At 42.3% G+C, this 845,573-nt stretch carries 681 protein-coding genes, 7 tRNA genes, 3 rRNA genes and 130 pseudogenes (1 of these 821 cut by a window edge); 413 read left to right on the top strand and 408 right to left on the bottom strand.

Annotated features, from left to right (window positions below; translation table 11 throughout):
• Together VL20_RS22875 and VL20_RS22880 are read right to left on the bottom strand one after the other, a co-directional pair.
• Nucleotides 1-6,044 carry the 5' portion of a non-ribosomal peptide synthetase gene (locus tag VL20_RS22875; RefSeq protein ID WP_052277917.1) on the bottom strand. The gene continues 337 nt to the left of window position 1, outside the view, so the window shows 6,044 of its 6,381 coding nt (coding positions 1-6,044); the start codon lies at nt 6,042-6,044; the stop codon falls past the left edge of the window.
• A 15-nt stretch (nt 6,045-6,059) separates the two neighbouring features.
• Nucleotides 6,060-14,423 (bottom strand): non-ribosomal peptide synthetase, encoded by an 8,364-nt coding sequence (locus VL20_RS22880; RefSeq protein ID WP_052277918.1) that lies wholly within the window; start codon nt 14,421-14,423, stop codon nt 6,060-6,062.
• Nucleotides 14,424-15,148: 725 nt separating this feature from the next.
• On the opposite strand from VL20_RS22880, the gene VL20_RS22890 reads away from it, so the two are divergent.
• The 7 genes from VL20_RS22890 (at nt 15,149) to VL20_RS22920 (ending at nt 50,211) form a co-directional block, all read left to right on the top strand.
• Nucleotides 15,149-26,854 carry a type I polyketide synthase gene (locus VL20_RS22890; protein ID WP_052277920.1) on the top strand — a complete coding sequence of 3,902 codons (11,706 nt, stop codon included), beginning with the start codon at nt 15,149-15,151 and terminating at the stop codon, nt 26,852-26,854.
• A 196-nt stretch (nt 26,855-27,050) separates the two neighbouring features.
• A complete protein-coding gene (locus VL20_RS22895) occupies nt 27,051-37,484 on the top strand; it encodes a non-ribosomal peptide synthetase/type I polyketide synthase (protein WP_284525896.1) in 10,434 nt (3,477 codons plus the stop codon).
• A 31-nt stretch (nt 37,485-37,515) separates the two neighbouring features.
• Nucleotides 37,516-38,271, top strand: coding sequence for an aspartate/glutamate racemase family protein (locus VL20_RS22900; protein ID WP_052277922.1), 756 nt, complete (start codon nt 37,516-37,518; stop codon nt 38,269-38,271).
• Between the two features lie 132 nt (nt 38,272-38,403).
• Nucleotides 38,404-46,302, top strand: coding sequence for a type I polyketide synthase (locus VL20_RS22905; protein WP_052277923.1), 7,899 nt, complete (start codon nt 38,404-38,406; stop codon nt 46,300-46,302).
• Between the two features lie 84 nt (nt 46,303-46,386).
• Complete coding sequence (locus tag VL20_RS22910; protein ID WP_052277924.1) at nt 46,387-48,147, top strand: ABC transporter ATP-binding protein/permease; 1,761 nt, start codon at nt 46,387-46,389, stop codon at nt 48,145-48,147.
• 8 nt (nt 48,148-48,155) lie between these two features.
• Nucleotides 48,156-49,199, top strand: coding sequence for a hydroxyacid dehydrogenase (locus VL20_RS22915; RefSeq protein ID WP_284525897.1), 1,044 nt, complete (start codon nt 48,156-48,158; stop codon nt 49,197-49,199).
• Between the two features lie 76 nt (nt 49,200-49,275).
• Complete coding sequence (locus tag VL20_RS22920; protein WP_052277926.1) at nt 49,276-50,211, top strand: class I SAM-dependent methyltransferase; 936 nt, start codon at nt 49,276-49,278, stop codon at nt 50,209-50,211.
• 570 nt (nt 50,212-50,781) lie between these two features.
• Here the strand turns inward: VL20_RS22920 and VL20_RS22925 are convergent.
• A pseudogene (locus VL20_RS22925) lies at nt 50,782-51,123 on the bottom strand (DNA polymerase III subunit beta); the annotation flags it as partial.
• A 23-nt stretch (nt 51,124-51,146) separates the two neighbouring features.
• Entirely contained in the window at nt 51,147-54,380 is a 3,234-nt protein-coding gene (locus VL20_RS22930) for a HypX (modular protein) (protein WP_052277928.1), read from the bottom strand.
• Nucleotides 54,381-54,814: 434 nt separating this feature from the next.
• On the opposite strand from VL20_RS22930, the gene VL20_RS22935 reads away from it, so the two are divergent.
• Nucleotides 54,815-55,210, top strand: coding sequence for a hypothetical protein (locus tag VL20_RS22935; protein ID WP_052277929.1), 396 nt, complete (start codon nt 54,815-54,817; stop codon nt 55,208-55,210).
• 41 nt (nt 55,211-55,251) lie between these two features.
• On the opposite strand, the gene VL20_RS22940 is transcribed toward VL20_RS22935, so the two are convergent.
• A complete protein-coding gene (locus tag VL20_RS22940) occupies nt 55,252-56,295 on the bottom strand; it encodes an IS630 family transposase (RefSeq protein ID WP_052277930.1) in 1,044 nt (347 codons plus the stop codon).
• Nucleotides 56,296-56,360: 65 nt separating this feature from the next.
• Between VL20_RS22940 and VL20_RS22945 the strand changes: the two genes are divergently transcribed.
• Nucleotides 56,361-56,648, top strand: coding sequence for a hypothetical protein (locus VL20_RS22945; protein WP_052277931.1), 288 nt, complete (start codon nt 56,361-56,363; stop codon nt 56,646-56,648).
• Here the strand turns inward: VL20_RS22945 and VL20_RS31915 are convergent.
• The gene (locus VL20_RS31915) at nt 56,634-56,774 is read right to left on the bottom strand and encodes a hypothetical protein (protein ID WP_167341564.1); all 141 of its coding nucleotides are present in this window, start codon (nt 56,772-56,774) and stop codon (nt 56,634-56,636) included. The two genes, VL20_RS22945 and VL20_RS31915, sit on opposite strands and share 15 nt — an antisense overlap.
• A 362-nt stretch (nt 56,775-57,136) precedes the next feature.
• Here VL20_RS31915 and VL20_RS22950 point away from each other — a divergent pair, with 362 nt between their 5' ends.
• Together VL20_RS22950 and VL20_RS22955 are read left to right on the top strand one after the other, a co-directional pair.
• Nucleotides 57,137-57,841, top strand: coding sequence for a hypothetical protein (locus VL20_RS22950; protein WP_052277932.1), 705 nt, complete (start codon nt 57,137-57,139; stop codon nt 57,839-57,841).
• A 385-nt stretch (nt 57,842-58,226) separates the two neighbouring features.
• Nucleotides 58,227-59,150: a M4 family metallopeptidase gene (locus VL20_RS22955; RefSeq protein WP_052277933.1), complete on the top strand. Its 924-nt coding sequence runs from the start codon at nt 58,227-58,229 to the stop codon at nt 59,148-59,150.
• Here VL20_RS22955 and VL20_RS22960 read toward each other — a convergent pair.
• Together VL20_RS22960 and dnaN are read right to left on the bottom strand one after the other, a co-directional pair.
• Nucleotides 59,147-59,884, bottom strand: coding sequence for a hypothetical protein (locus tag VL20_RS22960; protein WP_052277934.1), 738 nt, complete (start codon nt 59,882-59,884; stop codon nt 59,147-59,149). The genes VL20_RS22955 and VL20_RS22960 overlap by 4 nt on opposite strands.
• A 155-nt stretch (nt 59,885-60,039) precedes the next feature.
• Complete coding sequence (gene dnaN / locus VL20_RS22965) at nt 60,040-61,188, bottom strand: DNA polymerase III subunit beta (RefSeq protein WP_002761694.1); 1,149 nt, start codon at nt 61,186-61,188, stop codon at nt 60,040-60,042.
• 403 nt (nt 61,189-61,591) lie between these two features.
• On the opposite strand from dnaN, the gene hemL reads away from it, so the two are divergent.
• Together hemL and VL20_RS22975 are read left to right on the top strand one after the other, a co-directional pair.
• On the top strand, nt 61,592-62,893 hold the full coding sequence (gene hemL / locus VL20_RS22970) for a glutamate-1-semialdehyde 2,1-aminomutase (RefSeq protein ID WP_002748251.1): 1,302 nt from the start codon (nt 61,592-61,594) through the stop codon (nt 62,891-62,893).
• A 524-nt stretch (nt 62,894-63,417) separates the two neighbouring features.
• The gene (locus VL20_RS22975) at nt 63,418-63,798 is read left to right on the top strand and encodes a DUF1830 domain-containing protein (protein ID WP_002761692.1); all 381 of its coding nucleotides are present in this window, start codon (nt 63,418-63,420) and stop codon (nt 63,796-63,798) included.
• Nucleotides 63,799-63,806: 8 nt separating this feature from the next.
• On the opposite strand, the pseudogene VL20_RS22980 reads toward VL20_RS22975, so the two are convergent.
• Nucleotides 63,807-66,433 (bottom strand): annotated as a pseudogene (locus VL20_RS22980) (chloride channel protein).
• Between the two features lie 236 nt (nt 66,434-66,669).
• Between VL20_RS22980 and VL20_RS22985 the strand changes: the two are divergent.
• On the top strand, nt 66,670-67,239 hold the full coding sequence (locus VL20_RS22985) for an IS607 family transposase (RefSeq protein WP_052277935.1): 570 nt from the start codon (nt 66,670-66,672) through the stop codon (nt 67,237-67,239).
• 158 nt (nt 67,240-67,397) lie between these two features.
• Here VL20_RS22985 and VL20_RS22990 read toward each other — a convergent pair whose 3' ends face one another.
• Nucleotides 67,398-67,988: a Uma2 family endonuclease gene (locus tag VL20_RS22990; protein WP_052277936.1), complete on the bottom strand. Its 591-nt coding sequence runs from the start codon at nt 67,986-67,988 to the stop codon at nt 67,398-67,400.
• A 175-nt stretch (nt 67,989-68,163) separates the two neighbouring features.
• Here VL20_RS22990 and VL20_RS33220 point away from each other — a divergent pair, with 175 nt between their 5' ends.
• Nucleotides 68,164-68,286: a hypothetical protein gene (locus VL20_RS33220; protein WP_256380717.1), complete on the top strand. Its 123-nt coding sequence runs from the start codon at nt 68,164-68,166 to the stop codon at nt 68,284-68,286.
• Here VL20_RS33220 and VL20_RS22995 read toward each other — a convergent pair.
• Together VL20_RS22995 and VL20_RS23000 are read right to left on the bottom strand one after the other, a co-directional pair.
• Nucleotides 68,283-68,675, bottom strand: a complete 393-nt coding sequence (locus VL20_RS22995) for a type II toxin-antitoxin system death-on-curing family toxin (protein WP_004161699.1) — start codon at nt 68,673-68,675, stop codon at nt 68,283-68,285. The genes VL20_RS33220 and VL20_RS22995 overlap by 4 nt on opposite strands.
• Nucleotides 68,672-68,896 carry an AbrB/MazE/SpoVT family DNA-binding domain-containing protein gene (locus VL20_RS23000; protein WP_052277937.1) on the bottom strand — a complete coding sequence of 75 codons (225 nt, stop codon included), beginning with the start codon at nt 68,894-68,896 and terminating at the stop codon, nt 68,672-68,674. The genes VL20_RS22995 and VL20_RS23000 overlap by 4 nt, the downstream gene beginning before the upstream one ends.
• A gap of 69 nt (nt 68,897-68,965) precedes the next feature.
• On the opposite strand from VL20_RS23000, the gene VL20_RS23005 reads away from it, so the two are divergent.
• Both VL20_RS23005 and VL20_RS23010 read left to right on the top strand, forming a co-directional pair.
• On the top strand, nt 68,966-69,250 hold the full coding sequence (locus tag VL20_RS23005; RefSeq protein ID WP_052277938.1) for a hypothetical protein: 285 nt from the start codon (nt 68,966-68,968) through the stop codon (nt 69,248-69,250).
• A gap of 70 nt (nt 69,251-69,320) precedes the next feature.
• Nucleotides 69,321-70,877: an ATP-binding protein gene (locus tag VL20_RS23010; protein ID WP_052277939.1), complete on the top strand. Its 1,557-nt coding sequence runs from the start codon at nt 69,321-69,323 to the stop codon at nt 70,875-70,877.
• Between the two features lie 143 nt (nt 70,878-71,020).
• Here VL20_RS23010 and VL20_RS23015 read toward each other — a convergent pair whose 3' ends face one another.
• The 10 genes and pseudogenes from VL20_RS23015 to VL20_RS23060 all read right to left on the bottom strand — a co-directional run bounded on the left by VL20_RS23015 (nt 71,021) and on the right by VL20_RS23060 (nt 80,857).
• Entirely contained in the window at nt 71,021-71,305 is a 285-nt protein-coding gene (locus tag VL20_RS23015; RefSeq protein ID WP_002764782.1) for a hypothetical protein, read from the bottom strand.
• An 83-nt stretch (nt 71,306-71,388) separates the two neighbouring features.
• A complete protein-coding gene (locus VL20_RS23020) occupies nt 71,389-71,685 on the bottom strand; it encodes a DUF4164 family protein (protein WP_004161694.1) in 297 nt (98 codons plus the stop codon).
• A gap of 67 nt (nt 71,686-71,752) precedes the next feature.
• On the bottom strand, nt 71,753-72,817 hold the full coding sequence (locus tag VL20_RS23025; RefSeq protein WP_081417804.1) for a glycosyltransferase family 4 protein: 1,065 nt from the start codon (nt 72,815-72,817) through the stop codon (nt 71,753-71,755).
• 78 nt (nt 72,818-72,895) lie between these two features.
• Nucleotides 72,896-74,178: pseudogene (glyA, locus tag VL20_RS23030) on the bottom strand (serine hydroxymethyltransferase).
• 444 nt (nt 74,179-74,622) lie between these two features.
• Complete coding sequence (gene ppc / locus VL20_RS23035) at nt 74,623-77,679, bottom strand: phosphoenolpyruvate carboxylase (RefSeq protein ID WP_004161692.1); 3,057 nt, start codon at nt 77,677-77,679, stop codon at nt 74,623-74,625.
• A gap of 413 nt (nt 77,680-78,092) precedes the next feature.
• Nucleotides 78,093-78,281, bottom strand: coding sequence for a hypothetical protein (locus VL20_RS23040; protein WP_004161691.1), 189 nt, complete (start codon nt 78,279-78,281; stop codon nt 78,093-78,095).
• The gene (minE, locus tag VL20_RS23045) at nt 78,278-78,565 is read right to left on the bottom strand and encodes a cell division topological specificity factor MinE (RefSeq protein WP_002764792.1); all 288 of its coding nucleotides are present in this window, start codon (nt 78,563-78,565) and stop codon (nt 78,278-78,280) included. The genes VL20_RS23040 and minE overlap by 4 nt, the downstream gene beginning before the upstream one ends.
• A gap of 29 nt (nt 78,566-78,594) precedes the next feature.
• Nucleotides 78,595-79,395 carry a septum site-determining protein MinD gene (gene minD / locus VL20_RS23050; protein ID WP_002764793.1) on the bottom strand — a complete coding sequence of 267 codons (801 nt, stop codon included), beginning with the start codon at nt 79,393-79,395 and terminating at the stop codon, nt 78,595-78,597.
• Nucleotides 79,396-79,624: 229 nt separating this feature from the next.
• Entirely contained in the window at nt 79,625-80,452 is an 828-nt protein-coding gene (minC, locus tag VL20_RS23055) for a septum site-determining protein MinC (RefSeq protein WP_052277940.1), read from the bottom strand.
• 12 nt (nt 80,453-80,464) lie between these two features.
• Complete coding sequence (locus VL20_RS23060) at nt 80,465-80,857, bottom strand: hypothetical protein (RefSeq protein WP_052277941.1); 393 nt, start codon at nt 80,855-80,857, stop codon at nt 80,465-80,467.
• An 893-nt stretch (nt 80,858-81,750) separates the two neighbouring features.
• Here VL20_RS23060 and VL20_RS23065 point away from each other — a divergent pair.
• The 5 genes from VL20_RS23065 (at nt 81,751) to VL20_RS23085 (ending at nt 83,577) form a co-directional block, all read left to right on the top strand.
• The gene (locus VL20_RS23065) at nt 81,751-82,071 is read left to right on the top strand and encodes a hypothetical protein (RefSeq protein ID WP_002793380.1); all 321 of its coding nucleotides are present in this window, start codon (nt 81,751-81,753) and stop codon (nt 82,069-82,071) included.
• Nucleotides 82,061-82,504 carry a type II toxin-antitoxin system YhaV family toxin gene (locus VL20_RS23070; RefSeq protein WP_052277942.1) on the top strand — a complete coding sequence of 148 codons (444 nt, stop codon included), beginning with the start codon at nt 82,061-82,063 and terminating at the stop codon, nt 82,502-82,504. The genes VL20_RS23065 and VL20_RS23070 overlap by 11 nt, the downstream gene beginning before the upstream one ends.
• A 146-nt stretch (nt 82,505-82,650) precedes the next feature.
• Nucleotides 82,651-82,932, top strand: coding sequence for a type II toxin-antitoxin system RelE/ParE family toxin (locus VL20_RS23075; RefSeq protein ID WP_052277943.1), 282 nt, complete (start codon nt 82,651-82,653; stop codon nt 82,930-82,932).
• Nucleotides 82,933-82,948: 16 nt separating this feature from the next.
• Complete coding sequence (locus VL20_RS23080; RefSeq protein WP_002733868.1) at nt 82,949-83,263, top strand: HigA family addiction module antitoxin; 315 nt, start codon at nt 82,949-82,951, stop codon at nt 83,261-83,263.
• Between the two features lie 86 nt (nt 83,264-83,349).
• A complete protein-coding gene (locus tag VL20_RS23085) occupies nt 83,350-83,577 on the top strand; it encodes a type II toxin-antitoxin system YhaV family toxin (protein WP_052277944.1) in 228 nt (75 codons plus the stop codon).
• 78 nt (nt 83,578-83,655) lie between these two features.
• Here VL20_RS23085 and VL20_RS23090 read toward each other — a convergent pair whose 3' ends face one another.
• Nucleotides 83,656-83,970 carry a hypothetical protein gene (locus VL20_RS23090; protein ID WP_052277945.1) on the bottom strand — a complete coding sequence of 105 codons (315 nt, stop codon included), beginning with the start codon at nt 83,968-83,970 and terminating at the stop codon, nt 83,656-83,658.
• Nucleotides 83,971-84,274: 304 nt separating this feature from the next.
• Here VL20_RS23090 and VL20_RS33225 point away from each other — a divergent pair, with 304 nt between their 5' ends.
• Together VL20_RS33225 and VL20_RS33230 are read left to right on the top strand one after the other, a co-directional pair.
• The gene (locus tag VL20_RS33225; RefSeq protein WP_004161683.1) at nt 84,275-84,403 is read left to right on the top strand and encodes a hypothetical protein; all 129 of its coding nucleotides are present in this window, start codon (nt 84,275-84,277) and stop codon (nt 84,401-84,403) included.
• On the top strand, nt 84,404-84,634 hold the full coding sequence (locus tag VL20_RS33230) for a hypothetical protein (protein WP_249264802.1): 231 nt from the start codon (nt 84,404-84,406) through the stop codon (nt 84,632-84,634).
• Here VL20_RS33230 and VL20_RS23095 read toward each other — a convergent pair.
• Complete coding sequence (locus tag VL20_RS23095; protein ID WP_052277946.1) at nt 84,602-85,921, bottom strand: four-carbon acid sugar kinase family protein; 1,320 nt, start codon at nt 85,919-85,921, stop codon at nt 84,602-84,604. The genes VL20_RS33230 and VL20_RS23095 overlap by 33 nt on opposite strands.
• 150 nt (nt 85,922-86,071) lie before the next feature.
• Between VL20_RS23095 and lpxA the strand changes: the two genes are divergently transcribed.
• Complete coding sequence (gene lpxA, locus VL20_RS23100; RefSeq protein ID WP_052277947.1) at nt 86,072-86,908, top strand: acyl-ACP--UDP-N-acetylglucosamine O-acyltransferase; 837 nt, start codon at nt 86,072-86,074, stop codon at nt 86,906-86,908.
• 242 nt (nt 86,909-87,150) lie between these two features.
• Nucleotides 87,151-88,353 carry a lipid-A-disaccharide synthase gene (gene lpxB, locus VL20_RS23105; protein WP_052277948.1) on the top strand — a complete coding sequence of 401 codons (1,203 nt, stop codon included), beginning with the start codon at nt 87,151-87,153 and terminating at the stop codon, nt 88,351-88,353.
• A 413-nt stretch (nt 88,354-88,766) separates the two neighbouring features.
• Here lpxB and gcvP read toward each other — a convergent pair whose 3' ends face one another.
• Nucleotides 88,767-91,754 (bottom strand): aminomethyl-transferring glycine dehydrogenase, encoded by a 2,988-nt coding sequence (gene gcvP / locus VL20_RS23110; RefSeq protein ID WP_284525898.1) that lies wholly within the window; start codon nt 91,752-91,754, stop codon nt 88,767-88,769.
• Nucleotides 91,755-91,869: 115 nt separating this feature from the next.
• Nucleotides 91,870-93,495, bottom strand: coding sequence for an ArnT family glycosyltransferase (locus VL20_RS23115; protein ID WP_052277949.1), 1,626 nt, complete (start codon nt 93,493-93,495; stop codon nt 91,870-91,872).
• A 449-nt stretch (nt 93,496-93,944) separates the two neighbouring features.
• On the opposite strand from VL20_RS23115, the gene VL20_RS23120 reads away from it, so the two are divergent.
• Nucleotides 93,945-94,745: an aminotransferase class IV gene (locus tag VL20_RS23120; RefSeq protein WP_052277950.1), complete on the top strand. Its 801-nt coding sequence runs from the start codon at nt 93,945-93,947 to the stop codon at nt 94,743-94,745.
• A gap of 65 nt (nt 94,746-94,810) precedes the next feature.
• On the opposite strand, the gene VL20_RS23125 is transcribed toward VL20_RS23120, so the two are convergent.
• Nucleotides 94,811-95,161, bottom strand: coding sequence for a single-stranded DNA-binding protein (locus tag VL20_RS23125; protein WP_002731888.1), 351 nt, complete (start codon nt 95,159-95,161; stop codon nt 94,811-94,813).
• Nucleotides 95,162-95,384: 223 nt separating this feature from the next.
• On the opposite strand from VL20_RS23125, the gene VL20_RS23130 reads away from it, so the two are divergent.
• The 6 genes from VL20_RS23130 (at nt 95,385) to VL20_RS23155 (ending at nt 103,248) form a co-directional block, all read left to right on the top strand.
• Nucleotides 95,385-96,422 (top strand): rod shape-determining protein, encoded by a 1,038-nt coding sequence (locus tag VL20_RS23130; protein WP_002764811.1) that lies wholly within the window; start codon nt 95,385-95,387, stop codon nt 96,420-96,422.
• A gap of 73 nt (nt 96,423-96,495) precedes the next feature.
• A complete protein-coding gene (gene mreC, locus VL20_RS23135) occupies nt 96,496-97,245 on the top strand; it encodes a rod shape-determining protein MreC (RefSeq protein ID WP_052277951.1) in 750 nt (249 codons plus the stop codon).
• On the top strand, nt 97,212-97,793 hold the full coding sequence (gene mreD / locus VL20_RS23140) for a rod shape-determining protein MreD (protein ID WP_052277952.1): 582 nt from the start codon (nt 97,212-97,214) through the stop codon (nt 97,791-97,793). Before mreC ends, mreD begins: the two co-directional genes overlap by 34 nt.
• Before the next feature lie 167 nt (nt 97,794-97,960).
• Nucleotides 97,961-100,393, top strand: coding sequence for a transglycosylase domain-containing protein (locus VL20_RS23145; protein WP_052277953.1), 2,433 nt, complete (start codon nt 97,961-97,963; stop codon nt 100,391-100,393).
• Between the two features lie 144 nt (nt 100,394-100,537).
• Nucleotides 100,538-102,298, top strand: coding sequence for a M61 family metallopeptidase (locus VL20_RS23150; RefSeq protein WP_052277954.1), 1,761 nt, complete (start codon nt 100,538-100,540; stop codon nt 102,296-102,298).
• A 23-nt stretch (nt 102,299-102,321) separates the two neighbouring features.
• A complete protein-coding gene (locus VL20_RS23155) occupies nt 102,322-103,248 on the top strand; it encodes a branched-chain amino acid transaminase (protein ID WP_043995766.1) in 927 nt (308 codons plus the stop codon).
• A 78-nt stretch (nt 103,249-103,326) separates the two neighbouring features.
• On the opposite strand, the gene VL20_RS31920 is transcribed toward VL20_RS23155, so the two are convergent.
• Entirely contained in the window at nt 103,327-103,476 is a 150-nt protein-coding gene (locus VL20_RS31920; protein ID WP_167341565.1) for a hypothetical protein, read from the bottom strand.
• Nucleotides 103,477-103,902: 426 nt separating this feature from the next.
• On the opposite strand from VL20_RS31920, the gene kaiC reads away from it, so the two are divergent.
• The 3 genes from kaiC to VL20_RS23170 all read left to right on the top strand — a co-directional run bounded on the left by kaiC (nt 103,903) and on the right by VL20_RS23170 (nt 109,047).
• Nucleotides 103,903-105,423, top strand: a complete 1,521-nt coding sequence (gene kaiC / locus VL20_RS23160) for a circadian clock protein KaiC (protein ID WP_002797104.1) — start codon at nt 103,903-103,905, stop codon at nt 105,421-105,423.
• 72 nt (nt 105,424-105,495) lie between these two features.
• Nucleotides 105,496-106,326, top strand: a complete 831-nt coding sequence (locus VL20_RS23165; RefSeq protein WP_052277955.1) for an amino acid ABC transporter substrate-binding protein — start codon at nt 105,496-105,498, stop codon at nt 106,324-106,326.
• A gap of 84 nt (nt 106,327-106,410) precedes the next feature.
• Nucleotides 106,411-109,047: a trans-splicing intein-formed DNA polymerase III subunit alpha N-terminal partner DnaE-N gene (locus VL20_RS23170; RefSeq protein ID WP_052277956.1), complete on the top strand. Its 2,637-nt coding sequence runs from the start codon at nt 106,411-106,413 to the stop codon at nt 109,045-109,047.
• Between the two features lie 52 nt (nt 109,048-109,099).
• Here VL20_RS23170 and rrf read toward each other — a convergent pair.
• From rrf to VL20_RS23190, 4 genes are all read right to left on the bottom strand, one after another.
• A 5S ribosomal RNA gene (gene rrf / locus VL20_RS23175) occupies nt 109,100-109,217 on the bottom strand.
• A gap of 55 nt (nt 109,218-109,272) precedes the next feature.
• A 23S ribosomal RNA gene (locus VL20_RS23180) occupies nt 109,273-112,151 on the bottom strand.
• Between the two features lie 155 nt (nt 112,152-112,306).
• A tRNA-Ile gene (locus tag VL20_RS23185) sits at nt 112,307-112,380 on the bottom strand.
• A 134-nt stretch (nt 112,381-112,514) separates the two neighbouring features.
• A 16S ribosomal RNA gene (locus tag VL20_RS23190) occupies nt 112,515-114,003 on the bottom strand.
• Together the 16S, 23S and 5S rRNA genes with 1 tRNA gene alongside form the textbook arrangement of a ribosomal RNA operon.
• 421 nt (nt 114,004-114,424) lie before the next feature.
• Here VL20_RS23190 and VL20_RS23195 point away from each other — a divergent pair.
• The gene (locus tag VL20_RS23195; RefSeq protein ID WP_052277654.1) at nt 114,425-115,450 is read left to right on the top strand and encodes an ABC transporter permease; all 1,026 of its coding nucleotides are present in this window, start codon (nt 114,425-114,427) and stop codon (nt 115,448-115,450) included.
• Between the two features lie 213 nt (nt 115,451-115,663).
• On the opposite strand, the gene VL20_RS23200 is transcribed toward VL20_RS23195, so the two are convergent.
• Nucleotides 115,664-116,581: a glycosyltransferase family 2 protein gene (locus tag VL20_RS23200; protein ID WP_052277957.1), complete on the bottom strand. Its 918-nt coding sequence runs from the start codon at nt 116,579-116,581 to the stop codon at nt 115,664-115,666.
• Nucleotides 116,582-117,038: 457 nt separating this feature from the next.
• Here VL20_RS23200 and trpA point away from each other — a divergent pair.
• A pseudogene (gene trpA / locus VL20_RS23210) lies at nt 117,039-117,832 on the top strand (tryptophan synthase subunit alpha).
• Nucleotides 117,833-118,067: 235 nt separating this feature from the next.
• On the opposite strand, the gene VL20_RS23215 reads toward trpA, so the two are convergent.
• From VL20_RS23215 to VL20_RS30195, 5 genes are all read right to left on the bottom strand, one after another.
• Nucleotides 118,068-119,165, bottom strand: coding sequence for an RRXRR domain-containing protein (locus tag VL20_RS23215; RefSeq protein ID WP_052277959.1), 1,098 nt, complete (start codon nt 119,163-119,165; stop codon nt 118,068-118,070).
• A 217-nt stretch (nt 119,166-119,382) separates the two neighbouring features.
• Nucleotides 119,383-119,649, bottom strand: coding sequence for a hypothetical protein (locus VL20_RS33235; protein ID WP_284525899.1), 267 nt, complete (start codon nt 119,647-119,649; stop codon nt 119,383-119,385).
• Nucleotides 119,586-120,632 (bottom strand): radical SAM/SPASM domain-containing protein, encoded by a 1,047-nt coding sequence (locus VL20_RS23220; RefSeq protein ID WP_284525900.1) that lies wholly within the window; start codon nt 120,630-120,632, stop codon nt 119,586-119,588. The genes VL20_RS33235 and VL20_RS23220 overlap by 64 nt, the downstream gene beginning before the upstream one ends.
• Nucleotides 120,633-120,640: 8 nt before the next feature.
• Entirely contained in the window at nt 120,641-120,856 is a 216-nt protein-coding gene (locus tag VL20_RS23225; protein WP_052277960.1) for a hypothetical protein, read from the bottom strand.
• Between the two features lie 706 nt (nt 120,857-121,562).
• Entirely contained in the window at nt 121,563-121,748 is a 186-nt protein-coding gene (locus VL20_RS30195) for a hypothetical protein (RefSeq protein ID WP_128575284.1), read from the bottom strand.
• A gap of 301 nt (nt 121,749-122,049) precedes the next feature.
• On the opposite strand from VL20_RS30195, the gene VL20_RS31510 reads away from it, so the two are divergent.
• Nucleotides 122,050-122,271 (top strand): hypothetical protein, encoded by a 222-nt coding sequence (locus tag VL20_RS31510; protein ID WP_162490495.1) that lies wholly within the window; start codon nt 122,050-122,052, stop codon nt 122,269-122,271.
• Between the two features lie 308 nt (nt 122,272-122,579).
• Here VL20_RS31510 and VL20_RS23230 read toward each other — a convergent pair whose 3' ends face one another.
• The 10 genes from VL20_RS23230 to VL20_RS23270 form a co-directional block, all read right to left on the bottom strand.
• Nucleotides 122,580-122,822: a hypothetical protein gene (locus tag VL20_RS23230; protein WP_002737863.1), complete on the bottom strand. Its 243-nt coding sequence runs from the start codon at nt 122,820-122,822 to the stop codon at nt 122,580-122,582.
• Nucleotides 122,819-123,166: a hypothetical protein gene (locus tag VL20_RS23235; RefSeq protein ID WP_052277961.1), complete on the bottom strand. Its 348-nt coding sequence runs from the start codon at nt 123,164-123,166 to the stop codon at nt 122,819-122,821. Before VL20_RS23235 ends, VL20_RS23230 begins: the two co-directional genes overlap by 4 nt.
• A 263-nt stretch (nt 123,167-123,429) precedes the next feature.
• On the bottom strand, nt 123,430-124,785 hold the full coding sequence (locus tag VL20_RS23240) for a tetratricopeptide repeat protein (RefSeq protein WP_052277962.1): 1,356 nt from the start codon (nt 124,783-124,785) through the stop codon (nt 123,430-123,432).
• Between the two features lie 147 nt (nt 124,786-124,932).
• Entirely contained in the window at nt 124,933-125,091 is a 159-nt protein-coding gene (locus VL20_RS31925) for a hypothetical protein (protein ID WP_167341566.1), read from the bottom strand.
• Nucleotides 125,092-125,288: 197 nt separating this feature from the next.
• Nucleotides 125,289-125,609 carry a hypothetical protein gene (locus tag VL20_RS23245; RefSeq protein ID WP_052277963.1) on the bottom strand — a complete coding sequence of 107 codons (321 nt, stop codon included), beginning with the start codon at nt 125,607-125,609 and terminating at the stop codon, nt 125,289-125,291.
• 467 nt (nt 125,610-126,076) lie between these two features.
• Nucleotides 126,077-126,274, bottom strand: a complete 198-nt coding sequence (locus VL20_RS23250; RefSeq protein WP_052277964.1) for a type II toxin-antitoxin system MqsA family antitoxin — start codon at nt 126,272-126,274, stop codon at nt 126,077-126,079.
• 57 nt (nt 126,275-126,331) lie between these two features.
• Nucleotides 126,332-127,066 carry a peptidylprolyl isomerase gene (locus VL20_RS23255; RefSeq protein WP_052277965.1) on the bottom strand — a complete coding sequence of 245 codons (735 nt, stop codon included), beginning with the start codon at nt 127,064-127,066 and terminating at the stop codon, nt 126,332-126,334.
• 100 nt (nt 127,067-127,166) lie between these two features.
• Complete coding sequence (locus VL20_RS23260) at nt 127,167-128,621, bottom strand: beta-barrel domain-containing protein (RefSeq protein WP_052277966.1); 1,455 nt, start codon at nt 128,619-128,621, stop codon at nt 127,167-127,169.
• A 2-nt stretch (nt 128,622-128,623) separates the two neighbouring features.
• On the bottom strand, nt 128,624-131,242 hold the full coding sequence (locus VL20_RS23265) for an ABC transporter transmembrane domain-containing protein (protein ID WP_052277967.1): 2,619 nt from the start codon (nt 131,240-131,242) through the stop codon (nt 128,624-128,626).
• A gap of 7 nt (nt 131,243-131,249) precedes the next feature.
• Nucleotides 131,250-131,717 carry a helix-turn-helix domain-containing protein gene (locus VL20_RS23270; RefSeq protein WP_052277968.1) on the bottom strand — a complete coding sequence of 156 codons (468 nt, stop codon included), beginning with the start codon at nt 131,715-131,717 and terminating at the stop codon, nt 131,250-131,252.
• Between the two features lie 431 nt (nt 131,718-132,148).
• Between VL20_RS23270 and VL20_RS23275 the strand changes: the two genes are divergently transcribed.
• The 3 genes from VL20_RS23275 to VL20_RS30200 all read left to right on the top strand — a co-directional run bounded on the left by VL20_RS23275 (nt 132,149) and on the right by VL20_RS30200 (nt 135,464).
• Nucleotides 132,149-132,748, top strand: coding sequence for a peroxiredoxin (locus VL20_RS23275; RefSeq protein WP_002752469.1), 600 nt, complete (start codon nt 132,149-132,151; stop codon nt 132,746-132,748).
• Between the two features lie 167 nt (nt 132,749-132,915).
• Nucleotides 132,916-134,175: an L-lactate MFS transporter gene (locus VL20_RS23280; protein WP_052277969.1), complete on the top strand. Its 1,260-nt coding sequence runs from the start codon at nt 132,916-132,918 to the stop codon at nt 134,173-134,175.
• 594 nt (nt 134,176-134,769) lie between these two features.
• Nucleotides 134,770-135,464, top strand: a protein-coding gene (locus VL20_RS30200; protein WP_128575271.1) for an IS1 family transposase whose coding sequence is annotated in 2 segments (ribosomal slippage) — nt 134,770-135,112 and nt 135,112-135,464 — 696 coding nt in all. Because the reading frame shifts where the segments join, the coding sequence is not laid out codon by codon here.
• A 13-nt stretch (nt 135,465-135,477) separates the two neighbouring features.
• Here VL20_RS30200 and nrtS read toward each other — a convergent pair.
• From nrtS to VL20_RS23300, 4 genes are read right to left on the bottom strand one after another with little or no spacing between them, the layout of a single operon-like run.
• Nucleotides 135,478-135,633 (bottom strand): nitrate/nitrite transporter NrtS, encoded by a 156-nt coding sequence (gene nrtS, locus VL20_RS31930; RefSeq protein ID WP_158499379.1) that lies wholly within the window; start codon nt 135,631-135,633, stop codon nt 135,478-135,480.
• A gap of 3 nt (nt 135,634-135,636) precedes the next feature.
• Nucleotides 135,637-136,200: a GUN4 domain-containing protein gene (locus tag VL20_RS23290; RefSeq protein WP_002782951.1), complete on the bottom strand. Its 564-nt coding sequence runs from the start codon at nt 136,198-136,200 to the stop codon at nt 135,637-135,639.
• Between the two features lie 54 nt (nt 136,201-136,254).
• A complete protein-coding gene (locus VL20_RS23295) occupies nt 136,255-137,385 on the bottom strand; it encodes a CO2 hydration protein (protein WP_052277970.1) in 1,131 nt (376 codons plus the stop codon).
• 31 nt (nt 137,386-137,416) lie between these two features.
• The gene (locus tag VL20_RS23300; protein ID WP_043997341.1) at nt 137,417-137,773 is read right to left on the bottom strand and encodes a DUF1823 family protein; all 357 of its coding nucleotides are present in this window, start codon (nt 137,771-137,773) and stop codon (nt 137,417-137,419) included.
• 197 nt (nt 137,774-137,970) lie between these two features.
• On the opposite strand from VL20_RS23300, the pseudogene VL20_RS23305 reads away from it, so the two are divergent.
• A pseudogene (locus tag VL20_RS23305) lies at nt 137,971-138,863 on the top strand (DMT family transporter).
• 258 nt (nt 138,864-139,121) lie between these two features.
• Here the strand turns inward: VL20_RS23305 and VL20_RS23310 are convergent.
• Nucleotides 139,122-139,438: pseudogene (locus tag VL20_RS23310) on the bottom strand (ISKra4-like element ISMae18 family transposase); the annotation flags it as partial.
• A 219-nt stretch (nt 139,439-139,657) separates the two neighbouring features.
• On the opposite strand from VL20_RS23310, the pseudogene VL20_RS23315 reads away from it, so the two are divergent.
• From VL20_RS23315 to VL20_RS23325, 4 genes and pseudogenes are all read left to right on the top strand, one after another.
• Nucleotides 139,658-140,023, top strand: a pseudogene (locus VL20_RS23315) (RNA-guided endonuclease InsQ/TnpB family protein); the annotation flags it as partial.
• A 26-nt stretch (nt 140,024-140,049) separates the two neighbouring features.
• A pseudogene (locus tag VL20_RS33910) lies at nt 140,050-140,202 on the top strand (RNA-guided endonuclease TnpB family protein); the annotation flags it as partial.
• 170 nt (nt 140,203-140,372) lie between these two features.
• Nucleotides 140,373-140,866, top strand: a pseudogene (locus VL20_RS23320) (type 4 pilin).
• Nucleotides 140,844-141,470 (top strand): pilus assembly FimT family protein, encoded by a 627-nt coding sequence (locus VL20_RS23325; RefSeq protein WP_052277972.1) that lies wholly within the window; start codon nt 140,844-140,846, stop codon nt 141,468-141,470. The pseudogene VL20_RS23320 and the gene VL20_RS23325 overlap by 23 nt, the downstream one beginning before the upstream one ends.
• A 45-nt stretch (nt 141,471-141,515) precedes the next feature.
• On the opposite strand, the gene VL20_RS23330 is transcribed toward VL20_RS23325, so the two are convergent.
• Nucleotides 141,516-141,917, bottom strand: coding sequence for a sll0565 family protein (locus tag VL20_RS23330; RefSeq protein ID WP_002763677.1), 402 nt, complete (start codon nt 141,915-141,917; stop codon nt 141,516-141,518).
• A 72-nt stretch (nt 141,918-141,989) separates the two neighbouring features.
• Between VL20_RS23330 and VL20_RS23335 the strand changes: the two genes are divergently transcribed.
• A complete protein-coding gene (locus tag VL20_RS23335) occupies nt 141,990-142,271 on the top strand; it encodes a DUF6439 family protein (protein ID WP_002763679.1) in 282 nt (93 codons plus the stop codon).
• On the opposite strand, the gene VL20_RS23340 is transcribed toward VL20_RS23335, so the two are convergent.
• From VL20_RS23340 to VL20_RS23390, 11 genes and pseudogenes are all read right to left on the bottom strand, one after another.
• Nucleotides 142,268-142,669: an ATP-binding protein gene (locus VL20_RS23340; RefSeq protein WP_002763681.1), complete on the bottom strand. Its 402-nt coding sequence runs from the start codon at nt 142,667-142,669 to the stop codon at nt 142,268-142,270. The two genes, VL20_RS23335 and VL20_RS23340, sit on opposite strands and share 4 nt — an antisense overlap.
• Nucleotides 142,670-143,010: 341 nt before the next feature.
• The gene (gene rlmD, locus VL20_RS23345; protein WP_052277973.1) at nt 143,011-144,378 is read right to left on the bottom strand and encodes a 23S rRNA (uracil(1939)-C(5))-methyltransferase RlmD; all 1,368 of its coding nucleotides are present in this window, start codon (nt 144,376-144,378) and stop codon (nt 143,011-143,013) included.
• A 2-nt stretch (nt 144,379-144,380) separates the two neighbouring features.
• The gene (locus VL20_RS23350) at nt 144,381-144,833 is read right to left on the bottom strand and encodes a DUF29 domain-containing protein (RefSeq protein ID WP_052277974.1); all 453 of its coding nucleotides are present in this window, start codon (nt 144,831-144,833) and stop codon (nt 144,381-144,383) included.
• 56 nt (nt 144,834-144,889) lie between these two features.
• Nucleotides 144,890-146,583, bottom strand: a pseudogene (locus VL20_RS23355) (helicase HerA domain-containing protein).
• 193 nt (nt 146,584-146,776) lie between these two features.
• The gene (gene menA, locus VL20_RS23360; protein WP_052277975.1) at nt 146,777-147,685 is read right to left on the bottom strand and encodes a 2-carboxy-1,4-naphthoquinone phytyltransferase; all 909 of its coding nucleotides are present in this window, start codon (nt 147,683-147,685) and stop codon (nt 146,777-146,779) included.
• 186 nt (nt 147,686-147,871) lie between these two features.
• Nucleotides 147,872-148,444 carry a Uma2 family endonuclease gene (locus VL20_RS23365; protein WP_052277976.1) on the bottom strand — a complete coding sequence of 191 codons (573 nt, stop codon included), beginning with the start codon at nt 148,442-148,444 and terminating at the stop codon, nt 147,872-147,874.
• Nucleotides 148,445-148,490: 46 nt separating this feature from the next.
• A complete protein-coding gene (locus VL20_RS23370; protein ID WP_052277977.1) occupies nt 148,491-149,504 on the bottom strand; it encodes a WD40 repeat domain-containing protein in 1,014 nt (337 codons plus the stop codon).
• Nucleotides 149,505-149,540: 36 nt separating this feature from the next.
• Nucleotides 149,541-149,744: pseudogene (locus tag VL20_RS23375) on the bottom strand (DUF5678 domain-containing protein); the annotation flags it as partial.
• 325 nt (nt 149,745-150,069) lie between these two features.
• The gene (locus VL20_RS23380; protein WP_128575398.1) at nt 150,070-151,161 is read right to left on the bottom strand and encodes an ISAs1 family transposase; all 1,092 of its coding nucleotides are present in this window, start codon (nt 151,159-151,161) and stop codon (nt 150,070-150,072) included.
• A 458-nt stretch (nt 151,162-151,619) separates the two neighbouring features.
• Nucleotides 151,620-152,711, bottom strand: a complete 1,092-nt coding sequence (locus VL20_RS23385) for an ISAs1 family transposase (protein ID WP_128575418.1) — start codon at nt 152,709-152,711, stop codon at nt 151,620-151,622.
• Between the two features lie 195 nt (nt 152,712-152,906).
• Nucleotides 152,907-153,338, bottom strand: coding sequence for a DUF29 family protein (locus tag VL20_RS23390; RefSeq protein ID WP_052277978.1), 432 nt, complete (start codon nt 153,336-153,338; stop codon nt 152,907-152,909).
• Nucleotides 153,339-153,708: 370 nt separating this feature from the next.
• On the opposite strand from VL20_RS23390, the gene VL20_RS23395 reads away from it, so the two are divergent.
• The 4 genes from VL20_RS23395 (at nt 153,709) to VL20_RS23405 (ending at nt 155,498) form a co-directional block, all read left to right on the top strand.
• Nucleotides 153,709-154,284: a choice-of-anchor C family PEP-CTERM protein gene (locus VL20_RS23395; protein ID WP_128575286.1), complete on the top strand. Its 576-nt coding sequence runs from the start codon at nt 153,709-153,711 to the stop codon at nt 154,282-154,284.
• A gap of 239 nt (nt 154,285-154,523) precedes the next feature.
• The gene (locus tag VL20_RS23400; protein ID WP_002750711.1) at nt 154,524-154,856 is read left to right on the top strand and encodes a DUF433 domain-containing protein; all 333 of its coding nucleotides are present in this window, start codon (nt 154,524-154,526) and stop codon (nt 154,854-154,856) included.
• 263 nt (nt 154,857-155,119) lie between these two features.
• Nucleotides 155,120-155,302: a type II toxin-antitoxin system HicA family toxin gene (locus VL20_RS30215; RefSeq protein WP_284525901.1), complete on the top strand. Its 183-nt coding sequence runs from the start codon at nt 155,120-155,122 to the stop codon at nt 155,300-155,302.
• Nucleotides 155,277-155,498 carry a type II toxin-antitoxin system HicB family antitoxin gene (locus VL20_RS23405; protein WP_052277980.1) on the top strand — a complete coding sequence of 74 codons (222 nt, stop codon included), beginning with the start codon at nt 155,277-155,279 and terminating at the stop codon, nt 155,496-155,498. Before VL20_RS30215 ends, VL20_RS23405 begins: the two co-directional genes overlap by 26 nt.
• Nucleotides 155,499-155,573: 75 nt before the next feature.
• Here VL20_RS23405 and VL20_RS23410 read toward each other — a convergent pair whose 3' ends face one another.
• The 5 genes from VL20_RS23410 to VL20_RS23430 form a co-directional block, all read right to left on the bottom strand.
• On the bottom strand, nt 155,574-156,950 hold the full coding sequence (locus VL20_RS23410; RefSeq protein ID WP_052277981.1) for an MlaD family protein: 1,377 nt from the start codon (nt 156,948-156,950) through the stop codon (nt 155,574-155,576).
• Between the two features lie 114 nt (nt 156,951-157,064).
• Nucleotides 157,065-157,844 (bottom strand): ABC transporter ATP-binding protein, encoded by a 780-nt coding sequence (locus VL20_RS23415; protein WP_002776950.1) that lies wholly within the window; start codon nt 157,842-157,844, stop codon nt 157,065-157,067.
• A gap of 27 nt (nt 157,845-157,871) precedes the next feature.
• A complete protein-coding gene (locus VL20_RS23420; RefSeq protein WP_052277982.1) occupies nt 157,872-158,504 on the bottom strand; it encodes a 2OG-Fe(II) oxygenase in 633 nt (210 codons plus the stop codon).
• A gap of 222 nt (nt 158,505-158,726) precedes the next feature.
• The gene (locus tag VL20_RS23425; protein WP_052277983.1) at nt 158,727-159,665 is read right to left on the bottom strand and encodes a DNA-methyltransferase; all 939 of its coding nucleotides are present in this window, start codon (nt 159,663-159,665) and stop codon (nt 158,727-158,729) included.
• Complete coding sequence (locus VL20_RS23430; protein WP_002798216.1) at nt 159,662-160,228, bottom strand: hypothetical protein; 567 nt, start codon at nt 160,226-160,228, stop codon at nt 159,662-159,664. The genes VL20_RS23425 and VL20_RS23430 overlap by 4 nt, the downstream gene beginning before the upstream one ends.
• A gap of 374 nt (nt 160,229-160,602) precedes the next feature.
• Between VL20_RS23430 and pheT the strand changes: the two genes are divergently transcribed.
• The 3 genes from pheT (at nt 160,603) to VL20_RS23445 (ending at nt 164,094) form a co-directional block, all read left to right on the top strand.
• On the top strand, nt 160,603-163,038 hold the full coding sequence (gene pheT, locus VL20_RS23435) for a phenylalanine--tRNA ligase subunit beta (protein ID WP_052277984.1): 2,436 nt from the start codon (nt 160,603-160,605) through the stop codon (nt 163,036-163,038).
• Nucleotides 163,039-163,406: 368 nt separating this feature from the next.
• Nucleotides 163,407-163,748 carry a type II toxin-antitoxin system RelE/ParE family toxin gene (locus VL20_RS23440; protein WP_002763716.1) on the top strand — a complete coding sequence of 114 codons (342 nt, stop codon included), beginning with the start codon at nt 163,407-163,409 and terminating at the stop codon, nt 163,746-163,748.
• Between the two features lie 4 nt (nt 163,749-163,752).
• Complete coding sequence (locus VL20_RS23445) at nt 163,753-164,094, top strand: helix-turn-helix domain-containing protein (RefSeq protein WP_052277985.1); 342 nt, start codon at nt 163,753-163,755, stop codon at nt 164,092-164,094.
• 11 nt (nt 164,095-164,105) lie between these two features.
• Here the strand turns inward: VL20_RS23445 and VL20_RS23450 are convergent, their stop codons facing one another.
• Both VL20_RS23450 and VL20_RS23455 read right to left on the bottom strand, forming a co-directional pair.
• Nucleotides 164,106-164,258, bottom strand: a complete 153-nt coding sequence (locus VL20_RS23450; protein WP_072923905.1) for a PIN domain-containing protein — start codon at nt 164,256-164,258, stop codon at nt 164,106-164,108.
• A gap of 293 nt (nt 164,259-164,551) precedes the next feature.
• Nucleotides 164,552-164,830 (bottom strand): hypothetical protein, encoded by a 279-nt coding sequence (locus tag VL20_RS23455; protein WP_284525902.1) that lies wholly within the window; start codon nt 164,828-164,830, stop codon nt 164,552-164,554.
• Nucleotides 164,831-164,863: 33 nt separating this feature from the next.
• Between VL20_RS23455 and VL20_RS30220 the strand changes: the two genes are divergently transcribed.
• The 3 genes from VL20_RS30220 to VL20_RS30235 all read left to right on the top strand — a co-directional run bounded on the left by VL20_RS30220 (nt 164,864) and on the right by VL20_RS30235 (nt 167,211).
• Nucleotides 164,864-166,018: an ISL3 family transposase gene (locus tag VL20_RS30220; RefSeq protein ID WP_052275591.1), complete on the top strand. Its 1,155-nt coding sequence runs from the start codon at nt 164,864-164,866 to the stop codon at nt 166,016-166,018.
• Between the two features lie 172 nt (nt 166,019-166,190).
• A complete protein-coding gene (locus VL20_RS33240) occupies nt 166,191-167,024 on the top strand; it encodes a transposase (protein ID WP_284525807.1) in 834 nt (277 codons plus the stop codon).
• Nucleotides 166,999-167,211 carry a hypothetical protein gene (locus VL20_RS30235; RefSeq protein WP_052275239.1) on the top strand — a complete coding sequence of 71 codons (213 nt, stop codon included), beginning with the start codon at nt 166,999-167,001 and terminating at the stop codon, nt 167,209-167,211. The genes VL20_RS33240 and VL20_RS30235 overlap by 26 nt, the downstream gene beginning before the upstream one ends.
• Nucleotides 167,212-167,916: 705 nt before the next feature.
• Here VL20_RS30235 and VL20_RS23475 read toward each other — a convergent pair.
• Nucleotides 167,917-170,337 carry a phosphoketolase family protein gene (locus VL20_RS23475; RefSeq protein WP_052277987.1) on the bottom strand — a complete coding sequence of 807 codons (2,421 nt, stop codon included), beginning with the start codon at nt 170,335-170,337 and terminating at the stop codon, nt 167,917-167,919.
• A gap of 710 nt (nt 170,338-171,047) precedes the next feature.
• On the opposite strand from VL20_RS23475, the gene gap reads away from it, so the two are divergent.
• The 3 genes from gap to ygfZ all read left to right on the top strand — a co-directional run bounded on the left by gap (nt 171,048) and on the right by ygfZ (nt 173,983).
• On the top strand, nt 171,048-172,082 hold the full coding sequence (gene gap / locus VL20_RS23480) for a type I glyceraldehyde-3-phosphate dehydrogenase (protein ID WP_052277988.1): 1,035 nt from the start codon (nt 171,048-171,050) through the stop codon (nt 172,080-172,082).
• Nucleotides 172,083-172,604: 522 nt separating this feature from the next.
• A complete protein-coding gene (locus VL20_RS23485) occupies nt 172,605-172,973 on the top strand; it encodes a hypothetical protein (protein ID WP_052277989.1) in 369 nt (122 codons plus the stop codon).
• A complete protein-coding gene (ygfZ, locus tag VL20_RS23490; protein ID WP_052277990.1) occupies nt 172,970-173,983 on the top strand; it encodes a CAF17-like 4Fe-4S cluster assembly/insertion protein YgfZ in 1,014 nt (337 codons plus the stop codon). The genes VL20_RS23485 and ygfZ overlap by 4 nt, the downstream gene beginning before the upstream one ends.
• A 75-nt stretch (nt 173,984-174,058) precedes the next feature.
• Here the strand turns inward: ygfZ and VL20_RS33245 are convergent, their stop codons facing one another.
• From VL20_RS33245 to VL20_RS23530, 9 genes are all read right to left on the bottom strand, one after another.
• A complete protein-coding gene (locus tag VL20_RS33245) occupies nt 174,059-174,181 on the bottom strand; it encodes a hypothetical protein (protein ID WP_284525903.1) in 123 nt (40 codons plus the stop codon).
• Complete coding sequence (locus tag VL20_RS23495; protein ID WP_052277991.1) at nt 174,138-175,796, bottom strand: NAD+ synthase; 1,659 nt, start codon at nt 175,794-175,796, stop codon at nt 174,138-174,140. Before VL20_RS23495 ends, VL20_RS33245 begins: the two co-directional genes overlap by 44 nt.
• Before the next feature lie 12 nt (nt 175,797-175,808).
• Nucleotides 175,809-176,537, bottom strand: a complete 729-nt coding sequence (locus VL20_RS23500; protein WP_052277992.1) for an NUDIX hydrolase — start codon at nt 176,535-176,537, stop codon at nt 175,809-175,811.
• Nucleotides 176,534-177,100 carry a nicotinate-nucleotide adenylyltransferase gene (locus VL20_RS23505; RefSeq protein WP_002757316.1) on the bottom strand — a complete coding sequence of 189 codons (567 nt, stop codon included), beginning with the start codon at nt 177,098-177,100 and terminating at the stop codon, nt 176,534-176,536. Before VL20_RS23505 ends, VL20_RS23500 begins: the two co-directional genes overlap by 4 nt.
• 531 nt (nt 177,101-177,631) lie before the next feature.
• Complete coding sequence (locus VL20_RS23510; RefSeq protein ID WP_052277993.1) at nt 177,632-178,222, bottom strand: RES family NAD+ phosphorylase; 591 nt, start codon at nt 178,220-178,222, stop codon at nt 177,632-177,634.
• Complete coding sequence (locus tag VL20_RS23515; RefSeq protein ID WP_052277994.1) at nt 178,222-178,662, bottom strand: hypothetical protein; 441 nt, start codon at nt 178,660-178,662, stop codon at nt 178,222-178,224. Before VL20_RS23515 ends, VL20_RS23510 begins: the two co-directional genes overlap by 1 nt.
• Before the next feature lie 136 nt (nt 178,663-178,798).
• Nucleotides 178,799-179,119, bottom strand: a complete 321-nt coding sequence (locus VL20_RS23520; protein WP_002757320.1) for a hypothetical protein — start codon at nt 179,117-179,119, stop codon at nt 178,799-178,801.
• 42 nt (nt 179,120-179,161) lie between these two features.
• Nucleotides 179,162-179,596, bottom strand: a complete 435-nt coding sequence (locus VL20_RS23525) for a retropepsin-like aspartic protease (RefSeq protein ID WP_052278560.1) — start codon at nt 179,594-179,596, stop codon at nt 179,162-179,164.
• A 66-nt stretch (nt 179,597-179,662) separates the two neighbouring features.
• The gene (locus VL20_RS23530; protein ID WP_043998271.1) at nt 179,663-179,899 is read right to left on the bottom strand and encodes a hypothetical protein; all 237 of its coding nucleotides are present in this window, start codon (nt 179,897-179,899) and stop codon (nt 179,663-179,665) included.
• Nucleotides 179,900-180,435: 536 nt separating this feature from the next.
• Here VL20_RS23530 and VL20_RS23535 point away from each other — a divergent pair.
• The 4 genes and pseudogenes from VL20_RS23535 to VL20_RS23550 form a co-directional block, all read left to right on the top strand.
• Nucleotides 180,436-180,954, top strand: a complete 519-nt coding sequence (locus VL20_RS23535) for a hypothetical protein (RefSeq protein ID WP_052277995.1) — start codon at nt 180,436-180,438, stop codon at nt 180,952-180,954.
• A gap of 41 nt (nt 180,955-180,995) precedes the next feature.
• Nucleotides 180,996-182,702 (top strand): annotated as a pseudogene (locus tag VL20_RS23540) (pentapeptide repeat-containing protein); the annotation flags it as partial.
• Nucleotides 182,703-182,791: 89 nt separating this feature from the next.
• The gene (locus tag VL20_RS23545) at nt 182,792-184,120 is read left to right on the top strand and encodes a hypothetical protein (RefSeq protein WP_052275264.1); all 1,329 of its coding nucleotides are present in this window, start codon (nt 182,792-182,794) and stop codon (nt 184,118-184,120) included.
• Between the two features lie 77 nt (nt 184,121-184,197).
• Nucleotides 184,198-184,653 (top strand): annotated as a pseudogene (locus tag VL20_RS23550) (pentapeptide repeat-containing protein); the annotation flags it as partial.
• A gap of 78 nt (nt 184,654-184,731) precedes the next feature.
• Here the strand turns inward: VL20_RS23550 and VL20_RS23555 are convergent.
• Nucleotides 184,732-184,938 carry a UPF0223 family protein gene (locus tag VL20_RS23555; RefSeq protein ID WP_002740011.1) on the bottom strand — a complete coding sequence of 69 codons (207 nt, stop codon included), beginning with the start codon at nt 184,936-184,938 and terminating at the stop codon, nt 184,732-184,734.
• A gap of 368 nt (nt 184,939-185,306) precedes the next feature.
• Here VL20_RS23555 and VL20_RS23560 point away from each other — a divergent pair, with 368 nt between their 5' ends.
• Nucleotides 185,307-185,918 carry a Uma2 family endonuclease gene (locus tag VL20_RS23560; RefSeq protein ID WP_052277997.1) on the top strand — a complete coding sequence of 204 codons (612 nt, stop codon included), beginning with the start codon at nt 185,307-185,309 and terminating at the stop codon, nt 185,916-185,918.
• A 92-nt stretch (nt 185,919-186,010) separates the two neighbouring features.
• Here the strand turns inward: VL20_RS23560 and VL20_RS23565 are convergent, their stop codons facing one another.
• Both VL20_RS23565 and VL20_RS23570 read right to left on the bottom strand, forming a co-directional pair.
• Nucleotides 186,011-186,265: a hypothetical protein gene (locus VL20_RS23565; protein ID WP_052277998.1), complete on the bottom strand. Its 255-nt coding sequence runs from the start codon at nt 186,263-186,265 to the stop codon at nt 186,011-186,013.
• On the bottom strand, nt 186,262-187,968 hold the full coding sequence (locus VL20_RS23570; RefSeq protein ID WP_052277999.1) for a potassium channel family protein: 1,707 nt from the start codon (nt 187,966-187,968) through the stop codon (nt 186,262-186,264). Before VL20_RS23570 ends, VL20_RS23565 begins: the two co-directional genes overlap by 4 nt.
• 150 nt (nt 187,969-188,118) lie before the next feature.
• Between VL20_RS23570 and VL20_RS23575 the strand changes: the two are divergent.
• Nucleotides 188,119-188,427 (top strand): annotated as a pseudogene (locus VL20_RS23575) (DUF4351 domain-containing protein); the annotation flags it as partial.
• On the opposite strand, the gene VL20_RS33915 reads toward VL20_RS23575, so the two are convergent.
• Nucleotides 188,425-188,613 (bottom strand): hypothetical protein, encoded by a 189-nt coding sequence (locus VL20_RS33915; RefSeq protein WP_128575289.1) that lies wholly within the window; start codon nt 188,611-188,613, stop codon nt 188,425-188,427. The pseudogene VL20_RS23575 and the gene VL20_RS33915 sit on opposite strands and share 3 nt — an antisense overlap.
• A gap of 11 nt (nt 188,614-188,624) precedes the next feature.
• Here VL20_RS33915 and VL20_RS23580 point away from each other — a divergent pair.
• From VL20_RS23580 to eno, 5 genes and pseudogenes are all read left to right on the top strand, one after another.
• Nucleotides 188,625-189,227 (top strand): annotated as a pseudogene (locus tag VL20_RS23580) (DUF4351 domain-containing protein); the annotation flags it as partial.
• Nucleotides 189,228-189,284: 57 nt separating this feature from the next.
• Nucleotides 189,285-190,158, top strand: a pseudogene (locus VL20_RS23585) (DUF4351 domain-containing protein).
• Between the two features lie 279 nt (nt 190,159-190,437).
• The gene (gene glgX, locus VL20_RS23595) at nt 190,438-192,516 is read left to right on the top strand and encodes a glycogen debranching protein GlgX (RefSeq protein WP_052278002.1); all 2,079 of its coding nucleotides are present in this window, start codon (nt 190,438-190,440) and stop codon (nt 192,514-192,516) included.
• Between the two features lie 115 nt (nt 192,517-192,631).
• Complete coding sequence (locus VL20_RS23600) at nt 192,632-193,393, top strand: DUF3887 domain-containing protein (RefSeq protein ID WP_052278003.1); 762 nt, start codon at nt 192,632-192,634, stop codon at nt 193,391-193,393.
• Between the two features lie 46 nt (nt 193,394-193,439).
• Nucleotides 193,440-194,738, top strand: a complete 1,299-nt coding sequence (gene eno, locus VL20_RS23605) for a phosphopyruvate hydratase (RefSeq protein ID WP_004161573.1) — start codon at nt 193,440-193,442, stop codon at nt 194,736-194,738.
• Between the two features lie 484 nt (nt 194,739-195,222).
• Here eno and VL20_RS33250 read toward each other — a convergent pair whose 3' ends face one another.
• The gene (locus VL20_RS33250; RefSeq protein WP_284526200.1) at nt 195,223-195,561 is read right to left on the bottom strand and encodes a hypothetical protein; all 339 of its coding nucleotides are present in this window, start codon (nt 195,559-195,561) and stop codon (nt 195,223-195,225) included.
• Between VL20_RS33250 and VL20_RS23610 the strand changes: the two genes are divergently transcribed.
• Together VL20_RS23610 and VL20_RS23615 are read left to right on the top strand one after the other, a co-directional pair.
• On the top strand, nt 195,473-196,168 hold the full coding sequence (locus VL20_RS23610) for an SIMPL domain-containing protein (RefSeq protein ID WP_284526187.1): 696 nt from the start codon (nt 195,473-195,475) through the stop codon (nt 196,166-196,168). The two genes, VL20_RS33250 and VL20_RS23610, sit on opposite strands and share 89 nt — an antisense overlap.
• A gap of 167 nt (nt 196,169-196,335) precedes the next feature.
• On the top strand, nt 196,336-197,529 hold the full coding sequence (locus VL20_RS23615) for an IS4 family transposase (RefSeq protein ID WP_052276899.1): 1,194 nt from the start codon (nt 196,336-196,338) through the stop codon (nt 197,527-197,529).
• Here the strand turns inward: VL20_RS23615 and VL20_RS31935 are convergent.
• Nucleotides 197,494-197,683, bottom strand: a pseudogene (locus tag VL20_RS31935) (hypothetical protein). The gene VL20_RS23615 and the pseudogene VL20_RS31935 overlap by 36 nt on opposite strands.
• A gap of 260 nt (nt 197,684-197,943) precedes the next feature.
• Here VL20_RS31935 and VL20_RS30260 point away from each other — a divergent pair.
• Nucleotides 197,944-198,123 (top strand): annotated as a pseudogene (locus VL20_RS30260) (transposase); the annotation flags it as partial.
• 163 nt (nt 198,124-198,286) lie between these two features.
• On the opposite strand, the gene VL20_RS23625 reads toward VL20_RS30260, so the two are convergent.
• Nucleotides 198,287-198,676 (bottom strand): AbrB family transcriptional regulator, encoded by a 390-nt coding sequence (locus VL20_RS23625; protein WP_002737568.1) that lies wholly within the window; start codon nt 198,674-198,676, stop codon nt 198,287-198,289.
• A gap of 299 nt (nt 198,677-198,975) precedes the next feature.
• Between VL20_RS23625 and VL20_RS23630 the strand changes: the two genes are divergently transcribed.
• From VL20_RS23630 to cbiB, 3 genes are read left to right on the top strand one after another with little or no spacing between them, the layout of a single operon-like run.
• Nucleotides 198,976-199,419: an Rrf2 family transcriptional regulator gene (locus tag VL20_RS23630; RefSeq protein WP_002738021.1), complete on the top strand. Its 444-nt coding sequence runs from the start codon at nt 198,976-198,978 to the stop codon at nt 199,417-199,419.
• Nucleotides 199,367-199,840 carry a GFA family protein gene (locus VL20_RS23635; RefSeq protein WP_128575290.1) on the top strand — a complete coding sequence of 158 codons (474 nt, stop codon included), beginning with the start codon at nt 199,367-199,369 and terminating at the stop codon, nt 199,838-199,840. Before VL20_RS23630 ends, VL20_RS23635 begins: the two co-directional genes overlap by 53 nt.
• 2 nt (nt 199,841-199,842) lie before the next feature.
• The gene (gene cbiB / locus VL20_RS23640) at nt 199,843-200,823 is read left to right on the top strand and encodes an adenosylcobinamide-phosphate synthase CbiB (protein WP_052278006.1); all 981 of its coding nucleotides are present in this window, start codon (nt 199,843-199,845) and stop codon (nt 200,821-200,823) included.
• On the opposite strand, the gene VL20_RS23645 is transcribed toward cbiB, so the two are convergent.
• Together VL20_RS23645 and VL20_RS23650 are read right to left on the bottom strand one after the other, a co-directional pair.
• Nucleotides 200,794-201,138 (bottom strand): hypothetical protein, encoded by a 345-nt coding sequence (locus VL20_RS23645; RefSeq protein ID WP_052278007.1) that lies wholly within the window; start codon nt 201,136-201,138, stop codon nt 200,794-200,796. The two genes, cbiB and VL20_RS23645, sit on opposite strands and share 30 nt — an antisense overlap.
• 153 nt (nt 201,139-201,291) lie before the next feature.
• Nucleotides 201,292-201,936 carry a lysophospholipid acyltransferase family protein gene (locus tag VL20_RS23650; protein WP_052278008.1) on the bottom strand — a complete coding sequence of 215 codons (645 nt, stop codon included), beginning with the start codon at nt 201,934-201,936 and terminating at the stop codon, nt 201,292-201,294.
• Nucleotides 201,937-202,666: 730 nt separating this feature from the next.
• Here VL20_RS23650 and VL20_RS33255 point away from each other — a divergent pair.
• Nucleotides 202,667-202,861 (top strand): annotated as a pseudogene (locus tag VL20_RS33255) (hypothetical protein); the annotation flags it as partial.
• A 38-nt stretch (nt 202,862-202,899) separates the two neighbouring features.
• On the opposite strand, the pseudogene VL20_RS30265 reads toward VL20_RS33255, so the two are convergent.
• The 6 genes and pseudogenes from VL20_RS30265 to VL20_RS23675 form a co-directional block, all read right to left on the bottom strand.
• Nucleotides 202,900-203,796 (bottom strand): annotated as a pseudogene (locus tag VL20_RS30265) (RNA-guided endonuclease InsQ/TnpB family protein).
• A gap of 147 nt (nt 203,797-203,943) precedes the next feature.
• Entirely contained in the window at nt 203,944-204,558 is a 615-nt protein-coding gene (locus VL20_RS23665) for an ISAs1 family transposase (protein WP_052277051.1), read from the bottom strand.
• A complete protein-coding gene (locus tag VL20_RS33260; protein ID WP_284525904.1) occupies nt 204,506-204,907 on the bottom strand; it encodes an ISAs1 family transposase in 402 nt (133 codons plus the stop codon). Before VL20_RS33260 ends, VL20_RS23665 begins: the two co-directional genes overlap by 53 nt.
• Before the next feature lie 29 nt (nt 204,908-204,936).
• Complete coding sequence (locus VL20_RS33920; RefSeq protein ID WP_369800420.1) at nt 204,937-205,368, bottom strand: hypothetical protein; 432 nt, start codon at nt 205,366-205,368, stop codon at nt 204,937-204,939.
• Between the two features lie 309 nt (nt 205,369-205,677).
• Complete coding sequence (locus VL20_RS33925; RefSeq protein WP_369800421.1) at nt 205,678-206,022, bottom strand: hypothetical protein; 345 nt, start codon at nt 206,020-206,022, stop codon at nt 205,678-205,680.
• A gap of 293 nt (nt 206,023-206,315) precedes the next feature.
• Entirely contained in the window at nt 206,316-206,555 is a 240-nt protein-coding gene (locus tag VL20_RS23675; RefSeq protein ID WP_052275259.1) for a transposase family protein, read from the bottom strand.
• Between the two features lie 108 nt (nt 206,556-206,663).
• Here VL20_RS23675 and VL20_RS23680 point away from each other — a divergent pair.
• Nucleotides 206,664-206,948, top strand: a pseudogene (locus tag VL20_RS23680) (Uma2 family endonuclease); the annotation flags it as partial.
• Between the two features lie 77 nt (nt 206,949-207,025).
• Here VL20_RS23680 and VL20_RS23685 read toward each other — a convergent pair.
• Both VL20_RS23685 and VL20_RS23690 read right to left on the bottom strand, forming a co-directional pair.
• Nucleotides 207,026-207,493, bottom strand: a complete 468-nt coding sequence (locus VL20_RS23685) for a DUF29 domain-containing protein (RefSeq protein WP_002757365.1) — start codon at nt 207,491-207,493, stop codon at nt 207,026-207,028.
• 99 nt (nt 207,494-207,592) lie between these two features.
• A complete protein-coding gene (locus VL20_RS23690) occupies nt 207,593-208,192 on the bottom strand; it encodes a Uma2 family endonuclease (RefSeq protein WP_052278009.1) in 600 nt (199 codons plus the stop codon).
• Between the two features lie 191 nt (nt 208,193-208,383).
• Between VL20_RS23690 and VL20_RS23695 the strand changes: the two genes are divergently transcribed.
• Nucleotides 208,384-209,979 (top strand): Hsp70 family protein, encoded by a 1,596-nt coding sequence (locus VL20_RS23695; RefSeq protein WP_052278010.1) that lies wholly within the window; start codon nt 208,384-208,386, stop codon nt 209,977-209,979.
• Between the two features lie 83 nt (nt 209,980-210,062).
• Here the strand turns inward: VL20_RS23695 and VL20_RS33265 are convergent, their stop codons facing one another.
• Both VL20_RS33265 and VL20_RS23700 read right to left on the bottom strand, forming a co-directional pair.
• Nucleotides 210,063-210,194 (bottom strand): hypothetical protein, encoded by a 132-nt coding sequence (locus VL20_RS33265; protein ID WP_002768233.1) that lies wholly within the window; start codon nt 210,192-210,194, stop codon nt 210,063-210,065.
• A 196-nt stretch (nt 210,195-210,390) separates the two neighbouring features.
• On the bottom strand, nt 210,391-211,644 hold the full coding sequence (locus tag VL20_RS23700; RefSeq protein WP_052278011.1) for a competence/damage-inducible protein A: 1,254 nt from the start codon (nt 211,642-211,644) through the stop codon (nt 210,391-210,393).
• Nucleotides 211,645-212,119: 475 nt separating this feature from the next.
• On the opposite strand from VL20_RS23700, the pseudogene VL20_RS23705 reads away from it, so the two are divergent.
• Nucleotides 212,120-213,172 (top strand): annotated as a pseudogene (locus tag VL20_RS23705) (AAA-like domain-containing protein); the annotation flags it as partial.
• 59 nt (nt 213,173-213,231) lie between these two features.
• Nucleotides 213,232-214,196 (top strand): annotated as a pseudogene (locus tag VL20_RS30280) (IS630 family transposase); the annotation flags it as partial.
• A 202-nt stretch (nt 214,197-214,398) separates the two neighbouring features.
• On the opposite strand, the gene VL20_RS33270 reads toward VL20_RS30280, so the two are convergent.
• Nucleotides 214,399-214,611: a hypothetical protein gene (locus tag VL20_RS33270; RefSeq protein ID WP_052275239.1), complete on the bottom strand. Its 213-nt coding sequence runs from the start codon at nt 214,609-214,611 to the stop codon at nt 214,399-214,401.
• Entirely contained in the window at nt 214,586-215,419 is an 834-nt protein-coding gene (locus VL20_RS23720) for a transposase (protein ID WP_284525807.1), read from the bottom strand. Before VL20_RS23720 ends, VL20_RS33270 begins: the two co-directional genes overlap by 26 nt.
• 88 nt (nt 215,420-215,507) lie before the next feature.
• Here VL20_RS23720 and VL20_RS23725 point away from each other — a divergent pair.
• From VL20_RS23725 to VL20_RS23755, 6 genes and pseudogenes are all read left to right on the top strand, one after another.
• A pseudogene (locus VL20_RS23725) lies at nt 215,508-215,717 on the top strand (transposase); the annotation flags it as partial.
• Between the two features lie 3 nt (nt 215,718-215,720).
• A pseudogene (locus VL20_RS23730) lies at nt 215,721-216,236 on the top strand (hypothetical protein); the annotation flags it as partial.
• 463 nt (nt 216,237-216,699) lie between these two features.
• Nucleotides 216,700-217,557 (top strand): IS5 family transposase, encoded by an 858-nt coding sequence (locus tag VL20_RS23740; protein ID WP_052278013.1) that lies wholly within the window; start codon nt 216,700-216,702, stop codon nt 217,555-217,557.
• Between the two features lie 251 nt (nt 217,558-217,808).
• Nucleotides 217,809-218,033: an AbrB/MazE/SpoVT family DNA-binding domain-containing protein gene (locus VL20_RS33275; protein WP_441293349.1), complete on the top strand. Its 225-nt coding sequence runs from the start codon at nt 217,809-217,811 to the stop codon at nt 218,031-218,033.
• An 88-nt stretch (nt 218,034-218,121) separates the two neighbouring features.
• Nucleotides 218,122-218,403 carry a PIN domain-containing protein gene (locus tag VL20_RS23750; RefSeq protein ID WP_002768225.1) on the top strand — a complete coding sequence of 94 codons (282 nt, stop codon included), beginning with the start codon at nt 218,122-218,124 and terminating at the stop codon, nt 218,401-218,403.
• A 100-nt stretch (nt 218,404-218,503) separates the two neighbouring features.
• Nucleotides 218,504-218,790: pseudogene (locus VL20_RS23755) on the top strand (ISNCY family transposase); the annotation flags it as partial.
• A 131-nt stretch (nt 218,791-218,921) separates the two neighbouring features.
• On the opposite strand, the gene VL20_RS23760 reads toward VL20_RS23755, so the two are convergent.
• The 4 genes and pseudogenes from VL20_RS23760 to VL20_RS23775 form a co-directional block, all read right to left on the bottom strand.
• Nucleotides 218,922-219,965 (bottom strand): IS630 family transposase, encoded by a 1,044-nt coding sequence (locus VL20_RS23760; protein ID WP_052278015.1) that lies wholly within the window; start codon nt 219,963-219,965, stop codon nt 218,922-218,924.
• 256 nt (nt 219,966-220,221) lie between these two features.
• Nucleotides 220,222-221,436 (bottom strand): annotated as a pseudogene (locus tag VL20_RS23765) (ISL3 family transposase).
• A gap of 437 nt (nt 221,437-221,873) precedes the next feature.
• Nucleotides 221,874-223,534 (bottom strand): annotated as a pseudogene (locus VL20_RS23770) (IS1634 family transposase).
• A 293-nt stretch (nt 223,535-223,827) separates the two neighbouring features.
• Nucleotides 223,828-224,214: a DUF4359 domain-containing protein gene (locus tag VL20_RS23775; RefSeq protein ID WP_002757343.1), complete on the bottom strand. Its 387-nt coding sequence runs from the start codon at nt 224,212-224,214 to the stop codon at nt 223,828-223,830.
• A 102-nt stretch (nt 224,215-224,316) separates the two neighbouring features.
• On the opposite strand from VL20_RS23775, the gene VL20_RS23780 reads away from it, so the two are divergent.
• From VL20_RS23780 to VL20_RS30300, 4 genes and pseudogenes are all read left to right on the top strand, one after another.
• A tRNA-His gene (locus VL20_RS23780) sits at nt 224,317-224,389 on the top strand.
• A gap of 512 nt (nt 224,390-224,901) precedes the next feature.
• A complete protein-coding gene (locus tag VL20_RS23790) occupies nt 224,902-225,846 on the top strand; it encodes an isoaspartyl peptidase/L-asparaginase (RefSeq protein ID WP_004161566.1) in 945 nt (314 codons plus the stop codon).
• Between the two features lie 70 nt (nt 225,847-225,916).
• Complete coding sequence (locus VL20_RS23795; protein WP_052278017.1) at nt 225,917-227,107, top strand: FtsW/RodA/SpoVE family cell cycle protein; 1,191 nt, start codon at nt 225,917-225,919, stop codon at nt 227,105-227,107.
• A 223-nt stretch (nt 227,108-227,330) separates the two neighbouring features.
• Nucleotides 227,331-227,492, top strand: a pseudogene (locus VL20_RS30300) (helix-turn-helix domain-containing protein); the annotation flags it as partial.
• A 227-nt stretch (nt 227,493-227,719) separates the two neighbouring features.
• Here the strand turns inward: VL20_RS30300 and VL20_RS23800 are convergent.
• The 5 genes and pseudogenes from VL20_RS23800 to accC all read right to left on the bottom strand — a co-directional run bounded on the left by VL20_RS23800 (nt 227,720) and on the right by accC (nt 231,401).
• Nucleotides 227,720-228,169, bottom strand: coding sequence for an ISAs1 family transposase (locus VL20_RS23800; protein ID WP_052278018.1), 450 nt, complete (start codon nt 228,167-228,169; stop codon nt 227,720-227,722).
• Nucleotides 228,170-228,219: 50 nt separating this feature from the next.
• A protein-coding gene (locus tag VL20_RS30305; RefSeq protein WP_128575271.1) for an IS1 family transposase occupies nt 228,220-228,914 on the bottom strand; the annotation gives its coding sequence in 2 pieces (ribosomal slippage) (nt 228,220-228,572 and nt 228,572-228,914; 696 coding nt in all).
• A gap of 38 nt (nt 228,915-228,952) precedes the next feature.
• Nucleotides 228,953-229,237: pseudogene (locus tag VL20_RS23810) on the bottom strand (Uma2 family endonuclease); the annotation flags it as partial.
• Between the two features lie 32 nt (nt 229,238-229,269).
• Nucleotides 229,270-229,839, bottom strand: a complete 570-nt coding sequence (locus VL20_RS23815; protein WP_052278019.1) for a Uma2 family endonuclease — start codon at nt 229,837-229,839, stop codon at nt 229,270-229,272.
• 215 nt (nt 229,840-230,054) lie between these two features.
• Entirely contained in the window at nt 230,055-231,401 is a 1,347-nt protein-coding gene (gene accC / locus VL20_RS23820; RefSeq protein WP_052278020.1) for an acetyl-CoA carboxylase biotin carboxylase subunit, read from the bottom strand.
• Nucleotides 231,402-231,467: 66 nt separating this feature from the next.
• Between accC and VL20_RS31515 the strand changes: the two genes are divergently transcribed.
• Both VL20_RS31515 and hisD read left to right on the top strand, forming a co-directional pair.
• A complete protein-coding gene (locus tag VL20_RS31515; RefSeq protein WP_162490496.1) occupies nt 231,468-231,710 on the top strand; it encodes a hypothetical protein in 243 nt (80 codons plus the stop codon).
• A gap of 421 nt (nt 231,711-232,131) precedes the next feature.
• Nucleotides 232,132-233,388, top strand: a complete 1,257-nt coding sequence (hisD, locus tag VL20_RS23825; protein ID WP_004161562.1) for a histidinol dehydrogenase — start codon at nt 232,132-232,134, stop codon at nt 233,386-233,388.
• Between the two features lie 5 nt (nt 233,389-233,393).
• On the opposite strand, the gene VL20_RS23830 is transcribed toward hisD, so the two are convergent.
• Both VL20_RS23830 and VL20_RS23835 read right to left on the bottom strand, forming a co-directional pair.
• Nucleotides 233,394-234,608: an ABC transporter permease gene (locus VL20_RS23830; RefSeq protein ID WP_052278021.1), complete on the bottom strand. Its 1,215-nt coding sequence runs from the start codon at nt 234,606-234,608 to the stop codon at nt 233,394-233,396.
• Nucleotides 234,609-235,304: 696 nt separating this feature from the next.
• Nucleotides 235,305-236,879, bottom strand: a complete 1,575-nt coding sequence (locus VL20_RS23835) for a glucose-6-phosphate isomerase (protein ID WP_052278022.1) — start codon at nt 236,877-236,879, stop codon at nt 235,305-235,307.
• Between the two features lie 200 nt (nt 236,880-237,079).
• Here VL20_RS23835 and dusB point away from each other — a divergent pair, with 200 nt between their 5' ends.
• The gene (gene dusB, locus VL20_RS23840; RefSeq protein WP_052278562.1) at nt 237,080-238,087 is read left to right on the top strand and encodes a tRNA dihydrouridine synthase DusB; all 1,008 of its coding nucleotides are present in this window, start codon (nt 237,080-237,082) and stop codon (nt 238,085-238,087) included.
• Between the two features lie 293 nt (nt 238,088-238,380).
• Here dusB and VL20_RS30315 read toward each other — a convergent pair whose 3' ends face one another.
• From VL20_RS30315 to VL20_RS23865, 6 genes are all read right to left on the bottom strand, one after another.
• Nucleotides 238,381-238,533, bottom strand: coding sequence for a hypothetical protein (locus VL20_RS30315; RefSeq protein ID WP_004161554.1), 153 nt, complete (start codon nt 238,531-238,533; stop codon nt 238,381-238,383).
• A 156-nt stretch (nt 238,534-238,689) separates the two neighbouring features.
• Nucleotides 238,690-239,064, bottom strand: a complete 375-nt coding sequence (locus tag VL20_RS23845) for a group I truncated hemoglobin (protein WP_052278023.1) — start codon at nt 239,062-239,064, stop codon at nt 238,690-238,692.
• 237 nt (nt 239,065-239,301) lie between these two features.
• Nucleotides 239,302-239,577, bottom strand: coding sequence for a ParE family toxin-like protein (locus VL20_RS23850; protein ID WP_046660479.1), 276 nt, complete (start codon nt 239,575-239,577; stop codon nt 239,302-239,304).
• On the bottom strand, nt 239,574-239,801 hold the full coding sequence (locus tag VL20_RS23855; protein WP_052278024.1) for a hypothetical protein: 228 nt from the start codon (nt 239,799-239,801) through the stop codon (nt 239,574-239,576). The genes VL20_RS23850 and VL20_RS23855 overlap by 4 nt, the downstream gene beginning before the upstream one ends.
• 572 nt (nt 239,802-240,373) lie before the next feature.
• On the bottom strand, nt 240,374-240,781 hold the full coding sequence (locus tag VL20_RS23860; protein ID WP_052278025.1) for a hypothetical protein: 408 nt from the start codon (nt 240,779-240,781) through the stop codon (nt 240,374-240,376).
• 3 nt (nt 240,782-240,784) lie between these two features.
• Nucleotides 240,785-241,183, bottom strand: coding sequence for a hypothetical protein (locus VL20_RS23865; protein WP_052278563.1), 399 nt, complete (start codon nt 241,181-241,183; stop codon nt 240,785-240,787).
• A 338-nt stretch (nt 241,184-241,521) separates the two neighbouring features.
• Here VL20_RS23865 and VL20_RS30335 point away from each other — a divergent pair, with 338 nt between their 5' ends.
• The 11 genes and pseudogenes from VL20_RS30335 (at nt 241,522) to VL20_RS23910 (ending at nt 248,839) form a co-directional block, all read left to right on the top strand.
• Nucleotides 241,522-242,487 (top strand): IS30 family transposase, encoded by a 966-nt coding sequence (locus VL20_RS30335; protein WP_128575295.1) that lies wholly within the window; start codon nt 241,522-241,524, stop codon nt 242,485-242,487.
• A 58-nt stretch (nt 242,488-242,545) separates the two neighbouring features.
• Nucleotides 242,546-243,589, top strand: coding sequence for an IS630 family transposase (locus tag VL20_RS23875; RefSeq protein ID WP_052275240.1), 1,044 nt, complete (start codon nt 242,546-242,548; stop codon nt 243,587-243,589).
• A gap of 3 nt (nt 243,590-243,592) precedes the next feature.
• Nucleotides 243,593-244,039: pseudogene (locus VL20_RS23880) on the top strand (J domain-containing protein); the annotation flags it as partial.
• An 89-nt stretch (nt 244,040-244,128) separates the two neighbouring features.
• Nucleotides 244,129-245,583, top strand: a complete 1,455-nt coding sequence (locus tag VL20_RS23885) for a serine/threonine-protein kinase (protein ID WP_052278026.1) — start codon at nt 244,129-244,131, stop codon at nt 245,581-245,583.
• A gap of 126 nt (nt 245,584-245,709) precedes the next feature.
• Nucleotides 245,710-246,006 carry a hypothetical protein gene (locus tag VL20_RS23890; RefSeq protein ID WP_052278027.1) on the top strand — a complete coding sequence of 99 codons (297 nt, stop codon included), beginning with the start codon at nt 245,710-245,712 and terminating at the stop codon, nt 246,004-246,006.
• Nucleotides 246,007-246,101: 95 nt separating this feature from the next.
• Nucleotides 246,102-246,935, top strand: coding sequence for a transposase (locus VL20_RS33280; RefSeq protein WP_284525807.1), 834 nt, complete (start codon nt 246,102-246,104; stop codon nt 246,933-246,935).
• Nucleotides 246,910-247,122, top strand: a complete 213-nt coding sequence (locus VL20_RS30355) for a hypothetical protein (protein ID WP_052275239.1) — start codon at nt 246,910-246,912, stop codon at nt 247,120-247,122. Before VL20_RS33280 ends, VL20_RS30355 begins: the two co-directional genes overlap by 26 nt.
• A 667-nt stretch (nt 247,123-247,789) precedes the next feature.
• Entirely contained in the window at nt 247,790-248,032 is a 243-nt protein-coding gene (locus tag VL20_RS23900; protein WP_002785444.1) for an AbrB/MazE/SpoVT family DNA-binding domain-containing protein, read from the top strand.
• Entirely contained in the window at nt 248,026-248,124 is a 99-nt protein-coding gene (locus tag VL20_RS30370; protein ID WP_128575298.1) for a type II toxin-antitoxin system PemK/MazF family toxin, read from the top strand. Before VL20_RS23900 ends, VL20_RS30370 begins: the two co-directional genes overlap by 7 nt.
• 26 nt (nt 248,125-248,150) lie before the next feature.
• On the top strand, nt 248,151-248,387 hold the full coding sequence (locus VL20_RS23905; protein WP_008202209.1) for a hypothetical protein: 237 nt from the start codon (nt 248,151-248,153) through the stop codon (nt 248,385-248,387).
• Nucleotides 248,387-248,839 carry a type II toxin-antitoxin system VapC family toxin gene (locus VL20_RS23910; protein WP_002750618.1) on the top strand — a complete coding sequence of 151 codons (453 nt, stop codon included), beginning with the start codon at nt 248,387-248,389 and terminating at the stop codon, nt 248,837-248,839. The genes VL20_RS23905 and VL20_RS23910 overlap by 1 nt, the downstream gene beginning before the upstream one ends.
• Before the next feature lie 202 nt (nt 248,840-249,041).
• Here the strand turns inward: VL20_RS23910 and VL20_RS23915 are convergent, their stop codons facing one another.
• Both VL20_RS23915 and VL20_RS23920 read right to left on the bottom strand, forming a co-directional pair.
• Nucleotides 249,042-249,251 (bottom strand): type II toxin-antitoxin system RelE family toxin, encoded by a 210-nt coding sequence (locus VL20_RS23915; protein ID WP_008202207.1) that lies wholly within the window; start codon nt 249,249-249,251, stop codon nt 249,042-249,044.
• Nucleotides 249,244-249,489, bottom strand: a complete 246-nt coding sequence (locus VL20_RS23920) for a hypothetical protein (RefSeq protein ID WP_052278028.1) — start codon at nt 249,487-249,489, stop codon at nt 249,244-249,246. Before VL20_RS23920 ends, VL20_RS23915 begins: the two co-directional genes overlap by 8 nt.
• Nucleotides 249,490-249,766: 277 nt before the next feature.
• Here VL20_RS23920 and VL20_RS31355 point away from each other — a divergent pair, with 277 nt between their 5' ends.
• The 5 genes and pseudogenes from VL20_RS31355 to VL20_RS30385 form a co-directional block, all read left to right on the top strand.
• Nucleotides 249,767-250,135: a hypothetical protein gene (locus tag VL20_RS31355; protein WP_158499380.1), complete on the top strand. Its 369-nt coding sequence runs from the start codon at nt 249,767-249,769 to the stop codon at nt 250,133-250,135.
• Between the two features lie 164 nt (nt 250,136-250,299).
• Nucleotides 250,300-250,395 (top strand): annotated as a pseudogene (locus VL20_RS33285) (LamG domain-containing protein); the annotation flags it as partial.
• Nucleotides 250,396-250,559: 164 nt separating this feature from the next.
• Nucleotides 250,560-250,814: a hypothetical protein gene (locus tag VL20_RS23925; protein ID WP_002734916.1), complete on the top strand. Its 255-nt coding sequence runs from the start codon at nt 250,560-250,562 to the stop codon at nt 250,812-250,814.
• Nucleotides 250,815-251,150, top strand: coding sequence for a type II toxin-antitoxin system PemK/MazF family toxin (locus VL20_RS23930; RefSeq protein ID WP_052278029.1), 336 nt, complete (start codon nt 250,815-250,817; stop codon nt 251,148-251,150).
• A 51-nt stretch (nt 251,151-251,201) separates the two neighbouring features.
• Nucleotides 251,202-251,306: pseudogene (locus VL20_RS30385) on the top strand (PEP-CTERM sorting domain-containing protein); the annotation flags it as partial.
• 276 nt (nt 251,307-251,582) lie between these two features.
• Here the strand turns inward: VL20_RS30385 and VL20_RS23935 are convergent.
• Nucleotides 251,583-252,077, bottom strand: a pseudogene (locus VL20_RS23935) (Uma2 family endonuclease); the annotation flags it as partial.
• Between the two features lie 125 nt (nt 252,078-252,202).
• Between VL20_RS23935 and VL20_RS23940 the strand changes: the two are divergent.
• On the top strand, nt 252,203-253,060 hold the full coding sequence (locus VL20_RS23940) for an IS5-like element ISMae4 family transposase (protein ID WP_052278330.1): 858 nt from the start codon (nt 252,203-252,205) through the stop codon (nt 253,058-253,060).
• Between the two features lie 238 nt (nt 253,061-253,298).
• On the opposite strand, the pseudogene VL20_RS33930 reads toward VL20_RS23940, so the two are convergent.
• From VL20_RS33930 to VL20_RS23960, 5 genes and pseudogenes are all read right to left on the bottom strand, one after another.
• Nucleotides 253,299-253,379, bottom strand: a pseudogene (locus VL20_RS33930) (Uma2 family endonuclease); the annotation flags it as partial.
• A gap of 112 nt (nt 253,380-253,491) precedes the next feature.
• Nucleotides 253,492-254,112 (bottom strand): Uma2 family endonuclease, encoded by a 621-nt coding sequence (locus VL20_RS23945; RefSeq protein ID WP_004161535.1) that lies wholly within the window; start codon nt 254,110-254,112, stop codon nt 253,492-253,494.
• A gap of 48 nt (nt 254,113-254,160) precedes the next feature.
• Nucleotides 254,161-255,686 (bottom strand): annotated as a pseudogene (locus VL20_RS23950) (GldG family protein).
• 2 nt (nt 255,687-255,688) lie between these two features.
• Nucleotides 255,689-256,518, bottom strand: a pseudogene (locus tag VL20_RS23955) (ABC transporter permease).
• On the bottom strand, nt 256,508-257,449 hold the full coding sequence (locus VL20_RS23960; protein ID WP_052278030.1) for an ABC transporter ATP-binding protein: 942 nt from the start codon (nt 257,447-257,449) through the stop codon (nt 256,508-256,510). Before VL20_RS23960 ends, VL20_RS23955 begins: the two are co-directional and overlap by 11 nt.
• Here VL20_RS23960 and VL20_RS33290 point away from each other — a divergent pair.
• Nucleotides 257,432-257,563 (top strand): hypothetical protein, encoded by a 132-nt coding sequence (locus VL20_RS33290; protein ID WP_284525907.1) that lies wholly within the window; start codon nt 257,432-257,434, stop codon nt 257,561-257,563. The two genes, VL20_RS23960 and VL20_RS33290, sit on opposite strands and share 18 nt — an antisense overlap.
• A gap of 62 nt (nt 257,564-257,625) precedes the next feature.
• Here the strand turns inward: VL20_RS33290 and VL20_RS23965 are convergent, their stop codons facing one another.
• Nucleotides 257,626-258,606, bottom strand: a complete 981-nt coding sequence (locus tag VL20_RS23965) for an ABC transporter ATP-binding protein (protein WP_043995759.1) — start codon at nt 258,604-258,606, stop codon at nt 257,626-257,628.
• Between the two features lie 295 nt (nt 258,607-258,901).
• Between VL20_RS23965 and VL20_RS23970 the strand changes: the two genes are divergently transcribed.
• On the top strand, nt 258,902-259,768 hold the full coding sequence (locus VL20_RS23970; protein WP_052278031.1) for an alpha/beta fold hydrolase: 867 nt from the start codon (nt 258,902-258,904) through the stop codon (nt 259,766-259,768).
• 294 nt (nt 259,769-260,062) lie between these two features.
• Here VL20_RS23970 and VL20_RS33935 read toward each other — a convergent pair.
• Both VL20_RS33935 and VL20_RS23975 read right to left on the bottom strand, forming a co-directional pair.
• A pseudogene (locus tag VL20_RS33935) lies at nt 260,063-260,232 on the bottom strand (DUF29 family protein); the annotation flags it as partial.
• Between the two features lie 142 nt (nt 260,233-260,374).
• On the bottom strand, nt 260,375-260,815 hold the full coding sequence (locus tag VL20_RS23975) for a DUF29 domain-containing protein (RefSeq protein WP_002790561.1): 441 nt from the start codon (nt 260,813-260,815) through the stop codon (nt 260,375-260,377).
• Nucleotides 260,816-261,072: 257 nt separating this feature from the next.
• On the opposite strand from VL20_RS23975, the gene VL20_RS23980 reads away from it, so the two are divergent.
• The 5 genes and pseudogenes from VL20_RS23980 to VL20_RS30405 all read left to right on the top strand — a co-directional run bounded on the left by VL20_RS23980 (nt 261,073) and on the right by VL20_RS30405 (nt 265,709).
• On the top strand, nt 261,073-261,909 hold the full coding sequence (locus tag VL20_RS23980; RefSeq protein ID WP_004161530.1) for an ATP-binding cassette domain-containing protein: 837 nt from the start codon (nt 261,073-261,075) through the stop codon (nt 261,907-261,909).
• Nucleotides 261,910-261,926: 17 nt separating this feature from the next.
• Nucleotides 261,927-262,229, top strand: coding sequence for an AAA family ATPase (locus VL20_RS33295; protein WP_249264933.1), 303 nt, complete (start codon nt 261,927-261,929; stop codon nt 262,227-262,229).
• 512 nt (nt 262,230-262,741) lie between these two features.
• A pseudogene (locus tag VL20_RS23990) lies at nt 262,742-263,782 on the top strand (ISKra4 family transposase).
• A gap of 371 nt (nt 263,783-264,153) precedes the next feature.
• A pseudogene (locus VL20_RS30400) lies at nt 264,154-264,797 on the top strand (IS1 family transposase).
• 46 nt (nt 264,798-264,843) lie between these two features.
• A pseudogene (locus VL20_RS30405) lies at nt 264,844-265,709 on the top strand (IS5 family transposase).
• Between the two features lie 367 nt (nt 265,710-266,076).
• Here VL20_RS30405 and VL20_RS24005 read toward each other — a convergent pair.
• The gene (locus VL20_RS24005; RefSeq protein WP_052278035.1) at nt 266,077-267,120 is read right to left on the bottom strand and encodes an IS630 family transposase; all 1,044 of its coding nucleotides are present in this window, start codon (nt 267,118-267,120) and stop codon (nt 266,077-266,079) included.
• A 176-nt stretch (nt 267,121-267,296) separates the two neighbouring features.
• Between VL20_RS24005 and VL20_RS24010 the strand changes: the two genes are divergently transcribed.
• A complete protein-coding gene (locus tag VL20_RS24010) occupies nt 267,297-268,547 on the top strand; it encodes a vWA domain-containing protein (protein ID WP_052278036.1) in 1,251 nt (416 codons plus the stop codon).
• Between the two features lie 5 nt (nt 268,548-268,552).
• Here the strand turns inward: VL20_RS24010 and VL20_RS30410 are convergent, their stop codons facing one another.
• From VL20_RS30410 to VL20_RS24025, 4 genes and pseudogenes are all read right to left on the bottom strand, one after another.
• A complete protein-coding gene (locus tag VL20_RS30410; protein WP_223213095.1) occupies nt 268,553-268,717 on the bottom strand; it encodes a hypothetical protein in 165 nt (54 codons plus the stop codon).
• Complete coding sequence (gene ruvX / locus VL20_RS24015) at nt 268,710-269,147, bottom strand: Holliday junction resolvase RuvX (RefSeq protein ID WP_052278037.1); 438 nt, start codon at nt 269,145-269,147, stop codon at nt 268,710-268,712. Before ruvX ends, VL20_RS30410 begins: the two co-directional genes overlap by 8 nt.
• Nucleotides 269,147-270,387: pseudogene (locus VL20_RS24020) on the bottom strand (N-acetyltransferase family protein). The gene ruvX and the pseudogene VL20_RS24020 overlap by 1 nt, the downstream one beginning before the upstream one ends.
• A gap of 211 nt (nt 270,388-270,598) precedes the next feature.
• Entirely contained in the window at nt 270,599-271,927 is a 1,329-nt protein-coding gene (locus VL20_RS24025) for a hypothetical protein (protein WP_052275264.1), read from the bottom strand.
• Nucleotides 271,928-272,111: 184 nt separating this feature from the next.
• On the opposite strand from VL20_RS24025, the gene VL20_RS24030 reads away from it, so the two are divergent.
• Nucleotides 272,112-272,618, top strand: coding sequence for a hypothetical protein (locus VL20_RS24030; protein WP_002741066.1), 507 nt, complete (start codon nt 272,112-272,114; stop codon nt 272,616-272,618).
• An 8-nt stretch (nt 272,619-272,626) separates the two neighbouring features.
• A complete protein-coding gene (locus VL20_RS24035) occupies nt 272,627-273,034 on the top strand; it encodes an MAPEG family protein (RefSeq protein ID WP_002763339.1) in 408 nt (135 codons plus the stop codon).
• A 90-nt stretch (nt 273,035-273,124) separates the two neighbouring features.
• Here the strand turns inward: VL20_RS24035 and VL20_RS24040 are convergent, their stop codons facing one another.
• A complete protein-coding gene (locus VL20_RS24040) occupies nt 273,125-274,165 on the bottom strand; it encodes an adenosine deaminase (protein ID WP_052278038.1) in 1,041 nt (346 codons plus the stop codon).
• 287 nt (nt 274,166-274,452) lie between these two features.
• On the opposite strand from VL20_RS24040, the pseudogene carB reads away from it, so the two are divergent.
• The 3 genes and pseudogenes from carB (at nt 274,453) to VL20_RS24055 (ending at nt 280,884) form a co-directional block, all read left to right on the top strand.
• Nucleotides 274,453-277,697 (top strand): annotated as a pseudogene (carB, locus tag VL20_RS24045) (carbamoyl-phosphate synthase large subunit).
• 228 nt (nt 277,698-277,925) lie between these two features.
• Nucleotides 277,926-279,326 carry a TldD/PmbA family protein gene (locus VL20_RS24050; RefSeq protein WP_052278565.1) on the top strand — a complete coding sequence of 467 codons (1,401 nt, stop codon included), beginning with the start codon at nt 277,926-277,928 and terminating at the stop codon, nt 279,324-279,326.
• Nucleotides 279,327-279,792: 466 nt separating this feature from the next.
• Nucleotides 279,793-280,884, top strand: coding sequence for an ISAs1 family transposase (locus VL20_RS24055; RefSeq protein WP_128575398.1), 1,092 nt, complete (start codon nt 279,793-279,795; stop codon nt 280,882-280,884).
• A 381-nt stretch (nt 280,885-281,265) separates the two neighbouring features.
• On the opposite strand, the gene tatA is transcribed toward VL20_RS24055, so the two are convergent.
• From tatA to VL20_RS24075, 3 genes are all read right to left on the bottom strand, one after another.
• Entirely contained in the window at nt 281,266-281,442 is a 177-nt protein-coding gene (tatA, locus tag VL20_RS24065; protein WP_002763330.1) for a twin-arginine translocase TatA/TatE family subunit, read from the bottom strand.
• Between the two features lie 173 nt (nt 281,443-281,615).
• The gene (lpdA, locus tag VL20_RS24070; protein ID WP_052278040.1) at nt 281,616-283,046 is read right to left on the bottom strand and encodes a dihydrolipoyl dehydrogenase; all 1,431 of its coding nucleotides are present in this window, start codon (nt 283,044-283,046) and stop codon (nt 281,616-281,618) included.
• 306 nt (nt 283,047-283,352) lie between these two features.
• On the bottom strand, nt 283,353-284,507 hold the full coding sequence (locus VL20_RS24075) for an ISL3 family transposase (protein WP_052275466.1): 1,155 nt from the start codon (nt 284,505-284,507) through the stop codon (nt 283,353-283,355).
• Nucleotides 284,508-284,577: 70 nt separating this feature from the next.
• On the opposite strand from VL20_RS24075, the gene queG reads away from it, so the two are divergent.
• Together queG and VL20_RS24085 are read left to right on the top strand one after the other, a co-directional pair.
• Entirely contained in the window at nt 284,578-285,525 is a 948-nt protein-coding gene (gene queG / locus VL20_RS24080) for a tRNA epoxyqueuosine(34) reductase QueG (RefSeq protein WP_052278041.1), read from the top strand.
• A complete protein-coding gene (locus VL20_RS24085) occupies nt 285,515-286,153 on the top strand; it encodes an HAD-IA family hydrolase (protein WP_052278042.1) in 639 nt (212 codons plus the stop codon). The genes queG and VL20_RS24085 overlap by 11 nt, the downstream gene beginning before the upstream one ends.
• 74 nt (nt 286,154-286,227) lie before the next feature.
• On the opposite strand, the gene VL20_RS24090 is transcribed toward VL20_RS24085, so the two are convergent.
• Nucleotides 286,228-286,313: transfer RNA gene (locus VL20_RS24090), tRNA-Leu, on the bottom strand.
• 172 nt (nt 286,314-286,485) lie between these two features.
• On the opposite strand from VL20_RS24090, the gene ndhL reads away from it, so the two are divergent.
• The 3 genes from ndhL to VL20_RS24105 are packed head-to-tail and all read left to right on the top strand — an operon-like array spanning nt 286,486 to nt 287,483.
• A complete protein-coding gene (ndhL, locus tag VL20_RS24095; RefSeq protein ID WP_002732218.1) occupies nt 286,486-286,725 on the top strand; it encodes an NAD(P)H-quinone oxidoreductase subunit L in 240 nt (79 codons plus the stop codon).
• 19 nt (nt 286,726-286,744) lie between these two features.
• Entirely contained in the window at nt 286,745-287,050 is a 306-nt protein-coding gene (locus tag VL20_RS24100) for a DUF3007 family protein (RefSeq protein WP_002751981.1), read from the top strand.
• Between the two features lie 4 nt (nt 287,051-287,054).
• Nucleotides 287,055-287,483 (top strand): ATP-dependent zinc protease family protein, encoded by a 429-nt coding sequence (locus tag VL20_RS24105; protein ID WP_052278043.1) that lies wholly within the window; start codon nt 287,055-287,057, stop codon nt 287,481-287,483.
• Nucleotides 287,484-287,684: 201 nt separating this feature from the next.
• Here VL20_RS24105 and VL20_RS24110 read toward each other — a convergent pair whose 3' ends face one another.
• The 6 genes from VL20_RS24110 to surE all read right to left on the bottom strand — a co-directional run bounded on the left by VL20_RS24110 (nt 287,685) and on the right by surE (nt 295,246).
• Nucleotides 287,685-289,112, bottom strand: a complete 1,428-nt coding sequence (locus tag VL20_RS24110; protein WP_052278044.1) for a hypothetical protein — start codon at nt 289,110-289,112, stop codon at nt 287,685-287,687.
• 11 nt (nt 289,113-289,123) lie between these two features.
• On the bottom strand, nt 289,124-290,935 hold the full coding sequence (locus VL20_RS24115; protein ID WP_052278045.1) for a R3H domain-containing nucleic acid-binding protein: 1,812 nt from the start codon (nt 290,933-290,935) through the stop codon (nt 289,124-289,126).
• Between the two features lie 51 nt (nt 290,936-290,986).
• The gene (gene ldpA, locus VL20_RS24120) at nt 290,987-291,988 is read right to left on the bottom strand and encodes a circadian clock protein LdpA (protein WP_052278046.1); all 1,002 of its coding nucleotides are present in this window, start codon (nt 291,986-291,988) and stop codon (nt 290,987-290,989) included.
• Nucleotides 291,989-292,308: 320 nt separating this feature from the next.
• Nucleotides 292,309-292,893: a DUF3727 domain-containing protein gene (locus VL20_RS24125; RefSeq protein ID WP_002763315.1), complete on the bottom strand. Its 585-nt coding sequence runs from the start codon at nt 292,891-292,893 to the stop codon at nt 292,309-292,311.
• A 350-nt stretch (nt 292,894-293,243) separates the two neighbouring features.
• Nucleotides 293,244-294,287, bottom strand: coding sequence for an IS630 family transposase (locus VL20_RS24130; protein WP_128575299.1), 1,044 nt, complete (start codon nt 294,285-294,287; stop codon nt 293,244-293,246).
• 146 nt (nt 294,288-294,433) lie between these two features.
• Complete coding sequence (surE, locus tag VL20_RS24135; protein WP_043995738.1) at nt 294,434-295,246, bottom strand: 5'/3'-nucleotidase SurE; 813 nt, start codon at nt 295,244-295,246, stop codon at nt 294,434-294,436.
• A gap of 56 nt (nt 295,247-295,302) precedes the next feature.
• Between surE and VL20_RS24140 the strand changes: the two genes are divergently transcribed.
• Nucleotides 295,303-295,375, top strand: a tRNA-Arg gene (locus tag VL20_RS24140).
• Between the two features lie 117 nt (nt 295,376-295,492).
• Here the strand turns inward: VL20_RS24140 and prmA are convergent.
• The 3 genes from prmA to ilvB form a co-directional block, all read right to left on the bottom strand.
• Nucleotides 295,493-296,389, bottom strand: a complete 897-nt coding sequence (prmA, locus tag VL20_RS24145) for a 50S ribosomal protein L11 methyltransferase (protein ID WP_052278047.1) — start codon at nt 296,387-296,389, stop codon at nt 295,493-295,495.
• Nucleotides 296,390-296,814: 425 nt separating this feature from the next.
• Complete coding sequence (serA, locus tag VL20_RS24150; RefSeq protein WP_052278048.1) at nt 296,815-298,392, bottom strand: phosphoglycerate dehydrogenase; 1,578 nt, start codon at nt 298,390-298,392, stop codon at nt 296,815-296,817.
• Nucleotides 298,393-299,163: 771 nt separating this feature from the next.
• Nucleotides 299,164-301,017 carry a biosynthetic-type acetolactate synthase large subunit gene (ilvB, locus tag VL20_RS24155; RefSeq protein WP_052278049.1) on the bottom strand — a complete coding sequence of 618 codons (1,854 nt, stop codon included), beginning with the start codon at nt 301,015-301,017 and terminating at the stop codon, nt 299,164-299,166.
• A 153-nt stretch (nt 301,018-301,170) separates the two neighbouring features.
• Here ilvB and VL20_RS31360 point away from each other — a divergent pair, with 153 nt between their 5' ends.
• Together VL20_RS31360 and bioD are read left to right on the top strand one after the other, a co-directional pair.
• Nucleotides 301,171-301,341, top strand: a complete 171-nt coding sequence (locus VL20_RS31360) for a hypothetical protein (RefSeq protein WP_158499381.1) — start codon at nt 301,171-301,173, stop codon at nt 301,339-301,341.
• A 46-nt stretch (nt 301,342-301,387) separates the two neighbouring features.
• Nucleotides 301,388-302,133 (top strand): annotated as a pseudogene (gene bioD, locus VL20_RS24160) (dethiobiotin synthase).
• 354 nt (nt 302,134-302,487) lie between these two features.
• On the opposite strand, the pseudogene VL20_RS24165 reads toward bioD, so the two are convergent.
• The 9 genes and pseudogenes from VL20_RS24165 to VL20_RS24205 all read right to left on the bottom strand — a co-directional run.
• Nucleotides 302,488-305,163 (bottom strand): annotated as a pseudogene (locus VL20_RS24165) (type IIG restriction enzyme/methyltransferase); the annotation flags it as partial.
• Nucleotides 305,164-305,361: 198 nt separating this feature from the next.
• A pseudogene (locus VL20_RS24170) lies at nt 305,362-306,303 on the bottom strand (DUF7149 domain-containing protein); the annotation flags it as partial.
• A gap of 283 nt (nt 306,304-306,586) precedes the next feature.
• Entirely contained in the window at nt 306,587-307,330 is a 744-nt protein-coding gene (locus tag VL20_RS24175; RefSeq protein ID WP_052278051.1) for a DUF1995 family protein, read from the bottom strand.
• Nucleotides 307,331-307,633: 303 nt separating this feature from the next.
• A complete protein-coding gene (locus VL20_RS24180; protein ID WP_002763300.1) occupies nt 307,634-307,906 on the bottom strand; it encodes a hypothetical protein in 273 nt (90 codons plus the stop codon).
• Nucleotides 307,907-307,911: 5 nt separating this feature from the next.
• Nucleotides 307,912-308,685 carry a hypothetical protein gene (locus tag VL20_RS24185; RefSeq protein WP_052278052.1) on the bottom strand — a complete coding sequence of 258 codons (774 nt, stop codon included), beginning with the start codon at nt 308,683-308,685 and terminating at the stop codon, nt 307,912-307,914.
• Nucleotides 308,686-308,806: 121 nt separating this feature from the next.
• Nucleotides 308,807-310,552: a diflavin flavoprotein gene (locus tag VL20_RS24190; RefSeq protein ID WP_052278053.1), complete on the bottom strand. Its 1,746-nt coding sequence runs from the start codon at nt 310,550-310,552 to the stop codon at nt 308,807-308,809.
• A 218-nt stretch (nt 310,553-310,770) separates the two neighbouring features.
• Nucleotides 310,771-311,271, bottom strand: coding sequence for a phosphate-starvation-inducible PsiE family protein (locus VL20_RS24195; RefSeq protein WP_002763297.1), 501 nt, complete (start codon nt 311,269-311,271; stop codon nt 310,771-310,773).
• Nucleotides 311,272-311,390: 119 nt separating this feature from the next.
• A complete protein-coding gene (locus VL20_RS24200; RefSeq protein ID WP_052278054.1) occupies nt 311,391-313,115 on the bottom strand; it encodes a diflavin flavoprotein in 1,725 nt (574 codons plus the stop codon).
• 505 nt (nt 313,116-313,620) lie between these two features.
• Nucleotides 313,621-314,835, bottom strand: a pseudogene (locus VL20_RS24205) (ISL3 family transposase).
• A gap of 279 nt (nt 314,836-315,114) precedes the next feature.
• Here VL20_RS24205 and VL20_RS24210 point away from each other — a divergent pair.
• Nucleotides 315,115-316,342, top strand: a pseudogene (locus VL20_RS24210) (group II intron reverse transcriptase); the annotation flags it as partial.
• Between the two features lie 352 nt (nt 316,343-316,694).
• Here the strand turns inward: VL20_RS24210 and VL20_RS24215 are convergent.
• A complete protein-coding gene (locus tag VL20_RS24215; RefSeq protein WP_052278056.1) occupies nt 316,695-317,180 on the bottom strand; it encodes a DsrE family protein in 486 nt (161 codons plus the stop codon).
• A gap of 143 nt (nt 317,181-317,323) precedes the next feature.
• A complete protein-coding gene (locus tag VL20_RS24220; protein WP_052278057.1) occupies nt 317,324-319,003 on the bottom strand; it encodes an ABC1 kinase family protein in 1,680 nt (559 codons plus the stop codon).
• A 280-nt stretch (nt 319,004-319,283) separates the two neighbouring features.
• Here VL20_RS24220 and VL20_RS31365 point away from each other — a divergent pair, with 280 nt between their 5' ends.
• The 4 genes and pseudogenes from VL20_RS31365 to VL20_RS24235 all read left to right on the top strand — a co-directional run bounded on the left by VL20_RS31365 (nt 319,284) and on the right by VL20_RS24235 (nt 322,618).
• Nucleotides 319,284-319,454, top strand: coding sequence for a hypothetical protein (locus tag VL20_RS31365; protein WP_158499382.1), 171 nt, complete (start codon nt 319,284-319,286; stop codon nt 319,452-319,454).
• 131 nt (nt 319,455-319,585) lie between these two features.
• Nucleotides 319,586-320,800: pseudogene (locus VL20_RS24225) on the top strand (ISL3 family transposase).
• A 543-nt stretch (nt 320,801-321,343) separates the two neighbouring features.
• Nucleotides 321,344-321,943 (top strand): ATP-dependent Clp endopeptidase proteolytic subunit ClpP, encoded by a 600-nt coding sequence (clpP, locus tag VL20_RS24230; RefSeq protein WP_002743058.1) that lies wholly within the window; start codon nt 321,344-321,346, stop codon nt 321,941-321,943.
• 213 nt (nt 321,944-322,156) lie between these two features.
• Entirely contained in the window at nt 322,157-322,618 is a 462-nt protein-coding gene (locus VL20_RS24235; RefSeq protein WP_052278566.1) for a hypothetical protein, read from the top strand.
• An 80-nt stretch (nt 322,619-322,698) separates the two neighbouring features.
• Here the strand turns inward: VL20_RS24235 and VL20_RS33300 are convergent, their stop codons facing one another.
• On the bottom strand, nt 322,699-322,974 hold the full coding sequence (locus VL20_RS33300) for a hypothetical protein (RefSeq protein ID WP_249264960.1): 276 nt from the start codon (nt 322,972-322,974) through the stop codon (nt 322,699-322,701).
• Here VL20_RS33300 and tgt point away from each other — a divergent pair.
• Both tgt and VL20_RS24245 read left to right on the top strand, forming a co-directional pair.
• On the top strand, nt 322,874-323,977 hold the full coding sequence (gene tgt, locus VL20_RS24240; protein ID WP_249264959.1) for a tRNA guanosine(34) transglycosylase Tgt: 1,104 nt from the start codon (nt 322,874-322,876) through the stop codon (nt 323,975-323,977). The two genes, VL20_RS33300 and tgt, sit on opposite strands and share 101 nt — an antisense overlap.
• Before the next feature lie 50 nt (nt 323,978-324,027).
• Entirely contained in the window at nt 324,028-324,165 is a 138-nt protein-coding gene (locus VL20_RS24245) for a photosystem II reaction center protein K (RefSeq protein ID WP_002739211.1), read from the top strand.
• Between the two features lie 335 nt (nt 324,166-324,500).
• Here the strand turns inward: VL20_RS24245 and hetL are convergent, their stop codons facing one another.
• The 3 genes from hetL to VL20_RS24260 form a co-directional block, all read right to left on the bottom strand.
• Complete coding sequence (gene hetL, locus VL20_RS24250) at nt 324,501-325,163, bottom strand: heterocyst differentiation pentapeptide repeat protein HetL (protein WP_052278059.1); 663 nt, start codon at nt 325,161-325,163, stop codon at nt 324,501-324,503.
• 52 nt (nt 325,164-325,215) lie between these two features.
• Complete coding sequence (locus VL20_RS24255; protein ID WP_002784230.1) at nt 325,216-325,578, bottom strand: ArsR/SmtB family transcription factor; 363 nt, start codon at nt 325,576-325,578, stop codon at nt 325,216-325,218.
• Between the two features lie 197 nt (nt 325,579-325,775).
• The gene (locus VL20_RS24260) at nt 325,776-326,786 is read right to left on the bottom strand and encodes a DUF6398 domain-containing protein (RefSeq protein ID WP_052278060.1); all 1,011 of its coding nucleotides are present in this window, start codon (nt 326,784-326,786) and stop codon (nt 325,776-325,778) included.
• A gap of 136 nt (nt 326,787-326,922) precedes the next feature.
• Here VL20_RS24260 and gatA point away from each other — a divergent pair, with 136 nt between their 5' ends.
• From gatA to VL20_RS24285, 5 genes and pseudogenes are all read left to right on the top strand, one after another.
• Nucleotides 326,923-328,374 (top strand): Asp-tRNA(Asn)/Glu-tRNA(Gln) amidotransferase subunit GatA, encoded by a 1,452-nt coding sequence (gene gatA, locus VL20_RS24265; protein ID WP_052278061.1) that lies wholly within the window; start codon nt 326,923-326,925, stop codon nt 328,372-328,374.
• A 193-nt stretch (nt 328,375-328,567) separates the two neighbouring features.
• Entirely contained in the window at nt 328,568-329,599 is a 1,032-nt protein-coding gene (locus VL20_RS24270; protein WP_052278062.1) for a DUF559 domain-containing protein, read from the top strand.
• Nucleotides 329,600-329,719: 120 nt separating this feature from the next.
• Nucleotides 329,720-330,154 (top strand): annotated as a pseudogene (locus VL20_RS24275) (DUF2887 domain-containing protein); the annotation flags it as partial.
• Nucleotides 330,155-330,607: 453 nt separating this feature from the next.
• Nucleotides 330,608-330,901 (top strand): annotated as a pseudogene (locus VL20_RS24280) (Rpn family recombination-promoting nuclease/putative transposase); the annotation flags it as partial.
• A gap of 962 nt (nt 330,902-331,863) precedes the next feature.
• Nucleotides 331,864-333,216: a TIGR03279 family radical SAM protein gene (locus VL20_RS24285; RefSeq protein WP_052278064.1), complete on the top strand. Its 1,353-nt coding sequence runs from the start codon at nt 331,864-331,866 to the stop codon at nt 333,214-333,216.
• 150 nt (nt 333,217-333,366) lie between these two features.
• Here the strand turns inward: VL20_RS24285 and VL20_RS24290 are convergent, their stop codons facing one another.
• Complete coding sequence (locus VL20_RS24290; protein ID WP_002769219.1) at nt 333,367-334,161, bottom strand: MlaE family lipid ABC transporter permease subunit; 795 nt, start codon at nt 334,159-334,161, stop codon at nt 333,367-333,369.
• A gap of 186 nt (nt 334,162-334,347) precedes the next feature.
• Between VL20_RS24290 and VL20_RS24295 the strand changes: the two genes are divergently transcribed.
• The gene (locus VL20_RS24295; protein ID WP_052278065.1) at nt 334,348-335,532 is read left to right on the top strand and encodes a class I SAM-dependent rRNA methyltransferase; all 1,185 of its coding nucleotides are present in this window, start codon (nt 334,348-334,350) and stop codon (nt 335,530-335,532) included.
• Here the strand turns inward: VL20_RS24295 and VL20_RS24300 are convergent.
• The 3 genes from VL20_RS24300 to VL20_RS24305 all read right to left on the bottom strand — a co-directional run bounded on the left by VL20_RS24300 (nt 335,499) and on the right by VL20_RS24305 (nt 337,588).
• Nucleotides 335,499-335,810, bottom strand: coding sequence for a VOC family protein (locus tag VL20_RS24300; protein ID WP_284525909.1), 312 nt, complete (start codon nt 335,808-335,810; stop codon nt 335,499-335,501). The two genes, VL20_RS24295 and VL20_RS24300, sit on opposite strands and share 34 nt — an antisense overlap.
• A 757-nt stretch (nt 335,811-336,567) precedes the next feature.
• On the bottom strand, nt 336,568-336,780 hold the full coding sequence (locus VL20_RS33305; RefSeq protein WP_052275239.1) for a hypothetical protein: 213 nt from the start codon (nt 336,778-336,780) through the stop codon (nt 336,568-336,570).
• Nucleotides 336,755-337,588, bottom strand: coding sequence for a transposase (locus VL20_RS24305; RefSeq protein ID WP_284525807.1), 834 nt, complete (start codon nt 337,586-337,588; stop codon nt 336,755-336,757). The genes VL20_RS33305 and VL20_RS24305 overlap by 26 nt, the downstream gene beginning before the upstream one ends.
• Before the next feature lie 84 nt (nt 337,589-337,672).
• Between VL20_RS24305 and VL20_RS31520 the strand changes: the two genes are divergently transcribed.
• Complete coding sequence (locus VL20_RS31520) at nt 337,673-337,819, top strand: hypothetical protein (RefSeq protein ID WP_162490497.1); 147 nt, start codon at nt 337,673-337,675, stop codon at nt 337,817-337,819.
• Nucleotides 337,820-337,892: 73 nt separating this feature from the next.
• On the opposite strand, the pseudogene VL20_RS24310 reads toward VL20_RS31520, so the two are convergent.
• From VL20_RS24310 to speA, 6 genes and pseudogenes are all read right to left on the bottom strand, one after another.
• Nucleotides 337,893-338,198: pseudogene (locus tag VL20_RS24310) on the bottom strand (IS630 family transposase); the annotation flags it as partial.
• 195 nt (nt 338,199-338,393) lie between these two features.
• Nucleotides 338,394-338,636, bottom strand: a pseudogene (locus VL20_RS30435) (transposase); the annotation flags it as partial.
• Nucleotides 338,637-338,888: 252 nt separating this feature from the next.
• On the bottom strand, nt 338,889-339,173 hold the full coding sequence (locus VL20_RS30445) for a hypothetical protein (protein ID WP_128575300.1): 285 nt from the start codon (nt 339,171-339,173) through the stop codon (nt 338,889-338,891).
• Nucleotides 339,174-339,179: 6 nt separating this feature from the next.
• Nucleotides 339,180-339,950, bottom strand: a complete 771-nt coding sequence (locus VL20_RS24315) for an IS4 family transposase (protein ID WP_128575301.1) — start codon at nt 339,948-339,950, stop codon at nt 339,180-339,182.
• A gap of 1,463 nt (nt 339,951-341,413) precedes the next feature.
• Nucleotides 341,414-343,429, bottom strand: coding sequence for a ribonuclease catalytic domain-containing protein (locus VL20_RS24320; protein WP_052278068.1), 2,016 nt, complete (start codon nt 343,427-343,429; stop codon nt 341,414-341,416).
• Nucleotides 343,430-343,506: 77 nt separating this feature from the next.
• A complete protein-coding gene (gene speA, locus VL20_RS24325; RefSeq protein WP_052278069.1) occupies nt 343,507-345,546 on the bottom strand; it encodes a biosynthetic arginine decarboxylase in 2,040 nt (679 codons plus the stop codon).
• A 271-nt stretch (nt 345,547-345,817) separates the two neighbouring features.
• On the opposite strand from speA, the gene VL20_RS24330 reads away from it, so the two are divergent.
• Together VL20_RS24330 and recR are read left to right on the top strand one after the other, a co-directional pair.
• Entirely contained in the window at nt 345,818-346,351 is a 534-nt protein-coding gene (locus tag VL20_RS24330) for a DUF4330 domain-containing protein (protein WP_052278567.1), read from the top strand.
• Between the two features lie 408 nt (nt 346,352-346,759).
• Nucleotides 346,760-347,350 (top strand): recombination mediator RecR, encoded by a 591-nt coding sequence (gene recR, locus VL20_RS24335; RefSeq protein ID WP_043999193.1) that lies wholly within the window; start codon nt 346,760-346,762, stop codon nt 347,348-347,350.
• A 378-nt stretch (nt 347,351-347,728) separates the two neighbouring features.
• Here the strand turns inward: recR and ctpB are convergent.
• Nucleotides 347,729-349,053: pseudogene (ctpB, locus tag VL20_RS24340) on the bottom strand (carboxyl-terminal processing protease CtpB).
• 142 nt (nt 349,054-349,195) lie between these two features.
• Nucleotides 349,196-349,615, bottom strand: coding sequence for an NUDIX hydrolase (locus tag VL20_RS24345; RefSeq protein WP_052278070.1), 420 nt, complete (start codon nt 349,613-349,615; stop codon nt 349,196-349,198).
• Here VL20_RS24345 and VL20_RS30470 point away from each other — a divergent pair.
• Nucleotides 349,548-349,766, top strand: a complete 219-nt coding sequence (locus tag VL20_RS30470) for a hypothetical protein (protein WP_128575302.1) — start codon at nt 349,548-349,550, stop codon at nt 349,764-349,766. The genes VL20_RS24345 and VL20_RS30470 overlap by 68 nt on opposite strands.
• Here the strand turns inward: VL20_RS30470 and VL20_RS24350 are convergent.
• The gene (locus VL20_RS24350) at nt 349,731-350,090 is read right to left on the bottom strand and encodes a four helix bundle protein (RefSeq protein ID WP_052278071.1); all 360 of its coding nucleotides are present in this window, start codon (nt 350,088-350,090) and stop codon (nt 349,731-349,733) included. The genes VL20_RS30470 and VL20_RS24350 overlap by 36 nt on opposite strands.
• Before the next feature lie 36 nt (nt 350,091-350,126).
• Nucleotides 350,127-350,786: a single stranded DNA-binding domain-containing protein gene (locus VL20_RS24355; protein WP_052278072.1), complete on the bottom strand. Its 660-nt coding sequence runs from the start codon at nt 350,784-350,786 to the stop codon at nt 350,127-350,129.
• A gap of 89 nt (nt 350,787-350,875) precedes the next feature.
• Between VL20_RS24355 and folD the strand changes: the two genes are divergently transcribed.
• The 5 genes and pseudogenes from folD (at nt 350,876) to VL20_RS24380 (ending at nt 354,501) form a co-directional block, all read left to right on the top strand.
• On the top strand, nt 350,876-351,733 hold the full coding sequence (gene folD / locus VL20_RS24360) for a bifunctional methylenetetrahydrofolate dehydrogenase/methenyltetrahydrofolate cyclohydrolase FolD (RefSeq protein WP_052278568.1): 858 nt from the start codon (nt 350,876-350,878) through the stop codon (nt 351,731-351,733).
• A 452-nt stretch (nt 351,734-352,185) separates the two neighbouring features.
• A pseudogene (locus tag VL20_RS30475) lies at nt 352,186-352,305 on the top strand (IS630 family transposase); the annotation flags it as partial.
• Nucleotides 352,306-352,408: 103 nt separating this feature from the next.
• Nucleotides 352,409-353,331: pseudogene (locus VL20_RS30480) on the top strand (IS630 family transposase); the annotation flags it as partial.
• A 20-nt stretch (nt 353,332-353,351) separates the two neighbouring features.
• The gene (locus VL20_RS24375) at nt 353,352-353,678 is read left to right on the top strand and encodes a hypothetical protein (RefSeq protein WP_052278074.1); all 327 of its coding nucleotides are present in this window, start codon (nt 353,352-353,354) and stop codon (nt 353,676-353,678) included.
• Between the two features lie 187 nt (nt 353,679-353,865).
• The gene (locus VL20_RS24380) at nt 353,866-354,501 is read left to right on the top strand and encodes a hypothetical protein (RefSeq protein ID WP_284525910.1); all 636 of its coding nucleotides are present in this window, start codon (nt 353,866-353,868) and stop codon (nt 354,499-354,501) included.
• Between the two features lie 333 nt (nt 354,502-354,834).
• On the opposite strand, the gene VL20_RS24385 is transcribed toward VL20_RS24380, so the two are convergent.
• Both VL20_RS24385 and VL20_RS24390 read right to left on the bottom strand, forming a co-directional pair.
• Nucleotides 354,835-355,365, bottom strand: a complete 531-nt coding sequence (locus VL20_RS24385) for a Uma2 family endonuclease (RefSeq protein WP_052278075.1) — start codon at nt 355,363-355,365, stop codon at nt 354,835-354,837.
• A gap of 5 nt (nt 355,366-355,370) precedes the next feature.
• Nucleotides 355,371-355,934, bottom strand: coding sequence for a Uma2 family endonuclease (locus VL20_RS24390; protein WP_052278076.1), 564 nt, complete (start codon nt 355,932-355,934; stop codon nt 355,371-355,373).
• 230 nt (nt 355,935-356,164) lie between these two features.
• Between VL20_RS24390 and VL20_RS24395 the strand changes: the two genes are divergently transcribed.
• The 5 genes from VL20_RS24395 to VL20_RS24415 all read left to right on the top strand — a co-directional run bounded on the left by VL20_RS24395 (nt 356,165) and on the right by VL20_RS24415 (nt 361,532).
• Nucleotides 356,165-356,827 carry a hypothetical protein gene (locus VL20_RS24395; protein WP_128575303.1) on the top strand — a complete coding sequence of 221 codons (663 nt, stop codon included), beginning with the start codon at nt 356,165-356,167 and terminating at the stop codon, nt 356,825-356,827.
• 55 nt (nt 356,828-356,882) lie between these two features.
• Nucleotides 356,883-357,134 carry a BolA family protein gene (locus VL20_RS24400; protein ID WP_002755721.1) on the top strand — a complete coding sequence of 84 codons (252 nt, stop codon included), beginning with the start codon at nt 356,883-356,885 and terminating at the stop codon, nt 357,132-357,134.
• A 247-nt stretch (nt 357,135-357,381) separates the two neighbouring features.
• Nucleotides 357,382-358,677, top strand: a complete 1,296-nt coding sequence (locus VL20_RS24405; protein WP_052278078.1) for a P-loop NTPase fold protein — start codon at nt 357,382-357,384, stop codon at nt 358,675-358,677.
• A 194-nt stretch (nt 358,678-358,871) separates the two neighbouring features.
• Nucleotides 358,872-360,314 carry a tetratricopeptide repeat protein gene (locus VL20_RS24410; RefSeq protein WP_052278079.1) on the top strand — a complete coding sequence of 481 codons (1,443 nt, stop codon included), beginning with the start codon at nt 358,872-358,874 and terminating at the stop codon, nt 360,312-360,314.
• Between the two features lie 63 nt (nt 360,315-360,377).
• Nucleotides 360,378-361,532, top strand: a complete 1,155-nt coding sequence (locus tag VL20_RS24415) for an ISL3 family transposase (protein WP_052275466.1) — start codon at nt 360,378-360,380, stop codon at nt 361,530-361,532.
• 150 nt (nt 361,533-361,682) lie between these two features.
• Here the strand turns inward: VL20_RS24415 and VL20_RS24420 are convergent, their stop codons facing one another.
• Together VL20_RS24420 and rpmF are read right to left on the bottom strand one after the other, a co-directional pair.
• A complete protein-coding gene (locus VL20_RS24420) occupies nt 361,683-362,282 on the bottom strand; it encodes a sulfite oxidase-like oxidoreductase (protein ID WP_052278080.1) in 600 nt (199 codons plus the stop codon).
• 88 nt (nt 362,283-362,370) lie between these two features.
• On the bottom strand, nt 362,371-362,553 hold the full coding sequence (gene rpmF / locus VL20_RS24425) for a 50S ribosomal protein L32 (protein WP_004161392.1): 183 nt from the start codon (nt 362,551-362,553) through the stop codon (nt 362,371-362,373).
• Nucleotides 362,554-362,742: 189 nt separating this feature from the next.
• Between rpmF and acsF the strand changes: the two genes are divergently transcribed.
• Nucleotides 362,743-363,801 (top strand): magnesium-protoporphyrin IX monomethyl ester (oxidative) cyclase, encoded by a 1,059-nt coding sequence (gene acsF, locus VL20_RS24430; RefSeq protein WP_052278081.1) that lies wholly within the window; start codon nt 362,743-362,745, stop codon nt 363,799-363,801.
• A 28-nt stretch (nt 363,802-363,829) separates the two neighbouring features.
• On the opposite strand, the gene VL20_RS31375 is transcribed toward acsF, so the two are convergent.
• Nucleotides 363,830-364,051, bottom strand: coding sequence for a hypothetical protein (locus tag VL20_RS31375; RefSeq protein WP_158499386.1), 222 nt, complete (start codon nt 364,049-364,051; stop codon nt 363,830-363,832).
• Between the two features lie 72 nt (nt 364,052-364,123).
• Between VL20_RS31375 and VL20_RS33310 the strand changes: the two genes are divergently transcribed.
• The 12 genes and pseudogenes from VL20_RS33310 (at nt 364,124) to VL20_RS24485 (ending at nt 370,505) form a co-directional block, all read left to right on the top strand.
• Nucleotides 364,124-364,456, top strand: a complete 333-nt coding sequence (locus VL20_RS33310) for a hypothetical protein (protein WP_284525911.1) — start codon at nt 364,124-364,126, stop codon at nt 364,454-364,456.
• Nucleotides 364,457-364,509: 53 nt separating this feature from the next.
• Complete coding sequence (locus VL20_RS24435; protein ID WP_284525912.1) at nt 364,510-366,087, top strand: M48 family metalloprotease; 1,578 nt, start codon at nt 364,510-364,512, stop codon at nt 366,085-366,087.
• 258 nt (nt 366,088-366,345) lie between these two features.
• Nucleotides 366,346-366,638 (top strand): annotated as a pseudogene (locus VL20_RS24440) (DUF4164 domain-containing protein).
• 85 nt (nt 366,639-366,723) lie between these two features.
• Complete coding sequence (locus tag VL20_RS24445; RefSeq protein ID WP_052278082.1) at nt 366,724-367,032, top strand: coiled-coil domain-containing protein; 309 nt, start codon at nt 366,724-366,726, stop codon at nt 367,030-367,032.
• Nucleotides 367,033-367,100: 68 nt separating this feature from the next.
• A complete protein-coding gene (locus VL20_RS24450) occupies nt 367,101-367,496 on the top strand; it encodes a shikimate dehydrogenase (RefSeq protein WP_052278083.1) in 396 nt (131 codons plus the stop codon).
• Nucleotides 367,497-367,549: 53 nt separating this feature from the next.
• On the top strand, nt 367,550-367,861 hold the full coding sequence (locus tag VL20_RS24455) for a DUF4164 family protein (RefSeq protein WP_052278084.1): 312 nt from the start codon (nt 367,550-367,552) through the stop codon (nt 367,859-367,861).
• Nucleotides 367,862-367,946: 85 nt separating this feature from the next.
• Nucleotides 367,947-368,333 (top strand): DUF4164 family protein, encoded by a 387-nt coding sequence (locus tag VL20_RS24460; RefSeq protein ID WP_052278085.1) that lies wholly within the window; start codon nt 367,947-367,949, stop codon nt 368,331-368,333.
• Nucleotides 368,334-368,417: 84 nt separating this feature from the next.
• Nucleotides 368,418-368,747: a shikimate dehydrogenase gene (locus VL20_RS24465; protein ID WP_052278086.1), complete on the top strand. Its 330-nt coding sequence runs from the start codon at nt 368,418-368,420 to the stop codon at nt 368,745-368,747.
• Between the two features lie 53 nt (nt 368,748-368,800).
• On the top strand, nt 368,801-369,196 hold the full coding sequence (locus tag VL20_RS24470) for a shikimate dehydrogenase (protein ID WP_052278087.1): 396 nt from the start codon (nt 368,801-368,803) through the stop codon (nt 369,194-369,196).
• A gap of 54 nt (nt 369,197-369,250) precedes the next feature.
• A complete protein-coding gene (locus VL20_RS24475) occupies nt 369,251-369,613 on the top strand; it encodes a hypothetical protein (protein WP_052278088.1) in 363 nt (120 codons plus the stop codon).
• A gap of 53 nt (nt 369,614-369,666) precedes the next feature.
• Nucleotides 369,667-370,032: a DUF4164 family protein gene (locus tag VL20_RS24480; protein WP_052278089.1), complete on the top strand. Its 366-nt coding sequence runs from the start codon at nt 369,667-369,669 to the stop codon at nt 370,030-370,032.
• Nucleotides 370,033-370,118: 86 nt separating this feature from the next.
• Nucleotides 370,119-370,505: a DUF4164 family protein gene (locus VL20_RS24485; RefSeq protein WP_052278090.1), complete on the top strand. Its 387-nt coding sequence runs from the start codon at nt 370,119-370,121 to the stop codon at nt 370,503-370,505.
• Between the two features lie 56 nt (nt 370,506-370,561).
• Here VL20_RS24485 and VL20_RS24490 read toward each other — a convergent pair whose 3' ends face one another.
• Entirely contained in the window at nt 370,562-370,975 is a 414-nt protein-coding gene (locus VL20_RS24490; protein ID WP_002772592.1) for a four helix bundle protein, read from the bottom strand.
• 277 nt (nt 370,976-371,252) lie between these two features.
• Between VL20_RS24490 and VL20_RS24495 the strand changes: the two genes are divergently transcribed.
• From VL20_RS24495 to VL20_RS24505, 4 genes are all read left to right on the top strand, one after another.
• Complete coding sequence (locus VL20_RS24495; RefSeq protein ID WP_052278091.1) at nt 371,253-371,777, top strand: type IV pilin protein; 525 nt, start codon at nt 371,253-371,255, stop codon at nt 371,775-371,777.
• A gap of 119 nt (nt 371,778-371,896) precedes the next feature.
• Nucleotides 371,897-372,148, top strand: a complete 252-nt coding sequence (locus tag VL20_RS31380) for a hypothetical protein (RefSeq protein WP_158499387.1) — start codon at nt 371,897-371,899, stop codon at nt 372,146-372,148.
• A 22-nt stretch (nt 372,149-372,170) separates the two neighbouring features.
• Nucleotides 372,171-372,683, top strand: coding sequence for a type IV pilin-like G/H family protein (locus tag VL20_RS24500; protein WP_052278092.1), 513 nt, complete (start codon nt 372,171-372,173; stop codon nt 372,681-372,683).
• Between the two features lie 335 nt (nt 372,684-373,018).
• Nucleotides 373,019-373,810, top strand: coding sequence for a hypothetical protein (locus VL20_RS24505; protein WP_052278093.1), 792 nt, complete (start codon nt 373,019-373,021; stop codon nt 373,808-373,810).
• A gap of 1 nt (nt 373,811) precedes the next feature.
• Here VL20_RS24505 and VL20_RS24510 read toward each other — a convergent pair whose 3' ends face one another.
• Nucleotides 373,812-374,267, bottom strand: coding sequence for a DUF29 domain-containing protein (locus tag VL20_RS24510; RefSeq protein WP_052278094.1), 456 nt, complete (start codon nt 374,265-374,267; stop codon nt 373,812-373,814).
• 267 nt (nt 374,268-374,534) lie between these two features.
• Between VL20_RS24510 and VL20_RS24515 the strand changes: the two genes are divergently transcribed.
• From VL20_RS24515 to VL20_RS24525, 3 genes and pseudogenes are all read left to right on the top strand, one after another.
• Entirely contained in the window at nt 374,535-375,143 is a 609-nt protein-coding gene (locus VL20_RS24515; protein WP_052278095.1) for an IS607 family transposase, read from the top strand.
• Nucleotides 375,121-376,292, top strand: a pseudogene (locus VL20_RS24520) (RNA-guided endonuclease InsQ/TnpB family protein). The gene VL20_RS24515 and the pseudogene VL20_RS24520 overlap by 23 nt, the downstream one beginning before the upstream one ends.
• A 22-nt stretch (nt 376,293-376,314) precedes the next feature.
• Nucleotides 376,315-376,665: pseudogene (locus VL20_RS24525) on the top strand (NAD-dependent epimerase/dehydratase family protein); the annotation flags it as partial.
• 27 nt (nt 376,666-376,692) lie between these two features.
• Here the strand turns inward: VL20_RS24525 and VL20_RS24530 are convergent.
• Nucleotides 376,693-377,928, bottom strand: coding sequence for an RNA-guided endonuclease InsQ/TnpB family protein (locus VL20_RS24530; RefSeq protein WP_052278096.1), 1,236 nt, complete (start codon nt 377,926-377,928; stop codon nt 376,693-376,695).
• A 255-nt stretch (nt 377,929-378,183) separates the two neighbouring features.
• On the opposite strand from VL20_RS24530, the pseudogene VL20_RS24535 reads away from it, so the two are divergent.
• Nucleotides 378,184-378,405, top strand: a pseudogene (locus tag VL20_RS24535) (NAD-dependent epimerase/dehydratase family protein); the annotation flags it as partial.
• Between the two features lie 121 nt (nt 378,406-378,526).
• On the opposite strand, the gene VL20_RS24540 reads toward VL20_RS24535, so the two are convergent.
• On the bottom strand, nt 378,527-378,739 hold the full coding sequence (locus tag VL20_RS24540; RefSeq protein ID WP_008200026.1) for a DUF2839 domain-containing protein: 213 nt from the start codon (nt 378,737-378,739) through the stop codon (nt 378,527-378,529).
• 153 nt (nt 378,740-378,892) lie between these two features.
• Here VL20_RS24540 and VL20_RS24545 point away from each other — a divergent pair, with 153 nt between their 5' ends.
• Both VL20_RS24545 and VL20_RS24550 read left to right on the top strand, forming a co-directional pair.
• Nucleotides 378,893-380,128 (top strand): LL-diaminopimelate aminotransferase, encoded by a 1,236-nt coding sequence (locus tag VL20_RS24545; RefSeq protein ID WP_052278098.1) that lies wholly within the window; start codon nt 378,893-378,895, stop codon nt 380,126-380,128.
• A gap of 111 nt (nt 380,129-380,239) precedes the next feature.
• Complete coding sequence (locus VL20_RS24550; protein ID WP_052278099.1) at nt 380,240-381,076, top strand: metallophosphoesterase; 837 nt, start codon at nt 380,240-380,242, stop codon at nt 381,074-381,076.
• Nucleotides 381,077-381,405: 329 nt separating this feature from the next.
• Here the strand turns inward: VL20_RS24550 and VL20_RS24555 are convergent, their stop codons facing one another.
• Together VL20_RS24555 and VL20_RS24560 are read right to left on the bottom strand one after the other, a co-directional pair.
• A complete protein-coding gene (locus tag VL20_RS24555; protein ID WP_284525913.1) occupies nt 381,406-381,705 on the bottom strand; it encodes a PIN domain-containing protein in 300 nt (99 codons plus the stop codon).
• A complete protein-coding gene (locus VL20_RS24560) occupies nt 381,695-381,904 on the bottom strand; it encodes a hypothetical protein (RefSeq protein WP_002769840.1) in 210 nt (69 codons plus the stop codon). Before VL20_RS24560 ends, VL20_RS24555 begins: the two co-directional genes overlap by 11 nt.
• Nucleotides 381,905-382,150: 246 nt before the next feature.
• On the opposite strand from VL20_RS24560, the gene VL20_RS24565 reads away from it, so the two are divergent.
• The 3 genes and pseudogenes from VL20_RS24565 (at nt 382,151) to corA (ending at nt 385,344) form a co-directional block, all read left to right on the top strand.
• Complete coding sequence (locus VL20_RS24565; protein WP_002759475.1) at nt 382,151-382,444, top strand: hypothetical protein; 294 nt, start codon at nt 382,151-382,153, stop codon at nt 382,442-382,444.
• Nucleotides 382,445-382,697: 253 nt separating this feature from the next.
• Nucleotides 382,698-383,974: pseudogene (locus VL20_RS24570) on the top strand (recombinase family protein).
• A 209-nt stretch (nt 383,975-384,183) separates the two neighbouring features.
• Nucleotides 384,184-385,344 (top strand): magnesium/cobalt transporter CorA, encoded by a 1,161-nt coding sequence (gene corA, locus VL20_RS24575; protein WP_052278100.1) that lies wholly within the window; start codon nt 384,184-384,186, stop codon nt 385,342-385,344.
• Between the two features lie 59 nt (nt 385,345-385,403).
• Here the strand turns inward: corA and VL20_RS31955 are convergent, their stop codons facing one another.
• The 4 genes from VL20_RS31955 to VL20_RS24590 form a co-directional block, all read right to left on the bottom strand.
• Nucleotides 385,404-385,580, bottom strand: a complete 177-nt coding sequence (locus VL20_RS31955; RefSeq protein WP_167341568.1) for a hypothetical protein — start codon at nt 385,578-385,580, stop codon at nt 385,404-385,406.
• 333 nt (nt 385,581-385,913) lie between these two features.
• Nucleotides 385,914-386,423, bottom strand: a complete 510-nt coding sequence (locus VL20_RS24580; protein ID WP_052278101.1) for a tetratricopeptide repeat protein — start codon at nt 386,421-386,423, stop codon at nt 385,914-385,916.
• A gap of 24 nt (nt 386,424-386,447) precedes the next feature.
• Complete coding sequence (locus VL20_RS24585) at nt 386,448-386,960, bottom strand: hypothetical protein (protein WP_052278102.1); 513 nt, start codon at nt 386,958-386,960, stop codon at nt 386,448-386,450.
• Between the two features lie 454 nt (nt 386,961-387,414).
• Nucleotides 387,415-387,900, bottom strand: a complete 486-nt coding sequence (locus VL20_RS24590) for an allophycocyanin subunit alpha-B (RefSeq protein WP_052278103.1) — start codon at nt 387,898-387,900, stop codon at nt 387,415-387,417.
• 232 nt (nt 387,901-388,132) lie between these two features.
• On the opposite strand from VL20_RS24590, the gene VL20_RS24595 reads away from it, so the two are divergent.
• Nucleotides 388,133-388,918: a slipin family protein gene (locus tag VL20_RS24595; RefSeq protein WP_052278104.1), complete on the top strand. Its 786-nt coding sequence runs from the start codon at nt 388,133-388,135 to the stop codon at nt 388,916-388,918.
• A gap of 164 nt (nt 388,919-389,082) precedes the next feature.
• Here the strand turns inward: VL20_RS24595 and gorA are convergent, their stop codons facing one another.
• Nucleotides 389,083-390,435 (bottom strand): glutathione-disulfide reductase, encoded by a 1,353-nt coding sequence (gorA, locus tag VL20_RS24600; RefSeq protein WP_052278105.1) that lies wholly within the window; start codon nt 390,433-390,435, stop codon nt 389,083-389,085.
• 292 nt (nt 390,436-390,727) lie between these two features.
• Here gorA and dacB point away from each other — a divergent pair, with 292 nt between their 5' ends.
• Nucleotides 390,728-392,152 (top strand): D-alanyl-D-alanine carboxypeptidase/D-alanyl-D-alanine endopeptidase, encoded by a 1,425-nt coding sequence (gene dacB, locus VL20_RS24605; protein WP_052278106.1) that lies wholly within the window; start codon nt 390,728-390,730, stop codon nt 392,150-392,152.
• A 340-nt stretch (nt 392,153-392,492) separates the two neighbouring features.
• A complete protein-coding gene (glgA, locus tag VL20_RS24610; RefSeq protein ID WP_052278107.1) occupies nt 392,493-393,971 on the top strand; it encodes a glycogen synthase GlgA in 1,479 nt (492 codons plus the stop codon).
• A gap of 136 nt (nt 393,972-394,107) precedes the next feature.
• Here the strand turns inward: glgA and VL20_RS24615 are convergent, their stop codons facing one another.
• Genes VL20_RS24615 through trmB form a run of 3 tightly spaced genes read right to left on the bottom strand, consistent with a single transcriptional unit; the run spans nt 394,108 to nt 396,206 of the window.
• Entirely contained in the window at nt 394,108-394,908 is an 801-nt protein-coding gene (locus VL20_RS24615) for a tetratricopeptide repeat protein (protein WP_052278108.1), read from the bottom strand.
• A 19-nt stretch (nt 394,909-394,927) separates the two neighbouring features.
• Nucleotides 394,928-395,536 carry a hypothetical protein gene (locus tag VL20_RS24620; protein ID WP_052278109.1) on the bottom strand — a complete coding sequence of 203 codons (609 nt, stop codon included), beginning with the start codon at nt 395,534-395,536 and terminating at the stop codon, nt 394,928-394,930.
• 34 nt (nt 395,537-395,570) lie between these two features.
• Nucleotides 395,571-396,206, bottom strand: coding sequence for a tRNA (guanosine(46)-N7)-methyltransferase TrmB (trmB, locus tag VL20_RS24625; protein ID WP_002801525.1), 636 nt, complete (start codon nt 396,204-396,206; stop codon nt 395,571-395,573).
• A 65-nt stretch (nt 396,207-396,271) separates the two neighbouring features.
• On the opposite strand from trmB, the gene VL20_RS24630 reads away from it, so the two are divergent.
• From VL20_RS24630 to petG, 3 genes are all read left to right on the top strand, one after another.
• Nucleotides 396,272-397,360: a metallophosphoesterase family protein gene (locus VL20_RS24630; protein ID WP_052278110.1), complete on the top strand. Its 1,089-nt coding sequence runs from the start codon at nt 396,272-396,274 to the stop codon at nt 397,358-397,360.
• Between the two features lie 355 nt (nt 397,361-397,715).
• Nucleotides 397,716-398,201, top strand: a complete 486-nt coding sequence (locus VL20_RS24635; protein WP_052278111.1) for a hypothetical protein — start codon at nt 397,716-397,718, stop codon at nt 398,199-398,201.
• 260 nt (nt 398,202-398,461) lie between these two features.
• Nucleotides 398,462-398,578: a cytochrome b6-f complex subunit V gene (petG, locus tag VL20_RS24640; protein ID WP_002738052.1), complete on the top strand. Its 117-nt coding sequence runs from the start codon at nt 398,462-398,464 to the stop codon at nt 398,576-398,578.
• 170 nt (nt 398,579-398,748) lie between these two features.
• Here petG and VL20_RS24645 read toward each other — a convergent pair whose 3' ends face one another.
• A complete protein-coding gene (locus VL20_RS24645) occupies nt 398,749-399,300 on the bottom strand; it encodes a 1,2-dihydroxy-3-keto-5-methylthiopentene dioxygenase (protein ID WP_052278112.1) in 552 nt (183 codons plus the stop codon).
• A gap of 131 nt (nt 399,301-399,431) precedes the next feature.
• On the opposite strand from VL20_RS24645, the gene VL20_RS24650 reads away from it, so the two are divergent.
• Nucleotides 399,432-399,504 (top strand) — tRNA-Ala (locus VL20_RS24650).
• A 41-nt stretch (nt 399,505-399,545) separates the two neighbouring features.
• On the opposite strand, the gene VL20_RS24655 is transcribed toward VL20_RS24650, so the two are convergent.
• The 6 genes from VL20_RS24655 to VL20_RS24680 form a co-directional block, all read right to left on the bottom strand.
• Nucleotides 399,546-401,771 (bottom strand): hypothetical protein, encoded by a 2,226-nt coding sequence (locus VL20_RS24655; protein ID WP_052278113.1) that lies wholly within the window; start codon nt 401,769-401,771, stop codon nt 399,546-399,548.
• A 10-nt stretch (nt 401,772-401,781) separates the two neighbouring features.
• Complete coding sequence (locus VL20_RS24660) at nt 401,782-402,846, bottom strand: NAD-dependent epimerase/dehydratase family protein (RefSeq protein ID WP_052278114.1); 1,065 nt, start codon at nt 402,844-402,846, stop codon at nt 401,782-401,784.
• 58 nt (nt 402,847-402,904) lie between these two features.
• Nucleotides 402,905-403,594 carry a class I SAM-dependent methyltransferase gene (locus VL20_RS24665; protein WP_004162582.1) on the bottom strand — a complete coding sequence of 230 codons (690 nt, stop codon included), beginning with the start codon at nt 403,592-403,594 and terminating at the stop codon, nt 402,905-402,907.
• A 30-nt stretch (nt 403,595-403,624) separates the two neighbouring features.
• Nucleotides 403,625-404,893, bottom strand: coding sequence for a glycosyltransferase (locus tag VL20_RS24670; protein WP_052278115.1), 1,269 nt, complete (start codon nt 404,891-404,893; stop codon nt 403,625-403,627).
• A gap of 177 nt (nt 404,894-405,070) precedes the next feature.
• Nucleotides 405,071-406,138, bottom strand: coding sequence for an NAD-dependent epimerase/dehydratase family protein (locus tag VL20_RS24675; protein WP_052278116.1), 1,068 nt, complete (start codon nt 406,136-406,138; stop codon nt 405,071-405,073).
• A 70-nt stretch (nt 406,139-406,208) separates the two neighbouring features.
• Complete coding sequence (locus VL20_RS24680; protein WP_052278117.1) at nt 406,209-406,988, bottom strand: pantothenate kinase; 780 nt, start codon at nt 406,986-406,988, stop codon at nt 406,209-406,211.
• Nucleotides 406,989-407,296: 308 nt separating this feature from the next.
• Between VL20_RS24680 and VL20_RS33315 the strand changes: the two are divergent.
• A pseudogene (locus VL20_RS33315) lies at nt 407,297-408,254 on the top strand (IS110 family transposase).
• Between the two features lie 338 nt (nt 408,255-408,592).
• Here VL20_RS33315 and groL read toward each other — a convergent pair.
• The 4 genes from groL to pcrA form a co-directional block, all read right to left on the bottom strand.
• Nucleotides 408,593-410,218 carry a chaperonin GroEL gene (gene groL, locus VL20_RS24690; protein WP_002744527.1) on the bottom strand — a complete coding sequence of 542 codons (1,626 nt, stop codon included), beginning with the start codon at nt 410,216-410,218 and terminating at the stop codon, nt 408,593-408,595.
• A 46-nt stretch (nt 410,219-410,264) separates the two neighbouring features.
• Entirely contained in the window at nt 410,265-410,576 is a 312-nt protein-coding gene (gene groES / locus VL20_RS24695; RefSeq protein WP_002769848.1) for a co-chaperone GroES, read from the bottom strand.
• Nucleotides 410,577-411,184: 608 nt separating this feature from the next.
• A complete protein-coding gene (locus tag VL20_RS24700; RefSeq protein ID WP_002769850.1) occupies nt 411,185-411,616 on the bottom strand; it encodes a CAAD domain-containing protein in 432 nt (143 codons plus the stop codon).
• 375 nt (nt 411,617-411,991) lie between these two features.
• Complete coding sequence (pcrA, locus tag VL20_RS24705) at nt 411,992-414,313, bottom strand: DNA helicase PcrA (RefSeq protein ID WP_052278118.1); 2,322 nt, start codon at nt 414,311-414,313, stop codon at nt 411,992-411,994.
• A gap of 333 nt (nt 414,314-414,646) precedes the next feature.
• Here pcrA and metK point away from each other — a divergent pair, with 333 nt between their 5' ends.
• Together metK and VL20_RS24715 are read left to right on the top strand one after the other, a co-directional pair.
• Nucleotides 414,647-415,897: a methionine adenosyltransferase gene (gene metK / locus VL20_RS24710; RefSeq protein WP_043995730.1), complete on the top strand. Its 1,251-nt coding sequence runs from the start codon at nt 414,647-414,649 to the stop codon at nt 415,895-415,897.
• A 602-nt stretch (nt 415,898-416,499) separates the two neighbouring features.
• A pseudogene (locus VL20_RS24715) lies at nt 416,500-418,373 on the top strand (ABC transporter ATP-binding protein).
• A gap of 97 nt (nt 418,374-418,470) precedes the next feature.
• On the opposite strand, the gene VL20_RS24720 reads toward VL20_RS24715, so the two are convergent.
• Nucleotides 418,471-419,868 carry an amidase gene (locus VL20_RS24720; RefSeq protein WP_052278119.1) on the bottom strand — a complete coding sequence of 466 codons (1,398 nt, stop codon included), beginning with the start codon at nt 419,866-419,868 and terminating at the stop codon, nt 418,471-418,473.
• 142 nt (nt 419,869-420,010) lie between these two features.
• On the opposite strand from VL20_RS24720, the gene pyrR reads away from it, so the two are divergent.
• A complete protein-coding gene (pyrR, locus tag VL20_RS24725) occupies nt 420,011-420,544 on the top strand; it encodes a bifunctional pyr operon transcriptional regulator/uracil phosphoribosyltransferase PyrR (RefSeq protein ID WP_002769862.1) in 534 nt (177 codons plus the stop codon).
• Nucleotides 420,545-420,560: 16 nt separating this feature from the next.
• Here the strand turns inward: pyrR and VL20_RS24730 are convergent, their stop codons facing one another.
• The 3 genes from VL20_RS24730 to VL20_RS24740 all read right to left on the bottom strand — a co-directional run bounded on the left by VL20_RS24730 (nt 420,561) and on the right by VL20_RS24740 (nt 422,141).
• Nucleotides 420,561-420,836, bottom strand: a complete 276-nt coding sequence (locus VL20_RS24730; protein WP_172967336.1) for a GlsB/YeaQ/YmgE family stress response membrane protein — start codon at nt 420,834-420,836, stop codon at nt 420,561-420,563.
• 14 nt (nt 420,837-420,850) lie between these two features.
• Entirely contained in the window at nt 420,851-421,087 is a 237-nt protein-coding gene (locus tag VL20_RS24735; RefSeq protein WP_052278120.1) for a CsbD family protein, read from the bottom strand.
• Nucleotides 421,088-421,358: 271 nt separating this feature from the next.
• Nucleotides 421,359-422,141: an endonuclease/exonuclease/phosphatase family protein gene (locus VL20_RS24740; RefSeq protein WP_052278121.1), complete on the bottom strand. Its 783-nt coding sequence runs from the start codon at nt 422,139-422,141 to the stop codon at nt 421,359-421,361.
• Nucleotides 422,142-422,154: 13 nt separating this feature from the next.
• Between VL20_RS24740 and VL20_RS31960 the strand changes: the two genes are divergently transcribed.
• Nucleotides 422,155-422,319 (top strand): hypothetical protein, encoded by a 165-nt coding sequence (locus tag VL20_RS31960; protein ID WP_167341569.1) that lies wholly within the window; start codon nt 422,155-422,157, stop codon nt 422,317-422,319.
• Nucleotides 422,320-422,329: 10 nt separating this feature from the next.
• On the opposite strand, the gene VL20_RS24745 is transcribed toward VL20_RS31960, so the two are convergent.
• Entirely contained in the window at nt 422,330-423,946 is a 1,617-nt protein-coding gene (locus VL20_RS24745; protein WP_052278122.1) for an ABC transporter substrate-binding protein, read from the bottom strand.
• Between the two features lie 441 nt (nt 423,947-424,387).
• A complete protein-coding gene (locus VL20_RS24755) occupies nt 424,388-424,927 on the bottom strand; it encodes a pentapeptide repeat-containing protein (protein ID WP_002759502.1) in 540 nt (179 codons plus the stop codon).
• A 69-nt stretch (nt 424,928-424,996) separates the two neighbouring features.
• Here VL20_RS24755 and VL20_RS24760 point away from each other — a divergent pair, with 69 nt between their 5' ends.
• The 3 genes from VL20_RS24760 to VL20_RS24765 all read left to right on the top strand — a co-directional run bounded on the left by VL20_RS24760 (nt 424,997) and on the right by VL20_RS24765 (nt 426,646).
• Nucleotides 424,997-425,614 (top strand): DedA family protein, encoded by a 618-nt coding sequence (locus tag VL20_RS24760; RefSeq protein WP_002759504.1) that lies wholly within the window; start codon nt 424,997-424,999, stop codon nt 425,612-425,614.
• On the top strand, nt 425,589-425,753 hold the full coding sequence (locus VL20_RS31385; protein WP_158499388.1) for a hypothetical protein: 165 nt from the start codon (nt 425,589-425,591) through the stop codon (nt 425,751-425,753). The genes VL20_RS24760 and VL20_RS31385 overlap by 26 nt, the downstream gene beginning before the upstream one ends.
• Before the next feature lie 122 nt (nt 425,754-425,875).
• The gene (locus VL20_RS24765) at nt 425,876-426,646 is read left to right on the top strand and encodes an FkbM family methyltransferase (protein ID WP_002759506.1); all 771 of its coding nucleotides are present in this window, start codon (nt 425,876-425,878) and stop codon (nt 426,644-426,646) included.
• 28 nt (nt 426,647-426,674) lie between these two features.
• Here VL20_RS24765 and VL20_RS24770 read toward each other — a convergent pair whose 3' ends face one another.
• From VL20_RS24770 to menB, 3 genes and pseudogenes are all read right to left on the bottom strand, one after another.
• Nucleotides 426,675-427,760: a glycosyltransferase family 4 protein gene (locus VL20_RS24770; RefSeq protein WP_002759508.1), complete on the bottom strand. Its 1,086-nt coding sequence runs from the start codon at nt 427,758-427,760 to the stop codon at nt 426,675-426,677.
• Between the two features lie 279 nt (nt 427,761-428,039).
• A complete protein-coding gene (locus tag VL20_RS24775) occupies nt 428,040-428,342 on the bottom strand; it encodes an RNA recognition motif domain-containing protein (RefSeq protein WP_002759510.1) in 303 nt (100 codons plus the stop codon).
• 240 nt (nt 428,343-428,582) lie between these two features.
• Nucleotides 428,583-429,415: pseudogene (menB, locus tag VL20_RS24780) on the bottom strand (1,4-dihydroxy-2-naphthoyl-CoA synthase).
• A gap of 430 nt (nt 429,416-429,845) precedes the next feature.
• Here menB and VL20_RS30515 point away from each other — a divergent pair.
• A complete protein-coding gene (locus VL20_RS30515) occupies nt 429,846-430,019 on the top strand; it encodes a type II toxin-antitoxin system HicB family antitoxin (RefSeq protein ID WP_072926528.1) in 174 nt (57 codons plus the stop codon).
• On the opposite strand, the gene VL20_RS31965 is transcribed toward VL20_RS30515, so the two are convergent.
• Nucleotides 429,977-430,126: a hypothetical protein gene (locus VL20_RS31965; RefSeq protein ID WP_167341570.1), complete on the bottom strand. Its 150-nt coding sequence runs from the start codon at nt 430,124-430,126 to the stop codon at nt 429,977-429,979. The genes VL20_RS30515 and VL20_RS31965 overlap by 43 nt on opposite strands.
• Complete coding sequence (locus VL20_RS24785; protein WP_052278123.1) at nt 430,117-431,067, bottom strand: glycosyltransferase family 2 protein; 951 nt, start codon at nt 431,065-431,067, stop codon at nt 430,117-430,119. Before VL20_RS24785 ends, VL20_RS31965 begins: the two co-directional genes overlap by 10 nt.
• Before the next feature lie 104 nt (nt 431,068-431,171).
• Here VL20_RS24785 and VL20_RS24790 point away from each other — a divergent pair, with 104 nt between their 5' ends.
• The gene (locus VL20_RS24790; RefSeq protein ID WP_052278124.1) at nt 431,172-431,789 is read left to right on the top strand and encodes a serine O-acetyltransferase; all 618 of its coding nucleotides are present in this window, start codon (nt 431,172-431,174) and stop codon (nt 431,787-431,789) included.
• Here VL20_RS24790 and ispD read toward each other — a convergent pair.
• The 6 genes from ispD to bchD all read right to left on the bottom strand — a co-directional run bounded on the left by ispD (nt 431,784) and on the right by bchD (nt 437,862).
• Entirely contained in the window at nt 431,784-432,464 is a 681-nt protein-coding gene (gene ispD / locus VL20_RS24795; protein WP_052278125.1) for a 2-C-methyl-D-erythritol 4-phosphate cytidylyltransferase, read from the bottom strand. The two genes, VL20_RS24790 and ispD, sit on opposite strands and share 6 nt — an antisense overlap.
• 143 nt (nt 432,465-432,607) lie before the next feature.
• The gene (locus tag VL20_RS24800; protein ID WP_052278126.1) at nt 432,608-433,006 is read right to left on the bottom strand and encodes a DUF1824 family protein; all 399 of its coding nucleotides are present in this window, start codon (nt 433,004-433,006) and stop codon (nt 432,608-432,610) included.
• 236 nt (nt 433,007-433,242) lie between these two features.
• Nucleotides 433,243-433,920, bottom strand: a complete 678-nt coding sequence (locus VL20_RS24805) for a hypothetical protein (RefSeq protein WP_052278127.1) — start codon at nt 433,918-433,920, stop codon at nt 433,243-433,245.
• Between the two features lie 183 nt (nt 433,921-434,103).
• Nucleotides 434,104-434,994 carry a hypothetical protein gene (locus VL20_RS24810; protein WP_052278128.1) on the bottom strand — a complete coding sequence of 297 codons (891 nt, stop codon included), beginning with the start codon at nt 434,992-434,994 and terminating at the stop codon, nt 434,104-434,106.
• Between the two features lie 10 nt (nt 434,995-435,004).
• Nucleotides 435,005-435,508 carry a hypothetical protein gene (locus VL20_RS24815; protein WP_002761255.1) on the bottom strand — a complete coding sequence of 168 codons (504 nt, stop codon included), beginning with the start codon at nt 435,506-435,508 and terminating at the stop codon, nt 435,005-435,007.
• Between the two features lie 356 nt (nt 435,509-435,864).
• A complete protein-coding gene (gene bchD / locus VL20_RS24820; protein ID WP_052278130.1) occupies nt 435,865-437,862 on the bottom strand; it encodes a magnesium chelatase ATPase subunit D in 1,998 nt (665 codons plus the stop codon).
• A gap of 328 nt (nt 437,863-438,190) precedes the next feature.
• Here bchD and VL20_RS24825 point away from each other — a divergent pair.
• Nucleotides 438,191-439,872: pseudogene (locus VL20_RS24825) on the top strand (hypothetical protein).
• A 357-nt stretch (nt 439,873-440,229) separates the two neighbouring features.
• Here the strand turns inward: VL20_RS24825 and VL20_RS24830 are convergent.
• Complete coding sequence (locus VL20_RS24830; protein ID WP_052278131.1) at nt 440,230-441,513, bottom strand: TldD/PmbA family protein; 1,284 nt, start codon at nt 441,511-441,513, stop codon at nt 440,230-440,232.
• 570 nt (nt 441,514-442,083) lie between these two features.
• Here VL20_RS24830 and VL20_RS24835 point away from each other — a divergent pair.
• Complete coding sequence (locus tag VL20_RS24835; RefSeq protein WP_052278133.1) at nt 442,084-442,872, top strand: Uma2 family endonuclease; 789 nt, start codon at nt 442,084-442,086, stop codon at nt 442,870-442,872.
• Between the two features lie 172 nt (nt 442,873-443,044).
• On the opposite strand, the gene VL20_RS31390 is transcribed toward VL20_RS24835, so the two are convergent.
• A complete protein-coding gene (locus tag VL20_RS31390; protein WP_158499389.1) occupies nt 443,045-443,434 on the bottom strand; it encodes a hypothetical protein in 390 nt (129 codons plus the stop codon).
• A 36-nt stretch (nt 443,435-443,470) separates the two neighbouring features.
• Between VL20_RS31390 and VL20_RS24845 the strand changes: the two genes are divergently transcribed.
• Nucleotides 443,471-444,856, top strand: coding sequence for a 1-acyl-sn-glycerol-3-phosphate acyltransferase (locus tag VL20_RS24845; protein ID WP_052278136.1), 1,386 nt, complete (start codon nt 443,471-443,473; stop codon nt 444,854-444,856).
• Between the two features lie 131 nt (nt 444,857-444,987).
• Nucleotides 444,988-445,449 (top strand): Hsp20/alpha crystallin family protein, encoded by a 462-nt coding sequence (locus VL20_RS24850; RefSeq protein ID WP_052278137.1) that lies wholly within the window; start codon nt 444,988-444,990, stop codon nt 445,447-445,449.
• Between the two features lie 102 nt (nt 445,450-445,551).
• On the opposite strand, the gene VL20_RS24855 is transcribed toward VL20_RS24850, so the two are convergent.
• The 3 genes from VL20_RS24855 to VL20_RS24865 form a co-directional block, all read right to left on the bottom strand.
• The gene (locus VL20_RS24855) at nt 445,552-446,766 is read right to left on the bottom strand and encodes a DUF790 family protein (RefSeq protein ID WP_004161466.1); all 1,215 of its coding nucleotides are present in this window, start codon (nt 446,764-446,766) and stop codon (nt 445,552-445,554) included.
• 78 nt (nt 446,767-446,844) lie between these two features.
• Nucleotides 446,845-447,189, bottom strand: coding sequence for a hypothetical protein (locus VL20_RS24860; protein WP_004160645.1), 345 nt, complete (start codon nt 447,187-447,189; stop codon nt 446,845-446,847).
• 194 nt (nt 447,190-447,383) lie between these two features.
• On the bottom strand, nt 447,384-447,578 hold the full coding sequence (locus VL20_RS24865; RefSeq protein WP_052278139.1) for a hypothetical protein: 195 nt from the start codon (nt 447,576-447,578) through the stop codon (nt 447,384-447,386).
• A gap of 360 nt (nt 447,579-447,938) precedes the next feature.
• On the opposite strand from VL20_RS24865, the gene VL20_RS24870 reads away from it, so the two are divergent.
• The 4 genes from VL20_RS24870 to leuS all read left to right on the top strand — a co-directional run bounded on the left by VL20_RS24870 (nt 447,939) and on the right by leuS (nt 452,564).
• Entirely contained in the window at nt 447,939-448,289 is a 351-nt protein-coding gene (locus VL20_RS24870; protein WP_052278140.1) for an STAS domain-containing protein, read from the top strand.
• Nucleotides 448,290-448,580: 291 nt separating this feature from the next.
• Nucleotides 448,581-449,510: a CoB--CoM heterodisulfide reductase iron-sulfur subunit B family protein gene (locus tag VL20_RS24875; protein ID WP_052278143.1), complete on the top strand. Its 930-nt coding sequence runs from the start codon at nt 448,581-448,583 to the stop codon at nt 449,508-449,510.
• Between the two features lie 22 nt (nt 449,511-449,532).
• Nucleotides 449,533-449,865: a BON domain-containing protein gene (locus VL20_RS24880; RefSeq protein ID WP_052278145.1), complete on the top strand. Its 333-nt coding sequence runs from the start codon at nt 449,533-449,535 to the stop codon at nt 449,863-449,865.
• 146 nt (nt 449,866-450,011) lie between these two features.
• The gene (gene leuS, locus VL20_RS24885) at nt 450,012-452,564 is read left to right on the top strand and encodes a leucine--tRNA ligase (RefSeq protein ID WP_128575306.1); all 2,553 of its coding nucleotides are present in this window, start codon (nt 450,012-450,014) and stop codon (nt 452,562-452,564) included.
• A gap of 280 nt (nt 452,565-452,844) precedes the next feature.
• On the opposite strand, the gene VL20_RS24890 is transcribed toward leuS, so the two are convergent.
• Entirely contained in the window at nt 452,845-454,173 is a 1,329-nt protein-coding gene (locus VL20_RS24890; protein WP_052275264.1) for a hypothetical protein, read from the bottom strand.
• A gap of 400 nt (nt 454,174-454,573) precedes the next feature.
• On the opposite strand from VL20_RS24890, the gene VL20_RS24895 reads away from it, so the two are divergent.
• The gene (locus VL20_RS24895; RefSeq protein WP_052278146.1) at nt 454,574-454,948 is read left to right on the top strand and encodes a hypothetical protein; all 375 of its coding nucleotides are present in this window, start codon (nt 454,574-454,576) and stop codon (nt 454,946-454,948) included.
• Here VL20_RS24895 and VL20_RS30535 read toward each other — a convergent pair.
• Complete coding sequence (locus VL20_RS30535; protein WP_128575307.1) at nt 454,945-459,915, bottom strand: DUF3110 domain-containing protein; 4,971 nt, start codon at nt 459,913-459,915, stop codon at nt 454,945-454,947. The two genes, VL20_RS24895 and VL20_RS30535, sit on opposite strands and share 4 nt — an antisense overlap.
• A 2,415-nt stretch (nt 459,916-462,330) precedes the next feature.
• The gene (locus VL20_RS24905; protein ID WP_052278147.1) at nt 462,331-462,864 is read right to left on the bottom strand and encodes a transposase; all 534 of its coding nucleotides are present in this window, start codon (nt 462,862-462,864) and stop codon (nt 462,331-462,333) included.
• A 74-nt stretch (nt 462,865-462,938) separates the two neighbouring features.
• On the opposite strand from VL20_RS24905, the gene VL20_RS33320 reads away from it, so the two are divergent.
• The 3 genes from VL20_RS33320 to VL20_RS30540 are packed head-to-tail and all read left to right on the top strand — an operon-like array spanning nt 462,939 to nt 463,772.
• Nucleotides 462,939-463,073, top strand: a complete 135-nt coding sequence (locus tag VL20_RS33320) for a hypothetical protein (RefSeq protein ID WP_283160190.1) — start codon at nt 462,939-462,941, stop codon at nt 463,071-463,073.
• A 32-nt stretch (nt 463,074-463,105) separates the two neighbouring features.
• Nucleotides 463,106-463,360 carry an antitoxin family protein gene (locus VL20_RS24910; protein WP_052278148.1) on the top strand — a complete coding sequence of 85 codons (255 nt, stop codon included), beginning with the start codon at nt 463,106-463,108 and terminating at the stop codon, nt 463,358-463,360.
• Entirely contained in the window at nt 463,356-463,772 is a 417-nt protein-coding gene (locus tag VL20_RS30540) for a PIN domain-containing protein (RefSeq protein WP_072927006.1), read from the top strand. The genes VL20_RS24910 and VL20_RS30540 overlap by 5 nt, the downstream gene beginning before the upstream one ends.
• 50 nt (nt 463,773-463,822) lie before the next feature.
• On the opposite strand, the gene VL20_RS24920 is transcribed toward VL20_RS30540, so the two are convergent.
• The 3 genes from VL20_RS24920 to VL20_RS24930 all read right to left on the bottom strand — a co-directional run bounded on the left by VL20_RS24920 (nt 463,823) and on the right by VL20_RS24930 (nt 464,578).
• Entirely contained in the window at nt 463,823-464,005 is a 183-nt protein-coding gene (locus tag VL20_RS24920; protein ID WP_052278149.1) for a hypothetical protein, read from the bottom strand.
• 161 nt (nt 464,006-464,166) lie between these two features.
• Complete coding sequence (locus VL20_RS24925; RefSeq protein ID WP_002732521.1) at nt 464,167-464,379, bottom strand: type II toxin-antitoxin system HicA family toxin; 213 nt, start codon at nt 464,377-464,379, stop codon at nt 464,167-464,169.
• Entirely contained in the window at nt 464,372-464,578 is a 207-nt protein-coding gene (locus tag VL20_RS24930) for a type II toxin-antitoxin system HicB family antitoxin (RefSeq protein WP_002740526.1), read from the bottom strand. Before VL20_RS24930 ends, VL20_RS24925 begins: the two co-directional genes overlap by 8 nt.
• A gap of 224 nt (nt 464,579-464,802) precedes the next feature.
• On the opposite strand from VL20_RS24930, the gene VL20_RS24935 reads away from it, so the two are divergent.
• On the top strand, nt 464,803-465,048 hold the full coding sequence (locus VL20_RS24935) for a DUF1902 domain-containing protein (protein ID WP_012267127.1): 246 nt from the start codon (nt 464,803-464,805) through the stop codon (nt 465,046-465,048).
• Nucleotides 465,049-465,291: 243 nt separating this feature from the next.
• Here the strand turns inward: VL20_RS24935 and VL20_RS24940 are convergent, their stop codons facing one another.
• Entirely contained in the window at nt 465,292-465,579 is a 288-nt protein-coding gene (locus VL20_RS24940; protein ID WP_052278150.1) for a DUF433 domain-containing protein, read from the bottom strand.
• 265 nt (nt 465,580-465,844) lie between these two features.
• Complete coding sequence (locus VL20_RS24945) at nt 465,845-466,057, bottom strand: hypothetical protein (protein WP_128575308.1); 213 nt, start codon at nt 466,055-466,057, stop codon at nt 465,845-465,847.
• 177 nt (nt 466,058-466,234) lie between these two features.
• Here VL20_RS24945 and ureA point away from each other — a divergent pair, with 177 nt between their 5' ends.
• From ureA to VL20_RS24960, 3 genes are all read left to right on the top strand, one after another.
• The gene (ureA, locus tag VL20_RS24950) at nt 466,235-466,537 is read left to right on the top strand and encodes an urease subunit gamma (protein WP_052278151.1); all 303 of its coding nucleotides are present in this window, start codon (nt 466,235-466,237) and stop codon (nt 466,535-466,537) included.
• Nucleotides 466,538-466,556: 19 nt separating this feature from the next.
• Nucleotides 466,557-466,883 (top strand): urease subunit beta, encoded by a 327-nt coding sequence (locus tag VL20_RS24955; protein WP_002766755.1) that lies wholly within the window; start codon nt 466,557-466,559, stop codon nt 466,881-466,883.
• 65 nt (nt 466,884-466,948) lie between these two features.
• Nucleotides 466,949-467,836 carry an S-methyl-5'-thioadenosine phosphorylase gene (locus VL20_RS24960; protein WP_052278152.1) on the top strand — a complete coding sequence of 296 codons (888 nt, stop codon included), beginning with the start codon at nt 466,949-466,951 and terminating at the stop codon, nt 467,834-467,836.
• Nucleotides 467,837-467,976: 140 nt separating this feature from the next.
• Here the strand turns inward: VL20_RS24960 and VL20_RS24965 are convergent, their stop codons facing one another.
• The 3 genes from VL20_RS24965 to VL20_RS24975 all read right to left on the bottom strand — a co-directional run bounded on the left by VL20_RS24965 (nt 467,977) and on the right by VL20_RS24975 (nt 471,083).
• The gene (locus tag VL20_RS24965; RefSeq protein WP_002766753.1) at nt 467,977-468,933 is read right to left on the bottom strand and encodes an RNA polymerase sigma factor, RpoD/SigA family; all 957 of its coding nucleotides are present in this window, start codon (nt 468,931-468,933) and stop codon (nt 467,977-467,979) included.
• A 547-nt stretch (nt 468,934-469,480) separates the two neighbouring features.
• Nucleotides 469,481-469,780, bottom strand: a complete 300-nt coding sequence (locus VL20_RS24970; RefSeq protein ID WP_002766752.1) for a 2Fe-2S iron-sulfur cluster-binding protein — start codon at nt 469,778-469,780, stop codon at nt 469,481-469,483.
• A 43-nt stretch (nt 469,781-469,823) separates the two neighbouring features.
• Nucleotides 469,824-471,083: a phosphopantothenoylcysteine decarboxylase domain-containing protein gene (locus VL20_RS24975; protein WP_052278574.1), complete on the bottom strand. Its 1,260-nt coding sequence runs from the start codon at nt 471,081-471,083 to the stop codon at nt 469,824-469,826.
• 267 nt (nt 471,084-471,350) lie between these two features.
• Here VL20_RS24975 and VL20_RS24980 point away from each other — a divergent pair, with 267 nt between their 5' ends.
• The gene (locus VL20_RS24980; protein WP_052278575.1) at nt 471,351-472,292 is read left to right on the top strand and encodes a DUF1517 domain-containing protein; all 942 of its coding nucleotides are present in this window, start codon (nt 471,351-471,353) and stop codon (nt 472,290-472,292) included.
• Between the two features lie 82 nt (nt 472,293-472,374).
• Here the strand turns inward: VL20_RS24980 and VL20_RS24985 are convergent, their stop codons facing one another.
• From VL20_RS24985 to VL20_RS24995, 5 genes are all read right to left on the bottom strand, one after another.
• A complete protein-coding gene (locus VL20_RS24985) occupies nt 472,375-473,325 on the bottom strand; it encodes an NAD-dependent epimerase/dehydratase family protein (RefSeq protein ID WP_002761306.1) in 951 nt (316 codons plus the stop codon).
• 421 nt (nt 473,326-473,746) lie between these two features.
• A complete protein-coding gene (locus VL20_RS24990) occupies nt 473,747-473,959 on the bottom strand; it encodes a type II toxin-antitoxin system HicB family antitoxin (protein ID WP_002765615.1) in 213 nt (70 codons plus the stop codon).
• The gene (locus tag VL20_RS30550; RefSeq protein WP_071590332.1) at nt 473,943-474,128 is read right to left on the bottom strand and encodes a type II toxin-antitoxin system HicA family toxin; all 186 of its coding nucleotides are present in this window, start codon (nt 474,126-474,128) and stop codon (nt 473,943-473,945) included. The genes VL20_RS24990 and VL20_RS30550 overlap by 17 nt, the downstream gene beginning before the upstream one ends.
• A gap of 13 nt (nt 474,129-474,141) precedes the next feature.
• Nucleotides 474,142-474,288 carry a hypothetical protein gene (locus VL20_RS31970; RefSeq protein WP_167341571.1) on the bottom strand — a complete coding sequence of 49 codons (147 nt, stop codon included), beginning with the start codon at nt 474,286-474,288 and terminating at the stop codon, nt 474,142-474,144.
• A gap of 58 nt (nt 474,289-474,346) precedes the next feature.
• Nucleotides 474,347-475,324, bottom strand: a complete 978-nt coding sequence (locus tag VL20_RS24995) for a phosphate ABC transporter substrate-binding protein (RefSeq protein ID WP_128575309.1) — start codon at nt 475,322-475,324, stop codon at nt 474,347-474,349.
• A gap of 106 nt (nt 475,325-475,430) precedes the next feature.
• Between VL20_RS24995 and gpmI the strand changes: the two genes are divergently transcribed.
• The 3 genes from gpmI to VL20_RS25010 all read left to right on the top strand — a co-directional run bounded on the left by gpmI (nt 475,431) and on the right by VL20_RS25010 (nt 478,492).
• Complete coding sequence (gene gpmI, locus VL20_RS25000; RefSeq protein ID WP_052278154.1) at nt 475,431-477,029, top strand: 2,3-bisphosphoglycerate-independent phosphoglycerate mutase; 1,599 nt, start codon at nt 475,431-475,433, stop codon at nt 477,027-477,029.
• A gap of 512 nt (nt 477,030-477,541) precedes the next feature.
• Nucleotides 477,542-477,775 (top strand): preprotein translocase subunit SecG, encoded by a 234-nt coding sequence (gene secG, locus VL20_RS25005; RefSeq protein ID WP_002736485.1) that lies wholly within the window; start codon nt 477,542-477,544, stop codon nt 477,773-477,775.
• Entirely contained in the window at nt 477,776-478,492 is a 717-nt protein-coding gene (locus VL20_RS25010) for a peptidase (protein WP_052278155.1), read from the top strand.
• 261 nt (nt 478,493-478,753) lie between these two features.
• On the opposite strand, the gene VL20_RS25015 is transcribed toward VL20_RS25010, so the two are convergent.
• The 3 genes from VL20_RS25015 to VL20_RS25025 form a co-directional block, all read right to left on the bottom strand.
• The gene (locus VL20_RS25015) at nt 478,754-478,963 is read right to left on the bottom strand and encodes a hypothetical protein (RefSeq protein WP_002761322.1); all 210 of its coding nucleotides are present in this window, start codon (nt 478,961-478,963) and stop codon (nt 478,754-478,756) included.
• A gap of 218 nt (nt 478,964-479,181) precedes the next feature.
• Entirely contained in the window at nt 479,182-481,683 is a 2,502-nt protein-coding gene (locus VL20_RS25020) for a S8 family peptidase (protein WP_052278156.1), read from the bottom strand.
• 14 nt (nt 481,684-481,697) lie between these two features.
• Complete coding sequence (locus VL20_RS25025; protein WP_052278157.1) at nt 481,698-482,684, bottom strand: AAA family ATPase; 987 nt, start codon at nt 482,682-482,684, stop codon at nt 481,698-481,700.
• A gap of 510 nt (nt 482,685-483,194) precedes the next feature.
• Here VL20_RS25025 and VL20_RS25030 point away from each other — a divergent pair.
• The 3 genes from VL20_RS25030 (at nt 483,195) to VL20_RS25035 (ending at nt 486,642) form a co-directional block, all read left to right on the top strand.
• Nucleotides 483,195-485,246, top strand: a complete 2,052-nt coding sequence (locus VL20_RS25030; RefSeq protein ID WP_052278158.1) for an NAD(P)H-quinone oxidoreductase subunit 5 — start codon at nt 483,195-483,197, stop codon at nt 485,244-485,246.
• Nucleotides 485,247-485,395: 149 nt separating this feature from the next.
• Nucleotides 485,396-485,587: a hypothetical protein gene (locus VL20_RS33325; RefSeq protein ID WP_284525914.1), complete on the top strand. Its 192-nt coding sequence runs from the start codon at nt 485,396-485,398 to the stop codon at nt 485,585-485,587.
• A 248-nt stretch (nt 485,588-485,835) separates the two neighbouring features.
• On the top strand, nt 485,836-486,642 hold the full coding sequence (locus VL20_RS25035) for an MlaE family lipid ABC transporter permease subunit (RefSeq protein WP_052278159.1): 807 nt from the start codon (nt 485,836-485,838) through the stop codon (nt 486,640-486,642).
• A gap of 426 nt (nt 486,643-487,068) precedes the next feature.
• Here the strand turns inward: VL20_RS25035 and VL20_RS25040 are convergent, their stop codons facing one another.
• From VL20_RS25040 to VL20_RS25050, 3 genes are all read right to left on the bottom strand, one after another.
• Entirely contained in the window at nt 487,069-488,316 is a 1,248-nt protein-coding gene (locus tag VL20_RS25040; RefSeq protein ID WP_002763515.1) for a glutamate-5-semialdehyde dehydrogenase, read from the bottom strand.
• Between the two features lie 10 nt (nt 488,317-488,326).
• Nucleotides 488,327-488,734: a hypothetical protein gene (locus tag VL20_RS25045; RefSeq protein WP_002763516.1), complete on the bottom strand. Its 408-nt coding sequence runs from the start codon at nt 488,732-488,734 to the stop codon at nt 488,327-488,329.
• A 185-nt stretch (nt 488,735-488,919) separates the two neighbouring features.
• Entirely contained in the window at nt 488,920-490,155 is a 1,236-nt protein-coding gene (locus VL20_RS25050; protein WP_052278160.1) for an RNA-guided endonuclease InsQ/TnpB family protein, read from the bottom strand.
• Nucleotides 490,156-490,214: 59 nt separating this feature from the next.
• Here VL20_RS25050 and VL20_RS30565 point away from each other — a divergent pair.
• Nucleotides 490,215-490,298: pseudogene (locus VL20_RS30565) on the top strand (IS200/IS605 family transposase); the annotation flags it as partial.
• Between the two features lie 414 nt (nt 490,299-490,712).
• Here VL20_RS30565 and VL20_RS25055 read toward each other — a convergent pair.
• The 10 genes from VL20_RS25055 to VL20_RS25095 form a co-directional block, all read right to left on the bottom strand.
• Nucleotides 490,713-494,072, bottom strand: a complete 3,360-nt coding sequence (locus tag VL20_RS25055) for a helicase-related protein (RefSeq protein ID WP_052278161.1) — start codon at nt 494,070-494,072, stop codon at nt 490,713-490,715.
• Between the two features lie 52 nt (nt 494,073-494,124).
• Nucleotides 494,125-494,352 (bottom strand): DUF4926 domain-containing protein, encoded by a 228-nt coding sequence (locus tag VL20_RS25060; RefSeq protein ID WP_002790332.1) that lies wholly within the window; start codon nt 494,350-494,352, stop codon nt 494,125-494,127.
• 152 nt (nt 494,353-494,504) lie between these two features.
• Nucleotides 494,505-494,678, bottom strand: coding sequence for a DUF6883 domain-containing protein (locus VL20_RS33945; protein WP_369800422.1), 174 nt, complete (start codon nt 494,676-494,678; stop codon nt 494,505-494,507).
• Nucleotides 494,617-494,850, bottom strand: coding sequence for a hypothetical protein (locus tag VL20_RS25065; RefSeq protein WP_052278162.1), 234 nt, complete (start codon nt 494,848-494,850; stop codon nt 494,617-494,619). The genes VL20_RS33945 and VL20_RS25065 overlap by 62 nt, the downstream gene beginning before the upstream one ends.
• Nucleotides 494,851-494,856: 6 nt before the next feature.
• Nucleotides 494,857-495,075: a YgiT-type zinc finger protein gene (locus VL20_RS25070; protein ID WP_052278163.1), complete on the bottom strand. Its 219-nt coding sequence runs from the start codon at nt 495,073-495,075 to the stop codon at nt 494,857-494,859.
• A 1-nt stretch (nt 495,076) separates the two neighbouring features.
• Nucleotides 495,077-495,397, bottom strand: coding sequence for a DUF4258 domain-containing protein (locus VL20_RS25075; RefSeq protein ID WP_052278164.1), 321 nt, complete (start codon nt 495,395-495,397; stop codon nt 495,077-495,079).
• Nucleotides 495,398-495,579: 182 nt separating this feature from the next.
• Nucleotides 495,580-495,807, bottom strand: coding sequence for a hypothetical protein (locus VL20_RS25080; RefSeq protein ID WP_284525915.1), 228 nt, complete (start codon nt 495,805-495,807; stop codon nt 495,580-495,582).
• 241 nt (nt 495,808-496,048) lie between these two features.
• Nucleotides 496,049-496,375, bottom strand: a complete 327-nt coding sequence (locus VL20_RS25085; RefSeq protein ID WP_052278166.1) for a XisI protein — start codon at nt 496,373-496,375, stop codon at nt 496,049-496,051.
• Between the two features lie 214 nt (nt 496,376-496,589).
• Nucleotides 496,590-499,643, bottom strand: coding sequence for an Eco57I restriction-modification methylase domain-containing protein (locus VL20_RS25090; RefSeq protein ID WP_052278167.1), 3,054 nt, complete (start codon nt 499,641-499,643; stop codon nt 496,590-496,592).
• A gap of 190 nt (nt 499,644-499,833) precedes the next feature.
• The gene (locus tag VL20_RS25095) at nt 499,834-500,556 is read right to left on the bottom strand and encodes a Uma2 family endonuclease (protein ID WP_052278168.1); all 723 of its coding nucleotides are present in this window, start codon (nt 500,554-500,556) and stop codon (nt 499,834-499,836) included.
• A 330-nt stretch (nt 500,557-500,886) separates the two neighbouring features.
• On the opposite strand from VL20_RS25095, the gene VL20_RS25100 reads away from it, so the two are divergent.
• From VL20_RS25100 to VL20_RS25110, 3 genes are all read left to right on the top strand, one after another.
• Complete coding sequence (locus VL20_RS25100) at nt 500,887-502,680, top strand: fatty acyl-AMP ligase (protein WP_052278169.1); 1,794 nt, start codon at nt 500,887-500,889, stop codon at nt 502,678-502,680.
• Between the two features lie 84 nt (nt 502,681-502,764).
• Nucleotides 502,765-503,007 carry a hypothetical protein gene (locus VL20_RS25105; protein ID WP_052278170.1) on the top strand — a complete coding sequence of 81 codons (243 nt, stop codon included), beginning with the start codon at nt 502,765-502,767 and terminating at the stop codon, nt 503,005-503,007.
• Nucleotides 503,004-503,450: an HNH endonuclease gene (locus tag VL20_RS25110; RefSeq protein WP_052278171.1), complete on the top strand. Its 447-nt coding sequence runs from the start codon at nt 503,004-503,006 to the stop codon at nt 503,448-503,450. The genes VL20_RS25105 and VL20_RS25110 overlap by 4 nt, the downstream gene beginning before the upstream one ends.
• Nucleotides 503,451-503,651: 201 nt before the next feature.
• Here VL20_RS25110 and lspA read toward each other — a convergent pair whose 3' ends face one another.
• From lspA to bioB, 3 genes are read right to left on the bottom strand one after another with little or no spacing between them, the layout of a single operon-like run.
• Nucleotides 503,652-504,119, bottom strand: a complete 468-nt coding sequence (lspA, locus tag VL20_RS25115; protein WP_052278576.1) for a signal peptidase II — start codon at nt 504,117-504,119, stop codon at nt 503,652-503,654.
• Between the two features lie 11 nt (nt 504,120-504,130).
• Entirely contained in the window at nt 504,131-504,781 is a 651-nt protein-coding gene (locus VL20_RS25120) for a biotin transporter BioY (protein ID WP_052278172.1), read from the bottom strand.
• Complete coding sequence (bioB, locus tag VL20_RS25125; RefSeq protein ID WP_052278173.1) at nt 504,753-505,847, bottom strand: biotin synthase BioB; 1,095 nt, start codon at nt 505,845-505,847, stop codon at nt 504,753-504,755. Before bioB ends, VL20_RS25120 begins: the two co-directional genes overlap by 29 nt.
• A gap of 133 nt (nt 505,848-505,980) precedes the next feature.
• Between bioB and rfbC the strand changes: the two genes are divergently transcribed.
• The 6 genes from rfbC to uvrC all read left to right on the top strand — a co-directional run bounded on the left by rfbC (nt 505,981) and on the right by uvrC (nt 512,042).
• Complete coding sequence (gene rfbC, locus VL20_RS25130) at nt 505,981-506,526, top strand: dTDP-4-dehydrorhamnose 3,5-epimerase (protein WP_052278174.1); 546 nt, start codon at nt 505,981-505,983, stop codon at nt 506,524-506,526.
• 5 nt (nt 506,527-506,531) lie between these two features.
• Nucleotides 506,532-507,407 (top strand): dTDP-4-dehydrorhamnose reductase, encoded by an 876-nt coding sequence (rfbD, locus tag VL20_RS25135; RefSeq protein WP_052278175.1) that lies wholly within the window; start codon nt 506,532-506,534, stop codon nt 507,405-507,407.
• A 4-nt stretch (nt 507,408-507,411) separates the two neighbouring features.
• Complete coding sequence (locus VL20_RS25140; RefSeq protein WP_052278176.1) at nt 507,412-508,485, top strand: glucose-1-phosphate thymidylyltransferase; 1,074 nt, start codon at nt 507,412-507,414, stop codon at nt 508,483-508,485.
• A 171-nt stretch (nt 508,486-508,656) separates the two neighbouring features.
• Nucleotides 508,657-509,742, top strand: coding sequence for a 3-isopropylmalate dehydrogenase (gene leuB, locus VL20_RS25145; protein ID WP_052278177.1), 1,086 nt, complete (start codon nt 508,657-508,659; stop codon nt 509,740-509,742).
• 79 nt (nt 509,743-509,821) lie between these two features.
• Nucleotides 509,822-510,082, top strand: coding sequence for a hypothetical protein (locus VL20_RS25150; RefSeq protein ID WP_002734814.1), 261 nt, complete (start codon nt 509,822-509,824; stop codon nt 510,080-510,082).
• An 82-nt stretch (nt 510,083-510,164) separates the two neighbouring features.
• Nucleotides 510,165-512,042, top strand: a complete 1,878-nt coding sequence (gene uvrC, locus VL20_RS25155; protein ID WP_052278178.1) for an excinuclease ABC subunit UvrC — start codon at nt 510,165-510,167, stop codon at nt 512,040-512,042.
• A gap of 172 nt (nt 512,043-512,214) precedes the next feature.
• On the opposite strand, the gene VL20_RS33950 is transcribed toward uvrC, so the two are convergent.
• Entirely contained in the window at nt 512,215-512,379 is a 165-nt protein-coding gene (locus VL20_RS33950) for a pentapeptide repeat-containing protein (protein WP_369800482.1), read from the bottom strand.
• Here VL20_RS33950 and VL20_RS33955 point away from each other — a divergent pair.
• Nucleotides 512,362-512,457: pseudogene (locus tag VL20_RS33955) on the top strand (hypothetical protein); the annotation flags it as partial. The gene VL20_RS33950 and the pseudogene VL20_RS33955 overlap by 18 nt on opposite strands.
• Here the strand turns inward: VL20_RS33955 and VL20_RS25160 are convergent.
• From VL20_RS25160 to VL20_RS25170, 3 genes and pseudogenes are all read right to left on the bottom strand, one after another.
• Nucleotides 512,416-515,055, bottom strand: a pseudogene (locus VL20_RS25160) (NACHT domain-containing protein); the annotation flags it as partial. The pseudogenes VL20_RS33955 and VL20_RS25160 sit on opposite strands and share 42 nt — an antisense overlap.
• A gap of 150 nt (nt 515,056-515,205) precedes the next feature.
• Nucleotides 515,206-515,490, bottom strand: coding sequence for a hypothetical protein (locus VL20_RS25165; RefSeq protein ID WP_043997352.1), 285 nt, complete (start codon nt 515,488-515,490; stop codon nt 515,206-515,208).
• A complete protein-coding gene (locus tag VL20_RS25170) occupies nt 515,480-515,776 on the bottom strand; it encodes a BrnT family toxin (RefSeq protein ID WP_002784536.1) in 297 nt (98 codons plus the stop codon). The genes VL20_RS25165 and VL20_RS25170 overlap by 11 nt, the downstream gene beginning before the upstream one ends.
• A gap of 384 nt (nt 515,777-516,160) precedes the next feature.
• On the opposite strand from VL20_RS25170, the gene VL20_RS25180 reads away from it, so the two are divergent.
• The 4 genes from VL20_RS25180 to VL20_RS25195 all read left to right on the top strand — a co-directional run bounded on the left by VL20_RS25180 (nt 516,161) and on the right by VL20_RS25195 (nt 519,878).
• Nucleotides 516,161-517,753 carry a hypothetical protein gene (locus VL20_RS25180; RefSeq protein WP_052278181.1) on the top strand — a complete coding sequence of 531 codons (1,593 nt, stop codon included), beginning with the start codon at nt 516,161-516,163 and terminating at the stop codon, nt 517,751-517,753.
• A gap of 541 nt (nt 517,754-518,294) precedes the next feature.
• A complete protein-coding gene (locus VL20_RS25185; protein ID WP_052278182.1) occupies nt 518,295-518,933 on the top strand; it encodes a hypothetical protein in 639 nt (212 codons plus the stop codon).
• Between the two features lie 130 nt (nt 518,934-519,063).
• Nucleotides 519,064-519,357, top strand: coding sequence for a hypothetical protein (locus VL20_RS25190; RefSeq protein ID WP_002733401.1), 294 nt, complete (start codon nt 519,064-519,066; stop codon nt 519,355-519,357).
• Between the two features lie 2 nt (nt 519,358-519,359).
• A complete protein-coding gene (locus VL20_RS25195) occupies nt 519,360-519,878 on the top strand; it encodes a low molecular weight protein-tyrosine-phosphatase (protein ID WP_052278577.1) in 519 nt (172 codons plus the stop codon).
• Between the two features lie 14 nt (nt 519,879-519,892).
• On the opposite strand, the gene VL20_RS25200 is transcribed toward VL20_RS25195, so the two are convergent.
• On the bottom strand, nt 519,893-520,549 hold the full coding sequence (locus VL20_RS25200) for a response regulator transcription factor (RefSeq protein WP_002742402.1): 657 nt from the start codon (nt 520,547-520,549) through the stop codon (nt 519,893-519,895).
• Nucleotides 520,550-520,925: 376 nt separating this feature from the next.
• On the opposite strand from VL20_RS25200, the gene VL20_RS25205 reads away from it, so the two are divergent.
• Nucleotides 520,926-522,041 (top strand): branched-chain amino acid ABC transporter permease, encoded by a 1,116-nt coding sequence (locus VL20_RS25205; RefSeq protein WP_052278183.1) that lies wholly within the window; start codon nt 520,926-520,928, stop codon nt 522,039-522,041.
• 111 nt (nt 522,042-522,152) lie between these two features.
• Nucleotides 522,153-522,905 (top strand): ABC transporter ATP-binding protein, encoded by a 753-nt coding sequence (locus VL20_RS25210; RefSeq protein WP_052278184.1) that lies wholly within the window; start codon nt 522,153-522,155, stop codon nt 522,903-522,905.
• Here the strand turns inward: VL20_RS25210 and hisH are convergent.
• Together hisH and VL20_RS30585 are read right to left on the bottom strand one after the other, a co-directional pair.
• Entirely contained in the window at nt 522,894-523,532 is a 639-nt protein-coding gene (gene hisH / locus VL20_RS25215) for an imidazole glycerol phosphate synthase subunit HisH (protein WP_052278185.1), read from the bottom strand. The genes VL20_RS25210 and hisH overlap by 12 nt on opposite strands.
• Nucleotides 523,533-523,640: 108 nt before the next feature.
• Nucleotides 523,641-523,844, bottom strand: a complete 204-nt coding sequence (locus VL20_RS30585; RefSeq protein ID WP_072927416.1) for a transposase — start codon at nt 523,842-523,844, stop codon at nt 523,641-523,643.
• Here VL20_RS30585 and VL20_RS25220 point away from each other — a divergent pair.
• The 5 genes and pseudogenes from VL20_RS25220 to VL20_RS25245 form a co-directional block, all read left to right on the top strand.
• A pseudogene (locus tag VL20_RS25220) lies at nt 523,832-524,236 on the top strand (Uma2 family endonuclease); the annotation flags it as partial. The gene VL20_RS30585 and the pseudogene VL20_RS25220 sit on opposite strands and share 13 nt — an antisense overlap.
• A gap of 35 nt (nt 524,237-524,271) precedes the next feature.
• Nucleotides 524,272-524,931 carry a Uma2 family endonuclease gene (locus tag VL20_RS25225; protein WP_052278186.1) on the top strand — a complete coding sequence of 220 codons (660 nt, stop codon included), beginning with the start codon at nt 524,272-524,274 and terminating at the stop codon, nt 524,929-524,931.
• 83 nt (nt 524,932-525,014) lie between these two features.
• The gene (locus VL20_RS25230) at nt 525,015-525,911 is read left to right on the top strand and encodes an Rpn family recombination-promoting nuclease/putative transposase (RefSeq protein WP_052278187.1); all 897 of its coding nucleotides are present in this window, start codon (nt 525,015-525,017) and stop codon (nt 525,909-525,911) included.
• 6 nt (nt 525,912-525,917) lie between these two features.
• A complete protein-coding gene (locus tag VL20_RS25240; protein WP_128575311.1) occupies nt 525,918-526,376 on the top strand; it encodes a DUF2887 domain-containing protein in 459 nt (152 codons plus the stop codon).
• Between the two features lie 6 nt (nt 526,377-526,382).
• The gene (locus tag VL20_RS25245) at nt 526,383-526,709 is read left to right on the top strand and encodes a DUF2887 domain-containing protein (protein ID WP_128575312.1); all 327 of its coding nucleotides are present in this window, start codon (nt 526,383-526,385) and stop codon (nt 526,707-526,709) included.
• A gap of 47 nt (nt 526,710-526,756) precedes the next feature.
• Here VL20_RS25245 and VL20_RS25250 read toward each other — a convergent pair whose 3' ends face one another.
• A complete protein-coding gene (locus tag VL20_RS25250) occupies nt 526,757-526,990 on the bottom strand; it encodes a type II toxin-antitoxin system HicB family antitoxin (protein WP_002797455.1) in 234 nt (77 codons plus the stop codon).
• A complete protein-coding gene (locus VL20_RS25255; protein WP_039900533.1) occupies nt 526,977-527,162 on the bottom strand; it encodes a type II toxin-antitoxin system HicA family toxin in 186 nt (61 codons plus the stop codon). Before VL20_RS25255 ends, VL20_RS25250 begins: the two co-directional genes overlap by 14 nt.
• Before the next feature lie 348 nt (nt 527,163-527,510).
• Between VL20_RS25255 and VL20_RS25260 the strand changes: the two genes are divergently transcribed.
• Complete coding sequence (locus tag VL20_RS25260; RefSeq protein ID WP_002797460.1) at nt 527,511-527,696, top strand: anacyclamide/piricyclamide family prenylated cyclic peptide; 186 nt, start codon at nt 527,511-527,513, stop codon at nt 527,694-527,696.
• Nucleotides 527,697-527,729: 33 nt separating this feature from the next.
• Here the strand turns inward: VL20_RS25260 and VL20_RS31975 are convergent, their stop codons facing one another.
• Nucleotides 527,730-527,867, bottom strand: a complete 138-nt coding sequence (locus VL20_RS31975; protein WP_002802526.1) for a hypothetical protein — start codon at nt 527,865-527,867, stop codon at nt 527,730-527,732.
• Between the two features lie 120 nt (nt 527,868-527,987).
• On the opposite strand from VL20_RS31975, the gene VL20_RS25265 reads away from it, so the two are divergent.
• The 3 genes from VL20_RS25265 (at nt 527,988) to VL20_RS30590 (ending at nt 528,924) form a co-directional block, all read left to right on the top strand.
• A complete protein-coding gene (locus VL20_RS25265; RefSeq protein ID WP_002802529.1) occupies nt 527,988-528,272 on the top strand; it encodes a ribbon-helix-helix domain-containing protein in 285 nt (94 codons plus the stop codon).
• Nucleotides 528,272-528,568, top strand: a complete 297-nt coding sequence (locus VL20_RS25270) for a type II toxin-antitoxin system RelE/ParE family toxin (protein ID WP_004161278.1) — start codon at nt 528,272-528,274, stop codon at nt 528,566-528,568. The genes VL20_RS25265 and VL20_RS25270 overlap by 1 nt, the downstream gene beginning before the upstream one ends.
• Nucleotides 528,569-528,762: 194 nt before the next feature.
• Nucleotides 528,763-528,924 (top strand): anacyclamide/piricyclamide family prenylated cyclic peptide, encoded by a 162-nt coding sequence (locus VL20_RS30590; RefSeq protein ID WP_128575313.1) that lies wholly within the window; start codon nt 528,763-528,765, stop codon nt 528,922-528,924.
• 130 nt (nt 528,925-529,054) lie between these two features.
• On the opposite strand, the gene VL20_RS25275 is transcribed toward VL20_RS30590, so the two are convergent.
• From VL20_RS25275 to VL20_RS30605, 3 genes are all read right to left on the bottom strand, one after another.
• A complete protein-coding gene (locus tag VL20_RS25275) occupies nt 529,055-530,383 on the bottom strand; it encodes a hypothetical protein (RefSeq protein WP_052275264.1) in 1,329 nt (442 codons plus the stop codon).
• A gap of 433 nt (nt 530,384-530,816) precedes the next feature.
• Nucleotides 530,817-530,984 (bottom strand): hypothetical protein, encoded by a 168-nt coding sequence (locus tag VL20_RS33335; protein ID WP_221634766.1) that lies wholly within the window; start codon nt 530,982-530,984, stop codon nt 530,817-530,819.
• Nucleotides 530,985-531,144: 160 nt separating this feature from the next.
• Complete coding sequence (locus VL20_RS30605; protein ID WP_128575314.1) at nt 531,145-531,405, bottom strand: transposase; 261 nt, start codon at nt 531,403-531,405, stop codon at nt 531,145-531,147.
• A gap of 70 nt (nt 531,406-531,475) precedes the next feature.
• Between VL20_RS30605 and VL20_RS25285 the strand changes: the two are divergent.
• The 7 genes and pseudogenes from VL20_RS25285 to VL20_RS25315 all read left to right on the top strand — a co-directional run.
• Nucleotides 531,476-531,796, top strand: a pseudogene (locus VL20_RS25285) (DUF29 domain-containing protein); the annotation flags it as partial.
• An 8-nt stretch (nt 531,797-531,804) separates the two neighbouring features.
• Nucleotides 531,805-532,473: a Uma2 family endonuclease gene (locus VL20_RS25290; protein ID WP_052278188.1), complete on the top strand. Its 669-nt coding sequence runs from the start codon at nt 531,805-531,807 to the stop codon at nt 532,471-532,473.
• A 42-nt stretch (nt 532,474-532,515) separates the two neighbouring features.
• A complete protein-coding gene (locus tag VL20_RS25295) occupies nt 532,516-532,962 on the top strand; it encodes a DUF29 domain-containing protein (protein WP_052278189.1) in 447 nt (148 codons plus the stop codon).
• Nucleotides 532,963-532,997: 35 nt separating this feature from the next.
• On the top strand, nt 532,998-533,567 hold the full coding sequence (locus tag VL20_RS25300; protein ID WP_052278190.1) for a Uma2 family endonuclease: 570 nt from the start codon (nt 532,998-533,000) through the stop codon (nt 533,565-533,567).
• A gap of 31 nt (nt 533,568-533,598) precedes the next feature.
• A pseudogene (locus tag VL20_RS25305) lies at nt 533,599-535,541 on the top strand (S8 family peptidase).
• Nucleotides 535,542-535,621: 80 nt separating this feature from the next.
• On the top strand, nt 535,622-535,879 hold the full coding sequence (locus VL20_RS25310) for a cyanobactin biosynthesis system PatB/AcyB/McaB family protein (RefSeq protein ID WP_052278191.1): 258 nt from the start codon (nt 535,622-535,624) through the stop codon (nt 535,877-535,879).
• A gap of 46 nt (nt 535,880-535,925) precedes the next feature.
• Entirely contained in the window at nt 535,926-536,153 is a 228-nt protein-coding gene (locus tag VL20_RS25315) for a cyanobactin biosynthesis PatC/TenC/TruC family protein (protein ID WP_052278192.1), read from the top strand.
• Between the two features lie 10 nt (nt 536,154-536,163).
• Here VL20_RS25315 and VL20_RS25320 read toward each other — a convergent pair whose 3' ends face one another.
• A complete protein-coding gene (locus tag VL20_RS25320; protein ID WP_052278193.1) occupies nt 536,164-536,955 on the bottom strand; it encodes a Uma2 family endonuclease in 792 nt (263 codons plus the stop codon).
• Nucleotides 536,956-537,022: 67 nt separating this feature from the next.
• On the opposite strand from VL20_RS25320, the gene VL20_RS25325 reads away from it, so the two are divergent.
• The 4 genes and pseudogenes from VL20_RS25325 to psb35 all read left to right on the top strand — a co-directional run bounded on the left by VL20_RS25325 (nt 537,023) and on the right by psb35 (nt 541,187).
• Nucleotides 537,023-539,119, top strand: a complete 2,097-nt coding sequence (locus tag VL20_RS25325; protein WP_052278194.1) for a S8 family peptidase — start codon at nt 537,023-537,025, stop codon at nt 539,117-539,119.
• 379 nt (nt 539,120-539,498) lie between these two features.
• Nucleotides 539,499-540,523 (top strand): annotated as a pseudogene (locus tag VL20_RS25330) (aldo/keto reductase).
• Nucleotides 540,520-540,927, top strand: a complete 408-nt coding sequence (locus tag VL20_RS25335; protein ID WP_128575315.1) for a gamma-glutamylcyclotransferase family protein — start codon at nt 540,520-540,522, stop codon at nt 540,925-540,927. Before VL20_RS25330 ends, VL20_RS25335 begins: the two are co-directional and overlap by 4 nt.
• A gap of 59 nt (nt 540,928-540,986) precedes the next feature.
• Complete coding sequence (gene psb35 / locus VL20_RS25340; RefSeq protein WP_002761344.1) at nt 540,987-541,187, top strand: photosystem II assembly protein Psb35; 201 nt, start codon at nt 540,987-540,989, stop codon at nt 541,185-541,187.
• 120 nt (nt 541,188-541,307) lie between these two features.
• Here psb35 and VL20_RS25345 read toward each other — a convergent pair whose 3' ends face one another.
• Nucleotides 541,308-541,559, bottom strand: a complete 252-nt coding sequence (locus tag VL20_RS25345) for a helix-turn-helix domain-containing protein (protein ID WP_002761350.1) — start codon at nt 541,557-541,559, stop codon at nt 541,308-541,310.
• A gap of 152 nt (nt 541,560-541,711) precedes the next feature.
• Here VL20_RS25345 and der point away from each other — a divergent pair.
• From der to recQ, 8 genes and pseudogenes are all read left to right on the top strand, one after another.
• Nucleotides 541,712-542,839: pseudogene (gene der, locus VL20_RS25350) on the top strand (ribosome biogenesis GTPase Der); the annotation flags it as partial.
• On the top strand, nt 542,818-543,069 hold the full coding sequence (locus VL20_RS33340) for a hypothetical protein (RefSeq protein ID WP_284525916.1): 252 nt from the start codon (nt 542,818-542,820) through the stop codon (nt 543,067-543,069). The pseudogene der and the gene VL20_RS33340, both read left to right, overlap by 22 nt.
• 3 nt (nt 543,070-543,072) lie before the next feature.
• Nucleotides 543,073-543,948, top strand: coding sequence for an energy-coupling factor transporter transmembrane component T family protein (locus VL20_RS25355; RefSeq protein ID WP_002797486.1), 876 nt, complete (start codon nt 543,073-543,075; stop codon nt 543,946-543,948).
• A gap of 987 nt (nt 543,949-544,935) precedes the next feature.
• Nucleotides 544,936-545,872, top strand: a pseudogene (locus VL20_RS25360) (IS110-like element ISMae40 family transposase).
• A 323-nt stretch (nt 545,873-546,195) separates the two neighbouring features.
• Nucleotides 546,196-548,478, top strand: a complete 2,283-nt coding sequence (locus VL20_RS30615; protein WP_128575316.1) for an Ig-like domain-containing protein — start codon at nt 546,196-546,198, stop codon at nt 548,476-548,478.
• Nucleotides 548,479-548,536: 58 nt separating this feature from the next.
• Nucleotides 548,537-548,659, top strand: a complete 123-nt coding sequence (locus VL20_RS33345; protein ID WP_260441373.1) for a hypothetical protein — start codon at nt 548,537-548,539, stop codon at nt 548,657-548,659.
• 96 nt (nt 548,660-548,755) lie between these two features.
• Nucleotides 548,756-549,366 (top strand): annotated as a pseudogene (locus tag VL20_RS25375) (DUF3318 domain-containing protein).
• A 108-nt stretch (nt 549,367-549,474) separates the two neighbouring features.
• Nucleotides 549,475-551,586 (top strand): DNA helicase RecQ, encoded by a 2,112-nt coding sequence (gene recQ, locus VL20_RS25380; protein ID WP_052278196.1) that lies wholly within the window; start codon nt 549,475-549,477, stop codon nt 551,584-551,586.
• 153 nt (nt 551,587-551,739) lie between these two features.
• Here the strand turns inward: recQ and VL20_RS31980 are convergent, their stop codons facing one another.
• Nucleotides 551,740-551,880, bottom strand: coding sequence for a hypothetical protein (locus VL20_RS31980; protein ID WP_002760440.1), 141 nt, complete (start codon nt 551,878-551,880; stop codon nt 551,740-551,742).
• A 1,129-nt stretch (nt 551,881-553,009) separates the two neighbouring features.
• Between VL20_RS31980 and atpD the strand changes: the two genes are divergently transcribed.
• Nucleotides 553,010-554,458, top strand: coding sequence for a F0F1 ATP synthase subunit beta (atpD, locus tag VL20_RS25385; protein ID WP_052278197.1), 1,449 nt, complete (start codon nt 553,010-553,012; stop codon nt 554,456-554,458).
• A 74-nt stretch (nt 554,459-554,532) separates the two neighbouring features.
• Nucleotides 554,533-554,949, top strand: coding sequence for an ATP synthase F1 subunit epsilon (atpC, locus tag VL20_RS25390; RefSeq protein ID WP_002760449.1), 417 nt, complete (start codon nt 554,533-554,535; stop codon nt 554,947-554,949).
• A gap of 310 nt (nt 554,950-555,259) precedes the next feature.
• Here atpC and VL20_RS25395 read toward each other — a convergent pair whose 3' ends face one another.
• The gene (locus tag VL20_RS25395; RefSeq protein WP_052278198.1) at nt 555,260-555,583 is read right to left on the bottom strand and encodes a 30S ribosomal protein PSRP-3; all 324 of its coding nucleotides are present in this window, start codon (nt 555,581-555,583) and stop codon (nt 555,260-555,262) included.
• Nucleotides 555,584-555,686: 103 nt separating this feature from the next.
• On the opposite strand from VL20_RS25395, the gene mutT reads away from it, so the two are divergent.
• From mutT to mraY, 3 genes are read left to right on the top strand one after another with little or no spacing between them, the layout of a single operon-like run.
• A complete protein-coding gene (mutT, locus tag VL20_RS25400; RefSeq protein ID WP_052278199.1) occupies nt 555,687-556,109 on the top strand; it encodes an 8-oxo-dGTP diphosphatase MutT in 423 nt (140 codons plus the stop codon).
• The gene (locus tag VL20_RS25405; protein WP_002760451.1) at nt 556,106-556,369 is read left to right on the top strand and encodes a DUF3134 domain-containing protein; all 264 of its coding nucleotides are present in this window, start codon (nt 556,106-556,108) and stop codon (nt 556,367-556,369) included. The genes mutT and VL20_RS25405 overlap by 4 nt, the downstream gene beginning before the upstream one ends.
• Nucleotides 556,370-556,414: 45 nt before the next feature.
• Nucleotides 556,415-557,482 carry a phospho-N-acetylmuramoyl-pentapeptide-transferase gene (mraY, locus tag VL20_RS25410; protein ID WP_052278200.1) on the top strand — a complete coding sequence of 356 codons (1,068 nt, stop codon included), beginning with the start codon at nt 556,415-556,417 and terminating at the stop codon, nt 557,480-557,482.
• Here the strand turns inward: mraY and VL20_RS25415 are convergent, their stop codons facing one another.
• From VL20_RS25415 to VL20_RS25450, 8 genes and pseudogenes are all read right to left on the bottom strand, one after another.
• The gene (locus tag VL20_RS25415; protein ID WP_002766059.1) at nt 557,483-557,806 is read right to left on the bottom strand and encodes a HesB/IscA family protein; all 324 of its coding nucleotides are present in this window, start codon (nt 557,804-557,806) and stop codon (nt 557,483-557,485) included. It abuts the gene before it with no gap.
• 173 nt (nt 557,807-557,979) lie between these two features.
• Nucleotides 557,980-562,341 carry a DUF4347 domain-containing protein gene (locus VL20_RS25420; RefSeq protein WP_128575318.1) on the bottom strand — a complete coding sequence of 1,454 codons (4,362 nt, stop codon included), beginning with the start codon at nt 562,339-562,341 and terminating at the stop codon, nt 557,980-557,982.
• 524 nt (nt 562,342-562,865) lie between these two features.
• Nucleotides 562,866-563,846 carry an RpnC/YadD family protein gene (locus VL20_RS25425; protein WP_052278201.1) on the bottom strand — a complete coding sequence of 327 codons (981 nt, stop codon included), beginning with the start codon at nt 563,844-563,846 and terminating at the stop codon, nt 562,866-562,868.
• 21 nt (nt 563,847-563,867) lie between these two features.
• A pseudogene (locus VL20_RS25430) lies at nt 563,868-564,296 on the bottom strand (hypothetical protein); the annotation flags it as partial.
• Between the two features lie 26 nt (nt 564,297-564,322).
• Nucleotides 564,323-565,077: pseudogene (locus tag VL20_RS25435) on the bottom strand (hypothetical protein).
• Nucleotides 565,078-565,098: 21 nt separating this feature from the next.
• Nucleotides 565,099-566,157, bottom strand: coding sequence for an RpnC/YadD family protein (locus VL20_RS25440; protein ID WP_052278204.1), 1,059 nt, complete (start codon nt 566,155-566,157; stop codon nt 565,099-565,101).
• Between the two features lie 54 nt (nt 566,158-566,211).
• Nucleotides 566,212-566,502: a DUF4347 domain-containing protein gene (locus VL20_RS25445; protein WP_284525917.1), complete on the bottom strand. Its 291-nt coding sequence runs from the start codon at nt 566,500-566,502 to the stop codon at nt 566,212-566,214.
• 171 nt (nt 566,503-566,673) lie between these two features.
• Nucleotides 566,674-567,607, bottom strand: a pseudogene (locus VL20_RS25450) (Rpn family recombination-promoting nuclease/putative transposase).
• 569 nt (nt 567,608-568,176) lie between these two features.
• Here VL20_RS25450 and hoxE point away from each other — a divergent pair.
• Both hoxE and nuoF read left to right on the top strand, forming a co-directional pair.
• Nucleotides 568,177-568,686 carry a bidirectional hydrogenase complex protein HoxE gene (gene hoxE, locus VL20_RS25455; RefSeq protein ID WP_052278205.1) on the top strand — a complete coding sequence of 170 codons (510 nt, stop codon included), beginning with the start codon at nt 568,177-568,179 and terminating at the stop codon, nt 568,684-568,686.
• Between the two features lie 28 nt (nt 568,687-568,714).
• Entirely contained in the window at nt 568,715-570,322 is a 1,608-nt protein-coding gene (nuoF, locus tag VL20_RS25460) for an NADH-quinone oxidoreductase subunit NuoF (RefSeq protein ID WP_052278206.1), read from the top strand.
• A gap of 11 nt (nt 570,323-570,333) precedes the next feature.
• Here nuoF and VL20_RS25465 read toward each other — a convergent pair whose 3' ends face one another.
• Nucleotides 570,334-571,578 carry an RNA-guided endonuclease InsQ/TnpB family protein gene (locus tag VL20_RS25465; RefSeq protein ID WP_052278207.1) on the bottom strand — a complete coding sequence of 415 codons (1,245 nt, stop codon included), beginning with the start codon at nt 571,576-571,578 and terminating at the stop codon, nt 570,334-570,336.
• Between the two features lie 34 nt (nt 571,579-571,612).
• On the bottom strand, nt 571,613-571,795 hold the full coding sequence (locus tag VL20_RS33960; protein WP_170915337.1) for a hypothetical protein: 183 nt from the start codon (nt 571,793-571,795) through the stop codon (nt 571,613-571,615).
• 49 nt (nt 571,796-571,844) lie between these two features.
• Between VL20_RS33960 and tnpA the strand changes: the two genes are divergently transcribed.
• From tnpA to VL20_RS25485, 3 genes are all read left to right on the top strand, one after another.
• A complete protein-coding gene (gene tnpA / locus VL20_RS25475) occupies nt 571,845-572,246 on the top strand; it encodes an IS200/IS605 family transposase (protein WP_052276317.1) in 402 nt (133 codons plus the stop codon).
• 148 nt (nt 572,247-572,394) lie between these two features.
• The gene (locus VL20_RS25480) at nt 572,395-572,880 is read left to right on the top strand and encodes a Tic20 family protein (protein WP_002762922.1); all 486 of its coding nucleotides are present in this window, start codon (nt 572,395-572,397) and stop codon (nt 572,878-572,880) included.
• 292 nt (nt 572,881-573,172) lie between these two features.
• Entirely contained in the window at nt 573,173-574,546 is a 1,374-nt protein-coding gene (locus VL20_RS25485) for a gluconeogenesis factor YvcK family protein (protein ID WP_052278209.1), read from the top strand.
• A gap of 415 nt (nt 574,547-574,961) precedes the next feature.
• Here VL20_RS25485 and VL20_RS25490 read toward each other — a convergent pair whose 3' ends face one another.
• The 4 genes from VL20_RS25490 to VL20_RS25500 form a co-directional block, all read right to left on the bottom strand.
• A complete protein-coding gene (locus VL20_RS25490; RefSeq protein WP_052278210.1) occupies nt 574,962-575,699 on the bottom strand; it encodes an ABC transporter ATP-binding protein in 738 nt (245 codons plus the stop codon).
• 115 nt (nt 575,700-575,814) lie between these two features.
• Nucleotides 575,815-575,952, bottom strand: coding sequence for a hypothetical protein (locus VL20_RS31400; protein WP_158499391.1), 138 nt, complete (start codon nt 575,950-575,952; stop codon nt 575,815-575,817).
• Nucleotides 575,906-576,130, bottom strand: a complete 225-nt coding sequence (locus VL20_RS25495; RefSeq protein WP_016516721.1) for a ferredoxin family protein — start codon at nt 576,128-576,130, stop codon at nt 575,906-575,908. The genes VL20_RS31400 and VL20_RS25495 overlap by 47 nt, the downstream gene beginning before the upstream one ends.
• A 95-nt stretch (nt 576,131-576,225) precedes the next feature.
• Entirely contained in the window at nt 576,226-577,911 is a 1,686-nt protein-coding gene (locus VL20_RS25500; RefSeq protein WP_052278211.1) for a glycosyltransferase, read from the bottom strand.
• A 197-nt stretch (nt 577,912-578,108) separates the two neighbouring features.
• Here VL20_RS25500 and tyrS point away from each other — a divergent pair, with 197 nt between their 5' ends.
• On the top strand, nt 578,109-579,326 hold the full coding sequence (gene tyrS / locus VL20_RS25505) for a tyrosine--tRNA ligase (protein WP_052278212.1): 1,218 nt from the start codon (nt 578,109-578,111) through the stop codon (nt 579,324-579,326).
• A 16-nt stretch (nt 579,327-579,342) separates the two neighbouring features.
• On the opposite strand, the gene VL20_RS25510 is transcribed toward tyrS, so the two are convergent.
• The gene (locus VL20_RS25510) at nt 579,343-579,579 is read right to left on the bottom strand and encodes a ferredoxin-thioredoxin reductase variable chain (RefSeq protein WP_052278213.1); all 237 of its coding nucleotides are present in this window, start codon (nt 579,577-579,579) and stop codon (nt 579,343-579,345) included.
• A gap of 256 nt (nt 579,580-579,835) precedes the next feature.
• Here VL20_RS25510 and VL20_RS25515 point away from each other — a divergent pair, with 256 nt between their 5' ends.
• Complete coding sequence (locus VL20_RS25515) at nt 579,836-580,666, top strand: hypothetical protein (protein WP_052278214.1); 831 nt, start codon at nt 579,836-579,838, stop codon at nt 580,664-580,666.
• Nucleotides 580,667-580,672: 6 nt separating this feature from the next.
• Here the strand turns inward: VL20_RS25515 and VL20_RS25520 are convergent, their stop codons facing one another.
• Entirely contained in the window at nt 580,673-581,563 is an 891-nt protein-coding gene (locus VL20_RS25520) for an alpha/beta fold hydrolase (RefSeq protein ID WP_052278215.1), read from the bottom strand.
• A gap of 257 nt (nt 581,564-581,820) precedes the next feature.
• On the opposite strand from VL20_RS25520, the gene VL20_RS25525 reads away from it, so the two are divergent.
• The 3 genes from VL20_RS25525 (at nt 581,821) to ppk1 (ending at nt 586,423) form a co-directional block, all read left to right on the top strand.
• Nucleotides 581,821-583,176 (top strand): AAA family ATPase, encoded by a 1,356-nt coding sequence (locus VL20_RS25525; RefSeq protein ID WP_052278582.1) that lies wholly within the window; start codon nt 581,821-581,823, stop codon nt 583,174-583,176.
• A complete protein-coding gene (locus tag VL20_RS25530) occupies nt 583,154-583,546 on the top strand; it encodes a DUF4435 domain-containing protein (protein ID WP_284525919.1) in 393 nt (130 codons plus the stop codon). Before VL20_RS25525 ends, VL20_RS25530 begins: the two co-directional genes overlap by 23 nt.
• A 708-nt stretch (nt 583,547-584,254) precedes the next feature.
• Nucleotides 584,255-586,423: a polyphosphate kinase 1 gene (gene ppk1, locus VL20_RS25535; protein ID WP_052278216.1), complete on the top strand. Its 2,169-nt coding sequence runs from the start codon at nt 584,255-584,257 to the stop codon at nt 586,421-586,423.
• Between the two features lie 245 nt (nt 586,424-586,668).
• On the opposite strand, the gene VL20_RS25540 is transcribed toward ppk1, so the two are convergent.
• On the bottom strand, nt 586,669-588,393 hold the full coding sequence (locus tag VL20_RS25540) for a diflavin flavoprotein (protein WP_052278217.1): 1,725 nt from the start codon (nt 588,391-588,393) through the stop codon (nt 586,669-586,671).
• A gap of 541 nt (nt 588,394-588,934) precedes the next feature.
• Here VL20_RS25540 and VL20_RS31985 point away from each other — a divergent pair.
• The 8 genes and pseudogenes from VL20_RS31985 to VL20_RS25570 all read left to right on the top strand — a co-directional run bounded on the left by VL20_RS31985 (nt 588,935) and on the right by VL20_RS25570 (nt 596,935).
• On the top strand, nt 588,935-589,090 hold the full coding sequence (locus VL20_RS31985) for a CU044_2847 family protein (protein WP_002762885.1): 156 nt from the start codon (nt 588,935-588,937) through the stop codon (nt 589,088-589,090).
• Nucleotide 589,091: 1 nt separating this feature from the next.
• A complete protein-coding gene (locus VL20_RS25545) occupies nt 589,092-589,679 on the top strand; it encodes a Uma2 family endonuclease (RefSeq protein ID WP_052278218.1) in 588 nt (195 codons plus the stop codon).
• Nucleotides 589,680-589,691: 12 nt separating this feature from the next.
• Nucleotides 589,692-589,875: pseudogene (locus VL20_RS33350) on the top strand (hypothetical protein).
• 211 nt (nt 589,876-590,086) lie between these two features.
• Nucleotides 590,087-590,437, top strand: coding sequence for a CU044_2847 family protein (locus VL20_RS25550; RefSeq protein WP_002762880.1), 351 nt, complete (start codon nt 590,087-590,089; stop codon nt 590,435-590,437).
• Nucleotide 590,438: 1 nt separating this feature from the next.
• Nucleotides 590,439-591,026 carry a Uma2 family endonuclease gene (locus tag VL20_RS25555; RefSeq protein ID WP_052278219.1) on the top strand — a complete coding sequence of 196 codons (588 nt, stop codon included), beginning with the start codon at nt 590,439-590,441 and terminating at the stop codon, nt 591,024-591,026.
• Nucleotides 591,026-595,429: a HEAT repeat domain-containing protein gene (locus VL20_RS25560; RefSeq protein ID WP_284525920.1), complete on the top strand. Its 4,404-nt coding sequence runs from the start codon at nt 591,026-591,028 to the stop codon at nt 595,427-595,429. Before VL20_RS25555 ends, VL20_RS25560 begins: the two co-directional genes overlap by 1 nt.
• A gap of 79 nt (nt 595,430-595,508) precedes the next feature.
• A complete protein-coding gene (locus VL20_RS25565) occupies nt 595,509-596,507 on the top strand; it encodes an IS630-like element ISMae24 family transposase (RefSeq protein WP_052275630.1) in 999 nt (332 codons plus the stop codon).
• A 47-nt stretch (nt 596,508-596,554) separates the two neighbouring features.
• Complete coding sequence (locus VL20_RS25570; protein WP_052278220.1) at nt 596,555-596,935, top strand: HEAT repeat domain-containing protein; 381 nt, start codon at nt 596,555-596,557, stop codon at nt 596,933-596,935.
• 479 nt (nt 596,936-597,414) lie between these two features.
• On the opposite strand, the pseudogene VL20_RS25575 reads toward VL20_RS25570, so the two are convergent.
• From VL20_RS25575 to VL20_RS25595, 5 genes and pseudogenes are all read right to left on the bottom strand, one after another.
• Nucleotides 597,415-597,636: pseudogene (locus tag VL20_RS25575) on the bottom strand (transposase family protein); the annotation flags it as partial.
• 133 nt (nt 597,637-597,769) lie between these two features.
• On the bottom strand, nt 597,770-598,150 hold the full coding sequence (locus VL20_RS25580; RefSeq protein WP_052278222.1) for a type II toxin-antitoxin system VapC family toxin: 381 nt from the start codon (nt 598,148-598,150) through the stop codon (nt 597,770-597,772).
• Nucleotides 598,150-598,392, bottom strand: a complete 243-nt coding sequence (locus VL20_RS25585) for a hypothetical protein (RefSeq protein ID WP_002762874.1) — start codon at nt 598,390-598,392, stop codon at nt 598,150-598,152. The genes VL20_RS25580 and VL20_RS25585 overlap by 1 nt, the downstream gene beginning before the upstream one ends.
• An 82-nt stretch (nt 598,393-598,474) precedes the next feature.
• Nucleotides 598,475-598,774 carry a type II toxin-antitoxin system RelE/ParE family toxin gene (locus VL20_RS25590; protein ID WP_052278223.1) on the bottom strand — a complete coding sequence of 100 codons (300 nt, stop codon included), beginning with the start codon at nt 598,772-598,774 and terminating at the stop codon, nt 598,475-598,477.
• Between the two features lie 6 nt (nt 598,775-598,780).
• Nucleotides 598,781-599,038 (bottom strand): ribbon-helix-helix domain-containing protein, encoded by a 258-nt coding sequence (locus tag VL20_RS25595; protein ID WP_043999440.1) that lies wholly within the window; start codon nt 599,036-599,038, stop codon nt 598,781-598,783.
• Nucleotides 599,039-599,464: 426 nt separating this feature from the next.
• Here VL20_RS25595 and VL20_RS25600 point away from each other — a divergent pair, with 426 nt between their 5' ends.
• From VL20_RS25600 to VL20_RS25620, 6 genes are all read left to right on the top strand, one after another.
• Entirely contained in the window at nt 599,465-599,980 is a 516-nt protein-coding gene (locus tag VL20_RS25600) for a coiled-coil domain-containing protein (protein ID WP_052278224.1), read from the top strand.
• A gap of 328 nt (nt 599,981-600,308) precedes the next feature.
• Nucleotides 600,309-604,448: a hypothetical protein gene (locus VL20_RS25605; protein WP_128575322.1), complete on the top strand. Its 4,140-nt coding sequence runs from the start codon at nt 600,309-600,311 to the stop codon at nt 604,446-604,448.
• Between the two features lie 41 nt (nt 604,449-604,489).
• Nucleotides 604,490-605,215: an endonuclease/exonuclease/phosphatase family protein gene (locus tag VL20_RS25610; RefSeq protein WP_128575323.1), complete on the top strand. Its 726-nt coding sequence runs from the start codon at nt 604,490-604,492 to the stop codon at nt 605,213-605,215.
• Nucleotides 605,216-605,594: 379 nt separating this feature from the next.
• Nucleotides 605,595-606,734, top strand: a complete 1,140-nt coding sequence (locus VL20_RS25615) for a patatin-like phospholipase family protein (protein WP_052278227.1) — start codon at nt 605,595-605,597, stop codon at nt 606,732-606,734.
• A 566-nt stretch (nt 606,735-607,300) separates the two neighbouring features.
• Nucleotides 607,301-607,426, top strand: a complete 126-nt coding sequence (locus VL20_RS33355; protein ID WP_255520613.1) for a hypothetical protein — start codon at nt 607,301-607,303, stop codon at nt 607,424-607,426.
• Nucleotides 607,427-607,879: 453 nt separating this feature from the next.
• On the top strand, nt 607,880-608,098 hold the full coding sequence (locus VL20_RS25620; protein ID WP_002769327.1) for a DUF2283 domain-containing protein: 219 nt from the start codon (nt 607,880-607,882) through the stop codon (nt 608,096-608,098).
• A 57-nt stretch (nt 608,099-608,155) separates the two neighbouring features.
• On the opposite strand, the gene VL20_RS25625 is transcribed toward VL20_RS25620, so the two are convergent.
• The 4 genes and pseudogenes from VL20_RS25625 to VL20_RS30655 all read right to left on the bottom strand — a co-directional run.
• A complete protein-coding gene (locus VL20_RS25625; protein WP_052278228.1) occupies nt 608,156-608,416 on the bottom strand; it encodes a hypothetical protein in 261 nt (86 codons plus the stop codon).
• Nucleotides 608,417-608,637: 221 nt separating this feature from the next.
• Nucleotides 608,638-608,901 carry a transposase gene (locus VL20_RS33365; RefSeq protein ID WP_072927520.1) on the bottom strand — a complete coding sequence of 88 codons (264 nt, stop codon included), beginning with the start codon at nt 608,899-608,901 and terminating at the stop codon, nt 608,638-608,640.
• Nucleotides 608,877-609,494 (bottom strand): transposase, encoded by a 618-nt coding sequence (locus VL20_RS25630; RefSeq protein WP_260441165.1) that lies wholly within the window; start codon nt 609,492-609,494, stop codon nt 608,877-608,879. The genes VL20_RS33365 and VL20_RS25630 overlap by 25 nt, the downstream gene beginning before the upstream one ends.
• Nucleotides 609,495-609,621: 127 nt before the next feature.
• A pseudogene (locus tag VL20_RS30655) lies at nt 609,622-610,342 on the bottom strand (IS1 family transposase); the annotation flags it as partial.
• A 1,030-nt stretch (nt 610,343-611,372) separates the two neighbouring features.
• Between VL20_RS30655 and murJ the strand changes: the two are divergent.
• Nucleotides 611,373-613,100, top strand: coding sequence for a murein biosynthesis integral membrane protein MurJ (murJ, locus tag VL20_RS25645; protein WP_052278583.1), 1,728 nt, complete (start codon nt 611,373-611,375; stop codon nt 613,098-613,100).
• Between the two features lie 41 nt (nt 613,101-613,141).
• Here murJ and VL20_RS25650 read toward each other — a convergent pair whose 3' ends face one another.
• Genes VL20_RS25650 through VL20_RS25660 form a run of 3 tightly spaced genes read right to left on the bottom strand, consistent with a single transcriptional unit; the run spans nt 613,142 to nt 617,045 of the window.
• The gene (locus tag VL20_RS25650; protein ID WP_052278229.1) at nt 613,142-613,792 is read right to left on the bottom strand and encodes a hypothetical protein; all 651 of its coding nucleotides are present in this window, start codon (nt 613,790-613,792) and stop codon (nt 613,142-613,144) included.
• Nucleotides 613,793-613,833: 41 nt separating this feature from the next.
• Nucleotides 613,834-615,114, bottom strand: coding sequence for a histidine--tRNA ligase (hisS, locus tag VL20_RS25655; RefSeq protein WP_052278230.1), 1,281 nt, complete (start codon nt 615,112-615,114; stop codon nt 613,834-613,836).
• 20 nt (nt 615,115-615,134) lie between these two features.
• The gene (locus VL20_RS25660) at nt 615,135-617,045 is read right to left on the bottom strand and encodes a heavy metal translocating P-type ATPase (protein WP_052278231.1); all 1,911 of its coding nucleotides are present in this window, start codon (nt 617,043-617,045) and stop codon (nt 615,135-615,137) included.
• Nucleotides 617,046-617,051: 6 nt separating this feature from the next.
• Between VL20_RS25660 and VL20_RS25665 the strand changes: the two genes are divergently transcribed.
• From VL20_RS25665 to VL20_RS25700, 9 genes and pseudogenes are all read left to right on the top strand, one after another.
• Complete coding sequence (locus tag VL20_RS25665) at nt 617,052-617,360, top strand: hypothetical protein (RefSeq protein ID WP_052278232.1); 309 nt, start codon at nt 617,052-617,054, stop codon at nt 617,358-617,360.
• Nucleotides 617,361-617,393: 33 nt separating this feature from the next.
• Nucleotides 617,394-617,519 (top strand): hypothetical protein, encoded by a 126-nt coding sequence (locus VL20_RS33370; protein ID WP_260441341.1) that lies wholly within the window; start codon nt 617,394-617,396, stop codon nt 617,517-617,519.
• Between the two features lie 9 nt (nt 617,520-617,528).
• On the top strand, nt 617,529-618,413 hold the full coding sequence (locus VL20_RS25670) for an Rpn family recombination-promoting nuclease/putative transposase (protein ID WP_052278233.1): 885 nt from the start codon (nt 617,529-617,531) through the stop codon (nt 618,411-618,413).
• A 92-nt stretch (nt 618,414-618,505) separates the two neighbouring features.
• Nucleotides 618,506-619,414 carry an Rpn family recombination-promoting nuclease/putative transposase gene (locus tag VL20_RS25675; protein WP_052278234.1) on the top strand — a complete coding sequence of 303 codons (909 nt, stop codon included), beginning with the start codon at nt 618,506-618,508 and terminating at the stop codon, nt 619,412-619,414.
• A 92-nt stretch (nt 619,415-619,506) separates the two neighbouring features.
• The gene (locus tag VL20_RS25680) at nt 619,507-620,331 is read left to right on the top strand and encodes an Rpn family recombination-promoting nuclease/putative transposase (RefSeq protein ID WP_052278235.1); all 825 of its coding nucleotides are present in this window, start codon (nt 619,507-619,509) and stop codon (nt 620,329-620,331) included.
• A 117-nt stretch (nt 620,332-620,448) separates the two neighbouring features.
• A pseudogene (locus tag VL20_RS25685) lies at nt 620,449-621,720 on the top strand (tetratricopeptide repeat protein); the annotation flags it as partial.
• Between the two features lie 117 nt (nt 621,721-621,837).
• Complete coding sequence (locus VL20_RS25690) at nt 621,838-622,377, top strand: hypothetical protein (protein WP_052278236.1); 540 nt, start codon at nt 621,838-621,840, stop codon at nt 622,375-622,377.
• Between the two features lie 7 nt (nt 622,378-622,384).
• Nucleotides 622,385-622,693: a hypothetical protein gene (locus VL20_RS25695; RefSeq protein WP_052278237.1), complete on the top strand. Its 309-nt coding sequence runs from the start codon at nt 622,385-622,387 to the stop codon at nt 622,691-622,693.
• A gap of 143 nt (nt 622,694-622,836) precedes the next feature.
• The gene (locus VL20_RS25700; RefSeq protein WP_004163807.1) at nt 622,837-623,115 is read left to right on the top strand and encodes a UPF0175 family protein; all 279 of its coding nucleotides are present in this window, start codon (nt 622,837-622,839) and stop codon (nt 623,113-623,115) included.
• Nucleotides 623,116-623,263: 148 nt separating this feature from the next.
• Here VL20_RS25700 and fabI read toward each other — a convergent pair whose 3' ends face one another.
• Nucleotides 623,264-624,040 (bottom strand): enoyl-ACP reductase FabI, encoded by a 777-nt coding sequence (gene fabI / locus VL20_RS25705; RefSeq protein WP_052278238.1) that lies wholly within the window; start codon nt 624,038-624,040, stop codon nt 623,264-623,266.
• Nucleotides 624,041-624,254: 214 nt separating this feature from the next.
• Here fabI and ntcA point away from each other — a divergent pair, with 214 nt between their 5' ends.
• A complete protein-coding gene (gene ntcA, locus VL20_RS25710; protein ID WP_002793163.1) occupies nt 624,255-624,932 on the top strand; it encodes a global nitrogen regulator NtcA in 678 nt (225 codons plus the stop codon).
• A gap of 7 nt (nt 624,933-624,939) precedes the next feature.
• Nucleotides 624,940-626,427, top strand: coding sequence for a DUF3084 domain-containing protein (locus tag VL20_RS25715; RefSeq protein WP_052278239.1), 1,488 nt, complete (start codon nt 624,940-624,942; stop codon nt 626,425-626,427).
• A 13-nt stretch (nt 626,428-626,440) separates the two neighbouring features.
• On the opposite strand, the gene VL20_RS25720 is transcribed toward VL20_RS25715, so the two are convergent.
• The 5 genes from VL20_RS25720 to ccsB form a co-directional block, all read right to left on the bottom strand.
• Nucleotides 626,441-627,025, bottom strand: coding sequence for a Uma2 family endonuclease (locus VL20_RS25720; protein ID WP_052278240.1), 585 nt, complete (start codon nt 627,023-627,025; stop codon nt 626,441-626,443).
• Nucleotides 627,026-627,105: 80 nt separating this feature from the next.
• Nucleotides 627,106-627,681 carry a Uma2 family endonuclease gene (locus VL20_RS25725; RefSeq protein WP_052278241.1) on the bottom strand — a complete coding sequence of 192 codons (576 nt, stop codon included), beginning with the start codon at nt 627,679-627,681 and terminating at the stop codon, nt 627,106-627,108.
• Nucleotides 627,682-627,727: 46 nt separating this feature from the next.
• Nucleotides 627,728-628,972 (bottom strand): ATP-binding protein, encoded by a 1,245-nt coding sequence (locus tag VL20_RS25730; RefSeq protein ID WP_052278584.1) that lies wholly within the window; start codon nt 628,970-628,972, stop codon nt 627,728-627,730.
• A 706-nt stretch (nt 628,973-629,678) separates the two neighbouring features.
• Nucleotides 629,679-631,001 (bottom strand): serine/threonine protein kinase, encoded by a 1,323-nt coding sequence (locus tag VL20_RS25735; RefSeq protein ID WP_052278585.1) that lies wholly within the window; start codon nt 630,999-631,001, stop codon nt 629,679-629,681.
• A 108-nt stretch (nt 631,002-631,109) separates the two neighbouring features.
• Nucleotides 631,110-632,096 (bottom strand): c-type cytochrome biogenesis protein CcsB, encoded by a 987-nt coding sequence (gene ccsB / locus VL20_RS25740; protein ID WP_052278242.1) that lies wholly within the window; start codon nt 632,094-632,096, stop codon nt 631,110-631,112.
• A gap of 132 nt (nt 632,097-632,228) precedes the next feature.
• Here ccsB and ftsH point away from each other — a divergent pair, with 132 nt between their 5' ends.
• Nucleotides 632,229-634,193, top strand: a complete 1,965-nt coding sequence (gene ftsH, locus VL20_RS25745) for an ATP-dependent zinc metalloprotease FtsH (protein WP_052278586.1) — start codon at nt 632,229-632,231, stop codon at nt 634,191-634,193.
• A 178-nt stretch (nt 634,194-634,371) separates the two neighbouring features.
• Here the strand turns inward: ftsH and VL20_RS25750 are convergent, their stop codons facing one another.
• From VL20_RS25750 to VL20_RS25760, 3 genes are all read right to left on the bottom strand, one after another.
• A complete protein-coding gene (locus tag VL20_RS25750) occupies nt 634,372-636,288 on the bottom strand; it encodes a hypothetical protein (RefSeq protein ID WP_052278243.1) in 1,917 nt (638 codons plus the stop codon).
• Nucleotides 636,257-636,610 carry a hypothetical protein gene (locus tag VL20_RS25755; RefSeq protein WP_002772182.1) on the bottom strand — a complete coding sequence of 118 codons (354 nt, stop codon included), beginning with the start codon at nt 636,608-636,610 and terminating at the stop codon, nt 636,257-636,259. Before VL20_RS25755 ends, VL20_RS25750 begins: the two co-directional genes overlap by 32 nt.
• Before the next feature lie 278 nt (nt 636,611-636,888).
• On the bottom strand, nt 636,889-637,440 hold the full coding sequence (locus tag VL20_RS25760) for a thioredoxin family protein (protein WP_043995638.1): 552 nt from the start codon (nt 637,438-637,440) through the stop codon (nt 636,889-636,891).
• Nucleotides 637,441-637,543: 103 nt separating this feature from the next.
• Here VL20_RS25760 and VL20_RS25765 point away from each other — a divergent pair, with 103 nt between their 5' ends.
• The 4 genes and pseudogenes from VL20_RS25765 (at nt 637,544) to VL20_RS33380 (ending at nt 639,889) form a co-directional block, all read left to right on the top strand.
• Nucleotides 637,544-637,810 carry a ssr2422 family thylakoid membrane protein gene (locus VL20_RS25765; RefSeq protein WP_002760351.1) on the top strand — a complete coding sequence of 89 codons (267 nt, stop codon included), beginning with the start codon at nt 637,544-637,546 and terminating at the stop codon, nt 637,808-637,810.
• Nucleotides 637,811-637,842: 32 nt separating this feature from the next.
• Nucleotides 637,843-638,247 carry an NIL domain-containing protein gene (locus tag VL20_RS25770; RefSeq protein WP_002760353.1) on the top strand — a complete coding sequence of 135 codons (405 nt, stop codon included), beginning with the start codon at nt 637,843-637,845 and terminating at the stop codon, nt 638,245-638,247.
• A gap of 235 nt (nt 638,248-638,482) precedes the next feature.
• The gene (locus tag VL20_RS33375) at nt 638,483-639,160 is read left to right on the top strand and encodes a hypothetical protein (RefSeq protein ID WP_284525922.1); all 678 of its coding nucleotides are present in this window, start codon (nt 638,483-638,485) and stop codon (nt 639,158-639,160) included.
• Between the two features lie 28 nt (nt 639,161-639,188).
• Nucleotides 639,189-639,889 (top strand): annotated as a pseudogene (locus VL20_RS33380) (isochorismate synthase).
• Between the two features lie 183 nt (nt 639,890-640,072).
• Here the strand turns inward: VL20_RS33380 and VL20_RS25780 are convergent.
• From VL20_RS25780 to larE, 5 genes are all read right to left on the bottom strand, one after another.
• A complete protein-coding gene (locus VL20_RS25780) occupies nt 640,073-641,449 on the bottom strand; it encodes an aldehyde dehydrogenase (protein ID WP_052278244.1) in 1,377 nt (458 codons plus the stop codon).
• 30 nt (nt 641,450-641,479) lie between these two features.
• Nucleotides 641,480-642,958, bottom strand: coding sequence for a hypothetical protein (locus tag VL20_RS25785; RefSeq protein WP_052278245.1), 1,479 nt, complete (start codon nt 642,956-642,958; stop codon nt 641,480-641,482).
• Nucleotides 642,959-643,204: 246 nt separating this feature from the next.
• On the bottom strand, nt 643,205-643,996 hold the full coding sequence (locus VL20_RS25790) for a TIGR03943 family putative permease subunit (RefSeq protein ID WP_052278246.1): 792 nt from the start codon (nt 643,994-643,996) through the stop codon (nt 643,205-643,207).
• A 24-nt stretch (nt 643,997-644,020) separates the two neighbouring features.
• The gene (locus VL20_RS25795) at nt 644,021-645,031 is read right to left on the bottom strand and encodes a permease (protein ID WP_002793150.1); all 1,011 of its coding nucleotides are present in this window, start codon (nt 645,029-645,031) and stop codon (nt 644,021-644,023) included.
• A gap of 379 nt (nt 645,032-645,410) precedes the next feature.
• The gene (gene larE / locus VL20_RS25800; RefSeq protein ID WP_052278247.1) at nt 645,411-646,220 is read right to left on the bottom strand and encodes an ATP-dependent sacrificial sulfur transferase LarE; all 810 of its coding nucleotides are present in this window, start codon (nt 646,218-646,220) and stop codon (nt 645,411-645,413) included.
• A 355-nt stretch (nt 646,221-646,575) separates the two neighbouring features.
• Between larE and VL20_RS25805 the strand changes: the two genes are divergently transcribed.
• From VL20_RS25805 to VL20_RS25815, 4 genes are all read left to right on the top strand, one after another.
• Complete coding sequence (locus tag VL20_RS25805) at nt 646,576-646,890, top strand: DUF433 domain-containing protein (protein ID WP_052278248.1); 315 nt, start codon at nt 646,576-646,578, stop codon at nt 646,888-646,890.
• A gap of 159 nt (nt 646,891-647,049) precedes the next feature.
• The gene (locus VL20_RS33385) at nt 647,050-647,883 is read left to right on the top strand and encodes a transposase (RefSeq protein WP_284525807.1); all 834 of its coding nucleotides are present in this window, start codon (nt 647,050-647,052) and stop codon (nt 647,881-647,883) included.
• Nucleotides 647,858-648,070 (top strand): hypothetical protein, encoded by a 213-nt coding sequence (locus VL20_RS30670; RefSeq protein WP_052275239.1) that lies wholly within the window; start codon nt 647,858-647,860, stop codon nt 648,068-648,070. The genes VL20_RS33385 and VL20_RS30670 overlap by 26 nt, the downstream gene beginning before the upstream one ends.
• Nucleotides 648,071-648,183: 113 nt before the next feature.
• Nucleotides 648,184-648,570: a DUF5615 family PIN-like protein gene (locus VL20_RS25815; RefSeq protein ID WP_052278249.1), complete on the top strand. Its 387-nt coding sequence runs from the start codon at nt 648,184-648,186 to the stop codon at nt 648,568-648,570.
• Between the two features lie 333 nt (nt 648,571-648,903).
• On the opposite strand, the gene VL20_RS30680 is transcribed toward VL20_RS25815, so the two are convergent.
• Complete coding sequence (locus VL20_RS30680; protein ID WP_369800484.1) at nt 648,904-649,101, bottom strand: type II toxin-antitoxin system RelE family toxin; 198 nt, start codon at nt 649,099-649,101, stop codon at nt 648,904-648,906.
• A 462-nt stretch (nt 649,102-649,563) separates the two neighbouring features.
• Between VL20_RS30680 and VL20_RS25820 the strand changes: the two genes are divergently transcribed.
• From VL20_RS25820 to VL20_RS25845, 5 genes and pseudogenes are all read left to right on the top strand, one after another.
• Entirely contained in the window at nt 649,564-650,718 is a 1,155-nt protein-coding gene (locus tag VL20_RS25820) for an ISL3 family transposase (RefSeq protein ID WP_052275346.1), read from the top strand.
• 24 nt (nt 650,719-650,742) lie between these two features.
• Nucleotides 650,743-652,191 (top strand): annotated as a pseudogene (locus tag VL20_RS25825) (IS5 family transposase); the annotation flags it as partial.
• Between the two features lie 191 nt (nt 652,192-652,382).
• Nucleotides 652,383-652,922 (top strand): hypothetical protein, encoded by a 540-nt coding sequence (locus VL20_RS33390; RefSeq protein ID WP_284525923.1) that lies wholly within the window; start codon nt 652,383-652,385, stop codon nt 652,920-652,922.
• A 45-nt stretch (nt 652,923-652,967) separates the two neighbouring features.
• Nucleotides 652,968-654,010, top strand: a pseudogene (locus VL20_RS30690) (IS630 family transposase).
• A 319-nt stretch (nt 654,011-654,329) separates the two neighbouring features.
• Nucleotides 654,330-654,542, top strand: coding sequence for a hypothetical protein (locus tag VL20_RS25845; RefSeq protein ID WP_052275239.1), 213 nt, complete (start codon nt 654,330-654,332; stop codon nt 654,540-654,542).
• Nucleotides 654,543-654,784: 242 nt separating this feature from the next.
• Here the strand turns inward: VL20_RS25845 and VL20_RS25850 are convergent, their stop codons facing one another.
• The 3 genes from VL20_RS25850 to VL20_RS25860 form a co-directional block, all read right to left on the bottom strand.
• Nucleotides 654,785-655,000, bottom strand: a complete 216-nt coding sequence (locus tag VL20_RS25850; protein ID WP_002767716.1) for a hypothetical protein — start codon at nt 654,998-655,000, stop codon at nt 654,785-654,787.
• A gap of 129 nt (nt 655,001-655,129) precedes the next feature.
• Nucleotides 655,130-655,396: a hypothetical protein gene (locus tag VL20_RS25855; protein ID WP_052278253.1), complete on the bottom strand. Its 267-nt coding sequence runs from the start codon at nt 655,394-655,396 to the stop codon at nt 655,130-655,132.
• Nucleotides 655,397-655,521: 125 nt separating this feature from the next.
• Nucleotides 655,522-656,175 (bottom strand): PEP-CTERM sorting domain-containing protein, encoded by a 654-nt coding sequence (locus VL20_RS25860; RefSeq protein ID WP_052278254.1) that lies wholly within the window; start codon nt 656,173-656,175, stop codon nt 655,522-655,524.
• A 149-nt stretch (nt 656,176-656,324) separates the two neighbouring features.
• On the opposite strand from VL20_RS25860, the pseudogene VL20_RS25870 reads away from it, so the two are divergent.
• A pseudogene (locus tag VL20_RS25870) lies at nt 656,325-657,389 on the top strand (ISKra4 family transposase).
• Nucleotides 657,390-657,767: 378 nt separating this feature from the next.
• On the opposite strand, the gene VL20_RS25875 reads toward VL20_RS25870, so the two are convergent.
• The 7 genes and pseudogenes from VL20_RS25875 to VL20_RS33395 form a co-directional block, all read right to left on the bottom strand.
• The gene (locus VL20_RS25875) at nt 657,768-658,811 is read right to left on the bottom strand and encodes an IS630 family transposase (RefSeq protein ID WP_052278255.1); all 1,044 of its coding nucleotides are present in this window, start codon (nt 658,809-658,811) and stop codon (nt 657,768-657,770) included.
• A gap of 303 nt (nt 658,812-659,114) precedes the next feature.
• Nucleotides 659,115-659,501 carry a hypothetical protein gene (locus VL20_RS25880; RefSeq protein WP_052278256.1) on the bottom strand — a complete coding sequence of 129 codons (387 nt, stop codon included), beginning with the start codon at nt 659,499-659,501 and terminating at the stop codon, nt 659,115-659,117.
• A gap of 149 nt (nt 659,502-659,650) precedes the next feature.
• Nucleotides 659,651-659,992: a XisI protein gene (locus VL20_RS25885; RefSeq protein WP_002780558.1), complete on the bottom strand. Its 342-nt coding sequence runs from the start codon at nt 659,990-659,992 to the stop codon at nt 659,651-659,653.
• A pseudogene (locus VL20_RS25890) lies at nt 659,980-660,395 on the bottom strand (XisH family protein). Before VL20_RS25890 ends, VL20_RS25885 begins: the two are co-directional and overlap by 13 nt.
• Before the next feature lie 355 nt (nt 660,396-660,750).
• Nucleotides 660,751-661,956, bottom strand: a complete 1,206-nt coding sequence (locus VL20_RS25900; protein WP_002736083.1) for an argininosuccinate synthase — start codon at nt 661,954-661,956, stop codon at nt 660,751-660,753.
• A gap of 162 nt (nt 661,957-662,118) precedes the next feature.
• Nucleotides 662,119-664,109 (bottom strand): annotated as a pseudogene (locus VL20_RS25905) (DICT sensory domain-containing protein).
• A 285-nt stretch (nt 664,110-664,394) separates the two neighbouring features.
• Complete coding sequence (locus VL20_RS33395; RefSeq protein WP_002736350.1) at nt 664,395-664,529, bottom strand: hypothetical protein; 135 nt, start codon at nt 664,527-664,529, stop codon at nt 664,395-664,397.
• 82 nt (nt 664,530-664,611) lie between these two features.
• On the opposite strand from VL20_RS33395, the gene VL20_RS25915 reads away from it, so the two are divergent.
• Together VL20_RS25915 and VL20_RS31405 are read left to right on the top strand one after the other, a co-directional pair.
• Nucleotides 664,612-665,550 (top strand): SGNH/GDSL hydrolase family protein, encoded by a 939-nt coding sequence (locus VL20_RS25915; protein ID WP_052278258.1) that lies wholly within the window; start codon nt 664,612-664,614, stop codon nt 665,548-665,550.
• Nucleotides 665,551-665,556: 6 nt separating this feature from the next.
• Entirely contained in the window at nt 665,557-665,703 is a 147-nt protein-coding gene (locus VL20_RS31405; protein ID WP_158499392.1) for a hypothetical protein, read from the top strand.
• Between the two features lie 165 nt (nt 665,704-665,868).
• Here the strand turns inward: VL20_RS31405 and VL20_RS25920 are convergent, their stop codons facing one another.
• Both VL20_RS25920 and VL20_RS25925 read right to left on the bottom strand, forming a co-directional pair.
• Entirely contained in the window at nt 665,869-666,996 is a 1,128-nt protein-coding gene (locus VL20_RS25920; protein ID WP_052278259.1) for a 5-(carboxyamino)imidazole ribonucleotide synthase, read from the bottom strand.
• On the bottom strand, nt 666,993-667,502 hold the full coding sequence (locus tag VL20_RS25925; RefSeq protein WP_041803611.1) for a pentapeptide repeat-containing protein: 510 nt from the start codon (nt 667,500-667,502) through the stop codon (nt 666,993-666,995). Before VL20_RS25925 ends, VL20_RS25920 begins: the two co-directional genes overlap by 4 nt.
• A gap of 270 nt (nt 667,503-667,772) precedes the next feature.
• Between VL20_RS25925 and VL20_RS25930 the strand changes: the two genes are divergently transcribed.
• Nucleotides 667,773-668,636 (top strand): branched-chain amino acid ABC transporter permease, encoded by an 864-nt coding sequence (locus VL20_RS25930; RefSeq protein WP_052278260.1) that lies wholly within the window; start codon nt 667,773-667,775, stop codon nt 668,634-668,636.
• A gap of 356 nt (nt 668,637-668,992) precedes the next feature.
• Here the strand turns inward: VL20_RS25930 and VL20_RS25935 are convergent, their stop codons facing one another.
• Nucleotides 668,993-669,376 (bottom strand): DUF4346 domain-containing protein, encoded by a 384-nt coding sequence (locus VL20_RS25935; RefSeq protein WP_002735883.1) that lies wholly within the window; start codon nt 669,374-669,376, stop codon nt 668,993-668,995.
• Nucleotides 669,377-669,720: 344 nt separating this feature from the next.
• A pseudogene (locus tag VL20_RS30700) lies at nt 669,721-670,501 on the bottom strand (IS630-like element ISMae23 family transposase); the annotation flags it as partial.
• A 279-nt stretch (nt 670,502-670,780) separates the two neighbouring features.
• On the opposite strand from VL20_RS30700, the gene VL20_RS33400 reads away from it, so the two are divergent.
• The 4 genes and pseudogenes from VL20_RS33400 (at nt 670,781) to VL20_RS25970 (ending at nt 675,098) form a co-directional block, all read left to right on the top strand.
• Nucleotides 670,781-671,356 (top strand): hypothetical protein, encoded by a 576-nt coding sequence (locus tag VL20_RS33400; RefSeq protein ID WP_284525924.1) that lies wholly within the window; start codon nt 670,781-670,783, stop codon nt 671,354-671,356.
• Between the two features lie 114 nt (nt 671,357-671,470).
• A pseudogene (locus VL20_RS25960) lies at nt 671,471-673,131 on the top strand (IS1634 family transposase).
• 538 nt (nt 673,132-673,669) lie between these two features.
• Nucleotides 673,670-673,882, top strand: a complete 213-nt coding sequence (locus VL20_RS25965; RefSeq protein ID WP_052275239.1) for a hypothetical protein — start codon at nt 673,670-673,672, stop codon at nt 673,880-673,882.
• A gap of 112 nt (nt 673,883-673,994) precedes the next feature.
• The gene (locus VL20_RS25970) at nt 673,995-675,098 is read left to right on the top strand and encodes an IS630 family transposase (protein WP_284525925.1); all 1,104 of its coding nucleotides are present in this window, start codon (nt 673,995-673,997) and stop codon (nt 675,096-675,098) included.
• Between the two features lie 122 nt (nt 675,099-675,220).
• On the opposite strand, the pseudogene VL20_RS25975 reads toward VL20_RS25970, so the two are convergent.
• Nucleotides 675,221-676,614, bottom strand: a pseudogene (locus tag VL20_RS25975) (DUF2252 domain-containing protein).
• Nucleotides 676,615-677,161: 547 nt separating this feature from the next.
• On the opposite strand from VL20_RS25975, the gene VL20_RS25985 reads away from it, so the two are divergent.
• The 4 genes from VL20_RS25985 (at nt 677,162) to VL20_RS26000 (ending at nt 680,004) form a co-directional block, all read left to right on the top strand.
• A complete protein-coding gene (locus tag VL20_RS25985) occupies nt 677,162-677,824 on the top strand; it encodes a potassium channel family protein (RefSeq protein ID WP_002738780.1) in 663 nt (220 codons plus the stop codon).
• Nucleotides 677,825-677,857: 33 nt separating this feature from the next.
• Entirely contained in the window at nt 677,858-678,634 is a 777-nt protein-coding gene (locus VL20_RS25990; RefSeq protein ID WP_052278266.1) for a DUF2092 domain-containing protein, read from the top strand.
• A 91-nt stretch (nt 678,635-678,725) separates the two neighbouring features.
• The gene (locus VL20_RS25995) at nt 678,726-678,968 is read left to right on the top strand and encodes an AbrB/MazE/SpoVT family DNA-binding domain-containing protein (protein ID WP_052278267.1); all 243 of its coding nucleotides are present in this window, start codon (nt 678,726-678,728) and stop codon (nt 678,966-678,968) included.
• Nucleotides 678,969-679,212: 244 nt separating this feature from the next.
• Nucleotides 679,213-680,004, top strand: a complete 792-nt coding sequence (locus VL20_RS26000) for a DUF6515 family protein (protein ID WP_052278268.1) — start codon at nt 679,213-679,215, stop codon at nt 680,002-680,004.
• Here VL20_RS26000 and VL20_RS26005 read toward each other — a convergent pair.
• Nucleotides 680,001-683,062, bottom strand: a pseudogene (locus tag VL20_RS26005) (DEAD/DEAH box helicase). The gene VL20_RS26000 and the pseudogene VL20_RS26005 sit on opposite strands and share 4 nt — an antisense overlap.
• Nucleotides 683,063-683,263: 201 nt before the next feature.
• On the opposite strand from VL20_RS26005, the gene VL20_RS26010 reads away from it, so the two are divergent.
• Nucleotides 683,264-684,052 carry a pentapeptide repeat-containing protein gene (locus VL20_RS26010; RefSeq protein ID WP_002786927.1) on the top strand — a complete coding sequence of 263 codons (789 nt, stop codon included), beginning with the start codon at nt 683,264-683,266 and terminating at the stop codon, nt 684,050-684,052.
• Here VL20_RS26010 and VL20_RS26015 read toward each other — a convergent pair.
• The 4 genes and pseudogenes from VL20_RS26015 to VL20_RS26020 all read right to left on the bottom strand — a co-directional run.
• Nucleotides 684,049-684,420 (bottom strand): ArsR/SmtB family transcription factor, encoded by a 372-nt coding sequence (locus VL20_RS26015; RefSeq protein ID WP_002760406.1) that lies wholly within the window; start codon nt 684,418-684,420, stop codon nt 684,049-684,051. The two genes, VL20_RS26010 and VL20_RS26015, sit on opposite strands and share 4 nt — an antisense overlap.
• Before the next feature lie 98 nt (nt 684,421-684,518).
• On the bottom strand, nt 684,519-684,683 hold the full coding sequence (locus VL20_RS30715) for a metallothionein (protein WP_072926897.1): 165 nt from the start codon (nt 684,681-684,683) through the stop codon (nt 684,519-684,521).
• A 939-nt stretch (nt 684,684-685,622) separates the two neighbouring features.
• Nucleotides 685,623-686,014, bottom strand: a pseudogene (locus VL20_RS31525) (ISAs1 family transposase); the annotation flags it as partial.
• A 120-nt stretch (nt 686,015-686,134) separates the two neighbouring features.
• Nucleotides 686,135-686,833: pseudogene (locus VL20_RS26020) on the bottom strand (ISAs1 family transposase); the annotation flags it as partial.
• Nucleotides 686,834-687,262: 429 nt separating this feature from the next.
• Here VL20_RS26020 and VL20_RS26025 point away from each other — a divergent pair.
• Both VL20_RS26025 and VL20_RS26030 read left to right on the top strand, forming a co-directional pair.
• Nucleotides 687,263-688,477, top strand: a pseudogene (locus VL20_RS26025) (ISL3 family transposase).
• A 657-nt stretch (nt 688,478-689,134) separates the two neighbouring features.
• Entirely contained in the window at nt 689,135-689,599 is a 465-nt protein-coding gene (locus VL20_RS26030) for a helix-turn-helix domain-containing protein (protein ID WP_002760422.1), read from the top strand.
• Nucleotides 689,600-689,909: 310 nt separating this feature from the next.
• Here the strand turns inward: VL20_RS26030 and VL20_RS26035 are convergent, their stop codons facing one another.
• From VL20_RS26035 to VL20_RS26060, 6 genes are all read right to left on the bottom strand, one after another.
• A complete protein-coding gene (locus VL20_RS26035; protein ID WP_052278269.1) occupies nt 689,910-691,124 on the bottom strand; it encodes an ISL3 family transposase in 1,215 nt (404 codons plus the stop codon).
• A gap of 298 nt (nt 691,125-691,422) precedes the next feature.
• Nucleotides 691,423-693,084 carry a GUN4 domain-containing protein gene (locus VL20_RS26040; protein ID WP_052278270.1) on the bottom strand — a complete coding sequence of 554 codons (1,662 nt, stop codon included), beginning with the start codon at nt 693,082-693,084 and terminating at the stop codon, nt 691,423-691,425.
• 111 nt (nt 693,085-693,195) lie between these two features.
• Nucleotides 693,196-693,663, bottom strand: coding sequence for a hypothetical protein (locus VL20_RS26045; RefSeq protein WP_052278271.1), 468 nt, complete (start codon nt 693,661-693,663; stop codon nt 693,196-693,198).
• A 51-nt stretch (nt 693,664-693,714) separates the two neighbouring features.
• Entirely contained in the window at nt 693,715-695,727 is a 2,013-nt protein-coding gene (locus VL20_RS26050; RefSeq protein WP_052278272.1) for a phospholipase effector Tle1 domain-containing protein, read from the bottom strand.
• Between the two features lie 428 nt (nt 695,728-696,155).
• Nucleotides 696,156-697,325 (bottom strand): DUF6014 family protein, encoded by a 1,170-nt coding sequence (locus VL20_RS26055; RefSeq protein WP_052278587.1) that lies wholly within the window; start codon nt 697,323-697,325, stop codon nt 696,156-696,158.
• A gap of 60 nt (nt 697,326-697,385) precedes the next feature.
• Entirely contained in the window at nt 697,386-699,455 is a 2,070-nt protein-coding gene (locus tag VL20_RS26060; RefSeq protein WP_052278273.1) for an ABC transporter ATP-binding protein/permease, read from the bottom strand.
• Between the two features lie 467 nt (nt 699,456-699,922).
• On the opposite strand from VL20_RS26060, the gene VL20_RS26065 reads away from it, so the two are divergent.
• The 6 genes and pseudogenes from VL20_RS26065 (at nt 699,923) to VL20_RS26095 (ending at nt 726,428) form a co-directional block, all read left to right on the top strand.
• The gene (locus tag VL20_RS26065; protein ID WP_052278274.1) at nt 699,923-700,576 is read left to right on the top strand and encodes a sulfotransferase family 2 domain-containing protein; all 654 of its coding nucleotides are present in this window, start codon (nt 699,923-699,925) and stop codon (nt 700,574-700,576) included.
• Between the two features lie 384 nt (nt 700,577-700,960).
• Nucleotides 700,961-703,453: pseudogene (locus VL20_RS33965) on the top strand (HAD-IIIC family phosphatase); the annotation flags it as partial.
• A 99-nt stretch (nt 703,454-703,552) separates the two neighbouring features.
• Nucleotides 703,553-707,060: pseudogene (locus tag VL20_RS33970) on the top strand (non-ribosomal peptide synthetase).
• Nucleotides 707,057-721,252, top strand: a pseudogene (locus VL20_RS26085) (amino acid adenylation domain-containing protein). Before VL20_RS33970 ends, VL20_RS26085 begins: the two co-directional pseudogenes overlap by 4 nt.
• A gap of 165 nt (nt 721,253-721,417) precedes the next feature.
• Nucleotides 721,418-725,671 (top strand): annotated as a pseudogene (locus VL20_RS33975) (amino acid adenylation domain-containing protein).
• A gap of 277 nt (nt 725,672-725,948) precedes the next feature.
• The gene (locus tag VL20_RS26095) at nt 725,949-726,428 is read left to right on the top strand and encodes a hypothetical protein (RefSeq protein WP_052278589.1); all 480 of its coding nucleotides are present in this window, start codon (nt 725,949-725,951) and stop codon (nt 726,426-726,428) included.
• 168 nt (nt 726,429-726,596) lie between these two features.
• On the opposite strand, the gene VL20_RS30730 is transcribed toward VL20_RS26095, so the two are convergent.
• The gene (locus VL20_RS30730; RefSeq protein WP_369800423.1) at nt 726,597-726,764 is read right to left on the bottom strand and encodes a microviridin/marinostatin family tricyclic proteinase inhibitor; all 168 of its coding nucleotides are present in this window, start codon (nt 726,762-726,764) and stop codon (nt 726,597-726,599) included.
• Between the two features lie 179 nt (nt 726,765-726,943).
• The gene (locus VL20_RS26105) at nt 726,944-727,270 is read right to left on the bottom strand and encodes a mannose-binding lectin (RefSeq protein WP_052278278.1); all 327 of its coding nucleotides are present in this window, start codon (nt 727,268-727,270) and stop codon (nt 726,944-726,946) included.
• Nucleotides 727,271-727,646: 376 nt separating this feature from the next.
• On the opposite strand from VL20_RS26105, the gene VL20_RS26110 reads away from it, so the two are divergent.
• Both VL20_RS26110 and VL20_RS26115 read left to right on the top strand, forming a co-directional pair.
• Nucleotides 727,647-728,435, top strand: a complete 789-nt coding sequence (locus VL20_RS26110; RefSeq protein ID WP_052278279.1) for a class I SAM-dependent methyltransferase — start codon at nt 727,647-727,649, stop codon at nt 728,433-728,435.
• Nucleotides 728,436-728,473: 38 nt separating this feature from the next.
• Complete coding sequence (locus tag VL20_RS26115) at nt 728,474-729,208, top strand: SDR family oxidoreductase (protein ID WP_052278280.1); 735 nt, start codon at nt 728,474-728,476, stop codon at nt 729,206-729,208.
• A gap of 157 nt (nt 729,209-729,365) precedes the next feature.
• Here VL20_RS26115 and VL20_RS26120 read toward each other — a convergent pair whose 3' ends face one another.
• A complete protein-coding gene (locus VL20_RS26120) occupies nt 729,366-730,610 on the bottom strand; it encodes a DNA sulfur modification protein DndB (RefSeq protein WP_199328818.1) in 1,245 nt (414 codons plus the stop codon).
• 191 nt (nt 730,611-730,801) lie between these two features.
• On the opposite strand from VL20_RS26120, the gene dndC reads away from it, so the two are divergent.
• Nucleotides 730,802-732,391, top strand: coding sequence for a DNA phosphorothioation system sulfurtransferase DndC (dndC, locus tag VL20_RS26125; protein ID WP_052278281.1), 1,590 nt, complete (start codon nt 730,802-730,804; stop codon nt 732,389-732,391).
• A 29-nt stretch (nt 732,392-732,420) separates the two neighbouring features.
• Here the strand turns inward: dndC and VL20_RS33430 are convergent, their stop codons facing one another.
• The gene (locus tag VL20_RS33430) at nt 732,421-732,612 is read right to left on the bottom strand and encodes a hypothetical protein (RefSeq protein WP_104397014.1); all 192 of its coding nucleotides are present in this window, start codon (nt 732,610-732,612) and stop codon (nt 732,421-732,423) included.
• Nucleotides 732,613-732,673: 61 nt separating this feature from the next.
• On the opposite strand from VL20_RS33430, the gene VL20_RS26130 reads away from it, so the two are divergent.
• A complete protein-coding gene (locus tag VL20_RS26130) occupies nt 732,674-733,366 on the top strand; it encodes a M15 family metallopeptidase (protein WP_052278282.1) in 693 nt (230 codons plus the stop codon).
• A 78-nt stretch (nt 733,367-733,444) separates the two neighbouring features.
• On the opposite strand, the gene VL20_RS26135 is transcribed toward VL20_RS26130, so the two are convergent.
• Nucleotides 733,445-733,849 (bottom strand): response regulator, encoded by a 405-nt coding sequence (locus VL20_RS26135; RefSeq protein WP_002765033.1) that lies wholly within the window; start codon nt 733,847-733,849, stop codon nt 733,445-733,447.
• An 82-nt stretch (nt 733,850-733,931) separates the two neighbouring features.
• On the opposite strand from VL20_RS26135, the pseudogene VL20_RS26140 reads away from it, so the two are divergent.
• Both VL20_RS26140 and VL20_RS26145 read left to right on the top strand, forming a co-directional pair.
• A pseudogene (locus VL20_RS26140) lies at nt 733,932-736,695 on the top strand (DNA gyrase/topoisomerase IV subunit A).
• Between the two features lie 3 nt (nt 736,696-736,698).
• Nucleotides 736,699-737,382, top strand: coding sequence for a YdcF family protein (locus tag VL20_RS26145; RefSeq protein ID WP_052278283.1), 684 nt, complete (start codon nt 736,699-736,701; stop codon nt 737,380-737,382).
• Between the two features lie 272 nt (nt 737,383-737,654).
• Here the strand turns inward: VL20_RS26145 and kdpC are convergent, their stop codons facing one another.
• The 5 genes from kdpC to kdpA all read right to left on the bottom strand — a co-directional run bounded on the left by kdpC (nt 737,655) and on the right by kdpA (nt 744,018).
• Nucleotides 737,655-738,311, bottom strand: coding sequence for a K(+)-transporting ATPase subunit C (gene kdpC / locus VL20_RS26150; protein ID WP_052278284.1), 657 nt, complete (start codon nt 738,309-738,311; stop codon nt 737,655-737,657).
• Between the two features lie 181 nt (nt 738,312-738,492).
• Entirely contained in the window at nt 738,493-738,699 is a 207-nt protein-coding gene (locus VL20_RS33980; RefSeq protein WP_072927114.1) for a potassium-transporting ATPase subunit F, read from the bottom strand.
• Nucleotides 738,700-738,901: 202 nt separating this feature from the next.
• Entirely contained in the window at nt 738,902-740,098 is a 1,197-nt protein-coding gene (locus VL20_RS26155) for a DNA cytosine methyltransferase (protein ID WP_128575329.1), read from the bottom strand.
• A complete protein-coding gene (gene kdpB, locus VL20_RS26160) occupies nt 740,098-742,257 on the bottom strand; it encodes a potassium-transporting ATPase subunit KdpB (RefSeq protein ID WP_052278285.1) in 2,160 nt (719 codons plus the stop codon). The genes VL20_RS26155 and kdpB overlap by 1 nt, the downstream gene beginning before the upstream one ends.
• A 15-nt stretch (nt 742,258-742,272) precedes the next feature.
• Nucleotides 742,273-744,018, bottom strand: coding sequence for a potassium-transporting ATPase subunit KdpA (gene kdpA / locus VL20_RS26165; protein WP_052278286.1), 1,746 nt, complete (start codon nt 744,016-744,018; stop codon nt 742,273-742,275).
• Between the two features lie 1,008 nt (nt 744,019-745,026).
• On the opposite strand from kdpA, the gene VL20_RS33435 reads away from it, so the two are divergent.
• The 7 genes and pseudogenes from VL20_RS33435 (at nt 745,027) to VL20_RS26205 (ending at nt 751,507) form a co-directional block, all read left to right on the top strand.
• Nucleotides 745,027-745,152: a hypothetical protein gene (locus VL20_RS33435; protein WP_284525932.1), complete on the top strand. Its 126-nt coding sequence runs from the start codon at nt 745,027-745,029 to the stop codon at nt 745,150-745,152.
• A 235-nt stretch (nt 745,153-745,387) separates the two neighbouring features.
• Nucleotides 745,388-746,599 (top strand): annotated as a pseudogene (locus VL20_RS26170) (RNA-guided endonuclease InsQ/TnpB family protein).
• A 731-nt stretch (nt 746,600-747,330) separates the two neighbouring features.
• Nucleotides 747,331-749,282: pseudogene (gene ltrA / locus VL20_RS26180) on the top strand (group II intron reverse transcriptase/maturase).
• A 66-nt stretch (nt 749,283-749,348) separates the two neighbouring features.
• A complete protein-coding gene (locus VL20_RS26185) occupies nt 749,349-749,750 on the top strand; it encodes a hypothetical protein (RefSeq protein ID WP_284525933.1) in 402 nt (133 codons plus the stop codon).
• 35 nt (nt 749,751-749,785) lie between these two features.
• Nucleotides 749,786-750,828 (top strand): annotated as a pseudogene (locus VL20_RS30755) (IS630 family transposase).
• Between the two features lie 42 nt (nt 750,829-750,870).
• A complete protein-coding gene (locus VL20_RS26200) occupies nt 750,871-751,320 on the top strand; it encodes a transposase (RefSeq protein ID WP_128575333.1) in 450 nt (149 codons plus the stop codon).
• Nucleotides 751,295-751,507, top strand: a complete 213-nt coding sequence (locus tag VL20_RS26205) for a hypothetical protein (RefSeq protein WP_052275239.1) — start codon at nt 751,295-751,297, stop codon at nt 751,505-751,507. The genes VL20_RS26200 and VL20_RS26205 overlap by 26 nt, the downstream gene beginning before the upstream one ends.
• Before the next feature lie 382 nt (nt 751,508-751,889).
• On the opposite strand, the pseudogene VL20_RS26210 reads toward VL20_RS26205, so the two are convergent.
• Nucleotides 751,890-752,258: pseudogene (locus VL20_RS26210) on the bottom strand (Rpn family recombination-promoting nuclease/putative transposase); the annotation flags it as partial.
• Nucleotides 752,259-752,597: 339 nt separating this feature from the next.
• Nucleotides 752,598-754,107: pseudogene (locus VL20_RS26215) on the bottom strand (HMA2 domain-containing protein).
• Between the two features lie 458 nt (nt 754,108-754,565).
• Here VL20_RS26215 and VL20_RS31995 point away from each other — a divergent pair.
• From VL20_RS31995 to VL20_RS26240, 6 genes are read left to right on the top strand one after another with little or no spacing between them, the layout of a single operon-like run.
• Nucleotides 754,566-754,721, top strand: a complete 156-nt coding sequence (locus VL20_RS31995; protein ID WP_002786959.1) for a YciI family protein — start codon at nt 754,566-754,568, stop codon at nt 754,719-754,721.
• Nucleotides 754,722-754,772: 51 nt separating this feature from the next.
• The gene (locus VL20_RS26220) at nt 754,773-756,320 is read left to right on the top strand and encodes a bifunctional pantoate--beta-alanine ligase/(d)CMP kinase (protein WP_052278290.1); all 1,548 of its coding nucleotides are present in this window, start codon (nt 754,773-754,775) and stop codon (nt 756,318-756,320) included.
• Nucleotides 756,305-756,805 (top strand): type II toxin-antitoxin system VapC family toxin, encoded by a 501-nt coding sequence (locus tag VL20_RS26225; protein ID WP_052278291.1) that lies wholly within the window; start codon nt 756,305-756,307, stop codon nt 756,803-756,805. Before VL20_RS26220 ends, VL20_RS26225 begins: the two co-directional genes overlap by 16 nt.
• A gap of 10 nt (nt 756,806-756,815) precedes the next feature.
• Nucleotides 756,816-758,639, top strand: coding sequence for a phosphodiester glycosidase family protein (locus VL20_RS26230; RefSeq protein WP_052278292.1), 1,824 nt, complete (start codon nt 756,816-756,818; stop codon nt 758,637-758,639).
• A 14-nt stretch (nt 758,640-758,653) separates the two neighbouring features.
• Nucleotides 758,654-758,977 (top strand): phasin family protein, encoded by a 324-nt coding sequence (locus VL20_RS26235; RefSeq protein ID WP_002765298.1) that lies wholly within the window; start codon nt 758,654-758,656, stop codon nt 758,975-758,977.
• Nucleotides 758,978-758,983: 6 nt separating this feature from the next.
• Entirely contained in the window at nt 758,984-759,502 is a 519-nt protein-coding gene (locus VL20_RS26240) for an FKBP-type peptidyl-prolyl cis-trans isomerase (protein WP_002786963.1), read from the top strand.
• Between the two features lie 87 nt (nt 759,503-759,589).
• Here the strand turns inward: VL20_RS26240 and psb28 are convergent, their stop codons facing one another.
• Nucleotides 759,590-759,928, bottom strand: coding sequence for a photosystem II reaction center protein Psb28 (psb28, locus tag VL20_RS26245; protein WP_002786964.1), 339 nt, complete (start codon nt 759,926-759,928; stop codon nt 759,590-759,592).
• Nucleotides 759,929-761,172: 1,244 nt separating this feature from the next.
• Here psb28 and VL20_RS26250 point away from each other — a divergent pair.
• From VL20_RS26250 to VL20_RS30775, 4 genes and pseudogenes are all read left to right on the top strand, one after another.
• Nucleotides 761,173-762,177 carry a PEP-CTERM sorting domain-containing protein gene (locus VL20_RS26250; protein ID WP_052278293.1) on the top strand — a complete coding sequence of 335 codons (1,005 nt, stop codon included), beginning with the start codon at nt 761,173-761,175 and terminating at the stop codon, nt 762,175-762,177.
• 140 nt (nt 762,178-762,317) lie between these two features.
• Nucleotides 762,318-762,509: pseudogene (locus VL20_RS33985) on the top strand (hypothetical protein).
• Between the two features lie 123 nt (nt 762,510-762,632).
• Entirely contained in the window at nt 762,633-764,141 is a 1,509-nt protein-coding gene (locus tag VL20_RS26255) for a helicase C-terminal domain-containing protein (protein WP_052278294.1), read from the top strand.
• Entirely contained in the window at nt 764,092-764,286 is a 195-nt protein-coding gene (locus VL20_RS30775) for a hypothetical protein (protein WP_128575337.1), read from the top strand. Before VL20_RS26255 ends, VL20_RS30775 begins: the two co-directional genes overlap by 50 nt.
• Here the strand turns inward: VL20_RS30775 and VL20_RS26260 are convergent.
• Entirely contained in the window at nt 764,220-765,779 is a 1,560-nt protein-coding gene (locus tag VL20_RS26260; RefSeq protein WP_052278295.1) for an NAD(P)/FAD-dependent oxidoreductase, read from the bottom strand. The two genes, VL20_RS30775 and VL20_RS26260, sit on opposite strands and share 67 nt — an antisense overlap.
• A gap of 244 nt (nt 765,780-766,023) precedes the next feature.
• Between VL20_RS26260 and VL20_RS31415 the strand changes: the two genes are divergently transcribed.
• The gene (locus VL20_RS31415) at nt 766,024-766,179 is read left to right on the top strand and encodes a hypothetical protein (RefSeq protein WP_158499394.1); all 156 of its coding nucleotides are present in this window, start codon (nt 766,024-766,026) and stop codon (nt 766,177-766,179) included.
• Here the strand turns inward: VL20_RS31415 and VL20_RS26265 are convergent.
• A complete protein-coding gene (locus VL20_RS26265) occupies nt 766,172-766,507 on the bottom strand; it encodes a hypothetical protein (RefSeq protein WP_052278296.1) in 336 nt (111 codons plus the stop codon). The genes VL20_RS31415 and VL20_RS26265 overlap by 8 nt on opposite strands.
• A 176-nt stretch (nt 766,508-766,683) precedes the next feature.
• Here VL20_RS26265 and VL20_RS26270 point away from each other — a divergent pair, with 176 nt between their 5' ends.
• Both VL20_RS26270 and VL20_RS32005 read left to right on the top strand, forming a co-directional pair.
• Complete coding sequence (locus VL20_RS26270; protein ID WP_052278297.1) at nt 766,684-768,285, top strand: 2-isopropylmalate synthase; 1,602 nt, start codon at nt 766,684-766,686, stop codon at nt 768,283-768,285.
• Nucleotides 768,286-768,455: 170 nt separating this feature from the next.
• Complete coding sequence (locus VL20_RS32005) at nt 768,456-768,593, top strand: hypothetical protein (protein ID WP_167341527.1); 138 nt, start codon at nt 768,456-768,458, stop codon at nt 768,591-768,593.
• A gap of 139 nt (nt 768,594-768,732) precedes the next feature.
• On the opposite strand, the gene VL20_RS31420 is transcribed toward VL20_RS32005, so the two are convergent.
• Nucleotides 768,733-768,894 (bottom strand): hypothetical protein, encoded by a 162-nt coding sequence (locus tag VL20_RS31420; RefSeq protein ID WP_158499395.1) that lies wholly within the window; start codon nt 768,892-768,894, stop codon nt 768,733-768,735.
• A 240-nt stretch (nt 768,895-769,134) separates the two neighbouring features.
• Here VL20_RS31420 and rpoD point away from each other — a divergent pair, with 240 nt between their 5' ends.
• The 5 genes from rpoD to VL20_RS26295 all read left to right on the top strand — a co-directional run bounded on the left by rpoD (nt 769,135) and on the right by VL20_RS26295 (nt 779,440).
• Complete coding sequence (rpoD, locus tag VL20_RS26275; RefSeq protein WP_052278298.1) at nt 769,135-770,385, top strand: RNA polymerase sigma factor RpoD; 1,251 nt, start codon at nt 769,135-769,137, stop codon at nt 770,383-770,385.
• Nucleotides 770,386-770,599: 214 nt separating this feature from the next.
• A complete protein-coding gene (rpsT, locus tag VL20_RS26280; protein WP_002786973.1) occupies nt 770,600-770,893 on the top strand; it encodes a 30S ribosomal protein S20 in 294 nt (97 codons plus the stop codon).
• Between the two features lie 50 nt (nt 770,894-770,943).
• Nucleotides 770,944-771,723, top strand: coding sequence for a TatD family hydrolase (locus VL20_RS26285; RefSeq protein ID WP_052278299.1), 780 nt, complete (start codon nt 770,944-770,946; stop codon nt 771,721-771,723).
• 181 nt (nt 771,724-771,904) lie between these two features.
• A complete protein-coding gene (rpoB, locus tag VL20_RS26290) occupies nt 771,905-775,216 on the top strand; it encodes a DNA-directed RNA polymerase subunit beta (RefSeq protein WP_002758699.1) in 3,312 nt (1,103 codons plus the stop codon).
• A gap of 216 nt (nt 775,217-775,432) precedes the next feature.
• Nucleotides 775,433-779,440, top strand: a complete 4,008-nt coding sequence (locus VL20_RS26295; protein WP_052278300.1) for a DNA-directed RNA polymerase subunit beta' — start codon at nt 775,433-775,435, stop codon at nt 779,438-779,440.
• A gap of 189 nt (nt 779,441-779,629) precedes the next feature.
• Here the strand turns inward: VL20_RS26295 and VL20_RS26300 are convergent.
• The 3 genes from VL20_RS26300 to VL20_RS26310 all read right to left on the bottom strand — a co-directional run bounded on the left by VL20_RS26300 (nt 779,630) and on the right by VL20_RS26310 (nt 780,450).
• A tRNA-Pro gene (locus VL20_RS26300) sits at nt 779,630-779,703 on the bottom strand.
• 40 nt (nt 779,704-779,743) lie between these two features.
• On the bottom strand, nt 779,744-780,259 hold the full coding sequence (locus VL20_RS26305) for a GNAT family N-acetyltransferase (RefSeq protein ID WP_002736326.1): 516 nt from the start codon (nt 780,257-780,259) through the stop codon (nt 779,744-779,746).
• Nucleotides 780,260-780,365: 106 nt separating this feature from the next.
• Nucleotides 780,366-780,450 (bottom strand) — tRNA-Ser (locus VL20_RS26310).
• A gap of 1,348 nt (nt 780,451-781,798) precedes the next feature.
• Here VL20_RS26310 and VL20_RS26315 point away from each other — a divergent pair.
• The 3 genes and pseudogenes from VL20_RS26315 to VL20_RS26325 all read left to right on the top strand — a co-directional run bounded on the left by VL20_RS26315 (nt 781,799) and on the right by VL20_RS26325 (nt 787,616).
• Complete coding sequence (locus VL20_RS26315) at nt 781,799-782,560, top strand: peptidylprolyl isomerase (protein WP_052278301.1); 762 nt, start codon at nt 781,799-781,801, stop codon at nt 782,558-782,560.
• A 76-nt stretch (nt 782,561-782,636) separates the two neighbouring features.
• Nucleotides 782,637-785,606, top strand: coding sequence for a peptidase domain-containing ABC transporter (locus tag VL20_RS26320; protein WP_052278302.1), 2,970 nt, complete (start codon nt 782,637-782,639; stop codon nt 785,604-785,606).
• 229 nt (nt 785,607-785,835) lie between these two features.
• Nucleotides 785,836-787,616: pseudogene (locus VL20_RS26325) on the top strand (HlyD family efflux transporter periplasmic adaptor subunit).
• Here the strand turns inward: VL20_RS26325 and hisA are convergent.
• Nucleotides 787,613-788,374, bottom strand: coding sequence for a 1-(5-phosphoribosyl)-5-[(5-phosphoribosylamino)methylideneamino]imidazole-4-carboxamide isomerase (gene hisA / locus VL20_RS26330; protein ID WP_052278303.1), 762 nt, complete (start codon nt 788,372-788,374; stop codon nt 787,613-787,615). The pseudogene VL20_RS26325 and the gene hisA overlap by 4 nt on opposite strands.
• 51 nt (nt 788,375-788,425) lie before the next feature.
• On the opposite strand from hisA, the gene VL20_RS31425 reads away from it, so the two are divergent.
• The 3 genes from VL20_RS31425 to VL20_RS26340 all read left to right on the top strand — a co-directional run bounded on the left by VL20_RS31425 (nt 788,426) and on the right by VL20_RS26340 (nt 789,674).
• The gene (locus VL20_RS31425) at nt 788,426-788,596 is read left to right on the top strand and encodes a hypothetical protein (RefSeq protein ID WP_158499396.1); all 171 of its coding nucleotides are present in this window, start codon (nt 788,426-788,428) and stop codon (nt 788,594-788,596) included.
• A 261-nt stretch (nt 788,597-788,857) separates the two neighbouring features.
• Nucleotides 788,858-789,139, top strand: a complete 282-nt coding sequence (locus VL20_RS26335) for a photosynthetic electron transport-dependent transcriptional regulator PedR (protein ID WP_002754772.1) — start codon at nt 788,858-788,860, stop codon at nt 789,137-789,139.
• The gene (locus tag VL20_RS26340; protein WP_052278304.1) at nt 789,123-789,674 is read left to right on the top strand and encodes a TolB family protein; all 552 of its coding nucleotides are present in this window, start codon (nt 789,123-789,125) and stop codon (nt 789,672-789,674) included. Before VL20_RS26335 ends, VL20_RS26340 begins: the two co-directional genes overlap by 17 nt.
• Nucleotides 789,675-789,744: 70 nt before the next feature.
• Here VL20_RS26340 and VL20_RS33990 read toward each other — a convergent pair.
• From VL20_RS33990 to VL20_RS26355, 3 genes and pseudogenes are all read right to left on the bottom strand, one after another.
• A pseudogene (locus VL20_RS33990) lies at nt 789,745-789,847 on the bottom strand (IS30 family transposase); the annotation flags it as partial.
• A gap of 23 nt (nt 789,848-789,870) precedes the next feature.
• Nucleotides 789,871-791,122 (bottom strand): annotated as a pseudogene (locus VL20_RS30790) (IS630 family transposase).
• 260 nt (nt 791,123-791,382) lie between these two features.
• A complete protein-coding gene (locus tag VL20_RS26355) occupies nt 791,383-791,733 on the bottom strand; it encodes an SGNH/GDSL hydrolase family protein (protein ID WP_128575341.1) in 351 nt (116 codons plus the stop codon).
• A 158-nt stretch (nt 791,734-791,891) separates the two neighbouring features.
• Between VL20_RS26355 and VL20_RS26360 the strand changes: the two genes are divergently transcribed.
• Nucleotides 791,892-792,983, top strand: a complete 1,092-nt coding sequence (locus VL20_RS26360; RefSeq protein WP_128575398.1) for an ISAs1 family transposase — start codon at nt 791,892-791,894, stop codon at nt 792,981-792,983.
• 359 nt (nt 792,984-793,342) lie between these two features.
• Here the strand turns inward: VL20_RS26360 and VL20_RS26370 are convergent, their stop codons facing one another.
• The 11 genes from VL20_RS26370 to VL20_RS26425 form a co-directional block, all read right to left on the bottom strand.
• Nucleotides 793,343-793,843: an SGNH/GDSL hydrolase family protein gene (locus VL20_RS26370; protein ID WP_052278307.1), complete on the bottom strand. Its 501-nt coding sequence runs from the start codon at nt 793,841-793,843 to the stop codon at nt 793,343-793,345.
• Nucleotides 793,844-793,989: 146 nt separating this feature from the next.
• Entirely contained in the window at nt 793,990-794,643 is a 654-nt protein-coding gene (locus VL20_RS26375; RefSeq protein ID WP_158499397.1) for a DUF4833 domain-containing protein, read from the bottom strand.
• A 5-nt stretch (nt 794,644-794,648) separates the two neighbouring features.
• Nucleotides 794,649-795,713 carry a hypothetical protein gene (locus VL20_RS26380; RefSeq protein WP_128575343.1) on the bottom strand — a complete coding sequence of 355 codons (1,065 nt, stop codon included), beginning with the start codon at nt 795,711-795,713 and terminating at the stop codon, nt 794,649-794,651.
• 36 nt (nt 795,714-795,749) lie between these two features.
• A complete protein-coding gene (locus tag VL20_RS26385) occupies nt 795,750-797,615 on the bottom strand; it encodes a CHAT domain-containing protein (RefSeq protein WP_128575345.1) in 1,866 nt (621 codons plus the stop codon).
• A gap of 445 nt (nt 797,616-798,060) precedes the next feature.
• Complete coding sequence (locus VL20_RS26395) at nt 798,061-799,023, bottom strand: DUF1822 family protein (RefSeq protein ID WP_052278312.1); 963 nt, start codon at nt 799,021-799,023, stop codon at nt 798,061-798,063.
• A 43-nt stretch (nt 799,024-799,066) separates the two neighbouring features.
• Nucleotides 799,067-799,858: a hypothetical protein gene (locus VL20_RS26400; RefSeq protein WP_052278313.1), complete on the bottom strand. Its 792-nt coding sequence runs from the start codon at nt 799,856-799,858 to the stop codon at nt 799,067-799,069.
• 284 nt (nt 799,859-800,142) lie between these two features.
• Nucleotides 800,143-800,733 carry a hypothetical protein gene (locus tag VL20_RS26405; RefSeq protein ID WP_128575348.1) on the bottom strand — a complete coding sequence of 197 codons (591 nt, stop codon included), beginning with the start codon at nt 800,731-800,733 and terminating at the stop codon, nt 800,143-800,145.
• A gap of 54 nt (nt 800,734-800,787) precedes the next feature.
• Nucleotides 800,788-801,612 carry a hypothetical protein gene (locus tag VL20_RS26410; protein WP_052278315.1) on the bottom strand — a complete coding sequence of 275 codons (825 nt, stop codon included), beginning with the start codon at nt 801,610-801,612 and terminating at the stop codon, nt 800,788-800,790.
• 64 nt (nt 801,613-801,676) lie between these two features.
• On the bottom strand, nt 801,677-802,963 hold the full coding sequence (locus VL20_RS26415; RefSeq protein WP_052278316.1) for a hypothetical protein: 1,287 nt from the start codon (nt 802,961-802,963) through the stop codon (nt 801,677-801,679).
• Between the two features lie 478 nt (nt 802,964-803,441).
• On the bottom strand, nt 803,442-803,921 hold the full coding sequence (locus VL20_RS26420) for a hypothetical protein (RefSeq protein WP_052278317.1): 480 nt from the start codon (nt 803,919-803,921) through the stop codon (nt 803,442-803,444).
• Nucleotides 803,922-804,225: 304 nt separating this feature from the next.
• On the bottom strand, nt 804,226-804,879 hold the full coding sequence (locus tag VL20_RS26425) for a VWA domain-containing protein (protein ID WP_052278318.1): 654 nt from the start codon (nt 804,877-804,879) through the stop codon (nt 804,226-804,228).
• Nucleotides 804,880-805,387: 508 nt separating this feature from the next.
• On the opposite strand from VL20_RS26425, the pseudogene VL20_RS30795 reads away from it, so the two are divergent.
• The 3 genes and pseudogenes from VL20_RS30795 (at nt 805,388) to VL20_RS26440 (ending at nt 806,958) form a co-directional block, all read left to right on the top strand.
• Nucleotides 805,388-806,069: pseudogene (locus VL20_RS30795) on the top strand (IS1 family transposase).
• A 193-nt stretch (nt 806,070-806,262) separates the two neighbouring features.
• The gene (locus VL20_RS26435) at nt 806,263-806,514 is read left to right on the top strand and encodes an AbrB/MazE/SpoVT family DNA-binding domain-containing protein (RefSeq protein WP_052278319.1); all 252 of its coding nucleotides are present in this window, start codon (nt 806,263-806,265) and stop codon (nt 806,512-806,514) included.
• 9 nt (nt 806,515-806,523) lie between these two features.
• Entirely contained in the window at nt 806,524-806,958 is a 435-nt protein-coding gene (locus VL20_RS26440; RefSeq protein WP_052278320.1) for a PIN domain-containing protein, read from the top strand.
• 115 nt (nt 806,959-807,073) lie between these two features.
• Here VL20_RS26440 and VL20_RS26445 read toward each other — a convergent pair.
• Nucleotides 807,074-808,262: pseudogene (locus tag VL20_RS26445) on the bottom strand (RNA-guided endonuclease InsQ/TnpB family protein).
• 325 nt (nt 808,263-808,587) lie between these two features.
• Between VL20_RS26445 and VL20_RS26450 the strand changes: the two are divergent.
• The 5 genes and pseudogenes from VL20_RS26450 to VL20_RS30810 form a co-directional block, all read left to right on the top strand.
• Nucleotides 808,588-808,839, top strand: a complete 252-nt coding sequence (locus VL20_RS26450; protein WP_052278321.1) for a hypothetical protein — start codon at nt 808,588-808,590, stop codon at nt 808,837-808,839.
• Nucleotides 808,840-809,085: 246 nt separating this feature from the next.
• Nucleotides 809,086-809,322 carry a hypothetical protein gene (locus VL20_RS33995; RefSeq protein WP_353847230.1) on the top strand — a complete coding sequence of 79 codons (237 nt, stop codon included), beginning with the start codon at nt 809,086-809,088 and terminating at the stop codon, nt 809,320-809,322.
• Nucleotides 809,323-810,501: 1,179 nt separating this feature from the next.
• On the top strand, nt 810,502-810,687 hold the full coding sequence (locus VL20_RS33445) for a hypothetical protein (protein WP_284525935.1): 186 nt from the start codon (nt 810,502-810,504) through the stop codon (nt 810,685-810,687).
• Nucleotides 810,687-812,321, top strand: coding sequence for a CARDB domain-containing protein (locus tag VL20_RS26455; protein ID WP_052278595.1), 1,635 nt, complete (start codon nt 810,687-810,689; stop codon nt 812,319-812,321). The genes VL20_RS33445 and VL20_RS26455 overlap by 1 nt, the downstream gene beginning before the upstream one ends.
• A gap of 119 nt (nt 812,322-812,440) precedes the next feature.
• A pseudogene (locus VL20_RS30810) lies at nt 812,441-812,545 on the top strand (sigma factor-like helix-turn-helix DNA-binding protein); the annotation flags it as partial.
• A 168-nt stretch (nt 812,546-812,713) separates the two neighbouring features.
• On the opposite strand, the gene VL20_RS26460 reads toward VL20_RS30810, so the two are convergent.
• Nucleotides 812,714-813,211: a thiol-disulfide oxidoreductase DCC family protein gene (locus tag VL20_RS26460; protein WP_052278322.1), complete on the bottom strand. Its 498-nt coding sequence runs from the start codon at nt 813,209-813,211 to the stop codon at nt 812,714-812,716.
• Nucleotides 813,212-813,364: 153 nt separating this feature from the next.
• Nucleotides 813,365-814,084 (bottom strand): TerC family protein, encoded by a 720-nt coding sequence (locus tag VL20_RS26465; RefSeq protein WP_002786989.1) that lies wholly within the window; start codon nt 814,082-814,084, stop codon nt 813,365-813,367.
• Between the two features lie 189 nt (nt 814,085-814,273).
• Between VL20_RS26465 and psaM the strand changes: the two genes are divergently transcribed.
• From psaM to VL20_RS26480, 3 genes are all read left to right on the top strand, one after another.
• Nucleotides 814,274-814,366, top strand: a complete 93-nt coding sequence (gene psaM, locus VL20_RS26470) for a photosystem I reaction center subunit XII (protein ID WP_012264462.1) — start codon at nt 814,274-814,276, stop codon at nt 814,364-814,366.
• Nucleotides 814,367-814,672: 306 nt separating this feature from the next.
• Nucleotides 814,673-815,023 carry a slr1601 family putative cell division protein gene (locus VL20_RS26475; RefSeq protein ID WP_052278323.1) on the top strand — a complete coding sequence of 117 codons (351 nt, stop codon included), beginning with the start codon at nt 814,673-814,675 and terminating at the stop codon, nt 815,021-815,023.
• Between the two features lie 563 nt (nt 815,024-815,586).
• Entirely contained in the window at nt 815,587-816,714 is a 1,128-nt protein-coding gene (locus VL20_RS26480) for a THUMP domain-containing class I SAM-dependent RNA methyltransferase (RefSeq protein WP_052278324.1), read from the top strand.
• Here the strand turns inward: VL20_RS26480 and mdh are convergent.
• From mdh to murD, 4 genes and pseudogenes are all read right to left on the bottom strand, one after another.
• Nucleotides 816,715-817,691: pseudogene (gene mdh / locus VL20_RS26485) on the bottom strand (malate dehydrogenase).
• Between the two features lie 26 nt (nt 817,692-817,717).
• Nucleotides 817,718-817,933, bottom strand: a complete 216-nt coding sequence (locus VL20_RS26490; RefSeq protein WP_002758722.1) for an NAD(P)H-quinone oxidoreductase subunit O — start codon at nt 817,931-817,933, stop codon at nt 817,718-817,720.
• Between the two features lie 293 nt (nt 817,934-818,226).
• A pseudogene (locus VL20_RS26495) lies at nt 818,227-820,877 on the bottom strand (glycoside hydrolase family 10 protein).
• A gap of 428 nt (nt 820,878-821,305) precedes the next feature.
• Nucleotides 821,306-822,655: a UDP-N-acetylmuramoyl-L-alanine--D-glutamate ligase gene (gene murD / locus VL20_RS26500; protein ID WP_052278325.1), complete on the bottom strand. Its 1,350-nt coding sequence runs from the start codon at nt 822,653-822,655 to the stop codon at nt 821,306-821,308.
• A 154-nt stretch (nt 822,656-822,809) separates the two neighbouring features.
• Between murD and VL20_RS26505 the strand changes: the two are divergent.
• Nucleotides 822,810-823,945: pseudogene (locus VL20_RS26505) on the top strand (DUF3747 domain-containing protein).
• A 153-nt stretch (nt 823,946-824,098) separates the two neighbouring features.
• Here the strand turns inward: VL20_RS26505 and VL20_RS26510 are convergent.
• Nucleotides 824,099-824,263, bottom strand: a complete 165-nt coding sequence (locus VL20_RS26510) for a hypothetical protein (RefSeq protein ID WP_158499398.1) — start codon at nt 824,261-824,263, stop codon at nt 824,099-824,101.
• Between VL20_RS26510 and prfB the strand changes: the two are divergent.
• Nucleotides 824,235-825,359, top strand: a pseudogene (gene prfB, locus VL20_RS26515) (peptide chain release factor 2). The gene VL20_RS26510 and the pseudogene prfB sit on opposite strands and share 29 nt — an antisense overlap.
• Before the next feature lie 80 nt (nt 825,360-825,439).
• A complete protein-coding gene (locus VL20_RS26520) occupies nt 825,440-825,691 on the top strand; it encodes a hypothetical protein (protein ID WP_002739055.1) in 252 nt (83 codons plus the stop codon).
• A 95-nt stretch (nt 825,692-825,786) separates the two neighbouring features.
• On the opposite strand, the gene VL20_RS33450 is transcribed toward VL20_RS26520, so the two are convergent.
• The 4 genes and pseudogenes from VL20_RS33450 to VL20_RS33465 all read right to left on the bottom strand — a co-directional run bounded on the left by VL20_RS33450 (nt 825,787) and on the right by VL20_RS33465 (nt 826,884).
• Nucleotides 825,787-826,026: a chlorophyll a/b-binding protein gene (locus VL20_RS33450; RefSeq protein WP_369800485.1), complete on the bottom strand. Its 240-nt coding sequence runs from the start codon at nt 826,024-826,026 to the stop codon at nt 825,787-825,789.
• A 21-nt stretch (nt 826,027-826,047) separates the two neighbouring features.
• Nucleotides 826,048-826,343, bottom strand: a pseudogene (locus VL20_RS33455) (ferrochelatase); the annotation flags it as partial.
• On the bottom strand, nt 826,250-826,831 hold the full coding sequence (gene hemH / locus VL20_RS33460) for a ferrochelatase (protein WP_369800486.1): 582 nt from the start codon (nt 826,829-826,831) through the stop codon (nt 826,250-826,252). The gene hemH and the pseudogene VL20_RS33455, both read right to left, overlap by 94 nt.
• Nucleotides 826,807-826,884, bottom strand: a complete 78-nt coding sequence (locus VL20_RS33465) for a hypothetical protein (RefSeq protein ID WP_284526194.1) — start codon at nt 826,882-826,884, stop codon at nt 826,807-826,809. Before VL20_RS33465 ends, hemH begins: the two co-directional genes overlap by 25 nt.
• A gap of 174 nt (nt 826,885-827,058) precedes the next feature.
• On the opposite strand from VL20_RS33465, the pseudogene VL20_RS34000 reads away from it, so the two are divergent.
• The 3 pseudogenes from VL20_RS34000 (at nt 827,059) to VL20_RS26540 (ending at nt 829,570) form a co-directional block, all read left to right on the top strand.
• Nucleotides 827,059-827,653 (top strand): annotated as a pseudogene (locus VL20_RS34000) (class I SAM-dependent methyltransferase).
• A gap of 111 nt (nt 827,654-827,764) precedes the next feature.
• Nucleotides 827,765-828,316: pseudogene (locus tag VL20_RS26535) on the top strand (YqeG family HAD IIIA-type phosphatase).
• A gap of 468 nt (nt 828,317-828,784) precedes the next feature.
• Nucleotides 828,785-829,570: pseudogene (locus VL20_RS26540) on the top strand (hypothetical protein).
• 326 nt (nt 829,571-829,896) lie between these two features.
• Here the strand turns inward: VL20_RS26540 and ilvC are convergent.
• The 6 genes and pseudogenes from ilvC to VL20_RS26555 form a co-directional block, all read right to left on the bottom strand.
• Nucleotides 829,897-830,885 (bottom strand): annotated as a pseudogene (gene ilvC / locus VL20_RS34005) (ketol-acid reductoisomerase).
• A 646-nt stretch (nt 830,886-831,531) separates the two neighbouring features.
• Nucleotides 831,532-831,735, bottom strand: a complete 204-nt coding sequence (locus tag VL20_RS31430) for a tetratricopeptide repeat protein (protein ID WP_052278326.1) — start codon at nt 831,733-831,735, stop codon at nt 831,532-831,534.
• A 3-nt stretch (nt 831,736-831,738) separates the two neighbouring features.
• A pseudogene (locus tag VL20_RS34010) lies at nt 831,739-831,864 on the bottom strand (tetratricopeptide repeat protein); the annotation flags it as partial.
• Nucleotides 831,852-831,971, bottom strand: a complete 120-nt coding sequence (locus tag VL20_RS34015; RefSeq protein ID WP_128575354.1) for a tetratricopeptide repeat protein — start codon at nt 831,969-831,971, stop codon at nt 831,852-831,854. The pseudogene VL20_RS34010 and the gene VL20_RS34015, both read right to left, overlap by 13 nt.
• Entirely contained in the window at nt 831,922-832,476 is a 555-nt protein-coding gene (locus VL20_RS33495; protein WP_284525940.1) for a tetratricopeptide repeat protein, read from the bottom strand. Before VL20_RS33495 ends, VL20_RS34015 begins: the two co-directional genes overlap by 50 nt.
• The gene (locus tag VL20_RS26555; protein ID WP_284525941.1) at nt 832,461-832,829 is read right to left on the bottom strand and encodes a tetratricopeptide repeat protein; all 369 of its coding nucleotides are present in this window, start codon (nt 832,827-832,829) and stop codon (nt 832,461-832,463) included. The genes VL20_RS33495 and VL20_RS26555 overlap by 16 nt, the downstream gene beginning before the upstream one ends.
• A gap of 559 nt (nt 832,830-833,388) precedes the next feature.
• Here VL20_RS26555 and pilM point away from each other — a divergent pair.
• From pilM to VL20_RS30835, 4 genes and pseudogenes are all read left to right on the top strand, one after another.
• Nucleotides 833,389-834,503, top strand: a pseudogene (pilM, locus tag VL20_RS26560) (type IV pilus assembly protein PilM).
• A gap of 9 nt (nt 834,504-834,512) precedes the next feature.
• Nucleotides 834,513-835,283: a PilN domain-containing protein gene (locus tag VL20_RS26565; protein WP_052278327.1), complete on the top strand. Its 771-nt coding sequence runs from the start codon at nt 834,513-834,515 to the stop codon at nt 835,281-835,283.
• A pseudogene (locus tag VL20_RS26570) lies at nt 835,280-836,070 on the top strand (pilus assembly protein). Before VL20_RS26565 ends, VL20_RS26570 begins: the two are co-directional and overlap by 4 nt.
• A gap of 73 nt (nt 836,071-836,143) precedes the next feature.
• A pseudogene (locus VL20_RS30835) lies at nt 836,144-836,475 on the top strand (pilus assembly protein); the annotation flags it as partial.
• Between the two features lie 235 nt (nt 836,476-836,710).
• On the opposite strand, the gene VL20_RS26575 reads toward VL20_RS30835, so the two are convergent.
• A complete protein-coding gene (locus VL20_RS26575) occupies nt 836,711-837,802 on the bottom strand; it encodes an ISAs1 family transposase (protein ID WP_128575398.1) in 1,092 nt (363 codons plus the stop codon).
• Nucleotides 837,803-837,893: 91 nt separating this feature from the next.
• Here VL20_RS26575 and VL20_RS26580 point away from each other — a divergent pair.
• The 5 genes and pseudogenes from VL20_RS26580 to VL20_RS26595 all read left to right on the top strand — a co-directional run.
• Nucleotides 837,894-839,662 (top strand): annotated as a pseudogene (locus VL20_RS26580) (secretin N-terminal domain-containing protein); the annotation flags it as partial.
• A 439-nt stretch (nt 839,663-840,101) separates the two neighbouring features.
• Nucleotides 840,102-840,230 (top strand): hypothetical protein, encoded by a 129-nt coding sequence (locus tag VL20_RS33500; protein WP_283160162.1) that lies wholly within the window; start codon nt 840,102-840,104, stop codon nt 840,228-840,230.
• Between the two features lie 8 nt (nt 840,231-840,238).
• Complete coding sequence (locus tag VL20_RS26585; RefSeq protein WP_052278328.1) at nt 840,239-840,439, top strand: DUF751 family protein; 201 nt, start codon at nt 840,239-840,241, stop codon at nt 840,437-840,439.
• Between the two features lie 41 nt (nt 840,440-840,480).
• A complete protein-coding gene (gene rbfA / locus VL20_RS26590; RefSeq protein WP_128575358.1) occupies nt 840,481-840,879 on the top strand; it encodes a 30S ribosome-binding factor RbfA in 399 nt (132 codons plus the stop codon).
• A gap of 95 nt (nt 840,880-840,974) precedes the next feature.
• Nucleotides 840,975-842,546, top strand: a pseudogene (locus VL20_RS26595) (glycoside hydrolase family 3 N-terminal domain-containing protein).
• On the opposite strand, the pseudogene VL20_RS26600 reads toward VL20_RS26595, so the two are convergent.
• Nucleotides 842,543-843,719: pseudogene (locus tag VL20_RS26600) on the bottom strand (lipid-A-disaccharide synthase-related protein). The pseudogenes VL20_RS26595 and VL20_RS26600 sit on opposite strands and share 4 nt — an antisense overlap.
• Nucleotides 843,720-844,203: 484 nt before the next feature.
• Between VL20_RS26600 and tsaE the strand changes: the two are divergent.
• Nucleotides 844,204-844,668: pseudogene (tsaE, locus tag VL20_RS26605) on the top strand (tRNA (adenosine(37)-N6)-threonylcarbamoyltransferase complex ATPase subunit type 1 TsaE).
• A 37-nt stretch (nt 844,669-844,705) separates the two neighbouring features.
• Here the strand turns inward: tsaE and aqpZ are convergent.
• A pseudogene (aqpZ, locus tag VL20_RS26610) lies at nt 844,706-845,507 on the bottom strand (aquaporin Z).
• Nucleotides 845,508-845,573 lie beyond the last annotated feature (66 nt).

Genomic DNA, 845,573 nt, shown 5'->3' on the forward strand with positions numbered 1-845,573 from the left:
AAAAAGCTAGGCTGCATATAAATCGGTAAGAGTTGCTTTAATTTACCTCGAATATATTCCTGATGAACTGTATCCTCTGCCTGATAATAAGCAATTACGGTTACTAATTCCTCCTTTTTATTAGCTATAACTAAAGCTTTTTCTACTCCCTCAATCCCACTGAGGACATCTTCAATCTCTCCTAATTCAATCCGTACCCCATTTAATTTAATTTGATTGTCACTGCGTCCTATTACTTCTAAAGTTAGATCAGGAAGCAGTCTGCCTAAGTCTCCAGTACGATAAACTATATCCCTCCCCCCATTCAAAGGATTAGGCACAAAAACTGAATGAGTTAAGCTTTCATCTTGATAATAACCTTTGGTTAAATAGGGGGATTTAACGAACACTTCTCCTACTTCTCCTATTGCCCTGGCGCGATTTCCATCAACCACTGCATAAGCGGCATCTGGCAAAGTTTGACCACCCGGAACCCGTTCATAGGGAATATTATTAGGGTTAGGAATTCGATAAAAATGCTTAACAAATGTAGTTTCACTTGCCCCATAAATATTCACAAATTCTGTCTGAGAGCCAAAAATTTGATGCCATTCAGCCAGTTCTTTCACAAATAAAGGCTCTCCTCCTAAGACAAAAATTCGCAAACTTTTCAGGAGATTATGTGCATTAACTAAACCACGCCCTATCTTTAAAAACAGACGCATTACCGAGGGGACAGTGTGTAGTAAATTGATTTCCCATTCTCCTATTCGCAGTAATAAAAGCTCTAAGTCTTCTCGCTCTGTACTCTCTGGAATATACAGAGTTCCCCCTGAGCATAAAGTCACACAGGTTTCCCTCAAATAAGCATCAAAATTAATTTGAGCAATTTGTAAACAGCGCCAACTTTCATTAATGCCAAATTCCCGTTTTTCCCAATCAATGAAATGACGTAAGCTGCCGTGACTGCCTAAAATTGCTTTAGGTTCACCGGTTGAGCCAGAAGTAAACATAATATAATTAGAATCATCAGCATCCGGCATAGCTAGAAGGGGTTGCAGTTTGCTTAATTGGCAAGGAAACTCTTGATAATCCATGCCATTCCACTGATGATATTGCTGAATTTTATGAGCCTTAACCACTAAGATATGAGGCGGTTTTTCTAATGCGGATAGTTGGGGTTTAATCCCCTCTAAATTCTCAGCCGCAACTAAGATAATTTCGGGGCTAGTTTTAATCATCATGCGTTGCCGGCGCTCCTCGGGTTCATCTAAACGTAGAGGTAAATAGATTCCTCCGGCTTTAAATACTGCCAGCATAGCGATTAACTGACGATAATCTCCTTCTAGGAGAACACCACAAACCTTATCTTTTTCCACGCCTAATTCTTTTAAGGCATAAGCCCAAAAGTTAGTTAGTTCATGTAATTCTTGATAGCTAAATTTACCCCCTGGATAAATAATCGATGTTTTCTCTGGTTTGGCTGCAACTTGGTCAATAAAATCGTGGATAATAGTACGGGTTTCTAAGCGAGGAATAGGATTGATAAAATTGGCAATAAAAGCGGTTTCTGCTGCCGATAACAAAGAAATGTCTTTGACGGGTTGGGCGGGGTTAGATAGCATTTCATTCAAGAGTTTATCGAAGTGAATGAGACATTTTTTCATCCTCTCCTCTTGGAATAAGTCGGTGTTATAAATTAGCTCTAATCTGAGTTTTTCCTGATCTTCACTAAACACAAAAGATAGATCAAACTTACTGGTCGGGGTCAGGGAATCTAGAGATTTTATTTGTATATTTTCCAAGCCTACAGGTTGATCAAAATTTTGCAGAAGGACTAATATATCAAACAAGGGAGTGCGGTTAATTTCTCTAGAAACAGCTAATTTTTCTACTAAAATATCAAAGGGATAATCGGAATGTTCTAAGGCTTCGGTAACGGTTTGACGAACCTTTGCGAGTAGATTTTTGTAGCCTTTTTCGGGTTCAATTTGGTCACGAATAACTAAGGTATTGAGAAATAAACCGATTAGAGATTGCAGTTGAGGATGGCTTCTGGTAGCGATTTCTGTACCAATAGTAATATCATGTTGACCACTGTAGCGATACAGTAATATTTTGACAGCCGCTACCAATGCCATGAATAGGGTGATTTCGTTTTCTTGACAAATTTTTCTTAATTTAGAAATCGTTTCTCGGTCAAATGTCCAGCTTAAATGAGAACCCTTAAACGTCTTTATTTGGGGACGTTTAAAGTCTGTCGGTAAGTGAACTCTGGTCAGTTGTCCATTGTCCAGTTTTTGCCGCCAGTAATCTAGGTTTTTTGAATTATTTTCGCTTCTTAAAAGATTATTTTGCCATCCTGCATAATCTTTATATTGTATCGGCAATGGCTCTATACTAGGCTGTAATCCTTTGGCTAAATCAGAGTAGTATTGTAAGCATTCTTTAGCTAACAAACTCATTGACCAACCATCACAGATAATATGATGAATTTCTAACTCTAAAATATATTCATTCGGAGATAGTTTATAAATCTTAGAGCGCACCAGGGGACTTTTCTCTAAGTCAAACGGTTTTCTCTCTTTTGCAATCGTTTCTAGGATTTCTTCATCAGGTTTATTTGTCCAGTCTTTAAATTCCCAATCAAAAGGACGATTTTGCAAGATTTTCTGTTGTGGTTCTCCGTTAATTAAAATGAAAGATGTCCGCAGGGATTCATGACGGGAAATCAATAATTGTATGGCTTTTTCAAAGACATCTGGGCTAAAATCTCCTGCTATTTTGAGAGTGGAAACAATATGATAAGCTACATTATTGAGATCCATCTGTTGCAAGACATAGAAACGTCTCTGAGCATGGGATGTTTCGTAGGTTTCTTGTGCAGATACAAGGGGAATAGTGGCTACCGTCAGAGGGGTAACAGTGCTTAATAATGCTGCTTGTTCAGCAATGGTAGGATGAGCAAATACTTGTTTAATGGGCAAAGATTGCCCTAACTTTTCCTGAATTTTACTCACTAGAGAAATAGCTTTTAAGCTATGTCCTCCCAACTCAAAGAAGTTGTCACTAACCCCTATTTTGGATACCTGAAGAACATCTTGCCAAATCTGAGCTAAGAGGCTTTCTTTTTCATTTCTTGGGGCTATATAAGCAGATTCAATAATTGATGTCTCATCGGGGACGGGTAATTTTTTCCTGTCTATCTTGCCATTGTTATTTAAGGGAAAATCCGACAAGATGACAAAGGCAGAAGGCACCATATAAGCGGGGAGTTGCTGCTGTAAGAAACGACGCAGATCCTGAGGAGTTAATAAAGAATTTTTTCTGATTACATAAGCAACTAACCGTTGATTATATAAGCTATCTTCCCGCATAATCACAACAGTTTGTTCAACGTTGGGATGAGTTTCTAAAACTGTCTGAATTTCTCCTAATTCAATGCGTAAACCTCTCAGCTTGACTTGATTATCAATCCGCCCTAAATATTCAATATTGCCGTCAGGAAGATAGCGAGCTAAATCCCCCGTTTTATATAATTTCCCCTCAGCAAAAGGGTTAGAAATAAATTTTTCTTGAGTTAATTCCAGACGATTGAGATATCCACGCGCTAAACCCATTCCACCAATATGTAATTCTCCAGCAACACCAATAGGAACCGGTTGGAGATAACTGTCGAGGATATAAACTTGGGCATTAGCAATGGGAGTTCCAATAGAAATTTGGGAATTTGGCTGACAGCACCAGATAGTAGTCTCAACCGCTACTTCTGTTGGTCCATAAGCGTTATATAATTCACAGTTTAACTGCTGAAAAAATCGTTGATTGAGTTCATAAGATAAGGCTTCTCCCCCGACAATTACTCGTTTTAAACAGTGGCAATCTTTGCTCTTGGGATGTTGCAGAAAAACTCGCAATATTGAGGGAACACAAGTGAAATAAGTTACTTGTTCTTGCACAATTAAATCTATTAAATAATCTATATCTTTATACCCGTCAGGTTTAGCCACGACTAGAGAAGCACCAGATATTAAAGACGAAAAAATTTCCAAGACTGAACCATCAAAACTCAAGGAAATAATTTGGAGAATGCGGTCTTCAGAGGTAATATTATAATGACCAATAGCAGATGTCAGAGTATTACAAATTCCTCTATGAATATTCATCACGCCTTTGGGTTTTCCCGTTGAACCTGATGTATAAATAACATAGGCTAAATTCTCAGGAGTCGTTAGATTGAAGGGATTTTCTGGACTATAGGTAGCTATCTTTTCCCAATCCCTATCTAAACACAGTAACTCGGCCCCAGTTTGGGGAAGAAAATCCCCTAAAGATTCCTGAGTTAACACCAAAGAAACACCCGAATCTGAGAGGATATCCCCCAAGCGCTCGGTAGGATAATCCGGCTCTAAAGGTACATAAGCTCCCCCGGCTTTTAATATCCCTAATAAACCGATGACCATCTCTAGGGAACGCTCCATAAAAATCCCGACCAAACTTTCTGGACCTACACCCTTATCTCGTAAACAGTGAGCTAACTGATTGCCCCAGTTATTTAACTGTTGATAGGTTAATTTTTGGTCTTCAAAAATAACCGCTATTCCCTGCGGATTCCGTGCAGCTTGTTCTTCAAATAATTGATGTAAAGACTTATCTAAAGGATAATCAGCCTCCGTATTGTTCCACTCTACTAATAACTGATGTTGCTCTTGGGTTGTCAATATAGGTAATTGTGTTACCCGTTGCCGAGGATCAGTAACAATTCCTGTTAAAATAGTCTGTAAATGTCCTGCCATCCGTTCAATCGTATCCTGAGTAAAACGGCTAGTATCATAGATTAACTGAATCAGTAACTCTTGTCTAGGAATAGCAACCACCGTCAAAGGATAATTAGTTTCCTCAAAATTCTCCACATCCTTAACCCTTAAGGATTGACGAGAATCTCTCGATAACGCTTCTCTGGGATAATTCTCAAAAACGACCAAACTCTCAAACAGGGGAACCCCCGGTGGAATATCACTTAATCTCTGTATTTCAGCCAGAGAAACATAAGCATAATCCTGAATTTCTGCTTGCCTTTGCTGTAATTCCTGTAACCAAGATAGCAATAAATCTGATTCTCTGATGGAGACTCGCAGCGGCAATGTATTAATAAATAATCCTACCCTATGTTCTACCCCTGATAAATCATGAGGGCGACCAGAAACCGTAACCCCAAATAAAACTTCTGACTCCCCACTATAGCGACTGAGAAGAATCGCCCAAGCGGCCTGTACTAGAGTAGATAAGGTCAGATTATGCTTTTGCGCCAAAGATTGCAGGTCTTTGGAGTGAGAAGCCGATAAATGACAGTTATACTCTTTATAAGTCGGCTTACCTTCAGATTTCATTAACTGGAGTCTGTCCACCCTCAGGGGGGTGGGAGTCATAAACCCTTCAAGAGTTCGCTGCCAAAAACTCTCAGCAATAGATGGGTTTTGCTCCTGTAACCAAACAATATAATCTTGATAAGGACGCGGCAAAGGAAGATGATAACTTTTCCCTTGAATACCTGCCTCATAAAACCCTAAAACTTCTTGATAAATAATAGGCATACTCCAACCATCCAGAATAATATGATGATGATTGCAGAGGAATTTATAAGTTTGGTCCGATAGTTGAATCATCAAGCAGCGCATTAAAGGAGCAACTTTGAATTCAAACCCTTGTTGACGCTCTGTTTGTAACAATAAATCTAAACGTTGTTGTTGCTCTGTGGGGGAAAGATTGCGCCAATCCTGATAATCCCAAGGCAAATCAACCTTTTTTCGCACAATTTGCAGAGGTTTTTCCCGTTTTTCCCAGAGAAATAGAGTCCTTAATACCGAGTGACGCTCTACAACTTTTTCCCACGCTTGCCTAAAAACTGTAAGGTTAATTTCTCCCTCCAGAGTAATTAGAGTTTGACTACAATAAATCCCTGAATCAGGAGTATAAAGACTATGAAAGAGCATCCCTTCCTGCATGGGGGAAAGAGGATAAATAGACTCCACATTTTTGGCGGGTTGATTTTTTGTGTCTGCCATGAAAGATTCTCCTTATTAGTCAATTTCTGCCAGAATATCGTCTAATTCCTGTTGATTCAAGTGCGCTACTGGAAAATCTGAGGGAGTGTAACCCCCAGCATCAGGAGATAAACAATGCTCAATCAATTTCAGCAAAGCTTCTTTATAGCTGCGCCCTAAATATTCTACCGTCGAACGTTCATAGATGAGATCGCTATAAGTCCAGTTTACTTGTAACTGTCCCTCGATAACTCTGGCCGTAATCTCTAATAAATGACTACGATGTCCCTTAAGACTGTGATTAGGCCCCTTAGACTCATCCGCTAATTTCCAATCCCCTTTTTGCAATTGTCCTTGCTCAAATTGACCTAAATAATTAAACAAAACTTCTCTGGCAGGAATTTCAGCTAATTGAGACTTAATATCAGCATCATCACTCAAATATCGCGAAATTCCATAGCCAATTCCCCTGTGAGGAATAGCTCGTAACTGTTCTTTAATAGATTTGAGCCGCTCACCGGGGTGATTTTCGGGGGGGAGTCGCAAAATAACCGGAAAAAGACTGGTAAACCAACCTACCGTCCTCGATAAGTCAACCTCACTGAACAAATCTTCTCGTCCGTGTCCTTCTAAATCAAGAGATATGGTCAAATTTTCTGTCCATTGTGTCAAAGTTTCTGCTAAAGCGGTTAACAAAACCTCATTAATTTGAGTGTTATAGGCAGCGGGGACTTTTTGCAAGAGGGTGCGGGTTTGTTCTTCATCTAGAGTCACCGTGACATCATTTGCCGTCGCTACTGTATTGTATGGTTTTCCAGCCTCGTCATCTACAGGTAAATTTCTCGCCTCTAACCAAGGTTGAGTTAACCAATAGTCTAATGGCTCTTTCGCTTTTTGCCCTTGTCCATAATCCCTCAAGAGAAGCGCCCAATCCTGAAAGGCTATGGTTTTAGGTGGAAGTTCTACATTCTCCCCCCTTTCTAGCTGTTGGTAAGTCATCAATAAATCTTCTAACAAAATTCGCCAAGATACACCATCAACCCCCAAGTGATGAATAATAATCAGTAACCGACTGGGTTGATAGGGTGCTAATTCAAATAGCACCGCCTTGATTAATAGTCCACTAGAGAGATTTAAACTTGCCTGTTGAGTTGTTGCCATTGCTAAGAGAGTTTCCCCTTGCTGAGATTGAGGAATCGAAGACAAATCAATCACTTCAAAAGGTACTTCCTCCGGCATTCCTTCATTAACTTGTTGCCATTGTCCTTCCTCCACAGTAAACCGTAACCGCAAAGCGTCATGATGTTCAATTAATTTTCTCAGAGATTGAGCTAACAAATCAGCTTTCAGGTGACGGGGAACTTCTAAGAGGACAGACTGATTAAAGTGGTGCATTTCAGCGCGATTTTGCTCAAAAAACCACAGTTGAATGGGAGTGAGAGGCACAATACCCGTCACTAAACCCTGTTTAGCTAATTCGGCTGTGGAATAATCGGCAACTGTAGCCAGTTCCGCAAGAGTAGGATATTCAAATATCTGTTTAGGGGTAATCTTCAACCCGGCTTGACGAGCGCGAGCGACAACCTGAATACTGATAATAGAATCGCCCCCAACTTCAAAAAAGCGGTCATAACGACTCACTTGTTTAATGCTGAGAACATCTTGCCAAATACTAGCCAAAATCTTTTCTTTCTGAGTATGAGGAGGAACAAAATCCTGCTCAGATGTGGAAGGTATCTCAGGGATGGGTAATCTGGAACGGTCAATTTTTCCATTAGGAGTCAGCGGGAGAGCTTCTAAGGAGACAAAAAGAGCCGGAATCATATACTCTGGCAATTTCTGTCCCAAGAAACGACGCAAATCCTCAGTATTTATCGGGCCATTTTCTCCTACTAGATAAGCGACTAACCTCTTATTCCGATAGGAGTCTTCCCAAACCTTCACCACCTTTTGCTTAACTTGGGGATAAGTCCCTAGAGTTGCCTCAATTTCTCCTAATTCAATGCGGAAACCCCGCAATTTTACCTGATTATCACCCCGCCCCAAAAAATCAATATTTCCATCGGGTAAATATCGGGCTAAATCTCCTGTTTTATAGAGTTTGGCATTGGGTTCATTACTAAACGGATTGGCGATAAATTTCTCGGCGGTTAATTCAGGTTGATTCAGATAACATCGAGCTAACCCTTCACCCCCGATATATAAATCACCAATAGTTCCTAAAGGAACCGGTTGTTTAAAAGAGTCCAGAATATAAACTTGAGTATTGGCAATAGGCCGGCCGATACTCGGTTGTCCATGGTGTCCTTTCGGCACTAAGCTAAAAGTGGAATAAGTGGTATCTTCTGAAGGACCGTAGAGATTATAAACATTCTTAATGTTTTCCTGCTGGTAAAGCTTCTGGACTAATTGATTAGACAAAGCTTCTCCGGCGAGGTTTACCGTTCGCACAGTCTCAGGTATCGCCTCAATTTCCAGTAGTTGGGCGACCGCTGTAGGTACGGTATTAATTAATGTTACCTCTTTGGCTGCACTTAAACTAGGCAAATCTAGAACATTCTGGGCCAGAATAATCTTACCCCCCACAGCTAAGGGCAAAAATAGTTCAAATACTGACAAATCAAAACAAATAGAAGTAGAACCCAAAACCCCCGCTAATTCCTCACTGCTAAAGACTTCCTTGGACCAATTCAGTAAGGTTGTGGTGCTGTGATGCTCAATGACAACCCCTTTCGGTTTCCCCGTTGAACCGGAGGTATAAATCACATAAGCGCTATTACTAGAACTTACGGGTAAAGAGAGGTTTTCGGTACTTTCTAGGGCTATATTTTTTTGTTCTGCCTCTAATATCACCAGATTCCCTTGATAATTCCCTAATTTCTCTACTAATTTTTCTTGTGTTAGCAACAAGGAAACTTGAGCATCTTCTAAGATAACATTGAGGCGTTCAGTTGGATAAGCTGGATCTAAAGGTACATAAGCTCCCCCTGCTTTGAGAATGGCTAATAACCCTATAACCATCTCAGTGGTTCGTTCTAGGCAAATTCCCACCAAAGCTTCAGATTTTACCCCTTTTCTCGCCAAATATCGCCCCAATTGATTCGCTTTTTCGTTTAATTGACGGTAGGTTAATTGTTCATTTTCTGTAATAATAGCGATTGCGTCAGGACTGCGCTTAACTTGCTCCTCAAACAATTGATGAATACAGCCATCGGGATAGTGAACCTCGGTATCATTCCATTCTTTTAATAATTGATGTTGTTCTTGCTCAGAAAGTAAACAACAAGTTTCATAACTTTCTAACCCTTCCGTTGCCATAGCGATGAGAGTTTTCTCGTAGTATCCTCCGATTAACTCCATCTGCTTTTCCCCTAGATAATTCCCATCATATTTAAGGGTAAGTTCTATTTGAGATGAAAGGGGATGAAGACTAAAATTAGCTAACAATGTAAAATTAGTTTGATTAAAAAACTTCCCTCCTAAGACTTCTAAATCTTTCACCCCGATGATACCTTGATAAACATGGAAATGAATAAAATTAAAAGCCGTATCAAACAAAGGTTGACCTGATTTTTGTAACTCAGCGAGGGGATATCTTCGCCAAGATAAGCATTCTCTTTCAACATCAAAAGCTTGCTTAACTAAATCGCTCCAAAGGCCTCCAGATAACTCTAAACGTAGGGGCAAAGTATTCAAAAATAAACCTAATATCTTTTCCCCATCGGCTGCTTCTAACCGTCCATTAGAGACTAAACCCGTAACAATATCCCTCTGATTATTCAGTAAACTTAATACCCGAAAATGAGCCGCCAATAAAACACTTTTTAGGGGTACTCCCACTTGTTTACCGAGTTGTTTTAATCCCTGAGATACCTGACTAGATATAGGAACGAACCAATCCCAATCTTGATTAACTCGATTAGATTTCGACCACTGAGGAAGTTTGGTCAGCGTCACATCTCTGAGTTTTTCTTGCCAATAATTCTGGCATTCTGGCGATTGAATAGTTTTCTTTTCTAAGGCGACAAAATCCCTAAAACTGAGAGCGGGAGTTGGAGAGAGAGGGAGAACTTTTTTGTCGAGAAGATAGAGATACTGTTGTAACAATTCTGTGAGCAACGAAGCTACACTCCAACCATCTAAAATAGAGTGATGAAAACTGAAAGTTAGGTTAAAGTTATCCTGACTGCGGCGATGGAGATGAAAGCGAAATAAAGGAGGACTATTCCAGTCAAAAGTGCGGATTTTTTCCCGCTCAATCCAATCATCAATAGCCGTATCTTGTTCAGAAGTAGATAGATGGGTTAGGTCATCTAATCCTAAAGGAACATCGATTTGTCGATGAACTAATTGTAGGGGTTCCTGATATTCAAAGAGTGCGAAACTGGTTCGTAATACTGGATGCCGCTGGACAATCTCCTGAATAGCACTATGTAAAGCTGGAAAACTAAAATCAGCACGAATATGATAGGTAAACACATCATGGTACACCGATAGATTCCCCTGATATTCACTATGAAATATCATCCCCAATTGTAGAGCAGTTAGAGGATAAGCATCCTCCACTTCCTCCGGTAAATTGAGGCGAACTTCTTGAGAAATTAAACTAAAAACTTCCGTTTTTTCAGTCCCTAAAGTATCAATTTCATAGCTAACGCAATTGGCCAATTCTTGAATGGTTTGATGTTGCAATAATTGGGGTAAGGAAAAATGAAAACCCATTTGTCGCGCCTTAGCGATCACTTGTATTGCCCGAATCGAATCCCCCCCAAGTTCAAAAAAATTATCGTGAATACCAACCTCTTCGATGCCCAAAACTTCAGCCCAAATCAGTGCTAAAATTTCCTCAAGAGGGGTACAAGGTGCTACAAAATTCTCCGAATTCCTTAAACTGTTATAGCTTGGAGAGGGTAGGGCGCGACGGTCAATTTTTCCACTATTTGTCAGAGGAATAGCATCCAATTGCACAAAGGCATGAGGTATCATGTATTCTGGGAGTTGCTTTTGCAGATAACTCCGCAGTTGGGGAATCAGTTTACTGTTTAACTTAGACCTTAAAGGGTGATTTGCATAAAGTTGCCATTCAGGTTTTGCGGTGTGGGTGGGGGTAAAAGCGATGTAATTTCTCTGGGAATTTTCCAGCGGGGCAAAAATCACATCGTAACGGTCCGGAGTATCCGACCAAGTTACCCAAACCGAAAGGGATAAATCCTCAGCTAAAGCCGAAAAATCTTCAGGTTCTACGGCATTTTCTGGGATAATTTCCGATTTAATAGCTTGAAATTCCTCGGTCGTCCCAAAGTCTTGAGAATTTCTGAACAATTCCACACTTTTTAAAGGTCTGAACAAGCGAGAATTAGGGACACCTATCACCCTTAACCCCTCAGATTTCCCCAGTTGATTTCTTACCTCAGATAAAGTCAGCTGCTGTTCAGTCCAGTTTAATTCTGGAAAGTCGGTGCTAAAATCCAGAATCGTTTCAATCCGCAGAACAACATTATAACGGAATTGAGTTAATTCGTTGTGGTGTTGACCTCTCTCTAGATGAATCTCGACTTCAGTAATCTGAGGAAAATAGGACTGAATTGCTCTAAAAAAATCTGGGTCAATAAATAATTCATTTTCTTGCTCAATTTTTCTCTGTACTCGCTGTTTAAAATCCTTAATCGCATCCTCAGGGTTAGCCTTATAAAGTTCTACATCAGCGTGAAAAGCTTCCATGAGTTGCAAGTTTCGCACATCTCCAAGGAAAATACACCCCCCCGGAGTTAGTACCTTGATAGCTCCCTCTAAAACCCGCAGTAAGTAATCTATATGGGGGAAATACTGCACAACCGAGTTAAGGATAATTGTATCGAATCCTTCTGACTCCAAACCCTCAAATTTATCGGCTGTGCTATGCAATAGCCTGACTTGCTCTAGCTTCGGCCCTTCTTGATTAATTCGCTGAATATGGTCTAAGGCAACGGATGAAATATCGGTTCCCCAATAACACTGGCAATGGGGAGCAACTTGGAATAATATTAACCCGGTTCCACAACCTATTTCCAGAACTTTTTTCGGTTGTTGAGCCAGAATAACCTTAACTTTATCATCTAGCCATTCTCGCATCTGGGCGGCAGGGATAGGTTCCCCCGTGTAACTGCTATTCCAGCCAACAATATTAAATATACCCTGAGAATCTGCCGATGTTTGGCTGTAAATTTGATTATAGAGGCTTTGCCATTGCTCGATTTGCTCATCGAATAATTGCCCTTTTTCTGAAGTCGCCAAGAGTTCCCCCTCTTGAGACTGACCCACAACATAAGCAATTAGTGTTTGACTCCCTGTTTCTGTCTCCGATGCAATAACTACCGCTTGCTCAACTGCTGGATGTTGACTGAGTATAGCTTCAATTTCCCCCAACTCAATCCGGAAACCTCGAATCTTAACTTGATGGTCAATCCGCCCTAAAAACTCAATATTTCCATCGGGTAAATACCGGGCTAAATCTCCCGTTTTATATAATTTTGCCCTAATTTCTCCCCCTATTCCTGCTTCCACCTTAGCAAAAGGATTAGGGATAAATTTCTCGGCCGTCAATTCGGGACGATTGAGATATCCACGAGCTAAACCTATCCCACCAATATGTAATTCTCCCACAATCCCTATAGGAACTGGTTGTAAGTGCGGATTAAGAATATAAATCTGAGTATTGGCAATCGGTCGGCCAATACTCACTATGGCTTTTTGACTCTCCGGCAAACAAGGCCAGTAAGTCACATCAATCGCCGCCTCAGTCGGACCATAGAGGTTGTGAAGTTCACAGTCAAAATGCTCAAAAAAGCGTTGTGTTAAGTCTAATGACAAAGCTTCTCCACTACAGAAAACCCGCTTGAGAGAACTACATCCTTTTAGCTCTGGTTCTTGCAGAAACACCCGCAACATGGAGGGGACAAAATGAAGGGTAGTGATTTGCTGCTTTTGGATCAATTGTATTAAATAGGTACTATCTTTATGACCTTCGGGTTTTGCTACCACTAGGGTTGCACCCGCTAATAAAGGCCAAAAGAATTCCCACACTGAAACATCGAAACTAAAAGGGGTTTTTTGTAAAATGCAATCACTCTTAGTTAACTGATAAGTATCCTGCATCCACAACAAACGATTCCTAATCCCCTTATGATTATTCATCACGCCCTTAGGTTTACCTGTGGAACCGGAAGTGTAGATAACATAAGCTAAATTTTCCCCAGTTACACCACTGTCACAATTGTTCTGACTTTCTTGAGAAATTGCTGACCAATCTGTATCCAAAGCAACAACAATTCCTCGGTATTCGTCCAACAATCCCCGCAGCGATTCCCCAGTAATAATAACTTTTACCCCAGTATCTTCTAATAGATAACTTAGGCGTTCTTGAGGATAATTAGGATCTAAGGGAACGTAAGCTCCTCCGGCCTTCAAAACAGCTAATAATCCTACTACCATTTCTAAGGAACGCTCTAGATAAATTCCTACTAATTCCTCTGGTTTTACTCCTAATTTTTGTAGGTAATGACCAAGTTGATTGGCTTTTTCATTTAATTCTTGATAAGTTAATTCTTGATTTTCAAAAATGACCGCCTCTCTCTCAGGGTAAAGTTTGGCTTGCTCTTCAAATAGCTGATGAATCCATTGCTTTTCAGGATATTCAATGGCCGTATCATTCCAATCTCTCAGTAATTGTTCTCGTTCTTCGGTCGTTAATATATCAATTTCTGACAAATCTATATCGGGATTACTCGTCACCATTTCTAAGATTTCTAGGTAATGTCCTAGCATTCTCTCGACAAAATCCCTGGGAAATTTATCTTTAATAAAAGTGACAGAAACACCACTATCATCCGCTTCTATGGTAAAAACTAATTGAAACCGATTTAACGAAGAAATGTCCGCACACAGTCCTTCTTTAATCACAGCAACGTCAAAAATGTTCTCTAGATTTCCTCCTCTTGCTGCCAAGGTTTTGACCAAACTATCCAGCGTATAGTTTTGATGGCGATAGCCTTCTTGTAAATCTTTACGAATGATCCTTAGTAAATCTTTAAATGAACTAAAATTATGTTGATTGAACCGGCAAAATATCAGGCTATCTAATGTTTTTGTATTCAAAGCTGCTGTAGCCGTGGCAAACTCGACTTGAGCAGTGTATTTAAACATTAAAACTTGAACAACAGCCAGATGAAATGCTAAATTATTAACAAAATTATTTGCCGTTAAACTGTTAGTTTTTTCCTGTAAATCTGTAGAGATGACCTCAAGAACGCTATCCTGCTCCCCGGTTTTATTCTGACTTACATTACCAAATAGAGTAGTTACTGGATCTATTTCTTGAAGTTGCCGAATTTGGTAATCTATTGAAACCAGATGTGCTTCCATTGCTGTTCTAACTTTTTCCCTAAATAGTGGTTGATGGCGGTATTCAGAGTCATGGGGTACAATGCTTTTTTCCCCGTTCCCTTAAAGCGATAATTCCTGTCTCTGACGAGTGGGATTATTGCTATTTGAACTACAGGAAACCCGACTACGGCTAAGGTCAGGGTTTCTGTCGCTTCTTCAAAATTGTTCTGAGCCTCGACATTGTAGCATACTAACCGACATTCTGCACATCTCCATATACTTTTACAAATTTTTACATTCCCTGGGATGTTTTGACAAAAAATCTTCACTGTAGAAACCACTGAACCCAATAAATTAGTAAAAATTATTAATTGAATATTAAGAAGTGCAGAAAGTGTGACATTTAAAGATATGATTGCGCGAAACCAGCAGAGCAGAGCTTAGGATGCCACACCCCATAAACGTTTATTGCAGATGTCTATTGACAATTACTACCTTGGTCAGGTACGATTAGATGTCTGGTCGTAATAGCTGAAGGGGTGACAACGAGGTTGAAATTTAAGTGAGGTGGGGGAAAAATTTCCTCACTGTGAGCCATCAAATTAATCGACTTACTCGGCAAAAACCAAATTCCCTCGTTATCTTTTGGCGAAAGTCTCAAGCTTTTTCCCTAAACCCGACACTCTACACCCTGTTTCACTTTCCATCTGCTTGTCACCCCGTCAGTCGCAATAATTATTCTTTTCCAAGTCGATTCTAACAATATGGACTTTCAAGATAAAAAGAACTTATCCGAAAACGACCAGTCAATTCAAACTAGAGTTTTTAAAGCTCTTAGTGAAGCTAAAGAAAAATTAAAAGCTTTCGAGTCTCAACAAAGGGAACCCTTAGCTATCGTGGGTTTAGGTTGTCGTTTCGGTCATAATATTGCGACACCTGAATCCTTCTGGTCTTTCCTGAAAGCGGGTAAAAATCACCTCAGAGAAATACCTAAGGAGCGCTGGAACCAGCAGGATTTTTATGATTCAGATCGGAATAAAGTGGGTAAAATCTATGTTTCTCAGGGGGGGTTTCTCGATGATGTCTCCCAGTTTGATGCCCATTTTTTCGGAATTGCTCCCAAGGAAGCCGTCGCTATGGATCCTCAGCAAAGATTGCTTTTAGAGGTAGCCTATGAAGCTTTGGAAAATGCAGGAATGGCAACAACGACGGCTAGAAGGGGAAAAACAGGGGTTTTTATCGGGATTACTAACAATGACTATGCCCGTATTGTTACCTCAAATGAGGACTATAATGCCATCGGAGCCTATCATATTTCGGGCAATCATACTAACGCGGCAGCTGGGCGTATTTCTTACCTTTTAAATCTTAATGGTCCGAGTTTGGCAGTAGATACCGCTTGCTCTTCCTCCTTAGTCGCTGTTCATCTCGCTTGCCGTTCCTTACGTTCCCAAGAATGCAGACAAGCTTTAGTCGGAGGAGTGAACTTAGTTTTAACTCCAGAAGTCGTCATCGCCTTGTGCCGCAATCAGATGTTGGCCCCAGATGGCCAATGCAAAACCTTTGACGAAAGTGCCGATGGGTTTGGAATCGGCGAAGGTTGCGGAGTCATCGTCTTAAAAAGACTCAGTGACGCTCTTGAAGATGGTGATCACATTTGGGCCGTGATTCGAGGGACCGCAGTCAACAACGATGGAGCCAGTGGCGGCTTTACCGTTCCTAATGGGCCCGTACAGAGCGAATTAATCAGAGAAGCTCTAGCTGACGCTCGTTTAGATGCCGAGGCTATCGATTATGTTGAAGCTCACGGTACAGGAACATCTTTGGGAGATCCCATCGAAATTAAAGCCATAGCCGAGGCATTATGCGTCAATCGTCGCAAATCTAACCCTTTATTAGTCGGTTCTCTCAAAACTAATTTAGGTCATCTGGCGGCGGCGGCGGGAATTTCAGGATTAATTAAAACCGCATTATCGCTACACTACCGTGAAATTCCGGCTCATCTAAACCTTAAAAAACCCAATCCTCATATTAATTGGGATGCCTTGCCGATTAGTATCGTTACGCAAAATTGTCCTTGGAATGTTAATAATGGCAAGCTCAAAGCGGCTGGAGTCAGTTCTTTTGGAGCATCGGGAACCAACGCTCATGTTATTTTAAGTGAACCGCCTCAACCGCAACCCCAAACCCCAAAAATATCCCCCATTCTCGTTACTTTCTCGGCTAAAGAACCCGAACGTTTACGTCTTTTTACGACTCAATTTGTCGATGAGCTTGAGCAGAAAACAGATCTCAGCGTCAAGGACATTGCTCTATCTTTAAATACTGGTCGTTTTCCCCATAAACATCGTCTCGCTCTTTTAGTTTCTAATCAAGAGAATCTGCATCAAGGAATTCAGGCTTTTCTCAATAGCAATGGGGATGAAAAGCAATTTCAAAATATTCAAAATAATAGCTTCGACATCATTTATGGAGAAGCGCAAAGCCATCCTAAAGTTGCTTTTCTCTGCAATTACGAGGAAGAAATTAGTCCAGAAATCATTGAAACCCTGCTCAATAATGAGCCAATATTTTATGATGCTTTTAGGCACTGTGATCATCTGTTTAAAAAATATTTAGAATTTTCTCTTCAGGAATTATTGTCATCTAAAAAAGCCTTAGAGCCTCAGATTCCTTTGTCTGTACAACCGGTATTATTTGCCTATCAATATGCTCTTTGTGAACTCTGGAAATCGTGGGGAATTTCTCCTTCTGCGATTTTAGGTTCTGGATTAGGGGAATATCTCGCCGCTCAACAAGCGGGCGTTTTTTCCCTTGAAGATACCGTCAAGCTGGTGGCGAAACGCGCTAAAATTAGCCCACAAAACCCCAACTCAGAAGACCTTTTATCCTTGCTCAAAAGCACCCCAGAAGTCGATTCTAACTCTCCCGATATTACCCTAATTTATCAGGGTGAAGTTGTGAAAAAATCTCTCACAAATTTGGTGAATAGAGGGGAAAAGATTAGGCAGAAATCCGACGAAATCGCCCAGGGAATTTCTACTCTGCATCAAATGGGCTATCAAATCTTCCTAGAAATGGGAATCGGTGCCAATCTCATTAATATAGGTCGTCAAAAGTTAGGGGTAAATTCAATTCTATGGTTATCTAGTTTAGGGGAAGATTGTCACAGTGACCACCATGAGCAAAGGGTACTAGGTCAACTCTATGTGAGAGGATTTAATATTAACTGGGAAGCCTTTCATCGCTCACATCCAGGGCAAAAAATTAGTTTACCTAATTCGCCTTTTATCCGCAAACGCTACTGGATAAATTCTGGCAATAAATCAGAGTCTTCTAGCTATAAAAACCCTAATTATTACTCTGGACATCCCTTACTAGGCGAGCATTTTTCTTCTCCCTTAGCTCTGCTTCAATATCGAGGGAGCATTAGTCAACATAAACCTGCATTTTTAGGAGAACATCAGGTTTTTGAGCAGGCCATATTGCCAGCATCTGCCTTAATAGAAATGGCTTTAGCTGCCGGGGAGAATCAAAAAGTTATTTTAGAAAATGTTGAATTTAAGAAGGCATTAATTTTAAAAGATACGGAAGACACATTACAGTTAATCATTGAGCAAAAAAGCTTTAAAATTTACCATGCACTTGAGCCAAATTGGGAAGTATTAGTTACTGGAACAATTGAGGAATTGAAATCAACTAATTTAACCCATTGTGATTTAGAAGAAATCGCCAAAAATTGTCCTGAAGAAGTCGATATCAACTCCTTTTATGAAACTTATCAAAAATCAGGGATAAATTACGGGAGTAACTTTCGGCTCATTCATCAACTGAAGCGGGGGGAAAATACAGCTTTTGCTCAAATCAAATTAACCGATAGGTTAGAGCGGGAAAAATATCATTTTCATCCTGCTATGTTAGATGCTTGTTTTCAAGGTATTGCTGCCATTTTATTTAAAGAAGAATCCTCAGTAACTTATGTTCCTGTTCGTCTTGGGCAATTGGCATTTTTCCACCCTCCTGATGAGCAGGTAATCAGCGCGGTTCGACTGAAAAACTCCTCCCCTAACCCTAACATTATCATCGCTGATATTGATATCTATTCCCTCCAGGGTCAACCCTTAGCATCCCTCACCAACTTAGAACTAAAAGCCGTTCAATCCCAAGAGATTATCCCCCAAGAAATCCCCCCTCAAATCTATCTAGAAGAATGGATACCTTGCGAGGAATTATTAGGGAATGGCAGAGACACTTTAGTAGCTCCCCAGGTGATTAAAAATCAAATTCACCCCGCACAGTTAGAACAACAACTAGGGGAAAAATTGGCGCAATATGAGCGCTTAATGGCAGCTTTGGAAAAGTTAAGCGTTGTCTATATCTGGGAAGCCTTAACAAAACTTAATGGACAGCCAAAATTAGGTCAAACTTATTCCGAAGCACAGATAGCAAATCAAGGTCAAATTGTCGATTTTTACCGACCTTTATTATCTCGATGTTTAAGCATTTTAGCTGAAGAAAAAATCGTTAATCAGACAAAAGATGGCTGGTTATTCGTCAAAGAATTAGAAGCACCTTCATCGCCATCGCAAATTAAAATTCTCCGCCAAGAATTTGCCGATTATCCAGCAGAAATTAGTCTAATGGAGCGTTGTGGCTCTGCTTTAGCCGAAGTCATGAGTCGTCAAGTTGATCCCTTAGAATTACTCTTTCCTCAAGGGGATTTAGAAGCGATCGCATCAATTTATTCGGAAGCCGCCGGAGCTAAATTGATGAATCAGTTAGTCGCCACCACAATCAGCCGTGCTATTGCAAATTTCCCCCCCTATTATCCCCTAAGAATTCTCGAAATTGGAGGAGGCACAGGAGCCGCTACTGCTGGCCTTTTACCTCACTTACCCAAAGAACATATCGAATATGTATTCACCGATATTTCCTCTAGTTTCTTAACAAGAGCCAAGGAAAATTTTAGAAACTATCCCTTTATTAAATATCAAACTTTAGACATTGAAAAAAATCCCTTTACTCAGGATTTTCTCCCTGGCAGTTTTGACATAATCATTGCCGCTAATGTTCTTCATGCCACAGCCAACCTTCAAAAAACCCTTGAAAATGTGCGCTCTCTCATCGCTCCCAAGGGACTACTAATCCTCTTAGAAAGTACAGGGGCAAGACGTTGGGTAGATTTAACCTTTGGCTTGACAGAAGGATGGTGGTTATGTAGTCAAGATCTGCGGCGGAATGGTTATCCGTTAATCAGCACAAAAGATTGGCAAAATTTACTGATTGAGAATCAATTTGAAGACATTAATATTATCGAACCAAGCCAAGCAAAAACCCGAAATTTATTAAAACAAAGTGTCATTATTGGTAGAAGCAGTGAGCAATTACCTTCTCTGCCAGCAAAATCTTACTCTCATCAAATAATCTGGGCAGATAGTCAAGGAATTGCTAACGGTTTAATCCCTCTATTCCAACAGAGAGGAATAAGTTGTTCTTGCGTCTTTACCCAAGATATTAACCTGGAGATTGCTGAAGATTACCTATCAATATTGAGAAACTCGATAACTTCAGAAACTCGTCAAATACTGTACTTCTGGGGCTTAGAAAACATCCCCGAAGAAATTGATCAACAAGTCGAGATTCATTGTCAACGATTTCTCTTTTTCTTACAAGCATTATTGCAGCAAGAAAACCCACCAGCTCTGGTTTTAGTGACTCAAGGAGCAGTACCAGCAAAAGCCTTTAAACCCCTAACCTCTCCCTCTCAAGCCTCCTTATTAGGAATAGCCTTCAGCCTAGTCTTAGAACATCCTGAACTTAATTTTAAGGCGATTGACCTAGATCCAGATGAAGTAAACGCAGCCGACAAACTGCTGCAAGAAATCTACAGTAATCCCCAAGAAAACCGGGTTGCTTTGCGGGGGGAACAGCGTTTTTATCCTCGTTTGGTGCAGAGAAAACTTGAAGATGGAAAGATCAATTTTAGTCCTGATGCCTATTATTTAATCACAGGAGGCACAGGGGGGTTAGGATTAGCAACAACCCGATGGATGATTGAAAAAGGGGCGCGGAATCTAGTTTTGTGTAGTCGTCGAGGGGCAGAAGGAATTAGCCCTGAAATATTAGCAAATTTCTCCTCTAGTGGGGCAGAAGTTACCCTTAAAAAACTTGATATTACCGATGCTGAAAAACTGCACGCCGTCCTAGAAGAATGCCGTTCTAAATATCCTATACGGGGCATTTTTCACATTGCTGGAACCTTAGACGATACAACCTTATTAAGACTAACACCAGAGAGCTTTAATTATGTTTTAGCTCCCAAAGTTAAAGGAACTTGGTTGCTTCATCAACTCACCCTAAATGACCCATTGGAATTCTTTGTCTGTTATACTTCTGCTGTATCTTTAATTGGCTCGGCAGGACAAGCTAATGCTGCGGCAGCTAATGCCTTTGAAGACGCTTTTATCTATTATCGTCAGGCGCATCATTTACCCGGAACGGTCATAAATTGGGGTCCTTGGAGCGAAATAGGTGCAGCAGTAGATCGCAATGTTTTGGAGAGATTAGCCGCTAAAGGATATGGGGCTATGAAACCCGATTTAGCCCTTAATGCTCTCGAAAAAATTCTCCTAAATCAGATTATTCGCGCTGGTGTAATTAATATTGACTGGCAACAATTTCCTTATATTCATCAAAGCTTTTATAAAAACTTTCTGCCTCAAGGAAAACCCCAAGCTGCCCCCTCATCTGAGTTTTTAAAACAATGGCAAAATTTAACCTTAAAAGAGCGTACTAATTGGCTAACTAATCATATCATTATGCGTGTTTCTACTGTCTTAGGACGCTCAAATGATGAAACTTTTTCCCCTCAACAAGGCTTTTTTGATTTGGGGATGGACTCTCTCACTTCTACAGAGTTACGAAATCTGTTACAAACTGACTTTAATTGTTCTCTCCCTTCGACAATTACTTTTCGTTTTCCGAATGTTGAAGTCTTAGCTAATTATTTACAGCGAGAAGTTCTAGATAATTGTCAACCGGTATTTACCCCTCAAATAAAAGCAGAAATTTCTCAAAAACCGCCAGAAAAATCACAACTCGATGATGATCCTATTGTTATTGTCGGCATGGCTTGTCGATTCCCCGGCGGTGCTAAGAATTTACAATCTTTCTGGGAACTTTTAGAACAGGGAAAAGATGCTATAACAGAAATCCCTCAAGATCGCTGGGATCAGGAAACATGGTATGATCCTAATCCCGATGTCCCAGGCAAAATATACGCTCCTTACGGTGCATTTCTAGAACAAATTGAGGAATTTGATGGAGAATTTTTTGGCATTATTCCTAGAGAATCTGTCGCCATGGATCCTCAGCAGCGTTTACTCTTGGAAACTACTTGGCAAGCTTTAGAATCTGCTGGACAAAATCCCCAAAAATTACGCAACAGTCAGACGGGAGTTTTTATCGGTTGCATGACTCAAGATTATGCCCAATTAAGTTATTCTCCTCAAGCCATTAATGCTTATACTGGTTCAGGAACTTCTGTTAGTATGGCGGCGGGTCGTCTTTCTTATGTTCTTGGTTTACAGGGTCCATCAATGACTATTGACACCGCTTGTTCCTCCTCATTAGTAGCGATTCATTTAGCTTATAATGCCTTACTTAATGGTGAGTGCGATCTGGCTTTAGCTGGAGGGGTTAATATTATTTTAACTCCCATTATTTCTTTAATCGAAAGTCGCGCCCATATGCTTGCCCCTGATGGACATTGCAAAACCTTTGATGAGAGCGCAAATGGCATGGTGCGAGGAGAAGGCTGTGGAATAGTTGTTCTGAAAAGATTGAGCCAAGCAGTTAAGAATGGAGACCAAATTTTAGCGAAAATTTATGGCACAGCCGTCAATCATGATGGTCCAAGTAGTGGGCTAACTGTTCCTAATGGTCAAGCTCAAGAAAAATTATTACATCAAGCCCTTAAAAGTGCTAATCTCAAGCCTGAACAAATCGATTATATTGAAGCTCACGGCACTGGAACAGCCCTTGGTGATCCCATTGAATTAGAAAGTATGTCCGCCGTTTTTGGTCAACGCTCCCCTAATCGGCCTTTAATTATTGGTTCAGTAAAAACGAATTTAGGCCATTTAGAAGGTGCTGCCGGAATTGCTGGATTAATTAAAACAGTTCTAGCTTTACAACACCATAAAATACCTCCTCATCTTCACTTTAAAAATCCTAATCCCCGCTTTGATTGGAGTTCTCATATTTTTGAAGTTCCTGTACAAGGAAAACCTTGGCATATCAGCGAACGTTCAAGGATTGCTGGAGTAAGTTCCTTTGGATTTAGTGGAACGAATGCTCATATCATTGTTGGGGAAATTGACGCTGATTTACCTCAACCTTCGGAGAATAATTTTTATCTATTACCCCTTTCGGCTCGTTCTGAAAAATCGCTGCAAGAGTTAGCGAGAAATTATCAAGATATTTTGACTGAGTCTATCAATTTAGCTGATGTTTGTTTTACCGCCAGTACAGGGCGGGGGATTTTTCCGCAACGAATCTGTATTTTAGCAGACTCAATAACGACGGCACAACGAGCATTAATTGATTACCAAGATGGTGAAGATTCTGACTCATTAATCCGACCGATTTTATCAGAGACTCCGCCAAAGATAGCTTTCCTCTTTTCTGGACAAGGCTCTCAATATTCTGGCATGGGAGAAACTCTTTATAACCGAGAAGTTGTTTTTAAGGAAACATTAGATCTTTGTGATCAAATTTTAGAACCCCTTTTAGAAAAATCTCTCCTAGATTTAATCTTTCAAGAGCAAAATAGCCAGTTATTAGAGGAAACCCAAATCACTCAGCCGGTGATTTTTTCCCTTGAATATGCACTCGCCAAATTATGGCAATCTTGGGGAATACAACCTTCAGCCCTTTTAGGACATAGTATCGGGGAATATGTGGCGGCTTGTTGGGCAGGAGTCTTTTCTTTAGAAGATGCCTTAAAATTAGTGACTCAACGGGGTAAATTAATGGGAAAATTGCCCCAGAATGGCAGTATGTCCGCTATTTATGCTGATTATGAGACGGTAGCAAACGCTCTAACTTCTTATGAAAATCAAGTTAATATTGCTTCAGCCAATGGCTCAATTACTGTCATTTCTGGATTTAAAGAGATTGTTGAGCAACTCGAAAAAGAATTTATTGATCAAGGGCATAAAACTAAACGTTTAGCGGTATCTCATGCTTTTCATTCGCCTTTAATGCAGCCCATTCTTGATGATTTTTCCCAGGTCTTAAAAACAATTTCTTTTCATGAACCTAGCTTAACGATTATTAGTAATCTGACAGGGAAAGCTGTAGGTTCAGAAATTACAACTCCTGATTATTGGGTAGATCATCTGCGTAATACTGTACAGTTTAGTCAAGGATTTCAGTCTTTAATTGATCAGGGTTATCGTTGTTTTCTAGAAGTCGGTTCTAAGCCTGTATTACTGAGTATGGCTCGCCTTATTGCTGCCAACCAGTATCTATTATGGTTGCCTAGTATTGTACCCGGGCAGGATGAACAGGCACAAATGTATAGAAGTTTAGCGACACTTTTTGTTAATGGTTATTCTGTAGACTGGACTAAAGTATTTAAACAAGGTAAGCGAATTAGTTTACCGACTTATCCCTTTCAAAGAGAACGGTATTGGCTATCTAATTCGGAATTTTCTCTAGGGCAAATCAAGACTCAGTTACATCCTTTCATTAGAGATTTTAAAAAGTTAGCAACGGGAGACATGATCTTTGAAGGTGAGGTGAGTTCTCTTAACCCTAGTTATTTAGAAGAACATAAGGTATTTGAAAACATTGTATTTCCAGCTACCGGTTTTATTGAAGCCATTTTAGCCGCAAGTCAGAAAATATTTAATGGGCATTTTGTCACCCTTGAAAATGTCTCTATCCATCAGGGATTAATCTTATCTCCAACTCCCTCAATAATCCAAATAATTTTTAAACCTAAAAAATCATCTCAACTGATTTATACTTTTGAGATATTTAGCAGTGATTCTGCACAAGAACAATGGCTTCTTCATGTTACAGGTGAAGTCAAACCTAAGGATATACAAAGCTTGGCTGCCTCAGAATTAACCCAAACTAAATTAGAAAGGGAAAACCCTAAAGAATCGATTTCTATTCGTGAATTCTATCAGCTTTATCAGCAGATGGGTATCAGGTATGGGGAGCAGTTTAAAGCGATTCAAGAGTTATATTCTTTCAAAAAAGGCTCTCAAGCTAAAATTAGTATTAACCCCAGTTTAGCAGATCGGCGTTATTATTTTCATCCAGTTCTTTTGGATGCTTGCTTACAGAGTATTGGGGCAGCTTTCCCCGAAATTCATGGTCAAGAATTGCATCTACCTTATGGATTCTCTTCCTTGGAAATATTCCTAAATCCAACTTCGCAAGTTTGGACAAAAGTTCAGGTCATCTCAGATACTAATGGTGAAATGAGAGTAAATGTTAATATTTATAATGAACAAGAACAGCTTTGCGCTCGCTTTACTGACTTAACAGCCCGGCGCATAAATCCAGCTATTTTACAGAGTTTATGGCAAGAAAAGTCAAATAATTGCTTTTATAAAGTGGAATGGAAAAAACTTTCTTCAATGCCAACTGTTGCCGTTGATCCTCAAAATTCTTGGTTAGTCTTGGTTCGTCCAGAAACAGACTTAAATTCCCTAATTAATTTATACAAAAAGGCAGGAGAAAAAGTAATTACTGTAGAAATGGGGCAGAATTATCAATGTCATTCTCAAGATTCTTTTGTCATCAATGCCGCTCAGAAATCTGATTTTCAGCGTCTCTATCAAGAAGCTTATCCATCTGGAGAATTTCCGACTGGTGTTGTTTTTTGTTGGGAATCTTCAGAAGCTGAAGATGTTCTAGATACGGTATATCAGAGTTCTCATGCCGTCTTAAATTTAGTGCAAACCCTCACTAATAACTGGGAGAAATTACCCCATTTATGGCTGATTACTCGCGGGGCTAATAAGATGATCAATGATACGGCTTTATCTCCTCAACAGTCTCATTTATGGGGATTAGGAGCAGTCATTAATCAAGAGTATCCTAAAATGGGTTGTGTTTGTTTAGATTTACCAATCCATAAAGAAGCTAATGAAGCTGAACTTTTATTCAATGAATTAAAGTGTTTCCCCCATGAATTCCGTTTGGCTTTACGTCAAGGAAACCGCTACGCAGCCAGGTTAGTTTCTGCATCTCTTCCTATCTCAGAAAAACGACAGTTTATTAATCAGTCAGGGGCTTATTTAATCACGGGAGGGGGAGGAAAACTGGGCGGATTAGTGGCTCAATGGTTATCAGAAATGGGAGCAAGTCACTTAGTTTTGTGTAGTCGCCATGTTAAATCTTCAACAGAATTGATAGCTTCATTAGTGAAAAAAGGAACAAAAGTAACCTTGATTGAAGCTGATATTACTTCCCCCACAGATATGAAAAATTTATTCTCTCGTTTTGGCGCAGACTTGCCCGTCTTACGAGGAATAATTCACGCGGCAGCGGTCTTAGAAGATGGGCTGATCAGTAATCAAAGTTGGCAAAAATATCAAAAGGTAATCAGTCCAAAAGTAGCAGGAACTTTATTATTAGATCGTTATACTCGCTCTCTATCTTTAGACTTTTTCGTAAGCTTTTCTTCTGCGGCTGTTATCCTTGGTTCACCGGGTCAAAGTAATTATGCGGCGGCTAATGCTTTCATGGATGCTCTAATGCAGCAACGGCAAAGTTTAGGATTACCTGGTATTAGTATCAATTGGGGAGCTTGGGAGACGAGCAACCAAATTGATCAACAACGTTTCGCTAATTGGGGTTTGCAGATGATGCCTTCTGAGCAAGCGTTTCAATATCTCAACCAGATAATTTTAGGTGAAATTAACCCAGGGATAGTTATCGATATTAATTGGTCGATTTTTAATCAAACTTTCAATATTAATCAACCCTTCTTTAGCGAGGTATTAACCCTAAAAAATCAAAAACAAACAAGTCCAGCAAAACTATTAGAACGATTAAAATCTGTCTCTATAGACGAACGAATAAACGCTTTAGTAGAAGGACTGGAGAAAATATTAAGAGAAGTGACAGGGTTAAATGAGAATAAGGTTATTCCTCAACAAACATCATTCTTAGACTTAGGTTTAAACTCTCTAATGGTCATAGAATTTAAAAATCGCTTAGAAAGAGATTTAGGGTGTAAATTGCCATCCTCGATCATTTTCGATTATCCTAATCTTCTCAGCTTAAGTACCTATTTAAGGGAAGAAATTCTAGCCAATCATCTCGATTTTGAGATTAAAATAAATCCAATTCCTGACAATCATAATCCCTACGACAGCCTCAGTGAAGACGAACTGGCAAGATTACTTAATCAAAAATTAACGGAGCTTGATCAATATGGAGGTTAAACTTTAAAAATAATGTTTCAAAAGCCATGAGATGTGGTAGGATAGGTAGATGAACATGAGTAAGCTTAACTCTCTGGAGTTAAATTTGGGTTTATATTTACTGATAGCACAGCATCCTAATTTATGTTTAACGGCGTATAAATTTAGAAATTATAGAGAATAGGGCATGGTTGAGAGTATAGATTACAAAAAATTAATGGCAACGACCTTAAGCAAAATGGAGGTCATGCAGGCTCGTATCAATGAATTAGAGACGAGACAAAGTGAAGCTATTGCGGTGGTTGGGATGGCTTGTCGTTTTCCTGGAGGTATTAATTCCCCAGAAAAATATTGGAGTTTTTGTCAAGCCGGGCTTGATGCTATAGTAGAAGTCCCTAAAAGCCGTTGGGATATCTCAGAACTGTATTCTCAAGAACCAACTTTAGGAAAAATGAACACCGCTTATGGGGGATTTCTTCAAGAGAATATCACAGAATTTGATGCCCGTTTCTTTTCGATTTCAGCAAGAGAAGCAGCCTCCATGGATCCTCAACAAAGGTTACTCTTAGAAGTTGCTTGGGAAGCGTTAGAAAATGCCAATTTACCTCTGAAAAATTTAGCCGATAATAAAGTAGGGGTATTTGTGGGGATTACTAGCATTGATCATGCCCTGAAGGTTTACGGCACTAACTATGATCAAATTGACTCTTTTTTTGGCACCGGCAATGCTCTAAGCGCAGCCGCCGGAAGGCTATCTTATTTTCTCAATCTTCACGGTCCTTGTCTCTCGATTGATGCAGCCTGTGCATCCTCATTAGTAGCCGTCCATCAGGGGATTCGTAGCCTGAGAAATCGTGAATGTGAACTCGCTTTAGTGGGTGGGGTAAACCTCATTTTAGAACCCGCAATTACGATTAGTCTTTCTCAGTCGGGAATGATGTCCCCCGATGGGCGTTGCAAAACCTTCGATGCCTCTGCTAACGGATATGTGCGAGGGGAAGGCTGTGGGGTTTTAATCTTAAAAACTTTATCAGAAGCCCAGAAAAACGGGGATCACATTCTTGCCCTGTTGCGAGGTTCGGCGGTGAATCATAATGGGGCTGCTGCCGGTTTAACCGTACCCAGTGGACCCGCCCAGCAAGAATTGCTCCGTCAAGCTCTAGCTGATGCCAGAATAGTCCCTGAAGATGTCAGCTACATAGAAGCTCATGGCACAGGCACTTCTTTAGGAGATCCCATCGAATTGAATGCCATTGCCTCAGTTTATGGAAAGCGCTCCGACCCCCTTTATGTCGCCTCAGTCAAAACCAATATCGGTCATCTTGAAGCCGCAGCTGGCATGGCTGGAATAATCAAAACAATTCTGATTCTTCAACAGGGTGAAATCCCCTCCCATCTTCACTTCCAAAGCCCTAATCCTCTGATTAATTGGGAAGATCATCCTATTAAAATTCCTACTCAAAATATACCTTGGCCGAATAACAATAAAGTCCCTATAGCTGGGGTAAGTTCTTTTGGTTTTTCAGGCACAAATGCCCATGTCATTGTTCAACAGGCACCCGTCAGCAAAATCTCAGAAATTCAACAACAAATTCCCAGTCATCTCTTAACCCTTTCAGCCCACAACAAAACCGCTTTAAAAGAATTAGCCACACGCTTCCATACCCTCCTAGAATCTCATCCTGAAATTGGAGATATTTGTTATAGTGCAGCTGTCGGAAGGATAGATTTACCTGAACGTTTAGCCATTGTTGGCGATACTTGTCCAGAATTACAACAAAGATTAACCGCTTTTGCTGAAGAAAAACCACTTGATGATTTGACTTTTTATCAACGTTTTACATCGGAAAAATCCCCTAAAATTGTTTTTCTTTTTACAGGGCAAGGGGCTTGTTATCCCGGCATGGGGCATCAACTCTATCAAACCCAGCCGACATTTCGTCAATATATTGATCAATGTGCCGAAATATTAGCGAAGTATTTAGACCATCCTTTAACTGAAATATTATTTGGTGAACAGACCGATTTACTCAATCAAACTGCTTACGCTCAACCGGCTATATTCGCCCTAGAATATTCCCTAACAATGCTATGGAAATCTTGGGGAATTACCCCCAGTTTACTGATTGGCCATAGTGTGGGAGAATATGTAGCAGCTTGTATCGCAGGAGTATTTAGCTTAGAAGCTGGACTCGCCTTAGTTGTCAAACGGGGGCAATTAATGCAAACCACGACCTCTGGGAAAATGGCTTCAATTTTTGCTGATGAAGAGACAGTAATTTCCCTAATTAAAAATTATACTCAAACAGTTTCAATAGCTGCCATTAATCACCCTCAACAGATTGTTATTGCTGGAGAAAGTGCCAGCATTGAGGAAGTTATTAGCACCTGCAAAAAGCAAAAAATTCCCGCTCAATATCTTCCCGTTACTCAGGCTTTTCATTCCCCTTTAATGGAGCCAATTTTAAAAGAATTTGAAAAAGAGGCTCGTCAAATTTCTTATCAACGCCCCCAAATTCTCTTACTTTCAGGACTTGATGGAGAGGTTTTAGAAAATGCACCAGATGCCACTTACTGGAGCAAACAATGCCGAGAACCAGTAAGATTTTTGTCGAGTTTAATAACCGCTTTCAACAAGGGATATAACCTATTTTTAGAAGTGGGACCAAGACCAATACTAGCAGAACAAGGTCGTCGTTATAAAGATGAGTTCATCTGGTTAAGTTCCCTCAATCGTGGCTTAGATAACTGGCAGACAATTCTTTCAGCCTTGGGACAACTCTACCTAAATGGCGCACCTTTCAATCCAGAACAATTCAATCGAAATTATGGCTATAAAAAAGTCAGATTGCCGAACTATCCCTTTCAAAGGAAACCTTTCCAATTTCAGCCTAATCCTCGAACAGAAAATCAGAGCATTGACAAAATATTCCTAGACGCACAAACCTCTAACCTTACCGATACCGAAACCACAGTTTTCAATATGCAAAAACATCAACAGGAAATCCGTAATCAATTAAAATCAATTTTGGCTTTACTTCTGAAAGAAGATGAGAACGAACTGCCGGAGGATGAGACATTACTAAACTTAGGAGCAGACTCAATTATCTTGACTGACTTTTCTCGCAAAATTGAAGAAAAATTTCAAGTCAAAGTGAAAATAGATCAACTCTTTACCGATTTACAAACTCTTGTTGATATCGCCGAATACCTCTGCCAATTTGTCAAAGAAAAACCCTTAGAAAATGCTTCAGAAATAACAGCTAAAGTTATCGATGACGAGACAGAATTAAGCAATTATCTGCAAGTCATTGATCAATTGCAACCCATCGCTACAGCCTATATCATCAAGGCTTTAGAGTCCTTAGGGAAAAAACTTAATCAAGGGGAACAATGGACAATAGAAACCCTAAGACAAACCTTACCTGTTGCCCCCAAATATCACATTTTGCTCAATCGTTATTTGCAGGATTTAGAGCAAGCTAATATTCTTCACAATCAAGGGAATATTTGGACTGTCAAAAACTTGCCTGAGTCTTTTTCCTTGCCCCAAGCCCTACAAAAGCTAGAAAAAACTTGTCCATCTGCAAAACCTGAATTAGAAATGTTGCAACGCTGCGGCGAAAATTTAGCAGAAGTTCTCAAGGGAAATATGGACCCCTTGACATTAATTTTCCCAGAAGGTTCCGTTGCTCATGCAGAAAGTATTTATGGCAATTCTCCCGTATCTCGATTGATGAATCAACGAGTTGCCCAAGCTATTAACCAGATTTTAACGAACTTTTCTAATAGTGATCGCCCCTATCAAATTCTCGAAATAGGAGGAGGAACTGGTGCCACTTCAGAAGCAATTCTTCACCACTTAAACCTCGATCATGTCACTTATTCTTTTAGCGAAGTTTCTCCCTTCTTACTGCATCAAGCTAGGCAAAAATTTCAGAAAAAATATAACCTAAACTTTCATCAACTAGACATTGAAAAGTCCCCCATTTCTCAGGGGATACCTGCCCATAATTATCATATTGTTGTGGCCGCTAACGTCCTTCATGCGACCCGAAATATTACAGAAACTCTAACCCATATTCGGGAACTTCTGCGCCCCGGCGGTTACTTAGTTCTCCTCGAAACCGTAGAAAATAACTCATGGCTGAATTTAACCTTTGGATTAACCCCCGGATGGTGGCGCTTTCAGGATCAAGAATTACGCTCAGACACTCCCTTATTAAGGGGTGAAAATTGGTGTTCCGTTTTAAAAAGTTGTGGGTTTGCTACGGCGAATAGTTTCTCTAAACAAAACAATATTCCCATTAACAATGGCCAAGAATTAATTCTTGCTTGTGTGCCAGATGAACCCCTCTCAATTCCTGCAAGGACTAAGCTTACTGTCTCCGGTGAAAGCTCCGGTAAAGAAGCCTTAATGATGGCTCAATTACAATCTTTAAAAGACCTAAAAGACCTCCATGAGAAAACCATTATCAAGCAATTAGAAGTTCTTCAAACTGCCACCGTCTCCCCCAGTATAGCCCCCGAAATATTAACGAATCAGACTCAAATCATTCCTGCCCAAAGCTCTAAAATAGAAACTTACCCGCCGGTTTCTCAAGAGAAGCCCAAATCTCCTGAGAAACCTAGTTCTCCCAATTTAAACCCCTTAGCCTTAAAGCTCACTGAGAACAAATCCTTAACCGAACAACAACAAGCCTTTATTCAAAATTTACAGAGTATTTATAACCAGAAAACCGCCAAATCAAAAGCCTATTCACAAAATAGCCGTAAGACAATGGTGGATGTTAAACCGACCATTGACTTCCGCATGGCCTTAAAAGAATTTCAATATCCCATTGTTTCAGAATCTGCTCAAGGGGCTTATTTTAAGGACATTGATGGCAATAATTACATTGACTTAGCTATGGGGTTTGGGGTTAACTTTTTTGGGCATAGTCCGGATTTTGTCATTGAAGCGGTTCAAGAACAAATGAACCGAGGAATAGGTTTAGGAATGCAGTCAAATCTGGCTGCCGAAACCGCCGCTTTAATTAGTGAAATGGGTCGAGTCGAAAGAGTCGCTTTTAGTAATACGGGAACCGAGGCGATTATGGCCGCTGTTCGCATTGCTCGCTCTCGTACAAAACGTCAAAAAATCGTTATGTTCGCCGGCTCCTACCATGGAACTTTTGACGGCATCTTAGCACGAGTAGGAGAAGATAAAACCACGACTCAACCCTTAAGTTTAGGCACTCCTTTAGGAATGGTTGAAGACATAATAGTCTTGAGTTATGGAGTTGAAGAAAGCCTCGATATTATTGCTACTCATGCTGATGATTTAGCCGCCGTATTAGTCGAACCAGTTCAAAGTCGCAAACCCGATTTACAGCCTCAAGAATTTCTGCAAAAACTACGACAAATAACCCATAAAAAAGGGATCACACTCATTTTTGATGAAATTATTACCGGCTTTCGGATTGCTCCGGGAGGAGCGCAAGAATGGTTCAATGTTGAAGCTGATATAGTCATTTATGGTAAGGCCATTGGAGGAGGTTTACCAATTAGTATGATCTGCGGTAAAGCAGATTTCTTAGATACCGTTGACGGCGGTTTCTGGCAATACGGAGATGACTCTCATCCCCAAACCGAGTTAACCGCTTTTGGGGGAACTTTTTGTCGTCATCCTTTAGCCCTTGCTGCTTGTCGTGCTGTGCTTTTACATCTTCAAGAAAACAGTCCAACGATTCAAGAAAAAGTGAATCAATTAACTCATCGATTAGCCACCGAAGTCAATCAGTTTTTTCAAGAAATAGGCATTCCGATTCGGGTTGTTAATTTTGGATCTTTATTCCGCTTTGAACCCTTTGGAGCTTATAGTATCTTCTTACAACCCATCGAATTACCCCTCTTTTATTACCTATTAAATCTTCAAGGAATCTACACATGGGAAAAACGAGTTTGTTTTCTCTCCACCTGCCATACTAATGAAGATATAGACAAAGTTATAGTAGCCGTCAAAGAAGCGATTACGGAATTGCAGCAAGCTGGTTTTTTTGCTAATGCTAAACGCCCCCAAGTCAAGAAAGAAGAAAAAAAGCCCCTCTCTGAAGATGAAGATGGTAGGGGACATCTACCATCTTTAAATCAGTCCTTTCCCACCAGTGAAGCTCAACGTCAACTTTGGTTATTAGCTGAATTAGACCGTAATGCTTCAGCATCCTATAACGTCACAACATCTCTAGAATTACTAGGTTCTTTAGATGTTTACATTTTAGAAAAAACGATTAATCAAGTTATTAATCGCCATGAAGCTTTGCGAACCAAAATTATAGAACAAGGAGAATTACAGGAAGTTGTCAATGAAGTTAAAATTAAATTAAACCTCATTGATTTGAAGGATGAAGATAATCCCGAAGCGACGGCCTTAGCGTTACGATCTCAGTTTTCCCAAAAACCCTTTGACCTGTCGATTGCTCCTTTATTTGCTGTGATTTTAATGCGCTTAAAATCTGACCATTATCTGCTCTCTTTAAAAACTCATCATATTGTGGCAGATGGTTGGTCACTAGGATTAATTTTGCAGGAAATTGGTCAACTTTATTCATCCCCAAATAACACAACTAAAGAGGTTCTCACACCACCGATGCAGTTTCGGCAATATTTAACCTTGCGAGCGCAAGAGACGCAAAGTCCGCAAATGTTAGAGCATCGGGATTTTTGGTTGAAAACCTATCAGGAAGAGCTGCCAACCTTTGAGCTTCCCACCGACTTTCCCCGTCCCGCCGTTAAAACCTACACTGGCGGCCAAGAAAGTCAAGTCATTCCCTCGGAAGTTGGGCAAAATTTGCAGAAAGTAGGACGCAAAAATAAAGCTACATTATTTATGACGATGTTCGCCGCTTATACTGCTTTTTTGCGTCGAATTTCTGGCCATAAGGATTTAGTCATTGGTATTCCTATTTCTGGGCGACAAATAGAAGGTAGTGACAACTTAGTAGGCTTTTGTTCTCAATTTTTACCCCTGCGGATACAAGTCGATGCTACCACCTCTTTTATTGAACATTTACAACACACTAAACAAACCCTGATCGACGCTTTTCGCCATCAGAGTTATACTTTAGAGGATTTATTAGCAGCTTTACAATTACCTAGAGATTTTTCTCGTTCTCCTCTCATTTCGGTATCTTTTAACATGGATCCTAGTTTAACTCTGCCTGAGTTTAAAGACTTAAAAGTATCCTTGCCACCGTCACCGATTGCTTACACCCCTTTTGATCTAGGATTTAACTTAATTGAACTTAATGATAACCTCATTATTTACTGCAATTACAATACAGAACTCTTTAAAAAAGAGACAATTAAACAATTTATTGAAAGCTTTGAAATTTTGCTGAGGGGAATCATTGAGGATGCTAATCATCTTCTTTATCAGTTACCTTTATTAACCCCAGTCCAACAAGAGAAGTTACTCAGACAATTAACCGGAAAAACTCGCAAACTCCCTGAGAAAGCCACCATCATTGATGACTTTGTAGCTCAAGTTAAATTAACCCCTAATGCTCCCGCCCTAATTGCGGGAAAAATTAGCCTTAGCTATCAAGAATTAAATGAAAAAGTCAATCGTCTTACCCATTATTTACAGCAGGAATATCAGCTAGGTGTAGGAAAAGTGATTGGGGTCATGCTCCAGCGTAATCACAACTTAATCATCGGGATTCTGGCTACCTTTAAAACTGGAGCGACTTACGTTCCTATAGACTCTCAATATCCTCACAGTCGCATTGAGTTTATTTTAAAAGATAGTGGCTGTCATGTTTGCCTAACGGAGAGTAATTTTATCTCTAAGTTACCTGAAAAAATGGAAAAAATTTGCTTAGATAAAATTGATCCTATTGTTGAAAAATATGACAAAGATGAGCCTAAAATATTTCGCAATTCTAGCCAAACTGCTTATATTTTTTACACTTCAGGATCAACTGGTAATCCTAAAGGAGTCATGGGCCGTCACATCTCAATTTTGAATGTTATTCAAAGCTTACGACTTACCTTTGATTTAGATAAACATCCTGAATGGCGCTATATTTTCACAGCTGCTGTTACTCATGATCCATCTATTCGTAATATTTTTCTCCCCTTAACCATAGGTGCATCCCTATATATGTACGAAATAAAATATATAGGACATTTGGTTTCTTTCCTACAGGAAAATCAAATTAATGCCCTACACACCACCCCATCTATCTATCGAGAAATCTTGGGGCTACTTGAACCAGGAGAAACCATTTCCAGCTTAAAATATATCTCGGTAGGAGGGGAAAAATTAGATCGGGAAACTGCCTTAGCTTTGCGGAAACGTTTTCCAGCAGAAATTATTAGCAATGTCTACGGATCTACAGAAACTTGTGTGGGAGTATCCCAGTATGAAATCAAGGAAAACTTAGACAGCGAAATCCCCCTCGGTCAAGTTTTCCATAACAATCGCTTAGGGGTTCTTGATGAATTTAATAATCCCGTTCCCCTCCATGTAATCGGCGAAATTTGTGTAGAAGGTGCCGCCCTAGCATCGGGTTATCATAACCAACCCGAAATGACTCAAGAAAAATTTAAACCTAGCTTTCTTGATGAGACACAAACTCTCTTTAGAACCGGCGATTTAGGCAAGCAAACTGCTCCGGGTATCATTGAGTTTATGGGACGAAAAGATAATCAAGTTAAGGTCAATGGTTATCGAATTGACCCCGGAGAAATTGAATATCAATTGACTCGTTATGCTCCCATTGAAAGAGCGATTGTTTTACCCGTTCAAGTTAATAATCAAACTCAATTATCTGCTTACTGTCAAACAGACAAAACTCTAGAAATTGCTGAGATTCGAGAATTACTTGCCAAATTTTTACCAGTTTATATGATTCCGAGTTACTTTATTTTTTTAAAGCAATTCCCCTTAACTCGACATGGGAAACTTGACCTGCACTCCCTGAGAGAACTCAGAGAAACTGGTAAATCTCTGGTGAATTCTAATTATGTTGCACCCCGGAATTATTTAGAATCCAATCTCGTTAGTATCTGGGAAAAAATTCTCTCTAAACATCCTATCGGTATTTTTGATAACTTCTTTGAAATTGGCGGTCATTCTCTACTCTTATCAAGGGTTGTAACCCGGGTTCATAAAGAACTAAATGTATCCGTAAAATTGGCTGACTTCTTTAAAGTTCCAACCATTGCTGGATTGGCGACTTTAATCTCCCAGACTCAATACAATTATCAAGAACCCATTTCGGCAATTCCCCCCCAAAAATCCTATCCGATGTCTCATGGTCAGCGTCGTCTTTGGGCTTTAGAATTTCTAGCTCAAAATCATAATGCTTACGGAATGCCCAGTGCTTATCAATTCAAGGGCAATCTCAATATTGATGCTTTTGAAAATGCCTTTCAACAGTTAATTCAACGCCATGAAATTTTGCGAACCACCTTTACTTTAATCAATAATCAACCCCGTCAAGTTGTCCATAATCAAATGAACTTTGTCATTAAACAAATAGACCTGACAGCTTATGTTAGCACAGAACAAGAAAACTTGATCGAAGAAGCGATCAGCCATAATGCCAAAACGACTTTTGATTTAGAAGTCGGACCGTTACTTAAAGTTAACTTACTCAAACTAAGCCAAGAGAATTACATCGTCTTGTTTAATATGCACCATATCATTTCTGATGGTTGGTCAGCAGGGGTTTTAATTAAAGATTTCCTCAGCCATTATCACGCCTATGGACAAGAAAATTCCCAATTAATGCCCCCTCTCAGAATTCATTATAAAGACTATACTTCTTGGCAAGAAAGTCAATTAGAAACCTCGAAACTTCAAGATCAACGGGATTACTGGTTAGCTAAATTAACTCCTGTCCCTGTGCGTCTTAACTTACCTGTTGATTATCCGCGCCCACCTGTTAAAAGTTTTCAAGGAAATACAATTACATGGCAACCTGAACCCGAATTGATCGATACTTTTGAGAAGTTAATTAAAGCACAAGAAGCCAGTTTATTTATGGGTTTAGTTAGTTTGGTTAAGAGTTTTCTATTCCGTTATACTGAGCAAAATGAAATTACAATCGGCTCTGCTATCGCCGGCAGAAATCATCCTGATTTAGAAGATCAAATCGGATTTTATGTTAACACTCTCGTCCTGCGGGATCAGATAGCAGATCACGACAGTTTTACGGATGTCCTTAGCAAAGTAAAAACCACCACTTTAGAGGCTTATGATAATCAAGACTATCCCTTTGATCAGATAGTATCTGATTTGAATTTACAACGAGATCCTAGCCGGAATGCTCTCTTTGATGTGGCAATTGTCCTGCAAAATAATCAAAATATAGATCTGGCATTGAACGGAATTACAGTTAACTCCATTGACCCAAAAATGATTACCGCTAAATTTGATTTAGAATTTATCTTTGTTGAGGAAGAAGAACTTTATCTCAAGCTAATCTACAACACAGATATATTTATCCATGAGCGAATTTTATTGATCATAGATTTGTTCAAAAACTGGCTGGAGCAAGTTTTAAAATTTGCCCATGAACCTTTGATAAACTTATCCTTAGCTTCCTCAGAAAATCTTATTCAAGAGGGGCAGGAACTGTTCACAGAAGACTTTAATTTTTAGTCAACAGCGATTACACTAGCAGGATATTTTAATGAAGACAAAACTACCGATTCTTGGCGTTTTAGGTGGTATGGGACCAGTGGTTACTGCCGAATTTCTGAAGTCGATTTATGAATATAATCCTTTTATTGATAAGGAACAAGAAGCCCCTAATGTTATCGTTTTTTCCCTTCCCTCTGCACCTGATCGCACAGGTTCTATTGATAGTGGAAAAGAAAGAGAATTTATTGATTTTATTCAAGTCAATCTGGAACATCTCAATAAACTGGCTGATTGCATAGTCATTGGCTGTTGTACGGCTCATTATGCTCTACCTCAGATTCCCGAAAATCTGAAGGATAAACTTATTTCCTTAATTAAAATAGCGGACCAAGAACTCCAAGAATATAATAAACCTACCCTTTTACTTGCTAGTACAGGGACTTACCAGAAAAAATTATTTCATGAAGGCTGCACCACCGCAGATCTGATTATTTCTCTCTCAGAAATTGATCAAAAGTTGATTCATGAAATGATCTATAAAGTGCTAAAAAGAGGACAGGATCCGTTAAGTATTCTTAGGGATATAGAAGCATTATTAGAGAAATATAACACTCGCTCCTATATTTCTGGGTGTACCGAATTTCATCTCTTAACAAAATCTCTCAAACTCAAAGGAATTGACTCCATTAAAGCGATCGATCCTTTAAGTACCATCGCTCAAAACTTTTCTCAGTTAATCATCAAACAAGCTCAGGTAGATCTAGTGACCGACTGCCATCAGCCTTCAAACCCAAAAAGCCCTTGACCATCGCACCTCTATCAGGTACAATTCAAACTTGAGTTGATCACTTCTGACTTTTAACTTGTGCGTAGCGATATACTGGCTCATCAGGTTTTCAAGATTATTCCTATTTTTGATCAAGAGGTGTAAAAAAAAATGTCTAAGCATTCAATCAGTTTTGGAGGACAATTGGAAGATAATTGGCGGACTCTGTCAGAAGTCTTAGAAACTGCCACTAAACATAATAATCATGGAATTACTTATATTAAAAATGACGCAACTGAATATTTTCAGAGTTATCAAGACTTATATCAAGATGCTCTCGTTATTTTAAATGGACTGGAACAAAAAGGGATAAAATTAGGGCATAAAGTCATTCTACAAATTGCCAAAAATCAAGACTTTATTCCCGCACTATGGGCTTGTTTTTTAGGGGGAATTATTCCAGTTCCTTTGACCGTTGCTCCTAGCTATGATCTGGAAAATTCTGCCGTCAAAAAACTAGAGAATGTTTGGAAAATTTTAGACAATCCTTTGATATTATCCGACAGTGAGCTAATTACTGAAATTGAAAAATTAGGAACTTCCTCTCATCTAGAAGGGTGGCAAGTTATCTCAGTTAATGAACTCAGAAAAGCCCCCTCTAAAGTCCATCAATTGCCGATTCTTGATCCACAAGCTCCAGCCTTATTACTCTTTACTTCGGGTAGTACCGGTATGCCCAAGGGAGTAATATTAACTCATCATAATATTCTGTCCATGACTGCTGGTACAGTGGCGATGAACCACTTTACCCAACAAGAAGTTACCCTTAATTGGATGCCTTTGGATCATGTAGGAGCTATCGTATTTTTAGGAATTATGGCGGTAGATTTGGCTTGTGATCAAATTCATGTTCCCATGGAATTAGTCCTACGCCAACCCCTGCAATGGTTAGAACTCATTCAAAAGCATCAAGTAAGCATTTCTTGGTCTCCTAACTTTGCATTTTCCTTAATTAATCAACAGGCCGAAGAACTTAAGCACGTCTCTTATAACCTCTCCTCAATGAAATTTTTAGTGAATGCTGGCGAGCAAGTTTCAGTAAAAACTATTCGCCTATTCTTAGAAATTCTCGAAAAACATCAACTACGGGAGAGAGCGATTAAACCAGCTTTTGGCATGACTGAATCCTGTTCTGGGATTACTTGGTCAGCCGGTTTAAGTAAAAATGAACTCACCGAAGAAAATAGTTTTGTCTCTCTAGGAAAGCCGATTCCTGGAGCAACTATCCGGATAGTCGATCAGGAAAATAATCCTTTACCTGAAAGAGAAATTGGAAAGCTTCAAATTCAAGGTAATTCTGTTACTAAAGGATATTACAATAATACTGAACTCAACCAGGAAGTTTTTCAAGAAGGGTGGTTTACTACGGGAGATTTGGGGTATTTATTTAAGGGCGAACTCTTTATTACTGGGCGAGAAAAACAAGAAATTATAATTAATGGTGTTAATTACTTTGCCCATGAACTTGAAACAACAATCGAAGAATTAGAAGGGGTTAAAGTATCTTATACAGCCGCCTTTGCCGTCTTTGATCAAAGTCGAGAAACTGACTTATTAATTATTACTTTTAGCCCAGAATCTGAGCAATTTGAACAGGGGATAAAAGTTGTTAGAAAAATTCGCAGTCATGTAACCCAAAAATTCGGGATTGCTCCAGCTTATGTCATTCCAATAGACAGAAATTTAGTTCCTAAAACCTCTATTGGCAAAGTTCAAAAATCTAAATTAAAAAAGGATTTTGAACAGGGATTATTTAGCAGCCGTATCCAAGAAATAGATCAATATTTAGCAAAAGAGCGTCAGAAAAATCAAACCTTACCTCAATCAGAAAATGAACGTCAAATAGCAGCAGTTTGGAGTGAAGTTTTACAGTTAACCTCAGTTGGTTTAGAGGATAACTTCTTTGAACTAGGGGGACATTCTATACACTTAATCCGAGTTCAAAATGAACTTGAAAAACTTTTTAACCGTCAGCTATCCCTTGCTGAAATGTTTAAAAATCCTACCGTTGCCACCCTAGCCCGTTTCTTAAGCGAAGAATCAAATACTAATCAAGTTATAGCACAAAAAAGCCGTCAACGTGCCGAAAATCGGAGCCGTCGCCATAATCAAACCCATGACATTGCAATTATTGGTATGGCGGGGCAATTCCCAGGGGCTAAAAATTTAACAACCTTTTGGGAAAATTTAAAAAATGGAATCGAAACTATCTCTTTCTTTTCTGAAGAAGAATTACAAGAATCGGGAGTGTCTCCAGAACTCTCGAATCAGCCTAATTATGTTAGAGCTAGACCAATTCTCGAGCAAGTTGAATACTTTGACAGCGAATTTTTTGGCTATACAGATAGAGAGGCAGAATTACTAGACCCTCAGCAACGTTTACTGCTTGAATGTAGTTGGGAATGTTTAGAAAACGCCGGTTATAATCCTAATACTTATCAAGGATCAATTGGTATATTTGCTGGCGCAAGTATGAACACCTATTTGATAAATAATTGTTATCCTAATCGGGGTAAATTAGATAGTAATGACGAGTTACAACCCTTCACACTAGATTCAATGGGAGGGTTTCAAACAATGGTAGCTAATGACAAAGACTATTTAACAACGCGAATTTCTTATAAACTCAACTTACATGGTCCGAGCGTTAATGTTCAAACCGCTTGTTCTACTGGATTAGTTGTAGTTCATCTCGCTTGTCAGAGTCTCATCAGTGGAGAAAGTGATATGGCTTTAGCTGGAGCTGCTTCAATTAATTCTCCTCAAAAAATTGGTTATTTATATCAAGAAGGACTGATTATGTCTCCTGATGGCCATTGTCGCGCCTTTGATGCTGAAGCAAAAGGGACTATTTTTGGCAGTGGAGTAGGAGTAATTATGCTCAAAAGATTGTCAGATGCTTTAGCCGATCATGACCATATTTATGCAGTTATTAAAGGCTCTGCTATTAATAATGATGGTGGCCAAAAATTAGGATTTACTGCCCCCGGTGGAGAGGGTCAAATTGCTGCCGCTACGGAGGCCTTAGCCTTTGCTGGTGTTGATGCTAATACAATTAGTTTTGTGGAAGCTCATGGCACAGGAACCCCCCTTGGAGATCCCATAGAAGTTGATGCTTTAGCTAAAGTTTATCAGGGGGCAAATGAGGGAGAATGTGTTTTAGGTTCAGTAAAAACCAATATCGGACATATGCAGATTGCTTCTGGTATTGCTGGTTTAATGAAAGCGACTTTGTCCCTCAAATATAAGATTATTCCACCTACATTACATTTCCAAAATCCTAACCCTCAAATTAATTTTTCTCAGACTCCTTTTTATATTAATAATGAAGCTATTTCTTGGACTACTAAGCAAGACAAGGACGAAAAATTACCCCGACGGGCAGGGGTAAACTCTTTAGGTATTGGCGGGGTTAATGCTCATGTTATTCTAGAAGAAGCTCCTCCCATTATTCCTCAAGACAATCAGAGCAAACGTCCCTATCATTTGCTCACCCTTTCCGCTCGAACCGAACCAGCTTTAAAAGAGTTAGTAAGTCGCTACATAGACTTTTTAGAAAGTCAACCTGAAAAGGATATGTCTGATGTAGTATTTACGGCAAATACAGGCCGAGTTCATTTCTCAAATCGGTTAGCCTTAACTGGCTATAAAAACAGTGATTTTATTGAACAATTACGTCAGTTCAAGCAACTAGATTATCAGTCAACTATTCATGGTATAGTTGATGAAAAAAGACCGCCTAAAATTGCCTTTTTATTTACAGGACAAGGTTCTCAATATGCAGGGATGGCTCATCAACTCTATCAGACTCAACCCACCTTTAGAAAAACTTTAGATGCAGGGGAAAAATACTATCAAAAACTAACGGGTAAATCCCTACTAAACGTCGTATTTGCCGATACAGATGACCCCTTAAACCAAACCGCTTATACCCAACCGGCACTATTTCTGATTGAAGTTGCTCTCGCTCAATTATGGCATTCTTGGGGAATTCAACCAGCCGCTATTTTAGGCCATAGTTTAGGAGAATATTCAGCTGCTTGTTTTGCTGGTGTTTTTGATCTTGAAAGTGGCTTAAAACTGGTCAGCCATCGAGGCAACTTGATGGGGCAATTACCCCAAAATCAAGGGGAAATGGCCGCTATTTTTCTCGATAAAAACTCAGTTATTGAGCATTGCCAAAGTCAGGGAATAAAAATCGCTATTGCTGCCATTAACGCAGAACAACATACCGTTATTTCTGGAGAAAAAAACGTAATTCAAAAACTCTGTAACCATTTTACTAATTCCGGGGTTAAAGTTCGTCAACTTAAAGTTTCTCATGCTTTTCACTCCCCTTTAGTAGAACCAATGGTTGCAGAATTTAAAACGATTCTTCAAGAGATTTCTTTCAGTCAACCTCAAATTTCTCTGGTCTCTAACCTAACAGGAGAAATTGCTGATGACAGCATTATGACTCCTCAGTATTGGCTTCAACATTTACTAAATACGGTACAATTTCATCAAGGGGCTTTATTCCTACAATCTCTCGGATGTGATACCTTTATTGAAATTGGACCTCAACCTATTCTCTCAGGAATTGTTCAATCATCCCTATCTTCATCTGAACCTCTAACTCTACCCAGTTTACGCTCAGGATTTTCTGATTGGCAAGTTTTATTAGAAAGTCTGGGCAAACTTTATGTTCGCGGTGCAAAGATAGACTGGTTTAGTTTTGATCAAGACTATCATCCTAGACGATGTGCTTTACCTACTTATCCCTTTCAAAAACGTCAACACTGGATTCCTTTAAAAACCCCATCTGCAACTGTTCCACAGGAATCTAATCTAGTCAAAATGTTATCTGAAAAGGACAAAAATACTTTGCTGCAAACCCTCTTAGAAACAGGTCATTATTCTGAAGATGAAAAACCAACAATATCCGCCATTGTTCAACAGTTGATTAAACTGTATTATCAAGAAAAAGAGGACTTTGATTTTGCCAAATTACTTTATCAAGTAGCTTGGCTTCCCTGGGATTTAGCTAACGGTAAGCTAGAAAATCTGACCAGCCTTAAAACGGATTTAGAGGTTTACTTAGAACCCCAATTACAATCCTCAGAATTGATGGGAGTTTCTCGCGCTTTTTCTGAAATGGAAAAACTGGCGGCTGACTTTGTTGTTAAAGCTCTGAAAGATTTAGAACTCTTTCAAATGAATACCTTTCTTGATCCCGATCAAAGTTTTATTCAAGCTGGACTCAAACAAGAATATAAATCTTTCTGGAATTATGTTCTAGAAATATTAGCGAAAGTCGGCATTTTAGAAAAGCAAAATACCCGATGGAAAATTGTTAAAGAACCTGAACAATCTAATCCTGATTTAGCGGTAGAAGATTTAATCAATCATTATCCTAATGCTCAAATAGAACTCAATCTATTTCGACAAGTTGCCACAAATTTAGCGGCCATTATTACGGGAAAAATATCTCCTTTATCTATCCTATTTTCTCAAGATGGACAAGGAGGAGCCAGCGAATTTTATAAAAATACATCTTCGGCAAAAATTCTCAATCTGGGTATCTCTAAAACCGTTGAACTTCTCCTCTCAAGTTATGCTCCCTCAGCCTCCCTCCGCATTCTCGAAATTGGTGCGGGAACTGGAGCTACAACCCAACAGGTTCTTAAAGCTTGTAACTCTCGTCAAATTACCTACACATTCACTGATGTTTCCCCCTTCTTTCTAGAGAAAGCTAGAGATAATTTGGCTGAATTTTCTGGACTAGAATACAAAGTTCTCGATATTGAAAAAGATCCGAAATTACAAGGGTTTTGCTGTCATTCTTATGACTTGATTATCGCAGCTAATGTCTTACACTCTACCGCCAATTTACAAGAGGAAACCTTGCCTCATATTCAAAGTTTACTACGTCCAGGCGGTCATTTATTACTGTTAGAATTAACTCAGCAATCTTCCTGGATTGATTTAATCTTTGGTGTGACTCAAGGTTGGTGGCGTTTTAGCGATTATCATTTGCGCCCAAATCATCCTATAATTACAGCATCGACTTGGGAATCTATTCTGCTTAAATCGGGGTTTTCTCAGGTGGAATTTGTTTCTCCTGATCAAAAAATAGGTAGTGTTTTATTTCAGCAAAGTATTATTCTGGCTCAAAGTTCAGAAATCCCCCCTAACCTCGCTAAAAACTGGCTAATTTTTACCGAGGTTGACCCAGAACAAGATACTTTTCCATTAGGGATTCAAGAGCAACTACTGAAAAAGTGTGATTCCTGTCGGATAATTTATCAAGGGCAGAAAAATACACAAATATCATCTTCTGAGTCTTGTTTGAATGCTAATCAACTACAACAATTAGAGGAATGGTTTGCGTCAAATCCATCTCCAGATCGGATTATTTATCTTTTGAATAGTGATGGCAAAGATCAACCAGAATCCATTTTATTGAATCGCTGTAACTATCTTTTAAATCTTCTCAAAGCTATTCAAAAAATCCCTAATCCCCCTCAATTATTCCTTGTCACTCAGGGAGCCCAACCCTTTGAATTAGAACAGCCTTCTTTAGGGTTTCAGTCTCCTCTTTGGGCAATGGGGCGTGTTATTGCCCTAGAAAATCCGCAATTATGGGGAGGTATGCTGGATCTTGATCCCGACGTTGATATTACTCAAAATATTACCGCATTACTATTAGGATTAACTCATGCTCACGATGAGGATCATTTGGTCTTCCGCAAAGGTCAAGGCTATGTTGCTCGTCTGCTTCCTCTCAAGTCTCTAGAGACAACAACCGTTAAGATTCAACCTGAGGCTACCTACCTAATTACGGGAGGAATAGGACATCTAGGCTTAGAATTGGCGGAACATTTAGTCAATTTAGGAGCAAAACATCTCATTTTAACGACACGCCGCTCATTACCGGCTCGCTTCCTGTGGGATTCAGCAACCGAATTAGCCCAAATATCAGAAAAAATCAGAAAATTAGAGGAAAAAGGAGCATCAATCGAAGTTATTTCGGCAGACGTTGGCAATTTTGAGGCTATGCAGGCCATATTTACCCAGATTGAAAAAACCGCTTATCCCTTGCGTGGCATTTTCCATCTTGCCGGAATCTCAGGCCGACAAGCTCAATTAAAAGACTGTACTTTGCAGGATCTCGAAGCAGTTTTTCAGGCAAAAGTTAAGGGTTCTTGGAATTTACATCAACTATCTTTGGGTAGTCAATTAGACTATTTTGTGCTGTTTTCTTCGGCGGGTGCAATTTGGGGGGCAAAAGAACAAGGCTTATATGATACTGTTAGTCATTGGCTGGATGCTTTGGCTCATTTCCGTCATCTTCAAGGGCTACCTGCAACGACTTTAAATTGGGCATTATTGGCGGGTCATGGTATAGTATCTCAAGACTATGAGGACTGGCTCAAACAGATTGGGATCAGGGAAATTGCTCCAGATCTGGCCTTGAGAGTGATGGATGCTATTATGGCTTCTAATCAAACACAGGTTTTAATCGCCGATGTGGATTGGGTTCGTTTCAAAAATATCTATCAATTTAAAGGTGAAAAACCACTCCTAAAAAATTTAGGACTCTCAGAAATTCCCATTAAGTCTGTTCAAGAATCAGACTCTGTACTGCATCTTTTAGAGGAGATGCCTTTCGGAGAACGTCGGGAATATTTGTTAGAATATGTTAGCAAACAAGTCAGAATGATTTTAGGGATTAAATCTATGCCAGATACAGAACAAGGATTGATAGAAATGGGAATTGATTCCCTATCCTCTATTGAATTGAAAAATCGTTTAGAGAAAAGATTAGAAGTTCTCTTACCCACTTCTTTAGTCTTTGATTTCCCTAATATTAGACGCTTAGTTGATTATCTGCTTGACCGCATTTTCGGTGAAAAAGTTCAAAAAACAGCCGAGAAAAAGATGATTAACTTCACTGAAGTTCAGCAGGAGATTAGTGAGGATTTAATCTTACAAGAACTTACTGATTTAGAGGCTTTTTTAGGAGATTAAATAATCCTAATCCTTGAAGTTAGAAAGCTTGAAATTAAAAAAAATTCAAGGCATTTCTTAAAAAAGTTAACCTATATTAAAACTATGCAAACTACATTTTTTCAACAAGAAACCGTAAAAAGCTCTCATCAATTTTTTGACAATCTGAAATTGATTGCCGGTCCTTACTGGTATCCAACTGATCCTAAAGAAGGAAGAAAATTTTCCGAGGTAATAAGTTCATGGGGAATGCTGTTTCTCCTCCTTTTAGTAATTGTTGGACTGGTTGCCTCTAATGCAGTTAATAGCTTCGTTAATCGCTATTTGGTTGATGTTATTATTCAAGATAAAAATGCCTCTAAGTTTCTGACAATTTTATTATTCTATGGCTTAGGATTACTTTTAATTACCCTGTTTACTGCATTTTCTAAATTTGTTAAAAAAAGAATTATTCTGGATTGGTATGAATGGCTAAATCAGCAGGTTGTTACCCAATATTTGAGCCATCGCGCTTATTACAAAATTAATTTTAGATCCGATGTGGATAATCCGGATCAAAGGATAGCCCAAGAAATAGAACCCATTGCTAGAAATGCTGTTAATTTTGGAGCTATTTTATTAGAAAAAGTCTTAGAAATGACTACTTTTTTAGTAATTCTTTTCTCAATTTCTCGACTAGCCGCCTTGATTTTAGTGGCTTATACAATTGTCGGCAACCTAATTGCTGTTTATTTAAGTCGAGAATTAGATAAGATTAGTCAAGAAGAATTGGAATCCAAAGCTAATTACACCTACACTTTAACTCATGTTCGGAATCATGCTGAATCTATTGCCTTTTTTCAAGGCGAAAATCAAGAGTTGAAAATCATTCAACGTCGATTTAATAATCTCGTCAGAAATTCTCTCAGTAAGATTGATTGGGAGAGAAATCAAGACATTTTTAGTCGAGGTTATCGCTCAGTTATTCAAATATTTCCCTTTGTCGTCTTTGCTCCAGCCTATATTCGGGGGGAAATTGATTTCGGACAAGTTAATCAGGCTATTATTGCTTGCAGTATGTTTGCTAATGGTTTTTCTGAGTTAATCCTTGAATTTGGTTCTTTGGGCAGATTTTCCAGTTATGTTGAGCGTCTATCTGAATTTTCGTCGGCCTTAGAAGAAATGCGCCAACAACCCAAGGATGCTAGTACCATTAAAACCCTTGAACAAAATCAGATCAAGTTTGAGGATGTTACTTTACAAACACCGGATTATGAAAAGGTAATTGTTCAACATTTATCACTATCTATCGAACCAGGCGAAGGTTTATTAATTGTCGGACCGAGTGGACGAGGTAAAAGTTCTCTATTAAGAGCTATTGCTGGCTTATGGAATGCAGGAACTGGTTGTTTAAAACGACCTCCCTTAGAACAATTTCTCTTTTTACCTCAACGTCCTTATATTATTTTAGGAACTCTCAGAGAACAGTTACTTTATCCTAAAACAACCCGTGAAATGACCGATGGAGAACTTGAATCCGTTTTACAACAAGTTAATCTTCAAAATATAGCCACAAAAGTTCATGGCTTTGATGCGGAAGTTCCTTGGGAAAATATATTATCTTTAGGAGAACAACAACGCCTTGCTTTTGCCCGATTGTTAGTAACCCATCCCCGCTATGTAATCTTAGATGAAGCCACAAGTGCCTTAGATTTGAACAACGAACAAACCTTATATCAGCAGTTACAAAAAGCACAGACAACTTTTATTAGCGTAGGACATAGAGAAAGTTTATTTAAGTATCATCAATGGGTGTTAGAACTTTTAGAGGATTCTAGTTGGCGACTTCTTTCCATAGATGATTATCGATCCTCAAAATCTTTGTAACTGTTTCATTGCCAAAACTCAATTTAGGAAAAATTACGATGACTACTACTTCACCAAAAACTCTGACTATGGATATTCAAAAACCCAGGGTTCTTTTAATCGGAAAAATGTATGATGAAGCGGGGCAAAAACTTCTTGAAGAATCTACTAATATAGAGATTTTGTCCAACCCTACACCGGAGGAAATTAATGAGGCCATTCAAGAAGTATCTGGCGTATTTGTGCGTTATCCTAATAAGTTAGAGGCTTCATCAATCCGATTAGCAAAACACTTAAAAGTAATTAGTACCTCTGGATTTGGCACAGATTCTATTGATATTATGGCAGCAACAGAACAGGGGGTTATCGTTGTTAATAATCCCGGAATGTCAACTACAGCTGTAGCAGAACACACCTTATCTATGATTTTAGCCCTTGCTAAAAAGCTCCCTTTTTTAGATCATTGTGTGAAAAAGGGTAACTATTTAATTCGCAATCAGATGCAACCGATTCAACTCGAAAACAAGACCCTTGGTATTGTAGGTTTAGGAAGAATTGGTACTCTGGTGGCTCACAAATGTAACCTAGCACTGGGGATGAGAGTATTAGCTTATGATCCCTATGTTCCAGCCAGCAAAGCGGAGACAGTAGGAGCAACTTTGTTCAAAGATTTAGATGTTCTTCTGGCTGAATCGGACTTTGTTTCTTTGCATACTGAACTAACAAGTGAAACGCGGGAAATGTTTAATATCTCAGTTTTTAAAAAGATGAAACCAACAGCTTTTTTAATTAATACCTCCCGGGGAAAAGTCGTTTGTGAAAAGGATTTAGGGATCGCCCTTAATCAAAAATTGATAGCTGGATGCGCCCTCGATGTCTTTGAACCAGAACCGCCGGCTTTAGATAATCCTTTATATAATTTTGAGAATGTCATTCTCTCACCTCATTTAGCCGGAGTAACCCCTGAAGCGAGTCTAGCGGCTGCTGTTTCGGCGGCGAATCAAATATTACAAGTGCTTCGGGGAGAGAAGCCTCCTTATATGATTAATCCGGAGGTGTGGAATCTTTTTTAAAGCATCTAGAGAATCTCAGGGATTCGGTTAATTAAAAATGGCAATATTTCTGCAAAATCCTTAGGAGGATAATAATTTGGAAAACATCGGCAAAATTCCCCTCAAAGATGAATGGCGTAATCGCTGGGCAACCATCAAACAATTTATCCTTAATCCAGCTCGAGAAATGGCGTTTTTGCAAGATCAGTTTCAAGTTTCTGAACTGTATACTAATATAGCGAAACGCGATCCTCATCTTCATGATCCTAATTTTCCCCAATGGCTTAATTTTGGTTATTGGAAAGAAGAAACAACTTATAACGGAGCTTGTGCCGCTTTAGCGCGTAAATTAGCCGAAGTAGCCGAACTTAAAGCCGGAGATCACCTTTTGGATGTGGGTTTCGGTTTTGCTGAACAGGATTTACTCTGGGTAAGAGAAAACAATGTTGGCTCAATTATCGGTCTAAATACAACCGAGTTACAAGTAGAAATTGCTCAAGAAAGAGTAGCTAAAGCAGGGTTATCGGACAGGATAAAACTTCAAGTAGGCTCGGCTACTCAAATACCTTTTCCTGAGAATTCTTTTGATAAGTTGACCGCTTTAGAATGTGCTTTTCATTTTGACACTCGTGAGGATTTTTTTGCGGAAGCTTTTCGAGTTTTGCAGCCCGGTGGAAGGTTGGCTATAGCGGATTGTTTGCCTAGAGTGGGTCGAGAAATTAACTTCTGGCTGCGGGTTAATAGTAAGAAAATGTGTATTCCCTTTCCTAATCAATACGACCGACATATTTATGTAGAAAAACTCAAAAAGCATGGATTTGTTAATATCCAAGCTTTATCTATTAGTGAATATGTTTGGCCGGCAATGGTTCATTATTTTGCCCAGATTAGCCAAGGAATTAGTAAGCATGATTTAGTTATCGATCTCCAGAAAGATAACCCAGGACTCGAAGCTTGGTCAAGAAATCGGGGTTGGTTTATGGCGTTTGATGATTATCTTTTGTTTTCGGCAGAAAAGCCTAAATTAAACTGAGTTCGGTTTAAGCAGATTGATGTAAAACCCAGTCCATAGATAGGGGGGACTTCTTGTTAGCGATCGCCTATTAATCAAGGAGTTGAGAATCTAGAATTGGCCAAGGTTTTCTAACAGTCTCTTCTATAGCGTTATCCCGAACGCAGGTTAAGCTAGAAATAGCTAGTCACACCCCAGATGTAGGGCTGATTCATTCTCTCTTATGTCATTCTCTCAACTCCTTATCTGGTAACGTTTTTAGTCGATTTCTCGGAAATACATAGCTGAAAATTTGTCAAAACGTCGTGCTTTGTAGGTTGATTCATGAATCAACCTACTATGAGAGCAAAAACCGGTACTCCCCTGCTCCCTAACTTACCTCGTAAGCGATTAAAGGTAGCAAAAAAAAGAAGTAGATTCGGAGAATGAATTAGCCCTAGTATTAAGGAGGGATCGACACCCCCCTTATCAAGGGGGATTAAGGGGGTATCGACACCAAAATCTATCTTCAATTTAATTATAACCAGCTACTTACAATCCAGTGCTTGGGATAGGTTAAAAACAAATCCCACGGTTCCGATTAAGTCAGAATTACTGACGAATTTGTACCGGCATCACCAAATAGGTCATCTTTAAACCTCCCAAGGGGGTAAAAATAACCGGTTGGGTACTAGCATTTAACTGCATTTGGATATCATTATTAGGTAAAGCCTTCAAACCGTCCATCAAATATTTAACATTAAAGGCAATATCGCCACTTTCTCCCTGAATTTCCGCCGCCATGGACTCTTTGGCACTACCTAAATCGGGAGATTCCACCGCTAGGGATAAACGGTCATTTTCGCTATCGAGGCTAAACTTGACTAAATTATTCTTTTGGTCCGATAAAACCGCCACTAATTCCAAACAACGGATTAATTGTTTGCGGTCTAAAAATTAGGAATTAGCAGATAGAGTTACACTTTGTCGCCGCGAAGTATTTTGAATATATCAGTGACAATTCTGTTTCTAATTTCCTTTAAAGAACCTGATTTGACAGAATTTTTCGGACTTTCCAAGTAACTTTTAACCCCTTTAAATTGTTGTTCTAGATGACCACTATAGCGATTTTGTCCCAAAGAATAATCAGGATTATTCGATCTTATAATAGTTTGAGCATCGTGTAAATCATTCAAAAGATAGGCGACCTCTGGCCAATAGCTACTATATTTTTCGTAGTTATACAAAAGGAGAATTACTCGACAGGTTGCTGCAAAAATTTTCCCTTTAGCGGTAAACTGAGTTAACCGGTGAGGATATAAGCCTCTAATTTGAAAATCTTCGGGCATTTTTTGATCTTTATTTGGCTTTTGCTCGGTAAATATTCGCTGAAGATAGGTTTTTTCTCCTCTTTTTTCATCCACTGTTCCCTCAGATGCAATTGCCGCTCCTAAAGTAAACCTTTTCATCGCCATACGAATACGTTCTTCTAATCCTTCTTCCTGATTATCTTTACAAAGTTCCACCAGTCCCAACCCAAATAAAAGAAGACTAGCGTGAATACCAAATAAATAAACTTTATTATCTGAATTTGAGTCAAGGTAAGTTAATGCTGACATGGGTAGCTGTATAATTTTTTCTTGAGATTGACTAGATTTAAGTTTAAGTATTTCTTGATAAAACTCGTCTAAGTGGCTGCTGCCCTTTCCGATTTCAATAATTGGGGGGATAGTTTGCACATAAATATCATTGTATTTTTCATAAACTATATTTGATATAACAAACTCTGTCTGTTTACCACTATAATTTTTTATCTGTTGATAAGATTTTCTGCCTCGCTCTCCATAACAATCAAGAGCATTTTTAATTAAACGTTCGGCCCATTCTAGACAATTTTGGCGGCTAAATTTTTCCGTTAATCGATTGGTGTCTCCGACATAAGCAGTGATTAAATAAGACCAAATTTGATACACTGTCCAGTAAGCATAGTAATTAGCATCACCGTCTCTAGCCGCATAAATACGAGCTTTTTCTAAGAGACGAAGAGGTTCAATTAATAAATGAGTTTTGGGATTGGGTAATTGAGCAATGTAAGGGAAAAAGATATAAATTTTAGCGCGGTGAGAATAGATACGAGATAGATAATAGAAAAAAGGATGAGCATTAGTTTGAGAGTATTCACCAATGATTGCGTATTCTTTCAAATATTCCTGCAAATATTCTTCAGCAGTGTTCAAACATTCTTCAGCTTTACGAATTGCAGAACCCCTTTCTTGATGGTCACGTTCCTCATCTTCAAGGTCTGTATAAAAATGATAATCAAATAGACAGATATAGTAGAGACTAACTAATAGTTTATCGTCTAGTCGTCCCTTTTCGATATGGGGTTTAATAACCTCAAGATATTTTTGGGCAATACGATAGAGACCCTCTTGAAGATATACTTGAATAATTGCCAAATGTGCTTCATAGGCCACCATACTCCAAGCTTGATTATTATTAACTTCCTTGAAATTTCTCTCATCCCAATTGCGATATTTATCCTTAAACAGCTTTTTTTCTAAATAATCTTGCATAGCCCTGAGAGAGAAAGGGTAGAATTTTATCCATTTTTCTGCTTTTTCTAGTATATATTTTTCCTCAATTCTCTGACAAAGTTGTTGTAGATATTGCTGATAATCAATTCCAGTTTTTTCAATGGCTCTCAGTCGAGCGTGAAGGGCAGACTTAGCGGCAGATTCTAGAAGATCGAATCCATAAAATTCTCCTGTTGCTAATTCTTGATCGGCGACAATTTGATTATAATTAATTTCACCTTCTAGAGATTTTTTCACATCTTCCTGTTTGCATAACTTAACCAGAGAATAAGACCAAACAGCACTATTCCTTGTATTGCCAATCACTTTATCTTCACTGACTATTTTTTGGGTGACAGGCAGATAGCCTTGCTTTTTCAAAATATCTATCCCCTCAAACAAAAATCGATTAATTGCGGTGGTAATATGAGCGATAGGACTGCCCACACCTACCACTTCTTCACAAAATTCTAATCGACTGTTTGATTCTTCTTGCTTGAAAAATTGGCTGATTTCTTTTTCTTCTAAGGTTGGTTTTGGTTTCCAGTTCTCTGGGGGATAGACATAAAAATACACTCGCACCCTATAAGCTATCTGTTTTTCTAATCCTTGAGCATAATACTCATTTTCGTCTTCAGGATCATCGAGAAAATCGGTATTGATTAAACCTGTTTTGCCTCGGTATAATTTTAGGGGCAGAGGTTTGACCTTCTCAATTTCTAAATAGTCGATATAAACGGGAAATTTGTCCCCTAATAAATTATTTTTGATAATTGAATTGCTCAGACTTTCCAAAAAGAGATTCGATATGGAATCGCTAGTTAAATTATTCTTAACAAAATCTGGACATTGCCCGACAACAGTTTTAATTTGTCTGAGTCCAGCTTGAAATTCTGTCCGGCTCACTTCTCTTAAAATCTTATCAACCAAATCCTTGATAATTTCCTGCTCCGAGCCTGTTGATAAATGCTGATAATATTTTTTTAATCGGGGTTGAATATACTCTATAATCTGATTAACTAAAGATTCATCTAGATTTTGATTATCATTTCGATCAAGAGATTTTAGGTAACTGTGTTGTTGTTTTTGGGAACTGTATAGATTAATGGCCTGTTTATAAAAGCTAACAACGTCTAGGGAATCCGGCTGTATTTCATCGGTAATGATCTCTTTTAACTGCTCAAGTAAACCAGCTTCGGGATGAACAAGTAATTTCAATTTATCTCTTTCATCCAGAGATAACTGTGCATATTTTTTGAGAACTCGTTGTTTTTCTTGTTGGGTAAACTTATTGATCATTTTCTGGGCTAAACTATCCTTATTTTTGGCTGACTCTCCTTGCCAATAAGCCTCCAGTGAGCTAAGAATAGTAACTAATTTCCCCAAGCTTAAACTGGGTACCCGCTCCTCGCGTTCCTTTTCTTGGTAACGCTCTCCCATCACCGAACGCAGCACTCGCCGGACAAAAATGCGATTTTGTCCCCATTGTTTGGCTATTTTGTACTCATTCGGTTTGGGATTATCCTCACTAATGTCCAAATCGGTCAAATTGTTGAGGAGATGCAAATACACCGCAGCATCTCTTTGTCGGTCTTCATCGCTTTGTCTTTGATTTTCTGTGTCCAGATCGCTCATAGGTTTAGATGTTACTCTGATGATTTAGCCCTAGATGCCCGTTTTGATCAATTCAATAGTTATGTTCATATAATACAGGCTAATCTGGGGGATGTGCATAAAAAATCTGCATTAATTTTTGTAAACCTTGTGAAAATTATCAGTAATTGGTTTGTTAGCCTTTGTAGTGAAACCCTGTAGATGTAGGAAAGAGGTTGCTGATGACGGAAGAGACCGATAGGGTATCCATCACTGAACTGGTGAGGGCGGCTTTTTATATGTGCATTTTCTACGCTAATACATGAAGAGTATGTACATCTTGACCATTGTTCAGTTTTTTGACAACATAGTTGGACGAGGTGATATATTTTATACCGTTTTTGTAACACTTTGTAACACCTTTGCTCAGACCAAACTAGATTTGGTTGAATTTGCACTTAATGTATGAAGGGTAGATGTTGCGGAAAATAATTCAATGGATTATCTTTGGGGTTGTATTAGCAATTGTTCCACTTGTAGTAGCACTTTTAATTAGAGCTACTCGGGGACAATCCACTGAACTTGTTGATTTGTTGAGAAACGGTGAACTGCTTCTCGTAACGGCCGGTATTGTGGGTGCTGCTATTGGGGATCTTTTAGGAGGCAATAGAACTCAACCTATCTTTGAGCTATTCTCTGGAGGTGCGTGCGTTTTAATCTTGGTTGTTTCTTCCATATTATATGCCGATGTTTCCGCTGCTCATGCGTCCCAACAACCAGTGAATATTGCTGTAATTGAAAGATCTTCACTATGGCTATTTTCTGGGGGTGTTGTTTCGAGTTTCTTCTGTGTCGTTTTTTCGGAGCTATAGTTTTATGGAGACGATCGCAATAGTAACATCCTTATTATACTTTAGACGTTCATAATCTGAGATTTATTAAACTTCTGAAATCGTAGAGTCAGCAAGGAATCCAGTTCTTTTTTATGTTTCAGATGGGCATCATTCAGACATTCATAAATAGCTGAAGAAAAGTCAGAAAAGTTCTCATAATATTTACCATATAAACATTTCTTTTTGACAAATTTCCACAGCCTTTCAATTAAATTTAGATTAGGTGAATAAGACGGCAGATAGAGCAGCTCTATTGACAAAGAAAGAGCCAATTCTTCAACAATTTTACATTTTTGATAGCGGGCATTATCTAAGACTAGAGTGATGGGAATCATTAGTCCTAAAGCAGCTATTTTTTCAAGGAGTTCACAGACTTGAGTTGCCGTAATATAAGTGTCATTCGTAACCAGAATAACTTCATGAGTTATTGCATTTAATGCTCCTAAAACATTGAAGCGTTTACGCCCGCTCGGTGACTTAACAAAAAGTCTCTCAAAACACCAAACAAAACCGAGAAATGCTCCCATGACGAAGTGAGCGGCATCAACAAAAAAAACAGCCCTTTTTCCTTCTTTTGCCTCATTTAGTCTGGGTTCTAGCTTTTTTTCTTTGTAGTCCTCTTGTTCATCTGGGTCAGCTTTAGAAGGAAGAGAACCTACTTTTAAACATTTCATTCCCATTGATTTTAAAAATTTTCTCACTTGGGTAGGACTTCGTTTTATTCCCGTCAATTCTTCTATCCTATATACAGCTTCATTTATTGTGGCTGGTGGATTTTTCTCGAAGTATTTTTTGAGGGTTTCTTTTTGAAACTCTAATTCACTTTTAGGGCGATAGAAGTTGATTTCTTTTAATTTTTCTATTCCGCCTTCTTGATAATCGCGAAGATAGGTTAATAAGGTATTTGGCGAGATCCCTGCTAACTGACAAATTTTTTGGTGCGGTATCTTTTGGCTTTTTAACCAGAGAACTTCCATCTTCAGTTGAACCCGGGGATGGGGATGATGAAATCTTTCATAATACAGTGAGTTCTTTTCTTCTTCCGTGAATTCTAGGTTAATCATGTTTTTAATGAGTGCTTTGCTTCTAATTATGACTCTTAAACTATATTATTGTCCTTGAGTAAAAAATGCAAGTTGTAGCCGTGCAAAGTATAGCTATTTGCAGTTCAGCGATTTCCTTAATTGCAAAATATAGATTCCAGAGGCGAGAACGAAATAATCCAAAAATGCTCAATAAAAAGTCAGCAGAAGGGCAGCGGCAGCAACAATTGAGGCAAATGGAAGAGAAAATAGAGTTAATGCGCTCATTTTCTAGTTCTCAAAGTGGTGACATGAGTGAGTATAAAAAACTCGCGCTCGACATAAGCGATTCTGCTTCTCGAATTGTAGATGAGTTAGAATCAGAGAAGTTTTAGCAACACAATTCCTAACCCGTAGTAATCTGCACCCAACAAGTTGTTGAGGAGATGCAAATACACCGCAGCATCTCTTTGTCGGTCTTCATCGCTTTGTCTTTGATTTTCTGTGTCCAGATCGTTCATGGGTCGAGGTAAATAATATGTTTAGATCATACCAGCTAATCTAGAGTAAGTGAGCATAAAAGACCTATATTAATTTTTGTAAAAATTATCGGCGAGTATCAGGAATTGTCTGGACTACTTATGCAGCCAACCCTGTAGGTCACTGGAATAGGGTTCTGCTAATCCATAGAGAAACTATATTACAATTGTGATGTAAAAAGTGTCTTGTCGTTGATGCGTGTACATTTTGTAACGGATTAAGCGTTTTTGCGGTACATATTGCATCTAATCGATTTTTTGATTACATTGATGGTAGTTCCCTAGTTCCCTTAATTTTACCTCGTTTTTGTAACACTTTGTAACACCTTTGCAGTGATTGTAAAATGCCAAAACAGTTAGAAAAGAAAAAAACAACTGAATTAGAAGATATAGCCATTAAGTTGTCCGGCTCAGACTCGCCCGGTGGCGCAGGAGAGGAGCTTCGCAGCTTCACTGGCTCTCAGCCCAAAAGCCTTCAGCCCAAACCCGAGCCGAGGAACACTCAGCAAGTCCGATTGTCCACGGGTTTGCTGGTTGAATTTGAACGTGTAGATAAGTATCAATCGAAATTTACTCAAGCATTCAAATTCAAATATCGCCTCCGATACCAAGGTATCCCTTTATACGGCTCCTCGATCATTGTTGATTTAGACGAAGACAATAAATTTTTGTTTGCAAACTCGTCTGAAGTTGCTCAAGATGAAGCTGTAAAAAAAGGATTTCCTGACAAAAATCCGAAAGTTCCTGAAGAAGATTTAAAAGATTCGATCTACAAATATTGTCTTAAGAAGGGTGAGCCTATTTCCCCAGAAGCCCTAGAGCATTGTGATGTTAATCCCCAGCTTTACTATTATTTCAAACACTTTTCTAATGGCTCCAGTCACAAGCTAGGTGAGTGGAGACTTGTTTATGTTACGAACATTAAAGTTATGGCTCCAACCAGTGGCGGAAAATCTGTTGGAACATCACTGGAATTAACTGATTATGTGATAGATGCCCACACAGGGGAGATAATGCTCGAACTCTCAAATTTGAGAACCTTCTGCTAAAAGGGTTCTGTCCATAACCTACTGCCAAACTGTCTATCGTTTGGAGATATTTACCCAAATATCTCTAACTGTTGGGCTGGTTTTGGTGAGCTTTTTTTGCATTATTCAAATATAACTCACTTTTTAACAGGAAATAAGTAAGCAGGTGTTAAAAACTTTCAGACACCACCCTTATCAAGGGGGGATTAAGGGGGGATCGACACCAAAATCCATCTTCAATTTAATTATAATCAGCTACTTACATGGGTATTTTATCCATTTTTTGTGGCTTTGCTTTGCCTAAATTCTGGCAATTTTGCCATCTTGACACATTGGGCGACTTTCTAACAAGATTAATTACTTAACCACTGACTGGAACTTATGAATTTATCGGGGGCAAAAACTTATGTTCTGCACAGAATGCCATGGCGCACCATATAATGGCAACTTCGGGCTTTCACGAACTTATAATTTGAGATATGAGAATTATTCCTCTAAGATCACTCTCACTGACCACCGATTAGTCGATGATCCTTGTCACGATTTTTGCCAACAAGCTCGCGATAATGTTGAAACCGTTGCCCAGTTTATCGATGATAACTTCAACAAACCACTAGATAGATATGAAGCTATCATTAATGTTGGCAGAATAAATGGTTCCTATGAGCCTGCTGGATGGGGACGTAAAACTAGACGGGCTTTATTTGGACAAAGAGAAATTAATGGTAGAAACCTTTCCTATGGAACCGATATCACAGTAGTAGCGCATGAATTTTGTCATGGTTTAATTCAGCAAATTGAGGAAGGAGATAATGAGTTTACAGAAAAAAAAGCACTTGAAGAATCTTTTTGTGATATATTTGCGGTTTTAGTGCGTAACTATCATAGGGATGATGGTTGTTATCGGAATAATCCTCATAATTGGCTGTGGGATGTGGGAGAAAACTTTCAAGAAGGAACTGGATCCCTGAGACGATTAGATACATTACTTTCTTTAAGGTTTACAGATGCAGGGTCTGTCTATGGACAAATTGATTGGAATACTGCCAAGAATTATCACGAACTTTCCTTGATTCATAGTCATGCTTTTTATCGATTGATGACAATTCATAACACTGTCATCAATGGACAGCCTCTTTTTAATGGCGAATTTGCTCTTAAGCTATTCCGTGAAGTTGTAGAAGATATTTCCACGCTCGATAGTTTCTCTGAGAGTCGTAGAGTATTTAAAGAAAGAGCCAAAAAATCACTTAAAGCTTCTCCTCGCCAATTAGATGCTATTTCCCAAGCATTTACTGATGTGGGAATGTGGGAATTGAGTAAATATTAGCTAACTAAATTGACTATTAAGCAATCGCTTGGCACTTTTTTAATGTCAGTTTTAAAAAGCCATTTAACCAAGGGATTACCATTTTGTTCCAAGCGGGCAGTTAAATTTAACTTAGTCCTCACCAATTGCATATTATTAGGGACTTTGACAATCATGTGCATAAATTTACTTCCTTGAACTCCTTTTCCCTGTGCTTTTCGATATTCCCAATCAGCCTTATATTCCCCAACTCCTGTGGCTATAATTGTTGGTTGTAATTCGGGGTATTCTAGGGCAAAATCTGTTCCTCCTAAACTTGCCTGAGCTTCCTTAAACTTAATATTGGGGGACAGACTAACTTTACAGTTACGCTTGATTTCCTGATTGATTTCCAACGGATATAGATCAAAAGCAATAGCCCGGTTTTGTTGATTATCGGGCAGTAAATCAACAGAAAATTTAGCTTGAGTAATTTGAAATTTATCTTCTCCACTATTACGAAGAGAACAGGCAAAACGGACTAAAAAAAATTGTGCCTCATTGTGTTTTATCTGCAACCAAGAGGGAATTGCACCAGAATAAAGTTCAGCTAATAGCCAAACTTCTGGTTGTCCGATGCTAACAATTGGTACATAGCTGGGCCGTGAGGGAGGTGAGATAAATCTAAAATTTTCTTCCGCAATTTGTTCGTTGTCCAATTCTAGTGGCCCTTGCCAAAGAATATGCTGAATTGTTTCAGGAGTAGATAATAACATATCAATTCAATCCGTGAAGTTGTTCAATGATCAACAGTATATCGCCAAAATAGAGAAAATAAACCCAATCCTTTGGCGAGAAAATAGGATTGAGTTAACAGGATCAAAAATGGGATAGGTTAAAAACAGATCCCACGGTTCCGATTAAGTCAGAATTACTGACGAATTTGTACCGGCATCACCAAATAGGTCATCTTTAAACCTCCCAAGGGGGTAAAAATAACCGGTTGGGTACTAGCATTTAACTGCATTTGGATATCATTATTGGGTAAAGCCTTCAAACCGTCCATCAAATATTTAACATTAAAGGCAATATCGCCACTTTCTCCCTGAATTTCCGCCGCCATGGACTCTTTGGCGCTACCTAAATCAGGAGATTCCACCGCTAGGGATAAACGGTCATTTTCGCTATCGAGGCTAAACTTGACTAAGTTATTCTTTTGGTCCGATAAAACCGCCACTAATTCCAAACAACGGATTAACTGTTTGCGGTCTAAAACCAAAGAACGCTCGAAGGATTTAGGAATTAACTGATTATAAGTGGGATAGGCCCCTTCTAACTTACGACTGGTTAACCTCTGTTCCCCCATTTCAAAGATGACTTGAGAATCATCCACATGCAGAGTAATAGTCTCGATATTTTGTTTTGTTGACATCATTCTTTCCAATTCTCGCAGGGCCCGGGCCGGAATGGTGACATTAAAGCCACCAGAGGCACTTTCCACCTCCTCTAGGGGAGTTTGTACCACCGCTAAACGATGACCGTCTGTAGCGGCAAATTCTAGACAATCGACGGTTTTAGTTAAATGCACCCCCGTCAACACCTGTTTAGTTTCATCGCCACTAGCGGCAAACAATGCACCTTTTAGTCCCTCTGTCAAGGCAACTACAGGTAAATTAACAATTTCCCCATCGGCCACCGTGGGCAATTCTGGGAACTCATCGGCTTTCATGCCGCGAATTTGGAACTGTGCCGAGGCAGTTTTCAGGAAAGCGAGACTATGCTCCTCATCATTCTCGTTTTCTTCCACAGAGATAGTGATTTCCCCCTCTCCCAAACGAGAGACAATATCGTTAAGCAATTTTGCCGGCAGGGTAATTTTGCCCCCTTCCACCACCTCGGCCCGAAAACTGGTGCGAATCCCTAAACTCAAATCAAAAGCAGTCAGGCTAATTTCGCCCTTTTCCTCATCGGCACAAAAGAGAACATTTCCCAACACCGGATGGGTAGGACGACTGGCAACGGCCCGACTAACTAGGGATAAATTGCTGTTGAGTTCGCTTTGACTACTGGTAAATTTCATAGCAGGAATAGTTTTTTTGTACGCTAAGAAATAATAGCAAGAATTCCCCTGTGGAAAATCTGTGGAAAACCGGAGCTTTTTTCGATCGCTCTTTCTGGGCTAAAATCTATCAATAGCAATAACTTCGCCCATTGCTAGGTTTTTACTGCAATTCTGAAAAGATTGTGGAAAAATTGTCAAAAGTGAAATTTTTGCCCTTTCTCAGCCAATTACATCAGCTGTTAACCATCAAGCTATAAGTCAAGAAGAGCGAGACTTGAGCCGACCAGCGCTCTTCCTAGGGAAAAATTGCGTCAAATGTAGGCCAGTGATCTTTAAAATGGAACAAGCAGCAGGAAGTTAACAAAACAAAGCTCCGGGCATTCCCCGAAACCGATAGACTCAAATAGACAAGGAGACAGGATTGGTTAGCACATCTTCGTATCAAACAACAAAATCGAAAGAAATCTTTACAGCCGCTCAAAAATTAATGCCGGGGGGTGTAAGTTCCCCCGTGCGGGCCTTTAAATCCGTCGGTGGTCAACCCATCGTTTTTGAAAGCGTCAAAGGGGCCTATATTCGCGACGTGGACGGTAACGAATACATCGACTATGTGGGAACTTGGGGGCCGGCTATCTGTGGTCATGCCCATCCCGAAGTGATTGCCGCCCTGCACCAGGCCCTAGATAAAGGGACCAGTTTCGGCGCTCCCTGTGTCCAAGAAAATATTCTCGCTGAAATGGTGATTGATGCTGTTCCCAGCATTGAAATGGTGCGTTTTGTCAATTCCGGCACCGAAGCCTGTATGTCCGTCCTGCGCTTAATGCGGGCTTTTACTGGCCGGGATAAAATCATCAAATTCGAGGGCTGTTACCACGGTCATGCCGATATGTTCCTGGTTAAAGCCGGCTCTGGTGTAGCCACCCTGGGTTTACCCGACTCGCCGGGGGTTCCCAAAACCACCACTAACAACACTTTAACCGCCCCCTACAATGACCTGGAAGCGGTAAAAGCCCTCTTTGTCGAAAATCCCGACTCGATTGCCGGGGTGATTTTAGAACCAGTGGTGGGTAATGCCGGCTTTATCGTGCCGGATGCTGGCTTTTTAGAAGGATTGCGGGAATTAACCAAGGAATACGGGGCCCTATTAATGTTTGATGAGGTAATGACCGGATTCCGCATCGCCTACGGTGGCGCTCAGGAAAAATTCGGCATCACCCCCGATTTAACCACCCTCGGCAAAGTTATCGGCGGTGGGCTGCCGGTGGGGGCCTACGGCGGTCGGGCTGATATTATGGCGATGGTGGCTCCGGCCGGCCCGATGTACCAAGCGGGAACCTTATCCGGCAACCCTTTGGCCATGACGGCGGGAATTAAAACCCTCGAGTTACTCCAGCGCCCCGGCACCTACCAATATCTCGATAAAGTGACTAAATCCTTAACTGAAGGGCTGCTGAAAGTGGCTAGAGATGCTGGTCACAGCGTTTCTGGAGGTTATATTAGCGCCATGTTCGGAATGTTTTTCACTGGCTCCCCCGTACATAACTATGAAGATGCCAAAAAGGCCGATGTGGCTAAATTCGGTCGTTTTCACCGGGGAATGTTGGAAAGAGGCGTTTATCTAGCTCCTTCCCAGTTTGAAGCTGGTTTTACTTCTTTAGCTCACACAGAGGCCGATATCGAACGGACTTTGGCCGCCGCTAAGGAGGTTTTAGCAAGTTTATAGTTAATGCCGCTTCGACTGGGAAAATTGATTGATAGAGTCCCAAGATTGATGAGTTGACATTTCCCCGCTTGCAAAAGACGGGGATTCTCCGGGGAAATTTGCGGAGAAACCCCGAACAATCGAGGGATTATTCTCCCCAGCACTGTCAAACCTATCAGTCTAACCACAGGCCGACCCTTTTTAGTCAACCAGATGGAGGAGACCATGAGCAAGCGGTATCTAACTTGACAAAAATTACCTCGGTTTTTATAATCCTGAAACCGTTAACAAAATTGAGCGATAAATAGCCCAGCAAAAAATCAAGAAAAACAGCAAAAAAACGTAGTTCCCCCCTTGACAAATAGCCAAAACTAGGCATTAGTTAAATTTAATGATTTTTTAATAAAAACCGCCTTCTATCACCAGAAAAAGCGATCGGTAGATTTTTATCGGAGTAATGTAATCATCTTTACAACTATCGGGGATCAAAGGATGTTAGGGTGAAGGAGCGATGACAAACCCACTTTAAGATCACCCCAATTGCTATGGCACAGATTCTCGATCCCCTCCCCAACGGCAAGAAAAATAGTATTCTTTGTTGTTATGTCAATGCGACCAGTCATATTCAAATTGTTCGCATCACCAATATTGCTAACTGGTATTTTGAAAGGGTGGTTTTCCCGGGGCAGCGTTTAGTATTTGAGACCCTAGCCGATGCTTTCTTAGAGATTCATACGGGGATGATGGCCAGTGCCATCCTTTCCGATAATATCCCCTGTGAACGCCTTTATATCAGCGATGGGGATGACGATGACTCCGATGGTCAACTAGAGGGGGAAATATTCTACCCCCATTCCCTAGAGGAAAGTCAAGGGGCGAAAATTGACAATACCGTACCCTTCGGTTTAAGTTTAGCTTCCGCCTAGCTAATAAACTAATCTGATAATTCCCCTCGCACGAGAATCACAGTGCAATTAACGGCACGGGCAATCGTCGAGGGGATATTGCCATTTAAGAACTGATTGAGCAAACTTTCCCTGGACGCACCCAAAAGCACCAAGGAACAGTCTTCCGATTCTACCAGATTAATTATTGCCTCGGCCGGAGAGGCCGAAGGAATCGGTAAAGGCACGATCATCTGTGCGATCGCTTTTTGTAAAGATGCTTGTAAAACTTCCAAAGTGGACAGATCTGGCAGTAACTCCGTCGGAGAATAAATTTTACATAACCAAAGTTTGGGATGATCCGAAGACTCGGACAAAGACAGCAAACTAGGCAATAATGCTAAAGCTCGTTGAGCATTGGGACCGCCGGCGGTGGGAATCAGCCACATCCTTTCCCGATGAGGATCGTTGGGAAAACAATCCTTTGTTCCCAATTTTACCAAGATGGTTTCACAGGGAGCTTGGGCGATCAAAGTATCGACTAAAAACCCAAAAATCGCCCCAGTAGTCGATTTTTCCCCCGTCCAACCCATAATTAATAAATTGCTGTGTCGTTCGCGAATCGTGGCCAAAATCCCTTCGGCGATATCCTGAGCAACGGAAATTTGTGTATGAACAGAGATATTCTGCTGTCGCGCTAATCTTTCCAAACGATGAAGTAATTTGCGTCCTTCCCGCGTATCTACCCGGACTTCCGCCGGAGAACTAAGACGAGGCACAGTAATCACATAGAGACAATCTATCTCATAATTGCGTTCACGGGCGATTGCGGCGGCAATTTTAAACAAAGCGGTAGCGGTGTCGGGATTGGCAATAGGTAATAAAATCCGGCCTATTCCCACGGCCGGGGAACGAGTTTGATAAACCACATAGGAAGGAGTACTGGGTTGGGGCAGTTGACAAACCCCTCCCAATTGATCAGCTTCCACCCGGATAATATCGGTGCGGGTGATGATCCCCACCAGTTTTTGACCATCGGTAACGGGTAAACGGGAAAGCTGATAGCGATTTAAGAGAAATAAAACATCGCTTAAAGCTGCCTGGGGGGCCACAGTAATCGGATTGGGAGTCATGATCTCCCGCAGGACGGTTTGACTGTTTTTTGATCGCCATTTATCCAGATCACTTTGGGTAAAAATCCCCAATAGTCGCCCCTGTTCCACCACGGGAAAACCGCGATGATGGGAACGGGACATAATTTTCACCACTTCCCCCAGGGGTAAATCCGCCGGCAGAATTTCCACCTGGGATTGCATCACATCTATAGCCGACAGATGGGCCAGCACATCATTAGCAGGGGTTTCCTCGTTGAGAATAATACCACTAGCGGAAAGTAAATGCTGATAGAGAGAACCGGGTAGAATGCTTTCGGCAGTGATATAAGAAACGGCACAGGTCAACATCAGGGGCAGCACAACATTAAAATTGTGATGCAGTTCAAAGACAATCACGATCGCCGTTACTGGAACCCTGACTACTCCCGTAAAAAAGGCCCCCATACCGGCTAAAGCATAACTAGGTTCGCTGCCGAAACCCATCATTTTCGTCTCGATTCCCCCCACCAGAAACCCCAAACAGGATCCCAACACCAAAGCGGGGGCGAGGAGTCCTCCCGGTGCGCCAGAACTATAGGAGATCATCGTCAGGAAAAAATAGACCACAAAAGCGAGGGCGGTATTCTGCCAGTTTAATTCCCCTGCCAGCAAAAATTCCCGTAAACCCGTATTATCTCGAAAAAAGTCGGGTAAAAAAGCCACTACCGTTCCCGATAAGCAACTGACCAGACCGATGCGCCAAGCTAAAGATAACCGCCAACGCCGCTGCATCTGACTACAAAAAAGGATGCCTTGATTGAATAAAGCCCCCAATAAGCCCGCTAAAGCCCCCAAAAGGCAATAAATGGGTATTTCTTGGGCAGAGAAGCTAATATTGGCATATTCAGTGATAATCGAGGGGGTATTCTGCAGCATCATCGAAACCACGGCCCCGGTAAAGGAAGCCACGATCGCCGTTTCTAGGGTCATACTGGAAACATCGCGCATTAATTCCTCGATCACAAAGAGGACTCCGGCGATGGGAGTAGTAAAACCGGCCGCTAACCCGGCAGCTGCCCCGGCTGCGATCATCTGACGACGGTGATCGGGACTGGTGGGCAGCCAGACGCTTAATTGGGCTGCTAGGGCTGCTCCGATGTGTACCGTGGGGGCCCGACGACCAAGGGTTAAACCACCGCCAAGGATCAGGATCGCCCCGATCATTTTTACTAGGGCGACGCGCCAAGACAGGGGCAAAGGATATTTAGCTAAGGCCGCTTTTACTTGGGGAATACCACCCCGGCGGCCGCGGGGGAGAAGTGTTCGACAATCCAGCCGGCGCTGTAACCAAGCAGAAAACCGCCGAGGGGCAAAACTAGGAAAGGAGAGGAATTGGCTACTAGATGCACCCGCCAACCACCTAACCAACCGATGCCCAATTTCAGAATAATAGCGGCAAGGGCGGAGAGAATTCCGATTAAACAGGCTACCAGTAAAGCATAACGACTATCGGTCGCGCTACGTCCGAAGTGTTGGGATTTAAACCACTGATGGAGGTTTTGGTGACGGGCAAAAAGTCCCATAATTATCAGGGAGAATCAAGGCAAGCGAGGATTTATTTAGGGTTCTGATTCCTCGTTTCTTTAATCATAGGCCGTTAAGTTCTGTCACCGTTCACCTTGTTGCTACCAGTGGCCCTAATAGTAGTTTTTCGATCGATGGGCTAGGATCAAAGGTTGTCCCTGTCTTTGAGCGGAGGGTATTGTAAAGTTTCAAGACAAATATTGTCAGATATAGTCAAACATGGCAATATGTGGACATGAAACTATCAGACTATGCAAAAAAAGCAGCAATAAGTTATCGAACGGCTTGGAGATGGTGGAAACAAGGGAATTTAACAGGTTATCAATTGCCTTCTGGTACAATTATCATAACGGATGACAACCATTCAAAACCCGACTTGATAGCTTGCATTTATGCAAGGGTTTCCAGCGCCGAAAATAAAGACAATCTAGATAGACAAGCTGACCGATTAAAAGATTATGCTGTTGCTAGAGGCGACAAAATCTACAAAGTTGTCAAAGAAGTAGGCAGTGGATTAAACGATAATCGCCAACAATTAGCCAAAATTCTAGTTGACCCCAATTATAATGTTTTAATTGTTGAACACAAAGACCGTCTAGCCAGATTGGGGACTAATTATCTAGAAATCTTGTTAAAAAAACTAGATAAAAAAGTGGAGATTGTCAATCAAAGTGAGGATAAGCAAGATGAGTTTATGTCAGATTTAATAGCCATTATCACCTCTTTTTGTTCTCGAATTTACGGATTAAGAAGGTCGAAAAGAAAGACAGAAAAGAGCCTAGCTGAGTTAAAAGACAACGAATAATAATGTTAGTAGCAGAAAGACACATTATCAAGAAAGGACATCCATTTTGGGCTGAGATAGATAATTGATCTTGGCAGTCTAAAAATCTTGACAACTCAGCCAATTATTTAATCCGACATAATCTTTAGATAGGCGGAAAAAATCACCATTTTATATTGTTATGTTGGTTCAATAATTTTGATCCCTGCTCTAAATTCCCGCAGTGCTTGAGCATGATTGTCTATATTAATACAACGCAGCAATAAACCTATATCTAAACTTGGTAAAAGTTGCGATTTACTAACAGCATCATAACCATCATTCCCTAAGCTATAAAACAATAAATCATCATTCATCCAAAACCAAACTTCAGGAATTTGTAACCGTTTGTATGCTTCCAGTTTATCAATCCCTCCACTACTAACAACCACCTCAATCACTAAATCAGGATGTTTTCTATTTGCTCCCAATTCATAAGATTCATCACCTTCTTTTTTAACCTTTTCAAATTCATTTTCTAAGGTGACAGAACCAGTAGGAGTAAAATCTAATCCCAAAAATTCTAAATAAATTTCTAGTAAAGCACCAATACGTTCTTTGATAGTTTCGTGTTTTTTCCTTGGCATTTTTCTAATCTCCAAAACTCCATCTAAAAAAGATAACCTTAACCATGGGCGCTCAATTAGCTGTTCAACAGCTTTAAATTCTCTCCAGGTTAGGTCACTAATTAAAATTGGTTCTGCTTCCCGTTCAATTAGTGTAGTTATCATAATTTAAACCCAAATTTAGAGAGTGAATTTTGATCAATATGATATCATCTAAAAATAGATTATCATAAAAACAGGACTTACGCAAAAAAGACCGAAAGTAGGGGTAACTCATGAATTACCCCTACGCAAGAATAAGGCGTTCAGCCACGTCTTGCGTAAGTCCTAAAAAAACATCATGCAAGCATACAAACTCAAAGGAAAAATTGATCAATCTGGTAAGTTGCTGATTACCGAACCCCTGAATTTACCCCCCAGAAACGTGGAAATTGTAGTTTGGGCAGCCACAGATAACCTTTAATATTTAATAGAATTTTCTTGCAGCCATTCTGATATAGTTTCTTGACTTTCTTGACCGTTTGCTAGTCGTTCCATTATTAAAACAACTTCGGGTTCTGGAACATCCAACGAATATCCATTTAATTCCAGAAAGATAGCCATTACTACGAAAGCTATCCGTTTATTACCATCTATAAAAGCATGATTTTTAGCAAATCCATAACCATAAGCCGCAGCTAAATCAAATATACTGGGTGTAGGTTCACCATAAGCAAATAAATTTTTCGGTCTATCTAAACTAGCTAAAAACAAATTGTTATCTCGCACACCTGCAAGACCACCATGCTGTATTAATTGGTCTTCATGTATAGCTTTAACAATTATTTCATCTAACCAGAAAATTCCATTCATTTCCCTAACTCATGAAGTGCATTTCTGTATTTTGTGCTGACTTTTCTGTAAGCCTCCATTGCTTTCTCAAAATCAGGATTACCAGCAGTTATAATAATACCTGTTGGTGTTTCAGTGACAAATACACTGTCTCCTTCTTGAACTTTAAGTTTTTCTAGGACTTCTTGAGGTAATGTTATAGACAAGTAATTTCCAACTCTACTAATTTTTAAGGTGTACATTTAGTTAATAACCTCCTATTGAGCCAATTTGAGATAATAATATAAAAACAGATTATCATAAAAAACATCATGCAAGCATACAAACTCAAAGGAAAAATTGATCAATCTGGTAAGTTGCTGATTACCGAACCCCTGAATTTACCCCCCAGAAACGTGGAAATTGTAGTTTGGGCAGCCACAGACACCCTTGAGCATACCACAACCCCAACCACTGAACCAGCACCAGAAACACCAAAAAGAAAATCTAGGATCAAAGCATTTCAGGGTTTATTTGAAAATGCCCCTGCCATTCCAGCAGACTTTGATCCAGATCAAGCTAAATGGGAATATTTAAAGGAGAAACATAACCTGTGAAAATCTTGCTTGATACCAACATAATTATAGATAGTGTAAACTTAAAGAGTTCACCTATTACCAAAATTCTATGACTCGCTGGTTTAATATTGCCGGTCCCTGTAAAGACGATATCCACTATATGTTATCTCCCACAGTACGATTACCAGATTTAGAGGAGCTAATTGAACAAGAAAGTTATTTTGTCCTTCATGCACCACGACAAACCGGGAAAACCACCGCTATGTTATCCCTAGCAAAACAACTTACTGATACTGGAAATTATGCCGCAGTCATGGTATCTGTAGAAGTAGGAAGTGCATTTAATCATGATCCTAGTGCCGCAGAATTGGCAATTTTAGGAACTTGGTATAATACAATTCAAGATAGTTTACCTGAAGATTTCCAACCACCTGTTAAACAATGGCAACAGGAAGAACCAGGAAGCAGAATAAAGGCTTTTTTAAGAGGTTGGGCAAAAGCTATCAATCGTCCCATAGTATTATTTATAGATGAAATTGACTCTTTACAAGACCAAACATTAATATCAGTTTTACGACAGTTAAGAGATGGTTTTCCTAACCGTCCAGAAAATTTTCCCTCATCAGTAGGATTAATTGGTTTACGAGATGTGCGAGATTATAAAGTAGCATCGGGAGGTAGTGATAGATTAAATACATCTAGTCCTTTTAATATAAAAGTTGCTTCTCTTACTATGCGAAATTTTAATCTGGCAGAAGTGGGAGAATTATATCAACAACATACAGCAGCAACTGGACAACTTTTTACAACAGAAGCAATAGAAACAGCGTTTAATTTAACCCAAGGACAACCTTGGCTAGTCAATGCTTTAGCTAAAGAAATTGTAGAAAAAATGGTAAAAGATAGAAGTATTACTATTACTAAAAAACATATTTTAACAGCCAAAGAAATATTAATTAATCGTCAGGATACTCATTTAGATAGTTTAGCGGAAAAACTCAGAGAAAAACGAGTTAAAAACATTATTGAACCAATTTTAGCAGGGCAAACCTTACCCGATACCCTAGCAGATGATCGCCAATATTTAATAGATTTAGGATTATTACGACGTGATCCGATGGGGGGATTAGTTATTTCTAACCCCATATATCGTGAAGTTATTCCCCGCGTTTTAGTCCAAGGAACTCAGGACAGTTTACCTTTAATTAGTCCTAGTTGGTTGACAGCAAAAGGTGAATTAAATATAGATGCTTTATTAACAGCATTTCTCAGGTTTTGGCGACAACATGGAGAACCATTATTAAGTAGTGCTGCTTACCATGAAATTGCTCCGCATATAGTATTAATGGCTTTTTTACATCGTGTGGTTAATGGTGGGGGAGTTTTAGAAAGGGAATATGCAATTGGTAGCGATAGAATGGATTTATGTTTGCAGTATAAAGATGTAATTTTAGGGATTGAATTAAAAGTATGGCGGGATAAAAAACGCGATCCGCAAGCTGATGGAATTGAACAATTAGAATCTTATTTAGGACGTTTGGGTTTAGATTTTGGTTGGTTATTTATCTTTGATAGGAGGAAAAATGCTTTACCAATGGAAGAAAGATTATCCACTGAAGTTGTGGTGACAGAAAATCAATATAGAATTACTGTAATTAGGGCTTGAGTTTTATATTTTTTGTTTGACGCAGAGGCACTACAGTCGCAGAGAGGAGAACGGAAAGAGGGATTTTTGCAGATCATTTTTCTCTGTATCCTTGAAAATTGTAGAGTAAACAAATCTGTACGAATTACCATTAGGGATAACTTTTAGGGATTAGGGAAAAAGACGATTTTTCCCAGAATGCCTAGTATTCCTGTCACCAAAATTCCGACAATGCCAAGAAACCCATTAGTGGTAATATTCACCCGTGCATTCAGGTCATCAATACGCTTTTCTATTTCCATAACTTTAGAATCTAGGGCTTTAATATCTCCTCTTATTTCTGATTGTCCTATCTCTAGCTTATTAACATCTCTTTGTAAAGAGTCGATTTTTCCCTCAATCCTTGTCAGGACTGCTTCTAGGGAATAAGTTACGGTTTCGTTAGACATTTTACTAAACTCCTACTTTTGCTGATTTTTTCTCTAATCGACAAGGCATCAAAATTGCCCATAGGTACGACTAAGGATAACTTTTAGGGATTAGGGAAAAAGACGATTTTTCCCAGAATGCCTAGTATTCCTGTCACCAAAATTCCGACAATGCCAAGAAACCCGTTAGTGGTAATATTCACCCGTGCATTCAGGTCGTCAATACGCTTTTCTATTTCCATAACTTTAGAATCTAGGGCTTTAATATCCCCTCTTATTTCTGATTGTCCTATCTCTAGCTTAGTGAGACGCTCATTAACATCTCTTTGTAAAGAGTCGATTTTTCCCTCAATCCTTGTCAGGACTGCTTCTAGGGAATAAGTTACAGTTTCGTTAGACATTTGCTAAACTCCCAGATTTATCCTGCCGCTATCTTAATTATTAATCTTTTTTCTAGTTTAAGATGGCTTACGGTTCACTGCCACGATTGCGCCAGACTTGCCAACCGACGTAACCGAGGAGGAGAGTCGCACCAAAGGCAAAACCCCAACCACTGGGAACATTGGAGAAACCGAGGGCTAAACTGCCCACCCAGAGAGTTAGGGCGTAGATAAATAATACTGTCAGACGGTGAGAGATACCCGCTTCTAGTAAACGGTGGTGTAAATGACGTTTATCAGCCACAAAAGGGGATTTTCCGCGTTTGAGACGGGAAATAATCACCGTGGACATATCGAGGAGAGGAACCGCGAGGATGAGATAGGGTAGTAAGACGGCGGTAACGGCAACGGTAGTCACAGCAGTAGTTTTAGCCAATCCAATCACCGCCACACCCGCCAGGGTAAAACCCATAAAATAGGCCCCACCATCCCCCATAAAAATTTGGGCGGGGTTAAAATTGTAACGCAGAAAACCCAAGGCCCCACCCGCTAAAGCGGCGGCGATAATAGCGGCGGCCGGTTGTCCCATCACCAAAGTTACAACCAAAATCACCACGGCAGATATACCCGAAACTCCCGCCGCTAATCCATCTAAACCGTCAATCCAATTAATCGCGTTAGCCATCCCCACTAACCAGAGGAGAGTAATCGGTAAACTTAGCCAATGAATTTGTAATAAATCGCCGAAGGGAATAGAGAGGAAATCGATCCTCACCCCAGCTTGCCAAGCTAGAAAAGCGACGCTAAACTGCATTACCAGACGATTGAGGGGCGAAAGATTAAAAAGATCATCCGCTAGACCGATGAGAAAAAAGCCCAAACCGCCTAGGGTTACGCCCCACACTTCCCATTCTCGATCGCTGTTTAAACCAGCAAACCCTCCCAACCACCAAACGATCAGGAGGGCAGTTAAAGCGCCGACAAAAATCGAAACTCCCCCCAGTCGAACCATAGGCCTTTCATGGACCTTTCTTTCGTTGGGTTTATCGACGTAACCGCTTTTCAGTCCGACGGTTCTGACGAGGGGGGTACTCCAAAGTACAACGGTATGGGCGATCAGAAAAGCAATTAGATAGTATAAATCTCCGGACATGGGAATTGGGGGGCGATTTAATTCACAATTGGCCACTGACAGGCAATCGCCAATTATGAACTTTTATTATCTCTCTTTTTAGGCCAAGGCGGGGACGGAAATATGGAGATGGGGATAGAGGGGGAAGCTTTCACAGAGTTTCCCTACCCGTTGACGGCAAGCAGTTCCCAGGGCTTCATCACCTGGATTAAGGAGAATATCGGCGATAATGTTGCCAATCTCGATAAATTCCGTTTCTCCTAGTCCTCTGGTGGTCATAGCCGGGGAACCCAAGCGCAGACCACTGGTGACAAAGGGAGACTCGGGATCGAAGGGAACAGTGTTTTTATTAGCGGTAATATTAATGGTACTCACCAAGCGATCGGCTTCTTTCCCGGTCATGCCCACGGATCTTAAATCGAGTAACATCAAGTGATTATCCGTACCATCGGTGACAATTTTAATCCCTCTAGCCTTCAACTGACCGGCCAAAGCTTGGGCATTAGCGATTACTTGGCCCGAATAGATTTTAAACTCCGGTTTCAATGCTTCCCCAAAAGCCACAGCTTTCGCCGCAATCACGTGTTCTAGGGGTCCGCCTTGGGTACCGGGGAAGACGGATTTATCGAATTTTTTGCCTAATTCCTCGTCTTTGGTCATAATTAACCCCCCCTAGGACCGCGCAGGGTTTTGTGAGTGGTGGTAGTGACCACATGACAGTGGGGTAGGGGGTTAGGATGATGACCAGTGGCCACTAAACCGGCAATATGGGCGATATCTGCCATCAAGTAGGCCCCCACTTCGTCAGCGATGGCGCGGAATTTCTCGAAATCAATCCGGCGCGAGTAGGCAGAATAACCGCAGATAATTAGTTTGGGTTTTTCTTTGCGGGCGATGTCAAGGATGAGATCGTAGTCGAGGAGTTCGGTTTCGGGACTTACTCCGTACTGTACGACTCGGAACCATTTTCCGGAAACGTTAACGGGGGAACCGTGGGTAAGATGACCACCGTGGGAGAGATCCATGCCCATAATCGTATCGCCGGGCTGCAAGAGGGTCAGGAAAACGGCGAAATTAGCTTGGGCGCCGGAGTGGGGTTGTACGTTAGCGTGGTTTGCCCCAAATAGTCGTTTAACCCGATCGATCGCTAATTGTTCCGCTTCGTCAATGTATTCGCAACCGCCATAGTAGCGTTTTTTTGGCAGTCCTTCGGCGTATTTGTTGGTTAAAACCGAACCCTGGGCGGCCATGACGGCAGCCGAGGTAAAGTTTTCACTAGCGATTAATTCTAGGTGATCTCTTTGACGTTGTAGTTCTTTTTGCAAAATCCCTGCGATCGCTGGATCCGTCAGGGATAGTATATCTAAGTTCGTATCAGTCACGGTTACTCGATCCTTTTTTTAACAATTTACCTGTAATCCTTGGGTCACTTTCTCCATTTTGGCACAATCTCTAATCTTCCGACACACCAGTGAGCTTAATTGCCTCTCTTCGGGGTCGCTCATCAATTGTCAACTGTTAGCAGTAAAATCTTCATTTTTAGTCAATAAGTGATAGTAATATTAGCCAATAGAACCCCCCAAAAGCTTGGATTAAGTGATAAAATCGGAAGTAATACTAAATCTGGTTATTAAAGACTGATTATTTATTCCCCTTTTTGCATGAGTGCATGAGTAGAAAACGGGTTTCTCCGAGAAACCCGTTTTCTGTGCGTTACTCAACGTATTTAGTATTCGTAGAAGTTCTACAAAAAGTTGACAAATTTTAAAAATAGGGTGGATTACCTTCAAGATAACCACCCGAAAACTACCATTAATTATCTGTAATCAACCGGTATTTCTCATCCCTGCGGCAATACCATTAATCGTCATTAAAGCGCCCCTTAATAACTCCTCTTTAGAATAGCGGAAATGAATCACACCGGATTGAGCTTGACTATTGTATTGACGTAAACGCTTGAGGAGAGACACCTGTAGGAAACCGAGGGGAACGATCGAACCGTTGCGTAACTGCACCGAGCGCTGTAAATTCGGATCATTATCTAATAAATTTTTCTCGCCGGTGATCTGGAGAACAATCTCGCTAGTGCGATTATATTCCTCTTTGATCCTTTCAAACAGACGTTGAAAACGTTCTCGATCTTCCTGTTTAGAAAGTTCACTGACGTAGTGATAGGCAATCTGTAGATCCACCTTCGATAGAGTCATTTCTGCTTTAGAAATCACCATCTGGAAGAAGGGCCACTTGTGATAAAAATGGCGCAACAATTCTAAATTTCGGTTAGGAGAATCATCGAGAAACATCTGCAAAGCTGTCCCTAAACCATACCAAGCTGGTAAAAGAAAACGGGTTTGAGTCCAACTAAATACCCAGGGAATTGCCCGCAGGGTACTTAAATCCTGTTGACCACTTTTCCGGCGCGCCGGTCGGGAACTAATCTGTAAAAGACTAATTTCAGGAATGGGAGTTACGGACAGAAAGAAGTCTAAAAAGTCCGGTTCTTCATAAATCAAACTGCGATAGGTTTGCCGTGAACGGGTGGCCAACTCCTCCATGATGCGATTCCAGGGTTCGAGATCATCAAAACCACTGCCCAGTAAACTTGCCTGTATGACTGCCGTTACGGCCGTTTCGAGGTTATACAAGGCCAATTCTGGTAAAGAGTATTTCGAGGCTAAAACCTCGCCTTGTTCGGTGATTTTAATGCGACCGTTAATCGTTCCCCGGGGTTGGGCGAGGATAGCGGCGTAGGCAGGTCCACCACCCCGACCGACGGAACCGCCCCGGCCATGAAAAAGACGTAGATCCAAGCCGTATTGTTTAGCGGTTTTTTGTAAAGCCTTCTGGGCCTTATGAATTTCCCAATTACTGCTTAAAAAGCCGGAATCCTTATTACTATCGGAGTAACCCACCATAATCTCCTGTAAATTACCCGGTTCGAGGATGGCCGGTTCCGGGGTCACTTCCTCCCCGTTTAAAGCCCCTAAATGGTCGTAACCGCCGGCTAGGGCTGCCCGGTAGAGGGGCAATTCAAACAAAGTCTGCATGATGCCGGGGGCGTGTTTGAGGTCATCGACGGTTTCAAAGAGGGGAACAATGCGGAGGGAACTGCGGCTAGTGGCAGGGTCGTATAAACCGGCTTCTTGGGCTAATAACAGCACTTCTAGCACATCGCTGGCCTCGTTGGTCATGCTGATAATGTAGGTTTGGCAGATTTCCAGACCGAATTCCCCTTGCAGACTTCTTAAAACTCGCAGGGTTTCAATGGTTTCGCAGGTTCTTTCCGAGAAGGGCATTTCCCGGGGAATTAAGGGGCGACGGGTTTTTAATTCCGCCACTAACCAGGCGATTTTTTCTGATTCGGTTAATTGGCCGTAGGGTTTGGGTAAAACTCCGAGATAGGCGGCGATTTCTTCGATACATTCGGCGTGACGGGTGGATTCTTGCCGAAAATCTAACTGAGTCAGGACAAAGCCAAAAATCTCCACTTGGGCGATCAGTCGATCGAGTTCTTGACAGGAAAGACCGGTTTGCAAGAGACTGCGCTGTAATAGCTGTAATTCGGCTAAAAACTCGGAACCAGAGCGATAGATGTTGGTTTCGTTGAGTTTAGTTAATAACTGTCGTTCTTCCGGATCATTGAGGCGATTATTGCGATCGCGTGTATTTTCCAGACGTTTTTGAATAAAGGCCAATTTGAGGCGATAGGGTTCCTGACGGTAGCGGATTGCTAACTGGCTATAGATTTCGGGCATTTGCTGCTTATCTCTGTCCAGGGAGTCCAGCAACTCCGGCAAGACGTGACACCAGTGCAGGGAGGCACTTAAAATACTGGTCAGGTCGCGAATAGCATCGAGATATTTTTTAATAACGAGATTGCGCTGATAACAGCAGGTTTTCCAGGTGACTTCGGGGGTAACGGAGGGATTGCCATCCCGATCCCCCCCCACCCAAGAACCGAAGCGACAGAAGTTATTTTTCGGCGCTTGTAAACGGGGAAAGGAGGATTGTAGGCTTTGCTGCAGACGCAGGGTTAACTGGGGTAGGGAATCGAAGAGAACTTCATCGAAGTAGTGCAGGGCATAATCCACCTCATCGACGACGGTGGGTTTAAATTGATGTAGTTCATCTGTTCGCCACCAAAAACGAATTTCTTCTTTTAACTGTTTGGTGACTGTTTGTGCTTCTCTGGAGTTAGTTAACCCCATACTGCGAAAGATTTCTTCTGCTTGGTCGAGTTTTTCGAGAATGCCCGAGATGCGGCGCTGTTTAATGCGAATGGTATGACGGACAATTTCCGTGGGGTGGGCTGTGAAAACCAGACGAATATCTAATTGATCGAGAAGACGCTGGATTTCCTGGGGGGGGACGTTCACCTGTTTGAGATAGGGAAATAACCAGTGAAATAGTCCCGATTTTGGGCCGGAGTGATCGGACTCGTTCAGGGTTTTTTCTAGCCAATCAGCCCCGACAATGGTGGCTAAAAGGCTTTTTTGCGGTGGGTCTGTCTTGGGACTTTCGTTTTCTTCCCCGATCACCGTCCGTCGCAGTAGTTGCTGATCCCTTTGTTCGTAGTGTTGTTCGATTATATTTATTAACTGGAAATAGAGGGCAAAAGCGCGGGTAACTTTGATCGCTTCCCCTAGTTCCAAGTCTTCGATCATTTTGGCGATCATTGCTTCCGGACTATCATCGGTCACTTGTCCTTCCTCAGAACAGAGATGGCGCAGTAATTCCAGTAAATCGACTAATTCTTGACCACATTCGGAGACTAAGACTTCTTTCCATAAATCTTCGATTAATTTCAGTCTTTGCTGCAGAAACAGGTTGGAAGTGCTGAAAATATCCTGTTCGGTTTCGGTTGAGGGGACAAGGACGCTCATAATTTCAGTAATCAGTAATCAGTAATCAGTAAACAGTAAACAGTAAACAGTAAACAGTAATCAGTAATCAGTAAACAGTAATCAGTGAAAATAGGGATTAACTGCCTTGAAATGAAAAACTCTATCAAACCAATAACTGATCACTGATCACTGATAGATCGGGATTAAGCTGCCCGCGCATTTAAATTGCTTGTTGAGACGAGGCAAGAGGCAAGAGGCAAGAGGCAATAGTAAAGGGATTGGGGGAAATTCAGCTAATCTAAGGATAGGCGGTTAAGATGCGTCTTAGCTTAGTTCTTTAGGGTTGGTCAAAAATGAGATTATATGCCAAAGAATCACATTTTTTCCGATTTTTAACAAAAATTTCACTATTATTGCCTCTTTTCAGGGGGCAAAAGGATTTTTTTCTTGGATTATTGGTCACTGTTGACCGGTAACTGATCGGGAATATTGAGAAGGGGCAAGCGATCGCCGCGAAATAATTCCTCACTTTCCCGGCCCAATTCAATTAACCAATGATTGAGGGAACCCAGGGCCAGATAGGATAAAAGAAAGGGACTGACCGCTAGACTAAGCCAAAGCTCGATCGGTTGAGTTTTCATGGCAATTTCTCGGTTAAAGGACGGCGTTTGATGCGACGAATCGGAAAATTAGCAATCAGGGCTGTAGTTCGTTGGTCACTTTCTAGGAGCAACTCGGTTTCCTCGGTGTCGATATCAAGATAACGACTGACCACTTCTAAGATTTCTTGACGCATCATATTGAGAATTTCGGGACTAAGATCGGCGCGATCATGGGCCAGAATAAGTTTTAAGCGTTTTTTAGCTTGGTCGCCACTTTTGCCCGAACCGCGCCATGCTAGAAGTTTATCGATCAGGTCATTCATAGTAGGTTAAGGGGTTGAGATGAGAGAGTTTAAGGCCCAAACAAGCGACGACGCAGACGAGTAAGAAAACCTTCTTGACCGGCCATTAAATCTAGAAACGGCACATCGCGACCCTGTAAACGCTGGGCAATATTTCTAAAGGCCATGGAGGGGAGAGAGGTCTTCTCCTCTAATACTAATGGTTCCCCTTTATTAGTGGAAATAATAATTCTTTGATCGTCGGGAATAATCCCCAACAGGGGAATTACCAATAAGTCGAGAATGTCCTCGACGCTGATCATCTGGTTAAGTTGGATCATTTCTGGCCGCAGCCGGTTGACAATCAGACGGATACTCTTAATATCCTCGCTTTCTAGTAATCCCACCACGCGATCGGCATCTCTCACCGCCGACATTTCTGGGGTAGTAACTATGATCGCTTCCTGGGCGGCGGCGATCGCATTGCGAAAACCCATTTCAATTCCCGCTGGGCAATCAATCAATACATAGTCGTAACTTTTTGACAATTGGGCGACTAAATCCTTCATTTGATCGGCAGTAATTGCCTCTTTGGTGCGGTTTTGTGCCGCCGGTAATAGAACCAGATTTTCCTGTCTTTTATCCTTAACTAAAGCTTTATCAAGGCTACAATCTCCCGCCACCACATCGAGGGCAGTATAAACGATACGCTGTTCTAATCCTAACAATAAATCGAGATTTCTTAGTCCGAAATCGGCATCGACAAGGGCGACTCGACAGCCCAATTGAGATAAAGCTGAACCTAAGTTCGCCGTTACCGTCGTTTTACCGACTCCTCCCTTTCCCGATGTCACCACAATTACACGAGCCATAATTTATATCAGTTATCAGTTATCAGTTATCAGTTATCAGTTATCAGTTATCAGTTATCAGTTATCAGTTATCAGTTATCAGTTATCAGTTATCAGTTATCAGTTATCAGTTTTATAGAGTTTTTCGTTTCAACGCAGTTAATCGCTATTTTTACCAGTCACTGAATCACTGTTTACTGATCACTGTTTACTGATCACTGGTCACTGATCACTGTTTACTGGTCACTGATCACCTTTTTTCGACCCACCCCACTTGATCTTTAAAGGTGTAGGTTCTGGAAAAATTATAAGCCCCAATGATGCGGATTCCTCCTTCGCTGATACAGGCGATTTCTGGTTCTATGCGATCGCTATCTAAAGCTGGAGACCTTGCCACTAATTCGGCGATCCTCAGTTGAGTTAAGTCGATTCGCAGGGCCATAATTACCGCTGCTCGATCGCCTCGGAATCCCGCATGAGCTACACCGCGTAAACCTCCCCAAACTAATATATCGCCATCAGCGACGATCGATCCGCCGGGGTTGACATCGCCCATGATTATAACTGTACCGGGGTGACGGATTTCTACACCCGATCGCAGGGTGGTTTTTAAGTACAAAGGTTCGGCAAGGGGAGATTGGGAAGGTTGCTCATCCCCGAAAACCCCCGGATTGGAGCGCATTTGTTCGACATTGTAACCCATGGTTGCCGCCGCTACTGCGGTTTGTCTTCTTTGGGTTTGGATCGTGTGCAGGGGTAATTCGGCACTGTCTAAAATTGTGGCGATCGCTTGTAGTTGCCGCGTATCCATCAGGCGATCATTGACCTGTAGGTGTACAGGTGTTCTAGCGGGGCAGTTTTGACCGCTATTACGGAGATAATATTTCAATCCTGTCAAGATATCTGTCCAATCCTGACTTGTCTCCCCGGCGCCGGTTTCGGGTAAAATTAGCACCAATTTCTCACCCTCACTTTTTAGGTGAATTTGGGCGTATCTTGACCTTACCGAGGCTGATGGCTCAATTTTTTCGGTTTCTAGGTCGATTTCTTGATTTATTCCGGTTTTAGTTTCATCCATAAAGATAATTTTTTACTTAAAAAAGACAAAGCGCAAAATAGCGATCAGCAAACCGACGGAAGCGGTAATCAGTGAACCGCCTAAAATGGTTATTAATGCCCAAATTTGATTTTTTTGACTGCCCTCGACTATTTTGAGGCGATTATCCATCCCTTCGACTCTTTCGGTTAATTTTGCCTGTCCTATCTCTAGGGATTTAACATCTTGCTTGATTTCCTTAATATCAGCTTTAATTTCGCCAATATCAGCTTTAATTTCGACGATACTATTCTCGATCGCCGTGAAACGAGTTTCCATCGCCGTGAAACGAGTCTCGATCGCCGTGAAACGAGTCTCGATCGCTTTTTGTCCGTTGATAATTAAGTCTTCTAGCCTTTGCAAGTCCGTATCGGCAACAGTTTTCATAAAAATTAACTGGCTATCAGTATAGATGTTTCTTTAATTATGAACCTTGAGCAGCCAGCAGCAGTGGGAATTAGGAATTATGAATTAGGAATTGCGGCTGATGCGAGATAGAGAGGTTTGTAAAATCAAAGGGAGGCATCACGATAAAGGTAATCACTCCAAAGCATGAGGCCTCCCATGAATAGGATAGATGCTCCCACCCTCTTGACTATTATTTATGTCCTGGTGGATGACTGGTATCAAGAACAGGGATATCGCTTGACTCCCATGCTACCTGGACCTGAGCCTAGTTTCAGTGATAGTGAAATGTTGACCTTTTGGTTTATTCCCCGAACGCTCCCGCAGCAGAATCCGTATTGCAGTTCATTCAAAGCAACAATATCCTAGCCGACAAGGGGTTTATTGGTAAGTAGTCGTGCAAAATTAATTTCCTAGTAAAGATAGGCACTCATGCAAGAGGCAAAAGGCAAGAGGGGGTTAGATATGTGTAATTAGGGTCTGCTGAATAAATCTAAAAACCTTGTTGGATAAGACTTTTAGACTTGTTTTTACTCAAAAAGTGCCAGCCGTTGCGGGGATCGGGGGGAAAATTCAGGTACTTTTTCCCTGAAAATTAGGTAATTGACTACCTCAAAATCGGTAAAACCCCACACCCCACACCCCACACCCCACACCCTGCCCCCAGGAAAAGCTTTTTCAGCAAACCCTAATTAATTTTGCTTAGGTACTTAAATCGAAATCCGCTAGTTTTACTCGATGGCTTTCTCGGCGCGCTCCCCTATAGTATATATGTATGGGGGAAGTTCAGCTAAAACGCGGTTGAGAAACTGGGCAACCTTGTATGTTATTAAATTATGTAATAACATGATATGTAGTAAACCTTGCCTAAAATCATGAGTAATAAACAATACAATCTAACCTGGGCTAGAATAGGCAATGCTTCAGGTTTCCGTCTGAGTGCCAGTTTTTTTAAGGATAATCCCCAATTCAAAGAAGCTAAAGGTGCTGTTGAAGTTATCAGTCCTGATACCTTATTAGTCCGCTTACAGCCTCAATCTGTAGAACAGGAGGAAGATGAACTAATGATGAGTTTATTCTTAGATTTTCTGACCAAGCAAGCCCTATTAAATCCTGATGCTGAGTTAGAAGCTTATACGGAAGCAATGGCGGCGGTCGATGAAGAGTTGATGACAGGAGTAGAACTTGATAGTTAACGGTTGGCGAATCTACTTCATTAAAAGACTTTTTGGGCAACAACGCCGCGATTTACAAGTTGAGGTTCGTAAACTAAAAAACACCTTGCCAACAGAAGCATACCGTACTCATTCTACAGTCAAACTCTACAGGGCGATTATGGTCGCCATTAAAGAAAAAATCCCTCTCGACCCTTTTGCTTCCCATTTTGCTCTGACTGGGGCGCTCAAGCATTACGGAAGAGTCAAAAAGATGGGACTACCTGACCGTTATCGCTTATTCTTTCGGGCTATACAAACCGAGGAGTATAAAGCAATTTTTGTTTTATGGCTAGGCTATCCTCGCAAACAAGGGGATAAAAATGATTGTTACAAAGTTTTCACAAAAATGGTTCAGCGAGGTGATTTTCCCAGTTCTCTTGACGCTTTAATCCTTGATAGCCAAGAAGATTAGCTAGTGATAAGGTGGTTGAAAAAGCGATCGTAACCCACAGATACACTTTCAACTGCGCCTCCACAGAAAGATTGCGATCTAACATTAGCATGAGATCGACGATCGCACTAAGATGATATGATAGTAGTGCATTTTCCTAATTATTGATGATTAAGAGTTTTGCATCTAAGGAGACAGAGCAGTTATTCAAACGTAAATTTTCACGAAAATTACCTCAAGATATTCAACGAAATGCTCGGAGAAAGCTAGAAGTTTTAGACGCGGCCGAAACTTTACAGGATTTATACATTCCTCCATCTAATCGGTTGGAAAAACTCTCAGGAGATAGAAAAAATCAGCATAGTATCCGAATTAACGATCAGTGGCGGATCTGTTTTATTTGGAAAAATGGCAACGCCTACAATGTAGAAATAGTCGATTATCATTAATTGTTACTCAATAATCATGACTGAGAAAAAATTATTAGCCCCCATTCATCCTGGTGAGATTCTGTTAGAAGAATTTCTCAAACCGATGGAAATTAGCCAAGAACGTTTGGCAGAAGATCTTAATGTACCAATAGAGCAAATCAAGGAAATTATCGAGGAAAAGCGAGGAATTACTGCCGATATTGCCTTAAGGCTTTCTCGTTATTTTGGTATGTCTGAAAGGTTCTGGATGAATCTTCAAACAAGGTATGATATTGAAGTAGAAAAAGATAGGCTCAGAGAACGTTTAGAGAAGGAAGTAAAAGTCTATGCTGCTTCACAAGCACTGTAGCATAACCGAAAAAATAGGGGAAGAATAATAATTTTAACCCCCCGTAGGGTGGATTAGCGCAGCGTAATCCACCATTACATCAATTATTGAATAACCATAGATTAGGTGCGTTACACTTCGTTAACGCACCCTACAAGAGCCGCGATCGCACTATACAAACCAAGGAGTATAAAGCTATTTTTGTTTTATGGCTAGGCTATCCTCGCAAACAAGGGGATAAAAATGATTGTTATAAAGCCTTCACAAAAATGGTTCAGCGAGGTGATTTTCCCAGTTCTCTTGACGCTTTAATCCTTGATAGCCAAGAAGATTAGCTAGTGATAAGGTGGTTGAAAAAGCGATCGTAACCCACAGATACACTTTCAACTGCGCCTCCAGAGAAAGATTGAGGTCTAACGTCCACGTTCAGCAGTTGCCGAGATCTTTAGCATCTCACCTAGGCGGCTTGAGTCAATCCGCTGCACCAGGATAGTTTTAGGTTCTTCAAACTTCATTTTCTTGGGTGTATCAAACGCAATGTTTCCCCATTCAAGATTACTCACTATCTCTTCCACAACGCCCAGGGAGGTCGCAGACTTAGTCGGAGGCAGATGCGGAGCCGACGACGGAACTATAGTAAGACGACTAAAATAGAGGTTTCCGAAAATTGCCCCAGCTACAATTGAAATGCCAAGCAAAAAACTGTAAATTGCAATTTTTTTTCTCATATTTTTTTCTCATAAATGCTTGAAGAATCGTGGAGTCGATAACTACAGTTAAGTTAACTGTGGACACCAACAGATAGCCTACCAATTACTTCTGCAACCAATAACTGAAGCAGCCCAACTATTAATTATACCGCTTACTGCGGTTTAGCACCCTCCTCTGTCTTACTATCCCACCTCCATCGGTCTAACACCCCCTTAATCATACCTAATACCGCACCGTGCGGTTTAATCACCTCAATTTGGGCATAATTACCGCAGAGGGTGGTCTAGTATTCCCTTCAAGTGGATTTTACCGCATTTGCTGATGACAGAAGAAGCACAATCCCCTCGACTGTTAGAACAAGTCCGAGAAGTCATGCGTCTCAAGCACCTCAGCTTGAAGACGGAAAAATTACATTCGAGATTTGGCTCTTCGGTTTGTGTTATGCAATGAATGGAGGTTATAAGAGATGGAACCCTTATAGAGAAAGACATTTGGCGATTTTTATCAATTGTTTTTGCTCTAGAGCGAACTAATCAATTAAATCTCTTGCCAGATAAGGATTTAGTCGATTTATGCCCCCCTATCGAACCATACCAAGTAACGAAGAACCTGAAAACTCACATCTGCTCACTGATCACTGATTGCCTCCTATTGACACAAACGTTGATAAACTGTGGCTAAAGCTTGGACATCACCAACGTTACCCGGGAAAAGAACCACAGGTAAATTAGGAAAGAGGGGATGATCGGCTGCTGTACGGACCATGGAGACACCGGGGAGAATCTGACCGAGTAAACGGGCCGATTGCAGGCTTAAACCCGTACTTAAGACATCATTGGAGGTAATTCCACCTTTACTGATTAAAAAACTGATGTCACTGGGTAAACCCTTAACAATGTCCATTAACAGGGTGGAGACGACAACCCCAAAATCAAGGCGTTTCTGCACAGAGGCAAAGGTTAACTCTTGCCGACTGGTATAGATCACGGGGGTTTGTTTATTTTTGTGAATAAGCTTGACTTTTTCCAGAACTTGTGCTAGGAGTTGCTCTCGTTGCTCAGGACGATCGCGCAATGCCGTCACATCGATTTCGACTCCGACGGTGTTGGGTTGTTGAAGCAGTTCCTCTAATTGTTGGGTAGTTTTTTTGACGTGGGAACCGACGATAATTGCCCCAGCCTCCCCCGTGGGCTTATACTTACCCATAGATTCGGGTGCGATCGGTTGAGTTCCTAAATTAGCCAAAGAAGTTAAAATACTGGCGGCACTACGGAATAAAAATTTTTTTCCCTCCCCTGCGGCGGTTAAAATATCTTCAGCAAAGCGATCAAGATCCGCTTGAGTTTCCCCATCTACCACCCCACATTGATTATTTTCGAGCTTTTGCAGTCGTTCTAAACTACCTTGACGGATATCTGCCAGTAAAAATCTTTCCACATCATCTGCTTTAATTTTACCTTTCGTTTTCTCCTCCACATAATCCGGCAGATAACTGTAATGGTAGGCAAAAACCGAATCGCGAGCAAATTCTGTCTCGTGGACGGGAGTGGGAACGCCATCGATGATTAAATAGTGAATACTATCGCGAGTGATTCTACCCCCCTCAAAAAAGGCTGGAATCAGGAAATGAGCATCAAAACCGCCCAATTCTTCGGCAATAACATCAGTTTCGATCGGATAATGCCCGCGCAGGGTAGAATCGGAACGACTAACCACCAAAAAATCCTCGATTCCCTCTTTAGTTAAGGCAGTTTTCAGGTTATGACAGACTTCTCTGGTGACATACTCGGCTTTTTCGGGGGTTAAAGCGCGAGTATTGGTCAAAACAAAGAAAATTGGCGCATTATCTGCCAATCCCAAGCGGAGAGTATCTTCATCCCACCGCATCAATAACAGACAACTATGGACTGTTTGGGAACCTGTGGGGTCATCATCTAAGACTATAATTTTAGGTCTATTATTGCTCATATATTTTTTATCAGGATGGGAGGGACGAAGGAATCAAGAGAATCTGGTTAATAGTTTATCGGGTTCTGGTTCCCCATTAAAGTCGTCCCCTCCCTAAGCAACCGCTATCAATCTTGATCACAATCTGTCCAATATAGGATAAGCTATACCATGATTCATACAGTGACGAAGTTGAGCGCGGGAGACTTCCCTTTGAATACGTTAATCCACCCCACTGCGGTTATCCATCCGTCGGCAAAACTTGATCCCAAGGTTAAAGTCGGCCCCTATGCTGTGATCGGGGCCAATGTGGAAATTGAAGCTGATACAATTATTGATGGCCATGTGGTCATTGAAGGTCCGACCAAAATTGGCAAGGGTAATCATATCTTTTCCGGGGCTGTTATTGGTAATGAACCACAGGATTTAAAGTATAAAGGGGGCGAAAGTAGCGTAGAAATTGGTGATCATAACCAAATTCGCGAGTTTGTCACGATTAATCGCGCCACGGATACGGGAGAAGTTACCCAAATTGGCAATAATAATTTATTAATGGCCTATGTTCACGTTGCCCATAATTGTATTTTGCAAGATAACATCATTATCGCTAATAGTGTCGCCTTGGCCGGTCATGTCCAGATCGAATCAAAAGCAGTTATCGGGGGGGTTTTAGGAGTACATCAATTTGTTCATATTGGCAAAATGGCCATGTTAGGAGGAATGAGTCGTATTGATCGCGATGTTCCCCCTTTTACTTTAGTGGAAGGCAATCCCTGTCGGGTACGAACTCTTAATTTAGTCGGTTTACAAAGGGCCGGTTTTACCGATGAAGATTTAGCTTTACTGAAAAAAGCTTTTCGGATTATCTATCGTTCTAATATAAATCTTCAGGAGGCTTTAGAACAAGTTTCTCTCTTAACCGATAACCCTCATGTTCAACATCTCTGTCAATTTTTACAATCCTCTACCACGGGAGAAAAACGCCGCGGTTTAATTCCGGGGAAATAATTTATTGATTGAGGAACAGGGTGTGGAAAGTGGGGAAGTGGGGAAGTGGGGAAGTGGGGTGTGGGAATTATGAATTATGAATTATGAATTGGGGAATTGGGGAAGTGGGGAAGTGGGGTGTGGGGAGAATAAATAAAAATAATCTCCTGACTCCTATCTCCTGACTCCTATCTCCAGCAATCCTGTCTCCTGTCTCCTGAATCCTGACTCCTGAATTCTTTTATTATCAAATAATTATCCAAATGCGTATATTTATTAGTACGGGTGAGGTATCGGGTGATTTACAGGCAGCCATGCTGATTGAATCCCTTTTTAAACTAGCTAAAACCCTGGAAATTGAGTTAGAAATTTTTGCCCTAGGTGGCGATCGCATGGAGTTAGCCGGAGCAAAAATGTTGGGTAAAACCACTCGACTGGCTGCCATGGGATTAATTGAATCTATCCCCTTTATTTTGCCAACCTTACAACTACAAAAACGAGCAAAAGAGTTTTTTAGAGATCATCCCCCTGATATCATTATTTTAATTGATTATGTGGGGGCAAATGTGGCGATCGGTCAGTCGGCTAAAAAAATTATTCCCGATGTCCCAATTATTTATTATATTGCCCCACAGGTGTGGATTTGGTCAGAAGAAAATATCCCCTCAGCTAAACTAAGGGCTACAGCAGAAAAGTTATTTAATACGGAAAAATTAATCGCCGTCACCGATAAATTATTGGCAATTTTTCCTGCCGAAGCTCGTTTTTTTGAAACAAAAGGTTTACCAGTAACTTGGGTGGGACATCCCTTAGTTGATCGTATGGCTAATGCTCCCAATCGGCAAGAAATGCGGCAAAAATGGGCAATAAAACCCGAAGAAACAGTGATCGCTTTGTTACCCGCTTCCCGTCAACAGGAGTTTAAATATCTCGTGCCGACTGTGTGCGCTGCTGCCCAAAAATTACAGGAAAAAATACCCGATATTAAGTTTTTAATTCCCGTTCCCTTAGCTTTATACGAACCAAAAATGCGAGAATTAGTAGCGGAATATGGATTAAATGCGGTGATTATGGAACGAGATCAGACTTTAGAAGCAATTGCCGCAGCCGATCTGGCTGTGGCTAAGTCTGGTACAGTTAATCTCGAAATTGCTTTGTTAAACGTGCCGCAGGTGGTGGTTTACCGTTTAAGTGCAGTTACTGCTTGGATTGCCCGCAATATTATGAAGCTTTCTGTACCATTTGTCTCACCGGTAAATTTAGTTTTAATGCGAGAAGTTGTTCCCGAATTATTACAAGAGGAAGCTAACCCAGAGAGAATTATGGAGGAATGTCTAGATTTATTATTAAATCAGCAACGTCGGCAAAAAATGTTAGATGAATACGCAGAAACCACAGCCGGTTTAGGAACAGTAGGCAGTTGCGATCGAGTGGCACAAGAGGTGTTTAAAATAGGCCTTTGTTAGGGTTAGGATTCAGGAGTCAGGAGACAGGATTCAGGAGACAGGAGACAGCTTTTTTCTCCCCGCTCCCCAATTCATAATTCCTGCACCCCACACCCCACGGCTGCATCCCACATTTGCAGAAATATCGACAATCAGCAATTATCAGTGACTCTGAAATTGGTACAAAAATATGAACAATCGCGTGTAAGCATCCCACCGAAAAGCTAATGCGCGGGGGGTTTGGGGGCGGCGCCACGCCCCCAACGGGGGGTTTGGGGGGTAGAACCCCCCAAAAGCTTGGATTGAGTGATAAAACTGAAAGTAACACACCCAATTTTAGGAGGAAGTTTCCCTTGAAAAATCCCAAATTAGTAGATTTACAAAAATGAGATGCACCCCACCCTACCCCCAGGAAAAACTCTTTGCCGCAAACCCTACTTATAAGCGTCCATACCCTCACAGGAACAAACCAGATTTCTGTCCCCGTAAGCATTATCAACCCGTCCCACTACCGGCCAGAATTTATAATCTTTTAGCCAAGAAAGCGGGTAAGCTGCCTGTTGACGGGAATAGGGACGACTCCAATCATCGGCAGTTAAAACTGCAGCTGTGTGGGGGGCATTTTTTAAGGGATTATCGTGGATATCCATGGTACCATTAGCGATCGCTTGTACTTCTTGATAGATAGTTAACAAAGCTTCACAAAAACGGTCTAATTCCCCCAAAGATTCGCTTTCCGTGGGTTCCACCATCATTGTACCCGCCACGGGCCAAGAAACCGTCGGCGCGTGGAAACCGAAATCCATCAAGCGTTTTGCCACATCTTCCACCTCGATGCCAGCTTGTTTTTTCAGGGGACGTAAATCAATCACGCACTCGTGGGCAACCGTTCCCGCGCTACCCTTAAATAACACCGGATAGGCCGACTCCAGACGAAAAGCCATATAATTAGCGTTCAAAATTGCCACTTCTGTCGCTTTTTTCAAGCCGGCTGCCCCCATCATAGCGATATACATCCAAGAAATCACCAAAATGCTGGCACTACCCCAAGGCGCGGCCGAAATTGCGCCAATTGAGTCCTGATGCTTACCGTTAGCGGTTTCTGGGGATAATTTCGCCAAAACTAGGGAAACATCGGGCAGAAAAGGCACTAAATGGGATTTTACTCCGATTGGTCCCATACCGGGGCCGCCACCACCGTGGGGAATACAGAAAGTTTTATGGAGATTCAAGTGACAGACATCAGCGCCAAAATCCGCCGGACGACATAAACCCACCTGAGCATTCATATTGGCGCCATCCATATACACTTGACCACCGTATTGATGAATCAAGGCGCAAATTTCGCTAATTCCCTGTTCAAAAACGCCGTGAGTGGAAGGATACGTCACCATCAAAGCCGCTAGATTATCCTGATGCTTCTGGGCCTTAGTTTTCAGGTCATCAATATCAATATTGCCCCGAGAATCGCAATTAACCGCCACTACTTTCATACCACACATAACGGCACTGGCAGGATTAGTCCCGTGAGCGGACTCAGGAATTAAGCAAATCTGACGATGACCTTGACCGCGACTTTCATGGTAGGCTCGGATCACCTGTAAACCGGCATACTCTCCCTGAGAACCGGCGTTCGGTTGTAGGGAAATGCCATCAAACCCGGTAATTTCCCCTAACCAAGTCTCTAACTGTTGAAAGAGCAGTTGATAGCCTTCTGCTTGGTCAATCGGAGCAAAAGGGTGTAATTTGCCGAATTCTGCCCAAGTTACTGGAATCATCTCCGCTACGGCATTGAGTTTCATCGTACAGGAACCGAGGGGAATCATGGAAGTATTTAAGGCTAGATCCTTTGTTTCCAGACGGTGCAGATATCTGAGTAATTCCGTTTCCGAGTGGTAACGATTGAACACCGGCTCGGTAAGATAGGCACTGGTACGGGTTAAATTAGCGGGTAATTCTAGACTAATTTTCTCGACTAATTCGGCTGCGGTAAAGGGTAATTCCTCGGTTGGGGCAAAAATTTGCCATAAATCCCACACATCCCTGAGACTGGTGGTTTCATCGACACTAATTCCTAGATTATTCTCATCAAAATAACGCAGATTAATCTTATGGGTTTTTGCCTTGGCGAAGATATCCTTAACTCCCGTGGATACCGTAACTTTGAGCGTATCGAAGCGCGGTTCTTTCCCCACCTGATAACCCAACTGTTTTAAACCAGTTGCCAATAAAGCGGTTAATTTCTGCACTCTTTGGGCGATTTTCTTGATTCCTTCCGGTCCGTGATACACCGCGTACATGGAAGCAATCACCGCTAGTAACACCTGTGCGGTACAAATATTACTGGTGGCTTTATCCCGGCGGATATGTTGTTCCCTGGTTTGCAAAGCTAAACGCAGTGCGGGTTTACCCTGACTATCCTTCGATACCCCGACAATGCGCCCCGGAATACTGCGTTTATAGACATCTTTGGTGGCAAAATAGGCGGCATGGGGACCCCCATAACCCAAGGGAACCCCAAAGCGTTGACTGCTACCCACGGCAATATCAGCCCCCAATTCGCCGGGGGGAGTCAACAGGGCTAAACTGAGAATATCGGCGGCAACGGTGACTAAAGCCCCATTTTCCTGCGCTTTGGCGATAAATTCCCGATAGTCATAAATTACGCCATCGGTGGCTGGATATTGTAATAATGCGCCAAAAATCGGCGTTTGGAAGTCAAAGAGACGATGATCCTCGATAATAATGTCAATACCTAAAGGAATCGCTCTGGTTTTAACAACTTCAATCGTTTGGGGATGGCAACTACTAGAGATAAAGAAAGCATTGGCTTTAGTTTTACACAGTCCGTAACTCATAGTCATCGCTTCTGCGGCTGCTGTTCCTTCATCGAGGAGGGAAGCGTTAGCAATTTCCAGACCAGTTAAGCTAGTGATGAGAGTTTGGAAGTTTAAGAGAGCTTCTAAGCGTCCTTGGGCGATTTCCGCTTGATAGGGAGTATAGGCGGTGTACCAACCCGGATTTTCTAAGATGTTGCGGAGAATTACCGGCGGGGTGATACAGTCATGGTAGCCCATGCCAATAAAGGAGCGAAATACCTGATTTTTCGAGGCAATAGCTTTTAATTGGGCAAGAGCGGCGTATTCACTCAAGGCAGGTGCTAGATTAAGGCTTTTTTGTAAACGAATTCCTGACGGGACAGTTTTAGCGATTAACTCCTCAAGGGTAGCAACACCCAAAACCGCCAGCATTTTCTCGATTTCCGTCTCCGTCGGCCCAATATGACGGTTAACAAAGCTATCGGTACAGTCTAGCAGGTCTTGCAGGTCAGCAGGAGCGAATTCCTCGGTTTTCTCGGCCGTAATTGACCTATTTAGCATATTAATCTCGGTTTCAACAATTACAAAAGTGCTGCGTTTCATCGCTAGGGGTGATTTTAACGCAACTTGTAAAATTTTTGTAATATTTCAAGTCAGCAATCGGCAAGATAAAGCGGAACCTAATTTGCTATCGAAAGTATGCACAAAATTAACCTCACTACTGCTTCGTCACCAAAAACCAACCGGAATCCGTAGAGCCGATCGCCTTTAATCCTTCTAAATCAGTAGCTTCTTTGGTTTGACGATCGATAATTAGGTAAGGTTGCTTGTGACTTTGCCAATGATTGATTAATTCTTCAGTAGCAAGGGGAAAAACCCGACGACCACTATAAAAATTTAAGGAGGGGCGCTCGTAGGCAAAAGCAATATAAACAGGGTGATCTGCTGGCACATATTTCTGTACTAAACTCGCCACCGGTTTGACGGGGAAATTCTCATTTAATTCCCATATCCACAGGGGAGAATTGACAAAAATAAACAAAGAAACCAACATTCCCCAGAGTAAAACCACGATGAATTGTTGCGAGCGCCGGGCTAACAAAATCGCCGTTGTCACCATGGTCAAGGACAGTGACAATAAGGTTAAAAGAATTAAGGGATGGAGAGGTTCAATAGCGGCAAAATTACCCGGAAAATAGGCTATTAAAGCTAATAAACCCGCCCCAACGCCGATAATACCCAGAATAATTGACCAGATTGGATGATAGGGGCGATCGATGGGAAGATTACCCACCTGCGCCAAGGCATAACCGGCCGCTAAAGCCAAGGCCGGATAGATCGGCAGAATATACCAAGGCAATTTAGTCGCCATTACCGAAACCACCAACAGATAAACACCCGTCCAAACTAACAGTAACTTCGCCCAACTGTAGAGATGTTCCTGACGAGCTAAACGTAAACCCCAAACCGAGAAAATTAACCAGGGCCAACTATATTTAATAATTTCTAGCAGATAATACCAAAACGGCCAGCGATGATTGTCCAGATCGTCACTAACTCGCTTTAACTGTTGAACAAAAAGGGAATCCAGAAACTCCCGCTCGTAGTGCCAAAATTGGGCGGCATACCAAGCAAAAGCGGGGGTTGCTCCCAATAACCAACCCGACCAAAAATAGGCAGAAGTTAATAACCGGGGGGTATCCCAGAGCAGAAAAATCAAGCCGATACCCGCCAATAATAGCCCCATAATCCCCTTCGTCAGACAAAGGAGGGCAAATCCTAACCCCGCCCCCACAGACCAGCGTAAATCGCGTCGTGAGCGCAGTAAACCAACAAACATCAGGATTTCAAAACATAATACCGCTCCATCCAACATGGCTAAACGGCCATGGCGCACCACTGGCAAAAGAGTTAAATAGATCAAGGCCGACAGTAAAGCTGGCAAACGAGCGGGAAAAATTTCTCGACCGAGAAGGTAGAGAAGCGGCACCGATAAAGCTGTAAAAAAAGCGGGAATTAGTCTAGTATTGGCCTCATTGATACCCCAGAAATGGTAGGTTAGACCAATTAAACTATGAATCAACGGCGGTTTATTCAGGTAGGGATCACCCCAAAGACTAGGAAATAACCAGCGCAATTGTTCCAGGGGGGTTTGGCTAATTTCCTTGGCCACCTGAGCGATTGTTGCCTCATCCCAATCCCGCAAGGGTAAATTCCCTAATCCCACTAGATAGATAGTTAAGGCCGCTATTAATAATCCCAGTAAACACAGAAATTCTTTAAAATTTTCTCTCTGACGCAATTTATAGCTAGAATATCCCCAAGTAAATTTTTGACGGTTCATAAGCTAGATCAGTTATCAGTAAACAGTTATCAGTAAACAGTTATCAGTGGACTTATACCTAATATTATCTCAAGAATAAAATTTTGTCTAGACAAGAAACTTACCCAAATAAAAATAATTTTAATTTCCCCATATTTTTCAGTTAAATTGAATTATCAATGACAGATAAGTAGGGAGGCACAATTATTTGTAGGATGGGTTAGCGGTAGCGTAACATGAGCGGGCGTTGGGTTTCATGCTTCAACCCAACCTACGTTCATCTTATATTTAATTCCACCCACCTACTTATATATTTCAATATCGAACTACTCATTAGTACAAGACAGCGAAGCAAGCTCTGATTCAGTTATAATTTTTGGATATGTCTAATCAACTGATAACTCACATCTGATAACTGATAACTGATAACTGATAACTCACATCTGATAACTGATAACTGATAACTGATTATGTATTGGTATAATGGCGAATTAATCGAGGATGAGCGAATAAGTCTGGATATTAATGATATTGGGCTGCTTTATGGAGCGACAATATTTACTACCCTGCGTATCTATCAAAAAAGCTTAGATCATCCCCTAACCCATTGGCAAGAGCATCTCCAACGTCTGCACTCTAGTTTACAAGTTTTCCACTGGTCCGCTCCCGATTGGCGGCGAATTCGCCAAGGAGCCGAAAAATTATCCCGATTCTATCCTGTCCTGAGAATCACAATTTTTCCCGATGGTAGGGAGTGGATTAAAGGCAGATTTCTCCCCGAAGATTTAAACCTTAGACAAGAGCAAGGAATTATTGGCTGGGTAGTGGATAATCCCGCTTGGCAACGCGTTTTAGGAGAGCATAAAACTGGTAATTATTTAACTCCTTGGTTAGCGTCACAAACTGCTCAAAAAAAAGGGGCAAAAGAAGCGATATTAGTCGATCAATCTGGGAATTGGTTAGAAACTAGCACGGGTAATTTATGGGGATGGAAAGATAATTGCTGGTACAGTCCCCTGCTGACTGCTGACATTTTACCCGGGATTGGGCGCTCGGCTTTGATCGGCTGGTTAAAAAAACAAAATATTTCCCTAGAAGAAAATCTCTGGACTCCTGAATTTGTCAGGACTTTACAAGCGATCGCCTATAGTAATTCCCTGGTGGAAATTATCCCTTTTAATTCTATTCTTGGCTGTAATCTAGAGATAAATACAGCTATTTATAGAGAAGTTTTACCAGATTTACAGCAATATTTTTCCAGTCAATTATAGAATAAATAAGGGTGTGTTACTAGGGGCTAACACACCTAAAATCGGGAAATAATGCAGCTCAAGCTTTAAAATTCTCGCTCGGAATTAGCCTCACTATCGCGTTTAGAACCGAGTAAATCTAATTGATCGACGAGAATCACCGGTTTAGAGCGAGCTAATCCGGTGTTTTTATCATTCCAGGTATCCATTTTTAAAGACCCTTTAATCCCGATTAAACCGCCTTTTTTCACATAATTAGCGGCCACTTCCGCCGTTTTGCCCCAAATTTCCAGATCAAACCAATCCGGCTGATCGCTATTTTTAGAGCGACGATTAACCGCTAAAGTTAAAGTACATAAAACCTTACCCGACTCGAAATACTTGGTTTCTGGGTCTCTCCCCGCTCGTCCCACCAAATGAACCAGATTTACACTCATGGTCTTAAATCCTCAATTTAGTACAATAGTATGTTTATTTTAGCCCGAAACCTCGGCCTTGACCGGTGGGCAGCCAGAAAATTAGGGCAAAGACCTGCGTAAATCTGGAGAGAAAGAAGCGATAATTAACTAGACTTGAGAAACAAAACGTAATAAAATCCAAGTCGATTCGATCGAAAGTCTAGCTATAGCAACGTTGTTATCAGAACAGGAGTGAAAACAAGTGGGTTTTTTTAGAGGACTAGGCTTATCAAGGGACATAGGTATAGACTTGGGTACAGCAAACACCCTCGTTTATGTGTCAGGGAAAGGCATCGTTTTAGAGGAACCATCGGTAGTAGCGATCGATCAAGATCGCAACCCGGTCGCTGTCGGGGAGGAGGCCAAAAAAATGCTCGGTCGCACTCCAGGCCATGTCACCGCGCTGCGACCCCTGCGCGATGGGGTAATCGCCGATTTTTACAGTTGCGAGATCATGTTAGCGGAATTCATCAAACGAGCGCTCGATGGCACGATTGGCAATCCCCGCATGGTAATCGGTGTTCCCAGCGGGATTACTGGAGTAGAAAGACGCGCGGTGGTGGATGCGGCCAAAAATGCCGGCTCGCGAGAAGTGGGGTTAATTGATGAACCAGTTGCGGCAGCCTTGGGTGCTGGTTTACCCGTCTCGGAAGCGACGGGAAATATGATCATCGATATCGGTGGTGGCACCACGGAAGTGGCGATTCTCAGTCTTGATGGGACAGTGATCAGCGAATCCGTCCGTGTGGCCGGGGATGAACTCACGGAAGCAATTATCGCCTATCTGAAAAAAGTCCATAACCTGATTATCGGGGAACGTACGGCCGAAGATATTAAAATTCGCCTTGCTTCCGCTTATCCCACCCCCGGAGATGAATTTCCTCCTCTGGAAGTGCGGGGATTGCATCTCATGTCCGGTTTACCCCGCACCGTGACCATCAAAGCGGAAGAAGTGCGGGAAAGTATGGATGAGCCACTTTCCGTGATCGTTGATGCGATCAAACGTACCCTAGAAAAAACTCCCCCCGAATTAGCTGCCGATATTATCGATCGCGGCATCATGTTAGCGGGAGGAGGTGCTTTATTACGGGGACTCGATCGCCTAGTCAGTCACGAAACCGGTATCGTTACCCATGTCGCTGAAGATCCGCTGCGCTGTGTGGTCAAAGGCACGGGAGAAGTGTTAAAAAATCAGAAACTCTTTGAGCGGATCGTTAATGAAACAACTCGCAATGTCTAAAGGTCACTAGGATCGGTTAGCGGCAAAACACACGGATTCTCACTCTACACAGTCAAGAGGTTTTTAATCGCTCATGTATTCAGCACGACGAAAATGGACACAGCAGGGATGGCGACTTTTGCTGCTCGCTGCCGCTTTGGGGGTAGCTTGGTACATTCGCACCTATCAAAGTGGGGCGATTTTAGAATTGTATGGTTTATTAACTCGTCCTTTTCAGGGAGAGGAAACTAATCTGCAAGAGCAACTTCTGGCCGATCAACGGGTGCGAGAATTACAAAATCGTTTAAGTGAAGTCGAATATCAAAATCAACAATTAAAAAAACAGCTTGGTTATTATCAAACCCAGAAAAAACCCCTGATTTCTGCTCCAATTATTGGCCGCAGCGCCGATGATTGGTGGCAACAGGTAATTATCGGTCGGGGTAGCGCCGATGGTGTGCCAGTGGGTGCTTCGGTGACGGGAATTGGCGGTTTAGTGGGACGGATTACGGAAGTTACTCCCCACACCAGCAAAGTTTTATTGGTCAGTAATTCCCAAAGTCGCATCGGAGCAACGGTGAATCGTAGTCGGGCCATGGGTTTAATTCAAGGTCAGAATTCCCAAGTCGCCACCCTGCGCTTTTTTGAAAAAGCTCCCGATGTTAAACCGGGAGATGTGGTGACAACTTCGGCTTTTAGTAGTCTTTTTTCGCCAGGGTTGCCCATCGGTCGCATAATTTCCCTTAATTTACCGGAAAATCCCGCCCCCACCGCCAAAATTGAATTTACCGCCACCGTGGACAATCTCGAATGGGTGTTCGTTCACCCGCAACCCCAGCAGTGAGAGGGGGAATTATGCTGAAATTAAGCCGTTTATCAGCCCGTTATCGTTTTATACTGAATATTTTAGTCACTATCGCTTCACTGCTTCTCTGTACTTTTCTTTCCTTAATGCGGCTCCCCGGTATGGAGATTTTAGGCATCGCTCCCAATTGGTTACTGATTTGGTTGGTTAGTTGGAGTCTCAATCGCTCTTGTCTCGATAGTGTGGTGGTCGGATTAGCGATCGGCGCTATTCAAGATAGTTTAACCTCTAATTATCCTTCCCATATCATGGTTTTTGGTCTGATCGGTTTCCTCACTTCCCGTTTACACCGACAACGTTATCTCAAAGAAGAATTGATCGCCGTGGTCTTAATTGTCTTTGTTATGGCTTTAATCGCCAATGGTGCGATCGCTTTTCAATACTATCTACAAGGAGGCAAAAATCTCGCTGATCTTTGGCTCGATTATCAACGCATTGGCCTCACTTCTGCTCTGCTTAGTAGTCTCTGGACTCCCCTCCTCTATTATCCCCTCCAGCAATGGTGGCGACAATTTAGCGATCTTTAAGGAAATAGGGATTTAGGGACATAGGGAGATGGGGAAATTTCAGCTAAATTCCCCACACCCCACACCCCACACCCCACTTCCCCACTTCCCCACTTCCCCACTACCCCACTACCCCACTACCCCACTACCCCAACACCCTCACCCTCACCCTCACCCGCTCAACTAACATGAAATACAAACAAAAACTTAGTCAATTTTTCCATAATCTCGCTAAACACCCCCCTAAAGTCGATCCTATCGACTCCAAATCTGCGCCATTTGCCGCAGAAAAGCCAGTAGAAGCCGCTTCTGAAGAAAAAAAGGTCAATTTAGTCTCCCAAACCAGTAGCAAGGCTCTAGAGACGTTAAAACCCTTGAAAAACAAATTTACTACCCTGATTGATAATTCCCCCTTACCGCAATGGCGACAACATCCCCGCTTTGGCTTGTACTTGGGAGTAGGATTAGGGGTGACAGGGGGACTTTTGGGGATAGGTTGGGGCATTTATCGCCTTGAAAGCTCTCTACCGCAAAATATCGCCGATATACAAACCTATGCTCGTCCCGGCACCCTAACCATTCAAGCTGCTAATGGGGAAATCCTCAAGCAAAATGGCCCTAGCACCTACGAAAGCGTGAAAATTGCTCAAGTTCCCCCACTGGTACAGGAGGCCTTTATCGCTAGTGAAGACCGCCGTTTTCGTGAACACGGGGGAGTTGATGGCCAGGGTATTGCTCGCGCTCTCTTTTCTAACCTGAGAGCCGGGGGAGTGGTGGAAGGAGGCAGCACCATCACCCAACAATTGGCCCGGATTGTCTTTTTATCCCAAGAAAGGAGTTTTGATCGCAAATTACGGGAAATGCGTATCGCTCAGAAAATAGAAGATAAATATACAAAAGACCAGATTTTAGAGCGTTATTTCCACCTAGTTTATCTCGGTTCCGGGGCCTACGGTCTGGCCGATGCCGCTTGGTTATATTTCAGTAAACCCGTCGATAAATTAACTCTAGCCGAAGCTGCCACCCTTGCCGGCATTGTTCCCGCTCCTAGTCTCTATTCTCCCCTCGAAAACCCTAAATCTGCCCTAGAACGGCGTAATATCGTCCTCAAAACTATGGCCGAGGTGGGATTTATTACTAACGCTCAGGCAAAACTGGCGATCACATCTCCCCTAGTCCTTAAAACCAGTCCCCTAAAACGTCTGCAACGGCAAGCGGCCTATTTTACCGATTATGTGGAAAAAGAACTGCCGCAACTGGTTCCCGCTAAAACCCTAGAAGCGGGGGGATTGGTGGTAAAAACTACCCTTAATCCTCGTTGGCAAAGCGAAGCGGAGGAAGTGGTAGAAAGAGCGGTTTCTCGTTATGGCAAGTGGCAGAACTTCCAACAGGCGGCTTTAGTGGCAATTGACCCCAAAAATGGGCAAATTAAGGCTATGGTCGGAGGAATTGACCACGAGAAGAATCAATTCAATCGGGTGACACAGGCAAAACGTCAGCCGGGATCTACTTTTAAACCTTTTGTCTATGCGGCGGCGATTGCGGCGGGGAAATCCCCCTATTCTAATTATAAAGATGCACAGTATGTGGTGGATGGTTATAAACCGGAAAACTACGGCGATAAGTATAGCGGCCGCGAGGTGTCCATGCGCGATGCTTTGACTTCTTCCCTGAATGTGGTGGCAGTTCAGGTGTTAGTGGCCGTCGGTTGGAATCCGGTGATTAAATTGGCTCAAGATATGGGTATCCAGTCGAAACTTTTACCCACTTATTCTTTGGCTTTGGGTGCTTCGGAAGTCAATCTTTTAGAATTGACCAGCGCCTACGGGACTTTTGCTAATAATGGTGTGCATCAACCAGTTTACGGTATTAATCAGGTACTCGATCGCCACGGTAAGGTAATTTATCAAGCCAATTTTAAACCGAAAACTGCTCTGAATAAAAACACGGCAGCGACGATGACTTGGATGCTAGAGGATGTGGTTAATTCGGGAACGGGAACCCCCGCACAAATCGGTCGTCCGGTGGCAGGAAAAACCGGCACTTCTGATAAAGCTCGCGACCTTTGGTTTGTCGGTTATATTCCCCAATTAGTCACGGGAATTTGGCTCGGTAATGACAATAATAAACCCACCAATGGAGCCAGTACCATGTCCGCTTGGATGTGGCGACAATTTATGTTAGAAGCAATTAAGGATATTCCCTATCAAGGTTTCCCAGAACCGAATTTAGGCAAACGTCCGGTGACATTAAAAGCGGAACCAATTAAACCCCGACGTACCTACTTTACCCAAACTACTAACAATCGTTTAGCCAGCAGCGATGAGGGTTCCCCCACCGAAGGACCCATCCGCAGACGGCGACGGGTTCGGGTAAGTCGTGAGCAAACTATCGTTCGTTCTAATACTAGCGAACCGGGCCAACGCCGTTCTAGTCGTCGGCGTACTAGAGTCGCTCCTACCAGCGCCGCTGCTCCTAGTCCTCAAAATACGGCCCCCACAGCAGCCGAACCGATTACCGTTCCCGTCACTGTGGCAGCTCCCGAAACTCGTTCGGTTCCCCTAGAGGTAACTTCTCCCCCCGATGTGGCTCCTCCCGCACCCCCAGCAGAAAGACGCTGAATCGGCAAAAAAAACCGCAGGATTTGCGGGGGTTACGGTTCCAAATCTGCTCGGTCAAATCTTGGAAAACCATCGGATTTTTGGCGGTGAAACCGGGTAAATTAGCCGAAAGCTTGCCGCTATAATAACTTAAAAGCTTGTTTAATGCCGATGACCAGTCTTATTTCCCCCGCTACCATCTCCTCAACTCGTTTAAGTCTCAGCTATCAAGTGGCTATGTCGGAACCGACTTCGCACCTCTTTGAAGTCACTCTACAGATTACCGGTTGGCAAGCTCCGATTTTAAACCTAAAAATGCCGGTTTGGACCCCCGGTTCCTATCTGGTGCGGGAATACTCCCGTTTAGTCCAAGATTTTCAAGCTGTTAACCTCAACAGTCGCAAAGTTGCTAAAAATCACTGGCAGATTGACAATGGTAACAGTTCCGAAATAACGGTCAAATATCGCGTTTTTGCCCACGATTTAACCGTCAGAACCAACCATCTCGATGATACTCACGGTTACTTCAACGGGGCTGCTTTATTTTTCTATATCCCCGATTATCAAAAACATCCCCTCACCCTGACAATTATCCCCCCCCATGGCGATTGGCGCGTTACCACTGCCTTAAAATCTTTACCCGGACAGAAAAACACCTTTCAGGTTCCCGATTTTGATACCCTAGTGGACAGTCCCGTGGAAGTGGGGATTCATCAGTTATACGATTTTGTCGTCGAGGGAAAACCCCATCAATTAGCTATCTGGGGACGGGGAAACGCTAATCCTAGTCAAATTATCGCCGATACCACTAAAATTATTCAAACCGAGTCGGCTATGTTCGGTGGACTCCCCTATGATAATTATCTATTTTTGCTACATCTTTCGGCGGCTGGTTACGGGGGACTAGAACATAAAAATTCCTGTACCCTTAACTATGCGCGTTTGGGATTGCGAGATAAGGATAAATATCATCGTTTTCTGCAATTAGTCGCCCATGAGTTCTTTCATCTCTGGAATATCAAGCGTATTCGCCCAAAAGCTTTAGAAAGCTTCGATTATGATGCAGAAAATTATACTTCTTCCCTCTGGTTTGCCGAAGGAACCACCAGTTATTACGATATGATAATCCCTCTACGGGCGGGAATATACGATAGTAAGACTTTTTTAGAGCTTTTAAGCAAAGAAATCAGCCGTTATCTCAATATACCCGGTCGTCTTGTCCAACCGCTAGGCGAATCGAGTTTCGATGCTTGGATAAAACTCTATCGACGGGATAGTAATAGTGATAATAGTCAAATTTCCTACTATCTCAAGGGGGAATTATTGTCGCTGCTTCTGGATTTACTAATTCGCACCCACACCGATAACCGTCGTTCCCTCGATGATGTTTTACGCTCGATGTGGCAACATTTCGGTAAAGAGGAGATTGGTTATACCGATGGGGAATTGCAGGCAATTCTCGAATCGGCTGCAGGGGTGGATTTAAGCGACTTCTACCAGCGTTATATCGACGGTTTGGCAGAATTACCCTTTAATCAATATCTTGAACCTTTTGGACTCTATCTGCGGGGTGTTGACAATGGGGAGACGATACCTTATCTGGGAATGCGGGTACAGAGTGAAGCGGGTAAAGAAATAATTAAATTTGTCGAGATGGGTTCCCCTTGCCAAAAAGCGGGAATTAATGCTGATGATGAATTATTGGCTATCGATGGATTGCGGGTGACGGCGGAACAGTTAAACGAAAGATTAAAAGACTACCGCGCAGGTGATATTATTCAGATAACAGTCTTTCATCTCGATGAATTGCGAACCCTTGCTGTTCCACTGGCCACCCCGCAGACGATTCGCTATGAAATTATCAGGGTAGAAAATCCTTCTAATAGCCAGAAACAAAATTTTTCTGCATGGGTAAATCCCGTTTAGTTCTTGGTTCAATCAACAAAAAAATGTCTATTACCGCCGAAATTCCTTTCCTTCCTCTCGCCTATTTTGAGAATAAATTTATCCCTTTTAGTGAGGCAAAATTATCCGTTGCTACCCACGCACTACACTATGGAACTGCCGCTTTTGGGGGTTTAAGAGGTACTCCCGACCCTAGCAATCCCGGACAGATATTATTATTTAGATTAGAACGTCATTGTCAGCGTTTAAGTCAAAGTGCTAAGTTTCTTAATTACGAGATTCCTGCCGATAAAATCTATCAAATAATTATCGATTTTGTCAAAAATAATCAGTGTCATCGACCTTTTTATATTCGTCCCCTTGTCTATAGTTCCGGGTTGGGAATTGCCCCGCGATTGCATGGTATCGAGAAGGATTTTCTAGTCTATGGTCTAGAAATGGATGATTATTTGGCAGCCGATGGGGTTAACTGTCGGATTAGTTCTTGGTATCGTCAAGAGGATAGAAGTTTCCCGTTGCGAGGTAAAATTAGCGCCGCTTATATCACTTCTGCTTTAGCAAAAACGGAAGCGGTAGAATCGGGGTTTGATGAGGCAATTTTAATGAATTCTCAGGGTAAAGTCTGTGAAGCGACGGGAATGAATATTTTTATCATCAGAAATGGTCAGCTAATTACTCCTAGTTTTGACCAAGATATCCTAGAGGGGATTACTAGAGATAGTGTTTTAACTATTGCGCGGGATTTGGGTATTCCGGTGATTGAAAGACCTGTAGATAAGACGGAGTTATTTATCGCTGATGAGGTGTTTTTAAGTGGCACTGCGGCGAAAATAACTCCGATTAAAAAGATTGAAACTTTTTCTTTACCGGCAGCTAAACCGATTACTTATCAGTTAAAGGAAAAGTTAAGTTCTATCGTTCTCAATCAGGAACCAAAGTATCAAGATTGGATTACTAAAGTTCTTTTGTAGTTAGAGAACTTTCTTTAATTTTTCCTTGAGATGCGTCAAATGATGGCGCATCTGAAGTAACCCTGAAATAAACAGAATTTATCTATTTTTCGGTTTGGCTCCTTCCTGTATATAGGGTATAGTTTTCTTAGGATCAATCTTCAGCACGGGTTTCTTCCCTGTTGCTGTTTTTTCTTGTTGATTGTCGGTTTTTTGCTGATTTTGATTATTATCGGTTGTATGTTCCATAGTAGAGCAAATAAGTATGATTATACCTTAAACTCTATCAAAGTTGTCAAGGATAGTATTAATCAACTAAATACAAAACTTAACTTTGATTCTGACTATTAGGGGGTGTTTTGGTTAATTGTGGCCGAGATTTACCTGCTTATACTAAATCCAGTTATTAAAAACTGATTATTTATTCTCCGTTTTGCATGAGTGCATGAGTAGAAAACGGGTTTCTCCGAGAAACCCGTTTTCTGTGCGTTACTCAACGGATTTAGTATTATCTAGTTTCCATTTATTCTTGGGTTAAGCTGTCCTGCATTTAAACTATGTCTTGGAAATTTTATTACCAATGCTCAAACTCTCAAACTAGGGATGAATTTCTGGTATCACTGGTCACTGAAATAGGTACAATAAACAGTGGCTCGTTTTCATAGAGAACTTAGAATGACGCAAAATAATCCCCTAGAGTTGATTGAGAAGTTAGAAACAGGAATCCCCGGCTTTGATTTTCTTTCGGAAGGGGGATTACCGAAAGGACGAGCAACTTTGATAGCGGGGACGGCAGGAAGTGCTAAAACGGTTTTTGCCTGTCAATTTCTGGCAGAAGGCATCAAAAATGGAGAAAATGGCGTTTTTGTCACCTTCGAGGAGCCACCCCAAGCACTAAGAAAAAATATGGGTGGTTTTGGTTGGAATATCCGGCAGTGGGAGGAGAATCGTCAATGGGCCTTTGTCGATGCTTCCCCCCAACCGGAAGAAAAGCCGATGGTGACAGGAGAATACGACCTAGGTGCATTAATCGCTCGCATTGAGTTTGCTATCCGCAAAAATAAAGCTAAACGGGTGTCTATGGATTCTTTAGGCGCAATTTTTAGCCATTTAAGTGATAGCGCTCAAGTGAGAAGTGATCTTTTTCGTCTGGCAACCGCTTTGCGAGAATTGGAAGTAACAGCGATTATGACCGCAGAAAGAACCCAAGAATACGGCGAAATCAGTCGTTATGGGGTGGAGGAGTTTGTGGCCGACAATGTGGTGATTTTACGCAACGTTTTAACCGATGAGAAAAGAAGAAGGACAATCGAAATTTTAAAATATCGGGGAACCGATCACCAAAAAGGAGAATTTCCTTTTACAATTATTCCCAATAAAGGGGCCGTGATTATTCCTTTATCAGCCATTGAATTGGAACAAAAATCCTCTAATATTCGTATTACTTCCGGCAGCCTCGAACTCGATAGAATGTGTGGGGGTGGTTTCTTCCGCGATTCGGTTATTTTGGTTTCGGGAGCCACAGGAACAGGAAAAACCCTGATGGTGACAGAATTTATGGCCGGGGGAGTAACCAATGGGGAAAGATGTTTAATTTTTGCCTTCGAGGAAAGTCGCGAACAGTTATTTAGAAATGCTACCGGTTGGGGGGTGGATTATGACCGCATGGAAAAGGAAGGTAAATTAAAGGTAGTCTGCCGTTATCCCGAAACTACGGGTTTAGAAAATCATTTAATTATGATGAAGGAAATTATCGAGGAGTTTCAACCTAATCGAGTGGCAGTAGATAGTTTATCTGCTTTAGAAAGGGTTTCTAATCTGAAAGGATTTCGGGAATTTATTATCGGGTTGACTTCTTTTATTAAGCAAAAAGAGGTGGGAGGATTATTTACTTCCACCACTCCCACTTTATTAGGAGGTTCCTCGATCACAGAAGCGCATATTTCTACAATTACCGATTCAATTATTCTGCTGCGTTATGTGGAAATGTATGGAGAAATGCGCCGCGGTATCACTGTTTTAAAAATGCGCGGTTCTATGCACGATAAGGATATTCGTGAGTTTTCGATCGATCATCAAGGTATGCACATTGGTCAACCTTTCCGCAATGTTACCGGAATTCTGGCTGGAACTCCTATGTACACAGCACAAACAGAAGTAGAACGTTTGAGTGGATTATTCGAGGATCGTAGTTAAAATATAGCGGCACTTGCTAATCGCACGTCGGTGGTTAGCTTTTTCTCCCTATCTCCTTCTTGCTTTCTTGATATGTCTAAAAACTTTTGGTTGATTTTTCTAGGTCTTTTACTGATAAATAATCTACATTTATCGGTCTTAGCAGAAACAGTTTTACAAAGAATTGCTCGCACGGGAGAATTAAAAGCGGCAGCCAGAAAAGACGCTACTCCCTTTAGTTATATCGATGAGAAAACGGGACAATGGACAGGTTACGGAGTGGAATTAATGCGCTTAGTCCAACGTCGATTAGAACAAGAATTAGGTAAACCGATTACAATAAACTTTACAGAAGCGACGACTAATAATCGTTTTCAGCAAGTGGAACAGGGCCAAGTAGATTTATCCTGTAATGCGGCAACAATGACGGAAGAAAGACTAGAAAAGGTTAATTTTTCTATTCCCTATTTTATGACAGGAGCGCAATTTCTAACTAAAAGGGAAAATGTTGATAAAATAGATATTAATAACACTTTAGCGGCAGTTGCGATCGCCTATATTCCCCACACCACCACCGATAGTATTATTCGTTATATCTATCCTCTGGCTAATTGGCAAGCTGTCAGCGATCGAAGTGAGGCAGTGGCAAAATTACAAAGGGGAGAAGTTAAAGCAGTGGTTAGTGATGGAATTCTTCTGCTGGGGGAAATCGTTAAACAAGGACATGATCTGCGACAATTTGTGCTACTACCCCGTCAACCGATTACCACCGAACTTTATGGCTGTATTTTACCCAAAAACGATCCCGAATGGAAAAAATTTGTTGATACTGTTGTCGGCAGCAATGATAACCGGAAACTGCGAGAACAATGGTTTAATTTAGAACAAGGTTTTTTCCCCTATACGATTCTCAATCAACCCTAAAAATAGACTGTAATTGCTGAAAATTAAAAGTAAGTAAATTCTAGTTTTTTTTCTTTTTCCTTGTCACTTTTTTCTGAAAAAATTATGTCTTTTGTCGGTTTACATATTCACAGTGATTATAGCTTACTTGATGGTGCTTCCCAATTACCGTCACTAATTGATCGAGCGATCGAATTGGGACAACCAGCGATCGCTTTAACCGATCATGGAGTCATGTATGGTGCGATCGAATTAATTAAAACCTGCCGTAATAAGGGAATAAAACCAATTATTGGCAATGAAATGTATGTAGTCAATGGCGATATTGAAGTCAATCTTCGCCACCGAAAATATCATCAAGTTGTTTTAGCCAAAAATACCCAAGGCTATAAAAATCTAGTTAAATTAACAACTATTTCTAATCTGAAAGGTATTCAAGGTAAAGGCATTTTTGCTCGTCCTTGTATCAATAAAGAGTTACTCCAACAATACCATGAAGGATTGATAGTTACCAGTGCTTGCTTGGGTGGAGAGATTCCCCAAGCGATTTTAGCTAATAACAGAAAACTGGCTAAGGAAACTGCTAAATGGTATAAAAAACTTTTTGGTGATGATTTTTATTTAGAAATTCAAGACCATGGTTCTAAAGAAGATCGGATTGTTAATGTAGAAATAGTTAAAATTGCTAAAGAATTAGGAATTAAAGTAGTTGCTACTAACGATTCTCACTTTATTTCCTGTTACGATGTAGAGGCACACGATGCCTTACTTTGTATTCAAACTGGCAAGTTAATTACTGAAGACAAACGCCTCCGTTATAGCGGCACAGAATACTTAAAATCTGCTGATGAAATGCGGTTACTTTTTCGTGATCATCTGCCAGAAGATGTTATTGAAGAAGCGATTAATAACACCCTAGAAGTAGCAGAAAAAGTCGAACCTTACAACATATTTAATGAACCAAGACTGCCTAATTATCCAGTTCCTGCGGGACATACTGCTGATAGTTATGTAGAAGAAATTGCTTGGTTAGGATTACTAGAAAGATTAAAATGTCCTTCGCGTCACGAGATTGAAACTGTTTACAAAGAAAGGCTGGAATACGAATTAAAAATGTTACAGAAAATGGGATTTTCTACCTATTTTCTCGTCGTTTGGGACTATATAAAATATGCTAGAGATCATGATATACCCGTCGGTCCAGGACGCGGTTCTGCGGCGGGTTCTTTGGTAGCATATTCTTTAAAAATAACCAATATTGATCCCGTTCATCACGGGTTATTATTTGAGCGTTTTCTCAATCCTGAACGAAAATCTATGCCTGATATTGATACGGATTTTTGTATCGAGAGACGGGATGAAATGATCCAATACGTTACGGAAAAATACGGGGAGGCTAATGTTGCCCAAATCATTACTTTTAACCGCATGACATCAAAAGCTGTCCTAAAAGATGTGGCGCGGGTGTTAGATATTCCCTACGCCGAATCGGATAAAATGGCGAAAATGATTCCCGTTTCTCGCGGTAAACCCACACCTTTAAAAGTGATGATTTCCGATGAAACTCCCGAACCAGCATTTAAAGAAAGATACGATACGGAACCCCATGTGCGTCATTGGTTAGATATGGCAATTCGTATCGAAGGTACTAACAAAACCTTCGGAGTTCATGCTGCCGGAGTCGTCATTTCTTCCCAACCTTTAGATGAAGTGGTTCCCCTCCAGAAAAATAATGATGGGGCGGTAATTACCCAATATTTCATGGAGGATTTAGAATCATTGGGATTGTTAAAAATGGACTTTTTAGGGTTAAGAAATTTAACCACTTTGAAAAAAACCGCCGATTTAATTAAACAAAATCAGGGCATAGATATCGATCTTGATCAATTGCCTTTAGATGAAAGAAAAGCCCTGCAAATTCGGGCTAAAGGGGAACATAAAAAACTACCTCCCGATATTATCAAAACCCACGTATTACTAGAAGAAGGGGATTTAGAAGGTATTTTCCAGTTAGAATCATCGGGGATGAAACAGATAGTTAAAGAGTTAAAACCATCGGGTATTGAGGACATATCTTCAATCCTAGCACTCTATCGCCCCGGTCCTTTAGATGCGGGATTAATTCCTCTCTTTATTGGCAGAAAACACGGTAGAGAACCCATTCGTTATGATCATCCTTTATTGGAACCAATTCTTAAGGAAACCTACGCAGTTTTAGTCTATCAAGAACAGATTATGAAAATGGCGCAGGATTTAGCCGGTTATTCCCTAGGAGAAGCGGATCTATTGCGTCGGGCAATGGGTAAGAAAAAAGCCTCCGAAATGCAGAAACAAAGGGAGATGTTTATCGATGGTGCTGCTAAAAATGGTGTGGAAAAAAGAATCGCTGAAAATCTCTTTGAACAGATGGTAAATTTTGCCGAATATTGTCTAGGAGGTGAGACGTTAATTTTAACTGAGGAATACGGATTATTGCCAATTGCTAAAATTGTGAGCGAAGAAATTAACTGCACTGTTTATAGTGTAGATAAAAATGGTTTTGTTTATAGTCAACCAATCTCTCAATGGCACGAGCGAGGTTTACAAGAGGTCTTTGAATATACCCTAGAAAATGGGCAAACTATCCAAGCAACCAAAGATCATAAATTTATGACTAGCGACGGAGAAATGTTAGCCATAGATACAATATTTGAGCGAGGTTTAGATTTAAAATCCTCTGATTTTTCCTATGATTTTTCCTAAAAACCAAACCCCCCTTTCTTATTGTTTGAGAAAGGGGGGTAGGAAAGAATAATCCTGGCATCGAGCTATTGTCCCGGTCGGCAACCCGACAAGTATCTTGGCCACGGCGAAGTTTCACAACCGAGTTCGGGATGGAATCGGAGTGGTGCCATCACGTTAAAGACACCAGGAAGGGTAGAACCCTCAAGACTGCAAAAGCTAGGAAAAAAGTGGTGAAAGAAGAATCAGGTCAAGCCCTCGGTCGGTTAGTACTCCTCGACTGCACTCGTTACCGAGCTTCCATCTAGAGCCTATCAACGGGTAGTCTACCCGAGACCTTACTGGCTTAATGCCATGAGAGCAATCATCTGGAGGTGGGCTTCCCACTTAGATGCTTTCAGCGGTTATCCGCTCCGCACATGGCTACCCTGCGTTTACCGTTGGCACGATAACAGGTACACCAGCGGTGCGTCCTTCCCGGTCCTCTCGTACTAAGGAAGGCTCCTCGCAATGCTCTTACGCCTACACCGGATATGGACCGAACTGTCTCACGACGTTCTGAACCCAGCTCACGTACCGCTTTAATGGGCGAACAGCCCAACCCTTGGGACCGACTTCAGCCCCAGGTTGCGATGAGCCGACATCGAGGTGCCAAACCTCCCCGTCGATGTGAACTCTTGGGGGAGATCAGCCTGTTATCCCTAGAGTAACTTTTATCCGTTGAGCGACGGCCCTTCCACGCGGTGCCGTCGGATCACTAAAGCCGACTTTCGTCCCTGTTCGACTTGTGGGTCTCACAGTCAAGCTCCCTTCTGCTTTTGCACTCTATCGTCCCATTTCCAACGGGACCGAGGGAACCTTTGCGCGCCTCCGTTACCTTTTAGGAGGCGACCGCCCCAGTCAAACTGCCCACCTGAAACTGTCTCCCGCCCCGATTAGGGGTCAGGGTTAGAATTCTAGCCTCGCCAGAGTGGTATCTCACCGTTAGCTCCACTCTCCCCACGAGGAGAGTTTCAAAGCTTCCCACCTATCCTGCGCAAGCGAAGCCCGAAGCCAATTCCAGGCTACAGTAAAGCTTCATAGGGTCTTTCTGTCCAGGTGCAGGTAGTCCGTATCTTCACAGACAATCCTATTTCGCCGAGTCTCTCTCCGAGACAGTGCCCAGATCGTTACGCCTTTCGTGCGGGTCGGAACTTACCCGACAAGGAATTTCGCTACCTTAGGACCGTTATAGTTACGGCCGCCGTTCACCGGGGCTTCGGTCGTCAGCTTCAGATTACTCCTGACCAACTTCCTTAACCTTCCGGCACTGGGCAGGCGTCAGCCTCCATACTGCGTCTTACGACTTGGCGGAGACCTGTGTTTTTGGTAAACAGTCGCCTGGGCCTATTCACTGCGACCCTCTTGCGAGGGTACCCCTTCTCCCGAAGTTACGGGGTCATTTTGCCGAGTTCCTTAGAGAGAGTTATCTCGCGCCCCTTAGTATTCTCTACTTCCCCACCTGTGTCGGTTTCGGGTACAGGCAATTAATGATTAACGTGGTTCGGGCTTTTCTAGGAAGCTTGATCAGCGCCACTTCCCTCCCGTGGGAGGTGGGACTCGCGTCTTAGCTCCTGGTGTTTTCACCACCTCTCATCGCCTCGACTGCTTGCACTGGTAACCAACATCCAGCTGACGTTGACCTTCTCCGTTCTCCGGCACAATCATTAATCGGTACGGGAATGTTAACCCGTTGTCCATCGACTACGCTTTTCAGCCTCGCCTTAGGTCCTGACTGACCCTCCGCGGACGAGCCTTGCGGAGGAAACCTTGGGGTTTCGGGGTGTGGGATTCTCACCCACATTTTCGCTACTTAAGCCGACATTCTCACTTCTATAGAGTCCACAGCTGCTTGCCGCTACTGCTTCACCCCCTATAGAACGCTCCCCTACCACTACAATGTAGTCCACAGCTTCGGTAGATAACTTAGCCCCGTTCATTTTCGGCGCAGGAGCGCTTGACCAGTGAGCTATTACGCACTCTTTTAAGGATTGCTGCTTCTAGGCAAACCTCCTGGTTGTCAATGCACTCCCACCTCCTTTCTCACTTAGTTATCATTTGGGGACCTTAGCTGGTGGTCTGGGCTGTTTCCCTCTTGACGATGAAGCTTATCCCCCACCGTCTCACTGGTAGTTTTTTTAGCCGTATTCAGAGTTTGCCTCGCCTTGGTACCGGTCTCCCAGCCCGCGGCGAAACAGTGCTTTACCCCGACTAAACTTCCACTACCGCTGCGCCTCAACACATTTCGGGGAGAACCAGCTAGCTCCGAGTTCGATTGGCATTTCACCCCTAACCACAGCTCATCCGCTAATTTTTCAACATTAGTCGGTTCGGACCTCCACTTGGTTTTACCCAAGCTTCATCCTGGCCATGGTTAGATCACCCGGGTTCGGGTCTACAAATTATGACTTTTCGCCCTGTTCAGACTCGCTTTCGCTGGGGCTGTGGGGTCTTCCCCTTCACCTGCCATAACCTGTAAGTCGCCGGCTCATTCTTCAACAGGCACACGGTCAGACGTTCAATCGTCCTCCCATTGCTTGTAGGCTAACGGTTTCATGTTCTATTTCACTCCCCTTCCGGGGTTCTTTTCACCTTTCCCTCGCGGTACTGTTTCTCTATCGGTCACACGGGAATATTTAGCCTTACCTCGTGGTCGAGGCAGATTCACACGGGATTTCACGTGCCCCATGCTACTCGGGATGCAGTTAAGCTGGTTCCTTTTTCGACTACAGGACTTTCACCTTCTCTGGTGCGGTTTTCAGCCGCTTCGTCTAAATTTCCCAGTCTTTTGTTACTGTCCCACGACCCCAAGTTCCGAAGAACTTGGTTTAGGCTGTTCCCTTTTCGCTCGCCGCTACTGGGGGAATCGCTGTTGCTTTCTTTTCCTCTGGCTACTAAGATGTTTCAGTTCACCAGGTTGGCTCGCTCCACCCTATGTATTCAGGTGGTCGTGTTTAGGGTTGCCCCATTCGGATATCTTCGGATCAATGCTTGCTTCCCGCTCCCCGAAGCGTTTCGTCGGTAACTACGTCCTTCTTCGCTTCCGTGTGCCTAGGTATCCACCGTTAGCCCTTATTAGCTTGACCTTGCGGTCTTCTTTTTTGGCTTTTTCACCTAGCTCTATGCAGTTTTCAAGGTTCCTCTGGACTCTGAACTCAGAGCCAGCATTCTCTCTTACTGTATAAGTAAGATAAGGTGCTGATTCGGAGCTTTTTTTCTTTGTTTTTGCCACCTGTGCAGGTGGGCCATCCTGGACTCGAACCAGGGACCTCACCCTTATCAGGGGTGCGCTCTAACCACCTGAGCTAATAGCCCTTGTTCCTGATTCAGGTCTTGTGTGAACCCAGAACCTAGTTTGAAAGCCAATTTCGCCTCGCTCCGACCTTTTGGGATTGATTCTTGGTTGGGACTACTTTTTTTTCGTCTCCCACCGGAATTAGGTCTCCCTTTAAGGAGGTGATCCAGCCACACCTTCCGGTACGGCTACCTTGTTACGACTTCACCCCAGTCACTAGCCCTGCCTTAGGCATCCCCCTCCTTGCGGTTGAGGTAATGACTTCGGGCGTGACCAGCTTCCATGGTGTGACGGGCGGTGTGTACAAGGCCCGGGAACGAATTCACCGCCGTATGCTGACCGGCGATTACTAGCGATTCCTCCTTCATGCAGGCGAGTTGCAGCCTGCAATCTGAACTGAGGCCGGGTTTGCTGGGATTCGCTGGCTCTCGCGAGTTCGCTGCCCTTTGTCCCGACCATTGTAGTACGTGTGTCGCCCAAGACGTAAGGGGCATGCTGACTTGACGTCATCCCCACCTTCCTCCGGTTTGTCACCGGCAGTCTCCTTAGAGTCCCCAACTTAATGCTGGCAACTAAGAACGAGGGTTGCGCTCGTTGCGGGACTTAACCCAACATCTCACGACACGAGCTGACGACAGCCATGCACCACCTGTGTTCGCGCTCCCGAAGGCACCCCCAGCTTTCACCAGGGTTCGCGACATGTCAAGTCTTGGTAAGGTTCTTCGCGTTGCATCGAATTAAACCACATACTCCACCGCTTGTGCGGGCCCCCGTCAATTCCTTTGAGTTTCACACTTGCGTGCGTACTCCCCAGGCGGGATACTTAACGCGTTAGCTTCGGCACGGCTCGGGTCGATACAAGCCACGCCTAGTATCCATCGTTTACGGCTAGGACTACAGGGGTATCTAATCCCTTTCGCTCCCCTAGCTTTCGTCCCTGAGTGTCAGATACAGCCCAGTAGCACGCTTTCGCCACCGATGTTCTTCCCAATCTCTACGCATTTCACCGCTACACTGGGAATTCCTGCTACCCCTACTGCTCTCTAGTCTGCCAGTTTCCACCGCCTTTAGGTCGTTAAGCAACCTGATTTGACGGCAGACTTGGCTGACCACCTGCGGACGCTTTACGCCCAATAATTCCGGATAACGCTTGCCTCCCCCGTATTACCGCGGCTGCTGGCACGGAGTTAGCCGAGGCTGATTCCTCAAGTACCGTCAGAACTTCTTCCTTGAGAAAAGAGGTTTACAATCCAAAGACCTTCCTCCCTCACGCGGCGTTGCTCCGTCAGGCTTTCGCCCATTGCGGAAAATTCCCCACTGCTGCCTCCCGTAGGAGTCTGGGCCGTGTCTCAGTCCCAGTGTGGCTGCTCATCCTCTCAGACCAGCTACTGATCGTCGCCTTGGTAGGCTCTTACCCCACCAACTAGCTAATCAGACGCAAGCTCTTCTCCAGGCCAATTAGGTTTCACCTTGCGGCACATCGGGTATTAGCAGTCGTTTCCAACTGTTGTCCCCGTCCTGAAGTTAGATTCTTACGCGTTACTCACCCGTCCGCCACTAGAATCCGAAGATTCCCGTTCGACTTGCATGTGTTAGGCACGCCGCCAGCGTTCATCCTGAGCCAGGATCAAACTCTCCATGATGAATCGTTTGATTCTTTTGACTTTTTTTCGTCTCCCCCTTGCGGGTTTGACTTTTTTGTTATAGAATTGCTTCTAAACGAGGCTTTTTTTGCTTGGCTTTCAAACTATTGTTTTGTCTAGGTTCCAGCGTCGTTTGTTTCGCTTCGCTTTCGCTTCGCTTCAACCGCGCATTTACCAATGTATCTAACTTCCCTAAGTTTGTCAACCCCTTTTGGCAAAATTTTTTGATCTTTTTTCTATCCCTTGCTCCGTAAGCCTTTCAGCCTTTAGGGGTTTTTGGTAGTCCCTTGCTCAGAACTGTCGGTGCAGCTAATTTAGTTTACTTGTACTAAATATTCCCTCAGCTTAATTTTTTCTCGATCGCTGGGTCGATTTTGGGGTATGGTTCCTTGAGAATCTATTTTCTGATCGGAAAGCCCTCATGTCTCGCCGCGCTGCTTTACAATCCTATTTACTGGTGCGTTTACTCCTAGCTCCCTTGATGTTATGGACGATCGTGACGGTGGTTTTTCTACTGATGCGTGTGGCCCCTGGTGATCCCACGGATGCGATTTTAGGCAACCGCGCTCCCGAAAGTGCCAAAAATGCCCTAAGAGAACAGTTAGGACTGAATAAACCCCTATTTTTCCAGTACCTAGACTATATTTTTCACCTAATGCGTCTCAACTTAGGAGACTCTTTAACCAGTAAGGGGGTGACGGTATGGGAGATTATCGCTAAACATTTTCCAGCGACGGTGGAACTAACTTTTTATGGAATGCTAATTGCGGTGATAGTGGGAGTCGGATTGGGAATTATCACCGCTTCCCGTCCGAATACTCCCTTAGATGCGGGGGGACGTTTATTTGGACTGATAACCTATTCCTTGCCGATTTTTTGGGTGGGAATGCTCTTACAGCTAATTTTTGCGGTACAGTTGCGCTGGTTTCCCTTGGGGACTCGTTTTCCTTTGAGTGAGACTCCACCCCAGACAATTACAGGTTTATACACCCTTGATAGTCTGATGACTCTACAACTAGATAAGTTGCCCACAGCTTTGTATTATCTAGCCTTACCTAGTTTTACTCTCGGCATTCTCTTGAGTGGGATTTTTGAACGGATGGTGCGAGTTAATCTGAAACAAACTTTGCAAGCGGACTATGTAGATGCGGCCAAAGCGAGAGGAATACCAGAAAAAACGATTATGATCGCCCATGCGCTGAAAAATGCCCTAATTCCCGTAATTACTGTCTTAGGATTAACTTTTGCGGCTCTTTTAGGGGGTGCAGTCTTGACGGAAGTTACTTTTTCTTGGCCGGGTTTGGGAAATCAGTTATATCGAGCGATTTCTCTGCGGGATTACCCAACAGTGCAGGGATTAATGGCTTTTTTTGCGACAATAGTGGTTTTTGCCAGTATTTTTATCGATCTAATCAATGCTTACATTGATCCTCGCATCCGTTATTAATCAGGGAGAGGGAATTATGAAGTGGGGAAGTGGGGAAGTGGGGAGTTTGAGCATTTGTGCTAAAATCCCAATAGGCAGCTTAAAGACAGTACAGCTTGAGATGAGACAACAGCCGTGAAATTGATGTCACAGCTAATAAAAAATGGATCAGGATTGCTTTTTATCTCTAGGTTGTTGTTAGGTGATTGCGGACTGATTAATAATGGTTGAATGTTAATCGGCTTTTCCTTTTAGGGAGACGAAATCGGGCCTATGGGAATTACTATTGTCACCATTTTGCGGGGGATGAAAAGGATTTCTCACTTCGGGGGGAGTGGGTAAACCCTGTTTCATTTCTGCCACTTTTAAGAGGATCAAATACTCATAAAAAGCTTGCAAAGTACACCAAGCAAAACCAGCTTTACCATCGAGAATTCCCGCCAAGATAAAATACATATAAAACCAACGAAGCAAGGGACGAAAAGGCAATCGTAGAGATAAATCTTTTAAAGCTCTCCGTCTATCTACTTCGGTTTCACCAAAAAATAATTTTTTCCAACTAACACCACCGTTAGCCAACTGATGTAGGGTTTCTGCCGCTTCATCGGTAGAGTAACGATTATGTTTTTCAATCCAACGACTTAAACCTTTACTACAGGTATAGTGGGGATAGGTTTCTTCTAAAAAAGAGGTTTTTCCTCGACATTCTTCCCTTTCCGTGTGACCATAATCGCTAAACCAGACTTGATCTTTTCTAAATAGACGCATTTGATAACGGGGATACTGGGTGCTGCGACGGATCCAAGTTCCCATAAACATAACTCTTTCGGCCACATAAAAACCAGTAAATTCTTTCTGTTGAGTGGCGCGCAGACATTCTGCGTAGAGTTGGGGTGTCATCCTTTCATCTGCTTCGAGAATATAAACCCAGTCGTATTTAGTCTCGATATTTTCTAACATCCAAGTTCTTTGTTTACCATGACTCTCGAATTGATGCTGAATCACGCGCACTGGATAACGAGAAGCGATCTCTACTGTGCGATCGCTACTGTAGGAGTCAACCACAATCACATCATCGGATAGAAGTGCCGATTCCACACAGGCGGCAATATCAATTTCTTCGTTATGGGTGAGAATGTAAATGGAAAACATAGATATAGTATGGTGTTTGATTATACGAAACTCGATCGGGTAGTAGTCCTATTGTGTACCGGAAAAAGCGGAATGAAAACCAGTTCATAGAAGAGATTTTCTCAAAACTATCAGACTGCGCTCATTCTATCCTCGATCGCCATTTTGTCAATATTCCTTAAGTATTACTTGAAAAATTCGGTTCTTCGTTACTTGGTATGGTTCGATAGGGGGGCATAAATCGACTAAATCCTTATCTGGCAAGAGACTTAATTGATTAGTTCGCTCTAGAAAAAAACAATTAACAAAAATCGCTAAATGCCTTTCTATATAAGGGTTCCATCCCTTATAACTCCCGTCCATTGCATAACACAAACCGAAGAGCCAAAAATTCTTTACCTGAGCTTGTAGCGACCGGCAATGAGCTATTCCCCACCATGAGATAATAGACGGTGCTTTATGTCTCCAGTAATTTTCGATGACTGCTGTTTCCGAGTGTTTTCGTTCTCTCCGTTCCCAGGGGAATTGTGCCTTAATTCCCTTTATTACTGCTGGTGATCCCGATTTGTCCACTACTGCCCAAGCTTTACGCATTTTAGACCGGGCAGGGGCCGATCTGATCGAGTTGGGGGTTCCCTATTCCGATCCTCTTGCGGATGGTCCGGTTATTCAAGCGGCGGCCACCCGCGCTTTAAATCGGGGTGTCAAGTTGGAAGATGTGCTAGAAATCGTCAAAAATGCTCAGGGAGAGGTGAAAGCTCCCATTATTCTCTTTACTTACTATAATCCCATCTATCATCGCGGGATAGATGTCTTTTTAGACCAAATAAAAGCAGCCGGGGTGAGTGGTTTGGTGGTTCCCGATTTACCCCTAGAGGAAGCGGCAAGTCTGCTGCAACCGGCTGCCGCTAAGGGAATTGAAGTGATTTTATTGGTAGCACCTACCAGTCCCCCGGAACGAATACAAGCGATCGCCCTGCAATCCCAAGGTTTTATTTATTTGGTTAGTGTCACGGGAGTGACGGGAATGCGGAACCAAGTAGCCACCAGAGTGGAGGAATTGCTCGATTCTATCCGTTCTGTCACCGATAAACCCGTGGGGGTAGGATTTGGCATTTCTGACCCGACACAGGCGCTACAGGTGAAAAAATGGGGTGCTGATGCGGTAATTGTCGGCAGTGCCATGGTTAAACGTCTAGCCGATAATTCCCCGGCGATGGGTTAAAATCCCTCGAAGAATTCTGCCGCAGTTTAAAACAGGCGATTCAGTAAGGGATAAGGAGTTAGCAGCTACGGATTAGATCGAGCGTTTATGTCTTCTCGTTCTGAATTCGTTCAATTTCATCTAGCGCTTTTTTCGCCCGGAATACAGCCCGGAGATAGGCGATCTGGCTCTCCCACGCCGATCGGGGTAGAATGGGGGGGATAGGGTTCGGGTTCTCGTTCATCGAAAAAATGGGTCTGAAACCCCGCCCTTTAGCGATAGCGGAGGGCGGCTTTATACAAGTTAGTGAGAAACAATTAAACCGTTAGAACGACGAATTAACTGAATCTTGCTAACAGCTATTTGTCCCAATCGTTGACCATTGGTATCGCTTACAGATAGCTGTTTTTCGGTATCTCCACTAACATAACCAATTCCTTTGGGAGAAGAAACTAAATCTCCTTTACGGAACCCATGTCTTGTGGTAGAGCCACCATATTTACGTCGTTTACCACCCTTAGAAAAAACCATCAGGTGAAGTTGACGACGACTAATAGGAGGACGTTTGATGACAGCGAAGGGAGCGTTCGTTACTTTAACAGAACCCTTCCAATCATATCCATGTCCATTAGAAGTGTGGAATGGCAAATAATCTAAAAATTGAAAACAGGCAAGAGCAATTCCATCGTTAGCATGACTTTCGGGTGATTGTTCTGCTTTATTTTTAGACTTTTCTAGTCGCAAATGTTTTCTGAGATTAGAGGTTTGCCAACCAAAGCGAGTATGGACTGTTGCCAATTGAGACAGTTGCTCAATAGCCCATTTTTGTCCAACCATAACCGGCGAGAAACCTTTTCCAGACTTAGCCCCTTTTCTACCAGAAGTTAAATCAACATCGGCTTTGATGTACTCAAAATAAATATCGGTAATTGGATAGATTTTGGTTAGTTCGGAAACGACTCGAAGTTCAAGTTGACGATTAGCTCTGATTGAGGGAGCTAATTTTCCTTGTCTTCTATTTAAGAATCGTTTTTGTCGATGCGCTCTTAGATTAAAAGGAAGTTGGCGGTTAATCCGTCTTCCTCTACGTCCTCTTCGCATTAAGCAGCGATTGTCCATGCGCTCTTTTACTCGTTTAAAAGGAAGTTCTAAGTGAGCCTTCCAAAGAGTAAAAAGAGAGGATTGAACGCCAATTCCAGAGAATAATTTACCCGGGTCAATACCAATAGCAATCGGTTGGGTTTTGTTATCGGAAGGTTCATCGGTTAGCTGGACATAGAAAATATCTAAGTCGTTGAATTTACCGATAGCTTTTCCTTCCTTAATCCACCGCCTGGCCCGACTGGGTTTAGTGGGCATCAACGGTTTTCCGTCTTTTGAAATAACAGGAACTCTTGCCATGGAGATAATCCTTAAGAGTAAAGTTAAAGTCCCTTACCGCAACACAATCAAGATGTCTTGTCTAACAACGCTTTACCAATAAAGCTTAGAGGTAATCCGAACTAGGGAAGTATTCGGAAGTCTGTGCCAGATTGTGTCTCGATGCGGTAGTCTCTACTTGCGTCGCCTAAATTGGTCTAGGCAAGCCCCGTCCCTTTTAGGGCGGGGTTAGTGACGGTTAGATTGTGGGGGTGAGTACGGGGGTTTTGTTTTGCCAGCTTTCCGGCCATTGGATCGCGTCGGCACTGAAGGCGAGGGGATCATTGGCTAGGGGAGAATGGAAGGGTTCTTCTACCAGCGCAAATTGGCCGTTATCGAAGGGAATTCCGGCTGCGGGGCGATCGAGGTAGAATCTCTCTCGGATTCCCTTCTCCGCTTGTTTTAAGGCCCGGTGGTGACAGTAGGGATTGTTCCCCGGCGATCGAAGAAAACATGAGCCGTCCAACTACAACCACCTCGGCAGAGTTCGGCGAACTCGCAGGTTTTACAGAATCCCCAGAGGTGATCGGTTCCCTTCGGGGTTCCCGCGCCGAGGTTGAAGCGCAGTTCTTCGGCCTCTTCGATAATCTGGCGCAGGGAGCGATCGCGGATATTGCCCCCGGTATAGGCTGCGGTGGGAAGGGAGGGACAGCCTTTGATTGCTCCGTCGGCCTCGATTCCCAGTGCCGCCAGTCCGGCACTACACCCCTGCCAGAATGTCCATGCGTCCCCTCCCCGCAATAAACGTTCGTAGGGGCCGTAATAGCCGATATTGTTGCCCGGTTGTACGTCTATCCCCTCCCGTCGCGCTCGCTCGGTGACACGGGCGAGCATCGGGTATAGTTCTAGGAGTTCGTAGGGTTGCAGGAGAATTTCCGAATTATCGGCCGCGTTACCCATCGGGACGGTTAACTGGATCCGCCATGCAAATACGCCCGCATCGCGGATTTTTTCGTAGATTCGGGGAAATTCGGGGGCGGAAAGGCGATTGATCTGGGTATTGCAACCGAAGGGGATACCGGCTTGTTTGAGGTGGCCCATGGTGCGGAAAGCCCATTGCCACGAACCGGGTTTCCCCCGCAGGCGATCGTGGGTAGTTTCTAACCCGTCCACGGAGACGGAGACAACTTTGATCCCCGCGTCTTTCATCTTTTGGGCGGTGTCGAGGGTGATGCCGTAGCCGCCGGTGGTGACACCGCAGATCATGCCCGCGTCGGTAATCGCCCGGGCGATATCGAGCCAGTCGGGACGGAGGAAGGCTTCTCCCCCGATCAGGGTAACTTCTTTGATGCCCACTTCGGCCAGTTGACGGACGAGATCGAGGGCTTCTTCGGTGGTAAGTTCGTGGCTACGGGTATGGCCGGCGCGGGAACCGCAATGCTGACAGGCGAGGTTACATTTTAGGGTGATTTCCCAGACGGCGTAGCTGATGCGACGGTATTCGGTCATGGGCTTGTCTATAGATAACTACTAGGCTGAAGTGGAAGAACACTTCCGTACGGTGGTTGTGGTTCAGGTTTATTAACTCCTTCACCACCAAAGATAGCTTTAATATCCTCTTCAGTCAGGGATTTTAGTTCTTCATCGTTGGCGATTTCTTTTAAAATCAGAGAATAGTCACCAAGATTATTCTCTAAGTTAGAACTTTTACACTTCTCTTGTTCACAAGACATTACGAGACTCCTATTTTACGAGAAAATACAAAAATCAATCCAGACAAAGACACGGAGCCATGCTCTAGCTTTATAGAAGATATTTCTAAAAATCTTCGAGACTAGAAACTAAGTATCGCTTATCAATTTTAAAAGAGATATGGCTCTTCGGTTTGTGTTATGCAATGGACGGGGGTTATCAGGGATGGAACCCTTATATAGAAAGGCATTGAGCGATTTTTGTCAATTGTTTTTGCTCTAGAGCGAACTAATCAATTAAGTCTTTTGCCAGATAAGGATTTAGTCGATTTATGCCCCCCTATCGAACCATACCAAGTAACGAAGAACCAGAGATATTTAAAGCTTTGACAAGAAATATAGTGTTTCTCAACAAAAAACTGAGTCCTCAAAACTGTTTTTCATCAATAAAATTGCGGAAAAACTCTATTATTGCGAGAAACACTATGCCCTTTTCAAAACTATATCTCGATATAGCCGAATTCGATATCAGAATCCTGTATCGAATTGACTATTTTTGTTCGGGGGCAGGACAGGGAACAGGAACAGGAACAGGGAGCATCTCATTTATGCAAGTGAGTAATTATACTTATCCATAAAACTGGTTTCTAGCAAGGCTTTCAAAATAGCTTGACATAAAAACCTGATTTAGGGGTTACAAAGGTGAGATGCTCCCCAGTAACCAGGAACAGGCTGTGGATTAGGTTTTTTAGAATTGACATGGAGGTGGAGGTGGAGGTGGTGGGCAGGGGCAGCAACAACAACCGCCTACCACTTGACGTAAAGTTTTAAAAGCGGTGATGCTTTCTGGACTGTCGTTAGCGGCATCGGTGCGAAACTCGATAATTTCGTCAGTCACCGTGTTTTTGATCTCGTTGATTTTGATGTTAGCCATGAGATGTATTCTCCAAATTTTCGCTCAATGAATGAATCAAATTATTGATTCAGGAAAACAATAACAATTTTTCAACATCAGATCAACTATCAAAATCGAACAAAAAAAAGATAATTGAGTTATTTATGTTCTTTTTGAAAGACTGTTTTTTGCGAAAACATCATCAAAACCGATTAAACAACGGGCTTCCAAGCTATTTAGGGTTTGCTGAAAAAGTAGGGGCGAAGCATTCGGGCAATAACCTATCGGTGAAACCGTAGATTTTTTATCCGAATGCTTCGCCCCTACAGGACGCGGGCCGATGAAGACGCAAGGTTTTGAAGCACGATTCTCTCAAAATCTTGCACCTGTGGGAGCGAGAAAAGCCACAAAACCCTTACCTTGCCTACATTTCACCTTTATTCAGCAAGCCCTATTTAAAGAAACAAAAATAAGTAATTTATGTACAAAAAACTCTGAACCTGTCTTGTTGGAAGCAAAGAGAACCAACCAAGCTAACTTAATTAAGTTATTTATTTTTTAATTAACTGGGAATTCTGTTAATAAATAAATTCAGAGATTTTTAAAAGTGTATGTATTAAAAATACCTTTGTTTGTTTTTAGGCTTAATAAACTCACTCAAGAATAATCGGATTATTGGTATTTTATTAATCCATATTGTATTAATTTTATAGTAAAATAATCCGTAGGTTGGGTTAAACGAAGTGCAACCCAACACAAAACATGAAGAATAATAGGGGGATGATGTTGGGTTTCCGTTGTCAACCCAACCTTGCAAGATAGGCGTACTGCTACGCAGTGCCTTCGGCATCGCACCTGATACCTTAATAGCTAAGTTGCTTGTTTGCCAAATTCAGGAACAACCAGGTTGACTTCCTTCGAGTTGTAACCAAATGCTTCTACCTGAGACTTGATCAAATCAAGAGCATCATAATAAGCAAGGCTTTGTCCTTTATAGAAAGAAGAGTCCTCTCCTTTTATGTCAGCTTCGTTAATTTTTGCGAGGGATTCATTGTACTTTTCTTTGAGAATAAGTGCATGATCTTTGATAAAGTTAACAGATTCTGTGTTCATAGCCCTCTCTCCTTGAGTAGGCCTTCTAGTATAGTCTTTTGCTCGCTCTGCCGATTTATGCCACTTTGCCATTTATCGGGAAGAGCTTTTTGCTGTCTAGGATCAAGATTATCAAAATCAGGTATAAATTTTTGGGGAGCTTCAATCTTTTTTTGATGTTCAGAAATTTGCTTGTTTATAGATTCAATTCCTTTTCGGATTTGAGAGTCTGGCTTTTTGGCATATTCGTTATAGAATCCAGAGTGCTTACCCCCTTGTTTGGCAATATTATATGGGTCATTCACATTAGTCACATCATCCACTTCATCAACAGCCTTAGTAGCTACCAACTGTTGATTCTTCACTATTATACCTCTCCAGAAAAGATTTTTGATAAGCTCTTAGTAAGGGCTTCATCTCTTATTTTGACAATTATTGGAGAGGTCTATTTAGCAGGGTCAGTCCACACTCACCCGCATCAATATAGGAGCGAACAAACTCTATCTGAGTTTCTTGCATCACTTCTGTGGTAAGACGATTTTGCCTAATTGAGTTTTCGGTAAGTTTTAGGGGAATTGTTGGGTTTCCTTGCGTCAACCCAACCTACCAGATCTGCGATCGCCTTGAGTTAAATTTGAGAGAGTTCGCGTTCACCCGCTAATTTCAGTGCAGAAGCGGCTTCAGGAATATAGGAAGTTTTCGTTTTAGAGACCATACCTCCCTGTTGTTCCCGTAATTGTTCTAGACGCATGGTACTCCAATCGGTCAGCATCGAGTTACCTAGCCGGGGGGCCAATTTGTTAATTTTCTCGACGGCGGAGATACCCAATTCATCCATCTGTAGGGAAGCTAGATAGCAATCACAGGCGATGTCTATCTCTCCTAATCGTTCGTGACATTGGCCTGCCATAAACCAAGCGATCGCCATTCCAGGTGGGCCGAGTCTAGTGGCAGAACGATAGATTTTCGCCGCTTCTTCAAATTTATTTTGTTTTAGTAAAATTTCCCCCAGTTTCAGGCGATAACGAGAGTAAAGAGGTTCCATCGCCACCATTTTCTTCGCTCTCTCTTCGGCGAGATCAATATCGCCTAACCAGAGAGCTTCTTTTGTTCGGCTCTCGAAAACCGTTATTAGATTGTCGTAGGCGGAAAGTCGTTCGCTCTCGTTTTTACACTCGCGAGTTAGTTCTTCCGCTAGGGATTGACAGAGATCCATTTCACGGACAACCGTTTCTCGCTCACCCCGCAGAAGTGGAGCGAAAACAGCCGCACGCTGGAAAGCACTGGTTAAATGTTTAAAATCGAAACGATCGAGGGAAGGTTCGAAGTGAGAGAGTGCCTCCTTGGCTACTTCTCGCCAATAGGCGACTGCGGCTATATCTCGAAAGGCAGTAGCCTGCAAAACGATTAATTCTACGGCTGCCCCGAAAACCACCAGGCTTTCTTTAGAAGCGTATTGAACGATTCGTTGAAAATCTTCCAGGTTTTCTGATGTACCGATATCTTCTTGACAAAGGATTTTAGACATCGCCAGGCTGTAAGCTAATCTAGCGAACGTGGGGTCTCTGCCAATGTTTTCATCAGTAATTGCGGGAATATAGCGAATAATCGCTTCATGAAAGCATAAACTCGATAATAAATTAATTGTTTTCAGTTGAGTAGCGGGTGAAAGCTCACGATAATGCTCTAAATGCTCGCAAAGAACTCTCCAACGTTCGGTTCTCAACTCATCGGGGAGGGTGAGAGGATCGTTAATTGGGTATTGAAAAAGACCGGTCTCTCGAATCAATTGCTCTCGAAAAGAAGCGGGGTGAACGAGAGCAACCGGGGTAACAGATGACGTATTAGTATCTCGTACTTCGGAGACAAGATTTCGATAACTATAGTCAATTCCCTGAATATGCCAAGCACCAGATTGATAGGGACTAAGATCGAAATAAGGACGATGGCTCCAAGTGATCGGAAAATCGTTTAAAAATAGCATACATATTCTCAAGAAATGCGATCTTTATCTGGTTGGTATTTCCACGATAGTCAACGGAGTATCTTGTTTGGCTGAACTACCGTGGAAACTAGGAGAAGTAAAAGATAAAATACTGATTTATCTCTGTATTTTATCAATCAGTTACACCTAGAAAGGATAGCACCAACAACAACAACCGCCTACCACTTGACGCAAAGTTTTAAAAGCGGTGATGCTTTCTTGACTGTCGTTAGCGGCATCGGTGCGAAGTTCGATAATTTCGTCAGTCACCGTGTTTTTGATCTCGTTGATTTTGATGTTAGCCATGAGATGTATTCTCCAAATTTTCGCTAAATGAATGAATCAAATTATTGATTCAAGAAAACCATAACAATTTTTCAACACCAGATCAACTATCAAAATCGAACAAAAAGAACATAATTTAGTTATTTATGTTCTTTTTGAAAGACTATTTTTTACAAAAACATCATCAAAACGTAAGGATTCAGGTGCCTCAAATGCAGTCACAGAGCGGCTTCTAAAATCTCAGAACTCGCTAAACTAACAGTTTCATTCTCAATAAGCACGAAAATTAAGGCTTTCAGGGTTTCTGAATGAGAATGAGGATTTGGACATAATTCGCCTAAATGCTTACACAGCATGAGTTTGACTGCTTTTTGTATGGCCTGAATCCTTACATCAAAACCGATTAAACAACGGGCTTCCAAGCTATTTAAAGAAACAAAAATAAGTAATTTATGTACAAAAAACTCTGAACCTGTCTTGTTGGAAGCAAAGAGAACCAACCAAGCTAACTTAATTGAGTTATTTAGGATTTGCGGCAAAAAGTTTGTTGGTGGGGTTAGGAGTCAGGATTCAGTAGCCGGTCGTCGGTCGTTTCAGGCTTTGTTGCCCTCCTTTTTGTACTAGCTTGCGTACCACAAGAAGGATAATGCCAAGTTTTTGAAGGTCACAATCCTATTTTCGCAGCATGAACATCAGACTTTAACAGGTCAAAAGCCTTATTTTAAAAGGGTTTTATCATTATTCAGCAAGCACTATTTATTTTTTTTATTAACTGGGAATTCTGTTAATGAATAAATTCAGTAATTTTTAAAAGTGTATGTATTAAAAATCACTTTGTTGGTTTTTATGCTGAATAAGCTCACTCAATAATAATCGGATTATTGGTATTTTATTAATCCATATTGTATTAATTTTATAGTAAAATAATCCGTAGGTTGGGTTAAACGAAGTGCAACCCAACACAAAACATGAAGAATAATAGGGGGATGATGTTGGGTTTCCGTTGTCAGCCCAACCTACAAAATAGGCGATCAGCATTCTGTAAAACCTCTGCCGTTACGGATTCACTTAAATAATACTCCCCGCAATTCTGACAGATATCCGCAGGGACTTGTTTTAAAATCACGATACAATTATCCCTCTCTAAAGTAACGGTAACAAAACTCGATCGAGTCGTACCATATTTACAGATCACACATTCCATAGTTCTTATCTTCACTTGCTACGTTTGCGGGGTGAGTATTACCCACCCCGTCCACAATTAATTACTTAACTCGTATTTTATTTCCTGAATCTTCTCCTTTACCCAACCGTTAAACAACTCGGCACGGATTTGCAAAGCCAACTCCTCGGTTAATTTTGGCTTAAGGATTTCCTCAACGAAAATCAGGTGAAAACCTCGATCGCCTTGCAGCGGTTTCAACAATCGAGAAGAATCCGATGCGAAAATTGCGGCCGAAAGATTCGGTCGTAAATCCTTACGGTAAACAGTACCGCGATAACCTCCCTTGCGTCGTAATTCCACATCCTCGATATAGCGATGCGCTACTTCCTGAAAGCTGATTTCCTCCTCCTGAATCGATTCATACAACTCCTCCGCCATCGCCTGATCTGCTAACACTACCTCATAGATCACCGCGCCAGTATAATCTAGCTGGTGTTCCACAAAATAGGATTCAATTTTGTCTGCGAAAAGATGTTCGGCTAATTTACCCGATAGTAAATTGAATTGAACGATCTCCTCGAAATCATCTAGGGATAAGCCCTGTTTTTCCAACCAATTCCATGTATCTTTGGCGTTATGTAATTCATTGGCGAGACGGAATTGATCAGCCGCCTGTTGTAACTCGTCAGGTGTGTTTTTAATCCCCGCTTCCGTGGCGGTTTCGGTGATGATTTTCCGAGCGATAATTCCCTCGGCCATTTCGGGAACTTTCCCCGATAGCTTAAGCTGTTGGATAAGGTCTTGATTGGTGATGGTGATACTATGCGACATAATGACTCCTTAAACAGTTGTGCGAAATTAATTTCCTAGTTGAGATAGGCAAGAGGGTTAGGGAGGGGTGTAAGTAATTTGGCTTTGATACCTAAAAAAACTACAGTTTTAACCCATCTTTTTGTAGATCCTTAAAGGGATCGAGGATGTAATCGATCACCCGACGCTGACGGACGATCGCTTCTGCGGTAGCCGTATCTCCCGGATTGAGGGGAATACATTGATTTCCCTTTTGAATACAGGAGCGATCGAGTTGAATTTCTAGCTCGAAAACGTTAATTTTTCCGTTTGGCGTTTCCTTTTCGAGTGCTGTCGGTGATTTCTTGGTGATCTTGCCGCCGATAATGCCGTAATCCTGAAAAGGATAGGCATCGAACTTGACTTTTATCGGCATACCGGCGCGGAGAAATTGACTTTGATCCGTGGGCATTTCTGCCTTGAGAATAAACCGCGATCCCTTCGGTGCTATCTCCGCAACCCGCGTTCCCGACTGCACCACCGCACCCGCGCGTTTAATCGGTAATGAAAAGATTGTGCCGTCGGTATTCGCCTTTAAAACCCTCTGACTTAGTTGGATTTGGAGCGCTTGCCGTTGGCTCTCGCTTTGGGCGATTTCCGATGCCAGTGTTGCGATCTCCGTGTCTAGATTGTTAATCTGCTCCTGTATCCTTAAGAGTGCCAACTCGTTGGAATGGCGGAGACTTTGATAACCCCGCTGCCGCTCCTGTAATTGCAGACGCGCTTGGGCGATATCCGCGCTCGTTTGTTGACTCGTCTGACGGTAGGCACTTTTTAATTCCGCTAGTTTATGTTGATTTTCTTTTACCTCCGCTTTTCCCCGCTCGTAGAGTTGTTGGCGCTCCTTGGCATTGTCCTCGCGCTCGATGAATTGCACCTCCGATATCGCGCCATCCTCCCACGCTTTTCGGTAGCGATCGACTTCTTTTAAAGCCGTTTCATAACGACTTTTGAGAATCGGGTAATCGGTCTGACTTTGTGCGAGGGCGGTTTTCGCTTGATTTACCCGCGCCTGTTGTTCTTCTAGGGATATTTTGGCCTTCTTGATTAATGCGTCCACATTCTCCCGCGCTTGTTCGATCGAGGCTTCTTTTTCCGCTGCTGCCGCGCGATTTTGTTGGCTTTGGGTGGTTAAAGAAATCTCTAACTGACTTTTGACAAGTTTCTGTTGGGAAAGACGGCTTTTTTGTCCTTCTATTTTCTCCTCGATTTGTTGTATTTCCTTGCCGATTAATGAGGAATCTAGGGTTAAAATCGGTTGTCCTGCTTTCACCTCTTGGCCTTCACGGACATAGATTTTTTCCACTTCTCCTGCGGTGATTGCGTCGAGTTTGACTGTTTCCCCTTGGGGTTCCAGTTTTCCTGGACCGACACCCGTTTCATCGACTTTTGAGAATATCGCCCAGGGGAGAATGATCGAGACGAAAATAATCAGAAAATAGAGTAAACCACGCGTCCAGGGTAGGGGTAAAGTATCGATCAATTCTTTGGTATGGAAAGACCAGTTATCGCGCTCTCTGTCTAGATTGGTTGTCATAGTTATTCACTCAATTGATTAGAATTCAAATTACGGTAAATACCGGGACGGGCCATTAATTCTTCGTGGGTTCCACTATCGACTAATACCCCTCGATCGAGAACGAGAATACAATCCGCGTTCCGCACCGTAGAGAGGCGATGGGCGATAATCACCATCGTGCGATTCTGCCGAATTTTCTGGAGATTTGTTTGAATAATCCGTTCCGATTCGGTATCGAGGTGGGAAGTGGCTTCATCGAGGATTAATAACCGCGGCTCTCCCATCAACGATCGAGCGATGGCGATCCGTTGTCTCTGTCCCCCGGAAAGTAGCCCTCCACCCTCGCCGATTTGGGTTTCGTACCCCATCGGCAGTGATTGAATAAAGTCATGAATTCCCGCTAATTTCGCCGCTTCGATCACATTTTCTAGGGGGCGATCGGGATGTCCTAAACTGATATTTTCCCGAATCGTGGAACCGAAGAGAAAAGTATCTTGATCGACGACTCCCACCTGTTGCCGGAGGGAACTGAGGGCGATCGTACTCAGATCGTAACCGTCGATCGATATCTTCCCATCGGTGGGGGGATAGAGGCCGATCAGCAATTTCGAGATCGTGGTTTTTCCCGAACCGCTCCGACCGACGAGGGCAACGGTTTGACCGGGTAAAATCTCAAAACTGAGGTTTTCTAAAATATTGCGATCGCTGTCGGTGTGGTAGCGAAAGGTGACATTTTCAAAGCGAATATGTCCCTGTAATTCTGGGAGAAACTGACGGGAAAGTTCCTCTAAATTCTCCTCCGGTTTCGCGTCCAGTACATCGTTAATGCGCTCGACGGCGATATTGACTTCTTGAAATTGCGTCCAGAGAACGGTTAAGCGTTGAAAAGGCGCAATGATCTGGGCAAAAAGCATATTAAAGGCGATCAGTTGTCCGATCGATAATTGATTTTGAATCACTAGATAGGCACCGAAACAGAGTAACCCCGTCGTCGCTAAAGATTCGATCAGATTACTGAATATCTGGAGATTATTGCCGATGATCTGCCCGGAGAAATTTTTCTTGACCTCCACCGAGAAAAGGTCTTCCCAGTGCCAACGGGTCGATCGCTCTGTGGCAGTAGATTTGACGGTACGAATACCGGTTAAAATCTCGATCAGGTAACTGCTTTCCTTAGCGATCGCCTGAAAAATATCCCGGGATATTCGCTGGAGAAAAGGGGTAGAAATTAACGCCAGCAGAAAGAACGGTGGCACGATCGCTAAACTGATCAGGGCTAATTGCCAGCTATAGCGGAACATCACCGCCACATACACGAAAACCGTTAATAAGTCAAGTAAAATCGAGAGAGCTTCCCCAGAGAGAAAACGCTGAATCTTGCGATTTTCCCCGACGCGGGAAATAATATCGCCCACATAGCGGGACTCGAAATAACCGAGGGGAAGGCTGAGGGTATGGCGGATAAAACCGGTGATTAATGCCGTATCGATGCGATTAGCGGTGTGATCGAGGAGATAGGCGCGTAAACCGGTAATTGCTACCCTAAAAACCCCGAAAATTAGCGCACCGATACCCATCGCCCAAAGGGTGGTTAAGGACCCCTGGACGATTACTCGATCGAGGATTAACTGGGTGAAAATCGGCGTAATTAAGCCGAATATCTGAATAAAGAGCGAGGCGACGAAAATTTCCAGCAGTACGAACCAATGGGGTTCCAGTAAGCGATAAAACTGCCAGAGAGAGGTTTTATCCTCTTTCGTGTCCCGAAATTTCTGGTTCGGTTGGAGCAGCAGGGTGAATCCCGTCCATTTACTGGTGAATTCGGCACGACTTAGGGTTAATTGCCCGATCGCCGGATCGCCAATAATCACCTGTTTGGGGGTAATTTTCCAGATCACAACGAAGTGTTTGCCTTCCCAGTGAGCGATCGCCGGTAGGGGCTGTTTCCCTAATCCCTCTAGAGTCGCTTTTACCGGACGGGTGGAGAGGCCGATATTTTCCGCCGCGGTGATCAGTCCCTTCAGGGATGCCCCGTCGCGGTTGACGTTGGCCATTTCCCGCAAACGGTTGACGCTGATTCTTTTGCCCCAATAACGGGCGATCATGACTAAACTGGCCGCCCCGCAATCGGAGGCGGACTGTTGCTCGAAGAAGGGATAACGGCGGAGGGATTGCCCGATCCAGTGACCTAACCGCCGCGCCGGAGAGGGGAAATAGGCTCGATCGCTTTTTTTGTCCGTTTCTTCTGTCTTCGTCCCAAGAAGTTGCTCAATTTCCCGCGCCCGTTGTAGTAATGTTTTTTTCAGGGCGGGGTGTTTTTTCAGGATCGGCTTCAGGGCGGACTCGGGGATAAGAAGTAGTTCCGCCTTTGCGGAGACTCGAACCGAGTAGGGAAGAAAACCCGATCGGGGAAAGAGGGAGAATTCTCCGAAAAATTCGCCAGTTTTGAGCGCAATCATCTCTTTTTGCTGCGAGTTCGCTATACGAACTTTGCCGCCAACGACTAGGTATAATCCGGGCTGTACGGGCAGTGTACCTGCTTCGGGAGAGAGGGCGATCGCCGTTTTCTGGAGACTCCGCCACTGGGTTTCGGACAGGAATTCCGGCCAGGGATTGACGAGGCTGTGAGTATCGAGCATAGTTGTTTTAAGCTTTGGCTGAAGGAGAAAGATCGACGATGCGGAGCGGCTGTAGCTGTTTGCGGAGGCGATTGATGTGGGTGGGGGTGAGTGCAACCCCGAATTCTTTCTCTAGATGCCGCGCTAACCAAACTCCCGACCATCGCTTAAAGGAATAGCCGAAATCCCGGGGGGATTTAGTAATCAGTTCCTTGAGGCGATCGAGGTAAAATTGATCAACTTTGGAAGGGCGACCGCGGCGGTATTTCTGCCAGTGATCGATCTTGCCACTCTCGGCGATCAGTATCCATTTACTAGCGGTGGCGGCAGTACAATCGAGAAGCTTACGGATCTCGCCCGGGGATTTGCCCTCGTCAGCGAAAAGAATGATTTGAATCCGTTTGCGATCGATATCGGGGATATTTGGTTCTGTTAAGATTTCGAGAAGTTGCTGACGTTGGGATGGGGATAGATATTTACCGGTGCTTGATGACATAGCCTTTGCAACTATAAGTAAAAGCAGACAGCAGCAGGTCGGAGCGTTGAGGCAAGAAAGATGTACTAAGTTGTACAATGGGCTGACTTCCCCGGGTGACGATCTCTTTCGCTGTCCCTAAATTCCTATTGTGGCTGCGAAAGTGAACATTATGGAGTCTATTCAATTCTTTTTCTCTCGCCCGATAAGCTGTTGACTATCTAAATTACTCGTTAAGACTGCAAGGGAGCGGGCAGCAGGGAGCAGGGATCGGCAGTTTGAGCATTTGTACTAAAATTTCCAATATGCAGTTTAAATTCAGTACAGCTGACAACCTTCCCAATCCCCAACTAACGGCCAATTACTCAAAATCGTTATGACTATGATATAGTTGTTAAGGAATGTAAAAATAGTTGCATTTTCCCAGAAACTAGATTAAGGAGATTAAAAGTATGACCGCCGAAGGTTGCTTAAGAGTCGGACAAGCGGCGCCGGATTTCACCGCGACCGCCGTTTTCGATCAAGAGTTCAAAACCATCAAATTATCGGATTATCGGGGTAAATACGTCGTTTTATTCTTCTATCCCCTCGATTTTACCTTTGTTTGCCCCACGGAAATTACCGCTTTCAGCGATCGAGTTAGCGAATTTAGCAGTATCAACACCGAGATTTTAGGGGTGTCCGTCGATAGCGAATTTGCTCACCTAGCATGGATTCAAACCGAGAGAAAATCGGGCGGTGTCGGTGATGTGGCCTATCCGTTGGTGTCGGATCTAAAAAAAGAAATCAGCACCGCTTACAATGTTCTTGATCCTGATGCGGGGGTATCCCTGCGCGGTCTCTTTATCATCGATAAAGAAGGTGTTATCCAACACGCTACTATTAATAATCTTTCCTTTGGTCGCAGTGTCGATGAAACCCTCCGCACTCTGAAAGCGATTCAATACGTCCAATCCCACCCGGATGAAGTTTGTCCCGCCGGTTGGCAAGAAGGCGATGCTACCATGGTTCCAGACCCTGTGAAGTCGAAAGTTTACTTCGCGGCAGTTTAGTTAAAGTTCGTCAGAAGTCCCTCAGCTATAGATGGGGAGAGACTTTTAAAGGGGTGAATTATTTCACCCCTTATTTTAATCGGAAAATTTTCGGGAAAATTTTCCCTATTAGCCATAATCTCATCTAGAATACTGGCCAGCAAGTCTAGAAAGAGTCACGGCGATCTATGACTACCAGTAATTATGATTCCGAGTTGACAGTTTTGGGATTACCCGCAGCCAAAGGTAGATGGTTATTAATACCTCTAGGAATGGGTGTTTTACTCTGTTTAGGGACGGTGTACTCTTGGAGTATCTTTAGAAAACCCCTAGAAACAGAGTTAAATCTCAGCGCCACGGAAAGCCTATTACCCTACACTGTGGCTTTAGTATTTTATGCCGCTTCTATGCCGATTGCCGGTTTTTTTATCCCCCGGGTAGGTACTCGCAGGATGACCGCTCTCGGCGGAATTATCGTCGGTTTAGGCTATATTCTCGCTAGTTTTGCCGCTCAGATCCAGACAATTATTCTGACCTACGGAGTCATTGCCGGCACAGGAGTCGGCATCGCTTACGGTGTTCCCATGGCAGTGGTGGCGCGCTGGTTTCCCGACAAAAAAGGTTTAGCGGTGGGTTTAACCATCATCGGATTTGGCCTTTCTCCCCTGATTACCGCACCTTTAGCCAATCGATTGATCAATGAATATAGCGTTAGACCAAGTTTAAGATTTTTGGGGATTATCTTTACAATAATTATTGTGATTATTGCGATCACAATGAAGTTACCCCCTCAAGACTGGCAACCTCCCGCCAATTTAGCTAATCGAAAATCCGACTTTCAGGCCAATTATCCAGTGAATATGCTGAAAAGTCGCTCATTTTATGGCTTATGGCTTTGCTATGCTATTGGTGCTTTAATTGGCTTGAGTGCCATCGGTATTTCTAGTCCTGTCGCTGAGGAAATTATTCAGATTGAGCCGGGGTTAGCCGCTAGTAGTGTTGCTCTATTTGCCTTGTTTAATGGTATTAGTCGTCCTTTGTTCGGTTGGTTAAGCGATCGCTGGAAACCCCATTATCTAGCGATCGGGGCCTATACACTCATTTTGATCGGTTGTCTGTTGATGGTCAAGGCTGAAAAAGGGGCGGTTACTAGCTATCTAGTGGCTTTTTGTCTATTTTGGTTCTGTTTAGGGGGATGGTTAGCCTTAGCTCCCGCTACCACTCTCCACTTCTTTAATCCTGACCACTACGCCCAAAATTACGGTATTGTTTTTACTGCCTACGGTGTTGGTGCTTTGATCGGAACTTTAGTAACCGGTAGAATTCGCGATTGGTTCGGTACTTACACTTATGCTTTTTATGCTATGGCTGTATTGGCAATACTGGGTATTTTTCTCGCTAGTGCCTTACTGAAAAGAGAGCGATCGCATTTATCAAATCCTAGCTAGGGTCTGCTGAAAAAGTTTTTCGGTGGTGGCAGGGTGTGGGGTGTGGGGTGTGGGGTGTGGGGTGTGGGGTTTTACCGATTTTGAGGGGGCCAATTACCTAATTTTCAGGGAAAAAGTCCCGGAATTTTCCCCCTGATCACTCCCATGCCCGGTACTTTTTGATTGACAAAAAGTCTAAAAGTCTTACCCAACAAGGTTTTTAGATTTATTCAGCAAATCCTAGCTAAGGGAGTTAATCTTAGCCTAGAGTAGATACTGCTGGCATTTTATACTTTAAAAGACTCGAAAGAGGTTACATTGGACGGTATAGGTCTTTTAATCGCTCTTTTTCTGCGTGATTGTCGATCTTGAATCAAATCTCGGTTTTCCTCGAGGAAAGAAATTAACTGATCATCAGGGATTTCTCGGAACTCGCCAGTTTTCAATAAAACAGTAGCCATGGTAAATCGAACTCCTGAATATTCGTCTCGATCGCTATGAAAGCAGATCTTGTCTTGATCATATATCTATTTTTGCTTTATTCCAATAGAGCGATCGCTAAAGAATGATAAGTCAGGGCGTTGCATAATAGAGATATGAATGGAGGAAATCAAAATGCAATGCCCTGAATGTAAATCTACCCATATCCGTAAAAATGGCATCAATAAACAAGGTAAACAAAATCATATTTGTGTAACCTGTGGCCGTCAATTTATTGATAACTATGAAAAACAGAAAGGCTATGACGAAAAAACGAAGCGAGAATGCCTAACTGCCTATGTTAATGGGATGGGATTTAGAGGAATAGAAAGGCTAAAGGGAGTTCATCATACGACCGTAATTAATTGGGTAAAATCTGTGGGAGAATTATTGCCAGTCGCCTATGACCCAGAAACAATTCCTGAAGTAGGGGAACTGGATGAATTGGAAACCTTTGTTGGCTCAAAAAAAACAAAATCTGGGTGTGGACAGCCGTTGACCACTTTAAAAAAGGAATTTTAGGTTGGGTAATCGGAGATCATAGTAGCGAAACGTTTCGCCCATTATGGGAATTAGTTAAGTCTTGGGGATGCTATTTTTATGTGAGTGATGGATGGTCAGTTTATCCATGTTTTATAGCAGAGGGCGACCATATAATTAGTAAGACTTATATGACCAGAGTAGAGGGTGAGAACACACGTTTAAGACATTATCTAGCCCGATTGCATCGCAAAACACTCTGCTATTCTAAGTCTACAGAAATGTTAGGATACTCTATTCGTTTATTAATTCATTATCTGAAGTTTCAAGAAGTGCCTATTCCTTACTGATTCATAGCTTAATTCAGCAACGCCATAAGTCAGTTATAAGGATTGCAACTATAGCATAACCGTGGTTAATTGTCAATAAAATCGTCCCCACTACCACAGCCACTTTTATCCCGGTGGGAGCAAATTGGGAGGACAATAAAGCCCGAAAATAGCCGATAACTCCTTTCATTGCCTATAAATCGCACTCTATCAGGCGAGTAAAACAAAAAGTCACCATTTTTAACCCGTAGGGAGACTTCCACCAGAGAGCGGGAAAACAGCCTTCTGGAGCTGCGAGACTAAAATCCCAGTGATCATAATCATCGATACGCCACTCATCTTTGTTGCGCCATCCCACCAATTCCCCAAATTTTTTAATCGTTTCCGCGTCTTGGGTACGCAGGGTGTTAATACTACCCCCGACGGCAAAATATAACTTCACCTGATTGCTAAAACCGAAATGATCGCCGCTATAATTTTTCCAAAGGCGATCGAGTACCCGAATCACATTAACGGGAAACCTCATCATATCCTCTGGGGTTAAAGTATCGCGGGTTCTGCCGGCAGCTTCGAGGATAACTCGGAGAGTTTCTGCGTCTGCTTCCCTAAAGTTCCCCTCAGCTAGGAATTGCTGTAATTTACCATAGCGCTCGATGTCTGGTACTAACATCTGCCGCGCTTCGATGAGGGCAACCCGTTCGGTTAAAGATTGCAATTGAGCTAAAATATCCTGAAGTTGGGCGTTAATATCTGACATAAATGTAAAGGGGGTTTGTTGACTGCAAAAATTACCGATTTATCGGCAGAATAATTATTGATTTACCGCTTCTAATCGCGACTTAACAAAGCGATTCATCCATGCTTCTAGATAGATGCGATTGGCTTTTTGTTCTTTTAAATCTGTGGTAGTTAAAGGATAAGGTGCTAATCCTTGAATGGCTGCCGTTGTTACACAAAACATCGACTTTTGAAAAGTTTCGCAGATCTGGACTAATAAATCTTCCTCTTGACGAAAACTCTTTTTATAAATGTCGTGCAGATAATCTGGTAAAAAGTGACGCATATCCTGCATTAATAGTGTGGGAGGAATCCCTGCACCTCCGATGGGTAAAGGATCCGCATACAAAGCACCATAGGCAAACATTCCTTGATCGTAGGGAATTTGATAGGCTTGGGCATTATAGGAAATTGTACCGGGGAAAGGTGTTCCGCGAAAGAAAACCGCCTCAACGTAGGGGATTGCCGTATCCGCAAGAAAGGTTAATCCTGCCGATTTGGGGATCAGATCATAGGTTTGTCCTTTGATTTTTACCTGATAGACAATTGCTTGACTAGCATTATCAACTAAATTTTTCTTAATGTGTGCCACCACTTCGGGAATATTGGTAATTTTTCCAGCATCGTAGAGATCGGATAAACTTAAAAAAGTATCGGCCATAATTCGCCAAAATTGACCTAAACCGCTATAGTAGGCCATCATCCGCATTTGTTCTGGCAAAAATTCAGGAAAGGCTTTATTTAAAATTAAAACTAGGGGATTATTCCTAAATTTGGCTTGAATAACCTTGGCTGTCACTTCCCGAAAAGCGGCACTATCTACATAACTATCTAAACCACCCCCACCATGCCAAAACATGGCTTTCATACAGTATTCAGCATACTCAAAATTAATGCGATCGTGCCACCAGTGTTGTAGTAATTTCTGCCAAGATACTTGACCATTAAAATATTTAAAGAAGGGTAAAAAAACCAAAAACTGATTTTCCGCAATATAAATTAAATTTTTGGAATAAGCATCTAACACCACTCCGTAACTTTTCAGGATACCCACTACCTCGATCAAATTCTGGGGAGTATCTTTTAACAATGCTTCCCCAGCCGTGAGACGATCAATATAGGATGCTAGGGGATGAGAGGAGGACTTGACAGGGATAGTGACCATGCTAGAAGCTTGATAAAATAACTTTCCTTATCTATTTTAACCCATAAAAGCACAACCAATTAGCGGCGGTGGCACGGCGAGTCATGCGGGGATTGAATTCGCCAATTTTATAACCGGTAAAACCCAATTTATCTTTTAATAATTGTTTATTTTCTGGCAAGATCGATCGAGTTAATTTTACTGTTGGAGGACGATTGGCAATAAAATCCGGGGGTTCGGGATATTCACGGCGCCAATCTTCCTCTACTTGACTATTATCCCATTTTCCTTGACTTTCATCGTAGCGATAACCTAAAGTTTGCCAAACCAATTTATTAACGGTTTCGTCGTCAATTTCATCGTTAATAATCGCCCAAATTGTCTCTATATTTAATTCTGGTAGTTCCATAGATTAAGTAAATGGGTGTGGGGAAGTGGGGTGATGGGGTGTAGGGTGTAGGGTGTGGGGTGTGGGGTGTGGGGTGTGGGGAGAATAAATAAAATAATCTCCTATCTCCTGACGACCGGCTACTGACGACCGGCTACTGCCTACGGTTAAAATAACTGGTGAATAACATCATTGACATCGCGTAAGCGTAGCCTATTTTGCCTCCTTCTAACGCCAAAATTATTTTTATTTTAACTATCGGTGTGGTGTCGGTTTCTGCATCGGCAATTTTTATCCGGTTAGCGATCGAAGCGGTAGGTAATGCTACGATCGCATTTAGTTTATTTTTAGCGACTTCCCGTCTGATCTTGGCTTCTGTCGTTCTAATTCCGAACTGGTTGACCTTATCACGCCAAAAAGTCGCTATTCAAGCCTATTATTACGCAGTGGGGGCAGGATTTTGTTTAGCTCTCCATTTTGCTACTTGGATTACTTCTCTATCCTACACCTCGATCGCCGCTTCTACCACTTTAGTCACCACTAATCCTCTCTGGGTTTCCCTGTTGGGTTGGTGGTGGTTTCGAGAAAAACCGAGTAAATTAACCTTTATCGGCATTTTTGTGGCTTTAAAGGGGGATTATTGATTGTTTTAGCCGATCGAGATGTCAGTAGTTCTTATCCTAACCCTTTATTGGGCAATAGCTTGGCTTTAATTGGAGCAATTCTCGTCAGTGGTTATATTCTCCTCGGACGGGAAGCACAAAGAAAGGGCTTAAATATTAAGAATTATATAACTGTAGCCTACACTACCGCAGGATTAGCTTTATTACCTTCTATTTTTTTATTCGGTCAAGGTTACGAAAGCTATCCCTTATCCGTGTATGTTTATGTGTTAATGATGGCGATTTTTCCGCAATTAATCGGTCATACTAGCTTTAACTGGGCTTTGCGATGGGTAGCACCGACAATAGTAACCATGGTAATTTTATTAGAGCCAATCGCCGCTAGTCTGTTAGGAGTGTTCATTTTTGGTGAAATACCCCCCCAAGAAGTCATTTATGGCGGATTAATTCTATTAATCGGCGTAGGAATTGCTATTTTAGGCGGTTAAGCTGTTGGTGGCTCTAATATTACTGGTTAAGTGTGATCTTGATCGCGGATGGTAATCACAGACAAAAGCTAGATTAGTGTACAATGCTAACTGCATGAGAGTTTAAGTAGGTAAGTCTTAAAAACTTGCGGATGCCCCCCTTATCAAGGGGGGATTAAGGGGGGATCGAACCCAGAATCTATCTTTAATTTAATTGTAACCAGCTACTTAGACAATCTGACTCAATTGAAAAATAGGGTTTTCGGGGAATTAATTCCCTGCTCCTAAGCAACATTTCTCCAGCATGGGACTTAATCGATTATTCTTGCTTAATCCTAGTTTATCGGCTTGTTTCTCGCTTATCTTGACTTTCCCTATGATACTGCTTACGCTTTTGGTTCGCCCTGCTTGGGTTCCCGTTGCTGATTCAAAAAAAAATTGCCTATGGCAGGACCCAATGTAGTCAGCCAATGGTCTCGCAGGGCGGTTTCAATGCCCTCAAAGCTACGTAGTTGTTCTTCTGGGGTATTATCGACTAGAATTTGAGCAATGGCTTTTAAATGTTGATCTAGTTGTTCTTTTTGGTCTGTATTCATGATTCTACCGTTTAATTGTTTCTCTTTATTTTGCCTTAGCTAACGTTTTTAGTCTCTAAGCATTTATACTTATTGCAAAATTGGGATGCTCCCGAATTCCCTGACTAAACTTAGAAATATCCCATCATCGAAAATTTTGGGTCTGAAACCCCGTCGTTCTACGACGGCTTTACTGTTAAATATTAACACATTTACGAAATATATGCTAAAATGTGAGATATGGAAAAAGCCTACTCGTTCCGATTTTACCCCACACCCGAACAAGAGTCGCTATTGCGGCGCACTTTGGGCTGTGTAAGATTAGTTTACAATAAGGCACTCCATCTCAGAACACAAGCTTGGTACGAAAAGCAAGAAAGAGTAGGCTACGCTCAAACTTCTTCAATGTTGACCGATTGGAAAAAACAAGAAGAATTAAACTTTCTCAATGAAGTTAGCTGTGTACCTTTACAACAAGGGTTAAGACACCTACAAACAGCTTTTACTAACTTCTTTGCTGGTCGTACTAAGTATCCTAACTTTAAGAAAAAACATCAGGGAGGAAGTGCCGAATTTACCAAATCAGCCTTGAAATTTAAAGACAAAAATGGGACTGTCCAGACTGTGGGACTCACCATGACCGAGATATTAACGCTAGTAAAAATATTTTGGCCGCAGGGCTTGCGGTGTCAGTCCGGGTCGCGACCATAAGACCAGAACAGAGTAAATCTGTTAAGGCAGGTGCGAAAAATCCTTCGGGAAAGAAGCAGAAACCTAAATCGTGAGGTTTGGGAATCACCGTCCGTTTACGGCGGTGAGGATGTCAACTGGGTACTCTGTAGTTGATAGCTAAAAAAAGCCAGTAGTGTTCAGGAAAAACGGGGAGGGTTGAAAAGTGAAATCAAAAGAAAAGGGAATACCGTTAAAACTACCGTCGTCCGAGTCAGGTTTCTCGATGTTAGAAGTGATAATTGCCATTTTAACTATTACCGCTTTCTTAACAGGAACCTTACAGTTAATGGCAGTGAATGCCTTATATAAAGTTCGGGCAGAAAGACAAGCTCAAGCTAACTTTTGGATACAAGAAGATTTCGAGGATGTCAAATTTTTAGCTTCGACTTTAGATAAAAAATACATCACCGCAGATGTGTGTACAAATATCAATCAGGGTTATGCCACAGCTTTAAGAAGACAACTAACGGCTATTCCCCCCCCACCACCCCTATACCGGCGGAACGATTAGTAGCGGAAAAACCAATTGTCGGTAAAGACTATTCTCTCTTTCAAACTTTTAAGATTGCTGAGCAATTGGCTAATCCCCATCGTCTCCGTATTGATTATCGAGTCGAAGCAACAGATAAAACTGCTAAAGATTACCAAAACCAAGAAGATGTTATTGCCGAAAGTTCTGTCGAGGTGATTCCCGATGCGTCGTTTAACTGTCCATAAAAATCAGGGTTTTACCCTGTTAGAAATTTTGGTAGCTTTGGCAATTGCGGGAATTCTTGCCGCCTTAACTGGACCTAATTTATTAGCTTGGTTAAATAGCAATAAAGTCCAAGAAGCCACCGATTCTATACAATCAGCCCTACGGGATGCCCAAAGACAAGCCATCCGTCTAGGGAGAATTTGCACGATTAATTTTACTGAAGGGACTGGCACTGGTCCCACGGTTTACCGGCAAATAACTGCCAATCAACCGGGTTGTTTAGTGGCGACTAATACTAATGCGGGTTCCCTAAGTCTGCCGCAGGAAGTATTTATGGTGGTGGATAATTTTCCAGATGTTCCCCCTGATGGCGACAGTCCGGGGGTACAGTTTTCCTTTCGGGGTCATGTGCCGGGGTTAACCTTTGAGCCGCGGGCAAACCAAGCGATAATCGTATTATATCCCGCCGCCGATGCCGCCAATCCCTATCCCAACCAAGAAAGAAAGTGTATAGTTATCGCTTCTCTGTTGGGAATAGTTAAACAAGGCACTTATAACGGCAATCCTCTAGATACGCTCGATGCCAATAATTGTCAAATCCGTCTGGATGGAACCCAACCCTAATCAGCTTCTCAAGGCAACATACCCCACTGTCCCCTGTGCAGTCAATCACCCGCTGCAGGATCGCAGAATCCAACCCAGTAAGACTCCGATACCACCAAAGCGGACAATTTGCCAAAAAACCTCCCCCAGCAGTCCGCGACGGATTCCTTCCCAGAATAGGCGCTTTAATTCCCCTTCTTTAAGTAAATTGCTTTCTAAAATTACCTCTAATTCTTGAATCTGTTCGCGAATTTGTAACAATTCCTTTTCTAGTTCAGGTAGGGGATTTTCCCGCCATTGGGGTTCTATTTGGCTAAATTGTGCCTCTAGGTCTTTTTTTTGCTGTTCTGCTTCGTTGATCTGTCGATAACGGTCTTTTAGTGTTGCGATCGCCGCTTCGACTTCTTCAATTGCTTCGGTAAATTCTGCCGATTCATCGTTAGGGTACGGGTTTTCTTCTAAGGACATGGACTCAATGGGATTTCCTGCGTCTAAACTATAGTTATAGACGATTTTACGGTTTTACGAAACCTTTTGATTATGATTCCATCCCCTGTCTCCTCCGCATCTCAGACTATTGATGATCTATCTACCCCGGAATTGGCGCGGATTTTGGCGGAACGTTTGGCGATCGCACCGATTGACTGGCATCGTCTGAAAGCCAATCGTAATGCTCGGGCCGCCGAACAATTAGGGACGGCTTTGGTGTTTTTATTAGATAATCAGCCAGAAGAAGCACTTCCTCGGCTACAACAGGCTACAGGCTGGCTTGATCGCTCGATTTCTGCTCCTCCCTGTCCTTCTCACGGTCACGGTCATTAATTAAACCAGCGTTCCTGTTTAATTTGTTTACAAAGTTTCAGTTGGGTTCCTTGTTGATTCCAGTGAACTTGGTCGAAGATTTGATATAACATACACAGTCCTCGGCCATTTTCCGCTTCTTCGGGGGGAAAATTGGGACAATCGCAACTACAGCCATGATGGGGACAACCTGGCGTAAATCCACAACCTTCGTCGGTAATTACCCAAGAATACTCGTCTTTACTGCTGGAAAAGTGAACGACCACGGTTTTGCTGGGATCGAGATGATTGCCGTGTTTAGCGGCATTAACTAAAGCTTCTTGCAATCCTAATCTAATTTCTGGTTCTAATTCTTCGGGAATACTAGCGGTCAATAAATCTAAAATCGGACAAAGATACAAGGTGGAAGCGAAACTCATGGTGTTCCAACTTCGTTTGCTTGTTGGCAGTGAAATAGCAATCACGCACTTTACCTCTAGCTTATATTCAATGACTGTTCTCTTACAGAAAGATTAAGGTCTCTTAACCGTCGATCTAGTTGATTGCCATACCTAATGAGTCATGTTTTATCCCTTTTCTGTCTCTGAGATTGATTAGATATTTTTATGATTGATCTACACACCAATCGAGAATCAAGGCCACTTTGAGCGGGTAATTAATCAAAAAAGTAGTTGACTGGAACGGTCTTTAATATGCTATCATCCTTACCCATTGACTTTTCGACCATAAACGGCTAAAGTGTCGGGTTTTTCCTCCTATTTCATCCTACCATATTCGCTGTTTTTTGTCTAAGAAAAGCAGCGCATTCGACGTGGGGAGTTTGGGGAAAGAAATCGGCGGTTTGCACTTCTAGCAGTTGATAATCGCCTGTTTGACAGAGATATTGCAAGTCTCTGGCTAAAGTTGCACTTTGACAACTGATATAAACAATGCGTTGACTTTGCAGCCGTAACAGACTATCGAGGACAGATCGATCGCAACCTTTGCGGGGCGGATCGAGTAGAATAATGTCGGGTTTAACTGTCAGTTGCGGTAAAGTTTTTTCTACTGCCCCCAAAATAAAGGTTGTGTTGGTAATATCATTTAATTGGGCGTTAATCTTGGCTCGATCGAGGGAAAAGCTATAGGATTCTAGTCCAATCACCTCTTTAACCCGTTTAGCGAGGGGTAAAGTAAAAGTACCGATACCACAGTAGGCATCAATGAGAATTTCTTCACCTTTAAGGTCTAATTTCTGACAAATAACCGCAAATAAGGCTTCAGCAGCCTCTGTATTAACCTGAAAAAAGGTATCGGCAGCCAATTGATAGGTTAATCCGGCGAACTTTTCGGTAATATAGTCCCTTCCGGCGATAGTTGTGGTCTGAGCGCCAAAAATAGCATTACCTCGCTCGGGGTGATAATTCACGGTTACACCGACTAAATTGGCGTATTTTGCCAGCCATTGCTGCGCCTGTGCCTCAATTCCCTGTAAATTATTATCGGTACTAATCAGGGTTAATAAAACTTCTCCAGTGTGGCGGCCAATTCTTAGGGATAAATGGCGTAATTGTCCTTGGTGGGTCTTTTCATCGTAAATTGACCAGCCTTGACCCTGAATATCCTGTTTTATCTCTGCTAGAAACGGATTTAAAGCCTGATCTTGAATCGGACATTGATTGAGATTAATCAGATGATGGCTGCCGCGACGATAATAACCTGCTTGCACATTGCCGGTGGGGGAAAATCCGAGGGGATAGGTAGCTTTATTGCGATAAGCGAGGGGAGAATTACCGGTGAGGGGAGGATAAACCAAAGGATCGCTAAAACCGCCAATTCTGGTTAATACCTCTTGTACTTGCTCTTTTTTGACTAGGCGCTGAAATTGGTCCTCGATGTGTTGCCATTGACAGCCACCACATTTATCGGCGACGATGCAGCGGGGCCGGATACGATGGGGAGAAGCTTGTAGAATAGTTTGTAGTTTGCCGATCGCATGACTTTTTTTGATATAGGTGATGCGAGTTTGAATGCGATCGCCAATGACCGTATCCGGCACAAAAATCACCTGTCCTCGGTATTTTCCCACACCTTCGCCCGTATGGTTGAGGTCGGTAATCTCGATCTCGATTAAATCACCTTGTTGCATAGTTAGGGAAACCAGTTTTCATCCAGGGTTTCTTCTGGGGTAATAATGACTTCTCTGGGAATTTCTTGCCTGCTCAATTTCGAGACTATTTGCCTAGCTTTTCCATAACAAGAATCGAAAATTTCGAGGAGATAAGGTTTTAAGCTAGGACTGTCTTCCAGCAGATCGGCAATTTGAACTCGAAAATCAATAATTGCCGCTTCCCACTTATTAGCATTATACTCTCTTTCCGTCTGCCAATAAACTAACTTGAGCAGATGAGCTAATAATTGAATTAACAAACTTTTGAGAGCCTGTCGATTATTTTTTCCTATGCTTCCTAATTCCTCGATCAGATTAGTCCAGTCAACCGAGGCAAAATCCTCCTGTCGTAATTGGTTAACGGTTGTCTCGATCCATAGCTGAAAATCTCGATCGTATAAGCTGATCTTCGAGATCGGTATTTGAGCGGTCATGGGAGGTAAACAGTAAAAACAATCCAACTCTATTCTACAATCAAAAGTTAATTTTTCTAAAATCCTAGATCAGCTTTGGCAATTTTGGCCGCCGCTAATACTTCCTCATCGGGTAATTCTTTCCAGTCGGTCGCACCTATTTCAGCATAGAATTTTTGATCGTAGGCGCGAGTACGAATTACTACCGGCATGGGGACCGCATGACCTAAAACTAAAGCTTGTTGTTTTGAGTCTAATTTCGCTAAAACTGATCGCAAACTTCCCCCTCCAGAAACCCCAGTAAATATGGCTTCGATGTCTTTTTCATCGTTTAATAAACAGGTGATTCTCGTCCCTACCTGAGACATAACTTCGTTATCAATTCCTGAAGGTCTTTGATCGACAATTAAGAGAGTAACAAAGTATTTTCGCATCTCCCTGGCGATAGTTCCAAAGATAGTTTGATGTACCACAGCAGAATCAAGAAATCGATGAGCTTCTTCAATGGTAATTACTAACTGTTGCGGCCGATCAACGGGGTTTTTAGTTTGTAAAAAATATTCAGCTTTTTTAACATAATTAGCATGAATCCGACGGGTGATCATATTGGTGGCTAACATATAGGAAAGCATATTACTTTGGGAGCCAAATTCAATAACAACGTGCTTACCTGCATCTAAAGCTTGTAAAACCTGATCGATATAATTGTGGGGACAAACACTTCTTAAATATTTCAAACTATCTAGACGCATTAATTTTCTCTGGAGGGACATGATTGATCCCGCATGGCCTTGTTTTTCCGTACAGAAGATTTTAATATCCTCGTTACTCATATTTAATAACTGAGTAATCCAAGATTCTCCATACTCGTTATAGAGAATATTGGCATTATCTAAACTAGCTTCCGAGATACCTAATTCCCGACCGATTAAACGAATATCTTCGATTTCAATCTGATTATAACTTAAAAATAATTCCTGCGCTCCTCGTACTCCCCGACGTTTGGTAGAATCGGGATCGAGGGTATAAATTTCCACCTGTCCGGGGAATAATTGACATAATCCTTTCACCGTAGAAACCTCCTTCCCTTCTTTCATCGCTTCCCAACCGTATTCCGAGTGCATATCAAACATGAGGTTAACCCCTGCTTGTTTGCGAATAATGCCGAAATTAGTAATCTAGTTAAAAAGGATTTTCCCGTCCCGGATTTGCCAAAAACACCGTTACTACGTTCCACAAAGCGATCGAGATTAATACATATTGGCACGTCCATGTCAAGGGGTTGACCAATAGCAAAATTCTTTCTGGTGGGGTCATCTTCCCAACCGAAAACCATGCGAAAATCCTGCTCACAAGCTTCATAAACTTGGCTAAAATGGGCGGGAATAGTTTTAACTGGCAGTAATTCTAAATCGGCGCTAGTTTGGGGTTGAAAAGAGCCTAAAGAAGTGTCAGAAACTGCCGGGGAATTACCTCCAGTCGGAGTAAACATGAGCATGGGAGATAGGTCAATAGTACCATAAGTACCGCTACCCGCTAAAACATCGCGCATAAAACTATCATCGGGATGGGGAGGATTCGCGATAATCCGGGGACTGGAGTTACCCAGGGAGACATCGGTGAGGAGACAGAAAAAACGCGAGCGAGTGCCTTGCACCACTAAAAATTTACCGACGCGCATATCTTCCACGGAAATATCCGGATAAAGACGGATTTCTAAACCTTCACTCAGGGAACCTTGAATAACCGATCCGAGGGGTTGTTCACTCATGCTAACCTTGATTTGTGGCGATGAATTATGAATTATGAATTATGAATGAGGAAGTGTTTTCAGTGATCAGTAAACAGTGATCACTGAACTTAAAACTCAAAACTAATAACTGATAACTGATAACTGATAACTGATAACTGATAACTGATAACTGATAACTGATAAAGGGGTTTAAGAAAAAAAATCGTGTTGATCAACGGGAAGCAAGGAAATAGCCAAGGGAGAAGAGAATGCCACTAAAAAAGTGAAGATTAACCGCTATAAACTTGCAGTTACTGACTAGCTGAGGTTGGTCGTGATTTTGGTTAACGTGGTTGACTAATTGCCAAGCGAAAGGGAGACTAAGGAAGATTAAAAGAGTGAGAGGGGGATAAACCTGGAGCAGGACAAAAACTACCGTTAAAACGTAAACGAGAACCGTCACTACGGTTAAAACTTTAGAACCCTTTAAAGTACCTAAACGGACAATAGGTGATTTTTTACCCGCTTTGAGATCATCGGCGACTTGATGGAAATGGGAACAAAAAAGGATGATAGAAGTGGTAATCCCGATAATAATTGAAGCCGCTAGACTAGAGAGAGAAAAAGCACCAGCTTGGGAATAGTAGGCAGCGGCAATCGCTAAGGGTCCAAAAGTAAAGAAACAGATAATTTCACCTAATCCTTGATAACCGAGACGGAAGGGAGGACCTTGATAGGTATAGCCCAAAAAACAGCAGAGGGCGATTAATTCTAGGAGCATCCAATCGCCTCGCCCATAACTAATAGCAAAAATACCGGCGATGCCTAATAATAGAAAAAGATTACTCAGCCAGAAAATTAAAGATTTATTGCCGGTTAAATTAACAATCGAATGTGCCTTATTGACATCGATCCCGGTATCGGCATCAAAAACATCATTACTGAGATTTAACCAAGCGAGAATTAAAATAGCTGAGAGGATAAAAGTGGCAAAAATCGGCAGAGAAAATCGACCTGTTTCCTGATAAGCGATCGCTGTTCCCAGAATAATCGGTATAATTGCCACACTATACATTGGTGGTTTAATGGCTGCTAACCAGAGTTTTTGGGGCGAGGGAGTGGTGACAGTATCGGTGGTCATAGTTAGGGTTTGCTGACAAAGTTTTTCCTAGGCGTAGGGTGTGGGGTGTGGGGTTTTACCGATTTTCAGGGGGTCAATTAGCCAATTTTCAGGGAAAAAGTCCTTGAATTTACCCTGACTACTGACGAGCGACTCCTATTTTGATTTTGACCAGAGGTCTGATCATACCTGGGTTTTAAGGATATTTTACTCAAAAATAGAGATAAATAGACTAAAACCGGGTAAGACATCCTCTCCGTTTAAATTAGCGGGTAGTTCCATAATTTCTACGGGTTGCTGAGGACGATAAATTTCCACTTGTTGTTGTTGAGGATTAACTAGCCAACCTAATCGCAAACCACTGTGGAGATATTCCCGCATTTTAGCTTGAATTTCCGGGAGGGAATCGCTACGGGAGCGCAGTTCAATGACGAAATCGGGACAAATAGGCGGAAATTTCTCCTGTTCTTCTCGACTCAGAGCTTGCCAACGAGTTAAACTCACCCAAGCGGCATCGGGAGCGCGATCTCCGCCTTTCGGTAAACGAAAAATCGTCGCCGAACTAAAGACTTTACCCAATCGGGTTTGACGGTTCCAGATACCTAAGTCAATGATAAAATCGGCTTCTCGGTTGCCGCTAATTCCCCCAACAGGTGGCATCACAATTAATTCTCCTTGAACGTTTCTTTCCAGTTGCCAATCTGGGTTAACTTGACAGAGACGGTAAAACTGCTCATCGCTGAGATTGACTGTATCTAAGTTTAAAATCACTGCTGCCATAGCTATATTTCGCCCTAGAAAACACTCTAGTCTTAATTATAGTTAATTAGATTCCCCGCCAGATTGCGATCGCACCGTCTCGATCTCCAGTGACTAACCAACGACCATCTCGACTGGCAACCATTCTTAAGATGACGTTTCCCTTGAGAGTATTCAAGTGCCGACGGGTATTAACATCCCAAAATTTGACAGTTCCATCCCCGGAAGTGCTGGCCAAAACTTTACCCCCATCCAGCAGGGCCATATCGGTAACAGCGTCGTTATGGGCGAGAATAGTAGTGGTGCCGATGCCGCTTTTCACTTGCCAACCGCGGATCGAACCGTCTTGACTAGCAGTACCGGCGGTATTACCATCCTTGGAAAAAAGCACCCGATAAACGGGGAATAAATTCCCCGCATAGGCCCGAATAAAGCGACCGGTACTCACTTTCCACAGTTTAACGAAACCATCGTAATCGGCGCTGACAATTCCTTTACCATCGGGACTAAATGCGATCGCCTGAATCGGATGATTATGACCGCGCAGGGTTTTTAACAGTGTACCCGTCTGAAAATCCCAGAGTTTAACTGTACGATCCCAGCTACCCGTGGCCAAAATTTTGCCATCGGGAGAAATAGCGGCATCAGTAACGAGAAAAGCATGGCCAGGATAGGTCATTTCTAATTTTCCCGTGCGCGTATTCCAGCGTTGCACTTTTCCCCCCGCATCGGCAGTTACGAAACTCTTGCCATCGGGACTAAATTGGATAGCGTTAACAGTATCTCCTAGTTGCCAAGTCCTGAGAGGTTTTTGGGTTTTTAGGTCCCATTCCCTAACAGTGCCGTCAAAACTACCACTCAGCAGCAGGGAGTTATCGGGACTAATGGCCAAAGCATAGATGGGATCCTGATCGGCTTTTAAAATAGTAACCCGTTCGACCATCTGCCAAGGAACGATTTCTGCTAGGGGAGACGCTTGCGGGGTGGTGGTTTTCTCTTTTTCCCGATTGACTGCACAACCACCGGATAGCAACAGCAGTAATAATAAAGATAATGTCGGTTGATAAAGGGTTATTTTCATAGAATTTTGCCGTTGTCAAAATCATCTTAAACTACTTTAAACTTGAAGGGGTAGAATTTGAATAGAATAACGACAACGAGGAACAAGATAAATGACAAATTCTTGATTGGTTGTCTTGGCTTCTTCTAGAACATTCTGTAAATTTTCACCGTGAGCAATGACTCCTTTTTCATTATAGGCAATGTATTGATTTTTATATAAATCAATCACGGTGTCACGATTTTTGTTTAACCAACGTAAGTAGGTAGGCGTTAAAAGTTGTCAGATGCCCCCCTTATTAAGGGGGATTAAAGGGGGGACTAAGGGGGGATCGGCACCCCCCTTATCAAGTAGGGTTGATTCATTTAAATTAAGTACAGCTAATTTTGAGTCAATAAATTTGACTGAAGATTCTCAAGTTTATCTTTTTCTAATCAAAATAGTTAGTCACAATAACTAATCTTTAATCCTCTGCCAAATTTATTATGAATAAATTGATAAAGCTTGTTCCCAAGCCACTAAAAGCCTATCTCTCTTCAAATTTTCTGAGAGTACATCCTGTTAATTTAGCTAATTTTTCTGCTTCTTACGTCGATAAAACTATCAGTTTTTCCCAACGTTCAGCTAACCACCTCTGTCCCTCTGTGATTGAGAGAAAACCCAAACCTCTGAAAAGATTCAATCCTATGGTTGTGAGAATTGACCAATTGCTGGCCGCTTGAAAATCACTAATTTCGCTTTTATCTTCCTCAAAAATTACATCTTTTACCCAATGTAACTGATTTTCTATTTTCCAGTGTCCTCGAATAATTTTAGCAAATACTTCGGCGGATTCGGTTAGGCTACTGATATAGTAAGCTGTTTCTTCATAGGTTTTATCCCCGCGACTACCCCTTCTTTCTACTTTAATAACTCTTCGCAGATTTTCAAACCCTTTTCTTTCATTTTTCCTCACTTTAAAAACTTCTATTTTTCTTGATATTTTTCGTCCATGACTATTATCTTGTTCAAGAAAAAAACTTTCTGGCTTTGAGGAATTACTCAGGTCTTGTATTCGCTGATAAAGATTTTTCTGATTTCCTTTAACGGTGATAACATAGTCATTTTTAGTCTTGGCTATTAAGCTGATTGTTTTCTTCTGACAGTGTAAAGCATCCCCAGTAAAAACTTTATTTTGGAGAGAGCAATCCTCAATTATAGCTTGCCCTTCGTCGATTTCAGACCCTTTTTTGTTTTCGATTCTTTTTAAGTGTAATACCAAGCCACTTTCTTGACTAAACAATGAGATAAACATGATAAAATTTTGTTGTTCATTGTTAGGATTCTTTAGGGTGTTTTTGAGACTTTTTCCATCTATGCCTAGCCAATTTATATCATCTCTTTGTCCATATTCTTGTAATGCCCATTCATTAAACATTTTTAACAAACTCTGCCAGTCAACTCCCATCATTACCCTTCTAATTGTTGAATAGGATGGGACTCTTTCTGGAATTATGTTAAATTCTTTACTCAGCCTGTGCCGATTATTTTTAGCAAACTCTCCTAGTTCTCTATAACCTGAGTATCCTAGCATTGTTCCTAGTATTATTACTACTAATACTATCCATAAAGGGTGTCTTTTTCCTTTATCTTTCCGAAAGTCCTTGACTTGTTTTAGTTTTTCTATTAAGCTCAACATATATTTAAAAAGTTGGCGGTCACTTCTCATTTTACCTGATAGTGATCGCTTTTACTTTTGATATTCTGATGGGAGAATGAAACAGCCCTACCCTTATCAAGGGGGATCCCCCCGCCTTCGGCTTCCCCCCTTATCAAGGGGGATCCCCCCGCCTTCGGCTTCCCCCCTTATCAAGGGGGATCCCCCGCCTTCGGCTTCCCCCCTTATCAAGGGGGGCTAGGGGTAGGGTTGATTCATTTAAATTAAGTACAGCTAATTTTGAGTCAATAAATTTGACTGAAGATTCTCAAGTTTATCTTTTTCTAATCAAAATAGTTAGTCACAATAACTAATCTTTAATCTTCTGCCAAATTTATTATGAATAAATTGATAAAGCTTGTTCCCAAGCCACTAAAAGCCTATCTCTCTTCAAATTTTCTGAGAGTACATCCTGTTAATTTAGCTAATTTTTCTGCTTCTTACGTCGATAAAACTATCAGTTTTTCCCAACGTTCAGCTAACCACCTCTGTCCCTCTGTGATTGAGAGAAAACCCAAACCTCTGAAAAGATTCAATCCTATAGTTGTGAGAATTGACCAATTGCTGGCCGCTTGAAAATCACTGATCTCGCTTTTATCTTCCTCAAAAATTACATCTTTTACCCAATGTAACTGATTTTCTATTTTCCAATGTCCTCGAATAATTTTAGCAAATACTTCGGCGGATTCGGTTAGGCTACTGATATAGTAAGCTGTTTCCTCATAAGTTTTATCCCCGCGACTACCCTTTCTTTCTACTTTAACAATTCTTCGCAGATTTTCAAACCCTTTTCTTTCATTTTTCCTCACTTTAAAAACTTCTATTTTTCTTGATATTTTTCGTCCATGACTATTATCTTGTTCGAGAAAGCAACTTTCTGGCTTTGAGGAATTACTCAGGTCTTGTATTCGCTTATAAAGATTTTTCTGATTTCCTTTAACGGTGATAACATAGTCATTTTTAGTCTTGGCTATTAAGCTGATTGTTTTCTTCTGACAGTGTAAAGCATCCCCAGTAAAAACTTTATTTTGGAGAGAGCAATCCTCAATTATAGCTTGCCCTTCGTCGATTTCAGACCCTTTTTTGTTTTCGATTCTTTTTAAGTGTAATACCAAGCCACTTTCTTGACTAAACAATGAGATAAACATGATAAAATTTTGTTGTTCATTGTTAGGATTCTTTAGGGTGTTTTTGAGACTTTTTCCATCTATGCCTAGCCAATTTATATCATCTCTTTGTCCATATTCTTGTAATGCCCATTCATTAAACATTTTTAACAAACTCTGCCAGTCAACTCCCATCATTACCCTTCTAATTGTTGAATAGGATGGGACTCTTTCTGGAATTATGTTAAATTCTTTACTCAGCCTGTGCCGATTATTTTTAGCAAACTCTCCTAGTTCTCTATAACCTGAGTATCCTAGCATTGTTCCTAGTATTATTACTACTAATACTATCCATAAAGGGTGTCTTTTTCCTTTATCTTTCCGAAAGTCCTTGACTTGTTTTAGTTTTTCTATTAAGCTCAACATATATTTAAAAAGTTGGCGGTCACTTCTCATTTTACCTGATAGTGATCGCTTTTACTTTTGATATTCTGATGGGAGAATGAAACAGCCCTAGGGCTAGGGGGGATCGAACCTAAAATCCATTTTAAATTTAATTATAACCAGCTACTTAACATTTTTTGGGCTTGTTCTTGAGAGATTGAGTCTGTCATAATCTTTCTAAGGAGAGACGGTTTTGATTAAAATAAAAGCATCGCTAATCAGTTTATTTTTGTTAATTATAGCTTCTAGTTGCTCCGATTGATAACAAGCTGCTTCGACTTCTAGAGGAGCGGCATCCAAAGCATTAAGATAAGCATCGTTTAAAGTGTCTGTTAATTCCTCATCACTTAAATAATATCCTGCTGCTTTTCGGCGTTTATTGTGGCGTTGAATTTCTCTAACGCTATTGCGAATGGAGACATCCCAAGAACGAGTGGTTCGGTTTTCTGCCTGTTGTTTAATTAAATGAAGTAATAAGATAACAGCATAACTACGAATGGTGCTAATAATCCCATTTTTGCCCATATCTTCAAGTTCTTCTACAATCGCCAGTGAACCTTTAATATCACCTTTTAAGAGTAAAGCTTTTAATTCTAAAAGTTCTTCCATAATCCAATTTCTTCCCCCAAATACCCCTTAATTATATCTGGCCACAAGTCTCTCGGATATCCCAGGTTTATTGGGTAAAATGTATTCTAAGATACATTCTTGCGGGCGAGTGAGTGGAACCAACCACAGAGACACAAAGGACACAAAGATCGATCGCTACTATATAAGCAAAAATTGTCACACAAAGTCGAGAAGAGCCAAAAAGTTAATCTATTTTATAAGCTTTTCTCTGCTATGATGAGGCCGTTCTTGTAAAAGTCGAGTTTTTAGTCATGACGCAAAAATTAGCAAAACTAATTGATTTTCGGGGGGGGGTAAGCATAGCTTATTAAAGCTCTCAATTGCTTCCTCTGTCCTTGGTGTAAGTGCTTTGATAGTCACCCCTGTACAAGCAGCAAATTTGGTTCAAAATGGCAGTTTTGAGAACGGTGCAAACCCTGGTCTTTTTCAAACACTTGATGCTGTTTCCACGGTAATTACAGGATGGACGGTTAGCCAAGGATCAATTGATTATATAGGTACAGTATGGCAAGCTTCTAATGGTTCTAGAAGTCTGGATTTATCTGGAGGGAATGCTGGTCGAATTCAGCAAACCTTTAACACAACTGTCGGTGGGACTTATCGGGTGACTTTTGATCTGGCGGGTAATCCCAACGCAAGTCCTACTATTAAAGAGATGAGAGTGAGTGCAGGAGGAAGTTCTGCTGACTTTTCTTTTGACACAACAGGAAAAAGCCGTTCAAACATGGGATGGGTATCAAATTCTTGGGATTTTACTGCTAACAGTACAACCACTACCCTTGAGTTTATCAGTTTAAGTAATAGCTTTGCTGGTCCTGTGTTGGATAATGTCTCAGTGATAGCTGTTCCCGAACCTTCATCAATGCTAGGATTATTGAGTTTAGGAGTATTAGGAATTAGTTCTGCTTTAAAACGTCAATCTTAATCTATTTTTATCTTTTTAACCCATCTAAACTAGGTGGGTTAAATTGAATATTCAGATAGGCTTAAAATCGGTGAATAATTTGAATTTTGCGGCACATTTTTAATAAGTACCTAGGCAAAATTATTTACACATGACGATCATTGCCCCGTAAGGGTTTTAGCTCGATCGGGCAGGTAATTAATTTTGCATGACTACTTAATATGCTAGGATAGTATTGATGTTTTAGGAGGTAACAACCTATGCAGTTAGAAGATTATTTTGAATTTGTAGCAGTAGATAATATTCAATTAAAAGGACATCGTATTGGCATTGAGGACGTACTGAAATACTATCGACAAGGTTATAGTCCTCAAGAAATTCTCCAAGAATTACCAACTCTAAATTTAGAAAAAATTTATGCCACTTTGACCTATTATTATCACAATCAAGCACAAATCGATCTCTATCTTGTCAAGCTAGAAAGACAACGGGAACAACATTATCAACAGTGGCTAGAAACATCATCTCCTTTAATTGATCGTTTAAGAAAAGCAAAAATTAAAAAGGAGCAGGAGTATTTACAAAAAGCATGAAAATTCGGTTTTTGCTGGATGAAAATTTATCTCCTAATCTCAAAACGATTGTAAGTAGTCGTGCCAAATTAATTGCCATTTTTGAGATAACTCTTGCAAGCTGATGGCTGACTGCGATGTATAAATGCGATCTCCTTCTTTTAACTTTAAGCTAAAATAGATTGAGTTCGTTGTGATCGATCGATGGGAAAAAAAGAAAAACTGCTAGGCTAGAAAAGGCCAAAAACTCGCCTCAAGGATTACGTTTTAGCGAATTTGAGAGTTTGCTTAATCTTTGTGGTTGGACTTTTGACCATCAAACAGGAAGTCATCACATTTGGTATTCATCCAAGAGAGTCCGTCTATCTATTCAACAGACAAAAAACGGTGAAGCGAAAGCTTATCAAGTTAAACAATTTTTAAAAATACAGGAGGAAGAAAATGAATCCAACCACCGAGGATTTTAACGGTTTTAGCATTAATATCTTCCAAGATGAGGAGGGAGATTGGATAGCATACTTAGTAGAAATTCCTAGCGTTTCCGCTTTTGCTGATAGCCCCCAAACAGCACTCAATCAATTAATTTTAGCTTGGGAAGGCGTTAAAGAAAGTTATCGTCAACATGGTGAAGAAATTCCTCATTTAGCTATGACAAAAAATTAGGCACACTAGCAGGGTCTTGAAAAATTTAGTACAAATGATCGGACTTTTTTTCCCAACCCCTAACCCCAAATTCTGCTACTCAGATTCAGGTTTCTTAGGGTCTTTTTCTGGGGTATTAGGGGCGGGATTTGGGGCTATTGTCGCAATTTGGGCGGCCATTCTTGTCATTGCTTGACCTTGGGCGAATTCCTGCTGTAGTTGTTCGCTAGAAGAAACCAAACGACTTAAACCCTGGATTAAACGGATAATTTCCTGTCGCAGTTGCGGATTACCGGTAATTTCATCCACATCCGAGGTGATTTTCTGAAGATTGGCAAAAGCAGCGCGAGAGGAGTCGAGGAGTTGCTGTAGGGTGACAACAGTGGCAGGATCGGAGAGATAAGCGGTAAAGTTACCCAAATTTTCGCTTAATTTAACAGCATTTGCCGAAATAGTGTTTAAATTCTCAATAATTTGGCTTTTCTGCACTTGCGTCAGAATCGGATCCAAAGCAGCGAGAGTAGTTTGTAGGCGATCGCTGGTAGTTTTGATACTATCGAGAGTGGCAATTAAACGATTTTGATTAGCTGCCAAAAAAACCCGCAGTTCTTCGGTGGTTTGTCCCACCAAAAGCAGCGTTTTTCGGGCCTCCACTAGGGTAGCGTCTAAATTTCTCAGGCCGCCACTTCCCTGTAAACTTCTCAGTAAAGTAGTCGCTTCCTGACTCAATCCCCCGACACCGGAAAGATCACTAGAAAGGCGATCGAGGGAACCGGATACTTGCGGTAAGGATTCTAGGGATCTCATCCCCGAATTAAGTTTACCCAGAGTACCGCTGCGACGAACCTCGCTTAAAGCGGTGGTTGCCTCACCACTAAAGCGATCGAGTCCTCCCAAGGCATTGGCAGCGCGCTGGGTAAAGGAACGAAATCCGGCCACCATATCGGGATCACTAACTAGATTAGAAATTCTCAGCAAAGATCTGATCAAGGTATTGACATTTAGTGCCGATTGCCCTTGTAAACGGGAACCGTTACAGATAATCACCTCCCCATTGCAGTTAGGACTCAAAGGGGGTTCTTTAACACCACCGACGGGTAAAGCTTGCAGGGGAGTAATATCGATCGTGGTTTCACCCACTAAACCGGATTGAATGGCTTCGATGAGGGAATTACTGGGAATTAGGCGATCTGCTGGCGAAATCTCCACTTCTACGGCGACTCCCTCCGGTTCTGGGGTAATTGCTGTCACTTGCCCGATTCTCACTCCCCGATAACCGACGCGGGTTCCCACCATCATGCCACCCACATTAGGAAAAAGGAAGCTGGCTCGATAACTGCGTCCCCCGAAGCTAAAATTACTTAACCAGGCGATTAACCAGATTAATATTCCCCCCGATGCGAGTAACATTAAACCGATACCACTTTGCCGCAGAGTTGGGGAAATCCCCCGTTGTGAACCGCCAGCTTCCATAAATAATTACTCCTCATCTCTACAGAGTATCTTACAGGAGAAATCGGAGGATTTCAGCGATCAGTGATCAGATGCGAGTTATCAGTTCACTGATTACTGTTTACTGTTTACTGATCACTGAATTGGTCCGTCGATACTGCCGGTAAAAAATTGCTTGAGTACGGGGATTTCGGAGTGATAAGCCTCTTGAGTCGGTCCAACCCATTGAAATTGACCTTTATAGAGAAAAACGATGCGATCGGTGGTATTTTCGATGGTGCTGTGGACGTGGGTGACAATGAGATGGGCCCCACAGGCTTTTTTTACTTTGAGAAGTTCCATAATTACCGTCTGGATGCGGGTAGAAGCGACGGGATCCAGTCCGGCAGTGGGTTCATCGTAAAGGAGAATGTTCGGTCGATCGGCGGCGATCGAGGGATCGCTGATAATTGCTCTGGCTAAACTGACGCGTTTTCGCATCCCTCCGGATATTTCAGAGGGATAGAGGTCGTAGGAACCGGACATTCCCACTAAATCCAGTTTTTCTTCCACTAAATCGCGGATTTCGGCTCGTTTTAGCTTTGAGTGGCGATAGAGAGCAAAACCGACATTTTCCCCGACGGTGAGGGAGTCAAAAAGGGCCGATTGTTGGAAAACTAGACCAACACCGAGGGGATCTTCCCCCTGTTCTACGGTTCTCTGACGTTTTGTACCGTATATGTACACTTCTCCTCGATCGGGGGCCAGTAATCCAGCGACTAACCGTAAAATGGTCGATTTTCCCGTCCCCGATGGACCGATCACGCCGATCGCTTCTCCTTCGTACACTTTCAGATCGACGTTATTTAAGATTACTTTCTTGCCGAAAGCTTTAGTTACTCCCCTTAATTCGACGATCGGTTCGCGCATCACCATCTAGAATATCTTTACAAAAATGCCCTTTTATTGTAGTGCAACGACCCGATCTTTCTTTTTTTTCTTTTCTGGTTTTATGGTTCGCGATTCTATCTGCATTTCGGGAATCTCTCGCAATTCTTCCGCATCTAAACGATATTGTTCGCAGACAAGACTGAGACGAATACCAGAACAGCTAACGGGATTAACTGAATGGGTGAGATCTCCTTGAAAGAGGATCAGGGTGTTAGCACAAGGACGAATCTGGGCCACGGAACGATTACGGTTTGCTAGTACCAGTTCCCCCCCTTGAATATCCCTAGGAACCTGTACATAAAGGACGCTAACTAGGAGCGGGGGATCGATTGTTTTACAATAGGAGCGCAGGGAGCGATCGATATGGGGATCGACGCGTGAACCGGTTTGTAGGAGTAAGGGGTTAAGATAAAAAGCGTTGCAGTCAGCTTGTAAACTGCGATCGAGATAGGGTTTAAAATAGGGAAACATTCGTTCGACTTCGCTGATTTGTGTGCGTCGAAAAGCGATGGAAAAGCCTTTGGTTTTAACGAAATCTCGATTTAAATTGTTAACTGTGAAGTGGGGACAAGCGAGGATCTGTCCTTGTAGTTCGCTCAGATAACTGGGAGTGAAAGCGTCGGGATATTGGGAATAGTAAGGCACGGATAGAATCGCAACGGGATGGCAATCTTTAGGATAGCTTGTTTTTAGGGGAGATGGGGATAATTTTCCCAGAAGTGTTTTGCCTGTGTGTATTTTAAGATAAGAGTTATTAAGAATGATGTTCTGATCGAAAGCTTGACTAACTCTCCTTAATTCTCCGAGGGATTTATTGCCGAGCCAATTTTCTACCGTAGCGGTTGTTATTGTTAACTTTTTGATTGACTAATCAAATACCTCAAATTCTTGTCCGATCTTGCCAAAATATTCCCCCAAACGTTGTTGAATGATATTAATATACTGATCTTCAATTTCAATACCAATAGTCTGATAACCTAATTCTAGAGCGGCAATTAAAGTTGTACCCGTTCCGGCAAAAGGATCGAGAACTATATGACTGTTATCCTGTGGTAGAAATAACTCGAGCAGTTTTCTAATCAATGATAAAGGTTTAATCGTACAATGCTCATCAAAATTTTCATCCCGTCCTTTAGAAAAGCCCTCTAAAATATTGGATTGAAAAGAGCCGTCATTTAGTATAGCTTTGAAGGGACCTAATCCAGTCATTTGTATAGTTTCAATATAATTGTTTTTTAGAGGCTTCTGCACAATAACTATAGCTTCCCATTCATTTCTCAGGCAAGTATGCCAACCTTGCCATTGTTTGGCATTAGTATCACCAATTTTGTCAAGTTTTTTCTCAATATTTAATCCTTTAGGAATGCCTGAATGTCGTCTATAAACCAGCACATCTCTAGCATAAAAACCAGCATTTTCAAGAGCAATCTGAATATGAGCCAGTGTTCTTGTGCTACTAAAAACAGCGACAACAGCCCCGCTTTTACAAACACGCATTAGTTCCTTTGACCAATCTGTTGCCCATTCAATATAATTGACCACATTTTCGCGATTGCGTTGATACCAACGCTCATTACGAACCCCACCGGCTAACCCACTTCCATAGGGAATATTTTTGACCAGTGTGGAACTGTTTTGAATACGTTCTCTGCGTCTTTGGATTTCATCATGATCCCAATTTCTGCCAATGAACTCATAATTATAGGGTGGATCTGTGATCACACAAGATATACTAGATTCTTCTAGTAAAGTGAGAAGTTCTCTACAATCACCGTGCAGAAGTTGCCATCTTTTTGAGATATTCATCGGGCAATATAAAACTCCTGTGTTTCAGAAAATTTATCAAAAGCTTTTAGCAAATCGAACCCACTGCGATCAAGTATATAATCAAAACTTTGTTGGCTCTGCAAAACAGTCCAGCCACCCAGATGACAAGCTTTAATCGCTGCTGGTAAGTTATCCTCTCGCACAATCAGTAAAATAGGTCTAAGTCCTCTTTCCTGTAATAGTTTTCCATACTGTTTAAACTTTTTAAGTGTGCCAGAATCTCCCGAACCAATTCTATATTTAGTATCAATGGCATCTCTACCTAAAATGCAGTCACAAGGTTGATCATCTGCAATCTTTAAAGCTGGTTGATAATCTAAACAATTAGCCTTAAAAACTTCTGTCACCAGACGTTGCCAACACATTCCTAGTTCCCTGCCCCAATACTGACGATTTTCCCTTTTTAAACTAGGAGTAATTCCAAATACCCTCATAAGCGAATCATAATCATCATTTTCTTCTCCATAGATTTTGTCACTAAAAGAACTTTGGTATTGTCTCAAAATTCCCTTGAGCAGGTTTTCTATTTGATCGGGTGGCATCAATAATCCTTTTTGATATAGATAGCTAACTACTGATTATCTCCCCAAATTATCGGTAATCTGTTCAAAGATAATAAGTAGCTGGTTATAATTAAATTAAAAATGGATTTTAGGTTCGATCCCCCCCTGCCCCCCTTAATAAGGGGGGTGCCGATAGGCGGGGGGATCCCCCCTGCCCCCCTTGATAAGGGGGGTGTCTGACAACTTTTAACACCTACCTACTTATCACCCCTGGCCAAGGAAAATGAGCGGTTATTTACACAGTTCTTCCATCCTCCCCCTAACATTTTAACAGCCGATCGTCCCTAATCTCTAAATCATTGACTACCCACGGTTTACAATAGTTAAGAACCAACGGCAAGCAAGAATTAACGATGCGGATTTCGATCAACTGGTTACGAGAATTAGTCAAAGTCGCCCAATCTCCCCAAGAATTAGCCGAATTATTGACAATTGCGGGAATAGAAGTGGAAGAGATCGAGGATCGCCGAGAATGGGCAAAGGGTGTGGTTATTGGTAAAATTATTGATCGCCAACCCCATCCTAATGCAGATAAATTAAGTGTCTGTCAGGTGGATATCGGTCAGGAAAATCTTAGTACAATTGTCTGTGGTGCGCCCAATGCTAGGGCTGATATTCTAGTTCCTGTGGCTACTTTGGGAACTTATTTAGCCAAAATCAATTTAACGATTAAACCGGCTAAATTGCGGGGGGTAAAATCGGAAGGGATGATCTGTTCCCTCGCAGAATTAGGATTAACTAAGGATTCTGAAGGAATCCACATTTTTAGTCAGGAAAATCTCCCTTTAGGTACAGATGTTCGTCCCCTTTTAGGACTCGATGAGGTGATTTTAGATATTTCTCCCACCGCTAACCGTGCCGATGCTTTGAGTATGATCGGAGTTGCGCGGGAAGTGGCAGCTTTGACAGGAGGAGAATTAAGCCTACCAAAAGTGAAATTAGGGGAATTTTCCCCTAAAAAAGATTTAACGCTGGAAATATCAGAAAATAAAGCTTGTCCTGCTTATATTGGTACGGTGATCGAGGGGGTAAAAATTGGCCCATCTCCGCTATGGTTGCAACAGCGTTTACAGGCTGCCGGATTGCGATCAATCAATAATGTGGTCGATATTACTAATTATGTCCTCTTGGAGTGGGGACAACCCTTACACGCTTTCGATTGCGATCGTTTACAGAGTTTTGCCGGAGGTAAATCCGTTACTATTGGGGTCCGTTTTGCTGAGGAAGGGGAAAAAATCATTACCCTTGATGGTCAGGAAAGAAGCTTAAAAGAGCTTAATTTATTAATTACTGCCAATAATAAGCCTGTAGCTTTAGCGGGGGTGATGGGAGGTCAAGATACGGAAGTTAACGAGGAAACCGTTAATCTTGTGCTAGAGTCGGCTTTATTCGATCCGATCGCTATCCGTCGTTCCTCAAAAGCGCAGGGTTTACGCAGCGAATCTTCCGGACGCTATGAACGCGGTGTTAATCCCGCCGCTTTGGAATATGCTTGTCAAAGGGCGATCGATTTGATTCTAGAGTTAGCTGGGGGAACTGTCAGCAGTCAGGTTAAAGCTGATTATCGCGCCGATCAGTCCAGTGGTTCGATCGAATTGCGTTTAGAACGTTTGCAGCAAATACTGGGTCAAGTTACCCTAGATGATGGTGCGATCGGTGAAATTCTCGCCGAAGATGTGGAGCGGATTTTAGGCAATTTAGGCTGTGAATTGCAGTTAACCTCAAAAAATCCTGTTCTGTGGACTGTAACAGTGCCAGACTACCGTTATCGGGATTTAGAACGAGAAATTGACTTAATTGAAGAAGTGGCGCGACTGTACGGATACGATCGCTTTGTCGATACTTTGCCGGCAAAAACCGCAGCCGGAGGATTATCCTTTGAGGAAACTATACAGCGTCGGCTGCGGGAAGCTTTTCGCGCAGTGGGTTTGACGGAATTAGTCCAGTATTCCCTAGTTAAACCGGAATTAGCGGAAGTTGTCCTCGCTAATCCCCTTTTTGTCGAGTATTCTGCTTTGCGGACTAATCTCCTAGACGGTTTAATCGAAGCGTTTGAGTATAATCAGTCTCAGGGTAACGGTTCCTTAAATGGCTTCGAGATCGGGCGAGTTTTCCGCTTAGAATCGGATAATATCAACGAATACGATGCAATTGCTGGTATTTTCGGTGGTGATTTCTTCCCTGCCGGACGTTGGCTGCGATCGGGTAAAGAGGTGGCCATGACTTGGTATGAAGCAAAAGGCATTTTAGAAGCAGTATTCGATCGCCTTTCGCTGACAGTAAGCTACGAAAAATATGGCGAAGATGCGCGTTTTCATCCCGGACGAACAGCCTCTTTATGGATTGGCAAACAACGCCTAGGTATATTCGGTCAACTACACCCGCAATTGCGTCAGCAAAAAGGATTAATTGAGGCAGTTTATGCCTTTGAAATCCAGTTCCCGATCCTGTTAGCAACTCTTAGGGATAGTGCCAAAATTACCCCACGTTTACAGGTCTATTCTACCTATCCGGGGGCAGCGCGAGATATCGCCTTCTTTGTTTCCACAGATATACCCGTAGATAGATTGACAAAAACTATCAAAAATGCTGGAGGTAATCTCTTAGAAAAAGTTGAATTATTCGATCGCTATCAGGGGCAGAATGTGCCAGAAAATCATTGTAGTTTGGCCTTTAGTTTAGTCTATCGTGCCAGCGATCGAACTTTAACCGATGAAGATGTGGAACCTTTAATGACAAAAGTGCGAGAAGCTTTAGTTAAACAGTTCCAAGTTTCTTTAAGAAGTTAAATTCAGCGCTCAGTTAACAGTTATCAGACATCGGCCTTATAATTAGGTAGACGTTAAAAATTATCAGATGCCCCCCTTATTAAGGGAGATCCCCCCGCCTACCGGCACCCCCCTTATCAAGGGGGGCAGGGGGGATCGAACCTAAAATCCATTGTTAATTTAATTATAACCAGCCATTTATTATCTCAAGAATAATCTCACACATCGCTATCAATATCGCTGATTGCCTCTAATTGTTACCAATCAGTTTGAGAGTTGCTCAAAGTAGGTTCGCTGTTCATATTTCGTCGCTCCGCCACCTTTGAATTGTTAGATAGTAGTGAGGCGATTGCCATATTTTAGTACATCAGATATGATATAAATACATCATGGCTGATCAAAGCAAACCTTTAGCTTGGCTGCATGGTGAGATCAAGACCCCACCTTTCAGTTTAGAAGCACGGATCGAAGCGGGTGTCTTACTCAGGCAACTACAGGAAGGCGAACCTCTTGGTTTGCCACATTCGCGTCCTATGCCAAGTGTAGGCTATCATTGTCATGAGCTACGCATTAGAGACATCGATAAAAATTGGAGGATTATTTATCGAATTGATGAAGATGCAATCTTGATTATTGAGGTGTTTAATAAGACAACAAGAGCAACACCCAAAAGTGTAATTGAGGTTTGTAAGAAACGCTTGAGTAAATACGATACTGATCAGCAGGAATAAGAGGATGGAAGAGACTAAAAAAGGGCTTTTGGAATCAAAAGGCTGGAAAATCGGAACCGTTTCCGACTTTTTAGAGTTAACGCCCGAAGAGATTATCCTTGTTGAAATCAAACTAGCTCTTAGCAAAAGTTTGAAAATTCAGCGGCAGAAGATAATGACTCAAAGTGAACTGGCCAATAAAATCGGCTCTAGTCAACCTCGGATTGCCAAAGCTGAAAATGGCGATCCGTCAGTTTCACTGGAATTGCTTATCCCATCGCTGTTGGCAACAGGTGCCACTCCTCAAGACATCGGACAAATCATTGCCAGTGTCAAAGGCGTTGCTGAATCAAGACCTGAATGCTAATTTTGTGCATTCTATCCACTAATGTTAGTTATTGTCGTTGATGCGATAAATCCCTGAATTTCCCCAGCATCAATACGCTCAAATAATCTTGCTGCTTTTTCCACAAATAGCTCTCGTTCTTGTAGAAAATCAAGAATGACATTGTTATCAATCAGAACTCCCATTACTGATGCTTCTCGATCAGATAGGTTACATAATCGGTTGGGGCGTTAGTTTCCCCTGTAGCTGCCGAAATCTCAGAAACACCTCGCAAGCGCAACAGATTTCCCCGCTTGGATTTGAGGTTTGCTTCCCGTTGTTTAGAATGTATGAACAAGGTGAAATCACCCTAGAGGGATTAGCAAGAAAAGCTCCTCTCATTGCCCGTGCTATTGAAAAGCAACAGGAAATCTCTTAAATCCTAGACAAACAAAAAAACATTAGTATTTCGGCATCTAGTCGGGTATTGGCTGTACCATTATTTAATATCAATTTGCTGTAATTCTGGTAAAAGTTCTTTAAATAAAAGCCTAAATCTTTTTATACATATTATTTTAAACATCAATTTTAAAGCATCCCAATTAATTGCATCATAGGGGACAAATTCTAGGACAATTTTTATGTTTAATTTTTTGATACAAATCAAAAGCCAATGCAGGCAAATATAATCTTCTATAACTGACAATTCTGGTAACTTTTCCCGATGTTTAGGATGTACCATGTCATAAATTGGCTCTTCTAGGTTCTGTGTGAGCATGGTATAATAGTAACACAGAACAGGAGGTGGGTTATGTGGATAAATTTTGATCAACTCCTCGATTTACCAAATGTAACAGTGGTCAATTATCAAAAAATTGCTCAGACAATTTTCCTAAAGCTTGCTCTTTTAAATGAAACAATTGAATGTCCGAATTGCCATCAAACCTTAGACAGAATCAATCAGACAGAGTATAATCTAGTCAGAGACTTGTCAATATTAGGTAATCCAGTATATTTAGAAGTACCACGCCGTCAGTTTCATTGTCAAAAGTGCCAAAAGTATATCAGCGAAAGACTGAGTTTTATGAGATTAAGACAGCATCATACAATTCGCTATGAATCGATGATTTATGAGAGAGTAAAAAATTGTAGCATCGAAGAAATAAGTCGAGAAGAAGGGTTAGGATGGTCAGAAGTTGAGTTAATATTTAATCACTGTGCTAAAGAACTAGAAAAGGAAGAGTGGGAAGCACCAGAACGAATAAGCTTAGATGAATTTAGTAACTTAAAAGGACATAAAGATTTCATCACAACGGTCGTAGATATGGACAAGAAAATTTTACTAGATGTGATTAAAGGACATAAGCAAGAAGAATTAATGGAAGCCTTAAAAGCACAGCCAGACGCAGTTCGGGAGAAAGTGAAAGAAGTGAGCGTCGATATGTGGTCAGGATTTACAGCAGTGATCAAGGAATTATTTCCCAATGCTAAAATCATCTATGACCGTTTTCATGTAATGGCTATCATCAATGACGAGCTTAATAAATTGAGAAAGTTAATGGGGGTGCATGAAAAAGGATTACCTCATTTATTATGGAAGAATAAAGAGGACTTAAAGGACGAGCAAAAACAACAACTAGAAGTTATTCTGAAAGAACATCCATGCTTAGGAATAGCCGGGGAAATGAAAGAAGAAATTAGACAAATTTATCAAAGTAGTAGAACGTTCAGAGGTGCTGAGAGAAAATTGGAAAAATGGATAAGAATAGGCGGGATATTATATGAAAGTAGTGCCAGGATGATCCAGAAGCATTTGCCAGGTATTTGTAATTACTTTGAAAATCAGACAACCAACGGATTAATTGAGGGAATGAATACCAAAATAAAGCTTATTAAAAGAATGAGTTATGGATTTACCAATTTTGAACATCTTCGACTTAAGCTGTTTGCTTGCTTTAATTCATAACAAAAATTAACACACGAAAACCAGAAGAGCCATAAATTTTTTGTTTGATTAAAATATTTTTTTTGCATCGCTCCTGACTGACGGACACAAGTGGGTCAAAACCTGACAAGACAAGGGTTGCCAAAAAGAAAAATATCTGGGTAGATAGGGAAAAAGCAAGAATCCCTACAAGATGAAAACCGAGAACAGAATCTTCTCCCAAGTTTATTCCTATCTAGAACAAGGAAGCCGATTTGTGGATAAAAGACATTTAACCGTCCTCAGTTGGATGGTGACAGCCCTACTCAGTAGTCAAAGTCTCAATCAAGCCAGATGGGAACCCTTTGTACAAAGCAGAGCCGAACAAGCCAATAGTTATCAGAGACGGTGGAATCGCTTTTGCCAGAATGGAAGAGTAGCGGTGGAAAAGATATACATCCCCTTAATATTGAAAGCCATCGAGACTTGGAAGGAGAAGGGGGAAAGACTGTATCTAGCAATAGATACCACTCTGTTGTGGAATCAATACTGCTTTGTCTATCTAGCGGTGGTCTGCGGGGGGAGAGCCGTCCCCTTGATGTGGATGGGATTAGAACATGGTAGTGCCAGCCTAGCTTTTGAGAAATACGAACCCTTGTTGGACAGAGCCAAAGGCTATCTTCAGGGCTTTGAGAATGTCATGCTGTTAGCCGACCGAGGCTTTGCCAATCAGCAATTAATTCAATGGCTCAGGAAAAATACTTGGCATTGGTGTCTTCGCTTACCTTGCGATACCCTCATTTACGGTGTTCGCCGTCGGGGTTTTGGCTATGAGGTCAGAGAACTCTATCCTCCCAAACGGCAAGCCTGCTTTGATCGCAACGTTCAAGTCTGGCAGGAGGCTAGAATCACTGCTCATCTTGCTTTAGCCTCTGTTCCAGGGGTTAAGGATAATTGGGCAATTCTGAGCGATGAACCTCCTACCCTTGACACCTTCTGGCAGTATGGTCTTCGTTTTCCCATTGAACATCTCTTTCAAGGGCAGTAAATCGGGCGTTTTTGACTGGGAACATTCTCGTGTTCGCTCTGCTGCTTGTTTAGAACGTCTCTATCTCATTGTTGCCATTTCTATTCTCTTTGCTACTTTAACTGGCATGGCGGTTCAACAATCTGGCTCTCGCCGTCAGGTTGATGCTCATTTTCGGCGTGGTTTGAGTTATTTGAAAATTGGTTGACGTTGGCTGGCGGGAGTTGTTCATAAGGCGCGTCCCTTCTTGCGACTTGACCACTTATTTTCTGTTGACCCTTTTCCCTGTTTTGCTTCTCGCAAAGCTCGTCAGGATTATTATGGCAAAATTACCTTTTCTTTTATTCAGGAGTTTGAGGCTTTCACATAACAGTACTTGTCTTTGTATTGAAAAATGTGTCCGTCAGTCAGAGCAGTAACTTTAAAATAAATCAGAAAGATGTCCTTAGAAGATGCCATTATTGCGGGAACAGCTTTCGTTTATAATTTAACAATTGTAACTCGCAATATTGATGATTTTAATTTTCTTAGTAAATTAAATCTAATTAGGGTTTGCTGAATAAGTACGGGCGAAGCATTCGGATAGAAAATCTACCTTTTCACCGATAGGTTATTGTCCGAATGCTTCGCCCCTACAGGACGCGGGCCGATGAAGACGCAAGGTTTTGAACGAAGATTCTCTCAAAATCTTGCACCTGTTTCGCGAGAAAAGCCCCAAAACCTTTACTTTGCCTACATTTCAAATTTATTCAGCAAACCCTAATTAACCCTTTTCAACATTGGCCAATTGTCAATAGCTTTTGAGATGCTCTCACCCTGTAGAAAATCAAGAATATTTTTTAGGTGGAATAGGAAGATGAAATTTATCAATAAACTAATAAATTATCATCACCTAAACCACTTTCTAGCCTAATTAATAGGGCCATTTCCAGTTAGTAATCTCGTCCTTATCGATACCATTGGTAAAAGCATAATCGAGATTTTCGATAATAGCATTTTTCATCCGTTCCTTCACATGACCAGCAGCAGAACCTAATTTCGGCACGCGATCAATGACATCAATTACTAAATGAAAACGATCAACTTGGTTACGAATCGCCAATTCTAGGGGAGTATTAATATTCCCCTCTTCTTTGTAACCGCGCACATGAATACGTTCTTGATTACTGCGACGGTAGGTAAGTTTATGAATCAGCCAAGGATAACCGTGGAAATTAAAGATAATTGGCTTATCAGGGGTAAATAAACTATCAAAATCCCGTTCCGATAAACCATGGGGGTGTTCACTTTCCGACTGTAATTTAAACAGATCAACCACATTGATAAAGCGAACTTTTAAGTAAGGGAATTCCTCCCGCAGAATTGCCGTGGCCGCTAAAGATTCTTTAGTGATAATATCCCCACAGCAAGCCATAATTACATCTGGTTCATCGGGATTTGTTCCGTCATCATCGTTACTGGCCCAATCCCAAATACCGATACCTTTAGTGCAGTGTTTAATTGCTTCTTCAATAGTCAAGTATTGCAGGTGTTTCTGTTTATCAGCAACGATAATATTAGTGTAATCCTTGCTCTTGAGACAGTGGTTAGCCACACTTAATAAACAGTTACCATCGGGGGGAAGATAAACCCGCACCACGTCGGCACTTTTATTGGTTACTAAATCGATAAAACCGGGGTCTTGGTGACTAAAACCATTGTGATCCTGCCGCCAAACCACCGAGGATAATAACAGATTCCAAGAGGAAACAGAAGCACGCCAAGGTACATGATTTTTGCAGATATCGAGCCATTTAGCGTGTTGGTTGAACATGGAATCGATAACATGAGCAAAAGCCTCGTAGGAGTGAAATAAACCGTGACGGCCGGATAATAAATAACCCTCTAACCAACCGACTAAAGTATGTTCACTCAGCATCTCCATCACACGACCATCGGGAGATAATTGGCTACCATCTAAATCCTCGGGATAGGTATCAGCTAACCAAGCTTTTTTAGTCACTTCATAGAGAGCCGCTAAACGATTAGAAGCAGTTTCATCGGGACCAAAAACGCGAAAATTAGTCATATTATTTCGCATTACATCCCGCAAAAATACCCCCATCACTCCCGTATTTTCCGCTTCCACTTGGCCCGGGTGGGTGACATCTACGGCATATTGACGAAAATCGGGCATTTTTAGATCTTTACGCAGCAATCCGCCATTAGCGTGCGGATTAGCACTCATGCGACGATGACCAATAGGAGCGAGTTCTTTAAATTCCGGCTTAAATTGACCCGTGGTATAGTCAAATAATTCCTCCGGGTTATAGCTTTTCATCCACTCCTCTAATTTTCTCAAGTGGTCGGGGTTTTCGTGCATCCCACCCATGGGGACTTGGTGAGCGCGCCAGAATCCTTCTACTTTATGACCATCAACATTTTTCGGACCGGTCCAACCCTTGGGAGACCGGAGGATAATCATTGGCCAGGGGTAACGTTTAGCTACTCCCGTGCTGCGAGCTTCCTGTTGATAGGAGCGAATCTGATTGATACAGTGTTCTAGGGTGGCGGCCATTTTTTGATGGCAGTGCAGCAGGTCTTCATCTTCCTTACATTCGACGATGTAGGGAGTGTAACCGTAACCAACAAAGAGACTTTCTAACTCGTGGGTCGAAATACGGGAGAGAATGGTGGGATTAGCGATTTTATAACCGTTTAAGTTTAAAATTGGCAGTACCGCACCATCGCGAATCGGGTTAAGGAATTTATTCGAGTGCCATGCGGTAGCAAGGGGACCGGTTTCTGCTTCCCCATCACCCACCACCACGGCCGTAATTAGGTCGGGATTGTCAAAAACAGAACCGTAGGCATGGGAAACACTATAACCCAGTTCGCCGCCCTCATGGATAGAACCGGGGGTTTCGGGGGTGACGTGACTACCGATGTGACCGGGAAAAGAAAATTGTTTAAAGAATTTTTGTAATCCTTCCTCGTCTTCACTTTTATCGGGGTAAATTTCCGAATAGGTTCCTTCTAGATAAACCGGACCGAGTACCCCCGGCGCTCCATGGCCGGGACCGGCCATAAAAATCACATCGAGGTCGTATTTTTTGATTAAACGGTTGAGGTGAACGTAGGTAAAACTTAAGGCCGGACTTGCTCCCCAGTGACCAAGTAAGCGATACTTAACGTGTTCGGGTTTAAGATGTTCCTTGAGCAGGGGATTATCGCGCAGATAAATCATACCTACAGCTAAATAGTTACAAGCGCGCCAATAGGCATGGGTTTTGTAGAGTTCGTCTTGAGAAAGGGGATTTTGCTCTGTTAAGGGTCTTTCTGGTGCGGATACCATGAATATTTCTCCAATATCTATGAACGATGAGATTAAGAGAGTTGATAGACAATTTCTCCAGATTATCGAGAGGGTTAACCCTCGGTCAGTTTTCAAACTGTAATCAAGAGTCTAACCTTTTGGGGCGCAAAAAACTATTAAAATAAGCTATATTTTGCCGATCCTGCTTGGGTAATTTATGTCAGTCGGGCGGGGTTTTTAAATGGCTTTTAAAGGAAAATTAATGTCTTCTTAACTTATAGAGCAATAAATTCTCTGAGAACTTTTTTGTCGGGAAGAGCCTAATTAGGCCTTCTCGATGCCGGTGGTGAGGACTACTAGGATAGCAAATTTATTATTTTTTATCTTTAGACCTCCTGCAAAAGTAAGTTTTAGAGCCGCTATCAGGTCAAAATATCTAAAAAAATCGGATAAATTTGACATAATCTTAGATTTTATGGATATTATAGTTATCTTTTGTCTCCTGTCTCGGAGTCTCCTGTCTCGGAGTCTCCTGTCTCGGAGTCTCCTGTCTTCTCACCTAACGAAAGATTTTTGATTTTTGCAGGAGAGCTTTTGAAGCACTGAAACTTAAAATCTTTCTATACTTCATCTAGCGATCAACAAAAGCTGATTAGCATATATAGTGATTCTCTAAAGGCCAATCAATTCTCAAATTATTTTTTCTTGATCGTGCCTAAGCTTATCGCAGCTGCAAAGGAGTTTTTTTCATGACAAAAGTAAGAGTCGCTATCAACGGATTTGGTCGTATCGGTCGCCTCGTTTTTAGGGCGGGTATCCAAAATCCTGATTTCGAGTTTGTTGGTATCAATGATCTCGTCCCCCCCGATAATATTGCCTATCTGCTCAAATACGACTCCACCCACGGACGTTTTCAGGGTACGGTAGAAGCGAAAGAAGATGGCATCGTCGTGGATGGTAAGTTTATCCCCTGTTACTCGATTAAAGACCCTGCTCAACTGCCCTGGGGTGCAACCGGGGCCGATTATGTGGTTGAGTCCACCGGTTTATTTACCACCGCAGAAGGGGCCGGAAAACACCTAGAAGCAGGGGCCAAACGAGTGGTTATCTCCGCACCCACCAAAGATCCGGACAAAATTCGTACTATTGTACTGGGCGTTAACGACAATGAGTACGATCCCGCTAAGGATCTGATCGTCTCTAACGCTAGTTGTACCACCAATTGTTTAGCCCCGATCACCAAAGTTATTAACGATAACTTCGGACTAGCGGAAGGATTAATGACCACGGTACACTCGATGACCGCCACTCAACCCACCGTTGATGGTCCATCGAAAAAAGATTGGCGCGGTGGTCGCGGCGCTGGTCAAAATATTATCCCCTCCTCCACGGGAGCAGCCAAAGCAGTAACCCTAGTTATTCCTTCCCTAAAAGGCAAATTAACCGGTATGGCCTTCCGTGTGCCAACTCCCAACGTTTCGGCGGTGGATTTAACCTTTAAAACCGAAAAAGCCACCAGTTACGAGGAAATCTGCGCCGCTATGAAAGCCGCCAGCGAAGGACCGATGAAAGGTATCCTCGGTTATACCGATGAGGAAGTGGTATCGAGTGACTTTATCACCGACCCCCATTCCAGTATCTTTGATGCTAAAGCTGGCATTCAACTTAATGCCAATTTCTTTAAGGTCGTCTCTTGGTACGATAACGAATGGGGTTACTCCTGCCGGATGTTAGACCTGATGAAAATGATGGCAGCTAAGGAAGCAACCCTAGTAACAGCCTAAATCAGTTATCAGTTATCAGTTATCAGTAACCAGTTATCAGTAAACAGTGAACAGTGAACAGTAACCAGTAAACAGTAAACAGTGAAAAGACAGCACTGTTAATGCCATTAGACATCTCCAAGAGTTAAACAAAATAGTTCTAGGGCTGAAATGTATGTCTTTGTCTATTTAGGGTTTGCTGAATAAATGTGAAATGTAGGCAAGGCAAGGGTTTTGTGGCTTTTCTCGCTCCCACAGGTGCAAGATTTTGAGAGAATCGCGCTTCAAAACCGGGCATCTTGAGCGGCGATTGCGTCCTGTAGGGGCGAAGCATTCGGGCAATAACCTATCGGTGAAACCGTAGATTTTCTATCCGAATGCTTCGCCCGTACTTTTTCAGTAAACCCTATTTAATATTGCTCACTTAATAAGTAGGTGGGTGTTAAAAATTGCCAGATCCCCCCTTATCAAGGGTGGCAGGGGTATCCCCCCACTTAATCCTCAAATCTGATAACTGATAACTGATCACTGATAACTGATAAGATGAATCCAAAATTTAAAGATATTACCGCTTGGGAACAGGCACAATTATTAATGCAACCGGCATTTATTCGGGTGCTGGATAATCTGCGTAAACAGTTAGAAAATTCCCTCTGGAAAGGAACTTATACAGAAATTCAAGATCCCTATCCCAGTTATCTGCTCTGTTTGACTTATCTCGATCGCTCCGTTACTGTAAATATTTGGGAACTTTGTTTTCAAGTCTGTTTTCTCGATTATCCCACCGATGAAGGAGAGACCGTCACCATCGATACCAGTCTCCTCGATCCCACCGGTGAACTAGATTGGCAGAGTTTGGAAACGAAAACCGAGCGCATTATTAAGCAATTATTCGCTAATTTACCCCAATGAAAGCAGATTTAGAAACGATCAAGGCAGAGTATGCCGCTAATTTTCTCAAAGATTACCACAATGATCCCCAAAGTTTAGCATCGCCAACAATTTTAATCGATCGCTCCCATTGGGGTTTATTAGAATTAAAAGGCCAGGATCGACTGCGTTTTCTCCACAATCAAACCAGTAACGCTATCGATCGCCTGAAACCGGGTCAGGGTTGTGAGACAATTTTCCTTAACTCTACCGGTCGTACCCTCGATTTTGTCACAGTTTACGCCGGCGATGATTCCCTCCTCATCCTCGTTTCTCCCCAACGTCGTCAATTTTTACTGGAATTGATCGATCGCTATATTTTCCCCTTCGATAAGGTGGAAATTAGCGACTTAACCGATAATTTTGCCATTGTCACCCTAATCGGTACTGAAAGCGGGCAATACCTGCAAAAAATCGCCATTCCAGAGCAGATTTTAACGGGGGTGCAGCATAGTCATTATCTCCTTTCTGAACCCGCCCTGAGACTGGCCGTCGGTACCGGCTTAGACCTACCCGGATATACTTTAATCGTTGCCGCCGCCGAAGCCGGTCCCCTCTGGGAAAATTTAATTAAAAATGGCGTTACTCCCGCCGATGAGCAGGTGTGGGAATACCTGAGAATCCATCAAGGCCGACCGGCAGTCGATCGAGAATTAACCGAAGACTATAACCCTTTAGAGGCCGGTTTATGGCGAGCGATTGTATTTGATAAGGGTTGTTATATTGGTCAAGAAACTATCGCCCGTCTTAACACCTATAAAGGCGTAAAACAAAGACTTTGGGGTATAAAACTCAGCCAACCCGTCCCCAGCAATACCCCGATTATTTTAGAAGCCCAAAAAGTCGGTTTACTCACCAGTGTGCTGGAGGATTTTGGCTTGGGTTATGTGAAAACAAAAGCGGGAGGAGAAGGTTTAAAAGTGCAAATCGGCGAGGCAACAGGAGAATTAATCTCTTTACCCTTCCTCTCTCACGAATACCCCTTTCAGTGAACAGTAATCAGTAATCAGTAATCAGTAAACAGAACGTAGGTTGGGTTGAAGTATGAAACCCAACGCCCGCCTGGGTTAGTGATAACTGATAACTGATAACTGATAACTAATAACTGATAACTGATAACTGATAACTGATAACTGAAAAACCCCCCTAACCCCAGCGACTAGCGATAGGCATTCGCCAACCAGTGCCAAAAGCGCGATCGCTAATTTTTAGGACCGGGGGAGCTTGTTTGCGCTTAAATTCGGCATTTTTAACTAATTTAATCACTTTCTGCACAATTTCAGCCTCAAAACCGGCGGCGATAATTTGTTCGGCAGATTGATGGCGATCGATTAATAGTGCTAAAATAGCATCTAAAATCTCGTAGGGAGGTAAAGAATCTTGATCCTTCTGATTGGGTTTTAATTCAGCACTAGGAGCTTTATTAATCACATTAAGGGGAATAATTTCCCCGTGCCGATTTAACCAGCGACAGAGGGAATAAACGCGGGTTTTCGGCACATCAGCAATCACTGCTAAACCACCATTCATATCACCGTAAAGGGTGCAATATCCCACCGCCATTTCTGATTTATTGCCAGTGGATAATAGTAAATGTCCGAATTTATTAGAGAGAGCCATCAATAAATTACCGCGAATGCGTGACTGAAGATTTTCTTCAGCAATACCGAAATCAGTCCCCGCAAAAAGACCATCTAAAAGTTGATCATAAGCGTTCATAATTTCTTTAATTGCTAACTTCTCACTTTTGATACCTAAATTATTAACTAAAGCCACTGCATCGCTAATCGAATGGTCGGAACTATAGGGAGAAGGCATCATCACAGCGAGAACATTTTCTTTACCTAATGCGTCGCTGGCAATAGCGGCAACTAAACTGGAATCAATGCCACCACTCAAGCCAAAAATTACCCGTTTAAAACCGCATTTCTGCACATAATCTCGCACTCCTAAGACTAAAGCTTGATAAATTTCCTCATCTTCATCGACAGGTAAAGGATGAATAACTGCGGGTAACAAATCTTGATTAAACTCGATCAATTCTAGGCTAGAAGTAAATGCCTGAGCGCGATAAATCACTTCTCCTTGTCGGTTAAAAGCAACACTGTCACCATCAAAAATTAAATCATCATTACCTCCCACTTGATTGACATAAACTATCGGTAAATTATATCTAGTGGCACTATGGGATAATAAAGATTCTCGCAATTTTTGCTTACCGACACTGTAGGGAGAAGCGGAAAGATTAACGATTAAATCCACTCCCAAATTAGCTAAATCGGCGATGGGATTAACTGCGTATTGACGCTGACCCCAAAATTGTTCATCATTCCAAACATCTTCACAGATAGTTACACCGATTTTTACATTATTTTCTGTTATTTGAAAATATTGACTTTCTTTCCCAGAAGCAAAGTAACGATCCTCATCAAAAACATCGTAGGTAGGCAATAAACGTTTAGTAAAAATTTGTTTAATCTCTTGACTTTTCAACAAAGCTATGCTATTAAATAACGGCTTTTCCCCTCTGACCGTTGCCGAGGGATTTTTTTCGACAAAACCGACTAAGACAGCTAACTTTTCTGGTAATTGTTGGGACAATAATTGCAATTGTTGAGACATTTTCTCCACAAAACCCAGATTTAATAATAAGTCTCTGGGAGGATAACCACAGAGGGATAATTCTGGGGTTAAAAGTAATTCTGCTCCCTGATTAAATGCCGTTTGAGCAGCCTCTAAAATTCTTTGGGCATTTCCTTCGATATCTCCAACAATGGGATTTAATTGAGCGATAGCAATTCTCATATTTTTTCCTATTTAAACAAAAACTAACGGTTGCTCTTTAAAGGGAGCAAAAGCTTTTTCATCAAAGCGATATAAACTAGCGGGACGACCAGCACCACGAGAGACTTTTAAACCCATATCCTTGAGAAATCCTAATTTCAATAGCCGATTTCTGAAGTTAGAATAATCACTAAAATTTTTACCTAAAATTGTCTCATAAAATTGATAAAGATCATTTAAAGTAAATAATTCTGGTAAAACCTCAAAAGCGACGGGACTATACTCTACTTTATTGCGTAATCTTCGCCAGCCATATTCCAAAATTTGACCGTGATTAAAGGCTAAATCTGGCACTTTATCAATCATATACCAAGTGATATTATAATCCCGTTCAGTGATTAATTTTGCTTCTTCAAACCGCACTAAAGCGAAGTAACTCACCGATAGATAACGTTTCCCAAAACTCTCGGCTGCTGCTGGGGAATCTCCCTCTGGACTGCCAAAAGTATATAACTGTTCCAGATAAAGATTATTGACACTAATTTTCTCGGCTAAAATTCGATAGGCTGCCGTTTCCAGTGATTCCCCATTTCTCACTAAAGTCCCGGGTAAACTCCAGTAATTACTAAAGGGTTCTTCCCGTCTTTTAATCAGAAGCACCAGCAGCCGATTTAATTGGGTATCAACGGAAAAGATCACGTTATCAACTCCCACTTTAAAATCAGCTAGAGATTTATTATCTAGGGTATTTTGCGGTTTCATGCGTAAAGTTTTTGACCTTCGATATAATCTTTAATCGGTGCAGGAACAGCCTGTTTATCGCCTTTTTCTCGATAATCTGTTGAGGATACAGCCGGAGCAAATACATCAGCAATTAGACAATCACCCCCTAATGTTTGCAGTTGTTCAATATCATCTTGATTAATAGGATAACCGGGACGGGGAATCACGAGAATTTTGACTTTTTCTAGTAATTCTTGGCTGCGATACCAGTGCCTAATTTGTCCAGCTAAATCGGAACCAATGACTAGGGTATATTCCTCCTGTTCTCCCCAAATTGTTTGCGCTTTTTCCACACTAATTAAGCTCCGTCGATCGCTTAATTCTCGTCGCAGTTGTATATTATCCCTTGGGGGTTGAATATCCCGGATGAGCAAATTTAACATCCTCAGACGATGTTCGAGACTGGTTTGATGATTTTTAAAGGGATTATCGGCGGCCCAAACTGCAACGATATCGTACTGTTCCGATAACCATTTTAGTATGGCTTGATGACCGGCAGTAGGAGGATCGGCACTGGTTCCAAAAAGGGCAATTTTAAGCATAGGGTTCAATTGCTTGCTCACTGAGGGATTAGTTTAACTCTGCTCAAGCTTGGCAAAGATTAACTTCTCCCCATTATAGTTGATTTTACCAAAATAGGGCAAGAGGATCAGTGATCAGTAATCAGTGATCAGTAATCAGTGATCAGTGAAGTTTTGCGACGAGTGGGCTGCTATTAACTTAACAGAAAATTCCCTAACACTTGGCCGTTCTGAATAGGGGAGATTGCGTCTAATTGCAAAGGGTGCATCTCACATTTGCAGAAATACCGACAATCAGCACTTATCAGTGACTCTTAAATTGGTACAAAAATATGAACAATCGCGTGTAAGCATCCCACCGAAAAGCTAATGCGCGGGGGGTTTGGGGGCGGCGCCACGCCCCCAACGGGGGGTTTGGGGGGTAGAACCCCCCAAAGGCTTGGATTGAGTGATAAAATCGGAAGTAATGCCCGATTTTAAAAGAGAGTTTCCCCGTAAAAATCCCAATTGGTAGATTGACAAAAATGAGATGCACCTATTGCAAAAAGATACTTATTCTTGAATAAGAGCATAATCATAATGCTCCAAAATTTCACCTAAACAGGATGAATTATCATCGTATAAATTACCTAAGTTGTCTTCTTGCAAATGGTTTCTAACCCGATCAAAAAGCCCAACGGAATAGACACTATCATCATGACGAGAACGGTATCTAATCCCATCTACTCCTTGGGGATGTTCCCAAATTGCCTGCCCCCAAGTCCGACAATATTCATAATCACCGGAAGAAATGCGGGCATCTATTCCTATACGAACAAGGGCCGGCCCCGTTAAGTCGGCCAACAGTAAAGTGCGATCACTTCTAATTCTAAAAAGATTTCTATTTCTTAGGGCTGTAACGGTTACGGCTCCGTCAAATGTTCGGCCAAAACATTCAATAAAGGTACTGTACTCATCACCCACATAGAGAAGCCCATAGCCCTGATTGGGTCCATCGAAACGACCGCTACCACTGCGGTCAAAATGAAGACTAGAAAGGTGTCCGGTTTTATTTAATCTTAGCCAGGGGCCTGGGGTTTCAATGACGGGCAATTGACGCTGACTAAAATCGTCTGGTGGGAGGGGAAAAGGAGGCAAACCCATTACGCCGCGCTATGACTCCCGTAACACTTAGCGGCCAAAACCACTGGCTCGATTTCTCCCTTTTGGAGTTTTTCTAGCGGGGTTGCTCCCTCTAAACGAATATCACCCGTGAGCAGAAAGAGCATTTGTGTCCAAGCACCGTCTTCTTTTAGGACGGCTAACACTTGGTCTAAACCTGACAAAACTTTGCCATCAATAAATTGCCAAGCGGGATAAACTAATTCCTCGTTGACAGATAAACCTAAGACCTGATGATTGAGCCTCATAGTTTCTAACTCCAAAGAACTACAGGCTAAAACACGACAAACCTCGGCGCTGGTTAAGGTTCCGCCTTGCTTAGATAGGAAGCGCTTCTTCGCTTCTTCGCCTCGTTTAATGGCAGCTGCCAACGCAGGGGCTAAAGCTAAAGGAGATTGTGTTTTTTGTATAGATTCTAACATTTTTAAGCAACCCTACCACCGCGAACGTATTTTAAATCCTTGATTAGTTTTTAGGAAGACCCTATCTACCCCTCATAATAACAGATGGTGGGCATTGCCCACAGGTGGGCGTTATCTACAAAGGCACAATTGCGGTTCATTCTTTTTTCGGTGATATTTTAAGTTTTGCTGTAAATTTGACTCCAAACTCCATTCCTAACTCTAATTCAGCCTCCCATTCGAGATTCCGTTTTTTGCAAGCATTATTAAACTCATCATGAACTTTATCAATCAACTGGCTTAAGTCATCAATTGCCTGCTCAGGATCGATGAAGAGTGGAGCTAAAATCACGGACTCATCTTCACTTTCGCCAGATTTTTCAGTATTTCGACTCAGATCATCTCGTTGTACAACAACAATTTTAGGTTCTAAGGAAACAATTTTGAGTTTTTGAGTTGGCTGGAGATTATCAGACACTTAATCTTTCCTAAATCTTGATGAATAATAGAGGAACCCACGTTAAAGCGAAATAAATAGCTTTTCTAGTTTAAGAGTTTTTTGAGGATAATCAATGATTACCTTTAATTCTTTGAGAATGTCCCCTCCTAAAATCCCATCAATATAGTATTTTGAGAATACTCCCGGAAGAGAGCCAAAAAAAACTTCTGTTTCACTAAACAAAATAGAACCTATTTCCAGTCTATCAAGCCTAGCAGTCCTATACCAAGAACTACCCGTTACACCACTTCCCCGAGCAGATGATTGAGATGTCGGTAAATCTAGAAAGTCTAATAAATCTGGATGAAAGACAGTCACCTGTGACCCCGTATCTAGTAGGACATTAACCGTTCTTCGGTTGTCGTTAAACTCAACAGTGACTGGAATCACCCACATAGACAATCTCTCAAGATTGTGGTCTCCCTCAAATGTATGTTCAACGACAATGACGGCCATGTAGATTAAGGATGATGGAGTAAGGATAAAAGCTGTAGCGTTGATAGCCAAGACTCATTATCAACTTTAAGCAACTTTACTTCCGTCAACAAGACCTGTATAAAACAAATATAAGTCTCCCTTCAAATGTTTAGTCTCTTGTATCAGCTTACTTTTATCGTCTGAATACCCAATAACCTTACCTTTCTCTGGCCAGCCATATTTGTCGCGACCAGTGATCTCTACGACCACCCATTGATCGGGGTAATAGGATGAGACATCGGCTATACTCAAATCTTCTGTTTTGTGGCTAAGTGTCTTCATGGCTAAGGTGGCAGTTGATTTGATCAGGATCTTTATAGATTCATAGATTCGCAATAGTCATCGGATGAATTGCTTCTGGCAACCGTCCTGCATATAACGGTACAGACACTCCAGATTGTTAACCGAGTCTTGAAAGCCCTGTGCTACAAAGGGTTGAAATGTTGAGAAAGATGTGACTAATCGACAGTAGTTGGGAGGATTTTCGATCTTAAGGTAATCAACATATCTATATTTGTAGTCACCGATACTTGCTTAGAGGGGATTGCAATAACAACCAAAAAGTTATTTTGCTACTAGGATTACATGAGACAAAAGAGAAATCAACCAATAATTATTGGTTATTGCAAAACCCCAAATTTGGTAGGGGTTGGTTTCCCAACTGGGTGCTTGCTTTGGAAATAGAGACAAGATGTCAACCAACAATTGTTGCAATGTTTAACCAACAATTGTTGCTATCATTAAACAATAATTGTTGGTACTCCATTTCAAAATATGCTAACTAGCTCGAAAATACAGCCATGAAGACGCTCTCGTCAATGCCCCAAAACCTATCCGATGCCGAAAGGCAAGCAAGCAACTGTGGTTTGTATATTTCCAAGCTACAAGCTTTGTTGGCAGAAATCGAACCCCCATCTGAAAAATACAAAATGCTCCTGTCACTGTGTGATGCCCAAAAGCAGGCAAGAAACTGTGGTTTGGATATACCCAAGCTAGAAGCTTTGTTGGCAGAAATCGAACCCCTATCTGAAAAATACAAAATTATTTTCTATCTGGCGGCTACAGGTCTTTTTTCTGCGGATGACCTCGCTGAAATGTTCAATCATAGCAGCGGCAAAAATCTAAACGCAGATTTCAACAAAAATCTAGGATCCCATCTTAAGGATTACCTTGAGTTAGATGACAGTGATCGTCTGGGAATTACTTCCCTAAGAAGGATTCTCTTTAAAAAGGGCTATCTTGTTGACATTAATGACGATGAATTAGTGAGAGTTTTGCCAACACGCTACGCTGAAAATTCTCAATTAGAGCAGTCTTTTACTGTCAGACACAATTAGTGCGGATGAGAAGACCACCAATCAAGGAGATTGATTTAAAAATGGAAAACACAGAGTTATTGTGCGAGATACCAACATCGGTCACTCCCCGTGCTGACATTATTAATGATTTGTTAGCTCAACTAGACAATGAACAGGATAGCGATATCCGTGCTGAAATCATAAGGAAATTAGGGGAATATCCTGAGCCTCAAGTGATTAAAAAACTTTGGGATTTGAGAAATAATCTCGAAAACGAATCTGATGATTTTGTGCAGTACGAAATCAAGCTTAGTTTGCATAAAGTGACTAATCATCCTAGTATAAATATTGATTTTTTTCTGGATAACTTAGAGGTATTCCCATCAAAAGATAACAATTCTCAAGCTCCAAAAGTCTTAATTGACGCTGCTCTGATTGAAGAGTTTTTATTACGAAATCAGACGACTCTTAACAGTGAAGCTACTAGGGTTATGGGACTTGTTTTAGAGGGAAAAATTAATCCTTACTTTGGAGAAATGGGATTAATCAAAATTTGGCATAATATCAAAAATCTGAAATCTCAAGAATATGCCAATCGTTTGATCATTGAACTTCTGAGTAAAATTAACGTCGGTCAAGTTAACTTGAAAGAAATTGACCTAGAAAAATATCCCAACGTTAATTTAAAAACGGCAATTCAAGTTGAGATTGCCAGAAAGTATAGCCTAGCAGGTATTATCACCATCGCAGATCGAGAATTCATTGCCAGTGGATATCCTTTTGTGGGTTCTCCTTCCTTATTCTTACAGTTTTTAGGGGAAGATACCTCGCCAGCTTCTATCGAAAGAACTCTCAAAAATCTCGGTAAAGCGGCAATGGAAAATGAAAAAGTAAAACTCAATCAGCTTTTAGAAAACGAGCCTCAACAAAACTTATTCTTTGAAGATAATCTTTTCCTTTTTCAAGGCTGGAAAATTGAGAACTTTGAAATTCTCTGTGCCAATAACAATTTAACTTCTGCGACAGTTATCTTATGCAATACAAAAACCCAAGAGCGTTACACTGAATCGGCCTTTAAAAAAAGTTCAGTAGATGCACTTTTTACTGCTTTTAATGAGGCTCTAGCTCATTTAGTTGAGGTTAAACATACCCTTAAATCTATCTATTTAGCCAACTTGACACCGGGTCAACAAGGAGAAGTAACTGTCAAGGCGGTGGTTGAGTATGATGGTAAAGAAGTGATTACCATCTACACCCATGAAAATATTCTCAAGGCTTATTTTTTCGCCTACGTCAAAGCGATGATTGCCGTTTATGCACCCGATGAATATCACCCCGATATTCATAGCACGGAAGAATTGACATATTTGCACAAAATTGGCGAACGAGATTTTCGGGGACTGAATTTCAGCCAAGTCAATTTAATGGATGGTGAGGCCAATCTTTCCGATGCAAAATTGATGGGATGTAACTTCAGTAAGGCTAATCTTTTGGAGGTTAATTTAACTAATGCTGATTTAACAGGAGCCGATTTAAGTCATGCCAATTTGAGCAAAGCTGATTTAACAAGAGCCAATTTGAGCAAAGCTAATTTAACGGGAGCTAACTTGACCGATGTTAAATTAGATGAAAATAATCTAACCCTCCTTGATGGCACAATTTTGACTAACACAATTATGCCTGAAATTAACATTGAAATTAGCGGCGAATCCCGTTTAGAAAAGGTTGGTCAACTACTCAAACACATTGATCCTCAAAGTCAATCTCGAATCTTGGCCAGCAATTCCAAATTCAAACGGTAGTGTAGGATACAGAATTGATTTCGCTTCTGTCCCTCAAAATAGAGTGAACGAGTTGCCCATTGGGTTTTGCAGGAATGGAAGTCCAAGATTTGAGTTTTATAGGGATGCTGAGCTACTTCCACAGGGCTATCGCTGGCATGGTTGACCCGCGCAGTGCTAGCAATGCTACTCGCTACAGTCTAAAAGACGCGGTCTTGGGGGCATTTGCTAGCTTCTTTATGCAAAATGAATCCTTTCTAGAATATCAGCGTCAATTGAATAGTCGTTGTGGACGAGATAATGCTCAAAGTCTGTTTGGTCTGGTTAATATCCCGACCATAGAACAGATAAAGAATATTCTCGATAGAATAGCCGCAAAGCCTCTTTTTTCACCGTTCAAATGGATTTATCAAGGTCTGAGAGAACAAGGCTATTTGAGGCTGTTTACAGCCTTGGATGGCAACTTACTCGTCGCCCTAGATGGGACTCAGTACTATGATTCAGAGAAAATTAGTTGTCCTTGTTGCTCAACCCGCACCTCGAAACAGGGGAAGGTAACTTATCACCATCAAGCTATTTTGCCTGTAATTGTCTCTCCTGACCAAAAATCGGTCATTTCCTTGCCACCAGAATTTATCACTCCTCAAGATGGCAGTGAGAAACAAGACTGTGAGCAAAACGCGGCAAAACGCTGGATAGCGAGCCATGCGTCCTGGTTTGAAGGCCAGCCCATCACCCTCTTAGGCGACGACCTCTATAGTCGCCAACCGATGGCTGAATATTGTTTGGAACACCATTTCAACTTTATCTTTGTCTGTTTACCGTCCTCCCATCCGACTCTCTATGAGTGGGTTTCTTTCCTGGAGGCTAATCAAGAAGTCAAAACCACTCAACAGCGACGTTGGAATGGGCGATACTTTGAAATTTGGGACTATCGTTATCTCAATCAAGTCCCCCTGCGCGAACAACAACCCGCCTTACTGGTCAATTGGTGTGAGGTGACCGTTAAGCGCGAGTCGGATGGTCAACTTCTCTATCGCAATAGCTGGATTACTAACCACGACCTGACTCCCCAACGGGTCATTCTGGTCTGCGCTGCTGGACGGAGCCGTTGGCGAACCGAAAATGAGAATCACAATGTGCTCAAAACTCGGGGCTATCATTTGGAGCATAATTTTGGACATGGTCAGCAACATTTGTCCTCTTTTCTGTTGACCCTCAATCTCCTGGCTTTCTTATTTCATACTGTTCTGCATCTAGTCGATGAACGCTATCAACGGGCTCGGATGCAAAGGGGGACTCGCAGAGGCTTTTTTAACGATGTTCTTTGCTTAACCAAGTATCTGCTGTTTGAAGGCTGGCACCACCTTTTAGACTTTATGCTCGATGAGGCCATCCCTGTTACTCGCGTTAATTCTTCTTGATTTTGGATGGGGAGCTACAGGGCAAAAGCGTTTTGTATTCTGTATTCCTTGCTACATTCTGAATTTGGAATTGCTGAATCTTGGCTGTTCACTCCATGACAGATTCCATCTGGTGGGATAATCCCCTTGGTCAAAAATTCTGGGAAGTTAACAAAGAACTAATCAAAAGGGGGATTTCTATTCAACGAGTCTTTATTCTTCCTGAAGTTCCGACTCCAAAGCATTTACAAGTGATTCAGGAACAACTTAACTCTGGCATAGAAGTCGCTTGTATTTGTCAGGAAAAAGCCAAAGATGTTGAAGGCTATCCTTGGGATGATACCAACCTATTGATTAGCGAAAACTTATCTGTTCCCAGAAATTCTTTTACAGCGAGAAGAACTATGAATGGTCAAACAGAATCAGGTTATATTTCCTATCAAACAAGAGTTGTCGAGACAGATAAAAGTATCTTTAACGCTCTATGGGAAAAATCCGAAAAACTCTCTACTCAAGCTAATATTCAGGAACAATTAGCAAACCTGAATACCTGACCCCGAATTTTATTGTTTTATTAACTGATGCTCACAAGGCGATCGCTGTTTCTATTCTGTTTTGATAAAAAGCGATCGCTAAAAAGAAATTTCTCGGTCGTTTGTCACACAATCCTGAAGATATAAATCAATTAATTCCTGATAAGAAATTCCTTTTTCTTTTGCTTTTTTTTCAAAGAAATCAATGACATCAATCCTTAAAGGTAAAGTGACCTGCCGCTTGAGTTGTTGAGCAAAAGGATTAGGACGACTTTTCATATTAGCGAGATCATACTCTGATTTCATCAACAATAACCTCGATGAGGACAGTATAGTATTTTGGTTAAATTTAACGACTCAATTATAGTACATACAATCAAATTAACGATAGTTTGCTCTTAAAAAATTTTTCTCTCTCACCTCAGAAAAACTGCGATCGCCGTTCTAATTCTATTTTGATAAAAAGCGATCGCTTCCCCACAATCCCTAAAAAATAACCATAAAATTAATTAATAAGTGGGTAGGCGTTAAAAATTATCAGATGCCCCCTTATTAAGGGGGATCCCCCCGCCTATCGGCACCCCCCTTATCAAGGGGGGCAGGGGGGATCGAACCTAAAATCCATTATTAATTTAATTATAACCAGCCACTTAGAATATCGGAGAAAGACAAACATGATTATCGCTCAAGAAAAACCAACTATTGCGACAGTCACCAAAACCCCTGTCACTTTGGAAGCATATCGGGCGATCGCTGAAACTTCTCAGGAACGTTATGAATATTGCCATGGAGAAATGATTCTTATGCCTGGAGGAACCGCAACCCACAGCGCAATCGCGATCAATATCTCGGTTTTTTTGGGATTTTTATTGAGAGATAGGGATTTTCGTCTGTATAACAGCGATCTGCGGTTGTGGATTCCTGAATATCATTGTGGAACCTATACCGATCTCATGGTTGTTAACCATGAACCGGAATTTAACGGCGATCGCAAAGACGAAATTCTTAATCCTTTATTTATTGTAGAGGTGCTTTCCCCCGCCACAGAGGCCTATGATCGAGGTGATAAATTTAGAAAATATCGTTCCCTGTCAAGTTTTTGTGAATATCTGCTCGTTAGTCAAACTGAACCCTACATTGAGCAATATTTCAGACTCGCACAGAGCGATCGCTGGCAACTACAAACCTACGATCAACTTAGTCAAATAATCCCTCTGGAGAGTTTAAATGTTGAACTTCCCTTGCTAGAAATTTATCGTCGCGTTAGTTTTGCGGCAGCCTCATAAATCGCTTAATCCGATTAATACCCTTTCTATTTTGTTTGCATAAAAAGCGATCGCCCCACAGTAAAGAAGCGGTGAGAAGTAGTTCATTGGAACTACTCAGGATGGTTAGGCAGAGAATGATATTGAAAAATGCCAAATATACTGCCGACACTGCCGACACTTAGAATACTGCCAACACTGCCAATACTGAGAATACTGCCGACACTGCCAATACTGAGCATACTGCCGATACTAACCAGACTTAAAATACTGCTGGCACTAGCGAGACTTAAAATACTGCCAGCACTGCCTAAACTCAAGATACAGCGATAACTAGCTTTGCTCAGATAATTAAGACCAGAAATCATTTTAAATCGCGGAAAGATTGGGGAATAGTTAGGGAAGTATTTTGCCAAACCTGTTGTAAACGCATAGCCGGCATAGTTAGATACAGAATATCACCTTGATCGAGAGTAATTTCTAGTAATTGCCAACCGTGGATAGTTTGACCCTGTTTTTCTAGGTAAAGTGGCACAAAATCGGCATTCATCGCCGCTTCCTTGACAATTTGCCCCATGAAAGGATGATTAGGTGTGATTAATGTAGCCAAAGCAACCCAGAGGAGATCATCGGTCATGCCATTACCGAGAATTCTACCGCCCAAAGCGGCCGCAGCGAAGGAATAGGTAGCTAGATCCCGGGGACATAATACCGTATCAAAATCAAAAACCTCTTGAATCGATCGCCCGAATTGTTCCTGAGAGCAGCTTAAAACTAGATTAATTTTAGGAGCGATCGCTTTAGCAGTGAGGGCAATCTCCACATTAATCATATCCTCGTAAGTAACCACGATCAAAGATTCAGCGTTGTTAATATTAGCGGTTTCTAGGGTAGCCACTAGACGCGCATCCTCGATGATGACGGGGATTCCCCAGGAGCGCACGGAATGCAAAAATCGGTTATTGGGGTCCGATTCGATCACCACCACTTCACAGCCTTGGTCGTGCAATTGTCGCACGATCCGGGTGCCGATACCTCCTAAACCACAGATAATGTGATGATTGCGGACGGGAATGCGGGTAGCATCCCAAAACTGCTTAAAGCGACTACCGAGGATAAAATCGTTGAGGAGAGCATAACAGATACCGATAACCCCGGCACCGACAATCATCATGACCACGGTAAAAATTTTGATACTATCGGGGGTAGATTCGGCCACTTTTTCGTTACCTCCGGCGCCGGTAATCATCCCGACGGAGAAATAGAGGGAATCGACAAGGGAAATTTTTTGATTAACGCTGAGATAGGTAATGGTAGCAAGGGAAATCATCCCCAAGAGGGAAAGGGTGACAAGAATTACCGGTTGGACATAGTGCTGATAGGGACGAAGATTGAGCAGATTTCTCAGCCACTTTTGCAGTTTAAAACGCTGTTTTGCCTTAATTGTCGGTTTATTGCCGATAATCAGATGATCGCCAGTTTGGAGTTTTTTGCCTAAAAGAACTGCTGAAACCAGATCAATTTCGTCGTGAGCGGGGAGATAATAGATTAACATCCGGGCCGGATCGTCCCAAAGTTCGTAGAGGGGTAATCCCCACCAAGGATGATTTTCCTCAATAATTATCTCTTGAATTGGCCAAAGGCGATCGAATAGCTGTAATTGACCGATAGCTTTATTACCAAGGGCAGCAAAGGAAAAGATCGGGGCTGCTAGGGAAGCAACGCTCATGCTAACGTGAGCAGGGAGGGTTTGATCGAGTCTTTCTCCCAAAGTTTCGTTAAATAGTCGGTTAACTATCCGAATTTTCGGGTTAATTATTCTTGCGCGGGTGAGAATTTCTAGATTGAGTGCGTCGTTATCGATGGCCAAAACTAGGGTTTCTGCATCTGGAAGGCCAGCTTGCAGGAGAGTTTTAGGAGAGCAGGGATCGCCGATGATAATATCAGACTGGTATTCACAGACCATTTGGCGATCGCTAATCGCCACTACTGCCGCAGATTGTTGTTTGAGTAAACAAAAGATTTTATAACCCGTGCGACCTAATCCACAGACGATGATTTGCGGTTTCATTCGTCGAGCGCGTTTTTTGCTGATTAACCTTTCATTTCTAGCGCAAAAACTAGGAAAAATCTGTAACTAAAGCTGCAATATTGCCAATTTTCCTAATCAGGCTTTGAAGATGATAAAATAACCATCATCATTGATTTAATCACTTAGGTCTTGACTCGCTTTCTTTGGGATAAATTTAGTAAAGATTACCTCGAAACCTTTCTCTCTTCTTCCGGTGACGTGAAAACTAGCCTTGATGTGACGGCAGAAACTCAAGAAATTGATGTGTATTTTCGACCGACTTCCCCCAAAATACCGCCCGAATTAGGCTTATTGGGCAAATTAGCTCAAACCCCTTGTCTATTGGAACCCTATCGCAATCCTGTCACGATTGAGGGAATTCTCGCTTGTTTATCTAAACTGTTGACTGTGCGGGAACAATTACAAAGAGAAGCTCACCGTCATCAACAACCCTTATTAGCAGAAAATATGGCTCTTCGTTACTTGGTATGGTTCGATAGGGGGGCATAAATCGACTAAATCCTTATCTGGCAAGAGATTTAATTGATTAGTTCGCTCTAGATCAAAAACAATTGACAAAAATCGCCAAATATCTTTCTCTATAAGGGTTTCATCTCTTATAATCCTGTCCGTTGCATAAGACAAACCGAAGAACCGAAAATATTCCTAGACTATGGATACTAACTCCTACTGCCAGTCAGAGGATTATAACTGCTTTTTCCGCTCTCAATCATCCAGATTGGGGAGAAGGAATTTATTTTTTACCTCCAGCATTAACCACATCCCTTATTGTCCTGCATCAATTACCTGAAACCCCTGAAACCCTTTGGTTAAGATTATTAGGTAGAGGAGGAACCAGAACCAGAGCGATTGATGAATTAGAGGCCTTGTCTCCTAGTCATCCTTTTAAATCAGCTTCCTTAAAATTATTATACAATTTGAGTAGGAACTTGCAAGCCTTACCCAAAAGAACCCAGGAGGAGAGGAAATTTATTATGCGTTTAGCCCCTTTATACGAACAAGATAGAGAAGCAGCGATTCAAAAGGGCAGAATCGAAGGGATTCAAGAAGGGAGAATCGAGGGGATTCAAGAAGGAGAATTTAAAGTAGTGCTACGCTTGCTTAACCGACGTTTTGGTGAACTTCCCCCGAATATCACCGAAACTATCCAAAAACTCTCAGTAGAAAAATTAGAAGACTTAGGAGAAGCATTACTAGACTTTGAGAGTCAAGCTGACTTAATTAATTGGCTGAACTAATAAATAGGCTTTGAAGATGATAAAATAATCATCATCATTGATTTAATAACTTAGGTCTTGACTCGCTTTCTTTGGGATAAATTTAGTGAAAGACTACCTCGAAACCTTTCTCTCTTCTTCCGGTGACGTGAAAACTAGCCTTGATGTGACGGCAAAAACTCAAGAAATCGATGTGTATTTTCGACCGACTTCCCCAGAAATGCCGCCCGAATTAGGTTTATTGGGCAAATTAGCTCAAACCCCTTGTTTATTGGAACCCTATCGCAATCCGGTCACGATTGAGGGAATTCTCGCTTGTTTATCTAAACTGTTTACTGTGCGGGAACAATTACAAAGAGAAGCTCACCGCAATCAACAACCCTTATTAGCAGAAAATATCCCTAGACTATGGATACTAACTCCTACTGCCAGTCAGAGGATTATAACTGCTTTTTCCGCTCTCAATCATCCAGATTGGGGAGAAGGAATTTACTTTTTACCTCCAGCATTAACCACATCCCTTATTGTCCTGCATCAATTACCTGAAACCCCTGAAACCCTTTGGTTAAGATTATTAGGTAGAGGAGGAACCAGAAGCAGAGCGATTGATGAATTAGAGGCCTTGTCTCCTAGTCATCCTTTCAAATCAGCTGCCTTAAAATTATTATACAATTTGAGTAGGAACTTGCAAGCCTTACCAAAAATAACCCAGGAAGAGAGTAAATTTATTATGCGTTTAGCCCCTTTATACGAACAAGATAGAGAAGCAGCGATTCAACAAGGAGAAACCAAGGTAGTGCTACGTCAACTAAAGCGACGTTTTGGTGAACTTCCCCCGCATATCACTGAAACTATCCAAAAACTCTCAGTAGAAAAATTAGAAGACTTAGGAGAAGCATTGCTAGACTTTGAGACTCAAGCTGACTTAATCAATTGGCTTAATCAAGCCTAAAATCTTCGGGAAAGGTCATTTACAACTCCTCTAATTGTTTTCTTGAACTATCGGGAAATTGAGAGCTTTATTGAATAGGGGAAGGTCTTGGAAATTGGTTGCGCCATCTCCATTAAAATCTTGGCGTTGCTGATTTGAGTTCTGAACATTCTTTTGTGATATTTTTAAAACCTGGACTAAAACTAACTTTTGGATAGGACACACATTTGGCATTCATAGCTTGATTCAGCAACGCCGAATAATCTTATACTACTCCTAATCACTTCTTATCTCTTGACAATGACCTTAAAAACCGATCACGGTAAAAGCCATCCCGTCGGTGCGACTGTCTTGGCCGATGGTGTCAACTTCTCACTATTTTCTAAGTATGCCACTGCCATAGAATTATTATTATTTGATGATGCTAATTCTCCCGTACCTAGCCGGACTATTCTCCTCACCCCGCAAACAAACCGCACCTTTTTCTATTGGCATATTTTCGTTCACGGCATTGGAGTCGGTCAAGTGTATGCTTATCGAGTCTATGGTCCGGATAATCCGGCCCAGGGTCATCGCTTCGATCCTGATAAAGTAGTTCTCGATCCCTATGCGAAAGCGATTGTCGGTGCGGAAATTTATGATCGACAAGCTGCCAGCGAAAAAGGCGATAATTGTCATCGAGCTTTGCGGGGTCTGGTAGTGGATCCGGGCTGCTACGATTGGGAAGATGACGCACCGCTACGCACTCCCTACTCTGCCAGTGTTATCTACGAAATGCACGTCGGCGGCTTTACTCGTAACCCGAATTCCGGCGTTAGCGAGGAAAAAAGAGGTACTTTTGCGGGATTAATCGAAAAAATACCCTATTTGAAAAACCTAGGCATTACTGCCGTGGAATTGTTACCGATTCATTACTTTGATCCCGCTGCCGCTATGCCGGGGTTAACTAACTATTGGGGTTATAGCACGATCGGCTTTTTTGCGCCCCATGCCGGTTACAGTAGCGATCGCTCACCCCTGGGTCCTTTGAATGAATTTCGCGATCTGGTGAAAGCTTTACACAAAGCGGGGATCGAAGTGATTCTCGATGTGGTTTTCAATCATACCGCCGAGGGGGACGAAATCGGGCCGACTCTTTCCTTGAAAGGTATCGATAATCGCACCTACTACATCCTCGATGCAGAAGATAAAAGCATCTATAGCAACTATACCGGCTGTGGTAACACCCTCAAGGGCAGTCATCCGATTGTGGGCAAAATGATTCTCGATTGTTTGCGCTATTGGGTGTCGGAAATGCACGTCGATGGTTTTCGCTTTGACCTAGCGGCCGTATTATCGCGCAATGTGGACGGGGAACCGATCCTGCAAAAAGGTTATAACATGATCTGGGCGATCGAATCGGATCCGGTCTTAGCTGGGACAAAATTAATCGCCGAAGCTTGGGATGCGGCAGGATTGTATAGTGTCGGTCAATTTGTCGAATTTGCCGATTGGTTTTCCGAGTGGAATGGTCCTTTTCGGGATGATGTACGCGCTTTTGTCCGGGGAGATGCCGGCATAGTCAGCAAATTAGCGGCGCGGATTTTAGGAAGCCCCGACATATACCACAGACCCGATACCGATGTCAATAGAAGTATAAATTTTGTTACCTGTCACGACGGCTTTACCCTTAACGATCTAGTTTCCTACGACGAGAAACACAACGAGGCTAACGGCGAGGAGAATCGGGACGGTTGCAACGATAATTTTAGCTGGAATTGTGGGGTAGAAGGGGAAACCAATAACGAGAGGATTAAAACCCTGCGACTGCAACAAATAAAAAATCTCTTAACGATCCTGTTTATTTCCCAAGGAACACCTATGCTGTTGATGGGGGACGAAGTGCGACGCACCCAAAAGGGCAACAATAACGCCTATTGTCAGGATAACCAGTTAAGTTGGTTCGATTGGAGTGCGGTAGAGCAAGAGTTCGATCTTTGGTGTTTCGTAAGGAGACTGATCGATTTTAATAAAAAATTAGCTCTTTTCCGTCAGGAAAAATTGCTAGAAGTCACCTATACCAGTCTTGAACCCCATCTCAGTTGGCATGGCGTACAGTTGAGTAAACCCGATTGGTCGGAAGATTCCCACAGTTTAGCTTTTTCCCTGCGTCATCCCAAGGCGAACGAGTATTTACACATTATGCTCAACGCTTACTGGGAATCTCTCAACTTCCAGTTACCCCCCTTGGGACAAGGGGAAAAATGGCATCGCGTCATCGATACTGCTGGGCAATTGTCCGAGGCAGCCTGTGATTTAGATGCCGCCGCCGCTGTTGAATCGGAAACCTATCGGGTGCAGGCGCGTTCGGCGGTAGTTTTAATCGTTAAACCAGTATAACAAGAGGAGAGATATTGCCCGATCGAGCGATCTTGAATGCTTTAACTAATGAACAATGGCATCAATTCAATCGTCAAGTGGAAAAACGTTATTTATTTGCGGAGCAATAGCTGAAATGATGCGGCTTTCATTAGCGAAACGGGTATCGATTCTCTCTTTGTGTTTAATTGGCTTTTCCCTGCCTTCGACCACTTTCATTGTTTCACCGGTACAGGCGAACCTAGAACCGAATGCGATCGCTCTTGGTGATCCTGTTCGGGAAGAAAAGCAAGCTCGGCAGTTAGTAGAATGGTTGGGAACTAAACAATACGGTAAAGTTATTGCAGCTTTGTCACCCCAACTAAAACCCCTCTGGACTGCCGAAAAATTGCAAAAGGTCTGGGAAAGCCAGGTTACTGACAATACTGGACCGTTTAAGCGCATTGTCAAAACCAAGGTACTCGATGCTATCAATGCCAATTTGGTGATTGTCACCGTTGAATTTGAGAAACTCACTGAAGATGTGGTAATTACCTTTAACCGGTCTGGTCAGGTAATTGCCGCCGATTTTCCCGAATTTCGTAGTATTTCTGAGATTGGCGATGCTTTTGTCACGTCCTTGGCCAATAAAGACTACGGCCTGGCCCGAGGTTTTTTACACCCTTTCCTGAAAGCTGAGGTTTTCCCCACCAGAGTACAAGGTGCTTGGGAGAATTTACTTAAGCGTACCGGCCCCGTGCGTCGGATCGTGGGAACTCAGGTCAGAAAAGGCTCGGATACGGACGGTGTGGATCTGGTGTTGGTGACGATTCAATTTGAAAAACTGACGGATACCTTAATCCTCGTTTTTGATGATCAAAAGCAGATTGTCAACGTGGATTTCCCTTTAGGCAATTAGTAATCAGCCGAAATTACCCCGTAAATTGAGTTGGAGACGATAAGTTATGTTAGATAAAATCGAAGTTCCCATCGAAGCGATCGCAGCTAGGGAGATTCTAGACTCCCGCGGCCGTCCCACGATCGAAGCGGAAGTGCTATTAGAATCGGGGGCACTCGGTTTGGCCCAGGTTCCCAGTGGTGCTTCTACGGGTAGTTTTGAGGCCCACGAATTACGCGATGATGATCCCCAGCGTTACGGTGGTAAGGGTGTCCTGAAAGCGGTTCGCAATGTCCACGAAAAAATCGTCCCGGTTTTGGAGGGGATGAATGCTTTCGACCAAGCTAGTATCGATTTAGCGATGATCGATCGCGATGGCACGGCCAATAAACGAGAATTAGGGGCTAATGCTATCCTAGCCGTCTCTCTGGCTACGGCCAAAGCAGCGGCGGCGGATCTGGGATTGCCTCTCTATCGTTATCTCGGCGGTCCGATGGCCAATGTGCTACCCGTCCCGATGATGAACGTGATCAATGGTGGTTCTCACGCTGATAATAACGTCGATTTTCAGGAGTTTATGATCTTCCCCATCGGGGCCGATTCTTTTAAGGAGGGTTTGCGTTGGGGAGCGGAAGTATTCGCCGCTTTGGGTAAGGCCTTGCACGAACGCAAATTACTGACCGGTGTGGGCGATGAGGGCGGTTATGCTCCTAATTTGGCTTCAAATCAGGAAGCTTTGGATATTTTGATTGAATCGATCGAACGTGCTGGTTATAAACCGGGGTCGGAGGTGGCTTTGGCTATGGATGTGGCCGCCAGTGAATTCTATAAGGATGGTCAATACCTCTACGATGGTTCGGCCCATTCTCCCGCCGAAATGGTGGATTTTTTGGCCAGTTTAGTCGATCGCTATCCGATTGTTTCCATTGAAGACGGTTTACACGAGGAAGATTGGGATAACTGGAAATTATTGACCGATAAACTGGGGGCGCGGATTCAGTTGGTGGGCGATGATTTGATGGTGACTAATCCTATCCGTCTGCAAAAAGCGATCGATCTGGGTATTGCTAACTCGATCCTGATTAAGCTCAATCAGATCGGTTCTTTGACGGAAACCCTACAAACGATCGCCCTGGCTACCCGTCACGGTTATCGTTCTGTCATCAGTCATCGTTCTGGAGAAACGGAAGACACTACGATCGCAGATCTGGCGGTGGCTACTAATGCCGGACAGATTAAAACTGGTTCTCTCAGTCGCAGTGAACGGGTGGCTAAGTATAATCGCTTATTACGCATCGAAGCAGAATTAGGCGATCGGGCGGTGTACGCGCCGAAAGTCGGTTTGGGTCCAAAATTCTTGGCCTAAAATTTGCAAAAAGTCTTGCACTGATCGAAAAAGGGTGTTATACTAAAGAAACTGATAACTGATAACTGGTCACTGACTATTGTGGTACTTCGCTGAAACCCTTTTCGGCGAAGTATTTATTTTTGGCCTTTTTCTGCACGAAGGTATGATTTTGGGATCAAAGGTGTTATAGTAAAGGTACTGATAACTGATAACTGGTCACTGACTATTGTGGTACTTCGCTGGAACCTTTTTCGGCGAAGTATTTATTTAGGGTTTGCTGAAAAAGTACGGGCGAAGCATTCGGATAGAAAATCTCCGGTTTCACCGATAGGTTATTGCCCGAATGCTTCGCCCCTACAGGACGCGGGCCGATGAAGACGCGAGGTTTTGAACGACGATTCTCTCAAAATCTTGCACCTGTGGGAGCGAGAAAAGCCCCAAAACCCTTACTTTGCCTACATTTCACATTTATTCAGCAAGCCCTATTTAAGCTCAGTTCGGGTTAAACAGAGGGGGATAAAGCCCATTCCATGGTCAAGCTGAACTTATCGGGCGTTGTCGCCGTCAGCGCTAGGGAGTTTTTGGGGAAGGGAAAGCTTCCCGTCAGATTGCGACTTCCATTGATTTTTGTAAATAATAATTTCAAGGCACTTGCTACTAGCATAGGATAGAAACGTCGGATTTCTAGGATGGGGATGATGAAAGACAGTTCTATATTTCGACGTTTCCCACAGGTGTTCGCGGGTTTATCGGTGCTATCGATCGCTCTCGTCTTGAGTTCCTGGATAGCGGCACGCTCGTTCTTGGCGGTGAAACGGGCGAGCGATGTTTTTGTCGTCACTGGTTCGGCCAAAAGGGCGATTACATCCGATTATCTTCTCTGGCGTTTATCGGTTTCCAGTCAACAACCCAGCGCTCAGGATGCGTACCGGGATCTGATCCGGCAAACCGAGCGGATACGAGCTTATCTCAAAGAAAAACAAGTTCCCGAAGACGCAATCACCACCAACGCGATCGAGACGATGGCGATTCCCGAAGTAACAGCTAACGGCCAGGAAACCGGGCAAATTCTCGCCTATCGTCTCACCCAACGCTTCGAGATCCGAGCGAGCGATGTGGCCCGTTACACGGAACTTTCTAGGCAGGTAACGGAATTGATTGAGGAGGGAATTAACCTCGTCTCTGAACCTCCCCAATATCTTTATACCCAACTGGATAAGCTGCGGGTGGAAATGGTGGCGGCAGCGACCAAAGATGCGAGAGCGAGGGCTGAGGCGATCGCTAGTAGTACCGGCAGTCGGGTGGGAAGGGTGCGCGATGCGAAAACGGGAGTTTTTCAGATCACCTCGCGCAATTCCACTGACGTGAGCGATTCGGGAATTTACGACACTTCCTCGATCGACAAAGATATTACCGCAGTGGTTTCGGTGACGTTCGGGATCGAGTGAATTACACTCTTTACCTAGGGTTTGCTGAAAAAATCTAAAAACCTTGTTGGGTAAGACTTTTAGTTCAAGGGGTGACAGAGGGGCTACAAGCTAGATAGAGCGGGGGGTCTAGCCAAACGACCCCCTAAAGAAATAGAGTGGTTAGGACAACCACTCAAAATTTTAAAATGTTACCTTCATTCTATCAGGCTTGTTTACAGGCGAACCTTAGCGAGGCGAGCTATTTGACCTTACAGCTCCTAATCCTGCTCTTACAAAGTCATCGGATAGTCCAACTAGAGAAACTGGCCGCTCTTTTCCCGCAACCGATAACCTTTGAAAGTAGAAGACGGAATTTGCAGAGATTTCTTAAGCTCCCGCAACTAAACGTGAAACTCTTGTGGTTTCCTTTGATCAAACAGATCGTCAAGCTAGAATTTAGCGGAAAAAATAAAAATCGAGAGCCAAGAAGAAGGCTCAAAAAACTGAAACACGCGGGAAGATTATTAGTCGTCATAGATAGAACCGATTGGAAGGGTAGAAATTTATTCGTCGCCAGTGTGATTTGTGGTCGGAGAGCTTTGCCCGTATATTGGGTGTTACTGAATAAAAAAGGAAGTAGCGCTCTCGGGGAACCGAAAAAATTCCTCAAGCCAGTCTTAGGGTTGTTGAAACCCTATCCGCTCGTCGTAATGGGAGACCGTGAATTTCAGTCAGCGCAATTAGGGAAGTGGCTTGACGACAGAGGTGTAGCTTTTATCTTCCGTCAAAAGAAAAGTACCTACACGCGATTGAAAGATGGAGAAAACTATCAAGCCCTTTCCGAGTTAGAACCGAACCGGGGCGAGCGAAACTTCTTTCGGGGAGTGACCCACACGAAAAGCCATGAGATCGAGGGGTTCAACCTAGCAACTTATGGGAAAAGAGGTTATCGAACTAAAGGGTCTAAAGAGCCTTGGTATTTATTGACCAACCTAGAATCTTTAGAGATAACTCTCAAGTTATATAAATCTCGATTCGGGATTGAAGCGATGTTCAAAGATTGTCAAACGGGAGGATATAATCTTGAAAAAACGAAAGTGAGCGAGCCTCGCTTTCTCGCCTTAATTTTATTAATTGCTATCGCTTACTCTTTGAATACAACCCGTGGTCAAAATCTCAAGAAATCGGGAACTCGCGATTATATTTGTCGCTCCAAAGAAGCGAAACGCGGTCCGGAAAGACATAGCGATTTTTGGATAGGTACTTATGGGAGCTTCTGGATCGAGTCGATGGACGCGTACTCGGAACTCGCCTTTTCTTTGATCCGCCTCAAGCCAGGAAAACACCCTGATTTTTCTAGGGGTCTAACGGCTATGCGCCTTATCCAGCAAGCCTTTTAGTCGCCTTGTCACCCCTTGAAGACTTTTAGACTTTTTGTCAATCAAAAAGTACCAGGCATGGGAGTGATCAGGGGGAAAATCCCTGGACTTTTTCCCTGAAAATTAGGTAATTGGCCACCTCAAAACTGATAAAACCCCACACCCCACACCCCACACCCTGCCACCAGGAAAAACTTTTTCAGCATACCCTACCTAGGGGTGCATCTGATTTTTGTCAATCTACCCAGTGGGGATTTTTCCAAGGAAACTATCTTCTAAAATTCGCGCTTAATGGCGATTTTTTCCTCAATCCCGCCGCAGATTAGCTTTTGCAGTGGGATGCTTAGATGCGGTTGTTCATACATTCGTACTAATTTAAGGATGACTGATCATTGTTGATTGTCGTTATTTGTGCACATCTGAGATGCTCCCAGAAAGTCCGGACAAGCTAAGAGAAGATTTAGTTTCAATCTGGTCATGACAAAACTACCTGAAACTTCAGGAACTGTCCTTGCTATTATCTTTTTGGTTGTCAATCTTTCCCAACTGCTTCGGCAGTTTTTTTGGGCTTTTTTTGTCTTTCTGGCTTTTTTGCGAACAAATGAACTAAGATAGTCCTTCTCTTTAATAAAAATCATGTTTAAATTTGTTTTGCCTAAGTAAAACTTATCAATTGGGCGACAAATCAGTGGCATTCAATAGCATGATTTCTGGAGTGAATTTTTCAGCAGACCCTATCTGCAAGGAGAGAGTGAAACGGCTCTCTCCTTAATTATGGCTATTCGTCGTCGTCGCTGGCGCCAACTTGCTTGAGATGAATATGTTTTCTCCCCAAAGTAATTTCAAATTCATCTCCGGGTTTGAGTCCCATTTTTTTGGTGTAGGCCGAACCGATCAGGAGATTATTATTAGATTGGACACTGATCCGGTAGCTGGCCGAGCGCCCACCTCGTCCGTGACCATTGGCACTGCTATCTAAGTCAATTCCCTCGGCATCGATTAGAGCATTGAGAAATTTCATCATATTAACGCGTTCAATACCATTTTTTGTCATGGTATAGTAGCCGCATTCCCGGGCTTTTTCCTCTTTGCTGAGGTTGCCTAGCTGTTTAACTTTCTCAATTAGTTCGAGGCCAGTCAGGGGTTCTGGATTGGTAGTTGTGTTCATTTAAGTTCGCAGTAGATAAGTAACGGTTAGGGTCATCAAGGCTAGTCGAGGAGAATTGCTCCCCCTGACCAGAAACAATCGGGTTACGATTGATCTCTACACTTATCTTACACGGTATAAACTAAAAATTATCACTTGCTTGGGGAAATTGATTGTAATGGATTACACTCTATCTCTCGATCGAAATCTTAAGAGAATTTATCAATGTTGATCGAGATGCCGGGGTAAGGGAGGTTAGCCTTTCTCTCATCAATGAGAGCCGGGGTAGGATAGAGATCAAGAGGTAAAAATGAGGGATAATGAAGCTAACAACTAGGGGTCACTATAGTGTTAAAGCCTTGCTGGATCTTAGTTTACAACCGAGGGGGACTCCCGTATCGGTAAAATCGATCGCCCTGCGTCAAGATATCCCGGCTGCTTATCTAGAGAAATTGCTGATAGAAATGCGACGAGCGGGGTTAGTTCGTTCCTTTCGGGGATCGCAAGGGGGTTATCAGTTAGCTAGGCCGGCAAATCGTATCTCGTTGGGGCAAATTTTGGAGGCAGTGGGAGAGACGATCGAGCCATTATCAGGTTATCATCCCAGGGACGAACAGGCAGAAGATTGGGTGACATTTACTATCTGGAAACACCTCCACGAGAAATTAAAAGAGGCCCTGGGGAAGATTACCTTAGCGGATTTATACTACGATGCGCGTAGCTGGATCGCCGCTAGGGGAGAGGAAACCAGCTTTATTGTTTAGTAGTTTAGAAGTTATGACAGCAACAACACAAGCAAAGATTTATGGGGGAGGTTGTCACTGTGGAGCGATCCGTTTTCAAGTGGCGATCGAGCATGATCAAGCTCTAGACTGTAATTGTTCCATTTGTCAGAAAAAAGGCTTTTTGCATCTGATTGTTCCTTCAGCACAATTTACCCTCCTAAGCGGTGAAGATTTCTTAAGTACCTATACATTTAATACCCACACAGCCCAACATTATTTTTGTCGTGTTTGTGGTATCCATCCTTTCTATCGTCCCCGCTCCCATCCTGACGCTATAGATATAAACCTGCGCTGTTTGGATGGCAATGTCTTGGAAGATTTTCAGATCCAGTTCTTTGATGGAGCTAACTGGGAAGACAATATTGAGAAAATTCGGGATATCGATGGTAAAAGGGAGTAATTGTGAAGGAAACGGCAACGGCGATCATTTTAGTATTAGGGGCGGTTTTAGATTATCTGGTGGGCGATCCTTGGGGATGGATTCATCCAGTGCAGGTGATGGGGGCGATTATTGCTGTTGCCAGCAAAGTTATTCTTAATTGGACGCAGGAAAAAATTCGGCAACGTTTAGCGGGCATAATTCTGGGACTAGGTTTAATTATCTTGGCTGGGGTCTTAACTTGGCTAGGAATCCAATGGTTAGGTCAGGTCAATTTGCTGCTGAGTTGCCTAGTACAAGTGATTCTCTTGGCTAGTTGTTTAGCCGGTAGAAGTTTACGCAGGGCTGCCGAAACAGTCATCGCACCTTTACAAGCGGAAAATATCACCTTAGCTCGTTGCCAACTAAGTTTATACGTTGGTCGCGACACAGATAATCTCGGCCAGGAAGAAATCCTTCGCGCCCTATTAGAAACCGTCAGTGAAAATGGTGTGGATGGAGTTACTGCGCCGCTTTTTTATGCCCTTCTCGGTGCTTTTCTGGGGGTGGGACCGGTTCCCCTTGCTTGCGCTTATAAAGCCGCTAGTACCCTCGATTCGATGATTGGCTATCGTCGGCCGCCCTACACCCATATTGGCTGGTTTAGTGCTAAAAGCGAGGATGTTTTGACATGGCTACCCTGTCGTTTAACGGTCTTAACTCTCGCCCTAATTTCGGGCTGGCCGGGGCGGGTTTTAAGCATTTGTTGGCGCGATGCCCGTCGGGATCCTAGTCCTAATTCCGGTTGGAGTGAATGCGTCTATGGGGCGATTTTGGGGGTGCAATTGGGGGGGAAAAATCAATACCGGGGCCAGATTGTGGAAAAACCTTTATTGGGCGATAACCTCCACCCGATTACCGTCAAAACCGTCGAACAGGCTTGGCATTTAACTCGTACTTGTGTATTACTTTGGTTGGCGATCGCTGTTAGCTGCTTAGTTGCTAGAGATTTTGCTCAATTTTAGCGACCAGAGGCGACGGCTTTGACGGGATTGACGCTGCCAGTAACGGATAATCAGGGAGAAGGTCAAGAATAGGGATTGCAGTATCTGTATCTGTCCGCAGAGGCGTTGATAGTTTTGTCGGAGATGATAGGTTTTCGCCCCGGCGATGACAATATATTCGGGGGCGGGGTAAAAAATGTGGTGTAAACGTCGTTCCACCCGGTTTAAAATTTTGGTCACTCGCCCTAAAATCCGCCGCAATTGCCACAATTTCCAGACTAGAAAGCAATTAAATAAAGTTAAGCCTAGATTGAAGCCGAGGACAAAAAAGAACATGATCGAGGCGATGGTCGAGTTATGCCAATTTTAGCCTAGATTCCCCACTTCAAAGTGTAGGGGAGAGAAATCTAATACTAAATCCGTTGAGTAACGCACAGAAAACGGGTTTCTCGGAGAAACCCGTTTTCTACTCATGCAAAAGGCAAAGATTTAGCGTCCGAGGGCGTGTAATCCGTTAATCATTTCGGCACAGCGCTCGGTAACTGTCTGTAAAGCTTCTCTTTTGCTAGAAATCGGTGGCGGCAGCACCTCGCCGATGCGAATAGTTAAGGGGATACTATGGGGAAAAGAAGAACCTTTTTGAAAAATCTTTTCTGTCCCCCACAAACTGACGGGTAACAGGGGAACTCCCGCTTTAGCGGCAATCATCGCCGCGCCTAGTTTTGGTTGATGGATCAATCCGTCCTCGGTGCGGGTTCCCTCCAGAAACACTCCTACTGCCCAGCCCGCTGCTAAGGCTGCCATCGCCGCCCGAATTGCCCCGCGATCACCACTGCTGCGTTTGACGGGATAGGCCCCGTAAAGAGCGATCGCCTGTTTTAAAATCGGGATGGTAAATAATTCTTCTTTAGCCATATAAGCTACGGGACGACGCACGGCACAGGATAATAGAGGTGGATCGAAGTAACTGGCGTGATTGCAGACGATAATCAGAGGATGACGCCGGGGGACATTTTCCACTCCGTAAATGCGGCCGCGGAAATAGCCGTGTAGGGTTGGGCTAACGATCGACCATTTAAAGAGATGATATAAAACTAAACTGGCAAAAGGTTCTCGCTCTTGAGGCTGGTTCATCGGAAATTTTGGGTCTGAAACCCCGCCGTTCTACGGCGGCTTTACGTTAGAATTAAAAGGCCAGTCTCGAAAACCAAGTGGACGGCGCAGCACCTTGAAAACTCGGCTTAGGGGGTTCCGACCAGAAAAGCTTGGCCGGGTAAAAAGTCGCGCGCAACAAGTACAAGAAGCTATAGGCGGTCAACGTACCGTGGGACACACGGAATCGGGCTTCTGAAATGGGGCGAAAGTCTGTGGACTCTGTGTAAGACAGTACATGGTTTTTTAACTGTGGTATGCGACGGTGGTGGAAGCAGAAACTTAAATCGTGAGGTTTAGGAATCGCCGCACTTTTAGGGCGGCGAGGATGTCAAGACTGACAATTGTTCCCTAGACATGGAAAAGCCCTTGGGAGTCTTGCCGTGTTTCGACCCCAAGGACTTTGCTTTCTTCTCACTCCTCACACAATTGAAATATATAACAATTTATGGGTTAGGGAAAGGTTAAGCGTGCCGCTTTCTTAACTGGCATAATTACTTACCTAGGGTTTACGGCAAAAAGTTTTTCCTAGGGGTAGGGTGTAGCCCCCCCAACCCCCACCCCCCCTGCCCCCCGACATCGGGGGGTGTCGGGTTTTACCGATTTTCAGGTGGTCAATTACCTCATTTTCGATGGTAATTAATTTTGCTTAGGTACTGAAAAAAAGTTGGGTTAAAATATAAAGGCCAAATCTAGTCAGAAAAAGAGATTTATGGAAAAACAGGTAAATTGTGCTGTAGATTGCCTAAATGGTTGTATTTTAGGCGATCGATGCCCCAATCAAGCCCATGCCGCCGAAGCAGCCAAATTTATTGCCGAAACTTCTTTGGAAAAGATGTTAGAAATGGCAGAAGCCGCTAGACTGAAAAAACTGACGCAACCGACTCAATGGATTATTCCCGTTGACATCCTCGCCGCCGTAAAACGGACGGCGATTCCCAAACCTCACGATTTGGGTTTCTGCTTCTTTACCGAAGGATTTTTCGCACCTGCCTTAACAGATTTACTCTGTTCTGGTCTTATGGTCGCTCTACAGACTGACACCGCAAGCCCTGCGGCCAAAATATTTTTAAGTAGTCATGCAAAATTAATTACCTGCCCGATCGAGCTAAAACCCTTACGGGGCAATGATCGTCATGTGTAAATAATTTTGCCTAGGTACTTACTAGCGTTAACATCTCGGTCATGGTGAGTCCCACAGTCTTGACAGTCCCATTCTCGAACATTTAACGGCATTTTTTCAGCAATATACCCGCAATTACTACATCTTTTAGAGCTAGGAAACCATCTATCTATTTCGATGTAATTTCTGCCATGCCAACGGCATTTGTAGGCTAATTGTCGAGTGATTTCTCCCCAGCTTACATCAGATATTGCCTGAGATAATTTCGGGTTTTTGACCATATTCTTGACGGCTAAATTCTCAACCACAATCGTTTGGTTTTCACGAACTAATTGAGTGGTTAGCTTATGTAAATGGTCTTTTCTGCTATCGGTGATTTGAGCGTGAATCTTGGCTACTTTGATTCTTGCCTTTTCCCGATTTTTTGACCCTTTCTGTTTTCTAGAAAGATTTTTCGATGCTCTTCGCAGTCTCCGATAATGCTTTTTAAAATGCTTAGGATTAGATACTTTGTCACCATCGCTAGTAATCAGAAGGCTACTAATTCCTAAGTCAATTCCGATGGCTTTATCTGTTACTGGTAGAGGCTTAATCGTTGGGTCATCAAATCTAATTGAGATATGCCAACGTCCTGCAGGGTAATCGCGCGTTGACCGAGCCCTTGAATTCCGAGAAGTTAGTCTAAATTTTGGCGTTTGTTCCGATTCTATCCGAGTAATTTTCCGAAATTTAGGGGGTTTCTAATCCTCGAAAACCGATGAACTCAGAAGGAACTTTATCTACTGGGTTCTTTCATTCCAGACTGGATTGGTCGCAACGCGCTCGCTGCGCGAGAACGCTCACAAGTCTAATTGACACCTCCTTTTTCAGTCAACCGCACTGGCCTCCAAGATTTTTACCATGAAATTATCATCCATGCTCGCCCTATAACGTTTCATTTTCAGACTCATTTTCGAGGGCTCCTGCTTCAACAAATTCACACTTAAACGGCGCAACAGACCTAGGTTTTCCGCTCCATGCCCCAGACGAACCCGACTGGCATCTTCATTAAAGGTAACATCGAGTACCCAATGGAGACTATTTTCAATACTCCAATGTCCGCGAATCACCTCGGCGTGTTTTTGGGCATCCGCTGCTAAACTACTGATGAAGAAGCGAATTTCTGTAGTAGTTTTATTCCATAATTGGCGGACACTGCGAACCATGACTACGGTGGTTAGGCCAGGCCACAGACTCTGCCGATGCAGGGGCGGTAATTGGGACACCGGCACCACCCAAATTTGACGGGTTTCGATCCGGTGATGCCCCGACTCCACCTTTTCGTGGTAGCTGTATTCAATCCCTTGCCAATCCCCGGCTATAGCTTGGTCAAACCAGCCTTCTACTTGTTGAAAGAGCTTGCCCTGATTGCCTTTGAGGGCTAAGACGTCATCTCCGCCCCCAGACTTGATTTGTTGGGCAATTTCCGTCTGGGTTCCCATGGCATCCAAAGTGACTATCGCTCCCTTGAGATTGAGCAATTGCACTTCTGAGCGGCACGGCGGTAATTTCATTGGATTTACTGTCCACTTTTTCTTGGGCTAAGACTAACCCATGTTCGCTACTCCAAGCACTTACTGTGTGCAAAGCCTTTAGTTTCTTTTCACGGTCATAGGAACCCTTGGCGGTTTTCCCATCTATGTGGATTAGTTCTAGGTTCAATTTTTCGGTGATTTCCCCGATCCACCCTAGGAATCCCGACCTTAATTGCTCGGGTTCTAGCATTCCTAAGACTCGACCCAAGGTGTCGTGGGAAGGTATCCCATTGGGTAATTCCAAAAAGGTTTTCAACCAGGATTGTTCAAGGGGTGACAAGGCGACTAAAAGGCTTGCTGGATAAGGCGCATAGCCGTTAGACCCCTAGAAAAATCGGGGTGTTTTCCTGGCTTGAGGCGGATCAAAGAAAAGGCGAGTTCCGAGTACGCGTCCATCGACTCGATCCAGAAGCTCCCATAAGTACCTATCCAAAAATCGCTATGTCTTTCCGGACCGCGTTTCGCTTCTTTGGAGCGACAAATATAATCGCGAGTTCCCGATTTCTTGAGATTTTGACCACGGGTTGTATTCAAAGAGTAAGCGATAGCGATTAATAAAATTAAGGCGAGAAAGCGAGGCTCGCTCACTTTCGTTTTTTCAAGATTATATCCTCCCGTTTGACAATCTTTGAACATCGCTTCAATCCCGAATCGAGATTTATATAACTTGAGAGTTATCTCTAAAGATTCTAGGTTGGTCAATAAATAAGTAGTCATGCAAAATTAATTACCTGCCCGATCGAGCTAAAACCCTTACGGGGCAATGATCGTCATGTGTAAATAATTTTGCCTAGGTACTTACCAAGGCTCTTTAGACCCTTTAGTTCGATAACCTCTTTTCCCATAAGTTGCTAGGTTGAACCCCTCGATCTCATGGCTTTTCGTGTGGGTCACTCCCCGAAAGAAGTTTCGCTCGCCCCGGTTCGGTTCTAACTCGGAAAGGGCTTGATAGTTTTCTCCATCTTTCAATCGCGTGTAGGTACTTTTCTTTTGACGGAAGATAAAAGCTACACCTCTGTCGTCAAGTCACTTCCCTAATTGCGCTGACTGAAATTCACGGTCTCCCATTACGACGAGCGGATAGGGTTTCAACAACCCTAAGACTGGCTTGAGGAATTTTTTCGGTTCCCCGAGAGCGCTACTTCCTTTTTTATTCAGTAACACCCAATATACGGGCAAAGCTCTCCGACCACAAATCACACTGGCGACGAATAAATTTCTACCCTTCCAATCGGTTCTATCTATGACGACTAATAATCTTCCCGCGTGTTTCAGTTTTTTGAGCCTTCTTCTTGGCTCTCGATTTTTATTTTTTCCGCTAAATTCTAGCTTGACGATCTGTTTGATCAAAGGAAACCACAAGAGTTTCACGTTTAGTTGCGGGAGCTTAAGAAATCTCTGCAAATTCCGTCTTCTACTTTCAAAGGTTATCGGTTGCGGGAAAAGAGCGGCCAGTTTCTCTAGTTGGACTATCCGATGACTTTGTAAGAGCAGGATTAGGAGCTGTAAGGTCAAATAGCTCGCCTCGCTAAGGTTCGCCTGTAAACAAGCCTGATAGAATGAAGGTAACATTTTAAAATTTTGAGTGGTTGTCCTAACCACTCTATTTCTTTAGGGGGTCGTTTGGCTAGACCCCCCGCTCTATCTAGCTTGTAGCCCCTCTGTCACCCCTTGAACCAGGATTGTTTGGCTTTTCCGTAGGCTTCTATGGCGACAAACCCGTCGGCACCCGCTAAGACCGCCAAAATGGCTAGGGCAATTAGGGATACCAGGCTGTGATTGCGTCCCCTGTCCGCTCTGGGGTCTTCTAGGTGCTGAAAATGTTTCAAGACACTCTTTCTTAAAAGTTTTGCCTCTCGCTCTTGCTTGGGGTTCAAGACTAGGGGACCAAATCCTTCTGCCATACTCAACCACTAAAATACAGGATTTTTCACTTCCTCTCAGATTAACTCAGGCCAGTTCGTCGTCACCAAATTAACAGTTAGGGATTTTTGTCTGTTACCATCTATACAAAACGACGCGCGATTACCCTGCAACAAAAGGAAAGATTTTTACCTCTATCTCCCGATTTTGTCATTGAATTAATGTCTCCTAGTGATAGCCTAGAAACTACTAGGAAAAAAATGCAGGAATATTTAGATAATGGGACTCGTTTAGGTTGGTTAATCAATAGAAAAACGAGAGAAGTAGAAATTTATCGTCAAGGACAGGCAGTAGAAATTTTAACTAATCCAGAGAGTTTATCGGGGGAAAGTATTCTGCCAGAATTTAGTTTAAATCTTACTTTGATTTGGTAAATCAGAGGTAGTGATTGCCGTTTAACGCTTTGCTTTGTTGGGCATTGTCTTCATCGATAAAATACCAAACTTCATTTTTAAGGAAGATAGTCAGAATCAAGGATTTCTGCAAGGGTGAAGGGTGATTCAATCGGGAATAAATCAGCAGAGAGAAGATACTTTCTTACAGTATCTTCTCTGGCTGCTTGGTAACAATCTATCCAGATTTCAGGAATCAATCTTCTCAGACTTGGACTCTCTTTTAATAAGCGTTGAACTTGTCGGCGTTGTTCAACAATTGTGCTGCGCCACCCTTGAGCATTTGCTTCTTTTTCAGTTAGCCAGTAAGTCAATTTAAGCAAATGTTCGGCAATGACGGTTAAGCGACTTTCTAGTTCTCGTTTTTCACTCCTTCCCATCGTTTCAATTTCTTCGATCAAATTTTCTAAGTCTAATTTTTCAAAACGATGTTCTTTGAGTAAATTAGCGGTTTCTTGTAACCATCGGTAGAAATCTTCTTGATAAAGACTTTTACCTGAGGAAACTAAAGACTTTTCGATGCTCATTTGATGATGACCTAGAAAAAGGAATTCTTAGATAATTTAGAAGCGACTCCCTGATCTCAAAAAGATTGGCAAAATATCGCAGGATGACCCCTTTAAACATCAGAGCTTTAAATTTAAGCTAAAATTGGGTAAAACATCTTCCCCCGACAAATCAGTGGGATTTTCTAATATTTCTACCTCCTTTCCCTGACGATAAATTTCAACTTGCCGATTCTGGGGATCGATTAACCAGCCTAACCTTGCGCCATTTTCCCTATATTCGAGCAGTTTTTTCTGTAATTTGTCAAGACTATCGGATTCAGACCGCAATTCCACCACAAAATCGGGGCAGAGGGGAATAAATCCCTTTTTCTGCTTAGGAGTTAAAGATTCCCAGCGTTCTCGACTCACCCAAGATAGATCAGGAGAACGAATCGCCCCATTTGGTAGTATAAATCCGGTGGAAGAGTCAAACCCGACCCCTAAAGCTTCATTTTCTTCGCACCAGCGAAACAATTGTCCTGTTATACGAAAATTTCGCTGTCCTGATTCGCCACCTGTCGGGGGATTCACGATTAATTCTCCTTGGGCTGTACGTTCTAATTTTAAGTCACGGTTGACCGCAGCAAGGGCTTCAAACTGTTCAAGGGTGATAGAGAGAGCGATCGCGCTAGGAATTTCTAAGGAGAGGGTTTCGGGTGAGGTAGTAACTGCTAACATAATCCTTTGATCAGGTGCAACTCATATATACTATTAAAGATTATTTGTCAAGTTTTTGCTCAGAATTCTTGAGCTTGCGCTGAACAAATTCCCGATTTTTTTGGGAAACTTCCACCTCGATCGGGCGGTTTCACTAAATAACAGGTTACAATAGCCAATAATTAACTAAATTTACCTAAAAACTATCGATCGTGTTCTACGCTATTGATTTCGGAACCAGTAATACCGTCATTACTCGTTGGAATGGGGCGACAAATAGGGCCGAAACCGTCAAATTATCGGAGTTATCCCAACAAATAGCCGACAATCCCCCCCTAATTCCCAGTTTACTCTATATTAAATCGGCCAATCCTCTGCAAGTAATTGCCGGTCAAGCAGTGCGCGATCGGGGTTTAGATATCGATCGAGACCCGCGTTTTTTTCGTCGCTTTAAACGAGGTATCGGCGCAAAAATTCAAGGATTTTTACCGGAATTAGAGGAAACTGTCCTCAGTTTCGAGGGGGTTGGTCAATGGTTTCTTGATAGCATCATCGACAACTTAAAAAACACCACCCTGGAAACCCCCCAATCTCTAGTTTTAACCGTCCCCGTCGATAGTTTTGAAAGTTACCGCAATTGGTTAAGTAATGTTTGTCAGGGGTGGGAAATCGAACAAATTCGACTAATTGATGAACCCACGGCCGCCGCTTTAGGTTATGGAACCACGGGTGAGCAAGTGATTTTAGTGGTAGATTTTGGCGGTGGCACCCTCGATCTTTCTTTGGTACAATTAGATTTAGATAATCCTCAAAAAAATCAAGGTTTTATTCTCAAGTGGGGAGAAAAACTTTTAGGCAATAATTCCGCCCAAAAAACTAAACTAGCGAGGGTTTTAGCCAAGGCGGGGACAAATTTAGGGGGGTCAGATATCGACGATTGGATTGTCGATTATTTTGCCCAAAAGCAATCTTTAGCGAAAACTTCCCTGACTACTCGTCTAGCAGAAAGATTAAAAATTAAACTTTCTTCCCAATTAACCGCCGAGGAGGTATATTTTGATGAGGAAAATTTCGAGAGTTACGAGTTAAGTTTAGATCGAGAACAATTGACCGATATTCTCCAAAAACAAAACTTTTTTAATCAATTAGATGATTTAATGACGGGAGTTTTGCAACAGGGAAGACGCAATGGAATTGAAGTTAGCGACATCGATGCGGTGTTATTAGTTGGGGGAACTGTACAAATTCCGGCGGTAAAAGATTGGGTGCGACAGTATTTTGATAGTAGTAAAATTAAAGAGGATCGACCCTTTGAAGCGATCGCTTTGGGAGCGTTACAATTAGCCCAAGGTTATCAAGTCAAAGATTTTCTCTATCATAGCTACGGCATTCGTTACTGGAATCGTCGCAAAAATGCCCACGCTTGGCATCCAATTATTAACTCTGGACAACCCTATCCCATGGAAAAACCCGTGGAATTAGTCCTAGGTGTTTCTGTGGACAATCAGCCTAGCATTGAGTTAATTATCGGCGAATTAGGCACAGAAAGTGGAGCAATGGAGGTTTATTTTGATGGTGATAAATTAATTACTCGTTCCCTGAGTAATGGAGAAACTAGCGTCCAACCCTTAAATGATCGCGAGGGAGCAAGATCCATCGCTCAACTCGCTCCTTTAGGTTTCCGGGGTAAAGATCGCATTAAAGTGCAGTTCTGGATTGATGATCAGTGTTTTCTGCGGATTAATGTGGAAGATTTACTCAGTCAAGAATTGTTACTAAATAATCAAATAGTCACCAAATTAAGCTAGACTTAGCTTCACCTAAAAATCAAGTGCAGACTCATGGTAAGTTTGCACTGATATTATCGCAATATTCTGTTTTACTGGTGGCTTTATCGACTGTGATCGCGCACGGGGATCGGGATTAGTTCGGGTTCGGGTTCGGGTTCCGGACCAAAAACACTGTCGATCAGTTTGCGCGCCCATTCTCTCAATTTTTCTATCACTTCATCTAAATAGTCCATTGACCAAATGGCTCCTTTGAGATACTAGCTATGAGTTTTCGTCGATTGATCCCCGCAACAGCTTTATTCTAGAGAATTTTAACTGATTTTCATCGTTTAGCTGTTCAATCTGACGAGCGGGGGAATCTATATCTTGTATTTATATTAAGCTTAACATAACTTTTTAGTCTGAGTATATATTCTTGGCAATTCTTTTTTAAGACATTATTAATAAATTCCGGCGTAGGCGATCAAGGGCGGTATAGGCACTAATCTGGCGAATGGTCAAGCGATCTCGATTTTCTCCGAAACGATGCTCAGATACAGTCACTTTTCCTTCAGGACTGGCTAAACCGATATAAACTAGGCCCACAGGTTTCGTCTCACTGCCTCCTCCCGGTCCGGCAATACCCGTGATACTGATCCCCCAATCGGTAGTGAGGCGTTTTTGCACGCCTAGGGCCATCTGTTGGGCAACAATGGCACTGACAGCCCCGACATTATTTAAATCCTGCTCATTTACGTCTAAGAGGGCAACTTTTACCCGATTATCGTAGGAAATAACCCCACCCCAAAAATAATCGGAACTGCCGGCGATTTGGGTGATAATTTCCCCTAATCCCCCTCCAGTACAGGATTCTGCCACACTCAAAGTTTGTTTTTGCCGCCGCAAAAGTTCCCCCACCACCGCGGGTAAAGTATCATCATCAGCCCCAAAATAATCTAATCCGGCGATTTCCTTAATTTCCGTCGCTACCGGTTCAATTACCTGCAAAGCAGCCTGTAAAGAAGGGGCTTTCGTCGCAATTCGCAAACGCACTTCGCCTAAACCAGCATAGGGGGCAACGGTGGGATTAGTCAGAGCGAATAAATGGGCAACTTTTTCCGCTAAAGCTGACTCACCAATACCGCGAAATTTGAGAGAACGACTATAAATCCTCTCTTTGCCCCATCCTTGACTTTCTAGGTAAGGAATCGCCGTTTCTACCCACATTCTCTTCATTTCTGAGGGTACTCCGGGGAAAGTGAGAATAGTCACGTTAGTCTGTGGTTGCCAGATCAGGCCAGGGGCGGTTCCCGTCGGATTTGGCAAAAAATCGGCTCCTATGGGTATTAAAGCCTGTTTACTGTTACTAGGAGGCATTTCTCGCCCTAAACTCGTAAATTTAGCCTCGATTTCTGCTAAAATCTCCTGATCTTCCCTGAGAGGCGTTTGGAAAAAATCGGCGATTGTTTCTGTGGTTAAATCGTCGGGAGTAGGTCCGAGTCCCCCGGTAAAAATTAAAATTGAAGAACGTTCTCGGGCAATAGCGATCGCTTTTTTCAGTCTTTCTACATTATCTCCCACCACCGTTTGATAATAATGGGGAATGCCTAATTTTGCCAATTCTAGGGCTAAATATTGGGCGTTAGTATTAACTATATCCCCTAATAATAATTCCGTTCCTACACAAATAATTTCAGCGGCCATAATTTTTGACAATTAGCTTAAGATTTTCAATTTTGATCATCAACTGATCTCCTGTCACCACAGTGCGATCGGGTTTCGGTAACGATGGTACTGGAAGTTAACAATACCAGTGCGCTCCAGTATTATACCAGTAAGCTATCAAGAATCAAAGTCTTGTATATTAAATGCCAATTTGTTGCTGAACAGCCCATATCTGATTACACGACAATAAAATCACTACCTATGAGCAAACGTAAAATCAGCGTATTATTCCCTTATATAACAATAATTGATCATAATCAAGCATAACAAAGTATGACCGAGCATCACCTCTTCCTTCCTGCCATCACAAACCCCACCAAAATCATCTAAAATTGAAATGTCCACTAAATAATAAAATTCTAAGTACCTAGGCAAAATTATTTACACATGACGATCATTGCCCCGTAAGGGTTTTAGCTCGATCGGGCAGGTAATTAATTTTGCATGACTACTTATGACTCGCTGGTTTAATATTGCCGGTCCCTGTAAAGACGATATCCACTATATGCTCTCTCCCACAGTGCGATTACCAGATTTAGAGGAGCTAATTCAACAGCATAGTTACTTTGTCCTACACGCACCACGACAAACAGGGAAAACCACCGCTATGTTATCCCTAGCAAAACAACTTACCGATAGAGGAAATTATGCCGCAGTCATGGTATCAGTGGAAGTAGGAAGTGCATTTAATCATGATCCTAGTGCCGCAGAATTGGCAATTTTAGGGGCATGGTATAATACAATAAATATTCGTTTACCTAAAGAATTGCAACCACCTGTAAAAGAATGGCAACAGGAAGAAGCAGGAAGCAGAATCAAGGCTTTTTTATCAGATTGGTCAAAAGCGATAAATCGTCCCATAGTATTATTTATAGATGAAATTGACTCTTTACAAGACCAAACATTAATATCAGTTTTACGACAGTTAAGAGATGGTTTTCCCAATCGTCCAGAAAATTTTCCCTCATCAGTAGGATTAATTGGTTTGCGAGATGTGCGAGATTATAAAGTAGCATCGGGAGGTAGTGATAGATTAAATACATCTAGTCCTTTTAATATAAAAGTTGCTTCTCTGACTATGCGAAATTTTAATCTTGCAGAAGTGGGAGAATTATATCAACAACATACAGCAGCAGCAGGACAAATTTTTACACCAGAAGCAATAGAAACAGCTTATGATTTAACCCAAGGACAACCTTGGTTAGTCAATGCTTTAGCTAAAGAAATTGTAGAAAAAATGGTAAAAGATAGAAGTATTGCTATTACCAAAAAACACATTTTACAAGCTAAGGAAATATTAATTGCTCGTCAGGATACTCATTTAGATAGTTTAGCGGAAAGGTTAAGAGAACCAAGAATTAAAGCCATTATTGAACCGATGTTAGCAGGTTTAGAATTAGGAAATATTCCCAATGATGATATTCAATTTGTGATGGATTTAGGATTATGTAAAATGCACCCCTACGGAGGATTAACTATTGCTAATCCCATTTATCGAGAAGTGTTAAGCTAAAACGCACTTAAACCACCTAAAATAGAAATAGTAACTTGAGAAAAATCCTACTTATGCCAGCCAAAGATTTCCTAGACTTAGAAGAAAAGAAAAACTTACAAAAAGCTCTTAAAGAAGAAGAAAGAGCAGAGGTTAGGGAAAGAATTTTAATGTTTCTCTTGCTAAACGACGGAAAAACTCAACGAGAAATAGCTGAGTTTATTGGCTGTTCACTCAAAACGGTCGCCCCTTGGTGTGTTCACGGCGATCCTAACAATTTAGAAAGTCTAGAAGATGGGAGAAAAAATGGAAATCATAAAAAAGCCACAGAGGAATATATTAATTTACTATTGAAAATAGTTGATGAAGACCCGAAGGAATTTGGATATGAATTCGGGAGATGGACAGCGGCAAGATTAGCAGAGCATCTAGAAAAGGAAACAGGAATTAAACTGAGTGGCTCGCAAGTGAGAAGAATATTGAGAAGAAAAAAGTATGTGTATATCTGGGCGAAATATAGTCTAGAAGATAAGCAAGACAAGAAATTAAGAAAAGCATTTAAAGAAAAATTAGATGAATATTTAAGGTTGGCTAAAGAAAAGCCAGAGTCAATCCAGGTATGGTTTTGGGACGGGGCTGTGTGGCGACGCAGGTTCGCCACACAGCCCCTTATGAGTGTGGATTTAGTTTGAGAGTAATAAGAAGGAGAGCTTGGACAAAAAAAGGAAAGCGAAAAAAAGTGAATGGACAAAGAAAAAGAGGAAGGGTGAATGTGATGGGAGCCTTAAGATATAATGACAAAAAACGAGTCTGTTTTATGATCAAAAAAGGAAATTCAGAAACTTTCCATGAACAATTAAAGAAACTTCATAAAGAGATTCGTCAAGAATGGATAAACTTGGGAAATCTGCCCGAAGATTTTCGAGAAAAAAGACCGAAAATTATCATCATATTAGACAATGCTAGTTATCACAAAAAGAAAGATGTTATTGAGCAGGTGGAAAAAGAGTTGCCCAATATTAGGCTAGAGTTTTTACCCTGACTGACGGACACATTTTTCAATACAAAGACAAGTACTGTTATGTGAAAGCCTCAAACTCCTGAATAAAAGAAAAGGTAATTTTGCCATAATAATCCTGACGAGCTTTGCGAGAAGCAAAACAGGGAAAAGGGTCAACAGAAAATAAGTGGTCAAGTCGCAAGAAGGGACGCGCCTTATGAACAACTCCCGCCAGCCAACGTCAACCAATTTTCAAATAACTCAAACCACGCCGAAAATGAGCATCAACCTGACGGCGAGAGCCAGATTGTTGAACCGCCATGCCAGTTAAAGTAGCAAAGAGAATAGAAATGGCAACAATGAGATAGAGACGTTCTAAACAAGCAGCAGAGCGAACACGAGAATGTTCCCAGTCAAAAACGCCCGATTTACTGCCCTTGAAAGAGATGTTCAATGGGAAAACGAAGACCATACTGCCAGAAGGTGTCAAGGGTAGGAGGTTCATCGCTCAGAATTGCCCAATTATCCTTAACCCCTGGAACAGAGGCTAAAGCAAGATGAGCAGTGATTCTAGCCTCCTGCCAGACTTGAACGTTGCGATCAAAGCAGGCTTGCCGTTTGGGAGGATAGAGTTCTCTGACCTCATAGCCAAAACCCCGACGGCGAACACCGTAAATGAGGGTATCGCAAGGTAAGCGAAGACACCAATGCCAAGTATTTTTCCTGAGCCATTGAATTAATTGCTGATTGGCAAAGCCTCGGTCGGCTAACAGCATGACATTCTCAAAGCCCTGAAGATAGCCTTTGGCTCTGTCCAACAAGGGTTCGTATTTCTCAAAAGCTAGGCTGGCACTACCATGTTCTAATCCCATCCACATCAAGGGGACGGCTCTCCCCCCGCAGACCACCGCTAGATAGACAAAGCAGTATTGATTCCACAACAGAGTGGTATCTATTGCTAGATACAGTCTTTCCCCCTTCTCCTTCCAAGTCTCGATGGCTTTCAATATTAAGGGGATGTATATCTTTTCCACCGCTACTCTTCCATTCTGGCAAAAGCGATTCCACCGTCTCTGATAACTATTGGCTTGTTCGGCTCTGCTTTGTACAAAGGGTTCCCATCTGGCTTGATTGAGACTTTGACTACTGAGTAGGGCTGTCACCATCCAACTGAGGACGGTTAAATGTCTTTTATCCACAAATCGGCTTCCTTGTTCTAGATAGGAATAAACTTGGGAGAAGATTCTGTTCTCGGTTTTCATCTTGTAGGGATTCTTGCTTTTTCCCTATCTACCCAGATATTTTTCTTTTTGGCAACCCTTGTCTTGTCAGGTTTTGACCCACTTGTGTCCGTCAGTCAGGTTTTTACCAGCTTATAGTCCAGATTACAACCTAATAGAATTAGTGTGGCATTCCGCTAAAGAGTACATAGCTAATCGAGAATTTGAAAATAAAGAAGAACTGGAAAAAGTAGTCAATCAGCTTTTAAATGAAGGGGGATTGATTATTAAATGGAGTAGAAAACTTAAAAATAAGGGTAATGCTGTCAATGTAACTTAAATGCGTAAAAGCTTACCCAGGGTGTTAACAGTCACACCGATGGCATCTTTACCCATGATTGCACCCACTTGGTTAACCCCAGAGGGTGAATTAAATCTAGATGCTTTATTAACAGCATTTCTCAAGTTTTGGCGACAACAGGTCGAACCCTTATTAGGTAGCACTGGTTATCATGAAATCGCTCCACATATAGTATTAATGGCTTTTTTACATCGTGTGGTGAATGGTGGGGGAGTTTTAGAAAGGGAATATGCCATTGGTAGTGATAGAATGGATTTATGTTTGCAGTATAAAGATGTAATTTTAGGGATTGAATTAAAAGTATGGCGGGATAAAAAACGCGATCCCCAAGCTGACGGAATTGAACAATTAGAATCTTATTTAGCACGTTTGGGGTTAGATTTTGGTTGGTTATTTATCTTTGATAGGCGCAAAAATGCCTTACCAATGGAAGAAAGGTTATCAACGCAGGTGGTGGTGACAGAAAACCAATATAAAATTACTGTGATTAGAGCTTGAGTCTTTCCAAAACGGCTCTTCGGTTTGTGTTATGCAATGGACGGGGGTTATAAGGGATGGAACCCTTATAGAGAAAGGCATTTAGCGATTTTTGTCAATTGTTTTTTATCTAGAGCGAACTAATCAATTAAGTCTCTTGCCAGATAAGGATTTAGTCGATTTATGCCCCCCTATCGAACCATACCAAGTAACGAAGAACCTCCAAAACTTACTGTTTGTGTTACATTTCATTAACGCACCCTACAGGATTAACTTTGAGAATTTTGCTAAACTAGAAATAGGTAGAAAACAAGGAAATATAAAGTTATGACAGTTGCTAATTCATCACTTTCTCAACAATAGACCTCTTGCATAATTTTTTTATGGTATAATATAAGGTTTTGCTTTTTTCTCAATTCTTAGATTGAAGTGGAAAAAAGAATAAAATGTTATCTTAGGTGAGGAAATCATCTATAATTTTGCTATGTTTATTAGCAAAATTATGGATTATCAAAACTTATCAGATGAACAATTCAAACGCCGTTTCGGTGTGTATAAACCAACATATAGAAAGATGGTAGAATCAGTAAAAAGTGTTGAAGCCGACTCTAATTCACCATCTAAAAGGGGACCGAAACCTAAACTATCTATAGAAGAACAAGTTTTAGTAACGTTAGAATATTGGCGAGAATATAGAACATATTTTCACATTGGTACAAGCTGGGAACTATCAGAATCAACTATATGTCGGATTGTAAATAAGACGGAAAAAATGCTTTTACAATCGGGAAACTTCCGTTTAAAAGGAAAAAAAGCTTTACTCAATCAAGCAGAGATACCGGTCGTAACGGTAATGGATGTAACGGAAACTCCCATTGAACGCCCCAAAAAGAAACAGAAAGATTTTTTGGGGGGTAAAAGAGGTTATCATACTTTAAAATCCCAATTAGTAGCTGATCAAAATACCGAGGAAATTATCTGTGTCTTTTGTGGGAAAGGTAGAGGTCATGATTTTAGTTTATTTAAAAAAAGTCGAGTTCGTTTTCATCCTTTAACTACCAGCATAGAAGACAGTGGTTATCAGGGAATAGCTGCATACCATAGTAATAGTTATACACCGAAAAAGAAATCGAAAAATAGAAAATTAACAGAGTTAGAAAAAGAGTATAACAAGGCTTTAGCCAAAGAAAGGATTATCATTGAACCTATAAATAGGAAACTCAAAATCTTTAAAATCTTATCCTGTAAATATCGGAATCGTCGTCGAAGATATAGTTTAAGAGTTAACTTGTTGGCGGCTATTTATAACTGTGAGTTAGGGATAGGTATAGCAGCTTCTTAAAAGTTGCCTAAAGATTAATCAAGTCAAGGAGAATTTATTCTCAATTATAAAAATTGAGATAGTTTGTGCTGCTTAAATAAAGAGGTTTTGATAACCAAATTAAAGCATATCTAAAGAGTTTTGAGTTAAAAGTTAAACTTCAAGTTTTCATTCAGGACTAATGTACTGGTTAACTAATTTTTTGGGGAAAATTAGTTAACCCATCATTATAACATATAATTAATTTGCAAGAGTTCTAATACATACTTGATATTGAACCAGAAGGACGTTTAACTTTACCGCAAGAAATCCAACAAATTCTTAATTTAGAATCTGGAGATAGATTGATTTTAACTCTGGAAGATAATGGAACACTGCAATTAGTTAGTCTCAAAAATCAAGTTAAAAAATTAAGAGGTTTATTAAGTAGTCATGCAAAATTAATTACCTGCCCGATCGAGCTAAAACCCTTACGGGGCAATGATCGTCATGTGTAAATAATTTTGCCTAGGTACTTAAAAAATAAATCACCTGATAGAAATTTAGTAGATGAACTTATTCAAGAACGCAGACAGGAGTATTTAAGTGAATAAATCTGTGTTAGATGCTTCTGCCTTTTTAGCTTATCTTAGAGATGAACTAGGAGCAGAAATTGTAGAAAATGCCTTGATTAATGGCTGTTATATCAGTATTATTAATTGGGTAGAGGTATTATCGAAAATTGTTGACTTAGGAGAATCCCCAGAGGAAATTATTAAACGATTGAGAGATGAAGGATTATTACAAAATAGTCTAGAAATTATTGCTTGCAATGAGGAAGATGCTATAACTATAGCTAAATTTCGAGTTTTGGTAATGATTCGGTAGTAGTGCCGTAGCCCTCTTGCTTACCTGGTATGAATTGTGTAAAATATTTATTAATAAAAATAATTGGAACCCGCTCAGTCTTTAAACCTCTAGCTTGCTCATGACTTTTCTGATAAATATCTTTTTCTGGCTCCTGTCTGGCTTACTCAAATATCAGTCTAGCACCGAACAAAATACCCCCCTAGTTCACCTCTATTCCCCTGTCAAGCGTTGTGGTTCTCACCATAGGATCAAGAATGGTTCTATTCATAATGGAAAACCCAAACGTCAAGGTAAAGAATGTGGTCAACCGTTTGTGATCAATCCCACTAATAAAACCGTCTCTGACGAAACCAAACAATTAATTGATCAACTCTTGCTCGAACGAATTTCCTGACGAGGAATTGCTAGAGTAACAGGGGTAAGTTGGTCATGGTTACAAAATTATGACCCACTTTCCGCACTTCTTAACATTCAATTGATGATTTTTACTAATATATTGCTTAAAACCCATTGCCAGTAGGGACTATAGCTATACTTTAGACGTTCATAATCTGAGATTTATTAAACTTCTGAAATCGTAGAGTCAGCAAGGAATCCAGTTCTTTTTTATGTTTCAAATGGGCATCATTCAAACATTCATAAATGGCTGAAGAAAAGTCAGAAAAGTTTTCATAATATTTACCATATAAACATTTCTTTTTGACCAATTTCCACAGCCTTTCAATTAAATTTAGATTAGGTGAATAAGACGGCAGATAGAGCAGCTCTATTGACAAAGAAAGAGCCAATTCTTCAACAATTTTACATTTCTGATAGCGGGCATTATCTAAGACGAGAGTGATGGGAATTATTAGTCCTAAAGCAGCTATTTTTGACCGGAGTTCACAGACTTGAGTTGCCGTAATATAAGTTTCATATGTTACCAGAATAACTTCATGAGTTATTGCATTTAATGCTCCTAAAACATTGAAGCGTTTACGCCCGCTCGGTGACTTAACAAAAAGTCTCTCAAAACACCAAACAAAACCGAGAAATGCTCCCATGACGAAGTGAGCGGCATCAACAAAAAAAACAGCCCTTTTTCCTTCTTTTGCCTCATTTAGTCTGGGTTCTAGCTTTTTTTCTTTGTAGTCCTCTTGTTCATCTGGGTCAGCTTTAGAAGGAAGAGAACCTACTTTTAAACATTTCATTCCCATTGATTTTAAAAATTTTCTCACTTGGGTAGGACTTCGTTTTATTCCCGTCAATTCTTCTATCCTATATACAGCTTCATTTATTGTGGCTGGTGGATTTTTCTCGAAGTATTTTTTGAGGGTTTCTTTTTGAGACTCTAATTCACTTTTAGGGCGATAGAAGTTGATTTCTTTTAATTTTTCTATTCCGCCCTCTTGCTCATCTCGAAGATAGGTTAATAAGGTATTTGGCGAGATTCCTGCTAACTGACAAATTTTTTGGTGCGGTATCTTTTGGCTTTTTAACCAGAGAACTTCCATCTTCAGTTGAACCCGGGGATGGGGATGATGAAATCTTTCATAATACAGTGAGTTCTTTTCTTCTTCCGTGAATTCTAGGTTAATCATGTTTTTAATGAGTGCTTTGCTTCTAATTATGACTCTTAAACTATATTATTGTCCTTGAGTAAAAAATGCAAGTTGTAGCCGTGCAAAGTATACAATGATTGATTTTTCTCAAGGTGAAGAATTGTAATTTTTTTTCTCAGAAAAAATCAATTATTGAAAATGTTCTCAATAGTAGTTTCTACAATGAAGGTTTTTCGTCAAAACATCTTGGGGAATGTAAAAATATATAAGGCTCTTCGTTACTCTTTATGCTAAATCAACAGACAAGATGCCAAGATAACATACTTCTAACCCAAAAATTACGAAAGTTTCTCAAGCCATAGGCTCTCCGTTTTATTAGTTTAAGTTTATTGTTGATTCCCTCGACCACCCCATTCGTTGTCCTTCGCTCGAAATAACTAATGATTTCTCCAAACCAGTTTCGGATTGTTTGACAACTCTTGGTAAAAACACTGGAGGATTTTGCCAACCATTCTGAGATAGATAGCAGTCCTTCTGTCGGATTCTCTGAGGTTTCATAAATCTTTCTAAATTCTTCCTTTAACTCGTGCATCTTTTTCAAACTTGGTCAATTTTCTTTGATAGCTTCTAGTTTGATTTTTTGGGGTTCCGTTAAATCTTTTTCATTTTTTAACAAGCTATATTTACTTCGCTTTAAAACTTCTAGCTTCGCTTCTTTTTCCGCTTTCTGTTTTTTATTTTTCTGCGCTTCTACCGCTCTTTTTTCTGCTTTTCTCTGTTCGTCTAACTCTTGATTAATTTGTTTCATTACATGGAATCTATCGGCGACTACCTCGGCCGATGGCATCAATTCTTTCACTAAATTTTTATAGGGCAACCAAAGGTCTATGCTGACTTCTTCAATTTGCTCTAACACCTCTTTTCCCCACCCTGTAAGCGTTTCCCTCAATTCTTCTTGTGTTCGCTTCTCTAGAATAGCTATTAGTTTTCCCGTATCTAAATTTACTAAAACTGCACAGTAATTTTTTTGTCCTTTGACTAGAGCGATTTCGTCAATTCCTAGTCTTTTTAATTTCGATAGGTCTGTCTCTGTAATTTCTTCGGCGATGTCCTCTATCATTCTTTGAATCTCTTCTTCCGTTACGTCATTTCTTCGACTAACATTTAAAATATCTCCTGATTTTAATTGTTCGAGTATATTCTCGGCTAGTCTTTTCGTATAGGTTCGTTTCTTGGCGACAAAATCTAACTCTTCGCTAAAGGGTTTCTGACAATTACCGCACTTAAATTGACGACGATTAACTTGTAGGTACACTGGTTGACCTGAGAGCGGTAAATCTTTGACTAAATGTCGATGATTTTGGTGTAGTTTATCGCTCTCTAACCCACAACGAGGACAGACTGCTTTTTTATTTTTCGATTCGATTCGTCAAACTATACCGATATTTTCTAGGTGTCGATAGCCTTGAATACAGGTTCCTTGTAGGTTCAAAAATTTGTCAAGTATCATAAGTAAAATAATCTCGTTTTTGGCTATTATATCAAATTTTAACTCAATTGTCTATCTTTTGGTATTAACCTATTTGTGCCTTAAGTCCTTTCCTGTATGGATTTCAGCTATTTTTGAGACTAGGCACTCTCATCGAATTTTATTTTAAGTTAATTATTTGCATAACAATTCCCGAAGAGCCATATATAAAACCCACATTCCGCACCCTAAGTGTCACAACGTCTCAAAAGAGGAAGATGCCTGAGTCAAAATACTTATCTAGAGGAGTGAGTTGGCGGCAAGCTGCCGGCAACTAAGCCGAAAATTCCAGGGTTCCCCCAGTCATTCGCAATAAACAGTGCTTATTGAGAATGACTAGGCAATCAGACTTAACATCTAGGGGGAGATGTTCCAGTTGCTCGCTTTGTTTTGTCACCCCTGGAAGTCAATCCATCTGGTCAAGATAAGAGATAATATTCCTGGCAAGGTTTGGGAAAAAATCTCAAAATGTTGCGCCTCTCATCCGTTAAGTTGCTAATCTTTTGATTGTCTTGAATACGTAGGAGATGAATCCCTTGAAAGTTCTGAAATATCCAGCGTAATGTTGGTCGGTCAGTTAACTTACCCAACTGATTTTTCAGTCCCGTCTCCTGCTGTTTTAAATTCAGGCGAAGTTGTCTTTGGCCAATAGTATAAACCAACAGGCACGAGCAACGTGAGCAGGGCCATGACCTCGATTCTATGGGGAGATTTGAGAAAGACACTGTGGGCAAAAAAGCCGGGGTCTTTGAGAAAAGAAAATCCTCTTTCCGGAGCTTGTTGCCCTTTATATTTTTTGAGTATATCCTCACTGCTTAATCGTTGTTTCTCCAAATCGTTAGTTGCTAAAACGAATCGTCCTGCTCGTTTCTTTAGCCTCTCAATGGCTGGCAAATTTAACTCTAATTCGGCTTGAACTTGATAGCTTTGAGAGGATAAATCGTCTTTTGATTTGAGTTTTGACTGCTCTCGTCTCAGGCGGAATGAGATTGACTTTAATCTCCGTTAACTGATGATATTTTAAGGAGTCAGATAATCCTTTGGCTATCGCCAACGCCACCGCTCTATTCTCAAATTCTCTTCGGGATAGTTGCCGGATTTTTTCTTGGGCAGAATTCTTTTCCTGCTCGATTTTTTTCTCTAATTTTTTCAAGTCTGATTCTTGTCTAGCTTGACTTTCAACTAGCAACCATCTTTGTTCTATTCCCCCATAGTTAGAGCTTGTTTCCCGCCAGGAATAACCCGGTATTTCTGCATCGGTTAACTCTTTTTCTGAGATGCTATCGACTAACTCTTGAGCCTCTTTAATGCTGAAGGGGACTCGAGACAACCAACGCATTTCTTTCATTAGTTTTAAATTCTCTTTGCTATAGAGGGCGCTATCGCCGACTATTAAACTGTCAAAGTCAACTTGTTTTTGAAATTCTCGGGCGATTTGACCAAAAACCGCTTTGTCTGCTTCATTTCCGTCCCCTACTTTCAGCAATAAAGGTACATCTCCATCCCCACTTACGATTAAGTCAATCATAAATTGTTTTAAGTCAGGTCGTCGGTCGCGGGAGTATCCGTGGGTAATTTTTATTGGCTGTTGTCTGGTTTCAATTTCTTCTCCCACTGCTCCTGATTTCAGGATTTCTACTGTTGGGTATTCCTTGTTATATTCTCCTTCTACTGATAGAGAAGTCGAATCTAAATGGGAGTTCTCGGTTGCTACACCAAATTTTTTCACGGCTGCTAAACTAATGAGTAGGAAAATCCCCGAAACATCCAGTTGATAAAGTTTGTCCATCACTCGACCAATTTTATCATCATTCAGGTGTTTTGCTTCGATGCCTTCTCCCAGCAGATGTTCGGTTGCTTTATCTTCAAAAAATTGAGGAAATAAATACAAGGCCCGGGAGACAAATCCCAATCCGTTCAGGATAATTGCTTTCACGACTTGCCCCGCTGTGACAATTTCTCCTCGCTCAATTGAGACTTGTTCGTTGATAATTTCAACGATTCCTATTTCATCGATAATTCCGGCTACTAATCCCAGATGGTCTAGATTTTTGACTTCAATTTCTGTTGATTGATTCATGGTCGAACAGCCCACTGCCTAAGTTTTCCAACAATTCCTATTTTTTCATAATTAGGGGTCTCAATATCCCCCTAACGGCCACCGAGAAAACCTTCACCAGATAAGTATTTTTACTCAAGTCTCTGGAGGGGGACAGCTTATGTGACAGTTGAGGGTGCGGAATGTGGGATAAAAGTATATGAAGATGTGCGGAATGTCGGCTACAATGCCCAATTAGCAAAAGTTTCAGCTATCACCACTACAATAAAATCACTACCATCAGGATTTACTCTCGGAAAATTTCAATTGCCTGACTACAGTTCTAAAGCTTCGTAGATGTATAATTTGTTCAAAAAACCGACGGTGCTGAAGTGATAACTAGGTAAAGGGGGAGGGAACCATAATTCCGTTTGATAAACGCTGAAAATGACAAAATTCTTTCTAGTGGTGTGAGTGGCGATCGCTTCTTGTAAAAAAGGATGACCCGTATCCACCAACATTTTACAGTAACCCCGTAAGAGAGCTTGCACCTCGAGGGAAGCTTGCGCCCGAGCGCAGACATTATCCTTAAGATAGCTAGTTAACCTCTGGGAAGCGTATTGTTCGTAATCTTGACGATTAGGGTTAGTTGTCAGCAATATCCCCGCAATTCCCCCTAAAACCACTCCTAACACTATTCCCCCTAACCGCGCCAATTTCATAAGCTCTCAAATCATCACTCACTTACCCTAACCATAGCCTGAATTAGGATAAAAAACCTCTTGTCAACCATTCGTCTTGTGCTATACTTGAAAAGGTGTACGGCGAGCGTAGCCAAGTGGTTAAGGCAGTGGATTGTGGTTCCACCACTCGGGGGTTCAAGTCCCCTCGTTCGCCCTCTTTTCAAGGCTCGTTGATAATTAGGCTTTGAGGGGGTTGATTGGCACTTACCCACTCAAATCCCCAATCAATTCGTTAACCTCAAAATAGTCTTTATGTACTGATAAATTTCGGTGAGAACGGTCAATGTGTTGGCTAGACTGTATTTGAGACAATTGAGCAAATTCTCGCTTCCAGAAAGGAGCGAACGGTGAGTAATTAGGGTTGGCTGAATAAATCTGAAAACCTTGTTGGGTAACACTTTTAGATTTTTTGTCAATCAAAAAGTACCGGATATGGGAGTGATCGGGGCAAAATTCCGGGACTTTTTCCCTGAAAATTAGGTAATTGACCCCCTGAAAATGGGTAAAACCCCACACCCCACACCCCACACCCCGCACCCCGCACCCTGTCCCCAGGAAAAACTTTTTGCCGCAAACCCTACTTACTGGTTAAGACGACACTGGAGAAGCGGAGTAGCGATAACGTGATAGTTTAGATCCGAGCGGTAATATGATGTTAGAACAATAATGACCAGAGTAAATCCGAAGTTAATTATTCATGGGGGAGCGAGTTCCCTAGAGGACAAAGGTGGTTTAGAATCAGTACGCGATTCTCTCCGGGGGATTGTTAAGAATATTTACAACCTCCTTGACAATGGTGCGAGTGCTGTGGAGGCGGTGACAAAAGGATGTATGTTACTGGAGGATGAACCGCGATTTAATGCCGGGACTGGTTCGGTGGTGCAATCGGACGGTCAGGTGCGAATGAGCGCAGCCTTGATGGATGGTCGTCACCAGCGTTTAAGCGGTGTCATTAACGTCTCGCGGGTACAGAATCCCATTAGCCTCGCTCAATTTCTCCAAAGTCAAGAGGATCGCATTCTCTCGGAAATTGGAGCTGCCGATTTGGCCAGAGAATTACAAATTCCCCTCTATGATCCCCTCACCGATTATCGGATTCAAGAATGGATGGAGGAAAGAAAGACGAATTTTAATCGCAAAATGGCCCGTTTATTCGCCGACTCCTCAGCGCAACGGGGAACTATCGGGGTGGTGGCTCTCGACCAGCAAGGAGACATCGCCGCCGGAACTTCTACCGGAGGTAAGGGACTAGAAAGAATCGGTCGCGTTAGTGACAGTGCCATGCCGGCCGGCAATTATGCGAATCCATGGGCGGGCGTAAGTTGCACGGGAGTCGGGGAAGATATTATTGATGAGTGTTTAGCCGCTAAGGTGGTCATTCGCGTCAGCGATGGTTTTTCCCTCGCCGCTGCCGTGGAGAAATCGATGCACGAATCCCAAACTAATGGTCGGGATCTGGGCATGATTTCCCTTGATCGTCAGGGTAATATTGTTTGGGGGAAAACGGCGGAAATTCTCTTGGCTGCCTATCATGACGGTCAGGCGATCGGTGATACCCTAGAATGGCACGGTGAAAACGCGGGTTTAATCGGTCATGTCGCCGTCGGATAGTGGAACAAACTGCGATCGAGCCTAGTCTTTTCGGTTAATCTGTACAAGATACTTCTTCTCGAAAATCTCCGTGTGGCAATACATTATTCCTATTTTTGACCCCGATGTGAAAAACTGGTCAGCCGAAGCGCGATTATTGCGCTCGATGACTTTCTTGTGGCTGTTAGTGGGGTTAGTCGTGCTTTTTTCGGCTTCCTACGCTCTGGCTGACAGTCGCTTTGATAACGGACTATACTATTTTATCCGCCAATTAATCTGGCTTTGGATTGGCTTAATTGGCTTTAATTTCCTGGTGCGATTGCCGATCGAGAATCTGCTCAAAATCGCACCCTGGATGATTTTATTAGTTTTAGGATTAATTTTGATCACTCTCATCCCTGGTTTGGGAGCGAATATCAACGGAGCCACCCGTTGGATTAAAATCGGGCCGATTCTCTTGCAACCGTCGGAATTTATGAAACCGTTTCTCGTCCTGCAAGGGGCGGCGGTTTTCGGTGGTTGGCCGCGTTTAAATGTCAATCAACGGTTAACTTGGATCGCTATTTTCGGGCTAATTCTAGCGGGCATCCTCTTACAACCTAACTTGAGTACCACTGCTCTGTGTGGTATAACTCTCTGGCTGATCGCTCTTGCCTCTGGTCTGCCTTTATCCTACATGACCAGCAGCGCTTTACTGGGTGTAACTATGGCCGTGGTTAGTGTTACTTTCCGCGAATACCAGAGAAAACGGATTTTATCTTTCTTAGACCCCTGGCAGGATCCCCGGGGTGATGGTTATCAATTGGTGCAGAGTTTACTGGCGATCGGTTCTGGCGGAACCACCGGCAGCGGTTACGGTTTATCCCAACAAAAATTATTTTATCTACCCTTCCCGGATACGGATTTTATTTTCGCTGTCTTTGGTGAGGAATTTGGTTTTATTGGCGGTATTTTACTGTTAATCATGCTATTTCTCTACGCCACTCTCGCCCTGATCGTGGCGGTTAAATGTCGTCATCGCATCAAAAAATTAGTGGCGATCGGGGCGATGGTAATTTTGATCGGTCAATCCCTGTTAAATATCGGTGTGGCCACTGGTTCTTTACCCACTACCGGCTTACCTTTCCCCCTCTTTAGTTATGGCGGCAGTTCCAGTTTAGCCAGTCTCTTTTTAGCAGCCCTCTTAATCCGGGTGGCTAGGGAAGAAAATGACAGCCTAGAGCGCCAGACTTGGCAGAAGGGTGCGGGGAGCAGGGAGAAAAAGCTGATGGCTGACGGCTAAAAAGCTCAATACTATCTCCTGACTTGAAAGAGGATGTGGGGTGTGGGGTGTGGGGTGTAGGAAGGAAACCTCTTTCATCTGTGGGGGTGAAAATTTTTTCATCGGGACTGACTTCTCACCCAATTCCCTGGCCAAACCCTAGAAATCATCGAAAATTTTGGGTCTGAAACCCCGTCGTTCTACGACGGCTTTACTGTTAAATATTATCACATTTACGAAATATATGCTAAAATGTGAGACATGGAAAAGCTATCGCTACCGATTTTACCCCACACCCGAACAAGAGTCGCTATTGCGGCGCACTTTGGGCTGTGTAAGATTGGTTGACAATAAAGCTCTCCATCTCAGAACACAAACATGGTACGAGAGACAAGAAAGAGCAGGGTAATCGCGCGTTGACCGAGCCCTTGAATTCCGAGAAGTTAGTCTAAATTTTGGCGTTTGTTCCGATTCTATCCGAGTAATTTTCCGAAATTTAGGGGGTTTCTAATCCTCGAAAACCGATGAACTCAGAAGGAACTTTATCTACTGGGTTCTTTCATTCCAGACTGGATTGGTCGCAACGCGCTCGCTGCGCGAGAACGCTCACAAGTCTAATTGACACCTCCTTTTTCAGTCAACCGCACTGGCCTCCAAGATTTTTACCATGAAATTATCATCCATGCTCGCCCTATAACGTTTCATTTTCAGACTCATTTTCGAGGGCTCCTGCTTCAACAAATTCACACTTAAACGGCGCAACAGACCTAGGTTTTCCGCTCCATGCCCCAGACGAACCCGACTGGCATCTTCATTAAAGGTAACATCGAGTACCCAATGGAGACTATTTTCAATACTCCAATGTCCGCGAATCACCTCGGCGTGTTTTTGGGCATCCGCTGCTAAACTACTGATGAAGAAGCGAATTTCTGTAGTAGTTTTATTCCATAATTGGCGGACACTGCGAACCATGACTACGGTGGTTAGGCCAGGCCACAGACTCTGCCGATGCAGGGGCGGTAATTGGGACACCGGCACCACCCAAATTTGACGGGTTTCGATCCGGTGATGCCCCGACTCCACCTTTTCGTGGTAGCTGTATTCAATCCGGCGTTGCTGAATTAAGCTATGAATCAGTAAGGAATAGGCACTTCTTGAAACTTCAGATAATGAATTAATAAACGAATAGAGTATCCTAACATTTCTGTAGACTTAGAATAGCAGAGTGTTTTGCGATGCAATCGGGCTAGATAATGTCTTAAACGTGTGTTCTCACCCTCTACTCTGGTCATATAAGTCTTACTAATTATATGGTCGCCCTCTGCTATAAAACATGGATAAACTGACCATCCATCACTCACATAAAAATAGCATCCCCAAGACTTAACTAATTCCCATAATGGGCGAAACGTTTCGCTACTATGATCTCCGATTACCCAACCTAAAATTCCTTTTTTAAAGTGGTCAACGGCTGTCCACACCCAGATTTTGTTTTTTTTGAGCCAACAAAGGTTTCCAATTCATCCAGTTCCCCTACTTCAGGAATTGTTTCTGGGTCATAGGCGACTGGCAATAATTCTCCCACAGATTTTACCCAATTAATTACGGTCGTATGATGAACTCCCTTTAGCCTTTCTATTCCTCTAAATCCCATCCCATTAACATAGGCAGTTAGGCATTCTCGCTTCGTTTTTTCGTCATAGCCTTTCTGTTTTTCATAGTTATCAATAAATTGACGGCCACAGGTTACACAAATATGATTTTGTTTACCTTGTTTATTGATGCCATTTTTACGGATATGGGTAGATTTACATTCAGGGCATTGCATTTTGATTTCCTCCATTCATATCTCTATTATGCAACGCCAGGTATCCAAGCAGCATCGGGAGAGCGATCGGCCCCATTCGGGAGTTTAAATCCTGTGGAGGAATCAAAAGCGATACCCGTACCATTGTTATCTGACCAATTAAATAATTGTTGGGTGATTCTACCGTTACTATTGCCCGTTTTTCCCCCCGTCGGTGGCATAATAATTAAATCTCCTTTCGCGTTGCGTTCCAAACGTAAATCTCGGTTATCCTGACACAGTTGAAAGAATTGTTCATCGCTGAGTTGCCAAGATTCAAATTTAATTTCTACTACTGTCATCATAGATTCTCTTTTATATTTATAGGATTATATAATTACCAAATATTATCAAGTTCTAAGACAAATTGAGATAAAATATTTTCCCCCGATAAACTCTCTGGATTAGTTAAAATTTCTACTGCCTGTCCTTGACGATAAATTTCTACTTCTCTAGTTTTTCTATTGATTAACCAACCTAAACGAGTCCCGTTATCTAAATATTCCTGCATTTTTTTCCTAGCAGTTTCTAGGCTATCACTAGGAGACATTAATTCAATGACAAAATCGGGAGATAGAGGTAAAAATCTTTCCTTTTGTTGTGGGGTTAAAGCTTGCCATTTTTCTAAAGGTATCCAAGCAGCATCGGGAGAGCGATCGGCCCCGTTAGGTAGTTTAAATCCTCCAGAAGAATCAAAAACCACACCTAATTTATTTAGGTTATTCCATAACCATAATTGGGCAGTGATTCCAGCGTTAGAATTGCTGGTTTCTCCTCCAGTCGGTGGCATAATAATTAAATCTCCTTTCGCGTTGCGTTCCAAACGTAAATCTCGGTTATCCTGACAAAGTTGAAAAAACTGTTCATCGTTGAGTTGAAACGAGTTAAATTTAACTTCTACTGTCATTATTATCCCCAACCTACTCTCGTCTAAAATTCATGGTAACGCCCTAGTAGGGAGGCACAATTATTTGTAGGATGGGTTAGCGGTAGCGTAACATGAGCGGGGGTTGGGTTTCATGCTTCAACCCAACCTACGTTCATCTTATATTTAATTCCACCCACCCACTTACTGTCATTATTATCCCCAACCTACTCTCGTCTAAAATTTATGGTAACGCGCTAGGGCAAGAGATGTTCCTGGATGAAATTAGTGTAAACATCTCCAGCTAAAAAGGCGGGAGTTTCCAGTATTTTACGATGGAAATCAATAGTCGTCGGTACTCCCGTGATCGCACATTCCCGTAGGGCGCGTTTCATGCGTTTAATGGCAGTTTCGCGATTTTCTCCCCAGACAATTAACTTACCGATTAGGGAATCGTAATAGGGGGGGATTTCGTAATCGGTGTAAACGTGGGAATCCATGCGGACACCAGGGCCACCGGGGGGCAGATAACCGCTAATTTTGCCGGGGTGAGGACGAAAATTGTGATCGGGATCCTCGGCATTAATGCGACACTCGATCGAATGCCCTCTAAATATCACCTGATCTTGCTTAATTTGCAGTTTTTCGCCCTGTGCCACCCGAATTTGTTCTCGGATCAGGTCCATCCCCGTGATCATCTCCGTGACCGGGTGTTCCACCTGAATACGGGTGTTCATTTCCATGAAGTAAAAATTACCGTGTTTATCGACTAAAAATTCCACGGTTCCCACCCCGACGTAATTAATCGATTTAGCGGCTTTAACGGCGGCATTACCCATTTTTGAGCGTAAATGGGGCGTTAAGAAGGGGCTAGGTGCCTCTTCTAGCAGTTTTTGGTGTCGTCGCTGAATCGAACAGTCTCTTTCTCCTAAATGGATTACGTTACCGTGACTATCGGCCAAAATCTGAAACTCGATATGTCGGGGACATTCGATAAATTTTTCTAGATATACTCCCGAATTGCCAAAAGCCGCTTCTGCTTCGCCTTGGGCGGCTTTTAACATATCACCTAGTTCATCTGCACTCTTGACAAGACGCATCCCACGCCCTCCACCGCCAGCAGTGGCTTTAATCAGGACAGGATAACCGATGTCATCAGCGATACGCTTTGCTTCCGCTTCCGAGGTAATTAAACCACCACTGCCGGGGATAGTGGCAACTCCCGCTTTTTGCATGGTTTTTTTAGCGGTAGATTTATCGCCCATAGCCAGAATAGCACTGGGAGACGGACCGATAAAAGTTAACTGATGATCGGCACAAATTTCGGCAAAGCGGGCGTTTTCTGCCAAAAAACCGTAACCAGGATGGATGGCCGTGGCGTTGCGTGTTAGGGCAGCCGAGATGATATTAGGGATGTTTAAGTAACTTTTGCTGCTCGGAGGCGGACCAATACAAACACTCTCATCGGCCAATTGAACATGAAGGGCATGGCGATCGATGGTAGAGTGGACGGCAACGGTTCTAATGCCCAATTCTTCGCAACTATGAAGGATTCTTAAGGCGATTTCCCCGCGATTGGCGATTAATATCTTGGCAAACTGCATTGGACGACCACGAGATCAGGCTGGTGTGATAGGCGACTATTTAGTAGAATATCTGGTTTTGTTACCTTGGGGAAATCGGGGAGTGGGAAGTGGGGGGATGGGGAAGTGGGGAAGTGGGGAAGTGGGGAAGTGGGGAAGTGGGGAAGTGGGGAAGTGGGGAAGTGGGGAAGCTGTCTCATCACCCTATCACCCCAAAACCCTATCACCCCAAAACCCTATCACCCCAAAACCCTATCACCCTATTTCCTGCCTCCTGTTGACATCCTCGCCGCCCTAAAAGTGCGGCGATTCCTAAACCTCACGATTTAAGTTTCTGCTTCCACCACCGTCGCATACCACAGTTAAAAACCATGTACTGTCTTACACAGAGTCCACAGACTTTCGCCCCATTTCAGAAGCCCGATTCCCTGTGTCCCACGGTACGTTGACCGCCTATAGCTTCTTGTACTTGTTGCGCGCGACTTTTTACCCGGCCAAGCTTTTCTGGTCGGAACCCCCTAAGCCGAGTTTTCAAGGTGCTGCGCCGTCCACTTGGTTTTCGAGACTGGCCTTTTAATTCTAACGTAAAGCCAACCTAGAACGGCGGGGTTTCAGACCCAAAATTTCCGATGACCGACGGCTAAAATAACTGACTTCGTCTCCCTCCCCGGTCAAGATTGAAAGCGATAAGCTAGAGTGTGAGAAGTGAAAACCTTTTAATCTCGTTTCGCCCCTAGAGGATAATAGCTCGATGTTGCGAATTATCACAGAGCCATGGTCAGCCAGAACGGAACTGAGACGAATTCGGGAACGGTTCGACGATCCGGAAATTCGGGAAAAAGAATCGCTTGTCCGAGAGATTGTCGATCAGGTGCGACTTTCTGGCGATCGCTCGTTGGTGGATTACACACAAAAATTCTACCAACAGTCCCTTAATCTACAACAACTTAAGGTGAGTGGCTCGGAACTCGATGCTGCTTATCAACAGGTGTCGCAGGATTTATTAAATGCGATCGCTGTTGCCTGTGCAAAAATGGAGGCTTTTCACCGTCAGCGTCTTCCCAAAGCTTGGGTGCAGTTTCCTGAAGATGGTACGGTTCGGGGGAAACGCTATCAACCGGTTAACAGTGTGGGAATTGTCGTTCCTGATGGTAAACGAGCCTATCTCAGTTTATTGCTCCAACAGGCGATTCCTGCCAAAATAGCGGGGGTTAAACGGATTGTCATGGTATCTCCTGCTGATGAGGATTTACGCATCCATCCGGCGATTTTAGTGGCAGCCCAATCGGTGGGTATTAGTGAAATTTATCGGGTGGCTGGACCACAAGCGATCGCTGCTTTAGCCTACGGCACAAAAACGATCGCTCCTGTGGAGATGATTGCTGGAATAGGTGATTTTTATACTAATTTGGCTAAAAAACTGGTTTCTGACCATGTAAAAATCGATTATCTCTCTATTACTTCTGATTTGGTTATTATTGCCGATAATCAGGCTAATCCCAGACAGTTGGCCCTAGATCTATTAGCGCAAGCGGAACAGTATTCCCTAGCGGCTGCGATTTTATTGACGACGGATAAGGCTTTAGCTTTAATAGTACAGGAAGAAGTACAAAAACAGTTACAGATACATCCCCAGAGATTGTTAACGGAAAAAGCGATCGCTCATTATGGTTTAATCGTGGTGGTGGAGTCATTGGAAAAAGCGATCGAATTATCGAATCTTTTTGCTCCCACCCATTTATCCTTAATGATCGATGAACCTTGGGAAAAGCTATCTTCTGTGAGACAATCGGGAACTATTCTCCTCGGTTCTACTACTCCAAAAGCGGTGGCTGATTATTTGGGTTGTCCCGTGGGAGTGGAAACTTTTCTCGATTCCGCTACTTTGATCGAATATCCTGCCGATTCTTTCGCCTCCATAGCCCATAATCTACAAATATTAGCCCAAGCGGAGGGCTTTACGGCAACGGATGCGGGTATAGAATCCCGAGGCCAGGACAAGAACTAGAAAAACTATAATCTTCTCAAAGCAACGATTGGGTCTAATTTAGCGGCACGATGAGCGGGAACAACACCGAAAATCAGACCGATGGCGCTGGAAACTCCTAAAGCGAGAATTATGGCAGGGATTGAGACACTGGTGGTTAAAGCAGCAAAAATTCCCGCTAGATACATTCCTTGAATGCCGACAAAAATCCCGATAATTCCGCCAGTGGTGGCTAAAATCACCGATTCAATCAGAAATTGACCTTTTATATCCCCTTCTTTCGCTCCTAAAGCCTTTCTTAACCCGATTTCTTGGGTTCTTTCCGTGACTGACACGAGCATAATATTCATGACACCGATTCCCCCGACAAAAAGGGAAATACTGGCGATCGAGGCTAACATTCTAGTTAAACTATCGTTAGTTTCTTTGGCCATTTCTAAGACTGCGGTTTGGGGGAAAACCTGCACATAATTCTCGTCGCTGACCTGATGACGCATTTGCAGCAGGTTGCTAATCTGAAACTGAGCGGCTTTAATTTGGGCAGAGTTTTTGGCCAAGACAGAAATATGAGTCAGGGGAATGCCATAGATAGCTCTGCGGCCTTGAACCTGATTAGACATGGTAGTTAGGGGAATTAAAGCTCGATCGTCCTGATTAGCCTCAAATAAGGAGCCTTTCGCCTGTAAAACTCCAATGACTTGAAAACTAAGATTGCCGATGCGAAGATTTTCGCCGACGGGATTGCGATTACCAAAGAGATTTTTGGCTAATTCCGATCCCAAGACAATCACCCGATTATCCCGTTTCAGGTCAGATTCCATAATAAATCTACCTTTAGATAGTTGACGGTTACGCACGTTTAGGTACTCGGCTCCCACCCCGATTAGGGGGCTATTACTGGTTCTATTACCGAAGGATAAAATTCTTTTACCGCTCAATTCGGGAGAAATGGCGGCAATGGCGGGAACTTGAGATGCGATCGCTTGAGCGTCTTCGTAGGTGAGCGGCCGGGGATTAGGAATTGTCCGCCGGACATTGCGCGAGGAGGTGGACACAAATAAAACATTCGGACCGAGGGCTTCAAACTGCTCGATAGCAACTTTTTGCGCTCCTTCACCCACTCCCACTAGGGCAATGACGGAGGCGTTACCGATAGCAATTCCTAGCATGGTCAGACCACTACGCAGTTTATTGGCCATCAAAGCGGAAAAAGCCATTTTCAGGTTTTCGAGCATTTCCATGGTTAGTTATATTCAGTGATCAGTAAACAGTGATCAGTAAACAGTGATCAGTAATCAGTAATCAGTAATCAGTGATCAGTAAACAGGTATAAAGATAAAGATATAGCGGTTCTCACACCTGTGTGGCACACTTAAACCTTTGCTAATTAAGCTTTTCAACATCGATAGTGTACCTCTTGCGAACAGGAAACGCTATAACTAACGGCTCTTCGTTACTTGGTATGATTCGATCAGGGGGCATAAATCGACTAAATCCTTATAGGGCAAGAGACTCAATTGATTAGCTCGTTCTAGATAGAAAACAATTGGCAAAAATCGAAGCAATGTCTTTCTATGTAAGGGTTTTATCCTTTATAACCCCCCTCCATTGCATAACACAAACCGAAGAACCCTTAAAACTTACATCTGATAACTTACATCTGATAACTTACATCTGATAACTTACATCTGATAACTGATAACTGATAACTGATAACTGATAACTGATAACTGATAACTGATAACTGATAACTGATAACTGATAACTGATAACTGATAACTGATAACTGATAACTGATAACTGATAACCGATAACTGATAACTGATAACTGATAACTGATAACTGATAACTGATAACTGATAACTGATAACTGATAACTGATAACTGATAACTGATAACTGATAACTGATAACTGATAACTGATAACTGATAACTGATTAGCGTGCAGAGATTTGGAGCGTTTCCGGTTTGCTTAAATCGCCGGTAATAGTTAAACTGCGCCGATTAGCGTTGAGATGACGGACAATTTTATAGATGGCTTCAACTTGGTCACTAGCACCAATTTTGGCCGCTAGAGTGGCTAGGTCGAGAGAAGTGCCCGTTTCCCGAACAACTTGCACGATTTTTCTTTGTAAATCCAGAATAGAAGCGGCGGCTTTTTTCCCTGCTTCTACCCCGGGTTGATGGTAGGCGTTAATGTTAACTAAACTAGCATAGAAACTAACGGCCCTTTCGTAGAGGGCGATTAAGGCCCCCACCTGACGAGGAGTAACCTCTGGGATAGTGATGGTGATAGAGTGACGACTATTTTCGTATAAAGCTTGTCGAGTACCTTGCAGTAATCCTGAGAGGAAATCGCCAGCAGTGGAGCCGGTTTCCACTTCGATGGAATCTCCTTGTCGGTCTTTTAACACTTCAATAAAAGTGGCGAAGAAATTGGGGACACCTTCGCGTAATTGTTGGACGTAGGCGTGTTGGTCCGTGGAACCTTTGTTACCATAGACGGCGATACCTTGGTAAACCTTATTCCCATCGAGGTCTTTTTCTTTACCGAGGGACTCCATGACCAATTGTTGCAGATAGCGGCTAAAGAGATAGAGACTGTCTTTGTAGGGCAGAATCACCATATCTTTCTCTCCCTTGCCATTGCCCTCATGATACCAAGCTAGAGCCAGTAGGGCGCTAGGATTTTTTTTTAGGTTATGGACGCGGGTGGCGATGTCCATTTCTTTGGCCCCGGCTAACATTTCATCAATGTCGATACCCTGCAAAGCGGCCGGGAGAAGACCGACGGCGGATAGTTCTGATGTACGACCACCGACCCAATCCTGCATGGGGAAACGAGTTAGCCAATCTTGGGCGTATTTGTCCAGTCGGCTACCCGGCATGGTGACGGCGACCGCGTGTTGGGGAAAGTCTAAATCCTGTTTTTCGTAAGCGTTGCGGACTTCTAACATTCCGTTTCTCGCTTCGGGAGTGCCGCCGGATTTACTGGTGACGATAACGAGGGTGGTAGCTAGGGGTAAATGGGCTAAGGTGCGATCGATGCCTTTGGGGTCGGTATTATCAATAAAAGCAATCTCTAAGGGGGGATTAAGGGGGGATAGAGCCGAACCGACGAATTGGGGACCCAAAGCAGACCCCCCGATGCCTACACAGAGAATATGGGTGAATTTTGACCGATTGGGCGGCTTAATCGCTCCGGAGTGAATTTTCTTGACAAATTCTTTGATCTGTGCTAAGGGTTCGGTGATTTCGTCCCGCAATTCCTGGTTAGGAGCGAGTTCAGGAGCGCGCAGCCAGTAGTGGCCGACCATACGCTGTTCGTCGGGATTGGCGATCGCACCCTGTTCTAAGGCTGCCATATCTTGGAAAGCACGCTCAAATTTTGCTTCTAGACCTTTGAGAAAAGCCTCATCGAAGGGAATCCGACTGACATCGAGATAAAGTTCTAGGTTAGGGTGATAGTATAACCAATCTTGGTAACGTTGCCAGAGTTGCAGATTATCCATAAAAAAAAGCGAAATTTTTGTTTAATTACTCGTTTAGGAGAGATAGGATTCTATCCTCTCCAATCATCATACAGGTAGTTTTAGACTAGAAGATGACGGTTAAGCATATATTATGGGGTTGGCAAAATGTTAACAGTGACGGAACTATCCCCTAATTGTTCGGTTTGCTGGTGTTGGCTGTTGATTTTTTAACTGGTTCTATGGCTATCTACTCATCCCCTCTCAAAATCGGTAATTTAGCAGTGCATAGCCGCGTCTTGCAATCACCTTTATCTGGTGTCACCGATTTAGTTTTTCGGCGCTTGGTGAGACGCTTTGCTCCTGATTCGATGCTCTATACGGAGATGGTTAATGCGACAGAAATCTCCCAGCTGCAAGAGTTACCGCAATTGATGGTTATCGGGGACAAAGAACAACCAATTAGTATGCAATTATTTGATTGCCGTCCCGATTTTATGGCTGTGGCGGCGGAAAAAGCGGTTAAAGAAGGAGCGATGACCATCGATATTAATATGGGTTGTCCCGTTAATAAAATTACTAAAAAAGGCGGCGGTTCTTCCCTTTTACGACAGCCAGAAATTGCCGAGCAAATTGTTAGGGAAGTGGTGAGAGCGGTATCGGTGCCAGTAACGGTGAAAACTCGCTTGGGATGGAACGCTCAAGAGATTAATATTATCGATTTTGCCCGTCGTTTGGAAGATGCGGGAGCGCAAATGTTGACCCTGCACGCACGCACTAGGGAACAGGGTTATCACGGGCCAGCCGATTGGCAATGGATTAAACGGGTGAAGGAGGTTTTATCGATTCCTGTCATCGCTAATGGTGATATTGTTTCTGTGGAAGCGGCGATTAATTGTTTGGAATTTACTCGGGCCGATGGGGTGATGTGTTCGCGGGGAACCCTCGGTTATCCCTATTTGGTGGGGGAAATCGATTATTACCTCAAAACAGGCAAAAAGTTGCCGCAACCTACCTCTATTGACCTGTTAAACCTAGCTAAAGAGCATTTACAGGGGCTATGGCTATACAAGGGACAACGCGGTATTTGGCAAGCCAGGAAACATCTGGCTTGGTATTGTCAGGATTTTACTGGTGCGGCGGTTTGGCGCGATCGGTTTTCGCGGATCGAATCTCTGGGGGAGGGCTGTGATTTAATTGATGGAGCTATTGCCCAATTAAACCTTGAAAACGAGAATATTTACAGATAACGGTGCTATAAGCTGTAGGTTCTTACGAACCTTTTGCTGGTTCGTCAGCATCATCGACAAGGTACATTTACTATCTAGGGGCTGCTGAAAAAGTACGGGCGAAGCATTCGGGCAATAAGCTATCGGTGAAACCGTAGATTTTTTATCCGAATGCTTCGCCCCTACAGGACGCGGGCCGATGAAGACGCAAGGTTTTGAAGCACGATTCTCTCAAAATCTTGCACCTGTGGGAGCGAGAAAAGCCACAAAACCCTTACCTTGCCTACATTTCACCTTTATTCAGCAAAACCTACCTAAACCTGCTCACGGGTTTCAGCATTATGGCGCAATTTGCTTGCCTGCTCCTGACTATCGATAATATCAGGTCGGGAGCCAATAACCCCAACGCTTTCCCAATAAGCAACTAGCTCCAGCCCTGTTTTAGGAGGATTTTGTAGATAACTCATTCTCTAGCTCTGAAGGTAAATTTAGGCTGACGCTGTGCATAGACGTTTTTAGCTTATAATCATTTACTTGAATCAATGAGCATGGTGCGTTTCCCAAAATTGATCGCTGCAGCGGTAGGAATTGCATGAGGGAACGCACCCTACAGCTACATTGCTCTAGCGATTTAAGACATCATTGCGATGAGTAACAGAACCTACAATCTGCACCACCTCATCAATTAAGGCTTGAGTAACTTCCAACTCAACGAGGGTAGCAACTAAATCCTCAGCGATCGCATCGAAGTGGCTATCGGTTAAGCCCATCTCAGCCACTAATTCTTTATGTGCATCCCTCATAGGACGACCATTCCATTGTTCAGCACCACCAAAAGCATAGGTCATAAAGGCTTTTTGATGTTGTTTCTGTTGTTGCATATCTGTAGGAGCGAAGAAACGCTGGACTCGCTCATCTGCCAAAACCTTTTCATAAAATTTTTCTACAGCTAGATCAACAGCCGCTCCACCACCAAGCTTTTCATACAGTGTTTTCATTGAAAATTACTCCTTAATTGTATGAGTTCAAATGTGACACGAGACAGATGGGAGAAGTTGAAATGTTCAATAATCAAAAAGATTAGAGTATGGATAAATCGTAATTCATCTGTATTAGCAGCCCGCTCGTTGGAGCAAGGAGTATGTCTAACGGTTGAACTCACTCGCCGCCAATGACTTTGGATGATGTAGATAAGTTTAGCACAAGGTCCGGTGCAGTGATTGGTTAGATCGCTCCTAATTCTTACCTAGAATCTTGTCATACTCGGAGTGCGACCCAACCCAGAACCAAACTATCTTTTCTTCGTCTGACTTCTTAATCCCTAATGCTCGCCATCCAATGCCGACTCTGACTGACCAGATTTTTTCTCTTGGTTTCACCTCTTTGAACTCTAGGCTGGGGTGAAATGGATTTTCTTTCCAAATCTCGTAATTTTTCTTGGCTGTTTCTTGTACCCTTTGCGGCAAACTGAGAAAAAGTTGACGAAACCTCTTGGTTCTGGCTGACTTCATTCTGCCCCAAAGCCTTTATCTTCTGTTCTCCCCTCTTGTTCTTCTATCAGGGCTTCCTGTGCCATTGTTATTAAAGCTCCCAATTCCATATCTTCGTTAGAAAGGCTTTGCTGCCATTTTAATTCACTTTCAATATCTTCTAGCAATTGTTGAGCAAGTTCATCTTGAAGATGCTCTGGCAGTTTCTGGATTTCTGTGAATGCTTTTTGCAACAGAGTAGTCATGTTTTGTTCATGTTTTACGCGTATTGGACTATTTTACTACTTTTTCTACTCTCTATTAATTATCCAGAAACTTTCCGAATAAGGAGAGTAAGGATATGCCGAAAGTTTCCGCATATCACCCCGTTTTGTCGATTCCTGACAATCAGCCGAAATAACATCAGCTTTTCCCCAAGATTTCAGCACCAATTGTTCAATCTGACTGCACTTCGTAACAAAAATTTACAACTCGATCATAAGCGATCGCACTCCCATCGATCACTGTGCCTAGACGTTTTTAGATTATTATCATTTACTTGAATCAATGAGCATGGTGCGTTCCCCAAAATCGATCGCTGGAGCGGTAGGACTCGCATGAGGGAACGCACCCTACAAGAGCAGCGATCATAAGTAGTCATGCAAAATTAATTACCTGCCCGATCGAGCTAAAACCCTTACGGGGCAATGATCGTCATGTGTAAATAATTTTGCCTAGGTACTTACTAAGTAGTCATGCAAAATTAATTACCTGCCCGATCGAGCTAAAACCCTTACGGGGCAATGATCGTCATGTGTAAATAATTTTGCCTAGGTACTTATTCCCAAGTTAGAGTGATACCTTCTAGGTTACATACTCTCTGAATAGTTTCCAGTTTACTTTCAGTCAATTTCCCAAATAGGTGAACTCTCATTTTATGCTTGGGATAATACTGTCCATAACTCTTTATTTGTCCAATCGCTGATTTCCAGCCTTTTGTATTTTTGACTTCAATTATTTCCGTATTAGTTAAGACATCTATTCTACCTACCTTATCAATGTAAACCTCGGTTTTTCCTCCTAATTCTCTAGCCAGTTTGTCCCGATACCAAGCCTCTGTCCCCTTTAAAGGAGTATTTATCTCCGGCTCAATAACTATGCCATTAACCTGATTAATAAAGTCCCGAATTGCTCCTCTTACTAATTTTTGAGCAGCATTGGGGGACTGTCTTTTCCGTTTAGCCATTACTTACTCAGTGAATAATTTAGAGATACCATACCCAGCTAAACCAATTACTGCTCCTACTGCCGCTACGGGAGCCATTGTCACTGCAACTGCCGTCCCTCCTACTGCTAATCCCATACCCCCAACTAATGCTGATATACCGGCTCCAGCACCCGCACCAATTGCCGCTGCTCCAATTGCCGTTGCGTCTTGTTCTTCTATTGCTTTTTTGGTTCCGTAAACTGCTGTGCCAACCACTGCTCCTGCTGCTGCTACTGGAGCCATACCGACTCCTAGAGCAGTTCCTCCTACAGCAAGTCCCATACCGCCAACTACTGCCGATGCACTAGCTCCAATCGCCGTACCCACTCCCACTGAAATCATTGCCTGTTGAACTTCTTCTGGCTTATTTTTGTCCGTCATTTCTGGCTTATTTTTGTCCGTCATTATTTTGCCTCATTTTTTAGGTTTAACTAATTAAGTACCTAGGCAAAATTATTTACACATGACGATCATTGCCCCGTAAGGGTTTTAGCTCGATCGGGCAGGTAATTAATTTTGCATGACTACTTATACATTATACAGAAACTTTCCGAATATACTTTGCACGGCTACAACTTGCATTTTTTACTCAAGGACAACGCCAATTCAAAAATGAAACGCATCAACCTCAAGAGTTGACAAAGAAAGGCTCATCAGGTACTGTCTGATCATTAACAAAAACAAATCAGACCCAAAAACGAAGCCCCCAACATCTTAACATAGAACAAAGAAACTTGCTCTACCAACTTAGTCAGGAGGGAAATTTATCTCAACGGCAAATGGCCGTCTGGCTCGGATGTCATCAAAGCACAATATCACGGGAATTAAAAAGGAATCAAAGTTCCCTTGGCTGCTATCTACCTGACACAGCACAAGCTCAAAGCGAGACAAGGCGAAAAAATGCCAAACAACCCTTTAAAAATGTCAGCGAGTCAGCCTTAGAGTTGGTAAAAAAAGGATTGAAAGATTATCATAGCCCCGAACAAATAGCAGGTCGTCTGAAAAAAGCCAGTCAAGAATCTCTCAGTCACGAAACCATCTATCAAATGATCTATCAGAACTATCACGGATGTGGAGAGTACCAGAAATATTTACGCCGGGGGCTTTGTCAAAGAAAGAGTCGAGGCGGAGCAAAAAGTAAGCGTGGAGGGATTCCAGGGCGTGTAGATATCAGCGAGCGACCAGTAATTGCTGACCAGAAAACTGAAATCGGTCATTGGGAAAGTGACACAATGATTGGAGGCAATCATCTAGGAGTTCTCGTTACTCATGTAGATAAAGCCTCGAAATTTTTAGGAGCAGGATTAGCCAAAAACAAAACCGCATCGGAAATCAATAGAGTCACAGAAAAACTTTTTCAAGAGATTCACCCTGACCAAAGAAAAACCTTTACTTGTGACAACGGCAAAGAATTTTGTGGACATCAAGAGTTGAGTCAGAAACTAGGAGCAGATTTTTATTTTGCTACTCCTTATCATTCGTGGGAGAGGGGATTAAACGAGCATACCAATGGACTGTTAAGACAATTTTTCCCCAAGGGAACGAATTTTAAAATCGTTAAGCCAGAGGAGGTGGAAAGAGCCGTAAACTTGATTAACAATCGTCCTCGAAAATGTCTTGACTATCGTACCCCGAATGAGGTATTCTATAAAGGTAGATCAGATAGTGATGCAATTCAGACTTGAATTGGCGCAATAATATAGTTTAAGAGTCATAATTAGAAGCAAAGCACTCATTAAAAACATGATTAACCTAGAATTCACGGAAGAAGAAAAGAACTCACTGTATTATGAAAGATTTCATCATCCCCATCCCCGGGTTCAACTGAAGATGGAAGTTCTCTGGTTAAAAAGCCAAAAGATACCGCACCAAAAAATTTGTCAGTTAGCAGGAATCTCGCCAAATACCTTATTAACCTATCTTCGAGATGAGCAAGAGGGCGGAATAGAAAAATTAAAAGAAATCAACTTCTATCGCCCTAAAAGTGAATTAGAGTTTCAAAAAGAAACCCTCAAAAAATACTTCGAGAAAAATCCACCAGCCACAATAAATGAAGCTGTATATAGGATAGAAGAATTGACGGGAATAAAACGAAGTCCTACCCAAGTGAGAAAATTTTTAAAATCAATGGGAATGAAATGTTTAAAAGTAGGTTCTCTTCCTTCTAAAGCTGACCCAGATGAACAAGAGGACTACAAAGAAAAAAAGCTAGAACCCAGACTAAATGAGGCAAAAGAAGGAAAAAGGGCTGTTTTTTTTGTTGATGCCGCTCACTTCGTCATGGGAGCATTTCTCGGTTTTGTTTGGTGTTTTGAGAGACTTTTTGTTAAGTCACCGAGCGGGCGTAAACGCTTCAATGTTTTAGGAGCATTAAATGCAATAACTCATGAAGTTATTCTGGTAACATATGAAACTTATATTACGGCAACTCAAGTCTGTGAACTCCGCTCAAAAATAGCTGCTTTAGGACTAATGATTCCCATCACTCTAGTCTTAGATAATGCCCGCTATCAAAAATGTAAAATTGTTGAAGAATTGGCTCTTTCTTTGTCAATAGAGCTGCTCTATCTGCCGTCTTATTCACCTAATCTAAATTTAATTGAAAGGCTGTGGAAATTGGTCAAAAAGAAATGTTTATATGGTAAATATTATGAAAACTTTTCTGACTTTTCTTCAGCCATTTATGAATGTTTGAATGATGCCCATTTGAAACATAAAAAAGAACTGGATTCCTTGCTGACTCTACGATTTCAGAAGTTTAATAAATCTCAGATTATGAACGTCTAAAGTATAGCTGAGGGCAGATTTGCCCGGCGAGATTTGCGAACTCATCAGCAGATGCGGAGGGATTTTCGTCAATGGCATTTACAAGCTTGTCAACAGTTGGGAAAAGAACGGGTTAAAGCGGTTTATCGGCTGTGTTATGGAGCAGATTGGTCATTAATCGCCCAAATTCTCTATCCTTCGCCCCGTTCCTTGGCCGTGATGATTATAGAGTCGCCTAATCCCGTTTGGTGGCGAGTTTTGGGGATTACTCCTTTTAGCACAACTAGCCGGATTGAGAATAATTATAAAACTCTCTTGTGTTATTGGCATCCCGATCGCAATTCCCATCCCAATGCTACAGAAATCACTGCCCATCTTAATCGCGCCTACGATTGTTATCAAGGTTTTCAGGAGATGAGCAGCCAAGATAATGCACCTTTGTGGACGAAAATCCGTCGCTGGATTCCTTAGACTTGACTCTAGTTTTTCCCTTGACTTTTCCTTAACAAAAGAATGTTAGTCTAGGAACAATTTATGACCACGCTTGCACTCTCAGGGTAATGAATCTAGTGCTTTTAAACAATCGCTACCAAATTGTTAGTACCCTTGCTAGGGGGGGATTTGGGGAAACTTATATCGCCATCGATACGAATATGCCTTCTCAACGGCGCTGTGTGATTAAAAAATTGCAGCCGGCCATTCAAAGTGAGGGGATGCCAGAATGGTTAAAAGAACGTTTTCAGAAAGAAGCAAGCGTTTTAGAGGAATTGGGGGAACAAAATCGTCAAATACCCCGTTTATACGGTTATTTTGCCCAAGATAATCACTTCTATCTGGTGCAGGAATGGATTGAAGGGGAGACACTAACCCAAAAACAGCAACGACAGGGAAATTTATCCTCTTCAGCAGTGCAGACGATTTTGGAGAATTTACTGCCTGTTCTCGATTTTATTCACAGTCGCCGCATTATTCACCGGGATGTGAAACCCGATAATATTATCTTAAGAAATAGTGATAATTTGCCCATTTTAATCGATTTTGGGGTAATGAAAGAGGCAGTCGCCACCTTACTCGATCCTACGGGAAAAAGTGCCTATTCGATCGCCCTTGGCACCCCCGGTTATATGGCTTCAGAACAGGCTGCCGGAAGACCAGTCTTTTCTAGTGACCTTTATAGCTTAGGCTTAACGGCGATTTTTTTATTAACGGGAAAAACTCCCCAATATCTAGAAACTGACTCGCGCACGGGGGAAATTCTCTGGCGACAGGAGGCAGAAAATGTTAATCCTAATTTAGCTATGGTAATCGATCGAGCGATCCGTTTTCATCCCCGCGATCGGTTTGCCACTGCTAGGGAAATGTTGGCAGCTTTGGCAGAAATATCCCCGGATTTGTCCACCCAACCGACTATCGCGGTTTCTCCCCATAGTCCCCGATTAAAGTCCTCTACACCCCCAAAACCAACCGTCTCCCCCACTGTGGTTATTCAAACCAATTCTGGGGAAAAAAAGAATCCTTGGCTGTGGATTTTGCTGATTTTTACGGTGACAATTGGGGCTTTTGTCCTAGGATATCGGGGATTTATGGCTCTTTTACCCAAAAATGAGGAAATTGAACCAGCACCAACCCCCGAACCTTCTCCTAGTCCTGAAATCATTCCTCCTCCCTCCCAAGATTTTCCCCCTATCCGACGACCTTCTCGTCAACGGACTCCCATTTATTCCCCGACTCCCACTCCATCCCCGACTCCTACCCCAGAGGTGATTCCTAGTCCAGAAGCGACTCCAGAATTAACTCCTAGTCCCACCCCAGAAGAAGTAATTCCTATTCCTGTTCCCCTTCCTGAAACAGATCCAAGTCCTCAAGTTTCTCCCCTTCCTTCCCCTTCTCCTTCCCCTTCCCCTTCCCCTTCTCCTGTTCCAGAGGTGATTAATCCCCCAGTTAATGAGGATAAAATTGAACCGATCGCTCCTCCGGTTTTATCACCTTCTCCTCCTGAAGAAAATAGTAATTAATAGACTGCTTGCAGAAGTCTGGCAAGGCTGACTGACGGACACAAGTGGGTCAAAACCTGACAAGACAAGGGTTGCCAAAAAGAAAAATATCTGGGTAGATAGGGAAAAAGCAAGAATCCCTACAAGATGAAAACCGAGAACAGAATCTTCTCCCAAGTTTATTCCTATCTAGAACAAGGAAGCCGATTTGTGGATAAAAGACATTTAACCGTCCTCAGTTGGATGGTGACAGCCCTACTCAGTAGTCAAAGTCTCAATCAAGCCAGATGGGAACCCTTTGTACAAAGCAGAGCCGAACAAGCCAATAGTTATCAGAGACGGTGGAATCGCTTTTGCCAGAATGGAAGAGTAGCGGTGGAAAAGATATACATCCCCTTAATATTGAAAGCCATCGAGACTTGGAAGGAGAAGGGGGAAAGCTGACTGACGGACACAAGTGGGTCAAAACCTGACAAGACAAGGGTTGCCAAAAAGAAAAATATCTGGGTAGATAGGGAAAAAGCAAGAATCCCTACAAGATGAAAACCGAGAACAGAATCTTCTCCCAAGTTTATTCCTATCTAGAACAAGGAAGCCGATTTGTGGATAAAAGACATTTAACCGTCCTCAGTTGGATGGTGACAGCCCTACTCAGTAGTCAAAGTCTCAATCAAGCCAGATGGGAACCCTTTGTACAAAGCAGAGCCGAACAAGCCAATAGTTATCAGAGACGGTGGAATCGCTTTTGCCAGAATGGAAGAGTAGCGGTGGAAAAGATATACATCCCCTTAATATTGAAAGCCATCGAGACTTGGAAGGAGAAGGGGGAAAGACTGTATCTAGCAATAGATACCACTCTGTTGTGGAATCAATACTGCTTTGTCTATCTAGCGGTGGTCTGCGGGGGGAGAGCCGTCCCCTTGATGTGGATGGGATTAGAACATGGTAGTGCCAGCCTAGCTTTTGAGAAATACGAACCCTTGTTGGACAGAGCCAAAGGCTATCTTCAGGGCTTTGAGAATGTCATGCTGTTAGCCGACCGAGGCTTTGCCAATCAGCAATTAATTCAATGGCTCAGGAAAAATACTTGGCATTGGTGTCTTCGCTTACCTTGCGATACCCTCATTTACGGTGTTCGCCGTCGGGGTTTTGGCTATGAGGTCAGAGAACTCTATCCTCCCAAACGGCAAGCCTGCTTTGATCGCAACGTTCAAGTCTGGCAGGAGGCTAGAATCACTGCTCATCTTGCTTTAGCCTCTGTTCCAGGGGTTAAGGATAATTGGGCAATTCTGAGCGATGAACCTCCTACCCTTGACACCTTCTGGCAGTATGGTCTTCGTTTTCCCATTGAACATCTCTTTCAAGGGCAGTAAATCGGGCGTTTTTGACTGGGAACATTCTCGTGTTCGCTCTGCTGCTTGTTTAGAACGTCTCTATCTCATTGTTGCCATTTCTATTCTCTTTGCTACTTTAACTGGCATGGCGGTTCAACAATCTGGCTCTCGCCGTCAGGTTGATGCTCATTTTCGGCGTGGTTTGAGTTATTTGAAAATTGGTTGACGTTGGCTGGCGGGAGTTGTTCATAAGGCGCGTCCCTTCTTGCGACTTGACCACTTATTTTCTGTTGACCCTTTTCCCTGTTTTGCTTCTCGCAAAGCTCGTCAGGATTATTATGACAAAATTACCTTTTCTTTTATTCAGGAGTTTGAGGCTTTCACATAACAGTACTTGTCTTTGTATTGAAAAATGTGGGCTCTTCTCGACTTTGTGTGATAATTTTTGCTTATGGAATCGTGAAATGCTTATCAGGCAAGACTTTTAGTGCTATTTGGCGGAATAAACTATCAGTATAGACCTCGTTTCCACACAGAAACCAGAAGAGCCAAATGTGTCCGTCAGTCAGGAAGAACGTCTTTTCATTGTCACTGAGATCGGTCCTCGTGGTGATATTTATAAATAATACCGAATCCGACACACCGCGCCACAATCCCTCACGAAAGGCGATAGTTCGTCTGAGAAGGGGTAAAACAGGGGAAACCACCTGAGACTCCTTCCCCTGTCAATCCCTAAGCTAGGGAGAAGAATGTAAAGATTTATTAAATTGTAACTTTTGATGCTTTTTTGATGGAGATAGTGTGCATTATTCTGTTGTCTGCCTTTGGCGTTGGGTGGGGCTGTTTAAGCGGTTGATTGATATAATGACAGTGTGTTTACCAAGCAGTCAAAAATGTTGCTGAAAATCATACAAATCGGCAATTCTCAAGGAATTACAATTCCTCAAGCGATTATGGAACAGTGCGAACTCACTGATGAAGTCGAAGCGATAGTCGAAGGTAAAAAAATTATTCTGAGTGCTAAAAAGAAGGTGAGAGAGGGGTGGACTGAATTGTTTGATGACGAACCGCTCGAAGCAGAGTTACAGGATTGGTTAGGAGTGGAAAACGAGTTCGAGCCAGAAAATCTATGGTAGAAAGATTTACTGTGGTTCTAGTGGAACTCGATCCGACTAGGGGTTCCGAACTGCAAAAAACCCGACCTTGTGTCATTATGAGATATGATTGATATGGTTGCCTATTAGTCTAAGTCAAATGAACATTGAACAAGTTATCATTAAAAACCTAAGAAAACTTCCCTTAGAAAAACAACAAGAAGTGTTATCCTTCACCGAATCTCTCACCTCAAGAATTTCCCTCCCTTCCCCAGATTATAGTCTCACTCCCCAGGAAAAAGCTCAAAAATGGCAGAAAGTAATCGCTAAACTTCCTAAAACAAGTGCGAATTTACCTGATGAAGCTTTACACCGTGACACTATGTATGAAGACTAATGACTCAATATTTACTGGATACTAACATTTTGCTTCGGGCGGCTGATACGTCTTCAGCAACTTATTCTCTTGCTAATAATGTAATTACTCAAATCGTTGAAACAGCTAATGAATGTGTTATTATTCCTCAAGTTTTAATTGAATTTTGGGTAGTTGCAACCCGCCCCCTTGATGTTAATGGTTTAGGTTGGACTCCAGCACAAGCTACAAATTATGTCAATGATTTATTAGATAACTTTACATTAATTGCAGAAACGCCGGATATTTTTCCCCTTTGGTTTCAATTAGTCACCATCTACAACATTAAAGGAAAACGCACTCATGATATTAGGCTTCTTGCTGTTATGAAAGCTTCTAACATTACCCATTTATTAACCTTTAATCCTGATGACTTTATCCCTATTCCCAATATTACCATCGTTCATCCTCAAGATTTCATTAATTCCCAATAATTAGGCAGCAAATCCGACACACTGCGTCACAATCCCTCACGAAAGAGGATAGTTTGCCTGAGAAAGGGAAAAACAGGGTAAAGCACCTGAGACTCCTTCTTCTGTGAATCACTGTCTTATGGCGAAAGGAAAAACAGCAGTCTAGAAAAGAGTTCTGGTATTATTTATAGACATCGCCGCGAGGTTTAATAGTTGTAATGATCTATAGATTGTTGTCTCTATCTTCAAAAAACAACACTCGATACTTACCTACTCGCAATCTTAGTTCATCTCTTCCGTAAAGGGGTTTAATATCTAATTTTGTAGAATCCGAAATCAAAGTATCCAAAGCTTCAAGAAGACGAATTTGATCATTTTTAGGCATCCTTTCTAAGGAGCGTTCTGCTTGTCTAAGTAGAATATAATCAGCCAAGTTTATCTCCAAATAATTTGTATTTTAATTCTGTTGAAGTGATTCCAGTATCTCGACCAGATAAATAATCTTGCCATGCTGCTTGGCTTTCAGCAAGTTCTTCGGCTGGAATGATCTCATCGTCATTTTTTGGCGCTACGGTCGGCTTGATGATAGTTTTTAAATCCTCTAAAAGTCGCAACTTATCCGTAAGGGGAAGATTCTCTATTTGGCTGAGGATTTCATAGTAAGTTGTCATAGACCTTGATCGTATCAGATAATCCGAACACACCTCAAATAATACCACATCCAGATACTAACCAAAAATGGTAAAAGCGGTGGGCTGTTCACAACCGACTTGGTTCTGCGGTTTCTTTATCGGGATTAAGAGAGAAATATAAAAATTTATTAAATTGTATCAAAAAATACAATTGTGGGGGGGGGGAATGTGTATTGTTGTTTTGTCCGCCTTTGGTGTTGGGTTGTTGCTTAATCTGGCTGCAAGAAGGCGATCGCACTTTTGAGGAGATACATTAATGAAAACAAGTGTAATATACATAACGGCTGTATTAACTTTATTGGGACTAACTGTGTCTCGACAAGCTAAAACATTTAACTTAAGTGAAAACAAAGACTTTTTAATAGCTCAATCTGGTCAAGTATATAAGTGTATAAATGATCATGGCAGATTTTCGATAGTGCCAGGTATTCCTGGTGCAACTTCCAGTAGGGTTACTTGCCTGATCCCCGTGAAATCGGTAAAAAGATGTATGTACAAAAGATTTCTTGATAAAACTTTCCATCGTTGTTCTTTAGCCATACCAGCTTTAGATGGTGTTCCAGTCAATACATATTATTCCATAGGAACAAATGGGGGACTCACAACATTGTTTACTATCGATTAATTTACAGGAATATCTATCCATGTATCGATTAGTGTGGGAATCTCTGATACCTCAATATTTTTGAGAACTTGTTTCATGGCTTAAGTAGGTGCATCTACATCTTTCATTGTACCTTATCTAATCATATCTACATATCTAATAGTGTTCCTCAAATTATAACTTTCCTCCTCGCTCTCGGCACTATCGGCGCAGTTTCAACCCTGAAGCGTAAACTAAAATCATCCCAATCTACCGAAAAAGAAACCACAAAAGTAGGCTAAATTGCTTCTAAAAACACCATAAATGCCCCTTCATTTAGTCAGTTGAGGGGGTATTTTTTGTGTATTGTTTATTGTCTATTATTTAATTGTTGCTAACTAATTAACAACAAGAGCGTTTTTTGTGGTAAAATAGTTAGACTGGTGTAAATATAGTAAAAGCTAAAATGTCTGTCACCCATATTAATAATCTTCAAGACCAGATTTTGCAAAGTATTAAGACTTTACCGCTAGAAAAACAGCAACAAGTCCTTGAATTTGTCAAATCCTTACAAAGAAATTCACGTTTTCAGAAATGGGATAATATTTCAGATGCAGAAGCACAGTCGTTACAAAATGAATTTGCTCAAGAGGATATTAGCTTTTCAGAAAGTATTTTACCCGATTATTTATCTCACCTTGAACAAGAGGATAAGGAATAAATGCGAGGCGATATTTATCTAGCTGATTTGAATCCGAGTCGTGGTTCAGAACAAGCTGGTATTCGACCTGTTATTATTGTCGAATATAACAATATTGATCGCTTCACTAGCACTGTTGTTGTAATTCCATTAACCAGTAATTTACGTCGCGCACAAATCCCCGGAACAATGGTTATTCCCGCAGGACAAGGAGGTTTAAATCAGGAATCAGTAGCCTTATGTTATCAAATTGTTGTTATTGATAGACAACGACTTCAGAGACAGTTGGGGACACTTTCTTCTAGTTATTTACAGCAATTGGAAGAAGCGATGCGATACACATTAGATTTAACATAAAACCCTAATATGAATGTTTAATTAGTTTAATTTTCTTTCTGGAAAACTTGAACTTTAAGACTCCTATTACTTAGTACACTCGGCGCAGCTTCAACCCTGAAGCGTAAACTAAAACCATCCAAATCCACCGAAAAAGAAACCAGAAAAGTAGGCTAAATTGTTTCTAAAATACCATAAATGCCCCTTGATTCAGTCAATTGAGTGGGGGAATTTATATCGTATTTTTATGTTATCTTGAGGGTATTTATACCGCTTTGCGGAAGGCAAAAGTCTTATAACATAAGCTTTTCATGTTCCTAATTTTTACAATCCAAATCAATCATTAATGCTACCAGTATAAAATAATTAAAAAATGAGTCCATATCCCTATAACTTTGACAACTTTACTCTTCTGGAATAAACTGATAAACCAAACGATGCTGACAGAACAAATTAAACCTTTAGCCAAGCAAAAATATCCGCTGCTGATATTGACCAACGTTCTAAACCTTTAATCACTGCTAAAGGCTCATTATTTCCTTCAGTTGCAATATGTACTTTCGGTAATCCTGTTTGAAAAACGGTGACTGACTTTGCTAAAGGATCAATCAACCAACCTAATTCTGTTCCTTGTTGTAAACAGAAAATAATCTTTTCCATCCCTAAGGTAACAGATTGTTCAGGAGACATAATTTCAATAATCCAATCTGGATAACGTAAAAATTGATCGGCCATTTCTCCATCTAGATCTCTTGGCAAATTCTCCCAACGAATCACCGCAATATCTGGCACAATTGAACGTTCTGCAAAAGTACAACGCAATTCAGGTAGAGCATAAGCTAATTTTTGAGGTTTAGTCTGTTGATTAATGGCAGAGGCTAACTCAAATTGTAAGATGCTATGTTTTCCTTTGGCCATAGGTTTTTGAGTGACAATTCCATGATAATATTAGACCTCTTGCATAATTTTTTTATGGTATAATGGAGGGTTTTGCTTTTTTCTCAATTCTTAGATTGAAGTGGAAAAAAGAATAAAATGTGATCTTAGGTCAGGAAATCATCTATAATTTTGCTATGTTTATTAGCAAAATTATGGATTATCAAAACTTATCAGATGAACAATTCAAACGCCGTTTCGGTGTGTATAAACAAACCTATAGAAAGATGGTAGAATCAGTAAAAAGTGTTGAAGCCGACTCTAATTCACCATCTAAAAGGGGACCGAAACCTAAACTATCTATAGAAGAACAAGTTTTAGTAACGTTAGAATATTGGCGAGAATATAGAACATATTTTCACATTGGTACAAGCTGGGAACTATCAGAATCAACTATATGTCGGATTGTAAATAAGACGGAAAAAATGCTTTTACAATCGGGAAACTTCCGTTTAAAAGGAAAAAAAGCTTTACTCAATCAAGCAGAGATACCGGTCATAACGGTAATGGATGTAACGGAAACTCCCATTGAACGCCCCCAAAAGAAACAGAAAGATTTTTTGGGAGGTAAAAGAGGTTATCATACTTTAAAATCCCAATTAGTAGCTGATCAAAATACCGAGGAAATTATCTGTGTCTTTTGTGGGAAAGGTAGAGGTCATGATTTTAGTTTATTTAAAAAAAGTCGAGTTCGTTTTCATCCTTTAACTACCAGCATAGAAGACAGTGGTTATCAGGGAATAGCTGCATACCATAGTAATAGTTATACACCGAAAAAGAAATCGAAAAATAGAAAATTAACAGAGTTAGAAAAAGAGTATAACAAGGCTTTAGCCAAAGAAAGGATTATCATTGAACATATAAATAGGAAACTCAAAACCTTTAAAATCTTATCCTGTAAATATCGGAATCGTCGTCGAAGATATAGTTTAAGAGTTAACTTGTTGGCGGCTATTTATAACTGTGAGTTAGGGATAGGTATAGCAGCTTCTTAAAAGTTGCCTAAAGATTAATCAAGTCAAGGAGAATTTATTCTCAATTTTTATAATTGAGATAGTTTGTGCCGCTTAAATAAAGAGGTTTTGATAACCAAATTAAAGCATATCTAAAGAGTTTTGAGTTAAAAGTTAAACTTCAAGTTTTCATTTAGAATGAATGTACTGGTTAACTGATTTTTTGGGGAAAATTAGTCAACCCATCATTATAACATATAATTAATTTGCAAGAGGTCTATTCCCTAGCAGGCTTAGTTTCTGGAAGGGCAAGAAATACTTCGAGGGAAAGGGCTTGTTTATCTTCTATTGTGGTAAACATTGATTGATTTCTCCGCTCTTGAGTTGTTTTCTATTATAAGCTCCTGACTCCTGACTCTCAGGACAATTTTTGATTTTTGCCATAAGTCCAATCTAAAAATACGGGTTTTTCTTTAAGCTCTAGCACGAAAAATTTGATTAGCAGTGAGGTTTAACTCTGGAAAAACCCCTGAAATAAGACGTTGATCCTGTTTAAATAAATTACCTTGATATTCTCCATCAATTAATTGATAGATAGAAATGGTGGGTTCTTTGGGGCTGCCGATATATCGGGCCGAACCTTTGGCTAAATAATCGATAATCCAATATTCGGCAATTCCTAATTGTTCGTAGTCGTCGAATTTTTTCAGATAATCATCTCGCCAATTGGAACTGACAATTTCAATAATTAATTTAGCTGATGTTGCCAGAGAAATTGAGGAAGCAGTTTCCCAATAGGGATCATTAACTAGATTTTCTCTGTCTAAGACAATAATATCGGGTAGATAACCCGTATGAGAGCGAAGGGGTTTTACTGCCGCAGTATTGGGGATAAAATAGGGCAATTGCTGCCGATTTATCTCTAAGAATAGGGTTCCAGAAACAAATCCGCCAATTTCTTCGTGTTTTCCGATCGGTCGCATCATGGCCAATAATTTTCCTGCGATTAATTCGTATTGTTGTCCATCATCGGGATATTGATTGATATAGTCATCAAAAGTCAACAATTGGGGGATAGTTTGGGTTGTGGTCATGGCAGTTAGGGGGAAGAAGAGAGATCATTTTTCTAGATTCTAACTCGATTAACGACGTTGCCACCAAGTCAATCCAGCTAGGGTAAATCCTACTAAAGGCATTACTACCATCGCTATCCAAAAAATAGCGTTAGCTTGCAGGGGATTTAAATTAATTCTTCTATTTTCTGGTTCCTTAGCCCGGATAGATAATGTGGCTGTTTCACCACTGGCTAACCACTGCACAGAATTTAAAAATATATCTCCGTTTAACTGTTGTTCAAATAGTCCATCGCTGGCAAAGCTGGCATTACCAATCACGATTAATTTACCTTTTTTTCCCGTTAGAGCAACTCCTAAATCAAAGGGGCCCGCTAAATCTTTTTCAGGGTTAAACTGGAGATTCTGATCATTTAAATCACTCTCAGCCCACATTTTATCATTAGTAATCATTAAAGATACGGCTTCAATTCCTTCGATGGGAACGGTAGCGATGGGACGAGCAAAGGGAAAGATAGAAATACCGTTGGCAAAATCGCGAGTAATCGGATGATTACCGTAATTGGTAATAATGGGACTAGCCGGACCTAAACCGATGATTTCCCCAGCACCGGAAGCATCAATAATAATCCGATTATCTAGTTTCACACCCCAAGGGGTTAATAAGGGTTCTAATCCGGTTTCGGTTTGGGGGTCAATCATTAATAAAATTTTGCCCCCTGCTCAAGATAGTTTTTTAAAGCGGTGACTTCCTGGGGAAATATTTTTCTTTTGGGACTGGCAATAATAATGACATCGGCATTATTGGGAATGGTGGAACGTTCCACTAGATTAAGTGGTTCTACTTGATAACCTTTTGCTTCTAAACTATTGACTGCTTGCACTAATCCACCTTGAGGTTCTTTGATGGCATTTTCTCCATGACCTTGCAGAAAATAAGCGGTTAAAGTGCGATTAGTTTTAGCGGTTTCGATGGCATTACTCAGTTTCGCTTCGGTGAGACTTTCCTGTTCACTAATAGTTTTTAGGGGTTGTTTTTTGTCACCATACTGTAGATAGACTCTAGACAGATTATCATCAGCTAGTTTTTTGAATTCCTGAGCGATATTGGTTTTTTTCTCCAGGTTAACTATCTCGTACTGAAATTGGGGATTTTTGCGTTGATAATTGGCTAAAAGTTCCTCTTCGTTGGCACTGATTCCCCGGGTTGAAAAAATCCAGACTTTGACTGGTTTTGACAGATTGGTTAATAGTCTTTCGGTTTGGGGGGATAAACTAAAGATTTGGTTTTCGGTTAAATCAACTCGATAGGGATAACGGAGAGCGAGAAAGTTAATTAAACCGATAACGCTGAGGACAATAATAGTAGTAATGAGGGTTTGAGTGCCAGTGCGGGTACTTCTTTTTTGCCAAAATTCTTTGGAAGTGATTACTAATAACAACAGCCACCCTAGAAACAGAATAGCCCCGGCAATTAATAACCCCAGAGAGAGGGATGACCACTGACCAGAGATTAACCCCACTGTTAAGCCAGCACTACCCAGAAAGAGGGCGGGTATATAGAGAAATTTACTGTATTTTTGCCAGGATATCATAGTTAGTTTCTTTGATAACGGTCCGCTTCGATCGCTTGAGTAGTTAGGAAGATTCCCAGCAGAATATAACTGAGGAGGATGACTAAACTACTACTGTCAAAAATTCCCCGCACGAAATTGTTAAAGGGTTGATACCAAGATAGATGGGAGAGCAATTCTTTCAGGAAAAATCCGATCTGTTCTCCCACTTCTCCCCCAATGCGATCTCGAAAGAAGGTTTCGGCATTGTTAGCAATTACATCCAGTATCCAGATAAATAAGATGGTGATAAAGGTGATGATGTAAGCAAGGATAGAACTATTGGTGAGGGAAGATATAAACATCCCGATGGCTAGGATGGCCGCTGCCAGTAAAATTAATCCTAGATGAGCTAGTAAAATACTGGCTATATTTACTGGGGGAACTGCGGTACTAAAAACCACTATTTCGTAAATCCAGAGGGGGTAATCATCACGGTAAAAAAGGCCAGCACTCCCAATAATTTACCGATGGCTATACTCCAATTAGTCAGGGGAGAAGTGGCTAAAAGTTCTAGGGTTCCCTGTTTTTTTTCCTCTGCGTATAATCCCATAGACAGAGCCGGCAAAATAACCAACAATAAGGAGGATAAAATAATGCCGATGAAAGTGGTCATAAATTCAGACACCGTATCTCTGGCTACCAGAAATCCCGATTGTTCTTGGATACCAATATCGAGAATAATGCCGTAGAGAAGGGAGTTAAAGAAAAATCCCGCTACTAACCAAAATATCCCCATAATGATATAGGCATTGGCGGCGGTAAAATAGCTTTGAAATTCCTTGCGAAAAATCGCCCAGATATTATTGATCATTTCTCTCCTCTTGCTGGTTACTTTCCCCGCTGCCGATTACTTCCAGAAAGATGTCTTCTAGGGTTTTACGCGTGCGACGCATTTCTAATAGGTTATAACCATTGTTGACAACTATTCTAGCAAGTTCTGCCCCTAGGTTTGTCCCCGCTTGACCAACAATTTTGAGCAGGTTATCGCCGACTTTTGCCCCTTGCTCGACTTGCGGCATTTGTTGAAGGATTTCTAACAGGGAATCCCTATCACCTTCGATCTCAATTTCATAACTGGAACCAGCAGGGGTAGCGGTAGTAATATTATTGGCTACGATGCGACCCCGATTAATAATTGTCGCTCGATCGCAGGTAATACTCACTTCTGGTAAAATATGAGTGGAGAGAATAATTGTATGTTCTCCCGCTAAACTTTTAATTAGATTTCTCACCTCGATAATCTGTTTCGGATCCAATCCTACTGTCGGTTCATCTAAAATAATTACCGGTGGATCGTGTACGATCGCTTGGGCAATTCCCACACGCTGTTTATAACCTTTGGATAACTTGCGGATAATAACTTTTCTTTTTTCTAGTAACTGACATTTACCTAAAACTAAATCTACCCGCGCTTTTCTATCCCCCGATGAGATGCCTTTAATCCGTGCCACAAAATCAAGAAAACTTTCCACGGTCATCTCTGGATACAAGGGGGGATTTTCAGGAAGATAACCAATGCGACGACGCACTTCTAAGGATTGTTGATGCACATCGTATCCTGCTATCCTTGCCGTTCCTGTTGTGGCAGGAATATAACCAGATAAAATCCTCATAGTCGTGGTTTTTCCCGCTCCATTCGGTCCCAAGAAACCGAGTATTTCTCCTTTTTCTACGGTAAAATCCACGTCACTAATTGCCGTGGTCGAACCATAAATTTTACTCAGATGTTCCACTTCAATCATAAGCTTTATCAGTTATCAGTTATCAGTTACCAGTTACCAGTTATTAGTTACCAGTTATCAGATGGGAGTTATCAGTTATCAGTTATCAGTTACCAGATGGGAGTTATCAGATAGGAGTTTTCAGTCTGTTAAGTGACCAGTTCGGGGCTTTCTTTTCAATGATTACTAATTACTACTCACTGATAACTGATTTTTCCCAGACTATGATCCCGATTAATTTCTACCACTAGATGCGCTTGTTTGAGCAGGGGTGGGAGAAATAATTGCGGATGTAAACTTTTCCAAAAATACTTGACAAATTCCTCGATTTCTGATGGGTTCATACCTCCTTTTGTTTCGGCTGCCTGTCGCCATTGTAAACTGTAACGGTAGTCAAGGGGATAAAGAATCAGTAAGCGATCGATTTTTGACCAGAGGGGTAGATATTCTCGTAATCTTTGATTATTATCCCTGGCGAATTGTCGGTCTTCTTCGCTATTAATCGGATCGGGGGCATGATCAAAGACTGTTTCTTCTATTGGATTCATGCCCACAAACCAACCCTCGAAAAAAAGAATATCAACTCCCTCCACTTGTTCCGCTGCAATTCTATCTCCTTGTCCTTGATGCAGGGACTTGTCAAAACGCGGTATTAAAATCGGACTTTCTTGCTGACAAACCTGTTCTAAAACTTTAATTCCTAATGCTATATCATGAGTACCCGGTGGACCACGCCAGCGCAATCTTTCATCCTTTTGACGCAATTTTATTCGCTCATTATAGGTCTTATAAATATCATCTAAAGAGAGATTATTTACTTTTAAATCAAAATAGGCTAAAATAATCGACATTATGGATGTTAGGGTTGTCTTCCCCGTGCCTTGGGGAGCCAAAATGCCTTGAATCAACGGTTTTGCGTGGCTGCGTAGCTCTAGCGCCCAAGGAATCCAGAAGCACCAACAGCTGATCAAAATCTGATTTGGCTGATTTATCCCTAACTCCTGACATTTTTGCCAGACTCGCGGCCAGAGAATCGTTAATAGTTCCGCCCTTTCCTGTAGGATGAGAGGGTTAGTCTCCCTAAAATTTAAGGATTCGATCGCTAGTAATTCTGCTAAATCCGCCTCAGTTAAGGGATTTTTGTCGATTAATCCCCGTAAAATCGTCAAAATCTTCATGGCTGTTATATCAGAATTAGCAAAAAAACTGTCCCAATGATTCAGGAGTAATTCTCTAGGGTTAGCCACCCATACCAGTGGATTAATCCCGCTCAAGATTTTTTTGAGAGTGTTTTTTAGGGTTATTTGCCCAAAAATGAAGGGTTTGCAGGCAGGCACGGATTCCCATTATATATATAAGCATATGTCAAGTTCCCTTTTCAGTCAAGGGGCTTGGCCAAAAATCTCTAGCTTTGTCTCCAGTTTCCCAATCGGTTAGACTAAGAATTATTAACATTACTTAACAAAACACCAGATGAATACAGCTGCTCTGACGATAAAGCAAAATTGGCAATGGCAAGGACATTCGATACACTATGTGCAAGCGGGTACTAGAGTCGCGGGAAAACCCCCTTTACTATTAGTCCACGGTTTTGGCGCTTCCACCGACCATTGGCGAAAAAATCTGCAAGGTTTAGCCTCAGAATGGGAAGTATGGGCGATCGATCTGTTAGGATTCGGTAGATCAGCTAAACCAGATCTTGTCTATAGTGGCAGTCTTTGGCAGCAACAATTAAATGATTTTATCAAGGAAGTTGTGGCGCAACCGACGGTTTTAGCGGGTAATTCTTTGGGGGGTTACGCTTCTCTCTGCGTGGCTGCTAATCACTCTGAGAATGTTCGGGGATTAATTCTCCTCAATAGTGCCGGTCCCTTTAGCGATACAGAAAGCAATCGTCAGCCTAATTTAGCACAAAAATTACTGCGATCGATCTTGCTGCAACCCTGGGCCAGTTATCTCTTATTTCTCTATACCCGTCAACCCAAAACTATCCGCAAAACCCTAGAGAAAGTATATCTCGATCGCAGTGCCATTACTGAGCAGTTAATAGAAGATATCCGTCGTCCTTCCCTGGATGCGGGAGCAGCCAAAGTTTTTGCTTCTGTGTTTAAATCTCCCCGGGGGGAAAATGTCGATATTCTCCTGCAAAAGTTAAGTTGTCCCCTGTTGATGTTATGGGGTGAGGGGGACCCTTGGATGAATACTAGGGAACGCGGGGCCAAATTCCGTCAATACTATCCTTCTCTGACAGAATATTATCTAACTGCCGGTCATTGTCCCCACGATGAAATTCCCACAGAGGTTAACCAGTTGATTAGTGATTGGGTGAAAAGCTTATAGGTAGTTAGGGATCGGTTATCAGGTTTTTTTTTGACGCTTATTTGACCTGAAAAAAGAGGGTCTGTAGGAAGGCACGGATTCCCATTCTATATATAAATATCTGTCAAGTGCGGGGATTTGTCAAGGGTTTTTTTGAAAAAATCTGCTGGAATTTGACTGGTAAGCTGTTGACTATCTAAATTACTCGTTAAGACTGCACTGGACTTGGGAGCAGGGAGAAGGAGTTTGAGCATTTGTACTCAAACATCCAATACGCAATTTAAATTCAGTACAGCTTAGGGAAGACATTAGCCGGTATTGGTAGAGAAGCAAATGAATGAGCAATTGTAGGAGATAACTATCTACTTGATGTCTCTGTTGGTTCCCCAATCTAATACATCTGTCTGTCTTTGTCGCAGTTGTTTGGCCGTTTCTTCTAACCAACCAAGATAGTCTTGTTTGTATAAGTCTTTAGTAGTGGTCAGGTATTAGGTTTTTATTTTTTTGACGCTTATTTGACCTGAAAAAAGAGGGTCTGTAGGAAGGCAGGGATTCCCATTATATATATAAGTATCTGTCAAGTGCGGGGATTTGTCAAGGGTTTTTCTGAAAAAATCTGCTGGAATTTCAGGGGAGAAAATCGGAATCGAGGATTTGTTCAGGACTATAGGGACAGCTTTCGGCAAAGATAGCGGCCGGTAATTGGCTTTTTTGTCGGACTCGCTTCACTGCTTTGGGGTAAATAACGGCGATTCTGGTTAAAAAATAGTTATAAAGGGTTTTCGACTCCAATAAAAGTTCTAATTCCACCCGAAAGTTACCGATTTCGTCCTGCCATCCCCGCGCACATCTTTCTCGTTCCTCCGGCCAGTATTGATAGAGAAGCAGATGAATGAGTAATTGTAGGAGATAACTATCTACTTTATGTCTCTGTTCATTCCCCAATGCTTCGATTTCTTCTCCGAGATGTTCCCAATCTAATACATCTGTCTGTCTTTGTCGCAGTTGTTTGGCCGTTTCTTCTAACCAAGCAGGATAGTCTTGTTCGTATAAGTCTTTAGTTGTCATAACCTATCCTCTTTAGCACTGGTCAGGTATTAGGTTTTTATTTTTTTGACGCTTATCTAACCTAAAAAAAGAGGGTTCGCAGGCAGGCACGGATTCCCATTCTATATATAAGTATCTGTCAAGTGGGGGGATTTGTCAAGGGTTTTTTTGGGGAAATCTGCTGGAATTTGACTGGTAGGATAAGAGATTGTTTCACCTTTGCCTGTGAGCTACAATAAGCAGATGAGCAACAGGATAGGATTACAGGAGTTTTAACAATGCGGTTACTACGGGTTCAAGTTCCTGACTTTCGAGTGTTAAAGAATATTGATCTTAGTTTCGAGAAAGACTTTTTTCCTCAAATATTCCCTATCGGTAGTCAAAATGGCGGTGGCAAAAGTACCCTTCTACAATTGATTTTTATCTTGCTTCATTGTTCTGGTGATCCAGAAAAGATAGAATATGTGGTAAATGTACTCCATCGATGTCAACTAGAAGATGAGTTAGAGCAGAAAACCCTGGCTATGTTTGAAATTCTAACCGACAATCGGGAAGAAGTGAAACTAGATTTTTTTATTTGCAGATATGCTTATATAAAAGACTTGGTATCTGATCTTGACGGTCAATTAGTATATCATTTTGGGGATGTTTATATAATAAAAGGCTGTGTATCTGATATTGACGGTCAATTCGTATATCTTTGTCGAGCCAATAACCAGAAGAATGAAGAGATATTTTTGTTGTGTAAATTTAGTCAAACCACCCAAGAAGAATTTCAATTATTCATGAAAGAATTATCTTCAAAAATATTTTTAGCCGCACCTTCAGCGCAAGTTTTTATCTTTTTACCCAAAGCTACTAACAAGAGTCTTTTTCAGATAAATCAAGGGAATCCAGACTCTAGTAACTATTATTTAGCCATGACAGATGTTAAAGAGAAACTTAGCAACTTATTTACCTACGATTTTCTGCCAGTTGAGCTATTAATTAATTACTTTATCATGGCTCGTGATCAAGATTTTGCTCAAGCTATAGAAACGGGTAAATATGGAAATAACTATCAACTAATACGGCAAAACTTAAACTCAATTTTTCGGATAAAGAAATTAATTTAGATAAAGATATATCGGGGATTACCTTTAAATTCAAAGGGGACACAAACGGAGAAGAATTATATCCAGAGGATTTGAGTCATGGGGAACTGAAGCGATTAAGTATCTATCTGTGGCTAAAGTATCGTAGGATAAAAGATGCGATTGTCTTGATGGATGAAATTGAGATTGCTCTCCATCCCGACTGGCAATATAGAATTATTGAGGACTTGCAGGAATGGGAACCTAGCAATCAATATATCTTAGCCACTCATTCCTATGAACTCTGTCAAGCTTTAACTCCCGCTCATGTTAAAGAGATAGAACCAAAACCATTGAAATAAAGATGGAGAAACTAGGGAGCATCTCACTTATGCAATGAGTATTAATACTTATAGCAGTCAAAAACTAGAAAATCTGGCTCTTCTGGTTTCTGTGTGGAAACGAGGTCTATACTGATACTTTCTTCCGCAAAATAGCCCTAAAAGTCTTGCCCGATAAGCATTTCACGATTCCATAAGCAAAAATTATCACACAAAGTCGAGAAGAGCCAAAATCTTCAACTTGATCACAAAGAGAAATGAGATTATAATAGTTATAACTTACAATTCAGAATAGCTCTCGATGGGAGGAATAATTCAATGTTATCAGAAAATGAAAAAAGAATTAAAGAGGGGAGCATCTCACCTTTGCAATGAGCATAAATACTTAGTAGAAAAATAGGCTTTTCGAGGGTAATTCTTGTTTTAATTCTCCATGTACGCGGTCTTTAAAAGCCTCTATTTCGTTCCAAGACACGATTAAGAGTGGCTTTTAGGCTAAGTATAATTACTCATCGCGTAAGTGAGATGCTCCCATTAAAGAGTTATGTCAAGAGTTAGGGCAATGTCTCTATGAGCAATCCCAAATTAAGAAATTTAATAACTTGGGAGAGATAGAGGAGACAGTCAGAGATTTAATGATTCATTATGTTAACCCAGAAATCGGTATTTTTTTGTCAAAACAAGCACAGAAGAAACTGCCGGTCGGACGAGAAAAGTGAAAAGTATTTTGGGGGAATTACCAATTACAGAAAAACAAGCGAAAAAATTAGAAATAAAGTCTCGGACTCAGATGAGTCCAATGTTAGAGAAGAACTGTTTGCTATTAAGTGGCGATGAATCCTACGAAAAATCGGCGCAGAAAATCAAATCATTGACAGGGATTGCTGTTTCTCACAGTACCCAACAACGCCTCGTACATCGATATGCTTTTGAAGAATTACCGTCTAACCCAGAAGTGGAAGTGGAAGAAATGAGCCTAGATGGCGGTAAGGTACGACTAAGAACTGCCAAGGGAAAAGCCTTAATTTGGCGTGATTATAAAGCAGTGAGTTTTCATCAACTGGGGGTAGCGGCTTTTTTTCAAGATAACTCAGCTTTATTAGATTTGGTTAATTCTCAAGTTTTGGCCAAGCCTTTAATTTGTTTAGGAGATGGACATGATGGTATCTGGAATTTATTTCGTGAGCTCGGAGAGAAACAGGAAAGAATTGAAATATTGGATTGGTATCATTTAATCGAAAACCTCTATAAAGTTGGCGGGTCATTCCAGCGAATTGAGGAGGTAAAATGTTTTCTTGAGGAAGGGGGACGTGGACGCCGCTATCTCTTGTTGTGAAGGATGGTCAGAGCCGCAAGTTGAGAATTTTATTACTTATTTAAACAAGCATAAACATCGAATTGTCAATTATGGTTATTTGCAGGCAGAGGGGATTTCCATTGGCTCTGGCTCCGTCGAATCAAAAATTAAACAAATTGCTCATCGTCTTAAAATTACTGGTGCAAGTTGGCAATCTTGTAATGTACCGCAAGTCCTTCGTCATCGCTGTGCTTATCTAAATGGTTGCCTTTTTTAACTTTTTTATTGATCTCATTAAGCATTTCTACTTATTGCAAAGGTGAGATGCTCCCAGAAACTAACCCATGAGTCTTAAGGAAACGGAACTTTTAGAACATTGTCAATTTGGTAATGATTCGGTAGTAGTGGCGTAGCCCTCTTGCTTACCTGGTATGAATTGTGTAAAATATTTATTAATAAAAATAATTGGAACCCGATCAGTCTTTAAACCTCTAGCTTGATTATGACTTTTCTGATAAATATCTTTTTCTGGCTCCTGTCTGGTTTACTGAAATATCAGTCTAGCACCGAACAAAGTACCCCCCCCTAGTTCACCTCTATTCCCCTGTCAAGCGTTGTGGTTCTCACCATAGGAACAAGAATGGTTCTATTCCTAAGGGAAAACCCAAACGTCAATGTAAAGATTGCGGTCAACCGTTTGTGATCAATCCCACTAATAAAACCGTCTCTGACGAAACCAAACAATTAATTGATAAACTCTTGCTCGAACGAATTTCCTGACGAGGAATTGCTAGAGTAACAGGGGTAAGTTGGTTATGGTAACAAAATTATGTCAACAATAAACTGGCGGCTGTTCCCCGTCAAATAAAGGTTTCGGACAAACCAAAAGGTAAATTGGTTATAGAATGTGATGAAATGTGGTCTTTGGTTTTTTCTAAGACGATAAAAGTCTATATTTGGCTGGCAATTGATAGAAATACAAGAGAAATTATTGGTGGCTATGCGCGGAGATAGGAGTCGTCAATCAGCCAAAAAACTTTGGGGCCAGTTTACCAGGCGTTTACCGACAATGTGCAGTTGCTTACACAGACTTTTGGGAGTCCTATAAGACAGTAATTCCTAGTAAACGTCATCGGGCAGTAGGTAAAGAAACTGGTCAAACTAATCCTATTGAAAGATTAAATAATACCTTTCGACAAAGGATTTCTCGGCTGGTGAGAGAGAGTCTATCTTTCTCTAAAAAAATGGAGAATCACGTTGGGGAACCCTTTGGTATTAGATCTCTTGCATAAGTCTAGACAAAATAGGATAAAATAGTCCAAGAGTTAAGATTGAAAGATGACTTACGAACAAGTAAAAACTTTAAAGCCAACAGAGTTCAAACGCTTGTGTGGCGTGTATCCAGATACATTTAAGGATATGGTAACAGTCCTAAAGGCAGAAAAAGTTTGGCAAAAAAAGACAGGTAGACCTAGCAAATTGAGTACGGAAGACCAACTACTAATAACATTAGAATATTGGCGAGAATATCGCACCTATTTTCATCTGGGAAATAGTTGGGGTGTTAACGAATCAACGGCGTAGAGAATTGTTAGGAAAGTAGAGAATATTCTCATCAAATCAGGTCTGTTTAATCTACCCAGAAAAAAAGCCCTATTAGAAAGTAATAGTGAAATAGAAGTAATAGTGGTGGATGTGTCAGAACAGGAGATAGAAAGACCCAAAAAAAACAGAAATCATGCTATAGTGGGAAGCAGGGATACCACACATTAAAGTCGCAAGTCGTTGCCGATCTCGCGCAGCGAGCGCGTTGCGACCAAAAAAGTGAGCAGATAATCTGCGTCCGTTGTGAGAAAGGAAGAGTCCATGATTTTCGGTTGTGGAAAGAGAGTAAAATAGGGTTAAATAAGGAAATAGAAATATTAGGGGACAAAGGCTATCAAGGGATTCAGAAAATCCATCAAAACAGTCAGATTCCTCATAAAAAAAAGAAAAAAGAAAAACTAAGTAAAGAGCAAAAAAAAGCCAACCGTCAGTTATCACAACGGCGCATAGTTATAGAACATATTCATCGTCGTCTCAAAATATTTCGGATACTTTCATCAAGATACAGAAATCGCCGTCGGCGATTTGGTCTGAGATTGAATTTGATTGCTGGTATCTACAATTACGAACTTCGTTACCGACAAAAATATATATCTTGATTACTTTTGCAAGAGATCTATTTTATCCATGACTACAACGCACAGCAAAGCAAAGGATTAAGCCGCCATCACTACTACCGAATCACCACCCAACATCGATTCCAATTTGTTATCATCTCAAAAAAAGTAAATAACTTTAGTTCGCGTTAAAGAGATTTTGCCATGACTTACACGAAAGAATAGGGCCGACTGGCTAAGGTAAAATTTCCAACAAGAACTGCTGGGGCTGCATCTTAACTTGGTAAAAATATCGACAATCAAGAATTATCAGTGACTCTTAAATTATTCCCAATATATGAACAACCCCGGGTGAGCATCGTAGATTGACAAAAATGAGATGCACCCAATGCTCGAACTTGTCTATACTTTAGACGTTCATAATCTGAGATTTATTAAACTTCTGAAATCGTAGAGTCAGCAAGGAATCCAGTTCTTTTTTATGTTTCAGATGGGCATCATTCAGACATTCATAAATAGCTGAAGAAAAGTCAGAAAAGTTCTCATAATATTTACCATATAAACATTTCTTTTTGACCAATTTCCACAGCCTTTCAATTAAATTTAGATTAGGTGAATAAGACGGCAGATAGAGCAGCTCTATTGACAAAGAAAGAGCCAATTCTTCAACAATTTTACATTTTTGATAGCGGGCATTATCTAAGACTAGAGTGATGGGAATCATTAGTCCTAAAGCAGCTATTTTTGACCGGAGTTCACAGACTTGAGTTGCCGTAATATAAGTTTCATATGTTACCAGAATAACTTCATGAGTTATTGCATTTAATGCTCCTAAAACATTGAAGCGTTTACGCCCGCTCGGTGACTTAACAAAAAGTCTCTCAAAACACCAAACAAAACCGAGAAATGCTCCCATGACGAAGTGAGCGGCATCAACAAAAAAAACAGCCCTTTTTCCTTCTTTTGCCTCATTTAGTCTGGGTTCTAGCTTTTTTTCTTTGTAGTCCTCTTGTTCATCTGGGTCAGCTTTAGAAGGAAGAGAACCTACTTTTAAACATTTCATTTCCATTGATTTTAAAAATTTTCTCACTTGGGTAGGACTTCGTTTTATTCCCGTCAATTCTTCTATCCTATATACAGCTTCATTTATTGTGGCTGGTGGATTTTTCTCGAAGTATTTTTTGAGGGTTTCTCTTTGAGACTCTAATTCACTTTTAGGGCGATAGAAGTTGATTTCTTTTAATTTTTCTATTCCGCCTTCTTGCTCATCTCGAAGATAGGTTAATAAGGTATTTGGCGAGATTCCTGCTAACTGACAAATTTTTTGGTGCGGTATCTTTTGGCTTTTTAACCAGAGAACTTCCATCTTCAGTTGAACCCGGGGATGGGGATGATGAAATCTTTCATAATACAGTGAGTTCTTTTCTTCTTCCGTGAATTCTAGGTTAATCATGTTTTTAATGAGTGCTTTGCTTCTAATTATGACTCTTAAACTATATTATTGTCCTTGAGTAAAAAATGCAAGTTGTAGCCGTGCAAAGTATAACTGGATGTCGGATGGGAAAATAAGCACAAATCTAATTATACTCATTACAATAGAAATATCAACGACCACGATTAAAAACTCTTATGCGGGTAACTCTAAAATCGGCCTTGAGTGATAGTCATATCGACGCTAATCAAACCAGCAGTCAACGTCAACTGATGCTATCGATCGCCGCCACCAGTGAACAGATTAACACAAATTTACCGATTAATCTTTGTTTAGTTCTCGATCATAGCGGTTCTATGCAGGGAAAACCCCTAGAAACGGTCAAAAAAGCGGCCTTCAGTTTAATAGAATCCCTCGGGGTTAATGATCGTCTCTCGGTGATAGCTTTTGATCATCGCGCCAAAGTTATTCTTCCCTCCCAATTGCGACAGGATGATCTGACCTTAATTCGCTCAAAAATTCAACGATTACAAGCGGGAGGAGGTACGGCGATCGATGAAGGGATAAAATTAGGTATTCAAGAAAGTTCCACCGGCAGCAAAGGTTATGTGTCTCATATTTTTCTGCTTACCGATGGTGAAAATGAACACGGAAATAATCAACGCTGTTTAAAATTAGCCGCAGTAGCAGCTGAGTACGGTATCACCTTAAATACCTTCGGTTTTGGCGATCATTGGAATCAAGATATCCTAGAAAAAATTGCCGATATCGCCGGCGGAAGTTTATCCTATATCGAAAGACCTGAACAGGCTTTAATTGAATTTACTCGTCTATTTAACCGGCTGCAATCTGTCCGGTTAACTAACGCTTTCCTGCAATTAGAATTAGATGCTCGGACTCATTTAGCGGAGTTAAAACCCATTGCCCAAGTTGCCCCAGAAACTATAGAAATGAGCCTACAAAAAGAGGGCAATTTTTACATCACCCGTTTGGGTGATTTAATGATAGATGAAGAAAAAATTATCCTCCTCAATCTCTATATCGACCAAATTCCCCCCGGTACTTATACCATAGCTAAGGTGAAGATTCGCTACGATGATCCCGCTTCTGGTCAAAAAGGGCTAGAAACTGCGACTGTTAGCCTTGATATCGCCTCCCAAGCTATCTATCAATCCCAATTAAACGAGCAAGTTCAGAAATCGACTCTGACTTTAGCCAAATATCGTCAAACCCAAATCGCTGAAGAAAAATTAAAACAGGGCGATCGAGCAGCCGCCGCCACCATGCTACAAACCGCCGCCAAAACCGCCTTACAATTGGGAGAAAAAAACGCCGCCACTGTCCTCCAAACTAATGCCACCCGTTTACAGGTGGGAGAAGAATTGAGCGAGGGAGATTTAAAGAAAACCCGCATTATTGCTAAAACAAGACTACAAACCGATGAATAAACCAATCATTGGCATAAAATCCCGATTCCTAGCCAAGCAATAATCACCCCGAAAATCGCCCGCAAGTTAATCCGATCCCCCATCATGGCAGCGATCGGTAAGACAAATATTCGAGAGTTTTTAGTCGAGGCTTTGGCTACCAGTTCCCTTGCCGTCAACTCCTCAAACAACAGTATTAACTCGCCTTCGGCGATCGAGCCATTGTTGTAAAATAATCGCCGCCGCTTCCCGATCGATCGCTCCCTTATCCCAAGAGGAAAACTGTTTTTTGGCTTTTAAGAATTCTTCCGCCTCTAGGGACGTGCAACGCTCATCAATGTATTCGAGGGGCAAATCCAAGGCGATCTCTAGTTTCTGGGCGTATTTTTGTACCTGTTTGGCCTGAAATCCTAACTCTCCCGCCATGGTATAGGGCAGTCCCGCTACCAAAATCTTAATATTTCTTTCCTTGACAATTGCCTCAAACTGTGGTATGTCAGCAACAAAGGAAGAACGGATAATCGTGGTTAAACCGGTGGCGATTAAACCTGTGCCGTCACATCCTGCCACTCCTACCCGTTTTTTGCCGATATCTAAGCCCAAGGCGGCGACTCTTTCCATCACACTGGATGCCCCTGATCGGGGGGTTCCGAGGGCGGTTTAACTGGGGGAAGTTCTCCCGGACTGTCGAGGGAGTCTAGGGGGGATTATTGGGCCATTTTAACCAAGACATCCGACTAGGGATGGGAGTTCGCGGCACCGGTTGTAAACCCTGCAGCATTTCTGCCAGGGCGGAATTTTCTGGCTTAGTTTCGCGGATTTTGTGCCATACCGAGCGCGACATCATCAGGGTGTGGGAACTGCGGATTGCTCCCAATTGTTCCAGATATTCCCGTCTTTCGTGCTGATAATCAGCAGATATCAACTCTAGCGAGCGAGCGGGATACTTGCGAGTGATCTGGGCCATCTGGATTAATAACTTAGGATAGAGCCAAGTGTAGGCGGGATGGACAATTAATTTCGCTTGATGGGGTCGCTCATCCCGATTAGATAGAATTAATTCAAAATAACCGATCGCCGCTTTTCGTTGCGGTTCAAAAACGTAACCGCGACTAATTTGCGGACCGCCGCACCAACCTTGACAGCGACCGAGCAAACTATCAACTAAATTGATTTTAAAATCCTGGATATGGCGATCAAATACCTGACGCAGTAGCGGCGGCATAGACACACAATCTAACTGATAGAGCAATTGAGCGTCAGCATTGCTCACAGGCAGTAAATTCGGTAAATCTGCCTCTTGTTTGCTCAATTCCTGTAATAATTGCGGCGGTAAAGACCAATAGGTTAATTCTGCCAAAGGCTGAAAACCGTGTTGCCGAAAAAGTGCCAAACTGTCCTTTTGATTGATATTAACCTCTAACACCCAGGTGCGCGCTTCCCAAACCGTTTCTAGACAATAACGCAGTAATTGCGCCCCGATGCCCTTGGGTTCGCTTAAAGACTCCCCTGGATGCACCCGCACCTGTTCCACCCGCCAAGTGCTGCGACTACTATTAAAAGGGGTGACTTGGATTGCCCCGCGAATTTTCCCTTCTTCTCCCCGATTGGCCATGGACTCAGCCACATAGACATGAAAACGGTGTTGGAGAGGATTGGGAAAAAAACTGAGAATTTTAAATAACCCAAACCAAGGCCGCACCTGCTGCACCTGGGTGCGGAAATTTTGGGCGCGACGATCAATATCCTCATCGAAGTCATCCAGGGTTAAAGCTTCAATGTCTTCCAAATCCCGATATTGTACGGGACGGATCTGGCGATCGCTAAAATCGTCCCCTTGGGGAACAGGAGAAGTGGTCATGGCTCTGGGGTAAATATCGTCTATGCACCTATCTTACAGCAGAATCTAGAGGCACTTCCCCACCAATAACAATTTCTGACGGCTCAAGGAGACTGCCACAGAAAGGACACCTCGATCGGTAGCTGGGGTTTTTTGCAGCAATTCCAAATTCAGAATGTAGCAAGGAATACAGAATACAAAACGCTTTTGCCCTGTAGCTCCCCATCCAAAATCAAGAAGAATTAACGCGAGTAACAGGGATGGCCTCATCGAGCATAAAGTCTAAAAGGTGGTGCCAGCCTTCAAACAGCAGATACTTGGTTAAGCAAAGAACATCGTTAAAAAAGCCTCTGCGAGTCCCCCTTTGCATCCGAGCCCGTTGATAGCGTTCATCGACTAGATGCAGAACAGTATGAAATAAGAAAGCCAGGAGATTGAGGGTCAACAGAAAAGAGGACAAATGTTGCTGACCATGTCCAAAATTATGCTCCAAATGATAGCCCCGAGTTTTGAGCACATTGTGATTCTCATTTTCGGTTCGCCAACGGCTCCGTCCAGCAGCGCAGACCAGAATGACCCGTTGGGGAGTCAGGTCGTGGTTAGTAATCCAGCTATTGCGATAGAGAAGTTGACCATCCGACTCGCGCTTAACGGTCACCTCACACCAATTGACCAGTAAGGCGGGTTGTTGTTCGCGCAGGGGGACTTGATTGAGATAACGATAGTCCCAAATTTCAAAGTATCGCCCATTCCAACGTCGCTGTTGAGTGGTTTTGACTTCTTGATTAGCCTCCAGGAAAGAAACCCACTCATAGAGAGTCGGATGGGAGGACGGTAAACAGACAAAGATAAAGTTGAAATGGTGTTCCAAACAATATTCAGCCATCGGTTGGCGACTATAGAGGTCGTCGCCTAAGAGGGTGATGGGCTGGCCTTCAAACCAGGACGCATGGCTCGCTATCCAGCGTTTTGCCGCGTTTTGCTCACAGTCTTGTTTCTCACTGCCATCTTGAGGAGTGATAAATTCTGGTGGCAAGGAAATGACCGATTTTTGGTCAGGAGAGACAATTACAGGCAAAATAGCTTGATGGTGATAAGTTACCTTCCCCTGTTTCGAGGTGCGGGTTGAGCAACAAGGACAACTAATTTTCTCTGAATCATAGTACTGAGTCCCATCTAGGGCGACGAGTAAGTTGCCATCCAAGGCTGTAAACAGCCTCAAATAGCCTTGTTCTCTCAGACCTTGATAAATCCATTTGAACGGTGAAAAAAGAGGCTTTGCGGCTATTCTATCGAGAATATTCTTTATCTGTTCTATGGTCGGGATATTAACCAGACCAAACAGACTTTGAGCATTATCTCGTCCACAACGACTATTCAATTGACGCTGATATTCTAGAAAGGATTCATTTTGCATAAAGAAGCTAGCAAATGCCCCCAAGACCGCGTCTTTTAGACTGTAGCGAGTAGCATTGCTAGCACTGCGCGGGTCAACCATGCCAGCGATAGCCCTGTGGAAGTAGCTCAGCATCCCTATAAAACTCAAATCTTGGACTTCCATTCCTGCAAAACCCAATGGGCAACTCGTTCACTCTATTTTGAGGGACAGAAGCGAAATCAATTCTGTATCCTACACTACCGTTTGAATTTGGAATTGCTGGGTTTTTTGGGCCAAATTTCCGATTATGACAATTGGATGCTACAATAACGGACGGTTAATCAGTCCGAATTTGCAGTAAAAGTCTTTGAGTCAATCTGTAGATACCACTAACACCCTAGACACTCTAGCTCAAGAACTAGCCGCCATTCAGCAGACCGGTTCTAAGCGCGTCGCCTTATTGGGTTCCCGTCACGTTCCCATCACACACCAGCAATTGATCGAAATGATGGCCTATGCCCTCGTGCTGGCGGGCAATCGGATTATGACCTCCGGGGCGACGGGAACCAATTCCGCCGTCATTAAGGGGGCAATGCGGGCAGATCCTAATCTGTTAACCGTGATCTTACCCCAAAGTCTCGATCGCCAGCCCCTGGAATCCCAAGAACAACTCCAGCAGGTTATCCATCTGGTGGAATGTCCCGAAAATGACCATCTATCCCTAGGGGAAGCCAGCAGCCTCTGTAATCGCGAGATTATCAATCGTTGTCAACAGTTAATCTGTTTTGCTTTCCACGACAGTCAGACCCTTTTGCAAACCTGCGCGGAAGCGGAAGATCAACGCAAGCTAGTTACCCTATTTTATTTTGACTAAATTCAGCGATGAATCTCTCCGTCAGTGCCATTCTTCTCTATTCGATAGTGGCTGCCGCTATCTCTGTCTATCTACCTTTTCTGCTGGTGGCTTACGCTAGAGCTAAGGTGGGTTACGATACCTCCGCTCCCCGGGCCATGTTCGACCAACTCCCAGACTACGCTAAACGAGCAACTTGGGCCCATCAAAATGGTTTTGAAACCTTTATGATCTATAGTGCTGCCGCTCTCATGGCCTACGTTACAGGAGTATCCTCATCCCTGGCCGCTGTCTGTGCGATCGCTTTCGTGATCCTCCGGCTTCTATTTTCCCTTTTTTATATCACTAATGTCCCGATCGCTCGTTCCCTGATGTTCGGTCTCGGCTCTCTCTGTACCTATACTCTCTTTGGGTTGAGTTTAATCAAGATTCAGTAGAATTCCCCAAACCAGATGCAGGAGAGTCGGAAAACGCTATAGTTCGGGAGCGGTAAAGAATTTGCTTAACCCGAACTAAAGTTAATTCTGTTACTGATAAACCGGTAATTTGGGATTATCCACTGATAACAAACCAGTTAAAAGTGAGGCGGGTTTTTGACTGTAGGGCCAGGCAAAAGCATGACGAAAAGCCGCATCTTGACAAGCTTGTAATTGTCGGAAATCGATCACGTCCAGGGTGAGTAAATTTTCGTACTCGAAGGGCAGCCGGACATTGTGTAAACCGGCATTATCGGTACAGATAGCAATATCAACCCCCGCTTCAAAACAGCGATCGAAGACTATCTTTAATTGCGATAAACTTTCAAGGGTGCCAGTTTTTAAATAGGTGGTGGGACAGACTTCTAAACATTGATGACGACGGGCAACTTCCGGCAGCAATTCTGGATATCGTAGGGGAATTTGAATACCGTGACCAATTCTTTGCAGATAGGGCAGTAATTGGGGATAACAACCGTCCTTTGTTTCGTAAAGATGGCCCGTGGTATTTAAACCCTCTTCTTGGGCATAACCGTATAAACCGGCAAATTCCTCTAGTCGAGTCTGGTAGTGGGAATCACCCCCAGCAATATCGATCGCACAGACGTATTCTCTCATCTCTAGGGCCAGATCAACGATCGCTTTGTTGACTTCGTAGGGAAGTCGCGAGTGCATACAGAGAATTTGACTGGTAATAATCGGATATTCGCTCATTTTCGAGGCTTGACCGACGATCTCGACAATCGAGCGCATTTGCTCGATTCGCTCTGTTTGGTTCAAATGTTCGTCGGTGCGATAGTAGGGAGTATAGCGCAATTCTAAATAGGCAAGATTCTCGAAGATGTAAGCACCGCGAATCAGACGATAGATAAAATAGGGCAAAGTTTGGGCGGTTTGAACACTTTCGACGAGGGTGTGTAATTCCAAATACTCATCTAAACTATTGCGTTTGCGGGTGTAAAATTCCTCAAAAGCGGGGTATTCCTGGAATTTGGCCGCTAAATCCCGCTCATGTCTGTGAAAGTAGCGCCAGAGAATTCTCGGTACTACCGATCCCCCTAAATGCCGATGCAAATCCGCGTATAAAGCCACAACTCCGCTGCTCCTTAGTCTCTCAAATGCTCCTTAAATATAACGAAGTTTTACAATTGTTTGACAATTGTTGCCAAATATTATTAGTACCTATTCGGTGATCGGTTGGGTGTTGGGGAGCGGGGAGATAGTGAACAGTCGCTAGTACAAGGCTCAGATCTGATCACTGATTCAAGGCTGAAGGCTGAGGGACACAATAAGGTCATTAAACCTAAATAAAGCTTTGCGGGATCGAGGGTGACAACATATACAATGATTGGGGTTTATCCTCAAGCAACCCTAAGCCTATGCCACGCCGTGATGACTTACAAAAAATCCTAATCTTGGGCGCTGGCCCGATTGTCATCGGACAAGCCTGTGAATTCGACTATTCGGGAACTCAAGCCTGTAAAGCTCTGCGAGAAGAAGGTTATGAGGTAATTTTAGTCAATTCTAACCCCGCCTCGATCATGACCGATCCAGAAATGGCCGATCGCACCTACATTGAACCGATTCTGCCGGAAATTGTCGAGAAAATTATCGCCAAAGAACGCCCCGATGCGATTCTACCGACTATGGGGGGTCAAACTGCCCTGAATACTGCGGTAGCTTTAGCCAAAAGCGGCGTTTTAGAAAAATATAACGTGGAACTGATCGGGGCAAAACTTCCCGCTATTGAAAAAGCCGAAGATAGGGAACTATTCAAAAAAGCAATGGAGAAAATCGGTGTTCCCGTCTGTCCTTCGGGGATTGCCAACAATTTAGAGGAGGCAAAAGCGATCGGTCATCAGATCGGTTCCTATCCTCTCATTATCCGGCCTGCCTTCACTTTAGGAGGAACCGGGGGCGGTATTGCCTATAACCAAGAAGAATTTGAACCGATGGCTCAGTATGGGCTAGATTGTTCGCCTACATCGCAAATTCTCGTCGAAAAATCCCTAATTGGCTGGAAAGAATACGAATTAGAGGTAATGCGCGATCTAGCCGATAACGTGGTGATCATCTGTTCGATCGAAAACTTTGACCCGATGGGGGTTCATACCGGCGACTCGATTACGGTTGCGCCCGCCCAAACCCTGACCGATAAAGAATACCAACGCCTCCGGGACTATTCTAAGGCAATTATTCGGGAAATTGGCGTAGAAACCGGCGGATCAAACATCCAATTCTCCGTTAATCCCACTAACGGCGACGTAATCGTGATTGAGATGAATCCCCGGGTATCCCGTTCTTCGGCCCTAGCATCGAAAGCTACGGGATTCCCGATCGCTAAATTTGCCGCTAAACTAGCAGTAGGCTACACTTTAGACGAAATTCCCAACGATATCACCAAAAAAACCCCGGCTTCCTTTGAACCGACTATCGATTACGTCGTCACCAAAATTCCTCGCTTTGCCTTCGAGAAATTCCCCGGCTCCCAACCGATTCTAACCACCCAGATGAAATCCGTCGGGGAAGCCATGGCTATCGGTCGAACTTTCCAAGAATCCTTTCAAAAAGCTCTTCGCTCCCTAGAAACGGGACGTTTTGGCTTTGGTTGCGATAAAATCGAAACTCTCCCCCCCCTCTCGGAAGTCCGCGCCGGTTTGCGGACACCTAACCCCGAACGAGTTTATAGTATCTATCATGCTTTTAAATTGGGCATGAATGGGGAGGAAATCCACGAACTAACCGGGATTGATCCCTGGTTCCTCGATAAATTGGCCGATTTGATGGAAACCGAGAAGTTTCTCAAACGAACTCCCCTGAAAAGTCTCAGCCAAGAGGACTTATTCGCTATTAAACAACAGGGTTTTAGTGATCGCCAAATCGCCTTCGCCACCAACAGCAGCGAGGACGAAGTGAGAAGTTATCGCAAGGGTTTAGGTATTGTTCCAGTCTATAAAATGGTGGACACCTGCGCGGCAGAATTTGAGGCCCTAACACCCTATTATTATTCCACCTACGAACAGGTAGAATCGGAAGTTTTACCCTCCGATAAACGCAAAGTGATGATCCTCGGTGGTGGTCCCAATCGCATCGGCCAGGGGATAGAATTTGACTACTGTTGTTGTCATGCCGCTTTTTCCCTCAGTCAAGCCGGTTTTGAGACGATTATGGTCAACTCTAACCCGGAAACTGTCTCCACCGATTACGATACCAGCGATCGCCTTTACTTTGAACCTCTGACTAAAGAGGATGTCTTAAATATCATCGAAGCGGAACAACCAGAGGGTTTAATTATTCAATTCGGTGGGCAAACTCCCTTAAAACTGGCCGTTCCCCTGCAAAAATATTTAGAATCGCCTAATTGTCCCGTAAATACCAAAATTTGGGGAACTTCACCCGATTCGATCGATACTGCCGAAGATCGGGAACGTTTTGAACAAATCCTCCGACAATTAGATATCCGACAACCTCCCAACGGTATTGCCCGCAGTTTCCAAGAATCCCAAGCAGTGGCTCAACGTATCGGTTATCCAGTCGTAGTACGTCCGTCCTATGTTTTAGGCGGTCGGGCAATGGAAATCGTCTATTCCGATAGCGAATTGGAACGCTATATGAAGTATGCGGTACAGATAGAACCGGATCACCCGATTTTAATCGATAAATTCCTCGAAAATGCCATCGAAGTGGATGTGGATGCCCTGTCAGATGCCACGGAAACAGTCGTTATCGGGGATTAATGGAACATATCGAACAAGCAGGCGTACATTCGGGCGATTCTGCCTGTTCTATCCCCCATACGTCCCTGAGCGCCTCGGTTTTAACCACAATTCGACAATGGACGGTGGAACTAGCGAAAGCTTTAAAAGTAATCGGTTTGATGAATATCCAGTATGCGGTACAGGGGGAGACAGTTTATATCTTAGAAGCGAATCCCCGCGCTAGTCGTACTGTTCCCTACGTTTCCAAAGCAACGGGAGTTCCTCTGGCAAAAGTTGCCTCCCTCGTCATGTCGGGCCGAACCCTGACGGAATTGGGTATCATCAGCGAAGCAATTCCCCGTCATATTGCCGTCAAAGAAGCGGTTTTACCCTTCCAGAAGTTCCCCGGTGCTGATACTCTCCTGGGACCAGAAATGCGTTCTACAGGGGAAGTAATGGGGATTGACAGCGATTTTGGCAAAGCTTTCGCTAAAGCAGAAATGGCCGCCGGCGTGATTTTAGCCACCAGTGGGACGGTTTTCGTCTCGATGAGCGATCGCGATAAAACCCCCATGGTCCCCGTGGTTAAGGATCTGCAATCCCTCGGTTTTCGCGTCGTCGCCACTTCTGGAACTCGTAAAGTTTTGTTAGAAAACGGTTGCGAAAATATCGATTTAGTGCTAAAGATTCACGAAGGTCGTCCCCACGTTATCGATTGGATCAAAAATGACTGGATTCAGTTTATTGTCAATACTCCCAGTGGTGAAGAATCCCAAAACGATGGCCGACAAATTCGCCGTACTGCCCTCGATTATAAGTTACCAATTATCACCACTATCGCCGGGGCAAAAGCGACAGTAGCGGCCTTAAAATCCCTGCAATCGCAACCTTTAGAGGTGAAAGCTTTACAGGATTATCTCGCCTAATTTCAGTTATCAGTTATCAGTTATCAGTTATCAGTTATCAGTTAGAAAGGGGATATAGGGGTTTAGGGAAATTTCAGCCAAATGCCCCACTACCCCACTACCCCATCTCCCCATCTCCCCACTACCCCATCTCCCCATCTCCCCATCTCCCCATCTCCCCACACCCCACACCCCATCACCCCATCTCCCCATCACACCCCACACCCTTCTCCCCAATTCCTAATTCCCATGACCGATACTCTAAACGATTATAAAAACCTGATTAGTGAACTGATTAACCGTTATAAAAACCGCGTCGATTTCCTGACAATTCGTCTGGAAGAAGCGCGGGGGACGAATATTCTACTACGTTCCGAACGAGTGGAAACCCTCAGCGAAGGTATTGCTATCGGTGGTCAGGTACGCGCCTGTTATAAAGGAGGTTGGGGATTTGCCAGCTTTAATCAATTATCCAGTTTACAGGAACGATTAGAAGATGCGATCGCTGCTGCCCGTTTAATTGGGGAAGAAGAAACCCTGATTGCTCCGGTAGAACCTGTAATTATCTCCTGTGAATTGCCTTTAACGGGAACGGATCCCCGTTTAGTGCCATTAGCCGATAAAAAAGCCCTCTGCGATCGCTATAATAATGTATTGCGTCAACATCATCCCAGTATTGCCACCACTTCCGTCCGTTACAGCGATAGCAGTCAACATATTCTTTTAGGCACTTCTGACGGGACTTTAATCGAACAAAAATGGTCAGACTTAGAAATGCGTTTTTCGGCCACCGCTAGGGATGGGGACAGCGTACAAACGGGCCGGGAAACCACGGGATCCCGAAAAGCTTTCGAGGATCTGGTCAATTTAGAAGAACAGGTGCAAGGGTCGGCTAAACGGGCCGTACAAGCCCTAGTTTTGCCCCCTGTCAAGGGCGATACCTACACCGTCGTCATCGATCCCATTTTAACCGGTCTGTTCGTCCATGAGGCTTTTGGCCACCTTTCCGAGGCCGATATGTTATACGAAAATCCCGACCTTTTGGAAGTGATGAGTATGGGCAAACGTTTCGGACCAGATAACCTGCAAATCTTTGACGGAGCAGGTCCAGAAGGTCATCGGGGCAGTTATTTTTATGACGACGAGGGAACCCCCGCAACGACGACTCAGTTAATTAAAGATGGGGTTTTGGTGGGAAGACTGCATTCGCGGGAAACGGCGGGCAAATTAGGCGAAAAACCGACCGGTAACGCCCGTTGTCTCAATTATCATTATCCGCCCATTGTCCGCATGACCAACACTTGGATTGAACGGGGAACCACTGCGGTTAAAGAGTTATTTTCGGGGATAAAAACGGGAGTTTATGCCCAAAATTGGCAGGGAGGCATGACTAACGGCGAAATGTTCACTTTTAGCGCCGGGGAAGCTTGGATGATTCGCGATGGAGAAATTGCTGAACCCGTTAAAGATGTGACTCTCTCCGGTAATGTCTTTAAAACCCTAGGCAATATTGAGGCAATTGGGGATGATTTCTACTGGGATGAGTCAGGAGGCTGCGGAAAAGGGGGTCAAAGTGGTTTACCCGTCGGCTGCGGTGGCCCCAGTCTCCGCATCCGCGATGTGGTGGTGGGGGGAGAAGCAGATATTTAGTGAACAGTAAACAGTGATCAGTGATCAGTAAACAGTAATCAGTGCAAAGAAAGTGGGAAACTACTATAGCAATTTCCATAGTTGTGAGGTACAGAGTCTTAGGTTTTGAGGAGTCAGGAGTTAAGATTTTGGTGTACCTCATGAAATTGGGAAACGCTATATTTAATACTAATAACTAATAACTAATAACTGATAACTGCTATAGCGCAGTTTCATACAGCCGAAATCGGGTCTATCCCACATTTGCAGAAATACCGACAATCAGCAATTATCAGTGACTCTTAAATTAGTACAAAAATATGAACAATCGCGTGTAAGCATCTCACAGTTAACCTAATGCGCGGGGGTTTGGGGGCGGCGCCACGCCCCCAACGGGTAGGGCTGTTTCATTCTCCCATCAGAATATCAAAAGTAAAAGCGATCACTATCAGGTAAAATGAGAAGTGACCGCCAACTTTTTAAATATATGTTGAGCTTAATAGAAAAACTAAAACAAGTCAAGGACTTTCGGAAAGATAAAGGAAAAAGACACCCTTTATGGATAGTATTAGTAGTAATAATACTAGGAACAATGCTAGGATACTCAGGTTATAGAGAACTAGGAGAGTTTGCTAAAAATAATCGGCACAGGCTGAGTAAAGAATTTAACATAATTCCAGAAAGAGTCCCATCCTATTCAACAATTAGAAGGGTAATGATGGGAGTTGACTGGCAGAGTTTGTTAAAAATGTTTAATGAATGGGCATTACAAGAATATGGACAAAGAGATGATATAAATTGGCTAGGCATAGATGGAAAAAGTCTCAAAAACACCCTAAAGAATCCTAACAATGAACAACAAAATTTTATCATGTTTATCTCATTGTTTAGTCAAGAAAGTGGCTTGGTATTACACTTAAAAAGAATCGAAAACAAAAAAGGGTCTGAAATCGACGAAGGGCAAGCTATAATTGAGGATTGCTCTCTCCAAAATAAAGTTTTTACTGGGGATGCTTTACACTGTCAGAAGAAAACAATCAGCTTAATAGCCAAGACTAAAAATGACTATGTTATCACCGTTAAAGGAAATCAGAAAAATCTTTATCAGCGAATACAAGACCTGAGTAATTCCTCAAAGCCAGAAAGTTTTTTTCTTGAACAAGATAATAGTCATGGACGAAAAATATCAAGAAAAATAGAAGTTTTTAAAGTGAGGAAAAATGAAAGAAAAGGGTTTGAAAATCTGCGAAGAGTTATTAAAGTAGAAAGAAGGGGTAGTCGCGGGGATAAAACCTATGAAGAAACAGCTTACTATATCAGTAGCCTAACCGAATCCGCCGAAGTATTTGCTAAAATTATTCGAGGACACTGGAAAATAGAAAATCAGTTACATTGGGTAAAAGATGTAATTTTTGAGGAAGATAAAAGCGAAATTAGTGATTTTCAAGCGGCCAGCAATTGGTCAATTCTCACAACCATAGGATTGAATCTTTTCAGAGGTTTGGGTTTTCTCTCAATCACAGAGGGACAGAGGTGGTTAGCTGAACGTTGGGAAAAACTGATAGTTTTATCGACGTAAGAAGCAGAAAAATTAGCTAAATTAACAGGATGTACTCTCAGAAAATTTGAAGAGAGATAGGCTTTTAGTGGCTTGGGAACAAGCTTTATCAATTTATTCATAATAAATTTGGCAGAGGATTAAAGATTAGTTATTGTGACTAACTATTTTGATTAGAAAAAGATAAACTTGAGAATCTTCAGTCAAATTTATTGACTCAAAATTAGCTGTACTTAATTTAAATGAATCAACCCTACCCCAACGGGGGGTTTGGGGGGTAGAACCCCCCAAAAGCTTGGATTGAGTGATAAAACCGAAAGTAACGCCCAATTTTAGGAGAAAGTTTCCCCTTAAAAATCCCAAATTAGTAGATTTACAAAAATGAGATGTACCCGCCGAAATCTATCTCATCTTCTCGTCACTGTCTTCAATTTCTTGATCATCTTGATTGATTTCTTCTTTAAATCCCCGTAAAGTTTTCCCCAAAGCTGCCCCAAATTCGGGTATTTTTTTCGGTCCAAATATCAGGAGAACAACCACAGCAATAATTACTATTTCTGGCCAACCTAATCCAAACATAATCTTGAAAGTAAAAAGTAAAAAAAGAGAAAGTAGTCAGAATTCAGGAGTCAGGAGTCGGAAACTTGGAGAATTGCCAGATTCTGTCTTTTGCACGAGTGCCTGTTGCCTCTTGCCTTCAGAAGCTGATAACTGATAACTGATAACTGATAACTGATAACTGATAACTGACTCTACGCTGCCACTTCAGCGCGTTTGTAAGCTTCGTCGAGGACTTCTGAGAGAGTTGGATGGGTGTGGATGCGGAAAGCGAGTTCATGGACGGATTTGCGTTCAGCGATCGCATTGGCCGCTTCTTGAATTAAATCCGATGCGTGGATACCGATAATATGAACACCGAGTAATTCCCCCGTATCCTGACGATAAACGACTTTGGCGATGCCTTCCGTTTCTCCTTCCGCTAAAGCTTTAGAATTTCCCTTAAAATAGGTCTTGACAGCAGCGACTTTATACCCTTCTTGCTGTGCCAAAACTTCTGCTTGCGGTTCCGTTAAACCCACATAACTAATTTCGGGGTGGGTAAAAGCGGCGGCGGGAATACTGCGATAATCGATGGTTTTTGGGCGATTACAGATATTTTCAATGGCTATTACCCCTTGACCCGAAGCAGCGTGAGCTAACATCATTTTACCCGTAGCATCGCCCACAGCCCAAAGATGAGGAATCGGTTCACCGTCCTGAATTACCTGCATTTTGTCATTAACGGCAATAAAACCACGTTTATCCAGTTCTACCCCGACAAATTCCAATCCGAGATTCTTGGTCGCGGGGATTCTTCCTGTAGCGACTAAACAAGCATCTACTTCTAAAATTTCGATCGCTTCTTTGCTTTTTGCGTCCACCAGTTCAATGGCCACAGGATTCCCCGGTTTAATACTTTTTGCCAAAACTCCCACATAAGTCTCGATGTCTCTAGGTTTAATCAGAACTCTTTCGGCGATTTTCGAGATTTCTGGGTCAAATCCCGGCATGAGACTGTCTAAAGCTTCGATCATCGTCACTTCACAACCCAAAGCGGTGTATATATCCGAAAATTCCAGACCGATATAACCACTACCGATAATTGCGATCCACTTGGGTAAAGTTTCTAATCTAACGGCCTCATCGCTGGTAAAAACCGTTTTATGATCGATCTCGATCCCCGGTGGGACAAAGGGAACCGACCCCGGACAGAGCATAATATCCTTAGCGGTGTAGATTTTTTCGCCACTATCCCCGATGACGCTAACTTTTTGCGGGCCGGCGATTTTTCCCCAACCGTGGATAGTATCAACCTTGAGACGTTTAAGACTATTAGTGAGATCGCCTCTAATTTTACTGACAAGGTTGTTAGCATGATCGGCAATTGTCGGACGGTCAAAATTAACGCCACCGATGGCAATACCTAGACTTTTCAGATGGTCACTATCGGCCAATTCGCGCACTCGTCCCGAGGCTGCCAGTAAAGCTTTAGAGGGAATACAACCGCGATTAACACAGGTTCCTCCCATATCTTTGGCTTCGATAATAGCCGTTTTTAGCCCACATTTGACCGCGTGTAGGGCTGCTCCGTGGCCACCAACTCCAGCACCGATAATAATTAAATCGTAGTCGAATTCACTCATAGTCTCTCTGACTCTCAAAGTTAGCATTATCCCATTTTACGATCCACTGCGATCAAGCGGTGCTATCCCGGTCAAAAACTGGAGCCAGTTTTTAGCCTGACTGACGGACACATTTTTCAATACAAAGACAAGTACTGTGGCTCTTCTCGACTTTGTGTGATAATTTTTGCTTATGGAACCCTGAAGTGCTTATTGGGCAAAACTTTTAGGACTATTTTGCGGATATTCTATCGGTATAGACCTCGTTTCCACACAGAAACCAGAAGAGCCGATATGGCTCTTCTGGTTTTCGTGTGTTAATTTTTGTTATGAATTAAAGCAAGCAAACAGCTTAAGTCGAAGATGTTCAAAATTGGTAAATCCATAACTCATTCTTTTAATAAGCTTTATTTTGGTATTCATTCCCTCAATTAATCCGTTGGTTGTCTGATTTTCAAAGTAATTACAAATACCTGGCAAATGCTTCTGGATCATCCTGGCACTACTTTCATATAATATCCCGCCTATTCTTATCCATTTTTCCAATTTTCTCTCAGCACCTCTGAACGTTCTACTACTTTGATAAATTTGTCTAATTTCTTCTTTCATTTCCCAGGCTATTCCTAAGCATGGATGTTCTTTTAAGATAACTTCTAGTTGTTGTTTTTGCTCGTCCTTTAAGTCCTCTTTATTCTTCCATAATAAATGAGGTAATCCTTTTTCATGCACCCCCATTAACTTTCTCAATTTATTAAGCTCGTCATTGATGATAGCCATTACATGAAAACGGTCATAGATGATTTTAGCATTGGGAAATAATTCCTTGATCACTGCTGTAAATCCTGACCACATATCGACGCTCACTTCTTTCACTTTCTCCCGAACTGCGTCTGGCTGTGCTTTTAAGGCTTCCATTAATTCTTCTTGCTTATGTCCTTTAATCACATCTAGTAAAATTTTCTTGTCCATATCTACGACCGTTGTGATGAAATCTTTATGTCCTTTTAAGTTACTAAATTCATCTAAGCTTATTCGTTCTGGTGCTTCCCACTCTTCCTTTTCTAGTTCTTTAGCACAGTGATTAAATATTAACTCAACTTCTGACCATCCTAACCCTTCTTCTCGACTTATTTCTTCGATGCTACAATTTTTTACTCTCTCATAAATCATCGATTCATAGCGAATTGTATGATGCTGTCTTAATCTCATAAAACTCAGTCTTTCGCTGATATACTTTTGGCACTTTTGACAATGAAACTGACGGCGTGGTACTTCTAAATATACTGGATTACCTAATATTGACAAGTCTCTGACTAGATTATACTCTGTCTGATTGATTCTGTCTAAGGTTTGATGGCAATTCGGACATTCAATTGTTTCATTTAAAAGAGCAAGCTTTAGGAAAATTGTCTGAGCAATTTTTTGATAATTGACCACTGTTACATTTGGTAAATCGAGGAGTTGATCAAAATTTATCCACATAACCCACCTCCTGTTCTGTGTTACTATTATACCATGTTCACACAGAACCTAGAAGAGCCAAGATATTTCTATGGTGACAGAAACACAAATCAAAGAAAAAGCGCTAGAGTTAGGTTTCCATGGGGTCGGTATTGCTTCTGTGGATAGTCAAGACTCGGCGGTATCCCATCTAAAAAGCTGGTTAGAGCGCGGTTATCACGCTGATATGGATTGGATGACTAACCCGAAACGACAGGATATCAAAACTCTTTGGCCAGAAGTGCGATCGCTAATATGTCTTGCCCTTAACTACTACACCCCCCAGCAACACAGTCAAGAACAAAACCATGGCAAAATTTCCCGTTATGCTTGGGGACGGGATTATCACAAAGTATTAAGTAAAAAATTAAAGGCCCTCAGTCAATGGTTAGAAAGTCAGGGGGAGCAAATTCAAACCCGTTACTATGTGGACACCGGACCGGTACAGGATAAAGTTTGGGCGCAAAGAGCAGGGATCGGCTGGATTGCCAAGAATGGTAACTTAATTACCCGCAATTACGGCAGTTGGGTGTTTTTAGCCGAAATATTAACTAATTTACCTTTAGAACCCGATCGACCCCATAGCGCCCATTGTGGCACCTGTAGCCGTTGTTTAAGCGCCTGTCCCACCCAGGCAATAGTTAGTCCCTATGTGGTGGATGCTAATCGCTGTATTGCATACCATACCATCGAAAATCGTGCTGTAACTTTGCCTACAGAAATTGCCGAGAATTTACAAGGTTGGGTAGCTGGCTGCGATATCTGTCAAGATGTCTGTCCTTGGAATCAACGTTTTGCCCAAGTTACCGACGTGGAGGATTTTCAACCTCGTCCCGAAAACCTCTCGCCAAGGTTGGAGGAATTAGCTAATCTAACTATAGAGGAGTGGGATCGTCGTTTCATCTCGTCAGCCCTGCGTCGAATTAAACCCCAGCAGTGGCGACGTAATGCCCAAGCTAATTTAGCCCATTCCCCTCACCCCGCACAAGATGACAATTAAAGTAGTCGTGTTCGATTTTGATGGTACTATCGCCGATACCCACGATACTTTCGTGGAGATTGTCAATCGTTTGGCTAAAAATTTTGGTTATCAACCCATCAACGAGGAAGATTTGGCCAGACTAAAAAACCTTAGTTCCCAAGAAATTATTAAACAATCCCAAGTTTCCCCCGTTAAAATCCCTTTTTTACTCTATCGAGTTAAACGGGAATTAAATAAACAAATTGAATGTCTGAAACCTTTTCATGGCTGGCCTCACTGCCTCGCTACTCTTAAAGAAAGAGGCTATAGATTGGGAATAATAACTTCTAATACCAAAGAAAATGTCAACCTATTTTTAGGTAATAATCAACTATTAAATTTATTTGATTTTATCTGTTCGGGAACGCCTTTATTCGGCAAACACAAAATTATCGATCGCCTGATCCGACAAAATAAATTCTGTCCCGATGAAATGATTTATGTCGGCGATGAAACCAGAGATATTACTGCTGCCCAAAAAAGTCAAGTGCAGGTGGTGGCAGTCGCTTGGGGCTTTAATTCCCCTCAAATTCTCTCCCAATTTAACCCTGATCATCTCATTGATCATCCCCTAGAATTATTGGATATTTTAGATAGGGCTGGCTGAAAAAGTTTTTACTAGGAGCATGGACATTTGTACTATAATATCCAACACTCAGTTTAAATATAGACTTCGATCGATGGGGGCAGAGAGACTCGAACTCTCACGAGCTTATAAGGCTCAACGGATTTTAAGTCCGTAGCGTCTACCATTCCGCCACGCCCCCGTTATTTAACCGACAATTTTTTATCATATCACAAATAATTTAATTGGCAAGAGTATTTTCAGCAAATTATTTTAGTCCGCCAATTCGATCGCCGCAAAGGGGGAAAGACAGGGTAAAATAATCAGCAGGTGGATTGCCGTTCACCGACAGCTATTGAGAAAAATCAATCCTTATGCAATCAATTCTGACGCAAGAAACCATTATCATCGCCCTGATCTACCTATCTCTCAGTGTCTTGTATTTGCTCGTCATTCCCGCCGTTATCTACTACTACCTCAATACGCGCTGGTATGTGGCTTCTTCTTGGGAAAGAGGGTTTATGTACTTTCTGATGAGCTTTTTCTTCCCTGGGATGCTGTTGTTAAGTCCTTTCCTTAACTTCCGTCCCCAACGTCGTACCCTAAAAGCTTAAGTTATCACCAAAAAAACCCATGAGACGCATTGATGTCATCGGGATCGGTATAGGGATGTTTGCTATGGGCGGCATCCTCTACATTATCCTACAAAAAACCGGTTTAGATAGTGCTTCGGCGGGAATTTGGAGTCAAGCGGTGTTGGTAGGTGGTGTCATCGGTTGGATTTTTACCTATCTGTTTCGAGTCGCCACCGATAATATGACCTACGGCCAACAGCGCAAAGATTACGAAGATGCCGTCTTTAAAAAACGCCTGGAAGCGATGACTCCCGAAGAAATCGCCCAAATGCAGCGGGAGATTGAAGAAGAAAAAACTAAATAAATAGATGAAACCCGATAAAATCATCATCGGTTGGCGAGAATGGCTGGATTTACCTGATTTAGGCATTACCAAAATAAAGGCCAAGATTGATACAGGCGCTCGCTCCTCGGCCCTACACGCTTTTCATCTCCACCCTTTTCTCGATGGCGATCGCAATTGGCTGCGCTTTCAAGTTCATCCCTACCAAAAAGATAGTCACCACACTGTCACCACCACCGCAGAAATCCTCGAATGGCGACAGGTAAAAAATTCTGGGGGTCAAAGTCAACTACGTCCTGTTATCAGAACAAGTGTATTACTTGGTGATCGTCAATGGGCGATCGAATTAACTTTAACTAATCGCGATGTCATGGGTTTTCGGATGTTATTAGGACGAGAAGCGCTGAAAAAAGGCTTTCTTGTCCATCCGAATAAGTCTTTTTTACTGAGTTAAGTTATATTTAGGGTTTGCGGCAAAAAGTTTTTCCTAGGGGCAGGGTGTGGGTTTTACCGATTTTGAGGGGGTCAATTACCTAATTTTCAGGGAAAAAGTCCCGGAATTTTCCCCCTGATCACTCCCAGGGCCGGTACTTTTTGATTGACAAAAAGTCTAAAGATATTATCCAACAAGGTTTTTAGATTTATTCAGCCAGCCCTAAGTAGCGGGTAAATCTTGGTATTCAGCCAAAGCATTTATAAAAAACAAGTCTCCCCAAATTAAACCCGTATCATAGATTTGGCTGGGTTGAATCGCGGCGGGATGATGATAACAACCATGACGCAATAAACTCATCTCTGGGGCGGTTTCGTCGGGAAAATAGGCAAAAGAAGTCAAATTCAAGAGAGTATTATCGATCGCCTCTCGATAGGTTCCATAACTAGGATCACTGCTGGGTAAAGCTTTTAATAAGCGAATCATCCCCGCCACAGCGATCGCCGCTGCCGAAGAATCCTTTTCCGTAGCGCCATTTTTTTGCAAGGCATAATCAAAGTCCCAGGGAGGAATAAAATCCCCGGCGCGTCTTTGTCCACCGGGCCAGCGATCGGGCAAATTGTCCAGATAATAATTAATGGCATCCTTGGCAATGGTTAACATTTCCGGATCGCCGGTGTAAATATAGGCCGTCGTGGCACTATAAATAAACCAAGCTTGACCCCGGGACCAAGTGCTATCATCGCGCCAGCCCTGTTTTCCCTCATTAAATAAGAAATTTCTATAGGTGGGAGAGTTGACATTTTGATCAAAATAGCCTCTTTGCCAAGTTCCCGTTTTACCCGGGCGACGGTTAGCCCCAAAAGTGCGGCTAATGGTGCGGATGTGGGAAAGGGCCTTTTCTTGCCAATCTTTTGCTTCCTTGGGGTCAGGATTGTGGAGACCTGCCCAGAGCAGTTGTTCTATATTGATTGTATGGTCCATAAAAACGTGCCAATGTTCTTGCTGATCGGTGCGATCGGCCTTGCGTAACCAGCCAAAAGTACCGATATCGGTGTGATAACTCCCTTTACCATCCTGAAAAGGTTGCGCTAGTTGTCTGGCCCCCCGTAAAGTTATCTCTAAAGCTGTCTGTTTTTCCTGACCCTGTCCCGACTCAAACCAAGGAGCAAACACCAGTACATTATTAAGAGCGATGTCTTTGTTTTTCAAACTGGTTTCTTTTAAGGGATCGCTCCATTTTTTCGCGGCAGCTGACCAAAATCCCGCATCCATAGGGTTTGATTCTAAGTCAGCAATTTTCCATAATAAAGCAGGAAAAGCCCCTGCCGCCCAAAAATTGGCCTTTGCCAACTTCCAAGTGCCGGGGGTGGGACTATTCCCCCTCCGTAGCCAATTGAAGAAAGTAAAACCCGATGGCTCTGGATGGGTAAGATAGGGATAGAGAATGCCCCGACGGGCATAACTATCGAGATAATCGATCGTGGTCGCTAGTTTAATCTTAGCCAGATCGAGACAGAGCTTAATTCTTTCAGCTAGGGGCATTTTGGTGCGCAATTCCGCCGCCGATTGGGGACGATGGATAATCCGGAGGGCCACCGCACCGATCGCCGTTCCTGTACCTAGAATGATGAGCGTGCGTCGCTGCAAATTCCCGACTCCTAAGCTGGATAGATGCGAATACGGCGATTCGGTTCCTCTCCGAAGCTATCGGATTGGAGACGGTAATGTTCCACTAATTCGTGCTGCATTTTCCGCACTTTCGCCGATCGCGGCAGTAACTCCACCGGTTGGCCGGTGGGAATAACGATTTGTTCCACCGCTAACCGGGCCTCCTCCAAAGCTTCGATCTCGTCATCACTACCGCTGCGGGCAAATAAACGCAGATCTGCACCTTCCTGATTCATCGGGTCATCAATGCCCAAAATCCGCTTTAAACCGCGAGAAATTTGGGGCAGGGTATTGGATTTGATCCCGTGGATGGGAATTTGTCTTACTTTGGCAATTTGACGCAATTTTGACTGATTTTTAACGTGGGAACGCAGGGCCAGCACCGCATCGGCCCCCTGTAAATCTTTGGTCAAAACGATCGGCAAATCTAGGGACTGTACTACCTGTTCGATCGGGGCGCGACTGACTCCGTAGGGATAGACATAAACCGGCCAATCTTCGCCATTGGGACCGGGGACGCGGACTTTTTCCGTTTCCGGTTCTTCCTGCAGCCAAGATTGTTCGAGGAGGCGATCGAAATCGTTTTCCCGGTTGAGGTGGCCCGCAGGGAAACGGGCCACGGGAGTCATCCGGCCATCGGCCCGCCATCCCTTAGGTTTATCCATTTCCGGCAGATAATTGCCGCGCAAAGGGGTCAAGTTTTCCGATTTTGGTTCTTCCTGAGCGACTTGTACTTTCCCCTCCTCATCTACCCAACGGATTTGGGCAATTGCTTCCCGTCCCCGCAGCAGTTGATCGATCGTGGTAGATACGTCCTCGTGGATGACCCAGCGCTGACGTTCCAACATTTCGATGGCAATGTCAAAGGTGGGCGGTGCTTTGCGTTCTAAAACGGTCTTCTGAGAACCCCGGCGGCGTGCTTCTTCGTCTCCGAGAGTTACTGCCTGAATTCCCCCGACTAAATCCGATAAAGTTGGGTTTTTAATTAAATTTTCCAATTGATTGCCGTGGGCGGTTCCCACTAACTGCACTCCTCGCTCGGCGATCGTGCGAGCGGCCAGAGCTTCTAATTCCGTACCGATCTCATCAATCACGATCACCTCTGGCATATGGTTTTCCACCGCTTCGATCATGACTTGATGCTGCAATTCCGGACGGGCCACCTGCATCCGACGAGCGCGACCGATGGCCGGATGGGGAATATCTCCATCCCCAGCGATTTCGTTGGAGGTGTCGATAATCACTACCCGTTTGTTAAGATCGTCGGCTAAAACTCGGGCTATTTCTCGCAAGGCCGTGGTTTTTCCTACCCCCGGACGACCGAGCAGCAGCAGGGATTTTCCCGTTTCCACTAGGTCGTTAATCAGGGTGATCGTACCGAAAACGGCCCGACCGATACGACAGGTTAAACCGATAATTTCCCCGTCTCGATTGCGAATGGCACTGATGCGGTGCAGGGTGCGTTCAATCCCGGCGCGATTATCGCCGCTAAAACTGCCCACCCTGGCGATCGAATACTGGATTTCTTCTTTTGAGATCGGTTCGTCCCCCAGATCGATCGCCCCATCGGGAAAACGCGCTTCTGGTATGCGTCCCAAATCCATAACTACTTCGATCAGTTGATGCTGCCGCGGGTGTTCCTCGATTTTGCTGCGAATCCGCACAGGTAGAATTGCCAAGAGTTTGTTTAAATCGTCGGTAACTGGCATCCGAGAGGAGGGTAGGGTTTCTGGCATTAATAATAAAAGGTTTTGGCGATAATTGGCTATTTTTATTTCCAAGATTTTCTTGGGGTCTAACACATTTAGGGGTTAGTTGTCAATTAAAAAAATATTATAGTTTTTTGACCAAGGTTAGGCTTTTAATTGAGCAACGAGAATAGAAGCGGCTTTAACGGCTTCTTGGTAGGCTTGGGGGTCATTTTCAAGGTTAGGCTGGTATAAATCCTCTAAAATTGGCAAAATCAATGAACGGGCGTAACTTCCATAGGCAATACCAGCGATTTTTTCTCTCAGTCCCAGTTGCCGTAATTTGGTCACGGTGTGGTCATTGGTTCCCCCAGCTAACTGCACAAATCCGGCTAGATTGGCACAGAGGACTTTTTTGGCCATATTAATGGCCGGGTGGGTGGTTCCTTTGCCGATATCGCCGCTCATCGGCCGGCCGTCCGTCTGCCAAATCAGAGGACAGCTTAGGGGTGAAATAGTTTCTCGCAGATAGTGGAGGTAATCAATGATCTGCTGATCATCCTGGCAACTTATGGCGAGGATTTTTAGGTTTTTAGTTAGAGGTGCGATCGCTTGCCAGAGTCGAGCAAATTCCTCTCTATGACCGACTTGGGTATGAATTTCGATCGCATCGACTCCCATTTCGATAATTAAGGGGATAATTTCTGCGGGTTGACAGACACGGGATATTGTCTCGATTATTTGCGGGGGACAAACGGGTAAGCAGCGACCGCAACCATAACAGCGCTGTTCGATTACTCCTCCCCTATCGATAGCATAAGCGGGACAGATTTTTTCGCAGGGACGGGGACAATCGACCGGACAGAGTTGCGGGTTAAAGACAGCTTTACGAAAGTGGGGATCTTCCCCGTCGTTGAGACTGACCATTAACCAAGGTCGTCGATTTGGGGGGAATCCGGCGATTTTTTCGGCGGTTTCGATGCCTTCGCGGGCCGCAACAATCACGGCTCGGTCGGCGGCCACATCAATACAATCGGCCCCGGCGATAGTATAGGTCAAAGCGAGGTTGCGAATCGTGGGCAAATCCTGGTAACTAGCTCCACAGATGAGCTTGAACCAGTGACCCGCAACTAAGGACCAGAAGGGAGAGGAGTTTTTATCTAGCACTTTTTTATCCTATCGCAGCCAGCCCCTAAACGTCAGCCTTGTGCTGCTCTGATACCAAATCTTCTGACTAAAGACTGATTATTAATTCTTCCTTTGGCATTAGTGCCTGTCTGAGGCTGCCCCTCACTTTTGCCAGCAAGCAGAGGCTAGCAGCCTATCCGATAGATAATAGGTTCGTCAGTGGTTAGGAAAATGTGTAATTAATTTAGGGAAAAAAATACCAAATCCGTTTTAATCACGAGGATAATAAAATCCCGAAAGATATACTGTCACTAGATTGATCACAAATTTTGGTCGGCGGATTTGGTAAGATCGTGTAATTAATCGAGTTCATCAAACAAAAGTTCCTCTAGAATTGGTCCCATACCGTCATCATCGGGGGAAACTAATTCAACTTTCCCTTCCGCATCACCGACGGCTAAGAATAACAAAGGAGCTAGGGGACTGTAAATCGAGTATTTTTGGTCTTCCGAAAAGAAACTGGCGAGAAATTGCAATTCTTCCGGCTCTGATGACGAGGAGGGTTCATCGCCATCAATTTCTAAACTGAGAACATTATCTTCTTCTAGGGGCGGTAATTCACCACTAACAGTCAAGGTGTGGGCAGTGGATTTGAGCAATAGGTCTAATTCTGCTAAAACCGCTTTAGCATCGGCGAAAATCCGCTCGATTTCCTCGCTATCTTCGATTAAGAAGGCATCAGATTCTTCTTCCTCCGATTCCTCATCCCAAGCTAGAATCATCACCGGGGTATCCACGGGGACAAGAAGCATATAGGTGAGATCATCGGTTTCATAGGCATTCTCAATATAACAGTCCAGCGATCGACCTTGCTCATCCCAGAGGGTTATGATATCCGCTTCTTCGAGTTCGTTTTCTTGAAAATTAAATTGAGATGGGGACATAGGCTCTCAAACGCTACTGATTGAATCAGAATATCATGAGTTGACATCCTCGCCGCCCTAAAAGTGCGGCGATTCCTAAACCTCACGATTTAAGTTTCTGCTTCCACCACCGTCGCATACCACAGTTAAAAAACCATGTACTGTCTTACACAGAGTCCACAGACTTTCGCCCCATTTCAGAAGCCCGATTCCCTGTGTCCCACGGTACGTTGACCGCCTATAGCTTCTTGTACTTGTTGCGCGCGACTTTTTACCCGGCCAAGCTTTTCTGGTCGGAACCCCCTAAGCCGAGTTTTCAAGGTGCTGCGCCGTCCACTTGGTTTTCGAGACTGGCCTTTTAATTCTATACTTTAGACGTTCATAATCTGAGATTTATTAAACTTCTGAAATCGTAGAGTCAGCAAGGAATCCAGTTCTTTTTTATGTTTCAAATGGGCGTCATTCAAACATTCATAAATGGCTGAAGAAAAGTCAGAAAAGTTTTCATAATATTTACCATATAAACATTTCTTTTTGACAAATTTCCACAGCCTTTCAATTAAATTTAGATTAGGTGAATAAGACGGCAGATAGAGCAGTTCTATTGACAAAGAAAAAGCTAATTCTTCAACAATTTTACATTTTTGATAGCGGGCATTATCTAAGACTAGAGTGATGGGAATCATTAGTCCTAAAGCAGCTATTTTTGACCGGAGTTCACAGACTTGATCTGCTGTAATATAAGTGTCATATGTTACCAGAATAACTTCATGAGTTATTGCATTTAATGCTCCTAAAACATTGAAGCGTTTACGCCCGCTCGGTGACTTAACAAAAAGTCTCTCAAAACACCAAACAAGACCGAGAAATGCTCCCATGACGAAGTGAGCGGCATCAACAAAAAAAACAGCCCTTTTTCCTTCTTTAGCCTCATTTAGTCTGGGTTCTAGCTTTTTTTCTTTGTAGTCCTCTTGTTCATCTGGGTCAGCTTTAGAAGGAAGAGAACCTACTTTTAAACATTTCATTCCCATTGATTTTAAAAATTTTCTCACTTGGGTAGGACTTCGTTTTATTCCCGTCAATTCTTCTATCCTATATACAGCTTCATTTATTGTGGCTGGTGGATTTTTCTCGAAGTATTTTTTGAGGGTTTCTTTTTGAAACTCTAATTCACTTTTAGGGCGATAGAAGTTGATTTCTTTTAATTTTTCTATTCCGCCCTCTTGCTCATCTCGAAGATAGGTTAATAAGGTATTTGGCGAGATTCCTGCTAACTGACAAATTTTTTGGTGCGGTATCTTTTGGCTTTTTAACCAGAGAACTTCCATCTTCAGTTGAACCCGGGGATGGGGATGATGAAATCTTTCATAATACAGTGAGTTCTTTTCTTCTTCCGTGAATTCTAGGTTAATCATGTTTTTAATGAGTGCTTTGCTTCTAATTATGACTCTTAAACTATATTATTGTCCTTGAGTAAAAAATGCAAGTTGTAGCCGTGCAAAGTATAACGTAAAGCCAACCTAGAACGGCGGGGTTTCAGACCCAAAATTTCCGATGATCCTCAATCAAACCAAGAATTTCCGTACAAATGTTGAAAACCCTGCACATCAGTTAAATTGTATTGTAGGGGCGTGATGGTGATAAAATTCTCGCCAATAGCGCGCACATCCGTAGGCACTTGCGGGGGTAAATGGCTGTAGTCCGGTTGTTCGATATCTTCCACCACTTCCCCAATTAACCAGTAATAACTTTTACCCCTAGGATCCAGTCTTTTCTCGAAGGTTTCCTCGTAGCGTCGCAATCCCTGCCTAGTGATTTTCACCCCCTTGATTTCGGCACTACTAACCGGAGGGACGTTCACATTGAGTAAAGTGGGAATAGAAAAAGGGTTAAGGGCAACTTTCCTGACTAAAGTGAGGGCAAAATCGGCGGCCGGTTGGAAATCACAGGCTTTAAAACTAGCCAGACTAACAGCAATACTGGGAATACCTTCGATTAAGCCCTCCATGGCCGCGGAAACCGTGCCAGAATAGAGGATATCGGTGCCGAGATTAGACCCGTGGTTAATGCCGGCTAAAACTAAATCGGGACGCTCTTTGAGGACGGCACTAAGGGCAAATTTCACCGAATCGGCGGGAGTTCCCGAGCAAGACCAAGCAATCACATCGGGGTGAAAAATTCCTTCCACCTGTTCGGCCCGGATGGGATGGTGTAGGGTTAAGCCATGACCGGTAGCAGAGCGCTCGCCGTCTGGACAAACTACGATGACTTGATGGCCCGCAGTAGCGAGGGTGTTAGCGAGGGTGCGGACTCCTAGAGCGGAAATGCCGTCATCGTTACTGATTAGTAGTTTTAAAGGGCGATCGCTAGTCATGGAAATTTCTGCTCTACTGCGTCGGCTAGTGGTATAATGTAATAGTATTTTATTGTGGGTACGTAGCTCAGAGGATAGAGCACCAGGTTCCGGTCCTGGGTGTCGGGGGTTCGACTCCCTCCGTACTCGTTCAGAAATCAGGGGTCGGTATTCCCCCGGTTGTGCTGCTCCCCGCTCGCCAAAATGGGTAAAACCCCACACCCCACACCCTACCCCCACGAAAAACTTTTTGCCGCAAACCCGATACTAATCCACGGTGCGACGAATTTGAAGACCACACCATTCTTGACGTTTCCATAGGGCAGCCACTGTCCAGCCTTGGGGTTCTAAAATATCTGTAACCGCTTGTGCTTGGGTGACGAGGATGCCGCTTAAAATTCCCCAAGTGGTGGGTTTTGCCAGACGGGTGATTGCGGGCATTAAAGCGATAATTGTCTCGGCTAAAATATTACAAACTATGCCATCAACACCATCGGGAATTAATTCTAACAACTCCTCGACACTACCCTGATTAATAGCTAAATTTTCGGGGTTAATCCCGTTGAGATGGCGATTACTGCCTGTCGCACTCACCGCCAGGGGATCTATATCGACAGCATAAACTTTTTTCGCTCCTAATAAAATCGCCCCGATCGCCAGTATGCCGGAACCACAACCGATATCGGCGATAATTTTATTCTCTGGATGGCTACTTAAACGCATTTCTAGGGATTCTAGACATAATTGGGTGGTGGGGTGGGTTCCCGTGCCAAAAGCGGAACCGGGGTCAATTTTAATCACCAATCTCTGGTTATTTTCCGGGGGATTTAACCAAGCAGGACAGATCAAAAAGCGATCGCCGATCTCGCTAATTTGCCAATGTTGTTTCCAACTGCTGGCCCAGTCTTCCTCGTCCATTAACTGCCAACTGGTGACAGGTTCGGGAAAACCTAAAATCAAAGCATCCTGCTTTAACCAGAGGCTTAGTGCCTCTAAATCGGGCAATTGCGCTTTAATTTCCGGTATGTAGGCCTTAACCTCCAAAGAGGATTGTTTTTTAGCAGTGGCCGTTCCCGAACAGCCAAAATCTTCCAGTCTCCAGAAAACCGTTTCTTCGAGACTAGGTTCGCACAAAACCGTAATTTCCCACCAACTATTAGACATATATCAGTTATCAGTGATCAGGGATCAGTTATCAGATTTGAGTTTTCAGTCAACAGTATTAAGTAGGTGGGTGGAATTAAATATAAGATGAACGTAGGTTGGGTTGAAGCATGAAACCCAACGCCCGATTATGTTACGCTACCGCTAACCCATCCTACAAATAATTGTGCCTCCCTACTTAAGTGGCAAGTGCGGAGCTTTCTTTTCACTGATTACTGATTAAGCTAAGACGCATTTAAACCGCTTATTCTTAGATTAGCCCCCTTGCCCCCCCGATGTCGGTAGTAGGGTTGATTCATGAATCAACCCTACCTTGAATCAACCCTACCTTGAATCAACCCTACCTTGAATCAACCCTACCTTGAATCAACCCTAGGGGGGTGGGGGGTTGCCTCTTGCCTTCAGAAGCTGATAACTGATTTAATCTAGAGTTTTACTGTGTAAGCATCGCGGATACCGGGGACTTTAGTAATTTCCGAGAGCAGACCTTCTGGTAGAGGATCATCGAGACTCAGGGCCATAACCGCATCACCGCGAATAATTTTGCGTCCTACCTGCATACTGGCGATATTGACGTTAAAACTACCTAAAAGTGCGCCAATTTTGCCAATAATACCAGGCATATCCTGGTGAAGGGTGAATAACATATGATTACTCGGTGGCACGTTAATGGGGAACTCATCGAGGTCAGTAATGCGGATTTCTCCCGTACTTAACAGCGCTCCGGTGACGGAATGGGTTCCCATGGAACCATTAGCTTCCAAATGAATCGATCCCGAATAGTCCCGGGTGGAAGCATCCCGGGTTTCGATTACCCGGATACCGCGTTCCTTAGCTTCGATCGCCGCATTAACATAGTTTACCCGTTCCCGGAGGGCTTGGGAAAGTAAGCCCTTAATGGCCGCTACCACCAGAGGTTGACTGTCTTTAGTGGCCAATTCTCCCTGTAAACGGACATTTAACGAGTCACAGCGACCTCCTGCCAACTGACTGACAAGATTACCCATAGTTTCCGCTAATTGCAGGTAAGGGCGCAGTTTTTCCATAACATCAGGAGTTAGTCCGGGGATATTAACGGCCGAACGCGCTGGCAACCCGAGGAGGACATCGCGAATTTGTTCGGCCACATCAACAGCCACACCAACCTGTGCTTCCGTAGTCGAGGCACCTAGGTGGGGAGTGAGAATGACGTTAGACAATTCTCTTAATCTAGATTCGCCTAAGGGTTCCTGTTCAAATACATCCAAGGCTGCCCCGGCGATTCTACCGGATTCGAGGGCTTCAATTAAAGCCAACTCGTCGATAATGCCGCCTCTGGAACAGTTAATGATGCGGACCGTGGGTTTCATCTTAGCGAGGGTTTCCCGACCGATGAGATGCTGGGTTTCGGAAGTTTTCGGGACGTGGAGGGTGATAAAATCGGACTCAGCAAAGAGTAATTCCAGATCCACCAGGGTGCAACCGAGTTGATCGGCGCGTTCTTTGGAAATAAAGGGATCGTAGGCGAGAATTTTCATGCCTAGGGATCTAGCCACTTTGGCGACGTGGGAGCCAATTTTACCTAAACCGACGACTCCTAGGTTCTTTTTATAAACTTCTGTGCCGATAAAGCGATTTCTTTCCCATTTATTCGCTTTTACCGACTGATTGGCATCGGGAATATGACGGGAAAGGGATAACATCATGGCCAAGGCGTGTTCGGCAGCGGCGATCGTGTTACCTTCGGGAGAGTTAACGACAATAATACCCTGACGAGTGGCCGCAGGAACATCGATATTATCGACTCCTACCCCCGCGCGGCCGATAATTTGCAGTTTGCTGCCCGCTTCGACGATTTCTTTGGTGACGCGGGTACTGGAACGGAGCATCAGCGCGTCGTATTCGGGGATAATTTGAATGATTTCCTCGGCAGATAGTCCTGTTTTCACGTCCACTTGGGCAACCTGTGACAGAATTTCTACTCCTACCGGATCGATCGAATCGGATACCAGAACTTTGGCCATAATCTTTATAACGTGCTTTTTTCAGTCTACGGGCAAATGCTTGACCAATATTGGGGTCTAGCCGCAATAGCCTATTTTAGAAGCAAAGGGTGCAGTCTATGGCAAAATTAGCGAAAAGATTTTAGGTTGTCATTCTTAATTGTCGTCCATGGGGTTGATGTCAGGCTCTTGCCGTTGTCACTGAGATATGGCTAATTTAATCACGGTGGCGATCGAGTTTTCCACTTCTTTTTCTAAGGCTTTTTCTAGGGCTGCCATTGCTTCTGTTTGACAATTTCTAAGTAGCTGGTTATAATTAAATCAAAAATGGATTTTAGGTTCGATCCCCCCGCCCCCCTTGATAAGGGGGGTGCCGATAGGCGGGGGGATCTGAAAGTTTTTAATACCTACCTACTTAAAAATGGATTTTAGGTTCGATCCCCCCCGCCCCCCTTGATAAGGGGGGTGCCGATAGGCGGGGGGATCTGAAAGTTTTTAATACCTACCTACTTAAAAATGGATTTTAGGTTCGATCCCCCCTGCCCCCCTTGATAAGGGGGGTGCCGATAGGCGGGGGATCTGAAAGTTTTTAATACCTACCTACTTAAAAATGGATTTTAGGTTCGATCCCCCCTGCCCCCCTTGATAAGGGGGGTGCCGATCCTTCCTTGATAAGGGGGGTTTCTGATAATTTTTAACGCCTACCTACTTATGATATTCACACAGTAGAGAAAAAGCCAAAAACCTCCGTTATACTTAACGGAGGCTGGTTAATTAACTAACAATTTTTGGTTACAATTTCGCCCCACATTCAGGACAGAATTTATTATTCCAACTGTTAACCGCACCACAACTGGGACAATCGAGCATTTCACAACCCTTGGTGACAATTTTCGGTAAACCAATCATACGCGCATTACTTTGACCGGGGGCGACCATGGGATAACAATTTTCGTCTCTAGCAACGATCGCATTGACCAAAACTGGACCATCATGAGCCAACATTTCAGCAATTTTTGCGGCTAATTCATCTCGATGGCGAATAGTAATCCCTTTAATGCCGTAAGCTTGGGCTAACAGTTCCACATCCGGCATTCCCACTTCCATATTGGAATTAGAATAACGTTCCCCATAGAAAGCTTCTTGCCATTGACGTACCATACCCTGCCAACCATTATTAATAATAATCGTCTTGGCATGAATATTAAATTGGGTTAGGGTGGCTAATTCCTGTAGATTCATTTGGAAACTGGAATCACCACTAATACAAATGACCTCCTCATCGGGAATGGCCACCTTTACCCCCATCGCAGCCGGTAAACCGAAACCCATTGTCCCCAATCCCGCGCTAGAAATCCAACGTCGGGGACCATTTTTGAGGAATTGGGCCGCCCACATCTGATGCTGGCCCACATCGGTGGTATAGTAGGCGTGGGGTGCTTGACGACCCACCTCAACGATTACTTCTTGGGGGGAAAGTCTGCCTTCCGGTCGGGGTACTTGTAGGGGATAATCTTGCCGCCAGCGCTCGATCTTGGCTAACCAAGCTTGGCTGCGATCGGGATTGGTGGGATAATCAAATTCTCTGGCTTTGTGGAGTATTTGTTCTAAAACTACCCGCACATCCCCGACAATCGGCACGTCAGGGGCGCGATTTTTGCCCACTTCCGCCGGGTCGATATCCACATGGATTACCTTAGCTTTTGAGGCGAATTCGTCCAATTTCCCCGTTACTCGGTCATCAAAACGAGCGCCGACTGCAATTAATAAATCACACTCGGTCACGGCAAAATTAGCGTAGGCAGTGCCGTGCATTCCTAACATTCCCACCGAGAGGGGATGATGTTCATCAAAAGCACCGATCCCCATTAACGTGGTGGTGACGGGTAACTGAAAACGTTCGGCAAACTCGGCAATTTGGGCGTGGGCATTAGCTGCGATCGCACCTCCGCCAACGTAAAGTAAGGGTTTTTCGGCGGTTTCCAAGAGGTGCAAAGCGGCCTCGATTTGACGGCGATTGCCCTTAACCGTGGGACGATAGCCAGTTAGTTTCACATCTCCCGGTTCGACGGGGATATAATCACATAGTTCTAAACCGACATCTTTGGGAATATCGACTAAAACCGGTCCCGGTCGTCCTGTACTGGCGATATGGAAGGCCTCAGCGATGATTCTCGCTACTTCGCGGGCATTTCTAGCCACATAGGAATGTTTAACAATCGGGAGAGTAATGCCATAAATATCGGTTTCTTGGAAAGCATCGGAACCGATGGCCGCCCGACTCACCTGACCGGTGATAATCACCATCGGGATGGAGTCCATGTGTGCGTTAGCGATGCCTGTCACCAAATTGGTCGCCCCGGGGCCGGAAGTACCGAAACAGACTCCCACTTTGCCGGTGGCCCTAGCGTAGGCATCGGCGGCATGGGCGGCCGCTTGTTCGTGGCGCACTAAGATATGTTGTAATTCTCCCCGTTCTTCAAAGCGGTAGAGTTCGTCATAGATGGGCAGGATCGCACCTCCGGGATAACCGAAGATGTGCTTAACGCCATGACGTTTGAGACTGTCCATCAAGGCATAAGCACCAGAACAACGCTGGGGAACCGTTGTTAAAGAGTCATTGGGCTTGGGAAGTGATGAAACCACAGGGCAAACCGTCCAATTTCTAACTAGAGGGATAATTGCAATTCTGTTGCCTAGGATGCAACTTGAAAAATAGCAAAATTGATAACCTTATACTTTTAGTGTATTCCATCTCACCTTTTTGGCCGCAGTTTTTTTTCTTTTTGCATCTTACCCATGCAATATCTGGGGAAGTGGGGTGATGGGGTGTGGGGTGTGGGGTGTGGGGAAGTGGGGAAGTGGGGTGTGGGGTGTGGGGAAGTGGGGAAGTGGGGAAGTGGGGAAGTGGGGAAGTGGGGAAGTGGGGAAGTGGGGAAGTGGGGAAGTGGGGAAGTGGGGATAAGATGATAAATATTGGTGATTTTACCTGATCTTGACTTGGCCCAGGAGTTTTATGAATAGTCTTTTGATTACGGCTACGGATACCGATGCGGGTAAAACCGTTGTCACCACTGCTTTAGTGGCTTATTGGCAAAAATACTATCCATCGAAGGCCCTGGGGCTGATGAAATTAATGCAAACGGGTCAAGGCGATCGAGAATGGTATGAGGGTTTATTTCAGGGTCAATTAGAAATGATCACACCGCTGCAATATCAAGCACCCTTAGCGCCTCCTGTGGCTGCTGATTTGGAAGGTCGAGATATTCCTTTGGGGACGGTGTGGCAAGCTCTGCTGAACCTACAAAAAAGCCAAGATTTGGTTTTAATTGAGGGTTTGGGGGTTTAGGTTGTCCTGTCACCCACGAGCTAACTGTGGCGGATTTAGCGGCTCAATGGCGGTTAAAAACCCTTTTGGTGGTGCCGGTGAAATTGGGGTCGATTTCCCAAACGGTGGCTAATATTGCCCTAGCAGAGCAGAAAAAGGTCAATTTGGGCGGAATTATCCTTAATTGTCTCGAACCGCGCACGGAGACGGAAATAGAGCAGTTAACACCGATCGATTTAATTCAATCCTTGACTAATTGTCCAGTTTTAGGTGTTTTTCCCTTTATCGAAGATCGTCGGGATTTGGATAAATTGGCTTCGGTGGTAGCTAGTTGGCCAGAAATTAAGCTGCCCGCGCATTTAAATTGCTTGTTGAGACGAGGCAAAAGGCACAAGGCACAAGGCAAAGCTGATTCCCAGCATCTTTCAATTTGACAACACCCATTGTAGGGCTAATTCATGAATTAGCCCTACAGGACATCGGGGGGGTAAGGGTAGGGTTGATTCATAGTAGGGTTGATTCATAGTAGGGTTGATTCATTGTAGGGTTGATTCATAGTAGGGTTGATTCATTGTAGGGTTGATTGATAGTAGGGTTGATTGATAGTAGGGTTGATTGATAGTAGGGTTGATTCATTGTAGGGTTAATTCATAGTAGGGTTAATTCATAGTAGGGTTAATTCATAGTAGGGTTAATTCATAGTAGGGTTAATTCATAGTAGGGTTGATTCATAGTAGGGTTGATTCATGAATCAACCCTACAGGACATCGGGGGGGTAAGGGAATAAATTAGGGGAAGTCCAGATATTCTTGTTCTGTTAGTGCAAATTCTGGATCAATGATTTTTACCTCATTATAGGTGAGTTGATAGAGTTTGTAAACTAATTTGTCTATGGCATCTGTGATTTTGGAAATATCAGCTTTTTCGTCTGCATTTCTTATTGAAATAATCTCTTTCACAAGTCGGTTAAGTTCTTTGTTGTTGGTGTCACAAAGGGGCGAGTTTCGTAAATAGATTGGTTTTATTTCATAATCGAAATATCTCTTTGAATAAAGCCAATTAAAAAGCTTAGAATTTAATATACCCAAAAGACCTTCAAGTGAATTATTACCTTTTAAAATTATGTTTGAAATTCTATTGAGGTTATATTTTTTGTCATAATCAATCGAAGCAATTATTCTTTCCTTTAGAGAAATATTTCTTGTCCGCACAATTAATATTTTTGGTTCTGTAAAAAACTTTTCATCTGGCAAAGTTCTACCCAACTTGCCTTTGCTTTTTACAAACTCTTTGTCATACATTATGTAGCCTTCTGTCTTGATATTACCATATTTTGATACTCCCGTTCCTGGAACCATTGGATGGTATCTTTTATCAAGTTTTGTTTCTGATGTTAACTCGTCTTTTATATAACCTGTATTTATACCGACCCCAAAGTCATAACCCGTTTCAATTTTTGGAAAATTTGAGAGTAGTTTATTTACAATATTATATTCTTCGTCATTTAGTAAATAGTCAAATACTAAAAACTCATTTGACAAAAATCTATCCTGTTTCAGAGTATATGCTGGAGTTGTAGCCACATCAATTGGTTTTTGCGGATTAATTACGCTTGTTTTTTCACCATTGTATTTTAACTTCTGAAGAATATATATTGCAGAGTCTACTGTAGCTTCTTCAAACACTGAACCACCAAGCGGAACAATATTTTTAAGTGTGGAATTTTCTAAAAGAAACTTTCTTGTTTTGTCGAATGATGTTTGAAGAAGGAAAGATGAGTTAGTAATTAAAGAATTAAAGCCATTCTGTTTGGTGATTTTAAGTGATTGCTCAATGAAGAACTTATACAATTCATAATTACCTGATGTATTATAAAAATTACTGTTAAAATATTCCTTAACATTCTCAATGTCAGCATTTCTATAAATATAAGGAGGATTACCAATTACTATATCAAACCCAACAAAATCACCATAATCATTCAAAACTTCAGGAAACTCAAACCGCCATTCTAAAGCATTATCATACAGCTTACCGCTTTCAATATCTGCAATTTCAGCAGTTAGCTTATCAATCTCATTATTTAACTTAGTTACTTTTTTCTCCCGCGCTTTTTGCTCCGTCTTAGTCTCCTCAAACAATAAACCCTGATTTTCCAGATTATAAAGTTCCCCTTGTAATTGACGTAACTTCACCTTCTTAGGATTACCGATTAATAAATTGGAACTAAAACCAGCCTTAATCTTAGCAATCAGCGTTTCCATCTCCCGCTTTTGTTCCTTATTTTCCGCATTGCGATAAGTCTGTACAGCATTGCGATATTGCTCAATACTAAACTTCTGCTTCTGTAAAACCTGTTTAACATCCACATCCAACCCAAACCGACTAATCAAAGAATTACCACACTTGATATTAATATCAATATTTGGCAAAGTTTCTAAATTGCCATCCTCGCGATAATAAGCATTCTTTAAAAGCTCAATCCATAACCGCAAGCGACAAATCGTCACGGAATTAGGATTAATATCCACCCCAAATAAACACCCCTCGATAATCGTTTGCTTCTCATGAAATAAGGCTTGCTGTACCCGGTGCTTTTCTTTATTATTCGGATGATAAGCAAATAAACTCCCCTCATCATCGTAAACCAATAACTTATCATTTCGCACCTCTACCCGATAATCTTTTAGCGACTTACCCGAACTATCTAATAAAACCCGTAACTCACTCTTAATCGCGATTATCTCATTCAAAGCTGAAACTAAAAAATGTCCCGAACCCACCGCCGGATCGCAAATCTTCAGGCTATTAATAATAGTATTCGCCTCTCTTTTGTCCTCAATTCGTTCATATAAATCATCTAAAGTTTGACAATTCCAGCCTTTTACTTCATTAAACTTCTGCGCGATCGCTCTTCGTATCGTTTCCCGACACATATACATGGTAATAAAACTCGGCGTATAAAAAGAACCATCTTTATAACCATTAATCTTTTCAAAGATTAACCCCAACACCGAAGCATTAATTAACTTTTCGCTATCTTCTTGAGGATTTTCTAACTCATCTCGATCGAATTTATAAGCATCCAAAAACTCAAACAAATAAGCCAACGCATTTAACTCGCCTACTCGCTTATTACCCTGATTATCTTTTAGCACCGTCGCTGTAAAAATGGGTAAAGTTCGCTCCCGCAAATTGCCAATAAAAATCGTTTGCTGTTCCGTCTCCGTTGGTTCAAATAGCGAACTATTTAAATAAGGTACATGAGCAAAAGTCGTTTTAACCTTAGCCTCGCGCTTGTTTGTATCCCTAGCTAACACATCAAAAAATAAACTATCGAGATCATCATAACTGGGAACTTTCGCCAAATTGAGAAAGGCAAAATCTCGATCGCCTTGATGATATTTAATTAATTGCGCTTCCAATAGTTTGAGAAACAAAACCCGATTAATCCAATTAATTGAGGTTCTTCGTTACTTGGTATGGTTCGATAGGGGGGCATAAATCGACTAAATCCTTATCTGGCAAGAGATTTAATTGATTAGTTCGCTCTAGACAAAAAACAATTAACAAAAATCGCTAAATGCCTTTCTATATAAGGGTTCCATCCCTTATAAACCCTGTCGATTGCATAACACAAACCGAAGAGCCTTAATTGATAACCGCAACGCCACATTATAAAGCCGGTCCTCATCCGTAGTTCCAAACTCTTCTGGATTTTTTAATTGTGCAATTTTATCTAAACTATCCAACCGACTAATCGCATTTTCAATCAGGGAACCATCACAGCGATCGCCTTCTTTCATTCGTCCGATTAACTTCTTCCCTTTATCCTTAACTTCCGTCAAACCGATAATATACAAAAGCTCATTATAAAAAGGCTTATTTAAAGTATTACTGTCATTAACAAAAGGTAACTTAAGTAAATGTTCTGGCGAAAGAATCTTGTAGATATCAAGCAAATCTAAATTTTCCTGTTCTCGCAGATCAAAATGAGTAAATTTAATTTGCTCAATAACTTTAGTGATCGCTGGTTCGGCAATTTGTTGATAGAAAAAATCCGTTTTCGTACTACTCAGTCTCCCGGCTTCAAAATCGCCAAACTGGTTAACTAGAGCCTTATTAGCAAAAAACAACTCCTCAAAAATCTTGCCATCGAAAATAAACCACTCATAAATATTTGTCACGATTAAGTGTTTAATCTCAAGATTTTTATCCGTCACCCTTTCGCGGAGAAAATATAAAACTAACTGCTGAAAAGCCTTAGTATTAAGATTATCCAGTCTTGGCATTTCTGCATTTATTGTCCGAGTAGGTTTCTTCGTCTCAAAAATGACCCCCACTGGACTTTTAACATCCTGGTTATTATGAATAACCAGATCAATGCGCTCTTTTGTATTGATAAAATAGCGATCGGTATAATAGGTATTTTTAAAAAAATCTATCAGCAAATTTTTATTAAACTCTTCCGACTTTTTGCTGTCACATTGCTCCAATAAGCGCGTTAAATTAGCTTGAAAAACCTGAATTGTTTCAGCATCAGGCTTGATTTTTAAGTACACCCGATTTAAGGCTTGTTTGAGTTCTCGCTTATTGACAATCATAAAAGTTTACCTCTAGGGAAACTACCGATTAATTTTATTATAAGTAGGGAGGCACAATTATTTGTAGGATGGGTTAGCGGTAGCGTAACATGATCTGGCGTTGGGTTTCATGCTTCAACCCAACCTACGTTCTACCGATTAATTTTATTATAGCATTGCCAAATAATCGGTTAAAATAGAAGAACAAAAGTTGCAATCGAGGTCAATCTGTCGAAGCCAGGAATTTCTAACAGCAATGGGGAAATAATCCCCCGTCACAGCCTAACTTGATGGGGGGAGTATGTCACTGTTGTAATGCTTTTAAGAAGCGTCCCATAGTGGCAAATAAACCCGACTTTTTGGCTTTGTTAGCAGGATTAGAACTATCATCGGGATTATTACTAGAAGCTTTCAGAATCAGATTTTCTAAAGCTTCGCCCATGGGTTTAGTGGATTGTTCAGAAATTAACTCGTAACCGTCTTCTTTTTCGAGCCAAACTTGCCACAAGGAAGGATAGGAACGATAAACGATCGCTGATTCCAAGGGACGAAAATAATAACAACTTTCTAGGATACTTAAAAATCTTTCTCGCAATTGTCGGGCTGCGTAACCGATACCCACTACCGATACATCTTCCAATTGAGGAATTAGAAGAACTACGGGGCGATCTTCGGCAAGGTAACAGAGTTTTTCTACGGAATTAATCTCAACCGAGGAGGGACAAACAACTAAAAAAGCTTCATCTTCGGGCTTAATTTTGTTTTCGACAGGAATAAAACGACTACCTAAATCTCCCAGTTGAAAAACTGTTTCTCCCCAATCCCGTCGGGCTAACATGGCGGCTCCAGTATCGGGAAAAATTACCCTTAAACCAGAACCATAACTGTCAAAAATAGAGGCAAAATCAAGGGCTAAAGCTTGTGCTTGTAGAGCAATTTCTGGGATAACTAATTCCACTTGTATGCGTCTAGCTCCCGATTCTAGAGCCAGTTGGGTGGCGGCTTTCGCTTGCATGATTGTTTCTTCTAGGGAATTGGGTAGGGTCATTTCAGTTATCAGTTATCAGTTATCAGTTATCAGTGACTACCTCTGGTCGTCGGGGGCTTAAAATCAGAAAGATTTTAATTTTTATAAAAGGTAGGGTTGATTCATAGTAGGGTTGATTCATAGTAGGGTTGATTCATAGTAGGGTTGATTCATAGTAGGGTTGATTCATGAATCAACCCTACCCTTAATAGATGAAGTGTGAGAAGACTTGGCATCATCCCCAGCATTAAGATAAATCCTATAAAATACTTTTAGTTTTTAAGAAGAAAGTCGGTAATCGGGGAAAAGGTGAGGAGAGAAAGCTTAGGAAAGCTGATAGGAGCCGTGACGTTGGGCATAATAATCGAGAATTGCCGTGACTAGAGTGCGATCGCTTTCCTGAAAAGTCTCGGTATAGTTAATTTCTAGACTACCGATCTGACTTTGATGATAATCGAATTGTTGGAACTGCTGGGGAGTGAGATGGGTTTCCACACCCTGAACCTGTTGTAAATGGCTGGCTAATTCTCGATAGATAGCCAAGGGCATTTGCGGATAAATAATGGTTTGTTTTTGTTGAATAGCAATCGATCGCACGGGTTTTATTCTCCTGATTCGGGAATATTATAGCTGATCGAGGCTTGCGGTGCGGCCGGTTCGGGTACACCATCCCCTAAACGACGGGTAATAGTTCGACCGTATTGTTCTAGGACAATATAGGGATTATCGGGATTAGTATCGATCGCTTTAACTAAAATTAAACCATTAGAGAGGGTAGAACCAGGAATAACTCGACGTTCCGTGGCTTCTCCGGGGGCTTTCACGATCGCCATAGGAGTGGTAGGTAACTGGACGATGCCCGATACTTGCACTTCTTCCGCTTCCGTCGGTTGCGGTGGTGGCGGCGGCGCTTTAACTATCGGTCCTCTGGGAGTGGCACGATTACCTCCGGGTGCAGGTGCGGCTGCGGGACGATTACCTCCGGGTGCAGGTGCGGCTGCGGGACGATTACCTCCGGGTGCAGGTGCGCCAGTGGCCGCTGGAGTCCCAGCTGGGGGTTTTTCCGCCACTGTAATTGTAATATTTGGTTGTAGGGGAAAGGGAGCAAAGGGGTCCCTGCGACCGCGATTAATTTCCGCCCGTTTTTGGTCAGGATCGGTAGCAGGAATCAATCCCGCTACCCTTAGGGGGGTTGGTTCGGTAGCTGGTTGTACAGCACCGCTAAAGGCGGGTGGTTGGGCAGCCGGGGGACTGGGAGAGGGGGTGGGGGTTTCTTGGCTGGGTGGTGGGGATTGATTAGCTTGGTTAGAAGCTGGACATCCCACCAACAATAAAGCGACACTCCCCACCGACAGTATTAGCGGCAATTTTTTCATAGGGAAACAAAGACAAAATGGCCCGGTCGGACAACCTTGGATAATAACATAACCTATCTTTCCCAGAAATCTAGGCTGATTACACGGGGAAAGTCAGGAACTTTGCCCCGCTAGTCCAGTTTTAATACTGACTACCGGATTTACGATGACCGATGGCGGTGACACCGTTACTATCCAAAACTTGACCCCGCTCGACGGTGGCATAGACTAACCAGCGATCGCCGCAGAGTTGTCGCTCTTTCACCGTACACTCTAGATAGGCGAGACTTTCGCTTAAAATCAGACAGCCATTTTCCCCGACTTGGGTTTCTAATCCCGTAAAGACATCACCGCCAGATTTGATGCGATTGGAAAAATGGCGGCGTAAATTGCGCCCTTCCTTGAGAATATTCAAGGTAAAGGCGGTTCCCGAGTTAATTAGACGGTCGGCGGCTTGTTCGTCGGCAACGGCGATAATTAGCCCCGGGGGGTTAAAACTGGCTTGGGATACCCAAGAGGTCAAGAAACCAGCATGATCCTCGCCCTGACGAGTGGTGAGAACAGAAAGGGAACCGACGATCCGGCCAACGGCCTGGGCAGTGCGATCAATTTGTGTTTCGGTCATTCCCTGTTGGGGAACCCGCAATTTTTTGGTTTTTTTCAAGGCCCTGGCGAAGGTTTCTCCGGCTAAATAACCTGCTTGTAAACTGCTTTCTGTGGGGCTAAAACGCACGCGCAAGGATTCAAAACCGAGGCAATAATTGGCATCTTTGAGTTTAGTTTCAATTAAATCGACAGCTTCCCCACTCCAACCGTAGGAACCAAAAACCCCGGCTAATTTAGTTTTTGCTGCCGTGGAAAGAACGATTCCTAAAGCAGTTTGGATCTGGGTAGGAGCGTGACCGGCTAAGGTGGGAGAACCGATAATAAATCCGTCACAATTTTCGATCGCTTGACTAATTTCGGCGGGGGTGGCAAACTCACAATTTATTGATTCTACGGCCAGATCATTTTCTAATAATCCTCGTTCGATCGAGCGGGCCAGGGTGGCAGTATTTCCGTAGGCAGAAGCATATAATAAAGCCACTTGTAGGGGTCGAGTTTTTTGTTCTTGACACCAATAACGATAATCGTGGGCAAGACGACTAAAACTATAACGAATTATCGGACCGTGGGCGGGTGCATAATATTGGGCGGGAAATTCTTTAATTTTGTCGAGTGCTGTTTCTAACGCTTTAGATTGCACGGCATGGAGACAATCAAAATAATAACGACGATCTGCGTCTAATTCTTTCCAATTTTTATCCCAAATATCGTCACTGCACAGATGCACACTAAAGAATTTATCGCTGTATAAAATTTGGGTTTTTTGGTCAAAAGTGCAAATTCCATCAGGCCAGCGCGGCGTAGGGACATTAATAAAACTGAGTTGATGACCTTGCCCCAAATCAAGAATTTCATCGGTTCGTATGCCCAAATTTTGGGCATCGGGAAAGGCATTTTTAAGGGTATTGACGGCAGCTTTAGAACAGAGGAGGGTGATTTGATGGGTGGCGGCTAATAAGGCCTTTAAAGTGACGATACGGTTGGGATTAACGTGACTGAGAATCAGATAATCGAGACGATGTAAGGAGATATATTGACGAATTTCTTCTAAATAAATTTCCGTGAAGGATTCTCCAGGGGGATCGATTAAGGCGGTTTTATCGCCACAGATAAGATAGGAATTAGCGGTGGTTCCCCGTTGACGAGCATATTCTATTTCAAATTTTAATCTGTCCCAAGTACGGGAGCGAAAAACCCAAGTTTTATCGGCAATTTCTGCGGTTTGAACATCGCGGGAGCGATTATTAATAGCAGGATTGGGAATTAAGGTATTAGTGGTCATAATTGTTAAGTTGGGTGTTGGGTGTGGGGTGTGGGGTGTGGGGTGTGGAGTGTGGGGTGTGGGGTGTGGGGTGTGGGGTGTGGGGTGTGGGGGGAGTGAGGTTTTAGAGTTTTAGTTGAAATTACTCTATATCCCCATTACCCTATTCCCCCATTTTCCTATCCCCTTCTAACTGATAACTGATAACTGATAACTGATAACTGATAACTGATAACTGACTAAATTTTGCTGTTTATTTCAGTTAATTCTTTAACTAAATGTTGACGATAACGCTCAGAAACTTTTTGTTCAGGATCGATACCTTCAAAGGTGGGAGGAAGCCAAACTCTTAACACCATTAATGTACCGAGAACTATTAGAAAAGCACAGGCAGCTAATACTTGTGTCCAATTAGTTTCTAGGACTCCTCTAACAATTAATTCTCGCAAAACCGAGACGATAGAAACTTCCACGGCAACACCGATAGAAACTCGTTTTTCTTGCAAATAAATAATTAACAATCGGAACAATTCTACTAGAATTAAGAGGAATAAAATATCGGCGGTAATAATCCGAAATTGAATCGGTGGCAGCAGAGACATAAACATTTCTCTGACTTCTAACACCATGAAGCTAAATAAACCGATACAGAGAGAAATGACAATTAAATCTTGAATCATTTCTAAGACTTGCACTACTCGCACCATCATTGGGGAAGGGTTTTTAATTGGTTCGTACATTTTATTTCTCCTAAGATTGATAGAATTGGGTGTTAGCTGTTGGGGGGATTTTTCAGTGAGCAGTAACCAGTAACCAGTAATCGGTGAACTGATAACTGATAACTGATAACTGATAACTGTTAATAATGGTTGCCAACTTTGCGATGATGGACAGCAGTTAAGACATCTAAACGGGCAACTCGTCCGGTATTAACGGTACAATAAACTACCCAATGATCGCCGCAATCTAAACGACTGGTGACTTCACATTCTATGTAAGCTAAGGCATCCGCTAAAATTGGTGATCCATTATTGGCAGTATAGGTTTTAATGCCTTCAAAACGATTGGCACCGGGAGAGAAACGCTTGAGGAAATGTTTCATTAATTTCTGGTAATTATCCTCAGCCAAAACATTTAAAACAAAGGTATCGCTAGGCTGTAAAAAGGATACCATTGCCCGATCTTTAGCCACTGCAATCGCCACACCTAAAGGATTTAAACTTGCTTGTGTCACCCAAGAGGCAATCATGGCACTAGATAAATCAGCTTTTTGGGAAGTAATTAGGTACAATCCGGTGCTAATACGTCCTAGAGCCTTTTCTAAGTCGTTATTAATCGATTTAATTTGTTTAATCGTTTTTTCTCGGCTTAACCATTGACCGAGGTCGGTTCCTGCTTCATCGGCAATCAAATCGAGGGATTGATTGGAATTGTCTTTAACTAAAAGAGGAGGAAAAGCTTCGATCGCCCCGATTTCCTGTAATTTATTTCTTAAGGGGAAAATTGGTTCATCTTCCCCACCTCCTGACTCAAATAATCCCACCGCTTGTTTGCCATTAATTGAAGCAATAATCGTGCTTAAAATCGTCTGGTTAATCGGGGAAGATTGGGGAGGCATTCCGATGATAACTCCCTTAGATTGATTGATCAATTCTCTGACTTCGTGGGGATCAGCATTATTCATATCGACTAATTCTGTCACCACATCATTTTTATTCAAACCCTGACTGATCATAGTAGCTAAATGTTCGCTTTGTCCGTAATCTTGGGTAAAGAATACAGTCACTAAAGTATCAGCAGAAGTTTGTTCTTGACTCCAAGTTTGATAGCGTCCCACCCAATCAGAAATATGGTGTTTTAATAGGGGGCCGTGACCGGTGGCAATGAGATTAATCTCAAATTTCTCGATCCTTTTAATTGCCCCTAAAACCGAACGAGCATTCGGTCGCATCAGACAGTCATAATAGGTTTGAAAATCGCCTTCTAGCAGGTCTTTTTCTCGATCATAGGTTTGATCATCACAAAAGTGCATTCCGAAGGCATCACAGGTAAAAAGGGTGGCAGTTTTAGCATCAAAAGTGAAGATAGTATCAGGCCAATGAAGATTAGGGGCCGCAACAAATTCTAAAACATGGCCATTACCTAAATCTAAAGTATCACCACTTTTAACTATTAACTGTTTAAAGGGTCTGTGTACCATGTTTTCGAGGAATTGCATGGCAACTTTTGCCCCCACCACGGTAACTTCTGGGACTAATTCTAAAACTTCTTTGACTAAACCACTGTGGTCGGGTTCGGTGTGACTGATAATTAAATAATCAAGATGATTGATGTTGATTAGTTTAGTTAATTCATCCAGATAAAGGCGATCGAATTTGCGGTGAGATGTATCAATGAGAGCGGTTTTTTCCCCTTGAATAACAAAAGAGTTATAAGTGGTACCGTTTTCTAAACCAAATTCGATATCAAAGCGATCGCGATCCCAATCCAAACAGCGCAGGGTAAAAGTATTTTCGGCGATTTCTTGGATTTGTGTGGTTAAACGGCTGGTTTTAGCGGGTTTTGGGGTGATTAAAGCAACCATAATTTCTATCTCCCACAGGATTTGATTCGGAACTGCATTTGCTTAATTCCTATGGTGACTTGCTTTCAGCGATTTGTAAAATACCAATTACTAAAGTAAATGATTAGTTAGATTTATATAGTTTTTTATCTATGATTACGGATATTAATTTGCGTGCCGGCCCTGCCGAATCAAGATAGGATACTAAATCCGGTTATTAAAGACTGATTATTTATTGCTCCTCTTGCCTATTGCCTCTTGCATGAGTGCCTCTCCTCATAACTAGCCTGTACTCAACGGATTTGTGCGAAACGTTTAGGCATGAAATAAGGTTGAAATACCTGAAATAACCGCCTAGTAAGGTCTTCAGTCCCCTGACTGAATCTAATAGGTCAACCCTGACCAACCTTATAACTGTTTATATGTCCCGACGTTTAGTATCACATCGATACCAAACTAGGCAAGGGGACTCAAGGTCAATACACTTTGTAACAAACAATGGCTCTTCGTTACTCTTTATGCTAAATCAACAGACAAGATGCCAAGATAACATACTTCTAACCCAAAAATTCCGAAAGTTTCTAAAGCCATAGGCTCTCCGTTTTATTAGTTTCAGTTTATTGTTGATTCCCTCGACCACCCCATTCGTTGTCCTTCGCTCGAAATAACTAATGATTTCTCCAAACCAGTTTCGGATTGTTTGACAACTCTTGGTAAAAACACTGGAGGATTTTGCCAACCATTCCGAGATGGATAGCAGTCCTTCTGTCGGATTCTCTGAGGTTTCATAAATCTTTCTAAATTCTTCCTTTAACTCGTGCATCTTTTTCAAATTGGGAAAATTTTCTTTGATAGCTTCTAGTTTGATTTTTTGGGTTTCCGTTAAATCTTTTTCATTTTTTAACAAGCTATATTTACTTCGCTTTAAAACTTCTAGCTTTGCTTCTTTTTCCGCTTTCTGTTTTTTATTTTTCTGCGCTTCTACCGCTCTTTTTTCTGCTTTTCTCTGTTCGTCTAACTCTTGATTAATTTGTTTCATTACATGGAATCTATCGGCGACTACCTCGGCCGATGGCATCAATTCTTTCACCAAATTTTTATAGGGCAACCAAAGATCTATGCTGACTTCTTCAATTTGCTCTAACACCTCTTTTCCCCACCCTGTAAGCGTTTCCCTCAATTCTTCTTGTGTTCGCTTCTCTAGAATAGCTATTAGTTTTCCCGTATCTAAATTTACTAAAACTGCACAGTAATTTTTTTGTCCTTTGACTAGAGCGATTTCGTCAATTCCTAGTCTTTTTAATTTCGATAGGTCTGTCTCTGTAATTTCTTCGGCGATGTCCTCTATCATTCTTTGAATCTCTTCTTCCGTTACGTCATTTCTTCGACTAACATTTAAAATATCTCCTGATTTTAATTGTTCGAGTATATTCTCGGCTAGTCTTTTCGTATAGGTTCGTTTCTTGGCGACAAAATCTAACTCTTCGCTAAAGGGTTTCTGACAATTACCGCACTTAAATTGACGACGATTAACTTGTAGGTACACTGGTTGACCTGAGAGCGGTAAATCTTTGACTAAATGTCGATGATTTTGGTGTAGTTTATCGCTCTCTAACCCACAACGAGGACAGACTGCTTTTTTATTTTTCGATTCGATTCGTCAAACTATACCGATATTTTCTAGGTGTCGATAGCCTTGAATACAGGTTCCTTGTAGGTTCAAAAATTTGTCAAGTATCATAAGTAAAATAATCTCGTTTTTGGCTATTATATCAAATTTTAACTCAATTGTCTATCTTTTGGTAAGTAGTCATGCAAAATAAATTTCCTAGTGAAGACAGGCAAGAGGCAATAGGCAAAAGCTTTATCGAAATGTGTAATTAATTTTGCTTAGGTACTTATTAACCTGTTTGTGCCTTAAGTCCTTTCCTGTATGAATTTCAGCTACTTTTGAGCGTAGTTGCTCTCATCGAATTTTATTTTAAGTTAATTATTTGCATAACAATTCCCGAAGAGCCATATTGCCAAGTGTTTTGACCGAATTAATCACGACTTTTTACTGTCTAAAATTCACTGTCCAAGTTCCTTGAAAAGAGATATTAAACAATGGCTTAAAGCAGGAGTTTTGGATAACGGTATATTTGAAGAAACAGAAACAGGGACACCTCAAGGAGGGGTAATAAGTCCACTACTAGCCAACATCGCACTGGAGGGAATGGCAAGATTAATTGAAACACTATTCCCCAAAAAGAATAATATAAATCAAGCTGTTTTAATAAGATATGCCGATGATTTTGTAGTGATTTCACCATCACTCAAAATCATTGAACAGTGCCAAACTGCCATTTCTGAATGGTTAAAGCCTATTGGATTAGAACTCAAACCAGAAAAAACCAGAGTGTGTCACACACTCAAACCCATTGAATATAATGGGAAAACGGAAGAACCCGGTTTTGACTTTCTAGGATTCAATATCAGGCAATATCCAGTAGGAAAATACAAAGCAGGTAAAACAACGAAAGGAATACCTAAAACATTCCTAACCCACATTAAACCTAGCCAAAAAGCAGTTAAAGCCCACACAGAAGCGATAAAAGGTGTAATCAAAAAACACAAAACAGCACCTCAATCAGCCCTGATTAGACACCTAAACCCAATCATTAGAGGTTGGGCTAACTACTACTCAGGAGTAGTATCGTCAGATACCTTCAATAAATTAGACCATACAGTCTGGTTAATGTTAAGGGCATGGACAGTATCAAGATGCGGTAAAACGAACTACGAAAAGCTGAGAAAATATTTTAGACCGGGTACAGTTAAACTCAGCAATGGGAAAGAAAGACACGAATCTTGGTTATTCAAAACCAAAGACGGTTTCTATTTATGGAAACATAATTGGACACCAATTGTCAGACATACCTTAGTTCGCCCCGACGCTTCACCCTACGACGGAAATTGGACTTACTGGGCGACCAGAAGAGGACAAGCAATTGACACACCGACTAGAGTAGCCAAACTACTTAAGAAGCAACAAGGCAAGTGTAGCCAATGTGGGCAGTATTTTACCCCATCGGATTTAATTGAAGTTGACCACATTCACCCTCTCAGCTTAGGCGGAAAGGACGAATACAAGAACCTTCAATTGCTACACCGCCACTGTCACGATGATAAATCGGCATCAGATGGAAGCCAAGATGGCAACCAAAAGAAGTCAAGCTGTATCCTTAACAAGGGAGCAGTCAAACTAGGAGCCGTGTGAGGTGAAAGTCTCATGCACGGTTCTGAATGGGAGGGGAGGTCGGTGACGACCTTCTCGACCCCTAATAGTATGAGTCCCTCGGATCGATTTCTCAACGTTTGTCTCTTGCACTTTTTTGACTAAAAAAGTCCCAAAACCGTTTTCTAGTAAGGCTCCCAGTAATATTTATTCAGCAAACCCTAGATAGTCAACAGCTTAGCTTTCTGGGAAGGCGGTTCACGAACCAAGAAAAATGGTATAACGACTGAGTCAAGAGCGGCCGCTCTTTTAAGCAAAAATAAATCTACTAATAATAGAGACCTTATTGTTAAGGTCTCTAGATTCTCTAGAAAATGCTAGATTTACCAGCTAATTACTTTAACCGTTTCGTTAAATAAATTTGCTTCTAGGGAATCGGGAGAACTTGTCACCACACCGGCAATTAGATCTTCAGGTTTTATTGCTGCTTGTTTCATACAGGAGGGACAAATTAAGACTTTTCCCCCTTGACTGATGAAATCTACTACCATTGCTTGCAGGGTTTTACCAGTGATACCGTTAGTGTGTTGAGGAATTGTCTTCGCAGCCAAGTGTACCCCTGTAATATTCAAAAAAATAGTGGTTGAGTGACCTTTTTTCAACATATTGGTGGCGACACCAATGGCCATTGCAGCTCGCCAAGGATCATCGGTGGTTAAATTAACAAATAAATCGGATTTTTGTTGACCGACAGCGATTATTGCTTCGTTAGTTTGTACTGGAGAAAGGGAAGGATTAGCCAAGACTGGGATAGATGTAACTAAGGATAATCCGACAAGGGAACCAAGGGCTAAAGATTTTAACAACATTTTCTTGTCCTCTTGCTGCTGGGTGCAATGAAAACATTTTCATTATGATAACTTCTGGAAAATCTTGTCAACAGACAGCCTGTCAAACTTTAATTTTTGTTGCGGATAACAAAAGCCATCTACTAATTAAAGATGATAATTATTTACTTTTCTAGCATTTTATCTAATCTTTCCTGAATCAATAAAGCCATGGAAGAACGCAGAAAAAATAAACCAAATAACCCCGCTAAACTGAAGGGAATAATGGCTAGTTTGCTATAGTTAGTGTCTAATAAAAATATGGCTGATATAAGGCTAAATCCCAATAGACAGACATTAATTAATACTTTAATTCCCAGATAAATTCTTTTCAGAAGTCGTTCATTTTCCCGTGACTTAACTTGAAAAACTAAATTTCCTCGCTCGATTTTTTCCTCTAATTGACGGAGTATTCTCTCGTTTTTATTACCTTTTTGCCATTGTTGTTTAAGAAAAGTGCGCGCTTGATTAGCTAGGATAAGCATGGTGTTGGTAGTTCCTCCTGATACTGCTAGACTTTTCACAAAAGGTTGACTAGCTGCTAATAAATTATACTGGGGATCTAAAGAGCGGGCAATTCCATCCAAAGTGGTGACAGATTTAATAATAAAAGTCATTTGGGGAGGTAAGCGAAAAGGTTGCTGTTTAAACATTAAATACACTTGATCGCTAATTTGTTCAAAGACCCTCACATCTACCGGTTTATCGCGAAATTCATCTAAAAGAAACTGCACGATATTTCGTATGGGTTGTAGATCTCTAACGGGTTCAATTAACCCCATATACATCAAAGTTTTTAAGATTGTTTCTGTATCCTTTCTCAAGATAGCGAAAAAGGTTTCGATCATTTGATCTTTAGCGACGGACTTTAACTCGAACATCGTGCCGAAATCGTAGAAAATTAACTCCCCTTCCTGACTAACTGCCATATTACCTGGATGGGGGTCTGATTGGAAAAAACCATCCTGTAATAGTTGTTTGAGATAGGAACAGATCCCCAGTTGAATAATACCATCGACGTTAATATTATTAGCTATTAAAGTCTCTCGATCATCAACTTTAATCCCCGGCACATACTCCAAAGTTAATACCTTGCGAGTGGTATATTGCCAGTAAACTAAAGGGACTTTTACCTGGGGATAATTCTTAAAATTGTCCCGAAAGCGATCAGCATTTTTCCCCTCATGAATATAATCGATTTCTTGAAAGAGTAGCTCAAAGAATTCTTGATAGATAGCTTCTAAATTATATTTTTTCACTACGGGGAAAACATTTAACCAACGGGTGAGACGATGCAACAATTCAAAATCGAGATTAAATAGTCCTTCTAGATTCGGTCTTTGTACCTTAATAACCACCTCTTCCCCACTTAATAACTGCGCTCGATGCACTTGTCCTAAACTGGCACAAGCGAGGGGAGAAACGCTAAAACTTGCAAATAAATTATCTAGGGGTTGTCCTAATTCTGTTTCGATAACTCGGATCGCTTCTTGACTATTAAATTCGGGAACTCGATCCTGTAATTGGGTTAATTGTTCGATATATTCGAGCGGAATTAAATCTGCTCGCGTCGATAAAGATTGTCCAATTTTAATAAAAGTTGGTCCTAAATTCATGAGGCGGTCTACTAACCATTTCGCTCTCCTTTGCCGTTTTTTGCCCCTATTAGCCCCCGTTAAACGATCCCAGAGCAAAAAAGTCAAAAACTGCGTTGTAAAGCTAAATATCTCCAATTGACGAATAATTGGTGATCGCAAGCTTTGCTGCCAATGTAAAGATCTGGGGGAATCAAAGGGAGTAAGCATCAGTTATCAGTTATTAGCTCCTGAAGGACGCAAAGCGCCCTAAAAAGAAAAAGAGAAACTAGGGGCAAGCCCTGATATTCTAAATCTGGAAGTATCCTGAACTCAAACCGGAGTAACAATGGTGTCATTAGACCCGATTATCAGCAAAGGTCCCTAGGAAAGAGGAAAAAAGAATTGGCGAGACGAGGATTAACTCGTGAACCCGTGGTCGAGAATCAAGTAAAAAACCCTTCCTAGAACCAGGGTACTTCCCCGATCATAACTCGGAGCCAACAAAGCCATGACCAAATCCCGAAACAAGTCCCCAAAAACCCAAAGTAGTGACCAGAAGTTAAACATCATCAATGCCAAGGCGGCGGGAATTGACCTGGGAGCCAGAGAACATTGGGTCTGCGTCCCCCAAGAATTGTCCCAGGAGACCAAAAACCAGGCTCTTCTCGACTTTGTGTGATAATTTTTGCTTATGGAATCGTGAAATGCTTATCAGGCAAGACTTTTAGTGCTATTTGGCGGAATAAACTATCAGTATAGACCTCGTTTCCACACAGAAACCAGAAGAGCCAAAACCAGAGTATTTTACTTATGATACTTGACAAATTTTTGAACCTACAAGGAACCTGTATTCAAGGCTATCGACACCTAGAAAATATCGGTATAGTTTGACGAATCGAATCGAAAAATAAAAAAGCAGTCTGTCCTCGTTGTGGGTTAGAGAGCGATAAACTACACCAAAATCATCGACATTTAGTCAAAGATTTACCGCTCTCAGGTCAACCAGTGTACCTACAAGTTAATCGTCGTCAATTTAAGTGCGGTAATTGTCAGAAACCCTTTAGCGAAGAGTTAGATTTTGTCGCCAAGAAACGAACCTATACGAAAAGACTAGCCGAGAATATACTCGAACAATTAAAATCAGGAGATATTTTAAATTTTAGCCGAAGAAATGACGTAACGGAAGAAGAGATTCAAAGAATGATAGAGGACATAGCTGAAGAAATTACAGAGACAGACCTATCGAAATTAAAAAGACTAGGAATTGACGAAATCGCTCTAGTCAAAGGACAAAAAAATTACTGTGCAGTTTTAGTAAATTTAGATACGGGAAAACTAATAGCTATTCTAGAGAAGCGAACACAAGAAGAATTGAGGGAAACGCTTACAGGGTGGGGAAAAGAGGTGTTAGAGCAAATTGAAGAAGTCAGCATAGACCTTTGGTTGCCCTATAAAAATTTGGTAAAAGAATTGATGCCATCGGCCGAGGTAGTCGCCGATAGATTCCATGTAATGAAACAAATTAATCAAGAGTTAGACGAACAGAGAAAAGCAGAAAAAAGAGCCGTAGAAGCGCAGAAAAATAAAAAACAGAAAGCGGAAAAAGAAGCGAAGCTAGAAGTTTTAAAGCGAAGTAAATATAGCTTGTTAAAAAATGAAAAAGATTTAACGGAAACCCAAAAAATCAAACTAGAAGCTATCAAAGAAAATTGACCAAGTTTGAAAAAGATGCACGAGTTAAAGGAAGAATTTAGAAAGATTTATGAAACCTCAGAGAATCCGACAGAAGGACTGCTATCTATCTCAGAATGGTTGGCAAAATCCTCCAGTGTTTTTACCAAGAGTTGTCAAACAATCCGAAACTGGTTTGGAGAAATCATTAGTTATTTCGAGCGAAGGACAACGAATGGGGTGGTCGAGGGAATCAACAATAAACTTAAACTAATAAAACGGAGAGCCTATGGCTTGAGAAACTTTCGTAATTTTTGGGTTAGAAGTATGTTGTCTTGGCATCTTGTCTGTTGATTTAGCATAAAGAGTAACGAAGAGCCATAGTTTTTTCATTATCTCACGCTTTGGTTGAGGAATTTTTGAGTATTTATACTTAGTTACTCTTTGCCCTTGTTTGTAACTTTTTATGTTACAAACTGAAGTGCGGAATGTAGGTTTTATCATCTGTGGACGACCAAACAATCCTATCAAGATCTGGGAGCAGATGATTACGAACAACAGTAAGTAGTCATGCAAAATTAATTACCTGCCCGATCGAGCTAAAACCCTTACGGGGCAATGATCGTCATGTGTAAATAATTTTGCCTAGGTACTTATCGTCAACGGGTCATCAACAATCTCTCGAAAAAGGCGCAATCCCTTGGCTTTCAACTGGTTGAGGCTTCCTCAGCCTGAGTTAAGTTTCTGGAGAGTTATCAGATGTGAGTTTTCAGTTGACTGATTACTGACTACTGTTCACTGTTCACTGAAAATATTTCCCAATTCCCCTAATCCCTATCCCCCATTCCCTAAGTTACAATCAAAAAACCAACCGCAGCAGCAAGACAAGAAAGCGCAATGATTCCTACCGTTATTGAAACCACAGGCCGGGGCGAACGCGCCTTCGATATCTACTCCCGACTACTCCGGGAAAGAATCGTCTTTTTGGGACAAGAAGTAACCAGCGACCTGGCTAACCTAATTGTCGCCCAATTACTCTTTCTAGAAGCAGAAGACCCCGAAAAAGATATTTACTTGTATATCAACTCCCCTGGGGGTTCCGTTTCGGCTGGATTAGGGATTTTTGACACCATGAATCAAATCCGTCCCGATGTCAGCACCATTTGTATTGGTTTAGCCGCCAGTATGGGGGCTTTTCTCCTCAGTGCCGGCAAACCGGGCAAAAGAATGAGCCTACCCAACTCGCGGATCATGATTCACCAACCCCTCGGCGGCGCCCAAGGTCAGGCCACCGATATCGAAATTCAGGCCAAAGAAATTCTCTATCTCAAACAATTACTCAATCAACACCTAGCTAGTCATACCGGTAAACCTCTCGACCTCATCGCCGAGGATACGGAAAGGGATTTCTTTATGTCCGCCGAAGAGGCTCTAGACTATGGTTTAATCGATCAAGTGATCGATCGCAGTCCTTCCGCTTCCAACCCTCCCCAGTAATAATCATGATCGGGTAGGCCCTGTCTACCCAAATTTTTGTAAATATTTAGTAAGCAGAAATTAATCATCGATCATCGTTATTAATCTTAAGTAACAGTGAAAAGTTCTAGCGGATTGGGTTAAGATCGAGACGTAACCCGAAAAAAATTGCAACAGGAATCGGTAGAAACACCCGGTGGGTTATTAACGGAAATTTTTTTACTGGCAATCCCTATGAACTATCATCCGCCCTCACAGCCCCTGCCCGCCCCCTGTATTATTGATTCTGGCGTGGTCATCGCTAAAGAAGATATGCGTCGTCTCCTCGATGATATCGGACGAGTTCGCTACATCCATAGTCTCGATGGGGTGATTCAGAGTGAAGGGGAGGGATGGATAGTGGAAGTTTTCGCCGATTATCAGCAAAGCACCCTAGTCGCTAACTACAGTCTTTATCTGAATACCTATAGCTTCGATTATCTGCGTTTAACCCGCTCTCCCGACGGTGAAACCTATTTTGATCTGGTCCAAGACAATCGGCAATTACGGCTGATTCCCCTGAGTAATCCACTGCAAGACCCCGATATGAAAGCCCGTCTCAATGCTGATACCCTCGAAGCCATGGTTACTCAGGTACTCTCCGCTAAGTGGGATGTGCAGTTTGAAGACGAAGACGACAACGATTGCCCCTTTTAGGCAGTGAGCAGAAATACTGGTTACTAATAACAAGGGCCGAATCTAAAACCTAATTGGTTAAGCTAAAAGCTTTGATGTGCTTAGTTTCTAACCTTCTTTTTAGGTAGGAGAATTGCCAGATTCTGTCTTTTACCTCTTGCCTTCAGAAGCTGATAACTGATAACTGATAACTGATAACTGATAACTGATAACTGATAACTGATAACTGATAACTGATAACTGATAACTGAAACAGTGGGATTTTCCTTTGAATTAATCGGCCAGTGTCCCCAAACTGGTGCGCGGGTTGGGGTTTGGCATACTCCCCACGGACCGGTAGAAACACCCCGTTTTATGCCCGTGGGAACTTTGGCCACGGTGAAAGGTTTGACCCCCGCTCAAATCGCCAGCACGGGAGCGCAAATGATTCTCGCTAATACCTATCACCTGCATCTGCAGCCGGGAGAAAGTATCATCGAGAAAGCGGGAGGTTTACACGAGTTTATGGCGTGGAACCAGCCAATATTAACAGATTCGGGTGGATTTCAGGTATTTAGCCTTAGTCAACTCCGGCAAATTAAAGAGTCGGGAGTCACCTTTCGATCGCCTCGGGACGGTAGAATAATCGAAATTACGCCGGAAAAATCGATTCAGATTCAAAATGCCCTCGGTGCTGATGTGATTATGGCCTTCGATGAATGTCCCCCCACGGGAGTCAGTCATGAGACCATGAAAGCATCCATAGAACGCACCTATCGCTGGTTAGAGCGCTGTCTGACGGCCCATCAACGACCTCAAGAACAGGCTTTATTCGCCATAGTACAAGGGGGAATTTATGAGGATTTACGGGCAGCGGCGGCGGAATCTTTAGTAAAACTCGATTTGCCTGGTTATGCTATCGGGGGCGTGAGTGTGGGGGAAGAAACGAGCCTAATTCATCGCATTGTCCAGATAACTGCCCCCTTACTCCCCGAAAATAAACCCCGTTACCTGATGGGAGTGGGAACCTATCGAGAAATGGCCAAGGCGATCGCTAGTGGCATAGATCTGTTTGATTGCGTCATTCCCACCCGTTTTGGTCGCCATGGCACGGCTTTGGTGCGGGGAGAGCGTTGGAACCTCAAAAATGCCCGTTTTAAGGAAGATTTCGCCCCTTTAGACGAGACTTGTCCCTGTTACACCTGTCAACACTTTAGCCGTGCCTATCTGAATCATTTAATTAAATCGGGGGAGATGTTGGGTTATATTCTCTTATCTCTGCACAATATCGCCGAATTAATCAGATTTACCCGTGAAATTCGTCAATCTATCCTAGGGGGGACTTTTGCCCAAGATTTTGCCCCTTGGCTTGAGGATGCCGTAGATGTTACCCCAACGTGATAAAATTTCAGGAAACGTTTGAAAATTTTCTTGTCAAGGTAGATAGAGAGATGGAAACTGCACTTTTGTTCGCCAAATTGCCAGAAGCATACCAAATTTTCGACCCCCTAGTCGATGTCTTGCCCCTGATTCCCCTATTTTTCCTCTTGCTGGCCTTTGTTTGGCAAGCATCCGTCGGTTTTAAATAAATCGACCCTTAATTATCAGTTATCAGTGAGCAGTTATCAGTTATCAGTGAGCAGTTATCAGTTATCAGTGAGCAGTTATCAGCTTCTGAAAGCAAGAGGCAAGAGGCAAGAGGCAAAAGACAGAATCTGACAATTCTCCTACCTAAAAAGAAGGTTAGAAACTAAGCACATCAAAGCTTTTAGCTTAACCAATTAGGTCTGAGATTCGGCCTTTGTTATCAGATTTGAGTTTTAAGTGAGTGGTATTAAGTGAGGAGTACGAAATGACATTAACACTGCTGTCTTTTCACTGTTTACTGATTACTGTTTACTGATTACTGAAAAAGCTTCCCAGATTAAAACAAAGTCCCGGTTAAATCAGCACCAGTTAAGTCCACATCTTCTAAAATTGCCCCGCGCAAATCAGCATAACTGAGATCCGCACCCCGGAAACTGGCCCCGGTGAGATCGGTGATAAATCCGTCTCTTTCGGGACTAGCACGAAAATTAACCCGGCAAAGTCGGCAATTAGCCAAATTAGCTCGATATAACAGGGAGCCGCTCAGATTAGCATAGTTGAGATCGGCTCCGCAAAAGTTAGTTTTGCCTAAGTCCGTGCGTTGGTCGGAAGTGGAGCGAAAATCGGCATCGATTAATAGGGCCTGCTGGAGATTAGCACTGTTGAGATTAACACCGTTTAAGACGGCTTTGGTTAAATAAGTGGCTTCTAAATTGGCTTCGATCAGATTAGCCCCGCTTAAGTCCGCATCTCGTAAACAAGCTCGATAAAAGTCCACTTGACTTAAATCTGCTCCCCAGAGAATCGCCTCACTTAAATCCGCTTCTCTCAGCATCGATCGCGCGAGGCGTATTTTTCCTAACCGGGCCTGTCGCAAATCTGCACGGCAAAAATTGACTCCTGGGAGGGAAATATTAGTTAAGTCGCCTTCCCGCAAATTAATCCCCCCAAAATCTCTTTCTCCCTCCCGATAACGTTGACAAAGTTCTTCTACGAGCATGGAAATTTTTCCTTATCATAATTGAGGCAAAATGTCAAGGATTTGGTGATTTTTATTTAGGGAGATGGAAAGCTGGCAGACTCTCGAATTCTCTGGCCCGTTGACGCATTTGCTGACTAATGCGATCGCAAACCACCTGACAGAGATCATAGATCACAGGGTCGGTAATTTGATAGTAAACGCTGACTCCTTGGGGTTGTCGCGAGATAATTCCCGCTTGGGTTAAAGCTTTCAGGTGTTTGGAGAGATTAGCCTGACCTAGTCCGGTCGCTTCAGCGATTTCTTTACCATTCATCGCGCCTAATTGCAAGCAACTGAGAATCTGTAGGCGACTGACTTCCGACAGGACTTTGAAATAGTCCGCCACCGAAGCGAGGACGAGGCTAGAGGTTTGGGGGGAGAAACTGTCTAACATGGGTAGGTAATAAAGTGACCAGTTAAAAAGGCTGACAATAGGTGATCGTTTAAAACTTTATAACTATTGACTACTATAGTTTAACTGGAAAGGTAACTAGAGTCTAGTCGGCAAACTCGATCGAGATTGGGTTATTCAGGAATCTACTGCTGCAAGAGTGCCGTCTAACTCCACCAACAGACTTTTTATCGCAAACCCTAACTATCACCGAGCATGGTAGTGATTAAGTTCCGGACAGTAGTGCTAGGATGGTTCTCTAAATTGCTTGGTAAAGCCCATTCTGAGTCAAGATAGGACATCTTCAGTAAATCTCTCACTTGTTTTGATTTAGCTTGTCCTGTACTTTGGGCAACCCCAAAAGCCTGATAAAGTTCTGTGGCCGAAATGTGGGGATTTTGAGTAGGATCGAAGAGAAAATTGACCATTCCTAGGGCGTGAGTAATGCCGGCAGCCCAGGAATTAGCCTTACCTTTTTCTAGGGGAGAGGGACGCTTACGAGCTAAAGTTGCGGTTAATTGGCGAATAAGTTGGGCGTATTCTTCATTAAGATATTGAGCGGCAAATTTATCGGTAATAGCGGTAATTTCTTGATATTTGGCCTGCATTGCCTTGGGAACATTTTCCGATTTAGGAACAGCTGGGGGCGTTTTTTTCGATGTTGCTGCCGCTTGCTGTTTGGCGCGTTGTTCAGCATTATATGTTTCTTGAAAAGCTGTTAAACCCTCCTGACTGGTGATATCAAAACCCTGCTGATGCGCTTGTAACAGGAGATTTTTCATAAAACCGCCACTGCTGGGATTGTTCATCAGTTGACCAAAGCGATCTCCTAATTGCTCTAAATATTTAATAATAGCCTTAGCCTGAGTTAATTTATATTCTCGTCCCAAAAATTGCCAAAAACTAATTAATTCAGGGATAGCATCTTCGGTTTCCGTCGGATCGAGGACAGTAATTTTGCGTGGTAAAATCTTCTCCATTAAGATCTGCACATCTGCCTTAGTCATGGTAGCCAGGGTATACCCTTCATAGAGATAGCCCAACTCGACAAAGGTAGCAATCCAACCACAACCTTCTTGTTTTTCTTGATAATAGGCTTCTCCCTCTGGCGAATTGATATATTCTTCGATCGCTCCAGTAATATAATCTTCTAATAAGGGTTCGGCTTCATCGTAGTCTAAATTATCTAATTGTCGGATATTAAAAGTCATAACTGTAGGTTTTCCTCCCAGGCTTTCCCTTAATTTTAGGAGATTAGCTGACCGACAGCCAAACTGACGCTAAAATAGTCTTTGCTGTCTGGGGTTGTTGCTTGCTCCTGACGGTGGTTGTAACCGGTAACTGAACATGACTTCGATTCGTCAACTGCATCAACAACTCGTCAATAAAGAAAAAACAGCCGTCGAAATCGCCACAGAATTTCTCGCTCGTATTCAAGCGATCGAACCACAAGTAAAAAGCTTTCTCCATTTAACCCCGGATTTAGCCCTCGCACAAGCCCAAAAAGTGGACGAGAAAATCGCCAGAGGTGAATCTCTGCATCCCTTGGCAGGTATTCCCATCGCATTAAAAGATAATCTCTGCACCAAGGGTATCCCCACCACCTGCGCTTCTCGGATTTTAGAGAATTTTGTCCCCCCCTACGAGTCCACCGTTACCCAAAAATTACGGGATTTAGGGGCAGTTATCGTCGGTAAAACCAATTTAGACGAGTTTGCCATGGGGAGTTCCACAGAAAACTCCGGTTATCAAGTTACTGCTAATCCTTGGGACTTATCCCGGGTGCCGGGAGGCTCTTCGGGGGGTTCGGCTGCGGCTGTGGCCGCTCAAGAATGCGTGGTCGCCCTAGGCTCGGATACCGGTGGCTCAATTCGTCAACCGGCTTCGTTTTGTGGCGTTGTTGGGCTAAAACCGACCTATGGCTTGGTTTCTCGCTTTGGTTTGGTGGCTTACGCTTCTTCTCTCGATCAGATTGGTCCCTTTGGTCGTACCGTAGAAGATGCGGCGATTTTATTACAAGCGATCGCAGGTTACGATCCCCAAGATTCTACCAGTCTCAATCTGCCGATTCCCGACTATAGCCAATTCCTGAAAACCAGTTTAAAAGGGCTAAAAATTGGCGTAATTAAGGAAACTTTCGGGGAAGGTTTGGATCAGGTGGTTGCCGAGGCAGTTAATCAAGCTTTAGAGCAGTTAAAGGCCCTCGGTGCCACAATTAAAGAGATTTCCTGTCCCCGTTTCCGTTACGGATTGCCCACCTACTACATTATCGCCCCCTCGGAAGCATCGGCGAATTTAGCCCGTTACGATGGGGTTAAATACGGTATTCGGGAAGATGCCGATAGTTTGATTGATATGTACACTAAGACTCGCGCTCAGGGTTTTGGTGCGGAAGTCAAGCGCCGGATTATGTTGGGAACCTACACCCTCTCGGCGGGTTATTATGATGCTTATTACCTCAAAGCACAAAAGGTGAGGACTTTGATCAAAGAGGATTTCGATCGAGCTTTTCAATCGGTAGATGTGTTAGTTTCTCCCACTTCACCGACCACAGCTTTTAAAGCTGGGGAAAAAACTGCGGACCCTCTGAGTATGTATTTATCGGATTTAATGACTATTCCCGTCAATTTAGCTGGTTTACCCGGGTTAAGTCTTCCCTGCGGTTTTGATGGGCAAGGTTTGCCGATCGGGTTACAATTAGTGGGTAATGTGCTGCGCGAAGATCAATTATTTCACGTCGCGCACGCCTACGAACAGGCCACCGATTGGCACAAACGTCAACCATCTTTTACAAATTGATACAATTGCCGGTGGCTATCTTTTGCCGGTAGCCAAATAGTAGGGTGGGTTAGGCGATGACAAATGAGACAGTTAAGCAACTAATAAGGTATTCGCCATAACCCACCAATCTGTTGATTTTGATCCTAATACTGAATTGCTAGAATTTGGTATTGTATGTATCGGTGATTTCTCGGAAAGTTGATGTGTCTCTATGAATATATATCTAGATTTATTAAAGAGTGAGTTTCGACAATTTTGCTTAGAATATAGATATTATATTGATCAAATAGATAGTTGGTTTACGGAGGCGGGATTTGATAAATACGAGCCTCGTGCATCTACGCGCCTAGAGCAATTGAATGGATACTACTCAAAGATTGATTGGGAAAATCAAAACGATATTCAGAAATTTCTGAAAGTAATTGAATCAATACTTTTATACAAAAGTTATTATATTAAGGAAGAGCATAAGCAAACTTTAAGAGAAATTTGTAAAAAAAGTGGTTTGGAAGTTGATATTAATGGCTACACAATTCATTTAACCAAAAAACTAGGACATCAAAATATCAAAAATATTATTTTTGCCTCTAATTCTTTTAAACCAGAAATTATTTTTTCAGATTCACTTAGCAATGATATTGAAATTACGAAGTATAAAGAATCCTGTTTGATCTATGATAAGCCGATTCAAAGTCATGGATTATTATGGATAGAGTTAATTGATTGGTGGAAAGAGTATAAAAAAATTATTAGCTGGTCAAATTCAGAAGCGGCAGCTCCTCTTTACAAACGACTTAAAGAATCCTTGCAAAATAATGGAGTAGAATCTAGATTTTTTGACACTTACTATAACAACGAGCAATTATGTCGTCGTTGGGGTGAAAATTCGCCCGCTCTACTGCCACAAGTTTATTTACATTATGATCCCTATACTATCAAAGAACTCAAAAGATATAACAATGGGAGAAGATTGATAAGACAACGTATGGATTTTTTATTATTATTGCCAAAATCAAAAAGAATTGTTATCGAGATTGATGGTAAACAACATTATGCTGATGGAGAATATGCGAAGCCTCAGCTTTATGCAGAAATGGTAGCTGAAGATAGAAAGTTAAAATTGCTAGGTTATGAAGTTTATCGATTTGGAGCTTCTGAAATTATGCAAGAAACCTATGAGTGTATAGTAGTAGATTTTTTCCAAAAACTTTTTGATTTTTATGATATAAACCTTGATTTTTGAAGAATAAGAATAGGGTGGATTTGATGGTTCTTATAATTATAGCCTAAAGTAGGATTACGGAAGGGTCATGCTTGGTGCTGAGTTTAATTGCCTTCCATATATTGAAGTAAAACTTTGTTTATTAGGGTTTTACAGTTAATCATAGCACCAACCGCAAGAGCGATCAAGCAGGGAAAACAATTAATTCCACGGATTAGACAAGAATTACCTAAGGTCAAACAACAGCAAGAACTTTTAGAATTGATAGAGACAATTTTGGTTTATAAGTTACCCCAAGTCAGTAGAAAGGAGATAGAAGCGATGTTTAGTTTAAGCGATTTAAAACAAACTAAAGTTTATCAGGAAGCTTTAGAGGAAGGTAGAGAGGAAGGTAGAGAGGAAGGCAGAGAGGAAGGTAGAGAGGAAGGTAGAGAGGAAGGCCGACAAGAAGGCGAATTAGCGGCAAAATTAGCCTCTATTCCTCGTTTATTGGCATTAGGATTAAACTTTGAACAGATAGCACAGGCTTTAGAATTAGATATCGAACAGGTTAGACAAGCAACTCAAAGGGAATAGGAAAGGTTCAAAGCGATCGCACTAAGGTTAGATAGCGTATCATGCTAAACGACTTTTGTGCTATAGCAGAGAGACTAGCTGTGTCATCATTAGACATCTCCGAAAACGCAGGGACAATTCATGAATTTTACTCCAAAAATGTAGGGACAATTCATGAATTGTCCCTACCAACGGTTTCAGATTACGCATATTTAATTTTCGGAAATATCTATTCTCTATCATCTGGGATTATTGGCATATCTGTAATGATTTGATGGCAGGGAAAACAATTAATTCCACGGATTAGACAAGAATTCCCTAATCTCAAACAACAGCAAGAACTTTGGCTCTTCTGGTTTCTGTGTGGAAACGAGGTCTATACTGATAGAATATCCGCAAAATAGCCCTAAAAGTCTTGCCCGATAAGCATTTCACGATTCCATAAGCAAAAATTATCACACAAAGTCGAGAAGAGCCGAACTTTTAGAATTGATAGAGACAATCTTGGTTTATAAGTTACCCCAAGTCAGTAGAAAGGAGATAGAAGCGATGTTTGGTTTAAGTGATTTAAAACAAACTAAAGTGTATCAGGAAGCTTTAGAGGAAGGCAGAGAGGAAGGTAGAGAGGAAGGCCGACAAGAAGGCGAATTAGCGGCAAAATTAGCCTCTATTCCTCGTTTATTGGCATTAGGATTAAACTTTGAACAGATAGCACAAGCTTTAGAATTATATATCGAACAGGTTAGACAAGCAACTCAAAGGGAATAGGAAAGGTTCAAAGCGATCGCACTAAGGTTAGATAGCGTATCATGCTAAACGACTTTTGTACTATAGCAGAGAGACTAGCTGTGTCATCATTAGACATCTCCGAAAACGCAGGGACAATTCATGAATTTTACTCCAAAAATGTAGGGACAATTCATGAATTGTCCCTACCAACGGTTTCAGATTACGCATATTTAATTTTCGGAAATATCTATTCTCTATCATCATTTCTTAAAACAATTATCCCATTTTTGTATATATCCGTAAATCCGCCAGTTGCTATACACGGACTACCGACTTGCCATTGATTATTAATTGGCATTACTTGTTTAAATATTGTCATAGATCCAGTGAGAGTATTAACTGGACTAGCTATTACTGCTTACTGCATGGCAACCAACAAAAATGTGGACAAAGCTTTAATCATATACAACTTCAAAACTAATACAAATATTCCACAACGCCTTATTGTATTTTTACTGAAAATTTTTTATAACATTTTTAAATTATGTACGTTATAACTATTAAGATTATTAAACTAATCTTAGTATTTTAGTATTAATTACTTTTTTGTTGGTGTTATAATATTTTTAACTTTATTTAAATAAAAGTCATGCAAAAAATACAAGTGATTCCAAGAAAAGGTAGTTCCAATTAATCTTAACCCCTAATAGGGATTGAAACTTGCAGGCAAAAATCAGCGATACTGATATTGAGATCACGATGGTGAATCCAGAAGAGATAAAGGAGAGAGAAAATAGCTAACGAAACCGTCACTTATTCCCTAGAAGCAGTTCTGACAAGGATTGAGGGGAAAATCGACTCTCTGGAAAAACGGATCGATGACAGATTTGATCAGGTAGATAAGAGATTTGATAAGATAGAAGAACGGTTGACGAAAGTGAGATGCTCCCCAAAGACTCTCTGGGAAATGCAGTTAAATAATTGGATGGCGACCTAAAAATATGAGTGAATTAACTATTCGTCCAGCTAAAATTACTGGTGTCATCCCAGATTCGATCGCCGCCGAGGTGGGTTTTGAAATCGGGGATGCGCTCGTCTCTATCAATGGTAATCGTCCCCGGGACTTAATCGATTATCAATTTTTATGTGCCGATGAATTTTTAACCCTAGAAGTGCTTGATAGTCAGGGCAAAACTCATCAAGTAAAAATCGAAAAAGATTATCATGAAGACTTAGGTTTAGAGTTTGAAACTGCCCTTTTTGATGGCTTAATTCAGTGTAATAATAAATGTCCTTTTTGCTTTATAGATCAACAACCAGAGGGCAAAAGAGAAACTTTATACTATAAAGATGATGACTATCGCTTAAGTTTTCTCTATGGCAGTTATTTAACCTTAACTAATCTCACCTCAAAAGAATGGCAGCGGATCGAAAAGATGCGAATATCACCGCTTTTTGTGTCCGTTCATGCCACGGAACCCGATCTGAGGATTCGTCTCTTAAAAAATCCCCGCGCTGGTCAAATTTTAGACCATTTAAAATGGCTACAAGCCAGACAATTACAAATTCATGCCCAAGTGGTAGTTTGTCCCAATATTAATGATGGCATTCATCTCGAAAGAACCCTGTTAGATCTGGTTTCTTTTCATCGGGGGGATATTCCCTGTGTGGAGTCGGTTGCCGTAGTTCCCGTGGGATTAACCCGCTTTCGTCCCCAAGAAGATCAATTAATTCCCGTTAGCCAAGAAAAAGCGCGAGAAGTGATTGAACAAGTCCAAACTTTACAGAAACAATTTCGTCAAGAATTTGGCAGTAATGTGGTGTGGTTAGCCGATGAATGGTTTTTAATTGCCCGAGTCGATTTACCCCCTCAATCTCACTACGAAGACTATCCCCAAATCGGTAACGGAGTTGGCTCGATTCGTCAATTTATTAGGGATTTCCAGAAGACAGCCAAGAAGTTATTACCTGCTCAAATTACTCCATCTAGACGGTTAATATGGGTAGTGGGAAATGCGGTAGAACAAGCTTTTCAACCCCTAGTTCAACAGTTAAATAAGGTGCGGGGTTTAACCGTGGAATTAGTGACTTTAAATAGTGATTATTGGGGGCAGGAAATCACGGTTACGGGTTTATTAACCGGGCAAGATCTTCTCAAAGGATTACAAGGTAAAAATCTTGGGGATGGGGTTTTATTACCCTCCCTCATGCTCAAGCATGGGGAAGCGGTATTTTTAGATGATCTCACCCTAGAAACTGTTATTAATCAGTTAGGAGTCCCTATTTATCCAGTTCTGGGAGTGGAGGAATTAATTAAAACTTGTCTTACTCTCAATCCCTTCAACAAATCCTAATCTTGAGAATAGATAATTATCAGTAATCGGTGATCATATTTGAGTTTTTAGTGAGCGGTATTAGGTATTAGATATTAGGTATTAAGTAGAAAATTGCCGTTTTCTTGGCACTGATAACTGATAACTGATAACTGATAACTGATAACTGTCTTAGCCGATTTCCACATTACCAGTCCCTTGAAACATCAGCCAAGAGAGGAAAAAATTAGCCACAAAAATCGCTAATAAAGAAGTTACCACAGCCGTGGTAGTAGATTGACCAACTCCTTTAGCACCGCCGGTGGTGGTTAAACCCCAACTGCAGCCGATAATAGCAATTAAAATCCCAAAAATAAGGGACTTGAACATAGAACTAATTAAATCCCATGTTTCCAGAAAATTTTGGGCTGATTGTAAGAATAGGGAATAGGAAATACCGTAAAGACTATCAGAAATCAATAAACCACCGAGTAATCCCGTGACTAAAGAGATAATAGTGAGCAGGGGTAACATTAAACTACAGGCAATCACCCGGGGAATGACCAAATAATCGATCGGATCGGTTTTTAAAATATATAAAGCGTCAATTTGTTCTGTTACTCGCATTGTACCAATTTCGGCGGCAAAAGCCGAGCCAACTCTCCCCGCCACCACCACCGCGGTTAAAACCGGGGCTAATTCCCTGGTTAAAGCCAAGGAAAGGACTCCCCCAACAAAACTACCCGCCCCAAAAAAAATAAATTCTCTGGCTACCTGAATAGTGAAAACCATACCCACAAAAGCAGCAGTAATTAGGGCAATTGTCAAGGATTCTGGTCCAACAATACTCATTTGTTCCAGAGTATTACGCCGGTGGATTTTGCCATTAAGAATATGTAAAAAAGTTTGTCCCGCTAATAAACCGGCAGCCCCCAAACGTTGGAACCATAAACTTAAACCACCGGCAGCATCACTTTTTCTTGGCATTTGTCGAGGGAATATCGCTAAAATCTAACTTATTATAGGCGAGAATTCCCTCTAATTATCCCTCGATTGTGGGGACTTGCTTTGATGCCACTCGATCGAGGGATAAGAAACTGTGGTTTTGCGCTGCTGGCAGGGGATAATAGAATTGTCTAGTAGCCGTCAGCTATCAACCCTGATTCTTTATCCATGCCAGATTTAGCGAAAATTATCCTGAGAAACCATAAAATTGATGCTGTTAAACGATTCCATCCTTGGATATTTTCCGGGGCGATTAAAGAGATGGAGGGAGAAGTCAAAGAGGGTGCTATCGTGGAGGTTTATAGCGATCGAGGCGAATATCTAGCCACTGGACTGTATAATCCTAGCAATATTGCCGTTAAAATTCTTTCTTTCCCAAAAGTCAGCGATATTGCTCAATTATTTCTCGAAAAATTCCAGAATGCCTATCAGCTGCGGCAACAAATCGGTTTAGTGGATAACCCGAAAACTAACTGTTATCGTTTAATTAACGCTGAAGGGGACGGTTTACCCAGCTTAATCGTCGATTGGTACAATGGCACGGCGGTTATTCAAGCTTATTCCCTAGCTTTATACCAACGTCTCGATCTGATTGTCGATTGCCTGAAAACTATCTACGCTGACAATTTACGGGCAGTTTACGATAAAAGTGCCGCAGTTTTGGCGAAAAGCGCCCATATCTCCGAGAATAAATACTTATTTGGTCAAAAAACCGGCGATGAGGTGTTAGAATCCGGCCATCGCTTTATTATTGATTGGGAAAAAGGACAAAAAACGGGATTTTTCCTCGATCAAAGGGAAAATAGAGCAATATTGACCCAATATTGCCAGAATAAACGGGTTTTAAACACTTTTTGTTACTCTGGCGGCTTTTCCGTCTATGCTATGCAAGCGGGGGCTGCCCTAGTCGATTCCGTTGATAGTTCTCACGGTGCGATCGATCTTACCGAAAAAAATATCGCCCTGAATAATCTCAGCGAAGTTCCCCATCAATCCTACAGCACCGATGTTTTTAACTTTCTGCGCGACTGTGAGGAGGATTACGATCTGATTGTTCTCGATCCCCCCGCTTTTGCCAAAAGTATCCAATCCCGTCATCAGGCGGTTATGGCTTATAAAAGATTAAATCACCAAGCTTTCCAGAAAATTCGCCCCCAAGGTATTATTTTCACCTTTTCCTGTTCCCAAGTGGTTAACGAAGAACATTTTCAGGGGGCTGTCATGGCGGCAGCCATTGAATCGGCTCGCCCAGTGCGAATTTTAGCACGTTTAAGCCAACCAGCCGACCATCCCACCAGTATCTATCACTCGGAAGGTTCCTACCTGAAAGGATTGGTTTTAGCGGTGGATTGATGGAAAATTAAACGATTACCATCGGGATCATAGATGTAGATTTCCAGACCGTGGGAAGCTTGGCTAATTTCTCCCCTAGCACCATAGCCGATTTCGCTCCAATGCTCAAGGGCTTTTTCGAGACTCTCCACCTCGAAACAAATGCTCATGCCACTGCCCCTAGAATCGCTAAATTCCTCTCTGTGGGACTCTTTAGGGCAAAAAAGACATAATTTAAGGTTAATCAGCCTAAATTCTGCATAAACGGCGGCAAGGTAGGGCTTTGGTTCCTGTTGCAACAGTTGACGATAAAACTGTACCGAGCGATCGAAATTACTCGTGCCTAGGGCAATAAAAGCCTCTGTGTAATTGAATGGACTATCGGGGGGTTATTCATTGGGTTTGGGGATTAGGAGAGGGGAGCAAGTCCTGTGGGGGCGAAGCATTCGGGCATAACCTATCGCTGAAACCGTAGATTTCCTATCCGAGATATGCTTCTCGCCCCTACTTTTTCAGCATACCCTACCTAGGGCTGGCTGAATAAATCTAAAAACCTTGTTGGATAAGGCTTTTAGACTTTTTTCCCCTGAAAAAGTCCTGACCATTGGAGTGATCGGGGGTAAAATTCCTGGACTTTTTCCCTGAAAATTAGGTAACTGACTACCTCAAAATCGGTAAAACCCCACACCCCACACCCCACACCCCTTACAGGTGTAGGTTTATTACAAAGAGGTGAGTAGTCACACACAAGAGTGAGAAAATCAAGCTAGAGATTCAGAGGAGCATCGTGAAAGACAATGCTAAACAACAAATATCTCAAGCAGTGGTCGTGCATAGTTTCAGAGCATCTACCCTGACTGACGGACACATTTTTCAATACAAAGACAAGTACTGTTATGTGAAAGCCTCAAACTCCTGAATAAAAGAAAAGGTAATTTTGCCATAATAATCCTGACGAGCTTTGCGAGAAGCAAAACAGGGAAAAGGGTCAACAGAAAATAAGTGGTCAAGTCGCAAGAAGGGACGCGCCTTATGAACAACTCCCGCCAGCCAACGTCAACCAATTTTCAAATAACTCAAACCACGCCGAAAATGAGCATCAACCTGACGGCGAGAGCCAGATTGTTGAACCGCCATGCCAGTTAAAGTAGCAAAGAGAATAGAAATGGCAACAATGAGATAGAGACGTTCTAAACAAGCAGCAGAGCGAACACGAGAATGTTCCCAGTCAAAAACGCCCGATTTACTGCCCTTGAAAGAGATGTTCAATGGGAAAACGAAGACCATACTGCCAGAAGGTGTCAAGGGTAGGAGGTTCATCGCTCAGAATTGCCCAATTATCCTTAACCCCTGGAACAGAGGCTAAAGCAAGATGAGCAGTGATTCTAGCCTCCTGCCAGACTTGAACGTTGCGATCAAAGCAGGCTTGCCGTTTGGGAGGATAGAGTTCTCTGACCTCATAGCCAAAACCCCGACGGCGAACACCGTAAATGAGGGTATCGCAAGGTAAGCGAAGACACCAATGCCAAGTATTTTTCCTGAGCCATTGAATTAATTGCTGATTGGCAAAGCCTCGGTCGGCTAACAGCATGACATTCTCAAAGCCCTGAAGATAGCCTTTGGCTCTGTCCAACAAGGGTTCGTATTTCTCAAAAGCTAGGCTGGCACTACCATGTTCTAATCCCATCCACATCAAGGGGACGGCTCTCCCCCCGCAGACCACCGCTAGATAGACAAAGCAGTATTGATTCCACAACAGAGTGGTATCTATTGCTAGATACAGTCTTTCCCCCTTCTCCTTCCAAGTCTCGATGGCTTTCAATATTAAGGGGATGTATATCTTTTCCACCGCTACTCTTCCATTCTGGCAAAAGCGATTCCACCGTCTCTGATAACTATTGGCTTGTTCGGCTCTGCTTTGTACAAAGGGTTCCCATCTGGCTTGATTGAGACTTTGACTACTGAGTAGGGCTGTCACCATCCAACTGAGGACGGTTAAATGTCTTTTATCCACAAATCGGCTTCCTTGTTCTAGATAGGAATAAACTTGGGAGAAGATTCTGTTCTCGGTTTTCATCTTGTAGGGATTCTTGCTTTTTCCCTATCTACCCAGATATTTTTCTTTTTGGCAACCCTTGTCTTGTCAGGTTTTGACCCACTTGTGTCCGTCAGTCAGGCATCTACCTCATTTGTCAATACCGCAAGCTATCGGATTGGCGACTTGGAGTTTTGGCATGGTCATGACCAAATCGAGCAGCTTGACTCAGGTGTCGAGATTTATTGGCGCAGTCAACGAGGAAAAACCTAACACGGTCAGGCAGAGGCTGAAAGAATGGTAAGCTTTTACGCATTTAAGTTACATTGACAGCATTACCCTTATTTTAAATTTTTCTACTCCATTTAATAATCAATCCCCCTTCATTTAAAAGCTGATTGACTACTTTTTCCAGTTCTTCTTTATTTTCAAATTCTCGATTAGCTATGTACTCTTTAGCGGAATGCCACACTAATTCTATTAGGTTGTAATCTGGACTATAAGCTGGTAAAAACTCTAGCCTAATATTGGGCAACTCTTTTTCCAACTGCTCAATAACATCTTTCTTTTTGTGATAACTAGCATTGTCTAATATGATGATAATTTTCGGTCCTTTTTCTCGAAAATCTTCGGGCAGATTTCCCAAGTTTATCCGGCTCTTCGGGACTTGGTATGGTTCGATATGGGAGCATAAATCGACTCAATCCTTATCTGGCAAAAGATTTAATTGATTAGTTCGCTCCAGATCGCAAACAATTGACAAAAATTGCGGCAATGTCTGTCTCTATAAAGGTTTCATTCCTTATAACCCCGTCCATTGCATAAGACAAACCGAAGAACCGTTTATCCATTCTTGACGAATCTCTTCATGAAGTTTCTTTAATTGTTCATGGAAAGTTTCTGAATTTCCTTTTTTGATCATAAAACCGACTCGTTTTTTGTCATTATATCTTAAGGCTCCCATCACATTCACCCTTCCTCTTTTTCTTTGTCCATTCACTTTTTTTCGCTTTCCTTTTTTTGTCCAAGCTCTCCTTCTTATTACTCTCAAACTAAATCCACACTCATAAGGGGCTGTGTGGCGAACTTCAAGGGGTGACAAGGCGACTAAAAGGCTTGCTGGATAAGGCGCATAGCCGTTAGACCCCTAGAAAAATCGGGGTGTTTTCCTGGCTTGAGGCGGATCAAAGAAAAGGCGAGTTCCGAGTACGCGTCCATCGACTCGATCCAGAAGCTCCCATAAGTAGTCATGCAAAATAAATTTCCTAGTGAAGACAGGCAAGAGGCAATAGGCAAGAGGCAAAAGCTTTATCGAAATGTGTAATTAATTTTGCTTAGGTACTTAAGTACCTATCCAAAAATCGCTATGTCTTTCCGGACCGCGTTTCGCTTCTTTGGAGCGACAAATATAATCGCGAGTTCCCGATTTCTTGAGATTTTGACCACGGGTTGTATTCAAAGAGTAAGCGATAGCGATTAATAAAATTAAGGCGAGAAAGCGAGGCTCGCTCACTTTCGTTTTTTCAAGATTATATCCTCCCGTTTGACAATCTTTGAACATCGCTTCAATCCCGAATCGAGATTTATATAACTTGAGAGTTATCTCTAAAGATTCTAGGTTGGTCAATAAATACTAAGGCTCTTTAGACCCTTTAGTTCGATAACCTCTTTTCCCATAAGTTGCTAGGTTGAACCCCTCGATCTCATGGCTTTTCGTGTGGGTCACTCCCCGAAAGAAGTTTCGCTCGCCCCGGTTCGGTTCTAACTCGGAAAGGGCTTGATAGTTTTCTCCATCTTTCAATCGCGTGTAGGTACTTTTCTTTTGACGGAAGATAAAAGCTACACCTCTGTCGTCAAGCCACTTCCCTAATTGCGCTGACTGAAATTCACGGTCTCCCATTACGACGAGCGGATAGGGTTTCAACAACCCTAAGACTGGCTTGAGGAATTTTTTCGGTTCCCCGAGAGCGCTACTTCCTTTTTTATTCAGTAACACCCAATATACGGGCAAAGCTCTCCGACCACAAATCACACTGGCGACGAATAAATTTCTACCCTTCCAATCGGTTCTATCTATGACGACTAATAATCTTCCCGCGTGTTTCAGTTTTTTGAGCCTTCTTCTTGGCTCTCGATTTTTATTTTTTCCGCTAAATTCTAGCTTGACGATCTGTTTGATCAAAGGAAACCACAAGAGTTTCACGTTTAGTTGCGGGAGCTTAAGAAATCTCTGCAAATTCCGTCTTCTACTTTCAAAGGTTATCGGTTGCGGGAAAAGAGCGGCCAGTTTCTCTAGTTGGACTATCCGATGACTTTGTAAGAGCAGGATTAGGAGCTGTAAGGTCAAATAGCTCGCCTCGCTAAGGTTCGCCTGTAAACAAGCCTGATAGAATGAAGGTAACATTTTAAAATTTTGAGTGGTTGTCCTAACCACTCTATTTCTTTAGGGGGTCGTTTGGCTAGACCCCCCGCTCTATCTAGCTTGTAGCCCCTCTGTCACCCCTTGAAGTTGTTTCCCCGTTTACCAGTAGAGAGCGCGCCGAGCCGACCCCAACCCGTTCAGGTCCTCGCTCCTTTCGGCGAGATCGTTGCCAATATCTAATTTCCGCTAGTGTTTTAAGTAGGGAGGCACAATTATTTGTAGGATGGGTTAGCGGTAGCGTAAACTATGCGGGCGTTGGGTTTCATGCTTCAACCGTTCGGCAAAAGCTCACGGCCGAAGCCCAACCTACGTTCATCTTATATCTGGACTTCCCCCATACATAAATACTAAAAAATTAACAAAACCCTTACTGCAGGTCGCTTCTCAGAAAAAATTGAAAAGAGGCTACTGGGTACATTTTTGACTTGAAAATGGCTGTACCGTTGACTGTATCTGGAGTAGAGCGATTCCGTAGAGTTGGCTGTATAGTGATCGCTAACCTGATTTTAACAGATAGTGTCATTAATCTCTAGAGTAAGGGATTCCCTCTGTAGCCATGTTTTTGCTGGTTTTCTGCCCCGAAACAAGCTATAATGGTCTAAAGGTCAAATTTGAAAATTTTTGCCTCAAACCCTATCGGCGTAAGAACTTCAGGATTTTGTGTCCAGTAGTTCATTGGTATTGTATTGCTTGAACTCAGGCTCTGTAAGACTTTTAGCCATAGCTAGTATTTTTATACGGGGGAAGTCCAGTTATATTTAATTCCACCCACCCACTTAATAAGTAGTCATGCAAAATTAATTACCTGCCCGATCGAGCTAAAACCCTTACGGGGCAATGATCGTCATGTGTAAATAATTTTGCCTAGGTACTTAGAACTCATAATTACTGTATTGCTATAATTATCGATAATAGAAAATTGCCAGAGGTATAGCGGGCGATGCGGGTTATTAGTCGTAGGATACTGCGTAATTTTTGCGTTAACCATGCTGATTCTTGCGAACCTCTTTATGATTGGTAAGTACCTAAGCAAAATTAATTACACATCTAAGCTCTCAGCCGTCAGCCTTTTGCTGATGTGAGTAAACAGTGAACTGAAAACTCAAATCCGATCCCTAATAGCTGTATCCCGTCTCGGAGTCTCGGAGTCTCCTGTATCCCGTCTCGGAGTCTCGGAGTCTCGGAGTCTGGGAGTCTCGACTAGGAAATTAATTTTGCACGACTACTTATTTGTTTTTCAGCATTGCCTTTCACGATGCTCCTCTAAATCTCTAGCTTGATTTTCTCACCTTGAGTGTGTGACTGCTCACCTCTTTGTAATAAACCTACACCTGTCAGGGGGGTGTGGGGTAGTGGAGCATTTGGCTGAAATTTCCCTAAACCCCTAAATCCCTATCACCCTATCACCCTATCACCCGACTCCTGACTCCTGACTCCGCGAGAGATTAACTTGCTTGGGAGGAGACAAAACCCGATAACTCGCGAAAACGGATCTCATCGCGGTGGGGATCAGAGCGACTAACTTGCACTTGAAAGCGATCGCCTAAAGATACCGATCGCTCAAAACGATGGGGTAATTCTAACCCCAATTCCTCCAATAAAATTAAGCCTAAATTTTCCTCTTCCCGCAGCCAGCGTAAAACCAAAGCTTGCCAGACTTGATCTCCCTGTCGTCGCAAGAATTCCAAACTCCAATAACGATTAGTTTGCCGTTCCACTGAGGTGGCTTCCAGGGCCGAACTAGCGACACTATAGAGAATTTCCTGCATTCTATCCCGGGTAAAAGGCAGTTGATCGCCCCGAAGATGGGCTTTTAGTTGAAAATGGGTCAAAAGGTCAGTATAACGGCGAATTGGCGAAGTTACTTGGGAATAGGTATTCAATCCCAGACTAGCATGACGGTTAGGAATCGTCGTCATCTCACTGCGCGGCATACAGCGACGCAAGGCACAGGAACGCACCGGGCCCGCAGGTAGTAAAATTAACTCCTCATCAGGGGGTAATTCCGGTTGTGGTTGTCCGCGGAAAGGCACAGGTATCTCGTGTTCCTGACAGTAGCGACCGGCGATTTCTCCAGCTAAAATCATCATTTCCGCCACTAATTGCCGAGATGGGGAAACCTCCTGCAATTCTATGATAATTTCGTCGTTAGCCTTCACCTTAATGGATGATTCTGGCATTTGGATGTTAATCGATCCCTGAGATTTGCGCCATGCGTGGCGTTGTTTTGCCCAACGGTTGAGAATCTTCACTTCCGGTTCATGCTGCAGATCCAGATGTAACATTTCATCCACATCTTCGTAGGTGAGGCGATAGGTGGGTTTAATTGTACTAGGATGGATCCGATAATCGGCGATCGCCCCCGTTTCATCGAGGATTACCCCAAAACTCAAGGCGGGACAAAGTTTACCCTGTACCAAACTCATTGGACCGGCGGCCAACTCTAGGGGAAACATGGGAACCATTCCCGTGGGAAGATAGAGACTGGTACTGCGACGACGCGCTTCTAGGTCTAATTCATCATCGGGAAGCACTAAACGGCTAGGATCGGCAATATGAATCCAGAGACGATGACCACCATCCGCGAGAATTTCCACCGATAATCCGTCATCGATTTCCTCGGTACTTTCATCGTCGATAGTATAAATTTTTTGGTGGGTTAAATCGAGACGATTGTTGACATCCGCATCCGCAGGGGGATTGAGTAAATTAAGACGCGTCACATCAAGTACCTTTTTCGAGAATTGAACAGGGTAGGAACTGCGTCGCAGGAAAAGGTTTTCGTGACTACTCCACCATTTCAAATCGACTAACAATTCAAAAGCAGCCTCGGGGGTTTGGGAACGGCCCAGCAGCGAGAGTATGTCCATGGCTGCTGGATATTTTTGTTCGGGTTGGAGGATAAATTTTTCTAGAGATTCCAGACGAATTCGATCGCTTTCTGACCATTCTACCGTTTCACCGGCCAGGGCCTGTTGGAGACGTTGGAGAAATTGGCCTTTTTCCCGTTGACGCTGTTGTTCCACCTCTAGCTGGTGTTTGATTTCCTCTACCTGATTTTCCGAGCGGGCCTCGTAACCATCCCCTTTATTTTTAAAATAAACTTTATCATCACTCAAGAGACAATGGGCCGCATAGCAAAACTGCGGACTGCGATCGGAAAAGAGAATCTCGGCCATGGTTTCGGGAGTGACTAACTGATTTTCCCCGGCTAATAATTCCCAGGCCACTTCTAAACCACTAGGATCTAGATAGGGTTGGACTTCCCGCAGAAAATTTCCGATCTCTTTATAGTTGGATGGACCACCCTTGATAATGTAATCGAAGCGTTGGGGACGCAGTTTATGCGGGTTTCCCCCTTGATCGATGACGATCCAATCTTTTTTACCTTCTGGGCGATCGATCACCCCTAAGCGCCTTTCTCCTTGGACTCGAAATTCTACCAGCGTTCCCTTTTCCACTGCTTCCCCTTACTGCCTATCTATTTTGTCTATTTTCTATCATCCTCGATCGATTACTCGATCGGCAAGAGCAATCATCAATCCCCACCCACTAGATAGGTATAGCGTCGCAAACTGCGTTCATAATCCTGTAGTAGTAATTGGGATTCTTCCACCGTCATGCGATTTTCCTGCAAAGCTTGTTCACAACGAAGACGAATTCTTTCTAACAGGTCTTCCGCAGAATACTGCACATAACTTAATACTTCCGTGATCGTATCTCCTTTGACTAGATACTCGATATCGTATCCCTTGGGACTCATCTGAATATGTACCACGTTAGTATCGCCAAAAAGATTATGTAAATTGCCCATAATCTCTTGATAAGCACCCACCAGAAACATTCCTAGATAATAGGGTTCTGGAGAATGTTTCCCGTTTTTGTACTCCAACGGATGCAATTCTAAAACTGATTTTATGTCCCCGCGCAAATCGATAAACTGGGCAATTTTCCCGTCACTATCACAGGTTAAATCGGCGAGAATCCCTCTTTGGGTAGGTTCTCGATCGAGACGATGGATCGGCATAATTGGAAATAGTTGATCGATCGCCCAACTATCGGGAACTGACTGAAAAACCGAGAGATTGGCATAATAAATTGAGGCCATAATTTGCTCTAAGTCTTCCAAGTCATCGGGAACATAATCCTCTTGTCGGGCCACTTGCAGAATTTTGTGACAACAAGCCCAGTACAATTGTTCGGCTCTAGCTCGTTCCTTGAGACTGAGATAACCGAAATTAAACAGACTAATCGCCTCCTCTTTGAACTGTCCCGCATCGTGATAAGCTTCCTGATAATTGCGCTCATCGATACCCGTGTAGGTTTCCCAGAGATTACGGAGGATGAGATGTTCTTTCCCATTGCTGGGATCGGGGGGATTTTGGGGAACCTCACTACTTCCCAAGATATCAAAGACTAACACCGATTGATGAGAAGCGATCGCCCGGCCACTTTCACTGATGAGAATTGGGGGTGAAATCTGGGCATCTTCACAAGCTTCCTTGACCTCAGCCACGATATCATTGGCATAATTCTGCATATTGTAGTTTTTTGAGGCGTAGAAGTTAGTTTTTGAGCCATCGTAATCGACCCCTAAACCACCCCCCACATCGAGATAGGTCATATTTGCCCCTAATTTCGCTAATTCCACATAAATCTGACTAGCTTCGCGAATAGCATCCTTAATGACGCTAATAGCGGAGATTTGCGACCCGATATGATAGTGCAGCAGTTGCAGACAATCTAACATCCCCGCTTGTTCTAATTCCGTCACTACCGTTAGGATTTCCGGGACGGTTAAACCGAATTTTGCCCGGTCTCCCGTGGAACATCCCCAACGGCCCACCCCTTTTGTCCCCAGTTTCGCACGCACTCCCAAATGTGGGGCAATTCCTAACTGACGACTGACGCGCAGGGTTAAATATAATTCTTCCAATTGTTCGATGACAATCAAAGGCCGATGACCGAGACGAGTGGTCAAAAGAGCGGTTTCGATGTATTCTTTGTCCTTATAGCCGTTACAAATTAGCAATGGTTGTGTTTTGTCATTTTTGCCGTTTAAGGCAGGTTCTAGGGTAGCTAAAGCAATCATTAGCTCAGGTTTTGAACCAGCCTCCAACCCAAATTGATAGGGTTTACCAAAACGCACTAAAGACTCGACGATGTGACGGTGTTGATTGCACTTGATCGGATAGACACCGCGATAGACATTGGGATAATTATAACGGGCGATCGCTCGGCTAAAACAGGCATTCAGGCGCTCGATCCGATCCTCAAGGATGTCACTAAACCGAATTAACAGGGGTAAACCGATATTACGCCGCTTAATCGCCGAAACTAACTCGTATAAGTCCAAAGAACCGCCCCTTTCTCCCTGAGGCGAGACGGTAATATTTCCTGCGGCATTGATCGAGAAATAGGGTTCTCCCCAGCCTTGGATGCGATAGAGATTTTCGCTATCTTCGATCGACCAATGTTTAACGGGGGCAACTTTTTCGAGGTTGTTACCGTCAGAAGGGGCCAGATCCACTGGAGATAATTGCTTTTCTTGTTTCTTAAGTTGAGTTTTACCCGCCATTGTCTATCGATCGCTCCGTGTGAGACTCCGATCTTCTATCTTAAGTCAGACTTCCTGTCTGCGACCAAGATTCCGATCGTGATAGAATTTACTAGCCGTTAGGAGGCAGGATTCAGGAGACAGGAGATAGGAGATAGGAGATTATTTGTATTTTCTCCCCATCCCCCATCACCCTAGGGTTGATTCATAGTAGGGTTGATTCATGAATCAACCCTACCCATCACCCCGTTCCCCTGTTCCCTGCTACCAAAAATTTTATAGTGAACCGCTTATGCAATTATTAGACTCAAAAGGACGTTTATTCGGTAAATTTAGCTTGCTTGATATTGGAGCGGCCTTAGTAATTTTATTGACAATTATCGGTATTTTTGTTGTACCGGGGACAAGTGGTAAAAGTACGATCGCTAAAGTTACCAAAGAACCCATAGAAGTGGATGTTATTGTCCGGGGTTTAAGTGTTCTCAATCCCAATGCTTTGATTAATCAATTCAATACCGAGAAGAAAACTAATATTGTTATTCGTAATCAACCGGCCGGTCAAGTGGATATAAAAAATGTTAAACCTTTATCGAGAAATGTCTTAGTTCCGCAGCCGGATGGTAGTGTAAAAGTCCTACCCGATCCCCGCACAGAAAACTATTCTCAAGATATGATTATGACTCTCAGTGGTCAAGCGGAAGTTACCGATACCGGTGCGGTTGTTGGCGGTCAAAAGGTGAAAATTGGCACTTTAATCGAGTTGGAAGGAGATAATTATAATTTCAACACCAGTGTTATCGATGTCCGTTTACCAAAAAGGTCTTAAACAGTGATCAGTGAGCAGTAATCAGTGAGCAGTAATCAGTGAGCAGTAATCATTGACCAGTAATCATTGACCAGTAATCAGTGAAAAGACAGTAGGAAACTTCCATGTAACACTGCTCACTTGAAAACTCAAATCTGATAACTTACGGCTCTTCGTTACTTGTTATGGTTCGATAGGGGGGCATAAATCGACTAAATCCTTATCTGGCAAGAGACTTAATTGATTAGTTCGCTCTAGAGCAAAAACAATTGACAAAAATCGCTAAATGCCTTTCTCTATAAGGGTTCCATACCTTATAACCCCCGTCCATTGCATAACACAAACCGAAGAGCCTAACTTACCCACTGATAACTGATAACTTACCCACTGATAACTGATAACTGATAACTGATAAGAGGATTAACTGCTATTTATACACCGCCTTTAGCTCGTTTGATCGAGCAGTTACAAAAATTACCCGGGGTGGGACCCAAAAGCGCCCAACGTCTGGCCTTGTATATTCTCAAACGACCGGAACAGGATGCGATCGAATTGGCCCAGGCGATCGTAGCAGCGAAAAAACAAGTAGGATTATGTCAGGTTTGTTTTCATCTTTCGGCCGAACCGATTTGTGAAATTTGCCGCAATCCTAACCGGGAAACGGGGACTATCTGTGTGGTAGCTGATTCCAGAGATGTGATTGCTTTGGAGAAAACTAGGGAATATTCGGGCAAATATCACGTTTTGGGCGGTGTTATCTCACCTATGGATGGAATTGGACCGGATCAATTAAATATACAGTCTTTAGTCACCAGAGTCAGCCAGAAAAAAATTCAGGAAGTTATCTTAGCTATCAGTCCCAGTGTCGAAGGGGAAACCACGACTTTGTATATCGGGGGTTTACTGAAACCCTTCACTAAAGTTACCCGTATCGCTTTCGGGTTGCCCATGGGCGGCGATCTGGAATACGCTGATGAAGTAACTTTAGCGAGAGCTTTAGAAGGTCGTCGGGAATTGTAAAATCTCGCCAAGGTTGGGATTAAGTAGGGCTTGCTGAATAAATGTGAAATGTAGGCAAGGTAAGGGTTTTGTGGCTTTTCTCGTGAAACAGGTGCAAGATTTTGAGAGAATCGTGCTTCAACACCCTGCGTCTTCATCGGCCCGCGTCCTGTAGGGGCGAAGCATTCGGGCAATAACCTATCGGTGAAACCGGAGATTTTCTATCCGAATGCTTCGCCCGTACTTTTTGCCGCAAACCCTAAGTAGGGAGGCACAATTATTTGTAGGATGGGTTAGCGGTAGTGTAAACTATGCGGGCGTTGGGTTTCATGCTTCAACCCAACCTACGTTCATCTTATATTTAATTCCACCCACCTACTTAGACATTATTGAGGACAATTATTCGGCCCGACTACTCAAAGGGTTATTGAGATTGCCAGTGCCAGGACGTTTGACACTATGGGATTGTAGGAGTGAGATCGCCTGTTGGTACTGGGGATCATCCTTAGTTCCCAGCAAAGAAGGATCATCGCGGAAGCGCAGCTGTTGTTCCCGGGTTAACTCGATCTGCACATCGGGTTTAATGCCTTTTTTGTAGATATTTTCGCCGTTGGGGGATAATAACGGGCAATTGTCACCGCTAAACCAGAACCGTCGGAGAGGGTGTGTACCGATTGGACGGTACTCTTGCCATAGGTCGATGTACCTACTAAAGTCGCCCGGCCATTTTCTTTTAGCGCTCCAGCGAGGATTTCGCTGGCACTCGCTGAACCTTTATTAACCAAGACTACTAGGGGTAAATCGGTAATAGCGGTGTTATTGGCGATAAATTGACGATCTCCGCCCCGTCGATCGATGGTGCTAACGATTTTGCCCTGTTTCATCCACATACGAGCGATATCGACACTAGCAAATAGTAACCCGCCGGGGTTGCCCCGTAGATCGAGAACATAGCCGGATATCTGTTGTTGACTTAATTCCTCGATCGCCTGTTTCATTTGTTCGGCTGCGTGGGAACTAAATTCATCCAGTTTGATATAACCAACTTTCACCCCACCTTCCTGTTTAAGGGTATAGCTAACGGAGGGGATTTCGATATCTACCCGGGTCAAAGTCACTTCAAATACCCCTTGATTGGGACGGGCAAGCTGTAAACTAACGCTAGTACCCACTTCTCCCTGTAGTGCCTCCATTGCCTGTTCTAGGGTCATTAAAGCGGTGGGTTTGCCATTAATTCTGATCAGGCGATCGCCGCTTTTCACTCCCGCTTCCTTGGCGGGGGATTTTTTCACCGTATCGACAACAACCAGATCGCTAGTGCGTTTATCGAGAGCTAAACGTACCCCAATTCCCGATAATTCTCCGGAAGTTTGACTGGTGAGGACAGAAAATTCCCTAGGAGTTAAAAAACGGGTATAAGTATCACCCAATTCCTTTAAAGCTTCGCGGATTGCTGTGTAAGCTTGTTGGGGATTAGTATAATTTCTGCTTAACAATTCTTGACGTTTTTTTTGCCAGTCAATTTGATGAAAACCACGATCTACAAATTCATTATTAACAATTTGCCAAACTTGGTCGATGACTGCTTTCGGGTTATCTTCTAAGGGTTTTTCCCCTTTGGCTGCGGGGGTGAGGACCATCAGGGAACTAACTGCTAGGGTAGCGATCGCACCTCCAGATAGGAGTTTCTGCACGGAAACGAACGAGGGACGCGACTGGTTCATAAAGACAAAGCCAAAATAAGATTGACGTTTCAATAAAGCCATTCAAAAAGCGGGAGCATTTTGCCTTCGAGGGAGGTGAGGAGCAGTGTTAACTACGACTTTCGTATAGATAAGGGAGTTCCTTGTCTGGCTCTAATATCCACTATAATTCTAGTTCTATAAAATCGAGCAATATCTGACGATGAATTTTTCCTAAAGGACGAGTCTGATTAATCTTCTGGGAATAGTATTCCCCTTGAAGGATGGCAGCCGGAGGTAATAATGCTAAATCTTGCCCTTCCGTTTGCACTAATTTTTCTAATTCCACGGTCAGGGGTACATGATAAAGATAACGAGAGAGATTATCATCGTTGTAAGAGCGAAAATAGCGTAAACTAGGGGCTTCGTAGTTAATTTCTTCTTTTAACTCTCGTTTTAACCCTATTTCTGGACTTTCACCCGCTTCCAAGTGACCACCAAATAAACCCCACACCCCCGGATAGAGAATCGTCGGGATGTCGTCGCGCAACTGCATTAAAAAGCGACCGTCCTGTTCTAAAATCGCCAAAGCAACAAATATCATCAGTTATCAGTTATCAGTTATCAGTTATCAGTTATCAGTTATCAGTTATCAGTTATCAGTTATCAGTTATCGGTTATCGGTTATCGGTTATCGGTTATCGGTTATCGGTTATCGGTTATCGGTTTTTGGTATTTTCTTGGCAGGTTTTTAGAATAGCCCAAAGCATTTTCCCAATTTCCTCCGCGTCATCATTAATACTTTGAAAGGCTCTTTCCTCTATGTAATTCGTGTCTTTCAATAGAGACAGCCAATACTTTGTTTCTAGACATTCTTTATAAGCTATTGACATTTTAGCTCGAAAATCAGCTTGAGAAATAGCTCCATTAGCCTCGGCAATGTTAGCCCCGATTGAAGTGCCACTCCTTAATAGCTGTTTTGACAAAATATATTCTTGTTTAGTTTCACACAAATATTTATAGCCTTTAACAATCCTAATGGCAAATTTATAAGCTTTGTCATAAACTTTACTCTCCATCTGTTTACCCCGCTACTGATTACTGATTACTGATTACTATTTCTCGTTTTGTTTATGGGGTAAAAAGAAAGCATCGAGGGGATCTGGGACGGGTTTAATCACTGCGGGGGGATTGGGTTTAACGGGGGTAACGACGGGAGTTTCTGGGGGTTTTGTTGCGGTTGCGGTGGGAATTGTCACCTGTCGGGGATTTTCCAGGGGTTTAGTTGAGACTGGGGGAGAATTATTTTCTGGGGGTTTAACTTCTGAGGTGGGGGAAGGTTTAATTTCTGGGGACGGGGAAGGAGTGGGAACCGAATTAACAGCTACTGCATCCATCTGTTCTAATTCCACCACATACACCTCGTTAACGGTTTGGGAACCTTGGGGAATAGCTTCAAAGTCAATTTTGCCCTTAATGACGATTTCTTCGCCTTGACGGGGTAATTTATTGCTATTGGTGCGAATCCAAATCTTACCGGACCCATCCTGCAAAAGATAGGCTCCTCCCGCTAAAAAAGGGGCATAATTGCTGACAGTTCCCCTAAGATAAACTAAAGCGCCTTTTGGTTTTTCCTGTAATTGCTCGATCGCTGTTAGGGGAGGATCACCGATGTAGGGAACGGCAATACCGAGGTCAGCAAGGGTACTACAACCGAATAACCCTAGCAATAATAATAAACTGCTGATGCGCCCTACACGAGTCTGGATAGACATTCTTGCTTTAACCTTAACGAGTGCTATTAGCCAATCTTTTTGACCATAGAATGGATCCGAAAGATTTTTGTTCTCGGTATTATCATAGAATGTCCGTAACTACTTGCCAAATTCTCGACGGGAAAGCCTTAGCTCAAAAAATCCAACTTGCTCTAGGAGAGCGCATCCAGACGCTAAAATCTCCAATGGGAAGACCTCCGGGGTTAGCGGTGTTGATGGTGGGGGATAATCCTGCTAGTGCCGTTTATGTACGCAATAAGGAGAAAGCTTGTACTAAAATCGGCATGGCCTCTTTTGGTCGTCATTTTCCCACCGATACAAGTGAACTAGAAATTTTAGCGGAAATTGTCCGTCTCAATCAAGATGAGCGGGTGGACGGGATTTTAATTCAATTACCCTTACCTAAGCATTTAGACGCGGTTTCCCTTCTCTACCAAATTGACCCGAAAAAAGATGCTGATGGTTTACATCCTCTCAATTTAGGCGGTTTAGTGCGGGGTGATGACTGTATCCGCAGTTGTACTCCTGCGGGGGTCATGGCACTGCTGAAAGAATATAATATTCCCATAGCCGGTAAGCACGCGGTGGTGGTGGGTCGCAGTATTCTAGTGGGGAAACCTTTAGCTTTAATGTTATTGGAGGAAAACGCTACGGTAACTATTGCTCACTCGCGCACGGAAAATCTGGCAGAAATAACCAGAAGTGCCGATATTTTAGTACCTGCGGTCGGTAAAGCGAATTTAATCACCCCGGATATGGTAAAACCTGATGCGGTGGTGGTGGATGTGGGGATTAATCGTGTCGCTGACCGTTTGGTGGGAGATGTGGACTATGCGGGGGTTTTAGAAGTGGCTAGTTATCTTACTCCTGTCCCCGGGGGTGTCGGTCCGATGACGGTGGCAATGTTATTAAAAAATACCTTGTTAAGTTACGAACGTAAGTTATAAATCCGCAGCTACCAGCTATCAGCTATTCAGCGATTCTACCGATACAATTTTGTCAATCTAGCAAGTGGGGATTTTTACGGGGAAACTCTCTTTTAAAATTGGGCTTTACTTTTGATTTTATTACTCAATCCAAGCTTTTGGGGGTTCTACCCCCCAAACCCCCCGTTGGGGGCGTGGCGCCGCCCCCAAACCCCCCGCGCATTAGTTTTTCGGTGGGATGCTTACAGGCAGCCGCTGACGCATCTGTAATAATTTAAGCGTCACTGATAATTGCTGATTGTCGGTATTTCTGCAAATGTGAGATGCACCTACTTGATTTTTTTTAACTATGTTGGTAGGATTTTACAAAACTGGATAGACTATACTTTGCACGGCTACAACTTGCATTTTTTACTCAAGGACAATAATATAGTTTAAGAGTCATAATTAGAAGCAAAGCACTCATTAAAAACATGATTAACCTAGAATTCACGGAAGAAGAAAAGAACTCACTGTATTATGAAAGATTTCATCATCCCCATCCCCGGGTTCAACTGAAGATGGAAGTTCTCTGGTTAAAAAGCCAAAAGATAAGTAGTCGTGCAAAATAAATTTCCTAGTGAAGAAAGGCAAAAGGCAAGAGGCAAGAGGCAAGAGGTGGTTAGATATGTGTAATTAATTTTGCTTAGGTACTTACCGCACCAAAAAATTTGTCAGTTAGCAGGAATCTCGCCAAATACCTTATTAACCTATCTTCGCGATTATCAAGAAGGCGGAATAGAAAAATTAAAAGAAATCAACTTCTATCGCCCTAAAAGTGAATTAGAGTTTCAAAAGAAACCCTCAAAAAATACTTCGAGAAAAATCCACCAGCCACAATAAATGAAGCTGTATATAGGATAGAAGAATTGACGGGAATAAAACGAAGTCCTACCCAAGTGAGAAAATTTTTAAAATCAATGGGAATGAAATGTTTAAAAGTAGGTTCTCTTCCTTCTAAAGCTGACCCAGATGAACAAGAGGACTACAAAGAAAAAAAGCTAGAACCCAGACTAAATGAGGCAAAAGAAGGAAAAAGGGCTGTTTTTTTTGTTGATGCCGCTCACTTCGTCATGGGAGCATTTCTCGGTTTTGTTTGGTGTTTTGAGAGACTTTTTGTTAAGTCACCGAGCGGGCGTAAACGCTTCAATGTTTTAGGAGCATTAAATGCAATAACTCATGAAGTTATTCTGGTAACATATGAAACTTATATTACGGCAACTCAAGTCTGTGAACTCCGGTCAAAAATAGCTGCTTTAGGACTAATGATTCCCATCACTCTAGTCTTAGATAATGCCCGCTATCAAAAATGTAAAATTGTTGAAGAATTGGCTCTTTCTTTGTCAATAGAGCTGCTCTATCTGCCGTCTTATTCACCTAATCTAAATTTAATTGAAAGGCTGTGGAAATTGGTCAAAAAGAAATGTTTATATGGTAAATATTATGAGAACTTTTCTGACTTTTCTTCAGCTATTTATGAATGTCTGAATGATGCCCATCTGAAACATAAAAAAGAACTGGATTCCTTGCTGACTCTACGATTTCAGAAGTTTAATAAATCTCAGATTATGAACGTCTAAAGTATAGGAGATTTTTGGTCATGATCTTTATTATCCCGATTATTCTTGGTGCGGCTGCCTTAGTTACTGCTGGTGTGGGTGTTAGTGCTGGTGCTAATGGTGTCTCCAAGCTACAAAAGGCGGAAAAAATTGGCAAAAGTGCCGAACAAAGATACAAAAAAGCCAATAAATCCCTAGAAAAAAAGTTTCAAGCTACCCAAAAATTCGCGGAAGAATACGGTCAACTGCAAATTAATGTCAAAATCAACACTATCGGCAGATTTATTAAGTTTATTAGCAGAATTGATCGGCTCTTCTGGTTTCTGTGTGGAAACGAGGTCTATACCGATAGAATATCCGCAAAATAGTCCTAAAAGTTTTGCCCAATAAGCACTTCAGGGTTCCATAAGCAAAAATTATCACACAAAGTCGAGAAGAGCCATTGATCAAAGAATTAGTCAAAGAATTGGTCAAAATTCCTCCCCATCCCATCAACGCTTCTTAGAAGGGTTTGAGGGATTTTCTGCCGAACAATTCAAGGAATATAAAGCAGAAGTGTTAAACGCGCAAAGTGTGGCTGTGGGGGGTTTAAAAGTAGTGAGAGTCGCTTCGGCAGCCAGTCAGGGAACCCTAGGATTAATTGGTCTTTTCGGTACTGCTAGTACAGGAACAGCAATTAGTGGACTTAGTGGGGCAGCCGCTTGGAATGCTACCCTAGCATGGTTAGGAGGTGGTTCTTTAGCTGCCGGTGGTGGTGGGATGGCTTTGGGAACAGTGGTTTTAGGAGGTATTACCGTCGGACCGGCTTTAATGATTGGTGGTTTTGTCTTAGGAGGAGAAGGGAAAAAGTCCCTAAGTAAAGCTATCGAATACGCCAAAGAAGTGGATAATAAAATAGCTCAATTAGATAAAAGTAAGGGTTTTTTAGGACAAGTTCAGCGCAGAATTAAGGAGTTACAATACCTCGTTAATAGTCTGAATAGTATAGCTATTAAGAGTTTAAATGAACTGGAGTCACGATCTAATTTTAATCCCCATCTAGAGGAAGATGCATCCAAGTTTCGGGAGGTACTGCTTTTAATTAAAGCTTCATCGGAAATCATGAAACTGCCTATCCTAGACGAAAAGGGAAAATTAACCAAAGCAACGGAAAATCTCGGAGAAAAGTACCGCCATCTCTTAGAAAAATAATAGTAGGATGCCTGCCAAGTAGCTGGTTATAATATAATTAAATTAAAAATGGATTTTAGGTTCGATCCCCCCTACCCCCCTTGATAAGGGGGGTGTCTGGTAATTTTTAACGCCTACCTACTCAGGAATAAAGAAAAACGCTCTAGAATTTAATTTAACAAATATTACCGAGTATTTCAATTAAAGTTAACTCTATTTCTGTAAAGGATTCAATAAAAATACGGCTCTTCTGGTTTCTGTGTGGAAATGAGGTCTATAATGATAGTTTCTTCAGAAAAATAGTCCCAAAAGTCTTTCTCAGTAAACATTTCACGATTCCATAAGCAAAAATTATCACACAAAGTCGAGAAGAGCCAAAATACTTTCACCTCGATAATATTTCTGAATATTTTGATAACTACCCTGCAGCGGATGACGATAAACTTCTAAACATTCCTCCTTGAGATTGATAATCCAAACCTCTTTAATATTTGCTTCTGCATAAAGAGGAATTTTAGTATAGCGATCATAATCGAGGGTAGAATCGGAAACTTCAATAATTAAATAAATATCTTGAGGACAAGGATAGGCAGCAACATAAAAATCCGCTCGAGGTATTAGTAAACTTAAATCTGGTTCTGGTTGAGAATTATTATTTAATCTAATCGGATTTTGTACTCCTAAGAGAATAAGATCGCCAAATTTTCGATAAAATAACTGTGTTAATCTAGCTATACAGGCAGCATGACGGGTTCCCATCGGTGACATTTTGATAATTTCTCCTCGAATTAATTCCACTTTTTCATCGGGTTTGATTATTCCCTGGGTTGTCATTTTTTCGTATTCTTCCACCGTAAACTTACGGGTAATCAGTGATAAAGACATTTTAACTACACTCCTAATATTTCTGCAATAGTGAATTCTATATCGGGAAAAGATGTTATAAAAACCCTCTCATTTATAGAGTATTTCTGAATAGCTTGATAACTACCATTCAGAGGATGGCGATAAACTTCTAAACATTTTTCCTTGAGATTGACAATCCAAACTTCTTGAATATTTGCCTCCGCATAAAGAGGGATTTTAGTATAGCGATCATAATCGAGGGTAGAATCAGAAACTTCAATAATTAAATAGATATCTTGAGGACAAGGATAGGCAGCAACATAAAAATCCGCTCGAGGTATTAGTAAACTTAAATCTGGTTCTGGTTGAGAATTATTATTTAACCTAATCGGATTTTGCACCCTGAGAATAATTTTCTGTCCTAACTTTTGATAGAATAATTGTATTAATCTATCTACACTAGAAGCATGAAGGGTTCCCATCGGTGACATTTTGATAATTTCTCCTCGAATTAATTCCACTTTTTCATCGGGTTTGATTATTCCCTCGGTTGCCATTTTTTCGTATTCTTCCACCGTAAACTTACGGGTAATCAGCGATAAAGACATTTTAACTAAACTCCTACTTTCTCTTTATTCTATCTGGACAGCTTGCCAAGGGGTGACTTATCGGTGTTTAAACCATGAATCGGGGAGATAAACTAACTTTTTGGGTACTTGTACTGATTCTTCGGGAAAAAACAGCGGTTGCTATGGTGACAAAACCGCTAGATCTAACGTCTAGAAAGCTGGGGTAGGATCGAAACTGCCCCAAAAAAGCTACTATAGGTCAGTTGTCGATGTCGAAAAAAATAGCCGTTCCCCTCTGGAACATTAAGTCGAGAAATTTTATGGTTAAGCGAAAACAGCCTTATAGTTTAATTTATCTGCTCACTCTGGTGATCGGTTTGGTGATTGCGATCGCACCTAAGGGACAAGCACAAACCCCCGACTCTAACACTCCTGCCAGCGATCCTAACGAATTAAAACCCTTAAATCAAGCCGATAGTGTCCTGAGTCTTCAGGGGGGACAACGTTTAGTGGAAGAAGCGAACACCGCTATTAATGCCGCTAAATACGATGTCGCGGTGGACAAACTCAATCAAGCGCGTCGGATTTTTAACCAACTATCTAACTATCATCTGCAATTAGCTAATAGTTTCTCAGGAATTGACCCAAAAGTATTCGATTCTCAGCGTCAAAGTGCTTTAAACACCGGACAAATGCGGGATGAAGCCACCTATAAGCTTGCTTTGGTTCATAGAGCGCAAAATCAGCCAGAATTGGCGGTTCCTTTGTTAATTCAGGTGATTCAATCCCAAAACCCCACCAGTGAATTAGGACAAAAAAGCTATCAACAACTCTACGAAATGGGATTTGTCAGCACACCCATCTCCGCACCGACTCCCACCTCCGCAACTCCTAGCAATCCCCCCCACAGCAGTAAATTTTGTCCCCATTGACGAGCTTTCGGTAACAATGGGATCAGAGTATCTTTAATTGTTTTGAGGAGTTACGATGGTTGACTTTCGCCAAGTAGAAGCGATGATTCAAGAACAAATCCCCGATGCACAGGTGATGGTTCGGGATTTAACGGGAGGTGGTGATCATTTGGAAGCGGTGGTTATTTCTGGCGAATTTGCTGGCAAAACCCGCGTTAAACAGCATCAAATGGTTTATGGTGCTTTACAATCGGCACTGGCTACCGAAGCCATCCATGCTTTGGCATTAAAAACCTACACTCCCGACAGTTGGGCAGCAGAAAAATAACAGTTATCAGTTAAGTAGGTAGGTGTTAAAAGTTGTCAGACACCCCCCTTATCAAGGGGGGATTAAGGGGGATCGGCACCCCCCTTATTAAGGGGGGATTAAGGGGGATCGGCACCCCCTTATCAAGGGGGGCAGGGGGGATCCATCTTCAATTTAATTATAACTACTTATCAGTTATCAGTTAATTTTTTTCTAGTTTTCTTTGTGGCTAATTATCTTCACAACACACAGTCTAATTTAATTACTTATGGTTAGTCCTTTACTGGAACCCTTTCGAGAAGCCTATCGCAATTTGGAACTTTTGCCGCTGCGATCGGATAAAGAATTACAGCGTTTTGCTGTCAAATACGGCACAGAAATTATCGACGAATTAGAACAATTGGTAGAAGATAGTCCTTCGGAAGACGGAAAAATTATTCTAGCAGGACATCGGGGTTGTGGTAAGTCAACCCTACTCTATGAATTTAAAAGAAAGTTAGATGATCGCTATTTTGTTGTTTTCTTCTCGATCTCAGACACGATCGAAATGTCAGACGTAAATCATGTTAATATTTTATTCTCGATCGCCGTTCAGATGATGTCAGAAGCGGAAGCCCAAAATTTAACTATTAAAGATTCTATTAAAAAAAGCTTTTATCAATGGTTTGCTGAACAAATTCGCACCGAAACTAATCAAGCAGATGCCACTGTCGAAACGGGTTTTAACTTTTCTTCTTTACTAGCTCACATTAAAGGAATTCTCAAGATTAATTCGACTATTCGCGAGGAAATTAAACAAAAATATGAGCGGAGAATTACCGATTTAGTTGCCCAAATTAACATTATAGCTAGTGCGATCGAGTCCCAAAGTCAGAAAAAAATCTTAGTAATTGTTGATGACATTGATAAAATTGACTTAGCACAGGTAAGGGATATTTTTCAATCCCATATTAAAGCGATTATGCTGCCCGGTTTTCGGATTATTATGACTATTCCGATCGCCGCCTTAAGAGAGGTAGCTTTAAAGGCAACTCTCCAAACAGAAACTAATGATCAGATCGTACAAATGCCTGTATATAAACTCTTTAAACAGGGAGAAATTAATTCACCTAATGCTATACCCGATCCGCAAATGATTGCTACTTTAACCGAGATTATCACTAAGCGCATCGATCCCGCTTTAATCGATCCTGACACCCTTGAAAAAATTTGTCTTTATAGTGGGGGAGTATTACGAGAATTAATTCGCATTACTAATGATTGCTGTCGGGTTTGTTTGCGATCGGTTCGTCGTTATCCTGATGATAATACCCTAAAAATTGATCAAGCTGTTTTAGAACAATCAATCACAGAACTTAGTCTCGATTTTGCTGAAAGTATCGGTACAGCAGATGAGGAAATTATTAAAACTGTTTATGAAAAGTCAAAACCGAAGGATCTCAAGGATCAAAATTTTCTAGATCTGTTGCATGGTTTATATATTTTGGAATACCGCAATGGCGATCTCTGGTATAACGTGCATCCGATTGTGGCTGAGTTAATGAAAAAAAGAGGAACAATTTAATGGGATAAGTAAGTAGTTATAATTAAATTGAAGATGGATCCCCCCTGCCCCCCTTGATAAGGGGGGTGCCGATAGGCGGGGGGATCCCCCCTGATAAGGGGGGTGCGGATCACCCCTTGATCCGTAGGGTTGATTCATGAATCAACCCTACCTAATGGGGGTATCTGACAGTTTTTAACATTTATCCACTTATTATGAATAATGAAACATCTTCAATTATTGACCAAAATGAAAGAGAATACGAAGGTTTAATCGTCTCTCTAGAGGCAAATCAAGAGAGATTAAATATATTGATTTGTGTGTGTGATCAGGAAAAATTGCGAGAAGAAATCATTGATCGCTATAGCAAAGAATTAGAACCAGTAATCCCTTGTTATCGGATTGATTTAGATCAAAAAGAACCGAGTTTAAGAGCAGCAATTGCTAGTTTAGTCTCCAGAAAACCAGAGTTATTACAAAGCAAAAACGCCGTGATCACAACCACAGGAGTGGAAAAATTACACTCGATCGAATGGCAACAGGAAAAATCGGAACTAGATAAATTTTTTGGTTATCTGCAATGGACAAGGGAAGGATTGCGAGAATTTCCCTATTCCATCGTTCTTTGGGTAACAAACACAGTGGAAGTAAATTTACGCAAAAAGTCCCCCGATTTTTGGAGTTGGAGAAAAGGAGTTTTTCGCTTTATTTCTCCTCCAAGTAACTTTTTACCTTCTCAGGAATTTTTACCAATTTTACAATCTTTTGATGAAATTACTATAGATAAAGATATTCCTTCAATCTCTAAAGAAGACTTGTTAGAACTAATCGAGCAAATCGAGGTAAATAAAGGCAAAAAAGAGCCAAGACTAGCGAGTTTATATGCCAGTTTAGCTAAGATTTATAACCTTCGTTTATTATATCGATCGCCATTGGTAGATTATCGTCAGGAACAACAGCTTGCGATCGAGTATTATCAAAAAGCGATCGATTTACAAAAAGAGTTAAATCTAGAACTTGATTTAGTTGCGAGTCTCGACTCATTAGCAGGTATTTACTATTTTCTAGGAGAATACCAAAAAGCGATCGAGTTTTATCAACAGTCCTTAGCAATCTTTCAGAGAATCCGAGATCGCTGGAGAGAAGCAGATTCTTGCAATAATTTAGGCAATGCTTACCGTTTCCGAGGAGAATACCAAAAAGCGATCGAGTTTTATCAACAGTCTTTAGCAATCTTTCAGGAAATTGATGATATAAGGGGAGTAGCGTATTGTTACAATAATTTGGGCAATATTTACAATTACCTAGGAGAATACCAAAAAGCGATCGAGTTTCATCAACAGTCCTTAGCAATCAAACGGGAAATCTCTGATATAACAGGAGAAGCTTATTCCTATCTAGGTTTGGGGAATGTTTACGGTTCCCTAGGAGAAGACCAAAAAGCGATCGAGTTTTATCAAAAGTCCTTAGAAATCTTTCAGGAAATGGAGTATATCATAGGAGAACCAAAGACTCTGTTTAATCTGGGGTTTACCTACTATAAACTCGATCGTATATCGGAAGCGAAAGAAGCATATCTTCAAGCGCGGAAATTATTTCAAGCATTGGGGTTAGCAGGATATGTTCAATATTGTGATCAGGCAATTCGGCAATTATAATTACGGCTCTTCTAGGTTCTGTGTGAGCATGGTATAATAGTAACACAGAACAGGAGGTGGGTTATGTGGATAAATTTTGATCAACTCCTCGATTTACCAAATGTAACAGTGGTCAATTATCAAAAAATTGCTCAGACAATTTTCCTAAAGCTTGCTCTTTTAAATGAAACAATTGAATGTCCGAATTGCCATCAAACCTTAGACAGAATCAATCAGACAGAGTATAATCTAGTCAGAGACTTGTCAATATTAGGTAATCCAGTATATTTAGAAGTACCACGCCGTCAGTTTCATTGTCAAAAGTGCCAAAAGTATATCAGCGAAAGACTGAGTTTTATGAGATTAAGACAGCATCATACAATTCGCTATGAATCGATGATTTATGAGAGAGTAAAAAATTGTAGCATCGAAGAAATAAGTCGAGAAGAAGGGTTAGGATGGTCAGAAGTTGAGTTAATATTTAATCACTGTGCTAAAGAACTAGAAAAGGAAGAGTGGGAAGCACCAGAACGAATAAGCTTAGATGAATTTAGTAACTTAAAAGGACATAAAGATTTCATCACAACGGTCGTAGATATGGACAAGAAAATTTTACTAGATGTGATTAAAGGACATAAGCAAGAAGAATTAATGGAAGCCTTAAAAGCACAGCCAGACGCAGTTCGGGAGAAAGTGAAAGAAGTGAGCGTCGATATGTGGTCAGGATTTACAGCAGTGATCAAGGAATTATTTCCCAATGCTAAAATCATCTATGACCGTTTTCATGTAATGGCTATCATCAATGACGAGCTTAATAAATTGAGAAAGTTAATGGGGGTGCATGAAAAAGGATTACCTCATTTATTATGGAAGAATAAAGAGGACTTAAAGGACGAGCAAAAACAACAACTAGAAGTTATTCTGAAAGAACATCCATGCTTAGGAATAGCCTGGGAAATGAAAGAAGAAATTAGACAAATTTATCAAAGTAGTAGAACGTTCAGAGGTGCTGAGAGAAAATTGGAAAAATGGATAAGAATAGGCGGGATATTATATGAAAGTAGTGCCAGGATGATCCAGAAGCATTTGCCAGGTATTTGTAATTACTTTGAAAATCAGACAACCAACGGATTAATTGAGGGAATGAATACCAAAATAAAGCTTATTAAAAGAATGAGTTATGGATTTACCAATTTTGAACATCTTCGACTTAAGCTGTTTGCTTGCTTTAATTCATAACAAAAATTAACACACGAAAACCAGAAGAGCCTAATTACCCAGTCGCGATCGAGTAAAAATTTGTTGCTTACCCCTTGACTTTTGCTTGTTTTAATGCTATGACTTACTGGACTTGATTGCTTATCTCACCCGATTTTAAGCCAAAACTGATTAAAAACCGCTATAACGTTCCTCTAACCAGGGATCACCTCGTCGATGGTAGCCATTACGTTCCCAGAAACCCAATTGCTCTCGATCGAGAAATTCTAAGCCATTAATCCATTTAGAACTTTTCCACGCGTAGAGATGGGGAACAACTAAACGCAGCGGACCCCCGTGGTCGGGGGGTAAAGGTTGACCAAACAATTGAAAAGCGAAAAAATTATCCTCGTGCAGGAACTCCTCTAGGGTCAGGTTAGTGGTATAACCGCCATAACAGTGTTGCATGACGTGGGTAGCTTCCGGCAGCAGGTCAATTAAGGTCATCAAATCCAATACCTTAACTCCCGTCCAAGTCACATCTAATTTTGACCAACGGGTGACACAGTGAAAATCCTTGGTAAATTCCCACTGCGGTAGGGCCATAAAATCCGACCAGTTAAAAATTTTAGTCGTGGCCACCTTTCCCCAAACCTTGAATAACCATTCCTCGGTCTTGATTTGGGGAGTATCTCCGTAGGTAAGCACAGGAAAACCACTAGCGAGATATTGGCCCGGGGGAACTCGGTCTTGATCGGGAGATTCTGGTTTTTTAAAGAATTTGCCTAACATTGTTTGAGACTCACAACGAAAACCCTAAACAAATCTTAAAATATGAGGGAGCGAAAAGGTTTTCTCTACCTCACTCCCCACCATCAAGTTATTCCTCGTCTTCCCCTTCTTCTTCCTCTTTAGTGGGATAGACAAAGCTGTTAGAACGACCAGAAAGAACAGATTTACCCAAAGATAAGGCTTTTTGCGCTTCCCGCTCCGCTTGCTTTCTCCAGTGCGCTCTCCGTTGGTCGCGCTTGGCATTTGAGGTTTTCTTCTTGGGACAAGCCATAGTATTTTAACGATAGTTATAGACTCACAACCTTTCTATTCTACTCCCTATTTCCCTAATCGGCTCGCTCACTTGTCTGATTCCCTTGCTCACTACTGCCCAAAATATTGATAAAACTTAATAATTATCATTGGCTTACCTATTTATGTTTAAAATCCTATATAGCTATGTAGTCAAGTAATTTCCATCATGGTCACTACCGTCGAACCCCCCTCCCAGAAAAAAGCTGTTCTGCGCGAAACTATCCTCACCCCGCGTTTTTATACCACCGATTTTGAGGCTGCCGCTAATTTTGACCTTTCTTTGCAAGAAACCGAAATCAAAGCGATGTTAGAGGAGATGCGGACCGATTACAACCGGCATCACTTTGAACGTCAGCAAGGATTTGAGAACTATCAAGATAATCTCGATGAAAAAACGAGAAATGCCTTTATAGATTACCTAGAACGCTCCTGTATCTCCGAATTTTCTGGCTTTTTGTTATTTAAGGAACTGTCACGACAACTAAAAAGCCGTAATCCCTTGTTAGGGGAGATATTTCATCTTATGGCTAGAGATGAGGCGCGCCATGCAGGATTTCTCAATAAAGCCATGGCTGACTTTAATATTTCCCTCGATTTAGCCAAAATTACTAAAACCCGGACTTACACCTTTTTCCCCCTTGAATGGGTGTTATATACGGTCTATCTCTCCGAAAAAATCGGTTATTGGCGGTATATTCTCATTTATCGTCATTTAGAAGAACATCCCCAGTATAAATTTAATCCTCTTTTTAATTACTTCGAGAGTTGGTGTCAAGACGAAAATCGCCACGGAGATATCTTTAAAACCTTGCTGCGCGCTAAACCGCAATTGTGGAATAATTGGCGATCGAGATTATGGAGCCGTTTTTTCCTGCTTTCCGTCTTTGCTACCCATAGTTTAACTGTACGGGAACGCTCGGACTTTTATGATGCCTTGGGAATGGATGCGATCGCTTTTGACCAAGAAGTAATTCGTCAGACTAATAATACCTCCGCTCGCGCTTTTCCCACCATTTTAAATGTGGACCATCCCCAATTTTTCCCCCGTTTAAACCGTTGTGCCGAACGTAATTTACAATTAAAAGCGATCGATGAAAGCATCGCTCCCCAATGGCTAAAAACATTGCGGAAGTTACCCTTACAGTTAGGTATCGTCGGGGAGCTATTGCGATTGTATCTGATTAAACCCATAGATGCAGAAGCCACCAGAGAAATGGTACTTTAATCAGTTATCAGTTATCAGTTATCAGTTATCAGTTATCGGGAGACTCCGAGACTCCGAGACTCCGAGACTCCGAGACAGGAGATAGGAGATTAGTTTTATTTATTCTCCCCACACCCCACACCCCACACCCCACACCCCACACCCCACTTCCCCACTTCCCCACTTCCCCACTTCCCCACTTCCCCACTTCCCCACTTCCCCACTTCCCCACTTCCCCACACCCCACTTCCCCACTTCCCCACACCCCCACTTCCCCAACTCCTTTAATCTTTGCTGCGATTCTGGGTATCTCTAAAGATAGATAAACAGCTAAGGGATATCTATGTCACTGGAAGAAGGATTAAAATGTCTGCGGCTAAAGGATTACCCAAGGGCTGTAGAATTACTGGAAGAATATTGTCAACAGTCAGCTAATTTTTATTCTCCCTTATATGTTCAAGCTAAAATGGCCCTTGCTCGGGCCTATCGCGGCAATCATCAACGGCAACAAGCGATCGCCTTAGCTCTGGAACTAGAAAATCATCTTGATCAGGAAGTTAGTCAGTGGGCCAAACGATTACTGACAATCTTTGGTGCTGAACAAAAAACCATCGGTATTACCACTAATGGGGTCAAATCTCGATCGCTGCCAAGGCAGCACGATCTGCACAGGTAAGCGTCCGGTTATCCCGGACTATCCCCGAAAATAGACTTATTTTTGCTAAACTATTGACAATTACGGCTTTTTATGTTATAGTCTCTGGTCTGTTTTTTGTCACTACCCGTTTGCTCCTCATCCCTGCGGGGACGGGTGTAATTATTGCCTTGCTCTTGACCGGTTTCTTAGGCGGACTCATCCTTTTTATCGCCCCGAATCTAATTGATTGGACACAAAAACGTCTTTATCGAGTGCGTTGGGTGTCCTTAGCGGAAATTAAACGGGATAGCCCCGAATCGGCGGCGGTAATTGGGCGTGTATGCCGAGAAAAAGGGTTAAAACCGCCAAAACTAGGCATTATCGAAGACGGACAGCCCCTCGCTTTTACCTATGGCTCTCGACGGGGTAATGCTCGCTTAGTAGTTAGCAGAGGTTTATTTACCTATCTCGACGATGAGGAAGTAGCGACGGTATATGCTCATGAATTAGGGCATATTTGGCAGGGAGACTTTGCCCTGATGACTATCTGTGCTAGTTTCGCTCATTTAAGCTGTTATCTCGATTCTTTTGCCCAAAATCAAGATAATAATTTTCAAGACACAGTTTTTCTAGGCCTTCTCTCATCAATTATCACCATTTTTAGGCAAATTATTGTTTTTTGCAGTCTTTATCTGTCTCGTACTAGAGAATACTTCGCCGATCATTTTGCTGCCCAAGTTACTGGTAATCCCAATGCTTTGGCCCGTGCTTTAGTAAAAATTGCCTTTGGTTTAGTCCAAGAAAATGCCCAGTCCAGTCCCCTGTCATTAAGTATAAATGTATTAAATATTGCCCAGGAGCAGGATGCGATCATTGCCGGTAACGTTTATGGTATCGCATTGGAGTCTCGCCGGATCGGACAGAGTTTTCTCTGGGATATATATAATCCTTGGGCAAAATGGTTAGAGTTGCAATCTAATCATCCCCTGACTGGTAAAAGGATTGGCGCTTTAGCCAACTATGCCGGACAGATGGATTTAGATATAGAATTTAGTCTGGGGGAAATATTAGGGCAAGAAATAGAATTAGATCGCAAGAAACTCTATCAAAACTTTTTTCTGCGACTATGTTTATATTATGGTTGGGGACTAGGCTTTATTATTGGGGTTGTCATCGCTGGGTTTCTTGGTCTGAAATTTAGCTCTTGGGCTGCATTGGGGCTAATTTTAGTCGCTGGGGGTTTGGGTATAATTATCAATCGATTAGCTAGTTATCCTCGTCTCAAAAATGCTAGTTTCAGCGATATTTTTTCTTTAACCGATAATCCTTACAGTCATCCCCTCCCAGCTATCCCCGTCCGACTCCGCGGTGAGTTAATTGCTCAAGGAAAGAATTTCTTTCTTAAAGATAGCACTGGCATAATTCCCCTCGCTCCTAACTATCGTTTTGGTTTTTGGCATAAAATCAGGACTACTAACCCCCCCATGGCAGCAATAAATAATACATCAGTACAGATTCTCGGTTGGTTTCGTCGCGATTTATCTCCTCGTCTCGAATGGAGTCAAATAACTCACTCTGGCGGAAATATTCGGGGTTATCCCCGTTTTTGGTCTTTGGTTAGCGGTTTTTGCTTATTAGTCTCCGGTTTAATTATCGCAGTCACATTTTAAGAATGGGAAAAACTGCCACTTCATCCCTTTTCTAGTTTTAGGTACTTGCTGGAATAGTAGCCAATTTTTGAGCGCCAATCCCTAAAATCCTCCAGTCTCACACCCCGAAAACTATTGATAAGTAGGGAGGCAAAATTATTTGTAGGATGGGTTAGCGGTAGCGTAACCCATGCAGGCGTTGGGTTTCATGCTTCAACCCAACCTACGTTCATCTTATATTTAATTCCACCCACCCACTTAACTTTAGGAGTTTAGCAAATGTCCAACGAAACCGTTACCTATTCCCTAGAAGCTGTCCTAACCAGAATTGAGAGTAAAATCGACAAAATCGATGAACGTCTCACAAAATTAGAAATCGGACAGGCCGAACTCAAGGCCGAGTTAAAAGGCGATATTAAAGTATTAGACGAGAAAATCGAGGGATTAACGGCACGGGTTGGTTATCAGGAATTTACCAACCGGGGGATTCTGATAGCTTTGGTGGTTGGTGGTTGGTGGTTGCTGTCTTGGGAGGTGCTGCTAAACTTTTTGGTTTTTTCCCCAATCCCTAGAACTGGCTCCTAGAAATGGTTACTTCCCTTATGATCATAATAAATAGCTGCTCGAAAAACTCAAAAATCTATAGGAGTTTAGCAAATGTCTAACGAAACCGTCACCTATTCCCTAGAATCGATCCTTAAGGAAATTAAAGACAGCATCAAGGATGTCAACCAGAAAATCGATACCTTGCAAAAAGAAGTCAATCAGAAAATTGATACTTTACAAAAAGATGTCACCGAGATAAAAATAGCGCAAGCAGAAATCAAAAGCGAAGTTAAAGACTTAAAAGAACAGGTTAGAGACATGAAAGGCACTCAAAAAAATCAAATTTGGGCATTAATTACCCTCTTGGGTGGTTCTTTAATTACCGTCAGTTTGCGCTCGCTATTTACCAATAATCCCTAAAATTCCCAATTTTATCTTAGCCAAGTCTCCCACTTTCAAAACTATTGATAACCCTAGTAGTCCAGCAAATGTCCAACGAAACTGTCACCTATTCCCTAGAATCGATCCTTAAGGAAATTAAAGACAGCATCAAGGAAGTCAATCAGAAAATGGACACCTTGCAAAAAGATGTCAATCAGAAAATGGACACCTTGCAAAAAGATGTCAATCAGAAAATCGATACCTTGCAAGAAGATGTGAATGATTTAAAGGTAGGACAAGCTAAACTAACCGAGAAAGTCGAAGGGATGGATAAAAGACTAGAAAAAGTAGAAAATGAGCAATACACTCTAGTTAAGGCTATTTCTGACCTACAGGGTTTTCGAGGTCTGATTGTCCCTATCCTTATCGGTGCCATGAGTGCCGCTATCGGTGCAATTATCACCGTTGCTATCCGAATTCTTTTCCTCGGTAACAATCCCTAAAATTCTCCAGTCTCACACCCCGAAAACTATTGATAACTTTAGGAGTCTAGCAAATGTCTAACGAAACTGTCACCTATTCCCTAGAAGCTGTCCTAACCAGAATTGAGAGTAAAATCGACTCCCTTGAAAAACGGATGAATGAGAGATTTGACAAGATAGAAGACCGGCTAACCAAAGTAGAAATCGGACAGGCCGAACTCAAGGCCGAGTTAAAAGGCGATATTAAAGTATTAGACGAAAAAATCGAGGGATTAACCGCACGGGTTGGTTATCAGGAGTTCACCAACCGGGGGATTCTGATAGCTTTGGTGGTTGCTGTCTTGGGAGGTGCTGCTAAACTTTTTGGTTTTTTCCCCAATCCCTAGAACTGGCTCCTAGAAATGGTTACTTCCCTTATGATCATAATAAATAGCTGCTCGAAAAACTCAAAAATCTATAGGAGTTTAGCAAATGTCTAACGAAACTGTCACCTATTCCCTAGAAGCTGTCCTAACCAGAATTGAGAGTAAAATCGACTCCCTTGAAAAACGGATGAATGAGAGATTTGACAAGGTAGATGAGAGATTTGACAAGGTAGAAGACCGGCTAACCAAAGTAGAAATCGGACAGGCCGAACTCAAGGCCGAGTTAAAAGGCGATATTAAAGTATTAGACGAGAAAATCGAGGGGTTAAAGGGAGAGTTAAAAGGAGATATTAAAGTATTAGACGAGAAAATCGAGGGATTAACGGCACGGGTTGGTTATCAGGAGTTCACCAACCGGGGGATTCTGATAGCTTTGGTGGTTGCTGTCTTGGGAGGTGCTGCTAAACTTTTCGGTTTTTTCCCCAATCCCTAGAACTGGCCACCAGAGACGTTTACAGCCATTAGGATTATAATAAATGACCGCTCAAAAACCCAAACTGTATAGAGGTATGGCAAAATGTCCAACGAAACTGTCACCTATTCCCTAGAATCGGTCCTTAAGGAAATTAAAGACAGCATCAAGGAAGTCAATCAGAAAATGGACACCTTGCAAAAAGATGTAAATGATTTAAAGGTAGGACAAGCTAAACTAACTGAGAAAGTCGAAGGGATGGATAAAAGACTAGAAAAAGTAGAAAATGAGCAATACACTCTAGTTAAGGCTATTTCTGACCTACAGGGTTTTCGAGGTCTGATTGTCCCTATCCTTATCGGTGCCATGAGTGCCGCTATCGGTGCAATTATCACCGTTGCTATCAGAATTCTTTTCCTCGGTAACAATCCCTAAAATTCTCCAGTCTCACACCCCGAAAACTATTGATAACTTTAGGAGTCTAGCAAATGTCTAACGAAACCGTCACCTATTCCCTAGAATCGGTCCTTAAGGAAATTAAAGACAGCATCAAGGAAGTCAATCAGAAAATGGACACCTTGCAAAAAGATGTCAATCAGAAAATGGACACCTTGCAAAAAGATGTCAATCAGAAAATCGATACCTTGCAAGAAGATGTAAATGATTTAAAGGTAGGACAAGCTAAACTAACTGAGAAAGTCGAAGGGATGGATAAAAGACTAGAAAAAGTAGAAAATGAGCAATACACTCTAGTTAAGGCTATTTCTGACCTACAGGGTTTTCGAGGTCTGATTGTCCCTATCCTTATCGGTGCCATGAGTGCCGCTATCGGTGCAATTATCACCGTTGCTATCAGAATTCTTTTCCTCGGTAACAATCCCTAAAATTCTCCAGTCTCACACCCCGAAAACTATTGATAACTTTGGGAGTTTAGCAGAATGTCTAACGAAACCGTCACCTATTCCCTAGAATCGGTCCTTAAGGAAATTAAAGACAGCATCAAGGAAGTCAATCAGAAAATGGACACCTTGCAAAAAGATGTCAATCAGAAAATCGATACTTTGCAAAGAGATGTAAATGATTTAAAGGTAGGACAAGCTAAACTAACCGAGAAAGTCGAAGGGATGGATAAAAGACTAGAAAAAGTAGAAAATGAGCAATACACTCTAGTTAAGACTATTTCTGACCTACAGGGTTTTCGAGGTCTGATTGTCCCTATCCTTATCGGTGCCATGAGTGCCGCTATCGGTGCAATTATCACCGTTGCGATTAGAATTCTTTTCCTCGGTAACAATCCCTAAAATTCTCCAGTCTCACACCCCGAAAACTATTGATAACTTTAGGAGTCTAGCAAATGTCTAACGAAACTGTAACTTATTCCCTAGAAGCTGTCCTAACCAGAATTGAAAGTAAAATCGACTCTCTGGAAAAACGGATGGATGAGAAAATCGACTCCCTTGAAAAGCGGATGAATGAGAGATTTGACAAGGTAGATGAGAGATTTGACAAGGTAGAGGACCGGCTAACCAAAGTAGAAATCGGACAGGCCGAACTCAAGGCCGAGTTAAAAGGCGATATTAAAGTATTAGACGAGAAAATCGAGGGATTAACGGCACGGGTTGGTTATCAGGAGTTCACCAACCGGGGGATTCTGATAGCTTTGGTGGTCGCTGTCTTGGGAGGTGCCGCTAAACTTTTCGGTTTTTTCCCCAATCCCTAGAACTGGCTCCTAGGCAAGGCTAGAGGCCTTATGATCATAATAAATGGCCGCTCAAAAACCCGAAAACCCCAGAGGAGTATAGCAAAATGTCTAACGAAACTGTAACTTATTCCCTAGAAGCTGTCCTAACTAGGATTGAGAGTAAAATCGACTCCCTTGAAAAACGGATGGATGAGAAAATCGACTCCCTTGAAAAACGGATGAATGAGAGATTTGACAAGGTAGATGAGAGATTTGACAAGGTAGATGAGAGATTTGACAAGGTAGAAGACCGGCTAACCAAAGTAGAAATCGGACAGGCCGAACTCAAGGGAGAGTTAAAAGGCGATATTAAAGTATTAGACGAGAAAATCGAGGGATTAACGGTACGGGTTGGTTATCAGGAATTTACCAACCGGGGGATTTTGATAGCTTTGGTGGTTGCTGTCTTGGGAGGTGCCGCTAAACTTTTCGGTTTTTTCCCCAATCCCTAGAAGTTACCCCCGATACTTAAACCTAACCTGAAATGGGAACTTGGGGTTTTGGGGAATTAGGGTTTTGGGGATTTTGGGGTTTTTAGTAGCCATTTATCGGCATTATTAGTCATGATGACGATCAGTCCTAAAACCTTATTATACTGACCATAAAGTTTTCTACCAGTCTCAATATCTAAATATTGGCATTTAACAGCAAATTTTAACCATACTTGGCTTTCTGCTGCTTCTGCTTCCGCATCATTTAATCTCAGCAAAAATGAACCCTTATATCGTCTTCTACGCCATGCCTCCGCTAAATTAGCACAGACAGAACGAGAAGAACGTCGAATTTGATCAATTAATGAATATTTTTCCGACCCAGGAAACTTTTTAGACAGTTCAAAGATTTCCATAGCCAGATTAAAAGCGATTTGATAAACTTCTAGATCTTCATGGGTGTTCAGCAATTTCTTAGGTTTTTGCACCATAATTCCCCTTTCCTGATGGATGATTCTTACTTTCCCTTATAAATACCTCTTGTCAAACCTAAATTCAGGAAAATTCCCCATCACCCCACCACCCCATCACCCCACCACCCCATCACTACCCCATTCCCCCATCACCCCACCCCCCATCACCCCACTCCCCCATCACCCCACTCCCCCACTTCCCCAAAAAAAATCTTTCCCAAGGGTGATAGGTTTTCTGAAACAGGTGGGTAAGTTGTTTATAGAGAACAAAAAACACTTACCAAAGGATATACCCATGAACTCCACCTTCAAATTCAAACTCCTCCAAACTCTCAACAAAAAGAACGGTAACAAAGGTTTCACCCTCATCGAACTCCTAGTTGTCGTTATCATCATCGGTGTACTCGCCGCCATCGCTCTCCCCAACCTCCTCGGTCAGATAGCCAAAGGCAGACAAGCGGAAGCTCGCACCCACCTCGGTACCGTTAACCGCGCTCAACAGGCTTACCGCTTAGAACAGGGAAATTTTGGACTATTTACTGCCGCTGCTGGCAGTGTAAGTACCGGCGACTTGCCCGTATCTATAGAACCTCAATACTATAATTATACCGGACCTACCGCCACCAGTACCACTTCTGCTCTAACTAATGCTTCAGCTATCGGCGCCTTCACCGACGATATTCGCGACTACTCTGCTGCGGTATCTCAAGACGCCGATGGTGTTGTCAGAACAATCATCTGTGAAGCAGCTAATCCTACTGCTGGAGTAGCAGCAGCAACAACTGCTGCTACCTGCACTACTGGTACCCGGGTCAGATAGATATTCTTCCCAGATTGCCTAAAAGCTTTCTGGCATAATAACCAACAATTGATAATCTAGCGGAAGGTGGCAGGGAAATTTTCTCTTGGAAACCTTGCGCTTTTGATTTTTTTCGGGAAGTGGGGAAGTGGGGAAGTGGGGAAGTGGGGAAGTGGGGAAGTGGGGAAGTGGGGAAGTGGGGAAGTGGGGAAGTGGGGGAATTTCAACTAAAACCCCAACACCCGAACACCCCAACACCCGAACACCCCAAAACCCCAACACCCGAACACCCGAACACCCGAACACCCCAACACCCCAACACCCGAACACCCCAACACCCCCCGCAACGCGCACGCAGTGACCACCCCAACACCCCAACACCCAAAATATAGTCAATATTGCCAGGGCCTAACCATGAAATACCTTCTTTTTTCAGCAATCAAATCACAGGCAAAAAAAGCGAGGGGTTTTACTCTAATAGAATTGTTAGTAGTGGTGATTTTATTGGGGGTTCTCGCTGCCATCAGTTTACCGAATCTCTTTGGACAAGTCGCTAAGGGTAGGCAAGCAGAAGCGCGCGCGGCACTGGGATTAATCAATCGCGCCCAACAGGGTTATCGTTATGAAAAAGGGACTTTTGCTACTTTATCTGAACTATCTCTGGAAGCTGCCACTATTTCCCTAACATTTTATAATATCAGCGAAGTAGGAACTCCCACTCCCAATGCTTTTGGAGCCGCCTATGAATTGGATGCTTTGACTCCATTTGCTGACGATATTAAAAATTATGCCGGAGCGTCTGGACAAACGGCAGCCGGGGCCTATACTGGTATTGTTTGCGAGGATGAAACTCCTTTGGAAGATAATGTTTCTACCAGTAATTCCGCCGGTGTTCTTAGCTGTGTTAATGGCATTGAAATTAATTAAAATAACCCCAAAAATCTTTTATTTTTGTTGATAAGTAAATGGTTATAATTATGAAGGGCGTGATTTGTCGGTTAATTCATCGTAGGGTTAATTCATCGTAGGGTTAATTCATCGTAGGGTTAATTCATCGTAGGGTTAATTCATGAATTAACCGCGATGGTAGGGTTAATTCATGAATTAACCCTACTTATTAAGGGGGGATAAAGGTTCGATCCCCCCGCCTATCGGCACCCCCCTTATCAAGGGGGGCAGGGGGGATCGAACCTAAAATCCATGTTTTAATTTAATTAAAACCAGCTACTTACGTTACTGATTATTGACTTTTATTTAAAGCTATGGTAGGTGCAAAAAAATCTCTCAATCTATCCTTACTTAAAACTCTTGGTTTAGTCGCCGTCATCGGTGGACTAATCATGGCTATTGTGGAAATGCAACAGGAAAAGGTGAAAACCTTGACCAAAGAAAAGTTATTAGATAGAAATTATCGTCAAGAGTCTCGTCTAGAAAATGCTCAGGTTCAGTTATTAAAAAATATACCTTCCTTTGGCTTTGACAATATGTTAGCCAATTGGTCAATGTTGCAGTTTATACAATACTATGGCGATGGGGATGCTCGTAGGGAAACTGGTTACGGTTTAAGTCCCGATTTTATGGAAATTGTCACCAAAAATGACCCCAAATTTGTCCGCGCCTATTTGATGATGTCTGTCGCTTCTTCCCTGAATGCTGGTAAACCGGAAAGAACCGTTGAGATTATGAATAAAGGTTTATCAAAAATCACTCCTGATGTCACCGATGCCTATTTTCTTTGGTTATATAAAGGAGTGGATGAACTATTATTTTTAGGTGATATTCCCGCAGCGAAAAAATCCTATCAAATGGCCGCCGATTGGGCGAAAATTGCCGGTAATAAATTTATCGAAAAATCCGCTAGGGGAACAGTAAAATTTTTAGAAACTAATCCCGATAGTCGCGCGTCTAGAGTCGGTGCTTGGATGTTAGTCTGGATAAATAGCAAAGATGAAGAAACCCGCAGGTTAGCTAAGGAAAATATCGAAAAATTGGGCGGTAAATTGGTGATTAATAATAATCAAGTGATGGCAATTCCCCCAAAGATTAGGGTGTGACCTATTTTTCATCTTCCCAAAACTTATGATTTAATAAACCATCAATATCCTCAGCAAAGGGACAAATATCGGGAAAATTAGAGTCTGGATAATCCTCTTTCACCGCTTCTAAAGCTTCTCGATAACATTCTTCTAAAATCTCTATCATAAACCTTTTTAAACTAGGAGAATACTTAAATTCCTTCTTCAACTCCTTGCGAAAATTTCTAATTTCAATTTCCCACCCCCGATAACAATCGGGAAGAACCACATAACAACGTTTTAATAAATGTTCTAATAAACGAGTTAAAAAATTATCGACCGCTTTGCGTTGACTTTTCCCCAAAGATTCCACCTCCTCGATCAAATTCTCTAAATCAACCTGAGATAAATCCCCGGATTTTAATTGCTTAACCGTTTTCTCTATCCACAAAGCAAAATCTTGATCATACAGATTTTTTACCTTGGCTAAAGTCATAATTTTGACCTCCTCTGTTGACTAATTACCTTTATTTTACCGAAACTTCGGCAATTCATACTAAATCCGGTTATCAAAGACTGATTATTTATTCCCCCTATCCCAAGAGTGCCTCTCCTCAACCGATTTAGTATTATAGTTAAGGGATGCCCCCAAAACCCAACAACTAACAAGCCACAAACTGCACCGATCGAGGGTTAATCACAGAAACCAAAAACCTAACTAATACTATCCAAAATTACTCATGACTTATGCTATAATAGTCCTATGAGTAAGTTGACCAGATCAGAAGCGGCTAAATTGAAAGGTGTAAGCGTATCGACGTTAAGGCGTTGGGAGTCTGAAGGTAAACTAATTCCAGAACGGACTGCTAATGGGCATCGTCGTTATACAATTTCTCAGTTGCTTGGTTTAAAAGAGAATCTCTCTTATACTGTTGGCTATTGCCGTGTTTCTAGTCATGACCAAAAGAAAGATTTAGAACGTCAAAAAGAAGTTGTCGAATTGTTTTGCGCTCAAAACGGTTGGCAAGTTGAAATTATAGACGACTTAGGTTCAGGACTTAACTACAACAAAAAAGGATTAAAGCGATTAATTCGGTTGATTGTTGATAGTAAAGTAGAGAGATTGGTCTTAACTCATAAGGATAGATTACTTAGATTTGGTAATGAACTAATCTTTAGTCTGTGCGAGCAATTCGGAACTGAAGTTGTCATTATCAATCGAACTGAAGACAGTACATTTGAGGAGGATTTAGCGCCAGATGTCTTAGAAATTATTACGGTATTTTCCGCTAGATTGTATGGCTCTAGAAGCCATAAAAATAGAAAAATCGTAGAGGAGTTAAGAGACGTTGCTACTAGGATTCAAGACTGAGTTAAAACTAAATAATCAACAACGCTCATTATTAGCCCAACACGCAGGAACCGCACGTCATGCTTGGAATTGGGGTTTGGCTTTAACCAAGCAAATTTTAGACCATAATCAAGCTAACCCTGATGAAAAAATCAAGTTTCCTACGGCTATTGACCTTCACAAATGGTTGGTAGCATTGGTAAAATCAGAGCATGATTGGTATTATCAAGTGTCTAAATGCGCCCCCAATGGGCGTTAAGAGCTTTATCCGATGCTTGGAAAAGATGCTTCAAGAAGATAGCCAAACCACCAAATTTCAAGAATAAAGGTAAACAGGATAGTTTCACTTTAGATGGGAACATTAAAATTGCCCATCAAAAGATAAAAGTTCCTGTGATTGGTTGGTTAAAAACTTACGAGCGGCTACCTGATGGATACCAGCCAAAATCTGTTACTTTTAGTAAAAAAGCTAATAGGTGGTTTATTATTTTTAAGATGGAAGTTGAACAGCAAACAACCAATAAAACTTATGATGTAGTTGGTTGTGATCTAGGAATTAAATCTTTGGCTACTTTATCGACAGGTGAAACGTTTGAAGGCTCTAAAAGTTATCGTAAATACGAAAAACAATTAGCCAGACTTCAATACTTGAACCGACATAAGGTAAAAGGTTCAAATAATTGGAACAAAGCCCAACGGCAAATAGCTAAACTTCATTTTAAAATAGCTAATATCCGTAAAGATACGTTACATAAACTCACCACTTATTTAGCCAAGAACCACGGCCAGATAGTAATTGAGGATTTAAATGTGTCTGGGATGATGGCTAATCACAAATTAGCTAAAGCCATTCAGGATATGGGTTTTTACGAGTTCCGAAGACAACTTGATTATAAAACTCAGTTGTATGGTTCGGAATTAATCATAGCCGATAGGTGGTTTCCTAGCAGTAAAACCTGTTTTAATTGTGGGTACAAGAAAGAGTCTCTATCTTTAACTGAAAGAGTTTTTGAGTGTGAGCAATGCCATGTAGTTTGCGGTCGAGACTTGAACGCTAGTCTAAATCTAGCTTCTTTGGCGGTGAGTTCCACCGTGTCAGTTTGTGGAGTAGATAGTGCCGACACTACTACAGTGAAGCAGGAAGTTAACGTCAAATTTGCTCATGAGTAGATTTGAGTAAGTTTAACAGAACGGAAAACACGAGACAGAAAACTATTTAAGCGAGATGGGTTTACCCTGGACTTCCATCCGTCCGGTTTATATCTACGGACCGGGCAACTATAATGACCTAGAAGCTTGGTTTTTTGACCGTTTGGTTCGTAATCGTCCTATTCCTATACCCGGTCATGGGGAACATTTTACCCAATTTGGTCACGTTGTCGATCTGGCCAAGGCCATGGCCGCAGTATTGGGTAATTCTCAGGCTATCGGTCAAGTGTATAATATTTCTGGCGATCGCTATGTAACTTTTAACGGTTTAGCGAAAGCTTGCGCGGCAGCCATGGGGAAAAATGCCGAGGAAATCGAGATTGTTAACTATAACCGCTCAACTAAACTTACTCAAACTTACTTAAAAGCTTGAAAGCTTAGTCATTCGTAGTGGGTCAAGCACTACAGGATTAAACGGCAAACCCTTTATTCCCTGGTCAATGACATCAGGAATTACTTTTCTAATGATGTTAAATGCTCCATTGACATCGGCATTTAACAACTGATTTGTTCCCATTTTATAAAGTCCCCTAGCTAACCTTTTTCCCTTAAATAATGGTTTTTCTTCACCATATTTAGGTAACTCATCCCTATCTAAAGCACTGGATTGTGAGGTATAGGATTCTTCAGTTATTATGACTTTTATTCCTTTTAATTGAGCTTTGTAGGTTAACATTTCTATTAATCTATTATGGGGAATATTGACAAATTGTTGATTATTCCTTTTTCCTAGATTAAGAGATTGTTTCATCCGCTCATTATGCCCAATTATTAATGTCCCTATTTGATGAATAATACACCAATCTATTACTTTTTTACTGGCTGTGTGTAGATAATTTTCTACTCGACAGTTTCGTTTATGGGTTAGGAGTATCAATCTCTTAGATGAGGGTTGATTATTTCTGGTTTTCAGTTGAGATTGTAAGCGGGAACGTTGTTTGTTGTAGAAGGTGTTAATTGCTTTTAACGGTCTGCCATTTACCAAAAGAGGTGCTACACCTGTTTGATTTGTAGTTACAGCCATTAAGTTATTAACTCCTAAATCTATCCCAGCTATCTCTTGTTTATCTGTGGTTTCCGACCGTCTTTCATAGACTATTTCAATTACATAACAGCTACTTTTGGGGACAATTCTCACTTCAATTATTTCTCTTAGGGAGGTGGTAATTTTTAAGTCGCTCATAGACAAGTGACAAATTCCTTCTTTTAGAGGTTTTTTATAAATTGATTCCTGAGAATATATTAGCAAGTTTCTTCCTTTGGTTTTGTCCTTATACTTAATAATTTTAGGTTTTCCTAAAAATTTTTCAGGGTGTTTTTTCCAAGCTCTAAAAGCGGCAAAATAACTAATCCAAGCCTGATCTAATCTTCTGATTATCTGCTTGCTCACTTTCGTGGGTAAAGCTAAATAATCTGAGGTTTTAGATACCAGATGATAGAGTTGATTAAAACTCAGTTTTTGGGAGTTTTCAAAGAAATATTGGCGATAATGGTAGTTAGCTAGATTGAACAAGTTTTTTGACAAAAAGGCATAATGGTCGATTTCTGACCAGAAGGGATGGTTTTGACTGATAATATGACGTTCAACTAGCTTCATGTCTTGATTATACCTGATAACCTTCTTAAAATCTATCGGTGGCCAAAGTTCAGCAATTCTCATTTTAAGGTTTCATGACATTAAAACCCCTGCACCTAGAGGGGTTAATAATTCTTAACGAATCTCTAGATCGCTGAAACAACGCAAAATCGTTTCAAAATGAGAATTGCTGGACAAAGTTACTTATTTTAGTTATCTAGCTACAGAAATGAGTAACTTTAAAAAGCTTTAGGTAGGTTTTTGGTTTCTGTGGTTAACCCCAAAAAATTTGACTTCGGCAAAAAGAAACCTTTCCCCCTGCGGGTTCAACATTTTTACGCTGATATCAATAAAGCTACCTGGGAGTTAAACTGGCAGCCTGAATATGATCTCGTCAGTGGTTTAACAGACTCCTTCCAGAATGATTATCTCGCTTCCGGTCGCGATCGGCAAGAAATAGACTGGGCGATCGATGACCAGATCTTGGCAAACCAATAAAATTAATTTTTTGGTGGGAGTGGGGAAGTGGGGAAGTGGGGAAGTGGGGGAATTTCAACTAAAACCCCAACACCCTAAAACCCTAAAACCCTAACCCCCAAACTGACGCAGCTTTAACCAGTTATTGGACATCCCACCAACCGAAGGCCGGCCCGACAAAACGAATAACTAGCCAAACCCCGGCTAAAACTCCTATACCAATCCAGGCACCCCTAGTGGTTAACTTGTAAGCTTGGGATGCTTGACTTTTGGTAATCGGTAGCCAAGGCAGGATATTTTCTTCCTGTCCATACTTATCACCCAGGGCCGATTGACGACGTTTTGATTCACCCATACTAATGTCAGTTATTAAGAGGTTTTTCTCTGATTGTATATCGAAAGACAACCGCCTACACCCAATCCTACTGCGTGCAGGGGGGCGATCGAAACTGACGGCTGATGACCGACTGTTATAAAATTAAAGGTTGCGACTGAAACGAGAATAATTATGGCAACCATTAACAGTAATTACTTAAAACTAAAAGCGGGTTATCTTTTCCCGGAAATTGCCCGACGAGTCCAAGCTTTTGCGGCAGCCAATCCCGATGCTAACATTATCCGTCTGGGGATTGGCGATGTCACCGAACCTTTGCCCCAAGCTTGTCGCGAGGCCATGATCAAAGCAGTGGAGGAAATGGGCGATCGCTCTAGCTTTAAGGGTTACGGGCCCGAACAGGGTTATGCTTGGTTAAGGGAGAAAATCGCCGTCCATGATTTTCAGGCTCGCGGCTGTGATATAAATGCCGATGAAATCTTTATTTCCGACGGTTCTAAGTGTGATACGGGCAATATTCTCGATATTTTTGGAGATAATAACTCGATCGCTGTTACTGACCCAGTATATCCCGTTTACGTCGATACTAACGTTATGGCTGGACACACGGGAGAGGTCAACGAACGCGGCGAATACGAGGGCTTGATTTATCTGCCAATTACCGCCGAAAATAACTTTACTGCCCAGATTCCGACGGAAAAAGTCGATTTAATCTATCTCTGTTTTCCCAATAATCCCACCGGGGCCACGGCTACCAAAGAACACTTGACAGCTTGGGTTAATTATGCTAGGGCCAACGGATCGATTATCTTTTTTGATGCAGCCTACGAGGCCTTTATCACCGATGCCAGTTTACCCCACTCCATCTATGAAATCGAGGGGGCGCGGCAATGTGCGATCGAATTTCGCTCTTTTTCTAAAAATGCCGGTTTTACCGGGACCCGTTGCGCTTTAACCGTGGTTCCCCAAAGTCTGATGGCCAAAGCGGCCGACGGCAGCGATGTGCAACTCTGGAAACTGTGGAATCGTCGGCAATCGACCAAATTTAACGGCGTTTCCTACATTGTCCAACGGGGGGCCGAGGCGGTTTATTCCCCAGAAGGACAAGCACAAGTACAAGAACTTGTCAAGTTTTATTTACAAAATGCAACAATTATCCGAGAAAAATTAACCGCTGCTGGTTTAGAAGTCCATGGCGGCGTAAATGCGCCCTACGTTTGGGTAAAAACGCCCCAGGGTCTATCGAGTTGGGATTTCTTCGATAAACTGCTACATACCTGTAATGTGGTGGGAACCCCTGGATCCGGCTTTGGGGCCGCCGGAGAGGGTTATTTCCGGCTGTCGGCTTTTAATAGTCGTGCCAACGTCGAGGCCGCTATGGAGAGAATTATCGATAAATTTCAAGGCTAATGGTCAAAAGAGGGATGTTTGCGGAAGCATCCCCCAACAACCCCATCGGGAATTGATAGACTGTTGACACACCCAATTTTTCGGTAACTACTCACCGACAACGGCTCACCGATGCGACCCTTTTGGTTAGAATCCTTACAGGTAGAAAGATTAACGATCGCAATTGCTGGCCTACCAGCACATCTGCAAGGGATCAAGTTGGTGCAGTGGTCAGATCTGCACTGCGATGAACAGCATTTGCCTGTAGCTGTCCTGCAAGAAGCGATCGCCATTACTAATCAGGAAAAACCCGATCTCATCTTCCTGACGGGGGATTTTATTACCGATAGTCCCCAGCCAATTTTTACCCTGGTAGATAGCATAAAAGCTCTCGAAAGTCAAGGGGGTATTTATGCTTGTTTAGGAAATCATGACAGTTATCTTCCCCACGCCAGGGAAACGGTGAGATCAGCCTTAACTAGCGTGGGAATTCGGGTACTCTGGAATGAAATCGCCACACCCTACGGCGAAAATTTTCCCATCGTCGGATTGGCCGATTATTGGTCCGGGGAATTTTTCCCGCAAATCCTCGAGCAAATTTCCCCCGATATACCCAGACTCGTTCTTTCCCACAATCCCGATACAGCCATGATTTTAAAGGATTGGCGCGTGGATTTGCAGTTATCCGGTCATACCCACGGAGGTCAAGTGACTATCCCCGGTATCGGTTCCCTACCGATAGTTTTAGGGAAACTTAGGCGATCGCTGCCCGAACCCTATGGTCAATGGGTTCCCCTTCACCGGCAGTTTAGCAGAGTAGTCCGATACTGGCAATGGTCCGAGGGATTTCATCGAGTCGGGGAAAATCAATTATATGTCAATCGAGGCTTAGGAACCTATTTTCCCGGTCGTCTTTTTTGTCCCCCCGAAGTGACGGTAATTACTTTGATCAACGGCAGTCAGTCTTGAATCAGTGATCAGTGATCAGTCGTCAGATTTGAGTTTTCAGTGAACAGTATTAAATAGAAGTTTCCTAATGTCTTTTCACTGTTTACTTTTTTACTGATCCCTAATACCCAATTATTTTCTATACATTGAGCAGCAATCCATAGATCATTCATGGGTATGGGTCGTCCTTTGCGCTTCAAAGCTAACCGAGTTTGAGCATAAACCGAGGCAGTTTCTTTCGGCTCTTCGGTTTGTGTTATGCAATGGACGGGGGTTATAAGGGATGGAACCCTTATATAGAAAGGGATTTAGCGATTTTTGTCAATTGTTTTTTATCTAGAGCGAACTAATCAATTAAGTCTCTTGCCAGATAAGGATTTAGTCGATTTATGCCCCCCTATCGAACCATAACAAGTAACGAAGAGCCTTTCTTTCCCCAATGGTAAAACCGTACAGGCTTCTATAAAATCCAAATAACGAGGTAAATTTTGTAAGGGGCGCGTGGAATTTTCCGCACCAAATAGTAACTCTCCCACCACACCCATTGGTAAAATGATTTCTGGTAGTACCAGCACTCTTTTAGTAACCCCTACGTCTCCATTTAAAAAACGAATTGCTGCAGAAGTATCTAAGGCAATTTCACCACTCATTGACATCTACCTGACGACATTCTGTTTTAATGGCTTGTTGTAGTCCTTGTGCCTCTGAATCGCTTAAAATGCCTGAAAACTTGGCCAGAGGATGACTGTTGCCTGTTGCCTGAACTCGATGTAAAAAATTTAATACGGTTTCTATTAGATCATCAGGTGCTTGTTCGAGTTCTTGAATTAATTGTTGACGATGGTTCATAGACAGTCTTAACGAGTAATACAGTAAATGTGATGGCTACCTTGAATTCTCAATGACGTTCTCAAATTTTGGCGAACTTTTTCCCAGAAATAGATCTTAATTGACTCATCTGAATTTCGGAGATTATTCGATCGCCTAGTAATATTGTAGGCTGATAATCGTTGCCGTTGCCTCTGGATTGGTAATTCTGCCATCTTTCGGGAGTGATAGAATGCGAAGTATCCCCCGCAACAAGGAATTTAGTTTATGAGTCAATCGGGAGAAACCGTCACCTATTCCCTAGAAGCCATCCTGACGCGGATCGAGGGAAAGATCGATCGAATCGATGATCGCCTGACAAAACTAGAGGTAGGACAGGCAAAATTAATCGAGAAAGTCGAGGGAATGGATAAGCGGTTAGAAAGGCTAGAAAACGAACAATCGGGGCTAGTTAAGGATATATCCGATTTAAAAGGGGCGAAATCGCTGATTATCCCCGTAACCGTCGCGATTATTACCGCCATACTCACGGTTTTCCTTCGCTCTTTACCCTCTCCCTAGACGAATCGCGCCCGGCCTAGAAATTGCCAAGTCTAGCGGAACGATCGCCAGCTGGCGGGGGTTAGGGAGATGGACAGAAATTCCTTTTCCATTCGCCCGCAGGTAAGCTGTTGACTATCTAAATTACTGGTTAAGACTGTCTATGAGTGCCGGAGTTGGGAGCGGGGAGAGGTAGTTCGAGCATTTGTACTAAACTTTTCAAGACGCGGTTTCAAGGCAGTACAGCTTATCTATACCAGGATTTCGGCAAAACATGAAAATTATCGCCTACACCTATACCAATCCCCTGCTTGATAGTCCCCCCGATAACTCGATTTCGACCTATTCTCCCGAACAAGTGTATCAGGATTTTGGCGATCGCTCACAACGGCAGCAACTGCTCCGCGATTGTCAAGGAACTCCCCCCGACTGCTGATCCTACGTCGCCTAGCAGAATTGGGAGACAATGGCACAGAAGTTAGCAAAATTTTACAATCCTTAGAAGCCCTCGACATAGATATAATTGCCCTAGAAGACCCAGATTATAAGCTGAATTTTGCCAAGATTCTGCAAGAAATATCAAAAAACGAACTAAGTAATCGTTTAAAAGCAGGTCACGCTCACAATCGTCTGCAAGCTTTGCCTCCCCCCGGAAAAGCACCCTACGGTTATCGTCGTGGCAAGGAGCGTTATATACTCGATCGCAGTACCGCACCGGTAGTCAAAGACTTTTTTGATCGCTTTTTGATTTCCGCTTCCCTGCGTTCCACGGTGCGCTATCTAGAAAAACGCTACGGCAAAAAGATATCGGTAGCTACTGCCCATAAATGGCTAACTAATCCCGTTTATCGCGGTGATTTGTGCTATCTCGGTCAAGATATTATCCCCGATACCCACACCCCGATTATCTCCCGGGAAGAAGCAGCCCAGATCGATCGCATCCTGAGAAATAATCGCAAATTACCCCCCCGCAGTGCCAGCGCCCCGCGTTCCTTAGCGGGTTTAGTCGTCTGTAATCAATGTCAATCGGGGATGACGATTACCAAAGTGACAGCGCGAGGAAAAGGCACAGAATACCTCTATTTGCGACCTTTGCAATGTCCCCGGACAAAAAAATGTTCGGCGATCGCTTATGAAAAAATTCTTCGTAGCACAATCGAGCGCATTTGTCAAGACCTACCAGCGACGATCGCTCAGATATCTTTACCTGATTTAGAGACGATCAAACGGGGAATGAGCGAGGAAATAGGGCAAAAAAACGATATTTTGTCGCAATTGCCCTCCCTAGAAGCGGCGGGAATTTTAGATCAAGAAACGGCTAATCTCAGGGCCTATAAACTTAAAAACGAGATCGCACAGATTCAAGGACGTTTAGACCAATTACCCCCCGATAACCTGACTATTATCGCTCGTGCCGTTGCTTTTCCGCAATTTTGGCGAGATTTATCGGAAATCGAGCGTCGTTTTTATTTTCGCGAGTTTATCCGTCGCATCGAAATCGAGAGAGAAACGGCTAATAATTGGCATTTACGTTTAATCTTCGTTTTTTAAGCAGGTGGGTATTAAAAACTTTCAGATCCCCCCACCTATCGGCACCCCCCTTATCAAGGGAGGCAGGGGGGAGCCAACCTAAAATCCATTTTTAATTTAATTATAACCAACTACTTAACAGTCTGGGACAATCTTAAAGTTAGCTAAAAATTGAGGAATTTTTGAGTGATCAATGCTAAGAAAAAGGCCAACAGCGATCGATCTCAACTATGAGCAATAACAAAAGATTAACTAGGTATAAAAAAGGGCGAAAATCCTCCCGGACAAAACCCCACCTTTACGATTATCACTATAACCAACCCGGGACGATGCCAGGGTTAATCACCATCGATGAAAATGCCGTTGCTACCGAGATATTTTTAATTAATTATAACCGTCAACAAGCGACTATAGTTAACAATCTCTTACCTCAAGACTGTCTTAAATATTTATCCAATGATTCCATCTCTTGGATCGATATCGTCGGTTTGGGTAATGAAGATAAACTGCAAGAGTTGGGGGAAATTTTTCATTTGCATCCCTTAACCCTTGAGGATATAGTCAGTATTCCCCAAAGACCAAAAGTGGAAGAATGCGAGAATTATATTTTAATTATAGTGCCAATGGCCATCCTGATCGATCATCAGGGTTTTTTGTTAGAACAAATCAGTTTAATAGTCGGGAAGAATTATGTTTTAACCGTGCAGGAAGAAGGACAATACGATTCTTTAGAGGGAGTTAGGGAAAGAATCCGTTTAAATAAAGGTTCCATCCGGCAGCAAAAATCGGGTTATTTAGCCTACGCAATTTGGGATGCTATTATTGACGGTTATTTTCCTGTTTTAGAGTCCTACGGAGAAAGAATCGAGGAGTTAGAAAACGAAATTTTAGCTAGTCCCACGGAGCAGACTTTATCAAAAATTTACCAACTACGTCAGGAATTACTCTCCCTGCGACGAGCAATTTGGCCGCAAAGGGATACCCTCAATGCTCTTTTACGGGATGAGTATATTGTCATCGATACAACGATTAAACCCTATCTAAGAGACTGTTATGACCATGTGGTACAAATCCTCGATGTTATCGAAAATTACCGGGAATTCGCCAATGGTTTAATGGATTTTTACCTTTCTTCCGTGAGTAATAAAATGAACGAGATTATGAAAACTTTAACGGTAATCTCGACTATTTTTATCCCTCTCACCTTCATTGTCGGTATTTATGGCATGAACTTTAATACTGATAAATCTCCCTATAATATGCCCGAATTAGAATGGTATTGGGGCTATGTGTTCGTCTGGGTGTTGATGCTAACCGTTGCTTTCAGTTTAATCATTTTCTTTTGGCGACGCGGCTGGTTTAAGAACCTATCGACAGCGAAGAAAAGATAAACTGTTAAGCAGATTAGACAGACTGGATTACCTTGCCGGCATCTAGCAAGAGAAAATGGCTATTGCAGAGAAATTAATAGTTTAGTGTCGGCGGTATTTTTTAACACTTTCAGTTGATGGCTTCTCATTTTGTCCAACCAACTATAGTGCTGGCTGTGACATTGATAGACGATATCGATGTCACCAATCTCTGACTTAACCTGAGCCAAGTAGTTTTCTAGTTCGCTAATTTTCATAACCAATCTCGCTTGCGCTGAAGGACATCAACCCCAAACCAAGAATTATCGCTAAAGGATAGGGGTGACTACAGTTACTATTATAGGCCGATCATAATTCCTAAAAAAGTTCTTATCTAACAAAGTTAGCTAATGTCAGGGTTAGATGATATTGGCGAAGTTTCTTTCTAGTCGTCTAGGGGGCAGCACCATCCCTAGGCAAACGGGCTAATTTACCGAAGAATGGCCGCAGTAATGCCCAAGCAATGCCGATAATCGGGCCAAGTCAAGAAATAAAAAATGCTCGATATTGTCTTTCCCTTCGCCCAGCTTCGATAATTAATTCTTTTTTCATTACTTTTTAGTCTCTGGGGGTGGCTGTTGAGAAGCTGCCGCAATCGCTTGATTTAAACGAGTTAATTCCTCCTTAAATTTTGGTTCTTGGGGATAGTCTTTGACTAATTTTTCTAGGAGACTTTTCGCCCCAGAAACGTCTTGAGTTTGTAATCTTGTTCCATAAAGAACTAGCATCACTTCCAGATTGTCGGGATATTTTTGATATAACTTTTCTAAAGGTTCTCTGGCTCCGATAAAATCTTTTAACTGTAAACGAGCTTGGGCTAGTCCTTGCAAAGCAGTGGGGTTATCTGGTTCACGTTCGAGAATTTTCTCGTAACCTTTGACCATTTCTTCTAATTTTTCGGGAGGAATAGTTGCCTCTTGCCCGGGTTGATTGCCTTGGGGGGAATTAGAATTATTATTTTTCAATAAACCTAAGGTTGGCACCACCATTAAAGCCAGAAATACTAAACCAGAGGAAACAATTAAGACTCGTTTGAGCGTATCGTTATTTTTTTGGGGCATACTTTTTAAAGATTAGAGATAAGATTAATTATTGGTGACTCGATGAAATTCGTGACCCCAAAGATTATAAGCCCAAATTCCCAAGCCAAAACTACCTAAGCAGAGGAGGGTGAGCATCAGGAAAACTTGCCACCTATTGTAACCTGCTTCCTGAAGTTCTAGACGACCAAGGATAGTGGCGGCTAAGAGGATTAAAACTCGACTAAATACCGCCCACTTGTGGAAGATAAAAACTACCGCCAAAGACCAGCCGAGAATTGATAATACAGCACTAATATCGTTTTTAAACCAACTGCGGAAAAATACCGGCATTAAGTGACTAAACAGAGTTAATCCTAGGGCAATTGAGAGGATAACCCCTACCGCTAGGATATAGATGATGATTTCTAGCCATTCGCTAGTGAGAGTCCAATTCATCTCATCACCGCGGGCAAGTAACCAATCACTCCATGATAAACGCTCATGGGCGATCGACCAGCCAAACAGCCCATAGACCGATGGAATCAGAAAAGTAAGTAGTATAATACGCCAAAACATAATCAGTTATCAGTTATCAGTTATCAGTTATCAGTTTTGAGTTATTAGTTATCAGTTTTGAGTATTAAGGTTCTTCGTTACTTGGTATGGTTCGATAGGGGGGCATAAATCGACTAAATCCTTATCTGGCAAGAGACTTAATTGATTAGTTCGCTCTAGAGCAAAAACAATTGACAAAAATCGCTAAATGCCTTTCTATATAAGGGTTCCATCCCTTATAACCCCCGTCCATTGCATAACACAAACCGAAGAGCCAGTATCCTAAGTGAGCAGTATGTATTAAGTGAGCCTGATCAAATGCCAGTTTACTACTGTCTTTTCACTGATTACTGTTTACTGCTTACTGATCACTGATCACTGTTTACTGATCACTGAAAAAAGTCAAGCCTGAACTCTGAAAGAGACGAAAATTGCCCCTTTTCAGACTTCAGGCCCGTGGAGTTGTCCCGATCGCTTAGGACATATACTGGATGATAAAGTCGAAGTAGGGGGCTGCTTCCACGGCATCCTCTTGAGTCAAAAGACCTAAAGCGGCCTCTTTGAGACAACGAATCGCCTCCACCATGCCGGGGACGGGAACATTAAGAGAGTTATACATCTCTTTGACCCCGATTAGGCCGGTTTGTTCGATCGGTGCTTTATCTCCGGCTAATACCCCATAGGTAACTAGACGCAGATACCAACCATAATCGCGCAAGCATTGATTATATTGACGCTGACCGTAGGCATTACCCCCCGGCGCTCTATAATCGGGACGTTTCTTGAACAGTTGTTTTTGAGCCTGATCGACGATTTTTTTCTCATTTTCAGCGAGAGTCTCGGCAATGCGAATTCTCTGCTCACCGGTTTTTAAAAACTGCCCGATACCCTGTAGTTCACCACTACTAGGATAACGAAGTTCGTCGTCGGCTTTGAGGATGACTTGGCTAACTACGCTCATAATATCAAGGTAAATTCTGATAACATTCTGTAGTTTATCTCAGGTCGGGGTCTGGAAGTCGAGTCATCCCTGCTGGTTGGGCAATTCCTAAAAATTGTAATATTTCGTTATGAGTTTCCCCGACAGCCCGGTTACTGTCTAGAATGAATGTATTAGTGGTCAGGAGCGAGGAGATGGCAATTGAGATGTCACCGCACACCGATTAACTTGAACCCGATAACTGGTAATTAATATGGAATTTTTAGCATCCTTCCTATTGATAGCGGGCATTCTGGGATTAAATGGCTTTAAAATCGATCGAGAATACCAGCGTGGTGTTATCTTTCGTCTAGGGCGTTATCAAGACACCAAAGGCCCTGGACTGTACTGGATCATTCCCCTAGTTGACCAAAAAATGCAGCTGGATATTCGCACCAAAACCGTCGATATCGCCCCGCAAGAAACTGTCACCGCCGATAATGTCACAATTAAGGTTAATGCGGTTCTCTACTATCGCATTATCGACCCTAGCAAAGCGATTAATAAAGTCGAATCCTATCCTGCGGCCGTTTATCAAGCGGCCATGACCACTTTAAGAAATGTAGTTGGTCAAAATCATCTCGATGATGTCTTGCAAAAACGAGACAAAATTAATCATGCGGTTCAACAAATTGTCGATGAAATTAGCGAACCTTGGGGCATTGATATCGAACGGGTGGAGATGAAAGATGTGGAAATTCCCACCGGTATGCAGCGAGCTATGGCCAAGGAAGCGGAAGCATTGCGAGAAAAACGGGCCCGTTTGATTAAAGCGGCCGCAGAACAGGAAGCCTCCCTAAAATTAGCGGAAGCTTCCCGATTAATCATGGAAAATCCCGCCGCTTTGGAATTACGCCGCCTACAAATGTTAACGGAAATTGGAGCGGAAAATAACACCAGTACCGTGATTATGCTCCCCTCCGATATCTTAAATCTCGCTCAAAAATTAGCCGAAAAACCATCACAAAATGGCTCAATTGTCAATAGCCAAAAGGGTTAATTTTCTCTGGTGTGTTAGGTTGGTTTAACACACCTAAAATTGTTAAGTAGCTGGTTATAATTAAATTAAAAATGGATTTTAGGTTCGATCCCCCCTGCCCCCCTTGATAAGGGGGGTGCCGATAGGCGGGGGGATCTGATAATTTTTAACGCCTACCTACTTAATTAACGCATGGTGACAAATTCCTCGGCAGCACTGGGATGAATGCCGACAGTGGCATCAAAATCGGCTTTTGTTGCACCCATTTTTACGGCAATGGCTACTCCTTGAATAATTTCTGCGGCGTGATCTCCTACCATGTGCGCCCCAAGGATTTTACCACTTTCCTGATGGACAACTAATTTCATCAAAGTTTTGTCCTCTCGGCCTGGTAAAACATTGTAACCGGGGCGGAATTTAGACCGATAAACTTTAATTCCCGTGTCACCATATAGGTTTTTGGCTTGCAATTCTGTTAATCCCACCGTCGCCGCTTCAGGAGTAGAAAATACTGCCGAGGGAACGTTTTCATAACTCATTAACCGGGGTTTATTACCAAAGACTGTATCGGCAAAAGCTCGCCCCTGATTAATGGCGACGGGAGTTAAATTAATTTGATCAGTACAATCGCCCACGGCATAGATATTGTCTTCGCTGGTTTGGCTATACTCGTTGACAACAATTGCCCCGTTTTTTACCTCGACATTGACATTCTCTAAGCCCAATTTTTCCAGCTTAGGAATTCTTCCAGTAGCGGCTAATCCTAGGGCATCAACAAAGATAATTTCTCCAGTTTCTTTCCCCTGAATATGTACTTTTAACCCCTCAGCAGTTTTCTCGATCGAAGTGGGGAAAGTTTCGGGCATAATTTTAATTCCCTGACGGATCATTTCTGCTTGAATCTCATCGCGGATATCCTCATCAAACCCTCTTAAAATCTTGTCTTTACGGATTAACTGCACCACTTCCGTCCCCAATCCGTGCATAATACCAGCAAATTCCACCCCAATATATCCCGCCCCTAAAACTATAATTCTTTTCGGTTGTTCTGGCAGTTGAAACATGGCATCAGAAACTACTGTATGTTCTATCCCCGGAATATCGGGTTTAACGGGATGTCCCCCCACGGCAATTAAAATTTTATCGGCAGTAATTTTCTCCTCTCCTACCTCTAGGGTATGGGTATCAATAAACTTGGCATAATTAGGAAAAATCGTCACTTGAGAATTATCGAGCATCTTTTGATAAATGCCATTTAAACGGATAGTTTCCTGATTAACGGCGCTAATTAATTTTTGCCAATTTAACTGACTCTCTACTGGACTCCAACCGTAACCTTCCGCATCCTTAAATAGTTGCGGAAAACGACTAGAATAAACCATTAATTTTTTGGGAATACAACCACGATTAACACAGGTTCCTCCCAAGCGATCGTATTCTGCTAATCCCACTTTTGCCCCGTATTCGGCTGCCCGTCTAGCGGTGGCAATACCCCCAGAACCACCACCAATCACGAATAAATCAAAATCATAACTCATAAAAATATCCTCGCGAATGTATAGAAATTTGACGGAATCAAGAAACTTTCTGGGCAAAAAAGGAAGCGAATATCTCGGATCAATCCCTAAGTGAATCTATTCAGTAACTAGGACAATATGGTCACTAAGGCTGCTAAATTAAGTAGGTAGGTATTAAAAACTTTCAGATCCCCCCGCCTATCGGCACCCCCCTTATTAAGGGGGGCAGGGGGGATCAAACCTAAAATCCATTTTTAATTTAATTATAACCAGCTACTTAGAGTCAATTTATCTACTGCCAAGATTTAATTCTATGCTAACACGCCGCTCGAAATTATCTTTTCTCTTGGGGACTTGTTCCCTATTTCTCTGGGTAAACCATCCCGTCACCCTCGCAACCCCCATCAGTCAAGACAATTCCCCCCCTTCCCAGTTTATCTGTCCGGCAGACTTAGCCACCGAGATTGATCGCATTTTGGACCGCCCCGATTATCAAGGCACTTATTGGGGAATTTTAGTAAAATCCCTCAATTCTCAGGAAAATCTCTATAGTCTCCACGAAAATAACTTTTTTACTCCCGCTTCTACCGCGAAATTATTAACCACTGCCGCCGCTTTTAGCAAATTTAACCGCGATTATCGTCTGAAAACCCCCATTTTAGCCCAAGGCAACCCCCCCGATTTAGAGACTTTAACCTTAGTCGGCAGGGGAGATGCAACCATAACCACAGAAAAGTTAGAGAAATTAGCAGAAAAGTTAAAAGCAGGGGGAATTAACTCAATTTCTCGCTTAATTGTCGTTGCTAGTCCTTTTGTCGTCTCCGATAGTCAAAAAACTTGGGAATGGGAAGATGTCTTTTTTGACTATGCTGTACCCGCTTCTAGCTTGGTTTTAAACGAAAATTCCGTCAATTTAAGGCTTTTACCGCGACAATTGGGGCAAAGCTTAGATTTACAATGGTCTGATCCCATTGCCGCTAAACAATGGCTAATTGAGAATCAAACCAGCACCGCAGCGCAAGGAAGCCCGAATACTCTGGCAATTAAGGGCAATTTAGCCAATAATCGCCTGATTATCACCGGTTCTCTGGCGATTGATAGTCAAGATGATTTTAATTTAGCTATTCCCCAACCTTCGGAGTATTTCCTGGCTCGCTGGCGTAATATCCTTGAAAAAGCGGGAATTACCGTTAAAAACGCCGAAATTAGCTCAGAAATTCGCGGTTATGAGATCACCAATTTAGAATCAGAACCCCTAGCATATTTGGTGGAAAAAGTCAATAAAAATAGCGATAATTTACTAGCCGAAACCCTACTACAAATGCTCGGCGGTGTGTCGGGATTGCAAGAAACTTTAACAAAACTGGGAATTAACAGCGATGGTTATAAAATCGGCGATGGTTCGGGGCTATCACGACAAAACCTGATTAAACCCAAGACTTTAGGTCAAATATTACAACTAATGGCAGAAAACCCTGATTATCGTCGTTCTTTAGCCATTGGCGGCATTGATGGCACTTTAACCAATAGATTTCGCCAGACTCCCCTAGAAGGACGATTACAGGCAAAAACCGGGACTTTAACCGGAGTTACCGCTCTCGCAGGTTATCTAGAAACCGCCGACAATCAACCCCTAATCTTTAGCATAACCGTCAATAACAGCGATAAACCCGCCACTACCCTCAGAAACGGCATCGATGAGGTGATTTTGCTCCTAGGACAGTTAAAACGCTGTTAATCTTTAGGAGCCGGGAGATAGGGAGATGGGGAGATAGGGAGATAGGGAGATAGGGAGATGGGGAAATTTCAGCTAAATTCCCCCACTACCCCAACACCCCACTACCCCAACACCCCAACCCGCAACCAATTCGATCGAGCCATTTAAGTAGGGAGGCACAATTATTTGTAGGATGGGTTAGCGGTAGCGTAACATGAGCGGGGGTTGGGTTTCATGCTTCAACCCAACCTACGTTCATCTTATATTTAATTCCACCCACCCACTTAATCACAGAAGCTTGTATACTTTTGTAAAAATTGCTTCTAGCTGACCTGTAGATTAATCGACGGAGTATTGATATATGTATATAGTTCAGGTTGCCTCTGAGTGCGCCCCAGTGATTAAAGCTGGGGGATTGGGGGATGTGGTATATGGATTGAGTCGAGAATTGGAAATTCGCGGTCATTGCGTGGAGCTAATCCTACCCATGTATGATTGTATGCGCTACGACCAAATTTGGGGCTTACACGAGGCTTATCGGGACCTGTGGGTGCCTTGGTACGGTGGCGCAATTCACTGTAACGTTTTTTGTGGTTGGGTACACGGGCGCTTGTGTTTCTTTATTCAACCTAATTCGGGGGATAATTTCTTTAATCGCGGTACTTACTACGGCTGTAAAGACGATAATATGCGTTTTGCCTTCTTCTCTAAAGCCGCTTTAGAATTTTTGCTCAGAAGTAATAAACGTCCCGATATAATTCATTGTCACGACTGGCAAACTGGTTTAATTCCGCCCTTACTTTTTGAAATTTATAAATATCATGGTATGGGCAATCAGCGCGTTCTTTACACCATCCATAACTTTAAACATCAAGGATTTGGAGGTGCAGAAATTCTCTGGGCAACAGGATTAAATAACGATCCTTACTACTTTAGCTATGCCCGACTGCGCGATAACTTCAATCCTTTTGTGATTAATTTTATGAAAGGTGGGATCGTTTTTGCCAACTATTTCAATACCGTCTCACCTCACCATGCTTGGGAAGCACACCACACCGATGTTAGTTATGGTTTAGGTCATACAATTCACCAGCATCAACACAAATTTACTGGCATTCTCAACGGTTTAGATTACAATATCTGGAACCCGGAAGTGGATAAATTTATTGCTGCACCCTACGGTGTTGATAGCTTCTCCGAGAAGGCACGCAATAAAAAGGCACTGCGAGAAAGACTCTGGTTAAGAGATGAAGCAGAAAAACCCTTAATTTGTTATGTCGGTCGTTTAGATGACCAAAAAGGCGTACATTTAGTTCACCATGCCATGTATTATGCCTTAGCTCGCGGGGCGCAATTTGTCCTCTTAGGTTCCGCCACCGAATCGTTAATTAATAACTGGTTCTGGCATGAGAAAAATCACCTCAATAATAACCCTGATGTTCATATTGAATTGGGCTTTAATGAGGAATTATCTCACCTCATTTATGCGGGGGCCGATATGATTGTGGTTCCCAGTAATTTTGAACCCTGCGGACTGACACAAGTAATCAGCTTAAAATACGGAACCGTTCCCATCGTCCGGGGAGTTGGTGGTTTAGTTAATACGGTTTTTGATCGCGATTATGATACCTATCACAAACCGGAAGAACGCAATGGTTTTGTCTTTTTTGATCCCGATAATAATGCCCTCGAATCAGCCATGTCCCGGGCATTAGAATTGTGGTACACTCAACCAGAAGAATTCCAAAAATTAGCGATTCAAGGTATGGAATGCGATTACTCTTGGAATCGCCCTGGGGAAGAATACGTTGCCCTCTATGAAATGATTCGCCACAAATAAACTGTCTTGTCTCTAGCAATTCCCTGGCAGTTGTCAACAGAAATTCGAGGAATAGATTTGTTGAAATTTCTAGGGTAATTGCTTTAGTTTTGACCGACTCCTAACCCCACCAACAAACTTTTTCAGTAAACCCTACCTAGTAGAGCAGAAATGTTAACTTTGCTTGGTATTCTTGGGTGAGGGGATGACTAACTCCCAAAATCTGAAATATGGCTAACATGGCTTTTCTTGCGCCATCCTGACGATATTTTCTACTTTCTCCCACCAGGCTGATCAGTTTATCTAAAGCGGCGGCATAATCTTCTTTTAAAGCGAAATTAATCCCAGCAAAAAATATCAGATCGAGGGGATTATTTTCTGGTTTTAACTGTTGGAATTCTAGGATAGTTTTCCAACCTTTAATAACAGGATTTTCCTCTTTAATAGCACTGATTAATCGATAAGCGTCTGACCATTTTTCTAGACGCATGAGAAATTTTACCGCCATAATAATTAATCGCTGTTCGTTGGGATATTTAGGAAAAAGACGATCAAATAATTGTTTGGCTGCGGGCAAATTATCGAGGGCGATCGCTTCTTGTATTTCTGCTAATCCTGTTTCTAATTCCGATTGTAAATCCAGACGGGAAAATAAGTCTCTAATTTGTTCTTCTGGCAAAGCACCGACAAAACAGGGTAACACTTCTCCCTTGCTGACAATTCGCACATCGGGAACTCCTTCCACATCGTATTGTTCGGCTAATTCGGGATTTTTATCTATATCTATTTTGGCTAGGATAAAATTATATTCACTTGCTAGTTTTTCTAGCATCGGTTTTACCAATTTACAGGGTCCACACCAGAGAGCATAAAAGTCTAAAATCACTGTATTTAGATAGGATTTCTCGATCACTTCACTGTCAAAATTTGTCCCATCTACCTCGATAGAATATCCCATCTATTTCTCCTCTAATAACTTATTTTTCAGCTAGTTTTGTCCCACTTACCTCTTTTACCCAAAGGGCTAATCCTCCCCCTCGTCCCCGGGCTGCTATCATTGTTTCTGTGATCAGAAAATAGGCAAAAAATGCCTGTTTTTTGATACTTTCCTGATAAAAATTCGCTTCACTTACCTGGCCATTTCTAATAAAACCTGAATAGAGAGAGAGATTAAATAGGGTTAGGTTGAGCCGGGTAAAATCAAAGGCAAGAAGACGGGTTTTAGGAAAAAACTTAACCGGACCGCTTACAGATAGTTTTACTGCCCCTAAAACTATCTGATTGCTGACGCTTCCAGAGATAAATTCTCCCGGTTCTAAACTCTCATTTCTTTGGTAAGAGATGGTAATTTTTAACCAGGATGGTAGATAGCGACCCTTACCCAAAACAATCCCCGCTCTCTTTTTCGCTTTTTGAGTTCCCGTGATAAAGTATAATCGCCAAGTACCGACTAAAGCCTCAAAAGTAAGATTTTCTTTAGTTTTTTTATTGTTTTTTTCTTTGCTTAAGAGAAATTCCAGCAATTGAGAGACAGGGGGGCGATTATTGTCCTCAAGTATTAGGGGTGAGTCGAGATTTATAACCATGATTTGAGACAGTGCCAAGATATTTTAACTGAAGCTACCGAACTCGAAAAAGCGAGCGATAAACTGGTTGACCCTTATTATAAGTGGACTTTTCCCTCTCCGTCGGTACGGGGAAAATATTTTCCGCTAACCAGGGGGTTTGATGTTGCCGAACAAAATGGGGATGTGCTTGAAATCTCTCGGTCATTTCCAGGGCGATCGATTCCACATCCGACTGTAAAAAAACCCAGCCCCCAGCTACCATATACTTAGCCAAAGCTATGACTAATTCTGGCTGCACAACCCGACGCTTGCTGTGACGCTGTTTAAACCAAGGATCGGGAAATTGAATCGACACCCAAAATAACTTATCCGCGGGCAAAGATTGCAGTAAAATTTCTGGGGCAACATTCATATTGCCAAAAACAAAAGCGAGATTACTTAATCCTAACCTTTCCCGTTCCTGATTCGCTTCAATTACCAAAGGTTGACGAATTTCAATCCCCAAAAAATTAATTTCTGGCTCTACTTGGGCCATTTGTAACAAAAATTTACCCCGCGCACAACCAATGTCAAGATGGAGAGGTTGCGTCATATCCTGATAAACTTGATTCCAATCGGGGGGAGCGATCGGATGGCGATATTTATGACTTAAGGGATTGACGTGCTGACGAACGCGAACTTTAGCCAAAGATATTTTCTCCTCATTTCTCCTCGATCAATCTAGTTTACCGATATTTAGCCCAATTCAATGCGATGAATTTCCGTTTCGCCATTCTCAGCGATCCTCATATCGCTTTACCCACAACCATTTTGAACCATTCTAATCGCTTTCATCTGGTGGAAGTGAGTATTCCAGCTTTAAAAATTGTTTTAGACCATCTCATCACCCTTAACCTCGATTTTCTGCTGATTGCTGGCGATTTAACCCAAGATGGTGAACCAGAAAATCATCGTTGGTTAGCCGATTGTTTAGCCACTTTACCCTTCCCCGTCTATGTGGTGCCTGGTAATCATGATGTTTTGAGTTTAACCGCGACGGAAAACCAGATCGGTTTAGGAGATTTTCCCTTTTATTATCAACAATTTGGTTACAGCAATCCCGAACAAATATACTACCAAAAAGAAATTTTACCCGGAGTGCAATTAATCGGTCTTAATTCTAATCAATTCGATGATCAAGGTAAACAAATTGGCAGTTTAGATGCAGAACAATTGCATTGGTTAAAACAGATTTTACCCGCGCTAAAAAACGATCTAGTGATGGTGATGATCCATCATAACGTTATCGAGCATTTACCCGGACAAAGCAATCATGAATTAGGTAAACGCTATATGTTGGCTAATGCGGTAGAACTGCTCGATATACTACAGGAAAACGGCGTAAAATTGTTGATTACTGGCCATCTCCACGTGCAGGATCTGGCTTTTACTAGAGGTATCTATGAAATTACCACCGGTTCCCTCGTCAGTTATCCCCATCCCTACCGGGTGCTAGAATATTGCGAAAACACGGTTGAATTAGCCATAGAATCCTTTTATCTGCAAAATATACCCGGATGGGAGAATTTACCCGCTATTTCTCGGCAATGGTTAGGCGATCGCTCTTATCCTTTTATGATGCGTTTATTAACCTGCCATCCCCTCAATCTTCCCGTGAGTCTAGCGGAGGAATTAGCCCCGAAATTACGAAATTTTTGGGCAGATGTGGCTAAAGGTGACACAATCTTCGATTTTAGCGATTTTCCGCCCCTAGCACGCCGTTATTTTTACGCTTTCAGTGCCATCGATCCCCTCGGTAATCCTCATTTTATCGACAATCAAGCCGTAATTAGGGTTTGCTGAAAAAGCTTTTCCTAGGGGCAGGGTGTGGGGTGTGGGGTGTGGGGTGTGGGGTTTTACCGATTTTCAGGTGGTCAATTACCTAATTTTCAGGGAAAAAGTACCTGAATTTTCCCCCCAATCACTCCAAAGGTCGGCACTTTTTGAGGGAAAACAAGTCTAAAAGTCTTATACAACAAGGTTTTTAGATTTATTCAGCAAGCCGTAATTAGTTTCAAGCATCAGTTCAGTTATCGGCGCTCAAACTTGCTGGTGGAGATGGGAGAATAGCTGCAACAAATAATTAACTATAGCTTATAGTTAAAGGACTATCCGGCAGCGCGACCGCTATCTTGGCAGAAAATATCAAAAAAAATCAATGGAAGCACTTAAAAAGGAATTTAAAAAAATCGGTTCTCTTACCCTGTTTTTTTTCTTGGCTTTCGGTTATATTCTTCTGATCATGAAATTATTTCTGGAAGAGTATTCGATTACCACCTACGTTTTGGGTAAAGCGATCGTAGGAGCGATCCTTGCGGCAAAAACCGTGGCCATTCTCGACGCAGCCATGAAGCTAGAATGGTTAGAAAATCGTCCCCGTTACGTTAGTGTTCTGTATCGAACCTTTGTTTATACCCTAGCAGCACTGATTCTCGGCTCGATCGAGGGTTTTCTGGAAGCTTATCGGGTAACGCGGGTAATTTCGGAGGCAATGGCCAAATTTTGGCAAAGGGAAAGTTTCTCTCAAATCCTTGCGGTTACTCTCTGTCTCGCAGTGGTTTTTTGTCTCCACAATCTCTGGCAGGAAATCGATCGCTATTGGGGTAAAGGCAAATTGAGAAAATTTTTTCTCGATCGCTCCTAAAGTACAGCAGTTATCTTAATAGTGAAGTTTTCCTTTTGGGGAGTTGTTCGTCAGGAAACAGGGATTTAGGGAGATGGAGATTTAGGGAAATTGCAGCTAGATTCCCCACTACCCCCCGCAACGCGCACGCAGTGACCACCCCACTACCCCAACACCCCAACACCCCACTTAAGAAGTACGTGCGATCGCCCTATCTTTCGCGGGCGACTCCTGCTAGGATAAAATACGGGTGAAAAATTGCTAATCCAAGGAGTACAGACGTGATTGAACCTTTAGTGCTAGGGATTGTCCTAGGCTTAATTCCCATTACCCTAGCGGGTTTGTTCGTTGCCGCCTATTTACAGTACAAACGGGGCAATCAATTCGGCTTAGACTAAATCTATCACGCCAATCCCCCGAATTGAGAAAATCTCCCGTCAAGCTAGGCACTAGACGGGAGATTTTCCACAGGACAAATTTGCCGCTTAACAGATTGTGGCTGCCGGCGTTGCCATCCCCGCAAAACTTATCTGTCTTACTGGGAGAGCGATCGCCAAAAAAGCAAGAACTAAACGGCTGTTAAACTAGGAAAACGAATGACAGTCTCCGTATATTCGGGAACCCATCCGGCGGTAGTGGTGAAGTAACGCACTGCTTTAACCCGTTTACTGGCAGTGAGGTGAAACCAGTGTTCGCTATGGGCGGGAACATTGATGTATTCTTGAGGTTGAATAGTTAATTCCCCCTGAGAACCATCGGGAAAGACAAAGCCAAAAACCCCCTCCCCATCAATGATATAACGCACCTCATCGTCAGCGTGGGTGTGACAGCGCTCGAATTTGGCCAGTAAAGTGTCGAGATTGGGAATTTCAGGGTGTAAAACGATTAAATCTCTAGCTTGATAACCCGCTTCTTGCTTTAGTTGCTCAAAATAACCGTCTAAGCTGGTTAAAACTATTTCTTTTTCTTCGTCAGTGAGAGAAGCTTGCTTAAGTAGCTGACAAGTGGCTTCGTTTTCGATCGGCCAATAGTTTAAAGTGACATTTAATTTGGCCAATTCCAGACTAATATCGGCTAACTGGGTATAGGTTGTCCCATTCTCTAAGCGTAGTATCGCCATTAGTTATCATCCTCAAGATTACTTTTTCCATTTTAAAGTTTTCCAGAGAGAAGCCGCTCGATTTTTTGCCCCTCGATCTCTTGCCAGTTCCTAGGATTTTCTGCTCAAAAATGCTATTATGGTCTATATCTGGGGAATTAGCTCAGTTGGTAGAGCGCTGCGATCGCACCGCAGAGGTCAGGGATTCGAGTTCCCTATTCTCCATTTGCCAGAGATATTAACCGCTTTTTAAGGTTCAAGAAAGATTATGAACCGGCGTCAACTTCCCAAAAAGGTGTTACTTTTATTTCTGGGGAGAATAGCAGAGGATTACTGACAGAAAAGCTAAAAGACTTAACTTGTGGTGGTAATTTTCCTTGAAAAAATGCCATTAATTCCTGATCATTTCTTGGTAGGTGACTAAGGATAACTCCATTAGCTGAATTGTCTTGAACAAAGCGAAAATTGGCTTGAGTTCCATCGAGATAATTAACGTTAATTATCACAGGAGGGATTCTAAAGAGTTGTTTGACTATTTTACCCAACCAAGAATATTCAAATTTAACTTGAACACGAGTAATCCCACTATTACGAGTAGGTAATTCATAGACTTGATCCCAAGTAATATTAGTGGTCTCTCCTAGAGGGGTTGGAATGCAACCACTGACTTTTTGTTTTTCTAGAAGATAAAAGTTGGTTTTGATTGCGGGGACGCGGAAGGGGGAATTTACCGAGTCAAGTTGATAATTACAAACCACATAGGAAAAGGCTTTAGGTTCATCAAAAAAAGGATGTCTGCCATCAATAGCTTGAAAGTGATAAATCAGATAATCTCTGGGAGATTGAGATAAGCTTTGATAATTTAGTTCATCCAGTTTTTCTGTATAAGCAGAATAGGATTGAATAATCGGCCGCGGTTTCCAATTAAGCTGATTGCCCGGAATAAGTGAAAATTCCCAGGGAATTATATCAATAGTTTTGCCTTGCACTTTTTCCAACACAGAATCGGGTATTTTGGTAGCGGCAGCAATGACTTGTAAATTTTTAGTTGTACTCCTTTCACCTCGCATTTCTAATTCTCTGGGATTAAGCATAGAGGAAATGACAACCCCAATATTATTAACCACTCTATCGGGACTGAAATTACTCCACTGGCGAGCATTTTCCAGTATGGTTGAATTAGGACTAGAGGTGATAATAATACATCCCAAAAAAATTATTCCCCAAGCACAATAAGCAATTTTCTTCAACCGAGATTTTTTAATAATTGTTGTATAGAGAGAAGCTGAGACAATAACCACAAGTGTAAAAACAACAACGTGAGCATCTTGCCTAACAAATCCATGCTTAAATGATAAAAATATAGGAAAAATATAGGCAATAGCGAGACTAGGGTTTTGGTCTATAATTGCCAGCGACATTAAAAGCAAACTTAAGGCAAAACAGAGCAAAGCAATTAGTAAATGCGGGTAATTTCCTACAATACTCATCGCACTGGAATAACCAGAAGAAAATGCCCAAGAATTGCTCAAATATTCGATGAGAGAGGGAAAATTATTGAGATTAATTGTTTGGATAAGAAGTAACCCATAAAGCCCATAAAATACTAACAGAGGTAAGAAGTTAAGTAAGTAGTTCTGATTAAATAGAAGATAGATTCTGCCTTTGATACCCCTTGCCTCTCTTAATAAGGGGGGTGCCGATGGGCGGCGGGATCTGACAATAAACCAGAGAGTTAAAGCTACTCCTCCAGCAATGCAAAGATTAACTATAATGTGAATAAAGGCTCGGTTATAAGAGGCTGGATAGAGAAAAATAAAGGCAATGGAAGGAATGCTTAAAGTTAAGTTAATACCAGCGAGAACATTTTTTATAACTATCGATGGTGACTTTTGAAAATATCCCCGAATAATATTAACAAATATGTAGATAAACAGGCTGCCTGCTAGATAAATTCCTAAAGTTAGTTTGGTGAGTATAGAGAACCCAGTGATCATGCCAATAGCTATAGCTAAATAATTGATGTACTTTTGAAAAAAGTTATCAAAAGACATGAGTATCAAAAGGATAAATGTTATCTGATAATCAACAGTAAAGCCGATACTGTTGTAGGGATTTCCTACTAGAGTAGCAAAAATAATTGACAGGACAAAAACGATTTGATTGCTATAGTCCTTAATAAATAATAATCTGAGAATAACCACCCCTAATAGACAAAGGTGTATCAACCAGCGAAAATAGATAATTTGGGAAAAGTTGTGGTTTAAAGATGTGCCATGAACCAGATAGCCTAGGGGTCCATAGGTGAAGATAATATCTTGACCAAAAATTAAATGTTTATGGGCAGCATCACTAATGGCAAAAGCCCAAGAAGGATCTAAGCCAATTTTTAACCAATCAATAATAGGCAAATTGGCCAGAAAAAAGTAGGCGGTGATGATAATTAGTATTCCCTTGACGAATACAGGTGAATTGAGAGATTTTTTGTGCATAATTTTTGAGTTAAAAAATACCTTTTAATTCCTTCTCGTGGGTGTTAATCCAATCAAAAATATCTTGGATTAATTTTCTACCGTCTCGCTGGGGTTGCCATCCAGTTATGGAACTGATTTTGCGGGAATCAGTGATAAAAATTGGCATATCTCCAGTGCGATTTTCGGGAACTGCCTCAATCATTATACTATTGCCCGTGATTTCTTGACATAGTTTTGTGGTTTCATAAAGGGACAAGGAAAAATCTTGCCCACCACCCACATTAAAAGTCTGCCCTTTGAATTGTTCTAAATTAGCAATCTGAATATCGATTAAATCGAGTAAATCAGCTACATGAAGAAAATCTCTAACCTGTTTCCCTGTACCCCCATAACCGATATATTTTAAGGACTTCTGAAAGTAATGATTAGCCACCCAAAGGGCAAAAACTCCCTGATCAACTTTTCCCATCTGCCAAGGACCAGTTAAAACTCCACAGCGATTAATTAAAGTTCTTAATCCGTAGGCATCCCCATATTCATTAATAATCAATTCCGATGCTAACTTAGTGGAACCGTAGAGAGAACGGGGCAAATCTAAGGGAAATTGTTCCGCGATACCAAAAGCAGAAACCCCAGGTAAATCTTGCTGTTCAGATAACTGAAAACGAGTATCTTTTTCTGTATAGTTTAATTGATTAAGATAGGCGATAGGATAAACTCTGCTAGTGGAGAGAAAAATAAAATCGGCTTGGGTTTGTCTAGCTAATTCTAAACAGTTAATTGTTCCAATTAAGTTAGTTTGCAAAACGTAGCCTGGGGAAGTATAACCAGCTAAAACAGAAGGTTCTGCCGAACATTCTAGGATTAAATCCACTGGCAAAGCGGATGCTTCTAAGTCTTCCGCATTTCTGACATCTCCATGAACAAACTCAATTCCCGCCTGTTTGATACGGGGAATATTTAATTCAGAACCGCGACGTTTTAAGTTATCTAAGGCGATAATTTTCCAATCGGGATAACGTTGGGCTAATCCTAAACCTAAAGAACTACCCACAAAACCCGCACCGCCAGTAATTAACACTTGCCTAGTCATAATTGTACAATCTTGATTAGTATTTATAGGTTACTTTGAATCACTGTATTGTCAGTAATTATCTAGGTTTGGTGGCTTTGACAAATAGCTGCCCACCCAAGAAATTCCAGAAAATAGGAAATTTTAAATAAATTTTGAGTAAGGTGGGTGAAGCGGGTCTTCCTTTCGTAGAAAATGGTAGAAAACGAGGAATTAAAGTATCGATTCTAAAACCAATTGTTTCCAATAACTCCTTTAAAGAAAGGTGAGTTATAGGTAGTTTATGATCGATAAAATCATAGTATTCTTTATAAGAATACTTAAAATTAGGTTGAATCACTAGAAGTGATCCGCCCGGAGTTAAAATGTCATAACAAAATCCCAAAACTTCGATTAATTCTTCCGCACTATTTAAATGCTCGAAAAAGTTGGAGATGAAAATTTTATCAAATCTGATATCAAGTTTTTGCTGCTCATTAATACTGAGAATATTGAGATTCAAGACCGTTACATCAGGATTAGCAAAAACTTTTGCATCAGGATTAAGATCGATTAAGTATTTATTTTTAGACCGAATTTGGTTAATAAATTCGCAGTAACCTCCACCAATATCTAAAACTGTATCATTGACAGTAACATGATTTTGTAAAAAATTATCAACTAAAACTTTCCAAAGAGCTAATTTTGCTTTTCTTTCTTGAGGATTAAAGCGACTTTCGTAAAGTCTCTTTAAGTATTCCATTTGTCGGGTTACTTGCTCGTCTAACATGGTTTTAACCTCTGAATTTATTGGTTACTTTTATCTGATTTTTTGGACAGGTTTGCGCTTATAGTCGCCTCTAGAAAGGTGTTTTTCTAACCAGATGGAGAGAACTATAAATAAATAACGACTGCCCATTTCCTTGAGTTTTAACTTGGAAATCCCCGTGGTACGATTGCGCCAAGTGATGGGAATTGTCGTGTAGGAATATCCTCGCACGATTGCTTTTAAGGGCATCTCTACTGTTAAGTTAAAATGGTGAGACAGTAGAGGTGATATTCCTTCGATAACCTCCTTACGATAGATTTTAAAGGCGTTAGTGGTATCATTAAATTTTAGCCCAAATAAAACTTGAATGAAGAGATTAGCCAAACGATTAACGATTAACTTGTGTATGGGATAATCAATAACTTTTCCTCCTTTGATAAAACGAGAACCAAAAACGCAATCGTAGCCTTCTTGCAGTTTATAATAATAGTCCACCATGTTATCGGGAGAGTCGGAATTATCTGCCATTACTACTGCAACTGCATCACCGCTAAAATTTTCTAATCCACAGCGTACCGCAAAACCAAAACCGTTGGGATAATAGTTATTGATGTAGAGAATGCGGGGATTTTCTTGGTTGATTTTTTTCAGAACTGCTTCGGTGTTATCTTTGCTATTGTCATTAACCACCAGGATTTCATAATTAATTTTATCCCGTTCTAAACGTTCAGATATTAACTGAGTGGTGCTTTCGATGCAATCTTCTTCGTTGTAAGCAGGGATAATTATTGATAGGGTTTTTACCGCATAGTTATCCCTTGATTGACGTGGGTGAGAGTAACCGTCCATCTCGAAAGCTGGGGCTAATCCTTCGGGATAGTACATTTCTGTCTCATTAGTCTTATTCTTGGGTTTAAAAATTAGGCTATCACTGGCAACATAATTAATACTAGCTCCCACTAAAACCCCGATCATTGTGTTAACTCCGGGACTAATTCCTAACCAGTTTAAGAAGGGAAATATCAAGAAAACTCGCAGTAAAACTGCTAAACCTGCCGAGAGATGATAGAGAGGAAGTTGTATCAAAATCACATCTCTAATTGTCCAATCTCCCCCAGTCCACACCCAGATTCTATAGATAAAGAAACTAGCAATTAAAGATATTTCTATCGAAATAACATTAGCAACATTTTTAAGAAATGGGGTATTAAATCCCAAGTCATCAATGAACCAATAAATTAGGAACAGGTTGATTAAAAATGCCACTCCCCCAGCAATGAGAAATCGGAAAATTTTATTGTTGTAGATTTTAGTTAACATAATAGTCTCTTAAATATGCTCTGGTTTAGTTTTTCTAGGTCAATATTGCTATTAATTACTCTGACTAACTAATTAACATACTCCCTCAATTACTAGCAGTATATTTGGCTAAAAATCACTTGTGTAACGAGGGAAAAATAGCAGATAAAAACTGATCAAAATAATTCTTGATTTACTCTAAGTCCAACGGCTAACGTTTTGACTAAAAATTTCTTTGAGAATATCTGTTACTGTGTAGGTTAACTGCCAATAAGGATAATGATTTTTAAACTTACTCACATCAGAAATCCACCAGATATGATCACCAATACGATTAGTCTCCACATACTGCCAGTTTAACTTTTTATCCGCAATCGCTTCACATTCTTCAATAGCTTCTAACATGGAACAATTACTAAAGCGACTACCACCGATATTATAAACTTCTGCCACTCGCGGGGCCTGATAAAAATGATAGAAAGCATTGACAAGATCGTAACTATGAATGTTATCCCGTACCTGCTTACCCTTATACCCATAAATACTGTATTCTTTGCCAATCATCGTACATTTCATTAAGTAGGATAAAAACCCGTGTAATTGGGTTCCCGAATGACTAGGCCCGGTTAAACAACCACCGCGAAAAGAGGCAGTTTTCATCTCAAAATAACGCCCGTATTCCTGTACTAATACATCCGCTGCCACTTTCGAGGCACCAAACAAAGAATGTTTACAAGCATCAATACTCATCAACTCGTCAATACCTTGAGCAAAATAAGGATGATTTTCCGAGATTTCCCAACGTAATTCTTTTTCTACTAAAGGCAATTCATTCGGTCTATCCCCATAAACTTTATTGGTGGAACAAAAAATAAATACTGCTTGGGGACAGTGTTGACGAGTATTTTCTAATAAAACTAAAGTTCCGTTAGCATTGACACTAAAATCCATATAGGGATCCTTAGCTGCCCAATCGTGGGAAGGTTGCGCCGCCGTATGGATAATTAAGGATAGATCATGACTATAGGTTTTAAATATAGCTGAAATAGCTTCATGATCACGAATATCTACAGCATGGTGAATGTATTTATCCCCGTAATCTTGGGATAATTTGGCTCGATTCCACTCCGTTGAAGCGTCTTCACCAAAAAATACCTGACGCATATTATTATCGATACCGACGACGGTATAACCCCGATCACAAAAAAATCTGACTGATTCAGAACCGATTAAACCAGCAGAACCGGTTACTAGAATGATCGCCATAACTATATACTGAATTTTTTGCCCAGTTGTTCAGAAATTTCCCAAATTGAGAAAACTTTCTCCGACTTTACTAGATAGGTTCGCCTTTGTCAATTAAACAGGAGGAGTTTCCCTTAACTGCGGCAATTCCCTCAAAAATTATCGTCTTATCCACTAGGAGTGATGTAATGGCGTTTTCTTGCCAGTAATCCCTAATTAAGTCCCCATCTCCCCCTGTTAAAATTATCCTGCTCTCTGGATATAAATTTAACCATTCCAGACTGAATTTTTCTATTCCCGCCAAAATTGTATAAATTATCCCACTTCTTATCCCTTCTGCTGTTTCTTTTGCCCACATCTGCGGTAATCTTTCCGGTAAGGACACCTCTGGTAAGGCTGCCGTCCGTTCCCTTAAACTGGCTAATTGCACCTTTAACCCGGGTAAAATTGCTCCCCCCACTAGCTTTTTATCCCTATCCACTCCCGTAAAAGTTAAAGCTGTTCCCGCATCGATTACTAAACAGGGAAATCCGTATTTTTTTCCCGCACCCAATACAGCTAAAGCTCGATCGATGCCGAATGTTGGATATAAATCCAGTAAAGGAATATCTTTTAAAGTAATTATCCGTAAATTGCCATAATTTGCCCATAATTCCCTTTGGCTAGGAACCACCGAGGCGACCATCAATTCACAGTTGCATTTATTTGTCAAGAGTTTAGGGAAAATTTGTTGCAAAAATTCATCACTTAGGGGTTCTCTCAGGTGGGGAGTATCGAGACAAGCTAACAGGGTTTGACCGCAAAAATACCCCCAATGTAGCCGAGAATTGCCCATCATCAAACCTATCCAGTCAGTATCTTGCTCAGTCATTTAGTTAGGGTTTACTGAAAAAGTTTTTCCAGGGTGTGGGGTGTAGGGTGTGGGGTGTAGGGTTTCATGCTTCAACCCAACCTTGTATCTTGAGAAGTAGGCAACCCGTCCCAACCTTGGTCAGAAAAGACGGCTTCGTAGCAAGGGTCACCACCATAATCTCCCTGACAAAACTCGAACAGTCGCCGGGGTCGTCGCAAAAACAATCAATTGTTAAGCTAACAGACCGGATTGGGCAAGGATGAGTAAAATCAAGGGGATGCTCTCAAAAATAACCATCAATTCGGCAAATTTAGGTAAGTCCAATCATGGAAAATATCTCTCAATGGGTAGGCATTGACATTAGTAAAGCGACCCTAGATGTTTATCTTCGCCCCCTCGGTAAAGCGATGAAAGTTGCTAATACAGAGGAGGACATATCTAAACTGGTCGAGACCCTAAAATCTTACACGCTCAACCTCATCGTTCTGGAAGCGACAGGAGGTTGAGAAACTGAACTGGTGATTCAATTACAAGCAGCGGATTTACCTGTAGCCTTAATCAATCCCCGTCAAGGAAGAGACTTTGCTAAAGCCACTGGTAAATTAGCCAAAACCGATGCCATTGACGCTCAAATCTTAGCTCATTTTGGCGAAGAAATGCAACCGCAAATATTAGCGGTTGAGTCGGAAGAATCTCGTCAATTGGGCGACTTAATTAGTCGTCGCCGGCAACTTGTCGAGATGCGGACTGCCGAAAAAAACCGACGGGAACGCGCTCGCGGTAAAGCTTTGGCCGATATCGAAGCCCATCTTGAGTATCTCGATAACTGCCTTCTAAAAACTCAATCAAGAAATTGAGGAATTGACCCAAGCTAACCAACAATGGCTCGAGAAAGTTAATTTACTCAAAACCGTGCCGGGGATTGGTCAAGTAATTTCTACTACTCTCGTCTCCGACTTACCAGAACTCGGTCAATTAACCGCCAAACAAATCTCTCGCTTAGTCGGTGTCGCACCGATTAATCATGATAGTGGTCAACATAAAGGTAAGCGGATGATTCAGGGGGGTCGCGCTCAGATTCGGGCGACTCTTTACATGGGGGCGGTGGTGGCTATGCGTCATAATCCGGTGATTAAAACCTTTTACGAACGCCTAGTCGGACGCGGTAAATCAAAAAAACTGGCTCTGACTGCTTGTGTGCGGAAAATCTTAGTTATTCTTAATGCAATGGTTCGCCAAAATCAGCCTTGGCAGCTTGCTGACAATTTACCACCTTGTTCCTAGAGATTCACACTTTTTGTTATCTCTGATCAAGGGTTGCGCTTGCTTTGGTTTAACCTGAGCGACTTAGTTTTTGCTGCGCTTTTTTCCGGCTTGAGATTTTGAGTTTTACGGCAACTGCTTGAGTTTTTTTGAATTAGCCCTTGACAATCAAGACAGTCGCTACAGCTTAAAAGCTTCCCGGTTTGTATAGTAAATTCGTAGGTCGGGTTGAGGCAACGAAAAACGGGTTTCTCCGAGAAACCCGTTTTCTACTCATGCACTCATGCAAAAAGATGTTTTTTCATCAAAAAAACTCGATCGCATTTAAGTGATCGAGTCGAGAAAAAATAGACTAATTACTAATAGTCGAAATCTCCACCGCCGCCTGGAGCAGCGGCTTTTTCTTTTTCGGGTTTATCCACCACAATACACTCGGTAGTTAAAACCATACCGGCGATAGAAGCGGCATTTTGTAGGGCAGAACGAGTCACTTTCGCGGGGTCAACGATACCCGCCTCAAACATATCGGAGAACTCACCAGTAGCGGCATTATAACCGACATTAAAGGGCTTTTCTTTCACCCGTTCGGCAATAACTGCACCGTTTTGGCCGGCATTTTCAGCGATCCGTTTTAAGGGAGCAGCAATGGCGCGAGAAACGATTAAAGCACCGGTTAATTCTTCATGGTGTAGGGTTTCTTTGGCCCAAGTTTCCAATTGGGGAGCCAGGTGAGCTAAAGTAGTACCACCTCCGGGGACGATACCTTCTTCTACGGCTGCTTTAGTGGCGTTAATTGCGTCTTCTAAGCGCAATTTGCGGTCTTTCATTTCCGTTTCCGTAGCGGCACCGACTTTAATCACTGCCACACCCCCGGCTAATTTAGCCAGACGTTCTTGCAGTTTTTCTTTATCGTAGGAAGAATCAGTTTCCTCGATTTGACGGCGAATTTGCTCACAACGGGTTTTCACTGCCACGTCGTTGCCTTCGGCCACGATGGTGGTGGTATCTTTGTTCATGGTGATACGACGGGCCGTACCTAAGCTGTCAATTTTAGTGGTTTCCAGTTTTAAACCCGCATCTTCGCTGATTACTTGACCACCGGTTAAGACGGCGATATCTTCTAACATCGCTTTTCTGCGATCGCCAAATCCAGGGGCCTTCACCGCAGTGACGTTAAGAACACCGCGCAGACGGTTAACTACTAGGGTTGCCAAAGCTTCTTTTTCGATGTCTTCGGCGATAATTACTAGGGGTTTACCTTGACGGGCCACCTGTTCGAGAATGGGAACCAAATCCTGTACTAAACCGATTTTTTTGTCGGTAATCAGAATAGCGGGATCCTCAAAAACGCATTCCATGCGCTCGGTGTCGGTGACAAAGTAGGGAGAGATATAACCTTTGTCAAAACGCATCCCTTCGGTGATTTCTAGTTCGGTGGTCATGGATTTCCCTTCTTCTAGGGAAATTACGCCTTCTTTACCGACTTTATCCATGGCCGAGGCGATCATTTGACCGACTTCATCATCGTTACCGGCAGAGATAGCGCCCACTTGTGCGATCGCTTTGGAATCTTCTACGGGTTTCGCGTGTTTGGCGATTTGACTGACGAGGAAATCGGCAGCTTTATCGATACCTTTTTTCAGAGAAATCGGGTTAGCACCGGCGGCGACGTTGCGTAAACCTTCTTTAACGATAGCGTGGGCGAGAACGGTGGCGGTAGTTGTACCATCACCTGCCACATCGTTGGTTTTTGAGGCGGCTTGGCGAATTAAAGCCACACCGGTGTTCTCGATATGGTCTTCCAGTTCGATTTCTTTAGCGATGGTGATGCCATCATTGACGATTTGGGGTGCGCCAAATTTCTTTTCGAGGACGACGTTACGACCTTTGGGACCGAGGGTGACGGCTACCGCTTCGGCCAGCAGATCCATGCCTTTTTCTAGGGCCCGACGAGCATCTTCGTTGTAGATAATAGATTTAGCCATAATGTATCGTTATTCGTGCAAAATAGGGGTTTTCAAGGGTAGATGATTAGGAAACGGAGGCGAGAATGTCTTTTTCGGAGAGGAGAACGTACTCTTCGCCACCAAGTTTGATATCGGTTCCGGCATATTTGGAGTAGAGAACTTTGTCCCCCACACCCACTTCCACAGGGGTGCGGCTACCGTCATCGTTGCGTTTGCCAGCGCCGACGGCCACGACTTCTCCGATTTGGGGTTTTTCTTTAGCGGCATCGGGAAGGAAAATGCCACCGGCGGTTTTTTCTTCGCTGGGGCTAACTTTAACGAAAACTCGATCGCCTAGGGGTTTAACAGTTGTTACGTTGATGCTGACTGCAGCCATGGAATATCCTCCGTTTGTCTTGTATTTGGGTAAGTGCCTTTTCCAGATTAGCACTCTTACCTTCCGAGTGCTAATTTACCGAAATAGAAGTCCCCCTGACAACGGCTCGATCGGTACGGGTTTCCGAACTATGGTGTTAAGCTAGGGTTTGCTGAAAAAGTTTGTTGGTCGGGTCAGGAATCAGTATTCTCCGAGTCAGGAGAATTAAGAATGAGCATTAATCAATTGAATGCTCTATTTAAGAATTTTAGGCAATTTTATGCTTATTTCTCTCATTTTTGCCCTCTCAAAAATTAATTAGGGTTTGCTGAATAAATTTGAAATGTAGGCAAGGTAGCGGTTTTGTGGCTTTTCTCGCTCCCACAGGTGCAAGATTTTGAGAGAATCCTGCTTCTAAACCTTGCGTCTTCATCGGCCCGCGTCCTGTAGGGGCGAAGCATTCGGGCAATAACCTATCGGTGAAACCGGAGATTTTCTATCCGAATGCTTCGCCCGTACTTTTTGCCGCAAACCCTACTTATGCAAGAACTCTAGTGTAAGCTGTTGTGCAAAAACAAAAGAGTTGAGCGGAAACACTCAACTCCTTTGTTTTTTATGCTTGATTCTATCTATAAAGTGTTATTGTGACTGCCAAAAACTTGCGCTTTTAGTGCATCAATTTCGGCTAATAACTCGCGACGATTTTCATCTTTGAGCAGATAGCGCCAGACAAACCAACCAGTGTAAACGATCCCAACTAATTGTAGGATAGGAGCAAGGAGGGGAATATCATCGATCGCATCTAAGACCGCTAGGGTAACTTTTACGGTGACAAAACTCGCTAAAATTGCCCCCAGAACGATTAAAGGTTTTTTGTATCCAGAGAAGAAACTACCGATATAATCGGGGACATTAGCCAGATAGGACATTACCGAATCCCAAACTGGTTCTACATATTCAGACCAAATCTGTTCGGTGCTGCTGCTGCTGGGTTTGCTCAGAGACCCGGGTAAATCTGTTCTAATCGGATTTTGTGTTTCGGTGGGTTGCATTGATTCCATATTAACTGATCCTCATCATAAAGGTTAGACAGTGCGCGAATACGACCAACGGGGGTCAATTTTAACAGACTGAATAGACTAACTCGCTGTTGCCCATATTATCGGATAATTGCGATAGTAGGCGGAAAGTTTCTCAACAACTATTAAGAATCAAGGATTTAGCTTCTCAATTTTATCGTCAGTCTGACCGCAATTCTCTATTCTAACAGCAGGTAGCGATCGGAGTTGAGGAATCAGGGGGTGTCAGTTATCAGTGAACAGTAATCAGTTATCAGTGGGGAGATAGGGAGTAAAAAGCCGGTGGGTTACGGCGAATACTCAATTTTTAGTGAGATTATAACTTATTTTCGCCTAACCCACCCTACAGATGATTACCTATTCCTGGATAAGTTGCATGGGTGCGGTGCGAGGATCGATGATTTTCTGACCTAAACCCGAAAATTTGACCGCTAGATTCATTTTTTTGCCCGTACCGAGGATATGGGTCACTTCTCCTTCTCCAAAAGTAGAGTGTAACACTCGATCGCCTACCTGCCATTTTCTTTGATTAGAGGCGGTTGTTTGAATGGGAACCACTTTTGGGGTCTTTTTGGGTTTCAGGTTGCTTGTGAGCAATTCTGGGGGCAATTCCTGCAAAAATTGGGAAGCTACCTTAGTCTCTTTATTTCCCCAGACATATCTTTCTTTTGCGTAGGTTAAAAATAATTGTTCCTTGGCCCGAGTCACTCCCACATAACACAAACGCCGTTCTTCCTCAAGAGCAATGGGATCGTTTAAACTACGATTATGGGGAAAAATGCCCTGTTCTAAACCGACTAAAAAGACGATAGGAAACTCTAAACCTTTGGCTGAATGTAGAGTCATTAACGATACTTTTTCCTGACCTTCCTGAAGATTATCTAAGTCCGAGGCTAAACTAGCACTAGCGAGAAATTCCCGTAGATTAGTTTCCTCATTTTCCTCTTGAAATTGTACCACGGCGGTATAAAGTTCTTGGATATTTTCGATCCGGGTATCAGCTTCCTCGGTTCCCTGCTGTTTTAATTCATCAATATATCCCGAATTTTCCATGATTTGATCTAGGATTTCACTAGCGGATAAATCGGTGATTTTTTCTTGCAGGTTTTGGATAGTTTTAGCTAATTTATTGATGCTTTTAGTCGCACGACCAGCGAGAGTATTAACGGAAGTTTCATCGCTGATAATTTCCCATAAAGGTACTCCTAATTCTTGGGCAGCTTTGAGCAAATTATCGATTGTGGTTTTACCGATACCGCGCCGGGGAGTGTTAATAATTCTCAGTAAACTAACGGTATCAGCAGGATTGGCAATCACTCGTAAATAAGCGATCGCATCTTTAATCTCCTGTCGATCATAAAATTTAAATCCCCCGACAATATTATAGGGGATATTATTGCGAATTAACCCATCTTCAAAGGGACGAGATTGGGCATTAATTCGGTAGAGAATAGCAAAACTACCCCAATTTAATTCGGGGTTTTCTTGGGTAAATTCTCTGATTTTATCGATAACAAAAGCTGCTTCTTCCTGTTCATCTCTGGCTTTAAAAACATAGATACTATCGCCCCCTTCTCTAGTGGGAACAAGGACTTTATCGATTCTTTGACTATTCTTTTCAATTAATTTATTGGCCGCTTGCAGAATATTTTCCCGTGAACGATAGTTTTCCTGTAGTTTCACCATCGTGCGAGTATCATCATCGGGTAAACCATCGCCAAAGTCCGCTTGAAAATTGAGCAAAATAGTAAAATCTGCCATCCGAAAACTATAGATAGATTGGTCGGCATCACCCACCACAAAAATCGATCGATCCGTCCAATTCCACTCACTTTTTTTTGTTTCACCATTGGTGGACAAAAGCCGAATTAACTCGTACTGAATCCGGTTAGTATCTTGGTATTCATCGACTAAAATATGCTTAAATTGCGTGTGCCAATAGCCGAGAATAGACTCATTTTGCTGAAAAAGACGGACTGGAACCAGGATCAAATCATCAAAATCTAGGGCGTTATTTTGGGCTAATTGCATCTGATAAGCCTGATAAACCTCAGAAATGACCTTTCCCCGAAAATAAGGGTTTTCTCTGGCATAATCTGTGGGGGTTAAACCTAAATTTTTGGCATTACTAATCGCATAACGCAGATTGCGAGCATCAAATTTTTTATCGTCTAAATTCATCTGTTTGGTGACGATATTTTTCACCAAACTCTGGGCATCAGATTCATCCATAATTGAGAAATTCCTTTGCCAACTATGACCATATTCATCCTGATATTTATTAATGTCATAGCGCAAAATCCGACCGCAAAGACTGTGAAAAGTCCCAATCCAGAGTTTTTTAGTATAATTCCGATAAACTTGAGAAAAGAGTTTTTTTTGTTCGTATTCTTCCAAAAGTTCTAATCTTTGACCGTATTTTTCCTGTGCCTTCTGTTGAGCAAAAGTTTTTTCAATTCTCGTTTTCATTTCCCGGGCCGCCTTATTGGTAAAAGTGACCGCGAGAATATTTTCCGGATCGACCCCGTGATGACGGATCAAATGGGCGATACGATAGGTTAAAGCGCTGGTTTTTCCCGATCCTGCTCCAGCAACCACCAACAGGGGGCCGCAAAAATGCTCAACAGCAAGGCACTGGGAAGGATTGAGTTGTTCTAAATAATCGGCTGTGACTGTCATAATCTTTCCGTATAGCTCTGCGACCTCTATTAATCAGGCTACATCATCGGGACGGCTATCGGGCATTAGTCAACCCCTTCAAGAAATAAAAATTTTTTGGGCTAGTTTGTTTCAAATCGCTCAAGATTCTAAGTTGTCATCTACAATGGAATTAGCGGAGACGAAAGTTTCCGTTCACTCCTCACACCACACTCCGTCCGGACAATCGAACATTGTTCGGGCGCTTTCTTATTGAAAATACTCGATCTCTACAAATTCCCTGTTACACTGTATTATCAAAGATTTCTTGGAATCTTTTTGCGTTCAAACGTACTACTATGTGAGGGACATCACTTGTCTAAACGTTATTTGTTCACCTCCGAATCGGTTACAGAGGGACATCCCGATAAAATTTGTGACCAGATTTCTGATACTATTCTCGATGCTCTGTTATCCCAAGATGACCACAGTCGTGTAGCGGCTGAAGTGGTTGTCAATACAGGGTTAGTCTTGATTACTGGTGAAATCACCTCGAAAGCACAGGTTCACTTCGTCGATTTAGTTCGCAAGAAAATCGCTGAAATCGGCTATATCAACGCAGATAACGGCTTTTCCTCGAATAGTTGCACCGTTTTAGTCGCTTTAGACGAACAATCTCCCGATATTTCCCAGGGGGTCACGGCTGCTCAGGAAAATCGCGAACTTCTCAGCAATGATGAACTCGATAAAATTGGTGCGGGAGACCAGGGTATTGTCTTCGGTTTCGCTTGCAATGAAACCCCCGAATTTATGCCCTTACCGATTAGTTTAGCCCACCGCATCGCTCGCCGTCTAGCGGCAGTCAGAAAAACCGGTGAACTTTCCTATCTGCGTCCCGACGGTAAAACGCAAGTATCGGTCATTTATGAAGATGGTCGTCCCGTGGGTATCGATACTATCCTTGTTTCTACCCAACACGATGCTACTATCGGCGATATCACTGATAATGATCTCGTCCAACAAAAGATTAAAAGTGATCTCTGGAAAGCGGTAGTAGAGCCGGTTTTCAGCGATTTAGAGATTAAACCCGATGCCAACACCCGTTATCTGGTTAATCCCACCGGAAAATTCGTCATTGGTGGACCCCAAGGCGACGCGGGATTAACGGGACGGAAAATTATCGTCGATACCTACGGTGGCTATTCTCGTCACGGTGGCGGCGCTTTCTCCGGTAAGGATCCTACCAAAGTCGATCGCTCCGCGGCCTATGCTTGCCGTTATGTGGCCAAAAATATCGTCGCTGCTGGTTTGGCCGATAAGTGCGAGATTCAAGTGGGTTATGCGATTGGGGTAGCTCGTCCGGTGAGTCTCTTCGTGGAAACCTTTGGCACTGGCAAAGTCGCTGATGATGTGATTCTGGACTTAATCAATAAATACTTTGAACTTCGTCCGGCCGGTATTATCCAAACCTTTAACCTGCGCGGTTTACCCTCGGAAAGAGGCGATCGTTTTTACCAAGATGTGGCCGCTTATGGTCATTTTGGGCGCAATGATCTCGATTTACCCTGGGAAAAGACCGATAAAGCCGCTATCCTCAAAGAAGCTTTGACTTCTGTGGTAGTATAGGGTTAGAAATTAACTGCAATTTTTGATTGAGGAGTAGAGTTTCAGGCTCTATTCCTTTTTTCGACGGTTTTTAAACAGAAAAAGCTATATTTATCAGTCAATCGAATCTGTCTTTCTGTTTGTGTTCTTTGTGCCTTTGTGTTTATCCTTAACTCTTATGGTATAACTGGACAACAAAAGGTTTGGTTTTAAACTTTAGCCTCCCTATTCTCTGGGTCCTCTTGTAGCTAAAAATAGCTCACCTCTTATTTGTTGATGAGTGAAGGTGAATATAGCTTTTCTCATCAAGATGCAGTGTAACCTGATTGGGTAAGTAAAACTTCCCACCTCATCATTAAGATAACTGCTATATAGTTAAAATTGACAACTTAGGTGGCTCTTCGGTTTATGTTATGCAATGAACGGGGGTTATAGAGGATGTAACCCTTGTATAGAAAGGCATTTAGCGATTTTTGTCAATTATTTTTCTCTAGAGCGAACTAATCAATTAAGTCTCTTGCCAGATAAGGATTTAGTCGATTTATGCTCCCCTATCGAACCATACCAAGTAACGAAGAGCCACTTAGGTTAAGATGATGCTAGGTTTCACCAGTTAAAGAGCTATGGATAACAAAGTTCTCGACGTTCGCCATCTCACCGTTGAATTTTCTAATCAGAAAAGAACAACAGTCGCCGTTAATAACATTAGTTTTAGCTTGCAGAAAGGTCAAGTTCTCGGTTGTGTGGGGGAGTCGGGTTCAGGAAAATCCGTCACCTCCCTTGCACTCATGGGATTGGTTCCCTCTCCTGGAAAAATTACCGGGGGAGAAATTTGCTTTCGTCCGGCAAAAGGTCCGTCAATGCAAGCAGTAGATTTATTATCTATTCCCCCGGAAGAATTGCGTTATTATCGCGGGGGAGAAATGGCGATGATTTTCCAAGAACCAATGAGTTCTCTTAATCCAGTTTATAACATCGAGTTTCAACTCACAGAAGCAATTTTACTGCATCAAAAAGTCACCACTGAACAGGCAAAAAATCAAGCCATCTCTCTACTGCAAGAAGTGCGCTTATTACCCAGTGATGAACAGTTGGAGGAGAAGTATATAGAAACTTTTCCCTTAGAAAATAAGGGTCATGTCAGAGAAAAAATTAGAACTTATATTCAGGAACAAAAAGAGGCAATTCTCAAGCGTTATCCTCACGAATTATCGGGGGGACAATTACAAAGGGTAATGATTGCCATGGCGATTTCTTGTAATCCTACCCTATTAATTGCCGATGAACCAACCACCGCTTTAGATGTGACTGTCCAAGCAGAAATATTAAGATTATTAAGAGATTTGTGTAAAAGCGATCGAGAAATGTCAATGGTTTTTATCTCCCACGATTTAGGAGTTATTAACGAAATTGCCGATCAAATTGTCGTGATGTATCAAGGAGAAATTGTCGAACAGGGAACTAAAGAAGAAGTATTAAATTATCCCCAACATCCCTACACAAAAGGTTTACTTGCCTGTCGTCCTCGCTTAAACTCTCGTCCAGAAAAATTGCCCACCGTCAGCGATTTTTTACGAGTGGAAAAAGACTCTCAAGGTAAGATTATTGAATTACAGGAAATTACTCCACCAGCAGTTAAATTTATTACTCTCCAAGAGGAAGAAAGCAGAATTGAAGGTTTACAACATCACGAGAATATTTTATCGGTAGAAAATTTATCGGTTAGATTTCCAGTTAAGGGAGTTTTCGGGCAAGTAAAGACCTTTTTTAATGCCGTAGATCAGGTCAGTTTTGCCGTTAAACGGGGGAAACCCTGGGTTTAGTCGGTGAGTCGGGCTGCGGAAAATCTACCTTAGCAAGGACAATTCTGCGCTTAATTCCTGCCACTTCTGGAGATATCTATTTCCGAGGAGAAAATCTCGCTAAATTAAACCCCAGCGATCCAAAATTAAGACTACTGCGCCGGGAATTACAGATAGTTTTTCAGAATCCCTACAACTCCCTGAATCCCCGTTTATCCATCGGTAAAGCAATTTTAGAACCGATGGTTATTCATCATACCGGCGGCAATTACAAAAAGCAACGGCAACGAGTAGAATATTTATTAGAACGAGTTAAACTCGATCCTAATTGGTTTGATCGCTATCCCCATCAATTATCGGGAGGACAACGACAAAGGGTGTGTATTGCTCGCGCTTTAGCCTTAAATCCTCAGTTTATTATCTGTGATGAATCTGTCTCTGCTTTAGATGTTTCCGTGCAAGCGGGAGTCTTAAATTTACTCAAAGAATTACAGCAGGAATTTAATCTCACTTATATCTTTATTTCCCACGATTTAAGTGTCGTCAGATTTATGAGCGATCGCATTATGGTGATGAATAAAGGTAAAATTGAGGAAATTGGTACAGCTAACGAAATTATCAACTCTCCCCAAAGCGATTACACCCGTAAACTTATCGCTTCCATTCCCCAATTTACCGAAAGTCTTGCTAGTTAAGTAGCTGGTTATAATTAAATTAAAAATGGATTTTAGCTTCGATCCCCCCTTAGTCCCCCCTTAATAAGGGGGGTGTCTGACAACTTTTAACACCTACCTACTTAAAATTAGCAGTCAAACCGAAAGGATTAGCTGCCTCTAATTGTGCCGATAAACCTAACAAAGTGATTTCATCAGCAGGTTTACCTACTAACTGAATTGCCACGGGTAAACCCTGACTATCAACCCCTGTGGGTAAAGCAATCGCGGGTAAACCACTCGCATTAGCAATCGGAGAAGGAGCAATCCAACGAATTATATTATTAATCGCTTCTTCTGGTGGTAAATTTTCCCACTCACCAATTCCGGGGGGTTGATGTAGGAAAATGGGCAAAAGTAAGACATCAAAATTATCAAACATCGCCACAATTTGCCGCGAAATAATGTGCATCTGCTGCACTGCTTGCAGGTACTCCCCCGCGCTGCCAGAATTCTCTAATAACCATTGATTAAGGGGACTTAATAACTGCTTGGGAATTGCCGCCGCTGCCGTCCCCGCTTGCCAAATACGGCGAAAAGGAGCGATTAAAGCCTGTAAATCCGGAGAATACTCGGTTAAATGATGCCCCATGTCCTCTAAAATTTTAGCCGTCTCGATCACAGCATTTTTATAAACGGAAGCCGCTTCACCGAAGGGAGATATGGAAGTAGAAAAAGCGATTCTTAGGGGTTTTACGCCTCTCTGAGTGGCTTCTAGGAAAGAAAAGGGCGGATCGGGTAGCCAGTAGGGATCGCCCGTCGTATAGCCCGAAATCACGGTAAGCAGCGCCGCCCCATCTGCCACCGTCTTAGAAAGAGTGCCGTTAGTGGCGATACCGCTTTGAAATTCCCCCACCGGGGCATAGGAAACGCGCCCACGACTGGGTTTTATCCCCACCAAACCGCAACAACCCGCCGGAGTACGAATGGAACCACCACCGTCGGAACCCTGGGCAATCGGGCAGAAACCCGCCGCTACCGCCGCCGCCGCGCCGCCACTGGAACCTCCTGCGGTATAATCGCGGTTGAAGGGGTTACGAGTCGGCAAAAAACCCGGATTTTCGGTGTAGGGAAAGGAACCTAACTGGGAAGTGGCAGTTTTGCCCAGAAGGATAAAACCCGCCATTTTCATTCTGGTGACGATTCCTTCGTCGTATTGGGCGATATTTCCCTGTAAGGCGGCGACTCCGTAACTAACTGGCATTCCAGCGACGGCATTTAAGTCTTTAATGGCGGTGGGAACTCCAAAAAAAGGCGGTAATTCGGCAGTATCGGTGATTTGACTTAATTGTTCCGTTTGGGCGCCCGCGGTTGCTAGGGAGCTTTCCCCGGCGACATGGACAAAACCACCAATTTGACTGTCAAATTTTTCAATTCTGTCGAGGTATAAATGGGTTAATTCTAGGGGGGAGATTTGTTTAGTGCGAATCAGTTGGGCTAATTCTAGGGCAGATTTTTGCAATAATTCATCACTCATGAGCGATCGAGGTAAAATAGGTAAGTGAAAATAATTATATTCGTTAGTGGGAAGATGGTTTTAAAGGAAAAAAGAAAAAGTTAAAAAAGACCATTACTGTAAAAATTTCCCTATCCCCTATCCCCCCTTGTCTTGGAAAATTATGACCTCACAGTTAATTGAAATTCTCTCGGCTGACGAAATTCGTCGCACCATTACCCGTTTAGCTTCCGAAGTTATCGAAAAAAGTGGCGATTTAAATAATTTGATTTTGATCGGTATCTACACGCGAGGAGTGCCTTTAGCTAATTTAATTGCTAGTCAAATTGAGAGCTTAGAAGGGGTAAAAGTTCCCGTGGGAGCGATCGATATTACCTTCTATCGCGACGATCTTGATCGCATTAAAACCCGCACTCCTGCTAAAACCAAAATGCCCCTAGATGTCACGGGAAAAACCGTGATTTTAGTCGATGATGTTATCTATAAAGGTCGCACGATCCGCGCCGCTTTCAATGCTATTATTGAGTATGGCAGACCGCAAAAAATCCGCTTATTAGTCCTCGTTGATCGTGGTCATCGGGAATTACCAATTCACCCGGATTTTACGGGCAAAAAACTACCCACCGCAGCCGAGGAACAGGTAAAGGTTTATCTACAAGAGATTGACGGCAAAGATGGGGTGGAATTAATCAAATAAAGAGGAGTTAAGACTATTAGCGAGGAAGGAGTTTGGTAACTAATCCCCAGAGGAAAATAAACAGGATTGCCCCGATAATAGCCACAAAAATACCCGGTATGCTCAAGCTAGAACTCCCTAGGGCAAAACTGCCAGTTTGAAGCAAATTTAACAGGGTTCCCCCCACAAAAGCCCCGATAATTCCTAGCAAAGTCGTGGCAAAAATACCACCCCCCTGTCGCCCAGGATAAATAGCTTTTGCGATCGCACCAGCAATAAAGCCCAAAATTATCCAAGAAATGACATTAATCATGATTTTAATCCCGTTCAGTTAATTTTGTCTTTGATGTTTTCGATTGCGTCCTGGGCAGCGTTTTTCATGTCCTCCAACAAATTTTCTGCCTTATCTTTGACATCAGCTGCCACGTTCATTGCCGCTGCTTGTACCTGCTTTAATTCTCCTTCTGCTTTCATTTTCTCGTCGCCAGTTAATTCTCCAGCAGCCGATTGTACTTTCCCCTCGACATTTTTGGCAGCCGCTTTCATTTTGTCTTCGATGCTCATAAATTTTTCCTCGGTCAAGAAATTGTTCTTGTTATTTTTATAACACAAATGCGGTAATTACTGCCCTTTAAAAACTTAAATAAATCTTAAGTTTTTGGAAATAATTATTATTGGTTTCGCCATTGAGAGCGATCTATAATCTGGCAAGGCTTGCGCTTATTGTTAATTTTTTTGTCGTTTAAAAAACTTAACAAATTTAACCATCGAATCACCAGAGTCTGCTGAAGCTTTTACCCTCTATATATTTGCTAAATAAAAAAATCATCTATTTTTAGGGCAAGGTAAAAGCAGCAATTACGGGATAATGATCGGAAGGAATCAGATTCAACCAACGGGAAGGATCGACTTTTGCCCAATCTAACTGCAAACGGCTATCATAATAAATGGTATCGATGGCTAAATAAGGGGTATCGGTATAATTATTAAAGCTCATTTGTTCGGCTAATTCCAAATCGGCTAAAGCATCCTTTAATCTAATTTCTGACTGGAGAGGTTGAGTTAAAATCTGACGGGGTAATCGTTGAGAATTAACATTAAAATCACCCGTTAAAAATAGGTAATCTTTTGTTAAATCTAGTTGACAAAAATGCTCCTGTATGCACTTAGCACCTAAGTCCTTAGCTTTGTCGCTATAGTAATCGAGATGGGTATTATAAAACTGCAAAGTTTGCCCCTCAAGAGTGCGAAATTTAGCCCCCGTTACCATGCGGGGATAAGGATTACCCCAAGCTTCAGTGATACTGCCAACAATATCGGGAGTTTCTGATAGCCAAAATTCGTATATTTCTAAACATTTTAACCGACTTGGTTGATATAAAATCGCACAATGTTCATCTAATCCTGTCCCTCTGCGATCGCTGCCTAAACTTTGGTATTTTGGCAATAAACGGTGTAGATCCAATAGTTGATTAGCGCGAGCTTCCTGAGTACCAATTATATCGGGAGAATAGTGAGCAATTAGAGCCGCTACTGCTTCCCTTCTTACTCGCCAATTACGCTCATCAGGATCGGGTTTATCGTAGCGAATATTAAAGGACATTGCTGTTAGTTTCATAGGAAAATGGAGAATGAGGAAGGGAATCGGGAGTGGGAAGTGGGGAAGTGGGGAAGTGGGGAAGTGGGGAAGTGGGGAAGTGGGGAAGTGGGGAAGTGGGGAAGCTGTCTCATCACCCTATCACCCCAAAACCCTCCGCAACGCGCACGCAGTGACCACCCTATCTCCTGACTCCTAATAATTAATTATCAGGATTTTTTGGCAATTGTCCAGAAGGGAAAAGTTTGACTGGGATTGATGATAACCCCCGTGATGCCATGGCGAGCAAAAGCGTATTCCTTGGTTTGCCAAAGGGGAATATAGGGAACTTCATCGGCGAGAATTTCTTGAATTTTGCCAAAAATCTGCTTTCTTTTGGCTGGGTTACTTTCCCGACGGGATTGTGCGATTAATTGATTCATTTCTTGACTGTAAAAAAATGAGCCTTGACTTTGCGATCCTCCTTCTTCACAACCAGTTTTTGGGGAACCTTTAGCACAATCTAAAAAGGGATAAATATAGTTATCTGCATCCAAAAAATCGGGATACCAATTAGATAGAGCAGTGGTATAAAGTCCCCGGCTAATATTACGGAAAAAGGCCGCTCCTAGGATACTATTGGGTTCAAATTGAATCATATTATCTAAATCCCGTTTTGCTAGAGCTTTCATCACTGCTGCCACGCTGCTGGAAGTAATCGATCCCGAGGAGTGCCAAACTTCTACAATTGCGGGTTTTTCTGGACTATAACCAGCAGTTTTTAGTAATTGTTTTGCTTGCTCTATATTATGGTTGCCATAGCGCTCTTTAAACACCGGTTGTGACTCGGAAAAAGTAGTAGGAATGAGACTAAAAAGAGGGATGCCTTGACCTTGTAAAATGCGATCATTAAGTAAATCTCGATCGACTAGAGAAGCAATTGCTTGTCGCACTAAAATATTATGGGTGGGTTCACTTTTGAGATTGACGCTCATAAAGTTAATTGCTGCCCCAGAAGATTCGATCGCTTGCGATTTTCCCTGGGCTGCTTCTGTGCGTAATTTTCTCACTTGAGGAGGCAGTAAAGATTGATAGGCAATATCCACCGCTCCCGTCTGAAAACCGTTAAATAAATTGGCAGGATTCGAGAGATAAATTTGCACATTAACTTCCTTATTTTTGGCTGGTTCTCCCCAATAGCGATCGAAGGCTTCTAAACTAAAAGAATCGCTGGTAACTGCTTTTAATCGATAATGTCCCGTGCCGATAAATTCTTCAGGTTTAAATTTACCCTCGCCAATTTGATAAAATTTGGGTGAAACTGCACAGGCTCCGGGGTAAGCTAAAAGAGCGGGAAAGGCGGCAAAAGGTCTGGTTAGTTTAATAGTAATTTCGTCTTCTTTGGTAGCAGTGATTTTATCAATTGTATCCCGGAGAAGAAAGGAAGGTTCACCACCATTTTTGATAAATCTTTCTAGGGAAAACTTCATCGCCTCTGCGTTAAAAACCGTGCCATCATGAAAAATAACTCCTCGACGTACTGGGATAGTATAGGTCAAACCATCGGGGCTAATTTGCGGTAATTCCGTGGCCAGGAGAGGCTTTAAATTAGTGGTTCCTTCCGCGTAGGTGTAGAGAGTTTCACCGAGATTATAAATAATAAAAAGTCCTGCTAACTCATAACTATCGGCCGGATCGATCGAGCGTGGTTTTAGGGTTGTCCCGATCATCAGGATATCCCTATCCCCCTGGGGTAAATTGGAATTAGTGGACTGACAGCCCACAGTCAGAAGAAGACAGAGGCAAAATAAACTTAAATAGCGATAAAGTTGGTGTAAAGGTTTCATCGATAGCGATTAACGGCAGCTAGGTATCAATCAATCCTATCATTTTTGTGCATAATCTTTTCCCCTAGGTTCCCTTAAGGAACTAGGTTGATTGCCTAATTGGTTGGGGAAAATTCTTCAATAACGGCACTGATTACCCAGACAATTAAACTAAATTTTCTGGTCGATGATGGCAAAAACTTGATCAATTTGGACAAGAAGAAGACCCTGGGCAGCAAAGGGTTTAAATGGTTCAGAATAGCTGGAGCTATGGAGGCAGATAGCAACCGATTAGAAACTCATCTTCTTTTATCTATCAGCCATTTAAGTAAGTAGTTATAATTAAATTGAAGATAGATTTTGCCTCTGATCCCCCCTGCCCCCTTGATAAGGGGGGTGCCGATCCCCCCTTAGTCCCCCCTTGATAAGGGGGGTGTCTGATAACTTTTAACGACTACCTACTTAGGTTAATCCTGTCCCTTCCAAACAAGCTCGCTCGAAAATTGCCCCCGTGGTTACTGCCGAGGCTAAACTAGCACAAAGAAGATTGGCATCAGTAAAATTTGTTCCCCGTAAAATCGCCCCGAAAAAAATTGCTTCCTCTAAATCGGTTGCCGACAGATCTGCTCCGGACAGATTAGCGCTAGTAAAATCCGCTTGGGTTAAAATCGCCCCGACAAAACTCACTCCCCGGCCATCGACACCGCGAAAATCCGCCCCGGACAAATCTAGATGATTAAAAACCGCCCCGGCTAAAAAAGCACCGGCCAAACTTGCCCCAGTCACGATTGCATCGAGGAGAATTGCCCCGCGTAAATCGGCATTACGAAAATCTGCTCCCCTTAAATTTGCCCCTGTCAGGTCAGCACCGCGTAAATTTGCCCGTAAATTCGCCCCGGCTAGGTCTGCACCCGCTAAATCAGCCCCTGCCAAGTTCATGCCCCCTAAATCTTTTATCTCACCCCGACGAATTGCTAATAAATCAATACTGGGAAAAGTCATGTTCAGCCACGGTTAAATACTGTAAAAATATCTTAGAATATTCGTAAACCTTTGTTAAGAAAGCGCTCCATGTCCCTAGAGCTATTATCCCTAGAAAATATTGAAGAAATCGCCCACCAATACGGATACTGGGCAGTATTTATCGGTATCACCCTCGAAAATACCGGGATTCCCATCCCAGGAGAAACCATCACCATTGTCGGCGGCTTCCTTGCCGGTAGCGGTGATTTGAACTATTGGTTAGTTTTAGTCAGCGCAATTACAGGAGCAGTTTTGGGTGATAATTTTGGCTATTGGCTCGGTCGCGCTGGAGGTTGGCCGTTTTTGTTAAAAGTTGGCAAATTCTTTCGGATTCCGCCTCAAAAACTAGAATTAGCCAAGGAACAATTTAGTAAAAATGCACCCCGGGCGGTCTTTTTCGGTCGCTTCGTGGCTTTGTTAAGAATCTTTGCAGGTCCCATGGCGGGAATTGCCCGAATGCCCTACGGTCGCTTTTTCCTCTGTAATCTCGGTGGAGCAACGGTGTGGGCGACGATTATGGTGACATTATCCTTCTTTTTAGGCCGTTTGTTCCCCTTGCACCAGTTAGTTACTTCTATGGCTCGTTTTGGTATCTTGGCTTTAATTATCGTCCTGGCCTGGACAATTATTCACCCCATCCTTGAGTCACGGAAAAAGGTGGCTTAAGTCCGTCATTTCAGTTATCAGTTATCAGTTATCAGTTATCAGTTATCAGTTATCAGTTATCAGTTATCAGCTTTTGAAGGCAAGAGGCAAAAGACAGAATCTGACAATTCTCCTACCTAAAAAGAAGGTTAGAAACTAGGCACATCAAAGCTTTTAGCTATCCCCTGGAAAGAAGGGGGCTTGTTACCTCATTCTTGACGGGGAGCCATTCATGGTGTTAATATAATTTTGTCCCAGATCGCAACTATACATACATCAACGGTGATTGCCCAAAAAATTACTTTTTCTAATGGATTGGAATGTTACTACAGTAGTAGCAAAGAGGAAACAGAATACATTTTTTCGGAAATATTTACTGAAAGGCAATATGAAGGGCATGATATCGTCATCAAAGAAGGCGATGTGATCTTTGATGTTGGAGCTAATATCGGTCTATTCTCTATTTTTGTCAAGGGAGTTGAACCAACAGCAAAAGTTTTCGCCTTTGAGCCAATCAAGCCAACTTTTGAGGTTTTGCAAAAAAATATTCATTTGCATTCTTTAGAGGATGTTGTTTTATTTAACTGTGGATTAAGTTCAGAGAATAACCCAGCAAAAATCTTTACTTTTTATCCCAATATGTCTGCTAATTCAACCACAAAGCCAGAGGATACCTTGGCTGAATTAGAAGATATTCAAGTCGATCAGAATTCCCAAAAAATAGAAAATTTGTTTGAAGAGTTTTTCCAAGAAAAAGAACAAGTAGCCTGTGAAGTAAGAACTCTATCTTCCGTAATTAATGAACTCGGTATTGACTCCATTGACTTACTGAAAATTGACGTGGAAGGAGAAGAATACGAAGTATTTCAAGGCATCGAAGCTAAAGACTGGCCGAAAATCAAGCAAATAGTGGCTGAAATTCACGATCAAAAGGGACGCTTAAAGCAAATAAGCCAAATGCTGGCAGACAATGGCTTCAAAATTCAACTAGAAAAAAGAGAATTACTACCTTTGACATTCGTGGATATTTTCCATTTATACGCTGTGCGTTAGTGGTTGAACTTTTATCCTCAAAGTTAATCTATTTTTCCAGAAAATTGGTTAATAACTGACTGAAACGTTGGGCAATAATCGGGGCATCAAATTCTGAAACTTTCGCTCTACCTGCCTTCCCTAAGGAACGAGCTTTTTCTGGATTGAGAAGCACTTCCGCTAATTTACTGGCTAAATCTTCGGCATCTAAGGGGTTGGCTAATAGACCTTGTACACCATCTTCAATCAACTCCGGTGTCGAGGAGGAACGACTGGCGACAATCGGTTTATAACTGGCCATAGCTTCAGCAAAAACTATACCAAATCCTTCTTGCAGACTAGGTAAACAAAAAACTTGACAATCAAGATATTCTTGGATCAGTTCTTGATAGGAAAGATAGCCGAGAAAAGTAACATTTTGCTCTAAATTGAGTTCTTGTGCCAGACGGCGTAAATTATTCCATTCAGGACCTTTGCTGGCAATTCTTACCTCTACATCGGGTATTTGACGGCGGAGAATTGCGGCGGCGCGGATCAAAGTGGCAACATTTTTGCGGGGATACTGGACACCGACACAAAACACAGTCGGCCTCCTCTGCTCGCGGTTTTTTTCCTCATACTTGACCGAGGCTACCGCTGCATCCCAACCTTTGAGATCAATTAGAGAATGAACAATTTCGATATTGCCATCATACTGATAAAGTTGCTTGAGTCTAGTGCGGGAATATTCACTGATAGAGATGACCAGATCTGCACGATGGACGTTCACTTTCTCGGCTTTTGCCATCAATTCTAGAGAAGTTCGCACCCAACCCCGCTCAAAGGTGGCCTCATCGGCAATAATACCAAGAATATAAACAATAAAGGGTACTTTCAGGCGATCGCTGATGGCGTAACCATCCATATCGTAACCCACCACCAGATCATAGTCGTCAAAACAACGGGGATCGAGTCGCCAATTCCAAAGAAAGCGATGAGCCATATAACCTAACGGCCCCGATGCTTTGGCCGGCGAGAAGACATCAACCACATGACCCTGGGAGCGCAACTCGTTAGTCAGATGGATATTGGTGACGAAGGTACCACTTCCGCGCTTGACATTTTGGGGAGTTGCTGTGATGATTGCTATCTTCATTTTTTGTCAAAGTTTATGGCAGCGGTTGGATGATGATGGGAAAATTAGAACAAATAAGGTAGGCGGGAGTGGGTGCGAATCAAATCTTGATTTTCCCTGATAACATTCTCAAAATCTATGGACGAACGGATATCCTCGCGTCCGTTAGCTTTTTTCGTCAAAACGATGAAATGTCCCTATGGAGTATTAGGATGTTAGAAAACAAACGCAGATTGATTAATTATCCATAGGAAAGCGGTTATCAAAAATAACCGCTTCTGCAATTTTCCAAGAATCTCTTTAACGTTCGCGGCGACCGAAATTTTTGCGCTCACCGCGGCCACCACCGCCAAAATTATCTTCTTTGGGACGAGCTTTATTGACTTTCATCTGTCGTCCCATCCATTCGGCCCCGTCAAGAGTTTCGATCGCTTTTGCTTCTTCCTCATCGGAGGACATTTCCACAAAACCAAAACCGCGCATTTTACCCGTTTCCCGATCTACGGGCAAGTAAACGCGACTAACTGTGCCGTATTCAGCGAATACCTCTTTCAAGTCATCTGTCGTGACGTCATAAACCAGATTACCAACGTAAATCGTCATGGATTGTCTCCCAATATCACAGCCATTTCGAGAAGGAGATCGGACACAACCCAGTCAAGGCCATCAGGGAAAAACCACTTCTGTTTGAAACCAATGCTGCTACCGAACCTAACTACTCTCTCTAAACTAGCATAGCTGATCAGTGATCGGTGATCAGTAGGAGTAGGGAGTATTAAGTGAGCAGTATTACAAGGCGGTTTTCTGCTTTCCTTTCACTGATTACTGTTCACCGATAACTGATTAGGGTAGCCAAGGATATTGACTAAAATCGGGGGGACGTTTTTCGAGGAAAGCCTGTTTACCTTCGGCTCCTTCGGCGGTCATATAGTAGAGTAAAGTGGCATTGCCCGCTAACTCCTGTAAACCCGCTTGACCATCACAATCAGCATTAAAAGCCGATTTTAGGCAGCGAATCGCCAAGGGACTTTTTTCGAGAATTTCTAAGGACCATTTAATCCCTTCCTGCTCTAATTCCTCCACCGGGACGACATGGTTAACCAAACCCATTTCTAAAGCTTGTTGGGCGTTATACTGCCGACAGAGAAACCAAATCTCGCGAGCCTTTTTCTGACCGACCACCCGGGCCAGATAACTAGAGCCAAAACCGCCGTCAAAACTGCCCACTTTTGGACCGGTCTGGCCGAAAATGGCGTTATCCGCCGCTAAGGTTAAATCACAAACCAAGTGCAAAACATGACCGCCCCCGACCGCATAACCTGCCACCAGCGCGATAACTACCTTGGGGATGGAGCGAATTAATTTCTGTAAATCCAGCACATTGAGCCGGGGTACGCCATCATCGCCAATATAACCCGCCTGACCGCGCACCGTCTGATCGCCGCCGGAACAAAAAGCATATTTGCCATCGCTGTGGGGACCTGCACCCGTGAGCAATACTACCCAATGCGGGCATCCTCGCGAGCATCACAGAAAGCGTCGTAAAGCTCAAAAACTGTTTTTGGACGGAAGGCATTACGCTTATGGGGGCGATTTATAGTGATTTTGGCGATTCCCCCCCATTTATGGTAAAGAATATCCTCGTAGGTTTTGACGGATTGCCATTCAACGGTCATAGTCTCGGTTATCGGCACAGCTTTTTTACCTTACCCTATTTTGTCCCCCACTTTGAAGCCTGGAGCGCCAGAATAGGGGAATGGATAGTTGACCGAAAAGGTTTAAAGCTGATTCCCTTCTTGATGTTTTCTGGGTAAGTACCTAGGCAAAATTATTTACACATGACGATCATTGCCCCGTAAGGGTTTTAGCTCGATCGGGCAGGTAATTAATTTTGCATGACTACTTATTTATTCAAAATAAGTAGCTGGTTATAATTAAATTTAAAATGGATTTGAGGTTCGATCCCCCCTGCCCCCCTTGATAAGGGGGGTGCCGATCCCCCCTTAGTCCCCCCTTAATCCCCCCTTAATAAGGGGGGCATCTGAAAGTTTTTAATACCTACCTACTTATATTGATCCTATTTGCTAACTTTAAAGAGGTAAAAATATGAGTACAAGTAATAAAACTAAGCTTGAATCATTAGAGTTTTATTTTGGATTAAAATATCCAATAACAATTTATCCTGATGATGACGGGGGATATGTATCGGAAATTAAAGACCTTCCGGGATGTTTCACTCAGGGAGAAACCATAGAGGAAACCTTAATCAGTAAACAGTAATCATTGAACTGAAAACTCACATCTGATAACTGATAACTGATAACTGATAACTGATAACTGATAACTGATAACTGATAACTGATAACTGATAACTGAATTAAAGCCATTCGATTTCTTTAGCTTTTTCGGGTAGTTTAGCCGTGGCTTGTCCTTGGCTGCGGGACTGAAACCCAATTAAATCGAGGGGAGTAGCCAATAAATCTACTAAATCTGCTTTACCAAACAGTAACTTGAGAGTATTTTTTGGTAGCTCTTTTAATAACCAACGACCGAGAGTAAAAAATAACTCTTGATTGGTTAAAGGTCGCATCAATTCGACACCATACAATTCGTGAAGATAGCGATTCGAGCGCCCATAACGTTTTAATTGACTTCTTAAGTCTTCTAAGGTAGAACGATGACGATGGTAAATAATTGCCTCTGGTGCGTAGGTTAATTGCCAGTCGGTTTGTTGTTGAATACGCCAACAGATATCGGCATCACCACCGGTAGTTAAATAAGGACGAAATAAACCAACTTTTTGAAAAGCTTCTCGACGAATAGCGAGGTTAGCAGTTTGACCGTAGGGACAAAAAGAATGTTCTAAAAGAAATTTTGGTGACATAAAGTTACGACGTTCTGCATACTTTTCCAAGCAAGTGGAACCAGTTAAGGCAGCAATTTCACCCACTACCAGACCGATGTTAGGATCACTAAAGGGTTGGATCAATTCTGTCAACCATTGCGGTGCGGGACGACAATCGGCATCGGTAAAGGCCAGAAAAGGATAACGAGCGCTTTTGATCCCTTTGTTGCGAGCAGCGTAGGAGCTTTGTATCTGATTTTCGCTTAAAATGATCAGGTTCAGTCCCCGCTGTTCTTCTGCTGCCTTTCCTAATAATTCTGCCGTGCGATCGCTACTATTATTATCAACTAAAATATATTCAACTAATTGACGGGGATAGGTCTGTTTGGCTAAACAATCAATGAGAGGGGGTAGATCTTTCTCTCCGTTATAAATTGGCACGATCACGGATACTTCGGGAAAGAACTGCAAGGTAGTTGACATCGTTGGAGTCCAATAAACGGGGGACGGTTGAACTATTCGCTACAATACTACTATAATCAATAGCAACAAAAAGCAAGTCTATCGTCAATTATTTTAGACCAACGATGAAAAGTTTCTTCCGAAAATTATTTTTCTATGTGGGTATTCTTTGGCTCTCACCCTTAATCATTGCTTTTCAGGTAGCTAACAATCGAGAACTTATCTTAGGTGATGTGCGGCGTTGGGTAGAGTTATTAGGCCGGGAAAAAAGAGCAGATTGGTTACAATTGTTAGCTCTGTGTCTGGAGGCAAAAGAATTTAGAAATTTATATTATTGTCGTCTTTTTCAAGGTGGTTCATTCAGCCGTTTTTTTATGTATATTCTTAGGTTTTTCTATCGAGAAAGTTCCTATTTATTTCTAGATTCTTCCTGTTCGATTGGCAAAGGATTATTTATTCAACACGGTTTTAGTACGATTGTTATGGCGGATTTGGGCGATAACTGTTGGATTAATCAACAGGTAACAATTGGCTATAAAGATAAAAGCGGTCGCCCCAAAATTGGCAATAATGTCAGGATTACCGCCGGTGCTAAAGTCTTGGGAAACATTACCATCGGCGATAATGTCACCGTGGGCGCAAATTCAGTGGTAGTCAAAGATGTTCCACCTAATTGTGTGGTGGTGGGTATTCCCGCTCGTATTATTAAACGGGACGGCGTTACAGTAGATGAAAAATTATAAACGTTGACTTAAAATATATTCGGCAATTGCCAGATCTCCGGGGGTAGTAATTTTTAAGTTAGTTTCTTCACCGACGACAATTTTGACGGGAAAACCACATTTTTCTAATAAGGCGGCATCGTCGGTGACTTCCCAATCTAATTTTCGCCCCTGTTCATGACATTCTTTTAATAATTTTACCTGAAAACCCTGGGGCGTTTGGGCCGCCCACAACTGCGAGCGATCCGGTGTATCCTCAATCCAGCCCTTGCTATCGACAATTTTAATCGTATCTTTCACCGGAATCGCCGCAATGAAACCCTGACAAGTGGCTAAAGCGGCGGCACAGCGATCGAATAATTCGGGAGTGGCTAAACAGCGCGCCCCATCGTGAATTAAAACCGTCTCAGCCCCCTCTGGTAGGGCTTGTAAGCCATTGTAAACCGATTTTTGTCTGGTTTCACCTCCTTGGATGATTTGCACGGGTTTAAGGGCATTTATAGGGGTGATAATTGTTCGGATCTCCTCAAAGTCTTCCGGTTGTGCCATGATGCCAATCCAGATAATTGCCCTCGATTCCATGGCAGCCAGCAAAGTCCAAGCCAGGAGAGGTTTTCCGTGCAGGGTGAGCAGTAACTTATTGCGATCGCTGCCCATCCGTTTACCCATTCCCGCTGCTGGAATTAACAAATACATATTTTTTTCAGGTAAAAAGTTAACAAGAGTCAGGAAAGAGAATTCAGTGGACAGGAGTGGGGAGCTTTTTGCCTCTTATTTGTAAACAGTAATCACTGTCCGGCTGATGGTTAATCGCTTAAATAACCCAAAAACTATGCCTCTTAAGAGAATAAATCGAGGGGAAAGTGACCATAAGTACCGACTAATTGATCATTTTCTGACTGACAAGAAACCAGGACACCGCGATAGGTTCCCGTATAGGAATCGAGATAGGAAGCTTGTCTTTGGGTATTGTATTTAATATACACCGCTCCCTGTTCTGGGTGGTCTTCTGGGAGACTATTAGGTAAGGGGTATCCCAGGGCTTGTAGATAACTTTTCAGGGCTTTAAATCCCTCTTCATTGTTATCGGCACAGATACCTAAATTAATTGATTCCGAACCTTGGTTAACTAATAAAATTGCCTGTCTTAGAGCTTCTTCTTCTTCGGGGGATTGGGCAATTTTTAGTTGAATACATCCATATTCTTTTAGGAGTTTCAAGGCTTCTTCCATAGACATGAGCGGTTAGATAGGTGGGGCTAAAGATAAAAAATAAACTGTTGCTGCTGTCCTTACCGACAAATTCCCAAGAAAAAAAGCCCTAAATCATTGGGGTTTAGAGATAGGAAAATTTTGCATTGGTCTTATCATATCAGGTTGGGGACAGGAAAATTTATCGGGGTTGTTCGATCGCTCTGGGTTGTGCGGGCATTTCACACTAAATCCGGTTATTAAAGAATGATTATTTATTCCCCCTATTGCCCATTGCCTATTGCATGAGTGCCTGTCCTCATAAGTAGCCTATGCTCAACGGATTTAGTATCACTCACTGCGTTTTGACAGCCAAAGTAAGCACCTATAATAATTCCAGCACCAAAACCGATCGCTAGGTAAGGCAAAATTATACTGAGGGGAAAAGAGGAGTGTCTCCGATGAGATAGGGAAAATCGCTCACCAGTGGCCACAATATTCTCAGCAGCTTCAGTGAACTCCTCCGGTTTCTCTAGGGCTTTTTCTTCGGTTGTTTCAGAGTCTTCCAAAGCTTCTGGGGCATCTTCTCGGTCATTTTCGGCGATTTCTGCGGTTATTATCGGCAAAGAGTTTAATTTGGTGACACGATTGACGATTAAATCATCTTGACTCAGGGTTATCGATTCTTCCCAAGCGGGGATATCGGATGCCTCGGTCATACCGTAAACGATCACTTGTTCTAATCCATCGATGCCCAAGCTTTTGATTTCTGCCGACAAAAAAGGTAATAACTTGTGTTGATTAGGTATATTTTTGGATTGAACTTTTAGAGTCAGGGCATTTTCTTGCGGGGTGGCTTCAACAACCTCTATTTTTCTGGTTAAGAGACTTTGGTTAAGTAGAGCAATAATAGCGGCTGGATCCTGGAGTTTAGCGGCATGGATAAGTTGTGCCTGATTCATGGCCTTGAGGGACTAGGGAGGGTATATTATACTAAATCCTGTGGAAAATGTATAGGAAAGTGGGTGAGTGCCGGAGCAGGGGGAAACCATCCATAACTGGGTTTTTAAAGTTGAATTGGGACTTAATCATGCTATTAAAAACCGATTTGGTATCGGTCTGTCCATCCCTGCCCCCGGTGCCACTTAAATTTCCGCCACGGCTCTTTCGATTAAACGACGAGCCAGGGTTTGAATACCGGTATGTTCATAGTAATTGGTGGTCATATCGAGGAATGCCCCAACATATACCAATTTATCGGCAGAAAAGTCGATAAATCCCTGAATTTTGCTCAATAATCCCTGCTGGCTCAAACTGCGCTGGCTGACAAAACTACTCATCCAACCTTTAGTGGAGTCGAAACTTTGACCGATAAAGTCTAATTTTCTGGCAGTATTTCCCCCCGGAATCAATTCTTTAATACTGCCGAAAGTGGAGTTAGATTCTAATTCTTCCGGGGTGAGAATGCTGAGGCCCGATTCCACTTTGCGGATAAAACTGCCCCCCAGGGGAATTAAACCATCCAAACAAACTAACGCCGCCATCCGCATCAGGGATTCGCCGCTATAATCTCCCAGAGAAGCGACGAAATCATCGATACTATCGCCCGGAATGCCATTGATTTGACAAAAAGCGACTAATTCGGTCACTAATTTCAAGGTTAGATCGATGGTTTGCGCTTTTTCGGGGGCAGGGGTTAATTTTTCGATTAAACCGCCCATGAGGGGAATTTTACCACCGACGGCATTAGCAAGAGAGGCGGCGGCTAGGGCATTATCGGCGCTGTCGATGGTTTGGTAGAGCCAGAGCGCCCGTTGATAGCCCTGGGATTTATCATTAAACAACCAAACGGCTCGATCGCCAATCTGTTGGATCATGCTTTCGTCGGTTTCGCCGGTGACTTTGATAATCGTATTTTTAAACCCGACTAGGTTATCCCACTGTCCCGGCACGACATAATCAAGGGTTTTGAGAACTTTGACGGTGAGATTATTCGTCGGTAATTCGTCCACCAGTTCAAAAATTGGCTTACTCACGGATGTCTCCTTACTTTAACTTTGCTAGACCATCTAAATCGAACTTAGCTAACCAAGCTTGGCGATCGCTGGAAGAAAAATCTGGCTCCCGCGATAAAACCTTGACTTGATAGCGATTATTGACTAAAACGGCGCTGGCGGTTGCACCCTGTTCCACAGAGGGAAAACCTTTAATTGTGGTTTGACTGTCTTGGAATTTATTGGCCGCCGCGGGATTATTGCTGATGTCAGATATGGCTAACATAGCCAGAACTTTGCCATCTTGCTTCAGTTTTGCCTCAGCAAAGCCTTTTTTCTCCTGGGTATAGACGCGCTCGTATCCTCCCCCAGAAGGCGGGAAAAACCGATTAAAACTGCCGCCAGAGGTGGATTCTTTCACCACTGCCGCCGCCCCGCGAGCGGTACTTTCTTGTTGCGCTTGGTCAAATTGTGAGGGAGCTTTAGCACAGGAAGTTACTAGCAAAAGTACCGCCAATACCCCTGCTATCAAGATTTTGCCAAATCGAAAGTTCATAGTTATCTTAATTAAAACTTACTAAGTACCTAGGCAAAATTATTTACACATGACGATCATTGCCCCGTAAGGGTTTTAGCTCGATCGGGCAGGTAATTAATTTTGCATGACTACTTAATGTTTGTTTGTAGTATATCTCTCGCTTATTGCTGATTATTGTTAAGTTTTTCTAGATTCTCTCACACCAGACCGAAAAAAAACAGAAAATCAGCAAAATTCGAGTCAATAACGAAGGCAGGAGGCAGTCCCGATGAAAAAATTTTCACCCCCACAGATGAAAGAGGTTTCCTTCCCTACACCCTACACCCCACACCCCACACCCTGCCCCCAGGAAAACCTTTTTCGGCAAACCCCAGCTACAGTCCTGCAATTGCCCCCCGGGCCATAGATGCGATCGCTTGTTCCGTGGCCCGGGGTAGATGATAATATTTACCCCCGGCTTTTAGGGCTAATTCTTTGGCAAAACCAGTGGAGACGAATTTTTTCTCCGTATCGATAACCAGCAGTTTAATGCCTAAAGAGCGAATTTTAGCGGCAATATCGAGCAGTTCTGCCTTAATATCGGGTTTTTCCCCCTCCGGAATCGGTTCGCCTAAAGATTTCGCCAAAGGAATATTACTTCTACCGTCGGTAATCGCCACAATCACCACTTGACCGATATCCCCCGATAAACGAGCATTCATCCCCACATGAACCGCTTGGGTTAAACCGTGGGCTAAGGGGGAACCGCCACCACAGGGCAGGGTTTCTAGACGTTTTTTCGCTAGGGTAATCGATTTGGTCGGTGGCAATAGTACATCTGCTCGCTCACCCCGGAAAGGAATCAGGGCAATCTGGTCGCGATTTTCGTAAGCTTCCGTTAACAGACGCATGACCGCACCTTTAGCCGACTGCATCCGATTCAGGGCCATGGAACCGGAGGCATCGACCACAAAGACAATTAAAGAACCGGCCTTGCGGGCCAGCCGTTTTGAGCGCAGATCCCCTTCTTCTATAATCACATGACGTTCGGGATTCCTCAAGCGACGGGCTTTTTGATAGGGGGCGGCCGCCCGGAGAGTGGCATCGACGGCGACTCTTTTCACCTTGCCCCGGGGTAACATCGGCTTAATATAACGTCCCCTATCTTCCGAGAAAATCAGGTTACGCGCCCCCGATTTCCCCTGACGCTGGGCCATCTGGGCAAAATACAACACACTGGGATCCAGTAAAACCCCTTCCGGGTCGAAAACAAATTCTTCCGGCAGATTATCCGGCTGTTCCGGTTCTTTTTCCTCCTCTTTCTCCTCCTCTTTTTCTTCCTGTTCCTGCTGGTTTTCGTCTTGGGGCGGTTCCGGTGGGGGCGGTGGTGGCGGTGGCTGTTGTTCCTGTTCCGGAGGTGGTGGCGTAATCAGCGATCGAGGTACAATGACTAATTCGACGGCTCTTTTTAAGTCATCGGCACTGACTAAATCCCGACCTTCTAAAGCGGCGGCCGCCTTGGCTACTCTCACGGCAAAAATCTCGGCGCGATGACCTTCTACCCTACCGCGCACCGCTTCCTCCACTAGATAACTAATTTGTTCGGGTTTAATTTTTACCTCTTTTAACCATTCCCTCGCCAGAATAATTTCGGTTTTTAGATCATCGATTTCTTGGGCATATTGGGCGATAAAAGCGGTGGGAGAAACAGCATACTCGATCGCCTGATTGACGGCGGTGACTCGTTGGTCTAAACTAAGGACACCATCGGCGGAAAGAGCAATGGCAATTCTATCTAATAAATGGGTTCGTAAATCCCCTTCTTCTGGGTTATAAGTAGCGATCAGGATTGGTTTACAGGGATGTTGAAAACTGATGCCTTCCCGTTCGATTTGGTTACGTCCTTCGCTTAAAACTGTGAGTAATTGGTTAGCAATTTGGTCATCAAGTAGATTAATTTCATCGACGTAGAGAATTCCCCGATGGGCGCTGGCTAATAAACCGGGTTGAAAGACTGGTTCCCCCTGTTTCACCGATTCTTCCACATCGACGGAACCCAATAAACGATCCTCGGTGACTCCTAGGGGAATCTGCACGAAAGGGGCCCGGATAACTTCCGTGGCGACCTCTCCACTGCTATATTCTTCTTTAGTGCGATCGTCCCATTCGTCGGGATTGTTGGGATCACAATTAAAGACATTACCCGCGATAATTTCGATCGGTGGCAGTAGAGAATGTATCGCCCGCGCCATGACTGATTTGGCGGTTCCCCGACGACCGGCAATTACCACACCACCGAGGGCGGGATCCACGGCGGCTAAGAGTAGGGCTAATTTGATCGCTTCTTGGCCGACAACGGCAGTCAGGGGAAAATTGAGGGTCACAGTGGGCATAGATCTAGATTCAGGCGGCCAAATTCTAGTGTAAAACAGAAGCTCACTGGTCTGGCACTTTTCCTCTTTTGATTCCCGAACTCAGATTTTAAGTAGGTAGGCGTTAAAAATTATCAGACACCCCCCTTATCAAGGGGGGATTAAGGGGGGATCGGCACCCCCCTTATCAAGGGGGGCAGGGGGATCGAACCTAAAATCCCTTTTTAATTTAATTATAACCAGCTACTTAGCCGCATCTCGATCGATTTCTTCAACCCCGAACCGATCGAGAAGTTGCCGGGTTAATCTAGGATTAGCTCCTGTTGACGGCTGTAGAGAGGACAAAAATATGATAGCGACAATAATCGATCGCCTTACGGAAACCAACCCGCAAATTATGCGAGAATGGCAAGGAAGATTAACCCCGAAAAATATCTCGATCGCCTCGATTATCTCCCTAGTTGGTCAATTATTAGTTTATTTATACTATCAAAATCACTTGTCGGTAGCGGCGGGATTTAGTCGTTACTGTACCGCTAATCCCCCAATAACAACGATTATTATCCCTATAGTGGGATTAAATACTGTATCCAAGACTTAAATGGTCAATGGATGATTATCTCCCAGTTATGGTGGTTAGATATCTTCACTTTTCTGAGTATTACCGGCATTTTCGCTCTTTTAGTGGTGGGAACCTATCAATTAATCGCCGATCTTTCCGGGGAAGAGCGCCGGGGTACACTTAATTTTATCCGTCTGAGTCCCCAACCCGCCAGAACAATTTTTATCGGCAAACTTTTCGGGGTTCCCATTCTCCTCTATCTCGTCTGTCTTCTCGCTTTACCCTTTCACTTGGGGGCGGGTTTATTAGCAGGTATTCCCTTGTCGTTAATTTTAGCCTTCTACGCGGTTCTGATCGCTAGTTGTGCCTTTTTCTATCATGCCGCCCTCAGTTTCGCTTTAGCCACGCCATGGTTAGGGGGATTTCAACCCTGGTTAGGCAGCGCTACAGTCTTAATCTTTGTGTTTTATAGCACTATGTTTACTTCATCGGGCTATGGTGGTTCCCGTACCCCCTTTGATTGGTTAATTCTCTTTAATCCTAGTTTTGTCCTCCCCTATCTAGTTAAATCTACCTTTCTCCCCCCCGATGCGGTAGGCTATCTAGGAATCTCACAAATCTTTGATCTGCGTTGGTACGGTCAATCTCTCTGGCAATCGGTTACAACGGGTATTAGTTTAATTTTTCTCAATTTTGCCCTCTGCACCTACGGGTTAACCAGAATTATCCAGCGTCGCTTCCATAATCCCCTCGCTACTCTTGTTAGTAAACCCCAAAGTTACTGGATGATGGGCTGTTTTAGCGCTATTAGCCTAGGTTTTGTCTTCCAAACTCTGGAACCGAGCTATATTTTCGATAATTTTGCGATTCTTAGCGTTTTTGTGGCAATTTTTGCCTTGTTAATCCTTTTTGCCCTCACTCCCCCCCGTCAAACTCTCCAAGATTGGGCGCGCTATCGTCATCTACAAGGAAAAAAGGGCATTAGTCTGGGGAAAGCTTTAATCTTTGGCGAAAAAAGCCCTTCTACCCTAGCCATGGCTGTTAACGTCGCTATTGCTATTTTATTTATCCTTCCCGCTATTTTTATCGCCCCTCTCCATCAATATAAACTAGCCGCTGCAGCCGGGTTTCTCTTGGCAATGAACATGATTTTAGTCTATGCCGCTATCGCCCAATTATTGATGTTAGCCCGCACAAATAAACGCGCTTTGCTGGCAGCCACTAGCATCGGCATTTTGATTATTTTCCCCTTTCTCTGTTTTGCTGTCTTGCGAGTTGATCCCAGTCAATCTCCGCTGTTATGGTTTTTTACTTTTCTTCCCATTGCCGCTACTAAATACGCTACACTTCCCTCTTTCGCTTTGGCAATTTTCAGTCAGTGGTTGGGTTTAACCCTCGTCGGATGGCAAATTAATCGGCAATTAAATCGCCTTGGTGCCTCGGCAACTAAAGCGTTAATGCCAAGCTGAAAAATACCGATTCACGGGGGAGATTAAATAATATCTCTGTCGACAATTTTCTCCCCTTGAGTATCGGTTAAATTTTTTTTCCAAAAAAGCTTGACAAAACCCCGCGACTTGACAGATAATTTCTTATATAATGGGAATCCGTGCCTGTCTGCGACCCCCCTTTTTTCAGGTCAAATAAAGCCCAAAAAGATTAACCCCAAAAAGTAGGCTGAGTTAATCTCAGTTCCGGTGCTGATTCGGAGCATCTTTCAATTTTACAACGCCTATTGTAGGGCTAATTCATGAATTAGCCCTACACATAGTAATTTCAGTTCCCATCTGATTAGGAGCATCTTTCAATTTGACAACGCCACATTTTTACCCCACCACCGATAAACTATCAACAATTAGCGAGGGAGTATAACAGGAACCATTCCATTGATTATCGGCCCCCAAAGCGATTAAATTTTGCAAAGCCGTATAAACATTTCCCGTCACCATTGTATCTTTAACTCGTCCGGTGATTTTGCCCTTTTCTATGCGATAACCCAGATCGATATTGACAGAAAAATCGCCCGAAATATCCGCCCCATGACCTAAAATTTGGTCGATAACTAGGCCTTCATCTATTTGCGAGATTAAATCCGCTAAAGTTCCCTCTCCCGGTGCCACGATTAAATTAACCAAATCCGGCATGGGATAAACCCCTAAACTAGGACGAAAACCGTTCCCCGTCGGAGTAGTTTTTAATAGTCTGGCTGTGGTACGATCGCTATAGAATTCCTTAACTCTACCTCCCTCAATTAAAGATAAAAATTTGGTAGGAGTTCCCTCATCATCAAAGGGACAACTATAGGGTTCTCGGTCTGGTTGTTGGGATAAAGTGAACTTTTCTGACATCACCAATTGACCGATTTTATCACTCCAGGGCGAGGACTTTTCTAAGATCTGTTTACCATTTAAAGCCATCGCCACCGTACCCCATAACAGGGTAACTGCATTAGCAGTCAATAAAATTGGTAATTTTCCCGTGGGACTATCCACATTATTGGCGGCCCATTGTAGTCGCTGTAATAACTGTTTAATTACCGTATCGGGATGAGGTGTACTGCGAGTATATTCCCCATCATAAACCGCCAGAAAATCCTCCCCCCGTACCCATTCAATCCCCAGATAATAACTCAAAGCTGTATCGGTATATTGACAATATAAACCCTGGGAATTAACCAAACGGGTGATTTCCCGTTCACATTCCCATTCACCACTACAAATAACCTCAGGATAAACTTGGCGAATTTGGCCAATCATTTGATTACCCATCTCGATTAAAGATTCTACGGCCACATCCTGGCCAATCGGGTCATAAATTGCCTGTCGTGGTGCCGAAAATTCGATTTCTTCGGGGGCATTGAGATAGGATAAATTTAACGCAGTTTCTACTAAAATTTCCGGTTCCACATCACCATAACCCACCGCTAACCCTGGACAACCCTCGCGCCATAATCTTAAGGCAGTTCCCACGGATTCGGAACTTTCTAGCTGTTTGAGACGATTAGCCTCAAAAAAAACGGGATGGGAAAGGGAGGAAGATTGATAAACTTCGGCTGCCACCGCTCCTGATTTGAGAGCCAGTTCGATGAGTTGTTGCGGATCGATCGTCATGGTGATAGTTTTTGAGATGATAGCTATCTGATTATCTCAAGCCCTGGCGCTTCGGCGCAAACAAGATAGCAGCGGCTGATAAGACTGCGGGGAATTAAGAAATTTTTGCTTATTCATCGATATTTTTGAGCAAAGTTGACATCCTCGCCGCCCTAAAAGTGCGGCGATTCCTAAACCTCACGATTTAAGTTTCTGCTTCCACCACCGTCGCATACCACAGTTAAAAAACCATGTACTGTCTTACACAGAGTCCACAGACTTTCGCCCCATTTCAGAAGCCCGATTCCCTGTGTCCCACGGTACGTTGACCGCCTATAGCTTCTTGTACTTGTTGCGCGCGACTTTTTACCCGGCCAAGCTTTTCTGGTCGGAACCCCCTAAGCCGAGTTTTCAAGGTGCTGCGCCGTCCACTTGGTTTTCGAGACTGGCCTTTTAATTCTAACGTAAAGCCAACCTAGAACGGCGGGGTTTCAGACCCAAAATTTCCGATGATCAAGTGGGCAATGAAGTTATCATAGAATCGATCGAGAGTCAAAAATATGGATACTCCCACCTAGAGAGGCCGAAAAAATGACGATTGCCAAAAGCGACGAAACTGCCACCTCTCCGGCACTGATAGAAGAAGATTTCGAGGACTTCTGGGAACCCCCCCCACCCCCCACAGACTTAATTTTTGATGATGGTGAACCCTTGGAAAGCAACCGACACCGCATTGCCATGAATGTCCTGATTCGCTCCCTACAGCAGGGTTATGGCGAACGAGACGACTTCTACACTGGTGGCAATATGTTTATTTATTTCAGCCGCGAACAGGCGAAAAATCGCGATTTTCGCGGGCCAGATTTCTTTGCTGTCCTCAATGTCGATGGTACGAGAGAGCGACAGGGTTGGGTAATTTGGGAAGAAGAGGGACGTTATCCTGATGTTATCGTGGAATTAACCTCTCCTAGTACCGCTAAGACTGATAAAGTGCGAAAAAAGGCAATTTATGAGGGAACCTTCCGCACGCCGGATTATTTCATCTACGATCCTTTTGATGGCAATTCTTTACAAGGATGGCATTTAGGGGCCGACCAACGTTACCATTCTTTAGAACGAAACGAGCGCGGCTGGTTATGGTGCGAAACCTTAGGCTATTGGTTGGGAACTTGGGAGGGTACTATTGACCGAGAAACGGCAATCTGGGCCAGATTTTATGACTCGGAAGGCAATTTAATCCCCTTGCCAGAAGAAGCAGCACAGGAGCGAGCGGCTGCAGCACAAGAGCAATTAAATGCTACTCAGCAAGCTCTGGAAGCGGAAAGACAGCGTTCTCAACGGCTGGCGGCTCGTTTGCAGGAAATGGGGATAGAGCTATAGTATAGCTGTATTTGTTTAGGTGAGGAGGTAAACTACTGGTGTTCCTCCTCGCTTAAAGTCGGTTAATTTCTCCTTTCACGGTGGAGGGTTCCTGCAATCCCAGTCTATTTGAAATCTAGCTCGACACCTGTTTGCTGCTGTGATTACCTTTTGACCAGTGGGTAATTATTGATCAGAGTTTTCTTGGATTCTTCCTTAAACAGTAAACAGTGAACTGAAAACTCAAATCTGATAACTGATAACTGATAACTGATAACTGATAACTGATAAACTGATAACTGATAACTGATAACTGATAACTGATAACTGATAACTGATAACTGATAACTGATAAACTGATAACTGATAACTGATAACTGATAACTGATAACTGATAACTGATAACTGATAACTGATAACTGATAACTGATAACTGATAACTGATAACTGATAACTGATAACTGATAACTGATAACTGATAACTGATAACTGATAAACTGATAACTGATAACTGATAACTGATAACTGATAACTGATAACTGATAACTGATAACTGATAACTGATAACTGATAACTGTCTCAACTAGGAAATTTATTTGGCACGACCACTTATACTTATATGTCTAATCTATCTTTGGGCGCGCAACCTCCCCTCGAATTTATCCCCCCTGACCTTAATCCCTTGCTTTTAAAGGGATGTCAAATCTTTTTACCTCTTTGGTTACAAACTCAAACCAACTTAAGAGAAATTTCGGCCGCCAATCTAGAAACTTTAATCACATTTTATCAAAAAAGTCAAGAGAAAAAAGTCCGTTTACTGCTCGCTTTTCGTCATCCCAGTATTAACGATCCCTACTGTATGGCCTATCTTTTGTGGAAATTAGTACCCAAAAAAGCCCAAGAGTTAGGAATAAAATTAAACAAGCCAATTCACGCTCATTTTATGTATGATCGAGGGATTCCTTTATGGGCGGGAGAAAGGGTAGGATGGTTATATTCTAAGTTAGGTGGCACACCAATTCAACGGGGAAAAGCCGATTTAATCGGATTGCGTTCGGCTCGTCGTTTATTATTAGAAGGAGATTATCCTTTAGCCGCTGCTCCGGAAGGGGCAACTAACGGACATAATGAGCTTGTCAGTGCGATTGAACCGGGTATTTCTCAATTGGCTTTTTGGGGGGTGGATGATGTCATAAAAGCTAAACAACAGCAAGAAGTAATTATTTTACCTATTGGTATTCAGTATTTTTATCTGACTCCAGTGTGGCAAGAAATCGAGCGAATTTTGACTAATTTAGAAACCGATAGCGGTTTAGAATCAATCCCGAATTCATCCCTAGAAGAAAAGGTTTTATACGAGCGTCTTTTTCGGTTAGGAGAAAGATTATTATCCTTAATGGAGGATTTTTATCGAGATTTCTACTATCAATCTTTACCTGTAGTACCTGCCAATGGTGATGATCCAAATGAAACCCTAGCCAAACGTTTAGCCAATTTATTAGATGTGGCCCTACAAACCGCAGAAAAGTATTTTAATGTTTCTCCTAATGGTAATGTAATCGATCGCTGTCGTCGTTTAGAACAAGCAGGATGGGAACGCATTTATCGGGAAGAATTAAAACCCACTCATTCTATTTCTCCCCTTGAATTAGGATTAGCTGATCGCCTTGCTGATGAAGCTAATTTAAAAATGTGGCACATGAGAATTGTGGAAAGTTTTGTGTCAGTAACTGGTTATTATGTCAAAGAAAAACCCACCGTAGAAAGATTTGCTGAGACAATTTTATTACTCTGGGATTTAGTAACAAGAATTAAGGGAGGTAATCCCTTTTTTCGTCCCCAAATTGGTCAACAAAAAGCGATAATAACTATTGGTAAACCTATTTCTGTATCCGAGCGCTATGCTGATTATAAAAGCGATCGACGCTCGGCCGTAGCACAATTAACCCAAGATTTACAAACCAGTTTAGAAAGTTTAATTATTCATCAGCAGACCCTAGTATAGGAGATAGTACGGGAATCTGGAAAAACTCAATACCGAAAACCCTACCCCGGTCGGGGAATCTTTTATCTATCCTAAAAGTGTAGAGATAAACCAACATCTCTAGCGTTAAGAGAACTTCGGAGGTGAATTATATGGCACTTATACGTTGGGAACCTTTCAGAGAAGTAGAAAGCCTACAAAAAGAAATGAATCGCTTGTTTGACCGTCTTGTGCCGACTGATGTAGGCAATGGCGAAAAAATGGGGTTATCCTTCATCCCGGCGGCGGAAATGACCGAAACGGCAGAGGCAGTTCAGCTTAAACTGGAAATACCTGGTATGGAAGCCAAAGACCTCAATGTGGAAGTAACAGCCGATAGTCTGACCATTAATGGTGAAAGGAAATCGGAAATTAAAACCGAAGAAGAAGGGTTTACCCGCACTGAATTCCGTTATGGTAAATTCCATCGGGTTATTCCTCTACCGGTTCGGGTTGATAACAATAACGTGACTGCTGAATACAAAGATGGCATTCTCAATCTCACTCTCCCGAAAGCGGAAGAAGAAAAAAATAAAGTGGTGAAAGTGTCCATCAGTCCTGCCATTGCTCAATAGGGTAGCACTCATTGTCCGGTCTTGGGCGAAAGAGTTAACCTGGTCTGATTAAACCAAAGCGGGAGTATTAAATCATACTTCCGCTTTTAGCTTCTTAACCTTTTAATTTAAAACTTCTAACACTGCTTGGGGTGATAATTTATCTTTAAACCAGATAACCTGAGCGGGTAGATTTTGAAATTTAACTCCAGCTTTTTCTAGATTTAACCGTTCCGATACGGCTAAAATTAGATTATTTGCTTGGGCCGATTTAACCTGTAAAAATTTCTTTTGTAGGTATTCTGGTCGCCAATAACCAACAATTTCGAGGAGAAAAACGCGACCATCGGGATGCACTAAACGGAAATCGGGAATCATCACTCCTCCGGGTAAAGGCACTAAATCCACTTCCCTTTCTAGTTGCCATTCAGTTTTTAACTGTAACCAACGTTTAGCGAAAGATTCCTCTAACATACTATCGTAGGGTTTACCTGGGGAATAGTGGGACACCAGACCACAGTTATCCTCTAAATTGAACTGTTGTTTTTTAATAGTTCCTGTGTAGGAATCTTTGTACTGTAATTGTGCCTTCAGATTCCAGTGAGTAACATGGAGTAAGGCAGGAATTAATTTAGCGATTTCAATGCCATAACGACTGTTAGCTTTAAATAAACTGGTGGGACCATCGATAGTAATAGTAAATCCCGTGTCGGCATCCCCTTCGATATAAGTCATTAAACGAAATAGTTTTAGATAGCGAAAGAGATATTTATATTCCCCTGGATCGTTGCGGTGGACGTTGATAATTAAATAACTGGCCCGATAAAAAATCCCTTGAATTTGCGAGAGGTTAAAACGATGAATTAAGTTTTCGGGGGTGGGAGCATCAAATTGAGTGAGAATTTTATTCTCCGCTAAATCAGCATAAAGTCCTTTTTCTAGAGCTACTGGAAAAATTTCTTGATTTAATTCTTGGCTGAGTTGCTGGGCAATTTTCTCCAGAATTAGCGATCGATTTTGGGGAATAGGAACAAAGTTGGCCGCTTGTTCAAAAACTCTTTTTCTTAATTCCTGTGGTTCTAAGGGACTAATAATCTCAAAGGTGGCAAAATGATTGGTTAACAGGTGAGCAAATCCCCGTTTAATTTTATAATCGGGACTGTCTCCCTCCAAGATTAGGAGTTTTTGGCTTAATTCTCCCTTACTTTCACCGATACTTTCCTGAAAACAGGTGATTTGTTCTTTAGCGATCGCCAGATAATCAGGAGCGATCGGTAAGCGTTTGGGAATAATTGTCTCGCCATTTTGACGGGAAATCAATAAATCGGTCGGTAACATGGCAAACTAGAGAAGAATAGTCAGATGGGGAAAGGTGGGACGACAAGGAAAGGTCGAAACCCCAAAAATCCCCCGATTCTAACTATTTTGGTCGAGATAACGCTCTAAATCTTCGATCACACGGGTTAATTCTGCTTCTGTGGTTAAGCGCAGGCGATCGTCGCGAACCGTTAGCAAAACTTTAGCCGAAAAAGGATTCGGATAAATATTGGGATTACAAAACACTTCCAGAAACACATCACCAGTGTGCTGATATTCCAGCGGTTTTTGGGGTTGGGGTTTACCACCACTAGCGGCATTACTGGCGATCGCTTTTAGGCGATCAAGTAGAATATTAATTTCCCTTTGCAAATCCAGAGCAGCACTGGGACTGAAACGAAAAGTAACGGAACCTTGCAAGAGATTAAGAGTTAAAGGAATCATGGAAAAAATCAGGTTAAGAGGAAGCCTGAAGTCAATTATATTAATTTGGGGAAATTTGGGGAAATTGGGTTTTGGGGGATTGTTCAGTAATCAGTAATCAGTCAGGTTCTTCGTTACTAAGTCCGGAGTGAACTGAAAACTCACCACTGATAACTCACCACTGATAACTGATAACTGATAACTGATAACTGAAGTTACCGACGCGGAACGAGATTAATCCGGCCTTCGTCCATTTCATCCATGAGTAACTCTAGGGCCTCGTAATCCACATCAGAAACGTAGCCAAGACGACCGAGGAGTTCATTAATTCCGTTCTCGATTTCTGGCGTGATTTTACGATAATATAGGGCTTGTTCCACTAATTGGCGGATAGTCGGCTGGGTATCCACAATTTTCTTACTCTAGTTCGATAAATCTAATTTCCGTATCCTGCTTTACTTTATTTCAGCAAAAACACCAGTATAATTTTGGCTCATCATCAGTCATTCGGGGTTAGAGCTTAAACCTAACGACTTTCCCCTGATGTTTACCCCAGTAAGTCCTGATCACTGTTCCCTTTTACTCCCCAGATCCCAAGGTTAGCCCAAAACTGGTTCCTTGCCACAGGGTCGAAGGTTAAAAAAAGATTAATCTTTTCAGGAGAGAGAAAATTGATCGAGACCGGGGTCACAAAATCAGAAAGTTAGGACATAATAGCGGTATCTGATTTCCAGTTAAAAGGTACATTTTATGAATTTCCAAGTCCAGCCATGAAAAGTCCTGTAAAAGTCCCAGAAATTGCTCTATTTGAGCCAAACGGCTATATTACCGCCGCCAACGTCCTAGAATTTCAAGAGCAGCTCACCAATCTGGTTAACCAGAGTCGCTCTATCACTTTTCTCGTGGATATGAGCAGGGTGGAATTCCTCGACAGTGCCGGATTAATGGCTTTAGTTACCGCCTTTCGTCTGGCTCAAAGTCAAGGAAAATCCTTCAATATCTGTTCTATTCCACCTTCAGTCAAGATTATCTTTGAATTAACCCAACTAGACCGGGTTCTCTCGATTTTCCCTAGCCGTGCTGACTTTGATGCTGTTATCACCCTCACCCAAGCGGCGTAAGCAGACAAAATAGGGTTTCTCGCCGCAATTTCTCGGCTACAATCTCAATTCTCCCCGTAAATCACCTCTTGACCGGGCAGATTCCCATTTGTACAACCGACTCCTCAGGACAACAATTTTTCTCAAGGAGAGCCATTATACTGTTGAGATGGCTCTCCTCCTTTTTGGATATTATTTCTGGGACAAACTACCGTACACTTGTTCGGAGCAGCTCACAAAAGACTGTCTGTTAAGAAATTCCATGACTTTAGTGATGACAGGGGGGAAGGGGGGCAAGATGGTAGATAGGTAATGAGTAGTAATTTCCTAGAATCCATGACAGTCAACAATCTCCAGTATGCTTATTTTCCCGGTTGTGTCGCTCAAGGGGCCTGTCGGGAACTATATTTATCCACGGCAGCCCTGACGGAAGCTTTGGGGATTAATTTAGTCGAACTCAAAAAAGCGGCCTGTTGTGGTTCGGGAACCTATAAGGAAGATTCGCAACTCTTGGAAGATACTGTCAATGCGCGCAATATTGCCCTAGCGGAAGCCCTCAATTTACCCCTGTTGACTCACTGTAGCACCTGTCAGGGAGTGATCGGTCATGTGGATGAGCGCTTGAAGGAAGCAAAGCATAATAATCCCAATTATGTTGAGGAAGTTAATAATTATTTACAGAAAGAAAATTGTTCCCCCTACCAAGGTACAACGACGGTTAAACACCTACTCTGGGCAATTGTGGGCGATTATGGCTTAGATAATTTGGCGGCCAAGGTGGTTCGTCCCTTATCAGGCTTAAATTGCGCCGGTTTTTATGGTTGTTATCTCCTGCGCGCCCAGGATACTCTCCCCTACGATAATCCCTTTCAGCCGGAATCCCTAGAAAATGTCTTTCGAGCGGTGGGAGCAAATCCGATTTATTATCAAGGACGCACTCAATGCTGTGGTTGGCCCCTGTCCAGTTATGCCACCACCCAATCGTTCCAAATGGCAGGAAAACACATTTTAGAGGCCATGGCAGCCGGGGCAGATTGTTTAGTCACCCCTTGTCCTTTATGCCATCTTAATCTTGATTCCCGACAACCGGAAGTGGCAAAAGCGATCGGTCGAAGTTTAGGTTTACCCGTGTTGCATTTTTCCCAATTAGTCGCTTTAGCGGTGGGAGTGAGTCCTGATCGTTTAGGATTAGATCGACACATCGTTTCCACCAAATCCCTCTTAAAGAAATTGGGGTTTTAGAACTCAATCAGGAGTGTTAGCAATGGATTGGTTAAAAAGAATTTTCGGCTTAGATAAACCGGCCGATGCCGCTCGTGCGATCGCAGGTAAAGCCGCTGCTGCCGGTATTCCCCCCGAAAGAGTCGGATTAGACGGAAAATACGACGAAAGCGGCCTAGCTAAACGAGTAGTTTTAGCTTTTGACGAGACACCGGATTTAGCTGATGAAGACAAATTGTGGGTCGCTCAAACTGGTGGTAAGGTTGTACTAAAAGGCAAGGTTTCCAATCAGGCGACTTTAGATAAAATGGTGGCCATTGCCAGTAAAGTCCATGGGGCAACCAGCGTCGATACCAGTCAAGTAACTATTGGGTGAAGTCGAACGGCTATATTCCCCGCGAAAATTAACCACTAAAACCCAGAGGGTTTTTGCTAGGGTGGATAACTCCAAGACTGGCAATCGCCCTCAGCCGGCTGCTGTAAAATGGGAGGGATAGATACAACTCAGGAGAAAAGACCCCAGTGCCGTACAACCCCGCAGAAATCGAACAGAAATGGCAGAAGATTTGGCAGCAAATGGGATTGGACAAAACCCCAGAAAACGCCGATAAACCGAAATTTTACGCCCTCTCCATGTTCCCCTATCCATCGGGCAACCTGCACATGGGTCACGTTCGCAACTATACTATTACCGATGTGATTGCCCGTCTGAAAAGAATGCAGGGTTATCGCGTGCTGCATCCCATGGGGTGGGATGCTTTCGGATTACCCGCAGAAAATGCCGCCATTGAAAGGGGAGTTCCTCCGGCAAAATGGACTGATCAAAATATTGCCCAGATGAAACGGCAATTACAACAGTTAGGATTATCTATCGATTGGGAAAGAGAAGTTGCCACCTGTTCCCCAGAATATTATCGTTGGACCCAATGGCTATTTTTACAGTTTTTTGAATCAGGATTAGCCTACCAAAAAGAAGCGGCAGTGAATTGGGATCCTATCGATCAAACTGTCTTAGCAAATGAACAGGTAGATAGTGAAGGAAAATCTTGGCGATCGGGTGCTAAAGTAGAAAGAAAGTTACTCCGGCAATGGTTCCTAAAAATCACCGATTATGCCGAACAATTACTCACTGATTTAGATAAACTTACCGGTTGGCCAGAAAGGGTTAAAACCATGCAGGCGAACTGGATTGGTAAATCGGTAGGTGCTTATTTAGAATTTCCTCTTGTTAACTCCACAGAAAAAATTGCCGTTTTTACCACTCGTCCCGATACGGTTTATGGAGTCACTTATGTGGTACTTGCTCCCGAACATCCCTTAACTTTACAAGTTACCACTCCCGAACAAAAATCGGCCGTAGAAACTTTTATTCAAGAGATAGCCAGCGAAAGCGAATTAGAAAGAACCGCCGAAGATAAACCCAAACGCGGTATTAAAACCGGAGGAATGGCAATTAATCCTTTTACTGGTGAAGAAATTCCGATTTTAATTGCTGATTATGTCCTCTACGAATACGGGACGGGGGCAGTGATGGGAGTCCCGGCTCACGACAGTCGCGATTTTAAATTCGCTCAGGAAAATAACCTGCCAATTAAGATAGTTATTACTCCAGAAAGTGGCGAAATTGAGTTAAAAGAGGCCTATACAGAAGCTGGAATTATGATTAATTCCGCTCAATTTAATGGACTGAATTCCCAAGAAGGAAAAACCGCTATTATTGATTATGCCACTGCCCAAGGTTACGGCAAAGCTAGAATACAATATCGCCTCCGGGATTGGTTAATTTCCCGTCAAAGATATTGGGGTTGTCCGATTCCAGTTATCCACTGTCCTAACTGTGGAACCGTGCCAGTACCTATCGATAATTTACCCGTTACTTTACCAGAAAATGTCGAATTTAGCGGTCGAGGTGCTTCTCCTTTAGCCAAATTAGAAGACTGGGTAAATGTGGATTGTCCTCGCTGTGGAACTCCCGCAAAACGGGAAACCGACACCATGGATACTTTTATCGATTCTAGTTGGTATTTCCTCCGTTATACCGATGCTAAAAATGAAGATATACCCTTTCAATTCGAGAAGGTTAATGATTGGATGCCCGTGGATCAATACGTCGGAGGAATCGAACACGCTATCCTACATTTACTCTATTCTCGTTTCTTTACCAAAGTTTTAAGAGACCGAGGTTTAGTTAATGTCGATGAACCTTTTAACCGTCTATTAACCCAGGGAATGGTACAGGGATTAACCTACAAAAATCCCGAAACTGGCAAATATGTCCCCGCAGAAAATGTTATCTATAAAGAGGATAAATATTGCGATAAAGACACGGGAGAAGTTCTATCTTTCTTCTTTGAAAAAATGTCTAAGTCGAAATATAACGGCGTTGATCCTCTGAAAGTCCTCGAAAAATACGGGGCCGATACTGCCCGAATGTTTATACTTTTTACCGCACCCCCAGAAAAAGATTTACAGTGGGAAGATGCGGGGGTAGAAGGACAATTTCGCTTTCTTAATCGGGTGTGGCGTTTAGTCAGCGAATATATTGAAAATAAACCCAAGCAAGTCAAAAAAATAGAAACTTTCTCGAAAACTGACAAGGATTTAAGACGGGCAATTCACACCGCTATTAAAGAAATCTCCGAGGATTTAGAAGGAGATTATCAATTTAATACCGCCATTTCCGAATTGATGAAACTCAGTAACGCTTTAGGGGATAATAAATGTTTTGCATCCCCCATTTATCGGGAAGGAATCGAAACCCTATTAATCTTACTTTCCCTCTTTGCTCCCCATCTTAGCGAGGAATTATGGCAAGCTTTAGGTCATAGCCAATCAATTCACCTGCAACCCTGGCCAAAAGTTGATCCTACTGCCCTGATTGTGGACGAGATTACCCTTGTTATCCAAATTTTGGGAAAAACCAGAGGCACGATACAAGTTCCCGCTAGTGCCGATAAAAGCACCTTAGAAACCCTCGCCCTGGAATCAGAAATCGCCCAACGTTATTTAGAGGGTAAGGAAATCAAAAAAGTGATTGTTGTCCCGGGCAAATTAGTTAATTTTGTCGTGGTTTAAATGACAGCAATTATCACAATGGTAGGGAATTAATAACCTTTTCAGTTATCAGTAACCAGTCAGATTAAGTAGGTAGGCGTTAAAAATTATCAGATGCCTCCTTATTAAGGGGGATCCCCCCGCCTATCGGCACCCCCCTTATCAAGGGGGGCAGGGGGATCGAACCTAAAATCCATTTTTAATTTAATTATAACCAGCTACTTACAGCAATTCCAAATTCAGAATGTAGCAAGGAATACAGAATACAAAACGCTTTTGCCCTGTAGCTCCCCATCCAAAATCAAGAAGAATTAACGCGAGTAACAGGGATGGCCTCATCGAGCATAAAGTCTAAAAGGTGGTGCCAGCCTTCAAACAGCAGATACTTGGTTAAGCAAAGAACATCGTTAAAAAAGCCTCTGCGAGTCCCCCTTTGCATCCGAGCCCGTTGATAGCGTTCATCGACTAGATGCAGAACAGTATGAAATAAGAAAGCCAGGAGATTGAGGGTCAACAGAAAAGAGGACAAATGTTGCTGACCATGTCCAAAATTATGCTCCAAATGATAGCCCCGAGTTTTGAGCACATTGTGATTCTCATTTTCGGTTCGCCAACGGCTCCGTCCAGCAGCGCAGACCAGAATGACCCGTTGGGGAGTCAGGTCGTGGTTAGTAATCCAGCTATTGCGATAGAGAAGTTGACCATCCGACTCGCGCTTAACGGTCACCTCACACCAATTGACCAGTAAGGCGGGTTGTTGTTCGCGCAGGGGGACTTGATTGAGATAACGATAGTCCCAAATTTCAAAGTATCGCCCATTCCAACGTCGCTGTTGAGTGGTTTTGACTTCTTGATTAGCCTCCAGGAAAGAAACCCACTCATAGAGAGTCGGATGGGAGGACGGTAAACAGACAAAGATAAAGTTGAAATGGTGTTCCAAACAATATTCAGCCATCGGTTGGCGACTATAGAGGTCGTCGCCTAAGAGGGTGATGGGCTGGCCTTCAAACCAGGACGCATGGCTCGCTATCCAGCGTTTTGCCGCGTTTTGCTCACAGTCTTGTTTCTCACTGCCATCTTGAGGAGTGATAAATTCTGGTGGCAAGGAAATGACCGATTTTTGGTCAGGAGAGACAATTACAGGCAAAATAGCTTGATGGTGATAAGTTACCTTCCCCTGTTTCGAGGTGCGGGTTGAGCAACAAGGACAACTAATTTTCTCTGAATCATAGTACTGAGTCCCATCTAGGGCGACGAGTAAGTTGCCATCCAAGGCTGTAAACAGCCTCAAATAGCCTTGTTCTCTCAGACCTTGATAAATCCATTTGAACGGTGAAAAAAGAGGCTTTGCGGCTATTCTATCGAGAATATTCTTTATCTGTTCTATGGTCGGGATATTAACCAGACCAAACAGACTTTGAGCATTATCTCGTCCACAACGACTATTCAATTGACGCTGATATTCTAGAAAGGATTCATTTTGCATAAAGAAGCTAGCAAATGCCCCCAAGACCGCGTCTTTTAGACTGTAGCGAGTAGCATTGCTAGCACTGCGCGGGTCAACCATGCCAGCGATAGCCCTGTGGAAGTAGCTCAGCATCCCTATAAAACTCAAATCTTGGACTTCCATTCCTGCAAAACCCAATGGGCAACTCGTTCACTCTATTTTGAGGGACAGAAGCGAAATCAATTCTGTATCCTACACTACCGTTTGAATTTGGAATTGCTGAGCTACTTAACACTTTCTATCAAAAACTATCGATAGATGGTAAAATATACAATTAGCATTGTCTGTAAATAGGGTTTGCTGAATAAATATGAAATGTAGGCGAGGTAAGGACTTTAGGGCCTTTCTCGCAAAACCTTGCACCTGTTTTGCGAGAATCGTGGTTCAAAACCTTGCCTCTTCATCAGCGATCCCATCCTGTAGGGGCGAAGCATTCGGATAGGAAATCTAAGGTTTCAGCGATAGGTTATTGCCCGAATGCTTCGCCCCTACTTTTTCAGCAAACCCTAAATAAGAACAACCTATGAATATTGAATCAACTAAAGTAACCCCCGAAGAAATTGCCCAGTTTCGCGCTGAATTGGCAGATAATCTAAGTGCGATCGCTGCTTTGGATGCGATTGAAGAATGCGAAGGTTATCTTGAGGATGCTGTACCTTTACTGCTAATGCGAGAAACTGGTACAGAACCAGATAGATCTATTGGCGATTTACTCAAAAAATGTCGCCAATTTATCTGTCAAGAAGAAGTTAGAGAAGGCTTACAATCGGGTATGATTGCACCTTTTATAGAACCGATTTCTGTGAGTGCTGGTATTCCTGTTGGTGTAGCGACAGCTATCGGTATTTGTGCTTTTAAGTTGGGTATGAAAAAGGTTTGTGCTAATTCTGAAACTTAAATCCCTGTAGCGATAAAACCTGCCCAGTAATAAGGACTTATAAAAGGATGGGGTTGGCGTTGTTTTATTTGTTTCAATGATTGTTCATATCGTAGGCGTTGTCCTGGTCGCAGTTGGGCAAGATGTTTGTCTATTTGCGGCTGATATTGCTCCAGAAATTTGTCCAATTCCTCAATAGTTAAATTCTGTAACCAATTTTGTGCCATTTTCAAAGCAACTGGTACAGAAACTTGCTGATTCTCATCAAATAAAATCTCATATAATTTAATCATCAAGAAGGAGGTTGATAGGTCATCAACTGTCCATAAACTACTGACAACGCTGGGACTTCCCGCAAACAGAAAACCACTAGGTAAACCGATATATTCATCGCTGATAGAGTTTAAATCAATTAAGCCAGTTTCGCAAGCGGAAAGGGTGATAAGGCGACATTTATGCAAGCGTAGTTCAAAGATTTCGCCTAATGTTAGGGGTTCTTTATTGGCTAAGAATAAGGCGGATTCAAGGGGATTAGCTGGGTTAAAGCTTCCATGACAGGAGAAGTGATAACAGTGGTTATCTGAGGATTTGAGATGGGGAAGAACAGCGTTTTTAGTGGCGTTATCTTGGGCGATAACTTGAGGTTCAGTAAAGAAAGTTGAGAGGATATTAACTTCTAAGTCAGTGTAAGATAAGTCTTTAGTGGGGTTTTGAATAGCGAACAGTTTATTAAAGTCGGAATGGTGAGAAGTTTGGGAGATTTTTTGCAAGATTTGACAACTAGGGGCATATTGTACATCATACTTATCCTGTAAAATTTGGTTTTTGTTAATCGGGAAAGCGTGAATAGGGAGAATATGCAGATACACATGGGGAATAATAATTAAGCGTTGACAAGTATCGGGAATCAGGGCAAGAATATCATTAATATGCAGAATATCAGCAAAAGTCTGTAAGAGGTTAGATAGTTGATTTTTCCATTCTTGCTTGCCATTTTCGGAGTAGTAAAGTCGTCGATAATTATTGAATGTATCCAAGAATTGATTTTTATCATTTTCGGAAGATTGCCAAACTTTAACCTCTCCATCAGCAGACACGACAAAAGCGAGTATTTTCTCGAATGTAATGTACCATTGTAGCAGACAAGTTTCGGCATCAGTTAAAGCCTGAATCTCTGTAAATGGGATAGGCTCAACTTTTTGAGTGAGGCTAAAGAGAGGATCTTTAATTTCTCTTGCAATAAAATCATCTAAGTCTTGTTGATATTCTTTTAGATGACTATGATCTTGAACGTAGGGAGTTAGGTTATCACTACGCATTGAATTATGGTTAATGCTTTGATGTTGTAAGCGAATTTGTTCATTAACAACTCTTTGCTTTAATTCATTTAATTGGGCGATAATTTCTTGACTAACGCCTTGGGGTTGTAGGTTTTTCTGGGTCATTAATTCCACCAGATTACGCCCTTTACTGCGTTCGATATATTCTAATGCCTTCTCAGGCTGATTGAGGTTAAGATGGGCTTGCACAATACGATCAAAGACATCAATTTCATTGGATAAAACTTCTTGACGACTTTGAAGGGTTGATGCTTCTAAGCGGGCATTCTCTACGGCTTTAATAGCGATATGATAGGCTTCTGTGGCAGGTTGCCATTGTTTTTCGTCGTAATGTAAATTCGCTAAATTACGGGCAGTTTGTAAACAATTGAGAGGATCAGCTTCTTTTGTTCGTATTTTTAAAGCATTGTGATAATATGTGATCGCTTGTTGGAAATTCTGGGCTTTATCCCCTCTAATTCTGTCTGAGTAAGCATTAGCGAGATTATTTTGCGTAGTTGCCCAATTTAGAGGAAAAGCATTAAAAGTCCTTACTCTCAGGGATTCTTGGTAACAAGTAATTGCCTTTTCTAAGTTTTCATCTTTATTGTCTCTAACTCTTTTACAGTAAGCATTTCCCAGATTACTTTGTGTATCTGCCCAATCATGAGGGAATGCACCGAATGTTCTTACTTTTAGAGCTTCGATGTAAGCAGTGATCGCTTGTTCTAAATTCTCTGCTTTGTCCCCTCTAATTCTGTTTGAGTAAGTTATCCCCAAACTATTCTGCGTTTCTGCCCAATCTTTAGGAAATGAGTTAAAAGTTCTAACTTCCAACGCTTCTTTGTAATAATCAATCGCTATTTCTAAGTTATCAGACTTATTACCTCTAATTCGTTCATCATAAGCAACTGCAAGATTATGCTTTACCATTGCCCAATCTTTCGGAAATACCTCAAAAGTAAAAACTTTTAGAGCTTCTTGGTAACAAGTAATTGCTCTTTCTAAATTTTCGGACTTATCTCCTCTGATTCTGTTGCTGTAGGCTATCCCCAAATTATTCTGTGCCATAGCCCAGTCTTGAGGAAATGTATTAAACATCAATACTTTGAGAGCTTCTTGATAGTAAACGATTGCTTTTTCTAAATTTTGAGCTTTATCTCCTCTGATTCTGGCAGAGTAACTATTTCCTAAGCTACGTTGTATTATTGCCCAATCTTGAGGAAAAGCTTCTAATGTCAATACTTTGAGAGCTTCTTCGGAATAGTTGATCGCTTTTTCCAAATCTTCTGCTTTACTTTCTCTAATCCTATTACGATAAGCCATCCCCAGGTTGTTTTGTATTCTTGCCCAATCATAAGGAAAATTATTAAAAGTATAAACTTTTAGAGCCTCTGTGTAAGCAGCGATTGCCATTTCCAAATTGTCTGCTCTATCTCCTTCAATTCTCTCACCATAAGCCATTCCCAGATTGTTTTGTATTGTCGCCCAATCTTGAGGAAAAGCATCAAAGAGAAAAACTCGTAGAGCTTCTTCGCAATGAGTAATTGATTTTTCCACATTTTCTGCTTTGTTCCCTCGTATCCTTCTTGAGTAGCAAACAGCTAGATTATCTTGTGTTTTCGCCCAATCCAGTGGAAACAAATCAAAAGTTACAATTCGTAGAGCTTCTTCGCAATGAGTAATTGCCTTTTCTATATTTTCTGCTTTGTTTTCTCTGATTCTGTTTCGGTAAACAGTAGCCAAATTATTTTTTGTCCTTGCCCAATCAAGAGGATAATTATCTAACTTATAAACTTTGAGGGCTTCATGGCAATAAATTATCGCTTTTTCCAAATTGTCTGCTTTATCTCCTTTAATTCTCTCACTGTAAGCTATCGCCAGGTTGTTTTGTATTCTCGCCCAATCTTCAGGGAAATCATCAAAGGTAAAAACTCGTAGAGCATCTTTGCAATGAGTAATGGCATCTTCTAAATTCTGTTGTTTATTCCCTTTTATTCGATCTAAATATACAGCAGCTAAATTGTGTTTTGTTCCTGCCCAATCTATAGGAAAAGTATCGCAAGTGCGAATCTGTAAGGACAACTTGAAATAGTCAATAGCGTTCTCTAAGTTATCAGATTTATTCCCTTTTATTCTTTCACAGTAAGCTATTCCTAGTGAAGTTTGTACAGTTGACCATTTGGCAGGAAATTTATCACGGCTGTAGATTTTTAATGATTCTCGATAACAAATAATAGCATTTTCTATGTTCTCGGCTTTATCCCCTTTAATTCTCTGAAGATAAGTTTCGCCAAGATTAAACTGTCCCTGTGCATATTCACTAGATAAAGATTCAGAAGTATATACTTTTAAATACGACTGAAAACAAAAAATAGATATTTCTAAATTGTCTTTTTTTATTCCTTTAGTTCGCCAATAGTAAAGAGTTCCTAGTTGATTGTTTATGTTTGCCCACCTATATGGAAAGCGATCAAAAGTAAATACTTTTAGAGCGTTAGTATAAGCAGCAATTGCCATTTCCATATTTTCGACTTTATTACCCCTTATCCTATTACTGTAAGCACGACCCAGAGCATTGTTTATAGATGCCCAATCCTGCGGAAACTTTTCAAAAGAAAAGCCTTTAAGTGCTTCTATGTAAGCCTTAATTGCTTTTTCTAAATTTTCGGCTTTATCATCTTTAATTCTGTCAAGATAAACAGTGGCAAGATTACTTTGGGTCATTGCCCAATTTTGAGGATAAATATTAAAATTAAAGGCATTTAAAGCAATTTTGTAGCTAGCGATTACAATTTCTTTATTGGTAGCAATATTGCCACCAGAAAAACCTAGTATTATATTGCCAAAATTAACAATATCTTTGCCAAGAGAATAGGCTTGTTGTGTAGTTATGTTAGCCAATATTTGTTTTGACCAATTTTCTAAAACCATTATCAAATTTTCATCTAATTTATCCAGATTTTGCGATAAAAAAGGATAAATTAAATCGGGATTAGGATTGTCAGCGACTTTTTGTAAGACTTCCATCAAGAAATTAAGATAGTCTTGTTGATCAAATATTCCAATGTCTAGAGTTACTGCTTGTGACGATTGATCTACAAAAGTATCTTGCTGATTTATCGTTTTATTTTGAGAAGGAGAAGTTCTATTTGTTCCTTGCGGTACAAATTCCCAATTGTGTCCTAACTGGTGACAAAACAAGAAAATCTCCTCAGCTTTCATAGCTTCAACACTCGGTACAGGAAAATTCTGCTCCCCTAATTGTCGTGCAAAATTGCTTGCATCTGCTGAAGATTCAAATATTAATATTGTGTTTTTTTCTTGATTACTTATTGTATGAATTCCCTCATTATCTGTTCCAACATTATAGAGAAGAACATAAACAGTATGAGGCATTTGATCGAATGTTCCTGTTGATATACTCGAAGGTTCACTATCAAATAACCCTAACGCTTCCGCTAACTGTTGCGCCATATTCAGCAACCATCGCGCCTCATTTTCCCTTCCTGCATTCCCGTATTGTTGCGCTACTGCTACCATTACCTGTACCAACCCCTCATCCAGCAATTCCCGATTTTCCTGTAAGATTCGGGGTTCATCGCTATTATTGCAAGATAATAGCTGATTAATGAGGTTTAGGTAGGCTTGGGTGCGTTGTTCGTTCATGGCGTGGCGGCTGGGGAATTGATGGGTAGGGGCGAAGCATTCGGATAAAAAATCTAGGGTTTCAGTGATAGATTATGCACGAATGCTTCGCCCGTACAGGGATTTAATGAGGAGATTATCAGAATTGTATCACAGGGATAATAGGCGAAGGTTATTAGTTTATTGCCCGGGGTAGGGGCGAAGCATTCGGATAGAAAATCTAGGGTTTCAGTGATAGATTAGGCACGAATGCTTCGCCCGTACAGGGATTTAATGGGGAGATTATCAGAATTGTATCACAGGGATGATAGGCTAAGGTTATTTATTGTCTGGGGTAGGGGCGAAGCATTCGGATATAAAATCTAGGGTTTCAGCGATAGATTATGCACGAATGCTTCGCCCGTACAGGGATTGAATGGGGAGATTATCAGAATTGTATCACAGGGATGATAGGCTAAGGTTATTGTCTGGGGTAGGGGCGAAGCATTCGGATATAAAATCTAGGGTTTCAGCGATAGATTATGCACGAATGCTTCGCCCGTACAGGGATTGAATGGGGAGATTATCAGAATTGTATCACAGGGATGATAGGCTAAGGTTATTGTCTGGGGTAGGGGCGAAGCATTCGGATATAAAATCTAGGGTTTCAGTGATAGATTAGGCACGAATGCTTCGCCCGTACAGGGATTTAATGGGGAGATTATCAGAATTGTATCACAGGGATAATAGGCGAAGGTTATTAGTTTACTGCCCGGGGTAGGGGCGAAGCATTCGGATAGAAAATCTAGGGTTTCAGTGATAGATTAGGCACGAATGCTTCGCCCGTACAGGGATTTAATGGGGAGATTATCAGAATTGTATCACAGGGATGATAGGCTAAGGTTATTTATTGTCTGGGGTAGGGGCGAAGCATTCGGATAGAAAATCTAGGGTTTCAGTGATAGGTTATTGTCCGAATGCTTCGCCCGTACAGGGATTTAATGGGGAGATTATCAGAATTGTATCACAGGGATGATAGGCTAAGGTTATTAGTTTACTGCCCGGGGTAGGGGCGAAGCATTCGGATAGAAAATCTAGGGTTTCAGTGATAGATTAGGCACGAATGCTTCGCCCGTACAGGGATTTAATGGGGAGATTATCAGAATTGTATCACAGGGATGATAGGCGAAGGTTATTAGTTTATTGCCCGGGGTAGGGGCGAAGCATTCGGATAGAAAATCTAGGGTTTCAGCGATAGGTTATTGTCCGAATGCTTCGCCCGTACAGGGATTTAATGGGGAGATTATCATAATTGTATCACAGGGATAATAGGCGAAGGTTATTAGTTTATTGCCCGGGGTAGGGGCGAAGCATTCGGATAGAAAATCTAGGGTTTCAGTGATAGATTAGGCACGAATGCTTCGCCCGTACAGGGATTTAATGGGGAGATTATCAGAATTGTATCACAGGGATAATAGGCGAAGGTTATTAGTTTACTGCCCGGGGTAGGGGCGAAGCATTCGGATAGAAAATCTAGGGTTTCAGTGATAGATTAGGCACGAATGCTTCGCCCGTACAGGGATTTAATGGGGAGATTATCAGAATTGTATCACAGGGATGATAGGCGAAGGTTATTAGTTTATTGCCCGGGGTAGGGGCGAAGCATTCGGATATAAAATCTAGGGTTTCAGCGATAGGTTATTGTCCGAATGCTTCGCCCGTACAGGGATTTAATGGGGAGATTATCAGAATTGTATCACAGGGATGATAGGCTAAGGTTATTGTCTGGGGTAGGGGCGAAGCATTCGGATAGAAAATCTAGGGTTTCAGTGATAAGTTATTGTCCGAATGCTTCGCCCGTACAGGGATTTAATGGGGAGATTATCATAATTGTATCACAGGGATAATAGGCGAAGGTTATTAGTTTATTGCCCGGGGTAGGGGCGAAGCATTCGGATAGAAAATCTAGGGTTTCAGTGATAGATTAGGCACGAATGCTTCGCCCGTACAGGGATTTAATGGGGAGATTATCAGAATTGTATCACAGGGATAATAGGCGAAGGTTATTAGTTTACTGCCCGGGGTAGGGGCGAAGCATTCGGATAGAAAATCTAGGGTTTCAGTGATAGATTAGGCACGAATGCTTCGCCCGTACAGGGATTTAATGGGGAGATTATCAGAATTGTATCACAGGGATGATAGGCTAAGGTTATTTATTGTCTGGGGTAGGGGCGAAGCATTCGGATAGAAAATCTAGGGTTTCAGTGATAGATTATGCACGAATGCTTCGCCCGTACAGGGATTTAATGGAGAGATTATCATAATTGTATCACAGGGATAATAGGCTAAGGTTATTAGTTTATTGCCCGGGGTAGGGGCGAAGCATTCGGATAAAAAATTTAGGGTTTCAGCGATAGGTTATTGTCCGAATGCTTCGCCCGTACAGGTTATTTGCCCCTACATTGGCTTGAATTTATTAAGATTGTTTTCGTCTTGTTGCCAATTTTGCGGATTGTCAAGAATGTATTGCCGGATTTTTTGATAAGAATCTTCATTGCGAATGATATGTTCATAATAATTGCGATGCCAAACTTTCAGGCGATCACCACATAAAAAATTGATTTTACGAGTAGAAATTGATTTAAAATTCTGCACAATAGCCCCCAAAGATTCCGGCATTGTACCGTGAGGATATTGCGAATCGTGTGCAGCCTTTTCCAGAGCTTGATTTTGTATTACTATAATTCCATGAATATGATTGGGCATGACAATAAAAGTATCTAGTTCAATAAACTTAAAATGTAGAGGCAGTCTATACCATACTGCTTCAACAGTATCACCAAGTAAATTTTGCTCCATATTTCCTTCAACAATTTCGCCAAATAAATACTGCTTCTGATAAGAACAAATTGTTATATAATAAGCTCCATTAAGTCTATAATCATAGCCTTTCAAGCGAATAGATTGTCGATATTTTTTCAGTTCATTCATGGCATGGCGGATGGGAGATTGATGGGTAGGGGCGAAGCATTCGGATAAAAAATCTAGGATTTCAGTGATAGATTATGCACGAATGCTTCGCCCGTACAGGGATTGAATGGGGAGATTATCAGAATTGTATCACAGGGATGATAGCCGAAAAAAATCCTAGTCAATCAAACAATCAAAAAAATCATAATTTAGACACAATCATCGGTTAAAATAATAGTAATTTAGAATTAAGGATTGAGTTATGCCGCAACAAACCTGTGAAGCCGTCTTTGAAAATGGCGTTTTACGTCCTCTTGGTAATCTCCAACTCAATGAAGGACAGTGCGTTAAACTCACTATAGAATCGAATTCAATTTCCCAGGTTACTTGTCAAAAATGGTCAGAAACGGGTATAATCGCCCAGTTAACAGCAAATCCGATTAAAATTGAAGACTTCCATCCTCTTACCAGAGAAGAAGCGAATGAACGCTGGTTAATCTCAACCCTTCTTTATTGATTCTAATATTTGGCTGTATCGCTTCATTGTTAATTGTAGCGATCCTAATGCCATCCCTAAGCAACAAATAGCGACAAATATTACGAATCAAGGAAACTTGATAATTAGTACACAAGTTGTTAATGAGGTTTGCTCAAATTTAATCCGCAAAGCAGGGTTTAATAATTTACAGATTCAAAATCTACTTGAAGAATTTACCCAAGGGTGTGAAATCTTACCTGTCTCCCTCGAAACCCTTGAGTATGCCGTGAAATTACGAGATCGCTATTTAATTTCATTTTGGGATAGCCTGATTGTTGCTAGTGCAGTTTTAGGCGATGCAACTATTCTCTACTCAGAAGATATGCAAGATGGTTTAATTATCAATAATAGCTTACAGGTTATCAATCCCTTTAAAGATTTAAACTCTTAAAAAGATCATTGACGAGAACTATAGCGTTTGTTATAAAAATGAAATGTAAACTAATCTCGAAAAACTGCTTTTTCAGCTTCTTCTAAATCGTCATCACTGATCACAACATCTTTCCATAAACCTTTAATTTGAGTCTTATTGCGAGAACCTTCAAGTTGATGAATGACCGTTTTTTTTAAGGCTTCTAATTCTTCCTGAATGACTTGAATCCGAAGTAGAACATATTGACTCATGGCAAATAATACCCTTACTCTTTGATTTGATTTTTTAATACTGCATATTTTCTTGTATCACAGGGATGATAGCCGAGAGAAATCCTAGTCAGTCAAATTATCAAAAAAATCATAATTTAGACAGGATTGGGTGCGTTGTTCGTTCATGGGTTGAGATTGTTTTATAAAAGTTTTTTAAATTCTTCAATAGTTAATCCCGAACCTTTAATAATTGTTCCCATTGTATAGGCATTAATTGGATTAGCCCTTGGAATAGTGAGAATATGTTGTCCATCAGTCATGGTAATATGTTTTCCCTGTCGAACAATCTGAAATCCTGCTTTTTCAAAGGCTTTAATTGCTCGTTGATGATTAATTCCAGCAAGACTAGGCATGATTTAATTCAACTTCTACATAATAAGATTCGATCCCTTGATTTAATTCTGCAGCAACTTCTAAATAAGACTGAATTGCATCTTGAATATTATTGAGTGCTTCTTCTTTAGTTATCCCTTGAGAAGCACAACCGGGTAAACTAGGACACCAAACGGCATATCCCTCTTCTGTTTGTTTGAGATTGACTTGATATTGCATATTTTATCATCCCGTACTTAATTGAAAATTAGGCAGCACCTAATGAGGGTTGGATAGGATTGGGTGCTTTGTTCATTAATGGCGTGGCGGTTAATTCAATTATAAGCGATTCATCGGCGATCATCAAAGGTTGGGGATTGGTAGTAGGGTTGTCAAAAAGGCGATCGCACTGTATAATCTTGATTAATATATAAGCTAATTCTACTCACTTGAACTAAATCATCATGAATCAAAAACCGTACCAAGTAGAAGCATTTTGGGATCGAGAGGCGCAAGTGTGGGTAGCAGAGAGTGAAGATATTCCGGGATTAGTCACCGAAGCTGATACCATCGAAGCTTTAACAGCTAAATTACGACAGATAATTCCAGAATTATTACAACTCAATCATCTAATTACCATTGAACCTCAAAAAGCGATAACTTTTGAACTAATTAGTCATCGTCAAGAATCAATTGAGTGCGCTGTTTAGATGGCTACTTCTTTAACACCTGCATTAAAAAAAATGCTCTCAGCAGCCAGATGTTATTTTGAACGTCAAGGGAAAGGAGATCATGAAATTTGGTATAGTCCTCTGACATAAAGAAGATTTGTAGTTGATAATAGTATTAAATCACGCCATACTGCTAATGCAGTTTTGAAACAAGCCGGATTATCTAAAGCCTTTTGAACGCTGTGGAATCTTCATCCATATATAAGCTAATTCTACTCATAATTAGGAAGGAGAATAATGTAATGCTTCAAGGCGATCTGCTTCCGCAGCTTCGTCTGCAATTTCTGATTCTATTGTTTCTTTATTAGTATGATAGTAAGTCAAAGCATCATAAACCTGTGCCAAAGATAGATGAGGAATTTCATCGGCAATCTCTTCAGGGCTATATCCTAATTTATACCAGATCACTATTCTTCGTACAGTAACAGCAGTTCCCGCAATAATAGGACAACCTCCATGAATTTTGGGATCGCTTTTTATAAAAGTGCCAATATTGATCTCTGTTAACATAACTTTCTCTGATTCATTTTCAACTAATTAAACTACATAGGATTCTATGCGGCTCTTCTCGACTTTGTGTGATAATTTTTGCTTATGGAATCGTGAAATGCTTATCGGGCAAGACTTTTAGGGCTATTTTGCGGAAGAAAGTATCAGTATAGACCTCGTTTCCACACAGAAACCAGAAGAGCCTCTATGCTTTTATCACCATTTTAGCATAGCCTAAACATTGGTCGGGGTAGGGGCGAAGCATTCGGATAGGAAATCTAGGATTTTAGCGATAGGTTATGCCCAAATGCTTCGCCCGTACAGTGATTTTCTGCAATTGAGGAATAACTGTTGCACAAGGCGGTTCAAAGTGTAATTCCAAAGCTTCTTGAAGATTTATTACTTTCTTCTGGTGTCCCCTAGGTCTGCATACTGTAATTCTTGGGCTGCCCATTTCTCCATTTTTTTTGCTCACCTCCACCTTGATTCCTTCTTTCAAAACTATACCTATCAATCGTTTCCCCTTTTTTTAAGTTTCTTCTCTTTTTGTTAAGAAAGATCTGACTAATGGATAGGAGGACCGGACATTCAAGATAAATTTTCACAACTCGATCGCTACAACTATCTGGCCAAGAACTACAATAACCCTAGCATCTGTGTAAAAAAAGGCCTATCTATGCAACTTTCGCCCCAAGAAAAAGATAAATTACTCATTTTCACGGCGGCACTGCTCGCCGAAAGACGCAAAAATCGCGGGATCAAGTTAAATTATCCCGAAGCGATCGCCTATATTAGCGCCGCCATGCTCGAGGGTGCCAGGGAAGGTCGTAGCGTGGCTGAATTGATGAGTTACGGCACTACTTTATTAACTCGCGAGGAGGTAATGGAAGGTATCCCGGAAATGATTACGGAAGTGCAGATCGAAGCGACTTTTCCCGATGGTACTAAATTAGTTACCGTTCACAATCCCATTCACTAACAGGAGATTTTTAGCAGTTATGATTCCGGGAGAAATTATCACACCATCCGGGGAGATCGAGATTAATGTCGGTCGCGACACCCTGCGTATTTCTGTGGCTAATACAGGCGATCGACCGATTCAAGTGGGTTCCCACTATCATTTTTATGAAGTTAATCAGGCCCTGGAGTTTCAGCGCGAATTAACCAAAGGAACCCATCTGAATATTCCCGCGGGTACATCAGTTCGATTTGAACCGGGAGACACGAAAGAGGTGGAATTAGTTACCATCGCGGGAACTGAAGAAATTTATGGCTTTAATGGTTTAATTAATGGTTCCCTCAAGGGCAAGAAAAAGAAAAAGTAAGGCCTTAACGGAATCGCTCAATTATGGTAAAATCAAGGCAACGATAACTAATTCTTTCCAAGACTATGACGACGGTAAAAATTGGCATCATTGGCGGCAGTGGTTTGTATAAAATGGATGCCCTCAAGGATGTGCGGGAAGTATCCCTCGATACTCCTTTTGGTTCTCCTTCCGATGCTTTAATTCTCGGGACTTTAGAGGGAACAGAAGTTGCCTTTTTAGCGCGTCATGGCAGAAGTCACCATTTTTTACCGACCGAATTACCCTTTCGAGCTAATATTCACGCTCTCAAACAATTAGGGGTTGAATATATTATTTCCGCTTCGGCAGTTGGTTCCCTCAAAGCCGAAGTTAAACCCCTAGATTTAGTCATTCCCGATCAATTTATTGACAGAACTAAAGAGAGAATAGCGACTTTTTTTGGGGAAGGAATTGTTGCCCACGTGGCCTTTGGTGATCCCGTTTGTCCCCAATTAGCCAACATTTTAGGGGATGCCGTCGCCAGTTTAAACCTACCGGAAGTTACCTTGCATCGCGGCGGTACATACCTCTGTATGGAGGGGCCGGCTTTTTCTACTAAAGCGGAATCAAATCTCTATAGAAGTTGGGGGGCAACCGTCATCGGTATGACTAATTTAACTGAGGCAAAATTAGCCCGAGAAGCGGAAATTGCCTACGCTACCTTAGCTCTAGTTACCGATTACGATTGTTGGCATCCCGATCACGATCATGTCACGGTAGAAATGGTGATCGAAAATCTACACCATAACGCTATTAATGCCCAAAAAGTGATCCAGGAAACGGTGCGCCGTCTGGTAGCTAATCCTCCCGTTTCTGCCGCTCATTCTGCCCTTAAATACGCTATTCTTACCCGTCTAGATTCTGTTCCCGTCGCCACTAAAGAAAAATTAGCTCTCTTTCTGAAAAAATATCTTGAAGAAGTAGAGAAATAGCTGAGAAAAGTCGCCGTTAACGGAGGCAGGGGGCGGTCGGCAGAGGCCAAAAGGCAGACTTCGGCGTGAGCTTTTGTCGAACGCTTTATTCTCCCCACACCCCACACCCTGCCCCCACGAAAAACTTTTTGCCGCAGACCCTAGCTAGCTAGATATTCTCTAATGTTGGCCTTGCGTTTTCTTAATTTAGCGATCGCTTCTCGTTCGATCTGACGCACGCGTTCACGACTGATATTGAGTCGAACGCCAATTTTTGCTAGGGTGAGGGGCTGCCCATTATCTAAACCAAAACGCAGACAAATCACTTCTTTTTGTTGAGGAGTGAGGTCTGCCATCAGTTTTTCCAAATCCACTTGGAGGGAAGAATAGGCAGTGTAATCTTCGGGGGAAAGTCCCGTATCTTCCAAGAGTTCCCCTAATTCCGTGTCTTGATTGTCCCCCACCTTTAAGTCAAGGGAAAGGGGTTGACGGGACCTTTCCAAGTAGTCTCGCACCTGTTTGGGAGTTAGGTCTAATTCCTCGGCTAATTCGGCAATGGTGGCAGCGCGACCTTTATCTTGAGCTAGTTGACGCTGGGCTTTTTTGATTTTATTCAGTTTTTCGGTGATGTGGATGGGCAGACGGATGGTGCGACTTTTTTCTGCGATCGCCCGGGTGATAGCTTGGCGAATCCACCAATAGGCATAGGTGGAAAAGCGATAGCCTTTGGTGGGATCGAATTTTTCCACACCTCTTTGCATCCCAATGGTTCCCTCTTGGATGAGGTCTAATAGATCTAGATTGCGTTTTAGGTATTTTTTGGCGACGGAAACCACTAGACGCAGGTTCGCTTCTACCATCTTGCGTTTGGCGAAATCCCCTGCCCCTAATTCTCGACGCAGTTGTTCTTCACTAATTTCCGCCGCTTCTGACCACTGGCGATCGCTGGGATCGCTGCCGAGTTTAGCCCTTAGGGATTCTTTGATTTTTTCCAGAAAAATTAATCTTTGTACCTGTTTTGCGTAGAGAATTTCTTCTTCATGGCTGAGAAGGGGAACTCGGCCAATTTCTCTGAGATAGGCGCGAACTGGATCGGTGTGGTTTTTCGAGGTTTTCATGAGTGCGCGTCGGTTGAGGGTTGATATTCAGGGATTGATGGCGTTTTTCCGATTGCTTCCCCAGGGGCAGTTAAGGAGATGCTATCAGGGTTTCTTCTCGTTTTGTAAAGAGACAAGTAAGTGGTTACTCAAGGATAGAGAGAAATCCAATTGAGGATTTAATTGCCTCTATAGTTCTTTTTTTGGCTATATATAGATTTTATGGGCATAAATGGCGAGTAGTGACAAGCTTGTTTATTTAACTAATATTACAACAATTATTAAATAATGTAAAGTTTATGAGAAAAAAGAATATCCCTCTCAGGAACGCACCGATGAAGAGTAGGTTTGAGTATCCCTACTCATAGATTACCCAGAGGTTTCCAATCAGGATGCAATCTAGATGACAAAATGAGCAATTTGCTCCCCCCACCGATCGCTCTGCGATCGGTGAGGGGAGCAGGGAGTAGTCATACTAAATCCGTTGAGCAATTTTCGCCGGTATTGAACCCCTCAATGGTTCCGCTCCCCGCACTTTCCCCACCGGTGCGTTGCTGACGCTTAAGTGCTATTTTGGTTTAGTTTGGACGCTAATCGGACCATTAACCATGGTTTGACAGGCTAAACGATAATTTTCGGGTTTTTTCTTCAGACAGCGCTGCTCAAAGTCGGTTTTGGCTGAGAGATTTTCCAGACCCTCGACAATTGCCACTATACAAGTACCACACTGACCGTAACCGCCACAATTCATCAATTTACCGCCAAAAGTGTAGATATCAACGCCATTCTGGATTGCTTTCTCTCGTAAATTCGCCCCATCTGCCGCTACCACGATCTTATTCTCTTTGACGAAGTTGATGTTACCCATGACTGTCTTACCCTAAATTTTTGCAAATTAATATTAAAAAATATTAAATTTTTTTGATTGTAACATTTTTGGCTCGCTGTTCTAAATATTCGGCGATGGCAATAGCGATCGCTTTTTTACCGATAAATTTCCCCAATGCCGCTTTTGTGACCAAATAAGCCACCTGTTCCCCTTGATCGCCCTTTTCCTCGCCCCGATTAGCAATAACAGCCTGATAGCCCTTTTCTAGGCGTTTACGGGCGATTTCCAGTAACTCCTCCTGACTAACTCCCTCCTGATACTTGAAAGTCACCATCTCTAAATCGGGAAATTTTTCTCTCACCTTGTCAATCACTTTTTCCGTCGGCACAAAATTAAGATTTAACTGCCCACCACTGGGAATCTTAGCAGAAAAAGGACTTTCTAAGCGATAATCTGCCACTGCTGCCGAGAAAATCCCAAATTTATAATCTTTACTCTCTAATTCTCCCATAACCTTCCCTAGATACTCGTCATAAGTTTCAATAATTTCGTGGGGTAAATAAGCGGGGGGTGTATAGCTGCCGCGTCCGTGGATTAACTGCACCTTTGCCCCGCGCAGGTATAATTCTTCTGCAATAGCGACTCCTAACTGTCCGGTAAAACGATTGGTTAAACGACGGATATTATCGATAATCACGGGTGTGGGTCCACCAGTGACTAAAATCGGCATATTTTTCAGCACAGAATTACTGAGAATCCCACAGGCTGCCACGGTAATCTCTTTTTCCCCGGGGAGATTGTGCTTACCGTAATCATCCCGGGGTGGCATAATCTCGACTCCCCAGCGATCGAGAGTTTGCAAAGATTCGGTCAGAATAGCATTATGTAAACTGCCGTGCATGGTGGGGACGAGCAGAATTTTAGTTTTTCCCTTTTCCTGTCGTCCTAAGGCCGAGGCCAAGCATGAAGTGATCACTCCGTCAGCGATTCCGTAACGAAACTTATTAATCGTGTTATAGGTAGCGGGGGCGACTAAATAAAGATCAAAGGGAGATTGATCGCTTAAATGTTCTGCTTTTGCCGTTAATTGACTAACTACGGGATTAACCGTACTCCATTCCAAAGCTTCCTTAGTGACGTATCTTAAAGCTTCTTCTGAGACAAAAGCCACGACTGTAGCCCCGAATTTCCGCAAAGATCGGGCAATTAGCGGCGCTTTCATGGCCGCAATCCCTCCCGTTACCAGTAAAGCAATACGTTTACCCCAGAGATGATGACTCTCTAAGGGTACTTCGCGATCGCCTAAGTCCGAATCCGTCGGAGAAGAGAAATTCCAAGTCATAAATTTGGGGAAATGGGGAAATGGGGAAATGGGGGAATGGGGACATGGGTACATGGGTACATGGGGGAATGGGGACATGGGGGAATTCAACTAAAAAACCCCAAAACCCCAAAACCCTAAAATCTCAATACCCAACACCTTCTAACTGATAACTGATAACTGATCACTGATAACTGATCACTGATAACTGATTTGAAGATTTGTCTATCCCTGACCGAGAAACTGGTTATGCTAGTAAATAAAGGGTTGCTGTATTTCGGTGTTCTTATGATTGACAAAATTTTAACTAAAGTTCGATCGCTTGCCAAGCCGCTATTAGTTCTAGGATTAGTGACAACGCTGATTTTAGGTTCTATTCCCAGTGCTTTGGCGGCATCGGGGGGTAGAATGGGGGGCGGTAGTTTTCGCGCCCCTAGTCGCAGTATTAGCCCTTCTAGAGGTGGTGGTTACAGTTCCCCCGGTTACGGTGGGGGTATTGGTTTTCCCTTCCTCTTGCCCTTCTTTTGGGGTGGTGGTGGCGGTGGCTTAATTTCTCTGTTAATCTTTTTTGCTATTGCCAATTTCCTCGTTAATGCTTTCCGTAATGGTGGAGGCAGTGATGAAAACGGTATGGCTGTTGAACCGGGATATGAAACCGTCTCCGTGGCTAAAGTACAGGTGGGTTTGTTGGCTAATGCCCGTTATCTGCAACAAGAATTAAATCAAATCGCCCTAACAGTCGATACTAGCACCTCCGAGGGACGCGTCGAAGTCTTACAAGAATCGGCCCTGGCCCTGTTACGTCATCCGGAATACTGGGTTTATGGTAACGTCGATTGCCAACAAACCAGCCTCAGCAGTGCAGAAGCGAAGTTTAATCAGTGGTCTCTCAACGAACGCGGTAAACTAACGGCGGAAACCTTAACTAATTACAATAATCAACTGCGTCAAGGTTCTCAAGAAAATATTTTACCCGAATCGGCTGGGGAATTAGCTAAAAGCGCACCGGAAGGCTATATTTTGGTGACTATTTTAGCTGGCATCGTCGGTAAATTTTCCCTACCGAAAATTAATGATTCCCAAGACTTGAAACAGGCCCTGCAACAAATTGGTAGTATGGGAGGCGATCGACTTTTAGCGGTAGAAGTGATTTGGACTCCCCAAAGCGAGGGTGATATTCTCAGTCAAGACGACATTCTCGCCAATTATCCCGATCTGAAATTAGTGTAGTTTGTCGGGGGATAACCCTAGATATTGCCCAAAATCTCCCTGTAAAAGGGAGATTTTTTGATTATTAAGGATATTGCCGCCGTTAACAATATAATTCCTGAATCCACTGCCATTCTTGGGCTAATCCTTCGGCTAAAGAAACTTGGGGATTATAACCTAGAATAGTACGGGCTTTGGTGACATCGGCGGCGGTGTGACGGGCATCTCCTCGGGCGAGTCCTTGATGCGATCGCTCGATCGGTTTACCGATGACTTTTTCCATAGTATCCAAGACATCCAGCAAAACCACGCGACTACCACCACCAATATTAAACACCTCCCCCACCGCTTCCGGCACTACGGCAGCGGCTAAATTAGCGGCTACAGCATCGCTAATAAAGGTAAAATCGCGGGTTTGTTTGCCATCCCCGTAGATGCCGATGGCTTTATCTGCGATCGCTGATTGAAAAAACTTATGGAAAGCCATATCGGGACGTTGCCGCGGTCCATAAACGGTGAAATAACGCAAGGCAGTGACGGGAACGTTAAAATTCTGGTGATATAGCCAACAGAGTCTTTCTGCCGCTAATTTGGTGATGCCGTAGGGTGAAACTGGTTGGGGACAAAGGGTTTCGGGAGTCGGCATCGTTTCCGCATTGCCATACACCGAGGAAGTGGAAGCAAAAACCATCCGTTGTAAAGACGGGGTTTCCTTAGCGGCCTCAAGAATAATTTGAGTAGCATTTATATTCCTTTCGGTATATTGACGAAATCCATCACCCCAGCTTGCTCTGACTCCTGCTTGGGCTGCCTGATGGAATAATACTTCTACTCCTTGCAACAGTTGTCGCCAGTCGAGGGCTTGTATATCCGCTTCGATTAACTTAAATTCGGGATATTTGGCTAGAATATGGGCATTTTTGCGCTTTAAACTGGGGTCGTAATAATCGTTAAATTGATCGATCCCGATCACCTGATCTCCTTGTTCTAAAAGCTTTTCTGCCAAGTTAGAACCGATAAAACCCGCGACACCAGTAACAATATGAGTAGCCATTTAATCCTAGTCGTTGATATTTTGTATCGATTGTAAGCTAAGACGCATTTAAGTAGGGTTTGCGGCAAAAAGTTTTTCGTGGGGGCAGGGTGTGGGGTGTGGGGTGTAGGGTTTTACCCATTTTCAGACGGTCAATTACCTAATTTTCAGGGAAAAAGTCCAGGAATTTTCGCCCCGATCCCTCCAATGGCTGGCACTTTTTGAGGTCAAAAAAGTCTAAAAGTCTTATCCAACAAGGTTTTTAGATTTATTCAGCCAACCCTAGATCGATGTCTATTTTAGCAGTTGCGGCGATCGCTTGCCACTGTGCTTGGGTGATGGGATAACCTCGTTGAAAAGGATTATTGGATCGAAGTTTGCAAAAACTGCGACACGCCTTATATGCTACAATTCACAAGCTGGGGCGAGAGAAACTTTATCATTAGGTAAATAATAGTCGTCCTTTTGGTTCAGGAATGATTCGTTCTAGTTGTTTTGCAGTTTCAATCCATTCTTGAATAACAAGTTCAGCATTTTGTACAGCTTCTTGATAGGTTTCTCCATCTGCCATACATCCTGCTAATTCTGGAACTTCAACAATAAAAGCTTGATCTTCCTCACTCCAATAAATAATTAATTCATAGCGAATTTTCATCTTTCCCTCCTAATTTATATTTTAAAATGAGATTACGAATTTGTTTGACTTGATAAGTCTTTGCTTTTCCTTGTTTGGGTTGTAGATTTAAAATTTCTTCAATTCCTTCTTGAATAAAAATATGATGACTTCCTCGTATTCTCTCATCAAAGCCAAGTTTTCTCAGCAGTTGACAAAGCTGCTCAAACTTTTTCTCGTTTCGCCGCTGCCAGCATTAAATCCCAGGTTTTTTGATTGGCAATTTGGCTATAGGTAGGGTAACTAATGCCATTCAGTCCCAAAGCTTGCAAAGCTTCAATGCCTCCCCGTCTCCACGGTAAAATAGGCAATGCTCACCCTAGTCATGCAAGGCGTAAAATTTCCCAGATTTTCGGATATTCTCGCTAACTACTTTTGTAGGTCTTCATTGGCCCGAAAAATCGCTTCTTGACCATCACTAGAGGACACAAAACCCATAAAAGCTTTAACCGCTTCACTAGCAGGTTCTTTGTAAACGTAGTAAAGGGTACGCTGCCAGGGATAATTAGGTTCACTGGGTAAAATTCCCTCAATAGCGATCGCCCTGACGGTTTTTTGGTTGGCAATTTGGTTATAGGTTGCGTAACTAATGCCATTCAGTCCCAAAACTCGCAAAATTGGGGTGGTAGCATCCCTGTCCATCATTTTAAAATTAGTTCCTGTACCAAATTCCCCCCCTTGCAGCACTTCCTCACGAAAACTTTGATAAGTGCCACTAATAGGGGGACGATTAATCACTTGAATAGTAGCTGCAGAACCGCCCACCTCCGACCAAGAGGTGATTTTTCCGGTAAAAATATCTTTAACCTGGGTAGTGGTTAACCCCCCCGCAAAGGGATTTTTTACCCCCACTACAACAGCGATCGCATCTCGAACGATCGGACTAGAAGCCAATCCCTGAGAGCGTTCCGACTCGGTTAAAGGTCGTGACACCGCCGCAATATCGATCGCCCCCCGGGCCACTTCCTCTAATCCCCTATCAGATCCTTGAGCATTTGTCAAGACCTCTACCCCCTGAAATTTGGCCGTTAAAGCGGCTTTTAAGGCTTGATTAATCTGTACCATACTGGTGGAGCCGTTAATGCGAATTGTCGTGCCACTGGGGATAGAAGTCGGTGGGGCAAAACTAACCACTCCTTGGGGTGAGGGGGGAGGGGGTAGGGGAGAGGAGGTGCTTCCCGATGTTGGGGATTTTTGCGGACTTTTACTGCTGCCACAGAGAAAAAATTCTTGACCTGCGGCACATTGACTTTGCAGCCAGAAGTAACCCCCACCTAAAATGCTCGCAGTGGCTAAAAGAGCGATTATTAAAGCAGTTGTTTCGTTTTTTTGAGACATACCCATCATTTGCTGACATTAGGGGGTCGATCGCCTGGACACCGGTGATCAATGGAAGTTTCGATGATATTATCTTAGTGCATGGAAATCCACTCTTAATTTAGGACTGTATATCATGACCCACGCACCTATATCCCCAGTCGTACTGGTTATCCTTGATGGTTGGGGTTATCGCCCGCAAAGGTCGGATAATGCGATCGCAATGGCGAAAACCCCGATTATGGATAGTCTCTGGGAAGTTTATCCCCACACCTTAATCCGCACCTCCGCTAAGGATGTGGGACTACCGGAAGGACAGATGGGTAACTCGGAAGTTGGCCACCTAAATATCGGGGCGGGGCGAGTCGTACCACAGGAGTTAGTACGGATTTCCGATGCGATCGAAGATGGTTCGATTCAACAAAATCAAGCTTTATTAAAACTCTGCGCCGAGATTCGCCCTAAAAAAAGCAAATTACACCTGATTGGTTTATGTTCCGAAGGGGGAGTCCATTCCCATCTCGATCACTTACTGGGATTATTAGACTTAGGGAAAGTGCAAGGGATTAGCGATGTCTGCATTCATGTCATCACCGATGGTCGCGATACCAACGTCACCGACGGAATGCCAGCCATTAAACGGATTCAAGAACATATTAATAAAATCAATCTCGGTCGCCTGGTGACTCTCAGTGGCCGTTATTATGCCATGGATCGGGATCGCCGTTGGGATCGGGTGGAAAAAGCCTATAACGTGATGACCAGTGATCAAGGTATCGACGGGCGATCGATTACTGAAGTATTACAGGCATTTTATGATCAAAATATTACCGATGAATTTATTCCCCCCACCAGAATTGCACCAGGGGCGATCGAAGCGGGCGATGGGGTGATATTCTATAATTTCCGTCCCGATCGAGCTAGACAGTTATGTTATGCCCTGACTATGCCCGATTTTGAAGATTTCGATCGAGATTTAATTTCTCCCCTCAGTTTTGTCACTTTTACCCAATACGATCCGAAATTACCGGTAGATGTGGCTTTTGCTCCCCAGAATTTAAATAATATTTTAGGACAGGTGATCGCTCAACAGGGATTAAAACAGTTTCGTTGTGCAGAAACCGAAAAATATCCCCACGTCACCTACTTTTTTAATGGGGGGTTAGAAAAACCCTTTGAGGGAGAAGTGCGCGAATTAATTCCTAGTCCAAAAGTCGCCACCTATGACCAAGCTCCGGCCATGTCGGCAGCCGCGGTGACAGCAGCGGTCTGTGGGGCGATCGAACAGGGGATCTATAGTCTCGTGGTAGTCAATTACGCTAACCCCGATATGGTGGGTCATACGGGCATTTTAGACGCGGCCATGAAAGCAGTGGAAACGGTGGATCTATGCTTGGCTAAGTTGTTAAGTAGCGTCAATAAATTGGGGGGAACAGTGTTAATCACTGCGGACCACGGTAACGCAGAAACGATGGTGGATGAGTCGGGTAATCCTTGGACCGCCCACACGACTAATCCCGTTCCTTTAATTTTAATTGAAGGGGAAGGGAGAAAAATACCCGGCCACGGTGGCGATGTGCAGCTGCGGGATGATGGTCGTTTAGCCGATATTGCCCCCACTATCCTGGAAATTCTCTCTATTCCCGTCCCAGTAGAAATGACCGGGCGATCGCTGATTAAACCAGCCGAAGTGGAAATTAAAGCCAGTCGCACTCCCGTCCGCATCTCGCTTTAACAGTGATCAGTAATCAGTAATCAGTAATCAGTAATCAGTGGAAATAATTAAAAAATTGGCTAATTAGGGTTTGCGGCAAAAAGTACGGGCGAAGCATTCGGATAGAAAATCTCCGGTTTCACCGATAGGTTATTGCCCGAATGCTTCGCCCCTACAGGACGCGGGCCGATGAAGACGCAAGGTTTGGAAGCACGATTCTCTCAAAATCTTGCACCTGTTTCGCGAAACAAGACCCTAAAACCCTTACCTCGTCTATATTTCACCATTATTCAGCAAGCCCTAATTAGCAGAAAAATGACCAATAAAAACTGCTCTCTTGTAGTTATGCTGATCAGCAAATCTTATCGAAGAAAGGGCGTAGGGCATCTTTGAATGTAAGATAATGGACATTTTTCAGCCAATTTCCGAGAGAGCCATAAAAATTTAAAACTTACATCTGATAACTGATAACTGATAACTGATAACTGATGATAACTGCTATACTTTGTAATGGAAAATAGAGAGTAATGATCATGACAGTGGTGCTGGTAGTACAGATTATTTGGGCGCTGGCGGCGGCCTTTCTGGCGATTTTGGTGTTATTACACAGTCCCAAAGGGGATGGTATTGGCGGTATTGGCGGCCAATCACAGATTTTTACCAGCGCAAAAACGGCGGAAAAAACCTTAAATCAGGTGACTTGGGCGTTGGGGACGGTATTTATCACCCTAACTATTGTACTGAGCGCCGGCTGGTTAAATCGCTAAATGCTAAGAGGTCGGTTCTCTTTTCTAGGACTCGCAGCCTTGGCGAGTCTTTTGCTGTTTTCCTATTCTCTGATTGCCGACAGTCGATCGCTACCGGAGTTAAAAACCCATCCTTTACCCGCTAATTTAGCCCAATGGCAAGAGCAAAACCAGTCCGGGGATTATTTTGATGCTGTGGAAATCAGCCCCGTGGGGGCGTTGATTTGGTCGCAATTTCCCGTGAAGATTTATCTTCAGAGCGATCGCAGTTCTTGGCTGAGTTTAGTACAACAGGCGATCGCTGAATGGGGGCAGTATTTGCCGATGGAGTTGGTAAATCGGGCAGAATTGGCCGATATCCTCATTAAACGAGAGTTACCGCCGTCAGGAGTTCGTTTTAATCCCGAAACCGGTAAGTTAGAACTGCCCCGGGTGCGTTCTGCCGTAACACAATACGAGATTTTTGTCAAGGAAAATCGCTTAACTCATCGGATGAGTATCCAGATTAGTCCTAATTTAGCCGATCGGTCGGCCTTAGCGGCAGCGCGGCACGAATTAGGTCACGCTTTGGGAATTTGGGGTCATAGTCCCCTGGAGACGGATGTGATGTATTTCGCTCAAACTAGAGATATTGCCCCGATTTCTAGCCGGGATATTAACACTTTAAAAAAGGTTTATCAGCAGCCAACTAAGTTAGGTTGGCAGATGGATCAGCTAGGGTATCTAATGCCTGAATAGGTAAATATTGCTCTTCAGTCGGTTCTGCTATTAAAAAGTATAAGTTATGGATATACTTAGTATAACTGACTAAGATCCAGAAGATTAACCATCGCTTAAACCTCTATTTCCTCTAGCCATGTTTTAATCGCACTGATTAACTTGGGTTGTTGGGGAGGGGTGTTGCTGACTCAAGCTATGAATGCCAACTGTGCATCCTATCCAAAAGTTAGTTTAGCTCTAGGTTTTAAAAACCCCACACAAGAAGATTCCTATTGCAAATCAGCAACCCCAATCTTTGCCACCCTCGACAACTAAGCCAATACTAGAAACATATTGTACGGGTTTGCCTAACATTAAGGGATCTATTTCTCCCCAATCGTAAGGTTCATAATCTTCTAAACGAGATAGTTCGCTATCTAACCAATCATCTCTAGGCGCTGTTTTTTCCGAGGGATTGGGCTGTTTCAAGGAGTCTAAGGGTTTAGTCATGGGGAAAAAATGTCCTATACACAAACATTTTACCCATTATTGACCAACTCTTTAGTTCATCTACACCTCTATTTCCTCTAGCCATGTCTGAATCGCGCTGATTAAGTTGGATTGTTGGGGAGGGAAGGTGAAAAAGTTGGTAGGGAAACTGACAGAGAATCGTTACCAATTTTCTCAATTCCTGAGATATATTTAATGAATGAAGTTCGATGTAAAGATTAAATCTCTGTTTCTATTGGTATGTTAGTGGGTGTATCTTGACTGATTAAAATTAAATTAGATACAGGGGTGTAAATATCACACTCAATTTCTGGTACTCGAATCGTTACAATTAATGTATAGCGAACAGGTTGATCATGGCGTTCCTCTTGTATTTGTTCTTTCCACCATCCACCAACAGGATAAACGCCTATCATTCCTCTACTTGCTAAATCGACGGCCGTTCCTGTCCATATATCAGAATGAAGTGAACCTTGACTCCTTAAATGAGGACCCAAAAACCAGTTATCTTCCTCTTTAATGCCAGAAATATTTTTTTCTTCTTCTCTGGTAGCTTTATTAATTCTATGTTGAAATTGTTGATTGGTCTCTAAAGGTTTTTTTACTTGAAATCTGAGTCCATAAGAGGCATAATGGTGTTTTCTTTTATAACCTCGCTCCCCTGGATTAGGTTCTATAAAATACGATAAAGTTACTCTCAGTTCTACCTTGGCTTCTCCTAATTGTTCTAGCTTTTCTTTTGGCCAGGGTAAGCTATGAAGATTCATTTTGTCTGTTTTAATGACACTACCATCTTTTTTAAAAGGTGTCAATTGATCTTCAATAACCATTGTTAAGTCACTATTTGAACTTTTTAAAGCTCTGTCTAAATCAGGAACACCATATCCATAGCGACGAATCAAAGTTTTTTTATGTTGCTGCTTCAGTTTCTTTGGAAAATTAAAATTAGCTTTCATAGCTATAGTCCATTCGGCTGAATGAACAATTAAAGCGCGTATTGTTTCTGGCCAATATTTGGGATGTTCTGAAAGAATTCGAGCTGCCATATAACTAGCGAGTGCAGTTGCACAACTGGTATCTGACATGGATTCAAAGAATCTTTTATCGGGACGATAATAAGTAGTCAAGAGAGATAAATCGTCAATTATCTGTGCAGGATTTTCCCCATCTGAGGCATAATTTCCTCCTTCACAAACAATATCAGGACGAATTGGCCATTGATTTTCCCAAGAAACAGAAGTACGACTTGTAGGAGATAAATCACCCCAAGGAGCGATAGGTTGCCAACCTTGAAAGTTGGGATGACTGATATTAACTTTTTCAGTATAAGCTCCCACAACAAGAGCATTCCAAGCTTGTGCTGGGTTTTCAATTGTTGCCACATCATTGCGGGTTAAATAATCAGATAAAGATATTTCTTCTCTGATATTTCCTGCTGAAATAATGATTAATCGTTTAAAATTATATTCACCAAAAGATAGTTGATCTATTGCGGCTGACCATGAGGAGGGAGTTCCATAATTTGGTGATGGATGCTCGCTAGTTACAGCCATACAGAAAATACGTTTTCGCTTGTGATTTTGTATTTCTGGGAGAGACACTGCTTGCTCTGTAATTGCGCCATAAAGTTCAGGATCATTTTGTCCGACAGAAGGGAGAATTTTAACTGATTCTAAACGGTGAATAAGCGTTATATATCCTTGTGTTTGTAAAGCCTCATATAAATCAGAATATAGAATTAGTCCTGCCATTTGAGTACCATGTCCATGATGATCATGGTCTTCCCAATTAGGATCACAAGTATGTAAGTCACTAATATCAAGACCTTTCCCAATAAGTTTATGTCTCCAATTAACGCCTGTATCAAGAAGACAGACAGCAACAGCATCATCTTGAGGAGGTAAAGTTCGATTCCATAAATCCTCTACCCATTGTTCCTGTTCGAGTGATCTCATATTAAGAAAAAAGGAAGGCGTCTCTTTAGCAATTCTTAATTCTTTAACCGTATCAGAATTTTGAAGAACTTGCTCGATTTTTTCTACATTAGCCATAGCTAAAGTAACAGTTCTTTCGGGAAAATGTAAATGTATATGAGATTTAGTCATAATATCGAGTCTTTTAGCAATGGTTTGGAAGTCTTCAAGTTGTCCACGACGTAACCATACTTCCCACCAAATTGCTTGTCCATTCTGAGGAAATAAAGCAGGATCATCAGTAAATAATGATTGAACTGTACCAATTTCAACGTTTTCTAGTCGGGTTATTAGGGGTGCATTTTTTGGGTTTCCTTTTGTTGTTTCTTCATCACGATATTGTTTTACTTTTTTCTCAAAAAATTCTATCGCTGACTCTGGTACAAAAACCGTAGCTTTAACTGTGTCTTCTTGGTCAGAAGAAGGCTTAACAGCAACTAATTCAATTTTTTTGCGTTTATCTCCTAAATTTTCAAAAGCATTAGCATCATCTTTTGTTACCTGAAATTCTAAATAGAATCCGGGTTGTCCGACGGCAATTTCCGATAAACGGGATTCTAATTGTTGACGAGCTTTCGTAATCGCTTCACCAATAGCAAGTTCTAATTTTGCAGCGTGTTCTATTCTGTTCCGATCGAGTGGTGGTAGAGAATTAACTGAGCGCGGTGAAGTATAATTGACGCTTTCACGAAATTTATCGTTATTCCGTAGATACAAGTGAGGAAGACGGCGAGAACGTTGCGACATTATGGGATTAGGTTTTATTCATTGAAGTTCAGATCCTTACGTTCCATAATAGCTGAAATCAGAGAATCTTCGCTCACCTTCTGACTATTTGACAAAACAGCTTGCTTGGCTGCGTCATCTGTCGCTCTGACAATTTCAGCTTGAGCGAGTCCATTGGCTTGATTAAGAATGTTTGACCAATCTTTCCAGTCAATTTCAAAAGAAATAAGACGAGATTCAATCAATTCACGAATAATTGCGACATCAGGAAGCTGATATTCAATTACATCATCAAAACGCCTAAAAAGAGCTTTGTCTAGTAACTGAGGATGATTAGTTGCTGCCAAAATCAAACTATCCCCTTGCTCTTGTTCTAAAAACATCAAAAAAGAATTGAGAATGCGACGAATTTCTCCCACGTCGTTAGAATTATGACGTTGAGTCCCAATCGCATCAAATTCATCAAAAAAATAGACCCCTTTTGTTATTGTCATCGCCTCAAAAATCAGTTTTAAACGACTAGCCGTTTCTCCCATATACTTGCCCATTAGACTATCGTATAAAGTCGTAAACAAAGGTAATTTAAGCTCTCCTGCTAAAGCTTCAGCCGTCATTGTTTTACCAGAACCCGGTGGACCTACTAACAACAGCTTTCGACGAGGCGTAAGATTATGTTCTCTGAGTCTTTTTCCTTGTCTTTGTTCAGTTAATACTCGTTTAAGTCTAAATTCAAGGTCAGAGGTTAAAATCATATCCGATAATCGAGTATCGGGATATCTGACCGAAACCAGATTGGCTAAATCTCCTTTTGGTTGTACTAAAGGAATTGGATCAGATTTTTTTTCAATAACCGATTTACTAGCCTTTGCTTGGTCAATTAATTCGCGAATTTCTTGGGCTAACTTACCATGTCCTTGTCTTGCTTCGTGTGCAGCCATCTGTAGGGCAGCAGAATAAAATTGCTGCTCTTCTCCTTCTACATGACTTTTTAGAAGTGCTAGGATATGGCGAGCGGTGGACATGATACCTCGTTAAGTTAAACTCCCCATCATACTCAATGATTTTAACTGTGACAGGCACTATATAAAGAATGATTTCCCGGCTCTTCTGGTTTCTGTGTGTAAACGAGGTCTATACTGATAGTTTCTTCTTTCAAAATAGTCCTAAAAGTCTTGCCCAGTAAGCATTTAACCTTACATAAGCAAAAATTATCACACAAAGTCGAGAAGAGCCATTTCCCTTTTGGACTAATTTTGATCGGTATAGTTAAATTGTACTAAATAAATTGTCCTATTGGCTAGGAGAAACCCGTATTTAATCGTTCCCTTGCTTTCGTGGTTATTCGATAATTTTACCGCTTCTCCCTAAAAATTACCGTCCCGCTCGCTAAACTGCCAAATTGATAAGATCCTTTGACCTTTCGCCGCCTTATTGAGCAAAACTAGGTATAAACACTTTCTTAAGAATTAACCTATGTCACAATAGATGAAGATAAACCAAATAGTGTGAAGTTGTAAACTAGGTATTACTGAATGGAACCGCTTTATCAGTACGCGTGGCTAGTTCCCGTCCTACCCTTGGTAGGCGCTACCCTAGTCGGTGCGGGCTTAATTTCCTTTAATGAAGTCACCAATCGTCTGCGACAGGTGAATGCTGTATTAATCATTTCTACCCTCGGTGCGTCGATGGTGCTGTCTTTTGCGCTGCTGTGGAGTCAAATCAATGGACACGCTCCCTACAACCAAATGATCGATTGGGCATCGGCGGGTAACTTTCACCTGAAAATGGGTTATACGATCGATCACCTCAGTGCTTTAATGTCGGTTATCGTCACCACCGTGGCCTTTTTGGTGATGATTTATACCGATGGTTACATGGCCCACGACCCCGGTTATGTGCGTTTTTACGCCTATCTGAGCATTTTTAGCAGTTCTATGCTCGGTTTGGTCATCAGTCCCAACCTCGTCCAGATCTACGTTTTCTGGGAATTGGTGGGGATGTGTTCCTATCTGCTAGTAGGTTTCTGGTTCACTCGTCCGGCGGCCGCCGAGGCCTGTCAAAAAGCCTTCGTTACCAACCGCGTCGGCGATTTTGGCTTATTACTGGGAATGCTGGGTCTTTTCTGGGCCACCGGTAGCTTCGAGTTTGATATCATGGGTGAACGTCTAGAGGAATTAGTCTCTTCTGGAGCCATTGCCGGCAGTTTAGCGGCATTATTCGCCGTTTTAGTCTTCCTTGGACCCGTGGCCAAATCAGCCCAATTTCCCCTTCATGTCTGGCTACCGGATGCCATGGAAGGTCCGACCCCGATTTCGGCCCTGATTCACGCCGCCACCATGGTGGCCGCCGGAGTTTTCCTCATTGCTCGGATGTATCCCGTTTTTGAGCCAATTCCCACGGCGATGACGGTAATTGCTTGGACGGGGGCCTTTACCGCCTTCCTAGGGGCAAGTATCGCCCTCACCCAGAATGATATCAAAAAGGGTTTAGCCTATTCCACCATCTCCCAATTGGGTTACATGGTTATGGCTATGGGTATCGGTGCTTATAGTGCGGGGTTATTCCACCTGATGACCCACGCTTATTTTAAAGCGATGTTGTTCCTCGGTTCCGGTTCGGTCATCCACGGTATGGAGGATGTGGTCGGTCATGAGCCGGTTTTAGCGCAAGATATGCGGATGATGGGCGGTTTACGCAAGTATATGCCCATTACTGCCCTAACTTTCCTGGTGGGAACTCTGGCCATCTGTGGGATTCCTCCCTTCGCTGGTTTCTGGTCGAAGGATGAAATTCTCGGTTTAGCTTTTGAGGCGAACCCGTCCTTATGGTTAATCGGTTGGGCCACTGCGGGTTTAACAGCTTTTTATATGTTCCGGATGTACTTTAACACCTTTGAAGGGGAGTTTAGAGGTACTAATAAGGAGATTAAACGCCGACTGTTAGCCAATGCGGGTGCGATTCCCGCTTTTGGACCGGGGGCAATGAATGTTAAGCAATTAGACTCGGAAGCACAGGAAGAAGACAACCACGGCCATCATGCCCATGAACCCCACGAATCGCCAATTACGATGACTTTACCTCTAATGATTTTAGCGGTTCCTTCTTTGTTAATCGGTTTGGTGGGTAAACCTTGGCAGAATTTCTTCGAGGGTTTTATTCATGTTCCTAACGAAGTGGTGGAAGAAGTTCATGCTTTTGATTGGACAGAGTTTCTGATTATGGCGGGTAATTCGGTGGGGATTGCTTTAATCGGGATTACTGTCGCTTCTTTGATGTATCTCCAGAAGAAAATTGACCCCGCAACTATTGCCGAAAAATTCCCCGTTTTGTATCGTTTTTCCCTGAACAAATGGTACATTGATAATCTGTATGATCGAGTTTTCGTCCAGGGTTGTCGTCGTCTCGCGCGGCAAATTATGGAAGTGGATTATCGCGTTATCGATGGGGCAGTGAATTTAACTGGTTTAGCTACTCTTGTCAGTGGTGAAGGTCTCAAATACCTCGAAAATGGTCGCGCCCAATTCTACGCTTTAATTGTCTTTGCCGCAGTTTTGGGTTTGGTAATTGTCTATAGTCTGGTGTAAATTATCATCCGTTGACTAAAGATTTTTAGGGGCGCAAAGCCCCTTTTTTTAGCTTTAAGTCCCCCTTTTTAAGAGAGATTTAGGGGGAGCAAACTTTTTCAGCCAACCCTATTTAGGGGCTGCTGAAAAAGCTTTTCTGGGGGCAGGGTGTGGGGTGTGGGGTGTGGGGTTTTACCGATTTTGAGGTAGTCAGTTACCTAATTTTCAGGGAAAAAGTCCCTGAATTTTCCCCCCGATCCCCGCAATGGCTGACACTTTTTGAGGGGAAAAAAGTCCAAAAGTCTTATCCAACAAGGTTTTTAGATTTATTCAGCAGACCCTATTTAAACCGCTTATACTAAATCCGTTGAGTATAGGCTACTTATAGAGGAGAGGCACTCATGCAACAGGCAAGAGGCAAAAGGGGGAATAAATAATCAGTTTTTAATAACCAGATTTAGTATCAGTTCCTCTGAACTTAGATGTTCGGCTAAGTCAGCTTTCTTGGGCATTTTATCTCCTTGTCTTTACTCGTTTTATTATAACAGGATTTGGTATTAGAAGACAAAACAGGATAGACTTTTCTCTAGTCCGATCGATTTTGGGGACAATGAAGAATTTATTGGCGATTTTTAGCAAGGAATTAAGCTCTTGGTTTCGGCGCTGTTGGTTAGCGGTACTATTAACCGGCAGGGTTTTTTACTTCCTATTCACGCGCAAACCCGATTGGCGCGTCACCCAAGAACAAATGGTGGCAGCTGGGCCTGCTTCCCTGATTATCGCCATGATCACGGCTGCGGTGATCGGGATGATCTTTACCATTCAAGTGGCGCGGGAGTTCCAAGCCTTGGGCGCTGGCAGTATGGTGGGGGGAATTTTGGCCCTTGCTCTCGGTCGGGAACTCTGTCCGATTATGATGGCGATCGTGGTAGCCGGTCGGGTAGGATCGGCTTTTGCGGCGGAAATCGGTACCATGAAGGTGACAGAGCAGATCGACGCACTCTATATGCTCAAAACCGATCCCGTGGAATATCTGGTGCTGCCCCGTTTAATTGCCTGTTGTCTGATGGTTCCCGCTTTGAGTGTTATGGCGTTGCTGATCGGTTTAGGTAGCGGTTTGCTAGTCGGCCAAAGTTTATACGGGATTGCCAATTCAGTTTTTCTCGACTCGGTTCGCGGTTTTCTGGGTGTGGGAGATGTGCTGAGTGGACCGGTTAAAGGGTTGGTTTTTGGGGCTTTAATTGCGATTATCGGCTGTAATTGGGGTTTAACGACCGATGGCGGTGCTAAAGGAGTCGGCCAAGCTACGACCGCGGCCGTAGTCACTATGCTCTTAGCGATTTTTGTATCTAATCTGCTGATGACTTGGATCTTGTTCCAAGGATCTGGCAATAGTTCGGTTTTGTTTGGACAGTAATTTCAGTTAAAAACTGTCATTTTCTCGCCATTGTTCTAATACTAAATCCAGTTATTAAAGACTGATTATTTATTCCTCCTTTTGCCTCTTGCCCCCGCCCCCCCGATGTCGTAGGGTTGATTCATGAATCAACCCTACCCCTACCCCCACGAAAAACTTTTTGCCGCAGACCACTAGGTAGGGTTGGCTGAATAAATCTAAAAACCTTGTTGGGTAAGACTTTTAGACTTTTTTTCCCTCAAAAAGTGCCAACCATTGGAGTGATCGGGGGTAAAATTCCGGGACTTTTTCCCTGAAAATTAGGTAACTGACCCCCTCAAAATCCCTAAAACCCCACACCCCACACCCCACACCCCACACCCTACCCCCACGAAAAACTTTTTGCCGCAAACCCTAGCTAACTTAACAATACCCAGTTCACCAAAACTACCCCTGCACCACCTGTTTAAGGGTGGTAAAGGTTTCTAGGTTGATTAACCCCCGGCGCTGGCCTTTTTGGTTGGAAATGCCCAAAAACACCGATTCTCCCTGTTTGGGATTGCGATCGAATCGGGGTGAAGAATTGATATAAACTAAAGCACTATCGGACTCCATGGCGAATTGACGACTTTCTCGATAGGATTCGGTGACAATACAATCCGCGTGACCGCTACTATACTTATTAATCCAAGCGATCGCATCAGTGAGGGTATCCACTAACCTAAAGGCCACCGTTTTTTCTAAATAGGGTCTTTGCCAATCATTATCGGTAGCAATGGTTAAATGTTCGGGAAAATCCGCCGCTAATCGGTTATCTCCCCGCAATTTAAAGCCTTTTTCCTGCAAACTTTTAAACAAACGACTTAAAGTTGAAGAATTGTGATGGGGACTAATTAAAACTTTTTCGATCGCGTTAACCGGATCGGGTATGCTGCCATGACTATCGATAATTACCTGACGAGCTAACTCCAAATCGCCACTAGGAGACCAATACAAATAACAGTTTCCCATGGCCGCACGCAAAACGGGAACCGTGGCCAATTGACTCACCCGACCGATTAAACTAGGGCGACCGTAGGGAATAATCAAATTAACATAATTTTCCTGCGTCAGCAACTCCTCTAGGGAGGGACTAGAATCGCAGGGTAAACCACTCACACAATCCACGGGTAAACCCACATCTTCCAAAGCTTCTTGGATAATTTCCGTAATCACTCCATCGGAATGACTAGAGGCATTGGAACCGCGAATAATCAAACTATTGCCACTTTTTAGGGAAAATCCCGCCGCTACCATCGCTAATTCGGGAAAACCTTCATAGACTAAGGCAATCACTCCTAAAGGCATCCTTTGGCAATAGGTTTGGGACGGATTAAGTTGATAGGCCGCGTTAATTACCTGTTGCAGCGGATCCGATGCTTCCGCTAGTTGTTGCAATACCTCCACCGTCGTCTCTAAACGTTCGGGAGTTAACCGTAACCAGCGAATCATTTGTTCTGAGACGGCCATCTCTCGACTGACTTCTAAATCGAGGGTATTGGCTTCTAAAATGCGATCAAAGCCAGTTTTAATGGCATTAGCGATCGCGATTACCCCGCGATTTCTTTCGTTGCCATTGAATTGACCTAGATCCAGAAAAGCATTGTATGCTTGCTTAAAGATCGTCGGGGGGGTTTTGGGGGAACTTTCGATCATAGATTCTTGTCTAGCGTCGATAGGCTAACCAAAAGATGAATGCGGGCAAAATAACTAATAGCATAACTAGAATTGCCCCAAAAATCACGCTTACCCCCGGCGGTGATTTTAAAATTAAGGGTAGCCAGACGATCGATAATAACAGAATTATCCCCACCATCAGGGGTAATACCTCTTGTCCAAAGCGCCGATTCGTACTCACCCAACGAAATCCCGTCCAGCGCCAACTGCGTTTATAGGGATAGTGGGGGGCTAATTGTTCGATAATTTGACCGTTTTCCTGTAGCACAAATATCTGTTGACAGCGATCACAGCCAAAGGCATCGGTCAATAAAATCGGGCACAATGTCCCTTTCCGACGACAGGGACAAGGATAGTCTTGGTGTTGGTCGATTTTGGTATATTTATGCGGTCGCACAAGCTAAATTTTTGTTTATCAACGTTTGTTTTTAGTTGCTCGTGGTCAATGGCTAAGGTATTCAACGGTTGCCCAAAATCCTCAACCCTATTGCTCACGGGTAATTCCCATCTTAAGGTATATCCCTAAATTATTCATCCTGACCTTAAGGTATATTTCAAGATTTTATGAACTACTCCAATCCGCTACGCGCTCGATTGGAGTTTCTGACGATTCTTCGTCCCTAGATGCCTCATACTTCCGCACAAGGTAGCGCTAGACGACTCTGCATCTAAAGAGGCTCGTTCCAAGCCCCTAGCATAATTGAGCATAACTTGTGCAGCAGCTACATCTCGATCACAAGAATAGCCACATTTCTCACAGCGATGAACTCTTTCGGCTAAAGATTTCTTCTTTTGATGACCACAATTAGGACAAGTTTGGGAGGGTTTAATTTTTTGGGTAGGAACCTCAACATAAAAACCCCCAGCTTCCGTGACTTTTTCTTTAATCAAGGATTTTAAATTACCTATCCCTACATCAAGAATAGACCTGTTTAACCCTGATTTTTGTCTTTTTCTACTGCCCTTAGATTTTTGGGTCATCCCTTTAAGGTTTAATTTCTCCGTAGCAATGAGGCTATTACAGCGAACTATCTCTACTGCTACTTGAGGATGCCAATTTTGTCTTTGTCTAGCTACCTTGCTGTGAATTTTCCCAACTGCCCTAGCCAATTTTCTAGCTCTTCTAGATGCTTTAACTCCCTTTTTGGGGTTGCGCTTGCGTCTAGATTTTTTGGCAATCTTTTTAATCTTTTCCTGAGCAGATTTAAGAAGTCTGGGATTCTCGATTCCATGGCCATTACTATCAGCTATGGCGTGCAAAACTCCAAAGTCTAAATCGATGGCTCCCCTATCGGTTTGTTGTCGAGTAGGAGTACATTCGACTGTGATTGAGGCGTACCATTTTCCCTGTTTGAACATAATTATACAGGTCTTGGGGATTCCCCAATCTCTTGCTTTTCCTCGGATTTTAATCTTATCTAAGTTAGACAGAGTTAAAAAACCATGATGACCAGAAGAATCAATTGACCAACCAGCACCATCAGGATAAGTCCAACCTCGATAATTTCTAGATGCCTTAAACTTAGGATAACCTGATTTAAGTTTAAAGAATCTCTGAAAAGCAAAATCTACTCGTTTAACAGTGGGTTGCAGTGCATGGCTACCAATTTCTTTATATTCTCGCCAACATTTCTTCAACTCTGGTAAGCAATTTTGTTGGTCAAAATAGTTAAGGTTTTTACCAAACTTTTTCGACTCGGTTTTGCGATGATAAACACAAGCATTATAAAGAGAGCAGTGTAGCTTTTGACCGTAATGAAGCTTGTTATTTTGTGTTTGGTTTGGATCAAGACAAAAAGTAATTCTCTTGATAGCCATAACTGATCGACCTAGGAAAGTTATACTTTTAGTATAGCCTACAGATATAGGTTGTCAATATGAAACCCAGAAAAGGCTCTCATAGTGTTTTTAGCGTGCGGTTACACTTTGTTTTTGTCACTCATTATCGTAGAAAAGTTCTGAGAGGGGGACAAGCGAGCTAGAAGGTAGATAGGGCAAGCGATATAGCTCTTTGTCCTTTGATGTAATCCTTCAACCGATAGCGGCTAATTTGCATTAGCTCTTCTATATTTTTTGGGAACATTTGATGTAGCTATGGAGGGCTGTTTTAGTCCCTTTAGGAATTCTAGATGTGAGGGGAGAACGCCTGTCTATTTAGGGTCTGCTGAAAAAGTTTTTCGTGGGGGTAGGGTGTGGGGTGTAGGGTGTAGGGTGTAGGGTTTTACCGATTTTCAGGTGGTCAACTAAGTAGGGAGGCACAATTATTTGTAGGATGGGTTAGCGGTAGCGTAACATAATCGGGCGTTGGGTTTCATGCTTCAACCCAACCTACGTTCATCTTATATTTAATTCCACCCACCTACTTATCGCCGTTTCTAAACTAAAGCCTGACTGCAAATAATGATGGGAATTGGTTGCTCCTCACCTTGCAAGCGGCGGCGATCTAACCAGTCCCGCATCTCATGTTGGCTGTATAATTTCTTCAGTTCGCTAAACAAAGCTTCTCCTGTCAGGCTACGGCGCTTAATCAGGTTTAACTCGCGCTTGAGTACAGTGGTAATCGGTTGGCGAAAGGCCTGTTCTAATAGGTTAACCTGCTTACGGATTTCTTCATCCTGAGTGGTTTTAAACAGCAGTCCTAGTTCTCGCAGGACGTAGCGCTGTGCTTGAGTCAGAGAACGGCTGTACTCCCGTTCCGATTGGCGGTGTTGGACTTCCTGAGCAAATTTAACCTTGACTTGCATGACTGCTTGGTTGTAATTTTTGGGCAGCGGCAGTGCTGCTTCTTCTGGGTTGGTTTTGAGCATTCCTAAAATGCGGGCAGTATCTTTTGATCTGATCTCTCCCTGTTCATCGAGCCAGTATAATTGCTGGTAGCCCTTCCAATCTTTGCGGTTCGGATAAGAAGCTTCACAGAAGACAATTATGCCCTTATTCAGAGAAAAGCGAGCCGTTCGGATGCCGTGAGGCAGGTTAGTTATCCGTTCGTATTCAGCCGGATTTTCTCGCTGGAGTTGTCTGAGAATTTCTTCCGCTTCATTGAGGTCGAGAAATTCTCCCTCATCTTCAAACAAACTTAATTGATGACTACCACTTTTTTCATAAATCGCATACATAGCCTCTTCGTTAAGCTGTTCTGTGGGGTCAAGAATTGCCGCATCCTCACCGATGGTTTCATGAATTTCTTGAATGCGGTTTTTGAGTTTTTGTCGTAATCCTAGATTCCGCTCTAATCCCGTCTCTGGGAGAAAATTAAAGCCGTAAACCACATCATTCTCGCTGCCAATCCGATCAATCCGACCAAACCTTTGAATAAGTCGGACGGGATTCCAATGCAGGTCATAATTAATAATCAGGTTGCCATCTTGTAGGTTTAAACCCTCGGCTAAAACATCGGTAGCAATTAAAGTTTTGATTTCCGACTCTCCCGGGGTCAATTTATAGTATTTGTTGGCTTTGGGGGCAAATCTTCCCACTACCCGCGCCTTATCTTTATCGCCACTGTAGATGACTTCTAGATCGTCTCGATCGCCGTTAGGATTGAGGTTTTGATATAAGTAAGAGGCGGTATCAGCATACTGAGTAAAGATGAGGCACTTGCTATCCTGCAGCGGAGGTTTATTCAACCAATTTTTGAGAGTTTGTAATTTAGCATCTTTGTCTGGAGTAATTGGCTCAACTAAGTGCAAAATTTTCTCTAGCAATTGGATGTCATGTTCGAGGTGTTTCTGCAATATTGTGGCATCAAAATCAGCTAGATCATACTTCCCAGATGCCTGACGCAAAGCATCGATAATATCTTGTTCTTCCCCATTGTTTGGTTCATAGAGAATTGCCTGAGCTTCTTCTCCGGCGGGGATAATTCCTTGGCGTAAAGCTTCTCGAAAGCGTTGATGGACTTGCAGTAATTTCTTAACAGTTTGTTGGAAGGCATAAACGCTAGATTCAAAGCGTTTGAATAGCAGAACTCGCATCATTCCTCTTAAATTTGCTCCCCCAGTTTGTAAACTGAGTAATGGTTCTTGTTTGCGCTTATTTGGTAATACATAATTCCCCAAACCATAACGAGCATAGCAAAGTTCATTTTTACGAGGTTTGGCTGGTTGCTGTTGGCGAGATTTCCCTAAATATTGGCGCAGTTCTTGGTAAAGTCCTTGATAGGTATCTTCAATACTATATTCAATGGTTTGTAGTTCTCTTTTGGGAAAAAACTGATGCTTACCACCCACAATAACGTAAGCGCGTTGATTTCCGTTTAAATAATCCTTGAAATTGTCTGCATCTACGGGTTTATGAGTCTTGGCATCAAAGCCGTACCAGCGTAAAATGTGGTTGCGAGTGCGCCGGATCAAGATATTAGATAACAAGTCAGGTAACTGTTTTTCTCCTTTCTCTACTAATCTAAAATACTCTTTTAGATCGGGCGGATCTATGGGTAAATCTGTCTTATCATCTTGATGAAAAAGCTTAATCTGATGATAAATATCCCAAGCACTTTTATTGCGAGGAGTTGCTGTCAGGAAACAGCATTGTCTCCCAGCTGCTAAAAAGGCTTCGACGATTTTATATCTTTGGGTTGCGGCATTCCGGAGGTTATGACTTTCATCAATTAAGATAAAATCTCGATCTTTGTATTTAAAATCTTCTAATAAAACTCTGATGCCACTGGTTTCATCTTCCCGCAGCAATCCCATCGATAAAACGCGGGCGTTAAGTTGATAAATTTCGTTGTAGCGTTCCCACATTTCCACCAGTGGCGCTGGACAAATAATGAGGGGGCGGGCTTTTTCCACTTGTTCAAAGCGTTTGACAATGGCAGCACCAATAAAGCTTTTTCCTAGTCCTACCACATCGGAAACGAAACAACCTCCATACTCGCGGATGAGTTTAACAGCTTGGTTAACTGCTACTTTTTGAAAGTCTGCTAGTTTCTCGGTAATTTCGTTATCTATCATCATTTCGCTGGCAGTTTCTTCTGTCAATCGATCGCGCACGAGCATATAGAGAGTTTTCATATAGATGTCGTAGGGACGTACTGGCATCATCGCCCAAGACTGTTGTAAAGACTGCATCAGTGTTTCATCAAATTCTGTTGCTTCCTGCCAAAGTTGATTGAACCATTCTGTTAAACTGGCATGATTTTCATTACCGTGAACGATAACATTAAGTTCGGTATTGTGGGAAATTCCTGATAAAGTAAGGTTAGAAGAACCAACGATAGCAAGGCCTTTTTCTTGACGTTCCAAAGGTTGTCCCTGCTGGTTATAAATTGTCCCGTAGTCGAAGATATAGGCTTTAGCATGGAGTCGCCCTTTAGTATAAACTCGCACCTGAAGGCGTTTTTCTTCAATCATAAGAACCAGATTTTTTACTAAGGTTTCTGCTTGATCTGTTTGGTCCATTAGTTCGACGCTGGAACGAATATTGTCGGCGGTTTCTGTTGCCATCTGCTTGCGTTCTGTCCGTTTGGGGTATTCTTGTGCTTCCAGATGGTCTTTAATTAGTTCTAAGCGGCGGTAGCCTTCTGCTAATTGTTCGATGGTTTCCCTGTTGCTGGTGTTGCCAATCAGGAGGCGCATTTGTGGGATGGTGGCGAGACGAGGTGCGATCGCAGTAAAGCCGGAGAGGAAGAAGTAACCGACGGCAAAATGAGCGGCTTCTGAAGAGTGAAGAATTTGGTTGATGTTATCGACTAATTTTTGCTGGCGATTGTCGATGATGTCGTGGGTAGGCATAGTTCGATATCCATAAGATAATTGTTATATCAATAATGTTTTTTAAGAAAATTTACCCTATATTTACAGCTAAATTTTTAGGTTCTAAGGGAGAATGATGTAATAACATTAGTTGATTTTCTTGTAAGGTTTCGATAGCATAAGCACGTCCTGATGTGTCGCTAAATTCTACTTCAAAAACTGTGGGTTCATAAACTTCTACAATTGTTCCGACTTGTCCGCAATATAATCCTAATTGGGGTAAGTCTTCTAATAAGGCAACTACATCTAAGAGTTTCATTTGATTATCTCCTTAAAGTACATAAGTAGGTAGGCGTTAAAAGTTGTCAGATGCCCCCCTTATTAAGGGGGGATTAAAGGGGGACTAAGGGGGGATCGGCACCCCCCTTATCAAGGGGGGCAGGGGGATCGAACCTAAAATACATTTTTAATTTAATTAAAACCAGCTGCATAACAAGTCACTAAGCGGGGAAAGTTTTCGTCATTTCTGATGATCCAAACACTGTGAATAATGGCGGTTTTGTTTTGATGAGTCAGGGGAAAATCAATAACATACTTTTGTCGATAGTGCATGGCGCTCTCGGTCAATTTCATAAAATATATCATCGAGTTCTGGTTGATTTTTCCAGACTCCGATTGAGGTTTCAATTTGTTCCCATGATACTTTTTTAGGAATTAAATTATCAGGGATTTCCAGAGAAATTTTTACGCCATTAGGAAGAGATAAATCCTCTAATAGCTCGATAGTATTGCCTTTGATAATTCCTTGTATTTTCATAGTATTTTAGGATAAAGCTTGCTCAACTAAGACGGCAGTTTCACGATCTAGAATAGAGAGAGTTTCTTGAATTAAATTGACTTCACGAGCTTCAAAAAGGACTTCGCCACACTGTTCGCACACCCAAGCAGGGACAGCATCCCAAGAAAGATGGTATCCGTTGCGATCAATGGCAAAGGGAGCAGTTCCCCGTTTCATTTGTCCCTTGCAGCAGAGGCATTCCATTCTAACGTCTCCTTCTAAAATTAGATGACCACTTTGATGGATCGGGAAGGTAGGCAGTAATAATCGCCAAATATTCGTCTTTGGGAGCACAGACGACATGAATCGGTCTGCTATTTTCTCCAAATCCTAATATTAAACAACTTTGTCCCCTCACATCTTCAGGATAGCTTTCTATCAGTTCACCTGTCATGACAACAGTTTCGATCTCGGTTGTTGTCATCATGCGATCGCCTCGTGACATCTGCCCAATAGTATGGGGAAGAAACAGAAGTCTTTTGGCTGCTGCTTCTCGTACTTGTTCGAGTATCTTGTCAGAAGTCACTTCAACTGGTTAAGCTCTATATTTGCTGTGGTTTTGGGGCAATGGAGACTAAATCTAAGGAAATTTCATTTGTGAGGGGGTGGTTGCTTGTGTCATGGGTTAATTCTCTTGGGGGTTTTAATAATTATATCTCAATCAGGAATAATTAAATCAATTATTTCTCTCCGAGATTATTAAATCTGTCATTTTTTTGCTGGACTTTTAAGGTATTTTTTATTATAAGATAGATCACCTATTCCACTTTCCACACACCTCACTAAATCTTTAGCTGATTCATAAGCAGAAATCGGTTCTTCTTCTTCAGTAATTTCTGTCTTCTGTGCCTTAAATTGCAAGAATTCAATAAAATCTATTACTGATTGCTGTTGTTGTGGGGTGAGGGTTTGTAGTTTTTCTGAAGCATTAGTCACACCACCGATAACTGGATTCTCTCCTAGTTCCCAGATGGGAGCTTCTGAAAATGCTTCTGACTTTTAAATCTATTTGATTTTCAGCTTGCTCTAGGTTTAAAAGTTCATGCTTTAATACTAAAGCAACAAATTCGTCAAAGCTGTTTGCTTTTCCTGATTGAATTATTTTTTTAGTTTCTTGAATTAATTCTATTGGTAATTCTAATGTTTTATAATTTGTTTTCCCATTTTATTTGTACTACTAATTAATGGCATATTCTGTGAATTTTCGTTTAAATGGAGAGTGAAATCCGATGACAATATCTGTTTTAGGAATTCCTAGTTCAACTAACTGTTCAGCTACTGAAATTTCTGTGTTGTTCTGTTGAATATAAACTTTGTTGTTAATAATATCTAAATGTAAAAGACATCCATAAATCCAATGATTATTATGCCAACCAACTTGTACTAATAAATAATGTTTTCTCAGATCGTCAAAGATTATTTCTAGGGAAATTTCACTAGACTGCTGAATTTTAGCTTGTTCTTCAATTAGGGATTTAACTAATTCACTGTAGTTGATTGCCATTCTACGATCTCCTCTCTGTGATATCCCTAGCTGGCATATCCTTATTTTAGCAGGTTTTCCTAATTTTAGCATCTTGTAACAATCTTAAGGTTCACAATCCATACAATGCCGCTACTCTCTCATCTGACGACTGGGTTATTTACCTCTATTTTAACAGATTCGCTGTGATGATTTCAGATACCCGACTTCTTAAAGAAGTCGGGTATCTAACCCCTTACAGTCCATATAATGCCGCTACTCTCTCATCTATCTCTTTCTCCCATTCTTCACAGTTAACCCCCTTGGCATCTAAGCATTTTTGTACTAATTTAATGATGGGTTCTTTTTCGGATTCAGAAGCATTTGGAACTATAGCTTTTTGAAGATATACTCTTAGTAATTGGTATCCGTTTTGAATTTGTGTGCAATGACGGGTTATTTCTTGCCAAAAGGATTGAGAATTTAAAATACCTAATAAATATAAATCATCAATTACTATCATCCATACAGCGTCATTAACAAATATTCCATTAGTATCATAAGCAAAGCAAGGTTTTACTTGAAAACGTTGATAAACGATTTTAGGCTTGCTCAATTCTTGATAATAAGCCACATTATCTTGTATCTCATACCATTTATATGAACCTGGCTTACGTCCTAACCATTTTTGAGTTTTAGAATAGTTTTTAGGCTTTGGTTCTAATTGTGATCGATATTGTTGAAGATATTCTATAACAGCAGGAAAATCATTAATTTCAATTCCTTGTTTTGTAAAAATTAACCATCTATCTTTAAGATCAATAGACCACTTTTTAATGTCTTTACCAATGGCTAATGGTTTGATTATTTCTGAGCTTTTTTCATCTTGATTGATTAAATATTCTTTTGTTTTTTTATCAATAAAAAAAACTTTGCTTAAACCTGTTTTTATTCCATAAAAAAAATTTCCTTTCACGTATTCTTCTAAAGTAATTCCCGACGCTTTCATTTTTTTAATAGAATCAACTGTAGAAGTATCAGTTAACATCCAATTTTTTCCATTCAAGGATTGATGATTTAAAATATTTCCCTGTTGACGAATTAAAGTTGAGACATCAGGATAGGGATCATCTAATGATTTTACTTCAGTAAAAATAATTGAATCATTGAGTCCTTGCTCTTTATTAGCAATAAAAATCATCGGGTAAGCTGTCGCACTCTTGAATACTGGTAAATCCCCAAAATCGGTAATACTTCTCACCTGACAAGTATCAGCGATATGCTCTCTTAACTTCTCCCCATACTTTGCCCGAAACCATTTATTAGAAGAAATAAAAGCTAACATTCCCCCAGTTTTAAGTAACTGTAAAGCTCTCGCATAAAAGAAACAATATAAATCCGATGTTCCCGTATAAACTTCCGGGTAAACTTGCTTTAAAGTTGGCTTTAAATCCTTAATCAATTCCTGTCTCACATAGGGGGGATTTGCTACCTGAATATCAAAACCTCCCTCCGCTAATACCTCGGCAAACTCCACCACCCAATCAAACCCTTTTGAGATAGCTTCCTTATCACTCGCAATCACAGAAGCACTGCCATGGGTTAATAAAGCAATCTGTTTCTTAACCTCATTAATCTCCTGTTCAAGACTTTGTTTATCACTGCCTAAATGCGCTCTTAAATACTTCGCTTTAGCTTCCCTAAACCGATGAATAAACTCCTCGCGCACCATCCCAGAACCTTGGGGATTAGGAGCAGTTAGACTATCTCCTGTTTCGATTTTAAACTTCAAATTCGGTAGCGGTGGCGGATTGTCTCCCTCATATTCAACCGCTAAGGAAAGCCATAACCTTAAGCGAGCAATATTAACCGCAAAAGGATCGATATCAACTCCATAGATATTGGTTTCAATAATCTCTAACTTGCGCTGATAAACCGTTTTGTAATCAATGCCTTTAGTGGCAAATAAACACTGACGCAAATCTAATAACTCATGCAACATTCCCAATAAATAAGCTCCACTGCCACAGGCAGGATCGCAGACTTTAACCTGTTTTAAGGTTTCTAAAACTGCCTCTGGATTCTTTAAATTAATAGCATTATATTCGTCAACAAAAAGCTCAATCGCTTCTTTGTTTTCAGAAGTTAACTTACTGCTTAAATATCCCTTTAAAGCCTCCCGACACATAAAAGAAACAATCGGTTTAGGTGTGTAATAACTACCTGATTCATGTCTTCCCGTGACTAATTCCTCAAACACTTTTCCCAACATTTCTGGGTCCACTGCTACCTCCACATCCAGGGGTGTACTCTCAGTTACAGTGAAATTAAAATTACTAAAAAGGCCCTGTAGGATAACATCGATCGCCTGATCGGGTACTATTATATTAGGATTGCGGTCATCTTCATCCTGTTCAAATAATCCGCCATTAAGATAGGGAACTGTGCCGATTATTTGCCGAAGAAAACCACCATTATTGATACCAATAATATCCGTTTGTTGGGGATTATTTAGTCCCGTAAAAAACAGATGAGTCAAGCGATTACGATAAAAGTTTTTGTCCGAGGTGCTGTTCTCATTCTGATAATCCTGCCATAAGGTTTCTAGATAGTTTGTTTGTTCGTTAAACTTCAGCCAACCTTTTTTCTGGATAAAAACAATAAACATCAGGCGATTAAATAGCTTCTGAGTAAATAGTCTTCTCTGGTCAGCATTAGGGATAGTTTTAGTAATTAATTGCTCAACTTTTTCAAAGACCGAGCGATACTGTTCAAAAAATTTCTTAGTAACTTTCTCAACATCAAAAGCTTCATCATGACGTTCCTGAATCGCTAAAGGAGACTCGGAACTAATATTATCTAAATCCAGTAAACTTAGGCGTTCTGTGGCGGTTCGTAACTGTTCCCCTGGACCCACTGTAATTCGCCGCAAGACTTGCCGTTTTTCTTGTTTTACATCATATTTAACATTGATAAAATGCCACCGTTCTTGGTGGAAATCAGAGAAAATAAAGAGAGAGTAGGGATGGTTTTTTAGCAGTTGAGTGACGACAAGACGCTCTAAATTGAGCAGCAGTTGCTTAGAGTTGAGACGAGCATAAATAACCTGAAAATCTTCCCCCCCAGAAGCTAATAGGATTGGATCTTCTGCTAATGCTTCTACTGCTTTATCTGGCCAATTGCGTCGGGACAGGGTTTGATTTTCTCGCTCGTAATTTAACTCAGACCAGAATAATTTTTTGAGCGCATCCAATCCTCTCAGGGATGAAAGAAGGTCATAAACTGACTGCCGAAGTTCAATATCACTCATAAGTTTTCCCACGACCTCTCCTTTAGGTTTACTTTCTCTAGGTAGCTGATTATAAATCCCCCCTTGATCCCTAGGGTTGATTCATGGCAGGGTTGATTCATCGTAGGGTTGATTCATGAATCAACCCTACCCTTAATAAGGGGGGTGTCTGATTTTAACATCTGACTATTTAGGACTTTTGCCACTTCAGTTAAATTGTATCGGGATCGATGCCTAATTCTCGCAATTTTTGTGCCAATTTTTCCTTGGCTTGTCGTTCCCTTTCTTTTTCTAAAAGAGCCTGTTCTTTTTCTAAAAGAGCCTGTTCTTTTGCCTGTCGTTGCTGTAATTCGGCTTCTTGAGGAGTGGGGACTAATTGACCATCGGCGGTAAAATAACGCAGTTTCCGGTCAAATATCCCTAAATATAATCCTAACTGTTCACTCCAGAGATAACCCTGTTCATTGGGAGAAATGGCTTGATATTGTCCCTCAATTAGTCTAAATCCTTGTAATTCTAACGTATTAGGATCGAACCAAAAATAATTAGGAGTGCGAAAGGTATTCTGATAGAGAATTTTCTTGTTATTGCGGTCAATATTGGCCGTAGAATCGGAGAGAATCTCGACAATTACATCTGGATATTTACCCTGTTCTCCCCAAACCAACCAACTTTTGCGGGGACGTTTTTCGGTATCTAAAACCACAAAAAAATCGGGACCCCAGAAATCGCGCTTTTTTAGTTGTTCCGCTTTGTAGTAGATGGTTAGATTTCCCGAAGCGTAGTAATCACTCCTCTCGCGCCATAATAATTCTAGACAACTAAGGAGAATGATGATCTGTTGCAGGTGTAGATCACTTGCCAAGGGTGGTTCATCACTCCATAAATCTGTGGGGGGATAGGTGACATCTGGGATCATGTCTAGGGCTGTCATGACTTTTTCCCGGTATTTTAGGATTGATTAATTATAGCTTTTTCTCACAATTGCAGAGATAAGGCGGGGGGATTTTAACCAATAACTTAAGTAGGTAGGCGTTAAAAATTATCAGACACCCCCCTTATCAAGGGTAGGGTTGATTCATGAATCAACCCTACCTTATCAAGGAGGGCAGGGGGGATCGAATCTAAAATCCATTTTTAATTTAATTATAACCAGCTACTTAATCCTAGACCTTGACCGATCGCCTTCGGCACTTTATCCTAGCGCCATGGGCAAATATGTTAAAACTTCTATACAATAGCGCCAATAAGCCCGATAACAACGATGACTGAAACCCTAATTCAACCCGCAACCCTAGTAGAACTCTTACGTTACCGCGCCACGACACAACCGGACGGCCATGCCTACACTTTTCTTATCGATGGTAAAAAAGAAACCCCACCTTTAACCTACAGTGAACTCGATCGCCAAGCAAGAGCAATCGCCGCCTATTTGCAAAAATACCAGGCCCAAGGGGAACGCGCCCTATTACTCTATCCTCAAAGTTTAGAAGTAGTGGCCGCTTTTTGTGGTTGTCTCTACGCGGGAGTGATTGCCATTCCCGTCCCCCCACCGGAATCGGGACGACTTAAGCGCACTCTGCCCCGTTTACGGGCAATTGTCAAGGATGCTAATGCCACCTTTGCCCTAGTTACCGAAAGTATTCTGACTCTTATTGAAGGTGTTAAGGAAGAATTTCCAGAATTCGACCAAATGAAATGGATTACTACCGAAAGCATTGATATTTCGCTGGCGGACCAATGGCAAGATCCCCAGGTGGATAAATCGGCGCTTGCTTATCTGCAATATACCTCCGGTTCGACTAATATCCCCAAAGGGGTGATGTTAAGTCATTTTAACCTGATGCACCATTGCGGTTACTTGCAAAAAGCTTGTGGTTACGAACCGGATAGCGTTACCCTCACTTGGATGCCCTATTTCCACGATTACGGGTTAGTCGAAGGTATCACCGTCCCCCTCTACAACGGTACACCCTGCTATCTCATGTCTCCCTTTGCTTTTATTAAGCGTCCGATGCAGTGGTTAAAAAATATTACTAAGTACAAAGTTACTCATAGTCAGGCCCCCAACTTCGCCTATGATCTTTGTACTCGTAGGATTAAGGCTGCCGATTTAGCGGAATTAGACCTGAGCAGTTGGCAGGCCGCGGGAAATGCCGCCGAACCGATTAACCCGAAGGTCATGGCCAAATTTGTCGATACTTTTGCAGATTACGGCTTTTCTTGGCAAACTTTCGCCCCTGCCTACGGATTAGCTGAATATACCCTCTTGATTTCCAATAAACCCAAGGGAACCACCCCAATTATCACCGCTTTGGATGCAACCGCCTACGAACGCGGTAAAATTGTCCCTGTTAGTTCCGATCGAACCACGGGAGTTAGATACGTCCCCAGTTGTGGTCGTCGCGTCTGTGATACCCGTATAGCTATGGTTAATCCCGATACTTTTACCCTTTGTGCAGCCGATGAAGTGGGCGAAATTTGGGCCAGTGACCCCAGTATGGCCGCCGGATATTGGCAACGGGAAGACGCAACTAAAGAGACTTTTCAAGCTTATCTTGCTGATACGGGAGAAGGACCGTTTTTACGCACCGGAGATTTAGGTTTTCTTCTCGATGGGGAATTACATATCACGGGACGGATTAAGGATTTAATTATTGTCCGTGGCAGTAATCATTATCCCCAGGATTTAGAATGGTCAGTACAGCATCTTAATGAGGTTTTTCGTCCCGATTATGGTGCCGCTTTTTCCATTGAAGATAACGGGGAAGAACAGTTAGTTGTTGTCCAAGAATTAGAACGTCGCAGCGGGGAATTAGATACGGCTAAATTAATCGCCGATATCCGTCAAGAAATCGCCGAAGAACACGAAATTATGACCCATGCCATTGTTTTGGCTAAATCGGGAACAATTCTCAAAACTGCCAGCGGCAAAATTCAACGCCGCGCTATTAAACAGAATTTTCTCAATGGTAATATGAGTGTTATCGATGCTTGGTCAGAAAATCCTCAGTTAGTTAGTAAATTTGATCGCTCTATTTCTGAAACAGAAGCATAGTTTTTTGGGTGGGCAATGCTCACCCGATCGAGGATAAATAATCGTGTTAGGATTAGGTTAGGGATTAAAGTTAGGGAGAAAGTGATGTTAACTAAACTGATGGTCAAGCCCTCTTCTTGGATTGAAAAAGGAATTAAGCTATCGCCAGTAAGGGAAAATTATCTCTTTAAATTCACTGAGGAATTGCAGTGTCGATTAGAGGAACTACGGGAACTAGAAAAAAATTCCCAACTTAATTCTCAAGAAACCGCAGAATTAGCCGGTATTTTAGAGTTAAACGAGATTTTCACGCTCTTAAATGCGAGAATAGTTGCTGAATCTAAATGATTAGTATCACCACTCGATTACAAGTCCGAGCAAGAGCCAACTATCTGTGTGAATACTGTCATTCTTCAGAAGAAATTAGTGCCGCACTATTTGAAGTAGATCACATTCAGCCCAAATCTTTAGGAGGCAAAGATGAATTGGCAAACTTAGCTTTAGCTTGCCAAAGATGTAACAGATATCGCTACAATTTTATCAAGGCAATTGATCCGAAAACAGAACAAGAAGTAGAAATATTCAATCCGCGCCAACAGCATTGGCAAGAACATTTTATCTGGACACCAGATGCTTTAAAAATAGTGGGAATCACTCCCATCGCTAGGGCAACTATTGAACGTTTGGACTTAAATGATGATAATCATAATGAAGGTTTTATCGTTAAAGTTCGTCGATTATGGATCCGGGGAGGTTGGCATCCACCCAGCGCCGATAAAAAACAGGAATAATAGCTTAGAAGTTTTTTTCCAGAGGTCAAAATGATTGGTACTCAACAGGAATTATCTAGATTTCCAAAATATTTAAATGGTCAGGACTCCAGGAATATAATACTAAATCCCCAATTTTTTTGAACAGAAAAAGTAAGGGCGAAGCATTCGGATAGGAAATCTACGGTTTCAGCGATAGGTTATCGCCCGAATGCTTCGCCCCTACGGGGCCCTTGACTTGTGGGGAAAGTTAGAAATTAATAGGCAAATAATCCCGATATTAATAAAAACGTCGGCCAGATTAAAAACAGGAAAATTAATCAATCTAAAATCGAGAAAATCCACCACATAACCAAACAAAAAGCGATCGATACCATTGCCGAAAGCCCCTGCTAAAATAAAACCGTAGGCTAATTGTTCCCAACGACTTAAATGGGGTCCAAAGTAAGCAAAAGCCATTAATCCCAAACTAACCAATAAGGATAGCCATTTTAGCCAACCAACACCGCCCCGAAAAGCACTAAAAGCCGCGCCAGTATTAATCACATAGGTGAAATGAAAAACACCCGGAATAATCGGGAAAGTATCACCGATTTGCTCAAAACTCTGCACGGTTATATACTTAGTTACTTGGTCTAAAATTAGACCAATCACCGCCACTATCCAAAACCAGCGATTCTTTTTTAACATTGGCTGTGGCATCAATAAAATAATAATTTACGGAAGAAAAAAGCAATAATTACCACCACACAAATTACTACTAACTGCCCTAAAAATGGCCAGACTGAATAATTCATAAATAGGGTGGGCAAACTATCGGGAAAGGTGATTTGACCGGCTTGGGGCTGAAAAATCGACAATCCCAGCATATATAATAAACCGCACAGATGAATCACTAACAAACCGGCAAAGGCACTTAAAGCCAGGGTTTCTATCTTGGCGCGCCAGCGAAAAGCCAACCAACCACACAGCCATGCTCCCGGCATAAAGCCTAAAATATAGCCAAAACTGGGTTCTTTCAGATAACCTATTCCCCCACCCTGAGCAAACACAGGCAACCAAGTTAAACCGAGAAAAATATAGGCCACCTGGGCAAGAAGCCCGGCATTTTTGCCCCCCAGACAGCCCGTTAACAATACTGCCCCAATTTGGTAAGTTATGCCTAGTTTTTGCGAAGATAGACCCGCAGCCGACCAACTAGCTAGGCTTACTGGAACAAATGTACTAAAGATTGTCAGCAACAAACCAATCAAGGCCCAGATTAACTCATTGGGAACCGATGCGGAAGTGCGCCGGGGCGGAGAGCCTCGTCCTCGACGTGATTTAGGTTGCCTGTTGGGGTTGGTATTCACCGGGGATGGGGGCTTCTCCTCCTATTAAACTAAGATCAGCCAACATCGCCTGATCCTGTTGGGGGGGTTGTCCTAGAGTGGTCAAATAATGCCCAATCAGCATAGCATTAATTCCCGATTTTAGCCCCTGATTTTGCAATTCTCCCATCACTGCCTCCCGTCCCCCGGCATAACGGAGGATTTGTTGGGGTAAGATAAACCGGAAAATAGCGATCGCTTTTAGGGCAGTAAAAGGGTCGAGTTTGGGTAAATGACCTAAAGGGGTGCCACTTCTGGGGTTTAATAGGTTAATCGGCACTGATTCCACTTCTAATTCCGCCAGAGAAAAAGCTAAATCAATGCGATCGGTCCAACTTTCCCCCATACCGATAATTCCGCCCGTACAAGCTTGAATTCCTGCCGCTTTCAGGTTTTTTACCGTTTCTACCCGATCCTGCCAACTGTGGGTGGAGACCACGTTAGGATAAAAATTCTCGGAAGCTTCCAGATTGTGATTATAACGGGTAACTCCGGCTTCTTTTAAGGCCTGGGCTTGGGGGAGGGTTAACTCTCCCAGGGCGCAGCAGGGTTTAATCTTGGCTGTTTCGATGATTTCTTGAACTGTGGCCAGTATTTCCTCGAATTCCTGCGATTTAGGGCTATTGTACTTTAATCCCCGACCTTGACTAACTAAACAGAAACGTTTGGCCCCCGCGTCGGCTGCCGCTTTCGCATGGCTGACGATTTCCTCGCGACTTTTTAAACCGTAGATAGGCGAATCTTGACCGGGATGGTGGGCGGATTGGGAACAAAAACTGCAATTTTCCGAACAACTTCCCGATTTTATGTTGATAATGCTACATAAATCCACCGTATTGCCACAACAGGCCTGACGAATGCGATCGGCAGCTTCACATAAGCTGAAAATATTTTCCTGACCTTCGATCGCAGTTAAAGCTAGGGCCTCTTGCTTACTGAGTCGATCGCCGGCGATAATCTGATTAGCCCTAGTCTGTAACCAGTTTTTTAAGGCTTCTCCCTCCACGGGGATAGATTGAGTAGCGGTGTGTGTAGAGACTTGTACCACGTCGTTTATGCTCTGACTAAGTTAGGCTCATCTTATCATTGTTCAGTTACCAGGGAAAGATTAATAAAAAACTTTAGAAAAAAATGCCCTTTTGTGCTAGACTACCCGCAAAAGTTATCTTGTCTCCGATTTTATGAAAGTTATTCCCACGGAAATTCCTGATGTTTTAATCATTGAACCGCAAGTTTACGGCGACGATCGAGGTTTTTTCTTGGAGAGTTTTAATCAGAGAGATTTTCGAGAAAAAACTGGAGTCAATACCACTTTTGTCCAGGATAATCACTCTATGTCCTTAAAAAATGTCCTGCGAGGATTGCACTATCAAATCCGCAATCCCCAGGGTAAACTGGTGCGAGTAGTGAGCGGTAGTGTTTTTGATGTGGCAGTGGATGCGCGTCAAAGTTCCCCCACTTTTGGGCAATGGGTAAGCTGTGTTTTAAGTGCGGAAAATAAACGTATTTTCTGGGTTCCCGAAGGTTTTGCCCATGGCTTTCTAGTTCTCTCTGAACGAGCCGAATTTCTCTACAAAACCACTAATTATTATTATCCCCAATACGAAAAAACCATTTTATGGAATGATGCCGATTTAGGGATTGATTGGCCCTTAGATACCCCCCCGATTCTCTCCCCTAAAGACCAAGCTGGACAACCCTTTAAATCCGTGGAAGTTTTCCCCTAAAGACAATGAAAAAAGTTTTACTAATTGGTGCTAAAGGTCAAGTGGGACAAGAGTTACAGGTAACTTTACCGCAGTTAGGTGAAGTTATTAGTATCGGTCGAGAAGAACTAGATTTAACTAACTCGGAAAAAATCAGCCAGTTAATTAGGGAAATTCACCCCGATTATCTGGTTAATGCCGCCGCTTATACGGCAGTGGATAAAGCCGAAACCGAGCCAGATTTAGCCTATTCTATCAATGCTATAGCCCCAAAAATCATGGCGGAATCTGCCGAGAAAATTCAAGCTAAATTTCTTCATATTTCCACAGATTATGTCTTTGATGGTCGGAAAAATACCCCCTATCTAGAAACCGATCTAACTAATCCTTTAGGGGTTTATGGACAATCCAAGTTAAGGGGAGAAGAGGAGATTAAAACTGTTAATTCTCAGGCAATTATCCTGCGTACTGCTTGGGTTTACGGCAGTTATGGCAAAAGTAATTTTGTCAAAACTATGCTGAGATTAGGTAAGGAAAGAGAGGAGTTAAAAGTAGTTGTTGATCAGGTGGGAAGTCCCACTTGGTCCAAAGATATAGCCACGGCCATTACTCACCTTCTAATTAATGTCGATAATCCCGCAGGAATCTATAATTTTACTAATAGCGGTGTTGCCAGTTGGTTTGATTTAACTAAAGCTATTTTTGAGGAGGCAAAAATAAGCGGTATTCCCTTAAAAATTCAGAGAGTAATTCCCATTACTACTGCTGAATATCCTACCCCAGCAGTGCGTCCGGCCTATTCGGTTCTTTCTGGTCAAAAAATCTCGCAACAATTGGGTTATATTCCTCCCTATTGGCGAGATTCTCTCAAAGCGATGCTCAACCAACTATTTAATCTTTAAAACTATGAAAGCACTAATTTTATCTGGTGGTAAAGGTACGAGGTTACGTCCCCTAACTTATACTGGGGCAAAACAGTTAGTTCCCGTGGCCAATAAACCGATTTTATGGTATGGAATCGAATCAATTGTCGCCGCAGGAATTACCGATATTGGCATTATTATCAGTCCCGAAACCGGGGAAGAAATTCGTCAGACCACGGGCAGTGGTGAACAGTTTGGCGCTAAGATAACTTATATTCGCCAAGATCAACCAGCAGGATTAGCTCACGCGGTTAAAACTGCCCAATCTTTCCTAGGAGATTCCCCCTTTATTATGTACTTGGGTGATAACCTAATCGAGGATGATTTATCGCCCTTTTTAGACTCTTTCCAAAAACAGTCCCTTGATGCTTTAATTCTCCTGCGAAAAGTGTCTAATCCTAGTGCTTTTGGGGTGGCAAAAGTAGATGAAACTGGCAAAGTTTTATACTTAGTCGAAAAACCGAAAGAACCCCCCTCAAATTTAGCTTTGGTGGGGATTTATTTTTTTGCTCCCACCATTCATCAAGCGATCGCATCTATTCAACCTTCGGCCCGGGGTGAGTTAGAAATTACCGACGCTATCCAAGAATTAATCAATCAAAATAAAGCAGTAGAAGCGAATAAACTACTGGGTTGGTGGTTAGATACGGGTAAAAAAGATGATTTATTAGAAGCAAATCGGATTATCCTTGATACCTCTCTAGAAATCGCTTTACTAGGAGAAATTGATCCTAATAGTCAGGTGATCGGACGGGTACAAATTGGCCAGGGTAGTAAAATTATTAATAGTACCATTCGCGGCCCTGTCATTATCGGAGAAAATTGTCAGATTGAGAATTGTTTTATCGGTCCCTATAGCAGTATAGCTAATGGCACAAAATTAATTGATGCCGACATAGAACACAGTGTTATTCTCAAAGATGCCACGATTATTGGCATTCATCAGCGCATAGTTGATAGTGTTATCGGACGACGGGCAAAATTAGAAATTGCTCCCCAACGTCCGAAAGCTTTACGCTTTATGATTGGGGATGATTCCCATATAGAATTAGTTTAGTTATCGGGGATTAACTGCTTGTTTAATTAATACCGGAGGATCGAGAATTTCCTTAGCTAATTCGCCGGCGGTTTCCCAGCTTTTCTGGCAAAGATTGACATTTTTAGGAGAAAAAAGCCCACCTAACTATGTTACAATCAAGAGTCTGACCTATTTTACCGTTCTAGAACTATGACGCAACAGTATCGCATTACCCTACTACCCGGCGATGGCATCGGGCCGGAAATCCTCGCTGTCACCGTAGAGATACTGAAAGTCATCGGTAAAAAATTTGACCTCCAGTTTGACTTCCAAACCGCTTTAATTGGAGGGGCAGCCATTGATGAAACCGGCAGTCCTCTCCCCGAAACAACCCTTAGTACCTGTAAAAATAGTGCTGCTGTTCTCCTGGCCGCTATTGGGGGTTATAAATGGGATAATTTGCCTCGGCAGCAAAGGCCAGAAACGGGATTATTAGGCTTAAGATCCGGTTTAGGTCTTTTTGCTAATTTGCGTCCTGCCACCATTTTTCCGCAATTAATTGACGCTTCTAGTCTCAAACGGGAGATTATCGAGGGAGTGGATATCATGGTCGTCCGGGAATTGACCGGGGGTGTTTACTTCGGTCAACCGAAGGGGATTTTTGAGACGGAAACGGGAGAAAAATGCGGTGTAAATACCATGGTTTACTTAGAATCGGAGGTGGACCGCATCGCTAAGGTGGCCTTTGAAATTGCCCAAAAACGCGGTAATAAACTCTGTTCCGTCGATAAAGCTAATGTTCTTGATGTTTCCCAACTCTGGCGCGACCGGGTGACGAAAATGGCCGCTAATTATCCCGATGTGGAACTTTCCCATCTCTACGTCGATAACGCAGCCATGCAGTTAGTCCGGGCCCCCAAACAATTTGATACTATCGTCACGGGCAATTTATTCGGTGATATTCTCTCCGATGAAGCGGCCATGTTAACGGGTAGTATCGGAATGTTACCCTCCGCTAGTTTAGGGACTGCTGGGGTGGGAGTTTTTGAACCCGTCCACGGTTCGGCCCCAGATATCGCCGGCCAAGATAAGGCCAATCCGATCGCCCAGATTCTCAGTGCTGCTATGATGTTAAGATATGGGCTAAATCAGCCTTTAGCGGCAGCCGCGCTGGAAAAAGCCGTCGAAAAAGTTTTAGAGTTCGGTTATCGTACTGGAGATATTTTCTCAGAAGGTATGACATTGGTGGGATGCCAAGCTATGGGCCAGGCCATCCTGAAAGTTTTAGAATCATAACAAAAGTGACAAATTCAGAAATCGTCATATACCATTGATTTAATAAATACGTCAATTTAATCGTGGGGAGACGAGTGATATGGTGGCCCTATCCGAGAAAACAGAACAACAGCGTGTCGATATGGAAATCCCAATTTTGTTAGATCCTACTGTCTTACGGGCAGCCAGACGCATTTATCGCATCTACTGTACCCTCAATAGCAGAGTTAGTAAACGTCCTTTCGGTGTCGCTATTAACCGCGACAATCATCGCGGTCAATTGATTTTTAACAATAAACCGATTCTTCTCCCCGGAGAGTGTTTCGTCCCGATTAAGCAAATCGAATCGGAAGCCTATTAATTTTTGTGAAGATTTGCCCTAAATATCTTGCCAAACGTCAGCTAATACCCACTGGCGTAATTTTTTTGTCTAATATAAAAAGATGTTCGGGAATAATCTTAACTCTACCCTAATCCAAGACCTCGATCGCCTAGAAAATCGTCTTCGGGAAATTCCCCTCGAACCGGGGGTGTACTTCCTGCGCGACCAAAATGGCGAAATTCTCTACATCGGTAAATCCAAAAAACTCCGGTCTAGAGTCCGTTCCTATTTTCGTCCCAGTCAACCCCTCAGTCCCCGCATTGCTTTGATGGTACGACAGGTGACAGAAATTGAATTTATCGTCACCGACACGGAAGCAGAATCCTTGGCCCTGGAAGCTAATCTAATTAAACAACATCAGCCCCATTTTAATACTCTCCTCAAGGACGATAAAAAATATCCATACATTTGTATTACTTGGTCGGAAACCTATCCGCGCATTTTTATCACCCGCAAACGTAGCATAAATAACCAAAAAGACCGTTATTATGGTCCCTACGTCGATACTAGGCTGCTGCGCCACACTTTACACCTAATTAAACGCACTTTTCCCCTGCGTCAACGTCCCCAACCTCTTTTTAAAGACCGTCCCTGTTTAAATTATGATATCGGTCGTTGTCCGGGGGTTTGTCAAAAATTAATCAGTCCCCAAGATTATCGAGAAACCTTGCAGAAAGTGGCGATGATTTTTCAGGGAAGGACGGGGGAATTATTAGAGAAATTAGCAGCAAAGATGCTCGCAGCGTCGGAAAACCTAGATTTTGAACAAGCGGCCACGATTAGGGATCAAATTCGCGGATTACAGGCCCTTAATACCGATCAAAAAGTCTCTTTACCTGATGATACCGTATCCCGGGACGCGATCGCTTTAGCTAAGGACGAGCAGCATTGTTGCATACAATTATTCCAAGTGCGTTCTGGTCGTTTGGTGGCACGTTTGGGATTTTTTGCCGATAGTCAGTCAGCAAACGAGGGAGAAATCCTGCAAAAAGTCCTGGAAGAACATTATTTATCGGTGGAAGGGGTGGAAATTCCCAGCGAAATCCTGTTACCCTGCGAATTACCGGAAGGTGAGGTGTTAGCGGGGTGGTTAAGGGAAAAAAAAGGTCGCAAAGTCGAGTTAACTGTCCCCCAACGGCAAAGTAAAGCGGATTTATTAGCTATGGTGGAGAAAAACGCTCTTTATGAGTTAGAAAAGACGAAAAGAAGCGCCGACCGAGATTTACAGTCTTTGCAGGATTTAGCGGTAATTCTCGATTTACCGGCGCTACCCCACCGCATCGAGGGTTATGATATTTCTCATATTCAGGGTTCTAATGCAGTCGCGTCGGGAGTGGTGTTTATCGATGGGGTGGCCGCTAATCAACATTATCGTCACTATAAAATCAAAAATCCCGAAGTTAAAATCGGCCATTCCGATGATTTTGCCAGTTTAGCAGAAGTAATTCGCCGGCGTTTCCGTCTTTATGCCGAAAATCCCGATAATATTGCCGAAAGTGATGATTTTCCCGATTTGGTCATGATTGATGGGGGAAAAGGACAATTATCGACAGTGGTGACAGTTTTAGGGGAGATGAATTTATTAGAACAGGTAAAAGTTGTTAGTTTAGCTAAACAGAGAGAGGAGATTTTTTTACCCGGGGAATCCTCTCCTTTAGAGACGGATAAGGAACAACCCGGAGTGCAATTATTGCGTCGAGTCAGGGATGAAGCGCACCGCTTTGCTGTTAGCTTTCACCGACAACAAAGGATGCAAAAAAGTCGCCGTTCCCGTCTGGATGAGATACCGGGTTTAGGTTTTAAGCGACAAAAAGATTTATTAGCTCATTTTCATTCTCTGGATTATATTCGCGAAGCTTCCCTAGAACAATTGCAACAGGTGACAGGAATTGGGGAACAATTAGCTAAGGAAATTTATAATTATTTTCATCCTAGGTAGGGATAAGCTGTTGAAGAATATCTAAGGCGGCTCTCTTGGGTTTGGTGGGTAAAATGTATTCTAAGATATATTCTTCCTAGCGAGGGGGTGGAACGAACCACAAAGACACAAAGGACACAAAGACTGATCGATCATATTGTAAGTTAAACTTATCACACAGAACCTAGAAGAGTCACTCGGTTTTAACTTCCGTATCGAGAATCGTCCTTTTGACGTTAGCATCTTCAAGATTTGCCCCCTCAAGATTTGCCTCTCTAAGATTTGCCCTTTCAAGAATTGCCCTTTCAAGATTTGCCCTTTCAAGATTTGCCTCTTTAAGATTTGCCCTGTAAAGAATTGCCCTTTCAAGATTTGCCCTTTCAAGATTTGCCCCTCTAAGATTTGCCCTTTCAAGAAATGCCTCTTCAAGATTTGCCCATTCAAGAATTGCCCTTTCAAGATTTGCCCCTTCAAGATTTGCCCTTTCAAGATTTGCCCTTTCAAGATTTGCCCTTTCAAGATTTGCCCCTTCAAGATTTGCATCTGCAAGAATTGCGTATCCAATATCTGCCCCTGCAAGATTTGCCCCTTCAAGATTTGCATCTGCAAGAATTGCCCCTCTAAGAATTGCCCCTGCAAGATTTGCCCTTTCAAGATTTGCCCTGTAAAGATCTCGAAATACCAACAGACAGTTTTGTAAATCAAGAAAACTGAGGCAATCTAACACCAACATAGGCTTATAATCTATTATTTGTCCCTGAAGACGGGCCAACCAATTGCCGAAAGCTTCAGGAGAAGGCCATTGAATGGGAGAAATTTCTTTGGTGACTCGCCCACAGGCATTAAATACCGCTAATAAAGCTTCCTCGGCATTGCGTGCCAGTCGCATTTCCTCCTGAAAATTGGGGCGGTTTTTTAAACCCTCCATCGGCATTCCTTTGACCAAAAGATATTTAATTAAATCACCCAGAGTTTTCTGCCACTGTTTCACTTCATCTGGGGACTGTAATTGCATTTGATTGACAATAAAACGAAAAAGATATTCATCTATTGCCGTCGGTCCGCATAAAGTCGCCCAGGTAATTAAAGCTTGTCTGGGATCGTAGTCATTGTCATAATCATTTTCACTGTCTTGTAATTTCTTATGAATTTGCTTAACTCGGTCAACAATTCTGCGGGCAGTTAAATATTCACCAAAACTTTTATGGGTAAATTCAAAGGTTTTTTCGCTGCCTCGTAAATCGCCACTTTCTCGAAAATAAAAGGCTGTTAAAAGACGGGTAATACTCCCTTGGGAATCGCTTTGAAAACTATCTTGGAAATTTTTTAGGAGATTTTTTAAGCCATTATTTTCACAATGTTCTTTAATCTCTATAACGGTGGTGGTTCTACCGTTACCATGCCAACAGGAAAGGGCAATTTCCATTAAAATTAGCACAAAATCTTTTTCTGTAATCCCTTCTATAGCCCGGTGGCCTGGACTATTTTTTTCATAACCTCGCTCATAGACTGCCTTGAGCAAATTGTCATAAATATTATTGAGGTTAGTTTCTTGGGAAAATTGAACCTCGCCTCGTTCAAAAGTGAGAGCAATAAGATAATTTAATAGCGGTTGAGCGGTAATTTCTTGTAAATTTTTCCCCGATAATTCTGGCGGTAATTGTGCATAGTTTTTCCCTTTAGCTTGCCCATACTGTTGCCACCATTGATGACGTTGATCGACTTTTAATAAGTTATCGACATCGCTAAAATCATCGCTTTTATCAACCCAATAGGGTAGGATGGTGATAATTTGCTGAGGTTTTTTAAAATTATTTTTATTGGATTGTACCACCACATCACGCCCGCTAATCAACACTTGTAAACGGGTTTTATTTTGATTAAAACTTTTGACCTGATCTCGTACTTCATTAATAAAATTTTGGGCGACTTCTTGGGCGATTTTTCCCTGCATAGATAGCTCATCTAAGCCATCAAAGATAATTAGTAATCGTAAATCTTGATCGCTCGGTTCTAGAGGATTTTCTGGTAAAAAACCGTCATGTTGAACAAAAGTTTTAACTGCTGTTACTAAATCGGTGGAGAAACTCAAGCGATGCAAGGGAATATATAAAACTTGTTTTTCTAAGCGAGCTTGTTGGGCAGCAAATACTTTACAAAAGGACGATTTTCCACTACCTGGCCCACCGGTCAATAAACGGATAGCATCATCGGATTTTGCCGCTTCTAACCATGTTTCTAACTGCTCTTGGAGTTTGATAACAATGCGTTTAAATGATGGCTCTCGATGGTAATCTGTGTCTGGGGTGGCTTTGATTTCTTCTTCTTCATAAAATCCCCGTAGAGGTACATAAATTTGCTTTAAACTAAAGGTTTCCCAAAAAATAGGTTCATCGATCTGTTTTTGCAACCAAGCTCGATAATGTAACCAGCCTCTTTCTCGTTTCCAAGCATTGTTAAAAGGAGTGTCGATTTCATCTAAAAGCAGACTGTATTCATCTCGTTTATCTTTCCATTGTTCCTGCAATGCTAAGACAAAATAAGCTTGTAAACGGTTACTTAGGCTCTGTGCTTCCTGGGAATTAGTGATTAAATTATTTGTTGTTAACCACCGTAAAAAAGCTGCTTGGATTGGTGCGACTATAGGTAATCTTTCGGGATGCTCAAAAAAATCTCGATCGAGAATTAATTCCTGCTCTTGTAAAGAGTCGGTAATCTGACGGTAAAGTTCTTTTAAAGACAGCTTTTCAACTTCTTGGGGCAGTAAATCAGCATTACTTTTAAGTAATCCTTTCATCGCTTTCATTAGCGATTGACTTATTAATAAACCCGCTAATTCCCCCGGAGTCCGACTTAAACCAAGATCATCTAAAACTTCTACTCCATTTTCGGCCAGATCATCCCACTGCAAAAATGCCCCGTTAAGAGCGGCTTTTCCCAGGGTACTAAAGAGACTTCTCAGATTGACTTTAACTTGTCGTTTCCAGATATTTTGGGGTTTGGAAACAGAAATTCCAGCAGCTGATTCGGACATAGAAAAAAGCGATCAATAAAGCTTATGTAGTCTATTATATAAGTAATAACAACCGTTGAGGTGGTTGGGTTGCGCTTTTTCAATCGAATTGAGCCATTTTCGACCCCGTATTGTTTCGCTCAACTCAACCTAGGAGGCCGAAAACCTAGACTAACGCGGAGTAATTTCACTCAACGCTTCTTGCAGCACTTCATCACTCACACCATGACGCTTCAAACTAGCAACGAGAGCAGAAATTGTATCTCCCTCTAGACGCTCCAAATCCGCACGCAGCCCTTGTCCAATGTAAGCACGCATCAAAGGTTGATAACCTGAGAAACCAAGCAACGGTGCAACCCGCTTTAAATCTTCAATCACATCTTCGGGAATACGAATCGTGATTGTAGTCATAGGGCGATTTCTCTCCAGTCGTTTTTTTAATGCCTCAACTTTCATAATACTCACGTTCCTTGCGTGTGGCTTTGCGAGCCGAAATGATCCGAATGATGTCGTTTTCACGCTCAATATAGACGACGTACAGGAGATTCCACCGTCTATCTAACCCAATGATCGCATCTCGTGCCTCATCATTGCGACTTGCATCAACAACAACCAGCAGTGGATCGAAGAAGACTTCTGCTGCTTGCTGAAACGTAATACCGTCATGGTTGATCGGGTTAATCCTAGATTTCTCGTCATTCCAAACAAAAGTAATGCCACTGAGGACAAAATAGACATCCATACTTGTAGTATAGGCAGAATGTATTTACATTGTCAATACTTTATTAACACACCCTACGAGAGCAGCAATTATTATAGGTTGGGTTGACGCAAGGAAAAACACCCTACGAGGCTCTAGGCTTATTGACAGATAAAAATCAATTCAGGGTGATTTTATGCTAATCTGCAACTTACCGACTTATAATAAAAATGTTCTTGCCAAAGAAGTTGTAGCTAACTGCTTAACTGAATCTGCTAGGATGCTATTACAGAATAGAAGACTACATCTATTAATTGCTGAGGCAGAACTAAGTTTAACCGCTCCTTTTTTAACTACTTATATCGCTTTCAGGCAAAAAATTAGGCGTTTTCGGTTTACCATAGTCAAAGTGTGCTTTCTAGGCTAATGACTTTGACTAAAAACCCCGTGATCAGAAACCGTCGTTTTTCCCTACGCAATCTCTTTGAGACTTGCATGGCCCTATTGGTGTTATGCAATTATATTCTGGTTATTTTCGATTTAACCTATATTCCCCTGCGAGATTTTTGGTTACAGGGACGCTTGCAAATAACTTTATTAAGATTTAATGAACCAATACAACTCGGGCCGATTTCCTTTCAAGAATTACAAATACCTCCCGACAAACCCCTAGAAATTCCCTTTGTTAAAGGAATCGCTAAGTATGATGTGGTGAAAGGGATTAAACCCTATCGCAGTACCAGCGAATATTTAGCTACGGTTGATAAACTTAATGAAATAATTAATCAAAAGGTCTTTAACCCAGAGTTTAATCTGCAAGAATATCGCCAAGAGATTGAGAAAATTTTAGCCAATTTACGCCAAAAAAGTGTCGATATGATCGATAATAATCCCTTTGCCTCGGCCGAGAAAACTGGGACTTTAGAGAAGATTAAAAATAAAATGCGCTTGCGGGTTTTTAAAACAGAAAATGTTTCCGCAAAAGCAGCCTTTCAGAAGTTTTGGAGTTGGGATTATCTCAGTCAAAATGGCTGGGAAAAAGAGTTGAAATTTTTCAATCAAGAAATTCAACCTTTAATAGAAACTAATTATTTTCGTCCCCTGGGAGAAGATGGGAGACCGATAGATAACTTTGAAGCGATCGATTTTTTATTTGGTACCATCTTTTTCTGGGAATTTATGCTAAGAACTTGGTGGATTGCTCGCACTCATAAAGGTCTGCGTTGGCGCGAGGCTATGTTATGGCGATGGTACGATATTTTTCTGTTTATTCCTATCTGGAGATGGTTGCGATTTATTCCTACCGTTATTCGCCTAGATCAAGTGAAAATTATTAACTTAAGGGTGATTAAAGAGCAGGCAGTTAAAGGCTTAGTTGCGCTAATTTCTAAAGATATTACTGAAATAATATTCCTGAGAATCATTAATAAAATTCAGGAATATATTCGACAGGGACAAGTGGAGAAATTTCTCGAACGATCCCTCAATGGCGGATATAGCAATCTCAATGATACTAATGAAGTTATCGAAATTTTTCGGTTAGTAGTTAATAGCACCGTTGACAAGGTTTTACCGCAAGTTAAACCAGAAGCAGAAGCTTTAATTAAATACAATATCGAGAAAATTTTCAGTCAAACTCCTTCTTATCAAAGCTTATTGCGATTACCCGGCATGAAAGGATTAAAAACTGACTTGAGCAATCGTCTATCTAGTCAATTGTATCAATCTTTTGTTAATATAGCTGACAAGATTACCCAAGAAGACGAAGTTTTTGAGCGTTTATTACAGCAATTAGTCCAACGTTTCGGGCAATCTCTCGCCGGGGAATTACAATCCCGTCACAGTTTAGAAAGAATCGAGATGTTATTAATTATCTTCCTAGAAGAAGTGAAATTAAACTATGTACAAGAATTCTCGGATGAAGACTTAGAAACTATCCTAGAACAAACTCGCTTACTCCACTCTAAAAGTGCAGAAATTACCCCAGGAGAAACCATAAATCCTCGTCGTCTTCCCTAAAAATTAAGTAGCTGGTTATAATTAAATTAAAAATAGATTTTAGGTTCGATCCCCCCTGCCCCCCTTGATAAGGGGGGTGCCGATAGGCGGGGGGATCTACCCTTGATAAGGGGGGTGCCGATAGGCGGGGGGATCTACCCTTGATAAGGGGGGTGCCGATAGGCGGGGGGATCTACCCTTGATAAGGGGGGTGCCGATAGGCGGGGGATCTACCCTTGATAAGGGGGTGCCGATAGGCGGGGGATCTACCCTTGATAAGGGGGTGCCGATAGGCGGGGGATCTACCCTTGATAAGGGGGGTGCCGATAGGCGGGGGGATCTACCCTTGATAAGGGGGTGCCGATAGGCGGGGGATCTACCCTTGATAAGGGGGGTGCCGATAGGCGGGGGGATCCTCCTTGATAAGGGGGCATCTGATAATTTTTAACGCCTACCTACTTAGTGATCATTGATTAGGTAATCTTGCTTGACCTTTTGATCACTTTTGTACTAAAATATCTGCTGAACTCCCATTACTCAATTAACCTAATTATCCACTCCCATGTTAACAAAAATTATTCTCGGTTTGCTTTGGTTAGGCTTCGGATTATACGCTTTTTTACTAGCACCCCCCGATCAACCAGATACAATAAATTTAATTATCAATCTTTCCACTGGGAAATGGCAAGATATCAACCCGTTAATTATTGCTCTTTTTAACCTGATGGGAGTTTGGCCACTTATCTACACTAGCCTTTTAATTATCGATGGTCGTGACCAAAAAATCATCGCTTGGCCCTTTGCTTTTGCCTCTTTTGCTGTGGGAGCTTTCGCTATTTTACCCTATCTAACCCTCCGTCAACCCAACAGCAATTTTACTGGCAAAAAAAATCTGGTCATTAAACTTTTAGACTCACCTTGGTTGGGAGTAATTGCCCTAATTACTGCGGCAATTTTAATCGCTTACGGATTAATTAACGGCAATTGGTCTGATTTTTGGTATCAGTGGCAAACTAGCCGTTTTATTCATGTTATGAGTTTAGATTTCTGTCTTTTAACCCTATTATGTCCAATTTTGCTGCAAGATGATCTAACCCGACGGGGATTAAAAAATCCTTTCCTGTTGCCGGTAATTTCCCTTTTGCCTCTAATCGGTCCGGCAATTTATTTAATTATTCGTCCTCGCTTAGGGGAGAATTAAGAGTAAATTGTCTTGAGCAAACTTAACTATTTCTTGACAAGAGAAGTTCATATTTAACAGAAATTATGCTGAGGTTCCCCTAAAATATGGGGAAAGAGATTAATGTCCAGATTAGAAGGAGTGTTTAACCTTGTTAGAGAGTCAAAAACCACCTCGGATTTACTGCTTTCAAGCTGATTATCTTGCCTCCCAACAATTTAACCCCCAAGAGATTCCCGCTTGGTTATCTTTAGAAGTAAACTGGCAGGGTTATAGAATTCATACCCTACCCTGGGTAGCAGACGTAGCTAGAGTATTAGGATTATTAGCGATTGAAGATACCCCCCAAGGGTGGCAAGATTATTTAGAAAGCTTGGGATTAGCCAAAATTAGGTTAATGGACAGCGAGGAGTTTTTTGAGGATAAATCTTTATCGGGATGTTAAAAATGCCCTATAATTGGCAATTTAGTGATGATTCTACCGGTCAATTTATGCCCTATAAACTACTCTTCGTCTGTTTAGGAAATATCTGTCGTTCTCCCGCTGCCGAGAATATCATGACTTATCTGATTGAACAAGAAGGATTAGGCAATAAAATCCTCTGTGATTCTGCGGGGACTGCGGGTTATCATATCGGTTCTCCTCCCGATTCTCGCATGAATACGGCGGCTAAAAAACGCGGTATTCCTCTGCAAGGGACAGCCAGACAATTTACTCGCGAGGATTTCGAGAATTTTGATCTAATCTTAGCCATGGATAAAGCCAATTATCAAGATATTTTATCCCTAGATCGAACAGGAAAATATCAAGAAAAGGTCAAGTTAATGTGTGACTATGCCCGTTATCACCCAGAAAAAGAAGTTCCCGATCCCTACTACGGTGGTCGGGAAGGTTTTGACCGCGTAATCGAGCTACTTTTAGACTCCTGTGGCAGTCTTTTGGAGGACGTAAAAAACAAAATTTAAGTTTTTTCTTCCAGCTAATCGATTAATCTGTGTTCGAGGGAAAAACGCACCAATTCGGCGCGATTATTAGTAGTTGTTTTTCTGAGTAAACTACTAACATATTTCTCGATCGTGCGAGAACTAAGATGCAGTTTTTGCCCAATTTCACTGTTAGAAAGTCCCCGGGCTAAATGTTCTAACACTTCCCGCTCGCGATTAGTTAACTTAAAATCGTCCTGTAAAGAAGAAGTTAAAACATCCCTAGTTTTGGGGCTTTCTTCTGGTTTTAATTTCTGATATTGACGTTCACTTTGCACCATTTGCGATCGCTCTAAAAGATTGCGAATAACTGCTTTTAATTCCTCCATCTCAAAAGGTTTAGGAAGATAGATATCACAACCCACTTGATAACCGCGGATTCTTTCCTCTGTTGACCCTCTTTCGGTTAAAAAAATTACCGGCAATAACCTAAATTCTGGCTGTTGCCGCACCTTAGTCACCAAAGAATAACCGTCTAAACGCGGCATTTTGATATCCGATACCAAAAGATGGGGATGATAGGTATCCAATAAATTCAAAGCTTCCAAACCATTACTCGCCGCTACCACACTATAACCTGCTAATTCTAAATAATCTTTAACCGCTAGGCGGATACCGGGGTCATCATCGGCAATTAGAATCAAAAGAGGCATAGAAATCAACAGGACAAGGTTTTTTCGTTATTAATAGCCTAGCACCCTCCGCTCGTCACAATTGTCCATCAAGCTACAGAGGCCGTTGTAACTGATATTATACTAGCAGTTACAACGGCCTTTTCAGTGATCAGTAATCAGTGATCAGTAATCAGATGTGAGTTTTCAGCTTTTTTCTCCCCAACTCCGGTACTCCCCACTCCCAACCCCTTTTTTACTTTTTACTTTGAAGATCATTTTTTAGTTATAGCGTTTCTCATAAGTATGAAGTATAACTGGATTGGGCATCGTCTCCTGATTCCTGACTCCTGACTTCTGGCTCCTGACTCCCGAAACCGACAACTTTGTACCTCACTATTAAGATAATTGCCATAACATGACAGATTATTTGGTTTCCCTGACAATTTGGGCGGGTATTTACGCGATTTTTGCCCTCGGTTTAAATCTACAATGGGGATTTACTGGCTTAATTAACTTTGGTCACGTTGCTTTTGCCACTTTAGGGGCTTATGCAACGGTTTTATTAACTTTACAGGGTGTACCGATGATTTTTGCCGCTATTGTCGGGGCGATCCTAGGGGCATTGTTGGGATTGGCTATCGGTTTTTCCACCCTGAGATTAAGAGCCGATTATCTAGCAATTGTCACCATCGGGGTATCTGAGTTAATTCGTTTACTGGTGCTTAACGAGGATTGGTTAACGAAAGGCAGTTTCGGACTACAACGTTATCCCCTACCTTTGAATATAAATCCCAGTTTTGCCGTCAAATTATTAATTATTGCCCTGTTTACCCTGCTTGCTATCTTTGCTCTCTGGCAATTGGGGCGCAATCTGCAACGACAATGGCGCGAAGCTGGGCAAATTAGCGGCAAAAGCTATCAACCGACGCAAAAGAGAGCTTTAATCTTTTGGGGGTCGTTAGGGGCGATAATACTGCTTTTTCTGTATATAAACGGTGTAATTGCCTTGAATGACTATAATGACAAAGCCGGGTTGATGGTGGTAGTTTTAGTCCTCCTCGCTCTCGTTTATTCTGGTTTAGAATTACTTTTGCGATCGCCTTGGGGACGCATCCTCAAAGCGATTCGGGAAGATGAAGAAATTCCCCGGGCCTTGGGAAAAAATGTCTTTTGGTATAAGTTACAATCTTTGATGTTAGGCGGTGCGATCGCTGGTTTGGCCGGGGCTTTTTTAGCCTGGCAATTAACCACCATTTACCCGACTAATTTTGAACCGTTATTGACTTTTAACGCTTGGATTATTATCATTCTCGGTGGCTCTGGTAGCAATGCCGGCACCTTACTAGGATCAATAATTTTCTGGGCTTACGATTCCCTGACTCGCTTTATTCTACCCCAATTAGCTATTTTTAATGATAGCCAATTAGGGGCTTTACGGATTATGATTATCGGTCTGCTGCTCATGGTTTTAATGATCTGGCGACCCCAGGGTATCCTCGGCAAAAAAGAGGAGTTAACTTTGGGAAAATAATTTCAGTTATCAGTTATCAGTTATCAGTTTTCAGTTTTCAGTTTTCAGTTCATCGATTACTGTTCACTGTTTACTGTTAACTGAAAACACTTCATAATTCATAATTCATATATGTTACTTTCTGCCAAAGGATTATCGAAAAGTTTTGGGGGCATTCGCGCCGTCAATAATGCTTATTTGGAGGTGCCGCAGGGCAGCATCACCGGGTTAATCGGACCAAATGGAGCCGGCAAAACCACACTTTTTAACCTTTTATCTAATTTTATTCGCCCAGATAAAGGGGAAGTTTTTCTTGATGGTCAGCCGATTCATCAGCTGCCTCCCTATCAAATTGCCCTGAAAGGATGTGTGAGAACTTTTCAAGTCGCCAGGGTATTATCCCGATTAACGGTGTTAGAAAATATGCTCTTAGCTAGTCCGGGACAAACGGGAGAAAATTTTCTCAACGTCTGGTTTCAGGGGGCAAAAATTCGCCAACAGGAACAGGAAAATCGTGCCAAAGCTTTGGACATATTAGATTCGATCGGTCTAGGGGAAAAAGCGCATGATTATGCGGGAGCTTTATCGGGAGGACAGCGTAAATTATTAGAGATTGGCCGAGCGCTAATGACCGAGCCAAAATTAATTTTATTAGATGAACCAGCCGCCGGAGTTAATCCCACTTTAATCGGTCAAATCAGCGACCATATTATCGAGTGGAATCGTCAGGGAATTACCTTTTTAATTATCGAGCATAATATGGATGTGATTATGTCCCTTTGTCACCACATTTGGGTATTAGCAGAAGGGACAAATTTAGCCGATGGCATTCCCAGCGAAATCCAAAAAAACGAGCGGGTTTTAAAGGCTTATTTAGGAGACTAAAGCTAATTTTTGCACCTGCTGAACAAAGTTAGCCAGAATTTTTAAGCCATTAGTCGAGGATTTTTCCGGGTGAAACTGCACCGCTACCAAACGATCACGAGCGATCGCTGCCGTCACCGTTTGACTGCCGTGGGTGACGGTGGCGGCAGTTAGATGACTATCAAGGGGATCGACATAATAGGAATGGACAAAATAGACGTGAGGATGCGGGGGTAATCCCTGCCAAAGAGCATGATCCGGCTGGGTGAAGTCTAATTGATTCCAACCCATGTGGGGAATGGTAATGCCCGGTTCTGAGCGAAAACGGCGCACTGTCCCCGGAATAATCCCTAAACCCGCCTCTTGACCTTCCTCTGATGAGTCAAAGAGAATTTGTAAACCGAGACAGATACCGAGGAAGGGTTTACCATTAGCGATCGCCGCTTTGATCGGTTTTTCGAGATGACGGCTGCGAATTTGCCGGACAGCAGGATCAAAAGAACCGACTCCGGGTAAGACAATAGCGTCAGCTTTTTCCAGATCGAGGGGAGAATCGGTAATTTTCGGCACTGCACCCACGGTTTCCAGTCCTTTACAGGCAGAGTGCAGATTTCCCATGTCATAATCGATGACAGCGATTAAGGTCATTGCTATATACTGAACAAGCGATAACCCTATTTTAGAGCAATCACGCCGCTAAATTAGGTCTTGACTCAAAAATGAAACGCACGACGGGGGAAGCCGAAGGCGGGGGGATCACATCGCCTTGTACCAGTTGAGAAAGTGCATAATTTTGGGTAAATCTTCTGGTTGGGCAGGTGCGATCAGATAATGGACATGATTAGACATGATACAGAGAGCATAAAGCTTAAACTGGTGTTTGTCTAAAGCCTTCTTGATGGCATAAAGAAATACCTCCAGGCATTCCCGCTTGGATAGTTTGAACTCATCGAGAATCAGATTTGAACGCCGATTTAGTTATTTGGAATCGTCAAACAAAACTCGGTAAAGTCTTTAGTTCTTCCACTATATTTACCTTACCCAAGGGTGGTAAACGTTCCCCTGATGTTGCTTGGATTGCTAATGAACGCTGGGAAGCTTTACCCCGAGAAGAACAAGAAAAATTTGCGAGAATTTGTCCTGATTTTGTGATAGAATTAAGAGCACGCACTGATTCTTTAAGTCAACTCCAAGCAAAAATGCAGGAATATCTCGTCAGTGGCTTAAGACTCGGTTGGTTAATTGATACCATTAGTCAACAGGTAGCCATCTATCGCCAAAATCAGGAAGTAGAAATCGTCTCATTACCAACCACCTTATCTGGGGAGAGCGTTTTACCTGGATTTACTTGAGAATTACCCATTTTTTGACGACAGGAAATACCAAGATGATAGCAACTACAACAATTTCTCCTCAATTAACCATTCCACGCCTAGAAAATGGGGACAAGCTCACTCGTCGTGAATTTGAGCGTAGATATAATGCCATGCCAAATCTGAAAAAAGCAGAACTCATTGAAGGAATTGTTTATATTATGGCTTCTCCCCTCAGAATTAAGAACCATGGTGAACCCCCTGCTGATATTATAGGTTGGCTAAGTGTGTATAAAGCCTTTACTCCCAATCTGCAATTAGGGGATAATTGTACGGTTCGTCTTGATGCGGACAATGAACCTCAACCCGATGCACTATTAAGAATTAAAAATGGTGGACAATCAACAATTAGTGAGGATGGTTATGTCGAAGGTGCGCCAGAGTTAATCGTCGAAATTGCAGCGAGTACCGTCTCCCTTGACTTACATCAAAAACTTAAGGTTTATCGCCGTAACCAAGTGCAAGAATATCTAGTCTGGCGAGTTGACGATGGAGAATTTGATTGGTTTAGATTAACCAATGAAGAATATATTAAACTTGAACCGAACTCAGAAGGGATAATTTGTTCTCAGATATTCCCTGGATTAGGGTTAGATAGAGATGCTTTACTAGCCGGTGACTTAGTCAAGGTTTTAGAGGTTTTGCAATTGGGAATGGCAAGGATAAAAAATTAATCTAGTTAGAGTAATCTAAATTTAACAAAAACTTCACACAAATTCATAAAAAGACTATTGACTTGACGACCAAAGAAGGAGTAATGAAAACCGATAAAATCTTTTATACCCTATTTCAAGTCTTTCCCGAACTTCTCTTTCAACTGCTGGGGGAATCTCCGAATCTAGCGCAAAATTATCAATTCAAGTCAATCGAAATCAAAGAATTGGCTTTCCGGCTCGATGGCGTATTTATTCCCGATGCTGACCACCCGGATTATCCGCTTTACTTTGTCGAAGTTCAATTTCAAAAAGACGAGGATTTTTATTGGCGATTTATGACTCAGCTCTTCCTGTATCTCAAGCAGTATAAGCCGGAACGCACCTGCTGTCCCGTTATTCTGTGGGGAAAGCGCCGCTTGGACATTGGGTTTCCCATCGCTTACCAAAATTTGCTAAACTTAGAGCGGATCCAACGAATATATCTCGATGAAATCGAGGCTGAATCTCCTCCCTCTCTGGGGATAAGTATCCTCCAGTTTATCCTCATCAGTGGGAAAAAAGCACCCGAACAGGTTCAATCCTTGATTGAGCAAACCCGCCGACAGATTATTGACCCTAACACTCAAAGAAATGTTATCGAGTTAATCGAGAAGATTATTATCTACAAATTTCCTCAGAAAAGTCGCCAGGAGTTAGAAGCCATGTTTAATCTCACTGAATGGAAACAAACCAAGTTTTATCAAGAAGCTAAGGAAGAAGGAAAAATTGAAGGGAAACTTGAAGGGAAACTTGAAGGGAAACTTGAAGGGAAGATTGAAGGGAAAATTGAAGGGAAGATTGAAGGAAAAATTGAAGGGAAACTTGAAGGAAAACTTGAAGGTAAATTGGAAACAATTCCTCTTCTGATTAGGTTGGGACTTAACGAAGAACAAATTGCGCGGGAATTAAATATAAAAATTGAGATTGTTCGTCAATTTATTGCCAATCAGAACAACTAAAACTTTTTGGCTAATTTACCCGAACAGGTTCAATCCTTGATTGAGCAAACCCGCCGACAGATTATTGACCCTAACACTCAAAGAAATGTTATCGAGTTAATCGAGAAGATTATTATCTACAAATTTCCTCAGAAAAGTCGCCAGGAGTTAGAAGCCATGTTTAATCTCACTGAATGGAAACAAACCAAGTTTTATCAAGAAGCTAAGGAAGAAGGAAAACTTGAAGGGAAACTTGAAGGGAAACTTGAAGGGAAACTTGAAGGGAAACTTGAAGGGAAGATTGAAGGGAAAATTGAAGGGAAGATTGAAGGAAAAATTGAAGGGAAACTTGAAGGAAAACTTGAAGGTAAATTGGAAACAATTCCTCTTCTGATTAGGTTGGGACTTAACGAAGAACAAATTGCGCGGGAATTAAATATAAAAATTGAGATTGTTCGTCAATTTATTGCCAATCAGAACAACTAAAACTTTTTGGCTAATTTACCCGAACAGTTTCAATCCTTGATTGAGCAAACCCGCCGACAGATTATTGACCCTAACACTCAAAGAAATGTTATCGAGTTAATCGAGAAGATTATTATCTACAAATTTCCTCAGAAAAGTCGCCAGGAGTTAGAAGCCATGTTTAATCTCACTGAATGGAAACAAACCAAGTTTTATCAAGAAGCTAAGGAAGAAGGAAAACTTGAAACAATTCCTCTTCTGGTTAAGTTGGGACTTAACGAAGAACAAATTGCGCGGGAATTAAATCTAAGAGTTGAGATTGTTTGTCAATTTATTGCCAATCAAAACAATTAAAACTTTTTGGCTACCAATGCGATGATCATCAATTCCCTTATCAAGGTTTATTTTTGCAAAATTTCTCTCTTTTTATTTATTTCAGGCTCAGGTAAAGATTCTCCTAATTTCTGATAAAGTTCCATCAGAGATTCTAGGACTTCTTCAGCATTTTTCACTGATTCAGCATAAGTATTACCATGAGTTCGCCATTTTTGACCTGGAAAGTCGGGTAAGCCAACTAGATAACAATTGTCTTCATCAGACCACTGAATCACTATTCTATATTTAAGTTTTTTCATCTTCTTTTCTCCTGACCTCTTCAATGGCATTTTTGACTTCTTGTTCTTGGTAACGTTTAGCATCCGCTCCGTCTTTTCCCGAGAGAGTGATTTTCCCTGCATATAGAGGGTGTAACCAATGGTTGTGACTGCCTTTTCCCGGAAAATCAATAAATCCAGCTTTTTTGAGCATTTGTTTCAATTCTCTGATTTTTTTGGCATCAGTCAAGATTTGATCGATCAGGTAATTTGCTGGGGGGTGTGACAAGTCTTGTATAATTCTTATTATATAAAGATTTCGAGCATTGAGCGGTTACTGGAGAAGCACCGGGAGCAGAGGAGAGGGGGAGCAGGGGAGCAGAGGTTGTTTATCTTCTGGGTACCCCTTTTCCTTGATTCACCAGAGAATTTTCTTCGGGAAATTTAAGCTGATCAGATCTAAACTTCACAAAACTTCACAAAAACTTCACGGAAAACTATTGACGAGAAGATGTCAAGGCCGCTTAATTAAATTAATTAACATCATTGGAGGATTTACCCCATGAAAACCAAAAAACTGACACCCCGCAATGCTGCTCCTGTGCAACGGAAAAATACCGCTACCGTCTCTCGCGATGGTAATGCGATCATTCAACTTGATTGGGGAACTTTTTGTGTGCAAGAGGATGGGGAGGGAAATTGTAAAGAGTGGTACGAACTGCCGTTTGCGGGAGACGACGCAGAGTAATCTGCCCGATTCTAGCACGAACCTCAAATCAGGTCAAAAGTCTTTTTCTCCTTGCCAAGGCGCACGGTTGCTTCCTTGTAATTGACGGTGGAGAAGCAAGGGGTCAGGGGAGAGAGGGAGCAGGGGAGTACAGGTTTTTGCTCTTCTCGGTTCCCCTTTTCCTTGACTCACGGGTGCTAGAAGACTTAGATTCAGGGAGATAAACCCGAAAATCTGTTAAAAATATAAGATGCTAAAAAGTCTGCGCTATAATACTCGATTAGGATGATATAAAGGTAATCAGGAGAAGCGATGAACACTATCCAACTGACACCAGAAATAGAAGATTTGATTGCTCAACAAATTAAAACAGGAAAATATCAAGATGATTTAGCCGTTATTCAAGAGGGATTGAGTTTATTGGCAGAAAGAGACAGAATTTACCGAGGAAGATTTGAAGAATTGAAACGGGAAGTTATGATTGGCGTTGAGGAATTAAGACGACAGGAAGGAATTAATGCCGAAGAGGTTTTTTCAGAATTAGAAGAGGATTTACAACAAATAGAGGCTAAGGGTTTCCCGATGAGTCAGAAATAATGTCAAAGATTATTTTCTCACCCTCAGCTAGATTGGATTTAAAGCAAGTTAATAGTTACTTGGCTGGGAAAAATCCGCAAGCTGCTAGAATTTTAAAAGAAAAAATCCAACAGGCTTGTAAAAAATTAGCTAAATTCCCCAATCTGGGACGTAGGCGCGATGAGTTAATCCCTAGTTTACGAAGTTTTCCAGTAGAAGATTATCTGATATTTTATTTCCCTCTTGAAAACGGAATTGAAATCGCAAGAGTAGTCAGTGGATATAGAGATTTAGATGCTATGTTTGATGTTGATTAAGAAAGCGATCGCATCCATCTAAGGGGATCATTTTTCCCCGTTCCCCAATAGCATCTGGTGGGGGTTTTCTTTGGGGAAATTTAAGCTGATCTAAGCTTAACAAAAACTTAACACAAATTCACTTAAAAACTATTGACTCGGCAGAAAAAAAGTAGTACTACTGGAACAAACAATAATAATGGAGGACTTACCCCATGAAAACTAAAAAACTGACACCCCGCAATGCTGCTCCTGTGCAACGGGAAAATACCGCTACCGTCTCTCGTGATGGCAATGCGATCGCTCCCCGATATGCCTGGCATTCCGATATGAGGAAAGGCTCCTTGAATCCTTTTGCGGGAGACGACGCAGAGTAGTCCCCCCGATTCTAGCACGAACCTCAAAAAATGTCAAAAGTCTTTTTCTCCTTGCAGCAATTCCAAATTCAGAATGTAGCAAGGAATACAGAATACAAAACGCTTTTGCCCTGTAGCTCCCCATCCAAAATCAAGAAGAATTAACGCGAGTAACAGGGATGGCCTCATCGAGCATAAAGTCTAAAAGGTGGTGCCAGCCTTCAAACAGCAGATACTTGGTTAAGCAAAGAACATCGTTAAAAAAGCCTCTGCGAGTCCCCCTTTGCATCCGAGCCCGTTGATAGCGTTCATCGACTAGATGCAGAACAGTATGAAATAAGAAAGCCAGGAGATTGAGGGTCAACAGAAAAGAGGACAAATGTTGCTGACCATGTCCAAAATTATGCTCCAAATGATAGCCCCGAGTTTTGAGCACATTGTGATTCTCATTTTCGGTTCGCCAACGGCTCCGTCCAGCAGCGCAGACCAGAATGACCCGTTGGGGAGTCAGGTCGTGGTTAGTAATCCAGCTATTGCGATAGAGAAGTTGACCATCCGACTCGCGCTTAACGGTCACCTCACACCAATTGACCAGTAAGGCGGGTTGTTGTTCGCGCAGGGGGACTTGATTGAGATAACGATAGTCCCAAATTTCAAAGTATCGCCCATTCCAACGTCGCTGTTGAGTGGTTTTGACTTCTTGATTAGCCTCCAGGAAAGAAACCCACTCATAGAGAGTCGGATGGGAGGACGGTAAACAGACAAAGATAAAGTTGAAATGGTGTTCCAAACAATATTCAGCCATCGGTTGGCGACTATAGAGGTCGTCGCCTAAGAGGGTGATGGGCTGGCCTTCAAACCAGGACGCATGGCTCGCTATCCAGCGTTTTGCCGCGTTTTGCTCACAGTCTTGTTTCTCACTGCCATCTTGAGGAGTGATAAATTCTGGTGGCAAGGAAATGACCGATTTTTGGTCAGGAGAGACAATTACAGGCAAAATAGCTTGATGGTGATAAGTTACCTTCCCCTGTTTCGAGGTGCGGGTTGAGCAACAAGGACAACTAATTTTCTCTGAATCATAGTACTGAGTCCCATCTAGGGCGACGAGTAAGTTGCCATCCAAGGCTGTAAACAGCCTCAAATAGCCTTGTTCTCTCAGACCTTGATAAATCCATTTGAACGGTGAAAAAAGAGGCTTTGCGGCTATTCTATCGAGAATATTCTTTATCTGTTCTATGGTCGGGATATTAACCAGACCAAACAGACTTTGAGCATTATCTCGTCCACAACGACTATTCAATTGACGCTGATATTCTAGAAAGGATTCATTTTGCATAAAGAAGCTAGCAAATGCCCCCAAGACCGCGTCTTTTAGACTGTAGCGAGTAGCATTGCTAGCACTGCGCGGGTCAACCATGCCAGCGATAGCCCTGTGGAAGTAGCTCAGCATCCCTATAAAACTCAAATCTTGGACTTCCATTCCTGCAAAACCCAATGGGCAACTCGTTCACTCTATTTTGAGGGACAGAAGCGAAATCAATTCTGTATCCTACACTACCGTTTGAATTTGGAATTGCTGTTCTCCTTGCCAGGGCGCACGGTTTGCCTCAATGAATTGACGTATAACCCTAGTTAATTCAGGGCTTTCGGATACCTGGCACGGGGGTTGAACAAGACGAGACTTAGATTTTTTGGGGTTGGTGGTAGAGCCTTTTTCTGATAGATGAACCCCAGCCAACAGCTTACTACCCCAATGGCATCGGGTTGGGGTCTTCTTCTCCTTGGGTTTGTATTTCTGGCAAAAGCCTTTGTACTTTCTGGCACATTCTTCTAAGCTGTCACCCAGTTTAAGAAAAGCAGGAGGCTCTTCTCGACTTTGTGTGATAATTTTTGCTTATGGAACCCTGAAGTGCTTATTGGGCAAAACTTTTAGGACTATTTTGCGGATATTCTATCGGTATAGACCTCGTTTCCACACAGAAACCAGAAGAGCCAGCAGGATGCCATTGAGTTAATCCATCATCGGTTAAACGTTCATAACTACCGTAGTTACTGAAATCGTAGAAGAAACCAGAACGCATTTTGGCGGCTTTCGGGTTGCCGTGAATGTAACGTAAGGTATTTAACGCCCTTTCTCTATCTGAAGGAGGGAAACCATCGCAAAAATACCGCTTTTCCCAAAAGTGTCCTGTGCGATCCCCCCTAGCCCCCCTTGATAAGGGGGGAAGCCGAAGGCGGGGATCACATCGCCTTGTACCAGTTGAGAAAGTGCATAATTTTGGGTAAATCTTCTGGTTGGGCAGGTTCGATCAGATAATGGACATGATTAGACATGATACAGAGAGCATAAAGCTTAAACTGGTGTTTTTCTAAAGCCTTCTTGATGGCATAAAGAAATACCTCCAGGCATTCCCGCTTGGATAGTTTGAACTCTCGGTTATTGCAGCGTGTGGTGACGTGGTAGGAATAACCAGCTTGAAGATTTCGAGGTTTTCTTGACATATTCTTAAGCGAAATTTGAAATTTATGATAGTTGCTAAAACTACAAAACTGCTAATGGAGACCATCAATAATGCAAAGTATTCACGCCTTAAAACAACTCTATGAGCTTGATGACTCTCAATGGCTAGGAGAAACCATTAGCTTGCTTAGAAATCATCAATTTCAACAGCTAGACTTAGAACATTTAATCGAGGAATTAGAGGATTTGGGCAAAGAAAAGAAAAATGCGGTAGCCAGTCTTTTAGAACAGGTTATCCGCCATTTATTATTACTACAATACTGGACAAAAGAAACAGAATATAATACAATTAATTGGCAGGAAGAAATTTATAACTTCCGTACTCAATTAAAGCGAGAGATGACGACCAATCTCCGCAACTATTTAGAGGAAATCCCTAGATGATAGCAACTACAACAATTTCTCCTCAATTAACCATTCCACGCCTAGAAAATGGGGATAAGCTTACTCGTCGTGAATTTGAGCGTAGATATAAGGCTATGCCAAATCTAAAAAAAGCAGAACTCATTGAAGGAATTGTTTATATTATGGCTTCTCCCCTAAGAATTACGAATCATGGCAACCCTCATGCGCGTATTATTACTTGGCTAGGTAACTATTGGTCAAGTACACCAGGAACCGAATTAGGTGATAATTGTACGGTTCGTCTTGATACTGACAATGAACCTCAACCCGATGCACTATTAAGAATTAAAAATGGTGGACAATCAACGATTAGTGAGGATGGTTATGTCGAAGGTGCGCCAGAGTTAATCGTCGAAATTGCAGCGAGTACAGTCTCCCTTGACTTACATCAAAAACTTAATGTTTATCGCCGTAACCAAGTGCAAGAATATCTAGTCTGGCGAGTTGAAGATGGAGAATTTGATTGGTTTAGATTAACAAATGAAGAATATATTAAACTTGAACCGAACTCAGAAGGGATAATTTGTTCCCAGATCTTCCCTGGGTTATGGTTAGATACAGATGCCTTATTAGCCGGTGATTTAGCCAAGGTTTTAGAGGTTTTGCAATTAGGAATAGCTACGCTCAAACATCAATCTAGTTAGAGTAATCTAAATTAAACAAAATCAAGACGGAGATAATCAATTATGCTAGGTGTTCATCAATTAAAACAACTCTATGAGCTTGATGACTCTCAATGGCTAGGAGAAACCATTAGCTTGCTTAGAAATCATCAATTTCAACAGCTAGACTTAGAACATTTAATCGAGGAATTAGAGGATTTGGGCAAAGAAAAGAAAAATGCGGTAGCCAGTCTTTTAGAACAGGTTATCCGCCATTTATTATTACTGCAATACTGGACAAAAGAAACAGAATATAATACAATTAATTGGCAGGAAGAAATCTATAATTTTCGGACTCAATTAAGGCGAAAAATGACGGCTAATCTCCGTAATTATTTAGAAGAAGAATTAAACTATGTTTATGAAGATGCGTTAGGTTTCGTCAAAATCAAAACAGCGAATACTATGATTTTTCCCTCTCAATGTCCTTACTCACTAGAACAATTACTAGATCGCGATTGGTTGCCATAAAAATTAATTAAACAACAAAAAGAGATGAAGAAATTATGTTAACCACAAAACCCCGCTTTCAAACCTTCGCTGAATATCTACAATATGAGGATAATTCAGAGGAATCTTATGAATTATTTAACGGAGAATTGGTAGAAATGCCACCAGAATCAGGACTTAACTTTCAAATTGCTAATCGTCTTTTTCTAGTCTTTGCTTTGATGCTAGGAACAGATAGAGTCAGAGGACATGGTTTAGAATTAGAAGTGAGAGGCGAACCGAAAAACCGTTATCCTGACCTAACCATTATTCGAGAAAAACATATTCAATTACTCTCCCAGAGAAATACGATTCTTCTTTCCATGGCACCCCCCTTATTAGTCATTGAAGTGGTTAGTCCGGGGGAAATCCAAAGAGAGAGAGATTACATCGCCAAAAGAAGCCAATATCAAGATTGTGGGATTCCTGAATACTGGATAGTTGATCCTCAAACTCAAACTATTTTAGTCTTAGAATTAAGAGGAAATGCTTACACACAGGTTGGTAATTTTAGCAATGATGACCTAGTAAAATCTCCCAGATTCAAAGAATTAAACTTAAAGGTTTGTGATGTATTTAATTATTAATTTTATCGGTTAACCCAAGAATTAAAAAAAGATGAACGTCTTAACTATTCCGGGATTAAAAGAACTACAAAAACAAACCAAAGGCGCAGCAGAAATAACCGTCGCCATTCTCGATGGTGTAGTTGATACCGACCATCCCTGCTTTAATGGGGCAGACCTAACCCGTTTATCCACCCTCGTCCAGCATCAAGCCAACGCGGGGCAAATGTCCACTCACGGAACCCATATTGCCAGCCTCATCTTCGGACAACCCAACAGCGAAATCCCTGGAATTGCCCCCCAGTGTCGAGGCCTACTCGTCCCCGTCTTCGCTGACGATAACCGCAAACTCTCCCAACTCGATTTAGCGAGGGCGATTGAACAAGCCGCCGAAAATGGCGCAAAAGTGATTAATATTAGCGGCGGGGCCCTCACCGATATGGGAGAAGCCGAAGACTGGCTAATTCGTGCCGTCGAGATGTGTAACGAGAGAAATATTCTTCTCGTTGCCGCTGCCGGCAATGATGGCTGTGAATGCCTCCAAGTTCCAGCGGCCCTTCCCGCCGTCCTCGCGGTGGGTGCGGTTGATGCTAGAGGCCATCCCCTCGACTTTAGTAATTGGGGGGAAACCTACCAAAGCCAAGGCATCCTTGCCCCTGGAGAAAACATCTTAGGGGCAAAACCGGGCGGCGGGACTGTGCAACTGAGTGGAACCAGCTTCGCCGCGCCCATTGTCGCCGGAGTAGCCGCCTTATTACTCAGCTTGCAGGTGCAGCGAGGAGAAACTCCCAATCCTCACGCAGTCCGGGAGGCAATACTAAAAAGCGGCCTCCCCTGCCAATATGCAGACAGCGAAAATGAACCAAAATGTTTAGCCGGAGTATTGAACATTTCTGGGGCAATTAAACAACTAACAGGAGAAACCATGTCCGAATCTGTGGAAACCCAAGCAACAGTAGAAGCATCAGGCTGTGGCTGCGGTGGTACGCCGGAAACCCCTGAGGCTCAACGCCAAAACCTCGAACTGAGTGCCGCAACTAGCGAACCGGTAATCCCCGTCGCCCAAATTCCCAATCCTGTCACCACCTCTCAAGGAGTATCCATGCCCGAAACTACTAATAAACCTGTTACCCCTAGCCAAGCTGCTGAACCTGCTGGTGGCATCGTCTATGCCATTGGCACCTTGGGCTATGACTTCGGCACCGAAGCCCGTCGGGACACATTTAAACAACTGATGCCGACAGCGGTAATTGGTGGTATTGAAGTTCCCTCTAATCCCTACGATGCCCGTCAGATGGTGGATTACCTAGCTGACCACCTCTCGGAGGCTAAATCCTTAATCTGGACCCTGAATCTGGAACTTACGCCAATTTACGCCATTGAACCCCTTGGCTCTTTTTCCCGGGAAGTTTATGCGGCTTTACAGGAACTTCTTTCAGGACAAGTGCAAGCAGAAGACAGCCCCGAATATATCCAGCGTGTTAGCATTCCGGGACGGATTACTGGGCGGACAGTACGCCTGTTCTCAGGACAAGTTGTTCCCGTCATTGAACCGGATAGCCCCCGGGGAATTTATGGTTGGCACATCAATACTTTAGTCAGTGCGGCAATAGAAGCCGTTGGTGCAGAACAAACAGAAGCCCAAGAAAGCCAAATGCGTCGCACTTTGAGTAGTTTCCTCAACCGCATCTACTACGATTTACGCAATTTAGGGCAAACTTCCCAAGACCGCGCCCTCAATTTTGCCGCGACCAACGCTTTCCAAGCAGCGCAAACTTTCTCTGAGGCTGTGGGTGCGGGATGGAACTCGACAGTATTAACGTTTCTAAGAGTCCTTTCTGTCGGATGGATAGCGATTGCTGGGACGTACAGTTAAAATTCTTCGACCCGGAAAATAGCCGCCGCGCTCGTAAAATCTTCCGGTTTACAATAGATGTGAGTGATTTAATTCCTGTTACTTTGGGCGAAGTGCGTTCCTGGTCTTCTCCTTATTAGTCCTCTCCCCTGCGCTGACTTCTGACTTCAAGTACGGGCGAAGCATTCGGATAGGAAATCTAAGGTTTCAGCGATAGGTTATGCCCGAATGCTTCGCCCCTACCCCCATTATTTACCCCAAAACAACCGTGAGACTTCCCAAACAATCTGCTCCCGTCAAACGACCCCATTTCATTCATCCCCATGAATGCGTCGATATTATTCATGGAGATGGCGAAGACTTGGTATCTATCTTAGTTAAGTTAGTTCATGGAGCTAACTACAATGATCCGGCTCAGTTTCAATACCCTCACTATGGCTATCTGAAAATGTCCTCTTTTGGCGGTTTTCGTTATTAGTATCGACTTCTAAAACCTAGTAAAAAACACTGGAGGAAATCAAACAATGGCTAGTAAACCTAAAGGTGCGCCAGAATCAACACCCGCTGCTGCGAATGTTGACCAACCAACCACGGAAAAACCCAAGATTGAGCAACCAGAAACAACTCAACCTAAAGCTAAATACGTTCCCGCCACTGGTTTAGAAGATTACGGACGCTGGAAAACCATGTTCAAAGATCGCAAGGCGAATCCCAATGATCCGCCGTTTCGTCGGGGTCGAATTTGGTGTTAAACACTTTCCATTAATCTTCAGGTTCTATCCCCAAGGCCCTTAACTGTTCCGCTAGGCGATCGGCTCGTTGTCGTTCCTGTTCGGCTCGTTGTCGTTCCTGTTGAGTAGATTCCTGGGAAGTTAACAACAAGTTACCTTCCCCATCCCACCAGCGAAGCCAGGGAAAGGATTGATTTTGGTATTCCCCCTGCCAAATTCCTAACTCTACCTTTAAAGGAACAATGGTATAATGACCGCGCTGATTAGGAGTCATTTTTTGGTAACGACCATTAACTAACTGGTACATCTCGATCTGGGCCTTGTTAACTTCATAAATTCCATAAAAAGGAATTTGAATCGCTCGCTCATAGATCCAAAATTTACCCTTAACAGGCGTTTTATCCCGTTCTTCTTCACCATTACCTGAGACAAATTCTAAGGCAATGACCGGTTCAATGGTTTCTTTCCACATCACAAAAGAACGCCGGACTTGACCATCAATAGTCGTGGGGACATGGGGAACATAAAACCAATCGGGAGCAACAGCACCTTTTTCTAGGGATTCTGGATGCTCTGGCAATCGCCAATAAATCCCACAATCTCGACCCAGACAGTAATTACCGTCAGGATGTAATTGTTCTAAAAGGGGTGTAATAGTATCCGTTAAAAGGTCTGCTTGGGGAGGCTCTTGATAGTTTTTCACAAAACTTCCATCTTTATCCGGGAGTTGGGTGTGGTCGGGTAAAGGGGAATCGCAATAAACCGTGGTCGAAGGTTCCTGAATTGTGGTTGCGGGTTGTGCCGTTGGGGTGATTGCACTCATCTTTAATTCCCCTATTTTTGTTATCTAGCTTTTATTCTATAACTGTTCTTGAAAACCTGCAAAAACTATGCCTGATCTCAATGCTATCCCCGGAATGACTGCTCTTCGCTCCCATACCAAAGGCGATCCCCGCATCAAAATTGCCGTTCTTGATGGACCGATTGACTTAGATCGCGCCTGTTTCCAAGGAGCAAATATTACCCGCCTTGATCCCTATTGGTCGGAAGAATTTCCCATCGATCCCCAACACTTACAAGCCTTTTTAGATATAGAAAAAAGTGACAAAAGTGATGAAGAAAAAGAGTATCTGTTCAAAGAAGCTATCCCTGATGAAAACATCCTCCACAGTTTGCATTTGCGCTTCCATGCTAACCATATTATCAGCACCATTTGTGGCCAGCCAGATTCACCCGTAGAAGGGATTGCTCCTCAGGCTACTGTAATTAATATTCCCATCGCCTATAGCAACGAAGATTTTATTAATCCTCTCAATCTTTCTCGCGCAATTAGTACCGCTATTGAACAGGGAGTTAATATTATCCATTGTGCCGCTTGTCACCCAACTCAAAGCGGATTAGCGCACGAATTTATTGATAAAGCAATTCGTCAAGCTCAAGCTAATAATATCCTGGTGATTGCCCCCGGAGGTAATGATAAAGGAGAGTGTTGGTGCGTTCCTGCGGTATTAGAAAATGTCCTGACAGTAGGAGCAATGAAAGATACAGGTGAGCCATTTAAATTTAGTAATTTTGGCGGTAAATATGCAACGCAAGGGATTCTCGCTCCAGGAGAGAATATTTTAGGCGCTCAACCCGGAACCGATGACCCCATCCGCAAAAAAGGGACTAGCTGCGCCGCTCCCATTGTGACAGGAACAGCCGCTTTATTAATGAGTTTGCAATTAGAACAGGGGTTATCTCCCGACGCAGAAGCAGTAAGAGCCGCCTTAATTAATAGTGCCATCCCTTGCGATCCTAAGGAAGTAGAAGAACCGGAACGCTGTTTATTAGGAAAAATCAATATTGCGGGTGCTTATGAACTGCTGACGGGAGAGAAATTACAAACTGTTGAAGCGGATAACAATTCGTCGAATAATATCATAGAATCGGCGGTAATTCCGATGACAGTGACCACCTCGGTTATCCCATCCAATACAACCGAGATGGCGACTCAGGGAACAATTGTAACCACCCCAACAGCAGCGACACTAGAACCGGTGATCGCTCCTAGCAATGCTTCAGAAAATGTTTCCTCAACCGGATTAATACAAAATAATCAAACAAATAAAAATATTGTCTTTAATAGTGTCGTTCCTAGTCAACGTTCAAACCTCGTTTATGTGTTAGGAACTTTAGGCTATGATTTCGGCACAGAAGCGCGTCGGGATACCTTTAAACAGTTAATGCCAACCATCACGATCGATAATCTTGAATTACCATCCAATCCCTACGATGCGCGGCAAATGGTAGATTATTTAGAAAGTAATTTATCAGAAACTAAGTCTTTAATTTGGACAGTCAATTTAGAACTAACTCCCATCTATGCAATTAAACCAGTGGGAGCCTTCGCCGCTGAGATTTATCAAGTCATGCAATATATGTTAGCGGGTCAAATATTGCCAGAAGCAGACGAAGATTATATTGAAAGGGTGAGTATCCCCGGTCTTCTTACTGAGGAAACCGTGAGACTTTTTTCTGGTCAAATTGTTCCCGTCATTAAAGTTAATAGTCCGCGAGGAATGTATGGCTGGAAAGTTAATACTTTGATTGAATCAGCCATAGAAACTGTTCGCACGGAACATGAAATCGCCGATGAAGCGAGGATGCGGCGTTCTCTAACCAGTTTCTTAAATCGCATTTATTATGACTTACGCAACGTCGGACAAATCGCCCGGGATCGCGCTTTAAATTTTGCCGCTACTAACGCTTTTCAAGCGGTACAAACCTTCTCCCAGGCAGTAGCAATGGGAATGGAATTACACAGTATTGAAGTGGAAAAAAGCCCCTTCTGTCGCTATGGAAGTGAATGCTGGGATGTGAAATTAAAATTCTTCGATCCCGAAAATGGTCTGCGGGCCAAACGAGTTTTTCGCTTTACCATTGATGTTAGCGATCGCACCCCTGTAACTTTAGGTGAAGTGCGTTCTTGGGCTGTTTCTAAATAGCCTGAGTCTGCTAAGTAAGTAAGTAGTCATGCAAAATTAATTACCTGCCCGATCGAGCTAAAACCCCTACGGGGCAATGATCGTCATGTGTAAATAATTTTGCCTAGGTACTTAGTTATAATTAAATTGAAGATAGATTTTGCCTCTGATCCCCCTGCCCCCCTTGATAAGGGGGGTGCCGATAGGCGGGGGATCCCCCTGCCCCCCTTGATAAGGGGGGATCTGACAACTTTTAACACCTACCTACTTAAGTACCTAAGCAAAATTGATTAACCAATAAGGCCAGGGTTAACTTTTCAAAATTGCACCAAATGTACTTAGCAAAAATGTCGATCAAATTCAATTATAATTAACTTCTTATTCAAAATTTTAGTTAATTATGCGTTACAAACTTTTAGGTAATAGTGGTCTGCGAGTTTCCGAACTATGTCTAGGAACGATGACATTCGGGCAAGATTGGGGTTGGGGGTCGGATAAAGAGGAAAGTCGGGCGGTTTTTCGGGCTTTTGCGGAAGCGGGCGGCAATTTTCTCGATACCGCTAATCTCTACACTAACGGAACCAGTGAAACATTAGTGGGGGAATTTGTCAAGGGCGATCGAGAAAAATGGGTAATCGCCACGAAATATTCTCTCAACACGCGCCCCGGCGATGTCAATGCTTGCGGAAATCATCGAAAAAACCTCTTTCAAGCGGTAGAAGCTAGTTTAAAGCGTTTAGGTACTGATTACATCGATTTACTCTGGCTTCATCTTTGGGACTCTCTCACTCCTATCGAAGAAGTGATGCGCGCTTTCGATGATTTGGTCAGGATGGGAAAAGTGCTTTATATCGGCATTTCTGACAGTCCTGCTTGGATTGTCTCCCAAGGGAACACCCTGGCCACCCTACGGGGATGGACACCCTTTATCGGACTACAAATAGAATATTCTCTCAAGGAACGCACCCCGAACGGGAATTATTGCCCATGGCCAAAGCATTAAATATCGGGGTGACAGCTTGGAGTCCCCTGGGAGGAGGAGTTTTAACGGGAAAATATAATCAACCCAACCCCGTCGATGGACGTTTAAGCATGACCGACCAACCTTTTCAAATTTTTGATCGCGATTTAAAAATTGCCGAGACTGTCCTAGAGATTGCCAGAGAAATTGAGAAATCACCGGCACAAGTGGCATTAAATTGGCTAAGAAATCGGCCTAACGCCGTAATTCCTATCATTGGCGCTCGAAAATTGTCCCAATTGCAGGATAATTTAGCCTGTGTGGACTTTAACCTGACTGGGGAACAGCTGCAACGACTCGATAATATCAGCGCCATTTCCCTTGGTTTTCCCCACGAACTTTTAGCCAGTCAATTTGTTGGCGATATCCTATTGGGAGGAGTAGCGGCACAATTGGACCGATGATGGAAGTTTTTGTTTATGGAACACTAAAACCTAAGGAGAGTAACTATTCTGCCTACTGTGCGGGAAAAGTGATCAACTCTAAAACCGCCTACACAAAGGGGTATTTATACCATCTTACCGCCCTCGGTTATCCCGGACTGACCGAGGGGGATGGCTGGGTGAAGGGAATTTTATTGACTTTTAACGCAGATTATGATATTGGGCTTTTGGATGGTTTGGAAGATTATCAACCCGGCAGAGATCCAGAAGAAAACGAGTATCAGCGTCGCAGAATTCCTATTTATAATCTAGAGCGAGAATTAATCGGCGAAGCTTGGGGATATATGATGACACCGGCAAAAATAGCTTTTCATGGCGGTATTTGGCTGCCTTCCGGTTGGTGGACCAGTAGCGATCGAGAATAGGGATGAGGGGGCCGATTCTGTTAAGATATACAAATTAAAAGCTTAATCGTGAAAAAATTATGTATCTACTCCTAGAAGTGGCCAGTGGCAAATTCCCCGTTTATTTCGTGGCAGTTTATGTGGTCGGTTTTCTCGCTGCTGTCACCATCGGTTCGATCGCTTGGTACAATTCTAAACGCCCGGTCGGTTGGGAAGATGCCCAAAGACCCGATATTGTCCCTGAAGTGAAGACAGAGGTGGATTCTGATTCTCAATCCTAGAAAAAGGCAGTGATCAGTTATTTTAGCCGTCAGCTTTTTCTCCCTTCTCAACAGTTATAATCCTCGATCGAGCCAATCAATGGTGAGGCAATTGCGGCTAGAATGGCCTGCTTTAGTCTTTTAGTCTCGTCGTTCGTTAACACTTAGGGATTCCTCTACGGAATACAAAAATTCACTCATCCTCAGACCTAAAGCATTAGTAATATGACTAAGCACTCTCACCGATGGACTTTTTAATCCTCGCTCTAGTTGACTAATGTAAGTTCTATGCAGACCTGTTACTTCCGCCAAATACTCTTGCGACCACCCTTTTTCTTGGCGATAACGCTGTAGCTCTCGTCCTAAAATTTGCTCTAGTTGACCAGATTGCATAGGCAGAATTCTAGTCTTTTGTATACCAAAGTTCTACAGACTAAAGTATTCAATGTCTCAGTGCCGAACAGAAACAGATAAATCAACCAAGGTCGATCGCAAATCGCTATGATAGAATATTGGGTCTTTAATTTCCGTCCCCTCCTCCTCTTATGAAACTGCCTGTCGTCGCTATTATCGGTCGTCCCAATGTGGGCAAATCCACCCTCGTCAATCGTATCGCTGGAGATCAACAGGCGATCGTTTTCGATCAACCCGGGATTACCAGAGATCGCACCTATCAACCAGCTTTCTGGTGCGATCGAGATTTTCAAATTGTCGATACAGGGGGGCTAGTTTTTAACGATGACAGCGAATTTCTCCCTTTAATCCGCGAACAGGCTTTAATCGCCCTAGCAGAGGCAAGTGTGGCGATTTTTGTCGTCGATGGGCAAGGGGGAATTACCGCCGGCGATCGAGAAATTGCCGCTTGGTTACGACAGCAAAATGTCCCGATACTTTTGGCCGTCAATAAATGTGAATCGGTGGAACAGGGTATCCTGCAAGCGACGGAATTCTGGGAATTAGCCATCGGTGAACCCTTCCCCATCTCGGCCATTCACGGTTCTGGTACAGGTGAACTACTCGATGCGGTGATTAAATATTTGCCACCTGCGGCGGCAATTCCCGAAAATGAAGAGATTAAAGTGGCAATTATCGGTCGTCCTAACGTGGGTAAATCCAGTCTCCTCAATGCTTTAACCGGACAACAACGGGCGATCGTTAGTCCGATTTCGGGAACCACCAGAGACTCGATCGATACTTTAATTGAACGAGAAGGACAGGTTTATCGGTTAATTGACACCGCTGGCATTCGCCGTAAGAAGAATGTGGACTATGGAGCCGAATTTTTCAGTATTAACCGTGCTTTTAAGGCAATTCGCCGGTCTGACGTGGTGCTATTCGTCATCGATGTGCTAGATGGTGTCACCGAACAGGATTTAAAATTAGCGGGACGAATTATTGAAGAAGGGCGCGCGGTGGTGCTAGTAGTCAATAAATGGGATGCGGTGGAGAAAGACACCTACACCATCAATACTTACACCAAAATGCTCCAAGATCGGCTGTATTTTATGGATTGGGCAGAAATGATCTTTGTCAGCGCCATGACGGGGCAAAGAGTCACCAAAATCCTCGAATTAGTCGATATTGCCGCCGAATCTCACCGTCGTCGCGTCAGTACCTCGGTAATCAACGATGTGATCGAAGAGGCGGTTAAGTGGCACAATCCCCCACCACCAGGGGCGGAAAACAGGGGAAACTATACTATGGCACGCAAGTATCGAGTCAACCCCCCACGATCGCCCTTTTCGTTAACGATCCCCAGCGCTTTAATGATAACTATCGCCGTTACATCGAAGGGCAATTCCGGCAACAGTTAGGCTTTAAAGGAACCCCGATCCGCTTAATCTGGCGCGGCAAACCGGCGCGAGAAGTGGAAAAAACGGTTAATAGAGCCACCAAGGTCTAATTTATGGATTTATTGCGAAGTTTGCCCATCGGTCTTTATCTCGATCAACCGATTACCCGACTACATCAACTAGATGCGCGGGTAAAATTTATCTGGTTAATGGCTTTTTTAGCAGCACCTTTATTAGCTAATCCTTGGTGGCGTTTAGCTTTGGTGGGATTGTTAATGTTTTTAACCCTGTTAGCTCCTATTCCCCCCCGCGTCTGGCGGCAACAGATGGGCTGGCTGATATTTTTAGCGATTATCGTCTTTCTGATTACTGCTATCACTCCCGATGGTTTAGGGGTGAGTATTCAGCCGCGTTTACCGGATGAAGGGCTGAATTTACCGCCAGCAAGTGATTATCAGTATGTTTTATGGGATAGAGGTCGTTTATTTGTTACCCGACGTTCTTTGGAATTAGCAGTGAGAATTAGTACCTTAGTTTTTACTTTAATTTATAGCACTAATCTCTTTTTATTGACGACGGCCCCGGAAGAAATTACCGAAGGTTTAGAGAATTTAATGAGTCCTTTACGGCGATTTAATGTGCCGGTGACGGAAATTTCTCTGACTCTGACCCTCTCTTTGCGCTTTATTCCCCTGGTTTTAGAAGAAGTGCAAAATCTAGCTAGGGCAGTGAGAACTAGGGCGATCGATTGGCAAAAATTAGGGATTAAAAAGAGTTTAAACGTCTGGTTAACAGTAGTGGAAAAATTACTAGATAATTTGCTTTTGCGCGCCGAACAAATAGCGATCGCTATGGAGGTTCGCGGTTTTACCAGTCCCAATCAGCATCAAGTACGCTGGCACGAATTAAAGTTAAGATGGGCTGATTTGATCGCTTTATTTTTGTTAATTCCCTTTTGGGCAGCCCGATTAGTTTGGGGGGGTTTATAGCAGTTATCAGTGATCAGTTATCAGATTTGAGTTTTAAGTGTGCAGTATTAAATAGAAGTTTCCTACTGTCTTTTCACCTGATAGTTCTTCGTTACTTGGTCTGGTTCGATCGGGTGGCATAAATCGACTAAATCTTTATCTGGCAAGGGATTTACTTGATTAGTTCGCTCTAGAAAACAATTGACAAAAATCGCCAAATGTCTTTCTCTATAAGAGTTTCATTTCTTATAACCCTGTCCGTTGCATAAGACAAACCGAAGAACCTCACTGATTACTGTTCACAGCAAAAAACTCCCCACTTTCCACTTCTCACTCGCCAATTTCCTACTAAAGATAGATATTTAAACAGATAAAAAGTATTACTTATAAGAGTAAGTTACGGCGTTTCTTATAGAGATGAGGTATGATAAGATTTGGCATTTGGCAGGGTGCATCTCATTTTTCTAAATCTACTAAGTTGGGATTTTTCAAGGAAGTCCGTAGGTTGGGTTGAGCGAATCAATAGGTTAAAGAAAACCTCTCAATTTTAGAGGAAAGCGAAACCCAACATTTCAGTTCGTAGGTTGGGTTGAGCGAATCAATGGGTTAAAGAAAACCTCTCAATTTTAGAGGAAAGCGGAACCCAACAGCCAACACCTAAATCCGTCGGAATCGGCGATCGCTTCTCCTGACCTTTTGTGGGGTTTCCTTGGGTCAATCCAAGCGTACTATAGTTGGGTTTCATGCTTCAACCCAACCTTGTATCTTGAGAAGTAGGCAACCCGTCCCAACCTAGGTAAAAAATACCGCTTTGTAGCTTGGGTGCCTATATTCTGAAAAAGGGCGTGGACATCCAGTTCAACCGAGGTGCTTGACACCGTTGGGTAGCCACCGGAGCCACGCCGTCATCCCGAGGAGACAAGCTCGAACAATCGCCCTTAGGATTAACCTCGTCTTCGCAAGGACGAGTTACCAAAGGGACAAAATAACTTAACCCCAGCATAAACGATGACAGAAGAAAAAACATGGGTAGGGATCGATGTCAGTAAAGAGGTTCTAGATATCTACGTGTTGCCGCAAGGTCTGACCTTGCAACAACCCAACAGCGACGTTGGCGTTCAATCGCTGATTGAACAATTACATCCTCTCTCACCGAGTTTGGTGGTGGTGGAATCGACGGGTGGATTAGAGCGCGCACTCGTATCGGGCTTACAAGCCGCCACCATACCGGTAGCGATCGCCAACCCCCGCAAGGTCAAAGGGTTTGCGACGGCATTGGGGAAAGCAAAAACGGACAAATTGGACGCACAGGTAATCGCTCAATTCGCACGAGCCGTGCAACCCCAACCCCAACCCGTGGTTGCCCCCCAAGCCCAACAATTGAGCGACCTAGTACGACGACGACAGCAGTTGGTGGAGATGCAGGTGGCGGAGAAAAACCGCCTCAGTCGTGCGTCTGAGACGGTGCAACTAGATATCAAAGCCCATATTGAGGAAATCCAACAGCGTATTGAAAGCCTCAACGAGCAGATTCAGTCCCTCGCCCAACAGCAAGCCGATTGGCAAGGCAAAAATGAAATCTTACAATCCGTTAAAGGGATCGGCAAAGTTTCATCTGCCCTATGTTTGGCGGAATTACCCGAGATGGGAACACTCTGGCGAAAAACAGATTGCCCGGCTGGTCGGGGTCGCTCCTATCAACCACGATAGTGGCCAGCACAAGGGTAAACGCATGATTTCGGGGGGACGCACCTCGGTTCGCTGTGGCTTGTACATGGCCACATTGGTAGCCATTCGTCATAACCCGGTGATTCGGAAGTTCTACGAACGGTTGTTGACCAATGGCAAGTTGAAAAAGGTGGCCTTAGTTGCCTGTATGAGGAAATTGCTGGTTATCCTCAATGCCATGATTCGTGATAATAAATGCTGGCAAGCACCCGCTTAGTCCAGTTTTCCGAACAATTTCATCGCTGACAAAACGGATGACTGGTGCCGTTACTTTGTCTTGCCTATTTGGGGTACAAAAGATTTTCTTTATTCCCCTTGACTTTTAAGACAATCGCTACAACCCCTTTTTGTTGGGTTGAGTCCGTAGCCCCCCTAAATGGTTACATACGTTACATAATCTGTTACCATTTACATACGGCGGTTCCTCTATCCGTGTGGCACCGATAAATCCTTATTGAATAAGCATTTCCACTTAGAAGATGTACCAGACTAAGCCTGAAGCCGCCGTATGTATAGAATTGTTGATTGGGAGTCTTGATCATGGCATTGCAGGAAGGCACTTACACCTGGGAATACGGCGACACTACCCAGGCTCTCTGGTTCACCGCTTCTTACAACACGGTCACAAATCAGTGGACTGTTGATATGAAGAAGGGGTCGATGGATCTCAACGCGTTGTGGTGGTCTAATGGCGATAGCAACGCGGATGGCAATATAGTTCTTTCCAAGGCTGACAACAGTCTCAATATGAATGGGACTGGTATCGTCTGGGATGGATACGACAAGATTTCCGATACGGGGTTAACGGGAACGGAGCATAATGGCAGCAGTCTTCTTACTGCGGGTAATACCTACACTTACAGCTACAGCAAGGATCAAGGGGTAGAGATCGAAGCGCTGTTGGCGGGGGGTGTTGTCACCCTTGGTGTCAGAGCCACAAGCGTCAACGGCACCGACGGTATCAAGGCGGTAGATGGACAATTTGTTTTCGTTCCCTACGACAATACCCCACCCACAGTGACGGTCGATATCGTTGATGCTTCCTTGAACGATGGAACTAATAGTTCTCTCGTTACCTTTGAGTTCAGCGAAGATGTCACCGGTTTTGCCGACGGTGATGTGAGCGTCAGCGGCGGAACCCTGAGCGACTTCACCCAGGTGGATGGCAACAGCTATACGGCCATCTTCACGGCCGATGATGGGGTGGAAACCATTGGCTCGGTGTCCGTGGCAGCCGATAGCTACAGTGATCTTGTCGGTAACAATGGTGGAGCCGGCTCGGATACGGTGACGATTGATACCAAAAATCCGACCCTTGCAGTCGATATCGTTGATGCTTCCTTGAACGACGGAACTAACAGTTCTCTCGTTACCTTTGAATTCAGCGAAGATGTCACCGGTTTTGCCGACGGTGATGTGAGCGTCAGCGGCGGAACCCTGAGCGACTTCACCCAGGTGGATGGCAACAGCTATACGGCCATCTTCACGGCCGATGATGGGGTGGAAACCATTGGCTCGGTGTCCGTGGCAGCCGATAGCTACAGTGATCTTGTCGGTAACAATGGTGGAGCCGGCTCGGATACGGTGACGATTGATACCAAAAATCCGACCCTTGCAGTCGATATCGTTGATGCTTCCTTGAACGACGGAACTAACAGTTCTCTCGTTACCTTTGAATTCAGCGAAGATGTCACCGGTTTTGACAACAGTGATGTGAACATCAGCGGCGGAACCCTGAGCGACTTCACCCAGGTGGATGGCAACAGCTATACGGCCATCTTCACGGCCGACGATGGGGTGGAAACCATTGGCTCGGTGTCCGTGGCAGCCGATAGCTACAGTGATCTTGTCGGTAACAATGGTGGAGCGGGTACGGATACGGTGACGATTGATACACTTAATCCGACCGTGGGCATCACCTTCGACAACTCACCGCTCACTGGCCAGAACTTTAGCACTACAGTTACCTTCCAGTTCAGCGAAGCCGTAAGTTTCACGGCCAGTAATGTCACCCTAGCCAACGGGGTGTTGAGCAACTTCACTGGCAGCGGCAGCAGCTACACCGCCACCTTCACCGCGACTGACTTCCAGTCGCCAACGGGAACAGTGGCGGTGTCCAACGACTATTTCGATATACTTGGCAACCAGGGTGTTGCCAATTCGGCCAACATCGCCCTGACCGTGGGCGGCGGTCCTGACCCGAATGATGGGCCGTCTGGAGGCGACAGTGTGATTGGCTCAGGTACACTTGGCGCGGATTTCATCACTGGATCAAATGGTAACGACAACCTTAGCGGCATCGACGGCAACGACACCATCAATGGCGGCGACGGCAATGACACCATCAACGGCGGCACCGGCGCCGACATTATCAGCGGCGGCACCGGCAACGACAACATCATCGGACTCGGCGGCTTTGATCTGATCTACGGCGGATCTGGCAATGATACCATCAATGGTGGTAATGGTATTGACACCATCGTCGGCGGGTTCGGCAACGATTCCCTCACCGGTGGCGGCGGCGACACCTTCCGGTTTCTGAGCATCTACGACCAGCAGGATGTGATCACCGGTTTCAACGACACCATCGTGTTCGATATAACCGGTGCCAGCGCCTTCACAGCCTTGGGTAGCGGGGCTTTGGGAACCACAACCTACACCGGTGCAATTGCTGGCGGTTACCTCACCTACAGCGGCGGGGTACTCTCCTACGATGCCGATGGCTCTGCGGGATCAACCTTCAGTCCGTTGGCGATTGTCACGTTGACCGGAACTCTCACCCCCACCCTCTCCGACACCAAAGTGCTGTTCCAGGCGCTCTAGCTCAAGCAGGCATTCCCCGCCTTATTTCTCCGGCCCCTGCTGGCCATTATTGCGGGGAATGTTCTTAACTTCTTCTGCTCTGCACCTGCTTACCGGCTCTGGTTTTGAGCCAGTCCTTAGCCAGTCCGTAGAATTTATTGGCGATTTTCGGGACATCGAACCCCTCAAAGCCGAACGGTAGGGACTCGCGCGGTTTCGTTGAGAAAATTGTCGGAAAAGAGATATTAACTCAGAAAGCGATTATACTCAATGATCGAAGACTATTGACCAGCGATCGATGAACCAAGACAACGAGATTAGTCATTTACTAGACCTCATGCCTGCTTCGGGACGGATGATGACGCGCATTGTCAGCAAACCCGAAAGCACCAAGGTAATCGAAACTAATTTTCCCCTGCCCTGGCAAAGAGGAGTCAGACCGATTCCAATTAATTTTGACCTCTGGCGGCAATTATCAAGACCCCAACGGGATTTAGTCTTGTTAAGGGCTGTCTGTGTTTTAACGGCAGTAAAATGGTTTAAACCCGATCTCGATCGAGTAATTGCTCTGGCTGGTATGATCGGTTTAACCGTGGAAACCCTGCAAACCGATGCCGTCGGTATGGCAGTAGCGGGGGTTTAACTGCCTTGGCAATTAACCGGATTTGGCGGGAAAAACGCAGCCCCCAACGGGAATTAGATGCGGATGAAGCAGCCCTAAAAGTGGCTGTTAGACGCGGTTACACGGAAACCGAGGCCGCTAAAAGTTTATTATCGGCTATTGAGACTATAGCTGAAATTGAAGGGCGATCGAGTCTCAATTTTAACGAGTTATTGCGCTGTCAAAATCTGAAAAAATTAGCCAATCTCTCCTTTGTTGGTGTTCCCGATCAGGTGAGACAATCCTAGGGTCAGTTGTTTTGGCTATCAGCTTTCTTTTTACTGATTACCGATCACTGACTACTTAAATCCCTAACCTTAAAATAACTACTATAAAAATATCTTTCCCCTTGCTCAATGGCTGCAATTGACTCTTTAGAAAAAGTCTTAAAATATCACTTTGGCTACGATCAATTTCGACCGAATCAACGCCAAATAATTGAGGCTGCTTTAAATAATCAGGATTTATTAGTAATTATGCCCACTGGAGGCGGTAAATCTCTCTGTTTTCAGCTACCTGCTTTAATCAAAAAAGGGGTGACGGTGGTGGTTTCTCCCCTAATTGCTTTAATGCAGGATCAAGTAACTGCTTTAGCTGATAATGGCATCGGGGCAACATTTCTCAATAGCACTTTAAATGCTAAACAAGTCAGAGAAAGAGAATCTTTAATCCTGCAAGGAAAAATTAAACTGTTATATGTCGCGCCAGAAAGATTATTATCGCCTAGTTTTTTAGATTTTTTAGCTGTTATTGATAATTACCTTGGTTTAGCCTGTTTAGCGGTAGATGAAGCTCACTGTGTCTCCGATTGGGGTCATGATTTTCGCCCTGAATATCGACAAATTAAACAAGTTCGTCAACGCTTTCCCTCTGCACCAATTCTGGCTTTAACTGCCACCGCTACCCAACAGGTTAGGGAAGATATTATCCAACAATTAGGATTGCGAGATACTTCCATTCATATTGCTAGTTTTAATCGTCCTAATCTTTATTATGAAGTTCGATCTAAAACCAGTAAATCTTATCAGCAATTGTATCAATATATTAAAGGACAAAAAGGATCAGGAATAGTTTACTGTATCAGCCGGAAAACCGTCGATAAAGTTGCCGAACAGTTACAAAAAGATGGTATTGATGCCCTACCCTATCACGCCGGTATGGATGATCGGGAAAGAAGCGAAAATCAAACCCGTTTTATTCGGGATGATGTGCAGATTATGGTGGCAACAATTGCCTTCGGTATGGGGATTAATAAACCAGATGTGCGCTTTGTCGTTCATTATGATTTACCCCGCAATTTAGAGGGATATTATCAAGAATCGGGCCGCGCCGGTAGGGACGGAGAACCGGCTAAATGTACCCTCTTTTTTAGCTTTGCAGATGCCAGAAAAATTGAGTATTTTATTAACCAAAAAACCGAGCAAAATGAACAACAGAAAGCTCGTCAACAATTGCGACAGGTGTTAGATTATGCCGAAGGGACTGAATGCAGAAGATCGAGTGTACTAGGCTACTTTGGCGAAAGTTTTTCAGGTAACTGTGGTAACTGTGATAACTGTCGGAATGGTAACAATTCCGAGGATTGGACAATCGAGGCACAAAAATTTTTATCCTGTGTGGCGCGGACGGGACAAAAATTCGGTATGATGCACATAATCAACGTGCTGAGGGGAGGAAAAGGTGAAAGAATCACCCAATATCAACATCATTTATTATCTACTTATGGCATCGGTAAAGATAAAACTGTCGGGGAGTGGAAACGTTTAAGTCGTTCCCTTGTCCAGCAAAATCTACTGGTAGAAACTGAAGACAATTTTAGAATCTTGAAACTTAATCAAAACAGTTGGGAAGTGATGCGGAAACAACGTTCCGTGTTTATTGCTGTCCCCCAAAAAGCTAACGGTCAAATCTTGGGAGACGACAATCCCAATACGCTGGAAAGTGATTTATTATTCGAGCGCTTGCGACAACTGCGGAAAAAAATTGCCGATAGTCAAGGGGTTCCTCCCTACGTTATTTTTCATGATTCTAGTCTGCGTTTGATGGCTCAATCAAAACCCCGGAGTTTAGGGGAGTTTCGTCAAATTTCTGGAGTAGTACAAAGCAAAGTGCAGCAGTATGGTGATATATTTATAGCGGCAATTAATGATTTTTGTCAGGATAGTCTTCCCTCTACTCAATTCCTCACTCTCCAATACTATCAAGATGGTTTGAATGCGGAAGAAATCGCTCGCAAAAGAAGCTTAAAAGTCTCAACCATCTATGAACATTTAGCTAAATTGCTGGAAGCGGGTTACGAAATTGATATTAATCAGTTAGTCTCTAAAAATAAACAGGAATATATTCGTTTAGCGATTAAAAAAGTGGGTGATCAATCCCTGAAAACTCTCAAAGAAAATCTGGGAGATAATTATAGTTATGAGGAAATTAAATTAGTTGTTGCTTGGCAAAGACGACCCCGGCAATAAGGCCAGAGCAACTCTTTTGATGCAACCCTCCACTTTAAAAGCTATAATAGATAATCAGTTTTTAATAACCGGATTTAGTATTACAACCAGTGGGTTAATCCGCTCAAAAATTGCTTTTTTTCGGGGTTGAAACATTTTAAACCCCGATTTTTATCATCCGGGAAAAATAACTTCTAGGGGAGCGGGAATCATCTCGCTACGAAAGTCAAGAATCTGAACTAGGATTAAATAGGCAACGGCGATTAAAATCGAAATCGCTCCCGTGATAATGGCGATAATTTTAGCAGAATTCATATAATTAACCGATAATTTCCTCAGATTATTGATCTATTGCCGCAAAAGCTACCGAAATTTATTCTCATCTAGGATTGCGAGCCTAAACAATTGAAACTGAAGATAAGTAGGGAGGCAAAATTATTTGTAGGATGGGTTAGCGGTAGCATAACATAATCAGGCGTTGGGTTTCATGCTTCAACCCAACCTACGTTCATCGGCTCTTCTCGACTTTGTGTGATAATTTTTGCTTATGGAATCGTGAAATGCTTATCAGGCAAGACTTTTAGTGCTATTTGGCGGAATAAACTATCAGTATAGACCTCGTTTCCACACAGAAACCAGAAGAGCCGTTCATCTTATATTTAATTCCACCCACCCACTTATCTTACAGCACAATTCTCCCGGACAGTTGAGGGAAGGGAGTGCATCTCAGTTTTGTAAGTAGTCGTGGAAAATTAATTTCCTAGTCGAGACTCCGAGACAGGAGACTCCGAGACGGGAGACTCCGAGACGGGAGACTCCGAGACGGGAGACGGGATACAGCTATTAGGGATCGGATTTGAGTTTTCAGTTCACTGTTTACTGATCACAGCAGAAGTCTGACGGAGTAGTGGCTTAGATGTGTAATTAATTGTGCTTAGATACTTAGAAATATCCATAACACATTTTGAGCGCAAGCATTGCGCCCCTACCATAAACCCTATCTAAAGCTGTCCCTTGAAAATTTGACAGGAGATAGTTCTTGTGGTTCAATACATAGATTAAAATCTATGGTCAAGCTTTGAATTATTTTTTATTTGAATCTAGGCAACCAGCAAAACCCTTGCTATAATCGACAATATATGGTAATAGACCAATTCCATCCGCTGCATCCGCATCGGCATCCCCAAAGTTGATCAACCTCGCTTTGTTTTAAGGTAGGCTAAGGCCTGCCTTACTTTTTATCGGTGATCAGCAACCAGTAAGCAGAAAATTGCCATTTAATACCGATCACCGCTCAGACTCGGAAAACTCAAATCGGATCACTGGTGACTGATAACTGATCTGATCCCCTAGCGTGATAAGCTGAGTATTGGCTAATTTTACAAAAAATTAAGACTTTCCCCTTGTGGGAGTTATCAGCTAAAACCCAGAGTAGACATAAACAATGGTAGCGACAACAGAAACTAACGTTGGTAAAATCGTCCAGATCATCGGTCCGGTCATCGATGCCGAATTTCCCAGTGGCAACCTGCCCCGTATTTATAATGCCTTAACCGTAAAAGGAACTAACTCCGCCGGTCAAAATTTATCCGTTACTTGTGAAGTACAACAGTTACTCGGTGACAACCAAGTGCGGGCCGTTGCCATGAGTACCACCGATGGTTTAGTGCGCGGTATGGATATCGTGGACACTGGCGCGGCGATTAGCGTTCCCGTGGGTAAATGCACCCTCGGTCGGATTTTTAACGTTCTTGGTGAACCCGTGGACGAAAAAGGACCGGTTAACGTCACCGAAACCTCTCCTATTCACCGTCCCGCTCCCAAATTAGTCGATCTTGAAGTAACACCGACGGTTTTTGAAACCGGTATCAAGGTGATTGACCTGCTCACCCCCTACCGTCAAGGGGGCAAAATCGGCCTCTTTGGGGGTGCTGGTGTGGGCAAAACCGTCATTATGATGGAATTAATCAACAATATCGCCATTCAACACGGGGGTGTCTCGGTTTTTGGCGGTGTGGGTGAAAGAACCCGCGAAGGAAACGACCTCTACAACGAGATGATCGAATCGAAGGTAATCAACGCTGATAACCCCGAAGAATCGAAAATCGCCCTCGTTTACGGTCAGATGAACGAACCCCCCGGAGCGAGAATGCGCGTCGGTCTCTCCGCTTTGACCATGGCCGAATACTTCCGCGATGTCAACAAGCAAGACGTACTCTTATTTATTGATAATATCTTCCGTTTCGTGCAAGCCGGTTCGGAAGTATCGGCGCTCCTCGGTCGGATGCCTTCTGCGGTAGGATACCAACCCACCCTCGGCACTGACGTAGGCGACCTGCAAGAGCGGATTACCTCCACCAAAGAGGGATCGATCACTTCCATCCAAGCGGTCTATGTACCCGCGGATGACTTGACTGACCCCGCTCCCGCTACTACCTTCGCTCACTTGGACGGAACAACAGTACTATCCCGGGGTCTGGCTTCCAAAGGTATCTATCCGGCGGTAGATCCCCTCGGTTCCACCAGCACCATGCTCCAAGCTGATATCGTCGGTGATGAACACTACGGCACCGCTCGCGCCGTCCAATCTACCCTGCAACGCTATAAAGAGTTACAGGACATCATCGCTATTCTCGGTTTAGACGAATTATCGGAAGAAGATCGTCTCACCGTTGACCGCGCTCGCAAAATTGAGCGTTTCCTCTCGCAACCTTTCTTCGTGGCGGAAGTTTTCACCGGTTCCCCGGGTAAATACGTTACCCTCGCTGATACGATCAAAGGCTTCCAGATGATCCTCAAAGGTGAACTCGATAGCTTACCCGAACAAGCGTTCTATATGGTCGGCAGTATCGATGAAGCGATCGCTAAAGGCGCAAAACTCAAAAAAGGCTAATTAAAAGTCAGTAGTAACCGCTAAACGCGGTTACTAAACCCAGAAATCTGCCAAAATTATCGTTATTATCACCAATGAGCATTACAGTACGGGTTATTACACCCGATCGCATTGTCTGGGATAACGTGGCCGAAGAAGTAATCCTACCCAGTTCCACGGGACAATTAGGTATTCTTAGCGGTCACGCTCCTTTATTAACTGCCCTGAATATTGGCGTAATGCGAATTCGACCGGGGAAAGACTGGGAAAATATCGCGGTTTTGGGCGGTTTTGCCGAAGTCGAAAATAATGAGATCAAAGTCCTCGTTAATGGGGCGGAATTAGGCTCAAAAATCGATAAAGAAAAAGCTCGCGCCGAATACGAACAGGCCCAAACCCGTCTCGATGAAGTCAGTAAAGGGGATGACCGTCGCAAAACTATCCAAGCGCAACAATCATGGCGCAAAGCACGCGCTAGATACCAGGCCGCAGGCGGTTTAGTATCGGTTTAAACCAAGCCAAATCACATTAAATTAAAGCAAAATCGGGCGGGTTTATATAAACCTACCCGATTCTTTTTCAGTGATCAGTGATCAGTGATCAGTGATCAGTGATCAGTTATCAGTAGGTTGGGTTGAAGCATGAAACCCAACGCCCGATTATGTTACGCTACCGCTAACCCATCCTACAAATAATTGTGCCTCCCTACTTATTGAGAAGTTGCTGTTCTCCTACTGCTCGGTGATCACTGAAAAAGTTTCCTGTTTTCCGTTGCCTAAAACTGGAGATTTTGTCGCTCCCCATTAAGATAACTGCTATAAATTAATTGCTACCACTAAAAACAACTTCGGGGAATTTTAACTGTGCATCGGCCATGGGGATTTGTCGGCCTTGATTGCGTAACTCTTGCCAAAAATTAATTACTTCTGTGGCTTTGTTGAGAACATCGACGCGATCGGACTCATCAATCCAGTGTTTTGCTTCTAACTCCTCTTGCAGTTGTTGCCAAGCATCATGACGCGGCCAGAAAAAATAAGCGGTGAGGGGGCTAGTTCCTTTGCCGACCACCTGATCCACAGCGATCGCTACGTTCTGATCTAACCACAATACTTTTAAAATAAACTTTGATTCGGAACTGACTGTCATTGTTAATCGTTAATCGTACAATTCTCGATCATATCATCTTTTGACTCAATTTTCCGCAGTCAGTTTTTAACTATTTTTTCCGATTTTTTCGCTAATAACCGCTATGATTCCAGAAACAGACTCTTTACCCTGTAAACAAATCGGTGTGGCCGTAATTAGAGATGATCGAGATTTAATTTTAATCGATCGCCGTCTAGCCAAGGGACTCTTGGGCGGTTTTTGGGAATTCCCCGGTGGCAAAATCGAAGGCAATGAAACGGTACAGGAATGTATTAAACGGGAGGTATTAGAAGAAATTGGCATTGAAATCGCAGTGGATAGTCATTTAATCACCATCGATCACACCTATAGTCATTTTCGGGTTAATCTACAAGTATATAACTGTCGTTATCTCAGCGGCCAAGCAAGAGCGATCGAATGTGAAGAAATCCGCTGGGTAACTATCGAGGAACTAGATCATTACACTTTCCCCGCGGCCAATCAAGAGATTATCAGAGCCTTAAAAGACATGGTAAACTCGAAATGATTGCTGCTAATCGTCGAGTAATTATGCTTAATCCTTCTATTCGTCAAGAACCCCGCTATGAACCGGCCGCGGTTATTCCCCTAAAAAAAGACGCTTCCATTGTCGAGTGGTTAGAAAAAAATAATCGCATGATTCCCCGGGATAAAATCGCCGAACCAGATCTCACTCTCGAAGAAGATGTGGAACTATCTGAACTCATGGATGTCGATGATATCGGTTATGATGACGACGAAGATGAATTAGTCTTAGATGAAGATTAATCCCGTCTTCTTTGGCAAATTTTCCCCTTATCTGACGCTTTAGTCGTGAACGCTAACATTTTTTCCGCCCCTATCTTTAAAAAACCCACTGGAACCCATCTCCTGATTCTACTAACGGGATTACTATTTCTGTTAGTAGTTTTTTTTCAGTCCACTAATTCCCTGTTAATCCCCCTGATGGCCACAACGTTAATCAGTGCTGGTCTTGGTTGTCAAGTAGTACCGATGCTGCGGCGCTTGAAAATGGGTCAGATCATGCGCGAAGATGGACCCCAGGCTCATTTAAAGAAAGCAGGAACCCCAACCATGGGAGGCAGCTTTTTTGTGCCAGTAGCCCTTATTTTCGCTTTAATCTGGTCTAAATTTACTCCTAATGTGGTGGCGGTTGCTTTGCTGACTTTTGCTTACATGGGTATCGGTTGGTTAGATGATTGGCAAATTCTGCGTTATAAGTCGAATAAAGGCCTATCTCCCCGGATGAAGTTAATTTTACAGATAACGGGGGCGGTGCTTTTTTGCCTCTGGATGTTGGTCAATCAGGTGAGTACCGATATCACCCTTTGGGGTCGATTAGTCATTCCTTTGGGCTTTTTCTTCTGGATTTTGGCGGGATTTGTCCTGGTGGCTGAAAGTAACGCCACTAATCTCACCGATGGGGTGGATGGATTAGCGGGGGGAACAGGTGCGATCGCTTTTTTGGGTTTAGCCATTATTATCGCTCCTAGTCATCCAGATTTGGCGATTTTCTGCACTTGTTTTGCTGGTGCTTGTCTAGGCTTCATTTTTCATAACCGCAACCCCGCTAAAGTGTTCATGGGTGATACGGGTTCCCTCGCTTTGGGAGGTGCTTTAGCTGCAGTGGGTTTAATTACTGGACATCTCTGGGGATTATTTTTAATTAGTGGTCTCTTCTTTCTGGAATCTCTTTCGGTAATCGCTCAGGTTATCTATTATAAAGCGACAAAAGGACCCGATGGCAAGGGCAAAAGATTATTAAAAATGGCTCCTTTTCATCATCATTTAGAATTAAGTGGTTGGACGGAAACGAAGATTGTGGGAGCTTTTTATCTGGTTAATGCGCTTTTAGTTGTCTTGGCTATTTGGACCAGTTAACTAAGCACTAAAGGAAAGACCACAACCGCAGGTATTTTGGGTGTTGGCATTGGTAAAACGGAAACCACCACCCATGAGATCTTCTGAATAGTCTAATTTTAAAATTTGTAGGTAGCGATCGCTGTCAGGATCAACTAAAATATTAATACCCTGACTTTGATAAAAGCGATCGTTTTCTGCCGCAATAGGGGTTAATTCGAGATGGTAGTGAAGTCCCGAACAACCACCGTTTTTTACGGCCAAACGCAGATAGGAACCAGTCAGACGACGGCTTTGACTCCAACGTTCAATTTCTCTAGCGGCGGCGGGACTTAATTCGATCATTGTTTTTGAGACTATTGTAATAATAATATCAAGTTATTGTGAAGTTATGCGATAGTTGTTGTCCAACTTTATGTTAAGAAATATGTGACTAATAAATGGCGGGGGTAGCTGACAATTTTTAAGACAGAAAACGGGTTTCTCCGAGAAACCCGTTTTCTAGGTGACTTAGAAACTTAGATAAAGAAATTACCCACTGGAATGTTCCCTAAAGCTGGCAAAGTACCAGTAAATCCGGTGATATTTATTAATAAATCATTGCTGGATTGGAAGCCAGCCGCGCTATCATTAATAACGAGGTAAGTTCCAGCTATTGCACCGGTTGTTACCTGCACTAAGGCGGCACTATTAACCGCTAATCCTTGATTACCTGTAGTGGCTCCATTGGCATCAGTAAATACCTGATTGATTAAATTCTGTAAAGTGGTGACAGTGCTATTAGCAGCACGACTGAAATTGCTAGGCGCACTGATAGCGTTTCCAGCTTGAGTTAATAAGTCAATTTTATCACTATTGATGGCAAAATCTGTGATACGATCCCTTGTTGATATGGTAGATTGACCAAATTGGAAGATGAAAGTATCTGCACCATTACCACCGGTTAAAGTATCAGCACCGTTAGCGCCATTGATTTGATTAATACCACTATTTCCGGTGATTTTATTGTTACCAGCGTTACCCGTACCATTAACATTATTACTGCTAATTAGTCTGAGGTTTTCCACATTGTTGGGTAAGGTGCGAGTAAGACTGCTTTGCCAAGTATCAGTAATGATAACTTCTCCTATTCCTCCTTCGGGATTGATGGTAGCATTAACCGGATTGGAGAGGGTGACGGTGAAGACTTCATCAGGTTCATTGAGGTTATCATTGAGGAGGGGAATGCTAATAGTAGCGGTGGCAGTATTAGGTGCAATGGTGATAGTTCCAGTTTTGCTAGTGTAATCTACATTGGCGGTAGCATCAATGGGTCCAGTGGTATAGTTGAAGGTAATTGGTTGTGAATTGGGGTTATCAACTGTGACGGTGAGGATGGCATTATTATCTTTACCTTCCACTACGGTGATATTATTGATGGAGAGTTTGGAGAAATCGTCATTAGTAATCGTCCCGGTAACTGCGGTGGTCGTACCTATTGTATAACCAGTCCCAGAAGCGAGGGTTAAAATAACAGTTTCATTACTTTCAGCAGTTGTGTCAGGAGTTGGGTCAACGATTACAGTCGCAGTCGCTGAATTAGCAGCAAAGGTGACTGTATTGGTAGTCCCTGTACGAGTATAGTCGGTATTAAGAGTAGCTGTCCCTCCCAGGGTGTAATTGACTGTTAAAGCATTTGTTGTTACACCACTACGGGTGAAGGTATAAATGAGATTAGCTGTCCCATCTTCATTGACACTACTGGGAGAGACAGCAAGAGTAACAGTTTGTGGATTGGTAAACTCACTCACATCAATAATTTGCAATCCGCCTGCACCAGGAGAGTTTGATCCGGCGGCATAAGCATAATTACCAACTACTTGCACATCACGGACTATATACGCATATGACAAAGGAGAGTAAAAGTTTTTATAATTACCTTTGATAGTGGGATTAGTAGGGTTGCTGATGTCGATGATTTGTAGTCCATAACCCCCCCAACCCCCCGACTGGGCAGCTAGATATGCGTAGTTACCGATTACTTGCACATTAGCAGCATGGCCAGAACTATAATAATTGCCTTTTAATATGGGGTTGGTGGGATTGCTGATGTCGATGATTTGCAATCCTGAATCCCAATCAGCTACATAAGCATAGTTACCGACTATTTGCACACCAAAAGCATAAGAAGTATCATAACTGCCTTTTAAGATGGGATTAGTGGGATTGCTAATGTCGATAATTTTCAGTCCCGACTCTCCATCAGCTAGATATGCGTAATTTCCTACTACCTGTAAACCAAAAGCAGGGTCATAATCATCATCATAACTGCCTTTTAATGTGGGGTTGGTGGGATTGCTGATGTCGATGATTTGCAGTGATGAAGCCCCATTATTAACCAGATATGCGTAATTTCCAACTACTTGCACACCAAGAACCGCACCAAAATTAGCATAATTGCCGATGAAAGTGGGATTACTAGGGTTACTGATGTCGATGATTTGTAGTCCTGAACTCCCATCAGCTATATAAGCGTAATTCCCCACTACTTCGACACCATAAGCAGCGTCAGTATCATAATTGCCTTTGAAAATGGGGTTAGTGGGGTTGCTAATGTCGATAATTTGCAGTCCTGAAGTCCAATCAGCCAAATATGCGTAATTCCCAACTACTTTCAAATCCCAAACCCATCCGGGAGTATCATATTTGCTGATGAAAGTGGGGGTAGGGGGGTTGATATCGTCATTAATTGTTCCCGTCACTGTGGTGGTTGTCCCCACTGTATAACCAGTCCCCGAAGCGAGGGTTAAAGTTACAGTTTCATCCGGGTCAGCTATATTATCTACTGTCGGGTCAATTGTTACGGTAGCATTATTAGCATTAGCGGCGAAAGTCACTGTCCCTGTTGTCCCATTAAAACTCGCTGCACCAGTTTGGGTGTAGTCTGTATTAAGGGTAGCTGTCCCCCCAACTGTATAGTTAACTGTCAAAGCATTGGTTGTTACACCCTCGCGGTAGAAGAAGTAAGCTAAGTTGGTTGTCCCATCTTCGGTAACAAGACTAGGAGAAACCTGAAGAGTAACACGGGTATCATCATTGAGAATCGTCCCCGTCACTGGAGTAGTTGTCCCAACTGTATAGTCAGTCCCAGAAGTGAGGGTTAAGCTGACGGTTTCGTCATCTTCAACTGTGGTATCTGCTGTGGGGTCAATTGTTACAGTTGCAGTCGCAGAATTAGCAGCAAAAGTCACTGTTCCTGTTTCATTTGAGTAATTTGGGAAACTGGCTGCACCAGTTTGACTGTAATCTGTATTAAAGATGGCTGTTTTCCACCAGGCTGTATCATCGACTGTTGTAAAATTGACCGTCAAAGGATTGGTTGTGTCTCCTGTGCGGGTGAAAGTGTAAACTAAATTAGTTGTTCCATCTTCGGTAACACTGGTGGTAGAGACTGCTAAGGTGACACTTGGTAAAGGCGATGGGTTATTGAAGCCACTTACATCAATAATCTTTAAACCGTCAAAATAATCAGCTAGATATGCGTAATTCCCCACTACTTCCACACCATAAGCAACGGTAGAAAAATCATCGTAATAGTCGATGAGAGTGGGGTTAGTCGGGTTGCTAATGTCAATGATTTTCAGTCCTGCCATATCATCAGTTACATAAGCGTAATTTCCCACTACTTCCACATCATAAGCAGCGTTGTTAGTATCATAATTGCCAATGAAAATGGGGTTGGTAGGGTTGCTGATGTCGATAATTTGCAGTCCTCCATCCCAACCATCAGCTACATAAGCGTAGTTGCCTACTACTTCCACATCACTAGCAATGCCAGGAGTATCATAATTACCTTTCAGAGTGGGGTTTTCCGGGTTACTGACATCGATAATTTGCAGTCCTGACTCATAATCAGCTACATAAGCGTAATTACCGATTACTTGGACTTCCAAAGCTTGACCAGAAGTATCATAATTGCCGATGAGAGTGGGGTTGCTTGGATTGCTGATGTCGATGATTGTCAGTCCTTGATAATAACTAGCTACATAAGCGTAGTTTCCCACTACCTCCAGCCCATAACCCAAACCAAAACCAGAATAATTGCCTGTCAGAGTGGGGTTGCTTGGATTGCTGATGTCGATGATTTGCAGTCCTGAATAATAATCAGCCAAATATGCGTAATTGCCGACTATTTGCACATCCATAGCGAAGCCAGAAGTATCATAATTGCCGATGAGAGTGGGGTTAGTAGGGTTGCTGATGTCGATAATTTGCAGCCCTAAACTAAAATCAGCTACATAAGCATAGCTCCCCACTACTTTCACATCCATAGCGAAGCCAGGAGTATCATAATTACCCACTAAAGAAAGAGCAAATACTCCCTCATAAGTCGCTAAAGTCTCCCCACCAAACGCCAAGGAAATATTCAAATCTTGCTCACTTTCAGCGCGAGAAACTATTACCTCTAACTCCCAACTTCCTCCCCCTCGACTACTTCCCGTAGGTGTCGCTGAAGCCATCACCGTCGCACCCGTCAACTGATGCAACTTCTCAATAAATTCTTCTCCTGCATCTCCCGCCGCGACCTGACAACCGTACAATAGAATACGATTAATCTTTGCCCAACTCTGTAACTGTTGGCGGTAATCGTAAATATTTGTTAAATTGAGTTGACAATTCCCTAAATATAAGCATCCAGGCGCACCATGGGAAACCAGGTGAATGGTGGTAATCTGGGGATTTTGTTGTAAAAAAGCGGATATTTGTTCGATTCCGTCTTGATTGGCAGAGAGAATAACGGTGGCGACTTCTGGAATTACTCCAGCTTGGAGACTTTGATAATCGGTGACACCAGCATCGAGGAAAACTACGGACTGGTTGAGATTAGTTTGGCGAGACATAATGCAAGGGTTCCTGGTAAGTGGTGTAGGGTGGACATTGCCCACAAGCTGCTTTAATATTATTTATTCAGTCGAGTCAGCCTGTTTTCCGCAACCGCAGCCAGTCTAGGTTAGGCTTGAAGACTGTCAAACCATCAATTAATCGTTTCTACCATCTTGAGAGCGTTTTTTTCTACCGTCAATAGAATATAAAATATGCTTATTTTTTTTTTTTTTTTCATCAGGTTTATTCATGAATCAGAGAAAATCAAATTAAATTCGGTGCGGTTAAACCCTGATTTCTTGTATTATCCACCTGATTAACTTGAACCAAGCCATCAGCTTGAGCAAAATTAAACAAACTATCGTAAACAGCAGAAAGGCTCGGCAAAAGAGAAGAAGTAATGACGTTAACTGCAAAAGATTAATGCGACTATTTTGTGCAAACAATCGCCAATTTTTCAAGACTTCCATAACATAAATTAACATTATATACAGAAAACGGGTTCCTTTGAGAAACCCGTTTTCTAGATATTAGGACAAGATTATTGGATTCTTGCCAAAGACTGCCTAAATTCTGCGAGAGAATTAGCGGTAGCTGCTAATTTTAGTAGCTCTTCTAAGATAGTAGGGTTAGTCATTTTGCCGATTATCTCTTCAATTTCTGAAGAAATCTGTCCAAACCGCACAGTTAAAACTGTTTTTATGTCATCACGGCTTTTTTCTAGCACCCCAATTTCCTTACCAATTTCCTTGCCTATTTCTTTACCGCGTTCTATTCCTCGTAACTCCATATTACTCATTAAAGGCATGGTTCTTTCCTCCTCAAATTGTTTGATTTTACTCTCTAAACTTGACTGCAATTCAGGGGATAAAGTCATCATATTGTCGATGATTTCAAACAGTTTAATTATCTGTTCTCTCTCGAACTCCTTTTCATATAATCCCCTGATTAACCTCCACTTCCACTGTTCCCGTTCTGGCAGCTTCCCAGTAGTCGCTTTTGTTTTCAGGTGTGCCATCACTATTATAGCAAAGGGATTACTACTTGCCTCTAGTTCTGACCATCTTTCCTCATAGTCCAGTAATTTAACTGTTGGGAATTTGAGGCTGACTTCACAACCAGCGATGGTATAATTATAGGAATCTGGTCGCCAATTTACTCGTTCATCTCCTAATATAGCGAGACTGATAACCGGTTTCTGATACAAATCAAAGGCCCGATAGTTATAAATATACATCCTCTGAGGGAAATTTTCTTCGTATTGACTTTGAATTTCAATATGAATCAAAATCCAGACTTCTTCACCCCTGAGTAACCAGACTTTATAAAGTTTGTCAGCGAAACGTTTTTTTGTCTTAGCTGAAGCGGTAATCCGTTTGAGTTCTTTTTCCAGGGATTCGGGAATTTTTGTCCAATCAATCAATTGGTGAACTTCAGGAAAAAAGAAGTATAAAAACGCTTCAAAATATTCGCTTAATGCTTCTTTCCAGGGTTCATCATAATTGGCAGTTGTTTGGTTCATTGGAGAAGAAAATTACTGAGACTATTGTTCTAAAAGTTGATGCAACTCATCAAAAGAATTAACGGTTAATGCCGATTTCAGTAACTCGTCTAAAATCGATAATACAGCAATTTTATCAACAGCTTGCTCAATTTCTATTGGAATGTCACCCAATCGCGTTTTCAGCACCGTTTTAATATAGTTACGAGCCTTTTCTAACGCTCCAATTTCCTTACCAATTTCTTTACCAATTTCCTTGCCTATTTCTTTACCGCGTTCTATCCCTCGTAACTCCCCAATTTCCTTACCAATTTCCTTGCCTATTTCTTTACCGCGTTCGATTCCTCGTAACTCCATATTACTCATTAAAGGCATGGTTCTTTCCTCCTCAAATTGTTTGATTTTACTCTCTAAACTTGACTGCAATTCAGGGGATAAAGTCATCATATTGTCGATGATTTCAAACAGTTTACTAAGTAAGGTAGGTATTACCCACCCTACTTATTTATGATGATACTAAAAGACTTCCTACACTCCTCAAAAGAATTTACTATAAGTGCGGCTTTTAACATCTCTTCTAAAACCGAAATAACTGAAGCATCATTGAGACATTGTCCAATATCTCCAGGGATATCGCCTAGTCGGTTTTCCAAAACTTTTTTCACAAAATCACGAGCATTTTCTAACGCTCCAATTTCTTTACCAATTTCCTTACCGATTTCCTTACCGCGTTCGATTCCTCGTAACTCCATATTACTCATTAAAGGCATGGTTCTTTCCTCCTCAAATTGTTTGATTTTACTCTCTAAACTTGACTGTAATTCAGGGGATAAAGTCATCATATTGTCGATGATTTCAAACAGTTTAATTATCTGTTCCCTCTCGAACTCCTTTTCATATAATCCCCTGATTAACTTCCACTTCCACTGTTCCCGTTCTGGCAGCTTCCCAGTAGTCGCTTTTGTTTTCAGGTGTGCCATGACTATTATAGCAAAGGGATTGCTGCTTGCTTCCAATTAGTCACTGATAACTGATAACTGATAACTGATAACTGAATAGAGTTTGTCAGCAAAACGTTTTTTTGTCTTAGCTGAAGCGGTAATCCGTTTGAGTTCTTTTTCTAGGGATTCGGGAATTTTTGTCCAATCAATTAATTGGTGAACTTCAGGAAAAAGAAGTATAAAAACGCTTCAAAATACTCGCTTAATGCTTCTTTCCAGGGTTCATCATAATTGGCGGTTGTTTGGTTCATTGGAGAAGAAAATTAGTGAGACTATTGTTCTAAAAGTTGATGCAACTCATCAAAAGAATTAACGGTTAATGCCGATTTCAGTAACTCGTCTAAAATCGATAATACAGAAATTTTATCAACAGCTTGCTCAATTTCTATTGGAATATCACCCAATCGCGTTTTCAGCACCGTTTTAACATAGTTACGAGCATTTTCTAACGCTCCAATTTCCTTACCAATTTCCTTACCAATTTCCTTACCAATTTCCTTACCAATTTCCTTGCCTATTTCTTTACCGCGTTCTATCCCTCGTAACTCCCCAATTTCCTTACCAATTTCCTTACCGCGTTCGATTCCTCGTAACTCCATATTACTCATTAAAGGCATGGTTCTTTCCTCCTCAAATTGTTTGATTTTACTTTCTAAACTTGACTGTAATTCAGGGGATAAAGTCATCATATTGTCGATGATTTCAAACAGTTTAATTATCTGTTCCCTCTCGAACTCCTTTTCATACAATCCCCTGATTAACTTCCACTTCCACTGTTCCCGTTGTGGCAGCTTCCCAGTAGTTGCTTTTGTTTTCAGGTGTGCCATGACTATTATAGCAAAAGGATTGCTACTTGCTTCTAGTTCTGACCATCTTTCCTCATAGTCCAGTAATTTAACCGTTGGGAATTTCAGACTCACTTCACAGCCGGCGATAGTATAATTATAGGAATCTGGTCGCCAATTTACTCGTTCATCTCCTAAAATTGCCAGACTGATAACCGGTTTCTGATACAAATCAAAGGCACGATAGTTATAAATATACATCCTCTGAGGGAAATTTTCTTCGTATTGGCTTTGAATTTCAATATGAATCAAAATCCAGACTTCTTCACCCCTGAGTAACCAAACTTTATAAAGTTTGTCAGCAAAACGTTTTTTTGTTTTAGAGGAAGCGGTAATCCGTTTGAGTTCTTTTTCTAGGGATTCGGGAATTTTTGTCCAATCAATCAATTGGTGAACTTCAGGAAAAAAGAAGCATAAAAACGCTTCAAAATACTCGCTTAATGCTTCTTTCCAGGGTTCATCATAATTGGCGGTTGTTGGGTTCATTTGAGTTGTTTGCTTACTCGTAGGCTGTGAAGCGCGATAGCGTAACGCACCGATTTAATAATAGAGGTGAATGGTGCTAATCTGGGGATTTTGTGGTAAAAAAGCGGAGATTTGTTCGATTCCGTCTTGATTGGGAGAGAGAATAACGGTGGCGACTCCTGGAATTACTCCAGCTTGGAGACTTTGATAATCGGTGACACCAGCATCGAGGAAAACTACGGTAGCGGTTAAACGCTGATTTCTCACACTATTCACCTGATTAGCTTGACTCAAGCCATCAGATTGAGCAAAATTGAACAAAACATCGTCAACAGCAGGAAAGCTCGGCAAAAGGGTAGAAGTCATGACGTTAACCGCAAAAGATTAATGCGACTATTTTATGCAAAGAATCCCAAATCTTTCAAGATACCTGTAACACAAATTAACATTTATTACAAGAAACCGGGTTTCTCAAAGAGTTTCTCAAAGAAACCCGTTTTCTCATTTGTTGGGAAGATGCAATCGCTAACGTCAAAGCTAGGCAGTTAAAGTATTTAACCAACTGATTAAATCTTTAACTGTAGAGAAATCGAATAAAGCTTCTGCTAATGCTTCGACATCATCAATACTTAACTCCATAATTTTAGTTTCCAATGAAGGATTAATCTCCCCTAACTTTCGTTTAAGTTGACGAAGAATCAATGTCTTTTCCCGTTCGATACCTTGTTCGATACCTAGTTCAATACCTTGACGCATCCAACTGGTGGTAATTTGCATAACTCCCTCCTGTACCGGTTGACTAAATGTGCTAATCTCTTCTTGAAATTGTCTCTCTTCCACCGGATTAAGATTGAGATATGTATCAATAAATCCAGAAATTAATTGCATTTTTGCAGGATTTAACTTTAAAGTAATTAACAAGCGCAGACATTCCGCTTTTACCTTGGCTCGCTCTTTCTCGGCAATGTTCATCTTCGCCATCAAAGCTGAAGCAACTGGATTCGTTTGATTGAGAAAATCTCGCCAATTTAATCGATTTAACTGCACTACTTGATAATTAAATTCTAAGACTTTTAAATCGGGAAAATCGACTACATATTGACTAATCGCTGCTCTTTTTGGCTTTGAATAAGAGAAAATGACAATCGGATAAATCGGTAAGACAAATTTCTCATGAAAGCGAGCAAAATAAGTAAACATTCGCCGGTTAAACCACTTGCGGGAACTTTCCTGCGCCTCTACATGAATCAGAAAAAACGATTCTTTTCCGCGAAACTTAACCTGTGCGACTAAATCGCTTTCATGTCTTTCTCCTTCCGTGACATCGGTAAATACTTCTTTGTCTAAAAAAGTAATCGAGTCTCTATCTAAATAATCCATCAATTGAGGAAAAAAATAACTCAATAAATTCGACAAAAAAGGTGGAGATTAACTCCTTAAACAAGCGATCATGGTCAATATTATTAGTCATGTAATATCATCTTAACTAATCTGAGCGATGAATGACTACTCTTCTACATTATATTCTGAAAAGTCGCCTTTGGCAACATATTGTTATGACCTCATCCCTTTAACCTACGAGGAGAGGGGGATGCTTCCCGCAAAAAAACCCGCAGAAAACGGGTTTCTTCGATAAACCCGTTTTCTATTTCCAGGGTTCATCATAATTGATTGTAGGGCTAATTCATGAATTAGCCCTACAGCTATTACTTAGCTATATTCCACTGCTAAATCGAGCGACTCTTGTTCCCCACTTAAGCCCGCCATAAAAGGCCCTATTCGTTGATTAAACACTATTATAGGAAAGATGCAATGCAATCCTTGCTATCAAAGTAATTTCAGTTCCAGGCTGATTCGGAGCATCTTTCAATTTGACAAGGCCGAAAAATCCCCTATCCCCCAATAACTAAAGGAAAGATAAAGTTATCGATCGCCCTCCGGAGCCAGTGTCAGAATAAAAGCAGGGAGATGACCAAGGAAAACCGACAACTCTCCATCTTTTTCCCGTCATCGCCCCTAAAATTTATTTGGTCAAGATTTATGCAAACTGCCAATCCTCGTCAAACGGAGAAAAAAGAGCATCCCAGTGGCGATAAACGCTTCAAAGTCCTCGACATCACCATGAAGCGGGCAGGATATAATCAATCAGCCCTGATTGAAGTCCTGCACAAAGCCCAAGAGGCCTTCGGATTCCTAGAAGAAGATGTTCTCCTCTACGTTGCCCGGGCGCTAAAACTGCCCCTCAGTCGCGTCTATGGGGTAGCAACCTTCTATCATCTCTTTTCCCTGAAACCGGCGGGAAAACACACCTGTATCGTCTGTATGGGGACCGCTTGTTATGTCAAAGGCAGCGGCAAAATCCTCGAAGACATCGAAAACGCCTTTGATGTCAAAGTGGGAGAAACCACCGCCGATGGAGAAATTTCCCTAGTGTCGGCCCGTTGTATCGGGGCCTGTGGGATTGCACCGGCCGTGGTCTTCGATGGAGTCGTGGCCCCAAAACAAGATTCGGAAACTGTCTTGGCGAAACTAAAGAGTTTCTCCCAGTAATTTTTCACTCTAGTGGATTGAGAAAAATATGGACTTACAAGAATTATTGGCAGTGGCCGAGAAAGAAAAAACTAGACAAAAAAGCATCCGGGTGCATTGTTGCACTTCCACCGGTTGCCAAGCTGCTAACTCCCTCCAAATCGAAAAAAACCTCGCCACTGCCGTCAAAGAGGCACACCTAGAGGATACAGTCGAAGTGGTGGGGGTCGGTTGTATGGGTTTTTGTGGTCGCGGTCCGTTGGTGGAAGTGGATCCCCAGGATCTCCTATACGAAGAAGTCACCCCGGAAAGTGCGGCCAGCATTATTGCGGCCTTAAACGGCGGCAAAACCGAGGTGCAATTAGGGGACTCAAAACATCCCTTTTTCTCCCATCAAGTCAAAATTGTCCGGGAAAATAGCGGTAAAATCGATCCCGATCGCATTGAGGAATATATCGCCGTCGGTGGTTATCAATCTCTCTACAAGGCCCTCTACGAGATGACTCCGGCCCAGGTGGTGGAGGAAATCACCAAAAGCGGTTTGCGCGGCCGGGGAGGTGCGGGTTATCCCACCGGTTTAAAATGGGCGACGGTGGCTAAACAACCGGGTAAACAAAAATACGTTATCTGTAATGCCGATGAAGGCGACCCCGGGGCGTTTATGGACCGTAGTGTCTTGGAAAGTGACCCCCATTTAGTCCTGGAAGGAATGGCGATCGCTGCCTATGCTGTGGGGGCGGATCATGGTTATATCTATGTTAGAGCCGAATATCCTCTGGCGATCGATCGTCTGCAAAAAGCGATTAATCAGGCCAAAAAATTTGGTTTAATGGGTTCCCAAGTATTCGAGTCCACTTTCGATTTTAAGGTAGATATCCGCATCGGGGCGGGGGCCTTTGTCTGTGGAGAGGAAACCGCTCTCATCCATTCCATTGAAGGCGGCCGCGGTACTCCCCGCACCCGTCCCCCCTATCCGGCCCAATCGGGTCTCGATGGTTGTCCCACCCTGATTAATAACGTGGAGTCCTACGCTAATATCGCCGCTATTATCCGCGAGGGAGCCGCTTGGTACGCCAATATCGGTACTGCCAGCAGTAAAGGCACAAAAATCTTCGCTTTGACGGGAAAAATTCGCAATAATGGGCTGATTGAAGTGCCGATGGGTATTACTCTCCGGGAAATTGTCGAGGAGATGGGGGGTGGTGTTCCCGATGGTCAAGTGAAAGCGGTACAAACCGGCGGCCCCTCTGGGGGTTGTATTCCCGCTAATTTACTCGATACTCCCGTGGATTACGAATCCTTAGCCAAACTCGGTTCGATGATGGGATCTGGGGGGATGGTGGTTATGGATGATACTACCAGTATGGTGGAAGTGGCGAAATTCTATATGGAGTTCTGTCGCGAGGAGTCCTGTGGTAAATGTATCCCCTGTCGCACGGGAACAGTACAAATGTTTGAATTATTGGCCAAAATTATCGCTCGAAAAGCCGATATTCACGACCTCGAAAACCTAGAACATCTCTGTCAAATGGTCAAAGAAACCAGTCTTTGTGGTCTTGGTCAAAGCGCTCCCAATCCGATTTTAAGTACCCTAAAGTATTTTAAGGAGGAATATCTGGCTCTGTTAGAGGAAATCAAGCACCCCGTCTCTGTTTGAGATTGACATCCTCACCGCCGGGGCCGGACGGTGATGACCAGCAGATCAAACAAACTTAATTGAACGACCGACCGCTGGGTTGACGCTTCACGGGATGCTGCTTCTTTAACAGAAGTCTTACACTTTCCTCTGCGTCCGTTTTTTGAGGTCTCCGATTGCCCACCGGCGACCTTGATATTAATTGCGGCGTTCACGTCTCGATCATGGAAAGTCCCACAGAAAAGACATTCCCACTCACGGATATTTAACGCTTTCTTCCCGCCGATATTCCCACAACAGGAACACCTCTGAGACGTTGGCTCCCATCGGGAAATTATCCGAAAATCACGCCCATATTTGTCAGATTTTGCCGATAGCATATCTCGAAAAGAACGCCATCCTAAATCTGATATAGCACGGGACAACTTGCGATTTTTAACCATTCCCGATGTGTTTAAATCCTCTAAAATTATCGTTTGATTTTCACGAACAACTCTAGTGGATAGTTTCTGCAAGAAATCAGTACGAGTGTCTTTAATCTTTGCGTGGATTTTAGCCACTCGTTTTCTTGTTTTTTCCCGTCGGTTACTTCCTTTTTGCTTTCTAGAAAGGTTTTTCTGTGCTTTTCTTAGTCGTTTTAATCGTTTCTTTAACGGTTTCGGTGCGTCTATCTTTTCTCCTGTTGAGAGGGTAGCAAAGGTAGCAATCCCTAGATCAATTCCCACTGACTCCCCATTATTGGGAAGTATTTCGGACTGAATCTCGACGACAAAACTAAGAAAGTATCGATCTGATGCGTCTTTGATCACGGTGACGCTAGAAGGTTTAGAAGGTAATGGGCGACTCCAAACTATTCTTAAATCACCGATTTTCGCTAAAGTAACGCAGTGTTGGTTAACGGTAAAACCATTATCGGTAAATCTTGCTAATTGTTTAGATTTACGCTTCTTAAATTTAGGAGGTTTGACTTTCTTTCCTTTTCTTTCTCCCTTGCAAGATGCAAAAAAGTTAGAATAGGCTGTCTCTAAGTCTCTCAAAGACTGCTGTAAAGGGATAGAAGAAACCTCGGTTAACCACTGTTTTTCTTCTGTTTTCTTGACTTGAGTTAGTCTTTTAGATAACTCAGTATATTTTGGCTTTTTCTCCCCTTGTCGATAGAGTTCTTGACAGTAAGCTAAGGTATCGTTCCAGACAACGCGCACACACCCGAACAACTGAGACAAAAGCCTCTTTTGTTGGTCTGTTGGGTAAATACGGTATTGATACCTCGCTTTCATTGGGTTAAGATGTGTGTGTCTGTATTTATTTTAACTAGGGTTTGCTGAATAAATCTAAAAACCTTGTTGGATAAGACTTTTGGACTTTTTTCCCCTCAAAAAGTGCCAGCCATTGCGGGGATAGGGGGGAAAATTCAGGTACTTTTTCCCTGAAAATTAGGTAGTTGACCACCTGAAAATCGATCAAACCCCACACCCCACACCCCACACCCCACACCCTGCCCCAGAAAAGCTTTTTCAGCAGCCCCTAACTAGGTCTGTTAATAATGTCAAGTCAGTTGCGAAGAGAAAGAAACTCTGTTTCCGATTTAAAAATACACTTGGTCTGTGTGACAAAATACAGAAGTAAGGTTTTTACTGGTAAAAGTCTGACTTTAGTTGAAAAGTCTTTTAGGGAAGTTGCGGGAAAAATGAATTTTCAGATATTGGAATTTAACGGGGAGTCTAATCATATACACGCATTGATTGAATACCCGCCAAAACTATCTATTTCCGTAATGGTCAATTCTTTAAAGGGAGTCTCTAGTCGTAGGTATGGACAAGCTGGTTATCCTAAACCGCACGGGAAAGACGCTCTTTGGTCGCCCAGTTATTTTGTATCTTCTGTAGGAGGTGCGCCACTGGAAGTTCTTAAGTGCTACATTGAAAATCAGGAAAAGCCGTCGTAAAACGACGGGGTTTTAACCCAAATTTTCGATAACTCGATCGAGGTTCAAGAATGTTCGGCCTCGATCAATTTCTTCAGTTACGCGAAGTCTGATGGGCTGCCGGGTTATCTTGGAGGGAGTTAGCAGTAGTCTCAGGAGACGATAGATTATGACTTGGCGTGGCTCAACCGATACAAAAGATCGCATTTTTGCAGCTTTAGTATATCTTTTACCCTTATATTCGGCTTTTGCCTTCGGTATCTTTATCTTTCAGCAAATTCCTTTTTTAGGAGCGGCCTTAGCAATAGCCTTATATCCCTTAGCTTTTCTCTATAGTTCTCTGGGAAGCTTTGGCAGTTTAATTATCTTTTTCGTCCTCTTTTTCGCCGTGGTACGCAATCCCCGCATCAGTCATTTTATCCGCTTTAACACCATGCAGGCGATTTTAATCGAGATTTTGGTGTATTTATTGGGATTGGTCTTAGGTTTCGTCGCTAGGGGTTTAGGGGCGAATTTAGTGGTAGAAACTCTTTTTAACGTCGTCTTTTTGGGAGCATTTGCCGCCTGTGTTTACAGCATTATACAGTCGGTTATCGGCAAATACGCCGATATTCCCACAATTTCCGAGGCGGCCTATTCTCAAGTGGGAGGTTAGGTCAGGCTGGCTGAATAAATCTAAAAACCTTGTTGGGTAAGACTTTTAGACTTTTTGGCAATCAAAAAGTACCAGATATGGGAGTGATCGGGGGGAAAATCCCTGGACTTTTTCCCTGAAAATTAGGTAATTGACCTCCTCAAAATCGGGAAAACCCTACACCCTACACCCCACACCCCACACCCTCTCCCCACAAAAAACTTTTTCAGCAGACCCTAATTAAGCTTGAGTTTGTCCCCTTTTTCGGCTACAGTCTCTCCAGAATCAATGCGTTCGCTGCCAGGCCACATCTATGAGTCCATTTAAACAGACGCTACGGGAACTCAACGCTCAGAAGGGAAAAATAGCCGCTTCTGTGGGCAGAAAAACGCCTAAACGGGTTAATCGTTGGTTTAAATGGCTTTCTCCCGGTCTTTTTGTCAAACGCTGGCTTTTAATCAGTTTAACCGGTGTTTTTCTCACCTCCTTCGGTTTGGCTATTTGGGTAAAATTAACCCCAGTTAATCGCTTTTTAGAGTTTGTTTCCCAAGCATTAGAAACGATCGCCCGTTTGGTCCCTAATTCTGTTTCCGGGCCGCTGGCGGTTTTGTTGGGTGTCTTTTTGTTATTCTGGGGTCAGAGTCGCACTGTCGAAACGATTACAGAAGCACTACAACCGGACGCATCGGAGGAATTAGTCGATCTCCTACGCACCCATCGTCGTCTCCATCGCGGCCCGAAAATCGTGGCCATCGGTGGCGGTACGGGTTTATCGACGCTTTTACGCGGTTTAAAACAGTATAGTTCTAATATCACCGCTATTGTCACCGTAGCTGATGATGGCGGTTCTTCGGGCCGATTACGTCGGGAAATGGGCATTTTACCCCCGGGGGATATTCGCAATTGTATCGCCGCTTTAGCCGATGAGGAAAAGTTATTAACGGAATTGTTTCAATATCGCTTTCATGCCGGGGATGGTTTATCGGGCCACAGTTTTGGTAATTTATTTATCAGCGCTATGACCGAGATTACCGGCGATCTGGAACAGGCGATCGATGCTAGTGCCAAAGTTTTGGCCATTCGCGGCAAAGTGCTACCTGCTACCCTTACCGATGTTAGTCTCTGGGCTAAGTTAGCCGATGGGCGCATTATTGAGGGAGAATCGAAGATAACCGAAGCTATGGGGCAAATTCGTCAGATTGGCTGTCATCCTGCCGATCCGGTCGCTTTACCGGCTGCTTTAGCGGCAATCAAGGAGGCAGATTATATTATTATCGGGCCGGGTAGTCTTTATACCAGTATTATCCCTAATTTGTTGGTTCCCGCAATTCGTCAGGCCCTAGCACAGGTGACAGTCCCCCGTGTCTATGTTTGTAATATTATGACCCAGCCGGGGGAAACGGATAATTATTCGGTGGCTGATCATTTGCGAGCAATCGAAGGAGTTTGTGAAGAACGCGTCTTTGATGCGGTTTTGGCCCAAAGAACTGCACCATCGCCCCAATCCCTACAATTATACGCCCAAGAGCATAGTCATCCCGTCTTTTTAGATCGCGAGGAAGTGGGAAAAATGGGTTATCGCATTGTTTTAGCGAATGTAATGGCAGAAGATGAAGTTACTGCCAAAGTTCGTCACGATCCCCAACGTTTAGCCCGAGTTTTATGGCGCTGGTATGCTAAAAAGTGAAACTTCGTTTTCGGTAGTCGGTCGTCGGTCGTCAGATTTGAGTTTTCAGTTCACTGTTTACTGTTTACTGTTCACTGAAAAAATCTCCCCCCGGTGCATCCCACATTTGCAGAAATATCGACAATCAGCAATTATCAGTGACTCTTAAATTAGTACAAAAATATGAACAATCGCGTGTAAGCATCCCACCGAAAAGCTAATGCGCTCCGGGGTTTGGGTAGGGTTGATTCATGAATCAACCCTACTATGAATCAACCCTACTAAGTAGTCATGCAAAATTAATTACCTGCCCGATCGAGCTAAAACCCTTACGGGGCAATGATCGTCATGTGTAAATAATTTTGCCTAGGTACTTATGAATTAACCCTACTATGAATTAACCGTACCCACTCCCCCTCTCCTATACCTTTTAATATCAATCCCTTCCTGGTGCGCCATGATAAGCCGCCCCGAGGTATAATTCCCCTACTTTCGGGTTATTGAGTAAATCTTGACCGGATCCCTGAAAACGATCTTGACCACTTTCTAAAACATAACCTCGATCGGACATCATTAGGGCTTTTTTGGCATTCTGTTCCACTAAAATAATGGCAGTTCCCGTCTGATTAATCGCTTTTATCTGTTCAAAAACGCTGGTTACTAAGATAGGAGATAAAGCTGCCGAAGGTTCATCGAGAATTAATAAATCTGGTTGCAACATTAGCGCTCTTCCCATGGCTAACATCTGTCTTTCTCCTCCGGATAAAGTGCCAGCTTTCTGACGACGGCGCTCAAGCAAACGGGGAAACATGGCATAAATGCGCTCTTTTAGGGGTTTAATCGCTTTTTTACTGGTAAAAGCCCCCATTTCTAGATTTTCCTCGATACTCAGGGACGGAAAAACATTAGCAATTTGGGGAACATAACCCATACCGAGGGGAACGATTTGATTAGATTTCCAACCAGTGATATTTTTTCCCTTAAAAGTGATAGTTCCAGCACTGGGTTTTAATAAACCAAAAATCGTCTTAGCGAGGGTGGATTTTCCCGCACCATTGGGACCGATAACCGTGACTAATTCCCCCGGTGCAATGCGAAAGTTAACCCCTTGCAATATGTATAAATCCTGCACATAACCAGCATAAACCTGTTCAACTTCTAAAAGATAATTCATGGTAAGGTAAAAAGGAGATAGGAGAGAGTAATATGAATTATGAATGGGGAAGTGGGAAGCATTTTCAGTGAACAGTAATCAGTAAACTGAAAACTTACATCTGATAACTTAAAACTTACATCTGATAACTGATAACTGATAACTGATAACTGATAACTGATAACTGATAACTGATAACTGATAACTGATAACTGATAACTGATAAATTAGGGAGTTTTTTGTAAATCGGGACGTTCTTCCGGCAGAATTGCACCTTCGACGGGGCATACTTGTAAACAGATACCACAGTCAATACAAGTGGCAAAATCAATCCAATACCAATCGGTTCCTTTAACATTTTTACCTGGTCCCGGATGGATACAAGCAACAGGACAAGCGGAAACGCAATCAGCAACCCCTTCACAAATTCCAGTGACGATCGAATGTGGCACAGTGTTTTCTCCTCTAATTCTTAACATTACTTTACCACTTTTAGGCACTGCCGTGCCAGGATCGGAGCATTGTTAGGAAACTTTCCCTTAATTCCCTAAAACATTGGGAGTTTTTTCTTGATCTTAGCAAGAAGTAAAATAGAAGTTTTCGATAGGGTTTTTACTATTCCCTTACGGGAGGACAAATAGTTAATTTCTTCCCGTAATTCCTGATTATTTTTCTGGAGATAGTTATGATTATTATCTAATTCTTTTAGGGATATTCCCATCCCTTGCCTAGTATGATAATCTTGCTGTTGTTTCAGATACATTGTCTGTTGTGCTTCCTGTAATTTTCTTAACTCTAACCAGACTTGATTCTGACTTGATTCCTTAGTTTCACTGAGCGCATACCAGAGAAAATCAGTGATTTCTTCCGCTATTTTTTGATTAATTTCAAAAAACTCGATAATATCAATTTTTTCGGGGGTAATTTTTGGGTATAACTTTCTTAAATCTTGGGCAATATTAAAGGAAAAAGCGATGATTTTAGAAGCGGACAAAATGGCATAGTGTTTTTCTAAATCCACTGGTAAATTGCCGTTTTCTTCTGGGAACTCAGAAGCAAGAAAAAGTAGAGAAGGAGTGGTTAAGGGACTGGTATAAAAAGTGGAAATAAATAAATTAGCCTGTAGGCGATCGCAGATAGCTTGAATTTTTCTGGCATCCTTTCCCGTACAATTATAATCGTAGGATTCCGCAGGCCAATATTTAAATTCTTCCCATCTTGGTGCGGTGTTATTTCTATCTAAAATAACAATGTGTTGACTAAATTCTAATTGACTCCAATATTCTAAAATTGAAGACCAAATCCTGGCTAATTTTCGTTGCTCAAGTTGAAAGATCACGCCATCAATAACAATAATTGGGCATCTTTTCCGGGAGATAGCTTGAATTGTTTGTAATTTTTCTCGCTCATCCTTATTTAAAATTATGCCTAAATCTTCCATCTTAACTGGATTGGGTTTAATCTCTATATCCTTAATTTCTGAGTGAGGAATTTCATAGATTTTACACACTTGATAATGTTCCTGTAATGCTTGACCATTACTGCCATGTTCTAAGCCTTGGAGATTTAAATAATATAACCCTAAAATCTCAGGAATCAAAGCCATTTTTTCCCCTTGACTGCCGATTCTTAACCAAAATTCGTAATCACCAGCACAGCGAAAATTTTCCTGAAAATAACCATATTTATCGTGCAGCATTTTTCGCCACATTGGTTGAGAACCCACACAACAACCTTGACGCATCTGTTGATAGGAGTAATTTGGCCAATTCCAATGTTTTAAAGCTGGGGTAGTGGCAAAAGTATCATTTTTGATGGTGGTAATTAATTGATCGGCATAAACTAAACTAATCTCTCTATTGTTATCTAGATAATTAGCCATAATTTCCAGAGCATTGAAACAGCGACGATCATCAGTATTCCCATTGGTGAGATAGGAACCCCTAGCTAGTTTAATAGCACGATTCCAAGCGCAGTAGAGGGTTTCTCGTTCTCTAGTTCTCTGGTAAATAATATTAGGGTAATTCTCTTGAAACTCTTGGATAATCTCCCCTTCATTCTCCGGAGAAGCACTATCGATAATAATAATTTCTAATTCTCCCTTTTCATAAAGAGTTTGAGTAACTAAATCCTCTAAACAACCCCAGATAAACTCTGCTGATTTATAGGTAGAAACAATTACAGAAACTTTGATCCTCTGCACTGGTATAGAGTTATTAAAACTAGGATTCATCGGCTTATCTGATCGCAATTCAAGACAGGGAAATTTTTTGATAATTTTGAAAAAGAAGATTTTAAGACTCTATATTTGATCGGGAGAATTGTCAAGATGTTATCGACTCTTATTGAAGATACCAGTTTATTTACCTTTGGCTTGTTACTTGACATAATAAAAAACTATAATGGGAAGGCTGTGGAAAATGAGCAACAATGACCGTATCTTCCTCCCTAGACTGGCTAACCCGTGGCACCAGTGACCTATTCCCCCATCAACCCGACTCCCAAGATCCTAGGGAAAATTTAACCCAACTACTGCAAACTACTGATCGCCCTTTAAGAATTAAACTAGGTATTGACCCCACCGGCAGCGATATTCACCTAGGTCATAGTATCCCTTTTCGGAAACTGCGTGCTTTCCAGGATGCCGGTCATGTGGCAGTGGTGATTATTGGTGATTTTACCGCTAGAATCGGCGATCCGACCGGAAAATCGGAAGTTAGAAAACAATTAACCATCGAAGAAGTGAGAGCCAATGCCGAGAATTATCTGGCACAATTACGCCCAATTTTAGATTTTAACACGCCTAATCGCCTAGAAATTCGCTATAACTCGGAATGGTTGGGGAAATTAGACCTATCGCAAATTCTCGAACTTCTCTCCACCATGACCGTCGGGCAAATGTTGGCAAAAGAAGGCTTTTCCGAACGCTACGACCGGGAAAACCCGATTTTTCTCCATGAATTTCTCTATCCCTTAATGCAGGGTTATGATTCCGTCGCTGTCGAGGCCGATGTCGAATTGGGAGGAACTGATCAAAAATTTAATATTGCCGTCGGTCGTGATTTGCAGAAATATTTCGGTAAAAAACCGCAATTCGGGCTACTTTTACCGATTTTAATCGGAACCGATGGCAGTCAAAAAATGTCCAAATCCCTGAATAATTATGTGGGATTGCGGGAATCGGCCCTGTCCATGTACTCGAAACTGGAAAAAACCCCCGACGCTTTGTTAAAAGATTATTACGAACTATTGACAAATTTGCCATTAGATGCTATTGCGAGCAATCCGCGGGAGGCACAAAAAAAACTGGCGATCGAGGTAGTTGCCCAGTTTCACGGGAAAGAGGAGGCATTAAAAGCACAAAAAACGGCGCAGGAGATAGTTCTACAGGGAAATACAGCGGCCGCTGCTTCTGTACCCGAATTTTCCCTAGCAGCGGTCACTTTTCCCCTGAAATTATTCTATCTTCTCTCGTCCACCGGCTTGTGTAAAAGTAGCGGCGAAGGGAGAAGACAGATTCAGGGGGGCGCTGTGAGGATCGATAGCGAGAAAATCACCGATGTGGACAAAAGTTTTGAGACAGCCGAAGCTTTAACCGGAAAAGTCCTACAGGTGGGCAAAAATAAATTTATTCGCTTTGTAGCTTAAATAAGCGAAAAAGTCCCTATTCGGCGGCTTTTTCCACGATTTCTAACTCAAAATCTCGAAAATGGGCTTTAAACTTTTTACTGAACTCGACGAGGACGGGTAGGTTGGCGCTAACCGGCCTACCACGCCATTCGGTGACAATCCCTTTCACCTCTCCCTCTAGTCCTTTCACGTCAAAAGGATCCGATTTGTGTTCAGGATGGTGATAAACTACCACAGACTCAATTACACGAACTCGATCGCCAACTTTCATAAACTCTCTAGCGAAGACAAACGCCTATTGTATCTTTGAAAACAATCTTATCATTCTACGCCGTATCAGGGAACGGGGAACTGAAAACTCTTAAGATTGAAACCTAGAGCCTGAGCTTTGACGATACTTTTGTTCGTAAGCAGCAATACTGGGAGCAACCTAAGCGTCACCTGTTGTGCAAGGCTGAGGGCAAAAAAACTGATAACTGCTCACTGATTTGATAGCATGGGGGAAAACCTATAGAGGGTTAAGCGGTATGAGTGACTATAAAGATTCTTCTTCCATGCGCTATTTCCTGGCAGGATTAAAACCCTTTGCCCAACCTTTATTTTGGCTGCCGTTAGGAATATTTTCCTTGGCTCTAATTGGTTTGTGGGTATATCAACAGAACCCTGAATGGTTGGGTTCGGTATTAGATACCCCAGGAATGTCCTTAGAGGAGCGGGAAATCCGGGCCAACCAGATTACCGATACTCCTCTCCCCAGTACTGTACCATTGCCAGCCATTCCTGCCCATAATAATACCGCCCGCCAGAACAAACCGGCCTCGACGCAGCCTTTTAATCCTCTAAATACTAATCCCGATAAGAACCAGAAACCCTCCTTATTTGCGCCGTTAATGCCGCAGACTAAGCAAAATCAGGCACCGAAGGCTAGTAAAAGTCTGCAACCGATTCAACTGCGACCGATTAGTGGCGACAGTAGCAATTATCCTTTACAAAGGGAAATCGAAAATCGCTCGCGGACTGCTAACTTGAATAATTCTCCTAATCTCAACCCCGGGGGCAGCCCGAATCAAGTAAACCCCCAGGGAAATTATTCCCCTGAACAACAAAATGTTCAACCCCTACCCTCCTGGAATAATGCCAACCCTAACCCGGTCCCGGGCCCTAGCAACCAATCCAACTATTATCAACCCCCTGTATATCAACCCCCCATCTACGGCAGTCAACCGAACGTCACTGGTTATCCCAATCAGGGAATGCCACCCAACAATAATGGCACCCCCAATCAAGTTCCCCCTCAAAGTATTAACCGAGGTTTCTCCATCCAACAACCCATTAATACCAGGTCTTCTGGTTACTAGAGGAACTTAGCTATAAGCTTGCAGGAACTCTAATAAAATCGGATTAACTATTTCTGGGGCCTCATCCTGGGGACAGTGGCCTAAACCAGCTAAGGGGATAAACTGTTTTACTGTCGGGAATCGTGCTAATTCTTGGCCCAAGGCCAAGGGTTCCCAGGGATCTTCGCTACCCCAAAGCAGAATAGCCGGACAGGGGAGAATCGGCAGCAGGTCTTCTGGCAGCGGGCCGCCAGAATAAGCGGTAAAAGCGAGGAAAACCTTGAACGCTCCTGGATCTCGGGCGGGTTTTAGGATTATTTCTACTAATTCCTCCGTTACTGCTTCCGAGCGCCGATAAGCTTGCAGGAGAATTTTACGCACTGTCTGGGGTTTAGCGATCTGTTGGAAGAAAAAAGCCCCAATTGCCTTGTTTTTGAGAATTATTTGGGCAATATCCGCGCCTAAACGACGATACCAGGGTAATTCCCCCCGTTTTCTTTCGTGCAGTAGTCTGAGGGAACAATTAATCGCCGCTACCCCAAGGACAAAATCGGGATAATCGACGGCAGCCTGCATAATGGCCACGCAACCGATGGAATTACCCGCCAAAAAAGCAGGTTCCCCCACCACTTCCCGACAAAAATCGGCAATTTGCGCCCCCCAAGTCTCGAAAGTATAATCGATCTCGTTTTTTGGTTCGGGTTTGTCGGAACCGCCAAAACCAATTAAATCTAGGGCAAAACAGCGACATTTTTCGCCTAAAACGGGGATATTTTTCCGCCAATGTCCCCAAGATGCCCCAAATCCATGCACAAGCACGATCGCCGGTCCTGTCTCCCCCGCACTTTGATAGGTGATTTTGAATCCCCGCCAATGCCAAATTTTTGCTTGTGTCTCTAATCCTAGAATTTGCTGCATATTTTTGTTTATCTGTAAAGCATTTGTTGCTTTTCTTAATATATACTGTCAGGTTAAGTGGCGGCTAGGAGAAGGGACTGGGTTGTTAAAGTTCGATTGGGAGTTAATCATACTATTAAAAAGGGATTTGGTATAATACAGTGTCTATAGGCGTTTTTTGAAAACGTCTGCCAAAATTTCTAGCTTCAACGCCTCGATCCTCTCAAGTTATGAGTAGTAGAGTGCGTCTAAGTTTAATCGCTTGCTCCCAGAAAATTATGAGAATTAAACAAATTACAGTTAAGCATCTTTTTGGCATATTTGACCATACAATTAATCTCAATATGGAGGAAAGAATAACTATTATTCATGGTAAAAATGGCTTTGGGAAAACCTCAATACTGCGATTAGTCAATGGCTTTTTTAACTTAAAGTATTCAGATATAAGAGCTATTCCTTTTCAAAAATTTACTATAATTTTTGACGATAACAGCTTTGTGGATGTTGTCAAAGATTCCACCAGTAAGAATAAAAAAAGTAATGTAAGACCAAAGATTAATTTTAATTTTACTTCCTCCGATCAAAAAGAAAAACTGACTTTTTATCCTAATTTACTAGACGGGAAAACAATTTCTTTCCCTCTCAGCATGATAGATGATTTCATACCCGGTTTAGATAGAGTTGGATCAGAAAAATGGCTCTATACCCCCACAAAAGAAATTATGGATTTAGAAGATATTTATGAACGATTTGGAGAATATTTACCCAAGCAATTCCAGAAAGAATATCCTGATTGGTTAAAGAAAATTATAGACTCTATTAATGTTCGTTTTATTGAATCACAACGTCTATTAGATATTTCCAATAGTGCCAAAAATGGCAGAACTATAAGGATGCCGATGACATTGTACTCTGTGGCCAGCTATTCTGAAGATTTAGCAGAAAATATTCAAACTAAATTAGCAGAGTATGGACAACTATCTCAAACTTTAGACCGAACCTTTCCAGCGAGAGTTGTACAAAAAAAGGCATCATTGACCGATGATGAACTAAGGGAAAAAATTGATCAACTTGAAAGCGAAAGAAATCAATTAATTAGTGCAGGACTATTGAAAAAAGATGAAGATTCTAACTTCCAAGTTAAAGATAGTATTGATGATAGCACCAGAAAGTTATTATCGGTTTATATTGAGGATGTAGATAAAAAGCTCAATGTATTCAATGACATTTATCCTAAAGTAGAGCTATTTAAAAATATAATTAATAAAAAATATTCTTTCAAAAGTGTTACTATTGATCAAAGCAAAGGGTTTATCTTCACTACCCAAGAAGGGGAGGTTTTATCGCCAACAGATTTATCTTCTGGGGAACAGCACGAATTAGTAATTTTATATGAATTGTTATTTAAAGTTAAACCTAATACTTTGATCTTAATTGATGAACCAGAAATGTCACTTCATATTTCATGGCAGCAGGAATTTTTAAAAGACTTACAGGAAATCACGAAACTTTCCGGGTTAGATATTTTGATGGCTACCCATTCTCCTGATATTATTAATGATCGTTGGGATTTGACAGTTGAATTAGAGAAACCAAAGCAAAAAAGCAAAGATGAGAGAACAGATAACACCTGACAGAATTGCTAATAGCATTCGTTTACTACGCAGCGATCATGAGGGAGTTTTTTTAATTGTTGAAGGTCATAGCGATAAACTTATTTATGAGCGATTAGTAAACAAGCAAGAGGTTAGGATCACAATTGCCTCTAATAAAAATAATGCTATCAAAGCATTATCCATCTTAGAAAAAGAAAATTTTTGCCGAGTTGTTGCTGTTATAGATGCGGATTTTTCGAGAATAGAACAGCAAATTCCCGACAGTAATCATCTCTTTTTAACCGATGAACATGATTTGGAAATGATGTTAATTAAATCTGCTGCTTTCGATAAATTATTAAAAGAACGAGGAAGTGAAAAAAAATGCAGCTTTTTCCAAAGATATTAGAGAAACTTTACTAAAGTTAGGGCAGGAAATTGGTAAATTAAGATTGCTATCTCTTAGGAATAAGTTGGATTTAAAGTTTGAAGGATTAAATTTTAGTAAGTTTATTGACAAAGAGAAGCTGTCAATAAATATTGACGAATTAATTAGGGCTTGCTGAATAAATGTGAAATGTAGGCACTTCATCGGGCCGCGTCCTGTAGGGGCGAAGCATTCGGGCAATAATTTATCGGTGAAACCGGAGATTTTCTATCCGAATGCTTCGCCCGTACTTTTTCAGCAATCCCTATATACACTAATGATTAATTGGCAATCTAATCATCATCCTTATCAAATATTCTGATTCGGTTTATTGCCTGAACTTGGAAACGCTATATTTAACAAATCGGCTCGGCTCGACTTTGTGTTATAATCAAAGCTGGGCTTTAAAGACAATATTCTCAGCAAATTATGCCTATTGTTCTTCCTGGCACTCTAATTTCACTGAAAGATTAATTTAACCTTGATCTGTCGGGACTGATTTCTTAACCTGTTAATAAATTGATTTTTTCCCCAGTCAGGCTAGAATCAGTAGGATTAGCATCCAAGATAATCGGGGTAACTTTGGTTAATCTGGGGCAGTGTAGCCTAAAAAAACGCCAAAAATAGTCAAATTTAGACTTGAGTGGCTTCTTACTAACTGTTTAATCTATTATTTAGGTATTAGACTCTATGACTAAAGCTCCTACCGTAACTTCTGCAATCGATCTTAAAGATTCGCAATATTACTTTAACCGAGAATTAAGCTGGTTAGAATTTAATCGTCGTGTGCTTTATGAAGCACTTGATCCTCGGACTCCTCTACTGGAAAGATTAAAATTTACCGCCATTTTTTGTGCCAATCTCGACGAATTTTTTATGGTACGGGTGGCAGTGCTTAAACAACAAGTAGAGGCAAATGTAGCCGTTTTAAGTGCCGATGGCCGGACTGCCTCGGAACAGCTAACCGAGATCAGTAAACGTCTGCGTCCCCTTGTGCAACAGCAGGATCGTCTTTTTGAACACACCCTAAAAAATCTCTTAGTGGAACAGGGAATTCATCTGATTAACTATGTAGATTTACATCAAGAACAGCGCAATTATCTCCACGATTACTTTGAACAAAATATTTTCCCCGTTTTAACTCCCCTAGCGGTGGATCCTAGTCATCCTTTTCCCTATATTTCTAATCTTAGTCTCAATTTAGCCGTAGTCGTTCGCGATCCCGATACCGATAAAGAACTATTTGCCAGGGTGAAAGTGCCGCAGGTTTTCCCCCGTTTTCTGGCATTATCAAAAGAATTACGCCACCAAGACGGAAAAGCTTCGATTTGGACGGGAGTACCCCTTGAACAGGTGGTAATGCACAATTTAGAGGCACTTTTCCCCGGCATGATCATTCAAGAATGTTATCCTTTTCGGGTGACGCGCAATGCTGACATCTCCGTCGAAGAAGATGAGGCCGATGATTTATTATTAGCGATCGAGGAAGAAGTACGCAAGCGCCGCATCGGTAAATCGGCAGTACGTCTGGAAATTCACAGTTCTACTCCTAGCAATATTAAAGACCGGATCATGCGCGATCTGGGACTTGAGGAGATCGATGTTTACGATGTGGATGGACTGCTAGGACACAAAGATTTATTTTATTTTCTGTCCTTACCCTGTCCCGAACTGAAAGATCCGCCGTGGAATCCTGTCACCCCACCGGTTTTACAGGGATTGCGAGAAATAGTTGACGGTAACGAAGACGGGATCCTAGAACAGGATGGCGAAGATATTTTTACTTTAATTCGCAATAACGATATTCTCGTTCATCACCCCTACCATTCCTTTAGTGCCTCAGTACAACAGTTTATCGCCCAGGCGGCCCATGATGCCCATGTTTTAGCGATTAAAATGACTTTGTATCGTACTTCCGGAGATTCCCCGATTGTCAATTCCCTGATTGCAGCGGCGGAAAATGGTAAACAGGTAGCGGCGTTAGTGGAACTAAAAGCACGCTTTGATGAGGAAAATAACATTAGTTGGGCGAAAAAGCTCGAACAAGCCGGAGTTCACGTTGTTTATGGCTTAGTTGGTCTAAAAACCCACACAAAAGTGGTTCTCGTGGTCAGAAAAGAAGGGGATAAAATCCGTCGTTATTTCCATATTGGCACGGGCAATTATAACCCAAAAACAGCTAAATTATACACTGATTTGGGTTTACTTAGCTGTCGCGAGGATTTGGGGGCAGATATCACCGATTTATTTAACTTTCTGACTGGATACTCCCGTCAGCAATCCTATCGCAAACTTTTAATTGCTCCAGTGAGTTTGCGAAAACGGATGTTAGCAATGATCGATCGCGAGGCCAAAAACTGTAAAAATGGCGGTACGGGGCGCATTGTCGCAAAAATGAACGCTCTTGTCGATAAACCGATTATAGAAGCTTTATACGCCGCTTCTCGTGCTGGTGTGCAGATTGACTTAATTATTCGCGGCATCTGTTGTTTACGACCCGGATTGCCAGAAATAAGCGAAAATATCCGAGTAATTAGCATTATCGGCCGCTTTTTGGAACATTCCCGCATTTTTTACTTCTACAATGGTGGTCAGGAGGAGGTTTATATTGGTAGCGCCGATTGGATGACGCGGAACCTGACTCGTCGCGTGGAAGCAGTGACACCTATCGATGAACCAGCGATCGCCAAGGAACTAGAAGAAATTCTCGGCATTATGTTGTCAGATAACCGACAAGCATGGGAATTACAATCCGATGGCAGTTATATTCAGCGTCGTGCTGACAATGAGGGACAGGAAAGCAGTACCCATGTAATTTTAATGGACAAGGCCCTTAAATCTGCGGGTATTAGTCCATAGGAACAGTGATCAGTTATCAGTGGGTAAGTTGTCAGTGATCAGATGTGCTACTAAATCTGGTTATTAAAAACTGATTATCTATTGCTCCTTTTGCCTATTGCCTATTGCCTTTTGCCCGTCCTGATATGTAGCCTATACTCAACGGATTTAGTATGACTAACTGGTTGAGAGGTTAAACCATCTCAAAAGCTGAGAGCAAGCATCTTGATCTGTATTTTCTCAACCAGTCAAATCAAGCAAAAATCCTAATAATAATTACCGACTTTGCGATGGTGAACGGCCGTTAAACTATCAGGTTTAGAAACGCGACCATCGGCAACTTTATTGTAAACAATCCAGTGGTCAGCACATTCCATGCGACTAACTACCTCACATTCTAAATAAGCGAGAGCATCGGCTAAAATTGGGGAACCATTATTAGCGGTGCGAGTATTGACTCCTGCAAAACGATCTTCCCCAGGTCCGAAACGTTTTAAAAAGTGTTTCATCAGGGTTTGATAATTGCCTTCTTCCAGAATGTTTAAAATGAATTGATCCCCCACTTGCATTAAAGACTCGATCGCCCGATCTTTAGCCACAGCAACGGTAAAACCGGGAGGATCAAAACTTGCTTGCGTCACCCAAGAAGCGACCATTGCCCCGCTTCTGTCTCCTTTCTTGGTGGTAATAATATATAAACCACCGCTAATCCGTCCGATGGCTTTATCGAGGTCAGTATCGAGGGATTTTCTTTGTTTAACTTTTACCTCTTGGGTTAATAGTTGTCCCATGTCTGTACCCGCTTCTTCACAGCGTTGATAGAGACTCTCGTTAGGAGTTTCTGTGCTACGAATGGGATCAAAAGCTTTGGTTAAACCAACTTCACGAAACTTATTAAATAGAGGTAAAATTGATTCATCATCACCCCCTTGAGATTCAAACATTCCGATATATTGTTTGGGGTTAACCGAGGCGAGAATTGTGCCTAAATTAACCGTAATTTCTTGGGCATTAATACCAGAAACGGGGGGAGTACCGATGACGATTCCCACCGCAGAAGAAGCTAATTCTTTTACCTCTTGGGGATCGGCGGATTTCAGGTCTAAAGTTTCTACAGCCAAACCAGTTTTAGTAATACCTTTAGCAATCGATTGACAGAGGCGATCGCTATAACCATAATCGGAAATATAGAAGACAGCGACGGTTTTTTCTGCCTTAGTTTGTGCCTGACTCCAATCACGATAATGGGTCAATAATTCAGTAACATTATGTTTTAATAACGGTCCATGACCATTAGCCACGAGATTAATATTACCTAGGGGTTCCATCCGTTTCATCGCCGCTAGTACGGAACGAGCATTAGGAGCCATTAAACATTCATAATAGAAGCGATAATCTGGTTCAATAGCACTTAACTGCTCATCGTAGAGATCATCGGAACAGTAGTGCATTCCGAAGGCATCACAGGTAAATAAAATTCCCGAACCGTGATCGTAGGTAAAAATAGTATCGGGCCAGTGTAAATTAGGAGCGTTAACAAATTCGAGAATGTGACCATTGCCTAGGTCTAACTGATCACCATTTTTGACCAGTTGACGCTGAAAAGGATGATGAACTAAATTCTCTAAAAACTGAATTGCTACTTTCGAACCAACGACGGTAATATTGGGAGCGAGTTCCAATATATCTCTGACTAACCCACTGTGATCGGGTTCGGTATGACTGATAATTAAATAATCGATTTCTTGCGGGTTAATTAATCCGTTGAGACTATCAAAATATAGTTGACGGAATTTTTCGTGAGAGGTATCCACAAGGGCGATTTTTTCCCCACGAATCAGATAGGAGTTATAAGTCGTCCCGTTTTGTAATCCGAATTCAATATCGAAGCGATCGCGATCCCAATCGAGGGAACGAATAGCGGTGATGTCTGCGGTGAGATTGGCCACCTGCACGGTAAGACGTTTTGTTTTGACTGGTGTAGCAACCATCGAACCCCTCCTTATTGTTAAGTTTTTTATACTTTGTCTCTATTGTGCCACGAGGAAATAAGGTATGGGGATTTATTTTCCCATAATTACTGATAAGTAGGGAGGCACAATTATTTGTAGGATGGGTTAGCGGTAGCGCAACATGATCTGGCGTTGGGTTTCATGCTTCAACCGTTCGGCAAAAGCTCACGGCCGAAGCCCAACCTACGTTCTGATAACAGTTATCTTAATGCTCAGGTGGGAGTCGATCGTCGATAGCGAATTAGCTTATACTTCATCTTTATGAGAAACGCTCTCTAGGGATCTGTGTGGGGAAATGGCTGTTATACACTCGAGTCAAGTTAAATTGGACAACTAGCGATCGCTTTTCGGCGGAAACAGGGAATTAGACAAGAAATGCTAATAAGCTAAGACGCATTTAAACCGCTTATTCTTAGATTAGCAGCCAGATTCAGACAAGAAAGGCTCATGTGCCTTGCCTACACTCTATTACTTGTCTTAGATGTCTGTATAATTTGCTATATTTTTAGATGAGCTTATCATGATTTCCCGATCCAATCCACCCAGTAAAGTTACTTTAGAATTTGGGTTACAAGTTGAGGGTAAAACGGTGATTCCTTTGCTGACAAAAGATTCAGCACAAGCTAATATTAAAGTTGCTATTGAATGGCAATTTAACCAAGATAAGGGAGGTTAGTATGCAAGTTCAAATCGAAAAACGCTATTACACACCTGAAGAATACTGTCAGCTAGAAGAAACAGCAGAATACAAAAATGAATATCTAGATGGAGATATTATTCCTATGACGGGAGCAACAATCAATCATAATCTGATTGCTGGTAATTTTTATAAAAATTTTCCGACTAAGATTAACAATCAAGATTATTGGGCTTTTATGAGTGATGTACGGTTATGGATGCCAAGATATCGCTTTTATACTTATCCTGATGTCATGGTGATTAAAGACAAACCATTATATGAAGGAAAAGGCACAAACACTGTAACTAATGCGTTAATCGTTGTCGAGGGTTTATCGAAATCAACTAGAGATTATGACCGTACTGATAAGTTTAAGTTTTATCGCTCAATTCCTGAGTTTAAAGAATATATTTTGATTGATCAATACCGTTATTATGTTGAGCAGTTTTATCAACAAAATAATGGGGAGTGGTTGTTTAAAGCCTCTGAATCAGACAAAGATGCTTTAAGGTTTCATTCTGTGGATTTTCAAATGTCATTGCAGGATATTTATCAACGCATTGATTTTAATTTAAGTGAAGAATAATGGTTCTTTGGTTTGTCTTATGCAACGGACAGGATTATAAGAGATGAAACCCTTATAGAGAAAAACATTTGGTGATTTTTGTCAATTGTTTCTGATCTAGAGCGAACTAATTAATTAAATCTCTTGCCAGATAAGGATTTAGTTGATCTATGCAACCCCATTGAAATACCAAGTAACGAAGAACCATATATCTTAGCGAATTTTTCAAGCTAGGGCTTGCTACCTTGTAACCTGATATGGGAATTGATGACGCTCGGCGATTTGCGCCTGGAGAGGTAATACTTCTCCCTCTACATTTATGCTACCCCAGGAGAGTCCTCCCATAGAATCAATACTAATGGCTACTTGACAACCACCTCCTGAACGGTTACGATTAACATTTATGCAAAAATTAAGGTGAGGATAAAATGTCAATAAAAATCACAGAAATACAAGCCTCCGATGGCGCAAAAATTTATATGCAGTACGAAGAAGGTGATAGGGAGCAATTGCAAGCAGTAGGATTTTTCGAGGATATAGAAGAAAGAACAAAAAATTTTCAAGCAGGAGTTACTAATATTGTTAATGAATATGCACAATTGTTATTAACTTCGATAAAACAGGGAGTTTCCCAAGCCAATCCACCCAGTAAGGTTACTTTAGAATTTGGGTTACAAGTTGGTGGCGAAACGGGGATTCCTTTGGTGACAAAAGGTTCAGCACAAGCTAATATTAAAGTTGCTATTGAATGGCAATTTAACCAAGATAAGGGAGGTTAGTATGCAAGTTCAAATCGAAAAACAGTATTACACGCCTGAAGAATATTGTCAGCTAGAAGAAATAGCAGAATACAAAAATGAATATCTAGATGGAGAAATTACTCCAATGGTAGGAGCAACTACTAATCATAATCTGATTGCTTTAAATTTCTGTAGGAATTTTCCGACTAAGATTAACAATCAAGATTATTGGGCTTTTATGAGTGATGTACGGTTATGGATGCCAAGATATCGCTTTTATACTTATCCTGATGTCATGGTGATTAAAGACAAACCATTATATGAAGGAAAAGGCACAAACACTGTAACTAATGCGTTAATCGTTGTCGAGGTTTTATCGAAATCAACTAGAGATTATGACCGTACTGATAAGTTTAAGTTTTATCGCTCAATTCCTGAGTTTAAAGAATATATTTTGATTGATCAATACCGTTATTATGTTGAACAATTTTATCAACAAAATAATGGGGAGTGGTTGTTTAAAGCCTCTGAATCAGACAAAGATGCTTTAAGGTTTCATTCTGTGGATTTTCAAATGTCATTGCTGGATATTTATCAACGCATTGATTTTAATTTAACTGAAGAATAATGATTAAATCCAATCTCGACTATCTACAAGAATCAATGGTTAAAATCCTCAATGAAAAAGGGGATACGCTGGGTTCTGGGTTTATTATTCGAGAAGATGGTTATCTCATTACCTGTCATCACGTTATCTATCTTTTACCCTCTTTAAGAGTAAATTATCAAGGGAAAGAATACGCATCTCAATGGTGTCAAGAATATTCTAATCCAGAAGTTGATATTGCTATTCTTAAGATTAAGATTGAGAATGCTAAACCTGTGAAGATTGTTAATTTTCAAGCTGGGTTAAATTGCGTCACAGTTTATGGATTTCCTAGAGAAAAAGAGAAGAATTTTCCAGAAGGATTTGATGTGAATGCCGATAAAATTACTGTCAGTGCGCCTTTAAATCTGCTTTCGACTTATCCTAATAATAAGATTGAATATAAGAATCCTTGGAATAAATTACCTGATAAATCTTCTAATTTTCTGACTCACAGAATTAATGCTAAGGTTGATAGGGGTACAAGCGGAGGTGCTGTTTTTTCGGAAGAATTAGGAGGAGTTTTAGGGGTTATTCAATCGAGTAAAACTGATGAAAGTTATGTGATTCGGTGGGATAATATTTTAGATATTTTAGATAAACTGGGGTTAGAACCTACCAAAAATGCTGTTTGTCGATTTTTAGAAAAAATTCAAGATGAATTTCAATATCTTCAATTCTTTCATACTCGTCAAAAAATCTCGTTATTAAAGCAATATATTCCTATTGAAGTTACTTTAGAAAGACGCTATAACCATGAGATTGAAACATGGCAAGCTTATACAGGTGATGAGGGAACATTAAAGAAAATCTATGCCTTAAAAGGGTTTACTGAGGAACAGCAACGGGAAGAAAACAAAAAAGTACAAGTTGATTGGGAAGAAGCCAAAGATAAACACAATAAAATGATGATTCTTGCTGATCCTGGAATGGGTAAATCAACTCTTTTAAGGATGGAAGCATTAAAAATTGCTAGGGAAGAATTAGGGAAGTTAGGTGTTAATACTCCTCAACCCTTCTTAAACAATCGGGAGAAGGTTAAGGTTAAGGATGTGATTCTTCCTTTGTATTTTCGGCTATCTGAGTTAGCAAATAAATTAGCAGAAAAAAATGATGATATTATTAACATAATACCTCAGTTAATTGATAAAAATTTTCAGATTGAGTCTATTGTCAAACAAAAGCTAGAACAGGGAAAATGTGTCTTATTTTTAGATGCTTTAGATGAAGTTTCTTCTATACAACTACATAAACTCAATACAAAACTTGAGAATTTTTTAGATAATTCTCCTTGTAAAATTTATCTAACTTCTCGCATTGTGGGTTATAGTGGCAAATTTTCAAAGGAAGTCAAAGAGGTAGAAATTGTTCCCTTTACTGATCAAAAGACAGCCGAATATATCAAAACCTGGTTTGTTAATGCGGAAGGTTATTTAGAGAATGATTTGGTATCAGCAGCAGGTTTAATTGAGGAGTTGAAAAATAAACCGCAAATTCAGGGTTTAGCACAAAATCCTTTATTACTTTCTTTAATTTGTAGTCTCTATCAAACTCAGGATTTAATTTTACCAGCAAAACGTAATGAAGTATATAAACAAGCAGTTGATTATATGCTGCGTGATTGGGTAGAAAATAGAAAGCTGGTATCAGTATCAGGCGGAAAGCGGATAGCGAAGATCAGATTATTAGAGATTGTGGCTTATGAGTTATCTTGTCGAGAAGAAGAAATTTTTATTTTCCAAGAAGAAGACTTTTTTAATGTTTTAGAAAGATATTTACGCCATGAAGAAGTATCAACAATTTTCCAGCAATCAAATAGTGATGAATTAATGATAGAGTTATGCGAGGAAGATGGGATTATTCAGAAGTTTCATGAAAAAGGAGATCAATATCTATTTTTACATCGCACTTTCCAGGAGTATTTTACTGCTTGTTATCTTCATCAACGAATAAAGAAAAATCAAGAGGATGGAATTGCGTTAGTCAAGGCGCATTTCTGGGATCATGATTGGCATGAGACGATTATTTTGTTAGCGGGGATGATGTCTGATGCCAGTCTTTTATTAGAAGCAATTTTACAGGAAAAAGATGATATTTTTGCAACTTTATTAATACTGGCTAGTAACTGTCTGGCGGAAAGTAAAAATATTCAAGATTCTCTGATTAATCAGATAGTCGATAAGCTTTATAATGTGTGGCAGCGTGATTTTAGTTTAGAGTATATCAACAAGACAATGGTGACATTAGGGAAGACTTTTCCCGTGATGAGAAGACGATTAGAAAACGCACTTAAGGATTTACCTTGGTATGTCAGAGATAGTAAATTTAGTGCAGCAGGATTGTTAGGTGAAATCGGCAATCCTGAATCAATACCTGCTTTAAGTGCGGCATTAGATGATTCGGAAAAGAGAATTAAAGGTTATGCAGAAGACGATATAAAAGAAATAAAGAGAGAACGTAAACCTATACCAGATTTTGAATTAGATTTGCATAAAGAAAAACTATTCAGAGGTTGGGCATTAAAAGCATTAGGAGAAATTGGCAATTCTGAAGCATTACCAACTATTATTCGGGCGTTAAATTATTCAGATTGGTTTAGAGATAATGCTGCAATAATTTTAGGAAAAATGAACAGAAAGCAAGCTTTAGCTTTACCCTCTTTAATTTCAACACTATCTGATTCTGAAAAAAGTGTTAGATTTTGGGGGGTAAAAGCTTTAGGTGAAATTGGTGTTGGTAATTCGGAAACAATACAAGCTTTGATTACAGCACTCAATGATGTGAAAACTAGAGGGAATGCAGTAGAAGCGTTAAGTAAAATTAACAATTCAGCAGTAGTATCAGCTTTAATCGAGACAATTAAAAATTCAGATGGGGATTTCAGAAGTTATGCAGCAGTAGCTTTAGGTAAGATTACTAACCCAGATGCAGTACCAGTGTTAATAGAAGCAGTGAATCATTCAGCTTTTCATGTTTATATTAGATACTCTGCGGTACAAGCTTTAGGTAATATTGGCAACCCAGAAGCCGTGTCTGCTTTAATTGCGGTGCTGAATGATTCAGAAATAAATGATATATATTATGCAGCAGATGAACTTGTCAGAAATAAGGCAGTAGAAGCATTAAGTAAAATTGGAACTCCACAAGCGGTGTCAGGTTTAATTGAGGCACTAGCACTTAAGAATCCTTATCAGAAAGTCGCAGGTAAAGCGGCGGAAGCTTTATTAAATATTGGCACTGAGGAAGCCTACTTAGGTTTAATGACAGCACTTAATCATTTAGATGAAAATGTTAGGAAATATGCGGTAGAAGCGTTAGGAGAAATTAACAACATTGGCAGCACAGCAGCGATGCCTATTTTAATCGAGGCACTAAATAATCCTTATCAGGAAGTTAGAAGCTATGCAACGATGATTTTCGCAAAATTTCCTTCGGGATTGGTGGTTATTCCAGAATCTAGACAAGCTTTTATTGTTGCGTCGCTTAATGATTCAGATAAGACTGGTAGAGACTGTGTAGAAACCGCTTTAAGCTTGCTTCTTAATCCAGAAGAAGTATTAGCTTTAATGACAGCATTAACCAATTCAGATGAAACTGTCAGAAGTAATGCCATGGAATCTTTGGGCGAAACATTAGACAAAATTGGCAACCCAGAAACGATGTCAGGTTTAAGTATGGCACTAGAGGATTCCAATAATCTTCTCAGATGCTATTCGGCAATATTATTAACAGTTTATTTAAAAGGAAAAGGTAATCCAGAAGCTTTACCAATTTTAATCAAAGCACTTAATCATTCAGACAAGTATCTTAGACGCATGGCTGTAAGTGGTTTAGGTGAGAGCGACAATCCAGAAGTAGTGCCAGCTTTAATTATGATGCTAAATGATTCGGATTATGATGTCAGAGGCAGAGCAGTAATGGCTTTAGCAAATATCAGTCATCCAAAAGCGATACCAGCCTTAATTGAAGCTTTGAATGATGTAAATAAATATGTCAGATTTATGTCAGCAGATGCTCTAAGCAAAATAGGCAATTTAGAAGTGATACCAACTTTAATTGAGGGGTTAAATGATTCAGAAGAGATTTTTAGATTGCCCACGATTTGGATGGTAATTCATTTAAGTAGGATAGACAATTATATATTGATACCAGTTTTAATTGAAGCACTGAATAACTCCGATAAGAATGTCAGAGCGTTAGCAGCACAAACTTTAGGAAATATCGGCAACTCGGAAGCAATACAAGCTTTAATTGAGACATTAAATGATGAAGATGATCAGGTTCAATACATTGCTCAACTCGCTTTAAGCCAAATAGGCAATTCAGAAACAATATCAGCTTTAATCGATGTAATAAAGTATTCAGAGCATGATGCCAGATGGTAAGTAGTCATGCAAAATTAATTACCCAAATAAAAAATTAAGAAGTATAATACATAAAAAAACGAAGCAGCAGGAAAATACAATGAGATTGATTAGAGACCTAAACCCCGAGAGCCAGAAAATGCTAGAGAGAATTTATCGAGCTAGTAAACATCATCAAGTAAGAGAGCGAGCGAAATGTATACTCTTAAGTTTTCAGGGAACCACGATAGAAGAATTGAGCGGAATATTTGGAGTTACGAGAAAGACCATCTATAATTGGTTGACGGCCTGGGAAGATAGAAAACTAATTGGTTTTTATAATCGTCGAGGAAGAGGGAGAAAACCTAAATTGACAGAAGCACAAGGTCAACAAGTTATTGACTGGGTAAAAGAAGAACCGAAAAGCTTAAAAAAAATCCAGATAAAAATTGTAGAAGAATGGAAATTAACCGTAAGCAAAGACACGATAAAAAGACTCATAAAAAAAATCAACATGAGGTGGAAAAGGGTGAGAAGAGGGGTCGCCAAAACCCCTGATGAGTGGGAGCTTGAGGTCAAACTACCTATTTTAGAAGAACTAAAAAAACAGGAAAAAAGAGGAGAGATTGAGATAGGATATTTGGATGAAATGGGATGGGATTCAAAGCCTTGTATTCCTTACGCTTGGCAAGAAGAAAAAACCACGATAAAGTTACCACCAATTGAAGGTAAAAGACTAAATATTTTAGGAATAATGAAACGAGATAATCAATTATTTTATGAGACACAGGTCGGAACGGTTACTAGCGAGATAGTTATTAATTTTCTGGATAAATATTGCCAAAATATACAGAAAAAAACCGTCATAATAATTGACCAAGCTTCCATTCATACCAGCGAGGCATTTATGGAGAAACTTGAGGAATGGGAAAAGAAAAACTTGAAAATATTTTGGTTGCCCACTTATTCACCTCATTTAAATTTAATTGAAATATTATGGAGATTTTTAAAATATGAATGGATTGAATTTAGCGCCTATAAAGACCGAAAGAGCCTCCTCGCTTACGTTAAAAAAGTGCTGGACAATTTTGGAGGCGAGTATGTAATTAATTTTGCCTAGGTACTTATGCAAAAACAGCTTTAATTGATATTGGTAACTCAGAAGTAGTGTCAGCTTTAATTGTGGCACTGAAAGATTCAAATAAGTATGTCAGAAGTTTGGCGGCAGAAGCGTTAGGTGAGATAGGCAACCCAGAAGCAGTAACAGCTTTAACTGAAGCACTGACAGAGGCAGATGATTATGTTTTAGAATTCGTAGCAGAAGCATTAGAAAAGATGGGCGACTTAAGAACCTTGAAACAAATTATTTATCGTTGGGATATTGATATTTATGAATCTAATATTTTTCAGCTTGCCAGAAAACTTGCCATCCGCTATCGCAAAACTAAAAACTCAGTTATTCCAGTTTATCGTCAGCGATTTAGATTTCTCGTAAAGCGCATTAGAGGAATTATTGTTATGTTAATCTCATCATTAAGAGACAAATAAAATCGTGACTATTGCAGACTCGCAATTCCCACCCAGAAAGCCAAGCCGAAACCTGACTTGATGGTTTATCCTGAAAGAATGGAGAAGACGATAAAACACTTGAGTAAAAAGATACGGTTCTTCGGTTTGTCTTATGCAATGGACGGGGGTTATAAGGAATGAAACCCTTATATAGACAGACATTGCTGCGATTTTTATCAATTGTTTTTGATCTAGAGCGAACTAATTAATTAAATCTCTTGCCAGATAAAGATTTAGTCGATTTATGCCACCCGCTCGAACCATACCAAGTAACGACGAACCTTTTTAACAAGCTTTATCAATCTATTCATAATAAATATTGGCAGAGGATTAAAGATTAGTTATTGTGACTAACTCTTTTGATTAGAAAAAGATAAACTTGAGAATCTTCAGTCAAATTTATTGAATCAAAATCAGCTGTACTTAATTTAAATGAATCAACCCTAGTGGTTGGGGGGGCGGCGTGGTACTTCTAAATATACTCGATTGCCTAATATTGACAAATCTCTGACTAGATTATACTCTGTCTGATTGATTCTGTCCAAGGTTTGATGGCAATTCGGACATTCAATTGTTTCATTTAAAAGAGCGAGCTTTAGGAAAATTGTCTGAGCAATTTTTTGATAATTGACCACTGTTACATTTGGTAAATCGAGGAGTTGATCAAAATTTATCCACATAACCCACCTCCTGTCCTGTATTATTATTATACCATCCTCACACAGAACCTAGAAGAGCCAAGAGCGCACTTCCCATATTTCCCAAAACGCCATTACTCCGTTCTATATCCTAAAAAGCGAACGCTCTCCAGCATCAAAATGATCTGGTCATGGTGAGTATTTCATAAATTCCCATTTGTTTCATCACAATCATTGAGACACAATCAGTCAGGCTATAGCCTTTGTCTAGACGGTTGGCATAAAGTTCTACACCTGATTGAATTAAATAAGAATCAAGGCTAATAATTTGCAGATTTGGAGAGGTTTGGATTTGGCGATAGAAATTGACGACACCTTGTTTCATGGGTTGATCAAATTTAGCAAAAAAGTTAAGATATTCCACCAAGACTAAATCGGTTGTAATTAAAGAATAATCTTGAATTAACCTACTAAAAGCTCGCACTTGTCTATGCCATTGATCTTTAGCACGAACCAAGGCAACCCAATAAAATGTGTCGGCGAAGAGGGTCGGCATTATTTTTGAGGAGAATTGCCATAAAGATAGTAATCCAAGTTGGCCGCCGCATCGGTGGGGATCTGGTCAAAGGATTCTTCGGGAATGGTGGCAATTATTTCATCGGCGATTTCCCAAATTGGTTTGTTATTTTGCGGTGAAGGGGCGGGAGTTTTATGGGAGAGTATCAATTCTAAGCAGGATTGGATTAGAGATTCGGGAGCTTGTTCGATTTCCTGGAGGAGTTGTTCTTTGGCTGTCATGGCTGCTTTGGGATGGGGGGATACTCGACATTGTAGCGATCTCTATTATAAACAGTTGAAAAAAAGTAATTGCCTTGATTTTTTAGGGGTTTTCAAAGAAAAAAGCTTCTAAATCTCGCTCTACTTTGATAAAACGCATGATTTCTAGCCCTTGCTCAGTTAAGCGATAGAAAATAATGTAGTTTTTCATCGGTAAGCCACGCAAATAGGGACGAATCTCTCGATAACTGCGCCCCATTAGCGGAAATTGGCTAAGATAACGACATTTTTTGCTAAACTCCTCCAAAAATTTCTCACCCGCACTAATGTTAGTATTAGCCAAATAATCAAGAATTTGTTCCATATCTCGAAGGGCTTCAGTCGAAATTATGTATTGATTCATGAATATTTAAGCTTCACAGTTTTTTGGAAGTCTTGCTTTAAGTTGAGCGATTGCGGTTTCTCCGTCAATTCCTTCGCCTTGATCTAATTGTTCGGCGGCAATATCAATTTTTTGGCCAACTTCTTCTGCCCATTGTTGATATTGATCGCGTTTGCTGAGTAATTGTAAGGCTTCGGCAATGATTTCATCTGGATTGGCATAACGCCCTGTATCTAGTTTGGCTTCGATCAGCTTTTGGTGTTCGGGCTTTAGGGTTAATTTCATGGTTGTTAAGGCTTGGCTTTTTTTCATTATAGGTTCGTCGCTGTGGGATCGTCCCAAGTTTGCTCAGGCAAGATGCGCTACTCATTTTTACTGTGGGGTAAGCTCTCTAGCCTGTCCAGATGACAAAAGTGGGATATTTCCATCTCGGTTTTTGTGGTCTTGGGTATGAAGCAAAAATTTGGGGAGTCGGAGTGGGGGGAGATTGTCAGGATATTTTGACAATGCTTGCGCTTAAGTTGGTAAAGTTGGGGATTTTTCCCAAGTTAAGGATTTTTGCGGGAGGGTTGAGGGGCTGAAAGTTAGGCGGGGTAAGGGATTGGGTGGATTTTACTGACTTTTTCCTTAAGTTCCTAAACTTCGGTTGTGTTGGAAAGGACAAGTGATTACAGTAGAAAAGTTGTTACTGCTACTTCTAAGAAAAAGAAAATGCCTGAAATTTCTATATCGAACGATCTGTCCGATGGTCGAGGCGTTGGACTTGCTCCAGATCAAATCCTTAATGCGGTTCGATTTCAGCTTTTGGAGGAAAGAAAAAGCGGAAAACCTAACAAGGACGAACTTAATGATAAGATTTCAGCTAAAGAAGGCGAAATAGAGGAAAATCAGTCCAAAATTGATAAAGCTAAAGAACAAGCCAAGAATCGAAAACGAGAAATTGACCACTGGAAGCAGTGGTTTCACTCGTTACCTGGAACTGATAGAACAGAAGAACAAGCAAAGTTAGATATTGAGATTAATTGGCGTGGTAAAGAAATTAACGCTTGGCAGGAGGAGATTGGGAATTTAGAAACTAAAAAGTGGGCTATTAGACATGAGTTAGAAGCGTTAAAACAGCAATTACTCGCCTTGGAGGATGGGGTATATGATCGCCCGATTGAGGAAGATCCCCGTTTAATTCATGCGATAGCTGCTTTTGAAGAGGCAATGGCAACTCCCAAGTAGAGTCACTCAGTAAATTAGCTGTAAATTTGGAATTACGCTGGATATTTTAACTTAGTTTTGAGATGCAATTATGACTATTGAAAACCTTGAAAAAACACTGCAAGGAAATATTGCGAATGGCAATTTATTGCTAAAAAATACTACAATTAAATCTGAAAATGTTCAGTTTTTATTCAAAGAATTCTTATCTGATGAGCCACTAAACATAAAAACGATAGAATTAAGAACTGAAACTGAAAATATTATTGTGAGCGGGAAAACTTCGCTATTTTCCATTCCAGATCTTGAGGTTGAAGCTACATTTTACTTAAAAGATCAGAAGCCACAAATGACTCTAGTTACACTATTGCCAAATACTTGGAAATTTACTCAAAGTTTTCCGAGTTTGGGAACAAGTATTCTTACCCAAATGGGGTTAAAAGAGGAAGAATTTTTATTTGATCGGCTAATCTTTCAACAACCCAAATTAATTCTTGATTCTGTTGAAGTTAAAGAACCTGAGCAGGTTTCTGGGCTTCGGTTTGAAGCCGAATTGACAATCGATAATGACCTCGTTTCCTTAAGTCAATTTATTGGCGAGATCCTCTCTCTGAAAGTAACTGGCTTAATCGTGCCTACTCCTAAAGGGACGGAGATTTTTCTTAATGCTCCCATCACAGGAGATATTAGTTTAGGCTACTTAAGCGTTCCTTCTTTAGAACTCGATCTTGTTGCCGATGTGATCGATGAGGCAGAGGGCGGTCTTGCTCCTTACACCAGTGCGTATTTTGCTTTAGAGACTCAGATTAAGATTGGAAGTCCAAGTAATCCCATTGAATTACCAATTTATTCGACCTTTCGAGGCTCTCATCAAGATTTGACCTTTGAAGCGGATCTAGAAGATTTTTCTTTATCAGGACTTTCTCAGTTAACTGGGCTTTTAAATGGAACTGCACTTGCTGATTTACTACCCGATGGCTATCGTCCCGAACAGGGGTTAGTTCTCTCCAGACTTACACTAAATGTTAGTTCAACGGAGAAAAAACTAGAGTCGATTGCGGTATATGTTACTTCAAAACAACCTTGGAAAATAACGGACAAAATCGCCATTGAAAATGTCTCAGTTTATTTTTTAGTAGATAATCCTACTTCTTCTGAAAACCGTACTTTGGTTTGTGATTTGTCAGGAGAACTGAGCATTGATAATCTAGCAAGGTTTAGCGTTGGAGCCTCTTTGCCGAGATTCGCCATGCACGGCTATATGGTTCAGGGGGGAGGGCTGAGTCTAACACGGCTGATTAACTTCTTTGCCTCTGATGAAGTTTCTGTCCCTCAAGGTTTTCCAGATATTATCTTTTCTGAGTTGGGCGTGACGTTAGACCCTAAAAACAGAGCTTTTTCCCTAAGTGGTTCAGCGTTAACCGATTGGGAAATTATTCCTAAACTGGTAAAGTTGCAGCAAGTTGAAACTAACTTTGAAGTAGCCCGCATTGACGGCAAAACGGTTGTATCGGGGTTAATCCTTGGAACATTGATGATTGCAGGAGCCGAAGTCAGTCTCGTTGCCGATATTGAAGATCAGTTCGTTCTGCGTGGAAAAATTTCTAAATTGAGTCTGTCGGCTATTCTGGAAGAGTTCTTTGCAATGGTTGAGTTACCAACCGACCTTCCCGATTTTGAATTTGCCAATATTGAAATTGCAGTCACCCCCAAAACTGGAGAATTCTCTCTGACTGGAAAATCGAGCAATAGCTGGCCGATTCCCATTGGTGTTGATGGGTTAGAAGTTGAAGATATTTCTTTTCAAGTGCTGAGATCGGCAAACTCAACTCAGGCAGAAGCAACAACTCGTCAGCGTTCCGTTACGGGATTTATTAGTGGGACGTTAGAAGTAAATACAGCCCGCTTCCCCATTACCTATCAATTCCCTGGCGATTTTGTTTTACAAGGCCATATTCCCTCATTAAATCTGTCACCCTTAGTACAAAAACTCTGCGGGAGTGAGGTGATTCGTGATTTGCCGATTCCTGCTAGTGTGCTGGCGTTGTCTTTTTCGGATGTAGAGGTGACTATTGCACCTCAGCAAAAATCCTTCTCTCTAGCCGCAGGCTCTAGCTTGGGGCAAGTTGAGTTAATCGTGAAGAAAATTAGCGATCGTTGGGGCTTTACGGCTGGATTTATGCCTCCCAGTTCTTGGAAGTTCTCAGAGATTGCCGATGAACTCAGGGTGCTTGATGGACTCAAATTTTCCAATACGGCTTTAATTCTGGCTTCTAGCGATGATCGCAATTTCGCTCTCACACGAGTACAGGCTCAACGGAGTGATGTGGCTATCATTCGAGGGCTAAACTTCTTTGCGGGCATGAATCTGTCTGGATTAGGTGTGGATGCGCTTTTGGGAATTACGTCCCTCAATGTTTATACCGCTATCAGTGGAAAACCAGCCGATTTAGTTCTAGAAGCCTCAATTGATGGCAGTTTCGATTTAGGTAAAGGTGTTGCCTTTGGTGATATTCGGTTTCGTTTAAAACCTGCTCCCAGTGACTTTTCGCTAACCTTAATGGGGACAGTAACGGCCATTTTGAATAATAGCGTCCTGCGGTTTATTGGTGGCATGGAAGTCAAACCGCGCTCGGCTGAGTTTCAAGCGACTATGTTGGGGATTTGGCAAGATCCTTTTGATGCGAAAGGGGTGTCCATTGCCAATGTCGCGATCGAACTAGGAATGAGTTTCCCGCCACCGCTACCGACGGTAGGAATTGCTGGTACGTTGCAAATTGGGGAATTTCAGGGTGTAGTGGCGGTGAAATTTGATTCGGCTATGCCGAGCCGCAGTATGCTGGCGATCGCTTTTAATCGCCTCTATTTCCTGGACGTGATCGGTACTTTCTGTGGAACTGCGGTGAAACAAGCCATTCCCGCTTCTCTGGCTAAAACGGTTTTAGATATTGGCTTTGAAAACGTCAAAATCTACATTGTTCCGCAACCGACGACAATTGGGGAATTAAAATTCGAGCAAGGGACGCAATTAGAAGGAACGATGTATTTCTGGGGATTGCGAGCCTATGGCTATCTAAAAATTGATTATCTTGATGGAGTTGAAGTGAAAGGGGATGTGGAACCGATTAACTTAGCGGGTATCTTTAAGCTTACAGGAGCCACAGGCAAGCCTAAACCCTCACTTTATCTCAAGGTTAGCCCAAAAACCGTTCCCAATCTGGATATATCAGGAGCAGTCGAACTGTTGGGGATTCGTAGTGAAACCCAAATCCGCCTCTCGGATAGTGGTTTTACGTTTACGACGATTGGCAAGATTTTTGATTTGTTTGAATGTACTCTAGAAGTACGGGGACAAAATTTAACGCAAGGGGGCGATTTCTTTATTGTTGCTACGATGCGGAATGATTTATTGGAGTATCTCCGTCGAGAAGCCTCGAATGCCATTAAAGCCGCCGCCGATGAGGCAACAAGAAGCCTTTCAAATGCTCAAGATGCAGTGGCTTCCGCTCAACGAAATGTGGATAAGCTCAATACGGATATTAATAATATGCGGCAAACGATTCAACGGGAACGCGATCGCGATGCCCAGCGAATGCGAGATGCTCAGGCGGCAGTTGCTTCTGCTCAACGGGAGGTGGATAAGCTCAATACGGATATTAATAATATGCGGCAAACCATTCAGCGCGAACGAGACCGCGATTCTGGGCGGATGCGGGATGCTCAGGGAGCGGTGCAACGAGCGCAAAATGATGTGAATTCCCTTCAGGGAGAGATTGATAACACCAAGCGAAGAATTGAACAGCTAAAACAGGATATTAGCAATAAGGAACGCTGGTTTAATAAATCTAAATGGTACGAAAAGAGTTACCGTTGGGCGGAATTGTCGGCCTACGCGACGGCTAAGGGTTCTGAAATTGCCGGACTTTATACTTATATCGGTGGAGTTGAAGCGTCTAAGGCAACGGCCAATGGGGTATTGGAAGGGGCCAAGCAGGTGGTACGCGGTTTGGAGAAAACGATTGTCAATTTTCCCATTGATGCGGATGTGCGGATTGCTGGTTTGTTTACTGCACGGGAGACGGCCAATGGGGTATTGGAAGGGGCCAAGCAGGTGGTACGCGGTTTGGAGAAAACCATTGTCAATTTCCCGATTGATGCGGATGTGCGGATTGCTGGTTTGTTTACTGCACGGGAAACGGCAACGGCAGCGTTATCTGTGGCGACTCAAACCTTACAAGGACTCAAAGTTTCTATTGGGTCAATCGCCGATGTGGGTCAGTTTATCGTCAAGTACAGTTTAGGAGGTTTGCTAGATGTTAAATCGGCACGATTCGAGGCGACGCTGATGGCGGCGAGGGGGGGCAGTGTGTCTTTGGCATTAACGCTGGTGTTTATGCAAGGACAACCGCAAACTTTGGCGTTAGCGTTTAATTTCTATGACCCGTTGAGTGGGGCAAAGGCGTTGGCAAAACAGCTTTTACCTGCTTGAATATCTTAGAGACTCATACTCACAAACTAGAGGTAAAAAACATGACATTTGATTCATTTACAGTTGCGTCTTGGAATATTGAGAAAAATGGGCAAAGCTCCAGAATAGAAAAGCGGTCAAAGGTCGATACCTTCATTTCCTATTGTTGTAATAAGAGAATTGATATCATTTTTTTGTGCGAGGTACATGGCGCACGGCTAGACGATTATCTCAATAATTTGTCGCTTGTATACTTTGACAATTATGATATTCATTCATTTGAAGGTGGAAAAAGCAATGGTTATATCATCATGACTAGGAAACGATTAAATATTGAATTATCAATGGATAAACTTTCTGGTTTAAACCGTTACATTGTGCTACTTTCTATTGGTGATTTTTATCTTGTACTTGCTCATTTCAAATCAGGTCAGTTGCTTTTAACAAGACGGCAAATTAAAGCGTCTGTTGATTTTTTGGCAAGCACAGGTTATCCTTGGGCGGTAACTGGAGATATGAATTGGGATTATAAAAACATTATAGGACTTAAGTTATCAGGAGCTACTGAGACCCATACTTATTGGGCTGATCAAACACATAGGAGTGGCGGCATTCTAGATTGGTGTATTACGGGGTCAAATGTCCAAACAGTTAGCATAATAGATGAAATGTTTGTAGAATTTCCTGATCTCAAAAACATGGATGGACCGGATCATCGTCCCATAGTCTTTTTGTTTCAGCCAAAACCCCAACTGTCAAGAAAACGAAAGTTATCTTCGATTTATTAAGCACAAGAACTAATTTTTTCTTTATCTTAACAATATAGCGTACTCATTCTCTATATCAAATTAGACTAAGAGGACGTTTGAAAAGTCTCTCCCGATATCCGAAACCCCTATTCTTTCGTTAAAGGAAAGTTCTGAAACCCCCATTCTCTCGTTACAACAAACCCTTTTTAAATATCCTCTAAGCAATGAATCGATATTAAATTATCTTGTCAATCGTTATCTGGTTCGTAAATTTTTTTATAAACCAATTCAGAATAAAATTTAGAAATTTTTTAAAACTTTGAAGGACGAATCAATAGTCATCCTCCTGCTTTTGCTCGTATTCTACTTGTATAATTTACTTGAGTTTTTATGGCCAAACCAATTGGAGAAATCAATCATGGAAAACTCAAAAAACTTCAAAATTTTAAGCTTAGATGGTGGTGGTATTCGAGGAATGCTTACCGCGACCTTATTAGTAACTCTAGAAAACGAACTTAAAGCAATTAATCCCGAACATACCCTTACCAATTGCTTTGATTTCTTCGCAGGAACTTCAACAGGTAGCATCATTGCCTGTGGCCTTGCCAACGGAATGACTGCCACACAAATTTTAGAATTTTATAAAAAGTATGGCCAAGACATTTTCAAAGATCTAGATTTTTTTGGTGTACTGACAGAAGTATGGCGACGAATCAAAGAAAAAGATCCTTCCCTTCCCCTCTTTGAAGAAGAAGGATTAGAAAGCGTTCTTAAAAAACCAAACATTTTTCCCGAAACTTTGCTCTTTAAAGACTTACCAAAACCGACCCTAGTAACCAGTTACGATACCTATAATCGAGAAGCCGTTATTTTTGTCAGTCAAGGAAAAAATGCACAAAACCCAGATGATAAATATAAAGCAAGATATGCAACTCTTCCCGTGTGGCAAGTCTGCCGTTCTTCTTCCGCCGCACCCGTCGCTTTTGCAGGCTATCTGCTGAAAGATAAAGCCTATTTAGACGCTTTAACAGAATATGAGCGTCCAGATAATGAAAGAATTCGTCGAGGCGACTTAACAAAAGACGTAACAAAGACACCGCTTTCTTTAGGACTTCCTCAAGAAGAGTGTATTCCGTTAATTGATGGTGGAGTTGTCGCCAATAATCCTGCCCTATGTGCGATCGCCGAAGCGATTGAAAACGGTAAACCACTAGATAAAATTTTTGTCGCCTCGTTTGGGACAGGACAAGTTAATCGTCGTATTAGTGCAGAAGAAGCAACAACTTGGGGCGGATTTGATTGGGTTAACATTCATAATCAAATTCCACTAATGGATGTATTTTCAGATGGCTCCTCCGATGTCACAGACTATACCGCAAAGAAACTATTGAAGGATAATTATAAACGTATCCAGCCTGTCATTACTTCCGATATTTCCACATTTCAGGCAGATGAAGCTAATCTCACAGCATTATCTCGTGCAGCAGACCATTATCTAAATCATTGTGGCGGAAAAGAGCGATTAAAGAAATTAGCACAGCAATTGGTTAACGCTTAATATCCATTACGACATAAATTATAATGCAATTTTTAAGAGGGGTTAAAAGCCCCTTCTTCGCTTGGGTAGATAGTGCGATCGCCAATCACGTAGGATACATCCCATGCACCTTTTGCTTTTTCAAAACACTTAAATCCAAATTGCGATGCCTTACATTGCCCTAACATCTCCCGCATCATTCATTGCCCATACTGTCAGGAATTGGCTCTTCTCGACTTTGTGTGATAATTTTTGCTTATGGAACCCTGAAGTGCTTATTGGGCAAAACTTTTAGGACTATTTTGCGGATATTCTATCGGTATAGACCTCGTTTCCACACAGAAACCAGAAGAGCCAGGAATTGTTATCGTACCCAAATCAGAGCGATAAAAACCTTCATCAATCAACCAATATATACCGAAAAATAGGGCGATCTTGGAATTTTAAATAAAACCCCTACCGCATAGGATACTAACGAATATAATCACAGAGTAAAGCATAATCTCGTTCATCTCGAATTAATGGCATATCCAGCCCGTTGAAATTAGCTGATAAAATTAAAAAGGAAACCAACCAAACAGCAAACCATGCTAAAAACCATCGAAGGCATTTATCAGGATGGACAAATCCGCTTCACCGAACCACCGCAAGATATTGGCGATCGCATTAGAAACACCTTCATCCAGTGCGATCGCCGTCTTCTGGTTAATTAAACTTTAAAATTGCGATCATTTTGGTTTTTGAAAGAGCGATCGCCGTGTTACCCTAGTGGACAGAAAGTAATCTACAAGCTATCAGTTAAAGCCATGAGTGAAGCAGTTGTGACACTTCTTAGACAGTTCAAAAAACTTTCAGTCAGAGAAATATCTAAGTTCCTTGCTTTAATTCAACGATAATAAGTCTCCCTTACTGACTACAACCATTTCTAGGCCACAATATACATTTACTAACTATTTTGAAAATGATGTTTTAACAAAACGCCCTTACCTCAAAAAAGAATGGTGTATTTACGTTATCGAAAACCCTATTCGCTGTGAACCTCAAGAAGATAATCGTTTTCGCTTTTGGGCGCAGATAAAAGAATTTGGCGATCGATACCTGAGAGTCATTACTCTAGAAGATAAGCTGACTATCCACAACGCCTTTCCAGACCGGAGCTTTAGACCATGAAGATTAACTACTACCCAGAAACAGACTCCCTTTATATCCACCTTGCAGACAAATCCAGTGTTGATAGCCAAGAAATTTCAGAAGGAGTCGTTGCCGATTATGATGAATTAGGGAACCTAGTCGGTTTAGACATTGATAATGCCAGCAAAAAAGTGCAACTCGGTGAATTTATTATCAATCAACTCCCCCTCGTCCCCCTGAAGACATCTGCATAAGTTTAAGTAAATTAGGGAGAAATGAAGCGGCGATCGGCGTGTTACTCTAAATGATTTTTAGTGACCACAACTTTTAACCCATTCCCTTAACTCATCCTCATCAATTTCTTCCTCTGCTTCAACCCCAGTTATCCATTCCTGCGGATCACCTAAATTTTCCAATCTCTTAATGGCTAAAGCTTCTGCTGATGATATTGCAGGGTCATCTTCCAGAATAATAATAACCTCTACTTTTCTTCCAGGGAAAAGCTGATCTGAATGAATTTCTAGACGACCATCTGACTGAACAAAAATTGTTTGACGAATCGCTTGAGTCATTAGTAACCTCTTGGCTTTTGCTGATGTTAATGTAAGCTAAAAATTTACCTTCAGTCATCAAATTCAATTTTGTTTAGACTGAGTATGCTATCTAACAAGTCTTTGGCTCTTCGTTACTCTTTATGCTAAATCAACAGACAAGATGCCAAGATAACCAGAAATGTTGAATCTCGTAACAAAACTTTACATTTAAGAACATGACAACCCCAGAACGCCATTTTTCAGATTGAATAGACAATTTTCCTAAACCAGTGTACATAGCTGATATGTTGACACATAAAACTCTGTAAATAGCGCAATTTATCTAATAAGCTTTTGCCAAATACTTCTTCAATATCTATTAGCTGTAAAATTAAATAAGCGATGATACAGCTATAAATTTGTATCCGAATTCCTCTCTCGTTTTTTGTGATTAAACGGTCAAGCTTGAGGTGCATTTTTAAGAACTTCCAAAGAAGTTCTATTTGCCATCTTTGTCGATACATTTCGGCAATTTCTCCCCCCGTACCCCCCCTTCTCCTTCTAAGGGTAAGTCCGTCGCTATCCGAAATTCACTTTTACTTTCTAGATCACAAAACTCAACGATTCTTACCTCTACTTCTCTTTTTTCTGCTCCTAGCTTGCTCTGACCATTTTCCAGCATTTCTAGCTTCATATCATTTTTTACCCTTAAAACAAAGTGCTTGTCTTTTTTCTCTAATAATTTTCTGATTCTTTCATTAGAAGAAAAGCCTCTGTCCATTACCCCAACTCCATTTACAGGAATTTCTTCTCTAGTTTTTTTCCCTTCTTTAGAGTCATGTCCTTGACCAAAATTGATCACAATCCCCCCCACTTCTGTGGTGATACTATTTAGTCCACAAAATAATTTTACTTGATGCCATCCTTTTGTCCACAACAGTTTACTTGTCAGTGAGATTATTGTCGAGTCAATTGGAAATAAAGCTTGAGCTGCTTCTTTTCCTTTTTTGTTTACTAAACTTTTATTTAATTTATTGATTATTTTCTCAAATGGTTCTGTCTCTCGGATTTTACTCGCCTTAGAAAACGTTGACGTATTGACATTAATTCCTTGCATTTTCAGGCGTGCGCTTAAGTCTCTCATGCTGACGATACTTTTATCCAGTGCAAAACCTATCCAACAGGACACAAAAGTAGGTGGTGATTCGGTAGTAGTGATGGCGGCTTAATCCTTTGCTTTGCTGTGCATTGTAGTCATGGATAAAATACCAAACAGCCCCAACGTGATTCTCCATTTTTTTAGAGAAAGATAGACTCTCTCTCACCAGCCGAGAAATCCTTTGTCGAAAGGTATTATTTAATCTTTCAATATGATTAGTTTGACCAGTTTCTTTCCCAACTGGTCGATGACGTTTACTGGGAATTACTGTCTTATATGACTCCCAAAAGTCTGTGTAAGCAACTGCACATTGTCGGTAAACGCCTGGTAAACTAGCCCAAAGTTTTTTGGCTGATTGACGACTCCTATCTCCGCGCATAGCAACCAATAATTTCTCTTGTATTTCTATCAATTGCCAGCCAAATATAGACTTTTATCGTCTTAGAAAAAACCAAAGACCACATTTCATCACATTCTATAACCAATTTACCTTTTGGTTTGTCCGAAACCTTTATTTGACGGGGAACAGCCGCCAGTTTATTGTTGACATAATTTTGTTACCATGACCAACTTACCCCTGTTACTCTAGCAATTCCTCGTCAGGAAATTCGTTCGAGCAGGAGTTTATCAATTAATTGTTTGGTTTCGTCAGAGACGGTTTTATTAGTGGGATTGATCACAAACGGTTGACCGCAATCTTTACACTGACGTTTCGGCTTGCCATTATGTGTAGAACCATTTTTGATGGTATGATAAGAACCACATTTAGGACAACAAGATGTTGAAGTTTGTGAATCTTTTGTCAGAAGACAATGTTCTAAATCTTCATCGTAATTTAACCAAAGTTTAATTATCCAAGAGAAGATATTGATAAAAATAGCAATCATAAAAAGCAAATCCCCAACATTTATCAAGCAATTATTTTTATTAGTAAATATTCTACACGACTCAGTCCAGATAAGCAAGATGGCTTACCACTACTACCGAATCACTACCCAAAAGTAAATGTACTTAATGCGGGATAGTCATTTTTGGGGAGTGGCTTGAGAAGCTCTTTCATTAGTTTTGGGAAAATTGTTAGCATGGCTTATTCACATTTATTGGTGTATATTTACTTTGTTTTCTTATCTATAATATCAAATTTTGTACGACTTTTTTCCCCGTTCAACACTTCTGGCTTTTTCCATACCTCACATTTTAGCATATATTTCGTAAACGATGCTCATATTTAACAGTAAAGCCGTCGTAGAACGACGGGGTTTCAGACCCAAATTTTCGATGACTCAATCCAACTCGGCAACGAACAAATTAAGTACCTAGGCAAAATTAATTACACATATCTAACCCCGCTCTTGCCTCTTGCCTCTTGCCTATTGCCTATCTTCACTAGGAAATTATTTTGCACGACTACTTATCATCCCCCAATGGTTCGGACTTCTCTTCGCAGGGATTACTTTCAGCCTTGTTACATTGGATCAAATCCTACGGGGGCTTGTCCGACTTGAAAAAACAGAACGAGAAACTCGCCGAACTCGAATCGAAACTCGATACCGTACTGCAATCATCCGATTCTAACTTAACCCCAACAACTTCCACAGAAACTAACTAGCAGATATTTTAGCCCTACTTGAAGAATACCGAGATACACTTTAGGGCAATTCTTGAGGGCGAGCGCCGATCTTGTCGGAGGTCAGTGCGATCGCTATCTTCTGGTTAATTAAACTTTAAAACTGCGATCGCTGGTGGCATTGTTAAGTTTTCTTGAACGGGCGATTTTCGTGATCAAGAGTAGAACCATCAATATTTATGGTTCGGTTGGCTCTTGGTATTATACGAATGTCTGTGGGGAAATGGCTGTTATACACTCCAGTCAAATTAAATTTGACAACTAGAGAGCGCTTTTCGGCGGGAACACAGAAACGGGTAGAATCGATCAATGCAGTTGTTTTCTTTCGAGGTGTCATCATTACTAAGAAAGCTACCCGTTCCTTGGCCGGTATTGCCGGAATTGTCGCCGTTGCCACCTTAATCAGTAAGGTTTTTGGTTTAGTCCGCGAACAGGTAATCGCCGCTGCCTACGGTGTCGGGCCAGTGGTGAACGCCTACGCTTTTGCCTACGTTATCCCCGGTTTTCTGTTAATTCTCCTCGGTGGCATTAACGGCCCCTTTCACAGTGCTTTGGTCAGTGTTTTGGCCAAAAGAGATAAATCCGAGTCCGCGCCGATTGTCGAGACTATTACCACCCTAGTCAGTGCGATTTTATTAGCTGTCACCGTCTTTTTAATCGTTTTTGCCAATATTTTTATCGATGTTCTCGCCCCCGGTTTAGATGCCGCCACCCGCAGCATGGCCATTCAACAACTGCAAATTATGGCCCCCATGGCGGTTTTAGCTGGTTTAATCGGCATCGGTTTCGGTACTCTCAACGCGGCGGATCAATACTGGCTACCGAGTCTCAGTCCGCTTTTTTCCAGTGTGGCGGTGATTATCGGGGTGGGTTTGCTGGCTTGGTTCGTTGGCGATCGCATTGATGAGCCGCAATATGTGCAACTGGGGGGTTTTGTCCTCGCCGGCGGTACTCTCGTTGGGGCGCTCTGGCAATGGTTAGCACAAGTGGGCGCACAAGTCAAGGCAGGTTTAGGAAAATTAACATTTCGTTGGGATTGGCGGATACCGGGGGTGTCGGAGGTGTTGCGGGTGATGATTCCGGCGACCTTATCTTCGGGAATGTTGCATATTAACGTTTATACTGACCTCTTTTTCGCTTCTTTTATCGAAAATGCCGCCGCTTCCATGCGTTACGCCAGTTTTATCGTTCTCACGCCCTTGGGCATCATGTCCAACATGATTCTCGTGCCGTTTATGCCGATATTTTCTCGACTGACGGAACCGGAAAATTGGGGAGAATTGAAGCAAAGAATCCGTCAGGGTTTATTATTGACCGCTTTAACCATGTTACCCTTCACCGCTATCTTTATCGCCCTCGCTTTCCCGGTAGTGCGAGTTATCTATCAACGGGGTGCCTTTAATCTGGCTGCCTCGGAACAGGTGGTTCCCGTATTAATGGCCTACGGTTTCGGGATGTTTTTCTATCTCGGTCGCGATGTTTTAGTACGAGTGTTCTATGCTTTGGGTGATGGCGACACTCCCTTTAAGGTGAGTATGGTGAATATTTTTCTCAATGGTGTGCTGGATTTCCTCTTGTATAGACCTTTTGGTACCCCGGGGATTGTTTTAGCAACCGTAGGGGTTAATATCCTTTCTATGGGCATTTTTACGGTGATTTTAAATCGTCGTTTAGGGGGTTTACCTCTGGGAGAATGGGGTTTATCCTTATTGGGATTAACGGTAATTACAATACTTTCTGGTGTTGCTAGTTGGGGAGCTAGTTGGGGTTGGGAAAAGGTTTTCGGTGCTGGTAATATTTTCCTACAATTATTACAGTTAGGTTTGGCTTCGACCGTAGCGGTGGGTTTATTCCTCCTCGGTGCGATGTTATTGAAGTTACCAGAATTAGACCTATTAATCTCGCGAGTTCGTCAGAAGTTCTTGAAAAAATCTTAGGTTTAAGTTGCTGCCTCACCTCATCATTACATACTATCAGGTTATTTATTTTTAGGAATTGGGGGCAGTTGCGGTGATTTTCGGCGAGAATTAGAACCGGATATTTTCGGGGGTAGGGGTGCAGAATTGCGATTAGATAAACTTTGAAGGCTCTTTTTCATATTAGCAGGTTCCGGCAGTTCTAGAGTTACCCCTTCCCTAGCGGTCATTGTTTCCTCTGGTAGGCATAAATCAAAAACAAAGGCAGAATTATTGGTTAAATCAGCAAATTCTAGTTTTACCATCTCCGGAGAGGATTCTTGTGCTAATAAAGGTTCAATTTCGGTTTTAATTAACTGTTCTAATTGAGCCAGATAATTGATCTTAACAGGAGTAACAATTAAAGTTAACATTTCTTGCCAACCTTGCCCCCCCAATTCTGCCAGAATATCCCCATAACAGCGAATCTTCCAGCTACCTATTCCTAAATCTCGATAGGAAAAAATTTCCAGCCAACCCCCAGCATCCGATCGATAATAATGGGTATATCGTTCGCTACTTTCGGGAGATTCGTAATCGATACGCACTTCAATATGAGCAAAAGGAGAATCCAGACGGGCCAAGAGACGATAGTTTCCCGAGACAATTTCTAGAGAATTATTAGAAATTGTGTGTCCGTGATTCTCCCCTTGTTTTTGCAGTATAAATTCCATAATCCTAGCCTAGGCCTAATGTTTGGCCATGACGCTAAAACTTAGGATTTGTGCCGAGAGATTTGCGCTTTTAATTCCCTTGCTTGTGTCAATAAATCCGCTTGGGTTAGACTAATTTGTTCTTGGGTGGCCATCCATTTCAGTTGTACCGTGCCATTTTCAGCCTCAGCATCCCCCAAAATTATACAGCCCACCGCCTTAGCTCGATCGGCCCGTTTAAATTGTTTTCCGAAAGCGCTGCCGCTTAAGTCTAACTCAACGCTAAACCCCAATCCGCGTAATTGTTGCGCTAACACCACACTGCGGGCCTCAGCTTTTTCTCCTTTGGAGACGAGATAAAAATCGGGAACCAAAAAAGATAAAGATTGCTTTTGTTGTAATAATATAATCAGACGTTCTAAACCGATTGCCCAACCCACTGCTGGCGTGTCTGGACCGCCTAATTGAGCTATTAAACCATCATAACGACCACCACCGCAAACCGTGGCTTGAGCGCCTAAATCATCGGACTGAATTTCAAAGGCCGTATGGGTGTAATAGTCCAATCCTCGCACTAAACAGGGATTAAGATTATAGATAACTCCCAAATCGGTTAGTAAAGATTGCACCCGTTCAAAATGCTTTTGAGAATCACTACCGAGGTGTTCAAGAATACTGGGGGCATTCTTACAGATAATCTTGGTTTTCTCGTCCTTACTATCCAAAATTCGCAGGGGATTTTTTTCTAATCTCTGTTGAGAATCCGCATCTAAATCAGCTTTGTAGGGAGTCAAATAATCTAGCAAGGCCTGACGATAATTTTGCCTATCTTGGGCATTTCCCAGGGAATTAAGGTCTAATTTTAGGTTTTCTACCCCCACAGCTTTTAATATCTCGCTGGCAAGGGTAATTACTTCCACATCCGCCCTAGGGTCATCACTTCCCAACAATTCGACCCCGATTTGATGAAACTGTCGCTGCCTACCCGCTTGCGGACGTTCATAACGAAACATCGGCCCCTTATACCAGAGTCTTTGTACTCCTCCAGCGGCCTGTAATTTGTGTTCAATATAGGCGCGAACGACCCCAGCCGTTCCCTCCGGTCGCAAAGTCAGGGAACGTTGACCGCGATCGAGGAAACTGTACATTTCTTTTCCCACCACGTCCGTCGCTTCCCCGATACCCCGTTCAAAAAGTTGCGTCTGTTCAAAAATGGGAGTTCGTATCTCTTGATACAGCGCAGTCCCTAAAATTCTGCTGGCAGTTTCCTCTAACCACTGCCAGTAACCGACCTCCGCCGGTAAAATATCTTTTGTGCCTCGGATTGCCTGGATTTCGCCCATAGTTCCCTGTATTTTTATCCTTAATTCAACAATCTTAAACCGCTGAGAGTCACTAATACCGTCGATCCTTCATGACCGATGACACCTAGAGGTAAAGTTATATCACCAACAAAATTCGCTATTAGCAATATGCCGATAAACGCGAGGGCGAAAGTGATATTCTGTTTAACGATGCGATTGGCACGACGACCAAGGTTAATTGCGCTGGGAATTTTGGCTAAATTATCGGACATAAGGATAATATCGGCCGTTTCCAAGGCCACATCACTACCCGCTTTTCCCATGGCAATCCCCACATTAGCCATAGCTAAAGCGGGCGCGTCATTAATGCCATCTCCTACCATAGCGACAGTGTGATATTTTTCTTGCAGATTTTTGATCACGGTTAACTTATCTTCAGGCAGTAAATCAGCGTAAATCTCCTCAATACCGAGTTTTTTAGCGACTTTATCGGCACTTTGTTGATTATCACCCGTAATTAAAACGATATGTTCGATACCGATCTTTTTTAGCTGCTTCACCAGACTAACTGCCGAGTCACGAAGGGTATCGGCTACAGCGATCGCACCGAGCATTTGATTCTCTTGTACTACCCAAACAAGGGTTTTACCTTCTTTTTGTAAACGTTCGTGGGTAGCTAAAATATTCTGGTCAAGATCAGCAATATGGTCACGAATATAGGCAAAATTGCCCACAGATACCGACTTATCGGCAATTTTTCCCGTGATACCCCGTCCCGATACCGCTTGTACCTGATTAGCACTGAAGAAATTTATACCACGTTCCTTGGCTGTGGCGGTAATAGCGGCCCCAATGGGATGTTCGGAACAGGATTCTAGGGATGCAGCCACCGCTAACACCTCATTTTCGCTGACTGCATGGATGGGGATAATTTCCACCACTTGCAACTTACCAAGGGTGAGAGTGCCGGTTTTATCAAAAGCGATCGCTCGTATGCGGCCGATCATCTCCAATCTTGCGCCATTTTTGAATAAAATCCCCTGTTTTGCCCCGTTAGCGATACCCGATAACAAAGCTGGCATAATTGAGGCCATTAAAGCACAGGGAGAGGCCACCACGAGAAAAATTAAGGCGCGATAGATAGTGGTTTCCCAGGTCCAACCCCAGAGAAAAGGTGGTAAAATCCCGAAAATTAAGCCCAAAATCACGATAATTTTCGCATAACCCCGCTCGAAACCTTCGATAAACTGTTGGGAGGGAGGGGATTCATTTTGTGCCTTTTCTACCAAACGAATCACCCTCTCAATTAAGCGACTTTCGGGGGGAGTTTCCACCTTTAAACGTAGCACTCCCGCACCGTTGAGAGTTCCCGCAAAGACTTCTTCCCCGATGGTTTTATCCACCGGAAGGGATTCCCCGGTAATTGGCGCTTGATTAATGGGACTGTTTCCCTCCATAATAATGCCGTCAATGGGGATTAATTCACCCGGTTTGACCAAAACTGTATCACCGATGTGTAATTGCTTGATAGGAACCTCTTTTTCGCTGTCTCCCGTGATTAATCTAGCAGTATCGGGAGTCATGGCCATGAGAGAACGAATATTGCGATCGGTTTTCGCCAGGGCAATCTGTTCTAATGCGCCACTAATGGCGAAAATTAGGATTAAAATGGCTCCATCGATGATGAGATAGTAATTACTGTCCCAGAGTCCCAAAATCGCCGCCCCCAAGGCCGCTACAATCATTAACAGGTCCACATCCAGTTCTTTTTCCTCCCATAAAGTCGTCAATCCTGCTTGGGTACTCTCGTATCCTCCCACCACATAGGCGATCGGTAGTAGGATTAAAGCTAGGCCGATCAGATTAAGGTGTAGGCATAACCAACCAAAAAAGACTAAAATAGCGCAAATTCCTGCGGCAACTGCCGAGGAATACTCAGACAACCAAGAGGACGAGATACTCTGAATCATGGAGCGATGGCAATTAATTCTCTCCCCATTCTAGAAAAAATTGGATCGATGCAGAAAACCCCTAGGACGTTATCCCCCGCAGCTAACCTAACCGATAATAATTGGAATTTTGCCGAGGTTTGGATCGATCCGCTGCTATCTCCTCCCTATATCTTGCTTTTACTCGCTGAATCTTCAGGAAACTATCGCGTGTACGATCCGTCTGAGGGTTATCAGGTAGTATTTACCGGTGCGAGTTACGAGGAAGCGGAAAATTGGCTATTAGAGGACGAATTTGAACCGGTAGAGGGACCACTTTCGGCAGTAGAGATATAATTTCCTTATCTTCCTTGTTGACCCCTTTCTTCGATGCTATCCTTACTAAAAAAGCGATGGAATTGGCTAAAATCGCTCTTTATTGCCAGTCCGAAGGCAATTAACCCCAAAAAAGTCAAAAATACTCCTCCAGAACCCAGTGACGCACCAGAGGGATAGAGCGAACTCATGAAAACCGACACGATTTTCTACCGACTTTTTCAAACCTTTCCAGGTCTTCTGTTTGAGTTAATCGACTTTCCCGGGGAATTAGCCAATTTCTATCGATTTTCCTCCGTAGAGGTGAAACAACTATCTTTTCGCATCGATGGAGTCTTTCTACCAGAACGGGAAGATTTACCGATTTATTTTACCGAAGTTCAGTTTCAGAATGATCCGGAGTTTTATGCGCGTTTTTTCGCCGAAATTTTTCTCTATCTCAAACAGACGCAGTTAAAAAACAATTGGCGCGGGGTGGTGATCTATCCGAATCGAAGGGTGGAAAAGGAGAATATAGAGCGATATAGAGAGCTATTACAAGAAACAAGAGTACAAAGGATTTATCTCGAGGAATTAGCTGATATTCCACCAGATTCGCTCGGATTAGCGACGCTAGAGTTAGTAAGCTTACCCGAAGCGCAAGTGATCAACCGGGGAAGAGAGTTAATCGTGCGAGTGAGGGAAACGGGGGTAGAAAATCGCCCACAGGAACTTTTAGAATTGATAGAGACGATTTTGATTTACAAGTTGCCGCAGATTACTCGAAAGGAGATAGAAGCTATGTTTAGTTTAAGCGAGTTAAGACAGACGCGTGTGTTTCAGGAGGCCCTAGAGGAAGGTCGTCAAGAAGGTCGTCAAGAAGGTCGTCAAGAAGGTCGCCAAGAAGGTCGCCAAGAAGGTCGCCAAGAAGGGGAAATCATCGGAAAATTAGCTTCTGTTCCCTTATTATTGCGAGCGGGGGTTAATACCCAAGAAATCGCCGCTTCTCTGGGATTATCTCTCGAACAGGTCTTAGAAGTGGCTCGGTCACGCGAAGCGTGCGCGAAGCGTTCGCCGGAAGATAGCGAGCGCTAGGGTATTTTCAGAAGTTCGATTGCCGATTTCCCCTTTAAGATAAATAGGAACCCCTAAAGGGAAGACTTTCGGCAGCGGAATAGACCGAACTCATGAAAACCGACACGATTTTCTACCGACTTTTTCAAACCTTTCCCGATCTTCTGTTTGAGTTAATCGACTTTCCCAGGGAATTAGCCAATTTCTATCGATTTTCCTCCGTAGAGGTGAAACAACTATCTTTTCGCATCGATGGAGTCTTTCTACCAGAACGGGAAGATTTACCGATTTATTTTACCGAAGTTCAGTTTCAGAATGATCCGGAGTTTTATGCGCGTTTTTTCGCCGAAATTTTTCTCTATCTCAAACAGACGCAGTTAAAAAACAATTGGCGCGGGGTGGTGATCTATCCGAATCGAAGGGTGGAAAAGGAGAATATAGAGCGATATAGAGAGCTATTACAAGAAACAAGAGTACAAAGGATTTATCTCGAGGAATTAGCTGATATTCCACCAGATTCGCTCGGATTAGCGACGCTAGAGTTAGTAAGCTTACCCGAAGCGCAAGTGATCAACCGGGGAAGAGAGTTAATCGCGCGAGTGAGGGAAACGGGGGTAGAAAATCGCCCACAGGAACTTTTAGAATTGATAGAGACGATTTTGATTTACAAGTTGCCGCAGATTACTCGAAAGGAGATAGAAGCTATGTTTAGTTTAAGCGAGTTAAGACAGACGCGTGTGTTTCAGGAGGCCCTAGAGGAAGGTCGCCAAGAAGGTCGCCAAGAAGGTCGCCAAGAAGGTCGCCAAGAAGGTCGCCAAGAAGGTCGCCAAGAAGGTCGCCAAGAAGGTCGCCAAGAAGGGGAAATCATCGGAAAATTAGCTTCTGTTCCCTTATTATTGCGAGCGGGGGTTAATCCCAAGGAAATCGCCGCTTCTCTGGGATTATCTCTCGAACAGGTCTTAGAATTGGCTCGGTCACGCGAAGCGTGCGCGAAGCGTTCGCCGGAAGATAGCGAGCGCTAGGGTATTTTCAGAAGTTCGATTGCCGATTTCCCCTTTAAGATGAATAGGAACCCCTAAAGGGAAGACTTTCGGCAGCGGAATAGACCGAACTCATGAAAACCGACACGATTTTCTACCGACTTTTTCAAACCTTTCCCGATCTTCTGTTTGAGTTAATCGACTTTCCCAGGGAATTAGCCGATTTCTATCGATTTTCCTCCGTAGAGGTGAAACAACTATCTTTTCGCATCGATGGAGTCTTTCTACCAGAACGGCAAGATTTACCAATTTATTTTACCGAAGTTCAGTTTCAGAATGATCCGGAGTTTTATGCGCGTTTTTTCGCCGAAATTTTTCTCTATCTCAAACAGACGCAGTTAAAAAACAATTGGCGCGGGGTGGTGATCTATCCGAATCGAAGGGTGGAAAAGGAGAATATAGAGCGATATAGAGAGCTATTACAAGAAACAAGAGTACAAAGGATTTATCTCGAGGAATTAGCTGATATTCCACCAGATTCGCTCGGATTAGCGACGCTAGAGTTAGTAAGCTTACCCGAAGCGCAAGTGATCAACCGGGGAAGAGAGTTAATCGCGCGAGTGAGGGAAACGGGGGTAGAAAATCGCCCACAGGAACTTTTAGAATTGATAGAGACGATTTTGATTTACAAGTTGCCGCAGATTACTCGAAAGGAGATAGAAGCTATGTTTAGTTTAAGCGAGTTAAGACAGACGCGTGTGTTTCAGGAGGCCCTAGAGGAAGGTCGCCAAGAAGGTCGCCAAGAAGGTCGCCAAGAAGGGGAAATCATCGGAAAATTAGCTTCTGTTCCCTTATTATTGCGAGCGGGGGTTAATACCCAAGAAATCGCCGCTTCTCTGGGATTATCTCTCGAAAAGGTCTTAGAATTGGCTCGCTCGCTGGAAGATAGCGATCGCTAGGATATTTTCAGAAGTTCGATTGCTGATTTCCCCTTTTAGGACGAGTATGAACCCCGAAAGGGACGACTTTCGGCAGTAGAGATATAATTTCCTTATCTTCCTTTCCCCCTTTCTTCGATGCTATCCCTACTAAAAAAGCTCTGGAATTGGCTAAAATCGCTCTTTATTGCCAGTCCGAAGGCAATTAACCTCAAAAAAGTCGAAAATACTCCTCCAGAACCCAGCGATGGGGAATATGAAGGGATATTGATGGGGTTATTCGAGCAGGTGGCGGCGGGAACCACTACCGACGGGTTACGGGAATGGCTATACAGTCGCCATTGTGACGATAAAAAGCTGGCGCGGTGGTTAGGGGTCAAAAGCGAGGAATGGCTACAGTATCCGGAAGATTATCAAACTTTAGGGCGGGATCTGGCGGCTTTAGGCAAGGTGATGACGGGAAATCTGGGGGAAGTGTCCCAACGGATTAGCCTCCAGTTACGCGACGCGGTGAGGGATGTTTCCGGTGTGGAGGAGGAAAATCTAGACTCAAAGGAGACGGATTTGACGGAAGTGGTTCAGGATGTCGCATTCTGGTTTGAGCAAGGATACCAGAAACTAATCAATGGGGATTTTATCGGCGCGATCGCCTCTTACGACAAAGCTTTGGAAATTAAACCCGATTTACATCAAGCTTGGTACAACCGAGGGATTGCGTTAGGTAATTTAGGCAGATTTGCAGAAGCGATCGCATCTTACGACAAAGCTTTAGAAATTAAACCCGATTATCATGAAGCTTGGTACAACCGAGGGAATGCGTTAGGTAATTTAGGCAGATGGGCAGAAGCGATCGCATCTTACGACAAAGCTTTAGAAATTAAACCCGATTTCCATCAAGCTTTGTCCGGCCGAGGGGTTGCGTTAGGTAATTTAGGCAGATGGGCAGAAGCGATCGCCTCTTACGATCAAGCTTTAGAAATTAAACCCGATTATCATGAAGCTTGGTACAACCGAGGGGTTGCGTTAGATGATTTAGGCAGATTTGCAGAAGCGATCGCCTCTTACGATCAAGCTTTAGAAATTAAACCCGATTTCCATCAAGCTTTGTCCGGCCGAGGGGTTGCGTTAGGTAATTTAGGCAGATGGGCAGAAGCGATCGCCTCTTACGATCAAGCTTTAGAAATTAAACCCGATGACCATCAAGCTTGGTACAACCGAGGGATTGCGTTAAAGAATTTAGGCAGATTAGAAGAAGCGATCGCATCTTACGACAAAGCTTTAGAAATTAAACCCGATGACCATCAAGCTTGGACCAACCGAGGGAATGCGTTAAGGAATTTAGGCAGATGGGCAGAAGCGATCGCCTCTTACTACCAAGCGGTAGCCATTAAATCCGATGACCATCAAGCTTAGTCTGACCGAGGGTGGGCGATTTGTTCTCTGGGTAAAATAGGGCTAGATCAACTAACAGAATACAGCGATCCTTACCATTGGGCAGCCTATACCCTGACTGGACAGGACTAACTTATGGAAATTCCCAAAACAATTATCGATCTTGAAGCGCTGCTAATTGCCCTCGCACAGCAGACTGAACCTTTGCCAGAATATCTACAGCGATCGCTCAAAGAAATTGAACGATTATTAAGGGAAGAACAACCCCAGGCAGCAACACAATTGCGGCAACTTGTCAAGGATTTTCCCCCCCTAGAAAAAGCTTATAAAAAAGCGATCGAAGAATTAGACGCAGCCTATGCTAACCAAGAACGCACCAAAAGTTTAAGCGTCATTTTTCCCGATAGTTTAGATTTCGAGGCCCTATTTATTAATGATGTTATTCCTAGCCAAGATTGGGTAAAAACTGCCCAAAAATTAGCTGGATCCCCCCTTGATCACGAGGGTGCTGATTCCCCTCGATTTTGGGATAAAGCCGATCGCCTGATGGTGGTAACGGTGGGAGGTGCAGCCCTAGGGGGATCGATTGCGGGAGTTTATGGCGCGGTTATTGGTGCGATATTAGCGGCGGGCTGCGGATGGTATATTACCTTTAGAAAAGCAAAATCAGCATAAATTTTTGATGAAGATTGTTAACATTGAAAACTTTCTTTTGTTAATCGGAACCTTGGTCATTACCGCAAGCGTGGCAGTGGTTACAAGAAGACGGCAGCGACGGGGAAACAATAAATCTTATCTAGAAATTCTTTTCGTTTCTGGGTTAACTTTGTGGACTGCATTTACCCTATTTAAGGTGGTCTATAAAGTGTTAACCGATGAAAATTTTCAGAAATGCCTTGGTTCGGATAGTCAAATCCCTCTTTTGCTAGGTGCTGTTGTCGGTATCTATATTTCTATTAACGAGATTCGGAAATTATTTGAAGCGAAGTAATAGAAATGCCAGCTTTATCCATATCCAAAAGTTATACTAAATCCTGTTGAGAAGGTATAGAATAGGCGTTGGGTTTCATGCTTTAACTCAACCTAAGTTCTATAAACATTATCAGTAAACCCCAAAAAAAAGGAAGCTAAATCATGAAAATTACTATCGATATTCCCGATGAATTGCTTCAACATTACAACTACAATAATCTTACCCGTGAAATTTTAGAGGCTTTGGTGGTGCAGGCCTACCGAGCGGAAAAAATCACCAGTGCCGAGGTCGGAAGTATTTTAGGTCTATCTTCTCGTTGGGTGGTGGATGCTTTTTTGAAAAACCACGATGCCGATTTACATTACGATGAAGTCGATCTAGACAGCGATCGCAAGACTCTTCAGCAACTTCGCAACAAACACGATCATAGTCTTTTATGATAGTCGTTTCAATTAAATTGAAGATAGATTTCGCCTTTGATACCCCCTTGATCCTAGGGTTGATTCATAGTAGGGTTGATTCATGAATCAACCCTACTACCCTTAATAAGGGGGGCGCTGATGATTTTTAACACCTACCTACTTAAAACTACATTCCCATAATTTCGTAACCGGAATCTACATAAATAATCTGACCGGTAATACCACTAGAAAGATCACTGGCTAAAAAAGCGGCCGTATTTCCCACCTCAATTTGTGTCACGGTGCGATGTAAAGGAGCGATTTCTTCCACATGATGGATCATATCAAGAATTCCCCCCACGGCCGAAGATGCCAAGGTGCGAATTGGACCGGCGGAAATACCATTAACTCGGATCTTTTGGCCACCTAATTCCGCGGCTAAATAGCGAACACTCATTTCTAAACCTGCTTTTGCCACCCCCATTAAATTATAGTTAGGAATTACCTTGACACCGCCGAGATAGGTAAGAGTGATAATACTTCCCCCTGCCGTCATCAAAGGTTTAGCTGATCGCGCTAGACGGGTTAGGGAAAAAGTGCTAATATCTAGGGATTTAGTGAAAGCTTCCCGAGGGATGGCGGTAAAATCGCCCGTTAAACCCTCTTTATCGGCAAAAGCGAGACAGTGAATCAAAATATCCAGTTTACCCCATTTTTCCGCCACTGTAGCGAAAGTATCTTCTACCTGTTGGTCATTTTGGACATCGCAGGGGACATAAAAAGCGGGATTAAGTTCATCGGCCAATTCTCGCACTTTTTTCTCAAAGCGGCCTTTTTCGTCGGGGAGATAGGTGACACCGATATTTGCACCAGCTTGATGGAGTTGTTGGGCAATTCCCCAAGCGATCGAGCGATTATTGGCAATTCCTGTCACTAGGGCGTTTTTTCCCGTTAAATCTAACATAGTTCTCGTTTCTCTTACAAAAATCTCCCCAATAGCCGACCCCAGCGAGATTCGGTATAATAGGGATACAGATAACGGGGCAGCAATGATCACCCCTCCCCCATTGTCTGGCAAAAAGCGCCCAAAACTTTTCCCAGTTTAGGCAGCGGTTATGTTTAATAGAGGTGACACTCGTTGCATAATAAAAACAATTTTCCCCTTTTTTGGATGTGAGATGGACTTATCCCTAATACAAGATAAACCCCTAGCAGATGTGTTCCGTCGAATCGGCAGCGGCAATTTCCCCCCGGTGGTGGAATTGTTCGAGCGTGGCAAAACGATCTTTTTCCCTGGAGATCCCGCCGAAAGAGTCTATTTTTTGCTGAAAGGAGCCGTTAAGTTGTCGCGAGTCTATGAAGCGGGAGAAGAAATTACCGTGGCTCTACTGCGGGAAAATAGCGTCTTTGGTGTGCTATCCTTACTCACCGGCCAGCGATCGGATCGTTTTTATCATGCCGTGGCTTTTACTCCGGTAGAATTACTCTCGGCCCCGATCGATCAGGTAGAAAGATCCCTCCGCAATAATCCCGATTTATCAATGTTGATGCTGCAGGGTTTGTCCTCGCGGATTCTGCAAACGGAAATGATGATCGAAACCTTGGCTCACCGGGATATGGGTTCACGTTTGGTCAGTTTTTTGTTAATTCTCTGTCGTGATTTTGGGGTTCCCACCACCGATGGCATCCGGGTGGATCTAAAATTGTCTCACCAAGCGATCGCAGAAGCGATCGGTTCTACTCGCGTCACTGTCACCCGTTTATTGGGAGAGCTGCGGGATCAAGAAATGGTCTCAATTTACAAGAAGAAAATTACCGTCCATAATCCCGTCGCTCTCAGTCAACAATTTACTTAAATTCTGGATGACTAGCGCTTATATTTTGGTTTTGGCCATCGTGGTTTTAGGTGGTCTGATAGCGGCGGTTGGCGATCGCATAGGGAGCCGTATCGGTAAGAAAAGGATGCGTTTATTTAATCTGCGTCCGAAACAAACCGCAACTTTAATGACGATTGTAACGGGAATTTTGATCGCCGGCTCCACTTTAATTGTCTTGTTTGCTTCTAGTAAATCCCTGCGTCAAGGGGTTTTTGAACTGGATCGTCTTTTAAATGAACGTCGTGCCGCTATTAAGGATTTAGAAAGTCAGGTCAGAAAAACCACCGAACAAAAAAATCAGGTGGAAAAGGCTTTAAAAACAGCTAAAAGTGAACAGATAGCTGTGCAGAAACGTCTAGAGGTTCTTAACAAAAATTATCAAGCTTCGCGTCAACGTTTGCGATTAGTTTCGGGACAGTTGGAAAAGTTTCGGAAGGAAGTGGCTAATTTAAATAATGAACGAGTTATTTTAACTAATCAAAAGGCACAGTTAAGCAGTCAACGGGATCAATTGTTCCAACAAAAATCAATTCTTTCTAGTCAGATAAATCAACTACAAACCACCGTTAAAGTTAGAGATAAAGAGTTGGCTAATCAACAAAAATTATTAACAACCAGACAAGCGCGACTTCAACAGTTGGAAACCCAACAAAAAACCCTACAGCTAGAAATTGATCGCCGGGATCAACGCATTGGAGAACTTGATCGATCGATCGTCGATAAAAATTTAGCTTTGGAACAGCGTGAGGGAAAATTAAAAGATTTAGAAACCCAAATGGCTTTTCTTAAGCGGGAAGTGGAAGTTTTAGAACAATACTATCAAACCTATCAAGAATTGCGGGAAAAACAAATCGCTATTTTCCGGGGACAGGTGTTATCTTTTGGAGCTTTTCGTATTGTTGATCCCCAAGCTATTGTCACCGTTATCGATAAGTTATTGCGGGAAGCGAATATGAATGCTATCCGTGCCACCCAACCGAATCAGCCTAATTTTGACCAGCGTTTAGTTAAGATCACAAAAGCACAGGTAGAACAGTTAAGTCAACAATTACAGGACGGTAAAGAATATGTGGTGAGAATCCTTTCCGCAGGTAATTATGTCTTAGGAGAAACCGAGATTCGTGTCTTTGCTGATGTGGTTCCCAATCAAAGAGTTTTTGAGGAGAAACAGGTAATCGCTGCCGTTTCTATTGATCCGCAAAATATGACAGAAGAAGACCTGCAAAAGCGTTTAGATTTACTCTTAGCTTCGGCTCAATTTCGCGCTAGAAGTGCGGGAGTTTTAGGGTCAATTCAAGTGGAAGATGGTTTATTAACTACGGTAGTTAACTTTATCGATCAAGTCAAAAGGTCGGGTAATTCTATCGAGACACTTGAGGCAGTTGCTGCTAGTAAAACTAATACATCTGGACCCTTAACTTTGCGTTTGGTAGCGGTAAAAGATGGTAAAATTGTTTTTAGTACGTCCTCTTAAAAGATAGCTAAAGTTAGGAGTTGAGATTAAAATCAATTCCTTCGTAAATATCGACAAGATTTAAGCTAATTCCTAAAGAATCTAGGGATATAATTCCCCTTGCTGGGGTGTATTCTTGCAATAACCAATTATTCTCTGAGGTTTTGCTATAGGATTCTATTAGTATCTCCCCTTGACTGACGAGAAGATATTGGTTTAATTGGGGTATAGAACGATAATAACGAAATTTATCACCCCGATCATAACTAGAGGTAGAAGGGGATAAAACTTCGATAATTAGGCAGGGATTTAAAATTTCATCGTTGCGATTATCACTAAATAATGGTTCCCCGGCAATAATCATTAAATCTGGGTATAAACCGCGATTATATTGGGGTATCCATAGTCGCAAATCACTGGGAAAGACTTCATAAATAGTTTTCCTTAAAGCATTGTCTAACAAGCGAATTAAATTGCGTACCAGTCGATTATGATTGATGCTTCCCCCTGTCATCTCGATAATTTCTCCGTCGTGATATTCGTGTTTAACCTCGGCTATGGTTTCTAAATTACGATATTCTTCTAAGCTGAGGGTTTTGGTAGGAGATCGAGTTAGCATTTTCTCTGTCACAGAATTTTTAATCCTCCTGATTATAACCTAGATCACAGAAAAAAAGGTTATCATTCATAAATTATTCCTCAATTAAAATCAATTCCTTCGTAAATATCGGCAAGATTTAAGCTAATTCCTAAAGAATCTAGGGATATAATTCCCCTTGCTGGGGTGTATTCTTGTAATAACCAACTATTTTCTGATGTTTTGCTATAGGATTCTATTAGTATCTCCCCTTGACTGACGAGAAGATATTGGTTTAATTGGGGTATAGAACGATAATAACGAAATTTATCACCCCGATCATAACTAGAGGTGGAAGAGGATAAAACTTCGATAATTACACAGGGATTTAAAATTTCATCGTTGCGATTATCACTAAATAATGGTTCCCCAGCAATGATCATTAAATCTGGGTATAAACCGCGATTATATTGGGGTATCCATAGACGTAGATCGCTAGATTGAAGACGATAATTAGTTCCTCTTAAAGCTAATTTTAGCAGGACAATAAGATTAATGAGAATACTATTATGATTGATGCTTCCCCCTGTCATCTCGATAATTTCCCCGTCGTGATATTCGTGTTTAACCTCGGCAATGGTTTCTAAATTACGATATGCTTCTAAGCTGAGGGTTTTGGGAGGAGATGAAGTCAACATTTTTCTAGATTAGAGCTTCTTTTATTTAATCATAACACAATTAATGCTACCCATTTAATTCTAATTCCCCTTGGAGAAAATCAATAAATTGTCTAGCAGTTCTTCCCGATCGCCCATTATGTTGGGTTGCCCATTGTTTGGCACGAAATTCTAATTCTTCTAAGCTAATTTTTAATTTAGCTAAACTGGCTAAATGACGCACTATTTCCAAATATTTTTCTTGATTAGCAGGTTCAAAAGTGAGGGTTAAACCAAAGCGATCACTAAAGGATAATTTTTCTTGTACTGTGTCCCAATTATGCACTTCATCACTATCTTTTGGTTGTGGTCGATCCGCAAAAAATTCTCTGACTAAATGTCGGCGATTAGAAGTGGCATAAACTACGACATTTTTCGGTCTAGCGGTGACGCTTCCCTCTAAAACAACTTTTAAAGCTTTAAAAGCTTCATCGTCTTCTTCAAAGGATAAATCATCGACAAAGATAATAAATTTTTGGGGCAAATCTCGCAAGATTTCAATAATTAATGGTAGGTCTTTTAACTGCGATTTTGCCACTTCAATTAAGCGCAATCCCTGACTATGATATTTTTGCAATAATCCCTTAACCAGAGAGGATTTTCCTGAACCACGGCAACCATAGAGTAAGACATTTAAAGCGGGATAACCTGCTAATAAAAACTCAGTGTTTTTAATCAAGGTTTTCTTAGCCATTTCATAACCGACTATGTCTTGAATCTGCACGGGATCGGGATGAGTAATTCCTTGTAATCTGCCTTCTTGCCACCTTAAAGCTTGATAACGGGCAAAAATTCCTGTACCACATTCGCGATAATAATCGGCTAGGTCTTCAACTAATTCTCCCCAATCTGAACTGGAATGCAGAAAACTTTCTAATTTATTGTCCACTTCCCAAGCGGGGAAAATTAGAAATTTAATTTGTTCAAAAACCGTCGAATTACTTAAGCTATAAATGCTAGAGTTATAAAGAGATTGGAGGATAGATAAATCCTGTTTAACGCCATCAATTAAAGATTCAGGTAACTCCGAAACAATTTTTTTCTGTACCTGTTGACTAAAGGGATTATCATCTAATAAAATTTGTTCGACTAGAAAATCATTCCAACTGATATTTTTAGATGCTAAACCTTGAAACAATTGACCATAAGCTTTGAGAAAATCGGCAACATTATCCGTAGATAATAGGGTAATAAATGCCTGGCCAATAGCATTATCAAAAACCCCTTGATACAAAACTAACAAGCTGACTTTTTTGTAAATTTCAGAGTTCATTTTTAATTCTCCACTAATAACTAAGATTTCATGGCCGCCTTTTGGCAATTCCTAATCCGATTTAATAATTGCCGCCTTGTAGCCGAGGGAATGCCAATCAGTTATTATACTACCAAGATAGGGCGATAAGTAGTTGGACAAAAGTAAAGTTAACTGTAGGGTAAGGAGTCAGGAGTCAGGAGACAGGAGTCAGGAGACAGGAGACAGGAGACAGGAGACAGCTTTTGTGTATTCTCCCCACTTGCCACTTGCCACTTTCAAGTCAGGAGTCAGTAAGAATTGCGGCAATTTACATTTCTTAAGATAGACAACAGAATTTATGTCCGACTACTTAGGGTTTGCTGAAAAAGTTTGTTGGTGGGGTTAGGAGTCAGGAGTCAGGAGTCAGGAGTCAGTAGCTGGTCGTTTCAGGCTTTGTTGCCCTCTTTTTTTTGTACCATTTTATGTACTACGAGAGGGATAATGCAAGGTTTTTGAGAGTCCCAATCGGATTTTCGCAGCATGAACATCGGATTTTAACAGGTCAAAAGCCTTATTTTAAAAGGGTTTTACCATTATTCAGCCAACCCTACTTATCTGCAACATTAAGGTTAAAAAGGGAGAAATGCCTACCGACTAATTCTTAGGATTTCTTGAATTGATTCTCGATAAAATTGATAACCTAGAGCAGTTATCTTAATGATGAGGTATGAGGTTTTCGTTTTGGTTACACATCATCTTGAGGAGAAACGCTATATTTGATAAAATTTAACCAATCTTGGATTTCCTGTCCTAACCAGAGACATTCATCCTCGCGGAGATTCTGGCCGATAAGATAATAATTTTTAGCCGTCCGCAGACGAATCTGATAGTTACCTTCTGTGCCATTGCTATGGAGAAAAATACCCCATAAATCTTGAGTTTTAAAAGCAAATTTTTTGTAGATAAAATTGAAGACTTTATATTTAATTAAAACTTCTTGAGGTGTAAGAATTAATTGCATCTCCCGCAAACAAATAAAACCAATTAGAGCTATAATAAAGGTAAGAATCGGGGAGATAAAGACAGTGACAGTAAGGACAATCGCCAAAGACCAGAGGGTAGGAGCATCGGAAAGTAGCTTAATTTTTGGGGGTAAATTAATCTCTAAATTATCCCGGCGTTTAGCGATACGGATGGAACTGTGGGGAGGTTTTGGTAATTTCTTAGGATCGATTAAACTTGAGGCTTGGCGATAGGAGGGATGTTGGAGAAATTTCAGGGCTTCTCTGGCACTTTTAAACCGCTTTTCTACCGCCATATCGGTCATAGTTTCTAACCAATCGATTAAATCATCATCGATTGTCACCAGTTGGCGAAATTGAATTTTAGAGTCGCGGTGGGGCAGTTCTATCGGCACAATTCCCGTCAATAAATGAATTAAAGTCATGCCCAAGGCATATAAATCAGAACCCGGAACTGCCCGGCCCCAAAATTGTTCTAGGGGTGCATAACCACTCGTTCCCACCACGGTAAAAGTAACTCCTGTTGCTGCACCCCTGGACTGGACTGCGCCAAAATCTACTAAATAAACGTTATTTTCTGAGTTAATAATTAAATTACTAGGTTTAATATCTCGATGTAATACTGGGGGCGATAATTCATGCAAATAAATGAGAATTTCGAGAACTTCTTGGGCAATATTCCGAATTACCGTAGGGGGGAAACGTTGCCCCCTTTCTAAGTGATCGCTTAAGGATTCTCCGGGTATATAATCTTGTACAAGCACAAACCAAGGAATCCCGTCACCTTGATTTTTATCGAGGGAAAAATAATCGCGATAGCGGGGAATACGGGGATGATAGAGAGAAGCTAAAACGGCGGCCTCTCGTTCAAATAATTTTAATTCTTCCCATTCCATCTGGGGACTAAAAGCGAGGAGTTTAATAATTACCGATTCCTGGGATAATACATCGGTAGCTAACCAAGTTTGACGACCGATAGCGGTATTGCCTAGGCGTTGTTGTAGTTGGTAACGTTCAGCTAAAAGAGAATCAGAAGTAAAGGTCATAGTGGCTTTTCCCTTATTTAGGGTCTGCTGAAAAAGTTTTTCCTGGGGACAGGGTGTGGGGTTGGGGGGGCCACACCCCACACCCCACACCCCACCCCTATAACTTATTTAGAAAAACCAGCCGTAGGAATGAAGTCCTTTACCTAAAAGATTCACCCCTAAATAACATACCCAAACCACAACAAAACCACTCGCCGCTAGAATAGCTGGTTTTCTTCCCTGCCATCCCCGGGTAATGCGGGCATGGAGATAAGCGGCAAACACTAACCAAGTAATTAGCGCCCAAGTTTCTTTCGGGTCCCAACTCCAATAGGAACCCCAAGCTTCATTGGCCCAAACTGCTCCGGCGATGATACCGATAGTGAGAAGGGGAAAACCGAGGCCAATGACCCGATAACTGATATTATCGAGGGTTTCCGCCAAGCTAAGACGTTGGGGCGAAAGAGTCGCCATCGCTGTTAAGGTGGGAGTTAAAAGGGCGGTTGGGCCACCGTTAGCCGTTTCCAGGAAAATTGGCGCAGAAAGAGTGGTAGATAACTTATTTTGGAGACGATAGGCCCCCGTACCCACGGAACTGCCTTTTAACTCGATATTTTGACCTCTCGTGACGATCAAAAAAGCGATCGCCATTAGGGAACCCACCATCAAAGCAGCATAACTTAACATCATGACGCTAACGTGCATCATCAGCCAATTCGATTTTAAAGCCGGAACCAAGGGAGCCGAAGTTTGCATTTCGCCTGGTAAAGACAAAGTGGCAAAAGCAGTAATCCCCATGGCCACAGGAGTCGTCACCACCCCCACCAGGCGACTGCGGCTATTGTACTCAGCAATTAAATGAACCGCAGTTACACCCCAAGCGAGAAAGAATAAAGATTCGTAAAGATTGCTGATGGGGAAATAACCCGCTTCTAACCAACGCGCCCCCAATAAAGCGGCGATACAGAGGTTAGCGATGGCCACTCCCGTGCTGCCTAAGCCAGGCAACAAAGGTATGCTAGGAAAGGCTGCCCCGGCCCAATAAACCAGCATAGTTAAAAACAGGACTAAAAAAGAAGTGTTATCGAGAAAGTTCTCTAAGCTAACTAAATTCATGGGATTTCTCTCGTTTGTCGCTCGCTCGCTACCAAGTATTCCATCCTCTATCCTATCCCATCGGTAAGGCGATCGAGATAGGGAATTGTTAGTATGAACTTTGTATTTTCACTCTCACCTGCCCTAAAAATTATGGCTAATCAAGAAGATAATAAATTTTCCTGGTCGCGTTGGCCGCGGTTAGGCAAAATCCTGATCATTTGTTCTGGTGTTGCCGTTTTAGGCTATTTTCTTATCCCTCGTCCCTCAGAATTGTCCAATATTCCCCTCGAACCCTACAGCGAATTTATCAGTAAAGTGGAACGGGGCGACATCAGTAAGGTCAGAATTGGCAATCAAGTCATCTATTATCAATTAAAAAATCCTTTAGAATCCCTGCCTATTCCGGGTAATCCCCCCGTTAATCCTCCAGAATCAAGTCATCCCTTTTACGGTGATTCTAGTTCTCTAGCGGGCAAACCGAGCAGTAATCTAGCCCCTGGACGAGTTTTTGCCACGATTACAGTTTATAACCCCCAATTACCCCAACTATTACAGCAAAAAGGCGTAATCTTCGAGGCGATTCCCGTGGCCGAAAACAGTTGGATCAGCACTCTCCTCGCTTGGGTGGTTCCTCCCTTAATTTTAGTCGCTGCTATGCAGTTTCTGTTCTATCGCAACGATGACACCCGTAAATCGCTGCTTTTTAATAAAAATCTCGCTAAAGTTTACGGAGACGGCGAAAAATATCCGATTACCTTCAGTGATGTGGCCGGGGCCGAGGAAGCAAAAACCGAGTTAAAGGAAATTGTCGAATTTCTCAAGGATGCCGAGCGCTTTAATAAAATTGGGGCGCGTATTCCTAAAGGTGTTCTCTTGGTCGGACCGCCGGGGACGGGAAAAACCCTCTTAGCAAAAGCGGTCGCGGGGGAAGCGGGAGTGACGTTTTTTAGCATTTCGGCCTCGGAATTCGTGGAGTTATTTGTCGGGACTGGGGCAGCCCGGGTGCGGGATCTATTTGCCCAAGCGAAGAAAAATGCCCCTAGCATCATTTTTATTGATGAATTGGACGCGATCGGTAAATCGAGAAGTTCGGGATCGGGAACTAGCGGCAGTAATGATGAGCGCGAGCAGACTTTAAATCAACTTTTGACAGAAATGGACGGTTTTAGCCCCAAAGAAGCCGTTGTCATCGTTTTAGCCGCCACCAATCGCCCAGAGACTCTTGATGCCGCTTTATTGCGTCCGGGGCGCTTTGATCGCCAAGTTTTGGTGGATCGTCCCGATTTAGCGGGACGATTGGCAATTTTGGAAATATACGCCCAACGAGTCCAGATGGGTGAAGATGTTAATCTCAAAGCGATCGCCACCCAAACCCCCGGTTTTGCCGGTGCCGATTTAGCCAACCTCGTCAATGAGGCTGCTCTCTTGGCCGCCCGCAATAATCGGGAAAAAGTCAGTCAAATTGATTTTAAAGAGGCGATAGAAAGAGTTATCGCTGGTTTAGAAAAGAAAAGTCGGGTTCTCTCCGAAAAAGAAAAGAAAATCGTCGCTTATCACGAGGTTGGCCATGCTTTAGTTGGCGCTGTCATGCCGGGAGGTGGTCGGGTGGAGAAAATTTCCATCGTTCCCCGGGGTTTATCCGCTTTGGGTTATACCCTGAAAATTCCCACGGAAGACCGTTTTTTGATGACAGAAACCGAATTTAAAGAACAAATTACTATGTTATTGGGCGGTCGGGCAGCCGAAGAATTAATCTTTGGCAGTGTCACTAATGGCGCTTCCGATGATTTACAAAGGGCGACGGATATTGCTGAAAGAATGGTGACAATGTATGGTATGAGTAAATCCCTGGGACCCCTAGCCTACGATAAAACAGGACAGGCTAATTTTTTAGGTAATAATCAGGGTAGTCCCCGGCGTTCGATCGGGGAAAATACGGCCAAAGCGATCGATGAAGAAGTTAAACAAATTATCGACGCTAGTTACCAAAAAGCCCTAGCAATTCTCAGTCACAATCGCAATTTATTAGAGTCCATTACCGCTAATCTTTTGACCACCGAAGTAATCGAAGGAGAAGAATTGCAAGAATTCTTAAATCAAGCGCAAATGGTCTGATCAATCCTCATAAATAGGGTCTGCTGAAAAAGTTTTTCGTGGGGAAGTGGGGAAGTGGGGAGAACAAAGCTGCCTTTTGCCTTTTGCCTTTTGCCTTTTGCCTTTTGCCTTTTGCCTTTTGCCTTTTGCCTCTCCTCATAACTAGGGTTTGCTGAATAAATAATCGAGAATATCTAACTTAAGGAGAAGACAGAATCAAAGCATTTGAAAACTGATATTTCCCTGCTTTGACGGTTAATTTGCCCTTTTTCCAACCCAAAGAAACAGGAGAGTTATCTCGACTTAAACTGTTATAAAGGGCGAAATTTTTTGACCAATCGTGCTTTTGACCGTTACGAATTAACATCGGCAGTAGATTGATTTGATTATAGGTAAATTGTAAACTCTGCCCTTGACTGCCTTTAAATAAGAGGCTGCCTTGGTTAATTTGAGTTAAATTTACTTGACTTTTTTGCTTAAATATGCTCTTAAAATTCTCATAACTGCCCTGGGTTGCCGCTTCTCCCACTTCCAGAGCAAAACCCGCATAATTGTTACCTGTGGGTAAAGCTTGGTAGGTATTATCATCGGGATAAGGGGAATTAGGAATCTCGATCATTTCAGGAGAAGAAAGATTTATTAATCTCAGAGCTAACCAAGTTTTTTCTAATTGAATAAACCAGATATTATCATCTTTTTCTACCTTGGCGGTTTTCGGTAATTGCCAGAAAAAAGCTTGATCTGCTGGTCGTAACCAGATTAAAAGATTGCGATATTGTCCGATTTCATCCCCGGGATTTTTGCCCGGTTTTACGCCATTGTTGCCAGTGTTAGCCACAAAAAAATCCACCCCTTTGTCTTGATTAAAGGCCATTAATTTAAATGGGGCCACATCGCCATCGGGGAAAGTTCCCGCCAGACTACCCATTTGATAACTAGCCCCAATAAATTGAGTTTCCCAATAACCCGGACTCTGATTATTGCCCGGTTTCCAGTTTTCATACAGGGGTTTACTGGCGAGAATTTCTACCGGTTTATTAAAGTTTTTTCGGGCTAATTCCATCACTGCTAAAGGAGGACGATAACGACTGGTAATTAGATAAAGAGAGTCCAATTCCGGGCGATTATTGGCGACGGGAGTATCACCAAAGTATAACCAAAAAGCGCGGGCTGCGTGCGATCGCATTACGCCGTGGCCATCACCGTAATCACGTTTTACAGGGCCACCCCAACCACCCCGATAATATTTAACACTAGCGGCCATGGATAACCAATCTAAGGCCATTTTTGCCCATTGTTTAACTTCCGTATCTTGAGCAAAATCGTAGAGATTGAGATAGGGAGCAAAGGTATGACCGTGATAAACTTCTGAATCCCATTCTCCCATACCGATGTTATATAAAGCCGAAACGTAGCGCTTAATTTTGCTTTTATAGAGTTGACGAGTTGCTTCATTTCCTGTTTCTTCGGCCATCAGATAAACCGATGTTTCTCGCATCGCTCGCAGGTTATCAGTATTACGACTATCTACCCATAAACCCCGTCTTGTTATACTCCAATCATTACCCGTGCCTTGGCCAGTACCATGGATAGGATGGGGGCGTTGTAAAGGGTCAGTTTCTGTCCAAATTTTCGCCGCATTATACATTCTCTGACGATAAACAGGATCGAGATACTTTCCGAGAAGAAAATATTTTCTAATTTGTCCTTTCAGGGTAAAAGAAAAATAATAATCTATATAATCGGTGTGGGCCTGTTCTCGTTTTTGTGGGTCATCCTGCTGCAGGAAATCTAGGGCTTTTTGCCGGTTTCCTGCCAAGAAATCAAACATGGCCATAGGATAGGATCTTTTCTCGTTTTCTCCCCACAAATTGCCATAACTTTCTGCCTTAGCAAAATGGTTAATAACCTGCTTGGCCCTTTGTTGAAATTCTGCCTCTAATTCCGGTGTCCAATCGTTAAGATATTGGGGTTGAACTTCGGCAACAGGGAAGGAAGTGATCGAGTTTTGAGAAACAGAATAGAGGGAATTAAAGCCAATAGCAAATAGGGCAATTATTCCCGCTAAAATTAGATATTTAATTCTAGATCCAATCGTCATCTTCGGCAAATTCATCGATGTTTCCTTGATTTTCTGGGGACTGAGGTTGATTCTCTTTATCTAATTGTAAAGGAACTGGTTCAGGAGCGATAATTTCTGGTAATAATTCTTCGGGTTTTTGACCATCTACCTCCACCACAATTATTTCTGTGACGGGAAACCAAAGTATCCGGCCTTGATCATCACAAACCGTCACCGATCGAGATTTATCTGGAGCCTCCGTTGCGAAGAAATCTCCTAACATTTTGGTGGGTAAAATATTCTTACTTTCACCCCCACTAACTCCTAGGAATATATATTCGTTACCTGTGGTCAAATGTTGGACAATAATCGCCATAATTAAAAGGTTTTAGTCAATAAAATGTACTGATTGATAGTTGACTCTTGAATGATAAGTAGGTAGGCGTTAAAAACTATCAGATGCCCCCCTTATTAAGGGGGATCCCCCCGCCTATCGGCACCCCCCTTATCAAGGGGGGCAGGGGGGATCGAAGCTAAAATCCATTTTTAATTTAATTATAACCAGCTACTTAGCTTTCAGCCCTAAGCTTTCCACTGATAACTGATAACTGATAACTGATAACTGATTACTGATTACTGATAACTGATAACTGATTACTGCTTAACTTGACTGCCGTGACTGCGGGGATCAGTTTGACTAGCGCCCACAAGGATATTAAAATCAGAAGTCTCTCCCGTAGTGGTGGCATAGGGTAGGGTAGAATTAGTTAAAAGTGCTTCTAAATTAGCAGTTAAAATTGATTTTGGTTGTTCTCCGATCGCTTGGGCAACCGGTTGTCCTTGGTTATTTAAAAAGACAAAATGGGGAATACCATCCACACGATAACGGAGAATTTCTGGCAACCATTTATTATTATCAACGTTGAGCATGACAAAATTAATGGCATTACCGTATTGTTTTTTAATTTCGGCAATTTCAGGGGCCATCGCCTGACAACTGGTACACCAATTAGCATAAAATTCTGTCAGGGTGGGTTTACCATTGCTGAGGGCAAGCTCGAAAGGTGTCGCTTTTTCCGCTTGCGCTTCCAAAGATACGGAACTAGCGGTGGTTTGAAAGCCAAAGAAAATCGCTACACTAAGGATAACTGCCGTCACTGCCAGCAGCAGATTTCTGGTTTTGTTGGTGGGTGTGGTGGCTGTCATGGACATTTAATCAAAGTTTACTTTGTCCTATTGTAACGATTGCTGCGCTCTTTTAGTATTGGTGTCGATTGAGTTACAATTAAGTTAGAGATGGGTAATAATTATGACCGAAGAAAGACTCGATCGAATAGAGGGACAGCTAAAAAGGCTAGAAGGGGACGTTCATACAATTGAGGGGCGATTAGAAACTTTAGAAAGTAACCTTCAAAACATTGAAAAAAAGCTAGGAGACGTGATCAACCAAATCCGTGAACTTAGTCTTAGCATCGATACCTACCAAAAAGCTGATCAACAGGTAGTTAATTTGGCTTTTGGTCTAATCGTTGCCGCTACTGCTACTATTGTAATTCCAGCCGTTTTCGGCAAATAAGCAAAAAAAGATTCTTTGATCGGAAAGGCTGCATGAAAAAACGCGTTACTCTCACTTTTCCCAAAAAAGCCGTCCATATGCCCGTTACCTATCGACTGGCGAAGGATTTTAACATCGCCGCTAATATTATCCGCGCCCAAGTTGCCCCCAATCAAGTGGGAACATTAGTATTAGAATTATCGGGAGATATCGATGAGTTAGAAGCGGCGATCGAATGGTTACAATTACAAAATATTGGCGTTTCCCAAGTTAGTCGCGAAATCGTCATTGATGAAGAAAAATGCGTCGATTGTGGCTTATGTACGGGAGTTTGTCCCACGGAAGCTTTAACCCTTGATCCCGAAAGTTTTCGTCTTAAGTTTTTGCGTTCCCGTTGTGTGGTTTGTGAACAATGTATCCCCACTTGTCCCGTGGTGGCAATTTCCACAAACTTGTAAAGTAGAAATTATTAAATTAATTTTTTTGCCCATTTAAATAATAGCCATCTCTGGAGATTTTAAGCCTTCATTTGTCTCCAACCCGGTTAATCGTCACAAATATCCCCTTCCCTTTCTGCCTAAAGACCCTTTCTCCGATACCATAGTTAAAAAGAGATTGCTGACTCTGGCCACATCTGTGGGGATTACATACCATTAATCATGGTTTTTTTGCAAAAAATACAAAAAACTTGACATGACTTCTGCCGTTCCTCGCCTTTCCTATCTTGATAGTCCGATTGCTGATCTTCGCAGCCTCTATAACTTTATCCTCAACCCGCAACTGTTAGCCGCAGAAAAGGGAAATCGGTCGATCGTCAGTTTTTGTCAAAAAATTTCCCCCCTTGATCCCCTAGAAATTCTCTCTCGGATTGCTTCTAGCTATCCCACCCATTATTATTGGGAAAATCCCGAACGAGAAACCGCTTTTCTCGGCTACGGCATCGCCTTTGCTGCCACTTTCCACGGCAAACAACGTTTTTTAAAAGCTCAAAAATTTATTGAAAACTGTCAACAAAGAATTATCAAAATTGATAACTATAGCGAGATTACTCCCCGCATCTTTTGCAGTTTCACTTTTTTCGACTCGGAAACAGCCACCCCCTTTCCCTCAGCTAACCTAACCCTGCCTAAGTTTCAAATTATCAAAAAACAGTCGGAATATTTTTTCCTTACCAATCTCTTAATCACCGGCGAAAAAGAAATAGAAAAATCCCTCGAAGAAACTATTAATAACCTCAAAATTATCCAAAATAACTCGAGCAATTGCCGACAAAATCCCCGTCAGGATCCCTGTAGTTATTATATTCATCCTACTATAATTTTCAAGCGGCTGTTGCCGATGCCCTCCAATCTATCCATGCTCAAAATTTAGCAAAATTGTCCTCGCTCACGCTCTTGACGTGATTTCTCCCCGTCCTTTTCATCTGGTAAACTGTCTCGATAATTTGCGTCAGCGTCATCCTGATTGCTACACTTTTTCCCTCGGCAATGGACGGGGAGATCATTTTATCGGCGCTAGTCCCGAACGCTTGTTAACTGTCCATCAGGGGCAATTAATCACCGATGCTTTAGCGGGATCCGCCCCCGGGGAGAAAATGCGATCGAAGATGCTCTCTTTGCCAATAAACTCCTCGCTAGTGAAAAAGAACAACGGGAACATCGGGCTGTTAGTGACTTTATTAACCAAAAATTGCGACAAATTGGCTTAAATCCGCAAAATTCTCCCTCTAGATTGTTAAAACTCTCCAATATTCAACATCTCTGGACTCCTATTCATGCCAAACTAAAACCCTCCATCCATCCCCTCGAAATTCTTGCTCAACTACACCCCACTCCTGCTGTTGCTGGGGTTCCCACCGAGATCGCTTTAGCACAAATTCGTCATTATGAAACCTTCGATCGCTCTCTTTATGCCGCTCCTTTGGGTTGGATCGATTGTCAAAATAATAGTGAGTTTATTGTTGGTATTCGTTCGGCCTTAATTAAAGGCGATCGAGCGCGATTATACGCCGGTGCGGGTATTGTTGCCGGTTCCGATCCGGAAAAAGAACTAGCAGAAATTCAGCTGAAATTTCAAGCTCTCTTAAAAGCTTTAACTTAAACTGTAAGTAAGTAGTTATAATTAAATTGAAGATAGATTTTGCCTTTGATCCCCCTGCCCCCCTTAATAAGGGGGGTGCCGATCCCCCCTGCCCCCCTTGATAAGGGGGGTGCCGATAGGCGGGGGGATCCCCCTTAATAAGGGGGGTATCTGACAGTTTTTAACACCTACCTACTTAGCTTTTTAGCGAACTAATAACTTAAATAAGCCTAACTTCCCCTTAAAAGGCGGATATTTTAAAGCGGGATTGAACCAAAGAGGTGTTTTCATAATCGCTTTTTGGTGACTAAAATTCTCAAAGGAAAAACGACCATGGTAGCTACCGATACCGCTATTTCCCCGACCACCAAAGGGTAAACTAGGATTAGTAAAATGAAAACTATTGTTGTTAATACAACCTCCCCCAAACTGGACAGATTCTAACCATTTCTTTTCGGTTTTTGCCTTAGTAGTAAACAGATAAAAAGCTAGAGGGTTAGGGTTTTTAGCAATAATTGCTAAAGCTTCCTCAAAAGTGCTAAAGGCAATGATCGGTAAAATTGGACCGAATATTTCCCCTTGCATAATAGGAGCATCGAGGGAAACATTAGTTAATAAAGTTGGTTGAATATATAAATTTTCTCGATCGGTTTTGCCGCCAAAAACAATCTCACCATCTTGGAGAAAGTCAATCAGGCGATCAAATTGTTTCTCATTAATTATCTTACCATAATCAGCACTTAATCTGGCATCTTCACCGAAAAAATTAACAATAGTGTTTGCTAATTCTCTGATCAAATTCTCCTGCTGGGATTGATGTACTAAAACATAATCAGCTGCGATACACATTTGACCACAATTAGAGAATTTTGTCACGGCAATGCGACGGGTTGCCACGGAAATATTAGCATCAGCTTCGATAACACAGGGACTTTTTCCCCCTAATTCTAGAGTAACAGGAATTAACTTTGCTGCCGCTAGTTGATAAATAATTTTTCCTACCCTTGTACTGCCAGTAAAAAATATATGATCAAAGGTAAAACTGTCTAACATATTCGGAATTACTTCCGCACCATCTCCGGGTACAATTAACACATATTCTTCGGGGAATATTTCCTGAATTATTTTAACTACTAATTTTTCCGTCGCTGAGGCAAATTCACTCGGTTTTAATACCGCACAGTTACCAGCAGCAATAGCGCCAACTAAAGGCACTAATAACAATTGGAGGGGATAATTCCAAGCACCAATAATTAAAACCACTCCTAAAGGTTCCCGAATAATTTGACTGGAGGAAGGAAAATTTAAGAGATTAGTTTTAACAGTTTTGGGTTGCATCCATGAGCGCAAATTTTTTAAAGCGTTATTAATTTCCCCCAAAAGGAACCCATTTTCAGTAATCCAACAATCTTCGGGACTTTTCTTTAAATCCCTATATAAAGCTTGATATATCTCTCCTTCATATTTAATAATTGCCTGTTTTAAATTCTCTAACTGCTGACGACGGAATTGATAGGAACGAGTGGCACCACTAACAAAATACTGACGCAATTTGGCTAATTTTTCTGAGTTTGACAGCATCGAAATAATTCCCAAGTTAATAATGAAATTCTACGGCATCCACTGGGGACGAATTCCCGCTAGAGGCAATTCAATTAAATCAGATTTACTTGCTTTCACTCCATCTTGTAGGGGAGGAATTAACATCCACAAACGACCACCGATAATTGTTTCTCCTGAATCGGTAGTCAGGGGATTAGTCGGATTAGTATCATAACTGGTGCGAAGTTGATCAAAAATAATCGCTAAACTATCGGGAGATAAACTAATGTGAATATCACGATAATCGGCTAATTCCAGTAGGGGAGTTACTTGACCAGTCTTCACATCTATTTTAGCAAAATAGGGTTTTTCTTTGTACTCTTGACTGTTAGTAACTAACTCAGTTAACAAACAATATAAATCACTACCAGTGGCATTAAATTGACAATCTATAATCGAACCTTGTAGATTGAGTAAGCGTTTTTGTAATCCTTGATTATTGACATAAAAAAGCGATCGAATATAACGCATTTTAGCATTATCAGTATTAAAATTCACCATTGCCGCAGCCGTACCATCAGCAGAAAAATTCAAAATTCGCCCAAATTTTGGTAAAAAATCTAGGGGTTTTGTTTCAGTTTTTAAAGGCAAAAGGGCGATTCCTTCCCCCTGGGTGACAGCCAAAGTTTTACTATCAGGTGCGATCAAAAATTCTCCGCCTTGGATGTTTAATTGTTGGGGTTTTTCCCCCGATTTAACTGCCCATAAATCGAAGTTAATCGGATTGCGGCGCTCAATTCTCTGCACGACAATAGTTTCCCCATCTTTAGCTAAATCAAAGTGATTATTTTGATAATCTTTATTGTCTAGCACTAACTCAATTTTTAGAGGCGATTGACTGCTATCAACTTGGTAAAGCTGCAGTTCACGAATTCCCTCTATCCCCCGATTTTTCGCCACGGCCGAAAAGAGGATTTTTTTACCATCAGGATAGAATTCAAAAGCCATAACGGTCAAATTTGCGGGGGTTAAGAGGGTTTTCTTCTCCTCGGTCAAGTTATAAAAAATTAATCTTCCCTGTTCTTCCCCATTAGTGCCAATATAGGCAAAAGCACGATTGCGACTTTTAAATTCTCTTTCAAAAATTGCCAGGGTTTGTCCTAATCGATTACCGCTGCGAAATTGTTCCCGCGCACCTTCAATTTGCAGATGATATTTTTCTCCGTAGGGAATGGGAGAAGTGAGGGTATAAGCTAATCGTCTTCCGGCCCAACTAAACTTCCCCGGCAGCGGAGGATCGATAACTAGATTTTTTTCTACACTAGCATGATCCATGGGGCGATCAAAAGTGATAATAAATGCTTGATCTTCCGCGCCAATTTCTCGATTTTCCCAGCTAAATTCCTTGACCCTTAGACCTGTTTGTAAAAGACATTGATTACCACAGCTATTACCCAACCAAATTAAGCCGCCAATTACTAAGGTTAGGGATACAATTAATGTTATCGCTAATTTATCAATCGGTTGTAGTTGTAAGGTTTTCAGCATTATAGTAGATGGTTAGTAACAACAACTGCTCACTGCTCACTGATAAGTAGGGAGGCACAATTATTTGTAGGATGGGTTAGCGGTAGCGTAACATGATTGGGCGTTGGGTTTCATGCTTCAACCCAACCTACGTTCATCTTATATTTAATTCCACCCACCTACTTAACTGCTCACTGCTCACTGATAACTGCTCACTGATAACTGATAACTGATAACTGATAACTGATAACTGCTCACTGATAACTGTTAATATCCGTAGGGATCAACGGGAGTGGGTATAGGTTTCACGGATTTAGCCTTAATTACTAATTGTCTTCTGCTGGTGGATTTTCCCACCTCTACCGGTAAAGATTCCGTGGCCATTTCTCCAGTGATTTCTAACCAAGTATCATTGGGATATTGACCGCGACTTCCTGATAGTTTCACCGGTAAACCGACGGGATAAGCATCTACGGCACAACAGGTAAGAATAAAGCGACTAATTAATAAATAATTATCGGGTAATTGGGGCAATTGCACCACAAAACCTGTGACTTTTACCGGTTGTCCTGTGTAAGCATCAGGTTCGGGGTAAGCATTCAAAGTTCTTACCCATTCAATTAAACTTTTTTCCTCCGGTTTAACGGTAGTACCAAAGGATTGAGTTTGCACGCGAGTTAGGGGTAAAGATTCACTAATTCCCCTCTGTAATGCGATTTGACTGCTGAGGGGCTGCGGGGCGATAAATAGGCCTAAAAGGGCAGTTATTACTAATAAACCTGAGCCAAAATGTTGGGGAAGAATGGTAATATGCGATCGATTATCGTTACTATCTAAATTAATCTTTTTTTGCCACTGTTTTAATAATGTCCAAAGCTTGACTAATCCTAGGGCAAATAAAGCAATACTGGTGATGAGAACCAGGATAAAATAATTAGGATGGATCAGTAAATTTAATTGTCCAGTTATCCAGTATTTAAATAGTAACGAACCCCAACCGATTAGGGCAATAATATCGATAAATTGGGGGGCGATTATTTTTAGACGTGATGAATTCATGGGAAAAACTATCTAGGAACTGACCTAGAATAAATAACTGTGAGCCAAGGTGAGTAAAAAAGTCATTTGCGCTGCTAAAGCAAAGAGATAAATTAACATTCTTGGTTTAAAAATAGACAACATTAAACCAATCCCTTTCAGGTCAATCATTGGACCAAACACTAGAAAAGCCAGCAGGGAACTACTGGTAAAACTAGAGGCAAAGGAGAGAGCAAAAAAAGAATCAACTGTGGAACAAATCGAAACAATGACCGCTAACAGCATCATGGCCAAGATCGAAGTAATCGGATCCTGACCCAAATTAAGAACAAATTCCCGGGGAACAAACACCTGTAAACCCGCCGCTATAGCACTTCCTAAGATTAACACTCCTCCTAATTCGCGTAATTCCATCACCACGTTTTCCAGAAAAGTTAACCAGCGCCTTTTCATCGGGATTGCTTGCACTGCCGGTAGGACAGCAGTAGCGGCAAAACTTTCATCTAAGCGCAAAGTTTGCCCGGAATTACCGATCAGAAAAGAACCGGATTGTAGTAGTAGTGGGATAGATTCTTTTTCCGGTGTTTGCGGTTGCCAATTGAGACTTTTTGCCAAAGAGGTTTGTAGGAGCGGTCGGGGATCTTTTTGGATACTAAAGATAATACCGATAACCGTAGCGATGAACAAAGAAAAGATAACTCGATAGAAAACAATTTCCGGTTGATCGCGAAAAGCTACCCAAGTGGACCAGATAACAATCGGGTTAATTGTCGGCGCTGCTAAGAGAAAACTAACCGCTACTGCATTCGGCATTCCTTGCACAAGTAAACGTCGCGCCACCGGCACATTGCCACACTCGCAGACGGGAAACAAAAAACCAATACATCCCCCCACAAATGCTCCTAAAACAGCATTTCGAGGCATCAGAGCAACTAGGCGACGTTCATCGACAAATATTAAAAGAATACTAGAGAGAATCACCCCTAGCAGTAAGAAAGGCATCGCTTCCACCAACAGGCTCAGGAATAGCGTAAAGGCATTTTGTAGTTGACTCATCTATCCTCGCCTTGGCAATTAGAGGTTTAAGGGTAAAGACTTAGGGACCCTAGAAAAAGGTTCATCTATCAGTTATCAGTGACCAGTTATCAGTTATCAGTTATCAGTGACCAGTTATCCGTTATCAGTGACCAGTTATCAGTTATCAGTTATCAGTGACCAGTTATCCGTTACCAGTTATCCGTTACAGCCTTTCTCGTCAAGATGAAGTATAACCCAATTTGGTATTGACGACCAACTCCCCAAAACGAAAACTTCGTACCTCACCATTAAGATAACTGTTAGAGCAGAACGTAGGTTGGGTTGAAGCATGAAACCCAACGCTGTTAGAGCAGATTTGAGTTTTCAGTCCACTGATTACTGTTTACTGATCACTGAACTAGAGGACTCGATTAAGTTTGCCGCTTTGATAACCTTCTAGATCGAGGGTGACATAGATAAAGCCTAATTTTTGCAGATCAGCGACTAATTCGCTTAAATTTGTCCGATTAATAAAGTCGGGAATTGCTGCTGCCGGTAATTCAATCCGTGCCGTATCGCCGCTCGATCGCACCCGTAATTGACGATAACCTAATTTTCGCAGATAAATCTCCGCCCGTCCGACTCTTTGCAATTTCTCCAGGCTAATTTCCTCCCCGTAGGGAAAACGGGAACTTAAACAGGGTTGCGCCGGTTTATCCCACCAAGGTAAATTTAAGTAACGAGATAGTTGACGAACTTCGCTTTTTGTGATAGCAATTTCCGCCAAAGGTGAACGAGCGCCGCGCTCCCTAGCGGCTTGAATTCCGGGACGATAATCCCTTAAATCATCAGCATTAACGCCATCGATGACGTAGGAATAACCACGAGCGAGAGCAAGGGGTTTAAGGGTGTCGTGTAGCTCACTTTTGCAGAAATAACAGCGATTAACGGGATTACTGGTGTAATTGGGGTTATTCATTTCCTCGGTTTCCACCAATTCATGCCGAATACCGATATAATCGGCCTGAGCGATCGCTTCTTCTAATTCTTCCGGCAGTAGGGAAGGGGAAACCGCCGTAATTGCCAATGCTTGACTCCCTAGCAGATCATAGGCCACTTTGGCCACTAGGGTACTGTCCACGCCCCCAGAATAGGCAATCAGAGCTTTTTCGCTGGTTTTTAAGAGGTTTTGTAATTGTCCGAGTTTATCAAGTAATTGACTGTCCATGGCGGCGATTTTGGCAACTGGTTTAGGGAGACCGTTTTTTATATTGGGTATAGACAAGTAAGTAGGTGGGTGGAATTAAATATAAGATGAACGTAGGTTGGGTTGAAGCATGAAACCCAACGCCCGATTATGTTACGCTACCGCTAACCCATCCTACAAATAATTTTGCCTCCCTACTTAGCTTAAGCCACTTGTCCCAAGAATTTGCGGCAATGAGGTAAGTAGTCGTGCAAAATAAATTTCCTAGTCAAGATAGGCACTCATGCAAGGGGCAAGAGGTGGTTAGATATGTGTAATTAATTTTGCCTAGGTACTTAGTATAATTATAAATGTCTTTTAGCTTAACCCTCTCTACATGACAACAAATCTCACAGACTATAAACATATTGCAATTGATCATCGGGGAGTACCAATAATTGCGGGTTCTACCCTGAAAGTGATTGATCTAGTTATGGCACAAATAGCCTACGGTTGGACTCCAGCAGAAATTCACATTAACCATCGTGATTTAAGTATGAGTCAAATTCACTCAGCATTAGCTTACTATTGGGAACATAGAGATGAATTAGATCAAGCTATCCAAGCTGATTTAGAATTTGCCCAAAAAATGCGAGAAAAAGCTGGAGATTCTCCCTTTGTTAACCGACTTAAAGCACAGGCAATAAAGTAGTGAATCTCAAACTTTATATGGATGAAAATGTACACGGCGCAATTACTACAGGGTTGCGTCCTGACTGACGGACACAAGTGGGTCAAAACCTGACAAGACAAGGGTTGCCAAAAAGAAAAATATCTGGGTAGATAGGGAAAAAGCAAGAATCCCTACAAGATGAAAACCGAGAACAGAATCTTCTCCCAAGTTTATTCCTATCTAGAACAAGGAAGCCGATTTGTGGATAAAAGACATTTAACCGTCCTCAGTTGGATGGTGACAGCCCTACTCAGTAGTCAAAGTCTCAATCAAGCCAGATGGGAACCCTTTGTACAAAGCAGAGCCGAACAAGCCAATAGTTATCAGAGACGGTGGAATCGCTTTTGCCAGAATGGAAGAGTAGCGGTGGAAAAGATATACATCCCCTTAATATTGAAAGCCATCGAGACTTGGAAGGAGAAGGGGGAAAGACTGTATCTAGCAATAGATACCACTCTGTTGTGGAATCAATACTGCTTTGTCTATCTAGCGGTGGTCTGCGGGGGGAGAGCCGTCCCCTTGATGTGGATGGGATTAGAACATGGTAGTGCCAGCCTAGCTTTTGAGAAATACGAACCCTTGTTGGACAGAGCCAAAGGCTATCTTCAGGGCTTTGAGAATGTCATGCTGTTAGCCGACCGAGGCTTTGCCAATCAGCAATTAATTCAATGGCTCAGGAAAAATACTTGGCATTGGTGTCTTCGCTTACCTTGCGATACCCTCATTTACGGTGTTCGCCGTCGGGGTTTTGGCTATGAGGTCAGAGAACTCTATCCTCCCAAACGGCAAGCCTGCTTTGATCGCAACGTTCAAGTCTGGCAGGAGGCTAGAATCACTGCTCATCTTGCTTTAGCCTCTGTTCCAGGGGTTAAGGATAATTGGGCAATTCTGAGCGATGAACCTCCTACCCTTGACACCTTCTGGCAGTATGGTCTTCGTTTTCCCATTGAACATCTCTTTCAAGGGCAGTAAATCGGGCGTTTTTGACTGGGAACATTCTCGTGTTCGCTCTGCTGCTTGTTTAGAACGTCTCTATCTCATTGTTGCCATTTCTATTCTCTTTGCTACTTTAACTGGCATGGCGGTTCAACAATCTGGCTCTCGCCGTCAGGTTGATGCTCATTTTCGGCGTGGTTTGAGTTATTTGAAAATTGGTTGACGTTGGCTGGCGGGAGTTGTTCATAAGGCGCGTCCCTTCTTGCGACTTGACCACTTATTTTCTGTTGACCCTTTTCCCTGTTGGCTCTTCTCGCAAAGCTCGTCAGGATTATTATGGCAAAATTACCTTTTCTTTTATTCAGGAGTTTGAGGCTTTCACATAACAGTACTTGTCTTTGTATTGAAAAATGTGTCCGTCAGTCAGGGTTGCGTCTGCGAGGTGTTGATGTCTTGACAGTTCAAGAAGATGGCTATTCTGGTATTGCTGATCCCATTATTTTGGATCGAGCAACCACAATAGAAAGAGTGATTTTTACCCAAGATAGCGATTTTTTAATAGAAGCTAGTCGTCGTCAAACAGAAGGAATTGAATTTATAGGGGTTGTTTACGGTCATCAATTAATGGTATCTATTGGGGACTGTATTAGAGATTTAGAATTAATTGCCAAACTGGGAAAAAGTGAAGAATTTATCAATATAATACAATATTTACCCCTTTAATTTTTGTTGATGATAAAATTTAGTTTAATTCAAATGACCCCCCTTCCCAATTCTAAGGATAGGCGGTTAAAATGCGTCTTAGCTTATTGCTGATCCCATTATTTTAGTAAGTATTTAGGGTTTGCGACAAAAAGTACGGGCGAAGCATTCGGATAGAAAATCTCTGGTTTCACCGATAGGTTATTGCCCGAATGCTTCGCCCCTACAGGACGCGGGCCGATGAAGACGCAAGGTTTTGAACCACGATTCTCTCAAAATCTTGCACCTGTTTCGCGAGAAAAGCCACAAAACCCTTACCTTGCCTACATTTCACATTTATTCAGCAAGCCCTATTTAGTCATAAACTTCACTTCTATGACCTACTCTAATAATAATAATTATCCTACTCTCTCGATCAAATTCATAAATAACCCGATAATCTCCTACTCTTAATTTATAAAACCCTGACCATTCTCTCGTAAGAGGTAGGGGGGTTATCTGTTCAAAGTTGATGGCTAACCATTCAATTTTATTAAAAATCCTCAGTCTGATAAGTAGTCATGCAAAATTAATTACCTGCCCGATCGAGCTAAAACCCTTACGGGGCAATGATCGTCATGTGTAAATAATTTTGCCTAGGTACTTAAGTAGGTAGGTATTAAAAACTTTCAGATCCCCCCGCCTATCGGCACCCCCCTTATCAAGGGGGGCAGGGGGGATCGAACCTAAAATCCATTTTTAATTTAATTAGGGTTTGCTGAATAACTGTGAAATACTTATGATATAAGGATTACAGCCATATTAAATTCCCAAAAAGTCAAGAAAAAGGGACAGAAAACGGCTAAAATTGCTAAAATACCCTTGCACTTATCCGACAAGAACATATGTACCGAAAAACGAACGAGTCTTCAATTGCCCCAGAAAACTTTGAGTTGCCTTTTGAGGGAAAATTATCGGCTCTTCTAGGTTCTGTGTGAGCATGGTATAATAGTAACACAGAACAGGAGGTGGGTTATGTGGATAAATTTTGATCAACTCCTCGATTTACCAAATGCAACAGTGGTCAATTATCAAAAAATTGCTCAGACAATTTTCCTAAAGCTTGCTCTTTTAAATGAAACAATTGAATGTCCGAATTGCCATCAAACCTTAGACAGAATCAATCAGACAGAGTATAATCTAGTCAGAGACTTGTCAATATTAGGTAATCCAGTATATTTAGAAGTACCACGCCGTCAGTTTCATTGTCAAAAGTGCCAAAAGTATATCAGCGAAAGACTGAGTTTTATGAGATTAAGACAGCATCATACAATTCGCTATGAATCGATGATTTATGAGAGAGTAAAAAATTGTAGCATCGAAGAAATAAGTCGAGAAGAAGGGTTAGGATGGTCAGAAGTTGAGTTAATATTTAATCACTGTGCTAAAGAACTAGAAAAGGAAGAGTGGGAAGCACCAGAACGAATAAGCTTAGATGAATTTAGTAACTTAAAAGGACATAAAGATTTCATCACAACGGTCGTAGATATGGACAAGAAAATTTTACTAGATGTGATTAAAGGACATAAGCAAGAAGAATTAATGGAAGCCTTAAAAGCACAGCCAGACGCAGTTCGGGAGAAAGTGAAAGAAGTGAGCGTCGATATGTGGTCAGGATTTACAGCAGTGATCAAGGAATTATTTCCCAATGCTAAAATCATCTATGACCGTTTTCATGTAATGGCTATCATCAATGACGAGCTTAATAAATTGAGAAAGTTAATGGGGGTGCATGAAAAAGGATTACCTCATTTATTATGGAAGAATAAAGAGGACTTAAAGGACGAGCAAAAACAACAACTAGAAGTTATTCTGAAAGAACATCCATGCTTAGGAATAGCCTGGGAAATGAAAGAAGAAATTAGACAAATTTATCAAAGTAGTAGAACGTTCAGAGGTGCTGAGAGAAAATTGGAAAAATGGATAAGAATAGGCGGGATATTATATGAAAGTAGTGCCAGGATGATCCAGAAGCATTTGCCAGGTATTTGTAATTACTTTGAAAATCAGACAACCAACGGATTAATTGAGGGAATGAATACCAAAATAAAGCTTATTAAAAGAATGAGTTATGGATTTACCAATTTTGAACATCTTCGACTTAAGCTGTTTGCTTGCTTTAATTCATAACAAAAATTAACACACGAAAACCAGAAGAGCCAATTATCAGCAGATAATCGCTGGATAATAATGGCAGAGTTAATTCCCTGGGAAGAATTTGAAGAAGAATATGCCCAAAATTTTGACGAAGAAATGGGTGCGCCAGCCAAACCATTTAGGATGGCATTAGGAGCATTAATTATTAAGGAAAAATTAAAAACAAGCGACAGGGAAACCATAGAGCAAATCAAGGAAAACCCCTATTTACAGTATTTTCTAGGGATGTCAGCCTATAGTAATGAAGCTCTATTTGATGCGACAATGTTCGTTAATTTTCGTAAAAGAATCAGTAAGAATTTAATCAATAAAATTAATAAAAGAATGGTGATGAGAGAGAGAAAAAAGAAGGAAATTGAAGAAAAAAGTGAAAGAAAAGAAGAAGAAAAAGAGAGTCAAATAAAAAATAAAGGAAAATTAATATTAGATGCAAGTTGCGCACCTGCTGATCTAAGTTATCCCCAGGATTTAGGGATATTAAATCAAGCAAGAAAGAAAACAGAAAACATTCTAGATTGTCTCTATCAAAGTTTGAGAATCAAGCTGAAGAAAAAGCCAAGAACTTATAGAAAAAGAGCGAGAAAAGATTATTTAAAAGTAGCCAAAAAACGTCGTTGTTCTCAAAAAGAAAGACGAGAAGCTATCAAGAAGCAACTGCAATATATCAAAAGAAATCTATCTCAAATAGAGAAATTAATCGAGGGGGGATCAGAGTTAAGTAGTCTCAGCAAAAGAAACTACAAAATGTTGTTAGTGGTGACAGAAGTTTATCGTCAACAATTGTGGATGTGGGAAAATAAATCATCGAGAATTGATGATAGAATTGTGAGTATAACCCAACCACACATCCGCCCTATCGTTAGAGGAAAAGCAGGAAAACCAGTTGAATTTGGAGCAAAAATCTCAGTAAGCTGTTTTGAGAGTTATGTATTTTTAGACCATTTAAGTTGGGATAATTTTAATGAATCTGGGGACTTACAAGCGCAAGTAGAAGAGTATAAAGAATTCACAGGATATTATCCAGAATCAGTTCATGTTGATAAAATTTATCGAACTAGAAAAAATCTAGCTTGGTGTAAAGAAAGAGGAATTAGAATCAGTGGAGTTCCTCTAGGAAGACCACCTAAAAATATTAGTAAAGAAACTAAAAAACAAGCTCTTGAGGATGAAGGAATTCGGAATGCAATTGAAGGTAAATTTGGTCAAGCAAAAAGAAGATATAGTCTTGATTGTATCATGACAAAACTTGATAAAACTTCAGAAACTTCCATTGCCATTACTTTTTTAGTCATCAATCTTTCTAACCTGCTTAGACAGGTTAACTGTCTTTTTTTGTCCCTATTTCTTTATACATCTAAATTTAGCTTTATTCATCCCTCTTTGATTAGAAAAGATGATAAAAAAGCTGATTTCTCAACAGAAAAACTTATCTTAAATTCGGGCTGATTTTTGAGAGTTTTTGTTTTTTACTTTTTCAGCAAACCCTAATTATAACCAGCTACTTAAAATCTGTGATCAAATCTAAATCAGTTATCGACCTGACTGACGGACACAAGTGGGTCAAAACCTGACAAGACAAGGGTTGCCAAAAAGAAAAATATCTGGGTAGATAGGGAAAAAGCAAGAATCCCTACAAGATGAAAACCGAGAACAGAATCTTCTCCCAAGTTTATTCCTATCTAGAACAAGGAAGCCGATTTGTGGATAAAAGACATTTAACCGTCCTCAGTTGGATGGTGACAGCCCTACTCAGTAGTCAAAGTCTCAATCAAGCCAGATGGGAACCCTTTGTACAAAGCAGAGCCGAACAAGCCAATAGTTATCAGAGACGGTGGAATCGCTTTTGCCAGAATGGAAGAGTAGCGGTGGAAAAGATATACATCCCCTTAATATTGAAAGCCATCGAGACTTGGAAGGAGAAGGGGGAAAGACTGTATCTAGCAATAGATACCACTCTGTTGTGGAATCAATACTGCTTTGTCTATCTAGCGGTGGTCTGCGGGGGGAGAGCCGTCCCCTTGATGTGGATGGGATTAGAACATGGTAGTGCCAGCCTAGCTTTTGAGAAATACGAACCCTTGTTGGACAGAGCCAAAGGCTATCTTCAGGGCTTTGAGAATGTCATGCTGTTATACTTTGCACGGCTACAACTTGCATTTTTTACTCAAGGACAATAATATAGTTTAAGAGTCATAATTAGAAGCAAAGCACTCATTAAAAACATGATTAACCTAGAATTCACGGAAGAAGAAAAGAACTCACTGTATTATGAAAGATTTCATCATCCCCATCCCCGGGTTCAACTGAAGATGGAAGTTCTCTGGTTAAAAAGCCAAAAGATACCGCACCAAAAAATTTGTCAGTTAGCAGGAATCTCGCCAAATACCTTATTAACCTATCTTCGCGATTATCAAGAAGGCGGAATAGAAAAATTAAAAGAAATCAACTTCTATCGCCCTAAAAGTGAATTAGAGTTTCAAAAAGAAACCCTCAAAAATACTTCGAGAAAAATCCAGCAGCCACAATAAATGAAGCTGTATATAGGATAGAAGAATTGACGGGAATAAAACGAAGTCCTACCCAAGTGAGAAAATTTTTAAAATCAATGGGAATGAAATGTTTAAAAGTAGGTTCTCTTCCTTCTAAAGCTGACCCAGATGAACAAGAGGACTACAAAGAAAAAAAGCTAGAACCCAGACTAAATGAGGCAAAAGAAGGAAAAAGGGCTGTTTTTTTTGTTGATGCCGCTCACTTCGTCATGGGAGCATTTCTCGGTTTTGTTTGGTGTTTTGAGAGACTTTTTGTTAAGTCACCGAGCGGGCGTAAACGCTTCAATGTTTTAGGAGCATTAAATGCAATAACTCATGAAGTTATTCTGGTAACATATGAAACTTATATTACGGCAACTCAAGTCTGTGAACTCCGGTCAAAAATAGCTGCTTTAGGACTAATGATTCCCATCACTCTAGTCTTAGATAATGCCCGCTATCAAAAATGTAAAATTGTTGAAGAATTGGCTCTTTCTTTGTCAATAGAGCTGCTCTATCTGCCGTCTTATTCACCTAATCTAAATTTAATTGAAAGGCTGTGGAAATTGGTCAAAAAGAAATGTTTATATGGTAAATATTATGAGAACTTTTCTGACTTTTCTTCAGCTATTTATGAATGTCTGAATGATGCCCATCTGAAACATAAAAAAGAACTGGATTCCTTGCTGACTCTACGATTTCAGAAGTTTAATAAATCTCAGATTATGAACGTCTAAAGTATAGCCGACCGAGGCTTTGCCAATCAGCAATTAATTCAATGGCTCAGGAAAAATACTTGGCATTGGTGTCTTCGCTTACCTTGCGATACCCTCATTTACGGTGTTCGCCGTCGGGGTTTTGGCTATGAGGTCAGAGAACTCTATCCTCCCAAACGGCAAGCCTGCTTTGATCGCAACGTTCAAGTCTGGCAGGAGGCTAGAATCACTGCTCATCTTGCTTTAGCCTCTGTTCCAGGGGTTAAGGATAATTGGGCAATTCTGAGCGATGAACCTCCTACCCTTGACACCTTCTGGCAGTATGGTCTTCGTTTTCCCATTGAACATCTCTTTCAAGGGCAGTAAATCGGGCGTTTTTGACTGGGAACATTCTCGTGTTCGCTCTGCTGCTTGTTTAGAACGTCTCTATCTCATTGTTGCCATTTCTATTCTCTTTGCTACTTTAACTGGCATGGCGGTTCAACAATCTGGCTCTCGCCGTCAGGTTGATGCTCATTTTCGGCGTGGTTTGAGTTATTTGAAAATTGGTTGACGTTGGCTGGCGGGAGTTGTTCATAAGGCGCGTCCCTTCTTGCGACTTGACCACTTATTTTCTGTTGACCCTTTTCCCTGTTGGCTCTTCTCGCAAAGCTCGTCAGGATTATTATGGCAAAATTACCTTTTCTTTTATTCAGGAGTTTGAGGCTTTCACATAACAGTACTTGTCTTTGTATTGAAAAATGTGTCCGTCAGTCAGGGTAGATGCTCTGGTTCAAAAGTAACAGAATAGCTCATTTAAGGTTCTATCCCATATCTTTTATCCACCTCAGCTGCGGGAACAGTCGCTCTTCCTTGTAATCTTTTTTGTTGGATTTCTAATAACTTTTCTTTAAAAGATTCTTTAACTTGTTTTCCCTCATCCGGATCACCAAAGTATTCATCTAGAGTATCATCTACTGTATTACGGATTAAACTTTGTAACTCTTGGGGAGTCATGTCTTTTATCTGCATATTTTCTCTAATTAAAAAAAGGACTTTGACTCGTTGCAAGGTTTTACCTTGCAACGCAGATAAGCGAGGTTCTACCTCTACTTATTTCTTTGACTCGTTGACTCGTTGCAAAGTTAGCTCGTTGTCGGACTATTCTTCGAGTTGATAGGGACACCATTGACTTTTTGTGGCAAGTTGGGCGTTAATAAGCGTAAAAACGCGCTCTAGTTCAGAAAGTCCAGCATACTCCGCTTCTTCGTCAACAGAGAGACTGTCAGTTTTCTTCTTAGCTAATAACTGCTCAAAACGAGATTGTAGCTCTGAAGTAAACCTGAATAAATAAATGTTACCAAATTCGCGGAGTTCAACCCCTTCTCTCATTAAAGACGAAGGTTGAATCATTAATTGGGGAGTCATTGGCTCTATTGATTGTTATTCCTCTTTCACCTTATCACCTTAACAAATTGCCGAGGAAATGTAAAAGAATATTGATAATATTTAACCAATTTCGGGGCAACCCCTCTGTAGTTGCCCCTCCTCCCTTATCCCCGACGACGAAGGGAAGCGGCACCCAAGGCACCAACAGCGATTAAACTCACTATACCACTAGGTTCCGGGGTTGATACACCACCGCCACCAGCAGGAGTGATATCCCCATTAAGAGCCACAAACCCACCCCCGGCAACATTAGTGGAGTTGTCGGCAATTAAATAGACAGATAAGCCATTAGCATTCAGTCCATAGAGACGGAACTGCACCGGGCCGGTTTGGGGTGCTAAACTGCTTAGGTCAAAGCTGTAGGTATTAAAGCTAGTTGTTAAGTTAACTTGTGTCCCTAAATTATTGGTGAACCCATCAACACTAGAGCGCAAGACTAAATCTAGCTGCGTTTCAGTTTGGGCCGCATTGAGTTGTAAGTTAGTAAAATCGACTTGAAAACCTGCACTAGGTTGTACGGCAAATTCCACATATTGGCTGGTATTAACAGTGCTACCTGTATTCCAACCGTTAGTAGTAGAACCACCCAACAGGAAGATAGGATCATTCTCCCGATTTATCCCGGCGGTGTTTAACCCAGTGCTGGTTATATTCGCACCTACAGTATTCGCCGCTTTGGGATAGGTTGCGGTACTGGCATTAAATGAATTCCAACCAGCTACTATTGCCGCTTGAGCAGGAGTAACCCCTAACCCCATAACCCCGGGAGCATCTCACTTATGCAATGAGTATTAATACTTATAGCAGTCAAAAACTAGAAAATCTTCAACTTGATCACAAAGAGAAATGAGATTATAATAGTTATAACTTACAATTCAGAATAGCTCTCGATGGGAGGAATAATTCAATGTTATCAGAAAATGAAAAAAGAATTAAAGAGTTATGTCAAGAGTTAGGGCAATGTCTCTATGAGCAATCCCAAATTAAGAAATTTAATAACTTGGGAGAGATAGAGGAGACAGTCAGAGATTTAATGATTCATTATGTTAACCCAGAAATCGGTATTTTTTTGTCAAAACAAGCACAGAAGAAACTGCCGGTCGGACGAGAAAAGTGAAAAGTATTTTGGGGGAATTACCAATTACAGAAAAACAAGCGAAAAAATTAGAAATAAAGTCTCGGACTCAGATGAGTCCAATGTTAGAGAAGAACTGTTTGCTATTAAGTGGCGATGAATCCTACGAAAAATCGGCGCAGAAAATCAAATCATTGACAGGGATTGCTGTTTCTCACAGTACCCAACAACGCCTCGTACATCGATATGCTTTTGAAGAATTACCGTCTAACCCAGAAGTGGAAGTGGAAGAAATGAGCCTAGATGGCGGTAAGGTACGACTAAGAACTGCCAAGGGAAAAGCCTTAATTTGGCGTGATTATAAAGCAGTGAGTTTTCATCAACTGGGGGTAGCGGCTTTTTTTCAAGATAACTCAGCTTTATTAGATTTGGTTAATTCTCAAGTTTTGGCCAAGCCTTTAATTTGTTTAGGAGATGGACATGATGGTATCTGGAATTTATTTCGTGAGCTCGGAGAGAAACAGGAAAGAATTGAAATATTGGATTGGTATCATTTAATCGAAAACCTCTATAAAGTTGGCGGGTCATTCCAGCGAATTGAGGAGGTAAAATGTTTTCTTGAGGAAGGGGGACGTGGACGCCGCTATCTCTTGTTGTGAAGGATGGTCAGAGCCGCAAGTTGAGAATTTTATTACTTATTTAAACAAGCATAAACATCGAATTGTCAATTATGGTTATTTGCAGGCAGAGGGGATTTCCATTGGCTCTGGCTCCGTCGAATCAAAAATTAAACAAATTGCTCATCGTCTTAAAATTACTGGTGCAAGTTGGCAATCTTGTAATGTACCGCAAGTCCTTCGTCATCGCTGTGCTTATCTAAATGGTTGCCTTTTTTAACTTTTTTATTGATCTCATTAAGCATTTCTACTTATTGCAAAGGTGAGATGCTCCCGTAACCCCAGCTAACCCCATCAGAGTCAAGGGGGTTAAAATTGTCAGTAATTTTTTCATGGATTCGATGACAGTAATAGGAGAAAATTATGATCATATTTAACGCTAGTTTTGCGCCAATATCCCACAGCCAAAACTATCACAAGGGGGGGGGAAGTCAAGGGTTATTTAATCATCATTTATTATGATTTTTATATTTAAGATAGTTTTGGGTTATATAAATATTTTTGACTGGTTGCAAGGTTATAGCTGGCAACGCAGATAAGCGAGGTTCTACCTCTACTTAGTTTCTTTGACCGAAATGATCACCTTCGCTACTATACTTTAGACGTTCATAATCTGAGATTTATTAAACTTCTGAAATCGTAGAGTCAGCAAGGAATCCAGTTCTTTTTTATGTTTCAGATGGGCATCATTCAGACATTCATAAATAGCTGAAGAAAAGTCAGAAAAGTTCTCATAATATTTACCATATAAACATTTCTTTTTGACCAATTTCCACAGCCTTTCAATTAAATTTAGATTAGGTGAATAAGACGGCAGATAGAGCAGCTCTATTGACAAAGAAAGAGCCAATTCTTCAACAATTTTACATTTTTGATAGCGGGCATTATCTAAGACTAGAGTGATGGGAATCATTAGTCCTAAAGCAGCTATTTTTGACCGGAGTTCACAGACTTGAGTTGCCGTAATATAAGTTTCATATGTTACCAGAATAACTTCATGAGTTATTGCATTTAATGCTCCTAAAACATTGAAGCGTTTACGCCCGCTCGGTGACTTAACAAAAAGTCTCTCAAAACACCAAACAAAACCGAGAAATGCTCCCATGACGAAGTGAGCGGCATCAACAAAAAAAACAGCCCTTTTTCCTTCTTTTGCCTCATTTAGTCTGGGTTCTAGCTTTTTTTCTTTGTAGTCCTCTTGTTCATCTGGGTCAGCTTTAGAAGGAAGAGAACCTACTTTTAAACATTTCATTCCCATTGATTTTAAAAATTTTCTCACTTGGGTAGTACTTCGTTTTATTCCCGTCAATTCTTCTATCCTATATACAGCTTCATTTATTGTGGCTGCTGGATTTTTCTCGAAGTATTTTTTGAGGGTTTCTTTTTGAAACTCTAATTCACTTTTAGGGCGATAGAAGTTGATTTCTTTTAATTTTTCTATTCCGCCTTCTTGATAATCGCGAAGATAGGTTAATAAGGTATTTGGCGAGATTCCTGCTAACTGACAAATTTTTTGGTGCGGTATCTTTTGGCTTTTTAACCAGAGAACTTCCATCTTCAGTTGAACCCGGGGATGGGGATGATGAAATCTTTCATAATACAGTGAGTTCTTTTCTTCTTCCGTGAATTCTAGGTTAATCATGTTTTTAATGAGTGCTTTGCTTCTAATTATGACTCTTAAACTATATTATTGTCCTTGAGTAAAAAATGCAAGTTGTAGCCGTGCAAAGTATAGGTTCCCCCGCAATAAATTGACCTGGTGCATCTTACATTTGCAGGAATACCGACAATCAGCAATTATACTAAATCCGTTGAGTATAGGCTGCTTATAAAGGAGAGAACCTCATGCAAAAGGGGGAATAAATAATCAGTTTTTAATAACCAGATTTAGTATTGGCCTGTTGGCGAATTTTATCTTTAATATAGTCGGGAATAGGGCTGGGATTCATGCTTCTAAGGGTGAAATTAATCCTCTTTTAACCGCTTCATTTAATCCTTGAGACTTCTTTAACAAGTTTATTTGATAAATTTGCATCAATGACCAAAGTTCCGTATTTTCAAAGGTTGATAAATCTCTCTCTTGTTGTTGATTGAGCAACTCGCTTAATCTTTGATCCTGTTCTGATGCCATTTGTAATTGAGTTAATTTGATAATTTCTTCATCTGATAATGAATTTAGGGATGAGATTTTTTCGCCTTGATAATTGGGACTAATAGAAAAAGCGATCGCTTCTACTAATATATCATTAAGATCACGGTTAATTGAATGGGCTAAGGATTGAGCTAGATTAAAAATCTCATCAGGTAAAGTTAAAGTAATTGAAATAGCCATAAGCTTTTTTTATGCTGGTTTATAGAGATATTATAATTATAACTCAAATTTTTGTTACCTATAGGGATAAAATGGTTCAAAAGTAACAGAATAGCTCCTTTAAGCTTCTTTTATCAACCTCAGATTTCGAGGCAAGATTTACCGATAACTTAACTCACGGCAAACCCTGTTAACTTACGAGTTTCCAGATCGTAAAAAGCTAAAACTATATCTTCTTTAGAAATACCCTCCCTTAATAATTCCGTAGCGATACCTTCCTCTGTCCAATCCTCCTCAATATAAATCTTCTCATTTTTAATCCTAATATGGACTTGAATATTCCTGATTTTTTTCTTGCCTTCCCAACCCATAAAAAGCCAAAAATACTGATCATGTATCTCGTCAAAAACCAGACAACTTTCTTGATCTAAATTAGCAGAACCAGAAACCCATTCGTGATATTCTGTTAATACTTTTTTAATGGCATTGCGATATTTTTTTAGTCTATCCATCGTAAAATTTTCTCCTTTTCCATCTCAACAACCAGCAAAAGTAATTGATTTATTTTCACAATAGCCTGAATTGATTCTCGTTGGAAAAAATTTTCATAAATGCTGTCTTTAATGGCTAGATAAATTTGATATTCTGGTTCGGTAAGACTGATTAAATTTCGATATAAAATATACTGTCCTAAAGCTATTTCAAAATCTCTCATAGGTGAGGGACTTAAAAAGCTTTTGATTTCCACAACAATTTTACGTCCATTTCTTTCAGCAGCCAGAGGTTTTTCTGCTGCTAAATCAGCAAAAATTCAACATCTTTATATTTAATTTTATAAGGATCAGCTAAAATACTCCAACCGTCTTTAATTAAGGCATTTTTCACGGCTTCATGGTAAATATCTTTTGCTGGCATGGTTCTAAAAAAGTAATTTCATTAGTTATATTTAATTTTATTAACAATCCTAAGTCTGATAAAATCGGTGATCAAATTTAAATCAGTTATCGAGTCTGGTTCAAATTTAATTTTTGTTGATTCCCCCCTTGATAAGGGTGCTGATCCCCCCTTCGCCCATAGTAGGGTTAATTCATGAATTAACCCTACCTTGGGGGTTGATTCGTGAATCAACCCTACCTTAATAAGGATGTTGATCCCCCCTTCCCCCCTTGATAAGGGGGGTGCCGATCCCCCCTTCCCCCCTTGATAAGGGGGGTGTTGATCGCTGGGGGGATCTGAATTAACACCCACTTACTTAGGGGAGAATTGTTGATTACTTCCCTCTAGTTTTTTCGGCCCAAACTTTGCTGGGTAATCCCCAAACATAGATGAAACCTTCAGCAGCTTTATGATCAAATTGATCCTCGGCTCCGTAGGTAGCTAAATCGGGAGAATAGATAGAATTGACTGACTGACGACCGACCACTTTAGCGTTACCTTTAAACAGTTTGACTCGCACCGATCCCGTTACCTGTTCTTGGGTTTTGAGGATAAAAGCATCGATCGCTTCCTTTAAGGGACTGTACCACAATCCTTTATAAATTAACTGTCCGTAGGTATCTTCAATTCCCCGTTTATATTGGGTAACATCTCCAGTTAAAGTCAAACTTTCTAAGTCCCGGTGAGCATCAATTAAAACTAATAAAGCCGGGGCCTCGTAAATTTCTCGGGATTTAATTCCCACTACCCGGTTTTCGATCATATCTAAACGACCAACACCGTGTTTACCCACTAGGTCATTTAATTGACTAATTAGCGTGACAGAATCGAGATTTTCTCCGTTTAAACTGACAGGAATCCCCTGATTAAAACCGATATCGACGTATTCCGGCTCGTTGGGAGTATCGGCGATCGCTTTGGTCATTAAATAGATTTCTTCCGGGGGTTCCGTCATCGGATCTTCCAAGGGACCGGCTTCAATACTGCGCCCCAACAGGTTACGATCGATACTAAAAGGCGAGGATTTTTTCACAGGAGACTCGATCCCGAATTTTTCCCCGTAGGCGATGGTTTCTTCCCGGCTCATGCCCCATTCCCTGGCGGGAGCGAGAACTTTTAAACTAGGATTGAGGGTCATAATGCCCACATCAAAACGCACTTGATCGTTACCTTTGCCGGTGCAACCGTGAGCGACGGCATCGGCCCCGTATTTCTCGGCGGCCTCTACTAATAATTTAGCGATTAAAGGACGAGCCAGGGCGGTAGAAAGGGGATAACGATTTTCGTAGAGAGCATTAGCTTGAATTGAGGGAAAAGCGTATTCTTTGACGAATTCTTCTTGAGCATTGACTACTAAGGATTCGATCGCTCCGCAGCGCAGAGCCTTTTCTTGAATCGGTCCTAATTCGTCTCCCTGTCCTAAATCGGCGGCTAGGGTAATCACTTCTTCTACTCCCCATTCCTGTTTGAGATAGGGAATACAGACGGAAGTATCGACTCCTCCGGAATAAGCTAAAACCACTCTCTTGGCACGTCCCATAATTTTTTCACCTAAAAACGACTAATTGATTACTCTTTTAAGTTTATTATATATCCTGGGGATTGGATGCTTCTTTTTTAATGCTTTTTTGTTTAGTTTTTGATGAAGAAAAGGCATAGGAAGTCACGAGTAGAGAGCCAAAACTAAACGGGCAACCGGCCGCTATTTACGTTTACTGGCAGCACGACGGGGGGATTTTTTCGGAGCGGTATTTGGGGGATTATTGTTAGTTTTATCTTTAAATATTGGAATAGTAAAATGAAACTGACTGCCGTGATTTTTGCCCCGGGATTCTGCCCAAATTTCGCCGCCCCAACCATTGACGATCTGACGACAGATAGCCAGTCCTAAACCAGTTCCCCCGGCACTGCGTTGCAGGGCTCCTTCCTCTTGGTAAAAGCGATCAAAAACCTGTTCTAAACGATTGGGTTCGATCCCGCGTCCGGTGTCAGAAATGGTGACTTCTAGAGTTTTTGGCTTTCCCAAAGCGACTTCGATCGAGACATTTCCCTCCCGTCCGGTAAACTTACAGGCATTATCGAGAAGTTTGGAGAGTAATTCCACTAACCACTCGCCATCGGCTAAAACAAAGGGCAGATTAGGGGGGACAAGATTGCTAATTTTGGGGTTTTCGTTGTCGAGATTGAGGGAGTGAACGTGACTGATGGCTAATTCCACACATTCCGATAAGGATAAAGCTTCGGGATTCCAATTAACCCGGCCACTTTCTAACCTAGAAAGAGTTAAAAAATCTTGGATTAATTTACGCATTCGTTCCGCATCTTTCAGGGCAGTATCAAGCATAATTTGGCGCATTTCCGCCGGCATATCCGGTTCCGAGGCCAAACTTTCTAGACAGACTTGAATGGTGGACAGGGGGTGCGTAATTCGTGGCCGGTAATGGCGACTAAATTAGAACGAGTGCGATCGAGGGCGGCTAATTGTTCATTTAAATCCTGTAAATTAGCGTAGGCTTCTGCTTGAATGAGAGCGACTCCGATTTGAGTGGCCACCGCGTCCACCAGGGCGACATCCTCGCTCTTCCAAGTGGTGGTATAGGGTCCACAGTGATGCAGTTCCAACATTCCCAAGAGACGGCTTTGGTAAAAAATCGGTACTAATAACCAAGAATAGATGGAACATTCCCGCACCAGATTTTGAATGGAATCCCCGGGAAGACGGGGATCGTGAATAGCGTCTTCGATTTTTAGGGATTCTCTCAATTCCAGCACTTCCTGAAACAGAGGATTATTTTTCAGGGGCCATTTTTGTCCTTTGATGGAACTAATGCCAGGGTTTAAAAATTCGTGTTCGATGGTGGCGTTAATGTCGGCTTCCTTACAACGATAGACCACGCAGCGACAGACTCCCAATCCCTCCCCCAATTTCCGCACTGCCACCTGGAGGATATCTTCCGGATCGAGGGAACGACGGATCGCCGCTGTCACCGAGTTGATCAGTCTTTCCTTGTGTTCTTTCGATGCCAAGGAACGATTGGCTTTCAGCAGTTTATACTGTCCCGCTTGCAAATAAGTGACCAATCGCTGGACAAAGGGATCCGGTTCCTCTTGATGATCCCTGTCCGTCAGTTCACAGATCAGGTATTCTTCTTGAGCGCGCCTAATTTTCTCTGCCAGTTCGGGACGATAATCGAGAATATGATTTAAGAGAATTTGGGCGGCCTGTTGACTCACATGGCGATCGCTCGTCCAAATCCCCTCAAAACGGCGATTATTATCCATAGCTGCCCTATTTTCCCCTTCGGCTACCAGATGGGTTCGTTCCCGACAGATTAAACAACTAGCATAATGGCGACTGATAACCACTAGATGCCATTCTTTGGCTAAACTGTCGTCCGGTTGAAAAGCGATCGTCTCGTAAACGTCGGAACTATGCTTAAAATCGGTTTCTGGGGCGGACAAAACGTAAACTTGCCCGCTTTTGTGGGCAATGCGTCGATAGCGATGGGCCTCTTGACGATAAAAGCGCTCACGCTGAAAACTGGCAATCACTAATGGTTGATCGTCTTCCGCTAAAACCTGATCCTCCATGGCGTGGGATAGCGCGGTCAGGGATGCTTTGAAGTACATCTGCGATCGCCATTGGGGGAGTAACTGCAACAGTTCTGTTAAAACAGAAGTTGATCTGCTCATCGATGATCTGTTTCGAGTCGAGTGTGACTAGCAAGCGCAATAGAGGGAACTAGCAATTTCTCCCTTGACCCTATCCTACAGGCTCAAGGGGACAAGAGGTGAGATCGTGATGGCCAGAAATTTAAACCGAGTGATGCCAAAAGTGAGGGAAATTATTCTAAGTAGGGAGGCACAATTATTTGTAGGATGGGTTAGCGGTAGCGTAACATGAGCGGGCGTTGGGTTTCATGCTTCAAACCAACCTACGTTCATCTTATATTTAATTCCACCCACCCACTTAGTTAACTAGATGTAGGCGACTTTCATTGCCCAAAGAATCAGAGCAATAATACTACCGATAACGATAATCGACGATATCGCCACTACTGCCGGTTTATCGGCTCCCTCGAATTTCATGATGCCACGATTTAAGTCTGACATTGCTTTTAACTCCTTTTCATGAGATGGATGTAGAAAGTATGAGACACTTTAGGATCATAAATTAGCTAACTCTCATCTATCCGTGTTATTAGAAATTGGTATCATTCGGCTGTCTTTAATCATTCTAGGCGTTCTTTTCGCCCTTGGCCTTCTCCTTGAGGCTATTTTAAGAATTGTCTTCGGGTTCGGTAATCCGCTTATTTACAAAGCTGATGCCGAAATTGGCTATCTTTTGGCTCCTAATCAACAAACGCGCCGTTTTTCCAATTTTATCGCCGTTAATCAGTATTCGATGCGCAGCGATCCGATTACACCCCAACGGCCTCCAGAGACGACGAGAATAATGTTAATCGGTGATTCGATCGCTAATGGCTCTTGGTGGACAGATCAAAAAGAGACCATTGCTGCTTTAATCACCAAAAATTTAGGCCAAAATCTGACGGGTTCAGTGCAAGTTCTCAATGCTTCGGCTAATTCGTGGGGACCACGCAATCAATTGGCCTATCTGCGACGTTTCGGCACCTTTGAATCTCAGGTGATTGTGTTATTAATGAACACCGATGATCTGTTCGCTTTAGCTCCTAGTTCGGCGGTGGTGGGACGAGAAATTAATTATCCTGATCGCCGGCCGGCTTTAGCTTTAATCGAGTTGTACGATCGATATTTTAAGCGTTATCCTCCCCTACCACCGGTGCAAGAAGGAGGCGATCGAGTGGGCAATAATTTAAACGCTCTTGCCCAAATTCAATCCCTTGCTCAGGCTAATCAAGCCCGTTTAATTATCGCTATCACTCCCCTCATTCGCGAAGCTCAAAAACAGGGGCGAGATTATGAATTGAAATCCCGTCAAAGACTAGCGGATTTCACCGGCAACCAGCAGATTTTTTATCTAGATTTTCTGCCCATTTTTCAAGCCCATCCTAATCCCGATTCCCTCTATATCGATAATATTCATCTCAGCAGGGACGGTAACGAGTTAATCAGTCAAAAACTGGCCGAGGCAATCAAAAAAGTCTTTTAATTAGGTTTGCTGAATCAGTTATCAGTTATCAGTTATCAGTTATCAGTTATCGGCTCTTCTCGACTTTGTGTGATAATTTTTGCTTATGGAACCCTGAAGTGCTTATTGGGCAAAACTTTTAGGACTATTTTGCGGAAGAAACTATCGGTATAGACCTCGTTTCCACACAGAAACCAGAAGAGCCAGTTATCAGATGTGAGGTTTCAGATGTGAGGTTTCAGTTCACATTTTTATCAATTATCAGTTCACTATTTACTGATTACTGTTTACTGTTCACTGTTTACTGATTACTGTTCACTGAAAATACACCCCACTTCCCTAACAACCATACCAAAGCTTTTCTATCTGTTTTGCTAGGGCCAATAACTCAGAGCGATCGCTTGTATCCCTTAAGAGGGTGACATGGCCTAATTTTCGACCGGGACGGGATTTCTTACCGTACCAAAAAACGTGAGCGTCTGGAATTGCCGCTAAAACTGCTCTTTTTTCGCCATAATCACCGTCACTATCCTCAAAACCCAATAGATTAACCATGACTGCCCCGGCAGATTTTAAATCCGTGGCTCCGAGGGGCAAATTAGCCACTGCTTGCAGTTGTAGAGCAAATTGGGAGGTAAGACAGGCAGAAAGGCTGTAATGACCAGAATTATGGGTACGGGGAGCGATTTCATTAATCAATACCTCTCCCTGGGAAGTGACAAATAATTCCATCCCGAAAACACCCACCGCCGACAAACTACTTAACAGATGATGGGCGATAGATTCGGTTTGAGCCTGTAAAGATTGGTTAAGAGCGGCGGGAGCGATTACCCAGTGACAGACTTGCTCCTCTTGATGGGTTTCTACCACGGGATAGGTGACGATTTCCCCAGTTAATCCCCTAGCGGCAACGATGGCTAATTCTCGCTCGTAGGGAATATAAGCTTCTAACATCAAGTCAAGACGCTCTAATTGCGGCTTTTTGGCCTTTAATTCTTCAGGAGTGCGGATAATAAAGGTTCCTTGACCATCATAACCGTGTCGTCGCGCTTTCAGCACTAGCGGAAAAGGATAATTTTCTAGCTGGGATAAATTATCTATCGCCCAAAAATCAGGCACAGGCAACCCTAGGGAGCGTAAATAACATCTTTGCTCGTATTTATCCAATAGGGGGCGCAGATTTGCCAAACTAGGATAGAATTTCACTCCTGTGGCCGCTAATTCTTCTAGGGCATCTAAATTAACAAACTCATTTTCAAAAGTGATCAGATCACAATGTTGAGCTAGTTTTTTTGTGCCTTCCACGTCGGCTATTTCCGCAAAGACAACCCCGTCAGCTAAAGCAACGGCGGGATCGTCGGGGTGTGGTGTTTGTACAATTAGAGAAATGCCTAATTTCTTGGCTTCCTGTGCCATCATCCATGCTAATTGTCCACCACCAATAACACCAACCCGGGTTTGCATCATTGATCACATCCTAAAGATTCCGGGGTAGAGATGCCGGTTTTTGAGTTGACACCCTCGGCTCTTTCACAGAGATTTTTGATTTGTTGAGCGTCAAGCACGGCAAAACTAAAATCAGCACCGTTGATATTTACCCCCTCGAAAATGGTGCGCAGCATAATTGCTTCGGCAAAAATGGCATCGCTTAAATCGGAATTTTTAAAGGTACTCAGATAGGCTAACCCATTGGTTAAGTCCGCTCCATGAAAGTTGCCTTCGATGATAGAGGCTCCGTTAAACACTGCCCCGCGCAAATCGGCAGAGCTAAAGTTAGAATCTTGCAGATTAACGTTAGTAAATTGGGCAGATTGCAAATTTTGTCCCGAAAAATCCTTTCCTGTCAGATTCTGGTTTTCATAACTGGCATTGGCTCCTGTGACAGCAGCAGAACTGGCAGCTAAGGCATTGACAGGAGATAGGATAAATAGTAGGGCAAAAAAAGCGATCGCTAATCGAAAGATAGTCTTCATTGGCGGCAAATTCCATCAGTGGGCATTCTTGATTTTATAGCAGTAAGTCATCAGCCGTCAGCTTTCCACCGGCCGCCAGAAATTGCTGGCACACAAACCTTTATAATAGCTGTCTGAGCTTATACTGCCGTGTAATTTGGTCTAAACAAAAATATTTAAGCCACAGGCCCTCAGCTTTCAGTTAAATAAGGTAAAAGACAAAAGTTAATTAATTTTCTCTCTCCTGACTTCTATTTCTAAGGACAATTTCTGATTTATACAAGAGGTTTGATGGATACACCGCAACTTTTATTCAATGGTTTAGCCGTCGGCAGTATTATTGCTCTGGCTGCTGTCGGGTTAACCCTTACCTGTGGCATTTTGCGTCTGTCTAATTTTGCCCACGGCGATTTTATGACTTTAGGTGCTTACATAACTTGGCTGGTAAATGCACAAGGGGTTAATCTCTGGTTAGCCATGCCGGTGGGGGCAGCGGTGACAGCTATTGCCATGCTCATTGCCGAGAGATTATTATGGAAACCTATGCGCGATCGACGGGCTGACTCTACCACTTTAATTATTATTTCCATCGGTTTGGCTTTATTTCTTCGCAATGGTATTTTAATGATCTGGGGCGGCAGTAATCAACGCTACGATCTCCCTGTGATGACCGCTACAGAAATTTTTGGTATTAAAGTAGCTTTTGATCGATTGTTAGTTATTGGTTTGGCAATTATAGTTATTATTGCCCTCCATTTTTTATTACAAAAAACTAAGATTGGTAAGGCGATGCGTGCCGTAGCTGACAGCAACGATTTAGCTAGAGTAACCGGAATTAACGTCGAATGGGTTGTCTTCTGGACATGGATAATCACGGGAGTTTTAACTGCTTTAGCTGGAGGTATGTTCGGTTTAATTACTGGGGGAGTACGTCCCAATATGGGCTGGTTTTTAATCTTACCAATGTTTGCGTCCGTTATTTTAGGTGGTATTGGTAATCCCTACGGAGCGATTGCTGGGGCTTTAATTATTGGTGTTGCTCAAGAAATTAGTGTTCCCTTAATTGGTTCTGATTATAAATTAGCCGTGGCTTTATTAATTATGATATTGCTGTTATTATTCCGTCCCCAAGGTTTATTTAAAGGCACGGTTTAACAGTTATCAGTTATCAGTTATCAGTTATCAGTTATCAGTTATCAGTTATCAGTGATCAGTGATCAGTGATCAGTGATCAGTTATCAGTTATCAGTTATCAGTGATCAGTTATCAGTGATCAGTGATCAGTGATCAGTGATCAGTTATCAGTTATCAGTTATCAGTGATCAGTTATCAGTTATCAGTGATCAGTTATCAGTTATCAGTTATCAGTTATCAGTGATCAGTGATCAGTGATCAGTTATCAGTGATCAGTTATCAGTTATCAGTTATCAGATGTAAGTTTTAAGTTATTTATCTTCATCTTTATCCCTGTTTACTGTTTACTGTTTACTGATTACTGAAAAGCCCAATTTTTAATCCTGAATATATTCTTCGCCGGTGATTAAAGCGTATTCAGCGCGGGTAAATTCTCGACCTAAATAAGCAGCATGATCGAACATAGTAATGGGACAAGGTTGGGTTTCTTCGATTACTTTGACGGCTAATTCTTTGGCAGTCCTAGCGGTGTAAATAGACTCAGGATTGCGATCAAGTTTTTGCCTAACACCGATAACTTTTCCCGTTTCTGGATCGACGGCTAAACCTTTTTCGTTGATAATATTGCTGTAATGTTTGGCACAGATTAACCCGGCTTCTCGGTCGAGATAAATAATAAAATATCCTGCGGGATCGAGAGCGATCGGACGTTTGGAAAGTTGATGATCAATAGCCGTGATTTGGGATTTTAATTCGCTCATTTTCTTGACAAAATCACTTAAATATGTAGATGAAAGCAAGAGCAAATTATATCACATACCATCATTCTTGTCCTCTGGCAACAGGAGGATAAACTCAGAAAAACATAAACAGGGACACTTGTAGAGTAACCCAAGGGCTAGTATTATTGTCCGCGGCGAGACGAATAGCACTGCCCGGAAACGCCACGGAACCAACCCCCTGAAGCAAGAAATTTTGAGATAGATAATATCGCCCAATTAACAGTAATTCATGACCAAGATCATAGGATTTCAGCGTCTGGAGGGCGGGATTACCCCCTAAATTATTCAAAGTGTCGGCAAACCGGTAGTAAGCTTTTACGCATTTAAGTTACATTGACAGCATTACCCTTATTTTTAAGTTTTCTACTCCATTTAATAATCAATCCCCCTTCATTTAAAAGCTGATTGACTACTTTTTCCAGTTCTTCTTTATTTTCAAATTCTCGATTAGCTATGTACTCTTTAGCGGAATGCCACACTAATTCTATTAGGTTGTAATCTGGACTATAAGCTGGTAAAAACTCTAGCCTAATATTGGGCAACTCTTTTTCCACCTGCTCAATAACATCTTTCTTTTTGTGATAACTAGCATTGTCTAATATGATGATAATTTTCGGTCTTTTTTCTCGAAAATCTTCGGGCAGATTTCCCAAGTTTATCCATTCTTGACGAATCTCTTCATGAAGTTTCTTTAATTGTTCATGGAAAGTTTCTGAATTTCCTTTTTTGATCATAAAACAGACTCGTTTTTGTCATTATATCTTAAGGCTCCCATCACATTCACCCTTCCTCTTTTTCTTTGTCCATTCACTTTTTTTCGCTTTCCTTTTTTTGTCCAAGCTCTCCTTCTTATTACTCTCAAACTAAATCCACACTCATAAGGGGCTGTGTGGCGAACCTGCGTCGCCACACAGCCCCGTCCCAAAACCATACCTGGATTGACTCTGGCTTTTCTTTAGCCAACCTTAAATATTCATCTAATTTTTCTTTAAATGCTTTTCTTAATTTCTTGTCTTGCTTATCTTCTAGACTATATTTCGCCCAGATATACACATACTTTTTTCTTCTCAATATTCTTCTCACTTGCGAGCCACTCAGTTTAATTCCCTGACTGACGGACACATTTTTCAATACAAAGACAAGTACTGTTATGTGAAAGCCTCAAACTCCTGAATAAAAGAAAAGGTAATTTTGCCATAATAATCCTGACGAGCTTTGCGAGAAGCAAAACAGGGAAAAGGGTCAACAGAAAATAAGTGGTCAAGTCGCAAGAAGGGACGCGCCCTGACTGACGGACACAAGTGGGTCAAAACCTGACAAGACAAGGGTTGCCAAAAAGAAAAATATCTGGGTAGATAGGGAAAAAGCAAGAATCCCTACAAGATGAAAACCGAGAACAGAATCTTCTCCCAAGTTTATTCCTATCTAGAACAAGGAAGCCGATTTGTGGATAAAAGACATTTAACCGTCCTCAGTTGGATGGTGACAGCCCTACTCAGTAGTCAAAGTCTCAATCAAGCCAGATGGGAACCCTTTGTACAAAGCAGAGCCGAACAAGCCAATAGTTATCAGAGACGGTGGAATCGCTTTTGCCAGAATGGAAGAGTAGCGGTGGAAAAGATATACATCCCCTTAATATTGAAAGCCATCGAGACTTGGAAGGAGAAGGGGGAAAGACTGTATCTAGCAATAGATACCACTCTGTTGTGGAATCAATACTGCTTTGTCTATCTAGCGGTGGTCTGCGGGGGGAGAGCCGTCCCCTTGATGTGGATGGGATTAGAACATGGTAGTGCCAGCCTAGCTTTTGAGAAATACGAACCCTTGTTGGACAGAGCCAAAGGCTATCTTCAGGGCTTTGAGAATGTCATGCTGTTAGCCGACCGAGGCTTTGCCAATCAGCAACCCACATTCCGCACCCTCAACTGTCACATAAGCTGTCCCCCTCCAGAGACTTGAGTAAAAATACTTATCTGGTGAAGGTTTTCTCGGTGGCCGTTAGGGGGATATTGAGACCCCTAATTATGAAAAAATAGGAATTGTTGGAAAACTTAGGCAGTGGGCTGTTCGACCATGAATCAATCAACAGAAATTGAAGTCAAAAATCTAGACCATCTGGGATTAGTAGCCGGAATTATCGATGAAATAGGAATCGTTGAAATTATCAACGAACAAGTCTCAATTGAGCGAGGAGAAATTGTCACAGCGGGGCAAGTCGTGAAAGCAATTATCCTGAACGGATTGGGATTTGTCTCCCGGGCCTTGTATTTATTTCCTCAATTTTTTGAAGATAAAGCAACCGAACATCTGCTGGGAGAAGGCATCGAAGCAAAACACCTGAATGATGATAAAATTGGTCGAGTGATGGACAAACTTTATCAACTGGATGTTTCGGGGATTTTCCTACTCATTAGTTTAGCAGCCGTGAAAAAATTTGGTGTAGCAACCGAGAACTCCCATTTAGATTCGACTTCTCTATCAGTAGAAGGAGAATATAACAAGGAATACCCAACAGTAGAAATCCTGAAATCAGGAGCAGTGGGAGAAGAAATTGAAACCAGACAACAGCCAATAAAAATTACCCACGGATACTCCCGCGACCGACGACCTGACTTAAAACAATTTATGATTGACTTAATCGTAAGTGGGGATGGAGATGTACCTTTATTCCTGAAAGTAGGGGACGGAAATGAAGCAGACAAAGCGGTTTTTGGTCAAATCGCCCGAGAATTTCAAAAACAAGTTGACTTTGACAGTTTAATAGTCGGCGATAGCGCCCTCTATAGCAAAGAGAATTTAAAACTAATGAAAGAAATGCGTTGGTTGTCTCGAGTCGCCTTCAGCATTAAAGAGGCTCAAGAGTTAGTCGATAGCATCTCAGAAAAAGAGTTAACCGATGCAGAAATACCGGGTTATTCCTGGCGGGAAACAAGCTCTAACTATGGGGGAATAGAACAAAGATGGTTGCTAGTTGAAAGTCAAGCTAGACAAGAATCAGACTTGAAAAAATTAGAGAAAAAAATCGAGCAGGAAAAGAATTCTGCCCAAGAAAAAATCCGGCAACTATCCCGAAGAGAATTTGAGAATAGAGCGGTGGCGTTGGCGATAGCCAAAGGATTATCTGACTCCTTAAAATATCATCAGTTAACGGAGATTAAAGTCAATCTCATTCCGCCTGAGACGAGAGCAGTCAAAACTCAAATCAAAAGACGATTTACCCTCTCAAAGCTATCAAGTTCAAGCCGAATTAGAGTTGAATTTGCCAGCGATTGAGAGGCTAAAGAAACGAGCAGGACGATTCATTTTAGCAACTAACGATTTGGAGAAAAAACGATTAAGCAGTGAGGATATACTCAAAAAATATAAGGGGCAACAAGCTCCAGAAAGAGGATTTTCTTTTCTCAAAGACCCCGGCTTTTTTGCCCACAGTGTCTTTCTCAAATCTCCCCATAGAATCGAGGTCATGGCCCTGCTCACGTTGCTCGTGCCTGTTGGTTTATACTATTGGCCAAAGACAACTTCGCCTGAATTTAAAACAGCAGGAGACGGGACTGAAAAATCAGTTGGGTAAGTTAACTGACCGACCAACATTACGCTGGATATTTCAGAACTTTCAAGGGATTCATCTCCTACGTATTCAAGACAATCAAAAGATTAGCAACTTAACGGATGAGAGGCGCAACATTTTGAGATTTTTTCCCAAACCTTGCCAGGAATATTATCTCTTATCTTGACCAGATGGATTGACTTCCAGGGGTGACAAAACAAAGCGAGCAACTGGAACATCTCCCCCTAGATGTTAAGTCTGATTGCCTAGTCATTCTCAATAAGCACTGTTTATTGCGAATGACTGGGGGAACCCTGGAATTTTCGGCTTAGTTGCCGGCAGCTTGCCGCCAACTCACTCCTCTAGATAAGTATTTTGACTCAGGCATCTTCCTCTTTTGAGACGTTGTGACACTTAGGGTGCGGAATGTGGGCAGCAATTAATTCAATGGCTCAGGAAAAATACTTGGCATTGGTGTCTTCGCTTACCTTGCGATACCCTCATTTACGGTGTTCGCCGTCGGGGTTTTGGCTATGAGGTCAGAGAACTCTATCCTCCCAAACGGCAAGCCTGCTTTGATCGCAACGTTCAAGTCTGGCAGGAGGCTAGAATCACTGCTCATCTTGCTTTAGCCTCTGTTCCAGGGGTTAAGGATAATTGGGCAATTCTGAGCGATGAACCTCCTACCCTTGACACCTTCTGGCAGTATGGTCTTCGTTTTCCCATTGAACATCTCTTTCAAGGGCAGTAAATCGGGCGTTTTTGACTGGGAACATTCTCGTGTTCGCTCTGCTGCTTGTTTAGAACGTCTCTATCTCATTGTTGCCATTTCTATTCTCTTTGCTACTTTAACTGGCATGGCGGTTCAACAATCTGGCTCTCGCCGTCAGGTTGATGCTCATTTTCGGCGTGGTTTGAGTTATTTGAAAATTGGTTGACGTTGGCTGGCGGGAGTTGTTCATAAGGCGCGTCCCTTCTTGCGACTTGACCACTTATTTTCTGTTGACCCTTTTCCCTGTTTTGCTTCTCGCAAAGCTCGTCAGGATTATTATGGCAAAATTACCTTTTCTTTTATTCAGGAGTTTGAGGCTTTCACATAACAGTACTTGTCTTTGTATTGAAAAATGTGTCCGTCAGTCAGAGAACTCACTGTATTATGAAAGATTTCATCATCCCCATCCCCGGGTTCAACTGAAGATGGAAGTTCTCTGGTTAAAAAGCCAAAAGATACCGCACCAAAAAATTTGTCAGTTAGCAGGAATCTCGCCAAATACCTTATTAACCTATCTTCGAGATTATCAAGAGGGCGGAATAGAAAAATTAAAAGAAATCAACTTCTATCGCCCTAAAAGTGAATTAGAGTCTCAAAAAGAAACCCTCAAAAAATACTTCGAGAAAAATCCACCAGCCACAATAAATGAAGCTGTATATAGGATAGAAGAATTGACGGGAATAAAACGAAGTCCTACCCAAGTGAGAAAATTTTTAAAATCAATGGGAATGAAATGTTTAAAAGTAGGTTCTCTTCCTTCTAAAGCTGACCCAGATGAACAAGAGGACTACAAAGAAAAAAAGCTAGAACCCAGACTAAATGAGGCAAAAGAAGGAAAAAGGGCTGTTTTTTTTGTTGATGCCGCTCACTTCGTCATGGGAGCATTTCTCGGTTTTGTTTGGTGTTTTGAGAGACTTTTTGTTAAGTCACCGAGCGGGCGTAAACGCTTCAATGTTTTAGGAGCATTAAATGCAATAACTCATGAAGTTATTCTGGTAACATATGAAACTTATATTACGGCAACTCAAGTCTGTGAACTCCTTGAAAAAATAGCTGCTTTAGGACTAATGATTCCCATCACTCTAGTCTTAGATAATGCCCGCTATCAAAAATGTAAAATTGTTGAAAAATTAGCTCTTTCTTTGTCAATAGAACTGCTCTATCTGCCGTCTTATTCACCTAATCTAAATTTAATTGAAAGGCTGTGGAAATTGGTCAAAAAGAAATGTTTATATGGTAAATATTATGAAAACTTTTCTGACTTTTCTTCAGCTATTTATGAATGTCTGAATGATGCCCATCTGAAACATAAAAAAGAACTGGATTCCTTGCTGACTCTACGATTTCAGAAGTTTAATAAATCTCAGATTATGAACGTCTAAAGTATAGCTACCCTTTGAGAGCCGATCTTGACTTTCCAGGCGAATTATACCATCAAAAGTTAAATTTTTCAGCAGCAAGGGGCTGATCTTGCCTATATCCGCTCAAAATCGCTCCCTAATCCCTATAAATCTTCTTCTACCAAAGCCTCAACCCGTCCTGTTTTAACCGCATCCACCAAAGCGGCGTGATCTCGTTCTGTCTGATCGGCATAAGCGATCGCAAATTCGCCCATCGCTAGATCGAACTGATCTCCTTTCCCCAAATAACCGCTAATGGTGGCCGCATCTCCAGATTTAGCGTGGGCGCGGGCCAAGGTCCAGCCACAGAACTCGGCGTAGCGTTGCAGTTGGACGGCCGATACTCCTTCAATGGGTAGGGAAAACTTCATATCCCGCAGTTGCCGTAAATAGAAGTCGTTGTCCCCTCTTCCCCGGGTCCAGCCCAAAAATATGTCGCTAGAGGATTGCATCAATCTCTGGCCTGTAACCACCCGTTGTCCCTGATTTTCGTACTGGCTCTTGGCGGTATAGGGTTCTAGAACCGAAGGGCAAGCCTCCTTAACTTGTAGGATGAGGGGATGGTTATCTTCTGAGAACAATAGGGCGATATAACATCTGGTGCCGACACTGCCAATGCCCACTACTTTCAGGGCAAAGTCCTCTAACTGGTAGCGATCAAAGAGGACTCGGCGTTCCTCCGGCAGGGATTGGCGATAGTCTTCCAGACCCTCGCGCACGAGAGTCTCCCAATCCGGTTCGTTGACATGGTAGAGAATAGGCGGCTGATCGACAAAGCGATTGCGTCCGCCGGTTTGGGTGACGATCTTGGGGTAGAGATGTTCGATGATGCGCTCGCGGGCTTTTGCCATCATCTGTTCCCGCAACTTCCGCGTCTTTTCGTCGGGGGCCATCTCGATCGCCTGTTCTGCTCCTATGCGCGTGTACCATACCTCTAAGGGACTGAGGCGAGAATATTCCCGCAGGTGTTCTCGATAGGAACGAGCGCAATCGATCGCCGCTGCCTTCGATTCTTGATTGGATAGATCGCTATCCCTGCCGGCGATGAGAAAGCTGACCACGAGACGCTTGAGATCCCATTCCCAAGGCGCGGGCAGGGTTTCGTCGAAATCGTTAATATCGAAGACTAAATTGCGTTCGGGGGTGGCAAAAAATCCGAAGTTCAACAGGTGGCAATCCCCGCAGGCCTGCACGATAATGTCAGTTTTGGGAGTGGTGGCCAGATCGTAGGCCATCAAAGCAGCGGAACCGCGCAGGAAGGTAAAGGGACTCCGCAACATTCGTCCGTAGCGGATGGGAATCAATTCCTGTAATCGCCCTCGATTTGATGCTTCGATGATTTCGATCGGCTCTCGACCAGCTGCGGGGGTTGCCAGATAGCGTGACCAGAACGCGGCAATCGCTCCCGCAGGGATTTACCGATCTGGATGCGTTCTTCCCGTGAACGGAATCGAGCTTGAGAAGGTGAGCGGATCGGGGTTTCTATTTGGTGGTTCATAGCGACTTTTTCCCCTGAATGAGATCAAATCCTTTGCTGTTAGATAGGAAATAGATAAGTCAAGACTGATGGTTCCCTTTCTGGGATAACTTTCTAACATTTCCTCCTGTAGAGATAGCTTCTGATGCTCGGTTCAACAATTAATCTTCACTCGCTTCTTATCTGGGGAAGATCAACATTATCGATGACACATTTTTTTCTGAAATGGCTATCGATTAAATTTGCTTAACTTTTAGCCCAATGGCAGCTCTACTATTTCGATTGTATCTTGCTCAAAAATTGCTGGTGGAATGCTCGTAACAAAATTTTATCTAATGTTCAGCCTTCGGCCAGGGGCTAAAATCTCGCTCTTTTGTGGGGAAAAGGGGGGTATATTCCAGGTTAAAGATAAGATATGCAGCGGTTGCTTTATTCATCTGGCACAGCTAATTCCTTATGGGATAAGCTTTTCGGCGTGGAGAATGTACCAGACCAATCCTGAATCCGCCGTAAATACCCTTAAAATTGATGAGCAGGAGTAAATATTACCAGTTAAAGGTTCGCTGCTATGAAATTCCGTCAATTGATGCGGGCAACAGAAAATAAATACAATCGGCTGCTGGCAAATCTGCTCTCGCTCTACATTATTTACCCGTTTTTAGTATATCTACCCCTGGGAGATTGGCTGATTTTCTTTTTCTTCTCCCTCTCTCTGATCATCGCCGTCTATCAGATCGATCGCAGTAAATTGGCTTTAAGATATAATATCGGTCTGTTTTTGATTGCCCTCCTCCTGCGAGCATTCAGCACGATTATCCCTATTTATAGCGATTTCAACCGTTGGTTCGAGCTATCTAGTACATTAATTTCTCTAGCTTTTGTTAGTTTATGTGTGTACTCGATTTTACTAGAATTAATTCTCGCCGAACAGGTAACATCAGATATCATCAAAGGGGGAATTTGTGTCTATTTTCTCTTGGGATTTTTCTGGGCATCCGCTTATAATATCGTCCAGATTTTCGACCCCGATTCCTTTAGCTCCGCCGCTAAAACCGTCAACCAGGCGGATCTACTTCATTTCAGCTTTACTACCCTGGCTACGGTTGGCTACGGTGATATAGTTCCTACCAGTAAAATCGCTAGAGTTCTAGCCAATTTAGAAGGAATGACTGGAGTTCTCTATCCCGCCGTTTTTATCGCTCGTTTAGTCAGTTTACACAATGGTCGTTAACCAAAACAATCCATCGCCCTGGGGGAATATTAGATGATTATGCGTCGCTTTATCCCGATTCTTTCTTTGCTTTTGCCTTGGGTCACTGCTGCGGCAGTCTTGGCGGAAATCCCCACTCTGGCCCAGGAAATCCGCCCAAAAACGGCGGAACAAGTGATCGAGCAACTCTGTGCTAATTTAACCAAACAGCGAGCGTTCACCGTCAATATGGATGTCACCTATGACGATGTACTCGACTCTGGGGCGAAAGTTCAGTACAGTGCCTATCAAAACATCTGGGTAGAGAAACCCAATCGCCTGCGCTCGGACTACACTGGGGATGAACGAGTTACCCGCTTTTTTTACGATGGTAAAACCTTCACCCTTGCGGATATGGAACGGGATCTATACGTTACAAAACCGGCACCGAATACTCTAGATGAAGCCTTAGACCAAGTAGAACAAAAGTACGGGATCAGCATTCCCATGTCAAATCTGGCAGCGAACGATCCCTGTGCAGAGCTAATGGCCGATGTCAAGCAAATTATTTTTATCGGCAACGACATGGTCAACCGCGAACCGATGTATCACCTGCTGCTGATCGGTAGCGATCGCGATTATCAAATCTGGGTCACGCAGGATGCCACCCCCCTAATGAGGAAAGCGATTATTACCTATAAAACTCTACCCGGTTCACCCCAGTACACGGCAATATTATCCGATTGGAATTTTAAGCCTAGTACACCCGCCGATACTTTCACTTTCCAACCGGGATCAGAATCGATCCCTATCGAACTTCTACCCCCTAGGGATAATCAATCCCAGCCGTAAACCCCGTTCATAAAATGCGATCGCTCGTCGGTATTCCCCTAAATCAGCGTTTTGATATACTTTGAATATCTAACGAATTCGAGGTGGGATCATGAAGTCGCAGATTCGACGCTGGGGTAATTCTTTAGCGATTCGGATTCCCAAGTATGCGGTGGAGGCACTGAACCTCAATCCTAAGGACGTTGTTGAATGTTCTGTGGAAAACGGAAAGCTAGTAATTGAGCTAATTCAAGCCTTGCCTGAGTTAAGTCTAGAAGAACTACTGGCTGAGGTTGTTGAATCACCGGAGCCGGAAGTGGATTGGGGGCGGCCAATGAGAGAGGAGGTTTGGTGACATACATTCCAGTTGCTCCAGGATGTTCTCAGAAGAATTAAGCCGATTCTGTTCTAATCGGGACATTCTCAAAAGCCTTACCCTATCCGAACCCAACCCAGATTTATTATAGAAAATGTTCCCGCCAGAGTGTGTGTAGAAACAGGAGAGCGTTTTTTTGCACCAGAAACCCTCGAACGCTTGCAGAAAATAATCTGAGAAGATAAGCAGCCAAGGCAAATAAAAAAATCAAGGAGTCCGGGCTATGAAAAGATCTTCACGTCAAAACTTATGTGTTCTTGCCGCCCTCCTTTTGGGTACAAGTTTACTGATCACGGATTATGTGGACGCTCGCGGTGGCGGTGGCGGTGGTCGTGGCGGTGGTGGAGCTTCCCCACGGGTTAACCGCAGTAGTGATCTGCAAAACCGAGGGAATTTCAGTAATCGTTCCCAACCCTCTAGAGATTTCAGTAATCGTTCCCAAACCTCTAGAGATTTTTCTGGAAGACAGGGGGAAAGACAAACTAATCAACAAAACCGTCAAGGGGAACGCACTGAAAGAACCGATATCCGTCAAGGGGAACGCACTGAAAGAACCGATATCCGTCAAGGGGAACGCACCGAAAGACAGGGGGAACGGCAGCAGCAGGTTAGTGATCGCCAACAGAACCGTCAGAACTTTGTTGACGATAATCGCAACGGTTACTGGCGTGGTGGCGGTTGGTACGGTGGCGGTTATTACGTCCCCCCGGGTTGGGGTTGGGTGGGTTTGACCACCGGCTTAGTCATCGGTTCAGCGATCGCTACTCTCCCCCCCTACTACAATACCGTCTATGTGGGTTCTACTTCCTACATTTACTCGGACGGCATCTATCTTCAACCTAGCGGCAGTTCCTACACGGTGGTGGCCCCGCCAATCGGCGCAATTGTCACCTATATCCCAGACGGCTGCACCACAATTACGGCTGACAATACGCTTTATTACAATTGCAGCGGTATTTACTATCGGCCTCTGTTTGAGAATGGTTCCACGGTTTATCAGGTCGTTCGCTTCTAATCGGTTTCTTCTTCATCAATAATTGCCGATCGATCTAATAATAATAAATCTCGCAGGCGATCGGTATCTAATTCGGTTAACCAATTTTCCCCAGCATCTACGGTTTGTTCCGCTAATTGTTTCTTGCTTTCGATCATCTCATTAATGCGTTCCTCTAGGGTTCCCGTACAGATGAATTTATGTACCTGAACATTGCGTTTTTGTCCGATGCGGAAAGCGCGATCAGTGGCCTGATTCTCTACGGCCGGATTCCACCAACGATCGATATGAAAAACGTGATTAGCGCGGGTTAGATTTAATCCTGTTCCCCCTGCTTTCAGGGAGAGAATAAAAATCTTTGGTCCTTGGGGATCATTTTGAAAGCGCTCGATCATTTCTACCCGATCTTTTGCTTTGGTAGAACCGGAGAGAAATAATATTTCCTCGGCTAATTTTTTCTGGAGATGGGTTTGTAGGAGTTTTCCCCACTCGGCAAATTGTGTAAAAATTAAAGCTCGATCGCCTTCTGCTATCACTTCCTCTACCATGGCTTCTAAACGTAATAATTTTCCCGATCTTTGACTGGTTTCTAAACTATTTTCTTTCAAAAAATGGGCGGGATGATTACAAATTTGTTTTAGTTGCATTAGCAAGGTTAAAATTAATCCATGTTTCTGAATTCCTTGAATTTCTTCAATTTTCTGGAGCGTTGTCTCGACTAATTGTTGATAAAGTTGTCCCTGTTCTTTCGATAAACCACAAAAAATATTCATTTCCTGTTTTTCTGGTAAATCTTCAATAATATTTTTATCGGTTTTTAATCTCCGTAAAATAAAGGGACGGACAAGGGAACGTAAATTATGCAGGGATTCTTGATCGCCGTATTTTTCAATGGGAAGGGCAAAACGACGCTGAAAAAAGGCTTGAGTTCCTAAAAAATTGGGATTGAGAAAATCCAAAATTGACCATAATTCCGTCAGGCGATTTTCTACGGGAGTTCCCGTTAAGGCAATCCGAAATCCTGCGGGTATTTTTCGCACTGCTTGGGATTGTTTAGCCGTAGAGTTTTTAATATTTTGAGCTTCATCTAAAACTAAACCTTGCCATTGTACTGCTTCTAAACTGGACAGATCGCGATAGATTAAAGGATAACTGGTAATAACAACCGATTTATTTTTTACCTCTTGAGCAAAAGCTTTACCTTTTAATCTTTTTTCGCCATGATGCACAAAAACAGCCAGGGTGGGAGCGAATTTTCTTAATTCATGTTCCCAGTTATTGACCACAGAAGTGGGAGCCACCACTAACACGGGATTAACTAACATATCCTGTTCTTTTAATGCTAGTAAAAAAGCGATTAATTGCGGGGTTTTTCCTAAACCCATATCATCGGCTAAACAAGCACCTAAACCCCACTTTTCTAGGAAAGCTAACCAACTAACTCCCTTGATTTGATAGGGGCGTAATTCCCCCCGAAATTCCCGCGGTGGGTTGATTAATTGAATCCCTTGATTGTTATTTAAATTATCAATTAATTCCTTTAATGCTCCCTCCGCTTGGAAAGTGACTACCGGCAGTTTAGCAATTAGATTATTATCTCCTGAACTCAAGCGCAGGGCATCTTCCACCGAGAGATTCAGGGGAGTGATGGTATTATTTAAAATTGCCTGAGCTGCTTTAACATCGGTAGGCTGTAGGATTAACCATTTGCCCCCCACTTCCACCACTGGCGATTTTTTCTCTAATAACTTATCAAAATCTTTTTTCGATATTTCCTGTTCCCCTACTACTAATTTAAGCTGAAAGTTTAATAAACTGGTTAAACTTAATCTTTCTCCTTTTTTGGGAGTTACACTGGCAGCAATCTTAATTCCTAATCTTTGTTCATTGCTACCAGCAGTTAAACCCGTTGGCAAAATTACCCCTAATCCCTGATCTTGCAATTGCCAAGCGATCGAGCGAATAAACTGATAAACTTCGATCGAATCAAGAGAACATTCCTCCGGGTGTCTCTGCTCTAAACTAATTCTAATCGGTTCGTACAATCGCGATGCTAATCCCAATCCTTTTAAGAGAATTTCCTGGGGATTATTGACAACTCTTTGATAACTATGATAACTTTCTTTCCCCTCTAACCAAATCAACTTGGCACTAATGAGAAATTCGGGATCATCTAACGCTTGTAAATAATAGGTAAGTTTCCACGCTGTTCCTAGACTGGGAGGTTGTAAACATAAACAAACACGGTATTGATTCTCGATTAATTGGCGATTATTGCCATTAACTAAACTTTCTTGGATAGGAAACACCCAGTTATTATAAGCATTTTCTAGACGCTGTAAATTCTTGGCTTCTAAGGCAATGTCATGATGATCACCGCTTAAAGATTGTAGCCAGGGTTTCACCATCAATGACGGCGAAATATTAACAGTACTATCTATTTTTTGTCGTAAACGAGCATCGACAATATTTTTTAAGCAATCGAGAATGATTGTTTGTGGTTCGCTATTTTCTTGATAGACAAGACAAACCGGGGGATGGTTTGGATAAACTTAGCTAAACGAGTGCGATCGATGGTACTATCTAGCAGGGGATACCAGCAACTTTGACCCTGATTTATTCCTGCTAAAAATTTCCCCCTTGCTAATAAATCTAAACTCCAACGGTGCAAATACAGCCAAAATCGTAGATCATTACCGATAAATTCGGCCTTAGCTAGGGGTAATTTTTCCCATAACTGTACTATCATCCCCGCAGAAAAAGTTAATCCCGATACTTGCCATGGTTGCCAAGACAAGGATTTAGGTGTGGGTTCGAGAATTTGCCCCGACAGCAGCGGTAAAGAATATTTTTTCCTAGGGGGAGAATAACTAGGCAAACTGAGCTTGATTGATTCTGGAGAATACTGGTTAAGCTGAGGGGAAAATTTCTCGATAAATTGGGCTAATACCCCAGATTCTAGACAAAAAGGATGATTTTCTTGGGTTTCACTTAATTCCTTCCCTTGCCACTGTTCACCCCAAAGAAAAAAAACACTATCCTGCGAACCAATCAGCCAATTACCGTGTAGAGTAGTCATTATAAAATAGGGAAATTCCTCTAAAAAACCTGCTGTTGAAAAGGTAACAAATCTCGATTTTGTCGCTTCTTCTGACCTTAAGAGCCTCTAATCTCCTATTTTAGTGGACAAGGGCTGATTTCTCAAGCAAAATCTAGTTCAGCGATTAGCCCCGACCGCATGGTTATTATCAATGATAATCAATAGAGTTATTTTTAAACTATGTACAAATCGATCGCCCTAACCCTCGTCCTCAGTCTTCCCCTTAACTTGTCCCTAGTTGGTTATGGGGAAGATTTAAACCACCTACAGCAATTATTATCCACCCGAAAATGTCCCCAATGCGATCTGAGCGGTTCGGGGTTGGTGCAATCGAATCTAACCGGGGCAAAATTAAATGGGGCCAATCTCGTCGGTGCTAATCTTAGTCAAGCTAATTTAAGTGGGGCGGATCTGAGTGGTGCCAATTTAACCGGTGCTTCTTTCTTTGGTGCTAATCTCACTGGAGCGAACTTAAGCGGGGCAATCTTGACGGGTGCGGATTTAAGAGGCGCTTATCTCAATAATGCTAACCTCGAAAACACCAAACTAGACACTGCATACGTGCAGGGTGCGGTGGGAATTCCCAGTAGTGCCGGTACTCCCGAACTATTCTACGGTCTAGGGATGGTGGAAGGAAAACAGGGACGCACCAGCGCCGCTATAGAAAATTTTAATAAGGCCTTGACAATTAACTCGGAATATGCTCCAGCTTATCTGGCCCGGGCCATGGCTCACTATCGTCTGGGACAAAATGCTCTAGCGGCCCAGGACGCTCAAATGGCTTCGACTCTCTTTGAACAGCAAGGTAACACCCCCGGTTACGAAGCAGCAGAGAATTTTATTAAAGGCATGGAAATCGCCCTAAAACCGCGAGAACAAGGTGGTGGCAACGCTCAATTAGACCAAATGGTGCAGGGGATTGGTTCTCTGCTCTTACAGTTTGTTTTACCCGCTTTGGGACTGTTTTAGTCCTCGTCCGCTGGCTCTTCTAAATGTTCCGAGACCGCGTAATAAAGGTCAAGGACATGATGATCGGCAAGACGATAAAAGACTCTCCGTCCCTGTTTTTGGTATTTAACTAATCTTAAGGCTCTTAGGGTTCTTAACTGGTGCGATACGGCCGATTCACTCATCCCTAAATCGTCGGCTAAGTCACAAACACATAATTCTCTTTTGGCTAAAAGCGACAGAATTCTTAGGCGATTGGCATCCCCCAAAAGGCTGAAAAATTCGGCCATTTTTTGGGCTTTTTCGATTTCTAATCCCTGCAAGTGCTGGAATTTCGCCTCTTGGTGATGGGATTCCCCACAAACCGGCGCTATTTTCTCTATGGCCATGTTTTTTCCTGATCGGTTATTAAGGGAAAGTTGAGAAAGGGAGGTATCGATCGAATCTTCAATCCCGATACTTGTCCCCTTCTCCCCAATAACTAAATTTAACCGCAACGACAGTCATTGTGTCCACAGCCTTTCCCTTTAACGTGACCATTGGCACAAGCTTGGCAACAGTAGTATTGATCGTTTTCTTTGATGGCATCGGCGATCGATACTACACACTTACAGGATTCACAAGCACATTTCATCATGGTGACAGCGATCATGGTTACTACCTCTGAACTTCTTTACTGACTTTAGTATAACATCTGAACAGATGTTCATAGATTGAATAAAGTTAAATTTTTCTAAAACTCAGACGGGAAAGTTAGGGCAGTTATCTCAAGGGTGAGGTGGGAAGTTCTCCTTGATCAGTGATTCAGATTTGAGTTTTCTGTTCACTGTTTAAGCTAAGTAGTCGTGCAAAATTAATTTCCTAGTCGAGACTCCGAGACAGGAGACTCGGAGACAGGAGACTCCGAGACGGGATACAGGAGACTCCGAGACGGGATACAGGAGACTCTGAGACGGGAGACGGGATACAGCTATTAGGGATCGGATTTGAGTTTTCAGTTCACTGTTTACTGATCACAGCAGAAGTCTGACGGAGTAGTGGCTTAGATGTGTAATTAATTGTGCTTAGATACTTAGGGCTGGCTGAATAAATCTAAAAACCTTGTTGGGTAAGACTTTTAGGCGTTTTGTCAATCAAAAGGTACTGGATGTGGGAGTGATCGGGGGGAAATTTAGGCACTTTTTCCCTGAAAATTAGGTAATTGGCCACCTCAAAACTGGTAAAACCCCACACCCCACACCCCACACCCCACACCCTGCCCCCACCGAAAAACTTTTTGCCGCAAACCCTACTTAAGACGCATCTTAACCGCCTATCCTTAGATTAGCTGAATTTACCCCAACCCCCCCGACGTCTAGGGTTGATTCATTTAAATTAAGTACAGCTGATTTTGAGTCAATAAATTTGACTGAAGATTCTCAAGTTTATCTTTTTCTAATCAAAAGAGTTAGTCACAATAATTAATCTTTAATTCTCTGCCAATATTTATTATGAAGAGATTGATAAAGCCTGTTCCCAAGCCACTAAAAGCCTACCTTTCTTGAAATTGTCTGAGAGTACATCCTGTTAATTTAGCTAATTTTTCTGCTTCTTACGTCGATAAAACTATCAGTTTTTTCCAACGTTCAGCTAACCACCTCTGTCCCTCCTTTATTGAGAGAAAACCCAAACCTCTGAAAAGATTCAATCCTATAGTTGTGAGAATTGACCAATTGCTGGCCGCTTGAAAATCACTTATCTCGCTTTTATCTTCCTCAAAAATTACATCTTTTACCCAATGTAACTGATTTTCTATTTTCCAATGTCCTCGAATAATTTTAGCAAATACTTGAGCGGATTCGGTTAGGCTACTGATATAGTAAGCTGTTTCTTCATAGGTTTTATCCCCGCGACTACCCCTTCTTTCTACTTTAAAATTCTGCGCAGATTTTCAAACCCTTGTCTTTCATTTTTCCTCACTTTAAAAACTTCTATTTTTCTTGATAAGTGGGTGGGTGGAATTAAATATAAGATGAACGTAGGTTGGGTTGAAGCATGAAACCCAACGGCCGCTCATGTTACGCTACCGCTAACCCATCCTACAAATAATTGTGCCTCCCTACTTATTTTTCGTCCATGACTATTATCTTGTTCAAGAAAGCAACTTTCTGGCTTTGAGGAATTACTCAGGTCTTGTATTCGCTGATCAAGATTTTTCTGATTTCCTTTAACGGTGATAACATAATCATTTTTACTCTTGGCTATTAAGCTGATTGTTTTTTTCTGGCAGTGTAAAGCATCGCCAGTAAAAACTTTATTTTGGAGAGAGCAATCCTCAATTATAGCTTGACCTTCGTTGATTTCAGACCCTTTTTTGTTTTCGATTCTTTTTAAGTGTAATACTAAGCCACTTTCTTGACTAAACAATGAGACAAACATGATAAAATTTTGTTGTTCATTATTAGGATTCTTTAGGGTGTTTTTGAGACTTTTTCCATCCATCCCTAGCCAATTTATGTCATCTCTTTGTCCATATTCTTGTAATGCCCATTCATTAAACATTTTTAACAAACTCTGCCAGTCAACTCCCATCATTACCCTTCTAATTGTTGAATAGGACGGGACTCTTTCTGGAATTATGTTAAATTCTTTACTGAGCCTGTGCCGATTATTTTTAGCCAACTCTCCTAGTTCTCTATAACCTGAGTATCCTAGCATTGTTCCCAGTATTATTACTACTAATACTATCCATAAAGGGGGTCTTTTTCCTTGATCTTTCCGAAAGTCCTTGACTTGTTTCAGTTTTTCTATTAAGCTCAACATATCTTTAAAAAGTTGGCGGTCACTTCTCATTTTACAAAGACAGTGATCGCTTTTACTTTTGATATTCTGATGGGAGAATGAAACAGCCCTAGGGGTTTGGGGGGGGAGAGATTCCCTCTAGTGAATGTTGGATACGTCCTGCCAGGTTAAGGAAACTCGATGAACCAAGAATCCCGAAGCGCTTAGTGCGACGGGAGTGTCAATCAGTCACCATTGTGCCAAAGCTCCAGTAAGGGCTGAATAATCTTGGCTCTTCGGGAATTGTTATGCAAATAATTAACTTAAAATAAAATTCGATGAGAGCGCCTACGCTCAAAAGTAGCTGAAATCCATACAGGGAAGGACTTAAGGCACAAACAGGTTAATACCAAAAGATAGACAATTGAGTTAAGATTTGATATAATAGCCAAAAACGAGATTATTTTACTTATGATACTTGACAAATTTTTGAACCTAAAAGGAACCTGTATTCAAGGCTATCTACACCTAGAAAATATCGGTATAGTTTGCCGAATCGAATCGAAAAATCAAAAAGCAACCTGTCCTCGTTGTGGGTTAGAGAGCGATAAACTCCACCAAAATCATCGACATTTAGTCAAAGATTTACCAATCTCAGGACAACCAGTGTACCTACAGGTTAATCGTCGTCAATTTAAGTGCGATAATTGTCAGAAACCCTTTAGCGAAGAGTTAGATTTTGTCGCCAAGAAACGAACCTATACGAAAAGACTAGCCGAGAATATACTCGAACAATTAAAAGAAGGAGATATTTTAAATGTTAGTCGAAGAAATGACGTAACGGAAGAAGAGATTCAAAGAATGATAGAGGACATAGCTGAAGAAATTACAGAGACAGACCTATCGAAATTAAAAAGACTAGGAATTGACGAAATCGCTCTAGTCAAAGGACAAAAAAATTACTGTGCGGTTTTAGTAAATTTAGATACGGGAAAACTAATAGCTATTCTAGAGAAGCGAACACAAGAAGAATTGAGGGAAACGCTTACAGGGTGGGGAAAAGAGGTGTTAGAGCAAATTGAAGAAGTCAGCATAGACCTTTGGTTGCCCTATAAAAATTTGGTGAAAGAATTGATGCCATCGGCCGAGGTAGTCGCCGATAGATTCCATGTAATGAAACAAATTAATCAAGAGTTAGACGAACAAAGAAAAGCAGAAAAAAGAGCCGTAGAAGCGCAGAAAAATAAAAAACAGAAAGCGGAAAAAGAAGCGAAGCTAGAAGTTTTAAAGCGAAGTAAATATAGCTTGTTAAAAAATGAAAAAGATTTAACGGAAACTCAAAAAATCAAACTAGAAGCTATCAAAGAAAATTGACCAAATTTGAAAAAGATGCACGAGTTAAAGGAAGAATTTAGAAAGATTTATGAAACCTCAGAGAATCCGACAGAAGGACTGCTATCCATCTCGGAATGGTTGGCAAAATCCTCCAGTGTTTTTACCAAGAGTTGTCAAACAATCCGAAACTGGTTTGGAGAAATAATTAGTTATTTCGAGCGAAGGACAACGAATGGGGTGGTCGAGGGAATCAACAATAAACTTAAACTAATAAAACGGAGAGGCTATGGCTTTAGAAACTTTCGGAATTTTTGGGTTAGAAGTATGTTATCTTGGCATCTTGTATGTTGATTTAGCATAAAGGGTAACGAAGAGCCATAATCTTTGCTGTCAAAGCGCATCAACCTGACGCAAGAAAAATTGATTTTTGTAAATAATAATTTCAACTCGCTCGCTACTAGCATAGGATAGAAACGTCGAATTTTCAGGAGGAGTGACGTTGACATCCTCGCCGCCCTAAAAGTGCGGCGATTCCTAAACCTCACGATTTAAGTTTCTGCTTCCACCACCGTCGCATACCACAGTTAAAAAACCATGTACTGTCTTACACAGAGTCCACAGACTTTCGCCCCATTTCAGAAGCCCGATTCCCTGTGTCCCACGGTACGTTGACCGCCTATAGCTTCTTGTACTTGTTGCGCGCGACTTTTTACCCGGCCAAGCTTTTCTGGTCGGAACCCCCTAAGCCGAGTTTTCAAGGTGCTGCGCCGTCCACTTGGTTTTCGAGACTGGCCTTTTAATTCTAACGTAAAGCCAACCTAGAACGGCGGGGTTTCAGACCCAAAATTTCCGATGAGAGCAATAGGAACTAGGCTAATCGGCCTCACTGAGATTAGCGTTTCCAAAACTAATCTCGCAGATTTTGCGCTTTTGACGCTTCCTTTGGCAGACTTAGCGTTTGCTCTTAAATCCTGTTATAATAGGGTAAATAAAAAACAATGAGATAAAATGCCCAAGAAAGCTTACTTAGCCGAACATCTAAGTTCAGAGGAACTGAAAGATAGATACAGAAGCAGTCAAGACTCAGTAGAAACAAGAAGATGGCACTTATTGTGGAAAATATCGTTAGGATGGACAATCAAAAATGCTGCAGTAGCTGTAGGATTAGATTATCAATATAGTTTTAGAATTCTCAAAAGATATAATGAATTAGGAGAAGAAGGAGTTAAAAATCTCAAGAAAAAAAGTGTGGAACATCGGAGAGGAAAAGAACCTTTATTGAAGGAAGAACAATTGCAAAAATTAAAAGAAGAACTGAAAAAACGTCCTGCCGATGGAGGAATCTGGACAGGTCCGAAGGTGGCTAGATGGATAGAAAAGGAAACGGGACGAGAAAAAGTTTGGAATCAAAGGGGATGGGATTACTTAAAAAAAGTGCAGATATTCTTGTCAAAAACCGAGACCAAAACATAAAAAGGGAGACCCAGTTAAACCAGAAAAATTTAAGCAGAATTTACCAGTAAAAGTCCAATAATTAAGAGATAAATTTCCCAATTCTCAGATAGAAGTCAAAAACTTTAAGTTGCCGAGGGAATCATGCTCGATTTTCTACTTTCTCTCCCCGCTCCCTGCTCCCTGTTACTTAGGGGTTGCTGAATAAATCTAAAAACCTTGTTGGGTAAGACTTTTAGACTTTTGGGAAATCAAAAAGTGCCAGCCATTGGAGGGATCGGGGGGAAAATCCCTGGACTTTTTCCGGCTCTTCGTTACTCTTTATGCTAAATCAACAGACAAGATGCCAAGATAACATACTTCTAACCCAAAAATTACGAAAGTTTCTCAAGCCATAGGCTCTCCGTTTTATTAGTTTCAGTTTATTGTTGATTCCCTCGACCACCCCATTCGTTGTCCTTCGCTCGAAATAACTAATGATTTCTCCAAACCAGTTTCGGATTGTTTGACAACTCTTGGTAAAAACACTGGAGGATTTTGCCAACCATTCCGAGATGGATAGCATTCCCTCTGTCGGATTCTCTGAGGTTTCATAAATCTTTCTAAATTCTTCCTTTAATTCCTGCATCTTTTTCAAATTTGGGAATTTTTCTTTGATAGCTTCTAGTTTGATTTTTTGAGTTTCCGTTAAATCTTCTTCATTTTTTAACAGACTATATTTACTTCGCTTTAAAACTTCTAGCTTTGCTTCTTTTTCCGCTTTCTGTTTTTTATTTTTCTGCGCTTCTACCGCTCTTTTTTCTGCTTTTCTCTGTTCGTCTAACTCTTGATTAATTTGTTTCATTACATGGAATCTATCGGCGACTACCTCGGCCGATGGCATCAATTCTTTCACCAAATTTTTATAGGGCAACCAAAGATCTATGCTGACTTCTTCAATTTGCTCTAACACCTCTTTTCCCCACCCTGTAAGCGTTTCCCTCAATTCTTCTTGTGTTCGCTTCTCTAGAATAGCTATTAGTTTTCCCGTATCTAAATTTACTAAAACTGCACAGTAATTTTTTTGTCCTTTGACTAGAGCGATTTCGTCAATTCCTAGTCTTTTTAATTTCGATAGGTCTGTCTCTGTAATTTCTTCAGCTATGTCCTCTATCATTCTTTGAATCTCTTCTTCCGTTACGTCATTTCTTCGACTAACATTTAAAATATCTCCTGATTTTAATTGTTCGAGTATATTCTCGGCTAGTCTTTTCGTATAGGTTCGTTTCTTGGCGACAAAATCTAACTCTTCGCTAAAGGGTTTCTGACAATTACCGCACTTAAATTGACGACGATTAACTTGTAGGTACACTGGTTGACCTGAGAGCGGTAAATCTTTGACTAAATGTCGATGATTTTGGTGTAGTTTATCGCTCTCTAACCCACAACGAGGACAGACTGCTTTTTTATTTTTCGATTCGATTTGGAAAACTATACCGATATTTTCTAGGTGTCGATAGCCTTGAATACAGGTTCCTTGTAGGTTCAAAAATTTGTCAAGTATCATAAGTAAAATAATCTCGTTTTTGGCTATTATATCAAATCTTAACTCAATTGTCTATCTTTTGGTATTAACCTATTTGTGCCTTAAGTCCTTTCCTGTATGGATTTCAGCTATTTTTGAGACTAGGCACTCTCATCGAATTTTATTTTAAGTTAATTATTTGCATAACAATTCCCGAAGAGCCCTTTTTCCCTGAAAATTAGGGTAATTTACCAGATGAAAATGGGTAAAACCCTACACCCTACACCCACGAGAAACTTGTTCAGCAGACCCTAGATAGTCAACAGCTTAGATAATCGCTTTAAAAGTCAGACAGAGGAATAATTCCACAGGCTTGAATTTTGCTGAAAACGAGGTGAAGTTGCCACAATAACCAATTGCCAACTCTCCAGAAAGCCACGGAGTTTTGATTGTCAGAAGCTTCCGGAGATGGGTAACAAAGATTTTCTTCAAAAATCAACCAATGAACGGGTAAATGACCGAGGGGAGAATTCGGCTCTAATTCAAAGTTTAGTTGCTCATAATTGAGCCATTGACCTTCCTTCCGCCAACCTAGGCGCTCGCCTAGTTTCTTTTGGGTTTCATAATCCACTAAACCACCGAGACTAGAGAAAATGGCTTGCTGAATACTAAACCCGAAATGACCATTACTATAATGAAGCCAAAGTTGATCAATTTTTTTCAAATCCGAACAAGGTAATTGAGCAATATCTTGAGGATAAACCTCATTCCAGTAGGTCTTACGCAAGATTTTCAATAGTAGCTTGGTTGTTTGGCGATCAGCCGCTTGCCACTGTTGCTTTCTTAGCAAATCTTGTAATTGATTATAATCAATATCAGCCGATTCTTGAGTTAAGATATTTGGGGAAGTCTGGGGATTTTTAGAAGTAGAAGATTTGTGAATATTGTTTTGAGTGAATTGAGAGACAACTATTGCTAGGGGAGTTTTGGGGATAGTGTCTTTTTGACAAGCCTCTTGTTCTGCTAAATGATGAGATAATTTATTGATGGTTTTTTCTAGGGAAATAAATTGTTCTGACCATTCACTTTCATTGAATAAGTAATCATTAAATTGATCAGAGGAAAAAGCCTCTTTTAACCTTGCTTCTTTCTCGTAACCAGTCGCCAGAAAATTTAGCAAAAACTCAGAATTTATGGCTGAATCTGACGTTTCTAAGAGAGCCGGCTGAGGTGGAAAAATATTATCTACCAAATACTTAATTTCTCCAACTGTTGCATAAAATTCTTCATCCACCTTAATCACTTCTTCTATTAATAATTGAAAAGGCGCAAAATAGTCCTGTAAGTAGTTTTCAAAATTAATCGCATTTTGGGCAAGATCAGCAATTTCTTGGCGAACTCGTTGAGATTTGAGTTGATAATGATTTAATTCCTCATAAATTTTGAGTTCTTGAATAATTGCTTGCACAATTTTTTTCTGCTTTTGAGTATCCTCGGCTAATTTCTGAACTCCTTCCCCTAGTAATTTAGTTTTTCTCAACATCAAAAAAGATGTTTTTCCCAGTAGCAAAATTGCCCGAAAATTTTCCTGTTTTTCCAGCTTGAGTTGATTGAGAATATTTTGATTATTATTATTTTTAATTTCTAACTTTATTCTCTCGTAGTCTAAGATTTTCAATTCTTGATATTTTTGGGAAAATAAAATTTTGAGATTGTCACTGAGTTGGAGTAAAAAACGATAATATCCGTCTTGATATATTTCTAGTCCATTAATTAATAAATTATAGTCTTTAATTAATAACTGAGTCTCGATCAAGATTTCTTGTTGAGTGATTTTTTCTTTTCGTTTAATAATCTTACCAAAATAGTAATGGTAGCGAACTCCTTCTTGAATTAATTTCCGACGTTCCTTGATGATTTTCTGAAAATTTTTTAAGTATCTATTTTTAAAAACAGGAAGTTGATAGCTTTGCTCATAAATGGCAATTTTTTTATAGGTCATCAGATGTTGAGAGTTCCTATTTAGCATAGCTATCTTAGACCAAAAAATTCCTCAATACTTAGCAATAATCATCCGCTGCCCCCATCTCTTGCAAGAGGGAGCAATACCTAATTAAACATTTTCAACTTCAACAACAACCGGTTCATTTTCAATAACTGGTTCATTTTCAATAACTGGTTCATTTTCAATAACTGGTTCATTTTCAATAACAACTGTTTGAGGACTTTCAGGAGTTGGCTCAGTTACCGTTTCTTGCTGCTTTACTGTCTGTTCTTGATGGTCAGTCAAGTGTTTTTTGGTTTTTAATTTCAGGTCATCAGTCAGAGGTAAAGCATCAATTTCAGCCAAAAGTGTTTCCAGGGATTCTTTTTTACTTCGCTCAGTGTAAAAAGCATTCAGAACCGCTTCAATTCCGTACTGAGCAATCGCATCTCCTAGGACAGTAACCAACCCCATCGCTCCAATACCCAGAAAAACTACAAAGGGTTGTCCGAGGGTCAGAATTAGCACGATGACAGCAATAATAGCCGAAGCTAAATAAGTACCTGCCACTTTTTTGATAATGTTATCGAGTTCCATAAAAATCACCTCAAATTTCTAGCGAAGGATTAGTTTAATTCTAAAGCAAGGTTAATCTGTCTGTTGATCGTCGTCAAGTAAAGCTTGAAGAAACGGTTCAAGACTTTTGGGACGATAATCGGAAAAAGCTTTTAATCGTTTGACCACACTGTGATGAACAGTGACAACTTTTGTATTGAAATATCGCGATTGCTCACCTCCCAAGGACGACAATCCTTTAACCGTATTATCGAACTTGATGGTCGGGTCTAGTTTAATTTGGAATTCCTCAGATTCAGAGGTGGTTGAATCAAACTCTAATCCCAATTTTTTGGCTTGATTAATCATCCATTGTAAGGGGTAGTCGGAAAGTCCTTGATATTCTTTTTTGCCACCACCTAGACAGGTATGTTCACCGACAAATAAAACTTCTTTGACAACTTGTTCGGGATTGTCTGGATTGGCTTTGATCGGAGTATAAGGGAAGTTTTTACGTTTTTCATCAATGGCCACAGCATGAAAAGCATTCTGGATAATCGGACTTAGTTTTGTATTACTAAATTCATATTTTTTATGATAAAACTTAGCCAAGGGAAACCAAGGAGTTAAATCAGGAATACCAAAATTGCCAACTGTATCCCAACAACCTAACATCTTAACTGGAATACGATCTTGAAAATCTTCCTTTTCTGTCTCAATTTTTTTAGCATTAGCGGCACGAAATTGTTGAGCTTTGGCACTATCGAAACTAACGTTGTGGTCTCGATAGAGTTGATAAGCTAGGGGAATTTCTTTAATCTTAGAGCGTTTTAGGATTCCACATTTATCGATAAAACTAGCCAAACAACGAACGATATATGCTCCGCGACTAAAACCTAACAAATAAATTTCATCCTCGCTTTTGGGATTGTAGTTAAGGACAAGAAAACGATAGGCATCTTGAATCATCCGATCGAGTCCCCAGCCAAAAGTTTCATTCCCTAAACTTTTAATAAATTCGTTATCTTCGGCGCTGCCAGAACCTGACAAAAAGACGATTTGAGGGGTTTGATCCTCGGCAATATACTTAATAGATTCGGCGAATTTAACCACGTTGGTGGGGTAAGCACTGCCAGAGTTTTCCCAAGAACCATCACAACAAATAATTAACCGTTTTTTCTGGTTTGAATAAGTCAGTATATCCGGTTGAGAAATTGCCGTTTTAGTAATCTCCTCAATTTCATTACTGGCAAGAGCAGCTTCTGCGGCAATTATAATTGATTCTGAATTATCTTCCGGGGAAGGTTCTTGATTTTCTGCTGGAGCATCCTGTTCAATCACTTCTTCTTCTTCAAGGGAGTTAAAAATTTCGTTGACCATTGTTATCCTTTTCGCACTCCTTCTAGCTTTACTGCTAGTCTGAGTTTTTGATTTAGGGATCGAGGTCGGTTTAGAGGGAAGACTATCTAGTTGCCAGGTTGTCCCATAAAGAATACCATGATTGCTATAACTTGTTTGATCCTCGGCACTGCCGTTGAGTGATAAATAAGTGACTAGGCCAAGGTCATCAACTAAGGGAGATTGATACATCGTTTTTTGGATTTCTTCCTGGCTACGCGCTTGATTCCAAACAGAAAATTCGGCGAGACAACCTTGCCAATAATGGGAGAGATTAACAGAGGCTCCCAAGATGATTTTTTCAATCCCCGTTAAGGCACGGTTATGACCGTTCCCACGATGCCAAATGATCCCATTACGATAGATCAACATTCGGCCTGTGGTCGCATTTTTGACAAAGGCCCAATGAGTCCAATCACTATAATCCTTAAGCTTGACTTTTTTTTCAATTCGATCGAAACCTTCTTCGTTACCCGCATCCCAAAAAATCGCAGGTTTCACGGGATCGCCCCAAGGCAAGGTAATATGTAGAACGCGGTTATTTTCCCGATTAACAGCTTCTAAAAGAGTCGTTTCTGTAGCTAAATTATTTTCCCCTTTTGCCCAAAATGTAATGGTAATACTCTGATCGATGTCAAGAAATCCGTGGGATAGCTCCATGTAATCATCGATGCCATTAAATTTTAGTACAGAGCGTTGTTCAGCCATTGGTTTTGTCATCGACCGGGGGAGAAAGAGGTAATCAGGGGTTCAGGGATTCTGACCAATAAGAGACTGATCTATCTGTCGTGATTTCCCAGAATGCTACCGCCTAGCTTAACACATTTTAGTTATCTAGCGATATATATATAAATAAATGTGTAAGTAGATGGGCGTAAAAAACTCTAAGATCCCCCCGCCTGTCGGCACCCCCCTTATTAAGGGGGGCAGGGGGGATCGAGTGCAAAACCTATCTTCTATTTAATTGCAAACAGCTACTTAGGAGTCAACGACTAATATTCCAGAGCCGGCACTTGCTGTGGCGAGAAACTCAGAGGAGTTTACCCCAATCCCTATCGCCATCAATAGGCTTTGATGGGATGCACATGGCTGACTGACATCACTCCCCAGGCCAGTTATCAGCAAACCTTAGGTACTTATTGTAACTCTGACCAAATTCCGCGGCATCGCTCTACAATTAGTCCCTGAAAAATTAATTGGGTTGCGGGATGAATCTCTACTTTATACAGAGCAAAAAGACCTGTTGGACTATTTAGATTTAACTCCCTTCGCGTTAGAGATAAGGCTTTTGTTCGGTGCATTTCCACCGCTTTTAGTAAGCCTGTATAACTGATATTCCGCAGGGCCAATTGACCATTTTTTGTGAGATAAATAGCATCATTTTGCAAGAGATATTCCAAACTGATCAAACTAGCGTGGACATCCACATCTTTTTCTAAACCCCCTAAACGGTGAGCATCTAAACCAAAGCGAATGCAGAAATTAACAGCGACTAATTTTCCCGCTTCTTCGGCAGGTAAAGCACAATCGGCAAATTCAAACCCTAAACTATCTGAGCGCCACTCCTCGACTCCGGCATAGGTATAGTTTTGAAACAGTTTATTTTTGAGTTTTAAGTCAAATCCTAACCCACTAGCATGACCCGCTTCATGGAATTGGGTATCGAGATGACGATAGCGTTCACCATTAATTTGATCCTCTAGGGGTCCTAATAGCAAATCGGCCGTTTCTGGCTCAAAAATTTTTCGGATACATTCGTAGCTAGAACCAGAAAAGCGTCGTTTTTGCTCACTGGCATTATTTAAAGCTGGTCCCTGAACACTATTGGGAAAAGTCCACCTATGGGGAACGATAAAAGCCTCCCCCTTTTCACCTTTAACCGTGCCACAACTAGCAATTTCAGTAAAGGACAAATTTCTGGGAATCGGTTGTCTTAGACTGCCAAATTTTTCACGAGTCAAGCTTTCTAGTTGTTCGATAGAAGGTTCACTATTTTGGTGAATTTTTCCGTAAATTGCACTCAAAGTGAGTTGTCTTTCTCCCTGACGATTGATGCGATAGGGAGCAATCATCAGAAAATAACCATTTTTGCCGATAAAATTCAGATTAATGAAATCTTCTGATAAAATGCTCCAGTCGTTGGTTTCCAAAGCTGCTGCTGTTTTCCAGAGCCACTGAGCCGGAATTTCACAGCTATCTGCTTCCTGTTGACGCAGTTTTTTCGCCGCAATTGCAATTTTATTTTGCTCGATATCTTGGACGATTTCTTGAAAGAACTGTTGTTGATTGACCAGGGTTTGATTCATTTTTTTGGTAGCTAATTTCTGTAATAGTTTAACGTTGTTTTTTGAACCGTCTCTCATCGGCTAAACTCTTAGCCATTTTAAGATTTTAGGGTCTTTGTCATAGCGATAGGTCAGTCCATCTTTCCCCGTAATTGATTTTCCCTGACTGGCTTTGCTTCTAATGCTACTAAGGGAATAGTCGCTTAATTCCTTCATTTGTGCATGGGAAAGTCCTTCTTCGACTTCTGTTAAGATTGTTGTCGTTGGCGATTCGGGGGGTGGTTCCTTGGCAGAATTGATTTTAGGATTGACCTCGGTTTCCTGATTCGCTAAATCTTCGAGCCTATCTTGAGAATTATCGACAGAAATATTAATAATTTCTTTCACTTTTTGTCGGCGATATTCCTCTACTGTAAGCAGTTGCCAATGGGAATTACTAGAGAGTTCTAAAACCCATTGATGATAGTTAAAGAGACTTTCCCGATGTCCGACACTAATAAAAGTTGTGTGAGTTTTCTGCAATTGCCGATATAAATTTTCCTCATTGTTTAAGTCCAAAGCACTTGTGGCTTCATCGAGGATAGTAAAACTGGGACGGGTAATCAATACCCTGGCAAAAGCCAAACGTTGTTGTTCTCCCAGGGACAAAATGTTTTCCCAAGGCTCTTCTGTATCAAAGCTATTGACTCGATTTAGTAAATTTTGGAGATTGACTTCTTGCAAAACTTCCCTTAATTTTATCTCATTGGTTTCTTGATTGCGATTGGGATAAAGTAACTGTTCTCGCAAGGTTCCTAATATTATATAGGGACGTTGAGGCAGAAACAATACTTCTTCTAGGGGAGGTCGCACTAATCGGCCGGTTCCTGCATTCCATAAACCAGCGATAGCGCGTAGCAAAGAACTTTTACCCCGACCACTCGGACCGACAATTAATAAACCTTGTCCAGGCTGAACAGAAAGGGAGAGGTTTTCGACAATTACCTGTTCATAATCGGGAGTTTGCAAGGTGACATCTTCAAAGGAAAATTGGGTTTCTTCGATAGTTGTAATCGTGCTTAAATTTTCCGGTTGTTTAATGACTTCTTCTAAGGCTTGGGAAAATTGCGATAGACGTTCAACATAACTGCTAAATTGTGCCGAAGTGCCAAATTCACTAATTAATTCCGCCAGCGCCGTAGCAAACAAATTAGCCGCTAAACAGGCTTGCCCGACCTGTCCGAAACTAATGCCCTCACTATTGATATACAAAGGACCCAAAATGACAAAAGTAAATACTTGAATTGCCGCCTGATAGCCCCGACTAAAAATTTCTGTACCTCTCTCCCAATCAATTTTACGTTTAGCACTGTCTAAGAGTTTATTAAATCTCCGCTGAATAATATTTAATTCCTGATTTTCTCCCTCAAAGAAAGCGATCGACTCCGCATGATTACGAATATGAGTTAGAGCATAATTGTAGTTAGCCTTAAGTTCTAATTCTTCTTGAGTAATTTTATTTAAAGCTTGGTTAAAATAGATAGCAATGACGTTACCGAGAATTGTCCAAACGACTAAAATAATGGCGACAGAGGAAGAAATTGACCAGAGAATCACTAAAAAAGTGATCATATCTAGGACATTTTCTAGGGCAACGGCAAAAAAGGAGAGAGCTTTACTGGTAATCGGCTCAATTTCCTGGGATAAACGCTGATCTGGGTTGTCGATATCGGATTTAAAATTAATTCTGTAATAGGCGCGATTATGCAAATATTTGTTGAGAATCCAGTCATTGAGCCAAGCATACCAATCCAGGGCGATTCTTTTTCTGAGAAATTTAAGCAAGCCAACCAAAAGGGTGACAAAGAGCAGTCCAACCGCAAAAACTACCAAAGTTTTGACAAATTTATCAAAATCACTTTTTTCAAGGATGACATCAACTAAGTAATTACTAACAAAGCTATTGAAGGCATTTAAGCCTACAACTCCTAGTATTACCCCGATTAGTAGGATGAGCATTGCCCAAGCTTGAATCACATCGGCAAAAGTCCTTCCCCCCGACTCGGTAGGATACCAATAGGGAGCAGCGATCAGCTTGACACTGTGCCAAAATTTGCTGACATCGGAGATAATATTAGTCGTCGATCGATCTTGAGGGACTTTGGCGGACATATAGCACTTATATTTGAGTTGTGGACATTTTGCCGGAATGATTTTAGATTTTGCTGGGATTGGCGGAGTTAATCCTGAGTTTGTCTGTTAGGTTCTAGTTTCAGGAGAAACCCTCCCCTGTGTAGAAGGCAATTGGCGAAAATCTAAGGCTCCCCGACAATTTTAAGGTTATTGTGCTTGAGTTGTGCTAACATACTCCCGTGCTTCTTTAACCCTCGTTATCTTACTACAAGTGACCGTTGTTTTGATAGCAAAAGCTAGTAAGCGCTTCTCAGACTACCACATATTAGCGAATTTCGTTGACTATGACAAAATTTTTTTTTCTTTTCCATGACAAGTTTTTTTCTCTGTGATATGATGTCAGGGTAGGAGGGACGGAGATGATCCGCCCGTGCTGCTTGCTACCCTTAGCTTCTTGTTTTGCTTTTCTCAACTTTGTCTTTCTGTCGCCTTTAACAGACTAACCCATGCCAGTAATACCAGCCTTTGCTAATCAGAAAATAGAGTTTACAGATATACTATATATTCCCTATTATGTCGGTGAACAAGTTAAACTTTTGCGCCAACGCTATTTTGGCAACGTTGTCTTTATTCATATTAATAAGACAGGTGGCAGAAGTATTGAGAAATCTCTAAATTTACCTTTTGAGCATAAAACTGCTTTAGAAAAAATTGACGAAATGGGCAAACAAAGGTGGGAGCGAGTATATAAATTTACAAGTGTTAGAAATCCTTGGGACAAAGTTATTTCTCACTTTCATTATCGTGTTGAAACCAATCAGACAAATTTAAGGACAAAACCAATAAAATTTAAAGAGTGGGTTAAGTTGACCTACGGGAATAAAGATCCTTTCTATTATGACATCCCTAAAATGTTTATGCCTCAGTTGGATTGGATTACAGATCATGAAGGGAAAATTTTAGTAGATTTTATCTGCCGTTTTGAAAATCTTAATAACGACTTCAGTGTCCTATGTGAAAAACTTGGTAGAAATGCGACTTTACCTCATATTAATTCCTCAAAACATGGCAACTACCGTGAATATTACGATGATGATACTATTGAGATTATCGCAAAATCCTTTAGCAGAGATATAGAGAAATTTGGCTATAAATTTTGATATATTGGATTAACTAGGAAAACCGTTTGAAGATAAAATCAGATAGACTTCGTATTGTCGCTGCCTACAGGGTAACCCATGCCAAGAATGAAAGCACTTGCTAATCAGAAAATCGTTATTACAGCTACATTTACCAGTGAACCAGTGGAGGATTCTCTGTCATATTGGCTCAAAAAAATAGGATTTCCTTATTCAATAGAATTTGCTCAGTACAATCAAGTCTTTCAAGAATTACTCAATCCTGCTAGTCTTTTAGCGACTAATCAAAATGGGGTTAATGTAGTTCTGGTTAGGTTTGAAGACTGGCAAGGGAGTAAAAACAAGGCCGAATTGACATTAGAGCAAACCCTTAGAGACTTTGGTAATGCCTTGAAAACGGCGACAATGCGCTCACCAATTCCCTATTTAGTCTGTGTCTGTCCCCCCTCTCCAACCCATGATACAACGTTCAATAGTTTACATGAGAAATTACAAGAACAATTAGACCGTGATCTCCAGAATATCCCTAGCATATATCTAATTAAAAGTCAAGCATTACTCAAGACTTATCCTGTACAAGAGTATTATGATCCTTATGGAGAAGAACTAGGAAATATTCCCTATACCTTGGCTTTTTTTGCGGCTTTGGGGACAATATTAGCGCGAAAAATCTTAGCCTTGATAAACTCTCCTTACAAAGTGATTGTCCTTGACTGCGACAATACATTATGGCATGGGGTTTGTGGAGAAGATGGAGTTAAGGGAGTGAAAATTGATGCTCCATTTCGAGCTTTACAAGAATTTATCATCGCAGAGCAAGCAGCAGGAAAGTTAATCTGTTTATGTAGTAAGAATCAACCCGAGGATGTCTTTGCAGTTTTTGAGCAACATCCCGATATGTTGCTTAAGGAAAATCATTTAGTAAATTGGCGCATTAACTGGCAAGAAAAATCTCAGAATTTGCAGTCCTTAGCGGAGGAATTACAACTAGGATTAGATAGCTTTATTTTTATTGATGATAATCCAGTTGAGTGTGCGGAAGTTAGAGCAAACTGTCCAGAAGTTTTGACATTACAACTTCCTGAAAATTGCGATCATATTCCAAAATTTTTAGAACATATTTGGGCTTTTGATCAACTCAAAACCACTCAAGAAGACCGACAAAGAACTAATCTTTATCAACAGAATATTCAGCGTCAGAATTTACAAAAATATTCCCTTTCTTTTGAGAATTTTCTCGGCCAACTCAACTTAGAAATAGAGATTTCCCCGATGCAAACGGAGGAATTGACGCGAGTTGCCCAACTTACTCAACGTACTAACCAATTTAACTTAACAACTATCCGACGGTCAGAATCCCAAATTCAACAACTTTGTAATTCAGGGGAATTAGACTGTCGAGTGGTTAAAGTAAAAGATCGTTTTGGGGATTATGGTTTAGTTGGTTTGCTATTATTTAATGTTCAAGAAAATTCTCTAATTGTCGATACATTTTTGCTTAGTTGTCGAGTATTGGGTCGCGGTGTAGAACATAAAATGTTAGCTTATTTGGGTACAATTGCTCAACAAAAAGGGTTAGAAAAACTCAAACTTATTTATAAACCTACCCCCAAAAATCAACCAATTTGGGATTTTTTAAGGACTGTTGGTCAAGAATTTCAGCAGGAAAAAGAGGAGGAATATTTATTTGATTTTCCTAGTTATATTGCGTCTAAAATTAATTTTATTTCTCTCGGTGATGAACAGAAAATAGCTACTAAAAAGTCATCTAAAACAGTTAAGAGAATTATCCGATCAGAGTTTTTTGAAGAGATTGGAAATAACTTATATGATGCTCAACTAATTCTGCGAAAAATTAATTCTCAAAACCAGCGTCAACGGACTCAGTTAGACGCAGAATTTATTGCTCCTCGTACTCCTCTAGAAAAAGTGATTGCTTCTCTATTCGCAGAAGTCCTTAAACTTGACAGAGTGGGGATAGATGACGATTTTTTTGAGCTTGGTGGTGATTCAATTCGGGGAGCAATTCTAATTAATAAACTGCAAGCACAACTAAACGAAATTATTCACTTTATTGTTTTATTTGACAGAAAAACTGTTAAGGAATTAGCTGGATATATAGAGGAACATTATCCAAAAGCAGTTACCAAAATACTAGGTAAAGAAAGAACCGAAATTAACAACCTACCACAGGAGCGCATTGCTGAAGCTAAAGTGTTACAAATGCGCTCCCTAATTCCTGCTCTTAGCAGCCCAATAGATGATGACAATAGCAAAAATCCACCGGCTATCTTTATTCTTTCTCCTTATCGTAGCGGTTCCACCTTACTCCGCGTTATCTTAGGAGGAAATCCACAGCTTTTTGCACCTCCAGAATTGGAACTACTAGGGTTTAATACCCTTGTGGAAAGAAAGGCGAAATTTTCTGGCCGTTACAACTTCTGGATGGAAGGAACAATTCGCACCATCATGGAAATTAAGGGGTGTAATGCTGAAAAAGCGATCGCAATTATGGAAGAATTAGAAGAGAAAAATCTGACTAGCAAACAGTTTTACCGTCTTCTACAGGGATGGTTGGGAGATAAAATCTTAGTGGATAAAACTCCATCCTATTCTCTAGATTTAGAAACTCTAAAACGAGCAGAAATAAATTTTGATAACCCTCTATATATTCATCTGGTGCGTCATCCTTTAGGAATGATTCACTCTTATGAAGAAGCTAAAATTGAGCAAATATTTCCCTATCAAAATCCTTTCAATAATCGAGAACTTGCCGAACTCGTTTGGCTAATTAGCCATCAAAATATCTGCGAATTTTTACAACAAGTTTCTCCCCAACGTCAGTATCAAGTTAAATTTGAAGACATCGTTAGGCAGCCACAGAAAACCCTAGAGAGTTTATGTCAGTTTTTAGGAGTAGAATTTAATCCTGATATGCTGCAACCCTACCAAGAGAAAAAGCAGCGCATGACTGACGGTATTTATGCCGAATCTAGAATGCTAGGAGATGTAAAATTTCATCAACATCAAAGCATTAATCCTAACACCATTGAGCAATGGAAAGATTACTACAACATTGACTTTTTAGGTAATGTAACTTGGCAACTAGCAGAATCTTTTGGCTATCCAAAAAATAACAATAATATCCCCCAAATTAGTCGAAAAAATCCCGCCGAACCTCAGACTTTCCCGGTTTCTTTTGCTCAACAGCGACTATGGATTTTAGCGCAATTAGAACCGGACAGCCCTTTTTACAATATGTTTAAAGCGGTTCATCTTCAGGGACGTATAAATATAGAAATTTTAGAACGCAGTCTCAACGAAATTGTCCATCGTCACGAAATTCTACGCACTAATTTTAAGGAAGTAGCAGAAACTCCAGTACAGGTAATTGCTCCCCACGCAACTCTGAAAATTTCGGTTGTGGACTTACAAGGATTATCAGGACAAGAACAGTCAGAACAATTACAACTTTTAGCAACTGAGGATCAATTACAACCTTTTAACCTGACTACGGGAATATTGCTAAGAGTCACCTTAGTGCAACTTAAATCAGAATCATCAGCTTTGTTATTGACCATGCACCACATTATTAGTGATGGTTGGTCAATGGGAGTATTGCTCAAAGAATTGTCAAGTTTATATCAAGGATTTTTGCTTGATGATGGTTCTGTTCTCCCGGAATTGCCGATTCAATATGCCGATTTTACAATTTGGCAACGGCAATGGTTACAAGGAGAAACTCAAGGTTTTATCACCATCCAAAACCAAATTAATTACTGGAAACAACAGTTAGCCGCAGCTCCTCCTTTGCTAGAATTACCTACGGACAGACCCCGTCCCTCTGTGCAAACTTTCCGAGGTGGATGTTTTTCCTTCCAGTTAGATGCCAAACTGACAGCATCTCTAAAAGAACTCAGCCACAAATCAGCAACTACCCTATTTATGACGTTGATGGCGGCTTATGTTACTCTATTATTCCGCTATAGTGGTCAAGATGATATTCTGGTAGGAACACCGATTGCCAATCGCAACTATCAAGAATTAGAAGAATTAATTGGCTTTTTTGTGAATACCCTAGTGATGCGAACTCGCTTAGAAGGTAATCCCAGTTTTGAAGAATTATTAAGACAAGTGCGTTCTGTTTGTACGAATGCTTATGCTAACCAAGACGTTCCTTTTGAGCAGATTATCGAAACTTTGCAAATAGAGCGCAGTCTTAGTCACAGTCCTTTGTTTCAGGTGATGTTTGTTTTACAAAATGTGGCCATGGAGGAATTAGAAAATCCTGAGTTAAAAATATCGCATCTACCTCTAGATAATGTTAACGCCAAGTTTGATCTCACCTTACAAATGTGGGAAACAAATACAGAAGAAGGCAACTCTCTCCAAGGATTTTGGCAGTATAATACAGATTTATTCGATCAAAATACAATTGCTCGCATGACTGGTCATTTTCAGACATTATTAGATGCAATTGTTACGAATCCGCAAGAGTCGGTAGGAACCTTGCCATTACTAACAGAAAAAGAGCGTCATCAACTGTTAGTAGAATGGAATAATACTGATACAACATACAGTTATACTCAGTGTATTCATCAGTTATTTGAAGAGCAGGTAAAACGGACTCCTGATGCTGTAGCTGTAGTATTTAAATGTGAAAAATTAACCTATAATGAGTTAAATCATCGAGCGAATCAGTTAGCCCATTATTTGCAATCTTTGGGAGTAAAACCTGATCAATTAGTGGGGATTTGTCTTGAGCGTTCTTTAGAGATGATTGTGGGGTTATTGGGGATATTAAAAGCGGGTGGTGCTTATGTTCCTCTTGACCCAGAATATCCGATTGAACGGTTAAGCTTCATGTTAGAAGATGCTCAATTATCAGTGCTGTTAACGCAACAAAAGCTAGGAGAAACTCTACCTCAACATCAAGCGCAGATTATTTATTTAGATACCGACTGGGAAAAAATTGCCGAAAACAGCCATTCAAATCCAGAAAACACCGTCACTCCAGATAACTTAGCTTATGTTATTTACACTTCCGGTTCCACAGGTAAACCGAAAGGGGTGTTAGTCAATCACTCCAATGTCGTGCGATTATTTGCCGCTACAGATGCTTGGTATAATTTTAGTAGTCAAGATGTCTGGACTCTATTTCATTCCTACGCTTTTGACTTTTCGGTGTGGGAAATGTGGGGAGCTTTGTTATATGGTGGACGCTTGGTAGTTGTCCCCTACTTAGTTACCCGTTCTCCCGAAGCATTTTATCAGCTATTGTGTCAAGAAAAAGTCACAATTCTCAATCAAACTCCTACCGCTTTCCGTCAGTTAATTCAAGCTGAAGAATCCTTAAAAGAAAGTTTTCCCCCCTTATCAAGGGGGGTTAGGGGGATCGTTCATCGACAACAGATAACGATTTAAGCTTACGTTTAGTTATTTTTGGAGGAGAAGCTTTAGAAATTAACAGCTTACAACCTTGGTTTCAGCGCCATGGCGACCAATGCCCCCAATTAGTTAATATGTACGGAATTACAGAAACTACCGTTCATGTCACCTATCGACCATTAAGTATGACCGACTTGAATAGTACAGCTAGTGTGATTGGTCGTCCCATTCCCGACTTACAGGTATATTTACTAGACCAACATTTACAACTTGTACCGGTTGGTGTACCCGGGGAGATGTATGTGGGGGGTGCAGGAGTAACAAAAGGTTATCTCAATCGTCCTGAATTAACAACGGAAAGGTTTATTTCTAGTCCTTTTGAGAAGGATGAAGTGATCCCCCAACCCCCCTTAATAAGGGGGGCAATGAGCCGTCAAAATTGTATAAAACGGGAGATTTAGCCCGTTATTTACCCAAGGGAGAATTAGAATATTTAGGACGCATTGACAATCAAGTTAAGATTCGGGGTTTTCGGATTGAGTTGGGGGAAATCGAAGCATTATTAGCATCTCATCCCCAGATTTGGGAAACAGTAGTAATAGTGAGGGATGATACAACAGGAGATAAGCGTCTTGTGGCCTACATTGTGCCACAATCGGAAAAAATAATTACCATTAACGAAATACGGCAATTTCTGAAAGCTAAATTACCCAGTTACATGATACCTAATGCTTTCGTTATTTTAGATGCCTTACCCCTTACTGCTAATGGAAAAATAGATCGTCGAGCTTTACCACCACCAGAATCTAGTAGTGAAGCATCAGACAAATATGTTGCTCCGCGTAACCCAATTGAGGATATATTAGTAACTGTTTGGTCAGAAGTGCTAAAAGTTGAAAAAGTGGGTATAAATGATAACTTCTTTGAACTGGGAGGCCATTCCCTACTAGCCACTAAATTAGTAGCACAGATACGCGATCGCTTGAAAGTTGAACTTCCCCTACGTCAGTTATTCAACTCGGCGACACTAGCAGAATTAGCCCAAGGGATTGAACAGTTAAAACAGGAAAAATCCGATACCATCGTTCCAGCAATTTTACCAAGAAAAAGAAAATGAATTTTGAAGAATTACCCCTATCTTATGCCCAACAGCGTTTATGGTTCTTAGATCAATTAGAACCAAACAGTCCCTTTTATAATATTTCCCTGGCCTTGCATTTAGCAGGAAATCTCCAGGTAGATGTCCTGGAAAAAAGCCTACAAGAAATTATTCAGCGCCATGAGTCCCTCCGCACAAATTTCGCCACTATTGAGGGAAATCCTGTACAAGTAATTAAACCAGAAAGTAATTGGCAATTAACGCTTGTCAATGGGAAAGACAGCCCAAAATATCGAGAAGAGCAGGAAATAAAAAAATGGCTAGAAATTCACAGCCATCAACCTTTTGATTTAGCCAATGACTCCCTAATTAGAGCCACCCTACTCAAGTTATCAGACACAGAACATTTTTTGCTGATTTGTCTGCACCATATTGTCTCTGATGGTTGGTCAATGGGGGTATTTATTGAGGAATTGACAACCCTTTATAATGCCTATACTAAAGGTTTAGAACCTCTTTTACAAGAGTTACCAATCCAGTACGCAGATTTTGCAATTTGGCAAAGGGAATATTTACAGGGAGAAATCCGAGAAAATCAGTTAAATTACTGGCAAAAACAGTTAGCAGCAGCACCCGCTTTATTACATCTACCTACGGATTATCCCCGTCCTCTAGAACAAAGTTTTCAGGGAGCTCGGATAAAATGTATCCTTTCTCCAGAACTTAGTCAAGGGTTAAATAAGCTGAGTCGGGAAAAAGGTGTCACCTTATTTATGACCCTCCTGACCGCATTTCAGACTCTACTCTATCGTTACACAGGACAAACAGATATTTTAGTCGGTACTCCCATCGCTAACCGTACTCGTAGTGAATTAGCTGGGTTAATCGGCTTTTTTGTCAATACCTTAGTCTTAAGAACAGATTTAGCAGGAAATCCCAGTTTTAGCGAGTTATTAAAACAGGTACGAGAAACAGCAACGGATGCTTACGACCATCAAGATTTACCTTTTGAGATGTTAGTAGAGGCCCTACAACCTGAAAGAAACATGAGTTATACTCCTCTATTTCAGGTGATGTTTGGTTTAGATAATGAAATTGTAGATAGTATAGATTTAGAAGGAATAAAAGCCACTCGTCAGCCTTTAGAATTTAAGACAGCCAAGTTTGACTTAAGTTTATCTATACAGGTAAAAGAAGCTGGATTAACTGCGATTTGGGAATATAATACAGATCTGTTTGACAAAAGCACAATTGAGCGACTATCAGAGCATTTTGTTAACCTATTAACTGGGATTATTGCTAATCCAGAACAAACCGTTAGCCAATTACCATTACTGACAGAAAGTGAGCGCAATCAGTTATTATTTGATTGGAATCAGACTAAAATTGACTACAAAAATGATTTATGTCTGCATCAGTTGTTTGAACAACAAGTAAAACAGAATCCACAGGCGATCGCTGTTAGACTAGAAGATGAATTTTTAACCTACGAGGAGTTAAACTGTAAGGCTAATCAGTTAGCCCATTACCTACAATCTTTAGGGGTAAAATCCGAGAGTTTAGTCGGGATTTTTGTTGAACGTTCCCTAGAGATGATTATCGGAATCCTGGGAATACTTAAAGCAGGGGGAGCTTACGTTCCTTTAGATATTAATTATCCCCAAGAGCGAATTACCTATCTTATTGAAGATACTCAACTTAGTATTGTGTTGACGCAATCTAAATTTATTGAGCAACTTCCCCAATTTCAAGGAACAACCATCTGTTTAGATCAAGACTGGTCAACAATTGCCAAACAGAGTACAGTTAACCCTTTGGTAGCAGTTGAGCAGCACAATTTAGCCTATATTATCTACACCTCCGGCTCCACAGGTCAACCCAAAGGGGTAATGATTGAACATCGCTCAGTAGTCAACTATATACTGACTACTATTCGAGAGTATGGTATTACCTCAGAGGATCAAATTCTGCAATTTTCTTCTATCTGCTTTGATGCTTCCGTTGAAGAAATCTTTGTTAGTTTGTTATCGGGTGCGACGTTGGTATTGCGAACAGAAGAGATGTTGCGCTCTAGTGAGGATTTTTGGCAATGTTGTCAAAAATGGCAATTAACAGTTTTGGGTATTCCTACTGCTTATTGGCATCAATTAGCCTCTGAATTAACCCCTGATACCCTGCCAATTCTCTCAAAGATTAAACTAATTGTCATTGGTGGGGAAGCCATTCAACCGGCAAAAGTACAGCAATGGCAAACAGTTACAGGCCAATATTCCCCTCTTCCTCGACTATTAAATGCTTACGGACCAACGGAAGCAACCATTGCGGCGACTTTCTCCGAATTTACTTCACCAACTATAACCAATGTTTCCATTGGGCGACCCATCAGTAATACTCAGGTTTATATTCTTGATGCTTTCTTACAACCTGTTCCTGTGGGGGTAGCTGGAGAATTACATATTGGCGGTGTCGGGTTAGCCAGGGGTTATCTCAATCGTCCAGAGTTAACACAAGAGAAATTTATCCCTAATTCTTTTGAGAAGGATGAAGTGATCCCCCCAACCCCCCTTAATAAGGGGGGCAATGAGCCGTCAAAATTATATAAAACGGGAGATTTATGTCGGTATTTACCCGACGGTAATATTGAGTATTTAGGACGGATTGACAATCAAGTAAAAATTCGGGGTTTTCGCATTGAATTGGGAGAAATTGAAACCGTTCTTAGTCAGCACAATGCAGTAAAAACGGCTGTTGTTATTGCCCAAGAAGATGAGACCAATCAGAAACGTTTAGTCGCCTATATTATTCCCCAAGTAGAGATTATTTCCGCCCCAAAAGAGAAAAATTCACTTAATGTTACTGAACTGCGGCAATTCCTGAAAGCCAAGTTACCAGAGTATATGATTCCTAGTGCCTTTGTCATTTTGGAATCCCTACCCTTAACGCCTAATGGTAAGATCGATCATCGTGCTTTACCGTCCCCCGAATTCCAAAGCCAAGCGCAATACATTGCGCCGCGTAACCCCATTGAGGAGATATTATCCTCGATTTGGGGAAAAGTGTTAAAAGTTGCACAGGTGGGGATTCACGACAACTTCTTTGAGTTGGGTGGACATTCATTATTAGCAACGCAACTAATTTCGCGCATCCGTGAGGCTTTTCAGGTAGAAATGCCCTTACGCGAGTTATTTGTTGCACCGACAATCGCCGAATTGTCCCAAGAAATAAAACGGCTTTCGGAACGAGAACAACTCACTGAACTGCCGATTTTACCCAGGGACAAAGCAGCAGAACTACCCTTATCTTTTGCTCAGACTCGTCTTTGGTTTTTGGCTGAATTTGAGTCGAATAGTTCTTTTTATAATATCCCCCTAGCCTTGCGTTTAGAGGGAACTTTAAACTCAGAAATCTTAATCCAGAGTTTAGAAGAAATTTGTGATCGCCATGAGGCTTTACGCACCAACTTCATTACCGTTGATGGTATCCCTACCCAAGTTATACAAACACGAACCTGGACAGTTACGGTTGTTGATTTACAGCATTTATCTGGTAGTGAACAAGCAATTGCCTCCCAAGAGTTAGCACAAAACCAAGCGATTCAACCCTTTGACTTAGCCGGTGAACCCTTAATCAGAACCACTTTAGTGGTGTTATCTGAAACGGAACACCTCTTATTAGTCTGTATGCACCACATTGTCAGTGATGGCTGGTCAATGGGGGTATTTCTTCAGGAACTAACCGCCCTCTATAATGCCTATATTCAGGGTTTATCTTCGCCTCTCAATCCCCTATCTATCCAGTATGGAGATTTTACCCTTTGGCAAAGACAATGGCTACAGGGAGAGGTATTGCAACAGCAACTAGACTACTGGCAAAAACAGTTAGCAGACGCACCGGCCCTTCTATCTTTACCAACAGATAGACCTCGACCCAATCAACAAAGTTTTGCTGGGGGACATTTACCCTTTAGCCTTTCTTGGGAATTAACCGAAAAACTGACCCAATTAACCCAGGAACAGGGTGTCACCTTATTTATGACCCTGTTAACAGCTTATGCTGTCTTACTTTACCGTTATACAGAACAGGAAGACATCTTAATTGGTACTCCCATTGCTAACCGTAATCGCAGGGAAATTGAAGGGTTAATCGGCTTTTTTGTCAATACTTTGGTTTTGCGAATTGACTTGTCAGGTAAACCCAATTTTAATCAGTTATTAGGTCGAGTACGAGAAATGGCAATGGATGCCTATGCTCATCAAGATTTGCCCTTTGAAATGTTGGTAGGGGCCCTACAACCTGAACGAGATTTAAGTCACGCGCCTTTATTTCAAGTGGATTTTCTGCTGCAAAATAGTCCCCCATCTCCCTTAGAACTAATAGACTTAACCGCCACTCCCCTCACCACAGAAAATGACACCGCCAAATTTGATCTAACCCTGGCGATGGAGAATACCGGTGCAGAATTAAAAGGGGTATGGGAATATAATACCGATTTATTTGATCGCAGCACCATTGAGCGATTAACAGGAAATTTCATCACCCTACTAGAAGCATTGGTTGTTAACCCGCAGCAGCCAATTTTCCAACTACCATTATTAACCGAATTCGAGGCAAAAGAATTATTACTAGACTGGAATGCTACCGAAAAAGCATATCCTTTCCATCAGTGTATTCATCATTTATTTGAAGAACAAGCATCACGAACACCGGCTGCAGTAGCAGTGGTATTTGAAGGTCAAGAATTAACCTATCAAGAATTAAATATTCAGGCGAATCAATTAGCCCATTATTTACAATCTTTGGGGGTAAATTCAGAAGTTTTAGTCGGCATTTATCTAGAGCGGTCACTGTTAGTTATTGTCGGATTATTAGCAGTTCTCAAAGCTGGGGGAGCCTATATACCTTTAGACCCAGATTATCCTCAGCAACGGTTGACTTATATGGCAGAAGATGCCCAAATTTCTCTACTGCTAACTCAAGAAAGTTTACTCGATTCTTTGCCAGTAGAAGATGTGGGGGTAATTGTCTTAGATAAATTAGCTGAAAAATTGACAGTTCAAAGTCCAGAAAATCCCCTCAGTGAAGTGGTTCCAGAAAATCTACTATGCCTATTATATACATCTGGTTCCACAGGTAAACCTAAAGGAGTGATGTTAACTCACGCAGCTTTAGTTAATCATAGTTGGGGCATTAGTGAAGTATTCGGTTTAACAGAATCTGATCGCGTTTTACAGTTTGCTTCCTTTGGCTTTGATGTCGCTGCTGAAGAAATTTTTCCCACCTGGTTAAAAGGTGGCACAGTGGTTTTAAGACCGGGGCAAATGTTCGCAACTTTGACTGATTTTGCCGATTTTATCGAACAAGAAAGCCTCACCGTTTTAAATATTACCCCCGCCTATTGGCATGAATGGGCAATCGCCGTTTCCCAATCATTAGCTACTGTACCATCAAGTCTGCGAGTTGTCGCCGTGGGAGGGGATGCAGTGTTACCAGAAACCGTCAATATTTGGCGACAAATGGTCGGGAAACGGGTTGAATGTATTAACGTCTATGGCCCCACAGAAGCGTCTGTCACCGCCATAGTTCATGACTTGCTAGATTATCAGTCAGAAAAAATCAATTCAGTGCTGATTGGTCGTCCTATTGCTAATACCAAAGCATATATCTTGGATCAAAATCTGCAACCTGTACCCATTGGAGTTAAGGGAGAATTGCATTTATGCGGTGTTCGTTTAGCGCGGGGTTATCTGAATCGTCCCGAATTAACTGCTGAAAAATTTATTGACAATCCCTTTGCTCATTCACCGTTCAATCGTTTGTATAAAACGGGAGATTTAGCGCGTTATTTACCCGATGGTAATATTGAATGTTTTGGCCGGATTGACAATCAGGTTAAAATTCGCGGATTCCGTATTGAGTTAGGAGAAATTGAAGCGGTACTTAACCAAAATATTGATGTACAAACATCTTGTGTGATTATTCGGGAAGATACTCCGGGGGATAAATATTTAGTCGCCTACATAGTAGCTCATTATGAACGGATACCGATGATTAGTGAACTGCGTCAGTTTCTGTCCAGTAAATTGCCTTTGTATATGGTTCCTCAAGCTTTTGTTTTTCTGGAATCTTTACCCCTTACTACTAATCGTAAGGTAGATCGTCGCGCTTTACCCGCACCAGATAAAATAGGAAATCGCCGGGATCAATATGTAGCACCACGCAATGGAATTGAAGAGATTTTGGTGCAAATTTGGACAGAAATACTCAAAATAGAGCAAGTGGGAATTTATGATAATTTCTTTGAAATTGGCGGCCATTCTCTCCTCGCAACTCAATTAGTCTCCCGGGTTCGGAGTTTATTTAAAATAGAACTACCTTTGCGGAGTTTATTTGGTGCAGCTACGGTAGCCGAATTAGCGCATCTTATTGGACAATTACAGCAGCAAAATCTCACGCTAACAGTACCCCCGATTTTACCGAGAACTAAGGATACAGAATTACCTCTATCTTTTGCTCAACAGCGTTTATGGTTTTTAGATCAATTGCAACCAAATAGCGCTTTATACAATATACCGATGGTGTTGCATTTCCGAGGCAACCTCAATCAAAAGGCCTTAGAACAAAGTTTACTAGAAATCTGTAATCGCCATGAAGTATTACGGACTAATTTTGTCACGATTAATGGACAACCGACTCAGATTATTCAAACAAGAAGGGAGACAATATCGGTCGTTGATTTACAAGATTTACCCATCCAGGAGCAAGCAGAAAAAACACAGCAATTAAAGCAAAAACAAGCCACTCAACCCTTTGATTTAGCCAAAGAATCCTTAATCAGAATCACTTTAGTGGTGCTATCGGAGACGGAACATCTCTTATTAGTGTGTATGCACCACATTATTAGTGATGGTTGGTCAATCGAAGTATTTATTCACGAATTGACCAGCTTATATAATGCTTACACTCAAAATCATCCCGCAAATTTAGCTCCTTTACCGATTCAGTATGCAGATTTTGCAGTTTGGCAAAAACAATGGTTACAAGGGGATGTCCTACAAAGTCAATTAAATTACTGGCAAAATCAACTAACAGCTGCACCCCCTTTATTATCTCTTCCCACAGACCACCCTCGACCTGCGGTGCAAAGCTTTGTCGGTACTCAGCAAGAATTTTCCCTTTCCCCCAAACTTAGCCAAGCTTTGAATGAATTGAGTCGCCAACAAGGGGTGACATTATTTATGACGCTGTTGGCTGCTTTTGATGCTTTATTGTATCGTTATACAGGGTCAAATGATATTTTAGTAGGAACTCCCATCGCTAATCGTAATCGCGGTGAAATTGAGGGTTTAATCGGCTTCTTTGTTAATACTTTAGTGATGCGGACGGATTTATCAGATAATCCGAGTTTTAGTCAGTTATTAACCCGTGTTCGGGAAGTGACAATGGATGCTTACGCGCATCAAGACTTACCCTTTGAAATGTTAGTCGAAGCGTTGCAACCGGAACGGGATTTGAGCCATACTCCCCTATTTCAAGTCGCTTTTGTCCTGCAAAATACACCCAAGTCTGAGATTGCAATGACGGGATTAACGGTGACAGATTTGCCACCGGAAAATACTACAGCTAAATTTGATTTAACCTTAGCTATGGTTAACACCGATGATGGCTTAAAAGGTGTCTGGGAATATAATACTGATTTGTTTGAGAGTAGCACTATTGAGCGATTATCAGGGCATTTTCTCAACTTATTAGGGGGAATTGTGGCCAATCCTCAAGCGCGGATTTCCCAATTACCCTTACTGACAGAAAGTGAGACTAATCAGTTATTAATTGAGTGGAACAATACTCAAGTTGACTATCCTGAGTATAAGTGTATTCATCAGTTATTTGAGGAACAGGTAAAACGCACACCCGACGCGGTAGCGGTGGTCTGTTCCCAGCAACAATTAACCTACAATGAATTAAATTGTCGAGCCAATCAATTAGCCCATTATCTGCGAAAATTAGGAGTAAAACCAGAGGAATTAGTGGGGATTTGTCTAGAGCGTTCCTTAGACATGATTGTGGGATTATTGGCTATTCTTAAAGTCGGTGGAGCTTATGTTCCTATTGACCCAGATTATCCCCAAGAACGCATTAGCTTCATGCTCCAAGATACCCAGGTTAAAATACTGTTAACCTGCGAATCTTTACAGAATTCCTTGCCAAATCATCAGGCTATTGTTATCTGTTTAGATAAAGATTGGGAACAAATTAATCAGGCAAGTCCGGAGAATCTGAACAGCACAGTTTCTGCGGATAATTTAGCCTACGTCATTTATACTTCTGGTTCTACAGGAATACCCAAGGGTGTTATCGTCACTCATCAAGCAGTTAATCGACTGGTATTAAATACTAATTACATCCAGTTTACTCCTGATGACCGCGTTGTTCAAGCGTCTAATATTGCTTTTGATGCCGCTACTTTTGAAATTTGGGGGGCTTTACTTAACGGTGCTAAGATTATTATTATCGCTAAATCAGTTTTGCTCTCACCCCAAGAATTGGCACTAAGCTTAAAGGAAAATCGGATTAGTGTCTTATTTTTAACCACAGCACTTTTTAATCAGTTAGCCAATTTAGTTCCCCAAGCTTTTAGTAACTTACGCTGCTTACTATTTGGGGGTGAAGCAGTTGAACCAAAATGGGTACAAGAGGTACTAGAAAAAGGTGCGCCACAACGGTTGCTTCATGTCTATGGGCCAACGGAAAATACAACGTTTTCTTGCTGGTATTTAGTGGAAAACTTAGCTTCTACAGCCACAACTATTCCCATTGGCAAAGCGATTGCCAATACCCAAATCTATTTGCTGGATAAAAATCTCCAACCTGTCCCGATTGGTGTAGTAGGAGAATTACATATTGCTGGTGCAGGATTAGCCAAAGGTTATCTTAACCGTCCCGAATTAACCCAAGAAAAATTTATTCCTAATCCTTTGAGAAGGATGAAGTGATCCCCCAACCCCCCTTAATAAGGGGGGCAATGAGCCGTCAAAATTATATAAAACGGGAGACTTGGCCCGTTATTTACCCGATGGTAAAATCGAATATTTAGGACGGATTGACAATCAGGTAAAACTGCGTGGCTTCCGCATTGAATTGGGAGAAATTGAATCGTTACTCAACCAAAATGAGGCGGTACAGTCTTCTTGTGTGATTGTTCGTGAAGATAATCTAGGGGATAAACGCTTAGTTGCTTACGTTGTACCGCAACCCGAAATCAACCTGACAATTAACGAAATACGGCAATTTTTGCGAGCAAAATTACCTGATTATATGGTTCCAACTGCGTTTGTCCTTCTTGATACTTTCCCCTTAACTCCCAATGGCAAAATAGACCGCCGTGCTTTACCTGTTCCCGATTTACAGAGCCAAGGTGAATATATAGCTCCCCGTAACCCCATTGAAGAAAAAATGGCGCAGATTTGGGCTGAGGTACTGAAATTAAAACGAGTCAGTATTGAGGATAATTTCTTTGAATTAGGTGGACATTCTCTGTTGGCAACTCAAGTTATTTCTCGATTACAGGAAACCTTTGAGATTGTTGTTCCCTTGCGTTATCTGTTTGAATCCCCAACCATTGCTCAGTTAAGTGCGGTAATTTTAAAAGAACTGCAAACAGGTTTAGGGTTAAAGCTACCATCAATTGTCCCCGTTAATCGAGAGGATGATATTCCCCTATCCTGGGCCCAGGAACGTCTCTGGTTTGTGAATCAATTAGAAGGAGAAAGTGGGGCTTATACTATTGATTTAACGATGCGTTTGCGCGGAAATCTCAATGTTAAAGCCTTAGAAAAAGCTTTCCAGGCAATTATTCAACGCCATGAACCCCTACGGACTCAATTTAAACTCAAAGATAACAAACCAATACAAGCGATCAATCCTAATGTAACCTTCACCTTACCAGTTGTCAATCTGCAAAACCTCAGTCATTCTGAGCAACAGGTAAAAAACCTGTTATTAGCAGCAGCATCCGAACCCTTTGATCTCGAATCAGGTTCAGTATTACGAGTCAAATTATGGCAAGTCAAGACAGAGGAATATGTCCTATTATTAGCCATTCACCATATTGCGGCAGATGGTTGGTCATTAGGTGTTTTAGTTGACGAATTATCGGTCTATTATCGAAGTTTCTGCACCGGTACAAAAGCAGATTTACCTGATTTATCAATACAGTATGCTGACTTTGCCGTGTGGCAGCGTCAATGGTTAACTAATGAAGTATTAGACCGTCAATTAAGCTACTGGAAGCAACAATTAACCGGGGTTCCCCTACTACACCAACTTCCCACAGACCGTCCCCGGCCAGCAATCCAAAGTTTTCGCGGTGGGACGGAGCGACTGCAACTAGATAGTCAACTAACGCAACAACTGAAAAAACTCAGTCAAGAGTCCGGTAGCACTCTCTTTATGACATTACTAGCGGGTTTTGCTGTGTTACTATCTCGTTATAGTCAACAAACAGATGTGGTAATTGGTTCACCAATTGCTAACCGTAATCGCACCGAAATTGAAGGGTTAATAGGCTTTTTTGTCAATACTTTAGTGTTAAGATTTAATTTATCTCAAGACCCGACCTTTGAAGATTTTCTCGCGCAAGTCAGACAAACTACTCAAAACGCTTACGACCATCAAGATTTACCCTTCGAGATGTTAGTCGAAAAATTGCAAATTGAGCGTCATTTAGATCGTAATCCTTTAACACAGATAGTTTTTGCCCTTCAGAATGCTCCTAGTTCTCCCTGGGATTTACCCGGAGTAAACATTGAGGATATACCATCGGGACTTGATTCAGTTAGGGTTGACTTAGAAGTTTACCTCTGGGATGCAGCCGAAGGATTGGGCGGTTTTTGCTCTTATAACAGGGATTTATTTGATGCTGAAACTATTGTCCGTATGATGAATCATTTTAAGACTTTGTTGGCGGCAATTGTGGAAAATCCCCGTCAATCAGTAGCTTCACTACCCTTATTAAACCCAGAGGAAGAGTATCAACTATTAGAGGAGTGGAATGAGACAAAAGCTGATTACTCCTATAACAAGTGTATTCATCAATTAATTGAGGAACAAGCAGCGCGTACCCCTGATGGAGTAGCAGTAGTCTTTGAAAATCAACAGTTGACCTATGCAGAATTAAATAGTCGGGCTAATCAACTAGCTCACTATTTACGCTCTTTAGGTGTAGAAACCGAGGTAATAGTCGGTTTATGTGTAGAGCGCTCTTTAGACATGATTGTGGCATTAATAGCCATCCTTAAAGCCGGTGCTGCCTATCTCCCCCTTGACCCAGAATATCCTCAAGAACGCCTACAATTTATGTTAGAGGATAGTCAAGTACCCTTATTACTAACCCAAAGTTCACTGATTGATAAACTCCCAAATCATCAAGCTAAAACTGTATTTTTAGCTGAAATTTGGCAAGAAATTAAACCAATGAACTGGGATAATTTGACGGGGAAGGTAACAGCTTCTAATTTAGCTAATGTGATTTATACTTCTGGTTCTACGGGTAAACCTAAAGGGGTGATGGTTGAACATCAAGGGTTGTCTAACCTTGCTCTGGCGCAAATTCAGACTTTTGCTGTGTCTTCTCAGAGTCGAGTGCTTCAGTTTGCTTCTTTTAGTTTTGATGCCTGTATTTGGGAAGTTTTGATGGCTTTGGGAGCAGGAGCGACACTTTATTTGGCAAGTAAAGAAAATTTAATGCCAGGTTTACCCTTAATCAAGCAATTACGGGATAATAAGATTACTCATATTACTCTACCGCCATCAGCTTTAGCGGTTCTGTCTTGGGAAAATCTTTCCTCTCTGCAAACTATTATTGTCGCCGGGGAAGCTTGTTCTCCTGAATTGGTGAAAAAATGGTCCCAGGGACGAAATTTCTTTAATGGTTATGGACCCACAGAAGGAAGTGTTTGTGCAACGGTAGCTAAATGTACGCCGGTTGATGAAAAAATAACTATTGGTCGGCCAATTCCTCATGTGCAGGTTTATATTTTAGACTCGCATTTACAACCGGTTCCTATCGGTGTACCCGGGGAATTACATATCGGAGGAGCAGGAGTAGCCAGAGGTTATTTGAATCGCCTAGAATTGACAGCAGAGAAATTTATCTCTAACCCGTTTGTCTCCCTTGATCCCCCCCTAACCCCCTTGATAAGGGGGGAGAGCAGCCGTCAAAATTATACAAAACGGGAGATTTAGCCCGTTATTTACCCGATGGTCAGATTGAATATCTGGGACGGATTGACAACCAAGTTAAAGTGCGGGGTTTCCGTATCGAGTTAGGGGAAATTGAAGCAGTTTTGGGCCAACATCCCTTAGTACAAGAAGCGGTTGTGATAGCTCGCGCTGATCAGGCAAGTGATCATGATCAAGACCAGCTTAATACTAATTTGGTAGCCTACTTAGTTCCGGCTCTCAAGGGTCAAGTATTGCCCGAACAGCTTGCTCAATGGCAGAGTGAATATGTTAGTGATTGGCAAAAGATTTACGAAGAATCCTACAGTAAACCCCAACCTCAAATTGAAGACCCCACTTTTAATATTAGTGGTTGGAATAGTAGTTATACGGGACAAGCTATTCCCGCAGCAGAAATGCAGGAATGGGTTGATCAGACAGTGAGCCGAATTTTAGGAAATCAACCACCACAACGAGTGTTAGAAATTGGTTGCGGAAGTGGATTATTGCTATTCCGTGTGGCGAAACATTGTCAGGAATATTGGGGAGCCGATTATTCCGCTGCTACTATTAATAACCTAGAACATTTATGTGGCACAATTGAGGGTTTAGAGGGCAAAGTAAAATTATTACACCGAACAGCCGATGATTTTACCGGCATTCCCCAAGCTACTTTCGATCGAGTAGTAATTAACTCTGTTGTTCAGTATTTCCCTAGTGTGGATTATCTATTACAAGTTATCGCAGGAGCAGTCAAGACGATTGCGGATCGGGGTAAGATTTTCTTAGGTGATATTCGTAGTTTGTCCTTACTAGAGCCTTACCATGCGGCGGTACAGTTAGCTCGCGCTGAAGCTAATAAAACCCTTGAACAATGGCAAAAACAGGTGAATCAAAGTGTAGCTACCGAAGAAGAATTGTTAATTGCACCTCAGTTCTTTATCGCGCTTAAACAACGTTTTCCGCGAATTTCTTGGGTAGAAATTGCCCCGAAACGGGGTCAGGCTGACAATGAGTTAACCCAATTCCGCTATGATGTTACTTTACATCTGGATACTGATGGGCAAAAAACGACAATTCCTTGGCTAAATTGGCAGCGGGATCGGTTTTCTTTAGCGCAACTACAAGATAAACTAAAACTAGAACAACCAGAATATTTAGGCATCAGAGATGTACCCAATCAACGATTACAAAAGGCCCTACAAATTTTAGACTGTTTAGAAAATCCTCCGGGAGTAAAAACGGTGGGAGAATTGCGACAATTGTTAGGAAAAAATAGCGGGATAGGGATTAATCCTGAGCAAATGTGGCAACTGGGAGAACAGTTAGGTTACACTGTTCATCTCAGTTGGTGGGAAGGTAGTCAAGATGGTTCTTTCGATGTGGTTTTCTGTCGCCAGAATGCCATCCTCGAACCGATAATAAATAAAATTGATCAACAACCATACCCCAATTTTTGGGATGATGAGACGATTATTCCCAAATCCTGGACTGATTATACGAATAATCCCCTATATGGTAAATTAGTCCAGAAGTTAGTGCCACAGGTGCGGGAATTTGTCCAACAAAAGCTACCTAGTTATATGGTTCCCCAGGCTTTTGTTTTGCTTAATGCCCTACCTTTAACTCCTAATGGTAAAGTAGATCGACAGGCTTTGCCTACCCCCGATACAGCTACACGCAATTTAGCTACGGGATTTCTCGCACCTCGTACCCCGATTGAAACTCAAATGTCTCAAATTTGGAGTGAAGTTTTGGGAGTCGAACGTATTGGGATTAAGGATAATTTCTTTGAATTGGGAGGACATTCTTTGTTAGCAACTCAGGTTATTTCCCGTTCCCGCGATCTTTTCTCGGTGGAATTGTCTTTACAAAATTTGCTAGAATACCCAACTATCGCTAATTTAGCCCAAATTATTGAAGTTCTTACCGTTGCACCGGGAGAAATAGCTATGACTGAAAGCTTAGAAGATTATGAGGATGGTGAATTATAAAAACAGTTAAAGTTTTAGCTGCTCTCAATAGTTTAGCAAGACAGTTAAAACGGCAAAGGACAAATATTGATCCTAGTCAATAGCAATCTGATGGACTTTTTCATCCTCAGGGCAAACTTCGTGATTTAGAGCTAATTTAACAACAACTTTGGAGGCAATTGGTAAGTGAAAGTAGGAGATTTTTTAGCGTATTTGAAGGGTTTAGAGATTAAACTATGGCTGGAAGGCGAAAAACTTCGTTTTCAGGCTCCCAAAGGGGTTATGACCCCAGAAATTAAAGAAGAAATCGCCGCCAAAAAACCTGAAATTTTGGACTTTTTAAGAGCGGCAAAAATCCCAACTAATACTGTTGATTTAGAGATTATTCCTGTATCACGGGATCAGGATTTACCCCTCTCTTTTGCTCAACAACGACTCTGGTTTCTGCAGCAACTTTCCCCCGATAGTCATTCCTATAATCTGTTAGACGCTTTACGGTTAGAAGGAAACCTCAATCTGTTGGCTTTAGAACAAAGTCTCAGTGAACTAATTCGCCGTCACGAAATTTTAAGAACCACTTTTCCTATGGTGGAAGGGCAACCAATTCAGCGCATTGCTCCCCCTTCACCCGTCAGTTTACCCCTTCAAGATTTACAAAATTTATCAAAAAATGAACAAACAGAACATCTGCAAGAAATAGCGATTGCTTTCTCCTTAAAACCCTTTGATTTAGCCAAGGAATCATTAGTCCAATTTAAGTTACTTAAACTGGGTTCTCAAGAGTATGTATTGCTGTTGAAGATGCACCATATTATTTACGATGGTTGGTCTTTGAGCATCTTCTTTGGTGAATTATCTCAATTTTATGCAGCCTTTGTTCAGGGATTGCCTTCCCCTCTCCCTGAATTATCGATTCAATACGCCGATTTTGCCGTATGGCAACGTCAATGGCTAACCGGTGAAGTCTTGGAACGTCAACTTAATTACTGGCAAAAACAGTTACAAGATGCACCTACTATTTTAGAATTGCCGACGGATTATCCCCGCCCCCCAATTCCTAGTTTCCAGGGTGATGGGCAGGTTTTTCGCCTGAATCAAGACTTAACGCAACGCCTCAAAAGGTTAAGTCAGGAGTCAGGAGCAACACTATTTATGACTTTACTGGCGGCTTTTTTTGTCCTAATTTCTCGTTATAGTGGTCAATTAGATGTTTTGGTGGGTTCTCCCATCGCTAATCGTAATAGTTCGGCAATTGAGAAATTGATGGGCTTTTTTGCCAATACTTTGGCTTTCAGAGGTAATCTAGAAGGAAATCCGAGTTTTATCGAGTTATTAGAACGAGTAAAGCAAACAACTTTATCAGCTTATGCCCATCAAGATTTGCCTTTTGAAATGTTAGTAGAAAAATTACAATTAAACCGAGATTTAAGTCATAATCCTTTGATACAGGTAATGTTCTCACTGCAAAATACTCCCCAATCTGAGGCCAGTTTATCTGGCTTAAAGATGGAGAGTTTGCCTTTATCTGTTGAGCTTAAAGCGCGATTTGATTTAGAGGTAAATTTTTGGGAAGTTTCTGATCGTTTAGAAGCGGTTTGGTGTTATAGTACGGATTTGTTTGCTGCCCCACCATTAACCAAATGGGGCAACATTTTCAAAATCTCTTAACTGCGATTGCAGCTAATCCCAATAGGGGAATTTTTGAGTTATCGATGTTAAGTGATGAAGAACGTTATCAATTGTTATCATTGTGGAACGAAACTCACACAGATTATCCCTCTGATAAATGTATTCATCAGTTATTTGAAGAACAGGTAAAATGCACACCCGATGCGGTAGCAGTGGTATGTTCAGATCAACAATTAACCTACAATGAATTAAATTGTCGAGCTAATCAATTAGCTCATTACCTGCAAAAATTAGGAGTAAAACCAGATGAATTAGTGGGGATTTGTCTAGAGCGTTCCTTCGACATGATTGTGGGATTATTGGCTATTCTTAAAGTCGGTGGAGCTTATGTTCCTATTGACCCAGATTATCCCCAAGAACGCATTAGCTTTATGCTCCAAGATACCCAAGTTAAAATAATATTAACCTGCGAATATTTACAGGCTTCCCTGCCAAATCATAATGCTATTTTTGTCTGTTTAGACAAAGATTGGGAACAAATTAATCAGGCAAGTCTGGAGAATCTGAACAGCACAGTTTCTGCGGATAATTTAGCCTACGTTATTTATACTTCTGGCTCTACAGGAATACCCAAGGGTGTTATCGTCACTCATCAAGCAGTTAATCGACTGGTATTAAATACTAATTACATCCAGTTTACTCCTGATGACCGGGTTGTGCAAGCGTCTAATATTGCTTTTGATGCCGCTACTTTTGAAATTTGGGGGGCTTTACTTAACGGTGCTAAGATTATTATTATCGCTAAATCAGTTTTGCTCTCACCCCAAGAATTGGCAGTAAGCTTAAAGGAAAATCAGATTAGTGTCTTATTTTTAACCACAGCACTTTTTAATCAGTTAGCTAATTTAGTTCCCCAAGCTTTTAGTAACTTACGATGCTTACTATTTGGGGGTGAAGCAGTTGAACCAAAATGGGTACAAGAGGTACTAGAAAAAGGTGCGCCACAACGGTTGCTTCATGTCTATGGTCCAACGGAAAATACAACGTTTTCTTCTTGGTATTTAGTGGAAAACGTAGCTTCTACAGCGACAACTATTCCCATTGGTAAAGCGATTGCCAATACCCAAATCTATTTACTGGATAAAAATCTGCAACCTGTCCCGATTGGTGTAGTAGGAGAATTACATATTGCTGGTGCAGGATTAGCCAAAGGTTATCTTAACCGTCCCGAATTAACCCAAGAAAAATTTATTCCTAATCCTTTTGAGAAGGATGAAGTGATCCCCCAACCCTCCTTAATAAGGGGGGCAATGAGCCGTCAAAATTATATAAAACGGGAGACTTAGCGCGTTATTTACCCGATGGTAATATTGAATATGTAGGACGGATTGACAATCAAGTAAAAATTCGCGGCTTCCGTATTGAATTAGGAGAAATTGAGTCCGTACTTAGTCAAAATCAGGCGGTACAGTCTTCCTGTGTGATTGTTCGTGAAGACAATCCGGGGGAAAAACAGTTAGTTGCCTATATTGTACCTAAGCTAGGAGTAAAGCTAACAAGTGGCGATTTGCGTCAATTTCTTAGCGATAAATTGCCCGGTTATATGGTTCCGGGTGCTTTTGTGATGCTGGAGTTTTTCCCTTTAACAGCTAACGGAAAAATTGATCGCCGTGCGTTAAAAGCTCCCAGTAACACCAGTGATTCAGACAGATTTATTGGAGCGCGTAATCAGTTAGAATTAAACCTTGTGCAAATCTGGTCAAAAGTGCTAAAGATTGACAAAATTAGCGTGCAGGATAACTTTTTTGACCTCGGTGGCCATTCCCTTTTAGCTCCTTATTTAATCACCCAAATTAAAGAACAGTTAGGCAAAGAAATTGCCGTAACTACAATATTTCAAAACCCAACTATTGAACAGTTAGCGACCATTATCCAAACTGATGCAGATTCCTCTAACCAGTCTTGTTTAGTTCCCATTCAACCCCAGGGTTCAAAGCCGCCTTTTTTCTGTGTTCCAGGCGCTGGAGGACGACCATTTTATTTTTACCATTTAGGACGTTGTTTAGGAAAAGATCAACCTTTCTACAGTTTTGAAAATGATCTCTATCAACAGTTTGGAGAAATCAGTCGCATTGAGGATATAGCCAGTATTTATATTAAAGCCATGCAGGATTTACAACCCCAAGGACCCTACTTTTTGGGAGGACATTCCTACGGTGGTAATGTGGCTTTTGAAATGGCTCAACAGTTGGTTAATCAGGGTCAACAAGTGGCATTACTAGCAATCATTGATTCTTCAGCACCCACCTATAAAGACAAACAAATTTTGCTTGATTATATTAATTGGGATCATGCGCGGTGGTTAGCTGAAGTCAGCAAAGGTATCGAAGTTTATTTAGATAAAACCGTCGATATTTCCTATAAAACTCTTCAAGTCTTAACAGTGGAGGAACAATTAAAATACGCCTTAAACTTTTTTAAACTGGCTAATATGCTTCCCCCAATGCGGAAACTAGGCAGCTTGAAAAAATTGTCCAAGCCTATAAAACTAGCTGTTTATGTCTGATTGATTATCTCCCTAAACAGACTTATCCTGGTAAAATCACGATTATACGGGCCAGTGAGGAATTAGCTGATGATCCAAATAAAGATTTAATAGCTGGAGATTGCGAGGATTCTTCTTTAGGCTGGAGTGAATTTTCTACAGAGCCAGTTGAGATTCATTTCGTACTAGGAAATCATGTCTCGATTATGGTGGAACCCCATGTCCAGATTTTAGCCGAAGAGTTAAAAGTTTGCCTTGAGATTTGATACCAAACCCGTTTTTAAGACTATGATTAACTCCCAATCCAACTTGAAAACCCCAGTTATCAATTGTTTCTACCCAATCTCCTCTATCTTTTAAACAGGATTTAATCTAAGAACTGACGATTTTCTACAAGTTGTGTGAACAGTAAGACTAATGTAGAATGCTGCAAGGCATCTGATTGCTAGACAGCCGATTTGTATTCTTTTGCCTTACCATGGATTTTATATGACTGAAATCCCGACCAACCAATCCAACTTAGTGATTTTAGGAGTCTCATCAATGACGGAAACTACTGAAACGGCCATTCCCAATGATTTTCTCGGAATTAATCCCACAGAAATCAACAAAAAACTTGTCTCCTGGGGAATTTCTCTGGATGAAGTTGTTCAAAAACTTGCATCTCTGGGACTCCCCGGCATTATTTTCATTATTGCTGTTGCCGCATCTGGTGGTACTGCCTATCCTGCGATTTACGCACTTTTTGGGTTAGGCGGTCCGCTGGGACTAATTGGTGGACTTGGGGTCTTAGGCATCTCTACCATTATTGGTGACATTGTTACGGGTTATGGCATTGAGGCACTGCTTAAAACGGTCTATCTCAAACGTCGTGAAACAGAAACTCAAGAATATCTCATCAATGAGGTGGAAGGTTTGCCAATTTCTCAAGTTCTAAAACTTAACCTGAAAAAGGCTATTGAAGTAGAAATTGCTGCCGAAGAACCTGTTGCTCCCAAAGAAGTCGAAATTGCTGAAGAGTAGTTTTAACTTGACTAAGCACTTTCTCCCTCCTCTCTCCTGCTGCCCTCACCGGCCAATTGACTTGTTTAGCAAACCCTAAATACAACAAAAAACCGCCATAAATCTTACTCCTGCTTGACTTATGGCGGCAGTTTATTTCTGTCTGAATTACTGAAAGCAATCTTTAAATTAATTAACTATCTTCCCAGTCAGAAGGCCATTTCCAAGTCCAAACGGGAGCGGGTTCAGAATCGGGGGGGAATCGGGAGTCGGAGCCTCGTCTTGGTCCGCAGACAAAAAACGAGCAAAGAAGGGGATTGCTTTACTCTGTTCGCTATTAGGATAATTCATGGTCATTCCTAGTTTTGAGTGGCAGCTTTTTCAAGATAGCTGCGATTACCTTGCGATAGTAACATATATTGCCGTCTTACTCAAGTCAAATACTTGGTGAACTACCTACACTTTTCTTGCGGGTAAGTGTAGGTTTCCTAGCCAACAGATAGCGGAATCGTGGATTTCTTGCGTCCTCCCCTACCCTATCCGATTTCCAGTTGGCTATCGTTATTATCGATCTGACTGTCTAACAGTATTTGCGTAGGTTTCCATTCCCCATCCATTGTTTGACAAGTACACACCAACCATACGGATTGCTCTCCATCCCCGAACTCAAGGTGACAATCTTGGCAGGTTTCTTGGAAGTTTTGATCCCCGAACTGCAATTCCCCATCTATATTACCGATATGGTCACTAAGCCTCAGTTCGGTAGGGAGCCATTCTCCATCGCGAGCTTGGCACTCAGCACTCAGGATTGTGCTGTTAGGGTCGTAGTTGATACTGCTACAAGTGTGCGAAAAATTAGGCATGACAACTCTGTGTTTTAAAAAACAGTATGATTCAGCATAGTGCCTTAACGGCCGACATTCCGCACATCTTCATATACTTTTATATATTTTTACATTCCCCAAGATGTTTTGACGAAAAACCTTCATTGTACAAACTACTATTAAGAACATTTTCAATAATTGATTTTTTCTGAGAAAAAAATTGACAATTCTTCACCTTGATCAAAATCCATGATTGTAGCTATAATCTTTACTGGCAAAGGATTGTAAGCAATATATTAGTAAAAATTATTAATTGAATGTTAAGAAGTGCGGAAAGTGGGTACTTCCCGCTCTACTAAGCCAAATCGTGTTAAACTAATGTAGTTTTTGCCGAAACAGTTAAGTGAGTTTAACAATGGATAAAAATGAATGGATTAGTAGATTCGATGATTTAATTTGTAGTCCTTCGATTCGAGAGTTTTATGGTGAAAGAGAGTTTTTTAATGTCGGTTATTGGCTCTCCCATACTCAAGATCAACAGGAAGCATCCTCTACTCTGATGGAGAAACTTTTAGAATTTATTCCCAACAAACAGGGAACAATTCTTGATGTTGGCTGTGGTTTGGGAGCAACTACCCATTATCTTCTCAAATATTACCCATTGACAGCAATTGTGGGGATTAACATTTCTCCGACACAAATTGCCAGAAGTCTCTTGAATTTTCCCGAGGGTAAATTTCTGTTAATGGATGCGGTAGAGATGGATTTTGCCGATCATTCTTTTGAGCAAATTATTTGTGTAGAAGCGGCTTTTTATTTTAATACCAGGCGGCAATTCTTGCAAGAAGCTTGGCGAGTATTAAAGCCGGGGGGAACCTTAATTCTCTCAGATCTGAGTTTTGCCACAACGGAACTTTTGGGGGATTGGACAGTTCCCCAAGCAAACACGGTCAAAGATATTGCCGAGTATCAAAATCTTTATCAACAGGCAGGGTTTAAAGATGTTCAATTTGTCGAGGTGACGGAGGAGTGCTGGTTCAGACATTTTCGCCATCTTAAGTCTTGGTTAACAGAGGAATTGCAATCGGGAAAATTAGACGAAGAAACCTATAATTTAAACATTAAGCCTCTCGATAATTTGCTAAGTTCCTCGGTCATAACTTATTGGTTAGTTGCTGCCCAAAAGCCAGTCAATGAACTGTAATAGTTGTAAGTTTTTCTTGAATTTTTGGAGACAAAAAAATGTTTGATTCCTTATCGGGTAAAAAAGTCGTTATTATTGGTGCAAGCTCCGGGATTGACCTAGCGATTGCTCAAAAATTGCTCTCCCTAGGGGCAAAAGTGGTGCTTTCCCATGCTTCTCAAGAGAAATTAGCTGCCGCTGTTGCCCTAATTTCCGGGGAGATTGAAGCCAAAACTGTTAATTTTTTAGAAGAAGATTCTGTTAATGCCTTTTTTGCAGAAATTGGCAACTTTGACCATTTAGTAGTCACCTCTCTGGGAGACAGAAATATGCCGCGAGCCTTATTAACCGAAATGACCGCAGAAACGGCCCGGGGAGGTATGGAGAAATTCTGGGCAACCTTTTTAGCAGTGCGTGGCTCCCTGAAAACTTTGGCCAAGGACGGTTCTATTACCCTGACATCCAGCGTCACTATGTTCAAATATTCCAAAATGGGCGGAATTTCCGTCATAGCCGCCGCTAATAGTGCCGTAGCCGTATTTGGACGCGCCCTCGCCCTAGAACTCGCTCCTATTCGCGTTAACGTTGTTGCCCCCGGATTAATAGAAGATACAAGCATCTGGACCAGTCAAGGTGATTCGGAACGCTCCGACCTGAGCAAATGGGCGGTTTCTGCTCTACCTGTCGAACATTTAGGGCAACCCGAAGAAGTCGCCCTAGCAGTATTGAGTTTGATTATCAACCCCTATATGACAGGGGTGGTTTTACCCGTGGACGGTGGAGTTACTCTTTAATCCCTAACTGGACTTAAACCCTCAACCCGGGAAAGTGATACTAAATCCTCTTTAAAGGGTATAGGAGGGAGTGGGAAGCGGGTTTTTAAAGTTGGATTAAGGGTTGATCATAGTACATAAGTTCGATTTTTTGCGATCGCTTGTCAGCCGCGCTCGATCATTGAAAATCTAACATAGAACTTGTAGATTTTTCTACCCATCCTAGCCGATTTTTTACGTTGTAAACTGCCAGTTTTACCATATTCATGCTCGCAGATATTCTGTAAGGATTTGCTGGCTTTTTAGGGTTAGGATCTATTTTAACGACATTTCCACTCCAAAGATCACTACCAGTTGCCCAGTCTAATCCAGCCAACAATGAAATTTTAGCACTATCAAAACTGTTGTTATTTTCATCATAAATATCGTGCAACAAGTATCCTAATATTTCTAAGCCTACACTACGTCCTAAAATACAACTTGTCTGAAATTGAGTTAACTGATCAACGGTTAATTTATCTGTGCTATTCTCCGCTATTTCTCTAGTTTGAGAACACTCATGAAAAAACTGATTTAAACATTTAGATAAAACCTCAGATGATTCTTCAACGCTTATCTCTGTTAAATCAGAACTAATGTCGTTATCAAATGCTAAACTTACTAATTTAGCCACATAGTTAAATGTATAAATAAGTTTCTTTTTTAACGAAGTTTGATCTTTGATAGCTTCTGTTTTACCATCAAACATAGACACTTGATAGAGTAAATTTTTAGTAATACCCACCCGTCCTTCAAATTCACCAAAGGAAAGGAGTAATGATTTATCTAAAGGTCTTGTTTGAGCCATATCTCTAAAATCAGTTTGGCATTGTCTAAAATCCCCTTCCAAGACCAAAGTAATAGGAAAATCATTATCACCGATTAGTTCCCCCTCAGAATTTGTAATCAATTCGTGAATAGCGCGTTTACGATGTTGACCATCTGTAATATCTAATTTGATTCCACGCCCAATTACAACCAAGCATAGCCCACGAGCAAGATCGATCAGCTTAATTTTTTCTGGATCAACATTAGCTGTTAGAGTTCCTAAAATCCATGGTTTATCTTGTTTAATCCGCTTAAGGATATATTCTTTAACTTCCTCTGTATGTCCTTGAACCTCTGGGCGATTTTTTCCTGAATCGGGATCGTTCCCTGTAGATGGCTTTGCTTGGAGCAAGGTTGGTAAATCATGAGCGGGAACGTTTATTTGAACCATTTTTCGTTTTCCTTGTTGGAAAACTAGCCCAAGATAGCATTTCTCTCTGTAATGCTCAGAAAAGTAGTATTCCAGTACCTGATTCAGTTGTTGAGTCAAATCTGAAGAATGAGCTGCAATATCAGACATAATAGAAAAAAATACCAAAAAACACTCAATAATCATATATTATAGCAGTTATCTTAATGATGAGGCACGAAGTTTTCGTTTTGGGGAATAGGGAACGCCAGAATAGGGAACAAGGAACAGCAGCTGATCGCCCAAGGATGATGCCAAATCCCGTCATACTTCATCTTTAGGCGAAACTCTGTAGTCATCCTTGAGACACTCAGTATCGAGAGAAATACGGACTTTTTATGACAGATACCCTCAAATCAGATAAGTCGCCTATCCGTACTATTGCGGAGTTTGTCGAGGATTTAAATTATTTAACTCAAGAAATACAGGAATTATACTGTGCAGATACTATTCCTTGGGTTGTGGGAGTATCATGGGGAAAAGATAGTACAAGTATATTGCAGTTAATCTGGAATGCGATCGCTGCCTTACCATTAGAGAAGCGACACAAAACCATTCATGTCATCACTACCGATACTTTTGTTGAAAACCCAATTGTTTCTACTTGGGTACGCAGATGTATTAGACAGCTTACAGAAGCGGCAAAACAGCAACAAATGCCTGTTAAATCGCATCTACTGCATCCTGAAGTTGACGCTACTTTCTGGGTTTGTTTGATAGGAAAAGGATATCCTGCTCCAAGGCACGGCTTTCGTTGGTGTACTGATCGCATGAAAATTCAGCCTGTCAATAACTTTATTCGCAATTTAGTCAGAGTTCATTGTGAAACTATTGTTGTGCTAGGAATTAGGAAGGCTGAAAGTCAAGCGCGAGCAATCACCATGAAAAAACATGAAATAGGTAGAGTTCGTGACAGATTAAGCCCCAATGGACGTTTAATCAACTCTTTGATTTATACTCCCATAGAAGATTGGCGTACTGATGAAGTATGGATGTACTTAATGCAGTGGGAAAATCCCTGGGGAGGAGATAACAAAGAATTATTAGCAATGTATAGAGGAGCGACTGCGGATAATGAATGTCCCCTAGTGGTAGATACTTCCACTCCTAGCTGTGGAGATTCGCGCTTTGGTTGTTGGGTGTGTACGTTGGTGAATAAAGATAAATCGATGGAGGCAATGATACAGAATGACGAAGAAAAAGAATGGTTACAACCACTTTTAGAGCTTCGCAACGAATTAGACTTAAAAAACGACAGAGAAAGGCGAGATTTTCGCCGTATTTATGGCAAGGTTGAACTTTTTGGTTCAGACAAGATCGAACCCATACCCGGTCCTTATACTAAAAAATGGCGGGAATATTGGCTGAGAAGGGTATTAGAAGCTCAGGAGAGCGTGCGTACTAATGCCCCAGAGGAGATGAAAGATATTACCCTAATTACCACGGAGGAACTCAGCGAAATTCGCCGGATTTGGAGGGAAGAAAAGCACGAATTTGATGACCAATTACCGAAGATTTATAAACAAGTGACTGGAGAAACTTTTCAAGATCCGCGACCGGGGGCGGATAATAATCTTTTGGGGAGTGAAGAATGGGATATCCTCGCGGATATCTGTGCCGAGGATTCCATGCACCTAGAATTATTGGCTAAACTTATCGATACAGAACGTCAATATTTTCTCAAAATCTCTCGCAAGGGTATTTACAAAGACCTAGAAAAATGCTTTGAGTCTAGTTCTCGTAGTAAAGAGGAAGCGATCGAAAATGCTCGTTATGTCTATGATCTAAAGAATGCCGCTCAAAGTGGCAATATTGCTCAGGTGAAAGAACAACTCAAAGAGAGTTTTAGTGAACCGGAAAAAGACCCGCAAAAACAGTTAACTTGGGCCAGTATGAAATTCCCTACAACCGTTGAGGAGGAGGAATAACGGGTTTATGTAGGGTTTGCTGAATAAATCTAACAACCTTGTTGGATAAGGTTTTTAGACTTTTTTCCCTCAAAAAGTGCCGACCCTTGTAGTGATTGGGGGGAAAATCCCTGGACTTTTTCCCTGAAAATTAGGTAATTGACCACCTGAAAATGGGTAAAACCCCACACCCCACACCCCACACCCCACACCCTACCCCCACGAAAAACTTTTTGCCGCAAACCCTATGTAAACTGGCGATCGAGTGGACCATCAATAAAATTACTGTTTCTCGACGACGCGATGAAACCCTACCAAAAAATTCCTATTCGTGAATGTGGGGAACCCCTAGTACCTATACCCGCAGATAAATTTGTTATCCCTTCTCCCCATGCTTACGAGAAATTGGGGGCTAATTATCGGGGTAAATCTCCCTATTTTTTGCGACAAGGGGTGTTAAATGCTCTGATTGACGCTCAAAACCGTCTGCAAGTCTATCAACCCGGTTGGCAAATTCTGATTTTTGATGCCTATCGACCGATCGAAGTGCAACAATTTATGGTCGATTATAGTTTTCAGACTCTCCTAGACACAAAAGGATTAGCCAAAGAGAAACTATCGGAGGCAGAAAGTCAAGCGATTTTAACAGAAGTTTACACTATTTGGGCAATTCCCAGCGATAATGCCGCCACCCCGCCTCCCCATAGTACCGGAGCGGCGATCGATATTACCCTAGTGGACGAGAAGGGACAAACCATCGACATGGGAGGAGAAATCGATGAGATCGGAGAGCGATCGCATCCCGATCATTATATTGCCGCAAAAAGCCCACGAGAACAGAGCTATCATCAAAAACGAGTTTTATTGGCTAAAGTGATGGAGGAGGCGGGATTTAGCCGACATAAGGGGGAATGGTGGCATTTTTCCCTAGGGGATCAGATGTGGGCCTGGTCGCTCGATCGAGCCTACGCCATCTATGGCAGAGTGGAGGATTAGGGAGATAGCTGTTAGGAGTAAACTGAAAGCAGCTGGTCTAGATCAATACTGATATACTAACAAAAGAAGACTCAAAGCTTAGACTGAATCCCGAGGGATAATCGCCAAAATTTGCTCAACAAAAGCTTGGTGATCAACCACCGGTTTAGAAATATAACCATCGGCCTGACTCTGCTTGAGAAAATTCTCTCGATCGCCTTCCATAGCGTGAGCGGTGACGAGAATAACGGGTAAATCGGCGGTTTCGGGGTTAGCTTTGAGAATTTGGCTGATTTTAATACCATCCACCGCTTTCCCTTCATAGACACTATGGGAGAGGGAGACATCCATTAAGATCACGTCCGCTTCCTTATCCCGAGCAATACGAAGCACTTCTTCCACGTCTTCGGTCCCTTTAACCTCTAGACCACCTCGTTTGGTCAAAATTTTGGCAAAAACGCGAAAATTAATCGGGTCGTCTTCTACAATCAAAACAGTCGTCATAGGGATGCTCAGGGATAAACGAGGTTAAAAAGGGCAAAATGCCGTATGATTCACAGCTAGACAGATTGAAAACGAGAGACTCATGGCCAAACAACTGGATTTCTTAGCTAGTGGTCAAATTATACCCACGGCCTTACACCAAGAGATGGAACGCTCCTATCTAGAATATGCCATGAGTGTGATCGTGGGGCGAGCCTTGCCGGATGTACGGGATGGCTTAAAACCAGTGCATCGTCGCATATTATACGCTATGCACGAACTGGGGTTAACTCCTGATCGCCCTTTTCGCAAATGTGCGCGGTGGTGGGGATGTCTTGGGTAAATATCATCCCCACGGTGATCAGTCAGTGTACGAAGCACTGGTTCGTATGGTACAGGATTTTTCCAGTCGTTACCCACTTTTATCGGGCCATGGTAACTTTGGTTCGATCGATAACGACCCCCCGGCGGCCATGCGTTACACAGAAACCCGTTTGGCCGGCATCGGTGATCAGGCGGTTTTAGGGGGAATTAGCGATGCTATCGTTAATTTTAGCAGTAATTTTGATAATTCTCAACAGGAACCGGTTGTTTTACCCGCTCAGTTACCGATACTGATTCTTAATGGTTGTTCAGGTATTGCGGTGGGGATGGCGACTAATATTCCTCCCCATAATTTAGGGGAAGTGGTGGAAGGTTTAATCGCTTTGATTGATAATCCCGATTTAAGCGAGGAAAAGTTAGTAGAAATTATCCCCGGGCCCGATTTTCCCACGGGAGGCGAGATTTTAGATGATACTGGCATTCGCGAGGCTTATCGCACCGGTAGGGGGATTATTCCCGTGCGCGGAGTGGCGAAAACTGAAACAATTATCATTGAGGGCAAGCGCCGAAGGGAAAGGACGGCAATTGTGGTTACTGAGTTGCCTTTTCAGGTGAATAAGGCGGCATGGATTGAAAAAATCGCCGAATTAGTTAATTTAGGGAAATTGGAGGGAATTGCCGATATCCGCGATGAAAGCAATCGCGAAGGCATTCGGGTGGTGATTGAATTAAAGCGGGAAAGTCAACCGCAGCAGGTTTTGGCGGCTTTATACCAACAAACGGCCCTACAGACTAATTTTGGGGCGATTATCCTCGCTTTGGTCGATAATCAACCCCGGCAGTTGTCTTTAAAAGAAGTTTTACAGGAATTCTTGCGCTTTCGAGAAACAACTCTCACCCGTCAGTATGGCGATGAGTTGCAACAGGCCAGCGATCGCTTACACTTAGTCGAGGGTTTATTATTAGCTTTGCAGAATATCGATCGAGTGGTGGATATTCTCAAAAATGCTCCCGATGGGACGACGGCTAAGTATCGTTTTCAGGCAGAATTGGGCATTAGTGACGCTCAAGCTGATTCTATCTTAGCTATGCCTCTGCGTCGTTTAACTGGTTTGGAAAGACAAAAGTTAGAGACGGAAGCGACGGAATTACAAACAAAAATTCAACAATTGGAAACCCTCCTCCATAACCGTCAGGAGTTTCTCAAGTCTCTGAAAAAAGAATTGCGCTCTTTAAAGAAAAAATTCGCCGATAGCAGACGGACAAAAATTCGCACCGGGAAGTCGGGGGACAGGAGACAGGAGACAGCAGGGAAGAAACAGGATTCTGTTGTTAAAAAACAGGAGACAGGAGACAGGAGACAGGAGACAGGAGACGGGAAGCAGCAGGCAGCAGGGAAGAAACAGGATTCTGTTGTTAAAAAACAGGAGACAGTCCCGATGAAAAAATTTTCACCCCCACAGATGAAAGAGGTTTCCTTACCTACACCCCACACCCCACACCCCACACCCCACACCCCACACCCCACACCCCACACCCCACACCCTACATCCTCTTTGAAGTCAGAAGTTAAAAAACAGGAGAATAAAGTTAAGAAAAAGTCTGAGAGTGAGAATGCACCGAGTTTAAGTCTATTTACGCCCCAAGAACCCCCAGAAAATGCGATTTTATTGCTTGATGCCGAAGATAAAATCAGTTGGACGACACCAGAAGAGCGAGCGCCGGACTGGGGTTTAATTATCTATCAACAGGCGATCGAAAAACGGGAAAATTTCCTAGTTATCCTCGATAATGCCAAAGCTTACCCGATTGCTATCCGGGAAGTTCCCCCGCAAGCGAATCAACCAGTATTAATCTCCAGTCTGCTGACCAAAACCGCCCAAAAAGAGTCAGAAGCGGTGTTAAATCAATTTTTCTTCACAGAACCTCAAAAAAATCAAGAATTGCTTTTACTGAGTCAACAGGGGCGAATAAAGCGACTTCCCATCAATGAATTAGAGGGGGTTGGTAGTCGGGGTTTGTCCCTGATGAAATTGAAAGAAGACGATCACCTATATGGTGCTATTTTTACTCACGAGGGCCTGGACTTAGCGATCGCCACCAGTAGCGGTCGGGTGTTGCGTTATCCCGTGCGCGAGGAATTATTGCCAATTATGGGTAAATCTGCCCAGGGTTTGGCAATTTTGCGGTTGCGCTACGGGGAACATCTAGCTGGTTGTGTTTCTCTCCCTCATCGGGAAAATCTGCTGCTGATTTCGGGATTAGGTTACGGGAAAAGACTAGGGATCGAGAATTTACGTCTATCACAATTAGGCGATCTTGGTTCACCTGCTTTACAATTCGTTAACAAACAGGATAGTTTAGCGGCCATGGTAGCGGCCCGGGAGGGGAGTATAGTGTTATTAAGTACCAATCAGAATCGAAAACTACCCTTAGAGGTAGAGACTGTGACAGTTACGGGTAAAGACGGGACAGGTTCACAATTAGTTAAACTCAACCCCGCAGAAAAAATTATCAAAGCACAATTGTTACACCATCTCTAAACAATGGGGAAAAAATCGAAAAATTTTGTGCGTAAACACCGGCATTGGCAAAGATGGTTAAAACTAACTCTGATTCTGGTTTTTGGGTTTATTATCCTTAATCTAGCGATTAATTTAGCCGTCCGCTTGCCAATTAATCAACAAAAACCCATTGATGCCATCTTAGTTTTGGGGGGCAGCATTCGTCGGGAAATTTATGCAGCTAATCTGGCCCAGCAATACCCCAATATACCGATTTTGATTTCCGAAGGCTCGAAAGACCCCTGTATTTTATTACTATTTGAACGGGCAAAAGCGCCAAAAACTAACGTCTGGTTAGAAAAGTGTGCTGATTCTACCTTCGGCAATTTTTTCTTTGCCGTGCCAATTTTAAAACAATGGGGAGTACATAAAGTAAAAGTCATCACCTCTCCTACTCATTTACCTCGCGCTCAATGGTTAGCAGCAATTCACTTGCAATCCCACGGTATAGCAGTAGAAATCGATGCAGTCAGAGAAATTGGTATTCCGGGTAATCACGAATCAAAGCTAAAAACTGGTTTAGATGTGACTAGAAGTATAATTTGGGCTTTTGTGGGACAATTAATCTCTCCCCCCTGTTGGCAAGTCATTCCCTTAAATTCCGTTGATTTAGAAGCTTGGCGCGATCAAGGTTTTAAATGTGAATCCCAAGGTAAGATCAGCTAAACCATCCTCTCCCAGTTAGTTTTTTAGCGGCTGCATCCCATTTTTGTAAATCTACTAACTTGGGGTTTTTAAAGGCAAACTCTCTCTTGCGGCTCTTCTCGACTTTGTGTGATAATTTTTGCTTATGGAATCGTGAAATGCTTATCAGGCAAGACTTTTAGTGCTATTTGGCGGAATAAACTATCAGTATAGACCTCGTTTCCACACAGAAACCAGAAGAGCCCTCTTGCCACTTTCCTATACCTTTTAAACAGGATTTAGCATCAGAAACCCTATCGGGAATTTGCGCGGGAATTTGCGATCGCATCTAGAGCCAAATTCAGTTTCAGCAGGTTAACCCCCGGTTCGCCGAAGATGCCGAGAAAGCGCTCGTCGGTGTTTTTGATAACGAGGATCTCCACTTGATTCGTCGGTAATCCCCGCGAGCGCGCCACCCGCTCGATCTGCGACCTGGCGGCCTCTGGGGTGATATGGGGATCGAGACCGGAACCGGAGGTATATACTAGATCTGCGGTGGGTTTAATTGCCGCTTTCTCTAATCGGGGAATCTCCCCCTCCAGTGCTTTTTTCATGTCGGAATCGGGTTTTCCTTTAATGCGATCAATCAATGCGGGGTTACTAGGGGCCAGGTTACTCGCTCCCGAAACTCCGGTTTGCAGGACTTTGTTAGGATCGTTTTTCGGAGCGGCCGTACTGTAGGCGGTGGTACTTGGACGACTATTGAAATAGCGATCGCTGGTGAAAGGTTGCCCAATTAGAGCCGAACCCACCACTTGACCTTGATTATTGGTAATTAAACTCCCGTTTGCTTGCCAGGGAAAAAGAATTTGACCGATGGCGATCATCGAGAAAGGATAGATCAGCGCAGTGATCACCCAGAGAACTAGGGTAGAACGGATGGCTCTACCGGCCTCGCGTGCAAAACTCATGATTAGACCTCTTAAGTCGGGTTTGCGGCAAAAAGTTTGTTGGTGGGGTTAGGAGTCAGGAGCCAGTAGTCAGGAGTCAGGAGAATTAAGAATAAACAACAATCAATGAAAGAGTCTATTTAGAGATTTTCTGCTTTTTCCCATTTTTGAACTCTCAAAAATTAATTGTGCCAGAAATCTCTTAAAACCTCTCCGGTACAAAGATGACAAGGAATAGGTAGATAAATAAAGCAAAAGCGACTAATCCTAAAAGGGTTAATGCGAAGGATTGCCCCCTATTTATAGTGCTTCCCGTAGAAGCTTGAACGATGGAGGAGAAAAGAATTGTTAGACAGAAATTTAAGAAAATATACCAGAAAAATCGGTATTTTCTAAGGGATGCTTTCATAAGAATTAGAGTTTTTTGGAGATTTGTTTTTGCCAGTAAATCAAGAAAATAAGTAGGTAGGCGTTAAAAATTATCAGACACCCCCCTTATCAAGGGGGGATTAAGGGGGGATCGACACCCCCTTATCAAGGGGGGATTAAGGGGGGATCAAAGACAAAATCTATTTTCAATTTAATTATAACCACTTACTTAGCTATAGTTGTCAATAGGTTGTCTTTTTCCCCTTTTTCAATTCATAGTTAAGAATACATTGGCCCACATATCTGGCCAAATTAACAGGGACAGCATTGCCAATCATTTGTTCTAGATTAGATTTTGTTCCAGCAAAAATAAAGTCTTTAGGAAAAGTTTGAATATAGCTTCGCTCGATTGTTGTTAACGGTCTTAATTTTTCCTTAAGATGACAAGCATCCCCGGGATGTTGTCGATAGGTTTTGGGAACTGGTCGATTTACTCCTCGAATAGTAGGGCTAGGTTCATAAATACTGAATATCGCCCTTCTTTGATAGCTTCTAGGATGTCTATAATAGTATTCTATATCTAATTCTTTGCCCATATAGTCAAATACAGTCAGAGGTTGACTTGATAAATTGTTATTGATTTCATCGATCAAAAAATCATCTTCTTCGTTCATTTTACCGATCAGAAAATATCTTTTTCTAGTTTGAGGAACTCCGCAGTAACAAGAATTAATAACTTTTCCAGTTAAACCATAACCATGACTTTTAAAAATTTGTTTTGCCTGAGTGAGTATTTTACTTTTCTCAATTCTATCCACATTTTCCATAACGAACCATTGGGGACTTACTCTAGTGACAATTTCAGCGAATGTGAGCGTTAGATTCGCTCGTCCTAAACCCTCGTTTCTCTTACCGGCACTAGAAAAGTCTTGACAAGGAGGGCTGCCGACAATAATCTCAGGATTATATTGAGCCAATATTTCTTGATTAGATTCTCTAGACAAATCGACATTAAATATCGGATGACTAAAGTTATTGCTATAGACATCTATAGCAGGTATCCAATTATCAAATGCAGCCACAATAGTAAACCCCGCTTTCTGGAAACCTAAAGATAAACCACCACAACCAGCAAATAAATCGATTGTGATCATTTTGCTCCCTCCTCTAAATTGACTCTCGAAAGCATAAAATAAATTATCGGAATCGGGAGCTAAACCGTATAACTCTTGTGTACTTAACTCCGCCGGTTGAATTTTTAAATTTTCATCGAGTTTCAGATATATATTTTTCATTCCTTTCCAATCCAAGTAAGCGCACAAAGAAGCTGGAAATGAGGAATTAAATTGATTTTTCCCCCATGTTTCTTTTTGGCTAAAATCCCGATTCGAGTGCTTCAATCCGAATAAACTAGGCTTAAATATTGCCGATTTTCCCATTACCTCAACCCGATCGCTGAAATTATCTCATCAATAATCTTAATAGCAATAAACGGCGCGATCACGCCTCCCACGCCGTAGATGAGGATATTGCGCCGCAATAGTTGGTCGGCGGTGAGCGGGCGAAATTGAACGCCTTTAAGTGCTAGGGGAATCAAAACGGGGATAATCAGGGCATTGTAGATCAGGGCTGAGACGATCGCCGATTGAGCGCTTTTCAAACCCATAATGTTTAAAGCACCGATCCCGGCAGCGGCGAAAATCGTCGGGATAATGGCGAAATACTTAGCAATATCGTTAGCTACCGAAAACGTGGTCAGGGCGCCGCGGGTAATTAATAACTGTTTGCCGATGGTCACTAAATCGATCAGCTTGGTCGGGTCGGAATCGAGATCCACCATATTAGCCGCCTCCTTCGCCGCTTGGGTTCCAGAGTTCATCGCCACACCGACATTAGCCTGGGCCAGTGCCGGTGCGTCGTTAGTGCCGTCCCCCGTCATGGCAACTAACTTGCCCTGGGATTGCTCGCGACGGATCACCTCGATCTTATCTTCCGGGGTAGCCTCGGCGATAAAATCATCCACCCCCGCCTCCGCCGCGATCACCGAGGCCGTGATCTGGTTGTCGCCGGTGAGCATGATCGTTTTCACACCCATGCGCCGTAATTGGTCGAAACGCTCTTTTAATCCTGGTTTCACTATATCTTTGAGATAGATCACCCCGTAGATATCGTTACCCCGACAGACGGCCAGGGGAGTTCCCCCCAAACGGGAAACCCTTTCCTGTGCCTGATCGAGGCTGGCGGGAACGGAACCACCCCTAGAACGGACGAAACCTTTAATCGCTTCTACGGCCCCCTTGCGGTATTCCTCCCCGTCCCTATCGGTGCCGCTCATGCGGGTACGAGCCGAGAATGGGATTGCCTCACCGGGTTGGCCATCGATATCGGGGTTTGCGCCCAAATTCCGGGCTAAGGTAACGATCGAGCGTCCTTCCGGGGTTTCGTCGAAAAGGCTGGCCGCTAGACAGACCTGGGCTAATTCCTCGAGGTTATGACCGTTGGCGGGGATAAATTCGTCAGCCAGCCGGTTGCCGAGGGTGATTGTTCCCGTTTTGTCGAGAAGGAGGGTATTTACGTCACCGCAGGCTTCCACGGCGCGTCCAGAGGTGGCGATGACATTAAACTGAGCCACACGATCCATCCCAGCGATGCCGATCGCACTCAATAAACCGCCGATCGTCGTGGGAATGAGGGCGACGAGGAGGGAGATCAAGATGGCGATACTGGAGCCGGCCCGAAAGGTATTCGCCACCGCAGGACTGAGGCTCGTTTCCAGAAAACCAGCGATATAGTTCCCAATCGGCGGAATCGTGGCGACGACAATTAAAAAGACTTGGGTTAACACGGCTAGAAGTACCGTCAGCGCGATCTCGTTGGGGGTTTTCGTGCGCTCGGCCCCTTCCACCAGGGAGATCATGCGATCGATAAAACCCTGGCCGGGGTCTTGGGTGATCCGCACTGTCAACTCGTCCGAGAGAAGCCGCGTACCACCGGTGACGGAACTGGCGATGTCGGTGCCGGGTTGTTTGAGGACCGGGGCCGATTCTCCGGTGATCGCCGATTCATCCACCGAACCGATTCCCTCGATCACTTCCCCGTCGGCGGGAATCACGTCCCCAGCCAGCAGTTTTACCCGATCGCCCCGACCCAAGGCCGTGGAACTGACCGACTCGATCGAACCGTCGGCCAGGATTTTTCGGGCGATCGTGTCGCTGCGGGTCGATCGCAGGGCATCGGCCTGGGCTTTTCCCCGTCCCTCGGCGATCGCCTCGGCGAAGTTGGCAAACAGCACGGTTAAGAAGAGGATCAGGGTGATGATGCCGTTAAGTAGCCGTTGTTGTCCCTTCTCCCCAGCGATCGTGCCGAATAGATACGGGTCGATCGTCACCAGGGCCGTGACGATCGTTCCCAACCAGACCACGAATAGGACAGGGTTACGCACGGCGATGCGCGGGTCGAGTTTGAGAAAGGACTGCCGGATCGCGCTTTGATAGAGACCGGTCCGGTTTACCTTGGGGGTATGGCGCCGGTCGTCCCGGCGACCTCTCGGCACTCGCAACGGTCGGGGGGATTTGGAATTTCCTTTGTTCGTTCTCATAAATTATCTAAACTCCTAGCCGATCATCCGGGTGATTTGAAAGGCTTCCGCGATCGGACCGAAGGCCAATATCGGCAAGAAAGTCAGCGCACCGAGAATTAAAATCACCCCCGCCGTCACGCCGGTAAAGAGTCCGGTATCGGTGCGGAGGGTTCCGGTGGTGGCGGGAACTGGTTGTTTGCGGGACATCCCATCGGCTAACAAGAGCAGGGCAGCGATCGGGATATACCGTCCGGCCAATAAACTGAAGCAGGCGCTGAGATTCCACCAGAGAGCGGTCATCGTCGGTTTCGCCCCAGCCGCGATCGCGAGCGGTGCGGGTTGGGAGTCCCCCAGTCCCTCGAAGCCCGATCCGTTATTGGCGGCGGCGGAAGCGTACTCGTAGATAACTTGAGATAATCCGTGAAAGCCGGGGTTACTGATGCCCTGAAAGTCAGGAAAGGCAAGAGCGATCGCTCCAGGGATGAGGATGGCGATCGGGTGAACCAGCAGAATTAAAAAACTCGCTAACACCACTTCCCGTTTCTCAATTTTGCGCCCGAGGAATTCCGGGGTTCGTCCCACCATCAACCCGGTGACGAATACCGCGAGGATTAGATAGGCAAACAGGTAGGCGGTGCCAGTTCCCTGACCGCCGAAAACGATTTGCAGGAAGAGATTCGAGAGGGTGGCGAAGCCGCCGTTCGGCATCAAGGAATCGTGCATGGCGATCACCGCACCGCACATGGTGGCTGTGGTAGTTACCGCGTACAGGGCCGATTGCGCCCAACCGAAGCGTACTTCTTTCCCCTCGAAGTTAACCGCTCGATCGACCCCCAGCAGGGAGTTAACCGCCTGGTTGCCGTTATATTCCCCGATTGCGGTGATGATCGTAAAGCCGATGAAGATACCGAGGGGAATTAGATAGATTAACCGAGCTTGCTTGAGATTATCGGCGAAAATACCGTAGGTATAGATCAGGGAGGTGGGAATCGAGAGAATCGCCACCAACTGCACCAGATTGACGAATCCGTTCGGGTTTTCAAAGGGGTGGGCCGAGTTGCTGGCAAAAAAGCCGCCGCCGTTTTCTCCCAATTCCTTAATGATCTCGAAGTGGGCCACTGGACCACGGGCGATCGCCTGACTCAGGTTGGGGTTTTCTAGCGTCGGCAAGATCGCCGGGCCGGCGAGGGTTTCTGGGACTCCGGCGATGATCAGGGCAATTGCTCCCACGATCGAGAGCGGTAAGAGGATACGGGTGATCGCTCGGATCAGATCGACGTAGAAATTGCCCAACGGTCGCCCCGTCAGTCCCCGAATAAAGGCGATCCCCACCGCTAGACCGGTTCCGGCCGAGGTGAACATTTGGTAGCCGAGTCCCCAGATCTGACTCCCGTAGCTGAGGGTGGTTTCTCCGGAATAATGCTGTTGGTCGGTGTTGGTGATAAAGGAAATCGTCGTATGTAGCGTGGTGTCCCAAGTGGGGGCGGGGATCCCCGTCGGGTTGAGGGGAAGGACTCCTTGGCCCGCAATCAGGGAAAAAACCAGAATTGCTATTACTGCGTTACTGTAGAGAACGGCGCGGGCGTACTGCCAGCCGGTCATATTCTCTTTCCCTTTCACCCCGACGAAGGTGTAAAGAAGACTCTCGACTCGATCGCACAGTGGGTCGAGTAGGGTTCTCCGTTCCATGAACACCCTAGCCATATAGCGCCCGAAAAAGGGGGTGATTGCCACGATTATCAGGATCGTGAGCGCGATTTGAATCCATCCTTGCAACATGGTTCGATCAACTCCAAAAAAAAGCCCGTGGAGGCTCGATCAATGATCGACCGGGAAAATCACGGGTTCGCTGTCTCGAAACCGCTTGAGAAAACCAAGTTTGTCTAATCATTAGCGCTCGTTAACCAGTGGATGATCGAGGGGTTACTATCGCCTCTGCTGGTAATGATTGTAGCGATTTCTTGCACCTTGACAAGCTATATTTTTTCCGTTCGTTATCCTATCAGCTTTTACGCACTTATGCAGCAATACCAACAATTAGCAATTATCGTAAATCCAGTTATTAAAAACTGATTATCTATTCCCCCTTTTGCCTCTTGCCTCTTGCATGAGTGCCTATCCTGATATGTTACCTATACTTAACGGATTTAGTATTATAAGTAGTCGTGCAAAATTAATTTCCTAGTCGAGACTCCGAGACAGGAGACTCCGAGACAGGAGACGGGGGACTCCGAGACAGCTAAGTAGTCGTGCAAAATAAATTTCCTAGTGAAGAAAGGCAAAGGGCAAGAGGCAAGAGGCAAAGGGGGGGTTAGATATGTGTAATTAATTTTGCCTAGGTACTTATCAGGGATCAGATTTGAATTTTTAGTTCACTGTTTACTGATCACAACAAAAAGCGTTTGGCTGACGGGTGACGGCTTGGATGTGTAATTAATTTTGCTTAGGTACTTAAGATAATTTTTCCGCCAGACTCACCGACCGATTCTATTTCTGAGCAGAGATTTACAACATTTCTTATAGGAATAAATTATAAACTCATGGGTTATTATCCTCTGAATAATAGCTGCTAACTCCTGAAAAGGAAGACTCTGTACCTAGCCATTAAAATAACTGCTATCCCACCTTTCAGAATTTGGTTCCGTGGGAATATTTTCTTCATCTTCCACTTCTGTCTGCGCTACATAATAGAATTTTAGGTCATCGAGCATATCAGTTATTGCTCTTTCTACAGCAATTTTTATCGAAAATTTTGGTTAAAACCCCGTCGTGAAACGACGGCTTTTCTTGATCTTTAATAGAGCATCTGAGAACTTCCAGTGGCGCACCTCTCAGTTATCAGTTATCAGTTATCAGTTATCAGTTATCAGTTATCAGTTATCAGTGGGTAAGTTATCAGATGTGATTTTTTAAGTGTGCAGTATTAAATAGAATTTTCCTACTGACTTGAAAGTGGGAAGTGGGAAGTGGGAAGTGGGAAGTAGGTACTACTTTCATCCTTGACGGTGTAACTTGTTGCATCGGTACTGTCTTTTTACTGATCACTGATCACTGATTACTGATTACTGATTACTGATTACTGACCGACTTGACATTATTGATAGACCTAGTTAAAATAGAGTACAGATAGACACATTTTAAACCAACAATGAAAGCAAGGTATCAATATCGCCTTTACCCAACAGACCAACAAAAAAAGCTTTTGTCTCAGTTGTTCGGGTGCGTGCGTGTTGTCTGGAACGATACCTTAGCTTACTGCCAAGAACTCTAAGTACCTAGTCAAAATTATTTACACATGACGATCATTGCCCCGTAAGGGTTTTAGCTCGATCGGGCAGGTAATTAATTTTGCATGACTACTTATCAACAAGGAGAAAAAAAGCCAAAATATACCGAGTTTTCCAAAAGACTAACTCAGACTAAAAAAACAGAATAAAGAAAGTGGTTAACTGAGGTTTATTCTATTCCTTTACAACAGTCTTTGAGAGATTTAGAGACAGCCTATTCTAACTTTTTTGCATCTTGTCAGGGAGAAAGGAAGGGAAAAAAAGTAAAACCTCCCAAGTTTAAAAAACGTAAATCTCAACAATCGGCAAGATTTACTGACAATGGTTTTACCGTTAATCAACACCACGTTACTTTGGCAAAAATCGGTGATTTTAAAGTCGTTTGGAGCCGTCCATTACCCTCTAAACCTTCTAGCGTCACCTTGATTAAAGACGCAGCAGATCGATACTTTCTCAGTTTCGTTGTCGAGATTCGTCCTGAAACTTTGCCAGATAACAAGCAAACCATAGGGATCGATCTAGGGATTGCTACCTTTGCGACTCTTTCAACAGGGGAAAAGTTCAACGCACCAAAACCGTTCAAGAAACGATTAAAACGACTAAGAAAGGCACAGAAAAACCTTTCTAGAAAACAGAAAGGAAGTAAACGACGGGAAAAAGCCAGAAAACAAGTGGCTGAAATCCACGCAAAGATTAAAGACACTCGCACTGATTTTTTGAATAAACTATCCCCTAGAGTTGTTCGTGAAAATCAAACAATAATTTTAGGGGATTTAAACACATCAGGAATGGTTAAAAATCGTAAGTTATCCCGTGCCATATCAGACTGAGGATGGCGTTCTTTTCGAGATATACTATCAGCAAAATCTGATAAATATGGGCGTGATTTTCGGATAATTTCCCGATGGGAGCCAACTAGCCAAAGATGTTCCTGTTGTGGGAATATTGGCGGGAAAAAGGCGTTAAATATCCGCGAGTGGGAATGTCTTTTTTGTGGGACTTTCCATGATAGGGATGTAAACGCCGCAATTAAGTGCGATTCGTTCAGTCGAAACCTAGAAATAGGGGGATGACTGGCCTCTGTTGAGTAACCCTAACTGGGTTGAGTACGCACTTTAATCCTCAGCAGATGACAACTTCATAACCTTGTAAGTGAGGGCTAGTATCCTAGAAACCCCAAGTCTTACCTTCCAGACGCAGGAATGAAAGCAAACGCCCTTACGGTAGCGACTAGCCATCAATCCGTAAAGCAGGGAATCGAGCGGAAAAAGCGACTTATAGCCTAAATAAGTCAACCGTAAGCAAGTTCCTATGGATAACGAAAGTTAAGTCATCGTCCGAATTACCGTTACGGCGAAGCAGTGAAATAAGGCTGACACACTGCCAGTACCAAAAGGTCAATAGTATAGGGTGGTATAAGGATTTGTATCGATATAAGTACCTAAGCAAAATTAATTACACATATCTAACCACCTCTTGCCTCTTGCCCCTTGCCTCTTGCCTATCTTCACTAGGAAATTAATTTTGCACGACTACTTACCAAGCGTTACCCAAAAACTCGGTAAAGAGATGACATCCTAAAGGGAACAAACCAAAGGTTATGAGGAACGAAGTAACCCTATTATTACTCTTTAGTAAAGGTCGAAAACTAAGAGCAGTCAGCTAAGACGAAAACTCTGCAATACAGCAGGTAATAGTAGGGAAAGATTGAGTCAAAAGCCAACGCCTATTTGTAACGAATAGGATATGCAGACGGACTCACGATTACATGGAATGAAAAGTTGTAAGTAGTAATGTAAAAGTTATGACCACTGTTCAACAGATGGATAAATGGAAGACTTGGCAAGACATCAATTGGAAAAAGGTTGAACGTCAGGTTTTTAAGTTACAAAAACGAATTTTCAGAGCGTCTAGTTGTGGAGATGTCAAGAAGGTTCACAGACTCCAAAAATTATTGTTAAAGTCCTACAGTGCTAAAGCGTTAGCGGTGCGTAGAGTAACCCAAGACAATCAAGGAAAGAAAACCGGGCTCTTCTCGACTTTGTGTGATAATTTTTGCTTATGGAATCGTGAAATGCTTATCAGGCAAGACTTTTAGTGCTATTTGGCGGAATAAACTATCAGTATAGACCTCGTTTCCACACAGAAACCAGAAGAGCCAAAACCGCAGGTGTGGATGGAGTTAAATCTCTAACCCCAAAACAACGGTTAACCCTAATGACTGAACTAAACTTGGGAACAAAGGTCAAACCCACACGCCGAGTATGGATTCCCAAACCCAACGGCGAAAAACGACCTTTAGGAATACCTACCATGAAAGACCGTGCCTTACAAGCACTAGCTAAACTGGTACTAGAACCAGAGTGGGAAGCCAAATTCGAGCCTAACAGCTATGGATTTAGAGTAGGACGCTCTTGTCACGATGCTATAGCAGGGATATTCCAAGCCATTAACAAAAAGGCAAAGTATGTTCTTGATGCAGATATAGCTAAATGCTTTGACCGCATTGACCATCAAAAACTGTTAGAAAAACTTAACACCTACCCAACCATGAGGAAACAAATCAAATCATGGTTAAAAGCAGGAGTCATAGACGACAAACAGTTATTCCCAACCTCAGAAGGTACACCGCAAGGCGGAGTGTTATCGCCATTATTGGCAAATATAGCACTTCATGGGTTAGAGGAATTGGTTATGAATCTAGCACCCTCATTTGACATGAAACGCAAAGACGGGACACAAATGAGTGTTAGAGACAAAATAAAATCAGTGACCTTAATCCGATATGCAGACGATTTTGTGGTACTACATGAAAACCTAGGGGTTATTCTCCTAATCAAAAAGGAAATAGAGGGATGGTTACAAAACATCGGACTTGAGTTAAAACCAAGTAAAACAAGAATAGCCCACACACTGAGAGAAGATGAAAGCGAACAAGCTGGATTCGACTTTCTAGGGTTTAATATAAGACAATTTCCCGTCGGTAAATACACCTCGGGAAAAGTCAGAGGTAATCTGCTTGGTTTCAAAACAATAATAACCCCTAACAAAGAGAGTCAAATAAGACACTATAGAGAACTTAAACGCATCATAAACACCAGCAAGGGAATCAACCAAGCTGAACTCATTAAAAGGTTAAACCCTGTAATAAGAGGATGGTGCAATTACTTCTCAACAGTGGTTAGTCAGAAAATCTTTGAAAGATTAACCCACATCCTAGGGCATAAACTCATCAAATGGGGGATAAAACGCCATCGAAACAAAGGAAGAAAGTGGATTTCTAAAAGACACTTTCACACAATAGGTGGCAATAACTGGGCTTTCACAACCAGAGAAGAAAATAATCCTCTAAGGTTGTACGAACATAGAGAAACGGAAATCCGACGCTATGTGAAGGTCAAAGGGAACGCCTCACCCTACGATGGAAACCTAGTTTATTGGAGTTCAAGAATGGGGACTCATCCCGAAATGCCAACAGAAATTTCAAAACTGTTGAAAAAGCAAAAAGGGAAATGTACTCACTGTGGACACTTCTTAAGAGATGGGGATTTAATGGAGATAGACCACATCACCCCTAAATCACTAGGGGGGAATAACAGTTACAATAACCTCCAACTTCTTCATCGACATTGCCATGATGAAAAGACAGCCAATGATGGCAGTCTAGGCAACAAATCTGACTGCAATAGTGTCAAGCCAGAACCGCCCATACCAGATAATTACCTGACTGACGGACACAAGTGGGTCAAAACCTGACAAGACAAGGGTTGCCAAAAAGAAAAATATCTGGGTAGATAGGGAAAAAGCAAGAATCCCTACAAGATGAAAACCGAGAACAGAATCTTCTCCCAAGTTTATTCCTATCTAGAACAAGGAAGCCGATTTGTGGATAAAAGACATTTAACCGTCCTCAGTTGGATGGTGACAGCCCTACTCAGTAGTCAAAGTCTCAATCAAGCCAGATGGGAACCCTTTGTACAAAGCAGAGCCGAACAAGCCAATAGTTATCAGAGACGGTGGAATCGCTTTTGCCAGAATGGAAGAGTAGCGGTGGAAAAGATATACATCCCCTTAATATTGAAAGCCATCGAGACTTGGAAGGAGAAGGGGGAAAGACTGTATCTAGCAATAGATACCACTCTGTTGTGGAATCAATACTGCTTTGTCTATACTTTGCACGGCTACAAATTGCATTTTTTACTCAAGGACAATAATATAGTTTAAGAGTCATAATTAGAAGCAAAGCACTCATTAAAAACATGATTAACCTAGAATTCACGGAAGAAGAAAAGAACTCACTGTATTATGAAAGATTTCATCATCCCCATCCCCGGGTTCAACTGAAGATGGAAGTTCTCTGGTTAAAAAGCCAAAAGATACCGCACCAAAAAATTTGTCAGTTAGCAGGAATCTCGCCAAATACCTTATTAACCTATCTTCGCGATTATCAAGAAGGCGGAATAGAAAAATTAAAAGAAATCAACTTCTATCGCCCTAAAAGTGAATTAGAGTTTCAAAAAGAAACCCTCAAAAAATACTTCGAGAAAAATCCACCAGCCACAATAAATGAAGCTGTATATAGGATAGAAGAATTGACGGGAATAAAACGAAGTCCTACCCAAGTGAGAAAATTTTTAAAATCAATGGGAATGAAATGTTTAAAAGTAGGTTCTCTTCCTTCTAAAGCTGACCCAGATGAACAAGAGGACTACAAAGAAAAAAAGCTAGAACCCAGACTAAATGAGGCAAAAGAAGGAAAAAGGGCTGTTTTTTTGTTGATGCCGCTCACTTCGTCATGGGAGCATTTCTCGGTTTTGTTTGGTGTTTTGAGAGACTTTTTGTTAAGTCACCGAGCGGGCGTAAACGCTTCAATGTTTTAGGAGTATTAAATGCAATAACTCATGAAGTTATTCTGGTTACGAATGACACTTATATTACGGCAACTCAAGTCTGTGAACTCCGGTCAAAAATAGCTGCTTTAGGACTAATGATTCCCATCACTCTAGTCTTAGATAATGCCCGCTATCAAAAATGTAAAATTGTTGAAGAATTGGCTCTTTCTTTGTCAATAGAGCTGCTCTATCTGCCGTCTTATTCACCTAATCTAAATTTAATTGAAAGGCTGTGGAAATTGGTCAAAAAGAAATGTTTATATGGTAAATATTATGAGAACTTTTCTGACTTTTCTTCAGCTATTTATGAATGTCTGAATGATGCCCATCTGAAACATAAAAAAGAACTGGATTCCTTGCTGACTCTACGATTTCAGAAGTTTAATAAATCTCAGATTATGAACGTCTAAAGTCTATCTAGCGGTGGTCTGCGGGGGAGAGCCGTCCCCTTGATGTGGATGGGATTAGAACATGGTAGTGCCAGCCTAGCTTTTGAGAAATACGAACCCTTGTTGGACAGAGCCAAAGGCTATCTTCAGGGCTTTGAGAATGTCATGCTGTTAGCCGACCGAGGCTTTGCCAATCAGCAATTAATTCAATGGCTCAGGAAAAATACTTGGCATTGGTGTCTTCGCTTACCTTGCGATACCCTCATTTACGGTGTTCGCCGTCGGGGTTTTGGCTATGAGGTCAGAGAACTCTATCCTCCCAAACGGCAAGCCTGCTTTGATCGCAACGTTCAAGTCTGGCAGGAGGCTAGAATCACTGCTCATCTTGCTTTAGCCTCTGTTCCAGGGGTTAAGGATAATTGGGCAATTCTGAGCGATGAACCTCCTACCCTTGACACCTTCTGGCAGTATGGTCTTCGTTTTCCCATTGAACATCTCTTTCAAGGGCAGTAAATCGGGCGTTTTTGACTGGGAACATTCTCGTGTTCGCTCTGCTGCTTGTTTAGAACGTCTCTATCTCATTGTTGCCATTTCTATTCTCTTTGCTACTTTAACTGGCATGGCGGTTCAACAATCTGGCTCTCGCCGTCAGGTTGATGCTCATTTTCGGCGTGGTTTGAGTTATTTGAAAATTGGTTGACGTTGGCTGGCGGGAGTTGTTCATAAGGCGCGTCCCTTCTTGCGACTTGACCACTTATTTTCTGTTGACCCTTTTCCCTGTTGGCTCTTCTCGCAAAGCTCGTCAGGATTATTATGGCAAAATTACCTTTTCTTTTATTCAGGAGTTTGAGGCTTTCACATAACAGTACTTGTCTTTGTATTGAAAAATGTGTCCGTCAGTCAGGGCGCGTCCCTTCTTGCGACTTGACCACTTATTTTCTGTTGACCCTTTTCCCTGTTTTGCTTCTCGCAAAGCTCGTCAGGATTATTATGGCAAAATTACCTTTTCTTTTATTCAGGAGTTTGAGGCTTTCACATAACAGTACTTGTCTTTGTATTGAAAAATGTGTCCGTCAGTCAGGACTAATCGCTTCTCTTTTTGGCTTTGAATAAGAGAAAATTACAATCGGATAAATCGGTAAGACAAATTTCTCATGAAAGCGAGCAAAATAAGTAAACATTCGCCGATTAAACCACTGGCGGGAACTTTCCTGCGCCTCGACATGAATCAGAAAAAAAGATTCTTTTCCTCGAAACTTAACTTGTGCGACTAAATCGCTTTCATACCTTTCTCCTTCCGTGACATCGGTAAATACTTCTTTGTCTAAAAAAGTAATCGAGTCTCTATCTAAATAATCCATCAATTGAGGAAAAAATAACTCGATAAATTCGACAAAAAAGGTGGAGATTAACTCTTTAAATAAGCGGTCATGGTCAATATTATTAGTCATGTAATATCATCTTAACTAATCTGAGCGATGAATGACTACTCTTATCTATTGTATTCTGAAAAGTCGGTTTTGGCAACGGATTGTTATGATTTCACCCCCTTAACCCACAGCGATTGCCAAATTTGCCCAAAAACCATCAGATTGAGCTAAATCGAACAAACTATCGTAAACAGCAGGAAAAATCGGCAACAGGGTAGAAATCATGACATTAACTGCAAAAGTTTATTTCTAACAGTTTTAGCCCAACAATCCCCAATTTTTCAAGGGTGCTATCACAAAAATTAACATTTATTACAAGAAAACGGGTTTCTCAAAGAAACCCATTTTCTAAATAGTTTCTCAAAGAAACCCGTTTTCTAAGGGGTTAGTTTCGGGGAGCGCAGGCTGTTCAATTCTGCGAGGATGGCTGAACTGCCGTTGATTGCGGCGGCTGCCACCGGGTTGAGTCCCGAAAATGCCCCGACTGCCACCACTAACAGGTTGGGCAGGGTAGCGATCGCCAAACTCCCGTAGGCAGTGGCAAGGGTATGCCGCGCCAGAGCAAAGGTGTAGCCGAGGGGCTGGAGATCCTGGCTGTGCAAGATGACATCTGCGGCCGCTTCAAAATCCCCTCTCCCTAGAGAAATGACCACCTGATCCTCCTGGGCAGCCAAGCGCAATCAGTACCACTGTCGGTTATCCAAGCCACCCGCTTACCTTGGCGGTGCAACTGTTCTTGGAGGCCCTCAACAGCAGCCGCATCGGTGGCGAAGTGGATGCACTGATAAGGGATGCCCCAACTCACCGGCAGCTCCGGGGTAATCAAGTCCTGGAAACTTTCGCGAGTAAAGACCAGAGTATCCACCTGAGCCAGCTTTTCCAGTACCCTGGCATTGCGGATGTAAACGCCTTGTCGCGCTGCCGCCGTCAGGGTCGAAACCACTGCCAAGGGAGTAACGCCCCGCAGGGAAACCCCGATGTCGAGGGGTAACAGCGCACTCGCACGCCCCAAGTCTCCCGTCAGGATTGCCCAAGTGCCACTCAGGAACAAAGTGGGTAGGATCGCTCCTTGGGCGACGGGTTTGAGGTTCTGGAGTAGTTCGGTTTTTTCGACGGAATCTAGCCACCCTTCTCGAGCTGCCTCGGGAACGGGAGCGAACCGCTGCCGGTCAGAGAGCCAGTGGATTTCTGCATCTTCTTGCTCGAACAGCAGGTATAGCTCGTCTTCTAGCTGTTGGAGCTTGCTCTGGCGCAGGCTCTCTCCCACTGCTGCCAGATTGAGGGCGAGTGCGCCGGCGATGTTGTTACCTTGCAGCAGTTGGTAGCTCAACCAGAGGGCATCGAGGCAGTCTATTGTCACTTGTCCCTGCTGGGTGAGGGCTTGGCCAACCCTCTGCCAGAGAGGAATTGAAGCCGCAAGGACAATTCCCCCCACAATCGAGAAGGGCAGTTCTAGGGGAGCAGCAGCGATCGCCACAGCCAAGGTTAAGGCCGGCATCCCTAAAGTTGGCCAAGTCCCCTGATTCCTAGCCCCGACTTTCTCGCTTGGATTTGGCTCTCTTTCCCGGCCGGCCGCTGGGATGGCCGCTTGCAAGTAATCTAGGATGGCCGTTGCTGACAGCATTTCCGCCTGGTAGGAGACAATCAGGGAGCAGGCTGCGGCATTGATGCGGCTCTCGCTGATGGCAGTGGTTCTAAGCAGCGATCGCTGTAAGCGTCTGGCAAATTCGTCATCCCAATTGAGGCGAGGAATGCGAATTCGCAGCCGTCCCGGAATTTGATGGGCGACTTGCCAATCTACCCACTCAGGGGGTGCTGGGGAATTTTCTGCCGCTTGAACTGGTGCGGGAGTCAGAGTTGTTGTCGTCATGGTGAGGTGATTTCGAGAGGGGCTACCGACTGGCAGCGGGACGAACAAGACATTCAAAAGCAGGCTGACAGCAGCGACGTAGATGATACCAGTTTTCGACTTCCATAACCATTGTTGTAGAGTCGAGGTTAACCCCGGCAGCGGCAGAAGGGTAATACGGGGAAAAAGTCGCCCTCAAGGTAGGGTTGATTCATGAATCAACCCTACCTTGAATCAACCCTAGGGGGCAGGGGGTATCAAAGACAAAATCTATCTTCTATTTAATCAGAACCACTTAATTATCGGAACTAAAAAAGGCTTATATATATTTCAGCACGGATTCCCATTATAATAAAAAGTATAGGTCAAATCGAGGAATTTTGTCAAGTCTTTTTTGCCATTAATCTATATAATTTTCGGGATGCTTACCAGTCATTGTCCTGAAAAAAATTATGCCCTAGTTTGTCAAACAAGCCTATGTGCAGCGGTTAACCGAGACAGGACAGGAGACAAAAACGAGTTATTGGCTAGAAAGAGGCGATGGGATGTTATTATTTAAAGCCGATTCCCCGGAAGCAGCCGAATCGATCATCGGGCAGCATCCCCTGATTAAAAATGGCTATGTGGAGTATTAACTGCACGAATGGCGAATAGTAGTGGAATAGGCTATTAAAGGAGTGAACCCTGTGCAAATATTCACGACAATCCCCGGTTTACGCACTTTTTTGGCTGATTATCGCCCCGATCACAGTATTGCCCTCGTGCCAACCATGGGCGCTCTCCATAAAGGTCATGCTAGTCTAATTCGACGCGCAGTGACGGAAGCGGAGGTGACTGTGGTTAGTATTTTTGTTAATCCTCTACAATTTGGCCCTACAGAGGATTTTTCTCGCTATCCCCGCACCTTTGAAAGCGATCGCCAATTGTGTGAATACTTGGGAGTTGCTGCTATTTTTGCTCCGAGTGCGGAAACTTTAGGAATTGGTGATTCTGAGGAGATAACCGCAGTTGTTCCCCCGATTTCTCTGACTAGCGGGTTATGTGGTGCTTTTCGTCCAGGACATTTTCAGGGAGTAGCCACAATTGTCACGCGGTTGTTTAATATTATTGCACCGACGATCGCCTATTTTGGCGAAAAGGATGCCCAACAGTTAGCGATTATCCGGCAATTAGTCAGAGATTTAAATTTAGCGATCGAGATTCGCGCTTGTGCTACAGTGCGAGAAACATCGGGATTAGCCGTTAGTTCTCGCAATCAGTATCTATCAGCCACAGAAAGGGAAAAAGCGACAATTATCCCCCAAAGTTTGCAATTAGCTCTCGAAAGTTTTCGTTTAGGGGAAAGACAAAGGGAAAAACTACTGGCTATTGTCCAAAAAAATCTCGACAGAGTGCCAGAATTTCGCTGTCAGTATCTGGATTTAGTCCATCCCCAGAGTTTACAACCGATCGAGCAGATCGAAGCAAGGGGCTTATTAGCGATCGCTGGATTGATCGGTCAAACCCGTTTAATTGATAATATTATCTTGTGTCAACGTCGGCCAGTTATCGCTATTGATGGGCCTGCTGGAGCGGGAAAATCGACAGTCACGCGCTTAGTAGCGGAAAAATTGGGGTTAACCTATCTCGATACCGGTGCGATGTATCGCGCAGTGACATGGTTAGTGGTGAATTCCGGTCTGGATTTGTCCGCAGAAGCGGCCATCGCCGAGTTATTATCTTTAGCGAAGATAGCAATAATTCCGGCCGATAGTCCCGAAAATGTGACTATAGTGAAGATTAATGGGCAGGATGTGACTTTAGAGATTCGCTCTCCCGCAATTACCGCGCAAGTGTCCAGAATTGCCGCTCAAAAAGCGGTGCGACAGCAGTTAGTCACCCTGCAAAGACAGCTGGGAATGTCGGGGGGAATAGTTGTGGAAGGTCGAGATATTGGTACTAATGTTTTCCCAGAAGCGGAATTAAAGATTTTCTTGACAGCGACACCCGAAGAAAGAGCGAGAAGGAGATTAAAAGACTTAGAAGCGCAGGGAAATGGGGGTATTAGTCTCACAGAATTAACCCAAGAGATTGAAAAAAGGGATTATTTGGATAGTAATCGCTCCCTAGCACCCCTGCGAAAAGCCGCAGATGCGATCGAAGTTAATACCGATAATCTCAGTATTACAGAAGTCACGGAAAAAATCATTGCTCTTTATCATCAAGGAGAAGAAAATCAATGGGGAAGTCTCTAGTTTTTTTAGATACTGATGTTTTGATTTCTTATCTACGAGGAGATCTAGCCAGTGTACATTTATTCGATCGAGAAATACTCGATCGCGTTTGTCTTGCTATTAATGCGATCGTTTTACAAGAGTTATTATTTTTGGCAGAAGTTCGTAATCATCCTGAAATAGTCGATCGGATTCAAGAAAAGGTGACTATCTTGGATTTTGATTTAGTTAAACTTGATCAATATTGGCAAAATGCTAGAGATATTCGCAATATTTTGGTACACTCGAATGATGTTTTAATTTTAAGTAGTGCCGCTAATTGTGATTATTTAGTTACCTATGATCAAAAACTTAAAAAAGCCTCTAGTTATCTATATAACTCTAAACCGATGGTAGTAACACCTGAAGAATTATTAGAGGTTATTTATCAAAAAAATATAGTCCCTTCTAGCCTCTCTTGCCAAGGATATAAATCCTCAAATTTTCCCTTAACTCAGGTGATTTAGGGGGATAATTATGAAGTTAAATTACCTGACTTTCTCATCTATCTGTTTAACGGTAACTTCCTTGATAATTATCGCCAGTCCAGCTATATCTTTAGCCGATCATAGATCACCAATAACTTTAGCTTCTAGGGATTTATCAAACCAGCAACAGGGACGAACAATTATTCTTAATGGTCGTTCTTTGCCCGTTTCTTGGCGACAGTGGACAGCAGCAAATAGTACCAGAATTGCCATGGGTGACACGGGAGCAAGACAATTATTCGGCATGGATTTTCTTAGCACAAATGATCCGAAAAAGCAACCGATAAGCTGGTTTAATTTACAAACTTTATCGGCTAATTTGATCAATCCCGATCGCTGGTTAGACGTTACGGATATTTTACTAAAAATGGGGGCAACAACCACTATTAATGGCGATAGTTTAAATATTAACTTTCCTGCTCCTCAGATTGAAGATATTCAGCTAGAAAATTATGGGGCAGTACAAAGGATTATTATTCAACTTGATCGCCCGACCTTTTGGCAAGTTAGTCAGGCAAAAAATCAAGCAGTGATTACCCTAGAAGGAAATACCCAGCAATCGCTTATCTCTAGGTTTCAACCCAAAACTGTTAGTAACAGTAATCAAAATAACGATGAAGATGATCTAGGTAACTCTAATAATAACTTAGCCACTCAGATTACTTCCTTAGAAAATAATGGGGTGATCAGTCGTTTAAAAGTTAACCTTCCCACTGCCTACGGATTACAGATCAGCAGTGTGGATAATCCTCCCCGAATTATCATTGATTCTCGTCCCGATGCTATGGATGAAAAGCGCATTGTTTGGCAACCAGGGTTAGTCTGGAATCAAAAATATATCCAGTTAGATCAAGATTGGTTTCCCGTGACTTGGTTAGAAATCGATCCCAGAAATCCTCAGATAACTATTAAACCAATCACCGCTAATTCCACCTCAATGCGCGGCACTAATCCCCTGATCACGATTAATAGCGAAAGTAATGCGGTAGCGATGATTAATGGCGGCTTTTTTAATCGTAATAATCAGTTACCTTTGGGGGCAATTCGTGTGGATGGTAAATGGTTATCCGGACCAATTTTAAACCGAGGAGCGATCGCATGGGATAATCGTGGTAAAATCAGGATCGATCGCCTGAGTTTAGAGGAAACTCTCATTACTGCCACCGGACAACGTTTTCCCCTAACCCAGTTAAATAGTGCCTTTGTAGCAGCCGGCTGCAGTCGTTATACTCGTGATTGGGGAAGTAATTATCATCCCCTCACCGAGCGCGAAACCGGGTTAGTCGTGCAAGGCGATCGCATAACGGAGAAATTAAATAATCTTTTGCCACAGGATAGTATAGACATACCAGAAAATAGCTATTTAGTCATCTGCCGAAAGACAGATATTAATTTAAATATTGGTGAGAGAGTCAATCTCGATAGCGTCACCCTACCGAGAGATTTTGCTAATTATCCCCAGATTTTAGGTGCTGGTCCCCTATTATTGCAGAATGGGCGCATAGTTTTAGATGGAAATGCCGAAAAATTTAGTCCGGCATTCCAAAATCAACAAGCTTCCCGCAGTGCGATCGCAGTTAGTCAAGAAGGAAAAATTTTGCTAGTGGCTATCCATAATCGCGTCGGAGGAAGGGGGGCAACTTTAGGCGAATTAGCCCGAATTTTGCTGTTAATGGCGGCAAAGGACGGTTTAAACCTAGATGGGGGTAGTTCCACTGGAATAGCCTTGGCGGGTTATCTGCTCGATCGCTCTGCCGTTACCGCCGCAAAAGTCCATAATGGAATAGGAATATTTTTATCACCGTCTCCTTGAAGGGGGTGAAAACAATGGATAATAGCGACTGGATTAAACAATTGCTGCTGATGGGTATTGGCACTACTTCCATGGTGGCAGAAAAGATCAAAGAAGTGAGCGATGAATTAGTCAAAGACGGTAAAATCAATTCTGATCAGGCTAAAAACTTTGTCGATGATCTGATGACACAGATGAAGTCTGAACAGGGGAACTTCGAGAATAACTTAGAACGCTATATTCGCCATATTTTGCAGGATTTAGGGGTTCCCCGACAATCGGAAATGGACGAACTGCGGGGAAGGATTGATAGATTAGAACGACAGGTGAGAGACTTAGAGAATAAACTCTGGCGTTAGGGAACTATGAAATCAATGCGCGAAATCTTGCTCAGTTTTGCTATTATTGCGGTTTGTGGCTTATTTTTAATCGCTGCTTCCCTCTTTGGTGGGGGGGAAAAAACCAATGCGATCGCCGCAGAAATCGATCCACCCCCTATCACTCAAACTATTAATAAGGAAATCATCTCCATGGATTTAGATCAAGCAGTTACCACCGATTCGGGACTAAAATACATCGATATAGTGGAAGGAACCGGAGAAAGTCCCCAAAAAGGTCAAAAAGTGACTGTTCACTACACGGGAACCCTGACAGACGGCAAAAAATTCGATAGTTCCAAGGATCGCAATCAACCTTTTACCTTTACCATTGGAGTTGGTCAAGTGATCAAAGGATGGGATGAGGGAGTCGCATCGATGAAAGTCGGTGGGCAGCGTACCTTAATTATCCCCCCAGAATTAGGTTATGGTGCGCGGGGTGCTGGTGGGGTGATTCCTCCCAACGCGACTTTACTTTTCGATGTGGAATTGTTGGGAGTCAAATAAATAGGTTTTTCCTCTGATTTCTTACCTCTACCCGCATCGCTTCTGAATGCGGGTTTTTTGACAGATTGCCAGAAGCTAAGGGCAAAATCAAGAGGATTTAGTAAATTCTAGACCGTTTTCGCTGCCGTAACGTTCCATAAAACGCATAAAACGATCCCACTCTGCGGGAGAATTAAAAATAACCGTAGCTTCGATCGCCATGGGTTTACCGTTGATAAATTTGCCTTTTACTTCCCTGGTGACGATTTCCCCCTCCTCATCAATGAGATACATCCCCGTGATTTCCTCGGTTTGTTGATCTCCGAGGATAGTCGGTTGATCAAAATAAAATTTTGCCGATCCCTTCTCTCCCGTTTTCGTGCGACTTAAGCGGATATCGGGAACAACTGATTCTTTTAACCCCCTGGAAAACTGAATTTCTGCCATTACTTTTCTTTATCCTTCTCATAAAACACGCCTTTCTACATCATCTCACACCAAGTCGCAAGTAAAAAGCAGATGGGACAGCATAAGCTCAAAATATCAATACCAGTACCATTTTTCCTGATTCGTAGGCGGCCTATCCATTGGTAACATCTTTCTTTACATAGGGTCTGCTGAAAAAGTTTGTTGGTGGGGGCAGGGTGTGGGGTGTGGGGTGTGGGGTGTGGGGTGTAGGGTTTTCCCGATTTTGAGGTAGTCAGTTACCTAAAATTCAGGGAAAAAGTCCTGGAATTTTACCCGCGATCACTCCAATGGTCAGCACTTTTTGAGGGGAAAAAAGTCTAAAAACCTTATCCAACAATGTTTTTAGATTTATTCCAGCAGACCCTACATAAAATTTGACAAACAGACAAAAGTGTGCAATCTGGCTCAAGTTGGTTCTCTGAGGGAACTAATTTGATGGAATAGTTCCGGGGTTGTAGTCGGTTGTTAATTTCCATGTCCTCTATAGTACATCCCCTGTCGGGGTTCTGTCCCTTCTTAATAAAAACTTTTTATTGCGTGTGTTTTAACTTACTTGTGTCCTTAAATACTTCTTTTACTGCGTCAAATCACACAAGTCTTTATATGAAGGCTGTACGATCATGTTTGGTGTAGATTAAATTGTTGCCATTGCTTCCCGTTTCTCATCCAGACTGTGTTGAGATTTGTCAAAGCTAATTGCAAAAGTAATCTTTTACATCCAATGGTTTTTAAGTCTGTTAGCACGCTATGTCTATCGTAAGTAAACAAGAACGGCTCTTCTCGACTTTGTGTGATAATTTTTGCTTATGTAAGGTTAAATGCTTACTGGGCAAGACTTTTAGGACTATTTTGAAAGAAGAAACTATCAGTATAGACCTCGTTTACACACAGAAACCAGAAGAGCCCAAGAACCTAAGCTGGAAACGCTCACCCTATTTCAAAAACGCCCAAAAACGGCGTTCTGGGAGAGATTTTGGGGTGTGAGTATAATTAACCATCTCTGCCATTACTTTTGAAAAATTTGACTTAAACAAATTATGAATAGATATGCAGTCTATTAGCAGTTATCTTAACAGTGAGATACGAAGTTTCTGGTTTTAGAGAACGACGCAACGGCGGAACGTCGGAATATTATCTGATCGTCCAGAGATGATGACAAATACCGCCATACTTCATCCTCATGATAAACGCTATAATCTAAAAGTTGTTGCCAGTTGCTCATCATGAAAAAACTTACTTATTCATTGCTCCCCCTGGGGATTACTGTTGGACTTTGCCTAAACATTGCCCCTGCTTCCGCTAGTTTGGTGGTACAAAATGTCATTTCCAACGCCGCCCTTTCTATTGACGGCTTCGGAAGCACAACTAACAGTGGATTTATTCAAGCCAATATACCCACAGGTTCTACTATTCAGAGGGCTTATCTCTATGCCACTTCCGTCTGGGATATGAGTCCAGTTTACGGAGTAACTTTTAATGGGAGTACACTTTCCTTGGGTTCAGCAACTATTCTTGGTCCCAATCAAAACCCAGCCACCACCGCCCGTTGGGATGTCACCAGTATCATCGCTTCTTCTTTTACGGGAGGATTACAAGACTTTAGTATCGTTGAGAATGGCGATAACGATGGTGCGGTTCTTGTCGTTGCCTACAGCAATTCTTCTACCCAAGGTTTTACCTCGGTTATTTTAGACGGGGAACTGTCCACCGGGGGAGACACGAGCCAGTTTGATTTTGCCAGTCCTTACACTGGGGGAGATTTTCTGGTTTCCCTCGCCTCTAGTTATAGCCGTCAACCGAGTGGGCAAGCCACTGAGATTGACGTAACCACTAATTCGACCAATAATCGACGATTAACCAGTAGCGCAGGAGGACAGGATGATGGCGAAGGAGCCCGAGGAGGCTTAATAACTGTTGGGGGGATAGGTGACAGTCCTACTAACCCCGGCCCGTTCGATTCCCCCTTCAGTGGGCCGCGAATCGATGATGAATACTATAATCTCGCTCTTGGCAATAGTGCTAATCCTGACGCTTTTATCTCGCATGGAGATACCTTCCTGCGCTTAAAAACAGTGAACCCAACCAATGATGATAACGTTTTCGGAATGTTTATCACCAGTGAATTTAAGATCACTGCCACTCCCGTCCCCGAGCCATCCATGACACTGGGCATTTTTGGTATCGGTGCCATCGGAGCCTTAATATCTCGTCGTGGTAAAAAATCCTAACAGAAAATAAACCTGACAATTTAAGGCTGTAAATTGCGGTAAAAAGCCATAAAATGTTCAATTGTGGTTTTTTATCGCTTTTTTTACCGCAAAATCACATTTACCTAGGGTTTGCTGAAAAAGTTTTCGGTGGGGGTAGGGTGTGGGGTGTGGGGTGTGGAGTGTAGGATTTTACCGATTTTCATCTGCTCAATTACCTAATTTTCAGGGAAAAAGTCCCGGAATTTTCCCCCTGCTCACTCCCAGACGAGGCACTTTTGGATTTCAAAAAGGTCAAAAGCCTTATTTTAAAAGGGTTTTACCATTATTCAGCAACCCTACCTAGTTTCTAGGTTTTTACCGTTCCAAGATAAAATTTGAGCTTCAACCTAAATCACCGTAAGAGAGTCTCGGAGTGCAATCAGTGGCAAAATCAAGGCTATGATCGATCACTGATAACCAATAACTGAGATGAGATGGTTTTATTAGAAGCAGCGGTTCATTCTTCCCTACGCGCTTTTTTACGCGAACAAGGACGCTTTTACTGGTCTCATCATCTCACTATGGGGCGACTGGTGGCTAGAGCTTTACGCCTAAAACGTTCCTCTCTCATACAAACTGGAACTACTCTCACCCGTTATTGTCTCAGTTATCTCACCCCAGCCCTTTTGGGTAATACACCTGTTCTGATTGTTGCCCCAGAGTCGGAAGTAAACCTACTGTTAGAAGTGGAAATACCCCGTCTGCAAGCATGGTTACAAACTCAGCGAGATATCCTCAAAAGCGATCGCTTTCCGGCTAATTTTACCGGTTTACTCCTCACCACACCCCAACAATGGTTAGAGGATAAATTGGGCAATCTCGGTCATTTTCCCCAGAATATCGCCACTATAATTGATCGAGCCGAAGATTTAGAAACTTGTCTAGTAGATTATCTCACCGTCACCATTACTCCCGAACAATGGTCTGCTTTAGAGTCAGCATATCCCCAGCATAGAGAGTTTATAGACTTAATTAAAGCACAACTTAGCCAAAGTATTCTTGGTCATCCAATTAATCCCTATAATTGCTATCTTATCGATGCCAAAGAAAAAGAATATATAATTGCTCTCCTGCAACGCTTGCATCAAGACTTAACCACTGATTCTGCTTGGCAACTTTTAGCGGCAAAAATCCCCGAGCATAATTATCTCCTCTGGACATCAGTAGATCGAGAGCGAGAAGAATTTACCCTAAAAATCAGTCCTTTGGAGGTGGCTAGTTTTTTCAAACCGATTTGGCAGCAGCAACCCTTTGTTTTAATCGGCAGTTTTTTAGATAGCGAAAAATCCGCTAATTTATACCGTCAAAATCAGGGTATCGGAGATATTTTAACTCTAAAGTTTGCAGCTGATCGCGAAAGTGAATATATTCATTTATATCTACCCGATCGCATCAGCGCCCCCAACACCCCCGAATTTCAACCGATGTTATTAAAGCAAGTGCGGGAATTAGTTAGTGCTAATCATACCAGTGAACAACCGATCGTGATCCTGATTGAAGATGTTCCTCTCAAGGCACAAATTGCCACCCAAATCGCAGCCGATTACGGTTCGCGAGTGCAAGTGGAAAAAACTGAAATTAATAGTAATACTATTCTCGTTTGTGGTTGGCAATTCTGGCAAACCCATCAAGAAAAATTTCTTACTCCCAGTTTATTAATTATCGCAACTTTACCCTTACCTTCCCCCGAAAATCCTCTCGTTGCTGGCAAAATTGCTTACTACAAACGACAACATCTCGACTGGTTTCGTGCCTATCTTTTACCCACAGCAGTGAGGGAAATTCAGCAATCTGTTCAGTCTCTCCGGGAGTGTCAGGGTTGTGTGGCTGTCCTCGATAATCGTGTCAATGCTCGCAGTTATGGCCGACAAATTCTCTCCGCTTTAGAACCCTATGCTAAAGTCAATTATCTCGATCAACAATTTTTTCAAGATAAAGATTAAATCAGTTATCAGTTATCAGTTATCAGTTATCAGTTATCAGTTATCAGTTATCAGTTATCAGTTATCAGTTATCAGTTATCAGTTATCAGTTATCAGGTTACTGATAAAATCTCCCCCAGAGCCATATTTCCAACTATCCAAATAACGATGATAAAGATATTTTTGCTTGTCGGGTAACTTTTCTAAAACAGGTTGTAAGTTGGCTGCCAAGGGATATAAACAACTATACAAAGCTAAATTAAAATAATGCCCCGTCCAATCAATAAAAGGACTGATACCCACTTGTGGAATCATCGGTAAAACTAATTGAGGATTAACCAAAGGCAAAGTTTTTGAGAGGGAAGAAAACTGCACCACATCCTGTAAAAACGGTTTTAATACCTCATCTCCCAACTTATCCATTACCCGAAAAACTCCACTCATTAAGTCATTAATTTGATTGGGATTAGGGTTAGCAGACATCCGGACACTCATGGTTTTTTGAAATAGCCACGTTACCGATATATTTGGTTGATAGGGTTGTAAAAGAGCTAAATCTTCTCGGTTTAAAGCATCGATTTGTAAAGCTTCCTCGATGGCAAAAGTTAGCCTTTTTAAATGCCTAACCATTGCCCCAAAACCGCCAAAACTTACCGGAGATTGACTACCGCTACTATCTCCCACTGCCAGAATTCTTGACCAAGGCATTTTTAAAGGACTTTGACGATAGGCAGGGAAAAAACCCGCTAGAAAACGCTGAAACTTTACCGCTTCTAAATCCACCTTTTGATACTCCGGCAGTAATCTTAAATACTCCCCCATCAAAAATTCTAAACTAAAGCGATCAGGATGGGTATCGAGATAGGTAAATAAATAAGTTGTCCGACCATCCCTAGCGGGAAATGCTTCCCAAAAGTATTGACATTGGTGCAAGATTGGGGTAAAAGAATAAATCAAATCACCAGTTTCATTACTGGGAAAACCCTGACCGCAACTACCCACCACTAAACAAACTCCATCGGGTTTTTCTCCTTTTCTTGCCTGTTTTGCAATTGGCGAAAAATGACCCATGGCATCGATTAATAAACGGGTTTTTAAAGTCATTTCTCCCGTTTTAACCATTACCCCATCGGGATGAATAATTGCCCCGCTAAACCCCGAATTTTCTAATAACTTTCCTCCCGCTTGCAAAAACTTAGTTTTTAAAGTCTCTAGCAAATAAACTGGATCAACACCAATATTTAAAATATCTCTGACCCAAAGCTCATAACCTTGATAAAATCTCACCCTAGCAGGATTATATTCCGTCGCTATTGCTTGATTTAATTCAACTTCGGTCAATAAATCTAACTCTAAAAAACTGCTTAATTCTAAACGGGAAATATTCCACTCCTGCTCACGACCGCGCAGAATACCTCTTTCTAATAATGCCACACGCCAGCCCCTAGTTTGCAAAGCAGCCCCGATAAAAATTCCTAGGGTTCCCCCCGCAATAACTAGATCAAAATCCGTCTCTCCTAAAGATTCTTGACTTTGATTAATTACCGTAGGAATAAGCGGATTTTCTAAACGCAAAGCTTGCCAAGTTTGATCGCTGGCTCGCAATTGTTGTAAACTCTGAGGAGATACTCGATCGAGTAAAGATGCAACTAAAGACATAATCTTATATCAGTTATCAGTTATCAGTTATCAGTTATCAGTTATCAGTTATCAGTTATCAGTTATCAGTTATCAGTTATCAGTTATCAGTTATCAGTTATCAGTTATCAGTTATCAGTTATCAGTTATCAGTTATCAGTTATCAGTTATCAGTTATTAGTTCATGCAAAATAAATTTCCTAGTGAAGACAGGCAAGAGGCAATAGGCAAGAGGCAAAAGCTTTATCGAAATGTGTAATTAATTTTGCTTAGGTACTTATCAGTTATCAGTTATCAGTTATCAGTTATCAGTTCACTGACTGATAACTCAAAAAAACATCCCTCTAGTCGTTTCCTAACAGTAGAGACTTGCCACTTCACCATTAAGAAACTGCTCTATCCAAACGAGAAACCTATTTAGATGGGAAAAACTTTTTCCCTTCTTCAAAGATTTTATTGATATCCTTGAGAGAAACTCGAAAAATCGCTAAAACTCCCGTAAAGACTAACAAAAAACCGATAAAACTATTTCGATCATAGAGAAATAAACCCACCAAAACGATAAAATAGGGAGAGAGAATTTTACTAATATTTTCAACTACAGTAACCACCTCTGGAGTAGGAGTATCAACAAGATTAATATCAGTTTTATCCTGATCTGGTTCGAGATTTTGCTTAATTGAAAACATCACCTCCTGTAGGTCTTTGACCTCCGGTGGGTTCGGTTCCTTCGCTGGTTTGCCAAACATTGTTAACTACCTCGCCAATTTATCTATATCCTCTATGGTAGCCAAAAAGAGGGCAAGCCGGAAAAGCGCGAGCAAGTCGAGAAATTCTCAGGGCAATTTTCCTTAACAACCCCCTCGGCCTCGGCTGCTATAATCAGAGGAACAACTCCCAAGTTCGTTAACGGTACAAAAAAACTATGAATACCAGTCCAGACCGTGTGATTATCTTCGATACCACCCTTCGAGATGGGGAACAGTCCCCGGGTGCCGCTTTAAATGTGGATGAGAAGCTAACCATAGCGCGCGCACTGGCACGACTGGGAGTTGATGTCATTGAAGCAGGTTTTCCCCACGCTAGTCCGGGGGACTTTGAAGCTGTACAGAAAATTGCCGCCAGCGTCGGCAGCGAAGCTGATAGCCCGATTATTTGCGGATTAGCCCGGGCTACCCAAAAAGATATCAAATCTGCCGCCGATGCGCTCAGACCCGCCGCCAAGCCCAGAATTCACACCTTCCTAGCCACATCTGATATCCACCTCCAATACAAACTTAAGAAGACTCGTCAGGAAGTTCTTGACATTGTGCCAGAAATGGTGGCCTATGCTAAATCCTTCCTTAATGATGTGGAATTTTCCCCCGAAGATGCTGGCCGCAGCGATCCGGAATTCCTCTATCAAGTCCTCGAAAGAGCGATCGCCGCAGGAGCCACCACTGTTAATATTCCCGATACCGTCGGTTATACCACCCCTAGCGAATTTGGGGCTTTAATCCGTGGTATTAAGGAAAATGTCCCCAATATCGACCAAGCGATTATCTCCGTCCATGGTCACGATGACCTAGGGTTAGCGGTGGCTAATTTCCTCGAAGCAGTTAAAAATGGCGCTCGACAGTTGGAATGTACCATTAATGGTATCGGTGAGCGTGCCGGTAATGCTTCCCTAGAAGAATTGGTGATGGCCCTTCATGTGCGGCGCTCCTATTTTAATCCTTTCCTCGGTCGTTCCCCAGAATCCACGGAACCTTTAACCAAGATCAACACCAAGGAAATATATCGCACTTCTCGCCTAGTTTCTAATCTTACCGGCATGATTGTGCAACCGAATAAGGCGATCGTCGGTGCTAACGCTTTCGCACACGAGTCGGGAATCCATCAGGACGGGGTGTTAAAACATAAACTCACCTATGAGATTATGGACGCAGAATCGATCGGTTTAACTAATAATCAGATCGTTCTCGGTAAACTCTCTGGCCGCAACGCTTTTCGCTCTCGGTTACAGGAATTGGGTTTTGAGCTTTCGGAAACGGAACTTAATAACGCTTTTATCCAGTTTAAGGAAATGGCTGATCGCAAAAAGGAAATCACCGATCGCGATCTAGAAGCTATTGTTAACGATGAAATCGATACGGTTCCCGATCACTTTCGCCTCGAATTAGTACAAGTGTCCTGTGGCAATAACGCCAGACCCACGGCCACGGTAACAATTCGCACTCCCGACGGTAGCGAGTTATCCGATGCGGCCATTGGTACAGGGCCAGTGGATGCTCTCTGCAAAGCGATTGATCGAGTGGTGCAGATTCCGAACGAATTAATCTCTTTCTCGGTGCGAGAAGTTACCGAGGGAATCGATGCTTTAGGAGAAGTGACCATCCGTCTCCGTTACGAAGGACGCACCTATTCTGCTCGCGCAGCCGATACCGATATTATTGTCGCCTCCGCTCGTGCCTACGTCAGTGCCTTAAACCGTCTCCACGTCGCACTGCAGCAGAAGGAAAAAACCCCCGAAATGCTACAAGTCTAGATAGGGTTTGCTGAACAAGTTGGTCGGTGGGGTTAGGAGTCAGTTATCAGTTATCAGTTATCAGTTATCAGTTATCAGTTATCAGTTAAGTACCTAGGCAAAATTATTTACACATGACGATCATTGCCCCGTAAGGGTTTTAGCTCGATCGGGCAGGTAATTAATTTTGCATGACTACTTATCAGTTATCAGTTATCAGTTATCAGTTATCAGTTATCAGTTCACTGAGAAAACTCCCCACACCCCACACCCCACTTCCCCATCACCCCACACCCATCTCCCCATGGCGCTGTTGGAGAAAATCTTAAATTTGTCTCGCAAATTTCTAAAATGTTGCTAAGTTAATATTATGAGCTTGCGCTCTAACAATTTTAATACAAGTGTATTAAAATTGGATGCGCGTAAAAGCAATGAGGGATGAAATTTATCCGTAAGAATCCGATCAAATTAAATACAATAGCTAAAGACTAAAGGAATTAGCCAAGGCAAATAGGGATGCCGTTCCTCTTGCCAATGGGAACGGTTAACCCACCCATAATTCCTTGGATACTTAGCTATCTGGTCAACACCGCAGACAAACCGGCGATCGGATTTCAGTACTCCAGCCATTTACCCAATTTTTGCAGGAGCCAGATTATGAGTTGACCGAGCTAAAACAGCATTCCGTGTCGCTAAAATCGCATCGACACAAGGAAATTTAAGCAAAGTTCTTCTCCCATTTGTTGTAATTAAAGCTACAATCGGAAAAGTCTTTCCCCGTCTCGGATTTGAGACACAAATTTGTTCAGTATCACCTAGATTGAGATTCGATCTTCTAGTTTTGCACAGAAGGAGCAAGAGGAAAACGGCATGATGCAGGCCCACGATGTACTAACCCTTACCGAGCCGCCATTGGATTTAGATTTGATTGACCTAGACGAAGACTTCGATGATGAGGATATCGAGTTAGAGCTAGAAGAAACCAGCGATAGCAACGATGGCAAAAAAACCCGCCGCCTTGCCAGCGCTCGTCGTCGCGACGCCGCTAGAAAAAAACCCTATACAGAAGATTCGATTCGGATTTATCTGCAAGAGATCGGCAGGATTCGGTTATTGAGAGCGGAGGAGGAGATCGAATTAGCGAGAAAAATCGCCGACCTACTGAAATTAGAACGCATTCGCGAAGATTTTTGCCTCTATAGCGATGCTGAATGGGGAAAACAGGTTTTCTTGTTCGAGCGCATCGAGAAAATTATCGCCGAAAAATCGGAAAAAGAACCGAAATTATCGGATATTAAGGCTTATTTAGGTAAGACGGAGCTAATGGCTCCCATGCTGGAAGAATGGCTGGCGAAATCAAAGGAATACTTATCGGCCTTTAAGCGTCGTTTGTACCATGGTCGTCGCGCTAAGGAAAAAATGGTACAATCGAACCTGCGTTTAGTGGTTTCGATCGCCAAGAAATACATGAATCGCGGTCTTTCCTTCCAAGATTTAATTCAAGAAGGTTCCCTCGGTTTGATCCGCGCCGCCGAAAAATTCGACCACGAAAAGGGTTATAAATTCTCCACCTATGCCACTTGGTGGATTCGTCAAGCCATCACCCGGGCGATCGCAGATCAATCCCGCACCATTCGTCTTCCCGTCCACCTCTACGAAACCATCTCCCGGATCAAAAAAACCACCAAGATTCTTTCTCAGGAAATGCGTCGCAAACCCACCGAGGAAGAAATCGCCACCAAGATGGAGATGACCATCGAAAAACTGCGTTTTATTGCCAAATCTGCCCAATTACCGATTTCTCTAGAGACTCCCATCGGTAAAGAAGAAGATTCCCGTTTAGGAGACTTTATCGAAGCGGATGGGGAAACCCCAGAAGATGAAGTTTCTAAAAATTTATTACGCGAGGATTTAGAAAATGTCCTCGATACCCTTAGTCCTCGCGAACGCGATGTGCTGCGTCTGCGCTACGGTTTAGATGATGGCCGGATGAAAACACTCGAAGAAATCGGCCAGATTTTCAACGTCACTCGCGAGCGCATTCGTCAAATAGAAGCCAAGGCCCTGCGGAAACTGCGTCACCCTAACCGCAATAGTATCCTCAAAGAGTACATTCGTTAACTTGCCGCTCTTAAAAAACTAGAAACTGAGTCTCCTTGAGGCTCAGTTTTAGAGTCATTTACACTTCCCCATCGCTGGGAACCCAATCCTGAAAATATCTCTGGGATTGCCCCAACCTTGTCCAGAAAACTCTTGCAACAAATAGCACAAATCTGTTATCATGGTTTGTCTGTGTCCGGATTAACCATACCAGTATTGAGAACAAGAAACGACTGTGGCTAATACAAAGTCTGCACTCAAACGAGTCCAAATCTCCGAAAGAAATCGTCTACGCAACAAAGCGTACAAGTCAGCCGTAAGAACCCTGATCAAAAAATGTCTTGTCGCCGTCTCGTCCTACGGAGCTAACCCCAGCCCGGAAGGGTTAGAAAGCGCCCAACAAGCTCTATCAGAAGCTTACAGTAAAATCGATAAAGCCGTCAAGCGCAACGTCTTGCACCGGAACAACGGCGCCAGAAAAAAAGCCAGTTTAGCCAAAGCTTTGCAAAAAGTTAGCCAAGCTTCCTAAGAAACAATTAAGCTGTAATCAGGACAGACGCAACAAGCGATCGGGGGTCGATGCAATTAATAGATACGCACGTTCATTTGAACTTTGACGTTTTGCAAGCCGACTTGCCCGCTATCTCCGAACGTTGGCGAAGTGTGGGAGTCGTTCATCTGGTTCACTCCTGTGTCGAACCAGAAGAATTTGCGGCGATTAAAGCCATTGCTGATCAATTTGAGGAAATTTCCTTCGCCGTCGGTTTACATCCCCTAGATGCCCAAAAATGGCGAGATAATAGTGCCGATCAGATCGAATCCCTAGCCCGATCTGATCGGCGCGTCGTGGCGATCGGAGAAATGGGTTTAGACTTCTATAAAGCGGATAACCAAGAGCAGCAAAAACAGGTGTTTTGGACGCAACTAGAAATCGCCCATCGTCTCGATAAACCCGTGATTATCCATTGTCGAGATGCAGCCCCGGTCATGCGGGAGGAAATCAGCGCCTTTCGGCAACAAGTGGGCAAAATTCGCGGCGTGATGCACTGCTGGACTGGCAACCCCGAAGAAACTCAATGGTTTTTAGATTTGGGTTTTTACATCAGCTTTAGCGGCATTGTCACCTTCAAAAACAGTAAAACCGTGCAAGCTGCCGCCCAAATTGTCCCCAGCGATCGCATACTAATCGAAACCGATTGCCCCTTTCTCTCCCCCAATCCCCACCGCGGTAAACCCTGTGAACCCTCTTTCGTCTTCCATGTAGCCGAAACCGTCGCCCGTCTGCGCGGCTATCCGGTCGAAACCCTAGCCGAACAAACCACCCACAACGCCCGCCACTTATTTCAACTCCCCAGTTAAAAAACACAGTTTATTAGCACCGAGCAGGGAATGGGGAAATGGGGGAATTCAACTAAAACCCCAACACCCCAACACCCCAACACCCTAAAACCCTAAAAACCCAACACCCAACCCCTAAAAACCCCGATCTCCGAGAGCAATTCCCGACCGTCGCTATCGTGTCATCAGCCCTTGTAACCCTATGAACAATCTTACCTTTAATCTCTTACCCGACCTCATCGAAATCCAACACTCCAGTTTTCGGTGGTTTTTGGAAGAAGGACTAATCGAGGAACTGAATAGCTTTTCCCCCATCAGCGACTATACAGGTAAATTAGAACTACATTTCCTCGGCCAGGACTACAGACTCAAAGAACCGAAATACAACGTCGATGAAGCCAAACGACGCGATAGCACCTATTCCGTTCAGATGTACGTTCCCACCCGTCTAATCAACAAAGAAACGGGAGAAAACATCGAACAGGAAGTCTTTATCGGCGATTTACCCCTGATGACCGAACGGGGAACCTTTATCATTAACGGGGCTGAACGAGTCATCGTCAATCAGATCGTCCGTTCTCCCGGTGTTTACTACAAGGCCGAAATCGACAAAAATGGTCGCCGTACCTACTCCGCTTCCCTGATTCCCAACCGAGGAGCTTGGTTAAAATTTGAAACCGACAAAAACGGCTTAGTCTGGGTCAGAATCGACAAAACCCGCAAATTATCCGCCCAAGTTCTCCTGAAAGCGATCGGATTGAGCGATAACGAAATCTTTGACTCCCTACGCCATCCCGAATTCTACCAAAAAACCCTCGACAAAGAAGGCAATCCCACCGAAGAAGAGGCCCTGCTCGACCTGTACCGCAAACTACGCCCCGGGGAACCCCCCACCGTCACTGGCGGACAACAACTGCTCGAATCGCGCTTTTTTGACAATAAACGCTACGATCTCGGTCGCGTTGGTCGTTATAAACTCAACAAAAAACTACGCCTCAACGTCCCCGATAACCAGCGCGTTCTCACCACCACCGACATCTTATCGGCGATCGACTACCTAATTAACCTCGAATTTGACATCGGCAACACCGACGACATCGACCACCTCGGCAACCGTCGCGTCCGTTCCGTGGGTGAACTGCTCCAAAACCAAGTGCGAGTAGGTTTAAACCGCTTAGAAAGAATCATTCGGGAACGGATGACCGTCAGCGAATCCCAAAACCTCACCCCCGCTTCCCTAGTCAACCCGAAACCCCTAGTAGCGGCGATTAAAGAATTCTTTGGTTCCTCGCAACTCTCCCAGTTCATGGATCAAACCAACCCCCTAGCGGAATTGACCCATAAACGCCGCATTTCCGCCCTTGGCCCTGGCGGTCTCACCCGGGAACGGGCCGGTTTTGCCGTGCGCGACATTCACCCCTCCCACCACGGCCGCATTTGTCCGGTGGAAACCCCAGAAGGTCCCAACGCCGGCTTAATCGGTTCCCTGGCCACCTACGCCCGCGTCAACGACTACGGTTTTATTGAAACCCCCTGTTACGCGGTGGAAAATGGCCGAGTTCGCTACGATCTCCCCGTTAAATACCTCACCGCCGACGAAGAAGACGATCTCAGAGTCGCACCGGGAGACGTGGCCACCGATGAAAATGGTTATATCCTCGGCGAAACTATCCCAGTGCGCTATCGGCAGGAATTCTCCACCACCTCCCCCGAACAAGTGGACTACGTTTGTGTTTCCCCCGTCCAAATTGTCTCGGTGGCCACTTCCCTGATTCCCTTCCTTGAACACGACGACGCTAACCGCGCCCTCATGGGTTCTAATATGCAGCGACAAGCGGTTCCCCTGCTGCGTCCCGAACGTCCCCTTGTGGGTACCGGATTGGAAGCACAGGCCGCTCGCGACTCTGGTATGGTCATCGTTTCCCGTACCAATGGGGTCGTTTCCTACGTCGATGCTAACCGGATTCGCATCAAAGTGGCGGATGAAGACAAAGAGATTTTCGGTAAGAGCGAGATAGAGTACGAAATTCAGAAATATCAACGCTCTAACCAAGATACCTGCCTAAATCAGCGTCCTTTAGTCTATCAAGGGGAACAAGTTGTGCCAGGGCAGATCCTCGCCGATGGTTCCGCCACCGAAGGAGGAGAAATCGCCCTCGGCCAGAATATCCTCGTCGCCTATATGCCCTGGGAAGGCTATAACTACGAAGACGCGATTTTAATCAGCGAAAGACTGGTGGCACAAGACACCTACACCAGTATCCACATTGAAAAATACGAAATCGAAGCTCGTCAAACTAAACTCGGACCTGAGGAAATCACCAGGGAAATTCCCAACGTCGGTGAAGATGCCCTGCGAAACCTCGATGAACGAGGCATTATTCGCATCGGGGCCTGGGTAGAAGCCAGCGATATCCTCGTGGGGAAAGTCACCCCGAAAGGCGAATCAGACCAACCCCCCGAAGAAAAACTACTGCGGGCAATTTTCGGCGAAAAGGCCCGGGATGTACGGGATAACTCCCTGCGCGTCCCCAACGGCGAAAAAGGCCGGGTAGTGGATGTGCGGGTATTTACCCGCGAACAGGGAGATGAATTACCCCCCGGGGCCAATATGGTGGTACGGGTTTACGTTGCCCAAAAACGCAAAATCCAAGTGGGCGATAAAATGGCGGGTCGTCACGGCAATAAAGGGATTATTTCTCGGATTCTGCCCCTAGAAGATATGCCCTACCTCCCCGATGGTCGTCCCGTCGATATCGTTCTCAATCCCCTAGGGGTTCCCAGTCGCATGAACGTCGGTCAGGTGTTTGAATGTTTACTGGGTTGGGCTGGCGAAAATCTGGGCGTGCGCTTTAAGATTACTCCTTTTGACGAAATGTATGGGGAAGAAGCCAGCCGTTTGACCGTCCACGGATTGCTAGAAAATGCCTCGAAAAAACCCAATCGTGATTGGGTGTTCAAGGAAGAACACGCGGGCAAAGTCACCGTTTACGATGGTCGCACCGGCGAACCCTTTGACCGTCCCGTTACCGTCGGTATGGCCTATATGTTAAAACTGGTTCACCTAGTTGATGATAAAATTCACGCCCGTTCTACCGGTCCCTACTCCTTGGTTACTCAGCAACCCCTGGGCGGTAAAGCTCAACAGGGAGGCCAGCGCTTCGGAGAAATGGAAGTCTGGGCCCTGGAGGCCTACGGGGCAGCCTATACCTTGCAGGAATTGCTCACGGTGAAATCCGATGATATGCAAGGACGGAATGAGGCTTTAAATGCGATCGTAAAAGGCAAGCCGATTCCCCGCCCGGGTACGCCAGAATCCTTTAAGGTTTTGATGCGAGAATTGCAATCCCTCGGCCTCGATATCGCCGTTCACAAGGTGGAAAATGCCCCCGATGGTACTTCCCGCGATGTGGAGGTGGATCTGATGGTCGATGTCGGTCGTCGCGCCCCCTCTCGCCCCACCTACGAATCTTTAACCACGGAAGACTTTGAGGAAGAAGAATCGGAAGTGTAATTTCAGTGATCAGTAATCAGTAATCAGTTATCAGTGAGAAGTCAGGAGTCAGGAGACAGGAGACAGGAGAGAATTTTCCAGGAAAAAGCAAAAAAAAGGACAGTAAAGTAAAAATTTGCCTATTCCCCGTTCCCTATTTCCTGTTCCCTTTTCTAACTGATAGCTGAATGCTGATGGCTGATAGCTAATAGCTGTTTACTTGTTACTGGGATCGAGATGTTTTATAACCAAACTGTTGACAAAGGAAAACTGAAAAAACTGATCGCTTGGGCCTATCAAAACTACGGTTCGGCGCGCTGTTCACAAATGGCCGATGAATTGAAAAACCTCGGGTTTCGTTTCGCTACCAAAGCAGGGGTTTCCATTAGTGTGGATGATTTAACCGTACCGCCAGCTAAACGACAAATGATCGAAAGTGCCGAACAGGAAATCCGGCAAACCGAACAGCGTTATGTGCGCGGGGAAATCACCGAAGTGGAACGCTTCCAAAAAGTAATTGATACTTGGAATAGTACATCTGAATCGCTTAAAGATGAAGTAATTCGCAACTTCCAAGTGACCGATCCCCTCAACTCCGTCTATATGATGGCTTTCTCCGGGGCGCGGGGCAATATGAGCCAAGTGCGTCAGTTAGTGGGAATGCGGGGATTAATGGCTAATCCCCAGGGGGAAATTATTGACCTCCCGATTAAGACTAACTTCCGGGAAGGATTGACCGTTACCGAATACGTTATTTCCTCCTACGGGGCGCGCAAAGGTTTAGTTGATACCGCCCTACGGACGGCAGATTCCGGTTATCTGACCCGTCGTCTAGTGGATGTGTCCCAAGATGTCATCGTCCGCGAGGCAGATTGTGGCACCAATCGTTACATCGAATTAACTGCTATGACCGATGGCGATCGCGTGTTAATTCCCTTAAGCGATCGCCTATTAGGTCGTTCCTTGGCCGAAGATGTGGTGGTCAAGGGAGAAGTGATCGCCACCCGCAACCAGATTATCGATGATGAAACCGCCGAAAAACTGGGCAAACTGGTCGATAAAATCAAAGTCCGCAGCCCCTTAACCTGTGAAGCAGCCCGCTCAGTTTGCCAAACCTGTTACGGTTGGAGTCTGGCCCACGGTCATCCGGTGGATATGGGGGAAGCAGTGGGGATTATTGCAGCCCAATCGATCGGGGAACCGGGAACTCAGTTAACCATGCGTACCTTCCACACTGGGGGCGTATTTACCGGAGAAGTGGCCCGGCAAGTGCGGAGTCCCTTCGAGGGAAGCGTGCGTTTTCTGCCGGGGTTAAGTATCCGTAACGTGCGAACTCGCCACGGGGATGAACGGGACCAGGTGGAGGCACCGGGGGAAATTAAATTAACACCCAAGGATAAAACTAAAGAAACTGTCACCTACTCTTTGACTCCGGGATCACTGCTATTTGTCACCGATGGGGCAACGGTAAGCGAGGAACAGTTACTAGCGGAAATAACCTCCGATAAAGTCCAAAAATCCACGGAAAAAGCCACAAAAGACGTAACCAGTGACTTAGCCGGCGAGGTGCTATTCTCGCAATTAGTCCCAGAGGAAAAAACCGATCGCCAAGGCAATACCACCCGCATCGCCCAACGGGGGGGATTACTATGGATTCTCTCCGGAGAAGTGTATAACTTGCCAACCGGGGCTGAACCCGTGGTCAGTAACGGCGATCAAGTACAAGTGGGGGATGTTCTAGCGGAAACTAAGTTAGTATCCACTAACGGCGGTTTGGTGCGTTTAGCCCCCAATAGCCGGGAAATCGATATCGTCACCGCTTCCGTGTCTTTGGATCAGGCCGAAGTAAAAGTGGAAAGTAGCGCTGGTCGGGAACAATTTATTATTCATACGGTCGATGGTCAGCGCTTCCTGCTGAAAACCACTCCGGGGACAAAGGTACAGAATCATGCTATTGTCGCCGAGTTAATCGATGATCGCTATCAAACCCACACCGGCGGGATGATTAAATACGTCGATATCGAAGTCGCCAAAGGCAGCCGCAAACAGGGTTATGAAATCACCAAAGGCGGCACGATCCTCTGGATTCCCGAAGAAACCCACGAAGTCAATAAAGATATCTCCCTCTTACAGGTGGAAGATGGGCAGTATGTGGAAGCAGGGGAAGAAGTGGTTAAAGACATCTTCTGTAACTCTAGCGGTGTGGTGGAAGTGATCCAGAAAAATGACATCCTCCGGGAGATTATTGTGAAACCGGGGCTGTTATTTATGGATCTCGAACCAGAATCCTCCGGAATTGCCCAAGAACAGTTAATTTACCCGGGGACACAGTTGACTCCCGAAGTGACGATCGAGGAGTTACGGCAAGCGGAATGGGTGGAAACTAACGAGGGTTTAGGATTACTGCTGCGACCAGTACAGGAGTTCACCGTAGAAGACCAATCCACTTCTCCCACCCAAGGTTCCGCTAACCAAGAAGGAGGACGACATATCGAACTGCGATCGGTGCAGCGCATCTTCTTTAAAGACGGGGAAAGAGTTAAATCCGTCGAGGGTTGTCAACTGATCAGCACTCAATTAGTCCTAGAAATTTCTAGCGAAGAACCAGAATCGGTCTCCCATCTGACGGCCGATATCGAGTTAGAACCGATTGAGGACAGGGATTGTCAGCGTTTACAGTTAGTTATTCTCGAATCTCTGGTGCTGCGTCGGGATAGTGATAATGATCCTTTAGGCGGTAATATTCAGACTCGCGTTCTCGTCCAAGATGGCGATGAAATCCCACCGGGGGCAGTGGTGGCCCGGACTGAGATTCAGTGTAAGGAAGCTGGAGAAATTCGCGGGATTCGCAAGGGTAGCGAAGCGGTACGCCGTCTTTTAATTGTCAGTGACCGTGACGAGTTTATTCTCCCGTTCGCTGTTGCTCCCACCGTCAAAGCTGGGGATCTGGTAATCGCCGAAGCTGAGATCGCTGCCGGAGTTTTAGCCCCCAATTCCGGTCAAGTGCTGGCCGTTGACCAAACCACCACCGGCTATGAAATCCGTCTGCGTAAGGCCCGACCCTACCGAGTGTCGGCCGGGGCGATTCTGCACATCGATGAGGGAGATCTGGTTCAACGGGGCGATAATTTGGTGCTGTTGGTGTTTGAGCGCTCGAAAACTGGGGATATCATTCAAGGTTTACCCAGAATCGAAGAACTGCTCGAAGCCCGCAAACCGAAAGAGGCTTGTGTCTTAGCACGCAAACCGGGAGTTTGTCAAGTGGAGTACCAAGATTCTGAGATTGTCGATATTAAGGTGGTCGAGGATGACGGCACGATCAGTGAATATCCGCTTTTAGGCAGTCAAAACCCCCTGGTGAGCGATAATCAGCGTATCGATGCGGGTCAGGCGTTAACCGATGGTCAGGCTAATCCCCACGAGATTTTAGAGGTGTTCTTTAATTATTATGTGGATAGCTTGGGCAGTTACGAAGCGGCCTTAAAAGCCTTGGAAAAAACCCAGATGTTCCTCGTTGATCAGGTACAGTCGGTTTATCAATCCCAGGGGATCGATATTGCCGATAAACACATCGAAGTTATCGTGCGTCAGATGACCTCTAAGGTGCGGATCGATGACGGCGGCGATACCAGTATGTTGCCCGGGGAATTGTTGGAATTGCGACAGGTGGAGACGGTAAATGAAGCCATGTCAATCACCGGTGGGGCGGCGGCTAAATATACGCCCGTACTACTGGGAATCACCAAAGCTTCCTTGAATACCGATAGCTTTATCAGTGCCGCCTCCTTCCAAGAAACCACCCGCGTCCTCACGGAAGCGGCGATCGAAGGCAAGTCCGACTGGTTACGGGGTCTCAAGGAAAACGTGATTATCGGTCGTCTGATTCCGGCGGGTACTGGCTTTAATTCCCACGAAAACATGGCGGGGATCAGCGATTACACCCCCCCAGAGGAGGAATATAACTACAACAACAATCGTGGTTATTACGCTGCCCCCAGCAGTCCCAGTTTCCCTCCTCGTCCCGGTTTCGGCGATAGTAGTGACGATAGCGATATGATTCTTGACGATCAAACCGCTCGCGCCTACGCTGAGGGTGATGTGGTCGATTTAGAGGATGATGAAATGGCTTTCCTCTCCTCCCGCGGCAGCAGTCGCTTTAGTCGCCAACCCATCAGCGACAGCTGGTCAGAAGCCGATGAGGAAGGGGATGAGGACGATTTCGAGGGGGATTACGAAGAAGAATAATCGTCTGTAGATATCTTAAAAGGAGGAGTGGCCGGAAAAACCCTTGTTATTCTCCAAAAACCTCCTCCTTCTCTCCCCAAACTCCCTACTTTTCCCGCTAACTCACCAGAGTTTGGCAATAAAAAAAGGCAGCCTTTCTTGTCAACCGGAAAGGAGACAAAGTAAGGATTTGAAGAATTTTCTCTCCAGTCGGGATGACAGGATTTGAACCTGCGGCATCCTGCTCCCAAAGCAGGCGCGCTACCAAGCTGCGCTACATCCCGAAGTAAACTCTTTTTTTAGTATAGCCTAAGAGCCGCATTCTTAATCGGGATACCAAAACATCCCTTTGATACCTTCGGGATCGAGAACAAAACCGAGACGACGATAGAAATCCACCACCTGCGGATCGGCGAAAAGAGTTATATTACTGATGTCCTCACCCCGCAACTTCCTGATCATAAATTTCATTAATGCTTTACCAAAGCCTTTACTTTGATAGTGAGGATGAACAACCACATCCCAGACTGTAGCATTAAAAGCGTGATCGGAAGTGGCACGAGCAAAACCCACTAAACGACGGCGATTACCTCGCACTTCCCACATCGACACGACTAAAAAACTACATTCGATCGCCTTTTTAACTTTGCGTAAAGGACGACGGGCCCAACCTACCGAGTCACAAAGTTCTTCTAACTCATATAGGTCTAGCTCTCGATCGGTACTAAAAAACACTCGCGTCTGTCCGAGGTCATTCTGGGCAACCTCTACCAAGTCTCCCGAATAGTCAGGTGATGCAGTGACTTCCGAGCTATTAAACAATCTTTTCCAAAAAACCATGCCGGGGGGCTACTGCCTCAATATTATCCTTTTAGCCTAGTATATTTTATTTTCCCCTCTCTAAGAACAATCGGGCAACCGGAGTCCAAATTTGATTGGTTGAGTACGGAGAGGGTGGGATTTGAACCCACGAACCATTGCTGGTTACTCGATTTCAAGTCGAGCGCAATCGACCACTCTGCCACCTCTCCAAGGCAGTACAGGATTACATTCTATCATTAGAACTCTTGCATAAATCAAAAAATTTTCCGCAAATGCAGGGAAAAGGGTTGCATATTAGACCTCTTGCAGAAATCAAAAATCGTTGTTAGGGTTGAGAGTCAGTAGCCATTAGTCAGTAGTCAGGAGAATTAAGAATGAATAATAATCAATTAAATCGTCTATTTACATATTTTTAGCGTTGGCTGAATAAATCTGTTGGTGGAGTCAGGAGTCAGTAGCCGGTCGTCAGTAGCCGGTCGTCAGTAGCCGGTCGTCAGGAGTCAGGAGATAGGAGATTATTTTATTTATTCTCCCCACACCCGTTACAGTAGAGCAGGAAGTCGCCTTCCCACCCCCTGCTTCAAAACCGGACTTACGACTTTCGCCGTATCCGGCTCCTGAGTAACTAGGCTACTGTCATTAGTAGAATAATAATGGGAATTATTATTTCCTTGTCTATTCAACTCTCTTGGCTGTATCCCCACCAGACAAGATTGTTGGTTTTAGGGCGTATATGACCGTTGATTGTTGCTTAGACTTCCTAGTTACCCGTCCTTTGTCAGCAGCTCTTTGATATTACTCAAAGCCTTGGCTTTTAAGGACATCCTCTCCCTCTATTGACTTGCGGATGGTTTCCTACTGCCCCGAACGGGCAGAGTCAATCAGGGTTACTTCGTTCCCTATAACCATTGGTTGAACCGTATTTGATGATACTGTCCACAACAGAGTAACGGGAATGCCTTACTGATAGTGGTATAAGCTATCAGCCCCAACTCTGTTAACTTTTGTTTCGAGCCTGTCAGCCTTTTGGCTCGTGGGTGTTGACGATGGTTAATTCGTATCTTCGCCCCAGGGCTATCCATAGGTTCTGGCTCAACGGGTTTCTGATTTAGGCTATCAGATACCGCTTTTTTTCCTCGCTCACTACCTCAGATGTACCAAGTCTAAAGCAGCAGGAAATGCCGTCACTCTAGGCATCTAGAGGACAGGACTAAGGTTATTACTAACCCGCACCTGTAGGGTTATCAAGTTATCAAGGTACTACATTTACCAAGCGGCTAATCCTCTAAACGTCTTACTGTCTAGTTTCTAGCCAACGAATCGCACCACACCCTACACCCCACACCCCACTTCCCACACCCCACACCCCACACCCGCCAAGATGACCGACTTGTTTGTTTAATTTCTGTAATTTTCGGCTTTCAAAGGGGAAAACTCAAATTAGAATAGGGAGGGATACCTTAAAATTGCTGTTTTGGCGTATAATCACCTCAATAAAATTTAGAAGCTCCTAGAGTTGATAGTTTTAAACATTTCTGTGAGGAAAATGTATTTATTATGAGTTCAATTATTGAAATCGGCGACCAAAAAATTAGCGAGTCAGAGGTATTGCCTCTTTTGGCAAAATATGGTATGTTACCCCAGTTAATCCGGGAAGTAATTATCGAGCAAGCGATCGCCAATATCACCTGCAATCCCGAAGAAAGAAACGCCGCCTATTCCCGTTTCTATCAAAATAATCAAATTGCCAACGATGAACAAATGAAATCTTGGTTACGACAAAACGGGATGGATTCCGAACAACTAGAATATCTAATTCTGCGGGACATTAAATTGGAAAAATTTAAACAGGAGACTTGGGATAACAAAGTAGAATCCTACTTCTTGCAAGTCAAAAATCAATTGGATAAGGTGGTTTATTCCCTGATTCGGACAAAAAATATCGGCATTGCCCAGGAACTATTTTTCCGGATACAGGATCGAGAAAATACCTTCGCTGAACTAGCTAAAAAATACTCCCAGGGAGCAGAAGCGGAAACCGGAGGACTAATCGGACCTGTGGAACTGAGCACTCCCCATCCCCAGATTGGGCAAATTCTCAAAGTCTGTAAACCGGGGCAACTGTGGCCACCGACGCAAGTGGGAGAATGGGTCGTGATTGTCCGACTGGAAAAATATTTATCCTGTGAACTGGATCCTCCCACCCGTCAACGCTTACGCAATGATTTATTCCAACAATGGTTAACGGCTCAAATGCAAACAGTGAAATTTATCTCCGAATCAAACCCAGTCAATAGCGAGCAGGGATCGATTATATAGCATTTCCTTGCAACACTGGGTAAACCTAGTCTTTTCGCTTAATTATTTGCCAACTTAGTCAATTTTCGCCTAGCCAATGAGTTATACCACTTTAGATTTTACCGCCTTTCTGGAGACCGTACAGCCCTTTGATCGCCTGCCCGTCGAGGTTAGACGTTCTCTGGGCCAGAAATTACAACCCTTTCGCTATGAGATGGGCAATGCGATCCTCAAGTGCGACCGCTTACCCTCCCACCTCGTCCTTCTCTACGAGGGAGAGGCCAGACTTTTGGGTTACGATGCTAGGGTTGACAATCCGTTGCCGGTTACTTTGGCTAAATTGCAGCCGGGGGATTTATTCGGGTGGATCAGTCTCCTGCGCGGTAGCCCCTGTGAAACGGTGATCGCTTCTTCGGAAGTCACTATCTGTTTAACCTTAAAACAAGAGGATTTTTGGTCTTTAATCAATAATTACCCCGAATTTAAGGAACATTTCTTTAAAGAAACCTCGATCGCTGAAGTTTATGCTCTCCTAGGCTCCTATCTTAATCAACAGGCCTGGGGTGGGGGGGACCTGAAAGAAATTGCTCAGGCTCTTTTAAACAAAGCTTGTGTGTCCTACGACCAGATTAACGATGATTATCTCTGGTTAGTCAGCGAAAATACTGATAATTATCCTACCGGCACAGTTATCACCCAGAATAATCCGACTAGCACGCGCTTATTAGGTCTTTCCTCCGACCAGTTAGACGAATTCTTGACAGTTGCAACCGAAGCGGCTGCGGAAACAGAAACGGATGATATCTGGGAAACCCAAGTCATTAAGGGAAATAAACCCACCCAGGTATTAGATATCCCCCAAGGAAGAATCAGCGACATCACCAGCGATATCGACCTTGAAAAAACTGTCCAGAAAAACCGCAAGTCATATCCTTTTTTCAGGGGAAAAACGGAACTAGAGGCGGTGAGTGCCTGTTTTCAGATGCTCTGCAAATATTTTAATATCCCCTTTCGCAAGGACGTGATCCAACGCATTCTAGGGGATCAACTGCAAAGAACTGGCAGCCTTTCCCTGCCCCTGTGTGGGGCTGTGGCCGAGGTAGTGGGACTCCATAGCCAATTAGTACCCCTAAATGCTTCTTCCTTGCCCAATATCAACCCTCCTGCCCTAATTCGCTGGCAAGACAGCATCGTTATCCTCTACGAAATCAATCAACGGGAAACCACGATCGCCGTTCCCGAACGGGGGATAATTAAACGCAAAACCAGCGAATTTCTGGAATCTTGGGACGAAAAAGGGGAAGTAATTCTGCTCAAACCCACCAAACACACCCAGCAACAGCGTTTTGGCTTATCATGGTTTTGGCCTTCTGTCAAGAAACATAAACGAGTCTTAATAGAAGTTTTTATCGCTTCTTTCTTCGTGCAGTTATTTGCCCTGGCCAATCCCTTGATGATTCAGGTGATCATCGATAAAGTGATCGTGCAGAATAGCCCGGAAACTCTGAACACCCTCGGGGTTTTCCTCTTAGTAATTGCCGTTTTTGAGGGGATTTTAACCTTTTTGAGAACATCTCTTTTTGTCGATACCACTAACCGCATCGACATGACCCTCGGTTCAGAAATTATCGATCACCTGCTGCGCTTACCCCTGAAATACTTTGAACGGCGGCCTGTGGGGGAAATTTCGACAAGAATCAACGAATTAGAGAATATTCGGCAATTTTTAACAGGTACAGCCCTAACGGTGGTGTTAGATGCCATTTTCTCGGTTATCTACATCGTGGTTATGTTGATCTATAGTCCGATTCTAACCGTTTGGGCCCTGGGAGTCGTGCCGATTTTAGTTCTCTCCACAGCTATTTTCGCACCAATCGTGCGGCGACAACTGCGAGCAAAAGCGGAACGAAACGCCGAAACCCAATCCTATCTAGTGGAGGTGATGACGGGAATCCAAACAGTAAAAGCACAGAATATCGAATTGCGTTCCCGTTGGCAGTGGCAAGAACGTTATGCGCGCTATGTGGCCGAAGGTTTTCAAACGGTCATGACCTCAACTTTGGCCGGTTCCTTTAGTCACTTCTTTAACCAATTATCGGGTTTATTAGTGCTGTGGGTGGGAGCAGCCTTAGTTTTAGACGGACAACTCACTCTTGGTCAATTAATTGCCTTCCGGATTATCTCTTCCTACGTTACCTCGCCGATTCTGCGTTTGACCCAACTCTGGCAAAACTTCCAAGAAACTGGCTTATCCCTAGAAAGATTGGCCGATATCGTCGATACTCCCCAAGAAGCGGAACTTGATCGCCAAAACATCCCCATGCCCTTAATTAAAGGCACTGTCACCTACGAAAACCTCGCTTTCCGCTTCAATCCCCACGGCGCCCTGCAACTATACAACGTCAACTTAGAATTCCCCGCCGGTACTTTTGTCGCTTTGGTGGGAGAAAGTGGCGCCGGGAAAAGTACCATCACTAAACTATTAGCCCGTCTCTATGAACCAGAATCGGGACGGATTCTCATCGATGGCTATGATATCAACAAAGTGGAACTCTATTCCCTGCGTCGTCAAATCGGCATGGTTCCCCAAGAAACCCTATTATTTGACGGTACGGTACAGGAAAATATCGCCCTGACTAACCCCGATGCGACTGTGGAGGAAATTGTCTCGGCAGCGAGAGCAGCTGCAGCCCACGAATTTATTATGACCCTACCCAATGGCTATAATACCCGCGTCGGTGAACGGGGGGCATCCCTATCGGGGGGACAACGACAACGGGTTGCGATCGCTCGTTCCGTCCTGCAAAGACCGCAAATTCTCATTCTTGATGAGGCCACCAGCGCCCTCGACTATAACACCGAACGGCAAGTGTGCCTCAATCTCAAAGAAGCTTTCAAGGATCATACGGTCTTCTTTATTACCCATCGTTTAGCTTCGATCAAATCCGCCGATATTATTGTCATGATGGATAAAGGGACAGTAGCGGAGGAAGGCACCCACGAGGAATTAATGGCCAAAAAAGGCCTTTACTATACTCTCTATAAACAACAGGATTCGCAAATCTAGTCAGTCGGTCGTCAGTTATCAGTTATCAGTTATCAGTTATCAGTTATCAGTTATCAGTTATCAGTTATCAGTTATCAGGAGTCAGGAGTCAGGAGTCAGGAGTCAGTAATCAGGAGTCAGGAGTCAGAAGATTAGTTTTATTTATTCTCCCCACACCCCACACCCCACACCCCACACCCTACACCCACGAAAAACTTTTTCAGCAAACCCTAAATATAGGAGAATCTTCATGAACGGTAATTCTAACAACGGCCACAACGGCAACGGCAATGGCAATGGCAACGGTAAAAGCGATGAACTGACCCAAGCGGGTAAAAACGTGGCCACTACCACGAAAAATAAAAGTATTAGCCCTTCTTTACCCACTTTTAGCCCACCGGAACAATCGGTGATCCTGAAACAATCACCCATTTGGTCGCGGACGATTATCTGGACATTAATGAGTGTCACCACTGCCGCTTTAATTTGGTCAGCGCTCGCCAAAATCGAGCAGGTGGTGGGCGCCCAAGGACAACTTAAACCCCAGGGGAAAGTGCAAGAAGTACAAGCACCGGTGAATGGGGTAGTACAGTTCGTGAAAGTTAAAGACGGCGATCGAGTTAACAAAGGTGATGTACTGGTTTTAATGGATTCCAGTGCCTCGCAAGTGCAGTTAGAATCTTTGAAAAAAATTCGCACCACTGCTGAGAAGGAAAATCAATTCTATCGTCTCTTAATGGCGCAGGATCTGACACCGGCACAAGTGGAAAGTTCGATCACTCAATTAAAGTTACCGAGTGAAATCGCCGATTTAGCCCGTAATCGTGCTGCTTTGGTGGCAGAAAATCAACTTTATCAAGCACAGGTCAATGAAGGTGCCTCTAGCTCTGCTTTAGAAGGAGATCAATTAGCCCGTTTAGAGGCTGCCCGACGGGAGGCCAATTCTCGACAAGCGGCCGCTAGATTGGAAATGGAACAATTAGAAAAACAATTAGCCCAAACCAGGGTACAGTTGGCCGATGCCCGCTCGCAATTAATCAAAGATCGTTTAGTCTTAGAAGAAATTAAGACTCGTAATACCAATTCGATGAAACAGGGCCAAGAAAGCTTGGATATCGAGCGTAATATTCTTAAGGATATTGAACCCTTGGGGGATGAAGGAGCGATCGCCCGTTATCAGATTAATAAACAAAAACAATCTGTAACTGATCGCCAGAATGAATTACAGCAGCAAGAGGCTAACGGCAAAATCGATCGAGAAAAACAAGAGAAAGAAGTACAAACCCGCATCGCCGAAATTTCCCGTTTGGAACAGGAGGAAAAGCGTTATTCCCTGTTGATTTCCCAAGCACAAGAAAAGCTGATTAACACCACGGTAATCACGGAAAAAGATGTGCGCGATAAAATGGCGGACAATCAAAAACGGATCGCTGAAATCGATAGTCAGATCAGTCGCATTATTATTGATAACAACAAGCGCATTGCCGAACTAGACAGTCAAATTAGTCAAGCACAACAGACGATTAAATATCAAAAAATTACTGCCCCATCGGTGGTGTGGTCTTCGATCTCAAGGCGCGGCCCGGGTTTGTTCCCCAACCGAGTCAAGCGGAAGCATTATTAAAAATTGTTCCCGATGGCTGTCCGACTGAGGTCAAAGATGCCGCTAAAGGTTGTTTAGTGGCAGAGGTGGACGTGACTAACCAAGACATCGGTTTTGTGCGCGTGGGACAAAAGGCCGATATTCGCATTGATTCCTTTTCCTACAGTGAATACGGTGATATTAAGGGAGAAGTAATCTCGATCGGTTCCGATGCTTTACCTCCCGACGAAAATCACCGTTTTTATCGGTTCCCCGTCCGGGTACGCTTGAACAGTCAAGAGTTAGTTTTGAAAAATCAATCCACTCTACCGCTGCAATCGGGGATGTCCGTGAGCGTTAACATCAAAGTCAATGAAAATCGCACTGTTTTGGGACTATTTACCGATATGTTCAATAAACAGGTGGATACTCTCAAACAAGTCCGTTAAACGAAAAAATTCGGGGGTAGATCCTGCCAACGGCCCGATCCGATCGCGCTAATCGCTTCCGAGAGGTTAACTGCACCGGTATAAAGGGCGCGGCCCACGATTACTCCCGTTACTCCCAAAGGTTCCAAAGACAATAAACTCAGTAGGTCCGTCAGGGAACTAATGCCCCCAGAGGCGATTACGGGAATTTCGACAGATTCGGCTAATTCTCGCAAAGCGGCGAGATTCGGGCCAGAAAGCGTGCCATCTCGATGAATATCAGTGTAGATAATCGTGCTGGCTCCTCTTTTTGCCATATCTTGCCCAAGAGCGATCGCATCTACCTCGGAGGTTTCTAACCAACCCCTGGTGGCTACTTTGCCATCGCGAGCATCAATACCGACAATTATTTGCCCCGGAAAGCTTTGACAAAGTTCGCTGACTAATTCGGGCTTTTCTACGGCTACTGTCCCGACAATCGCCTTTTCTACCCCGATTTTTAGGAGATTACTCACCGTTTCTACATCCCGCAGTCCACCCCCCACCTGTACGGGAATGGCAATATCATTAAGAATTGTTTCAATAGTTGACAAATTAACCGATTTACCCTCTTTGGCTCCATCCAAATCAACTAAATGTAATCTGGTTGCCCCCTGATTGACCCATTCTCGCGCCACTATTGCGGGATTATCGTTAAAAACCTGCGATTGTTGGTAATCTCCCTGATAAAGTCGCACACATTTGCCATCGAGAATATCAATAGCGGGGATAACTTCCATGTTTTTCTCAATATCTAACTAAGGAGCGTTTTTCATTATATAGTACCAGCCTTGTCAGTTATCAGTTATCAGTTATCAGTTATCAGTTATCAGTTATCAGTTATCAGTTTTGAGTCTGAGAGGGGAACAATCCCTCTCAACGCATTGTCCACAAAGGTTTTAAAGTGTCAGCCATTGCGGGGATCGGGGGGAAAATTCCGGGACTTTTTCCCTGAAAATTAGGTAGTTGACCACCTGAAAATCGATAAAACCCCACACCCCACACCCCACATCCCACACCCTGCCCCTAGGAAAAGCTTTTTGCCGCAAACCATCTGTATTAAGTGTGCATCATCAAATGGCAGTAACAGTGCCGTCTTTTCACTGATTACTGTTTACTGGACGGCTACGCCGTGCCTTTGGCAACACTGATCACTGATTATCGATTCCTGGGGAAAAAATTCTTCTAGAATGATAAGTACATATACGAGAGGAATTATACTCATGTCTGCTGGGAAGTTTCAAACAGCCGCTTCATTATCCGATCGAGAGCTAGAAATACTCGATTTAGTGGCTAATGGTTTAACCAATCAAGAAATCTCGGAAAAGCTGGAGATTAGTAAGCGTACCGTTGATAATCATATTAGTAATATCTTGACAAAAACAAAAACCGATAATCGGGTGGAATTGGTGCGTTGGGCATTGCATTGGGGTAAAGTTTGTCTTGATGATATTAATTGTTGTATCCTTCCTTCCCCGGTGCCGACCGATGATCAGGTTTCCTAAACTTCTGGGACTTTTGCTTGCGGTTAATATCATCAGTCTGGGGGGATGTAGTGATGCGGGTTTTGTCACCCCTCCCCAACAGCTTTTAGGAAATACTTTAAATACCCCTTCCTCTGAAGATAATCCCCGTTTTAACTACGATGGTCGTTATCTGGTCTTTGCCTCCGATCGCATGGGACAACGAACGGTTTATTTATTCGATCGAGTGGCTAATCGTTTAGTTCCCCTACCGGGGTTAAATCAAGCAAAAACCTATCAAGATCAACCGGATATTAGTGCCGATGGTCGCTATATTGTTTATGTGTCGGAACAGTCCGGTAAACCCGATATATATATTTATGATCGACAAACTCTGCAAGCAAAAAATATCACCGAAAATATTTTAGGAGAAGTGCGTCGTCCGACGATTAGTGGTAACGGTCGTTTTATTGCTTTTGAAAGTAATCGTTTCGGTCAATGGAATCTGGAAATATTCGATCGAGGTAGCGAAATTTCTCCTTCTTTACCCCCGATCAATTCTTCCCCGTCCCGATAGTATTGGGGGAGAAGGGAGAAGGGTGTGGGGAGACCACTTCCTGCGCGTTGCGGGGGAGATGGGAGAGGAGAATATCCACACGCCCCGGAATCCCTCCACGCTTACTTTTTGCTCCGTATCGACTCTTTCTTTTTCCTCGTCTGGCCGCGTAGGTATTCTTGATACTTTCCACAGTCAAGGGTAAGCTTTTACGCATTTAAGTTACATTGACAGCATTACCCTTATTTTTAAGTTTTCTACTCCATTTAATAATCAATCCCCCTTCATTTAAAAGCTGATTGACTACTTTTTCCAGTTCTTCTTTATTTTCAAATTCTCGATTAGCTATAGTCATTTCAGATAAGTCTGATACACTCTAGACCAGTTAAACCCTTATGAACTCTGGCATTGATATTCTCAATCTTAATTGAAATGACTATATGTATTCTTTAGCGGAATGCCACAATAATTCTATTAGGTGGTAATCTGGACTATAAGCTGGTAAAAACTCTAGCCTAATATTGGGCAACTCTTTTTCCACCTGCTCAATAACATCTTTCTTTTTGTGATAACTAGCATTGTCTAATATAATGATAATCTTCGGTCACTTTTCTCGAAAATCTTCGGGCAGATTTCCCAAGTTTATCCATTCTTGACGAATCTCTTCATGAAGTTTTTTTAATTGTTCATGGAAAGTTTCTGAATTTCCTTTTTTGCTCATAAAACAGACTCGTTTTTTGTCATTATATCTTAAGGCTCCCATCACATTCACCCTTCCTCTTTTTCTTTGTCCATTCACTTTTTTTCGCTTTCCTTTTTTGTCCAAGCTCTCCTTCTTATTACTCTCAAACTAAATCCACACTCATGAGGGGAACTGTGTGGCGAACCTGCGTCGCCACCTTGAAAGCCCCGTCCCAAAACCATACCTGGATTGACTCTGGCTTTTCTTTAGCCAACCTTAAATATTCATCTAATTTTTCTTTAAATGCTTTTCTTAATTTCTTGTCTTGCTTATCTTCTAGACTAGATTTCGCCCAGATATACACATACTTTTTTCTTCTCAATATTCTTCTCACTTGCGAGCCACTCAGTTTAATTTCTGTTTCCTTTTCTAGATGCTCTGCTAATCTTGCCGCTGTCCATCTCCCGAATTCCTATCCAAATTCCTTCGGGTCTTCATCAACTGTTTTCAACAGTAAATTAATATATTCCTCTGGGGCTTTTTTATGATTTCCATTTTTTCTCCCATCTTCTAGACTTTCTAGATTGTTAGGATAGCCATGAACACACCAAGGAGCGACTGTTTTGAGTGAACAGCCAATAAACTCAGCTATTTCTCGTTGAGTTTTTCCGTCGTTCAGCAAGAGAAACATTAAAATTCTTTCCCTAACTTCTGCTCTTTCTTCTTCTTTAAGAGCTTTTTGTAAGTTTTTCTTTTCTTCTACATCTAGGAAATCTTTAGCTGGCATAAGTAGAATTTTTCTCAAGTTACTATTTCTATTTTAGGTGGTTTAAGTGCGTTTTAGCTTATTAGTGGGACTTAGGCGTTTTCGGTCAGCAAAAAAGGCTCAAACCATTACGGGACAAAGGGTTAACCTCGATTTATGATTTTCCTTGATCTATCTGGGTTTCAGCGATTTTGGGCTTCTCGAAGTAAATCCCAAGCGGGGATTGGAGTTGAGGCTTTTATCGATTTGTTTTTTGTCTAAGTCCCATTAGGAGGAACAATTCAGGGAAGTCGAGCGACGGTCGAGCGAGTCGAACCCGTTCCTTTTCGTTTTGTCACCAAAGCACCGATCCCCGTAACGAGCAAGATCCCGGTAATCCCGCCTGGTTCGGGAACCACCACCACCTGAGTGCCTACGAACGCGCCGAACTGCTGGTGAACTGCGGCGGTGGGGTGAAGTCCATCATAGAACAAATATTCATCCGGATTCGTGCAAACCGTCGTCAGATCCACACAGGGATCGGTGGTGTTTGTTAAACTGAAACTACCAGGCGAATTGGTGATCGAGGCAAAATAACTAAAGGTATCGATCTCGATCAGATTGATCGTCGGATCATTGCGAAAAGTTGTCAATGAATTCCGTAAAAGGGCATTAAACTCCACGCTAACCGCCGTGGCCGCTGCGCTCGCCCCCGACACCCTAGGGCTGTTTCATTCTCCCATCAGAATATCAAAAGTAAAAGCGATCACTATCAGGTAAAATGAGAAGTGACCGCCAACTTTTTAAATATATGTTGAGCTTAATAGAAAAACTAAAACAAGTCAAGGACTTTCGGAAAGATAAAGGAAAAAGACACCCTTTATGGATAGTATTAGTAGTAATAATACTAGGAACAATGCTAGGATACTCAGGTTATAGAGAACTAGGAGAGTTTGCTAAAAATAATCGGCACAGGCTGAGTAAAGAATTTAACATAATTCCAGAAAGAGTCCCATCCTATTCAACAATTAGAAGGGTAATGATGGGAGTTGACTGGCAGAGTTTGTTAAAAATGTTTAATGAATGGGCATTACAAGAATATGGACAAAGAGATGATATAAATTGGCTAGGCATAGATGGAAAAAGTCTCAAAAACACCCTAAAGAATCCTAACAATGAACAACAAAATTTTATCATGTTTATCTCATTGTTTAGTCAAGAAAGTGGCTTGGTATTACACTTAAAAAGAATCGAAAACAAAAAAGGGTCTGAAATCGACGAAGGGCAAGCTATAATTGAGGATTGCTCTCTCCAAAATAAAGTTTTTACTGGGGATGCTTTACACTGTCAGAAGAAAACAATCAGCTTAATAGCCAAGACTAAAAATGACTATGTTATCACCGTTAAAGGAAATCAGAAAAATCTTTATCAGCGAATACAAGACCTGAGTAATTCCTCAAAGCCAGAAAGTTTTTTTCTTGAACAAGATAATAGTCATGGACGAAAAATATCAAGAAAAATAGAAGTTTTTAAAGTGAGGAAAAATGAAAGAAAAGGGTTTGAAAATCTGCGAAGAGTTATTAAAGTAGAAAGAAGGGGTAGTCGCGGGGATAAAACCTATGAAGAAACAGCTTACTATATCAGTAGCCTAACCGAATCCGCCGAAGTATTTGCTAAAATTATTCGAGGACACTGGAAAATAGAAAATCAGTTACATTGGGTAAAAGATGTAATTTTTGAGGAAGATAAAAGCGAAATTAGTGATTTTCAAGCGGCCAGCAATTGGTCAATTCTCACAACCATAGGATTGAATCTTTTCAGAGGTTTGGGTTTTCTCTCAATCACAGAGGGACAGAGGTGGTTAGCTGAACGTTGGGAAAAACTGATAGTTTTATCGACGTAAGAAGCAGAAAAATTAGCTAAATTAACAGGATGTACTCTCAGAAAATTTGAAGAGAGATAGGCTTTTAGTGGCTTGGGAACAAGCTTTATCAATTTATTCATAATAAATTTGGCAGAGGATTAAAGATTAGTTATTGTGACTAACTATTTTGATTAGAAAAAGATAAACTTGAGAATCTTCAGTCAAATTTATTGACTCAAAATTAGCTGTACTTAATTTAAATGAATCAACCCTACCCGACACCCCCCGCGTCGCCTCTGGTGACAGCCCTAAATCTGGCAGATTGGGAACCAGGATATGAACAGCCCCCGCACTTTTCAGTCCCCCGATAATCGTAATAAGATCGCCAACTGCCCCCGTCAAGGTTGCGCTCGCCCCGGCACTATCCCCTGCGAGTTTCTGTCCGGCCGCATCGCGAGCGTTATTACTCCCCCCCCAAACCATGTACAGGGCGCTCGATGGGGCGATTCCCCCGTACTCGTTTGAAATAGGGCAAATTGGTTTAGTAAGCTGGGCGGAGTCGGCGGGGTGGTTCCCAGAGGCCCAGTTCTTGCGCCCCCGAATGCGAAATTCGTCCCTCCCTCTAGGTACGGAGATGCGCTAACCCCCAGACGGGCTGCCAAGGTTTCCACCCAGGTCGGCCCATTGGTCAAGCGACCGCTTTGGTACGCTAGGGAAGGCATCAAACCACCGAAGGGAACGGGTTGATAGTTCGGGTAGGTGGCGATGGCCACGTTACCGCTATCGGTCAAACTGTCCCCGAAGGCGAAGAGATTACTAAAGGTACTGGCCGAGGCGCTCACCGGAATTGTCGCGAGGGCTAGACCGAGAGAAAGGGCGGGTAGTTTCGAGAGAAGCATGGGGATTTTATCCTGTGGAAAAGCGTTTAAAAGATAATTATTCTAGGACTTAGGCATTGACAGGATCGACCAAATATGGGGTATGGGTTTCGGGCATTTTAACGTGCTTTTTTGATGATTTTTAAGTGATCGCTATTGATCAGAAGTTAATCGCTAAAAGTCTGAAACGACGGATTTTCGTTCATATACATCATGGTGAAATTGTACAGTGCGTAAGTCCTATATTCTTCAAATTGAATACCGAATTCACAGTTCGATAAACAAGGGATAGTTTCTTGGTTTTGTTGGGTATCGATGAGAGTCAGGCTTTTCACTTTCCCACCCAGGGCGATATCGATACCAGGGACGCGAACAATACTGGCAAGGGTAACATGGATGCGAGATAAGGGATTCGGAGTTTGGTTTATTTTAATAAACGCTCTCGCCTGGCAGGTATTATTAGGAGCGCGAAAGGTTTTCACGGTAATCAGTCGGTTGATGCCATTATTTTTGAGTCCATTGATTTCTAGGATCACTTGATTTCCCGATACAGACTGACTCGCAATACCGAAAGCTGGCTGTTCCATTTCGAGCAGATTTTCCGTCTTTTTGTTTTCCAGTTTCCAGTAGGGATACACGGGATTACTGCCTTGCGGAGAACAATCTGGGGCGAGGCGAATCCCGTAGTGAACCTGGTTGCCATTATCACTTTTAGAGATATAAAAAATACTGGGGTATTCTTGGGCAGTTAGAGAGGGACAAAGGGAAAGAATAAAAGCAGAAATCAAATACAGAGTGACTACATTATGTTTCTTTTTCATGGCGATCATTGATGAGAAGTTAAATGAATTTGATAACCGTAATATACAATACTGGGAATCAGTAAAATGCCCCAGGTTAGCACATCACTATTGATCCCGAAAATATAAGTAACAATGTTGGGAATAATATGGGGGAATACGATTCCAAAAATTACCAGAAAAATTGCAATTGCGATCAGAAAGATTCTTCTAAAATCTTCTGGGCGATTCTGATAATTTTTCCAAGCCAATAAAGAACCGTACACTGGATAGATCAAAAAGGCGAATAAATCCAAGCTTCCGATTAGATAATCATTGCCAAAAACTAAATTTAAGGTGAGTAAATTATAATAGTATCGCAGAGGTATCCATAACATAAATACTAGGAAAGAAATTGTTAGTAATTTAAGGTATCGGTGATAATCTCGAATGTCCGATCTTTCATAAATTACAAGCATTGGCCAAAAGATTAAGCTAACGCTAGTTATAATAAAAAAGGAGAGAATATAAAATATTCTACTTGTGGAAAATACATTATTTTGTTTTTTCCAAGTAGAAAATGATAGACCTTTTTTCATGAATGTGTAGTATCCTTGTTTTTGTTCTGGAGACAGATTTGTTTGGCGATCTCGAAAATTAATTAGAGCTTTTCCAAGGTTTTCTTTGCTGATGGTTAATTGGTTTCCGTTAATAATGCGATCAACATCGATAATGTTATCGGGTATTTGTTGAATTTGTTTGATCGCCGTTCGAGAAAGTTCAATCGTAGATTGCGCTTGATTGTTGAGTTCTAACAACATCATGTTATTAGAAGTAGTTTCAACAAATGTCAGAATAGCTGAAATAACAATCATGATACAGCAGTTTCTAAAAAAACTTGATCGTCGTCGAATCAAAGCACTAGCTTGATAAAGATTAACTAGAACAACACCAAAAGCCAAAAGTGAAAAAAGGATGAGATGAGGATATAGCTGACAATAGAAGATCCATCGGTCATTTTCACGAAACTCTAAGTATATACTAGCAGGGAAAATGATTACAGGGATGCCAAAAACTAAGGCTTTGAATAGGAAAGATAAAAATCGGTTCATAGTTTCTCCGTTTGCTGATTTATTCAGCAATCAAAATTATTTGTCTTGGTAGTTGAAAAACAGATAAATGGCTAGTCCCGTCAATATGGGGACAAGTATCCATGTTCCGATGTTAGGAGTATTTAAAAAGAAGGTTCGATCGAGTATATCGGTTAGTCCATAGCCAATCCACAGAGAAACACCGATCGACACAATTGTTATTGTTATAATAAGCATTCTATATTTATGTTGTTGTCGAATCGTTTGACAAAGAGTAAAGACAAATAAAATGGAAATCACTAAATACACAAAAGGTTCTAACGGTTTCATCCACTGTAAACCAGTGTAACCAAAAAGTATATTCTTGGTTTTTACGACATAATAAAGTCTAAAAGGAATCCAAAAGACGACCATTACTTGAGCAAATACTAAATACTCAAAATATCTACTTTGATTATAAAATTTTCTGAAATCTTGATTTTGTACCCACAGAACGAAAAATGATAAACCTGTAAAAGTGATCGCCCAAAAAGTATAACCGTACAACACGCGGCTCAGAGAAGACCAGTTTTTTTGTTCTTTCCAAGTTGTCAAATAATCTAAACCAATTTCCATAAGTTGATGAAAGCCTTTTGCCTGCTCTTCCGGGATCTGATCATCCTTTTTAATCGCAATATAGTTAGACAAGGATTCTTCAAGGACTGCCTTACTGATCACGATGTGGTCTTTCTGAAAAATCTTTTGCGTATCTAGAATATCTTTCGGTATTTTTTGAATATCGGCGATCGTGTTTTTGTTAAAAGTTGATAGATCGATACTTGCTTGAGCCGTTTTATTAAGCTCTAATAGAAACATATTGGAACCACTCATCTCTATCACAAGAAGTACGACAGAGATAGCTAACATTGCTAATATGCCTAATTGTAGACCCCGGGCTGATCTGTTGATAATTTGGGTAAAACCTTTATAAACAAGCCATAGAGCCGCCCAAAACATAAAAAGAGGATAGAGGATAATATGAGGATATAGCTTCGCGTAGAATATAGCTTTATCCCAACCAAATTCATAAAGGAGGCTGAGAGGTAAACCCAAGACTCCTACTATTCCCCCTATAATTAGGAGAATACGCCATATAAGAGACAATTCGGACTCGGATAAAAACTCTTTCCAGGTGGCTAAGGGAACTGCGGGGTTAGGAACGATAACGGGTAGCCAATGTCCTCCAGGAAATTTCTCTGGTTTATCATAGGTTTTTTGCAGATGTTGTCGTGCGTTACCCACCGAGACAAATAAAGATTTGTTTCGGGAGAAGGAATCGAGGAAATATTTCAGGAAATCGATCGCCATCTGATTATCAATTTCCTCTTTCATCACGATACTTTGCGGTAAGCGTAACTCTGCCAATTGAGCGGCAATTCCCAAGCCATCACAAGAGTTAAAAATCGCTAGATACAGTCCGTTTTGTATAGCAACTTCCAACTGTTCTTTTATATCATCAATAGTGATGCTCTCCCGCTCATTGAGATGCAAAACTCCTTTCCCTTCATCATTCGTTTCACTATGGCCGGCATAAAAGATAATATTCCAGCCTTTAGGTTCAGCTAATACGTTTTTTAATTCATCTAAGGTTGGCTGTTCTAAAGATTTTAGTGTCGCACCATGTTCTCGGACTCTGTCCAGTAATTTTGAGTCCTCATCAAGGCTAATATTTTCATCGGAACCTAATATCACCAAGATACGAACTTGGGGATGTTGTCTAATCTTTCCCCATTTTTCAGGGGGTTCATATTCTGGGGGTCCGATAGCGATTTCCGCTTGAGGGTAGTGTTGAGATAATAAATCCCAAGCTTGCCAAGGAAGTTGTTTTAACAGAAGATCATCGGTTTGAATAGTAACTTGAATTTCGGCTTCTGATTTCTTCAGGTCTTGAGTTAGCCAATTCCGAACCTTTTGCCAGTCTTCCCCGAATTAAGCCAGTTGTTCAATTCGGTGGTTAAGTTTTCATAAGATTCCCAACAATTATTGTACGAACTATTGTTATCTGAATCATCAAAGGGTAAATCATCATCATCGTCTTCATTCTCAATGATATTCTGGTTATTTTCAGCAGCCTGTGTTCTTCTACCATTATTGACTATTAGTTGGAAATCCTGTTGCCATTGCTGAAGAGAGTCCCTTAGTGTATCTGGATAAAATGGAACAGAAAGTCTTCTACGACTTCTGGATGAGTTAGAATCATCGCTGATTCTGATCTCGATCAAAAAGACTGCATATCTTGTGTAACTATATTAAATTCAACTTCCTGCGGCATAATTTTTTTCCTACTGTTTTGTAATCGCTCATCGCCAATTCAAAAAAAAGCTCTAAATCAATTACTGGGAAAGCTTTCCGAATAAGTTTTTCCGTTACAAGTTATTTTGATTTCATAGAGTTTACCATTTTGTTTGGCAAGTTCTAGTTTTTCCAGATCAAAAATAGGAGTAATTCTTCGGCAGTTATCCCCTTGTTTTGCGGTCGCCGAGGTTAACATTTTGCCAGAGGGAGCTAGTAAGGCGAATTCCAACCCAGAAGGTAAACTTCTAATATTTCCGACAGGAATTAACTCAAAAGACACCTTAACTTTATTTTGTTCATTCTCCTGTTGCCAGATGTCAACCATCAAAGCAAAGTCCCGTCCATCTATGCTAATTAACTTTCCTTTATTTAACAGCATTGCCGAGGAATCAAGAGATGACTGACTGATCCTTCGAGATCTTCCACTTCGTCCACTGGCTGTTAAGACTTTTTCTGATTCTAGCCAATCAGAAGCTAAAAGTTTTTCGATTCGTATAATTTGTTCAATTCGTTGTTGAAGCGAAATAGAATCGAATACATCTATCAAATCTTCCAAGGGTTGTAATTGCTCAAGGGAAACTTGTTCCGCTTCCACTTTTTTGACAAAACCTAATATATTTGCCATTTTCTCTTTTTCGTCGATCTCTACTATGACGTAGGCGATTCTGTCTTCCCAAACCTCCGGGGGAACATAACAAACCTTTTCCCCCGGCTGGATAGGACGACATTCTAACTTCCCTAACCCCTTGATCTCTAAATCCGCTACATCCATGAGGATTCGAGCGCTACTGTCCCAGCTATCACTATTCTCAAAATCCGTCTCTACACTCAATAAATTACAACAATAAAAACCAACGGCACGGACGGCTAAGGTATTGAGCAAAACCTGACGAGCTTTGGCAGTATTTTTCTGTTGTCCGCTAAACTCTCTAGCAAAGTTAAAATCCGACATTCCCAAAGGAACAGGAAAAGTTAATTGTTCGTTTTCGACGCTCATGGTAAGAATCTCCTCTGCTTTAATTTGTTTTGACTATTTACATTCAAATGTCAAGATAGTCTCGAAAGATTTGCTTAAACCTTTGAATACTGCGCTGATAAAATGATGAGAGAACTGAAACTTTTATATTCCATTGTTCGGATAAGTCATTCCACGATCGCCCATCGATTCTGCCAAGTGCGATCGCCTGAAAATTCGCCTCCTCATTATTTCTAATGTGAGCTTCCCTGAATTGTCCAGTCGGGTCTTGTTCAATTAGTTTTCTGAGTTTTTCATATTCTCGATGACGAGGATGAGCGGTTTCGGGTTGTTCTATGAGGTCGAGGAGAGTCTTACTAGACGGATCATCATTTTGAGATACAGGTTCATCAAGAGATTGTTGCTGAATTTTATATGTTTTTGGCAATACAAGGTTGGCATAAATTATTTGCCAAAGTAGCAGTAGTCCAAGGTTTTCTCCTCCTTTGAAAAAAGCTAACATACAAATTTTTAACGCTTTCATCTTTTTATTGCGACGAATATTTAAATACTTGGCGCAGATGTCACAAAAGCGAAAGCCGAGTGTTTTCCGAAACCAACGTAAAATATGGCCTTCGTTGGGATCATATCTGTCAATTTGTTGTTCATACAAGAGGCACCAGGTTTCCTGGATAGCTTCGTCCTGTAGTTCCCTATAGATAGGATAGGGTAAGTCAAAGTAGTTTCTACAACTCGGCTGGGATTGCTGGATCACGTTCGTTAGCTTGGTTAAGTATTTCAGCCTATCCTTACTGCCTTTAGGATAACTTTTCGCCTCTAGTGCTAATTCATCCACTATCCTCTCTAGATCATCCATCGATTTTCTCCTTCCTTGCGAGATAGCTCCCTATATCTAATCGGCAGTCGTCTCCCAATTTACGCGGGAAAGTAGGATCGAGTCCATTTTTTTAAGAATTTTATCCGGTGGAGAGGTCGAAGAATTAGCGTTTAGCTGGCTGAAGTCTTTACCCTGTAGGATTTCTGGGCGCTTGTTCTCCTGGGGAGGCAGGGGGACGGAAGAGCGATTTCAAGGCGGGGAGGATTGAAGGGTAGAGAGCAGAGGTGTGGAATCCTGTAACAAAACTTCGCAAAACCAGCCTTTTATCGGGCGAAACCAGGTTCCTGATGGAGAAGGGGGTTATTGATTAGCCCGTATTGGGATGATCGGGCTGTATTGATTTCATCTTCATCATCCATGATTTCTATGATATGTTGCCCGAACCAGACAAATCCAAAGAACTGAAATACAATGATAAAAAATAAGGCAATGGTATTTTCGTTACATTGATTTTGTAGGTAAGTTACCAATAAATCCCATGCCGAACCCCCTGAATTAGAGGAGTTTGCTTTAGAAAGCTCCAGCAAGGAGCTTATAAGCTGTAAAAACTCTATACATAAGGGAGTAAAAAAACGCCAAAATGCTCCCCACAATAAACCATACAATATCACATACCATTGTTTGATATGAAATTTTGTGCGAAAGTAATCGAGTTCTTTATTAGCTCTGAAAGCCCAATAAATTCGCAAAGCATTGATCGCAAAAATTGGAATAAAAAGAATTGGAAAAAACTTTTTAAATGCCTGTCCTTTTTCAAACTCTTTTTCTTGAGTGCGCTTGACGATACGACCAAGATGCTCTAGCTGAATGCGAATATCTTTGATATTTTTATAGGGCATAGAATTGTAACTCATGATAATCTCTCCTAAAAAAAATTGACAACTGGTGAAGTCTCCAAGACAACAAACTTAATATCGAGATGAACTCTTGACAGAGAAGTGATTGTTCTGTTTGTTCAACTCTTTTTGTAACTCGTCCCGAATAATCGATGACCATTGGGTGCTGTTAGACTTAACTTCGAGCAGATACTTTAAAGTCAACCGTCTTAATTTGGGGTCTGTCGGATTCAAGTTTAACTCTGTGTAATGACCCAACACCAAGCAATTCAAGGATTTCATCCTGTCTTTACTTTTTGCAATAGTTCTTCCGAACTTGAGGTGATGAATGAGTTTGTTTAATAAAGGTCTTTTTTGTTCACCTTTATTATCGATCCTGTAATCACAAACTTTATCGAGTAAATTGTCAAGATAGTGCATTCCTTTGAGTAGGCGATCAAAAGGCTCGTGAATTTTTTCAAAGAGATCGTGAGCTTCTGGATTGAGCATAATATCTCTTAATCGATCCACGCCTTCCTTAATATCGTTTACAGCCCGATCTAAATTTGAGAGTAGGACGGAAATATAATTTTCTCCATGTAACCACTGTTGTAGGGGAGGATACTCGCAAATGCCGGTCTCGTGTACATTTTCTATCAGCAAGAATAGGAGATTACGTTGATACTCTTCTTGGGATACTGTTTCAATTTTCGGCTTCACAAGAGAGAGGCTATCGACAAAAGCAGGATATTCTAATTGTCCTGTTTCTCTAACATCCTCTAGAACCAACTGTAAAAGCAATAACTCATAGGATAGATGGCTTGTGCGAGATTTTATTTTAGAAGAGGGCTTCAACCTGTTCACCAAAGCATCGAAGAACTCGACGGGAGATCGAGAACGAGGCTCAAAAATAGTCATAAATTCCCCTTAGATAATGAATTGGATCACGAATTGTGATACGGGAGATTGCCAGATAAGCTTGTTAACTATCTTGATGATCGCTATTGTTTTTACCCTGCTTGTTTCTCAATCCATCGCCCACGGCATGGAAAAATTCTTCCTGTGCATTATGGAGAGAGCGATCAAATGTATCTGCAACAGAAGGCAAACGGCGATGTATCATTGTTAATGTGACAGCCATCGCTGTGGTGATTACACTTATACCGAGGCCGATTAGAGAAAATCCAAGAGAACCTAAATTACCCGATAGTAATCTTTCATTAAAACTCGTTATCGCTATTTCAACGATTTTAACTCCCGAACGAATATTTCCCTGCTCTGTAAACTCGCTTGCATACAATTTAGGTTGGAACTGTTGAAGATAGACAATCGGTTTCCCTGCCTCGTCAATGTTTGATTTTGTTTGATTTAATGCTTTTTGTGCTTTAGCTATCTCTTCTTTACTTTCATGCTCTAATCTTAGAGATCGAGGGCAAAGAGGAAGTTGTGCCGTTGGTTGATTGTCCCAATAACTAGGCTTCACTCCAAAGGGACCGTTTAACTTACGATAGAAGGCATCACGACCGGGACTTGACTTTGGTAAGGACTGCCATTCTTTGAATTGTTCGTCACATTTTTGGATTAATTTCTGAGCATCTTTTACTTTAGCTTCCGCCGTTTTAAGATTGCGTTCGTATTTGGGCAAAACGTTTTCTTTGACAATTTTGTCTGCATGATATTCGGCTAGATAGGATCCATTGGTAACAATATCTGAACCATACCCAGAAATCAAGGTTAACAGAGCGCTCATGGCTACCCATCCAAAGGTCGCACCTCCTGCCAGTCGTTGATGTTTGTGACATCCAACCGCGGCAATTTCGGCTGTTTTGTTGCTAAATGTTTGAGCGATAACAGTAATTAATGCCGCAAAAAAGAAACCTAAAGGGCCTCCACCAACTGATAGGTAGGCTAAAGGAACAGCCGTTAAGGTATCCCAAATATTGGAGACGGATTGCACTGCCGCAACAGCCTTAGCCCGCATCACAAGCTGAGGATTAACCTTTACACGACCGTAGAGGCTGTTAGGTGGAACTATCAACAGATAACGTAAGCAAAACGAAATGTTTTTAGATAAGGAAGGCTCTTCAGAAATCACTATTTTCTTTTCCTTTGCCTTAGCAACAATGTCTTTGTATCGGGGATCATGTTCGATCCATTCTATAAATTTTTCGGGATTTTTATAAGAATATTCTAAAAAATCCTGCCATTTTTTATCTGAAGAGGAATTCGGATAGTTTTGAGCTTCTGGAACATTATGGGTAGTCGTCATTGAATAAATCTCCTTGTTTCAGCCGCTGAATTTACATTGTTGATGAGTCGCTGTAGGCCCGTAGGGTGTTAGGAGTGTTCGGGCGATCGAACCGAATTTTTACCGAATTTCCTACCGCCCTACTCTCCTAAAAATTAATCTGACTTATTACGGGCGACTACGCAAACAAATCTTAAGAAACCATGAAGTCTTCTTCGGTAGGAAGATTGTAACTAGCAACTTGGGTTCAGTACCTAGGCTCAATTCATTACATCTGAGTCCGGAGTGCGAGGTAAACCTTGACTCTCTTGGACATTGGGTGAAAAATGTTCACCATTTTACATTCTGGGCGCAAACCTTGTCGGGCGCAAGCCTTGCGACCCTACAGGGGGCCGGGTGTTGGTGGTGGGGGCGTAGGCCCTACGTCCTTTCTTCGATCGGATTCGCCGATCACGATAACGCCAAGAGAGCCTAAACCTTAACCCTTGTTAGATATTGCTTAATTTCCTCCTCTCAACCACACACCAGCCATCCCCAGGGCAACATAGACGAATCCAGCACCAATCAAAGGAGGGTTCGCATTGAATAGCCCGATGGCAATTAACACAACCCCAAATAAAAATAAAAATGGACCGAAGAGAAACAAGAGGAACCAAGAAAGGAAGAGGCCAGCAATCAGATACACTACCTGTTGCCCAAAATTTTGTTGCCCGTTATTGCTAGGTTGAGTGCTTGTCGATTGGGCGAGGAGAGGACTATTGAGCGAGTCAGGCTTCATACTAGGACTAGAACCTTTTGCGAGGGCGATGTAGGAGTTTGATGAAGAGGGGAAACGAAAATTTGCATCCACTACCGAGGCTTGTACAGATTGATACTCTAGGGAGATTAGCAAGGAAATAACGACCATTAGCCAAAACAATTTTTGGGGCATGGTTTTTCGCTGAACTTTGAATAAGGCTTGAATTTTTTGTGCGTTCATAGAATTCCTCTGTGGGTAAGGACAACGGAATTTTCGATGGATAATTAGGACGAGCATTCACCAATACGAGAAGAGAGATCGAGCTAGATACTGGCTTCGATTAATCTTCTCTGATGTATTAGTAAAATGGTTTATAGTACGGTTCTTTGTGGTACGCTTATAGTCTCGCAAGGGGTTCGGAGTGTTCGGGCGATCGAACCGAATTTTTACCGAATTTCCTACCGCCCTACTCTCCTATCTGACCTGTGACCCGCGATTACGCAAACAAACCTTAAGATCATGAAGTCTTTTTCGGTAGGCCGATTTACAATTGAATCAATCCCTGACGCTCGATAACAACTCCCAAAGAAATAGTCATGGCTTGATATAGATCTCCAAAGTTACCGATCGAATGAGTCGAGGTAGCGTATCGACTAATCGAAGACAGTTGGGAACTAGCCGAACTCCCTACACCGATCACTGACAAACAAAGATTAGAGTTCAGAAAATAACTCAGATCTTGTAACCTAGTATTCGAGTTATTATCACCCCCGTCCGTGATAGCGAGGACAAGTTTTAAATATTGATAGGGAAGATAGCTGTCCATTGCTACCAACTCGGAAGAAGCGATTTTAATCGCATCGTATAGAGCGGTACTGCCACCATCATTTCGTAGGTTATTAACCCACTGACATAGGGCGGCTACATGACTTTCGTTGTCCATTTTAACCACATTTAAAGGCTGAGGCGGTCCGAAAATATTTCGACGATCTTTAAAAGCGGTAACGGATACAAAATCGGAAGGTAAACCGGGTAAAGATCGACCTCGTAGATGAGTGGCGACCAGAAATTTGATTAGTTGATCCTTGGCAATCGCAAAATCTCGATTGGAAATGGAGGCCGTACAATCGACGGTAACTCCTAGTAACCAAGGGACGGGAATTTGGAAAGCTTGTACTTCTCTATGGTATAACTGCATGGGGTAAGCCTCTACTCGTTTTTTCTTTTGCCAATGGACACCTATGGTGGAAGATTTTCAGAAAAAAGGAACTTTGAACTTTGAATCTCCCTTGTTTTTCTATCGTTAGTTTTCATGAGAATTATGCAAAATTGATCATAAAGTTTTGTAAAAAATTGACACGAACCTCTGAGAAACGATAGTTCACGGCCGAATGGGTCTTTCCGCTACGGGGAGTGAGCGGTAAGCATTTAGCCACGAATTCTCTAGGAACAAGGAAAATCGGTAATGATTCGGTAGTAGTGGCGTAGCCCTCTTGCTTACCTGGTATGAATTGTGTAAAATATTTATTAATAAAAATAATTGGAACCCGCTCAGTCTTTAAACCTCTAGCTTGCTCATGACTTTTCTGATAAATATCTTTTTCTGGCTCCTGTCTGGCTTACTCAAATATCAGTCTAGCACCGAACAAAGTACCCCCCCTAGTTCACCTCTATTCCCTTGTCCTAAATGTGGTTCTTATCATACCATCAAAAATGGTTCTACACATAATGGCAAGCCGAAACGTCAGTGTAAAGATTGCGGTCGTCAGTTTGTGATCAATCCCACTAATAAAACCGTCTCTGACGAAACCAAACAATTAATTGATAAACTCCTGCTCGAACGAATTTCCTGACGAGGAATTGCTAGAGTAACAGGGGTAAGTTGGTCATGGTAACAAAATTATGTCAACAATAAACTGGCGGCTGTCCCCCGTTAAATAAAGGTTTCGGACAAACCAAAAGGTAAATTGGTTAGAGAATGTGATGAAATGTGGTCTTTGGTTTTTTCTAAGACGATAAAAATCTATATTTGGCGGTTAATTGATAGAAATACAAGGGAAATTATTGGCTGCTATGCGCGGAGATAGGAGTCGTCAATCAGCCAAAAAACTTTGGGGCTAGTTTACCAGGCGTTTACCGACAATGTGCGGTTGCTTACACAGACTTTTGGGAGTCATATAAGACAGTAATTCCCAGTAAACGTCATCGACCGGTCGGTCAAGAAACTGGTCAAACTAATCCTATTGAAAGATTAAATAATACCTTTCGACAAAGGATTTCTCGGTTGGTGAGAGAGAGTCTATCTTTCTCTAAAAAAATGGAGAATCACGTTGGGGAGCCCTTTGGTATTTTATCCATGACTACAATGCACACCTGGCAAAGGATTAAGCCGCCATCACTACTACCGAATCACCACCAAATCTCTCAAGTCTTTACCATATAAAAGTTCTAGAAATTACTTACTTGTCAAAATTATTGTGGCTGACCACTAGATCAACTGACCTAGGGGTTGATGCGAGTAAACATCATAGGTTACTATTTACTTAAATTCCGGCTCACCGGATTACGGTTATTTTGAATTATGGAAATCATCAAGCTAGGAAAAAAGGGTCAAGTCTCTATTCCCAAAGCAATTCTCAATCATCTAGGGTTAGAGGGTGAAACGATGCTACTGGCAGAAACGACTGCTGATGGTGGAATTTTACTGCGTCCTGCTGGCGTGTATCCGATTGAGATATATACAGAGGAACGGATTGAGGAGTTTAAGATAGGCGATCGCTTAACGGACGAAGAAACCCAACAGCTTCAGCATAAGCTTAAAGATGCTAAATAGGGAATACAGATGCGTCTATTCCTTGATGCCAATGTTATTTTTGCAGCCGCTATCAGTCCTGATGGTCGCTGTAGTGCTTTGTTTCAGTTAGCTTCTGCTAGGTATTGTGCTTTGTTAAGCTCGCCTCACGCCTTGGAAGAAACGCGGCGTAACCTGACGGCTAAGTATCCCGAAGCTTTGACACGATTGGAGGGGGATTTAATCCCCAAACTAACTATAGTTGGAGAAGCACCACTTTCGCGAGTCAATTGGGCAAGGTCGATGGGACTACCTTGGAAAGATGCTCCTATTTTAGCGACAGCAGTAGAGAATAGGGCAGACCTTTTGGTAACAGGTGATAAGACGCATTTTGGTTCGTTTTATGGTCAGGTATTAGAAGGAGTAACGGTGGTAGATCTGCGAGAGGCGATCGCACGACTTCTCAACGAAGAGCAACTCAGTTAGCGATCGCATGGCCTCTGAACCTAAAAAAACTGATGAGCGCGATCGCCCCGACTTTTCAATCTAGAAAAACTGTTGACATCCTCGCCGCCGTAAAACGGACGGCGATTCCCAAACCTCACGATTTGGGTTTCTGCTTCTTTCCCGAAGGATTTTTCGCACCTGCCTTAACAGATTTACTCTGTTCTGGTCTTATGGTCGCGACCCGGACTGACACCGCAAGCCCTGCGGCCAAAATATTTTTACTGGCGTTAATATCTCGGTCATGGTGTGTTCCACAGTCTGGACAATCCCATTCTCGAACATTTAACGGCATTTTCAAGGGCAATATGCCCACAATTACTACATCTTTTAGAGCTAGGAAACCATCTATCTATTTCGATGTAATTTCTGCCGTACCAACGGCATTTATAGGCTAATTGTCGTGTTATTTCACCCCAGCTTACATCAGATATTGCCTGAGATAATTTCGGGTTTTTGACCATATTCTTAACGGCTAAATTCTCAACCACAATCGTTTGGTTTTCACGAACTAATTGAGTGGTTAGCTTATGTAAATGGTCTTTTCTACTATCGGTGATTTGAGCGTGAATCCTTGCTACTTTGATTTTTGCCTTTTCCAGATTTTTTGACCCTTTCTGTTTTCGAGAAAGACTTTTAGATGCTCTTCGCAGTCTCCGATAATGCTTGTTAAAATGCTCAGGATTAGATACTTTGTCACCATCGCTGGTAATCACAAGGCTACTAATTCCTAAGTCAATTCCGATGGCTTTATCTGTTACTGGTAATGGCTTAATTGTTGGGTCATCAAATCTAATTGAGATATGCCAACGTCCAGAAGGATGTAATCTGACTGTTACTGTACTTGGTTCACAGCTTTCTGGTATTTGTCTTGACCATCGAATAGGTAAAGGTTCTGTGCATTTAGCTAAATAGATTTGTTTGTCTTTAAATTTAAAAGCAGACTTAGTAAATTCGGCACTTCCTCCCTGATGTTTTTTCTTAAAGTTAGGATACTTAGTACGACCAGCAAAGAAATTGGTAAAAGCTGTTTGTAGGTGTCTTAACCCTTGTTGTAAAGGTACACAGCTAACTTCGTTTAAAAACTCTAATTCTTCTTGTTTTTTCCAATCGGTTAGCATTGAAGAAGTTTCAGTATATCCTACTCTTTCTTGTCTTTCGTACCAATCTTGTGTTCTGAGATGGAGAGCTTTATTGTCAACCAATCTTACACAGCCCAAAGTGCGCCGCAATAGCGACTCTTGTTCGGGTGTGGGGTAAAATCGGTAAGAATAGGCTTTTTCCATACCTCACATTCTAGAATATATCGTGTAAATGCGCTAGTATTTAACGGTAAAGCCGTCGTAGAACGACGGGGTTTCAGACCCAAATTTTCGATGATTTAAGCTGTGTGAGTTAGATCACTCAGGTAGTCGCAAAACTCAAGTTTGAATTGTGCCTATGATTCCCGTTTTGTCATCATTTTCAAAAGTACAGGCGATCGCCGTAACGAAGAACCGACGGTAGTGATCCGATAGTAGTGGCGTAGCTCTCTTGCTTATCTAGCCTGAGTTGCGTAGAATATTTACTAATAAAAATAATTACCTGACAAATGTCAAGAATTTGCTTTTTATGATTGCTGTTTTTATCAATATCTTCTCTTGGATCATTAAACTTTGGTTGGATGGCGATGAAGATTTAGAACAGAATCTTCTGACAAAAGATTCACAAGCTTCAATATTTAGTTATCCTAAATGTGGTTCTTGCCATACCATCAAAAATGGTTCTACACATAATGGCAAACCGAAACGTAAGGGTAAAAATTATGGTCAACCGTTGGCAATTAATCCTAGTCATAAAACCGTCTCTAACGAAACCCAATAATTAATAAATCTCCTGCTGCTAGAAAGAATTTCTCTGCGAGTAATTGCTGGAGTAACTGGATTGAGTTGGTCATGTTTACAAAACTATCTTAATAATAAATTTAACCAATTTCCTCGCCAGGTATAGGTAACAGACAAACCTAAAGGCAAATTAATCATAGAATTGGATGAGTTATAGTCATTATTATTTTGTAATAAAATTTAGGTATATATTTGGTTAGCTATCGATAGAACTACCCGAGAAATAATTGGTTGTTATTTAGGAGATAGAAGCCGTGAATCAGCTAAAAAGCTCTGGAAAATTCTCCCAGGAGTTTATCGACAATGTGCTGTTGCTTACACAAAATTTTGGGAGTTATATAAGACAGTAATTTCTCGTAAAAGTCATCGGGCAGTAGGTAAAGAAACTGGTCAAACTAATCCTATTGAAAGATTAAACAATACTCTTCGACAAAGAATTTCGGCTCTTCTCGACTTTGTGTGATAATTTTTGCTTATGGAACCCTGAAGTGCTTATTGGGCAAAACTTTTAGGACTATTTTGCGGATATTCTATCGGTATAGACCTCGTTTCCACACAGAAACCAGAAGAGCCGAATTTCTAGATTGGTCAGACAGAGTCTATCGTTCTCCAAAAAAATGGATAATCATATCGGGGCTATCTGGTATTTCATCTTCCACCATCGATAAAAATCTATGATTAAACCCACATTCCGCCCCCTAAAAATCTATGATTAAACCCACATTCCGCCCCCTAGTCGTTGAAACCAACAGTTGCTCTAGCCCTTGTGTAGTAAGACTTTTAGCGATTACTAAGAATTATGAAGTGTCACACTCTAGTCAGCGATCGCCAGCTTGCTTAATGAGAGTCTATCTCAATAATTTGGTATCATAGCTATCAGATTTTTAGCACTAATTGTGCATCTGCTGGGCAAACAAATTAGCCTGTAATTCAGAGCCGGCAATCGTTTTGACGATTTAGATAAAATTTTCAATGTGACACTTTAGGGTGCGGAATGTGGGATAAGACGATAAGACATGACTCTATTTTTATCCATCGATAAAAATGTATGATTAAAGACATAAGAATTGATTGACATCAGGTATTCCATGGTGTTATAATATGTGAGTTGGATCACTCAGTTGTATCGCAAAACTCAAGTTTGAATTGCCCCCACGATTCCCGTTTTGTCAACCTTGTCAAACAGATCAAGGAAATAAATGCACAGCTAATTGTCGCCCATCAAGCACAGCTGATCACCAGAGGTACTTGTGCTGTGAACCTGTAGATTTCTACTGACGGTGACATCGGTTTGGTGCTGGAGCGCAACAACAAGTTAAGCTTCGATACTTTCTGTCTTGAATGCCTTTACTCTTTCCTAACTTATTGACCATGAGTTCAACCACTCCTATAACTACCGCCCAGTCATCACCAAAAAAACCCGTTGATGACCAGAGGAAAGTAACTGAGAACGAGCAAATACCAAATAGTACTAAAGCATCCAGTAAAATTGATGAGTTGTTAGAGGAGGTTATCGGTGACAAAAAATTAAATCAACTCTCCCTAGAAGATTTAAATGTGCTTTTGAGTGAAGTTGATTTTTTAGATGCAATTGGACTTGATACTGAGGGAAAAAAGAAACCAAAAGAAGACAAATCAAACAATGGCAATAACGAAAATTCAGGTTCTACCTCAAGTTCTACCTCAAGTTTTACCTCAAGTGCTGCCTCAAGTCCTACCTCAAGTCCTACCTCAAGTTCTACCTCAAGTCTTACCTCAAGTCCTACCTCAAGTCTTACCTCAAGTTCTACCTCAAGTTTTACCTCAAGTGTCTCACTACCAGATTTAGTGGGCAGTTTTGGCGCGATTAATTTGCCAAGTACGGTTAACTTCGGCGCTCAGGGGAATGCACAGGTAATTGTCACCAATCAAGGACAGGCGATCGCCAGTGGTCCCAGTACTGTTAGACTCTACATTTCCACTGACGGTGAGATTGACAGTAACGATGCCTTACTCACCAGTGTCAGCACAAACTTGAACCTAAGCGCAGGGCAGTCAGTCACCCTAAACTTACAGTATCAAAACAATACTTCAGTCATCGCTCCGGGGGCTTACTTTCTCATTGCTCAAGTTGATGCCAATAACCAAATTCCCGAACAACTGGAAACCAATAATGTCACCAGTAAATTAGTATCGGGACTCAATACTAATGCCATCATCGACTGGAATGCGATCGCATTAAATGCGATTCAAGCCGAGGGAAAAGCAGGGCGGGGAGTTCCGCCGACAGTGGGTTCTCGCTTAATGGCCTTGGTTTCTACTGCCGTCTATGATACGGTTCAGGCCTTCAACACTTCATATCCCTCCTACGCTGTAAATGTGAACGCACCAGCAAATACCTCGTTGCAGGCGGCGGTAGTTGGTGCTGCTTATCGAGTTCTCTCTACTCAATTACCTGGACAAAATAGCTTGTTCTTACAGCAAGTAACCAATTCTCTGGCGGAGATTCAGGACAGTGCCACCGCTGAAAGCAGGGGTTTTAATTTTGGCATTTTAGTAGCCAATCAGAGCCTCAATTTACGCGCTAATGATGGTTCCAGCAACAATACGCCTTTCACTGCGCCGTCGGGAAACTATGTCTGGAGACCAGAAACCGTAGGACCCACTGCTGGGGTAGCACTCGGTGCCAACTGGGGTGGGGTAACTCCTTGGACAATTGGCAACATTGACCAGTTTGTCTCGCAAAATCAACTTGATGTAACTCTTGATGGCCGTCCCGACAATCCTAATGATCAGGGTGCATTGTATGCCCAAGAAATTGAAGAAGTCCGGCTCTACGGCGGCTTGCAAAACACTGCTCTCACGACCACTTTACGCAATGCAGACCAGGCAGAAATGGCTGTTTTCTGGGCCTATGACCGGGCTGATACCTTCCGTCCCTACGGTCACTTAAACCAAATTGCTCAAGAAATCGCCGTGCGTGAGGGCAATACCTTGCAAGAAGATGCCAGCTTATTTGCCGCATTAAATACCGCGCTGGCAGATGCGGTAATCGTCGCTTGGAAAGAGAAATACACTGAACTCCAACCTCGCCCTGATGACGTAATTGCTGGGGGATTTGCGGCTAATGACGGGATAGCTTCTACGGTGGGCGATCCCAATTGGGAATCCTTGCTGTCAACATTAATGGGGGTTAATTCGCCGCCTTTCCCGGATTATATGTCAGGGCATTCCGCCATGGGGGGAGCATTTGCTGGAGTGATGACCGAGTATTTTGGTGAAAACTATGTGTTTAGTGCTGTCTCCCAAGAACTTCCCGGTGTCGTTCGTAGTTTCGATAGCTTCCATGACGCGGGAATGGAAGATGCCATCGGCCGTATTTATGGCGGAGTTCACGTCCGGGAAGCTTGTATTGAATCTTTTGAAATGGGGTTAGCTGTTGGCGATTTTGTTGCGACAAGTGTCTTTCAGCCGATTGTCTAGTATCGTGTCGAGTTGAGCGAACCTGCATCAGTCCCCACCCTCAGCAACGCACCAGTGGGGAAGGTGCAGGGGGCGGCAATTTGAGGACTCGATGTCCGAAAAATTGCCAACTAAATTTTAATGGTAAATCCCATGCTTTAGGTGATATCGGTCGCACTTTGGAATTATCCCTGGAAAGGGTGCGACAAATTGAGTCGAAAGCGTTGCAAAAACTGCGTAGTTAAGTAGGTAGGCACAATTATTTGTAGGATGGGTTAGCGGTAGCGTAACCCGTTCGGGCGTTGGGTTTCATGCTTCAACCCAACCTACGTTCATTTTATATTTAATTCCACCCACCTACTTAGATCACCAACAGAATATCCCTACTAGAGAGTTAAATACTCCCTATTTTTTTAGGAGATTTTAACTGACTGAGAACAACGATTTGATGAGTTGCATTCCAGACGTTTTTGACGTTCTGCTAAGATTGTTTGTAAATTCGGTCTTCCGGTTAAGGTTAATCGCCAAGAAGCCCAAATTTCATAGATAATATCCACTAGAAACCCAATAACCGGCCATTTAGTAGCGGCATAAATCCAACCGATGCCCAAAATATCATAGACTTGGCGAAACACTTCCACATTTTGGAGAATAGTACCATCAGCTAGTACAGCGTGGATTCGTCCCATGGCCGCCGCGAAGGAAATACCGCCATTTTCCTCTGGATTATAGTTTTCGGCGGCAATATCGACAAAAGCAACTAATCCTCTTCCAGCATCCCGTTTTTGCAGAAAATTGACCTCGCGCAAGCAGAGGGGACATTCTCCATCGTAGAGGAGTTTAATTTTCCAAGAGGGCGATCGAGTAGAATTTTCTAAGGTATCAGCAGATGGAGTCGGTAAAGATGGCATGATCTTCTAGGGATTCTCTTTTCAGTGGTCGGTAATTAGTGAGGGGTTGAGAAGTAGGGAGTGGGGAAGTGGGGTAATGGGGGAGTGGGGGAGTGGGGGAGTGGGGAGAATAAATAAAAATAATCTCCTGACTCCTGACTCCTGATGATTATTTTATGGCAATTCATCAGATTGGATGGTATCACTCTCTATTGGTTCTCGATCGTTGCGTTTTGAGAAACCCCAAGCAAAGAGGATAGCAATTAAACTAATCATAATCCATTCCGGCGGCACAAAATCGGGACTAATCACCCGCAACAGCAATCTTAAACCCACCAAACCGACGGTGACAAAACCAGCATCTTCTAGGTGGGTGTATTCCTCTAACCAGCGAATAAATAAACCCGCCATAAAGCGCAGGGTAACTACTCCGATCGTACCACCAAGCAGGATCAACCAAGTATCATCGGCCACGGCGATGGAGGTGGTGACACTATCGAGGGAAAAAGCTAAATCGGTAACGGCAATGAGGGGGATAGCTTGCCAGAGAGACTGAAACCGGAGACTATGATGGGTGTGGTCTTTGTCTTCAGGGGAGGCAAAGTAATTAAAGACTAACCAGAGCAAATATACTGCTCCCAAAAGTTCAAACTGCCAGTATTTAACCACCCAGGTGGCAGTAAGAATCAAGATCATACGGAGAATATAGGCGAAAACTAAGCCAATATTCAAGGCCTGACGTTGACGCTGATGATCTCCTAATCCCTGTGCTATGGAAGCGAGAGCAATGGCGTTATCTGCTGATAATACCGCTTCTAGGGCAATGAGAACCAACAGAATTAACGGGGTTTTTAGACTAAGGGTTAGAGATGAATCAAGAAGCGAGTCTAACATTGAGGCCGCAGGTAAAAATAAATGTAATCATGGCAATACTTCAGCTTAACGCTTTTACAACTTTCTTTTCTAGGGGAGATAACCGTCATCGGGGTGGGGAGATATGAAGTCTTGTAACGAAATGATGCAGAGGACCCCGATGATGTCGGAAAGTATTGGATGAATATCTTTATGAGGAGATAATCAGCAATGCTTTCTGATACTCAAGTTCTAGTCGCTCTGGTAATTGCTTTAATCCCCGGGATTTTGGCTTTTCGTCTAGCGACGGAACTTTATAAGTAAAGTCGCTTTCAATAAACCCTAATCCCGTCTAACCTAGCTATGGGATAGACCGATTGGGGTTTTTTCGGTTATCAGTCATCAGTTACCAGTTATCGGTGATTGGGTGTAACTTAAAAGTAATTAAGTAGGTAGGCGTTAAAAGTTGTCAGACACCCCCCTTATCAAGGGGGGACTAAGGGGGGATCCCCCGCCTATCGGCACCCCCTTATCAAGGGGGCAGGGGGGATCCAACCTAAAATCCATTTTTAAATTATAACCAGCTACTTAGCCGCCTTTCTGACCGATTTTACTTGTACTCATAAATCTATGACCGCACGAACACGAAACCAAACCGACAAAAAAACACAAAAAAAGCCAAAAAGTGGCAATAAATCCCAAAACTGGCAAGTTATCGAGATTTGGCTGCGAATTATTGCCTATAGCGCCATTTCCATCACGGCGGTTTTTGCGATCGCTCGTTTGTTACCCTACCAACAGATGCAACAGGCAAAATTAGAAGAAGTGCGTTTGGCAGCCCAAGAAAAGGAGGAACGCGTCAATCAATTGCGGGATCAATTTACTCGCAGCTTTGATCCTAGTCAAGCGCGGCAAGTGATGGGGGAACAAAGTCCCCGACGGGATCCTAATCAAAGACGCATTTTTTGGGTTTCTCAGTAGATTAGCTGCCCGTGCATCTCAATTACTTGTTAAGACTCTAGGGGAGAGGAGATATCCACAGAGTCGGGATAAAACTAATGACCACAGCGACACAATTCTTAAACATTTCTGCCTTGACAAAAGAGGATTATTATGGGTGCATCTGAATTTTGAAGAAATATCTATAGGACATTTTGGGCGCACGCGGTGCGCCCCTACCATTGGCGCGATAATAAATATTATTGTAGGGGCGAATTGCATTCGCCCTCTTTGAATAAGTAGGGAGGCACAATTATTTGTAGGATGGGTTAGCGGTAGCGTAACCCATGCGGGCGTTGGGTTTCATGCTTCAACCCAACCTACGTTCATCTTATATTTAATTCCACCCACCTACTTAACTGCTGCTGCTCACCTATAGGTGAGAGAAAGTCACGAATATGAGATGCACCCATTTTAACTGACTTGAGCGAATCAGATAGGAATTTAAAAGAGGATAAAAATAAAAATTAAAATCTTTCTGATTTCAAGCTACCAACGACCGGCGCTAGTCACTGAAACCTGATAACTGATAACTGATAACTGAAATGACTCGATCCTATTTTGCTACTACCGCTAGGGGACTAGAAGAAATTGCCGCTAGGGAATTAGAATTCCTAGGGGCAAAAGAAGTGAAACCAGTATTCACCGGAGTCCATTTTCAGGGGGATATCTCCCTACTCTATCGAGTCAATCTTTGGTCAAGAATTATTTTTCGGGTTTTGGTTCCCATTGCCGAAATTCCCTGTGGGGATGGGAAGGAACTATATGATGGCATTCAAGCCATTGATTGGCGCGATTATCTCAGCAGTGAGGAAACTTTAGCGGTACAATGTACGGGAACGAACGATCGCCTCAATCACACCCATTACACCGCTTTAAGCATCAAAAACGCTATTATCGACCAACAGCGTCAACAGGGCAATCCCCGTTCTTTTGTGGATACAGAAAACCCCGACCTGCAAATTAACGCTCATATCGAGAAAAATCGCTGTGTGCTTAGTTTAGATAGTTCTGGCCACAGTTTACATCGTCGCGGGTATCATCGGGCCATGGGAGTCGCACCTCTGAAAGAAAGTCTCGCCGCTGCTTTGGTAGAATTATCGGCATGGCAGGATGATATGGCGCTTTTAGACCCTTTTTGTGGTTCGGGAACCATTGTCATCGAAGCGACGTTAAAAGCTTTAAATATTGCCCCCGGTTTATCTCGTTCCCAGTTCGGATTTCAGAAATGGCCAGACTATCAACCGGATTTATGGCAATCTTTGGTTAAGGAAGCTAAAGAAAAACAAAAATTTCAGCTAAATGCGCCAATTTATGCTAGTGATGCCGATTATGAGGTTTTGCGTCAGGCCGAGGATAATGCCTATTTTTGTCAAGTGCAGGAGCATATTAATTTTAGCTTGCAAAGCATCACCGACTTAGAACCGGCGAGCGATCGAGGGATTATTCTCTGTAATCCCCCTTACGGCAAAAGATTGGGCAATACCGAAGAATTAGGGGCCTTATATAAATCCTTCGGTGATGTCTTAAAACAGAGGTTTAAGGGTTGGACAGCCTATATTTTATCGGGAAACAAAGAACTGACCAAACAAATCGGTCTGCGTTCTTCCCGTCGCACTCCCTTGTATAACGGTTCTTTGCCCTGTACCCTCTTAAAATACGAATTGTATTAACTACATCAAAACCTTGAGACTGTCAAGGGCTAAATGAACATTCTGACGAACCGAGGCAGCAGAAGTGTGTAAATCCAGACGTTCAGCATCGGTCAAACGCACTTCCAGAATACTTTCCACACCCCGACAGCCCAAGCGACAGGGAACCCCCAGATAGACATCCTGTAAACCGTATTCACCCTTAAGATAGGCTGCGGCCGGCAGTAAACGGGATTGATTTCTCAATATCGTCTCGACCATGGTACAGGCAGAGGAAGCAGGGGCGTAATAAGCGCCGCCAGTTTGCAGTAATTTGACGATTTCAGCCCCACCGTTGCGAGTTCTCTCCACTAAACGGTTAATTGTTATCTCGTCCATTAATTCGGTAATCGGCACACCACTGACGGTACAGTAACGGGGTAGGGGCAACATTAAATCACCGTGACCACCCAAAACCATAGCATGAACGTCGGCGGTACTAACCCCAATTCCATGGCGATAAAGGTTTGTAAACGGGAAGAATCGAGGACTCCGGCCATTCCCATCACTCTTTGGGGGGGTAAACCGGTTGCTTGCCAGACTAGATAGGTCATCACATCAAGGGGATTGGTGATGACGATAAAAATGGCTTCCGGAGAATACTTGAGGCATTTAGTGGCGGCCTCGACGACAATTTTGGCATTGACATTCATGAGATCATCGCGACTCATGCCCGGTTTTCTGGCTAATCCAGCCGTAATCACGACAATATCCGAGCCTGCCGTGTCTTCGTAGTTATTAGTGCCGATAATCTCGCTGTCGTGCAGTTCTATGCCCTGAGCTTCCATCAAATCTAGGGCAATACCCTGGGGCAAACCATTGACGATATCGAGGAGAACCACATCGGCGAGGTTTTTTTCGGCGATGCGTTGGGCCAGGGTGCGTCCGACGTTACCGGCACCAATAACCGAGACTCGGGGCGATTGGCAGGGGATGAGTGTATCGTAGAAGTCAACCATGATTTATGGATGAGGCAATATCCTCATCAGACGGGTTCCAGTTGTTCGAGCTTTAGCCACACACTGGGGGTAGGAACATAGAATTTAATCAAAGCGTAATCATCTTTTACATCCAAGACTTCTGCTGTCGAGTTGAACATATAACTGGGTAAACGGCGATCGCTGGCTAGTGCCTCCAGGCTATTTTCTAGGTTTCCCGTCACCACGCGGACTAAAGCTCCTTTCTTAATTGTAGCTGCCATGTTTTTCTCGTTAAATTTGCTGGGGGGTTTCTTCCATAAATTGTTACATATTCGGGCAGGCCTCTGACAAGAGGGTGTGGGGTGTGGGGTGTGGGGTGTGGGGAGAATAAATAAAATAATCTCCTAAGTAGGGAGGCTCAATTATTTGTAGGATGGGTTAGCGGTAGCGTAACATGAGCGGGCGTTGGGTTTCATGCTTCAACCCAACCTACGTTCATCTTATATTTAATTCCACCCACCTACTTATCTCCTGTCTCCTGTCTCCACCGACAAACTTTTTCAGTAAACCCTAATTAAAACTCAACCCTTTGACCATAACTTAAGAGACTTTGTAGGGTTGCGAGGCGATTTTCCCAGACCTGTATTTGATAGGCAGATAAATCTTTTTGTCTGGACATCACAGATTTAAATTGATAGCTAAATCGTTTTAAGGCATTTTGAGTTAAAGTCAAATTGCGAGGGCTGGGATTATTAGCTAATTGCTCTAATAAATTAGCCATTTCGTCCACGTCTTGTCCCCAAGTTTTTAAGGTTCCTTCCTCCATTGCCCATAAATTATTCGTTATTAAAAAACTCCACTCTTGACGCAGGAAATTAAACCGCGCCGCTGCCGTTTTGAAGGGTTGACGGTGGGGTAAAGGTTCGGCTTTTTTGGTAATTATCGATCCCTGAATACGATTAAGAATTGTTTGCAGATTGGGATTGAGATTTTCTGTGGCAAAAAGAGCGAATCCCGAAGTGGGAAGATTGCGAATAAATTGTAGTTGATCGATCGTGACTTGATCGGGTACTTTTAACAGACGGATACCGGGTATAATCAGAGCATTTCCTGCAATTTGGCGATCAAATAAAGACTTGGTTTTATCTTCTAAAGTCCCTGTATCGAGAGCATAAGTCATTAAAAATATCAGGTCTATCCATTGATTTTGTCCCCACTCTTCCCAGTTTTGTTGAATACGATATAACCGTTCTTTTTGTTCTAGGGGAAACACTGCCGCCGACATTTTTAATTGGGGACGAATCTGTTTTAAACGAGTAGAAACCTGCGAAACAAAAGTATCAACCTGACGGATTTTAAAGCTAGTCCATTGTTCCCATAAAGCACCCCGGGGATTTAAAGTAATGGGATCAACTCCTGTCATTTGTTTAAATAACCACCGGCTGGATTTACCATAACCGTAGGTTTGATTAGAATCTTGACTCTGGAAGGGATAGCGAATATAATCTAACTGCAAGCCATCCACATCATAATTCTTGACAATTTCCTCGTAAAGAGATAAAAGATAGTTCTGTAGGTCGGGATTAGCAGGATCAAAAAAGGCTTTTTTCGTGCCTTGACTGTAATCAAAAGAACCACCACTTTTATTAGTTGCCCCCCAATGGGGATTACGGGATAAAACCGGACCGAGATAATCTAATGGTTGCTCTAATACTTTATTATGAGCTTGATTAGCCGCCGCAAAAACCCACACCCAGGCGTGGATTTCCATATTACGTTCATGGGCTAATTTAACGGCAACTTTTAGGGGATCCCAACCTCTGGTTAAAGGGTTTTGTTCGGGGGCAACTTGACTGGGATAAATAGTATAACTAGCATTAACTGTCTCGAAAAAGACCACATTAATACCGGCTGCCGCCATGCGATCGAATACTTTAGCTAAATCCTCCTCATTTTTAGCTTCTACGATTGTGCCTCGATCTAACCACATTGCCCGTATTTCTGGTTGGGCAAATTGTCGATTAGTGGGATAATTATCCCAAAGACTTCGCCGCGCTTGTAACCAAAATTCCCGCGCTTGCGTATAGGAACCCTGGGCGATTAAATTCTGAAAATTATTTAAGGTTCCTTGGGCATTTTCTAGGGCTAAACGGAATCGTCTAGCTGTATCTGATGCGCTGGAATTTTTCCCACGATTATGAAATGCTTGTGCTAAGGATTTATCAGTAGTTAAAGTGTTATTATTACTGGCTTCTAAAGCTAAGAGAGTCACCCCATAACGCCCGATTAATCCCTGCAATTCCGCCGTCATCTGGCTAATTTGTTGAGAAGTTAGGCTCGCTCTCGGGGGAATTGCCTCGGTATTCGGACTTAATCTCGCTGTTTCACTGGGGGGATTTTCTGCAATCTGGGGTAGAGGGCGACGGGGTGCGGTCGCAACGCGCTCGCTACGCGAGATCGCTGTTGGGGTATTATTAATATTATTAACTATTGTTGATTGCCCTTGACAATAGGGCGCAATTGTGCTAGGAGAAGAACTGCGATTAATGCCGTAGCGTTGCAGGGCGGTTTCTAGCCAAGCGCTATCGAGGGCGAGATTAGCGACGGCATTGCTGCCCCAGCGCCAACCGAGAAAGATCGAGTTATTATTGAGGACAACGGCGGGGGATTATTGCGCGCCCCCCAAACGGCGACGGTTTGGCTATTAACTCCCGTGGGGATAACCACACCACCGAGGAGACTGCTGGCTAAAGGTTTTTGGTTTTTCAGTTCACCTAAATTAGTCGGCCGCAGGGTGTAAGCTTGGGAGTGGGGATAGGCCCAGTAAGCCCCAAATAGCGATCGCAGTTGATTCCGCACAGCAGGTTCCGAAAGATTTCCCGCCGGACCGGTGACGATAATTTTACCACCGCGATTCAGCCAACGAATCAAGACACCAGCTTGTAAACCGGAAATAGTCTCGACATTGGGGATGATTAGAACCTTAATTTTATTTAAATCCGTGTCGCTTTGCCACTGGTTACTCTGGAGAATACAGTAATTAACCCCGACATTTTGCAAACGTTCGGTTATATCTGTCCATTGATTGGCATTTTCTTGACTTTTTAACACTGCCACCGGTGTCGCTAAAACTGGGATCGGCAGCAAGACACCCACACAGGACAAAAGACAGGCAATTAGGGGCTTTTTAAACAGATGATCAAGATGGAAGGACGATCCCAGCACGTTTTTTTCTCTTAATTTTTTGGTTAACTTCTCCTGATCTTACCCAACTTAGCCAAAAAATAGTATCTTGGGGAACAAAAATTGCGTCTTAGTCGTCCGCAACATGGTTTTAGGGTGTTAGGGTTTTCAGTGATCAGTAATCAGTTATCAGATTGCAGTTTTAAGTAGACAGTGTTAGGTGAAAACTTCGGGGTCTTCTGGACATCAGGTGAAAAATGTTCACTGTGTCACATAATGGGCGCAAACCTTGCGACCCTACAGCTGGCACGATATTAATGGTAGGGACATAAGGCTTATGCCCTTTTTTCGATAAGATAAGCTGATCACCTTCAATTCCAATAGAACCCAACTTCGGAACCTTCTTTTCACTGATTACTGTTTACTGTTCACTGATCACTGAAAAGGCTGACGGCTAAAAAGCCATCTCCCTACAACTGTAAGGACAATTGCCGAAAGTGATCGCCGCGATGTTCAAAACTTTGGTATTGGTCAAAACTAGCGCAAGCGGGGGATAATAACACCACTTTAGCCTCTTTTGCTGTTCCTAGTTCAGCCGCGCGTTGAACTGCCCTGTCCATCGTTTCTACACATTCATAATCTTGATAACCTGCTGACTGTAAACGACGGGCAAAATCGGCGGCAGCGTCACCAATCAGCAGCACAGTGGCGACTTTTGCCTTAATTTCAGCGATCCAAGCCCGATCATCCCCTGCTTTCGCTTCTCCCCCCGCAATTAAAATCGCTGGACTAGGGACGGATTGTAAGCCTACTGCGGCCGCATCGTAGTTAGTTGCTTTACTATCATTAATAAAGTCTAGTCCTTTATGAGTACAAATATACTCTAAGCGATGGGCAACCCCGGGGAAAGTGGCGATCGCTTCGGTAATGGCTTTTTTCTCGATTCCTGCCAATCTAGCGGCGGCCACAGCCATAAGCAAATTCTGCTGATTGTGACTACCCACCATTTTCAGGAGATTAACCGGGGCAATTAATTCGCCAAAAGCCACGATCCAGTTATCTTGGAGATAAACACCACGACTAGGATCGCCCAAAAGCGCAGCTTTGCCCTGCACAGAAGTCCAGTAAGCTTGTTGCCATTGACTAACACCGATTTGACGCAGATAGGGATCATCACCGTTGAGGATTTGGCGATCGCTTCTTTGCAGTAAAGAGGCTTTAATCTGATAATAATTTTCCAGGGTTTGATGACGACTGAGGTGATCGGGGGTAAAAGTTGTCCAGATGCCGATTTTCGGCGATAAATCCCGACTGGACTCGATCTGATAACTACTAATCTCCGCAATAATCCAATCGTATTTATCGGCTTTTAAAGCCAATTCACAGGCGGCATAGCCGATATTACCGCAGGAAGGGGCATTTAACCCCGCTTTTTGAAAAATAGCGGCACAGAGGGCGGTGGTGGTGGTTTTACCGTTAGTTCCCGTAATCCCCAACCAAGGAGAAGATTGCAGATAACGCCAAGCTAATTCTAATTCTCCGATCGTCTCGATGCCTTTTTCTCTGGCAGTAATTAAAATCGGGGCATCCCAAGGCACGCCGGGGCTTACCACGATAAGATTAGGCAAGTCCGAAGCCTCTAGACTGAGATTTTGACCAAGATTGACGATAATTCCTTCCCTTTCTAGATTGGTTTTGGTTGCTTGTAAACTGGGAGAATCAGAGCGATCGCTTAATGTCACCTGCCAACCATCCCGTTTTAAGCATCTTGCCGCTGCTATTCCCGATCTTCCCAATCCAATAATCGCCGCTTTCGCCATCTTGTTGCCACTCTACTCAAGGGTCAATTTTTAGCAATCTCTATCCTACTGTGGATTAGGTCGAGTCTCTTCCTTTGAAAACAAAATTCTCTGGCTTGCGTCTAGATCGATAAAATAAATGCAAGTACAATCTCCATAACAAGGCTCCTTATTTATGAATCTAAAATCATCCTTAAAATTTACCCTACTGTTTTCACTTCTGGGGGGTTGTCTCCTGACTACACCTAGTCAAGCAACTCTCTTTGAACAACGAGAAGTTAATCAAGAGGATTTTATCGCTATTGCCCGTCCCTACGGTAACGGTAAATACGATTTACTGATTTTGCAACAAATCCCCGGAAAACGCCAATGTTGGGCGGTAAATGGCAGAGAACCGACCATTGTTCAGCCTCTCCTCCTCGATTTCGATTTTACCGGCAGTTGTGAACGGGCCACCGACAGTAACGGTTATTCCCTTCGCATTCGCGGCACAGATTACGGTTTAGAATACCTGCTGCGTATCGTACAACGCAACGGGGAATTAGTCCTCGTGGGAACCCCCGCAATCCCAGGCAATCGGAGGTAATTATTGGACGGACAAAAGGTTTAGGGACCGGTTTAATGCAAATTTACCTCATCGATGGCTGGCGCTTTACTAAACGCAGTCTAGCCGGTCAAAATCTCAGTCATATCTATCTAACTGCCGATAGTCCCAGTTTCAATCCTCCCCCGGAATTACTCGCAGGTACCCAATCGTCTATCCCCCCCACACCCCCCCCCAGAGAATCCGTCAAAGCAGAAACACCGGTTAATCCTTCCGGTGATCCCGAAGTGCGAGAATATACCTTTACCGCTGCAGAAACAGCAGTAGAGAGCAATCCTCAGCCAGTGATCACTAATCGAGTACCAGAGTCAAATTTAACGCCACAGCCCCCAGTTACCCCTAATTTACCCCCCCTAACTCCTCCCAATTCCCAGAATACTAATGCAATTGTACCACCACCGCCACCGCGCAATTTAGGCAATCAGAGAAGTTTGTCAGACGTAATCACTTTTAATCGGGCTGCCCCTAATCCCAGTAGTAGTAATACTGGTAATACTGGTAATAGTGGCCGCAAAGGTTTTAAAGTAGTAATTGAAGCCAAGACCGAGAGCGATCGCACTAAGCTTCGTTCTCTCTATCCCGACGCTTTCCCCACTTCCCACCAAGGTCGTCGCGTCTGGCAAATAGGCGCGTTTAGCAATCGTGATAAGGCTGAAAACGCTTTACAAAGTCTTGCCCCCCTGCGCGGATCGATCGTACCATTTTAGGGAACGCTGGAACTGCGTAACTGGGAACAGATAGTGGATAAGGGAAATGGGGAAATGGGGAAATGGGGAAATGGGGGAATTTCAACTAAAACCCCAAAACCCTAAAACCCCAAAACCCTAAAACCCCAACTCTCAACTCCTGACTCCTGACTTCTAGAGTAACTGATAACTGATAACTGATAAATGATAACTGATAACTGATAACTGATAAATGATAACTGATAACTGATAACTGATAACTGATAACTGATAACTGATAACTGATAACTGATAACTGATAACTGAAAATATGGAAATATCAGAACTAAAAAAAGGCATCGAGATAGTAGGATCGCGCCTGGGTAAAACCCAGGACTATCTTTGACTTACCCACTTTAAGGGCCAAAATTAAAGACTTAGAACAGGTGGCAGCTGTCCCCACTTTTTGGGATAATCCCGATACTGCTCAAAAAACCCTGCAAGAACTAAATGAATGTAAATCTTCTTTAGAAACCTATCAGGGTTGGTGTGGACAATTAGAAGATACCAAGGCAATTATCGAGTTATTAGAATTAGAATCCGATCGAACTTTACTAGAAGAAGCGACGGACAATTTAACTCATTTACAGCATGACCTCGATCGCTGGGAATTGCAACAGCTTTTAAATGGTCCCTACGACGCAAAAGGAGCGGTTTTAACGATTAATGCGGGGGCCGGGGGAACCGATGCCCAAGATTGGACAGAAATGCTCCTGAGAATGTATTCTCGCTGGGCCGAGAAACAGGGATATAAAGTCACTTTAGCGGAAATATCAGAAGGAGATGAAGCGGGAATTAAATCGGTGACAATTGAAATTGCTGGAACTTATGCTTACGGTTATCTGAAAGGAGAAAAAGGCACCCATCGGTTAGTCAGAATTTCTCCTTTTAATGCTAACGGTAAACGTCAAACCAGTTTCGCCGGGGTGGAAGTGATGCCAATTTTGGGCGATGATGCGGTGAGGGTAGAAATTCCCGATAAAGATTTAGAAATTACCACCACTAGATCGGGGGGAAAAGGTGGACAAAATGTTAATAAAGTGGAAACTGCCGTGCGTGTGGTTCATCTTCCCACAGGTATCGCTGTACGTTGTACCCAAGAGCGATCGCAATTACAAAATAAAGAAAAAGCCCTAGCTTTATTAAAAGCGAAATTGTTAATTATCGCTCGGGAACAACAGGCTCAAGCGATCGCAGAAATTCGCGGCGATATGGTGGAGGCCGCTTGGGGCAATCAAATCCGTAACTATGTTTTTCATCCCTATCAATTAGTTAAGGATCTCCGTAGTAATGTGGAAACCACCGATGTTACCCGGTAATGAATGGGGATTTAGATAGCTTTATTGAAGCCTATTTACGTTTAGGGGGGAACAGTGCAGGTTATACTGATTCCTAAGATGAGAGCAGCTCTATTTCTCGCAAATTCTGTTCTTATTGGCTTGTCAAGCTATTGTCCTCTACTAAGAAGAAAAATCAATGGTTATTATCGAGATTACCAATGTGGAAGAAATATTGAGCGCAAAAATTGGCTCTTTCGCCGCTAAAATCGTCCAAGCTCTAGCAGATGATGAGGGGAAAGTGGAAGAGGTTCTCATCAAAGAATTACAGGCTAATTTTCAGGAAAGGGGGATTAAAGCTAATCTGTTTAGCGTCACTGGATTAGATATGCTCGGCAATGGCAGGCTAGAAGTTAACGTTAATGTTCGTTCTGCTAATATGATGTCCTAAGAGAAGATGAAATCGCCAATGGTTGGGTTAAATATAGTTAAACCCAACCTTATTTTGGTAGTTACCATCAAAAGCAATGGCAACGAAGCTTGAGGTTATAATAAACCAACAAAATGTAACGGTCCTTGACCGGTAATTAATTCGATAATAATTGCCAGAAAACCGATCATCGCTAATCGACCATTCCACACCTCAGCTGCCGTGGTCATTCCCCATTCCCAACGCTCCTGGGGATACATTTTCATATTCGCTTTCGGACGGGTAATTTGCTCGAAAGTGGTGGGTTTTTCCTCTAGGGATTTGACCACTAACTGGGAGAGAGATTCGATAAACATCGGGTGAGTGTTAAGAGCCGGTACTCGCTGAAAATCTTCAATTCCCGCTTCTTCCGCCACTTCTCGGTACTCTATATCGATTTCTTGCAGAGTTCGATATGTTCCGAGACAAAGCTAATCGGCACGACCAGTAAATGCTTAATTCCCTGCTCTCCCAACTCTTTTAAAGCATCTTCAGTGTAGGGTTTTAGCCATTCCACCGGACCGACGCGACTTTGATAGGCTAAAGTGTACTGATTGGGCCGGTTGAGCGTACGCATGATCGCCCTAGTGCATTCTTCAATTGCCTTTGATAGGGATCTCCGCTTCCTCCACATAACTTTGGGGACACCATGGCGCTAAAAAAGATATGTACTTGGTCAGGATTAGGACACTGCTCTAATTCTCGTGCGATCAGATCGGCCATAGCACTCAGATAAGCGGGATGATCGTACCAAGAAGGGATGAGAGTATATTCCGTCAAACGCAGATAGGGATCCTGCTGCCACATTTCCTCCAGCACACGAAAACTGGAACCACTGGTGCTGATGGAAAATTGGGGATAAAGGGGAAGAATAACTAATTTTTTGATATGATCCCGTTTAATCCGCTCGATCGCTTCTTCGGTGAAGGGATTCCAGTAACGCATCCCGATATAAACGCTCACTTCGCGCCCATTTCCGCGAGACGTTGTTGCAGTGCTGTGGCCTGTGCTTCCGTAATCTTGAGTAAAGGGAGCACCACCAATCTGACGGTAATTTTCTTGGGATTTACTCGCTCTTAGCGTCGATATTAACCAAGCTAACGGTTTTTGTAATCCTTTGATCGCAAACGGATGATCTCTGGGTCAGAAAAAAGGTTAAATAGAAAAGGACGCACATCCTCTAACCGCTCCGGCCCACCCAAATTTAATAATAAAACCCAACGCGACCCATAGTGTTAACAGATAATTTTTAAATTTTCAGATTCTTTACCAAGTTTAACAATATATCGGTGGAACCGTTAAAACAAATTACAGACAATATCGAACTTAATCAAATTTTGGAGGTTGATCTGGCGACAATTTTACGTCCCCTCAGTTATCAATATCAATGGCTTTACGATGGTATCTCCCGTCTGGCTGCCCTAGCGGTGGGTGGGGAGACCCGTTTTCGGCAATTGGCCCTAGAAGGTTTAAAATCGCTAAAATGACCCTATCCTCGATCTCTGTTGTGGTGCGGGTCAAACCACCCGTTATTTAGTACCCCTATCCGATCGCTGTGTCGGTTTAGATGTCTCTCCCCGGGCCTTGGAGCGAGCTAGTTTAGCGGTGCCGCAAGCGCATATGTGGAGGGATTAGCCGAAAAATGCCCTTTAATGCCGGAGATTCGCCTTTGTTCATACTAGCGCCGCTCTCCACGAAATGGAACCGGAGCAGTTAGAGCAAATCCTTAAAGAAGTGTATCGAGTTCTCAGACCGGGGGAATTTTTGCCCTCGTGGATTTTCATCGACCCACTAACCCGCTTTTTGGCCTCTTTAGCCCTATTTTTGCAATTATTTGAAACCGATACCGCTTGCAGTTTATCGATGGATCTGATCCGATCTTTACAGGCGATCGGTTTTCGTGATTGTCAACAAAAATTATACGCTGGTGGCAGTTTACAGTGATTCGAGCGGCCAGTAAAGGGATTGACCGGGCAAGATTTTCAGAGGCAGTCGTCATTTATACTAATAGGGAAGCTGAGTCGATCGACTCGGTGCAGTTATTTTTGAGAAGTAATGACTAGAGCAAAAATTCTACAACCCGATTTAATTTTAGGGGATACGATCTCGGTCTCACTCTGGAGATTTTGAGTCAGCATCGGATTAAGGGATTGATTCTCGATGTGGATGATACCCTTGTTCCCCTCCAGGAAACGGCGGTTTCTGACGATTTACAGCGTTGGGGTCGATTCCTTGCGTCTTGATCTACCGATTTGGTTGGTCAGCAATAATCTCAGTGAAAATCGGATCGGTGCGATCGCTGATAATTTACAACTTCCCTACCTTCTCGGTGCGGTGAAACCCTCTCGACGCAAACTCCGGCAAGCGATGGCAGCCATGAGTCTTCCCCCAACAAATTGCTATGGTTGGCGATCGCTTGTTTACCGATGTTTTAGCGGGAAATCGTCTGGGAATGTTTACCATTCTGGTGAAACCAATGGTAAATCCCTTGACGGGGGGGCAGCTTATCCAATCCACGATTTTGAGGTGTGGATATCACAAATTCTCGGCGTTTCCCTCCATCCGCAGCATTACTTAATAAAACCTGACCAATCCTCACAGAAGTAAATATTAAAAAATAATTAAGTATAGAGGAAACGATGGAAAAGTAGGAAATACTATAGACAATTTGAAATGAGGTCAGCCGAGATAAAGACCTTAAATATATGAAAGTCAGTAGATAGAAGGTGCCAGTTTTTGCGGATATACGCCAAAAGCTGGCTCTACTGTTTTTGAGTTTTATCTGTTTGGATGTCATACTATAGCGTTCTCACACTATGTGGCACAGTTAAACCTTTGCTGAACAAGCTTTTTAACATCGATAATGTACCTCTTGCGAACAGGAAACGCTATAAATCCAGTTGTTAAAGACTGATTATTTATTCTCCGTTTTGCATGGGTGCCTGTCCTGGTATGTAGCCCATACTCAACGGATTTAGGATCACATTACCGTGCGCTGTTATCGAAAAAATCAATAATTGCCCGAAGAAGATCAAACCAGAGGATGATAGAAAAGTTAGAATTACCCTTGCAACTATGACCCTAGATATTATCCCGAAGGGGAAGAACGCAAAGTGGAAGCTGTCAGTAGTGCCGCCATTGATGGTGCGCCGATCGCCTATATGTCGTCTTAGCCGCCATTGTCACCACCCTTTCTTTTATTCCCTTCTCCATTGTCCTCGCTTCTGGCGGTAGTATGCCCCTCAGTCAAGCGGTTTTCCCCTCTTGGGTTGGTTACTCGGCCCGATCGCTGGAGCGATCGCTAGTGGCATTGGGTCCTTAATTGGGGCTTTCCTTGCCCCCTACACAGCAGGAATTCCCGCTATTTCGGTCTTTGGGGCGATTTTGTCTAGTTTTGTGGCGGGAACGATGGTTTTAGGCAAAAAACGCCGTTATTGGTGGTTAGGATTAACGTTAATTTTTCTGATTCCCCTGTTTATCTACGCTAACCGGGCGATCGGACTGAACGGCATTTCGCCACGAATCTTTATTGCCGGGGCTTTCGTCGATTGGTCAGCTTTGGTATTATTTATCCTACCAACCCGGACTCTTTTTACCCATTGGATCAAAGGCAGCAATTTGGCCCTAGTAGCGGCGGGAATTTTTGGGGGTACCTGGACCGCCAGCGGCCTCTCCCATTTAGGGGCCGTCGCCATTACCTACTCGATTTTTAACTGGCCCGAAGAAGTCTGGATCGCTTTAATTGGGATCGTTCCCCTAGAAAATCTGATTCGTTCCTTTGTCGGTATGGTGATCGGTTGTGGTGTGATTGCCGGTTTACGGGCGATCGGTCTGGTCAAATCACGAGAGGCGATCTACTAGACCTCTTGTAAAAATCAAAAATTGTTGTTAGGGTTAGGAGTCAGTAGCCGGTCGTCGGAGTCAGGAGAAGAAAAAAGACAAGAGACGACTAGACTATCCATAAAACCTAAGATTATGTCGAATTTATCCGAGCTTTTAGATATTGTGACCCAATAGCGGCTCGATAACTTATTTTTGCAGGAGGGCTACTGAAATGGGAATACAGCAGTTATCTTAAATGGTGACATAGGAGGTTTTCCTTTTGGGGTGTGGGGTGTAGGGTGTCGGGACGGACGCAAGGGCAAGAATTGCCGCGTTGCGTCCAACCCCCACCGAAAAAAAGAGAACTAGCGTTTAAGCCAACTCATCATTGCCCGCAGGTCTTGGCCGACTTCTTCGATCGAATGTTCTGCTTCTTGACGACGCATAGCGGTGAAACCCGGTTTACCTGCTTGATTTTCGAGGACAAACTCTCTGGCAAATTGTCCCGATTGAATTTCCCCGAGGATTTTCCGCATTTCGGTCTTAGTCGCTTCCGTCACCACCGCGGACCGCGAGTGTAGTCACCGTACTCGGCTGTATTGGAAATACTATCGCGCATTTTGGCCAAACCGCCCTCGACGATCAGATCGACGATCAGTTTCACCTCGTGTAAACACTCAAAAGGCTAATTCGGGCTGATAACCAGCTTCCACGAGGGTTTCAAAGCCAGCTTTAATTAAAGCACTTAAACCACCGCATAATACTGCCTGTTCGCCAAAAAGGTCGGTTTCTGTTTCCTCGCGGAAAGTGGTTTCCAAAACCCCGGCCCGAGTGCCACCGATACCTTTAGCGTAGGCCATCGCTCGATCGCGTGCTTGGCCGGTAGCATCTTGATAGACGGCGAATAAACAGGGGACTCCTTGACCTTGTTCGTAGGTGCGACGGACGAGATGGCCGGTCCTTTGGGGGCAACCATAACCACATCGACATTATCCGGGGGAACCACTTGACCGAAATGAATATTAAAGCCGTGGGCAAAAGACAAAACCTTGCCTGGGCTTAAATTCGGGGCAATTTCGTGGAGATAAATCGTTTTCTGCACTTCATCCGGTAAGAGGATCATGATCCAGTCGGCAATTTTAGCGGCTTGGGCCACATCATAAACCGGAATACCGGCTTCTTTGGCTTTGATTGCCGATTTACTGCCGGGATATAGACCAACAATCACATTAACGCCACTATCCTTGAGATTTAATGCGTGGGCATGACCCTGGGAACCATAACCAATAATAGCGATCGTTTTTCCCGCTAATAAATCTAAATTGGCATCCTCATCATAGTACATTCGTGCCATCGAACTCGCTCCTTAACTTCTTTTGTCACTGTGCAAACTCCTAATTATACGGGAAAATCACGCCGTCAGAAGCATTTGAGCGCCGGTTTCCTGGAGTCACGAAAAAATAGTGTCTAGAAAAAATGAACTAGGCTAATCCGCTTCGCGCTTGATTAGCTTTGGAAACGCTAATCTCACAGATTTTGTGCTTTTGACGCTTCCTTTGGCAGACTTACCGTTTGAGTCCTGACGGCTCGACTAGGCAGCGGTTTTACCATCCACGTCTGACGACGCTAGTTCCTAACACCGTGGCTAAATATTTAGTTTTAGCCAGAAATATCTAAGGGGACAAAACCTAATTGACCAATTGTCAATAGAGTTTTCAATGCGCTCACCCTGAGACTTTCTTGAGTATTTATATTTAGTGAATTGTTCGGCTTTTTCTGTCTTTTCCTTTGTCTTTTTCCACCTGCGGAATTTGGGTTGTATTGATTCGGACAATACCGATGAGCCTTTCTCTGTCAAATCTGAGGAGTCTTGCGTTTCATTTTTGAATTGGCGTTGTTTTACTCCCTGATGGAATGAGCAGTTGAGGCAGCATTAACTTGAGCGATCGCATTTAAAGGTAAAGATTGAACAGGCCGAATGTTTTAGGTTTACCTTGAGTTTATTGCTGTAATTCTTTCAACAAATCTAAGACTTTTTGAGCTTGTGCTGTGTCACCCTGTTGCTGATATAAATTGGCTGCTTTTTCCAAGTCGGTGATCGCTTTTTGACGGTTTCCTGACATTTCATAGACAAGCCCTCGCAGGTTGTAAGCATCAGCATAGTTAGGATCGAGGCGAATTGCTTGGGTGTAGTCGGCGATCACTTTTTGATATTCTTTTAATTGACCATAGGCATTACCTCGAAAAAGATAAGCACGAGCATCGTTAGGATTGAGGCGAATTGCTTGGGTGTAGTCGGCGATCGCTTTTTGATATTCCCCTAACTCAAATATGCGTCGCCTCGAAGAATGTAAGCAATAGCATCGTTAGGATTGAGACGTATCGCCAGGTTAAATTGTGCCAGCGATTGCACAAAATTTCCTTTTTTTCCATATTCCATAATTAAAAAACAACTCGGCAAAGGCTAGTTTAGAATTAGGATTTGATCGAATGCTATCGATCAAATCCTGAGTTACTTTGATTAAATCTATGGTTGTCTGGTATGCTTCTGTATCTCCCTGTTTTTGAAGTAATTCTGCCGCTTTTCGTAGCTCTGTGATCTGATTTTCTAAATCTCCTAAACCCTTATATGCCATTGCCATGCCCATGTAAGCTTGAGCATAGTCGGGTTTGAGTTGAATCGCTTGGCTAAAATCGACAATTGCACCATCAAAATCTGCTTTGTCATATTTATCCATCGCCTGAACAAAAAAATCCTTAGCATTCCTTCCATTGGAAAAATATTGAGCGAGCGCGTTAGTAGTGGAGATACTTTGTTGAGGTGTTCTTAATTTATTCTGAGCAATTTCTCGGCCACTAATTGCTTGAGTGAAATTAGGATTAAGTCGTATTGCTTGAGCATAATCGGCGATCGCTTTTTGAGAATCTCCTAATTGATCATACAAAGTTGCTCGTTATAGTAAGCTACTGCTGAATTGGGATTAAAGCGAATAAATTGGTTATAATCAGCCAGGGCTTGGTCATATTGCTGTAAACGACTATAGGCAATTCCTCTGTTGCCATAGGCTTGAGCATAGTTAGGATTAAGACGAATGGCTTCATTAAAACTATTAATGGCAGCCTCTAGATCACCTTGTTGTAATCTTTTTACTCCCTGATTGAAAAAGTCCAGAGCAGTTGAGGCAGCATTGACTTGAGCGATCGCATTTAAAGGTAAAGATTGAACGGGCCGAGGGAGAGAAAGGAAGCCTAAACCGAGACAGAGGGTAATTAAGATAGAGAAAGGACGGAGAAACATGATTGATTTTCCTTGACAATGTTTTAGGTTTACGTTGAGTTTATTTTTGTATTATTTTAATAACTTCTAAGATTTCTTGAACTTTTGTCTTGAGGAGTCCTGCGTTTCATTTTTGAATTGGCGGGCTGTGAAAATGCCTCTTAGCTTAAAACCCGATGCCCGACCCCGACACCCTGCCCCCACGAAAAACTTTTTGCCGCAACCCCTAACTAGGGAAAGCTGACTTGATCTAGTGGAGCAGAAAAAAAAGGGGGGGTAATGGCCAATTTTTAGCTTGGACTTGGTTCTTTCACCAAAATTGAGTACAATGTCACTATCAATAGGCACTTCCTCTCCTCTCACCCAGTTAAGATTAACCTCGATCTGAACACAGATAATCGGGTTAGTATTTAGGGACGAAATAGCTTCTCTCCTTCTCGATTTTTACCTTTTCTGGGTAATTTACCCAGTCAGGATCGTTTATAGACTGATTTACTGCCTTGATCGACCCTAGATAAAATCAGGTCAAAAAATTGGCTTTGTTAATCACTAATTCTCTTAGAGCTGCCCAGGAAAATCTATGGTAAGTTTTTTTAAAAAGCTATTGACAAAAAAACCTCAAGGTGTTGGTTAGAGATCACCCCAGAGCGCATTAACATAGCTCAGATCGCCAAACAGGGACAAAATTATCAATTAGTTAAATGTTGTTCGTCGGATATCCGGGAAGGCATCTTTGAGGAGGGAAAAATCGTCGATTCCCCGCTTTAGCGGAATTAATCCAAGAAGTCCTCAAGGAAAATAAAATTAACAGCAAACGAGTCGCTACTGGTGTGCCGATGCGCGAGTCAATTATCCGGATGATCCCCATTCCCTCGGAATTGGACGATCAGGAATTGCGAAATCTGGTCTTAAATCATGAGGCTAGTTTATACCTTCCCTATCCTCGCGAGGAAGTGGATCTCGACTACCAAAAACTAGGCTACTTTCAGGATGAAGACGGGATCGAAAAAGTGCAGGTTTTGCTGGTAGCCACTCGTCGGGAGATTACCGATGCCTACATGGAAACCTTCCAACAGGCAGGATTACAGGTAGATGTGCTAGAAATTAATAGTTTTGCCCTAATTCGGACGATTCGCGAGCATTTGCGACAGTTTAGTTCCAATGAAGCCGCCGTTATTGTTGATATAGAATTTGATAACACGGAAATTGCCATCGTGGTGGACGGCGTTCCCCAATTTTCCCGCACTGTCCCCATCGGCACTTTCCCAGCTACAAAATGCCCTCTCCAGGGCGATGAATTTGCCCACCTCCCGCAGTCCTGAGATTCTTTTGGGGATGACAATTCCGATTATTGCCTTTGATAGTCTTAGCACCAATACCGGCACTTCCGGGGCCCCTACTAACGCCGGGATGACGGCACTGATGCGCGTTTTAGGGGAATTAACCGATGAGTTACGGCGATCAATTAATTTCTATCTTAACCAAAGTGATGACCTGGAAATCGTCCAATTACTTTTAGCCGGTCCCGGGGGCGGTTTAGCGCAACTAGACGAATACTTTACTCAACGTCTCAGCGTCCCCACCATGGCAATCGATCCGATCGCATCACTGAACTTAGATACAACTCAAGAGATTCCTAATACCGAAAGACCGGGATTAGGAACAGTTCTCGGTTTAGGATTACGGGAGGTATAGACAAAAATTATGTATAGTCTTGACGTTAATTTTCTTAAGGATCGCCATCTTAGCCAAACGGGGAAAGGAACCCCCGCAGCCAAGATTTCCACCGCTATTAACCTGCGTAAACAAACACCCCTGTTGATCGGTGTGGGAGTGGGGGCCGGATTATTGACACTGACGGGATTACTCGGTTTAATCCTCGGTTGGCAAACCAGCGAAACTCAGGCCCTAATTCAGCAACTGGATGCGGAATTAGGTCAACTGCAAGCCCAAAGCAAAAAGCTAGAAGACATGAAAGCGCAACTAACGGCGGTAGGAGAAGAAAATGAAGCTCTGGTAACTGTATTCAATCAGATTAGGCCTTGGTCAGCTATTCTTCAGGAAATTCGCCTGCAAACTCCCCCTAGTGTCCAGCTAACCAGTGTGCAGCAGGTGGAGGTTCCCGCTGCCCCAGATCAAGGGCAACAGAATCGGGCTACTCGCTTAAAAATCAGTGGTTTTGCCAGTAATTACGAAGCAGTCAATGATTATCTCTTAACCCTACAAGCTTCTCCTTTTTTACAGGGTAGGCAAACGGTGATCGAAAGTGCTGCCCTGGCCGATTTACCCGTAGAGGTGGATAATCAGTACAAAAATATTAATGTTACTTTCCCCCAAGCGGTTCAATTTGTGATCACCGCCCAATTAAGTGATACTCCCGCTACGGAACAACTGCCCAATCTCGCCCGGAATGGAGCGATCGGAGTTATCACTAGGATTAACACTCTCAAACGCCAAGGAGCCATTCAACCATGACCTTTACCGAAGAATTTGAAGATCGGGAATTAGAGGAATTTGAGGAGTATCCTATCGCTTTCGGGATAACTTTTACTCCCCGCAATAGTGGCATCGCTGCCGCTGTGCTAGGTTTACTTGGCTCTTTCTATCTGCTTTTTAACTGGGTGATGCCCGCTTATGATACCTTGCAACAGTTGCAAAACGATGCAGCTGGCAAACAACAACAGATAGATCAACAAAAAAGCGGTCTCGGACCGGCCGAATTAGCAAAAATTGAGAGTCAGTTGCAACAAAAAGAGGCAACTAAACAGCAAATTCTCGCGCTTTTTGCTCAAGAAAAGAACTTAAGCACAATTCTCTTAGATATTAGCAAGATCTTTAAGTCTCGCAATGTTAAGCTGATTAGTTTCCAACCCCAAGTACTAGAACCAGTGGTGGTTTCCGATGGTTCCCTCGGTAGCGCGGTTAATAATAAGCTCAAACGTCAAACTCTTAACGTCAAGATCGAAGGGAACTATGCTAACACTCAAGAGGTTATTCGGGATTTAGAAAGATTACAGCCGCTCATTTTGCTCAACAGTCTCAATACCCAGATGGAAAAGGAAGGATCGGCGGTTCAAGTGGTTAGTACTGGCAACAATAAAGCCACTATCGTTCCCCAAGGCGATCAACCCGTTACTACCACCTTTCTTCTCGATGTGATTATTCCTCTCAATGCTGAAGAATTGGCGAAATTAGCACCGCCCCCCCCGCCGAAGGTCAACCCCCCGCCGAAGGTCAACCCCCCGCTAGTCCGCGCCAATAATAGTTTTCAATCCGGTGTGAGTGTTTAGTTTTTTGTCCGTTGAATACCCCAATTGTTGAGGAGTGAAATTAAAGTGAATTCGTCCCGTTATGCTCTGTTTGTCCCCCAAATTGCCTCGTTTTTATTGATGGCTCCCCTGAGCACTTTGGCCGAAACCCCCGAGTCCTTCGATGGTTCAGAGTTAAAATCGACTACATCAAAAATTGAATTTTCGCAAGAGTTTAGTCAAGAAATTTACAAAAAAGACCTAAGAATTTCGTTCCCACCCCCGATGCCGTACAAAAGGAGATCAGCGATCGCATTTTAGCTAGTGAAAAACTGCTCGCCCAAAGTGCGCCCCTTGTCCCCAACCCCGAAATTATCATTCAAGGCGCACCCCAAGCCCCCGGCGCTCCCACCCTACCCTAGGGTTGATTCATTTAAATTAAGTACAGCTAATTTTGAGTCAATAAATTTGACTGAAGATTCTCAAGTTTATCTTTTTCTAATCAAAATAGTTAGTCACAATAACTAATCTTTAATCCTCTGCCAAATTTATTATGAATAAATTGATAAAGCTTGTTCCCAAGCCACTAAAAGCCTATCTCTCTTCAAATTTTCTGAGAGTACATCCTGTTAATTTAGCTAATTTTTCTGCTTCTTACGTCGATAAAACTATCAGTTTTTCCCAACGTTCAGCTAACCACCTCTGTCCCTCTGTGATTGAGAGAAAACCCAAACCTCTGAAAAGATTCAATCCTATGGTTGTGAGAATTGACCAATTGCTGGCCGCTTGAAAATCACTAATTTCGCTTTTATCTTCCTCAAAAATTACATCTTTTACCCAATGTAACTGATTTTCTATTTTCCAGTGTCCTCGAATAATTTTAGCAAATACTTCGGCGGATTCGGTTAGGCTACTGATATAGTAAGCTGTTTCTTCATAGGTTTTATCCCCGCGACTACCCCTTCTTTCTACTTTAATAACTCTTCGCAGATTTTCAAACCCTTTTCTTTCATTTTTCCTCACTTTAAAAACTTCTATTTTTCTTGATATTTTTCGTCCATGACTATTATCTTGTTCAAGAAAAAAACTTTCTGGCTTTGAGGAATTACTCAGGTCTTGTATTCGCTGATAAAGATTTTTCTGATTTCCTTTAACGGTGATAACATAGTCATTTTTAGTCTTGGCTATTAAGCTGATTGTTTTCTTCTGACAGTGTAAAGCATCCCCAGTAAAAACTTTATTTTGGAGAGAGCAATCCTCAATTATAGCTTGCCCTTCGTCGATTTCAGACCCTTTTTTGTTTTCGATTCTTTTTAAGTGTAATACCAAGCCACTTTCTTGACTAAACAATGAGATAAACATGATAAAATTTTGTTGTTCATTGTTAGGATTCTTTAGGGTGTTTTTGAGACTTTTTCCATCTATGCCTAGCCAATTTATATCATCTCTTTGTCCATATTCTTGTAATGCCCATTCATTAAACATTTTTAACAAACTCTGCCAGTCAACTCCCATCATTACCCTTCTAATTGTTGAATAGGATGGGACTCTTTCTGGAATTATGTTAAATTCTTTACTCAGCCTGTGCCGATTATTTTTAGCAAACTCTCCTAGTTCTCTATAACCTGAGTATCCTAGCATTGTTCCTAGTATTATTACTACTAATACTATCCATAAAGGGTGTCTTTTTCCTTTATCTTTCCGAAAGTCCTTGACTTGTTTTAGTTTTTCTATTAAGCTCAACATATATTTAAAAAGTTGGCGGTCACTTCTCATTTTACCTGATAGTGATCGCTTTTACTTTTGATATTCTGATGGGAGAATGAAACAGCCCTACACCCTACCCCGGGCCGTCGCCCCACCGGTGGGAGATATTGCCATCTCTAACATCGATGCTAGTGCCGAAAAGGTCAAATTCGAGCGTAATATGATTGTACCTCGTGTTTTACTCCGGGAAGCTTCCGCTAGAGAAGTGTTAATGACCCTTGCTAACTATGCCGGTTATAACGTCGTTTTCACCAGCGCCCAGGGGGAAACTAACGCCACCTCTCAGACAGTTTCCTTAGAATTTACTAACGAATCGGTGGAAAACATTTTTAATGCCGTATTGTTAATTTCTGGACTCCAGGCCAACCGTCAGGGTACAACTATCTTTGTTGGGGCGCAATTACCCCAAGGCGCTCGTAATCTGATTAGCCGCACCCTGCGTCTCAACCAAGTTAAATCCGTCGCCGCCGCCACTTTCCTCGCTACCCAAGGGGCAGAATACCAGCGTTTAGTTACCCAAACCGAGGATATCGTCGATCCCCTCACCGGACGAGTCATCGGTCGCCGGGATGTTCCTCCCACCCTAGAGCCACTGGCCCCCCAAGAAACGAAAGGCTCAAAAGCTGCCTTACTTTTAACTGGTTTAAGAGTTGCCGCCGACGAGCGCCTTAATTCTATCAATTTAATCGGCGAAGCGCGGCAAGTCCAGATCGCCACCTCTTTATTAACCCAACTAGATGCCCGTCGCCGTCAGGTGGTAGTTAATGTCAAAGTTATCGATGTTAACCTACTCAATACAGACCGTTTTAACAGTAGTTTTTCCTTCGGTTTTAACGATGGTTTCTTTGTTCAAGATAACGGGGCGGCAGTGCTGAACTTTGGTAATATCAACCCACCCACTAGCTCGACTGTAGGCAGAGCGGGGGCTTTTGCACAGCCTGTTGTGCCGATTTTCGATATCATATCGGGTACGGGGACAGCAGAAATTCAACCTTTTTTTGACATTCAGAATGGCGCTCCCTTTGGCCGTGTTAACCAAGGACCCAATGACTTTTCAGGGGGTCTAACACCCTACTCGCGCCCTAGTTTTGGTCGCACTGTTAACCCCTTCCAACCCGGTTTGAGTGATGTTAATATTGACCAGAGACGGGAATAATAGAGTACGAATACGAACCCCCGACCCTATTCCAATATCCCCAAAAATTCCTGATGACCCTGCAAGCCTCAATTCAGACAGGAAATGCCAAGATTCTCACCGATCCCTCCCTGGTGGTGCAGGAAGGTCAACAGGCCACCGTTAAGCTCACCGAGAAAGTGCTAGAAAGTGTGGCGACAAGTGTAGATCCTCTCAGTGGCGTACGCACCACTGTCCCTGTACTGGCCGATGCTGGATTAACTTTAGCGGTAAACATCGATCAGGTGGATGATAACGGCTTTATTTCCCTGTCGGTTAGCCCCACTGTTGCCTCTCCGGGATCTCCAATTCGATTTGATAGCGGTGGTCTGACAGTCAACACCCTTACCCCTCTGATTCGTCGGGAATTGACTTCTGGTTTAATTCGTCTCCGGGATGGACAGAGTTTAATTCTTTCCGGGATTATCCAAGAGCGCCAACAGAGTTCTGAGACAAAAGTGCCGATTTTAGGGGATATTCCCATTTTAGGGGCTTTATTCCGCAGTCGTACCAATCGCAACGACCGCTCGGAGGTGATTATTCTCCTCACTCCCAAAATCATCGAAGATACGGCCACCTCTACCCTCGGCATCAACTATCAACCGGGCCAAGATGCGGCGGAAATGCTTCAGCGTCAAGGTTTCCCCGTGCAGCCGCGACAGTAATCAGTAATCAGTTATATAGGGCTGGCTGAATAAATCTTAAAACCTTGTTGGATAAGACTTTTAGACTTTTTGTCAATCAAAAAGTACCCGGCATGGGAGTGATCAGGGGGCAAATTCAGGGACTTTTTCCCTGAAAATGGGTAAAACCCCAGACCCTGCCCACGAAAAACTTTTTCAGCAAGCCCTAAATAATACTAAATCCGGTTATTCATCCCACGGGCAAAAAAATCAAGTTTGTCAGTTCCCCAAGAAACAACTGTAGGAGAGCCTTGGATTTCGCCACCCAGTGATTCCCATCCACTCCAATTGCTAGGACTTCCATCGCCCTAATTATGATGCACAGCCCCATCTTTTTGTCCGCGTATAAATACTTCTACCTTACCCGTTATCACTTTAGTTTTACCAGAAAAACAGATAGCGATCGGTCGGAATCCAGAGGATGTTTTTACCGATCCTTCTCTCAAAGGTTATCGAATTATCCTTGAACATGGCTGTGGCTAAGTCCCTTGAATCGGGCGGCGTGGCAGCATCGAAGCTTACTGCTATAATTACTTACGGACAAAGATAATAAATAAAATTTATGGGCGACTTTTTGATAACGTGAGCCGTTACCCCCGCTATCTGATTAGCTTTAGTTTAGGGATTTTCTTCGCCTTTTTCGGCTGGTTGGCCCCTTTATTAAAAAATCCCCTCACAGCGATCGCACTTGTGGGTTTTCTGGGGGGAACTTTCGCCTTTCTTTATTTCACCCTCAAAGCCATGCTCGGATTAGCTTGATACAATGGTAAGGGTTTCGCTGTTTTTAGGGGACAAAAATTATGGCTAACGACCGTCGAGTATCTCGCGTGTCCTCGCTAATTAAGCGCGAGGTCAGCCAAATGTTATTAATGGAAATTAAAGATGATCGGGTCGGTGCTGGTATGGTTAGCGTTACCGATGTAGATCTCTCCCACGACCTACAACACGCTAGGATTTTTGTGTCTATCTACGGCAACAAAGATGCAAAGGCCGAAACTATGGCCGGGTTAAAAGCTGCTGCGGGATTCGTCCGGCGCGAACTCGGTCAACGCATCCGTCTCAGACGTACCCCCGAAGTGGTCTTCCTAGAAGATTCTTCCCTTGAACGCGGCGATCGAATGTTACACCTTCTTGATCATATTAAAAGCGATCGACCCCAGAAGATGACGATTCCGATATCAGTGACCAGTGACCAGTAGAGGATAACTAAATTTAGGCAAAACTGGATTTAGACAAAACTGGGAACTTAAAACTTAAACCTGATAACTGATAACTGATAACTGATAACTGAATAGTGAGCGATCGCATTTTATCCCTAAAAGAACGCATTGGTCAGATGATAGTAGTCCGCGCTTCCGGCTATCTCTTTGACCAACAAATCCGCTATCCTGCTTGGGAACCTGTCAACGCCACCCTGAAACATTGGTTAGAAACCCTCCACCTCGGTGGGGTGATTCTGTTGGGAGGCAGCGCCGCCGAAATCGCTCTCCGTAGCCAACAATTACAAAGTTGGTCCGGGGATAATCCTCTGCTCATTGCTGCGATATCGAGGAGGGAGTCGGCCAAAGGTTTTCCGGCGCTACTTGGTTCCCCCCACCGATGGCTTTAGGAAAATAGCTGAAAAAAGCTTGACAAAAGCCACAGAATATGCTAGGGAAATGGGAGCAATTACGCGAAGGAAGCACTAGCGATCGGGATTAACTGGATTTTAGCCCCAATTGTCGATGTGAACAATAATCCCGACAATCCTGTTATCAATATTCGTTCCTTCGCTGAAACTCCCGAAATCGTCGCTAATCTAGCTCAAGCTTTTATTTTAGGGGCCGATTCCTATCCAGTTTTGACCACGGCCAAACATTTTCCCGGCCACGGTGACACCAGCAATGACTCCCATCTCGATCTTCCCATCATCAACCACGATCATCATCGCCTAGAAGCGATCGAATTGCCGCCCTTTCAAGCGGCGATCGAGTCGGGGGTTGATAGTATTATGTCAGGCCATCTGTTAATTCCCGCTTGGGATGCCGAATTTCCCGCTACTCTTTCCTCGAAAATTCTCGGGGAAAAACTGCGCCAAAATCTCGGTTTTCAGGGTTTAATCGTCACCGATGCCCTGATTATGGGAGGAGTGACTAAAATTGCCAGCGCTGCCGCCATAGCAGTGAGGGCGGTACAGGCGGGGGCCGATATACTGTTAATGCCTCCCGATCCGATCGAAGCGATCGAAGCGGTGTATAGTGCCGTGCAAGCGGGTACAATTAGCGAAGCCAGAATTAATGATTCTTGGCAACGTATTCAACGAGCAAAGGAAAAATTAGGGCAAAGACAGCCATCCTTAGAATCCTTAAGCAGTTTAGCGGCACCGCAAGCTCTAGAGATTGTCAGCGATATTTTAAAAGATTCCCAAACAGTTAGCGGTAATTTACCCATTAAAGCACTCAAGGCCGCAATTTAATCATTATCGATGATTTACTCAACTGTGACTTTCTCGATCGCTCTTGTCCGGCGGTGACAATTCCCCGACAATGGGGTTATCAAACCAAATAATCGACCGTAGCACCTTTAATCAGTCCTCGTCTCCCAGAAACGACTCTCCTACAAGTATTCATCCGTGGTAATCCTTTTCGGGTAGTGCCGGATTAAGGGAGGAAACGAAAGCTATCTATCAAGCTTTGCTGAAAACTGGACAAATTCAAGCATTGATTATTTATGGTAGTCCCTACGTTTTCCAGTGGTTTCGTCAACAAAGCGGAGAAATTCCCTATCTTTTCAGCTATGGACAACAACCAAGCGCCCAAAAAATCGCCTAGAAACTATTTTTGAGGGGCCCACTAGCGGCGAAAATCAGACCGATACTTTCGTTTAAGGGCAAAAATACCCTAGTAACCATTGGGCAATGCGATCGGAGGCACCGGCCGATCCCATTCTCTGACGACCATTAAAGGCGATTTCTTGCCACTTTGGGGGATTTTGTAATAAATATTCTAACTTGTCGCCACTGAGTCGGCACTATCACCTAAGAGAATTGAACAGCCTAATAAACGCTGTTGCAGTTTGGCAAAATGGGGAGTAAATTGTGGTCCAGATCCCGCAATTGTGATCGCCGGTTTACCCAAACCGACGAGCTGTTCCGTGGCAGTTCCCGCCATGGCGATCGCTAGATGGCAACGGCCTAAATATTCGGCGTAATCCCTTTGAGAAATAGTTATAAATACCTCTTGACAAATAAACTTGTTTATGCTTTGTTCTCGCCAACCCGGGAAGTTAAAGCAGCCGTAAAGATTCTAGGGGGAGAGGAGGAGCGATCGCTGCCAAAAATTCCAGCTTGTAATCGGGAAACGTCCGATCATGGCCGTCACAGCTGCGAGAATTTGCTGCCAATTGTGGAGAGATTCGGGAAAGCGCGAACCGGGTAGCAGCAGAATAGTTAGGCAATCTTGGGGAAAATCGCCCGTTATCGAGGGTAAAAGGTCATCCATCATCGGATTACCCCCATCGACAACGGCAATTGACCACTGTTGTAAAATTTTGCTAGTTAAACTATCCGGGGAAAACCCCCGACAGCGAGGATGAGCCATTAACCAGCGTTCCCAGGGATAATAATAGGAACCCCAGAGGCGATCGATCATCGAGCTACTATCTAACCATCCCTGCTCATCCCGGAGATAGTATTCCGATTTAGCCGTTCCCACAAAAGCATAATCTGTCCCGCTCAACCAAGCAAGGGCAAGGGGTAAGATATCTCCCACTGCGACAATTTTTCCCCCTTCTTGGCCCCAATTTTTGACCAGACGGTATTGACGGGAGGTTAATCCTAATAATCCCTCCCGCAGATCTCGCCATAATTGTTTGGCATCCCTAGTTATAAAACCCCAGAGGGCATTTTTTGACCTCGATCGAGAAGGGGAATCCCCAGACGAGTATAAGCATAACCGTTACCCACTAGGGATAAAGCAGTAATATCCGGACAGAGGGGAGATGATTGCAGTCTTTTAATAATCCGGATCGCGATCTCATCTTCACCGTGGCCATTACTCAAAAATAATAATTTACTTTTTTTCTTAACTTCTGGCTTAAAGTCCTAAACTTCGGTGTTTTATTGCCTTCGACCCTAGACAATGCTGATGGTTAGGAACCATCAATTTTATAAAAGCAGTTAACCAACTCCCATTTAGTCTAATCTACCGGAAGGTTTCGCCGATCGCTTATCTCTGCCCTGATGGCGACCATTTGACCAAAGGTAAGACTAAAAGATAAGAGATGAGTTTAACTGCTTCTATTTTTCTCGATCAAAAGACCAGATTTAGCCCACCAGGGCCAAGAAGGTCAGAAACCTGCTCTGATCGCTAAGTAGCTGGTTATAATTAAATTAAAAATGGATTTTAGGTTCGATCCCCCTGCCCCCTTGATAAGGGGGTGCGGTAGGCGGGGGGATCCCCTCTTAATAAGGGGGCATCTGATAACTTTTAACGCCTACCTACTCATATTAGAATCAGTGATTAATTGGCATCCTAGCGGAAAAAATGATTATCGACTTACCCGATCGAGAAGCTACTGTCAATTTAGGGGAAAAACTGGGGCAAACCTTGGCCCCCGGCAGTGTAATTTTATTAAAAGGCGATGTGGGAGGGAAAAACCACCTTAGTACAGGGAATTGGCCTAGGATTGGGTATTCAAGAGCCTATAGCTAGTCCTACTTCACCCTCGTTAACGAATATAGCGAAGGCCGCCTTCCTTTGTATCATTTGGATTTGTATCGTTTGCAGGGTCAAGATATCGAGCGCTGTACCTAAAATTATTGGCAGGGAATCGAGGTGGATTTAGGGATAGTGGCGATCGAATGGTCAGAACGTTTAACTTTTTTGCCGGAAAATTATCTAGAGATTACTTTACTCGATCGAGGCGAGCAAGGACGACGAGCGCTGCTCAATTTTGTCGGTGGGGACGAAAAAAATAGCGACCCCACAGGAATCGCTATCAGCACTTGACTTTTGAAGCAATCAAACTTTAGCGGTAACTTTCCACTTATTCTCTAACTCGCCTTTCTTCTAAAGTTTCTTCAAAGAAACTATTGTAGAGGAAACCGCAGCCACGGCCCAACAATGGGAGCAATCCAGAATAACCATAATTGACCAACGAGAGCCATATTACCGCATAAAAGAGCAACACCGGTACTACGAGCGGGGTTAACGGAGGTATTGGTCACGGAATGCTAATTAAGTGAATTAAGGTCAATCCTAAACAATAGCGATGGGAGCAAAACCCGCTGGAGCGCGTCGATCGGTAGAGCCTAAAATGATAATTAAGAACATGAAGGTCAAGACCACTTCCGTGACCAAAGCGGCGCGAATAAACTGTAACCACCGGGAGAATGTTCTCCGTAACATTGGTGGCCAGAGGGTTACGGCCTCCCAGAGCGAAACTAGGTTGACCACTGGCAATAATGTAGATAATTACCGCCGCTAAAATCGCCCCTAAAACTTGAGCGATGATGTAGGGAAGTAGTTCCGAACCGGGGAAGCGTTTACCTGCCAGAGACCGAAGGAAACGGCGGGATTAAAATGTCCCCCCGAAATATGCCCGAAAGCGTAGGCAAGAGTAAGGACGGTTAAACCGAAGGCGAGGGCGACACCCACAAAAGAAATCCCCAGATGGATATTAAAATCAGCACCATCTACGACACTCTTGGCTTTACCACAAATACTGCCGCTAAAACGGCACTACCGCAACCACCGAGAACGAGCCAAAACGTCCCGATGAACTCTGCTAGATACTTTTTCATCTCTATATCAAGGTTGAATGATTTTGCTTTTAGGTTATCTCCCATCAGACCGGATTAAACTGTTATAAGATATTAAAAATAGTTATTTTTTACCTTCAATTTGCCGTTCTC

The sequence above is a fragment of the Microcystis panniformis FACHB-1757 genome (assembly GCF_001264245.1).
GTDB classification, from domain to species: domain Bacteria; phylum Cyanobacteriota; class Cyanobacteriia; order Cyanobacteriales; family Microcystaceae; genus Microcystis; species Microcystis panniformis.

Excerpts from the sequence above, each read along its gene's own strand:
- VL20_RS23000 (WP_052277937.1), bottom strand. The coding sequence starts at position 68,896 with ATGTACACCTTAAAAATTAGTAGAGTTGGAAATTACTTGTCTATAACA.
- VL20_RS25500 (WP_052278211.1), bottom strand. The coding sequence starts at position 577,911 with ATGAATCCTAGTTTTAATAACTCTATACCAGTGCAGAGGATCAAAGTT.
- VL20_RS26400 (WP_052278313.1), bottom strand. The coding sequence starts at position 799,858 with ATGGATGATCTAGAGAGGATAGTGGATGAATTAGCACTAGAGGCGAAA.
- kdpB (WP_052278285.1), bottom strand. The coding sequence starts at position 742,257 with ATGAGAACGAACAAAGGAAATTCCAAATCCCCCCGACCGTTGCGAGTG.
- VL20_RS25525 (WP_052278582.1), top strand. The coding sequence starts at position 581,821 with ATGAGAATTAAACAAATTACAGTTAAGCATCTTTTTGGCATATTTGAC.
- VL20_RS24480 (WP_052278089.1), top strand. The coding sequence starts at position 369,667 with ATGTCTAACGAAACTGTAACTTATTCCCTAGAAGCTGTCCTAACCAGA.
- VL20_RS24405 (WP_052278078.1), top strand. The coding sequence starts at position 357,382 with ATGGTTAGTCCTTTACTGGAACCCTTTCGAGAAGCCTATCGCAATTTG.
- eno (WP_004161573.1), top strand. The coding sequence starts at position 193,440 with ATGTTAGATAAAATCGAAGTTCCCATCGAAGCGATCGCAGCTAGGGAG.
- VL20_RS33390 (WP_284525923.1), top strand. The coding sequence starts at position 652,383 with ATGAAAACCGAGAACAGAATCTTCTCCCAAGTTTATTCCTATCTAGAA.
- VL20_RS24415 (WP_052275466.1), top strand. The coding sequence starts at position 360,378 with ATGTGGATAAATTTTGATCAACTCCTCGATTTACCAAATGTAACAGTG.
- VL20_RS24500 (WP_052278092.1), top strand. The coding sequence starts at position 372,171 with ATGAAATACCTTCTTTTTTCAGCAATCAAATCACAGGCAAAAAAAGCG.
- VL20_RS23910 (WP_002750618.1), top strand. The coding sequence starts at position 248,387 with ATGACTCAATATTTACTGGATACTAACATTTTGCTTCGGGCGGCTGAT.
- VL20_RS34015 (WP_128575354.1), bottom strand. The coding sequence starts at position 831,971 with ATGGAATATGGAAAAAAAGGAAATTTTGTGCAATCGCTGGCACAATTT.
- VL20_RS30515 (WP_072926528.1), top strand. The coding sequence starts at position 429,846 with ATGAGTACAAGTAATAAAACTAAGCTTGAATCATTAGAGTTTTATTTT.
- VL20_RS26450 (WP_052278321.1), top strand. The coding sequence starts at position 808,588 with ATGATTGCTGTTTTTATCAATATCTTCTCTTGGATCATTAAACTTTGG.
- VL20_RS23025 (WP_081417804.1), bottom strand. The coding sequence starts at position 72,817 with ATGTCCGGAGATTTATACTATCTAATTGCTTTTCTGATCGCCCATACC.
- clpP (WP_002743058.1), top strand. The coding sequence starts at position 321,344 with ATGATTCCTACCGTTATTGAAACCACAGGCCGGGGCGAACGCGCCTTC.
- VL20_RS24475 (WP_052278088.1), top strand. The coding sequence starts at position 369,251 with ATGTCTAACGAAACCGTCACCTATTCCCTAGAATCGGTCCTTAAGGAA.
- VL20_RS23905 (WP_008202209.1), top strand. The coding sequence starts at position 248,151 with ATGAACATTGAACAAGTTATCATTAAAAACCTAAGAAAACTTCCCTTA.
- VL20_RS24220 (WP_052278057.1), bottom strand. The coding sequence starts at position 319,003 with ATGCTTACTCCCTTTGATTCCCCCAGATCTTTACATTGGCAGCAAAGC.
- VL20_RS30195 (WP_128575284.1), bottom strand. The coding sequence starts at position 121,748 with ATGGCTAACATCAAAATCAACGAGATCAAAAACACGGTGACTGACGAA.
- VL20_RS26425 (WP_052278318.1), bottom strand. The coding sequence starts at position 804,879 with ATGCAGTTATACCATAGAGAAGTACAAGCTTTCCAAATTCCCGTCCCT.
- VL20_RS31365 (WP_158499382.1), top strand. The coding sequence starts at position 319,284 with ATGACCAAATCCCGAAACAAGTCCCCAAAAACCCAAAGTAGTGACCAG.
- ygfZ (WP_052277990.1), top strand. The coding sequence starts at position 172,970 with ATGAAAGCAGATTTAGAAACGATCAAGGCAGAGTATGCCGCTAATTTT.
- secG (WP_002736485.1), top strand. The coding sequence starts at position 477,542 with ATGACAGTGGTGCTGGTAGTACAGATTATTTGGGCGCTGGCGGCGGCC.
- rfbD (WP_052278175.1), top strand. The coding sequence starts at position 506,532 with ATGAAAAAAGTTTTACTAATTGGTGCTAAAGGTCAAGTGGGACAAGAG.
- corA (WP_052278100.1), top strand. The coding sequence starts at position 384,184 with ATGAGCAATAACAAAAGATTAACTAGGTATAAAAAAGGGCGAAAATCC.
- VL20_RS25770 (WP_002760353.1), top strand. The coding sequence starts at position 637,843 with ATGAAAAAACGCGTTACTCTCACTTTTCCCAAAAAAGCCGTCCATATG.
- VL20_RS26475 (WP_052278323.1), top strand. The coding sequence starts at position 814,673 with ATGACCGCACGAACACGAAACCAAACCGACAAAAAAACACAAAAAAAG.
- VL20_RS25620 (WP_002769327.1), top strand. The coding sequence starts at position 607,880 with ATGAAGATTAACTACTACCCAGAAACAGACTCCCTTTATATCCACCTT.
- VL20_RS33385 (WP_284525807.1), top strand. The coding sequence starts at position 647,050 with ATGAAAACCGAGAACAGAATCTTCTCCCAAGTTTATTCCTATCTAGAA.
- VL20_RS33450 (WP_369800485.1), bottom strand. The coding sequence starts at position 826,026 with ATGTTTATCGAATCTCTCTCCCAGTTAGTGGTCAAATCCCTAGAGGAA.
- VL20_RS25630 (WP_260441165.1), bottom strand. The coding sequence starts at position 609,494 with ATGCAAGGAATTAATGTCAATACGTCAACGTTTTCTAAGGCGAGTAAA.
- VL20_RS25670 (WP_052278233.1), top strand. The coding sequence starts at position 617,529 with ATGAAAACCGACACGATTTTCTACCGACTTTTTCAAACCTTTCCAGGT.
- rbfA (WP_128575358.1), top strand. The coding sequence starts at position 840,481 with ATGGCTAACGACCGTCGAGTATCTCGCGTGTCCTCGCTAATTAAGCGC.
- VL20_RS26555 (WP_284525941.1), bottom strand. The coding sequence starts at position 832,829 with ATGTTTCTCCGTCCTTTCTCTATCTTAATTACCCTCTGTCTCGGTTTA.
- VL20_RS23455 (WP_284525902.1), bottom strand. The coding sequence starts at position 164,830 with ATGCTCACACAGAACCTAGAAGAGCCAATTTATGACATGGTACATCCT.
- VL20_RS24100 (WP_002751981.1), top strand. The coding sequence starts at position 286,745 with ATGAGACGCATTGATGTCATCGGGATCGGTATAGGGATGTTTGCTATG.
- folD (WP_052278568.1), top strand. The coding sequence starts at position 350,876 with ATGTCCGTAACTACTTGCCAAATTCTCGACGGGAAAGCCTTAGCTCAA.
- VL20_RS25395 (WP_052278198.1), bottom strand. The coding sequence starts at position 555,583 with ATGACAGTCAGTTCCGAATCAAAGTTTATTTTAAAAGTATTGTGGTTA.
- VL20_RS25700 (WP_004163807.1), top strand. The coding sequence starts at position 622,837 with ATGAAAATTACTATCGATATTCCCGATGAATTGCTTCAACATTACAAC.
- VL20_RS25105 (WP_052278170.1), top strand. The coding sequence starts at position 502,765 with ATGTTAACTAAACTGATGGTCAAGCCCTCTTCTTGGATTGAAAAAGGA.
- VL20_RS26460 (WP_052278322.1), bottom strand. The coding sequence starts at position 813,211 with ATGCCATCTTTACCGACTCCATCTGCTGATACCTTAGAAAATTCTACT.
- VL20_RS24195 (WP_002763297.1), bottom strand. The coding sequence starts at position 311,271 with ATGTACGAACCAATTAAAAACCCTTCCCCAATGATGGTGCGAGTAGTG.
- VL20_RS25520 (WP_052278215.1), bottom strand. The coding sequence starts at position 581,563 with ATGCAGCAAATTCTAGGATTAGAGACACAAGCAAAAATTTGGCATTGG.
- VL20_RS24545 (WP_052278098.1), top strand. The coding sequence starts at position 378,893 with ATGGCAACCATTAACAGTAATTACTTAAAACTAAAAGCGGGTTATCTT.
- VL20_RS23775 (WP_002757343.1), bottom strand. The coding sequence starts at position 224,214 with ATGAAATTGGCGCGGTTAGGGGGAATAGTGTTAGGAGTGGTTTTAGGG.
- VL20_RS33335 (WP_221634766.1), bottom strand. The coding sequence starts at position 530,984 with ATGCGTTCTGGTTTCTTCTACGATTTCAGTAACTACGGTAGTTATGAA.
- VL20_RS25010 (WP_052278155.1), top strand. The coding sequence starts at position 477,776 with ATGCTAAGAGGTCGGTTCTCTTTTCTAGGACTCGCAGCCTTGGCGAGT.
- VL20_RS24495 (WP_052278091.1), top strand. The coding sequence starts at position 371,253 with ATGAACTCCACCTTCAAATTCAAACTCCTCCAAACTCTCAACAAAAAG.
- VL20_RS25050 (WP_052278160.1), bottom strand. The coding sequence starts at position 490,155 with ATGGCTATCAAGAGAATTACTTTTTGTCTTGATCCAAACCAAACACAA.
- VL20_RS24410 (WP_052278079.1), top strand. The coding sequence starts at position 358,872 with ATGAATAATGAAACATCTTCAATTATTGACCAAAATGAAAGAGAATAC.
- VL20_RS26010 (WP_002786927.1), top strand. The coding sequence starts at position 683,264 with ATGTACAAATCGATCGCCCTAACCCTCGTCCTCAGTCTTCCCCTTAAC.
- VL20_RS24835 (WP_052278133.1), top strand. The coding sequence starts at position 442,084 with ATGACGATTGCCAAAAGCGACGAAACTGCCACCTCTCCGGCACTGATA.
- VL20_RS24760 (WP_002759504.1), top strand. The coding sequence starts at position 424,997 with ATGTCCCTAGAGCTATTATCCCTAGAAAATATTGAAGAAATCGCCCAC.
- VL20_RS32005 (WP_167341527.1), top strand. The coding sequence starts at position 768,456 with ATGACTACTTATCAGTTATCAGTTATCAGTTATCAGTTATCAGTTATC.
- ntcA (WP_002793163.1), top strand. The coding sequence starts at position 624,255 with ATGGACTTATCCCTAATACAAGATAAACCCCTAGCAGATGTGTTCCGT.
- VL20_RS24450 (WP_052278083.1), top strand. The coding sequence starts at position 367,101 with ATGTCCAACGAAACTGTCACCTATTCCCTAGAATCGATCCTTAAGGAA.
- VL20_RS24315 (WP_128575301.1), bottom strand. The coding sequence starts at position 339,950 with ATGTTACCTTCATTCTATCAGGCTTGTTTACAGGCGAACCTTAGCGAG.
- VL20_RS25665 (WP_052278232.1), top strand. The coding sequence starts at position 617,052 with ATGGCAATTAATTCTCTCCCCATTCTAGAAAAAATTGGATCGATGCAG.
- VL20_RS26565 (WP_052278327.1), top strand. The coding sequence starts at position 834,513 with ATGTATAGTCTTGACGTTAATTTTCTTAAGGATCGCCATCTTAGCCAA.
- VL20_RS26575 (WP_128575398.1), bottom strand. The coding sequence starts at position 837,802 with ATGTTGAGCTTAATAGAAAAACTAAAACAAGTCAAGGACTTTCGGAAA.
- VL20_RS24595 (WP_052278104.1), top strand. The coding sequence starts at position 388,133 with ATGGAATTTTTAGCATCCTTCCTATTGATAGCGGGCATTCTGGGATTA.
- VL20_RS26135 (WP_002765033.1), bottom strand. The coding sequence starts at position 733,849 with ATGACGACTGTTTTGATTGTAGAAGACGACCCGATTAATTTTCGCGTT.
- VL20_RS25990 (WP_052278266.1), top strand. The coding sequence starts at position 677,858 with ATGATTATGCGTCGCTTTATCCCGATTCTTTCTTTGCTTTTGCCTTGG.
- VL20_RS24700 (WP_002769850.1), bottom strand. The coding sequence starts at position 411,616 with ATGGAATCAATGCAACCCACCGAAACACAAAATCCGATTAGAACAGAT.
- VL20_RS25625 (WP_052278228.1), bottom strand. The coding sequence starts at position 608,416 with ATGACTCAAGCGATTCGTCAAACAATTTTTGTTCAGTCAGATGGTCGT.
- VL20_RS24935 (WP_012267127.1), top strand. The coding sequence starts at position 464,803 with ATGAATCAAAAACCGTACCAAGTAGAAGCATTTTGGGATCGAGAGGCG.
- VL20_RS24720 (WP_052278119.1), bottom strand. The coding sequence starts at position 419,868 with ATGAGTGATGAATTATTGCAAAAATCTGCCCTAGAATTAGCCCAACTG.
- VL20_RS25815 (WP_052278249.1), top strand. The coding sequence starts at position 648,184 with ATGGCAAAATTACCTTTTCTTTTATTCAGGAGTTTGAGGCTTTCACAT.
- VL20_RS23700 (WP_052278011.1), bottom strand. The coding sequence starts at position 211,644 with ATGGCCGCTGAAATTATTTGTGTAGGAACGGAATTATTATTAGGGGAT.
- VL20_RS26065 (WP_052278274.1), top strand. The coding sequence starts at position 699,923 with ATGCCAGTAATACCAGCCTTTGCTAATCAGAAAATAGAGTTTACAGAT.
- VL20_RS23340 (WP_002763681.1), bottom strand. The coding sequence starts at position 142,669 with ATGAGTTTCGCTTCCACCTTGTATCTTTGTCCGATTTTAGATTTATTG.
- VL20_RS31925 (WP_167341566.1), bottom strand. The coding sequence starts at position 125,091 with ATGGCTAACATCAAAATCAACGAGATCAAAAACACGGTGACTGACGAA.
- VL20_RS24855 (WP_004161466.1), bottom strand. The coding sequence starts at position 446,766 with ATGTTACCGACCGATTTATTGATTTCCCGTCAAAATGGCGAGACAATT.
- VL20_RS25065 (WP_052278162.1), bottom strand. The coding sequence starts at position 494,850 with ATGAAAATACAAGGAATTATCAAAGGCAATACTATCGAGCTATTAGAG.
- VL20_RS25600 (WP_052278224.1), top strand. The coding sequence starts at position 599,465 with ATGCCTGAAATTTCTATATCGAACGATCTGTCCGATGGTCGAGGCGTT.
- VL20_RS25425 (WP_052278201.1), bottom strand. The coding sequence starts at position 563,846 with ATGAACCAAACAACTGCCAATTATGATGAACCCTGGAAAGAAGCATTA.
- VL20_RS23625 (WP_002737568.1), bottom strand. The coding sequence starts at position 198,676 with ATGAACACAACTACCAATCCAGAACCCCTGACTGGCCTCGAACTAATT.
- VL20_RS24775 (WP_002759510.1), bottom strand. The coding sequence starts at position 428,342 with ATGACGATTTACGTTGGTAATCTGGTTTATGACGTCACGACAGATGAC.
- VL20_RS23740 (WP_052278013.1), top strand. The coding sequence starts at position 216,700 with ATGTTTATTAGCAAAATTATGGATTATCAAAACTTATCAGATGAACAA.
- VL20_RS25795 (WP_002793150.1), bottom strand. The coding sequence starts at position 645,031 with ATGAGTCAACTACAAAATGCCTTTACGCTATTCCTGAGCCTGTTGGTG.
- VL20_RS25540 (WP_052278217.1), bottom strand. The coding sequence starts at position 588,393 with ATGGTTGCTACACCAGTCAAAACAAAACGTCTTACCGTGCAGGTGGCC.
- VL20_RS24660 (WP_052278114.1), bottom strand. The coding sequence starts at position 402,846 with ATGACTAGGCAAGTGTTAATTACTGGCGGTGCGGGTTTTGTGGGTAGT.
- VL20_RS23440 (WP_002763716.1), top strand. The coding sequence starts at position 163,407 with ATGGCTGATCAAAGCAAACCTTTAGCTTGGCTGCATGGTGAGATCAAG.
- VL20_RS23445 (WP_052277985.1), top strand. The coding sequence starts at position 163,753 with ATGGAAGAGACTAAAAAAGGGCTTTTGGAATCAAAAGGCTGGAAAATC.
- VL20_RS24235 (WP_052278566.1), top strand. The coding sequence starts at position 322,157 with ATGAACTATCATCCGCCCTCACAGCCCCTGCCCGCCCCCTGTATTATT.
- VL20_RS33400 (WP_284525924.1), top strand. The coding sequence starts at position 670,781 with ATGAAAACCGAGAACAGAATCTTCTCCCAAGTTTATTCCTATCTAGAA.
- VL20_RS25270 (WP_004161278.1), top strand. The coding sequence starts at position 528,272 with ATGTCAAAGATTATTTTCTCACCCTCAGCTAGATTGGATTTAAAGCAA.
- VL20_RS24555 (WP_284525913.1), bottom strand. The coding sequence starts at position 381,705 with ATGAGTGGTGAAATTGCCTTAGATACTTCTGCAGCAATTCGTTTTTTA.
- VL20_RS24390 (WP_052278076.1), bottom strand. The coding sequence starts at position 355,934 with ATGTCTTTATCGCTGATTACCCGTAAGTTTACGGTGGAAGAATACGAA.
- VL20_RS24675 (WP_052278116.1), bottom strand. The coding sequence starts at position 406,138 with ATGGCGATCATTCTAGTAACCGGTTCTGCTGGTTTAATCGGTTCTGAA.
- VL20_RS23475 (WP_052277987.1), bottom strand. The coding sequence starts at position 170,337 with ATGGTATCCGCACCAGAAAGACCCTTAACAGAGCAAAATCCCCTTTCT.
- pcrA (WP_052278118.1), bottom strand. The coding sequence starts at position 414,313 with ATGACAGTCACAGCCGATTATTTAGAACAACTCAATCCTTCCCAGTGC.
- VL20_RS25555 (WP_052278219.1), top strand. The coding sequence starts at position 590,439 with ATGCAAGTTCAAATCGAAAAACAGTATTACACGCCTGAAGAATATTGT.
- VL20_RS25465 (WP_052278207.1), bottom strand. The coding sequence starts at position 571,578 with ATGAAAGCGAGGTATCAATACCGTATTTACCCAACAGACCAACAAAAG.
- VL20_RS24215 (WP_052278056.1), bottom strand. The coding sequence starts at position 317,180 with ATGTTGTTAAAATCTTTAGCCCTTGGTTCCCTTGTCGGATTATCCTTA.
- VL20_RS26415 (WP_052278316.1), bottom strand. The coding sequence starts at position 802,963 with ATGACGACTACCCATAATGTTCCAGAAGCTCAAAACTATCCGAATTCC.
- recQ (WP_052278196.1), top strand. The coding sequence starts at position 549,475 with ATGGCTGCAATTGACTCTTTAGAAAAAGTCTTAAAATATCACTTTGGC.
- VL20_RS26370 (WP_052278307.1), bottom strand. The coding sequence starts at position 793,843 with ATGCTTCTCTCGAAACTACCCGCCCTTTCTCTCGGTCTAGCCCTCGCG.
- VL20_RS25260 (WP_002797460.1), top strand. The coding sequence starts at position 527,511 with ATGAAAACCAAAAAACTGACACCCCGCAATGCTGCTCCTGTGCAACGG.
- VL20_RS26185 (WP_284525933.1), top strand. The coding sequence starts at position 749,349 with ATGAAAACCGAGAACAGAATCTTCTCCCAAGTTTATTCCTATCTAGAA.
- VL20_RS25860 (WP_052278254.1), bottom strand. The coding sequence starts at position 656,175 with ATGGGGTTAGGGGTTACTCCTGCTCAAGCGGCAATAGTAGCTGGTTGG.
- VL20_RS24465 (WP_052278086.1), top strand. The coding sequence starts at position 368,418 with ATGTCCAACGAAACTGTCACCTATTCCCTAGAATCGGTCCTTAAGGAA.
- gpmI (WP_052278154.1), top strand. The coding sequence starts at position 475,431 with ATGACCCACGCACCTATATCCCCAGTCGTACTGGTTATCCTTGATGGT.
- VL20_RS33445 (WP_284525935.1), top strand. The coding sequence starts at position 810,502 with ATGGCAATAACGAAAATTCAGGTTCTACCTCAAGTTCTACCTCAAGTT.
- VL20_RS23500 (WP_052277992.1), bottom strand. The coding sequence starts at position 176,537 with ATGAAACCGCAAAATACCCTAGATAATAAATCTCTAGCTGATTTTAAA.
- minE (WP_002764792.1), bottom strand. The coding sequence starts at position 78,565 with ATGAATGACCTGATCGATAAACTTCTAGCATGGCGCGGTTCGGGCAAA.
- groL (WP_002744527.1), bottom strand. The coding sequence starts at position 410,218 with ATGGCTAAATCTATTATCTACAACGAAGATGCTCGTCGGGCCCTAGAA.
- VL20_RS24860 (WP_004160645.1), bottom strand. The coding sequence starts at position 447,189 with ATGATTCCTTTAACTCTTAATCTCTTGCAAGGTTCCGTTACTTTTCGT.
- VL20_RS23200 (WP_052277957.1), bottom strand. The coding sequence starts at position 116,581 with ATGTTTTCCATTTACATTCTCACCCATAACGAAGAAATTGATATTGCC.
- lpdA (WP_052278040.1), bottom strand. The coding sequence starts at position 283,046 with ATGAGTGAATTCGACTACGATTTAATTATTATCGGTGCTGGAGTTGGT.
- VL20_RS24125 (WP_002763315.1), bottom strand. The coding sequence starts at position 292,893 with ATGTCCCCATCTCAATTTAATTTTCAAGAAAACGAACTCGAAGAAGCG.
- VL20_RS23515 (WP_052277994.1), bottom strand. The coding sequence starts at position 178,662 with ATGTTAGAATCTATACAAAAAACACAATCTCCTTTAGCTTTAGCCCCT.
- atpC (WP_002760449.1), top strand. The coding sequence starts at position 554,533 with ATGAGCATTACAGTACGGGTTATTACACCCGATCGCATTGTCTGGGAT.
- VL20_RS24910 (WP_052278148.1), top strand. The coding sequence starts at position 463,106 with ATGCCGCAACAAACCTGTGAAGCCGTCTTTGAAAATGGCGTTTTACGT.
- VL20_RS23555 (WP_002740011.1), bottom strand. The coding sequence starts at position 184,938 with ATGAAATCAGAGTATGATCTCGCTAATATGAAAAGTCGTCCTAATCCT.
- VL20_RS26155 (WP_128575329.1), bottom strand. The coding sequence starts at position 740,098 with ATGGGAAAATCGGCAATATTTAAGCCTAGTTTATTCGGATTGAAGCAC.
- VL20_RS23940 (WP_052278330.1), top strand. The coding sequence starts at position 252,203 with ATGTTTATTAGCAAAATTATGGATTATCAAAACTTATCAGATGAACAA.
- VL20_RS25675 (WP_052278234.1), top strand. The coding sequence starts at position 618,506 with ATGAAAACCGACACGATTTTCTACCGACTTTTTCAAACCTTTCCCGAT.
- VL20_RS30775 (WP_128575337.1), top strand. The coding sequence starts at position 764,092 with ATGCTAAAGTCAATTATCTCGATCAACAATTTTTTCAAGATAAAGATT.
- gorA (WP_052278105.1), bottom strand. The coding sequence starts at position 390,435 with ATGAGTTATGATTTTGATTTATTCGTGATTGGTGGTGGTTCTGGGGGT.
- VL20_RS23195 (WP_052277654.1), top strand. The coding sequence starts at position 114,425 with ATGTCTCGCCGCGCTGCTTTACAATCCTATTTACTGGTGCGTTTACTC.
- VL20_RS24270 (WP_052278062.1), top strand. The coding sequence starts at position 328,568 with ATGAATATATATCTAGATTTATTAAAGAGTGAGTTTCGACAATTTTGC.
- accC (WP_052278020.1), bottom strand. The coding sequence starts at position 231,401 with ATGCAGTTTGCCAAGATATTAATCGCCAATCGCGGGGAAATCGCCTTA.
- VL20_RS31420 (WP_158499395.1), bottom strand. The coding sequence starts at position 768,894 with ATGGCTGGAGTACTGAAATCCGATCGCCGGTTTGTCTGCGGTGTTGAC.
- VL20_RS25110 (WP_052278171.1), top strand. The coding sequence starts at position 503,004 with ATGATTAGTATCACCACTCGATTACAAGTCCGAGCAAGAGCCAACTAT.
- ccsB (WP_052278242.1), bottom strand. The coding sequence starts at position 632,096 with ATGAATTTAGTTAGCTTAGAGAACTTTCTCGATAACACTTCTTTTTTA.
- groES (WP_002769848.1), bottom strand. The coding sequence starts at position 410,576 with ATGGCTGCAGTCAGCATCAACGTAACAACTGTTAAACCCCTAGGCGAT.
- tyrS (WP_052278212.1), top strand. The coding sequence starts at position 578,109 with ATGACCGTATCTTCCTCCCTAGACTGGCTAACCCGTGGCACCAGTGAC.
- VL20_RS33500 (WP_283160162.1), top strand. The coding sequence starts at position 840,102 with ATGTTTTTACCGATCCTTCTCTCAAAGGTTATCGAATTATCCTTGAAC.
- glgX (WP_052278002.1), top strand. The coding sequence starts at position 190,438 with ATGACCTTAAAAACCGATCACGGTAAAAGCCATCCCGTCGGTGCGACT.
- VL20_RS23010 (WP_052277939.1), top strand. The coding sequence starts at position 69,321 with ATGACTCGCTGGTTTAATATTGCCGGTCCCTGTAAAGACGATATCCAC.
- VL20_RS23265 (WP_052277967.1), bottom strand. The coding sequence starts at position 131,242 with ATGCTCGATACTCACAGCCTCGTCAATCCCTGGCCGGAATTCCTGTCC.
- VL20_RS23125 (WP_002731888.1), bottom strand. The coding sequence starts at position 95,161 with ATGAGTGTAAATCTGGTTCATTTGGTGGGACGAGCGGGGAGAGACCCA.
- VL20_RS25760 (WP_043995638.1), bottom strand. The coding sequence starts at position 637,440 with ATGACAGCCACCACACCCACCAACAAAACCAGAAATCTGCTGCTGGCA.
- VL20_RS23280 (WP_052277969.1), top strand. The coding sequence starts at position 132,916 with ATGACTACCAGTAATTATGATTCCGAGTTGACAGTTTTGGGATTACCC.
- VL20_RS24895 (WP_052278146.1), top strand. The coding sequence starts at position 454,574 with ATGAATATTGAATCAACTAAAGTAACCCCCGAAGAAATTGCCCAGTTT.
- VL20_RS24345 (WP_052278070.1), bottom strand. The coding sequence starts at position 349,615 with ATGATATTTGTTGCTTTGGCGATTTTAGAACAGGACGGTCGCTTTTTA.
- VL20_RS31355 (WP_158499380.1), top strand. The coding sequence starts at position 249,767 with ATGAAAACAAGTGTAATATACATAACGGCTGTATTAACTTTATTGGGA.
- VL20_RS30615 (WP_128575316.1), top strand. The coding sequence starts at position 546,196 with ATGGCATTGCAGGAAGGCACTTACACCTGGGAATACGGCGACACTACC.
- VL20_RS22880 (WP_052277918.1), bottom strand. The coding sequence starts at position 14,423 with ATGGAAGCACATCTGGTTTCAATAGATTACCAAATTCGGCAACTTCAA.
- VL20_RS23685 (WP_002757365.1), bottom strand. The coding sequence starts at position 207,493 with ATGAGCATCGAAAAGTCTTTAGTTTCCTCAGGTAAAAGTCTTTATCAA.
- VL20_RS26490 (WP_002758722.1), bottom strand. The coding sequence starts at position 817,933 with ATGGCAGCTACAATTAAGAAAGGAGCTTTAGTCCGCGTGGTGACGGGA.
- VL20_RS24055 (WP_128575398.1), top strand. The coding sequence starts at position 279,793 with ATGTTGAGCTTAATAGAAAAACTAAAACAAGTCAAGGACTTTCGGAAA.
- glgA (WP_052278107.1), top strand. The coding sequence starts at position 392,493 with ATGTATATAGTTCAGGTTGCCTCTGAGTGCGCCCCAGTGATTAAAGCT.
- VL20_RS31360 (WP_158499381.1), top strand. The coding sequence starts at position 301,171 with ATGCAATATCTGGGGAAGTGGGGTGATGGGGTGTGGGGTGTGGGGTGT.
- VL20_RS24975 (WP_052278574.1), bottom strand. The coding sequence starts at position 471,083 with ATGACTTGGAATTTCTCTTCTCCGACGGATTCGGACTTAGGCGATCGC.
- rpoB (WP_002758699.1), top strand. The coding sequence starts at position 771,905 with ATGAACAATCTTACCTTTAATCTCTTACCCGACCTCATCGAAATCCAA.
- VL20_RS25185 (WP_052278182.1), top strand. The coding sequence starts at position 518,295 with ATGTTAACAAAAATTATTCTCGGTTTGCTTTGGTTAGGCTTCGGATTA.
- VL20_RS25020 (WP_052278156.1), bottom strand. The coding sequence starts at position 481,683 with ATGTCGCAACGTTCTCGCCGTCTTCCTCACTTGTATCTACGGAATAAC.
- VL20_RS23665 (WP_052277051.1), bottom strand. The coding sequence starts at position 204,558 with ATGGGAACCCAGACGGAAATTGCCCAACAAATCAAGTCTGGGGGCGGA.
- VL20_RS23570 (WP_052277999.1), bottom strand. The coding sequence starts at position 187,968 with ATGAAACCGCAAATCATCGTCTGTGGATTAGGTCGCACGGGTTATAAA.
- VL20_RS25055 (WP_052278161.1), bottom strand. The coding sequence starts at position 494,072 with ATGCCTACCCACGACATCATCGACAATCGCCAGCAAAAATTAGTCGAT.
- VL20_RS26340 (WP_052278304.1), top strand. The coding sequence starts at position 789,123 with ATGATCAGGTTTCCTAAACTTCTGGGACTTTTGCTTGCGGTTAATATC.
- VL20_RS25985 (WP_002738780.1), top strand. The coding sequence starts at position 677,162 with ATGAAATTCCGTCAATTGATGCGGGCAACAGAAAATAAATACAATCGG.
- VL20_RS24800 (WP_052278126.1), bottom strand. The coding sequence starts at position 433,006 with ATGTCTATGGAAGAAGCCTTGAAACTCCTAAAAGAATATGGATGTATT.
- VL20_RS33225 (WP_004161683.1), top strand. The coding sequence starts at position 84,275 with ATGACAGAAGAAGCACAATCCCCTCGACTGTTAGAACAAGTCCGAGAA.
- VL20_RS25880 (WP_052278256.1), bottom strand. The coding sequence starts at position 659,501 with ATGGCTATTTCAATTACTTTAACTTTACCTGATGAGATTTTTAATCTA.
- VL20_RS33375 (WP_284525922.1), top strand. The coding sequence starts at position 638,483 with ATGACTTCTGCCGTTCCTCGCCTTTCCTATCTTGATAGTCCGATTGCT.
- VL20_RS24505 (WP_052278093.1), top strand. The coding sequence starts at position 373,019 with ATGGTAGGTGCAAAAAAATCTCTCAATCTATCCTTACTTAAAACTCTT.
- VL20_RS26225 (WP_052278291.1), top strand. The coding sequence starts at position 756,305 with ATGGGGAAGTCTCTAGTTTTTTTAGATACTGATGTTTTGATTTCTTAT.
- VL20_RS23225 (WP_052277960.1), bottom strand. The coding sequence starts at position 120,856 with ATGTCTTGTGAACAAGAGAAGTGTAAAAGTTCTAACTTAGAGAATAAT.
- VL20_RS24130 (WP_128575299.1), bottom strand. The coding sequence starts at position 294,287 with ATGATTAACCTAGAATTCACGGAAGAAGAAAAGAACTCACTGTATTAT.
- VL20_RS23760 (WP_052278015.1), bottom strand. The coding sequence starts at position 219,965 with ATGATTAACCTAGAATTCACGGAAGAAGAAAAGAACTCACTGTATTAT.
- VL20_RS25720 (WP_052278240.1), bottom strand. The coding sequence starts at position 627,025 with ATGCTAACTCGATCTCCTACCAAAACCCTCAGCTTAGAAGAATATCGT.
- VL20_RS24185 (WP_052278052.1), bottom strand. The coding sequence starts at position 308,685 with ATGAAAAAATTGCCGCTAATACTGTCGGTGGGGAGTGTCGCTTTATTG.
- VL20_RS23690 (WP_052278009.1), bottom strand. The coding sequence starts at position 208,192 with ATGTTAGCAGTTACTACCTCACCCGAAACCCTCTCCTTAGAAATTCCT.
- VL20_RS25780 (WP_052278244.1), bottom strand. The coding sequence starts at position 641,449 with ATGCTGTCAAACTCAGAAAAATTAGCCAAATTGCGTCAGTATTTTGTT.
- pyrR (WP_002769862.1), top strand. The coding sequence starts at position 420,011 with ATGACCTCACAGTTAATTGAAATTCTCTCGGCTGACGAAATTCGTCGC.
- VL20_RS22975 (WP_002761692.1), top strand. The coding sequence starts at position 63,418 with ATGGCACAGATTCTCGATCCCCTCCCCAACGGCAAGAAAAATAGTATT.
- VL20_RS23970 (WP_052278031.1), top strand. The coding sequence starts at position 258,902 with ATGAATACAGCTGCTCTGACGATAAAGCAAAATTGGCAATGGCAAGGA.
- VL20_RS33980 (WP_072927114.1), bottom strand. The coding sequence starts at position 738,699 with ATGAAAGCATCCCTTAGAAAATACCGATTTTTCTGGTATATTTTCTTA.
- VL20_RS24770 (WP_002759508.1), bottom strand. The coding sequence starts at position 427,760 with ATGAAGATAGCAATCATCACAGCAACTCCCCAAAATGTCAAGCGCGGA.
- VL20_RS25550 (WP_002762880.1), top strand. The coding sequence starts at position 590,087 with ATGTCAATAAAAATCACAGAAATACAAGCCTCCGATGGCGCAAAAATT.
- VL20_RS23645 (WP_052278007.1), bottom strand. The coding sequence starts at position 201,138 with ATGTTCTTTTTTGTCCTCGGCTTCAATCTAGGCTTAACTTTATTTAAT.
- VL20_RS24815 (WP_002761255.1), bottom strand. The coding sequence starts at position 435,508 with ATGAACTTTCGATTTGGCAAAATCTTGATAGCAGGGGTATTGGCGGTA.
- VL20_RS22995 (WP_004161699.1), bottom strand. The coding sequence starts at position 68,675 with ATGAATGGAATTTTCTGGTTAGATGAAATAATTGTTAAAGCTATACAT.
- VL20_RS25515 (WP_052278214.1), top strand. The coding sequence starts at position 579,836 with ATGAGTGACTATAAAGATTCTTCTTCCATGCGCTATTTCCTGGCAGGA.
- VL20_RS24420 (WP_052278080.1), bottom strand. The coding sequence starts at position 362,282 with ATGTTAGGCAAATTCTTTAAAAAACCAGAATCTCCCGATCAAGACCGA.
- VL20_RS23300 (WP_043997341.1), bottom strand. The coding sequence starts at position 137,773 with ATGGAACTACCAGAATTAAATATAGAGACAATTTGGGCGATTATTAAC.
- rpmF (WP_004161392.1), bottom strand. The coding sequence starts at position 362,553 with ATGGCTTGTCCCAAGAAGAAAACCTCAAATGCCAAGCGCGACCAACGG.
- VL20_RS26240 (WP_002786963.1), top strand. The coding sequence starts at position 758,984 with ATGAAATCAATGCGCGAAATCTTGCTCAGTTTTGCTATTATTGCGGTT.
- VL20_RS22940 (WP_052277930.1), bottom strand. The coding sequence starts at position 56,295 with ATGATTAACCTAGAATTCACGGAAGAAGAAAAGAACTCACTGTATTAT.
- VL20_RS24755 (WP_002759502.1), bottom strand. The coding sequence starts at position 424,927 with ATGACTTTTCCCAGTATTGATTTATTAGCAATTCGTCGGGGTGAGATA.
- VL20_RS24290 (WP_002769219.1), bottom strand. The coding sequence starts at position 334,161 with ATGCCAAGAAAAAGTGATGCTGCCGGTGGTTTAAGTTTATGGTTCCAA.
- VL20_RS31920 (WP_167341565.1), bottom strand. The coding sequence starts at position 103,476 with ATGGAACATACAACCGATAATAATCAAAATCAGCAAAAAACCGACAAT.
- VL20_RS26260 (WP_052278295.1), bottom strand. The coding sequence starts at position 765,779 with ATGTCTTTAGTTGCATCTTTACTCGATCGAGTATCTCCTCAGAGTTTA.
- VL20_RS24245 (WP_002739211.1), top strand. The coding sequence starts at position 324,028 with ATGGAAACTGCACTTTTGTTCGCCAAATTGCCAGAAGCATACCAAATT.
- VL20_RS23495 (WP_052277991.1), bottom strand. The coding sequence starts at position 175,796 with ATGAGAATTGCTATCGCTCAATTAAATCCCATTGTTGGAGATATCGAA.
- VL20_RS33355 (WP_255520613.1), top strand. The coding sequence starts at position 607,301 with ATGCTAAAAACCATCGAAGGCATTTATCAGGATGGACAAATCCGCTTC.
- VL20_RS33240 (WP_284525807.1), top strand. The coding sequence starts at position 166,191 with ATGAAAACCGAGAACAGAATCTTCTCCCAAGTTTATTCCTATCTAGAA.
- tnpA (WP_052276317.1), top strand. The coding sequence starts at position 571,845 with ATGTCAAGTCAGTTGCGAAGAGAAAGAAACTCTGTTTCCGATTTAAAA.
- gatA (WP_052278061.1), top strand. The coding sequence starts at position 326,923 with ATGACTTCGATTCGTCAACTGCATCAACAACTCGTCAATAAAGAAAAA.
- VL20_RS22910 (WP_052277924.1), top strand. The coding sequence starts at position 46,387 with ATGCAAACTACATTTTTTCAACAAGAAACCGTAAAAAGCTCTCATCAA.
- VL20_RS26335 (WP_002754772.1), top strand. The coding sequence starts at position 788,858 with ATGTCTGCTGGGAAGTTTCAAACAGCCGCTTCATTATCCGATCGAGAG.
- VL20_RS23960 (WP_052278030.1), bottom strand. The coding sequence starts at position 257,449 with ATGATTGAAGTGGAACATCTGAGTAAAATTTATGGTTCGACCACGGCA.
- VL20_RS26465 (WP_002786989.1), bottom strand. The coding sequence starts at position 814,084 with ATGTTAGACTCGCTTCTTGATTCATCTCTAACCCTTAGTCTAAAAACC.
- VL20_RS25100 (WP_052278169.1), top strand. The coding sequence starts at position 500,887 with ATGACTGAAACCCTAATTCAACCCGCAACCCTAGTAGAACTCTTACGT.
- VL20_RS24445 (WP_052278082.1), top strand. The coding sequence starts at position 366,724 with ATGTCTAACGAAACCGTCACCTATTCCCTAGAATCGATCCTTAAGGAA.
- VL20_RS22900 (WP_052277922.1), top strand. The coding sequence starts at position 37,516 with ATGAAGACAAAACTACCGATTCTTGGCGTTTTAGGTGGTATGGGACCA.
- VL20_RS25035 (WP_052278159.1), top strand. The coding sequence starts at position 485,836 with ATGAAGAATTTATTGGCGATTTTTAGCAAGGAATTAAGCTCTTGGTTT.
- VL20_RS25030 (WP_052278158.1), top strand. The coding sequence starts at position 483,195 with ATGGAACCGCTTTATCAGTACGCGTGGCTAGTTCCCGTCCTACCCTTG.
- VL20_RS25595 (WP_043999440.1), bottom strand. The coding sequence starts at position 599,038 with ATGAAATTAACCCTAAAGCCCGAACACCAAAAGCTGATCGAAGCCAAA.
- leuB (WP_052278177.1), top strand. The coding sequence starts at position 508,657 with ATGACGCAACAGTATCGCATTACCCTACTACCCGGCGATGGCATCGGG.
- VL20_RS26130 (WP_052278282.1), top strand. The coding sequence starts at position 732,674 with ATGAAACCCTACCAAAAAATTCCTATTCGTGAATGTGGGGAACCCCTA.
- VL20_RS23005 (WP_052277938.1), top strand. The coding sequence starts at position 68,966 with ATGCAAGCATACAAACTCAAAGGAAAAATTGATCAATCTGGTAAGTTG.
- VL20_RS24925 (WP_002732521.1), bottom strand. The coding sequence starts at position 464,379 with ATGCCTAGTCTTGCTGGAATTAATCATCAACGAGCAATTAAAGCCTTT.
- VL20_RS26315 (WP_052278301.1), top strand. The coding sequence starts at position 781,799 with ATGAGTTCAATTATTGAAATCGGCGACCAAAAAATTAGCGAGTCAGAG.
- VL20_RS25565 (WP_052275630.1), top strand. The coding sequence starts at position 595,509 with ATGAGATTGATTAGAGACCTAAACCCCGAGAGCCAGAAAATGCTAGAG.
- VL20_RS23020 (WP_004161694.1), bottom strand. The coding sequence starts at position 71,685 with ATGTCTAACGAAACTGTAACTTATTCCCTAGAAGCAGTCCTGACAAGG.
- VL20_RS24680 (WP_052278117.1), bottom strand. The coding sequence starts at position 406,988 with ATGACTGAGCAAGATACTGACTGGATAGGTTTGATGATGGGCAATTCT.
- kaiC (WP_002797104.1), top strand. The coding sequence starts at position 103,903 with ATGACGCAAAATAATCCCCTAGAGTTGATTGAGAAGTTAGAAACAGGA.
- VL20_RS25040 (WP_002763515.1), bottom strand. The coding sequence starts at position 488,316 with ATGATCGAAAGTTCCCCCAAAACCCCCCCGACGATCTTTAAGCAAGCA.
- VL20_RS22935 (WP_052277929.1), top strand. The coding sequence starts at position 54,815 with ATGTTGCGGAAAATAATTCAATGGATTATCTTTGGGGTTGTATTAGCA.
- VL20_RS25200 (WP_002742402.1), bottom strand. The coding sequence starts at position 520,549 with ATGCCTCTTTTGATTCTAATTGCCGATGATGACCCCGGTATCCGCCTA.
- VL20_RS31915 (WP_167341564.1), bottom strand. The coding sequence starts at position 56,774 with ATGAACGATCTGGACACAGAAAATCAAAGACAAAGCGATGAAGACCGA.
- VL20_RS33370 (WP_260441341.1), top strand. The coding sequence starts at position 617,394 with ATGCTATCCTTACTAAAAAAGCGATGGAATTGGCTAAAATCGCTCTTT.
- rfbC (WP_052278174.1), top strand. The coding sequence starts at position 505,981 with ATGAAAGTTATTCCCACGGAAATTCCTGATGTTTTAATCATTGAACCG.
- psaM (WP_012264462.1), top strand. The coding sequence starts at position 814,274 with ATGCTTTCTGATACTCAAGTTCTAGTCGCTCTGGTAATTGCTTTAATC.
- psb28 (WP_002786964.1), bottom strand. The coding sequence starts at position 759,928 with ATGGCAGAAATTCAGTTTTCCAGGGGGTTAAAAGAATCAGTTGTTCCC.
- VL20_RS31965 (WP_167341570.1), bottom strand. The coding sequence starts at position 430,126 with ATGGCTTTAATTCAGTTATCAGTTATCAGTTATCAGTTATCAGTTATC.
- VL20_RS23165 (WP_052277955.1), top strand. The coding sequence starts at position 105,496 with ATGTCTAAAAACTTTTGGTTGATTTTTCTAGGTCTTTTACTGATAAAT.
- VL20_RS25765 (WP_002760351.1), top strand. The coding sequence starts at position 637,544 with ATGACCGAAGAAAGACTCGATCGAATAGAGGGACAGCTAAAAAGGCTA.
- VL20_RS25925 (WP_041803611.1), bottom strand. The coding sequence starts at position 667,502 with ATGAAGACTATCTTTCGATTAGCGATCGCTTTTTTTGCCCTACTATTT.
- VL20_RS24295 (WP_052278065.1), top strand. The coding sequence starts at position 334,348 with ATGCCAGATTTAGCGAAAATTATCCTGAGAAACCATAAAATTGATGCT.
- VL20_RS30715 (WP_072926897.1), bottom strand. The coding sequence starts at position 684,683 with ATGATCGCTGTCACCATGATGAAATGTGCTTGTGAATCCTGTAAGTGT.
- VL20_RS26145 (WP_052278283.1), top strand. The coding sequence starts at position 736,699 with ATGGGGAAAAAATCGAAAAATTTTGTGCGTAAACACCGGCATTGGCAA.
- VL20_RS24560 (WP_002769840.1), bottom strand. The coding sequence starts at position 381,904 with ATGAACCATCGTCAACAATTAATTCAAGAACTCGAACAAGCACCTGAT.
- VL20_RS24455 (WP_052278084.1), top strand. The coding sequence starts at position 367,550 with ATGTCTAACGAAACTGTCACCTATTCCCTAGAAGCTGTCCTAACCAGA.
- VL20_RS25935 (WP_002735883.1), bottom strand. The coding sequence starts at position 669,376 with ATGAGCGAATTAAAATCCCAAATCACGGCTATTGATCATCAACTTTCC.
- VL20_RS24550 (WP_052278099.1), top strand. The coding sequence starts at position 380,240 with ATGCGACCCTTTTGGTTAGAATCCTTACAGGTAGAAAGATTAACGATC.
- VL20_RS23930 (WP_052278029.1), top strand. The coding sequence starts at position 250,815 with ATGCGAGGCGATATTTATCTAGCTGATTTGAATCCGAGTCGTGGTTCA.
- VL20_RS25180 (WP_052278181.1), top strand. The coding sequence starts at position 516,161 with ATGACTTTGACTAAAAACCCCGTGATCAGAAACCGTCGTTTTTCCCTA.
- VL20_RS24905 (WP_052278147.1), bottom strand. The coding sequence starts at position 462,864 with ATGAATGAACTGAAAAAATATCGACAATCTATTCGCTTGAAAGGCTAT.
- VL20_RS24075 (WP_052275466.1), bottom strand. The coding sequence starts at position 284,507 with ATGTGGATAAATTTTGATCAACTCCTCGATTTACCAAATGTAACAGTG.
- VL20_RS25590 (WP_052278223.1), bottom strand. The coding sequence starts at position 598,774 with ATGAATCAATACATAATTTCGACTGAAGCCCTTCGAGATATGGAACAA.
- VL20_RS24565 (WP_002759475.1), top strand. The coding sequence starts at position 382,151 with ATGAGTCAATCGGGAGAAACCGTCACCTATTCCCTAGAAGCCATCCTG.
- VL20_RS24805 (WP_052278127.1), bottom strand. The coding sequence starts at position 433,920 with ATGAATCAGGCACAACTTATCCATGCCGCTAAACTCCAGGATCCAGCC.
- psb35 (WP_002761344.1), top strand. The coding sequence starts at position 540,987 with ATGTATCTACTCCTAGAAGTGGCCAGTGGCAAATTCCCCGTTTATTTC.
- VL20_RS25680 (WP_052278235.1), top strand. The coding sequence starts at position 619,507 with ATGAAAACCGACACGATTTTCTACCGACTTTTTCAAACCTTTCCCGAT.
- VL20_RS23980 (WP_004161530.1), top strand. The coding sequence starts at position 261,073 with ATGCGGTTACTACGGGTTCAAGTTCCTGACTTTCGAGTGTTAAAGAAT.
- VL20_RS26045 (WP_052278271.1), bottom strand. The coding sequence starts at position 693,663 with ATGGAACTCGATAACATTATCAAAAAAGTGGCAGGTACTTATTTAGCT.
- VL20_RS25165 (WP_043997352.1), bottom strand. The coding sequence starts at position 515,490 with ATGAAAGTTGAGGCATTAAAAAAACGACTGGAGAGAAATCGCCCTATG.
- VL20_RS23830 (WP_052278021.1), bottom strand. The coding sequence starts at position 234,608 with ATGGAAATGCTCGAAAACCTGAAAATGGCTTTTTCCGCTTTGATGGCC.
- VL20_RS25170 (WP_002784536.1), bottom strand. The coding sequence starts at position 515,776 with ATGGATGTCTATTTTGTCCTCAGTGGCATTACTTTTGTTTGGAATGAC.
- VL20_RS22930 (WP_052277928.1), bottom strand. The coding sequence starts at position 54,380 with ATGAGCGATCTGGACACAGAAAATCAAAGACAAAGCGATGAAGACCGA.
- VL20_RS24050 (WP_052278565.1), top strand. The coding sequence starts at position 277,926 with ATGACCGATACTCTAAACGATTATAAAAACCTGATTAGTGAACTGATT.
- VL20_RS23295 (WP_052277970.1), bottom strand. The coding sequence starts at position 137,385 with ATGGTCACTATCCCTGTCAAGTCCTCCTCTCATCCCCTAGCATCCTAT.
- VL20_RS25310 (WP_052278191.1), top strand. The coding sequence starts at position 535,622 with ATGCCCGAATGCTTCGCCCCTACCCCCATTATTTACCCCAAAACAACC.
- VL20_RS30315 (WP_004161554.1), bottom strand. The coding sequence starts at position 238,533 with ATGAGTTATCTACAAAATCCTCCTAAAACAGGGCTGGAGCTAGTTGCT.
- VL20_RS24740 (WP_052278121.1), bottom strand. The coding sequence starts at position 422,141 with ATGAAACTAACAGCAATGTCCTTTAATATTCGCTACGATAAACCCGAT.
- VL20_RS23230 (WP_002737863.1), bottom strand. The coding sequence starts at position 122,822 with ATGAACACAGAATCTGTTAACTTTATCAAAGATCATGCACTTATTCTC.
- VL20_RS25995 (WP_052278267.1), top strand. The coding sequence starts at position 678,726 with ATGAAGTCGCAGATTCGACGCTGGGGTAATTCTTTAGCGATTCGGATT.
- VL20_RS23145 (WP_052277953.1), top strand. The coding sequence starts at position 97,961 with ATGAAATACAAACAAAAACTTAGTCAATTTTTCCATAATCTCGCTAAA.
- VL20_RS25295 (WP_052278189.1), top strand. The coding sequence starts at position 532,516 with ATGCTAGGTGTTCATCAATTAAAACAACTCTATGAGCTTGATGACTCT.
- VL20_RS26480 (WP_052278324.1), top strand. The coding sequence starts at position 815,587 with ATGACTCGATCCTATTTTGCTACTACCGCTAGGGGACTAGAAGAAATT.
- VL20_RS25970 (WP_284525925.1), top strand. The coding sequence starts at position 673,995 with ATGGCAAAATTACCTTTTCTTTTATTCAGGAGTTTGAGGCTTTCACAT.
- VL20_RS26115 (WP_052278280.1), top strand. The coding sequence starts at position 728,474 with ATGTTTGATTCCTTATCGGGTAAAAAAGTCGTTATTATTGGTGCAAGC.
- VL20_RS24305 (WP_284525807.1), bottom strand. The coding sequence starts at position 337,588 with ATGAAAACCGAGAACAGAATCTTCTCCCAAGTTTATTCCTATCTAGAA.
- VL20_RS33945 (WP_369800422.1), bottom strand. The coding sequence starts at position 494,678 with ATGATATATTTTATGAAATTGACCGAGAGCGCCATGCACTATCGACAA.
- kdpC (WP_052278284.1), bottom strand. The coding sequence starts at position 738,311 with ATGAGTTTTGCACGCGAGGCCGGTAGAGCCATCCGTTCTACCCTAGTT.
- VL20_RS25300 (WP_052278190.1), top strand. The coding sequence starts at position 532,998 with ATGTTAACCACAAAACCCCGCTTTCAAACCTTCGCTGAATATCTACAA.
- VL20_RS24035 (WP_002763339.1), top strand. The coding sequence starts at position 272,627 with ATGAATCTCTCCGTCAGTGCCATTCTTCTCTATTCGATAGTGGCTGCC.
- VL20_RS23545 (WP_052275264.1), top strand. The coding sequence starts at position 182,792 with ATGGAAGTCCAAGATTTGAGTTTTATAGGGATGCTGAGCTACTTCCAC.
- mreC (WP_052277951.1), top strand. The coding sequence starts at position 96,496 with ATGTATTCAGCACGACGAAAATGGACACAGCAGGGATGGCGACTTTTG.
- VL20_RS23525 (WP_052278560.1), bottom strand. The coding sequence starts at position 179,596 with ATGGCCGTCATTGTCGTTGAACATACATTTGAGGGAGACCACAATCTT.
- tatA (WP_002763330.1), bottom strand. The coding sequence starts at position 281,442 with ATGTTTGGATTAGGTTGGCCAGAAATAGTAATTATTGCTGTGGTTGTT.
- VL20_RS24665 (WP_004162582.1), bottom strand. The coding sequence starts at position 403,594 with ATGTTAGACGAGCAAGTAACCCGACAAATGGAATACTTAAAGAGACTT.
- VL20_RS26285 (WP_052278299.1), top strand. The coding sequence starts at position 770,944 with ATGCAATTAATAGATACGCACGTTCATTTGAACTTTGACGTTTTGCAA.
- VL20_RS23835 (WP_052278022.1), bottom strand. The coding sequence starts at position 236,879 with ATGGATAATCTGCAACTCTGGCAACGTTACCAAGATTGGTTATACTAT.
- VL20_RS23975 (WP_002790561.1), bottom strand. The coding sequence starts at position 260,815 with ATGACAACTAAAGACTTATACGAACAAGACTATCCTGCTTGGTTAGAA.
- ruvX (WP_052278037.1), bottom strand. The coding sequence starts at position 269,147 with ATGGAAAGAGTCGCCGCCTTGGGCTTAGATATCGGCAAAAAACGGGTA.
- VL20_RS24890 (WP_052275264.1), bottom strand. The coding sequence starts at position 454,173 with ATGGAAGTCCAAGATTTGAGTTTTATAGGGATGCTGAGCTACTTCCAC.
- VL20_RS26380 (WP_128575343.1), bottom strand. The coding sequence starts at position 795,713 with ATGAACCGATTTTTATCTTTCCTATTCAAAGCCTTAGTTTTTGGCATC.
- VL20_RS23120 (WP_052277950.1), top strand. The coding sequence starts at position 93,945 with ATGTATTGGTATAATGGCGAATTAATCGAGGATGAGCGAATAAGTCTG.
- VL20_RS33345 (WP_260441373.1), top strand. The coding sequence starts at position 548,537 with ATGTTCTTAACTTCTTCTGCTCTGCACCTGCTTACCGGCTCTGGTTTT.
- VL20_RS26410 (WP_052278315.1), bottom strand. The coding sequence starts at position 801,612 with ATGACTATTTTTGAGCCTCGTTCTCGATCTCCCGTCGAGTTCTTCGAT.
- VL20_RS25225 (WP_052278186.1), top strand. The coding sequence starts at position 524,272 with ATGATAGCAACTACAACAATTTCTCCTCAATTAACCATTCCACGCCTA.
- VL20_RS24330 (WP_052278567.1), top strand. The coding sequence starts at position 345,818 with ATGCAATTATTAGACTCAAAAGGACGTTTATTCGGTAAATTTAGCTTG.
- VL20_RS24530 (WP_052278096.1), bottom strand. The coding sequence starts at position 377,928 with ATGAAGCTAGTTGAACGTCATATTATCAGTCAAAACCATCCCTTCTGG.
- VL20_RS23090 (WP_052277945.1), bottom strand. The coding sequence starts at position 83,970 with ATGAGAAAAAAAATTGCAATTTACAGTTTTTTGCTTGGCATTTCAATT.
- VL20_RS25150 (WP_002734814.1), top strand. The coding sequence starts at position 509,822 with ATGGTGGCCCTATCCGAGAAAACAGAACAACAGCGTGTCGATATGGAA.
- VL20_RS26295 (WP_052278300.1), top strand. The coding sequence starts at position 775,433 with ATGTTTTATAACCAAACTGTTGACAAAGGAAAACTGAAAAAACTGATC.
- VL20_RS24175 (WP_052278051.1), bottom strand. The coding sequence starts at position 307,330 with ATGACCCTACCCAATTCCCTAGAAGAAACAATCATGCAAGCGAAAGCC.
- VL20_RS26395 (WP_052278312.1), bottom strand. The coding sequence starts at position 799,023 with ATGAGCGTCGAAAACGAACAATTAACTTTTCCTGTTCCTTTGGGAATG.
- VL20_RS23150 (WP_052277954.1), top strand. The coding sequence starts at position 100,538 with ATGCCGATGACCAGTCTTATTTCCCCCGCTACCATCTCCTCAACTCGT.
- VL20_RS23510 (WP_052277993.1), bottom strand. The coding sequence starts at position 178,222 with ATGGGTTTGCCTCCTTTTCCCCTCCCACCAGACGATTTTAGTCAGCGT.
- VL20_RS25345 (WP_002761350.1), bottom strand. The coding sequence starts at position 541,559 with ATGCAATCTGGTCAACTAGAGCAAATTTTAGGACGAGAGCTACAGCGT.
- VL20_RS33310 (WP_284525911.1), top strand. The coding sequence starts at position 364,124 with ATGTCACTGGAAGAAGGATTAAAATGTCTGCGGCTAAAGGATTACCCA.
- VL20_RS31980 (WP_002760440.1), bottom strand. The coding sequence starts at position 551,880 with ATGAATTCTGCTAAAATTATCGCCATTATCACGGGAGCGATTTCGATT.
- VL20_RS25725 (WP_052278241.1), bottom strand. The coding sequence starts at position 627,681 with ATGTTGACTTCATCTCCTCCCAAAACCCTCAGCTTAGAAGCATATCGT.
- VL20_RS23215 (WP_052277959.1), bottom strand. The coding sequence starts at position 119,165 with ATGGCAAGAGTTCCTGTTATTTCAAAAGACGGAAAACCGTTGATGCCC.
- surE (WP_043995738.1), bottom strand. The coding sequence starts at position 295,246 with ATGACTAGCGATCGCCCTTTAAAACTACTAATCAGTAACGATGACGGC.
- acsF (WP_052278081.1), top strand. The coding sequence starts at position 362,743 with ATGGTCACTACCGTCGAACCCCCCTCCCAGAAAAAAGCTGTTCTGCGC.
- VL20_RS24400 (WP_002755721.1), top strand. The coding sequence starts at position 356,883 with ATGGTTGACTTTCGCCAAGTAGAAGCGATGATTCAAGAACAAATCCCC.
- VL20_RS25755 (WP_002772182.1), bottom strand. The coding sequence starts at position 636,610 with ATGGCGATTATTGTCCAACATTTGACCACAGGTAACGAATATATATTC.
- VL20_RS30730 (WP_369800423.1), bottom strand. The coding sequence starts at position 726,764 with ATGACCATGAATTATCCTAATAGCGAACAGAGTAAAGCAATCCCCTTC.
- VL20_RS23075 (WP_052277943.1), top strand. The coding sequence starts at position 82,651 with ATGATTAAGAGTTTTGCATCTAAGGAGACAGAGCAGTTATTCAAACGT.
- murD (WP_052278325.1), bottom strand. The coding sequence starts at position 822,655 with ATGGCGAAAGCGGCGATTATTGGATTGGGAAGATCGGGAATAGCAGCG.
- VL20_RS24960 (WP_052278152.1), top strand. The coding sequence starts at position 466,949 with ATGACGACGGTAAAAATTGGCATCATTGGCGGCAGTGGTTTGTATAAA.
- ppk1 (WP_052278216.1), top strand. The coding sequence starts at position 584,255 with ATGACTAAAGCTCCTACCGTAACTTCTGCAATCGATCTTAAAGATTCG.
- VL20_RS23330 (WP_002763677.1), bottom strand. The coding sequence starts at position 141,917 with ATGTCCTTAGAAGAAAACCCGTACCCTAACGATGAATCGGCAGAATTT.
- VL20_RS23430 (WP_002798216.1), bottom strand. The coding sequence starts at position 160,228 with ATGCCACCCGATCAAATAGAAAACCTGCTCAAGGGAATTTTGAGACAA.
- VL20_RS25445 (WP_284525917.1), bottom strand. The coding sequence starts at position 566,502 with ATGACTTCTACCCTTTTGCCGAGCTTTCCTGCTGTTGACGATGTTTTG.
- VL20_RS33280 (WP_284525807.1), top strand. The coding sequence starts at position 246,102 with ATGAAAACCGAGAACAGAATCTTCTCCCAAGTTTATTCCTATCTAGAA.
- VL20_RS24870 (WP_052278140.1), top strand. The coding sequence starts at position 447,939 with ATGAAAAGTCCTGTAAAAGTCCCAGAAATTGCTCTATTTGAGCCAAAC.
- VL20_RS24590 (WP_052278103.1), bottom strand. The coding sequence starts at position 387,900 with ATGAGCGTAGTTAGCCAAGTCATCCTCAAAGCCGACGACGAACTTCGT.
- VL20_RS24385 (WP_052278075.1), bottom strand. The coding sequence starts at position 355,365 with ATGTCTTTATCACTGATTACCCGTAAGTTTACGGTGGAAGAATACGAA.
- VL20_RS25290 (WP_052278188.1), top strand. The coding sequence starts at position 531,805 with ATGATAGCAACTACAACAATTTCTCCTCAATTAACCATTCCACGCCTA.
- VL20_RS23925 (WP_002734916.1), top strand. The coding sequence starts at position 250,560 with ATGTCTGTCACCCATATTAATAATCTTCAAGACCAGATTTTGCAAAGT.
- VL20_RS24105 (WP_052278043.1), top strand. The coding sequence starts at position 287,055 with ATGAAACCCGATAAAATCATCATCGGTTGGCGAGAATGGCTGGATTTA.
- queG (WP_052278041.1), top strand. The coding sequence starts at position 284,578 with ATGGTGACAGAAACACAAATCAAAGAAAAAGCGCTAGAGTTAGGTTTC.
- speA (WP_052278069.1), bottom strand. The coding sequence starts at position 345,546 with ATGGCGGGTAAAACTCAACTTAAGAAACAAGAAAAGCAATTATCTCCA.
- VL20_RS25315 (WP_052278192.1), top strand. The coding sequence starts at position 535,926 with ATGGCTAGTAAACCTAAAGGTGCGCCAGAATCAACACCCGCTGCTGCG.
- VL20_RS33290 (WP_284525907.1), top strand. The coding sequence starts at position 257,432 with ATGTTCCACTTCAATCATAAGCTTTATCAGTTATCAGTTATCAGTTAC.
- VL20_RS25230 (WP_052278187.1), top strand. The coding sequence starts at position 525,015 with ATGAAAACCGATAAAATCTTTTATACCCTATTTCAAGTCTTTCCCGAA.
- bchD (WP_052278130.1), bottom strand. The coding sequence starts at position 437,862 with ATGCCCACTGTGACCCTCAATTTTCCCCTGACTGCCGTTGTCGGCCAA.
- VL20_RS26270 (WP_052278297.1), top strand. The coding sequence starts at position 766,684 with ATGAATACCAGTCCAGACCGTGTGATTATCTTCGATACCACCCTTCGA.
- VL20_RS26040 (WP_052278270.1), bottom strand. The coding sequence starts at position 693,084 with ATGACCTATAAAAAAATTGCCATTTATGAGCAAAGCTATCAACTTCCT.
- VL20_RS25420 (WP_128575318.1), bottom strand. The coding sequence starts at position 562,341 with ATGTCTCGCCAAACTAATCTCAACCAGTCCGTAGTTTTCCTCGATGCT.
- VL20_RS30220 (WP_052275591.1), top strand. The coding sequence starts at position 164,864 with ATGTGGATAAATTTTGATCAACTCCTCGATTTACCAAATGTAACAGTG.
- VL20_RS33230 (WP_249264802.1), top strand. The coding sequence starts at position 84,404 with ATGGAGGTTATAAGAGATGGAACCCTTATAGAGAAAGACATTTGGCGA.
- VL20_RS23370 (WP_052277977.1), bottom strand. The coding sequence starts at position 149,504 with ATGAAAATAACCCTTTATCAACCGACATTATCTTTATTATTACTGCTG.
- hisS (WP_052278230.1), bottom strand. The coding sequence starts at position 615,114 with ATGGGCGAAATCCAGGCAATCCGAGGCACAAAAGATATTTTACCGGCG.
- VL20_RS25060 (WP_002790332.1), bottom strand. The coding sequence starts at position 494,352 with ATGAAACTCTTAGATGTAGTTGCCTTATTAGAAGACTTACCCCAATTA.
- VL20_RS30535 (WP_128575307.1), bottom strand. The coding sequence starts at position 459,915 with ATGAACGAACAACGCACCCAAGCCTACCTAAACCTCATTAATCAGCTA.
- VL20_RS26250 (WP_052278293.1), top strand. The coding sequence starts at position 761,173 with ATGAAAAAACTTACTTATTCATTGCTCCCCCTGGGGATTACTGTTGGA.
- VL20_RS24615 (WP_052278108.1), bottom strand. The coding sequence starts at position 394,908 with ATGGGATATTCTATCGAGGTAGATGGGACAAATTTTGACAGTGAAGTG.
- VL20_RS23065 (WP_002793380.1), top strand. The coding sequence starts at position 81,751 with ATGAGTAATAAACAATACAATCTAACCTGGGCTAGAATAGGCAATGCT.
- VL20_RS33395 (WP_002736350.1), bottom strand. The coding sequence starts at position 664,529 with ATGTCAGACTTAAATCGTGGCATCATGAAATTCGAGGGAGCCGATAAA.
- VL20_RS23380 (WP_128575398.1), bottom strand. The coding sequence starts at position 151,161 with ATGTTGAGCTTAATAGAAAAACTAAAACAAGTCAAGGACTTTCGGAAA.
- VL20_RS26235 (WP_002765298.1), top strand. The coding sequence starts at position 758,654 with ATGGATAATAGCGACTGGATTAAACAATTGCTGCTGATGGGTATTGGC.
- VL20_RS26120 (WP_199328818.1), bottom strand. The coding sequence starts at position 730,610 with ATGATTATTGAGTGTTTTTTGGTATTTTTTTCTATTATGTCTGATATT.
- ppc (WP_004161692.1), bottom strand. The coding sequence starts at position 77,679 with ATGAGCGTCCTTGTCCCCTCAACCGAAACCGAACAGGATATTTTCAGC.
- VL20_RS22955 (WP_052277933.1), top strand. The coding sequence starts at position 58,227 with ATGTTCTGCACAGAATGCCATGGCGCACCATATAATGGCAACTTCGGG.
- VL20_RS25690 (WP_052278236.1), top strand. The coding sequence starts at position 621,838 with ATGGAAATTCCCAAAACAATTATCGATCTTGAAGCGCTGCTAATTGCC.
- VL20_RS26405 (WP_128575348.1), bottom strand. The coding sequence starts at position 800,733 with ATGAGTTACAATTCTATGCCCTATAAAAATATCAAAGATATTCGCATT.
- VL20_RS24355 (WP_052278072.1), bottom strand. The coding sequence starts at position 350,786 with ATGTCTATCCAGACTCGTGTAGGGCGCATCAGCAGTTTATTATTATTG.
- VL20_RS23885 (WP_052278026.1), top strand. The coding sequence starts at position 244,129 with ATGAATCTAGTGCTTTTAAACAATCGCTACCAAATTGTTAGTACCCTT.
- VL20_RS22905 (WP_052277923.1), top strand. The coding sequence starts at position 38,404 with ATGTCTAAGCATTCAATCAGTTTTGGAGGACAATTGGAAGATAATTGG.
- VL20_RS25715 (WP_052278239.1), top strand. The coding sequence starts at position 624,940 with ATGACTAGCGCTTATATTTTGGTTTTGGCCATCGTGGTTTTAGGTGGT.
- lpxB (WP_052277948.1), top strand. The coding sequence starts at position 87,151 with ATGCGTATATTTATTAGTACGGGTGAGGTATCGGGTGATTTACAGGCA.
- VL20_RS23855 (WP_052278024.1), bottom strand. The coding sequence starts at position 239,801 with ATGACTACTCTGTTGCAAAAAGCATTCACAGAAATCCAGAAACTGCCA.
- VL20_RS23615 (WP_052276899.1), top strand. The coding sequence starts at position 196,336 with ATGTTACCTTCATTCTATCAGGCTTGTTTACAGGCGAACCTTAGCGAG.
- VL20_RS24285 (WP_052278064.1), top strand. The coding sequence starts at position 331,864 with ATGAGTGAATTAACTATTCGTCCAGCTAAAATTACTGGTGTCATCCCA.
- VL20_RS24830 (WP_052278131.1), bottom strand. The coding sequence starts at position 441,513 with ATGACGATCGATCCGCAACAACTCATCGAACTGGCTCTCAAATCAGGA.
- VL20_RS25325 (WP_052278194.1), top strand. The coding sequence starts at position 537,023 with ATGCCTGATCTCAATGCTATCCCCGGAATGACTGCTCTTCGCTCCCAT.
- VL20_RS26305 (WP_002736326.1), bottom strand. The coding sequence starts at position 780,259 with ATGGTTTTTTGGAAAAGATTGTTTAATAGCTCGGAAGTCACTGCATCA.
- uvrC (WP_052278178.1), top strand. The coding sequence starts at position 510,165 with ATGTTCGGGAATAATCTTAACTCTACCCTAATCCAAGACCTCGATCGC.
- VL20_RS25205 (WP_052278183.1), top strand. The coding sequence starts at position 520,926 with ATGACAGATTATTTGGTTTCCCTGACAATTTGGGCGGGTATTTACGCG.
- VL20_RS23400 (WP_002750711.1), top strand. The coding sequence starts at position 154,524 with ATGCAGTTAGAAGATTATTTTGAATTTGTAGCAGTAGATAATATTCAA.
- VL20_RS23425 (WP_052277983.1), bottom strand. The coding sequence starts at position 159,665 with ATGAATATCTCAAAAAGATGGCAACTTCTGCACGGTGATTGTAGAGAA.
- VL20_RS22950 (WP_052277932.1), top strand. The coding sequence starts at position 57,137 with ATGCCAAAACAGTTAGAAAAGAAAAAAACAACTGAATTAGAAGATATA.
- VL20_RS23875 (WP_052275240.1), top strand. The coding sequence starts at position 242,546 with ATGATTAACCTAGAATTCACGGAAGAAGAAAAGAACTCACTGTATTAT.
- VL20_RS26035 (WP_052278269.1), bottom strand. The coding sequence starts at position 691,124 with ATGATACTTGACAAATTTTTGAACCTACAAGGAACCTGTATTCAAGGC.
- VL20_RS24790 (WP_052278124.1), top strand. The coding sequence starts at position 431,172 with ATGAAAAGTTTCTTCCGAAAATTATTTTTCTATGTGGGTATTCTTTGG.
- VL20_RS30470 (WP_128575302.1), top strand. The coding sequence starts at position 349,548 with ATGTCGTCGCGCAACTGCATTAAAAAGCGACCGTCCTGTTCTAAAATC.
- VL20_RS25885 (WP_002780558.1), bottom strand. The coding sequence starts at position 659,992 with ATGGATAGACTAAAAAAATATCGCAATGCCATTAAAAAAGTATTAACA.
- VL20_RS23865 (WP_052278563.1), bottom strand. The coding sequence starts at position 241,183 with ATGACGGACAAAAATAAGCCAGAAGAAGTTCAACAGGCAATGATTTCA.
- VL20_RS24460 (WP_052278085.1), top strand. The coding sequence starts at position 367,947 with ATGTCTAACGAAACTGTCACCTATTCCCTAGAAGCTGTCCTAACCAGA.
- VL20_RS24540 (WP_008200026.1), bottom strand. The coding sequence starts at position 378,739 with ATGGGTGAATCAAAACGTCGTCAATCGGCCCTGGGTGATAAGTATGGA.
- menA (WP_052277975.1), bottom strand. The coding sequence starts at position 147,685 with ATGACCACCGATACTGTCACCACTCCCTCGCCCCAAAAACTCTGGTTA.
- VL20_RS22960 (WP_052277934.1), bottom strand. The coding sequence starts at position 59,884 with ATGTTATTATCTACTCCTGAAACAATTCAGCATATTCTTTGGCAAGGG.
- VL20_RS22990 (WP_052277936.1), bottom strand. The coding sequence starts at position 67,988 with ATGATAACTACACTAATTGAACGGGAAGCAGAACCAATTTTAATTAGT.
- VL20_RS24745 (WP_052278122.1), bottom strand. The coding sequence starts at position 423,946 with ATGAAACCTTTACACCAACTTTATCGCTATTTAAGTTTATTTTGCCTC.
- VL20_RS24580 (WP_052278101.1), bottom strand. The coding sequence starts at position 386,423 with ATGCCCCAAAAAAATAACGATACGCTCAAACGAGTCTTAATTGTTTCC.
- VL20_RS26510 (WP_158499398.1), bottom strand. The coding sequence starts at position 824,263 with ATGCCTTTTTTTAGTTCTGATATTTCCATATTTTCAGTTATCAGTTAT.
- VL20_RS23275 (WP_002752469.1), top strand. The coding sequence starts at position 132,149 with ATGACCGCCGAAGGTTGCTTAAGAGTCGGACAAGCGGCGCCGGATTTC.
- VL20_RS24190 (WP_052278053.1), bottom strand. The coding sequence starts at position 310,552 with ATGACCACTAATACCTTAATTCCCAATCCTGCTATTAATAATCGCTCC.
- VL20_RS26105 (WP_052278278.1), bottom strand. The coding sequence starts at position 727,270 with ATGCCTAATTTTTCGCACACTTGTAGCAGTATCAACTACGACCCTAAC.
- VL20_RS25580 (WP_052278222.1), bottom strand. The coding sequence starts at position 598,150 with ATGCCGACCCTCTTCGCCGACACATTTTATTGGGTTGCCTTGGTTCGT.
- VL20_RS23530 (WP_043998271.1), bottom strand. The coding sequence starts at position 179,899 with ATGAAGACACTTAGCCACAAAACAGAAGATTTGAGTATAGCCGATGTC.
- VL20_RS26440 (WP_052278320.1), top strand. The coding sequence starts at position 806,524 with ATGCGTCTATTCCTTGATGCCAATGTTATTTTTGCAGCCGCTATCAGT.
- ispD (WP_052278125.1), bottom strand. The coding sequence starts at position 432,464 with ATGTATTTGTTAATTCCAGCAGCGGGAATGGGTAAACGGATGGGCAGC.
- VL20_RS24875 (WP_052278143.1), top strand. The coding sequence starts at position 448,581 with ATGAGTAGTAATTTCCTAGAATCCATGACAGTCAACAATCTCCAGTAT.
- dusB (WP_052278562.1), top strand. The coding sequence starts at position 237,080 with ATGGCTATCTACTCATCCCCTCTCAAAATCGGTAATTTAGCAGTGCAT.
- atpD (WP_052278197.1), top strand. The coding sequence starts at position 553,010 with ATGGTAGCGACAACAGAAACTAACGTTGGTAAAATCGTCCAGATCATC.
- VL20_RS25440 (WP_052278204.1), bottom strand. The coding sequence starts at position 566,157 with ATGAACCCAACAACCGCCAATTATGATGAACCCTGGAAAGAAGCATTA.
- VL20_RS24995 (WP_128575309.1), bottom strand. The coding sequence starts at position 475,324 with ATGATGGGTATGTCTCAAAAAAACGAAACAACTGCTTTAATAATCGCT.
- VL20_RS24880 (WP_052278145.1), top strand. The coding sequence starts at position 449,533 with ATGGATTGGTTAAAAAGAATTTTCGGCTTAGATAAACCGGCCGATGCC.
- VL20_RS25735 (WP_052278585.1), bottom strand. The coding sequence starts at position 631,001 with ATGACCTTTACTTCTGATTCTCTTTTAGCTGAACGTTACCAACTACAA.
- VL20_RS24025 (WP_052275264.1), bottom strand. The coding sequence starts at position 271,927 with ATGGAAGTCCAAGATTTGAGTTTTATAGGGATGCTGAGCTACTTCCAC.
- VL20_RS26200 (WP_128575333.1), top strand. The coding sequence starts at position 750,871 with ATGTGGATGGGATTAGAACATGGTAGTGCCAGCCTAGCTTTTGAGAAA.
- VL20_RS25785 (WP_052278245.1), bottom strand. The coding sequence starts at position 642,958 with ATGCTGAAAACCTTACAACTACAACCGATTGATAAATTAGCGATAACA.
- VL20_RS26435 (WP_052278319.1), top strand. The coding sequence starts at position 806,263 with ATGGAAATCATCAAGCTAGGAAAAAAGGGTCAAGTCTCTATTCCCAAA.
- VL20_RS25510 (WP_052278213.1), bottom strand. The coding sequence starts at position 579,579 with ATGAAAGTTGGCGATCGAGTTCGTGTAATTGAGTCTGTGGTAGTTTAT.
- murJ (WP_052278583.1), top strand. The coding sequence starts at position 611,373 with ATGTCTGTGGGGAAATGGCTGTTATACACTCCAGTCAAATTAAATTTG.
- VL20_RS25265 (WP_002802529.1), top strand. The coding sequence starts at position 527,988 with ATGAACACTATCCAACTGACACCAGAAATAGAAGATTTGATTGCTCAA.
- VL20_RS24930 (WP_002740526.1), bottom strand. The coding sequence starts at position 464,578 with ATGCAATATCAAGTCAATCTCAAACAAACAGAAGAGGGATATGCCGTT.
- VL20_RS23845 (WP_052278023.1), bottom strand. The coding sequence starts at position 239,064 with ATGAAAACACTGTATGAAAAGCTTGGTGGTGGAGCGGCTGTTGATCTA.
- VL20_RS24735 (WP_052278120.1), bottom strand. The coding sequence starts at position 421,087 with ATGAGCATCGAAGACAAAATGAAAGCGGCTGCCAAAAATGTCGAGGGG.
- VL20_RS25730 (WP_052278584.1), bottom strand. The coding sequence starts at position 628,972 with ATGAACTCTGAAATTTACAAAAAAGTCAGCTTGTTAGTTTTGTATCAA.
- VL20_RS25530 (WP_284525919.1), top strand. The coding sequence starts at position 583,154 with ATGAGAGAACAGATAACACCTGACAGAATTGCTAATAGCATTCGTTTA.
- hisH (WP_052278185.1), bottom strand. The coding sequence starts at position 523,532 with ATGACCTTAATCGCTGTCATCGATTATGACATGGGAAATCTGCACTCT.
- VL20_RS33365 (WP_072927520.1), bottom strand. The coding sequence starts at position 608,901 with ATGTATCGACAAAGATGGCAAATAGAACTTCTTTGGAAGTTCTTAAAA.
- VL20_RS25095 (WP_052278168.1), bottom strand. The coding sequence starts at position 500,556 with ATGACAGCCCTAGACATGATCCCAGATGTCACCTATCCCCCCACAGAT.
- VL20_RS30605 (WP_128575314.1), bottom strand. The coding sequence starts at position 531,405 with ATGTCAAGAAAACCTCGAAATCTTCAAGCTGGTTATTCCTACCACGTC.
- VL20_RS26060 (WP_052278273.1), bottom strand. The coding sequence starts at position 699,455 with ATGTCCGCCAAAGTCCCTCAAGATCGATCGACGACTAATATTATCTCC.
- VL20_RS23890 (WP_052278027.1), top strand. The coding sequence starts at position 245,710 with ATGAAAACCGAGAACAGAATCTTCTCCCAAGTTTATTCCTATCTAGAA.
- VL20_RS24645 (WP_052278112.1), bottom strand. The coding sequence starts at position 399,300 with ATGGCGATACTACGCTTAGAGAATGGGACAACCTATACCCAGTTAGCC.
- VL20_RS23535 (WP_052277995.1), top strand. The coding sequence starts at position 180,436 with ATGCCCCAAAACCTATCCGATGCCGAAAGGCAAGCAAGCAACTGTGGT.
- VL20_RS24260 (WP_052278060.1), bottom strand. The coding sequence starts at position 326,786 with ATGACTTTTAATATCCGACAATTAGATAATTTAGACTACGATGAAGCC.
- gcvP (WP_284525898.1), bottom strand. The coding sequence starts at position 91,754 with ATGAAACGCAGCACTTTTGTAATTGTTGAAACCGAGATTAATATGCTA.
- VL20_RS33920 (WP_369800420.1), bottom strand. The coding sequence starts at position 205,368 with ATGACTACTTATTTATTGACCAACCTAGAATCTTTAGAGATAACTCTC.
- VL20_RS25695 (WP_052278237.1), top strand. The coding sequence starts at position 622,385 with ATGAAGATTGTTAACATTGAAAACTTTCTTTTGTTAATCGGAACCTTG.
- VL20_RS26095 (WP_052278589.1), top strand. The coding sequence starts at position 725,949 with ATGACGGAAACTACTGAAACGGCCATTCCCAATGATTTTCTCGGAATT.
- VL20_RS24980 (WP_052278575.1), top strand. The coding sequence starts at position 471,351 with ATGATTGACAAAATTTTAACTAAAGTTCGATCGCTTGCCAAGCCGCTA.
- VL20_RS23920 (WP_052278028.1), bottom strand. The coding sequence starts at position 249,489 with ATGACAACTTACTATGAAATCCTCAGCCAAATAGAGAATCTTCCCCTT.
- VL20_RS23650 (WP_052278008.1), bottom strand. The coding sequence starts at position 201,936 with ATGAACCAGCCTCAAGAGCGAGAACCTTTTGCCAGTTTAGTTTTATAT.
- VL20_RS25805 (WP_052278248.1), top strand. The coding sequence starts at position 646,576 with ATGACAACAAATCTCACAGACTATAAACATATTGCAATTGATCATCGG.
- hoxE (WP_052278205.1), top strand. The coding sequence starts at position 568,177 with ATGCAAACTGCCAATCCTCGTCAAACGGAGAAAAAAGAGCATCCCAGT.
- VL20_RS23335 (WP_002763679.1), top strand. The coding sequence starts at position 141,990 with ATGATTCCATCCCCTGTCTCCTCCGCATCTCAGACTATTGATGATCTA.
- VL20_RS24085 (WP_052278042.1), top strand. The coding sequence starts at position 285,515 with ATGACAATTAAAGTAGTCGTGTTCGATTTTGATGGTACTATCGCCGAT.
- dacB (WP_052278106.1), top strand. The coding sequence starts at position 390,728 with ATGCTAACACGCCGCTCGAAATTATCTTTTCTCTTGGGGACTTGTTCC.
- VL20_RS25850 (WP_002767716.1), bottom strand. The coding sequence starts at position 655,000 with ATGCAGATAAAAGACATGACTCCCCAAGAGTTACAAAGTTTAATCCGT.
- VL20_RS24965 (WP_002766753.1), bottom strand. The coding sequence starts at position 468,933 with ATGAAAACCTCGAAAAACCACACCGATCCAGTTCGCGCCTATCTCAGA.
- VL20_RS22945 (WP_052277931.1), top strand. The coding sequence starts at position 56,361 with ATGCAAGTTGTAGCCGTGCAAAGTATAGCTATTTGCAGTTCAGCGATT.
- minC (WP_052277940.1), bottom strand. The coding sequence starts at position 80,452 with ATGGATGAAACTAAAACCGGAATAAATCAAGAAATCGACCTAGAAACC.
- VL20_RS25210 (WP_052278184.1), top strand. The coding sequence starts at position 522,153 with ATGTTACTTTCTGCCAAAGGATTATCGAAAAGTTTTGGGGGCATTCGC.
- VL20_RS23850 (WP_046660479.1), bottom strand. The coding sequence starts at position 239,577 with ATGAAGTCAGCCAGAACCAAGAGGTTTCGTCAACTTTTTCTCAGTTTG.
- VL20_RS25320 (WP_052278193.1), bottom strand. The coding sequence starts at position 536,955 with ATGAGTGCAATCACCCCAACGGCACAACCCGCAACCACAATTCAGGAA.
- VL20_RS26015 (WP_002760406.1), bottom strand. The coding sequence starts at position 684,420 with ATGGCCATAGAGAAAATAGCGCCGGTTTGTGGGGAATCCCATCACCAA.
- VL20_RS24490 (WP_002772592.1), bottom strand. The coding sequence starts at position 370,975 with ATGGTGCAAAAACCTAAGAAATTGCTGAACACCCATGAAGATCTAGAA.
- VL20_RS31985 (WP_002762885.1), top strand. The coding sequence starts at position 588,935 with ATGATTTCCCGATCCAATCCACCCAGTAAAGTTACTTTAGAATTTGGG.
- VL20_RS25415 (WP_002766059.1), bottom strand. The coding sequence starts at position 557,806 with ATGATCGAATTAAGTCCCGCCGCCGCTAGAGAAATTGAACGTTGGAGT.
- mutT (WP_052278199.1), top strand. The coding sequence starts at position 555,687 with ATGATTCCAGAAACAGACTCTTTACCCTGTAAACAAATCGGTGTGGCC.
- VL20_RS26360 (WP_128575398.1), top strand. The coding sequence starts at position 791,892 with ATGTTGAGCTTAATAGAAAAACTAAAACAAGTCAAGGACTTTCGGAAA.
- VL20_RS23080 (WP_002733868.1), top strand. The coding sequence starts at position 82,949 with ATGACTGAGAAAAAATTATTAGCCCCCATTCATCCTGGTGAGATTCTG.
- VL20_RS25090 (WP_052278167.1), bottom strand. The coding sequence starts at position 499,643 with ATGAGTGATATTGAACTTCGGCAGTCAGTTTATGACCTTCTTTCATCC.
- VL20_RS23365 (WP_052277976.1), bottom strand. The coding sequence starts at position 148,444 with ATGGCAGCAGTGATTTTAAACTTAGATACAGTCAATCTCAGCGATGAG.
- VL20_RS23155 (WP_043995766.1), top strand. The coding sequence starts at position 102,322 with ATGTCTATTACCGCCGAAATTCCTTTCCTTCCTCTCGCCTATTTTGAG.
- lspA (WP_052278576.1), bottom strand. The coding sequence starts at position 504,119 with ATGTTAAAAAAGAATCGCTGGTTTTGGATAGTGGCGGTGATTGGTCTA.
- VL20_RS26110 (WP_052278279.1), top strand. The coding sequence starts at position 727,647 with ATGGATAAAAATGAATGGATTAGTAGATTCGATGATTTAATTTGTAGT.
- VL20_RS25335 (WP_128575315.1), top strand. The coding sequence starts at position 540,520 with ATGATGGAAGTTTTTGTTTATGGAACACTAAAACCTAAGGAGAGTAAC.
- VL20_RS25275 (WP_052275264.1), bottom strand. The coding sequence starts at position 530,383 with ATGGAAGTCCAAGATTTGAGTTTTATAGGGATGCTGAGCTACTTCCAC.
- VL20_RS25560 (WP_284525920.1), top strand. The coding sequence starts at position 591,026 with ATGATTAAATCCAATCTCGACTATCTACAAGAATCAATGGTTAAAATC.
- VL20_RS23790 (WP_004161566.1), top strand. The coding sequence starts at position 224,902 with ATGACCAGAGTAAATCCGAAGTTAATTATTCATGGGGGAGCGAGTTCC.
- VL20_RS23240 (WP_052277962.1), bottom strand. The coding sequence starts at position 124,785 with ATGCTATTTTTAAACGATTTTCCGATCACTTGGAGCCATCGTCCTTAT.
- VL20_RS24005 (WP_052278035.1), bottom strand. The coding sequence starts at position 267,120 with ATGATTAACCTAGAATTCACGGAAGAAGAAAAGAACTCACTGTATTAT.
- VL20_RS24730 (WP_172967336.1), bottom strand. The coding sequence starts at position 420,836 with ATGATTAATGTCATTTCTTGGATAATTTTGGGCTTTATTGCTGGTGCG.
- VL20_RS26030 (WP_002760422.1), top strand. The coding sequence starts at position 689,135 with ATGCCCAAGAAAGCTTACTTAGCCGAACATCTAAGTTCAGAGGAACTG.
- VL20_RS25355 (WP_002797486.1), top strand. The coding sequence starts at position 543,073 with ATGGATTTATTGCGAAGTTTGCCCATCGGTCTTTATCTCGATCAACCG.
- VL20_RS26375 (WP_158499397.1), bottom strand. The coding sequence starts at position 794,643 with ATGAAAAAGAAACATAATGTAGTCACTCTGTATTTGATTTCTGCTTTT.
- VL20_RS24985 (WP_002761306.1), bottom strand. The coding sequence starts at position 473,325 with ATGGCTACTCATATTGTTACTGGTGTCGCGGGTTTTATCGGTTCTAAC.
- serA (WP_052278048.1), bottom strand. The coding sequence starts at position 298,392 with ATGGCCAAAGTTCTGGTATCCGATTCGATCGATCCGGTAGGAGTAGAA.
- VL20_RS25480 (WP_002762922.1), top strand. The coding sequence starts at position 572,395 with ATGACTTGGCGTGGCTCAACCGATACAAAAGATCGCATTTTTGCAGCT.
- VL20_RS26320 (WP_052278302.1), top strand. The coding sequence starts at position 782,637 with ATGAGTTATACCACTTTAGATTTTACCGCCTTTCTGGAGACCGTACAG.
- VL20_RS25650 (WP_052278229.1), bottom strand. The coding sequence starts at position 613,792 with ATGGAATTTATACTGCAAAAACAAGGGGAGAATCACGGACACACAATT.
- VL20_RS23450 (WP_072923905.1), bottom strand. The coding sequence starts at position 164,258 with ATGGGAGTTCTGATTGATAACAATGTCATTCTTGATTTTCTACAAGAA.
- VL20_RS24255 (WP_002784230.1), bottom strand. The coding sequence starts at position 325,578 with ATGTTAGACAGTTTCTCCCCCCAAACCTCTAGCCTCGTCCTCGCTTCG.
- ureA (WP_052278151.1), top strand. The coding sequence starts at position 466,235 with ATGCAACTTTCGCCCCAAGAAAAAGATAAATTACTCATTTTCACGGCG.
- VL20_RS25585 (WP_002762874.1), bottom strand. The coding sequence starts at position 598,392 with ATGACAGCCAAAGAACAACTCCTCCAGGAAATCGAACAAGCTCCCGAA.
- VL20_RS33220 (WP_256380717.1), top strand. The coding sequence starts at position 68,164 with ATGCAAGCATACAAACTCAAAGGAAAAATTGATCAATCTGGTAAGTTG.
- nuoF (WP_052278206.1), top strand. The coding sequence starts at position 568,715 with ATGGACTTACAAGAATTATTGGCAGTGGCCGAGAAAGAAAAAACTAGA.
- VL20_RS31955 (WP_167341568.1), bottom strand. The coding sequence starts at position 385,580 with ATGAAAATTAGCGAACTAGAAAACTACTTGGCTCAGGTTAAGTCAGAG.
- VL20_RS24970 (WP_002766752.1), bottom strand. The coding sequence starts at position 469,780 with ATGGGTAACATCAACTTCGTCAAAGAGAATAAGATCGTGGTAGCGGCA.
- VL20_RS25820 (WP_052275346.1), top strand. The coding sequence starts at position 649,564 with ATGTGGATAAATTTTGATCAACTCCTCGATTTACCAAATGCAACAGTG.
- VL20_RS24630 (WP_052278110.1), top strand. The coding sequence starts at position 396,272 with ATGAATTTCCGTTTCGCCATTCTCAGCGATCCTCATATCGCTTTACCC.
- nrtS (WP_158499379.1), bottom strand. The coding sequence starts at position 135,633 with ATGAAAGGAGTTATCGGCTATTTTCGGGCTTTATTGTCCTCCCAATTT.
- VL20_RS24655 (WP_052278113.1), bottom strand. The coding sequence starts at position 401,771 with ATGCACAAAAAATCTCTCAATTCACCTGTATTCGTCAAGGGAATACTA.
- VL20_RS23565 (WP_052277998.1), bottom strand. The coding sequence starts at position 186,265 with ATGATTTCTGGTCTTAATTATCTGAGCAAAGCTAGTTATCGCTGTATC.
- VL20_RS25195 (WP_052278577.1), top strand. The coding sequence starts at position 519,360 with ATGCCCTATAATTGGCAATTTAGTGATGATTCTACCGGTCAATTTATG.
- VL20_RS24485 (WP_052278090.1), top strand. The coding sequence starts at position 370,119 with ATGTCTAACGAAACTGTAACTTATTCCCTAGAAGCTGTCCTAACTAGG.
- VL20_RS25605 (WP_128575322.1), top strand. The coding sequence starts at position 600,309 with ATGACTCTAGTTACACTATTGCCAAATACTTGGAAATTTACTCAAAGT.
- VL20_RS23325 (WP_052277972.1), top strand. The coding sequence starts at position 140,844 with ATGCGTCGTTTAACTGTCCATAAAAATCAGGGTTTTACCCTGTTAGAA.
- VL20_RS24785 (WP_052278123.1), bottom strand. The coding sequence starts at position 431,067 with ATGTCAACTACCTTGCAGTTCTTTCCCGAAGTATCCGTGATCGTGCCA.
- gap (WP_052277988.1), top strand. The coding sequence starts at position 171,048 with ATGACAAAAGTAAGAGTCGCTATCAACGGATTTGGTCGTATCGGTCGC.
- ftsH (WP_052278586.1), top strand. The coding sequence starts at position 632,229 with ATGGCTAATCAAGAAGATAATAAATTTTCCTGGTCGCGTTGGCCGCGG.
- VL20_RS23095 (WP_052277946.1), bottom strand. The coding sequence starts at position 85,921 with ATGAGCAATAATAGACCTAAAATTATAGTCTTAGATGATGACCCCACA.
- VL20_RS25545 (WP_052278218.1), top strand. The coding sequence starts at position 589,092 with ATGCAAGTTCAAATCGAAAAACGCTATTACACACCTGAAGAATACTGT.
- VL20_RS23040 (WP_004161691.1), bottom strand. The coding sequence starts at position 78,281 with ATGAAAACTCAACCGATCGAGCTTTGGCTTAGTCTAGCGGTCAGTCCC.
- VL20_RS24955 (WP_002766755.1), top strand. The coding sequence starts at position 466,557 with ATGATTCCGGGAGAAATTATCACACCATCCGGGGAGATCGAGATTAAT.
- VL20_RS26055 (WP_052278587.1), bottom strand. The coding sequence starts at position 697,325 with ATGAATCAAACCCTGGTCAATCAACAACAGTTCTTTCAAGAAATCGTC.
- VL20_RS25615 (WP_052278227.1), top strand. The coding sequence starts at position 605,595 with ATGGAAAACTCAAAAAACTTCAAAATTTTAAGCTTAGATGGTGGTGGT.
- VL20_RS23635 (WP_128575290.1), top strand. The coding sequence starts at position 199,367 with ATGCGCGTAGCTGGATCGCCGCTAGGGGAGAGGAAACCAGCTTTATTG.
- hetL (WP_052278059.1), bottom strand. The coding sequence starts at position 325,163 with ATGCTCGTAGAAGAACTTTGTCAACGTTATCGGGAGGGAGAAAGAGAT.
- VL20_RS25660 (WP_052278231.1), bottom strand. The coding sequence starts at position 617,045 with ATGATTCAGAGTATCTCGTCCTCTTGGTTGTCTGAGTATTCCTCGGCA.
- lpxA (WP_052277947.1), top strand. The coding sequence starts at position 86,072 with ATGATTCATACAGTGACGAAGTTGAGCGCGGGAGACTTCCCTTTGAAT.
- VL20_RS33265 (WP_002768233.1), bottom strand. The coding sequence starts at position 210,194 with ATGGACTATTTAGATGAAGTGATAGAAAAATTGAGAGAATGGGCGCGC.
- VL20_RS25255 (WP_039900533.1), bottom strand. The coding sequence starts at position 527,162 with ATGCTCAAAAAAGCTGGATTTATTGATTTTCCGGGAAAAGGCAGTCAC.
- VL20_RS24470 (WP_052278087.1), top strand. The coding sequence starts at position 368,801 with ATGTCTAACGAAACCGTCACCTATTCCCTAGAATCGGTCCTTAAGGAA.
- larE (WP_052278247.1), bottom strand. The coding sequence starts at position 646,220 with ATGGACAGTCAATTACTTGATAAACTCGGACAATTACAAAACCTCTTA.
- VL20_RS23060 (WP_052277941.1), bottom strand. The coding sequence starts at position 80,857 with ATGAAAACTGTTGCCGATACGGACTTGCAAAGGCTAGAAGACTTAATT.
- VL20_RS25070 (WP_052278163.1), bottom strand. The coding sequence starts at position 495,075 with ATGGAATGCCTCTGCTGCAAGGGACAAATGAAACGGGGAACTGCTCCC.
- VL20_RS25790 (WP_052278246.1), bottom strand. The coding sequence starts at position 643,996 with ATGAATTCATCACGTCTAAAAATAATCGCCCCCCAATTTATCGATATT.
- VL20_RS23260 (WP_052277966.1), bottom strand. The coding sequence starts at position 128,621 with ATGACAACCAATCTAGACAGAGAGCGCGATAACTGGTCTTTCCATACC.
- VL20_RS25855 (WP_052278253.1), bottom strand. The coding sequence starts at position 655,396 with ATGACTCCCCAATTAATGATTCAACCTTCGTCTTTAATGAGAGAAGGG.
- VL20_RS25490 (WP_052278210.1), bottom strand. The coding sequence starts at position 575,699 with ATGAATTATCTTTTAGAAGTTGAACAGGTTTATGCTGGTTATGTGCAG.
- VL20_RS25875 (WP_052278255.1), bottom strand. The coding sequence starts at position 658,811 with ATGATTAACCTAGAATTCACGGAAGAAGAAAAGAACTCACTGTATTAT.
- VL20_RS23410 (WP_052277981.1), bottom strand. The coding sequence starts at position 156,950 with ATGGAAGCTGGCGGTTCACAACGGGGGATTTCCCCAACTCTGCGGCAA.
- VL20_RS25085 (WP_052278166.1), bottom strand. The coding sequence starts at position 496,375 with ATGGCAATCAACTACAGTGAATTAGTTAAATCCCTAATTGAAGAACAA.
- VL20_RS24940 (WP_052278150.1), bottom strand. The coding sequence starts at position 465,579 with ATGTTAACAGAGATCAATATTGGCACTTTTATAAAAAGCGATCCCAAA.
- VL20_RS23390 (WP_052277978.1), bottom strand. The coding sequence starts at position 153,338 with ATGGAAGAACTTTTAGAATTAAAAGCTTTACTCTTAAAAGGTGATATT.
- VL20_RS25140 (WP_052278176.1), top strand. The coding sequence starts at position 507,412 with ATGAAAGCACTAATTTTATCTGGTGGTAAAGGTACGAGGTTACGTCCC.
- VL20_RS25250 (WP_002797455.1), bottom strand. The coding sequence starts at position 526,990 with ATGAAAAAACTTAAATATAGAATAGTGATTCAGTGGTCTGATGAAGAC.
- VL20_RS23415 (WP_002776950.1), bottom strand. The coding sequence starts at position 157,844 with ATGGTGATGCGCGAACCGATCGTCGAATTAAGGGGAGTAACTAAAGCT.
- VL20_RS23220 (WP_284525900.1), bottom strand. The coding sequence starts at position 120,632 with ATGACCGAATACCGTCGCATCAGCTACGCCGTCTGGGAAATCACCCTA.
- VL20_RS25610 (WP_128575323.1), top strand. The coding sequence starts at position 604,490 with ATGACATTTGATTCATTTACAGTTGCGTCTTGGAATATTGAGAAAAAT.
- VL20_RS23600 (WP_052278003.1), top strand. The coding sequence starts at position 192,632 with ATGATGCGGCTTTCATTAGCGAAACGGGTATCGATTCTCTCTTTGTGT.
- VL20_RS25485 (WP_052278209.1), top strand. The coding sequence starts at position 573,173 with ATGAGTCCATTTAAACAGACGCTACGGGAACTCAACGCTCAGAAGGGA.
- rpoD (WP_052278298.1), top strand. The coding sequence starts at position 769,135 with ATGATGCAGGCCCACGATGTACTAACCCTTACCGAGCCGCCATTGGAT.
- VL20_RS23405 (WP_052277980.1), top strand. The coding sequence starts at position 155,277 with ATGAATCCAACCACCGAGGATTTTAACGGTTTTAGCATTAATATCTTC.
- VL20_RS23015 (WP_002764782.1), bottom strand. The coding sequence starts at position 71,305 with ATGTCTAACGAAACCGTAACTTATTCCCTAGAAGCAGTCCTGACAAGG.
- dnaN (WP_002761694.1), bottom strand. The coding sequence starts at position 61,188 with ATGAAATTTACCAGTAGTCAAAGCGAACTCAACAGCAATTTATCCCTA.
- VL20_RS25930 (WP_052278260.1), top strand. The coding sequence starts at position 667,773 with ATGGATACACCGCAACTTTTATTCAATGGTTTAGCCGTCGGCAGTATT.
- VL20_RS24515 (WP_052278095.1), top strand. The coding sequence starts at position 374,535 with ATGAGTAAGTTGACCAGATCAGAAGCGGCTAAATTGAAAGGTGTAAGC.
- VL20_RS26230 (WP_052278292.1), top strand. The coding sequence starts at position 756,816 with ATGAAGTTAAATTACCTGACTTTCTCATCTATCTGTTTAACGGTAACT.
- VL20_RS23815 (WP_052278019.1), bottom strand. The coding sequence starts at position 229,839 with ATGACAGTAGAAGTTAAATTTAACTCGTTTCAACTCAACGATGAACAG.
- VL20_RS25015 (WP_002761322.1), bottom strand. The coding sequence starts at position 478,963 with ATGACTAAACCCTTAGACTCCTTGAAACAGCCCAATCCCTCGGAAAAA.
- VL20_RS24395 (WP_128575303.1), top strand. The coding sequence starts at position 356,165 with ATGTCGAAAAAAATAGCCGTTCCCCTCTGGAACATTAAGTCGAGAAAT.
- VL20_RS24845 (WP_052278136.1), top strand. The coding sequence starts at position 443,471 with ATGTCTAATCTATCTTTGGGCGCGCAACCTCCCCTCGAATTTATCCCC.
- VL20_RS25750 (WP_052278243.1), bottom strand. The coding sequence starts at position 636,288 with ATGAATTTGCCGAAGATGACGATTGGATCTAGAATTAAATATCTAATT.
- VL20_RS33320 (WP_283160190.1), top strand. The coding sequence starts at position 462,939 with ATGCACGAATGCTTCGCCCGTACAGGGATTGAATGGGGAGATTATCAG.
- VL20_RS24850 (WP_052278137.1), top strand. The coding sequence starts at position 444,988 with ATGGCACTTATACGTTGGGAACCTTTCAGAGAAGTAGAAAGCCTACAA.
- VL20_RS23860 (WP_052278025.1), bottom strand. The coding sequence starts at position 240,781 with ATGGCTAAACGGAAAAGACAGTCCCCCAATGCTGCTCAAAAATTAGTA.
- VL20_RS26000 (WP_052278268.1), top strand. The coding sequence starts at position 679,213 with ATGAAAAGATCTTCACGTCAAAACTTATGTGTTCTTGCCGCCCTCCTT.
- VL20_RS24990 (WP_002765615.1), bottom strand. The coding sequence starts at position 473,959 with ATGAAAATTCGCTATGAATTAATTATTTATTGGAGTGAGGAAGATCAA.
- VL20_RS23350 (WP_052277974.1), bottom strand. The coding sequence starts at position 144,833 with ATGACCGCTCAAATACCGATCTCGAAGATCAGCTTATACGATCGAGAT.
- VL20_RS23720 (WP_284525807.1), bottom strand. The coding sequence starts at position 215,419 with ATGAAAACCGAGAACAGAATCTTCTCCCAAGTTTATTCCTATCTAGAA.
- VL20_RS26265 (WP_052278296.1), bottom strand. The coding sequence starts at position 766,507 with ATGTTTGGCAAACCAGCGAAGGAACCGAACCCACCGGAGGTCAAAGAC.
- VL20_RS30370 (WP_128575298.1), top strand. The coding sequence starts at position 248,026 with ATGGTAGAAAGATTTACTGTGGTTCTAGTGGAACTCGATCCGACTAGG.
- VL20_RS23385 (WP_128575418.1), bottom strand. The coding sequence starts at position 152,711 with ATGTTGAGCTTAATAGAAAAACTAAAACAAGTCAAGGACTTTCGGAAA.
- VL20_RS23115 (WP_052277949.1), bottom strand. The coding sequence starts at position 93,495 with ATGAACCGTCAAAAATTTACTTGGGGATATTCTAGCTATAAATTGCGT.
- VL20_RS25900 (WP_002736083.1), bottom strand. The coding sequence starts at position 661,956 with ATGGGACGTGCCAAGAGAGTGGTTTTAGCTTATTCCGGAGGAGTCGAT.
- VL20_RS24200 (WP_052278054.1), bottom strand. The coding sequence starts at position 313,115 with ATGGTTGCTTTAATCACCCCAAAACCCGCTAAAACCAGCCGTTTAACC.
- mreD (WP_052277952.1), top strand. The coding sequence starts at position 97,212 with ATGGGTGTTCGTTCACCCGCAACCCCAGCAGTGAGAGGGGGAATTATG.
- VL20_RS22985 (WP_052277935.1), top strand. The coding sequence starts at position 66,670 with ATGAAACTATCAGACTATGCAAAAAAAGCAGCAATAAGTTATCGAACG.
- VL20_RS25920 (WP_052278259.1), bottom strand. The coding sequence starts at position 666,996 with ATGATGCAAACCCGGGTTGGTGTTATTGGTGGTGGACAATTAGCATGG.
- VL20_RS26520 (WP_002739055.1), top strand. The coding sequence starts at position 825,440 with ATGGTTATTATCGAGATTACCAATGTGGAAGAAATATTGAGCGCAAAA.
- VL20_RS26255 (WP_052278294.1), top strand. The coding sequence starts at position 762,633 with ATGGTTTTATTAGAAGCAGCGGTTCATTCTTCCCTACGCGCTTTTTTA.
- VL20_RS23290 (WP_002782951.1), bottom strand. The coding sequence starts at position 136,200 with ATGTCAGATATTAACGCCCAACTTCAGGATATTTTAGCTCAATTGCAA.
- VL20_RS24510 (WP_052278094.1), bottom strand. The coding sequence starts at position 374,267 with ATGACTTTAGCCAAGGTAAAAAATCTGTATGATCAAGATTTTGCTTTG.
- VL20_RS26050 (WP_052278272.1), bottom strand. The coding sequence starts at position 695,727 with ATGGCTGAACAACGCTCTGTACTAAAATTTAATGGCATCGATGATTAC.
- VL20_RS24010 (WP_052278036.1), top strand. The coding sequence starts at position 267,297 with ATGCGGGTAACTCTAAAATCGGCCTTGAGTGATAGTCATATCGACGCT.
- VL20_RS24670 (WP_052278115.1), bottom strand. The coding sequence starts at position 404,893 with ATGTTAACTAAAATCTACAACAATAAAATTTTCCGATTTCTCATTGCT.
- VL20_RS23560 (WP_052277997.1), top strand. The coding sequence starts at position 185,307 with ATGATTATCGCTCAAGAAAAACCAACTATTGCGACAGTCACCAAAACC.
- VL20_RS23630 (WP_002738021.1), top strand. The coding sequence starts at position 198,976 with ATGAAGCTAACAACTAGGGGTCACTATAGTGTTAAAGCCTTGCTGGAT.
- pheT (WP_052277984.1), top strand. The coding sequence starts at position 160,603 with ATGCGGATTTCGATCAACTGGTTACGAGAATTAGTCAAAGTCGCCCAA.
- minD (WP_002764793.1), bottom strand. The coding sequence starts at position 79,395 with ATGGCTCGTGTAATTGTGGTGACATCGGGAAAGGGAGGAGTCGGTAAA.
- VL20_RS22895 (WP_284525896.1), top strand. The coding sequence starts at position 27,051 with ATGGCAACGACCTTAAGCAAAATGGAGGTCATGCAGGCTCGTATCAAT.
- VL20_RS24375 (WP_052278074.1), top strand. The coding sequence starts at position 353,352 with ATGATCTTTATTATCCCGATTATTCTTGGTGCGGCTGCCTTAGTTACT.
- VL20_RS31960 (WP_167341569.1), top strand. The coding sequence starts at position 422,155 with ATGAGGAAGGGAATCGGGAGTGGGAAGTGGGGAAGTGGGGAAGTGGGG.
- VL20_RS25405 (WP_002760451.1), top strand. The coding sequence starts at position 556,106 with ATGATTGCTGCTAATCGTCGAGTAATTATGCTTAATCCTTCTATTCGT.
- hisA (WP_052278303.1), bottom strand. The coding sequence starts at position 788,374 with ATGGAAGTTATCCCCGCTATTGATATTCTCGATGGCAAATGTGTGCGA.
- VL20_RS22890 (WP_052277920.1), top strand. The coding sequence starts at position 15,149 with ATGGACTTTCAAGATAAAAAGAACTTATCCGAAAACGACCAGTCAATT.
- VL20_RS23270 (WP_052277968.1), bottom strand. The coding sequence starts at position 131,717 with ATGTCATCAAGCACCGGTAAATATCTATCCCCATCCCAACGTCAGCAA.
- prmA (WP_052278047.1), bottom strand. The coding sequence starts at position 296,389 with ATGTCTAATAGTTGGTGGGAAATTACGGTTTTGTGCGAACCTAGTCTC.
- dndC (WP_052278281.1), top strand. The coding sequence starts at position 730,802 with ATGACAGATACCCTCAAATCAGATAAGTCGCCTATCCGTACTATTGCG.
- rlmD (WP_052277973.1), bottom strand. The coding sequence starts at position 144,378 with ATGCAACAAGGTGATTTAATCGAGATCGAGATTACCGACCTCAACCAT.
- VL20_RS24350 (WP_052278071.1), bottom strand. The coding sequence starts at position 350,090 with ATGGAGAGTAAAGTTTATGACAAAGCTTATAAATTTGCCATTAGGATT.
- VL20_RS23945 (WP_004161535.1), bottom strand. The coding sequence starts at position 254,112 with ATGACCACAACCCAAACTATCCCCCAATTGTTGACTTTTGATGACTAT.
- VL20_RS24635 (WP_052278111.1), top strand. The coding sequence starts at position 397,716 with ATGGAAGCACTTAAAAAGGAATTTAAAAAAATCGGTTCTCTTACCCTG.
- VL20_RS24620 (WP_052278109.1), bottom strand. The coding sequence starts at position 395,536 with ATGGTTATAAATCTCGACTCACCCCTAATACTTGAGGACAATAATCGC.
- fabI (WP_052278238.1), bottom strand. The coding sequence starts at position 624,040 with ATGTTAGATTTAACGGGAAAAAACGCCCTAGTGACAGGAATTGCCAAT.
- VL20_RS23505 (WP_002757316.1), bottom strand. The coding sequence starts at position 177,100 with ATGCTTAAAATTGCCCTTTTTGGAACCAGTGCCGATCCTCCTACTGCC.
- VL20_RS26420 (WP_052278317.1), bottom strand. The coding sequence starts at position 803,921 with ATGAACGCACAAAAAATTCAAGCCTTATTCAAAGTTCAGCGAAAAACC.
- VL20_RS23900 (WP_002785444.1), top strand. The coding sequence starts at position 247,790 with ATGTTGCTGAAAATCATACAAATCGGCAATTCTCAAGGAATTACAATT.
- hisD (WP_004161562.1), top strand. The coding sequence starts at position 232,132 with ATGTTGCGAATTATCACAGAGCCATGGTCAGCCAGAACGGAACTGAGA.
- VL20_RS24920 (WP_052278149.1), bottom strand. The coding sequence starts at position 464,005 with ATGAGTCAATATGTTCTACTTCGGATTCAAGTCATTCAGGAAGAATTA.
- VL20_RS31510 (WP_162490495.1), top strand. The coding sequence starts at position 122,050 with ATGAAGACGCAAGGTTTTGAAGCACGATTCTCTCAAAATCTTGCACCT.
- VL20_RS30590 (WP_128575313.1), top strand. The coding sequence starts at position 528,763 with ATGAAAACTAAAAAACTGACACCCCGCAATGCTGCTCCTGTGCAACGG.
- VL20_RS23965 (WP_043995759.1), bottom strand. The coding sequence starts at position 258,606 with ATGAAGATTTTGACGATTTTACGGGGATTAATCGACAAAAATCCCTTA.
- VL20_RS23255 (WP_052277965.1), bottom strand. The coding sequence starts at position 127,066 with ATGTCGCATAGTATCACCATCACCAATCAAGACCTTATCCAACAGCTT.
- ndhL (WP_002732218.1), top strand. The coding sequence starts at position 286,486 with ATGCAATCAATTCTGACGCAAGAAACCATTATCATCGCCCTGATCTAC.
- VL20_RS23485 (WP_052277989.1), top strand. The coding sequence starts at position 172,605 with ATGAATCCAAAATTTAAAGATATTACCGCTTGGGAACAGGCACAATTA.
- VL20_RS23170 (WP_052277956.1), top strand. The coding sequence starts at position 106,411 with ATGTCTTTTGTCGGTTTACATATTCACAGTGATTATAGCTTACTTGAT.
- kdpA (WP_052278286.1), bottom strand. The coding sequence starts at position 744,018 with ATGTTGCAAGGATGGATTCAAATCGCGCTCACGATCCTGATAATCGTG.
- VL20_RS23250 (WP_052277964.1), bottom strand. The coding sequence starts at position 126,274 with ATGGAATGTGTGATCTGTAAATATGGTACGACTCGATCGAGTTTTGTT.
- VL20_RS23675 (WP_052275259.1), bottom strand. The coding sequence starts at position 206,555 with ATGGCAGAAGGATTTGGTCCCCTAGTCTTGAACCCCAAGCAAGAGCGA.
- VL20_RS24585 (WP_052278102.1), bottom strand. The coding sequence starts at position 386,960 with ATGTTTTGGCGTATTATACTACTTACTTTTCTGATTCCATCGGTCTAT.
- VL20_RS25025 (WP_052278157.1), bottom strand. The coding sequence starts at position 482,684 with ATGTCCACCGCTCGCCATATCCTAGCACTTCTAAAAAGTCATGTAGAA.